The sequence below is a fragment of the Tenacibaculum xiamenense genome (genome assembly GCF_964513065.1).
Classification (GTDB): Bacteria; Bacteroidota; Bacteroidia; order Flavobacteriales; family Flavobacteriaceae; genus Polaribacter; species Polaribacter xiamenense.
Window position 1 is genome coordinate 1 of the sequence record NZ_CAZEQU010000042.1, and the last position, 715,537, is coordinate 715,537.

Here is a 715,537-nt window from a genome sequence, read left to right on the forward strand (position 1 = left end):
CCATTCCGAACAGAGAAGTTAAGCCCATTAGCGCCGATGGTACTGCCACTGGTGGGAGAGTAGGTCGTTGCCTTTCTTTTAAAAACTCCTCATTACTTAATGTAATGAGGAGTTTTTTTTTATCCTTACTTTACTTTCTAATATCATTGAATTAAACAACCTCTTAAAATACCCGTTTTAGTCATTTTTACTATTAAAATGACTACTTACTTAAATATTAATAATAGTTGGAAGAAAGAAGCCCTAGAATGCTATAGAAGTGAAAGCGGGTTTCCTTGTTAGGAACAAAAAAGCCCAAGAATAAAACTATTCTTGAGCTGAGAATTCTAATCTATCGCTATTTCAACTATCTTAAGCTGAATTTCTACTTGCATTAATATTTCCAAATAGTGATCGTGTGACGATTTTTTCGAAAATTTCTTGTTTTTCTGGATCGATATTTTCTTGTTCTCCTAATTTTTGAATTTCCTTTAAGGCATATTGTTGTATGGTTAATAAAGGTAAAACTATGTTTTCTCGAATATCTATGGAAGCCTTACCTGCTGGTTGGTTTTCCATTAATGTCGTATAACCAGTAAGTTTTAAAATTAATCTATGAGATAATAAGTATTCTTCATAAATCAATTGCCAGAATTCACCATATTCTTCGTCGTTTGCCATATATTTCGTCAAATCGAAGAAGGATTTTGATAAAGACATCATACTATTTTCAATTAAAGTTTTGAAGAAACTCGATTCATTGTATAGTTTTACTACCTTGCCAAATTCTCCTTTATCTTCAAATTCCTTAATCGCGGTACCAACTCCGAAGAAACCTGGTACGTTTTGCTTTAATTGACTCCAAGATCCAACAAAAGGAATAGCTCTTAAATCTCCAAAGACTAAACCAGCAGAAGCGTTTCTCTTAGATGGACGACTACCAATATTGGTTTTTGCATAATATTTAAGCGTACTCATTTTTTCTAAGTATGACAAAAATTTAGGATGCGCTTTGAAATCACTATAGGTTTGATAACTCATATTGGCTAGTTCATTCATCACCTTAACATTATCATCAGTCATCAATTCATTAATTCCATTTAATTTATTACTAATACCAGAACTAATTAATTGTTCCATGTTGTATTGCGATGAATCTAACGTCCCAAAATTAGAACTAATTGTTTGTCCTTGAATTGTTAATTGAACTTCTCTATCTTCGATTTTTGGACCTAAAGAAGCATAGAATTGATGCGTTTTTCCTCCACCTCTTGCAGGAGGTCCTCCACGACCATCAAAGAATATAACGGCGATTCCATATTTTCTTGACATAGCCGTTAATTCTTCTTTAGCTTTAAAGATCGACCAGTTTGCCATTAAATAACCACCATCTTTAGTTCCATCACTGAAACCAAGCATTATGGTTTGTTTTTTACCTCTTTCTTCAAGATGCTTCATATATGAAGGATTACTATAAAGTTCTTCCATCACTTTTGGAGCATTCTTAAGGTCGGTTATCGTTTCAAATAAAGGAACAATATCCACTGTTAATTGATCATTGAAAGCAACTAGTTTGAGCATTGCATATAATTGTATAACATTCAATGAAGTTTGATTGTTACTTATAATGTATCTATTCGCTGCTGCTTCTCCATTACTGTCTTGAATCGTTTTGATAACCTTCATTGTTTTTAAGGTTTTCAATGCGAATTCATCTTTTATAATATCTAAATTAACAGATCCTTTAATTTCTGAAAGTAATTTTATCTGTTCGGTTTCTTCCAAATCATGATAATTGTCTGGGAAAATAGGAGAATTGTTCTCTTTCAATGTATCTACCAAAGTGGTAAATACATTATGGTGTTGTCTACTATCTTGTCTTATATCCAGATTAGCAAAATGGAATCCGAAAAGTTTAATTTTATTTAAAAGACTCTTTACTTCTTTTAGGTATAACGATTGGTGTTCGTTGATTAGGATATTCTTTATCTCAAGAAGTTCTTGTTCTAAAAATTCAAGAGAAATTGATGTTGTGTCATTTTTTAGGATAGTCTCGTATAATTTACTTTCTAAATTGACAATTCTATCTTCAATACCAGTAAACGTTAGTTTTCGTTTAAGTACTCTTACATCGCGATAATAATTTTTTATAATCGCTTCTTTAAGTTTTTCAGAAACCTTTAAAGTAGTTTCTGGAGTAACAAAAGGATTTCCATCTCTATCACCTCCTGGCCAGAACCCAATATTGATAACATCATTTTTCAGATCTTCAGAATCTGCAAAAATGTTTTCTTTTATATAGTCGTATATATTTCCAAAAGAACGATAAAATACATTTTCTAAATACCAGATTAAGCTAATAGCTTCGTCGTAAGGTGTTGGCTTGCTTTGCCTAAAAAATGGCGTTTTACCAAGTTGAGCTAGGAGTTGAGTGATTTGTTGTAAATCGTTGTTTTTAATTGCTTCTGATAAAGCAGTAATAATTCCAAGAACAGATCCTGGATAAAATTGTGTTGGATGTGCCGTTAAAACAATTCTTACTTTAAAATCTTGTAAAAATTCTTTCAATTGCCCCATTTTATTGTTGGAAGAAGCAAATTCTTTTAAATTTCTTAAAGTACCAATTCCATCCATATTATTTACAATAGGGAAGGCTGCGTCTTCGATAGCATCAAACAAAACAACTTGTCGTTCGATATATTGAATAAATCTGAAAAGTAAATTTATCTGACTCTTTTCGTCTCTTCGAGCTTGATATTTTTCAAAAAATGTTTTTACGATAGTAGTAGGGTCATCTCCTCGATCATAACCTTTCTTACAGGTTTCGTGAAAAAGAGGTAAAAGCACACCAGTTTTAGTAATACTGCTAAATGGCAGTGTCATAAAAATACTGTTGTATATTTTATATTTGGCCTCTACGCTTTCTTCAAATCTTTTTATTTTAGGTAGTTTGGACATTGTAGTTTTTTTAATACTGAAAATTAAAAAACGTCTAGCAAGAATTCCCATATAAAATGGAAATTCTACGAAAACGTTTTAAACTAATTACTTATACACCAGGAAGGTCTCCATTGCCTTTAGTAGCTAAATAGCTGGCACTGGTTAAGTATTTATCGATGCTAATAGCGGCTTCTCTTCCTTCTGAAATTGCCCAAACAATCAATGATTGACCTCTTCTCATATCTCCAGCAGTGAAAACATGAGGAACATTTGTTTGATAATTATTTGCTTTATAATTGCTTCTATTATCTAATGTTAATCCTAATTGATCGCTTAAGGTAGTTTCAGGACCTGTGAAACCGAGAGCCAAAAGAGCCAAATCGCAAGGCCAGATTTTTTCAGTATTTGGTTTTTCGATAAGCTTAGGACGTTCTCCCGGGACAATTTCCCATTCAACTTCAACAGTTTTAAGAGCGGTTAGCTTACCATCACCGTCAGTAATAAATTCTTTTGTGTTAATCAACCAATTTCTATCACAACCTTCTTCATGAGAAGTACTTGTTTTCAATTGTAGTGGCCAGTACGGCCATGGAGTTTTTGCACTTCTAAGTGCTGGTGGTTTCGGCATGATTTCAAAGTTTGTAACCGATTTAGCTCCTTGTCTATTTGATGTACCTACACAATCTGATCCAGTATCACCACCACCAATAACGATTACATTTTTACCTTCTGCAGAAATATGCTCATCTTCAAGTTCTTTGTTGAATACTAGTTTTGTTTGTTGCGTTAGGAAATCCATTGCTTGGTGCACACCATCTGATTCTATTCCTTTCACCGGAATACTTCTTCTTTGTGTAGCCCCCCCGCATAATAGTATTGCGTCGAAATAATCTAGATTCTTAATGTCATAATTTACACCAACGTTAGCGTTTGTCTTAAAAATGACACCTTCTTTCTCTAGTATTTTTACGCGTCTATCGATAATTCCTTTTTCCAGTTTAAAATTGGGAATACCATATCTTAATAACCCTCCAACTTCATCATCTCTTTCAAATACAGTAACGTTATGACCAGCTCTATTCAATTGTTGAGCAGCAGCCAAACCAGCAGGACCAGAACCAATGACAGCGACGGTTTTACCAGTTCTTATTTTAGGTGGGTTTGGTTGAATCCATCCATTGGCAAACGCACGTTCAACAATGTTTTTTTCTATATTCTCAATAGAAACAGGATCATTAACTAATCCTAAAACGCAAGATTTTTCACATGGAGCAGGGCATAGCCTTCCTGTAAACTCAGGAAAGTTATTCGTTGAGTGTAAAATTTCAGCTGCTTTTTGCCACTCTCCCTTATACACCATGTCATTAAAATCAGGAATTAAATTTCCCAATGGACAACCGCTATGGCAAAATGGAATTCCGCAATCCATGCATCGAGCACCTTGCTTTTTTATTTCAGATTCTTTAAGGGCAATGGTAAACTCTTTATAGTCTTTTACCCTTTCTTCTACTTTTATATTCGATTCGTCTTGTCTTTCTATATCTATAAATCCTCCAATTTTACCCATAACTTACGCTGTAATTTTTTTTAATACTATTTTTTCTTCAGATAACCTTTTTAAAGCTTTTTTGTAATCTCTAGGGAATACTTTTACGAATTTCTTCTTTACGGTTTCCCAATTCTCAAGTTGCTTTCTGGCTAGTTCACTGTTGGTGTAATTGTAATGAACTTCAATATGTGTTTTAAGTTCAAAGAAATCGTTCTCGTCTAATGGATCTAAATCAACCATTTCCTTGTTACACAAATTGTTTACGAATTCATTATCCTCATCGAATACATAGGCGATTCCTCCACTCATACCAGCGGCGAAATTTCGACCAGTTTTTCCTAGAATGATAACTTTACCTCCTGTCATGTATTCACATCCGTGATCACCCACACCTTCTACTACAGCAGTAACTCCTGAGTTTCTAACTGCGAAACGCTCTCCTGCGATTCCATTGATAAATGCTTTTCCTTTTATTCCTCCATAGAAACTTACGTTTCCAGTGATGATATTTTGAGAAGCATCAAAAGTTGCTGATTCAGGTTTTTTAACAATTAAAGTAGCTCCCGATAGCCCTTTTCCAAGGTAATCGTTTGTTTCTCCTTCAACAGTAAGCGTAAGTCCTTTGGTTGAAAAAGCTCCAAAACTCTGTCCAGCAGATCCCTTAAATGTTACGTTAAGTGTATTTTCTGGAAGACCGTCTTCTCCGTATTTTTTAGAGATTTCATTGCTGAGAATAGCTCCAACGGCCCTATCTGTGTTTTGAATTGGATATTGCAGATTTGTTTCTTTTGAGTTGATGATTGCTGATTTTGCATCGTTTAAAATTTTAAAATCTAGAACATTGTCTAAATTGTGGTTTTGTTTTTCGGTATTGTATTCAATAGTTTCTTTTTCTTGCTGTGGCTTATAAAGAATCGCAGAAAGATCTACTCCTTTAGCTTTATAATGGTCTATAGCTTTATTGGTGTTTAGTTTATGACTTTGACCAATCATTTCATTTAGAGTTCTGAATCCTAATTGAGCCATAATTTGTCTTAACTCTTCTGCAACGAAGTACATGAAGTTAATTACATGCTCAGGTGTTCCTTTAAAGTTTTTACGCAATTCAGGATTTTGAGTAGCAATTCCTACTGGGCAAGTATTTAGGTGACAAGCTCTCATCATGATACATCCAGAAGCTACTAACGGTGCAGTTGCAAAACCGAATTCTTCAGCTCCTAATAGGGCAGCAACAGCAACATCTCTACCTGTTTTTAATTGTCCATCGGCTTCTAAAACTACTCTGTTTCTTAATCCGTTTAATACAAGTGTTTGTTGTGCTTCTGCTAAACCTAATTCCCAAGGTAATCCAGCGTGTTTTAATGAGGTTAAAGGAGAAGCTCCCGTACCTCCATCATAACCAGAAATTAAAATCACGTCTGCTTTTGCTTTAGCAACTCCTGCTGCAATAGTTCCTACACCAACTTTTGAAACTAATTTTACATTAATTCTAGCCTCTCTGTTGGCATTCTTAAGGTCGAATATTAGCTGAGCTAAATCTTCAATAGAATAAATATCATGGTGAGGAGGAGGTGATATTAATCCAACATAAGGTGTTGAATTTCGAACATCAGCAATCCAAGGAAGTACTTTTTCTCCTGGTAACTGACCACCTTCTCCGGGCTTGGCTCCTTGAGCCATTTTTATTTGAATCTCTTTGGCATTAGTTAAGTAATTACTTGATACACCAAATCGTCCAGAGGCAACTTGCTTGATAGCACTGTTTTTCCAATCTCCATTAGATTCTTTTTCAAATCTTAATTTGTTTTCACCACCTTCGCCAGAGTTACTTTTACCTCCAATTCTGTTCATGGCGATTGCTAAATTTTCATGTGCTTCCTCACTAATAGAACCATAAGACATAGCTCCAGTTTTGAATCGTTTAACAATTTCAGTCCAAGGTTCTACTTCATCAATAGAAATAGGATCAAGATTGTTGAATTCGAACAAGCCTCTTAAGGTCATTAAGTTTTCACTTTGCTTGTTGATTTTATCAGCATAGGTTTGATAACTTTCTTTAGATTTACTACGAACAGCCTGTTGTAGTTTGGCTACTGTAGTTGGATTAAACATGTGTTTTTCTCCATTTCTTCTCCACCTGTAGTCTCCTCCAATTTCTAAATCAAGAACAGATTTATAGTTTTCAAGTTTGAAAGCTTTATCAAATCTTGTTTGAATGTCTTTTTCAAGAACAACCAATCCAATACCTCCAATTCTTGATGGAGTGTAAGGGAAATATTTGCTTGCGAAAGTTTTCTTTAAACCTAAAGCTTCAAAAATTTGAGAAGCTCTATATGAGTGTAATGTAGAGATTCCAATTTTGTTCATTATTTTTAGTAATCCCTTTCCAATTGCCTTGTTAAAGTTTTCAACAGCAGTTTCTTCGTCTAAATCTTTAATGACATTGGTTTTTACTTGCTCACGAATAATTTCGTTTACTAAGTATGGATTGATAGCACTTGCCCCGTATCCGAATAATGTTGCGAAATGATGTGGTTCTCGAGCTTCGGCAGTTTCAACTACAATACCGAATTTTGAACGTTTTTGTTTGCTGTTAAGTGAGTGATGAACATACGAACAAGCTAATAAAGCTGGAATTGGTGCATATTCTTTATCTACATTTCTATCTGAAAGAATAATAATGTTAGTTCCTTCAAAAACGGCTTTTTCAACAGCAATTAAAACATCGTCTAAGGCTTTTTCTAATCCATTCACACCTTTATTGATAGGGTATAAAATAGGAATTGAAACTGCTTTAAAATCAGGATGATCAATATTTTTTATCTTATCTAAATCGTCATTAGATATTACTGGATTTTGAATTCTTAGTTTTTTCGCTTGCTCAGGGATAATATCGAAAATATTACGGTCTCCTCCGATAGCAAGGCTGATATCAGTAATTAATTCCTCTCTAATTCCATCCAATGGAGGGTTGGTAACTTGAGCGAATAATTGCTTGAAGTAGTTGTATAACAACTGCGGTTTGTCAGATAAAACCGCTAATGGAGTATCGGTACCCATTGATCCGATAGCCTCCTTAGCTTTAGTTGCCATTGGAACGATTACTGTGTTAATTTCTTCTATGGTGTACCCAAAAACACGTAACCTAGTTTTGTAATTCGTAGGCTCAATTGGACACATATTATTTGTGTACGGAACTTTCGCTAATGGAAGTGTATGTTCACTAACCCATTCTTGATAAGGTCTTTTAGAAACAATTTCAGATTTAATTTCTTCATCTTCAATAATTCTTCCAGCATTCATGTCAACCAAGAACATTTTTCCTGGCTCTAATCGACCATGTCTTTCTACATTTTCTGGTTCTACTTGAACCACTCCAATTTCAGAAGACATAATAACGAATCCATCTTTTGTTACGGTATAACGCGAAGGTCTCAATCCGTTTCTGTCTAAAAGAGCACCAATATAATTTCCATCTGTAAAAGGAATGGAAGCAGGACCATCCCATGGTTCCATGATACATGAATTGTACTCATAGAAAGCCTTTTTGTCTTCAGACATTGTTTGGTGCTTTTCCCATGCTTCAGGTACCATAATCATCATTACTTCTGGTAAAGATCTACCTGTCATTAACAAAAGTTCTACGACCAAATCCATCGAAGCAGAATCCGATTTCCCATCTCTTACGATCGGGAATAATTTCTTTACATCTTCACCAAACAAGTCACTTTTCATAAGTTCTTCTCTGGCTCTCATTCTACTTACGTTACCTCTTAGTGTGTTAATTTCACCATTGTGACACATGTATCGGAAAGGCTGCGCTAAACTCCAAGCAGGGAAAGTGTTGGTAGAGAAACGTTGGTGAACAAGTGCGAGTCTTGTTACTACATCTTTCTCTTTTAAATCTTTATAATATCTACCAATATCTTCAGGAATTAAAAGCCCCTTGTAAATTAACGTTGTCGTTGATAGACTTGGTAAATAAAAGTAGTCAGCTTGTGAAAGTTTCGATTTAGCAATAATATGTTCTGCTATTTTTCTTGCTGCAAATAGTTTAGCGTTAAATTGTAAATCAGTAAGTTCTGTATCGTTTTTATCAACAAAAATTTGCTTTATTTTAGGTTCGGTTTTGGAAGCGATTTTTCCCATAAACGAAGTATCAACAGGAACATCTCTCCAACCTATAATTCTTAATCCTTGTTTTTTAATTTCTTCTTCAAAAACTGAAATACAGTAGTTTGATTGGTTAGAGCTTTTAGGAAGGAATACCATCCCGACAGCATACTCTTTCGGAGCAGGAATTGTAAATGAGCAAACACGCTTAAAGAATTCGTGTGGAATATCGATAAGAATACCAGCACCATCACCTGTTCGTCCATCGGCACTTACTGCACCTCTATGTTCTAGTTTTACTAGAATTTCAAGAGCATTATGGATGATAGTGTTTGATTTTTCTCCATTTAAATTACAAATAAATCCAGCACCACAGTTATCTCTTTCGAACTCTGGGTAATATAATCCTTGTTGTTTCATTTGTTTGCTTTTTTACAATAATTAATGTTTAACATAACTAACTCAGTTAGTTTAGTATACTCAAGACAAATAGTTGTGAAAACTATTCATCTTGAGTAGGCTTACACTAAAACGTTCTGTGAAGAACGAAATAGTTATCTATTTCTATTTTTTGTATTAAAGAATACTTGTTTGTTATTCACCTCTATCTCTTTTTCCAGGGTATGCGATTGTACCGTGTTCAGCTAAATCCAATCCTTTTTCTTCAATTTCTTTAGAAACTCTTAGTCCAATGGTTTTCTTTAGTGTGAATAGAACTACGAATGCTAAAACAATTGCCCATAAAGCATATGCAAAAGCACCAACGGCTTGAACACCTAATTGAGAGAATCCTCCACCATTAAAAAGTCCAATACCTTTATCTCCATTGACGCCCCAAAGTCCTATAACTAAAGTTCCCCAAACACCAACAACTCCGTGAACAGATGCGGCACCAATAGCATCGTCTATTTTTAATTTCTTTTCAATAAATTCAATTGAGAATACAACTAAAACACCTCCAATTAATCCAGCTAAAGCAGCGCCACCATCAGTCATGTTTCCACAACCAGCTGTAATACTTACTAAACCAGCTAAGGCTCCATTCAAGGTTTGTGCTAAATGTGGTTTACCATACCAGATCCATGTTGTAATAAGAGCTCCTAATCCACCGGCGGCAGCTGAAAGGTTTGTAACTAAAACAACATTTGAAGCAGCGATAGCATCTTCACCTCCCCAAGCTAATTGAGAACCTCCATTGAATCCGAACCATCCTAGCCATAAGATGAAAACTCCTAATGTGGCTAAAATTTGGTTGTGCCCAGGAATAGGAAGTACTTTACCATCTACAAATTTCCCGATTCTTGGACCTACTAAAATAGCAGCAACTAGAGCAGCCCATCCACCTACAGAGTGTACAATAGAAGAACCCGCGAAATCAATGAATCCCATTTTAGTTAACCAACCTTCACCTTGCCATTGCCAGCCTCCGGCAATTGGGTAGATAAGGGCAGTCATTATGATTGAAAATATTACGTAAGTAGAATATTTTGTTCTACCTGCGATAGCTCCTGATACAATGGTAGCAGCGGTTGCAGCGAACATAGTTTGGAAAAGAAGATCAGCTCCTTCTCCTTGGAATAAACCACTCCAGAAGAACCATCCATTTGATGTACTTCCGTACATTAATGAATATCCAACCATCCAGTATGTTAAAGAACCTACACAGATATCCAGTAAATTTTTCATCGCAATGTTTACTGCGTTCTTAGAACGTGTCATTCCAGATTCAACTAAAGTAAATCCTGCCTGCATAAAGAATACTAAAATTGCTGAAAGAAGCATCCAAAGCATTCCCATATCTCCTTTTATTTTAGCAACTTCAGTTGCTAAGTCAGAAGTGTTATCTTGAATTATTGTTAAAGTTAAACTCATAATAAACGATGTTTTTATTCAAAAGAGTAAATAGCTGCTAGCGTTACTCCTGTTATACTTTTGTCATTAAAAAATGTAACGTCATCAGAGGTATCATATCTGAATTCCGTAATAACCTTTAAATTTTTCATAATTCCTTTATTCAAGGTTAAGGTATAAGCCGATTGACTAAGGTCTCCCGTAGATGTTGTTGTTGTGAAGAATTCTGGTCTTAGTCCTAATGAGAACTCATTTTTAAATTCTTTTTGTAAATACAATGCAACACCATAGTACCCTGCATCGGCGTCATTTGAATTTGCATAAGCACCATTAATGCCTAAATAAAAATCATCTGTAATGTTGAATCCACCTGTATAATCTAAATACAAGAAATCTTTAAAGCCAGATCCGTCAGCTCCATAAACTAAATTTAAGTACTGCCCTTTATAACCAGCTTGAAAACCTAATTGATAATCGTCTGTAGGATTGGTTCCTTCAGTAATAAGATGTGGATTCGTTACTGCCAGCATGAAGCTTAAATCTTCAGAAGCTGTGTAATCCACTTTTAAACCTGTATGTGAAAAAGGTCCAGCATTGAAAAGATAAGAAACACTGTAATTGAAATTTGCTGCAGGAGCAATAACCTCATACCCAAAGAAGGTATTAAACTGTCCAAGTGTGAATCTTAAATCATCAGTAGCTTGGTAATACACATATAACTGATTGATAGCACCTTCATAAGCATTAGCGGCATTGGCTCTTGGTCCGAAGGCTAAATCGGCAACTGCACCAATTTTTTCTTTTTCATAAGAAAGAACAGCATTGGCCATACCAAGACCAAATCCATTTGCTGAATTATCGGATAAAATACCGACGCTACCTAAACTACTTGTACTTAAATTTGTTGTGTAATACGTATCCACGCTTCCGCTTAACGAAAAGTTACTTTTCGTTTCTTTAGTTTGCGAAAAAGAGTTAAAACAGAGCATGGTTATCGTAAATGTAATAGGATTAAATTTTACCATAACTATTCGAATTTTTGATTAAATGAGGTGCTAATTTTCAACTTTTTATAGATATAAACAAATGGCAGCTAGCTTGTTAAGGGGGAAAAACGTTTTCGTAAACGGTTTGATTGTCAAAAAAAAGGGGGGAAAAATTTCAATATGATAAAAGGAACAAACCTAAGTGTATATAAAATGAGAAGTACTCAAATAAAATTGAAAAAAATATCGATTTAATAAAAATGCATTTTTTTTGAAAAAAAATTGATTTTTAATGAGGAATTTTAGGTAAAACGATGTTTTTGTTAATTTATTTTTACTAAAAGGTTGTTTTTATTGAATAATCAATAATTTATTTAGAACGATTCAAAATAAGGATTAAAGTGAAAATGGTTGTAGATTTGGCATTATGAATTACAGTTATTCTTATCTTGTTAGAGTCCAGTATCTTGGGTTTCGATTTCATGGATGGCAAAAGCAACCCGATCTTAAAACGGTACATTGGGCTATTGATAAAACATTAAAGTTTGTATGTAAAGGTATCCGTAATAAATCTGTTGGAGTAGGAAGAACAGATGCCAAAGTTTCCTCAACGAATTATGCTTTTCAGTTGTTTATTGATGTGGAGCTTGAAAAAAAAGACTTTATTGAAAGCTTTAATCTAAATTCACCTTCAGATATTCGAGCTTTATCTATTGAAAGAATAACGGATGATAGTTTTAATATTATTCAACACCCTAAGCTAAAAGAGTATAGATATTATTTCTCTTATGGAGAGAAAAATCATCCTTATTGTGCCGCTTTTTTAACAGGGGTTTTGCAGGATCTTGATATCGATGAAATGAAAAAAGGAGCAAAGTTGTTTGAAGGTTTCCATAATTTCACAAGATACTGTACAAAACCTTCAAAAGACACCAAAGTAGAAAGAGCAATTGATCAATGTATTATTATGGATAATACTGAGTTGTCTGCTTCGTTTTTTCCTGAAAGAAGCTATGTTTTGGTTGTAAAAGGAGAGGGGTTTCTTCGAAATCAGATACGTTTAATAATGGGAGCATTGTTTGAGTTAGGAAAAGGAAACTATGATTTAGATTTTATAAAGGAGTCTTTAAATCCAAATAGTGATATCGATTTTCTAAAAACAATTGCACCTTCATCTGGTCTTCATCTCCATAAAGTCGATTTTAAATAATTACGAGTTCTTCACATAATGTCTCCAAGTCATTTTTCGAATACTTTTGAATCCTAATTTTTCGTAGAGTTTAATTGCTCCGGTATTTTTTTGAGCAACATGTAAAATTGGAATTTTATTTTTTTCCAAGATTCTTTGAGAAGTATAAGCAACCAGTTGTTTCGCCATCCCTTTTCTAATGTGGTTTGGGTGAGTTACCACAGCACTTACTTCAATATAATCATTCATTTGCATTCTTTCACCTGTGACTGCGGCTAGCGTGTTATCAATAAAAATACCATAATAATCCCCCATTTCAAAAGTCCTTTTTTTAAAATAACCAGGCATTACCAGCCAAACAAGTTCATAAAGTTCGTCAATATGTTGTTCGGTTAGTTTTTCAATGGAATGAGTATATTCTGGCTGGTTTAATTGGGAAAGAACCATTTGATCGCAGATAACTGTTTTATCAAGTGTAAGTGTAGAAGGTTTGATGGGGTGATTTCCTACAATAAAGAAATCATCACATATTTTGCTATATGACTCCATAGCTTCTTTAGTTTTTCCAATTTTAGTAAAACCACCAAATGGGCAAACTTCAGGGTTGTAAAACTTTACTCCATCGTATTCAATAGCATATGAGTTATGAGTTTCACTTAAAGCCTGCCAGACAGGGTTGTCCAAGTTATTTGTGTCCATAGTATAAATATATAAAGCTTGTATAGAACTAGACCTATGCTCAAGGATAAATATTAAATAAAAAAAGTTCATCCATTGGATGAACTTTTAAAACAAATACATTTTATATTATAACTTAAATAGAATTCCTAAGCCAATGCTATTCACACTTCCTCCGTCAGCAGAAATTCCATTATAACTTCCTTGAACCGCAATGTTATCAGCAACTTCGTAGCTAACTAAAGGTCGATAGTAAAAACCACCGTCATTACCTGTGTTTATTCCTACTCCATATCCAATATCAGCTCCAACAGTAAATTTATCTGAAGCTTGATATCTTGCAGCGGCAGCAATAGGTAAAAATTGAATATCACCAAAACCTTGATTGTCATTAATATCCTTTCCAAAAAAGTTTACAAAGGCTACTGAAGGACCGGCTTTGAAATTGTCGGCAACATTAAATAAGTAGTTTGCTTCTGCGCCAAGAGTAAAAGAATAAACATTATTGGTGTCTCCTATAGGAAGACCAGCATTTACACCAACATTAAATTCTCCCTCTTGAGCCTGAATTGATACTCCAAGCATTACGGCAATAATAAAAACTAGTTTTTTCATTTTTTTAAATTTTTAAAGTTGTTGTTTGTTACCCAACTTCTATGCCACTTTTTTGAAAAGTGGAGTAAATAATGAAAAAACTAGTCTGTATAATATATAAATAGCTTATCCTTTAATTAAGCTTCTTGAAATTACAATCTTTTGAATTTCAGAGGTTCCTTCGTAGATTTGAGTGATTTTCGCATCACGCATTAATCTTTCTACATGATATTCTTTTACGAAACCATTACCTCCATGAATTTGAACAGCTTCCACAGTTTGTTCCATAGCAACTTTCGATGCATACAACTTAGCCATGGCTCCAGATTGATCGTAATTAGCTCCAGCATCTTTATCACAAGCAGATTTCATTACTAAATGACGAGCAGCGGTAATTTCAGTATACATATCTGCTAATTTGAAGGCGATAGCTTGGTGATTGCAAATTTCAGTTCCAAAAGCTTTACGTTCTTTAGAATATTTTAAAGCCAATTCATAGGCTCCTGAAGCAATACCTAAAGCTTGAGCTGCAATTCCGATACGACCTCCTGATAAGGTTTTCATGGCAAATTTAAATCCGAAACCATCTTCACCAATTCTATTTTCTTTAGGTACTTTTACATCATTAAATTGTAAAGTATGAGTGTCAGAACCACGTATACCTAATTTATCTTCTTTAGGTCCAATATGGAAACCTTCCATACCTTTTTCAACGATAAAAGCATTAATTCCTCTATGACCTTTGCTTCTATCAGTCTGAGCAATTACAAGAAAAACTTCTGCACGCCCACCATTGGTAATCCAGTTTTTGGTACCATTCAATAAATAATGGTCTCCTTTATCTTCAGCAGTAGTAGCTTGAGAAGTTGCATCACTTCCAGCTTCAGGCTCACTTAAACAAAAAGCACCAATTTGCTCTCCAGTAGCTAATTTTGTTAAGTATTTTTGTTTTTGCTCTTCAGAACCGTAAGATTCTAAACCATAACAAACTAATGAATTATTAACAGAAACCATTACTGAGGCAGAAGCATCAATTTTAGAAAGTTCTTCCATAATAAGAACGTAAGAAACAGTGTCCATACCACTTCCTCCGTACTTAGGATCTACCATAACTCCCATGAAACCAAGTTCACCCATTTTTCGGACTAACTCGTTTGGAAATTCTTGTTTTTCATCTCGTTCAATAACTCCAGGTAATAATTCGGTTTGTGCAAAATCACGTGCAGCATCACGAATCATTAAATGCTCTTCAGTAAGGTTGAAATCCATTTATCTATTTATTAATTTATTTGTTAAATTCGTAAAAATTGTTTTCAAAGATACGTTTTTAATGTGAAATATTCAATGGAGTTTTCTATTTTTACTGAATATGATAGAGAATTACTATTTTGTTATCGGGATGATGTCGGGAACATCATTAGATGGGATTGATTTAGTGTACGCTAAATTTAAAAAAGAGGATTATACGCAATTTGAAATAACTTTTTCCGAAACTGTTTCTTATTCTTCAGAATGGAAAAAAAAGTTGCAGGAAGCTGTGTTGTATGAGAAAAATGAATTAGACTCACTGAATATAGCATATGCAGAATTAATTGCCGAAGTTATTGAAGAGTTTATCCTTAGCCATAATATTAAAAAAATTGACTTTATAGCATCTCATGGACATACAATTCTTCATGAACCAGATAAAGGAATTACTCTACAAATCGGAGATGGTCAAACACTAGCTAATAAAACATCTAGAAAAGTTATATGTGATTTCAGAACTCAAGATGTAAAGTTAGGTGGACAAGGAGCGCCATTAGTGCCAGTTGGAGATAAGTTGTTGTTTCGTAATTATAAGTATTGTATTAATCTTGGCGGGTTTGCAAATGTTTCCTTTGACAATGATAATGGGAGCCGAATTGCTTATGATATCTGCCCAGTAAATATTGTTCTTAATTACTATGTTAGAAAGCTTGGAGAAGAGTATGATGATGAAGGGAAGTTGGCAGCAGCGGCAAACTTAAATAAAGACTTGTTCAAAGAGCTAAATGGTTTAAGCTACTACAAAGAGAAACCGCCAAAATCTCTTGGGTTGGAGTGGGTTCAAAAACACGTAATTCCTTTAATTGATCGATATGAGGATGATATCCCTACCATACTGAGAACAACAATTGAGCACGCGGCTTATCAAATAAGTAAATCCATGCCAGGAAAAGGAAATGTTCTGTATACTGGAGGTGGAGTATTTAATGTTTTCTTAATGAAAAGAATTGAGTTTTTTACGCAACAAAGAGTAGTTTTGGCCGAAAAGGTGCTTATAGAATATAAAGAAGCATTAATTTTTGCTTTTTTAGGAGTGTTAAGGGAAGATAATAAAGTAAATTGTTTGGCATCAGTAACAGGTGCAAGCTCTGATCATTCCTCGGGGGATATTTTTTTAGCAGAACTTTCCTGAAACGATTTCGTTTAAAATTTTGTTAAAAGCTATTGGTTCAATGGAAACTTTTTGAGTGTGTAAAGTTTCCATCGTATTTTAGCAGTGTATATTAAGAATTATATACAATCCAAAGGTCATTGAAAACAAGTTATGCCTAATATAGGTAGTTAGGTAAAATAATAACACGAAACATATATTTTTTTGGTAAGTTTGTGAGGTAAGAAAAATTTAAAAATTATTTAGATGAATCAGCTTTAACTCCCCTTATAGGGGTAAAAAATTATGATGTATAGTTAGCTATTAAGAGAAAAGAAACTAAAGTTGAACATTACTAAAAAATAAAAGATGAAAGAATTACTAAAAAAATATGAAGAAAAACAACCTGAAATAGTTTTTAACTGGAAGGATTCAGAAACAGAAGCGGAAGGTTGGACTGTTATAAATTCGCTAAGAGGAGGAGCAGCCGGAGGAGGAACAAGAATGAGAAAAGGATTGGACAAGTATGAGGTGATGTCTTTGGCGAAAACAATGGAGGTTAAGTTTACAGTATCAGGGCCTGCGATTGGAGGTGCTAAGTCGGGAATTAATTTCGATCCGCACGATCCAAGAAAAAAAGGAGTTTTAGAGCGTTGGTATAAAGCAGTAGCTCCTTTATTAAAGAATTACTATGGTACTGGAGGTGATTTAAATGTAGACGAAATTCATGAAGTAATTCCAATTACTGAAGATAGTGGGGTATGGCATCCGCAAGAAGGAGTATTTAATGGACATTTTAAACCAACTGAAGCAGATAAAATCAATAGAATTGGTCAGTTGCGTCATGGAGTAATTAAAGTTCTCGAAGATTCTAACCTATCTCCAAGCGTTGCGAGAAAATATACAGTAGCCGATATGATTACTGGTTATGGTGTTGCTGAAGCAGTAAAGCATTATTATGAAATCTATGGAGGAAGTGTTGTTGGTAAAAGGGCGATTGTACAAGGTTTTGGTAATGTAGGTTCCGCAGCAGCGTATTATTTAGCCCAAATGGGTGCAAAGGTAGTTGGAATTATAGATAGAGTTGGTGGAGTGATTAATGAAGACGGTTTTTCTTTTGAAGAGATAAAAGAACTTTTCTTGAATAAGGACGGAAACACATTAATTGCGGAAAACATGGTTCCTTTCGAAGAAATGAATGCTCGAATTTGGAATTTACCATGTGAAATTTTTGCACCATGTGCTGCATCAAGGTTAATAAAGAAAGATCAAATTGATCAAATGATTGCAACAGGTTTGGAAGTGATCTCTTGTGGAGCAAATGTTCCTTTTGCAGATCAGGAAATTTTCTTTGGACCAATTATGGAAGAAACTGATAAGAAAGTAAGTTTAATACCTGACTTTATATCGAATTGTGGAATGGCAAGAGTGTTTGCTTATTTCATGGAAAGAAGGGTTGAAATGACAGATGAGGCTATTTTTAGCGATACCTCAAACACGATAAAAAGAGCACTTCAGAAAACATTTTCAAAGAGTGCTTCAAAAACGAAAATAAGTGAAACAGCTTTTGAAATAGCATTGAAAGAACTAGTTTAAAAGCTATAAATTAAGTAATATGTTTAAATATTTTTTAGGTAACAGCCCAAAATGGTTTAAAATGACCATGATTGGCTTTTTAATCTTTAACATTTTTTCCTTCTTTATTTTAGGAAAAACAGTAACAGCTTGGCTTTTTATCGGAGAGTTTATTTTTACTCTGGCAATGGCTTTAAAGTGTTATCCCCTACAATCAGGTGGTTTACTAGCCATTGAAGCATTGGCTTTAGGATTAACAACACCTAAAAATGCTTACCATGAGGTTGATCAAAATCTTGAGGTAGTATTGCTATTAGTGTTTATGGTAGCAGGTATCTACTTCATGAAACCTCTTTTAATGTATATTTTTAGTAAGGTATTTACTAGAATAAAATCGAAAGTAGTTCTATCTGTATTATTCGTAATACTATCAGCAGTTTTATCTGCATTTTTAGATGCATTAACCGTTACAGCCGTATTAATTAGTGTTGCAGTTGGATTCTATGGAGTTTATCATAAAATACATTCAAGTTCTTCGGATCATGACGACGACGGTATTTTGGATAGAAAGGAGCTTAGTGGAGAAACATTGGAACAATTCAGAAGTTTTCTAAGAAGCTTAATCATGCACGGTGTGGTTGGTACTGCATTAGGAGGAGTTTGTACTTTGGTTGGAGAGCCTCAAAATTTACTAATTGGTGAAAGAATGGGATGGGATTTTATTGAGTTTTTCATGCAAATGGCACCAATTACAATTCCAGTATTCGTATTAGGTGTGGCTACAACGATAGTATTAGAAATTACAGGTTGGTTTGGTTTTGGAGCTAAACTTCCTAAGGTTGCAGCTGAAATTATTGAAAGATATACAGAGAAGGAAGATGAACAGCGTACAGATAAGCAAAAATATGGACTTATTATACAAGGTGTATCTGCAATACTTTTAATAGCTGGGTTAGCTTTACATATTGCTCCTGTTGGATTTATAGGATTGGCGTTGATTATTGTTCAAACTTCGTTTATGGGAATTATTGATGAGCATCAGTTAGGGCACGCCTTTGAAGAAGCACTTCCATTTACAGGTTTATTAGTAGTGTTTTTTGTAATTGTAGCAATGATTCATGATCAACACTTGTTTAGTCCGATTATTCACTGGGCTTTAGAGCAGGATCCATCTTCTCAGCCAGGGCTATTTTATTTAGCTAATGGACTTCTTTCTGCAATTAGTGATAATGTTTTTGTTGCGACTGTTTATATTGGAGAAGTAGAAGCTGCGTTTAAGTCAGGTCAAATTACTAGAGAACATTTTGAAACATTAGCTATTGCTATTAATACAGGTACCAATTTACCGAGTGTAGCAACGCCAAATGGTCAGGCAGCATTTTTATTCTTATTAACATCCTCATTAGCTCCATTGATAAATTTATCATATACAAAAATGGTAAAAATGGCATTACCATATACAATTGTATTAGGTGGTGTGGGATATATTATGGTAAAGTTAATGTTAGCATAAAATATTAAGAAACATACATTTTATTTTATAATTTTGAATCCTGAATTTTCGCAATTCAGGATTTTTTTAAACAATTAAAAAAGAACTCATTCGTTATACCAATTACAGTTTGAAGTTATCCTAAACGAAAACGTTTGTATTTTTCCGATAGACAGGGAATAAAAAGAGAACATTCCTTGAGTTATGACCGTTTTTTAGAACGAAGTTTATCGAAAAGTGAATTTATTGGATAAATTTGATTTGTAAATGGTATTAGTATTAAAACTTAAATTCATCTTAATGATAGCATATTTTCAAGACCAAGCTGAAGTAGTAGAAGAAGTGTCACAAGAAAAGACATTGTCCATCTATAATTTAATTATGGATGGAGGTATAGGAGGACAAATTATAATTGCTTTATTATTTGTTCTTTTAGCCGTAGCATTATACATATATTTTGAACGCTTTTTCGCTATTAAAGCTGCTTCGAAAGTAGATAAGAATTTCATGAATCAAATAAAAGATCATGTAATGAATGGTAAGTTAGAAAGCGCAAAGTCATTGTGTGATAATACAACTACACCAACAGCTAGGTTAATTGGAAAAGGAATTTCTAGAATTGGAAAGCCTTTAGAAGATATTAACAAGGCAATTGAAAATGCAGGTAAACTTGAGGTGTACCAGTTAGAAAAAAATGTGAGTGTTTTAGCTACTATTGCAGGTGCTGCACCTATGATTGGTTTTTTAGGAACTGTAATTGGAATGATTGTTGCCATTCATGAAATAGCAAATTCGGGAGGGCAAATAGATATTAAAATGCTTTCTGATGGACTTTATACGGCAATGACTACTACAGTTGCTGGTTTAATTGTCGGGATTATTGCTTATATTTCATACAATCATTTGGTTGTGAGAACGGATAAAGTTGTTTATCAAATGGAGGCAAAATCTGTGGAGTTCTTAGATCTTTTAAATGAGCCTGTATAATTATGAATTTAAGAGGTAGAAATAAGGTAGATCCTAGTTTTAATATGTCGTCGATGACAGATATTGTATTTCTGTTGTTAATATTCTTTATGTTAACTTCAACGTTGGTTACAGTGAGTGCGATTGATGTTTTGTTACCGAAAGCAGGAGGTAAAACTGAAAATAGTACTTCTGTTGCTGTTACCATTACCAAGAATTCATCTTTTTATTTGGATAAATCAAAAGTGAATTCAAGGAATTTGGAAAGAGAATTGCTAGCGAAGGTCGGTGCTGATAAGAAGAAAACAGTGGTTATTCGAGGAGATCAAAATGTTGCATATAAAAATGTTATGAAGGTTATTGATATAGCTAATAGAAATAAGTTGAAGATGATTTTAGCGGTTAAAGGAAAATAAATATATGTCCATATTAGATACAAAGCATAAGAAAAAATCAGCAGTAATAACCGCAATTATTTTGTTGTTGTTACTCTATGGCGTATTTAATTTCGGGATGAGATACCTAGATCCTCCTATAGAGTATGGAGTTGCCATTAATTTTGGTAATTCAGATGTGGGTAAAGGAGAGCCTGTTGAAAAAACAAAACAGCAAGCAACAAATGAGCCAGTAGAAGAGGTTCAGGAGGAACAAGTGGAAGAAGTTCAAGAAGAAGTGATCAAAGAGGATATTATTACGGATGATACTTCTGAGGATGTTCCTGTGGTAGAAAAAAGTAAGGAAGAAAAGAAAAAAGTTACTGAAACTCCTGAAAAGACAAAGCCAAAAGAAAAACCAAAACCAAAACCTTCAAAAGCTACAACAGATGCGTTAAATAGTTTGTTGAATGGAGCTTCGAAAGACGGTGCTTCTGGTGGAGAAGGAGATGATGATAAAGATGGAACGAAAGGAAATCAAAATGGAGATCCTAACTCTTCTAAATATTATGGTAAAGGAGGAAGTGGCTCAGGAGGGAATTATAATTTAGCAGGAAGAAAGGCACTGTCAAAACCAATTGAAAAACCGAATTGCCAAGAAGAAGGAACTGTGGTTGTTAGTATTGAAGTAGATAAAAATGGAAAGGTTATTCGTGCCATACCTGGAGCGAGAGGAACAACTAACTCGGCTTCTTGTTTATATGATGCAGCTAAAAAAGCCGCACTAAAAACAAAATGGAATCCTGATTCTAATGCTCCTACAAAACAAAAAGGGACTATTATTTATAAATTTTCGCTTTCACAATAAGTTATACAAATATTTTACAGTAAATGACGTACCAGGAAACACTCGATTGGATGTTTGCTCAGTTGCCTATGTATCAAAAGCAAGGTAAAACTGCGTTTAAAAAAGATTTGACTAATACATTAGCTTTGACTAAGCATTTAGGGAATCCAGAAAGAAGATTTAAATCTATTCATGTAGGAGGAACTAATGGTAAAGGTTCTACGAGTCATATGATTGCTTCGATATTGCAGGAAGCTGGTTATAAGGTTGGACTTTATACATCGCCTCATTTAAAGAATTTTACAGAAAGGATTCGAATTAATGGAGAAGAGATATCAAAAGATTCTGTAAAAGACTTTATTTTAAAGAATAAACCTTTTTTGGAAGAGCAAGGGCTATCCTTTTTTGAAATGACCGTAGGTATGGCTTTTAATGAATTTGCTGTGCAAAAAGTTGACATTGCTGTTGTTGAGGTAGGGCTTGGTGGAAGGTTAGATTCCACAAATATTATTACTCCTGAAGTGTCTGTAATAACTAATATAGGGTTAGATCATACTCAGTTTTTAGGAGAAACACTACAAGAAATAGCTTTTGAAAAGGCAGGGATTATTAAAAAGAATGTTCCGATAGTCATTGGAGAAAGGCAAAAAGAAACTACTCCCGTTTTTGAAAGAAAGGCAAAGGAATGTAGTGTTGAGTTGATTTTTGCTTCAGATATGAAAGATAAATATGATACTGATTTGTTGGGAGATTATCAATTACATAATTCAAGATCAGCCGTACGAGCAATTAATGAATTAAAAGATTATCATGTTTCTGATGAAAATATAAGAAAAGGTCTTTTAAATGTAGTTCGTAATACGAATTTAAAGGGGAGGTGGCAAATTCTTCAAGATTTACCAAAAGTTATTTGTGATACAGCTCATAATAAAGAAGGATTATCTTACACTTTAGCACAACTAAAAAAAGAAAATTTTGAAAAACTTCATATCCTTTTAGGAGTCGTTTCTGATAAAAAGTTGGAAGATGTTTTACCAATGTTTCCTAAAGAAGCCGTGTATTATTTCTGTAAACCGAATATTCCAAGAGGACTTTCTGAAAGGGAATTGAAAGAAAAAGCAAAAAAATATGGATTGAAAGGAGGATCATATTCTTCAGTTGATGATGCGTATAAGTCTTTGAAAATTAATTTAAAAGAAAATGATGTGGCATACGTAGGTGGAAGTACTTTTGTTGTTGCTGAAATTTTATAGAAAAAAACTTTATAAAAAGTATTGTCAATTCTAAAAACTGTTATATATTTGCACCCGCAATTAGCAATTACTTTTACAAAGAAATTGAAGTTCAAAACTCATTCTTAGTGAGTATAAACAATTAAGGGCGCGTAGCTCAGTTGGTTCAGAGCACTTGGTTTACACCCAAGGGGTCAGGGGTTCGAATCCCTTCGCGCCCACAAACTCATCCTTAGTGAGTATAAACAATTAAGGGCGCGTAGCTCAGTTGGTTCAGAGCACTTGGTTTACACCCAAGGGGTCAGGGGTTCGAATCCCTTCGCGCCCACGGAAGAAAAAAAGCTTCATCAAAATTGATGAAGCTTTTTTGTTTTTTGATATTTCGTTAAACATTTTTGTAACTTCGTAAATTAAATTTTCTTTAGGATACTCAAATAGAAAAATGAAAAATTTTGCACTTATAGGTTTAGCTGGATATATTGCACCAAGGCATTTAAAGGCGATTAAGGATACCAATAGTAATTTATTGGCTGCTTTAGATAAGTTTGATAGTGTTGGAGTTATTGATAGTTATTTTCCGAACGCTGATTTTTTTGTTGAAGCAGAACGATTTGATAGGTATTTAGAAATGTTAAAATATGATAAGGGGGTGCAGTTAGATTACATGAGTATTTGCACTCCTAATTATTTGCATGATTCTCATATTCGTATGGCTTTAAGAAGAGGGGCTGATGCTATTTGTGAAAAGCCTTTAGTTTTAAATCCATGGAATATTGATGCTCTTGAAAGGATGGAAAAAGAATCAGGAAAGAGAGTGTGGAATATACTTCAGTTGAGAGAGCATGAGAGTATTATTGCTCTAAAGAAAAAAGTAGATCAGTCTCCTAGAGATAAGGTTTTTGATGTTGATTTGACTTATTTGACTTCAAGGGGAAGTTGGTATTACACTTCATGGAAAGGAGATGTCAGTAAATCGGGAGGTATTGCAACGAATATCGGTGTGCATTTTTATGATATGTTGTCATGGATTTTTGGATGTGTAAAGCGAAATGTTGTGCATTTGCATACTCATGATAGAGCTGCAGGATTTCTTGAGTTCGAAAGAGCTAGGGTTAGATGGTTTTTGTCTATTAATTATGATGTGCTTCCTGAAAATATTAAGAAAAAAGGGCAAAGGACTTATAGGTCAATTAAAATTGAGGGAGAAGAGTTGGAGTTTTCTTCTGGTTTTACCGATTTACATACCAGGGTTTACGAAGGTGTTTTGAACGGTTGCGGTTATGGTTTAAGTGATAGTAGACAAGCGATAGAAATTGTACATGAAATTCGAAATACCGAGCCAATAGGTTTGAAGGGGGATTTTCACCCTTTTGCTAAGAAAGAACTGGTAAAGCATCCATTTTATAAAAATTAAAGAAGGACTAAGGGGTTGTTTCTGTTAAATATGGGGGAACCCTGTTTAATAATGAGAGGCTTGTAGATAAGAGTATATGTGTATCTTATTTTAGTTAGTTGAGATAATGTCAAATTTAAAACAAAAATATTTTTTATTGTAAAAGAAGATATATCTTTGCGCAGTAAAAAGTAAAAAGAAAATGAGAATAGGTATAACTTTTAGTGCTTTTGACTTACTACACGCTGGGCATATAAAAATGTTGGAGGAGGCAAAACGTCAATGTGACTATTTGATTTGTGGATTGCAGACAGATCCGACTATTGATAGACCAGATAAAAATAAACCAGTTCAATCTGTAGTTGAAAGATATATTCAATTAAGAGGTTGTAGATATGTAGATGAAATTGTGCCATATGCGACGGAGCAAGATTTGGAGGATATCCTCCGTTCTTTTCATGTGGATGTCAGAATTATCGGTGACGAATATGCGAACAAACAATTTACTGGTCGGGATTATTGTGAGAAAAAAGGTATAAAACTATATTTTAATAAAAGAGAACATAGATTTTCTAGTAGTGGACTGAGAAAAGAAGTGCATGATAAAGAAAGTTTAAAATCAAAAGATAAGCAGTAAATGAATATAGCCGTTGTCGGTTCAGGCTACGTAGGGTTGGTATCTGGAGTATGTTTTTCGGAAATGGGAAATACCGTAACTTGCGTTGATATTGATCATGCGAAGATAGAAAAGCTTCGTGAAGGCGTGATCCCTATTTATGAACCTGGATTAGAACATATGGTTCGAAAGAATATTGAAAAAGAAAACCTTTTTTTTGCCACTTCTTTGGAAGGGCTTCTTAATGAGGTGGAAATCATTTTTATAGCAGTCGGTACACCTATGGGAGAAGACGGTTCAGCTGATTTAAGCCATGTTATTTCGGTATCAAAAGATATTGGGGAGAGACTTCAAAAGGAAATTATAATAGTTATAAAGTCAACAGTACCTGTTGGAACAGCGGATATAGTTAGGCAAACAATATGTGTTGAACTTAAGAAAAGAGGTGTTGAAGTCAAATTTGATGTCGTTTCAAACCCAGAATTTTTAAAGGAAGGAGATGCAATAAATGATTTTATGAAGCCAGATAGGATTGTAATAGGTACAGATTCTGATTTCGCCCTTGACAGAATGAAAGAATTATATAGTCCTTTTTTCAGAACACATGATCGTTTTATAACTATGGATATTCGCTCTGCTGAGATGACAAAATATGCTGCGAATGCAATGTTGGCAACAAAGATATCTTTTATGAATGAAATAGCTAATATTTGTGAGAGAGTTGGAGCTGATGTTAATGATGTAAGAATAGGTGTTGGGTCAGACTCAAGGATTGGATATAGTTTTATTTATCCCGGAGCGGGATATGGAGGATCATGCTTTCCTAAGGATGTTAAAGCTTTAAAGAAGATTGGTGAAGAGCATGGTTATGAAGCTCAGCTTATTAAATCCGTAGAGGATGTTAATAACCGACAAAAATATATTATTTCAGAGAAAGTAACTAAGAAATTCGGAGAGGATTTATCAGGTAAAACTTTTGCAGTATGGGGGTTGTCTTTCAAGCCAGGTACTGATGATATGAGAGAGGCACCTTCTATATTTACGATTAAAGAACTTGTAAATAGGGGAGCAAAGATAAAAGCTTATGACCCAAAAGCAATGCAAGAGGCAAAACAATATTATTTAAAAGAATTTAAAGAAGTAGAATATTTTGATTCGAAATATGATGTTTTAAAGGAATCTGACGCGCTTATTTTATTAACAGAGTGGAAAGAGTTTAGGTCGCCTGATTTTACTGAAATAACAAAACAATTGAACTCACCTGTTATTTTTGACGGGAGAAATCAATATATAGCTTATAATCTGGAGAAAAAAGGAATAGAATATTACAGAATAGGAAAGAGTTAATTTTTCAATTGAATACGAAATGGAATTTGAGAATAAATTAAACAATAAAAAAATATTGGTCACAGGAGGTGCTGGTTTTATTGGATCAAACTTATGTGATAAGTTAATCGAGTTAAACAATTATGTAGTTTGCTTAGATAATTTTGAAACGGGAAAAAGAAAGAACATAGCTCATTTATTAGAAAATGACCAATTTCAATTGGTAGAAGGGGATATTAGAAATTATGAGGATTGTCAAAAAGCAGTAGATGGAGTAGATTTTGTTTTGCATCAAGCGGCTTTAGGGTCTGTACCTCGTTCTATAAAAGATCCAATAACTTCTAATGCGACTAATGTGAGTGGTTTTTTGAACATGTTAACTGCTGCTAAGCAAGCGGGAGTACAAAGGTTTGTGTATGCTGCCAGTTCTTCTACTTATGGAGACTCTAAAGGATTGCCAAAAGTTGAGGAAGTTATCGGGAAACCTTTATCACCTTATGCTATAACAAAGTATGTGAATGAATTATATGCGGATGTGTTTTCGAAAACTTATGGTATAGAAACAATAGGTCTTCGTTATTTCAATGTTTTTGGAAGACGACAAGATCCAAACGGAGCGTATGCTGCAGTAATACCTAAGTTTGTTGGACAATTCATGAAAGGAGAATCACCAACTATTAATGGAGATGGTAATTATTCTAGAGATTTTACTTATATAGATAATGTGGTTCAAGCAAATTTGTTGTCTTTAATTACAGATAAGCCAGAGGCTATAAATACAGTATACAATGTGGCTTATGGAGACAGAAATACGTTGAATGATTTAGTAGGTTATTTGAAAGAGTACTTGTCCGAATTTGATTCTGTAATTCAAAACATTGAAATTGTGCATGGGCCTAATCGTCAGGGTGATATCCCTCATTCTTTAGCAAGTATTGAAAAAGCAAAACAATTATTAAAATATAATCCTAAATTTTCTTTACAAGAGGGATTGAAAGAAGCAGTAAAGTGGTACTGGGAAAACTTATAAAAAAATGGATAAACCAAAAATAGCTGTAATAGGATTGGGGTATGTTGGATTACCTTTAGCAAGACTTTTTGCTACAAAATACCCGACAATAGGGTTTGATATTAATGAGGACAGAGTTACTGAGTTAATGTCTGGTAAAGATTCTACTCTTGAAGTAGCTGATGATGTACTTCAATCTGTTTTGGTAACCGAACCTTCAGAAGAAAATGGACTTTTTTGCTCAACGTCCTTAGAATTTATAAGAAATTGTGACTATTACATAGTAACTGTACCGACTCCAGTAGATAAAAATAATCGTCCGATATTAACCCCTTTAATAAAGGCAAGTGAGACAGTAGGGAAGGTGTTAAGTGAAGGTAATATAGTGGTTTATGAATCAACGGTGTATCCTGGAGCCACAGAAGAAGAATGTGTGCCTATATTGGAAAAAGTATCTGGGTTAGTTTTTAACAAAGATTTTTATGGCGGTTATTCTCCAGAAAGGATAAATCCTGGAGATAAAGAACATACTGTAGAAAAGATACTTAAAGTAACTTCTGGTTCAACGCCTGAAATAGGAAAAAAGGTAGATGCTTTATATAGATCGGTAATTACAGCTGGAACTCATCTGGCACCTACAATTAAGGTAGCGGAAGCAGCGAAGGTAATAGAAAATTCACAAAGAGATATTAATATTGCTTTTGTTAATGAACTGGCTAAAATATTTGGGCTAATGGATATAAATACCCATGATGTGCTTGAAGCTGCCGGTACAAAGTGGAATTTTTTGCCATTTAAACCTGGCTTAGTAGGTGGGCATTGTATAGGGGTAGATCCTTATTACTTAGCTCAAAAAGCTCAAGAGTATGGCTACCATCCAGAAATAATTTTAGCAGGAAGAAGGTTAAACGATAGTATGGGGGAGTATGTCTCATCCGAAGTAATTAAATTGATGATAAAGGAGGATGTTCGCATTAAGAATGCGAATGTTTTGGTGCTTGGTATTACGTTTAAGGAGAATTGTCCTGATGTAAGAAATACAAAGGCAGTTGATGTTGTTACTTCCTTGAAAGATTATGGGACTAATGTTACTATTTATGATCCATGGGCAAATGAAGAAGAGGTAATGGAGGAATATGGAGTAAAATCAACAAAAATACTTCCTAATAATAGGTACGATGCAATTGTTTTAACAGTTGCTCATAATGAGTTTGAAAAATTGGATTTCTCTGTATTAAAGAAAGAAAAATCTGTAGTATATGATGTCAAGAATATTCTCAGTGATAATTTAAGAGATAAGGTTTTATAGAAAAACAATCGTATTAAATAGAGCAACAAATTATCTTATATCAAGATTCTCAAAAATAATTAAAGCTATCAATAATAAATTGATTAATGTGTTGGATAGGTTTTTTATAATGTGTGGTTGTGATATATTATTTATAAAACGTTGTTTTTTTCTAGAACTTGAACGATTTGACTATTGGGTTGTAAAAATAAAAGGAGGAAACATATAGGCTATAGGATAGGTAGCACGGGTTTTGTCACCTAGAAAGAGCTAGAGAGTTTGTAAAGAGGAAATAAATCGAAAAAACATTAAAATTTAAAGGTTTGGGGAAATTTCAAAAAACACCAAATAATATCTAAATGAGTCAAATTCTAATTGTTGTTTATATCTTTTTGATTTTTGGGCATTTATCATTTTATTTAAATAAGAGAAAAAGTTATTTGTTTGTATATATTACATCTATACTACTTTTTTTCTTGATGAGTGGTCATGAATATTCGGGGGCCGGAGATGCAATAGATTTTTATGCTTACTGGTACGGCTATACCGAATTTGAAAACATTGAACGAAAGGATTTTTGGTTTTATTATCTTTTTTACACTTCAGAGAAAATAGGGCTTTTTCTATCGCTTAGTTTCTATCAGTGGTGGGGGGTAATGACTGCAATTTCATTGAACTTTATAATAAGAACTATAAAAAAAAGAGAATATGATCCGCATTTATTCTTTATTTTCTTTATGTTTTATTATGTGTTCTTATTTTATGGAGGATTGAAATTTTTCTATGGATTTTGCCTTTTTCAATATGCACTTACCTTTTTGATAAAAGGTGAAAGAAGGGGGAAGCTAAAGTTTATTTTATTTACATTATTGGCTGGTGGTTTTCATGTAATGTATTACATGTTTTTGATTCTGTTATTGGTAAATCTAAAGGTGAAAAAGAGAAAATACTTAATAAAAATTATAGTTGGTTTTTCGCTTTTAGTTAGTTTATTGAATTTAATCACAGGGAGAGGTTTACTAAACTCTATTCAAGGTATAATTGATAGTATGCAAAACGACAGACTTTCCACTTATTTCGCAATTAGAACAAATTGGGGGTTTATGTTACCTATTGGTATACATATTCTTGTAACTATCTATTCGTTAAAATATAGAAATATAGTAAGCAAATATGATCAACATAAGTGGTACTCTTATGCCAACACATTATTTTATGTTAATTTAATTACAGTTGTTTTTTACCCACTTTATATGATTGTTCTAACTTTCATGAGGTTATTAACGGCTCTATCACTTACAACAATTATAGCATCTGGCTATAGATTGGAACTGTTAAATAAAAGAGATAAATTAAAACTATTATCATCTGGGTTTTTAATAATATGTTTATATTTCTATATAAACATGTACTTAAATGACTATATATCTAAGACAGTTTTACCATTTTTCGATTCTTATTACTTTAAATAAGACTAAAAGAAATATATCGTTTGATAGGTAGTAACAATAAAAATAAAAGAGTTAAATAATATTGTATAAACTTGGAGTTTTTGAAGTAAAAAAGTAAGAAAATGGAAGAAAATATTTGTAAAGAAAACGAATTAATTTCAGTCGTAATACCTACTTACAATAGAGCATATATAATTTCTAAGTCTATTGAAAGTGTTTTAAATCAAACTTATAGAAATATTGAGTTAATAATAGTTGATGATGGGTCAACAGACGATACAGTAAGTAATCTTAGAAAGATAAAAGATGAAAGATTACGAATAGTTCAACTAGAAAAAAATAGTGGGATGTGTGCGGCTAGAAACGCAGGTACAAAAGTGTCAAAAGGAGAATATATTGCAATTCATGATAGCGATGATACTTGGGATCTGGACAAGTTAGAAAAGCAATATAAGTTTATGAAAAAAACAAATTGTGATTTAACTTTTTGTCAGATGAGAAGAATTAATGTGAACGGTAAAGAGCAAGTAGTCCCAAATAAAGATACTGTAATTGGCGACAATTTATATCGTAAACTTTTGAAGGGTAACTTTATTGCCTCTATTACCATGATGATGACGAAAGAACTTGCTTTTAACGTTGAATTTGATCCTAATGTACGAAGGTTTACAGATTGGGACTTTGTATTACGCGTTGTCAGAGAAAACTACAAGATATCATATTTACCAGAGATATTAGCTACTTCTTATGTTCAAAATGATAGTACTGCAATTACCGCGAATGCATATGAGTCGTTAAAACTAATATATGATAGATTTAAAGAGGATATAGATATATATCCAGAGGTTAAAGCAGTTTTTTTATATAATCTAGGAACAAGTTGTTCATCTTATGATAAGAAATTGGCAAAAACGTACTATACAGAAAGTTTAAAAATAAAATTCTCCAGAAATACACTCTTGCGTATTATCTTATTGAATACTGGGCTTACTGAATTTTCAAGAAACCTTAAGAAGAAGATAATTAATTATTTAAGATAAGGCGTAAAATGAAAAATATCAAAGTAAAGTATTTGCTATTTAGAGGAATTTTATTTTTCCTAAGACAGCCTATTATTAGAAGTATCACACCTGACAGATGGTACTTGTCAGGGATGTATTACTTGATAATGGGGCAAGAGTTAAATCTAAGAAATCCTACTTTGTTTAACGAAAAAATTCAGTGGCTGAAGTTATATAATTTTAAAGCTGAGTATACTCAAATGGTGGATAAATACGAAGTGAGAAAGTATGTGTCACAAAGAATTGGAGAAAAATACCTTGTACCACTCGTTGGAGGTCCTTGGGATAGTTTTGAAGATATAGATTTCGAGTTATTACCTAATCAATTTGTTCTAAAATGTACACATGATAGTGGCGGGGTTGTTATATGCTCAGATAAAGCAAAATTAGATAAAAAGAAGGCACGCGTAAAATTGAATAATTCTTTAAATCGTAATTATTATTGGGGCGGACGAGAAAAACCATATAAAGGGATAAAGCCAAAAATTATCGCTGAAAAATACTTAGGCAATGAAGAAGGAAAGGAACTCAACGATTATAAAATTATGGTTTTTAATGGTAAGGCTAAGTGTTGTTTTGTTTGTAGTGAAAGATTTACTGGTGATAGTCTGAAAGTTACCTTTTTTGATCTTAGTTGGAATAAATTACCATTTGAACGTAGATACCCTATGTCAGCAAGTCCAATTGAGAAACCTCAAAACTACGAGTTGATGATTGAACTAGCAGAAAGCTTGGCAAGAGAAATTCCTTTTAATAGAGTAGATTTTTATGAAGAAAAAGGACAAGTGTATTTTGGGGAAATGACGTTCTATCCTGGAGGTGGTATGGAGAGTTTCAATCCAAAAGAGTGGGATGAAATAATGGGAGGATGGTTAGAATTACCGAAAAAAAATGAATAGAGCCAAGCGATTAAAAAAGAATACAATATCATCATTAATATACCAAGTTTTGGTAATTATTGCTGGATTGATTGTACCTCGTCTAATTCTATTGTATTATGGTTCATCTATTAATGGGTTAGTATATTCCATTACAAGTTTTCTCGGGTTTATCACTATTTTGGACTTAGGAATTGGAGCCGTTATATCTTCAAATTTATATAAGCCTTTAGCAGATAAAAATCAAAAAAAAATAAATGAGATATTCAATTATTCAAGGAAGTTTTACAATAGAATAGGATTTACCCTTGCTTTATATACAATTGCCCTGATCTTTATTTACCCATATATTGTAGATGGAGAATTTGGTAATTATTTTATAGAGTTTTTAATAGTTATTATATCAATTAGTGTATTTGCTCAGTATTTTTTTGGCATAACGTATACGCTGCTTTTACGCTCAGATCAAAGACAGTACATATTTTTTTATCTAAATAGTGTTATTCTAGTACTAAACGTTTTGGTATCAGTTTTTCTGATAGTATCTGGGTTTTCTATTCATATAGTAAAACTCAGCGCAGCAATAATATTCTTTTTAAAACCACTTGTATTAAGTATTTATGTTAAAAGGAATTATGATATTAAAAAAAGTGTAATAGCTAAAAAAAATCCAATTAAACAACAATGGAATGGTGTTGCTCAGCATTTGGCTTATTTAATTCAGGATAAAACGGATATTTTAGTACTAACATGGTTCAGTACGTTTTCAAGCATTAGTATTTACTCAATATATTACTTGGTTGTTAGCGGAGTTAAGACGTTTGTATATGCTTCAACAGCTGGATTCTCCTCCTTAATTGGAGATATGATTGCTAAAAATGAATCGGAAAAACTTAAAAATTTATTTAGGAAATTTGAGTGGTCGATTCATATTGTCTCAACTCTATTATTTACAACTACTGGTATATTAATAATTCCTTTTGTTAAGATATATACCAGTGGTGTTCACGATGCAAACTACATTTTACCAGTGTTTGGAATTATTATGTCAATGGGAGCAGCTGTTAGATGTTTTCAATTACCTTATAATACAGTTGTGCAATCAGCATTGCATTTTAAAGAGACTCAGAAAAGCGCGATTATAGAACCTATCATAAATTTATTAATTTCAATAGTATTAGTTATAGAACTAGGTGTTGTTGGAGTTGCAATAGGTACATTTGTATCTATATCATATAGAACAATTTATTTAGCACATTATCTCGGTTCGAATATTATAAAAATAGACATAAAGAATACTTATAAATTATTGTTTGTTGATATGATATCAGCTGTTCTTATGATTATGGCAACAAGTTTTATTGAAATAAGTAGCTCTGGTTATCTTTCATGGAGTCTATCTGCGTTACTTATTTTAATTATAAATATTGGAATAACTATTATTATTAATTTAGTTTTTTACAAGAAATACATCTCAGATATTCTGAATAAAAGTGTTATTAAATATAAAAAAAGTTAAAGTGGCTAAAACAGAAATGAAACATGTATTCTTTGAAGGTAATGAAGAGAGTGGTAAAATAATTATGAATGATTTGACAAATATCAAGAATGTTAAAATCATTTATAGAGACGTTGTTTTTTCTTCAAAAATATGGAGTAGGTTGTTCAACATTCATATGTCACCAAGATTGAATAGATTGGTTAATTTGCCTTTTAAAAAAATGTGGTTTAAAAAATTAATTGGTAACGATTTTTCTGTGAATGATAGTATCACTTTTACATTTATTGCTGGCTGGTTCAATAAGGAACTACTTTCTTGGTTGAGAAGTAAATTTCCGAATTCTAAACAAGTATTATTTTTGCGAGATACAGTAAGTATTTATGAAAAAGTTATTCCAAGTTTTAATGCACATCTACTAAATGATCTTTTTGATTTAGTGATATCAAGTAATCCTGATGACTGCTCTAAATATGAGTTTAAATATTCTCCGGTGTTTATTTCTAAATTTGAAGAAGAAAGTTTAGTGAAATATCCGAAAACTGACGTGGTTTTTATTGCCGAAGCAAAAGATAGATTGCAATTATTACATAGAATATATGAAAAGTTTACAAAGTTTGATATTAATTGTGATTTTTACATAACAAGTGCTAGAGAGAAAGATAAAAAGTATCCAGATGGAATTAACTATGCTAAGAATCATTTAAATTATCGAGATTATCTTAGTAGAGAAGCTGCCTCCGATTGTATTATTGAGATAATAAAAAGTGATACTCAAGGAGGTACGTTAAGGTCTTGGGAGGCTGTTTATTATAATAAAAAGTTAATTACTAATTGGAAGGGAATAAAAAAATTTCAATTTTATGATGAAAGATTTATGATGTATTTTGAAGATGTTGAAGATATAAATATGGATTTTTTTAAAGAGAATTTAGATGTTGAATATCACTATAATGGAGAAAATTCACCGGTTAATCTATTAGATATAATTGAAAATAACCTGTCATAATTATGTTTTTTAAAGCTCATTCTTTACAAGAAAGAGTATCGTTTATGTTAGAAGCGGAAAAATAAAATTTAATTATACTTTAGTCGTCAATTAAAGTGTTTAAAAAATATTTAATCTATGGTTTTAGGAATAGATGCAACAAACATCAGATCGGGTGGGGGATTAACACATCTTAGAGAAATATTGACTCATGCAAATCCAATAGAGTTTGGATTTGAAAAAGTAGTTGTTTGGTCTAATACAAGTACTTTAGAAAAGCTTCCTAATAATATATGGCTTGATAAAGTTTCACATAAACTACTAAATAAATCTTTTATTTATTCTTTTCTTTTTCAAGTATTTTTTCTCTCTAAGAAGGCGAAGTTAGTGCATAATTGTGATTTATTATTTGTACCAGGGGGAACGTTTATGGGAACTTTTGAAGACATGGTAACGATGTCAAGAAACATGCTGCCATTTGAAAAAACTGAATACTTGAGATTTAAGAGCTTTAAATCAAGATTAAGATTTAAAATCCTCCATTACACACAAAGTCTTACATTTAAAAAAGCGAGCAGAATAATTTTTTTAACAAATTATGCTAAAAGTGTGGTTAATTCTAGTCTTGATATTAAGGAAGAGAAAACTACAATTATTCCTCATGGAACTAATGTTTCTTTTCTTAAAGAACCAGTAATACAGAGAGAAATTAATGATTTTAACACTACCCGACCTTTTAAATTATTATATGTTTCTGTTGTTACTGCTTATAAACATCAATGGAACGTTGCTGCAGCCGTTTTGAAATTGAAAAAAGAAGGTTATCCAGTAACTTTAGATTTAGTAGGAGATATTACTGAAGAATCTAGATTAAAATTAGAAACTGTTTTAAACTCTGAATTAAACTCAGAAAATACTGTAAATTACTTAGGGTTGGTCCCTTATGATGATTTGGCTGAATATTATTTTAACGCAAATGGTTTTGTATTTGCTTCGAGTTGTGAAAACATGCCAAATATTCTTATTGAAGCAATGACATCAGGTTTACCGATAGCTTGTTCTAATTTTGGTCCTATGCCCGAAGTTTTAGGCGATGCTGGAGTGTATTTTGATCCTACTAAAGTAGATAGTATATATGAGTCTATAAAGTTGATGCTAAATAACAAACAATTAAGGGAAGATATTTCAAATAAGTCTTTTAAGAAATCAATTAATTATACATGGAAACATTGCTCGGATGAAACTTTTAAGTATTTATCGGAAGTAATAAAAACTAAATAATAGATATGAAAATCGAAAATAAAACTCTGCTGATTACTGGTGGTACAGGTTCATTTGGAAATGCTGTTTTAAACCGCTTTCTTCATACAGATCATTTTAGTGAAATCCGCGTGTTTTCGCGAGATGAAAAAAAACAAGAAGATCAACGAAGAAGATTATCACACCCAAAAGTGAAATTTTATATTGGAGATGTTAGAGATTCTCAATCTTTAGAATCAGCGGTTCGAGGTGTAGATTATATATTTCACGCTGCAGCATTAAAACAAGTCCCTTCATGTGAATTTTTTCCTGTGGAAGCTGTAAAAACAAATGTATTAGGTACGGAAAATGTGTTAGAAGCAGCCATAAGAAATAATGTGAAAAACGTAGTAGTATTGAGTACAGACAAAGCTGTATATCCAATTAATGCGATGGGTATTTCTAAAGCAATGATGGAAAAAGTATTAGTAGCAAAGTCCAGAAATGCGGGGAATACTGTAATATCAGGAACACGATATGGAAATGTAATGGCATCAAGAGGCTCTGTAATCCCTTTATTTGTTGATCAAATTAAATCAAAACAAAATTTAACGTTGACAGACCCGAGCATGACACGGTTTATGATGACGTTAGAAGATGCAGTTGATTTAGTTTTGTTTGCTTTCGAAAATGCAAATCCTGGAGATATGTTTGTGCAAAAAGCACCAGCGGCAACAGTTGAAGTATTAGCTAAGGCATTATTAGAAATGTATAAAAGTGATAGCAAACTCAAAGTAATAGGAACTCGCCATGGTGAGAAACTATATGAATCTCTTCTCACACGTGAAGAAAAAATAAAAGCAGAAGATATGGGAGATTATTATAGAATTCCTGCTGATAATAGGGACTTAAATTATGCAAATTATTTCTCTGAAGGGGAGGTGGATATGAGTAGTGTTGAAGATTATCATTCGCACAATACTGAAAGATTAGATGTTGAAGGAATGCAAAAACTATTATTAAAACTAGATTTCATTCGTGAAGATATAAAGTAAGTGTTCATATGAATAAATCATTACCAAAGATTATTTCTGGAGGAGAATACACTGATGAACGTGGACGACTTGAATTTTTCAATGACTTTGATATGTCGCCAATAAAACGAGTGTATTTTACGACGCATTTTAATGCCGATGTTATAAGAGCTTGGCAAGGACATAAGATTGAAAGCCGTTGGTTTATTTGTGTAAAAGGAAGTTTTAAGGTAAAATTGATAGAAATTGATGATTGGAGAAATCCTTCAGAGGATTTAAAAGTATTTGAATATGAGCTTTCTGCCGAAAAGCAAGAAGTACTATACATTCCAAATGGTTTTGTTAATGGTTTTAAAGCTATAGAAGACAATGCAAAACTCATGGTTATGTCAAATTATGGATTTAACGAAATAGAAAACGATCAAATTCGCTTTGATCAAAATAAATGGACCAAATGGGACAATTAATAAAAGTAGGAATCACGGGTCAAGGTGGTTTCATGGGAAGTCACTTGTTCAACTTTTTAGGAACAAAAGCGGAAGAAATAACGCGAGTTGATTTTGAGAGAAGCTTCTTTGAAAGCAATGTAGAATTACAAAAATTTGTAAAATCTTGTGACGTAATTGTGCACATTGCAGCCATGAATCGTCATGAAGATGAGCAGGTAATATATGATACAAATATAGGGTTGGTTAAGAAATTAATCGATGCTTGTGAGGCTGAAAATGTAACACCAAAGATTCTTTTTTCATCTTCTACACAAGAAGAAAGAGATAATCTATATGGTAAGTCGAAAAGAGATGGGAGACAGTTGTTGGAAGATTGGGCTACTAAAGCAGGAGGGAAAGTAGCTTCACTGATTATTCCAAATGTATTTGGACCTTTTGGGAAACCATTTTATAATTCATTTATAGCTACATTTTGTCATCAAATTATTAACGGAAAGGAGCCAACTGTTATCAATGACAGCATAGTGAATCTAATTTACATCAATCAGTTATCTGAGGTTTTCTTTCAAGAAATCATAAAGAAAGATACGGACGAGATACAATCGTACGTAGTACCGCATACAACTTCGTGTAAAGTGTCCGAAATTTTAACGTTGTTAAAAGATTTTAAAATACAGTATGTAGATAATGGGCAAGTACCAAAAGTAGATTTAAACTCATTTGAGTTAGATCTTTTCAACACCTTTACGAGTTTTATCCCAAAAGATTATTTTCCAAGGAAATTTACAATGCATTCAGACGATCGAGGGGCATTTGTGGAAATCATGCGTGCAGGAACAGCAGGGCAATCATCATACTCAACTACAGTACCCGGAATTACACGTGGAAACCATTACCATACTCGAAAAGTTGAACGTTTTGCTGTAATTAGTGGAAAAGCATTAATTCAACTTCGCAAAATTGATTCGGACGAAGTTTTTGAATACATACTAGACGGAGTAGAACCAGCATATGTTGATATGCCAATTTGGTATACACACAACATTAAAAATATTGGTAATACGGAGTTAATAACATTATTTTGGATTAATGAACCGTACAATCCAGATGACGCAGACACCTATTTTGTAAAAGTATAATAACGATACAATGAAAAAATTAAAAGTAGTAACGGTAGTAGGAACACGACCAGAAATTATTAGACTATCGTGTACACTAATTGCATTAGACAAGAATGACGCTATAGATCATGTTTTAGTTCATACAGGACAAAACTATGATTATGAATTAAACGAAATATTTTTTGAAGATTTAGGGCTTAGGAAACCGGATTATTTCTTGGAGGCTGCTGGGAAAAACGCCACAGAAACCGTTGGAAACATTCTAATAAAAATAGACCCAATTTTAGAACAAGAAAATCCAGATGCATTCTTAGTATTAGGAGACACAAACTCTTGTCTATGTGCTATTCCGGCAAAAAAACGTAAAATCCCTGTATTTCATATGGAAGCAGGAAACCGTTGTTTTGATCAAAGAGTGCCAGAAGAAACAAACCGTAAAATTGTAGATCATGTATCGGATATCAATCTTACATATAGCAGCATTGCTCGTGAATACTTATTACGTGAAGGATTACCACCGGATAGAGTAATTAAGACGGGAAGTCCAATGTATGAAGTATTGCACAAATTCTTACCAAAAATTGAAGCTTCTGACGTATTAGTCAAGTTAGGATTAGAAAAACACAAATTCTTTGTAGTATCATCCCACAGAGAAGAAAACATAAGCAACCCAAAAAATTTCAAAGGATTAATAGATTCATTAAATTTAATTGCTGAAGCATACGATTACCCAATCATCGTATCGACGCATCCTAGAACGCGAAATATGTTGAAGAATAAAGACATAAAAACGCACAAAAACATCCAGTTCTTAAAACCATTAGGTTTTTCTGATTATAACGCATTGCAAATGCATTCATTTGCAGTATTATCTGATTCAGGAACTATTTCAGAAGAGTCATCAATCTTAAACTTTCATGCGCTAAACATTCGTGAAGCACATGAACGCCCGGAAGCAATGGAAGAAGCGTCTGTAATGATGGTAGGATTAAACCCTGAACGTATATTGCAAGGATTAGCAGCATTAAATGTGCAAGGGAGAGGTTTAAAAAGAAACTTTAGGGAAGTATACGATTATTCTATGCCCAATGTGAGCGAGAAAATAGTACGAATAATACTTTCATATACAGATTATGTGAATAGAGTCGTTTGGAGTAAATAAACAAAAACTAATTTAACTATGAATGTACTCTTTTTGACAATTGCAAAAATAAACTCTTTAGGGGATAGCGGTATATATACAGATCTCTTAAGAGAATTTTACAAAGACGGGCATAATGTATATATTGTTTGTCCAACAGAAAGACGAGAAAAGAAAAAAACTTATTTGGTAAAAGAAACTGAAGGGGTTATTCTTAACATCCGAACTTTAAATATTCAAAAAACGAATATTATTGAAAAAGGGTTTGGTACACTTGCAATTGAGAACCAGTTTCTTTCAGGGGTAAAAAAGTTTTTTTCAGAGATAAAATTTGACCTAGTTATTTACTCTACACCACCAATTACATTTTCTAAAGTTATTAGTTTTATAAAAAAGAGAGATGGAGCGTATAGCTATCTTTTACTTAAAGATATTTTTCCTCAAAATGCTATTGACATGAGGATGATAAAAAAAGGTAGTTTTCTACATAAATTCTTTATGAAAAAGGAGCGAAAGTTATACGAGATTTCAGATACAATTGGATGTATGTCTCAAGCAAACAAAAATTTTATTCTAACTCATAACCCGAATGTTTCACCGGAAAAAGTTGAAGTGAATCCTAATTCCATTTTCCCTATTGAAATGGAAGAAATAGAGGAAGAAAGGATCTCTTTGAAAAAGGTATATGGACTTCCTTTAAATAAGAAAATTTTTGTTTATGGTGGTAATCTAGGGAAACCACAAGGAATTGATTTTTTATTGGAAACAATAGAAACAACAAAAAGAGAGGATGTTTTCTTTTTAATAATTGGTTCAGGTACAGAATACAACCGTATTAAAAAATGGTTTGAAAGTACACATCCAAAAAATGCTATGTTGATGAAAGGATTACCAAAAGAGCAGTATGAAAAATTGTTAAGAGCCTGTGATGTGGGGATGCTATTCTTGCACAAGGATTTTACAATACCCAATTTTCCATCTCGTTTGTTATCATATTTACAGATTAAATTACCAGTTCTTGCGGCAACTGATCCAAATACTGACGTAGGTTCCATTATTGAAAGCGCAGGTTGTGGATATTGGACAATATCGGGAAATCAAGAGTCAATGCACACTACTATAGATAAATTTTGTAAGGATAGTAAAAAATATATGGAGATGAAAGAAAATGCTTGGAGACTGCTTGTAAAAGAATTTCATGTAAGACATTCGTTTCAACTTATAAAAAATAGACTTAAAAATGTATAAAAGATTTTTCAAACGGGTAATAGATTTTACAGTTGCTCTTATTGGATTACTTATTTTCAGCCCAATAATTGTAATATTAACGATCTGTTTATTTTTTGCCAATAAAGGAAAGCCTTTTTTCTATCAAATACGTCCAGGAAAAAATGAACAGCCTTTTAAAATTATTAAGTTTAAAACTATGACCGACGAGAAGGATGAAAAAGGAAATTTACTTCCCGATGAAGAGCGGTTGACAAAAATTGGAAGATTTGTACGGAAAACATCTCTAGATGAATTGCTTCAATTAATAAATGTATTAAAGGCGGATATGAGTTTAATTGGACCAAGACCATTATTATTAAGATATTTACCTTATTATACAGAACAAGAAAGACTAAGACATACTGTAAGACCTGGAATTACAGGGTTAGCGCAAGTTAACGGAAGAAATTTATTGAATTGGGAAAAGAGAATACAATTTGATATAGATTATGTAAAAGAAGTTTCATTCCTTATGGATTGTAAAATTTTAACTTTAACAATAAAATCAGTTTTGTTCAGTGAAAATATAGTTGTTAACCCAGGAAGTCAATTGGAAGATTTGGACAAACAAAGAAAAAATATTTAAACATGAAAAAATTTGCAGTTTTTTACTCAGGTTATGGTAGAGGAGCTAAAGAAATTATCAAAGATTATGTTAACGGTTATATTGAGCCAGAACTGGCTTTGGTTTTCACAACCAACCCCGATACCGATGCTTTTGAGTTGGCAAAAAAGGCGGGAATTGAAACTTTTTCTCTAGACAAAAAATCTTATAAATCCCATAAAGAATTCGAACAAAAAATTTTAACTGTTTTAAAGAAACAAAAAATAGATTATATTTTTTTAGCAGGTTATGGTTTTTTGATACGTGAAACATTATTAAGTGAATTTAAAGAAAGAATTGTAAATATACACCCTTCTTTGTTACCAGTTTTTAAAGGACTTAATGCATTACAACAAGCTTTGGAATATGGTGTTAAGATTGTAGGAATAACAACGCATATAGTTGATGAAGGTCTTGATTCAGGTAGAATTCTTTATCAGGAAGCAATTTCAGTAGAAGAAGATGATTTTAAACAATTAGAATATCGTGTTTTTAAAATAGGAACAACCTTACAGGTGAAAACAATAAACAAATACTTTATTTAAATATGATTATATAAAAGTGATTGAGAAAGGAGTTTTTGATGCGAGAATCAATATTTATGAGTTTTGTCAGATAAGAGTGAAGTTTGATTATAGAGTAAAATACATGAATTTTAGGTTAGTTTATGAATTTAATAACTGCATACAGTACGATAAGAGGGAGTTTTTCGTGTTATAAATTTCTTCTCAGTTCTGATAGCTGGTTAATGGTAAATAACAAAACGAACTTTTTGAATGTATATCATGGTGTAATGAAACTACTTGAGAAACTTTCTCCAAATGCTTCTTGAATATTACCTAAAAGTATTATAAGTTTTTTCTATTTATCAAGATTGGACTAAAGAAGATTTTGATATAATGAAGTCCAATTAAAAATGGTGTTAAATGTTTGAAATATTAAGAATTAATTCAGTCAACGGAAGAGAGAAGTATCTAAACTTAATCTCATCGTTAAATATTAACAATCCATATTCTCAACTAGACTATGTAGATGTCTTTAGTGAAGGATTAGAAAGTTTGGTTTGTTTTTTTTACTCTAATAAAGAAAATAATGCTAGAGTAATTATGTTAGTACATATTAATCCTATACAAATTAAGGAGGAGAAAATACAGTATTTTGATGTAGTAACACCTTATGGTTATTCTGGACCAATTTCATCTGCAAATGCTTCAGAGTTTGATATTAAAGAATTTTGGAAGAACGTTGATCAATGGTATGCTGAAAACAACGTTGTGTCGGAATTTATAAGGTTTAATCTTTCCAATAATCATTTAAATTATTCAGGAGAAGTTGTTCAGACAATGCTAAATATAAAAGGTGAAATTTTAGAAGAAGATCTACAATGGAAGTCTTTCGATCGGAAAGTAAGAAAAAACGTTAATAAGGCTAAACGTGAAAATTTAAAAAGTAAAGTTTATTTCAGGGACAGTATTGATGATGATAAAATATTTGAGTTTTACAATATATATATTGAAACAATGACTCGTACAAATGCCTTGGAAAAATTTCATTACAGCTTAGAAGATTTTAAGCGGTTTATAAAATTTAATAATAAGTATTGCGCGATATGTACAGTATATTTAGATGATACTCCCATAGCTTCTGAACTTGTATTAAAATCTAAGGACTCCATGTATTCTTTTCTTGGAGGAACTGATGAAAGATTTTTTGATAAACGACCCAATGATTTTTTAAAGGTAGAACTAATTGATTGGGGGAGAAATCAGGATTTAAAATACTATGTCTTAGGAGGTGGATATGGTTTAGAAGATGGTATATTTAAATACAAAAAATGTTTTTTTCCTAATGATATTGTTAATTATTATACTGGAAGAAAAGTAGTTAATAAAATGGTGTATGATAGTCTTGTAGAGAAAGCGAATAGATATAGGGTTTCAAGAGGATTGTCAGAATTAGATATAAAAGATAAATCTTTTTTCCCTTTGTATAAAAAAATCAACTGAAATTAGTTACAAGTTAAGATTATTTCAAATTTTTATACTCAGGATTAAAGAATTGTAAAAATAGTTTTTAGAATAAATTATTAATTTATGAAAGATAAAATATGGCTTTCATCACCTCATATGGGAGGAGGAGAACAAAAATATGTACAAGAAGCATTTGATACAAATTGGGTAGCACCTTTAGGACCTAATGTAAATGGCTTTGAAGCAGATCTTGAGAATTATATAGGTAAGGAGACTAAGGTTGCATGTTTAGCTTCTGGTACATCGGCTTTACATTTGGCACTAATACTTTCTGATGTTACTTATGGAGATGAAGTTTTATGCCAAAGTATAACTTTTTCAGCTTCTGCAAATCCAATTGTGTACCAAGGAGCAAAACCAGTTTTTATTGATAGTGAATACGAAACTTGGAATATGTGTCCTAAAGTTTTGGAAGAAGCTATTGAAGATAGAATTTCTAAAGGGAAAAAACCTAAAGCAATCATTGTTGTTCATTTGTATGGTATGCCAGCAAAAATGAATGAAATAATGTCGGTTGCTAGAAAGTATGATATAACGTTAATTGAAGATGCAGCTGAGGCACTTGGTTCTAAATATAAAAAAAATAAGTGCGGAACTTTTGGTGATTTTGGAATTTTGTCTTTCAATGGAAACAAAATTATTACTACTTCGGGTGGAGGAGCTTTAGTTTGTAAAAACAATAAAGAGAAAGAAAAGGCAATATTTTTGGCTACACAAGCACGTGATAATGCACCCCATTATCAGCACTCTGAAATAGGGTATAATTATAGAATGAGTAATATAACGGCAGGTATTGGTAGAGGACAAATGGAAGTTTTAGATGAACATATTAATTATCGCCGAGCAAATCATAAGTTTTATAAGGATTTATTTCTTAATGTGGAGGGAATTACTTTGTTAACAGAGCCTAACGATGATTATTATTCAAATCATTGGCTGACTTCTATTATTATTGATGAGAAAATAACTGGTTTCAACAGAGAAGATTTGAGGCTAATTATGTTAGAAGATAACATAGAAACAAGACCTTTATGGAAGCCAATGCATTTACAACCAGTGTTTAAGGATTGCTCGTACTACGGAAGTAATATTTCTGAAAAATTGTTTAAAGATGGATTATGCTTACCTTCAGGATCTAATTTAACGGATGCGGATCGAGAGAGAATAAAGTTATCTATTAATAAATTACTTGAAAAGTAAGATAAATAAAAAAAATGAGGAATTGTTATGGGTTAATTTTTTATAAATTTACCTATCCATATAAAGAAAAATAAATGAAAGGCATCATCTTAGCGGGCGGTTCAGGAACCAGACTCTATCCAATCACAAAAGGAGTATCAAAACAGTTATTACCAGTATATGATAAACCTATGATTTATTATCCGTTATCGGTTTTAATGTTGGCTGGAATAAGGGAAATATTGATAATTTCAACTCCACAAGATTTACCAAACTTTAAAAAATTATTGGGCGATGGCAATGAGTTAGGAATTCAGTTAAGCTACGCAGAGCAACCTTCCCCGGATGGTCTAGCTCAAGCTTTTATAATAGGGGAGGAATTTATAGGGAATGATGATGTATGTATGGTCTTAGGTGATAATATTTTTTATGGACATGGGTTACCAGAAATGTTCCAAAATGCCATAAATAATGTTAAAAAAGATGGAAATGCAACAATTTTCGGATATTATGTTAAGGATCCTGAGCGTTATGGTGTCGCTGAGTTTGATTCAGCGGGGAATGTCATTTCTGTTGTAGAAAAACCTGAAAAACCAAAATCAAATTATGCCATTGTTGGGTTATATTTTTACCCTAAGGATGTTATAGAAATTGCTAAAAAGGTAAAGCCTTCTGATCGAGGTGAACTAGAAATAACATCTGTTAATCAAGCTTATTTAGATAAAAAGAGCCTTAAAGTAGAATTAATGGGAAGAGGATATGCTTGGTTGGATACAGGAACACATGATTCTTTAATGGAGGCAGGACAGTTTATTGAAACTATAGAAAAACGTCAAGGTTTAAAGGTTGCCTGTTTAGAAGAAATAGCGCACTATATGGGGTACATTGATGATAGTCAATTAAGAAAGTTAGCAGAACCATTAAAAAAGAATAATTACGGACAATATTTACTAAATCTGATAAAATAAAAAATGGAAGTTATTAAAACAGAAATTCCTGATGTCGTTATTATACAACCCAAAATTTTTGGAGATCATAGAGGATATTTTTTCGAGTCTTTCAACTTAAAAACTTTTAATGAAAAGGTTATTAAAACTGATTTTGTTCAGGATAATGAATCTAAATCTTCTAGAGGAGTTTTGAGAGGCTTGCATTTTCAAAAGCCACCATATGCTCAAGCTAAATTAGTACGTTGTATTAAAGGCTGTGTTTTAGATGTGGCGGTTGATATAAGAGTTGGATCACCCACTTATGGGAAATATGTTGCTATAGAATTATCAGAAGAAAATAAACAACAGTTATTTGTTCCTAGAGGATTTGCTCATGGTTATTCGGTATTGTCGGAAGAAGCAATCTTTGCCTATAAAGTTGATAATTGGTATGCACCCGAATATGATAGTGGTATTAGATGGGATGATACGGATTTAGGGATAGATTGGAAGTTAGAAATGGAAGAGGTCAAATTGTCGGAAAAGGATTCAAATCTATTAGGGTTGAAAGATTTAGAAAGCCCATTCAAATATTAAATATGAATATATTAGTAACGGGTGCTTCTGGTCAATTAGGTTCGGAGATAAGAGAAAAATCAACCGAGTTTTCTCAACACAATTATTTTTTTGAGGATTCCAAAAGTTTGGATATTACAGATTCAGAGAAAGTAAAAGAGGTTATAGAAGAAAACAATATAGAGGTTGTCATGAACTGTGCAGCTTACACTTCTGTAGATAAGGCTGAATCGGAGGAGTTAAATGCTGAAAATGTTAATTCGCTCGGAGTTAAAAATCTACTTTTGGCATTAAAAGGTAAGGGGAAATTAATTCATATTTCAACAGATTATGTATTTAATGGTAAAAGTTATGAGCCATATAAAGAAGAACATTATGTTGAACCTATAGGTGTTTATGGAAAAACGAAACGACTAGGGGAAGAATATATTCTGAATTCAGAAGTTGAATCAATAATTATACGAACATCTTGGGTTTATTCTAGTTTTGGAAATAATTTTGTGAAAACAATGTTACGTTTAGGGAAAGAACGGAATGAACTAAATGTGATTTTTGATCAAATTGGGTCACCAACTTATGCAAGAGACCTGGCATTGGTATGTTTAGATTCTATAGATAAAGACTTTTCGAATCTATCTAAGATCTACCACTACTCAAATGAGGGGGTAACATCATGGTACGATTTTGCTAAGGCAATTATGGAAATTTCTGGTGTTGATTGTAAAATATATCCGATTGAGACTAAAGATTATCCAACACCTGCAAAACGACCAAATTATTCATTATTGAATAAAACCAAAATTAAAAAGGAGTTTAATATTACAATACCCTATTGGAGAGATTCATTGAAGGATTGTATAAAAAAAATAGAACGAAACTAATGAAAAATATATTAATTACTGGTGGAGCTGGTTTTATAGGGTCTCATGTTGTTAGGTTATTTGTTAACTCATATCCAGATTATCATATTTATAATTTAGATGTTTTAACTTATGCTGGTAATCTGGAAAATTTAAAAGACATTGAAGATAAACCTAATTATACGTTTATAAAGGCAGATATTTGTGACCATGAAAAAATGGAATCTATTTTTTCTGACTATAATATAGATGGTGTTATCCATTTAGCAGCGGAATCACATGTAGACCGCTCTATAAAAGATCCTTTTTCTTTTGCTAAAACAAATGTTTTAGGAACATTAAACCTGTTACAGGCTGCCAAAACGTATTGGGGTGGTGATTTTGAAAATAAACTGTTTTACCATGTTTCTACAGATGAAGTCTATGGAACTCTAGGAGAGTCAGGATTCTTCACAGAAAACACTGCTTACGACCCCCATTCGCCTTATTCAGCTTCGAAAGCTTCTTCGGATCATTTTGTCAGATCATTTTATGATACTTACAATTTGCCCGTTGTTATTTCTAATTGTTCGAATAACTACGGTTCACACCAATTTCCTGAAAAATTAATTCCACTTTTTATTAATAACATATGCAATAATAAACCGTTACCAGTTTATGGAAAGGGTGAAAATGTTCGTGATTGGCTATTCGTTAATGACCATGCTCGCGCAATTGATGTTATTTTTCATAAAGGGAAAATTGGAGAGACCTACAATATTGGAGGTTTTAATGAATGGAAGAATATTGATTTGATAAAAGTGATTATTAAAACTGTAGACAAGCTTTTAGGGCGTCCTGAAGGAGCTTCTGAAGAATTAATCACTTTTGTCACGGATCGAGCGGGACATGATTATCGATATGCTATTGATTCAAGTAAATTAAAGAACGAGCTAGGTTGGGAGCCGTCGCTTCAATTTGAAGAAGGAATAGAGAAGACAGTAAAATGGTATCTAGAAAATAAAGCATGGGTAGATAATGTTACGAGTGGAAACTATCTGAAATATTACCAAGATATGTATGGAGAATAGAAAAAATATTACTTCTATTCAATAAGAAAGAAATAAAAAACCTCAAACGAAACGTTTGAGGTTTTTTATTTTACTTAAGTCTCTTTAAACTTAAATCTTGATTATATTTTACTATAAAGAGCCCTCTGTTTTCGGCCGAACCAAATGTCCTTTTATGATAATCAAACTTATTTTCAACTCGTAAGGAAACTCCTTCTTTAAAAGTTTTAGAAATGTTATTACCAGAAGCAATCCTCATAAGAATGTCGTAGGTTACATCAAATCCCTTAATAGCATAACTTGAAGGCAAGGTATTATTAAGGCTTTTGAATTTTTTATAAAAGACTTGCACTTCTTCAGAACTTTCATCAGCGAAAATATCCGAAACATAGGTGAAATTAACATTTGCAAGTTTGTTATTATCTATATTGTCATAAACTTCATTCTTGATAGCAGTAAAAACTTGAACAGTCATATTATCTGGTAATCCAATCATGCTGTTCAATGCATCTTTTATGGCAACACTATTCTTGGTAGCAATTATAACCCAGTTATGTTGTTCATGATTCATTTTTTTTGTAAAACGCTCTCTTTTTATATACCCATCATCAGGTTTTAAAATATGAACTTTAGAAATCGAATCATGGTTTTTAAGAGAAGTACTAATTGAGCTAATCGCTTCTTTCGAGTATTTACTATTATCTCCCACAATAAAAATATTCTCCCCTTTGTAAACTCCCTTGAGATAAGAAGTTAAGAATTCAGAATATGAACTTTTATCTGGAGATGTCTTAACAATCTTAGAAGTAGTTAAACTTTTTTGTTTGTTTGAATAATGAGGAAAAACAACAATACCGTTTGTTGATTTAGCAACCTTAGTCGCTTTTTCAGAGTAAAAAGGTCCTATTATTGCATCTTGATTTTCTAACTCATCATTTGCTATTATAGCAGAAATATTTTTACCCTTTGTACCCGTATCAAAAACACTGGTGTTAATAATAACGCCTTGGTTTCTTAAAGAGTCAATAGCCATTTCTGCCCCCATGTAAAAATCTGTCACCAAATTGGCTAATCGATTCTTAAATATCCTTTTAGAAGATAGAGTATCATATTTTTCTGTTCTAAAAGGTAGTAATAATGCCAGATTAATTGTTGAATTATCCTCTATGCTATCCTTGTATAAAGAAAGATTAACACCTTTTTCAATCTCTTCTATAGGTTTTATTTTAAGAAGTTGGCCAATTGATAATTGATTGTTTTTAATCTCAGGAAATTCAGGGTTTAAGCGTATTAAGTCATCCTTAGAAATATTATAAAAACGGGTAATACCATATACTGTTTCTTTACTCTGTACAGTATGGGTTAAGTATCTGTTTTTAATTTCTTCTTCATCCAAAGTAACAGTTTCTTCAATAGCCTTAACATTTAAAACCTGTCCAATAGATAAAGTATTGTTCTTTAATTCAGAATGATTAGGGTTTAACTTGATAAGCTCATCTTTAGAAATACCATATTGTTTCGTAATTCTATAAACTGTTTCCCCAGCTTCGACAGTATGAGTTTCATACCCACTAATAATAGTTGTTTTGAATTCTGTTTCCTGTTTTTCTTCAGAAGTTTCGGTAACAGTATCATTTGTAGAGTTGTTTTTTTCTTCAATTATAGCATAACTGTCGTTACCCGATGTATTTGAAGAATTACGGTCTTTAATTTTAGGGTTAGGTATAACAATGATAGTATTTGGAGATGGATTTTTACCAACATCTGGATTAAGTCTTAGCAAATCCTTTGAATCCATATCCAAGCGTTCCGCAATGTCATTCATAGTTTCCCCATCTTTTACTTTGTAGGAAACATAGCGTTTCTGCTGACCGCACGAAATAGAAATCGTTAATATACCTGTTAAAATTAAAAACTGTAATTTCTTCATTTACTTTGTATATAATTTAATGAGTGATTTTGTATATAAACGTTATTCCCACTCAATTGTTGCAGGCGGTTTAGAACTGATATCATAAACAACTCTATTAACACCTTTTACATTATTTATTATTTTGTTTGAGGTTTTTTGTAAAAATTCATAAGGTAAATTTACCCAATCGGCTGTCATACCATCTGTACTTTCAACTGCTCTAAGGGCAACTACTTTTTCATAAGTACGTTCATCTCCCATAACTCCTACAGAATTTACTGGTAATAAAATTGCCCCAGCTTGCCATACTTGGTTATAAAGACCACTTTCTTTTAAACCATTAATAAAAACTGCATCCACTTCTTGTAATATGCGAACTTTTTCAGCAGTAATATCTCCTAAAATACGGATTGCTAAACCAGGTCCAGGAAAAGGATGACGACCTAATAACTCTTTATCTATTCCCATTGAAGCACCAACTCTCCTTACTTCATCTTTAAAGATCATTCTTAATGGTTCAACAACCTTTAATTTCATAAAATCAGGTAATCCTCCTACATTATGATGACTTTTTATTGTTGCTGAAGGACCTCCAGTAGCAGAAACGGACTCAATAACATCAGGATAAATAGTTCCTTGTGCTAACCATTTAGCGTCTTCTATTTGATTCGCTTCATCATCAAACACATCTATAAATACCTTTCCTATTGCTTTACGTTTTGCTTCAGGGTCAGACAATCCAGCTAATTCATCCAAGAAACGTGCCGAAGCATCAACACCTTTAACATTAAGTCCCATACCTTCGTATTGTTTCAATACATCGGAAAATTCATTTTTACGTAAAAGACCATTATTAACAAAAATACAGTGAAGATTACTTCCAATAGCTTTGTGAAGTAATACAGCAGCTACAGTAGAATCAACTCCTCCAGATAAACCAAGAACAACTTTGTCGTTTCCAAGTTTTTCTTTTAATCCAGCAACGGTTTCATCAACGAAAGAGTCAGGAGTCCAAGTTTGGTTAACACCAGCAATTGAAACTAAGAAGTTTTCTAATAACTGCTTCCCATCAGTTGAGTGATATACTTCTGGGTGAAATTGAATAGCGTATGTTGTTTCACCTTCAATTTTATATGCAGCATTTTCTACATCATTTGTACTGGCTAAAAGCACCGCGTTTTCAGGTAATTCCTTAATAGTATCTGAATGGCTCATCCACACTTGGCTGCCTTCAGAAATTTGAGAAAAGAAAGTTTCACTTTCTTTGATATATGAAAGATTAGCTCTTCCATATTCTCTGGTATTTGATGAAGCTACCAAACCTCCAGAAAAGTGTGCTAAATATTGAGCACCATAACAAACAGCCAATAAAGGTTTTTTACCTCTTATTTCTGATAAGTCAGGATGCAGAGCATCTTCAGATCGAACAGAAACAGGACTTCCAGACAGAATAACTGCCTTATAATTATCTAAATTTTGTGGTAATTTGTTGTACGGGTGAATCTCGCAATAAATATTCAACTCCCTTACTCGGCGCGCAATTAACTGCGTATATTGCGATCCGAAATCTAAAATAAGTACATTGTGTTGTTGCATCCGCAAAAATAGTATTTAGATTTTAGATTAACGATATTTAGTTGACTATTTTTAGCTAATATTTATAGACAATTGCATTTATATTCATTCCAGCACCAACTGAAGCTAACATGATAACATCTCCCTTGTTAATTTCTTGGTTTTCAATTTCACCTTTTAACACCAAATCAAGTAAAGTAGGTACAGTTGCAACGGAACTATTTCCTAACTTATGGATACACATTGGCATGATATCTTTAGGAGCTTGCATTTTATATAAGCGGTAGAACCGTTTAATGATTGCTTCATCCATTTTTTCGTTCGCTTGATGAATGAAAATTTTCTTTAGAGCCGCTATTTCAACACCACTTTTATCAAGTGCTTCTTTCATTGCTTTAGGTACATTCGATAAAGCAAATTCATAGATTTTTCTTCCATTCATTTTAATATATCGAACATCTTTATCATTATTTCCATTATGTGAGCTTCCGAAGAATAAATGATAAGCTTCATCTTTGGCAAAAGTTTGGGCCGCATGACTCAAAATTCCTGAATCGGGTTTTTCTGTTTTTTCGATAATACAAGCACCAGCACCGTCACTATATATCATAGAATCTCTGTCATGATGATCAATTACTCGAGATAAAGTTTCTGCTCCAATAACAAGAACTTTTGTTGCAATTCCAGATTGTATGTACGATTGAGCTTGAATAACACCTTGAATCCAACCAGGACAACCAAAAAGCAAGTCATAAGCGATGCAATTGGGATTCTCAATTTTAAGTAAGTGCTTCACTCTTGTTGCTAAACTGGGAAGAATATCACTTTGAATAGCATTAGCTCTAACGTCTCCAAAATTATGAGCAAATATTATATAGTCTAATTCCTCTGGGTTAATACCTGCATCTTCTATTGCTTTTTTAGAAGCAAGATAACCAAGATCCGAAGTATTTAAGTTGTTTTTTGCGTAACGACGTTCTTCAATACCAGTTATTGATTTAAACTTTTCTATAATAACAGTATTGTTATTCTCAAAGGGAGTTCCATCAACATGTAAAAATCTATTGTCTGAAAATTGAATATTTTCTTTTGTAATGCTAGGAATGTAGGTACCCGTTCCGGTAATTATCGAATTCATCATCTTTTTGCTTCCTTTCTTATGTGATAAACAAAGAAAGCATTTTAAATGACTTCTTAGTATGTATTTGAAGACCTTTTGTTATTTTTTGCGATTTTGACAAAAAAAGATGTCGAAAATTACAAATATGAACTATCAAATGAAAAAGGAAGGAGTGATAACAAGGATTCTGTTTTTATAATTTGACCAACCTCACCCATAAATATTATTTCAATCGGTTGTTTTTGATTGATTTCGTATTCTGAAAGTGTTTGCCTGCATGCTCCACATGGACCAACAGGTTTGCTCACCACAATTTCAGAGGAAGCCGCTGTTATTGCTATTTTTTTTACAGTCATATTTGGATATTCTGAACCTGCTTTCCATATTGCCACCCGTTCAGCACACATACCAGATGGGTAAGCAGCATTCTCCTGATTATTTCCTGTGATAATTTTACCATTATTTAAGAGTAGAGCAGCACCTACGTTAAATTTTGAGTATGGAGCATAGGCTTTTTTTCTCGCTTCAATAGCATGATTCATTAGATCAAATTCTTCTTTTGATAGTTCTGAAAGATTATCAAAGACGGTAGCAGAAGAGTTAACTTGTATTTTTTTCATAAGTATTGTATATTATATCTGCAGGAGATAAAATTCACATAGTTAAAGTCAAAAAAAGCTGTCGTTAAAGACAGCTTTATATTTTCTTCTAAGTTACTAAAAAAAATGAATTTTAATAATCATCGTAAATTTGACCAAGATCGAATGATAAAGAAAAACGTAATGTATTCTCAAGAGGGTTATTTACGTTAGATGTGTTCATTAGATATGATAAATCTAAAGAAAAAGCTCTAGCTTTAAAACCAGCTCCCATAGTAAAATACTGACGTTGTCCTTTTTGTTCACTTTCATGGAAATAACCCGCTCTAACAGCGAACGCTTTGTTGTATAGATATTCAGCACCTAAAGCCCATGTTACTTCTTGTAATTCCTCGCTAAAACTTCTATCTCCTAGTGATGTAAACATTCCTTCGAACCAACTTCTTGTAGAATTGGGACTTGAAGGAACAAGTAACTTTGTGAATTCCACGTTTAAACCTAAAAGATTGTAATCATCTAAAATGAAGTCAAATCCTCCACCAAGTTTTAAATTTGTTGGAATGAAATTTGGATCTCCAGGAGTATACTCAACCTTTGGTCCAATGTTAGCAATATTAATACCTAATCTATAGCGACCATTAAAACTACCGTAGTTTTCTTCTTCTGATCTATAGTAAGCAGAAATATCTACAGCAAAAGAGTTTACGGCATCTAAGTTATTAGAAACATCAAGATTTGAATTAATGTATTTTAATCCAACTCCCATAGAAAATGTCTCACTTAGTTTCATAGAGTAAGTTCCTGTAATAGCTAATTCATTCGGACTAATGCTTCCAGTTGGATTTCCACTATTATCTGTTAGGTCGATTCTACCTAAAGAGAAATATTTTAAATCAACTCCAAAGGCTGCATTTTCTTTAAATCTCTGCACATACGAAAGGTTTCCTGCAAAAATATCGTCTGTTAAATTTCGTAACCAAGGTGTATAATTTATACCAATACTTATTTCGTTTTCATTGAATGCCGTTTTTGAAGCATTGTGAAAAATAGAAAAAGCATCTGATGAGGTAGCTACTCCGATATCTCCCATACCTCCAGCTCTTGCGTCGGATGTAATTAATAAAAATGGAGTTGCAGTTGTAATACCTTGCTGAGCTTTAGTCGTTAAACTAAAACCTAACAAAAGTAGTAAAAGGGTCGTTAATTTTCTCATTTATGTTTTGATTGTTGATTGTGCAAATATAAGATTTTACGTTCTATTTATAATATAACCAGTTTTTCATATTTCTCAAATGTGCCATTGGAAACCGTTGATTTTATGCTCAATTTATAAACATAAACTCCTTTACCAATTTTATTTCCAAAATCGTCCAAACCATTCCATGTTATACTTCTTGATAAGTTTCCAGTGGTTTGTGATATTTGATTAATTGTTTTAACTAACTTTCCAGAAACTGTAAAAATTTGTATTTGAACTTCTAATGGTTCATTGGGTTTGTTATGATTAAACCAGAATTCAGTATAGTTTACAAACGGATTAGGATAGTTTAAAACATTACTGATATTCAGTTCAGAATCACTTACAACCACAAACGATAACGTTATCTCTGACGAATTATTGTAGGTGTCCCAAGCTTTTATTTTTAAGGTGTGTAACCCTTCTGATAAATTTCTAAGTCTATACGATACGTTTCCTTTGGTAAAGTCATCCAATTCAGTTTGATAATAATCATTTAAAATGATGGGATCAGATTCGTTATTATCAAGAATAGCAACAATATCATGATCTACCGCAGTAATTGATGTATTAATACCGCTAGGATCGGCTAAGTTGATAATTAAATTAGGAGAGGCATTAGTTGTTCCTCCATCTACAAAAGATTCATCATTCAAGAAAGCTTGTAATTGTGGACCAGTATTATCTTCTGGAGCATCAGGATTGATACCTCCTACAGTAACATCAAAATTGGCTCCACCTTTATCAATAGATTCGTTATTAGCATATAGACTGATTTTTCCTTTTCCGAAGGCTATTTTAATATCTTTTGGAACGATGAACTCGAACTTAAAAGAACCATTATTCACAGAAGCTTGCCCTCTGAATAATTTACTCTCTTGAGAATCAAATGTATTTATAATACCAAAGCCATCATTATCCAAGGTTTGCTTATCAACAGATTTATCGAAAATTGTAGTGCTTAAAACACCGTTAAAGTTTGGTATAATATTATCTGAATTATCGGTAACAATTCCTTCAATGGAAACTCTTGATAAAGCCTTTAAAGTATCAATAGACTGTGTAATGTCTTTATCATTAATCTTAGTTAACTTAATATTCGGTTTTGGAGTTGCAAGTTTCATTGCAGGATCACCGAAATAATAAATAAAATATTTTTGACTACTCGAAGTTCTGTTTTTTGTTTCAATCAAATTTTGAGCAATAGAGAGGTTTCTATCATTAAAATCGAGTACATCTTTGGTTAGCTCTTTATTAAAAAGTTCTCCAAGAGATATAAAAACGTTTCTTGTAGTAGTAATCATACTTACGGCCCCTCCATTTTTATTTAAGAATAATTTTTCACCGGCAGTGTCTCTTAGAGGGTTGTCGAATCGCGAAAACTCACAAGTTACTGTAATAAATAAAGGAAGTGTATTGAAGTTATTTAAAGCTTCAATCTGAGGAATTTCAAGAAGTCTTTCATCGGCTAATCCATCTTCACCCCCATGCCCAAAATAATCGAAGACTAGAGTTCCTTTTTCTATAGAATTACTTACTGCATTTTTTACTTGAGGATATCTCTCTCCTCCAGAGGTGGTTTCTTGTCGAAATGCGTCCGCATATAGTTTATTGATATTATAAAATGGTTTATTACTTTTAATAGAATCAGCTACCTCCTCTAATCCAGACTGAAGTGTTCTATCCGCATCTTGATCAATATCATCAGCTAAGAGGGTAATTGAATTTCTCCAATCTCCAAATGATTTAGGAGCATAGTAATTCAAAATTTTATCTACTACTTGATTCGCTTCCTGAGTTGATGTTACAGGAATTCTACCAGAGGCGATATCAATATTATTAGAAGTAAGCATTGAACCATCGGATTGATCCACCATAACAAAATAATCATCCGTTACATAAGAGGAAACTAAATCAAAACTTTGAGTTGCATGAAATGTGGGAACAACATTATTATTATTTGTTAACCTGTCTTTGTAATCATAGGAAGAGTCTCCAAAAAAACAGACGTATTGTAATTTACTTGCTGAAGAGGAATTATCATAAAGATATTTTATAAAGTCTCTTATGGCAGTGGCATCTGGGGAGCCTGATGAAAATTCATTATATATTTGGTCTAGTTTTATGACAGCTGACGACAAATTACTGTTGTTTTGATGATAGTCAGCTAACCTTTTAGCTTCATTATATAAGTCGTTATTTGTTATGACTAGGTATTGGATGTTTGCCAAGTCATGTAAATCTTGATTTTCAATTGGTGAGGTTCCTTCAATAGTAGGAGTATAAAAATCATCTGTAATAACAACAAACTCATCTAAAATATTACCGTTTGTTTTGAAACTAAATATTCCAGAGTTACTAATGTTCTCAATGTTTTTTGGGTTGATATGGTCAGAAACATGCCAGACCTGATTTGGATTATTTCCTTGGATATCAAATTGCACAACTCCTGTGGTATTAAAGGCCTCAAAGCTTCTGAAATTAAATTGATTTCCTTGCGTGATTAAGTTTTTTTTACCAGAAATTTCTATATAATCTAAATATGCTTTTGCAGAAGGTAATCCATTGTTGTTATAAGTCAAATTAATATCAATAGAATTAGAAGAAGAACTTGGAATTGAAACTTCACTGGTTCTTTGAACTGCCAAAGAAGTAACACCAGAATTTGAAATTGGTGGGAAATTTAGTGTGCTAATATTAGTTCCTGAATTGGAAATAGTCATACTTGAAGACAATGTCGAAATTGTAACAGCACTAACTTTTACTTTTATGTCGGAATTTGCCAATTGATTTGGAAATGGGATGCTAAATGTTTGAGAGTTCTCAAAGCTAAAATCTTCTCCAAACCACAATCGTCCAACTGCGAACAAATTCCTAATTTCTTTTTCATAAAAAATAAAATCATCGAATGAAGTTAATGTTCTTACACTATTTTGAGTTGGTTGATTGAAGGTTTCGATTCTTTTACCAGGTGTGTCGTCAATAATTAGAAAATAATAAGATTTATCAGAATAAATATTTTGTTTATGACTTACTTCTTCTGTAACTGGTAAAACTTCCCAATCATGTGGACCTTTTCCATAAAATAAGATATAATCATTATCATTAAAAACACCGTCATCTTGCCCATGAACGTAAATAGCATTCTCTTTTAAGTCATTAAATCGGGGTAAACTTGCAATTTCTGGCAACATACTCCCTCCATTTCCAAATATTTTTATATTTTTAGGATCGATAGAATTTGAATTGATTCCGAGTTGATTTAAAAAATTATTATCAATTTTAAAAACACCAGTAGTATCAATTGAAAATTTATACCAATTCCCCTTGGATAAAACTGAGTTAGATTGCCCATATCCTAAAAATGCAACCAATAGGTAAAAAAGAGTTGTGTATACTTTCATATTTGCTACAAAATAACGAAATTCTAAGTAAGTTATTTTGATCTTTTGTTTAATTCATGATAATAAAGTTTAAAAAGAATCGTTTGAGACTAAACGAATGACATTGTTTTTTAATTTAGTTTGTGTTTAAAATAAAAGTGAATATAGTTGTTAGAAGTGATAAATATTGTAAATTGCAGCACCCTTAAAATAGTTAAAAATACATGAAAAGTACGTTAAGATTTTTTAGTTTATTAGCCGTCTCAGGATTGCTAATTGCTTCTTGTAGTAGCAAAAGAAGTGGTTCAGGACAATCTTCCCTCACTGGATGGAACTTTAATGACCCAAGTTATGGAGGTTATTTAAAAGGGAAGTACAAAGAAGGAAATAATGTGCCTCCTGGAATGGTACATATTGAAGGAGGAACCTTTACAATGGGATTGGTTCAAGATGATGTGATGTTTGATTGGAATACTACCCCAAGACAAATGCACGTGCGTTCTTTTTATATGGATGAAACGGAAGTTACGAATTCGGAGTATAGTTTATTTATGCAATATACAAAGGATATCTTCCCTCCTGAAGAACCACAGTTCAAAAATATTTATGAATCAATTTTGCCAGATACTTTAGTTTGGAGAAAAGGTTTAGGAAATACAAATTTATTATCTGAAAGTTATTTACGTCATCCATCGTATGCAGAATATCCTGTAGTAGGAGTTAGCTGGATTCAAGCAAATAAGTATTGTAAGTGGCGTACAAATGCGGTGAATTTAAAAATATTAATGGATAAAGGAATTATCACAAATATTTTTAAGGAAGATTCATTAGCATTTAAAGGAAAGAATAATTTTGATACGGATGCGTACTTGTCAAATCCATACGCATTATTTGATGGAGATTCTACAATTTATAAAAAGGGTTTGCCTGTACCAAGAAAGAAAGGTCAGCCTAAACAAGAAAAAGGATCATTCTCAGGAAGACATGTAACTTCAACGGATGGTATCTTATCTCAAAAATTCAGGTTACCTACAGAAGTTGAGTGGGAATATGCTGCTAAAGCGATCTTCGAAAACAGAGAATACAACAATATCCGTGGAAGAAAGAAATATGCTTGGCATGGAAAATATACTCGTGATAGAGATAAGAGAAGAAGAGGTGATCAATTAGCCAACTTTAAGCAAGGAAGAGGTAATTATTCAGGTATTGCTGGATGGAGTAGTGATGGATCGGATATTCCTAACGCTGTACGCAGTTACCCACCAAATGCTTTTGGTTTATTTGATATGTCAGGTAATGTTGCTGAATGGGTATCGGATGTATATAGACCGATTATCGATTCTGAAGCCAATGACTTTAATTATTTTAGAGGAAATATTTTTGCTAAGAAATTAATCAATGAAGATGGTAAAGTGGTTATCGTTGGAGATGAGCTTGGTGAAATTGAATACGATACTTTAGAAAATGGTAGAATAGTACCAAAAGATATTCCTGGTTCTGTAAAGTACATTCCAATAACGAAGGAAGATACTTATATGAGAAGGAACTATAATTTAGCCGATAATTCAAGTTTAGGTGATGGAGATCAAGCATCTTCAAAATTCTTTGAGTTAGATAAAGATGAGTTAGTTGGAAAGCCAAGAATGTATAATTCACCTCAAAAACCAGAAGCTGAAAAAGATTCTTTAGGAAGAGTTATCAATAATTATAAATACGATAGTAAGTCAAGAACAACTTTAATAAGTGATAAATCACGTGTTTTCAAAGGAGGTTCTTGGGCAGATAGAGAGTACTGGTTGGACCCAGCACAACGTAGATATTTCCCTGAGTATATGGCAACAAATTACATTGGATTTAGATGTGCTACGGACAAAATGGGACCAATGATGATGAATCAGAGAAAAACTGCAACACCGAGATACTCGAATAAAAACAAATAAAGAATACTTTTATAACTTAGATATAATAAACCTCATTGATCTCAATGAGGTTTATTATTTTTACAATATGAATGTGAAAGATATTTATAAGTTGTACACGGAGTCATATTTGGTTGATACAGATACTAGATCGATACGTGAAAACTCAGTTTTTTTTGCTTTAAAAGGAGAAAATTTCAATGGGAATAAGTTTGCTCAAGATGCCTTAAAAAAAGGAGCTAGCTATGCAATTATTGATGAAGAAGATTATTTTGTTGATAACAAAACGATCTTAGTTCAAGATACTTTAACAACACTTCAAGAGCTTGCAACCTATCATAGAAACGTATTAAATATTCCGATTGTAGCCTTAACCGGAAGTAATGGGAAAACAACAACAAAAGAGTTGATTAATGCGGTTCTAAATAAAAGGTATAGTGTTACATCTACAAAGGGAAATTTGAATAATCATATTGGTGTACCTCTTACACTGTTATCAATGACTCCAGAAACTCAAATAGGAGTTGTAGAAATGGGGGCAAATCACCAGAAAGAAATAGCTCTTTTGTCAGAAATAACAAATCCTGATTATGGACTTATAACTAATTTTGGTAAAGCTCATTTAGAAGGATTTGGTTCTGTTGAAGGAATTATAAAAGGAAAGTCTGAATTGTATGATTTTCTAAGAAATAATTCAAAAATTGCCGTTGTTAATCCAGATGATTCTGTTCAAATGGAAAAAACATCAGATATTAAAAGAATTTTGTTTGATGAGTCCATTAAATTTATAGAAGCATCACCACTGGTACGCTTGACTTATAAGGACCTGAATATTAAAAGTAATCTTATAGGAAGTTATAACTATAATAATATTTGTGCCGCAATAACAATTGGTATAGCATTTGATGTGAATCAGAAACAAATAAAAGAGGCTATTGAAGAGTATATCCCTAAAAATAATCGATCACAAATAATTGATAAAGGAGGTGTTCAAATAGTTTTAGATGCCTACAATGCAAATCCTACAAGTATGAAATGTAGCCTTGAAAGTTTTAAAGAAATGGAAGGAGATTATAAAACGGTTATACTAGGGGATATGTTTGAGCTTGGTGTTAGTAGTGAAGAAGAGCATCAAAATATTATAAGTTTATTAGAAAGAAGTAATTTTGATAATTGTTATTTGGTAGGAGAAGAGTTTTTCAAAACTAATACGCGTTTTAATAAGTTTAAAAAATTTGATGACTTAAAAATGTTTATGAGAAACATTCCCATAAACAATGGAACTATTTTAATAAAAGGATCAAGAGGTATGGCTCTTGAGAGAGTTTTAGATATAATTTAAATGAAGTTTTAAGATATAATATATGTTTTTCCTTAAGAAGAAAGAAATTCCGTTAAACGAGATATTTACTAATGATTTTACCGATATACATTCTCATTTGCTGCCAGGAATAGATGATGGAGCAAAAGATATGGAGAACTCAATTCAGTTAATTGAAAAAATGAGTTCTTACGGTATCAATAATTTTGTAACAACACCTCATGTTTTAGGTGATGTATACCCTAATTCAAGCGAATTGATTCTTAAAAAAGCGGAAGAAGTAAAAGGAGAATTGGTTAAAAGAGGTTGCGACAATATTGAATTTCGTGCGGCGGCAGAATATATGATGGATGAGAAGTTCGTAGAAAGATTAGCCAATGATGATGTACTTACATTGAAGGATAATTATATTTTGGTTGAAATGTCTTATTTTAATGCTCCGTATAATTTATTTGATATATTATTTGAAATACAATTAAAAGGGTACAAACCAGTTCTTGCACATCCTGAACGTTATAACTTTTATCATAAGGATTTTCAAATGTACTATAAATTGAAAAAGGCGGGATGTGTTTTTCAGCTTAACTTGTTGTCTTTAACAGAACAATATGGAAAAGGAGTGCAGAAAATAACAAATAAACTATTGGAAGAAGGGCTGTATGATTTCGTAGGAACAGATACACATCACATGAATCATTTAAGACTACTTAGTAAGATTGGGGAAAAGAAAACGATACGAAAAATTGAGAACTTGATAAAGAAAAATTATATGTTTAGATAGAAATAAAAAAGAGCAATTTAAAATTGCTCTTTTTTATTTTTTGTAGATTCTTTCTATTTACCAAATATTCTTTTATACCATGGCTTGTCAATATCGTCGGCTATTCCATACCCATACCCATACCCATAACCATAGCCATACCCATAACCTCGTTTAAGGTCGGTATCATTTAATATAATTGCAAGATTAGGTAATTTTTTATCTCTGTAAAGAGTTTCAGGGACTATTAGCATACGCTTATCAAGATAATTAGCTCTAGTTACATAAAGTACTAAATTGGCTTTTTTTGAGATTAACAAGGTGTCAGTTACAAGATTAACAGGAGCTGTATCAATAATAACATAATCATAATCTCTGCTTAACTCTTCAAATAACTGATCAATCTTAGAAGTCATCAATAACTCGGCAGGATTCGGAGGAATTGCACCAGAAGCTATAATATCTAATTTTGGAATTTCAGGAATCGAAAACTTAAGGGAATCTAATGTAATACTATCATTGGTAATAAAGTTAGTAATACCTTTTCTATCTGGTATCTCAAGATATTCTGTAATTTTTGGAGCTCTTAAATCTAATCCAACGAGGACAACATTTTTTCCTGATAATGATAAGGAAGCAGCTAAATTAATAGAGCTGAAAGATTTTCCTTCACCACTAGTTGTTGAGGTTACAAAAATTACATGACCATTACCGTCATTTTTTTGAGGAAGCATGAAGTCTAAGTTCGTTCTTATTAACCTAAAGGCCTCAGCAGTACTTGATCTTGCGCTAGCATTGATTACAATCTTTTCTTTTACTTCAGAATGAGGAATATCACCAACAAAAGGAATGGAAGTTAGTTCCTGAATATCTTTTTTCGTATGTACTTTAGTGTCCAGCAGATCTCTTAAGTATATAATAACAAAAGGAATGACTAGTCCTAGTAGCAATGCAGCTAAATAAATGAATTTCTTTTTAGGGCTAACAGCAATTCCAGAGCTATACGCTTTATCAATTATCTTAGCATTCGGAACAGCAGTTGCGGTTAACGAAATTGCCGTTTCTTCCTTTTTTTTCAATAAATAGGAATAAAGACCCGCTATTATTTCTTGTTGTCTAGCTATATCCAGAAATTCTCTTTCTTTTGATGGGATAGTAGATATTTTTGAGTTATTACGTCCTGATTCATTTCTTAAATTATTAAGGTTAATTTCTAACAGACGTTCTCTATTTTGTAAGCTACGGACAAGGGAGTTTTTTAAATTGTCTATATCATTTATAACTTGAATAAGGACAGTGTTTTTTTGACCAGCACTTTGACTTAAGCGTTTTTTCTTGAGAAGAAGTGAATTGTATTCTCCTATTGCCATAGAAATATTTGCGTCTTCTAAGCCTAAATTTGCGGGTAAAAGATCTTCATCTGAATTTATTTCATTACTAAGCGCTTTTACAAGATTTAACTCAGTACTAGCTTTAATTAATTTTTCACGATTAACAGTACTTGTTTCCAATATTAACTGCGCTTCAGATTCTATATCTGTAATTTTATTTTTGCTTTTAAACTTTTTGACATTATCATCTAACAAAGCGAGTTGTTTTCCAATATTAACCAAACGTTCAGAAATAAAAGCACTAGTCTTTTCTGATACCGATTTCTTGTCTTTAATGGCATCATTGTTATATTGATCTACAAGTTCATCAAGAATATCTTCAGCTTTTTCTTTAATTGGTGATTGTAAAGTAAGTTTTAAAACGCTTGACTTTTTATTAATAGGATTTATCGAAATACCGTTTATGTAAGAATCAATAATACGATCTATGGGTTTAATAACTATTTTGAAAATATCTCCAATATTGCCTTCTTTGAAAAAAGAAGATTTTTCAACTTTGAAATTGTTTAAGTTAGATTTCTGAAGAACATCGCCGAAACTTATATTTGATTCAATTTTGTTTTCATTCTGGTCTAATAAAGAATAACTATTTTTAGATTCTATGATAACAGAAATAACAGTATCTGTCTTTTTCTCGGGATTGTCGAAGGAAATTGAGATTGGGATATTATTATAAACCTCGCTTTGTTTAATCCTTCCTTGAGTAAAATAGGAAATATCAAGGTTAAGTTTACTTATGACTCCAGAGATAAGTTTTCTTGACTTAATTACTTCTATTTCATTGTCAATATTCTTACTAGACCCACCAACTATTCCTAAATCTTCGAAAGCCGCTAGTTCTTCAGATATTCCTCCTTTTTTATCATTTTTTATTAAAACAGTAGAGGAAGCACTATATTTTGGGGTTGAATATCTTAGGTATGCGAAAGCTCCTGTCAAAGCTAAAATTGTACCTAGAACAAACCATTTCCAATGTATTAAATATTTTTCAAGTTCGGCTCTTATATTTATAGTGTCGTTATCTTGAATTTGATTGGTATATTTCTCTTTTTGCATATTTTTATCTTGTTAAAGCTGCTATTAATGCAACAAGTACAGAACCTATTGAAATAAATAAAGTTGTATTTTGATTGTATGATGCTGATTGAGATCTTGCTTTATTCGGTTCAACATATACAATGTCGTTTTGTTGTAAATAGTATACGGGAGACGTGAACAAACTATTTGACCTTAAATCTAGTTCATAGGTTTTTATTTGCCCATTTTCTTCTCGTTTTACTTGAATGTTTCTTACTCCTGATATGTTTAGATCCCCAGCTAATCCAACTGCTTGAAGAATTGTAATTCTTTCGTTGGGAATGGTGTAAGTACCAGGGGTTTGAACATCTCCAAGTATGGTAACTGAGAAATTTGATATTCTAATAATTATTGTTGGTTTTTTTATATAGTCGGGATCTAGTTTTTTTGTCAATAGATCTATGGTCTCTTGTCTTGTTAGACCACCAACTTTCAACCTTCCCAAAATAGGGAAATCTATGTAGCCTTCATTGTCTACAAGGTAAAGCTGTTGTCTAGGGGTACCAACAACACTATTAGTTGTTGTAGCATATGAAACAGCTGGTAAATTGAAAGGCTTGACAGCTTCAATATCCAGAGCAGATACAGTGATTTGAAGAAGATCGTCAGGTTTAAAAATAGTTTTATAACTATTAGAGAATCTTGATTGATCTATTTGATCATTTTGAAAATAGACAATCTTTTTTTTTGAAACACATGAAGTGAAAATTGTAATAGCGAGTAATAAAACAATCGATTTTACTTTTTGCATTGTGGAAATTTTTTGCGAAAGTACTAATTTAATTCTTTACTGGTGTATCTAATCGTTCATAGATAGAATTATTAGATATATATTGAGGAACAATAGATTTGATTAACTTAACTGTTAGCGCACTGTCATTATTTCCGTTCGCTTTGCATAAATCTTCAATTTTTCCGGAAATAGAATCATAATCTATCTCTTGATTTTTAGCTATCATGATTTTTTCATGATATGTAGGAGTCGTGTTTTCTCCATTAGCCAATAGTTCCTCATATAGTTTTTCTCCTGGTCTTAGCCCTGTTATTTTAATGTCAATATCTTCAGGGAAATTTAGACCGGATAAATGTATCATTCTTTTTGCAATATCATAAATTTTAACGGATTTACCCATGTCAAAAATATATATTTCTCCTCCATTTCCCATGGTACCTGCCTCTAAAACTAATCGACAAGCTTCAGGAATGGTCATAAAATAGCGTGTAATGTCCTTGTGAGTTACAGTTAAGGGCCCACCATTCTCAATCTGTTTTTTAAATAGTGGAATAACTGAACCGTTAGATCCTAAAACATTCCCAAATCTAGTTGTGGTAAATTTCGTTGAATGATCCTTTCTGTTACTTAAACAACTAATATACATTTCGGCTACCCTTTTGGTGGCCCCCATAACATTGGTTGGATTTACGGCTTTATCTGTTGAAACCATAACAAACCTCTCTATATCGTAATTAATTGATAGGTCAGCAATGTTTTTGGTACCTCCTATATTAATTTTTACAGCTTCATACGGACTCATTTCCATTAAAGGAACATGCTTGTAAGCTGCTGCATGAAAGACCTTGTTAGGTTTAAATTCCTCAAAAATACTGATCATTCTTATTTTATCTCTAACATCAGCAACAATAGCAGTGAAATTTACTTTACCTTTCTGGTTTAGTTCCTGTTGTAAATCATATAGAGCTGATTCTGCTTGGTCAACGAGTACTAAATGCTTGTAATTATAGTTACTCAATTGTCGTGAAATTTCCGATCCAATTGAACCAGCTGCTCCTGTAACTAAAATGGTTTTATTATTTACATCTCTCTTTACTATAGGGTTGTTAATTGAAATGGGTTTTCTATCAAGTAAATCTTCTATTTTAACTTGCTTAATCTGGTTAGCTTCTAAATCGCCATCAATCCACTTAGAAAGAGGAGGAACAATTTTAACTTTCACGTCAAGGGGAAGTAGCCTATCAGCTAAAACCAGCAGCTTTTCAGATTTTATATTTTGTATAGATATTATAATTTCATCTATTTCTTTATTTAAAATAAAATCTTTATTTATTTTTTTTCCATCATAAATCTTAATCCTATCAATTTTTTTACCAACTTTTTTCGTATTATCATCTGCAAAACCTATAACCTGATAATTGTTTTTAGTGTCGCGATTAAGAGCCCCATAAGTTATCAATCCCGAATCACCAGCTCCGTAGATCAAAACATTTGTTATATCATCTAATTCAGACGATATAATTTCATAGAATGCTTTGAAGATATACCTGCTAATTACAAGTACAATAATGGAAACTAGGTAATGAATTATTACAACTGATCTAGGGATGGTAAAATTTGGAAAAATTTTAAAGGTATTGTTGACAAGAACAACAAAAATAGTGATCATTGATAGTAAAGTGACACCAACAAAAACATTAAATGCATCCCTTGTTCCTGTATGACGAATAATACCTCTGTATGATCCAACAGTCAAGAAACTTATCAAAGATACCAGTATAATAAAAGGTATTTGAACATAGAGATTACTTAAATCAAAATTTAAACTAGCATTAAATCGTACGGCATACGCCAATACAAAAGATATACATACAAGTAGTATATCAATAACTAATACCAGCCATCTAGATGCGTATTTATCTATGAGCTTAAGAAATAAGTTTTTTATCATTTGACTTTTTGTAAGGGTAAATCTACAAAAATAATTTTGCTAGTTCTTAATAACGAAAAGGTTATATCCTTTTCATTTGTTGTTTCATCATCTGCATTTGTTCTTTGAGCATGCCGTGTTTATCTAGTTTTTTAGCTTCACTCATTAATGCAGTAGCTTCTCTTTTACGTCTTTTTGTCATAGCTATTCCTGCCAATTGCAATTTAGCCATTGCTAAATCATGATCCATTGCTAAACCTAATTTAACGGCTTTTTTTAAAAATTTTTCAGCTTGAGTTATATTAGTTTGTGATAGCATTATACCGTGTAAATAGTTGTAATAACCTTCTTGTTTTCTTGTTAAAGCTGATGATGGGTTTTTAATAAAAGACAACCACTTTTTAGCCCCTTCGAAGTTTTGTCGACGCAACTGTATAAAAGCTAGGAGAATAAACTCATTTTTAAAATAAAACAAAATGAAAATACTAACCAAAAGTAGAATAGCAATTCCATTACCAATATGCCCTTGCGTAAACTCATAAATAGACCAAGCAAAAGTTAAAGCGGCTAGAGCCAATTTTATATTTTTATTAAACATAATTTCTTTTTTAAAGGCGTACAAAAGTACATTTATTATAACAAACTATTTATTATTTCTTATAAAACTTGTTGTTTTTAAACCAAGCCAATAACCCTATAATGGAAACAAAGGCAATTGAATAATAAACAGAGGTTGGTGTAATAACTTTATCTCCACTTGCGTATGAATGGAGTCCAGATAGGTAAAAGTTAACACCAAAATAGGTCATCATTATAGAAGCAAAAGCAATAATTGACCATAGATTAAAAGTGTATTTTCCTCTTAAGCCAGGAATTAATCTCATGTGTAAAACGAATGCATATATCATAATAGATATGAAAGCCCAAGTTTCTTTTGGATCCCATCCCCAATATCGTCCCCAACTTTCGTTTGCCCACATACCACCTAGAAAGTTTCCAACAGTAAGCATAACTAACCCAACAGTTAGAGCCATTTCGTTAATTGTAGTGAGTTCTTTCAAGTGAAGAGCCATTTTCTTTTTGTTTTTACTATTCGTAAATATTATCAAGAATAGTGCAAATATCCCTAAGATTAATCCTAATGCAAAAGGACCATAACTAGCAACAATTATAGAAACATGTACCCAGAGCCACCATGAATTTAGTACAGGTACTAGATTAGCTATTTCTGGATCAAGCCATTGTTGATGCGCAAAAAATAAGATAACAGATGTTAAAAAAGTAGTGGCAGCTATGGTTAGTGAAGATCTCCTTCCTAAGATTAACCCAAAGACCATAGAGGCTAAACCAACAAAAATGACTGTTTCATAAGCGTTACTCCATGGGGCGTTTCCACTAATATACCAGCGAGCTACTAATCCTAAAGTATGAGCTATAACTAAAATTATTACAAGACCAATAAAGCCCTTAATAACATAATTAACCCAAGGTTTACTATTAAAAATTTGAAAGAAAACAAAAAATATCATTAGTAAACTAACATATCCATAGTACTTTGATAATTTAACGAAGATGTTAGCGTTGTTATATCCTATTTCAAGTTTAATTTTATTATTACTAGGCATTACTTCAGCTCCAAACTTTTTTTGAAATCTTTTAATACCATCAAGAATTTTGTCGGATTCTGAATAATCTCCAGTTTTCTTTGCTTGTTGAAGTAATTGGAAGTAAACTGGTAGCGATTGACGAACAAAAACAGAGTCAGTTCCTCTAAAACCAGCTTGAAGTGTTTCGGGCTGAGCCACCCATTTATTCTCCTCATGATTAGGTATTGGATATATTCTAAGTAATTTTCCACTAACCGCTTGGGATAATAAGTAAAGGCGTCTTCCTATTTTAATAGCATCTTGCTCAAATTTATTCTGAATTTTTTTCTTTTGGGCGTCACTAATAAGATTATCAATTTTAGATTGACCGCTCTCAGTGTAAAAATCTATAAAACGGGCATATTTAGAATCTTCAGGAACCCCAAGAGTTTTACGAATTTCTTTGTTTCCTTTTTCTAAGTATATAAAAGGAATGTTAATCCAAAGCATAGGAGTTTCGGTAATTGAAACTAATACTTGGCTAGGAGTTAATCCTTTGAAGTTGTCAGTGTGAGCTACTTTTCTGACTAACTCTGAAGCAAAGGTATGAGCTGGTTTCATTCTTCCTCCAGCATCTTGAATAACTAGACTACTAAAGTTGTTTGCATGTTCCTTATTTACGATCATTTTTTCCAAGATAGAATCTATCTTTTGCTCAGAAAGCGCTTCAGGTTTATGAGCTTCTTGTTGAGCGTTTGTAAATGAAACATTAAATATTAAAAGAAGACCTAATAAAGCTTTCTTGTCCCTTAATTTTGACAAAGTCTTTTTCAAATCATAAAACCTTGTGTTTTTAATAAATAAGGAAGCAATTAAACCAAAGAATAGAAGAAAATAACCAAAATAAGTTATTCCTGTTCCCCATGAATCGTGATTTACTGATAAATGGGTTTGCTCGATTTGTTGACCAGCATTAGCATAACTCGCTTGAAACAATCGATACCCTTTGTAGTTTAAAATATGATTCATAAAAATTCTAAAGTCAAACGTTTCTTCAGAAGATGAAACGGTAACTTCGCTGGCAAAAGATGCTGCATTTTCCGATCCAGGGTATTTTTCTAATTGAAAATCATTCAACTTTACATTGAACGGAGTTTTTAATTGCTTTGCTCCATACCAAGCTCTAAAGTTGAGATCGCCGATAGAAAAACTCTCTTGATTATCAACATTAAATTGACCTCCATAAAAGTTAGCTCTTTTCGTTTCGCTACCAACGGTTATATCAAATACTAAAGTATCATATTTACTATTATCCTTCTCTCCACTTACTGTTTTCATTTCTCCTTTTTCTGGAGTTCTTGGAATTACGAATTGTAATCCTCCAACATTATGTAGAGTCAAATACTGAAAATGTTGCGTGCTATCTTTTACAATCTGACCTCTTTTTTGATCAGCCATTCTGAACCAATCACCATTGTGACGTGTTTTTATTTTGAGGCTTCCATCTTCATAAAAGAAGTTTATTGAAGCATTATTTTCAGGACTGTCAAATCCAACTAATATATTGTGAATGTTCTGAATGGTTCCTCTTTTTATATAGTGTTCATGTCTTGAACCAGAAGAGCTTTCAACTAAGAATAAATGTTCTATTCCATTCTCATCTAGGATTAATTTTTTTTCAGACCAGGGTATATAATCGACCAAGTCAAATTTAACACTATAGTTTTTACCATCTTTTTTAGGTTGAAAAGACTCCTCAAAACTAATATTGTTGGTGCCCAATGCAGATAAAAGAAGTTTGTTGTGTGTTTCTTTTTGAAATTCATTATCATCAATGATAACGTTTAAATAGTTGGTGTCAGATAAAATTATATTCGTGGTCTCTCCTTCATCAATAATCATTAGCCCTTCAAAACTGATATATCGTGTAATTGCAGCTCCAATTAGTATAAAAAGAAAAGCCAAATGAAATAAAAGTACGCTCCATTTTTCTTTTTTATAGAGACGATATCTAAATATGTTTCCAAAAAAATTAATCAGAAAAAACAACATGATTAGTTCAAACCACCATGTATTATAAATTAATGCTTTTGATGTTTGTGTACCGAAATCATTTTCAATAAAAGTAGCTACCCCCATAGCAATAGCAAAAACAAAAAATAACACAGCCATTAAACGAGTTGAGTAGAGAATATTCAAGATTTTTTTCATCTGTAGATCGAAATGTATAAAACTTTGCAAATTTACGTATAAATCACAGATTTTTTTATGTGAAGCTCTTTTTTTTACAACTTAGAATAGGTTGAAATAATGGAGAATTGTTAAAATTTATAATAAAAGTTTGTTAAGACAAGATTTGTTACTGGAAAATAGTGCAATTAAATAAAAGAAGCTTAAAAAGTATGTTTCTTAAACACCTATTTTATCACCCATTTTTACAAATGTCTCTCTTTTGTTTTTTGTATTATTTATGATGTCTTGATCTATAGTAAAACTACCTTTTTGAATAAGTAAAACAATAGTAGATCCTCCAAAAGCAAAATAGCCCATCTCATCTCCTTTTTTTACAAGTTGATTTGGTGTATATGTTTCAATAATACTTCCTACCATGGTTGCTCCAACTGGAGCAATGAGTATTTCTCCTTTATCAACCGTTTTTAAAATACAATATTCTCTTTTGTTTTCACAGAAGACTTTTGTGAAATTTGAAGCTAAAGCGTAGGGAGATACGGATAGATATCCACCTTTTATTTTTGTCATTGAAGTAGGGGTTCCTTCAAAAGGAAAATGATACCTATGATAATCGTTAGGGGCTAATCTTAAAATTAGTAATGAACTGCTTTCGAATTTTTTAGCAAGCTCCTTGTTAGATAAAAATTCGGTAAGATTGAATTTTCTGCCTTTCACGAAAAAATTATGAACTTCACTAACATCTTCAAAAGCCAATAATTTTCCATCACCAGGAGAAATAAGTCCTTCTTTAATTGGACGGGCTTCTTTTTTTAATTTTCTATAGAAGAAGTCGTTAAAAGAAATATAATCTTCAATAGACCTTTCCGCTTCTTCCATGTCAATGTTTAAATCTTTCACAAAGCCTTCAATTTTATTAATAGAGCTGGGCTTATCCATTAGTTTACCATAAAGAGAGGATAAGAACTTCCTTTTAACTAAAGGAATAAGCATCATTTTTCCAAAAGGGTTATTGTAAAGCAGCTTTAGAAAACCTTCACCTGGAGGTGTTTCTGTTTTTAATTCACCTGTTTCTCTATCAATAAATTGAATGTTCATTATGAGGAAAGTAGTTTCTTTATTTAACTACAAATATAGCTAAACGATATATTTATTTGTATGAAAATTAAAACAAAGGGTGTTAAAGTTATAAGAGCTTTGTTGTCTGAATTAAATATTTCTCATTGCTCTTGAGGAATAAACGATAACCTTATTTACGAGAAAAGAATTTGGGAATAAAATAATAGAAAGTATAGAGATAGAAATATTCCTAATTTATTTTAGATAATCAACGTTAGATTTTTAATAGGGTTAACAAGGTCGGTAAAATACAATTTCACAGCTAAGGAGTCGCAACTATATTTATTCAGTATGTTAAAGTACCGATGTAATCTCTAAGATAAAAGAGTGTTCTTGTGGGGTTATGAAAGAGCCAAAGTTAATTTAACGAATTGAATAATTGGAATCGAAAATTGGGCGTCAAGACCAGATATTAAAAAGATAGCAAAGTGTTAATTTTTTTGTTTTACACTTAAAACTTTCTATTATATTTGTCGTAAATTAACTTATAATAAGTCTAAATAAAAATAATTAGACTAAACATTTTTTTTCTAACTAACTACTAAACTATGAAATCAGTATGGGATTCTATTGCCCAATTTTCGTCTAATCTGGATACCGTATTAGGAATATTTGTTTTTTCAGTGATTTTTGTTGAATGGTTTTTCTTATGGAGAATTCAGGTTATAAAAAAACACAAAGAAACTTTAGTCAATTTATTTTCTTATGCCATTGAGTCGGTACCTTATCTATTATTGGGACCTATCATTTTATTAGGTATTATAAACTTTTGTTACGAACACCGTTTATTTGATTTGGGGTACGATTGGTATATCTGGGTACTTGCATTTCTGGTGCTTGATTTTGGCCGTTGGGTAATACATTATCTAGGGCATAAGGTGCGTTTATTTTGGTGTATTCACGGGGTGCATCACACTCCAAAGGAAATGAGTTTTTCGGTTACAGTAAGAGGGTCTTTTTTGGGCTTTCTTTTATCACCACACAGTTTCATTTGGATGCCAATATTAGGGTTTCATCCTCTTGTAGTGCTTATTGTAGATTCTATTTGTAGAGTTTATGTAGTTTTAACGCATGGAAATGAGAAGGTTATTGGAAAGCAGCAATGGTTGGAATTTTTCTTTATTTCTCCATCTGCCCATAGAGTACATCATTCTAGGAATCACGTATACTTAGATAGAAACTTTGGAGAAACGTTTTCTATTTGGGATAAGATATTTAAGACATTTCAAACAGAATTAGATGAAGTAAAACCAGAGCTAGGAATAATGAATGATGAATTAGATCCTAGTAACTTCAAAAAGGTACAATTAACACTATGGAAAGAATTATGGGTTGATATAAAACAAGCCCCTACATTCTTAGATAAGATTAAGTATATCTTCTATCCCCCAGGTTGGAGTCATGTAGACGGTGGAAAGTTAGCAGGAGAATACCGTAATGAAGCTTTAAAAGAACTGGAAATGTAGATTCTTTTCTCTGTAATTAGTCTCTTTGTAATATAAGGTTAACTACAGAGAAAGAAGTTTACTTTAGGTGAAATGTATTTTTAAAAGAGATATTATTTTCACGAAAACATGATATGGATCTACTTACCATTATTTAATTTCAAATTTTAATCCTCTGTACTGTCTATTAAAATAATTAACAAATCAATTGCCGCTTGTGCAATTTTTGTACCTGGACCAAAAACACCTACAGCTCCTGAATCGAACAAAAATTGGTAGTCTTGAGCTGGTATAACCCCACCGACAATAACCATGATATCCTCTCTTCCGTATTTTTTTAATTCGGAGATCACTTGAGGAACAAGAGTTTTGTGTCCAGCAGCAAGTGAAGATATGCCTAAAATATGAACGTCATTTTCAATGGCTTGCTTTGTTGCTTCTTGTGGTGTTTGGAATAAAGGACCTATATCTACATCAAATCCTAGATCCGCATATCCAGTTGCAACCACTTTTGCTCCACGATCATGGCCGTCTTGACCTAGTTTAGCAATCATGATTCTAGGACGACGTCCTTCGAGTTCTGCAAATTTATCCGCTAGTTCAGATGCTTTTTTGAACAAAGCATCGTCTTTAATTTCTTTACTATACACGCCTGAAATGGTTTTATGAACTGCTTTATGACGACCAAATATGATTTCAAGTGCATCTGATATTTCTCCAAGAGAAGCTCTATTTCTTGCAGCATTCACGGCAAGTTCTAGGAGATTGCCGTTTCCTGTTTTAGCACATTCCGTTAATTGGTTTAATGATTGTTTTACTTTCTCAGTATCTCTCTCTGCCTTGAGGGTGTTCAATCGTTCGATTTGCGATTGTCTCACGGCTTCATTATCAACTTCAAGGATATGTAATGGGTCCTCTTTTTCCAATTGATATTTATTTACACCAACAATTACGTCTTGACCACTATCAATCTTTGCTTGTTTTTTAGCAGCAGCTTCTTCGATACGCATTTTTGGGATGCCCTTTTCTATTGCTTTGGTCATTCCTCCAAGTTCTTCAACTTCTTGGATTAGTTCCCAGGCTTTATTGGCGATATCTTCAGTAAGTTCTTCAAGGTAATAGCTCCCAGCCCAAGGATCCACAGTTTTTGTAATGTTTGTTTCTTGTTGTAGGTATATTTGGGTGTTACGCGCAATTCGGGCAGAAAAGTCAGTTGGGAGAGCAATTGCTTCATCTAAAGCATTGGTGTGTAGGCTTTGCGTTCCTCCAAAAGCGGCTGCCATTGCTTCAATAGTTGTTCTGGCAACATTGTTAAAAGGATCTTGTTCGGTAAGACTCCATCCACTAGTTTGGCAATGTGTTCTTAAAGCGAGAGATTTTGGATTTTTAGGATTGAATTGTTTTACAATTTTGGCCCATAACATTCTTCCAGCTCTCATTTTTGCAATCTCCATAAAATGGTTCATTCCAATAGCCCAGAAAAAAGACAGACGCGGTGCAAAAGTGTCAATATCCATTCCAGATGCTATTCCAGTTCGGATATATTCCAAGCCATCTGCAAGTGTATATGCCAATTCTATTTCAGGTGTTGCACCAGCTTCCTGCATATGATAACCAGAGATTGAAATAGAATTGAATTTTGGCATATTCTTGCTGGTATACTTGAATATGTCGGCAATAATTTTCATTGATGGAGTGGGAGGGTAGATGTATGTGTTTCTTACCATAAACTCCTTTAAAATATCATTTTGAATAGTTCCCGATAGAAGTTCAGGGGCTACACCTTGTTCTTCAGCTGCTACAATATAGAATGCCAAAATAGGAAGTACAGCACCGTTCATGGTCATAGAAACAGACATTTTATCCAATGGTATTTGATCAAACAACACTTTCATGTCTTCCACAGAGTCAATGGCAACACCAGCTTTTCCAACATCTCCTTGTACTCTCTCGTGGTCTGAGTCGTATCCTCTATGCGTAGCTAGATCAAATGCGACTGAAAGACCTTTTTGCCCGGCGGCCAAATTTCTTCTGTAAAAAGCGTTGCTTTCTTCAGCCGTTGAGAAACCTGCATATTGACGAATGGTCCAAGGCCTCCTTACATACATTGTAGAGTAAGGGCCACGTAAATTAGGAGCAATACCTGCGACAAAGTCTTCATGTCGAAAGCTCTTCGAAATATTTACTTCTCCTTCAGTTAAACTTATGTTTGATACATCTTTTCTACTCATCTTTCTATTCCTCCTTTAAACGTTTTTGTTCAAGTTTTTCCGCTAATCTTTTTTCAATAATAGGCTCTATTAGTGTTTTTTCTTTTCTGATCTTGATAAATGCAGGTACCTCTAACTTATCTTTCATTCGATCATTAGGGTTCTGAATTTTATTCGTTCCTAAAAGAATTAATTCCTTATTATTAAATTGTTCTTGTTCTTTGTTAGCTGATTCTTTAATTTTCTTTTGAATAGTACCCTCTTTAAGTTGTTTTAAAAAACCTCCACCATTTTCAATTTGTTTAAAAACTTCCAAAGCTTTGTGGGCTAATTGTTTTGTAATGTCTTCAATAAAGTATGAGCCATCAGCTACATTTTGGGCTTCTTTTAGTTCGCTTTCTTGTTGAAGTATTAATAATTGATTTCTGGAAATACGTTCTCCAAATTCATCAGACTCTTGGAAGGTTTTATTGTAAGTTTGATTTGAAACAACATCTGATCCACCAAGAATAGCACTCATACATTCGGAGGTGGTACGGAGCATATTCACATTATAATCATACAACGTTTTATTTCTCAAACTTGGTTGTGAAAAAATTTGAGTATAGTTTTCCTGTACATCGTACTCTTTTAATAGAGAATTCCAGAGCATTCTAAAAGCTCTAAGTTTCGCTATTTCAAAAAAATAGTTACTGCCAATTGAAAAGTTAAAATGAATTTGTTTAGCTACTTCTCCTCCAAAATGATTTAAGTATTCATTAGCGTGGGCTAAGGTGTATGCCAGTTGTTGTACTATATTGGCTCCTGCATTTTGATAAATTGAAGCATTCACCGCCAAAAAGTTGTTGGTTATTTTTGAAACATTTTCCAGTTCGGAATAATCGATTTTTAAATTTTTGTGCCAATTCCCACTTTTCGCAAGATTTCCTATGATATCAATATTGAAAAAGCAGTTTTTGGAATTAACAAATTCTGAAAGTTCAATAATAAATTTAGATGAAAGAAAACTAATATTAAAGAAAATTTGAATTTCGTTAAGGTTAATGTTTTCTAGAAGAGCTTTGTAGTCAATCGGACTTTTTAATATAAACTCTAGGCTGTTAGCTCCTCTTCGAAGCGAATCCAAAGCAAATGTGTTTGCTTCTTCCTCGTTTTTTACGATAATGGTTTGACAAATTTTAAACCCTTTTTTGGGGAGGTTGATTTGTTCAAGCGTTCTATCTTCTCTAGTGTAAAATGGTTTTACTGTAATGCCTTCATTGGTTTTCCAAAGTAGTGTGTCATTATAGTCTGCACCCTTTAAGTCAACTTGAATTTTCGTTTTCCAAGCCTGAGGTGAAACCCCTTCAAATTCGTTGAACAAATATTTTTTCATCAATCCTTTATAGTATCAAATTCAATTATGTAAATATCTTCATTTTCTTTTTTCATAAGATAGTTTTCTCTTGCATATCTTTCTAGTTCCAATGAATCCTTTAGCTTTTCTATAATCTTCTTATCTCTTGCTATTTTCTCCTTATGGTATTCAATCCAAGTTTCGAGCTCTTTTATTTCTTTATTAAACTCTCTGTGAGTAAGGTAAGAATTTTCGTCTAAAAAGAGCATCCAAATAACAAACCCTGTTAAAATGATAACATAGATGTTTGTCATAAATTTAAAGATTGGTTTCTTTTTCAATGATTTTAATCCCATTATAAGCGGTCATTTATTACGGTTCTAACTATATCAATAGCAACTTTGTTATGTCCTCCACCAGGAATAATAATGTCTGCGTAATTTTTCGTAGGTTCAATGAACTGTTGATGCATTGGTTTTAGGGTATCTTGATACCTTCCTAGCACTTCGTTTACATCTCGTCCTCTTTCTTTAATATCTCTTCTTACCCTTCTAATAAGTCGCTCATCGGCATCTGCATGCACAAAAACTTTTATGTCACATAAGTCACGTAAGTCTTTACTATTAAAAATGAGTATTCCTTCAACAATAACAACTTTTCTTGGATGTGTTTTTACAGTGTCTTTTGTTCTATTATGAGAAACAAAAGAATATACTGGTTGCTCTATAATTTCTCCATTTTTGAGAGCAGTTAAATGCTCTACTAAAAGTTCGAAATCAATCGCTCTTGGGTGGTCAAAGTTTATTTTTGTTCTTTCTTCGTAGCTCAGGTCATCTGTTTTGCAGTAGTAAGAATCTTGAGAAATAACACAAACTTCATCGGTTAACTCGTTTATTATTTGATTTACTACAGTTGTTTTACCGCTTCCTGTTCCTCCCGCAATACCAATTACAAAAATATTTTTCATTTAATGTTTAGAGATTATATTCAACAAATTTAGAAAAAATAGTGCATAAAAAAAGTGCTAACAATTTTGTTAGCACTTTTATATTTTGAGCCGATAGAGGGACTCGAACCCACGACCTGCTGATTACAAATCAGCTGCTCTAGCCAGCTGAGCTATATCGGCGTTTGCCTTAAAAGCGTGGCAAATATATAATGTTTTTGGATACTGAAAAAACTTTTTTTTGATTTTTTTTAATGTTTTTTTGTTTGTTGTTCAAAGTCAGTTTTTTATAGTTTAATAATTTTAAATCTATTATATGATCTGAGCACTTCAATCATGTTTTTTTTGCAAGAAAGCTTCATCTTATTTTTAGAAATAATACTTAGATCTTCATTGTTTTTTATATGAACAGTAATTAATCCGTTTGGGAAATAAATTTTATAGCTATCGTTGTCTTGCTCTTGAAAATACAAGTCAAACTCTCCACTTAACCAGTTTATGAGCTCTTTGTAAAAATAAGTTGTAGACTTATCATTAAACTCTGTACTGAAGTGAACCTCATTGTAGTATAAGTCTGATAAAATACTTTCTTCTTGTGTAGTTAGGTTGTACAGTAGCATATTATTATACTTTGAGAAATATTTTCTTTTTAAATAAGAAATAGGCTAAATACAGATAAAACCCCACGACACTTGCAGCATAAGCAAATGATGCTAGTTTTAAATCGCTAAGTGGTGCGAAAATAGTATCGAACAGCCAGGAATGTAGATTATAATTGTTGTTTATCTTAATCGCATAGAAAAACTTTGAAAGAATCATTGAAAGAAAATAAACAGTTATTGCATTCTTACTGACATTGCCTATAAACTTTGGGGTGTTGAGCTTTTTTAGGTCGTTTAAATAATATGTAAACCCTAATATAAGGGTAGCCCAACCTGCTGTAGTTAAAACAAAACTACTACTCCAAATAGACTTATTGATTGGAAACCAAATGTTCCATATATATCCGGTAGCTAATAGAAATAGGGAAAAGTATACTAATTGAGTTACTTTCTTTTTAATAGTGTTTTCCGAAGTGAGTATTTTACCAGTTAAAACCCCTAGTAAACATGTTGCTACGGATGGTATTGTACTTAAAATTCCTTCTGGGTCATAAGTTGGTTGCCACATGTGTTTTCCTAATAAAAGGTTATCTATGTATATAGCCCAGTTGTTAGGTGAATTATTAAACGTTGGTAATGCTCCATTAGGTAATGGTATGAATCCTGTAAGCAAATAATAACCTATTAATATTATAGCTACAGAAACTATGATTCCTTTTTTGTTTAAGTTTAAAAACATTATAGAAGAAAAAAAGAAAACAATTCCAATACGTTGTAATACTCCAAGAATTCTAACGGTTTCTAAATCCTCAATAAATGGAGGTATTGGTGTTATAACATTTATAAAAAGCCCTAAACCAATGAGTTTAAGGCTTCTTGTTAAAATTTTTTTATAAGTGTTTTTATCTGGAGTTTTATTGTTGTATGCTAGCGAAATAGAAATACCAACAATAAACAGAAAAAAAGGGAATATTAAGTCAGTAGGTGTCAGTCCGTGCCATTCAGCATGTAGCAAGGGGGCATAAACATGACTCCAAGAACCAGGGTTGTTCACTAAAATCATTGCGATTATAGTGATACCCCTAAGTGTATCAACCGATTGTAAACGTGCCATTAAGCTATAGGGATAATATTGTTACTTTTTTAAGCCAAGTTTATGCCCTGCAATAGCATAGTATAATATAAGAGCGTAGCAAGGGAAAAGTATCCAATAACTTGATGTAGAAGCCTCTGCTAGCGCAGCTGTTTCTTCAATTCCTTTACTTATTAATTCAGCTTTTTTACCGTCAACAAATCGTCCATATAAAGGAGGTATTATAGCTCCACCAGCAATTGCCATTATTAATAAAGCAGAAGCCGTTTTAGTAAACTTTCCTAATCCTTTTAGCGTTAAAGGCCATACAGCAGGCCATACTAAGGCATTTGCAATACCTAAGGCAGCAACAAATAAAACAGAAGTAAATCCGCTTGTGAATATGATGCATGCTGTAAATATAATTCCAAGTACCGCACTTACCCTAAGAGCTAAGGCTTGACTGATAAATTTAGGGATTAAAACAGCTCCCAGTGCATAGGTAGCAACCATTGCCATCAACGTGTATGTTGTGAAGAATTTAGCTTCAGCTCCTGGAATTCCAAGTGAAATTCCGTAAGCAATAATAGTATCTCCTGCTATTACTTCTGCACCAACATAAACAAATAATGTAGCCACTCCCAACCATAGGTGAGGGAATTGGAAAATACTTGTTTTTGTTTCTTGACCGTTATTTTCTTCTTCTTCTGAACTAGCTTCTACATGAGGTAGAGGTGCTTTTCTGATTAAAATTCCTAAAACAAATAAAACAGCAGCCATAACTATATATGGGGTTACAACACTGTCAGCCATTGTATTTAAAAGCTCTACTTTTTCGGTGTCGCTTACTGTACTTAATTTATCTTTTATTGCATCAATACCAGATAAAAGAATTGCTCCGAAAATTAAAGATCCAAGTGCGCCCGCTACCTTATTGGCTATTCCCATAATGGCAATACGCTTAGCTGCACTTTCAATTGGACCTAAAATTGTTATATATGGATTAGAAGCTGTCTGTAATAATGTCATTCCCATTCCTTGAACAAAAATACCAAGAAGGAATATCCAGTAAGTTCTTGCTCCTGCAGCAGGGATAAATATTAGAGCTCCAACGGCCATTATTATAAGCCCTAAAGACATTCCTTTTCTGTAGCCTATTTTATTTATAACGTAAGAAGAAGGTAATGCCATTACAACGAATGAAATGTAAGAAGCAGAAGCAACAAGGTAAGATTGAGCATCTGTAAGTTCGTTTATTGTTTTCATGAATGGAATTAGGGCTCCATTAATCCAGGTAACAAACCCAAAAATGAAAAATAATCCAGCTATAATAATAATAGGTACTAGCGTGCTATTGCCATTTGAGGCATCTCTAGGAGTCTGAGTCATATTTTGTTTAGTTTTGTTTGTATAAAGTAATTAGGTTAAATCTGTCTATCAAATTAACCAGATTGCCAATATATGTAATAATAAATTAAGAAACGTTTAAATTTCTACTAGTAGCATAAATTTTGGGCTAAACAAAATAAAATATTCGCTAAACACATTAAACGTTTGGTGTTTTCAAAATTATTTGCTTGGTGTTATTGATGTATTTTCTACCAATAGGTAGTCTTTTTCCGTTGATTTCTATTGAGTTACCTTCTATTGATTTTACTTTGTCTATTGCAATAGTATAAGATCTGTGAATTCTCAAAAAGTTGTTCTGAGGAAGTTCTTCTGTAATACTCGTTAGCGATTTGTGGACAATGTAATTTCCAGCGGTAGTACAAACCTTAATGTAATCTTTTAAACTTTCAATAAATAAGATATCGTCGTACTTAACTTTTACTAATTTTTTATCCACTTTTAGAAAAATGTAGGACTCATCCTTTAACGTGCTACTTTTTACATTGTCATTATTATGGATACGTTGCGTTAACTTATTTATCGATTTTAAAAATCTAGGAAAAGGAATTGGTTTAACAAGGTAGTCTAGTACATCTAAATCGTAACTATCTGCAGCAAATTCTCTGTAGGCAGTGGTGATTATAACATAAGGTTTTACGGGAATGTTCTTTAAAAAATCAAGACCATTCATTTTTGGCATATTTATGTCTAAGAACAATACATCAATTTCACTATTCTCAAGGGTGTCTAAGGCGTCAAGGGGGTTGTTAAACGTATCTACAATCGAAATGTTTTGAAATTCTTGCAGATGGTTTTTTATTACATTTATGGCTAAGGGTTCGTCATCTATGATAACACAATTGATTTTCACTGTTCTTATTTTTTTGTTAAAGGAATCTCTAGGTAAACTGTATGTGTATTGTCTTGTCCCGAAATATTTAATTCATAGTTTTTTCTATAAATCAAATCTAGTCTTCTTTTGGAGTTAAAATTACCAACTCCTTTTTTTAATCTTTTACTTTTTTCTTCCGTTTTAGTAGGGTCATACGAATTTTTTAAGATAAAAATTAAGCTGTTTCGCGCTGTTTTTTCGAAACTAATATAAATATAAAAATCGTTATTATTTTTATTTCCGTGCTTAAAACTATTTTCGATGTATGATAAAAATATCAAAGGAGGTACCTTGATGTTGTTGATATTTCCCTTAATGTCAACGTTTATAGTCGCGTTTTTATGACATCTAAGCAGTTCTAAATCTATATAATTTTGTATATAATCTATTTCTTTTAATAGAGGTACTTTCGGGTCTTTTACATCATAAATTACATATTGCATGATGTCAGATAGCTTTAATACAACTTCAGAGGCTTGATTTGATTTCTCTAGAGTTAAAGAGTACAAATTATTCAATGTATTAAAAAAGAAGTGAGGTTGTATTTGAGTTTTTAGAAAATTCAGTTCGCTTTTAAGGTGTTCTTTTTTTAATTTTTCAATTCTTGTTTTTTGATTTACCCAATCAATGGTAAGTTTAATAGCAGTGGCTAATGCTAATACATACAATTCACCAAGAGTAACGGCTACAATGTGGTTGAATGTAAAAGCTTCTTGTGTTCCTTCAGCTTCAGGCCAAATATTTTCTGTGACTAAGAAGTAATTAAGCCCAGTACGAATAACATATTGAATACATAATGATAAGAATAAGAAAAATACGTATCGCTTATATTTTTTAGGGACGAGAAACCTTGGAATGAAAAAATATACGTTGGCATAAACCAAGATAATATGCAAAGGAAATTCAACAAGATTCGATTTTAACGAATACCAATAATCGTCAAAATAACTTCCCCATCGTATCACATTAAAAATAAAATAACTTACCCAAAATATGATGTGATATTTTCTTTTTATAGTACGGTTAGAATTAATGTTTTTTATAAAATTCAAGACAAGCCAAGATTAGGTGATTGGAGTGTGAATTTAAAATGTTTTTTTTTGTGAAACAAGTATTAAAATGTTGTTAAAACATTCATAAGATGATCGTCCGTTAAATAGGGTTGTTTGTTGTCGTTTTTGTGCAGTTTGTATATAATATTTTTTTAACGTTTTTAGAACCCCATAACTTTAAGCAAACAATTAATTAACTTATTCATGAAAAAAAGTAAAATTCTACTACTATTATGTTTTTCTTTTTTGCTTGTACATTTTGCAAATGCACAGGAGAAAACATTGTCAGGGGTTGTTACATCAAAATCTGACGGAATGCCTTTACCTGGTGTAGGGGTACTCATTAAAGGAACCTTAAAAGGGGTCGAAACCGATTTCGACGGAAAGTATCAAATCAAAGCTTCAGTTGGCGATGTTTTGGTGTTTTCTTATGTTGGAATGCAAAGCCAATCTATTACAGTCGCTAATCAACAAACAATTAACGTGGCTTTAGATGACGCTAATATCTTAGACGAGGTGGTTGTTACTGCACTTGGTATTAAGAAAGAAAAAAAGGCATTAGGATATGCCGTAAGTAACGTGAAGGCAGAAGATCTTCAAATGGCAAAAGATCCAAACGTTGTTAACTCTTTACAAGGAAGGGTTGCAGGATTAGAAATTAACCAAGCATCTGGTGGTGTTGGTAGTGCAAACAGAATGGTAATTAGAGGTAATAACTCTATTACTGGTAATAACCAAGCTTTATACGTTGTTGATGGTGTGCCAATTAACAATACGGAGAATGAAGGAGATGTTGATGAGTGGGGTAATGGTGTTTCTATTGGAAATGGTATTGCTGATATCAACCCAGACGACATTGAGAGCGTTTCTGTTTTAAAAGGAGCAAATGCAGCTGCTTTATATGGAGCAAGAGCTTCGAATGGTGTAATTATGATTACAACCAAGAAAGGTAAAAAAGGAAAAATGTCTATAGGATTCAATTCGTCTGTAACTTTTGAAGAGGTGGCATTTTTACCAGAATTCCAAAATACATACGGACAAGGATCTTTTGGGGCTATTCCAACAGATGGAACTTTAATATCTTTTGGTAGTTGGGGACCAAGACTAGATGGTTCTAATCAGTTATTATGGACTGGACAAACCGGAAGGTACGAAGCTAATCCAAACAACGTAAAAGACTTTTTCTCAGGAGGAAGTACTTTAATTAACTCTTTCTATGTTGATGGAGGAAGTGAGAAAATGACTTCTAGAATTTCATATACAAGAAGTGATATTCAAGGTATTGTACCAAACAATGAGTTAGAGAAAAATGCTTTCGCAGCATATACTAAATTAGATATTAATAAATTAACTGTTGATTTAAAAGCGAATTATATCAACCAAAAAGTTAATAACAGACCATATCTTTCTGTTTGGCCTGATAACGTTGTTAATTCTTTGTATTCAATGCCACGTAATGTTAACTTGGCAGAATTAGAAGCAAATTCTTCGTTAGTACCTCGTGGTGGTTCTTTAAATAATCCATTTAGTTCAGTTAATACTGTAGGAACTGTTGATAGAAGAAACAGAGTGTTCGGATATGTAAGAGCTAACTATCAGTTTAATGATAATTTAAGTGCAATGGTAAGAGCGGGTAGTGACTATTCTACACAAACGTTCTTAGGATGGGCGCCAACTGATCATCCAACAATTGACGGAGGGCAAGTTTCGGATAACGTATATACTAATCAAGAAACAAATATTGATTTCTTAGTTACTTATAACAAAGAGGTAACAGAAGACTTAACAGCGACACTTACAGGTGGTGGTAACCGTTTAGATTTTAGAAGAAGCGTAAGAGGAGGTGTAGGAAATGGATTGAGAGTTCCTGGTATCTATAATATTTTGAACACGCAAAGTTATGTTCCGAATTTAGGAACAGGAGTTTATACAAGAAGAGTGAACTCTTTGTACTCTACTTTAGATCTTGATTTCAGAGGGTATTTATTTGCTCAAATTACAGCAAGAAACGACTGGTCGTCAGTTTTACCTTCAAATAATAACTCATTCTTTTATCCATCTGTATCTTTAAGTGCTATTGTTACTGATATGTTCGATATAGGATCAGAAAACTTAAACTATTTAAAGTTAAGAGGTTCTTGGGCACAAGTTGGTAGTGATGGTGAAGTAGGTCCATATAGTATTCATGCTAGGTATTTAACTCAGGCTCCTTATTTAGGGAATGGAGTGTTAACTACCCCTAGTGTAAAACCCAATCCAGACCTAGTGCCTCAAACAACTAACTCAATTGAATTTGGTTTAGAAGGTAAGTTTTTTCAAAACAGATTAGGACTTGATTTTTCATATTATGATACTCGTACTGAAGATCAAGTAATTTCACTTCCTGCCCCTGTTGAATCAGGGTATAATACATTTTTACTAAATGAAGGAACCTTAATCAATAAAGGTATTGAGGTTGGTGTGAATTACGATATTATTAAGAATGAAAATGTTTCATGGAACGTAGGAGTTAATTATTCACACAACAGAACTACTGTTCAAGACTTAAGTACTGATGATATACCGTTAGCACCGATTGAGGGAGGTACTCCATTCAGAATTTTAGCAACTAACAATGGAAGATATGGAGATATCGTTGGTTTTGGATATAAGAGAAATGACCAAGGTCAAATTTTAGTTGGAGATGACGGAACGCCTTTGGCATCAGATGAACAAAAAGTTTTGGGTAATTTTAACCCAGATTGGTTAGGAGGGTTTACGAGTAACTTCCGTTATAAGGATTTCTCATTCCGTTTCTTAATTTCTTCGAAAATTGGTGGACAAATATTGTCAAGAACAGACATGATATTGGATGTTAATGGTAATAGTACAAGAACTCTTGAAGGTAGAGAAACCGGAATTGTAGTTCCGAATAGTATTGTTGAGTCTACTGGAGCAGTAAATACAACAGCAGTTCCAGCGCAAGAGTATTATCAAGCAGTAGCGGGAGAGAGAATTATCGAAGACTATGTTTTCGATGCAGATTATATTAAGTTAAAAGAATTAGCTATTGGGTATAACTTACCTCAATCATTAACTAGTAAGTTAAATATTTCGAGTGCTTCTATTCAATTAATTGGTCGTAACCTTTTCTTTTTCCATAGAGAAACTGAAAGTTTTGATCCTGAAGTATCAGGGTTTAATACCAGAAATGCACAAGGAGTTGAGCTTTTGTCATTGCCTGGAACAAGAAGTTATGGTTTAAACTTATCAGTTAAATTTTAAATCTTAGAAAGAATGAAAGCAATTAAATATATAAAGAAAATAGCTGGTGTTGCTGCACTTTGTTTAGGGGTGTATTCGTGTACCTCAGATTTCGAAAAAATCAATACGGATCCTAATAATGTCTCTTCTGAAACATTAACAAATACGGCTCAATTACTAACACAGGTGCAAAGGCACTCTTTTGTTGAAGCTCGTTTCAATACGTGGAGAGGAAACTTAATTTTCGGTGGTCGTTTTGCTGAACAGTTTTCTTTTAGTTTTGCAGGAACTTGGTTTGGAAACGGATTAGGTTTTAGTTATGACAGAGTAGATTGGAATGATGCCGCTTGGGATACTCCTTTTGCTGAAGTGTCTGCTCCTTTGGCTGAGTTATTAAAATTAACCGGAGAAGGAGGAAGGTTACAAGATGATTGTGCAAATGCAGTGGTTAAAGTAATTAAAGGGTTCTTTTATCAAAGAATGACCGATATTTTCGGAGCAGTGCCTTATGTTGAAGGAGGTTTAGGAGGTATTCCTAAATTTGAAAGCCAACAAGAGGTTTATACGATGATTATGCAAGATTTATCAACTGCAATTGCAAAATTAAAGACTTGTGGAGGAACTATTGATGGTATCGCTGAAGGAGATCTAGTTTACGAAGGAGATTCGGAAAAATGGCTTGCTGCGGCTAATACGTTACTTTTAAGAATGGCGTTAAGAAGTAAGGAAGCTAATGGAGGTAATCAAGCAATTATTGATGAAGCATTACAAGGACCGTTTATTGCGAGTTCGGCAGACAACTTTCAAATAGCCCAAGACCCTTCAAATGCTGATGCAGTTTTTAATGGGTATTATGATATTTGGCACACTTTTCAGGGGTGTTGTGGAAATGCAGCTTCTTGGGTTGCATCGGAAACTTTAGTAGAGTCTTTTAAAGCAAATAATGATCCTAGACTGTTTGGATTTGCTATGCCTGTAGATGGAGGTACAGCTGGAGTTTGGGATGATTACAGAGGGGCTAAAGTAGCTGCTAAGGCTGCTTATGCCGCAGCTAATGTTTTTGAAAGTTTTTCTAAGCCTAATGAGCGTATGTGGAATGATGAGAGCTTTGCGTATATCACAATGACGTATGCAGAAGCTCAATTATTGCAAGCAGAAGCTAAATATGCTACAAACCTAGGTGAAGCTCAAATGCATTTTGAAAATGCTATCAGAGCAAATGGTCAAACTTGGGATGCAGATTCAGCGCTAGTGGATGCTTATATAGCAAATGAGGCATCTGCACAATTATCGGCAACAGCTGATGTTGCAATGCAGCAAATTGGTCTTAACAGATGGTATGCAGCATATACTAATGGATATGAGTCTTGGTCGGTTATGCGAAGATTTGACTTAGATATTTTTCCGGATAAAACATTTACTGCTAATAATGATTGGGCAGATACAACTGGAGGAGTTAGTAACCAAATGGGGAAACGTTTAAATTATTCTCAAGCAACCAAATCTCAAAACCCAGATGCGGTTCAGTATGCAATTAGTGTTCAAGGTCCAGATCTTTATACTACAAGATTGTGGTGGGATGTTAACTAAGAAATAAATTTAAGTATATAATATACTTTAAATTTCCTTTGAAATCGGGAACAGTTTTAACTGTTCCCGATTTTTTTATGAGTTTTTTTTGCTTGAGAAACTGTTAAAAACAACTTCATTTAAGTGGTTGTTTTGTAAAATATTTTACGGATTGATATTTTTTTGCAGTTAAAAGTGTTTATAGTTTATTTTTTACGCTAAAAACATGCATAAACACTGGTTTTTTAACTAAAATACTAAAATGTTGTTTATGTGTGAAATAGTGTCGTTTGTTGCTTTATAGGTGTTGTTTAGATGTATTTTTTTTTAACATTTCTTTAACTCTATAACTTTAACAAATAATTAATTAACTTATTCATGAAAAATAGTAAAATTTTACTTCTGTTATGTTTTTCTTTTTTGCTATCACAATTAATGGTAGCCCAAGAGAAAACGATTTCAGGAGTTGTTACATCAAAAAATGATGGAGCACCCCTTCCGGGCGTTGGGGTTATTATCAAAGGGACATTAAAGGGGGTTGAAACTGATTTTGATGGAAAGTATCAAATCAAAGCTTCAGTTGGCGATGTTTTACTTTTTACCTATGTGGGGATGAAAACTCAGTCAATTATTGTTTCTACTCAAGAAACATTGAATGTGGCTTTAGAAGATTCAAACGTTTTAAATGAAGTAGTTGTAACTGCTTTAGGTATTAAAAAAACTAGAAAGTCTCTAACTTATGCAGCGCAAGATGTAAATGCGCAGGAATTAAGTAGAGTAAAACAAACGAACCCTGTAAACAGTCTTTCTGGTAAAGTAGCTGGTTTAAATATTACTCGTAGTTCATCAGGAGCTGGAGGTTCTGTAAAGGTAGTGTTGAGAGGTAACTCATCGATTGGAAACAATCAGCCATTATATGTAATAGATGGTATTCCTTTAAATAACCCATCTTCGGGGCAACCAACTACTACTTTTGGTGATATTAACGGAGGTAACCGAGATGGAGGTGATGCTTTATCTTTAATAAACCCAGATGATATTGAGTCTTTAACGGTATTAAAAGGAGCATCGGCATCGGCATTATATGGTAGTGCAGGTCTTAACGGTGTAATTGTTATTAATACAAAGAAAGGAAAAACAGGCTCATTTAAAGTTGACGTGTCTTCTAATTTAGTAGTTGAAAGTGCAGCTTATATGATGGATTTTAATGATGATGCTCAAAAGAGTATTGATGCATTTTATAGTTCAGGAACAACGAACATAAACTCATTTTCTATTTCTGGAGGAGTAGAAAAAGCGCAAACATATTTTTCTTACAGTAATACTTTCGCTGATGGAATTCTACCAACGAATTCAATGAAACAGCATACATTCAATGTAAGAGAAACGGCAAAGCTTTTTGACGATAAGTTAACGGTGAATGCTAGTGTAATGGGTACTACGCAAAGTATAGGAAATAGACCAGTTTCTGGTTTATACTTTAACCCATTGGTGGGAGTTTATGGATTCGAATCTCAAACTGAAAGTTTATCTGATTATGAGAATTTTGAGCAGTATGATCCAGCTAGAAATATTATGGCTCAAAGATGGTTTAGAGGAACTTCAGATATCGAACAAAACCCATACTGGATTTTGAATAGAAATGCAGGTGAAGACAGAAATAGTAAGTTAGTTGCTTCGTTAAACTTGAATTTTAAAATCAATGATTGGTTATCTCTTCAAGCAAGAGGAACATATGATCAATCAATTGTAGATTTTGAAAAGAAAATATATGCAACTACGGAAGCAACTCTAGCACCAGCAAATGGACGTTACATTGTAAGAGAGGATGAATTTACTCAAATGTATGGTGATCTTTTAGCGAATGTTAATACTAAGATTACTGATGAAATTTCACTTTCTGCTATCGTCGGGGTAAGTACAACAAGAAATACAACTGAACGTTTTGCAGCGGACTCAGGAACAAACGGAGGATTACAGTTTGCTAATGTTTTTGCTTTGCAAAACTTTAATGCTAATGCTTCAGTTAGTTTTACCGAAAATTCTTTGGAAACAAGAACTCAATCGATATTCTCAAGTGCAACAATTGGTTTCAATGAGAAGATTTTTGTTGATTTAACAGCAAGAAATGATTGGACATCAACATTACCAGAATCGAGTAATTCATTCTTCTATCCTTCTATTGGGGTTACAGGAATTATTAGCGACTTAGTAAATGTTCCATTTGCGAAAGTAAGAGCTTCATATGGAGAGGTAGGTAGTGGATTCTTACCAGATCAAATTAGCCCAAATAACAGTATCTTATTTGGAGGTGGAGTTAATCCAATTGATCCAATTCGTCCATACCCTGGAACTATTCCAAAACCTCAGAGACAGAGATCTTTTGAAATAGGTACAGAATGGAAATTCGATAAGTTTGGATTTGATGTCGGATATTATTATACAAGTACAGTAAATCAGTATTTCGCTGTTCCAGTATCAACAACAATTGTTGCTTCGGGAGTTGCAGGATTAAATGCGGGTGATATTGTTAACAAAGGGGTGGAAGCTTCTTTCTATGTAACTCCAGTTGATAATGACAACTTCAAATGGACTTCTACATTAAACTTCGCAACAAACCAGAATGAGATCGTTTCTATTACTGGTGACGATGTAGATGGATTAATACCTACAGATTTCTTCACTATTTCACCAAAAGGAGTAAATACTTTTGGATCATATTTAGTAGAAGGAGGTTCTTTCGGAGATATTTATGCACAAGTAATTAAGAGAAATGCAGATGGACTTCCAATATACGATAATGGAGCCCTAGTAATGGAAGATAGTAATTTAATTGATGGATTATCGAAAGTAGGTAATGCGAACCCTGATTTTACTTTAGGTTTAAACAACTCTTTCCAGTATAAAAATCTTACTCTTGATTTCTTAATTGATGGAAAGTTCGGTGGAGAAACAGTGAGTATGACAGAATCTATTATTGAAGGATTAAGTAATAATTCAGCTAGAGAAACTGCAAATGGAAATGTTACAGTTGCTGATTTAAGTGGTCAAACTTCAACATTAACAGCTCAAGAATATTATGGTTTAGCAGGAGGAAGAAATAGTTTTACTGGAGAATATGTGTACAGTGCAACTAATGTGAGATTAGCAGAATTGGCAGTTGGTTATAATTTTAACTTACCTGAAAATTCTTTCTTTAGAAGAGTAAAAGCTTCATTAGTAGGAAATAATTTATTCTTCTTCTACAAAGAAGCACCGCATGATCCGAATATTGCTTTAAGTACTGGTAATGCATTACAGGGAGTTGATGTTCTTGGTTTACCTTCAACAAGAAGTGTCGGTTTAAATGTTAACTTATCTTTTTAAAATTTAGACAATGATGAAAATAAGAAAATATATACCAATTGCTTTAGCTGGCTTATTATTTGCAAGCTGTGGTGACTTGGAGCAGTTTAATGTGAATGATAAAAATATTTCACAAGAACAATTAGAAGTGGATTTTCAGCATGTAGGATCAAAATACAGACCTATTTTTGAAAATATTTATCAATACCAACCAGCATGGTCTTATCAGTTGCAGCAAAATCTAAATGCTGATGTGTACTCTGGTTATATGACAAACCCTAGACCATTTGTGGCAGGGGCAAATAATACAACGTATAACTTAGTAAGCGGTTGGAATAACTTTATTTGGTCGGTTCCTTATCAAAATGTAATGAACAATGTTCAGGCAATTAGTGATTTAACTAGTGAGGATTTTCCAACTTTGTATGGTGTTAACCTAATTCTGAAAGTTGCAGCTATGCATCGTGTAACTGATGTTTTTGGTCCAATTGTTTATACCAATTTTGGTGATTTAAATAATGCGGGAGTTTATGATTCTCAACAAGATGTTTACAATGCATTTTTTAGCGAGTTAGATGTTGCCGTTGCAAACTTGAACGCAGATATCAGTAGTACTCGATTTAGCGAGTTTGATATGTCTTATGCTGGAGATTATTCTAAATGGATAAAATTAGCAAACTCACTTCGTTTGCGTTTAGCTGTTCGAATTTCAAAAGTAGATCCTGCAAAAGCAAAACAAGAAGGAGAAAAAGCATTGGCGGAATCAAATGGATTGATGGAGTCAAATGCTGATGGTTTCTTTGTAAATGGATCGCTTCCCCATCCTTTATCTGTAATAGATAATTCTTGGGGAGATATTAGAATGAATGCTTCTATGGAGTCAATTCTTGTTGGATATAATGACCCAAGAGCTGATAAGTTTTTCCAAGAGGTGAATCCTGGTGATCAATCAACTACTCCAGTTTCTCCTGGAAATTTAAAAGGAGTTAGAGCTGGGTTACCTTTATTGCCAGGTTATGCAGATGAAATTGCTCAGAAAGCAGACTATATAACTTTTGGAGTAATAAATGATGAGGTACATACTTCACAGGTGCAGTTAATGACAGCTGCTGAGGTAGCTTTCTTAAAAGCTGAAGCAGCACTTAGAGGCTGGGCTGGAGCAGGTGATGCTAAGGCTAATTACGAACAAGGAGTAGATTTATCTTTCCAACAGCATCAAGCGGGAAGCTCGTCGAGTTATTTAATGGATAATACTTCAATTCCAATAGATTATGTTGATCCAGTAAATGCTGCTAACAACATTGCAGCGGTAAGTACTATTACCATTGCTTGGGATGAGGCTGCTACTAACGAAGAGAAGTTAGAAAAGATCATCACTCAAAAATGGATCGCAATGTTCCCAGAAGGGCAAGAAGCATGGAGTGAATATAGAAGAACAGGATATCCAAAAATTTTCCCTGTGGTGAGCAACCAAAGTGGAGGATCTATTGATACAAATATTCAAATTAGAAGAATTCCGTTTGTAGATAGTGAGTACTCTACAAACGCAGCAAATGTTCAAACAGCTGTTACCTTATTGGGAGGAGCCGATAATGGAGGAACTCGCCTTTGGTGGGATACCGGAAATGGTAACTTCTAATTATTAAACTTTGTTAAGATAATCGAGAATGTAAACACATTCTCGATTGTTTTTAGTGGCATATTTATAGCGTTTAGTCGAAAAAAATGTAAAAAACTCAAGTATGCCCATAATTTTACCGTTGTATTTACATTAAGTTAGAGATTAGTATGGTTATGTCAAATTTTAAAGAGATAAGTTTTCAACCTGCAGGACAGTTTGAAGAAACACGTTTTGAAAAAAATCACAACGTAATATTTGAAAGTTCTTTAGAAGCATCGAAAGTTGTGGCTAAAGAGATAGCTGAGTTAATTATTGGCAAAGCTAGCCAAAATGAAAAATGTGTTTTAGGGTTGGCAACAGGTTCTTCTCCAATTAAAGTATATGAAGAATTAGTTCGATTACATAAGGAAGAAGGATTAAGTTTTGCTAATGTAATTACATTTAATTTGGATGAATATTGGCCTATGCAACCAGATGATATTCAAAGTTATCATTATTTCATGCATGAGCATTTGTTTAATCATGTTGACATACTCCCTGAGAATGTTCATGTACCTGATGGAACAATCAAACCAGAGGATGTATATCAATATTGTGTTGATTATGAATTAAAGATTAAAGAAGCTGGTGGTTTAGACTTTCAATTGTTAGGAATTGGAAGAACTGGGCATATTGGATTTAATGAGCCAGGTTCTCACTATAACTCAAGTACAAGAAGTATTACTCTTGATCATATTACAAGAGAAGATGCAGCTTCTAGTTTCTTAGGATTAGATAATGTTCCAAGAAGAGCTATTACAATGGGGATTAGTACCATTAAAAAGGCGAAAAGAGTTGTGTTACTTGCATGGGGAGAAGGTAAGGCAAAAGTAATTCAAGAAACTATTGAAGGAGAAATTACTTCACAAGTACCTGCAACTTATTTACAAGAACATCACAATGCAACTTTTATTATTGATAAAGAAGCGGCTTCTGAGTTAACAAGAATAAAAACTCCGTGGTTAGTAACTTCTTGTGTTTGGACTGAAGAACTTAAAAAGAAAGCTATATTCTGGTTGAGTGACACGGTTAATAAACCAATATTAAAGCTTACCGATAAAGATTATAACGATAACGGAATGGCAAGTTTGTTGGTTGAAGAAGGAAGCGCTTATGAGTTAAATATTAAAATGTTTAACAGCCTTCAACGAACAATTACTGGTTGGCCAGGAGGAAAACCAAATGCTGATGATTCTACAAGACCGGAGCGAAGTACTCCAGAAAAGAAAAGAGTTATCATATTTAGTCCTCATCCAGATGATGACGTAATTTCAATGGGAGGAACATTTGATAGGTTAGTAGAGCAAGGACATGAAGTTCATATTGCTTATCAAACTTCTGGAAACATTGCAGTATCAGATGATGATGCTTTGCGTTTTGCAGAGGTGTCAAAAATGTTGAGCCCAGACTCAGATAGAATTGAAAATGTTATTACTTCTATTAGAAACAAAGGAGCAAACGAAATAGATGCTTTAGATGTTAGAAAGCTAAAAGGAGAAATTAGAAAAGCTGAATCTTTAGGAGCTACCAGATACATGGGAGTTCCAGATGAAAATGTACACTTCTTAAACTTACCTTTCTATGAAACAGGAAAAGTTAAGAAAGATAAATTATCAAAGGCTGATATTGATATCATGTGTAGTCTTATTGAAAGTGTGAAGCCTCATCAAATATATGCAGCAGGAGATTTAGCAGATCCACATGGAACTCACAAAGTATGTTTAGATTCACTTTTTGAAGCTTTAGAAGTTCTAAAGAAAGAAAGTTATATGAACGATTGTTGGGTGTGGTTATATCGTGGAGCATGGTTTGAATGGCAGCCATATGAAATAGAAATGGCAGTTCCGATGAGCCCTGATCAAGTTGTAAAAAAGAGACATGCAATTTTCTATCACCAATCTCAAAAAGATAAAGTAATGTTCCAAGGGAATGATGCTAGAGAATTTTGGGTAAGAGCAGAAGATAGAAATAGATTGACAGCAGAAAAATATAGAAATTTAGGAATGGCTGATTATGCGGCTATTGAGGCGTTTAAACGTTATCATTTCTAATATAAAATTACCTTATTAAAACTCTTCATTGGCTTTGTTATTTTAGCAACTTAGCCAATGAAGATTTATGCTTAAAACCTTTTTGTTATTTATATTGATTCTTAATAATGAAGGTTGAGTGAAAAAATGAATAAAAACTTGAAAATATAGAGATTACCAACGATTAAAAAAAGAAAACTATAATGACTAATAGCATAGTGAAAACCATATTTTTAGCCCTAACTTTCGTTTCTTCGATGATACACTGTCAAGAGAAACTTTCAGACAAGTATAATTTGATGCCATGGCCTCAAGAAATTCAGAGTAATGCGAACCGGGTTAAAATAGCTAAAGATTTCACTATTTCTATAAACAAGAAAGAAGGTCGTGTTTATAATTATGCAACAAACATTATAAGACGTATAACCAATAGAACAGGTGTTTTTGTTGATCAAGGTTTTCCTTTATTGAATGATAAAAATGCGACTGTGAGAGTAAGTTTTGATGAGGTCGCTGAATTGAAATTAGGAGTTGATGAGTCTTACGAACTTGATGTAAATAATAATTTTGTTGAAATTTCGGCGAAAACAGATATTGGTGCATTAAGAGCTCTTGAAACATTAGTTCAATTAATTGATCACAATGAAAACTCTTTCTTTGTTAATGGAGTTGTTATTAAAGATAATCCTAGATATGGCTGGAGAGGATTAATGATTGATGTATCTAGACATTTTCACCCTGTGGAAGTTTTAAAAAGAAATCTTGACGCTATGGCTTCTATGAAAATGAATGTTTTTCATTGGCACCTATCAGATGATCAAGGTTTCAGGTTTAAATCCGATACTTATCCTAAGCTACATGAATTGGGATCGGATGGTTTATATTATACAAAACCTCAAATAAGAGACATAGTTTCTTATGCAAATAAAAGAGGTATTAGAGTTGTTCCGGAAATTGATGTTCCGGGGCACGCAACTGCGATATTAGCTGCATATCCAGAATTAGGCAGTAAGGATGGATATGATTACAAAATAGAAAGATTCTCTGGTGTTTTTCATCCCACATTGAATCCCATTAACCCAAAAGTTTATACATTTTTGGACAATTTATTTGCAGAAATCGTTCCATTATTCCCTGATGTTTACTTCCATATAGGAGGTGATGAAAACGAAGGAAAACACTGGGATGAGAATCATGAAATTCAGAAGTTTAAAAACAAAAAGGGGTTTAAGAACAATCATGATTTACAAACATACTTTAATATTAAACTGCAAAAAATATTGGCTAAGTATGATAGAAAGTTAATGGGATGGGATGAAATTATGACTGATGGAATGCCTAAAAGTGCGATTATACACTCATGGAGAGGTGTAAATGAAGGATTTAAAGATGGTACTTTAATTGAAGCAGTAAAAAAAGGGTATCAAGCGGTGTTGTCTAACGATTACTATATTGACAGAGTTCAGTCTGTTGATCATCATTATCTTTTTGATCCAGCTGGAGATGTACCACTAACTAAAGAAGAAGAAAGTAGAGTTTTAGGTGGTGAAGTTACTATGTGGAGTGAATTAGTTACTCCGTTGACTGTAGATTCTAGGATATGGCCTAGAACAGCGGCTATTGCTGAAAGATTCTGGTCTTCAAAAGAGGTTAAAGATCTTAAGAGTATGCGTAAGCGATTGGCTGTGGTGAGTTTTCAGTTAGAGGAGTTAGGAATAACTCATTTAAGCTATAGAAATCAGTTGTTAAGAAATATAGCAAAATCTAAAAACACAGAGTCTTTAGAGTTACTAACAGCAATATTTGAACCTTTAAAAATATATACAAGAAATGAAGGAGGTACAGAGTATAAAACATTTTCTCCTTTCACTTTATTTGCAGATGCTTGCGTAGTTGATGCTGAAGATGCTTATAACTTTAATTTATTGGTAGACTCGTATTCGGATAATCCAACAACTGAAAAAAGTGAAGAGTTAAAAGGGTATTTTTCAAAATGGAAAGAAGGGCATGCAAAGTTTAAGAAATTAAAGAACAATCCTATTCTTAATGAATTAGGAAATCATTATGAAAACCTAAGTAAAGTATCTTCAATATATCTTGAAATCCTGAAGGGAGGATCACTTAGTAAGTCAAAAGGAAATGAGATTAAAGAAACAATTGAAAAGCTCAAAAAACCAATGGTTGACACTGAATTGGTAATTGTTTCTGGTATGGAAAAACTTCTTAAAAAGCTCAAGAAAGAAGGAAGTATAAAATAGTGTTAAAGAAAGGGGAGCTAACCATAAAAGGTTACAAAAAGGGGGCTAGGTTTAAATAGTTTATATATGCTATTAAAATCTAAAATCTCTAGAATATTTACCCTCATTTGTAAGGGGATATTGTATGTTCAAAGAACATTAAAACACAGTTATTTACTAGTTATTCATTAAGCATTGTTTAAAAAACTAAATGATATTAATGTTAAAGTAAATAGTTGGTAGGGATAAATTATACAACACAAGTTTCTTAAAGTTATGATATTAATTGCAGACAGCGGTTCAACAAAATGCGACTGGATTTTGTTAAATGAAAACGATAATACTATTGTCAATAGAATTAGAACAAGCGGAGTAAATCCGTCAGTATTAAAAAAGAAAAATATAAAAGAAGTCATTGAGAACTGCGATGAACTTAATGAATATAAGGAAGCGGTGAGTTCGATTTATTTTTTTGGAGCGGGTTGCAATAATAAAAAAGGGGAGGATAAAATAAAGAAAGTATTTAGTGATAACTTTCCTATTGTAGATAAGGTTGTTGTTAAAGAAGATTTGATGTTGGCTGTTTTTGCTGCCTCTCAAGATGCTTCTGTAGTTTGTATTTTAGGTACTGGGTCTAACTGCTGCTTTTACAACGGCGAAGAGATTGAGCAAAGAGTAAAAGCAATGGGGTATATACTAATGGATGAAGGTAGTGGAAATCATTTAGGAAAAGAGGTTTTAAAGGGGTATTATTATAAAGATTTACCAGAAGATTTAAAGTTTTCTTTGGAAAAAGATTTTCAGCTCGATGATGACAAAGTGTTATCTAGACTATATGGTGCAAAAATGCCTAATAAATACCTAGCGCAGTATGCAAGATTCTTATTTGAAAATATTGAACACCCTTACGCAAAAAACATAATTACAAAGTGTATTTCCGAGTTTATTGATAAACAGTTAATAAAGTATAAAGATGAGTTAGGCAAGGTTCCTCTATATTTTATAGGCTCGGTTGGATATCATGCCAGAGATATTATCAAACAAGAACTAGAAAAAAGAGGTTTTAAGGCACCTGAAAACTTTATCAGAAGGCCTTTAACAGCGTTTATACAGTCTGTAAAGGAAGATAAAGCGTTTTTAAGTAAGGTGGTCTAATTTATAGTCTTTACTTTATTTAAGGTTTTAGGTACTGTTTTAGAAAAACTTAATAGACTAATAGTAAAACTTATGCAAGTTACTTGCATAAGTTTTTTTGTTTTACAGCTTATAATTATGAATTCATATTATTTGTAATTAACAGCTCTTTCAACCAAAGGACTGTGTTTCCTTAAATAGTTTATACTATGGATATCTAATTTACTGAATAGTTGTTTTGATAATCCTTTAAAGTTGCTTGATGTAATTAGTAGCCTGATTATGGAAAAGATCTTCTTGAACCGAATAAAAAAAATAATTTTTTACTTTGGAAATCTGTACGTTGTATATAGTATATGATTTTTTATAAAAGACTTCTTTGTCCTTTATAAAAAACTGCTTAATTTTGCTGTAAATAGTTAATGTATGTTTTCAAAATCCTGTGAATATGGTTTAAGGGCGACGATTTATGTCGCTGAACAGTCGTCACTAGGCAATAAGGTGGGGTTGAAGGCCATTGCGGAGGCTATTGACTCACCCGAAGCGTTTACTGGAAAAATTTTACAAACATTAACCAAAAACAATATTATAACGTCTATAAAAGGGCCTTATGGAGGTTTCATAATAGAGGATTATCAGGTAAAAAAATTAAAGTTGAGTGAAATTGTAAAGGTTTTAGATGGAGATAAAATTTATACTGGTTGTGGTTTGGGGTTAAAGCAATGCAATGAGAAGTCACCGTGTCCATTACATTATAAGTTTATTGAAATAAGAGAGCAATTAAAAAATATGTTGGAGGAAAACACCTTACATGATATTTTATATACAAATGGAGTAAAAAATTTACTATGGTTAAAAAGATAAAAAATTTTAAACACATAAAAGACAAAAATGTCCGTTATAAAAGAACTAGAGAAATAAACAAAATACTACTCTATCTAGTTGCACTATGGACAGGTTTTGTACTGGCAATTAGTTTCATGGAAGCATGGCTAAAATTTCAAGCAGAAGGAGTTACCAGAGAAATAGGTTTATCTATTGGTTCATTAGTGTTTAAGGCTCTTAATCTGGTTGAGCTTTTTATCGGTGGAACTATTGTTCTTTTAGTGCTATTGCTCAGGAGGTATAGCTTAACAAAGCTCTATAGATTTTCACCAATAGTATTCATTCTCTTGTTTCAAACATTCTTTCTTCTACCAATACTAGATTCAAGAGCAATGCTAATAATCAAAGGAACTACCGTGGCAGAAAGCTATTATCATCTTTACTATGTAATTCTGGAGGTGATTAAAGTTATGCTACTTATTAAAATAGGAATACAAATAATAAAAACAAATGAATATAAATAGTCAAACACTGATATCAGACATTGTCGTTGAGAATTATAAAACAGCGGCCATATTTAAAAAATATCGAGTCGATTTCTGTTGCAATGGAAACAGAACTCTTTCAGAATTATCATCAGATGCCGAAGTGGATGTTAACTCACTTATTGATGAGATAAATGGTTCATTAAATGAAACCTCTAATGAGGGGAGTTTTGCTAATTGGGAAATTGATTTTCTAAGTGATTATATCTATCAAAACCATCACGCTTATGTGGAAAAACAAATACCTGAAATAAAAGAATATTTGAATAAAATATGCAATGTTCATGGTTCTAAAAACCCAGAGTTGTTAGAGGTTAACAAACTATTTAATGAGAGTGCAGGTGATTTGGTAATTCATATGAAAAAAGAAGAGATTATCCTTTTCCCCTTTATAAAAAAAATAGCAAAGGCTAAACGTGAAGGTCTTGAATTGGAAGCTCCTTCGTTTTCAAGTGTCCAAAACCCTATAAAAATGATGCATATAGATCATAATGATGAAGGTGAAAGGTTTAGAGAAATAGCAAGATTAACAAATAACTACACACCTCCGAAAAACGCCTGTAATTCATATAGAATTGCCTATAGATTATTGAAGGATTTTGAGGAAGATCTGCATAAACATATTCACTTAGAAAACAACATTTTATTTAGAAGGGCAATTTCCCTTGAAGCACAACTTAATACAATTCAATAATGAAAAAAATTTGGACAGCATTTATAACCGTAGTGTTATTGTCGTTTGTGGCGTTAATATGGGTAGGAACCGAAATATATCAAAAGCAACCTCCTATACCACAACAAGTAAAAATAAAAGAAAACAATCAGGTTCTATTTTCGAAAAAAGATATTCAAGATGGACAAAATGTATGGGAATCCATAGGAGGAATGGAAGTTGGTTCAATATGGGGACATGGAAGTTATGTGGCTCCCGATTGGACTGCCGATTGGATTCACAAAGAAGCCATAATTTTACTTAATAAATGGGCTCAGAAAGATTTTTCTTTAGACTATGAAGGATTAAACGAAGAACAGAAAGCGGCATTAAAAGCCCGTTTAATTAAGGAAGTTAAAACGAATAGTTTTGATGAGTCAAACGAAATTCTTTGGATTTCTGAAATAAGAAAAGAAGCAATTCAGGCAAATTCAGAGTACTATTCAAAAATATTCTCAGAAGGGCATGAGAAATATGCAATTCAGAAAGGAGCATTAACGGATCCAATCAAGTTGAAAAAACTTAATGCCTTTTTGTTTTGGACTTCTTGGGCAGCAAGCACAAATAGACCAGATAAAGAGTACACGTATACATCGAATTGGCCACATGAACCACTTATAGATAATACAATTACCGCTGATTCTCAGATGTGGTCTGGTTTTTCTGTTATTTTACTAATATTATTTATAGGAATACTTGCCTACTATTATTTGAGAAATCATGAAAAGGGAGAAGCAATTGAAAACCCTAGATTTGATCCTTTGTTAAATATGAAACTATATGCTTCTCAAAAAGCTGTGTTGAAATACTTTATCGTTATATCACTCTTAATATTCTTACAAATCGTTCTGGGAGTTGTTACTGTTCATTATTCGGTAGAAGGTCAAGCGTTTTTTGGATTTGAATTGTCAGAGTATTTTCCATATTCTATAACACGAACTTGGCATACTCAATTGGCTGTATTTTGGATTGCCGCTACCTGGTTGGCAACAGGAATCTTTTTAGCACCCATGATCAGTGGAAAAGAAATGAAATATCAGGTATTAGGTGTAAACTTTTTATTCATTGCGCTTCTATTTATCGTATTGGGGTCTATGTTAGGTGAGTGGCTAGGGATTCATCAATTTTTTAACTTAACAACCAATTTCTTTTTTGGGCATCAAGGGTTTGAATATATGGACCTCGGGAGGTTCTGGCAAATTCTTTTAGGTATTGGAATGATATTATGGATGCTTATGGTTGGAAGAAATATACTTTATGCAATAAAAAAGAATGATGATTCTAAGCACTTACTAACTATGCTACTTATCGCAGTAGTTGCTATTGGAATGTTTTTCTTCTCAGGTTTAATGTATGGCGAAAATAGCTCATTACCAGTTATTAATTACTGGCGTTGGTGGTTGGTACATTTGTGGGTTGAAGGCTTTTTCGAAGTGTTTGCTACCGTTACTATTGCCTATATTTTTTCAAGAATGAAAATTATCTCAACAAAAACTGCTGGTAGGGCTTCCATAGCGTCTGCGACAATATTTTTGGCAGGTGGAATTATAGGAACGCTTCACCATCTTTATTATTCTGGAACACCCGTACAAGCGATTGCTTTAGGAGCTACTTTTAGTGCTTTAGAAGTGGTACCTCTAACTTTAATGGGGTTTGAAATTAGAGAAAACTGGAATATTTTAAAACACAATGAATGGGTACAACGATATAAATGGCCTATATTTTTCTTTATTTCTGTAGCCTTTTGGAATATGATTGGAGCTGGTGTTTTTGGTTTTTTAATAAACCCACCAATTGCGCTATACTATATTCAAGGATTAAATACAACATCAGTACATGCTCATACAGCAATGTTCGGAGTTTACGGGATGTTAGGAATGGGATTCATTTTAATCTGTTTAAGACTTTATTCAAATAATGCATGGAATGAAAAGGCATTAAAAAGAGCATTTTGGGGCTTAAACATTGGATTGATGCTAATGGTACTATTAAGCTTGTTGCCTGTTGGAATTATTCAAGCCTATACTTCAATTACAAAAGGATATTCTTTCGCAAGAGATGCTGAGTTGTTGTATAGTCCTACGGTTCAGGTATTAAAATGGTTCAGAATTGTGGGAGATATCGTTTTCTCTATAGGAATATTTTATTTCTGTAGCTTCGTTATAAAGCAAACGATACATAGCTTGTTTAGGAAGACAAAATCTGAATAATAGGTTAATTATAAATAATATCGATGACTGTATTTTTTAATTTTATTTGAAAAACATATTCAAGTAAGGATTCCTAACTATTTTTGTTTTGATAACATTAAAACAAAAGAAAATGAATATTAAAGCATTAAAAACAAGTGTCTTTACCTCTCTTTTCACAGTTCTTCTTTGCGGACTTACTGAAGTAAATGCTCAAGAAGCAATAAACAATTATGGAAATGAAGATTTTCTTATAAAAAGAGCGAAAGTAACACATGTAAAAAGTTTAGGAGTCACCATTTGGGAGATTAGGGTTAGCGGTGAAGCGGGAAAAACAACGCCAATAGCAAAAGGGCAACTCGATGGAGCACCTGTATTGGGGTATGTTTTTCCTACTTCATTAAAATCAACAGATGTAGGGTTTAATGAAGTAGAAGGAATTGTGGCTTTGGCTTTAACTTCTCATCCAGATTTTGATGATACACCTCTTTGGGATGAAGATATGGATGGGAATACAAAAAATAAAGAAGATGGTCTTGTTTGGCACCCACATTGGGTTGTCTTACAAAAAGACAAAAGAGTAGAAGGGGGCTTTTCTGTAAAGCAATTCACAAAAGATGACACAACTGTTGTTTTACCACCTACGAATCCAGGAATGCCAATGTATATGGATTCTCCAGGATTTCCTGTAAAGGCAAGTGGCAAAAGAATTAAAGTGATTGTTCCTGATTATCGAATAAAAAATAAAACATCGTTCTCATATGATGCAGTAGCAGCCTATATGATGGTTAATACAAGTAAAAAAGATAAGCCAATGCTAGGTGTGTACAAAGTATATAGTATTACGAGTAAAAACCTATCACTTCCTTATAAGGTGATTAAAAAGTAATAACAAAAAATATAAAACATAACACATGAAAGTTTCAGTTTACGATACATATGTTCCTATAGAATCTGGTAAGCTTATGCATTTTGATATCCTTGTAGAGGAAAATACAACGGTAGATAAAGTTTATAGTTATGGGGATACTTATTTGAAAAATAAAGGCATAGATAATTATAGGTTAACAATTCAAGAGTGTAAGTTTTGTCATATAGAAGAAGCGTCCAATCATCTTGAAGAAGAAATTTTAAAGGAGGGTTACTACATTTTAGAAATGGAAAATTGTAATTTTTAAGCTTATCGCTTAAGGAAGGACTTGGATGAATAATCATCCCACATTTTAGTATATTTATAACAGTTATAACTTTTGTTACAATAGTTATAACTGTTGTGTTTTTTAAGAACATATATTGCGCGGTAAATTTAAAACCAAATGAAGATTTATGGATGTCTTTTGTTAATTTTTCTTTTTTTATCTGAAAAGAAATACTCCCAGCAACAATCTAATACTTTTTTGTTTGAAGAGGTTTTAATCACAGAAGACAATGGTTTGCAGGCTTGGGAGAATATTGAGCAATTTTACGAAGATTCTGAAGGTATTCTATGGTGTATTATTGATGACGGACTCTATCGATTTAATGGTTCTTCAGCAATAAACATTAATAATTACTTGTCAACATTTTATAATTTAGATGCAGGAGAACAAGCGGGAGTTACTTTTTTAATTGAAAAAAATGGAACAATTTGGTATGGTGAAAGAAAGGGACTTTACAAGATTAATATTCGTGAGAAAACATCCGAAAAAATTGTTTTAGACAGTCCTCTTCATTTACCTAATTGGAGAAATTATATTCTTAAATTAAAAATAGACAAAAACATTATTTACGTTGGAACGTCAAATGGGTTATACTTAGTTGATAAGAATAATAATCAAGTTCTTAAGAAATACCTTACCAATGGTAAAGACATCAAACACAGAAATAGTTCGCATGCTGTAGAGTCTTTTTTTATTGATAAGGGGAAGCATTTTATTTGGGTGGCTATGCCAGATGGTTTTTATAAAATCAATACAAAAACAGATAACGTAATTTCTTATCAAATAAAAAACGCTCCATACATTTATCCCCATAATTTTCATGATATAATTCCAAATAGGCGAGGTTTTTTGTTCCCTACTCACGGTTTAGGAATGGTGTCGTTTGATACAATAACTAAGGAATTTACTTCTCATTTAACACAGACTAAAAAAAACTATCGCAGAGCACCAAATGTAATTAGGTCGGCTTTGGCAATCAACGATAGTATTTTTCTCGTTAATGCTGTAGAATTAGGTAATGGATTATACAATAAAAACACTCACAACTACCAATGGTTAACAACTCCCAAACCTATGAAAGAAGGTGTTTTTTTACATTCGGATAGAAGTGGATACGTTTGGGCATCAAAAAGAGGAAGAATTTTTAAATCGAAGCATCCAATTATTGGTAATACCGAAAAGTTTAAACATATCATTGATATTACGGATTTTGTAGCCAATAATGAGCTGAAAGGTCGACCATCAATGGATAATTATCCTGAAGTAAAACTCAATGAAAATGAACGAAACGTTTTATTGAAATTCGCTTTGTCTAAAGGTTATGTAGTGGATTCGATCACTTATCAATATAGGTTGAATTCCAAAAAATGGAGGAAACTAGCTACTCAAAATACCTTAATATTAAATAATTTAAAAACTGGTGAAAATGAAGTTAATATAAGAGCAATAAATGGAAAAGATAATGTTTTGGCCAATAGAAAACTCCATTTCTCAATATATCGTCCTTTTTATAAATCACCATTATTTATTATTGCTAATTTAATAGTCGTAGCCTTTCTTATTTATTTTCTTGGAAGGTATAGCGTATTGAAAAAGTATGCGAAAAGACTTCAGGAAATTGATTCGATTAAATCTGATTTAATTACTAACATTTCTCATGAGTTTAGAACACCGCTAACACTCATTTCTGGTTCGGTTCAAAATGAACTAAATCATGAGAAGTTAACAGATAAAGAGAGGAGTAATTTTGAGATGATCGAGAGAAACTCAGACAGGTTATTATCTCTAGTGGATCAATTGTTAGCTATTTCAAAAGTAGAATCAGGTACAGCGAAACTTGCAGTAACTCAGCAAAAAATTATACCATTTATTGGAAGTATTGCTGATGGCTTTAGTTATTTGGCTGAACAAAAGAAGCTCAATTATTTAGTATATCTAAACAATTCAAAGGAAGAGGTATGGTTTGATGCAGATATTGTTGAAAAAATTGTTGTTAATCTATTATCCAATGCTATAAAATATACACAAGAAAATGGCTCTATTATATGCAACGCCTTTATAAAAAATAATAAACTAAACTTATTAGTAAAAAATACAGGGAAAGGACTTACAAAAGAAGAACAAACTAAAGTGTTTAATAGGTTTTATCAGGTTGATCCCAACAATAAAGGTATTGGTATTGGTTTGGCCTTGATAAAGGAGCTTATAACACTTCATAAAGGTTCAATTGTTGTTAAAAGTAATTTGAACGCTTGGACCGAGTTTTTAGTAGTGCTGCCAATAGAACGAAGTAATTTCGTAGAAGAAGAAATAAAAACTATCTCGGTTTCAAGGTCAATTGAGAAATTACCTTTTTCCTCAATGCAAACAGAGAGTGAAGAGTACGAACTTAATTCATTTGATAGTAAGCCAATACTTCTAGTTATTGATGATAATATGGATATGAGAACCTACTTGAATTCTATTTTTGAAGCTGATTATAATATACTAAATGCTAAGAATGGAAAAGAGGGGGGGGGACTTGGCAATTGAACATATTCCTGATATCATAATTAGTGATGTTATGATGCCAATAAAGAATGGAGTTGATCTATGTAATGAGTTAAAAAATGACAAGAGAACTAGCCATATTCCGATTATTCTACTAACAGCTAAAGTGGGTGATAATAATAAATTAGAAGGATTAAAAACGGGTGCAGATGATTATATAATTAAACCTTTTAAGAAAGAATTGTTGAAAGTAAGAGTTGAAAAACTCATAGATAACCGAAAAAAATTGCAGGCTCGATATAGCCAAGAGGTTATTTTATATCCTAAAGATGTTGCCATAGCTTCAATAGATGAACAATTTTTAATGAACCTTCAGGCTGTATTAGATGAGAATTTAGTAGAATCTTCATTCAATATTGATGTATTATGTAAGGAAGTAGGTATGAGTAGAATGCAATTGCATAGAAAATTAAAAGCCCTAACAGGACATTCTGCATCAGAATTCATTCGTTCACAGCGTTTAAGATTAGCATCAGAATTACTTAAAAAACCAGGTGTTAACATTTCACAGGTTGGTTATAGCGTTGGTTTTAACGATCATGCATATTTTAGTAAGTGCTTCAAAAAAATGTATCATTGTACTCCTACGGAATATCAAAAAAAAATTGCAAAAAACAACTTTGATTAAACACGGGAAAAGACCGCTTATCTCCATGATTTTTCACTGTTTTTAAGGCTGTAATATCTGTTATAACAAATGTTACAATAGTCATAACTACCTTTTGTTTCAGTTTCTAATTTTACCCTGAATGCTTTATTAGCGAACCTTCACTTATGTTTAAAAAGAATACATGAATAGTAATAAATATGTAGGGAGATTAGGCAAAATGCCGTCAAAAAAAATTTATCTGAATATAAATAATTTGAAGGACGGTCGGTACATTTTAAAAATCATTCATAAAAATAAAGTAATAAAAAAAACAACCTTTAATAAGAAGTAATTGAATAATGAAAACTAAAGCAACACTAAAATACATGTTAATCATTTTATTTCTAATAGCATGTTCTAATAGCCAGGATAAGGATATACCACCAACAGATATTTCCTTAACAATTACAAAAGAAACTGAGCAAGATCAAATGGCAAACTTTGCACAGAATGCTATGGCAGAGTTTAACGGAAAAGTTTGGTCCGTAGGAGGAGAGTCGTCATATGTTCCGCCAGGAACATTATCGCCAACTGTTTGGAGTAGTGAAAACGGAGTGGCTTGGATATCAGGGGTGTCATCACCAGTTTTTGAACGTAGAGATCACAGTTTAATTGTGCTAGACGATGCGATGTATTTGATTGGAGGTTTTAATAATGACCATGTAGGGATTAATGATGTATGGAAAACTTTTGATGGAATCAACTGGACCAGATTGATAACCGAATCGGATTTTCCTTTAGTTATTGGAGGAGAACATAGATCAGTCATATTTAATGACCAAATACTTCTTGCCAAAGGAGCTTCCATTGATGGAGAAGAAGTGGTGCAAGTTCTGACATCTTCGAATGGAATAAATTGGTCGCGCTTAACTTCAAATGCCTTTCCTTATCGCGAGGATTTTGATTTGGTAGTTTTTAATAACGAATTATATGCTGTTGGAGGACAAACCACGGATACAACACTATCGAATGACATATACAAAAGCTCTGATGGTATTACTTGGAGTAAAGTTAATACGAATACACCTCTATTTTCAGGAAGACAGTTCAATACCATAACGGTATACAACAATAAAGTTTGGATTATAGGAGGGCAAAACTCTACAACATTGGCATTTACAGATATATGGTATAGCAGTGATATGGTGAATTGGACTTTATATGGAGGATTGGAAGAAGATGCTTTGGGTTTGTATAATCATGCTGCGCTAAATTATAAAGATGGTATTTGGTTGTTTGGAGGAATGTTGCAAACTGCTCCAAGTGCAGATTCTGTTAATATAACTGGACAGATAGTTAGTATCAAGGAAGATTAAAATAAAATTATGGATATGAGAATTTTAAAAACAATTACCCTTTTATTATTTACAACAACGTTATTTAATTGTAACACTGATGAGAACCCACAGGCATTGAGCAATGCTGAACAATTAACCGGAAGTTGGGAGCTAACCAGTGGTAATTTTCAAGGAAATGAAACTAAGTTCATAGCTTTTGATGGCAATCAGATTCAGTTACTTTTTCAAGATGAACTAGGATTTAAAGGACGTTTTGAATATGACGCAATAACGAATGTTACAGAAACTGAATTTACTTATAATATTCAAGGAGCTATTGTGTATAGCTATACTATCAATAATAACACCTTAACTGTATCAGAATCTATTTTCAATACTTCAGCTGTTTTTAGAAGAAATAGTAACGCCCCAACATATGAAAATTGGGTTGCTCCTTTAACTAAAGAAGAAGAAGTGAATACCCCTTGGGTTAATGCAACCGATATAGAGTTTGTCAATTTTGATGGAACCCCTCTAATTATAGGTTATGACAGTTCATCTGGTTTTTTAGCCTCATTCAATCTCAGCTCTCTTACTAATTCAGGAGGCGTAATGATCAATAGGCAAGCTTCGGCACTAGCTTATGATTTAGATGGTGATTTGTTTATACACTCTAATGCAAATGATGGATTACTATATTCAACGAAGACAGATGGGGTAGAGATAGGATCCACTGATCTAGGGATTGATACCTCTATAAATTACCTCTCGTATCATAATGATAATATTTGGATAGCAAGTTCGCATGCGAAGACTATTTATTTTGATAATAACAATGACGCTATCATTGAGGAAGAATATGTACTTGGTAAAGCACCTTATGGAATTGAGTATAAACAGGGCTTTTTATATGTGAGCACAAGGGATTATCTACATAAATGTCAAGTAAATGGAAATCAGCTTCAAGCTGTTGAAACTTATGCTATTGAAAATGCTGGGAGTATTTATGGAATAACTTCAGATGGAGAAAACCTTTGGATAAACACTCAAAAAACTAATGAAGACGATAAGCTAATTAAAACGAATATAACATTTTAATGAATACTATTATGAAACCACTATTCTACATAATGCTGTTTTTACTCACTATAGCTTGTAAGAATGAAAAACCAGATGCTAAGATTGTTGAACCTACGATAAAAGAGAGTGAAAAAAGTATAGCAAAAACTTCAGATGAAGTAACCAATAAAGGCACGCTTTTATGTAAAATAAATGATCAAAATTGGTACTATACAAAAGCCTCTGGGCTTGTTACAAAAAACAAAAGAACGGATGAAACTTTGGCTACCATTACTTTTAAACGAAGAATGGATAAAAAAACAGAAAGCGTACAATTAGATTATGATGTAACCACTAAAAAACTTAAAAACATAGGGGTTAGCATTTATATAGAACAAAACAAGCTAGTAGGATTTAAAGGAGGCTTACAAAGAACCGATTATGAATTATATGCTTCGGACAAAAAAGAACCCAAAGAAAGTCTTTCTGGGACTATTAATACATCAGATACCAAAACCTTATCAGGCAATGCAAATGCTGTGATTGTTCATAGTTTAAAACGACTCATAAAAAATAAAAAAGACCAAGTAATACACATAACTGATTTACAATTCTCTAATGTAAGTTATAGTGACATTTCCAACGGATTAAAATTTTAAGACCTATGAAAAAAGCAATAGTAAAATTGGTAATAGTATTATGTCTAAGTATTCCGTTAACAGTAAAAGCGACTTCTTATTCGCCTAATATACCAATCCAAGATAAATATATTCTTACTGAAATTATTAAAAAAATAAAAGATGGTTACAATTTTAGCGCTATGATTACTGGGAATAATCTTCATAGAAAAAAATGGTTTGCTAGTTATGGTTTTTCGACCGAAGTAAGCCAAACTTCAGCCAACTCAGTAAAAATAAAAAATATAGAAACCTCTTTTAGTGATAGAGAACATTTTACAGGGGATAGAACGACTGAAGAAATTACTATTTATGAAGTTCGTGGAAAACTGGATATCCGTATTTTATATAAAGACTGGAATAGAGATCGAATTAAGCTTGAAAATATTCAAGCAAAAAAGATAGGGAGTTCTTATTTTATATCTGGAAACTACATACATCATGGAAAAATAGGCTTTATAGCCATTAGTATAAAAGACTTCGGTAAACTTAACTAATCTTTTAAAAATGAAACTGGTTAACTATAAATTACAACTTCTTATACCATTGCTTCTTTTTTTTATTACTATAAACGCTCAAAAAAAGAAAAGCTTTATCCCACCATCACTTGAAGATAATGAGATTCCAGTAACAAAGATAAATCTGACCTTGCCTAAAAAAGGGAAAGATTACGAGGTAAAATATCTCAAAGGAATAACAACAAATAAAGAGCATAGAATTGCTATAAAAAAACTTGGCTATATTTTACGTCCGGCAATGGTACAAGTGGTATCAGAGGATGGTAGAGAACTTGTTGTAGAAATGGTCAAGAAAAATTGGGACGATGTAGTAAAAAGTAATGTAACCAATAATGGTGTTTATATCGAACAATTTAAAACTGCGTATGAATTTGGTATCAAAATAAAAGGAATAGAAACTGGAATTCCCTTTATAATGGCGGTATCGGCAGGAAAAGAACTATTCAATAATAATCAGTTATTTGTCGATACTTCCATTTTAAAAAAAGAAAAAACTTTACCTGTTTCGGAGGGAGCTATTTCTAAAGAAAAAGAAAGTAATTTATTGACTATTATAATTGCTATTGTTCTGATCGGGATTTTAATTTTTCTAACTATTATAGTTTTAAAAAAGAAAAGAAGTAAGGTTGTTGTTCTACTATTGTATTCATGTATTTCGTATTCCCAGACAAGCGCTTTGAAAGTTATCACAGAGAATGTAGCAAGTAGAGTTATAGGCAACGTAGAAAAGCAATTAAATAATTTTTATAAAAACGGTAATTTTACTAACAGCCCTTTTTTGGATAAAGAAGATTCCGATTTTGAGTTTAAACCACCTTCTGGACAACCTTCGCTACCGTCAAGTTGTTTTGACAGGCTGCCTCAAACTGGGTCTCAATCTTTAGGTAGAAATACTGATGTGGTTAATGACAGAGAACATGAAGGAAATAGATCAGCTAGTGGGGGTTCACCGCGGGAGGTTGATAAAAAAGGAGTTAATCGAGAGCAAGTCCTGCAGGATATACAACGAATTACTACAGAACATCAAAAGCAATTACAAGATTTTGAAGATCAATACATGAACAATATTCTTGAAATTAAAGAAGATTTTCAAAATCAAAGACAACACCTAAATGACGATGTAGTAACGGAGAAAGAAAAAACAGATAACGAGAAAGTTAAAGAAAGCTTGTCTCTTGAACACGCAAAACAACTCGAACATTTGGAAATTGAAGAAGAGAAAGCTATTGAGGCAAATAAAAACCGATACGATAGTCAAGTAGAAAAAGTAACTGAAGAGTACAATAATACAATCAATGAGCTTGAAAACTTATTAAGAAATGACGACGAGAGTTCTAATCAAGAAGGAAGCCATAGATCTTATGATTCTTCAGAAAGAAGAATAAGGAATTCTAATAGGCATAGCCAAAACACAGATGAAGAAACTCTTTTAGATTCTAAAGACAAAAAAAACGGCTGCGATTGCCTAGAAGAAGCGTATAAAGAACTTAAGAAAAACCAATTAAGCTTAGAAAAATTATTAAAGATAGCGCAACACACAAAAAAGATTACAGATTACGGAATCTCTTTCGGAGATAACTTTTCAGGAGTTCATGCTGTATCTGGGTTGGCATGGCAAAAAGAACGTGCTAAGGTCCTAAAATCTATAGAGAAATTTGACAGAAGTTATAAAAACAAACATGCTGAATTAATGAAACGATTACATACAACGTTAATGACAATAGATCGTTGTGAAAAAAAACTCGGAGAAGACCACTGGTATAATAAATCAGGTTTCATGTATTATGAATTTATGAAAGTACGCTATGCGAGCTATAAATAATATTTAGGTTGAAAACATCAATATGAAAACACATTTTTACATAGTTGTACTCATTTTTAGTACTTTTTTTTCTTGTAAAAAAGAGGTTAAGTCAAAGGAAAAGAATACTGCCAATACCTATAAAGAGAAGGAAAACAAAAGTACAGGCAAGCAAAAAACATTTTTTGAAACTACTGAGGAATTTGCAAAGTCGGTAGGTTTGAATAATGATACCATAAACAAATCATTTCAAAAAGCAAAAGCTTATGAAACTTTAGCGCAAGATTCTTCAGCAACTATTAATTTACTAGATCAATTACTCAAAGAAAGTGCTAAGAGAAAAGAGGAACAAGTCATCCAAAAAAGAACTCAAAGAAAGAAACATTTAGGTAATATGGATGATTTATTAGAAGCTTTTGATGTATTAAACAAAGAATCGGGAGTAGCGTCAACTATAAATAAACTCAAAAAAGTTGACTCAATGACAGGTAAGAATAGTTTTCAGTCTTTGAAAATGGAAGAGAAAACTATTGAAGCAATGTCTCAAAAGACGGCTGCCAGTGCGGGGAAAATGACAAAAAAGGAACAGCAACTCATTCAAGGGTTTATAAAAACAAAAAGAAATTTACACAGTATCGAAGAGGTAAAAAAGTTTGAAAATATGTTACAAACTATTAATCTTGATAGTTTAGTAAAAAAACAGGTGGTATCCCAAGCTTTCGCGCACAAACAACAATCAGAAATAAGAAAGTCTATTATTTCATTGAGAGATCGCGAAAAGAAGGCCAAAATAGCGGAGCAAAAATTTAAAAAACTTAATCCAAATTTATATTTTGGAGCTGAAGTTGGAGCAACTTACTTTGGCACAAGGGCAACCGCTGTTTATTTACCGTTAGGAAAACAGTCGTTTGCAGATAAAGTGATTGATTGTTCACATCCCGAAAACATAAAAACCGCACATTTTGCCCTTGGAGAACCGGATGCATATGAAGAAGGTATAAATAAACTTGCCAATGCACATAGTTTGGGGTTAAACGGTACGCTTACTGTAAAGTTTGAAGACAATGCTCTGGTAAATGTCAATGGCTCGGATTTATACATTTTTGAAATGGGAGCGATTGAGCCTACTCTTTTAGAAATTTCAAAAGATGGAGAAAACTGGATTTCTGTAGGAAAAATTGAAGGAGGTGTCGCTGAGGTTGATATTGAGGAATTTGTAAAACCCAATGAACTATATTATTATGTTAGACTAACGGATTTAGAAACTAGGAGTAAGATTCCTGGTGCTGATGTTGATGCTATTGCCTGCATTGGTAGTGCAGTACGATTGAATTTGGATAGCCAAGTTTTGTTTGATAGTGGAAAATCTGAACTAAAAGAAGAAGGAAAAGACGCTTTAAAATTATTGGCAGATAATATTTTGATATTAAACGGAGGTACCATTATTGTTGAAGGACATACCGACGATATTGGAAGCGCAGAGAGGAACAGAATATTATCCTTAGCGCGTGCAAAAAGTGTTGCTTTAGAATTAGAAAAACGTATCCCGGATAAAAAGTTTAAGTGGTTAGAAAAAGGGTTTGGAGAAACCAAGCCTTTAGTAGAAAATAGTTCAGAGGAAAACCGAAGATTTAATAGACGTGTTGAGGTGCTTATTTTACCCAATTAATAACTAAAACTTGTGTTTTTAGATTATAGCATTAAATAAAACTATTTCTTTAAATTTTATATTAATCTAGTAACAAGTAAAATAACAAGTAAAAGTCGGGATGAAAGGATTCGAACCTTCGATCTCTGGTCCCCCAGACCAGCACTTTAACCGGACTAAGCTACATCCCGATGGCTGCAAAAATAATAAAAAATCTAGGAGCAATCCTAGATTTTTTTTTTTCAAGAATAAATTTTATTTGTGAGAAGTTTTATAAAAACATTTAACAACTCATACCTATAACGGTATAATTTTCGAATTAGTATTTAAACAGTTAAAGGAGCTCCCTTTAATCGCTTTTCTATTTTCTGTTTTACAACAGTTAAACGTTTCATTAAGTCCATTAACTTACTGTCCTTCGTTTCTTTATAAACCTCGTTAATTTCTAATATTAAAGCTTTAGCTTCCCTTGAAGCTACAATCCTATCACTAGTAGTTACAAATTTGAATTTTCTATTTTCAAACTCTTCCGCTTTACTAATTAACTCTGTATTCATATTTCCTTCTTTCGTATTAAATTAAAACCATACTTATATACTATAATGTTGAATATTCAATTTTAAAAGTAATTGTTTCTTTTATCTAATTCAACATGCTTTTTGTTCACAAATAGTGACAAAATCGGGGGTCAAATATATATCTATCTTTGAATTCTTTATGTTAAAAAAGAATCAAAAAATTTTATTTTGTGATAAATTTTTGTTATTGGGGTGTAAAAGTAAGTATTAGAATTCAAATGACAGTGCAATATATTCAAATATAACAAATGTTTTCTATTAACATAATAAAAACAATAGAATTTTTAGGAGATATATTTTGAGATACATAAATGATCATAATTCGATTCATAACTTTTGCATTATCTTAGCATTAAAATTAATTGTAAATAATCGAATTAAATGAGATTTGCACTAATAGTTGTTTCGATGTTTTTTTTTATGTCTTGTAACTCTCAAGATAAAAAAGAGCTTTCTGGAAAAACTGAGTTTCAAAAGAAAATGAATGCTAAGTTTAAAGATGCTTCAACATCTCCTTTAACAAAAAAAGGGTTGAAAAAATTTAAAGGGCTTGATTTTTTTCCAGTAAGTGATAAATATAAAGTGAAAGCGAAATTGGTGAAAACACCCGATGCTCCAACATTTAATTTTCCAACAACAACTGAAAGAATAGCTGTATACAAGAAGTATGGAGAGGTACATTTTATTATTGATGAAAAGGAGTTGAAGCTCAATATTTACAAAAATGAACTTCCTACTATTGGGTATGAAAACCATCTTTTTTTACCTTTTTTAGATAAAACAAACGGTTCTACCTCATATGGAGGTGGTAGGTTTATTGATGTATTAACTACTGATGAATTAAGTGATGGTAGTATTGAAATTGATTTTAATAAAGCATACAATCCTTATTGCGCATATAGTGATCGCTACTCTTGTCCTATTACACCAAGAGAAAACTTTTTGGATCTTGAAATAAATGCCGGGGTAATGGCATATAAGAAATAAAAAAAGCCCAAATTTGGGCTTTTTTCTATTTTGATGGAGGAGTTAACCCCTCATCAATGTCTTGTTGAATAGCCTGTTCTATTTTTTGTAAGTAGGGTTTTCTTACTTTGAGTTTAGTTTCTGCATGCGCTTTGGAATTTAATTGTCCAAACATTTCCGCAATTTTGATAGCTGTAGGTAATAAATGTTCTTGAGGAACTATCTTGTCGAGAAATCCAGCGGAAATCGCATCTTTAGGAGAATAAATTTCTGAGTTATTCACACTTCTTTCCAAGTAAACAGAGCTTAATCGTGCTTTTGCTATTTCAATTCCTGCGTTATGCATGGTCATACCTATCATTACCTCGTTTAATCCAATTTTAAACTCACCTTCAGTACCTAATCGGTAATCACCAGATAATAATAAAAACGCACCTTTTGCAATGGCATGACCGTTACATGCTATTATAACAGGAAAAGGAAAACTTAACATTCTTAACGATAGTTTAGAACCTTTTGTTACTAATTTAAGAGCAGATTCAGGAGAGGCTGTCATTGATTTCAAATCATATCCTCCTGAAAAAATACCTGCTTGCCCTGTAAGAATAACTACTTTTTTATTTGTTTCAGCCCTATCTAAGCAGCTGTTTAGCTCATCTACTACTTCATGAGAAATAGCGTTTACTTTTCCATTATTAAGCGAAATTATAGCGTAATTGCTATCTTCAGAATACTGTACCAGTTTACTCATTATTAAATTAAACTATTTTAGTTATAAAAATACCTCCAAAAACAGCTAAAAAACCTAGAATAAAACTGGCTAAAGTGTAAATAGCAAATGATAAAAAGTCTCCTGATTTTAGAAAAACATGATTTTCATAGGCAAAGGATGAAAATGTGGTAAAACCACCACAAAAACCCGTTGCTAAAAACAATGTTTGACTTTGTGTTAAAGATTGGTTTTTAGCCGCAAGACCTAAGATTAATCCAATTAAAAAACTACCTATTATGTTTGCGGCAAAGGTTCCATAAGGAATACCATTTTGAGAATTGTTTAAAAGTTTGCTTAACAAATAACGTAACGTACTACCAACGCCTCCTCCAAGAAAAACTAAGATTAACTGTTTCATTTCCTGCGAATATACTAAAACCTCAAAATTATTTGAGGTTTTAGTATTGTATTGATTATGCAATATTTGAGAAAATTTTTAAAAAAGACTATTCCTCAATAGGATAATATATATCGGTTTGAATGTCTTCTGGTTTTACTTCTCCTGGATCGTTAACATAAAGTTCCCAAATAGGGTATTTCATTTTTAAATTGTTATTCTTTAAATAAGAGTCAATTGCCATATGAGCTTCCGCATCACCAGTTCCGTAATTACCGCATTTTGATATTCTTACAACTTTTCCAGAAGGAATATTTACAACCTCCATTCCCTCTGCTGGTTTTAATTTTTTATGAAGAAGTAAACCAATGTAAAATTCTGTTTCATTACTGGTTTCATCATATTTGCTAAATACAGCACCAGGAACATAATCACCTAAAGTAAGCCCATTTTTAACAGCATGAATACCAGCTTTAGGCATATCTTGCATAAAGAGTTTTGTCATTTCTGCATGATCTATTTTGGTTTTATGGTGATAGCCAATAAAGGTACCTCCTGCCAACTCAGTCTCTGATACTTTTCCAATTGTATATGCAGGTGCAGGAACGGTACTTTCTGCATATTTAGCCAGATTATTCAATCCGTCATCTTCCATCTTACCAAACATAGCATCCCAGCCTCCTGATATTGCCGCGAAGAATTTGAAACCAAGAGGAGAGTCTTCTGCTTTCATTCCCCAAGTAACTTCTGTTCCTTCTTCAGTTTCATTAAATTTCCAATAGATATCACTAGGATCACCATCCATAAATGATATTTTTTGATCGATAGATTTGTTGGTTTCAACGGCAACAGTTTCCATTTTACCAGGTCCGTCTTTACTTGTCCAACTATCTGATGCTCCGACTCCCACAGTTTTATCACCATAGGTTACAACAATAGTAGAATCGGTATCATGCCATGGTCCCCATTTTTCCCAAGTTTTTAAGTCATTAACCGTATTAAAAACATGAGAAATTGGTGCTTTAATAATTTTACTTCTTTTTACATCATATTTACCTGAATATGTAAACACATAAATGGCTCCAGCTACAAGAATTAATAAGAGAAAAAGGAAAAAACGTTTTAAGAATTTCATGAGAATAAGGTTTAGTTTCGAGGTTAATTTACAAAAAAAATAAACTTATAGGTTTGTTTTTTAGCTTTTTAGTTGTTGTTTTTCTTTGAATGACAGTAAATTAAAAACCTCAATATCGAAAATAGATATTGAGGTTTTTAAATTTGTAATATTATATTTTGTTTATTTTAAAACGACATCATCGGCATCTGTCCAATTCCACTTACCAACAATAATTCCGTTTTCTACAGTGATAACACCAGGATTGGCTCTAATTGCTGTTTTTAACGCAGTTTCATCACAGAATCCGAATGAATAAGGTAAGTCAAACTCTTTTTGAGTTGCTTGTAAATCTTCAATATAAGAAGCGGTTAACACGTATATTTCATAACCTTTGTTTTTAGCATCCTTAGCTACTTGTGCTATTGAGGCAATGCCTTCTTTTTCAGTTTTTTCAAAATTATACATGATTACTAATAAGGCCTTTTCTTTAGCCAACATAGGTTCTAATTGATCTCCATCATCAGTTTCAATCATGAAGTCATGAATCGGAGGAATTTCTCCATCTCCCTTATATTCCATGCCATCAGCAATATCAGTTCCCACTGAATAAGCCCTAAAATCGATAATTGGTAAATGATTTAATACATGATAAACAATTAATAATGAAACAATAATTGACGCAAATGAAGCTATAGCAGCAAATTTTGTCGAGATAATTGATTTAATATACTTTAACCCAATAATTAATATTATAATGAAAACCATAAATATGATATTCTTATAAAATGTTTCTTTAGGAGTTAATTTAATGGCATCACCAAAACAACCACAGTCGGTTACTTTGTTATAGGTGTACGAATACCATGTTAAAAACAAAAAGATTAAGTTAAGTCCAAATAAACTCCACACAGTAAACTTTGGCTTGTAGCCAACTAATAACATAACTCCAAGTGCTAGCTCTGCAACAATTAATAAAATTGAAAAAGGTAATGCAAAAGGAATAAGAAATTCAATGTTTAAAACACTTTCACTAAAGTACTCTTCAAATTTAAACTGTGACCCAATTGGATCAACCAATTTTACGAAACCTGAGTAAATAAATAATATACTAACAAGTACTCTGGAAATATGGGTTAATAATTTTAATATCATAATAAGGGGTTGTTTTTATTCTTTTAACTTTCTAATTCTGAGTGATGAATCAAAGCAAAAATAGCATAATTAATCATATCTTGATAATTTGCATCAATTCCTTCGGAAACAATAGTCTTTCCTTTGTTGTCTTCTATTTGCTTCACCCTAAGAAGTTTTTGCAATATTAAATCCGTTAACGACGAAATTCTCATGTCACGCCATGCTTCACCGTAATCATGGTTTTTATTTTCCATTAATTGCTTTGTGATAGAAATATGTTTATCATATAAAGCAACAGCTTCGTCTGAAGATAAGTCGGGTTGGTCAACAATACCTAATTCGAGCTGAACCAAGGCCATTACCGAATAATTGATAATTCCTATAAACTCTGATTTCTCTCCTTCATCTACTTTTCTAACAGTATTTTCTTGTAATTGTCTTATTCGCTGTGCCTTTATGAAAATTTGATCGGTTAAAGAAGGGAGTCTTAAAATTCTCCAAGCCGCTCCGTAATCTGTCATTTTATTAGCAAATAAGCTTCTACATTCCTTTACAATCGCATCGTATTGTTTTGAGGTATCCTTCATCTTCTATTTTCTGAAATAATAAGGTAAAAATAAGAAATCAATTAGGTTTTCCTTTATTTTTACGTAATAATTTATTTTTAAGAATGGGGTTACACAACATAGCAGTTTTCTGTGGTTCAAGCACTGGTTTTAAGAAAGTATATCAAGAAGCAGCCATGGAATTAGGAAATTATTTTGTTCAGCATAATATTGGTTTAGTTTATGGTGGAGGTAAAATTGGAATTATGGGAGCAATATCAAATAAAATGATAGAGCAAGGAGGAAAAGTAGTTGGAATTATTCCTGGATTACTGGAAAAGGAAGAAGTTGTAAATAAAGGTGCTACTGAAGTTCATGTTACCAAAACAATGAGTGAGAGAAAAATGAAAATGAGTCAAATGATCAATGGGTATATTACGTTACCTGGAGGATATGGAACTTTAGATGAGTTATTTGAAGCATTAACATTGCAACAGTTGTATATTGAAACAAAACCAGTTGGAATTTTAAACGTAAATGGTTTTTTTGATTATACTATTAAACAGTTAGATTTTATGGTTGAGGAAGGGTTTTTAAAACCTGATAATAGAAAAATGCTTTTGGTGGATGAAACTGTAGAAGGTTTAATGGAAAAGATGAAAAATTATAAAGCACCTGAAAAATCGAACATTATTAATAAAGTAGTAAAATAAATGACGATTAACTGTAAAGGTACCTTGATCGATTTAAGTGTTCCAAAGGTAATGGGAATTCTTAATTTAACTCCTGATTCATTTTATGATGGAGGAAAGTATAAAAATGAAAAAGAGGTACTGTCAAAAGTTGAACAAATGCTCCATGAAGGAGCAACTTTTATTGATATTGGAGGTTACTCTTCTCGTCCAGGAGCAAAGCATATTTCTGAAGAGGAGGAATTGAATAGAGTAGTACCGATTGTTTCTCTGCTACTTAAGGAATTTCCAGAAATAGTAATTTCTATTGATACGTTTAGAAGTGAGGTTGCAGAAGAGGCCATTCAGGCAGGAGCGGCGATTGTAAACGATATTTCTGGCGGTAAAATGGATGAGGAAATGTTTGCAAAGGTAGCGGAATTACAGGTTCCTTATATTCTTATGCATATGCAGGGAACTCCTCAAAATATGCAGTCAAATCCAAGTTATTCTGATATTGTAAAAGAGCTGATTAGTTTTTTTTCAGAGCAACTTTTTAAGCTAAGAGCGCTGAAGGTGAATGATGTTATTATTGATGTAGGTTTTGGGTTTGGGAAAACAATAGAACATAATTTTGAATTATTAAGAAAACTCGAATTATTTTCTAGTTTAGAAGTTCCTATATTGACTGGTGTGTCAAGAAAATCGATGTTATATAAAACTCTCGGAATTACTGCTTCTGAAGCACTGAATGCCACAACTGTAGCAAATACCATTGCCTTGTTGAATGGAACTAATATTTTAAGAGTACACGATGTAAAACAAGCAGTTGAAGCTGTTAAAATTGTAAATAATTATATAAAATAATCCCCTCATGAAACGACGTAAATTTTTAAAAAAGGCTACTTATGGATTACTAGGTGTTGGTACAATAGCTGGTTTGTATACATGGCAGGTAGAGCCATTTTGGTTAGAATTTGTTCGGCATAAAATGGCAATTAAAAATTTACCAGAAGATTTGAAAGGGAAAACCGTTATGCAGATCAGTGATGTGCATGTAGGAAATCGGTTTGATTACCAGTATTTAATTGATAGTTTCAAAAAGGCACAAAAGCTTAATCCAGATTTTGTGGTGTATACAGGTGATTATGTGAGTTATGAAAATGAGGAGCAGTTTTCTCAATTGAAGGAAGTTATGAAGTATGCAGTGAGGGGAAAAGAAGCTACCATTGGAGTTCTTGGAAATCATGATTATGGTGAAAATTGGAGAGAACAGCATGTAGCAGATACTATTACGGATATATTGGATGATAACGGAGTAACAATTTTAAGTAATGAGCAAAAGGAAGTAAACGGTTTAAACTTTATTGGGTTGGATGATTACTGGGGAATGAACTTCAATCCTCAAAAGGTATTACAACATTATGATAAGTCGAAAGCCAACATCGTCTTGTGTCATAATCCTGATGTTTGTGATTTGGATGTATGGCATGGTTACAGTGGCTGGATTTTATCTGGACATACACATGGAGGCCAATGCAAAGCTCCATTTCTGCCACCACCAATGCTTCCTGTAAAAAATAAGAGATATTCATCTGGAGAAATTGATCTATTTGATGGAAGAACTTTGTATATTAATAGAGCTATAGGGCATTTATGGCAAGTTAGATTTAATGTTCGACCAGAAATAACAGTCTTCAAATTGGAAAGGGCATAATAGTACCTCAAATAAAATAGTTACATTTACAGAACTGCTAAAACTAATTGAGTTTGGACTTTATCGACTTTTCCTTTTTAGATGTACTAGATATTATTTTGGTAGCTGCTTTGTTGTATTACACATATAAGTTGTTAAAAGGTACAGTAGCCATTAATATTGTTATCGGTATTGCTTTAATATTTATTATTTGGAAAATAACGCAGGCACTTCGAATGGAAATGCTGAGCGGTATATTAGGATATTTGTTATCTGGTGGTGTTATCGCATTATTAATTGTTTTTCAACAGGAAATTCGAAAGTTTTTACTAATGATTGGTACTACCAATTTTTCGACAAGGAAAAGTTTTTTAAATCAATTGAAATTTTTACAGTCTGAAATTAACACAGAAGTCGATACAGAAACGATTTTGAAAGCTTCGATAAATTTATCAAAGACAAAAACAGGAGCATTAATTGTTATTGAAAAAACAAATAACCTTGATTTTTTAGCAACAACTGGAGATAAAATGAACGCTTTAGTTAATACAGCTATTTTAGAGAGCATTTTTTATAAAAATAGCCCATTGCATGATGGAGCAATGATTATAAGGGATAATTATATTATTGCTACTAGGGTTATTTTACCTCTAACTGAAAGTTCACAAATACCATTACGATTTGGGTTACGACATCGAGCTGCAATTGGAGTGTCTGAAAGAACAGATGCTCTTTGTTTGGTGGTGTCAGAAGAGACCGGAGCTATTTCATATATTAAAGATGGAGGTTTTGTATTATATGATAGCTTTGACGAGTTAGCCAGAAAATTACAAGAAGATGTTATTGCATAATATATTTTTTGTACCGAAATTATTGAGTTGTTTTAAAAAAAGGAAAAAAGGCTAATTTACCTTAGTTTAGATTTTACTCTTTTAATGTTATTGGTATACTGTTGTTTAGAGTTAATATCATTATCACCTTTTATTTCCATTTTTAGTGCTTTTTTATAGTTGGAGAGAGCTTTCTTATTTTCGTTATTAATTTCATAAGCTTCAGCTAAACTATCATATGCATTTGATGAACAAGGATAGATTTTTGCGTTTAACTCAAATGTTTCAATGGCCTTGTTGATTTTCTTCTGTTCAAGATAATAGTATCCTAGAGAATTATAATCTTCCTCCGATGGTATTATCTTATACTTATTTGGTATATCCTTAAAGTGATTATAAAAAATGGAAGCTTTTTTGTATTTGTAAATTTCATCCCATTTTTTCTCAGAAATTTTCGTAGGCCAATTTTTGAATAACTTTAATAAACCTTTTCTTATTCCTATAAGTATGGAAGAATTATGATCTTCATTAGGGTATTCTTCTAATGAAGATTTTATATTGAAAGCTTTATTTTCCTCAATGTATTCATTTAATTTTACAAGGTCATTTTTTATTTGCTTATGATCATTTTCAGCTGAACCTAAATATAGAAAATTATTCTCTGTAGGTTGTTTTTTGGAAAACTCGCTGTAAATATTATCTCCGTATTTTTTCCATAGAGTAGTGCTAATAGAAATAGCATAATTTATATTGTTATTCTTTAGTAAAGATTTTATTGAAAAATATCCTCCAAAAGAATGACCAATAATGATATTTATACCGTTAACTCTGTAATTACTTTTTAACTCATTTAATAATTCGTCATTTACATATTTAAAAAAATTTTCATGGGTTTCCTCAGTTTCTTTCATTGGAACTAGTTCTTTTTCCCTTTCTAACTGATCTATTCCAACAAGAATGGCATCAGGATATAAATCCCAGTTATAAATGAACAAACCTTTGACGTAGTCAAACAAAATACCTCCATCAGTAACAAGAATAATTGGATATGTAGCCTTAGAACATTCATAGTTATCAGGTAGTCTTATTGAAACGGTTCTACTTTCGTTTAAATAACGAGATTTTATTTTTATTTTTTGTGAAAGAACTTTGTTTGGGAGTGTCAAAATCATAAAAAATAAAATTATTCCCATTCTCCAATGTATGGATTGTAGCTGCATATTTCTGGTTTTTTATAAACTTCACTTTCTTTTTTTACTATTTGAGGACAAATATATCTGTGTTCACAATCTTTGCAAATTTCAACTTTGTCATTATTTAATTCCCAAAATTTACTAAATTCTGAATTAGAAATAACATCTTTTAAACTTACTTTATCTATATGTCCAAAACTCTGATCAAAAGAACAAGAGTTTTTTATAAGTCCATTCCTGTCAACGGTAATTTTCTTGTTTAAATAGTTGTTATAATGAAACGACTCACTTATAAATTGTAAATTTAAGTTGAACATTTTAGGGGTTATCTTTTTCATTTTGTTTACTCCATCAGTTGTTAAACGCAATGTTGTCATACCATCTCCAGATAACTGAATTAAATCATTTTTATTAGAGTCTGTTAGAGTGAAGTTTCTGATATTTGGGTTTACTAATATAAATTCGATTAATTGGTCAACGTTAATTAATTTACCTGAGGTTAAGATATCAATACTATTGAATGCGTTTTCTTTAAAGTGTGAAAATATTTTTATAAGATCGTTAATAGTACAATTTTTTATAATTTTTAAGTAAAAGCTTTTACAGCCTAATTCAATGAGTTCATCTGAAACTTTTGAAAGATTATAGTTGCTGAAATTTTCTATTTCGATAGTTGCGTTTGTAATTTTAAAAGGAGTATGGAAATTCAAACTCAAACTAGGAAAATTATCATTTTTCTCTAACAAGAAACCAATTTCGTTATCAAGTAAAAAAGACAGATATTCCTTGATCATTTCGTCGTTACTCACTGTTAGTTTTGTTGGGTTGTTTTTGAGTAAACTGTATAATGCATTTGGAATGTAATAGAGTTCATTTCTTTGAGTGTCAATTATTACTGATCTCCTATGTCCTTGAAAAGTTAAGCAACATGAATAGAGATGAAATATTTCTTCGCTTTTTTTCAATATTCAAGGTTTTTATAAAAAGGAGCAGGAGCATACCTTTTGGTTTGGTAAGTGTTGGATTCAATATATACTTTTACTTCTTTTTTGGTCTTTATATTTTCCTCTTCGTAATTATGTACTTCTACAAAGTGATAACTTAAAGGAAAAAGATAGGGTTTAGTTTTAATTATTTTTTTCAAATTCTATTAATTTTTCAGCGATTAATTTTTCAATATTATAGTTACAGGGAGTCGAAACCATACCAAACTGACCAACTGGATTGATTTCTAGGAAAATATATTCGTTTCTTTTACTGTAAATCAAATCTATAGAGCCACAATTAAGATTCATTTTTTTCATGAGTTCGTCAAGTTTATCTTCCATATACTTAGGTAGTTCGTACGGCACACACCTATTAGGTTTTTTTTCGTCATACTTCCTAAAATCAACAGAGGTCTTTTTGTTTTTTTGAGAGAAAATAGCCATTGAAAAGAATTTACCAAAGAAATAGAAAACTCTTAATTCAAATTGCTTGTCTATTTTTTGTTGAACTTTTGAAGGAAAAAAACGATTAGGGAATTTATCTATATCTGTTATTTCTTCTGTGTAAACACTATAAAAACTTTGATTATCTCCAAAATGTATGGATTCATCAATTCCTTTAGTAATAACATTTCCATTTTTTCGAGAAAATGTATCGAGTTCTGACTTATTTTTTGTGATTATGGTTGGAGGGATTTTTATTCCACATTCAACAGCTGTTTTTAACATAATCAGTTTATTCGGGGTAGAAGTAAAAAAACTATTAATTGAAGGCTTATCCTTAATGGTGAAATGTATAAAATCCGTTATTCGTTTTGCTTCATTCCAAAGGTCAAAACTTAGAGCGTTTTTTACTTCTTTTGAAGTTTCAGTTTTGTTCCAATTAATTGATTCTGTAAATTTAAAATACCCTCCTCTCCGATACCAAAAACAAGAAATACTTTTTAGATCTACGGTTTTTTCACGATATCTCAATAAAACATCACTTGATAAATTATTTATTTCTATTTTAATATCATTATCAACAACTAGATCATCAAAATTAATTCTTAAAAAATCTGCATTGTAGAAATTAAGCCAATCAATAACATCACATGTACTGCTGTCAGCTTCCGAGCTAAAAATTAAAATCACTGTATCAATATTTTATTAGAGAAATCTTTCTATACAAATTTCTAAGTATAGAAAGATTGAGTCTATTTTAAAGAATTAATCTGCATGTTGAAATTGTTGCTGAGGGTTCTCTTGACTAGCAGAGGAATCCTTATCTTGTGCAGTTTCTTTTGTTTTTGACCCTTTTGTTTTGGTTTGAGCAAAACCACCGTAAATTGATCTCATTGATTCTGAATCAATAATTTCTGATTTTCCGAAAAGTTTGTTTTTAATGCTTTCCATAGAAGAAAAATTTTAAATTATACTTACTCTATTATAGGCTTTTCAGTTTCCACCTATCTGTCGCGCAACAAATTTTTTATTTTCAATGATTATTAAATAGAGTAGAGAAATTGAAGAACTTTTTCAACAGCAATTTCATGAAGTAATGATTTCATCAGACAACAATTCTTTTTTTAACTAATTCTATTTCAGTCTTAAAGGTATAGTGTTAAGATATTATGACAATGTTTTTTTTGTGAAAATTTTGTTAAAAACACTGGGTATGAGCTTTATAATAAAGAAAAATATTTAGGTCCTCTTATGGTTTGTATCGCGGTATTGAGCTGAAATTGGATTACCCAAAAAGAACCGATGTATTTCGTTCGTGGTACCAGAAGAAATTGGAGCTGTTTATTATGTTAAAAAAGGAGGCTTTGTGGTATACGATCGCTTTGTAGAGTTAGCAAAAAAAATCAAGGATTATTGCATAAAAAAAAGGCTCTTTATTAAAGAGCCTTTTTTATTTTTTATATTTAGCTATTACTTAGAAGGAGCCATTTTTGCTTGAATAGCGCTCATTACACTATTAAACTTCTTTTTACCTTCGTCATCTAAATTTTTCACTAATTCAGCACCTTTTTGAGCTAACTCAACACCTTTTTTAGCTAGAGTAGCATTCTTAACAACATCACCTTTTGCAGCGATATAGTCTTTAGCATAAGTAGCATAGTTCTTTAAATGCTCTTCTACTTCTTTATTATCAAAGCTAGGAATAGTAACACCGTCTAAAGCTGATTCTACTGCTTCAGCAACTTTATCTACAGCTTCTTCAGTTTTTTCTACAACCTTCGTAGCTGTATCTTCAACAGCTTCAGATACTTTATCAGCGGCTTTTTCTGTTGCTTCAACTGCAGTTTCTGCAGCATCTTTTGTTTCTTCTTTTGCTTTTTTACATGAAGTTGCTAATAAAGCACCAACAACTAAAGCAGATAAGATTACTCTTTTCATGGTCTTATGATTTTTAGTTTTAAGATTGAGTAACAAATGTAACAATTTGATTTAATGAAACAAATAATGCTAATGTTTTATTAATGTAAAATTTAAATAATTGATTTTATCGTAAAATTAAACAATCAATAAGAAAGTATTTTATGGAATTAATAAAAAGAGACTCTTATTAAAATAAAGTTTGTATAAATAATCAAAATTTGTTAATGAATTTCGTTAAGTTAACGGCACAATAACTGAAAAATTAGTTTGAACCGAAGGGATAATATCGTGTAATTATAATTTTCCGTTTATTAAAAATAATTAAACAGCTCAAAATAATTTTTATCTATTAAATCATTAACTAAAAATCACTTGAACTTACTACATAAAAATTCTTAATAGAAAGCATATTAGGTTCGCTTCAAAAGCTTTTTTAATCTGCTACTTCTTGAAATTGAACTTCATACAGGTTTTTATAGTATCCATCAGAAATTTTAAGAAGTTCGCTATGACTTCCTTGTTCCACTATTTGACCTTTATCCATAACAATTATGGTGTCCGCTTTTTTAATAGTGGCTAATCTATGTGCAATAATAATTGATGTTCTATTTTTAGTGATTTGATCAGTGGCAAATTGAATCATTTGCTCAGAATGCGAATCAACTGACGAGGTAGCCTCATCTAATATTAAAATACTTGGCTTACTTACATAAGCTCTTAAAAAAGCAATAAGCTGGCGTTGTCCAGATGAAAGCATACCACCTCGCTCTTTTACGTTATAGTTATAACCATTTGGAAGACTCATAATAAATTCGTGAATTCCAATTTGTTTCGCCGCTTTTTTTACTTCTTCTAAAGAAATCGCATCGTTATTTAAGGTAATGTTATTTAGAATGGTGTCCGAAAATAAGAAAACATCTTGAAGAACAACGGCAACTTTACTTCTTAATGAAGTAACATCATATTCTTTTACAGGAATGGAGTCAACGCAAATTTGACCACTATCAATTTCATAAAATCTACTAATTAGATTAATGATAGTCGATTTTCCTGCTCCAGTAGCTCCTACAATAGCAACAGTTTGCCCTTTCTCAACATCAAAGCTAATTCCTTTTAATACTTCTTCGTTTTCTATATAGCTAAAGCGAACATCTTTAAATGAAATATTTCCTTGCAAGTTACTGGCAAGTGTTGTGCCGCTTTTATCAATAGAGCTTTCGGTGTCAATTACCTCAAAAACACGTTCACCAGAAACAATTCCCATTTGAAGTTGGTTAAATTTGTCTGCAATTTGACGTAAAGGTCTAAAAAGCATTTGAGCCATTTTAATAAATCCGATAATGGCTCCAACAGAAACATTACTATCTTCTACAACTTGAAAACCTCCATACCATACAATCAAACCAATAGCAATAGAGGACAAGATTTCGGCAATAGGAAAGAATATAGAATAATACCATACCGTTTTTACATGTGCTTTTTTGTGTTTGTTATTAATTTCAACGAAGTTTTTGTATTCAATATTTTCACGGTTAAATAGCTGCACTATTTTCATTCCAGTAACGCGTTCCTGAACAAAACTATTTAGGTTTGCCACTTGGTTTCTTACATCTTGAAAGGTAGCTTTAATAGCTATTTGAAAAAGCTTAGTTGCATAAATTAAAATAGGTAAAACGGCAAGAGCTATTAAGGCAAGTTTCCAGTTAATAATAAGCATTAATGCTGTAACTACGATCATTTTTAAAATATCACTAACAATCATAAAAACTCCTTGAGTAAAGAAGTTAGCAATAGTTTCAATGTCAGAAACAACACGGGTAACTAATTTTCCAACAGAATTTTTGTCAAAATAACTCATTTTAAAAGCCACAATTTTTCGAAATGTTTTCGCTCTAATATCTCGAATAATGTGTTGCCCTACCCAGTTGGCGTAGTAAATAAATGAAAATTGTAATATTACCTGAAGTACTAATAAAGCAAGTAATATCATGGTATTGTTAATGAGTCCTGCCAGATCTTTTGTTTCACTAAAATCATTAATTGCATTTATTAATACATACGGATCAGCTGCTGCGGCAATGGCCAACAGTATGGTCGATAGGGTTGCAATCGTAAATTTTAATTTATACTTTTTTGCAAAACTCATGAGTCTTACAAAAATTTTAAGATCAAATGCTTTTCCTGAATTCTTACTCACTTATATATAATTATATGAAACCTTTGTTAAAAATAAACCTTTTGCCGGAACTGATACTCCTGCTTTACCTCTGTTTTTACTTTCAATTACTTTTCTGAAATCCTCAACAGTTCTCTTTCCTAGTCCTACGTCTAATAAAGTACCTACGATAGCCCTTACCATATTTCTTAAAAATCGATCGGCAGAAATAAAAAAGGTAAGTTCATTGCCATTCAATATCCACTTCGCATTTGTAACTTTACAAATAAAGGTGTTTACATCAGTTTTTACTTTTGAGAAACATTCGAAATCATCATATTCATACAAGATTTCAGCTGCGCTATTCATGGCTTCAATATTAATATTTTCATAGAGTAATTGCCATGTAGTGTCTAATAAAAAAGGGTTTCTTCCTAACCATATTTTGTATTCATAACTTCTACTAATGGCGTCAAATCGAGCATGAGCTTCCTCGTTTACTTTTATAGTATTGAAAATAACAATATCATTTGGTAAAATAGCATTGAGTTTATAGGTAAAATTACTATCCAAATCTTTTTGCGTATCAAAATGGGCGAACATTTGAGAAGCATGAACACCTGCATCAGTACGTCCAGCTCCTACAACGTTGATGTTGTCTTGTAATAACGTACAAATTGCTTTATTTATTTTTTCTTGAACAGAAATGGAATGAGGTTGTACCTGCCAACCATGATAGTTTTTTCCATTATAGGATAACTCAATAAAATATCTCAAAAAACTAAAAAATTTAAAGAGCTAAATTATGGAATTTAACGCGAATATCAGAAATGAATTTTGTAGATGAGTTTTTAAGTTGAACTTACTTTTTAGTTTATAATTTTTTCGAGAATTGAAATGAGAAAAAGAAGTTTAGGAAAATAACTTTTAAAATTTCGATTTACCACAATTTATATGTAAAAGTGGGGTAGATTACTAATTCAAATGTTTACATTTTTTTAACATGAATTAAATCGTATTTATGTTGCTAACTTGTTGATTTTTAGTTATATTTGAATAAGTAGAGAAACGTCCCCCCGTATTTCTGTCACTAAATAGAATAAACTCGCGATGCTAACATTGCGAGTTTATTTTTTTACTTAGGTAAAAACTAAATTTTGTCTTGAAAATTATACAAAATTTAGTTTCACTTCGGTAATCACGTTGTTAGTTCATACAATTTTTTCATGCAGTTGATGTGAATTTATGAATTAAAAAATTCATGTACTTTTGACATTAATATTGATGGTTTAGATTAAATGAAGAAAATATTATTGTTATCGGATACGCATAGTTTTATTGATGATCAGATTTTAAAATATGTTAAAGCAGCTGATGAGGTATGGCATGCTGGAGATATTGGTAATCTAGAGGTAACGGATATTATAAAAAAACACAAACCTTTACGTGCTGTTTTTGGAAATATTGATGACAAAGATGCTCGAGCGGAGTTTCAGGAAGATATCGTTTTTGAATTGGAACGTATGAGAGTTTTTATAACTCATATTGGAGGCTATCCAGGAAAGTATAAACCTAGAGTACGAGAAATTATTGCGTCAAAAAAGCCTTCGATTTTTATTTGCGGGCATTCTCATATTTTGAAAGTTCAGTTTGACGAAAAACACAACGTTTTACACTTGAACCCTGGAGCAGCTGGGAAGCATGGATTTCATAAAGTAAGAACCATGTTACGATTCGAACTAGACAAAGGGAATATCAAAAATTTAGAAATTATTGAATTGGCTAAACGAAGCTAGTTTGTGATTTTTTTTGAATAGGAACTGAAAAAGTAATTTTAGAGCCTTGATTTACTCCTGATTCTACCAAGAAATTCCCATTCATTATTTGGATTCTTGCTTCGATTTGATTTAAGCCTAAACCACCAGAACTACTATTGCTTGTTTTATAATCAAAACCAATACCATCGTCTTCAATGCGTACCGAAAGAAAATCATTTCTTTCTTCAATAATAATATAGGCATTTGAAGCTTTACTGTGTTTTATAATATTATTTATGAGTTCGTGAATTACGTTGTATAACTTAATTTCAAATTCTTGACTATAACGATCTACATTACTAATTTCTGTATGAAATTCTAATTCACGATTAGAGTATTTTTTCGCGATATCTTTTATGGCATATTCCAAGCCAAATTTTAGAAGTATTGAGGAAACTAAATTATGAGAAAGATCTCTCACTTTTTGCGAGGCCTCTAAAATGATATCTTGTGTCTTTTCAAGTTCTACCGGTGTGCTACCATTAAACTGTTTTTTGGTTGCACGAAGGTGCATATTTGCAGAAGATAATAAGGCACTCACACTATCATGCAAGGTTTCTGCAATTTGTTTGCGTTCTGTTTCTTTTCCATCAATGGTAGCATTTAAAATTTTTACCTGAGCTTCTGATTTTAAATGATCAATTTTTTGTTTTTCAACGAGCTTATTTTGTTCTAGCTTCAATTTAAGATTTCGTTGGCGGAGTTTAATGTTATAGATTACAACACCCGAAATTATTAATATTAACAAACTTAATCCTGCCAACATTAAATCAGTGTTTTCTTTTTCTAATTCTGCTTTTGCTATCGCGACTTTACGATCATTTTCGAGTTTTTTTATGGTTTCGTTATGTTGGTTTTCTGCTTTTTTTATGTATTTTTTTAAATCTTTCTCCTTTAAAAAGTCTTCAATTTCATAATAAATTTCAAGGTTATCATAAGCTTTATAATCTTCTAATGTCCTCATTGCCCATGCAAGGTTAAAATACAAGACCGCTTTCTGTTTAACAGCGCTTTCGGAGGTGTCGGTTTTGATTACATTAATACCTTTGTAGTATGTCTGTTTAGCTTTTATTGGATCACCTGTTGAAAGATAAATACTTCCGAGGTTACTATATGTTTTCGCTAGTTTTAATTTTTTACCAACTTTTTTATATATGTTGATTGCTTTAGTAGTGTATTTTTCGGCTTCGTTAAACATTGAGTCAATTTGATAAAGCCCCGATAAATTTATATAGGAAGAAGCTTTTGACATTTGTACGGTTTCGTTAATTGAAATCATTGATTCCAACTTATTAAAGAAAAACAAAGCACTATCCCGAAAGATTTTAGATTTTGCATAGAGCTCAGCCGAGTTTTTTAGCTTTTCTCTTGAAACTCCAATTTCACGTAACCTATTATTTAAATTTTCTTTTTGATCGTACTTGATGTCCTTGTACATTTTTAAATAGGCGGCTCCTGTTTTTAAGTAAACTTTTGAGAATTCGTTTGAATAATTTTTTTTTATGTTGTTTTTATTTTCTATTTCAAAGGATATTTTTTCGAGTATTTTTAAGGACTCCAGAAAATATTTTAGAGAAAGCTTCCTGTTATTGCTACTGGAATAAATACTACCTATAAGCAAAGTTGTCTTAAAAAGAAGCTCGTCATTAGTTCCTCTTTCTTTACAGATATTTCGAATATTCAATGCTTCTTTTAATGCATCGGCAAGGTTTTTCTTTTCAAATTTCTTAAGAGCATGGTCATATTTGAGTTCAATTGATAGCGAGTCCGAAGCAATATCATAGTGATTTTTATGTTTTGCTATTGAAGAATAAACATAAGGTTGAAATAAAAAAACAAATAGCAACATTAGCATGTTGCTATTTGTTTTTTTATAAAACAGAATAATCTTTTTTAAAAAATTACATAGGACTTTCATCAATTACTATTATAGGTTTACCTGAAACTTGAAAATGATAGTCTGCGTTTCTATTATGATGATTACTATAATGATTAACAAAGTCTATCTTAAGTACTTTGCTGTCAGGAACATTTAAAACTCTTGAAAAGTTTTTATCCATGGCTTTTCCAGGCTTTAAATGAATTTCATAAGTTTCATTGACTTTGTCATATATGAAATGAGTAGTTACATTATTATTAACCTCAAAATCCAAAACAAAAGTTCCATCTATGTTTTTTGTAATACTATAGTCATACAAGTATTCTGTTACTCCTTTAACAGATTTGTTAATGCCATCATCTTCAACCGAAATATACGATTTTTTTCCATTTGCAGCTTCAAGAATGTTTACTTTTAATAAGTTGTTATCTAAACTAAACTGAGTTCCCTGTCTGCTAGCAGTAACTTGGTTTCCTTCAGATAATATGACATCATTTGAGTTGTCCGCATTTTTATACGAATCAACTTGCGTATTTTCTTTCACATCAAAGTCCATATAGTATGAACCATCGGCGTTTCTTTTTAAAGTATACGACTTTAATTGAGAGGTTTCCGTATTATCAATATTTTGTAGTGTGTTGATTTCCCCTTCGTTAGATGAACAAGATGCTAATAATACGATGCTGAGTGTTGCGAAAAATAAATTGATTTTTTTCATGATTTCTGCGTTTAAGTAATTTAAGGAATATTAAAAAATTAATATTTAAGGATTAATATTTAAGGTTTTTAAAAAGGCGATGTACTTAGTATAGACAGATGGAGATACGGGGGACGTTTCTCAAAGTTAGGGGATAAAGAAAACAAAATGAAGGGGTTTTCTAAACTATGTTATTTTTTTAATAACGCGCACATCGCCAGATAATATTTTAATATGTTAAGTTGTTGTAGTTCTTAGCGATGTATTTCATTAGGAATTATAGGATGGGGGGGAGTATTTTCTTTGGGGGCAAAGAAAAATAGAATGAAAGGATTATACTATCTTATTCCTAACTGCGTACATCGCTAAACCTACTACATTTTTTACTTTCAGTTTTTTGTAAAGGTTTCTACGATACGATTCTACAGTTTTTACACTAATGCTTAACGTATCTGCTATTTCAGATGAACTTTTCTCTTGTGCTATTAATTTTAACACTTCAATTTCTCTTTCAGTAAGGTCTTTATGCGATTCTTCCTTGTCATTATCTTTTTTGGAACTTGCAACATACAGATTGAATAATTTGCTTTTAATATCTTCATTAAAATACTGCAATCCTTTGTTAACTGCTCTAATCGCATCGACAATGTATTCACTGGCACAACTTTTTTCTAAAAAGCCATTTGCTCCCAACGCAATCATTTCTTGTACAAGTTTAGGATCGCTTAAACTTGATAGAATAATTGTTTTAATCCTTACGTCTCTCTGCTTAAAGACTTTTAAAACATCTATTCCATCCATTTCCGGCATATTAATATCTAATACTAACACATCTGCCGTGTTGGTTGCTGACCAGTTAACTACTTCTTTACCTGTTAAAGAGAAGCCTTCAACTTCAATGTCATCTTCAATATTTATTAAAGCCATCACTCCTTCTATTAGAATTTTGTGATCATCGGCTATATGAACTTTAATCTTTGTACTCATTTGTTTACATATACAAATTTAGGTGAGAACTAGTTTATCCACAATACTCAAAATCCCTAAACCCATTTTAAGGGTTTGTACTAAATATATCAGGGTTAACCCTTAATTTTTCTTTAACATTTTAGGGGTAATTTATTGTTTTTAAACCAGTTACATCGTTGTTGTTTTGGTTTTTTGCGGGGAAATTAATGGAGTAAATTTAATATAAAATACTTAATTAATGGTGTCATAAGTCTATTTTTTAGCTATTTGCGAATAATACAAACGTATTTTAAAAAATAAAAACCGAGGAATATTCCTCGGTTTTTTCGCACTAAATATACTAAGATGTTAGGTTTATCGTAATCTATCTACAGATTTTACAAGATCCTCATCCTTTTTAATGGCTTTATTTGCTAAAACTACTAGCAAAATAACAAAAATAGGAATGAGCATCCCAATACCTTTCTCAGAAACAGCTGTTTCTCCAGATAATGTTAGCGACAAATAAATCAATAATCCTAATAAAAAAAGATTAATCAAAATTGCAATTCGGCCAAATACAAATTGTAGCTTCCTATTATTATATAGAAAGATAGTACTAAATGATACCAAAGCCGAAACTATAAAAAACACTGGAATCAAGTTTTCTAATAAACTATGTCCAGAAAACAAGTCGAAAATATATATAGGAGTAGATTCTTTGGTCTGTGTCCATAAGCTAACTATAAGAGGCAATACGCTTGATAATAAGGAAGCTATTAATAAATATATACTTTGTACTCGTTGTATCATGTTTTTTTCTTGGATGGCAAAAATAATACTTCTTTTTTTAAAAAGAAATATTCCAAGTTAAATTATTTGTATATATTTGCCTTATAAGTAACCGCACTTTTAACTGTTATACACTTCATATAACAAAGCAATCAAGAAAAACAAACAAATAAATTTAAATTCTTTGGAAGTGGGAATTTTTAACCTAATATTTTAACGAATGTTCGAAATTTCGGAATTAAAAGCTAAGAAATTAACTGATTTGCAGTCTATTGCTAAAACTATTGGTTTGACTAGAATTAGTCAGTTAAAAAAATTAGATTTAGTTTATAAAATTTTAGATGCTCAAGCTGAAGCTGTCAATAGTAAAGATGAAAAAAAGCCAGCTCCAAAGAAGGCATCAACAGAGGTTGCTACAAAAGAGAAGCCTAAAAGAAGAAGGATATCTAAGAAAGTAGCTGATGCTGCGGCTGAATCTGAAAAAGAAACAAAAAACGAAAAAAATGTTGCTACTAATGATAAAAAAGTAGCATCAAGAGGCGCTAAGCAAGAGAATACAAGAAAGAAAGAAGCTCCTGCTGCGAAAGCTTCTAATAATGGAGCAGAAGAGGTTGTTAAAAAGGAGGTTGTAAAGAAAGAAGCTACAGAAGAGAAGAGGCCTCAAAACAACAACCAGAACAATAATTCAAACAATAACAATAATAATAGAAGGTCTGGTAAAAACCACCAGAACGGACATAATCAAAATAATAACCAAAATCACGGTAAAAACAAACACCACCAAAACAAGAGTAAAAATCAGCACAAAAGCGGTAATAAGTATCGTGATCCTGATTTTGAATTTGATGGAATTATAGAAAGTGAAGGTGTATTGGAAATGATGCCTGATGGATATGGTTTTTTAAGATCATCTGACTACAATTATTTATCATCTCCAGATGATATCTATGTGTCTCAATCTCAAATAAAACTTTTTGGATTAAAAACAGGAGATACTGTTCGAGGAAATGTTCGCCCACCAAAAGAAGGAGAAAAGTATTTTCCTTTAATTAGAGTGTCAAAAATAAATGGACTGAATCCTAATATTGTAAGAGACAGGGTATCATTCGAGCATTTAACACCACTTTTCGCAAATGAGAAGTTTAATTTAGCTCAAAAAGGAAGTTCATTGTCTACAAGAATTATCGATTTGTTTTCTCCTATCGGAAAAGGACAACGTGGTATGATTGTAGCACAACCTAAAACAGGTAAAACAATGTTGTTAAAGGATGTTGCCAATGCAATTGCTGCAAATCATCCTGAGGTTTATCAAATAGTTTTGCTAATTGATGAGCGTCCTGAAGAGGTTACCGATATGCAAAGAAGCGTTAGAGGAGAAGTTGTAGCTTCTACTTTTGATGAACCAGCTGACAAGCACGTAAGAGTGGCGAACATTGTTTTGGAAAAAGCAAAACGTTTGGTAGAATGTGGTCATGATGTTGTTATCTTATTAGACTCTATAACTCGTTTAGCAAGAGCCTATAATACTGTTGCACCAGCATCTGGGAAAATATTATCAGGAGGTATTGATGCAAATGCATTACATAAACCAAAAAGATTCTTCGGAGCTGCGCGTAATATAGAAAATGGAGGTTCATTAACTATTATTGCTACTGCCTTAACTGAAACTGGTTCGAAAATGGATGAAGTTATTTTTGAAGAGTTTAAAGGTACTGGTAATATGGAGCTTCAATTAGAGCGTAATATTGCTAATAGAAGAATTTATCCTGCTATTGATTTAATTAAATCGAGTACACGTCGTGATGATTTACTACTGGACGAAAAAACGGTACAACGTATGTGGGTGCTGCGTAAGTATTTAGCAGATATGAACCCAATAGAAGCAATGGAATTTATTCAACAAAGAATAAAAACTTCTTTGAATAATGAGGAGTTCTTAATTTCTATGAATGGATAAAACAAATAATATTTAAAAAGGAAGCCTGCTTTTAAGCAGGTTTTTTTTATGATGGATATATTACTTTATTTAGAGGAATGTCAAATTCATTGATGTCTGCTATCGATTCAATAGGAGGGAAGAAGTTAAGTCCAACTGTTTTGATGTCTTTTTTACAAGAAGCTAAAAAGCGATCGTAAAACCCTTTTCCATATCCAACTCGATAATTCTGTTTATCGGAAATCAATAGTGGAACAAATACTAAATCTATTTTTGCAACTTCAACCTCTTCAGCATGTAAAGGCTCTGGAATACCATAACTGTTTTCGACTAATTGAGTGTTTTCGTTAAATACATAATGCTGTAATGTATTGCTTTCGAAATTACTCTTGCTAACAATAATTGTTTTGTTTTGCTGGCGCAAAAAATCAATGATTGGATAGGTGTCAATTTCTTTATGTCTTTTTATAGAAAGAAAAATATGAATGTTTTGAATATTGGAAAGATCCAAATGATAAACCTGATCAAAAATTGACTTTTGATAGTTTTCAATTTCTGTTTGTGATAATTCTCTTCTTTTTTGTCTATAGAATTTCCTAGCGTCTTTTTTATTCACGTTTATAGTGTTTTTAGTTCTTCTTTTAGTTTTTTAGTAAGCCCTTTTACGACAAGGTCATAGGAATGGTCAATCAATTCAAAAGCTAACTTATCTGAAACATCGTCATTAAGTGTAATCGTATTCCAATGTTTCTTATTCATATGGTATCCTGGGTTAATACTGTCGTATTCACCTCTAAGTTCTTCGGCCCTTTCAGGATCACATTTTAAATTTATTTTTGATTCTCCTTTTTCCCATTTATCTAGCCCCACCAAGGCAAATACTTTTCCCATAACTTTAAAAACAAGTGTTACTTCATCAAAAGGAAACTCTTCTGTTACCCCTTTTTTGGAAATACAATATTGGTGCAGTTGTTCAATGTTCATTATTTCTTAAATAGTTTAATTAGTAGTAAAACTAAAGACATTAAGGAAACTAAAAGTAAAAAATATTTTATAATGTTGACAGTTACAAAAAGCCCAAATCCATCAGGAATATTGGAATTGTCTAATTTTGATTGCCATAACTCTATTTTTGAAGAATTTTTTATCCAATAAAATAGAGTTCCAGAAATAACGGTGATGAGTAATAATTTGATTTTCGGTTTATCGAACATTTTATGAATCAATAAGATGTCGGTTACCATTTGGTAATTCAAGTGCTGAATAATCTAATTTCCATCCGATTGTTTCTACCAAATTAGTCATTAATATAATGGCGTCAAGGGCTTCTTGATTGGCGGTTTTCATTAAGCTGCTTTCGGGTACTTTTTGAAGAATATGTTCTTTAGCTTCTTTATTTACAGAGGTTAAGTCTTCAGAACTAAATTTATTCAGGAGTCCATTTTGAATATCATAAAAACGAATATTAGGTTCAATAGAAAAAATTTCAGGTTCTGGAAATTCAGATAAAACAAGTGTTTTAGACTTGCTGTTAGCTTCCATTTTAATTTTTCTAAAATCAAAACCAATATGAACTTTGGCGTTAATTAAAATGATAGCCTTTTTCTTACTGGTAAAAAGCCCCATGAACTTTTCTTTTGAGTTTTCATGATGATATATTTCAGCAAATTCACCTTCAACTGTAATTAGCTTAGACACTTTTTTAATCTTATCGAGTAAAACAACTGATTGTTTTTCGGTAAGGTTCCTTTTTGTTCGATAAGAGAACTTTTGAAATATAAAATATGATATGATAGCTCCACCAGCTAATCCCAAAAAAAGTAATTCCATGTAGACGAAGTTACTAAAAATAAAAAAAGACAATTAAATTAAGTCCGTCTTTTTTTCTAGGAATACAATAGGAATTATATATGTTTTCTAGAAGTGAGAAAACTAAGGAGATCTAGTTTTTAAAAAATGAAAGGGGTTTATCCAATGATACCAAAGTAGCTTATTTGCTAGTTTGGTATCATTCGCTAATTTTTAAAGGGGGTAAAAATTAGTTGATTTCAATTAGCTGACTAGCTAAACCACCTGTTAGCGTAAAGGCTTCTGTTGAAGTTTTTGAAACAGGATCATAAGAGTAATAGCCTTGATAAGAACTGTTACTAACTGAAAAATAAACGTTACCATTAATTACTAAAGGAGCACTTATACTAAAAGTTGAGGCACCACTGCTCGGAATATCATTAATTTTGGTAGCGACTTTTGTATTGATATCAATTTCATAAGCATCAACATTTTCTTCAGCTATATTACTATAATCGGGATTCATACCTGTGGATTTCATTTTTATATACAACTTGTCACCGATAACTGCAGGTCCTCCTAGTGAAAAACTACCTGAAGTACCAATAAAATCATTAAAATCTAAATTCCAAGTGGTATCAAATTCAGTCGCACCAGCTTTAATACGTAGACAGCGTGCGTGCATTCCATCTACCATATTTCCTACTGTACCAGATAAATACAAATCACCGTTTTCATCTTTACCTATATAATTAGAGTTTTTGCGTTCAAACCCTAACCAAACATAATCGTTATAGGAAGCTATGTTTAATAAAGTATTCGTATCTGTGTCGAACACGGCAACATAACTTACGTCATTTACATGGTTTCCATCAGCATCAAAAAAGAATACTTGAGTATATAATTTTCCTTTGCTTTCTATCATAAACGAACCAATTCTTGTTCTTGTAACATTTTCAGTAATAAAAGGAGCCATGGCACTAGCAATGTCAATTTCTCCTGTTCGTTGCATGGTTTTAGGATTAAAGGTTTGTATAGCGGTTGTACTTCTTTCAGAGTCGGTATAATACCCTTTAGTATCACTAACTATTTCAAAGGTAAATCTACTTTCACCAACAGCGATAAAACCTTTTGTAGTTAATGACCCCGAATTGTACTCAAATTTTTGAATACCTGAATCTCCCACGGTATTAGAAGTGTTATAAATAGCATTTCCGTATGAAATCCCTGCGGTACGAGCAGCACCTAATTGTATAGTATTTGGTGCTGTTGTAGGGTTAACTTCACCTTCGAACATGGTGCTACTTGGAATTAATACTCCGCTTGAGGTATTTGGATCTGTTACAATCCATAGAGCAACTCCATTTTTATTTATGGTGTCATCTGGAGCTACTGCATCATCATTAGAACAACTTGCCAAGAAAGTTATGACCAGTGTTAGGATTGAAAGTATATTAAAACTTACTTTTTTCATTTTTATGTATCTATTAATTAATTGAATATTTAATTTTAAAACGGTAATTGGTTCCAGGTTTTTGAACTCTAAAACCATCATAGGCCTTAGCATTTAATAGGTTGTTTACTTCCATATTAAAAGAAAGAGGTATTTTGGGTAGCGTATAGGTAAATCCGGCATCAATTAAATTTTGACTAGGGATGATACCATCTGATTGGATTTTTTCAAATAGACCAGGCTCTTGATTTTTAGGAATGGCATTTAAAAGATATTGCTCTACATAATTATAGCTTCCGTAAAACTGCCATTTTCCATCGCCCAATACTTTTTTGGGAGTATAACGTGCATTCAAGTTTCCAAAGAAGTATGGGATGTTAGGTTGTCTTGAATCTTTTAATAGGAGTGAAGCAATATCAACATTTTTACGTCTAATATCTTGATAAGTGAGAGATAAACCAAAGTTGAAACTTTTTCTTATTTGCCCTTTTAAGGTAATTTCTCCACCAATAATTTGACTATCATCGGTATTTTCATATCGGGAATAAATTAAAAAATAAGGGCGTATAAAAATATTATTGGTTACATAGCGATAGAATCCATTAACATCAAGCCAGAATGTTTTGTTTTTATTTAGGTTCGTGTAATAACCAAGATTTAGATTAGTGCTTTGTTCCGGTTTTAATTGAGGGTTCCCTGTAATGAATACGGCATCTCCAAAGTACTCAATGCTTTCAGGAATTCGTGTGGCGTTTTCAAAAGAAAATCGAACAAAACGGTCTTTGTTAAAGTTGTATTTTATTGAGTTTCCAATACCAAAACTTGTATTTGATAATTCAGGAATGGTTCCATAAAAATCGATGTTTGAAGTGATAGAGCTGGTGGTAACACTATACCTTTTTATAGTGAAAACATTACTGATTTTCTTATCAAGAAAAGTAGAGGTCAATCCTAGACCAGTTATGTTTCTAATGTATTTTGCTGGAAAAGTTAATACATCAACTTCATTTTCGGATTGAGCAAATGGATCTGAACCTATGCGGTTTTCGCTAATATAATTGTGATTAAAATTTAGTTGATGATTTGTTGAAAGCTCATAATTGGCGTTTATTCTCCCCGTCCAATTATTAAATGTTAGATTTCTGTATGATTTATTGTTTAAACTAATCTCTCCACCGTTGTCGTTGCTCTCTATTGGAGTAGCCTCTCCTAACCAATTATATCTGTTTTCAGGAGTGTCGTCAAACAATGTTTTTCGGTTACTATAGGCTCCAAAAATATTAAGTTGCAACTTGTTAAATTTTTTTTGGTAGTTTGTAGTAAAGATTAACGAGTTTTCCGTTCCTAAAGCTTCGCCATAAGGCTTAGTAAGCCTAATATTGTTTTGTAACTCCTTTTTAAAATCAAAGTACATAGCACCAACTTCTAGTAAGTCAGCAAATTTTACATCACGAACACCAAATTTAGTTTCGATAAAAGCACTTCTAGTGGCATCATGAAACCGTTCTACATTTTTTGTTTCTAAATTTCCGGTAAAGTCATTGGGTATTTCAACATCAATATTGTAGTTGTTGTCGGAGTGGACGTAATATGACGATATTGATGCAAAGAGCTTTGTGTTTGGGATGTTTGCATAAGCATTTAAAGTGGCTTGATGTGTATTAAATGACCCTAAACCATAAGATACATTTAAATTGTCTTTATAGTTTTTTTTAGAAACAAAGTTAACAGCACCTCCCAAGGCATCTGCTCCTAAATGTACAGGAAGAACTCCCTTGTAAATTTCGACATTTGATATTTGATCAACAGGTAAGAAGCTTAAATTAAATGCTCTTCCTAAATAATTTAGAGGTAAACCGTCTCTAAAAAATCGAATAGCGTTTCCTTGAAGACCATTTATATTAATAGTGGTGTTACTACCTATTCCTCCACTTTGCCGAACATTAACGCCAGAAGTTTGATTGATAATTTGTGGTAAACTTATAGATTGAGCTTGGATTTTTTCAATATTTATAACCTCAATTTTTATAGGTTTTTCTCTTTTGTGTTGCGCTTTTGTTTTTGCTTGAAGGAAAATTTCATTTAATTCTTGATTATTTTCAGTTAGTATTACTTTTAGAAAATAAGTTTCACCTTTTTTAAACAATACATCAAAAACTTTTTTGTCATAACCCAAAAAAGAAATTTCTACTTTATAATTACCAACTGGTGTCTTTTTCATTTCAAAATTCCCAAACTCGTCACTCATTGTGCCTAATTCTGTCCCTTGAATTATAATAGATGCTCCCATTAAAGAAGTTCCGTCTTCTAAACTTACTTTTCCTTTAAGAGAAGACTGCGCTGTAATGTTGGAAACAATGAAGAATAGGAAGAGTAATGTGCCCCAAACTTTGTACATTTGTTATTTAGATTTAAATTAAATAAAGGGGCAAAACTATAACATTGGAGATACCTTTGTTAACGTAAACGGAACTTATAATAACGTATATGAGCACCGTAATGTTAAAAAGAGTTTATTAGGATGAAATCGAATTATAAAATAATTAAGGAAAAGAACATAAACCATTCAACGAAGTATGCTAAAGGGTTTAAAACCAAACTAATTAAAGAAGTAAAGAATAAACTTGAATTTGGTTCTGATAAGGCAGAAAATAAGGAAATCCGATTAAATGGATTAATAGTTGGGGTAACTACTCATCAAATAACACCTCCGTTTGTTATGGAAGTTGAACATGATTTTCCTTTTATAAAAATTCAATTTGAAATAGAAGGTTACAGTCAATACATCCCGAAAAACACTGAGAGCATTCCAATTATAATTCCTCAAGATCATTATAACTTCTTTTACTTGCCTAAAGTAAACGGCACACTGACTTATACTACTGATACAAGAAGGTCCGTTGAGATATTAGTAACGGAAGCATATTTAAAAAGAGCCTTTAAAAACATTTTTCATAAAGTAAGTGGAGCATTTGGCGAGGCCTTGATAAATAAAACTCCATTTAAAATGCATAATGAAGCCAGTAAAATTCCTTCAGAGCTATTATTAATTATTAGTGATATTATTTCTTGTACTTATCAGAAAGAAATAAAACAAGTGTATTTAGAGTCGAAAATAAATGAAATATTTAGCTATTTATTTTCTGAGATAAACTCGAATGGAGTTGAAAAGAAAGAGGCAAAACCCAGTGAAGGTGAAGTTAAACAGATTGTAAAGGCGGAGAAAATTTTAAGAAATAACCTAGATAAATCATTTACTATTGATGATTTAGCTGTTGAAACAGGGATTAATCGGAATAAATTAAAAAGAAATTTTAAAAGTATTTTTGGTAAGCCTATTTTTACTTATTTGACAGATTTAAGAATGGAAAAGGCGAAAAAGATGCTTGTAGAAAACTCTATGAATATTTCTGAAATTGCCTATGCTGTTGGCTATAAAAATCCGCAACATTTTACCAATGCATTTAAAAAGCGATTTAATTATTTACCAAGTGATTTAAGGAAGAAAGGGCTTTTAGCGAATATTCCTGAAGTAGATTACATTAAAGAATTGTAATAACAGCTTATTGTTTTTAAACTATAGAACAACTGCTTTTATTTTCTTCCAAATTCTAACCAACAAAAAACTAGCTATCAAAGTTACTGTTGTTAATAAAGAAGCGATTGTTGTTTTTCCATAAATCCAATAACCAGTTGCGAACATTGCACTATAAATAAGTATACAACCAAGGAACATAGCTAGGATTCCTGATGGAACGCTCCATTTTTCTTGAGTATTTGTAATGGTTATATTTTCATTTTCTGCTTTTTCGATAATAGTTTTCCATCCTGGACCACCCGGTTCTATCTTATTGTAAAAATTAAACAACACTTCTTTCTTTTCTGGTTGGGTTACGAATGTAACTGACAACCATATAATTGTAGTAACTAAGACAACTATGATTAGTTTTGACCAATTAGGAAAAACTCCTGTCACATCAATCCCCATCTCATTTGTATAACCAAATAGCATATCACCCAATGAAGAGAAATTTAACAACAAACTAATAATTGCTGCTGAAAACATAACGGAAATTTCACTCCAAGCGTTGATGCGCCACCAAAACCAACGCAGTATGTAAACGAGGCCCGTTCCAGCTCCAAACTCTAATAAAATATCAAAAAGCTGCTTGGCATTTGTAAGGGATAATGCTACAATTGCACTTAAAACCATCAAAATCACAGTTGAAATTCTGCCCACGGTTACCAATCTTTTTTCTGAGGCCTTAGTATTTATTTGTTGCTTATAAAAATCATTAACGATATAAGATGATCCCCAATTTAATTGAGTAGATATCGTTGACATATATGCCGCCCCTAAAGAAAGAAGAGTTAATCCTAATAAACCGCTAGGTAGTTTTGTTAGCATAGCAGAATAGGCTAGATCATGCCCTAGCTTATCTGGTGAAATATTAGGAAAGGCCATCTTTATACTAGATAAATTCGGAAATACTACCAGAGATGTTAAAGCAACTATTATCCATGGCCACGGTCTTACAGCATAGTGCATAATATTAAAGAATAATGTAGAAGCTATGGCATGATTAGCATTTTTAGTAGCTAACATTCTTTGAGCTATGTATCCACCACCTCCAGGTTCGGCGCCAGGATACCATGAGCTCCACCATTGTACCGCAATTGGTATTATTAGCAATGTAATTACAGTATTAGCATTCTTAAAATCTGGAAGAATGGATAACTTATCTATAACATTTTTATGACTCATCATAGTTTCTATACCACCAACTTCTGGTAAATTAACTAGATAATAGGCAGCTCCTATAGCGCCACCCATTGCTACGAAAAACAATAAAAAGTCCGTATATACTACTCCTTTAAAGCCTCCTGCTGCACTGAAAATCACTGTGACAACACCTCCTATTAATAGCGTTTCTATAGGAGATAGTCCCAACATAATACCTCCTATTTTTATAGCTGCAAGATTGACAGCTGCAAGTGTAATTACATTAAAAATTAGACCTAGATATAAAGACCGGAAAGCCCGTAAAAACTTAGCTGGTTTTCCTCCATATCTTATTTCATAAAACTCCATATCGGTTAAAACATTCGATTTACGCCATAATTTTGCATATATAAATACCGTCAGTAAACCTGTCAATAGAAATGCCCACCAAACCCAGTTTCCTGATACACCGTTTGTACGGACTATATCGGTTACTAAATTAGGTGTATCTGTAGAAAAGGTAGTAGCAACCATAGAAACACCTAGGAGCCACCAAGGCATTCTTCTTCCCGATAAAAAAAAATCGGTCGAACTTTTACCTGAATATTTAGAAACCCAAATTCCAATAAAAAGTGTAACTGAAAAAAATATAAAGATTAATGCATAATCTAAAGCTGATAATTCAATCATAGGTTCTAAGTTTTTAAGGGTTAAATTATTTAATTACACTTCCATTTAAAATAGTACTCTTGGCTATTTTAAGATATTTACGACCAATTGGTATTCTTTTGGATTCTATTTCTACTAAGTTCCCCTCGACGCTTTTAACTTTATCAATTGCTATTGTGAATGATCGATGAACCCTGACAAAATTGTTTTTAGGGAGTTCTTCTGTAAAGCTTGTAAGTCCTTTATGTACCAAAAAGCGTTGCTCTTTAGTATTTATTTTTATAAAATCATTAAAACTTTCAATATAAAGAACATCATTAAGATTAATTTTAATAAGTTTTTTATCTACTTTAATGAATTTATAAGGGGCATGTTTTATATCCTTTAGAATTATAGACTTTTTAAGAATATAGCTGTGCCTTACAATTTTATTTATTGATTTTAAAAATCGATTAAAAGAAATTGGTTTTACAAGGTAGTCTAAGACTTCAACATCGTAACTATCTAAAGCAAATTCCCTAAACTTAGTGGTGATAATAAATTTTGCTTCAGTTTGTAGGTTTCTAATAAAATCTAAGCCATTAATATTTGGTAAACCAATTTCCAAGAATATTATGTCTATAGACCTGCTCTTAATTAGTTCAAGTTCTTGGAATGGGGTATCAAAGACATCAATTATTTCGATAAATTCAAAAGACGTAAGATGACATTTAATCAACTCGATATTCTCAGTGTCATTATCGATAATTAACGCTTTTATCTCCATAAAAAGTTCGTTTTATTTGTCTAAAACTTCACCATATGCTTCCCCAAGAACCTTCCATACTTTATCAGCTTCTGGTGCAGATAAAATAGTTCCCTTGCCAGCTCTATAAGTCCAAGAGAAAATAGAATCTACTCCTTCTTTGGCGTATATATGAACAATATCTTTAATTGTATTTAAATTCTCTGGTGATCTGAAAAAACTTTGTATCCATCGCTGTGATGGTTTGCTATTTTTTTTTGCTAGCTCAACCGTTTTTTGTGCTATATTTTTATGGGCAATTAAAGGATCGTTGCCATCTACCAAAATAGAGGTTGAAAAGATATCATAATTCTGGTTGTAAGCTATTTTCTCCCAATTATCAAAACCTCTAGCCTGAGTAGAATAGAAATGATTATCAGCTGGCAAAGAACATTGTGTTACTGTAAGTTTAGGGTTTATTGATTTTACAATTTTACTAGCTTCAGATAAGATTTCGTTGGCTTGATCAAACCTAAACTTTAATACAGTTTTTGTTAAAGTCTTTGGCATTTCATAACCATATTTCTTTTTAAATATCTGTTGTGTGATTGGACTTCTACATGAAAAGTCTGTAGTACTTTGATAACTAATAGGGTAAACTGGCATGGCATAATGAGGCTCATCCCAAAAAAAACCATCTGCATTACAGGTTTTTGCTAACTCTTCAACGATACCCCAAAAATATTCTCTAAATGCTGGTGAACTCGGAGATGCTGCGGCTAATGGTTCGTTTGTTAATGCAGACCATTGACGATCTTCTACATGACATTCTTGAAGAAAAAGTGAGGGAGGTTCTCCTCCAAAGAACTTACCAATACCCCAAGTATTTAAATAAACTTTTAAACCAAGTTTTTTTGCTTCATCAACAATTTTTGGAATATTTGGTTTCCAAAAAAAGATATCAAATTCGGTTAGCGATAATAATACTGCGGTAACATTATGCGCTTTCATTTCTTGAAAATCTCTTCTGGCGTGCTCTACATAAGATATACCGTAGTAACTAACACCTGTTTCTGTAACAGCCATGATATTATAATTTTAATGATTATAAGAATTTAACTCTTGGATTGTACTTTTCTCTAAGCGCTTTATTTTTGGCATCTCCACCTGGTATATTTGCACTAGACCAAACTGGAGGCTCAACTCCACGATTTACGCAGGCCTTAACGCATTCCATTTCAAGCCTGTGAGCTATATAAAAATCAACGATGCTAGACACACCTGTAATTGGAGTATCAAAATTTTCTACATTGATTACTGTATCTCCATAAGGAACATAATTATTTATAAAAATGTCTGAGACATCGGATAAATGATTACCACTTTTATGTCGGATAGGGAAATCTTTAGGAATGTTTTTATTCCAATCCAATGATGAAATTCCAACTACTTCAGCTCCTCTTTTTTGTGCTTCCATAGCGCAGTCAATTGTTGGAGCATTAAAACCATAACTATGAAAAACGAGTACTAAGTCACCTTTGTTAACACCATAGTAATCTACTACGGCGTCTCCTACGCCGTGCATTCTTTCATGGGAGAGATACATATATGCAGGAGTAACAGGATGAATAGCAAAATCTATCATTGGGCATAAATTTGCAAGCCCTCCAGCTCTCCAAAAAAGCTCTTGCATTACTAATGTAGTATGACCACCGCCACCAAAAATGTAAATTAACCTGTCTTCCTCAATTGCGTCAGCCATTCTAAGAGCGGCTTTTAATAAATTATTTTGCTCTGTATGTTCTACTTTCTTTACTAAAGAATTAAAGGTGTCTAAAAATCTAAAATCTATATTACTTTTCATTATTAAAATATTTTAACCTAAAGTAGATAATTGTTAAAATAATATTATTAATTTTAGTATTGTAGCATTATTTTATATATGAAATATGTAGATATAAAATCAAATAAAGAAAGATTGATTATTGATCTTTTAAGCATGGGCTTCAGAAATGTGGTTTTATTGGGGCATTATTCTTACAAAGAGGCTAAAGAAAAGCTCGAAATGCATAAACATACTGATATGTTGGAAATCTGTTTTTTAGAAACAGGGTCACAATATTATCAGGTGGGTGACGAACATTATTTATTGAGAGGGGGTGATCTATTAATTACTCCTCCAAATACAATACATGGAACAAGTGGTTATCCGGAAGAAAAAGGAAGTCTATTTTGGATGATTATAAAAGTACCTAAAAGTTCTTTTAGATTATTGAATCTCACTAGCAAGGAGTCTAGCCTGTTAATTGATAGGTTGTTAGGTTTAGATTTAAAGCACTTTAAAGGCTCTTCAGAGATAAAAAAGATATTAAATATGATTTTTAAAGCATATAATAAAAAAAATGACTTTTTAAATAAAATAGAAATTAATAATCATATTTTGAGCTTTTTACTTAAAGTAATTTACTATGGGGAGAAAAAGAGATATAAAGACATCTCTAACGATATCGAGTTTTGTTGTAAGTATATTGAAGAAAATATTTTTGAGAAAATTTACATTAGTAATTTAGCTAAAAACATAAATCTCTCTGAGTCAAGATTCAAACATAAATTTAAAGAAGAACTAGGAATTCCTCCTAATGAGTACATCATAAAACAAAAAATAAGCAAGGCTAAAGAATTAATTGAGAAAGATGATTTTTCCATAGTGGATATAGCCTATGATCTTGGTTTTTCCAACTCTTCTTATTTTTCTACAGTATTTAAGAAGCAAGTCGGTATGTCACCGTCCATGTATAAGCAATCTTTACAATCCGCCTTAAAATAAATTTATTGAGCCTCCATTGGCTATTAGCTCCACAGGGTTTTTATTGTATAAAATTAGGTGATGTTTTTTACATGTAGAGTTAGGGAGAAAATAGTATATTCATTTACTTTAGAATCTACTTTAATTTCTCCTTGATACTTATTGGTAATTTCTTTTACAATATATAGTCCTAGTCCTGTACCTTGTGTCCCTTTGGAAGAGCTTCCTCTTTTTAATTGTTTGAAAATATTATCGAAGTCATTCTCTGGTATTCCCTTTCCATTATCTTTTACAACAATTGAGAGTATATTTTTTTTCTCGGAAAAAATAGAAATATCTATTTCTGGATAAACATTTTCTCTAGTATACGTTAGCGCATTTTGAATTAAATTTTGCAATATCCTTGTAAAATCAAGTTTATCCATTGTGATTTCAAGGTTTTCAATTTTTTGATTTATACTAGCATTTGTCTTTTTGACTAAATGATCTAGGTTGAATAATACATTGTTTACAGAATTCAAAACATTGAAAGGTGAGTAAGAGGTTCGTTTGTGTATTCTGTTTATTTCGGTTAAACCATTTATTAATTCTAAAAGGTTATTGGAATTTTCGGTGATGTAATTTAAATATTTATCAAGGTCTTCTTCTTTGTTTTCTATAAGATCATTGGCAATCATTTGTAGTGTGACAACTGGACTTCTTAAATCATGAATTAAATTGGAAGTTAAAGATTTTAGGTTTTTATATTGGTTTGCCGACTCTTGAAACGTTTTAAGATTGTTAGTGATTTTAAATAATAACACCTGTAAATCGAAGGGCTTAGTGATAAAATCAACAACACCAAGTTTCCAAAGTTTCATGTTGTTATGCTTTTCTTCGAGAGCACTCATTACAATAATAGGAATACTTTTAAATTCAGGTATGGTTTTAATAGTTTCAATGAACTCAATTCCATTCATTACTGGCATCATAATATCAGTAACGATAATATCGGGTTTCTCCTTCTTTAAAGCCTTTAAGGCTTCGTTACCGTTAAATGTAGACAAGGTTTTGAAATGATTAGTTAATTCTGAATGAATGATGTTATTCAAATCAGGGTTGTCTTCAATCAATAAAACGGTGGGCGTGTTTTCTTTATAGTTTATATCTGGCTTTGAATAAGTATTGTTGTTCTCAGGGATAGGTTTTATCAGGGTATTCCCTTGCGTTATGTTGTAGTTAATGTATTCTAGGTTTTCAGTGGTTTTGATTTCAGAGTTCTTTGGAAAAAGAATATGAAATTCACTACCCTTTTTCAATTCACTTTTTACCTCAATTCTTCCTTTTGCTAGTTCTACTAGTTGTTTTGTAAGAGCTAAGCCTAAACCGCCTGTAGAGGCTCTGTCTTCGTGTAGAGGAGCTCTATAATAACGTTCAAATATATGTGGTATTTCTTTGGCATCGATACCAATACCGTTGTCTTTTACGGTTAAACTCCAGTGTTTATCCTGAAAGCTAAGAACCACTTCGACAAGACCTCCGTTTTCAGTAAACTTAATAGCGTTAAATACAAGGTTAATAATTATTTTTCGAAATATTTTTTGATCTAAAGAAATCATTACCACAGAAGAAGGAGCTCTTAGTTTAAGTTCTATGTTTTTTGATTCAGCAGAGGATTGAACTTGTTCTAACAATTGTTTCGTTAGTTTAACAACATCTACAGGGGTAGGGTCAAGGCTTATTTTCTTTTCACTAAGCCTAGAAATATCTAACATTTGATTTGTCAGATCAATTAAATGATTAGTATTTTTTAATAAAAGTTTTGAGTTTGCTGTGTCACTTGTTTTTTCGATGGATGTTTTTAAAACTGTTAGAGGTGTTCTGAATTCATGTGAAATGTTGGCGAACAGATTGTCTCTAGTTTTTCTATATTCTTGTTCTTGATCAATAATTTGTTTGTTCTTCTTAGCTAACTCTTGTTGTTGACTTGCTAGTTTTTTGTTTTTAGCACTGTTTTTTCTTGCAGAGAGTAGGCTTGCTAGTAAAAAAAGTGCAATTAAGATAGCGATACCTATAAAATAATTACGAGAGATGATTTGCTGAGACTTTTGTTCGTTTTCTAATTTTTGAAGGTCTAGTTCACGTACACTTTGCATGTCGATAAGCATGGAATCGATTACCGCTTGATTGGTTTCCTTTATTTGGGTTTTGCTTAAGGTGTATTTAAGCTTATCATATTCTAACGCTTTTTTGTAGTTCTCTTCTTTTTCGTAAATCGTAGTTAAAAGCTCAGTTCCTTTAATTCTGTCGCTTAAATTGTTTGCATTTAACGTTTTTAAGGCATAAGATTCAGCAATTTTTAAACTATCAATCCTTAAATAACATTCGCTTAAGCCTAAATAAAAAGAAGAAAAGTCTCCTGTAGAGCTCAATTCTTTCCTAATTGAAAGCCCTTTTTTATATTGCTGTATTGCATTTTTGTAGTTTCCTTTTACTTTGTCCAGGTTGGCAAGGTTGGTTAGGGTTGAAGAGATTCCTTTTTTATCTCCCAACTCCTGTCTCAAAACAAGACTTTGTTGATAAACTTTGATAGCTTCATCATAGTTTTTGAGATCATAATAGGTGCTTCCCAACCTGTTTAGACTATAAGCCATTCCTCCTTTTCGTTCCAATTTCTCAAAAATAGCTAAGCTTTGCTTGAAAAGATTGATAGCTTCTTTTTGATTTCCCTGAATTCCATAGATGCTACCTAAATTATTTAGGTTTATGGCAACGCCCTTTTTGTTATTCAGTTCATTGTTAGTTGTTAAGCTTTTTTTGAAAAGGTTGATAGCTTCTTTATAGTTCCCTTTTTCTCGATATATATTGCCTAAATTATTTAAAGTTATTGCAATTCCTCTTTTATCACCCAACTCCTCTCTTAAAGTTAAAATTTGTTGGTAAAGATCGATGGCTTTATTATAACTTCCCTGATTTTTATATATCTGAGTTAGGCTAGAGAGAATGATAGCGATTTCGCTTTTTTGCCCGAGTGTTCTATTAACAGCCAAACTTTGTTCACAAAATTTTATAGCTTTTTCATAATCTCCCTGGTTTGTATAAATTAATCCTAAACTCAGTAATATTCTACCTGTTATTAGTTTGTACCCTTCTTTTTTACTAATAACTAAACCTTGTTCGCATAACTCAATAGCCTTTTTGTAATTTCCGCGTTGTTTATTGAAAATACCTAGAGAATTCAGCAAGTCAGCTTCTATTTTTTTGTGGCCGAGCTTTCTGCTTTGTTCAAGATAAATGGATCCTTTCTTTAGACCTTCTTTATAAAGTCCTTGCTTACTTAATAAATATATTTCAAGTGCTCGTGTTTCAAGGAGTCTCTTCTTGTCATCTTTTTGATGAGCCAATGAAATACTGAGCTTATTAATTGTTTTAGTACTATCTATATCGTAGTTATAATATTCAAGGGTGAGTTCATTTAATACGTCTATTTTTTCGCCAATTTCGCTAGTAGCATTATAAACATTCCATAAGCTATCTATCACAGGTTTGTTTTGTGTAAAACCTGTGTTGATGCAACAAAAAAGAATGATGAATATGTAATAATATTTAGTTTGTAGCATAATGAACGGGTTAAGCTTTCTTAAAGTATAAAACTGATTTGATTATTGTTATTAGTTATAGTGGTAATATTCGTGTCATTCCTAATTTATTTCGAAATCTCACCATGTGATAAAACAACTATTTATAATGAGAGTTTGAAACAAATTCATGTTTGTTGTTGCTGTTAATAATTACAAGGAAAATTCATTATCGAATTGACTAAAAAGGGAGGGAATATCTTTATTAGTGATAATTATATAAATATAATGAAAAAGTTACACCAAAAAAGAGTTTTAAATGTACTCAGTTATAAAACCATAATTAGATGTGTAAGTAGTAGCTAAAAATTAAACAATACTTTTCAATTTTAGGGTTATTGAGAAAGTTGTACGATCTTCAATCTCTGAAGTTACTTGAACTTCACCCTGATACTTGTTAACAATTTCTTTTACAATATACAACCCTAAACCTGAACCCTGAGTGCCCATTGATGATTTACCTCTTTTTAATTGTTTGAATATGTTTTTAAAATCTTTTTCAGGAATTCCTTTACCATTGTCTTCTACGATGATGAAGAGTGTATCGTTTTTCGTTAAAGAAATGGAAATATCTATTTTAGGAGGAGTATCTTTCCTAGCATAGGTCAATGCATTTTGAACCAAATTTTGCAATATTCTAGAAAGATCTGTTTTATTCATGGTTACTTCAACATCTTGGACTTTCTGATTTACAATTGCGTTTGTTTTTTCAATTAAATGGTTTAAGTTGAATAGTACGTAATTAACAGTGTTTCTTATATTAAAAGTTGTATGTGTAGTTCGTTTATAGATTCTATTTATTTCGGTTAGTCCATTAATTAAATCCAATAGGTTATTTGAGTTTTCCGTAATATGACTTAGATATTTTTCAACATCTTCATCATCTTTATTCTCTAACAGATCATTAGCAATCATTTGTAAAGTAATAATTGGACTTCTTAGATCATGAATCAGATTGGCTGTCATAGACTTTAAGTTTTTATATTGATTAGTGTTTTCGTGAAGAGTTCTTAAATTATTTGTTATTTTAAATAACAACACTTGTAAGTCAAAAGGTTTGTTTATAAAATCGACAACACCGAGTTTCCAAAGTCTCATATTATCATAATCTTCTTCTAAAGCACTCATTACAATTATTGGAATGTTATTGTGGCTGTTATTACTTCTTAAGGTTTCTATGAATTCAATTCCATTCATAACAGGCATCATAATGTCGGTAACAATAATATCTGGCTTATGCTGCTCTAAAGTTTTCAAAGCCTCTTTTCCGTTTAATACGGAAATAGTTTCAAAATGTTTAATCAATTCGTCATAAATCATTTTGTTTAAATCATGATTATCTTCAATTAATAAAACTGTTGTGGTATTTTCATTAGTATTAATTCTTGAGTTTGTATGTGGGACCTTATTCTGAATCTCATTGTTTGTTGAAGCATATTTATGCGTAATAGGATAGTTGAGGTATTTAAGGTTTTCTGGAAAACCAATTTCAAAGTTGCTAGGAAATGTAACATTGAATTGGCTGCCTTTTTTTAATTCACTTTTAACTTCTATACTTCCCTTTGCCAATTCTACCAATTGTTTGGTTAGGGCCAAGCCCAGACCTCCAGTAGAAGCTCTATCTTTATTTAAAGGAGTTCGGTAGTAGCGTTCAAATAAATGAGGAATTTCATTAGCATCTATTCCAATACCGTTGTCTTTTACTATTAAATTCCAATATTTATTCTTAAACTGAAGGATTATCTCGATTATACCATCATTTTGAGTAAACTTAATTGCATTAAATACTAAGTTGATCAGTATTTTTCGGTATACTTTTTCGTCCAAAGAAACCATTACAACGGATGAAGGAGCGTTCAATTTAATTTGTATCTTTTTCAATTCAGCAAATGATTGAACTTGCTGTAATAATTGTTTCGTAAATTCAATAACATCTATAGGTTTTGCGTCCAGAGTGATTTTTTTTTCGCTGAGTTTGGAAATGTCTAGTATTTGATTTGTAAGGTCAATTAGATGGTTCGTGTTTTTTAATAATAGATTTGAATCTGATCCATTTTTTGTTTTTTCAATAGATGCTTTTAATATGGTCAAAGGAGTTCTAAATTCATGTGATAGATTCGCAAATAATTGATCTTGTTTGGCTCTGTAATCTTGTTCTTGTTTAGCTAGTAATTTGTTTTTACGATTGTTATTTCTAAAATAAAATAGTCCAAATAATAAGGCTATAGTGATAGCAAAGGCAGCTATCATTAAATAATTTCTTGACTTTAGCTGTTGGTTTTTTAGCTCATTCTTTTTCTGCTCAATTTCAAGATCTTTCATTGATTTCATTTCCAGTAACATGCCGTCAACAATGGCTTGATCATTTGCTCTATGAAATTGATCTTTTAAAATTGGAATACTATCGCTATATCTTAAAGCTTCTTGGTAGTTTCCTTTGTTTTTATATAGTTGATTTGCTGTATAAAACGCAGCTATTTTTTCTTCTAAATCAGGCGTAGATAAGGCTTTGTTTAAATAGGTGTTTGATGAGTCAGGTTTGTTTAATTTCTGATAAGTTTTTGCCAAACCTATGTAGTATGGAACAGCACTTTGATTGCTATGAAAATCATTTCTAAGCTTTAATGCTTCAGTGTAATTGTATAAAGCTTTTTTATAATTTTTTTCATCATACTCTAATACACCCAAATCATGAAGTGTATACATTAATGCTTGACTATTATCGGGGTGACTTATGTACTTGGGGTGGTTTTCGTATATCTGAAAAGCCTTCAGCAAGCATTCCTTTGATTTTTGTTTGTTAGAACTTAGTAATAGCCTTCCCATGCCAGCAATAATAAAAGCATAATCAGTTGTTATATGTCTTTTATCATCAAGTAAACGAATGGTTTCTTCGTAATGATGAAGTGCTTCTTGTGTAAAAATCGGATTGTTTTTATGTAGTTTTGTATAACATTCTGCTAAACTCAAATGTGCTTTTAGTTTGGTATGCCTATAATCAAATTGATCTATTAGCGTTAAAACCGTTTTGTATGTTTCTATAGCTAGCTTGTATTTTTTTTGTTCTTTATAAACCTCTCCAATTTCTATCATCACATTAGCTCGTTCATCAATCTGACTATCGTTGGCTTTATGAATTTGTTCTATCTTACCTAAAATTTCTAATGCCTTTTCGTAATTTTCGTTTAACCTGTTTATATAACCAAGACATTCAAGAGCGCTAATCATTTGAGGAATGTTTTCAGACTTTTCGGCTAAATCCAATGCTTTTTCGAAATATAATATCGCATCATTGTATTGAGATTGGTACATGTAAATAAACCCGATATAATTTAGAATAGTGGCTTTTAAAAAATCACTATCCTCGTAGCTTTCGATAAGTTGAAGAGCTTCTTTTTCATAACTCAAAGCTTTTTTATAAGAAGCTTCTCCCATTTCTTCGAGTCCAAGTTTACTTTTAATTTTGGCTAAAAGTCTATTAAAATCATGTTTTTCAGCTAAAGCTTTCAGCTCTAAATAGTTTGTTTTATCTCCTTCTGAAGATTCAATATTGGAATTAGCAGAGGCTTTTTCTAAAGAAAATTCTAAGTACTTGTAAACATTATTACTTGATGGAAACAGTTTTAAAGCTTTTTCTGCTGTTTCCATGCGTAGTTTATTTTTGCCTTGATTAAATAGTAGTAAAGATTTGTTCGCTAATGCTTGTAGCTTTAAATCTAAATATTTGGTATTTGCACTATCTTTAATACTGTTGTAAACATCATTGATTAAATTTTCAGCTTTTTTAATATCACTAGAGGCTATGAATTGGGCTAAATAGAGAGTTGCTTCATTTTTTAAAAATGAATTATTAATAGAATTAGTGAGAGCCAAACTTTCTTGAATAGTTTTAATGGCTAACTCTTTTTTATTTTGCTTATAAAAACAGAGACCAATTTGGTTCAAACATCTTATTTTCAATTGGATGTTGTTTATTGACTCACTTAATGCTAATGCATTGTTAGATAGGTTTAAGGCTTTGTTAATTTTACCAAGCCTAATATAGGCTCTTGTCAGAATTAAGTTAGTATTGATTTGCTCTTTACTATTTGGACTACTTGTTTTTTTGCTTTTTTCAGCGATAACAATAGCACTATCAATATCAAAACCTAAATATTCATTGGCTAAATGATTTAATATTTTGGCTTTGCCAATCCTGTTTTTTTCCTGTTTATAAGAAGCCCATAATTTTTTTAGTTGAGTAGTGTTTTGAGCACATAAAGCATTACTCACTAAAATAATCATATACAAGAGTAATTTCTTTATACGCATAATTTAGTACCGTTGTTTATCTAATAAAGAAGGGAAAGGCGTATTTGATACTCAAATGTAAATAAATAAATTAACTTGTTGTTATATAGGTTTTTAATTAGCTTTTTCTGGAGGCTAATTTGTTACATAGATTCTACAGAATGAATTTTTATTTCTTTTAACTTTCCTTTTAAAAGAATATTACCTAGAAATTTAGATTTTATATTTTCTTGTAGATCATTTAATAGTTTCTCTGAAATAAGAAGGGTGGTATTATAGGTATTGCATTCTGTTTGTATTCTGGCGGAGGTATTAATAACATCCCCATGATAGGCTAATTCTTTTTTTATAGAACCAACTTCAGCAACCATTAATTTACCTCCGTGTATACCTGCTTTAAATTCAGGAAAGATGTTGTATTTTTTTAAATAATAGCTCTCTTTTTGTTTTCTTTGAGCTTCAAAGGCAAAAAATATTCCAATACAATTATTGTTTTCTAGGGCTTTATTATAAGACCAACTTAATACGGCTTCATCACCAACATATTGGTATATTTCTGCATTGTATTCAATTACTACTTCGTTTAAATCAGAAAAACAATCTTGAATAAATTGACTGTATTTATGATAACCAAGTTTTTCGGCAATAAAAGTTGAATCTTTCAAGTCTAAAAACATGAAAACACGATTTTCTTCTTGTGGTGTTTTATAGTGACCTAATAACATTTTAAGAAAAACACCTCGTCCGAATCTTTCAATGGCAATTTTAATAAATGAAAAGATAATTGATGATAATACTATGAACCACATAGCAGCCCAGAAACGTCTATTAGTTAGCCACCAGCCAGGTTCTAAATTTATATTCAATGGAAATATTTTAGATAAAAGCGTAAGACCTAAAGTTATGGTGAATACAGTTGCTAAAAAATGAGATAATGTTTTTAGAAGTATGCTAAACCCTAAGCTAACTTTTTGAGCAATACTTTTATCGAAAAAATAGTTCAATAAACCGAAAAGAATCCCTAAAACTAATCCTATAGTTGTTGCAATAATAAACGGAACTTTGATAGGAGTAGAGTTAATATTTTGTCCAGTTGCTTGCAAAATCTCCTGATTTAAACCGAAGTATCTGAAAACAGCAAGTGAAAAAAAAGCAAAAGCCCAAAAAAGAGCTGATTTCCATAGATGTTTGAATAGTTCTTGTAAACCTTTATTCATGGTAATTATATTGATGGGGGAGATTCTTAATTTGAACCTAAACGGGGGAAGAGTTTCCTGTATTTATATATAACTAAAGTAGTAAATTTTCAGATTATTGTTGAAGAAAGGTTTTTCATTATTATCTGATTATAATTGGAGTTATAAAAATCTGATACTCTAATTAAGAGATTGACAAGAAAGATTTGGATATAAATAAAAAACCTTGACTAAAAGTCAAGGTTTTGTCGGGGTGGCAGGATTCGAACCTGCGACCTCCTGCTCCCAAAGCAGGCGCGATGACCGGGCTACGCTACACCCCGAAAGTGTGCAAATCGTAATGTAGTTTGTCTCGAAAATTTTTGAGAAACTACACCCCCGATTATTTGGGACTGCAAATATATAAAAAAAAGTAAATCATGAATAAAAAATGTAATATTTTTATTTATTATCGACCAATAATCAAAATGTATAAACCTTAGAGGAAAAAAAGTAAAAATAAACTACATTTGTAGTCACTAATATATTACAGAGAAATGGCAGAAAAAATTAAATGCTTAATAATAGGTTCTGGACCAGCAGGATATACAGCAGCAATTTATGCTGCAAGAGCAGATATGAAACCAGTTATGTACACTGGATTGCAAATGGGAGGTCAATTAACAACAACAACTGAAGTTGATAATTTCCCAGGATATCCAAATGGTACAGATGGAACAGCTATGATGGAAGATTTAAAGAACCAAGCAGAGCGTTTTGGAACGGATGTTCGTTTCGGTTTAGTAACTAGTGTTGACCTTTCTGATAACGAAGGAGGAATTCATAAAGTTACAGTTGATGAATCTACAGAAATAGAAGCTGAAACTGTAATTATTTCAACAGGAGCTACCGCTAAATATTTAGGGTTAGAAAGTGAACAGCGTTTAATTGGAGGTGGAGTTTCAGCTTGCGCTACTTGTGACGGATTTTTCTATAAAGGGCAAGATGTTATTGTCGTTGGAGCAGGAGATACTGCGGCTGAAGAAGCAACATACTTAGCTAATATTTGTAAGAAGGTTACAATGTTAGTGAGAAAAGACTATATGAGAGCTTCAAAAGCAATGCAACATAGGGTTAATAAAACTGAGAACATAGAAGTATTGTTTAATACTGAAATTGATGAGGTTTTAGGAGAGAATGTTGTTGAAGGGGTAAGAGCTGTTAACAATCAAACAGGCGAGAAAATTGATATTCCTGTAACTGGAGTTTTCATTGCAATTGGTCATACCCCAAATACGAAATTGTTCAAAGGTGCTTTAGATATGGATGAAACTGGGTATTTAATTACCAAAGGGAAATCTACAAAAACAAACTTACCGGGTGTGTTTGCCGCTGGAGATGTTCAAGATCACGAGTATCGTCAAGCCGTTACTGCAGCTGGAACAGGATGTATGGCAGCCTTAGATGCTGAGCGCTATTTAGGAGCTTTAGAATAGAAAAATAATTGTCTTAGTTATATAAAAAAAGGAGGTTTTAAAACCTCCTTTTTTCGTTATGTTAATTAAATTAACACAACCTTGCTTCCCCAAAAATAATTGTAATTCAATATTAATAATAGCTCAATTCTTCTTTTAAAGGCGCCGATTCCATTTCTGTTTTAATGTCCTCAACAAACAAATCTATTTGATCCTTAGTTACATTTGGCATACATATAATGTGTGTAACATCATCTTCAGTTGCCAATTGCCATTTGTTTTTTAAGTGATCTGTTACTTTGGGGAAAACTACCGTTATTGATCCAGGATTGCTCCATGCCTCAATACCTATTCTTTGCAATTCTTTTTTACAATATTTTGCTACATCTAAGCTGTATTTATATCTGACTTTTAATCCTTCAACACCAAGTTGCTGAATAGCATACCACAAAAATAATGGGCTATGTCCATTTCTTGAACCGGTAATTGTGGTATCCAATGAGCCGATGTATGAAATTCCTTTTGAAACTCTATCTCTCAGTGAACGTTTAGTTATAATAACTCCGGCTGGAATAGGAGACCCGATGAATTTATGCCCACTAATCGAAATACTATCTGCACCATCAACAAAATCAAAAGGCGTTTGAGGTTCTGCAAAAGCACCAAATGTTCCTGAAAGAGCACCATCACAATGAATATAATGATCCTGTATGGCCAATTTCTTTAAGATTTTCTTAATTTCAGAAACATCATCTTTAGCTTCTTTCATAGTGGTACCATGAGTGGCTAATACAATTGCTGGTTTATGTCTGTTAAACTTTAATGTTTCCTCTAAATCGTCATAATCAATTTCACCATTTTCTTGCGATCTAATGACAATACTTGGAATATTTAATAAATGAATGTTCTTCTTAACGCTATAGTGAGTCGATTCTGAATAATATACCATTGCCTTCGGATACATTTCTCGCGCAATATAAAGACCGTATAAGTTACTTTCCGATCCACCATTTGTTACATATCCCCAATAATCATTTGGATTAGCACGGAATAATTTAGCAAAGAAATTGACTACCTCTCTTTCAATTTCATGTGTGTGTACTTTGTAAGTACTATTTTCGAAAGGATCACCTAAGTTATTAATAGGATATTTTAGGAAATCATACAGTGGTGAGTAGTCAAAATCCTTTGAAACGGGATACCCTAAAAAAGAATCTCTCGCGTTCTTAATTTTATCTTTTAAATCACTCAATCGATTTGCTATAGAGGAATTGATATTCATTCTTTATAAAACAATTAAATTTTAATGCAAATGTATTTATTATTAGAATTAAAATCTTTTAAATGATTATATTTGGAAAATTAAACTTTAATTCTCTTGTTATGGTAAAAGAAATATCTTTTTGATGATAGGAATTAACCTAATTTTAGATTTATATTCTAGCAATGGATAAAGTAGATAAGGAAATACTAAATGAATTACAGAGAAATGCTAAGCAAAACACGAAGCAAATAGCTTCTAAAATTGGCTTATCAGTAACTCCGACATATGAAAGAATAAAGAGGTTAGAAAAGAGTGGTGTTATTAAAAAGTATGTGGCTTTAGTTGACCGTCAAATAATCGGAAAACAAATCATTGCATATTGTCAAATAACGCTGTTTAAACATCAAAAAAGTTTAATAGATCAATTTAAGTATGAAATGTCGATTTTACCTGAAGTAATGGAATGCCATCACGTATCAGGTAATTTTGATTTTTTGTTAAAGGTTGCTGTGAATGATATGAATAGCTTTCAGCGATTTATAAACGAAAGACTTTCTGTAGTCGAGGGAATATCAACAATCCATAGTTCTTTTGTTATGGATTCTTATAAAGACTCTACTAGTTATCCTTTATAATCCATAGGTAGCTCTGGCACTTTCAATTTGTTCTTCTTCTGTAGTATTTGGATATAAAATGTACTTGGGAGCAATTATTGGTTTAGATTCTTTAATGGTAATTGATGTAATTGAAGCAAATGGGAATTTACCTTTTGTAATTTTCAAAAGCTCTTGCTCTCTTTCTTCAAATAATGTATCATTCTTTTTTATGATACTAGCTTCACCCTTTAATTTGAAACCTTTTTGAATTAGTATATCAATAAAACTTATACAAACGAGAGTGTTTTCTTTAATGTTTTTCAATGTTTGAGGAGAAGCTATATTTGCAATAATAATCTCATCTTCGAAATATGTAAATACTTCTTTAGGAGATACGTTTGGAGTACCTTCGGAAGAAACGGTAGCAAGCCAGCAAAGTACACTGCTGTCCATTGATTTTTTAATTTCTGTGGTAATTTTCATTCTATTATTTCTTTTGATTTTTCGACAATTCGTCCAATCTTCTTTTCTCTTGTTCAGTTAGTTTATCAATTCCTTTATGATGAATCTTTTCTAAAAGTTGATCAAACTCTTTTTTATCCATAATCTTTTTTTCACTGTATTCGTCATCAATAGTTTGTTTTTTAGGCGTTTTATTGAAAGGAGAATTTGGTGATACAAGTGCTGGTTTTAAAAAAATAAGCATTAAAAAAATAAATGTAGGAATTAAGGTTAATGCAATCGGTACAAAATTTTCAACGATAGCATTTGGGTATAATGCGATTGCTGTGATCATCCCGAGCACAGCTCCACCTAAGTGTGCTTCATGACCAATATTGTCATTATTTGCTTTGATTCCGTATAAAGAATAACTTACATACAAAAGACCGAATAACCAACTTGGAATTCCGATTGGAAGAAAGAAAAGACCAATACGAATTTCAGGGAAAAGAGCTATGGCAGCAAAGATAATACCACTAACGGCTCCAGAGGCGCCAACGGCACTATAGTTTGGGTGGTTTTTATGAATTACCAAAGCAAGCATGTTTCCTGCTAAAAGACTTACAAAATAAATTAAGGAAAAGTAAAAGGCTCCTAAGCCTCTCTCTAAAATAGTGGCAAAAGAATAAAAACTAAACATATTAAAAAGGAGGTGTGTCCAATTTACATGCAAAAAACCTGAAGAGAACATTCTTATGTACTCTTTGCCAATTAATATTTTACCCACTTGAAATTTGTAGCGTTGAAAAACATTCATATTTTCAAAACCGCTATAAGAAAAAAGACAGTTAGCAATTATAATAAGTAAACCTACCGTACCTGGCTGTGACATAGAAATGTATTTTTAATGGCAATATAAAAAATAAAAAGACCGTTAAAGTTTATTTTAACGATCTTTTAAACAAACAACTAAATTCTAAAACCTATAAAAGTTAAAGAAGATGGTTAGCTCACTTGTGAGCTAATATTTTTAAAAGCAGTATTTGTTTTCTGCTTTAAGTTTTTCAGCAATGGTATTACGTAATCCAACTACATTAGGGTAATTCGCATATTTTGTAAAACGCTTTAATCCCATTAACATCATGCGTTGTTCATCACCTTCTGCAAAAGAAATAATTCCTTCTTTGGCATTTTTGTTAATGATTTCAACGGCATTGTATAAATATAGTTGAGCCATGGCGATTTGTTCTTTTTGAGAGTCTTCTCCAAAACGTTTAGCGTTTTTCTCAGTTCTCAAAATACCTGATTCAGCCATGTATATTTCAATTAAAATATTAGAAGCAGCATTCAACAATTGTTGGTGTTGTTCTAAATCTGGGCCAAATTTTTGAATAGCAGCTCCTGCAACCATTAAGAATACTTTTTTAAGTTTTCCAATGATTTCTTTTTCTTCTGAGAAAAGTTCAGAGTAATCAGGAGTATCAAATGAAGGAATTCCCATTAATTCATCAGCTACTTTCATTGCAGGATTTAGTAAGTCAACATGACCTTTCATGGCTTTCTTAACTAACATTCCTACTGAAAGCATACGGTTAATTTCATTTGTACCTTCATAAATTCTAGCAATTCTAGCATCTCTCCAAGCAGCTTCCATAGGAGTTTCTTCAGAGAATCCCATTCCACCAAAAACTTGGATACCTTCATCAGCACAATCCTGTACGTCTTCTGAAACCGCTACTTTTAAGATAGAACATTCAATAGCATATTCTTCAACACCTTTCAACTCTGCTTCTTGATGCGAGTTACCTTCCGATTCTCTAATTGCAATTCTATCTTCAATATTTTTAGCAGCTCTATACGAAGCAGATTCTCCTACATAGGCATTTGTTGCCATTTCAGCTAACTTTGATTTAATAGCACCGAATTCAGCAATAGGAGTTTTAAATTGCTTACGCTCATTTGCATATTTTACAGCTTCAGTAGTAATTCTTCTTTGAGAATCTAAACAGGCAGCAGCTAATTTAATACGACCCACATTTAAGGCATTCATTGCTATTTTGAACCCACCTCCACGAACAGAAAGCATGTTTTCAACTGGAACTAAAGTGTCATTAAAGAATACTTGACGAGTTGAAGAAGCTCTAATTCCTAGTTTATGCTCTTCTTCTCCAAGAGTTACACCATTTGGATTGTCTTTATCATATTCAAGTATAAATCCAGTAATATTTTTATCATCTTCAATACGAGCGAAAACAATGAAAATCTCAGCAAAACCAGCATTAGAAATCCACATTTTTTGCCCATTGATTTTATAATGCTTGCCATCTTCTGTTAACTCAGCAGTTGTTTTTCCAGAGTTAGCGTCTGAACCAGCTCCCGGTTCAGTTAAACAGTAAGCACCAAATCTTTCGCCAGAAGCTAAAGCAGGAACATATTTTTGTTTTTGTTCTTCGGTACCATATAGAGTAATTGGCATTGTTCCAATACCTGTATGCGCTCCAAAAGCGGTACTAAAAGAACCTGTTCCACTTGAAATATAATCACAAGTTAACATAGTAGAAACAAATCCCATTCCTAAACCACCATAAGCCTCAGGTACAGCAACTCCTAAAAAACCTAACTCACCTGCTTTACGCATAGTTTCTTCCGTTAAAGCATAATCTTTTGCTTCAAAACGGTTTTTGTGAGGTATAATTTCGCGATCATTAAATTCCTGTACCGCGTCTCTCATCATTGTTTGCTCCTCAGAAAAATCTTCTGGAGTAAATACATCTTCACATTTTGTTTCTTTTACTAGGAACTGTCCTCCTCGTAATATATCTGTTTTCACTTCTGACATAATTTTTTAGACTTTTTGTTTAGTATGAGCTTCGTATACTTAGTAATGAGCTGACAAATATTATTTTTCAAGCAGAGTTTAAAACGAACTTTTATCTGCCACCCAATTACTAAGAACTAATCTCCATCTAAATATGTTTTAATAAATTACTTTATACTCTTGTATTGAACTTCAATACTCATTTACTATATACTATTTTAGGAACTCGAAAATTCCAGCAGCACCTTGACCAGTACCTACGCACATAGTTACCATTCCATATTTGCCCTTCATTTCACGCTTGCGCATTTCATCGAATAATTGAACAGAAAGTTTAGCTCCAGTACATCCTAGTGGATGACCTAAGGCAATAGCTCCTCCGTTTACGTTAATAATCTCAGGGTTTAAATCTAATTCTCTTATTACCGCTAATGATTGAGAAGCAAATGCCTCGTTCAATTCAATTAATTCAATATCACTTTGTTCAAGTCCGGCTTGTTTAAGTGCTTTAGGAATAGCTGCAACAGGTCCAATTCCCATAATTCTTGGAGGTACCCCTGCAGCTGCATAGCTCACCATACGAGCTTCTGGTTCAAGATTTAACTCCTTCACCATATCTTCACTCATTACCATAACAAAAGCGGCTCCATCACTAGTTTGAGAGGAGTTCCCCGCTGTTACAGACCCATTCGCAGCAAACACAGGGCGTAGCCTAGCTAATGCCTCAACACTTGTTCCTCTACGAGGTCCTTCGTCTTTAGTAACGGTATAATCTCTTGTTGCACGTTTTCCTTTACTATCTATGTAAGTTTCTTCAACATTAATTGGTGCAATTTGATCTTGAAAACGATCACCATCTAAAGCTTTTAATGCTTTCATATGTGATTCGTAAGCAAATTTATCTTGATCGTCACGAGAAATATTGAATTGTTGAGCAACAGCTTCAGCTGTGTTACCCATTCCCCAATAATAATCTTCATGACCTGCATTTACAATATCATAGTTTAATTCAGGTTTAAAACCTGTCATAGGAACAGAACTCATACTTTCTGTACCACCAGCAATGATACAATCGGCCATTCCAGATTGTATCTTAGCAACTGCCATACCAATAGTTTCTAGTCCTGAAGAACAAAAACGGTTAACAGTTACTCCTGGAACATCAACAGAATCTAGCCCGATAAGAGAAATGATTCTTGCCATGTTCAACCCTTGAGAACCCTCTGGCATTGCATTACCTACTATAACGTCATCAATTCTCTTAACATCAAAATCAGGTAATTTACCCATCATGTATTTGATGGTTTCAGCAGCCAATTCGTCGGCTCTTTTAAATCTGAACACACCCTTTTTAGATTTACCAACGGCGGTTCTATATCCTTTTACTATATATGCTGTTTTCATTTTATTTTTAGTATTGAGTATTGAGGTTTCAGTATTGAGAATTATTTCAATTTATCTTCTTTTGAAAAGAATAATTCATTTTTTGTATTTCAATACACAACTCAATAATTGGTTGTACCTTGTTTTTATCGGTTAAGTTTAATTCACTTAATAAAATCAATTGCGTGTATAATTCATATGAAGAACCATTTGCAATATTTAGGAAATGCTTAAACTCCTTTTGCGAATTTCTTCCAGCTCCTTCAGCTATATTAGAGGAAATAGAAGTAGCACTTCTTTTTATTTGAGATGTTAGTTCGTATTTTTCATCTAAAGGTAATTCGGCAGTTAACAGATAAACTGTCTTTGCTAATTGTATAGCCTTTTGCCAAATTTTTAAATCTTCAACCTTATGCATTCTAATTACTCAATTCTAATATCTCAATACTTATTAACAACTCTAGTTACGAAGAGGTTTACCAGTTTTTAACATATGCTGAATACGCTCTAATGTTTTGCGTTCAGTTGTTAAACTCAGGAAAGCCTCTCTTTCGATATCAAGCAGATACTGCTCAGTAACTTTTGTAGGCTCTGATAAATCTCCTCCAGCCATTACATAGGCTAGTTTGTTAGCTATTTTCTGATCATGTTCAGAAATATATTTCGAAGCATTCATAGCATCCGTTCCAACTAAGAACATTCCTAAGGCTTGTTTACCTAAAACTAAAATGTCTTTACGTTTAACAGGTTGTGTATATCCAGCTTCCGCTAATAATAAAGCATGTTTTTTCGCTTCTGCTATCTGACGATCTTTATTTACAACAACAACATCTTTTCCTTTTTGTAATAAATTAAAGTCGAAAGCTTCATAAGCTGAGGTAGCTACTTTAGCCATTCCAATAGTTAAGAAGTGTTCTTGTAATACATTTAATTGAACGTCTCCTTGATGGAATAAGTCCTGTGCTCTTAGAGCCATTTCTTTAGAACCTCCACCACCTGGAATAACACCAACTCCAAATTCAACTAAACCAATATAGGTCTCAGCAGCAGCAACTACTTTATCAGCATGCAGTGATAATTCACAACCACCTCCTAAAGTCATACCATGAGGAGCAGCAATTGTTGGAATAGAGGAATAACGCATGCGCATCATAGTATCTTGGAAATACTTGATAGCCATGTTTAATTCATCATATTCTTGCTCTACGGCCATCATGAAAATCATTCCAATATTGGCTCCAACAGAGAAGTTGGCTCCTTGATTTCCAATAACCAATCCTTGGAAGTCTTTTTCGGCTAAATCAACAGCTTTATTTAAACCAGCTAAAACGTCACCACCAATAGTGTTCATTTTAGACTGGAATTCACAGTTTAAGATTCCATCTCCTAAATCTTCAATAACAACACCAGAATTCTTGAACACCTCCTTTGTTTTTCTGATATTATCTAGAATGATAAACGAATCTTGACCAGGTTTTTTTACTTGTCCTTTTTGAGTTACATCATAATAGTATGTAGCACCTTCTTTTATGGTATAGAAAGAAGTTTCACCTTTACTTACCATTTCAGATATCCAAGCAGCAGGTTCTTTTCCTTCTGCTTTCATTAACTCAATTCCTTTTTCTAAACCAACAGCATCCCAGATTTCAAATGGTCCATTTTCCCATCCGAAGCCAGCTTTCATAGCATCATCAATACGATACAATTCATCTGAAATTTCAGGTATTCTGTTTTGAACATAAGCAAACATAGCAGCAAAATTCTTACGATAGAATTCACCTGCTTTATCTTTTCCACCAACTAAAACTTTAAATCGATCGATTGGCTTGTCAATCGTTTTCGTTAATTCTAAAGTGGCAAATTTTGCTCTTTTCTTTGAACGATATTCCATCGTATCAAGGTCAAGAGATAATATTTCTTTTTTACCTTCAGCATTTACTGACTTCTTGTAAAAACCTTGTTTTGTTTTACTTCCTAACCATTTGTTTTCCATCATTGTATTGATGAAGTCAGGAAGTTTAAATAACTCATGAGCTTCATCATCAGGACAGTTTTCATAAATACCATTAGCAACATGTACTAAAGTATCCAATCCTACTACATCCACGGTACGGAAAGTAGCCGATTTAGGACGCCCGATTACAGGTCCTGTTAATTTATCTACTTCCTCAATGGTTAATCCTAATTCTTTTACTTGGTGGAATAACGATTGAATACCGAAGATCCCAATTCTATTACCAATAAAAGCAGGAGTATCTTTGGCTAACACAGAAGTTTTACCCAAAAATTTAGAACCGTAATCCATTAAGAAATCAACGATTTCAGGTTTACAGTCAGGCCCAGGAACTACTTCAAATAATTTTAAATATCTAGGCGGGTTGAAGAAGTGAGTTACTGCAAAATGCTTACGGAAATCTTCACTTCTACCTTCATTCATAAATTTAATAGGTATTCCCGATGTGTTTGAAGAAATAATGGTACCAGGAGTACGATATTTCTCAACTTTTTCGAAAACACTTTGTTTGATGTCTAATCGCTCAACAACAACCTCCATAATCCAATCGACATCTTTGATTTTATGTAAATCATCTTCTAAGTTTCCTGTTGTAATACGGTCAGCAAACTTTTTACTATAAATAGGAGAGGGCTTTGATTTTAATGAAGCGGTTAAAGCATCATTTACTAAACGATTTCGAACTACTTTGTCTTCTAAAGTTAATCCTTTTGCCTTCTCCTTGTCATTTAGTTCTCTCGGTACAATATCGAGTAGTAAAACTTCAACGCCAATATTAGCAAAATGACATGCAATTCCAGATCCCATGATACCAGAACCGATAATTGCAACTTTCTTAATTCTTCTTGTCATTTGGTTTATAGTTTTTATACAGCTTTATTGTTGATGTCATTGTAAATCAACTTGTCTGTAATAAGTTTATTTATAGTTTCCGTTACTTTAAAAAAACTGTCCAGTTCTTTTTCTGTAATATATTCTCTTACTTTGTTATTAAACTGATATACATGTCCTTTCGAAACTTTACGCATTTCTTTACCGAAATCTGTAAGTTTGATAATAACACTTCTACCATCATTAGGATTCTTCGTTCTACATATTAAACCTTTATCTTCCATAGTTTTTAATAATCTTGAAAGACTGGTAGGTTCCATACCCATAAGAGGCCCCAAAGATGTTGAAGGTGTTCCTTCCGTAAAATCAATATTTAACAAGGCAAATGCAGTAGCCATGGTGCTGTTATGCTTAGCGGCTTGCTCATTATACATTTTAGCAACAGCTTGCCAAGTGGCTCTTAATTGATGGTCTATTGACTTGTTTTTATCCATATAAGGTCAAATATATGAAAAATATATTATGCATGCATAATAAATGTAAAAAAATTATGCGTGCATAGCTTTTTTTTAAACATTTATTATATAAAGTTTTATGTGTTTAAAATGTTTATATTTAGTGTTTTAAGTATCGGTATGAGGGGGCTAATATTTTTTGTTTTATTTTTTTTTCAAACAATTTCATTCTTTTCACAAGGATTTCCAATTGATTTTTTAGATAGTGATGATGCTTTTCTGGGGTTCGGAGGAAGCCAATTTAGTACAAGACTAGACCCAGAAAATGGAACTAATACTGTTGGACAATTTTTTAATGATGGTTCTATTGCAACGCAAGGGGCTTTATTGATCAGATGATTTTATTTGATGTTTTAAGAAAAAAAGTATTGGAAAGTAATGTGAATAACTTTACTGATCGCTTACCAACTGATAATTTTTCTCGAGGAATCTATTTTTTAGATATCTGGTCTCGAGGAAGAAAATTTAAGAAGAAGATCGTTATCAACTAAGGTTAGCTTTTAAGATCAACACCTTTATGGAAGGAAGATAATAATAGTTCAATGATAAAAGTTCAATTAGAATAAAGTTCTTTTTGTAACAATTAATTAGACTTCAATACTAATTAAATAGAAATATGTAAGTTTGTTTGTACTTACGCATATAAAGAACAAAAATCAACTATAAAAATCAATGGATAATTTATTAGAAATTAATAATGTAGTAAAACGCTATGGAGATTACACTGCATTAAATAATGTTTCCATGCATATTCCAAAGGGAAGTGTTTTTGGGCTATTGGGGCCTAACGGTGCAGGAAAAACCTCTTTAATTAGGATTATCAACCAAATAACAATGCCTGACAGTGGTTCTGTAATATTAGACGGTGAAGCTTTAGCTCCTCACCATGTCGAGCATATTGGTTATTTACCAGAAGAAAGAGGTTTATATAAAAGTATGAAGGTTGGAGAGCAGGCACTGTACTTGGCTCAATTGAAAGGGTTATCTAAGTCAGAAGCTAAAAAAAGACTTAAGTATTGGTTTGATAAATTCGATATCGGTGCCTGGTGGGGTAAAAAGATTGAAGAGTTGTCAAAAGGTATGGCACAAAAGGTTCAGTTTATTGTAACCATACTTCATAATCCTAAATTGTTAATATTTGATGAACCATTTTCTGGATTTGATCCTATAAACGCCCAGTTAATCGCTCAAGAGATTTTAAAATTAAGAGATAAAGGAGCTACTATTATTTTTTCAACACATAGAATGGAGAGCGTGGAGGAAATGTGCGATTATATTGCTTTGATAAATAAATCTAATAAAGTATTAGATGGTAAGTTAGTGGATATAAAAAAGCAGTTTCGAACAAATACTTTTCAAGTGGGAATAAATACCAATAGCTCTGTTGAACTGGAAGGTATATTGAGAGAAAAATTCACTGTTTCACCTGCTGATTTTGCAACGGTAAATGAGGGAGTAAAATTGAATGTAAAGCTTCAGGAAGGAGATTCTCCAAACGATTTGTTGTCATTTTTAATGAATAAAGGAGAGGTACATCATTTTGTTGAATTAATTCCAAGTGCCAACGATATATTTATTGAGGCCGTAAACAAAAACAGCTAGTCAAATGAAGAAATTAAGATTAATAATTGAACGCGAGTTTATAGCCAAAGTAAGAAACAAGTCCTTTATTATAATGACTTTTTTAAGTCCCATAATCATGATAGGAATGGGGTTTTTAATATTCTTTTTAATGAAAAAGAATGATGAAAAAGTAAAGAATATTGTTTTTGTTGACGAGTCGGGACTTTTTAAGGAAGATGTTTTTGTTGATACGAAAACAGTAAAGTATCAAGATTTTACTCAGCTCGGTTTGGAAGATTCCAAAGAGAAAGTTAAGAATGGTGATTTTTATGGAGTATTGCATATTCCGAAATTAGATAGCTTGGAAGTATTGGCTAATTCTGTGGAGTTTTTCTCAAAAGATACACCAAGTATGACTGTTATTTCTTCATTAGAAGGAAAGATTGAGCGTAAGATTAGGAATGAAAAGTTAACTAAGTTCGGAATCGATCTGGAAAAAATAAAGGCATCCAGAATCTCTTCAGATATAAAAATGTTCGACTTTTCAGGAGAGAAATCATCGAAGCTTAAGAACGGACTTAAAATTGGAGTAGGAGCTATTGCAGGATACCTTTTAATGATGTTCGTGATGATTTATGGTACCTCTGTAATGAGAAGTGTTATTGAAGAAAAAACGAGTAGAATTATTGAGGTAATTGTTTCTTCTGTAAAACCATTTCAGTTAATGATGGGGAAAATCATCGGGAATGCCTCGGCAGGATTACTTCAATTCATAATTTGGGGGATTTTGCTTTCAATTGGAGCGATTGTATTATCATTAATAATGGGTATAAGTACAGGGGATTTTGTAACAGGAAGAGTTAGCTCGGAAGATTTAGAAATAGCAAAGAAACTTATAGGGAATAGTGCGGACTTGTTTGTTGAGCTAAGTAAATTACCTTGGGTAAAAATGTTCTTTTTGTTTTTATTCTATTTCTTAGGAGGTTATGCCTTGTATAGTTCTTTATTTGCAGCTGTGGGAGCGGCAGTAGATAATGAAACCGATACACAACAGTTTATGATGCCAATTATGTTACCATTAATATTGGGAGTATATGTAGGGTTTGCTACGGTAATAGAGAATCCACATGGACCTATAGCAACAATATTTTCCTATATTCCTTTGACTTCACCAATCGTTATGTTAATGCGTGTCCCTTTTGGTGTAGCTTGGTGGGAAATAGCGTTATCAATGTTATTATTAATAGGAACGTTCTTATTAATAGTATGGGTAGCAGCGAAAATATATAGAGTGGGGATATTATCTTATGGGAAGAAGCCTTCATATAAGGATTTATGGAAATGGATCCGATACAGCGGGTAACTCCTTATTATAAATTTATCTGAAGAAAAATAACGTTCTTTAAAAGAAATTTAAGAAGCAGTTCTATTTTTTATAGAACTGCTTTATTTTTGGTGTCTAAACAATTTTGTCATGGAAGAACTAAATAAAATACTCGACTACACATTTAAATTTAGCAAGGACATTAGCATAAGCGTGAGAGCAATATTAATCTTAATAGTGGTATTAATTATTGCTTCTGTGTTGTTTAATTTTCTGAAAAAAATAGTAATTAAAAGGCTGAGAAATGATGATAAAAACAAGTTCGATACTGTTTTTTCTTTTGCTAGTTGGCTAATGTACATCATTATCTTTTTGGTTACATTGAGCTCTTCAGGGGTTAACGTAACGGCTATTTTTGCGGCTTCTGCTGCGCTTTTAATAGGTGTTGGTTTAGCTTTACAAACATTCTTCCAAGACATTATTTCTGGAATTTTTATCATTATTGATCAGAGTGTCCATGTTGGAGATATTATTGAGTTAGATGGAAAAGTAGGTCGAGTAGAAGAGATTAAGTTAAGAACAACTAGAGCGGTAACTATAGATAATAGAGTTTTAATAATTCCTAACCATAAATATCTAACAAATAGCTTATTCAATTGGACTCAGAACGGAACTTTGACAAAAGAAAGTGTGAGTGTTGGGGTTGCCTATGGAAGTGATGTTGCTCTGGTAAAAAAGTTATTAATAAAAGCAGCAAGTGAGCATCCTAAAGTTTTTCAGATTCCACCGCCTATCGTGATTTTTGAAGATTTTGGAGATAATGCCTTACAGTTTACTTTGATTTTTGCTCTCAATGATAGTTTTCAGGCAGTAATACCAAAAAGTGATATACGCTTCAGGATAAATGAGTTATTTAATGAGCATAATATCTCAATACCTTTTCCGCAAAGAGATGTACATATTATAAAAGAATAAAAGTAAAAGGAGCTAAGTTAGCTCCTTTTTTGAGTTAATTATTCCCATTTAGCAATGATTTCACCATATTTAAAATGAATAGGTGCTTCATCATTGCCAAATTTCTTGAGTTGTAGGTTTGCATTCTTTTCAAAAAGGAGTATGATGTCTGATCCTCCAAAAGCAAATTTCCCGAGTTCTTGTCCTTTACAAACATTTTTGCCACTTAGGTCATGCATATGCACAGATGAAACCTGAGCCATTCCAACAGGAATAACGGCAACTTTTCCAATTTCTTTTGTTTCTATTATTACAATACCTCTGCCTTGTGTAAACTCATAACCATTCTCATTTCCATCCAATGCTTCAAATTGACCGTTGCTAGTAAGTACAATATCTAAGTATGCTTTTCCAACAACAGATTTGCATTCTAATATCTTACCTGAAACAGGTGTATGAAATCTATGATAGTCAAAAGGACTTAAAAAATAGTGAACAAAAGTTCCTTCATAAAAACTATTAGAATGAAAACTCCCGTCTAATAGTGTTTGGATAGAGGAAAAGTTATGAGTGTATTTCAAGTTTATTTCAGGTATATTTCCATTTTCATCTATTTCATAGTTTTTTTTATAAGTACAATCTGCAGGGGAAGAGATGACTTTATTCTTGTTGGGTTCTGAAATTGGACGCAATGGAGAAATACCAGTTTCAGGGTGGGCACCATTTAATTGTCGATAGAAAAAATCGTTAAAACACCCCCAGGTAGTTTCATATTCCGAAGAATCTTTGAAATTATAAGCTGGATCAGTTCTAAATGCTTCTAAAGTTTCAGGGGTTAGAGAAGAGTGAGTATTTAAGAATTCTCCCCAGAGTGAATCGAAATTTTTTATCCAATTAGCAAAGTCAAACTTTGTTTCTGGGTTTTTATATTTTTGAAGGATAAATGTTTTGTTTTTTATAGTAACTTCTTGGTTAATTAGCCAATAAAATTGACATAGTAGGTCAAAAACTTTCCGATTGTATCCATTTTTAGAATTATCACTTTTCCATGAATTAGGGTATTCTTTACTGCTAATTTCATTAGGAATTAACTCTGAGTATGAAGTTAAATATGCGATATATTGCTCAATGTTTTCGGGCCATCCGTTTCCATCGAACTCATGATCTATTATTTCAAAGAGAGATGTTTTTAATTGGTTTTTAGCGCTGCTTTTTGCTTTTTTTAAAGAGTTTATCAAGCCTTCCGAAAACACCTTATCAATTGCTAATTGTTTAGATAGTTCAATAAAAGGTTTGCTATGTTTTTTTACATATGCGGGACCATTTAAGGGTTTGAAAATTTCTAATGTAGATTTCCAAGTAGCCATAGCAGGAGGAGCAGAAGTATCACAAATAAATCTATAATTAATACCAGCTGCTACTTGTTTAGCAACTAAAAGAGGTTTGTAATATACGCCATGTATGCCGTCATTAGCCTCATTAAAAGCGACCAAGTCATTAGTGGTTAGTGGTTTGTAGGGAGACCAGCCTCCTAATAGAGTAGTGCTTTTCTTGGTAGTTTTGGTTTCCATTGATATGGGGGTTAAGATTGGTTAAATTTTCTTTTCAAAAATCTGATAGTGTAGTAGTTAGGTGTTGATTTTTTCTAGAAAAGAACGATATAAACAAATATAATTTTCTTTTTTAATAAATCATATAATAAATCTTTAAGTGTGAGTTATTTGAGTATAAAAGTTTGTTAAATGATACTAAGAGAATTGATATGGTATGTTCTTTATGAAAATTCTTACGTATTTTTAAGCGATTCTTAAATAAATTCATTTGTTTAAGAAATCTGGCTAAATATTCCGAAATCTTAATTTCTGGCATGAACTATGATTGGTGTATTTAGATATTTCAAGTAAAGGTTACAAATTAAAAAAGACATCTATTATATATGAGTAAAATTCTAATTATTGAAGATGAAGCTGCTATTCGAAGAGTTTTGAAAAAAATCATTTCAGAGGAAAATGACAGTTATGAGGTTGAAGAGGCAGAAGATGGATTGCAAGGGATAGAGAAAATTAAGGAAAAGGATTACGATTTGGTTCTTTGCGATATTAAGATGCCTAAGATGGACGGTGTTGAGGTATTAGAAAAAGCTAAAAAACTAAAGCCAGAGGTGCCTATTGTTATGATTTCTGGACATGGTGATTTAGACACTGCAGTAAATACTATGAGGCTTGGTGCTTTCGATTATATTTCAAAACCACCGGATTTAAATAGACTTTTGAATACGGTTCGAAATGCTCTGGATAAAAAGGAGCTGGTTGTTGAGAACAAACGTCTAAAGAAAAAGGTTAGCAAGAACTATGAAATGATTGGTGAAAGTGAAGCAATTACTCATATCAAAGATATTATAGAAAAAGTTGCTGCTACTGATGCGAGAGTTTTAGTTACTGGACCCAATGGATCGGGAAAAGAATTAGTAGCACATTGGTTGCATGAGAAATCGGATAGGTCGAAAGCACCTATGATTGAGGTAAATTGTGCGGCAATTCCTTCAGAGTTGATTGAAAGCGAATTGTTTGGACATGTAAAAGGAAGTTTTACTGGTGCCAATAAAGATAGAGCAGGAAAGTTTGAAGCGGCAAATGGAGGAACAATCTTTTTAGATGAGATTGGTGATATGAGCCTTTCGGCGCAAGCAAAAGTACTTCGTGCTCTTCAAGAGAATAAAATTTCTAGAGTAGGTTCTGACAAAGATATCAAGGTAAACGTTAGGGTAGTTGCAGCAACGAATAAAGATTTAAAGAAGGAGATTGCAGAAGGAAGATTCCGCGAAGATCTTTATCACCGACTAGCGGTTATTTTGATTAAAGTACCGGCTTTGAATGATAGAAGGGCAGATATACCGTTGTTAATTAACTTTTTTGCGAATAAAATAGCATCAGAACAAGGATCTCCAAAGAAAGAATTTTCGGAGGCAGCGATAAAATTATTGCAGGAATATGATTGGACAGGAAATATTCGTGAATTAAGAAACGTAATAGAGCGATTAATTATTCTTGGAGAAAAAACGGTTTCAGAGAATGATGTAAAATTGTTTGCTAGTAAATAATAAATAAAATAGAGGTTGCGAAAAAGCAGCCTCTATTTCTTATGTATTAGTAATTCATTATTACAAGTCGAATCTATCCGAATTCATAATTTTTACCCAAGCGCTAACAAAGTTGGTTAAAAACTGCTCTTCACCATCACTCGATCCATAAACTTCAGCAATTGCTCTTAACTCAGAGTTTGAACCAAAAACTAAATCTACTCTGGTGGCTGTCCACTTAACAGTACCTGTGTTTCTATCTTTTCCTTCAAAAATAGTCTTGTCATTGGAAATAGGTGTCCATTCAGTATTTAAATCTAGTAGATTTAAAAAGAAATCATTGGTTAAAGTTTCAGGCGAATTGGTAAACACTCCGTGCTTAGATTCATCAAAATTTGTATTCAAAACACGCATTCCTCCGACCAAAGCAGTCATTTCAGGAGCTGTTAATTTTAGTAATTGAGCCTTGTCTACTAATAATTCTTCGGCAGAAATGGCATATTTACTTTTCTTATAATTTCTAAAACCATCCGCCCAAGGTTCTAAAACGGCGACCGATTCAATATCTGTTTGTTCCTGCGAAGCGTCATTTCTTCCAGGTGCGAAAGAAACAGAAAGGTTATGGCCTGCGTCTTTTCCTGCTTTTTCAATGGCAGCAGAACCAGCAAGAACTATAACATCAGCAAGTGATATTTTCTTGTTACTAGATTGAGCATTGTTGAAGTTTTGTTGAATATCTTCTAAGGTTTTCAAAACATTTGATAGTTGAGGAGGGTTGTTTACTTCCCAATATTTTTGAGGAGCTAAACGAACTCTAGCCCCGTTAGCACCACCTCGTTTGTCTGAGCCTCTAAAAGTTGAAGCACTGGCCCAAGCAGTTGAAACTAACTGAGAAACTGACAAACCACTATTAAGAATTTGAGTCTTTAATTGTTCAATATCGTTGTTGTCTACTAAGTCATAATCAATAGCAGGTATTGGGTCTTGCCAAATTAAATCTTCATTTGGAACCTCTGAACCTAAGTATAATGATTTAGGTCCCATATCTCTGTGCGTCAACTTAAACCACGCTTTTGCAAAAGCATCAGCAAACTCATCTGGATTTTCATAAAATCTTTTGGAGATAGGAGCATAAATTGGATCGAGTTTTAAAGCCATGTCAGCAGTTGTCATCATCAAATCTTGTGTAGCTGAACTATCATGGGCTTGCGGAGCTTTTCTTGCTTTTGAAGCATCAGTCGGTCTCCATTGATGGGCTCCAGCTGGACTTTTTGTTAACTCCCATTCATATCCAAATAAAACATCAAAAAAATCATTGTCCCATTGAATAGGATTTGGGGTCCAAGCTCCTTCAATTCCACTAGTAATAGTGTCATTACCATGACCAGAACCAAAAGTGCTTTTCCAACCAAGTCCTTGTTCCTCAATAGAAGCCCCCTCAGGTTCTCTTCCAACATGTTTATCGGGGTCGGCTGCCCCATGAGCCTTTCCGAAAGTATGACCTCCGGCCACCAAAGCAACAGTTTCTTCATCGTTCATAGCCATTCTACCAAAGGTTTCTCTAATATCTCTTCCAGAAGCAATTGGATCAGGAGTCCCATTTGGTCCTTCAGGGTTTACATATATTAGTCCCATTTGAACAGCACCCAATGGGTTTTCAAGCTCACGATCGCCGGTATATCTTTTATCTCCTAACCAAGTAGTTTCTTTTCCCCAATAAATATCTTCTTCAGGCTCCCATATGTCTTCACGACCACCAGCAAAACCATATGTTTTGAATCCCATAGTTTCAAGAGCGCGATTTCCCGTATAAATCATTAGATCTGCCCATGAAAGCTTTTTACCATATTTTTGCTTAACAGGCCAAAGTAATCTTCTTGCTTTATCTAGGTTTCCGTTGTCTGGCCAGCTATTTAGTGGAGCAAAGCGAAGAGTTCCAGAACCAGCGCCACCTCTTCCATCATGTATTCTATAGGTTCCGGCGCTATGCCATGCCATTCTAATAAAAAATGGTCCATAATGGCCATAATCTGCAGGCCACCAATCTTGAGAATTAGTCATTACAGCATCTATATCTTTGGCGAGCTCTGTTAAGTTTATTTTTTTGAATTCTTCAGCATAGTTAAAGTCTTCATTCATCGGGTCAGATAAAGAAGATTGTTGCCTAAGAATATTTAATTTAAGTTGGTTTGGCCACCAATCTCTATTTGACGTACCATGACCAGCGCCATGATCAAGTGGTCCATGAGAAAAAGGACACTTTCCTTTTCCGTTACTTGAATGTGAATTAGAATTTTCCATTTGTTAGTAATGTTTTAAAAATTAGAATAGCCCAAAGCTAAGATGAAATAATGAATAATTTTTATTTATTGATTTTATAGTTTGATAGTTTAAAACTATCAGTGTAGAGGTTTTTAAATTTAATTATTTGTTTTTTAGATGTTTAGTAAAGATCATAAAAATAAATGATAAGCTATAGGTGTACGTATTGATTATTTCTATTAAACCATAGGAAAATATTTTTGTTTTTACTCTTTTAAAACTAATAAAGAGAATAAATTTGCCCTCAATTAAATAGAATACATTAATTATTAATTCATAAAAAATAAAAAGATGGCTACATTAGTTGGTAAGAAATTTCCAAATTTAAGCGTTGATGCAATGAACGAGATGGGAGATACGTTCAAGTTAAATGTTTTAGAAGAAGCAGTGAATAACAAGAAAAAGGTAGTGTTATTTTGGTACCCGAAAGATTTTACTTTCGTTTGTCCAACCGAATTACATGCTTTTCAAGCTGCTTTGCCAGAATTTGAAAAAAGAAACACAGTGGTAATTGGAGCATCTTGTGATACTCCAGAAGTGCACTTCGCATGGTTAAACCAATCTAAAGATAATGGAGGAATCGAAGGAGTAACTTATCCTTTATTAGCTGATAGCAACCGTAATTTATCTTCAATCTTAGGTATTTTAGATATTTCTAATGAGACTTATGATGAGGCTACAGGAACTGTACAGGTAGAGGGAGATAACGTAACTTACAGAGCTACTTATATTATTGATGAGGAAGGTACTGTTGTTCATGAAGGTGTTAACCATATGCCAATCGGTAGAAATGTAAATGAATATTTACGTTTAATTGATGCTTATACTCACGTACAAGAAAAAGGTGAAGTGTGTCCAGCTAACTGGGAAGAAGGAAAGCAAGCAATGCAACCTAATGCAAAGTCTACAGCAGAATATTTAGCTGTAAACTAAAAGAATATAGTTCGTGTTTGCAGTACTTTGTAAACACGAGCTTTCTTTTCCGAAAAATACCTTACTCGGTATTTCTAATCAGTTTTGCTCTAACATTAAAAAATAAAATCATGGTACAAGAATTAAATCAAGACAATTTAGGTCAAATTGTTTCTGATAATAAAAAAGTGGTGGTTCAATTTTCAGCAACTTGGTGTGGAAATTGTAGAATTATGAAGCCTAAGTTTAAAAAGCTTTCTTCTGAAAATGAAGATGTAATATTTGTAATTGCTGATGCTGAAAAATTTCCTGAAAGTAGAAAATTAGCTAATGTTGATAATTTACCAACCTTTGCGACGTATGTTGATGGTGAGTTTATAAGTCAGGTACAAACCAATAAGTTTGATGTATTAAAAGAATTAGTAAACGAAGTAGTTTAAGTTAATATGAAATTACCTGTAATAAAACACTTAACTTCTTTTATAGAAGAGAATGATCAAGATTATGTTCTTGAAACAATTGAAACATTAGAAGCTTTAACAGAGGTACCTTCATTAAAAGATGAAGAGCTTGATGTAATTGGAGAACTAATATCTAATATGTATGGAGCTGTTGAGGTTTCTAAAATGGTGAAGGATGGAATGCCAAAGAAAGAAGCTCTTAATAATTTTATGCAAAGAGTTTTAGGTTCAATAGATAAGTAAACAACCGACTCTAATCGGTTGTTTTTTTAATTATTTACTCTATGTGTAATTCTTCTGTTGGTAATAATGGTAGTTAAGGCAAGACCAAGTGTAAATCTTCTATTGTTGGAAATAGAGGAAACTCCATTAAAACTATAAATATTACTTCCTAGATTAACAGCCCCTGAAATGGGGGTTTCATCATTAAAATTTCCGTCGTTATCAGTATCTACTAAGAGACGTATATTTCCTGTTGAGACACCAGTTATACCAGTTAGATCAAATCTTATATCAACATTCCCAACATCAATGGCTCCACCAGAAGTATTGGTTTCACTAACTCTCCATATTCTTGTTAATCGGCTTTTAATAATACTAGGAGCATTTAATCCGCTGTTCATTTGTAGCGCACCGTTATCATGTCCCCACATAAAGAATTCATTATTCCCTAAATTCGTCGGATTTAGAACCCTTACAATTCCTGTACCTTGAGAATCATTATGTAAGTTTGAAGCATTTACTCTCCCTATTCCAGCTACATCGTGATCATAGTTTCCTGCACCAGCATTATCTTCATCATAAACATTTATTGGAATATTAATACTTCCAAATTTTGCAGAAAGATAATTGTCAATAATAATTTTTTGAGCATCATTGACTCTACTATTAAAGAAGATGATTTCGAAAAAATCTCCACTTGCCTCATCAGCACCATTTGAGTTTCTACCAATTCTATCTAGAGGAATACCGGCGGTAGTTGATCCAATATTTAAATTCTGCGTTGCTCCATTTACTCGAACTTCCACTATTGACGAACCAGCAGGTTTGTGGTAGGATATAATGGAGTTAATGTTAAAAGGAGAGGCTATTGTTGTTGAGTAATCGGCAATTCCATACCTAGTAAGTCCAACTCTGTTCGTATTAAACCACTGCTCAACCCTTAATGAAGCCGATGAATGATCTAGTAAGGTATGCGAATTTCCTGTGTTAACAGGGTTGATAGCAATAAATGTACTTGCATTAGGGAAAACTCCAGCAGTTGAACCAAACATAAATTGGGCAGCTGCTAAACTAGAGTTAAAGTTTACAGCATTAAAAGTTCCTGAAGAGTTATAACTTGGTCTATTGGTTCCGGTTTGGGTAAAATTATTGGCGTTTCCACTGAAGTCAGACCAAGTAGAAACTAAACTTCCATTAGTTGGGTTATTATTAATATTGCCATCCGCATTTAGATCATTTGCTCTAAGCCAAATAATTAAAGAGGAAGAACCATCGCGAGAACCAACACCGCCAGGTCCAGTCTGAGCGGACGCTCCTTGTGCAAAGCAAATCAGTATATAAATTAAAAGACGGGTTTTTGGTTTCATTTTTTTGTGAAATATACCGTCAATATATAGAAAATAGAACTAAAATATTGTTTTTTAACATGTTTAATTATTCACCCTATGCGTGATCCTTCTGTTGGTAATAATTTTAGTTAATGCAAGACCTAAGGTAAATCTTCTGTTATTGGATATTGAAGAAACTCCATTGAAACCATAAACATTACTACCCAGATTTATTGCTCCTGAAATAGGTGTTTCATCATTAAAATTACCGTCATTATCGGTATCCACTATAAGCCGGAGGTTTCCAGCAGAAACACCCGTTATTCCTGTTAAGTCGAATCTCATATCGATATTTCCTACATCCACAGATGCACCAGAGGTATTGGTTTCACTAACCCTCCAAGTCCTAGATAGTCTGCTTCTAAGGATGCTCGGAGCGTTTAATCCCGTATTCATTTGTAAGTCACCATTATCATGTCCCCACATTAAAAATTCATTATTACCTAAGTTCGTTGGGTTTAATACTCTTACAATTCCAGTTCCTTGGGAATCATTGTGCAGATTTGAGGAATTTGTTCTTCCTATACCAGCAACATCATGATCATAATCTCCTGAACTAGCGTCATCTTCATCATATACATTCACAGGAATTGCTATGCTACCATATTTCGCAGAGAGGTAATTGTCAATAATAATCTTTTGAGCATTGTTTACTCTTCTACGGAAAAAAATTATTTCGAAAAAGTCTCCACTAGCCTCATCTGCTCCATTAGAGTTTCTACCAATTCTACCCAGAGGGATTCCTGCTGTAGAAGAACCAATGTTTAAATTCTGAGTAGCATTATTCACTCTAACCTCAACGCTTGAAGAATTTCTTCTCTTGTGATAGGATATTATTGAGTTCGTATTGAAAGGCGAAGGAATGTTGGTTCTATAATCAGAAATCCCATATCTTGTAAGTCCAACTCTATTGGTGTTAGACCATTGTTCAACCCTTAAAGAAGCTGAGGGGTTGTCTAATAAGGAGTGAGAATTTCCAGTATTAACAGGGTTCGTAGCAATGAAAACACTTGCATTTCGATATACATTACTTACTGTACCGTTCATAAATTGAGCGGTAGTTACACTTGAATTGAAGTTTACCGCGTCGAATGTGCCCAAAGAGTTATATGTTGGTCTCCGTGTTCCAGATTGAGTAAAGTTATTTGAGTTTCCGCTAAAGTCAGCCCAAGTTGAAACGGAACTTCCGTTAGTAGGGTTGTTTGTTATATTGCCATCAGCGTTTAGATCATTAGCCCTAAGCCATACAATTAAGGATGAAGAACCGTTGCGAGCTCCGACACCTCCTGGTCCAGTTTGTCCTAAAATATATGTGTAAAAAAATAAAGATGTTAGTAGTAGGTAGTAGTGTTTTTTCATTTAAGATGTGGGGGTCAGCAATTAGTATTTTCGCGATAAAAATACTTTATTTGGATTAAAAAAAAAGAAAAACATGTATTTTTAACGCGAGATTAAAAACTACTTAATTGTTAGTGAAAAATAAAATACTTTAACATTATGAAAACTAATTTATTAGGGCTTCTCTTGTTTGTCATGAGTATATCTTATGGACAAATTGATGCCAATTCTCTTATGGGATTACCAACTGCTACTGGTACTGAAATGGGTTCTTTAACTACAGGAATTAGTATTGGTTCAATTCTATTTAATACAACAGATCAAAAAATTTACCGATATACTAGTACAGGTTGGCAAACCGCTACTGATGATCAAAATGCCTCAGAAGTTAGCATTGTTACTCCAGTGGATGTCGATAATATTATCGGCGACCCTGGGGCAGGCAATGAATCAACAGTTGAACAAGTGGTACAAGCAATTGCTCCGATAACCTCAAGAGCCGCTAGAGTATTTTACCCACCATCAATTGCCATAGACGCTAGTACGAATGGAACCTTTACATTGAACTTATATAATGAGTATACAGCTCAATTTGCAACTCCAGTTGCTGGAAGCACGGGAGCTCCAAGCGCAATACCTACCTATGCGGCAACAGATTTATATTACTATGTAACTTTTGCTGATTCAACCGTGTTTAATACCGGAACCATGTCTATTGACGCAAATGGTGTATTGACTTATACAATTATAGGACAACCTACTGATTTAAACGCTTTGATAAACGTAGTGTTTGTCGTAAAGTAATTTAGTGTAACTAAGCTAAAAATAAAATGAGCCTCTATTTCAGAGGCTCATTTTATTTTTTAATGATGTGTAAGTCTAGTTATAATATCCTTGTGTTTTGGAAATAGTTCAATAAGTTCTTCTCTTTTTGGTAAAACAAAATCATTGAAATCAAAACCAGGGGCAACAGTACAACCAGTGAATGAATACGAATTGTTTTCTGTTACCTCAGCAGCAAACCAGTATCCAGCAGGAACAACAAATTGGGGTATTTCGTTTGCCTCTAGGTTGTTGCCTATTAAAACGAATGAATAATCTCCTTCAGGAGAAATCATATGCAGTTTTAAACAACTTCCTTTGTAAAAATGCCAAATTTCATCTTGATTTATTTTATGGAAAGCAGAAAACTTTTCAGAAGTCAATAGGAAATAAATTGAGGTACTGAAGTTCCTATTTCCGTTGAATTCGTCAGGTAAATTGTTGTTTTCAATTATTCCTTCACTTCTATAGGTTTCTCTGAAATACCCCCCTTCAGGGTGTTCAGTTAAATCAAATTTAGTTATCAGTTGTTTGGCTGTCATTTGTATAGTTGTTTTGTTCGTTAGCTTTTTTTATAATGGCTTTAAGTTTTTCTTTTCTCTGTAGCTTTTCAGATTTTAGCTTGTTCGCTTTTTGTTTCATCAATCTACTGTGTTTTGCTTTGTTTACAGTATTTTTTTCTTTCCCTTTTTTACCCATTTGAAGTTTGTTTTTGAATACTTAATAAACCTAAAAATGTCAGTGCTCCATTTACTATTAAAACAAAGAAACCAAAATCGAAGCCAAATTGAGTTTTACTCAAATGACTAACGAAGTAGGTTAGAAATGGAGAGATGATACAAACCAAAGGAACAAGTTTATCTCTTACTTTTAGCTTTGTAAATAACCCAAAAGCATAAAGACCTAATAAAGGACCGTAAGTATAACCGGCAAATTGAAATATTTTAACAATAACACTTTCATCTGCTATGAAATATTTGAAAATAAGTATAGTAGCAGCAAGAACAAAAGAAAAGATGATATGAATTCTTTTTCGAATTCTTACTTGCTCTTTCTCGTCTTCTTTTTTATCAATTTCTAGTATATCAATACTGAAAGAAGTGGTTAATGATGTTAACGCACTATCAGCGCTTGAGTATGCCGCTGCAATAAGACCCAAAAGGAAAAACAAAGAAGTTGCAATACCAAGTTTTCCACTCATGGCAACAAGTGGGAATAATTCATCTTTGTGAGCATCTATTTCGATGGCTTGCGCATAGTCAGTCAATAAAATACCTAAAGAAAGGAAAAAGAAATTCACGATGACAAGAACTATTGTGAACCAAAACATATTTTTTTGAGCATCTTTTAAATTACGGCAAGTAAGATTTTTTTGCATCATGTCTTGATCTAATCCAGTCATAACAATAGCTATAAAAGCACCCGAAAAAAACTGTTTCCAGAAGTAGTTGCCAGCATTAATGTCATCAAAAAAGAACATTTTAGACAATTTATTTTCTGATACATAAGTAAACAAATTATCAATTTGTAATTCTTCAGAAATCATAACAATACAAACCCCTACGGAAATTAGCATGAATAATGTTTGTAAAGTATCTGTCCAAACAATAGTTTTTATTCCACCTTTGAAGGTGTAAAGCCATATCAATAAAATGGTGATGATTACTGTAACCCAAAAAGGAATTCCATAGTTATCGAATAGTATTAATTGTAATACATTGGCAACCAAAAATAGCCGGAATGAAGCTCCAATTACTCTTGATAGTAGGAAAAAAGAGGCACCAGTTTTATAAGAAAACATACCGAAACGATCTCCTAAATAGGTGTAAATAGAAGTAAGGTTTAAACGATAGTAAAGAGGTAGTAAAACTAAACCAATAACAGCATAACCAATAACATAACCCAAAACCATTTGCATATAACTCATTTGTTGCCCTTCTACCCATCCTGGAACGGATATAAAGGTTACTCCTGATAGAGAAGCTCCGATCATTCCAAAGGCAACTAAATACCAAGGAGATGAATTATTGGCTTTAAAGAAAGTAGAGTTATTGGCAGATTTTCCAGTAAAAAAAGAAATGCCTATTAATACACCAAAATATCCAAGTATTAATAAGATTATATGAAGTGGTTGCATACAATAGAATTATGAACTACGAATGTACTAAATTTTAAAGTTTATCACATAGTTCATAATTCGTATTAAAATAGAAATGTTATAGTTCTATAACGATATCTTCTGTTTTTTTTCTAACCTTTTCAAGGTCTTTCATGAAACAATCTTCAGCTCTAATTCCAATTGGCAGGACAAGAACAGATTTTAAATTTAATTTATCTAAACCTAAAACCTCGTCGTATTTTGAAGGAATAAAACCTTCCATTGGACAAGTATCAATCTTTTCATTAGCAGCAACAGTCATTAAATTCCCTAAAGCTAGGTAAGCTTGATTTTTCATCCATTGAAATAATTCTTCAGGCGATTTACTTGAGATACTATTTGAAAGCATTTCTTTAAAAGGCTTAATAATATCATCAGGAGTATTTCTTATTTCTTTAACTAGTTTAAAATAGTCTTCAACATCTTCAGAAGTTATTTCCTTAGGAACAGTAATAATAAATACATGAGAAGCTTGTGCCACTTGTTGTTGGTTCCATGAGTGCTCAACTAATTGTTGTTGTAACTCTTTATTACTCAAAACAACCAATTTATAGGGTTGTAAGCCATAAGAAGTTGCGGTAAGGTTAAATGCCTCTTTAAGGATATTGATTTTTTCGTCAGAGATAATTTTATTGCTATCGAATTTTTTAACAGCATAACGCCATTTTAAATTGTCTATACTATTGCTCATTTGTATAATATTTGGTTTTACAAAAATAGATTAGATTGTAGTTAGAAGGAATGTAAATGTATTGTAAATAATTATGAAGGACTAGTTTTTATTTATAATTTAACTAAAGTTTCATAAACCCATTTTGGTAACCAGTTTATTTTTATAACTTTAACATAATTAATTGCTAAATAATTGTTTATGAAAGAAGATTTACTTCATTTTTTATGGAGTCAAAAACTTATTTATACTCATAAGTTAATGACTTCTGCAAAAGAGAAACTTGAAATTATTAACATTGGAACGTGTAACAAGGGGGCAGGACCAGATTTTTTGAATGCAAAAATTCTTTTTAATGACCAGCTATGGATCGGAAATGTTGAAATGCATTTGAAATCATCAGATTGGTATGTTCATCAGCATGAGTTTGATCAGAATTATGACGCAGTAATTCTTCATGTTGTTTGGGAACATGATGTTGATGTTTATATGAAAAATGAAAAGCCCTTACCAACTCTAATATTAAAAGACTTTGTAAAGCCTACTGTGATGAGTAATTACACAAAGTTAATGTATAAGAATACAAACTGGATTTTTTGTGAAAAACAACTACACCGCATGGATCCTTTTTTATTGAGTAATTGGATTGAAAGACTTTATTTTGAAAGACTTGAACGCAAAACAATTTTTATCCAAGAATTGTTGAGCTTAACTAATAACGATTATGAAGCTGTACTGTTTTGTTTAATAGCTAAGGCTTTTGGAACTAAAGTTAATGGAGATTCTTTTTTGAAGTTGGCAAAATCTTTTCCCTATGGTGTTTTGAGAAAATTACGCTTTAATCAAACACAGCTTTCTGCTTTATTGTTTGGACAAGCTGGCTTTTTAGGAGAGGAACTGGACGAAGCTTATTTTCGAAAATTAAAAAAGGAGTATGCTTATATTAAACATAAGTTTCAGCTAAAATCATTAGAAAAAAAAGAGTTTCAATTTTTCCGAATGCGTCCAGCAAATTTTCCTACAATTCGGATTGCACAATTAGTAGCCTTGATTGTTAAATACCCAGATCTCTTTTCTAGAATTATAAATGCGAAAGAACTTTCTATATTTTATGAACTATTTTCTGTAAAGGTTGATGAGTTTTGGAGAGAACATTATACCTTTCAAACTTCTAGTAAAAAGAGCAATAAGTTTACCAGCAAATCCTTCATAAATCTGTTGGTAATAAATGTTATTATTCCGATGAAGTTTGTATTCATGAAAAACTCTGGAGGGTATGATTATGAAGGATTCTTAACTATCTTAAAAGAAGTAAAAGCTGAAAAAAATGGTATTATATCGAAGTTTTCAGAGCTGAAATTAGTTTCCAAAAATGCTCTGGATTCACAGGCATTGATTCAGTTAAAAACGAACTATTGTGACAAAGCTAAGTGTTTAGATTGTGCAATAGGCGGATATTTGTTGAAAGAATAACAGAACTCCTGTTGATTTGCAATGTGGTTGTTTTAATGTGAAGATTTACAGTGGTTTATGTTTGTTGTTTTAAATGTAAGAAGTTAGAGGATTATATGGATTACTAAAAAGAAAAGTTATATTTGCGTAAAATTTATTTCAGATGAAAAAACTATGTATTGCTATTATGTCAGTAGCGGTTTTGTTTGCAAGTTGTAAGGAAAACGCAAAAAACGAAACAAAAAAGGAAACTACAGAAGCGACTTCAAAATCTGTTGAAAAAGAGGGAGTTCAATCGAATGATGCCATTTGTTTGTTAGAAAAACTTTCAGTTAGAGAAACACCAGAAGCTAAGGGTAAATGGTTAACGTCAATGAGTTTGGGAGAAAAAATTGAGTTAACAGGTGATGAGACCACAGATCCAAAATCTAAAAAAGTATATGTGAAAGTTAGGTTAGTTGACGGGAAAGAAGGATGGACTCCGGTTCGTTTTTTAGCTGTAAACGGGAAAGTGGGAGCTTTACTTGAAGATGCAACAGTTTATAAAAGACCAGATTTACTAACGAAAACAGATAAGAAGTATAGTGCAATGGATATTATTGCTGTAACTTCAACTCAAGATGATTGGGTAAAAGTAAAAGGAAAAAGAGCAGAAGGAGAGTACATCGAAGAAGGTTGGATAAAAACTTCAAATATTTCTGAAAATGCAGTGGATATTGCAACAGCAAAATATGCTGCGTTAGCGGTTAAAAAAGAAACAATGACTGATAGAATAAAGGCGTTGAAAGAGATCGTTGAAAATTCGGATTTATCTTCTTCGACATTTATTGAAGCTATTAAGACTAAAATTAGTGATTATGAGTCGAGAAATACACCTATTGACGCACAAGATGCGAAAGTAGATGAGAAAACAGAAGAGTAGTTCTCTCTTTAGTTATAAAATAAAAAGCGCTTTTAGAATTTTCTAAAAGCGCTTTTTTATTAATGTTAATTAACTATTGTTAATATAAGTTTTTAAACTTTTGAGGGTCTACTTCATGCATTATTTCATATACTTTTTCAAAAACATCTTCAGCTGAAGGTTTTGAGAAATAGTCTCCATCGGTTCCATATGCTGGTCTATGTTCTTTCGAAGTAAGTGTTGCTGGTTTGCTATCTAAATGCTTATATCCGTTTTGCTTTTCTAAAATTTCTTGTAATAAATACGCTGAAGCACCTCCAGGAACATCCTCATCAACTACCAATAGCCTGTTTGTTTTAGCTACAGATTTTACAGTATCATGATGAATGTCAAAAGGTAATAAACTTTGAGCATCGATTACTTCAGCACTAATACCAACTTGTGCAAGATCTTTAACTGCTTCATCAACTATTCTTAATGTTGACCCATACGAAACTATTGTAATATCAGTACCTTCTTTAATGGTTTCAACTACTCCAATAGGAGTTGTAAAATCACCTAGGTTAGTCGGAAGGTTTTCTTTTAAACGATAACCATTTAAACATTCAATAACTAAAGCAGGGTCATCTCCTTTTAACAAGGTATTGTAAAATCCAGCAGCTTTTGTCATGTTACGAGGAACTAGTACATGTATTCCTCTGACGTTATTAATAATTCCTCCCATTGGCGAACCAGCATGCCAAATACCCTCAAGTCTATGTCCTCTGGTACGAACAATTAATGGAGCTTTTTGTTTTCCATAGGTTCTATAACGAAGTGTTGCTAAATCGTCACTCATTATTTGAAGAGCATATAATAAATAGTCTAAATATTGGATTTCAGCAATTGGTCGTAATCCACGCATTGCCATTCCAATTCCTTGACCTAAAATAGTTGCCTCTCTAATACCAGTATCAGAAACTCTAAGTTCTCCAAATTTTTCTTGAAGCCCTTCCAATCCTTGGTTAACGTCTCCGATATATCCAGCATCTTCTCCAAAGATTAATACCTCTGGATGCTTTTTTAAGATGGCATCAAAATTATCACGCATGATAATTCGAGCATCTACTAGTTTTTCTTCTCCAACATACTTTGGTTGTATTTGAGTAGCTTTTAATGGAGAATTGTCTGTTTCACTTAGAAGAGTCGACGAATATTTATCATAAGCGTTTTCTAGAGAAGCTTTAATAAAGTTTTGAAGCTCTAATTTTTCAGGTAAATTCTCATCTCTTAAGAACCTTAAAGCTTTACGTGCTGTACTTAAAATATCTTTTCGAATAGGCTCATTTATAGCAGCAAGATCGTTCGTTAACTTTGATATAAAAGTCCCATTACTACTTTTCTCTGCAAGTTTTTCTAAAATTGTGAGTGCAGCTCGAGCTTCATTTTTTATTTCTCCTGTAAAAGCTGCCCAAGCATCTCTTTTTGCTTTAGAAACATCTTTTTTTGCATTTTTATCAATATTAATCAATTCCTCTTCAGAATCAACTAATCTTAAAGTATCACCATTTTCATCTTGTAATTCAAATTCAAGAATCCATTTACGCATCTGAGCAATACAATCATGTTCTTGTTCCCATTGCAAACGTTCTTTAGATTTATATCTTTCATGAGACCCAGATGTAGAATGTCCTTGTGGCTGTGTTAATTCTTTTACATGAATTAAAACAGGAGAATGTTCTTCTCTAGCAATTTTTGCAGCTTTATTATAAGTGTCAATCAATTGGACATAATCCCAACCATTCACAACAAAAATTTCATATCCCTTTTGATTTTCATCGCGTTGGAACCCTTTCAAAATTTCAGAAATACTTTCTTTAGTTGTTTGATATTTTGCATGCACTGAAATTCCATATTCATCATCCCATACGCTCATAATCATAGGAACTTGCAATACACCTGCAGCATTTATGGTTTCGAAAAACAGACCTTCACTAGTACTCGCGTTACCGATAGTACCCCAAGCAACTTCATTTCCTTTTTCCGAAAAATTTGTATGGTTTTTTAACTCCTTAACATTTCTATAAATCTTAGAAGCTTGTGCTAATCCTAATAAACGAGGCATTTGACCTGCTGTTGGAGAAATATCAGCTGAAGAGTTTTTCTGTTGAGTTAAATTCTTCCAATTCCCGTTTTCATCTAACGAATGTGTTGCAAAGTGTCCACCCATTTGACGCCCTGCCGACATTGGGTCAGCTTCGATATCGGTATGTGCATATAATCCTGCAAAAAACTGTTGAGCAGTTAACTCGCCTATGGCCATCATAAACGTTTGGTCACGATAGTATCCCGAGCGAAAGTCACCATTTTTAAAAGCTTTCGCCATGGCTAGCTGAGGAACTTCTTTACCGTCACCAAAAATTCCGAACTTAGCTTTTCCAGTTAAAACTTCTCTCCGACCAAGTAAGCTACACTCTCTACTGATGCGAGCTATTCTATAATCGTTTAAAACCTCGTGTTTAAAATCTGCAAAAGAAAGTTTTTGGTTATTAACTACTTCAGTGTTTTCCATCATACTGTATCTAATTATAGGTGAGGTTACAAAGATAGTTTTTTTAATTGAATTTTAAAAATTGTTCTTTTTGTTAAGAATAATTCAAAAAAAAGTTAAAAAATAAGCTTTTATTGAGTATTTGTTAATTTTTATCAAAACTCAAGATGATATGATATTATGAAGGAATCTTATTGTTGAATTAATAAATTCTACGAGATTAAATAAGCACCAAAATTACATTTTTTAGAGAATACCTCTTCTTATAAAATTATATATTCTATCTAAATTCGTGGTAATTACAAATCGTATTTTTGTAGGATAAGCTGGCCTAGTTACTTCCCAGCCTTGGTTTGTATAAATAGGGAAGTAAAATTCGAATATGTTAGGTACAAAATTAAGTCGAATTCCATTTTCATAATAGAAATTAGGACTGCTAGATTTGTTTTTTAACATAGCAACATCATTGTAAATCTCAACCCATTTCCAAACGCTTACACTGGTATTACCAGCCAAGATAAATTGATTTGCGGTTTGAGGAGTATTATACTTTGATTTAAAACCAGCATCTGATATGATAAATTGTTGGCTAAAAAGCCCAGAGCTTTCTGAACGACCGAATAAATTTTGTTCAAATAAATAATCTGAACTTCTATTCAGTCCGAAACTAAAATAATCACCGACTGAATTATTGGTAACAAACATACCTCCAAAAAAACGTAGATTAAAGCTTCTATCATTATCAAAAAACTTCAAATAACGAATGTCGGTAGATAGTTTTGTAAAGTTATTTCCAAGCTCAAAATTAACGGCATATTGAAGTCGTTCAATTATATTTGGTTTGCTGTGTATGTATCTGAAATTTAAAACCTTGTATCGGTCTTGTTCGGTTACAGGACTTCCTTGAGGAACTTCTTTATTTATGTAAAAGAGTCGTGTAGTAAAAGTTTTCGAACCCACATCTCGCAATGTTTTTCTTCTAAATGCGATACTAACGTAAGGTACTAAGGTGTTATAACCTAATTCAGGAGCGTAGTGAAAATTACTTCCATTTAATCCATATTTGATTTTATAAATGGAAGATGTCTCGAAAAACTGATTGTATGCTACGGCAAAAGCTCCTGTAAAGTTTCTACTTTTTGTACTATAGTTAGGGGTTAATGTAAATTCTAAATTATGGGGAATAATGGGTTGATTTTTTAGTTTAACACCTAAAATGACTCCATCGTATAAGTTATATTTGATATCTGGGTAATAAAAGAGTTGATTATAATAAGGGTCTTCTGCATCTTGAAAAAATCGAAACTGAAGAGGTTTATTAATTAGTTTGTTGTTTGTTTTTCTAAAATTGTTAAGTGAATTATGTTCCGGATAGGTATTTTCGTAATTCAAAGCGAATTTTGTATAGTCTCCTTTTTTAACAGTTATTGTTTTCGTGGAGTCAATACCAGAAACCCATTTTTTAAACTTTATATCCTTTTTATTGATTCCGTATAATGCTACTGGAGCGGTAAAATTTCTTTTGTTTTTAATAGTGACCTTTAATGAGTCTTCTCCTTTCGTTTCTTTTACAGAAGTGATTTTATAATCAATTTTTTTAGCTGTTTTCAAATAATCATTAACAAACCAATTAATGTCTTTTGAAGTATTCTTTTGAAGAATGGATAGGAATTCAGAGGGGTTACTTAGTTTTAAATGATTTTTATACAAGAATTTTTTTATTGAGTTTTGAAGAATACTATCGTTCAAATAATCTTGCAAATAGCGAAAACCAAGTCCAGATTTATACTTACTTACTACTTTACGATTAAAATTAGAAAGAGAATCCGCGGCGGTTTTAAGTGGTTGATCATAAAACTTCCGTGCACTGAACTGGTAAATAAAAGGGAACTTATCTCTTTGTTTTAATTTACTTAAATTATATTTCTTAATGGGCCAGTAATTTGAATATTTACCAAGAATGGTTACTTCAGGGTAATATTCTTTTAAATACTCCATCATTAAAAATGTTTCCAATCCATCAATAAACCAGTAGTCTTTTCTTTTATTATGAACTAAAATATCATTTATGTACTTTGAACTCAAGGCGTAAAAGAAATTAACATCCCATCTGAAATTTTCGGGAAAAGGTTTTAGCCAACGTGGCAATCCATAAAGTTCGCGAAGTGTATTTTTATTTACAGAAATTCTATCCACAAATATTTCATTATGTGGGTGTTTCCCAATGTGGCTTTCAATAAAGTTAATTTGCTTGGTAATTATTTTTTCAGAATCTTCGATAGATATATTTTTATCGAAAGCATCCGTTTTAATTTCTTGAGTTTTCGTTTTAAATGATTTAAATCTTTTGTTTGAATCTATACTTAAGATGATATCCTTTTTTCGATTTCCAATTAATTGAAATGTGGTAAAATTACCTTCTGTTGTTTTATACTGGTATAAATTACTTTCAACTTTATATTTCTTAGGAACCTTTATTTTAATGTCATAATTGGCAACATCTTGGTATAAGTCGTCCATATTTAAATTACTCATTAAATTCCATTTTGAGTCGTAAATAGCAGGGATAATCTGCCAAAAACGTAAATGGTATCCCGTTTTTGTTTTACCATAGCCTGTAAACTTTGAATTCGGAGCTTTAAGTGAGTAAAGTAATGAAATTGTAATGCTATCTTTTGGGTTTAGAGCTTTGTTTAGAGTTAATTCAAGAATATCCTGTTGGTTTGGGAGTTCTTGAAAATTCACCGGTTGATAATTAACAGATAGGTTTTTTATTTTGGAAAAACCTCTTTCTTCTTCCTTTGAAAAGTAAAAATCCTTCCGGTAGTCTTCTATAAGCCTTTTACCTAAAGGAGTATCGTTTCCTGAGAAACTATTTCCCCAATTATGAAGATATATTTTACTGAGATTATGAGTAGATTTATTAACAAAAACAATCCTCTGTTGAATATCAAATGTTCTACTGCTGTCATTAAGAATAATATTTGAGGAAATGGTATTTATTTGAGTAAATACATTGTGTATTGAGACAAAAAGAATAAGGAAAAGGAAAAGAGGAAATCTATTTATCATATTACACAAAATAAAAACTCGTTACAAATAGCGATTCGTAACGAGTTTTAAATATAGAATAATTTTCTAGAAATTAGGCTTTAATTTGTATTTCGCATAGAATTTATTGAAATGTTCTACGGCTTCATCCGCTGTATCTACCACTCTAAATAAATTCATGTCTTCGGGGCTAATATTTCCTTCTTCTAAAAGAGTATTTTTAATCCAGTCGAGTAAACCGCCCCAGAATTTTTTACCTACCAATACAATTGGAAATCGCCCGATCTTTTTGGTTTGAATTAAGGTTATTGCTTCGAAAAGCTCATCTAAGGTTCCAAAACCACCAGGCATAACAACAAATCCTTGAGAATACTTTACAAACATCACTTTTCTTACAAAAAAGTAATCAAAGTCTAAGCTTTTTCCTGGATCAATCCAAGGGTTATCGTGTTGTTCAAAAGGAAGGTCAATATTTAACCCAACAGAAGTACCTTTTCCTCTATTAGCACCTTTATTTCCTGCTTCCATAATTCCAGGACCTCCTCCTGTGATTACACCGAAACCATTTTGGGTAAGTTTAAAAGCTACTTCTTCAGCTAATTTATAGTAAGGATGATCAGGTTTTGTTCTGGCTGATCCGAAAATAGAAACACACGGACCAATTTTACTTAATCTTTCATAGCCATCAACAAATTCCGCCATAATTTTAAAGATGGCCCATGAATCATTGGTTTTAATTTCATTCCAAGTTTTTTGCTGTAATTTTTCTCTTATTTTTCTGTCATCATTAGGAGTCATACTCAAATCTTTTTTAAGTTAATTCTCCCCAAAAAAGGGAAGCTTGCTAATTTAGTGGTTTTTCTTTTGTTAAGATTGAAAAAAACGATAAAAAAACGTTGTGAAGGTTAAAAAAATAAGTAGAGTTGAGAAACTCGATAAGCCAAAATTTGGCTAGCGATAAAGATAAATAGGGTGGGAATATTTCGAAAAAGGTCATTCTCTTCAGAAGTTCTATATAGAATCAAAATAATAAAAGAGAGAAAGGTATTATACCTTTCTCTCGACAAAGAACTTAGCAATTACAAGGGAACTCATAATACTTTCCAGCTGCAATTCCACCACCGAATGAATATGAATAGCATAGGCCTTCATGAACAACTCTATCACAATGAGGGTCAAGTTTTTTTATAGTTTCTCCTCCTCCTAAGATATTTTTCTGTTCCGTTTTGTTTAAGGCTTTACCCATGTTTAAAATTGATCTTTTCATTATAATTAAATTTAGTTTAATAAAGTCCTTGATCATTTTTAAGACGTTCAAGGTATACGTCTATTTTAATATATGTTTTAAAGTATTTATAATCTATATGATTGTTTTTAGATTTTTGACCTCTACAATAAGTGGACTAATACTTATCGTAGAGGTCTTTTTTCTTTTTCAATGTAACCTTTGTAATAGGCAATGTCTTCATTAGGTTTTTCTAGCAATTTTCCCCCGATTTTACGACGCGCATAAGACAGATTAAATCGAAAATAAAAATGAGAACAATGTTCGATTTGTCTATTTATGCTATCCGATATTTTCCATAAACATCAGAGCTCATGTTTCATATCAGATTATTTACTAGTATGTTCAAAGGGAGGAAAATTGTTACCCTCTTTTTTTGAAAAAAAATATAAGTAATATTACTACAGCGATAAGTAGTACTGACAAGTGAAGAGTTAGGTTACTTTCCTTTTGTTTTTTATTTAATTGGATAACTTCTTTATTGTTTTTGAATTGAGAATACCCATTATAATAATTTACAAGGAGATAAAAGAAAAAAAATAAAGATTGTAGTATTGTTATTTTTCTTCATGTTTTTTATGTTTCGTAGCTTTCTTTTTCAAAAAAAGAAATAGTAAAACAATAAAAATAAGGGCAGTGGAAATATATAAAACAACATTGCTTTCAAAAACAGGACTGGTATCACCAATCAATACGAAAGAAGCCCAATAATAAGGAGATTTTTCAGAAAGACTATGGTTTTTGAGGTAAGACCTTTTGGCATTATTAAGAGCCAAAGTTTTAGATTGATTATCTTTTAAATTTTTATAAAAATGGGTCATTATTTCTGAAGTACTAGCGTCATTAATTTTCCAAAGAGAAGAAACAACGGAGTTCGCTCCAGAATGAAAAAAGCCTCTTGCTAAGCTTAATACACCTTCACCTTTTTTTATTTCTCCCAGATTCGTTTCACAAGCACTTAAAACGACTAAATCTGCGTTGTTTTTGTAGGTGTATAATTCATGTAAAGGTAAAATTGAATCGTAAAATTGAACTTGAGGATTACCACTAGCATCTGCATGAGTTGCTAGATGAATAATTTTTGAATTAGCACTATTTTTTAAAAAGTTACTTTTATTGGCATTATCGAATTGATGGAAATTACCGCTAATTATACTTTCAATATCATTAGACTCCTTTTCCGTAAATGGAAGTGAAGAAATAGAGGTGTTATTAAACTTTATAGGAGAATATAGCGAAAGATCATTATTAGTCTTTCTGATAACGCCCTTATTTAATTCAGAAAAAGTCAAAGAATATGCATAACTGATATTACAATCTTCTACCAAATAGTGCAACGAATCTTCCCTAGAAATTAAAGCTTCTAAAGGAGTGTTCTCCATGGTAATGTCAGGGACAATAAGTGTGTTTTTGTTTTTTATAAGGGCTTTAATCTCTGAAGTAGGAAATAGTTGATTATATAGAAAATATGCAGTTGACTTAAATTGATTTAATTCTTCTTTTGTTTTTAATGGTGTTGTAAGCATTTTTCGGTAAATGCTTAGTTGTTCTATAGTTTTTTCGGCATTGGGAACTTTAAAGGAAATGGTTTTGTTATGAGTGATAACCAAACCAACTAAGCTAGATCGTTCATCTTTAAATTCAGTTGTACTTAACGAAAACCTAATGACAATATCATTTTCCTTCAAGTTTTCTTTGGTCTGTTCTAAGGTTATAGGTGTTATGTTTTGATCAAGAGAAAGGTATTCAGGGTAAATTTTTCGAATAGAATCTTTAAAGTTTTGATATTTCTCTTTTAAGTTAAAAAGGAAATTACGTTTAGCTGAAATCTTAAAAGAGGAAATACTATCTTGAAGTTTTAGTATTTTTCTTTTAAACCCTATATCTATATGACTTATTTCTTTTGGAACTTCTAATAATTGTTTTTTAGTGTTAATGTCCTGAGTAAGTATAAAAGCTCTGTTTGCTTCCATGAATTCAAACATTAATTCCGGATTTTGAAGCAAATGACAAGCGTATATACCTATTTTAAAATTCTCGGCCACATGTTCTCTCCAAAGGTATTTTGTATTGGTCTCAGAACTATAATTAACGATAACGGAAACTAGCTTATTGGTTAACCTAATATTGTCAATAATTTGCTTTAAATACTCTTGTTTTTTAGTAGAAAAAAATAAGTTTATTAATATTTGAGATTTTAATTTTAATGCTCTTATACTTGACGTTTTATATTGAATATTGAGTATCTTATTTTTGGATAGATCGCTAATTTTATTTCCTTTTTTTAACTGGAAATTATATTTTAATGATTTAGAAATATGATCAAGAGCAATTAAATAGTTTCGTTTATGAGTGTAAAAAAGTGCTGTATTCCTATATATTTCGTTAAGATTCTCTTTATTAATATCGAATTTTATACCTTTAATCAAAAGATAAATGGCACTGTCATTTTTTTTATCTAAATATAACTCACCTAAGTTTAGATATGTATTGGCAGTTGTTGTAGAGTCTCCTATAGATTTTGAATTGCTAATAATTTTTTGGTAATAAAATTTCGATTTTTCAAAATTGTAATTGTGAGCTAAAGAATAGGTAATAGCAAAACTATTATGCAAATGATTTAATAGGTGGTTTTTAATGTGGATATTTGGAGTGTTTTTTATTATACTATCAGCTTTTTTAAGATAGGATAACCCTTGTTCAGAAATTTCTTTTGAATTTATTTCAACACAGTTATATGCGAAATTAACATAATGAGCTATTACGCTAGTCTTCCTCCCGTATTTTTCAATTAGAGGGAATCCTTTAAGATAAAATTCAATAGATTTATAATAGTCACCTTTTCTAGATAAACATTCTCCTATTTGACAGTAAGATTGTGCCACCTTTTTAAGGTCTGCATTCGATTTTATTGCTCTCAGAAAGTAGCTTATCGCCTCATTGTATTTTTTTTCTATTCTATAAAACTTTCCGACATTATATAACGCATTAGTATAGTCTGGATGATTAAGTTTTAAGTTTTCGAAAGTTTGTATCTCAATTTCACCATATTTTATAGCAAGCTTAAAATTGTTTTTCTTTTTATAAAAGTAATAAGAAAAACCGTGAGCTAGATACGTGAATTTTAGGTCTTTTTTATCAATTGAGCCTAGCACGCTATCAGCAAAATGTTCTGTTATTTTTAGTTTTTTTTCGAGAGAAAGAAGTTCTTTATAGGTGTATTGAGCTATAGCCTTACTTTGAAGTAAGGCTATAGTAAAATAAAAAAATAGAAATCTTTTTTTCAAGTTAAAAGTTCGGTTGGAATGGACTAAATCCTTCACAATCTAAAGTCAAAGACAAACCAATAAGACCGCATCCTTCGGCTATTTGACTTGCTTCATTTTGTGTATAAACTGGCAAGTTTGGATCTCTGTCATCATCATCAGAAGCTGCATTATTGTTCTGGGTTCCAGGATTAATTATAACACTGTAAATAGTAACGAACTCAGCATTAGAGTTCATTGGACATTGCTCAATTGGACCAAGGGACCCTCCTAGGCTACTTATTAAACATTGTCTGCGAGCATTTCTTTCTGAGCTAGATAGGTTGAAAGGGTACACAAGTAATACGGTAGAAGAGTAAAAACTGTCTTCCGAAACATTTGTATAATTCGATTGATTTTTGGTATTAACCACATAACTAGATAAAATTAACATCAAAGTTACAATCCCCAAAACTCTAAACATTTTGATTGCTTTCATAAAATAAAAATTTTTGTTTTCTATAATTCATGTTCATTAACATGAAATTTGTTACCCCACAACAAATATAATTTTTTATTTTTGATTAATTTAAAACCTTCATCTTGATATGTTTCGTTTGGAAAAGAAAAACTACTTAAAATGCAAATTATACTTAGTTAACTATTACTAAAGAGGACTGATGTTTTTCTCAAATTAAACGAATCTAAGAAAACAAGAAATAGAAAAATAAATTATACAGTAAAGCTATTTCACTTAATATCATTACGTTTTATAATTCTTTTTTTCAAGAAAAGAAATAGTAAGACAACAAAAATAAGGATAATGGAAATGTATAAAATAACATTACTTTCAAAAACAGGATTGGTATCACCAATCAATACAAAAGAAGCCCAGTAATAACGAGGACGGAAAGATAATTTTCTTTTAATATTTTTATTTCTAATTATTGTTATTTGGGAAATAGTGAAGAGCAAAAAAAGAAGGTAAGACCTTCTTTTTTTGTTTTGTTAAGATTGTGTTTCTAATTAAGACCAGTAGGGATTAAGAGAGAGTCAAGATCGTCGCAATCTTTATCCTTAGCAGCTGACAACATACCGCTCTGCATTGCTTTTATTTGTAATTCCATATCACTGGGTAAATATGAACTATTTGGAGTTTGGTAATCTTCATCATCCTGCACATGAGCACCACCAGTAGGACCTATTATATAAATTCGTAAAATTTCGATATTCGCATTTTGCGGACATTTAGTGATTTCAAGAAGGTTCCAACCATGTATAAATTTATCTCTAGCATAATTTCGTTCTTTTTCGCTATATGAACTCGGATAAGCTACAAGGACATTTATTATGTTGGGATTTTCTGATGATTTTATAGTTTTAGGTTCGTTATAATTGTTATTTTTATAATTAAAACTATAAAATATTAAAGATAGCATTAATAACCCTAAAGTAATGAAGATAGATTTTGTTTTCATATTGCTTAATATTTTATTTATTTATTGATATGTTCTTGTTTTAAAAATTTGTTACCCATTTTTTATTGTAGAATTTAAAAACAACTAATAGAATTACTAAAATAGCCATTGAAAGTAAAAATAGTTCAAAATAATAATCTTCAAAAACAGGATTGGTATCACCAATTAATATAAAAGAAGCCCAATAATAAGGTGATTTTTCAGAAAGACTATGGTTTTTGAGGTAAGATCTTTTGGCATTATTTAGAGCCAATGTTTTGGGTTGATTGTCTTTTAGGTTTTTATAAAAATTAGTCATGATTTCTGACGTACTGGCGTCATTAATTTTCCAAAGAGAAGAAACTACGGAGTTTGCTCCAGAGTGGAAGAAACCTCTCGCTAAACTTAATACACCTTCACCTTTTTTAATTTCTCCTAGATTAGTTTCACAAGCGCTTAAAACAACCAAATCGGCATTGTTTTTATAGGTGTACAATTCATGTAAAGGTAAAATTGAATCGTAAAACTGAATTTGGGGATTGCCACTAGCATTAGCATGAGTCGCTAGGTGAATAATCTTTGAATTAGGGCTATAATTTATAAAGTTTCTTTTACTGGCATTATTGAATTCAAGGAAATCTCCGCTAATTATACCTTCAATATTATTAGATTCTTTTTCTGTAAACGGAAGTGAAGAAATAGTAGTATTACCAAATTTTATAGGAGAATAAAAAGAGATATCATTACTAGTCTTTCTAATCAAATCTTTATTTAATTCTGAAAAAGTTAACGAATAGGCGTAACTGATATTGCAATCTTGGATTAAATATCGAAACGAATCCTTTTCAGAAATTAAAGCTTCCAAAGGTGTATTCTCTAAAGTGACATCAGGGACAATAAGTACGTTCTTCTGTTGTATTAGGTTTTTGATTTCTGAAGTTGGAAATAGCTGATTATATAAAAAAGATGCGGTCAATTTAAATTCATTTAATTCTTCTTTAGTTTTTAAAGGAGTGGAAAGAAGTTTTCTATATGTGCTTAGACTCTCGATAGTTTTCTCACTATCTGGAGCTTTGAGTGGGATAGTTTTGTTTTTTGTAATTGCCAATCCGATTAAATTAGATTTGGTCTCACCAATTTCCATATTACTCATGGAGAAGCTGATAATAACATCATTTTTGTCTAAACTTTTCTTTAGGGTTTCTAAAGTTATAGGTTCAATTTTTTGATCAGGAGATGTGTATTCAGGGTAGATTTTTTGTATCGAATCTTTAAAGTTCTGATAAATTGTTTTTAAACTAAAAATAGAATCCCTAAGGTCAAAGTTCTCTGAGTTATCTAGTCTTTCTTCATAGGAGAGTATCGTTCTTCTTAAATCATTATCCCTTTTAGTTAATTGAAAAGGTAAGTTTAATAATTGTCTTTTTTTTGAAATTTCTTGTAATAATAAAAACGTTTTACTTACTTCCATAAATCTAAACATTAATTCCTTATCATTCAGTAGGTAAGCTGAGAGGGTAGATAAGTTAAAGCTATCATAAACTTCTTCTCTCCAAAGATACTTTGTGTCAATTTCTGTAGTGTTGTAGTTTATCAGAAGTGTAATGAAATCATTCAGTAGGGAGGTGTTTTTTATAAGCTTTTTAAGGAAAGATAAGTTATTTGTTTTTAAATACAATTTAAATAATATGGTTGATTTTAGAGCCAATGAAGAAACAGCCACTCTTTTGTCTTTTGTGTTTAATAACTCTCTAGAAGTTAATATTCGTATATCAGAATTGCGTTTAGTCAAAAAACATAAGTTTAATGATTTTTCAATATGATTCAAAGATTTTTCTAATACGTTTTTCTTTAAATAAAATAAAGAAATGTTTTTATGTGTTTCGTTAGCTATGGACTCTCCGTCTAAATTAAAAGACAGGCTTTTACTGAAATAATACAGAGAGCTATCGTTGTCCATTTTTAAATATAATTCACCTAGATTGGAATAGATAATTGATGTAAGGTAATGGTCATTCAGTTTTTTAGCTAAGTTCAAACCTTTATTATAATGGAAATTTGCTTTTTTCGAGTTCAAGAAATGATTCGAGGTGTAAAGATTTCCAAAACCGTTTTGAAGATTGTATAGATGAGATTTATTAAAGGAGGTATTTGAGTTTGTTTTAATAATACTATCTATGTTATTAAGATAGTATAAGCCCCGAGCAATGCTTTTTTTTGAGTTTAATTTATTACATACGAGTGCGAAATTAATGGAATGAGCCAAAAGACTTTTAATAGTCCCGTGCTTTTCAATCAAAGGCAGTCCCTTTAAATAATAGTTAAGTGATTTGTGATAGTCCCCTTGTAGAAAATAAATGTACCCAACTTGACAATAAGATTGAGCTGATTTAAATTTTGAAGCATCCGAATTTATTGACTTTTTATAAAAATCTAAAGCAATATTGTATTCTTTTTTTAAAAAATTATACTTGCCAATATTGTAAAGAATGTTGGAGTAATCGGAATTCTTAAGTCCTACATTTTCCAAAACAGATTTCTCAACGAGACCATATTTTATTCCTAAATCAAAATTTTGTCTTTCTCTATAAAAGAAATAAGAAAAACCATGAGCATTTTTTGCAAATAGAGCATCCTTTTTTTCAAAAGCAGATAGAATACTATCAGCGTAAGTTTCTGTTATACTGATTTTTTTATCAAGTTCTAAAAGTTCTTTATATGAGTATTGAGAGTATGTTTTAAGAGAACAAAGTGTTAAACTTAAAGAAAGGAATAAATGATAAATAAATTTATTGAAGAAACACATAACCAAAACCAATCTACAATTTAAGAGAAAATTCGCATGGGAGCAAATATAATTTTTTTATTTTTGATTGTTAAAATTTCAAAATGGACGGAAAAACTTTCTTAAAAGCTTTAGAAACCAACAATTCAAAAATTATCAATCAAATTTATCAAAAGAATTTTTTTAGTATCAAAAACTTTATTCTCCAGAATAAGGGGAGTATTGAAGATGCGGAAGATGTTTTTCAAAAAGCTCTATTGCAAATAGCTGTTCGTTTAAAAAGGGAAAATTTTGAAATAAATACGAGTTTTGATGGTTTTTTGTATACTGTTTGTAGAAATTTATGGAGAAGAGAGTTAAATAAAAATAAAAACAGGGTAACAAACAACGAAGTTGTGGAACGTGTAAGTGAAGAGCGAGAAAATGCCGAGGCCTATTTAGAAATAAAAAAGCAAGAGTTGTTTATTGAAAAGATGGGGAAACTATCAGAAAATTGTAAGCATATACTCAATTTGTTCTTCGCCAAACTATCTTATGCCGAAATTTTAACCAAAACAGAATATAGTTCAGAAACTGTAATACGACAACGAGTGTTTAAATGTAAAAAGAAGCTTACGGAGCTTATAAAATCGGATACTCGTTACTTAAAACTAGCTGCCATATGAGCTTAGAAGAAGACATACTAATTGAGCGTTATCTAAAAAACGAATTAGATAATAAGGAAAGAACTGTCTTTGAAGAACGTTTGAAAAAGGATAGCGAATTCAATGAAAAGGTAAGTTTTGAAAAAGAATTGTTTAGTTCTTTTAATGAGAATGAATGGAATTTTCATCATGATAATGAGGAAGATGTAAAAGATTTAGAAAGCTATTTTGAGAAGAAAGAAGTAAAGGAATTACAACAGAATATTAAAAGTAGTTTCGAATCTATTAAAAAAAAGAACTCACCGAAGATTAAAAGATTGTATTATGTTTTAGCTGTTGCTGCTAGTATAGCATTACTTTTAGGTGTTTTCCTAAACCCATTTAATCCTGCACCAAATTCAAACGAGCTTTTTGCTCATTATTCTTCTCAAGAATTACCGACTTTTGTAAATAGAGGAGATAATAGCTTGGATGAATTGGTAAAAGCTGAAAACTACTATAAAGAAAAAGACTATGCAAAAGCATCTGAGATTTTTAATAACGCACTTGAAAAAGGCAAAGCATCTGCGAATGTTTATATTTATTCAGGGCTATCCTATATTCAGCTAGGAGAACAAAAAAAGTCGGAAGAGATTTTCGATAGTTTAATCAATAGTGACTTAATAGATGCGGAAAAGGGGTATTGGTATAAAGCCTTATTATACCTTAAGTCAAACAATGCTCAAGAAGCAAAAAAAGAACTTAACTATATAGTAAAAAACACATTATATAATACCCAAAAAGCAAGAGAATTACTTGAGAAAATAGATTGATTCAGGTTTTAAAAAGCTGTTTTTTAAATAAATAGCGATTGTTTTTTTAAAAAAATATTTGATTCAGTTGAAAAAAACTGTATTTTAGCGCCCAGATTTTATAGAAGTCCCCCAGAGAAGGTTTTAGATAAACTAAAATCAAAACAGAGTAAAAAATTAATACTTATAAGTAGTAGAAAGGGGTTTACTGTGTTGCGTAGGGCTATATAAAATAAGAAGAGACTTCCTTATGTAATTTTTCAGTACTATTTACCGTCTAAACTGCTTAATAAGTGGAAACTAGAATTAAAATCATTAGGGGGTATGGTAAAAAGAATTACTTTTTTTGTTTTTGTAATTGCTTTTAATTTTCAAAACATTTATGGTCAATTTGTTGTTGGTGCATCGCAAATAGATAATGCAGCACAATTTGAAGTTGTTGCTGCAAATAAAGGGGTATTGCTACCAAGAGTTCAATTAACAGGAACAAATGATGTAACAACAGTTAGTAACGTGTCAATAGGTTCAAAAGAGAGCTTATTAGTGTATAATACTGCTACGATAAACGATGTTGTTCCAGGATATTACTATTGGGATAAAAATAGATGGGTTCCTTTGAGTGGAACGGATAATCAAAACCTAACTTTATCGGGAAGTAACTTAAGTATTGAAGGAGGAAATAGTGTTTCACTTTCTTCATTAGATACTGATGATCAAACATTATCTCTATCTGGAAACAACTTAAGTATTTCACAAGGTAACTCTGTGAGTTTATCGGGAATAAATACCGATGATCAGAATTTAACATTATCGGGAAGTAACTTAAGTATTGAAGGAGGAAATAGTGTTTCACTTTCTTCATTAGATACTGACGATCAAACATTATCTTTATCTGGAAACAACTTAAGTATTTCACAAGGTAATTCTGTAAGCTTATCAGGAATAAATACCGATGATCAGAATTTAACATTATCAGGGAGTAATTTGAGTATTGAAGGAGGAAATAGTGTTTCACTTTCTTCATTAGATACTGATAATCAAACTCTTTCTCTTTCAGGGACTAATCTTGCTATTCAGGATGGGAATACAGTTAGTTTGAGCGGTTTACTTGATGATTTGGGAAATCACACCGCTACAAAAACACTTGATATGAGTGGGCAAAGTATTTCGGACGGTAATGTTATCACTGCTGGAGGAACAAATGAAGGTAAATCTTCTATTCGACAAGGTGGAGCAAATAATACGGGATACTTAGAAGTAAGAAAAGCAGATAACACTAGATTAGGTTATATAGGATACAATAATACCAATTTACAGTACAATTCAGAAAATGGAGCAGATCACTATTTTAGTGGAGGAAATATCCAGATTAGAAACACTAAAGGATCTGATATTATAAATGTTCTATCAGGTGGAGATGGTATAGGTTGGGGAAACAGAGGTAACGATTATGGAATTAACTTCCAAACGGGTTCGTCGGTTCAATCAGGAAACCTTGCACGTATAAGTGCTGGTGATGTTTCTTCGGGTTCTAATTCTGGTAATAGGTATTTAGGGTTTCAAGTTGGAAGAAAAACTGAAAACTCTGATACAAAATTATTGTATTTACTAGGTCAAACTAATGGAACTCAAAGAGTGGGAATACTTAATGAAAGTCCTACTGCAACCTTAGATGTGAATGGAAACGCAAGAATAAGAACCGTTGCTACTGGAGCGGATAGTGATCAAGTATTAACGGTAGATGCTAATGGAAATATAAGAAAAGTAACAGCTGAAAAAATAGGTTCAAAAGGAGATACAGACGATCAAACTTTAAGTTTTGCTGGCACAACTTTAAGTATTTCTGAAGGAAATAATGTAAACTTATCAGGATTAAAAGATGATTTAGGAAACCATAATGCAACGACAAGATTATGGATGAATGGACAAGAAATTCAAGGTGCTGGAAGTAATACTTTAATTAATGGAGTAGAAGTAGGTCAAGTAGGTCATGGAGGATCATGGCTTGGTTTGGCAAACAAAAATCAAGCTACAACAACCGGATATGCTTTAATTCAAAATAATTCTGGTCAAACATTATTAAATACGCAATCAGGTGAAAAAATAGGTTTTAGAGTTGCAAACGCAGAGAAAATGACGATGACTTCTGCAGGTAATTTTGGTATCGGAGTAACTTCTCCTTCAGCCAAGTTAGATGTGAATGGAAATGCAAGAATAAGATCAATTGCTGGAGGAACAACGTCAGACCAAGTTTTAACGGTTGATGGAAATGGTAATGTAAGAAAGGTTGCCATGTCATCTGTTGGTGGACAAGGAAATACTGATGATCAGAATTTAACATTCTCTGGAAATAACTTAAGTATTGAGGGAGGAAACTCAGTTAATTTATCTTCATTAAAAGATAATTTAGGAAACCATACGGCAACAACGACATTAGAAATGTCTAAGAAAAAAATAGCCAATGTTGGTCATATTGAATTTGCTTCGGGATCTGGTGCTAGAGAAGGATATATAGGGAATGATAATAATAACATGCAATATGTTGCAGAACAAGGAGCTCACCTTTTTCAAGGAGGAAATGTTGGGGTTGGTGTTGCACCATCTTTTAAACTTCATGTAAATGGAAGAACGAAACTTGATGGTTCTGATGCAGGAACATGGATTGAAGCTGGAGCTACAGATTGGTTTTTAGGGCGAAGTGGTTCTGATTTGAGGTTTTATAATAATGGAGATAGACTAACAATGAAACCTAATGGAAATGTAGGTATTGGAGTGGCGTCTCCATCTTCTAAATTGGATGTTAATGGAAATGCCAGAATTAGATCAATTGCTGGTGGAGCAGCATCAGATCAAGTTTTAACAGTTGATGGTAGCGGAAATGTAAGAAAGGTTGCTATGTCTACAGTTGGTGGGCAAGGAAATACTGACGATCAAAATTTAACATTCTCTGGAAATAACTTAAGTATTGAAGGAGGGAATTCAGTTAATTTAGGCTCTTTAAAAGATAATTTAGGAAATCATAATGCTTCAACAAGACTTTGGATGAATGGAAACGAAATTCAAGGTGCTGGAAGTAACACTTTAATTAACGGTGTGGAAGTAGGTCAAGTAGGACATGGAGGAACATGGCTTGGTTTGGCAAACAAAAATCAAGCTACGACTACTGGTTATGCTTTAATTCATAGTAACTCTGGACAAACATTATTAAATACTCAGAATGGACAAAAAATAGGTTTTAGAGTTGCAAACGCAGAGAAAATGACGATGACTTCCGCAGGTAATTTCGGTATCGGAGTAACTTCACCTTCTGCAAAGTTAGATGTTAATGGAAATGCTAGAATTAGATCAATTTCGGGAGGAACAACTTCGGATCAGGTTTTGACTGTTGATGGAAGTGGAAATGTCAGAAAAATAGCAATGTCTACAGTGGGAGGACAAGGAGGAAGTGATAACCAAACGTTATCTTTTTCTGGAACTACTTTATCGATTAATCGTGGAAATTCTGTAAATCTTAATTCATTAAAAGATAATTTAGGAAACCATTCAGCAACAACAACTTTGAACATGAATAGAAATAAAGTAGCTAATGTTGATCATATCGAATTTAAAAAGTCTGGTGGTGATGGTAGTCGTGAAGGATATATTGGTTACAATAATACAAATATGCAGTATGTCTCAGAACAGGGGAACCACTTGTTTAAAGGAGGTCAAGTAAATATTGCTAATTTACCAAATGTTTCAGGTTCTACGTTTGCAACAGTTACAGAAAATGATGGAACCCTAAGAAAGCAATCTTGGGAAAGTATAAAGAATTGGATTGTAAGTCAAGTGCCAGGTGGTTCAGATGGTGATGCTTGGGGAGTTAACGGAGAAGATCGTACAAGTAATATTTCTAGGACAGGAAATGTAGGTATCGGCGGAGCTCCTTCATTTAAACTTCATGTAAGAGGAAGAGCAAAACTAGATGGATCGGATGCAGGTACTTGGATTGAAGGAGGAGCTAATGATTGGTTTTTAGGACGTAATAGTGCCGATTTAAGAATTTATAATAACGGAGATAAAGTTACCTTTAAACCTAATGGAGATGTTGGTATAGGTACTTCTAGTCCTGAATCAAAATTGACAGTTGTTGGTAATGGAAGAATAAAATCGGATCAACCTAATTTATTTTTAGATAGAGATGGTAAAGCCGTTTGGAGAATATATGTTAATAATGGAGCAGGAGGAATCGATGCAAATGATTTAATTATTAGAAAGCAAGGAGCTGGTACTCCGTTTATGGTTTTTAACGATGTTGCTGAAAATTTAGCAATTGGAGGAGCAAATGCGCAAGGCCATAAACTTAGAGTTTGGGGAAAGGTTAGAGCTACTTCTTTCCGTTCTGATTCAAAGAATTACCCAGATTATGTTTTCGACCATTATTATGATGGAAAATCATCATTAAATGATGCCTATAAATTTCCAAGTTTAGAGCAGGTAGAAAAGTTTGCTAAAGAAAATCATCACCTTCCTGGAGTTACGCCTTATAGTGGTGTAAAAGATGGAATTGACTTATCAGAACTTTCGGTTCAGAACTTAGAAAAAGTAGAAGAACTGTATCTTCATGTTATTGAGTTGAATAAGACAATCAAGTCATTAAAAGAGGAAAACAAGGAACTAAATAAGAAGTTAGATTCGGAAATGTCTCAGATGAATGAGCGCATAGAACAACTTTCTAAATTGATTAAAAAGTCTTCAAAGTAATAGTAATGTAATTTGATTAAAATTAGTTTCTATATGGAAGATCGATTAAGAATAAAATTAAAAACATTGAATATTAAAATAGAACATAGCATTTCTTTTTTATTGTTTATGATGTTCGTTTTTATAGGACATGAGACTTGTGCTCAAAAAAACATAGTGTCTAATGAAAACAGGAACGAAGGTATTTCAGCTACTTATGATGAACTCTTGGTGAGCTCAACGGGTAATTTGATTAACAATGGAGAACTATACGTTTATAATGATCTCAGCAATGAAGGAGAGATTTCATTTGAAACTCAGAGCTCCGTATTTAATTTTAAAGGACAAGAACCTCAAAAAGTGTCAGGTTCTGGGAGTTCGTTATTTAGCAATGTACTTTTAGATAACTCAAGTGAAAAAGCACCTTTTTCTATTGAAAAGAATATTACCATTCAGGGAAATGTAGATTTTAAGGATGGGGTTGTTGCTTACAATTCAAATGGGTTAATGATTTTCGATGAAACTGCGAATGTATTGAATGTTTCACAGGAAAGTTTTGTAGTTGATAGGGTTCGAAAAAAGGGAAATCAAGAATTCGTATTTCCTGTTGGAGATCATAGATCGACAAATTATGTTTATCGAAAACTTAAAATGGATGCAACTTCTAGTGCTTCTTCTATTATTGATGCCCAGTATTTTTGGGAAAACCCAGGAGGTTCTTACAATACGAATTTAAAAGAGGATAAAATTGAAATTGTTGACAATCAAGAATATTGGGTAGTTGATGATTTTAATGGGAGTTCTCTACCTGATTTGACCTTTTATTGGGATGCAGCAACAACACCATCGTCAATTTTGGTTTCCGATTTTATTGATAGAATTACAGTAGCACGATGGGATGGAGAGAAATGGATACAGGAAGAGATAGTGAGTGTAGATGCTGCAAGTTCTTCAATAAAAATTAAGCCTTCTGGTGATGGACCGTTTACTTTTGCATTATTGAAAACTGTGCTTCCTGATTACTTTCCAACACTGTTTACAAGTAAAACACAAGTAGTAGGAGCAAAGGGAAGAATAGATTTTGTTGTTTTTGTAGGTGAGGCAAATGGAGAGAATTCCAATGGTATTAATCCTATTGAACTTAGGATTTCGGATAGCGATCGTTTTCAGTTCAGTTTTGATGAAAACTTAACTACGTTAAATGGACAAACTTTGGATAACTCTGATTGGAACTACGTTTTAGAAAGAGGTCTGCACAAGTTTAGGTACATAGGTAATGGTGGGATTTTTCCAGGAAATAGTATTTCAAAAATTGGAATAAAAGCAGTTTTTGTTTCTCCGTCAAATTCTACAGGAGAAGTTCCTTTGAAAGTTACGATTAAGGCAGATTCAGGAGGACAGCAATTTACAGGTAATGATAATGATCAAGATATCATTCGATATACTTCTAATTCTGCTTCTGAGGGGGAAAAGGATTAAAAAAATATAAACTTAAAACTGATCATATATTTAATTTCCATGAATATATTGTTTTAACCAGTGGGTGTGATTTTTATCACACCCTTTTTAATTCCTTTTTTAAAAACTTAGCTGTATAACTCTTTTTATGTTTTACGATTTCTTCCGGAGTACCTGATACTAATATTTTTCCGCCGCCTTTTCCTCCTTCTAAACCAACATCAATAATGTGATCGGCTAATTTAATTACATCAAGATTGTGTTCAATAATAAGTACTGTATTTCCTTTATCAGTTAATTTATTCAATACTTCCATTAACACTCTAATATCCTCAAAATGTAACCCAGTTGTTGGTTCATCAAGTATGTAGAACGTATTTCCTGTGTCTTTTTTAGAAAGTTCGCTAGCTAATTTAATACGTTGCGCTTCTCCTCCTGATAGTGTTGTAGATTGTTGTCCAAGTGTAATATAGCCTAGTCCAACATCTTTAATCGTTTTTAACTTTCTGAATATTTTAGGAATATGCTCGAAGAAATCTACAGCATCATTAATAGTCATTTCTAACACATCAGAAATAGACTTTCCTTTATATCTAATTTCTAAAGTTTCACGATTAAAACGTTTTCCTTGACAAGTTTCACATTCAACATGTACATCAGGTAAAAAGTTCATTTCGATAACACGAACACCACCTCCTTGACAAGTTTCGCAACGACCTCCTTTTACATTAAAGCTAAATCTACCAGGTTTATAACCTCTTATAGATGCCTCAGGTGTTTTAGCAAATAAACTTCTAATTTCACTAAAAACTCCTGTGTAAGTTGCAGGATTCGATCTAGGGGTTCTACCAATTGGTGACTGATCAATGTCAATAACTTTATCAATATGCTCCAGTCCTTCTATACTTTTGTAAGGCATAGGCTTTTTTACACCTCTGTATATATGAGCATTTAATATAGGGTAGAGAGTTTCGTTAATTAAGGTAGATTTTCCACTACCAGAAACTCCAGTAACGCAAATCATTTTTCCAAGAGGAAATTCAACAGAAACATTTTTCAAATTATTTCCTGAGGCACCCTTTAATTTAATGAAATTACCGTTTCCTTCTCTTCTTTTTTTAGGTACTTCTATTTGCTTTCTTCTAGATAAATAGTCTGCGGTAAGGGTGTTATGAGATTTTAAATCATCAAAAGTACCTTCGCTCACTATTTCACCACCATGCCTTCCAGCACCAGGACCAATATCTAGGACAAAATCCGCATGTTTGATCATGTCTTCATCATGCTCAACTACTAAAACAGAATTTCCAACATCACGTAATTTTACCAAAGAATTAATTAGTTTTTCATTATCTCTTTGGTGTAAACCAATACTTGGTTCATCTAGAATATATAATACACCTACTAACTGAGAACCAATTTGAGTAGCCAATCTAATTCTTTGAGCTTCTCCTCCTGAAAGTGATTTAGAGGTTCTGTCAAGGGTTAAATAATCTAGTCCTACATCCAGTAAAAATTGAATTCTAGTTCGTATTTCTTTTAATATTTCAGTTGCAATTTTTAGCTGTTTTTCTGAAAGCTTAGACTCAATGTTTTCAAACCAATTAAATAGTTCTGTAACATCCATCTGAGCTAACTGACTTATATTCTTATCATTGATTTTAAAATGTAGCGCTTCCTTTTTTAAACGTTTACCGTTACAAACAGAACAAGAAACTTCATCCATAAATCCCTTAGCCCATCTTTTAATAGATGAACTATCTGAGTTTTTGTATTGATTTTGAATAAAGGAAATAATTCCCTCAAAATCTATTTCATATTTTCGCGTAACTCCGGCTGTCTTTGATTGAATTGAAAATGTTTCTTTTCCGCCATTTAAAATTACATTCAAAGCCTCCTCAGGAATGCTCGAAATTGGGTCAGACAATTTAAACTTATATCTTTCTGCAATGGTTTGCAGTTGTTTGAATATCCAACTGTTTTTTTGTTCTCCAAGAGGAATAATTCCGCCATTTTTAATAGAAATACTATCATCAGGAATAACCTTCTTAAGGTTTATTTCATTGGTGGTACCGAGTCCATTACAATGATCACAAGCACCTTTAGGAGAATTAAATGAAAATGTATTTGGTTCAGGGTTTGGATATGCAATGCCAGTAGTAGGACACATGAGTTCTCTACTAAAATATCTTGGTTTTACATCATCAACATCAATAACCATTAAAATATTGTCGCCCGTATACAAGGCAGTTTTAATAGTTTCTTCCAAGCGTTTTTCCGAATCTTTATTAACAACGAGTCGATCAATTACTACTTCAATATCATGAGTTTTATATCGATCAAGCTTCATCCCTTTTTCAATTTCTCTTATCTCACCATCAACACGAACTCTTACAAAACCTTGTTTGGCTATTTGTTCAAATAGCTCTCTATAATGACCTTTTCGAGATTTGATTAACGGGGCAAGAACAGCAATGCGTTTACCTTCAAAATCTTTGAGGATAAGCTCTTTGATTTGTTCGTCTGAATAGCTAACCATTTTTTCGCCTGTGTTATATGAATAAGCATCAGAAGCACGAGAAAAAAGTAAACGGAGAAAGTCATAAATCTCTGTAATTGTTCCTACAGTCGATCTAGGGCTCTTATTTGTGGTTTTTTGTTCTATGGAAATAACTGGAGATAAACCATCAATTTTATCTACATCAGGTCGTTCAAGCCCTCCTAAAAATTGACGAGCATATGCTGAAAATGTTTCTATATATCGACGTTGCCCTTCAGCATAAATAGTGTCAAAAGCTAAAGACGATTTACCACTTCCACTCAAACCAGTAATAACCACTAGTTTTTCACGAGGAATTTTTAAATCAATATTCTTTAAATTGTGGGCTCTCGCCCCATAAACCTCAATGTATTCTTGCTCTTTCAAATTCAGTTATTTATGGAAAAAAGCAAATTTACGGAATACTTATGTATTTTTAACTAGCTAGTTATACATAAAAATCAAGATTATTTTAGTTTTGAAATTAGTGGTTTAGCCAAATCAAATTCCGGGCTGTTTTTATCAATTTTTGATAAAATATTCTTACAAGATTGATAGTCCTTCTGTTTTAATTTACTCAAAGAAAGATACCAGATAGCGGTATTTTTATATGCTGAGTTTCTTTCGGAAATACTTGAAAGAATATTATCAGCTTTTTGAAACTCATTGAGCTCAATTAATGAGAATCCATAATAAAGCTTAAATTCAGTATTATTTTCATCAAGTTGAATCAATTCATAAAGATATTTCGATGCACTTTTAAAATCTTTATGGTTAAAACTATTTTCAGCTTTAGTTGCCAATTCATTTTCACTATTTCTAACTGTAATATCTATTGAGCGATAAGTAACAAAACTATCATAGCTTGGATCTTCCATAGATGTTTGGTACATATATATAGCAAAGATGATTGTGAAGAGAACGGCAGCATATTTCGCAAAAGTAAAAATGACTCCTTTTTTTGTGGAGTGTGGTTTACTGAAATAGCTATTGGATGCTTTATTGAGGTTCTTTTTAAAAGAAGCTAATTCATCTTCTTTTTCTATTGTGTTTTTTAAGAAATTATGAGTTTCTTTATATAGAAGAAATTCTTTCTCAAATTCAATATCTGAAGAGACTTTTTCGTTAAATGAAGTTAGTTCTTCTTCCGATAATTCATCATTTAAATATTTGTCGAAAAGTAAATATTGATCCTCCATTATAAATTATTCTTTATTTGATGATAAGAAGAAGACTCCTTGATTAATTTGGTTAATTTTCCGATGCATTGCGATTTCTTTTTTCTCGCATACGCATACGATATGTTTAAAGTAGAAGCAACTACTTCCATTGATTTTAGCTTAAAACTTGTATTTAGTAAATCTTTACAAGCTTTGCCAAGTTTATCGAACATAGCATTAAACAAAGTTTGCTTCTGTTCAAAAATGGAAGTTTCAAAAATTAAATCTTCAATCTCTTCACCTTTAAATAAATCTTCATTTTGAATTGTTACCCTTTTGTTCGATTTTTTTTTAAGCTCATTTAGCCATTTTCGCTTACATAACAGGAAAAAATAAGCATCGAAAGGACAGGTTAATCGAAGTTCGTTATGAGTAGCTTGTTTGTAAATGGTTATTAAAACTTCTTGGATAACATCCTCAGCATTTATTTGATTTCCATTATTTCTTATAATAAAATGAATTACTTTCGGAGCAAACTTCTCATAAATCATTTTAATAATAAACGAATTGTTTTGCGCCAAACCATCAATATATTTTTGGTCTTCGTGTATCTGATTTTTAGACATACAAGCTTCACATTTTTGCTAATTTAATAAAAAAGGGGTAACAAAATTTTACCTGAGGTTATATAGCAGTAAATAACATTAAAACATAAAAGTTATGGGAACTTTAAAAAAAATGACAAAATTATTTTTACTGTTAGTAATTACACTTGTTAGTTGTTCAGAAGACAATTTACAAGAAATCGAATCAGACAAGGTGTCGTATAACTCTATTGCAGAGTTTTTTATGGAGAATGGTGTTAAAACTCAAGAGTTTACTGTTCAAGCGGATTTAGGAGGAACTATTACAGGAGAGCAAGGAACTGAAATAACGTTTCCAGAGAATGCTTTTAAGAAAGATGATGGAACCATTGTTAGTGGACCTATTGATATAAAAGTAAAAGAAATATTTAAGGCGAGTGATATGATTTTATCAGACAAACCAACAAATGCTTTAGATATTTTTGGAGGAGAGACATTTCTATTATCTGAGGGAGAAACGGCTGTTTTAGCTGAACAAAACGGAGAAACTCTATCCTTGATTCCAGGGAAAAGTTATAGTGTTAAAGTACCTTCGGCAGGAGGAGCAGATCCAGAAATGAGACCATTTAATGGAACATTTGATAATGATGGTAATTTAGTTTGGAATATTGCTTCTGAAAGAGATCAGGCAGGTGGTTTTGGAATGAATTATGTAGCACCAGGCTCTTATATATATGATGTTTTTCAAATAGGTTGGACAAACTGTGATAAGTTCTATGCATATCCAGGTCAAAAAACAACAAACCATGTGAATCTTACCGATAGCCCGAATTTAGACGAAACGGTTGTTTATGCAGTTTTTAAAGAAAATAACCTACCGGCAGTTGTTAAACTCACAACTGAGTATGCTAGCGGGGTAGTTAGCTATACCAATTCATTGCCCGTTGGATTGGAAATAACTTTTATAGGAATCACTATAAAAGATAATCAACAATACCTAGCAAAAGAAGATAAAACAATTGCTGTTGATGAGGAGTTCGTTATGAATTTTAACCCAGTTTCTACAGATGAAATTATTAGTGTGTTGGAAGGATTGAATTAGAATGAAATACCCCTTAGGAATTATCTGAATAAAAAAATGAAATGATGAAATCGACATGTTTAAGATAATTATTAAACATATAGTTAAATGATTGTTTCAAACATCCAAGATTACATTTTACAGTTGAAAACAATTAAAAACAGACAAATGAAAGTTGTAAACTATAAATATATAAAACGTAAAGTTAAAATCGTACACAAAAACTTATTTAAAGCCATTGTACTTTTAATAGTATTTATCGGTCTAACATTAGTCGGTTGCGATTCAGAGGTCGATACTGATTTCGATGGAGATATCGATCCATGTGAAAACGAACATTTTTTTGGATTGAATACTTATGATCCTTGGGGAGGTCTTTCTCCATTAAACAAAAATGCAGATTTAGGAGTTTCAGAAGAAATTTTTCCTTCTGTTGAAAGTTCTATTATGTATTCAAATGCTTCAACATATAATTACGATCTAGAAAGCTATCATTTCTTTAATTCACCTAATTATGTTTTTGTGAATGTAACTAATGATTCTCCTGCGGAAATGGTCCCTTTACTAGGGTATGATTCAACTTCTAAATATAGTCATCTCGTATATGTGTCTGCTGCTATTTCCAATTATATTATTGAAATTGATGCAGATGGATTTGTGAAACTAGTTAAGGTGGATGTAGATTCAGGTAATATTGAAACCGAAATTTTAACAGGATTTAATATTGGGGCAACTGGAGCCCAATCAATTTCCATGACTACCAATAATGTTGATGAGGTTTATATAATGATAAATAGGACTCTTATAACAATAAATATTGTGACAGGAGTATCTGATTTCGTAGAAATTGAAGCGTTATTTAGTACTACAAATTTGTTTTATGGTTTGGAATATAATTCTTCAGGAGATCATCTTTTCGCAATTAGATTAGAGCAAACAGCAGACGTCATTAACTTGGTAAAAGTTAATCTAGATGGTAGTTTCTCAACCTCATTTAGCTTAACGGATGATGTTCATCATAAAGAATCAATTATGAGCCATTTTTATAGCACTACATTGAGTTGTGATGAGTCGCTATACAGGTTAACTTATATACAAGGAAATAATAATACAATTTATCAAGAAATAAATAGTATTACTGGTGAAATTTTAACTGACACGAAAGAGGCAGATTATTATTTCGGAATTGAAAGTAATGCTAATAACTAGTTTGGTTTTTATGTTTTAAATCTGGGGGGATTTAAAAGGTGCATTCTAACTGTTTTTCAATGGTTAGAATGCTTTGCCTATATTTATAGTAAGAATCTTGTAGATAATTAATTAATTGGGGAAGTTATGAAGAACTGTGTTTTATTTGCTTTTATAATTTTGTTTGGTAGTAGTCTTTTAGCTCAGGAGAATGTCATAAAAGATACGATACAGAGAAAGGCCGTAATAAAGTATGATATTTTGGGAAATGAACTAAGATTAAGTCCTGAAGTTCCTCCTTTAAATCAGATTGCTGGAGCACCCAAAGCATTTTATACATACTTCTGGGAGTTTGGAGATGGTAATTATAGTAAAGAAAAAGAGCCGAATCATATCTATAAAAAGAAAGGCGATTATGAAGTAAAACTTTGGGTAACTAATCATTATGACACAGGTAAAGCACCTGCCACTCGGCCTCAAAAGGTTTCAGTTAAAAAAGTACAAAACCCAGCTGTAGATGAGGCTTCTTTGGAGGGTGATTTTATATTACAAAAGAATAGAGATCCCATTCCAAATGAGGAAATGGTGATGGTTATGAGTTATAAGAATGATAAAAATTATGTTAGCGACGGACAATTGTTCTTGTTTTTCAATGAAAGGAAATATAATGCAGATAACTTTGAGTTAAAAGACGTTCGAGTACATTATGGTGAAGAGGTTGCTTCGGATATTGAAGCGATTTCGTTTTCTAAAGAACTTAAAAAAGAAGAAATTTTATATGCTTCCACTTCTAGTGATTTGATAGAATCTCCACAACTAGTTCAAGATTCAACTCTTGTGAATTTAGAGAAGACTATAAATGATTCTAAGAAATTGTATAAAAATTGGAATGTTTTTAAGTTCAATAATATGAATCCATCTGAGCAAAGAAATATCTTTTTTACTATGAAATCTACTCCAGAGATGTTAAAAGATACAAGCGCTATAATTTCAGTGAGAGGCGTATACGTACCTGATGGGAATTTTAAAAATCATAAAATTAAAGAGATGGAAATGGAGATTGTTACTTCTCATGATCCAAATAACATGTCTTCAAATGGAACATTCTTAAATTATAGGTTGGTTCGATATAAAAATCTTAAATACAAAATTCGCTTTCAAAATAATGGAGAAGGGCCAGCGAATACAATTCGCTTAGAGACTGATATTCCAGAAATGCTAGATAAAAAAACATTAAAGGTGCTAGATATGTACCCGAAATGTGATATTTGTCCAAAAGAAAAGGTTAGCTATAGTTGTTTGGATACAACATATACAAAAGAGAAGGCAATTTTTACTTTTAAAAATATTTATTTACCTGGGAGTAATCAAAAAGGTGTGAGAGAAAGAGATTCTACAAAAGGGTTTGTAAAGTATAGTATTCGATTTGGAAAAGACTTTCACAAGAAAAAAACAACAAGTAGAACGGCTATTTATTTTGATAAAAATGAGCCTATTCTAACAAATAGATCAACCACGAGGTTTCTGCCTGGTATTTCTATAGGAGTAAAGGTCGGATATAATCATTTTTCAAAACTTAACAACTCAAAGGATTATTTCTTCGGAATAACAGTGTCACCATATAAATCCTTTCGATGGTATTGGCAAGTAGAACTGCTTAATAGTTTTCATTCGTTTAAAGGAAATACTACCGTTACCGAAGATATTGTTACAATATCGCCAGATGTTGAAGATATAAAAAGAGTAACTACTTCATTTGATTATAGTAATATCGATTGGACGTTACCAATATTAGTAAGGTATAATGTTAATAATTATATCGGCTTGGGAGCAGGAATGCAAGGAACTATTAGTTTGAATGAAAAAGAGAATAGGACGGTACTAATTGAAGGCTTTCAAAGAACTCCGCAAGAAACAAGATTAATAAGTAGTTTTAGTGAAAATAATACTCTAGAGGGATCTTTTGTGAATTTTAGAAAAGCCGCATTGTTTGAAGTTACTGGCGGTTTTTCAAGAATTGGACCTAGCCTAGGAGCAAGATATGTAATGGATTTTAATTCAAGCTATAACCATTGGCAGTTTTATGCTATTTGGAAATTTTAAGGAATTAACTAGAACGAAAACAGAATCATTTGAAAACAAAATTGCTTTTTCTTTTTATATTTTCAACAGCAACATTAATAGGGCAAAACCTTGAAGAGCGTATTTATGATGCTATTGATGAATTTGTGGCTAGGAAAAATGTAAATGCACTGGAAACTCTATTAAGTCAAGAAGAAAAATTCAGTAAAGAAGTCAAAATCTCTTCTGAAAAATTGGCTTTAGTAATACTTCAATGCAATTTGGCTTTTTATTTAAAAGAATCTGATCAAATGAAGTTGGCTATTTCTGCGTATGAAAAAGCTTGGTTAGGTTTTTCTAAACATGGATTATCAGATTATGATATTATAGAGTATTGTTTAAAACCATTGGGAAACCTTTATATAAAACTTAATGATTATACAAATGCCGAAAATATAATAAAGCAATATGTTTTTCTGGCAAATTCATCAGGAAGGAAAAAACAAGAGGTTTCTGGAATTGTAAATTTGTGTAGACTTTACCAAAGCATCAAAAAGCACCAGAGTGTAATTTCTTTGGTAAATAAAACATTAACTACTCCGAATTTAACAAAAACTCAAATAGCAAAATTACAGTTTATTAAAGCTCAAAGCTTATTAAGTACACAGAAGTCGACGCCATCTGTTGAAAAGAGAAAAGAGGAAGAAGTAGTCTTGAGAAGTGTTGATAAAACATATTTAAATTATCAAATAGCACTTCAAGAAAAGAATTATAGTAAAGCAAAGGAATATTTTACCTTATTTAAAAGACATAAACTTAAAGAGGGGATTGGTAAAAGGACTAGGGCGAAGTTGTTTTTTGAAGAAGCTCAACTTAATTATTTGCTGGGAAAAATAGAAAAATCTAAGAGAAACCTCAATGATGCTTTACAAGGCTTACTGATTAAACCAAGAAATTATGAAGAAATAAAAGAGGAGGTTTTGTTTCCTGAGGCACTGTTTATTGATATTTTTGATTTATATGCTGTTCTTGAAGAAGACCCACAGCTTGTTTTGAGAAATTATAATTGCAGTTTTTATGTAGCTAAATTGCTTGAATCTAACATAACTTCAAATGAAAGTAAAATAATTCATCAATATGCAAAAAGAAATAGAGCTGAAAAGAGTATTGATGTCTTATTAAGACTCCATAAAGAAACTTCGAAAATCAGTTATTTAGAACAGGCTTTTTTTTATGCTGAAAAAGGGAAGTCAGAAATTTTAGAAACTCAAAAACTAAGAAATAAGCTTTTAAAAAAACATACTTCAGATAGTCTTTTGATAGAAGAACAACAATTACTTAAAAAACAAGAGTACCTTACCAACTTATACGCAAAGGAAGTTAATCAAATCAATGGTTTTGGAAATAGCACATTAATTAGAGATTTGCACCAGATTAGTGTTAGTTTAAAAAAGGTGAAAACTAAAATTAAAGAAAAGTATAAAAACCAAGACGAAGATGTTAATCTTGAAGTTTTACGCCAGAAATTATCGAAGAACGAAGCTTTAGTTGAGTATTTTGTTGGAAAAAGAAATATTTATCAATTTGTAATTACTAAAGAAGAGATTATAGTAAACACCATAGAAAATGCTAAAGAAAACATTCAAGAGATTGTTAAGTTTATCCAACTTTTCGATAACGCATTTGAGATTAACAATGATATTGAATCTTTTACTAATTTATCGCATAGTTTATATGAGGTATTGAAACTTGATGTAGTAGGTTCTTATAAAAAGTTGGTAATTATTCCTGATGGGTTATTATGTTTTCTTCCATTTGAAACTTTATTAGTTGAGAAAACAACAACCAACTACTATGAAAATATGCCGTTTCTATTTAAGGAACATATTATTACTTATAATTTGAAGACGTCTTTTGTTTTGGAAGGGAGAAAACAAACAAAAGGAAAAAAGATTATAGGTGTTTTTCCAGTATTTGAAGGAACGAATAAAGAATTGGAACATACATTAAAAGAAGCTGAGGCCATCAACGATAATTTTTCACCGATTATCTTGAAACATGAGAAAGCAACTCTTAAAGAAGTTCTAAAAAATATAAATCAGGCATCAATACTTCATTTATCGACTCACGCTCATGCAGGAAATTTTGTTAAAGAGGCTACTATCGAGTTTTATGATAGAAGTGTTCCAATAAGTCAATTGAATTTGTTAAATCTTAATTTAGATTTGGCGGTTTTAAGTGCTTGTGAAACTGGAGTAGGGAGAGTCGAAAGAGGTGAAGGAGCCTTTAGTATTGCCAGAGCATTTAATTATACTGGAGTAGATAATTTAATCTTTTCATTATGGAAAGTAAATGATAAATCTACTTCTGAATTAATGTCAAATTTTTATAAAGCTATAAAAAAAGGAAGGACAATTAGCCTAGCTAATAAAGAAGCTAAGTTGAGTTACTTGAATGATAAAAGCATAACTAATCATAAAAAATCACCATATTACTGGGGAGCATTTGTGTACTATGGGGCTATAGAGAATGTAACACAATCAGGGAATTTATTATTTAAAACATTACTAATTTCTGTAATTGTAATATCTTTATCGCTTATATTGTTTAAATTGAAAACAAAAAAATGACGTTTATTCATTCAGTAAGATATTTTTTCGAACGAAACGGCTTTTATGTATCCGCTCGATTGGCAGATAGGTTAGGTATGAGAGCTGTTAATGTAAGGTTGTTTTTTATTTACATATCATTTGTAACAGTAGGTCTTTCCTTTGGGCTATATTTAACCTTGGCTTTTCTCTTGCGTTTAAAAGATATGATCTACACAAAACGATCTTCAGTTTTTGATTTATGATAAATTCAATTTTCAAATCTCGTTTATATAAAGCAATCTTTTTTTCAGTTCTAATTTTTAGTATTGGAATAGGAGGATATGCGTTACTTTTTGACTATTCTTTCATAGATGCATTATATATGACGGTTATTACCGTTACGACAATCGGGTTTGGAGAAGTTCATCCCTTTGGGGCAGAAGAGAAAATCTTTACAGTTGGTCTAATACTATCGAGCTTATTTATATTTGGTTATGCGGTATCATCGTTTTCTGAGTATTTAATTAGTGGTCAATTTTTTCATCAATTAAAAGTAAAAAAAGTGCAAAAAAAAATAGAAGAACTTCAAGGGCATACAATTGTTTGTGGTTTTGGTAGAAACGGAAGACAAGCGGTATCTAAATTGAGAAGCTACAAAAAAGAGGTAGTAATGATTGAAAGAAGCAAAGATCTTATTGAAGAATTAGATGAGAAAGGGATTCTAAATGTAGAAGGAAATGCAACAACGGATGAAACCTTGATAAAGGCAGGAATAATGAGAGCCAGTAATTTGGTAACGGTATTGCCTTCTGATGCCGATAATTTATTTGTTGTATTATCTGCAAGGCAGTTAAATAAAAACTGTAAAATTATTAGTAGAGCTTCTAAAGAGAGTTCCTATAGTAAGCTAAAAATAGCTGGAGCCGATAATGTTATCATGCCTGATAAATTAGGTGGAGCTCATATGGCTTTGTTGGTTGTTACCCCGGATGTAATTGAGTTTGTAGATAGATTAACTATTGAAGGTGATACCACGGCAAACTTGGAAGAGGTTGATGTAAATGAATTGCCGACTGAATATCTAGGGAAAACAATTTTAGATTTAGATCTAAGAAAGAAAACAGGGTGCACTGTGATAGGGTATAGATCTCCTGAAAAAGAGTATACAATCAACCCTGATGTGTCCGTGAAATTAATTGCAGATTCAAACCTTATTGTTCTTGGGCGTCCAGAACAGATTAACAAATTAAGAGAATTATTTTAAGACGGAGAATTCAAATTTTATTATTGAATGAAGAAAATTATTGTTACAGGAAGTAACGGATTATTAGGTCAGAGTTTACTGGCTTTATTGCTAGAAGAAAAAGATAAGTACGAAGTTGTTGGTTTTTCTAGAGGAAAAAATAGAAGCGGAAGAGAAGATTTTAGATATGTTTCTATGGACCTTACTAATAAAAATGTTCTGCTAAGAGAGTTAAATAAAGAAAACCCTGATGTTATTATAAATACTGCGGCGATGACGCAGGTTGATCAGTGCGAAGACAAAAAAGAGGAGTGTGATACCTTAAATGTAGATCTTGTTAAAAATTTAATTAAATACTCTGAAGAGCACAAGGCTCATATCATTCATCTTTCTACAGATTTTATCTTTGATGGGAAAAAAGGATGTTATAAAGAAACAGATGAACCCAATCCAATTAGTTATTACGGATTGTCAAAACTAAAAGCAGAAAGAGAGCTAGTAAACTCCTCTATTGACTATACTATTTTACGTACCATATTAGTATTCGGGAAAGTTTATGATATGTCAAGAAGTAATATTGTGTTATGGGTAAAGGAATCGCTTGAAAAAGGGAAGTCCATTAATGTAGTTAATGATCAATACCGAATGCCTACCTATGTAACTACTTTAGCAGAAGCCTGCAAGGCAGCTATTGATAAAGGGAAATATGGAATTTATAATGTTTCTTCTACAGAACTTTTAACTGTATATGATATTGCTCTTCAAATAGCAGAAAAATTCAATTTAAATAAGGAGCTAATATCACCAATATCATCAAAAGAACTAAATCAAAAAGCGCAACGTCCTGAAAAAACGGGATTTGACTTGAGTAAAACAAAAAAAGACCTAGGAATTGAGCTTAGAAAATTTAAAGAAGATCTTCAAAATTTTAAACAAATTATAACTTAAAAAAACACTTTTAACTAAGAAAAGTTGGGGAAACTTCAATTTTTTAAGATATTGCGATCCACTAAATCTAAAAAACTAATCACATACATACATATTATGAGGAAAAAACTGATGTCTTTATTAATGTTAACAATTCCAATGTTAACATTCGCACAAGAAAAAGGACTAGCAGAAAAAATAAATGAAGGTTTTAAACCAGTTGCAGATGCTTGGGGAAGTATTGTTTTTTATCCAGTAAAACTTGGAGAAGGAGTAGAGATGCCATTGGTAATTATAATGTTACTTCTTGCAGGTTTAATATTTACGGTTATATTCAAATTTGTAAATATTAGATTGTTTCCAACATCAATTAATATCGTAAGAGGAAAGTATGATGATGTGGATCATGCCACATCAGGGGTGATAGCTGGAGATCCTACGCCAGGAGGAGATGCTATTGAAACTATTAGGGTAGAAGGTAATGAAGGAGAGGTGACCCACTTTCAAGCGTTAACAGCAGCATTATCTGGAACTGTTGGATTAGGTAATATTGCAGGGGTGGCGGTAGCCTTGTCTTTAGGTGGTCCCGGGGCTACGTTTTGGATGATTGTTGCCGGTTTATTAGGAATGTCTTCAAAATTCGTAGAGTGTACTTTGGGAGTTAAATACCGTGATGTTGGAGAAGATGGTACAATTTATGGAGGTCCAATGTACTATCTTAGAAAAGGATTAGCCGATGTTGGTAAAAGCGGATTGGGTAGAGTGTTAGCCGTAATATTTGCAGTCATGGTTGTAGGAGGATCTTTTGGAGGAGGAAATATGTTCCAAGCTAACCAAGCCGCTCAGCAGTTTGGAAGTATGATTGGATCAAATGATTTATCAACAGCATTGATATTTGGTATCGTAATGTCTGTTTTAGTTGCAATAGTTATTATTGGAGGTATTAAGAGAATCGGAAACATTACGGAAAAGATTGTACCTTTTATGGTGGGGATTTATTTCGTTGCTGCAATCATTATTTTAGTAGCTAATTTCTCACAGATAGGAAATGCTTTTGGTCAAATTATTGACGGAGCATTTAATGCTGAAGGGATATCTGGAGGTTTACTTGGAGTACTGATTGTTGGCTTTCAAAGAGCCGCATTTTCAAATGAAGCTGGAGTTGGTTCAGCAGCAATAGCACACTCAGCAGTGAAAACAAAATATGCAGCTTCTGAGGGCTTAGTGGCGTTATTAGAACCATTTATAGATACTGTTGTAGTTTGTACAATGACAGCCTTAGTAATTATTATTACAAATGGAGATGGAGGTATCATGACTTATGGTGTAAAATCTCCTGACGGAGTATTGGCAACCTCTAAAGCATTTGCGTCAGTATTACCTTGGTTTCCATATATTTTGACTATGGCAGTTGTTTTATTTGCATTTTCAACAATGTTGTCTTGGTCTTATTATGGTTTACAAGGTTGGATGTTTTTGTTTGGGCGTTCAAAAGTGTCAGATTATGTATATAAAGTTTTATTCTGTTTATTTGTAATTATTGGTTCTGCTGCAAGTTTAGGAGCTGTTACTGATTTTTCGGATGCTATGATTTTTGCTATGGCCGTTCCTAATGTAATCGGATTATGCTTCCTTTTCCCTAAGGTTCGTGAAGAATTGGCGAGGTACTTAAAAGCAATTGGCGTTATAAAGACTTAAAATAGACTGTAAAAATGAAAAATTTAAAGCCCCATTTCTTATTTGATAAGCAATTAAGAAATGGGGCTTTTCTTTTGGTGTTAATCATAGTTGTTCTTCAACTTGCATACGTTTATGTTGATTTTACAACTGTTGAGACTGAAAGTAATAAGGAAGCTGTGTTGAAACTAGAAATGAAACTAGATAGTTTAAAGCAGCAAAAGGAGTTGAAGCCCAACCTCAAAATATTTCCTTTTAATCCTAATTATATATCTGATCATAAAGGGTATCAACTTGGAATGTCAGTTATTGAAATTGATAAATTACATGAATTCAGAAAGAAAAATAAGTTTGTGAATTCAAAAGAAGAATTTCAAAAGGTTACGGGAGTTTCTGATAGCTTGCTGATGTTAATATCTCCACATTTCAAGTTTCCATCTTGGGTAAAGGAAAAGATAAATGATAATAAGAAAACTCGTCCAAAGTATTCCATTACTCAAGATAAAAACAAAAACTATGAGATAAGAGACATTAATTTGGTTTCTGAGCTTGAATTAATAGAAGTTCTAGATATAAATGAGAAACTGGCTCAAAGGGTTATTAAGTACCGTAAAAAGCTTAAAGGATTTACATATACTTCTCAACTTTCAGAAGTATGGGGAATCAACCAAAGCGATGTTAAAGAAATATTAAAGTTTTTTAAGGTGTTGAGTAAGCCAAAAATTGAGAAGTTAAATATTAATACTGCTAGTTTTAAAGAAGTTCTTCAACTACCGTATATTGATTACGATTTATGTAAGAAAATATTTGACTATAAAGAAGAGGTGGCAGAAATTCAGAATATTGAAGAATTGAAAAATATTACAAACTTTCCTTTAAAAAAATACGATAGAATAGTCTTATATTTGTTAGCAAAATAAACAACAACTAATTTAAGAATCAATGAATAGTATGTACTTTACCGAAGAGCATGAATCTTTTCGTCAAAGTTTTAAGGACTTTTTGCAAAAGGAAGTTGTTCCTCATATTGATAAATGGGAGAAAGAAGGTGCAGTTGAAAGATTTATCTGGAAAAAATTTGGAGAAATGGGGTATTTCGGGTTAAACCAACCTGAAGAATATGGAGGATTAGGATTAGATCTATTCTATACAGTTATATTTCTGGAAGAATTACAAAAAATAAACTCAGGAGGTTTCGCTGCAAATATGTGGGCTCATGCTTATTTGGCAATGACACATTTAAAGGAGGAAGGCGACGATAGAATTAAGACAGAATATTTAACTCCTAGTATTGATGGTGATAAAATTGGGTGTTTGTGTATTTCTGAACCATTTGGTGGAAGTGATGTTGCAGGAATGAGAACTACGGCAGTGAAAGATGGAGACAACTACGTTATTAATGGTTCAAAGACCTTTATTACTAATGGAGTGTATTCAGACTATTTAATCGTTGCTGCGAAAACAAATCCAGATGAAAAACATAAAGGAATAAGTATTTTCGTTATTGATAGAGAAGCGCAGGGAGTTTCTGCAACTAAGCTTGATAAATTGGGTTGGAGAGCATCTGATACTGGAGAAATAGCGTTTGATAATGTAGTAATACCTAAAGAGAACCTTATGGGAACTGAGGGAGCTGGATTTTCTTACATTATGCAGCATTTTGCTTTAGAGCGACTTATTATGGGAGTTAATGCTCACGCAAGAGCTGAATATGCAGTTGACTACGCAATACAATATATGAGCGAACGCCAAGCATTTGGGAAGCATTTAAACGAGTTTCAGGCATTACGTCATAAGATTGCTGAAATGGCAAGTAGAGTTGATATGTGTAGGGAATACAATTATTCAATAGCTAAAAGACTTAATGATGGTAATTATGTCGTAAAAGAAGCAAGTATGAGTAAATTGTTGTCAACAAAAATGGCAGATGAAGTTATTTATGATGCTTTACAGTTATTAGGAGGATATGGCTACATGGAAGATTATCCAATGGCGAGATTATTAAGAGATAGTCGATTAGGACCTATTGGAGGAGGAACTTCCGAGATTCTAAAAGAAATTATCGCAAAAATGGTTATAGATAAGAAAGAATATAAACCAGCAACATAATTTTAAGTAGCCACTCATTTAAGAGTGGCTTTTTGTTGTTATACATTTATCGTATAAAACTTTTCAACACGAAATCGTTTTCGTTTCTATATCGATTTCGTGAAATCGTTTTCAATGCATAATTTGAAAAAAATTAAAACAAATTATCATGAAAATCCTTCTGAAAAAATGTTGGTTTATTTTACCAATATTAATCTTTTTAGCTTGTTCAAGTGAACAAGAAATTCAACAATTACAAAATGTTAATTCAAAAACAGAACATGGTTCCAGAGCTTCATTGAAACCTATTGGAACAGGTGTAATGATGCAAGCTTTTTATTGGGATGTTCCAGCTGGCGGGAATTGGTGGAATACTGTTAAAGGGAAAGTGCAAGATTGGAGTAATGCTGGAATTGATGCTATTTGGTTACCTCCAGCTACAAAAGCCCAGAATGGATCTTTCTCTATGGGATATGATCCTTTCGATTATTTTGATTTCGGGAAGTATGACCAAATGGGAAGTATAGAAACGCGTTTTGGTTCTGAAAAAGAACTAAAATCTTTGATATCGGAAGCGCATAATTCAAATCTTAGCGTGATAGCTGATATTGTGTTAAATCATAATAGTGGTGGGCAAAGTGAGGTAAACCCAGTTAATGGACAAGCAAACTGGACTAAGTTTGAGCCGATGTCTGGAAGATTTACACGAGATTTTAATGATTTTCACCCAAATTATAACTATAATAATGATACTGGGGTTTTTGGTGGTTTTCCTGATTTGTCACATAGCCAAATTAGAGTTCAGAATGAGTTATGGAAAAACCCAGAATCTGTTGCAAAATACTATAAAAATGTCATGGGATTCGACGGCTGGAGGTTTGATTATGTTAAAGGCTTTGAACCTTGGGTGGTGAGAGAGTGGAAAAATGAGGTAGGTGGTTTTTCTGTAGGTGAGTATTGGGATGGTAATGCAGGTACCTTGGATTGGTGGTCGGGGCAGGCTGAAGTTAGTGCTTTCGATTTCGCTTGTTATTATCGCATGAGAGATGCTTTTCAAGGAAATAATTTAAATAGACTGAATGATGATATGCTTTGGAAAAGAAACCCAAATAAGGCTGTTACTTTTGTTGCCAATCATGATACAGATGAAATTTACAATGGGAAAATGCTAGCATATGCTTATATCTTAACGCATGAAGGATATCCAACTATTTTTTACAGTGATTATGAAGAATGGTTAAGTAAAGAACGATTGAATAATTTAATCTGGATTCACAATAATTTGGCGGGTGGTAATACATCGATTTTATATACAGATAATGATGAATACGTTGCAAGGAGAAATGGGCATAATAACGCAGGATTAGTTGTATACATAAATAACGCTAATCATTGGCAAGAACGTTGGATACAAACGAACTGGTCCAATACTAGGATTAAAGATTATACAGGTCATTCGAATTGGGAGCCAATAACTCAAGGAGGTAAATGGGTGAAAATACAAGTGCCTCCAAAGAGCTATTCTGTATGGGCTCCAAAATAAAATTAATAAAAAGTTGTTAATTTCAAAACTCTCCGTATCTTTGCAGTCCAAAAATTAAAAATAACAGGTAATTGACTTAACTATCAGTTACATAAAAATATAAAGAGACTACATGAAAGGAGGTGCCAACATATGCTAATCATTCCAGTAAAAGAAGGAGAGAATATCGATAGAGCGTTAAAGCGTTATAAGCGTAAATTCGATCGTACGAAAACAATGAGACAATTGCGTAGCAGAAAGCAGTTTACGAAGCCTTCAGTAGCGAAAAGAGCTCAGAAGATTAAAGCTTCTTACGTTCAAAGATTAAGAACAGCTGAAGAAGTTGGATAAAAAACACTTCTAATCAAAGATATAAACCCACATTTTTTAATGTGGGTTTTTTGTTGATTTATATTTAGTTAAATTTGAAATAAATGCTTTTATTATAGTATGAGTAGAAATCTAATCGATAAATTTTTAGAGTACCTTGAATATGAAAAGAAGTATTCCAAACATACAGTGGCAGCTTATCGTCGAGATTTAACAGATTTTATTGATTACTGTGAAGGTGAATTTGATCAGGACAATCTAAAGGAGATTCATTATAATCAAATAAGAAGTTGGATTGTGATGTTGGTTGATCAAGGTTTAGTAAACAGAAGTGTTAATAGAAAGATTAGTTCTTTAAAGACATTCTATAATTTCCTACAGAAAATAGGTGAAATAAATGTAAATCCCTTAGCAAAACATAAATCGTTAAAAGTACAGAAGAAAATAAGTGTCCCATTTACAGAAAAGGAAGTGAATGAGGTTATTGAGTTATTAAAGGTAAAGGATGATTTTGAAGGTGTCAGAAATAGATTGATTGTTGAGTTGCTGTATTCCACAGGAATTAGGCGAGCAGAGTTGATTAATATAAAGGAAAGTGATATAAACTTTGAAGAAAAATTGTTGAAGGTTTTAGGGAAAAGAAATAAAGAACGATTTGTGGTGCTGTTACCTTTTGTAATGGATACTATAAGAAGTTATATGAAGAAGAAAAATGAGCTAGAGAAGTTAGAAGATAATGACTATCTGTTACTTACTAAAAAGGGTGTTAAATTATACGAAACTCTTGTCTATCGAATAATAAATTCGTATTTTAGGGGTGTGTCCACTAAGGTTAAAAAAAGTCCACATATCCTTAGGCATGCATTCGCTACCCATCTACTAAATAAGGGAGCGTCTTTATATTCGGTTAAAGAATTGCTAGGGCATTCAAGTTTAGCCTCGACCCAAGTCTATACGCATAGTAGCTTGGAAGAATTAAAACAAGTGTATAATAAAACTCACCCTAGGGAGTTGAACTAAAAATTGGAAGATTATGAAGGTATTCACACAATCGGTTAACTTCGCAGCAGACAAAAAGTTGTTAGACTACATTGAGAAAAAAGTAGGAGGATTGGAAAAGTTCCATGATAAGATTGTTGATGTCGAAGTGTATTTGAAAGTTCAAAAGACAAGTGAAAAAGAAAATAAAATTACCGAGGTAAAAATAAATATACCAGGTAATGAATTAATGGTAAAAAAACAGTGTAAAACCTTTGAAGAAGGAGTGAGTATAAGTGTGGAATCGCTAAAAAGACAGCTCCAAAAGTCGAAAGATAAATCTAGAGCAACAATAGCTTTATAAAAAATAATTAAAAAAAGTTTTCAAAAATTAAAAAATACTTTTACATTTGCAGTCCGTTAGAAATAGCGGACTGTTTTTATACAGTAAAAGCCGATATAGCTCAGCTGGCTAGAGCAGCTGATTTGTAATCAGCAGGTCGTGGGTTCGAGTCCCTCTATCGGCTCAAAAAAGATCATTAAAATATTGTTGTATTATGGGGAGATTCCAGAGCGGCCAAATGGGACGGACTGTAACTCCGTTGTCTTTCGACTTCGCAGGTTCGAATCCTGCTCTCCCCACAATGATTTTTTTTAAGCGGGAGTAGCTCAGTTGGTAGAGCGTCAGCCTTCCAAGCTGAATGTCGCCGGTTCGAACCCGGTCTCCCGCTCAAAATTTTTTTAGGCCGGTGTAGCTCAGTTGGTAGAGCGCATCCTTGGTAGGGATGAGGTCACGGGTTCAAATCCCGTCATTGGCTCTTTTAGAGTTTATGAAACAATTAGGTTTTAAAGTAACACTAAATATATTTAACTAAGAATTAAAATTAATAATCATGGCAAAAGGAACTTATGATCGTTCGAAACCACACTTAAACGTTGGTACTATCGGTCACGTTGATCACGGTAAGACTACTTTAACTGCTGCAATTACTAAAGTATTAGCGGATGCAGGATATTCTGAAGCAAGTGCTTTTGATCAAATTGATAACGCTCCAGAAGAAAAAGAAAGAGGTATTACAATTAACTCTTCTCACGTAGAGTATGCTACAGCAAACCGTCACTACGCTCACGTTGACTGTCCAGGTCACGCGGATTACGTAAAGAACATGGTAACTGGTGCTGCTCAAATGGACGGTGCTATCTTAGTAGTTGCTGCTACTGATGGTCCTATGCCTCAAACTCGTGAGCATATCTTATTAGGTCGTCAGGTTGGTATTCCACGTATCGTTGTTTTCTTAAACAAAGTTGATATGGTTGACGATGAGGAATTATTAGAGTTAGTAGAAATGGAAGTAAGAGATTTATTATCTTTCTATGAGTATGATGGAGATAATGGTCCTGTTATTGCTGGTTCTGCTTTAGGTGCATTAAACGGAGAGCAAAAGTGGGTTGATACAGTATTAGAGCTTATGGCTGCTGTTGATACTTGGATTGAAGAGCCACCAAGAGATACTGAAAAAGATTTCTTAATGCCAATCGAGGATGTATTCTCTATTACTGGTCGTGGTACTGTTGCTACTGGTCGTATTGAAACTGGTATCATCAACTCTGGTGATCCTGTAGATATTATTGGTATGGGTGCTGAGAAGTTATCTTCTACAGTAACTGGTATCGAAATGTTCCGTCAAATCTTAGATAGAGGTGAGGCTGGAGATAACGCTGGTATCTTATTAAGAGGTATTGATAAGACTGATATCAAGAGAGGTATGGTAATCGTTAAGCCAGGTTCTGTAACTCCACACGCTAAGTTTAAAGCTGAGGTATATATCTTAAAGAAAGAAGAAGGTGGTCGTCACACTCCTTTCCACAATAACTACCGTCCACAGTTCTACGTACGTACAACTGACGTAACTGGAAACATTGGTCTTCCTGATGGTGTTGAAATGGTTATGCCTGGTGATAACTTAACAATCACTGTTGACTTAATCCAACCTATTGCATTAAGCGTTGGTTTACAGTTCGCTATCCGTGAAGGAGGTAGAACAGTAGGAGCTGGTCAGGTAACTGAAATTTTAGACTAATTAGATTAGCTATATAAAAAAAAGGAGTCTCTTTTAGAGAGACTCCTTTAAAATGAAATACGGGTTTAGCTCAGTTGGTAGAGCACTGGTCTCCAAAACCAGGTGTCGGGAGTTCGAGTCTCTCAACCCGTGCAACTCTCAAACGAGTTACAGTATTTTTCTGTAACTCGTTAAAAGGATAAAAAGATATGAGCAACTTTATACAATACATCAAGGATTCTTTCGAAGAATTAAATACAAACATGACATGGGTGTCTCGTGAAGAGGCTCAAAAGTCTACGGCTGTTGTGGCTGCTTTTACAATTATTTTTGCATTAGTAGTTGCAGGGATTGATAAAGTCTTTCAAACAGGATTAGATAACTTCTTTAAAATGTTTTAAGGATGGCAGAATCAGTGATGAAGTGGTATGTGGTGCGAGCTATAGGAGGTCAAGAAAATAAGGTAAAAACTTATATAGAAACCGAGATAGCTCGTCATGGGTTGTCTGATTTTGTAAATCAAGTTATAGTTCCTACTGAAAAAGTTATTCAGGTAAGAAACGGAAAAAAGATAAACAGAGAACGTGTTTATTTTCCAGGTTATGTAATGGTTGAAGCTAATCTAGCTGGTGAGGTTCCTCACGTAATTAAAGCTGTTACAGGAGTTATTGGTTTTCTTGGTGAAACTAAAGGAGGAGATCCTGTTCCAATGAGAAAATCAGAAGTAAACAGAATGTTAGGTAAGGTAGATGAATTATCTGTAAAAGATGAAAATGTTGCAATACCTTACAGTGTTGGAGAGACAGTAAAAGTAATCGATGGACCATTCAACGGATTTGATGGTACTGTTGAGAATGTAAATGAAGAGAAACGTAAGTTAGAGGTAATGGTTAAAATTTTCGGTAGAAAAACTCCATTAGAACTAAATTACATGCAAGTAGAGAAAATATAATTGTTACACCTATATATTTTGGTATGTTTTAGGCTTCCATTTAAAACATATCTTTAAATCTTAAACAATGGCAAAAGAAGTAAGTAAATTAGTAAAACTACAAGTTAGGGGAGGTGCTGCGAATCCATCGCCACCAGTTGGACCCGCTTTAGGTGCTGCCGGTGTTAACATCATGGAGTTCTGTAAGCAGTTTAATGCTCGTACACAGGACAAGCAAGGTAAAGTATTACCTGTTGTGATTACAGTTTATAAAGACAAATCTTTCGAGTTTGTTGTAAAAACACCACCAGCTGCGGTACAATTATTAGAAGCGGCCAAGATTAAGAAAGGTTCAGGAGAACCTAATAGAAAAAAGGTAGCAAGTGTTACTTGGGATCAAATCAAAACTATCGCAGAAGACAAAATGCCTGATTTAAATGCATTTGAAATTGAGTCTGCAATGAGAATGATCGCTGGTACAGCTCGCTCTATGGGATTAACAGTAACAGGTGATGCTCCGGCATAAACTAAAAGAGATTTAGAAAATGGCAAGATTGACTAAAAAACAAAAAGAAGCTCGTGCTAAAATCGATAGCTCTAAGGTTTATGATTTAAACGAAGCATCAGCTTTAATAAAAGATATTACAAAAGTAAAATTTGATGCATCTGTTGATTTAGCAGTTCGTTTAGGAGTAGATCCTCGTAAAGCTAATCAAATGGTACGTGGGGTTGTTACTTTACCACACGGAACAGGTAAGGATGTAAAAGTTTTAGCATTAGTTACTCCAGATAAAGAAGCAGAGGCTCAAGCAGCTGGAGCTGATTATGTAGGTTTAGATGAATACTTACAAAAAATCAAAGGAGGATGGACTGATGTTGATGTAATCATTACAATGCCAAGTGTAATGGGTAAATTAGGACCATTAGGACGTATTTTAGGACCTAGAGGTTTAATGCCAAACCCAAAGACTGGTACGGTAACTATGGATGTTGCAAAAGCTGTACAAGAAGTAAAAGCTGGTAAAATTGACTTTAAAGTTGATAAAACTGGAATCGTACATGCTGCAATCGGGAAGGCGTCTTTTGATGCTCAAAAGATTGCTGAAAATGCAAATGAATTAGTTCAAACACTTATTAAATTAAAGCCAACAGCAGCAAAAGGTACTTATATTAAGAGTATTTTTATGTCTTCAACTATGAGTCCTAGTGTTGCAGTAGATGTAAAATCTGTATCGTAAGGCAGTTAAAACCTTTTAATCATGACTAGAGAGGAAAAATCACAAGTTATTCAAGAATTAACAGCACAGTTAGCAGATACAAATACCATCTATTTAGCAGATATTTCTGGTTTAGATGCTACAACTACATCTAACTTACGTAGAGCTTGTTTCAAAGCTAACGTATCATTGGCTGTTGTGAAGAATACATTGTTAGCAAAAGCAATGGAAGCTTCAGACAAAGATTTTGGTGAATTACCAGAAACTTTAAAGGGTAATACCTCAATGTTAATAGCTGAAGCGTCTAATGCACCTGCTAAAGTTATTAAAGAGTTCAGAAAAAAATCAGACAAGCCTTTATTAAAAGGAGCTTATGTTGAAGAGGCAGTATATGTTGGAGATGACCAATTAGACGCTCTTGTTAACATCAAGTCTAGAGAAGAACTTATTGGAGATATTATCGGATTATTACAATCGCCTGCTAAGAACGTTGTTTCAGCACTTCAATCAGGTGGAGGTAAACTTACTGGTATCTTAAAGACGTTATCAGAAAAATAATTAAGCGCACTAATAAACTAAATAATAAAAATTTCAAAAAACAATTAAAATGGCAGATTTAAAAGATTTCGCAGAACAATTAGTTAACTTAACAGTAAAAGAGGTTAATGAATTAGCTGATATTTTAAAAGATGAGTATGGTATTGAGCCTGCAGCAGCGGCTGTAGCAGTAGCAGGACCAGCAGCTGGTGGAGGAGAAGCAGCTGAAGAAAAAACTGAGTTTGACGTAATCTTAAAAGCACCAGGAGGATCTAAATTAGCTGTTGTAAAGTTAGTTAAAGAATTAACTGGATTAGGATTAAAAGATGCTAAAGCTATCGTAGACGAGGCTCCTAAAGCTATTAAAGAAGGAGTATCTAAAGATGAGGCTGAAGGTCTTAAGAAGTCTTTAGAAGAGGCTGGAGCTGAAGTAGAGCTTAAGTAATTACTTACTCCCGTTTAAACGGGAAAAACAATAAAGGTTTAGGTACTAGGAATTTAGGTTTCTAGGCCTAAACCATTTTGTGTATATATTCGTTCTTTATTTCATCACATACATTTTTAAGATGTGATATGACATCTGTAAGCTTTTGCATTACAGTTGATTACAGCAATAAGATTGCTTATTGAAACGTAAAGTTTCAAAAAAAATATTTTTAATTAAAAAAATAGTATCTCTTTTGGCAACGATAAACACTACTGAAAGAATTAATTTCGCATCATCGCAGTTGGGAACTGATTATCCAGACTTCTTGGATATACAAGTAAAATCTTTCCAAGATTTTTTCCAACTTCAAACTAAAGCGGAAGAGCGTGGGAATGAAGGTTTGTACAAAACTTTCTTAGATAACTTCCCGATTACAGATACCCGTAATCAATTTGTTTTAGAATTTTTAGACTATTTTGTAGATCCACCAAGATATAGTATTGAAGAATGTATTGAAAGAGGATTGACTTATAGTGTACCTTTAAAAGCACGCTTAAAATTATATTGTACAGACCCTGAACACGAAGATTTTGAAACAATTGTTCAAGATGTTTATTTAGGGACTATTCCTTACATGACCAACTCTGGAACATTTATTATTAATGGAGCAGAGCGTGTAGTAGTATCTCAGCTGCACCGTTCTCCTGGAGTATTCTTTGGTCAATCTTTCCATGCCAATGGAACAAAGTTATATTCAGCAAGAGTTATTCCTTTTAAAGGATCTTGGATTGAATTTGCTACAGATATCAATCAGGTAATGTATGCCTATATTGATAGAAAGAAAAAATTACCAGTAACAACATTATTCAGAGCCATAGGTTTTGAAAGAGATAAAGATATTTTAGAAATCTTTGATTTAGCAGAAGAAGTCAAAGTAACAAAAGCTGGATTAAAGAAGGTATTGGGTAGAAAACTAGCTGCGAGAGTATTAAAAACTTGGCACGAAGATTTCGTAGACGAAGATACAGGAGAAGTTGTATCGATTGAGCGTAACGAGATTATTTTCGACCGTGATACTATTTTAGAAAAAGAACATATTGATGAGATCATAGAATCTGGTGCTAAGACTATCTTATTACACAAAGAAGATAATCAGCAAGCAGATTATGCTATTATCCATAACACATTACAAAAAGACCCTACAAACTCTGAAAAAGAGGCTGTAGAACATATATATAGACAATTACGTAATGCTGAACCGCCAGATGAGGAAACTGCAAGAGGAATTATTGAAAAATTATTCTTCTCTGAGCAACGTTATAGTTTAGGTGAGGTAGGACGTTTTAGAATGAATACTAAACTTAATCTAAATGAAGATTTAGATCAAAAGGTATTAACTAAGAACGATATCATAACTATCATTAAGTATTTAATTGAGTTAATCAATTCAAAGGCTGAAGTTGATGATATCGATCACTTATCTAACCGTCGTGTTAGAACTGTAGGTGAGCAATTAGCAGGTCAGTTTGGTGTAGGTTTAGCTCGTATGGCTCGTACTATTCGTGAGCGTATGAATGTTCGTGATAACGAGGTATTTACTCCTATTGATTTGATTAATGCAAAAACATTATCATCAGTAATTAACTCTTTCTTCGGAACGAACCAGTTATCTCAGTTTATGGATCAAACAAATCCATTAGCCGAGATTACACACAAAAGACGTTTATCGGCTTTAGGACCTGGAGGTTTATCACGTGAAAGAGCAGGATTCGAGGTTCGTGATGTTCACTATACTCACTATGGTCGTTTATGTCCGATTGAAACTCCTGAAGGACCAAACATTGGTCTTATTTCGTCGTTAGCAGTATTTGCTAAGGTGAATAACTTAGGTTTCATAGAGACTCCATATAAAAAGGTGGAGAACGGAGTTGTTTCTCCAGAAGAACCAAGATATCTCTCAGCTGAAGAGGAAGAAGGAATGAAGATTGCTCAATCGAACCTTCCGATTAATGAAGATGGTACATTTGGTACTGATAGGGTAATTGCTCGTGAGGAAGGTGACTTCCCAGTTGAAACTCCTGAGGCAATTAATTATATGGACGTTGCTCCTAACCAAATTGCTTCGATTTCAGCTTCGTTAATTCCTTTCTTAGAACATGATGATGCGAACCGTGCCTTAATGGGATCAAACATGATGCGTCAGGCAGTTCCATTATTACGTCCAGAGTCTCCAATTGTTGGTACAGGATTAGAAAGAAGAGTAGCGAAAGATTCTCGTATTTTAATTAATGCTGAAGGAGCAGGAGAGGTTGAATACGTTGATGCAAATAAGGTTATTATAAAGTATGATAGGACTGATGACGAGCGAATGGTGAGCTTTGATCCAGATGAAAAGTCATACGACCTTATTAAATTTAGAAAAACAAACCAAGGTACATGTATTAACTTAAAGCCAATTGTAAAACGTGGCGATAGAGTTGAAGAAGGACAAGTACTTTGTGAAGGATACGCAACACAACAAGGTGAATTAGCACTTGGAAGAAACATGAAGGTTGCCTTCATGCCTTGGAAAGGATATAATTTCGAGGATGCAATTGTGATTTCTGAAAGAGTTGTAAGAGAAGATATCTTTACTTCTATTCATATTGACGAGTATTCTTTAGATGTTCGTGATACGAAATTAGGAGCGGAGGAGTTAACAAATGATATACCAAACGTTTCTGAAGAGGCAACTAAAGACCTTGATGAAAACGGTATGATTAGAATTGGTGCTGAAGTTAACCCTGGTGATATCTTAATTGGTAAGATTACTCCAAAAGGAGAGTCTGACCCAACTCCAGAAGAGAAATTATTACGTGCTATCTTTGGTGATAAAGCTGGTGATGTAAAAGACGCTTCATTAAAAGCTTCTCCATCATTAAGAGGTGTTGTAATTGATAAAAAGTTATTCAAACGTGCCGTAAAGGATAAAAACAAGAGAGCTCGTGATAAAGAAGCAATTGCTACTTTAGAAGCATCTTTCGTGTCGAAGTTTGATGGCTTAAAAGAAAGATTAGTAAATAAGTTATTCGAGTTAATTAACGGAAAAACTTCTCAAGGAGTATTTAACGATTTAGGAGAGGAAGTATTACCAAAAGGTAAGAAGTTTACTCAAAAAATGTTAAACTCTGTTGAAGATTTTACACACTTAAGTGGAACTTGGACAACTGATAAAGAAATTAATAAATTAGTTATAGAATTAGTTCATAACTATAAAATTAAATTAAACGATTTACAAGGAGTTTTACGTCGTCAGAAGTTTACTATTTCTGTTGGAGATGAATTACCAGCTGGAATATTAAAGCTTGCTAAAATTTATGTTGCTAAGAAACGTAAATTAAAGGTAGGAGATAAGATGGCAGGACGTCACGGAAACAAAGGTATTGTTGCTCGTATTGTTAGACAAGAAGATATGCCTTTCTTAGAAGACGGAACACCAGTAGATATTGTACTTAACCCATTAGGGGTACCATCTCGTATGAACATCGGACAGATTTATGAAACTGTTCTTGGATGGGCAGGACTTAAGTTAAATCAAAAGTTCGCTACTCCAATTTTCGATGGAGCATCATTAGATGAAATTAACGGGTATACTGATGAGGCTAGTATCCCTCGTTTTGGACATACTTACTTATATGATGGAGGTACAGGAAAACGTTTTGATCAGCCAGCTACAGTTGGGGTAATTTATATGATTAAGTTAGGTCACATGATTGAAGATAAGATGCACGCACGTTCTATTGGACCTTACTCATTAATTACTCAGCAACCATTAGGAGGTAAAGCTCAGTTTGGAGGTCAGCGTTTTGGAGAGATGGAGGTATGGGCACTTGAGGCGTATGGAGCTTCGAGTATCCTACGAGAAATCTTAACGGTTAAATCGGATGATGTATTAGGAAGAGCAAAAACTTACGAAAGCATCGTGAAAGGTGAAGCAATGCCTGAACCAGGTTTACCAGAATCATTTAACGTATTGTTACATGAACTTAAAGGTTTAGGTTTAGACGTTAAGTTAGAAGAGTAATCACAGTGAAATGTCTCAGAGTTTTGCTCTGAGGCAAATCATTTTTTCAATATCAGTCTTGTAAAAGACACTTATTTTTAATTCGAATCCATTATTATGGCAAGAAAAAACGAAAAATACACTGTTAAGAAGTTTAACAAAATTTCAATTGGTTTAGCATCTCCAGAGTCTATTTTAGAGGCTTCAAAAGGAGAGGTGTTAAAGCCAGAAACTATTAATTACCGTACCCACAAACCTGAAAGAGATGGATTGTTTTGTGAGCGTATTTTTGGTCCTGTAAAGGATTATGAGTGTGCGTGTGGTAAATATAAAAGAATCCGATATAAAGGAATCGTTTGTGATCGTTGTGGAGTTGAAGTAACTGAGAAAAAGGTTAGAAGAGATAGAGTAGGTCACATTAACTTAGTTGTACCAGTAGCACATATTTGGTACTTCAGATCATTACCTAACAAAATGGGATACCTTTTAGGGTTACCATCTAAAAAGTTAGATATGATCATTTACTACGAGAGATACGTAGTAATTCAGCCAGGTATTGCTAAAAATGCCGAAGGAGAACCATTACAAAAAATGGATTTCTTAACTGAGGAAGAGTATTTAGATATTATTGATGAACTTCCACAAGATAATCAATATTTAGAAGATACAGACCCTAATAAGTTTATCGCTAAAATGGGGGCTGAGTGTTTAATTGATTTGTTAGAAAGAATCGATTTAGATGAGCTTTCTTTCCAATTACGTCACAAAGCTAATAACGAAACATCTAAACAACGTAAAAACGAAGCATTAAAGCGTTTAAATGTTGTTGAGGCATTCAGAGATTCTCAAAAGAATCGTGAAAATAAGCCAGAGTGGATGATTATGAAAGTGGTTCCAGTAATTCCACCAGAATTACGTCCATTAGTACCATTAGATGGTGGTCGTTTCGCTACTTCTGATTTAAATGATTTATACCGTCGAGTTATTATCCGTAACAACCGTTTAAAGCGTTTAATGGAGATTAAAGCTCCAGAAGTAATTTTACGTAACGAAAAGCGTATGTTACAAGAATCTGTAGATTCATTATTTGATAACACACGTAAAGCTTCAGCAGTAAAAACTGAATCTAACAGAGCATTAAAGTCATTATCTGATAGTTTAAAAGGTAAGCAAGGTCGTTTCCGTCAAAACTTATTAGGTAAGCGTGTTGATTACTCTGCTCGTTCGGTAATTGTTGTTGGACCTGAATTAAAATTATACGAATGTGGATTGCCAAAAGACATGGCAGCTGAATTATACAAGCCTTTCGTAATTCGTAAGTTAATCGAAAGAGGAATTGTTAAGACAGTAAAATCTGCAAAGAAAATTATAGATAGAAAAGATCCTGTTGTTTGGGATATCTTGGAAAATGTAATTAAAGGACATCCAGTTTTATTAAACCGTGCTCCTACGTTACACCGTTTAGGTATTCAAGCATTCCAGCCTAAGTTAATAGAAGGAAAAGCAATTCGCTTACATCCATTAGTATGTACGGCATTTAACGCCGATTTCGATGGGGATCAGATGGCGGTTCACTTACCATTAGGACCTGAGGCAATATTAGAAGCTCAATTATTAATGTTAGCTTCTCACAATATCTTAAACCCTGCAAATGGTGCACCAATTACGGTACCATCTCAGGATATGGTATTAGGTCTTTATTATATGACTAAAGAGCGTAAGTCAACTCCAGAAGTGCCAATAAAAGGAGAAGGATTAACTTTCTATTCTCCAGAAGAGGTAACTATCGCTTATAACGAAGAAAGAGTAGACTTAAATGCGGGTATTACTGTAAGAACTAAGGATTTAAATGAAAACAAAGAGTTAGTTACTAAGTTAATTAAAACTACAGTTGGTAGAGTATTATTTAACGAAGTTGTACCAGAGCAAGCAGGATATATTAACGCAGTACTTACTAAAAAATCATTACGTGATATTATCGGTGGAATCTTAAAGGTAACTGATATTCCAGCGGTTGGTAAGTTCTTAGATAATATCAAGAATATGGGGTATAAATTCGCTTTCCAAGGTGGATTATCATTCTCATTAGGTGATATTATTATTCCTGAAGAAAAATACAATATGATTGCAAAAGCCAATGAAGAGGTAGATGGAATCATAATGAACTATAACATGGGTATGTTAACCCAAAAAGAACGTTATAATCAGGTAATTGATATTTGGGGTAGAACCAATAACCAATTAACTGAGTTATCAATGAAGCGTTTACGTGAAGATCAGCAAGGATTTAACTCGGTATTCATGATGCTTGATTCTGGAGCTCGTGGATCGAAAGAGCAGATTCGTCAGTTAACTGGTATGCGTGGTCTGATGGCGAAACCGAAGAAATCTACAGCAGGTGGTGGAGAAATTATTGAAAACCCGATTTTATCGAACTTTAAGGAAGGTCTTTCAATTTTAGAATACTTTATCTCAACGCACGGTGCTCGTAAAGGTTTAGCGGATACGGCATTAAAAACAGCAGATGCTGGATACCTAACACGTCGTTTAGTTGATGTATCTCAGGATGTAATCGTAAATGAAGATGACTGTGGTACTTTAAGAGGATTAGAAATTACTCCACTTAAGAAAAATGACGAAATCGTTGAGTCGATTAGTGATAGAGTTTCTGGACGTACAGCATTACACGATGTTTACGTACCAAATTCTGATGAAATCATCATTTCTGCAGGAGAGTTAATTACAGGAAAGATTGCTGATACAATTGAGGCTGCTGGAATCGATAAGGTTGAAGTTCGTTCTCCATTAACATGTGAATCGCAAAGAGGTATATGTGCTAAATGTTACGGACAAAGTTTATCAACTGGTAAAAAAGTTCAAATTGGAGAGGCTGTTGGAGTTATCGCAGCACAGTCAATTGGAGAGCCAGGTACACAGTTAACACTTCGTACATTCCACGTTGGAGGGGTTGCAAGTAACACTTCTTCTGATAATAAGTTAATAGCAAATTTCGAAGGAAATGTAACTATTGATGATTTAAGAACTGTAACTGGTAAGGATAATGAAGGTAAAGCAATTGATATTGTAATATCTCGTACAACTGAAATCAAGATTACAGATAAGAAAACAGGTATTACTTTAAGTACTAATAATATACCTTATGGATCTATTATCTTTGATAAAGATCGTAAACAAATTAAGAAAGGTGATGAAATCTGTGAATGGGATCCATTTAACGGTGTTATCGTTTCTGAGTTTGGTGGAAAAGTTAAGTTTGACAATTTAGAGCAAGGTATTAACTACTCTGTTGAAATTGATGAACAAACTGGTAAGCAAGAAAAAGTAATTACTGATTCTAAGAATAAGAAAATTATTCCTTCTTTAATTATTGAAGATGCTGACGGTAATGCTTTACGTTCATACAGTTTACCTGTAGGGGCACACTTAATTGTAAATAACGGAGATAAGGTTGAAGAAGGTAGGACTTTAGTTAAGATTCCTCGTAAGGCTGGTAAGGCTGGGGATATTACAGGAGGTTTACCACGTGTAACAGAATTATTTGAAGCACGTAATCCTTCGAACCCTGCTGTTGTAGCACAAATTGATGGTGTTGTTTCGTTTGGTAAGATTAAGAGAGGTAACCGTGAGATTTCTATTGAGTCTAAGACTGGTGAAATTAAGAAGTACTTAATTAAATTGTCGAACCAAATATTAGTTCAAGAGAATGACTTTATCAAAGCGGGTATGCCATTATCTGATGGAGCTATTACTCCAATTGATATCTTAAATATTAAAGGACCTGCAGCTGTTCAAGAATACTTAGTAAATGAAATACAAGATGTATACCGTTTACAAGGGGTAAAAATTAACGATAAGCACTTTGAGGTAGTTGTTCGTCAAATGATGCGTAAAGTTAGAATTATTGATTCAGGAGATACTTTATTCTTAGAGAATCAATTAGTTCATAAGAATGACTTTATCCAGCAAAATGATGACATCTATGGTAAGAAAATCGTTGAGGACGCTGGTGATTCTCAAAAGCTAAGATCAGGACAAATGATTACTGCTCGTCAGTTAAGAGATGAGAACTCTCTTTTAAGAAGATCAGATAAGAATTTAGTAGTAGCACGTGATGCTGAACCAGCTACAGCTGAGCAAGTATTACAAGGTATTACAAGAGCATCGTTACAAACTAGATCATTTATCTCAGCAGCATCGTTCCAGGAAACTACGAAAGTATTGAACGAGGCAGCGGTAAGTGGTAAAGTTGATAGTTTAGAAGGATTAAAAGAGAACGTAATTGTTGGTAAGAGAATTCCTGCTGGTACAGGTATGAGAACTTACGATTCGTTAGTAGTTGGTCCTAAAGATGAAATAGAAAGAAGTTTATAATAACTTTTATAAAATAATGTAAAGACCTCTAATATTAGAGGTCTTTCTTTTTAAAAATTAAATGTATGGAAGACAACACTAAAGATCCGCAATTAAACATAGAATTAGATCAGGATGTTGCTGAGGGAACTTATAGCAACTTGGCAATTATCAACCATTCGACTGCTGAGTTTATTGTAGATTTTATTAATATCATGCCAGGAGTACCGAAGGCTAAGGTAAAATCAAGAATAATTTTAACTCCTCAACATGCTAAAAGATTAGCCAAAGCTTTAGCTGATAACGTTAGAAAGTTTGAACAAGCGCATGGAGAAATAAAAGATTACGAACAACCACCTATACCTATGAATTTCGGTGGAACTACCGGAGAAGCCTAGTTTCTGTAAGGTGTTTAAAATAAAATCAAAGGTCGGTGATAACCGACCTTTTTCTATTAAATTTTAAAAGTAATTACAGGTAAACTACTATGATTGGCAATATCCTCGGAAATACTTCCTTCAAAGAAATGTGCAACGCCTTTTCGTCCGTGTGTTGCTATCGCTATAATATCCGCTTCAGCTGTATTAGCATAGTAAAATACACCTTCTTCAACAGAATAATCAGCGATAATGGCTACATTATTTCGAGCTTGTGAATTCTCGTTAATGTTATCCATAAAGCTATTTATTCGTTCCTTAATTTCCTTAGTACTTTTGAATTTCGATGTTGGAGTAGTTACGTAAACCAGTTTTAAGTTACAGTTTAATGCGTTAAAGAGCCTTTTAGCTTCAAGATAAGGCTTTATATCATCGTTAGAAAAATCACATGCAAATAAGGCATTTTTAAAGTCTTCTTTAATAGCTTCTTCTTTTATAACAATTACTGGAACTTCAGAGTGTCTGATAACTTTCTCTGTATTCGATCCGATAAATATTTCTTTCATACCACTAGTTCCTTTAGACCCCATGATAATTAAATCAGCATTTTCTTCTCTTGCAAGCTCATCTAACTCGCTGAAAATTTTAAAATGTTTTATAATTGGAGTTACTTTAATATCTGATAGATAATCAGCATTTAAAAACTCTCCAAACTTCTTTTCTGTTAATTTATATAAGAATAAAGTTTGTTCTTGTAAATATGACTCAGATTGTGATGCAATTGCATTTGACAACTCCAACATATGGACAGCTACAATTTCAGCATTATTTTTTTTTGCTAAGTAGGCAGCAGATTTTAAAGCGTTTTCTGAATAGGTAGAAAAATCGACGGGTACAATTATTTTTCTCATGATTTATAGTTTTGTTTGATATATACTAAGGTACCTCAAACTATTGCTAAAAAATATGATTTTTGTCAGGTGGAAATGGAAGTTAGTGACAACCTTTTACAGGTTCATAGATGTTAGAAACGCTTCCAGAAGGTGATATATAAGGAATGTCTAAACCAAGTCCACGAAGAATAAAAAGAACACCAATAAACACGACTACATAAGGAATTGCTTTTTGGATTTTTTGTCGAATAGAAATGTTCGCAAAGTTTCCAATATAAACTACGGTTGTCATTAAAGGGATAGTGCCTAATCCAAACAATAACATATACAAGCCTCCTTCTATTGCATTTGATGTAGTTAAGGCTGCAAATACAGCCATATATACCAAACCACAAGGTAAGAAGCCGTTTAAAAAACCAATGGTAAAAAAGGTATCGTTCCCTTTTTTTCTCAATTCATTCCCTAAAGCTGATTTAACTTTCATAATTAGTTTGTTTAGGGGATTTGAAAAGCGATTTAGCTTATTAAAAACTTTAGGGAGAAATATTACTAAGATCATTAACGCACCAACAGCTATTGAAAGTTGCTGCTGGAAGCCAAAGAAATAAAATCCTCTTCCTAATAAACCAAATAGAAGTCCGATTAAACTATAGGTAAATAATCTTCCAAAATGATAACTAGTAATTTGAAAAAACTGTTTAACTGGATTTTTTCTATTTACAGGTAACATAAAGGCAATAGGGCCACACATTCCTATGCAGTGGAAACTTCCAAGTAAACCTAGTATAATTGCTGAGAGTAACATTAGTAGGTTAATTCTTCTTTGTATAAATAATCTTTACCTTCGTATGACCATTTTACGGTAATGTTCCATCGACCACCCAATAAACGTTTCTCAGGCACGAGCAAATATGTATTGGAAAGCGAAAGTGGCAATTCGAAATCCAGTTGTTTATTAGATGGTCTGTATAGGAACACTTTCCCTGTGATTTTATGATACTCGAAATCTTCAGGGAAATTAACAGTCAACCCTTCTTTTGATTGTGTTATTTTAATGTTATTTTCTAGAGATTTAGCATTTCTACTTGCTTCAATATTATCTTGATATTCCAATTCTTTCTGATAATATTTTTCAGTTACCAAATCGTGATTAAATTTTTTGTCTGTACTCATTGTAATAACGAAATACAATATAAAAGCAACAAATCCTATTATTGCTATTACGATACCCGTGCCCCAGTTTAGTTTCATAATTTTTGTTTTTTAAGTTTCTCAAATAATAAATTTTAACGATAACTTCTAGGTCCTAAGAAATTAGTACTAGCAGTTTCTATGAGTTTATTGCCACTATAAACTCCAATAGTTAATTTTTCTTTTTCTTTTTTCATTTGCGATTGATGTAACTCAATAAAAAGAGTTCCTTCAGCTAATCCTTGTTTAGGAACTACAAAGTTTTGATGTGTTACAGTTTCTATTTTTCCTTTATGAGAAATTAGTCTATAACTAACGTCATCAATCTCATGTGTTGTTTTATTAATTACTTTATAGGTATAGATATTACTAATAACCCCATTTTCTTTATGCTGATACAGCTGTCCTGGAAGCCTTAGTATTGTTGCTTCAACTTCATTTCTTAAGAAAAGCATTCCAACCAAAACACCAATTAATATCATAAGAACTGCAGAATAACCTTTCATTCTAGCCGTAAATTTGAATGGCGTTTTCTTATTAATGTTCTCCTCACTAGCATAACGAATTAGGCCCGTTGGTAAACCAACTTTTTCCATCATATGGTCGCATTCATCGATACATGCAGTACAGTTTACACACTCCAATTGTGTTCCATTTCTAATATCAATTCCTGTAGGACATACATGAACACATTGCATGCAATCAATACAGTCACCTTTTCCAGAAGTTTCTCTATTTTCGTTCTTTTTAAATTTAGCTCTTCCTTCGCTTTTTTCTCCTCGTACATAATCATAAGCTACATTAATGGTCTTATTATCTAGTAATACACCTTGTAGTCTACCATAAGGACAAGCTATGATACAAACTTGTTCTCTGAACCAAGCAAAAACGAAATAAAATATGCTTGTAAATATTAATAAAGAAATCAATGTACTTACATGATCTAGCGGATTGCCAGTAATGTAAGTTAGTAATTGATCACTTCCAATTAGGTAAGCGAGGAAAACGTTTGCAATAATAAAAGAGATGATGAAAAATATAATCCATTTTAATACTCTTTTCTTTATTTTTTCTGCGTTCCAAGGCTGTTTATCAAGCCTCATTTGTTTTCCCCTATTACCTTCGATCCAGTATTCGATTTTTCTGAATACCATTTCCATGAATATGGTTTGTGGACAAATCCATCCACAAAATATTCGACCAAACACTACGGTAAACAGAATTACAAATACAACACCGATAATCATTGAAATAACCAACAAGTGAAAATCTTGTGGCCAAAAAGGAAACCCAAAAATATTGAATCGCCTTTCTAAAACGTTAAAAAGTAAGAACTGATTCCCATCGATTTTTATGAACGGTGAAGCTAGTAGAATTGCTAATAAAATATAACTAACAACTGTTCTGTATTTGTAAAAACTACCACTTGGTTTTTTAGGAAAAACCCAAGAACGCTTACCTTCACTGTTTACAGTGCTGATGCTATCTCTGAAATGTTCGTTCTTGGGCGTCTCCATCCTTGAAAATATTAATCAATAATTTACTTTGTTTTAGTTGTAGAAGTTTCTTCAGTATTTGTGTTGTCACTATTTTCAATTACTTCTTCAGCCTTTTCTTCTTTATTCTCTGCCGCATCAGAAGATTCTTCTTCATATAAATCTCCTTGTGGTTCTTTTGCTTTAGCAGGGGTAGTACCTTGTAAAGACACAACATAGCTAGCCACTTTATGAACATCGGCTGGTTTTAGAGTTTTTTCCCAGGCAACCATTCCTTTTCCATCTCTACCACCTTTGGCAATAGTTTTGAAAATGTTTTTAATTCCTCCACCTAGTATCCAGTATTTATCCGTTAAGTTTGGACCAATACCTCCACCACCATCTTTCTGGTGACAAGCTGCACAGTTTAGGTTAAAAACTGCTTTTCCTCTGTTTAAAGAAGATTCGTCAGTTAAAGCAGTAATGGTTTCCATATCTATTACAGCATCTTTCGAAGTGGCTCTAAACGCTTCTAATTCTCTTTTTGCAATAGCAACTTCTTTTTGATACTCAACAGTTTGATTATCGCCGTTTAACATGTGATACTTTACTAAATAAACCACTCCGAAAACAATAGTTGCATAGAACATATACAACCACCATGGCGGTAATGAATTATCTAATTCTTGAATGCCATCATAATTATGGTCTAGAATAATTTCTTCCTCCTCCTCAACTGCTTTCGCTTGAGTCCATTTTTTTACTAAGCTTTTAACCCAAGCCCAGTGATCAATTTCTTCAGGATTTATTCCGTCCTTTTCCAATTGGAGGTTTTCTGCTTTTTTTAAGGCAATTATATTTACGAGCTCTTTTAAAAGAACAACAGTTATTAAAGCCGTAATTGCTATCCAAACCAATGGGTTTTCATACAAACTAAATGGGTTTTCGTATGCTGTTATAGCCTTTATGATAGCAAAAGAAGTGACTATAACAAAAGTGATATATGCTAATGATTGAAAATATTTTTTCATCAGAATGTTTTTTACTAGTTATCTAATGGTAAGTGGCTTACCTTACTTATATATTCTTTCTTGGCAGTAAAAACCCACCAAAACAACACTACAAAAAATGTAAAGAAAATAGCTAATGAGATAATTGGATAAATTTCGATACCCGTAATAGTCTCTAAATGATTTTTAACAAACTTCAACATAATTTCTAGTTTTTAGCACTTAATTGATTTTCAACATCTTTTATCTTAATATCCGTACCCAATCTTTGTAAGTAGGCAATCAAAGCAACGATTTCTCTATCTTTCATTTCAATGAATTCAAGTCCGTTGTCTTGCGCATACTTTTTATCAGATTGATACGTCTTAGCAAAGTCAGGATCTCCATGAAGATTCTCTTCTATTTGCTTTCCTTGCTTATCCATTGCTTCTTGCGCATTTGCTATATCTTCCTCGGTATATGGAACACCTAAAGAAACCATAGCTTTCATTTTACTTTCGGTACTAGATTTGTCTAGTTTATCTCTTAATAACCATTGGTATCTTGGCATAATAGAACCAGGAGAAGTACTTTGTGGATCGTACATGTGATTTAAATGCCAGCTATCTGAATACTTTCCACCAACTCTTAATAAATCCGGACCGGTACGCTTACTACCCCATAAGAAAGGATGATCATAAACATATTCACCAGCTTTTGAGTATTCACCATAACGTTCAACCTCACTTCTGAAAGGACGAATCATTTGAGAGTGACATCCAACACATCCTTCACGGATATAAATGTCTCTTCCTTCTAATTCCAATGCCGTATATGGTTTTACACTTGTTATTGTTGGAATGTTAGATTCAACTAATAATGTTGGTATAATTTGAACAACACCTCCAATTAAAATGGCAACAGTTGCATAGATGGTTAATTTAATAGGTCTTCTTTCCAACCAAGTATGCCATCCTTCGCTTGAAGTTCTGTGTTTTGAAACTTTTGTTAAAGGAGCCGCTTCAGCCAACTCATCAGTAACATCGCTTCCAGATCCTACAGTTTTTACTACGTTATACAACATAACAATAGCACCTAAGATGAATAAACTACCACCAATAGCACGCATCCAATACATTGGAATAATTTCATTAACAGTTTCTAAGAAGTTACCGTAAGTTAAAGTCCCATCTGGATTAAATTGTTTCCACATAGACGCTTGAACGAACCCAGCAACATACATTGGAAGTGCGTAAATAATAATACCTAAAGTACCAATCCAGAAGTGGAAATTAGCTAAAGCATTAGAGTATAATTTAGTTTTAAATAAACGTGGAATTAACCAGTATAACATACCAAATGTCATGAATCCGTTCCAAGCTAAGGCACCAACATGAACGTGTGCAATAACCCAATCACTAAAGTGTGCAATAGCGTTTACATTTTTCAAGGATAACATTGGTCCTTCGAAAGTTGCCATACCATAACCCGTAATTGCAACAACCATAAACTTTAATACAGGACTTGTTCTAACTTTATCCCAAGCACCACGAAGAGTTAACAAACCATTGATCATACCTCCCCAAGATGGAGCGATTAGCATTACAGAAAATGCAACTCCTAGGTTTTGAGCCCAATCTGGTAATGCAGAATATAATAAGTGGTGAGGTCCAGCCCATATGTATATGAAAATTAATGACCAGAAGTGTACAATAGATAAACGATATGAGTACACCGGTCTATTTGCAGCCTTAGGTACAAAGTAATACATTAACCCTAAAAATGGAGTCGTAAGGAAGAATGCTACAGCATTATGTCCATACCACCACTGAACTAAAGCGTCCTGAACACCTGCATATACAGAGTAGCTCTTCAGAAAACTAACAGGAAGTTCTAAACTATTAAATATATGGAGTACAGCTACAGTAACGAATGTTCCTAGATAGAACCAAACAGCTACATATAAGTGACGTTGCCTTCTTTTTAATATGGTCCATATCATATTTGCTCCGAAAGCAACCCATACTAAAGCAATGGCAATATCAATAGGCCATTCTAACTCCGCATATTCTTTCGAAGTTGTAAAACCTAAAGGAAGTGTAATTGCCGCTGCGACAATAATTATCTGCCAACCCCAAAAGTTAAAGTTACTTAAAAAATCACTGGCCATTCTAGCTTTTAAAAGCCTTTGTAATGAGTAATAAACTCCTGCAAAAATTGCATTACCGACAAAGGCAAATATCACTGCATTGGTATGTAGAGGACGAATACGCCCAAAACTTAACCAAGAAATTCCATCAGTAATATTTGGGAATAAAAACATAAAAGCCAACAGCAAACCTACTGAGAAACCTACTATCCCCCAGAGTAAGGTTGCGTAGATGAATTTTTTTACGATTTTATTATCGTAATAAAATTGTTGCATTTCCATAATCTATCTGAATTTAATATCTATTGTTAGTTGTTAATATTTGTGTCTTCTTTAACTAATTCATCATCAAATAAGATGCGTACTGAAGGAGTATACGAATCATCGTATTGTCCTTTTTTTACGGAAACAATAAATGCAATAAAAAAAATGATTGCCACTATAATGCTTAGTGAAAGTAATAGGTAAATAACGCTCATATCTTGCCTGATAATAATATGTCAAAAGTAGTTTTGAAAAGAAGTTTAAAACATGATTTTTGTCATGTTTGGAAAATTTCCTTTAATTTTTCTTTAAATAAATTCAAATCCATTTATCGAAACTTATCGATGTTTTACCATGTAAATAGAACTAGATAACTAAAAAGGAAATTAGGAGCAGAGATATACCTTAATTTAGTGGTAAGCTTAGAGATAGAGCGTGAAAAATATAAAGTGTTGTCCTCCCCATAAAAAAGAGTTCCAAATAGAGGAACTCTTTTTTGTTAATCGTTTAAGTATAATTTGTTGTTAGAAGAACTGAACAATAAAAGAGAAGAAATATCCTAGAATATTCCTTCTCTAAACTACCTATTAAAACGAACTTTTAAACTATAAAGTTTTAAAAGCACCTATAATTTACGAATAAAATGACTAAATAACGAAAATATTAGTTTATCGGTTTGATTGTATAGTTCAATGTGAATACGGGTAAATTTAGGAGGTTGTGCTGGTGGTTTTTTCAGGGGTTAACGTGTTGTTTATCCATTGTTTAAGTTTGAAGGTTATTTGTTAACTTGATAGCGTTAACAACGCTATTATATGACTAAAATCTATTTCACATTAAGTTTCATTTTCTCTTTACTTTTTTACATGTCTACTGAAAGTCAAGTTTTGACTAAAAAAAGTAATGGTAAATGGATGTTATCTGTTCATGGGAAAGAATATAAAGTAAAGGGAGTTACCTTCGGATATGACAAGAACGTAAAGAATTATGATGATCATTTTAAGGAATTAAAGTTTTTAGGTGTAAATACCATTAGAACTTGGGCTTCAGGAAAGAATACTAAGGAACTACTTGATGCTGCGCATAGAAATGGAGTCAAAGTTATGGTTGGTATTTGGATGAGACATGGACGACCAGGAATGGAAGATGATGATAGTTTTGATTACTTAAAAGATACTAAAGGAAAGGAGAGTATGTATAATAATGCAATCAAAGTTGTGGAGTCTTTCAAAGAACATCCAGCGGTATTAACTTGGGGAATAGGAAATGAGGTTTATTTAAATATGACAACAGATGAAGAAAAAATAGCCTATTCTAATTTGTTAGAGCGTATTTGTGGAGATATTAAAAAAATTGATAGGAATCACCCTATTACTTCAGTTGAAGCTTGGACTTTTGGTTTGGAATGGTGGCAAAAATATGTGCCTTCAATTGATATTTATGGTCTCAATTGTTACGGACAGGGAGCGGCTTTGTTATCAAGTGAATTAGGAAAAAGAAATATTGATAAACCATACGTTGTTACTGAATTTGGTGTTACAGGGGAGTGGGATATTAAAAATGAAACTAATGGAGTTAAAAATGAACCCTCAGATTCTGAAAAGTATACAGCAATTGTTAAGGGATATTCTAATTGGATAAAAAATAAACCGAATAACCTCGGGGTTTTCGTCTTTCATTATGCTTCAGGCAATGAGTTTATTGCTCCGTGGTTATTTACTCATTACAATAAATTAAAGAGACCTCAATATTGGGCTGTTCGGGAAGCATTCACAGGAAATTTACCCATAAACTATGTTCCCAAAATCAGAGACTTCAAAATAGAAGGCTCTTCATTTGATAGTGAATCTTGGATTCCTATTAATTTGGATGTGTCTGATTCTGAAAATGACAGCCTCACTGTTAGCTTTGGTTATAACCAAAGAACTGGAAGTCGTAAACGAAGAGATCAAATAAAAGCATTAAATCAAAGAGGAAGCTTTAAAGAAGGGTTTGAAATAAAATTGCCTAAAGAAAATGGGGCTGTAAAAGTCTATATAATGATTAAGGATAGCTATAATAACCTGGCAATTGCTTCCACGGGAATTAAGATAAGCGATAAAGAGGCTGCTAAAAGAAAGTTTCTAGTTCCTAAAGCTGAGCTTCCATTTTATGTTTATAAGAACGGTGTGATGAGCCCTTATTCTCCATCAGCTTATATGGGGAATCATAAAAAAATGAAGGTTGATATGGAATATACTGAGAAATTTGGTCCTAGACGGACCTGTTTAAAATTAAGCTATCATCAACCGTACGATTGGTTTGGTTTAGGATTAGTTGATCCAGCAAATGATTGGGGGGATATTCTTGGAGGGTATGATATTTCTGGAGCTAAAAAGTTTAGTTTTTGGGCAAGAGCTAATAAAAAAGATGTAAGAGCAACTATAGGGTTTGGACTGATAGGAAAAGATAAAAAGTATCCGGATACAGCTAAAAAATCCAAAGAGGTTAAACTAACAACAAAGTGGAAAAAATATTCATTTAGTATCAGAAAGCTCGATTTAAGTTGTATTAGATCTGGATTAACAGTTTTCTCAAGTGGTAGCGGAGATACGATTGAAATATTCTTGGATGATGTTGTTTTTGAGTAGGTCATACTTTTGTATGAATTAAAGCTTACTTAAAACTTTCCTACTCAAGTATGAAGGTTTTCTTGTAAATCGGCTAATATACTTGCACTTTCAAAAAAGTATATTAATTATGATTAAACATGGAATTATTTTGGTATCGTTTCTTTTAAGTGTAATGCTTTCAGCACAAGAAGACCAAACTAAAAAAGAGAAAAAAATTAAGAAGTTTGTAGCTTATGAATTAGGACAGGCTATTGTAAATGACTTTAAGTCTTATTCTGGAGAAATTGGAATTCGTTTTAGAAATGACCATATGATTAGGTTGGCTCATATGAACATTAAGCTGACAGAAGCACATTTATCTTCAGATTTTGCTTCGGCTGTTGATGGTGATCATCTAAAAGGGGAACAATTTGGTTTTGAAGCGTTTTACGATTTTCCAGTATTTTGGAAAGGACTTTATTTAAGTCCGTCTTTAGGATGGTATAGAAACTCATATGAACACATATTTCTAAAAGAAAGTTTAGAGAAGAGTTCTGCAACAATTGGAGCAGCCATTAGTTATAGGGAAACTGATGTTTTAGGAGTAAAGGGATTGTATTATACGGTTTCCCTTCCTTTGAGAACGCCTTTTGATCCAATAAAAGAAACAAAGCTTGGAGAAGCCATTGTAAAGAATAATACTTTTGATAGTAATATATTTCTTTTTATAGGGTTTGAATTTTAGTCAATCAAAAAAGTAAAAGAGCGCAAAGCTCTTTTTTGTTTCTATATTAATTTGAATTTTATTCGAAGGAAGTATTTATTTTTAAATAGAGAAAGGAATATTTCCAAACATACCCCTTTCTCTTTCTCCCCCTGAAGTGGAATCCCCCAAATCCACTATATTTTTATTAGTAAGACACGGAAAAAAGTGCAAGGTCACATGAAATCAGTATTTTAAATAAAAAAAGCTCCCGAAGGAGCCGATACAAAGGGGAACGATCATTGTAACGCTTGTAAAACAGCCATCAGTAGGGTTTCCCTACTGAATATGTTGAAAAATTAGAGAAAAGCGACCGTTAAAGGTCGCTTATAATTAATTAACTGTACCGTTCGTTACTTACCATTTGGCACAGATGGGATCTGATCCATCTGGGCATAATTCATCACAGTAAAATGTATAAGGAATACCATTAATTATGCAAACACCGCGGTGGTTACCTGCAGCTTTGATTGATAGTTTGTCTTCCTTGCAAAGGATTTGAATATCCTTTGAATCTAGAAGTGATTTGATCATAGTAGTAAAGTTTGGTTAACAATTAACCAAAATATAAAAAATGTAAAATGTATTCAATATTTTATTAATTAATTAACAGAATATTATAATTCCGGTCAAAATTTGATAAGTTCATGGAATTTTAAAGTTCAGTGTTTTCGTTTAATTTCAAGGCATAAAAAAAGCAGAAACTTTAGTTCCTGCTATTTCAAGGTAAAATCCCCCAATTTCCCTTATAAAAAATTCCCTTTGTATCAATAAAGTCGTTATGGAAGTGTAAAACTTTCAAAGTCAGTAAATAAATTTTGATGTGATGATTTGTTGATTGAATTGACGCGAAAAATAAGAGCAAAAAAAACTTACCTAGTTTTGAAACCAGGTAAGTCATAAGTGAAAACTAACCAAACTTTAATCATTTGCTTTAACCACTTCAAAGATAGAATAGAGAAGGATTTCCGATTTTATGATTTTCGCCTTTTCCTGTTGATATCTAGTTTCTATTGTCTTAAAAGCGACAAATTGTTTAGTTTTTGATTTTAACTTATTGTTTTTTAGGTTTTTATGGTTGTTTTTTATGCTTTTGATACTTTTTGTGCAACAACTTTTTTGAAAGAATTTTGAGAATAAAATGAATGAAAACTATTAATTTTTTATTGATGCGTAGTCATTTTTTAAAATGCTAGTTAGTAACTAAACTTATTTAAGATCTTGTAATAATCTATTACTTTATTATATGTAGGAAGGAAGAATTCTATTTATATAGAGATATTAATTTCAACCAAAGTTATATTTTGACGGTTGATTAGTTAATAATTAACTATGCTAATTTCTTGTAAATATTCATTTAAGAAAAATCAAATAGAACTTATTTAGTAAAATTGGAGTATTTCGAATTCTGTTCGTTTTTTGAAATCAATTTGAAAAATGCTTACTGGTTTTGGATTTATAGAATTAGTCCATGAAGTGATGAAAAAGATTGAATACCGATCTAGCTAATATAAGTGTAAAAAAAACTTACCTAGTTTTGAAACTAGGTAAGTTATAAGTGAAAACTAACCAAACTTTAATCATTTGCTTTAACCACTATCAAAGATAGAATAGAAAAGAATTTCCGATTTTATGATTTTCGTCTTTTCCTGTTGATATCTAGTTTCTATTGTCTTAAAAGCGACAAATTGTTTAGTTTTTGGTTTAGTTCCTTAAAAAGAGGCCTTTAATGGTGTTTTTTTGTAGTTTTTTATCTCTTTAAAACGTATGAAAAATTGGTGAATGATTCTCAAAAAAATGGTTTAAAACGGCTATATTATTTTGAAAGAGAATTAAGTAAAACTAAAATGGGGTAAGAAAAAAGCGAGTAGAGACTCGCTTATAGTTTATAGACAAACTGAATTTGAAGGAAGTTCACAAAAAGGAGCGAACCAATTTCCTCCACAAAGAACACAATCTTTTTGATTGGTAGGCCATCCACCTCCTTCAATTGTTTTTTGTTCAGTTTTACTTAAAGTTTTGCCTAAGTTTGAAATAGTCTTCAACATAATTATAAAATATTAGTAGTTAATAAATTTATGGTTAGACTCAAATATAATTATTTAATAATAGCAAAACTGTTAAATTAAATTTTGAAAGGATTAAATAGTCATAGAAAATAGTTTAGTTTCAGGTTGTTTCTGGTGCAGCTTTTTATCAAAGGCCATACAAATATTTCGAACAAACGGGCGAGCCATTTCAGGAACTTTTAGTTCTTTTTGGTTGATGGTTACTAATCCGTCAGTAATCATTTCTTCTAGTTTACTAATATGATTGTCAACCTCACTAATTTCTAATTCAGGCGATTTCCAAGAAGTTTCAAAATGACACATAATGTTTAAAATATGTTTTCTAATAGTTAGATCTTCTTCAGAAAGTATATGGCCTCTAAATACAGGGATTTTCCCACTATTAACAAGAGCTTCATATTCCTTTACGGTTTTTACATTTTGAGCAAAACCATACCAAGAATCGGAAATTGAAGACATACCCAAGCCGATCATTAGTTGAGTTTTATTGGCAGTGTACCCCATAAAGTTTCTATGTAGAGTTTTATTTTCAGTTGCTTTATATAGAGTGTCACTTCGAAGAGCAAAATGATCCATACCAATTTCAACATATCCCATTTCGGCAAACAATTGTTTTCCTATTTCATATAACTCACGCTTTTCTTCGTTTTTAGGTAAGTCTTTTTCGTTAAAACCTCGTTGACCAACACCCTTAACCCAAGGCACATGAGCATAACTGTAAAAGGAAATACGGTCAGGTTGAAGCTCCTTTGTTTTATTGATAGTGTGAATTACATTCTCTTTCGATTGAAAAGGTAACCCAAAAACCAAATCATGACTAATTGATGTGTAACCAATTTCACGAGCCCATTGAGTAACTTCGGCTACTTTTTCAAAAGGTTGAATACGATGTATTGCTTCTTGAACTTTAAGGTTGTAATCCTGAACACCATAGCTTACTCTGGTAAAACCTAAATCAAACAAGGTTTGTAGTTGTTCTTTGGTAGTGTTGTTTGGGTGTCCTTCGAAGCTAAATTCATGGTTTGGATGCTTTATAGCTTTTTTAAATAAGCCTTCTATTAACCTTTTTAATTCCTTTTCTGAAAAAAAAGTAGGTGTACCACCACCTAAATGAATCTCTTTTATTATAGGTGCTTCATCTACTAAGTTAACATATAATTGCCATTCTTTTAATACAGTATCAATATACGGTTCCTCTACCTCATGTCGTTTGGTTATATGTTTATGACAAGCACAAAAGGTGCATAAACTTTCACAATAAGGTAAATGAATATATAAACTAATGCCTTCTTTTTGGTTACTTTCCTTAAATGATTTTTTGAATGTTGAAAGCCATTTTTCTTCAGAAAAAGTTTCATTATCCCAGTAAGGTACAGTAGGGTAACTTGTATATCTAGGTCCAGGAATATTATATTTTTGAATAAGTGATGTCATTTTTAGTAGGTATAAATTAGGTAATGTTTAAAGCGATAGACACCATTTCTTTGAAGGTTTGTTCTCGCTCTTGGGCAGATGTTTTTTCATTTGTAACTAAGCTGTCAGAAATGGTTAGTATTGATAATGCATTTACATTATATTTCGCGGCTACGGTATATAGTCCTGCAGTTTCCATTTCAACACATAAAACTCCAAAGTCGGCCCATTTCTGATAACTGTTAAAGTCATCTGCATAAAATTCATCGGAACTTAAAACATTTCCCGCCTTTATTAATAAATTATTTTCTTGTGAGTAGTTCAAAGCTTTTTGAAATAACTTAAAGCTTGCAGTTGGAGCAAAGTCAGCTCCATTAAATCGAATTTTATTCAATCCAGAATTACTCGAAGCTGCCATCGCAATTACAATATCTCTGATTTTGATATCCTTTTGATAAGATCCTGCTGAGCCAACTCGAATCAAATTTTTAACTCCGAATTCTTTTATTAACTCAGTTGTATAAATTAAGCAAGAAGGAACTCCCATTCCCGTTCCTTGTACAGAAACTTTTTTTCCTTTAAAAGTACCAGTAAATCCAAGCATTCCGCGTACTTCATTATAACAAACTGGATTTTCTAAGAAATTCTCTGCAATCCATTTAGCTCTTAAAGGGTCTCCTGGAAGCAATACAGTTTCGGCTATGTCTCTTTGTTTTGCGTTAATATGTAAACTCATGCTTTTAGAATCTTAATTAATAGTCGTTTTTAGAAGAGGTTCCTTCAGTAACTAAAGTAACTCCTGAAGAAGTACCAAGACGTGTAGCTCCAAAATGAATAAATTTTTTAGCTGTTTTAATATCTTTAATTCCTCCTGCTGCTTTTATTTGAATTTGATCGTCAACAATTTCTTTCATCAGTAAAATATCTTCTGCTGTTGCTCCATCTGTTCCAAAACCTGTTGAGGTTTTTATAAAATCAGCTTTTGCGTTTATGGATAATTCACTTGCTTGTTTTATAAGACCTGGGGTCAGGTAACAATTTTCTAAAATTACTTTTAGTATTTTGTTTCCAATAGCCTTTTTGATTTGTGAAATTTCATTTTCAACATATTGATGGTCTCCTTCTAGCAATTTACCAATATGAATTACCATATCTATTTCATCAGCTCCATCGTCAATAGCCTGCTTTGCTTCGAATATTTTGGCTTCAGTACTCATTGCCCCTAATGGAAAACCAATAACTGCAGCTACTTTTACCTGATCTGTTCCCAGTGATTCTTTTGCCACTTTTACATAGCTCCCATTAACGCAAACCGCATAAAAGTTATGGTCTTTAGCTTCTTTACATAATTTAACAATATCGTTTTTTGTAGCAGTAGGTTTGAGGTTGGTGTGGTCGATGTATTGATTAATATTCATAAGGCATCTATTTAACTTTTTTTCCAAGTAAATTGGTTGCAATGGTAGTAAATACCACAATACTGATTGAACTTAAAGGCATTAATATAGCGGCAACAACTGGAGTTAATTGCCCTGTAACTGCAAAATATAACCCAACAACATTATAACATAACGAAAGGATAAAGCAGTATTTTATAATTTTAATAGCCACTTTTGAAATCTTTATGTAATTGGCTATTTCACTAAATTTTGAGGCATCCAAAATCGCATCGCATGCAGGTGAAAATACGTTAATATTTTCAGATATGGCAATACCAACATCACTTTGAGCCAAGGCTCCTGCATCATTTAAACCATCTCCAACCATCATAACGTGCTTATCATGTTGTTGTAAGTTTTCAACATAATGAAGTTTATCTTCAGGCTTTTGATTGAATAATAAAGCGGTAGATTGAGGTAATTCCTGTTCTAAGAATGATTTTTCACCTTGATTATCTCCAGATACTACAGCTAAATCATAATTTTCGTTTAAAGAGTTGAAGACTTTTTTAACTTCTTTTCTGTAGGCGTTTTTAAATATAAATTTTCCTTTGTACTTATCATTAATACTAATATGAACCGAAGTATCCAAGTTGTTTATTTCCGATTGCTTTTTGACAAAAGAAGAAGAGCCAATTTTAAAATTAGTTCCTTGATAGTTTGTTTCAATTCCTTTACCAATAAACTCATTATATGTTTCAACATGAATAGTCTTATCTTCTGGCATTGAATTATACAACATTCTACTTAATGGGTGATTTGATGAACGTAACGATCCTTTCAAAATTGATTTTTGATTTTCGTTTAAAGATTCGCCATCATATAAAATGGTATTTTCTTTATTGGTAGTTAGGGTACCTGTTTTATCAAAGATAATACTGTTAATAGTAGCTAATTGTTCAATAACCGTTGCATTTTTTAAGTAGAACTTTCGTTTTCCAAAAATTCGTAAAATATTACCCAACGTAAAAGGAGCGGCCAATGCAATAGCACATGGACAAGCTATGATCAACACTGCAGTAAATACATTCAGTGCTTTATTTGGTTGGTATAGAAACCAAAATAAGCCTGCACCAAAAGCAATAGTTAATACGGCAATTGTAAAATTTCGTCCTATTTTATCAGTTAAGGTTTTAAAAGCGGAGGTTTTATCTTTTTTGAAAACATCATTACTCCATAATTGTGTCAAGTAACTTTGAGAAACTGAGTTTAAAACTTCCATTTCAATACTGCTTGATAGTTGTTTTCCTCCTGCATATATTTTATCACCAGATTTTTTACTTACAGGATTAGCTTCTCCAGTAACAAAGCTGTAATCAATTTGAGCATTTCCTTTAATAAGAATACCGTCAACAGGAATCAATTCTTGATTTCTAATTAAAAGTCGATTTCCTTTTTCTACATCATAAATTTGAACGCTTTCTTCTTTATTCTCTTTTGATAACCTAGTAACAGCTATAGGAAAATACGATTTATAATCTCGTTCAAAAGATAAAAAGTTGTATGTTTTCTGTTGGAAAAACTTACCTAGTAATAAAAAGAAAACAAGTCCAGTTAAACTATCGAAAAAACCTGTACCTAAATCGAAAAATATTTCCGCTGAACTTCTAACAAATAAGACAAGTATTCCTAAAGCAATAGGAACATCAATATTTAATATTTTTGTTTTAAGTCCTTTATAGGCAGATATAAAATAATCAGTGCTTGCATAAAAAACAACTGGAAGAGAAAAAATGAACATTAGCCAGCGAAATATAAACTTATACTGTTCAAGCCAATATTCTGAAACCTCGAAATATTCAGGAAATGATAAAAACATAACATTTCCATAAGCAAATCCAGCAATTCCTAATTTATAGATTAAACTTCGGTTTACTTGCTTCTTACCAATCTCATAATCTTCCAAGCTAATGTATGGTTCATAACCAATAGAACTCAAAAGAAGAACAATTTCTTTTAAATCGGTAAGAGTTGAATTGTAGGTAACTCTTACCGATTTTTTAGGGAAATTTACTAGGGATGTTGAGATGTTTTGTTGTAGTTTATGTAGGTTTTCCAAAATCCAAATACATGAACTACAATGAATATGAGGAATGTATAAGTTAACTACTTGTACATTGCCATCGTTGAACTCAACTAATTTTTCAACGATTTGCTCATTGTCCAAGAAGTCATATTTTCCTTTAATTTCTTCCGGAACTGCTCCTGGACTATTTTCAAAGTCGTAATAACAAGTTAAATCGTTCTCAGAAAATATTTCATATACAGTTTTACAACCGTTACAACAAAATGACTTGTTATCGACTATTATGGTTTCTGTTTCACATTCATTGCCACAGTGAAAACAATTTGTACTTTCCATATTATTTACTCGATTGCCTGTAGCAAAATTATTAGTATATACCATTTTAAAATATGATATTTGTCAGCTTTTTAGTATATTTGATTAATCCCAAAATGGCACGATATGAGTGGTAAATGTGAGCAATGTCTTGTTCGTAAATTTAATTCCCTAAAAGCCCTTACAAGAGAAGAGTTGGTTAGAGTTTCTAACTGTAAAACAACTAAATATGTGAAGAAAGGGGAGATGCTATTCGATGAGGGAGAGCATATCAATGGAGTATATTGCATCAGAAGTGGAGTTTGTAAGGTTTCTAAAATGAGCGATAACGGGAGAGATCAAATTGTGAACCTAGTTAAGCATGGAGATCTTATTGGAGAGCGTAGTTTAGTGAATAATGAAGTCTCAAATTTAAAAGCAGTAGCGGTAAATGATATGGAAGTCTGCTTTATTCCTAAAGAAGAGGTATTAAGAGATTTGGAGAAGAACCCTAACTTTACTATGTCTGTATTGCAAAATATGGCAATATCTTTGAAAAATGCAGATAACGTGATTGTGGATATGGCGCAAAAAACCGTAAAACAAAGATTGGCGGCTACCTTACTTTTTTTAGAAGATCAATTTGCTAAAAATGAAGAAGGTGAAATGATGGAAACAAATTTCTCACGAGAAGATATCGCGAATATTATTGGTACTGCAACGGAATCTGCAATTCGCTTGTTGTCAGAATTCAAAAAGAAGAAATATATCGAATTAAAAGGTAAAAAAATTAATGTTTTAGATAGAAAAAGCCTTAAAGAGTTGTCGGAGGGCTTTTAAATAAAACTGAAAATAATTTATATACTTAGAAGGCTCAATTTTATTGAGCTTTTTTTATGAAATTGAAGTTTCAACTTCACTTAAACTTTAATTTTTGTACGTTAAAATTTCAAACTGCTTATTATTTTTTTTAACTTTATATTAACTTTTCTGAATATTTGTTTCTTTAAAGTTGGTGGAATGTTAACTAAATATAAGCTTCAATGGGGGATAATTTGCTTATAAATAGATTGAATACTGGTGATATTGAAGATTCAAAAACCATTTTCAATTTATATTACCCGAGACTTTTGTTTTTTGCCAAGAGTTATGTAAAGCATCATGAAGATGCTGAAGAACTTGTGCAAGATGTTTTTGTAAAATTATTTTCTAAAACGGAATCGGTTACGGTTAGGAAAAATCTTAACGGACTGTTATTTACAATGACAAGAAATTCTTGCTTAGACTTTTTAAGAAAAAAGAAACATACACTTTATATTGATGATAATATCCTTCAAAAGGAGTATGCTATTAACTATAAAGCGATGGGTGATGATGATAGTATGCGTATAATTGAAGAAGAGTTAGAGGAGCAAATTAGAATAGCTATTGAGCAACTTCCAGAAAAATGTAGAAATGTATTTGTAAAAAGTCGTTTTGAAGGCGCAAAAAACAGAGAAATATCGGAAGATTTAAACATTTCTATTAAGACAGTAGAAAATCATATAACCAGAGCTTTAAAACATATGAAAGAAAGGTTAGGAGATTATCTTTATTTCTTTTAAATAAAAAAATAAACTTTTTTTTAGGGGTAAATCAAAAAATTAACGTCACTATTATAAGTATGGAAATATTTGAATAGTAATGTTGACAGTTGATATCATTAAATATTTAGAAAATAAATGTTCAGAAGAAGAAAAAAGAGCAGTTATTAATTGGGTTGCATCATCTGATGCCAATCAAAAGACATTTAACAAAATTAAGGCTGAATATGTAGCTTCTAAGTTAAAGGGAGTTACAACTCATGAAAATAATTCAGTTTACAGCCAAACATTCAAAAAGAAGAAAAAGACACCTTATTATTTTGCGGCGGCCTCTATAGTCATGTTATTGGTTTCTATAGTTTACTTTGGTTTACAAAAACAGGATGTTCCAGAGAATATAGAATTCTCTAATCAAAATATAAACAAAATAGCTACCAATAGAGGAGATCAATATAGTTTGTTGTTGCCAGATGGAACTACTGTAATATTAAATTCAGATAGTAAAATTACTTATCCAAAACAATTTTCAGGAGCTACAAGAGAAGTTACTTTGCAAGGAGAAGCTTATTTTGATGTAATGCATAATCCAGAAAAACCTTTTATAGTTAAAACAAGCGATTTAGATATTCGAGTGTTAGGAACAACCTTTAATATAAAGTCTTATTCAGAAGATAAAACAATACAAGCAACGTTGGTTTCTGGAAAAGTAGAGGTATTTAAAAAGGAAAGTAGTTCAAAGTTGGTTTTAAAACCTTCGCAAAGAGCTACATTAAACAAAAAACAAAATAAAATTACGCTTGATAAAGTGGTTACTCAAGACATTATTTCTTGGAAGTCGGGCAGACTTGTGTTCAAGGAAGCTTCATTAGAAGATGTTCTAAAAGATATTGAACGTAAATATAATGTGTCTTTTGAGGTGAAATCGGATAAATTACTGAGGTATAAGTATACAGGAAGTTTTGATGATTTGAAGGTGGAAGAAATTATGGAAATTCTAGAGATTTCTTCACCAATATATTTCGAGAAAAATAATAATAATCCTAAAATCAGCATATTCATGAAAAGGTAACCTATAAAAAACAAAAGGAGAGTGCTGCAACACCCTCCTATGTTATAATCTTAATCAATTCAGTTTAAATAATTAAAATCACACAAAATTATGAAAAAAAACAATTCAACGTTTTTTTTAATAGGAAATTCATTTTTTAGAATAATGAAAATTTATACTTTACTTCTTAGTATAACCCTCATAAAGGTGATGGCATTGGATGGATATTCTCAGAAACTGAGTCTAAATCTAAAAGATGTTGAACTAAAAGAGGTTTTGAGTGCTATAGAAAATAAATCGGAGTATAAATTTTTCTATAATTCCTATTTAATTAATTCTTCAGAAAAAAGAGATATTAAAGTTGAAAATGCAGAGGTAAAAGAGGTTCTGGATGGACTTTTTAGAGGAACCGTAATAAATTACAAAGTTCTTGACAAACAAATAGTATTGTATTCTAAATCAAAGGGATATAAAAAGATATTGGATTCCTCCTTTTTCAAAGCACGAGATTCTATTTTTCGCAGCAATATTCTTAATAACACTGCTATTAATAATGTTGGTATTGACGATTTATTTGATCAAAGTGTTAAGGTAAGCGGTACAGTAAAAGATGAACAAGATAATCCATTTCCAGGAGTAACAGTGGTTGTAAAAGGAACCATTTTTGGAGTGGAAACGGATTATGATGGAAGATTTGAAATAAATGCACAAAAAGGAAATGTGTTGTTATTTTCATTTACTGGATACAAATCTCAGGAGGTAATATACAATGGACAAAAAGAGATAAATATTGTACTTAAAGAAGAAGCTAATTTACTGGAAGAGGTAATTGTAACGGGATATTCTAAACAACAAAAGGAGCGCGTTACTGGTTCAGTTGAAACAATAAAAGTAGAGAACCTAGTTAACAATCCAAGGGCTACCATTCAAGAAAGTATTCAAGGTAATATTTCAGGAGTTCAAGTTGTATCCAGCTCTGGACAACCAGGAAGTGTTCCAAATGTAAGAATTAGAGGTATAGGTTCATTTGAGGCAGCTTCTCCACTATACGTAATTGATGGATTGCAAACAAAAAGTGCTTCTGTAATGACTACATTAAATCCAAATGACATAGAAAACGTAACAGTTTTAAAGGATGCATCTGCAACATCAATTTATGGAACAAGTGGAGCAAATGGTGTTATTGTTATTACAACAAAATCTGGAAAAAAAGGAAGAACCAGAATTAATGTAAACTCTCAAACTGGATTCTCGTCTCCAACAATTGCTGAAAAATTCAAACCACTAAATACTATAGAATTCCAAGAGCTGTTCATAGAAGGGGTACGAAATGCGAACTTAGCTTCAACAGATGCTGAAGCATTAACATATTTAACAGATAGAGGTTTTAATCCAGAAGTGAATACCGATTGGTTGGATTTATTAACTCAAAATGCTACATTTCAACAGCACAATATATCTGTTAGTGGAGGAGGAGAAAAAACAAGCTATTACCTTTCAGGAGGCTTTTATAAGCAAGAAGGGGTAATCTTAAATTCTAATTTAGAAAGGTTTAATTTCTTATTGAAAGGATCACACGATATTAATGATAGAGCAAAAATATCTTCTTCAATAAGTTTTAGTAAAAATACTTCAAACGTAAGGCCAGATGGAGGAGCGTTTGCGAACCCCGTAAGAGCTATTTACAGGTTGAGACCAGATCTTTCTCCATACAATGAAGATGGAACTTATAATCTTAGTTTCAACGGAACACATAATCCAGTAGCTCAAGCAGAAAACGAAATTAGAAAGAATGTTAGAAATAGAGTAGCAGGGGTTTTAGATTTCTCTTACAGATTCAATGATTATTTAACTTATGAAGGTAAGTTAACAGCAGGTTTTAATTTTACTGATAATTTTGAAAGATTACCGAGCGGTTATGGAGATGGGAGACATGTAAATGGTAGAGGAGATCAAGAAGGGCAATATCTTACTCGTTATTTAATGAGGAATTTAATTCGTTTTGATTATAGTTTCGGAGGTAAACACGATATCACCACTTTCGCTGGATATGAGGTTCAAAAAATCAATAATAAGTCATATAGTTTAAGAGTTGAGAATATTCCTGATGAATTCGAAGATTTAGCAGCGGGAGCAACACCCTCACAAGCTTCAGAAAGTAGATCCATTGAAGGGAAAAACTCATTGTTTTTTAATGCCGAATATGCTTATGATAAAAAGTATTTATTAAGCGGATCAGTAAGACGAGATGGTTCTAGTAAATTCGGTCCCAATAATAAACATGGTGTCTTTTGGTCAATGGGATTAGGATGGAACATTTCCAAAGAGTCATTTATGAACTCAGTGAGTTTTGTTGACGATTTAAAATTAAGAGCTAGTTATGGAAAGATTGGAAATGACGGTATTGGAAATAACAGGTTTATTACAATATTATCTTCAAGCTCAGACTATAATAGCCAAGTGGCTTCAAGCTTATCAATTGGAAACCCTGATATTAAATGGGAAGATAGTTTTCCTTTAGATATTGGTTTAGATTTTTCATTATTTAATAGTAGAATTTCTGGTTCATTTGATTGGTATAAAAGAGTTGGTGAAGATTTATTAATGTCGGCTCCAATATCAGGTTTAAATGGAACTTATACCTTAACAAGCAATGTAGCTAGTACGGAAAATAAAGGATTTGAAATCACTTTAAATACTAGGAATATAGAGTCAAATACAAATGGTTTTTCGTGGGATACTAATTTTACCTTTAGTAAAAACACTAATAAAGTAACCAAACTAATTAATAATAATGCACCTCAAGAAGGAAGTACCAGTATTAGAAAGGTTGGTGAAGATTTTTATACTTTTTATTTACCAGTTTATGCTGGAGTAGATCCGTTAAATGGAGATGCTCTTTGGTATAAAGATGAAACAAGAAGTGAGGTTACCAATAATTATGGAGATGCTAAACAAGCAATTATAGGAAAAGCAACTCCAGATTTCTATGCTGGTTTAAGAAATACTTTTTCTTATAAAAATATATCTCTAAATCTTCAGTTTTATACAGCTTGGGGAGGAAAAATTTATGATACTTGGTCAAGGTTTACAAATTCTGATGGATCAAGATCATTATCTACCAGTGGAAATGTAAGTAGAGGTACTTATGAAAGACGTTGGCAACAACCTGGAGACATTACTGATGTGCCAAGGTTTGTTTATGGAAATTCACAATCTGGTCGTTCATCAATGTCTTCATCAAGGTTTGTGTACGATGGTAGCTATGTTCGATTAAGGGAAGCAGAATTAGCTTATACTTTTGGAGAGAACTTAAAATCACAATTAGGAATTCATTCGTTGAGGGTTTTCTTAAAAGGAAACAACCTATGGACTTATGTAAAGGATAAAAGATTAGAGAGAGATCCAGAGGCGGGAATTGATGGTCGATTGAACCAAGAAATACCAATTGGAAGAACGGTGTTTTTGGGAGTAAATGTTTCATTTTAATTAGAAGTAAACCATGAAAAAAATTATATCAATATTCATAATAATCATTACATTTTTTGGATGTAATGAATTAGATAGCAGGTTATCTACCTCAATTGATGCCGAAAAAGCCATTGTAGATATTCCGACATTGAAGGCTTCTGTTTTAGGAAGTTACAATTCATATCAAAGTTCAAATTTATATAACAGAGATTTATTGGTAATACCTGAGTTAATTTCTGAAAACTCTTTTATCGATGCTTTTGATAATACAGGAAGATTTCTTGACTTTGATAGTTTTGATGTTATTAATACCGATGGAAATATTTCTGGTATATGGATCGCATTGGGAAGAATTATTTCACAGACTTCATATACAATTAGAAAAGCAAGAGAGGTAAACGTAAAAGATGAAGAGGTTGCAGAGAAAAACCATTTAGTAGGAGAGGCTCACGCTTTAAGAGCTTTGGCTTATTATACAATGCAGCAATATTTTTGCCAACCTTATAATTTTAGCCCAGATGCGTCGCATTTAGGAGCTCCATTACCCGATTTTGATTCGTTAGGAGGTGTTGAAATAGTATTTCCGGCAAGAAATACAACCAAAGAAGTATATGATCAAATCGTTGCCGATTTAAACCAAGCTGCCAGTTTAATGACTGGATTCACAAATCCAAATGTATATCGATTAGGATTAAATGGTGTGAATGCACTTTTATCTAGAGTGTATTTGTCAATGGAAAATTGGGAAAAAGCAGATGAGTTTGCTGATAAAGTTATTGGAAATTACGCTTTAATGTCTAATAGTGAATATGTGAGTTCTTGGAATAACGATTTTTCTTCAGAATCTATCTTCTCTATTTACAATGATGATCTTGATAATAGTGGAACAAATACTATTTATCAATTATGTTTAATCTATTTAGATTTATTTGCAACGCCTGATTTTGTAAGTATATTTTCAAATACAGATGTAAGAAGGAATTTATATCCAATGAATACATCGCTAAATGTCAATACTGTAAACAAATTTACTTCACGTTTTAGTAATATTCCTGTGATTAGATTGTCCGAAATGTACTTAATAAAAGCAGAGGCAAATGCTAATATTACTGGTCAAGAAGCAAATGCTCAAAGTGCATTGTTTACCATTATGCAACGTGCTGATGTAAATGCGGTTATGCCAACAGAAACAGGACAAGCATTAAAGGATAAAGTACTATTAGAACGTAGAAAGGAGTTGGCTTTTGAAGGATTCCGTCTTTTTGACCTAACCAGAAACAAAAAGTCCTTTGTAAAGTATAGACACGATGCCGCTTCTATCAATATTACAGCGCCTAGCGAGAAAACTATCATGCCGATTCCGGTAAGAGAGGTAAATGCAAACCCAAATATGCAACAAAACCCAGGGTATTAATAAATTAAGAATCATGGTTGTTGGTAATAGATAAATGTGGAACGAATAACTACCATGATTGTTTTGTACTATTTAAACATAAAACAAGCACATGAAAATTTACAAATTATATATATGTGTATTCATGCTTTGGGGAATACTGGCGTGTAATACAGAAAATGATGTTATTCTACCTTCTTCATTTCACTATATCTCATTTGAAAAGTCTGAGGTAAGAGTGAAAGAAGGTGAAACAAATACAGTTCTAGTGAAATTTTTGAGATCATCTGAATTGCCAAATGAGGAACTTATTTTTAACTATGATATATCCTTTCCGGAGGGCAAAACCGCAGCTCAGGAGAACGTTGATTATAGTTTGCCAGACGGTTCTGGAACAATTAAACTTCCTGCTGGTAAAGGTGAAGTAGAGGTGGAGTTACTCACAGTGAATGATAATACAAACTCTGCAGGGGATCGATATATTCAATTCGACTTAAAGCCTACAGATAACATGACTTTAGGAAGCCCAGCTGATGCTGCGGCTAAAAGCGTAACTGTTATCATTGGGGAAGATGATTTGGCAACAATAGCTTATACTAGCTTTGAAGAAGTACCTGCTTTTGTGGGCGATATTTATTACAATAAGTCTGGAACAGAAGTTTTACAGAATACACAGGTAAGTAATCCTAGTTCTACTGATCCTTATGTTGATTTCACGGCTACAGGAGACGAATTAGGTTTTGATTCTTCCTTTTTATCAAGTGACGTAGGAGATTCTGGAATTGAGAGAATTGGTGTTTTTAAAAATGAGAATTTAGAAACAGCACCAGATGATTTTGAAGCTAGGTTTGTAAAAGGAACACAAGGTTTTGTTACTTCTGACTTGGATGGTACCATAGAAATAGTTTTCGATGAGGTTACAAGTTTAAACTCAAGCATGACTGGGGTTATTTTGGAAGCCAATATTTATATTGGAGATACTTCGTATGAAACTGGCGAAGGAATAGAGATATTTTATAAAACAGCCGATGGGTTAGGCGATCCAATAATTTCGTATGTGGAATCAACGATTGAAAAAGGTACATGGCTTAGTGCTTCTGGAAATATTCCTGCAGATAAGTTAGTGCCTGGAAACATTGTTGTTAGAATGAAAAATTCAAGTAATTCTGAAATGATATTTCTTGATTACATAGCAATTAAAGGAATTCCTTAATAAAAATTTTAATTAGTGATCTAGGCTGTTGAACAGGTAGAAATATTTAGACGTTAAAATTCCATCAATTATCATATGTTTTTATTCTCTTATTTAATTGTTTGCTTCTACTATTCAACAGCCTTTTAAAGTGTGTAAATATGGTGTATAAGTACTGTTTGGTTAATTTTTTTCTGCTAATGTTGTTTATTACAAATATTTGTAAGGCACAAAATTTAGCTGATAGAGATTATATTAAAAAACAAAGCAATCTTGAAGAGCTTAAAAAACTTGAAGCAAGATTTAATGAGAAGAATAATCGCTTACTAAAAAAAGCGAAAGCACTTGGATACGAAACTAGAGTATATCAGGATGGTACTATTAAAATGACATTAGAAGCTATTGTAAATGGTATTCCATTTTATAGTTCTGATGATAATTTAAAAGCTGCGGCATCAAGTAAAGTAGATAGGATTTGGAATGGCGGAACAAGTGGTTTGAATTTAACAGGAAAAGATGTAATAATTGGGCATTGGGAAAGTTCAGGCTTACCCCTGGCAAGTCATGTTGAGTTTGAAGGACGCGTAATTCATAAAGAATCTCTAGGGAGCTCTAGTCATGCCACGCATACCGCAGGAACTATGATAGCAAAAGGCCTAGATGCTGAGGCAAGAGGAATGGCTTCGGAGGCAAAAATACATGCTAGAAATACGCAAAATGATGAGGCAGAAATGGCTTCATTTGCAGGTAATGGTGGTATTTTGTCCAATCATTCTTATGGTCAAACAGCTTCAAGCAGCTTAAGTACAAAATATTATGGACATTATTCTGAAAGTGCTCAAGAATGGGATGAAATTGCTTACAATGCACCATATTATTTAATCTGCAAATCAGCGGGGAATAATAGAGATGATGGCTATAATGCAATAGATAATGGTTATGATATTCTATTAAAAAAGGCAACTGCTAAAAATATTTTGGTTGTTGGAGCTGTCAAAGATGTTGCGGAATACTCAGGACCTCAGTCGGTTCAACAAACTGATTTTAGTAGTTATGGTCCTACTGATGATTTTAGAATCAAACCAGATTTGATGGCAAACGGTCATCGGGTATATTCAACAAATAACGGAGGAAACAATTCGTATGATGATAAAAGTGGAACTTCAATGGCAACACCTGTAGTAGCAGGAACCGTAGCCTTATTGCAACAGTTGTATCATCAGAAGAAAAATAGTTATATGAAATCTGCTACAGTAAAAGCATTATTAATTAATAGTGCTAATGAGCTCGGAGAACACCCAGGGCCAGATTTTGCAAACGGATGGGGGCTCTTAAACGCAGAAGAAGCCGCAACTCAAATTAATGAAAACGAAAATACGTCGTTAATTCTAGAAGAAATGATAGAAGACGGTGCTAGTTTTACAAAAAATATTGAAGTTGATGGAGAATCTGCATTAACCATTACGTTGGCGTGGACAGATGTCCCTGGGACTCCTATCTCAACAGATATCTTAGAGGAAGATCAAAGTGATAGAATGTTGGTAAACGACCTAGACATTAGGGTAACAGGAAACGGAGAGGAATACAAACCTTGGACTTTCCAAAATATTTCTAGTTTTACAAATGCAGCAATTAAAGGAGACAACTTTAGAGATAATGTTGAAAAAATTGAAGTGTCCGATATTGAACCTGGAACTTATACGATTTCAGTGACTCATAAAAATAATCTGGAAGAAGACGAGCAAGATTTTTCTTTGATAATAAACGGTATTTCAGAAGGCTCTTTAAGTACAGAGAATGTGAATGCGTTTGATGGAAAAATAAAAATATATCCAAATCCTAGCAATGGATTGGTAACTATTAAAACTATGGATCCGAGTATCACAATAGAAAAGATTGAAACGTATGATGCAAAAGGGAGTATGGTTTTTAAAACTAAGGCTTATAGTAATAAAGAAGAGGTTTTAAGATTGCCAAATGCAGGCATCTACTTTGTAAAAATATTTACAGAAACTAAAATTTTTCATCAGAAAATAATTGTACAATGATAGCACTCGTATGAAGGGTTCAGGTGTTATTAAAAAGAAGGTCCAATATCATGGACCTTTTTTTATTGTTAATTATTGAGTGTTTTATTTTAAAATGTTACGGGTTCGGAGTCTTTACCTTCATAGATGGTCCAATAGGTATACTCGTTTTCACCTTTGTACCATCTATATCGTGATTGTTTGAACCTAAACATAGTTAAGATTTCATGCAACTGGTTTTGAAAATTCTATAGAGCTAAGTTTTGGGAATAACATTTTACTTCTTGAAATACTAACCATAAAAACTCAATAGCCAAAAAGAAAATCATTACCTAGTACATAATAATCTAATTTTTCATAATAAGCCAAGGTAAGGAAAAGTGTGTCTATGAGTCCATGAAGAATAATGGTAACCCAAAGATTATATTTGAACTTTACATAAACGGTAGCGAATAAGATTCCAAAGATAAACGTCATGATGAGTCCACTTAAACCCTGATACCAATGTGGAATACTAAAGAGTATAGCCGAAACAAAGACCATGGTTTGTGTTTTAAATTTAAACTCAGGGAGAATTATATTTAGTTGGCGAAAAAGGAAACCACGAAACAAAATTTCTTCTCCAAAAGCAGCGCTTATTAGCACGAATAAAGCGTATTTACTGTATAATTTAAAATTATGAGCAAGAGCCTGAAAAGCCGAAAAATCTACGGTATCGCCCGTTACTTTGTTCACCAATGGCTGAATAATAAAATCTAAAATAGGAGATGTAATTAAAAAGATAGTCAGGGCTATTCCTATTGTTTTTAAGATACTGTGGCTTAATATAAAACCAATCTTAGCAAAAGTTTTATCCGTCCAATAGACCAAAACTAAAATTGAAATGATAATAATAATAAAGGTATACGGAAACGAAGTCCAAGGGTTGAACACGAAACTATAGACAATAAGTGCCTGCAAAATACTAACAAGTTTAGCATTGCTCAGCGTGAGGTTATTTGGCATAAGTAGTAGGTTAGTTTAATATTGGTGATGGTTTGGAAAAGTCTTGCTAACTAGATCTTCTTATAAATTGAAATGTCGATCTCAAGAATGTAAAATAGATTTGTTTTCTAATTAGTCGAGGTGGGGGATGTAAGTTATTAATAATATTTTTCTAACTCCTGAATATATGGTGTTATATCAATATTTTGACTTTTTAACCAATTGTCATTATAGTAAGTATTGGTATAGCGATCACCACTATCACATATCATTGTAACGATACTACCAGGTCGATTATTCTCCATTAATTCTTTAGCCAAATTAAGAGTAGCATATACGTTAGTACCCGTTGAACCTCCACATTTACGCCCTAAAACAGATGATAACCACTTTACTGTTGCGATTGAAGCAGCATCTTTCACTTTGATCATTCTATCAATAACATCAGGTTGAAAAGAAGGTTCAACTCTGGGTCTACCTATTCCTTCAATCCTAGACCCTATGTTTGAGGTTAAATCTTTATTACGAGTTTGATAGTATTCATAAAAAACAGAATTTTCCGGATCAGTAACCCCTAATTGGGTAGCCATATTGTATTCTGGATTGTATTTTATGTAACGACCTATGGTTGCTGAGGTTCCTCCTGTACCTGCTCCTACTACAATCCATGAAGGAATTTTATGTCTTTCTTTACTCATTTGATTAAAAATACTTTCTGCAATGTTATTATTACCTCTCCAGTCAGTAGCTCTTTCCGCAAAAGTAAATTGATCCATATAATATCCATTCATTTCACGAGTCAAATACTCGGCTTTACTATAAATTTCGGCAGAAGGTACTTTCACACATTTTCCTCCGTTGAATTCTATTTGTTCTACTTTTTCTTGAGAAGTAGTTTCAGGAATTACAGCTATAAAAGGTAAGCCAAGTAATCTAGCGAAGTAAGCTTCGGATATTGCAGTACTTCCAGATGAAGCTTCAATAATTGTAGTTTTTGAGTCAATTTTTCCGTTACACAATCCGTACAAAAATAACGATCGTGCCAATCTGTGTTTTAAGCTACCGCTAGGATGTGTTGATTCATCTTTTAAGTAGATGTCAATATTTTTAAAATAAGGTAAATTTAACTTAATCAGATGTGTATCTGCCGATCTGTTAAAATCTGCTTTTATCTTATTTATTGCTTCTGATGTCCATTTACGATTCTTCATGTAATTAAATTTAATTTAACTGATGTTGTTCTATTTTTAATCTAAACAACAGCTTGCAGAAAATAATTGGTGCGGTTGTGATTATAAATGTAGTTAAAAAACTTTATTTAAATCAGTGCCTATTATTAATGAGAAGTGAGAATATAAGGTAGTTGATTTTGTCGAGGATTTTGTTCTGTATTTATAAGTAAAGTAGGGTGTAAGGTAAAAAAAAGACCATCTTTTCAGACAGTCTAAATATTTTGAAATAAGAGATAATGAAAGTGAATCTATTTTTCGTTATTCTTAATTTTATTTATAAAATTCTGTAATTTTTTTCCATAACCTGAAGACTTTACTCTATCAGATAAACTACTATTAATAGTGTCTAACAACTTGATATTAGCATCATAAAGTTCCGTTAAAGCAATATAAGGAGCAGCTTCACTATCAGCATTAGCAATGGCAAAATTAGTAGCAAATAAAAATCTTCTACGAATTATCTTAGCTCTTTCATCATTTACTTCGTTGATCGATAGCTCGTCGTTTTCTTTTTTCGCTTCAAATTCCTTTTTAATTAATTCAAGACGTTGATCATTGAATCTTTTATCAACTTCTCTAAATTTATCCATAACTATTTGATTTTGAGAGCCAATTATTTCTGGATTAAAACCAAACTCTTCTAATTTGTCTGTTATAGAAATCTCTCCTTTTTCTCCGAAAAATAAAAGGCGTTTATCGTTGGTATTTCCATTGAAGGTTAAATAATACATTTCTGGAGACTCAACATTGTCACTTAAAACAAAAGTATCATTACCTAAAAGAGCAACAGAGTCAACTGTAACAATTACAGTGTCTTTCATTTTTTGAAGGTAAAGAGTTCCTTTTTTCAAACCTTTAATTTGACCTTTAACAATCATGTTTCCTTCTTTTTTAGAAGAACAAGCTATTATTAATAAAGCTGTAATGAATGTTGCTAATACTTTTTTCATGTTTTTATATAGAGTTTGTTGCTATGATAAGCGAATATTACATAATTTAAGGAATGCAAATATGCAGAAATTTTATGGATAATTAACTACAGTAACAATTGCATATTGGTGTTCGGTTGGTTCATATTTTTAGTTTATGAAAAGAATACTAGACCTTTTATGAATTTTTTTATAAAAAAGTAAATTTAACTAACCCATTTCATCATAAGAGCGCAGGCAAAAGCACCATATGTTCCTAGAGCATATCCTAATACGGCTAAAAGAACACCTACAGGAGCTAACGAAGGATGAAAAGCTCCAGCCACTACAGGAGCCGAAGCAGCACCTCCAATATTAGCTTTAGAGCCTACGGCTAAGAAGAAATAGGGAGCTTTAATGATCTTAGCGACAACAAAAAGAAGAACGACATGAATAATCATCCAAACGAATCCTATAGCAAATAAACTGATGTTTTCAACGATAGCATTTAAATTCATTTTCATTCCAATTGAAGCCACTAATATGTATATAAAAATTGATCCAATTTTACTAGCACCTGCTCCTTCGTAATTTCTAGCTTTTGTAAAAGAAAGAAAAACACCTACAGTGGTTGCTGTTATAATAAGCCAGAAAAAAGAACTTCCCAATCCAAAATCAACTAAAGCTGGGATATTATCTTTAATCCATCCTCCAAGGTTGTCTCCAACTAAATGCCCAATTGATGTTACACCGAAGGCAATACCTAATAAGATCATTAAATCATTAAAGGTTGGAATTCTCGAGGTTTCAAGAGTAAACTTTTCCATTTTATTCTTAAGGTTGGTAATAGAAGAATTATCAGCTTTTAACCACCTGTCAACGGCATCAGAATTAGCAACACCAAGTAATAAGAAGGCCATCCAAACTTCTGCAACTAATACGTCTACAACAGCCATAATACTGAATAAACTATCACCTACTTCCCATTGCTCTTTCATGGCTAGTTGATTAGCACCTCCGCCAATCCAACTACCAGCAACAGTAGATAAACCTTTCCATAATTCAGTTCCTTCAACACTCGTTAAAATGTCAGGAGCAACAAAGTTAAAAAATAAAATAGCTAATGGTCCACCAATCATAACTCCGATGGTAGCCGTTAAAAACATAATCAACGCCTTTGGACCTAATTTAAAAACACCTTTTAAATCAATACTTAAAGTCAGCAATACTAAAGAGGCAGGTAGCAAAAACCTTGAAGAAATATAATAAATTTTGCTACTTCCTACGAAAGCTGAATATTCTTTATACGGAATGTTGTTTGAGAGTATATATTCTTTTAATCCTTTTAAATTAGTAACTCCTTCAATACTAGAATAAGTAGTTTTTAAATGAGCAATAGTGGCATCTACATCAATCCATTTATCAGCAATTATTCCAAGTGAACTAAAAACAGAAGGAATAAAATAACATAAAAGTAAGGCAGGAACTATTTTGTAAAATTTAGAAAAGCTGTCAACTTTTGAGGTATAAAAAATGGCTGCAAGAATTACACATAGCACACCAAATATAATGGTGTCATTTGCAAATAGAGGCAGGTCATTATTGATTTCGGCAATGCTCATATACTAAAAATTTTAGTTAATTTGAATATTTATTACTTATTAAGTTTTGTATTGAAAATTATTCCAAGTTGGATTCTATCTAAGCTTATATTCTTATCAGAAATATTCATGTAGCCTAATTTAAGTTTAATGCTATTTGAAGCTTTATAAGTAACACCTCCACCAATCCAGTTTTGAGCATAGGTTTCACCTTGGAAATTGAAAAAAACTTCATCAAAAGCAAAGGCTGATACTGTTTTTGTCAAAGGGTAACTTAACCCTAGTTGATAGCGAATCCAATGTTGAGTGTCGTGCTCAAAAAAACGATGCTCTAGTCTAAATCGATGATCGAACCCAAGTTTAGATACTTTGTGTTTTATATTAAAGTCTTCGTAAAGTCTATGTTCATCTGCATTGCCTCCATCAACATCAAAAGTAGCATCAGTATTTAAATAAGCATATCCACCCGTAACGCTCAAGGTTTTATTTATTTTGTAATTAGCTCCAACTCGATAAAGATACTGTTGCAAATCATTTGTAAGATCGAACATTCTGAAATGCGCTAGTGATTTTAATTTCCAGTTTTCAGAAAGTTGAAAGCTTCCTCCATACATGTACCATACACCCAAAGAATTTTCTGGATTTTTTTGACTAAAGGTGTTAAGTGATATAAAAGCAAAAATTAAAAGGGTTATTTTCTTCACTGGAATAGATTTAAATTAAAATTTTATTTACTGAACTCGTTTAGGGTTTTTAGATTGAAGAGTTAATTTTTTTTAGGATTAAACTCTTGACTTATAATGAAAAAATCCTCCAATATGTATTGGAGGATTTCAATATTACGATAAATTAATTTAACGAGAAAATTTCAGTTTTTTTGAATGGAGAAATTGTGATTTTTTCTAATTCTTCACGATATTTCTTCCAATCATCGGAGAAAAATTTATTAGTTCCCTCCAAGGCCTTTTTGAAAGATTCTTCAAACTGAACAATCAAACGTACTTCAGTGTTGGTTTGTTTTCCAAATCTACTTCCAACATACCAACGTGCAGTATTTAGTCGTTGATAAACGGTAACATCTGGGCTTCTTGTAATTCCTTGTCGTTTATCAACTTTTCCAAGATAAATAGAAGTTAGAGAATCTATTTTCTTAACAATGTTTTTCGACTTGCCAATAGCGTCCTTATACTTCTTTTTGTCTTCTTTTGTGAGTTTCCCCTTATAATCACTAGCAATTTTTTTACTTTCATTTAATTGCTTAACAATATCGGCAATAGTTTTCTGATATCCTTCAAGTTTTTTATAAGCATTGTACTTTTCATCAATAGCCTCTTTTGATAGCTTTAACCTTGGATCGTATTCGATAGTAATGTTTTGTTCTGAAGTTTTATCTCCAAAAGTTGCCTTTACTTTGTATGTTCCCGGCTTAACACTAACACCTGAAGGCTCTCTCTTTGATTTTCTTGTTCTTCTTGATGGACGTTCTACTCCTTTTTCATCCATATACCAAGTAAGTCTATGAATACCATTTTCTTTAGGAGTTTTTCTTTTTAAAGTTCTAATTAAGCGATCACCATCAAAGAATTCAAACTTAATCGAATCGAATTTAACCTCAGGTTTCTTTTCTTTAGCATCTTTTGTATCTTCCTTTTTAGTTTTCGACTTCTTTTTAGATTTCTTATTATCTTCTTTTACCTCTTTTTTAGGTTTGTTTAAGTAATAAGCGATACGTGCCCCGAAACCTCTATTTTCTCCATTGTACAAAGCATCACCTCCAAAACGACTTCCTGTAGGTTGTTGGTAAGAAGCTTGATATCCAGTAGGAGGTGCAAATAAAGTAATGTTGTTGGTTAAAACATTGTTACTTTGAGCTATTTTTCTCAAAGGTCTTATATCATCTAAAATCCATGCAGCTCTACCAAAAGTACCAATAACTAAATCATGCTCTCTAGGATGAATTACTAAATCTTTTACAGAAACAGTAGGGAATCCATTGGTCCATTTAGTCCATTTTTTTCCAGCATTAACAGAAACGTAAAGTCCGTCATCTGTTCCTAAGAATAACAGGTTAGGAGTTTCTAAGTCTTCAACAATACATAAAGTATAACTTTCAACATCACCTTCTTTAACAATTCGTTCCCATGTTTTACCATAATCTTTGGTTCTATAAGCATAAGGTGTGTAATTGAATCTTCTGTAGTCATTAGCTACTAATAGAGCTTCTCCCTTGTTTTTATTGGAAGCTTTAATTTGAGTTACCCAGCTATTGGCTGGTAAACCTTTAATGTTTGCAGAAACATTGGTCCAGTTTGTACCTCCATTTTGTGTAATATGAATTTGACCGTCATCAGTAGCTGCCCAAAGCATATCTTTTTCTAAAGGAGAAGGCTCAATAACTAAAACAGTACAGTGATTTTCAGCACCTGTTGCATCCATAGTTAAGCCTCCACTTTCCGATTGTTTTAACTTACTTTTATCATTAGTTGAAAGGTCTGGAGAAATAACTTCCCATGTTAACCCTTTATCTGTAGATTTATGAACGAATTGACTTCCGAAATAAATTGTTGAGTTATCAAAAGGATCAATATTAATAGCTGCATTCCAGTTAAAACGTAATTTTACTTCAGCATCAGGATGTGTTGGACGAACAGTATAATTGTTTCCTGTTTGGTAATCATATCTCGAAACAAATCCTTGTTGACTCATTGCCCAGCCATAACGAGAATCATCTTTGTCAGGAACAACATCAAAACCATCTCCAAAACCTATTTCTTGCCAATATGAATTTCTAATACCTTGTACTTTCCATACGTAAGCAGGGCCTCTCCAAGAACCATTATCTTGCATTCCTCCATAAACATTATATGGGTACTCATTATCAACATTAATATGATAAAACTGCGCTACGGGTAAATTTCCAATAAAACGCCAAGACTTCCCTTTGTCGTACGAAATGTTTAAACCACCGTCATTCCCATCAATCATAAACGAACCGTCCTCTGGGTGAATCCACCATGCGTGATGATCAGGATGCACTCCATTAGAAACACCATAGGCAGGCATTAATTGTTTGAAATTTTTTCCTCCATCTTCAGAAACATTTACATAAGTAAAAATAGTATATAACCTATTCTCATTTTGAGGATCTACATAAATTTCAGAGTAATAGAAAGGACGATTTCCAATACCGTTTTTATCGTTTATTTTTTTCCATTTGAATCCACCGTCCTCACTTTTGTATAAAGCATTTTTTTTAGATTCTACCAAAGCGTAAATTACGTTGGGATTTGATCGAGAAATGGCAACACCTATTCTTCCAAGGTCTCCTTTTGGAAAACCTTCTTTATCGGTAATTTTTTTCCAAGTATCTCCTCCATCATGTGTAATGAATAAGCCGCTTCCTTTTCCTCCAGATTTGAAGAACCATGGATCACGTTTGTGTTCCCACATAGCGGCAATCAATTTATTTGGATTTGATGGATCCATAATCAAATCGGCAGCCCCTGTTTTTATGTTGTTAAATAAAATTTGTTTCCAAGTTTTACCTCCATCAATTGTTTTGTAAATGCCCCTTTCTTTGTGTTCGCCCCAAGGAGAACCGATTGCTGCAACATAAACAACATTAGGATTTGTTGGGTCAATTACAATACGATGAATATGACGGGTTTTTTCGAGTCCCATAGATTTCCATGTTTTACCAGCATCTAGAGATTTAAAAATTCCATATCCCCCATTTAAACTATTCCTAGGGTTTCCTTCACCAGTACCTACCCAAATAACACTTGGATTAGATTGTTGAATGGCAAGTGCTCCGACAGAAGCTGTAACTTGTTTTTCGAAAATGGGTTCCCATTTTGTTCCTCCTGAAGTAGATTTCCATACTCCTCCGGAAGCAGTTCCAGCATAGATAATATCTGGATTTTTCAAAACAACATCTATGGCGGTAACTCTACCACTCATGCCTCCAGGACCGATGTTTCTTGGTTTCATGTTTTTTACTAAATCCATTGAAAACTCTTGGGCAAATGCAAAAGAGCCAATTAATAGAAATAGTATTGAAAAAAGTTTTTTCATGTGTTGATTTTTATTGGTTTTAATGGTCACATGTAACCTTTAATACTTAATACTCAGAAGTATGAAAACACGTAGGTTTCTTTAAAAGGTTTAATTAGTGTGAATAAGGGGTAAAAGTATTAATTAAACTTCTTAAAAAAATGTTAACAGATAGGTTTGTAGAGTGTTAAAAAAGCGAAGAAATCCTTTTTTTATGGTGAAGTTGATATTAAAAGAAGCTAAATTTTATTTAAAATAAAATTACTATTCTTCTTTTTTAGGAGCTCGCTTTGCTTCTTTAAGAGCTTGCATTAGCATCCATTCAATTTGCCCATTTGTAGAGCGAAATTCATCGGCAGCCCATTTTTCAATTGCTTTAAGCATATCTTCATTTAGTCGTAATGCAAATGCCTTTTTTTTTGCCATAATTATTCTTTTATAAAATCAACAACTGTTTTTATTAGTTCTGTTGAAATCGGAAAATCAGCTGAAAAATAAGAGGGGTAATTGTTTTGATCTTCTTTTATTTCCTTTAAAACATGATTCATATTTGGTATAAGAGTCAGCTTCGCTTTAGGTAAAGCTTGCTTGAGTTTTTGAGCTTCAGAAACACCAACTTGTAAATCTTTAGTACCGTTAATTATTAAGGTAGGTATTAAGAGCTTTTTTATTTCTTTCGAGGGATCATATTGCATCCAGAAAAGTAGAAATTGCTGATTTGGTTTGGCAAAAATAGTAACTAACTTCGGATCGATAGCTTCAATTTTACCAGTTTTTTTTAATTCATTTATATGATCTTTGGTAATGCCTGCTAAACTCGGATTACCTTTAGTAATTTGATCTAGAAGAATTTCATCAAAAGGTTTCGATGGACCTGCTATTGAAATAAATTTAGTTATGTTCTTTGATGCTAACATTGCTGTTAAACTTCCTTGACTATGACCGATTAAAACAATTTCCGGGAATTCATTTAGTTTTTTAAAATAATCGATCGTTACTAAAACATCTTTATATAAATCATTATATGTAATGTTTTTCAGGAACTTAAAATTGTTTTTATTCGCCGTTCTCTTGTCGTAGCTAAAAAAAGCAATACCGTGTTTGTTTATCTCATTGCGAAATTGTTGAATGTAGTTTGCTTTTATAATATTTCCCTGGTTTCCATTCCTGTCGATGTTTCCTGAGCCATGAACCCATATAATCAAGGGGGTATTTTTTTGGGGATAGCTTAGGGTTCCTGATAGAGTAATAGAATCGTTCATAATAGTGATTTCATCTTGCTGAATCTGAGCAAAAATGCTGTAAACCCCTGTAAGTACTATGAAAATAATATAAAGAATAAAACGAATCATGATGCGGTTAATTGATGTTTATAATTGTTAATAACAGATTCAGCTTGAGTCTTTTTTTGAGTTCCAAGTAATAACTTTTTTCCATTTTTTAACTCTAGCTGAATTCCTATATCTCCTTTAATATTTAAAGCATTTCCATTTTTTTTACTCCACAGAGCTCCCTGTTTAAAGCCCCATCCACCATATTCTGAAATAGCGTCATATTTTCGAATATGTATTTTTGATATTTCAATCCATTTTATGGTTTTCATTTTGAGATTAAATGGAAAGAACTGATAATGAATTCCTATTTCGTCTATTCGTGTTCTTAGTTTGAATATGAAAATTAAGCAAATCGAAAAAATGATTAATGCAACTATAGAGAGGTATTCGAGGGTAGTTATTTTCTTCTCGATTAGTTCTTTGGTAATAATTGTAATAGGAACTATTGCACTTATTACTAATAAAATTATTAGCCATGATTGCGTAAACCTTTGTTCTTCTTTGAATACTTTCATAATAAAACTATTTAACGGTTTTTATCCCTTTCGAAGACTATTCTGGTTGTGCTTTCTGCAATATTAATAACTCGCCACCCTTGTTTGGCATAAGTGTTTAAGGTATCCTCAAGTTTTTCATTATTTTTTGAAAACCCCATTTTCCAATCGACTACTTTATATTCTTTCATATGTTTGTTTTTTATTAATGATTTAAAGTTCCGGTGTTTACTACAGGTGAAGCTTCTTTATCTCCACACAACACAATCATTAAGTTACTTACCATTGCAGCTTTACGCTCTTCATCAAGTTCTACAATTTCTTTTTTGTTTAATTCTTCTAAAGCCATTTCCACCATACTAACGGCACCTTCAACTATTTTATGTCTTGCAGCTACTATTGCTGTTGCCTGCTGTCTTTTTAACATTGCGCTTGCAATCTCTTGTGCATAGGCCAAGTAACCAATTCGGGCTTCTAAAACTTCTATACCTGCAATAGACAAACGTTCTTCTAATTCTTTCTCCAAAGCATCGCTAACTTCATTTACACTTGATCTTAAAGTAATATCTTCTTCATGGTCTTCATCTGCAAAGTTGTCATAAGGGTACATGCTAGCCAATTTTCTAACTGCTGCATCGGTTTGAACTCGAACAAAATTTTCATAATTATCAACATCAAAAGCCGCTTTATATGTTTCAGTAACTCTCCAAACTAAAATCGTACTAATCATAATTGGGTTACCGAGTTTATCGTTAACTTTTAATCGCTCACTATCGAAATTACTCGCTCTCAAAGAGATTGTTTTCTTTTTATAAAGTGGGTTTGCCCAAAACAGACCGTTTTGTTTTACTGTACCTACATACTTACCGAAGAGAAGGATAACTTTTGATGAATTGGGATTTACTAGTATAAAACCAAAGAAAAGAATAAAACCAATTAGCGTGGCCAAAAGGTGTACGGGGTTTTCCTGTTTTATAGTCATTACGATTCCTCCAATAAATAAAATGAGAGCTATAAAGAATAACAAATAGCCATTTGCTGGTTTGATAATTTTTTCTGATTTCATATTCTGTTAATTTAAAGTGATATTATTTTGATATCATAAAGATATAAAAATATTTTTGAATTATGCAAATTTTTTCTAAACAGTATTTTATAACTTAGCCGAAAATCAATTTAGTATGGTGGGACGTTTCTTAATTGTTATTTTTAGTTTTATTTTATCTACAGAAAGTTTTTCAAATGATGTTTGGGGACCTACTGGACATAGAGCAACTGGAGAAATAGCAGAAAAATATTTAACAAGAAAAGCTAAGAAGAAAATTCAAAAATTGTTAAAAGGCGAAAGCTTAGCCTTTGTATCAACATTCGCTGATGAAATAAAATCAGATAGAAAGTATAGTAAGTTTTTTCCGTGGCATTATGTTAATATGTCATTAAATAAGACCTATGGTATAAGTGCAAAAAACAAGAGAGGAGATTTAGTAACTGGAATTGAGTATTGCATCGAAGTTTTAAAATCTAAAGAGAGTACATTAGAGGATAAGCAGTTTTATTTAAAAATGTTGGTCCATTTTATGGGAGATTTGCATCAGCCTTTGCATATAGGAAGGAAGGAAGACAAAGGGGCAAATACAATCCAGGTTCAGTGGCATGGTAAAGGAACAAACTTACATAGAGTTTGGGATGAGGATTTAATAAATCAATGGGGAATGAGTTATTTGGAGTTGGCAAAAAATGAGAAATGTTTATCAAAGGGTGAAATAAAAAAGATTAAACAAGGAACCGTTGTTGATTGGGTTCATGATACGCATAAATTAACTAAGAGAGTTTATGATTCTGCGGAACCTGGTGAGAACCTACGTTATCGTTATTCTTATGTATATATGCCAATTGTTCGAGAGCAGTTACAAAAAGGAGGTATTCGATTAGCCAAAATATTAAATGAAATTTTTGGATAATCAGCATATTTCTCAAAAACTTAATAGAAGGTAAAGCGTGAGCTTTACCTTTTTTTCTTTCAGTAATTTCTTGTCTTTTTCCTTGTTAATATTTTGTTAAGTAGCGTTGAATGGAATTTAATTGATTATTTTTAGAGATAACTAATATTTCGTTATGCTAAAAAAAATTATCTGCCTTTCTTTAGTGTTGTCAGCGTTAGTTTGTGCTGAGATAAAATCTCAAGAGAATAAGAAGTTGGAGGTTAATGTTTTGAAATACGAACAATTAAAACCTTTGTTGCATAAAAATGATGGGAAAACCTATATAATAAACTTTTGGGCGACTTGGTGTGTCCCATGTGTAAAAGAACTCCCAGCATTTGAAAAACTAAATAAAGAATATAAAAATAAAAATGTAGAGGTAATTTTAGTGAGTCTTGATTTGGCGAGTCAAAAGGAAAGAAGTGTAATTCCTTTCCTAAGAAAGAAAAATATCCAGTCATTAGTTTTAATATTTAACGATTCTAACGAACAGTTTTGGATAGAAGATATCGCAAAGGAATGGACAGGCTCGATACCTGCAACCATTATTTATAATAAAAAGAAAAGAAAATTCTATGAGCAATCCTTTGACTATGAAGAGTTGAAAAATGAGTTACAAACCTTTTTAAAACAATAAAATCATGAAACTTTTAAAAACTGTTTTTTTACTTACACTAGTAACGATATTATCGTCGTTTACAACACAACCTCCAAAAGGATATAAAGTAGGAGATATTGCTGCTGATTTTTCTTTGAAAAATGTTGATGGTAAAAAGGTCTCTTTGGCAGACTATAAAGAAGCAAGAGGATTTATCGTAATCTTTACGTGCAACATGTGCCCTTACTCTGTTGCGAATGAGGATAGAATCATTGAGCTTGATAAAAAATTCAAGAATAAAGGATACCCTGTTATTGCCATTAACCCTAATGATCCAGCTGTTACACCTGGAGATAGTTTTGAAGGAATGCAGAAAAGAGCCAAAGAAAAAGGGTTTACTTTTCCATATTTGTTTGATGAAAAACAAGAAGTATATCCGCAGTACGGAGCAACAAAAACTCCTCACGTTTATATTTTGAACAAGAGAAATGATAAATTGATTGTTGAGTATATTGGAGCTATTGATGATAGTTCTCTTAATGAAAAAAATGTAAAGGTCCCTTTTGTAGAAAATGCTATTTCTTCTATAATGAAAGGAGAAAAACCTTCACAAACATATACTAGAGCAATTGGATGTAGTATAAAGACTAAAAGAAAATATTAGAAAAAATCCCGAGAAAAGTTCTCGGGATTTTTTTATCTTATACTTTCTTCAATAATGTTTCTTAACCATTCATTTGGAATCATATCTATTGTAAGGTTAACCCTTTCTTCCTCTCCGTAATTAGTAATCATATGTGGATCATTTAGTTTTAAGTACCAGCATTCACCTGGAGCCATTTCCACAGGAGTGCTATTTAAATAAAACGTAACACGATCATTATTAATTATGGGTATGGTTAATCGAACCACAGACTTTTCAACTTCTAAAGCTAAGGTCGGATCCGTATGCTCTTTTACCACTTGACCTGGAGCAAGTCTGAGTAGTCTAACTAAAGTAACTTTGGTATTATCTCTAAAGAAATTAACAATATCAGTTAAGTATTGAGATGTTTTAAGTTTATCAGTATCAAGCCAAGCTGTCCAAGAACCATCCGCGTAATCGTCAGCTGGAGGGGGAAAAGGAATGCTTGGGTCCACTAAATGTGCAGGAGCTCTTAATGGTATTGCATCGTAATATTCATATTGAGACAGATGTTTTTCTTTGAGTATTTCAAACTCTTCTGTCATTTTTTTTACATCAAAATTAAAAGGTAGCTTAATTCTATCCTTACTTACATCTATAGATTGTGTTTCAGACATCGTTATGAAAGTTAGTAGTTGTTGGTTGAAAGCTAAGTTACAGTAAAATATTAAAAAAAATAAATGCGAACGTAAAATGTTTAAACGAGTTTGTATAGTATAGGTTGAGCTCCAACCTTGTTGGCGTAAAAATTATCTAAAACATAAGTTTTGAAAGTTTTTTTGAAGATTAAATGGGGAATGATATTCCAAAGACTATCCCAACGGCAATGGTTAATAATAGTATATTTTGAATTATCACCTGGTAATAACAGAGTAGAATTGTTCAGTTTGGTTTCTTTCTCAAACCAACCAGCAGTATACTCCCATACTAACAGATTTTGAGAAGTATTTTGAGCGTAAAAATAATTAAACAAGAAAATACCTTGCTTGGAATGGTTAACAGGCCCTATTTGTCGAACATTTGAGGCTTTTACAATATGTAGATAAGAAGATTTTGATTTTATTTTAGATATTAGCTCTTGGTACACTTTACTCTTGAGTAATTCTTCAACATGTTCTGTTGAGTCGATTTCAATCAAAATTACAACATCGAATTTAGCCAAATGTGTTTTACTAATGTTTTCTTGAACATATTTACCTCGTCCAGGGGGAATTATAATTGCACTAAAAATTGAACAGTTGATAACTCCCGCTTTCTTCTCAATATTTTCGGCTTGTTCTTTGCAAAATTTCAATACTGATTTCTTGCATGAAGATTTTCCTAAGAAAAAAGGAAAAGATGTCTTATCAATTTCCGCGGCAATATGAAGATATTGACTCGTTGTCGTTTCTACCAAAGTTACTTTGGGATAATTTAAATGTTTGTTAACAATGTTTAAAGATGACTGAGTGTTCATAGATTTGTATTTATTAAGAATGACTCAAATTTCTTTAATGAAAATGGTATTCTTTTTTACATATGATAAAAAAACAGAATCTCTTAAAAAATAGTTTTTGATGTTTGGTTGGAGGTACGGAAATGACTTTATAAAAAAAAAATGAGCTAAAAATTCACAGTAGGCATTTTTGATTGTCTAATAATGTATAGTCGAAATTCATCGATTATAAAAAAAGAAACAAATGTTTACAATTAGAAATTATTTTTTAACCGTATTGACTTTGGGATTCGTTTCTCTTAGTAGTGCTCAAACAAACAAAGAAATGGTAGCAAATTTTAATGAAGATCAAAAGAAAGTGTATAGTACAATTAGTAAAATGGTAAGCGCTTTTCAAAACAAAAATATTGATGGAATACTTTCGACATATGAAGAAAACGCTGTGGTTATGTTTGAACCTCAGAAACCTATTCAAGGAAAAGAAAATTTAAGAAAAGCCTTTAGTCAGTTTGTAATGTTTAATCCGACGTATAAATTCGGTGGACATGAAATTTATATTTCGGGGAATATAGCAAAACATATTTCGCCTTGGAGTATGGTTGGAAACCTTCCTGACGGGACAGAAATAAAAGAAAGTGGTTTGTCTATAGCTATTTTAAGAAAGCAAGCCGATGGGAATTGGTTAATGATTCAAGACAATCCGCATGGACAATATTTATTAGATAAGTTTAAAAAATAAAAATCAACTCGTACGGGTCTGTAAAAGGTTCGTACGAGTTAAAACCGAATATGAACGAACTACAATTAATAAAAGAAAGTTTAGAAGGGAATAGAAAAAGTTTGGCAACCTTAATTAACTCTATACAAGAATATGTTTTTAATATTTCCTTACGATTTTTATGGGATAGACTAGATGCTGAGGACGCTACTCAGGAAATTTTGGTGAAAGTGATAACCAATTTGGGTAAGTTTGAAAATAAGAGCAAGTTTAAAACTTGGGTATATCGAATTGCAACGAATTATTTAATCAATTTTAAGAAAACCGATATAGAAAAAGTATTGGTTTCTTTTGATATATATGCAGAGGATTTAAAAACCTTTAAAGGTCCTAAAGAATATAACTTACCAGATAGAGATTTGTTGGAGAAAGAGTTAAAAACAAGTTGTACTTTGGCAATGTTGCAATGTTTAAATAGAGAGCATAGAGTTGCCTTCATATTAGGGAGTATTTTAAAATTAAAAAGTACCATAGGGGCTGAAGTAACAAATACTTCTCCAGAAAACTTTCGAAAACGTTTAGAGAAATCAAGAAAGGTATTAGGTGGTTTTTTAAATACTAATTGTGGTGTTTATAATCCCAAAAATTCATGTAGATGTAATGCTCGGGTTAATAGTGCATTAAAATGTGGTAGAATCGTAAAAGGAAACTTGAATTTTGCAGATAAAGTAGAGTTTTATAATGAAGAAATGGAAGAATTAGGTTCCTTATCAGGGATTTATCAAAATCATGGTTCTTTTAAAAACAATATAGATTTTGTTGGGCAGTTAAACGAACTTATTCAAAGTAAGAAAATAATGCAGTAGTTAGTTTTAAAAGAGTAAAAGCTACTTTGCGCGTATTCTGCTTAATGAAACCTGGGTAATACCTAAGTAGTTCGATAAATCTCCTAAACTGACACGTTGCATAAGGAAAGGAAATTTTTTCGTAAAGTTTTCATACCTGTTTTTGGCTTCCTCTTCTAGCATTTCACTGATTCTTTCCATCATGTTTTTGTTAGCCATGGTCATGAATTTTCGGTAGAAGGTTTCAATAGAATGATGTTGTTTGCACAAAAGTTCAAATTCGGTAATACTAATTTGAATTAAAGATGTGTCCTCAATAGCAATAAATTTATATTTTGATTTTCTCCCAGAGGTGTAATTATCTAAGTTGGTAAAAAGTATGTTCTCAGGAAAAAAACGCATAATAAATTCCTTTTCTTCAGATGAAAAACAAAATTTCGTTAATCCTTTTGTAATAAAGTATAAATGATTGCAATAAGAGTTTTCTCTTAAAATAGGCTCGCCTTTTTTGAAAAATTTACTTTCAAAGTTAGCATTGTGTAAAGCTTTTTTGGCATTAATGTCAAGAGAAGATACGTGATGACAAAAATTAATAAGTGCATCCATAAGCTTTAATTAATAATAATGATTAAAGTTCTGTAACCTTTAAACGAGCTTTGGCAGTAACAGAAACATCTGAATATTCGTTTTTTAAGTATTTTAAATAACCGCTTATGGCAATCATAGCTGCGTTATCTGTAGTGTATTCAAATTTTGGAATATAGGTTGTCCATCCCCAATGTTTTTCTGCCATTTGAAGGCGTTTTCTGATTTCAGAATTAGCAGAAACCCCACCAGCAATAGCAATGTGTTTTATTTCTGTGTGCTTAACGGCATTCTTTATTTTATCCATCAATATTTCAATAATGGTATGTTGAATTGAAGCACAGATGTCGTAAAGATTTTCTTTAATGAAATTAGGATTTTCTTTTACATTTCTCTGGATGAAGTATAAAATTCCTGTTTTTAAGCCACTAAAACTGAACTCTAAATTGCCAACTTTTGGTTTGCTAAATTTGAAAGCTTTCGGGTTGCCTTGTTGAGCATATTTATCAATCAAAGGACCTCCAGGATATGGAAGACCAAGAATTTTAGCAGATTTATCAAAAGCTTCTCCAACAGCATCATCAATGGTCTCTCCAAGAACCTCCATGTCAAAATGATCGGTAATTTTTACAATTTGAGTATGCCCACCACTAATGGTTAAACATATAAATGGGAAGGGAGGAATTTTTCCATTTTCCTCTTTGATAAAATGAGCTAAAATATGAGCTTGCATATGATTTACATCAATCAAAGGAATATTTAAGCCTAGAGCTAAAGACTTCGCAAAGGAAGTTCCAACAAGTAACGAGCCCATTAGTCCTGGGCCTCTTGTAAAAGCAACAGCGCTTAAATCTTTTTTGGTAATACCAGCTTGTTCAATAGCTTGTTGCACCACAGGAACAATGTTTTGTTGGTGAGCTCTTGATGCCAGTTCAGGAACCACACCACCATATTTGGCATGAACTTCTTGATTGGCAACAATGTTACTCAACACTTTTCCGTCACATATAACTGAAGCACTTGTGTCATCACAAGAACTTTCAATACCTAAAATATATATTTTTTGTGTGCTCAAACTCTAAGAAATTTCTAGCAAAAATATTCATAATGTGTTAGAAATTCGTTAAAAACTAATTTTCTTTGTAATAAGGCAAGTTTTTTGGGGTTAGGTAGTTACTTTTGTTAATTGGTAGTGAGTAAAAAAAATAGTATTAAAAGACTTAAAAACATAACGTTAAAAACCCTCAAGTATGTAGCAATTTTTTTGCTACTGATAATACTTATATTGTCGTTACCAATAACACAAACCACCATTGGGAAGTATGCAACGGATTATGTAAATGAGAATTTTGGAACTAATATTGTTGTAAAAAAAATAGATTTATCTTGGCTGGGAAGTGTTAATCTAAAAGGAATTGAGATTCGAGATCATCATCAGGATACTTTGATCTTCGTTGATAACCTTAAGACTTCACTTATTAACGTAAAAAAAATTGTAGATAATAAAGTAAATCTGGGTGAAGCTTCGCTGTCAGGAGTTCAGTTTCATTTAAAAACTTACAAAGGAGAAAAAGATGATAACCTAGCGGTTTTTATTGAAAGTTTTGAAGATGGTAAGCCAAAAGATAGTTTATCAACTCCGTTTATTCTTAAAAGTGAGCTAATTCGTTTGGAACGATTGAATTTTAAATTACTAGACGAGAATAAAGACGAACTTTTACAATTTTCAGCAAGCAATACTTCAGCGGAACTTAATGACTTTTCAATTATAGGTCCCGATGTTTCTATGAAAATTAGAAATATGCAGTTTACTGAAAATAGAGGCGTAAATATTACCAGTCTGAATACAGATTTCATATATACAAAAACTCATATGCAGTTTGATAATACAATTCTTCAAACTGATAATGATTCTAGAATTGATGCCGATATAAAATTAACTTACAAGAGGGAGTATCTAGCAGACTTTAATGACAAAGTAAAAATTAAAGCCAAGTTTAAGAAAAGTGATTTAGCTGTTAAAGATTTGAATAAGTTGTACAATGAACTTAATGGTGATGATATGATTCACTTCACAGGGAAAGTAAATGGGGTTTTAAATAATTTCAGTGCTACTAATGTGAAAATGCATTCTAAAAAGGGAATGAGAATTATTGGTGATCTAGGTTTTGTAAATGCACTTAATACCGATAGAGGTTTTGTATTTGATGCAGATATAAAAAATGTTACGGCAAATTATTATCAGTTAAAAAGTGTACTTCCAAATTTATTAGGACGCACGTTGCCTTCCGAATTTCAAAGACTTGGAAATTTTACTATGATCGGTTTGGTTAAGGTAACCCCTGATCAAATGGAAGCAACGCTTACAGTCAATTCAGATATTGGAACTACTATTTCGGATTTACAGCTTACAAATATTGATAACATAGATTTTGCGAATTATGAAGGCGAGGTGGTTTTCGATAATTTTGATGTAGGAGTTTTTGCTAATGATCCTTTATTTGGTAAAATATCATTAAGTGCGGATGTAAGAGGAAGTGGTTTTAATGTAGACAATATTAATACTTCTATATTAGGAACAGTTAGCAATTTGGAGTTTAATGGATATGAATATAAAGACCTGATTGTTAATGGAGAGTTCGAGAAAAAGAAATTTAAAGGAGAACTAGAGTCTAGAGATGAGAACTTTATGATGCAGTTTCAAGGGTTGGCTGACTTTTCTTCTGAAATAAATAAGTTCGATTTTGAAGCGGATATGACCAAAGTTGACCTTAGAAAAACAAACCTGTTTACAAGAGACTCGATTTCTGAACTTAAAGGAAGGTTGGTTCTAGATATCTCTGGGAATACTTTTGATGATATTGTAGGAAATGCAACTTTTGAAAACTTTAAATATCAAAACCAGAAGGACCGGTATAACTTTAAAAGGTTTACGGTAAATTCAGCAATTAAAGACAGCATCAAAAGTATTGAAATTAATTCGGATGATATTGTCAAAGGAAAGTTAGAAGGAAAGTTTTTGTTCAATGAATTATGGCCAATTACCCAAAATGCTTTAGGAAGTGTTTATACCAATTATGAACCACTTGAAATTTCAGAAAATCAATTTTTAAAATTCGATTTCAAAATTCATAATAAAATTATAGATGTATTTTTTCCTCAGATTTCTATTGAAGGGAATACACGTTTAAAAGGTCGAGTTAATTCAAGTAATAACTCGATAAAGTTAGATTTTTCTACCCCAAAAATAAATGCTTACGGCAATATTGTCGAAAAACTAGCACTTAAACTCGATAATAAAAACCCTGTATTTAATACCCACTTAACAGCCAATAAGGTTAATACAAAATATTATAAAATTGAGAAGCTAAACCTTTTGAACAGAACGGAAAGAGATACCTTGTTTTTCAAGTCCGAGTTTAAGGCTGGAAAAGAAAGAAAGGAAAACCTAGAACTCAATTTGTATTATACGATTAATAGTGAAAAAAAGGGGGTTGTTGGATTTCAAAAGTCTGAATTAAGTTATAAAGGTTTTGATTGGATTGTAAACCCGAAAGAAGATAAAAACAATAAAGTAACTTTTAATATTCATGACAACGACTTTGCTATAAGCCCTTTTATATTGGTTTCCGATGAGCAAAAAATTGAGGTCGAAGGGAATATCAAAGGCTTGATTGATCGCGATTTTAAAGCGAATTTCGAAAATGTAAAATTAGAGAGCTTTTTACCTACTATAGATAGTTTAAAACTTAATGGAAAGGTAAATGGACAACTTACATTTAAACAAACAGAAGAGGAAGTAAGTCCAAAAGCGAATGTTCTTGTTAATAATTTCAAGATAAATAATTTTGAGCAAGGAGATCTTATATTACATGTTATTGGAGATAATTCTTATGACAAGTTTGATGTAAGTATGTCTTTAAACAACAGTAAAGCGAAGAGTGTTTTCGCTAATGGAAGTCTTGATTTTTCTGCTGAACGACCAGAAATGGATCTCGATGTTTCCTTACGAGATTATGAAATAGATGCGTTTAGTCCACTTGGACAAGAGGTCTTATCACGTTTAAGAGGTAAGGTTTCTGGCGATTTTGAAGCAAAAGGGTTTGTTAGAAATCCTGAGTTCAAAGGATTGCTTAAGGTCGAAGGAGCGGGATTAACATTTCCATATTTAAATGTAGATTTTGATTTAAAGGGAAATACGAATATTGAATTGGATGGTCAGCAGTTTAAACTTAATAACGTAATCTTAGAAGATACAAAGCATAAAACAAAAGGAAATCTTTCTGGATATATTGCACATCAAAACTTTGATATGTGGTTTCTTGATTTGGATATTACCACGGATAATTTATTAATTCTTGATACTGAGGAAGATGAGGAAGTGCCGTATTATGGTACTGGATTTTTGAATGGAAGAGCGGAGATTACTGGATTAACTAGTAATTTAGATATCGAAGTGAACGGACAAACTCAACCAGGTACTGTTTTTGTAATTCCGTTGAGCGATATTAAAACGGTTGAGAATTATAAATTGATTCACTTTGAAAAAAGAGTTGATGAGGTAGAAGAAAAAGAAAGACTTATCGAAGATATTAAAGGACTTGATTTGAGAATTAAACTTGATGTTACAAAAGACGCAGTGGCTCAAGTAGTAATTGATAAAGTTTCTGGAAGTGAATTAAAGGGAAGTGGACAAGGAAACCTATCAATTGATATTAACACCCGAGGAAAGTTCAATATGGTTGGTGACTTCAAAGTGGATAATGGACAGTATAACTTTAAATATGCTGGAATTACCAAACCGTTTATTGTTCAAAAAGGAGGAACCATTTCATGGAGTGGTAACCCTTATGAAGCAGAGCTTGATATAACAGCCGTGTATCGTACCAATGCAAATCCAGCTCAAATATTAGATAATGTTAGCTCCAGCAGAAAAATTCCTATAGATTTGTACACCAAAATTACAGGAGGTTTATTCAGTTCTAAACAAGAGTTTGATATTAAAATTCCAAATGCGGATTCTACAGTTAGTTCGGAGTTAGAATTTGTATTAAATGAAAACGATTTGAATACGAAAATGCAGCATTTTTCATTTTTGTTAGCTTTTGGAACGTTTTATAATGAAGAGGCTATTGGAACAAGTGCAACAACAGGTTTAACAGGAACAGCTTCTGAAATTGCCTCGAGTATATTATCGAGTATGTTAAATAGCGACGATAATAAGTTTCAAGTAGGAGTGGGATATGTTCAGGGTGATAGAGGAAATGTCGAGAATAGGAACAATATTGATGATCAGGTAGATGTTTCGGTAAGTACTCAGTTGAGTGATAAGGTTTTAGTGAATGGGAAAGTAGGTGTTCCAGTGGGTAACAATACCCAAACCAATGTTGTGGGTGAGGTAAAAGTGGAAGTGTTATTGAATGAAGAAGGAAATTTGAGAGGTACTGTTTTTAATAGACAGAATGATGTGCAATATTCAATAGATGATGAAGGGTATACGCAAGGTGTCGGTTTATCTTATCAGGTAAATTTCAATAACTTGAAAGAGCTTGGTCAAAAGATTGGGTTAAAAAGCAAAAAAGAAAAAAAGAAAGATACGATTGCTAAAAAAGAAAAGAAGTTAGTTCATTTTAAATCTAGAAAAAAAGAAAAACAATAACCAAACAACTTTATGAGTAGATCATTAAAAGATTATGTAGTAATTGGATTGAAAGGAGTGGCCATGGGAGCTGCGGATGTAGTACCAGGAGTATCAGGTGGAACAATTGCATTTATTTCAGGAATTTATGAAGAGTTACTTACTTCAATAAGCAATATAAACCTAGGGCTTTTACAAACTTTAAAAAAGGAAGGGTTTAAAAAGGCTTGGAATGAACTTAATGGAAATTTTTTATTAGCTCTTTTTATTGGAATATTGACAAGTGTTCTTTCATTGGCCAATGCGATAAAGTGGTTGTTAAAAAATGAACCTATCTTGCTATGGGCTTTCTTTTTTGGACTTGTTTTAGCAAGTATCCTATATATTGGAAAACAGGTTGAAAAATGGAGTAAATCGGGATTGATTTTGGGTATCTTGGGTGTTGCTCTAGGGTATATTATAACTGTTGTACCATCAATTGGAGGGCAAGAATCAGGTTATTTATTTCTTGTTTTTTCGGGAGCCTTGGCTTCTTGTGCCATGATTTTACCAGGTATTTCAGGTTCATATATATTGTTATTAATTGGTGTTTACCCTTTAGTTATGAAAGCACTATCTGAAAGGGATTTAGTCGTGATATCAATCATAGCAATTGGTGTTATCATAGGCTTAACAACTTTTTCAAAATTGTTGAAATGGTTGTTTTCTAAATATAAAAATGAAATGCTTATCTCTTTGACAGGTATTATGTTAGGGTCTTTGAACAAGGTTTGGCCTTGGAAAAAAGTACTTTCTACCTATACTGATCGTCATGGAGAGGTTAAACCTCTTTTGGAAAAAAGTATCTTACCAAGTAGTTATGAAGGAGACCCACAGTTACTTTATGCCGTTCTTTTAGCAATAATAGGATTCAACTTAATTATTTTATTAGAAAAAATAGCAACCAAAAAGCAATAGAAATATGTAACTTCGTGGTTCCAACTAAAACCAATGCATCAAGAGCGCACATTTATTGAGAAAGTCAATCTGTTTTTAAAAGGATTGACAATGGGAGGAGCAAACAAAGTTCCTGGAGTATCAGGAGGAATGGTAGCTTTTGTCATGGGGTTTTATGAAGAACTTATATTTACCTTTCAAAGAGTAAACGCAAAAGCGTTCAAACTTTTACTGAATGGTCGTTTTAAAAGCTTTTCTAGATATACCAATTTAGAGTTTTTAGTCTTGGTGATGGCTGGTAGTATGTTCAGCTATTTTAGTGTATCGCTAATATTAGATTACTTTTTAAAAAACTATGAAACCTATGTTTGGGCTTGGTTTTTTGGAATGATCATTGGTTCTATTTATTATATCTCAAAAGATTTTGGTGATTGGAGAACAAAGAATATTATAGCACTAATTATAGGGGCTTCCATTGGGTTAGCGATTAGTTTTATGACACCTGCTAAGGAAAATGATAATCTGTGGTTTGTTTTTCTCTGTGGAATAATAGGTGTTTCAGGAATGACTTTACCAGGGTTGTCAGGCTCTTTTATTCTTATCCTTTTAGGAAATTACGTATTACTTTTAGTTGATAGTGTAAATGTACTCGGAGGAGTTATATCAAATGTTTTTTCTGGTAATTTCGAATTTCTTAAAGATCCTGTAAAAATGAGATACTTAAAAATTATTAGTGTTTTTACAGCGGGTTCTGCATTTGGATTAGTGTCAATCTCTCACATATTGGGATATGTACTCAAAAGATGGCATCAAATTGTAACAGCCGTTATAATTGGTTTTATTACAGGGTCACTAGGTAATGTTTGGCCTTGGAAGGAAACCATTTATAAAAAGGAGGGAACACAATTTTTACTGGATAAGAAAGGAAATAAAATAGTTGAAAATTACGAACGATATATTCCAGAAATTCAAGAAACCGAAACATTAATTTCTATCGGTTTCATTGTATTTGGAATAGCACTAATTTTAATGATAGATTTTTATGGAAGGAAAAGAAAATAAAGAACTATTTGCACTCATAGGTAGAAACATTTCTTACTCCTTTTCAAGAGGGTATTTTGCAGACAAGTTTTCTGATTTAGGGCTCGATAATCATAGTTATGTGAATTTTGATTTAGAGTCTTTAAAAGAGCTTACCGTTAAAATTTCAGAGAATAAGGAGGTTTTAAAAGGAATGAATGTAACCATTCCTTACAAATTAGAAATTTTTGATTTTCTCGATGAAGTAGACAAAGAGGCTGAAAAAGTTGGTGCTGTAAATACAATTAAAATAGAGAAGGATGGCAAGCTTATAGGTTACAATACTGATGTATACGGGTTTCAAAAATCTCTTGAACCTTTGTTAAAACAACATCATAAACATGCTCTTATCCTAGGCACTGGAGGTGCCTCTAAAGCTGTGGCCCATGTATTGGAAACCCTAAATATAGAGTTTGCTTTTGTATCAAGAAACAAGAAAGATAATGAGAGTTATTTAACTTATAATGAGTTAAATTCTGAGTTAATGAATAAATATTTTTTAATAATTAACTGCACTCCGTTAGGAACCTATCCTGATATTGAGAAAGCCCCAAATATTCCATATTTATGTTTAAATGAGAAGCATTTATTATATGATTTAATTTATAATCCTTCCGAAACTACCTTTTTAAAAGAAGGAAAAGAGAGAGGAGCTACGATTAAAAATGGATTGGAAATGCTTGAGCAACAGGCTGAAAAAGCTTGGGAGATATGGAATAAATAATATATTGATAATTAAAAGAAGGTGCGCATTTGCCTAAGAATGCTTATCTTTAACCTCTAATTAAAAGGAACTTAAACATTGTAGATATGTTAGAAAACAAGGAAGAAAAGATCGAAGAATCAACAAAAATTGAACAAATAACTGACGCTGAAAAAGCTGTAAATGAAGTTGAAAATGAAGTAGCTCATGAATCCGAGAAATCTGCGGAGAAGCACGAAATTCCTATGTTGGATTACGGAGCAATGGAGTTGGATAAATTAGTAGATGAGCTTAAAAAGTTATTAAAAGCACATCCAATTCAGCAGCTTAAGAATAACGTAGATGCTATTAAAACATCCTTTAATTCTAAGTTTGGTAAGCTTTTAGCTGAGAAAAAAGAAGCATTTTTAGCTGAAGGGGGTAATTCGATCGATTTCCAATTTTCTAGTCCTGTAAAAACCGAATATAATAAGCTCTTAGCAGATTATAAGAAAAAAAGAGATGCTTATTATTCGCAATTAGAAAAGCAATTAAAAGAGAATCTTGAAAGAAGAAATGTTTTAATTGAGGGGCTTAAAAGACTTATAGAGGAAGGTGATGTGAAAACCATGTACAACGAGTTCCAAGAAATTCAAAAGAAATGGAAAGAAGTTGGGCCAGTGCCTAAAACACGCTATAATGATACATGGAGAACATATCATCATCATGTTGAACGTTTTTATGATTTATTGCATTTAAACAAGGATTTTAGAGAGCTTGATTTTAAACATAACCTTGAAGAAAAATTAAAGTTAATTGAAAGAGCAGAGGCTCTTGATAATGTGCAAGATGTTAATGTGGCTTTTAAAGAGTTACAAGAGTTACATCGCTTATGGAAAGAAGATATTGGACCTGTAGGAAAGGAGCATAGAGAGGATGTTTGGAACAAGTTTAGTGAAGCCACTAAGAAAGTACACGACAGACGTCATCTACATTTTAAAGAGCTGAAGTCGAAATATCAAGATATGATTGAGGCGAAGTTGCAGGTGGTTGAAGAAATTAATAACTATGATACCTCAGGAAACAAAACTCATAACGATTGGCAAAAGAGTATTGTTGATATAGAGGGACTGCGTAAGAAATACTTTGATATAGGTAAATTACCATACAGCAAAAGTGAAGCAGTATGGCAAAAATTTAAGGCGGCAACAAAGCGTTTTAATACCGAAAAGAATTCATTTTATAAATCAGAGAAAAGTGCTCAAAGTGATAACTTGAAGAAGAAAATGGAATTGGTTGAGTTAGCTGAGAGTTTAAAAGATAGCAACGATTGGGAGGCTACAACCAATACCATGAAGAGAATTCAGTCGGATTGGAAGAAAATTGGACATGTTCCAAGAAAATACTCTGATGAAATCTGGAAACGATTTAAAAATGCTTGTAACCACTATTTTGATAGATTACATGAGCGTAAAAATGAATTAAACAAAGAACAGCTTGTTGTTGTTGAAGCTAAGAAAGAATTTATTGAAGGAATAAAGTCGCAAGAAAATTTAACACTTGAAGATGTTGAAGGTGCTATTGCTAAGTGGAGAGAATTAGGTGCATTACCAAGGAATGCTCGTCATTTAAATGAGAAGTTCAATAAGGCAATTGATACACACTTAGGTAAATTGAACATGGGCAGATCGGATATTGAGTTAATGAAGTTCAAGAACATCGTTAATGGATATTTGGCTCAGGAAGATTATAGAAAACTAGATAGCGAGCAGCTATTCATACGTAGAAAAATTGACGAAAATGTTCGTGAAATGCAACAGCTAGAAAATAATTTGAGTTTTATTTCAAATGCTACTGAAGACAATCCTTTAGTGATAAGTGTTCGAAAAGGAATTCAAGAGTTTAAAGACGAACTCGATATCTGGCAATTGAAGTTAGATTATTTAAGAAAATTAGATTACTAATAAAAAAACCGGGAGTTAAATCCCGGTTTTTTATTTCATTTCTTTTTCTTCTTTTTACTAGCTTTTGCTTTCGGATTAAAATCTAAGGCAAGTTGAAGCCAATAGTGTAAATCGTCATCCAAATCAATAGCTTCATCTCTTAAAAACACATAGCCTTTCATCGGGCGTCCTGTGAAATTCATTTCATGACAACCGCTTTTTGTTAAGGCTTCTTCATATATTTCAGGATCAATTCTAGCCATTACTTCATTCTGTAAAACACCAACGCACATTTTTTCATCGACCATAAAACATAGTCCGCCAAACATTTTCTTTTCATTAAAAAGCGTATTCTTCGTATTGAAAAAGTGAGAGATACGTTCCGCTAAGAATTGATCATAAGCCATAACTATTATCTTTTTGGAGGGTAATTTTTAAATACTTTTTTAGTAATGTTAGCAAAATGTCTTTCTTTTTCGCTAGGAGAAAGATTGTCTCGAATTTGACTTTGGATAGCTCCTTGCCATATTAATTTATTTTTTTTAGCCTCTACAATATCTATGGTAATGGTTTGTTGTACATCGGTACTATTACCTAGTGATATGTTGCCAAGTCCAATTCCGAAGTTTTCATTACCTACACCAATATCCATAGAAGTGTTATTTCGAATTTCGTTTTGGTTAGAAATAAAGTTCACATATACATCTGGAGTGTCAGAATAGATCATTCCTTTTTTATTGAGCTGACGAGCAATTACATTTCTAATTCTTTTAACGTCAAAATCGTTAAGTCCGTCTCCGGCATCGTTAAAAAAATCATAGGTTTTGTACTGAGAATAATCAGTATACTTGTCGTAATCGTAATTTGTTCTGTTAACAGAGCAACTAATAAATGTTAGTAAAAATAATGATAGATAGATTAGTTTCTTCATGGTAGATAGTTTTGTCCTTATGTTCCAAAAATCATGCCGCAAAGTTTAAAGATAAATAAAAAAACCTCGTAAAAAACGAGGTTTTCTTTTTGTTCAATTTTGAAATTTTATTGTACTGCTTTCAAAGCGTTGATGTTACCATGTCCATACTCTGAATGTTTCGATGGATAATAATCTGAAGCTTGTTTCATTTTTTGTAATACTTGAGCTCTAGACCAATTTGGGTGCTTTGACCAAACTAAAGCCGCGATTCCAGCTGTCGTAGCCGTTGCAATTGACGAACCACCTTCATAATCAGATTTACCGTTGTAATAACTTAATACAGGTACTTTATTACTAGTTCCATTAGTACGCTGCATTTGAATTGTGAAGTCGATTTTAGATCCAGTATGACATGTATCACAATTGTCATAAATTCCTTCTTTTACACCAGTAACCGCAACAGTTTCATTCATAGAAGCTGGGAAAATTACTCCAAACCAAGTAGTGAAAGAGGTAGAAGTTCCTCCTGCTGCTATAATCATTTTTCCTCTGTTATAAGCATATTTTACAGCATCTTTTACTCGACTAATACTAAAAGGAGATCCTATTGACATAGAAATAACTTTTACATCGCTTCTTTTACCTAAGGCTGTTAAGGCTTCGGCAACACCTCTTTTTTCATGATAGTCATCAATTACTACGTTTTCAACTGATCGATACGAAACTAAATTGGCATTGTAGGCAACTCCGACTGGTAAATTATTGTTATTTCTAGGAGCTGTTGCAACAGAGGCCATACTTGTTCCATGTCCACATTTGTCGTTAACTCCATCATAATTGTTTGACCATGGCCACCAAGAATCTACAAAAGTACCATACTTTTGAACAGTTCTTCCGCTGGAATAACCGTCATTAAAATATTGGTTCATCCATTTTTGGTCAGGTGATAATCCTGTATCTATAACGGCAATTGTTACACCCGCCCCTGTACTATAATTCCATGCTTGAGGAATTTTATGCAAGTCAAAAGACCAAGGTACTCTAGCTCCAGGAGCAACCGTTCTGTAGTCGCTACTAGCTAATGTTTGTTGGTTATATCCACAACCTTTTGAAGAACGTACTTGATCTTCTTCGAAAAAAGTATAATCTGAAGGTTCAATATAACGAACTCTGCTATCGTTTAAAAGTGCGGTTAACGTTTCCTCATTACTGATTTTTACATCCAATACATTTATATTGTCATCAGCATAAATTTCATCTTTCGATTTAGAAAACGCTTTGTCTGTTGAACTAATTAATGATAAAATACCATGCTTAATTGTTTCAGAAGTAGCGCTTCTCTCGAAATTATCTTTTGTTGAACCATATCCAACAGTTAAAATGTCGTTACCATGTTTTAACGCACTGTAAATAGTATGTACGTCTTGATCTGACCAAAGGAAGTCACCTGAAGTTTCAATAGATTTCCTAATAATGTCATTGATTTCTTTTTTAGTAAGTAGTTCTCGTTGTTGAATGGTCGATTCTTCAATAGACTCGTTGTGTGTACATGAAAACATCGCAAGGATGATTCCAAGACTCAAAATGTGTTTTTTCATAATTGAGAAGAGTTATTTTGTTGATTTTCACGAATATATTAAAAAAACAATACAAAAAGCGTTTTAGGTGTAAAAAATATCTTAATAAAATGTAAATTTAATAAGCTAAAGCTTAAATTATTGCAAATAAAAAAGCAAAGACTCAGTCTTTGCTTTACATTTTGTTTATACTGTAATTTTGACTACTCGGTCAATTTTATTCTGGTTGGTGTATCTGTTCCCTTAATAATACTTTCGGTTCCTTTGGCTACCGCTTTCACAGTTTCAGTGAGTACTTTGATGCTCAGGGTTTCAGCTTCATCAGATACTTTATGGTAATGTTTATCGGTGTCGATAGAAGTTGTTGAGAAGGTATGAGATGGCACTCCTAACTTAGCAAGCGAGGCATTATCTGACCTAAAGAATAAATTAAACTTTGTATATGGATCTGGAAAGAGTTTATATCCTGTTCCTTTTAAGTTCTTTTGAATAATTTTTCCAAAGTCTGATCTGTCGAAACCTGTTAACCAAGCCGTTTTTGGTCCTGTTTTGGGCTCTTTACCTATAAGTTCAAGATTAATTCCAGCAACGAATTTTTCAGGATTAATGTCTTTACCAAAGTAATTAGATCCGACTAAACCAATCTCTTCTGCTGTGAAGCAAGCAAATACAATACTCCTTTCATTGTTCCCTTTTTTAGCATAATATTCGGCTAATGCCAATACTCCAACAACCCCAGAGGCATCGTCATTTGCACCGTTAAATATAAGATCACCTTCACCTTCTTTTTTCATACCTAAATGATCATGATGGGCTGATACAATAACAAACTCGTCTTTTTTTGATTTACCTTCGAGCACACCAATAATATTACTCATTTCAACCCCCTCATGAACAAAGTTTTGACGGTAATTGTTTAAATCTTTAAACGTTTTAAGACCAATTCTTTTGTATTCATTTTCAATGTATTGTGTGGCCTTTTCCATTCCTTCTGTACCAGGCTTTCTACCTTGCATTTCGTCAGAAGCTAAGGTGTACAAATGCTTCTTAACCGTCAAAGAGTCTATTTCGGTTTTTGGAGAGGTACTGGTGGCTACACCTGCTTGCTGAACGTTTGATTTACCTTGCGTTGTTTGCTTACAAGAAAGTAGTGTTATTAGTAGTGTTGAAAGAATTATTGTAGTTTTCTTCATGTTAATTTGATTTTGTTGACTAAATATAAGCTAATTTTATTTCTTATTTTTGCGACAAAATTAAATATCAAATATGCATTTATCGGAAATTCCTAACATAAAACATAGTAATTCTGACAACTTTTTTCTTTTGGCTGGACCTTGCGCAATTGAAGGAGAGGAAATGGCGCTTAGAATAGCAGAGCGAATAATTGAGGTAACAGATAAGTTAGAAATTCCTTATATATTTAAGGGTAGCTTTAAAAAGGCAAATAGAAGTAGAGTAGATAGTTTTACAGGAATTGGTGATGAAAAGGCATTGAAGATTTTAAGAAAAGTATCTGAAACATTTAATGTACCAACCATTACTGACATTCATGAAGTATCAGATGCAGCAAAGGCTGCTGAGTATGTTGATGTTTTGCAAATCCCTGCTTTTTTAGTAAGACAAACCGATCTTGTAGTTGCGGCGGCAAAAACAGGAAAAGTAGTAAATCTTAAAAAAGGTCAGTTTATGAGTCCAGAAGCCATGCAACACGCTGTTAAGAAAGTCCATGATTCTGGAAACAAGAAAGCATGGATTACCGATAGAGGTACTATGTTTGGATATCAGGATATGATTGTTGATTTCAGAGGAATTCCAACGATGAGACAATTTGCACCAACAGTTCTGGATGTAACGCATTCATTGCAACAACCAAATCAAACAAGTGGAGTAACTGGAGGAAGACCAGATATGATTGAAACTATTGCGAGAGCTGGAGTAGTAAATAACGTAGATGGATTGTTTATAGAAACACATTTTGATCCTGCAAATGCAAAAAGCGATGGAGCAAATATGTTAGACTTGAAACATCTTGAAAAATTATTAAGTAATTTAGTTGCAATAAGAAAAGTAATTAAATCATTATAGGCATAGTTTTTGTATTTGTCATTAAAAAGAGTAACCCCATCTGAAATGATAAAACAATTTTTAATTGGTATTTTACTAATATCTTTCGCTGTAAAAGGGCAAGAGAAAATGAACTGCGAGGCTGTTGTCGCAAAGTATCCGAGTAGCCTCTCAGCAAAACGTTTGGCAGCAAAAATTTTAAAGGATTTTTCTTCTGACGAAGCAAGGTCTAAGGCTGCTTTTTGTTGGATTGCAAATAATATTAAGTACAATTTATTTGCTTATCGAGATCCGAAAAGGAAAGTTATTGGTTTTAGATATAGAGATGAGGAAGATAAAATAAGAAAGCTTCTAGCAATTAAAGATAGTATTGTTGACCATACTTTAAAAACAAAAAAGGCGGTGTGCGAGGGGTATGCGCAAACTTTATCTAAGATTTATACACATTTAGGTTTAGAAAATTTGGTTATCAAAGGTTTTGTACGGAATTCAATTCATGATATTGGTAATGAACAACAAGTACCAAACCATGCATGGAACGTTGTAAAAGTTGATGATGAGTGGAGAGTAGTTGACGCTACATGGGCGGCAGGCTCGGTTATTAACGGAAGATGGCAACAAAGTTATGATGACTATTATTACGATGTTCCTAGAGAACATTATTTAAAAACACATTTTCCAGAAAATAGAAGATGGAAGTTTGGAAGTAGACTTTCGAAAGAAGAGTTTTATAGTCAACCTATTTATACTACAGAATTTTTAAGAACCAATCTAGAACTTATAGAGCCACTTCAAGGAATAATAGCAAAGAGAAAAAGCAAAGAACTTACACTTAAAATTAAAAACCTTGATTCTGTTCAAAGAGTGTTATATGGTATAAGCACTAATAGATATGCCCAAAAACCTGAGATAACATACAAGGATAGTGTTGGTTATGTGAAAATTAAATCTTTTAGAAAAAGTAATCGACTTTTCTTGGTAATTGATGGAAAAGTTCATGTAGAGTTTAAGTTAATATAATTTTGTTATTTTAGAGAAAACTTAATTCATGAAAGGGATTATTCTAGGAGTTTTCTTAATACTATCAATAGCGACATATTCTCAAAAAAACACTAAAGATTCTTCCCTCAGAAGAGTCGACAAAATAATACGTTCGTATAAAAATGTCTCTTCTATAAATGAGCTGTATCAAAGAATTGATTACGATTTTGATTCTGAGTTAGAAAAAACAAGAGCAATATTTACCTGGATAGCCATAAACTTAACTTATAATGATTCGAACGTGATTCCTTCTCCGGAATTTATGGCATACTATAATGATGATTCCCTAAAAAGACTACAGGGATATAAAAATGAACGTGTTCTTGAAAAAGCATTTGAGAATAGAAGGGCGGTGTGTGCAGGATACTCTTTGTTATTCAAAAAAATGTGTGATTTAATGAAAATAGAAAATGTACTAATTAAAGGGTATACGAAAACTTCAGCAAATAAAATCGGAATTATTCCTAGAAAAAAGAATCATGTTTGGAATGCTGTAAAAGTTAATAATAAATGGTTATTAATGGATGTTACCTTTGGTTCAGGTTATAATTACAGAGGTGTTTGGCAAAATGAATTGAATACAGAATACTTTGACTGTTCAAAGGAGAAAATGAAAGTTACTCATTTTCCTTCTGAAATTTTTTGGAGAGAGTATTTAGGACATAATAAATTAGAAGAGTTTTGTTACCAGCCTTTTTTTATGGATGCTTTTGTAAAATCTAATTTAACCATCATAAGCCCAAAAAATGGTGAAATCAAGCTTAAAAAAGAGGATGAAAGAATAAGCTTGAAGCTTCGAGGAATTAAGAAAGGAAGTACGGTGTTATGTATGTATTCAAATGATGGAATTGTTAGAAAACCGAGAATATCAAAAGAAGAGGAGGGGTTCAATTATTCATTTAAAAAACCTTTTCAAAGTACTTTTTTAAATATTTATATCGATAATACATTAGCGGTTCAATACAAGGTACTCGTAGAAAACGAATAAGGGATCTCATGTAATTTTTGAAAGACAATTGAAGAAAAAAAATCTTGCGGGATATAAATAAAATTACTTACTTTGTTTTTCAAAGTGCTTTACAATGAATAAGGAAAAATATTTACAAGACATTTCTGAGATTAAGGATTTAATGAATAAATCTTCAAGATTCATTTCCTTGAGTGGGATATCGGGGATTTTAGCGGGAATATATGCGCTACTCGGAGCTTGGTATGCTCATTGGATTGTGAATTTCGAAGGAAATGGATATTTAACATTACATGGAAATTTATTTAAAAAGTGTTTGTTGGTTCTGATTGCGGTAGGGGTATTAAGTATAGGAACTGCAATTTTATTAACAACTCAAAAGGCAAAAAAGAATAATGAGAAAATATGGGACCCTACAACAAGAAGGTTGTTATTTAGTTTCTTAGTTCCGTTAGTTGCTGGTGGAATTTATATTATAATCATGCTAAGCCAGGGACGTTATGGTCAATCAGGATCTTTGATGTTATTGTTTTATGGAATATCCTTATTTTCGGCGTCAAAATACACATTGGGCTATGTGAAATACCTTGGACTAACTGAGATTTTACTTGGATTAATAAGTGCTACAATGCCTGGGTATGGATTTTGGTTTTGGGTAATTGGTTTTGGAATAATGCATATTGTATACGGTGCCTTAATGTATATTAAATACGATAAAAAATAGCAGAACATTTCTTGAAAAATTTACTAGGAAATATAAACAAAGCATTTGATCACAGAATTAGATTAGGTATAATGTCAATTCTAATGGTGAACGAATTTGCCGACTTTAATACGTTGAAAGAACTTCTTGGAGCTACCGATGGTAACTTAGCAAGTCATGCAAAGGCACTAGAAAAGGTGGAGTTTATTCGTATTGAAAAACAATTTGTAGGCAGAAAACCAAATACAAGGTATTTCGCTACTGAAAAAGGAAAGTTAGAATTTCAAAAGCATATTGAGGCTTTAGAAAAACTAATCCATATTAAATAATTTTTTTTATAAATAAACTTTGAAATTCAAAGTACTTTTAATTATGAGAAATGATTTGATTTTGTGGTTGTTTGAAAAAACACAACACCACTATCTAAAATTTAAGAAAAAGAAAGCATGGAATACGACAAAGGGAGAATTGCTAAAGTTACCTGAAGAAACACTTGGGTACAAATTGGGTGAATTTTTAAGAGAAAACAATTTTAATCTTATTTCAAAATCTGAAATACATGATATATCACGTACTACTGGGCTATGGAACCAAAGTAGAAGATGAAATTGCTCTACAATTTGCCTGTTTAGGAAATGGGAAACGGAGTTTGTATTTAGCATTGAGTTTGATAGCAGGTATTTTTTTACTTCCAGAATATGCAAAATATTATAGAGCTTCATATTTAATGGGTAAGAGATGTGCTCGATTTCACAATCTTAGCTATGAAGACTTACTTCAAGTTCCCATTTCCGAAATAAAAGAAAAAATTTTAATAACCAATATAATAAATACATATCAATGGAAAAGTTGCAAGCACAAGGAGGAAAGTTTGGTAAGTGGATAAAAACATCCATTACCGCAAGAATGTTTATGATCGGAATTTTAATCATTATCTTACTAATTCCCTTATCATTTATTAAAAAGTTGATTTATGAGCGTAAGGGACGTCAGAAAGAAGTTGTTGAAGAAATAAGTAATAAATGGGGGAATGAAGTGTTGTTTTATGGTCCCATGTTAAAGGTTCCTTATAAAACATATCAAGTCAAAAAAATATTCAGTGATGCATCAAAACAATACCGTGAAGAAAGAACTGAAGAGATTAAATACGCTTATTTCTTCCCAGAAAAATTACAAGTAAAATCTACAATTAATCCAGAGGAAAAGAAAAGGGGAATTTACAAAACGGCTGTTTATAAAAGTGGAATTCATGTTTCAGGTAGTTTTGAACGCCCTGATTTTAGCGAAATAGAAGTAGATGAAGATGATGTTTTATGGGGAAAATCAAAATTAATTATAGAGGTTTCAAATTTAAAAGGAGTTAACAATTTGGTATCACTTCAGCTTCATAAAAACAATTACACGTTTAACGCGAAGCGCGATAGTCAAGAGAACTCTGGAAGTTATTATCAAGCTGTAAAATTGCATAAGCTAGAAAGTAAATTTCTTAAAAAAGAGGATTTACCTCTAAGTAACAATTCCGAGTTCAATTTAGATTTGCAAATTAATGGAAGCAAACAAATTCGATTTATTCCTGTAGGAAAAGAAACCAATGTTGAAATTTCATCCAATTGGAAAACGGCAAACTTTTTAGGGGAATATTTGCCATATAATTCAGATAAAATTACGGACAACGGTTTTCATGCAAAATGGAAAGTTCTGGCCATTAATCGACCTTTTTCTCAACAGTTTTTTTCAGGAATTCCCGATTTAAGAAACTATGCTTTTGGTGTTAATTTTATGATTCCTGTAGATGAGTATCAAAAAAGTGAACGATCGGCGAAGTATGGTTTTTTAGTAATAGGATTAACATTTTTGGTGTTTTTCCTAATACAGACAATGAGTAAGATACTAATCCACCCATTTCAGTATTTAATGATAGGTATTGCCTTAGTAATGTTTTATACACTACTTATTTCAATATCTGAACACAGTAGTTTCTTTTTAGCGTATATTGTGGCTTCCATAGCGGTTATACTTTTAATAACGCTTTATTCCAAATCGATTTTTGAAAATTATAAATTTCCAATACTCGTAGGAACATCTCTTACAGTACTTTATTTGTTTATTTATATTATTATTCAATTAGAAAGTTATGCTTTATTGGTAGGAAGTGTTGGATTGTTTATGATATTAGCTACGGTAATGTTCGCCTCAAGAAAAATAGATTGGGAGAACAATAATTAATGAAAGACTATGTTTACATTCAACAAATATTACTTTTTAAGTTTTATCATACTACTTTTAATTGAAATAGGAATTGCACAATTAAGTGGATTTATTAGACACACATTTGGCGATTTTCTAGTAGTGATTTTATTGTATTGCATGGTAAAGTCTTTTGTAAAAGCGTCATCAGTATCGATAGCCTTAGGTGTTTTAATTTTTGCTTTTACAGTAGAGTTTCTTCAATTGACTTCTATTTTAGAATGGGTAGGACTTGAAGATAACAGAATGGCAAAAATTATTTTTGGAGCTACCTTCAGTGTTTATGACCTGTTGGCGTACACTTTAGGTGTACTATTTATAGTTATGGTCGAAAAAAGAGCTTTTATTCATGAAAAAATAGCTGTTCGTTAATTTAATATTTTGATGTTGAGTGGTTTATGTTTTAGTCTGCAAAATGGAGATAGAATATCGACCAAGTTGTGGTTGGTGAGAATTACGAGAATCGTGTTTTACATAGGGTGAAATTTAGAATCTATTAAAAAGGGATCTGATTTTTAGTGTCGAATTATAATTATCTATTATTCAATAGGTTGTTTACGTTTTTTATTTTTTTTAATTTTGCAATACTTAAACTTAAAATAACTATTATGAAGAATTATATAGTATTAGGTCTTTTTATAATCTTGTTTTCAGGATTTGGATATGCCCAGAGCTCAGATACTTCAGTAAAAGTGGGAGATGTATTTCTTGTTGGTGAAGTAGCAAATGATAACTATAAGCATATTAAGTTTCCAAAAGACAATTTTATTGTAAAAAGAGGAGGAACTGTGAATTACAGCAATGTAAGAGGACAAAAAGTTGAAGTAACTTCAATTAAAGAAAATAGTAAAGGAGATTTAATCGCAACGATCAGTTTAAGTTCAAAAAAATACTTTTTCAGAAGTCATAAGTACGTTAAAGTAAACATAACTGACGCTCTTAATAATAAGGAGTTGTTAAAAATATAGATACAGTTTCTACAAAACTAAAGTTTTACTTAGTTATACGTAATAAAAAATCAGAGGCTTTTTAGCCTCTGATTTTTCTTAATATATCTTCAAGTCCATTTAATTTTAGCTCATAAACTAAGGTCATCATTTGTCCCAATTTGCCATTAGGGAATCCCTTGTTTTTGTACCAAACCAGATAGTACTCTGGAATTTCAATTAAGTAGGTGCCTTTATATTTTCCAAAAGGCATTTTCATATTTGCCGTGTCTATTAAAAACTGTTTGTTTGTATCCATGTACTATTAACGCGAAACATTATTATTCTTTACCGTCAACATAATCTTGAAGGTAAGCATAGCGCTCAGTAAGCTTTCCATTTGAGGTCATTTGAGCACGGGCTAAAATACCATCTTTATCGTTATTATAAAAAGCAGGAATTACATGTTCTAAAAACATATCACCGAAACCTTCACTGGCATCTTTCGGTAATTCACAAGGTAAATTGTCAACAGCCATTACAGTAATAGCTTTATCACTTTTATAATCAACTTCAGTTTCAGTGATAGGATCGTAGCCATAAATAGGATCAGCAATGGTTGATGGTCTGATCGTCGAAGCAACTGGACCATCAACATCACATGAAATATCTGCTACATATTTTATGTTGAACTCTTCTTTCTTGGCATCTTCACGTGTAAATAAATAAGGAGCACCATCACCATAAAAATGTCCAGCAATAAAGAAATCTGTTTCTTTTGCGTAGGGCATGAAATTACTTTCATAACCCGATGGATCTTTATAGAAAGCAAATTTGTTACCAACCTTTCCATCGATACGTCGGTTGTACTCCATTACATCAATTAGGCAATATACTGGCTCCGTAAATTTAGAAGTTAAATACAAAGCATCGCTCACTTGTTTAATGCCTAAATGATCTAAGATTTCTTTAGCCCCATAAGCTACTTTACCAGAACCAGAAAGTGCTATTTTTATATTTGGAAGAGTAATTTTATCGAGCTCTTTTTTCATGGCGTCTAAATCGGCCAAGCTTTCCGCTTTGGGCAGTTCAAATAAACCTTCTTTTAAACCAATCGCTCTAAATCCATTGTATGCGCCTACCAAACCGGCATAACGACCAAAACCTATAAGTCGTGCACCATTTTCTTTAATGATAGTTTCATGGTCAAGTAAATCAATGTTTTTTTCAAGAATAGCTTGTAACAATTTACGATTATAAGGTTGTTTTTTTATGGTATGTGAAAAGAAGAAATACTTTTTATTTGGAATCAAATGATCAACAGGAACTTCTTTCACTCCTAAAAGAACATCACAATCAGAAAGATCGTTCGTTACTTCCAATCCAGCATTGCTGTATTCCGTATCAGAAAACACACGAATATTTGAACTTTCTACCGCGATAGTAGCTTCAGGAAATTTTTGTTGAAATTCTTGCAATTTCTGAGGCGAAAAAACAACTCTTCTATCAGGTGGATTCTTACGTTCTCTTATAATTCCAAATTTCATATCTATTGTATTAAAATTAAACAAATAACGACTTAATGTTATGGTTTATAACAAATATGGCGAAAATACTTTTTTTTAAATGATTTTACAAGCTGCTTAGAATAGATTTTTAAGTTAACGATTATCGATAATTTACAAAAGATGGTATCGGTCAACCTTTACAGGAATGATGTAAATATTGTAACAATCACTTCAATAAAAGGAACTTTTAAAAAAGATCCCTCGAATTGTAGTATTTGTTTATATTTGCATCCGCTAGTTTTTGTACTTCTTAACAAAGAATTGCGAATTAAATTGCTCAGTATAATTAGTAATATCTGGTATATTTTTTGCGAGAATACAAATAGCATCTTTGACATATTGGGGACGACTGGTTTTGACAGCAAGGTCAGTGAAAATGTAAGCATGTCGAGGAGTGAAATGACAACTCGTAAAACTTATTTCAACTTTATAAACGGCGAAGATAACTACGCTTTAGCTGCTTAATCCGAATTATAGTAAGATGCAAGCCTCGGCGCACAAGGTGCGCAAGCTAAATGTCCACGAAAAGCCTTGGTTTACGGCGTTTCATTCATGGGCATCGTAAAAGTAAACATAGAAAGCTTAGCACTTCGATAAGTTTTTGAAATTTAAGAAGATAAGCCAATAGTAGGTTGTTTTGAATCAGCTTTTGGTCGACAATTAATTCAAAAATAAGCATGTAGAAAGCCTTTGAGCTGCTTGTTTGGACCCGAGTTCGATTCTCGGCGTCTCCACAATTAAAAACCTCAATCATTTATGTTTAAATGGTTGAGGTTTTTCGTTTTTAAGATCTCGATTGCTTAGGCTAGTCAGCGTTCTAATGTATAGAGCGCTGCCAAGAACAAACATTAGCAAAAGATTATTAGTAATTGTCAACCGGAACTTGTTTCAGGTTCTTATCAAGTAAATTCGTTTAATGTAATGATGGAATTCCGAATTAAACTCGGAATGACATGTATATTGTAATAAAGCATAAAAAAAGAGTTCATGTTGATGAACTCTTTTTTAGCACAATTTGGGTAAAAAGGGGAAATAAATATTTTTTTTGTTTGTTACTCAAATTTAAGCTATTACTACGGTTGTTTTTATTTTTTTAGATGTTGTAAAGAGGTTTTCTCTTTGAAGTTCATTTATCTATAGATAAGTGGAAATCTTTCAAAAATAGAAAGTTCAAAAAAGAACTAATATCCATATTAATAAGGAATAATGAGTAGGGTGTATGGTTTTTGTATAGGTTTTTATTCTTTTAAAAACCAACAAACCTCTCTAATTTTGTAATACCATTAAAAGTTTGTTTATAAAGCAAATGTCAATTCGAATGACAACTTAAAATCATTCGAATTGACATTTTGTTATTTCCGCAAGAAATTTCAAACACCGAGTGGTATAAGTTTAATAGTAAGTAAATACTAGAACGTAGAAGAAAAAAATATCATGAAAAGAAGTCTATTCTTTATACTATTTTCTCCCTTAATGCTTTTCGCTCAAATGAATGAAAGTGATTCGTTAAGGTTTAAAGGGAAGTTATCATTAACTGGATTCTGGCAAGATGGGAATGTAGAAACTCTTATTTTTCGAGCCAAATCCGATATTAGCGTAAAGCCTTGGAAAAAATGGGTTTTTAAATCGCAAAACTCTTTTGTTTACCAGGAGTTCGGAAAAGAAAAAGCCGATGAAGATTTTTTAAGTTTGAATTTTCTGTACTTGAATCCTGAAAAGAAGTTGTATCCCTTACTGTTAGGAATTGCAAGTACCAACTTTAGAAGAGAAATTGATGTTCGTTATTTAGTTGGAGCAGGAGTCACCTATCAAATTTTACAGGGTAAAGACAATTGGCTAAAGCTTTCTTTAACGAGCGAGTACGAACACACTAACTTTGCAAAAACAGGATTTAATTATGCTGAATACGACACAAACGAAAATATCAATACTATTCGAGGAACGGCATGGATAAACGGAAAGTATTCTGTATTCAAAAAAAGACTCATTCTTACACATGAGAGTTACTTTCAGCCTTCTTTAGAAAAGAGTAATAATTTCAGATGGCGTATGGATTTAGGTCTTGAACTTCCCGTATGGAAATTCTTAAACTTTAAAGTAAATTATTTGCATACCCATGAAAGCATAGTTATTAAAGATCAAAAGCAACAAGATCGTTTCTTAACTTTCGGGTTGACATTAAAAACGTATTGATGCGAAATTATTTTCTCGTAACTTAAAAAGGGAAAGAGCCCTGGAGTAGGGCTCTGCTAATATTAAGGGGAAAACAAATGTTTTAAGGGGAACAAATATTTTTTGATTTTTTCTTTTGATTACACTGTAAAACTACAACGAATTACTCCTGACTTTTTGTTTTTTAGTTGGGTTGTGTTCAATTTCTTGTGAACATCGTTCATCTATAGATTAGTGGTTTGACTGTCGGTTAATGGCTCTTTGTTTGTTGATGTTGAGTGTGCTGTCTATAATTGTAAAGATATTTTTATAACTTTAGCTAGAGGGAAATAATATGGGAGATATGAAAAATAAAGTAAACCAATTATTAGGGCTATTGTTGATTTGTTTTCTGTTTGTCAATTGCTCAGGAAGCGAAAATGAAGATTGTACTAAGACAATTACGATTCCTCAGTTTTATATCGTAAACGGACAAACCTATAGCTATGATACCACGCAAGAAGTTCCTTGTGATTTACCAGATATAGAAGAACCACAGCAAATAGATTCTCCACCAGAATTAGAAAATTTCATGTATGAAATAATTCAATTTGAATTTATACCAGATACAGGAAATAATACTTCGAGATTACAGTTTGAAATAAAACTCATTAATAACAATAATGTAAGTGCTAATGGTTTTCCTTATTTGACCATTAAATCTGATGGTCTTGAGTTTAGTACTAGTTATTCTTCAGAAGCTACAGAACCCTGTTTAAGATTACCGGCAAATTCTTTTTGCATTATGACTTTCGATAAAGAATATCCAATAGATCCGAACTTGGGCACTCCAAGTTCAATGGAACTTTTAGAGGTTGTATATTATTTAACGAACTAAAAAAAGCTAATCATATTTAACATTTAGTTTGGAATGAAATTTTGAGGAATTTCTAATTTCATGTCATCTAAAACTATAAATACTTATGATTGTTAAAAGTAATCACATAAAAGACTTTGAAACTATTTTTGAGATTATCAACGACGCTTCTGTAGCCTATAAAGGAATTATACCCGAAGATCGATGGAAAGAGCCTTATATGTCTAAAGAAGAACTGAATATTCAAATAGAAGAAGGTGTCGAGTTCTGGAGCTATATTGAAAATAATGAGATTCTTGGAGTTATGGGAATTCAATTTAAAGGAGATGTTACTTTAATAAGGCATGCTTATGTACGTACTTCTGCTCGGAAAAAAGGTATTGGAGGAAAATTATTGAACTATTTAATTGAAATGACGGATTTACCCGTATTAATTGGTACTTGGGCAGATGCTTCATGGGCGATTTCTTTTTATAAGAAGCATAGTTTTAGAATGGTTTCTGAAAAAGAAAAAAATGTTTTACTAAAAAAGTATTGGTCTGTTCCAGATCGACAAATTGAAACATCAGTAGTTTTGGTGAGTAGTGGTTGGGTGTAATTCTTTGTTTGTCAAGGGTTAGGTTGTGTTTTGTGTTCTCTGTCTGTCTGTCAATAATAGTGAAAATCCTACATAACTTCGGGATATTGGGTAGTAGACAACTAGGGGTGTTGTCTATTTTGTAAACCAAAAAAACAAATTACTATTGTATCAAATTATTGCAGCTGGAAATAGTGAGTCTATTAATACTTTGAATAGTAAAAGTAATTGTTAAATAATTAATTTTCAGTCTGTTGATAAAGTTGTTATATTTGTGCATATTGTTACCTTAAAGAACCCTATGCTTGTAGGGTTCTTTAGTGGTAATACCTTTTTAACACTCGAATACACCTAAGCTTTTTAGCAGTTTGTAATCTATCATAAAAAAACCAGTTGAACCAAGTTTAACTGGTTTTTAAATTCCGATAGTATTGCCAATTCAGTTTCTTTATGTTTGTTAAGAAAAGTTAAAATAGTTAATACTGTTTTAATGATTTTTTCTTATCGCTACATTTATTCATAACAAAACTAAATTCATTAAATACTTATTTCAGAATGTCAAAAATTAAACTACTACTTTTCTTATGTTTTTTTACTCAACCCCTTATGTATAGTCAGAGTAGAAGTGTAAAGAATCAAGATGTAGAAAACATTATTAGTAATTATAAAGATACCTTGTTCTCAGGATCAATTTTCTTAAAGAAAAAGAATGAAGTTGTTCATTTTTCTAGTTATGGATATGCCAAAAGAGAGGAGAAAATTACATTTACCAATAGAACGTTGTTTTCTATCGGTTCCATAGGAAAAATGATTACTTCAGTAGTCATGATGAAGTTATATGAAGAAGGGAAAATTGCGTTAGATGCTCCAATTTCAACGTATTTAGAAGATCTTCCAAAGGACAAACAAGAAATAACCATTCATCAGTTGTTAACCCATACTTCTGGTCTTCCTAATTTCTTTACAGATGGAGATGATTTTAAAAGAATGAGTAAAGAAAATGCTTACAAAAAAATAAAGAGTTTAAAATTAGAATCTGTTCCTGGAACAAAGTATTCATATTCGAATACAGGTTATAATGTATTGGCCATGATTGTTGAAAGTGTTGAGAATACTGATTATTTGACGTATACAACAAGCTTATTTAAAAGTCTAGGGATGTATCAATCGGGGTTTTCGGGTGTAAAGTCTTGGAAGGAAAATGAAGTAGCCAGAGGTTATGGTTTCGATAAAAAAGGAGATAATACACCGAATAGTTGGCCAATTCCTTCATGGGTAGTTATAGGAACTGGAGAAGTAATTACAAGTACAGCTGATATGAGCGTATGGATAGATAATCTTCTAAACTATAAAATTGTAAGTAAGGAATCACTGGACAAAATTTTTCATCCTCATGTTGAAATTAAAAAGTCTAAGAAAATTTCTTATGGATATGGATGGAAAGTGAGAGAAAAAGAAGGAAATAAGGCTATTTATCATAACGGAGGTGGCGATTTTGGGCAACTAGCCACGGTACGATATTATCCAGAAGAGGAAACTGTTTTGGTTATGATTAGTAATAACTTTAATTCTATGCCACCTCAAGCATTACTATTGGTAAGAGACATAGAGCAAAACTTCATTTACAAAAAATAAAGAACCTAAAATCTAAGTTAATTCAAAGTCATTTCTAAGGAGTAATAATGACTGAAAAATCTTAAGTATAGTCTGAATCAACAAGAGATTTCTTCCCTTAGTTAAAATGACTGTGTTAACTTGAAAAACTTTGTTTTTATTAAAGTATACAAATAAAAAAACCAGTTAAACTCAATTTAACTGGTTTTTAACTATGACATCCAATCAAGGGGAAACAGTTTTAACTGTCCTTCAAAGTCCGGGGAACTTTTATTCATCAAGTAAGTCGATGGCTTTTTTAATAGCTTCTACAATAGCATCTGCTAATTGGTTGTTTCCATCTGCATCAGAAGGACTAATTTCAATAGTTCCATCATTGTTTCCATCAGTAGCAGTAGTTAAGTCAACTCCAGTAGTAAGGTTAAATACTTGATTTAAATCAAAATCGATTACAATGTTTTCTTCAACTTGAGAAACTTGAATATCTAATTCAGGGTTTTCAAAGTCAATTTCAACTTCTTCTTCAAAGTTATGCCAGAAGATAAAAGGAGTTCCTTGAATATTTCCTTTAATTAAAATTGATTTCTCAAATAACAAACTGTTCTCATTTGTACTTGGAGCAAATTTGAACTCTAACTCTTCAAATTGACCAGTAGGTAATTGAACATCTAAGAAAGTAACTTGGTTTTCTAATAAGTTAATTTCAAAAGGACCATTTAATTCAACTTCATCATCAAATCCTAATACTCCATCGTCATCCCACTGATCATCGTTAGTAGCTGAATCTTCATTATCTTCAACATCTAACTCTAATTCAAACTCTTTTACGTTCAATAAGAATTTAGTAATTTCAAAATCAGTTTGATCAGTAGCAGCAGTTCTTCCTGCAGTTTGATTAAACGTACTTTTTGCGCTTACACTTAAATTTCCTTTATCAGTAGGAACATCCTCATTTTTGGAGCAGCTGATTCCAACAAAAGCCATTGCAGTTAATAAACAAGCTGTTTTTAAGTTTTGGTAAGACATTGTAATTTTCATGTTTTAAAAATTTTAAATATTCGTATTAATTATTTTGGGGTTATATATTCTTGGCAAAAATTAATTGATCATCGCCATTTCTTAAGTCTATCTCATATTCATCCGACTCACGTGTTATTTCATGAAGTTTCCAATTTTCATTGAAGTCGGGTAGGTCGTTTATTGTTATATTAAGCGTAATATCGTTTCCAGTTCCCGATAGTTCCCAAGTTCCATATAAATGATCGTTGTTTAAGAACACCTTTATGGTACCATCTTCCTTGAACCAGAATATGTAGTTTTGATATTGCTCGTGTAAATCATCTCCGTTTCTCTCAAACTTATAAACCTTTAACTCTTGGAAATCTCTAAAGAACTTTTTTACATCCTCTTGAGTACATTCGTCGCAATCGTCGTCGTTATAATCATTATCGTCATCCTCATCACAATCGTACGTAGCAGCTTCAATTAACTCTTCTAAGTCATCTATATTATTAGCATAAACATACTCACCATTAGCTTTTTTCAGTTTTACAGGAAAATCAAGAGTCACAACAATATTCTCATCAATATCCTTGATAAACTTGTGTAGCATTTCATCATTGGTAATAGACGTCGTTCCAATTTGTTCATTGGATGTATTGAACAATGAAGCTTCAATAGGATACACAAAATCAATACACTCAATATCTGAATCTACCTCATTCTCTCCGCTACAATCCTGTTTGAAATTTTCAAGTTCTTCGGTATTATTTACTTCAATAACAGTATAATCACTCAGAATAATTTTAATTGGAAAAGCTATGGTTATTGTATCATTATCATCAGTAAACTCGTCAAAAATATCTTCTATATCTTGGTAGTCAGTGTCATCTGATATTACGAGTTCAGTTCCATTGGCAACTACTGTAATAGGTAGTTTAATGGTAATACAATTAGCTTGATCGATGATATTATCTTTAGATCCATCTTTCAAGGTTGTTCTCTCCATTAGAACTGCTGCTTTAGAAAAAGGAGTAATAGCATTCGCAATTGGTGGATCAATAATAATAGTTTCTTCGCTTCTGCAAGAAGAGAACAAAATAATTCCTGCAAATAGAATAGTGATGGTATTTTTTAATAATCTCATGATCTTAACGTTTTAGTTTTACTTTATGTTTAACAAGCTATAAATGTTATGTACTTGTCATCCGACTTCATAATAGAAACAACTTACTTCAAAAATGTCCCGAACTTTTTTTTAATTTTTTTTATTTCCTAACTTTGTTAACTGATTAAGCCCCCTAAAGCCCTAGAAAAATTGGCGAAAAGTTTATATAAAGATATTTGCGATACCTTAAGGTTTTCTAAGTTTTATGAAAGCTATGCGCAAAGTTTAAGTGATATTTTATCGTATAAATATGGATCACTATTGAATCCTACAGATAAAGTTCAAGATGCATTTATCAAATTATGGGAAAACTGTGCTAAGGTAACTCCCGATTCTGCTAAATCATATGTATATACCATTGCGAATAATTTAATGTTAAATGAGGTAAAGCATCAGAAGGTGACTCTGAATTATACCAAAATCGGACAGAAGGACTACACAAATGAATCACCCGAGTTCTTAATGCGGAAAGAGCAATTTTTACAACAGTATAAAAATGTGTTGGAAGGATTAAAGCCAGAGCAAAGAGAGGCCTTTTTGTTAAGCAAAGTTGAAGGAAAAACACATAAAGAAATAGCAGAACTTTTAGGGGTAACAAAAAAGGTTGTTGAACATCGTATCTACGGTGCTTTTAACGTCTTAAAAGATAAACTTGAAGATTTTAAATTAAAATAATCATAAAATTTACGGGATTTTAAGTTCCTTAGTTGTTTTATAAGTAGAACGTCAAACAATGGAAAAAGAGTATTTAATAAAAAAGTGGTTGAATAACGACCTTAACCCGCAGGAGCAGAAAGCTTTTGATGAGCTTGAAGAGAGTGCTTTTTACAAAGAAATATTAGCAGAGGGGAAAAGATTTAAAAATCAGAACTCAACTAACGTTATTCCATTTGAGGAGCTAAATAAACAACTTAAACCGAAATCAACTCAAAAGAAAAATTGGGTATACACATTATCCAAAGTAGCTGCTGTGGTGGCTATTTGTTTTGGAGTATATTTTTTCATGTTCCAAAATAATAAGGTTGAATACAATACTGAGTTAGCTCAGCATCAAGATATAGTTTTACCTGATGACTCCGAGGTAGTACTTAATGAAAAATCTACCCTTATTTTTAATAAGAAATCATGGAAAAATGAAAAGAAGTTACATTTAAAGGGAGAGGCATTTTTTAAGGTAACGAAAGGGCAACGTTTTGATGTTATAACAGACCAGGGAATAGTAACAGTATTAGGAACCGAGTTTGACGTGGTTTCACGTAATAATATTTTTAATGTTATTTGTTATGAAGGTTTAGTAAGTGTTACATATCAAAACAAAGAGGTAAAACTACCTCCTGGACATGCTTTCAAGGTAATTGATGGCAAAACAGATGAGTATTCTATAGCATTATCTGAACCTCAATGGTTGCATGATATGAGTGTATTTAAGGATGCTCCATTATCGGAAGTTTTAAAAACTTTAGAGAAAGAATATGATATAAAAATTAAGGCAGTTGGTGTAAATACTAATATATTATTTACTGGAGCTTTTGAGCATGGAAATATAGAAAACTCGTTGAAAGCAATTACGGAAACACTCCATTTGACTTATGAAATTGAAGCGAAGGGATTGGTAGTTATTAAAAATGCTAAAGATTAGTCAAATTAACTTAAAATATACTTTAAAAGAAACACCAAAGTCTAGCACAAAGCTTACTTACAATCGGCTAGAAGTTTTAGAACCCGAAATTTCGGAAGCTCTAAAACTTCTTTTTGCATTGCTATTAATACTTATTTCTTTTGGAACAAGTAGCGCTCAACAAAATAAAGCTACTTTACCTTTAGTTGAAGTAATGGAAAAGATAAAGAAAGTACATGGTGTTCAGTTCAATTATGGGAGTAATTCTTTGAAAGAGGTGAAGGTATATCCACCAAGAGAGGGAAGCTCGTTGTTAGAAAAGCTACAAAGTTTACAGAACCAAACTTCTTTCAGGTTTTCAAGTATAGGAACAAAGATTATTTCTGTAATAAAAACAGTTAAAATTTGCGGATTTGTATGGGATAAATATATGGATGCTCCACTTGAAGGAGCAACTATTCAAGCTGAATATGGATATACGGTGAGTAATGAAAAAGGATACTTTGAATTGAACAATGTTGCTTTTAATGAAGAGGTTGAGGTGAGATTTTTTGGGTTTAAGCCAAGTAAGGTTAAAGGAAATTTTTTCGCAACAAAACGTTGTAAACCTCTTTATTTAGAAGAGGAAGTAGAAGTAGTTACACCTGTTGTTATTAAAGGTTATTTGGTTAATGGAATTGATAAAAGTAGTGATGGGAGTTTGGTTATAGATTTTTCTCGATTTGCTGCACTTCCTGGACTAATTGAAACGGATGTGTTGCAAACCATTCAAGCATTGCCTGGAATTCAAAGTACAGACGAAACAGTTTCAAATATTAATATTAGAGGAGGATCACATGACCAAAATTTGATTCTTTGGGATGGAATTAAAATGTATCAATCGGGGCATTTTTTTGGGTTAATATCTGGTTTTAATCCACAGATTACGAAAAAAGTTTCTGTAATGACAAATGGAACGGACGCATCCTTTACTGATGGGGTGTCGGGTACTATTCAAATGATGACCGACAGAAAAATTCAAAGAGAATTTAAAGGTAATATTGGAATTAACTTCATTAGTGCAGATGCTTTTCTAGATGTACCTCTTGGAGAGAAATCGTCAATTCAGTTGGCAGGAAGAAAGTCGATTAACGATTGGTTGAGAACACCTACCTATGATCGTTATTTTGAAAGAGTAACACAACTAACAGAAATTGCAAGAAACGAAGAGAATGTAATTAATTCAAATCAGGATTTCGATTTTTATGATGCCTCAGCTAGATGGCTTTATAATATATCAGATAAGGATAAATTAAGGGTAAACTTTCTTTTGATTCATAATGATTTATCTTTTAACGAAACTGCGGATGTTTCTGGGACTCTGGCTACAAAAGAAAGCGTTCTTAATCAGAATAGCTTGGCAGCAGGAATTAGTTATTCTAGACAGTGGAATGATGACCTTTTAACGGAGTTGAGTATTTATGAAACTGATTATAAGTTAAAAGCGATAAATGCGAATGTAAGAAACCAACAGCGATTTCTGCAGGAAAATATAGTTTCTGAAACAGGTACTAAACTGAATAATTACTATCGTTTAAATGACTGGAATTTGAATACGGGATATCAATTTATAGAAACTAAAATCACAAATTTAAATGATATTGATGACCCTAGATTTGTTCGATTGAAATCTTTAGTTGTTCGAGAACATGCGTTGTTTTTTCAAGGTGATTATCGAAACGAAACAACAGGTTTTTCTATAAAACCAGGGGTGCGTTTAAACTATATAGAAAAGTTTAAGAAAACTTTGATAGAGCCTAGATTGAGTATTAGGCAACGGTTTAATGAGCATTTTCAAGTGGAGTTACTCGGAGAATTTAAACATCAAAATACCACCAAAATCGTAAACTTTCAAAACGATTTTTTAGGTGTTGAAAAGAGAAGATGGCAACTTGCAGATGATGATGTCGTTCCTATTATAAAAAGCAAACAAATTTCATTAGGAGGAGCATACAATAATAGAGGTTGGTTAGTAGATTTGGAAGGGTATTATAAAGATGTTCAGGGGATCACTACGCAAAGTCAGGATTTTACCACCAAATATGAGTTTGAAAAAGCGACAGGAAGCTATCATATCGTAGGATTCGACTTTCTGGTACGTAAGCATTTTAAAAATCTGGATACCTGGTTGAGTTATTCATTTATGAAAAATAATTATCAATTCGGTTCATTACCTGAATTTGAGTTTGCCAGTAATTTTGATAGCACTCATGCTTTGACTTTTGGTACAGCATATACGAAGAATGATTTAAAACTTTCATTTGGTTTTAATTATAGAACAGGAAAACCAACCTCAGAACCACTTGAAGGGAATGACGTGGTAAATAATGTTGTTAATTATGATGATGCCAATACTATTAGGGTGTCCGATTATATGAGAGCTGATGCCTCCGCTACGTATAATGTGAGAATATCGAGTAATTTTAGAACAGAAATTGGAGCTTCTGTTTGGAATTTGTTAGATAGGAAGAACAAAATTTCCAATTACTACCAAATAGATTCTCAAGGAATTCCTAATAAGTTTTCGAAGTTTTCATTAGGTACTACACTCAATCTAATGGTTAGAATGCACTTTTAACTTACTTTATATCCCTTTTTTGCTCAAATAGATGTTAGCCTAGTTTTTTAAAAAAAAACAGGTTTAAAGTACTTGTATTTAGGAGGTTATTTTAAAATAAATAGCATTTTGTTTGGGATTAAGTTCAATTATTCAATATATTTGTTGAATAATTGAATTTGTATGGAGTCAAAAGATTTTAAAAACACAGTTTATCAAGAACTGGCAAATGTGGCAAAAGCACTTGCAAATCCTTTTAGGTTAAGGGTTCTTAATTTGCTAGCTCAAGATGATTATTCGGTAGAACAAATAGCGAATAATATTCATATTTCTATAGCTAATGCTTCACAACACCTACAAGTATTAAAAAAGGTGAAGCTTGTTAAGACAAAAAAGAATGGACATTTCATTATTTACTCGTTGGCAAACAATGATGTGTTTACTTTATGGAATACACTTCAAAAATTCGGTTTGGAAAATAGCTTAGAAATACAATCTACTTTAAAAATGTTTCAGCAAGAAAATTTTGAAAGTGTTGAGTTTATTACAGCAGATGAAATTACAAGGAATAATAGCTTTTCTGATTTATGTTTTTTAGATGTACGTCCTGAAAAAGAGTTTAAAAAAGAGGCTATAGCAAATGCCATATGTATACCGATTGATGATTTAGAAGATAAGTTGTCTAGATTACCAAAAGACAAACAAATTGTAGTCTATTGTAGAGGTCCTTTTTGTGTGTTTGCAGATAAAGCTGTTCAACACCTTCAAGCAAAAGGATATGATGCAATTCGCTTAAAAGAGGAGGTTTTAAGTTGGAAAGAAAAAGGGCTTCCCGTATCAAAATTTCAAGAGAATTAAGAATCCAAAATACTTTTAAACATTACAAACTTAACCTACAAATGATATAACTACTGGCTATTACACTTTAGAACTTTAAAATATTAATAAATGAAATTCAAAAGTAAAAACACAATAACTGTACAAGAGCTAAGAACATTACTTGAAAGCAAAAGTCCGGTTAAAATTTTAGACGTTAGACCAGAGGAGGAAAGAAGTGAATGGAAGATTATAGAAAGTACTTTTGTAAATGTTTATGAAGCGCTTAAAAAAGGTAAAAGAGAGCTTTTTAAAAATATTGAGTTTTCTGAAAATGTACCAGTCGTTACTTTATGCTCTGCGGGAAAAACAAGTATGATTGCTATGGAACAACTTCGTGAAGAAGGTATAGAAGCTTATTCATTGGAAGGAGGGATGCAGGCTTGGACTACTGCCTATAATATGGCTCAAACGACAGACAAAGAAGGGACAACTATTTTGCAAATTCGAAGAACCGGAAAAGGTTGCTTGTCTTATATCGTTGAAAACAATGGAGAAGCCATAGTTATTGACCCTTCATTAAGTATTGATGTATACCAGTCCATAGCTGATAAAAAAAAATGGAAAATAAAATATGTTTTAGATACGCATATTCATGCTGATCATTTTTCAAGAGCCATGGAATTGTCAGTTAAAACCAAAGCAAAACTACTTTTACCTGAACAGAAATTGGTAAAGTATACCTACAATGCCATTACGGATGGAATGGTTGTAAACTTCGGAAAAGCAGCGTTGAAAGCAATTCATTGTCCAGGACATACGCAAGAAAGCTTTTGCTATTTAATTGGAAACGAATCACTATTAACTGGAGATACGTTGTTTACGAAAGGGGTTGGAAGACCAGACCTAAAAGCATCAAAAGAAAAAGCGAAAATTAAGGCAAGTCTATTGTTTGAGTCGATTCAAAAAATTCTTCAGCTAAGCGCCGATACGATGATTTATCCAGGTCATGTTAGTGAACCCATTGCATTTGATGAAGTATTAATAGGCGATACTTTGAAAAACATTAAAGAGTCGGTTGACTTGTTGAACTATTCAAAAGAAGGCTTTATAACAAGCTTACTCCGAAATATACCTGAAACACCGCCAAATTATGAATCTATAGTTGAGTTGAATAAAGAGGGAAGAGCCAAAGAAGATGAATTGATTGAGTTGGAAGCCGGGGCGAATCGATGTGCCGTTTCTTAATATAAATTATATAGAAGATATGAGAGAAAAAACGGTTGTTTTAGGGTTAAAAGAAAACTGGAAGCAGTTTTTATTATTACTTATAGTAAATGCCTTTGTGGGAGGTATGGTAGGATTGGAAAGAACAATTTTACCAGAATTAGCAGAAAAACACTTCTTAATTACAGCTACTTCCGTTGTACTATCCTTTATTATCGTTTTTGGTATTGTAAAAGCAATTACCAATTACTTTACAGGAGTTTTAGCTAATAGAATAGGAAGGAAGAAGTTGCTAGTTATTGGTTGGTTAGTGGCGGTGCCAATTCCATTTATCCTTATGTATGCAGAGAATTGGAATTGGATTATTTTCGCTAATGTTTTACTTGGGATTAATCAAGGATTAGCATGGTCGAGTACCGTAGTGATGAAAATAGATTTAGTTGGAGAGAAAAATCGAGGTTTAGCAATGGGGCTTAATGAGTCTTTTGGATACCTCTCAATAGCAATAGTAGCTTATACAACTGGATGGATTGCCGCAAACTATGGGTTAAGACCTTATCCGTTTTATCAAGGAGTTGGTTTTGTAGTTTTAGGAATATTAATAAGTGTATTTTTTATAAAAGACACTGCAAAATATGTTGCTGTTGAAACAAAAACAACCAAGGTTAAAGAACATCAAAATGTTTTTTGGAATGCTACTTGGAAGGATAGAAACTTAGGATCTATTTCTCAAGCGGGATTCGTCAATAATTTAAATGACGGAATGATCTGGGGAATTTTACCCGTGATTTTGTCCAATAGAGGTTTTAACTTGAAGGATATCGCTTTAATTGTGGCTATTTACCCAGCCATTTGGGGAGTGGGGCAATTGATAACAGGGAAGTTATCTGATCATTATAACAAAAAAAATATGCTGTTTGTAGGAATGGCACTTCAAGGAATATCCTTAATTGCTATGTTTTGGGCGGTTCATAAGCTTTCGTTTATTGTATTATCTTCAATACTAGGGGGTGGAACTGCCATTGTGTATCCAACATTTCTTTCGGCAATTGCAGATCACACCAATCCGAATCAACGGGCAGAAAGTATCGGTGTTTTTAGGTTGTGGAGAGATTTAGGGTATTCGTTTGGAGCTATAATAACGATAGCAATTGCCCAATTTTTAGAGGTAGACTTTACCATTTTGTGTATTGGAGCTTTAACAATGTTTTCTGCTCTTATTATTAAGTTAAGAATGACGTAAATTATGAAAACACCATTTATCTATTTAGATTATAACGCATCTACTCCAATTGACCCTAGAGTTACGGACGAGATGCTACCTTATTTAACTCGTATCTATGGAAATCCATCAAGTATACATAATCAGGGGTTAAAAGCAAAAGAGGCTGTTCAAAAGGCACGTCAACAAGTAGCGAATTTGATAGGAGCCAATCCTGATGAAATAATATTTACCAGTGGAGGTACAGAAGCCAATAATCATGCGATTATTGGAACCGCAATGGCCAATAAAGTAAAAGGAAATCATATCATAACTTCGGCAATAGAACACCCAGCGGTTACAGAAGTTTGTAAATATTTAGAAAGCCAAGGTTTTTCAATTTCTTATGTTGATGTTGATCATGAAGGGATTATTAAGGTAGAAGAGTTAAAAAAGACCATTACCAATGAAACCATTTTAATATCGATTATGCATGCCAATAATGAAATAGGAAGTATTCAACCTATTGAAGAAATAGGAAAGTTGGCAAGAGAAAAAGGTATTGTTTTTCATACAGACGCATCCCAATCGGTAGGGAAAATCGAAACAAAAGTAGATCAGTTACAAGTTGATTTGCTAACAATTGCGGGGCATAAAATCTATGCTCCAAAAGGAGTGGGAGCACTTTATATAAGAAGAGGAACGAAGTTAAACAACCTGATGTTTGGAGCTGGCCATGAAAGAGGAGTACGTCCAGGTACTGAAAATGTAGCCCAAGTTGTAGCTTTAGGTAAAGCAACTGAAATTTCCGAGGAAGAATTTGTTAAGAACACCGAGCACATGAAAGACATACGAGACTACTTACTGAAAAAGTTACAAAGTTTAAAGGTCGATCTAGTCGTTAATGGGAATCTTTTCAAATGTTTACCAAACACCTTAAACGCTAGTTTTAAGAATGTAGATGCAAACAATTTAATTTATGAATTAAGAAATAATGTGGCGCTATCAGCTGGATCTGCATGTCATTCAGGTGAGGTTAAACTATCAAATGTGGTAAAGGCAGTATTAACTAATTTTGAACATGCAAAAGGTACTATAAGGTTTTCTGTGGGAAAAAGTACCTCAAAGAAAGAAATAGATGAGGCTGCGCTGCTTATTGCAAATATTCTTGAGGATTAAACTAGGTGCACTTCGTAATAGAGTTCTTGAAAAGCACTCAATTTGATGTTGAACTAATATGTTTTAAAGGAATATTTAAAATAATAGAGGTTCCTTTTCCATGTTCGGTGTTTATGGAAATTGTACCTTTTACTTTCTTTATTCTGGAGTGAATATTTTTTAAGCCAATACCAGACTTTTGTTTGGTTTTGGAAAAGCCTATTCCATTGTCATGTATTTCAACTGAAATTACATTTTGTATATTTTTCAGATTGATTATAACCTCGGTTGCTTTAGCATGTTTGAGAATGTTTTGAATGGATTCTTGAATAACCCGATAAAGATTTAATTTAATAACATCATTGACCGTCCTCCAATCCATGTTTTCAAAGTTCAACTTATAATCAAACTTTCCAATTTGGCTTTTTTCTTCCATTAAGTCTCTAACTAAAGATTCAAAGTTAATGTCAGCACCGGTGAGATTAGCGCTTAATTTATGAGAAACATTACGTATCTCTTTTTCTATTTCTTGAAGTTCGAATAAGAATTTTTCATACTTCTCTTTTTCTGTAGTTGATATATCTAGGAAACCTAGCCCCATTCTTGTACCAAATAATTTTCCTAAAACTCCATCATGTAATTCTTCAGAAATACGTTGTCTTTCCTTAGCTCTTTCTTGTTCCTGTTTTAATAATAAACTTTCTTCTAAATGGTTAATGGTTTGTTCGGCTTTTAATAAATCCTTTTTGGTATATGTTTTCTTCCTAAGGGTATATTTTATTAAATAAAAAATGAAAGCGGTAGAAATTAATGAACAGAGAATTAAAAGTCCAACATAGTTTTGTTTAGAAAAATCTTTTTGAGTTAGAAAGGTGTGATGAATCAACCAAAAAATGCAGACAATAACACCTGTAAAAGATAAAAATTGTTGTTTAAAGGGATTTTTTCTTTTTACATCATCGATTAATGATTTTACACTAAAAAACAAACCTAAAGTTACAATTCCAGTAACATAAAGCCAGAAATGAAAGCTATTTCGCCCTCGAAATGTATGTTCCTTGGTCAATTGTTTTTTTTTATCGATTATCTTAATTAATTCTTCTTTGTAATGAAGAAATCCTTTTTTCGTTTCGTCTATATATTTCGCTTTGGATAAGTTTCCTTTATCGAACTCATCTAACATATCAACTTGGAATTTATCCCTTTCTTTAACTTTATTTTTGTATTTTAAAACTATTCTTCTTTGTTCTTTAGATGTGTTTTCAAAAAAAATATGAAACAATGAAAGTGTAATCATTAAAAAGGCAAAAATACCATAGCTGATGCTCTTTACCATTTTCCAAGCAGTAGCTTTATTTCCCATACTAATTAGTTTTCCAATTCTAAAAGTAGAGGTTTGAGAATCAATCAAAGAATGGTTTGTAAAAAGTGCAAAAAAAAACCTTCAAGTAGCACTTGAAGGTTTTTTTAATATGTTTTCTATAATTCTTAGAACTGGTAACGGAAAGCCAATCCAAAATCGGCTTCGAAACCATCATAGGTATCGCTAAATCCGAACTCAGGTCTAAAATCTAACGAAATTAATAATGGGATATCGAAATTGTATTCAATTCCGATAACACCAGCACCAAAAATAAATGTGTCAGAATTATTAGTGGCTTTCGTTTTCCAATTTCCTAATCCACCACCAGCACCAACGTACCAATTAAAACGATCTTCAAGTTGCCAAACCCATTGGTATAAACCAGCAACTTTAAAAGCGCTATATGAACTGTTTCCTCTAATACCAAGATTAGCTTCTAAACGATTGTTGTCGCTTAATCTTCTCTGATAAGATAATTCTCCTCCAAATCCGTTGTTCTCTCCAAAACGAACACCAATAGCATTTTTAGAGATGTCTTGAGCGTTTGCAGCGAATACCGATAACGTTACAAAACCGATGAACAATAACAGTTTTTTCATATTCAAAAATATTTAATAGTTTAAGTGAAAATATGTTTCAAAATTGATGTCAAAAATACATGAATTTTTCTCATTTGGAATTAAACGAAAGCGAAATAAATAAATTGTTTTAGGTTGTGAAATATTTATTGAAAGTCAAAAGACTAGCTTGGATTTATTCGAAAAAACAGAGGGAGAAGTGTTCAATACTTCTCCCTCTGTTTTTATTTTCATATTGTTCGGTCATAAACACCATAAAAATGAATGCAGCTGAACGTTTTGAGTGCCTTCTTACTTCTCTATTGTAATACGAATACCATTTGAATGACTAGTAAATTCTGGTGCGTACATGCTCTGAATACTTGTAATTCCATTGCTGAAATCACCTGCATTATTGGCTCTTACATCATATTCGAAAACATACACTCCTTTAGGTAAGCGGCTAAAAAAGAAATTTGTTGCGGCATCTTTAGTACTTTGGTAATAACCTAAACCGTCTTGCCATTTATATTCTGAAAGTACATTAATAGGTTCAACACCACTTGCTCTCATATCTTTCATATGAACAAAATCCATATCTCTATCTGAACGTAGTTCAATTCTTATCGTTAATAAATCACCTACTTTCAAAGTTGATTGATCATCGATTTCTATCAGTTTTTTACCAGTATCCGAATTAACCTTTTTGAAGACTCTTTTCTTCAGTTGTAAAGGTGTTTTTGCCGAAGTAATTTTATCCAAATCCTCGAAGTATTGCCAGTACAATCCACCCCAAGCAACAGTTTCACCTTTCGATTTCATGGTAACAGTTCCCATGTCTTTTTGAATGGATTCTCCGTTCCAAGAAGTTTTATAATAGCCTGTTCCTGCTTCTAATTTAATTTCAGGATTTTGTTCTGAATTTATTAATTGTTTTCCAACAGTTACGTCTACCAATTCTGTAGAAGACAGCCAATCACTTCCTTGTAATAATAATGCGTACACAGCTTCTGTGGTTGCTTTTGTAGTTTTCCATTGACTTACTTGCTTGTTTTTAAGTAACCAAATTTTTAGATTATCAATTGTTTTTGTGTCATTTTCTATTTCGGAAAAAGCTTCAATTAGCAATGCTTGAGTTTCAATTGGTGCTTGATACCAATACCAACCTGCTTGATTCGCTTTCCAATACATACCCATTTCCTCAGAAGTAATACTATTTTCTCTTAGAGATTTCAAAATATTAGTTGCTGTTTCTTTCTGATTATCTCGATGATTAATAAGCGCCATTAATCCTTGGCTATACAAATCAGCATCTTTCCAAAATCTAGAAGTTTGTTCCGTGTAAAATGTAATGGCTTTTTTAGTTTCCGAATTAATAGTAATGTCATCATAAAAACTACGCATATATACATACTGAACAATAAAATTATTCAGGTGATTTTTCTTTAAATATTCGTTGTATTTCTTTTCACCATCTCTTTCTTTGATTTTGTTCGCCTCTTTCAAAACATCTTTGTAGATGTCTACAATTTCTTTATCAAGGAATCGAATCGATTTATTGATAAGATTATTCGCAACATTATCGAAATTCGAAACTCCAAGCTTTTTCAAATGTCCAAACCCACTAGCTATATGAAGTGTAATGTAGTTATTAGGATAATATCCTCCTTTGAACCATGGAAATCCTCCATTATTCAGTTGCATGCTTTGAAGCTTACGAATGGCAGATTGCTGTTCATTACTCAATTTGTTTAAATCGAACAACAAAGCAATTCGTTTCTTCTGCTCTGTTTCCGACTGTGCATCTCGCAACCAAGGTGTTTCCTGAATAATCAGAGATTTTAATTCTTGGTTCTTTTCTAGGTTGCTTAACAAAGCATCAGACGATTTCCACTGATTAAATACTTCTTGAATTCTTGGATTTGAATTCGCAATATGACTTGCTAAAGTATTGGCATAAAACCTTGCGAATATTTGCTCGCTACACTCGTGTGGATATTCCATTAAATAAGGAAGTGATTGCACTGCATACCATGCTGGATTTGAGGTAACTTCCAATGTTAATTGATGATTCTTTAAGCTTGTTGAAGTATTGTTTTTTAGTTTATCCAGTTGAAAGGTCTTACTTTCATTAGAACGAACCCACATAGGTAAGGTTTCAGTAACTAAAATCCTATTAGATAATACAGGTAATGCATTTTGTTCACCATCGCTAAAACCACCTGCTTTAGCTAATATTTTATACTGAACAGCATCAATGGTTTCAGGAATAAATAGACTCCAAGAAACTTCTGTGTTTCCTTTTTTATCTACTGAAAAAGATTGTTCTGGTGTTGAGTTTTGTAAAAGATTTATCTCTTTTCCGGAAATAGGATTCGTCAATACAAGTTTAGCGGTTCCTGTAAGATTTTTATCAGATAAATTTGAAACTTTAGCACTGATGGTAATTTTATCTCCATGACGCAAAAATCTTGGTGCATTAGGGGTTACCATTAGCTCCTTTTGTGTAACCGTTTCTAAAGTTTTAGTTGTAGAATATAGTTCTTTACTGTGAGCTAATAATTGTAATTTCCATTTCGTTAAAGCTTCAGGAACAGTAAAATTAAACGATACGTTTCCTTCAGCATCGGTTGTTAACTGTGGATAAAAGAAAGCAGTTTCTTGTAGGTTTTTACGTATTTGAACACTACTGAAATCAGTTTTTTTCGGTACTCCACTGTCATTGTTTGAAGGAGCGGGAACATTTCCTGGATCGTCAAACTCTTCTTGCACATCTTCAGTTTCAGCTAACATCATAGTACTTTCAGCCATGCGGGCCATTTTTCTTCTTGGCGCATTTACTCCTGTTGCATAACCCGCAATAACAACTTCGTCCAAGGCGTTATCATTACTTTCCATTAATACAGCAATGTAACCTGAATCACCCATTTTCTTTTCAACGGTTTTCATTCCAATAAAACTAAAGACCAAAATATCGCCATTGTTGACGTTCAGAGTGAATTTTCCGTCGAAATTTGTTGTAGTTCCATAAGATGTCCCTTTTATTTGAACATTCACACCTGGTAATGGTCCAGATTCGTCTTCTACAACACCAGATATCTTATTGTCAAATTTGGTCTTTTGAAATCTTAAGTTTCTTACATATTCTCTTTGAGACCATTGTTGGTTGTTTAGGTTTAATCCGAACCAGTTATACTTTGTATAATTTGGGGCATAGTTTAATGGACGAGCTCTATCTAAGTTTTTAACATTGAAATTAGTGTTTCCAAAACTTACACCAGCATTGGCATTATTGTACGAACGATACTCAGGTTTTTGTATTGGAGAAAAATTCCATTTATGAGGTTTAAAAGCATCCAAAGAAGCATCATACATACCCGCTAACAATTCCGCAGCTACTTTTTCTTTTTTAGGGCCTTTTACCGTAAAACTCCAAGTTTGCTTTTCTCCAGGTTGTAATTTATCCCTAAAGGTATTCGTAGTAATTTCTAGATCGGTTTTTGGGTAAGGAACATTAATCTCTAACTGTCCTTTTTGAAAACTGTTATATTGCACGAAGTACCATTCAATTCCAAATCCACCTAAATCCTCTTCAGTCACAGAGACCGAGAATTTCTTCTGACTCTTATCCAGGTGAACATAGTGTTTGGCATAAACAGTATGATCTTTCTCAATCAATAAAACCAAGCTAATATTTTCAGAATTACTACTTACTGTAATGGTAGCCGTATCACCGATGTTATATTTCTTCTTATCCGTAGATACTGAGATTAATTGTTGGTCAAATGGTAATTGATCTTTTATAGATGATAGTGTAAAGAATTGTTTTGCTTCAACAGTTTGACCAAATTTATCTTTAGTTTTTAAAATGGCAACATATTTTCCAGAATCCCATTTTCTTAATCCTTTAATTGTCTGTTCATTTTTATTAGCCGTATTAAACTCCGAAGAGAAAACTTTCCTGCCTTTTTTCCAGTATAAATAATTGTCTTCATTGGTGTAAGCATCATGAGGATACTTAGTTCTAAATTCTTTTTCCGAAATAGTTTGATAATCTGGAGCATTCCAAGGACGGCTTCTCAATACATGTTCCGGAGCTTTTAACTTAAATATTTCGATAGAACCAGCGCTTTCGATGTTTTCGCCATTTAAGTTTTTAGTCGAAAAAGTAACGTTGGTTTCATTACTAAGCTTATCAATATTATTTGGTATTTCAATATCCGCAAGCAAGGCATGGTAACCAACTTTAACTTCGGTTGTAGCGCTTCTTGTTTCACCATTAATATCAGTAACATCAGCGGTAACTTCATATGTAAAAACAGGTAGTGTTTTTTTATCAGCACTATCATCTGGAATAGCATTAAAGGTAATTGAAAAGTTTCCAGATTCATCTGTAGTGGTTTCTCCTTGAACAATTTCTTTCGGGTGAGAGGTAAAATAAGGTTTGTACCAATACCACCATCTAGGATAAACAACTTTTCGATGTACGCGATATACCACCTTGGCATCGGTAATGGAAGTGCCTGCGAAAGCCTTTGCGAACCCAATTACTTTTACTTGGTCGTTCACTTTTATGGTTTCCGTAATAGGTTTGAACTGCGTTTCAAACTTTGGACGTTTGTATTCTTCTACCAAAATGTAAGTATTATTTCTTTGGTCTTCTATAGAAGCTTCAATTACAAATTGTCCCGTTAGTCCTTGGCTTGGTAAAATAAAACTAGAAGAGAAGGAACCGAATTCGTTGGTTTTTAATTCAATTTCTTTAACGGTTTGATAGTTTACATCCTTTAAAGAAATTGTAACCATTTTTTCAGTCTTAACTGTTGATTTATTTTCTCCATTAGTTTCTATAGATATTCCTTTGAAATAAACCGTTTGACCTGGTCTGTAAATACTTCTATCCGTAAATAAAAAGGTTTGAGTATATGAACGATTTGAGTTATTAGCATTTCTATGCTTTGGATTGATGTAAAATCCTGTAAAAACCGCTTTGTCATCTTTATACTCGATTGTTGCAGTAACATTTGCGTAGTATTGTCTATTTGGAGTAAAAGTGAATTCTCCGTTTTTATCTGTTACAAAATTTCTGTTAATAGGTCTGTTATGACGACTTCTTGTATCGTTTGAAAGGTTTACCTTGACATTAACCAATGGAGCACCTGTATTTCTATCGACAACTTGATAATTATTTTCTTGTTGGTGATTTAAAACAAAAGCAATATTCGTAACCTGAATGTTGGTAAATGCAAAGGTTGAATTTTCTTTAAACTCTCTTTTTGGAGAAGCCAAAACTACATAGTTACCTCCACTTAGCTTTGGTAGTCCAATTTCGGTAGTATGTTTTTGATAGTCGCCAACTGATTTAAGGTTTGAATTCCATCCTTCAATCTTCGGAAGTTTTTTAAGGAAGTCATATTGTTTTTCAGTATTGTAAATTTGATGAAGTTGCTCAATTTGATCAAGACTAATCCTGTGTATAGAAAAATATAGTTCAGAAATATTTTTATAGCTAACAAGAACACGAGAATATTTAGAAATAGGAACATGCTTTTCTGCAATAATGTTAAGCTCAGGCTTAGTAATGTTATTCTTTAGTGCCTCACATTTCTTAGCTCCTAAACTTTCTGGAAACTTCTTTATAATCTCATTACAAATGGTTAGAGCCTCTTTATTTTTAAATTGATGAGTTTCATTTTTTTCAGGCTGATATGCGCTAGCTAATTCACTATAAATTTTAGCAATTTCATAAGCATACAGACCAGAAGCTTCGTTATCATTATATCGTTTTTTTGAAGCTTCGAGAACTTCTAAAAGTAATTTTTGTTTATCGCTATATGTTCCGTGTTTATTTACAAAAACCAATCGTTCTATGTCATAGTGTACTAAAGCTGTTACATTATTTTTAGAGCTATGAAATTGAAGTAATTTTTGATAGGTTTTTAATGCATTGAACTGAAGCGATAGCTTATCTTCTGTGGAAAGGTTAAGCTTTGAGAAATCTTTACTATTTGTTAAATAACTTTTATCATCAATCTTAAATTCATAAGTCGGTTTGGTAATAGCCGTTTCTGAAGTTTTATAAAACTCTAAAGAATTGTAAGCAAGAAAATCGAACAAGGTGGGTTGTAACGATTTTGTGTCTTTGGTCATCTGTAAGATGTCTGAGAATTCAGAAATCTTTATTTTTTGAAGATCAGAAGAACGTTCTAATGAAGCTTCGAATTTATTATGAATTTCATGAAACAGGGTGGTTAAATCCCAAGTTCTAAAATCGTTGGTGTCAACTTTTACATTGGTTTGGGTTCTATTATAAAACTTCCATCTATTTTGATTGAAGTATTGCCAATATAAATTGGCTAATACGTTTTCAAGCACATTCTTAGTTGGGAATTTACTTGAAGCAATATGTTCTTTAAACTGATTAATGATTTTGAGTTGCGCATCCTCTTCAAGAGTTAAAGAGAACTTACTTTTATAAAACAATGCTTTAATCAATTGCGGAGTATTGTTCTGTTTTTTTGCCTTCGAATATATTTCATCAACTATTTTTAATGCTGATTTAGGAAGGTTGTCAACTTCAAATTTATAAACTTGATCCCATGAGTTTTTGTAACCATCTTGAGCATTAATGGTGGTTGAGAATAAACAAATCATTATTAAAATGGGTGTTAGTCTTTTCATCTGTTTCATTTCTTTACATTTTTTCTATGCTTACCAGGTTTGCTGGCTGTCCATACATAACAAAGTAAACGAATATTTCTCATAGTCATTATCTAAATGAGTAAAATTAGCACTTTGTTTAGTGAGTGTCTTTGTTTGTTTAGTTTGTATAAACAATAAGCGAGCCAAAAGGCTCGCTTATTGTGGATTAGTATATTTTTTTGACAACAAATTCACATCGTCTATTTATTTCATGTTGTTCTTCGGAACAAGCACTTTCAGTTTTACATTTAATCAAAGGTTTATCTTCTCCATATCCCATTGCTTTAATTCTATCTGGTTCAATCCCTTCATCAATTAAGTAATAACGAACCGAGTTGGCTCTTTTTTGCGAGAGTTCTTTATTGTATCTACTATTACCGCGCATATCGGAATGTGTACCAATTTCCACAATCATGTCAGGGTATTTCTTCATTAAGTCAATAACTACTTTAGAAGCCTTTTTAGCATCACGTCGCATATACCATAGTTTATAATCAAAATTGATTTCTTCAGTTTTAATTACCAATTCGCCATTTTCTTTGACAATATCTTTCTCTTTAGCAATGGCTTGTTTTATTTTCTTTTTACGATCAACCTCAAGTTGTTCTGCCTTTTTAACTCTTAGTTCATGCTCCTTTTGTTGTTGTAAGACTAGGGCTGCTTTTCTTTCTTCTTCGAGTTTAATTAACGATTTTAAAGCTAAGGAAGCATCATTTACTTTTTTTCGTTCATCTCCTAAAGTAAGAATTGCCTTTTCTTCTGAATAACCTTCTTTTGTGGCTATAACAACATAGTTTGAATTACAATCAGCATCAAATTTGAAATATCCATCATTGTCTGTGGTTTCTTTTGCAATAATATTTCCATCTTTTTTCAAAGTAATTGATGCATTTGAAATAGTCAGTTGCGTATCGGCATCTGTAATTGTTCCAGTTATGAACTGAGCACAATTTTCAATAACTAATGGTTTTTGCTCAACTATTTTATAGATATCATCATTTCCTTTTCCTGTTGGACGGTTTGATGAAAAGTAGCCTTCTTTTGTTGTGGTATTAATATTGAAAGAAAAATCGTCATAACCAGAATTAACAGGTAGTCCAATGTTATCGGCTTTAGATACTGAATCGCCATTAATTTGAGCAATGAAAACATCCAACCCTCCAAAACCATTACGACCATTTGATGAAAAGTAAAGGTTGTTGTTAGCGTCTATAAATGGGAATTGTTCTTTTTTATCAGTATTAATTTCTGGACCTAAATTTTCTGGTAACCCTAAAGTTCCATCAGGTAATATGGCTACAGAATAAATATCAAAAGATCCAAATCCCTTTGGCATATCGGATGCAAAATATAAGGTTTTTTCATCAGGACTTAACGCTGGGTGTTCAGTTGAGTAGTTATCGTTATTAATAGAGAGGGAAGTAATGTTTTTCCATTTTCCATTAATCAATTCTGCCTTGAAAATTTGAACATGTGTTACTTTATTTTTATCCTTTTTTCTTTTTCCGTTGGAATAATTATTTCTGGTGAAATAAGCTGTTTTACCATCACGAGTAAAAATGATGTTTGATTCGTGTACTTTGGTATTTATTTCCGAAGAAAAAGGGCTTAAGTCGGATAAATTTTTAACAGAGGCTTTGTATAAATCTAAATATTGATCACCCGTCCATCCATACGTTTTATGAACTCCATCTTCTGGTTTCTTTGGAGCCGCAAAAATGATTGTATCACCTTTTCGAATTGCTCCAAATTCTGATTCTTCAGTATTAATGGATAAATTTTCAATGGTAAATCGATCACCAATAGCTTTTACATTTTCAAGATATTTGATGGATTTTTCAAGTGCTGCTAACTTAGTAGAATCATGTTTTTTATAATAAGAGCTTAATACCTTATTTGCTCTTTCATGATCATTTTTTGCCTTTAACGTTTCAGCGTACCTAAAGTATGTTGTTCCATCGATTAATCGTTTGTAATTTTTTACTAGGTACTTATAGTAAACCGAAGCCTTGCTATACTTAGCAATATAAAAATAGGAATCGGCAATATTTTTTAACGCTTCAAAAGAATATCCGTTATCTAAAGACTTTTTATAAAAAGGAATGGCTTCGCTATAATAGGCTCTTTCAAAATATTTGTTGGCTCTTACAAGGTTTCTATCAACTTGGGCATTTAAACAAGTAAAGTAGAAAAATGTTAGTATAAATATAATTTTGTTCTTCATAATACATTCTTTTTTAGAAAAATCTTGGTGATTTGTCAAATCCTTTCTTCAATCCAAAAGTGTCAAAGTCAAACAGTATAAATACCTCATGACTTCCAGAATTGAAGTTGCTTAAATTTGAAGTAGTAAAGTCAAAAGCATAACCAACCGATAGGCTAGAAGTAGCACGGAAATTTAGCATGGCACTGTAAGAATCATTAATTCTGTATGAAACACCACCTTCGAACCTGTTGTTAAATAACACATTTAAAGAAGTGTCTAAAACCATAGGAGAACCTTTGACAGCTTTTAGTAAAAATGAAGGTTTTAATTTTACAACATCACTTAATTTATAAACATAACCTGCATTTACAAATAAGTGAATTTCTTCACCACCAATGTTGCGTAGTCCATTTCTCTCTTCAATATGTTTCGCATTGATTAAATTCGGAGCAGCAATACCTACATAATAATCATCGGTAAAATAAAAAGCACCAATACCAAAGCTAGGAAGGGTAGAGTTTTGATTTACAAACGCAATATCATTAGATAAAAATCCAGTTGTAATATCATCATCAGGAAACCTGAAATTATCAAAATTTGTGGCTAAACTGGTAAAACCAGCTTTTAAACCGAGAGATAACTTATGGTAATCGTCTAGCTGTAATATATAAGCGAAATCTGCATAAAAATTGGTTTCTTTTAAAGTACCATCACCTATGTTGTCGCTTATTAATGAAAAACCAACTTCAAACTTTTCAGATAATGGAGTATGCGCAAAAAGTGTATATGTTTTTGGAGCTCCTACAGCGTTTGTCCACTGTGTTCTATGCATAAAACCAAGATTTATAACTCCTAAGTCGTTAGTAGCATAAGCTGGGTTAAAAACACTTTGGTTTATGGTGTATTGGGTATATTGTGGGTCTTGTTGGGCTACCAAAACACAAATCGAGTTTATGAATATGGTAGCTAAGAGTAATAACTTCTTCATATTATTTACTTAAATAAATTCTTCCTTGTTTTGCTGGCTTATCATCTTTATTGTACTGAAGTATGTAGAAATACACACCACTGGTAACTTCATTTCCTGAAGAGGAATTTTTACCATCCCAATTTGGAGAATTTTGATTTCCTTGGAATAATACTTGTCCATATCTATTGTAAATTTCTAACGTATAGTCTGGATAGAAATAATCGATATGAGGAATAAAGAAGTTATCGTTTACACCATCACCATTGGGCGAAAAACCATCAGGTACAAAGAAATCATAATCTTCTGGTGAACAATTATTGAGTGAAAAGGTTAGTGGAAGTCTTTCACTTTCGCATCCTGAAGTTTCGTCGAAACTAGCGACATAATAAGTGATGTTTTCTTCAATAACTGCTGAATTGTCTATTTCGTTTCCTCCTTGTTGCGCGTCGTACCACATCAGTTCAAAGGTTCCTGTGTCTGAAAGTGATTCTTCAAACATAAATAAAGTAGTATTGTCTAGAGCACATAAAAGAGTAGATCCGTTTAACTGTGGAATAGGAGGAGCAATAATTGTTGGAATAAATTCCAGTCGATTTAATCCTTCACATCCATTAATACTTTCAACGGCGAAATAAGAAGTACCGCTAACTAATTGGGTAGAATCATTTAACTGATTTCCTCCCGTTGCGCTATCGTACCAAATTACAGTTCCCGAATTAGCAGTTGCGTCGAAATCAGTAAGAGTTGGAGTGTCAATAGAACAAAAGGTTGGTGTTGTATTATTGCTAGTAATATCTTGCGGATTAACAAATGCTACGGTAACCTCTGAACGCTCAGAGCTCTCACAGTTATTATTTGGGTTTGTAGAGCTTACATAATATGTGGTTCCATCCGCCAAAACAGTATCATTATTTAACGGCGTATCTGAAGTCTCTGTTTGATACCATGTTAAGTTAGTTCCCTGAGTAACTTGAATATCATTTAGAGTTGGTAAATCAGGATTGAAATCTGGTAAGCAGAAAGATTGATTAGGATCTAAAACTGGTTTCTCTGGAATTCCTCCAATAGAGAAAGTTTCTCTTACCTCAAATTCAGTTTCTTCTCGACATGGTGTGGTATCATTTTGAGTACTCTGAAGAACCACTTCGTAAATATCATCTTCTAGGTTTTCTAAATTTAAGTTGAAACTTGAATTACCTCCTGTAAAGTTGATTGTATTTCCTATTAAAACCTGATTGGTTGTTAAGTTTGTAACACTGTAAGTAATTGTATATTCTCCATTGGCTAAAACAGGAGCATTAATAGTTACTTCAATATCCGAAGCATCACAGGAATTATCAATAGCAAGTCCTAAAACAATATCATCGGGTTTTCTTCTAACAACAAAATCTTGATTAATACATCCTGTGCCATCTTCAGGAGTGGCCGTAAAGGCTATATTATAGTTATTGTTATTTACAGAGAAGCTAGACATGTCGAGAGTTAATATAGCCTCTCCATTTGTAAAGCTAACACTTTGATCGTTTACTGTTGATACCTGATTTGTGGTTAAATCCGTTATGGTATAATTAAGTAAATAAGTATCGTTTGAAAGCGCTCCAGTAGTATCAATTAAGCCAGATATTGTTGCATCAACGGAGTCGTTTTCGTAACAAATATCAGGGATATTGATCTCAGTATTGAAAATAACAAAGCTATCCTCGGCAACAGTAAAATCATTACACTCAATAATCGTCATATTGGTTATTTCCTTTGTTCGAATTCGATAAACACCACTTGGTAAGCTTGTAGTTGAAAGGGAAAATTGATGATTTTGAATAGTATTGGAGTTGTCTGAGATGCTAATGTTGGTTTCTGTTTGTGTAATAACAGGGGTGTCAGAAGAATCCAGAATTTCGTATTCAATATCGTAAGTCATCTGTAGAGGATGAACTCGTTGATGTTCGATATTAATGACTAAGGAATTTTCTGCACATTGGTTTTCAACTATGAAAGTACCTGTAATTTGTGGATTTCTTCTAATGGTAAAGTTTTCATTGATACAGCCTAAGCTATTATCTGTAGCATCGTTAAAAACTATTGAATATTGGGTGTTTCCGATATGGAAATTCGTGAAATCAAGACTTAAAGTTCCCTCTCCATTTGTAAAACTTACATTTTGATTCGTAATAACAGATTCTTCACTAGTAGCTATGTCAGTGATGGTATAATTTACCAGTTGATCACCATTTACTAAATTTCCATTAGTATCAACCATATTTGTGATGGTTGCATCAATTATGTTGCTTTCATAACAGATATCAGGAATATTTATTTGCGCATCAAAGATGACAAAAGTGTTTTCTGAAATGGTAAAAGAGCCACAAGTAGCACCAAGGATATTGGTGATTTCTTTGGTTCTTATAGTATAGGTGCCAGAGGTTAGTGTAGTATTAGGAAGTGTTACTTCATGAGGAATGGTTGTGTCGGTAAAATCTGCAATTTGAATACCAACTATAGTATCTGAAAATGCAACTTGGTTATTTGAGTCTAAAATCTCGTATTCCAGATCATAACTCATAAAAACTCCATTGGGACGTTGATGTTGAATTTCAAAAACAAGCGAGTCTTCAAGACATTGGTTTGCTACGGAGAATGCTGCGGTTATTTCTGGTATTTGAACCAGAACAGAGGTTGTTTCTTCCGAGCAAATACCATGAGTTGGAAAAACGGTGTACTCAAAACGATATTCTCCCGGGCCAAAGGTTGTAAAAATCTCTTCAATGTTTATTTCTGAATCATCAACAGTAGTGATTTGTCCTGTTTGATTAATATCTGTCCAAATTCCATTAGAATCTCCACCAGCAAGATGATCAAATAAATTTACATTGTTAAAGGACGATAAGTCCTCAGATGAGCAAATGGTAATGTTTTGTCCAAATCCAGGTTCTGGGGTTCTATGAACTTCTAGTGTAACCCTCGCCGATCTTGCAGGGCATGTATCAACGGCATCAACCGTATAAATAAACGTGTACGTTCCAGGGCCCGCGGCGGTTGCGTTAAAAGTGCTTTCATTAAGAAAAGCCGAAGGAGTTCCAACGTCCGCACTCCAAGTACCGTTAAAATCCGCAGTTAAACTGGTTAGATTATTGTCAAGAAAATTAAATAGGTCAACCGTTGAGTTGCTACTACAAGCATTTGCTCCACCTCCGATATTGTCTTCACCAGGATACCCTCCTAATGATACAGTAACATTTGCCGTTTCGGGGCAATTTGGATGTGAATAAGTAAAAACATAAACACCAAATTGATTAATAGCCCAAAGGTTAAGAATACCTGTATCGCTGGAAAGTGCGTTTTTGACAACTGGATTTTGAGCTGTCCAGGTACCTCCCGTTTGAGGTGAACCATTTAAATGATTAAAAAGATTGAAATTCTGGTTGTTAGGGTCGGTTTCTTTATCACACACAGTGATTGAACCATCCGTACCGGTACATTGCGCTTGAACAATGGTTGGGGAAAAACCCAAAATTAATAAAATGAATAATACAAGAGTATTATTCTTAATTGAGTATACCATAGTTTTTGAATAACTTAAAAAATGAGTAATCCTAAATTAATAATCCCGCAAAGAACTTAAAAATTAAGATAGAATTAATAACGAATATACAATTTTTTAACATTTGTAAAAATCTGGTTATGAGATGTGTATATTCATGAAGTAGCAGTCGCGCATAAAAATACTAATAAAATCGAGAACTCAAAAGTCATTTTCTTCAGTATCTTTACCAAAAATTAGGCGAAATGAATGTACATTTTATAGCTATTGGAGGAAGTGCTATGCACAATTTGGCAATAGCTTTACATAAAAAAGGATATAAAGTAACTGGGAGTGATGATACCATTCATGACCCTTCAAAATCGCGATTAGAAAAGTACAACCTCTTGCCTGAGGAGTTTGGGTGGTTTGAAGAAAAAATTACATCAGATTTAGATGTTGTAATTTTAGGAATGCATGCGAAAGAAGATAATCCAGAACTTTTAAAAGCAAAAGATTTAGGACTAAAAATTTATTCTTATCCAGAGTTTTTGTATGAACAGTCTAAACTAAAAACTAGAGTTGTTATTGGTGGATCTCATGGAAAAACTACAATTACTTCAATGATTTTACATGTATTGAATTATCATGATATAGAGGTAGATTATATGGTTGGGGCGCAATTAGAAGGCTTTGAAACCATGGTACATTTAACTGAACATAACGATTTTATTGTTTTGGAGGGAGATGAATATTTGAGTTCACCTATTGACAGAAGACCAAAATTTCATTTGTATAAGCCAAATATAGCACTGATTAGTGGTATTGCTTGGGATCATATTAATGTATTTCCAACATATGAGAATTATGTAGAGCAATTTTCAATTTTTACAGACTCCCTTATTAATGGAGGTATGATGGTTTATAATGAAGAAGATGAAGAGGTTAAAAAAGTAGTAGAGACTTCAGAAAATTCAATTAAAAAATACCCGTACCAAACACCAGAATATTCCATAGAAGATGGGGTAACTTATATTGATACCTCCGATGGACCATTGCCTTTAGAGATATTTGGTAAACATAATTTACAAAATTTGGCTGGGGCTAAATGGATTTGTCAGCATATGGGAGTTGATGAAGATGATTTTTACGAAGCAATTGAAAGCTTTAAAGGTGCAAACAAGAGATTAGAGAAGATAGCTGAAAGTAGCAAAACTGTTATTTTTAAAGATTTTGCACATAGCCCAAGTAAAGTAGAAGCGACTACTGCCGCTGTTAAAAACCAATATAAGAACAGATCTTTATTGGCTTGTCTTGAACTGCATACATATAGTAGTTTAAATGCTGAATTTTTAAAAGAATATGAAGGAACTTTGGATAAAGCAGATGAAGCTGTTGTTTTTTACTCGCCAAAAGCGGTGAAAATAAAAAGACTAGAAGAAGTGACAAAAGAGCAAATAGCGAACGCCTTTAACAGAGAAAATTTAACTGTTTTTACAGAGCCAGAAGAGTTTAAAGAATTTTTATTTAAACAATCATTAGATAGTAGAGCACTTTTATTGATGAGTTCTGGAAATTATGGCGGTTTAAACTTTGATGAACTTAAGGCTTTAGTTTAGATTCTTTTATTTGTCTCCTAAACTCTCTGTCAGTAAGTCTTTTAATTAACCAAAATCGATAATCTTTATTTAAAATCGATTTAATGATTATATTTAATCTTGATTTAAAATAAATGCTTTTAGAGATTCTTGATCTATATCTATCCCTGAATTTCCTGTCAAGAACAAGTTTGTTGAATTTTTTTAAGTCTTTGGCAGTTTGTTTGTTATTCTGGTAGGTAATTGAAGAAACATTACCTAAACAAGTATGGCTAATAGCTAGAAATGTATTTAACGGTTGCTTTAATTTATTAAAATTTTTAATACTTTCTCTTGAGCAGACCTTTTGTGATAATAGAAATACATCATAAGCGTTTCTAAAGGATATATCTTTGTATTGATAGCCATTGTCATTAATTTGTTTTGCAATTATTGAAAGGCATAATTGATCATTATATCCAAGAACTTTTACGTCGTTTATAAGTTGTGAGTTCCTAGAAACGTTGTTAAAATTGAATTCTTTAGCATACTTCTCAATAGTAATTTCTTTATGAATTTCAACTGCGGCAATTTTCTCATTATGATGAATTCTAGGATAATGTTTAAAAGATGCAAATTGATATTTTAAGTCTTGAACAAATTTATAATTTTTCTCTTCAAACAACTTAACAACATTTTCATAGTCATTTGGGTTAATTATAAAATCAATATCCCCGACCATTCTTTCAGCTATGTCTTCGTAAAGTCCTTCTAGTAAGTTTCCTGTTCCTTTTAAAAATATAGGAGTAATATTATTTGATAAAAGAAGTTTATTAATTTCTTTAGCCTGCGCTATTATTTGTTTATTTCTCTCTCTGTTGAGGTCTGTGATGTGTTTCATGTAAGAAACTAAATCCTCTGGTAAAAAAATTAAGAAACCACATCTCTTAAGATTGCAATATAAGGCAGGAAAAACATAATGGGCGGTACTTAGTTTTACAACATTGTCCCAATCTACATTTCCAGAGGTTAGTTCCTTTTTAATTAACGCCTTGTTTCTTTCATTATGACTAATGGTAAGGCATTTACCAACAAGAAACAGAGTCTCTTTATAATTCATCAGTGAATAATTTTTTAGAGGTCTCAATCATTTTTTCATTATTCGAATAAGTTAAGCTATAACAATTTAATTTTTTGAACCAATCAAGGAAATTTTTGGCGTTTTCTGGAAGTGGCGAAAGCCAAGAGTCAGGAACTAATTGTTCAAAAGCTTCCAATTTAGATATTTTGTCAAGTTTAAGATCGCTTTCTGGTTCGTATTTAATGAAAACCAATTTTTTACATTTAGCTCTTCCGTTGAAGTTGTCATTTTTTGGAGGCAAATAACGAACAACTTTGTTTAGTCTTTTAAAATGATATTCGGCTTGGTGTTCTAATTCAGGATAAATAGGAAGAAGAATTGGTAAACTATTTTTCTTTATTGATATTGCAGAAGAGAAACTATGTACTTCTTTGGTTTCGGATAGTATTGGAACGAAATCATCGGCCAAGCAAGAAAAACCATTAGCTTGGAGTAAAGCAAGAGAGGTACTTTTACCGTTTCCAGAATCTCCTAAAAATAAGATGCATGAATTTTCATTTGCAACTGCAGAAGCATGAAAAATCCCCATCCATTCGCTTTCATCATGATTGTGCGTATGTTCTATAATTTTCATTGAGAATTTTCCCTGAAAATAATGACTTTCTTTAGTTACCCATGAACCGATATGTTCGTTATTAATTAGGAAATTAATGATATTCTCATGAGAAAAGACCGTGTATTTATAATCGATTGATTTTACTGAAGTAACTTCTAAATGAGCAAACTTGGGATGGATTAATGACAGTTCATATTCTGATAAAAATTCAACAAAAAAAATCAGATCATTAATTTTATAATATTTTTCGAAGCTGAATTTATTAGGCGTCTGCTGAAGTTCTTTTTCAGAAAAAAGCTTTTCTTCTTTTTTTAATAATTGACTGACATCCTTTATAAACATTGAAGCTTCATTGCGAGGAATGTCAATGTTCTTCTGTATCAATTGGATAATAGAATCTATATCAGTTTGTTTTTCTAATTCTATCAAAACTTTAGAAACAATATTTTCAACGATTATATATTGGTTCTGCTCTCCTAACCATACAACGGTTTTGTCTTCAATTTGTGTCGTTAAAATCATAGTGAACAAAAGTAATGAAACGTTTAAAAAGAATTTCTTACTAGTAAAAATATAATCGATAACTTAATATTTTAATTATATTGATAGTATTTTTGTTGCATGTATAATAAACGGATAGAGTTAGAAGAAGGTGATTATTATTTAAATGAACAAGGTTATAAGGTTTTTACTGAGAAGTTTCATTTAAGAAGAGGGTATTGTTGTAAGAGCGGATGTAAGCATTGCCCATATGGCTATGATAGAAGAACAGATAGTTTTAAATAAAAGTGACCATATGGAAAAAATGTTTCTAACTTTAATAAATAATATAATAAAGAATAATATGAAAAAAATTATAGTTCTGTTGGTAGCGATTCAATTTCTGGGATGTAGTGAGTTACAGAAAGTAGTGAATCAAATACCTACTCAAGGGTCTTTAACACAAGAGCAAATAGGTCAAGGTTTACGCCAGGCTCTTGATAATGGAATACAACATCAAGTAAGTAAATTAACCGCTGTTGATGGTTTTTACGGGAATGAGCTGGTTAAAATTCTATTACCTGAAGAACTAAGAGTTGTAGATAAAGGCTTAAGGAAAATTGGCCTTGGAAAACTTGCCGATGAAGGATTAAAAGCGATTAACAGAACAGCTGAAGATGCGGTAAAAACAGCAACACCTATTTTTGTAAGCGCTGTTAAGGATATATCTTTTGCGGATGCGAAAAATATTCTTTTAGGAGAGCAAAATGCTGCCACAGTTTATTTAGAAGGAAAAACAAATCAAAAACTTTATGGAGAGTTTCAACCTGTAATAAAAAGATCTTTTTCAAAAGTTGGAGCTGATAAGATTTGGAGCGATTTGATCTCGAAGTATAATAGTATTCCGTTTGTAAAGAAGGTTAATCCTGATTTAACCGATTATGTAACAAAACAGGCCCTAGATGGGGTATATACAATGATTGCCGTAGAAGAAAAAGGGATACGTGAAAAAGTAGGGTTAAGAAATACAACACTTTTGAAAAGAGTATTTGCTTTGCAAGATAAAATTTAATAGAAATACCACTTAAAGTTAAAACCTCATGAAAAAATGAGGTTTTTTTGTGATTTTTGAAAAAAAAACAAGAGTTTCTAATTGCTTGTAAAACAAAATATTGCGTATCTTTATAAGGTCGTTTAAATCAAAATTAATGTTACGAGTAGATCAAATACACAGATATAGAAAGCATCTTGAGGAAAGATATGGTAAACTGGTTGAAAGAGCGAATGATTACAAATATATTGATGAATGCAAAAGTGATAGATCGGCATTCAAAGCAATGAAGATATTGGAAAAGTTAAATAGAATTAAGTATCTAGATAAGGAACTTTCAAATCCTTTGATGTAATTGTTTAAAATAATCAAAAGCTTTTAGAAGTCTACTACCATACCAAGAAAACATTTCACCGTCAACAAAAACTGTTTTTGCATGATGAGTGAATCTTCCTATCTCGAAGGCATGTTCTTCCTTAAAAGGATATGGCTCGGAAGATAATAGCACAAGTTCAGGGTCACCTTCAAGTCGAATTTTTTTCAATTCGATTTCTGGGTATCGAGGCTTGTTGCCATAAATGTTTTTAAAGTTGTTGAGCTCTAAAATGTGATTTATAAAGTTATTGTTACCAGCCACCATCCATGGGTTGCGCCATATAAAGTAAGCAACTTTTTTTTGGGGTTGATTGGATATGAATTCTTTGAAACTGTTTGTTTTAAACTGTAGTTTTTCAATAATTCTTTTACTTTCTGTTCTACACGAGAATAATTCGCCGTATTGAATTATCAAATCTTTTACATCTTTCAGAGTATATATATCTGAAACATGTGTTGGGGCTATACGTTCACAGGCTTCAACAATTTCCTTTGTGTTTTCTTCTTTATTACAAAGAATAATGTCAGGTTTTAACTCCTTGATTTTTTCTATCTTGATGTTTTTTGTACCACCAACAGTTTCTTTAACACTTTTAATATGAACTGGATGTACGCAAAATTTAGTTACCCCTACTATATAGTTTTCTAAACCGAGATCAACTAGCAATTCAGTTTGGCTCGGAACCAATGAAACTATTCTTTTTAATGGTTTTAAGATTGAAACTTCCCGACCAATTTGATCTGTAATTGTTTTCAACGTAACTTAAATTAAATGTTGAGTAAAATTACAAAATATGTTTGTTGTTTATCTAACGCCCATCAATTCTTGAAATTCTTTTTTATAACCTTTACTTACTCTGAATATTTTATTGTCGTTTGTTTTAACGTCAGTTTCGCCGTAATTAGATGTAATAACTTCATCAACATAGTTCGAGTTAATTATTGTAGACCTATGAATTCGTATAAAGTTTGAAGAGTTAAGTCTATTTATAATGCTAGAAAGAGATTCCCTTAGCAAATACTTTTTATTATCAATGGTGAATATTTCTAAATAGTATCCAGAAGCAGAAATATACTTAATTGAGTTGGTGTCAAGAAATATAACCTTATTACCTGTTTTTATATTTATACGTCTGTTATTTGATGAATGAGAAACAACATTCTTTTCTTTAACAAGGTCAAGGATGTTTTCTAAATTATCCTGAAAATTTGCCAGTTCTTCTTTTCTTTTAAATTCAATAATTTTGTTTAAGGAATTAAAGAAACGGTCTTTTTTGTAAGGCTTTAGTATGTAATCGAAAGCAAAATAATCAAAAGCTTTAATAGCATATTCATGGTGCTTGGTCACAAAAACAAACATTGGCTTTTTTAAAAGAGAAATGTTTTCAATGATTTCAAAACCTGAAACCTTGTTAATTTCCACATCTAAAAAAACAACGTCTGGATTAAGTAAATTTATTTTTTCAATAGCATCTTCCGCATTAGACGAATCGTCTAATACTTCGATTACACTGTGTTGATGTATTAATTCTTTTACTTTTGCTTTAGCAACTTCATCACTATCTATTATGAAAGCGGAAATATTCATTTTTTTCATTTCATTTTCTTCTAAATAAGAGAAAATAGAAAATCCATAAGTTGGATTGTTCAACAACTCTTAAAATCTCTGTAAACGTATAATTTTCAATTTGTGGTTATAGCAATTGAGAAGTTAATTTACATGGGGGTTATACAAATCATTTTATCCGGGGAAAATCTTCTAAAATTCAATATTTAAAGCAAAATTAAGGAAGAAAACTCAGTAAAAGGAAGGAAATGCGATATATTAAAAAAAAATTAACATCTCTTTAATAAGTTATAAATTCTTGCGGTCATTTTTTTATATCCTAATTCCGTTTTTTCACATCAAAATTAAAGTTATTTACATCAAATGAATGTTAACAGAAGGTTACTACCCATAGTTTTATAGCTGTTAATAATAATTCAATAATTTACAATGAAAACAAAGTTTAATGGAATTTTAACGCTTTTCTTGGCGTTGATTGTGCAGATAACTTTTGCGCAAGACAAGACAGTTTCAGGAAACGTTTCTGACGAATCAGGACCATTACCTGGAGCAACCGTTTTGAAAAAAGGTACTACTTTCGGTACTGAAACTGACTTTGATGGGAATTATTCTTTAAAAGCTAAAACAGGAGATATCCTAGTGTTTAGTTTTGTAGGGATGAAAACTGTTGAAAGGGTAGTAGGATCTTCAAATCAGATAAATGTTCTTTTACAAAGTGATAGTAGTTTATTAGAAGAAGTAGTTGTTGTAGCATATGGAACTCAAAAGAAAGAAGCAGTAGTAGGATCTGTTTCGGTACTTTCTGATGAAGTATTAGAAAATCAACAAGTTGTTTCTGTAACAAATGCACTTCAAGGAAGTGTTGCTGGTGTAAACATAGTTGCCGCAGGAGGACAACCAGGAGATAATCCGACAATTAGAGTAAGAGGGGTTGGGTCAATAAACGCAGATGCTTCTCCGTTAATTGTTTTAGATGGAACTCCTTTTAATGGAAACCTTAACTCGATTAGTGCCGATCAAATAGAATCTATGACTGTTCTAAAAGATGCTTCTTCGACGGCTTTATATGGATCAAGAGGTGCAAATGGAGTTATTTTAATTACAACAAAGAAGGGTAGATTGAATGCTCCTACTTCAATTGCTTTAAGATCTACTTTCGGTGTAGCCAATTTAGCGGTAAACCCTCATGATTTAATTAGTACTGACGATCAATTCAGGTATACATGGGAGGCCATGAAAAACACTGGGGTTTATGTTAATGGAAACACTGAAGCAGTAGCTGCTCAAAATGCAACTAATAATTTAGTTACAGGGTTTGGATACAACCCTTATGGACCTTCTGTTAATAATCCAGTTGATGTAAATGGTAACTTAGTTACCTCTAATAAATTATGGAATACAGATTGGAGAAAATTAATGTTCAACAATGCAGCATTAAGACAGGAGCATGGTTTAACTGCGTCTGGTGGTGGAGAAAATTCAACATACTTTTTCTCGGTAAATTACCTTAATCAAGAGGGTTCAATTGCAACATCGAAATTTGAGCGTATCACTACAAGGTTAAACTATAATACAAAAGTAAAAGATTGGTTAGAATTAGGATTTAACACTTCTTATTCGACTTCTTTCCAAAATGCACCAACTCAAGAAGGAGGGGCATATAACTCGGCAACTCAATGGACAACAGGTGTTTCTTCAGTGTATCCTCTATATAGAAGAGATGAAAATGGAGAGTTTATTTTAGATAATTCTGGGAATAGAATATATGATTATGGTAATGCTGTAGGTCAAGTTTTGAATGCAACTAGACCTCAATTTGGTGGAGAGAATGCCTATGGAAGTTTATTTAACTACAAAAGGATCAGAAGAAGAGATAACATTCAGGCTAATGGGTATGTTAAATTTAAAATAACACCTGAATTATCATTCAGATCGACTTTAGGATATGAAAAAGCAACGTTCGATTCTTTTGGATACAATCATAATGAATTTGGAGTTGCTGCGAACATTGGAGGAAGAGTTACACAAAACAGAGATCTTAGAACTACTTTAAATATAACTAACGCTCTAAACTTTAATAAGTCTTTTGGAGACCACACAATTGATGCTACTTTAATTCAAGAAGGGTATAAATTTAAATTAGACGCTTTAGGTGCTCAAGGAATTGGATTTTTACCAAATGTTGAAGTATTAAATGGTAGTACTACCCCAGAAAGTGTTAGAGGTTTTGTGAATGAAGAGCGTATAGAAAGTTATTTAGGTCGAGCTTCATACAGTTATTTGAATCGTTATTTTATTGAAGGGGCATACAGACGTGATGGTTCTACTAGATTCCATGAAGATCAAAGATTTGGTGATTTCTATGCAATTGGTGGTTCTTGGGTTATTTCAAAAGAGTCTTTTTTACAAGGAAATTCTGTTCTTAACTTTTTGAAATTGAAAGGATCTTATGGAGAGTTAGGTAATAATAAAGTTCAGGCTGCTAATGGAGCTGATTTATATTTCCCTTATTTATCGTTATTCAATACAGGAAATAATGAGTTAGATAATCCTGGTGTTGTATTAGGAAATGTTGCTGATCCATCATTGTCTTGGGAAAAAACTTCTACTCTTAACGTAGGGTTAGACTTCGGGTTGTTTAACAATAGATTAAGCGGTAGTGTTGAATATTATAATAGAGAATCTATTGATCTTATTTATGGTAAACCACTTCCTGGATCTACAGGAAATACTGAAATTAGAACAAATGTAGGAGCTATATCAAATTCAGGTGTTGAGGTTAACTTAAACTCTACCAATATTTCGAACGAAAACTTTGAATGGACTACTAACTTGAATTTATCTTTTGCAAAAAACCAAATTTCAGAACTTACGCAAGATTCATTTATTAGAGGAACAAAAAGATGGGAAGTAGGAACTTCTTTGTTTGAATTCTTCTTACAGGAATATGCAGGAGTTAATCCAGATAACGGAGAGGCATTATGGTATAAGGATGAAGTTGATACTAATGGAGAACTTACAGGAAAAAGAGTAACTACTAATAATTACACTGAAGCTACTAGATATAGAACAGGTAAAGAGTCATTACCAGATGTAACTGGAGGTTTAACAAACACATTTAGGTACAAGAATTTTGACTTAAATATTTTAACAAACTTTAGTTTCGGAGCTTACGTATATGATTGGACATATTCTGGTTTAATGGATGGTTTCTCTCGTTTTGGAACTGCTGCTTCAGTTGATATTGCTAGACGTTGGCAAAAACCTGGGGATATCACGGATGTACCTAGATTATTAAACAGTAATAATGATTATAATGGAATGTCTGACCGTTTCTTATTTAAGAATGATTTCGTAAGATTAAAAGCATTAACATTTGGTTATACGTTACCATCTGATGTTGTTGAGAAAGCTGGTTTAGGTAGATTAAGATTCTATTTTCAAGGAGATAACTTGTTTACTTACCAAACTCACAAAGGTATTGATCCAGAACAGAATATTGATGGAACAACAAATAACAGATCTTTTAATCAAAGAATTTATTCTTTCGGAATTAACTTAGAATTATAAAATTATGAAAATATTAAAATATAATATAAATCGTCTTGTAGCATTGCTTCTGGTTGTTTCAACAGTAGTTAGTTGTAGCGAAGACTTTTTAAATGAACCAGTACCTACAGATCAGGTAAGCCCTGATGTGATATTCGGGTCTAGAGCAGGTGCAGATGCCTTCATTTCTGGAATTATGAGGAATTTTAGAGGGCAATTTTTAAGAGATGATTCAGCTGGTGTAAACTCTATTTATTATGCACGTACGGTTAAAGGTAATGATATAATCCAGGGACAAACGTGGTTTTTATTTGATTATGCAAATGAGAATAGAGAACCTACGTACAGAAGAACTAGATTTACTTGGAATTATTGTTATTATATGATTAATCAAGCAAATAACTTGATTAACGGTGCATTGGCCTCTCAAGATTTATCGGATATTGATAAAAAAGAAGTTGTAGGTCAAGGTAGAGCAATTAGAGCATTTTTCTACTTCCAATTAGCAATGGAATTTCAGCATACTTATACCTATGATAGTACATTGCCAGCTCCTCCAATTTATTTAGAGTTATCATTAGAGGGGAAACCAATGTCTACGATTGATGAAATGTATCAATTAATTATAGAAGATTTAACCTACGCTACTGAAAACTTAGGAGAAGATAGATTGGCAAAATCTTATATTAATCGTAATGCAGCTTATGGAATATTAACAAGAGTATACCAAACAACTCATAACTGGGCTGGAGTTGAAGAATCTGCAAGACGTGCTTACGGAGGAGGAAGTCCTGAGAGTGTTTTAAGTACTGATTACGATAATGGATTTAATGATATTTCAAATATAGAATGGATTTGGGGTAGCGCACAAAGCCTAGACCAATCTAATTATTATTGGGGGGCTCCTTATTCACATGCTGATCATACTGTATTATCATATGCGGGGACTTATTTTAACAATGATTTTGTTAATTTGTTCAGTGTAAGTGATATTAGAAACTTATTCTCTAATCATTATGGAGTACCTGCTGATGATTTTAGACATAATGTAACTTCGAAATTTACGTTTAATTTTGATTCTGATCACCCAATTATTAGAACTGCGGAAATGCTTTTGGCGGAAGCTGAAGGAAAATATCACAATGGTGATCAGGCTGGTGCTCATGATATACTTTTTGCTTTACAGTCAAACAGAGATCCTTTAGCTGTTAAATCGACTAACACAGGTGAGGCTTTATTAGCAGAAATTTTAGTAGAGAGAAGAAAAGAGCTTTACGCAGAAATTGGAGTAGAGTGGTTCGATGCTAAAAGATATAGAAAAGGTATCACTAGAACAGGAAACCATAGAGTATTAACACCTGCAAGTTTGACACCAGATGATAAAAGATTTATCTTAAAAGTACCACAATCGGAACTAGATGCAAATCCAAATATCGATGAGAGTGTAAATCAAGGTAGATAAGGAAATATTACTAATAGTTTTATAGTAATTAAAAAGCTGAAATCGTTAGATTTCAGCTTTTTTTATGGTTACTGATAAAATTGTTTGTTTTAAATCAAAACATCGGTTATTCAAATCAAATTTCAAAGTGACAAGCACTAAAGAAAGTACCTTTGCTCAATATACCATTACTTTGTTCTCATTGGTATATTGTTTGAATTAATTAGATAAGTCAAGGAGTCATTAACCTTGACTTTTTTTATTGTAGTATGATTTCCATTTGCTTTTGAAGAGATTCAGCTTGTGTAGCTGCTTTTTCAGCAAAATCTTCATGATTGCTTGCGTAAATAATTCCTCTTGAAGAATTAATTAATAAACCAATTTGATCATTCATTCCATATTTACAAACATCTTGTAAATTTCCTCCTTGTGCACCAACGCCTGGAACTAACAAAAAGCTATCCGGAATTATGGCTCTGATATCTGCTAAATATTCTGCTTTTGTTGCACCTACAACATACATTAGGTTTTCTGAATTTTGCCAACCTTTTGATGTTTCTAATACATGTTTATATAATTCTTGGTTTCCAACTTCTTTAGTTTGGAAATCAAAGGCTCCCGTATTTGAAGTTAGCGCTAACATTATGGTATGTTTGTCCTTAAAGGCAAGAAAAGGTTCTACTGAATCTTTTCCCATGTAAGGAGCAACTGTAACACTATCAAATGCTAAATCTTCAAAAAATGCTTTTGCATACATCGTAGAAGTATTGCCAATATCACCTCGTTTTGCATCGGCGATTGTAAAGATGTTAGGGTGGTTTTTATTAAGATACTCAATAGTCTTTTCAAGAGCTTTCCATCCTTTTATACCGTAAGCTTCGTAAAAAGCGGTATTAGGTTTGTATGCTACACATAGGTGGTGAGTGGCATCAATAATGGCTTTATTAAAGGCAAAAATAGGATCTTCTTCCTTTAAAAGATGTTTTGGGATTTTATTTAGATCGACATCTAGACCAATACATAAAAAAGACTTTTTCTTCTTAATTTCAGATACAAGTTGTTGTGTTGTCATGAGTTCTTATAAAAGTTAGGCAAAAGTAAGCAAATTTAGGAGTTTCTGTTATCTTTGTTTTCAATGTTTCAATATATTATAAACAAGATTTTTTATGGATTCTTGACTTTATTAGGAGTAATAACAGTCATTTTTTTTCTGTTTAATGTACTACCAGGAGATCCGGCAAGAATGATGCTTGATCAGAGAGAAGATACACAACAATTAGAAGCTATTCGAAAAAAATACGGCTTCGATAAACCAGTTTTTGTTCAATACCTTTATTATTTAAATGATGTTTCACCAATTTCTTTTCATAGCTCTTCTGAAGAAAACTATACGTACTTAGATAAGAAGAAATATAATATTATAGCTGTTGGAACTATAGGGGGTGCTAGTATAGCTTTGAAAACTCCGTATTTAAGGCAATCATTTCAAAAAAATGGGAAGAACGTTTCAGAGGTAATAAATGAAACGATGCCCAATACGTTTGTGTTGGCTATTTCCGCGATTAGCATAGCCATATTATTGGGGCTGTTTTTAGGAGTCATGTCTGCAATATTTAAGGATACTTTGTTTGATAGGGTAATAGCTCTTATAAGCACTTTAGGAATGAGTGTTCCGTCATTTTTCTCGGCAATTTTATTCGCTTGGTTATTTGGTTTTGTTTTGCACGATATAACCGGATTAGAAATGACTGGAAGCCTTTATGAAGTTGATAATTTTGGTGAAGGCATGCATATTAAATGGAGTAATTTAATTTTACCTGCATTGGTTTTGGGAATACGTCCACTAGCTGTTGTTATTCAATTAATGAGAAATTCTTTACTTGAAGTTTTGAGTCAAGATTATATTAGAACGGCAAAAGCTAAGGGCTTGAATACTTTTCAGATAATTAAGAATCATGCATTCAAAAATTCGTTGAACCCTGTGATAACAGCAATTTCAGGATGGTTTGCGTCGATGTTAGCTGGAGCTGTTTTTGTCGAGTATATATTTAATTGGAATGGCTTAGGAAAAGAAATTGTAAATTCATTAAATACGTTGGATCTCCCTGTTATTATGGGAAGTGTGCTTATGATAGCGACCATCTTTATTTTTATAAATGTTTTAGTCGACATAATTTACACATGGCTTGATCCAAGAGTAAAGCTTGAATAATATTTAAAAGTTCTGTCGTTTAATAAGTATAATAAATACTTTGAGTTAGAATGAAAAAATTAATACTACTATCATTAATTCTTACTAGTTGTGGAATGTTTCACCCAACCAATTTTGATAAACCTTCTTTAAACGAAAAAGTTCTTTCAGTAAAGAGAGATTCTATTAGGTTTTCTGAGATATTAAAAAATAATAGCTCTGAGAAAACCTTAATTCATATTTACGCTAGCTATTGTCCATTTAGCCAAAACAGTTTAAAGGAAATAGCACATTTTCAAAAAGAAAATAAAGAAATAAATTATGTTTTTTTGTCAGTTGACCATTCCTATTTCGACTGGAAGAGAGGATTAGAAAATTTACCGGTTAAAGGGAATCACTACTACCTACCAACAAAAGGGAAGGGAGTATTAGGACGTTTTCTAAAACTTAAAGAAATTCCGAGATTTTTGGTTTTAAACAAAGAAAAAGAGATCAAAATATTTAAATCTTCTAAAGTGTCAAAAATAAAAGAATCGTTACAATAGAATGATAGTTAAAAGCAAAGAAAAGTTTCACCTTGTAACAGAGAGGTTAGTTATTTATATTGTTGTGTTGTGCTTTTTTTGGGTTGGATGCTCAAAGAAAAATGAAACACATTTTTCAAAAAAGGCACTTCATGATATTCTAATGACTAAGAAAGGTGATTCAATAGAAGTGAACGAAATTTTTCAGCTTCACAATACAAAAAAGGTAGTTATTAATATTTGGGCATCTTGGTGTAAGGATTGCCTGAATAGTATTCCAAAGAATAATGTTCTTAAAGAAAAGTATTCTGGTTTTCGCTATGTAAATATATCAATTGATAAAAATTATGAGGAATGGGGTAAAGCTTTGAAAAAATATGATGTTTTGGGAGAACATTATTATTTACCTTCGGGTTGGGATGGTGATTTTGGTGAGTTTTTACAATTGGATTGGATTCCTAGGTATTTAGTTGTAAATGAGGATAAAACAATTGATGTTTTTGATTGTACCCAATTGAAAGAAAACGTTTTAGATAATACCTTAAAAAAATGATGTACTTTTGTTAACAACAAACTTCAGTAATTATAATAAAACTTTATACAGTGAGAAAAAATATCGTTGCAGGTAACTGGAAAATGAACAAAAACCTTAAAGAAGCAAAAGATCTTATTAAGGGAATTAAAAAAGGAGTATCATCTAAAAAATCTAAAGGAAAAAGAGTAATTGTAGCTCCAAGTTTTGTAAACTTAAACTCTGCTGTAAAGAGAACCGAAAAATCAATTATTGAAGTTGCAGCTCAAAACATGCATGAAGCTAAGAGCGGTGCTTTTACAGGGGAGGTTTCTGCAGATATGTTATCTGAAATTGGAATTGAAATTGTGATATTGGGTCATTCGGAAAGAAGAAGTATCTTTGCAGAGTCAAACGAATTATTAGCTAAAAAGGTTGACACGGCACTTGCAAACAATTTAGAAGTAATTTTTTGCTTTGGTGAGTCGTTGGAAGATAGAAAATCTGAGAAACATTTTGAGGTTGTTGAAACTCAATTAAGAGAAAGCCTTTTCCATTTATTAAAAGAAAACTTCTCTAATATTATTTTAGCATACGAACCAGTATGGGCAATTGGGACAGGAGAAACTGCTTCACCAGAACAGGCTCAGGAAATGCATGCTTTCATTAGACAAGTTTTAGAAAAGGAGTACAACAAAGAATTAGCAGATTCTGTTTCTATTTTATATGGAGGAAGTGTTAAGCCGGCAAATGCTGAAGAAATTTTCTCTAAACCTGACGTCGATGGAGGATTAATAGGAGGTGCTTCATTAAAGCCAAAAGACTTTTTAGCAATAGTTGAAGCTATTTAATCTAAATGGATAACATATATACTGAATATAATTTTACAATATCGCCAAAAGAGCCTGGTACTGAAATATTAATTGCCGAGCTTGGATTGGTAGGTTTTGAAAGTTTTGTTGAAAATGAGAACGGAGTAGTAGCTTATATTCAGAACAATGATTGGAATGAGAATATATTAGAAGACGTTTTCGTGTTGAAATCGAGCGAATTTACTATTGAATATTCTCATAAGGAAATTGAGCAAACCAATTGGAATGCCGAATGGGAGAAAAATTTTAATCCTATTCAGGTTGATGATAAAGTAAGTGTTAGAGCTCCATTTCATGAAAACCCAAATTTAGAGTTTGATATTGTTATTGAACCTAAAATGAGTTTTGGAACTGGTCACCACGAAACCACCTATATGATGCTGCAACATCTACTAGATTTGGATGTTACGAATAAAAAAGTACTAGATATGGGTTGTGGTACAGGAATTTTAGCGATATTTGCTGAAATGAAGGGTGCTAAACCAGTCGATGCCATAGATATAGATTCTTGGTGCTACACAAATTCTTTGGAGAATGTTGAAAGAAATAATTGTAAAAATATTTCTGTTTTTGAAGGGGACTCTGTGTTATTAAAGGATAAAAAATACGACTTAATAATAGCGAACATTAATAGAAATATCTTATTGAAAGATATGGAGGTTTATACAAATTGTTTAAATGATAATGGGACATTGTTATTGAGCGGATTTTATCAAGAAGATATTCCGATCATAGATAAAGAGGTGAAAAAGTATAAATTATTGTTAATTAAGACTATAGAAAGAAATAATTGGGTAGCTTTGCGCTATCAAAAATAAGGCAGAATGAGTACAATTGAAAAAATTCAAGAAGAGCTAGATGTTTTAACACTGGAAACTAGACAACATGAAATTATCTTGTACAATGATGATGTAAATACGTTCGATTTTGTAATAGATAGTTTAATAAGTGTATGCGAACATACACCAGAACAAGCAGAACAATGTACAATATTAGTACATTACAAGGGTAAGTGTTCAGTTAAAACAGGAGGTTTTAAAGAATTGAAACCAAAATGTTCTAAATTATTAGATTTAGGCCTTTCGGCTGAAATAGTATAGAATGGAAAACGTTTTTAGGTATTATGAGTTTTCTGATTTTTTTGAAGATAAATCTGAAACTTTTTTAGGAGATTCAATATGCTATTCAGAATTAAATGAAGAACATTTTTTAATTTTTGAAAAAAAATATTTAGAAGGATCAGATACATATAATTTATATGTGTCAAAATATAGCTCAAAAAGAGATATAGGGGGTAAGAAGCCAGAAATACTGGAGCTTTTAGTGGAAAATTACGATAAATCTATACCAGAACACAGGGTTGTTTTAAGGAAATATTTATACTAGAAAATAGTAATTTTAAAAAAGTTTAATTTTTTTTAAATTTTTTGTGACCTTTAAAATAATAGTGTGTCAAATAAGTGTAACCAACAAACAAAAACACGGTTTAAGAGTTACAAAAGTTCATTAAATATAGAAATTATTAGTAATAGTTTGTTTTCCCTAAAGTAGAATTCATATTTTTGCGTTATGAATTCATTATCAAAGGCTTCTCTGAGTAAGATTTCCCTATGTTAACATTCCCTGAAAGGAGAGCTTTTTTTGAAATAAGAAACAAAGTATACATTTATATAAAAATATTTACAATAGTAGTAGTTAGTTTTTATACTAAGTTTGGTTAGACGAAAAGGCCTTGGACAGTTGTTCAAGGTCTTTTTAATTTATATAGCATGTTGATTCAATACTTGTAATAACTCAGACTTAGATACGAAATACTTGTATTGAGTATTAATATACTTTAGTTGATTTTCAATAAGCTTTACTTCTCGGTAGTTTACTAAAAATAAAGAGCCTTCACCCAAACTGAATTTGCGCTCTTCACTTTGCACTAAGTTCTTATAGTCTACTACAAGCTCATTCAAAATATTGTATTGCTCTTTGTATGAGTTTATTTGTTGAACAGTACCGTCTATTTTGTTTCTAAGATTAACTCTGGTAGAGGCAATGTCAAAATCAATCTCTTTGATTTTGATTTTAGCAAGTTTTAAATCTCCTCGCTCTTTTCTTAAGAATAAAGGGATGCTTACATTAAGGCCACCTTTATAATTAGAAGTATTGAAAGAATTGATGCTTCTGTAGTCAGATGATAAGAAATTATATTGAAGATCTACTTTCGGAAGCAGATTATTTAATTTTAATCTTTTATCAATGATTAAACTTTGTTTCTTTAATTGTAGTTTAACCAGCTTAGGATGGTCTTCAATATTGAAATCTACTGCATCTGTTATGGAAGACGTCAAAACCGCATCAATAACGTTAACTGTTTCGTTGTCTGGTATTACCATTTCGGTTAATTCTAGGGGAACATCATTGTCTAACCATAGGAAATTTGAAGCTTCTAGTTTTGATTTGATGTACCCAATTTTTGCCTTTTCAAGATCTAGTAATCTATTTTTATAATTAATACTAGCTTCCAAGGTGTCAACTGCAGGTTTGTCTCCTGATTCAAAGCTTCTCTTAACACTTTTTAATCGTATTTCAGCATTCGTTAAATAGTCAATATATACGTTCTTTATTTGATGATTTTTTAACCACTTAAAATAAGTCTTTGTGGCGTCAAAGAGAATTTTGTTAACAAGTATTTTTTGTTTCTGTACTGATTGCTGATTGTATAATTTCGCTTGCCTCAAAGAAGCCATTCTTTTATTGGTTAAGAGTCCTTTTGCAAGCGAAACGGATACACCTGCGCTGTATAAGCCTTCTTTAGGTGTTTTAAGCTCTGGATTAAGATATACGCCGTCATTACTTTCATAGTTGGCCTTGAACTCAACTCCGTACCAAGTTGGTATTTTAAACGTACTATTGAGTTTGTCATAATATTCAGTTCCCTTGAAGTTTTTTCTATTGTAATCAACTTCAATTTTTGGATCGAAAGCACCTCGGGCTTTAAGCAATTTGGCTTCTCCTTTTGAAGAGACTAACTGGGCCTGTTTTAAAATGGGATGAAACTTTTTTACATAGCCTAAATACTCTTCAAAAGAAAGGATGTTTGAATTTTCCTGAGAAAAAACAATAGAACTGATGAAACAAAAAGCGAGTAATAACTTTTTCATTGATGTTTATGAATTTAAAGCTAAGTAATTGACTTAAATTATTTTTTCTTTTTTTTCTTGGTGTCTGATTTCTTTTCAGGCTGATAAAAGTTTGGTGGGAAACTATTAATTTGTCGCCACAACTCATACCAAATAGGAACGTTTTCAAGTAAAGCAATAGTTCGTGCTCCTGAACCAACTCTAATAGCTGTAGGCCATGGTTCTGTTTTTTGATCTGGAGTTAATAAAACTCTAAACATTCCATTACTACTAATAAAGTTTTCAATAGCGATAACTTCTGCACCGTAAGTTCCATAAGAAATATTTGGCCAACCACTAAAAACTATCGCTGGCCATCCGTCAAACTGTACTCTTACTTTTTCGCCTATATGAATCAAAGGAAGGTCAATTGGACGAACAAACATTTCAACAGCTAAATCGTAGTTAGCGGGCATAATACTTACAAGTTGCTCACCTTCTTTGAATGTTTCACCCAAACCGGATTTAATAGCTTTATTGATAAAGCCGTCTTGTGGAGCGGTAACATATAATAAACTACCTCTCTTTTTATAATTGGCTAAATTAGTTTCTAGTTTTGAAACTTGAGCCTCTCCGTCAAAAGCACTCGATTGGGCAGTAAATAAACTACTTTGAGCTTTTGAAAGCTTGTCTGCATAGGTAGCTTTTAATGTTGATATTGCTAAATCGGCATTAATAACTTTATTCTTAGATGTTAAAAGCTTATTCTGTTGTGAAATTAATTTAGCGTTTGCCTCTTGAAGCTTAGCTCTTTTTTCTTCCACATCTTTAACAGCTTTTAATCCTTCTTTTTGAAGTGTAACCGCACGATCAAATTGAATTTTGGCGATTTCATTCTTAGTTTTTACAGCTTCTAAATCAATACTATCACTCTTAACTTTTAAATGAGCTTGAGTAAGTTTGTTTTTAGCTTGATTTAATTTTAGCCCTCTCTCTTGTTGTAGCGCACTTATTTGATTTTGAAGTGCTAAAACCTTATTCTTATAAGCGACAACGGATGATGATTTGGCATCTAACTGAACTCCTGTTCTTTCTGCAAGCCTCTCATCAAAATAATCACTTTTAATTTCTGAAATTCTTAAGATGGTATCTCCTTTCTTTACAAAATCACCTTCTTGAACAAACCATTGTTCTATTCGTCCAGGAATTTGTGATTGTAACGTTTGCGGTCTTTGACTAGGTTTTAAAGTTGTTACATTTCCTTTACTGGTAATATTTTGCGTCCAAGGGAGGAACATAATGATAAAAAGAATAACTATAAAAACGAGTAAGAATTTTTTAAACCTTTTATGGTATTCTTTAGTGAAAATTTCCTTTCCTGATTTTAAAGAGGTAAGGTCGATGTATTTTGAAATTTTATTTTGAGATATGTTTAACATGAGCGCTTACTTTATTTTTTTAAACTTCCATTTTCTAAAACAATATGCTTGTTGCATTTGTCTCTCCAACTTGGGTTACTACTTACAACAACCAAACTCCATGGCTGTTTTGGACTAGCTAAAAACTCAATTATTTTTTTCGTTTCATCTCCCTTAAATTGATCTAAAGGGTCTTCTAGTATTAACACTTTAGGCTTTTTGGCAATTGCTCTTGCTAAAACAATTTTCTTCGAAATGGTATAAGCTACTTGTTTTCCCTCTGGTTTTAATATGGTGTTTAATCCTTTTGGTTGCAATTTTATATAATTGGTTAGCCCTACATTGTTAAGTATTTCAAAAATTTGATCATCGGTAATGTCGGGGTTCCCAAAAGATATATTTTCTCTTATTGTTCCTTCAAAAGGTGTTTCTTCGGACAATGAAAGTCCTAATTTTCCTCTATACTTTTTTATGAAAAGACATTCAATCGAAAGATTATTGACAAAAATGTTTCCTGAAGTAGGAAGATTCACACCAGATATTAACTGCAATAGGCTTGATTTACCGCTACCACTTTCACCCTCAACAAGTATTCTGTCTTGAGGATTGATAGTTAATGAAATTTTATTAAGGATTGGTCTGTTTAAATCTTTTACTTCATAACTGACGTCATTTAACTCTATTGTTAAGTTGTCTTCATTTTCAATAACTTCTCCTTCTTGAGCTTCTAATGGTTTATCATTTACTTGCCCCAATTTTTCAATAGAGGTTAGTACGTCGTAATACGATTCTAACCCAAGGATTAATTTCTCAACAGAAGTAATAATTAATAAAATGATAATTTCGGCAGCAACAAATTGACCTATGTTCATTTTTTGATTAAGTACTAGAAAACCTCCCATGAACAGTAATCCGAAGGTTACAAGTACTTTAAAACCAATCATTTTTTTATACTGAAGCACTAGTATTTTAAAGTGATCTTCACGTGCATCAAGATAATCAGCAACAAAATTGTCACACTTTTGAAGAGCTAAGTTTGTCTTTCCTGAAACTTTAAAACTTACTACAGCTCTGGCTACTTCCTGAAGCCAGTGAGCAACTTTATATTTATGCTTTGACTCTTTTAAACTTGTATCTAATCCTTTTTGAGCGGTGTACTTAAAAACAGCATAAATTAAAAGTACAAGTAACAAACCAAAGAAAATAAAAAACGGATGGTAAAATGATAAAAGTACAAGAGCAAATATGATCTGTAAAAATGCAGATGGGACATCAATTAATAATTTTGAAAGTCCTTTTTGTATGGTAAGTGTATCGAAAAAACGATTGGCCAACTCAGGGAGATAGTAATTGCGTAGCTCGCTCATTTTAATTTTTGGAAAACGATAGCTTAATTCAATTGATGCTCTAGTAAAAATACGTTGTTGAATTGTTTCAATAATTCTCATTTGCATGAGTTTTAAAACACCAGAAAAGGCAACTCCACAGGTAACAAGAATAATTAAAATAACCCAGGAAGCAGAAACTTGTGCTCCTTGAATTAAGTTTATAATCGCTTGAATACCAAGGGGTAGTGATAATGCTACAACTCCCTCGAAAATAGCAAAATAAGCAATTTGTAAAATGTCTTTTCTCTCCAGTTTAACTAATCCAAGAAAACGTTTCCAAGGAGTAAGTGTGTTATTTGTCATTTACTAAAGTGTTAAGGGTTAAGTTGGTTAAAAAATCAGTAGGGGTTATGGTTTCACTGCAACTGGTTATTGATGGAAAGTGTAATTTCATATAATGTTGGTGTAGGGCGCTTTCGGTTATAGTTCCTGCTAAGCTTAAAGCATATTGGTAGGTATCGTTGTATGAAAATATAATTTCGGCCAATCTCTTTACTACCCTTTTATAAGCCATAAAATACCCTACTTTATTTTCGGTATCAACGTCTTTGGTGAGATAAGATTTTGAGTTCTCATTGATAACAATTTTATTCAATAAAACCTCATTGATATGCCCGTAATTATTATCTTGTTTAGTGGTTCTGGTAACAACTTCGATTGCTTTAATAAGTTTTTCTTTAGAATCGTTAATGCTATATGTTTCCATTACCAATTGATACTCAATCCAGCCCCAATACCAAGAGGTTAGGTATATTAAAAGTTTATGCTTGCTTTCAAAATATCTATATATAGAACTTTCATTTGAACCTATTTTTTGCCCTAATTTCTTAAAATTAAAGTTTTCAAAACCTATCTCTTCAATTAAAATAATACTATTCTCTATAATTCTCTTACCTAAGTTAGATGACTCGGGGTCTTTAATATAGGTGCCTTCAGGGGTGAAAATTTTAATGTTAGAAAGTAAATTCTTCATACTTAAAATAAATTTGCGCAAAAATAATAGTATTACTTTTAATTTTGTGAAGATGAGTGTTAAAATAAAGTCAAAGTTTTATTAATTAACATTTATTGTTGAGAATTGAAGTTTACATAAAACAAAAAAGACTTAAGTGCATTACTTAAGTCTTTCAAATATAAAATCTAATTCGATATCTTCATTTGATACTTTGGCATAGAGCTTTTCCTTGTGCTTCCAGTATTTTATTTTTTTAGGAAATTCATTTCGTTCATTTATACAGGTGAAAGATGAGTCAGTTTGGTTTGTAAAAACAAAATAAGTAGGAGAATCGTTAACTCCTGTAACCTTTAAATTCAAGGTGTCCTTTACTTTTTCTATAGTTAATATTTCTTTAAACGTTGTGTCTTTTTCTTTAATTGTATAGCCAAAACCATTCAAATTGTTATCCCAATTTTCAAAAGTAGTCGTATTTGGACTGTTGTTTATTCTAACCCAATTACCAATTAAAAAACTAGGGCGGTTAGATTTGACTTTAGAATTACATGAAATGAACATGAATATGAGTGAAAGAATAGCAAGAGTTCTCATAAACCTTTTGGTTTTAGTTGTTTGTAGATTATTCAAATTTAAAGAAAAATTGTAAATTCGCAATCCAAGATTTGATGCGATGCTAGATAAATTACAGATTGTTAAACAACGTTATGATGAAGTTTCTGATTTGATTATTCAACCAGATATTATTTCTGATCAAAAACGTTATGTTCAATTAAATAAAGAATATAAAGACCTAGGTAAGGTTGTCAAGAAAGCTAATGAGTATGAAGGTTTATTGGCAAATATAGATGAGGCTAAGGAAATCATAGCAGATGGAAGTGATGCTGAGATGGTTGAAATGGCAAAAATGGAAATGGATGAGGCTAAAGATCGTATTCCGGTATTGGAAGAAGAGATTAAGTTTTTATTGATTCCTAAAGACCCTGAGGATGGAAAAAATGCCGTTGTTGAATTGAGAGCAGGAACGGGTGGTGATGAAGCTAGTATTTTTGCAGGAGATTTATACAGAATGTATTCAAAGTATTGTGAAGGCAAAGGTTGGAATGTTTCAATAGTAGACTATAGTGAAGGTACTAATGGCGGTTTTAAAGAAATACAGTTTGAAGTTTCAGGAGAAGATGTTTATGGAACCTTGAAATTTGAAGCAGGAGTTCATCGTGTACAAAGAGTTCCTCAAACAGAAACTCAGGGACGAGTGCATACTTCAGCAGCTACTTGTATGGTTTTCCCAGAAGCAGAAGAGTTTGATGTAGAAATTAACCCTAAGGATGTTAGAATAGATTATTTCTGTTCTTCTGGACCTGGAGGGCAATCAGTAAATACTACTTACTCTGCGGTGCGTTTAACGCATATACCTACAGGTTTGGTGGCGCAATGTCAGGATCAAAAATCACAGCATAAAAACAAAGAAAAGGCATTTAAAGTATTGCGTTCGCGTTTATATGATTTGGAGTTGGCAAAAAAGCAGGCTGAAGATGCGGCAAAAAGAGGTTCGATGGTAACATCTGGAGATCGTTCAGCGAAGATTAGAACTTATAATTATCCGCAAGGTAGGGTCACTGATCATAGAATAGGTTTGACATTGTATGATTTACAAAATATTGTAAATGGAGACATACAAAAAATCATTGATGAGTTAATGTTGGCTGAAAATACTTCTAAGTTAAAAGAATTAGGAGAAACAATATAAAAAGAAGAGCTCGATATTCGAGCTCTTTTTATTTATGGTATATAAGTTTGTATTGCCATTAAATATTCATAACTTGCGATAATATTTGTGTTCTATCTCAAAATAAGGAAATATCTAAGATTTTATTCTCTTCCGGGGCAAACAAAATTTTCGAAATACATTTTTAAGTTTTCTTTTTTTATAGAATTAAAACCTTTTCTATTATCGTATATGAATAAGGTTGTAACTTTTTGGCTATATAAGTTTTATTATACTGTTGAATGGTTGTGAGAGCCCAAATGAAATAATTGTATAATTAAAATTTTAAAGTATGTTAAAAATAATAGTAAAAGAAGGTGAGAATATTGATAGAGCTCTAAAGCGTTATAAGCGTAAGTATAGAGATGTTAAGGTTCTTCAACAATTAAGAGAAAGAAAGCAATATGTAAAGCCTTCTGTTCTAAGAAGAGCAGAGATTCAAAAAGCTGCATATAAAGAACAACTTTTTAAAGAAGATTAAAAAGATAAAAAAAGCTCAATCATTTCCGATTGAGCTTTTTTTAGATGTATTGCGTGGATAATCTATGAGAATAAATTATCAATTTTTTCGCGTTCTTCAGCCGCAAGAGCTGCATCAACTAAAATTCTACCACTGTGCTCATCAATTGTAATCTTCTTACGATTTGCAATTTCCAATTGAACTTGTGGTGGAATTGTAAAGAATGATCCTCCAGCAGCACCTCTTTCTATAGAAACAACAGCTAAACCATTTTTAACCTTGTTTCTAATTCTTGTGTAAGCCTTTAATAAGTGATCATCAATTGAGTCAGAAAACTCTTGAGACTTTTGCTTTAATAACTCTTCTTCTTTTTCAGTCTCTTTTAAAATAGCATCTAATTCACCTTTTTTGTGAGTTAAATGAGTTTCTTGTTGAGTTAACTTAGCTTTTGTGTTGCTAATAACTTCGTTCTTTTGAGTTATTTTAACCTTGTATTCTTTAATTCTTTTTTCAGATAATTGAATTTCTAATTCTTGATATTCAACTTCTTTCGTTAAAGAATCAAATTCGCGGTTATTTCGAACGTTTTTTTGTTGTTCCTCATATTTAGCAATTAAACCTTTTGCTTCGGTAATCGCTTGTTTTTTACTCGTAATATCACTTTCTAAGTTAGCTACATCGCTAGCAAGGTTAGAAAGTCTTGTGTTTAATCCGGCAACTTCATCTTCTAAATCTTCAACTTCTAAAGGTAATTCTCCTCGAACGTTTCTAATTTCATCTATTCTTGAATCAATTAGCTGTAAATCATATAACGCTCTTAATTTCTCTTCTACCGTTACTTCTTTTTTTGCCATCTTTTATATATAGTATATTGGATTTGTACTTTCTTCACTTAAAATAATTGCAAAAGTACTAAATTTTTTGTTAAGATAATCAACCAAAAGATTTTTTGTAAACTGTTCGCTTTCATAATGTCCAACATCTAACAGTAATATTTTCTTTTCAGCTTTGAAAAACTCATGATACTTAAAATCAGCACTTATATAAGCATCTGCTTTGGCTTTAATAGCAGGACTAATAGCAAAGCTTCCTGAGCCTCCTAAAACAGCCACTTTTTTAATTGGTTTTTGTAATAATTCTGAATGCCTCACGCAATCAGTTTTAAACGTAGTTTTTACAAAACTCAAAAACTCTTTTTCGTCTAGTTCTTTAGGAAGTTCTCCAATCATTCCCATACCAATATTTTGATTTTTATTGTTAAGGGTTATGGTTTCATAAGCCACCTCTTCATATGGATGATTATTGAATAGTGCTTTTAAAATAGCACCTTCTCTAAAACTGTCGTAAGTTACAGTTATGCATGTTTCTTCTGCAAATGTTAACTCTCCTTTTTCTCCTAAGGTTGGATTGGAATTTTCCATTCCTTTAAAGCTGCCAATTCCGTTGGTATTAAAGGAACAATTATTATAGTTGCCAATGTTGCCTGCGCCAGCCTCAAATAACTTGGATCTTAATTCATCAGCATTTTCATTAGGAACGTACGTTGTTAATTTCTTTATTGTTCCTTTCTTTGGAATTAAGGTTTTGATATTTTGAAGACCTAAAACTTCACACATTTTACCAGAAACTCCTTGCTGAACATTATCTAATGCTGTATGAATTGCATATATGGCTATATTGTGCTGAATTGCTTTTAAGACAACTCTCTCTACATAGTTGTTTCCATTAAAACGCTTGAGTCCTGAAAAGATAATGGGATGGAAACTAACAACTAAATTGCAGTTTTTTTCAATGGCTTCATCTATAGTTTTTTCTAGAGTGTCTAGAGTAACAAGAACTCCTGTTACTTCCGTATTATAATTACCGACTAGAAGTCCAACATTATCAAAATCCTCCGCATAAGAAAGAGGAGCAAGTTCCTCTATATAATTGGTGATGTCTTTTATTTGCATAATGACTTTTTCATGATTTACTAATCATCAAAGTTAAGATTTTTAATTACTTTCGTTGTGATGAAAATACTACGATTTTTACTTTTTCCTGTTGCTATTGTTTATGATCTTGTTACATCGGTTAGAAACTTGTTTTTTGATACAGGGGTTTTTAAGCAAACAGAATTTCAGTTACCAGTTATTGCGGTTGGAAATTTAAGTGTTGGAGGAACGGGTAAATCTCCTCAAATTGAATATTTAATTCGGTTATTAAAAGAAAAGTATCAAGTAGCTACTCTCAGTAGAGGGTACAAAAGAAAAACGAAAGGTTTTCAGTTAGTTAATGAAAATCATAGTGTAGAAGATGTAGGGGATGAACCCATGCAATTTTATAAAAAGTTTGATGGTATTACAGTTGCTGTTGACGCAGATAGAGTGAATGGGATTACTCAAATAATAGAAAATCGTAAGCCGGATGTTGTTTTACTTGATGATGCGTTTCAACATAGGAAAGTAAAAGCAAGCTTTTACATTTTATTGACTAAGTATAATGATTTGTATTCTAATGATTTTATTTTACCGACAGGGAATCTAAGAGAGAGTAGAAGAGGAGCTAAAAGAGCCAATGCGATTGTAGTTACGAAATGTCCGGTAGACCTATCTGAAGAAAAACAAAATACTATTAGAAAAAAGTTAACTATTGATGAAAATCAACAAGTGTTTTTTTCAAAAATAAGATATGAAGAAACCATATATTCTAATAAAGGAAATATGAATTTGAATGATTTAGAGAATTCTGAAATTGTGCTTGTTACAGGGATTGCTTCTCCAGACTCTCTACTGCAATTTTTAGGTAAGAGAATGATAAAAATCAAACACATTAACTTTCCTGATCACCATAATTTCACAGAGAAAGATCTTAATAAAATTAGAATGACTTCAAGAAGTTTAAGTGGCGAAAGAAAAGTTATTTTAACAACTGAAAAGGACTATGTGAGGTTAGGAGAGTCTATTAATAATTTGTATTATTTACCTATAGAAAGCAGCTTTTTAGGTGAAGAGAAAGAATTTAATTCTATGGTTTTAAATCATGTTGACTCTAGAATGAGTTAATTCTGGTATCGTTTTTGCTATCTTTAAACTTTAATTGGAATATTATGAAATTTAATTGGTTTATTCTGTTTTGCTTGACTTCTATAATGATGTTTTCTCAAAAGAATATTGTAGAAGGAACAAGAGTAGTTCCTAAATGGGAATTAAGCTTTGAGTTAGCAAAAAAAAGAGCTAAACAAGAAAAGAAACCAATTCTTATTTATTTTTCAGGATCAGATTGGTGTGGACCTTGCATTAAATTAGATAATGAGTTATTTCATACTGAGAAATTTGTGTCTTTTTATGAGGATAAATTTGTTTTATATCTAGCAGACTTCCCAAGAAATAAAGATTTAGTTTCGGATGAAGCAAGAAAAATAAATAAGAAACTATCTAAAAAATACAACAACTCTTTTCCAATGGTTCTAATTATCAATAGAAAAGGAAAGGTGCTCGGAGAAAGAAGAGGTAGTTATTTACCAGACTCTTATTATTCCTTTTTTGAATCGGTATTGAATTAAAATTGTTATTTAAATATCGAATTTTTCCTTTGTTTCAGCTGCTATCTGCTTAATATCTTGTTCGTTTTCCTTCGGGCAGATAAGTAATACATCGTCTTTTTCAACAACAATAAAATTATCTAATCCTTGAATTATAACTTTTTTATTGTTTTCTGTTCTTACCATGTTTCCATTTGAATCCTTAAATATTGTTTGGGCTCCAACGATGGCGTTTTCATTTTTGTCTTTATTCAATTTGTTATAAAGAGATCCCCAAGTTCCAAGGTCGTTCCATCCAAAGTTTACAGGGAGTACAAAAACATTTTTAGCATGCTCCATAATACCAAAGTCAATAGAAATATTTTCGCATTTAGCATAGTTTTCTTCGATAAAAGCTTTTTCCGAATCAGTATTGTAAATATTATCTACATTTAAAGTTTTTATCATTTCAGGAAGAAACTCGCTAAAAGCCTTGATAATGCTTTTGGCAGACCAAACAAAAATACCTGCATTCCAAAGAAAATCACCACTTTCTAAAAATTGCTTTGCCTTTTCTAGATTGGGTTTTTCAGTAAAATTTTTGACAGCTTTTATTTCGGAAGAATTATTCTCAAATTGAATGTATCCATAACCAGTATTTGGTGAGTCTGGTTGAATCCCTAGGGTCATCAAAATTTCTTCTTTTTCACAAGCATCAAAAGAAGTTTTGATATTATTTATAAACTCCGATTCGTTTTCGATCCAGTGATCAGATGGTGCGACAAGAATTACAGCATCAGGATTTTCGTTGTATATTTTTAAAGCAGCGTATAAAATACATGGAGCAGTATTTCTCATGGCTGGTTCCAAAAGAACTTGATTTTTATTTACTTTCGGAAGTTGATTTAATACTAATTCTTCATAATCCTTATTGGTAGCAATTAATATGTTTGATGAAGGAATAAGACCGTTAATTCTGCTAAAAGTTTTTTGAATTAAAGAGGCTCCAGTACCCAACATATCATGAAATTGTTTCGGATATTGTTTGGTGCTAACTGGCCAAAATCTTGAACCAATTCCTCCAGCCATAATAACTGCATAATAATTACTTTCCATACTATTGTATTAATTTCTTTTGACTACTCTACGAGTATAACTTCGGCGTTTTGATTAAAAAGGTAAGTTCGTTTGTTACTTAAATTTAAGCATTCATAACGAGTTCTTCTTTTATTTCCTCTTTTGTATAAAATATTTTTAAATTTAAATACACGCCCATTAGGAACTTCAAAGATAAAACTCTTTCCTTCTTCCGCCATACCGTAGCGCAAAGCTAACGATAAATTTACATCTGTATCTGTACTTGCCTTAGGATTTTTTAAATAATTAGCAAGATGTGGCAATATTGATAACGGATATATTTCTGGTTGTAAAAATGGAAGCATTAGATGTTGAAAAACTGTTTTCCACTCTTTTCCATGTGGTTGAACTCTTCCAAATTTTTTGTGTGTAACATGATGAGCGATTTCGTGAACTAGTGTTAACAAGAATTGATGTGGATTCAGATTATTATTCACCGTAATTTGCATTTTCCCATTAGGAAGATGCCTAAAATCACCATGTTTTGTTTGACGTTGTCCAACAATTTTTAGAGTAACTTTGTGTTCCTCAATTAAATACTCTATTAAAGGTAAAGCTTTTTCTGGGATATATTTACTTAAAGCCAAAAAAATGTGTTTAAGGAGTTGAACTAGAAACCTGTAGAGTTTTACCGTTATAGTATTTGTTTCCATTAAGCGAAAAATCAAATATATAATCGGCCATTTCACTTGCTGATAATGGTGCTTGGTATCCCGGAAAAGCTTCTTCCAACATTTCAGTTTGAACTGCTCCCAAAGCAAGTACATTAAAAGCTATTTGTTGCTCTTTGTATTCTTCGGCAAGAAGTTCGGATAGTGTTATCACGGCTCCTTTCGCAGAACTGTAAGCAGCTAATCCTGGAAATTTCATGCTGCCTTGAATTCCTCCCATACTACTAATAGTTACCACATGGCTTTTTTCAGGCATAAAAGGAAGAACCTTTTTTGTTAATTCAGCAACAGCGAATACATTCACTTTGTAAACTTCTTCAAAGTCGATAGATGTAAGCTCCGAAAAAGGTTTGTTAATTAATTTACCAGCGTTGTTTATCAGAATATCTACTTTTTTCCAACTGTTTTCGATAAAGTCAACTACCTTATCAAGATTATTCATGTCTGATAAATCAGTTGAAATAGAAGTAATATTAGCTAGGTTAAGCTCTTCGGTTGGCTTTGTGTTTCTTGAAAGAGCTAGAATTTCATGACCTGCTTCGGCGAGTTTTTTTACAAGTTCAAAACCAACACCTCTACTAGTACCAGTAATAACAATATTTTTTTTCATTAGTAGTATCCTTTTTTTAAATAGATATGATAATTGATACAGCTTTATTCAATTATGGAGTTAAATAATTATGTTGGTTAAACCTCATTTTGAATACAATGTTTACACCAGTTTAAAATCCAAGAAACCTTCTTCGTGCTCTGTTTTATAATTCGTTTGCTGAATCTCACTTATTTTTAATTGATCATCAATTTCTATAAATGAGGCTAAAGCTGTATACGTTCTAATAATTACCCAAGGTGTAGCTATACCAAGAGAGAAAATTATTAAAGCAAAATTAACAATATATAAACTAAAAATATCGCCAACTTTGACATTTAGTTTTAAGTGTGTTTTTATTTCGTTTTGATTCACTTCAATATTATCTATGTAAAATTCGAATAACTCTTTAATATACCAAAAGGTATAGATGCCAAGGGTTAAAGGGTATAATAGGATAAACTTAAACTGTATCCAAAATAATTTGGCACCATCACCTTGGAATTCAAAGGAGAGATTACCAAATCTTAAATGCCCTATCACATATCTTCTTAGTTCAGTTACAAACCAAGGGGTATATATTCCCAAAGTAAGAATGGTAATTAGCACCCCAGAAATAAACTTCCAAAATAACTCCGATTTGGAACCTAGATAATTGAATTGAACACCTTTCCAAGATGTTTTCTGGCATCGATACTTTATAGTCCCATGAGTAATTAAGGGAATAAGTATTATAAATATGAAGTATGAGGCTATCAAGAGTAAGGCTTGAGTAGTGTTATTAGTGTTAGTAATAGAGATAAGAAGTAAACTATAACCAATAGCAATACACAAAAAGACAGTTAAGAAGCTTCGCAAAACATCTTTAGCATTACCATGGAAATTGAAGTTGTCGTCTTTTAAAATAGTTGAGTTACTATGGAATTTCAATAATTCAACTTTGGCCCATGGGTAATAGATCCCAAGGGTAACTATAGTTAATAATACGTTCTTAAAAAAAATTACAGCAAATTGTGAGCTATTTCCTTGATACCTTAATTGATTATCGGTTGATTTATTTTGAGTTAACTGTTGCATTAATAGTCCATTTTTATCAATCAAAAATCTAAATTTATTTCAAGTTTTGCAAATAGATGAAAATACTCTTTAAGATTTATAAAAAAAAGCTACCTGAAAATATTTTCAGGTAGCTTTTTTAATATAATTTCTAGTAGAATAATTAATTCTTATCCCACCATACTTTAGTTGTTAAATCCGCTGGGTTAGAAGTAACCTGAGACAATTGTTCTGAGTTGTTTTGAGTTTCAGATAATGGATATGTTAACCTAACAGGAATAGTGTTAATAACTCCATTAGGAGTGGCGGTTAATGAAGGTTGATCTAACCTTCTCCATTCATTCCATGCTTCAAATCCGTTCATATAAAGTGCAATCCATTTTTGAGTACCTATTGATACTTTCCAATTAGCAGAATCATATGCGTTGTTAGAAATGTAAGTAGAGATCGCTGTTCCATCAGTTATACCCCATTGGTTCATAGAAGCAGTAACTCCATTGTCATATGCCGTTTGAGCGTTTCCTGAAGCTAAACCTCTTTCGTATGCCTCAGCAAGTAAAAATTCAACTTCTGAATATGTAATTACATGAAAAGGAGTGGTTGCTTCCCTCACTGCGTCATTAGGTCTTGATGTGGTCGGCTTTAGAGCCGTTGCATCGTTATCATTAAGTCCATAAGGCATACCAACAATTGTTCCTCCTGAAGCTGGTTTTGCAAACTTATCTAACCTTGGATCATTCATCCCGTTAAGCGTAGTAACTAATAATTCCGAAACACAGTAGTCATCTCTATTACTTACTTGAGGGCTAAAATTTCTGTATAAAGGATTGGCTCTGGCGTCTACGTCAGGATAATTAAAGTTAGCGTTATCTGCATTACTTGTAAACACACCTCCGTTGATTGCTTTAGTTACATAAGTTTGAGCCATAGTTGCATCAGCATCTACGATTCTTAACGCATATCTGAGCATAAGAGAATTTGCAAATTTTTTCCATTTTGAAACATCTCCACTAAAAAGGGCATCTCCAGAAGGGAAAGAGGCTGAACTTTCGTTTAAACCACTTGCAGCTGCATCAAGAGTGCTTAAGATTCCAGTATAAATTTCAGATTGAGCATCGTACTTAGGAAATGAAACATCTCCTAAAGCTTCACTGTAAGGAACATCACCGAAACCATCAGTTAATACTGCAAAAACTTGAGCAGTCATAATATCAATGATATACTTTTGATTTGATTTAAGAGCAGCATCTATATCTTGAGCTTCAACTAAAGCTTTTGCTGATTGAAGTTCTTTAGCGATATCTGTGTACAATGAACCAAAGGTACCATTGAAAGAGTTAATGTCAAAATTGTATCTCGAATCTTCGGTATATTCATTTTGAGCCCATTGTTGAACCATTAATAAACCGAAATCTGCATTTAAACCAACTCCGTTAAGCATGTTGTAAAGCCTATATTGGGCGGTTGTTAATAACGTACTAGCAGGAACTGACACTGCTGCGTTTGGATCTACATTTGTATCTTCAAAATCACTACAGCTCATTATGGTTAATAGTGAGAATGCACTGATTGCAAATAATTTTATTTTTTTCATTTTACTAAGTTTAGAATTTAACAGAAACATTAAAACCAAATGATCTGGTAGATGGTACCTGAGCATTTTCTAATCCTTGACGGTTACCCGATCCTGTCACGATTTGAGGATCTAAATGTGGTAAGTCAGCTGATAAAATCGCTAAATTTCTTCCAAAAACACTTAAATCAATAGATGAAATAGGAGTATTTGCAATAAATTTATTAGGTAGGCTATAGTTTAATCTAAGCTCTCTAAACTTCAGGAAACTAGCATCAAATACGTTTGGAGCAGCTTTTCTCCAGTGAGTTTGATAGTATGTTTGTGGGTCAACTCTTAAATCGTTTTGTGAACCATCTTCTCTAACACCTGGTAAAACCATACCATTAGCACGTGTATCAGACTCTCCGTTGAAAGCAACGGTTTCTGGGTGCATTCCTGAGTACTTTGACCATTGTAAAGAAGTAGAGTGTATGATACCTCCTACTTGGAAATCAAATAATGCAGATAAAGTTAAGTTTTTGTAGTTGAAAGAAGTGTTAAAACCTCCAGTCCAGTCAGCAATAGCAGACCCTAGGAAAACTCTATCATCTGTAAACTTATACATCCCATCATCACCAACAACTTTATTTCCGTTGTCATCGTATATGAAATCTTGTCCATAAAGAGCCATGTAAGGCTTACCTTCTTGAATTCTTAAGTCAGCGGCCCATGTACCTCCTTGAGCAAGACTTTCAACTAATGGGTTTCCGTTTTCATCCTTTAATAACTCAACAACCTCATTTTGTTGTTTAGTTAAATTAACACCTATATTCCATCTGAAATTTTCAGAAGCTATTGGTGTACCATTAAGTTGTAATTCAAAACCTGAATTTCTCATCGATCCAGCATTCAAGATTCTAGAAGTGTATCCAGTAGTTGTAGAAACACTTACTGGGAAGATTTGATCTTCCGTTAATCTATTATAATAAGCAGCATCAACAGATAATCTATTTCCAAACATTTTAGCAAAGATTCCTACCTCGTACTCCGTGGTTAACTCGTTTGTTAAATTTGGATTTTGTCTTGCGTTAGGTACTTCATAGATAGGGTTACCATTAAAATTAGGGTTTAACGGGTTGTAAACATCGTATAATTGATATGGGTCTCCATCATTACCAGATTGCGCAACACTTGCTCTAATTTTAGCAAAGTTAAGAACTCCGTTTCCTTTTAGTCCTTCAAGTTCAGTAACTGCAAAACTTAAAGATGCAGCAGGATAAAAATAACTATTGTTGTCTTCAGGTAAGATAGAAGACCAGTCATTTCTAGCAGATAAGTCTAGGAAAAGCATATCTTTAAAACCTAAAGTAGCTGTGGCAAAAATACTGTTAATTCCTTTGTTGAACTCAGCGGTGTCTGTGGTTGGGTCTTGTGCAGAATTTGCAATATTGAAAAATTTATCAATTACCAAACCTCCATTTGCTGAGGTTCTTATTCTCTTTCTACTATTTGTCATTCTGTTCGCACCTAAGATAGCAGTAAGAGTAAGATCATCGTTAAGAACAGTATCGTAGTTTAATCTAACTTCCATATTAGTCTCTTGGAACCTTCTCTCTGTTTCAGTGTAATCAGAACCTGCAACAGATCCTAAAGGTATTCCTTCTCTTATACTTATTTGGTACCAATCTGTACCGAATTGAGTTGAAATAGATAGCTCATCTGTAATTTGGTATGATAATGCAGCATTACCATATAATCTATTTTTAAAATCTTCTTGTAGATAATTATTTCTTACCCAAAATGGATTGTCAAAATAATTTGGAGTAAAGTTTACATTCGTAAGATTGTCTGACGCATCTTTCGTTATACCCTTGATATTCCATGTGTATTGGTTACCACTACTTAACGTTTGCTGATCTCTTAATCTTTCAACATCTAATTGTGTTTGCCACCATTGAGTAAAAGCTTGCATTGGGTTTGTGTTATCGTACCCTGTTGCATTTCTGTTTTCGGCATCGGTTCTTACATAGTTAGCAACAAAACTAGCTTTTAACTTATCAGTTAAGTTGTAAGAGCTATTAAAGTTAACAGAGTTTCTTTCAAGAGAGGCAAGAGGAGTCGTACCAGTTTGATTTAGGTTAGTGTAACCAACTCTAAAACTACCTTTTTCACTACCACTTGAAAATGAAATACTGTTAGTTAACGTTACCCCAGTGTCAAAGAAATTTTCATAAGAGTTCTCTGGAGCTACCCATGGTCTAACTTCTTTGTAGTTTGGAGAGTTAGGATCCCAAGAATCCCAGTGTCTTACTAATATGTTTCGGTCATATTTCGGCCCCCATGAACCATCTTTTGCATAGTTCGGAGCAAGATACTCAACCCCATCTTGAAAAAACCTATTAAATCCATCTCTAGTTCCGGCACCAGTATATATTGATCCACCACCGTACATTTGTTGCATAGGAATAAGATTAGCTACATTGTCAAAAGTAACAGCTGTTTCGAAAGTAACTCCAATACCTTTTTTACCTTTACCACTTTTGGTAGTGATTAAGATTACACCGTTCGCACCTCTTGATCCGTATAAAGCAGAAGCTGCTGCTCCTTTTAGTACCGACATGCTGGCAATATTTGATGGATCGATATCAGCTGCACCATTACCGTAGTCATAGGCACCGTCACCAAAACCACGTTGCTGCCCGCTAGAAGCATAATTGGCGTTATCAAGAGGAACTCCATCAACTACGAATAGAGGTTGGTTATTTCCTAAAAATGAGTTTGACCCCCTAATAGTGATTCTAGATGACCCTCCAAGAGCAGAAGGAGAACCTTGGATTTGAACCCCTGCAACAGCTCCTTGTAAGGCATTTACAATGTTAACCTCTTTAGCTTTGTTAATTCTGTCTCCATCAACTTGCTGAACGGCATATCCAATAGCTTTTTCCTTTTTAGATATTCCTAAGGCTGTAACTACAACTTCATCAAGAACATTGTCACTTGACATTGTAACATTGATTGTGTTAGACGCTCCAACAGTTCTTTCAGTAGTTTCCATTCCAACGAAACTGAAGACTAAAATATCACCTGATTTAGCTCGTATAGAGAATTTACCGTCGAAATCTGTTTCAGTTCCTTGAGTAGTCCCCTTTTTTAAAACGGTTACTCCAGGAAGGGGGCCAGAATCATCTGAGACAGTTCCCGAAATCGTTTTTTCTTGTGCAAACGAGAGTTGCACTACTAACGCCAGAAGCAGCGTTAGCATTCCATTAAACTTTGTTTTCATTGCGTAATTGTTTGAATTAATTGCCTCAAAAGTCTTAAATTAAACTTTAAAAAACAAAGAAAATGTTAACTAATTAATTATTTTATCGGCTATACGTTGTGTTTATTGATGTTGTTTTTGTTTTTGCCTTGTGTTTTTGAGGATATGATAAAATGTTAACTTTTTTAAATAATTTGTAAAGGTATAAACATATAGTATTTTGTTTAATATTTTTTGTGTGTTTTATTAGTTGTCGGACTGTATTAGTTTTAGGTCTAAAATGAAGTTGGTTTTAGGGAATTATGAATAAAATTTTATCAAAATACATATATAACTGATGTTTGAGGTGATTGCCTTAAAAGAATGAATTAATGTCTTTTGCGGTTCATTATGTAGCTGGATTTGTCAAATTGATATTATAATCAACCTTGTTTGTTTTTATTGCTATTGAGATGTTTAGAGAGAGGTTCATACTGTTAATCACTTTTGAGTATTAATATTTTTCAATTGGAAACCAGTTATTGGGAATATAGCCAATATTAAGTTACATTACGAATTTTGCTATTGGTTTAAAGTTAGGTGTTTAGTTCTATAACCGATTTGGTTTTTCATTGTGTTGTAATAGAGCTTTGGTCTTTACTATATCAGTTGATTATGAATCGATTATTGATAATGCTTTTTCGACATAAGATACCGTTAGCGGAGGTGTTGATAACAATAAAAAAGACTGCTTTTTAAGCAGTCTTTTTTTGATTTATAACAAGTTGCTTTTTTAATACAAAGCAAGCTGTTTTGAATTTCTAGTTATCCCATCCAACTCTCTGGAATAACAAGTCGTCATCCCTGTCAGGAGCATTGTCATTAAATAAATATTCGTTTTCTGGATAATACCACCTTCTTGGTATAGAAGTGCCCGTTACAGGTGTTAAAGCTGGAATTCCAGTTCTTCTCCAATCACTGAATGCCTCTGGCTGAACAAACATTCCTATGTATTTTTGAGTCATTATTTGATCCATGGTAAGGCTTCTGGCCCCTGGATCAACAGAAGTTTGAGCAACATAGGTGTTATATTCTGTAGTAGATAAGCCTATCTCTTCGAACGAGGCTCTAATTCCATTCAAATAAGCTGTATGTTTTTCGGCTGGATCAGTAGAGGTTTCTGCGATTATAAATTGCATTTCTCTGTATGAAATCAAATCTTCTCTCTGATTATTGGTGAAGTATGGATGACTAGCATTGAAAGTAACATCTAAAACTCCTAATCTATCGGTGTCATTTAGTCCTTGCATGATACCTCTTAATGTAGGGTGGAATTCAAGGTCTCCCTCTCTTTCCGTATTAAAACCATACCATGGAGCGTCATTACCACTACCAGGATAAGTGAATCCCATATTGTCGCCTCTACTAGCAAGCCCCATTTTAGCTTCTGCAAGAGCATTAGCATTATCACCTAAATGTAAGTAGTATCTGGCTAAGATACTGTGGGCAGCTAATTTCCATTTAGCAATATTTCCACCGTAGATTACATCATCAGATCCAGGAGTTAAAGCTCCCGCTGAACTATCAAAAAGTACAAGAGCATCTGTTAATAATGTTCTGATAGCAGGATACAAAACAGTATTTTGACTATCGTAAATAGGACTAGGGGTTTCCTGTCCTAGACCAGCTTGTGTGTATGGAACATCTCCAAAAACATCAGTAACCATCATCAAAGCGTATGCTTCCAGAGTTTTTGCGATTCCTAAATAATGGTTTAGACCATCATCGGTTGCCTCTTTGTTTACAACTCTAAGTTCTGTAAAAACTTTTTCATACATCTGTGTCCAAGGTTGGTTAAATCTAACAGGTTGGATATCGTATTTATTAAAAGATTCCCATTGTCTTTCAACTCCTTCTACATGTTGAATAAACATTGTATTGAAATTAGAATACAATCCACCTTTAGAGTCAACAATAGCTAATTCAATCGCTGGTAAGGCAACATCAATAGGAACACTGATGGGTGCATTAGGATCTGCATTATCAGTATCTTCAAAATAACTTTCGCAAGAAACTATGATGAAAGCAGATGCAAAAAGAACGAATATATTTTTTAAGTTAATATCTTTAAGTTTCATTTTCTTACTTTTTTAAAAGGTTAAACCTACTTTAAACATATATGATCTAGTTCCAGGGTTGTTAAAGTAATCAAATCCCTGTCCATTACCGTTACCAGTTAAACTAGTTTCAGGATCCACACCATTGTAATCAGTATCTATCCATAAGTTTCTCCCCGTAAAAGTAAAGTATGCACTTTCGATTAATATATTTTTAAATAATTTTTTTGGTAATCTGTAAGAAAAAGAAAGTTCCCTTAATCTAATCCAACCACCATCATCAACAAATTGTTCTCCTACTGATCCAAACCCTCCAACATTAGAAGTCCAATAGCTACGATCTCTTACAATTGCTATGTTGTTCGGTGAACCATTAGGTAATACTCCATCTAAAACTATTGGAGTTTCTTCTCTGGTGTCGGCTGTCAATTGAGATCTTCCGAAGAAAGATAAGGCCCATGCAGTACCATTCCAAACATCACCTCCTTCTTTCCAGTCTAATAAGAAGCTAAGAGAGAAGTTTTTATAATTAAAGGTGTTGTTCCATCCCATTATAAAATCAGGAGTAGGGTCACCTATAACACGCTGGGTGTTGTCTACGGCTTGATATCCAGTAGCTGGGTCTATAACAATAGCACCACCAGGAATAGCTAGGCTTGTGTCTGAAGCTGTACCAGCCTCTTCTCTAAGGTAAGCACCTCCAACAATTGCACCATATGGTAATCCTTCAACCAAATAACTACCCGCTGTAGCAAAACCGGCTAAAAATAACCTTTCAATTCCAGGAGCAAGTGATTCTACAATAGTTTCATTTTTACTCCAGTTAACGGTAGTATCCCAGCTAAAATTTTCTGTTGAAATAGGTTTTGCACCTAAAGTAACTTCCCATCCATCACCTGTCATTGTACCTGCATTAACCCAAACGTTGGTAGCTCCTGAAGAAGGGGCGATAGAGGCATTTAGGATTGCATCTTTCGTTTCATTCTGAAAATATGCAACATCTAAGGTAAGTTTGTTTCCAAAAAATCTTAAATCGATACCATATTCCTTAGTTGTTGTTAACTCTGACTTTAACTCGCCATTACCAAGGGTGTTGTTCAATTCAAATGAAGTAAGTCCGTTAATAGGGAAATTCAATCCATTACCCCATCCTCCTGAAAGACTACTTTGTTCGTAAGTTGTTGATGTAAGATATTCGAAAGGAGGTGGCGATCCAACCTGTGCCCAAGATGCTCTAATTTTACCAAATGTTAAGACATCATTTTTAGGTAATACTTCCGTAAAAATGAAAGATCCTGAAACAGATGGGTAGAAGAAGCTAATGTCCGAAGGGTTATAGTCTTTTACAGGAACGCGTAATCTAGAATCGTAATCTTGCCTCGCCGAAAAGTTTAGGTAAGCCATTTTTTTCCAGCCAATCTGAGAATTTATGAAAACACCTGCGGTTTTGTATTTTACTAAGTCTTCAGATGCTAAAATAGTTGAAGCATTACTTATGTCTAAGAACCCAGGGAAAGCTAAATTATTTCCATCGATACTGTTTGTCTCTCGGGTATAACTGAAGAAATTAGTTCCTATCATGTAGTTAAATGAGAAATCATCAGAAAAATCAATGTCACCATTAATAAAGGCATTCACATCAAATTGTCTTGTGAAATAATCATCTAATAAAATTCTACCATTACGATTTGTATTAGAACCGATTTCAAATGATTGTTTTCTTTTGTCACTTGTAACATCGACTCCAGCATTAAATCCGAAATTTAACCACTTACTATAGTTATAAGTTGCTTTGAAATTACCAAAAAACCTGCTTACACCTTCGGTACCAGGAATGTTATTAACTACCCAGTAAGGGTTGTCGTAACCTCCACCACCACGGTAACTTCTTTGAGATCTATTTGCAAATTCATAAGCGGCAGCATTGTTTACTGCATCAGTAGTCCCTAGACCATTTGTATTATCAAAAGAAGCTGGAGTTCTATAAAGACCTAGTAATAGACCAGAAGTATTTGAACCTTGTTGTATTCTGTTGAAGTTTGATCTAGTGTAGTTCATGGCAGATTCAAAAGATAATTTATCATTAGCTTTTAAAGTACCTCCAAGACTAAATGTTTGTCTTTTGTATACCTCATTTGGAACAACTCCTTTTTGCTCCAAATCAGAAGCAGAAAATCTATAGGTAAGGTTTTGATTGCTACCAGATATTCCCAAGTTGTTTGTGATTGAAACACCTGTGGTGAAGAAGTCTTCACTATTGAGTTTGTTGTAATTTTTTGCTGGTATTCCATTTCCAGTCCCTTTTGGAACTAGGAATCCATTTCTATCCCATCTATATACACCACTTGCATCAAAAGCATTTCCGACATTACCATTAGCAGAATCATATGAGCCTATGTTTGTGCTGTATTCAAGATCTGATAATCTAGGTCCCCAAGAACCAGATTCACCGGTTTCTGGACCTCTCCAAGTAGGTACACCTCCAATTACACGTCCCTGTGCATAAGTATCCTGCAATTGAGTTAATCGAGAAACTCTATCGAAAGCTACCTGTGTGCTAACGTTTAATTTAAAGTTTTGACCTTTAGCACCTTTTTTAGTGGTAATAAGAACAACCCCTGCAGAACCAGCAGTACCATAAACGGCTGTTGCTGCTGCTCCTTTTAGTACACTGACATTTTCAATATCTTCTGAATTTAAATCCATAAGTCTATTCGAAGTTGCCGTACCAGCTGTGTTTGCTTGAGCATTTAATGTTTCGTTATTTACTCTTACTCCGTCAATAACAATAAGTGCTTGGTTGTTACCAACCATCGAAGTTGCACCCCTAATTACAATTCTTGATCCACCTCCTGCTGAACCTGAAGCTCTCGTAATTTGCACCCCAGATGATTTACCAGATAATGCATCTAAAACGTTTGAAGCTCCAGACCTAGTAATGGTTTCGGCTTTAACCTCTTGGGTTGCATATCCTACAGAACGCTTTTCTTTCTTTATACCAAAAGCTGTAACAACTACTTCATCAAGAACGTTGTCTCCTTGCATGCTTACATTAATAGTGTTTGCGGCTCCAACAGTTTTTTCTACTGTGGTCATTCCAACAAAACTGAAAACTAAAACATCTCCTGATTTTGCTTTTATAGAAAACTTTCCATCAAAGTCTGTCTCAGTACCTTGTGTAGTTCCTTTTTTTAATACTGTAACTCCAGGAAGTGGCCCGCTTTCATCGGAAACAGTACCTGAAATTGTTTTTTCTTGTGCGAAAGAGATTTGCACAACCAACGCAAAGAAGAGCGTTAAAATTCCATTAAACTTTGTTTTCATTGCTTAATTGTTTAAATTAAAAGTACTAAAAGTCTTAAATAAAACTTAAAAAAACAAAAAAAACCTTAATTAAGTGTTAATGTTATTTTGTTATGCTCGATTTTATCTAGGGTTTGTAAGAATTTAAAAATAAGTAAGAACTTTTATAGATAAAAATGAATTATTAAAGTTAAAGTTGTCTTGATTGTTTTTACCGATAGCGTACTCAATGTTAAACAGGGTGTTATTTCTTAGTTGAGAATATCCTATACCTGTTGAAAGAAGATTGGTCCATTTTATATAATGGAATCGGGTAATATCTATAAGAGGATAGATTTTAGTTTTTGAATTAATAAGATAATTGTATTGCGATTTTAGGATAGCATACTTTGAAGCGGGAATACTATTAGGTAAAAAACCTCTTATAGATTGTGGACCGCCAAGTCTGAATAATTCGTTTTCAAGATATGAGTCTGACTTTAGATAGCCAATTTGAGATTGAAAGAATAAAGAACTTCTGTTTGATAGCTTTTGAGTATGCTGAGAAAGAATTAAAAACTTTATTTGATTAGTGCTTGTGTTGTCTGAGTCTCTTGTACCATAAAGAAAAGATGTTTCAAGATATGAGTTTTCTGAAAAATCAGATTGTGGCTCCTTTAGTGTTGTTTTAAAAGAGATTCCATAGAAAGTATTATTAAATGAACTGACATCTGATCTTATATTGTTCAAAAGATTGGAGGAGGTGTTTGCCTCATAGTTTGTTGATAAAATAGATTTAGCTGATAGTTGATAAGAGAGCTTTGCTTTGAGTTCTGAGTTTAAAAATGTAGAGTCTTGTTTGAAAATATTGAATGAAAGCTCTGGTGTAATCGGGCTATTGAATAGATAAGGTATTTGAATGGTTGCGTTGAATGAGGTGTTCTCCGGAGTAGAGTTCCAATTTATATTGAAGTTTTCTCCTCCATTAAAAATATTAGATAGACCAAGTGATAGTTGTCCGTTAATTTTTACGGTGTTGTCTTTTGGTGATGCGTTAATGAATCCATCAAAATAATTTTTATACTTCTTTTTTAAATACAAAAACAAAAAAGTAGAATCTTTACTGAATAGCAGTTGAGGTGAATTTGTTTCTTCAGCAAAATCTAAAGTGTTTATTTTTTTCGATATTGATCTTAGCTTTTTTTTACTTACATAGGTTTTGGTTTTAATATTGAGAAAGTGTTCTAAATATGACTTAGGAAAATTTTCGTATCCTTTAATAATGACTTTATCGATTAAACGTGTTTTTCTTTGGTTGTAATCTAACTCTGCGAAAAGAGTGTCGTTCTTTATCTTGATGCTTGAAAGTTTTACTTCTGTAAAAGATTTTCCTTCTGAGTCTAATTCGTTTTTTTTGTTGACTAAGTAAGTTTCCAATTCTTCAAATTTCATAATTAATTGAATACTGTCTTTTTTTATAGAAGCTAAGTTGATCCTGTTTCCAAGGTGAAAGAAATAAGTATATATAGAATCTTGTTTTTTAAATGTTTGCTGGATTTTTAAGTAGCCTTTTGAGTTTAGTTTCTTTTTAACTCGTGAAACTTCCGAATTCATACTTTTTTCAGAAGAGTGTAGTCTTATGTAATTAACTTTCTCAATTTCTTTTAGTTCATTTTTGTTTGAACTGGTAATTAATAATGAATATTCTTGTGAGTAAGTACAATACTGAACCAATAGTAAAAGTAAAGTTAACTTGTTTACTGAGTGATGTTTTAAAAGAAATGACAAAGTAGAAGTAATAAAGTTCAATTTAAATGAATTGCTATGAAATTGTTATGATGTTTAAAAATAACTTGTTGATATTTGAATAATTAGAAAATTATCGTACATTTGCGCACTCTTAAAAATAAGAGAATTTATTTAAGTACAAACGAAAAATAGTAATTAATTAGTATGCCAACTATTCAACAATTAGTTCGTAAAGGAAGAGCCAAAATAACTAAGAAGAGTAAATCGGCTGCTTTGATGTCATGTCCTCAGAGACGTGGAGTTTGTACGCGTGTTTACACTACCACACCAAAAAAACCTAACTCAGCAATGCGTAAAGTAGCGCGTGTTAGATTGACAAATGGTAATGAAATTAACGCGTATATTCCAGGTGAGGGACATAACCTTCAGGAGCACTCGATAGTATTAGTTAGAGGTGGAAGGGTAAAAGATTTACCAGGTGTAAAATATCATATTGTACGTGGAGCATTAGATACTGCAGGAGTTGACGGAAGAACTCAACGTAGATCTAAGTACGGTGCAAAACGCCCAAAAGACAAAAAGTAAAATATAATTAGTAACTTTTTTAATGTAAAGACATGAGGAAAAGAAGAGCTAAAAAAAGAGTTTTGTTACCGGATCCAAGATTTAACGATCAGTTAGTAACACGTTTTGTGAATAACTTAATGTGGGACGGTAAAAAATCTGTAGCATTCAAAGTTTTTTACGATGCAATTGATATCGTAAACGAAAAGAAAACTGACGAAGAAAAGTCGGCTTTAGAAATATGGAAAGATGGTTTGTCAAATGTAATGCCACACGTTGAGGTTCGTTCTCGTCGTGTTGGAGGAGCTACATTCCAGATTCCAATGCAAATTCGTCCAGACCGTAAAGTATCTATGGCTATTAAATGGATGATCTCTTATGCTCGTAAGCGTAATGAGAAAACTATGGCACAGCGTTTAGCATCTGAGATTTTAGCTGCGGCTAAAGAAGAAGGTGCAGCGGTTAAGAAGAGAGTTGATACTCACAAGATGGCTGAAGCAAACAAGGCATTCTCACACTTTAGATTTTAATAACCATGAGTAGAGATTTAAAATACACAAGAAATATTGGTATTGCTGCACATATTGATGCAGGGAAAACTACAACTACTGAGCGTATCCTTTTCTACACAGGGGTGTCTCACAAAATTGGAGAAGTACATGATGGTGCTTCTACAATGGACTGGATGGAGCAGGAAGCTGAAAGAGGTATTACAATTACTTCTGCAGCTACTACTTGTACATGGCAGTTCCCAACAGAAAATGGAAAGCCAACTGCTGATGCTAAAGGGTATCACTTTAATATTATTGATACTCCAGGTCACGTTGATTTTACAGTTGAGGTGAACCGTTCTTTACGTGTATTAGACGGTTTAGTATTCTTGTTCTCTGCAGTTGATGGTGTAGAGCCTCAGTCAGAAACTAACTGGCGTTTAGCTGATAACTATAAAGTTCCTCGTATTGGTTTTGTTAACAAAATGGACCGTCAAGGAGCTAACTTTTTAGCTGTTTGCCAACAAGTAAAAGATATGTTAAAGTCAAACGCAGTGCCAATCGTATTAAACATTGGTGATGAGGCTGACTTTAAAGGGATTGTTGATTTAGTAAAGAACCGTGCTATTGTATGGCACGATGATAACTATGGGTCAACTTTCGATATCGTTGATATTCCAGAGGAGTTAAAAGATGAAGCAAGAGAGTTACGTGGTAAGTTAATCGAAGAGGTTGCTGCTTATGACGAAAACTTATTAGAAAAATATATGGAAGATGAAGACTCTATTACTGAAGAAGAAGTGCACGCTGCACTTAGAGCTGCGGTAATGGATATGTCTATCATTCCTATGGTTTGTGGATCTTCATTCAAAAATAAAGGAGTTCAGTTCTTATTAGATGCTGTATGTCGTTATTTACCTTCACCAGTAGATAGAGATAACATTATCGGAACGAACCCTAATACAGGTGATGAGGAAGCTCGTAAGCCAGATGCAAAGGCGCCTTTCTCAGCGTTAGCATTTAAGATCGCTACAGATCCTTTCGTTGGTCGTTTAGCATTCTTCCGTGCATATTCAGGACGTTTAGATGCAGGTTCATATGTATTAAACAATCGTTCAGGTAAAAAAGAGCGTATTTCTCGTATTTACCAAATGCACTCGAATAAGCAAAACGCTATCGATTTTATCGAAGCAGGAGATATTGGAGCAGGTGTAGGATTTAAAGATATTAAAACGGGAGATACTTTATCTGACGAGAAGAATCCAATCGTTTTAGAATCTATGGATTTCCCAGATCCAGTAATCGGTATCGCAGTTGAGCCTAAAACCAAGGCAGATGTAGATAAGTTAGGTATGTCATTAGCTAAGTTAGCTGAAGAGGATCCTACATTTACAGTGAAAACTGACGAGGCTTCTGGTCAAACGGTAATTTCGGGAATGGGTGAGTTACACTTAGATATCATTGTTGATCGTTTAAAGCGTGAGTTTAAAGTAGAGGTTAACCAAGGTCAGCCACAGGTTGAGTACAAAGAGGCAATTACAGCTACTGCGGAGCACAGAGAGGTTTATAAAAAGCAATCTGGTGGACGTGGTAAGTTTGCTGATATCGTATTCAAAATGGAGCCTGCTGAAGAAGGTAAAACAGGATTAGAGTTTGAATCTATCATTAAAGGAGGTAACGTACCTAAAGAATTTGTTCCTTCAGTAGAGAAAGGATTCAAAGAAGCAATGAAGAATGGTCCTTTAGCTGGATATGAAATGGATGCTATGAAGGTAACTTTAATAGACGGTTCATTCCACCCAGTTGATTCTGATCAATTATCATTCGAATTGGCTGCTAAAATGGGTTACAAGGCTGCTGCAAAAGCTGCAAGAGCTGTAATCATGGAACCAATGATGAAGTTAGAGGTGTTAACTCCTGAAGAAAACATGGGAGACATCGTAGGAGATTTAAACAGAAGAAGAGGTCAAGTTAATGATATGAGTGATCGTGCTGGATCTAAAGTTGTAAAAGCTATTGTTCCATTATCTGAAATGTTCGGATATGTAACTTCGTTACGTACATTATCTTCTGGTAGAGCAACTTCTACAATGGAGTTCTCTCACTATGCTGAAACACCATCTAATATCGCAGAGGAAGTAATCGCTAATGCTAAAGGTTAATCAAAATGAGTCAAAAAATTAGAATAAAATTAAAATCTTACGATTATAATTTAGTAGATAAATCTGCGGAGAAGATCGTAAAGACTGTAAAGAGTACTGGTGCAGTAGTTAACGGGCCAATACCTTTACCAACACATAAAAAGATTTTTACTGTATTACGTTCACCGCACGTAAACAAAAAATCTAGAGAACAATTTCAATTATCTGCTTACAAGCGTTTATTAGATATCTATAGTTCTTCTTCAAAAACTATTGATGCTTTAATGAAACTTGAGTTACCGAGTGGGGTTGAAGTTGAAATAAAAGTATAAGTATCTCAGAACTTTCGGTTTAATTTTGTTAAACCGAAAGTTTTTTTTACTTTTGCACACCGAATTTCGGTTCAGTGTGTTGATATTAAACATTGAATCGATGATTCAAGTAACATGTCCTGAGGGTTTCGCGAGGGAAAAACGGTAAAACACTTAAGAGAGCTAAGAGTGTTTATGCTCTTTTTTTTTGAGTGATACTTAAAAGGATAAAAAATGAAACTTTGTTTCAAATAATTAATTATTAATTGACGCGCTGGATAAATAAAAATCTAATCGTCAGAAAACAAACAAATATGTCTGGGTTAATTGGAAGAAAAATTGGAATGACCAGCTTATTCGACGAAAACGGGAAGAATATTCCTTGTACAGTAATCGAAGCGGGTCCTTGCGTTGTTACCCAAGTCAGAACCGAAGAAGTTGATGGATATAATGCTATTCAATTAGGTTTCGATGACAAAAAAGAAAAAAGCTCGAATAAGGCTTTAGATGGTCACTTTAAAAAAGCTGGTACATCGGCTAAGAGAAAAGTTGTTGAATTTCAAGGTTTTGATGGGGATCACAAGTTAGGTGATTCACTTACTGTTGAATTATTTGCTGAAGGAGAGTTCGTAGATGTTTCTGGAACTTCTAAAGGTAAAGGGTTTCAAGGGGTTGTTAAACGTCACGGATTTGGTGGGGTTGGACAAGCCACTCACGGTCAACATAACCGTTTAAGAGCGCCTGGTTCGATCGGTGCAGCTTCATATCCTGCAAGAGTATTCAAAGGAATGCGTATGGCGGGTCGTATGGGGACTGATAAAGTTAAAGTTCAAAATTTAAGAGTATTGAAAGTAGTTCCTGAAAAGAATCTTTTAGTTGTAAAAGGTGCTATTCCAGGTCATAAGAACTCTTATGTAACTATCGAGAAATAATGAAAGTAGCAGTATTAGATATTACAGGAAAAGATACTGGTAGAAAAGTTGAACTTTCTAGCGAAGTATTCGGAATAGAGCCAAACGATCACGCTATCTATTTAGATGTAAAGCAATATTTGGCAAATCAAAGACAAGGTACTCACAAGGCGAAGGAAAGAGGAGAGATTGCTGGTAGTACAAGAAAGATTAAAAAACAAAAAGGAACTGGTACTGCTCGTGCGGGAAGTATTAAGTCTCCTGTATTTAGAGGTGGAGGACGTATCTTCGGTCCAAGACCAAGAAACTATTCTTTCAAATTAAATAAAAACTTAAAGCGTTTAGCTCGTAAATCAGCTTTAAGTATTCAAGCAAACGATAATAATTTGGTTGTTGTTGAAGATTTCAATTTTGAAGCTCCAAAAACAAAGGAATTTATTAATGTGTTAAAAGCTTTAGAGTTAGATGCTAAGAAATCTTTATTTGTTTTAGGAAACGAGAACAAAAATGTTTACTTATCATCTCGTAACTTGAAAAACTCTAAAGTTGTTGATGCTACAGGAATTAATACTTACAGTGTGTTAAACGCTAACAAAGTAGTAATTGCTGAGAGCTCATTAGAAGGAATTGAATCTAATTTAAGTAAATAGGGAACGAAATGAGTATTTTAATAAAACCTATTATTACGGAAAAAGCTACAAAAGATAGCGAAATATTTAATCGTTATGCTTTTGTTGTAAATAAGCAAGCTAACAAGTTAGAAATCAAAGGTGCAGTTGAATCAACTTATGGTGTTGCAGTTAAATCTGTAAGAACCTTAATCCAGCCAGCGGAAAGAAAAACTAAATACACTAAAAAAGGTTTAGTTTCTGGGTTAACAAGTGGATACAAGAAAGCTATTGTTCAGTTAGCAGAAGGTGAAGTAATTGATTTTTATAACAATCTTTAAGACAATTTAGAATGTCAGTTAGAAAATTAAAACCAATAACACCAGGTCAGCGTTTTAGAGTTGTAAATGGGTTCGACACCATTACTACTGATAAGCCGGAGAAATCTTTATTAGCTTCGAAAAAAAGATCTGGAGGTCGAAACAATCAGGGTAGAATGACTACACGTAACATCGGTGGAGGTCATAAAAAGAAATATCGTGTTATCGATTTTAAAAGAGATAAGGATGGTATCCCTGCAACAGTAAAAACTATCGAGTACGATCCAAACCGTACTGCATTTATTGCATTAGTAGTTTATGCTGATGGAGAAAAACGTTATGTAATTGCACAAAACGGATTAAAAGTAGGTCAAACAATAGTTTCTGGTAGAGAAGCTACTCCTGACTTAGGAAACTCAATGTACTTAAGTGATATTCCATTAGGAACAACTATTTCTTGTATTGAGTTACGTCCAGGTCAAGGTGCTGTTATGGCTCGTTCTGCAGGTTCTTTTGCTCAGTTAATGGCAAGAGACGGAAAATATGCTACAGTTAAGTTACCTTCAGGTGAAACAAGATTAATCTTATTAACATGTAAGGCTACTATCGGGGTTGTGTCTAACTCAGATCATCAGTTAATCGTATCAGGTAAGGCTGGTAGAAGCAGATGGTTAGGAAGAAGACCAAGAACTAATGCAGTAAGAATGAACCCAGTTGATCACCCAATGGGAGGTGGTGAAGGACGTTCTTCTGGAGGTCACCCAAGATCTAGAAACGGTATTCCAGCTAAAGGATTTAAGACTAGATCTAAAACTAAAGCTAGTAACAAGTATATCATAGAACGTAGAAAGAAATAATAAGTCATGGCAAGATCATTAAAAAAAGGACCTTACGTTCACTATAAATTAGAGAAAAAAGTTTTAGCTAACGTTGAAGCTGGAAGTAAATCAGTTATTAAAACTTGGTCTAGAGCAAGTATGATTACTCCTGATTTCGTTGGACAAACTATTGCTGTTCATAACGGACGTCAATTTGTTCCAGTATACGTAACTGAAAACATGGTAGGTCATAAATTAGGAGAATTTTCACCAACACGTTCATTTAGAGGACACGCTGGTGCAAAAAATAAAGGTAAAAAATAAGTAGGAAATTATGGGAAGTCGTAAAAAAAACATGGCAACGCAGTTAAAAGAAGCTAAAAAGCAAAGAGCTTTTGCTAAGCTTACTAACTGTCCTACATCACCAAGAAAAATGCGTTTAGTAGCAGACTTAGTAAGAGGAGTTGAAGTTGAAAGAGCTTTACAAATCTTAAAGTTTAGTCCAAAAGAAGCATCTCGTAACTTAGAAAAGTTATTGTTATCTGCGATTGCTAACTGGCAAGCAAAGAACGAGGATGCTAGTATCGAAGATGCTGGATTATTCGTGAAGTCTATTTACGTTGATAGCGCTGGAATGTTAAAAAGATTAAGACCAGCTCCACAAGGGCGTGCTCATAGAATTAGAAAACGTTCTAATCACGTTACTTTAGAGTTAGGAAGTAAAAATAAAAGTAATTAATCAAAGTAGAAATGGGACAAAAAACAAATCCAATAGGGAATCGTTTAGGAATCATCAGAGGATGGGAGTCTAACTGGTATGGAGGAAATGACTACGGAGATAAGATTGCTGAAGACAACAAGATAAGAAAGTACATCGCTGCTAGATTATCTAAAGCAAGTGTTTCACGTGTTATTATCGAGCGTACTTTAAAACTTGTAACCGTTACTATCACTACTGCACGTCCTGGTATCATTATTGGTAAAGGAGGTCAAGAGGTAGACAAGTTAAAAGAAGAGCTTAAGAAAATTACAGGAAAAGAGGTTCAAATTAACATTTTTGAAATCAAACGTCCTGAATTAGATGCTAATCTTGTAGCTGCTAGTGTAGCACGTCAAATCGAAAACAGAATCTCTTACAAAAGAGCAATTAAAATGGCTATTGCCGCTGCAATGAGAATGAATGCAGAGGGAATCAAGATTCAAATCTCTGGTCGTTTAAATGGTGCTGAAATGGCACGTTCTGAGCACTATAAAGAAGGAAGAATTCCTCTTTCTACTTTTAGAGCAGATATCGATTATGCACTTAATGAAGCTCATACTACATACGGAAGAATCGGTGTGAAAGTATGGATTATGAAAGGTGAGGTTTATGGAAAGCGTGAGTTATCTCCGTTAGTTGGATTATCTAAGCAAAAAGGTAATAACTCTAACAAAGGTGGAGGAAAACGTCAACCTCGCAGAAGAAAATAATTTTTAAAAGAAATTAGACATGTTACAGCCAAAAAGAGTAAAATTCCGTAGAGTTCAGAAGGGCAAGGGTAATATGAGTGGGAACTCTGGTAGAGGAACTCAACTTTCAAATGGAATGTTTGGGATCAAATCATTAGACCAGAACTTACTTACATCTCGTCAGATTGAAGCAGCTCGTATCGCGGCAACTCGTTATATGAAAAGGGAAGGACAACTTTGGATTAAAATTTTCCCAGACAAGCCAATTACTAAGAAACCATTAGAGGTACGTATGGGTAAAGGTAAAGGTGCTCCTGATCATTTCGTAGCAGTAGTAAAACCAGGAAGAATCTTGTTTGAAGTTGGTGGTGTGCCAATGGAGGTTGCAAAAGAAGCATTACGCTTAGCAGCTCAAAAACTTCCTGTGAAAACGAAGTTTATCATCGCAAGAGATTTTGATTATAACGCTTAATTCTAGAAACAATGAAACAATCTGAAATTAAAGAATTATCAACAGCTGACTTACAAGAGAAGCTTGGAGCGTTGAAGAAAAACTATACTGATCTTAAGATGGCTCACGCTATAACTCCATTGGAGAACCCATTAGAGTTACGTACCTTAAGAAAAACTGTGGCAAGAATTGCGACAGAGTTAACTAAAAGAGAATTACAATAAATTCTAGTCAGTTTTAAAGATGGAAAAAAGAAATCTTAGAAAAGAGAGAATAGGTGTTGTATCTAGCAATAAGATGGAGAAATCTATCGTGGTAAGCGAGGTAAAAAGAGTAAAGCACCCAATGTACGGAAAGTTCGTATTAAAAACGAAAAAGTACGTTGCACATGACGAGAATAACGATTGCAACGAAGGTGATACTGTAAAAATAATGGAAACTCGTCCATTAAGTAAATCTAAGCGTTGGAGATTAGTAGAAATCCTAGAAAGAGCTAAATAATATGTTACAAACAGAATCAAGATTAAAAGTAGCAGACAATACTGGAGCTAAAGAAGTTTTAGTAATTAGAGTTTTAGGAGGAACAAAAAAGCGTTACGCTAGCGTTGGAGATAAAATCGTTGTTACGGTAAAGTCTGCAACTCCAAACGGAACTGTTAAGAAAGGTCAAGTATCTCGTGCAGTTGTTGTTCGTACTAAGAAAGAAGTTAGACGTAAAGACGGATCATATATCAGATTTGATGATAACGCTTGTGTGTTATTAAATCCTGCTGAGGAAATGAGAGGTACTCGTGTTTTCGGACCTGTGGCTCGTGAATTACGTGAGAAACAATTTATGAAGATAGTATCATTAGCACCTGAAGTGCTTTAAAATCGAAGATAAGATGAAGAAGTTTAAAATCAAATCAGGAGATACTGTTAAAGTTATCGCTGGAGACCACAAAGGGTCTGAAGGTAAAGTGTTACGCATACTTAAAGATGTTGATAGAGTAGTAGTAGAAGGTGTTAATATGGTGTCTAAGCACACTAAGCCTAGTGCTACGAATCCACAAGGAGGTATCGTAAAAAAGGAAGCTCCATTACACATTTCTAATGTTTCTTTAGTTGAAAACGGAGAAGCAGTTAGAGTTGGTTACAAAGTTGATGGAGATAAGAAGGTAAGATTTTCAAAGAAATCAGATAAAGCAATATAACCATGAGTTACGTACCAAGATTAAGAGAAGAGTACAAGAGCAAAGTTATTAAGGCTCTTACTGAAGAATTCGGTTATAAGAATGTAATGCAAGTACCTAAATTACAAAAAATCGTTGTAAGTAAAGGGGTAGGAGCAGCTATAGCTGATAAGAAATTAATTGAATATGCTGTTGAGGAATTAACTACAATTACTGGACAGAAAGCAGTTTCAACTACTTCTAAGAAGGATGTTGCAAACTTCAAATTACGTAAAGGAATGCCAATTGGTGCAAAAGTTACGTTAAGAGGTGATGTGATGTATGAATTTTTAGATCGTTTAGTTACTGCTTCTTTACCACGTGTAAGAGATTTCGACGGTATAGCAAATGGTTTTGATGGTAGAGGTAACTACAACTTAGGAGTTACGGAACAAATCATTTTCCCAGAAATTAATATTGATCAAGTGAAGAAAATTAGTGGAATGGATATTACATTTGTAACATCTGCTGAAACTGATAAGGAAGCTAAGTCATTATTAGCAGAGTTAGGATTACCATTTAAAAAGAATTAATAAGATGGCTAAAGAATCAATGAAAGCGCGTGAGCGCAAAAGAGCTAAAACGGTAGCAAAGTACGCTGAGAAGAGAAAAGCTTTAAAAGAAGCTGGAGACTACGAAGGGTTGCAAAAGTTACCTAAAAATGCCTCTCCGGTTAGAATGCATAACCGTTGTAAATTAACTGGGCGTCCTAAAGGATATATGCGTCAGTTTGGTATTTCTCGTGTTACTTTCCGTGAAATGGCAAACCAAGGGTTAATTCCAGGTGTAAAGAAAGCTAGCTGGTAGTATTTAAACCAGTATTATAATATAAAGGCAAATAGTATTAACTATTTGCCTTTTTTTGTTTAAATGGGCTTATAATATTGTTTTAGATAGTATTGGTTGAGTTAAATGATAAAAAATTAGTTTCTTGATAATAAAAAATAAAAATAGGAGTGTGTTTTGGGGGTAAAAATGGGATGTGGGTTTTTAACATTTTTCCCTAAAATAAAGGGTAAAATAATGTCATCAAAATTGCAAGAATTTAAGACTCAAAACGATAATGATAAAAAAGGTTTTTTTTCCGAAAACTTTGTGTATATTTGCACTCTGTTTTTTATGGGGTAATTATGCCTTGTAATGAAATCCTGTGTAAAAAGGTTTCATGTTGTGGTATTATGAAATTTATAAAAAACAAAAAATAAATATTAACTGGTTTCAGGTTTAGTAATTACGATATGTCGTAGGTACTATAGAAATTACTAAAAACCAAAACCGCAAATTAATTAATTATGTACACAGATCCAATCGCGGATTTTCTAACTCGAGTGAGAAATGCAATCGGTGCAGGTCACAGAGTGGTTGAGGTTCCAGCTTCAAAATTGAAGAAGGAGATGACCAAAATTTTGTTCGATCAAGGGTACATTTTAAGTTATCAATTCAATGATGAGTCTGTACAAGGTTCAATCAAGATAGCTTTAAAGTACGACAGAGAAACAAGAGAGTCAGTTATCAGAAAGATTCAAAGAGTTTCAACACCAGGTTTACGTAAGTATGTAGGAGCAAAAGAAATGCCTAGAGTTTTAAACGGTTTAGGTATTGCTATCGTGTCAACATCGAAAGGTGTAATGACTAATAAGAAAGCTCGTCAAGAAAACGTAGGTGGAGAAGTATTATGTTACGTTTACTAAAAACACGTTTGTAAAATGAGTAGAATAGGAAAAAATCCAATCGCATTACCACAAGGTGTTGAAGTTAAAGTAAACGATAACGTGGTAACAGTAAAAGGTAAATTAGGTGAGTTATCTCAAGAGTTAACTTCTGATATTACTGTAAAAATTGAAGATGGGACTCTTACAGTAGAAAGACCATCAGATAGTAAGGAACACAAAGCTAAACATGGTTTGTACCGTGCTTTAATCAATAATATGATTGAAGGTGTTGGTAAAGGTTATACTAAAGAATTAGAGTTAGTGGGAGTTGGTTATAGAGCTTCAAATCAAGGTCAAAAATTAGATTTAGCTTTAGGTTTTTCTCATAACATTGTTTTAGAATTAGCTCCAGAAGTTAAAGTAGAAACGATTTCGGAAAAAGGTAAAAATCCAATCGTAAAATTAACTTCATATGACAAGCAATTAGTAGGTCAAGTTGCTGCTAAAATTCGTTCATTCCGTAAGCCAGAGCCTTACAAAGGAAAAGGAATTAAGTTTGTAGGAGAAGTATTAAGAAGAAAAGCAGGTAAATCTGCATAATAAATAAGAGAAATATTATTATGGCATTATCAAAGCTTGAAAGAAGACAACGTATTAAGCATAGAATTAGAAAAATAATAACTGGAACTGCTCAAAAGCCAAGGTTATCTGTTTTTAGAAGTAATAAAGAGATCTATGCTCAATTAATTGACGATGTAGCTGGAGTTACTTTAGTATCAGCTTCATCAAGAGATAAAGAGGTTTCATCTAGCTCTAAAGCGGAAGCAGCTACAGCAGTTGGAAAAGCTATTGCTGAAAAGGCTGTAAAAGCTGGAGTGGAGACTGTTGCTTTCGATCGTAACGGTTATTTATACCACGGAAGAGTAAAAGTATTAGCTGACGCGGCAAGAGAAGCTGGTTTAAAATTTTAAGAAATTATATTATGTTAGGATATAAAAACGTAGAAAGAGTAAAACCAAGCGGATTAGAGCTTGTAGATAAATTAGTAGGCGTACAACGTGTTACTAAGGTAACTAAAGGTGGTAGAGCATTTGGTTTTTCTGCAATTGTTGTAGTTGGTGATGGAAATGGAGTTGTAGGACACGGATTAGGAAAGTCTAAAGACGTTTCTTCTGCAATTGCAAAAGCAGTTGAAGAAGCTAAAAAGAATTTAGTTCGCATTCCTATTTTAGATGGTACTTTACCTCACGAGCAAAAAGGTAAATTCGGTGGAGCAAGAGTTTTCATTAAACCGGCATCACACGGTACCGGAGTTATTGCAGGTGGAGCTGTTCGTTCAGTTTTAGAATCTGTAGGAGTAAAAGACGTATTATCAAAATCTCAAGGTTCTTCTAACCCTCATAATGTGGTAAAAGCTACTTTCGATGCATTATTACAATTACGTAGTGCTGAGACTATCGCTAAGCAAAGAGGAATTTCTTTAGAGAAAGTTTTTAACGGATAAAATTTAAGACGATGAGTAAAATTAGAGTTACACAAGTAAAAAGTCAAATCGGTCGCCTTAAAAATCAAAAAAGAACTTTAGAGGCATTAGGTTTACGTAAAATGAACCAAACTGTAGAGCATGAAGCATCAGCTACAATTTTGGGGATGGTAAATAAAGTTAAACACTTAGTTTCTGTAGAAGAAATTAAATAAGATATTATAAAATGAGTTTACATAACTTAAAACCAGCATCAGGATCTACTAAAAGCGGTAAAAGAATCGCTCGTGGAGAAGGTTCTGGTCACGGAGGTACTTCTACAAGAGGTCACAAAGGAGCTAAATCTCGTTCAGGATATTCTCGTAAAGTAGGTTTTGAAGGTGGACAAATGCCTCTTCAAAGACGTGTACCAAAATTTGGATTCACTAACAGAAATCGTGTAGAATACGTTGGTGTTAATTTAGATAAATTACAAAATTTAGTAGATAAAGGTAGAATAACTGATACTGTTACTTTAGACGTATTAGTTGAAAACCGTTTGGCTCGTAAAAATGACCTAGTTAAAATATTAGGAAATGGTGAGTTAAAAGCTAAATTGAATATTACTGTGCATAAATTTACTGCATCGGCTAAAGCTGCAATCGAGGCAGCTGGTGGTGAGGCGGTTACCTTATAAGAAAAACTGTAAATGATGAATTTTATAAATACTTTAAGAGACATTTTCAAAATAGAAGAGTTAAAAGAAAAAATACTTTTAACCATTGGTTTAATTGCTGTATATAGATTTATGGCGGCTGTTCCACTACCTGGAATAGATCCAACTCAATTAACAGCATTAAAGGACCAAACAGGAGGTGGTCTTTTAGGTTTATTAAACGCATTTACAGGTGGGGCATTTGCTAGGGCGTCAGTAATGGCTCTTGGTATCATGCCATATATTTCTGCATCAATTGTAGTACAGTTAATGGGTATTGCGGTACCTTATTTACAAAAGCTTCAAAAAGATGGAGAGAGTGGTAGAAAAAAGATTACTCAAATTACTAGATGGCTAACCATTTTAATCACTATGGTTCAAGGACCAACTTATATTACAGCTATCAAAACACAATTTGGTTTACCAGATGCAGCTTTCCTAGTTTCAGGTGCTACTTTCTGGGTGTCATCAATGATCTTACTTACAGCAGGTACAATTTTCGCTATGTGGTTAGGTGAGCGTATTACTGACAAAGGTGTTGGTAACGGTATTTCGTTATTAATTACTGTTGGTATTATTGCAAATTTCCCAGTAGCATTTTTACAAGAAGTTGTATCAAAAACTGAAAACGCTGGCGGTGGTGGTATCATGATGATCTTAATTGAACTAATTGTTTGGTTTGTGGTAATTTTATTAACCGTGTTATTAGTAACAGCCGTGCGTAAAGTTGCTGTTCAGTATGCTCGTCGTACTGCGGTAACTAATATTAAGGATGTAGATGGCGCTAGACAATATATTCCTTTAAAATTAAATGCGGCTGGTGTAATGCCAATCATATTTGCTCAAGCTATTATGTTTTTACCGGTAGCTTTAGGTCAAAAATACCCAGCATTAAATAGTTTAGCTGATAATTTCGGTTTATGGTATAACGTTATATTTGCTATCTTAATTATTGTCTTCAGTTACTTTTATACAGCGATTACGATTCCTACGAATAAAATGGCAGAAGATTTAAAGAGAAGTAATGGTTTTGTTCCTGGATACAAACCAGGAGAAGAAACTGCTAATTATTTAGATTCGGTGTTATCAAAAATAACATTCCCAGGATCTCTATTCTTAGCGGCTTTGTCTATTTTACCAGCAATCATTGTAAAGTTTGGGGTTACTCAAAACTGGGCAATGTTTTATGGTGGAACATCTTTAATCATTATGGTAGGGGTTGCAATTGATACAATCCAACAAATTAACTCGTACTTATTAAACAGTCGTTACGACGGTTTAATGAAGTCAGGAAATAGTAACAACAGAAAATCATTAAAATAATATGGCTAAACAAGCAGCAATTCAACAGGATGGAACTATAACCGAAGCATTATCAAATGCTATGTTTCGTGTAGAATTAGAGAATGGGCATATTGTTACGGCTCACATTTCAGGAAAAATGAGAATGCATTATATTAAGTTATTACCTGGTGATAAGGTAAAACTTGAGATGAGTCCGTATGATTTATCTAAGGCAAGAATTACTTACAGATATTAAAAAACAAAACTGATGAAAGTAAGAGCATCATTAAAGAAAAGAAGTGCCGACTGCAAAATTGTTCGCAGAAAAGGCCGTTTATACGTAATTAATAAAAAGAATCCTAGGTTTAAACAAAGACAAGGATAATTATAGAATTGAGTCATTAGTAATTAGCGGTTAGATGAATCTGTTTGAAATAGAAATGTTTAGGATTCTAACAACTAAAAACTAACAACTAAAAACTAAAAGAATATATGGCAAGAATCGCAGGTATAGATATTCCAAAGAACAAAAGAGGTGTTATATCTTTAACGTACATCTTTGGTATAGGAAGAAGCAGAGCTAAAGAAGTTTTAGCGAATGCTAAAGTAGATGAGAGCATCAAAGTTCAAGATTGGACTGATGATCAAATTGCAGCAATTCGTGAGCAAGTTGGAACTTACACGATTGAAGGTGAGTTACGTTCTGAAGTTCAATTAAGCATCAAACGTTTAATGGACATTGGATGTCAAAGAGGTATTCGTCACAGACTTGGATTACCTTTAAGAGGTCAGAGAACTAAGAATAACTCTCGTACGAGAAAAGGTAAGAGAAAAACTGTAGCTAACAAGAAAAAATAATCGTTAGGTTATTTTTACTAATAGTAAAGAATTATGGCAAAGTCTAAAGTAACAAAGAAACGTAAAGTTGTAATTGAGTCAGTTGGTGAAGCTCACGTAACTGCATCTTTTAACAACATCATTATATCGTTAACAAATAAAAAAGGAGATGTAATTTCTTGGTCTTCTGCTGGAAAAATGGGTTTCCGTGGATCTAAGAAAAATACTCCTTACGCAGCACAATTAGCAGCAGAAGATTGTTCTTCAGTAGCAAAAGAAGCTGGATTACGTAAAGTTAAGGTATATGTAAAAGGACCAGGTAACGGTAGAGAGTCTGCAATCAGAGCTATTCACAATTCAGGAATAGAAGTAACTGAAATTATTGACGTGACTCCAATTCCACACAATGGATGTCGTCCACCTAAAAGAAGAAGAGTATAAGCTGAATTAATTTTCAGTTTATACTTTGTTTAATAACAAGTATAAATTTTAACCTAGCAGGAAAACGATTATCGAAGGAGTAAGCCTTAATTCATAATCCCTGCTTAATTTTTAAGAAATGGCAAGATATACAGGACCAAAAACTAAGATTGCTCGTAAATTTGGTGAAGCAATTTTCGGAGAGGACAAGAGCTTTGAAAAAAGAAACTATCCTCCAGGACAGCACGGAGCTGGAAAGAGAAGAGGTAAGAAATCTGAATATGCAATTCAGTTAAGTGAAAAGCAAAAAGCTAAGTATACTTACGGAATTTTAGAGCGTCAGTTCAGTAACTTATTCAAAAAAGCATCTGCATCTAAAGGAATTACTGGTGAGGTATTACTTCAATTATGTGAGTCTCGTTTAGATAACGTTGTTTACCGTTTAGGTATTTCTAACTCTAGAAGAGGAGCACGTCAGTTAGTTTCTCACCGTCACATTACAGTTAACGGAAACATCGTTAACATTCCATCATACAGATTAAGAGCTGGAGATGTTGTAGCGGTAAGAGAAAAGTCTAAGTCTTTAGAGGCTATCGAAAATGCATTGGCTTCTAACAGCAATGTTTACGAATGGTTATCTTGGAATGCTGATCAAAAAGCTGGTACTTTTGTAAAAGTTCCAGAAAGACTTCAAATTCCAGAGAACATTAAAGAGCAATTAATCGTAGAATTATACTCTAAGTAATAAATTAATCATATTGGTATTTGGCCAAAGGGTTTATTCGAACCTCTTCAATCTTATAAACCGCGCAACCGAATAACAATTAAAACGAAGAAAAACACATGGCAATTTTAAACTTTCAAAAACCGGATAAAGTAATAATGATTGAATCTACTGATTTTTCAGGAAGATTCGAGTTCAGACCACTTGAGCCAGGTTTTGGATTAACTGTTGGTAACGCTTTAAGAAGAGTATTATTATCTTCTTTAGAAGGATTTGCAATTACATCATTACGTATTGATGGAGTAGATCATGAGTTCTCAACAATAGAAGGAGTAGTGGAAGATGTTACAGAAATCATCTTAAACTTAAAGCAGGTTCGTTTCAAGAAACAAATTGAAGAGTCTGATAGAGAAACTGTTTCTATTGCTATTTCAGGACAAGAGCAATTAACAGCAGGAGATTTACAAAAATTTATTTCAGGTTTCCAAGTATTAAATCCTGATTTAGTGCTTTGTAACATGGATAAATCAGTGAATTTAAACGCTGAAATCACTATCGAAAAAGGTAGAGGTTTTGTTCCAGCTGAAGAAAACAAAAGAGCTGGTGCTCCATTAGGAACTATTTTTACAGATTCAATTTACACTCCTATTAAGAATGTAAAATATGCTGTTGAAAACTTCCGTGTTGAGCAAAAGACTGATTACGAAAAATTAATTTTCGATATTGATACTGATGGATCAATCAATCCTAAGGATGCTTTAACAGAAGCTGCAAAAATTTTAATTCACCACTTTATGTTATTCTCTGATGAGCGTATCACTTTAGAGGCTGATGAAATTGCACAAACTGAAACATATGATGAAGAATCATTACACATGCGTCAGTTGTTAAAGACTAAGTTAGTTGATATGGACTTGTCAGTACGTGCTTTAAATTGTTTAAAAGCTGCAGAAGTAGATACTTTAGGAGACTTGGTATCATTTAATAAGAGTGATTTAATGAAGTTCCGAAACTTTGGTAAAAAATCATTAACTGAATTAGAAGAGTTAGTGCATAACAAAGGATTGAATTTTGGAATGGATTTAAGCAAATACAAATTAGATAGAGATTAACCTTTCATATTTTGCTCCTCATAAAGAGTTGAAGCAAGATGAAAGATAAACCCAAATGTCATGAGACACGGAAAGAAAATCAATCATTTAGGAAGAAAAACTGCTCATAGAAAGGCAATGTTAGCAAACATGGCTTGTTCTTTAATCGAGCACAAACGAATCAACACTACTGAGGCTAAAGCCAAAGCATTACGTAGATTTGTAGAGCCTTTAATTACAAAATCTAAGTCTGATACAACTCACAATCGTCGTACAGTATTTAGTTATTTACGTGATAAGTATGCTGTTACTGAGCTTTTCAAAGAAATTTCAGTAAAGGTAGGTGATCGTCCAGGTGGGTATGTTCGTATAATCAAATTAGGAAACCGTCAAGGAGATAACGCTCCTATGGCAATGGTTGAATTAGTTGATTACAACGAGTTATACAATCCTAAAGGAAACAAGGCTAAGAAGTCTACTCGTCGTAGCCGTAGAGGTGGAAAGAAGAACGTTGAGGCAGCTGCCGCAGCGGTTGAAACTCAAGCGTCACAAGAAGAAGAATAAAAATGAAAATTTTTATATATCATATAAAAGGGATAAACATTTAATGTTTATCCCTTTTTTTTAAATATTTTTGCAACCGAATTATTTTAGAATACACTAAATGAAATATCAATCGAGAAAAAAGGCTTTAGTTTTACTAGCTGACGGAACAATTTTTTATGGTAAATCTGTAGGGATTGAAGGAACAGCAACTGGAGAAATTTGTTTCAATACTGGGATGACAGGATATCAAGAGATTTTTACTGACCCATCGTATTTCGGACAATTAATGGTTACTACAAACGCTCATATTGGTAACTATGGAGTAAATGATAGAGAAGTTGAATCAGAAGGAATTAAAATTGCTGGTTTAATCTGTAGAAATTTCAGTTTCACACATTCAAGACCTGACTCTAATGGTAATTTAAAAGATTGGTTTGAGAAGCATAATTTAGTAGCTATATCTGATGTTGATACAAGAGCGTTAGTATCATACATTAGAGATAATGGCGCAATGAATGCGATCATATCTACTGAAGTAGATAATATTGAAGAATTGAAAAAGCAGTTGAAAGAAGTTCCAAGTATGGAAGGGTTAGAACTAGCTTCTAAAGTTTCAACTAAAGAACCATATTTCGTTGGAGAGGAAGATGCACCAATTAAGATTTCAGCAATTGATATAGGTATTAAGAAAAATATATTGAGAAACTTAGCTAAAAGAGGAGCTTATATTAAAGTACATCCATTTAATGCAAGTTTCGAAGATTTAAGCGCATTTAATCCTGATGGATACTTTATTTCTAATGGTCCTGGTGATCCAGAGCCTTTAGTAGATGCTCAAAACACAGCAAAACAAATTATAGAGAAAGATTTACCTTTATTTGGTATTTGTTTAGGTCACCAAGTAATTGCCTTAGCTAATGGTATTTCTACTTATAAAATGCACAACGGGCATAGAGGAATTAATCATCCAGTGAAAAACTTAGTAACAGGAAAAGGTGAAATTACATCTCAAAATCATGGTTTTGCCATCAATAGAGAAGAAACAGAAGCACATCCTGATGTTGAGATAACACATGTTCACTTAAATGACAATACTGTTGCTGGGATTAAGATGAAAAACAAAAATGTATTTTCAGTTCAGTACCACCCTGAAGCGAGCCCAGGACCGAATGATGCAGAGTATTTATTCGATCAATTTATTGAAAATATTAAGAAAACAAAATAGTATAAATTCCCACCTAACAGTGGGAATTTCACTTTGACAACGTTTTCGCAAAATCATAATAAATTAAAACAATTAACAGGTAGTATTTTGTAACTTGGCTACCAGAAATTACTAACAAATAAACACTATGAGTATTATAATCAACATCCACGCACGTCAAATCTTCGATTCAAGAGGAAATCCTACTGTAGAGGTAGATGTAACTACTGAAAATGGAGTTGTGGGTAGAGCAGCGGTTCCATCGGGAGCATCAACTGGAGAGCATGAAGCAGTTGAATTACGTGATGGAGGAGATTCATATATGGGGAAAGGTGTATCAAAAGCAGTAGAAAACGTAAATACGCTTATTGCTGAAGAGCTTTTAGGGGTTTCTGTTTTCGAACAAAACGCGATTGATAAAATCATGATTGATTTAGATGGTACTCCAAACAAATCTAAATTAGGAGCAAATGCTATTTTAGGAGTTTCTCTAGCAGCGGCGAAAGCAGCAGCAAATGAATTAGGCTTACCTTTATATCGTTACGTAGGTGGAGTTTCAGCGAACACTCTTCCTGTACCAATGATGAACATTATTAATGGAGGGTCTCACTCTGACGCACCTATCGCTTTTCAAGAGTTTATGGTAATGCCAATAAAGGCAAAAAACTTCACTGAAGCAATGCAAATTGGTTCAGAGATATTCCATAACTTAAAGAAAGTATTACACGACAGAAATTTATCTACAGCTGTTGGAGACGAAGGAGGTTTTGCACCAACTTTAGAAGGAACAGAAGATGCTATTGAAACGATTGCTTTGGCTACTAAAAATGCTGGGTATAAGTTCGGAGAAGAGGTGATGATCGCCTTAGACTGTGCAGCTGCTGAATTCTATGTAGATGGAAAGTACGACTATACAAAGTTTGAAGGAGATAGCGGAGCTGTAAGAACTTCTGAAGAGCAAGCTTCTTACTTAGCCGAATTGGCAGAGAAGTATCCAATTATTTCTATTGAAGATGGAATGGATGAGAACGATTGGGATGGTTGGAAATCATTAACGGAGAAAATTGGAGATAAGGTACAATTAGTTGGTGATGACTTATTCGTTACTAACGTTGAGCGTTTATCTCGTGGAATTTCAAATGGAATTGCAAACTCAATCTTAATTAAGGTAAACCAAATTGGAACGTTAACAGAAACTATTGCAGCCGTAAACATGGCACATAATGCAGGATATACATCTGTAATGAGTCATAGATCAGGTGAAACTGAAGATAATACTATTGCTGATTTAGCGGTAGCATTAAACACAGGTCAAATAAAGACAGGTTCTGCATCTCGTTCTGATCGTATGGCTAAATACAACCAATTATTAAGAATTGAAGAGCAATTAGCTGATGTAGCTTATTATCCTCAAGAAAGAGCATTTAAAGTAAAATAAACCAGAAAATCTTTGAAGTAAAGTTTTTCTTACAAGAATAGAATTTAAGACCTCAGAAAATAATTTTCTGAGGTCTTTTTTATTTCATGCAATTCTACAATTCAATTGTTATATAGAGGTATCTTGGTTAGAATATATTTTATGGTTCTCGGTAATTAACTTGTTGTTTGTCAGTTGCTTGTGTTTTGTTTTGTGTTGACTGTGATTTTTTTAGTGTTGTTGAGATAGAATATTTTTTGATAGAATAGAAGTATTGTAAATTAAAAAGAACAATCAATCCACTTTAATATGAATTAATAAAAAACAATAAAATGAAAACCCTTCTAAAATACTTTTTAATTAGTGCATTTATTTGCCTGACTTCATGCTCAGGAAACGAAGATGAGAGTATGTTACCTCATTCTTTATCGAATAAATCAATAGAAAATGATACGAATTACAAAAATTTACTATTTAATGGACCCGATGCATTTGATCAAGTTCCATGGCCAGTGAATTATGAGATTTGGGGTGAATCCATTCCTATCCCAGGAGATCATACTTTAACAGGACCAAATCCCGTATTAGATGAACTAAATGATTTTAAGGATTATGTTTCCAATGTACCACTTACTCTAGAGGTTAGTAGTACAGGCGGATCTTGGTATAAGCGATATAAATATACATTTACGAACCGTTCTCAAGAATCAATGCATGTTGATGCGGCGGTTTTTATGTTTGTAGGGCCAAAAAATACCAGTGGAGAAAGACATGTTTCTATTTTAAACAATGTCGACGGTCACGGGCATCCTCAACAAGATTTTGTCGAAGTTCCACTTGGTAACGGTGCAGACTCATATTATATCGCCCGATTAGTGTTTCATGATGTACCAGAAGCTAAGAGAACATTAACACCTGGAAGTTCTCTTGTCTATATGATTGGCTTCCCAATGAATCCATTTTCTAGTCCTTATGGAATATCTGTTGAAAACTCAATGAAAACAGTGAGGTTTATAGCTGATCTTTCAGGAAATAAAAATGAGGATTTAGTTAGGAAATATGGAACTAAAAGATATACTAACTAAGCAATTAGCTTAGCTTTTATTTAAAATATTGGATTGTTTGTAATAATAAAGGATCGCTGAAAGTTGAATTTCAGCGATCTTTTTTTAACATAAGAAGCAAGTATCACTTAGTAGTAGGGAAATTTGAATTTATGTAAGGCGATTCGATTTCTTTATTGGGTATGAGATAGAATTATTTGGTTGTTGGAAAGCATATATTTGAACTTCATTTATAAGGTCTTTTTTATGTCTGATAATTATAAAATAATGTTATGTGTAAATGATAAAAATCTATCCCTTGCAGCTTTCAAAATTTTATAAAAAATGGTATCTTCGCCAGTGACTACAATTATAAAAAATTAAGATACAAAATGTCAGATATAGCAAAACTACAAATTGGCGAAAGCACGTATGAATTTCCTTTAGTAAAAGGTTCAGAAAATGAAACTGCAATTGATATAAAAACTCTTAGAGGTGCTACTGGTGGAGTAGTTACTATTGATCCAGGTTTCAAAAACACAGGTTCTTGCCAAAGTGCTATAACATTTTTAGACGGAGAAAAAGGTATTTTAAGATATAGAGGGTATTCAATCGAAGAATTGGCTGAAAAGGCAGATTTCTTAGAAGTTGCTTACTTATTAATTTTTGGTGAGTTACCAACAAAAGAACAATTAGACAAGTTCTACAATGATATTTTAGATAATGCCATTGTAGATGATGATATTAAAAAAATTATTGATGCATTTCCAAAGAATGCACACCCAATGGGGATTTTATCTTCATTAACATCAGCGTTAACTGCATTTAACCCTTCGTCTGTAAACGTTGATTCGGACGAAGAGATGTACAATGCTATCGTAAAAATAATGGGTAAGTTTCCAGTATTAGTTGCTTGGACTATGCGTAAGAAGACTGGAATGCCATTGCACTATGGTTCTCGTAAATTAGGGTATGTTGAAAATATCTTAACAATGATGTTCCAAAAGCCTAATGACGAGTATGATATCAATCCTATTTTGTTAAATGCGTTAGATAAACTTCTAATTTTACATGCTGATCACGAGCAAAACTGTTCTACTTCTACGGTAAGAGTTGTTGGTTCTTCACATGCAGGATTATTCCCATCTTTATCGGCAGGTATATCTGCACTTTGGGGACCTTTACATGGAGGTGCAAACCAAGCGGTTTTAGAAATGTTAGAAGCAATTAAGGCAGATGGAGGAGATACTAAAAAATACATGGGGAAAGCTAAAGATAAGGCTGATCCTTTCCGTTTAATGGGATTCGGACACCGTGTTTACAAAAACTTTGATCCAAGAGCTAGAATAATCAAAAAAGCAGCGGATGAAGTTTTAGGAGATTTAGGAGTTGAAGATCCAGTATTGGATATTGCAAAAGGTTTAGAAAAAGAAGCTTTAAGCGATCAGTATTTTGTAGACAGAAAATTATATCCTAACGTAGATTTCTATTCAGGAATTATTTATAGAGCAATGGGAATACCTGTTGAAATGTTTACGGTAATGTTTGCGCTTGGACGATTACCAGGTTGGATAGCACAATGGAGAGAGATGAGATTACGCAAAGAGCCAATTGGAAGACCTCGTCAAGTTTATACTGGAGCAAACGAAAGATCATTTGTTAAGTTAGAGGACAGATAAAAAATAACCAATAACCGAATGTCATTTAAATATTTAAATGGCATTTTTTTATTGAAGAGAGGGAAGAAAAGATTTGATCATTTCCATCAGCTTCAATAAGCTTTAAAATTTTAGGGATGAAGGAAATTAAGATAATTAAAAACCGGTCAGATATTGGGGCTGGAACGCGGGGTTCCGATATGGGAATTGATGCCATTGAAATAGCAGCGATTAATAAAGGAAGTAATTATTTCGATAGATATGATTTTGAAGATGTAATTACCGAAAATGAATCTATTTACAATAAAGAGAATAACTCTTTTGGAAAACGAATAGAAAATGTTTTCAATCAATGTAAACGACTTTCAAATCATGTAAAAGTAAATCTTCAAGAAGGAAAGTTTCCAGTGGTAATATCAGGCGACCACTCATCAGCTTTAGGAACAATAAGTGGAGTAAAAGCTGCAAACCCTACAGAAAGAGTTGGAGTCATTTGGATTGATGCTCATGGAGATTTGCATTCACCATATACTTCGCCATCAGGAAATATTCATGGTATGCCATTAGCAGCGGCAATTGCAGATGATAATTTCGATTGCCAAATAAATGATGTAGATAGAGAAACAACTGCATTTTGGGATAGAATGAAAAATATTGGTACTCCAGGTCAAAAAGTACTGGGAGAAGATATCGTATTTTTTGGTGTACGCGATACTGAAGAACCAGAAGATAAACAAATGGAAAAGTTCGGAATCAAAAATTATATGGTTGCCGAAGTTCGTCATCGTGGAATTGAAACTTGTGTGAAAGAAGCTCTGGAAAAATTAAGTAATTGCGATATTCTTTACGTTTCTTTTGATGTTGATGCCATGGATTGTGATATGATTTCTTACGGTACTGGAACTCCGGTTCCAAAAGGATTTGATGAGTTTGAAGTTATTGATATTATAAAATTACTATTGCAAAGTAAAAAAGTGGCTTGTGTTGAATTTGTAGAAGTGAATCCTTTACTAGACAAAAAAGGAAATAAAATGGCTGAAACAGCCTTTCACGTACTAGAGTCTATAACAGAGGATATTGAAGCTCTTTAAAATAAAATAAATAAAGAAGCCTTTTAAAAGGCTTCTTTTGTTTTATAAAAAGGTCTAATTAAGGCTAATAATTTTTCCTTCATTCGGAATTTTAAACCGTTCTTGTATACTGCTTTCTTGTAAAGAAACGTATCGCTTCAAATCTTCCTTCGATAAACTACAATGATTAATGGCATCCATATGAATGGCAATTATCTTAGCTGCATTGTACTTTTCCGAAATACTTATAAGTTCTTCCTTAGTTAATGTCATATGAGTTCCTGGTGGTAGAACAGGGTTCATTATGGAAAAACTGCATTCGCCAGTATTGGCAACTATGAAATCTGGATTTGTAAGGGTTAAGGCATGCTCCAAACTTGAATCTAAAATTGCATCTCCAGTAACAAATATTGTTTTTTCATTATTTGATATAGAAAAAGAGGAAGATTCACCAAAAGGAGGAGCTCCTGTGGCGCCTTTGTGATGTCGCACGCTGAATCTTTTAATTTTTATGTTTTCCCATTCAATTTCATGTTTTATGCTCGTTACATTTGTAAATCCTTTGGAAATAAGTTTTTTTAAATCATATTGCTGACAAAATATCTTTTTATTTTTAGGAATAAGGATTTCAGATGCGGTATCAAAATGATCAGGATGGTAATGAGTAATAAGAATAGCATCAGAGTTGTTAATTATTTTCTCAGCGGATATTGGTAACTTGTTTTTTGGATTTCTAATATCGTTAGAAAAAGGAATAGGATCTAGTTCTCCTTGTTTCGAAAGAACAGGGTCTACCAAAATTTTCTTCGATCCTATTGTCAATGTAAAAGTAGCTTGTCTTATAAATTGAAAAGAACTATTGGATAAAGAAGTTTTTTTTAGGTTAGCACATGAAAAAAAGAGAGTTAGAAAGAGTAGGTTTATTAGAAAAATTTTCTTCATTTTTTATATATAATTTCATTATTTATTAGTAAAATTAGATTTAGATATTTACATAAACAATACGTTACTTTTTGGTGTAAAACTTACCTTTTGGTTAGTTTTTTAGAAACAAAAGTGATACGAGATAAAAAAAATGGAAAAAAAAATCACCTATTGCCCTTTAGATAATGCTGTGAAGATTATAAGTGGAAAATGGAAGCTTTTTATTCTGGTTAGATTATTGGATGGCCCTTTAAGATATGGTCAAATAAAAGTTGCATGTGAAAACATTTCAGAGAAGGTTTTAACCAATCAATTGAGGGGGTTAGAACAATATGGTATTATAGAAAGAAAAATATATCCAGAAGTACCACCACGTGTAGAGTATTCCATTACAGATTTAGGTCAGGATTTAATGAATGCGTTAAATCCATTATACAATTGGGGAGTGAAATTTGAAAAAACAAAACAAGCAATCGATGAATCGAACTTGGTTTAAGTAATAAATAAAGGTTAGGGTTACTGTAATTGCTCTAATTAAAATAGATAAATATATAGTTTATAATAGATCCTTCTTTTTATTCTAAACAAAATGAGTAAGAAAAAGAAGAACGTAACTGAATAATAAGTTATATTTGCAAATGTAAACTTTAGGAGTAGCTAGTTCACTAGTTTGAGAAATATCCTTAGAACCTGATATGGTTAACACCGGCGTAGGGAAAAGTTGAGATACTACACTCATATAAATAGGTTGTATAAGGTCTATTTTACTTCTATAGTTTGCTTAAATATTCATTCAATGATTATAAAAGTAAACGAAAGCGCTAAAGAAATTTCAGAAGACTTATCCGTAAAAGGACTTGTTAGAGAACTAGAAATCTCTGATAATGGAATTGCTATTGCCATCAACAACAACGTTGTTAAAAAAGATGACTGGAGCAACCATAAACTTCAAAATAACGACAATGTATTAATCATCCGATCTACTCAGGGAGGATAATTTTCTATAAATATAAACTGGACAAAAACTAATAACCTTATAATGAAGAAAAAAGATACAGCCCCAAAGCAAGACGGAGTAACTAGAAATCCGTTTCCTAATTCAAAAAAGATTTACGTTCCTGGAGAAATTCATCCACATATTAATGTAGCGATGAGAGAAATTGAATTGCACGATACAGTGGATTCAATGACTAAAAAAAGAACTCCAAATGAATCTGTAACTGTTTATGATACTTCGGGTCCATATACAGATCCGAATAAAGAGATTAATATTCACAATGGATTAGAACGTATTAGAGAACAATGGATTTTAGATAGAGGTGATGTTGAAGAATTGGATGAATTTACTTCTGAATATTGTAACGAACGATTAAAAGATGAGAAGTTAGATCACTTACGATTTAACCTGAAGCATAAAGCTAAAAGAGCGAAGGAAGGAAAAAATGTAACGCAGTTACATTATGCAAAACAAGGAATTATTACCCCTGAAATGGAATATGTTGCTATTCGTGAGAATCAACGAATAGATGAAATGACACGCCTTTCAAAACAACATCCAGGACAAGATTTTGGAGCGAGTATTCCAGAAAAAATAACACCTGAATTTGTAAGAGAAGAAGTGGCAAGAGGAAGAGCTGTAATACCTTCTAATATAAACCACCCAGAAGCGGAACCTATGATTTTAGGAAGAAATTTCTTGGTGAAAATTAATGCAAATATTGGTAACTCAGCAACAACTTCTTCAATTGAAGAGGAAGTAGAGAAGGCCGTTTGGGCTTGTCGTTGGGGAGCCGATAATATCATGGATTTATCTACAGGTAAAAATATCCATGAAACAAGAGAGTGGATTGTTCGTAATTCACCAGTACCAATTGGAACTGTTCCAATTTATCAAGCTTTAGAAAAAGTAAACGGAATTGCAGAAGATTTAACATGGGAGATCTTTAGAGATACATTGATCGAACAAGCAGAGCAGGGTGTTGATTATTTTACTATTCATGCTGGAGTAAGATTAGCTTATGTACCAATGACGGCGAAACGTATTACGGGAATTGTTTCTCGTGGAGGGTCGATTATGGCTAAATGGTGTTTAGCGCATCATAAAGAAAGTTTCTTATATACTCATTTTGAGGAGATTTGTGAAATTCTTAAATCGTATGATGTTGCATTCTCTTTAGGAGACGGGTTACGCCCTGGTTGTATTGCAGATGCTAATGACGAAGCTCAATTTGCAGAACTAGAAACTTTGGGAGAGTTAACGAAAATAGCATGGAAGCATGAGGTTCAGTGCTTTATTGAAGGACCTGGTCACGTACCAATGCACATGATTAAGGCGAATATGGATAAGCAATTAGAAGCTTGTGGAGAAGCTCCATTCTACACCTTAGGGCCTTTAACAACTGATATTGCTCCAGGATACGATCATATTACTTCGGGAATAGGTGCAGCAATGATTGGATGGTACGGAACAGCAATGTTATGTTATGTAACTCCGAAAGAGCATTTAGGGTTACCAAATAGGGATGATGTACGTACTGGAGTTGTTACTTATAAATTAGCTGCTCATGCAGCAGATTTAGCAAAAGGACATCCAGGAGCGCAGCATAGAGATGATGCTTTGAGTAAAGCTCGTTTTGAATTCCGTTGGGAAGATCAATTTAATTTGAGTTTAGATCCGGAACTAGCAAGAGAATATCATGACGAAACGCTACCAGCAGAAGGAGCAAAAATTGCGCATTTCTGTTCTATGTGCGGACCGAAATTCTGTTCAATGAAAATAAGTCAAGAAGTACGTGATTATGCCGCTCAGAAAGAGCTTGTTGCAGAAGAGGCTATTTCAGAAGGAATGAAGGAAAAATCTGAAGAATTTAAAACAAAAGGTTCAGAGGTTTATCTATAGAACATAAGATTATAATTATGAATTACGAATGTTAATATATTTAAATTCGTAATTCATAATTTAAAGTGAAACATATGATTATTTTAATCGCTCCAGAGAAAGATGTAGAAAACGAAATTGAAATTTTACATGGATTATTTGAGGCAGGCTTAACCTATTATCATCTAAGAAAACCATTTAAAGGGTATGAGGAGCATTCAGCTTATTTGAATGCTATTGATGAAAAATATCACGACAGGATTGTTGTACATTATTTTCATGAGTTGTTAAACGAATTTAACTTGAAAGGAGTTCATTTACAGGAGCAACCTCGAATCGACTTGAAAAATCATTTGCAGGAATATGTTGAAAGTTTTAAAAGAAAAGAAAAAACTGTTAGTAGTTCTTTTCATGAACCAGAAGTAATCAATAATTGTTCAGTCATTTTTGATTATCATTTATTGAGCCCTGTATTTTCTTCTATATCCAAAACAGGATATGAGGGAAGAGGATTTAATGTCAATTCGATTGATCGAAAGATTGTAGGAATGGGAGGAATAAACGAATCAACAATAGAAGAAACTTTAAAATTAGGGTTTAAAGGTATTGGTGTTCTCGGTGGAGTTTGGAATTCTGAAAATCCAATAGAAAGTTTTAAGAAAATAAAAGACGTTTTTAATGTAAGTGTTCATAGTTAATGTATGGATAAAAAAAAATACATACTTACAATAGCTGGATTTGATCCTTCAAGTGGAGCAGGTATTACCTCAGATATCAAGACATTTGAATCATTTGGATTGTACGGATTATCGGTTTGTACGGCTGTTACGGTTCAAAACGATCTTGATTTCAAAAGTTGTACTTGGATTGAAGAAACTACAATACTCGAACAAATTGAAATCTTATTTGAAAGATTTGAAATTCCAATAGTGAAAATTGGAATCATAGAGTCATGGGAGGTTTTATTAAAGGTTCTGCAAAAACTTAAAAAGTTAAATTCTGAAATAATAATAATATTGGACCCGGTGTTGAAAGCAAGTGCTGGTTATGATTTTCATTCTCAAAAGAATTATGAAACTTTTAATGAGGTTTTAAGACTTTGCGATTTTATTACTCCTAATTACGATGAGATAAAAGCATTGTTCCCGGAAAAAGATATAGAAGAGACGATAGAGAGTATTGCAGAGAAAACGAATATTTATTTAAAAGGTGGACATAGAAATGATAAGAAAGGATGGGATGAACTTTATCACAGTAAAATTGTTAAAGTAAACATTCCACCAATCTCAAAAAATGTATTTGATAAACACGGAAGCGGATGTGTATTGTCGGCTGCTTTTGCAGCAAACTTTTACAATGATCTGCCCTTAGAAGATAAGGGGAAAAATGTAAAAAAATATATTGAGGAGTATCTCAATTCAGATAATTCTCTTTTAGGAAGACATAATTATAGCCGAGATAAGTAACTATCAGATTGGAAAAGAATTTAGGAAGAAACAAAACACAACAACCAAACTAAACTTAGAAACACGAAATGATTAGCAAATTACAGTACATTACGCAAGGAAGTACCCCAGAAGAACACATAGAAAATGTTCAGAAAGCCTGTTCTTATGGGGCCGAATGGGTGCAATTGAGGTTAAAAGATGTTGATGAAGGAACTGTTTTGGAGGCAGCTAAAGAAGCTAGGGCTATTACGAGTCACTTTCAAACAAGATTAATAATTAATGACTTTTATCAAATAGCAAAAGAAGTGAAGGCTGATGGTGTTCATTTAGGAAAAAATGATACATGTCCTGCTATAGCTAAAAAGTATTTAGGGGATTTATACATTGTGGGAGGTACTGCAAATACCCTTGATGATTGTAAAAAGCTAATTGATAAAGGTGTAAATTATATTGGTTTAGGACCTTTTAGGTTTACCGAAACAAAGAAAAATTTGAGCCCTGTTTTGGGGGTAGATGGGTATGAACTAATCATTGATGAGCTAGCGAAAGAAATACCAATCATAGCCATTGGTGGAATTACCTTAAGTGATGTTTCACTCTTATTAAAGACAGGGATTCATGGAATAGCTATATCGTCTGAAATTACTCAAAGCTTCAGTACTATACCAGCATTTCACACTTTATTAAAAGCAGGGAGTACCTTAGAAAAAGTGTACAAGCTTAGCTAAGATTAAATTATTTAACAATATCATGACAGCATTAAAAATAGCAGATAAAACATTTAACTCTCGATTGTTCACAGGAACAGGGAAATTTAGTTCATCTCAATTAATGAGAGAAGCATTACTAGCTTCGGAAAGTGAATTAATTACAGTTGCGCTAAAAAGAGTGGATGTTCAAAATGAAGAGGATGATATATTGACTCATTTAGGGCATTCCAGAATTAACTTATTGCCAAACACTTCTGGGGTAAGAACAGCTAAAGAAGCAGTTTTTGCTGCGGAATTATCACGTGAGGCATTAGAAACGAATTGGGTGAAATTAGAAATACATCCTGATCCAAGATATCTATTACCAGACCCAATAGAAACACTCATTGCGGCTGAAGAACTTGTAAAAAAAGGTTTTGTAGTAATGCCTTATATTCATGCTGATCCTGTATTATGTAAGAGATTGGAAGAGGTTGGTGTACAATGTGTAATGCCTCTTGGTGCGCCAATTGGAAGTAACAAAGGATTAAAGACCTTAGAGTTCCTTGAAATTATTATTGAGCAATCGAATGTACCTGTGGTCGTGGATGCAGGTATAGGAGCTCCTTCACATGCAGCACATGCAATGGAACTTGGCGCAGATGCAGTATTAGTAAATACGGCTATTGCTGTATCTCAAAACCCTATAGAGATGGCGAAAGCTTTCAAAATGGGAGTAGAGGCAGGTAGGATGGCTTATGAAGCAAAACTAGCTCCAATAAAAGAGCAGGCTGAGGCAAGTAGTCCACTAACAAGTTTTTTAAGTTAAATAATTAATTGTGTAATGGATAATTCTTTTAAAGACGTATTCGATCAATATAATTGGGATAAAACACTCTCAAGCATATTAAATAAAACTTCAGAAGATGTTCAATATGCATTGACGAAAGATAAAAGAGATTTAGAAGATTTTAAGGCATTAATATCTCCAGCGGCAAAACCCTATTTGGAGCAACTAGCTCAAATGAGTAGAATGCTCACTAAAAAGCGTTTTGGAAATACGATTCAGATGTATGCTCCTATGTACCTGAGTAATGAATGCCATAATATATGTACCTATTGTGGATTCAGTTTAACAAATAAAATTCCAAGACGTACCTTAACGGATAGTGAGATTTTAGAGGAAGTTAGTTTTTTAAAACAAAAGGGGTATGATCATATTCTGTTGGTAACAGGAGAAGCTAATAGAACGGTTGGTGTGAATTATCTCAAAAATGCGATAGAGTTAATCCGTTCAAATTTTTCGAATATAACAATTGAAGTACAGCCTTTAAATCAAGAAGAATACGAAACTCTCATTGAAAGTGGTTTATATGCTGTTTTAGTTTATCAGGAAACTTATCACGAGCAGGAGTATAAAAAGCACCACCCAAAAGGAAAAAAATCTAACTTTCATTATCGATTGGATACTCCCGATAGATTGGGTAAAGCAGGAATTCATAAAATAGGTTTAGGAGCATTGTTTGGACTTGAGGATTGGAGAGCGGATAGTTTTTTCACTGCCTTGCATTTAAAATATCTGCAAAAAAATTATTGGAAAACAAAATATTCTATTTCTTTTCCTAGACTTCGTCCACATTCAGGTGGATTAGAGCCTAAGGTAGAAATGACCGATAAGGATTTAGTGCAATTAATATGTGCTTTTCGATTGTTTGATGAAGATGTTGAGCTATCTATGTCGACTCGAGAAAGTGAAATCTTTAGAAATAATATTGTTAATTTTGGAGCTACCTCTATGAGTGCGGAATCCAAAACAAACCCAGGAGGATATAGTGTTGAACCTCAGTCGTTAGAACAGTTTGAGATTTCAGACGAAAGAAGTACAGAGGAAATAGTATCTATGTTGAAAGGGCAAGGATTAGAGGTGGTATGGAAAGATTGGGAGCATTTCAGTTAACTTAGCTTTTAAGTAATCTAAGTGTTTACTTGCTAAGAAAAAGCTGAATGCTTTGAATTCTGGATTAATAAGACGACAATACGTCGAAGTTACACAAAAGCCAAAAAACTAACAGCTAATAGCTATGTTTACAACAGAAGAACGAAAACAATACAATAGACATCTAATTCTCGATAAAATAGGAGAAGAAGGACAATTAAAACTGAAAAGAGCAAAAGTTTTAGTTATTGGAGCAGGAGGTTTAGGTTGTCCTATTTTGCAGTATTTAACCGCAGCAGGAGTTGGAACTATTGGTATTATTGATCATGATATTGTTGATCAGAGCAATTTACAGAGGCAAATACTTTATACTTTTGATGATATAGGGAAGTCCAAGGCAGAAACAGCTAAGAACCGACTATCGAGATTAAATCCATTTGTGAAATTTAATGTTTATAAAGAGCGATTAACGAATGGAAATGCACTTTCTCTTTTTAAAAACTATGACGTTATAGTTGATGGCAGTGATAATTTTGCAACCAGATATTTAACGAATGATGCCGCTGTTTTAGAAGGCAAACCATTGGTTTATGGAGCTATTTTTAAATTTGAAGGGCAAGTAAGTGTGTTTAATTTTAAAGGTAGTGCAACCTATAGATGTTTATATCCAACTCCACCAAAACCTGAAGAATCTCCAAACTGTTCTGAAATAGGAGTAATTGGAGTTTTACCTGGTATTATTGGTAGTTTACAAGCCAATGAAACAATAAAAATAATATGTGGTATTGGAGAGGTTTTAGCAAATAAATTAGTTATGTTTGATACATTAAGCATGCGTCAGATGGCACTAAAATTTCAAAAAACAAACAATGCTGAGATAAAAAAGTTAGAAGAAGACTACGACTTTTTCTGTGGAGTAAAGCCTATTGGAGAGGAAATTAGTTTAAAAGAGTTAGAGTTGGATAAGGAAAAATATAACCTTTTAGATGTAAGAGAGCCGTGGGAACGTGAGGAACATCATATTGGAGGATACCATATTCCTTTAGGAGAATTATCCAATAGATATAAAGAGTTGAAATATGATAAGCCTCTTGTCGTTTATTGTAAGTCTGGAATGAGGAGTAAAGCAGCAATTACTTTACTTAAAGAGAAATTGCCAAATGATATAGTTTTAGTGAATTTGAAAGGGGGGGTGAGTTTATTTAGCCTTTAGTCAGAATTAGTTTTTGAAGTCATTGTAAAATATCATTACTTTTACAAAAAAATATTAGCTATGAAACGAATTTTATTTTACATTTTTTTTCCCGTTTTTGTAATTTCTTGCGCAAATAACGATACTCAAGAATTAATAGAAGAAGAATTTTTTCCTACAAATTCGAATGGTGAATTTTTAACGGCAGTTATAGCAGATAATCGAAATCATCCAGGTATAAAGAAAGCTGAGATTGTAGAGTTTTTATTATATGAAAACAATAGACCCACTCATAGATTTATTGATATAGCGAATGGTGAAATTGAGAATCGCGGAGATTATGAAAATTTTGGCGAAGTTATATTATCAGACGAGATTCATAGATTTTATTACAATGCTGATAATAAAGTAAAAGAAACACGAGTTTATAATCGTTTCGGTTATAGTTTTAAATATGAAAATAATCGAATACATGTGGGAGGCAATGATGTTACAGATGATGAAAATTTTTATAGTAGAGTAATTCATACCTATGAAGAAGGTTTGCTAAAAAGTCTTTTAGAAGAGAAAAAGAATAATTTAAGAGAGTTTTATTACAATGATGATTTAGAGATAATAAGACAGTATATTGAAAATTTAACCTATTTTAATAGGGTTGAGATTAAATTTAGTTTTAGTCCAAATAAAATAATTTATGAGGTGAATGATTTTGATAATGAAATTCTTGAAGGTAATTATAGAGTTCATAATTCGATATCTAATCCATATCATAAAATTTTAATGAAATTTGGTGTGTTTTCCTATTCTATAGGTGAGCTAGTTAGCGTTCCTCTTCCCTTTGGATTATTTTGGTCAGGTGGTGATACTGAATGGTTTCATCGATATTTTGTTGAAGCTCAATTTTATCCAGGTAACGATAGGGGACGTCAAAATACAGTTAAGAAAACGAACTCCTTTAATTACCCGACTGTAACTTCTAATATTAGAAAGTTAAACTATGGGGATAATATAAACGAAAGAGTTATTTATACATATCAATAGTTGGACTAGTTATGCTTTTTGATTTACTTAGGTTTATTGATTAAGAAAATAAATTTAACTGTCATCATTAACAGTATAAACTCGAAAGATTATCCCGTATTTTATTTTGAAAAACTCTTTATTCTATAATAACTTTCTTACTCGTAATTGCTCCAGTACCATTTTGTATCTTTAGAATATAGATTCCTTTTGCAAGGTTAGAAACGTCAATTTTACGAATGTTGTTTTCAAAAGCTTCATTTTTGGTTGAGGGAACTTCTTTTCCATCAATGGTAAAGATTGATATGCTCAATTCATTATCGAGTAAAGGATTCACCTTAAGATAAATGAAATCTTTAGAAGGGTTAGGGTAAAGAATAAAGCTGTTTGCTATTTCAGAATCATTTACTCCTAATGAAGTTTGCTCAATTGCAAAATCCAGTATTCCCGAACCCCATGAAGCAAAACGTACGGTATTCGTTTCAGAAATATAATCAACATCCATAGTGTTAAAAAAACCAACTCCTTCAGCGATAGAGTACCAGGTTTCTTCCTCTACATCAAAAGCATATGGACCAATATCTGTTCCAGCAAAGATAAACTTACTGTCAACTGAAGCTACCAACCCACTAGTCTGTACATCAATACCACTAGGGAATAAACCAGTAACATCACTCCAAGTTTGACCTCCATCTTTTGATAAGATAGTTCCAACTTCATTTTTACTAGGACCACAAAAAAGTATCCAATTATCGTTATTAGGAAGCACAATACCACTTCCTATATCGCCACGAGCCCATGCCTCATCTGTTTTGGAAAAGGGTGTTTCAGTACCTTCATCAAATGTATTTCCACGATCATTGGAGATAAATACCTTAGCATCTTGTAGCATATAAATACGATCAGGGTTGGTGTTGGCTTGAGCTAAGGCCGCTACATGATTTGATCCTTTATCGATTACATGGCTTGTAAGTTGATCATTGTTCCAAGTAACTCTTTTTAAATCTCTAGACAAAACCCACATTCTTTTACCAGATTCATCTCTATCAATATAAGTTTGTACCCAACCCATAACGGAGTTTTTGGTAAAACTAACTGCATTTTCATTTGAGAACTGAGAATTAATTCTCCCAATCGATTGAAAGTTTCCAGTGTTGGAATATACTTTTACAGGAGCAAAAACTTTTTTTCCTTCTCTTTGCCATTTCCAAGCATGTTCTCCATCATAACTGTCTATAGGAGGACCATCACCTCCAATACTTTGGTAAAAATCAAGAACCTCTTCATTTGTGTCTTCGATAATGCTTCCACTACCTTGATCTTGAGTGCTATAGTAGATGTGGTTAGGGTTGTTAGCTCCTGTAAATAAATTTTTACGATAAATTAAAGGGTTTATAGTATGAAGAACATTGATGTTTATGTAATGAGCATTTTCATAACCATTATTATTAAAAGCTGTACCCTCATCAGGAAAATCTAACCATTCTTTATATGATACAAAAATACCTCCATCAGAACATCTGGCACTAAATAAATTACCAGAACTATTATAAAAAAAATGAGAAGCTTGAAAGTCTGGATGATAGTTGAATCGAATACGATTATAATAATCATTTGCACTTAAATTTGTCCCGTTTTGATATCTACCCCAACCACTTGTAGTTGATAAGGCATTGTCTAATTTATCGAATGATATAATGGGTTGAGCATAACCGCCAATAGAAATATCCGGGTTTTCTGGATGTGCAGCAAAAAATTTTCCAGCGGACATCTTTCCAGTTCTATCACCATACCAATTTCCTTTAGGAAATTTTTCTGTCCAGTTAACTCCATTGTCAGTAGATACCCAGTAATTTTTGTTTTGGGTTACATAAAGTACACGTTTATCACCTCCAATACTAAATTTGCTACCACCATGTGATGGTGAGTATGTACCTTGAAGTTCAAAGTCTGTTTTACTTTCATTTAACGTATAAAATTTTCCAGCACGAGCCAAATACACAGTATTGGCTTCTGGTTGAATTGAATAGCGTGGTGTGTATAAGAATGAGTTTTCAGAAGCACCAAAATCTTTTAGTTCGGCGAAATTCTGCCCAAAATCAGTTGAATAATAAACTTTTCGATTATCTGTAACATATAAAACGTGACTATCTTGTCGGTTTACTATTGAACTTTTTAATGTATTAGGAAGCCCATTTGAACGCACCCATGTTTGTCCGTCATCATCCGAAAAGTACAAAGGACCATTTTCAATATGCGCAATTAATCGAACTGTGTTGTTCAATTGAATGGCGAACAAATTTTGATATCTATTAGGCCAATTCGCAGTGAGTAGTTCGAAGTCATCGCCTCCAGAACCTTTTTCGGGATTATAAACGGTTCCTTTAAATATGTAGGATTTTGAATTGTATTCGCTAACATAATGATTGTGTGTAACGCCATATATAATATCAGTTCCATCTAACATCTCTGCAAATTTAAAGGCTCCGGGCATATTTTTAGGACCACGATTTTTCCAGTTACCCTTTAGTTTTCCATTTGCATATGAATTTGAAGTTATACTTCTACTTAATGAATTTGATGCTGATGTTGCAATTTTCTCCAATATTTTTTGATGTCTGGCAGCTTGTTCAGGTGTCCAAATGGCATCTTTGTCAGGGTTTTGATTTTTTCTTTCCTTTTTAAACTTGTTTGTAGGTCTATTGACAGTGGAGTTGTCTTTTGTTTTACATGTAATAAAAAGAAAAACGAATACAACAACAAAAAAGTAATTTTGTTTCATAGGATAAGGGGTAAATGGTTGTATTTCATAAAAGTAAGAAAAAATATAATGTTTGAATATTTTTTGCTGGTAATTTTAGTTGTGAAAGTTCTTGATCAATTAAGATCTTAGTTTCGATACCAGAAATGATAATCTTTTAATAGAATTGAAAGTATGATTTGTTTTTATAATTTCGCAAAACAAACAGTATGTTTATAACTCTAAAGATAATTAGATGAAACAAATTACAAATACCTTAGTAATGGTTCGTCCAGCAAGTTTTAGAATGAACGAACAAACAGCAGTGAATAATTACTATCAGCAAAATGTTACATTATTGCCTGCAACGGTTAATGCAAAGGCTCAACAAGAATTTGACAATTTTGTTACGAAATTAAGAGACTTTGGAGTTGAGGTAATTGTAATTAATGATACTGAAAAACCGAGCACCCCAGATGCTTTGTTTCCTAATAATTGGGTTTCTTTTCACGAAAATGGAGATGTAGGAATATATCCTATGTTTGCTGAAAATAGAAGACAAGAAAGAAGGGAAGATGTTCTAGAAACGTTGGAAGAGAAAGGGTTTGTTATAGAAAATGTTGTTGATTATTCAGAAGCAGAGGATGAAGGTTTCTTTTTAGAAGGAACTGGAAGTATGATTTTAGATAGGCAAAATAGAAAAGCCTATTGTGCATTATCACCTCGTGCGGATGAAGAGTTATTTATTGAGTTTTGTGAAGATTTTGAATATACTCCCGTAGTTTTTGTTGCAAATCAAACGGTAAATGATGGGAGAGAAGCTATCTATCATACAAATGTTATGATGTGTGTTGCAGAGAAATTTGCTATCGTTTGTTTAGATGCGATAGATGATAAGAAAGAAAAGAAAAACTTGTTGAAACATTTAAAGTCAGATGGAAAAGAAGTTATTGCTATATCAGAAAAGCAAGTAACGCAATTCGCTGGTAATATGTTACAGGTAAAGGGAGGAGGAGATAAACGATACTTGGTTATGAGTTCTTCTGCTTTTAACTCATTAAATGATAATCAAAGAAAAATGATCAATAAATATTGTGAAATAATTCATAGCCCTTTAGAAACTATAGAAACATGTGGTGGAGGTAGTGCTCGTTGTATGATGGCTGAAGTGTTTTTACCTAAACAATAGATGATGGATAAGAAGGGCAAGAAAAAACTTATAATACTATCTGATCTTTGGGGTGGTAAGGATATTGATTGGATTTATAACTATGTTTTGGAGCTTAGAAGTAAGTTTGAAATTGTTTTTTATGATATTCGAGAATTGGCAGATATTGATGTATTGATTGAGGGAGAGGAGTTGATTCATAAACAACTTGTGAATGGAGGTATAGATAAGGCCGTAGCGAAATTAAAGATAGAGGAACAAGGTGAAGGAGTAATAATTTTAGGTTTCAGTGTTGGAGGAACTATCGGTTGGAGATATGCCGCTGAAACAGGATTGGTATCAAGTCTTGTTTGTGTTTCCTCAACCAGATTACGATATGAAAAAGTAAAACCAAGTTGTAAAATAGATCTTTATTTTGGGAATAAAGATATTTACGCTCCTGATAATGATTGGTTTGAAGAACTAGGTGTGAATAAAATGACCTTGGAAGGAGGTCATATCATTTATAAAAAAGAAAGCTTCTCAAAATTCATTTGCTTTCAATTACTTCAATAGGAATAGGTACTTTATTAGTATTTCATAGCCTTCAATTTTAAACGAGATCTGTAAAGACCAATTTTAACACGTTAAATTTTTGTTTAGTAGGGGAAATTAGATTTCAATTGTTTAACACTAAAACTAATTGATAATGAAACCTGTCTTTAGAATAATTATCAGATTGCGTAGTTTGAATGAAATAATTATTCTAAAAAAGGTTGGAACTAAATGATTAGCACTAAAAATAAACAAATGAAAAAACTAGCGTTATTTATTACAGCAACTTTGTTAATGACTTCTTGTGTGCCGAAAAAAAAGTATGTTGCCTTAGAGGAAAAATATAAACATACTCGTGGAACATTACAAAAAACAAGATTAGAAAAGGAGCAGTTAGAGCAGAGGTTTGCCAAAATAGAGAAGAGAGTTGAAAACTATAACAACAAATTAAATTCATTACGAGACATTAATTCAGACCTTCAAAAGGATAACGATGTAAAATTAGATGTTGTAGGAAATACGGTAATCTCAAATTCTATGAAAAGGAAAATGAGAGAAACACTAAAAAATGTAGATCAGTCTGAATTAGCTAAAGCTAAAACATTACAAGATTCGATGAATTTAGCGGTTTCATATAGTTTGAAGAAGTCAATTGATACTTCTGACTTAGAAAACACAGATGATGTTGATATTAATATTGATAACACTGTGGTTATGATTTCTGTATCAGACAAAATGTTATTTAATACTGCAAGTTATAGAGTGAATAGAAAAGCACATAGAATTCTTAAAAAACTTGCAGATATCATAAAGTCTGAGCCAAGCATGGAGGTAATGATTGAAGGCCATACGGATTCTAGACCAATTAGAAACGAGGTAATTGAAGACAATTGGGATTTAAGTGTAAAAAGAGCGACTTCAATTGTAAGAGTATTAGAAAAAAGATACGGAATTGAATCTGATAGATTAATTGCTGCAGGAAGAGGTTCTTCTGTACCATTAGTGGATAATAACTCTAGTAAAAATAGAGCAAGAAACAGACGTACTAAAATTATGATTTTGCCAAACCTTGACAAGTTTTTTGGTTTAATGGCAAGAGAAGAGGTTTTACAGCCTTAAAAATAAGTTGATTAATAATATATAAAAGCCGTTTTATTAATAAAACGGCTTTTTTAATTTTTTAACTTAAATAAAGTACTATACTAAGGCGGTATTTGAAACCTTATAGTTCTTATAATATTGCATTAAAATAAAAGCACAAGTAACAGAAGAAGCAATTCCTTCTATTGCCAATGCAAAAATAACAAGAGGTAAGCTTAAGTTTTTACCCCAAAATGAGGAGTTTTCCAGAACATTTAAAAACGCTCCATCAATAAATGAAACGTAAATAATAAGTCCTACAATTGTCAGTCCTACTGCCAAAATTGAGGTCCCTGCTCCAATTAATAAATTTTCAAAGTATAGCGTTTCTTGGTTTTTTTTAATATTTGTTTTTATAGCTCTGTTTATTCCCCAGAACACAAAAACAAAATTTAAAAAACGTAATTCAGAAACATTATCCAACCCTGAAAACTTCATAATAAGGAAGAACCCAACAATGCCGGCAAAAATTAACAACGCATTGTTAATGATTATTTTGTTTTTAGACATATTAGGTAAATTTATATTACACAATAGCTAAAAATACGAAATAAAACACTGAAAGTCAATTAATAGGGTCTTATAAAGACTTGGCTGTTGCTTTTCTAAAACCAACAGCAGCTAATAACCCAGTTATCAAAATAAGAGAAAAATAGGTAAATAGGCTTTGGTATTCTAAAATAGTTGGATTTTTTCCTAACATGTATCCAACAAAAAGCGACATAAAAATATCTGGTGCAAACCCTACTATTGAGATTATACCAACCAAAGTTCCTGTTCGTTGTATTGGTGTTTTTGTTTCTTCAATAATTGCAAAATATAACCCTCTTAAAGCATAGGTGCCTAGAGCCATGAAAATGAAGAAGACGAAAGAAATAAATACAGGTTGATTTTGAAATATTCCTAAACCTAAAACACTTGAAGCAATTGCAAGTATACTAAAACAAGGAATAATTAATTTTGATGGTATAAATTTATCAGCAACCCAACCAATACTAATTGTGCCTATGGGTCTTAAGTATTGAATAAACACAGCAAAATATGTAGCTTTTTCTATGGAGTATCCCCAAACATCTTTTGCATAGGTTCCATAAACACCAGTTAATTTATAAGCACAATAAGCACAGAAAATAATTACTGAATGATAAATAACTTTGGGTTTAGTTATTAAAGTAAGAGCTTTTTCAAAATTGAATTGAAATTCATTAGTAGTACTTTTTTTAGGAATTGTTTTCGGAAGGGTAAACCAGACTAAAACTGCAACTAAAAAAACGATAAGTGTAATACTACCAATAATAAATTGTAATGTTTGTATTTTATGGTCTAATGTAACCGTTCCATTTTTTGGGAAGAAAAAACTTAGTATTGTAGCGCCAAATAAAGCAATCGTTGCAGCAAAAAAACCACGACCTCCGTCTAATAAGCCAAAAGACAAGCCTTGGTTGTTTTTAGTTCCCCATTGCCTAGTAGCTTTAATTAACGCAGCCCAAAAGATTAAAATGGTAGAAACACCCCAGAAAGCATAAAGAATTTTTAAAGTGAATATAGATGGAATAGAGATCATCCAAAGCCCCCCAAAAGCCGTTAACAATAGCGAAATAGTTAACAGTTTTCTAACTTCCCATTTATCAGCAATAAATCCACCAAAGAAATACGAAATAAGAGCGGTTATACCATATAAGGCTTGAGCTTCACCAATTTGAGCATCAGAAATTAGAAATGCTTCTCTAATAACAGGTTTAAAAACTCGCATAGAAATAAATGGTAATAAAAAAATAGCTTCCCCTGCAATAATGAGGGAAAGCATAGATATAATTTTATTTTTCATAGGTTAAATGTATTAAAAATAACTTATGGTTTTAAATAAAAACTAGCTCCAGTGGTTTTGCTTACTGGTTTTACGAACTAAGTGAGATTACAATAATTTTCTATGAAAGCCTCGCTCGCTCCGAAGTAATTGATTTATATTATTTATAATAAAGCTTCTTTTAAAATACTCACAGGGTGCTTCGCAATACGATAAGTACCATCATAAATTTGATGTCTACAACTGGTACCTGCAGCCACAATTTCAGTGTCTTTGTCGCATTTTCTAACTTTTGGAAATAAAGTGTCTTCACCTACTTGCATACTTACTTCGTAATGTTCTTTTTCATATCCAAAAGATCCAGCCATACCGCAACATCCAGTATTCATAATTGTAACCTTAAAATTTTCAGGGATATTTAATACTCTAAAAGATGAGTAAGTACTCGACAAAGCCTTTTGGTGGCAATGACCATGAATTTTTAAGTCTTTAGCTTCATTGGTAAATAACGAAACGTCAATGCGATTATTTTCGTGTTCATTAGCTAAAAATTCCTCAATGGTATAGGTGTTTTCTGCAATTTTCTTTGCAGATTCTTTGTCATCAGCTAATCGAATATATTCGTCTCTAAAAGTTAATATAGCTGAAGGCTCAATACCTATTAGAGGGGAATTTTTAGTTATCAAATCTTTAAAAATGCTAACGTTCTTATTTGCAATATCCTTGGCTTCTTTTAAGAATCCTTTTGAAATGTAACTACGACCACTTTCTTCATGGTTGCTAATCTTTATCTGATACCCTAATTTTTCTAATACAAAAATGGCGTCTTTTCCAATTTCAGTATCATAATAATTCGTAAACTCGTCATTAAAAAGGTAAACAACTTTTTCAGATGTAGTTTCCGGATAATTTTTAAGCCAAGCTTTTAATGATTGTTTAGCTAGTTTTGGAACAGTTCTCTTTGGAGCTACTCCCATAACCTTTTTGGCTAATAGTGTATTGGTGAAGAAGTTCGTTAATGTAGGAAACTTACTCCCTAGTTTATTATACTTCGCATTATTCGCGAATAACTTGCTTCTGAAAGAGTATCCATTCGTTTCTTGATATTGATACAAAAACTCAGCTTTCATTGAAGCAATATCCACATTACTTGGACATTCACTTGCGCAAGCTTTACAGCTTAAGCATAAATCTAAAACTTGCTTTAATTCTTTCGAATCAAATTTGTTCTTAGCCTCATTATTGGTAAGAACTTCTCTTAAAGTATTTGCTCTTGCTCTTGTAGTTTCTTTTTCGTTTCTAGTCGCACGGTAGCTCGGACATAAGGTGCCTCCCGCTTCCGGAGATTTACGACAATCACCCGATCCATTACATTTCTCCGCTAACTTTAAAATGCCCTCGCTGTCAGAAAAATCTTGAATTGTTGCTACTTCAGGTTCTTTTCTATCTATGGTATAACGAAGGTTTTCATCCATGGCATAAGCATCCGTTATTTTCCCTTTGTTAAAAACATTGTTAGGGTCGAATGCCTTTTTTATTCTTCGTAATAACTCATAATTTTTTTGACCAATCATTAAAGGAATAAATTCAGCGCGAACAATTCCATCACCGTGTTCTCCACTAAATGAACCTTTGTACTTCTTTACTAATTCAGCAGTTTCGGTAGTGATCTTTCTGAACAATACGACATCTTCCTGCTTCTTTAAATTTAAGATTGGGCGCAAATGTAATTCACCAGCTCCTGCATGAGCATAATAAACAGCTTTTTGCTCATACTTTGTCATTATCTGAGTAAACTCTTCAATATATTCAGGTAAGTCTTCTAGAGCAACAGCGGTATCTTCAATACAAGCAACAGCTTTCATATCACCGACCATATTACCCAGTAAACCTAAACCTGCTTTTCGCAAATAGTGTACCTTATGAATATCATCTCCATATACTTTTGGATGGTGATACCCAAAACTATTTGATTTTAAATCTTCGATTAATTTATCGGCTAGAACTTCAGCTTCCTCTATAGTACTAGCGCTAACTTCTAACATTAAAACAGCTTCTGGATCACCTTGTAAAAAGAATCTGTTTTTAGCTTGTTCACGGTTGTTTTTTGTACAGTCAAGAATTACTTTGTCCATGAGTTCACAAGTATATAAATTGTGGTTCATGGCAGTTACAGTTGCCTTTAAACTTTCATTTACACTGGTAAAATGAGGACAAACCATAATACTATGGCTAGGAGGTAAGTCATCAAGTTGGATTGTAATTGCTGTCGAAAAAACTAACGTTCCTTCACTACCTGATAAGAATTTAGCAGGGTTGATAGTTGTGTCTTTTCCCCCAAATAGATCCGAATGTAGAAACTCGTCAACTGCATAACCTGTATTTCTTCTGTGAATACTCTCTTTAGGAAACTCTTTTACTATTTCCTCTTGAATTGCAGGTTGAGACAACTCATTATAAATGGACTTATAGATTTTACCTTCTAAAGTTTGTTCAAGTCTCTTTTGTTTAAATTCCTGTGAAGTGATTTCATAAAAAGAAGCTTCACTACCATCACTCAGTATTCCGCCAATTGCAACTACTTTATCACGAGTAACACCATATCTAATGGATGTGCTTCCTGATGAATTGTTTCCTACCATTCCTCCAATCATACAACGATTTGATGTTGAGGTATTCGGACCGAAAAATAATCCATAGGGCTTTAAGAACCTGTTCAAATCATCTCGAATAATTCCAGGCTCAACAGTTATAGTTTTGGCCGCTTCATCGAAAGCTAACATGTTGGTGAAATATTTAGAAACGTCAACAACAATACCATCTCCCACACATTGTCCAGCAAGAGACGTTCCAGCAGTTCGAGGAATTAAGGTAATAGAATTTTCATTAGCAAAAGCGATTAACTTTTTAATGTCTTTTTTATTCTTTGGATAGGCAACCGCTAAAGGAATTTTCCGGTATACTGAAGCATCCGTAGCATAAATGTTTTTATGTAGATTATCAAAAAGAACTTCCCCGTCTAGTGATTGATTTAAATAGTTTAGTTTGTTGTCCATCGTTTTACTTTATAGGTAAATTACGTTTAAAGCAAGTGTCAAACGAAATAAATGTATCAGTACCTGCTACGCCATTTATTAAATGAACCTTATCATATAATATTTTTTGTAAGTGTTCATTGTCCTTTGCAAAAATGAGAATAAAAATAGCATAATTACCTGAAACAAAATTACATTCTACAATTTCTTCTATTTTTTCTAATTCTTTCATTGCACTTTTAGCAAATCTTGCTTCGCGTAATCGTATTCCCGTATAAGATTTTGTTCTATAACCTAGTTTTTTCTCATCAAGAATAAACTCCGCATTTTTTATGACTTTATCATTTGTTAACTTTTTTATTCGTTGATGAATCAGAGAGTTAGAAACATTGAGTTCTTCAGCTATTTGTGAAAAGGGCTTTCTTGCGTCTGAACGAAGCTTTATCAGTATTTGCTGATCGATATAATCAAATTGACTGTCCATTGTTGATTTAAATAAGGTTAAAAAACATATAGATGTAATAAAACTGGTTTTTTAAGTCAAATTAACATAAAATGATATTTAATAGTGTAAAATTAGCTATTATTTGACTTTTAAAAAAGTAAAATGATTTAATTTTGCTTTAAGATCTTAAGGGTTTATTTAAAGATTTTTCAAATTATAATAAAAATCGACCGAGATGTCGAGTATTTAATCTCACTTAGTGAATAAAATATTTAGTTATGGATGTAGTAACAATTTTTGACAAATTATGGAATGAGTATACAGATAGGACGCCTTCTGCTCAAAAAATTAAAGATTTATTTACAAACAAAGGAAACACAGTTTTTAATGATCACGTGGCCTTCAGAACATTTGATGATGAAAGAGTGAATATAGAAGTGCTGGCGGCTCCTTTTATTGAGGCTGGTTATGAAGAAATGGGGGATTATACTTTCGAAGCAAAAAAATTATATGCAAAGCATTATGAGCATAAAACTAATAGAGACGCTCCAAGAGTTTTTATTAGTCAGTTAAAGACAAATGAATTTTCAGAGGCATTACAAAAGGAGGTTACCAGATTAATTGATAGTGTATCAACAGAAGAATTAAATCCTATGGATTTAGTTTTTAAGGGGCGATTATGGGAACAACCAAGTTTTGAGCTTTATGAAAAATTACAAAAAGAGAGCGAGTATGCTGCTTGGTTATATGTTAATGGTTTCTGTTCTAATCATTTTACAGTTGATGTAAATAGATTAAGTAATTTCAAATCGTTACAAGAAGTTAACGAATTCTTGAAAGAAAACGGGTTTAAAATGAATGCTTCAGGAGGTGAAATAAAAGGAACACCTGAGCAATTACTTGAGCAATCAAGCGTTTTAGCCGACAAAATTCCTGTTGAATTTCAAGAATTGACAAAAGAAATAACTTCATGTTACTATGAATTTGCTTTCCGTTATCCAATGGAAAATGGAGAGTTGTATTCAGGTTTTATTGCTAAATCAGCTGATAAAATCTTTGAAAGTACTGATATGAAACTTCAGGAAGCATAAAGTTTTTTTTAATTTAATTGGGTGTAAAAAAAGAGGTTGTGATATCACAACCTCTTTTTTAGTTATATACTATGAATTTTCTAATGGATTGTTAACTTCACTAAAAGTCCGTTATAACCAGCAATTAAAAATTCTGTTTCAGATAATGCATAAATATCATTCCAAGCGGCGGTAGCATATTCGTGTGGTATTCTGGACCAGTTTTGACCTTCATCCTTAGAATAGGATAAAAACTCTCCATCTATTAAATTATTGGGCTTATTTCTACCAGCAATTACGATTGTGTTTTGTTTCATTTCAACCGCATTGATTTTATTGGTAGCATTATAATCTAAGGATTGCCATGTCCTTGAGTTCGTATTGTAACTACATAGACCACCTCTTTCTGAGGTATTATTCGTTTGTCCATTATTCCCTCCCGCAATAAGAAGCCCGTCTTTAATGGCTAAATCAACAATTTTAGTTGGAACAATACTATTCGTGACATCCCAGAAGTCGTTGTTTTTGATTGAAATTTTTCCTTCAGACCAAGTACCTCCACCAAAAATTAATACATCGTTAGGGGAGTAGTAGGTAATGGTGTTTAAGATGTTGTTTTCTAATATTTCGGAATAGTTCAAGTTAGAATTACTATTTGTTTCTTCTAAATCAATCCAATTGTTACCATTGTTTTCAGTTTTTAAAATAAAGCCTTTGGAAAGACTTCCCCTTTGTCCGATAATATAAGCGGTGTTTTCATTTGTGAAATGAATGTCGGTCATATAATAACCTCCATTTTTAAATGTTTCATTTAGAGCCCATGTATTACCTCCATCATTAGAAAAAACAATTATACCATTGTTTGTAACGGCATATATGTCATTTGTGTTTTTTACATGAATTTTATTAATATAAAAAGTACTATTGCTATAAACTTTGCCCCAAGTTTTTCCTTCATCTAGAGAGCGTAATATTTCACTTTCTGGAGTTGGATAAGCTTTACCTGACGCAATAAAGCCTTTTTGGTTTTCAAAGAAATCCATGGACTGTAATGATAGTTCAGAAGGAACTGAAACTTTATCCATAGTAACGTTGTTGCTATTATCATTGGGCATTCCATTTGTGGGGTCTTCTATATTATTATTGTCGTTACTATTAGAGCAACTTGAAATAAAAGAGACCAATAGGGCAAAGGTTAAAAGTTTAAATGTTTTCATAAAAAAAATGTGGTTGATTTTACTTTTTTTTCTTTTTTCACTTTTTAGGGGAATTCTGAGAAAAGCTTTGAGAAATATTTTTTGCGGCCAAAAATAGAATTTGATGTACAATCAATCTTCCCAATCATTTGTTAATTTTATGAGAAGGATGTTAAATAAAAAAGGGATAATGACGTAAGTTTAGGGTATGATTTAGATTTTTCGTTTCGAATAAATTGGTAATAAAAAAGAGAAGCTTTTTAGCTTCTCTTTTTTATTATCTCATTGTTTTAGTTTTTTCTAAAAATTCCGAAATGGTTAAGTTATTCTCTTTACCATCTTCACGATAATATATTAGAAGTTGTTCTTTTGAACTATCACAGCTGGAATCGGAAATAATGTATTTATCGTTTAAAGGAATCTCAAGAATATAATCGCCTTGTTTAGATAATTCCTTCAAATATGAAGCGCCATTTTGTTTCTTCAATAAGTAGTTGCAAATGTAACATTTTCCTCCATTTTTTATTTCAACACGGTTAATGTTAACTGAAGAGTTAGCCGTCATCTTAAAATTAACAATATAGTTACTATAGGAAGGTATGTTAGGGCGTCCTGGAATAACTGTTTCTTTAATGCTTGATATGAGAACTAAATTGCTTTTACAGCTCATAAATAAAAATGAAAGCGCAAGAACGAATATTAAGAGTGTTTTTCTCATCAGAATGTATTCGATTAAATTATTTTACTATCAATTTTTTAGTAATTTCTCCTTGCTCATTGTTTACTTTTACTAAATAAACACCACTTGAATAATTCGATAAATCAATAAACTCTTCATTGTTTTTGGTAGTAATGTTTTTAACAACAGTTCCAATAATGTTATATACAAGAATGTTGCTGTCACCATTTAACTTATTCAACTTAACAGTAAATTGTTTATTGTTTGTTGGATTAGGGAACATCGTAATCGTGTCATCAGCTAGTTTTTCATCATTTGTTCCTAATGAAGCTTCATCAATAGAAGTTTCCCAAACCCCTCTACCATAAGTAGCAGCTCTTAGTTTGTTGCTAGCATAATGGATTTCTATATCATGAACAATTACATAAGGAAGCCCACTTCCTAATCTTACCCAGTCGTTTGCTGAGTTTTTCCAATAATAAACTCCGATATCAGTGGCTAGGAATAATTCTCCATCAGTAGTACCTGTCTTATAAATAATTTTATGAGAAGGAACATTAGGTAATGAACCAGAAATGTTTGTCCATGTATCACCTCCATTTATAGATTTATATACTCTTCCATTCAAGTAACCAGAATAAGCTATATAAACTTCTGACGGATTTGTTGGATGTACTTCAATACTTTTTACAGAACCAAAAATAGGTAAATCTATAACGGTCCATGAAGTTCCTCCATTAGTTGTTTTTTTAACAGTTCTATTTCTTCCTGCTCCATAAATAACATTAGGATCAGAAGGGGCAATTGAAATAAACTCTACTGAACCAATACCAGAATTTAAGTTGGTCCAATTGTCACCTCTATCAGTTGACTTATAAATATCTCCAAAACCTCCGTAAATCGTGTTTGGATCGGTTGGATGTATTTCTAATTCCCAAACAAATGGAGCTCCACTTGGAGTATTTATCCATTGAGCTGCTGTTTGGAACCCATCAAGAGTTCTTCTAAGAGTTCCAGCCTGACTTGCAGACCACGCGATATTTGAATCGGAATAATTCCATAAACCTTCAACTCCATCACTACCGGGATTTTCACCTTTAAAACCATTGCTGCCGTCATAGATAGCAATATCGTTATCTTGTGCTCCTAATATTAACTTTCCTGCGTTTTGAGGTGTTCCTGAAACGTTATAATATTGGGTAATAGCTAAGCCTGATGACAAATCAGTCCAAGCAACATCAGTTGAAGCATCACCTTTAAAAACACCTCCATCATTCACTGAGAAAACTTGATTTGAATTCGGTAAAAACATCATATCATGATGATCCGAATGCACATAGAAATAAGGATTTCCAGTTGTCCAGTATCCATCTAAATATCGGTGCCAAGTTGTCCCTCCGTTCGTTGATCTATACCCATGAATTCCACCAGCAACCATTAAATCTTTGTTTACTGGTGAAACAGCTAAAGCAATATCAAAACCACCTTGTGAGGAATATCCAGAAATAGTAGTAAGTATTGTCCAAGAGGTACCTTGGTTTGAAGACTTTCTTATAATTCCTTCACCATCAATACTAATAAGTAAATCAGGGTCATTTGGGGTTTGTGCTATGTCTAATCGATTAGAAGTTGGGTTAGAAGCTTCTTGCCAGTTAACTCCGTTATTGGTAGAAATATAAAATTTACCATTTTTAGAGGTAGCATATATTATTGAATTACTATTGGTTTTATATTCAATGTCGTTAAAGTATACATTACTATCGGTATGAACATCAGTCCAAGTAGTTCCACCATTAGTTGATCTTTTAATGCTATTTCTTGTAGTAGCAAAAATCGTATTTGTATTGTTCGGGTCAATTAACAACTTACTAATAGCATCGAAATTAGTAAGGTTAAAAGTCAAACCAGTTAAATTCCATGTTTCCCCAGCGTCTGTTGATTTTACAACGCCTATAGATAAATTATGTCCACCATCCCAATCTCCTGTTGCGGCATATAGGACATTATTATCAGTTGGCGAGATTACAATATGAGAGACTCCTATGTTTGGTAAATTATCAGATTTAGATGTCCATGTTGATCCTCCGTCTGTAGTTTTCCAAATACCACCTGCAGGGGTTCCAACATACATTATATTAGTGTTATCCGCTTGGAAAGCCAAGGTGTTAACTCTACCCATTCCAGGGTAGAATTCAATGTTTGATTGAGGAGGGGTAGTAGGTCCTAGAAGAGACCAAGAGTTTGAATTTGGGTTTCTTGATGATCTTTGCTGAGAATTTTTGTTATCTTCTTTTGCCCATTCATTATAAGTATGCATTGGTGCAACAAAATTTCCGTTCGGAGAAATTCTATCTCCCCAAAAATCAGCCCAACGTTCAAATTGTTTTATTTGTTTTTTACTCTCAATGGTGTTTTGAGATCGTAGTTCTTGTAATCTATTTCTATTTTTAGAAACAACGTCGAAGTAATTACTTTCTTCTAATGAAATATTTCTCCATTCATAGTTTTGAGCACAAAGCGCCACAGAGAAAAGTAAAAGAAAGTTTAAAAGGGGTAAAGACTTTTTTTTCATTTTGATTCTATATGTTTTATACTGTTTTAAGACAGGTATCTTCTAAGAAACCCTAACTGCTTTATAAAATGACATCATTTTTCCATTGATAAGGCTCAGGTATATCTGAATCATCAATAAGTTGTCGAATATCTATTTCTATTCCTCTTGATAAATCGGTAATAGGAACATCATTGGGACCACCTTCGAATGGGTTTTCAGAATTTTCTCCGATGGCCTCCATGGTAAAGAATACCCATGATATTAAGGTGCTAAAAGGAATTGATAACCAAACAAAGTGTTCTGCTATAAAGGTTTGTAGCTGGTGCATAATTGCCGTGTGAGACTTATGAGTTGCTAATATTTCTAATATTTTATCTCCAATATTCTCAAATTCTTCCATAATTCCAAAGGGTAAGAGAATGATAAATACCCATAGAAAAATGAAATTAAGTGTAGCAAATTGCCTAGGATATGGAAAGTTCTTAATTCTTTCTGACTTTCCTTGTAAAGTATATAATTCAACAATTGATTTTTCAATTTCCATATGTCGGAAATTATCAATGAGTCCTTGTTTATGAATTTCTTTGAGTCTTTTCGATTGAATACCTAATAATTGCGAAGCCTGATTACCCTTAGCAAAAATTTTATCTACTTCAGATGAAGTAATATAATTTGAAATCACATCTTTTATAGGAACATTATCTTCGATAACATACATGTTTTGCGATCTAAATTCTTGATTAGATTTATTGTTTTTTAGATGATTTTCCCAAGGCTTATCTTTTCTCAATTGATACCTTAAAGCTGTCATCCAAGCTACATGCCTATGAACAAGTTCTTTGTGAATCTCTTTTAGTTCTGTATCCGATACTTGGTCATTATTGACAATAAAATCTTTTACCATAACAGTAAAGGACCTTGAAGTATTAACAATTCCTCCCCAAATTTTACGAGCTTCCCATAGTCGATCATAAGAGGCATTATTTTTGAAACTCACAATGAATGAAACAGCGGTACCTAATACTCCCAAGGGAAGCCAGGGAACATGAAGCCATTTCCAACCCATAATGTCAAAGAGAAAAACAGGAATAACACTAAATAATAAGAATATGTATATGTAACGTCTTGTCCAGTGAAGTAGTCCTTTTAAAGGATAGGTTTTTCTTATGTACATGTATTTGTGTTTAAGTGTCTGACAATAAAAATAATAAATCTCATTTAAAAACATTTAAATGAGATTTATAGGGGGCTAAAAACTGGTGATAGATAAAAAAAATCTATTGTTTGTAAGGTAGAAAGGCTAATTTCTAAGGGTTCTTTTATAATAGCTCTTCAATTTTGTTACAGCTTGATTAACATAAGGTTCCTGATCGTAAAGATCGAAATGATCAGCATCTTTAATCTTAAATAACTCTTTATCACCTTTAGCTCTTTCAACGGTGATTTCACTGAAGTAGGCAGATATAGCATTCTCTCCTACAATAGCAAGAAAAGGTCGGTTAGCCATTAAATAAATTTTTTCACTTGGATTGAAGAAGTATCTTGTATCAAGTGACATTGCAGCTCTCAATGGGCTGTATGTTTTAAATTGACCTCCTCTTTTAGGATTTCTGTAGTAATCTGCTGCTTTATCCCAAAACTCGCCTAGTCCAGATCCTTTTTCAGGAATCCCATCAATAAAAACAACTTCCCCAGTTTCGAAAAATTTCTGACGTGAGTCATTTCCTATTTTTATCTGTTCTTGAAGTTGTGCTATTTTGTTTCCCTTTAAGAATTGATTGTATTGGGTTGCTCCACTCATACCATAGTTGATAAAGTCTATAAAACCACTTACAGTTGCTACAGATTTTATTCGTTGATCAAATATGGCCGTTTGTATGCCATATCCTGCCCCAGAGCAAACACCTAAAATACCTATGTTTCCTGCATCTACACTTTTTAAGGTTCCCATAAATGAAATAGCATTTTTAATATCTTCTACTTTCATTGGAGCATTTTCCATAGCACGTGGATATCCACCGCTTTCTCCGTAGGTTCTATGATCAAAGGCTAATGTAATAAAACCATCTTTAGCTAATTTTTCTGCGTAAATACCGGCAGTTTGTTCCTTTATTCCACTCGCTGGAGTAATGCAAACTATAGCAGGATATTTTTTATCTACCTGATAATTTGGAGGGAAAAACAAATTTCCTGCTATTCGTGTATTTTCACTTAGAAAATTTACTTCGTTTTTGCCTGACTGTATTGAAGTATTATAAATACCTTTTTCATTTTTGGTTTGAGAGATCATTTGATAGTTATTTAAAAAAATAAATAGTATAAAAACTGTGGCGATTTTTTTCATGTTTTAAACTTCTTGTTTAGTAGTGGCTAGTACAATTTCTCTTATATTAATATGTTGTGGTTGAGCATAGGCAAACCATATGCTATTGGCAACGTCTATGGGGTTAAGAACTCCTCCCATGTTTGTTTTCCATTGTTCATAATTTTCAATAATTTCACTCGAACTGGTATGGGATAGTAATTCAGTTTCAACAGCGCCAGGAGCAATTGACATTGTCCGTATATTGTATTTACAAACTTCCTCCCGGATGTTTTCAGTGATTCCTTGTACACCAAACTTAGTTCCACCATAAACGGCATGATTTGCGAATGTTTTTTTCCCAGCTATCGAACTGATATTGATAATGGTTCCTTTCTTCTGCTTTTTCATCTTAGGAAGTACGGCTTGTATTCCATTTAATACCCCAAATACGTTGACTTCAAACATTTTTCTCCATTCTTCTGGATCCTGATCGGTAACATCACCTAAAAGCATAACCCCAGCATTGTTTATAATACAATCGGTAGGTCCATATATGTTTTCTGCATAATTAATAGCTTCTCTAAGCTCTTGAAGATTTGAAACATCAGCTTTTTTGTAAATGGTATTTGAAAGATTTAGTTCTTTTAATTTAGATAACCTTCTTGCAATCAATAATAATGGATGCCCATGTTTGGAAAAGAGTTTTGCAGTTTCTGCTCCAATGCCTGAGCTTGCCCCAGTAATAACGATTAACCCTTTGTTTTTAATTTTACTCATAATTTATATTTATGAATACAAAGCTATTTCGTTGTTTTATGTATTCAAAATACTAAATTTGTATATTTATTATAATTTTAATTTATGGATACTCGTCTTCTAAGGTTTTTTGTTTCTGTTTATGAGCAGAAGAATTTAACTAGAGCCGCTGAGCAATGTTTTGTTTCTCAGCCTAATATTTCTCATGGAATTAAGACTTTGGAGGGTGAATTAGGAAAATCACTTTTCGTTCGACATAAAAAAGGCGTAGATGCTACAATTGAAGGTCATCAGTTTTACCCTACAGTAAAAAGACTGTTGAGCGAGCTTGATTTATTAAGTAACTTGTTTGAAAATACTGAATTTAAAAACAAGGTTGTTATTGGAGTAGCAAATGGACTTCCTCAAGAACATAAGCAACAATTTTTTAGAAAAGCCACGGATCTACTAAAGTCAGTAGAATGGGAAATAAATGATATTTCAAGAAAGAATGACATCAATTTATTAGTTAGAGAGTGGAAATATGATGAAGATATTTTCTTGCCTTTGTGGAAAGAAGATTATGTGTTATGTATTCCTAATGGAAATCCACTATTGAAAAAAGAAGTTATTTCAATTGAAGATTTAAAAAATGAAGTTTTTATTCACTGTCCAACTTGTGAGGCACACCAACAATGTCTTTCTATTTTAAATATGGGTGGGCATTATACCAAAACTATTGCTAATTGTAGTTCAAAAACAGAAACCTTAACAATGCTAATGGCAGGACTCGGAGTTACTTTTTTACCAGAATGGTTTGTCGATGGTTGGTATGGTTTTGAAACAAGAAAGTTTGATGGACCTCGTTATTTTCGGGAAGTAGGTTTGGCGTACTCAAGAAAAAGCTTGAAAGAACAACCGATAACTATGTTGATTGAATATTTTTCGAAAAAATCACTTAAGGTAAATCCGTTTAGCAAATTAGGAGTTTACCACAAAAAGTAATTTACTCTATTTTATTAATAGATTCTCATCTGTTCTTTTAATTATGTAACAAGATGTTACTCAGAATAGTTTATTAGATGCTTTAAAAGTTTAAATGTTTTATTTTAATATGGTATTAAACATAAGGTTGAAATGAAGTCATTTAATAAAAAGAGTTTTTTTGTTTTTGGAGTTTTAATTTTGGGAAGTTTTTATTCATTTGTTTGCTTGAGTTCAAAAGATGAAAAGCCCGCGAAGCCAAATATTATTGTTTTTCTGGTTGATGATATGGGATTAATGGACACTTCTGTTCCGTTTTTAACTGACAATAAAAATAAACCTAAGGAGTATCCACTGAATAAGCTTTATTCAACTCCAAACATGAAAATGTTAGCCAAACAAGGAATTAGATTCTCTAACTTTTATGCGCATTCTGTATGCTCTCCTTCTCGAACAAGTATTCTAACCGGTCAAAACTCTGCTCGTCATGGTGTTACAAATTGGATTAGGCCTGAGTTTAATAATAAAGGAACTTATGGTCCTGAAAACTGGAATTGGAAGGGGCTTACAAAAGAAGGGATTACTTTGCCCAAAATGTTAAAAGAGGAAGGGTATAAAACGATTCATGTTGGAAAAGCTCATTATGGACCTATAGGAAGTGAAGGAGGTGATCCTCTAAATTTAGGGTTTGATATAAATATTGGAGGAAGTGCTATTGGTCAGCCTGGAAGTTATTATGGAATGGAAAATTTTGGAAATTTAAAAGGAAGAAAAAAAAGAGCGGTAAAAGGATTGGAAAAGTATCATGGACAAGAACTATTTTTAACAGAAGCTCTTACCATAGAGGCTAAAAAATTCATTTCTCAATCTAAAGAAGAAAGAAAGCCGTTTTTTTTACAGATGTCTCATTATGCTGTACATTCACCCTTTCAATCTGATAAAAGGTTTCAAGAGAAGTATAAAAACAAAAAAGTTCCGAAAAAAGCTAAGGCTTTTGCTACGTTAATAGAAGGGGTAGATAAGTCTCTTGGTGATATTATTAACCATGTTAAGAACTTAGGTTTAGGAGAGAATACAATTCTATTTTTTGTAGGTGATAACGGTTCAGATGCCCCCTTAAAAATAGAAAGTAATTACAGTAGCTCTTTTCCTTTGAAAGGAAAAAAAGGAACCCATTGGGAAGGAGGAATGCGAGTTCCATTCTTGGCATGTTGGATATCCCATGATAAAAACAATAAATATCAAAAGGAGCTGTCAATAAAAAAGGGAATGGTACAAGAACAAATGGGAACAATAATGGATATTTTTCCTACCATTTGCGATGTTGTTGGTATAGATATCCCTAGGAATTATATTATTGATGGGACCAATTTGAAAAAGCAATTATCAGGAAAGAAAAATAATAGAAGAAAAGAAATCTTTCTTAATCATTATCCTCATAAACATCGAAGCAGTTATTATACAAGTTTGGTACTTTCGAATTGGAAAGTAGTATATCATTACCAAATTGACGGAATGCCGAAGTACGAACTTTACAATTTAAAAACAGATCCATTTGAGTCAAAAAATTTAGTAGAAGGTAAACCAACCCGTCTAAAGAAAATGCTCAAAGCGCTTAAATCGGAGCTATATGATAAAAATGCACTATATCCAATTAAGAATAAAGAAAAACTTGAAGTTATTATTCCTTAACTGTTAAATATCCATATGTGCATATTGAGGATTTTACACATACGTTTTGTCTAAGTGGTTGAAAAATAGTTTGGAATGGTTGGTTTAATGCTCTAAATTAGTTCTTAAAATAACGTTAAAAAAAAGTGACTAAAAAATTAAGAGAACTGTATTGAGTATCTTTAACAAGATAATGAAGGGCTTATAAATATTGAGTTTTTAGCAAAAAGTGAAATTTTATAACTCTCAAAAGAACCATTAACAAACTAAATAAAGTGAAAAAAATATTCTTACTCTTATTGCTTGCTGTAGGCATAGGTTCCTATGCGCAAGTAAATTTAAATTATTATCTCCCCCAAAATGTAACATACAATAAAAATATACCTGTTCCTGCTTCTGTTGTTGGGCATGAAGTTGGTGAATGGCATATAACTCATGATAAACTTGTAAGTTATATGAAAGAGTTAGCCAAGTCGTCGGATAGAATATCTATTGAAGATAGAGGGAAAACTTTTGAAGGAAGACCTTTATTATTACTTACAATAACATCTAAAAACAATCAGTCAAGAATTGAAGAAATAAGAAAAAGACATATTGAAATAACGGATAATGATGGTTTTGATGTGTCAAATGAGCCAATAGTTGTTTACCAAGGATTCTCAATACATGGAAACGAATCGAGTGGATCAAATGCAGCTTTAGTTTTGGCATATTATTTAGCTGCAGCGGAAGGTGAAGAAGTCAATAGTCTATTGAATAACACTGTGATTTTGTTAGATCCAGTAATGAATCCTGATGGTTTACAGCGTTTTGCTTACTGGGCTAATACAAACAAAGCAAGTAATATTAATCCAGATCCTAATGATAGAGAGTATCATGAAATATGGCCAGGAGGACGAACAAATCACTACTGGTTTGATATGAACCGTGATTGGCTGCCAGTTCAATTACCTGAAAGTACCGCAAGAGTTAAAACTTTTCATGATTGGTTACCGAATATCTTAACAGACCATCATGAAATGGGAACCAATTCTACATTCTTTTTTCAACCAGGAATTCCAGAAAGAACGAATCCTTTAACACCAGCGTTAAATCAAGAACTAACAAAAGAAATAGGTAAGTATCATGCAAAAGCATTGGATGAAATAGGTTCATTATATTATTCTGAAGAAGATTTTGATGATTTCTATTATGGGAAAGGGTCAACATTTCCTGATGTTAATGGAAGTATTGGAATCTTGTTTGAGCAAGGAAGTTCAAGAGGTCATGCCCAAGAAAGTGAAAATGGTGTACTGACTTTCCCCTTTACTATCAGAAATCAATTTACAGCATCGCTATCTACATTGGAGGCAGCTCATAAAATGAGAACAAAAATATTACGTTATCAGCGTGATTTTTATAAGAAATCAAGAAGCTTATACCAAAATAAGGCAATAGTTTTTGGGGATGAAAAAGATGCAGGGAAAACATATGAGCTGGCAAAGGTGTTAAAAAAGCATAGAGTAAAATTGCATGCAATCAAGAACGATTTTGAAGTAAATGGAAAGAAGTTTAAAAAGAACTTCAGTTATGCTATTCCTTTAAATCAAAAAAATAATCGTTTGGTAGAGGCTATGTTCGATATAAGAAAAACATTTAAGGATAGTTTGTTTTATGATGTTTCAGCTTGGACATTCGACGCTGCTTTTGGAGTGGATTTAGTTCGTGATGTTTCATTAAATAAAGTTGGAGAAGAAATTAAGGATCTTCGTAAAAATATTGGAAAGGTAACAAAGAATAGTCATGTCGGATATTTAATGCCTTGGAATGAATATTATACCCCCAGAGCATTAAATAAAATATTGGAAAAAGGGCTGAGAGCTAAAGTAGCAATGAAAAACTTTAAAAACGGTGGGAATTCATATGACTATGGAACTATTTTTATTCCAGTGCAAAACCAAGAATTGAATCAAAGAGAATTATTTAGTTTCTTAAATAAGGTTGCCGAAGAAAATAACTTATCAATTACAGGTGTTACTACAGGACAAAATATCGGTATAGATTTAGGTAGTAGGAATTTTAGAGCAGTAAAGAAACCAAAAGTAGCGATGTTGGTTGGGAATGGTGTTACCAGTTATGATGCTGGAGAAATTTGGCATATGCTAGACCAACGATTCGATATGAAATTAACGAAGTTAGATACTGATTATTTAGGGCGAGTGAATATTGATAAGTATACAGCGATAATTGTTCCAAATAGTTATGGGTTAAGAACAGAAGTGAAAAATAAGTTGAGTAAATGGGTAAAGAATGGTGGGGTATTAATAGGATATAGAAATGCTATTCGATGGTTTAAAAGTGAACATTATTTAAATGCCGATATCAAATCTACAAAGATAGATGAGGTTAAAAACGTTTCATTCGAAGATCGTAGATTGCACTCAGGAGCTCAGGTAATTGGAGGAGCTATCTTTAAGGCGAAGATTGATCGTTCTCATCCAATAAACTTTGGATATAAAGATGATGAAATAGCTTTATTTAGAAACACGACCCTTTTTATTAAGCCAGATAAAAAAAGTTACAATAACCCAATTCAATATACTGATTCACCTTTATTAAGTGGTTATATTTCTGAAGAGAACCTAGAAAACTTAAAAAACACCGTTCCATTTAAAGTTCAAAGAATGGGAGCAGGGCGCGTTTTAGGTTTTACCGATAATACAAACTTTAGAGGTTTTTGGTTCGGGACAAATAAACTTTTAATGAATGCTATATTTTTTGGAAAATTAATGTAGTAGTAAAAAATTTATAATCAAAAGTCGGAAAGATCTCCTCTTTCCGACTTTTTTTGTAACATTTTGCTCGTAAAACAGTCTTTTATATAAAGAGAATTAACTATGAGTATACTACGAGTTTTGCTAGCCATTTTATTTCCTCCATTAGCTGTTATAGGTAAAGGATGCGGTTCAATTGTAATCGTATTTCTTTTGACACTTTGTGGATGGGTTCCAGGAGTAATTGGAGCGTTAGTGATTTTGAATAACCCTAATTAGAAAAATATATTTTTATTGGTGACTTTTGGTTTGATAATGAGTCATATAGGTGGAACGAATTATTAAATGATAAAAAATGAAGTCACTAAAAAATGTTGCAATGATTTCTTTATTTGCATCAGCTTTTATGATGTCTTCTGAAGTTTTCTCTCAGCAGAAAAATGAAAAAAGTTCAAATTCGGAATTAAAAATTGAAGTAAATTCAAAACACAGTTCTAATTGCACGGTTCATTCGGATGTTAAAGGAGAAAGTTCGATCAAGGGGGACAAAAAATTTAAGAAGAAAAGAAAGAAATTGACAGCAGCAGAAGCTGAAGAAATGTTAAGTCATGGAAATTTTATTCGGTATCGAAAGAGAAGATCCAGTACTAAATGTTACGTTAAGGATTCTGACAGATGTCATGGCAATGAATGTAAAGAAAAAGGAAGCGCTCAGTAGAGCGTTTTTTTTTGAATTAAACTTACCACATACTATTGAAAGTATTCAGTATTAGAATAAATTATCAAGTTTTTTTTAAAAATGTGACTTTTTAATTGATACTGTGTCATATAAGTGTAACAAGTAAATAAAAACAGTAAAAATGAAAACATTAAAAAACACAGCAATTATAACATTATTCTTATCGTTATTTATGATGTCACCTACAATGTTTTCTCAGGAGGTGATTGCAGAAAATAATGTTGAATTCATTGCAGACTCAGATAATATAGAAGATGAAAATTCGTTAAGCCCAGCTTTATTAAAGAAAGCGGTTGTTAAAAAACGAAAGAACAAAACAATAAAAAAGAAAAAGAGTAGAGCTAGAAAGATTACGGCAAAAGAGGCAGAGGAGATGCTAAGACACGGTAATTTGAGATTCAGAAAGAAAAGAACATCTAACAAATGTTTCGTTGAGAAGGAATCTGAAGAAAAGTGTGATAGCAAAGAGAAAAAAAACGCTCAGTAAGAGCGTTTTTTTTATTTTATAACTTCTTCTATAATTTTCCCAGTATTTCCATTTGGGAATTCAATATTTAATAAATTCGAAATTGTAGGTGCAATATCTATAATTTCATACTTTTTCTTCGAAGAACCTTTATTTATGCCTTTTCCATAAAATATAATAGGTACATGTGTATCATAAGAATACCCAGAACCGTGAGTGGTGCCTTTTCTTGAGTAGATAATAGTTGAAGGCGTGGGAATAAGCATAACATCTCCAGAAAACTTTTGGTTGTAACCATTTTGTAGGGAGTTTAAAATTCCCTTAGTAAAAGTTGTTGATCGCATGGTTTTCGCGGTTACAGCTTTATATATTCCTTTATAAGTTATTGAGGCATCTGCAATGACATTTGCAACTTCATCAGAATTTAAATTCAAACTTTCAATTTTTTCTTGATTTAGAAAGATTTGAAAATTAGAGAAGTCTTCAATGAGTCTATCCGAATTAAAATGTTTTTTCGTTTTCTCTTTTAAAAAGTTCATAAACTTTACAGGTTCAATATAGTGCCCTGGAATTTTATTTGCTTTTAAATAAGATGGTACTTGAGTTGCAGCATGATCAGCAGTTAAAAATAAGGTGTAATTACCTTTTCCAACTTTTTCATCTAAAAATTTGAATAAGCTAGCCAAGTCTTTATCTAAACGTAAATAAGTATCCTCGGTTTCTTTTGAAGCAACTCCAAATTGATGACCAACATAATCGGTTGAAGAATAGCTAATACTTAAAAAGTCCGTATGTTCAGATTGCCCAAGATTTTCTCCTATGATAGCCGCTTTCGCAAAATCTGTGGTAAAAGAATTACCTGCAGGAATGGCTTTTAAAATACTGTAATTATTGTTGTTTTTTCTTAGTTTCGGAATATCATAAGGAAAAACAGGTTTTTCTTGTCCTTTAAACGGAGCTTCAAAGTCGTTGTTATCTTCAATACTTTCTGTATACGTTTTTATATCATATAAGGTATTCCATGGTTTACTTAAATACTCGTCTGCTTTTTTCGATTTATTAAAGTCTTTTACCCATTTTGGTAATGAATTCATATAATACGTAGAAGAAATCCAGTCGCCTTCCTTTCCTCCATCAAACCAATACGCAGCGTTGGCTGTGTGTCCAACAGGTAGAATAGCTGAACGATCTTTAATGGCAATACCAATTGATTTTCCTTTCATATTCTGAGCTAAACGAAGTTGATCTGCAACTGATGTCGTTATTAATCTATAAGGTGATTTTTTACCTCCATTACCATTATTACCTACAGTTTCATATTTTCTGTCATCAACACAATAAATAGATAATTTTTCATACTTATCATACCAATGATTACCAATAATTCCATGATTTGAAGGAGTTGTACCTGTAAATATTGAAGTATGGCCAACTGCTGTATATGTTGGAATATAATTATAATGAGCATTTTCAAGAGAAAAACCATTATTTAACAATCTTTTAAAACCTTCAGAACCATATTTTTTATCAAATCGAGTTAAATAATCATAACGCATTTGATCAATAACAATACCTACAACAAGCTTTGGGTTTTCCGAATAATGTTGTTGTGCAGTAAGCTTGGTATTTATCAGTAAAATAAATACAAACAAGACAAAATTACTTTTCTTCATTTAAATTAGTTTGTTTTCTAGTTCAAAAGTAATTAAATCAATGCTTAAAACACATAAATATGGTAAGAGTTAATGGTTTTTTATACATTAGCAAATGAATAAATCGATTTTAATTAATGAATTATATTGAACACATCGGTAAATATTTTCTGATGTTAAAACAAGTGTTTACTAAACCTCAAAGAGCCAGAGTTTTTAGAGAGGCATTAATGAGAGAAATTGAGGAGTTAGGACACAAATCAATCGGAATAATTGCTTTTATATCTTTTTTTATTGGTGGAGTAATAGCACTTCAAACAGCATTAAACCTAGAAAGTCCATTTATACCTAAAAGTTTAATTGGATTTGCAGCAAAGCGTTCAGTAATTCTTGAATTTGCACCAACATTCTGTTCTATAATTTTGGCAGGAAAAGTAGGGTCATATATTACTTCTAGTATTGGTACTATGCGTGTAACGGAACAGATAGATGCATTGGAAGTTATGGGAATTAATTCATTAAATTATTTGGTGTTGCCTAAAATTATAGCCACGGTTTTATTTTATCCTTTTCTAATTGTTTTAGGAATGTTTCTTGGAATATTTGGAGGTTGGGTTGCTGGTGTTATTTCTGGGTTATTCTCGGGGACTGATTTTATAACAGGAGTTCAAATGGAGTTTAATCCTTTTTTAGTTAAATATGCACTCATAAAAACGGTGGTATTTGCTTTTCTGATAGCGACGGTTCCATCATATCATGGATACTTCGTAAAAGGAGGTTCTCTCGAAGTAGGGAAAGCAAGTACGCAGTCTGTTGTTTGGACTATTGTAATTATTGTAATAGCAAATTATTTCTTAACTCAAATGTTGTTGACCTAAATGATTGAAGTAAAAAATTTACATAAGGGATTTAGTAGTGTCGAAATTTTAAAGGGGATAACAACTTCGTTTAACCCAGGAGAAACAAGTCTTATTATTGGTCAAAGTGGTTCAGGGAAAACAGTATTTTTAAAATCGTTGATTGGTTTACATACACCTGAAGCAGGCACAATAACATACAATGGACGTATAAATACTGAAATGACCATTGAAGAGAAAAGGGAGTTTAGACAGGAATTAGGAATGGTTTTTCAAGGAAGTGCTTTGTTCGACTCTCAAACCGTGGAGGAAAATGTAATGTTTCCATTAAAAATGTTTACGAAGTTACCTAATGATGAAATGTTGGATAGAGTCAACTTTGTACTAAAAAGAGTAAATCTTGAAAATTCAAATTCGAAGTTTCCTGCTGAGTTGTCTGGAGGAATGCAAAAGAGAGTTGCTATTGCACGAGCAATTGTAATGAATCCGAAATACTTGTTTTGTGATGAACCAAACTCAGGTTTAGATCCACAGACGGCTATTGTGATTGATAATTTAATACAAGAGATTACTGACGAATATAAAATAACAACAGTAATTAATACCCATGACATGAATTCCGTGATGGAAATTGGGGAAAAGATCGTTTTTCTTAAAAATGGAAAGAAAGCATGGGAGGGAACAAACAAAGAAATCTTTAAAACGGACAACGAAGCAGTAGTGAATTTTGTGTATTCTTCGAACTTATTCAAAAAAGTTAGAAAAGCTTACTTAAATGATTTATAAGGTAAGTTTCTGGCTTTTAGAGGGGTAAAAAAAAGTTTGTTTTTTTTCTAAAAATAACCCCAAAAAAAGTTTGTGCAATCAATAAAAGGTTCTATATTTGCACCCGCAAACGCAGATATGCAAAAGCAAAAATGACCGGGTAGCTCAGTTGGTAGAGCATCTCCCTTTTAAGGAGAGGGTCCTGGGTTCGAGCCCCAGCCCGGTCACAAAAAGCTTCTTATCATAAGAAGCTTTTATTAGCTCTAGGGGAGATTCCAGAGCGGCCAAATGGGACGGACTGTAACTCCGTTGTCTTTCGACTTCGCAGGTTCGAATCCTGCTCTCCCCACAAAAACCTCAATCGTTTCGATTGAGGTTTTTGTTTTTTATATAAATTTGTAAAGTCAAAAAATTGCGAGATACTTAATAATGCTATGAAGTTCAAATCAAAATTAGACTAAACTATTTTATAAATTCAAATTATTATGAAAACAACAATGAAAATTGCTGTCATTGCTATGATGGGTATAAGTTTGGGAACAAATGCCCAACACAACCACGATAATCAGAATACTATTTATTCAAAAGATGGTAACGTTGGTATCGGAACAACAACACCTTCTACTAAATTGGATGTAAATGGTGTTGGAACTTTTACTGACGGCATTATAACTGATGTTCTAAAATCTAAAGCCGGGATGGAAATACTTAATTACTCTCCAGCGGGGAGATCAAAAACACTTTACTTTGGAGACCACCAAAAAAAAAATCATCTATACAATATAAGGATGTTTGCAAGCGGGGAAGAAGTACTCAATCTATCAAGTTATCTCGCAACTTTTGAAAAAAATGTTGCAGTAAATGGTAATTTTACAGTTTCCAGAAGAAATAATACTTCCAATTACCTAGAAGTTAATGAAAATTTTTTTAAGGTGAAGTTTGGATCGGGATTAGGTGCGACCACCGTTATCGATGCTAGTTTGAGTGGGGTTAATTTAGGTCTACCTGTAACTACAAATGATCTTAATACTAATGGGAGTTTTAAAGTATCCAGTTTAGGAAACAGTACAAATTATTTAGAAGCAAATGAGAATTTTTTTAGAGTAAAATTTGGTCCAGGTTTAAGTGCGACTACCGTTATTAATGCTAATTTGAGCGGAGTTAATTTTGGTGTCCCTTTAACCACAAATAAAACAACCGTACAAGAGGATCTTTTGGTAAAAGGAAAAGCAAGTTTTGAGAGTGAGTTGTCTGTTGTTAGTAGTGGAGACCCAAACAATCCTTTGATGAAAGTGAGTGAGATGGGAACCTCATTTAGGCATAAGAGAGCACCAGGGATTAATATGTTTGCTCCTGTTTTAGATATGGATACTAATAAGGCTAAATTCAGCGTCCCTGTCGAAGCAAGGAGTAATTTTTCAGTAAAATATGGTCATAACTTAGTAGATCTTATAAAGATTGATCATTTATCAACTGTATTTAAATCACAAACTGGTTTAGCTTATCAAACTACTTTAGAGCTGGATGCTCAAAAAGCCAAATTTAGTATTCCTGTTGAGGTAAAGAAAAATTTATTTGTGAAGAATAGTTATGGAACGGGTGATTTATTAAATGTAGGAGATGCAGCTACAACATTTAAGTATTTAGATGGTTTTGTTTCTAAAACTACATTGGAGTTAGGAGGACAAAAGGCATTATTTAGTGTTCCTGTTGAGGTTAATGGTACAACCACCATTGATGGAGATTTAATATTGGGGAGTCTAAATCGTCTTTCTCCTAGTAAAAGTATAGTTTTGAGAAATGCTTATGGTACTCTCTTAAATATAAACTCTGGAGAAGCAGTATTTAAGTTTCAAAGTGGTAGAGCGCTTATAAATGCTCTAGAAATGAATCTTAATAGGGCTAAATTTAATATTCCAATGGAAGCCTTAAGCGCAAACTTTAATGGTAAAGTAGGTATAGGAACTGAAACAACAGGGAACCATAAACTTGCGGTAGAAGGTTCAATTGGAGCTAGAGAGATTAAAGTAGAAGCAACAGGATGGTCTGATTTCGTGTTTTATGATGATTACCAATTACCTACATTGAAAGAGGTGGAAGCTCATATCCAAGAAAAAGGACATTTAAAAGATATTCCAAGTGCTAAAGAAGTCGAGAAAGAAGGTTTCTTTTTAGGAGAAATGGATGCAAAACTATTGCAAAAAATTGAAGAACTCACTTTGTATACGATTCAGCAAGAGAAAAAAATAGAATCGCTGCAAAAGCAAAATGAGGAAATTCAAAGTCAACAAAAGCAAATTGATGCTCAAAAGAAAGAAATTGAAGAGCTGAAAAAAATGGTTAAATCTTTAGTGAAAGATTAAAACAGAATTCCATAGAAATATAAATGGTTTAGGAGTAAACTCTTAGACCATTTTTTTTGCTTTTATCTTAAAAGCAACCCCTAGTTATTCATATAAATTAATTTACTTTGAATTAAGATTATTAAAGCAAATATGGAAACAAGCATAATTTTAATATACGGAACTCTCTTATTAAGTATTATTTCAATTTGGACGGAAATTAAACTTTTAAAAAGAATACCCTTGTGGATTATTTTGCTTGCTCTGTCTTTGACTTTAGCCGTTGTTTTTAAAAGAGTATCAATTGTCGGATTACTCTATTCTGTTGTATTCGGAATATCCACCTTTTACTTTTATAAACGAAAGAGTGTTTGGTTGTTTTTATTGATAATTGGTTTAGCCATCCCTTTATTTTTTCACTTCTCTTTTGTAGGATTCCATAATTACAAATATTTAAATGGCATTTCCTTATCACCACATTCAATACCCTATAGTCTGTACTTTAATCTGGATAAAACATTAATAGGACTGTTCATCATCGGTTTTAGTTTTAAGAAAATGGATATGCCAATGATGTCTTTAATGAAACCAGTAGGAATATCACTGTTGATAATGTCCATTTTCTTTTTTGTTTTAACGAGTGTTTTGGGGTATTCTAAATTCGATCCTAAGTTACCAAGCTTTACAATCGTATGGATTCTATGCAATTTGCTCTTTACTTGTATGGCTGAAGAAGCTCTATTTAGAGGGTTTGTTCAAAAAGAATCAGAGATTTTTATCAAAGGAAAATGGTCGGGTATCATAAGTGTTTTTATTGCTTCTGCAGTTTTTGGATTAGCTCATTTTAAAGGAGGTTTTACCTATGTAATATTGTCTTCAATAGCAGGGTTATTTTACGGATACGTTTACTTCAAGTCAAAAAGAGTCGAGGGGTCAATACTTTTACATTTTCTGTTTAACCTAATTCACTTTTTACTTTTTGCTTATCCAGCATTAAAACAATAAAAAAGAGCCTAGAATTTCTAGGCCCTTTCAAAATCAAATTAATTACAACTCTCGCGGGAAAACTATTGTTTTGACTTCACAAATGTGGCAGAATGTTGTTCCTTATTATTAGTTATTTTAATAAAATACAAGCCTTCAGGAAGCTCTTCGATATTAATAGATTTACTAAAAGAATTTTGCTTCATTACTTTTCCGTTGGCATCAGTAATGATATAGTTTGCATTTAAAATTTCATGATTACTTGAAATGTTTAAAATATGACTTGCAGGATTCGGGTATATTGAAACATTAATAAACTCGTTGGTTGTTTTCGGGATGTCAGAATTTTCAACCGCACGTAACGCAGTTTGAACAATGTTTACAGTATAATCTTCAACTTCTCCATCGTCGAATACTTCACAAGGAGTTGATGAATTGTTGTATTTCAAGGAAACACGCATTCTAGTCTCTCCTAATTTAGCTTCAACAGGGGTTTTTATAGAGAAGACTAAATTGTCACTTTTGGATATAGAAGTAGAAACAACTTTTTCGTTGTCATCAAATTGCCCATTTTGATTATAATCTATCCAAACAGTGAAGTGTTCTGTATATGGTCCTCCATTGAAATTACAACTTAAGGTTAAATCATTTGTTGAATTCGAAATGATTGTCGCCGTTTTTGCAGTGAAATCTCCATATCCAGAATCTGCGTTAGATGCATTGGTCATACCTCCATAAGATACGAAGTCGATCCATTCATATTGAACTCTCTTTCCTTTGGATTCACAATAATCAATACTATCACCAGTAGTCGTTACTTCGATACTGTTACTATTTACTGAAATATTACCTGCGTAGTCCATCGCTTTTACGAAGAAAGTGTAGGTGTTATTCTTAGCAAGTTTTTCAACATTGAAACTTGTTCCGTTAACAGTTGCTATTTTCGAATTATTACTATAAATTTCATAAGCCTTCACTTTAACATTGTCGTTAGAAGCAATCCAATTTAAGCTCACTGTTGTGTCCGAAACATCACTAGCTTTCAAATTCGTAGGAGCTTCAGGAGCGATATCGTCCAAACCAATTATCTTATAACTGATATTGTCGATTTTAGCTAAATCATTTCCTTTTGATACAGAGCCATCTTTTTTATAGATCCAAGATAGGGTATGTTGACCAGCAGGAACTTTAAAGCTTGCAGTTGCCCAAGGTTTTTCACCACTCCAACGCTTTTGCTGTTTACCGTCAATTTTAAAAATTAAGAAGTCATACCCTCCCTCAGAAGAAACCATATAATCAAATTTTATAGTACTCTCGACTGAAAAATTTTCTGTAAGTGTTAATATTGATTCTTGATTATCATTTATTGAGCCCGTTTGAGCAAAATGATTACTGTTATTTCCTATATGAAAAGAAGCTTGCCCTGCATTAGAAAAACTAGCTTGACTGAAATCCGCCGTTTCAAAATCAATGATATTATCTTTAATAACCTGATCGTAACCAAGCACTGTTATTGTAAATTGGTGCTCGGCTGTATTTGTGCCATCACTGGCTACCATACGTACATTATGAGATCCTTTTGCATTATCATCAGGAGTTCCAGTCAAAACAAACTTTCCATTAACCTTGTTTAAGGTCAACCAACTTGGAGTTTCGACAAGAGTTAGTTCAACTATATCTTGACGATTTTCGTCAATTACATTAACGATGTACTCATAATTTTCACTGGTTCTGATAAAGCTTTTAGGTGATGAATTAAATAAAGGTGCAACATTTGTAGGGTAAACGTCAAGCATTATCGCGTTGTTATCGATCCAATTATACTTGCCACCATGAGTTATCATTTCAGTAAGATAGAAGTATCCATTACTTCTACCTGCCCAACCCCAGTTGATATGAAAATAATCTCCTTGATCTGTTGTATCATAACCATCTAACGCGAAAAGGTGCCCGGCTCCTCCAGCGTTTGGATCCTGAAGATTTTTACTCCTTCCAGAGTATAAAACAGGTCTTTTTTCATTTAACTGCTCTTTAATTAAATTACTCCAGTTATTGTCAGAGTAATTATAACGGTATACCATGCGAGCGCCGTTATTGTATTTGAAATACTTTTTTAAAGCAGATAAGGCATCAGCAGAATAAGCACCTGAACCTCCATTGGCAGAAGTACCATAATTCATAGAAACGGCAACACCACAATGATATGATAACTTTGCATTTTCATCATCAGCATACGTTTTAGACATGTTATCCCAGTCGTAAATCTGTTCTTCAAAATTTACAGAAAGATTTCCATAAGTACCATGATTATAGGAACGCTGTCCTTTACCAACAGTGGGAAATTCCCAATAGCGCATTACTTGTGCCATGGCGGTAGCCACGCAACCTACAATGGCTTGACCGTCGTCATTTTTAGGACAATACTTTTGAAAACCACTTGATTGTGTGTAAAGTATGTCGTCCATAAAAGGAGGAACAACTGTAGTTCTTCTTTGGTTTCTTTTTGGTGTAAATAAAGAGTTCCACCCAGGGTGAGCACTAGCTCCTCTTTGTTGTGCTTGACTATTCGCACTTTCAACAACAAATTCCTTGTATGCATTTAACAAGTCTTTTGTAGTCTCATTTTGCATATCATTATCGAAATAAGCCGATTCAGAATATGCTAAAATAGGTTTCGTTGCATCATTAGCTGATACAATTACGAAGCCTCCGTTTTGATAATTAATAACAAAGTATACAGTTTGGGTTTTGTGGTAAACTTGGTCAACGGAGAGAACTTTTCGAACGATGTTTTTCGAGGAACTCCGCTGTTGAAGTTTAATCCATTTGTTGGCCACTAGAATAGCCTTTTCTTTGTTAATTGGGTCTGCTAAAATTCCTTGAATGCAAAGGAATAATAGCGTGGTTAAAAATGTAATTTTTAGTTTCACTTAAATTAATGTTTAAATTCAAACACAAAACTATGAGATACTATGCGTGCATAAAATAAGTGGTTTTACGAGAAGTTTTATGAGTAGAATTCCTAGTTTTCACTCAGGGTAGGGTGGGGGTGTTATAGGGGAATTGAGTGTTTAAAATTCAACAATACTATCTATTTTGTTTTTTATTTAACATTTAATCTAGTAGAAAATAGGAACTTGTCATGTCTTGCTCTTTGCCAGAAATCATAATTAACTATAATATAATGTTTAACTTTTAGTTAAAATAGATAAACAAATATTATATTTGCTGTAAATTAAATACTTAGAATTTATTCGCTTTCTTCAGAAATTAGGGAATAAATATGTAAGAGTATGGTTTCAATAAATAAAAATCTAAAAAAGGAACGGATGAAAAAACTTGTTTTTGTATTGTTTGCACTACAATCAATTTTTACTAATGCGCAGGATGTTGGAATGATAAAAGGAAAGGTAATTGATGCTAAAACAAGAGAAGCACTTCCTTTTGTTAATATTTTAGTTGTTGGTACTGAAAATGGTGGTATGACCGATGATTCTGGAGAGTTCACCATTAAAAATGCACCATTAGGTTATCAACAAGTAAGAGCTTCTTTTATTGGTTATAAAACGGTTACCTCAAGTGATTACTTAATTACAAAGGAGAAAATTCCGTTTATTACTATTGAAATGACCGAAGATGCTACCCAGCTAGCAGAAGTGGAGGTGAAGACGAAGCTTTTTAAAAAAACATTGGAAAGCCCAGTATCATTACAATCTTTAGGGGTCGCCGAAATCGAGAGAAACCCAGGGGGAAATCGAGATGTTTTACGAGTGATTCAATCGTTTCCGGGAGTTGCGTCAAATCCAGGGTTTAGAAATGATATTATTATAAGAGGAGGAGCTACTTCAGAGAACAAGTTTTATGTTGATGGAATTGAAGTTCCAGTGATTAATCATTTTCAAACTCAGGGAGCCACTGGTGGACCAGTTGGGATAATGAATACCGATTTAATTAGAAAAGTAGATTTCTATTCAAGTGCTTTTCCATCGAATCGTGGAAATACCTTAAGTTCTATTATTGAGTTTACACAAAAAACAGGAAACCCAGATAGATTAAATGTCAGAGCAACACTTGGAACCTCTGATGCAGGACTAACACTAGATGGTCCTATAGGAGAGAATACTACCTATATCGTATCGTTCAGGCAATCGTATTTAAAGTTTCTTTTCAAGCTGATTAAGTTACCATTCTTGCCAACTTACAATGACTTTCAGTTTAATGTTAAAACAAAATTGAGTGATAAAAGTGAACTATCTTTCATCGGATTAGGAGCTATTGATGATTTTGAAATAAACAAAGACGTAAATGATGGTGTTACGGATGAAGAACAAAGAAAAGCCAATCAATATATATTAAATACTGTTCCTGTAAATGGACAATGGAATTATACAGTTGGGGTAAACTACAAACGTTTTGGAGAAAATTCTACACAGCAATTCGTGTTCAGTAGAAATGAATGGAAGAATTTTGCTACTAAGTACTTTATGAATGATGAATCAACACAAGATAATTTATTGTTAGATTATAACTCAAAAGAAGTAGAAAATAAGTTTCGATTTGAAAATACTTTTAAAAAGGGAAAGCATACACTTAATCTAGGGCTTAATCTTGAGTTAGCAAATTATACGAATGATACTTTCCAAAAAATAGTAAACACTCAAAATGTAGCGGAAAGAAACTTTTATTCTGAAGTAGACTTTTTTAAATATGGTTTATTCGGGCAATATTCTACGTCTCTTTTTAATAACAAACTTGGTCTTTCTTTAGGGTTTAGGTTCGATGGAATAGACTATAACAGTGAAATGAAAAACTTATTTAATCAATTTTCACCTAGAATAGCAACCACTTATAACTTTAATGATAAATGGTCATGGAATAGTTCATTGGCAATTTATAAGCAATTACCGTCATATACAATTTTAGGATTCAGAGATAATAATAACGAATTAGTAAACAAAAGAGGGTTAAAATATATTGAATCTCAGCACGCTGTTTCGGGACTAGAATTCAGACCAGATAATCTAACAAAACTGACTGTTGAAGGGTTTTATAAGAAATATAATGATTACCCATTTTCAGTACGTGATCAAATCAGTTTAGCAAATTTAGGAGCAGATTTTGGTGTTGTAGGAAATGAAGAGGTCGTTTCAAACTCAACAGGAAGGGCTTATGGATTTGAAATTTTGGCGCAAAAGAAATCTTACAAAGGGTTGTATGGAATAGCAGCTTATACATTTGTTAGAAGTGAGTTTAAAAATAGTGTAGGAAATTACATTCCGTCAACTTGGGATAACAGGCATTTACTAACAATTACCGCGGGAAAGAAATTAGCCAAGAATTGGGAGATAGGAACTAAATTTAGATTAGTAGGGGGAAGACCATATACACCATATGATTATGATGCTTCTTCTGTGATAACAAATTATAATGTAAGTAATGGAGGTATTTTAGACTTTTCTCGTTTAAATTCGGAAAGGTTTGGTACTTATACACAGCTCGATTTTAGAGTTGATAAAACTTGGTTTCTTAAAAAGTTGTCAATTAACTTATTTTTGGATGTTCAAAATGTATATGCAAGTACTGCAGATAGACAATTGTTCTTATTACCACAAGAAGATGCCAATGGAGTGAGATTGACAGATCCAAACGATCCATCAAAATATTTGCTGGAAGAAGTTGGTGATTCCTCAGGAAGGGCTATTCCAAGAATTGGTGTAATTGTTGATTTTTAGATTTTTTTATCACTTATTGTTTGTTTAATTACTTTCAAAAAAGTTAAATTGCCCCATAACAACTAAATAATTAAAGAAATAATGAAGCAATTACTACTAGGGGCTACGTTCTGCTTTTTAGGATTAAACTCTGTAAACGCTCAAAAATATCAATTTAAAACGATTACAGATGTTGAAAGCACTCAGATTAAAAGCCAGGATAGAACCGGTACTTGTTGGAGTTTTTCAACAACATCGTTTTTGGAGTCTGAAGTGATAAGGTTAACAGGCAAAGATGTTGATTTATCGGAAATGTTTACCGTTAGAAATACGTATTCTGATAAGGCATTGAACTACTTATACAGACAAGGAAAAGCTCAGTTTAGTGAAGGAGGTTTAGCACATGATGTAATAAATTCAGTTGAGAAATATGGTTTGGTCCCTGAAAGTGTATTTACAGGATTACAAACTGGAGAGGAAAAGCATAACCATGCAGAGTTAATTGCTGTTCTTAAAAGTATGCTAGATACCTATATTAAAAAACCAGCTAAGCAGTTGAGTCCAAAATGGAAACCTGCTGTGGAGAGTGTTCTTGATGTGTATTTAGGCGAGAATAAAAAGGAGTTTGTATTTGAAGGTAAGAAATACACACCAAAGTCATTTGCCAAGTACGTTAAAATAGATCCGTCAAATTATGTTACGTTAAGTTCTTTTGGGCATGCAAAAAAATACGAACCATTTGTGTTAAGTATCCCTGATAATTTTTCGAATGGATCTTTTTACAATATTTCTTTAGATGAATTAGTTGCTGTTACCGAAAACGCACTAAAAAATGGATATACTGTTGAGTTAGATTGTGATGTTTCAGAAAAAACTTTTTCATCGAAAGCGGGGGTTGCCGTTATCCCAGCATCGAGTGCTGATAAAAAGAAAGCTTTAACAGAACTTGTAAAGGAAAAGAATGTTACTCCCGCTTACAGACAAGCAGAATTCGAAAACTTTAATACAACAGATGATCATTTAATGCATATTGTTGGAATAGTAAAAGATCAGAAGAATAATACTTATTTCAAGGTAAAAAATTCTTGGGGAACAAAACAAGGTAACGATGGTTATGTTTACATGTCTGTACCATATTTCCGATTAAAAACCATTTCAGTTTTATTACATAAAGATGGAATATCGAAAGACTTAAAAAGCAAATTGAAACTTTAAAATAAGTTACTAGTTTATATATACAAGACACTCAAGAATATTACTTCTTGAGTGTTTTTTTATTTCCTGATCTTACTTTTTTTAAATGAGAATACGATACAGGTGTTCTTAGTGCAGCTTCTATTATTATAGAAAAAGCATTGTAGTAGAACGGGGTAAGTGAAGGTGATTATGTTTTGATTATCTAAGCGATAAATTTTAAGGAAAAGTTTTGTTTCATAAAGAGTTTTAAAACAATAATAAGTATCGGAATTCTTGCAAAACTGTAAATGAAAATTATATTTGTCCACTACTAAAACCAAACTACTTAAAACTAAAAAAATGAAACAATTTGTTTTATTATGTATTCTGCTGCAATTTTTTGGAGCTAAAGCTCAGGATCAAGGAATAATACGGGGAAAGGTTATTAACGCAAAAACTAGAGAAGCTCTTCCATTTGTTAATATTCTTATTCTAGGAACGGAAAGCGGAGGAATGACAAATGAATCTGGAGAGTTTACGTTAACAAACGCTCCTTTTGGATACCAAAAAATACGAGCATCTTTTGTAGGTTATAAAACCATAATTTCTGATGATTACCTCATAACAAAAGAAAAGATACCCTATATAATAATTGAAATGTTTGAAGATGCTACTCAGTTGGCTGAAGTAGAAGTGCAAACGGCGCTTTTTAAGAAAACTTTAGAAAGTCCATTATCATTGCAATCTTTGGGTGTTGCTGAGATCGAAAGAAACCCTGGAGGGAATCGCGATGTTTTGCGTGTAATTCAGTCTTTTCCAGGAGTCGCTGCAAACTCAAGGTTTAGAAATGATATTGTTGTTAGAGGAGGAGGAACCTTAGAAAACAAGTTTTATTTAGATGGTATAGAAGTGCCAGTAATTAACCATTTTCAAACACAAGGAGCAACAGGTGGTCCCGTTGGTATTATCAATACAGATTTAATTCGTAAAGTTGATTTTTATTCAAGTGCTTTTCCTTCTAATCGTGGAAATGCATTAAGTTCTGTAATTGAGTTCAAACAGAAACTAGGGAATCCTAATAGGTTAAGTGTTAGGGCTACTTTAGGCACATCTGATGCAGGAATTACTATGGATGGTCCATTAGGAAAAAACACAACGTTTATAGCCTCAATTCGACAGTCTTATTTAAAGTTCTTATTTAAAATTATAAAATTACCTTTTCTTCCAACATACAATGACTTTCAATTTAATGTAAAAACCAAGTTAAATGATAAGAGTGAGTTGTCTTTTATAGGACTAGGGTCTATTGATAATTTCGAAATGAACAAAACGGTGAATAACGGAGTAACTGAAGAGGATAAACGAAAGGTAAATGATTACATTCTGAACACAGTTCCATTAAATGAACAATGGAGTTATACTGTTGGTATGAACTATAAAAGATTTTCGGGCAATTCAACACAGCAATTTGTACTTAGTAGAAGTGAATGGAAAAATATTGCCACTAAATATTTTTTAAACGATGAACAGCAGCGTTCGGAAAACTTATTGTTAGATTATAACTCAAAGGAAATCGAAAATAAATTTCGATTTGAAAACACATTAGAAAAAGAAAAGTATTCTCTAAATGTTGGAGTTAATCTGGAGTCAGCAAATTATACGAATTCAACATTCCAGAAAATTGCTAATACACAAAGCGTGGTCGAAAGTAATTTTTATTCAAAAGTTGATTTCTTTAAGTATGGATTGTTCGGTCATTTTTCCACCTCATTTTTCAATGAAAAATTAGGGTTGTCACTAGGCATTCGATTGGATGGTATTGATTATAATGATGAGATGAAAAATATATTCAATCAATTTTCACCAAGAATTGCGACCACTTATAACTTTAACGATAAATGGTCTTGGAATAGCTCGGTTGGAATATATAAGCAGTTACCATCATATACCATTATGGGATTTAGAGACAACAACAATGAACTAGTGAACAAAAGAGCGCTGAAGTATATTGAATCTCAGCACGTGGTTACTGGACTAGAATACAGACCAGATCATTTGACTAAAATTACATTCGAGTCATTTTATAAAAAGTACAAGGACTATCCGTTTTCTGTAAGAGATCAAATTAGCTTGGCTAACTTAGGTTATGATTATAAGGTTTTAGGAAACGAAGCAGTTACTTCGACGGCTATTGGGCGAGCTTATGGATTCGAGGTATTGACACAAAAGAAATCCTATAAAGGACTTTATGGAATTGCTGCTTATACTTTTGTTAGAAGTGAGTTCAAAAACAATTTAGGAAACTACGTGCCTTCAACATGGGATAACAGACATTTAATAACTATTACTACAGGGAAAAAGCTTGCTAAGAATTGGGAAATAGGGGCAAAGTTTCGATTTGTTGGCGGAAGACCTTACACTCCCTATGACTATGATGCTTCTTCTATAAAAACTAATTATGATGTTAGTAATATGGGGATTTTAGATTTTTCTAGATTAAATACAGAAAGATTTGGTAATTATACACAATTAGATATGCGCGTAGATAAAACTTGGTACTTAAAAGATTATGCAATTAATGTATTTGTTGATGTGCAAAATTTATACGCAAGTACAGCCGATAGACAATTGTTTTTATTGCCCGTTGAAGATGCAGAAGGAAATAGATTAACCGATCCGGATGATTCTTCACGATATATTCTTGAGGGAGTAGAAGACTCGTTAGGAAGGGCGATTCCTAGATTAGGTGTTATCGTGGATTTTTAAAAAAACTAAAGTTTACTCACTGAGAAAAAATAAAGATTGAACTAGACGCTTGTGTTGAAGTTTTGAAACTAGTTTTCTTTGAATGTCTGACACGCTTGCACTAAGATAATTGACTTTGTTTGTTGAGTTTAAGGTAAGGCACGTGGGATTTAGAACAGATTATTCACCATTATATAGCAAACAATGAAAATAATGAAGCAATCTATCCATTGAACAGAGGATACAAAGGTAAAAGTAGTTATCTTTCAGGGATAATGAGTTTTTAGGAAGTCTATTTGTTTTGTAGACAGTGTTTTAGATGGTGATAGAGCTCGATGTTTTTGTTGTTTGTGTAACAACATTGTAAATTTAGGTAATCGTGGAATTTTGTATCTTTCCACTGTTAACAAAAAAACGATTAGATTATGGAAGAAAAGTTGAATAACGAAGAGTCGGTAGAGCAGTCGAAACAAGCGGTTCAAGAAGATGCCAAGGGGTTATGGGAAAGTTCCAAAAAGTTCTTGATGGAACTATTAGATTTTAGGCATGATACTGATCAGGCAGCGACCATTGAAGCTATTAAGGGAGATATTGCTTTTAAAGGCGCTACAGCTTGGATTTTAATCTGTTCTATATTCGTAGCATCAATAGGGTTAAATGCTAATTCAACTGCAGTAGTTATTGGAGCCATGTTAATTTCACCGTTAATGGGGCCAATATTAGGAATTGGTATGTCAATTGCCATTAATGATATTGATACTTTAAAAAAATCGTTGATAAACTTGGCAACAATGATTGTATTGAGTTTGTTAACGGCCTTTTTGTTTTTCTTTTTATTTCCTTTAAAAGAAGAAACATCTGAGCTTCTTGGGCGCGTTCAACCGGATATTCGAGACGTGTTGATTGCATTTTTTGGAGGTTTAGCGTTAATTATTGCAAGAACTAAAAAAGGAACTATTGCTTCTGTAATATTTGGAGTGGCAATTGCTACAGCCTTAATGCCTCCGCTATGTACTGCTGGTTATGGGTTGGCTATTGGTAAATTTGATTACTTCTTTGGGGCCATGTATTTATTTACTATAAACGCGATTTTCATTGCAATGGCAACGTTTATAGTATTGAAGTTGTTAGGATTTACAATGATGCGTTATGTGAATTCTGCAAAGCGCAAAAGGATTGCTCGATTGGCTTCTTTTGTTGCAATATTGGTAATGATTCCAGCAGTATTTACTTTTTTAAATGTTTATAGAGTTAGTATAATTAATGCTAATTATAATAAATTTTTAAAGGATAAAATTTTATCGAATAAAGATTTATGGTTGCAGCGAGAAAAAATTGATGTGAAAGAAAAAAAGGTGAGTTTGTTTTTTAACGGTGATGTTACTGATGCAACAGAAACTTTTTTGAGAAATGAATTGAAAACATACCCTAAATTAGATGAATATAATTTATTGATAAATGAGAATAAGGCTCGAAGCGTAGATAGAGTGGTTGATGCGTATGATAGAGCAATTGTTGAGTTGGATGAAAAGGATAATATAATAAAGGGACTTCAAAAAGAAATAGATGATTTGAAGCTTACTATTTCGGATTTGAATGCTAGAATAGAACAGAATGCCTTAGAAAATGATAAGAATTCGGTGCCATTCAATTCAATTATGAAAGAGGCTAAAATACGATATAACGATATTACTTCTATGAGTTTTACAAATAGATTAATATCAAAAGACTTTATAAAAGTTGATACAGTTCCTGAAGTAACTGTTTCTTGGAATAAAAAATTACACGACTCAGTAATAGTAAAAAAAGAAAAAGAGCTAAAAGATTGGCTTCAAAAAGAATTGTCTATTAAAAATTTAGAGTTAAAAAAGTAAGAAGGAAAAAGGGTGTTTTTATCTTAAAACATGGAATTGTATATTCCATGTTAAGATATTATGTGGTACGTATGGTTTTGAATATTTAATTAAAAAAATGATAGTTAAAAGATTAAAAGAAGTAATAAAGTATAAAGGAATTACTACCCAAGAATTTTCTAATGGAACTGATCTTAACACAAAAGAATTGGAGAGTATATTAAATGGGGAAACACCAGTAAATGAGAGTTTTTTAAAATCTGTGCTTGAATCCTATCCGGAAATTAATGCTAATTGGCTTATTTTGGGCGAGGGAAAAATGATAGTAGGAAAAGGTTTTGGAGAAAAATATGTAAAGAATTTAGATGAGTTGTTTCCTGAAGAAATTTTAGATTATATACTAACCAATTCAGGTAAATTCAGAGAAGAGCCTAAAATTGATGCAATAGTAAATATATTCTCAAACTTTGAGCAACAACGAGAATTACAGAAAATGTACGATAAAATTGAGAGGTACGAAAAACTTCTAGAAGATAAGATGGGGAATTAAGGGGAGAGATTTAATTAATGTTTAATTATTTCATTTTAGAAATGAAACGTATGGGTCCTATTTAAAAATTCACTCATTTTTTGATCTAGTTGGTTGTTAAGTTTGGCCGTTTTATTTTCTTCTTCCACCACTTTTTTGGCGATTTCAATAATGGTTTTTTTCTCTCTATTTTCTCGCTGTTCTCGAGTAGAGTACCGTTTTTTTCTGAATAGTCTTCTTATAAGTCGCTTCATAAGTTAAACATCTTTTAGAGTGGTAACAATATCATGATCAAAGGCATCGGCATTTTCTCTTACCGTGTCTGTTGCTAACATGGCTTTGTCATTTCTTTCAGCATACAATGCCTTCAAAGCCACTCTGGGGTAGTGTATAGTTTTTATTTTATCGATTAAAGACAGTTGCTTTAATATAATGTCATCTTTATAAGTATAATTCTTTACTAAGAAATAAGTAAAAAAAGTAGCGAGGCAAGCGCAAACTAGAATCATTAGGAAATAGCTGTTTTTTGTGAAATCTTCTTGGGTGAAAAAAGTTAAGTGAATCATCCAAAAGAAAGAGATAGCAATACCGGTTAAAGAAATAAATTGAAAGCGATAGGTACTACCATTCACAATATCATCATATAGGGATTTGCAGCTAAAAAACATAAGGGCAGATACCAAACCAAAAACAAAAACCCAAAAGTGAAAGCTACTTCTTCCTCTAAATGAATGTTCTTTATAGTATTGCTTTTTCGTTTTTTTATAGTTCTTTAATTCAAGACTAATTTTTTGTCTATGGCTTTTATAATCAGTAATAAGTTTTTGAGATAAAAAAATTAAGGAATCTTTATCTGAGGTGTTTTCTATTTTTTTATTATGATTTTCTAATAACTCCATAATTCCCTGATCTCTGCTTTCTACAATTGATTTATAGATTTTCTTATGCTCAGTATATTGGTAAGAGTATTCCGAAAAAAAAACATGAAATAAAGACATGGTTACTATCAGGAAAGTAACCAAGCCTTTTAAAATAATAGGTGTATTATTAATCATCATCTTCCTCATCGTCTTCCTCTGTTCCGTTATTTGCGGGGTCGACGCATGAGAAGCTGTCGAATTTGATATTTTCTTCTGTTTTTTGTTCATTTTGCTTTAAATCCTCTAATGAATTATCTGTACAATTTACAAATAATACCATCGTAAAAACAAGCGCGAAAAGTGTAATAAGTTTTCTCATGATTACTTCAAAATTTTATATTAATAGTGAAGTAAAGTTAGAATATTAATTAAATCTGTCGGGTTCGTTTTTGTCTGTCAATCAGTACCTCTACTGAAATAACGTCAAACTTAACGTGTTTATCTTATAGTTACAATACCTATTTACCCTAGAAGTTATTTCAGGGTTTTCCCTTAATTTAATTGGTGAAATAAAAGAAAGTTTTGTTGTTAAAACTTAAAGTTTTTATTATTCAGAAGTTAATTAATTGCTATTAAAGTTTTTATGAAATAGGGTTTTTCCGAAGTTAATTAGCCATTGGAGGAGGTAGAATTCGAGATGTTTAACCAGTGTTAAATGTGTTTGGGAACTTTTTTAAATAAGAAAAAAATCAGCATAAAACGGTTAAAAAAATAAAAAACCGAGCAACGCTCGGTTTTCTTTTTTGATCTTTGTTAGAACCGTAGTAAGTTAGAACTTCATATGTTATTGGTTAACAACTCTAAATGTCGTTCTACGATTTGCTGAATGTTCTCTTTCAGTACAAGAAACTCCATCAGCACATCTATTGGTTAATCTATTTTCTCCATAACCATTAGCTGTTAACTGACTTGGGTTAATTCCTTTTGAAATTAAATAATTAACAACTGCTCGTGCTCTTCTTTCTGATAATGATTGGTTACTTGTTTTTGAACCTCTCGAATCGGTATGAGATTCAATAGCAACAGCTAATCCATCTTTTAATATTGGTAATAATCTACCATCTATAATTCTTTTAGCACCTGGAGTTAAGGTTGCACTACCTAAATTCCAATTAATTGGAAGTGGTGTGTTTTCAACTAATTTACACTCAACTTCTTTCCATGAAGTTAAGCCTCCTTTTGAGACTAAAACTTCTTTAGTTACAGTTTTGTACTTCGCATCAACTGTAATTTCTTCTTGCCAAGCATCTTTTTCCAATACCGTTTTCTTTATATCTTTATATACAGCAGGTATTTCAATTTCTCGAACCGTAGGAGGGCTAGTCATTACCCTTCTCGTATATGTTTTTTCGAAACCATTTACAGGTGACTTCTCAGTTGAAGCATCACTTGCTAATTTCGTAATAGGAATTGTTTCAAAGTTTGCAGGAATAGGTTTGTAACACCAATATCTACAATCATTTGGATCACTTGATTCACAATCAGGAGCTTTTTCACTCATTTCCCAACGAGCAGAGGCAGCTTTTGTTTCAATAGTCTCTGAATCAGAAACAAAACTTGCTGGTATTACTCTTAATTTATTCGCGTCTTCTTTAGCAGTGTAAGAGATTGTTTTATTTTCCCAAACGGCTGGAACAATTTCTAAACGTTTACCTGCTTCTTTGACTAATACCTTTTCCGTAACTGTTTTATAAACTGCTGGATAGGTTACAATTTTTTTGTAAGCTGGTGCAATTTCCACTTTTACCTCCTCGTTTTTCCAAACATCTGGAGTTTTACATCGTACATAACATTTCCCTGGTTCTGGATTGCTAGGTAAATCTTGAGCAGAGGCAGTAGTAATGGCTAGAGCAAATGCCCCAATCAAGAATAATTGATTTTTCATAAGATAAAATATTTGTGATTAAATGGTTTCACTTTTATGACACTTCAAGGGATGTTAAGTCACATATACACAAATATATAAAAAACCACGAGTTGTTAAAGGAATGTTAAAATTAATTATAACTTATTGAAATATAAACTTTTAATAATTCCGTCGGATAACCCAATTTTAGGTACAAAAATCTTTCTAGCTCCACTCCATTTCATTGCAGAAAGGTAAATTTTAGTTGCTGGAATAATTACATCCGCTCTATCAGGATTTAAGCTTAATTCAGAAATTCGTTCTCTATAAGACATCTTTTTCAAAAACTGATATTGAGCATTTAAATAAATGTAAGAAATAGGTTTTCCAAGTTCACGGCCTGACATTTTAAAGAGTTTGTTAATATTTCCTCCAGAACCAATTAGTGAAATTCTTTTATAGTCTTCGGTGTTTTCCTCTATCCATTGTTGAACCTTCTTGAAAATAGCTTTATTTTCCGCCTTAGCATTATTAATTAACCTAACGGTTCCTATTTTAAATGATTTAGAGTTAACAATTTTACCTTTAGAGAATAGTGTAAATTCCGTACTACCACCTCCTACATCGACATACAAATATGTTGAATCAGACTTTATTAAAGAACTTAAGTCGGTTGAAGAAATGATAGCAGCTTCTTTTTTACCATCGATAATATCAATTTCAACTTCCGTTTCTTTTAAAATTTTTTCTACAACTGCTTGCCCATTTGAAGCTTCACGCATAGCTGAAGTAGCACAAGCTTTATATTTTGAAACACCATGAACTTTCATAATTAATTTGAAGGCGTTCATAGCATCTACCATTCTGTCAATATTTCCATCGGAAATTTCTCCACTAACAAAAGCATCTGCTCCTAAGCGAATGGGAACTCGGACTAAGGATGATTTTTTGAACTGAGGCTCCTTATCTTCATCCTCTATAATATTAGCAACCAATAATCTTACCGCATTCGAACCAATATCAATGGCACCGTACTTTGTTATTTTCAAAATGTATTATTTTATCTATGATATTTTGGAAATTCGACCAAAACGGTAGTTCCTTTTTTGATGTCTTTCCAATGTTTTTCGTTAAACTTAATTCCAATCACACCACAGGTTGGTACATGAGCAATAGGTTTGTTTCCAAATTTGTTTACAAATGTATTGATTCCATGGTCATGACTAAAGACTATAGCACTACTAAAACCGTCATCAAGAGCTTTTACAGTTTTCACTAAGTACCCATCACTGAAACTGTAAAGTTGGCGTTTTATTTGTAGGTTAGATAAAGGATAGTCAAAGTTTTCACAAAATATAACCGCAGTATGTAGAGCTCTATTAGCACTACTAGAAACAAAAACATCTGGCTTTTTAAGTTTCTTAGCCAATATTTTTGATAGCAAATGGGCATCGTTAATACCTCGCTTTTTTAACGGTCTATCAATATCTTTTATGCCATCATATTCCCATGATGACTTTGCGTGTCTAACAATATATATTGTCTTCATGTAGGTTTTAAAGGATGTGTAAATATAAAACTAAGGAGCTAAACGTTCAAGTTTCCAAGAAAAATCTTTTTCTAAAGTGTATCTAATTCTGTCATGTAAGCGGTTTGGACGCCCTTGCCAAAACTCAACAGAAATAGGTTTTACGATAAATCCACCCCAATGTTCTGGTCTTGGAATTTCAATTCCTTCGAATTTTTTCTCGTAGCTTATTAGGCTTTCCTCCATTGCTTCTCGAGACGAAACCACTTCGCTTTGATTTGAAGCCCAAGCCCCTAATTTACTTCCATCTGGTCTGGATTCGAAATAACCATCTGATAGGTTGGTAGGAACTTTTTCGGCCCTTCCTTTAATAATTATTTGTTGTTCTAAAGCAGGCCAAAAAAAAGATAGACACACTTTATCATTTTCAAGAATAGCCTTTCCTTTTTCAGATTTGTAGTTTGTATAAAAAATGAAACCTTCCCAGGTATATTTTTTTAAAAGAACAATTCTGTTTTTAGGAAAACCATCCAGTCCTAGAGTTGAAATATTCATAGCATTTGCTTCCTCCACCATTCCAGACTCATCAGCATTTAAAAACCAATTTCTAAACAATTCAATAGGAGTTTCAGGGCAATTCTTTTCTAGCAGTTCATGCTTTTCGTAAGACTTTCTGTAATTACTTAAATCGTGCGCCATTACATTTTTTTTTAATCTTTGTAAAATTACTTATTTAATTACAAAAAAGCGAAAAGAGTAGTTGTGAAATATTGTGAGTTAAAACAAAAATCGCAACCACTATGAGGTCTATATAATGGAACAAATAATTTACTTACTGATCTATACTTTTAGACTCTCTTTTTCCTCCTAATACAAAAAGGGTAACTCCAATAACAACAAAGGCAATCTTTATTACCCAAGCCATAGTTTCTCCCCAATCATATATCCAAACTAAGAGTCTGGGCACTTTTCCTATTGAACCAAGGATGATGGCAAATATTCCGAATAAAGCGATATAAGTTCCAATTTTTCTCATTTGTAAAGTTTTGATGTATTCGTTCCAATTTGAAATAAAGGTAGTGAATTCTCAATAGTTGCTTAAGGTTATTAACTAAACAGAGCAAGATTTGTATACTCAATCACAAGAAATGTGAGGTCGCTCACTATTGCTCCAATCTATTTTTGCCAAATACAGTTCATCATTTAAAAACGACAACTGAGCATCTCTTTTTATTAGAAGATGTTTTTCTGTTACAATTTTGAAGTGTCAAAACAAGCAATAAGCACAATGAAAAAAATACTATTTACAGCAGCATTAATATTCACAACTTTATTGAGTTATTCTCAAACTATTATTTCGGGTAAAGTAACTGATAAAAAAGGAGAGCCTATTATGGGAGCTAATATTTTCTTAGAAGGAACCTATGATGGGACATCTTCGGATGAGGAGGGAAATTTTAGTTTTTCTACTGAAGAGAAGGGGATACGTACATTACTTGTATCTTTTATTTCTTTTGAAACTTATATGAAAAGAGCGGATGTCTCTCAATTGAAGAACTTATCAATTAAACTTAGAGAAAATGTGAATACTCTTGACGCCGTTACCATTAATGCAGGAACGTTTGAAGCTGGAGATAATGCCAAAGTTACGGCTTTAAAGCCATTAGATGTTGTAACAACGGCAAGTGCATTAGGTGATTTTGTTGGAGCTATTCAAACCTTACCTGGTACAACTACTGTTGATGAAGATGGTCGTCTATTTGTGAGAGGAGGAGAAGCAGAAGAAACTCAAATATTTGTTGATGGTATTCGTGTATTTACTCCTTACACGCCAACCGCTAGAAACATTCCTACGAGAGGTAGATTTTCGCCTTTTTTATTTAAAGGGTTTTCGTTTTCGACAGGTGGTTATTCTGCTGAATATGGACAGGCCTTATCTAGTGTTTTGGAAATGAATACGGTTGATGCTCCTACTCAGGAAAAAACCGATATTTCTTTAATGACAGTTGGTGCCGGAATTGGGAACACACAAATTTGGGGTGAAAATTCATTGAGTGTTAATGCTTCGTATATAAATTTAGGTCCTTATCAAGAAATTTTTCCAGATCGAAATACATGGAATCGACCAGTGCAGTCGGCCAGTGGAGAAATGGTTTATAGGTATAAAACAGGAGATACAGGTTTGCTTAAATTATATAGTGCTTTTAGTTATGCTGATTTCGATTTAATTCAGGATGATATTAATTTTGAAGATGGTTTTCATTTTGGCTTGAATAATAGAAATTTGTATTTCAATGGTTCTTATAAAGATAGATTAGGAGATGGTTGGAAAATATCGGGAGGATTGAGTTATACCAATGATGTTTCTAAAGTTACAGTTGTAGATGATAAAATTAGAGATGATGAGAATTCCATACATGCGAAGGTAAAGCTTCAGCATAAAGTGTCAAACCGATTCAAACTTAATTTTGGAGCAGAGTACTTTTTGACATCATTCAAAGAAAATTTCGATGGATTTTCAACAGGAGAATATCAAACAAGTTTTAAAAATGATATTGCCAGTGGTTTTGTAGAAACTGATATTTATTTTTCGAAAAGATTAGCCTCAAAGGTAGGAGTACGTTTTGAAAATTCAGGATTGTTAAATCAGTTTACTGTTTCACCTCGATTATCTTTGGCTTATAAAACAGGGAAAAATGCTCAAATGTCCTTGGCATATGGACAATATTATCAGAATCCAAGGAATGAATACTTAAAGTTTGCTGACAATCTAAAGGCGGAGCGTGCAACTCATTTGATAGCCAATTATCAATATGTTCACGATAAGCAAATTTTCAGAATTGAAGGATACTATAAAGGGTATGACGATTTGGTTAAGTTCGATTCAGAGTTCTTATTACCATCAACAAACTTCACAAATGAAGGAAATGGATATGCCAAAGGAATTGATGTTTTTTGGAGAGATGGTAAGAATATTAAAAATACTGAGTATTGGTTATCTTATTCTTATCTAGACACAGAAAGAGATTATCGAAATTTTCCCACAAAAGCTACACCTGGTTTTGCAGCTTCGCACAACATGTCGGCAGTAGTAAAACACTTTGTGAAAGATTGGAAAAGTCAATTAGGTTTGAGTTATAATTTTGCTTCAGGAAGAAGGTATACGAACCCGAATAAAGAAGGTTTTTTGAATGAAAAAACTATTAATTATAATTCTGTAAGTTTTAATTGGGCATATCTAATAAGTCAACAAAAAATCCTGTATTTCTCAGTGAACAATGTTTTAGGTACTCAAAATGTATTCGGATACAACTATAAAAACACGCCAGATACAAATGGATTTTATGCCAGACAGGCAATTACTCCTCCAGCGGATACTTTCTTTTTTGTAGGATTCTTTTGGACGATTAGTGATAATAAAAAGGATAATCAATTAAATAACTTGTAAGAAGAAATAGTTGGTTTTTAAAGCTTTGCTTGAAATAATACAACTCAGCCTAAAAAAACAACAGTTCGGAAACTCGATTTTCTTAAAAACGAATAATAAAAAGATATTTGAACAGCTAACAATAAAATTATAGACAGATGAAAAAAATAGCAATAACATTAATTCTATTACTGAGTGTAACCTGTATAACGTTTGCTCAAGAAACATATAAAATTACGGTCGAATTTTCAGGGATGAAGACTGACAAAGGAGATTTATATGTGGGGCTTTATGATAATGAGTCGAGTTTTCTTAAAAAAGGAATTCAAAACAAATTAGTTTCTGTAAAGGACAAGAAAGCTACCGTTGTTTTTGAAGGAGTAAAGCCAGGTGTTTATGCAATATCTTCTTTTCATGATGAAAATGATAATAAAAAAATGGATACTAGAATTTTTGGAATTCCTAAAGAACCAGTGGGATTATCAAGAGATGCCAAAGGCTTTATGGGACCTCCAAAGTTTAAGGATGCAAAGTTTACTGTAGATAAGGATGTCACGCTTAAAATTAATATGTACTAAAACAACTAAACAAGCCTTTATAAAAGGATTTGATAAATAAACCAACAACAATCACTTAAAAAATATACAGATGAAAAATATAATTATCGCACTTGTTATTTTAACATCGTTCGCAGTTAATGGACAGAGTTCTTATGAGAAAGGCATGGAAAAAGCCTTTGCTCTTTGGGGAGAAAATAAAACTACAGAAGCAGCTCAATTATTTGAAAGAATAGCAAAGGTTGAAAAGGATAACTGGTTACCTCCATTTTACGTTGCAACTATTGAAATCTTAGGAAGTTTTGGACTTAAAGATGAAGCAAAATTAGAAGCAAAGCTTAAAAAAGCGCAAGAATTTTTAGATGAAGCCACATCTTTATCGGAAAACAATCCTGAAATTATTATTACGCAAGCACTTTTAAATACAGCTTATATAGCATTTGATGGTCAGCGATACGGAATGAGCTTGTCAACAAAAAACATTATTCTTTATGCAGAGGCGGAAAAGTTAGCCCCTAAAAACCCAAGAGTAATTTTAGGAAAAGCTGAGTGGGATATGGGAAGTGCGGCGTTTTTTAATCAACCAATTGATCCGTATTGTAAGAATGTAGAAAAAGCTATGGAGCTTTTAAAAACAGACAAGCCTGAAAAATATCATCCGAGATGGGGCAAAGAGCGTGGAGAGCAATTATTAAAAAAATGTAAGAAAGGGTCGTAATTTAACTCCTCGCAAACAAATAAATTCTCTGGGAAGAAATATGTCCAGAGAATTTATGTTGAAAATTGTTTCTATTGATTGTTATTTTAATTACCGTTGAGACTTATAACTTTTAAATATTTTATCAAGTGAATAAAAGAAGCAGATTAAATACCAAGAGTAGGGAGGTGTTTAACTTTATGATATAGAAGAGTAGATTTAATACAGTGCTTCAACTTTTCCGTATCTATGTCTTCATCAAGTCCAAACACAATAGCCCGTTTTCCTTCATAAGAAAAAGAGTTAGGAAATATCATTTTAAAAGTTTCTACCAATCTGCTAGAGCATTGAAAATACATGGCATATTGTTTTGGCTTTTTTTTCTTCCAATCCATTCTCAAAGTGCTCCCTGTTTTAGTAACAAAACTAGGTTCTCCCCACTTTAAAGTCTCCTCAATTTTTGAAACTTGTTCTAGTTCTTTAGCTGTTTCTAAAACGAGTTCTCGTAAAGCTTGCATTTGTTTTTTTACCTCTTCGGGGTAATTATTAAAAATAGCTGCTACTTCTGGATGACTAATTATTGTAAGTTCACTCATAGCTCATATTTAATTAATTCTCTAGAATCAAAGATACTAAAAACAATATCTTAGGATGCCCCCGTTATAAATACTGAACTAGTTTTTGAGACTATTATTTAGAAGAACTGCAGAGATATATAGCCCGACTCCATACACACAGTGAATTATAAAACTCATCATTCGAGCTTTATTTGGAGAAGGTAAATTTGTACCTGCAATTCCAAATCCGAATGCTGGTTGTAAAAGAAAGAAGGGAGCTACAATGGTAACAATTCCAATAATTAAAGCCGGTGAAAATGTAGGAGATTGAAACCATTTTTTTCCATAAATAAAAAAGAGAAGGAAAGAAAAACTAATACCAATTAAGTAATGAGCTGTCCAACCAATAATCTGTTCATAAGGAATAACAGAAGACTCCATGATTTTTTGATGAAAAAATCTTCCTTTTGGAAAATGGCCAATCCATCTTCCAACAAATCGATAATCTAATGTTTTTATATGGAAAGCTTTAAGGATTAAGGAATAAATATCCATAGCAAGTGTTCCTCCAATTCCAACTAAAATTACTTGTAATACTGTGTTCATTTTTAAGTTTTTTACAATATTACAGTTGAAAGATAAGATGACTGTAGGACATTTTTAAAGAAGAGTAGGATTTATGTAATTGTTTAAATAAACAGGACGTTATTAACGTATTCAAAGAGAACAATCCCTTCAATAAAAAAAGAACAATTTATTGATATGTTTGTCTGAAATCTTCAGGGGTATGTCCAGTATGTTTTTTAAAAAAACGTGAAAAATAAGATGGATCTTCATAACCTAATTGAAAAGCAATTTCTTTAATTTGGCTTGTTGTGGCAAGTAAGTTTCTCTTTGCCTCTAATACTAATTGTTGATTGAGTAATTGCAAACAGGTTTTTCCTAAAGTTGCTTTTAAAACAGAATTCAATTGGAAGGGAGTAAGCTTTAATGATTTGGCATAAAAAGCAACTTGTTTTTGATGATGAGCGTTATTCTCAATAAGAAAAATAAGATTTTCTAAGGTTTCTTCTTCATAAGATCCGAAGCTTTTTACAGAAGTGTCGTTTTTTAACTGTCGAAATAACTCTATATAAATAAGGTTAAGGTATGTGATAATGCTTTGCTTAAAAAGCATATTTTTTGATGTGTATTCACTGTAAATGGCATCAAAATGTTTTTTGAGGGTTTCAAATAAAATAGAAGAAATAGAGAAAAGGTTTATTCGATTTACTGTTTGAAATACTTTTTTTGTTTGGAGATCATTAGGGGGGTAAAAGTCGGTTTCAAAACAAATCAAATACCCTTGCGTGCCTTTCTTTAGAAATAATTCATGGACTTGTCCTGGCTTTAAAATAAAAATGCAGTTTTCAGTGATATTGAAATTTTCGAAGTCAATTTGATGATTTCCATTTCCAGAATAAATTACAAGCATATAGAAAAAATCATGTCGATGTACTTTTTCGAACATATCTTTACTTTCCAAAAGTTGTGTCAAATTTTGAATTGAAAAGTTTCCAGGATTATGGGGTTCTCTAATAGAACGTATTTGAATTTTTTGAGTTTCCAAGCGTAATTAGATTATACTATGAAATTATAAAAACCAACATAATATTATTCATCTAATTTTGAAATTAACATTACTTTAAACTTTTCAATCTGCCTTCGGTGTCTTAGAATATGAACTATAGCATGTTCAAAGAGTTGTTCAACATCATAAAATTGTCCCCAACGAGTTTTTATTTTTTTCGAAGGATCGTATTCGCATAATTTTAAGTGAGGATAATCTCTGAATATTTGTTCATTAAAAGCGAACATTTCTTGAAGAGCGATTTGATATTCTTCGAAAGAATTAAGAGCTAATTTTTCTTTATAAGAAACAGATTCACCTAACCATTTTCTAATGACGATAACATAATTATAACCACTAGAAACTACATGTGTTAAAATAGTTTGAATGGATTTACAATCTTCATCTTTGGTTTGGAAATCAACCGTAGCTATTAATTGTTTTTGAGGAATTCCTTGGATTACATCATTAAGCTCTATAATAGTCTTTTCATATTCATCTAAAATAGCACCTATAGCCCCATTATCTCTAAAAATTCTATTGATCATTTACAATTGTTTAAACATTATATAAGTATCAACATATCCAAACTTCGCATGCTTGTAACCATTTGGAGTAGTTCCAATAATTTTAAAACCAAATTTTTCCCATAAAGCCACAGCAGCTTTGTTGGTACTTACAACAATATTAAATTGAATACCTTTATAAGAAGCTTGTTGAGCAATTTTAATGGAATGTTCACATAATTTTTTACCAATACCTTTCCCTTGGGCATTCGGATGTACCATATAACTACAGTTTGCAATATGACTTCCTAACCCGATTTGATTTGGTTTTATGATATATGTGCCTAGGATTTTACCATTAACCTCAATTACAAAAGTTTTCATATAGGGAGCAAACCAGTGTTTTTCCAAATCTCTCTTTGGTGTATTTTTTTCGAAAACATAGGTGTCTTCAGTTTTGATAACTTCTGAAAAAAGCTCCCAGATAGCATCATAATCAGAAGTTTGCGCTTTTCTAATATTCAAAAGTAAAAGATTGACTGTTAGTGTTACTAGTTTTAAATATAAGGAAATAAAAGCTTAAGCCACTTTAATTAAACGAATAGGTTATTGTAAATTATCTTTTTTACCATTTCAAAATTTGATGGTTCTTCCATATCAATATTCTAAAATCTTCATAATGATTTCCATTTCCTATGGTATGTTCATCTCTATGTCCTTTTCCTAGTTGTAGTTTATGAATAATACCAGCACAAGAGGCTACCCAAAGTATTTTTTCGTCGTCAGAAACAGCAATTCCGCTAATAGTTGAGCCAACAAAATGCCTCCAAATACATTTTCCTTTTTTATCAATAGCTCGTATATAACCATAGGCACTTTCAGTAAAGGTGTTTACTTGCCTTATGCTATTTGAGGCCCTACAAGCCAAGATATGATGAGCTGTATTGCCAAAACTGTAGGCTAAAGTTGTGGTTTACATATCCTGATAGCCGATGGTGGAGTCTTGATATTGTTCTAACCTACTCGCAGCTTGAAGTAAACACTGGGATTGGTTCTCAAAATATCATAAAAACCTTTAAAAGCTGATTTGTAATTTTTATTTTTGCAAAAAAAAACTATGAATCAGCTTAATAAAATCACTATCTTTTTGTTATTTTCTATTTCATTAAACGCCCAGAGATTTAATTCTGAATTTAATGCGATAAATATAAATCGTTCATTTTTGACATTTAACGAAATTATTACTGCTTCTTCTTATGGAGGGAATTTGGAAAAAGCAAAAGAATTAATTGCTTCAATGGATAAATCCTCAATAAACTACCATGTTGCAAAAGGATTATTACTTTCAAACCTTGAAGGAAAGATAAAGGGCTTGACATACATTGATGCGAATGTGACTAATCCTACCATTAATACCTATGCGAAGTGTTATGTGAGTTTGTTGTCAAATAAAATAGACGATTATCATGTTTTTTTAGAAATGATAGATAATCCAGTACTGAAGGCGAAATTGATGGTTATGGCTCTTATTAAGGAGCGTAATTATCACCGAAGAATGAAATTGGCAACAGAGACTATCGATAAAGTTGAGAATCTCCTAATGACTAGCGAGCTTAGTAGGACTGACGAGCTTTTCTTAAGTTTGGGGGTTGCTCAGTATAAGTCTTGGAATGAGGAAGAAGAAGTACTTAAATATCTTTTAGGTATTTACAAGAAATTTGCAAATCAAATAGATGTTAGTTTGTTTCGGAATTATTGTGAATTGAAAGACTATTCTACATGTGACACCACCTATTGCAGGAAAATTAGAGAGTTCCTTGAAGTTTCTGATGAAAAACCGTTATTATTAATTGAGGAAATATTTAACAATGATAAGAAGCCAAATGAGGAAGAACTGAAGAAAATCATTGAAAATAATGTTGGAAGTACTTTGGATCTGAAATCTTATGTATTTCTTCATCAGGCGCATTTACCAAGAGATTTTGAACTAATGTTTTTTATAGATACTGATTACGAATTTAAAGAGTCATTTACAACATACCTTAAAGAAAGTATAGATAGGAGTATAATGATAAACAGTATTCTGGAGGAGAAAACTTTATTTTCAGAAAAGGGTATGGACGTAAATCTCGGACTATTAAATAAATTTGATGATAATGAGCTATATGCATTTTTAGGACTTAAAACTCATCTTAAATTATTGATTGAAGAAGTTGAAGAAACAAAGAAATTAGGGGAATTACATAGCAGATGCCCGTACAATAGTTTGAAATCATGGGATTTATATTTGGATTATATAGAAGGTAATCCTCTTCATAATGAGTCTAGGATGTTGGATTTCAAGAGTCAAGAAGAGTATGATGAAGTCGTTCAGGAAATGGGTAGGTTAAATTCGAATAATTTTTCTCAAAAGGTATTATTTTTAGCAATATTACTCGATAATGATTTTTTTGAATTTAACAAAAGCACAGCTACTACTATTCTTAAGACAATTTCGGATATTTTCGTGCTGAATCAATATGCATTCAATTCAACGTATTCCAATGATAGTAATGATCGAATCTATAGCTTTATATTTCATAATAAAGAACTGATGAATGGAATTTGGGGAGATAAAGAGTTTTCCTCCTATTCAGATAAAAGATGTTTAAAGTATTTACTTTCTGTATTGAGCAAGGAAGAAGCGAAAGAGGTATTAGATTCATTGGTGTCAACAATGGGGTTGCATCCCAATAATAATAATCTTAAGAAGATTCATGGCTTGATAACTGAAATTTATAAAGAAAATAAGGTGTTTGGTACTTACAAATCAAATTCCTCTAATTAATCCAAAAGATGTGCTTTTACAAAACGCATCTTTTGGGTGATCCACTACTACCGTGGTGTTAATTAATGATATTGTATTATAATGATGGAATTTTGACCTATTAGTGCATTATCAATGACTTTTATTCGAAGAGGTAGAATTGATATTCGTATGCAGGAAGTTCAGAAATGATATTAGATCTCAATAATTTTACACATTTCAAAGTTAATTTCTTGATAAGAATCAACGGTCCAATTACTCAACGCTTTTAAAACAGGCAACAGAGTTTCTCCTTTTTCCGAGAGTGAATATTCAACTCTGGGAGGTATTTCAGCAAACTTTTTTCTGATGATTAAACCATCTTCTTCTAGTTCTCTAAGCTGGTCGGTAAGTACTTTTTTTGATATGGTAGGAATAAAGAGTAGTAACTTACCAAAGCGCAAACTCCCATTGGCTAATAAGTAAATAATAATCGGTTTCCATTTCCCGCCAATAATATTCATTGCATGAACTAATGAACAAGAGTTTGGGTTGTTAATAATTTTTCGTCCCATAAGTTACCTTTTGGTTACCACTATTTTTAATGATTGTAAATCAATTAGTTTAAAAAATAAACTATTATTAGTTTCTTTGTGATACAAATTTAAGAAATAGATTAACAATGATGGGAATGAGCTTGTTAAAATATTTGTTTAAAGAAGTGGAATTTCATTAAAACGTTAAAAAAGAACAACAAACAGATGAAGAAAGTACTAATTATTAACGGACACCAATACTATCCGTTTGCTGAGGGGAAACTGAATGGTTCACTCGTTGAAAAAGCTTCAACAGCATTTACCAATGCAGGGTATCAAATTAAAACTACTATAACTGGAGAAGATTACAATATAGATGAAGAAGTCGAAAAATTTCTTTGGGCGGATGTGGTATTTTTTCAAACCCCGTTAAACTGGATGGGAGTTACTTGGAGTTTCAAAAAATATATTGATGAGGTTTTTACGGCTGGCATGATGGGGAAATTATCACAAGGAGATGGAAGAACTTCAAAGGCTCCAAAGAAAAATTATGGTACAGGTGGTCTTTTAAAAGGGAATTACATGATATCTGTTACAGCGAATGCTCCAAAAGAGGCTTTTAATGATCCTCAAGAGCAGTTTTTCAATGGTATTAACGAAGATGATTTATTGTTGCCAATGCATTTAAATTTTAAATGGTTTGGTCTAACTCCTTTGAAAACATTCTTTGCTTATGATGTTATGAAAAACCCTGAAATAGAAAATGATTTTCAGCGTTTTGAAAAGCATTTGCAAACAGAATTAATAGAAAAAGTATAAGTATGACATTAGAACAGAGTTTACAGAAATTAAAAGAAAAAATAGAAGGAAAGCTGCCTAAAGAGTTTGTAGAAATTATGCACGAAGCAACAGCTGATCTAAAAGCTTCAGGCATAGAAATAAACATTTTGAAGGTTGGAGATAAAGCTCCCAAATTTTCTTTAAAGAATCAAAATGAAGAGATCGTTTCCAGCGAAGATTTGCTAAAAGAAGGAAATGTCATGTTAACTTTTTATCGAGGAATATGGTGTCCCTATTGTAATTTAGACTTATCGAATTTGAAACGTTATAAATCAAATTTTGAAGAAGAAAACATTAAGGTTTTAGGAGTTTCTCCCCAATCAACAAAATTCAATAAGCAAATAGTAGAGCAACAAAGACTCAGTTTTGATGTGTTGAATGATGAAGGAAATAATCTGGCTTCGCAATTTGGACTTAAATGGACGATGGTAAATCCTTTAAAATCATTGTATAAAAATGATTTCAAAATAAATTTAGTAGATTACAACGGGGACGATACTTGGACACTTCCTGTACCAGCACGTTTTGTAATTAATCAAGAAGGAATCATTACGTATGCTGAGTATTCAGTAGACTATACCAAGCGTCCAAATCCAGAAGTCATATTTGAGGCATTAAAAACAACGTAAATATATGTATACAAGAAGGAACTATTCAGTAATTGGAATGCTTGGATGGACAAGAAGAAACATTTATAAGTTTATAATTATATCCACTATTCCAACGGCTCTTTATGTAATTTTCGATTGGAAATTTATTCATTTACCTTGGTTACCCATTGCTTTAGTGGGTAGCGCTTTGGCGTTTATCGTCAGTTTTAAAAACAACGCCTCTTATGGTAGGTTGTGGGAAGCAAGAAAAGTTTGGGGAGGTATTGTGAATACCTCACGATCCATTACGATTATGTTCAATGATTTTATTTCTAATGAACACGCAAAAGAAAAATTATCAGAAGAGGAATTGTTTAAAATTAGAAAAAAGTTAGTATTGCGACATGTAGCATGGATGACTTCTTTGCGTCATGCTTTAAGAGCTCCAAAACCGTGGGAAATGTCAAATGTGAATAAGTCAGACAGGGAATATATGAGTAAAATTCAGATTAATGAGCGCAAATTTTCTTTGGAAGAAGAATTAGAAGGTTATTTATCTGAAAAAGAAAAAGCATATGTTTTGGGTACGAAAAATAAGCAAACCGCTTGTTTAAATTTACAATCAAAACAACTGCGAGAACTTAAAGAGAAAAAGTTAATTTGGGAATTTTCATTTTTAGAAATAGAGAATTTAATTGTTGAATTGTTTACACTTCAAGGAAAATTAGAACGTATTAAAAACTTTCCATATCCAAGACAGTTTGCAACACTAAACTTATTTTTTGTTTGGATATTTATAGTGTTATTGCCTTTCGGAATTATCAATGTATTTGATGAAATTGGAATGGAAATTTTAAAAAATTATAAAGAACCCTCGAGCTTTATTAAGGTTATAGGAAATGGTTTTGTTTGGTTGTCAATCCCTTTTAGTGTTATTGTATCATGGATTTTCCATACTATGGAACGTATAGGTGAAGTTTCAGAAAACCCTTTTGAAGGAATCGCAAACGATACACCTATTACTACAATGTCACGCGGAATAGAAATAGATATTCGACAAATGATTGGTGATAATCCTGAAGATATCCCTGGACCAATAGCAGAACAAGAAGGGATTCAAATGTAGTCGAAAATCTAAGCAATTTTTAAATAAAAAAAATAGCCGAAAAGAAAGGGGGGACCTCCTTACTTTTCGGCTATCCAATTTCTTACTCCTCTTCGTAATCATGATATAAACGACTCAAGAAATCATCGAAATTATCAGCTATTTTTATCGGAGCTTTGTATTGACTGTCCATGTGAACTATGCAGGGCTCATCATTCGCAGAATCGCAACCTCTGTAGTCTAACATTACTACATCGCTGCCTAGGGAGGGACAATCGCATATAAGCAGTAGTTTAGTGGCTTCATGACCTAGAACTTGTTTTGACCAATAATTTGAAGCATCTAGATTAATATCACCATTATCTTTAGTTTCTATTCCTTTAATATCAAGGATAGCTACATGATCTTTAGCCCAACTCGTATGTGTATTAGTTTTTACATTTCCTTTTACAGGAATTCCTCCGTTAGACATTTGCAATAACTCTTGGTATCTCTTTGGTAGTTTGTAGGTGAATTTCTCCTCAAATTTAGTAAGTAATTCGCTACTTAATTTAGGGTTGTACTTGTCTGGATATTTCCAAAAGTCGTTAATATTTTCCATAATTTAATTCTGTTAATAGTTGATGATTCCAAATTATAATAACTGCCTTCAAGCAATGTTTTTACAGAACTCCGCTCTTGTCGGTTCATGGAAAGATGAATAGGTGAGTCAAAATTTTTAATGTCACTAGCCTTTTGCCAACATGATGATAGCCATTCATCGACAATATCATTCATTGGAGCAATAATCTTCTCAAAGTATAAGTCTTCTTTTATTTCATAATACGAAGCTACTTTGTGAATAATTTCTTGCTGCTTTTGAAAAGGTAGAAACAAAGGTTTATTAAAGAATTGCTCATCTTCACTATTGAGTAGTTCTTCTCCAAACCCGATATGCGGACGGTATATTATGTTTAAAGCCCGGCAATGGTTAGTAAAATCACTTATATGTTGTGCTAATTTTTCGTCATGGATATTTCCATGCGATTTATAAATTTCCTCTTTTTTCTCAAGACCACCCAAACATTTTACGAATAAATTAATGCATTTTTCCGAGTGGTTATTCAGATTCATTTCTGAAAGGATACTGTTTTTTATGGCTATTTGATTATTCATACTTCTTCGCTAGTGTTTCCAGATTATACTTTTTACCATCTAATAAATTAATAGAGTTATCCATGGAGTCATGGTAGTAATAATATAAAGGGTACGACACTTGTTTAGCGTTGTTAGCACGTTGCCAACACGATGAAAGCCAGCTCTCCACATTTTTTTCATAAACAACTTCTACTTCTGAAGTAAGATCAAAATAGTTGTTTGATTTATGATGTGTGATTTGCTGATAAGCTTCATTTAACTCATCGATTTTCTTTGCGATCCGAATTCCTATTTTTACTTGGTTTTGAAACGGAAGAAACTTTGGGGTGTTAAAGAAACTTCGGTCTTCAGGTGTTAAAGATTGCGTGGATACATTGTGTTTCATGGATGATACGAAACTCAGTCTCATTTGTAAATCATCCATAACTTCCATACATCCAGCAACTTCTTTCGAATCATTGTTTACTGAATTTATAGATTGACTCTCTTGGTAAGAATCTATAAACTTCTCAAATAAGGAAGTACATTTAGTAGTGTAAGCTTCCAATCCCATTTGCTCCTTAATGAAGGAATTAATTTCATTATTAATATCCATAAAATAGATGTATTCATTAAATGAACAGCTTTACTGTCTATTCAAGGGTGGAAAAAGTAAATGGCTGGGTTTGGTTTGTTTAGCGATTCTAAAATTATGATTTTCAGTGAATAAAACAAAAAAACGGAAGTTTTAATATTTGCGAAAATTGCAAAATGAAACAAAATGATTATTGTTTTTTATAAGACGAAGGTTGACCTTCCATCTTTTGTCGGATGATATTTAAAACAGCCCATGGTCTTTCAATTTGAATATAATGACCTGTATTTTCTAGGTATATAAGGGAACTGTTTGGAATTTCTTTATGAAACTTTTCACAGTCTTTTCTAAATGTCTTCAGGGTATCCTTAGTAGTAACAATAGTGAAGTGACTTTTTAAATTAGGATACCGATTAGAAATTTGCTTTAAATCACTGTTATAGTTCTTTGTTTCCATCGACTTGTTAAAAATAACCTTGGGTTGTGACCAAATATGCTGTCGTTGTTTAATAATAGTATTTCTTTGGTTTGTATCAATTGAAACTAAAATGTCATTTAGACCATTTTCAATAAACATATCTGAAATGGTATATGAAAATAATAGAGAAAACCCTTTACCAAGTACAGGAAGTGTAGTGGTCATATAAATAGGTTGCATTTTAATTTCATAAAGGGGAGAATCGAGTATGATGTATTTTTGATCGGAGTTATTATCATTTACCGCCATAAATGCAGCCGTAGACCCGCCATAAGAATGCCCAACTATTAAAGGCGATTTTAAGTTAAATTGTTTAATGATTTGATTTGTAAGAATCGCATTGTCCTCAATATGATGAGAATACTCGTAGTCTGAGCTATATCCATGTCCTAGCCGATCAAAAGCGGTAACTCTATAATCAACACTTAAAGAGTCTATAATTTTGTTCCAATCTTCAATGGAGCCAGGACTTCCGTGGATTAGTAAGATGTCTTTTCCTTGTCCTTTTTGTAAGTATCGAATGGTGTTCTTTTGAATGGTTACATAGTTAAACTCTGAATTATCTTGGCTAGAAAAGTTTCCAAGATCTGTTTGCCCTAATAATGAGAGTAGAATTAAAAAGGTTACAATTATTAGCACAGATTTTTTTAAAATGGTGTGTTTTTTTGTTTTCATTTATAAAACATCAAAAATTACTACAAAATACATAATATTCTGTTTATAGGGGTATTGACTTCTGGTTTAATATAGTAATTTATAAAAGTTAAAGCATGAAGTATTTGTAGGTATGAACTTGATTAAACTTATATTTGTTGGAAAGAATAAAGTCTGTAATATTTTTTGAAAACTACTATGAAATTAAGTTAAAAATACTCAAGCTAGTGGGTAAATTTTTAATAGCTATTATGCTAATATTGGTAGCAGCAGGGGCATGCTATAGATTGTTTAGTTCAAAACCAATTCCACCAGGCAAGTTAGTCGATGTTAATGGAACAAAACTTCATATAAGAGCAGAAGGTGAAAAGAATAATTTGCCAACTCTTATTCTTGAATCGGGAGCATATAGCAGTACCGATATGTTGCATTGGATTGCAGAAGGACTGAAGGAGGATATGCGAATAGTGCGTTATGATAGAGAAGGGAAGTGGTATAGCGAATCAGTTGAAAACAGCATTACATCTGAATCGTACGCTCATCAACTCCATGAGTTACTTGAAATAAATGGAGAAAAGCCGCCTTATATATTAGTAGGTCATTCAATGGGGGGAATCTATAATCGAATATTTAGAGATGTTTACCCTAATGAAGTAAAAGGAATGGTTTTTTTAGATTCAAGTCATCCAGAGCAATGGGAACGGTTAGTGCAAAAAGAGTTGATTCCTGAAAATCAAGTTAACTCTATAAAATTAATGTCGATTCTTGCTGATATGGGAATAATTGGACTTTATAATAAGTTATTTAGTTCAAAGTTTAGGAATGATGGTCTACCAAAAGAGTGTCATATTCGTTCTCGTGAAATTACTTCCTATTCTGGAAAAGTTTACGATCGATATTTAAAAGAAAATACTATTAATAAAGCTTTGCTTTTACGTTCAGGACAAGTAAGTAGTTTAGATTCCTTATCTGTTTTGGTTTTTACAGCTAAAGAGCAATATAGAGAGTTTCAAAAAGAAAAATATCGACGCGAAGGTATTGATCCAGATAAACAAGTTCAACTGTGGTTTGAAATGCAAAAAGAATTAAAAGAACTGTCTACAAATAGTAAACAATTTGTGATGGATGGGAATCATGGTTCTATAATTACACAAAAAGAAAATGCCGATTTAATCAATAAGGAAATATTATTGATGGTAGAATCAATTAAATAGTAAGTGATGAAAATATCATCTGCTCAATAAAGTTCTTTTAGCAAAAATTAGTATGATCAAATTGAGACTTAAACAATGGGACTCATCGAGATGAATTTTCGTTGATAGCTTCGGTTGAAAATATTAGAAATCATTCATTTCTGTTGGAGTCACTCTATCTATTTGACAATTATAGCATCCGTGACTGGAATTATGAACTTGCAAATACGTGATTTCTCCATTACTAAATAATTCATGAATTGTTGGTTTAAGATGCTCTCCTTTTACTGTTTTTGCATCAATCATCATTGCTTTCCGATCATATGCCATTACCGAGAGTAGCCGATGTTCAAGTATTTCAGGAATTTCATTGGTATTGAGATTAGCAGAAATGGCATTCTCTCTTACAAAAATAGGTCCTGAGGCTCGATAAGGAGAACGAACATCGTGGTGTTGGTAGTTGAAGGCAAATATTTTCTCGCCAATATTGGCTTCTTTGAGGCTAACTCGGCATGGAAAACCAGGATTTGAATCTGCTATTATTGTATGAATTTCTCTTTTTTCAAGCTCCTTTGAGTTTAGTTCAAATAAGTGGGCTACTTTATCTATGGCGATTTCTTTTATTTTGAATTCAGTGTTCATTTCTTTTAGTGTATTTGAAAAGTTTTGGTAAAGCTAAGGGCAGGTCTTAAGTTAGGCAATCCGATACTTGCTTATCAATTGAGTTTCGAAGCTTCAAAAGCATTAATAATTTGCTTTCTTTCTGGGATCCAACGATAACCACCGGAAACTCCATTATTTTTAATAACTCTATGGCAAGGAATTAAATAGGCGATTGGGTTTTTCCCTATAGCTGTTCCTATGGCTCTAACGGCTTTTGGGTTATTTATTTTATTACCTATATCTTGATAGCAAACCAATTGTCCAGAAGGAACCTGTAATAAAGCCTTCCATACCTGTATTTGAAAGGGGGTTCCTTTAAAATGCAATGGAATCTTTTTCTTTGGTATTTCCCATGTTTCTAAATAAGTCTTGAGTAATATGCCATAGTCGCCTAATCCTTTATTGAAAGTAGCTTCAGAGAAATCGTTTGTCAGTGCATCAAATAGATTTTCTTCACCTGCCTTAAAAGCAATTTTACAAATTCCTTTTTCCGTTTCTGCAATAAGTGTTTCCCCAAATACAGATTCTATAATTTCCCAACGTATAACAATTCCCCGTCCTTTGTTTTTAAATTCACCAGGTGATACTGATTCAAATTTAACAAACAAATCGTGTAACCTCCCATTTCCTGAAAGACCAACTTCATAGGACGTTTCGAGGGTACTTTTACCTAAACTTAATAAGCTTTTCGAATGCTCTAATGTAAGATATTGCAGAAAATCTTTAGGGGTTACACCAACCCAATTTTTAAAAACACGTTGCAAGTGAAATTTGCTCAAATGAATATGATCACTTATTTCTTCTAGAGAAGGGTGACGGTCCTTATTTTCGTTTAAATACGTTATTATTTTCTCGACAACAAGATAGTGGTGATTAGATGTGTCCATAAGACAAATTTCATGAATAAATAGTTTCGGAGCAATCCGAAAATTGCTTCTTTATCATAAACTTTAAATCATCCAACCAAGCATAAACAGCATCACTGATAAAACTAAAATAATGATCTGATAGCTAAAATACCTCCAAGAAAGCCTCCCTAGAACAAGTGCTTTTTTTCTTAGTTTGAAAAATTTAGGATGCAGAATATCTGAATCCACGATCTCAGTTTTTTTAATAAAGTAATTTTTAGAGATCATAACTTCTACTAAGATTGAAAGTAGAAAAACATTGTTTATGGAAATATAATCATCATTCAGGGATATGCCTTTATCTAGAGCTTTAATACGTGTATTAATTATATGTCTCGTAAGCCTGAGGTCATATAATCTTGATAAAACCGTTATTGTTCCACAGCAAATAGAAATAAAGGCAGATAAAGCGGAAAATCGAAGAAGTGTGATTTTCCAGTTGATATATTTTAAAGAAAAAGTTACTTGTAAATCTGCTTCAATTTCTTTCAAAACAAAGGCTAGAATTCCAATCGCAGCAACAAGAAAAAAGTTATTAGCAAAGCCATATTGTGTTAAGGTTTTATCGGTCCAAAATCGATGGCGTTCTTGATATTCGTCTTTTTTTCCCATGTTTGAAAGTTAGTTAGTATTAGTTAGAAAGAAGTGAAGCGTTATGACATTTTGTATAGTTGAGTTATATATTCGTACATAAAATTATAGTTTTTAATAATATCTTTCAAAAGAGCAATTTGAATTTTAGTTCTTGTTAAGTTATTTTCTGCGTAAGAGGTTTGATAATAAATATCGCCGTTTAAATAGTCTGCCAAGAAACGAATTGCTTGTTCGTAGGTAATAGTTTTAACACCCAAAACAAGCGTTTTTATTTCTTCTTGGGTAATAAACTCTTTTGAGGCTTCGGCATAACCTTCAGCAAAAGTTTTAAATAAATTCATATTTAAACTGGCTTTCGAGACATCCTTTTCTTCTTCGCTGGCAGTGTTCATTCCTGTTCTCACAGCATCACCAAAATCGTAACACAAGTACCCAGGCATGGTAGTGTCAAGATCAATAATGCAGAATTGTTCATTTGAACTATTGAAAAGAATGTTACTAAGTTTTGCATCTTGATGAATGCTTCTAAGGGGTATTTTTTTTTGGTTTCCAAGTGAAACCACTTCTCCCATTTCAGAAGCAAGGTCTATTAAATAGTTAATTTCATCTCTTGCATGTTCCTTTCTATTTTCAAAATTGAATTCAATGGCTTTTTTAAAATGCTCTATTCTTAGAGGCGTATTGTGAAAGTCAGGCAAAACCTCAAACAAACCTGGTTCGGGCAGGTCAATTAGTAGCTTTTGATAATTAGCAAACGCATTTCCCAAAGCTCTGGCTTGTTTTTCACTTTCTAAAACTTCAAAAGTGACAGAGTTTTCAAGATAATTAAACATTCTCCAGTAATTACCTTCTGAATCTTTGTGAAACCCTTCATTTATTTTGGAAGGTATCACTTTTAAAATAAATCTGTCTTTAACTTTTGAAGCGATATGTTCCGTAATTCGAATAATATTTTTTGAGAGTTCACCTACATTTTTAAATATAGAATGATTTACCTTTTGAAGAATATAGGAGGTATCTGTTGTAGTTATTTTATAAGTTGTGTTAATATAACCAGAAACAATGGTTTCAGAAGAAACAAAACTTCCTTCTATTTCAAAAGAATCGATAATAGTAGTATCTAGTGCCATTCAAAAATATTAATTAAAAAGTCTCTTAAAACTACCAAACCAAGAACAATACTACACTTAGGTTTGGTGCTTTTGAAATAATAAATTCCTTAACTATGGATTTAATCATTCCATAATTTTTCAGGGTACTCTCCTGATTTGGTTAATTGTTTAATGTTATTTTCTACAATGGTCTTGTCTTCCTTATAAGTCATACCAAACCATTTTGCATTTGTTGGTAATACAGTAACTCCGCTTTGATTTCTCGCGATTAAATTATTGATAACGGTAGGAAGGTAAAACTCAGATTTTAATTCAGAACCACGTTCAGTAAGAAAAGATTTAAAGTCATTTTCGAAAGCTTCAAAAGTAGCAGGAGTTAATCCGAACATGTTCATAGAGGCAATATCTTCAGCACTTAAAACGGTTTCTTTGTTATCTTCTGTAAAAACAATTGTACTTCCTTTTTTCTCAATTTGAGTACGTTCTGTGATTGATGTAACTTGATGGTCTGAGTTTACAGTACAAATTCCTCTGGAAACACTTCCGTTATCCGATAAGGTGTTAATCAGTTTATAGCCTACCATACTTTGATCTTGTAAATCAGAAGTATTTAAAGTTTTTAAATACTCAGCAATAACTTTAAAAGATTCACTACCATAGAAGTCATCGGCATTAATAACAGCAAAGTTATCTGTAATGCTATTTCTACAACACCATATGGCATGACCAGTTCCCCATGGTTTTTCTCTATCGGGGTTCGTATTAAATCCTTGAGGTAGATCTTTTGTGTTTTGATACACAAAATCTACCTCAATATGATTCCTATATTTATGGGTAATTAAGTTTTTAAAATCATCTTCGAATTCTTTACGAATAACGAAAACAACTTTAGTAAACCCCGCTCTTTTAGCATCAAAAACAGAGTAGTCGATAATCGTTTCATTAAAATCATTAATTGGGCTTAATTGTTTTAAGCCTCCAAAGCGACTACCCATACCAGCAGCCATTACTAAAAGTGTTAATCCCATTTGTTTTTCAATTTAAAAGTCTCTCATAATTTCAAGAGGGTTTTCCTTTTTCCATTGTCCATTGGTAAAATCAGGAACAGGAATTGACATACTCTTACTTGCTACTGAAATTTCAGATAAAGGAGTAATTGCACTCCACATAACACTATCGTAAGCATTAATGTCAAGAGGTAACCCTAAGTTTAAACATCTAATTAATCGGTATATCATAACAAAATCCATACCACCATGGCCTTGTTTAAAACCTTGGCTTATTGTTTTCAGTTTTTTGATAATTGGATGCGTATATTTACTTTGATAGGTTTTGTAATCATCTTCAGAAAGCCATCTGTGTCCCCAATAAGCCAATTCTTCTTTGTCAATATAAAGCCTACTTGGATAGCCATCATGTGTAGCTTTTGTTCCAACAACTTTATTGATTCTTGAGTATGGTCGACCAGTATGTACATCAAACTGTAACAGTATGGATTTTCCTTTGGCAGTTTTAATCATGGTTGAATTCATATCACCACATTTAAAGTCCGTATAGGGAGATCCAAGTCTTTTTGCTGTTTCACTTAAATTAAGTTCTCTAGAACTCATAGAAGTTAAATGATCAAATGTATCACCTCTTCCAATGTTTAAGTAAAAACTAATAGGACCTAAACCGTGTGTTGTATAAAAGTTGCCATCTCTTTCAATATGATGTTTTAATCTCCATTGGTTTTCATAATAATCATTACTTAGCATGTGTGCTCTTAAATCATGAAGATAGGCTCCTTCTGTATGCGTAATGTCTCCAAAAACACCATTTTCAATCATGTTTAGAACAAACAATTCTTCTTCATTGTAACAACAGTTTTCAATCATAATACAGTGCTTCTGATTTTTCTCTGCTGTTTCAATAAGTTCCCAACATTCACTTAAGGTATAAGCTAATGGAACTTCACAAGCAACGTGCTTACCATTGTTCATACCATAGATACACATTGGAGCATGATATTCCCAAGGAGTAGCAATTAATAATAAATCAATCTCATCACGTTGGGCTAATTTTTTCCATTCCGTATCATTTCCAAAATAAAGTTTGGGTTTCTTTCTTTGCCATTGCTTTAGGCGCTCTGCTGCTTTCTGTACTTTCTTTTCTTGTAAATCTGAAAGTCCAACTATTTCACAATGTCCTTGTGCTACGAGCCATTCAAACATTTGAAGTAGGGTTGTACCTCTATTTCCTAGACCAATAATTCCAACCTTCACTTTTTTTATTGGTGAAGTTTTAAAACCAAATAAGTTTCCTTTGGTGTTTTTTGATGTAGACTTGATAGCTTCTGATAAGGCATCATGATCGTTCGCATATGAAGAAAATGGAAGCGATATAAACGCTGAAGCTCCAAGTAAGGACTGTATAAAGTTTTTTCTGTTCATAAAATAGGTGTAGTTATTTATAACTTATTAACGCTAACATAAAAATTAGGGTCAACAGTTATGCTATTAGTGTTTGTTTTCAAAGTTTGCCACTTCTGGGTTGGTTTAATCAGCTTAGCTTCTTTTCCAAGATATATCTTTAAAGGCATATTAAAATTATCAACCACATTTGTCCATCTGTATTTTAACTGACCTTTCTTTAATTTATACTCAAAGTTAGGTATTTTGATAGTTCTTAAATATTGATCAAATACCTTTGTTAGATCAATTCCAGATTCTTGAATCAAGTAATTTTCTATTTGTTTTGTAGTAACTGTTTGATGGTAAAATGTTTTGTTTAAGCCTCTTAAAATCTGACGCCATTTTTCATCATTATCAATCAGTTGTCGAATGACATGAAGCATATTCGCTCCTTTGTAATACATGTCTCCAGAACCTTCACTATTTACATCATATTGACCTATGATTGGAATATCGTTTTGTATAGATCTTCTTGTCCCTATAACATATTCAGCAGAAGCTTTTTTACCATAGTAATAGTCTAGAAATAAGTTTTCAGAATAGGCCGTAAAGCTCTCGTGAATCCACATATCTGCAATATCCTTATTTGTGATATTATTGGCAAACCATTCATGTCCAGCTTCATGAATGATTATAAAATCAAACTTTAATCCCCAACCAGTGCCAGAAAGATCATTACCTAAATAACCTTTTCTGTATTTGTTTCCATAAGTAACAGAACTCTGGTGCTCCATTCCCAAATACGGAACTTCTACAAGTTTAAAACTATCTTCGTAAAAAGGGTATTTTCCAAACCAATGTTCAAAGGCCTTTAGCATTTTTGGGGCATCTTTGAAGTGTACTTTGGCTTTTTCGAGGTTATCTCTCAATACATAATACTCCAGATCTAATTCACCACCTTCACCTTGATATTTTTCAGAAAAATGAACATAGTCACCAATATTAACGTTTACTCCGTAGTTGTTAATAGGATTGTTTACAAACCAATGATAGGTAGTAGTTTTATCAGAATGCTTTTCAACTTTTCGCAGTCGACCATTTGAAATATCCATTAAATGATTTGGAACTCTAACGCTAATGGCCATACTATCAACTTCATCGTACATATGATCTTTGTTAGGCCACCAAACACTGGCTCCTAACCCTTGACAAGAAGTAGCCACAAAGTGTTTTCCATTAGAATCTTTTTTCCATGAAAAGCCACCATCCCATGGAGCCCTAATAGCTTCTTTCGGATTACCTTCATAATAAACATCTACAGAGTTTATAGATCCTATCTTCTGATTTTCCTGTAATTCAATAAAATGAGCATTTGTTTCTGATTGTACGTTAAGCTCTTTTCCATTTTGCATTACTTTGGTAATTTTTAAAGGAGGTTGCAAATCAATCTGAAGTCTTGACGCTGGTTTTAATACTTTATATTGAATGGTGTTTTTACCTGAAATAAATTTTTTATCAGGGTTTACTGAAATGTCTAAATGGTAGTAGGTTAAGTCCCACCAAGACCTTTCTGGAGTTATGGTTCCTCTTAAGGAGTCCTGTCGCGTAAACGTTTTCGTATGATCAAAAAGTGAGGTTTGCGAAAAAGAAGAAAGCCCCGCAAACATTAAAAAACAAGTAGTAATAATTTTTTTTAGCATAATTTCAAAAGGTATCGGGAGGCTAATATAAGTTTTTAAATACTAATTGTAATTGTATAACGGGAAATGAAGGTTTAAATTTCTTCAAAAATTGCACTCAATTTTATTGCTGTTTTCTAATTGAATATTGCTGGTTAAAGTTTTTTGTATTGAATTTATCTTTTAGATATTTGCTTAAAATTAAATAAAATGTCAAAGGTTGTATTTATTACAGGAGCTTCATCAGGAATAGGAAAATCTATTGCTAGTTATTTACATAGTAAAAATTACAAAGTATATGGAACAAGTAGAAATCCACAAAAGGTTGATGTTCCTTATCATATGGTTGCTTTAGATGTGACAAAAGAAGAAACTATAAAAACAGCTATTGAAGAGGTTATAAAGAAAGAAGGAAAGATTGATGTTTTAATTAACAATGCTGGAAAGGGAATAACGGGTCCAATTGAAGATACTCCAACTAAAGAAATGCGCGATAATTTTGAAACTAATTTTTTTGGTGTTATCAATGTTATTAAGGAAGTACTTCCATACATGCGAGAGCAAAAACAAGGGCTTGTTATAAATACCACCTCAATAGCAGCGTATATGGGATTACCTTTTAGAGGTATTTATTCGGCAAGTAAAGGAGCTTTGGAGTTAATCACAGAAAGCCTGAGTATGGAAGTAAAAGCATTTGGAATTAACGTTGTAAATGTTGCTCCAGGAGATTTTGCAACAAATATAGCCGCGGGAAGATACCATACACCCGTTTTTGATAATTCAGCTTACAAGGAAAAATATGCTGAAAATTTAGCATTGATGGATAACCATGTTGATTCAGGCGCTGACCCTATTCAAATGGCTAAAAAAGTGCAAGAAATTATAGAAAATAAAAAACCGAAAATACATTACAAAGTAGGAGCATTTATGGAAAAGTTCTCAATCGTATTGAAGAGAATTTTACCAGATAAAGTTTACGAAAAACTCTTAATGAATCATTATAAGTTGTAAATTCGCAGCGGATTATAAAGAATACTTTGTAACAGAACACAACATTATAAATAAAAACACATGAAATTTTTTATTGACACGGCTAATCTTGATCAAATTAAAGAAGCACAAGCTTTAGGTATTTTAGATGGAGTTACTACAAATCCATCATTAATGGCGAAGGAAGGAATCACAGGAGAAGAGAATATTTTAAATCACTATAAAGCAATTTGTGAAGTTGTTGAAGGTGATGTTTCGGCTGAGGTTATTTCAACTGATTTTGAAGGAATGGTGAAAGAAGGAGAAGCTTTAGCGGCTTTAAACCCTCAGATTGTTGTTAAATTACCTATGATTGCTGATGGTATTAAAGCTTGTAAATACTTTTCAGATAAAGGAATTAAAACAAATGTAACGTTAGTATTCTCTGCAGGTCAGGCATTATTGGCTGCAAAAGCAGGTGCAACTTATGTATCTCCTTTTATTGGGCGTTTAGATGATATTTCGACAGATGGATTAAATTTAATTTCTGAAATTCGTCATATCTATGATAACTATATGTTCGAAACAGAAATTTTAGCTGCTTCTGTGCGTCACACAATGCACGTAATTGATTGTGCTAAAATTGGAGCTGATGTTATGACTGGACCATTAAGTGCTATTTCTGGATTATTAAAGCACCCATTAACGGATATCGGTTTAGAAAAGTTTTTAGCTGATTATAAAAAAGGAAACTAATTTCCTTTATAACCATATTAAAAAGTCAGTAAGTTGAAAAGTTTATCTTGGATACTTCTGACTTTTTCTGGCTAAAAATAGATTGATAAATATGTCCTTTTCCTGCAAATAAACAATGTATCCCAAAAAAGAATTAGCACAACTCGTAGTTTCAGCCTGCAATCACTACAACGTAGATACCGTAGTAATATCTCCGGGGTCTAGAAATGCGCCTTTAACCATTGGTTTTTCAAATCATCCTAATATTAAAACCTATAGTATCGTTGATGAACGCTGTGCTGCTTTTTTTGCTATGGGGATTGCTCAACAGACAAAAAAACCGGTTGCCTTGGTGTGTACGTCAGGTTCTGCCTTACTTAATTATCATCCAGCAATCGCAGAGGCATTCTATAGTAAAATACCTCTTTTAGTTATTTCAGCAGATAGGCCTAAACACTTAATTGATATTGGTGATGGACAAACAATTAGACAAGAATATGTGTTTAATAACCATATCTTGTGCTCAGCGAATCTGAGTGAAGATGTGGAAAGGATTGGTGAAAATATCCAATTAATTAGTGGCGCAATAAAAAAAGCAATAGAAAAAAAAGGGCCTGTACATATTAACGTTCCGTTTGATGAGCCATTATATGAAACTGTAGAGTCAATTGCTGAATTCGATTTTCCTCAATTTAACTATGAGGAAGAAATACAAAATTGGCAGTACGATATTGCTGTGAATATTTGGAATGCATCAAAGAAGGTTATGATTTTAGTTGGGGAGAATTTTCCTTCTGAAAAAATAAACACTTGTTTAGAAGGTTATTTCAATGATGAAAAGGTGATTGTTCTCACGGAAACTATTTCAAATATTCATCACCCAAATATCATAAACTCTATTGATAAAGTAATCACTTCGTTTTCAGAAGAAGATTTTGAGGCATTTAAGCCGGACTTACTAATTACGTTCGGGGGAATGGTGGTGTCAAAAAGAATTAAACAGTTTTTACGTAAGTACTCTCCAAAAGGTCATTGGCATATAGATAAACTTAAAGATATGAATACGTTTTTTTGTTTGACTGGCCATATAACTTTAAGTACTGAAGAGTTTTTAACTGAACTTTATAAACGAGTAAACAAAGAAAAAAATAAAAGTAGCTATCAAAAGGAATGGTTAGAAGCTAAACTCTCTAGAAACAATAGCCATAAACAGTTTTTGGAAAAAGTTGAATATTCAGACCTTAAGGCATGTGAAACTATATTGGCTTCCTTGCCAGATAATTGTCAGTTACAGGTGAGTAATAGCTCTGTTATTAGGTATACTCAATTGTTTGACTTGAATCCTTCACTTAAAGTTTTTTGCAATAGAGGAACTAGTGGAATTGATGGAAGTACCAGTACGGCAATTGGAGCTTCTATTGAAGTTGAAGAACAAACTGTTTTCATAACAGGGGATGTTAGTTTTTATTACGATAGCAATGCTTTATGGAATTCCTATATTCCTAAAAGTTTTAGAATAATTATTTTGAATAATTCAGGAGGAGGAATCTTTAAAATAATACCAGGACCAAAGTCAACAAACGCTTTGAAATACTTTGAAACTCCTCATGGTCTTACTGCCGAACATTTGGCAAAGACCTACAATTTTGAATATTGTTCTGCACGAAATATAAATGAGTTAAACGAAAATTTGATTGACTTTTATAAAGAGTCGGATAAACCAAAAATTCTTGAGGTTTTTACGCCTTCTGATATAAATGACGTAATTTTAAAGGAATATTTTAAAAATTTATAATGGATTTAAAAGTAGGAGATAAGGTAGATTTGATTATAGGTTTACAGTCGCATTTGGGCTTCACTGTATTAATCAATGAGGAATATGAAGGATTACTTTATAAAAATGAAGTATTCACTGAACTAGAGGAGGGAATGAAAGTCCAAGGGTACATTAAAAAAATTAGAGAAGATGAAAGAATTGACATGTCTTTGCAGCCTCAGGGATTTAAAAACGTTATTGATAAAGACGTAGAGAAAGTTTATAATAAGATTAAAGAAAAAGGAAGTTTACTGCTTACCGATAAGAGTTCTCCTGAATCTATAAAGTTCCATTTACAAATGAGTAAAAAAGCTTTTAAACGAGCAGTAGGTAGTTTATACAAGCAACAATTAATAGAATTAAAAGAAGATAGAATTGAACTGAAACACTAGTTTAATTTTAATGAAAAAAATAAAAAAGCCTCTATCATTTTTGATAGAGGCTTTTTCGTAACTCCTTTTTAGATGTTATTTTACTTCTTTTAAAGAATTATTTATTAAAAGTTTTAGCTGGTTTTTATGTGCTTTTGTCGAAATATTACCAGTTCCGTTGCTTACCCAAGATTTGATTTTATTTAAGTTATACAAAGCCATCGCTTTTGCAGCGTTTGTATATCCTTTACTTTTCTTACCAACAACCATGTTTAAAAGCATTTTTGTATACTCTGTTTGTAAATTCTGACGGAAAGAGTTTACGTTTTTATATAAGTCAGCTTTAAAAATAGCATTGTTTAAATCTGTCATAAAAGCTGATAAAGTATACTCATTTCCATATAATTCAGAATCGGTAATTCTTTGTAAGGTATTTCTGTGTAAAATATGGTTTAACACGTTCTTTTGATATCTTAAAACCTGTGCGTGAATTTTAGGGTCCTCTGGGCCACCAAAAAAGTTGTACCCACGTCTTTGTCTTGCCAAATAGTTGTATAAATCAGCAGGAGCCTTGAAGGCGTTTGGAGCAAAAACATAAGTTTTTAAAGCATTCATAGCTCTTTTTTGGTCTTCTAAACTAACAGGCGTATAAGGTTGAGTTCCTCCTTCTTGACCAATTACAGATCTATCTACATAAACACCACCTATAAATCGAGAAATAACTCCTCCAGCTGTAGCGGCTTGACCACTCAAAATAAAATAAGCGTTTCTAAGCTCTTCGTAAGTTTCTCCTTCATTAGAAAAACGAGACTTAATATCTTTCATAATATTATTGGCCAATTTTATCCTATCGATAGAGTAAGTAATTTGATCATTTGATAAATCACCAATCATTACTCTCGGATCAATAGCTTTTCCAGGCGCTCGCATATCATCTGCATCATTACCAAAAATTAATTCTGGTTTCGTCGATTGCGCTAAAAGAGCTTTTCTTTCTGAATCGTTATTAAAAGGAGTATAACCATATTGAATTGCCCAAACATCATAAGGACCAACAGCTGTATCATAGAATTGACCTTGTTTTGATCTGTCTAACGTTAAGTTAATAGCGGCGTAGTCCATAACTGAACCAGTTAAGCATTTTCCTTCAATAAAATCAGCATTGGCTAATTGCTCAGGAGAAAATAACTGACTCGCCTTCATATTGTGATTTAAACCTAAAGTATGTCCTACCTCGTGCATAATAAGTGCTTTCATAGCCTCTCTTTTCATTCCCTCCATTTCCAAGTCAGAAGCGCCAGAAGCAGCTAATACAGTTTTTCCAAACATTGTATTTTCATGCATCAAATGCCCTGCTGAACAAAACATGTGATTGTCTTTGTGGGTAAATATGTTATGAGCTTCTTCTTCTGTTGAAGCCTTTGATAGCTCACCAAAAATTTTGTCATATTTAACTCTATTTGTAAAATGAACGTATTCTAACATAATGTCTGCACCTAAAATTTCACCTGTTCTAGGGTTTACAAAACTTGGTCCGTAACCACCAAAAGGAGGATTAGGAGAAGAAGTCCAACGCAACACATTGTAACGAACATCTCCGGCATCCCAGTCTGCATCATTTGGTTGAACTTTAACTTCCATGGCATTTTTAAATCCAGCTTTTTCAAAAGCTTCATTCCAAGCCAAAACTCCCTCTTTAATTGTTTGAATAAACTCAACTGGGGTTGAGTTCTCAATCCACCATGTAATAGGTTTTACTGGTTCAGAGATTGCTAATTCTGGGTTCTTTTTAACAAGTCTCCATCTATTAATAAAATCTCTATAATTCACAGCCTTTGTAGAGGTCATGTCATTGGTAGAAGTTAAAAAGTAACCAACTCGAGGGTCATCCATTCTTACTTCATAGTTGTTTTCAGGCATATTCATGAAGGTGTGAAAAACCTTAATAGAAATAAATCTACCATCTTTTATTGCCTGAGATCCTCCGTTTAAAACAGAAGGATTATTGTAAACATACTCTGTTTTTATGTTGGTGTTTTCAGGATAATTTTTAATCTCGTTTATTTTCGATTTCTTCTTGTCAAAATTACCAAGTTTAAATGCAAAAGGAGAACTTCCAGGAAAGCGTGGAGGTTTAATTCTTGTTAATACTTCTGATAAAAACAGGTCATTTGCTTCGATTAAATATTCTCCTTTTTTTTCATCAGAAGCTACTATCTTAGAACTAGACACTAGGGCATCGCTAATATTTGCTTTTGAAGATTTAGAAATGGCGTTGTTTTTATCGAAGTAAAATGAGGTATTAGGAGCAACAAATTCTATCTTGTTGAAGTATTTCTTTATGTTGAAAATACTAGAACCTCTGTATGCTCCTCTAAAAGCCCTTACTTCGGAAACACCATCGGCTATTTGGGAAAAATAGATAAAATCTTTATTTAGTTGTTCTTTTTTTATAAGTAACTTGATGTTACCCGTAACGGTATCTTGATAGATAGTGAAAAGACCATCTATTTTTTGACTACTTTTAGTAAGTTCAGCAATGGTTTTTTCTTTCTTTTTCTTTTTTTCTGGAGTTTCTGTTTTGTTTTTGTCCTTTTTTTTCTTTCTTCTTTGCGCATTCATATCTTGAACACCCAAAAAAGAAGCCATCAAAAACATTGACACTAGTAGCCTAAGGCTTAGTTGTTTTTTGTGCATATTTAGTTGTATTTGGGTTTGTAAACCACGAATTTACCATTTACAGTGTCCAAAAATGTTAATGTTTTTATAAAATAGACTTAAATAAGAGTATCATGAGAAGAGCGAAAATTGAAGTTATATGAAGTTCTAACAACTCATAAGAGGCTAGTTTTCCATACGAAATAGCAGAATAAAACTAAAAAACCTCCTGAAGTTAATCAAGAGGTTTCTTATTAATTATAATGTAATAAAGTTAGAAAATTAATTGTCTTCATTTTCGTTATCATCATTTTCATCCTCTTGTTCTTCTTCTTGTTCTTCTTCATCTTCAATTGGAGTACCTTCTTCTGATTTTTGCTTCTCTAATAAGTCATTTACACGTTTAATGTTTTCATAAAAAGCATTGGTGTTAGGGTCAGAGAGGTTCATTTTACCATAAGCCGCTTTGTAGTAAAAATCAGCTTTTTCATAATCTTTACCTAGTTCATAGTATTTTCCAACATAATAATCCCCTAAATGAAGATCAGGATATTTAATAGCAACAAAGTCACCAAGAACTCTAAGGTAGTCTCCATCTTGTTTGTCAATAACAATTCCTTCGATAGCATAAATGTCATCTAAACGAACATTTAGATTTGAACCATATAAATATTGGATGTCTAAGTATTTATTTTCAACATACTTTATGGCTTCTAAAGGTTCTAAATCTTTTATACTCTTTTCAAATTCAGACTTAGAAATTTTCGAATATAGAGCGAAGATTTTAGTCATAGCTCTTGGTATTGTTTCAGCAATAGTTGATAAGAAGCCAGGTGAATTTTCAAACTTATCAAAAGTAAAGTTCAAGTTTTTTGCTTCAAAAGAGGTTAAATAAGTTCCTATTTCACTAAATCTACCAAATAACTCATCAGTAGTTTGTCCTTTTGCGTTACTCCCATAAATAAAATAGGTGTTGTCTATGGTTTCTAATCTTTTAAGTGAATACGATTTTATAATTTCAGGAGAGTAATTTGCAAATTCAGGAGTAGCACATATATATGCATTAAAAATTGGTTCAGGCTCCTTTAAAAAGTGTGTCACAAAATTGGCTCCTTTACCTTCGCCAACAATAGTCATAAACGGAGAAGTTTTAAAACTTCCTTCCAAGTAAGGGATTAACTCATGTTTAATAAAATTGTAAAAGTGTATTCCGTTAGTGGTTAGAAGGTTTGTAGCTGGAACGATCGAAATATCTTTTGCATAAGTAGATTTCATATCAATTCCCACAACAATTTGTCTTGGAGCTTTATCAGCATTAGCAAAAAGTTTTGCGCTTCCAACATATAAATCAAATAAGTATTCATCTCCTAAGACAATAGCAACAGGATAGTTCGCCGTTAAATCTTTATCATAATTTTTAGGAAGATAAACCTTAATATTTCTTTGTTTCTTTAACTCTTTGGAATCAATTGATTTTGTGATAATTTTTTGAGAAAAAGCTGATACTGATAAACAAAATACAAGTAAAAACGATAGATGTCTCATAGGGAATAATTTATAACTGTCAAATATAAAAAGAAAATAAAGTTAATGTGTTATTTTTGCTTCTTATATAACGACAATAGTTTAAAATTATGATACAACCTGAGTGGAAAACTGCAAAGGAATACGATGATATTACTTATAAGAAATCTAATGGAGTAGCAAGAATTGCATTTAATAGACCAGATATAAGAAATGCTTTCAGGCCAAAAACAACAAGTGAATTGCTAGATGCATTTAAAGATGCACACGAAGATACTTCTGTGGGAGTTGTGTTGCTTTCTGCGGAAGGACCTTCAACTAAAGATGGAATTTGGAGCTTTTGCTCAGGAGGAGATCAAAAAGCAAGAGGGCATCAAGGTTATGTTGGCGAAGATGGTTATCATAGATTAAATATTTTAGAGGTTCAACGTTTAATTCGTTTTATGCCTAAGGCTGTAATTTGTGTTGTGCCAGGATGGGCCGTAGGTGGTGGACATAGTTTACACGTTGTTTGTGATTTAACTTTGGCTAGTAAAGAGCATGCCATTTTCAAACAAACGGATGCGGATGTTACCTCATTTGATGCTGGATATGGTTCTGCGTATTTAGCTAAAATGGTTGGGCAAAAGAAAGCGCGCGAAATTTTCTTTTTAGGTAGAAATTACTCAGCACAAGAGGCGTATGAAATGGGAATGGTAAACGCCGTAATTCCTCATGACGAATTAGAAGCTACTGCTTATGAATGGGCTCAAGAAATATTGGCGAAATCTCCAACATCAATAAAAATGTTGAAGTTTGCTATGAATTTAACGGATGATGGAATGGTTGGTCAGCAGGTTTTTGCTGGAGAGGCGACGAGATTAGCTTATATGACTGATGAGGCAAAAGAAGGAAGAGATGCATTTTTGGAGAAGCGTAAGCCAAACTTTGAGAAAAAATGGATTCCATAGTAGGTTATCAACGAAAAGTTTTTAGTTTTAAAATTACAATTAATAAATAGTGAAAATAATTTGTATTGGGCGAAATTATGGAAAGCATATTGAAGAGCTTGCCAATGAAAAGCCCGAGAATCCAGTTATATTTTTAAAGCCTGATTCGGCTATTTTACCAAAAAAAATGCCTTTTTTCATCCCACCATTTTCTAATGATATTCATTATGAGGTTGAGGTTTTGGTAAAAATTAACAAAGTAGGAAAGCACATTTCTCCGAAGTTTGCTCATAAATACTATGATGAAGTTGGATTAGGAATTGATTTTACAGCTCGTGATGTTCAAGCGAAATGTAAGGAAAAAGGGTTGCCTTGGGAAAAAGCCAAAGCCTTCGATGGAAGTGCTGTTATTGGGCAATTCTTTCCGAAGGAAGAGTTTGATATTGACAATACTTCTTTTCAGCTAAAAAAAAATGATACTATAGTGCAAGATGGTAATACCCAATCTATGTTATGGAAGGTAGATGAATTAATAGGGTATGTATCGCAGTATTTTACTTTGAAAAAAGGAGATGTCATTTTTACAGGAACGCCTGCTGGAGTTGGAAGAGTTGAAGAAAATGATATTCTTACAGGGCTTATTGAAAACAAAGAAGCTTTTCAGATAAAAATAAAATAGAAAATGTTCGTATTAATACTAATTCTTGTTATTGGTAAAAAGTTTTACGACTTAGCAGATAGTTACAATAAAAGTAAATGGGGCTATGCAATCGCAGGGGCGTTGAGCTATTATGTCGGGGCTTTTATCTTAGGATTAGTACTGGGAGCTGTGCTATTAGTTCTTGAATCGAATTTCTTGGAAACCGCAAGCGATTTTGTGTTAACAATAATAACAATACCTGTTGGTTTGTTAAGTTGTTATTTATTCTATGTTTTTTTAGAAAGAAAATGGGAAAAAGAAAAACCAGATAAAGATAACTTAATCGACCAAATAGGAAACTCATAGATTAATGAAAGCAGAAATTATTACGATAGGAGATGAAATCCTAATCGGTCAAATAGTAGATACAAATTCTCAATGGATTGGTCAAGAACTTAACAAAATTGGAGTTTCTGTACATCAGATATCTTCTATTCAAGATGAAAGGAATCATATTTTAGATGCTTTAAAGGAAGCTGAAAATAGAGTAGATATTGTTATCATAACTGGAGGTTTGGGGCCTACCAAAGATGATATAACGAAAAAAACAATTGCCGATTACTTTAATGATACAGAGATTGTTGAATATCCTGAAGTAATTGATCATATAAAGCAGTTATTTAAGAAAGTAAATCATCCTTTTAATGAAGTTCAAAGGTATCAAGCTCAGTTACCGTCTAAAGCAAGGCTATTAATGAATAGCTATGGAACTGCTCCAGGAATGTGGTTCGAACAAAATGATACCATTTTTGTATCTATGCCTGGTGTTCCTTATGAAATGAAAGGTCTCATGGAACATGAGGTTTTACCAAGACTTCAAGAAAAGTTTGAGCTTCCTCATATTATTCACAAAACTATAATGACATATGGAACAGGTGAAAGTGTTATAGCTGCAAGAATTGAAAACTGGGAAGATAATTTGCCTCCTTTTATTAAACTGGCATACTTGCCTTCTTTTGGAAGGGTTCGACTCAGACTATCTGCAAAAGGAACAAATAAAGTTCAAGTAGAAGAGGCTTTGGCAAATCAAATAAGTCAACTACAAAAACTAATTTCTGATATTATTGTTGGAATAGATGATGATTCATCTCTTGAGAAACAGGTCGGAGAATTATTAAAAAGTAAAGGACAAACTATTAGTACAGCTGAAAGCTTAACAGGAGGAAAGATAGCTTCTACGATGGTTTCCATTCCAGGATCTTCATCTTATTATAAAGGTAGTTTTATAACTTATACAGCGGAGTTAAAACAAGAATTATTGGGCGTTTCTAAGGAAACAATCGATAAACATAGTGTGGTTAGTACAGAAGTAGCTAAAGAAATGGCCCAAGGAGCAATAAAGAATTTAAAAACGGATTATGCAATTGCGGTTACGGGAAATGCTGGACCAACCCAGGATAATAATGATAAAAGTGTAGGAACCGTGTATATTGCATTAGCATATCATGATAAGGTTGATGTTCAGGGGTTTAGTTTTGGTCAGCCTAGAGAAAAGGTAATCAATAGGACAGTTGCAAAGGCTTTGGAACTTTTACAAAAAAATATTCTAAAAAATTAATACAGAATATTTTGTTTAATTCTGTCAAAAATTCGTATATTTGCACCTCGTTTAGAAATAACACTATAAAACTGTCAAGAAGATGTCTAGAGTTTGTGAATTAACAGGTAAAAAAGCGATGGTAGGTAACAACGTATCGCATGCCTTGAATAGAACTAAAAGAAAGTTTAACGCTAATTTAATGACTAAGCGTTTTTATATTCCAGAAGAAGATAAATGGATTACATTAAAGGTATCTGCTTCTGCATTAAAAAATATTAATAAAAAAGGAATCTCTGCTGTTCTTAAAGAAGCTAGAGAAAAAGGTTTCTTAACGAAGTAATTCCTTTCCAGATAAAAATTTTATAGAGATGGCAAAAAAAGGAAACAGAGTTCAAGTTATATTAGAGTGTACTGAACACAAGGCAACTGGACAACCAGGAACTTCTCGTTATATCACTACGAAAAATAAGAAAAATACTCCTGATAGAATGGAATTAAAGAAATTTAATCCAATCTTAAAGAAGATGACAGTTCATAAAGAAATTAAATAATTAGCTACGGCTTAAATTTTATATAAAATGGCAAAGAAATCAGTAGCAACGTTACAAACAGGTTCTAAAAGATTAACTAAGGCAATTAAAATGGTAAAGTCTCCTAAAAGTGGAGCTTATACTTTTGTTGAGGCAATTATGGATCCTACACAAGTAAACGACTTTTTAGCAAAAAAGTAATTCTTGTATACAGTTTAAAGAAAAGCTACTTTCAATATTGAAAGTAGCTTTTTTTGTATTAAAAAATGAGTATTTTTGAATTCAATATTTCACTTTATATAGATCTTTTTGACGCGAAGTAATTCAAATTAATGACAATATGACTCTAAAGTGAATTTGGTATGGTTTTTACCATAATTTGAGTGATTATAAAATTTGACCATGAGTTTTTTTAAGAAAATATTTTCGAAAGAGAAAAAAGAAACATTAGACAAAGGCTTAGAAAAAACTAAATCCAGCTTTTTTTCAAAATTATCTAAAGCTGTAGCTGGTAAATCGAAAGTAGATGATGATGTATTGGATAACTTAGAAGAGGTATTAGTGTCTTCTGATGTTGGAGTGGATACTACATTAAAAATTATTGAAAGAATTGAAGAGCGTGTTTCTCGTGATAAATATTTGGGTACTGAAGAGCTTAATCAAATATTAAGAGAAGAAATCGCAGGTTTACTTTCGGAAACTAATTCAGGAGATGATTCTGAATTTACAGTACCTAAAAATACCAAGCCTTATGTATTAATGGTTGTAGGTGTAAATGGCGTTGGAAAGACTACAACAATTGGAAAATTGGCCTCTCAGTTTAAAAAGAAAGGATTAAAGGTTGTTCTTGGTGCAGCTGATACCTTTAGAGCTGCAGCTATTGATCAGCTTCAAGTATGGGCTGATAGGACAGATGTTCCGATTGTACGCCAAGAGATGGGGTCTGATCCTGCATCTGTAGCTTTTGATACTGTAAAGTCTGGTGTAAATCAGGATGCAGATGTTATCATAATTGACACAGCGGGACGCTTGCATAATAAGGTAAATTTAATGAACGAGTTGTCTAAAATAAAACGTGTTATGCAGAAAGTAATTCCAGATGCTCCTCATGACGTTTTATTGGTTTTGGATGGTTCAACTGGGCAAAACGCTTTTGAACAAGCAAAGCAATTTACCAAAGCAACAGAGGTAACTTCTTTAGCGGTAACAAAATTAGATGGAACTGCAAAAGGTGGTGTCGTAATAGGTATTTCGGATCAGTTCCAAATTCCTGTGAAATATATCGGAGTAGGAGAAGGGATCGATGATTTACAGGTGTTCAATAAGTTTGAATTTATAGACAGTTTTTTTAAATAGATTAACTTTAATATTTTATCTTATCACCTTAATAGTGTTATGATAAAAATAAAATATAAAACATCAGAAATATTCAATTTGAGTATTTCTGATGTTTTGTTTCATATACTAGATAGAGGTTATAACATTTTTAATGTCCAAAGTAATAATTTGTAGAATACCCACTAGGACCACCCCAAAATACTCCACGAATATGACCAGAGAAAAAGTTTACAGTGTCATAATTGTCAACAGATTCAGCACATTCTCCAGTAGGATATAAAAATTCAAACACTTCATTTTCGTTACCATACTCTCTATGAAATCCGCTATTTAAACCAGTTGAGAAAGAGGGTTTTTCACCGATTTCACTTCCAACATATATAGGGTTCAAAACGGCCCAATCCCAAGTACCAGAAATTGATTTTATTGGTTTGTAATTATAACGTGTTTTCCATACTCCGAATTGTTTTTTATGAGCAATAGACTCAGTATAAAACAAGTGAAGTATTTTTCTTTCACCTCCAACCATACGTTCGTAGAGTTGAGCGCCATAAACGTGTTTAAATCTTTGTTTTGACGAATTATAATACCAAATAACACTTGGGAAATCGCCAAAAATATTTCCTTTTTCAAATGAGTAAACCAGGTTCCAGCTACTTTTTGCAAGTGTATTAGTATTTGAAAAATCAAAAACTTCACCACCTATTTCTACTTCACCATTTATATTGATAACATATTGACTCCCATTTTTTACTTTCAGTTCATATGAGAGTCCTCCATCTTTTTCAATTGTCTTTGAAAGTAAACCAGATCTAACATGTTTTTTTATATCATCACATAACTGAGGTTTATAACCTAGTTTTTTCATTTCATCAATACTTATGTCTTCAGGTAAATTGCGGTACATGTCCATTTCAAATTGATTCTGAGCTACATCTAGTTCATCCAAAATGATTTTTTGAGTTTTAAAATTATTATCCCTAGCCCAAGTAATACGTTCTTTCCCTGACATATTGCTAAAAAATTGAATTGAATTTAAAAAGTCATCAAGGTTGTCAAATGTCAGCATTCCATTTTTTTGCTGGATATTAAGTGTTGAAAATTGCTTGTTGAGAACATTGCTTTTTAGAGATGTTTCGTTTCCATTAATGTCTTGTTGTAAAAGGTCTTCTTGATTGGAACATCCGATCAATACTAGCAAAATAAAAACGATACTTAATTTTTTTGTTATCATAATTAAAGTTTTATTATTTACTATATCGGTTCATTATTCTAAAAACATTACCCATAGAAAAGCTAAGAATATTTATTTTTTTAAGTTTGATAAAAGAGACTTGTTTAAAATTAGATTTTCGTAAAACACTTTATGATAAAAAATCATGTATTTTTGAGTGAATATTAACTAGCGTAAAACTTTCCAAATGAAGAGCATATATTATTTTTTAACTGTTTTTCTCATAGTAGGTTGCCAAAAGGCAGTTCAAAAAATCGATTCTTTTAAAAGATATAATGAAGATTCTGAGATTTTGAGTCAGCAAAATCATGAGAATCCTCGTATGAAATTTAAGCTTATACAATCCAAGTATCTCGATTTGAATAAAGAGTTTGAGCCTTTTAGAGCGGATTTGGGTAAGTTTTCTGAAGAAGAATACAATGCTTTAAAACCCATTATCTTAGAGCAAGATATTCCAACGATACAAGCGGCAGTTAAGTCAGGAAAATTAACTTATGAAAAGCTTACTTTGTTCTATTTGTATAGAATTTTGAAATTTGAAAGCAATAAAGACAAACATCTAAATGCAATTATTAGTTTAAATCCGAATGTGCTTAATGAAGCAAGAGAGATGGATAAACTGCGAGAATTGGAAATTACGGAGTTTTCTCTTTATGGAATGCCTATTCTTTTAAAAGATAACATAAACACAAAGAATATGTATACTACGGCAGGAGCCGCTGTATTGAATAATAACCTTCCGACGGAAGATGCGCACATAGTTAGAAGATTAAAACAATCTGGGGTTTTAATTTTAGGTAAAGTTAATTTAAGTGAATGGGCATACTTTTTTTGTAATGATTGTCCCTTAGGATACAGTGCAATAGGAGGGCAAACATTAAATCCATATGGACGCAAAGTATTTGAAACAGGAGGTTCTAGTTCAGGGAGCGGAGTGGCCATTGCATCTAATTACGCAGTAGCGGCTATTGGTACAGAAACCGCTGGGTCAATTACATCACCTTCTAGTAAAAATTCATTAGTCGGGTTAAAACCAACAACAGGAGTTTTGAGTAGATCAGGAATTGTTCCTATCTCTGGTTTCTTGGATACTCCAGGACCAATGACAAAAAATGTAATAGACAATGCTTTACTTTTCAAAGCTATGGTACATAAAGATGGTGAAGATCTTTCAACAGAAATAGTGGATGAATTACCCATGAATTACTTTAATTATACATGGGATTCAAAGTATTTAAAAAATAAAAATATTGGAGTTCTTGAAGGGTTGTTAGAGGATCCTATTTATAAAAAAACAATTGAAGATATTAAAGAAGAAGGTGGTAATATTATTTATTTATCACCTAAAGAAATGGATTATAATGGCTTTATTAATTTGCTAACCACTGAAATGAAATATGATTTACCTAAATATTTACAGTCTTATTCCGGTGATTCGGTAAGTATAAAATCAGTAAAAGAGGTGGTCGATTTTAATAGAAATGATAGTTTGAAAAGAGCTCCTTATGGACAACAATTGTTTGAAGGCATTGCTCTTGATACAACTTCAATAGAGGAGTTGTTAGAGTTAAAAGAGAAATTAAAAAGTAATGGACTAGAGTATTTGAAAGCTTTAAGTAATGGAGAAGTAGATGTCATTTTATCCATTGATAATTATCATTCAGCTGTTGCTGCCGTAGCCCATTATCCTACAATTACAGTACCTATGGGGTATAAAAGCTCAGGAGAACCTACAGGATTAACCTTTATTGGCAAATCATTGTCAGAAAAAGAGTTGCTGGAATTTGCGTATGCCTTTGAAAAGTTAAGTAAAGCACGAAAAATACCAGTAAATTACCAATAATTATTAAAGTGTATCGAATCGAGTGTTATAATTCATAGTAGGTTAGAGATAGTATTCCAAAGTCCTATTATTTGAGAGTTTATATAGGGGCTCACAATTAAAAAAGCTTTATTTTTGCAAATCGAATTTTTTTAAGATGCGTACAAAAACAATAAAGCAAAACAAGATCAACGTAGTTACCTTAGGATGTTCTAAGAATGTATACGATAGCGAGGTTTTAATGGGACAATTAAAGGCAAATGGTAAAAACGTTGTGCATGAGGATGAAAATGATGAAGGAAATATTGTTGTAATTAATACTTGTGGATTCATAGGTAAAGCGAAGGAAGAAAGTGTTGATACCATTTTACATTATGCTCAGAAAAAAGAAGCTGGTGAAGTGGATAAAGTTTTTGTTACTGGTTGTTTAAGTGAGCGTTATAAGCCGGACTTAGAAAAAGAGATATCCAATGTAGATCAGTTTTTTGGTACGCATGATTTACCAAATTTGTTAAAGGTTTTAGAAGCAAATTATAAGCACGAGTTGATTGGTGAGCGCTTAACAACAACACCTAAACATTATGCTTATTTGAAAATAGCGGAAGGTTGTGATAGACCATGTTCGTTTTGTGCAATTCCATTAATGAGAGGAAAACATAAATCAACACCTATTGAAAACTTGGTAATTGAGGCTCAAAAACTAGCTGCTGATGGTATTAAAGAAATAATGCTAATCGCTCAAGATTTGACTTATTACGGATTAGACCTTTATAAGAAAAGAGCATTGGCAGATTTGTTAAGAGAGCTGGTGAAGGTTGAAGGTATTGAGTGGATTCGTTTACATTATGCATTCCCGACGGGATTCCCAATGGACGTGCTTGAGGTAATGAAAAACGAGCCTAAAGTTTGTAATTATCTTGATATTCCATTACAACATATAAATACCGAGATACTTAAGTCTATGAAGCGAGGAACAACTCATGAGAAAACGACCAATCTGATAAAGAAATTCAGAGAGCATGTTCCTAATATGGCAATTAGAACAACATTAATTGTTGGATACCCTGGAGAAACAGAAGAACAATTTCAAGAGTTAAAAGACTGGGTAGAGGAAATGCGCTTTGAGAGGTTAGGAGCTTTTGAGTATTCTCATGAAGAAAATACAGGGGCCTATGATTTGGAAGATGATGTGCCAGCAGATGTTAAATTTCGACGAGTTAATGAAATAATGGAAGTGCAATCTCAGATTTCTTGGGAGTTGAATCAAGAAAAGATTGGTAACACCTATCGTTGTCTTTTTGATAGAAAGGATGGTGAGTATTATTACGGAAGGACAGAATTTGATTCTCCTGATGTTGATAACGATGTACTTGTAAACGCTAAAGATCATTATATTAAACTTGGTGAATTTATAGATATTGAAATATTCGAAGCTGGTGATTTCGATTTATATGGAAAACCAGTGAATCAGTAATTATATTTTTGAAGCCAAACTTTTAATGGAAAAATTAACTACCTATATTGATAAATATGTCTCTTTAGATCAGAATGAATTGGACGAAATCTTACCTTTTTTTGAAAGAAAAGTTTTTTCCAAAGATAAATTCTTGATTAAAAAAGAACAGGTAGTAACCCATTATTATTTCATTGCTTCAGGAGGTGTTATGATTTATGACATTGTAGGAGATGTTCAACATACTCGGTATTTTGCCTTCGAAAATGAATTTATAGCTGATATTTCTAAGATTAAGAATAAACAACGTTCCGCATCTTTTATTAAAACTATTGAAGAAACAGAGGTGTTTACGATATCCTATGAAGATATGGAGCGATTGTATGATAAGTTTCCTAAGTGGCAAAAATTTGGAAGGTTAATTTGGGAAGATGCTTTTACGAGTGTTTTGTACGGTATTCATAATTTTCAATCTTTAACAGCAAAAGAACGCTATCTCGATTTACTAAACAGATCGGATTTGATATTTAGAGTACCTCTAAAAGATTTGTCCGTGTTTCTAGGTATAACTCCCCAATCACTAAGTCGTATTCGAAAAGAAATTAGCACAGAAAAAACGCCTTCGAGTGATTAGTATTACTGCACTTTAGATATCTTTTAATAAACTCTTAACATAGTTTGAACTGGTAATTATCATTTGGTAATTTCATCAGCCTTATTTAAGCCAATATTTGTATCAAAATAATAATACAAATATCATGGTCAGAAAAACAGCCACTTTAATTTTATTTTTGGTCATAGCCAATGTCTATGGTCAAGTGACAGGAGATGTCTTTGTTATGAACAAGGATAGAGATGTTTTCTATGTTCATTATACTCCTGAAATTAATAATTCAGATGCTTTCGATTATCAGAGAATAAGCTCTAAACTAAGTTTCCCTTTGTTTAGAAAAAGATTGTCTCTTTTTAATACAATAGGAATGGATTATCATTCATTCTCGTTTGGAAGTCAATTTCAACCTTCTATTTTAAATGCAAAAGAAGAATATTTTAGTGTTAACTATAGCTTGCTTGCAAATTATAAGATTTCAAAAAACTGGTCTTTGAATGCATTGTTAATGCCTTATGCAAATGGAAGTTTTAACCGTAGTTTAGAATCTGAAGATATTCATTTTAATGGAATATTATTCGCTGAAAAAAGATTCACTAGTAAAAACAAACAAAATACATATCTCTTAAGTTTTGGAGTAGGATATCTTACTTTATCTGGTGAAAAAAGAGTAAATCCAGTAGTGAATTTTATGGGATCAATTGGGCATAAGTTGACTTTTGCCATAGGATTACCCAATACTTATGTAAAGTACGATTTCAACCAGAAACATTCAATTAAAGTTTTAGGAGATCTGAATGACTTTTCTTTTCGTTTAACCAATCAAAGAGATAACGATAGGTATGCAAATGTGTCTCAATCTATTTTTACTACAGTTTCAGCGGGAGTAGAATACAATTATTGGCTTTCTAGAACCATTGGAGTTTTAGTAAGAGGAACACATTCAGTTTTTGAGAAGTACGAATTTCAAGATAGTAATGAAGAGGTAATTTATGGTATGGACGTTCCTTTGAGAGCATATATTTCTGTTGGGTTAAAAGTAAATCCATTTAGAGGTAGAAGACCCAATATTCCGAGAAAATAAAGTTTTAAATATTAATAAAGTGAAGTCTCTTCAAAATTTAAAATAGAATAATTTAATGAAGAGGTATTACAATGACCAAATAAATTAATAAAACACATGAAAAACAAAGAAATTGCACCAAATGTCTTTTCATTGAAATCAATGATGTTAATGGCATTACCGTCATATTTTTTTCCAGGAGTTACAGCTTGGTTATCGGGGTGGTTTTTGCATAAAAATGATTTAATGAATGCTAGTTTCATAAGTATTGCAATACCATCTTTGATTGCTACTCTCATAACATACAGTTTCTTTTGGGGAGTAAAGAATCGATTTAAGTTTGAAAATAAGCTAGTAAGGATTTTTTTAATGCTTTTTCTTAATCTCTTCTTAGCGTATTTTTTAATTGTCTTACTTCAGTTAGATCAGTACCAATTCGACATTATATTATCAACTGTTATCGGTACCGTTATAACTGCATGGAAAGTTCCAACAAAACAAATAAACAATGAAATTAGATAAACCAACAATAATTGTTTTTGGTGCAACTGGAACGGTTGGAGCAGAAGTGTTAAAATTACTGAGTAAAAATAACTGTTTTGTAAGGGGAGTACTGAGAGTTCCTGAAAGAAAGCCCCCGATAAAACTTAATGGATTCAATCAAAATATTAGCTATGTGTCTGCTAATTTAAATTCAAAAGACCAGCTAAGAACTATTTGTAAGGAGGCGGATGCTATTTTCTTATTAACAGCTACATCTCCGAGTCAAATAATTTATGAAACGAATATAATTGAAGTTGCTGAGGAATTGAGTATTAAAAAAGTTGTTAAACTTTCGGCACCAGTGGTTCCTAAGACTGTTTTTGTTGAAGTGAGTGATTGGCATAGGCGAATAGAAAAAGTACTTCAAAAGAGTAGTTTGGATTATTGCCTTTTACAACCACATTCGTTTATGCAAAACTGGGAACGAAATACATTTACTATTAAATACTTTGGAAAGATTTTCGGAGTGATGGGAGAGGCAGAAAGGAACTATGTGGATGCTCGTGATGTGGCTGAAGTCGCGGTAAAATACTTATTAAGAAATGAGGCTTTAAATAGAGAAGCGATAGTTCTATCTGGTCCAGAAGCTTTATCTAATGCATGTATGGCCGAGAGATTGTCCTATGTCACTGGAAAAAAAGTGGTTTATAAAGATATTTCCAGAGAGGAGTTTCTTAAGCAATTAACTAAGAAAGCGAAGCTCCCCGAATGGTTAGCAAGACATTTGGTGGAAATAGATTTGTTAGCAAAAAAGCATCCAGAACCTAAAACAGATACTATTGAGAGTATCTTAGGTAGAAAGCCAAGGATTATGAATGCTTACTTACAGGAATCTAGAGAGAAATTCCTTCCTAACAAATGGATGTTTTTCAGATAGGATCCCCCAGGCTTTAACTAAGACCTTGTAAAGAGATTCTTTACAAGGCTTTTTTTCGTTTATTACATCCATCCGTTATAGACCGCTATTAAACCAAAAGTGTCAAAGAAGCCATGTATAACGATATTGAACCATAGATTATATTTCTTCACATGAAAGATAAGTGCTAATATAAAACCTATGATTCCAGTAATAATTTGTCCAGTAATTCCTTGATAACTATGCATAAAACCAAATAGAATGGCAAAAAGTAATAAGTTAATAGCTAAACTAATAGTACTCTTATCAAAAAACTTATTGAATTGTTTCATAAAGTAGCCCCTCCAAATTATTTCTTCTCCAAAAGCAGCTGAAATCCATATGAAAACAAGCATGATTAATGCATAAGAAGTATTGCCTTTTAGGTCACTAAAACTGGAAAAATCGATGTCTTGTCCAGTCAATGAACCTATGAAAGGAATTAGGAAAAAATAGTAAGCGGAAAAAAGAATCAGTGCAATGGTAGGAGCATAAACTAAAAGATCCAAGAAGGAAGTAGTGCCTCTTTTTAGACCAAGTAATTTAAACCCTTTTTTACCATTTTCTACAAAGCTTGAAATAATCACTAAAATGGCAGGAATTATGACTATAAAATAACCCAAATTTAAAGGAGAAAACCATAAACCAAAAACGATTAAGATTGTTGCAATTGGAAGAATTTTTGATTTAATAAAAGAAATATTCATTGTTAATTTGTTTTAGATGATGATGCAAATTAACTTTGAAACCTAATAAGAAACCTACTGTAATTCAGTATTATTTACTGAATGGTAGTGAATATTCTACTGAGTGGTACGCTTATTTAAAGCTTATTATGAAACCAGTTTTCAAAATCTTTCTTTTTATATCTACTTATCATAATTTCCCGGTTTTCACCATCAATAATACTTGATTTTAATAGGACTGATAATTTCCCGTTTTCTACAGGTTTTAATTTTTCAATAGAATTAAAGTGAAGAATTGTTTGGCGGTTCGCTCTAAAAAAAGAATGGTTATTGAGTTGTTCGTTGGCCGAGTTCAATGTGAAATCTGTGGTTATGATTTTTCCATCCGTATTTACAATGTATACAATTTTATTTTCACTGTATAAAAGTGCTATTTCGTTAAGTTTTATCAAGCACGTTTCTCCAGCTTTTTTAAAGTTTAAAGTCCCGTGTATTGTTTCTAACTTATGTAATTTATATATAGCTTCTGCAAACATGAAAATAATAGCCAATCCACTTAAAAGTAATGTAATTGAAAGTCCCGTTGAAAAATAGTATAATTCAAAATCGCCATCTCTTAAACTTACTACAATCCAATAGATGGGAAGGTAAGCTAGAGAGATATAGAGTAAAGTCGAAGCCAAAAAATAAGTTAAAGTTTTAACTGTAATTTCTTTGTGGAAGTAGTTTTTCTCAAAAAAAATGAAATTGTATTTGGCAATGGCGAGTACGGTTATACCTATTATCGTAGAAACGATAATTGAGACATAAGGGAAACTGTAATAAGAGTGAAACGGGAAATTTTCACTTTGAGCTAAATGATTTGCAATAGTTGAAATGACAATAAGTAATAAAAAACTCTTTAACTTTGGGTTGAATGAATTAAGCTTTTTAAGGTTTGTAAGTCGAGAAAATACTCTGTTCATTGTCGAATAATTTATACTTAAAATTAAGGTTATTCTGCCGTTTATAAGTCTCTGCAAAGTTACTAAATCGTAAATGAGTTTTAATGCTTTTGAACAGCTATAAATGGATGAAAATGTAAAAGAATTTACCCATCTTTGTAAAACGTTATACCGCTCATATATTTATAAATATTAGAAATGGAAAAGGCATATTTTAATTGGAGTACAGGAAAAGATTCTTCTTTAGCCTTGTATAAGATCTTAAAAGATAAAAAATACAAAGTTGAAAGGCTAGTTACCAATATTAATAAAGATTATAACCGTGTTTCAATGCACGGCTTGCATGATAGTTTATTAGAGGCGCAGATTGAAAGTATTGGAATTCCTGTTGAAAAAATTCAATTTCCAGCCGATGTTACCATGTCTATGTATGATCAAAAAATGAAAGAGAAAACCGAAGAATTGAAAAATAGTGGTTTTAATCATGCGGTTTTTGGAGATATTTTTTTGGAAGACTTGAGAAAGTACAGAGATACGAAATTAAATGAAGTGGGGATAATAGGGATATATCCCCTTTGGAAGCAAAACACAAAAGAGTTGCTAAGAGAGTTTTTAGACCTTGGCTTTAAAACAATTACTGTCTGCGTAAATGCAGACTTACTTGGTAGCGAATTTGTTGGTAGAATTATTGATGAGGATTTTATTAAAGAATTGCCTGACAATGTTGATGTTTGTGGAGAAAATGGTGAGTTTCATACATTTTGTTTCGACGGACCTATTTTTTCAAAACCAATAGATTTTGAAGTAGGAGAGAAGGTTTTAAGGTCTTACAAACTTCATGACGATACCAATGATAATTGTTATCAGAAATCGAATAAAGAAGAAAAGAGAAACTATAGCACTAGTTTTTGGTATTGCGATTTAACAAAAAAGTAATGCTATTTTGAGAGGGTAAAAAAGAATGTAGTTCCTTTTTTAAGTTCTGAGTTTAACCAGATTTTTCCGCCGTAATTACTTACAATTTTCTCTACTATTGAAAGCCCAATTCCAGTAGAGTTTTTATTGTTTTCTAGTTTTTGGAAAACATTGAATATTTTAGAATGGTATTTTTCATCAATACCCTTACCATTATCTTTTACATAATACACAAAAGTTTTTCCCTGTTTTTCATATCCAACTTCAATTTTACCAACCTCTTTATCATTATATTTAACGGCGTTGCTTATAAGATTCTGAAATAACTGCTGCAATCTATAGGTATCTCCTTTAATAGTAGGGAAATTTTCTAAGACAGTTACACATACATGTTTTGGAATGTAAATATGACTTACAATATCTTTAAGAACAGTATTTAAATCGATAAATGAACTTCTAAAATCTTTAAGACCGATTGTTGAATATTCCAATATACCACTAACAAGTGCTTCCATTCTAGTGATATTTTCGCCTATTAACTCAACGTAGTTAAGAGCATCTTTTGAAAATTCTTTACCATGATCTTCTTTTAACCATGCGACAAGGGCGTCCATATTTCTCAGTGGAGATTTTAAATCATGAGATACTATGTGAGCATAGTTGTTTAATTCTTCATTACGTTCTTCTAATCTCTGAAGTAAAATATTTTGGTTTTCATAAGCTTTACAGGCTTCAAGAGTAACAGAGAATTTACTTATTACCGGAAGCAATTGATTTAAATCTTTGTGACATAAGTTTTTTTCAATGGAATATAAAAAGAGAAAACTGCTTTTATCAAGTCTTATAATAGCCAATATTCCGCTATCAATGGCTATTGTAGATAATTCATCGAATAAATCGTTGTATTCTTCAAGTGCGTATTGATCAATCGCATTTAAGTAATCACTAGCCCAAGTTGAAATTTCTTGTTTGGTATTATGATCACCAAAAGGAATAGAATATTCTATAATTAGATTATTCTGATCTAGCCTCAAAATCCAACAAGCATTTAAATTTTTTCTTTTCAGTAAAAGTTTAAGGAAGTTATCACAATTATTATAATAGTCAAGTGATTTTCCTATACTCATTGAATATTCGTACAACCTTAGAATATCAAGTATCTGATTTCCACTTTCCATTACTCAAATAAACCTACAACAATTGTTCTATTATAAAATTCGATATACCCATTTCCATAAGAAGAAATCTCACCTAAAGTTAAAGCTCCGTCTACTTGAATATCTGGATACTTATCTTGAATAGGTTTGTAAACGTTTTCTAACTCATACTTAAAGTCATCTTTTAGCTTAAATACCCTTGTGATACAATCGATAACCATAGCATTCTTTGCATCTTCAGATTTAGAAACTATTTCTTCGGTAGCCATTTTGGCAGCATTTAGAAGCGAGTCATTCTCACCTTTCATGATGTTAATCATGGTGTTTTCTTCGACGTGTCCAATACAAACAATGGCATTGTCGTTTTCAACTGTCAATGGATCACGCACAATATGGTGGTCTATACCGTCTTTGATTATTCCAATAGGATAACGTCCAGAATAATCCAAGAAGTTTTCTTTTGTAACCGTACCACCAGAGTCTTTTTCAACAATTTTTTTGTAAATATTAAATGGGTTTTCCCAGTTTATTTCTTCTATTGTGTTATGATTGGCTTTGGTAACTATAAATGGACCGTCAAGTTTTTCCCAACCATGTTTTACACCAATACTTGATTTAGTTTCTGTTAAACATACTACAGCAGCATCCTGAAAGAAACCGTCTTTGGAAAAAACACATGGTGCCTGCTTTAAGCTTAAGCTCCCAGCTCCTCCACCAATATAGTTGGTGTTCATTCCGTAGTTTTCATAAAGCTTACTTAAAAAAACAGAAATATTAGAAGTTAGTCCATCAACATAAGTGATTAAACTGTAATCCGACCCAGGTTTGAAATCAACAGAAGGGATCGCATAATCTTGTTTACTAATGTTTTTTACCATTGATAAATAAACAATGTTACTTAATCTATGGATAACGATTCCTTTTTTACTTATTTGATCATTATGAATAATCATTGGGAAAATTGCCCCTATAAAACTAACACCTTCGTTGTTTAGTGCTTTTATTAATTCTTCAATATTGGTATTTGTTTCTTCACCAATACTAATTAAAGCGGTGTCATTTTCAACAAAGTTTTTTATGGATAGAGCAACTTCTTCAGGGGTTTCATTGGTTAATAGCATACAAAGATTTTTTGTTACCGTAATATACTAAAATTACAGTGAAAACCTGTTTAAAAAATTGGAAAATAAGCCTTTATGTTTTTTGAATAATTACCAAAACAAAAAAAAGCCATGATTTACATGGCGTTTTTTACAGAGCTATTTTTTCTAAAGCAAGAAAATGAGTTGTTGTAGAATTTCTTAAAGGAAATATTTTAACTTCACACTTATAGGTCGATTTATCTTTCCTATGGTTGATAATTACTTCTTTAAACGGAGTTCCTAAAAGTAATTGTTGTTGTATTCTTTGTCTTGTTTCTTCTGAAGTTTGCTCTCCTTGAAGAAAACTAGGTGTTTTATTAATGGCAAACTTTTTAGAGTATCCAGTCATTTCTGTGAAGCCCGAATTTACCCATAGTATTCTTTTTGATAGATCTGTAAGTACAAGAGCTTCAAAAGTATTATTCTTAAAAATGTCATCGAAGTTATTGGTCCAATTATAATGCTTAGACATTTCTTTAATTGCTTCAATATCTTTATTTCGTGAAATTTCAGCACCCAGTTGATGAAACTTTTGTAAATAAATGTCAAGAGACATCAGCTCAGAACTAGCAAAATGGTTTGGTTGGATATTACATTGTAGACTCTTTAATCTTTCACCTGTTAATGAAGACATATAAAGGTCTAAACTTTTCATGTTAAATATGTTGTTTTTCATAGCTTAATATTTTGCAGCTCCAACATTTTTTGAGCTGTTATTTATAAAATTACGCAAATCTTCATTTGATTTTTGTAAATCTTCTTTTCGTAAGTACATCATATGCCCACCTCTGTACCCCTTAAAAGAAAAACGATCTTTTAGTTTTCCACTCGGGTCAATTTTACTCATGGTATACTTAGCTGCGGCATAAGTAGTAGCTCCATCGTAATATCCAGACTGAACTAGTACTTTTAAGTAAGGATTTTGTGCCATTGCTTTACGTAGGTTTTCTCTCGCGCTATTTTTTGTAAAATCCCAAGGATGAACAGAGCCGAACATATTATACTTTACATCAGTATTGAATTTTAAAACATTTTTAATATAGTAGTTCATTGCAGGTGTAAAAGAATGAACCCACGATACTAGTTCAGGGCTGTAATCTGGGCGATCACCTGATTCCTTTCTGTCGATACCTAAATACCTACTATCAAGTCTTCCGATGGTTTTTCCTGATTTCTCTCTTAGTAATTCTTTCCAGAAGAAACTATTTGGAACCTCCAAATTATGTTGAAGTATTACCTCTTTTTTAAGCCCAGAATAGTAAGCCATTTTATCAGCAATTTCTTGTCTTTCACTATCCGAAATAAATCCTCCTTTTGCTACGGCTGGTAAAAGTTTATTTATAGCGAAACTCTCAGACTCTGGTAAAATAGCTTCTAAATCTTGTTGTTGGAGTTGTGACGGAAGCATTTTATGATACCAAGCTGCAGCTGTAAAATAAGGGAAATTAATGGCGAAGTCTTCAGAGCTTTTAGTTCTTAGTAGTTCATAGTCGGCAGGAGATACCATAATAACTCCGTTTAAATATATCCACTGACTACTTTGAAGTTCATAGGCAAGTTGCATAACACGTGTGCCTCCATAACTTTCACCAATAATATATTTTGGAGACTTCCATCTATTATGTCTTGTGATAAAAGTATTTATCCAACTAGCTAAGTATTTAGCATCAGCATTGATTCCAAAGAAGTATTTATGGTCTAACTTTTCTTCTTTTTTTAGAACAGGTCTTGAGTAACCAGTATTTACAGGATTTACAAAAACTATATCTGCAACATCAAGCACTGAATAAGGATTGTCTTTAATTCCATAAGGTTGAATAGGGTTGCCTTCATCATCGATATTTAAAACCTTAGGCCCTGTATAACCAATATGCATCCAAACGGAAGCAGATCCAGGTCCACCATTAAAAGACATTAACAAAGGTCTGTTTTCTCTATTCGGAATATCACTCCTGTAATAATAGGTATAGTAAAGCGTAGCTTTGGTTTTTCCGTTTTTATCGAAGACGGGTTGAGTACCCGTTTGAGCTTTATATTTAATGAGTTTCCCTTTAACCGATACAGATCCTGAAGTAACCACAGTAGTGTCAAGTGGAATCCTTAAATCTTGGGCGTTTAAGCAAATACTGAGTAATAGAACAGCAAATGAAAATAACTTTTTCATTATGAAATGTAGTTTTTGGTGGTTTGTTTAAATGATAAAAATACTAAAACTTTTAATAAAGATAAATTGGGTAATGTTTTAATTTTTTGCTCCCTATTATATAAACGTATGATCTTAAATATGAGGGTTATATGTTTTAGGAGTCCCCCGAAAATCCTTTCTAAATAGAGTAGGGATAACCAAACCTTTTATTATGAAAAAACTACTTTTAATTTTTTGTGCCCTTTTTGTAGGGCAGTTCAACATGTTAAACGCCCAATGTGAAGGGAATAACTGTGAATTCGCCAATATAAATTTTACTCCTGACCCATCTTTTATTGAAGGGAATGAAAATTGGCAACCATCGCATGGTTCTCCAACTGTTAATGTGGGAGAAGTTATGATGTGGTCGAATGGAGGAATTGGAGAAGGAATAAATTATCTTTCTTATAATTTTGTTGCTGGACAAGAGTACTGTATTTCTTTTTTAGGAACAACCGAAGTTGAGGCTGATGATGTGGATGCATATTTCAGAGTAGCCTTAACTCAAACCCCAGTTGCGGGAACATTGATAAATTTTTCAGGAGCACCTTTGCCATCTCTTCCTTCTCCAAACCAAGTAATAGCAAATCAAAATTGGAACGCAACAAGTCCGGCGAGTACTTCAACGTACACGTACACGTTTACTGCTACAAGTAACTTTAACAATATTTGGTTTCATCCTTTTACAAATGGAAGTCGAACAATCCGCTTTAAATTGCAGCGTTTACAAATATGTAATATTACTCCTTGTGAGTCTAATTTCAAGGTAGAGCTTACCGAATTTGAAGGTGGAAATTCTGGTTTAACTATTTTACCCTATGGAATTCCAGCAGGAAGTACATACCAAATAAGTATTTTTAAAGATGGCGTAAATGTTTATTCGGGATTACCAATAAGCTATATTGCTGCACCAGGAGATTATACGGTCTGTATGGTAGTAACGCTGCCAGATGGGAAAAAATGCTCAAAATGTTATGACTTCTGTATTGGTAGATGGTATAAGAGAGGGAGAACAGAAGTAACATCCGAAGTGAAAAAAGAGAGTAAAACAAATTTTTATAAAGGTGAATTTAGAGATGATACGCGAGGAGCGAATAGGGGAAATTCTATTGATATCTTTCCGAACCCGACGAAAGGAGTTTTTAAAATAAAGAATAGAACTGGAATGAAATTGAAAGCGATTGAAGTATTCGATAAAAATTCAGGGAAACTTATTTTAAGTAAAGAGGTAAAACCTTTAAAATCGAAAGATATAGAGGTCGATTTATCGAATAGTTCTGAAGGAGTTTATTTAGTTAGATTAGTAGGAGAAGAAGGAGGGAAAGTTGTAAAAAGTTTTATACTGAATAAATAGAAGTTATTGTTTAAAGAGCAAGGTTATTACAACCTTGCTTTTTTAAAATTTTTCAAAAACGCCAAGTCCAAATAAAGCAAAATCGTATTTCACGGGATCTTTTGAATCGAATTTTCTTAAGGTGGTATCCAATTCAGTCAAAGCTTTCCAGTCGTTTTGTTTACGTTTTAATATTCCGAGTTTCCTAGCTACGTTTCCTGAGTGAACATCTAAAGGACAATGTAAGTTAGCAGGTGAATGTGATTTCCAAATTCCTAGATCTACCCCAGATTTATCATCTCTTACCATCCAACGTAAAAACATATTAATCCGTTTTGATGCTGAATTCTTCAAAGGGTCAGAAACATGTTTTAGTGTTCTTTTTTCATGAGGAATTTCAAAAAATGTTTTCTTGAATTCATGGATAGCCAGTTGGTAATTGTCAATTCCTTCTTGAGGTTTTAAAGCACTTTCTAATCCTTGGTGGTTGCTATAGATATTTTTTAAAGATTTTATAAAGAAAGTAATATCAACAGCATTAAATGTTCTATGAACAAAACTTTCAAACCTTTCTAGATCACCTTCGTCATGATTCATTACGAAATCATAAGGAGAGTTTCCCATTAAATCGACAATTCGCTGGGCATTTTTTATAATCATTTTTCTGTTTCCCCATGCAATCGTAGCTGCTAAGAATCCAGCAATCTCCTGATCTTCCTTTTGACTGAAAGAAATAGGGATTTGCACCGGATCGCTATTAATAAAATCGGTATTGTTGTATTCAATTACTTTTTCGTCTAAAAAAGCTCTTAGTTCTTCTTTTTTCACAGATAAGTATGTTTGAAAATTAATTTATGGTTCAGCTACAAAAGTAATAAACATAAAAAATGCATTATAGGAGGCATGCAAAAGAATACTCCATAACAGTCCAAAACGAATTCTTATAAAGCCAAGATATGTTCCTAAAATAAATTGAGGAGCAACTAATATAGGTGTAAGTAAAATTACATTTCTTGATATTTCATAGTTTGTAATGTGAACCAACCCAAATAAAAAGGCAAAGGAGTAAAATATAAAACTAAACAAACGTTGCTGTTTAAATAATGTAAGAGGACCTCTAAAGATTAATTCTTCCACGACGGGAGCCATTATCACGGTAATGAAGAAAATGGTCAATTTTGATTCAGATTCTAATAACTTTTCAACGGCATGATTGTCTAGATCGATTAACTTGAATTTTTCGATTATTCCAAAAATAGGGCTCAAAATCATTCCCGTAAGAATGCAAATCATAAGAAGGTGAACTAACTTTTGAAATCTATAAAATAGACCGTCATTAGCGTCTTTTTCCAATGTAGGAGCTTTCAAATATGACAAAAGTTCTTGAAATGTGGATTTCATTAATTCAGAGTAGTACTTTACAGTTAGATAATAACTCCATCCTTCATCACTAACTTTCTATCGGCCATGGTTGCTAGTTCGTTGTTGTGCGTAACAATTACAAATGTTTGACCAAAGGAATCTCTTAGTTTGAAAAAAAGTTCATGTAAATTTTCAGCCGAGCTAGAGTCAAGGTTTCCACTTGGCTCATCTGCAAGAATAACTGCTGGGTCATTAATGAGGGCACGAGCAACTGCCACTCTCTGCTGTTCACCACCCGATAATTCATTAGGTTTGTGATTTTCTCTATGAGATAATCCTAAAAAATTAAGCAATTCCTTTGCTTTTTTTTCGGTTTCAGCTTTCCCTTTTTTTGCGATGAAAGCTGGAATGCAAACATTTTCAAGTGCGGTAAACTCAGGAAGAAGCTGGTGGAATTGAAAAATAAAGCCTATATGTTGATTTCTGAATAATGAGATTTCTTTATCATTTAGATTTTTTATTGATTTTCCATTTATAGTTAAGGAAAAGTTCTTTTTGTCATCAGGAGAGTCAAGAGTGCCTAAAATTTGAAGTAGTGTTGTTTTTCCAGCCCCAGAAGGACCAACAATGGCAATAACTTCTCCTTTCTCAATATGAAGATGTACTCCTTTTAAAATCTCTACACTATCGTAACTTTTATGAATATTTTCAGCACTGATCATAACAAGAATCTTATAGGACGAATGTATAAAAAAGAAAGGAGATATGGTCTATTATGACGGTATATCTCCTTTAATAAAGTTTATAGTATGTTTTTTAGGTTGTTATAGTCGATAAAGTAAACAAGCCTTAGAGAAAAAGTATGCTGCATATCTTGCTCAAATAGTCTACTCAAATTATCAGCAAAACTAATGTCAGCAGGAGCAAAATTATTGCTTGGATTAATTGAGTTTCTATAGAATGCTATTAACTGACTTCCTGGAGCAAATTGCCAAACATAGTTTAAGTCGATATTCCAACTATTAAAATTACGATCATGATCTTCATTATAAATACTGGCAACTAAATTACCGTTGGTTTCATCTAAACTATAAAAATTGTTATCATAATAAGGAACCTTACTCCAATTATGCCTAAAACTTAGTGATAAAGAAGAGAGTGCACTAAAGCTGTATTTCCCTGTCAGTGTGTTATTATATGTTGTCCAATCTCTTTCTCCAAAAATAATATCACCTTCTATAGCTGAATATTGAGGGTTATCGTTTGCATAGCTCTCACTGATTTTTCTTACGTATCCTTGATCTCTATTGGTTTGACTGTATCTGAAACCATATACTAATGAAAAGCGATTGCTAAATCGATATCTCGGGGCAAATCTGAAACCATATCCTTCTTTAGGATTATCTTTAAAGAAGTTGTAAAACCAGTTATAATCAACAGCAAACTTTTTTCTATAATCGGTAGACCCCCAGTGGTTTATATTTATTCTTTGCGGAGCTTTAAAGTAGATTCCACTTCGAGTTCCTTGTCTTGGCTCAAAAAAGTCTTTTCTCTCGGTACTAAAGTTTAAATTTCCTCCAAATCCGAATCTCTTTCTAGTTTCTGACCAAAATGAAAGTCCTCCGTTAGCGCCAACATAAGTTCCTGGATTGTGTAAGAAGTTTACATTATAATAAAAGTTAACTCCGTAATTATTGAATATACCTTTCGGTTGTAATAATCGATAGCCGAGGAAACCATAAATTCTCTGTTGGTTGTTTCTGAAAAAGATTCCAAAATCATTAGGATCAAAATCTTTGTTTTGGAAGTTGTATCCAATTTCTCCTCTCCAATTTCCAGCATGTTTACCAATGCTAGTATCAAAAGTGTACCCAGCACTCGGTTTTGTGTCATCATCGGATAGGTGACTCATTCTAAAAGAACCATCGATGTTATAGGTACTCTTTTTATCTTCAACATGCCACTTGATTCCTGTAGTATTTGCATCTCTAAATTCACCAACTCGAGTTACATTTGTGTTGATCAACGAAACAAAAGAATTTTGATTAAACTGTTGATCTAAAACTAAAATATTATAATTAGAAAAAGGGTTGGTAACCAATGTTCTAGTTTCGTTGGTTGTTTTATTTCTTACCGTAGCTTCTGTTTTGGCTGTAATTGCATTAAAAAAACCAATACCAAGACCCTTTTTCGTTCGTCCCGATATTTTTACTGCATTCAGCATGTCTACTTTACTAGGATTGTCAATTATTTCTTCATCATCACTTATTTGACTTTTAACATCAAATTGATCGATTGGACTTCCACCAATTCTTCTAGAATAAAACAAGTTTGTTATATTAAATAGCTCTGTTCCTTCTGTAAAAAATTGTCTTTGTTCAGTAAATTGTTGTTCAAAGGGACCTAAGTTTAGGACTACATTGTCAAAAGCAACTTGACCAAAATCAGGTATTAATGTTGCATCCAAGGTAAAGTTTTCTGTAAGCCCATATTTAATATCCATTCCAACACTCCAATCGAAATCGTTTTTACCTTTGTTAATCTTTACAGTAGAGGAAGCATAAGGGTAAAAAATCAAACGAGTAGGAGGTTTTATATCTTTTAAGTTTTCAAGAAGCCCATCATATTGGGTCCATCTTCCAACTTGATTGTCAACATGGTTCCATGTGAATTGAGCATTTAAATTTTGAACTCTTCTGTGAAAGTTTATACCCCATGATTGAACAGCTTCATTTGCAAACCTGAGTGCTCGATAAGGAATTTTCATTTCAACTATCCAAGCTTTTTCAGTAAAACGAACACTACTGTCCCAAACGGCGCTCCAATTAAAGTCTTCATCTCCATTAGAAATTTTCGCATCCGCTTGAACTCCAGAGCTAGTAACAATAAACTCGAAAGGGTTTTGCCCATCGTCATTTGGGTTTATTGTCATTAAAAAGAAATCAGCATTACCGATATTATCTCTATTGGTAAATTCAGCAGGGATTTTGCTTGGATCCGGAGCTTCCATTTCGGCACTGACATAAATAGCCTGATCATCATAAACTAGTTTTACCCGAGTTTTGTGAGTGCTAGGTTCGGTTTTACCATTGTCTGGACGCAACATAATGAAGTCCGAAGCTTCTTCTGCTTTATCCCAGGCATCATCATTGATTTTGCCATCTATTTTTGGAGCCTTAGAAATTCTGGTTGCAGAAATTCTTTTCCGATTCGCATTTAATGTCTGTGCTTTTGATATTCGTGGAATAACTAAAAACACTAGCGACAGTAATACAATATTGTTACGCATAGTTGATTGAATGTAGTGAAATGCTAAATTATTTATGAATCCCCCAAAGAATTCATAAAATGTTGTTAATTACTGTAAAGACACGTTAAAAATTGCATCGTTACAGTTGAAATGTTAAAAAAATGTAAAAAAAGGAATTCCTTAACAGAATATTAATTGTAATAAATCCAGTAAAATAAACTTCAATTTATGATGTTTTACAAATTGAATTTGTATTTTTGTTCGACTTTAAAAACATTCTTATCTAATGAACTTACACGAATATCAAGGTAAAGAAATTTTAAGCAGTTTTGGCGTTCGTACACAACGCGGAATTGTGGCAAACACTCCAGAAGAAGCTGTTGAAGCAGCAAAGAAATTGACTGAAGAAACAGGAACTGGATGGCATGTAATAAAAGCTCAAATTCACGCAGGTGGACGTGGAAAAGGAGGTGGAGTTAAGTTAGCGAAGAACTTAGATGAGGTAAATAGTATTTCTAATGACATTTTAGGAATGATGTTGATTACTCCTCAAACTCCAGCAGAAGGAAAATTGGTGAATCAAGTTTTGGTTGCTGAGGATGTTTATTATCCAGGAGATAGTGAACCTAATGAGTTTTATATGTCTGTTTTATTAAACCGTGCTTCGGGTAAGAATATGATTATGTATTCTACAGAAGGAGGTATGGACATTGAAGCGGTTGCAGAAGAAACTCCACATTTAATATTTACAGAAGAAATTGATCCTGCTACAGGGTTATTGCCTTTTCAAGCTCGTAAGATTGCCTTTAACTTAGGTTTATCAGGAGCTGCGTTTAAGGATATGACTAAGTTCGTAACGGCATTATATACTGCTTACGTAAAGTCAGATTCTTCTTTATTTGAAATTAATCCAGTATTAAAAACATCTGATGACAAGATTTTAGCTGTTGATGCTAAAGTTACTTTAGATGAAAACGCTTTGTATCGTCATAAAGATTATGCTGAAATGCGTGATTTACGTGAAGAGAATCCAATTGAAGTTGAAGCAAAAGCAGCTGGATTAAACTATGTAGATTTAGACGGAAACGTTGGATGTATGGTAAACGGTGCTGGTTTAGCAATGGGTACTATGGATTTGATTAAGCAAGCAGGAGGAGAGCCAGCTAACTTCTTAGATGTTGGTGGTACTGCTGATGCGCAACGTGTTGAAACTGCATTTGGTATTATTTTAAAAGACCCTAATGTAAAGGCTATTTTAGTAAACATTTTTGGTGGTATTGTACGTTGTGACCGTGTTGCTCAAGGTGTTGTTGATGCATATAAAAACATGGGAGATAAAATAAACGTGCCAATCATTTGTCGTTTACAAGGAACAAATGCTAAAGAAGCAAAAGAATTAATTGATAACAGTGGAATGGAAATCATCTCAGCGACTGAGTTCCAAGAAGCTGCTGATAAAGTACAAGAAGTACTTCAAGTAAAGGCTTAATTGCCACAATTAATTCTTAGTTAGATAAATAAAATCCCCTCATTGTACAATGAGGGGATTATTTTTTATTTACTCTCTACTGGGTAAATATCTTGAGAGCTGATTAGTTCGTAAAAGTTTAAAGTTTTTGACAATGTTATTTTTATAAAACTCTCAAAAGCTTGTCCTTAAGAAAATTATTTCAGTTTTTCCTTTAGCAAAGTTATTTCATCTCTTAATTGAGCTGCAACGATAAAATCAAGGGCTTTGGCTGCTTCCTCCATTTGTTTGCGTTTATCCCTAATTCGCTTCTCTATTTCTTCTTTTGGTAAATATTCTAAATCTTGTTCTGCTGCTTTTTGAGCCGCATTATCATATTGATAGGTTGTTATGGCCTTTTTAGAAAGTGTATCATCAATTCTCTTATTGATTTGTTTTGGGGTAATGTTGTTTTTAGTGTTGTAGTTAATCTGTTTTTCTCTTCTTCTATTAGTTTCATCAATAGTCATTTGCATGCTATTTGTTATCTTGTCGGCATACATAATAGCTTTTCCATTAACATTTCTAGCCGCTCTACCGACGGTTTGTGTTAATGAACGATGACTTCTAAGAAAACCTTCTTTATCAGCATCTAATATTGCTACTAAAGAAACTTCAGGTAAATCTAGTCCCTCACGAAGAAGGTTTACACCAATTAAAACATCAAACAATCCTTTTCTCAAGTCCTGCATAATTTCAACTCTTTCTAACGTATCGACATCAGAATGTATGTAACGACAACGTATTTGAATTCTGGTTAAATATTTAGCAAGTTCTTCCGCCATTCTTTTGGTTAAAGTAGTAACTAAAGTTCGTTCATCCTTTTCTACTCTAATTTGAATTTCTTCGATAAGATCATCAATTTGATTTTGACTTGGACGTATTTCGATTTCTGGATCTAAAAGACCCGTTGGGCGAATGACTTGCTCAACAAATAATCCCTCTGTTTTTTGTAATTCATAATCCGCTGGGGTAGCTGAGACATAAATTACTTGATTTTGGAGTATTTCAAACTCTTCAAATTTTAAAGGTCTGTTGTCCATGGCGGCAGGTAATCTAAAACCATATTCAACAAGATTTTCTTTTCTACTTCTATCACCACCATACATTGCATGAACTTGAGGTACAGTAACATGACTTTCGTCAATGACCATTAAATAATCTTCTGGAAAATAATCTAATAAACAGAAAGGTCTTGTTCCTGCTTCTCGTCCATCCAAATAACGAGAATAATTTTCTATCCCAGAGCAATAGCCTAACTCCCTAATCATTTCCAAATCAAATTCAGTACGTTCTTTTAAACGTTTTGCTTCAAGGTGTTTCTCTATTTCATTGAAATAATCAAATTGCTTAACCAAATCATCTTGAATTTGATGTATTGCGTTTTGTAACACATCTGGCGAGGTTACAAATAAATTGGCAGGATAGATATTTAATTGATCTAATCGGGCAATTGTCTCATTAGACTCAATATCAAAAGTTTCGATTTCTTCTATTTCATCACCAAAAAAATGAATACGATATGCGCTATCACCATAGGAAGGGTAAATGGTAACAACATCCCCTTTTACCTTAAAGGTTCCACTTTTTATTTCGACTTCAGTTCTTGCATATAAACTTGTCACTAATTGGTGTAAAAACTTAGTTCTAGAAATTTGCTGGTCGACTTCAATTGTAATAACGTTTTTCTTAAACTCAATAGGGTTTCCAATACCATATAAACAAGAAACCGAAGCAACGACTAACACATCCCTTCGTCCAGATAATAGTGAGGAAGAAGTGCTAATCCTTAATCTTTCTATTTCGTCATTAATGGAAAGATCTTTTTCTATGTACGTCCCAGTTACAGGGATATAGGCTTCTGGTTGATAATAATCATAATAAGAAACAAAATATTCAACAGCATTATTTGGAAAGAATTGCTTAAACTCTGAGTATAGCTGAGCGGCCAAAGTTTTGTTATGAGCTAATACCAAAGTAGGTCTATTTACTTCTGCAATTACATTTGCTACAGAAAAGGTTTTTCCAGATCCAGTAACCCCTAATAGAGTTTGATACTTTTCTTCGTTAACAATTCCTTGAGCTAATTGTTTTATTGCTTGTGGTTGATCTCCTGTAGGTTTGAAATCAGATTGTAAGTCGAAATTCATATAACAAAAATAGGGATAGTTTTATTTCAAAACTATCCCTATTTTCTTAAAAACTTATTTTTTAAAGATTATTTTCTTAATAAAGAGAAATGACCATTATGGAAATAGTCTTTCCCTTTTTTATCTGTTAAGTGAATCTTAAACCAATAATCATCGGAAGGCAGTGTGTTTCCGTTAAACGTTCCATCCCAACCTTCTCCGTCAACAGGAATGGTTGCAACTGGTTTTCCATATCTATCAAATATATAAATACTGCTAGTTGGATAAAAGCTAGAATTAGCCCCCTTTACTTTCCAAGTATCGTTGTAACCATCGTTGTTTGGAGTTAAAAATTTAGGGTATTGTATAACGGAGATTGTAAGACTAGCATCCGGTGAACAACCATTTTTATCATTAACAATAACAGTGTAAATCCCGCCTGTAATATCAGTGAATAATGGTTCGTCCTGAAAAGAGGTTTGGTCTCCTGTTTCATTTATTAAAGAGAATTGATAATCTCCAATTCCTAAATTATTATTTTCAGTAACAACTTTAATAGAATAGGTGTTTAGCCCGTTATTATTAGTATCATCAACAACAACAATATCATCCTCATTTAGAGTTGGATTTATAGATTCATTAACTGTGATTTCAATGTTTCTTTCACAATTAGTCCCGTCTTTCATAATTGCTTTAACAACATAAATACCACCATTAGTAACGTCTAAAAAAGAATCATTACTTAAAATAGTATTATTCCCTTTCAATCTCCATTCATAATCGTAATCAGCCATTGGATTCAAAGACTCTAATCGAGTTTGAGGGTTGTTTAAACAAACTATTACAGGTGAATCTACTGTGAAATTAGGTAATGGATTTATGATAATATTAAAACTTAAATTATCATTTACACATCCAGTCTGATTGTTTGCAACACGAACAAAAATCTCTTGATTATTGTTTAAGTTTTCATAAGTGCTACCATTAATTGCATTGTTTCCTGTTTGTGCATCGGCTTGAGATTCATGAAATGTAACGATGTAATTAGCATGTTCTGAAGATGCGTAATTTGCCAAAATTTCAGGAATTTTAGTTTGTAATGAAACATTACCGTTAATACCATTTGTATCATCACTGCTACTGTCTGTGGTATTATCACAATCGACGTAGTTGTTTATATTTAAAGGAATGTTAGGTTCAGGATAAATAACTAATTGTAGTGTAGATATCCCATATCTACATCCTGTTGTAGTGTTCAAAATACTTATATGAATTATTTCTGTAGCTGGATCATCACTTGTTAAACTTGATGGGAAGTTGGTTGTTAAAGGATCGTTAGAATAACTTGTTTTAGATAATGGGTTTGTCCCATCACGAGCCTCTTGAGCTGTTTTATGATAACTCACTTGAAATTGAGTGGCATCTCTACCATTTAGAACATCAACATCTCTATCTCCTAAAGCAATGTTTTGAGCAAGCCTATTTCTAGGGTCACTATCACTAGATGTAGGGATGTCGCATACTTCTAGATTTGGGATAGTGTTAGATATTGTAGGTAACGGGTGAATAATAATATTAAAGGATATATGATCATTAAAACATCCACTATTGTTATTTTCTACTCTTACATAAATTGTTTGATTATCTCTAACTGTATTTGTGAAATTGGTATCATTTACAATTGGATTACTATCTGTATTTGCGTCAGCAGCGGTTATATGAAATGTAACTGTATAGTCTGAAGGAGATAAAGAGCCAAGAATAGAAGTAACTTGGTCCCTAAGATTAATACCTATGTTTATTCCATCATCAAAAGCCCCACTAACAAAGTCATCACAAAATTCAATATTATTTACACTGTTGGCTGGAGGAACAGGATCAACATTGAGAGTAATATGATGTCCCAACCCTAAGCAGTCATTGTCTAGATCACTATCTACACGAACATAAATTTGTTGAGTGTTTGGTGAGTTTATGTTTCTAAAATTAGAAATATCTTGAATGGCATTTTGTTCGGCAAGTGCGTCTGCTTCATTTTCATAATATGTCACATTAATCTGTTGCCCTATAGCAGTAAACATGTTTCTTATTTCGATATCTACTGAACTAAAGTTAAAACTACTGATACCATCAGTATCACTATTTGTTGCTGAATTATTTCCATTGGCATCTAGAAAATCATCACAAGTATTAAAAGTTCTTTGAAAAGTAGCAGGAATTCCCGTAGTAGAAACTGTTAGGTTTATCTCAGCAATTTTTACACACCCATTAGCATTTGTTACCGTGGACCAAACTTTATCTGAGGTTGCAGTGGCGTTTCTATAAACCGTAGGGTTTGTAATTGGTGATAAGTTGTTTTGCGCATCATTTAATGATTCGTAAAAAACAAAAGTTTCATTTTGATAGTTACTTGAAATATCACTTCTGGCTTCTTCTAAATTAAAATCGGCAAAAGCATCCGTATTATCGTCACATTGTTTTAATTCAACAACACTATTGATATTAGGAAGGGCATTCACTACCAAATCAAAAGTAACAGATGAGTCATTACAAGCTATATTGTTATTGTTCTCTATTCTAACATAAATTGTTTGTGTATTTGCAGTTTCATTTCTATATGGAGTGTCCTTATCAATAATATCGGTTGTATTATCAGTTTGTGCTCCAGTCAATGTTTTGTGGTAGGTGATTGAGTATAATGAAGTATTCAGACTTCCTAAAATTTCGGAGTCTTTTGTATTTAAAAGAAAATTGTTGTAAAACCCATCGGTATCACCTCCATTAGTTAAATCGTCGCATACTTCATAATTAACCGGAGTTTGTGGAGTAGGTATTCCAGTGATACTTAGATTGAATGTTTTAATATCATAACAGGCATCTGGAGCAGCTATGTTGTGCATCCTTGCATATATTGTTTGATTACTAAAAGCTGTTTGATTAGTGTAAGGGTTTGCTAAAGCATTTGTGTTATTATCAGCATCACTTTGATTCAAGAAATAGGTAACTTCAAATGCTGTAGCGCTCTGCCCATTTAAAACTTGAGGGGTAACATCAGTTTGTAAATCGAAGGCATTGAATCCATCATTATCAAGATCACAAAAGTTGATGTCATTGGGTTGCGAAGCGCTTGTAGCTTCATAAACTTCAATTTTAAATACCCCTTCTTGTTCAACTGTATTACCACAATCATCAATGCGTGTTACAATCAATTTGTATTCTCCAGCGTCGTTGGTTGTTAATGGTCCTAAATTAAGAGTAATGCTATTGGAAATGGTCGATGTCGTAGTTCCATTATCAAAGGTCCATTCATATGTTACATTTGTTCCAGAAACGGGATCTGGAGCTATTGTTTTTGAATCACCAATACAAAACTGTAGGTCTTGATTATTTACAGCAACTCCGGTATTTTGATCTTTAATTTCAATTGGAAGTAGTAAAGATGAAATAAAAGGAGGTAATCCTTGAGTAGATTTTCTTCCATTTAAATTAATAGCATCTATTGTAAATATGATATCATCTGCATCTGAGTCGGGGTTTTCTATAACATCAAGGTGTGTTGTAAAACCCGAAGGAGTACTATAGGTTTGAGGAATAGTGGCATATATTTTTCCATCCGGACCTAATTGTAACGCTCCTCTAAAGCCATTTTGCTCGTGAATTAACTCTTTTGTTGTAGAAATGTTCGTTTGAGTTAAGTCAAACTGAAAAAGTTTATAAGTACTTGGAATGTTAATGTTATCAGTAAAGAAAGCAGTTGTTGAAATATATAGTTTTTGAGAATTTCTTGAAAATTCAACACCGTAAGGTTCATTATCAGTGAAGCTAGTAAGTGTTTTACCATCGTTAATTACTTGACCTGTAGTGTTATTAAAAGTAAATAAAAAAGACTCATTATTTCCTTGATTGGCCACTGCTAACTTTTTTCCGTCGGGAGATAACTTTAGGTAACCTCGTCTCGAAAGATTATTGGATACATTAGATATTACTGGAGTTAAATCAATTCCAGTTTCAGTTACCTTATAAGCATAAAACTGAGAACTAGTTGAAGAAACTACCCAAAAGGTGTTGCATTCTGTACCTCTTACAGCAGCAACTTTTTCAGTCCAGATACCTTGATTTCCTTGTGATAAACTTGTAAAAAAGCTTCCATTGCCATTTTCATCAATTAATTCTCCTAGCCCTGAATTTAATGACATATCAATAGTGTATACATTAAATCCTTGTGCAGGTTGAATAATATTTCCGTCAAAATCTCTATCTGGACCATCATCAACGGTGAATAAATAGTAGATGCTGTTTGAATTTGGCTTTGGAATAATCATTCCTGATTGACTACTCGAAGGGTTTCCTTTTAAATTATTTGCAAGGTTACCATTCGAGTAGTTCATTATATTATGATTTTTATTCCAAACGGTAATTCCATCGGAATAAAATAACAGATCACCATTTGCATCGGAAAAAGAGGAGCAGCCTTCAAGTGTGTTTAAAACCCCATTGGTAATTCCAGTTGGAGGTACAGTATTGAAGTCGATTCCGGCATTTTCTCCAAAGTACCAAATGTTGGCTTCTTTCTGAGCGTAGGTAAAAAATGTTATAAATAAAGTTAGTGATAGTAATTGTAGTTTTCTCATTGTTAGTAAATCTTCCCAAGATTATAACAGCTAAACTACTTAAAACCCTTTATAAATCTCTCTTTTTTAACAAAAAATACGATAAATATATAAAAATAGCGGTCCAAATTAACACAATTATAATGTTAGTGAAACTAACAGAATAGTCTTTTGAGAATTCTGTACCAATTTGATTTGCTATAGATTTTACGGCACCTAATCTAGACCCTGGCTCTATAATAAGGTTTTGCATTGCTTCTAAAGGAAGGAAGTTTTTAATACTTTGAGCCGTATCCCAATTGTTAACTACTTTCCATCCAAGTATTCCATAAATAAGCCATTCTACACAATACCATACTATCATCGCTCCAACTGCAAAAGCTGAACGTTTAATTAATATCCCTAAAAATAATCCAAAAGAGAAAAAACCAACCAATTTTACAAAAAATGCTAGAAGGTAGTCTAAGTCCGATAAAATAATTGATAGTTCGTTAAAATCTGAATAGATAAGTCCTAAAACTAATGAGGTTACGAATACAAATACCATTGAAACAAAGGCAAAAGCAACAACCGTATAAAATTTAGATAGGATGAATTCCTTTTTACTTAAACCGTCTATTAAATTTTGTTTGAGTGTTTTATAGCTATATTCATTGGCCATCATAGATACGATAACTAATAGTAAAAAGAATTTAAAGATAGCAGCTACATAAGTGTTAAAATGCCAGATATATGGAAAGTTAAAAATACCTTGCTCGGCTAAATGAAATTTAATAGGGCCAATATCAAATTTAATTGCTGCGATTAATGCAATTGATGTTAATAGCGCAAAATATATGATTGAAAGAACTCTACTGGCTCTGTTATGTTTTAGTTTATGAAATTCAATATTTAAAAGTCGAAACATGCGTAATAGTGGTTTAGTTGTTGTTAGTTAAATCTAAAAATTGTTGCTCTAATGTTGGTTTTCTTTTTACTAAATGAGAAACTGCAATATTCTTTTCAAAGAGATATTTATTTAAAGTTGCTGCCGAAATATCGTTTTCAAGTTGAATAATAATGAGATCACCATCAATATTAACACTAGCAGTTTCGTGATAATTTTTCAATACATTAACAACGCTTTCGATATCATCTTCTGTTTTTACTTCAATAATACCATTTGATGCTACCATGGTTTCAACTCTACCGCTGTAAAGTTTTTCTCCTTTTCTAAGAACAATAACATGTGAACAAACCTTTTCAACTTCATCCAACAAGTGTGAGGCTAATAAAATGGTAGTTCCGTTTTTAGCAATAGATTTAATAATTTGACGAATTTCATGAATACCTTGAGGATCTAAACCATTTGTAGGCTCATCTAATATCAAAATTTCAGGATCATTTAGTAACGCTGAAGCAATAGCTAAGCGCTGTTTCATACCTAAAGAATAGGTTTTAAACTTATCGTTTTTTCTTTCAAATAAGTTTACAGCTTGTAGCTTTTCGTCAATTTTATCGTAAGAAACTCCTTTTATTCTACAAATTAACTCTAAATTCTGAGTAGCGGTCATAAAAGGATAAAAGTTGGGACGCTCAATAATAGCTCCTACCTTTTTTAAAGCTTGGTGGGTAGATGTATTTCCATTAAACCAGCTAAATGAACCAGAGGTTTTGTTAACCACATTTAATATGATTCCAAGAGTGGTAGATTTTCCGCTTCCATTCGGACCTAAAATACCATAGATGTTACCTTTTTGTATATCAAAAGATAAATCCTTTACTGCCTGAATTCGACCGTAATTTTTATTTAGGTTTTTAATTGATAGTATAGTTTCCAAGCTCATGTTTTTTATGTTATGTAATTAAGACGACTTTTCTATTTTTTTGTTACAATAAAAAAGCTTCCTAAATATAAGGAAGCTTTTCTATATGTAGTAAGTAAATAATTTTGGATTAAGATTTATCAATTAATCTAAAACCTTCTCCATGGATGTTTAGTATTTCAACATCCTCATCGCTTTTTAAGTACTTTCTCAGTTTTGCAATGTAAACATCCATACTTCGAGATGTAAAATAATTATCATCTCTCCATATTTTAGTTAGAGCAAGTTCACGTGGCATTAAATCGTTTTTGTGAACCGCTAACATTCTTAATAATTTACTTTCTTTAGGAGAAAGTTTTTGAGGTTCGTTTCCATCAAAACTTAAATGACGTAGTTTAGAGTTAAAATCGAATTTACCTATTTTAAATTCAAACTCTTCATTATCTGTTGATTTCTCACTTTCTTTACGTTGTAAGATTGCCTTTATTTTATGCAATAATACTTCCGAGTCGAAAGGTTTGTTTAAATAATCATCAGCTCCTACTTGATATCCTCTTAAAACATCTTCTTTTAATGTTTTTGCAGTTAAGAAAATAATAGGAATTTCTTTATTTGTTGTACGAATGTCCTCTGCTAGAGAGAAACCATCTTTTCTTGGCATCATTACATCTAAAATACATAGGTCATACTCTGTGTTTTTAAACATAATTAATCCATCAATCCCGTCTTTTGCATGCGTTACATTGTAATCATTGAGGGCTAAATAATCTTTGAGCACGGTTCCGAAATTCGGATCGTCTTCTACTAATAGAATTTTTTTACTTCCCATTGTATCCTTTCATTTTATATTAATGGTAATTTAACTGTAAATGTACTTCCTTTACTTTTTTCACTTTCAACGTAAACAGTTCCTTGGTGGTTATCAACAATTTCTTTTACATATGCTAATCCCAGACCGTGTCCTTTTACGTTGTGTATATTTCCTTTATGTTCTCTATAAAACTTATTGAAAACATATTTTTGAGCATTTCTACTCATTCCAATTCCTTCGTCTTTAATCTTTAAGATAAAATATTTATTTGTACTTTCAGTAAACACGTCAATTTTAGGTTCACTTTCAGAGTACTTGACTGCATTTTCAAGTATGTTTACAACTACATTTGTCAAATGAAACTTGTTACCAAGAGCTTCGGTAGAAATAGCTTCAAAATGAGTTGTTACTGATCCATTTTTATTTGCTACTAACAATTTAATGTGTTCAATGGCTTCATTAACAATGTCGTGCATGTCAATAGCATCCTTACTTATTTCAATTTGATTTTTTTCTAATTTCGATATTCTTAAAACGTTTTCTACTTGTCCATGCATTCTCTTATTTTCATCACGAATCATTTGAACATATCGCTTAACTTTCTCTTCATCTGAAATAATTTTTGGATTTTTTATGGCATCCAAAGCCAAATTGATGGTAGCGATGGGAGTTTTAAACTCATGGGTCATATTGTTTATAAAATCCGTTTTAATTTCAGATATCTTTTTTTGTCTAACTAGTTGATAAAGAGACGTCGAGAAGGCCGCAATAATTATACCAATAAACAATAAAGAGAGCAATAAAATTTTCATCATTCCCGAAATAAGATTCTCACTTCTATTTGGGAATTTTATATACAGTTTATACTTACTGTTTCCATTTTCATCTCCAAACAATGGATAGTAAAAGTTTTTCTTTGGTTCTATATTGAAATACCCTGATTTTAAAGGTGTTGCAAATCCATCATCATAAACACCATATTTGAATTCCTGTGTAATATTACGTTTTGCAAATTCTTCTTTCAATATTGAATTTAACTCTTTATTTGTAATTCTTCTTTGAATTAGGTTTAATTTTTGTGTTTCTCGATATGCCTTCTCTAACTGTTGTAAATTTAGGTCAGAGTGTGAGTCTCGAAATGAATATCTAGTTTCTTTCAAAGTAGGTGTTCCAAATTCTTCGTTAGTCGAAGTAAAAGCTTGAGAATAATAAACATCATTTTTACCGGATATCTGTTTAATCAGGATAGTGTCATTATCAATGAATTTGGAAGGTATTTTGAAGTTTTCTTCTAAAATTGTTGAAGAGAAGGTGAGTTTCGACTTTGCAGTTGTGTCAATAAGTTGAAACATAAAGTTTTTAAACTCTGCATTTTTCCTAAATACGCCATTCTTTTTAAATTGCGCAACATAGACTTCAAAATTCTTTAATTCCTTGTCTTTTATTCGTTCTGAACTTCGGTTTAACGCAACCGTTACATCATTATCAAATTGCTTTTGTTTATTACGAATGGCATCCTTAATCCAATACACCTGTACCGATATTATTCCTACCAATGAGATACTCATTAAAACAACAATTAAAATGAAGATTTTTTTGCCCATTTTTCAAAAATAATTCAATAAACCCAAGTGTAATTTTGTTTTAACTTAGATTAACAAATATTATATAAAATTAAGAAAAAATTAAGAAATATTGTAAAGTATGGTTAAATTAATACAAAGTGTTTGTTAAAATATTATGAATTTTAAAAACCTGAGATTCAGTGTTTTCAAGGTTTTTGTTAATAATAACATAGTGAGATTGTAGGGTTTTCAAGTCCTCACTCCATTGATTTTTAATTCTGTTTTTAACAGCTTTTTGAGTGGTTTTATCTCTTTTTACAACGCGATTAATTCTAACATCTAAAGGTGCTGTAACTGTTATTATTTTATCACAAAATGCATCGCTTTTATTTTCAAATAGTATTGCATTTTCGTAAACAATATAATTTTTGTCTTTATTATCTTTTATGAATTTATTAAGGTGCTTGTATACCTCTGGATGAACAATACTATTAAGTATTTTAAGTTTTGCTGAATCCTTAAAAACTATGTCGGCCAAATAAGGGCGGTTAAGTTCATTATTTAAATATGTGTCTTTTCCAAATTGTTCAATTAAACTTACCCTAATTGTCTCAGAGGAATTCATTAATTTTTTAGCTTCAATATCGGCGTAATAAACGATTACATTTTCGTATTTCTCAAACATCTTAGCAACTGTGGTTTTTCCACTACCAATACCTCCTGTTAATCCTACAACCATTTTATTTATGAATTAGAAAATCTATTTTATTCGGAACTATTCTGACCGATGATGTTATATTTATTTTTGATTTTAATTTAGGAACTAAATAAGGAAGGTTGTTTTTTAAAGATTCGTTATAATCACAATAGACTTCAAAAAAGTTAGAATCTATTTTATTGAAATTCTCAAGTCCAACCTTGTATATTATAGTAACTGTTTTTGGAAAAATGTTCACAGATTTTTTTTTGGGTAAATTGATAATAGAAATAGGAACTTCCATTTTTCCTTCAGTGAACTTATCTACTTTAAATTCCAGAGACGCTTTGCTATATTTTGTCTTTACTTTTTCAGGAATTACAATATTGATTTTTGTTTTTACATTATTAGAAACATTTGTTAGTTCTATTTCTTCGGTTTTTACTTTTTCAATAGTATCTAATAATGCCTTTGCTGCTGAAATAACAATTGAGTCTGGAACTAGCTTTATTGAAGATGCCAAATCGAATCCCTTTTTATAGCTTATGTTAATGTTTGGCTCTATAGAAACTTTTTTTGAATGAAGTTTGTTGATGTTAAAGAATATTGAATCTACATTTACTTTGTTAAGAGTTAACCCAGACTTTAATTGATTTTGAATTTCTGGTATTAGGTTTTTACTGAGAAGAAAATAGGTGGAATCCGTTTTTCTCGTAAGGTTTTTTAGATCAATAATTATAGGTTTATGAACAAAACTCGTTCCTATAAGTTTAAAGCCGTTAGCTTTTACAGATAAACTAATTTCTTTTGGAGGTTCGTTTAATATTAATTTGTCTTGCTCAATATTTTGATAGGAAACGTCCAAGTTGATATCGGTTACATATTCTTTAGAAAGATTCATAAGTAACCAGAAGAGAAGAGAAGCTATTAAAAAGCCCAAGAATGATTTAGGGATTGTAAAGGCCTTAGACAAAATAAAGGGTATTTAAAGAAAAAGTGAGCAATTTTGCTCACTTTTTAAATTATTTTTTCGCTTGAGGATCATATTTTTTGGTAAGCTCCATTGAAATTGCTGATCGCTCGAATTTAATTTTACCTGCTCCAGTTTCAATTGATACAGTATTGTCATTGTCGTTGATGTCGACAATTTTTCCATGAATACCACTTGAAGTGACAATTTTTGCCCCTTTTTTAATTGAAGATTGAAACTGTTTTTCTTTTTTTTGTCTTGCCATTTGAGGGCGAATCATAAAGAAGTATAATACTCCTATCATTAAAATGAAAGGAAGCATGCTCATGATTCCACCACCTTCGGCTTGTAAAAAAATTGCGTTTGTTAACATTATGAGTTATTTTTTTGTTTTGGTGTAACCATTCCAGTCACTTTTACTACTTCAGTTCCTTTTTCAGTGTTTGTATAAAGAGTAACAGACTTAGATTGTTTATTAGGTTTTCCGTTTGTATTAAAACTTACTTCGATATTTCCTGTAGTTCCAGGAGCAATAGGATCTTTTGGCCAAACAGGTACTGTACAACCACAAGTAGCTTTAGCATCAGTAATAACTAAATCAGATTTTCCATTGTTGGTAATTACGAAAGTAGTTTTTACCACTTCTCCCTCAGCAACAGTTCCAAAGTCGAAAGTTTCTTTATCGAATGAAGCTACAGGCGCTCCTTTGCTAATTTCACTATCTCTTTTGGTAGCGTTAGCTACATTTTCTTTATTAATTTTTGATTTAGCATTTCCCTTTGTACAAGAAACAAATGCTAAAGTTGATATCGCAATTGTTAGAGTTACTACTAGTTTTTTCATGATTAAATTAAATTTAATAGGTGTAAAAATAATAATTTCTTATAATAATCCTCTTCCAATTTTTACCATAGCGTTTGAAGCTAGATATTCTTTAGCTAATTTATCTAAAACACCATTGATAAAATGACCACTTTTGTTGGTAGAATAATCTTTTGCAAGTTCAATATATTCATTAATGGTTACCCTACTAGGAATTGAAGCAAAATGTAAAAACTCCGTAACGGCCATTTTAATCAATATCATATCAACGTCGGCTATTCTATCGGTTTCCCAATTAGGAGTCTTTTCTTTAATATCGTTCTCGTACTTATGATGATTTAATATTGTTTTGTTAAATAGATCAGAAACAAATTGTTTGTCATCATCATCTTTATATAAACTACCAAGTATAAACGGATTCTTTGGAGATTGTTTATTTAAGGTTTTTAAAATCCAAGTATTTACAAAAGGCATATCGTCAACCCATGAAATCATTTTGTCTTCAAAGTAGTCAGCTATTTTCTCATTAGGAGCAATAATATCTCTGAAGAAATTAATAACAAAACTACGATCAACATTGTATGAGTCTTCTACAGTATCCATGTACTTTTTGTAAAGATCACTTTCTAATAGTTGATCTAAAATAATTTTCACATACTTGTCATCTAAATCCCAATAGTTAAGTTTATTCAATTCAATATACCCCTCTAAGCTAACGCTTTCGGTTAGAATGTTTAATAAACGATTATTAACGAATTTTGTGTTTGGATTTAAATCTTCTTTTGTGGCAAGAATTTTCTTTTTTGAAAGCTCTATTCTTTTCCGAGCTAATTTTTGTACTTCTACAAGTAACTGTAAATTTAAAACATATAAATCAAACATTTTTTGAATGCTATGCTTTAAAAATTTTTCTTCTCTAACTAAGTCTTGACTGTTTGACTGCTGCATTGCATAAACAGATTGCATTACCTTAACTCGAATATGTCTTCTATTTATCATTTTAAAGAACTTTAAAAAAAGAGAGCGATAGATTAATTTCTAACGCTCTGCAAAAGTAAAAATTTTATTCTTTTTATATTAGCTATTTAGCTCTTTTTTACGTGCATCAATTCTAGATTGAGCAATGTTAAATGCCGCTTTATGAGTGGTAATGTTTTCTTTTTCGGCAAGATTAAATATTTCCAATGTTGTATTGTAAATATTTTCAGTTCTTTTTAAACTTTCTTCTTTACCATATCCTGCTACTTCAGCGTAAACATTAATAATACCTCCCGCATTAATTAGGAAGTCAGGAGCATAAGCAATACCTCTTTCTTGTAATAACCTTCCGTGTCTTACTTCATCTTCTAATTGGTTATTAGCAGCACCAGCTACAATTTTTGCATTTAATTGACTAATAGTTCTGTCATTTAAAGTTGCACCCAAAGCACAAGGAGCATAAATATCAACATCTAAACCATAAACATCGTTACCTAAGGCAACATTAGCGTTGTATTTTTTACTTAGTTCCTCTAAACGTACTTCGTTGATATCGTTAAGGATAACTTGACCACCTTCATCAGTAATATGTTTCACTAAAGTTTCACCAACATGACCTACACCTTGAACTAACACTTTTTTACCTTCTAAGCTATCAGAACCAAATTTATATTTAGCAGCTGCTTTCATTCCAACATAAACACCATAAGCCGTCACAGGTGATGGATTACCAGAACCGCCAATTGATTCAGAAACTCCAGTTACATGAGGAGTTACTTCTCTCATAATATCCATATCACGAGTTTCCATTCCTACATCTTCAGCAGTAATATACTTTCCACTTAAAGAGTGAACAAATTCACCAAAACGCTTCATCAACTCATCGTTCTTCTGTGTTTTGGCATCACCAATAATAACGGCTTTTCCTCCACCAAGATTTAAACCACTAATGGCTGACTTATAGGTCATACCACGAGATAAACGTAATACATCATTTAAAGCTTCCCATTCATTTTTATATTGCCACATTCTAGTTCCACCTAAAGCTGGTCCTAAAGTTGTATTGTGAATACCAATTATTGCTTTTAAACCTGTATCTTCGTCGTTACAAAAAACGATTTGCTCATGATTGTCGAAAGATAATTGACCAAAGACTGGGTCGTTTTTAAGATCTTTAGTATCAATGATTTCTGATGTCATTTGTTATAAGTTTAGTTTTGAGTTTATTTCGATAATCCCAAAAAATTAGGGGTCAAAAATATGAAATCATCAAAACATAATCAAAAAAAGGTTACGTAATTATTAAATCTTTAACGGTTTAAAACCGTTTTTGGGGTAAAAAAAGATAGAGTTTGAAAGCATTACAATATTTAAATAAGTATTTTTTTAAGTATAAATGGAGATTATTGGGTGGTATTATTATTACCATTTTATCTAAATTTTTGGCATTAAAAATTCCAGTAATAATTAGAAATTCTCTAAACTCAGTAGAGGATTATTTAAATGGAAGAATTACCGATTTAGCCGTTGTTAAAAAGGAATTACTATATGATGTGTTGCTAATTGTTGGTGTTACTTTGGTTGCTGGTTTTTTAACATTTTTAATGCGTCAAACTATTATAGTAATGTCAAGATTGATAGAGTTTGATATAAAGAATGAAATTTATAAACAGTATCAAAGATTATCTATTAACTTTTATAAGAAAAATAGGACTGGAGATTTGATGAACCGAATTAGTGAGGATGTGTCGAAAGTTCGTATGTATTTTGGACCAGCAATCATGTATAGTTTAAACATGATTTTGTCGTTTATAGTTGGGTTTACTCAAATGTACAGCATATCACCAAAGCTAGCATTGTATACAATGATTCCTTTTCCAGTGCTCTCCGTTTCAATTTTTGTACTCAGCAAGCAAATTAATAAGAGGAGTACCATTGTACAACAATACTTATCGAAACTGACAACATATAACCAAGAGTTTTTTTCTGGAATTAACGTTGTAAAGTCTTATGCAATAGAAAAGGCTGTAATCGCTAATTTTGATCAGCTAGCGGATGTTAGTAAAGAAAAGAATATTGAATTACATAAAGTCCAGGCGTTATTCTTTCCATTAATGATTCTTCTTATTGGAATCAGTAATATTATTGTTTTGTATGTTGGAGGACAACAATACATTGATGGGAAAATTCAAATAGGTGTTGTTGCAGAATTCTTTTTATATGTGAATATTTTAACATGGCCAGTAGCTATAGTTGGTTGGGTTACATCGATTGTTCAACAGGCAGAAGCTTCTCAACAAAGAATCAATGAGTTTTTAGAGCAGGTTCCTGAAATTCAGAACTCATTGGAAGAGCCAACTAAAATTAATGGACGTATTCAATTTAAGAATGTTTCATTAACTTATGATGATACAAATATTGAAGCTCTTAAAAAAGTTAGTTTCGAGGCTAAGCAGGGCGAAACAATTGCTGTTTTAGGGAAAACAGGAAGCGGAAAGTCGACTTTAGTAAACCTAATTTCTAGACTATACGATTCATCGGAAGGTGAGGTATTGATTGATGGTGTTGATATAAAAGACTGTAATTTAAACGATGTTAGAAGCCAAATTGGCTTTGTTCCTCAAGACCCTTTTTTATTTTCGGATACTATTGAAAACAATATAAAATTTGGAAAGGCTGATGCTACCAAGGAAGAAATTATTGAAGCTGCTAAAAGTGCCGTTATTCATGACAATATTATTGGATTCAAAGATGGATATCAAACAGTTTTAGGAGAAAGAGGAGTAACATTGTCTGGAGGACAAAAACAACGTACATCAATAGCCCGAGCAATTATTAAGGAACCGAAGATTTTAATTTTTGATGACTGTTTATCGGCGGTAGATACTGAAACTGAGGAGAAAATACTATCGAATTTAGAAAGAGTATCAAAAGACAAAACAACATTTATTATAAGTCATAGAATTTCATCAGCTAAAAATGCAGATAAGATTATAGTTCTAGATAGTGGAAGAGTAGTGCAGGAAGGCGTTCATAATCAATTGATAGAAGAGGAAGGGTACTATAAAGAGTTGTATGAACAGCAACTTTTAGAAAAAGAAATATAGCGAATCGCATTGTCAAGTGAAATATTTTGTTAGATTTGTTGAGCAATTCTAAACAAAACAACTATTATTTATTACTTAAGATAAAGAATTATGAGCGAGAGAGTAGAACAAGAAGAAATTTTTTCACAGGTTTTAAGAGCAGGAAGAAGAACATATTTTTTTGATGTGAGAGCTACAAAAGCAGATGATTACTACTTAACTATAACTGAGAGTAAAAAATTTACTCATGATGATGGATCTTTCCATTACCAAAAACATAAAATTTACCTATACAAAGAAGATTTTACAGATTTTAAAGAGATGCTAGAAAAAGCAACTGGATATATTGTAAAAGAAAAAGGTGAAGAAGTTATTAGTGAGCGTCATCAAAAAGATTACAGAAAAGAAGAAGTAGTAGAAGCTACAACAGAGAGCTTTACTGATGTTTCTTTTGAAGATATTTAATAACTATTTACATAGTTATTAATACTTATGAAATAGGTCGAAAAATTTTCGACTGAAAATTCAATTCAAATTCAATTTACACAATTAAAATCACCTTGTGACTATGTCACTAAGGTGATTTTTTTATATAATTCGCTTCATTACCATCGCTTTTTCAGTGGTTTCTTCCCACTCTCTTTCGGGAATACTATCTTTAGTTATTCCTCCTCCAATATAGATCATAGCTTTACTGCTTTTAACTTCCATGCAGCGAAGATTTACGAAGAGTTCAGTACTTTTATTAATATTCAATTCTCCTAAAAAACCCGTATAAAAAGAACGTTCATAGTCTTCATTTTCAATGATAAACTGCTTAGAAGCTTCTTTAGGTAGCCCGCATACAGCAGGCGTTGGATGCAATGTTTTTATTAATTTTGAATGTGAAACAGCTAATTGACCTTGAATTTTTGTTTTTAAGTGTAGTAATGTCCCTGCTTTAATAGTTTCTGTTTTATTGGCATTTAAGGTGTCACATAGAGGTGTCAGCTTTTCAATAATATAATCTGTAACAAATTGTTGTTCTTCAATTTCTTTTGAGGTCCATTTAGGAGTGATGTTTTCGATATAGGGAAGAGTTCCAGCCAAAGACATAGTTTCGAAGCTATGATCATTAATTTTAACCAAAGTTTCAGGTGTAGCTCCTAACCAAAGACCAACCTTAGGGTGAAACCAAACATAAACAAAAGCGTTTTGGTAACTATTTAACAAGGTATCAAACAGCCTTAAAATATTAGTATCATCTTTAAGATTAACAGTCTCTTTTCTTGATAATACAACTTTCTTGAATTTACTATTTCGAATGGCATGGATACCTTTTTCAACTAAGTTAACATGAGATTCTTTGGAATTATAATCTTTTGAATTAGCAGTTTTTGTAATAGATATATTACTCCCTGAATAAAATTCTTGCAATAAAGTTGAGTTTTCTTTTGGGATAATTATAGTTTCTTTTTTATCATCAAATGGAGCAAAAACAAAACCACTAGAGTTTAAATTTTTATCAAGGTACAGGTTATCATCATTTTGAAAAAAAGAGGAAATAACAGTATCATTAGGTTTTCTGTAGCAAACAAAAGGGTGTTTCTTAATCAAAGATTTTTCAATATTCTTAAAAATATTCAATACTATAGGTTTAAAAGTTGTTGTTTTATGTTTGAAAATTGACTCCAAATTAAATCATGTCCTGCATCCTTCAAAGTGATTAATTGAAATTGCTCTTTAGGAAAATGATTTAACAAATACTCAGAATTACTGTAGGGAACTATCCAATCTGCATCTCCGTGAATACTGATGATATTATTTGGATTTACTTTCCAATTACTTTCAAAATTCATCAAGTCTTTTTGATGAGACATTTTTTCTTTAGAAGCTTCTTTCCAAATATCAGGAACTAACCATCTAGTTAGCTTCCATTTGTAAAAATTGAGCATCCAAGGCATAGGTTCTACTTTACTATAAACTGCTGGAGCAAGTAATACTAGATTCGCTATCTTTTTTTTGCTAGCCAAAGTGATTGGACCACCGTATGAGTATCCAGCTAATATTATAGAGTCACTCATTGTTTCAGAAATTAAATTATCGAGTAAGTCCCTTTCGAAAGCAATACTTTCCTGAACGGGGTTTTTGTCTTTATAATTGTAGCCTATTCTGTCATATGAGACCATGTTGTACTTTTTAACAAGATCTTTATCCATCATGTATCTTGAAAAGTCCATACACGAGCCAATAGTGCCATGAACAAAAATTAGGGTTGGTAAGTTGCTATCGGAAATGATACTTAAAACACGGTATGAAAAGTTTTTATATGTTTTATGCTCTAAAATTGGTTTTACAGGGGCTTCTTTAAAGCTTTCAATTACATCCTCATCAGATTTAGGAGAGGTCATAGTAACGAATAAAATGTACATCCCTACTACTAAAAGCAGTAAGAGAATACCCAAAATTTTTAAAACCTTTTTTATAGTTTTCATAGAGTAAATATCAAGTTATGAAAAACATAATACCTTTATTATTTTTTATCAAGTACAATATTTGTGAGTTTACAAACAGAAATTAGATTTTCATCTTCATCTACAATTCTAATTTCCCATAAATGGGTAGTTTTACCTTTATGAATAGGTTTGGCAGTTGCAAATACAGTTCCTTCTTTTTTACTTTTTACATGATTAATACTTAATTCTAAACCCTTTACAATTTGAGTTCTTGTGTCAGCAAACAAAAATCCTGAAGCGCAACTACCAACAGTTTCAGCCAAAGCAGCAGTAGCTCCTCCATGAAGTAACCCAAAAGGTTGATGTACTTTTGGAGTAACTGGCATTTTCGCAGTTAAGAAGTTATCTCCCACATTGGTAAACTCAATATTTAAAGTTTCCATAAGGGTATTTCTGTTTAAACCATTTAACTTATCGAGAATTTTTTGCTTATCCATATAACTTGAGAAATATCGCTCAAAAATACGTATTTTTGTAACCATAAAAAATTACCAACATGTATAAAGTTCGAGCGATATTAGATACGGAGGAAGATGTGATTAGAACCTTGACTATTAATGAAAACCAATCTTTAGAAGATTTGCATTTTTCTCTAGCTAAATCTTTTGGTTTTGACGGTCAAGAAATGGCGTCGTTTTATATTGCTGATGCCGAATGGAACCAAGGAGATGAAATTCCTCTATTTAATATGGCAGAAGTAGGAGAGGGGGTTTCAATGGCAACATGCGTTTTAAAGGATACACTACCGAATAAAAATGATAAGCTAATTTACGTTTATGATTTTTTCAATATGTGGACTTTTTATGTTGAATTGGTAGATGCTTCTAACGAAGCAATAGAAGATTCAAAAGTAATTTTAGCCGTAGGTGAAATGCCTAAAGAAAACGAAAATAATACATTCGATATTCAGGATCTTTCAAAAGATTTGGATAATGATTTTAACGATGACTTTGATGATTTTAATAATTTTCAAAGTTTAGATGATATAGATTTAGATAAATATTAATGGCACAATTTATAAAGCTTTATAACGAGAACCCGAACCCAAAAGAAATAGATAAAATTGTAAAAGTTTTACAAAGTGGTGGAATCATAATTTATCCAACAGATACTGTTTACGGATTGGGATGTGATATTACAAATTCGAAAGCTTTAGAAAAGATAGCCAAAATCAAAGGAGTTAAACTAGAAAAAACAAGTTTTTCTTTTGTTTGTAATGATTTGAGTCATTTATCAGATTACGTAAAGCAAATTGATACTCCAACGTATAAGATTTTAAAAAGAGCCTTACCTGGACCTTATACTTTTGTTTTACCGGGAAGTAATTCATTACCAAGAGCTTTTAAAAAAAGAAAAACCGTTGGAATTAGAGTTCCTGATAATAATATTGCTAGAACAATTGTTGAAGCTTTAGGAAATCCGATTGTGTCAAGTTCTATTCATGATGAGGATGAGATTATAGAGTACACTACAGATCCAGAGTTAATTTTTGAAAAGTGGCAGAATATTGTTGATATTGTTATTGATGGTGGTTATGGAGATAATTTGCCTTCAACAGTAATAGATTTAACAACGGATGAGCCAGAAGTTATTAGAGAGGGAAAGGGAAGTTTAAATGTTTTGTAACGATTTTCTAATAAAATTCCCAAACGATACTGGGCCAATTTATCAGGAAACAATTGAAGGACGTTTACCTGTCGAGCCTTTTAATACATTTAGCAACCTTATTTTTGTTGCCATTTTAATCTACTTCGGAAGAAAGATTCGTAAAAATCCAAAACAACATCCTTTTTTCTTATTTGCAATTCCTGTAATATTTGCCAGTTGGATTGGTGGAACTATGTTTCATGGAACTAGGAGTCATCAATTTTGGTTAGTGTTGGACTGGTTGCCAATTATGCTTGTTTGCCTTGGTGGAATTATTTATTTTATTGGAAAAATTAAGAAAAAATGGTGGCAACGATTGATACTCTTTATTGGGTTTTTAGTTCTTTCAATAGTTCCAAGAACGCTTCCTTTACCAAGAGAATATAAAATATCTTTTGGATATGTCGTAACAGCGTTAACAGTAATTGCACCTTTTCTTTGGTATGCATTTTTGACTAATTGGAAAAATAGTAGAGATATTTTCTTAGGTATTTTCTTTTTCGGAGTTGCAATTACATTTAGAACACTCGATAATTTAATCGAACTTTTACCGATGGGCACTCACTGGTTATGGCATACCTTTGGAGGTGTAGCAGTTTTCTTTATGTTGAATTATGTATATAAAGACAGAGAAATAGTGGTGTAAATTATTGAAGGTCCTTGTATTTTTTTTTGCCTAAAATAAAATGTTGCCAAACAACAGAGGTATGTAAGTTGTAGTTTGCTTTTTTCTGAAGTTTTCTTCGTTTTCCTAGAAACTTAAAAAAGTTTTTGTAAAAACTTAAATGCGCTTTTAAAATAGCTAAGGTGTGTATAGGACGTAATTCCACTGCGAATTTAATTCCTGCAATTCCATCTAAGATAAGTCGAGAAAAAACCACAAATAAGAACCAACGTTTTGGTACGTTCTTTACAACATTTAATAAGCTATTTCTAAAGTTTAAAAATGTCTTATGAGGATTACTTTCTTGTAAAGTTGCACCACCAACATGATATACTGTTGAGCTCCCTACATATTTAATATTATACCCTTCATTTTGAGCACGCCAACACAAATCTATTTCTTCCTGATGCGCAAAATAGTCTTCGTCAAAACCACCTAATTTATGGTATACCTCAGAACGAATGAACATACAAGCTCCAGATGCCCAAAAGATTTCCGTCGTATCATTGAATTGCCCGGTATCGGTTTCTAAGAAATTAAAAACTCTTCCACGGCAATAAGGATATCCATATAAATCGATAAAACCACCACCTGCACCAGCATACTCAAATTTGGTTTTGTCTTTAAAATCCAAAAGCTTTGGTTGAATAATAGCAATATTATGATCGTTTTTATAAACTTCAGCGATGGGGGTCAACCAATTTTCAGTGACTTCTATGTCCGAATTTAATAAACAATATACATCCGCTTGAATATGTTGCAGAGCATCATTATATCCTTTAGCATAGCCTCCATTGACTTCATTTTGAACAATTTTAACAGTAGGAAAGTGTTCTTTTATGTATTCAATAGAAGTATCAGAAGAAGCGTTGTCCGCCACATAAACTTCAGCTTCTTTTGAACTAAAGTTTACAACACTAGGTAAAAATTGTTCCAACAATTTTCTCCCATTCCAATTTAATATGACGATTGCTATTTTCAAGACGCCAAAAATACATTTTTAAAGTGAGTTATAATCAGAATAAAAGGTTAATTTGTTGAAGGTTCTGATTTTAATCTAAAAAGAAGATTGGATTATGAGTACTCAGGAATATCTCTTAAAAAAACATAACGTTCGTTTTCTGAATCCAGCATGCAATAAAAATGTTCTAAACCATTAGTTACAACTAAAAAATCGGCATTAAGTTTTAAATTATATCGGGCAATTTGATCAAAAGTTGCTTGGGTAATTTTAATCTTTGGAGCTTTACATTCTACAATTATATTTGGAGTACCTTGTTTGTTAAAAATTACAATATCCGTTCTTTTTTTCAATTGATTAATGGTCAGTTGTTTTTCAACAGCAATTAAAGAAGCCGGGTATTTTTTTACTTCCATTAAGTACATTACAAAATGTTGCCTTACCCATTCTTCTGGAGTTAAAACCAAATATTTTTTTCTTAAGCAATCAAAAATAAGCGTCTTATTTTCGTTACTTTTGAGCTTGAAATTAAAGGTAGGTAAGTTTAATTTTTGCATTGTTCAAAAGTACATGATTTTTTCTACTTAATAGCTTCTTACAAAACGGGATTTAAATTTATGAACGAGGTAACACATCTTATTAGCGATATAAAAAATGGGAATTATAAACCTATTTACTTTTTAATGGGAGAAGAGCCATACTATATCGATAAAATTTCTGAATATATTGAAAATAATGTGTTGGATGAATCCGAAAAAGGTTTTAATCAAGTGGTTATGTATGGGCGTGATGTTTCTATTGAAGAGATAGTATCGTCTGCAAAGAGGTTTCCAATGATGGCAGAGCATCAAGTGATTATAGTAAAAGAAGCGCAAGATTTAAGTAGAACTATCGATAAGATTGAAGCTTATGCTAATCAACCTCAGCCAAGCACTATCTTGGTTTTTAATTATAAATACAAAAAGCTAGATAAGCGTAAGAAGGCTTATAAAGCTATTTCCAAGAATGGAGTTTTGTTTGAAAGTAAAAAACTCTATGAAAATCAGGTTGCGGACTGGATACGTAAGGTTTTAGGAGGAAAAAAATATAATATAGAACCTAAAGCTGCTCAGATGCTGGTGGAGTTTTTAGGAACGGATTTAAGTAAAATCAGTAATGAGCTGGAAAAGTTAGTTTCTATTTTACCTTCGGAAACTATTATCAACCCTCAACATATTGAAGAAAATATAGGGATTTCAAAAGACTTTAATAATTTCGAGTTACGTAAATCGGTTGGAGAGAAGGATATTGTAAGAGCAAATAGAATCATTAATTATTTCGCTCAAAATCCAAAGAATAATCCTTTAGTTATGACTATTTCATTGCTGAATAGTTTCTTTACCCAGTTGTTAATGTATCATGGTTTAAAAGATAAATCAAAAGCATCAGTAGCGAAAAACTTAGGAGTGAACCCTTATTTTGTTGATGATTATGTTACAGCAGCTAGAAATTATCCTATGAGAAAGGTATCGCAAGTGATTGCTCTATTAAGAGATGCAGATATGAAAAGCAAAGGGGTAGGAGGAAATGCTCTTTCACAGGCTGATATATTAAAGGAATTACTTTTTATGATTTTACATTAATTTTAATTTGTAAAAGAAAAATTCCAAGAGAGAATTAGGTTTACGGAATTCGTTTTTACAGAACCATTTCTATATACTGGTATATTGCTAGTATTCATTAGTCCAAAATTATCTCTTATTTCAATGATAAAAGAATTGGAGTCATTAATTTTGAATTCTTTACCTAATCCTAGAGATATTCCAAAGTTAACAGCTTTTAGTCCTTCAGAATTATCAATCTGATTATTTTCAGCTATAGTTTTAGAGCTAAGAAGTATTCCGACAAATGGACCTCCATTAACAAAAAATCCATCGTGGTTATATTTGACCATCAAAGGAATTGTTAAATATGTAGTTTTGGCATACGATGTTAATTTGCCATTTGGTAGCCCATTAGTGTTTATTAATTCACTTATCAGGCTTGACTTCATTCGTTCATAGTTCAATTCAGTTTTTAGAGAAAGGTTTTCTGTAAGTAGATAATTCATACCAACACCTACTAAGAAATCAAATTCAGAATCAAGTTGATTTGCGAATTCATTTCCAAATAAACTTGAGTAAGTTAAACCTGCGTTTATCGAGAATGTTATGTCCTTTTGAGCGAAAGTTTTGTTTGTTAGAACTAATGTTGCAAAAAATAACAATACATATTGCTTTTTCATAGTATTTATTGATTTATGGTTTTCTTTTAAGGGAGCAAAAATAATATTTTCACCGATTCCTTAATTGAATAAAATCAATTTATTTGAAGTCTTGTTTTTTCAGAGAATAACCTTAGTTCAACCAGTTATATTTTTCAAAAATTTGAACTCCTTTATTTAGTAAATAGCCGTAATGTTTTAGAGGTCTATTGAAAAGTCCTATGTAGGTAATGTTATGTTCTGGAAAATATACATGAAAAGCTCTAAAACCTCCTTGAGACCCCGTATGCATTACATATTTAGTTTGAACTTCGATATGTTTATACTTTAAAGTATCTCCTAGAAACCAACTATATCCAATTTTAGGGGCTTCGTCACTTTTCCAATTTTCAGGCGAGAAAATAGTTCTAGATTCTTCGGTTAATTCTTTACTAAGAAAAACATTATTCTGAATCGCTTTTTCATACTTAACTAGATCTAAAACAGAACACCAAATCCCTCCATTTCCAGCGGCGGCAAACGTAGGTACTTCACCATAATCGTATTCCTGAAATACTCCTTTTCGACCTTCGTAATAACCATGAGCTACATCAGAATCTGGAAATGATCCGTTAGTTATTCTACTATGGCTCATTCCACAAGGTCTAAAAATGTTTTCAATGACAAAATTCTGCCAAGGTTGCTTGGTAACTGATTCAATAATTAAGGCTAAGCCATTGTATGCAGGATTTGAATAGGTATATTTTTCACCAGGCTGGAATAGCAAACTATCTACTTTTTTTAATGGTTCAAAGTTGGCAGTGTCTTTAGCAGTTAAATAGAAGTTTTGATTGTTGTATACATCTCTAGCATCGGGAATTCCAGAAGTGTGAGATAAAAAGTGTTTAATTTTTATGTCTTTAGCCACTGATTTGTTTTTGAAATCAGGGAAGTACTTTAAAATATTATCGTTGATATCGAGTTGTTTTCTTTCATGCAATATTAAAATAGCATTCGAGACAAAGGTCTTTGATATTGACCCAGTGTTGTATATTGTATTTTCAGTGTTCTTTTCACCAGATACAATGTCTGAAATTCCATAGCTTTTAGAGAAAATGGTTTTATCTCCTTTTTTTACAATAATTGATCCTCCGGGTTCATTTTCAATAAAGAATTCTTTTGTAAATAAACTTTCTAATTCTGAAGTAACGGTCTTTTCAACCTTTTCTTTGTTGCATGAAATCAGAACAAGCAATCCGATTATTAATAGACTATATTTTTTCATTATGAAGTAGGTTAGTGGTTTTTATGCTTTTGGTAAATATAGGAATTTGATAATGTAAAGAGCATAAAAAAAGGTTGATATTGTTCTCTTACAAAACTATTTATAGACGTATAAAAGGAAAAACTCTGGATTAATATCCAGAGCGTTTATCAAAGAAAATTAAAAGTGGGAGGACTTATTTTCCAAAGTTATATTTCATTCTAACAGAAAAATAAGGAGCTAAATCAAAGAAATACGAATGTTTGTAATCAAATAGGGTGCTTAATTTTCTTTCCCTAAATTGAGCATTTCTTCTACTACTAAAACCTACAACAATTGGCATACTTAATCCTTTTGCTAATTTAATTTCAGGAGTAATTCCGAAAGTAGAATACTGATGAGTGAAAATCACGTTTTTTGCGTTTCTCTTTAAGAAAGCTCCTTGCCCCTTATTTTCAGCAATTACACCTATATTGAGTGTCTTGTTAAGATTGTATTTAACATTTATTTCTGCTCCTCTCAATAATGAAAAGTTTACTGAAAACCTTTTTTTCTGCGTAGTCCATTTTATATAAACAACAGGAAGTATCATTGGATAACCGAATGTGTTATTAACAGCTACTCCAAGACCAGCTTTAAAATTCGGGTTAACTTGTTTTATAAAAACAGCTCCTAAGTTTAATAATGCATTGTTCAAGCTGATTTGATTAATGTTTGAATGTACCATGTTTAAACTACCTCCAAGAATAGCCATTAAGGATAGTTTTTCGTTTAAAGGTCTTACATGAACAAGTCCTATATTGAAATTGGTAATTTCAGGAATAACATGGGGCTCAGTAAAATCGTAGTTGTTCAAATTTGTATATGTTCCCCCAAAAGCAATAGCCCATAATTTAGGTTGTCCTTTCTCATTTACAGATAGTGATAGAGGAAGGGAAATGTTTGCTTGATACACCTTGCTTTCACCTTTACTATTACCAACCCTGTTTTTTTCACTTGAACCGAAAAAGCTGGGTTTTACTTCATGCATATAATTAGAGGTGCCGAAATATTCAACTTTTAAATCGATTTGCGATATTACATTTTGGATGATTGTTGTAAAAAAGAAAATACAGAAAGTCTTTTTTGAAATTGTAAGCAACGAGTTTGACAAATAGTAAATCATTAGTGTTTGTTTTTATGACAAACAAATCATGAATAAATTAAACAGAAAAAATAGAGTTGCTAGTGGAGGAATTATGTGGTTAATGTATAAGGTTTGGTACGAATTGACTAGGTAAATGGGGTTAACTGAATAGGGGTTTTATACTTTTATAAGAAGATCTGGAAACTGGGATTGTTTCGTTTATGACCGATAAAGAAAGCGACGATTTTTGAGAGTTTCCCTTAAGTTTAAAAGAGTGATCAGGGTTTATTAAATAAGAACGATGTGGCTGAATTAAAAAAGGAGCCTGTTCTCTGATGTCACTTAATCGTGCTCTGAGAATTTTACTTTCAAGATCTTCATTCTTATAATTTATTACTACATAGTTGTCTAGTGATTTAACATAGAGCAAATCTTCTTTTGAAATAGTTAATTGATCATTGCTACTTTGGCCTTTGAGTGTTAATTCTTCATACTTCAGTTTAGTTTCTGTATTTGCGTTATTCTCGGTAAGTCTTAGGTCTTTAATTAATAAGTATCGAAGTACTGCTTTTGGAAATAAGACTAGAGGAAACAAAGGCAAGCCAATATAGTAGAAGAATAGTAAGAGTCTATTTAAAGAAAGAGGATGGTTTTCGAAAATTAAGTCAAGATAAACATAGCTTAAGATAATGCCTAAGATAGAGGAAGAAATTAGAAAAATCACTTCATTCCACAATGTCCATTTTTTTGTTTTTTTATAATAGCGATTTGAAATAAAATGAGCGCTTAAGTAACTTATAAATTTCAATAGGCCAAACCCTAAAAGAAACATTGCCTCATGTTCCCTATTAATTTGACTAAGATTAAAGGGTTGTAAGGCTATTAAGATAAAGCTTAATAGAACACCTAAAAAAAATGCGATAAATAAATGAAGTTTATAAGTAGTGTTATAAGGAAAAGGGATGCTTAAACTCATTAATTAAATTTTGATTTCTTTAACAACAAATTTAGTCCAATTTTTTATTTGAATAGGGAGGTTTTAGTGTTTAGAATATGTTAATTTTTTGCAATGAAACTTATTAAAAGAGGTATTTATAAAATCTTTAAAATTATTATTTTCGCCAAAAATAATTTATATGATTACCGTAGATCAGTTAACTGTTGAGTTTAATGGAAAGTCATTGTTTAGTGATGTTTCTTTTGTGATAAATGAGAATGATAAAATTGCCCTAATGGGTAAAAATGGTGCAGGAAAATCTACGATGATGAAAATTATTGCAGGGTTGACCAAAGCCACTAGAGGAGGAGTTCGCACACCAAAAGATACCGTGATCGCATATTTACCACAGCACTTATTAATGGAAGATAATTGCACGGTAAAGGAAGAAGCGGCCAAAGCTTTTGATACGATTTTCAAAATGAAAGCTGAAATGGATTCTCTTAATAAGCAGTTAGAAACTCGAACGGATTATGAATCTGAAGAGTATATGAAACTTATTGAGCGAGTATCTGATTTGGGTGAAACTTATTACGCTTTAGAGGAAATAAATTACGAAGCTGAAGTAGAGAAGGCCTTAAAAGGTCTTGGATTTAAACAAGAAGATTTAGATAGACAAACTTCGGAGTTTAGTGGTGGATGGAGAATGAGAATTGAGTTGGCGAAAATATTACTTCAAAAACCAGATTTAATTTTATTAGATGAGCCAACGAACCACGTTGATATTGAGTCGGTAATTTGGTTAGAAAACTTTTTAAAGAATAAAGCGAAAGCAGTTGTTGTAATCTCCCATGATAGGGCATTTATTGATAATATCACCAATAGAACTATTGAAGTTACGATGGGAACGATTTACGATTATAAAGCAAATTATTCTCATTATTTAGAGCTAAGAAAGGAGAGAAGAACGCAACAACTGAAAGCATATGAAGAACAACAAAAATTCATTGCAGAAACTAAATCGTTTATTGAGCGCTTTAAAGGTACTTACTCGAAAACAAACCAAGTAGCTTCTCGTGAGCGTATGCTTGAGAAATTAGTACTAGTAGAAATTGATGAAGTTGATAACTCTTCATTAAAGCTTCGTTTTCCTCCATCTCCAAGATCTGGTGATTACCCTGTTCGTGTTGATGGACTTACTAAGAAATATGGTGATTTAACGGTTTTTGAAGATGCTAGTTTTTCGATAGCACGTGGTGAGAAAGTAGCTTTTGTCGGAAGAAATGGAGAAGGAAAATCAACCATGATCAAAGCAATCATGGGAGAGATAGATTTTGAAGGAGAGGGAGGTTTAGGGCACAATGCTAAAGTTGGATATTTTGCTCAAAACCAAGCTTCGTTATTAGATCCTGAATTAACAGTATTTCAAACTGTAGACGAAGTTGCTGAAGGTGATGTCAGAACTCAAATAAAAAATATCTTAGGAAGATTTATGTTTGGAGGTGATGATATCGACAAAAAGGTAAAGGTGCTTTCTGGAGGGGAAAGAACACGTTTAGCAATGGTGAAATTGTTGCTTGAGCCAGTTAACTTACTAATTCTCGATGAGCCAACAAACCATTTAGATTTAAGATCGAAAGATGTAATTAAAGAAGCACTAAAACATTTCGACGGTACAATGATTTTGGTGTCTCATGATCGAGATTTCTTACAAGGACTTTCACAAAAAGTATTTGAATTTAAGGACAAACGCGTAATCGAACATTTTGAAACAATTGATGCATTCCTTGAACGCAATAATATTAAAGCCTTAAAAGAAATAGATTTATAATCAACCGCTAAGCTTTCTGTTTTACTTTTCAAAAGTAACTTTTAAACTAGGAGTACTACTTGCATGGTAGTAGGTTGTAATATTTTTATTTTCGGTTAATCCTGAAATGTCATTGAGAATTAACGGAACAGTTAAACTACTTTTGTTATACTTTAAAACTATATCATCAAAGATTTGAACTTCTGTGAGTATGGCAAAGTTTTTAAAATCAGCTTTGTCATGTGTTATTGTAACGACTTTTGGAGGGAAATTATATTCGTTACTTTCATTGAATTCTTTGTGATAAGTGTTTATTAATTCTGGATTTAGATCAAAAACCGTATCTAATATCTCGTAGGTTTTTTCACTTTTTAAGGTAGGATCAAAGGAAGAAATTAAAGCGGCATATAGTTTTATACTTTGTGGAATCATAAAAGTATCATCCTTCATTTGGCTAAAAATATTCATCATTATAGCAACTTGTTGCTCTTTTTCTAAAGCTCGTTGCATTGTTTCACTAACGACAATATCTGATCGTTGATTTTCATTGAATTTAAATTTGGAAGCGTCGGCCACAATATATTCCTGAACATAGTCATTTAATTCTAAAGTATTAATTACTTTTTTTAAATATTGGCAAGTCTCTTGATTGACTTCCATTAAAACAACTTTTAATTGATCACTTGAAAATAAATGAAGAATAGGTAGTATTAATGTAGCAAAGGGCCCAGTACCAGCATATAATACTTTAACAGCTTGCTTTTCCTTTAGTTTTTTTCTTATTGCCTTATATGTTCCTTGAACAAATTTTTTAGTCCTTAATAAATCATTAAGACATAAGGCAGCCCATTTTGTTCCTAAAGCTTTACCAGTATCGAAAAAGAGGTCGTTATCATCTTTAATGGTTGTTAAGTCTAATTCAGATAACTTGTAAACTATAGATTTGTAATTTTCTATGGTTTCTTTTAATTCAAAAAAATCAGTTTCCTCCTTAATAAGGACTTCTGCGATCATTTTTAGGTCTTTCATAGGTAGTAGTGGTAATGTAATTTCAAATATAGTTATTATAAAAAACAACATACCAGTGCAAATAATTTATCTGCACTGGTATGTTGTTTTGTTTATAGTTTAATTGTATTAAAATTTACAACATTTCACTGTTCCACTGTGTTCTCATTTCCGTTCCAATTTTTATAAACTCATCATCAAAATCATTAATTCGAAACGAACCAAAACAAACATCGGGCAAGATAGAATCTACCCTAATATGGAAATCCTCATATTTAGTTGAAAAAGAAACCCCTTTTTTTATTCCATCTTTAGCACCTTTGTCTAACTTAATTCTCCAACAAGCATACTCATAAAACTTACTCTTTTTAAATTTCTTTTCAGTATTAATAATATTTGCCGAAATTGGTTTTGTTAAAAAGTAAGTTCTCCATTGTTGAGGTATTTGCTTAATATCTAAAGGAGTTTTAACGCTGTCATTAGCGTGATTAGTTCTTTTAAAATAATAACCACCTTCATTAGGTTCTATTCCTGAATTGAAAAAATAAGCAAAACGCTGAAAGTCATTCTTTTCGTCATAATTAGCGATAGCGTTAAATTGATCAGAAAGCATATATTCTATGTTGTTCCATTTAATCAAATAAAAACGAGTATTGATCTTAGAGTCACTTTGTGAATAAGAGAAAATATCAGATTCTTTAATATTTTCAAAATTTACTACATGAGTAGCTATCTCTACTTCTTTGGGGATTAACGTAACTACATTCCCTGTTTTTTTAAAGTCTCCCAAATACTTTTTTACAGTAGTATCTCCGTTAACCCTATTAATATTCTCAGTAATCACAAATCTATTTCCTTTTAATAAATCTATACTTTTATTATAATTAATAGCACTAAAAGAATAGCTTGAAATGATTTCATTATTTTTTGAATCATTGTCAATCCGCGAACTTTTCGAGTTCCCATTAAAAGAACAGGAATTGCATAGCAGAGCACTAGTAAATAATACTATTGCGGTTAAATTTTTCATAATCCTATCATTAATCCGGTTATCACTTAATATTTATGGATGGAATTCAAAATATTTGCTAGCATTGGTCTCACTTTTTTATAAAAGCTTACGTGTATTATATATGGTTATGCTATCAAATTCCCCCTTGAATAAGACACAAATATATGGTTAAAGTCACGAATATTAGTGTTTTACACTAAGAAAATAAGGTTTGCGAAGTACGTTGTTAGAAAATGAAAGTATTACCTTAAGCTAAACCAATTTTAAGTGAGATGTTTGAATTGGTAAAAATCATCTAGGATTTGTTAGAGAAAGAATAAGGGGAATAGTAAAAAAAGCCCTCAATAAAAATGATAAATTTAAATATCAAGGGCTTTTTCCTTTTTTATTTTAACTCTTTTAGAAGGTTTTCGACAATAATATTGGCAGCAACTTTTGATCCTTTTAATGAAGGATGGAATCCGTCTTTTCCATAATAGTTAAATTTGTTAGAGTTGTCAAAGTATTCCTTCCATTCTTTACCTACTGGTAATAAAATAGCATTATTAATTTTTGCTGCTTCTGAATAGTTTTCAATTACTTTATCGAAACTCTGATAAAAATGACGTGATGGCCAAACCATGAAATAACAAAGTTGAGCATTATTTTGTGTGCAAAGATCTTTGAATTTTTTGCCCGTATCAATTAGCATTTTTCTTCCATTAGCTCTAGAGGAAGGGCCTTGTTGAATAATAACATAGTCAAATTTCTTATTCGAAATTAGCTTTTGTACTTTTCCTCCATTCCAATGATCTATTATGGCATAATTCGGATATGCAATCATTTCAACATACATTTTAACCTTTTTTTGATTTGCGGCTCGCTTTACTAATTTTGGTAAGTTGTTATAATAGGTTAAACTATTACCAATAAATAACACTGATACTTCTTTTTTCTCTTCAATAGATTGTGCAAAGCTATAGGTACTTATAAAAAGTAAAATATAGAATAGGTTTTTCATAATATAGGGGAATATAAATTGTATTATTTTGAAAATTTTTCATTCAGTAAATTCCATAATTCTGGAAAGCCATGATCATACCCAAGCGCCCAAACTCCAGCTCCAGCTAAGTTTTTCTCTTTAATCCAATCATATTTTAAAGAAAGCGATTTAACATCTTCAAACCATAATTCTTTATAGCCTGAATTTTCTTTTAATGTTATATAACTTGATTCGCTTTCAGTGTTAAATTGAACAGACGCATTGAGTCCATCAATATATTCATTTCTAATTGTTTTATAAGGAGGATTCGCAATAAATTTAGAAACTGCTGAAGGAACGGTATTTGTTGTTGTTAACCATTCTCCACCATAGTAAGGTACACCTACTATGAGTTTATCAGATGTAACCCCTTCAGATAAATAATAATTGACAGAATACTCAACTCCATTTCCAAAATCATTACTTGTTTTAAGCGGAGCAATTGGTCCGGCTACTTTACTAAAGCTGCCATAATAATCGTAAGCCATTAAAGTGTAAAAATCAATGCTACTATTGATTTTCGGAATATCGAATATATGATGCCAATCTTCTGCATATAAGCATAATGAAATCATATATTTCGGATTTTTTAATTTGAGTTTTTCGGATATCTTAACGATAAAATTATTGAACTCTGATTTTGATTCGCTGGAAACTTCTTCAAAATCAATGTTAATTCCATCAGCATTTCGATAAGCTAAAAGTTCTGCGATGTTTTCAATTAGGTTTTCTTGAGCCGTTGGGTTGTTTAGAAATTCAGAATTGTTAGAAGCACCAAAATTGGTAACACTAAGAAAAACTTTGCAGTTGTGTGCTTTTGCGCTATCTATTAACGCCGTAGTTTTCCACTGATGAATACTTTCATAGTTTCCATTTGCTGGGTTTACCGAATATGAGAAATAAGATACTCCCCAAAGGATATCAAAATTATAAGAAGTGTAGGCGGTTCCACTAGTATATGGATGCCAACCAAAAGTCTTGTATTTAGGGTTTCTTTTTCCCTTTAGAGAAGTAATGCTTACTGGTGTTCTTTGTTTAAGACTATCCCATTGACTCTCTTTGGTGAAATTAAATTTTTTATGAAGCTTTTCTTGGGAACTTCTGTAGCTTTCAAACGATGTATTTGGCGATTTTTTACTACAAGAAATAATAATAAGTAGTAGAAAAATGCTAAAAAGTGCATTTTTTTTCATCTGATGATTTTTTGCTTTTCAGCGTCAGGTGTAACTATAAATAGTTTAGGTAATTACTTGTTCAATTAACAGTAACAACTATTTTCCTATAGTTTCAAAGGGACGATGAGAGTTTTTATTTAATTGTTTGGTCTACAGCTAAAATACAAGAAATTTAATTAAATGAATTATTATTTAATTTATTCCGCAGCACTTTTTATACTTTTTTCCACTGTTACAAGGACATGGATCGTTTCTACCGACATCGATTCTTGGGATAAAAAGATTTCTACTGTCCATGTCTTGTTTGAATATTAATTCTAATTTATTGTAAAGCTTTGGGTGCTTTTTAGCTAAGAGCTTAGGCCTTTCGAAGAAATATTCACCAACAACTGAGAAGAATTCGGCTTTATTGGTTCCCCCATAAGGATTAATATCAGATTCTTCATCATATATTTCTTCCATTTTGTAAGTCATTAAATCAATCCATGGAAGCACGTATTGTTTTTCAAGTAATACTTCAGGGATTCCATCGATTCTTCCATCTAACTTGTCAATTAGATGGATAAATTCATGAATAGCAGTGTTTTGTTTATCCGATTCATTTTTAAATCCAAGATGCAATGCATTTTTTGATAGAATCATTTTATTCTCAAGAAACCCATTCCCCACCATGCCTAAAATATTTCTGTTAGGCCCCGTTCTTTCTAAATCTCGATTAAACATGCATGGGTAAAGAAAAATTTCCGAAATATTAGGATAGTGCCAATCAGGAAAATTAAAAATGGGAATTATTGCACTAGAAGCTATTAAAACCTCATCAATATCTTCAACGGAAGTATCAACACCTATAATAGTACAATTCAATAAAAACTCTTGGATTTTAAATTCGAATAGATTTTTTTCATTTAAAGTAAGCGAGTTATAAAAAGCAACATTTTTAATAAGATAAGTTCTCCAGTTAGCGGGAAAAGGCGTTATAGGAGTTTGATGTTTAGTAATTTTTTTTCTTGTTTTTCTTCTATAAATGATTAGCCCAATAAAGAGAATAGCAATTGTTGATGTTAGCATTTTTTTCTTTTTAGAGTGCAAAAATAAAGTATTTTTTTATTCTTTTTATTTCAAAGATATCTGGTTTGAATAAGTATTGTTAAATAAAAAACTCACCAAAAGGTGAGTTTTCGAACTATTAATTTAAATGTTGAGGTTCACAAGTTTTACTGCGCCTTATCTACTTTAATACGTTCAGCTCTATTGGCTATTTCCCAGGCTGTATGAAAAACTAATCGAGTTCTATTTTCAAGCATCTCGTAGTTAATTTTATCTGGAGTATCAGTAGCTTTATGATAGTCAGCATGTGTTCCGTTAAAATAAAAAATAATCGGAATATTATGCTTAGCAAAATTATAATGATCAGATCTATAGTAAAAACGATTTGGGTCATTTTCATCGTTATATTTATAGTCTAAATCTATTTTAGTGTATTTCGTATTAATCGCTTCCGAAATATTATGTAATTCAGAACTTAGTTTGTCAGATCCAATTAAATATACATAGTTTGGATTTCCTTTATGGCGATCATCAACTCTTCCTATCATATCAATATTTAAATTGGTAACGGTGTTAGCCAAAGGAAAAATAGGGTTTTCAGTATAATATTTAGAACCTAGCAAACCTTTTTCTTCACCTGTAACATGCAAAAATAAAATTGAACGTTTTGGTCCTTTCCCTGCGTCAGAAGCCTTTTTAAAAGCCTCAGCAATTTCTAAAACAGCAACAGTTCCTGATCCATCATCATCAGCTCCGTTATATATTTTTCCATTCTTGGTACCAATATGGTCAAGGTGTGCAGAAATTACGATGATTTCTTCAGGCTTTTCAGTTCCTTCAATAAAAGCGAGTACGTTTTCAGAATCTTTTAAAGCTTTTCTACCGAAAACATTCTTCGTGAAAAATTGAGAAGGAATTTCCTGAAAGTACTTACCTCCACTTATTGGCGACTTAATACCGCTTTTTATGTAAAAGTCTTGCAAATATTTAACCGCTTTCTTTTGCCCTGGCTCACCAGTATCTCTTCCTTCAAACTCATCAGAAGCATATACAAATAAGTGTTTCCCTAAATCTTTTGCAGTAATTGTTTCTGCATATTTTGTGGAATAATCGATATTGGATTCGTTTTCAATACCAGTAGCTTCCTTACTTGTACTGCATGCAGCTAAAGCAACAGTACCAGCGATACAAAGTAGTTTTCTCATCAATAATTGTTAATTTATATGGGTTTGAAAGGTTTAACTTTTGATTTTAAACCAGCTAACAAATTTACTTTTTCCTTATGACGAATTGTTCTAATGTTTTGTTAAAACTTATTAATTCGATAGGGAATAAAGAGTTAAAAGCGTTTCGTTCAATAAGTTCTTTTGCTGATCCTTGATATAATTGATCTTTAGTAAGTAAAATAAGTTCATCGGCTAATTGAATCGCCAAATTTACTTCATGTGTTGAAATAATAATGGTTTTATTAGTGGTTTCAACTAGTTTTTGTAAAAGCGAAAATACTTTAAAAGTATGGTGAATATCTAAATGAGCAGTAGGCTCGTCAAGGATAATTATTTCTGTATCCTGAGCTAGTGCACGAGCAATTAATACTCGTTGTAACTGACCATCACTTAATTCATAGAAGCGCTTATCTTTTAAATGAGAAATTTCAGTTTGTTCAATTGCCCAAAGGATTTTCTTTAAATGTTCAGAAGAGAGTTTGTCAATCCAGTTAGTATAGGGTTGTCTTCCTAAAGCAACCAGTTCTAAAACAGTTAGCTGACTTAAGGGAAGTCGTTCCGTGAGTACAACACTTAATTTAGTTGCTAGTTCTTGATGCGAGTATTGTTCGATATTTCTTCCGTCAATGCTAATCGTACCGCTCAATGGTTTTTGAACCTTTGAAATTGAACGTAATAAAGTAGATTTACCAATTCCGTTTCTACCTAAAAGAGCAATGAACTTCCCTTTTTTGAGTTTTAGGTCGATTCCAGAGGCAATAACAGTTTCTTTCTTTTTAGAACGATATCCAATAGTAAGGTTGTCTGTTTCTAATATGTTTGGACTCTTTTTACTACACATAAATCTTCTTTTTTCTAACTAACAACCAAATTACAATAGGCGCGCCAAATAAAGAGGTGATTGCGTTTATGGGAAGTACAAAGGAACTGTTTGGTAATTGAGCAATGCTATCACATATTAAAAGTACGATTGCGCCTATAATTGCAGTTGATGGTATTAATACTTTGTGATTTGAACTTACAAAGAAAATTTTAGCTAAATGAGGAATTGCTAGTCCAATAAAGGCAATTGGTCCTGAAAAAGCCGTAATAACACCAGTAAGTAAACTTGTTATTAAAAGAATAATATTTCGGCTTTTTTTTATGTTTACTCCTAAGCTTTTAGCATAGTTTTCGCCTAATAACAAGCTGTTTAGAGGTTTTACTGCAAAGAAGGTTCCTAAAATACCTATACTATAAATTATAAAGAAAATTAAGATTTCATTCCAAGTTAAATTACCTAAGCTTCCGAAGCTCCAGAATTGATATTGCTGAATTTGTTCGGCTTCGCTAAAATAGGATAACACACTAATAACAGCCGATGTTAAAGAACCAAACATTAAACCAATGATTAATATAGACATGGTATTCCGAACTTTGTTTGCAGCAATAATAATAGCTGAAAGAACACTGAATGAACCAATACTAGCTGCTAATGCCATAGACCAGTTTGAAATCATTAAAGAACCTAAAAGCCCTCCAAACAAACCCGAACCTAGTATAAATATAGCCACTCCGAGGCTTGCTCCAGATGATATTCCCAAAACAAAAGGTCCAGCTAAGGGGTTTCGGAAAAGTGTTTGCATTAAGAGTCCGCTTACGGATAAACCTGATCCGACCATGATGGCAGTTATGGCTTTTGGTAATCGGTAATTGATAATGATAGTGCTCCAACTACTTTTAGTAGATTCACCTCCAGTTAAAATAGAAAGAATTTCAGAAATTGGAATTCGAATAGAACCTAAGCTGATATTAATCAGTAAAAAAACAACCAATAAAGAAAAGAGTAGGATAAAATGCTTCGTATATGTTTTCGATATATTCAAGAGTTTATGAAAGTGATAATAAAAATTGAACTAGTTTTTGAATAGCCAAACCTCGATGACTAATTTTATTTTTCTCTTCAGAAGACATCTTAGCAAAGGACATGCTATGTCCTTCTGGTTTAAAAATTGGATCATACCCAAATCCTTTTTCTCCTTGCTTGTCATGTAAAATTTCTCCTTTACAAACACCATCAAAAAAATGTTGTTCTCCATTTAAATTCAAACAGATTGATGTTCGAAAGTGTGCTTGTCTATTATCTGTATTCTTTAATACATGTAACAGTTTTTGCATATTGTTTTCCGCATTAACAGGTTCTCCAGCATAACGAGCAGAATATACTCCAGGAGCTCCATTTAAAGCTTCAACTTCTAAACCAGTGTCATCAGCAAAACAGTTGTACTTATAGTTTTCGGTAATATGGTTTGCTTTAATCTGAGCATTTCCTTCCAAAGTGGAAGCTGTTTCTTCGATATCTTCAAAACAACTAATATCTTTTAATGATAATAACTCAATGGAATCAGGTAACATTTTTTGTACCTCTGCTAATTTGTTCAAATTGTTTGTAGCAAAAACCAGTTTCATATATTTAATTTAAGCGATTAAGTATGTTAAATTGTAAAAAATACATGTGTTTATATCTTGAAAAAGAGATTTTAAACCATGTTTTTATATTAGCAAAAGTAATCTTTTTTATGCTGATTGTGGCTTTTTGAGAAAAAATATACGTTCTTTACAAATCTCTGTAGGTACTGTAAATAAAGGAATGTCACCCAAATGTCGGGTAAAATACTGCCTAAAATTTTTATCAATTTAAAAATCGAAATTAACATTGTATGAAAAACGAAAATATTTATATCATGAAACAACCGGATTTAGGGAAGAAGATTTTTGAATTAAGAAAACAAAAAGGATATACTCAAGAAGAGTTAGTAGAAAAATGTAACATTAATGTAAGAACTATACAACGAATTGAAGCAGGAGAAACTACTCCAAGAAGTGTTACAGTAAAACTAATTTTAGAGGCACTTGGGGTCGAAAGTGATGAAATTACTAAAGCAGATTATAAAGGGGGGAAGTTTGATAAGTTATTTGGGTTTACTTCAAATAATTTTAAAAAGGTATTAAATCTTGCGTGGATTTTTGGAATTAGTTATTTCATTTTTGGGTTTGCTGAAGTTGGTGCAGAGGCCAATTATTATTTAGAGGGAGAAAATTATTTTAACGATTTCAGCTATATCTTAATTAAAATAACAACAGTTGTTTCTTTTACCTTTTTTATGAGAGGTTTTGTCTTTGTAGGAAGTTACTATAAAAATAGTTTACTGGAATTTATGGCGTTCCTTATGATTTTGTTAAATCTTATTTTTGGAATTTCAGATGTTGTTTCATTATTTATTGATGAAAGCTACTATTACTACTTTATGGCCGCGAAAGTAATCACTTTTGGATGCGTAGGAGTTATTTTTGGAATAGGAATTATTGGTTTAAGAAAGCATATTGGAGATTTAGCTATTGTGGCTGGAGTTCTAGAAATTATTGCGGGTATTTTCTTTGCTACGGTAATTTTAGCTATTGCTGGCGCCTTTGCTTTGATTCCTCTGGAAATAATAGAAATAGTAATTCTTTACAAAATAGCTTCTAAGTTGAAATAATAAGAGTTAAGGGTATTGCAAAATTGAAAAACAAATATTAAGCAGTTATTCGTGATGATAAGGTTCGTTTCTAAGAATTGTAAATCCACGATAAATTTGCTCAACAATAAATAAACGAATCATCTGATGGGAAAATGTCATTTTTGATAATGATAGTTTCCCATTTGCTTTTTTATAAACTGCTTCAGAAAAACCATATGGACCACCAATAACTAAAACTAGTTGCTTGATACCAGAGTTCATTTTTTTCTGGAGATATTGTGAAAACTCTATTGAAGTATGTTGTTTTCCTTTGTCATCCAAAAGAACGAGTTGATCTGTCGCTTGAAGTTTGCTTAAAATTAACTCACCTTCTTTTTCTTTTTGCTGTTGCTCACTGAGGTTTTTAACGTTTTTTATATCTGGAATAATTTCAAGTTCAAACTTTACATAGTGTTTTAACCTTTTTTGATATTCATCAATAAGCTGTTGTAATTGCTTATTGTCTGTTTTACCTATAGCGAGTAATTTTATCTTCATGGGGTAAAATTACAAATGTTTTGAGTTTTGTATTTCAGTTTGATTAAAAAACTTATTAGTAGATTCAAGAATGAATTAATTGATAAGTTTCAATTTCACCGAAAGTTTGAAAACCAAGTTTTTTGTAGATGGGTTCTCCCATGGCAGAGGCATTTAATACCGTGTGCTTGGCATTGTGATTCTTTGCTACCGATAATAATTTTTTGGTAATATTACTCCCAACACCTTGACCTCTTCCTTCGGGAAGTGTTCCTATCATATGAAGTCCTGCATTATTCTGAGAATCGATAAAAACAATACCACAACCCAAACTTTTCTCGTTATCTTGGAATAAGAAAAGCTGTGTTTTAGTTGATTTCTTGGCAAGAGTAAAAATAATATCACCATTGACATTATAACCAAAAGAATCCGAGGCTGTTTTTGCAAAGTCGATGGCATCCTGTTCAGAGTTTACTCTTTTGATTTTATTCTCCTTAAAAGAAGTTTCATGATACAAAGACATATCAAGAGCCATATTTTTTTGACTCATGGCAAAAGCTACATTTGAATTATTCTTAAGAGAATTTGGTTTTTCTACCGTTATTTTATTGGGAAGATCTTCAATTTTTTCATTTTCAAAGATAGATGCTAATGCATCGTGTTCTCTTAAATTAAAAATGCGATTTGGAAAATCTGAGTTTTGAGAGGAAACGAAAGAGTAATCAGATCTTTCTGAAAGGTTTTGTGTTAAATCTCCAATATGTTTCCAAAATTCGAAGAGGTTATTGGTTATTTCTTGGTACATAATTTCTTGTAGTTAGGTGAAAAATAAAATTGATAAAACTGTTTATGAAGGTTTAATGTTTATGATAAGGATGCCAAAAATCATAGCAGCTAGTCCTATGCATTTTCTTAGTGTTAAAGGTTCTGTTGGAACATTGAGCCATCCAAAATGCCCCGCAATTGCGGCAAAAATTAATTGTCCACAAAGCCCTAATGAAATCATAGTGGATATTCCGAGTTTAGGAATTGTATATAAGTAGATGGCAATACCAATAACACTTAAAAGTCCACCAGTAAACCATAAATATATTGGAATAGTCTTTATCTGCTGAAGAGAAGGAAAATCCTTTACAGCAAAGGCAACAAAAATTATAGCGAATAAAGAGCTAGCAAAAAAAGCACAGGCTGAAGCTAGTAAAGGATGTTTCAAACTAATTCCGAGTTGGGAATTTAACCCACTTTGTGCAGCTAAGGCGATACCACCTGCTAAGGCTAATATTGATATGAGTAACTTGTTCATAAAGCAAAATTACTAACAAGACTTTTGGCTCGCATTTACATATGTTGATTTGAATCCAAATTAAATCAAAAAACTTCAGTTTTATATGTTTTTAACTTTCGAAATATGTATGTAGTAAACAGAAAGAATCTGTATTTAGTTCTGCAATTATCTTATGAACATGTTCGAATACTGATTATTGTATACATCAGGTTTATCACTAAGACTGTTAAGGATAAAATAAGGCGATTTCAGAATGTTCAATTTATGAGGTTTTAATAAAAAAGTAGTGTTTTCTTTACGTGATGCTTGTTTAATTATTCAGTAATAAGGGGGGATGTTTGGGTTACCTAAAAGGAGGTCCAGAAACCCAACCAACAATTGATTTACGTTCTCCTTTAGTAATTGGAGTAACACGGTGCATAATAAAAGAGGGAAATACAATAATAGTTCCTTTTTCTCTTGGAGCATTCACAATTTTTTGATTAATCATAAACTGTAAATCTCCACCTTCATATTCGTCAGAGTCAGAAAGTTGCGTTGTAATACTTAATTTACGAGCGGAAATTTCGCCAGGACCAAAATCTAAATGCCAATCAAAGAAATCACCTTCAGAATATCTTGTGAGCTGTAATTCTTGATGAAACCCTAACAAATCAAACCAATAACGTTCGTTATTGCATTTTATAGCGAGGTTAGCTAAGCGATTGTATACCCAATCATTTTCTGGGGTATTTTCTATAAATTGAACAGAACTTTTTCTAAGCTCGTCGTTATATTTTTCTTGGCCACTAAGTGTGGCTTTTATTTTTTTATTGTCATCCCAAAAGTTAAGGATTTTATCTGTTTCATGAGGTAGGAATAATCCATTATAATACACAAAGTCAACATAATTATGTTTTAAAGGAAGACCAAATGAGTAGTTAATTGACATAGTAGTTAGTTTGTTTGTTATTGATTATGGTAAACTTAATAATTTTTAACAAAAGGATGTTTGGATTTTATTTTCATTAACTGCTTTCGATCATCTTTTATTTTTTTTTAGCTTATAAAATCCAAATAATAAAATAGCCCCACAAATTAATAATCCAAGTATTGCAGGTATCAAAATTGATTTACCCGACTCACCAGCGTTTTCAATACTCCAAATAATCTTTCCAGTTGCTATTAACACAATGACACCCGTTCCCATTGGAAGACTTCGTTTCCAAAAAGTAAGCCCTAGGATAAAAAATGATATGGGAATCGTTGCGGCCATAAGTATTTTACTTGAGTTCCATTTTCCAAGAAGATAGTCTTTTTCGAAAGCTAAGAACTCAATTACATTTTCATCTACAATTTCTGGCTTAGGAAACCAAAACATACTAGTAAAAACGGCAAAAACAGAAAGCATCATGCCTGCGAGGCTTTTTTGATAGGCAAAATAACAGAAAGGTATTAGAAATAAAGGGCGTAAGTACCAGCTCCATTGGTTTTGATGTCTATCAAATGCCCAATCAAAGAAAACTGGGGTGTTCATAAAAATTGCGATAAAGGAGATGGTTAGAACAAAGAATATGCTAGCAATTGTAATATCAGTTTTTCTAGTTTGAGTTTTCATTTTTAAATAAGTACTGAGTAGTTTCAGTGAAACTTTGTGGTTAGAATATTAAATTTTTAAAAATAGAGTTTTTGATTAGCGCTAGTTTTTATTTCACTAATCTATAATATAGACGTAAAATTCCATCTAAGGTTCTTTAAAATTTTAATTTTAACAATAACTCTTAAATTTGAGTTAATGCTTTTATATCTGATTGATGGTTGTTGTTAATGAAGTTTTCTAGAAAACATATTGAGGAGGAGTAAGAAAAGGAAATCACTATTCACCAAACATTTTTGACCAAAAGTTTCTTTTTTTCTCTTCTTTAATTTCAACTTGTTCTTCGGGCACTATCTTTTGTATTTCAAGTAATTTTTCCTCTAAGTCATAAAACCACTCTTCATACTCAGAATAATCGGCTTTGTTTTTACTTTTTTTCTCTTTTTTAAATTCATTATTCAATAAATCGATTTGAAAAGAAAGGTTATGCTGAATATACTCCTTGTAAAAAATAATTTTATCATGAGTTTCTTTTTTCATGTAATGATCTAAAATATCAGAAGTCAGTTTATCCCAATCATTCATATAATCATGTTTAATCAAGAGATAACTTTTATAAGCAATTGATAGCTTTTTAAAGTTAGGCTTTTCAATATGTATTAGAACGATATTAGAATTACTTTGTTCTTTAAACTTATTAAAATATGCCTTTTCAGCAGTTTCGTATTCTGAATAGGAATTTATATGTGAAGTTTTATTATCGTCTATTTCCAGAATAAAATAAGGGTTCTTATTTGAATTTATTGCGAGCCAGTCACTTCGCAACTTCATATAATTCTTTATAAAAATTTCATTGAGTGTTTTGTAAATCTCATATTTACGGTCAATATTGATAAGTTCTTCTTTTTGTGAGATTTTAAGTCGAGATTTATTAGAGAAAAGAGATAGAAACTTTTTAAAATCGGCTTGTTCTTTTTCTTTTTTAATGTTTGCATCGAAGACTGTATCCACAATTTCGAACATTGATGTTAACTTATGGTTTTTAACTGTTTTTATTTGAACTTCAATGATTCGATCGGAGTTGATTGGACTTTCTATATAAAGGAAATATCCATTAGTTCCATCTTCTTTTTTTTCTTTCCTAAAATCATCAGCGTGTTTTACTTTAAAAGAAGCACTTAAAACTTTAATAACTTTTTGCATTGACATTGGATGGTATACCAAAACTCTACAACCAGCAATATCGTTCATAGCGTCTAAATCTAGACTTGGATTTTTTTTAATTTTAGAGAGGATAGAGTTTATCTCTTTAATACGAAAACAAATAATACTATCTTTTCGTACTGATTTTACAATATTTGATATACTTTCAAATACTTCCGAAATATCCTTTTGAAAAGATGTTCTATAGATTTGTAAATTATTAAGTAACGTATCCGAAGGTGTTTCTGAGTTCTTTAACTCCTCTCGAATCAATTTCCCTAATTTATTTGCTTGCGATTTCATCATCCCCAAATATATGGGAATAAGAAGCATGGTGCTTTATTTCAGGGTTGACTGGTAGTTATAAGCCGATAAAATGCAGATTTCAACAATTAGGCTGAATTAGAAATCTCTTCGATTCTTGTTAAAATATTTGGTTCAGTTCTCTTTTAAAGAACTCAATTTTATTAAAATAGTCAATTTTATGGGAATCGTCAATCGGTTTTGAAGACGGTGGTTTTAAACTTAAAGGGTCTACAGCTTGACCATTTTTCCAAATACGAAAATCTAAATGAGGTCCAGTAGATCTTCCTGTGCTTCCTACATAGCCAATAAGTTGACCTTGCTTTACTTTTGCACCAGGTTTTATACCTTTTTCAAATTTCCATAAGTGCATATAACCGGTAGTATAAACACTATTATGTTTAATTTTTACATAGTTTCCAGCAGCACCTGCATAATTGGCTTTAATTATTTTTCCATCTCCAATGGCATAAATTGGTGTTCCTTTCGGAGCAGCATAATCTACACCAAGGTGTGGCATTCGACGTTTTAAAATAGGATGCAAACGACTATGTGAAAATTTACTACTAACTCGACGATAACTAAGAGGAGCTTTCAAGAATGCTTTTCGTAAACTGTTTCCTGTTTCATCAAAGTATTCTATGTTCGAGTCTTGTTCATATCGGAAGGCGTAGTGAGGAGTATTCATATGGTCGAAATAAGCAGCTTTTATATCACCCACTCCAATAAATTCATCATTTACATATAATTCATCAAAGATGATTTTGTATTTATCTCCCTTTTGAATACCAAAAAAGTCAATTTGCCAAGCATAGATATCCGATAGCTTGGTAGCAAGTTTAGGACTATTTCCTTCATCTATGAGTGTGTTGTATAATGAAGAATTAATAGTTCCAGAACTAGTTTTTTCTATACGCGAAACAGGAAAATGTTCTTCTGATACAGTCAATTCATCATTATCAAATTTATAGACAATATAGTCCACTGGGTTTGGGTGGTATATAAAACATTTAGCTTGTTTACTAGAGTCTTTCGAGCAAATAACTTCATACTCTTTATTTGTTGCAAATTTTCGTACATCAAAAATGGGCTTGGAAATGGTGGCAATTTCATTAATTTTTTGAAGAGAAACGTTATATGACAAGAGGATATCAGATAAGTTCTGATTTTTCTTTACCACGTTTTTAACAATGTTTACCGAGTCTTTATGATAGCCATAAATCCTTTTATTAACTGGCTTTTCTATTTGAGAAGAAGTGTTCTTGTTAGATTGCTCCTTTTGTTTCTTATTACAAGAAGTATTTAACGAAAAAATTAGGATTAAGATAGTAGTAATTTTTACTATTAGACTTTTTTGTTTTACGGTTTTCATAGAAAAGTAGATTGCTTTTCTAACAAATATATACGAAAACAACTTATAGTGAGTGAATTATAACATATGCTTAACGTTTGCGGTAATATTAAACTTTTCGTAGATTTTATTTTAGATAGTAAGTTTGAAATATTTTTGGATTCTATCGTATGTATTGTTTGTAAGTTTTAAATAGAAAACATTTTCTTCTTTGCACAAAGCTGAAAGTTCCCAATTGAAAGTATCAAAAGCAAAATATAAGTTTTTATTTAAGTTTTGAATATCGAACTGACCTTCCCCATAGTAATTACCATAAGAATATATGGTATGCTTATTTATGAAAATAGGATCATTTTGAGTGTAAAAGTAAGACTTTGTAGTTGGATTAAAGCCTATAAAGTTCCACCATTCATAGCCAGATTGCATAAAAATAAGGAAGTCATTATGTATATCTATTAATTCGAAGTTTGAAATCTTTCGGTCGTCTTCTGGCTTAGAATTGCATAGTTTAATGGTTTTATTTTTAGTATTTAAAAAACAGCATGAATCTTTTAATACAATGGTTTTAGAAAAGTTTTTCACCTTTTGTGCTAAAATCAGTGAGGGATTCCAATTCATTTTTTCGACTGTTGGAGGAGGTGGCTTATATATAGCGTTGAATTCTTCAAAACTAATTGTTTCAATAGAAATCTTCCAGTTTGAGTTTTTATGAATTTTAAATATAGTATCAAGTTTGGTTTCCTGACCAAGGACTTTTAAATGAAATGAAAACAAAAAAAGTACTATGGTAATTACCGAAAAGAAAAAAGATTTTGTTGGTTGGCCAAGCTTTAATATGATATTGGAGTTTGCTGTTTTCATTTTGTACTTAATCATAGGTGATTTTTAAAATGTTTAATTTATTCAGGATTTAATCGTCTGTAATTTATAAAATGCTAGAAAGGGATTGAATAAAGAAATAGATACTATTAAAAAACATTTTAATGGTAACTATATTATAATAAACTATTATAGAGTCATACAGCTAAAGTTTTTTTAGTTAGTATTTTTCAATAAAAATAGTAGACTAAGAAATTAAAAAATTAAGAGATTATTATTCGTAATCAAATATTGAGTATTCGTTAGAAATGAGTATTTATTAAAAAAAAGAGCTCCCATTTTTGGAAGCCCAAATTTATCAACGTCTAAAATGTTTTTGTTTCCCCTGTAAACATTTTATTATGGAAGAATAGAACAGGCTTTGTTAGGTTAACCCTAAATAATAATTAAGAAATTTTGAAGAAAAATTATCTAATGAAAAGTAATTGTTTTATAGAGAGAAAGTTGACTTTTGAAATTAATTTTAAAAAAACTGCGTATCAACTCTGTCATAAATGAGGGAATATCGGATAGTTAGTGAAGCTTGGTTAATACGCAGGAAAACTAATCTACTACTGTTCAAATATGTAAATAATTGTTTAGTAGTGAAATAGGTGAAATTACTATTTGAATATAGTAAATACCAGTGTGTCATACTAGTAAAAACATGTAGTCAAGTTTAGGGAGATTCATGAATGTTCTGCTGTCCGTTTTGATAACAAAAAAAGCTCCCGAAGGAGCTTACCATCCAAAGTGATGATTTTGTAGCCGATAACCAGACATTATACAAGCACTCGCTATCGGCATTGGTGATATAAATGAATAAGAGTATGCAATATTATGTTCTTATGATCTTGAATATGAGTATGTAGTATAAATGAATATATTATTTGAATGCAGAATAAGAGAAAACAATCAAATTTATACTGAAGAAGATGGCGATAAAAAACAAAAGGTATATAAAATATACCTTTGTTATTCCCTTCTGTAATTTATATTACGTCCCCCGATTATGTTTACTAATATGACACCAGTTATATAAAAAGTCACATTGTTCTAAATATCGGTTGACTGATACTATGTTGTTTTTTAAAATTTTATCCAGCAAGTAAGGTTCCACAAATTCCAAGTCCAACAAGAAGGTATAGTCCTGCTAAAATGTATAAAACTTTAGAACCTGTTGGGTATTTTTTACGAATAGCGATTCCAATACCAGAGAGAATAATAGGTGGTACTATCATCAATGCCACCAAAATAATAACTAACCCACTTAAATCTCCAACTTCTAATGCTCTTATCATAATATGTTTTTTAAAAGTTATTTGTTTTCTTATATAATCTCAGAACGTAATTCTTCCAAACGTTTTTGTTTATCATCTCTATAGAAGAGATTCATAGTTTCAAAAGGTATAATTTTATTGTCTTTATTCACAATATGTACGCATGATTTTTTAATAGCGCGAACGTCGAAATTATGTGCATCAATAAATTGCATAATAATGATTCTGAATAAATTATCATACCCAAGATTAGGCGCCTCTACAAATGGTAAACAACAAAGTAAGCTATGTAACTTTGAAGAAGCCTTATCAGTTGAGGTTCCTGTACTAAAAATTTCAAACATTTTTTCATGTAGTTCCTCATCTTGTTCATAAACAATAGTGTTTTTACTATTGTCAAGCAAATCGGCTGGATTTATATAACGAGTTAAAGGAATATGATTACCAGCGAGCTTTAATACATAACCCATGGCCAAAGCATCGGGGTTACATGGAACAGGAATAATATCATCAGGTGTAAATATTTCCGTTTGTTCTAGTATTTTTCTGCGAACTTCTGTAAGGGTAATTCGATCCTTTTCATGATTGAAATTATCTAATCTTCCTGCTATTTGGGTAGGTTGAAAAGTTACTCCACGTACACATTTTTGCTGTAAACCATAGTCGATGATCGATCCTATTTCATCATCATTGAGTCCTTTTTGTAAAGTCACCACTAACGTTGTTGATAGGTTCAATTCATTTAAATGACCCAGCGCCTTTTTTCTAATTTTAGTGAGTTTAGCTCCACGCATCGAAGTAAGAACTTCTTCCTTAAAAGAATCGAATTGAAGATAAATCTCAAAATCAGGAGTATAACTCTTTAGTCGCTTAGCAAACTCGAAATCTTGAGCAATTTTGATACCGTTGGTATTTACCATTAAGTGTTTGATCGGAAGTGATTTTGCATAATCAAGAATTTCGAAAAAATCAGGATGTAATGTTGGTTCTCCACCACTAATTTGAACTACATCAGGCTCTTTCTCGTTTTTAACAATAGTGTCAAGCATCGTTTTTACTTCTTCTAGAGTTCGATGCCTTCCATAAGAAGGAGAGGAGCCAGCATAACAAGTGGGGCAAGTTAAATTACATCGATCTGTAATTTCTATAATGGTTAAACAAGAGTGCTGTTCATGATCAGGGCATAGTCCACAATCATAAGGACAACCATAATCCGTTTTTGTGTTGAATGTATATGGAGTTTCTGAAGGCTTATTATAATTTCGAATGTTTTTGTAGTACTCAATATCATCAGCAATTAATACTTTTGAAGTACCATGTTCTCTACATCTTTTAAGCATATATACCTTATTGTTTTCAAAGACAATTTTGGCATCAACTCGCTTTAAACATTCAGGACATAAACTCAGTGTATAGTCGTAATAAGTATATTTTCTAACTGGCATTTTTCATTAGTTTTTTTAAGGTGGGTAAATAGTAAATCCAACATATTATGCAAAGCCATTGAATACTACTTAAATATAAGGTATAAAATACGTTCGGCTTTATGAATTCAATACAAAAGCGAAATCCGAAATAGGAAAGCATAAATAGTTTGAATAATAAACCATTCTCTTTTTGAATGTATTTCTTGATTTTTTTTAAGGAGAAAAATAAGAATAGTAGAAACACAATTTCATATAAGGCAATAGGGTGCCGTGTAAATCCATCTCCTAAATCCATTCCTGTTATAAAGTTGGTTTTGGTTCCATAGGTAAATTCTTTAATACCCATTAAAAAACATCCCACTCTACCAATCATAATTCCGAGGATGATAGGAAAAGTAAATAAATCTCCAGAGGAATGTTTTTCTCTGATAATCTTCTTAGCAATTTCAACACCAAGTAACCCTCCAAACAGTCCGCCCATAATTGATTTCGTATTGAATAAATCAATCATGGTTTTAGCTGAGAAAGTAAGTATAGGGTTTTCAAAATAGCCACTAAGTCGAGAACCTAAAAAGGCACCCAAAATAGCGCCCAGTATAATGGATAATCTGTTTTGAGTGGATATTTTATCGTGTGTTTTTTTTCGTAGCCATACATAATAACGATAGCCAAGAAAGAAGGCTAAATATTCCAATATTAAATGAACATTGATTGGGATACCGAAAATAGTAGGCTCAAAAGGTATAGTCAATTTTTATGATTTTAGTGTTTGATGTTTATCAAAAATAGAAGTACTATCTTTCTTTTGTTATTTGTTAAAAGTAGTAATTCGAAATAAGTGAAACAAAATAATATCCTGTCTGTTGGTTATTATTGATTATTCGTAAGAGAATGTGTGTTTTTTCAATTAGAAGTAGAAAATCTTTTCAATTTTAATTTACCATTTGACGAGATTAGCTTCTTCTTATTTTTCGTTAATTCAAAAGAGTATAATTTCATTCGTTTGTTTTCATCGTATAGTTGCAATACATTTTTATCGTTTTCCCAAATACCTGAAAAAATACACTTTTCAATAGATAAAGTATATTTACGATCTTCAGTAATTGTTAATCTAGAAAGACTTTTGTTTTTATATAGACCAATAAACAAATGAGTGAATGCATCAGGTTCTTTAATTTGTAAGAGTTCTAGCATTTTTTTGTTAAATGTATTTACGAAGAATTCATCCAGATGACCGTCTGTACAATCATGAAATAAATTTAAGTTTAAAATAGAGTGGTTATTAAGTTTTATAAAATCGTAATAGTTTGTAATTCTATTACCCCCAGTATTTTTTTGAGTTAGTAAGATTTTTTTTCCATCTAAAAAAAGTGCTGTTGCCATTTCATCGATTCTATTCTTTACCCAATTTTTGTCTTTTTCTGTCCTTACAATCCAAGAGAGTAATCGAAGTCGATGTAAGTTGTTGAAGTTTTTGGGTTCAAATTCAATGTCGTTTATCTTATGAACCGTTTTATAGTTTAAAGTTTTCGGAGTATAGAAAAGAATAGAGTTATAAAATTTTATCGAATTACTACCATTTATAAACTCTTGTGAGAAAACAGAATAGCTAATTAATAGAGTTATAACAATTATTATTTTTTTCATTTATTAAGGAGTTCGATTTCTGTAATTCAGCAAATTTATAGGAACTGAAAGTTAATTTGTTCAGTATAATTTGAACTTAAAAAAATCATAAAACTATATTTTCGTTGAATCTAAGAGAATTCAAAATAGCCAACTCCTAACTAAAAATAGATTACTATTTTTACATAACAATTCAATACTATGATTTCAAAAGAACAATTTAACAAAGAATTAGATTTAATCATTGCCAATGCTATTCGTGAAGATATTGGAGATGGTGACCATACTTCCTTATCGTGTATTCCAGAAGATGCAACCGGAAAGGCGAAGCTTTTAGTAAAAGATGAAGGAATTATTGCTGGAGTAGAATTTGCTAAGAAGGTTTTTGCTTATGTTGATGAAAACTTGGAAGTAGAAACATTAATTCAAGATGGAGAAAAAGTAAAATATGGAGATATTGCTTTTTACGTTTCGGGAAGTTCTCAATCTATATTACAGGCAGAGCGATTGGTGTTGAATGCCATGCAACGTATGAGTGCTATTGCTACTAAAACACGTTTTTTTGCAGACCTTTTGGAAGGAACAAAAACCAAAGTATTGGATACTCGCAAAACAACACCTGGAATTAGAGCCTTGGAGAAGTGGGCGGTGAAAATTGGAGGTGGTGAAAATCATAGATTCGCATTATATGATATGGTAATGATTAAAGATAATCATATCGATTTTGCTGGTGGAATTACACAAGCGATAACCAAAACTAAGGCTTATTTAGCTGAAAAAGGACTTGATATTAAAATTATTGTAGAGGCAAGAAATCTTGAAGAAATCAAAGAAATTCTTTCTAATGAAGGAGTCTACCGCATTTTGATTGACAATTTCAATTATGAAGATACTCGTAAGGCTGTAGCGCTAATAGGAGATACTTGTTTAACAGAATCTTCGGGAGGAATTAACGAAAAAACAATAAGAGAATATGCCGAATGTGGTGTTGATTTTATTTCTTCAGGAGCATTAACGCATTCAGTGTATAATTTAGATTTAAGTTTAAAGGCTGTAGAAGAGTAATTTACGTTAAAAATAAAAAGTTAAAGTTTTCTCGTGAAAAGAGTTCACAACAATTTGTTAAGAACTAAAGAAAATTTAACATTTTAGTACAGGGGAGTTTTAATAAATTGCGATCACAAATCGTAAATAATCCCCCATGAAGAATAAAATAATTTTATTCCTAATGTTTACGTTTAGTTTTTCCCCTATAGTAAAAAGTCAAAACCTTGAAGTTGGCGATAAAGCTGTTGATTTCAGAGGTTATGATGTGAAAACCAAACGATATATTAGGCTTTCTCAGTTTAAAAAGAAAAAAAACGTACTCTTAAATTTTACGGCAACCTATTGTGGATCATGTTGGAAAACCTATCCTCATATGCAAGAACTTCAAAAGAAGTATGGTTCCAAGCTTAAAGTGATTTCAATCCATGGTGACGAAAAAAAAGCTAAATGGTATGAGATAGCAAAACGTTTAAAAATTGATTTTAAATGTGCAACCATGTGGAAAGTGGAAGGAAAAGAAAAGGTTAAAAAAGCTTATGGCGTTGATAAGTATCCTTCGTTTTTTGTAATTAATAAAAATGGAGTTATTATTGATAAGTGGGTAGGAAATCAAGAAAAGCGTATGAAGACAGTAGTGAAAAAAGCTGTTGTTCGATAGTTTTAAGAAATAAGAATTTAAAAGCCTCATTATGTATGTAATGAGGTTTTCTTTTTTTGTGAAGAATCCAGTGATAAAATCAAGGTAAACACTAGATGCTCTAAATTTTAACATGAAATTCGTACATCCATTACTTTCAAAAAAATCTTAAAAATAGTATTATTGTTATGAATTTCTAGGTATTACAAAACGTAACTGGTAATCGGCTCTAAAGAGTTGATTTTATATTATTTATTATACCATTATTGACTAACTTAAATACAGAATGAACAAATATATTCTTGTGGCAACTTTAGCCCTTATGGCAAGTTGTAATACAAACAAAACGAAAAAAGAATCAGCAGATATGGTAAACACCGAAAATCCTTTATTGGCTAAGAGCACTTTAGATTACGGAGCTCCTGATTTTACAAAAATTAAAGATGAACATTTTATGCCTGCCATTTTAAAGGGAATGGAAGTGCAAAATGAGGAAATAGCAAAAATAGTGGCAAATACTGACGCACCAACTTTTGATAATACAATTTTGGCATTAGAAGAAAGTGATCGCGTTTTAGATCAGGCTACCTCTGTTTTTTATGCATTAGCTGGAGCGCATACCAACGATGTTATTAAGGCGAATCAAAAGGAATTGGCTCCTAAATTTTCGACACATCGTGATGAAATTTCGTTAAACACAAAGTTGTTTGAACGAATTAAAGCCGTTTATAATAGCTTAGAATCTTCAGATCTTGATGCTGAATCAAAGCATTTGGTAAAGGAGTACTATAAGAATTTTGTAAAGGCGGGAGCAAATCTTTCTGAAGATAAGAAGAAAGAACTAAAAGAGATTAATGCTGAGATCGCCAGTTTATCGAATGATTTTGGGAAAAAGTTGTTAGATGCTAGTAAAAAAGGAGGAGTAACTTTAACAAGCAAAGATCAAATGGCTGGATTGTCTGAAGAAAAGATAGCTTCTTTAGAAAAAAATGGAGCCTATGAAATTCAGTTAATCAATACAACACAACAACCTTTATTACAGTCTTTGGAAAATAGGGATGCCAGAAAAGAGCTATTTGAAAAATCGATTCACAGGTCGGACTCAGGAGAATTCGAAACAAGTGAGTTAGTTAAGAAAATGGTAACTCTAAGAGCAAAAAAAGCTAAAATACTTGGGTTTGATAATTATGCGAGTTGGAGCTTACAGGGAACAATGGCTTCTACTCCAGAAAAAGTGTTTGAAATGTTTGATGGGTTAATTCCTGGTTCTTTAGATAAAGTGGCATCTGAAACGGAAGAGATCCAAGCTGAAGTTAATAAAGAAGGAAAGAAGTTTAAATTGGCTCCTTATGATTGGAATCATTATGCAGAAAAGGTTCGTAAATCGAAGTATAGTTTGAACGAAGATGAGGTAAAGCAATATTTTGAGTTAACCAATGTGCTTGAAAAAGGAGTGTTTTATGCAGCAACAAAGTTGTATGGACTTTCTTTTAAAAAGCGTACAGACATTCCTACTTATCACCCAGATGTAGTGGTTTACGAAATCTTTGAAGAAGATGGTTCTAAACTAGGATTGTTTTATGGAGACTTTTTTGCTCGTGATAGTAAGCGAGGAGGAGCTTGGATGGGATCGTTTGTAAAACAATCGAAATTACGTAATCAGAAACCTGTAATTTATAATGTATGTAACTACCCGAAACCATCAGAAGGAGAACCAGCGTTAATCAGTTTTGATAATGTAGAAACAACATTTCATGAGTTTGGACATGCTTTACATGGGTTCTTTGCTAATCAGAAGTACGAGTCAATTTCAGGAACAAGTGTAGCACGAGATTTTGTAGAATTCCCATCTCAATTTAATGAAAACTGGGCAACCCATCCGCAAGTTTTAAATAATTATGCTTTACATCATGAAACTGGCGAAGTAATTCCCGATGCACTATTGCAGAAGATAAAAAACGCAGGAACCTTTAACCAAGGATATTCCATTATCGAGAACTTATGCTCTTCGAATTTAGACATGCAATGGCATACGATTTCAGCTAATACTAAGGTTGAAGATGTAGCGAAGTTTGAAGAGGAAGCTTTGGCTAAAATGAAGTTGAAAATTGATGAGGTACCACCAAGATACCGTTCAACTTATTTTGCACATATATTTAGCGGAGGTTATGGTGCGGGATATTATTCATACTTATGGACGGAAATGTTAAGTCATGATGCATATGATTGGTTTAAAAATAACGGATTATTAAATCGTCAAAATGGACAGAAATTCCGTGAGGAAGTATTATCAAAAGGGAATACCATGGATTATGCAGAAATGTATCGTGTTTTTGCGGGTAGAGACCCTAAATCTGAGCCTATGTTAAAAGCAAGAGGATTAAAATAATTAAGAGTTCTTTTAAATGAACGATTATTATAGTGATGAAATATATGACAAAGTCAGTTTTACGAGTCAGGAATTTAGTAAAACTGACTTTGATTCTTGTACATTTAAAAATTGCGACTTTTCGGAATTGCATATCAATGGCTCAGAATTTTTAGAATGCGAGTTTATCGATTGTAATTTGAGTAATGCTCGAGTAAAGGGAAGTAGTTTTAAAGAGAATCGTTTTGAAAATACAAAACTAGTTGGAATAAAATTCTATGAAGTAGATGCTTTTCTATTTAAAGTGGATTTTATTAAATGTAATCTTGATTTTTCGTCGTTTTATCAAATGACTATGGAGAATTTTCGGTTTTTTGATTGTATCTTAGAGGGAGTTGATTTTACAGAAACCAATCTCTCTGGAACACATTTTGATAATTGTAATCTGAAAGATGCTATTTTTGATGCAACCAATCTTGAAAACGTTGATTTTAGTTCAGCAGAGAATTTTATAATTGATTTAGAAAAAAACCAACTTAAAGGAGCCACATTTTCCAAGAGTAATGTGGGAAATTTACTTGCTAAATATAAAATAAACATAATTTAAACTTCTACTATTTTTACTTATTTAGAGTAAAAGAAAACGAAACGGAATTATTTGAAAACAGCTTTAAAAAGTACGCTTTAAACCAACCCAAAAAAATGTCAAAAAGGATAGAAGAAAATTTAAGTAAAATTCCTATTGTTAATATTTTAGTCGCCTTTGCAAAAAAAATTAAAATTCCAGGACTTGAAGGAATGTCCTTATATGATGTTTTGGAAATGTATATTTTAGGAATTGTGAAGGGAGCTCTGACAACCAGGGCTGGAGGAATTGCTTTCAGTTTTTTTATGGCTATTTTTCCTTTCTTACTTTTCATACTTACTTTAATTCCCTATATACCAATTGAGGGGTTTCAAGAGGGGCTATTTTCTCTAATAAAAGAAGTATTACCACCAAAAACATTTGATGCCGTAGATAGTGTACTTCATGATATCTTAAATAATCAATATGGAGGCTTATTATCCTTTGGTTTTTTTGCTTCTATCTTTTTAATGACAAATGGGGTGAATGCTATTTTTGGAGGATTTGAATATTCATATCATGTTAAAGAATATCGAAATATTATAAAAGCCTATGTTATTTCATTGGCAGTTTCACTATTAATGTCTTTTTTTCTTATTACAACTGTGGTGTTTGTAATTCTTTATCAGGTAGCTTTAGCAAAGATTAATGAAAAAGGGTGGTTTAATACGAACGATTTGGATTTGTTTTACTACGGAAGGGGTTTCTTATTTTTATTAATGATTTTTACCATTGTGTCCTTATTATTTAGATATGGAACCAAACAAGGAAAAGGAATTAAGTTTTTCTCAGCTGGAGCTATTTTAACTACAGTAGTTTCTATGTTTTCATTTTATGTGTTCGGGATTTACGTAGTAAAGTTCGCAAAGTATAACCAACTATATGGGTCAATAGGTACACTTTTAATTCTAATGTTGTTCGTTTGGTTGAATGCAATCATACTGTTATTAGGTTTCGAATTAAATGCAACAATTTATCAGTTAAAACGAAAAAATAAAACTTCAAAAATTGCCGATTAATTCTGATATTTGCAAGTTAAATTAAGAAAGTACAATTATCGTCAAACCATGATTATTGATCACTGAGAACTGATAATTGATTAGCTTGAATTGACAATTGATAACTGATAATTAAATAATTATGAAGCCAAGTATCCCAAAAGGAACCAGAGATTTTTCATCAACTGAAGTAGCAAAAAGAAATTATATTTTTTCTACAATAAAGCATTCATTTGAAAATTTTGGATTTCAACCTATTGAAACACCTAGTTTTGAGAATTCTTCGACTTTAATGGGAAAGTATGGAGAAGAAGGAGATCGCTTGATTTTTAAAATATTGAATTCAGGAGATTACCTAAAGAAGGTTGATGAAAATTTGTTGTCAGAAAAAAATAGCCAAAAAGTAACTTCAAAAATTTCGGAAAAGGCATTGCGATACGATTTAACGGTACCTTTTGCACGTTACGTGGTACAACACCAAAACGATATAACTTTCCCTTTTAAACGCTACCAAATTCAACCAGTATGGAGAGCGGATAGACCGCAAAAAGGACGATTTAGAGAGTTTTATCAATGTGATGCTGATGTAGTAGGAAGTAAGTCGTTATGGCAAGAAGTAGAGTTTGTTCAATTATATGATACGGTTTTTAGTAAGTTAGGCTTACAAGGAACGACTATCAAGCTTAATAATAGAAAAATCTTGTCCGGTATAGCGGAGGTAATTGGTGCAAAAGATAAATTAATTGACTTTACAGTTGCTTTAGATAAATTGGATAAAATAGGGAAGGAAGGTGTTGTAACAGAAATGTTAGCTAAAGGGATTACCCAAGAAGCTATTGATAAAGTTGATCCATTGTTTAGTTTTACAGGAACTAATGAAGATAAGTTATCCTCATTAAAAGGAATGTTGGAAACCTCTGAAGAAGGAATAAATGGTGTTGAAGAATTAAGTTTTATTGTAAATTCTATCAATGAGTTAGGATTAAATTCTGCCAATTTAGACATAGATGTGACTTTGGCACGAGGATTGAACTACTATACTGGAGCAATTTATGAAGTTGCTGCTCCTAAAGAAGTCAAGATGGGCTCAATAGGAGGAGGAGGTAGATATGACGATCTTACAGGTATATTTGGATTGAAAGATGTTTCGGGTGTGGGAATATCGTTTGGGTTGGATAGAATTTATTTAGTGATGGAAGAATTAGGGCTTTTTGAAGCTGTTGAACTTCCGAAACCAAAAATTTTATTCTTGAATTTTGACGAAAGTGAGAGCTTGGCAAAAGTAAAAGCGATTAAAATATTGCGTGAAGCAAATATTAAATCAGAATTATATCCTGATGTAGGAACTAGTAACAAACAGCAAAAAAAGCAGTGGAAATATGTAACCAATAGAGAAATTGAATTTGTTGTAACTAGTGTAAATGATAATAAATTTACAATTAAAAATATGCAAACTGGCGATCAAAATTTGCTAAGTATAAATGAAGTAATCGATTTAGTGAATTAAAATGAGGATTGTCGTATCTTTGTAGAATCAATTTTGAAAATTATGTTCGAACTTAACAATAATATGAACGAGGAAAGAATTGACGAAATAGGTGAGAACCATGTTGGAACATCTGCTGAAACACCATTGCGATCAGATGCTTTTGATATTTCGGATAAAGAAAAGATAGATAGAATACAAGAGAGTGTTAAAGATATTCTGGAAACTTTAGGAATGGATTTAACAGATGATAGTTTAAGCGGAACTCCAAGGAGGGTTGCTAAAGCTTTTGTAAACGAGTTATTCATGGGGCTAAACCCAGCTAATAAACCAAAGGCATCAACCTTTGATAATAAATATAATTATGGTGAAATGTTAGTAGAAAAAAACATTGTTGTTTATTCTACTTGCGAGCATCATTTATTACCAATTGTAGGAAGAGCACACGTTGCATATATTTCAGATGGAAAAGTAATCGGTTTGTCTAAAATGAATAGATTGGTTGATTATTTTGCAAAGAGACCTCAAGTACAAGAGCGTTTAACTATGCAAATTGTACAAGCTATGCAAGAAGCATTAGGAACTAAAGATGTTGCTTGTGTAATTGATGCAAAGCATTTATGTGTAAACTCTCGTGGAATAAAAGATATTGAAAGCAGTACTGTTACTGCTGAATTTGGGGGTAAGTTTAAAGAGAAAGAAGTTAAAAAAGAATTTCTCGGTTACTTACAAATGGAAACTAATTTTAATTAGTTTTAAAAGAATGAAGGAAAAAAAATCAGGTGAAATAGCCTGATTTTTTTTTGATGTTATTCCATTCTTCTTGTAACAAAGTATTATTGTAATGTAAAGGTTTGTTCTATGAATGAAACTAGCTAACATAAATAATACCTAGTGTTTATACTATAATTTAATAGAGTATAAAAGAAGTAAAGGAATTTGCTTTACGCTGTTTCCTTCTTCTCAATTGAAAACTTTATTGAAAACAAGAAGCTCTCTATACTATATAAAGTCAAATGGTTTCTTAATTTGAAGAATAAAAAAAACTCGAGTTTCTACTCGAGTTTTTTTTATAATGGAAATATTGTATTCTTATTTCAATGACTTGTATAAAGCTCTAAATTCATCAGCTTTGTCAGACATTTCTAAAACCTCATAAAGGTTCATTAAAGTCTTAACAGTATCAATACTTCTGTTAATACTATCTGCTTTTTCTAAAAATGGTAAAGCTTCTTTATAAACCTCTTTTTGCTTTAAAGCTAACTCATCATACTTCTTGAAGTTAGAAAGGTTCTTGTTCATTTCTTCAACAATAGCCTTGTCTTTATCAAGAACAGATACCGCTAAGTTCATATAAGCATCAGCATAATCAGGCTTTAATTCGATAGCTTTTTCGTAGTGCTTTTTAGCGTCTTCGATTCTTCCTTGGTTGTAATTTACAACTCCTAAGTTATAGTATAAAGTAGGGTTGTTTGGATCTAAAGAAACAGCTTCGTTCATTAGTTCTCCAAACTTATCCATTCTATCCATCTCAATATATAATTGAGCTTCATTTAAGATAAGGTTTAGATCTTTTGGATTCGATTTACGAGCTTCCGCCATAGCAGCTATTGCTTCTTCATTTTTACCTTGCTCTTTCAAGATTAAAGCAATATTCTTAACAATTGTAGCCGATTTAGAATCAGTTTTTTTATCAACTGGATTCGTATATTGCTTAGATTTAACCATTAAATCTCTATGAGATTTAGAACCCAAGTTTTCAACTTTACCAGTAGCGATGTTAGTAGCTAAGTACTGAGTTTCAACACCAGTATAACCAATTCCTTTAAGCTCATTATAGTAATTTAAAGCCATGTCATAATCTTTGGCTTGTGTAGCAGCAACGGCAGCGTTGTAAGCAAAAGAAGTGTCTTTCGGACTCAATTGATACGTAAGGTAAAAGTTTTCAGCAGCAGCTTTATAGTCTTTACCTTCGTTATATATTTTAATGGCTTTATTAGAAACATCTTGTATAATTTTATTCAATACAGGAGCCGCTTCATTAGAATATCTATTTTTACCAGTTTTCTTTTCAAAAGCGATTAAGCTGTTGAATGCATCTGCAGCAGTTTTATAATCTTTTTTAGAAGCAAAAGCTTGTCCTTTAAGATAGTAAAACTTTGATTTATACTTATCATCAGCATTAGCTATTAGCTTTTCAGCAGCAGATAAAGAAGATATAGCTTCATTAAAGTTCTGCTTTTTTATAGCTTTCTCAGCAGCTTTAAGTTCTGCTTTCTGTGCAAAAGCACCTAAAGACGCTACTCCTAAAGAAAGAGCTAAAATCTGTTTTTTCATTATTGTTGTTATTTTATTGTTGTTCTTGATTCTCGTTGTTATCGTTATTTTCAATTTCCATGCCATTTTCATCGATGGTCTCTTCTTCTTCTTCTTCATGCATAACTTTTGCAACGGCTGCAATACTGTCGTTATTTTTGATGTTTATTAAACGTACACCTTGAGTTGCTCTACCCATTACACGTAGGTCTTCAACGGCTAATCTAATAGTTAAACCTGATTTATTAATAATCATTAAATCATTAGAGTCGTCAACGTTTTTAATGGCGACTAAGTTACCAGTTTTTTCCGAAATGTTCAATGTTTTAACACCTTTACCACCACGGTTGGTAATTCTATAGTCTTCCAGTTTAGAGCGTTTACCGTATCCTTTTTCAGAAACAACTAAGATGTTACTTTCCATATCATTTACAGAAACCATTCCAATAACTTCGTCATCTTCATGTTGAAGCGTAATTCCTCTTACACCTGAAGCAGTCCTTCCCATTGGTCTAGTCTTTTCTTCTTCAAAACGAATAGCTTTACCAGACTTTAAAGCAAGCATTACCTGACTGTCTCCTGTAGTAAGTTTAGCCTCTAGTAGTTCGTCATTATCTTTAATAGTAATGGCATTAATACCATTGGCTCTTGGACGAGAATACTGCTCTAATGGAGTTTTTTTCACGCGTCCTCTCTTGGTTGCCATGATAACATATTGATTGTTGATGTATTCTTCATCTTTTAAATCACCAGTTACCAAGAATGCCTTTACCTTATCATCCTGTTCTATATTAATAAGGTTTTGAATGGCTCTACCTTTAGTGTTTTTACCACCTTCTGGAACTTCAAATACGCGCATCCAGAAAACCTTACCTTTTTGAGTAAAGAACATCATGTATTGATGATTGGTAGCTACAAATAAATGTTCTAAGAAATCTTCATTACGTGTAGTAGCGCCTTTTTGACCTCTACCACCTCTGTTTTGAACTTTGTACTCATCTAAGTTGGTACGCTTAAGATATCCAGCGTTGGAAATAGTAACAACTACTTGAGTATTAGGAATCATATCTTCGATACGCATGTCTCCTCCAGCATACTCAATAGCTGAGCGTCTCTCATCTCCATACTTCTCTTTGATATGAAGTAGTTCGTCCTTTATAATATTGTAACGTCTTGGCTCGTTGGCTAAGATGTCTTTTAAGTCAGCAATAGTTTTTACAATTTCATCATATTCAGCTCTTAGCTTATCTTGCTCCAGACCTGTTAACTGACGTAAACGCATTTCAACAATTGCTCTAGCCTGAATTTCTGTCAGTTCGAATCGTTCGATTAATTTCTCACGAGCTTCATCAGCATTCGAAGAACCTCTAATAATAGCAATTACTTCGTCAATATTATCAGAAGCAATTATTAATCCTTCTAAAATATGAGCACGAGCTTCTGCTTTTTTAAGTTCAAACTCTGTTCTGCGAACAATTACTTCATGTCTATGCTCTACAAAGTAGTGAATTAATTGCTTTAAGTTTAATTGTTCAGGACGACCATTAACTAAAGCAATATTGTTAACGCTAAAAGAAGTTTGAAGAGGTGTGTATTTGAATAATTTATTTAAAACAATATTAGGAACAGCGTCACGCTTCAAAACGTAAACAATACGCATTCCTTTTCTATCGGATTCATCACGAATACTAGAAATTCCATCTAACTTTTTGTCGTTTACTAGATCAGCCGTTTTCTTAATCATTTCGGCTTTGTTCACTTGGTAAGGAATTTCAGTAACAACGATACACTCTCTACCTTTAACTTCTTCAATAGTAGCTTTTGCACGCATTACAATACGTCCACGACCTGTATGGAAAGCATCTCGAACACCATCGTATCCATAAATAATACCTCCAGTTGGGAAGTCAGGAGCACTAATGTGCTGCATTAACTCGTCAATTTCAATATCTCTATTGTCTATATAAGCAACAGTACCGTTAATAACTTCTGTCAAGTTATGAGGTGCCATGTTTGTTGCCATACCTACGGCAATACCAGAAGCACCATTCACTAATAAATTAGGAATACGAGTTGGTAAAACGGTAGGTTCTTTTAAAGTGTCGTCAAAGTTTAATTTATGATCTACAGTATCTTTTTCAATATCAGATAACATTTCTTCTGATATTTTCTGCATACGTACCTCGGTATAACGCATTGCTGCCGGGCTATCACCATCAACTGAACCAAAGTTCCCTTGCCCATCTACCATTAAGTAACGTATGTTCCAGTCTTGAGCCATACGAACCATAGAATCATATACAGAAGTATCTCCATGAGGGTGATATTTACCCAGTACTTCCCCTACAACTCTTGCCGATTTTTTATAGGCTCCTGTAGCTTTAATTCCTAACTCATGCATTCCAAATAAAACTCTCCTATGTACAGGTTTCAAACCGTCACGTACATCAGGTAAAGCTCTCGATACAATCACCGACATAGAGTAGTCGATGTATGCTGATTTCATTTGTTCTTCAATGTTGATAGGAATCAACTTTTCGCCATCTGCCATATATTTTTCTTTAAGATGTTAGTACTCTTTATTTTACAATGATGAAATTGTAAAATATAAAACTCCTTCAAAAATTCTTTTTATAAAGAATGTGTTTTCTAAATCATGGCAAGATACAATAATGCCAAATTCTACACAACGTTTGCTACTATAGTTTTACCTTAGTTATCAACAATTTTAAAGGCTTTATCGTTTGGTAAATTGAAAAAATATTCTTTTCAGAAAGACAGATCGTCATGACATAGGTATATGGCATCTTTTTTGTATATTTAAACAAAAATCTAACTAACTTTACAAAAAAAGAGACACAAATTAATTTTATGGACGATAATTTTTCACCACAAGTTAGAGATGTGATAACATTCAGTAAAGAAGAGGCCTTACGATTAGGTCACGACTTTATTGGAACAGAACACTTGCTTTTAGGATTAATAAGAAAAGGAGATGGTAAAGCCATTGAAATCTTAACCACTTTTGATGTGGATTTGGATTTGGTACGTAATAAGTTAGAGAAACTAAACCCCTCATCCCCGTCACTTGGTAATAATCAGAAAAAAAGTCTACATCTAACAAGACAAGCAGAGAAAGCAATAAAAACAACTTTTTTAGAGGCTAAGTTGTATCAGAGTAATGCTATTGATACGGCTCATTTATTGTTGTGTATTTTACGTAACGAAAATGACCCAACAACTAAGTTGTTACAAAAATATGATATCGATTACGAGCAAGCGAAGGCTTTATACAAAGAACTTCACGTAGAAGATTACTCTAGCCCGATAGCAGAAACTCCTTCCGATGATGAGTTTACTGATGATAAATCGAACCCATTTGGGCAACAATCGCCAAGAGGTAAGCAAAATAAGAAAACCAAAACTCCTGTATTGGATAATTTTGGGCGTGACTTAACAGCACTTGCAGAAGAGGGAAGATTGGACCCTGTTGTTGGTCGATTAAAGGAAATTGAACGTGTTTCTCAAATATTAAGTCGTCGAAAAAAGAATAACCCAATGCTAATTGGTGAGCCTGGAGTAGGTAAGTCGGCAATAGCTGAAGGTTTGGCGTTACGTATTGTAAACAGAAAGGTGTCAAGAATTTTGTTCGACAAGCGAATTGTATCTTTAGATTTAGCTAGTTTAGTTGCAGGAACAAAATATAGAGGACAGTTCGAAGAGCGAATGAAAGCCTTAATGAATGAACTTGAAAAGAATGATGATATTATACTTTTCATTGATGAGATTCATACAATTGTTGGAGCAGGAGGAGCCACTGGATCTTTAGATGCTTCAAATATGTTGAAACCTGCTTTGGCAAGAGGAGAGATTCAATGTATTGGTGCTACAACATTAGATGAATACAGAACAAACATTGAAAAAGATGGGGCTTTAGAACGTCGTTTCCAAAAAGTAATTGTAGATCCAACTACGGTTGAGGAAACTGTTCAGATTCTACATAATATTAAAGGAAAATATGAGTCACATCACCATGTTAATTATACCGATCAGGCAATTGAAGCATGTGTGAAATTAACGAACCGTTATATGACGGATAGATACCTTCCGGACAAAGCAATTGATGCTTTAGATGAAGCTGGATCTCGAATTCATATTACGAATATCGTAGTTCCTCAACAGATTTTAGAGATAGAGGCAAAATTAGAAGAAATTAGAGATCGTAAGACAAAAGCTGTTAGTGGTCAGAAATATGAAGAGGCAGCGAAATTACGTGACGATGAAAAGAATTTAGAAATAGCTTTAGAGTCAGCTCAGAATCAATGGGAAGAAGATTCTAAGTTACACAGAGAAACAGTAACTGAAGACAATGTTGCGGAAGTTGTTTCTATGATGACAGGGATTCCTGTAAATAGAGTAGCGGAAGCAGAGAGTAATAGATTGGCTGATTTACCGAATATGATTAAAGGTAAAGTAATTGGTCAAGATGAGGCGGTAACTAAAGTTGTAAAAGCAATTCAACGTAATAGAGTAGGGTTGAAAGATCCGAACAAACCGATTGGATCATTCATTTTCTTAGGTTCTACTGGTGTTGGAAAAACACAGTTAGCGAAAGTTCTGGCAAAAGAGTTATTTGATTCTGAAGACTCGTTAATCAGAATTGATATGAGTGAATACATGGAGAAATTCGCAATATCAAGATTAATTGGAGCGCCTCCTGGGTATGTTGGTTATGAAGAGGGTGGACAGTTAACGGAAAAAGTTAGGAGAAAACCTTATTCTGTAGTGCTTTTAGATGAGATTGAAAAAGCACATCCAGACGTATTTAATATGATGTTACAGATATTAGATGATGGGCATATTACAGATAGTTTGGGAAGAAAAATAGATTTTAGAAATACGATCATAATCATGACATCAAATATTGGTGTTCGTAAACTGAAAGATTTCGGAGGAGGAGTTGGATTCGGAACGGCTTCGAAGAAAGATCAAGAAGATGCACATGCTAAGAGTATTATTGAAGGTGCATTGAAAAAGACCTTCGCTCCTGAGTTCTTAAACCGTATTGATGATGTAATTATATTCAACACTCTTGAACGTGAAGATATCCATAAGATCATTGATATTGAATTAGAGAAATTATTACTTCGTATTGCTGACTTAGGATATAACTTAACGTTAAGCGAAAAGGCAAAAGACTATATTTCTGATAAAGGATATGATAAGCAATATGGAGCAAGACCATTGAAGAGAGCTATTCAGAAGTATATAGAGGATGCTTTAGCGGAAGAAATAGTAAATTCAAAGGTAGGTGAAGGAGATTCTATTTTTATGGACTTAGATGATAAAACAAAACGACTAAGTATTAAGATAGAAAAAGGAGAAAAATCCGAAGAAACACGAACAGAAATTGACGAAGAATAAAATAAAAAAGCCCGATGAAAATCGGGCTTTTTTTTATGTTTTAAATAAAACGCTTTATAACTCGTAACTTATGCGTGTGTTGATTTGTGTCAATATTATAAATTCCACTATGATCTAGCTTGTCGATTCTAACTTTACCATGAGCATGAATAATATTGTAATCTTTCATGATAATTCCAACATGAGTTATTATTCCTTCATCGTTATCAAAAAAAGCTAAATCACCAGGTTCACTTTCTTCAATAAAACTTAAGACTTCACCTTGAGTAGCTTGTTCTTTTGCATCTCTTAAAAGGTGATAACCACAAAGTTTATAAACAGTTTGAGTGAAACCAGAACAGTCGATACCAAATGGAGATTTTCCACCCCAGAGGTAAGGAACATTTAAAAATAAAAATGCTTTTTCAATAACAGCACTTTTAGGAAGCTGTTCGTTATAAACCTGACCTTCGTAAGTGTAGTGATGTTCATGAATTCTTAACTTATGCTCACTAAAAAAAGGAAGTTGAGCACCCAGTGGAATAGTGGTTAAATTGTTTATGTTATCGGTAATAAAATCAATCAGCTCACCTGCATAATGTTTTTTACTATCACATAAAGCATGATAATCTTTTTCTAAAATTTCTTGGTATTGTTTATTATCAATATACCCTTCATATCCATCAAAAGCTAGTTTAATTTTACTCCATTTTTTGTCTTTTTCAAGAACAGTGAAATGTTCACCAAAAACAATTTGGTTAACCATTTCTGAAGTATCAGAAGGAGTTAATCGTAAAGGAACAATACTAAGGTTACAAATTCCAAACATTAAAATAGGGAGATGATAAATATTAAATTCTTTCTATAACCATTGCGCTTGCACCACCACCACCGTTACAAATTCCGGCAGCTCCAATTTTAGCGTTGTTTTGTTTTAAGATAGAAGTTAAAGCAATGATAATTCTAGCCCCAGAAACACCTAATGGATGCCCTAATGAAACTGCACCACCATTCACATTTACTTTATCAGCATCTAATCCTAAGATTTTCATGTTTGCTAAACCAACAACAGAAAATGCTTCGTTTAATTCGAAATAATCTACGTCATCAATTGAGACTCCAGCTTTATCTAAAGCCTTAGGTAATGCTTTTGCAGGTGCTGTAGTAAACCATTTAGGTTCATGAGCGGCATCAGCATAACTCTTTATTTTTGCTAAAGGCGTAATTCCTAATTCTTGGGCTTTTTCAGCAGACATTAAAACTAACGCAGCACCACCATCATTAATAGTCGACGCATTAGCAGCAGTAACAGTACCTTCTTTGGTAAAAGCAGGGCGTAAAGCAGGAATTTTTTCCATTTTTACATTCTTATATTCCTCATCTTCGCTAAAAATTAAAGGTTCACCTCTTCTTTGAGGAACTTCTACAGGAACTACCTCGTCAGCAAACTTACCTTCACTCCAAGCCTTTGCAGATCTATTATATGATTCAATTGCAAAATTATCTTGATCTTCTCTTGAAAATTCATATTCTGTAGCACAATCGTCAGCACATACTCCCATGGCTACTTTATCGTAAGCATCTACCAATCCATCCTTCTGCATTCCATCTTCTAAAGTAACAGGACCGAATTTACTTCCATTTCTTGCATGTTGGTAGTGAGGAATCATACTCATGTTTTCCATTCCACCAGCAACAACAATATCAGCATCACCTAACGCAATCGATTGCGCTCCTAACATAATAGATTTCATTCCAGATGCACATACTTTATTTACAGTTGTACAAGGAGTGGTGTCAGGAATTCCTGCAAACATGGCAGCTTGCCTTGCAGGCGCTTGACCTAAACCAGCAGAAACCACATTTCCCATAAAAACTTCATCAACCAATTCAGGCTTTAAATCGATTTTATCTAAGGCTCCTTTAATGGCAGTAGCACCAAGCTTAGTAGCAGGTATTTTAGATAAAGTACCTAAAAAGCTTCCTATAGGTGTTCTTGCAACTGATGCGATAACTACTTCTTTCATATTTAGATTTTGTATTTGCGTTAATTTAGTCATGCGAAAATAACTATTTTATACCAACTACTCAAATAATACAGAAAGGTTATCTTTACGTTTTAAACCAAAAAAATGAGTCAACTTATCGATAAGTTATATAAACACAATGCTATTGTTTATAAAGTGCTACTTTTCCTACTGACAGCGGGTGCTATTGTTTATTTATTTCCAAGGGGAGGCCAGTTCAAATACGACTTTGCTCAAGGAAAGCCTTGGCAATACGATAACCTCTATTCACCTTTTGATTTTGCCATTTATAAAGGCGATAATGAAATTGAAAAGGAAAAGGAGCGTCTGAGAAGTGAAAGTAAAAAATACTTTGCATTTGATGATGATATTCGACGTGGTGTAATTACTGAATACAAAGAACAAATTGATAGAGCTCCTATCTCTGATTCTTTAACAGTGAAAGATATTGATGGGCTCAGAAAACGGGGAATCTCTATCATCAACTTAATTTATCAATATGGGTTTATCAATGAAAATACTTCTGAAGGGAATATTAATAATAAAAATGAAGTGGTAGTATTGAGAAAAGGGAATTCGGTTGAGAATATTCTGTTTTCAAAATTGGTGCAATCTGAGGAAATTTTACCTATAATTGATCGAAAGACACAAGATTTAAATGAATACAAACAACAATTGATTCTTACTGCGTTAGCAGGAACAATTAAGCCAAATGTAACTTTTGACGAAAAGTTTACGAGCAAAGAATTGGAGGAAAAGATAAAGGCTATTTCGTATACCAAAGGTATGGTGGCAGAAGGTGAGCTAATTATTGAAAAAGGAGGTATTATTGAGGGAGAGCGTTATCACATGCTGCGATCATACGAACAAGCATCTCAATCGACCATCTGGTCTAAATCGAATTACAGTTGGATTTTATCAGGATATGCGGTGTTAGTGTCATTAGCTTTATTAATGTTGTTATTATTTTTAATGCGATACCGCCCAGAAATTTTTAAGGATAATAATAAAGTAACTTTTATCTTTTTCAATGTATTTGTTATGATCTTGGTGCAAACCATTGTTGTAAAGACAAATGTCGATTATTTGTATGTGGTTCCATTAAGTATTTTACCAATTGTTTTAAAGGCTTTTTTCGATGCTCGTTTGGGGTTGTTTACTCATGTTCTCACAGTGCTTCTTTTAGGGTTTATAGTGCCCAATAGTTTTGAGTTTATTTACTTACATATTATTGCAGGGATTGTTACAATTTTAACGGTTTCAGAACTGTATAAACGAGCGAACTTGTTTATTAGTATTGGTCAAATTACTTTGATTTATATGATCACATACCTGGCTTTTTCAGTTATAAAGGAAGGAAATGCAAATCAAATCAAATGGTTATATCTTGGTCTTTTTGCTGCGAATGGATTGCTTTCCTTTTTGGCAGTGTTCTTTATTTACTTTTATGAAAAGTTATTTGGTCTAGTGTCTGATGTTACTTTATTGGAACTTTCAAACACGAATTCGAAGCTTTTAAGAGAATTGAATGAGAAAGCCCCAGGAACCTTTCAACATTCTATGCAGGTAGCTAATTTGGCCGAAGCTGCGGCAAATGAAATTGGGGCTAATTCTATGTTAGTGCGAACTGGAGCTTTATATCATGACATTGGAAAAATGGTAAACCCAATGTATTTTACCGAAAACCAATCTACAGGAGTGAATCCACATAATGATCTTTCACCGAAAGACAGTGCTCGAATTATTTTGGATCATGTTATTAATGGAATAGAAATAGCAAAGAAGAATAATTTACCAGATAGAATTATTGACTTTATCAGAACACATCATGGGACCAGTGTTACGTACTATTTTTACAAAACCGAGTTAGAAAACAATCCAAATGGGGAAGTAGATATAAAAAAGTTCCAATATCAAGGACCAATTCCTTTTTCTAAAGAAACGGCTATTTTAATGATGTGTGATGCGGCAGAGGCGGCATCAAAAAGTATCAAAGAACCAACTGCACATAAAATTGATGAGTTGATTGATCGCATTATTGAGAAGCAAAAAAACGACAATCAGTTTATAAATTCAGATATTACCTTTAGAGAGATAGAAAAAATTAAAAAAATTATTAAGAATAAGTTGATGAATATCTATCACTTACGAGTTGAGTATCCAGATTAATGAATTTTTTTATCAAAAAAACTTGTGTGAATACTTAATCGGTTATATATTTGCACTCGCAATTTTTAATTCACACTTCGGAAACGAAACAAGAATTAAAGGAGAGGTGGCAGAGTGGTAATGCAGCAGCCTGCTAAGCTGTCATCGTTTTTCGATGCCCGGGTTCGAATCCCGGTCTCTCCGCAAAAAGTTGCAAAAAGATGACACCAATCGGGGTGTAGCGTAGCCCGGTCATCGCGCCTGCTTTGGGAGCAGGAGGTCGCAGGTTCGAATCCTGCCACCCCGACAAACAATGGTCGCGTAGCTCAGCTGGATAGAGCATCTGCCTTCTAAGCAGACGGTCACAGGTTCGAATCCTGTCGCGATCACAGGAAAACAAAGGCTTTCAGGAAATTGAAAGCCTTTCTTGTTTTAAAATTGCCCGTTTTTTGCCCGTTTTTTTGGATCATTCCTAAAAGTTGTTGTTGAAAAATTTTACTATTTATGTTATTATCATTGGATTTGTTACCAAAATATTATGGGAAATCCAGAAAAAGAGTTCGCTTTTAATTTTTCAGAAGATGTTTCTTTGAGTATTCCTGAATCCTGTGCGGAAGGTTTTAGAAACAGAATTATTCATTTGATATTCCAAGATCCTCAAGACACGATTTCTGATATAGAAAATAAGAAAAGAAGTGATGCACCAAAGGATTTAATGACCGATAAGTATATATCATCGTGGACAGAGTTTTATATAAGTAAAATGAAAAGTGAACAATTGGAGAATAATAATTATTCGTATTTCTTTTATGGAATGCTTCTACAAATGGATGATTCAATTTTTTTAAAGAATCAAGAGAAACTCTTAAAGCTATGTGATAATCCTTTTTTGAAAACAATTATAACAGCAAAAAAAAACCTCATAGAAGCAAGGTCTTCAGATAATTATAATGAATCTATAGTTAAGGGATTAGAAGAGATAATTCAAATTAATCCTTTTAGTTAAGTAACCTATTCTTTTTTTGAATAATTGCAGATCTCAATTCTTTTGAATTTAGAGGAAGTCTCACATTCCAGTCATATTTTTTGTATAACTGTTTATATTTTAAAACCTCATTAGAATTCCCAAGATACTTATATGCTTTAATAATGTTACTTAATGCAATTCCAATATTCTGATGTCCATTTTTTAGTTCTTTTTGAAAAATAGTTAGTGCTTTTTTATAATATGATAATGAATTCTGGTAATCATTTTCATCAAAAAATGTGTTTGCCAAGTTTATATATACCTCGCCAAATTTATTATTTTCTGTAAAGTATATTCTATAAATATCTAACGCCATATTAAAGCAAATTTTAGCTTGTTTAAATTCCATTAACTTATTCCATAAAATTCCTAGGTTATTATACACTAAGGCAATTTGAGGATGGTTTTTCCCATAATTTGTAATGTAAATTTCAAGAGCTTTTTTATAATTCATCAATGCTTCGCTATTTTCGTTAAGCTTATCATTTATAATAGCAATGTTTACTAATTTATCAGCATATCTTGTATGTTTTTCTCCATAAACAACCTTAGCGATTTCAGCAGATTTGTGATACATCTTCTTTGCTTTATCAAAATCTCTAATTTCGAAATATGATGCTGCTAAGTTATTATAGCTCTCGGCTATTAATGGGTGTGATTCGGAAACTGATTGTAACAAGACAGATAAATCTTTATTGTAATATTTTATATTTTCGGTATGATAACTATTTATGTTTCTAACGGCATCAATATTTAAATTATCAATAGCAACATTTGGATGCTCAAATCCAAATACTTTTTTGTCAATTTCCAAAGCTTTTCTTAAATAAAAAAGAGACTTTTCATTTTCTCCTTGAAGTGAATAAACTGTACCTAGATTAGTGTAAGATGTAGCTACTCTAATTGAATTAATTCCATAGTGTATTTTGTCAATATTTAACGCTTTATTATGATAGAAAAGAGCATTCTCATAATTTGCTATTTCTGTATATATGTTACCTAAATAAGAAAAAGTTTTAGCAATATTTGGGTTTTCTACTCCAAAAATTTTTTTTTCAATTTCTAGAGCTTTCTCTAAATATTGTATACCTGTATCAAATTTTCCTAAATATCCATAGGATTGACCTATATTTTTGTATGTTGAAGCAATTTTATGGTGTTGTATTCCTATAATAGGTTTATAGAGTTCTAGTGCTTTTTTATAATGATTGATTGCATTGCTATATTTCCCTAAAATATACTCACTGACCCCTAAATTTACATGACATCCAGCTATTTCAAGAACAAATCTATCTGGATTTTGATTAAAAATAAGTAATGCCTTTTCGTGGTACTCCCTAGAATCTATATACTGTCCCATTTCAGAATAACTTATCCCTAATCCTTGATAAAGCATTGCATAATGATATGATTCGATTTTATTTTTTTTACAAATTTCTATTGCTTTATTATAATACCAAATAGCTTCTTCATATTTCCCAAGGTAATTTAATGAAGTAGCCATATTACCATAAGACTCAATCATGTGAGGACTTTTAACACCATAATTATTTTTATCAATCTCAATAGCTTTTTTATAGTACCAAATAGCTTGTTCTTGGTTTTGCTTTACACTAAAAATATTACCCAATCCAATATAAACAGCAGACAGATTTTTATATGTCGTATTATGATTCTTTTTTAAAATTTCCTCTGCCTTTTTATATTTTAATGAAGCCTCTTCATAATTTCCTTTGTCATACAATACATTTCCAGAGTTTAGGTATATAATAGCGACATTATCACTCTCTAATCCTTTATTTTTCTTTACTATCTCCAGAGCTTTATCAAAATGCAGTAAGGCATTTTCATATTCTCCATAATTACTGAGTTTAATACCGTCTTTTAGGAGCTGATCTGCTTCTAAATTTTCTAGAATGATTGAAATTTTCCCTCTAAAAAGAAGGAATGAGATAATTAATATTAATACTATAGAAGAAAATAGTATAGCTTTTTTATTTTTTATCTTCCCTTTATTAGGTATGGTTATAATGCGTTTAGTAATTCCTTTTTTTAGAGGTCTTTCGGAGAAGTCAATTAGTAAAGCAAACAAATCAAGCGCAAAAATATTATCTCTTTTAATCTCGTTTTTTATAGATCTTATAACCGTATTGTACTTATTTTGACTTTCTTTAATGATCTTAGGAGTGACATCTTCTATTTTTCTGACTTCAAAATAATTGCAGAGTATCCCTTGGTCTAATACATCTAATTTAGATTGAATAATTCGTAAACATCCATCTCTAATTTCTGCAACTGTAGGGTATTTTCCTTTAATATTTAAAACCCCTCTATTCCCTTTTTTATAAAATTCTATAATGTTATTTCTATACTCCCTACTTGTCATTGTTTGGTCTCATAAGCTTTTAAAAATCAATTGTGTGAATCAAATATAATCAAATGAAATCATAAGCAATCATTTAAATCAGTTGCTTTTTTTCTTCGATTTCTCAACCATGTTTGCATTGTCATTCGAATGTAAAGACAATGTTTCATTAACTGACTTGAAGTGCACCAAGAGGTTATAAATTTTAAAATTATGAATGTAACAATAGAAGAAATTAAAAAAATGATTTTAAGTGGAGGAGGAACTTATCAGGGAATAATAATTCCAAAACCTCAAAGACACGGAACGATTACACAGTGTGTAACGTATGCTAAAATTACAGCTCAAAGAATCTATAGTGAAAATCAAGAAATCTTTAAGCAATTTAATCAATAGGATGTAAAACAAAACCTTCTGGATTATATCTCCAGAGGGTTTAAAAAAGATAAATAATATGAATTTATTTAGACTAGTATTTTTACTAAACACATATAAAAACTGGAATCCTTTTAAGAAAGAGGAAGCCATCAAAAAAATTCTTCGCACTTATTTAAATATAGCTTTAGGACAGATTTATAGCTGTGCGAAAGAATTTAGAAAAATGTCAGGAATCGGTTCTATTCAAAGAATTGGTAGAATGAACCTTGAACAAGAACAAGCCGAAGTATCAAAAGCGTGTTCTAATATGGAAGATAATTTGGCTTCGGATCGTGCAGAACATAGAAATGAGTTAGAGAAACTTCACAAAAACAAATACAAGCTGTTTTACTTACTCAAACGTAGAACAAAAGAAGATCTTCGTAATGTTTCACAAGATGAAGAATTCATTCCAACGGTGGAATTTGAAAATACAGATGATAGCGATATAGAACTATCAAAAGATGCTGTGGAGATTACTTTTAACCATATTGTTCCAAAACGTGATTGTCCAAAGGAGATTAAACTTGTAAATGAGCTTTTAAAGGATGTGCACCATCTAGCTATTCAAAAGGCTAGTATTGTTTCAGAACAATATAAAAGAGGAGCTATTAAACCTTTATTGAAAATAAAGGCAGCTATTCAAAAAGCAAAAGAACCATTAGTGCAAAATATTATTGGTTATGCCAGTCCTTTTCTGGCGGTCTTTTCAAAGATATGTTTGCTGTTTAATTACGCAAGTGAAGGTGTCATTTTACAAAATATCTTTCATCACAACTTGGGGTACTCTACGGAGGAGAGTTGGATTGTGGCTTCTACCTTGTTAGGTATAACATTTGTAATCAGTCGCAGAATCTTCAATAGTAGTGAAAGATTACTTAGAAGTGTAAAGAAACAATGGTGGATTATCACATTGATGTCCTGTGTGTTCTTTGGTCAGATTACAGCATCTTCGGTATTATCCAATTATAATATTCAGCATGAGCGACAAATGGAAGTTTTACGTTCAGATAGAATGGCTCTTGCATTAAAACAAGGAGAACTTACTGAATTAGATGAAGATGAAGACGTAGAGGAAATTGAAGAATTAAACATAGTTATTACAAATCTTTCAGAAGATATTCAAAGACGATCATATGCACTGAAAATAACTCCAATTTGGTCAACTTACACAGGATATATTGTAGTGGGGCTAGTATCTATCCTTTGCTTGTTTTTCACCATCATTTTAAAGGCAATATCAGAGGTGTATAGTTATGCTGCTAAGCTGAAAAAAGCTATTAAAAAGAGCGAGCGCAGAATTGCAGAGATAGAAGAATTATATCCAGAAAAGGTTAAAGATTTGCTGACCTGCTATGATATGAGGCATAAGATTACGTATTACATCGCTAAGAAAAATATTTTGGAACTACTATTATCTCAAGAAGATGATATGAACACCAATAGTTTTTTTGAGGCATATAAAATCCAACAATAATTTAAAAAATACAGAAATATGAAAAATATAATTTTAATACTATTAATGTTTGTGTTACCGCTTAAAGCGGTAGCACAGAACCCAACTGTTGTAAGTTTCAACGTTGATAAAAGTAAATCTATGGCTTCTAATTCTGCAAAGCAGGATAAGTATTTTACCTCCATAGTGAAAAAGCACACAAAAGGTAAAAAGAATGTAATCTTTCAGATAAGATTTATTAATGCCAATAGTAGTTCAGCTAGTAATTCTAGAACGTTCATTTATGAAATCCCTGTGTTTAAAGGTTCTAATAATGACGAATTAGAAAGAGTTTTACACCAGAATAAGATAAATAGGAAGCGTAAATCTATAGCTAAAAGAATTGTGAAATTTATTAATGAGTACGAGGCTGAGGCAAAATATACCAATATCATTAGTTCTTTGGTTCCGTTATCTACCTTAAAATCATCAGATATTTTCGTGTACTATTTTACAGATGGTGTAGAAAGCTCTAAGCAGTTTAGAATGCTTGATTTGAGACCATTTAAGACGGCAAAAGAGGCAATTATTTCGGCTAAAGTTGATGTAAAGAAATTGAAAAATATCTACAAAATGCCTCATCAACTCAAAGGTATTAATAAAGTGGAATTTATAATTCCAATGCAGATGGATAAAAAAGTGAAAGGAAGTGATTTTATAGGAGATTATTTTTCTGAAGTCTTTAGATTATTCCAAGTAACCGAACTAGAATTTATAACACTTTAATCTTTTGAATATGAGAAGTATAGTTTGTAAAGTCGTATGTGTTTGTTTTTGTGTATTGCAATCGTGCAATACACAGGACAAATTAACCATCTTCGTAGATCCAGTATTGTCTAATAATATAGATAAAAATAATTTAAAGGAGTATTTTCAAAACAACGTGTTAGAAGATTTATCAAATTACAGATCTTATACCGTAGAATTAAAACAAATTTTTGAAAATACAGCATCGGTGGCTAATTCAAGATTATTACAGTATTTACCGCCAGAGTACGATGAATCTATTTTTTCGCAAAAAGAAAGATCATCTCGAACCGTAGCACATTTATTTAAGGAGCAAATTAAGCTAAGTAAACAATCGTTCATTAATGAGTTAGTCAATATAGTTACTTCTTTAGATAGTAATTCAGAGCGTTCAGGAATTGCAGAAGTGATTGTTCCTTTAAGTAAAATGCAGTATTCGAGTCAAATTATTTTGATTAGTGATTTGATTCAGGATACGTCAACGATTAATTTACGAAACTGCCATATAGAAAAGGAATCAGATGTTATAGCCTTAGCAAAGAAACATGCTCAAAAAATAAAGGATAAGTATATTATTCCAGACATTCTGTATGATATCGAACTAATATTTTTAATCGTAACGAAAGAAAAGGAAAATTCATTATATCCTTATTTAGAAAGGTACTGGGAGACCTATTTCTACCAATTTGGTATCAACGTTCAATTTAAATCGCTGTAGTTATGGAAGGAGAAAACAATTTGATTATGATTTCCGATAAAAACCTTATCGAGCTTGTTGAAAGAACGATTAGCCATTTGGAGAAGTTACAAGGAAACAAAGAGCAAAAAGAGCGTTGGATTGACGGTGAGACTGCTAAAAAGCGAATGGGTATTAAAAGTGACACTACCCTTCAGAAATTCCGTGATGAAGGTAAGATTCGTTTTGCCAAAATATCGAAGAAAATCATTATGTATGATTCATTTTCCATTGATGATTTCTTAGAGTCTAATAGTCATGAAACTTTTTAATCTATGAGTTATGAAAATACTAAAGAAATGGCGTAAAGAAGCCGCTAAAACAAAAGCCTTTAAGTTAGGGTATAGGTATTCTCAACTTAGCAAATCTCATAGAGAGGTTTTAGGAAACTTATTGGAAGATATTCTTTCGCATAGTGCTTCACCTTCAGTTCTCAGTGCATTTAGAACAGGGGAATATCATGGAAGTCAAGACAGGCGAATTATCGAAAATAATCTGAAACGTGAGATAGAGTTACAGAATAATCAAAAAGAGGAGAAAAAAATGGATCTTCAAAAAATGATAATTCAGTTACCGTCACATAGTCAGAATGAACAAGGGATGGATATAGATATGTAACCTATCCTCATAGACAAGAAGGGCATTACTTCTATGCCCTTCTTTTAAAAAGCATTCAAAAAAAATTTCATTAAACATTAAAACACATGATAGGGTGCGTCCCTCTCATAACAATATACTTATGTCAAAATTTCAAGATTTTTTAAGACAGCATGGGTGCTTAAATAGCACTCAAGAAGAAAAGGATAAACTTTTCAAGATGTACCGTAAACAGTATATGCGAGAACATCACCAGGAGCGCAAGCATAATCAGAAATTGGTGCAGATTTGGTTCGAGAAACCAGAATACTCAATCATTTTGGAAGATGCGAAAAAGCTGAATCTAAAAGTTACTGATTTTATTAAACAGGTTATTAAAGCACAGCGAAATCAAAGCTACGTTCTACCAGATGAAAAAGTGCTTTACAACCTTATAATAGCTTACAAAAAAATAGGTGTTTTAATCAATCAGGTAGCATATAAAGTGAATTCTAAACGTTTTGCTGATACTAACGATATAAAGGCTGTTCAAGAACTTTTTGTCAAGCTAGAAAATGCTACAATTGCTCATTATCGCCCGCTTCATTTGGAGAATTATATTCGTATTGAGATGAAGAAAAACCCAAAGTTTTTAGAACATCTTCAACGTATTATAGATGATTTTAAGCATCTTGGATATGCCAATAATTAAGCAAATACCATTTAAAGGGAGATATGAAACGCTTATAGATTACATATTGAAAGGAGCTTCACAAACGGAAGATTTTACCATCTTCAAAAATATTTCTGGAGGTGTAGGCAGAGACACGGTTGTTAAGTCATTTATTGAGAATGATAAATACCGAGGAAAACGCATTAAAACTCGCTGTCAGCATGTAATTCTTTCATGGCATTTTAAATCAAACCCAAGCCCAGAAGCTCTTTGGAAAGTAACTAACGAGCTTCTAAGGCTTCGAGGAATGGATGCTTGTGTTGTCTTCGGAAAAGCCCATTTTGATTCTCGTTCTGGCTGTACACATATACACCTAATGGTTAGCCAAAATCTATATCTGCAAGATAAAAGCGTAATAAGTGGTGTCAAAAAGAAACAGCTTTTGGAGCAGAATATCGCCTTGGAAAAGATGCAACAACGAGAGTTTCCAGAACTGAATGATAGCCTCGTTTTTATAAAGTCTAGAACGAAAGAACAGGAACCATATCAGAAGTCCAATAAGAAGCATCGAGTAAACAAACTCATAGATGTTTTAAATGGTTTAGCTGACACAGCAAAGTCTCTAAAACACCTATACGAGCTAATCGACCAGCATTCCGACCTAGAAGCTTATTCTAGGGGTAATACTCAGTATTACGGGGTTTGGTTTGGGAAAGAAAAATACCGTATCAAAAAGTACATCACCCCAGAACGCTACTCAGCATTAGAGCGTCTCGAACTGATGCGAGAAGTTATGGAGCGAAGTGACCGAGAATACGGACAGGAAAATTCATTAACACGTTAAAAAACAAACAAAAATGATATACGATTTTATATTTAAAAGTAACAGAAACAAAAACACCCAATTCGGGGATGCAAAACCGATGGGTTGGAGAAGAAAGCAATACTATTTTGCTCGCAATACTAAAAACGGTTACTGCATTGATGGTAAACAGTTTTTAAAAGAAAAACATTTATATACTCATTGTGTATATGTTGCGCCAACTGAAAGTGGTAAGAGTACAACTATTGTAAATCATGTTGTGAACATTAAAAAAAGTGATGAATATAGTCTCTTTTTTTTGGACGTTTCGGGTGAGCTTGAAACAATGACGAGTAAACATTTAAGGGAGGTCGGATATACAATATCTCGGCTTGATTTCTCAAATCCAAATGAGAGTGATACTTATAATCCATTGAAACGAGCAATGGATTCTGATAATGGAATACAAGAACTGGCAGAACTGCTTGTTTGTCCTGAGTCCAAAGGGATGAAAAATTTCTGGGAACAATCAGCAATTTCACTTATTGAAACATTGCTTATGGGATTACTTTCAGATAAGCAAAAGGACGAAAGTAAGAAAAATCTTTTGGGGTTATATAACTTGATAAACCTTATATCAGTAAAACCAGATGAGGCTATAGAATTTTTGGCGCAGAATTTAGACGAGGAGCATTATATGGATTTTGCTGCTTTTATGGGGTTAGAATCAAAATTAAAATCTAATATTTTAGCCAGTGCTAAAGCTCCACTTAGTAAGCTTAAAAGTAAAGCGATTCAAAAGTTGACATCTACCGATACTATAGATTTATCATCGCTTAGAACTCAAAAGAAGGCGTTATTTCTAAGACTTGAGGAAGGCAAGGAAAAGTACTATCGTTTCTTGCTTTCAATCTTCAATACGCAGTTAGTGGAAATGGCATTAAAAATGCCAATAGAGGGGCAAAAGTACAATCCTATTATGATGTTCTGGGACGAATTTCCAAGCTTTACGGTACCTCAATTTCCAAGTATGGTAAGCGTTCTCAGAAAGCGAAAAATAGCCCTTTTTATCTATGTTCAGGAGCTATCACAGATAGAAGAAAACTATGGTAAAAACGGATTGAAAACCATTCTTGGTAATATGTTGAATCAGGTGTATTTCGGAAAATTAAGCAGGGAGGAATGCGAGCGTATAGAAAAACGTTTAGGCACAAAAACTGAAGAAATAAATGGCGCTTTACGACCTATGCCAGCTATGAGGGCTGACGAGATTATGGGGCTTAAAAAACACCACTGTTTATATGTGAATGGAACGGATTTTACGGTGCTTAAAATTTTGCCGTGGTACAACTCTATGAGAATGCGTAAGAAAGTTGTTGAATTAAAAAAATAAGAAATTATGGAATTAGAAATCTTAAAACACAGTATTGTAAATTTTATAGGGAATTTGGTAACATTCTTTTTACTAGCAGTGATGATTGTTTGGATTATATGTGTTTGTTTTAACATAAAAAACGAGGTGCTACCTTTCGGTTGGATTCCTAAGCTTTTTAAAGGTATAGGAAAGGTTTTAAAGCCGGTATTCTCATGGTTGTTAGAAAAACTACAATTACTGTTCAAAATCACCTTTAAACTATTTGTTTTTGCTTTAGAAAGGTTGGTGGTTTTTATAGCAGATGTATTTAGGAAGCTTTTCGATTTAATAAAAGATCCAGAAGATTAAATGACCTCAATGAGAAAAAGGCCTGCAGTTTGCAGGCTTTTTTGTTAACTTCAACTTTTTTAAAAAGTTGATATAAACTTTAGCCGAAAAAAGACTCTTTGTGCATATACACAATGTGTGTTTTTTCGGTTTCCTTTTTTGAGGGTGTTAAGAGGGAGTGGAACTCCTTCTTACAAGATGCCTGTTAGATATTTTTCTGTAGCTCCGCTACTGTTAAATTCAACAGGCTATCTTGCATAGCCTACCCTTATATAAATATCTTAGATATGTAGGCTATCGTCCCGATTAGATTTTAAGAGTATGATATTTAGAAAGAACTGTTTGATATAACTTTTTCAGAATTTCAAAAATTATTATATTTAGACAACTGAACTTTAAAATTAAAATAGCATGACTCCAAAAGGAAATAACTATTCACAAGATGAATTGGATAACCGTTCTAATCAATTAAATGAAAATAATGATGCATACTGGCAATCTAGGGGAGAAGATGAAAGACCAGATGATTGGAAAGATAGAAATGATTAAAAAATATTAAAAAGCCTTTTCTTTAAGAAAGGGCTTTTCAATTTACACAACAGTTACAAAAACATATTTACATAGTAAATCATTCAAATAAATCCATTGTGTAACGATTTGTTAGAACGTGTAAAGCATTGGATAATTCCTTAGCTTCAAGATTTAAGTCCTTACAACTTTTCTCATCTTTGTAAGACAAAGATAAATCTGCCGCAAATTCCAACATTCGTATCTCTTTGGTTATAAATTGATAGAAATATGGAAATTCTTGTGCAAAAAGAAGTTCTTTTTCATCTGATTCTTCGATTATATACATAAAATATAGATTTTGAATTCTTACTATTTCATATCATCAAAATCTATTACGCTGTAATTTTTATTTTAAACATCAAAAAAGCTCCGAAAAGGAGCTTCTTTAAGATTAGAGAAAAAAATATACTATTTGTGTATTTCTTGTATTTCAGAAAATCGCTGTTCTTCAAAAGATATATCACGCTCTATACCTAATCCAAATGGTAATTTAAGAGCTTTGATTTCTTTTAGAGAAGAATATCCCCATTCGTCATATCCAAGTCCTGTAACGTATCCATAAAAACATTCGTCTTCTGGGCAAAACTCAGTGATATACCAAGTTCCTGCTCCACATGGATTGAAAAGTTTCATAATCACTACAGGGTCGGTAGTATTATCTTGTCTACCTATTTCTTGAAAACGTTGACGCAATGTATTTGTTAAGAGTTTCATAATAGAAAAATTAAAAATTATGCACTGCGTAAAATCCTGTTGGCTATAAGTGCAAGGAGGAACTCGTAAGAGGTAAATCCTTGCTCTTATATGCCATTAAAGGATAAGCTTTGTGCTTTATTTTTAATTTTATATGTAATACGAGTAATTACATTGAAGTCTAAACTCTTAGTTTCAATTCTAGAAAATAGTATTAAAAGAGTTCAATAACTTCCCAATTATTGCCGTCACTAGTTATGAACATTTTATTATCTTGTGGATTTGTTAAGTATATATTGTTATTTGAATCATAAGTCATTCTAACAAACCCATCATCAGTAAATCCAGATGGTGAGTTTATAAGTGTCCAATTGTTAGAATCGGTGTCAAAAGAAGATATTACGATTGGGATATTATTTTGTTTTACAGATACTAAAATTTTATTATTAGCAACACTCCTTGGATTAATTAAAGAAAAGGAAGAATTAGTTAAGTAAGGATATACAGATGCACTTTGAAAGATATAATCTTCATTAATTTTTGTTATTCTATAATATCCATCAGAAATATTAAACATAAAAATATTATCATTGATTTTTGGTCCTCCAAAATACCAACCTTTATTGTATCCCTGTGGTAACCCATCTATAGTTTCAGTTTGAGTATAACCATTTACACTACCATATTCTCTGAATGTTTTATTACTATCAAACCAATATCTCTCAATTATGGGTTCGTTATTCTCAAATAATATTTTATAAAAAGCCCCAACTCTAGGCTCTGTAATTATTAAATTATTGTCTCGATCAAAATTACCCAAGAAAAAATTCAATAAATTATTTAAAACTGCTGAAGACGGAATATTTTCAAACCAATTTAATAAATTCCAAAAACCTTCTTGATTATTGGTATCTGTATTTATTTTATGTAAATTTCTATTTGTAGAGTATAACCAAATGTAATTTTTATTTACCTTAAAATTTTTAACCCCTGAAGCAGGGTGAGATAAATTAGTCGTTCTTGTAATTCCATGTTTATCAATGTTGTAAAACTTTTTTCTTGAGTCTGTAAACCATAGTTTTTCCTGATTTGTATCTTCTCCTATTTTTATAAAATTAACTGAACTTATAGATTTTTTGTAATCAATTTCTCTCTTGTTAATGTCAAAAAATAAGATGCTTCTATCACTAATTAAATAAATGTTTTTTTCATTTTTATTGGAGACGACTCTTTTAAAATCTTTATCAAAAAAGGGTTCTCCTTCAAATTGAACATCAAAATAAACCTCTTTTGTTACTGTATTATCTTCTGAAGTGATTAGTAACTTTATGGTATTAAGATTAAAAATATCAGTATCAAGAGAAGAATGATTTTCTCCGATTATTTCCATTGATGAAGAGACTTTTATATTTTTTCCTAGAAAAGTAAAGTGAGGGATAAAACCATTATAAAAAGGATAAGGGTCAGTTGAAGTATATTTTTCATGATTAATTATTATGTTGGAAGTCAAATCATGCTGAAAAGCTGTGTTTTTCCAGTTTGCACTGCATATAACAGCTGATTTAGGATTTGGAAGTATTTTTAAAGTATATTGTGTTTGCTTTCCATCTTTTCGAGTTAATGTTAGTATTTCTCCATCCTCTTTATAGTGTTTTAAACTAGGAGTCATACTAGGGTTGTTAGATGTGAAAGATAGGCTTTGACTATTCTCAGAAAGTTCGTACTCAAAAAGAAAATCTTTATAACAAAAATCAAGAGGTAAAATTCCTGTAATTTTATTTCCGTTAATAGATAATTCTACTATTTCATTTTGAGTTTTTAATGTCATAGACTTAATGAAAGCATCATTTAACTCTACAATATCATCTGGTTCGTTTTCTGTGATTGGTTCATCTTTACTACAAGATAAAAGTGTTATTGATATGAGAAAAATTATAAAAAAATGTGTTTTCATATAAAAAGGCATTTTTGAGTTTAAATCAAAAGTGCCTTTTTGTTATTAAGTTACCAAAACCTTGTGCTATGTTTAAGTTTTATAGGGGTAACTAATTATTTTAAAAAATAGTCATCTAACACTTTTTTAGTTTTTGCCTCATAGGAAACCCCCATTTTAAACTCTTTGAACTCAGTGGTTAATATTTTACCGTTTTTTCGCCCCTTAATTTTATTAAGATTTACAATAAAACTCTCATGAACTCTAATAAAGTTATCAGGTAAATTATATTCCATAAAGTCTAATGTTTTTCTTAACACATATTCTACAGGTTTGTTATTATTAACCGTTCCAAAAAGAATGTTATTCTTTTTGCCTGAAGAAGCTAGATAATGAATGTCTTCAAATCGTAGTAATACTTTCTCATTTTTATCTGTAGCCATTCCTTGTGTTCCATAATCTTTTTGTACCCAAACTCCTGTTTTTTGTATTGGAGATAATTTTGTTAGTGCCATTTGTAAGGTTACTAAAAGTTGTTTTTCATCTACAGGTTTACTTTTAATGAGAAAAGTATTAGGATTTGTTTTTTGAGCTTCGGATAGGGTAGTGCTGTCTGAATTAGCTGACAAGTATATAAACGGAATGTTATATGTATTTAATTTTTCTGCTAATTGAATACCATTTAAAACACCTTTTAAAACAATATCTAGCAGTACCATATCGGGTGTTTCTTTTTGTATAACACTTAAAGCTTCGTCATAACTTTTTGTATAACCGTTTTCAGCATAACCTATAACGTCATATCCATTTTCTTCGAGTAAATCTTTTATTTCTAAAAATAAAATGGCTTCATCTTCTACAATTAATATTTTTTGCTTCATTTTAATCTTGGTTTTTAGGAAAGGTTATTTGTGTATGCGTTCCGTTGTTGTTTGTAGTTTGTATTGTTCCTGATAATTGCATCACTAAAGAATTTATCAGTCTTGTTCCATATGAGTTTTTATTGCTATAATCTTTTTTATCAGGCATACCGATACCGTTATCTGATATTGTACAATAAATTGTGGTGTCGTCTTCTTTAAAATTAATAGTAATTAAACCACTTTCTTTACTTTTAAAGGCATATTTGTAACTATTGGTTATCGTTTCATTTAGAATAAGACCTAAAGGTGTAGCTTCTTTTATAGGAATGTAAATATTAGCATTAACCTTGTGAGAAATATTATTTGCTTTTCCATTATTGGTATTTGAAATTTCTTCACAGAGACGTTCTGTATATGACTGAAAATTAACAGCAGAAACATTCTCTTGTTTGTACAATAGTTCATGTACGTTACCCATACTCATAATTCTACTTTGTAAAACTTCTAAAATGTTTTGTTCTTCTGATCCAGTAAAATTCTTCTTTGCTACTTTAATAAAACTGTTTGCAATTCCTAAGTTGTTTTTTACCCTATGATGTAGTTCTTTATGGAGTACTTCAATTTCTTTTTTTTGTGTTAGGATTTGTTCTTTAGTTTTTTTCTCTTTTTTATAGGCTCTTAATAAGAAAAGTGATAATAATAAAATAATGCTTCCTCCAAAAAGAGCGTAATTAAGTTGTGTGCTTTTAGCTTTAGCTTCTGCTTCTTTTTTAATATTCTCATTTGAGAGTTTTAAGATTTCGTTTTCTTTTTGTTGAGTTTGGTATTTCTTTTCCAATTCAGTTACTTTAGAAGTTACTTGTGTAGAATATAAAGAGTCTTTTAATACTCTATATTCTTCAAATAAATCACTCGTTTTAGCATCTCCTTTTAACATCAGGTTATTAGAAATAATAAGGCTTTTTAAAGAAATTAAGCTGTGAATATTATTCCTTTCAATATAGAATGGAATTACCTCAGTTAATAGGTCTTTAGCTCTTTTAAATTCTCCTAATGAATTTAAAATTGTTGCTAATTGAAATTTACCTATATTCAAACTTTTTGTATCGCCAATCTTTTTACTGGCTTCAATTTTCTTTTGAATATAAAACTTTGCTTGCTCGTATTGTTTTAGGTGTGTGTGTGCCTGAGCTAAGTAAAAATAAACTCTATTTTTTTCCTTATCTCTAATATTTCCTCTATGGTCTTTTAAGAATTTTTTGGAAAGTTCAATTCCTTGCTCATCTTTAAAAGCATTAATGACACATTGAATTAAATTTAACTCCATAAGTTTCACCCAATGTTTTTTATTTGCTTTCTTAGCTAATTTTATAGCTTTCCTGTAATATTTTTCACTTTCAGAATGATTTTTAATTACGAGATATAAATTTCCTAGAGAATTATAAAGTGAAATACTTTGCTTTAAATTTTTATCATCATTTAATTTTAAACATTCTAAAAAAGATTTAATAGCCTTTTCTGTTTTTCCAGTTTTTCTATCTAAGACAGCTAAATTTAATTTAGATTTTAATTGTGCGTTTTTATCTAGCTTTTTAGAGATTTCAAAGGCTTTTTGATGATAAAAATATGCTGAATCTATATTTTTGAAATCTTCGTGAACATACCCCAGACCTCTATTTATTTTATGGAGTATTTCAAAATTATCTATTTTAGGAATAATCATTGAAGCCTTTTGGTAGTAATAATATGCTGAATCATTATGTCCCTCAAAGTTGTGTCCATAACCTTTTTTTATATAGCTTAAACATTGATATCTCAGAGAATTGCTCTTTAAACTATAGTTTAAAGCAGAGTCCGCATATTTAAGTATTTTTTTAGGGTTTTCTTCTAGGTTAGCTATGTCTATATATAGTTTTGCTTTTTCTAAAAAAGTATTAGATTTTTCTATTCTTGATTTTAGAGTATCTATTTTAGTTTGAGTAAATGAAAACTGTGAGATTATTAAAAATAACCCTAAGAGGTATTTGGTCATAAGTGGTTGATTTTGTAGTGTTAAAAATAGTTTTTTTACAAGGTTAAAACTACAAAATATTATAAATTTTAACCTTGTGACGTGTGATTGTTATTTTGTTCTATACATTGTTAAATCTGTGTTTTTTATGGATTAACTAAATCAAGAAATTACTTAAAATAGTAATTTCTTGATTTTATATTTTGAAATACTAATGAGGTAAATCTCTATTGTATCTTTAATAATTTATTAACTCTAAATCGGATTATTATCTCCCTGACATGTTCTACTACAAGATCGAGAAGGCTCATATTTATTCTGCCCTGCACAGAAACTATCATCTACTACCGTCGATTCATTATTATTGTATTTCGTACATCTAGCACGTCTATATTCTGTACCATATGCTGTATATGTTCCATTTTGTAGATTTGCAACTTTACTATCATATACATCTTCAGCATTTGCTACTCTACTAAATAGAATAAATGCCAATGGATTATCTAGATTATCTTTTTGCAAGAATCGAATATCATCATTTCCACAAGAAGCAGTACACCCAGAGTAGTACGTGTCATTTACATATCTATAAAGATCACATCCTCGATACCCTAGTGGTTCAGTAGCTTCATCACAGTTTTCACGCGGAGCATAATTATCATCTTCATCCAAACATGTCCGAGATCTAAACTGTGTTCCATTTCCAGAACATGTCCCCCAACCAGTTTCAGCATTAAATGTTTTTGTATAGGCACCATTTACATATACTCCCCAATCAAACGTACATGGTCCATCATATGTATATGTCACACTTCCATCATCATAGACTTCACATGCAGAGTTATAAGATGTACAACTCGATACATCTTGATTCCCACACTGGTTGTTATGCGTACACGCTCCAATTCGGCTTCCTGTATGTCCAGTTGATGTACAGCTCGAAGGAGCTCCTGGTTGAATCCCTTGTGGAGACCATCGGTTATAATCTGCACAAGACTTATTACATGGGTAGTATCCACTTTCACTTCCATCTTCTGGCAATGTAATAGCATTCGCCGTTGATGTTCCTAAAGGATTAAAGAGCAGTTGCTCTTGTCCTGTACCAGAATCGTAGTAACACGTAGACTCATAAGAACCAGAGAATGTGTAGTATACTTCTGTACACTTACTTCCAAATGATTTTACCGTATTCCACGTACTATGAGTAACTGACTCAGAGATATATGTTCGTACATATGGAGCCTGAGAAGAAGACGAAACCAGATCCCATCGTTCTCCACACCATCCCCAGAAACAATATGAATGATCTACATAACATCGGTATTGTCCCCAGTTACCATTTGGCCCATATGGGTCCCAAGCAAGTTTTCCATGGTCTCCATCACCTCTACAGGCAAAACGAGTATTGTTATCTTTTCCTGCCCACAAGTATCGTTTACTCGCAGCCCCTCCTAACTGAGAACCATTCCATTCAAAAGCAGTACCATCTCTCCATCGTTTTTGATTTCGTACTGTCCATGTTGTTGTTCCTTCTTTTACTCTACATCGTTGCCCATAGCTAGGTGTGATAACACATTGGTTATCATCGCACCCTTTAATGCCATTCCCAAAAACACTATGTGTATCTTTGGTTGCACCAACTTCGCAGGCAGTAACTCCCAATCTGTCTTTTGCCGCTAAAAAAGCATCTAATTCTGCTCGGGTTTTATTCGGGATAAATAACTTTGTACTACTAGTATTCGTTAGTTGTAGTGTTTTCCCTCGTTCTTCATCATCAACTTCTTTCACCGAGTGCCCACTACTGCTTACATCTATATACCTACAGATAAATTTATCACCTGTACTGCATAAGTTATTTAACGAAAAATTATTTCCAGCTGTTTGCGCTATTACTATGAATCCTAAGCTAAAACACATAATAGGCAAAACAAGAAGTAATATACTCTGCAAAACGGTTTTTAATCTAGGATGAAAACTCATAAGAAAAAGAAATTAATTCGATGCTATTATATCTTATTATCAACAAGAAAAACAAGTGTTATTTTGGGTTATCCTTTGTAAAGTAAAGAAGCCCTTTTATAAGAAAAGGACTTCTAAACAAAACATATATTTAATTACAACCTTGTAATAAAGAAGCGTCGGTTATACGTCCTGCTCCTCTGGTAGTCATATATTGACTTACTAACGTTTCCATCTCAGTGGCTGTAGCCTGAGATTTTACTACATTTAATGCTTGTACTGCTAAATACACATACAATTCATCTAAGTTTCTAGTATCTTGCTCGTGAATTAAGTTATCTGAGAAAGTAACGGTAAACCCACTAAAGAACCATTCATCTCCAATTGTAGAAGTTAAGGCTAACCAACTATCTGCATTATATCCTGTTGGATAATCAGTAATGAGTTCATTATATGCAAATCCATAGATTTCTTTCAATTTAGATTCAGTTATTTGATCTGTTGTTTGACTATAGCTTGTGCCATCACTAAGGTTGGTAAAGGTAAATACATTACGATAAAAAATTCCAGGATCAGTCGCAGTAGGATCTGTATAAGAATAAACCTGATTTCCTGAATCATCTAAGGTTAATTGTCCCATTCGAGATAAAATATCCAAAAAGTTTCCTCCAGGGTGTGGGTAAGAGGTATTTCCATCAATAAGCGCTTTAATATCTGCAAAAGTGCGATTGGTAAGTACTCCATTCTGGTCTAACTCATATTCCACAATGTTTTGAGTATTTGGATCATTATCCGCAACATCTACTTTGGCAAAACCTGCTTTGCAATGTGTGGCTTTAATCAGAATATCTTCTAATCTATCATTTTTATCAATAATAGTAAGTGAGATATTTTGCTGTGCATCATCTTCACCATTTGCGGAAGCAGTTATAGTAATAGCATTAGGAGCATTTTCAAAATCGAAAACAATTCCTGATTTCACTTTTATTTGATTTCCAACAATCTCAAAATCATTTTGAGAATTGGTATCTAAACTATAAGTTACTCCTGATATATTGTTTACATTAACTATAGTTCCTACAACTTCTTGATTTGTCATTTGATTTTCATCAAAAGTAGTTGTGCCACTTGTGATAGTAATAGTTAATCCTTGAATAGCAGTATTCTCTTGCTTGGTTGCGCTTGCTCCATCATTGTCGGTAACTTTTCCGATAACGGTATAATTTCCGATAGATAAAAGATTACTGCTCCAATTATTATCAGTCACCTGAAATGATTGTACAATAGTACTTCCATTTTTAATGGTTATTTCCTTTAAAGAAATAGAACCATCAGAATCTGTTCCTGTTAATGTTCCAGATAATGTTTTATTAGTATTTACAGTAACGCTTAAAGTTGCTGTTGGTGCTTGATTGGGTTGTTCTATAGGTTCTTCAGGCGTACAACCTATAAAAATAAAAAAGACGAATATAAAGATCGTATTCCATACGTTCTTTATGATGTTTACAATGTGTTTCATAAATATTATTTTTTTCTTTGTTTAAAATCTTGTTATACTTGAAATCATAATGCTTAGCATTATGTAAAAAGGTCGTTTGTAATTAAATATGTTTTGTGAAAGAGCTTTTGTTCCTATTTAATTTGAGAAACAAATAACTACGGGTATTGGATGTGAATTCCAACACAAATACAATAACATAAAGAGTTACGAAATGCAAGTGTGTCTATTTTAGTTAGGATTTTGAAAAATCTCTGATGTGTTTTTTAACGTGCGATTTTTTCATGTGAAATATTTTTGTTGCCTTTAAGAGCGAAAAGCAGTTTTAAAAATTTAGTTTAGTTTAAAGCAACAAAAAGGTGTGCTCTTATACTATTTTACCCTACTAACTCAGGTATCGCCAAACACCGCGGAGAATAGGAATAGACATAAAGAAACACACCCAAAGAGGTATGAGTCTTACTATTCTTTCTCCTGTTTAAAATTGGCGATTTCGAGTTAGAGAAATAGTAACACGTTAATGTTGTTCTATTTATATGTCGATATTATAATATCTGTTCTTATAATTCTTTTTTACGTTTATTAACTGTAAAGATAGCTATTTTGAGTAATTCATAAAGAAATAAAAAACAAAACCCCGTTCTTTCGAACGAGGTTTCTAATTGAGAAATTGGCGATACCTGAGTTATAGCTCAAAAGCTATTAATTGCTTCTCAATTTCAGATTTACGATTCTCTAACGTGGCTTTTAAATGATTTGTTACTAACTGGATAAGATTAGTGTTGGTTGTTTTAAATTCTAATCCTTGTGTATCTTTCATATAGAAACTAGCAGAATCTGACTGGTTGTATTTAAAACGATTTAATTCGGTAAGTGTAGTAGATAATCGTTCGCGTTGATGTGCTAAACCTTTTAATTGTTCAAACTTTTGCATTCTGTCGTCTAAATTAATAATTGGTGTTACAATCGGTTGAACTGGCTTTGGTTGCTCTTTGATAATTGGAGTTGTTTTTTGTCCTGTAGCTTCTTTTGCTAATTTTTCTTGAACGGCTTTTTTAGCAGTTGCTGTTTCTTTTTTTGCTGTTCCGTTTTGTTTTACTGTAGCTGTTGCCATAATTCTAAAAATTTTAAATTAAACATGATTTTTAAGTGTTTGAAGGCTGTTATTATGAAGCGGTATCAAACACAATGCTTAAAATGTTGCAGGTAGGACGAGACAAGCCAGAAGGAATATTATTTTGAGAATGCGAAGCCAAAAAAATATTTCTTCTCCCAGAGGGCTTGGGCTTGTGAAAGCGATGGCAGAGCAACTAACTTTGCATTTGTTTGTGTCCGCTGATAACAGTTTTTAAACTCCATCTATGTTTTATTGAATTTTGAATTATGGCAACACAGAGAAATAAGGAATAGCAAAAAATCTACTTTAGAAAAATGGTAGTTATGGCAAACATAATAAAGCTATATTTTAAGATCTAATTTTACTAAAACCTGAATCTAAATTGTTATACTTTGAGAAAAGGTTATTACCTCTAAAAAGCAAAGAAATAAATTCTATGTCTTTTTAAATGTTGTGTTATATTCTGCTTCCTTAATTATTTCAAGTTTATTATAAATGTGTATACCTAATACAACAGAATGGACAAAGAAAGAACTCTTGGATTTTCAAGAAATATTACACAGTGAAGTTTCTTCAGATATTGATTTAGGAGAAACAAAAGAAATTTTAACAAGACTGTATAGTTGTTTAGTAATGCTGATGAAGTAATAATTTTTGAATCTATAAAGCTTATGATATAATAAGAGGACATAACATAAGTATTATTTGATGAAATACATCGCTTATATTCGAAAATCTACGGAAGGGAATAATCGTCAAGTTCAGTCAATTCCTAAACAATACCATTGGGTTAAAAGGGAAGCTGAAAGAAGAGGGATTAGAATATCTCTTTTCTTTGAGGATAGTAAATCAGGACATAAGTTGGGAAGAAAAGGTTTTGAAAATATGATACAGGAAATTGAAAAATCTAAAGTGCCGATTGGTATTATTACTTGGAAGATTTCTCGTTTATCAAGAAACCCTATAGATGAAGGTATTATCAAGTATGCCTTTATGCGAGGAAAAATAAAACATATTATTGCACGCGATAGAGAGTACAAAGAGGGAGAAAGTCAGATTATTATGGGAGTAGATTTTGGACAAGCTACTCAATATTCAATTAACTTATCAAAGGATGTAAAAGAAGGATTATACAAAAAAGTAGAAAAAGGTTTTATGCCTAATCGTGCCCCTTATGGTTATATTAATGATTCTTTTGGAGAAAAAGGAAATCGTAAAATTTACCCAGATTCAAAATATTTTAAACCTATCCAACGATTTTTAAAAGAATACTTAAAAGGAACTTGTAGTGTGCCTGAACTTCAAAGAAAAATGACACACGAGTGGGGTTTAAAAAGTAAGAATGGAAAACCTTTTGCGTTGGGTACACTTTATAAGCTATTAGAAAATCGGTTTTATTGTGGCGAGTTTGTGTATAATGGGAAAATTAGACAAGGAAAACACAAACCTATGATAAGTGTTGATGAGTTTGAAAAAATCCAGTCACTTCTAGGAAAATCTCAAAATGTATCTATAAATAAGTATGAAAATCATTATTCGGGATATATTTCTTGTGGAGATTGTCAAAGTACCATTACTGGTTACAGCAAGGTTAAAAAAACTAAAAAGAATGGAGATACAGCTTATCATTATTTAAGGTGTACTCGTTCAAAGAAAAGCGTATGTAATGAAAAAAATATTGGGAGAAAATATGTCGATGAGCAATTTGTTGAATTATTAGAGTCTATTCAAATATCTAGAAAGATTACTACTTATTTAATAACGGCTTTTCATATAAAAAATAAAGAAGAAAAAAAAGATTTAGATTACAAAAAAAGAAAGCTACAACAAAAAAGTTCTGAATTACAGAATGAGCTGGAGATACTTGCAGAAAAACTATCTAAAGGAATTATTAAAGATGATTTATTTATAAAAATGAGTACTAAGATTGAAGAAGAGCAATCTTTACTAATTAAAGAAATAAATAGTATCTATTCTGGAAATGATTTAAAGAAGATAGATAAGTTTTTTTCGTTCTTAGCAAAAGCCAAAGAAAAGTTTGTTAAAGGAACTCATTTAGAGAAAAAAGAGGTTTTAAAAACTGTTGGTGCGAACTTTTCTCTAAAAGACGGTAAGCTTTTGGTAGACTTGCATAAGCCTTTCTTAATTCTTCAAAAAAGTAGAAAGCATTTCAATCTTAGAAATATATCAAGCGAACTGGATTATAGTTCCTCTAAAAAAGGCTTAACAGCCAATTTTAGTAGTGAATTTAATATATGGTGCCGTGATGTTGAAAAATTGCGAACTTTTATTCTTGATAAGAGTTTTATTCTTCCTTAAAAAGGGGAGTATATTTATACATTAGAATTATCAAATTCACCAAAAGAAAATTGAATAAAAAATAAATTCTTTGAAGAATTTAATCCGTGATATAGATGAGGTATTATTTTTTAATATCATTTATAAAATGACTAAATTTTACGGAGGGGCAGATTTCAAAATCTTGTATTATAATTTCATTAATGGGGATATGTCACAGAAACTATTTATGATGAAAGATTATGAATCAGAGTCTGCTTGTTGGGGAAGAGGAGCAGTTATACATCTTGATAAAGCTGAACCTTTTTTATTAAACATCATTTTTGAATGGTCTCAAAATAACCCTGATGGATATATTGGGGATAAAAGGGTTTTTAATTATTTAGTCAATAAACAAGTAAATGAAAGGATTTATCAAAAGATAAGAAAGTCTCATCGAGACTTTAACAAGAGAGTCAAACGAATGCAATCTCTTCATAATATACTAAGGAAGCACAAAGGAATTAGAATTAGGAAAGCAGAAAAAATAACGATATAAATTGCTAAAAAGAACCAAAGACAAATTCTTTGGTTCTTTCTTTATAATGGATTATATATCTCCATTATCAGAAAAGCTATAATAATCGTTTTCAGTAATTATTAAATGATCTAGCACTTTTAAATCTAATGTTTCTGCTGAGCGAATAATTTTTTGAGTTAAGTTTATGTCAGCAGTTGAAGGCTTTAATTTATTTGATGGGTGATTGTGGAATAAAATAATGGCTACTGAGTTTGTTAGTAAAGCTCCTTGCATTAGTATTCTTATATCAACTAATGTAGCTGTAATCCCTCCAATACTTAATAAATGATACCCTAAGACATTATTAGAGTTATCTAAATATAAGGCGTACATATGTTCCCTATAGGATATTTGGTCTAAAGAGAAGATAGCTTTAATGCATTCATAAGCAGATACAGAACTTGAAATTTTATGAGGAATAAAGGAATGTTTTCGTTTGTAGGAAAGTTGTACTTCTCCAATAGGGAGTTGATTTATAAGTTCGATATTTTTCATAATGCCAGATATTTTGTGAGACAATTCTTTGGCATTACTGCAATCTTAAAAACGGAAATAAAACAAGGAGGAATTTTAGAGAAAATCCTTGTTGTTTTTCGTAAAGATTAGCTTTGACGAAGAGTTTTGAATAAAAGGGTATTATTGGTAATTAGGAATATAAAAACAGTTAAATTAGAGGTTTACCAATTGTTTTTTAAGGTTATGAGTTATAAGTTAATATTAGATAAAATTGAATGTAGAGAAGAGTTTTTGATTTCTCTCAAATATCATATAAGAGGGATAGCTGAGTATTTTTACACTACAAAACAAATGGAAGTTGAAGTTGGAAATTGGTTTTGGATGGCTTCTTCGATTGACCAAATTTTTTTTGATGGGATTAGATATGATTCTGCCTTTGAAATGTGTAGTTCAGCTCATGAATATGAAATTGATAAAAATAATTTACATGAAAAACTTATTAATGAACTGACTTTATTTTTGTATGTTTATAGTGGGTTTGAATCTCTTCTTAATAAATTAAACTTAAAAAATTGTGAGTTTAGAAAAGGTAAAATTAATTCAGCTACTTTTTTTATTAAAGAAAATTTTTCAATTAAATATAATACAATCCCAAAATATAAAGAAAGCTTAAGTTTACTTAGGGAGTTAGTGAATAAAAGTGCTTTAAGTGATTTTGAAAAATATTTTTGTTTAGATGAATGTACTGATGTAAATGGAGTAGGGATAAAAGTGGTTTATAAGTTAAGAAACTGTTTAGTTCATGGAGATTATAGTTTTCCCGAACCTAATGAATGGTTCCATAGCTTTCCTTTAGAGCCTGAAATAACAAAATTATGCACTCGGATTCTTCTTTTCTCAATTCAAATGCTTTTAATCGCAGATTGTGAAAACCCTAATAACATTATAGAGTTATCTAACTCTGAAGTAATAGAACGAAATAATGAAGGTGAATTTATGATAGGAGAATATGATTTTTTGAATTATTATCATATAAAAAGAATGAATAAAAGTAAAAATCAGATATCTTTATTTCAATAATATTAAACCAATATTTTAGAAAAATTACTTTTTAGTAAGTGTTTATTTGGTTTGTCGACTTAATAAAAATGAAAGATTTATTTTTAAATAGTAAAGAGACAAGAAAGAAATTAAAAATTTCTTCTTGTCAGTTAATGCATCTTCGTACAGAAGGTAAAATTGAATTTATAAAAAAAGGAAATGCTTATTTTTATAAAAGTAAATAATTTTTATTCATTGATATTGAGAAGCCTTTTGTACTCGGAAATATGATCTTTATTTTTAATCTGATCAAAAGTTTTAAGTCCTAAGGATAATAAAATTGTATTTTGAATTCTTGATTTACCTATTCCCGATGCCGTATAAAAATTATCACTAAAGTCCACATTTTTAAATTTATTTATATAAGACTTATAGTAATCTTGACTTATGTTTTTGTCTGTTTCAAGATTCATATTCAAAATTTCTTTCAAAACCACAAACAATGCCTGAATACCAATAGTTTTCTTAATATAGGATGTTTTGCCTATTGCAGGTTTAAATAGTTCATTCTCGATTACTTTAAAGAAATTGAAAATTATTTTGTAGATAAATAAATCGTTATTTTTAAGATAAAAATTTCTAAGTGGTGTAGTATCTTTTCTCTTTATTTGATTTCTATTTCTATCTTTTTCATCTAATCTTCTTAACTCATTTGAATCCTCTTTTGGGTTAGTGGATATAAGCTTTAAAACACCATCAACAATTGTTGCAGTAGATACTACCCAATCTATTTCTTTAGGGTTTGTGGAGAGTAAAAAATCATCATTTTGAGGTGCAACCTTGATGTGATTGAAAAAAGGTGAACCATTTTCTATATTCAACTTCTTAGATAAATGAACAGCTAGTAATTCTGGAGACCAAGTATAACTCTCGGTTATTTCTGTGAAATACCCAAATTGTTCTAAAGCTAGACTTTTATCTACGGGTTTTTGATTATAGTTAATTGTAGCAAAGAGGTAAGCTTGATATGGGTTAGGTAAATCAAAATATATAGCAACTAATAACTCCATTTCTTCTTGTCGTTGTATACTTGCTTTTTTAAAACCATTAACTCTATGTTGTCCGTCAATTATTGCTGCCAATTTAGTAGAAGTAGGTATAGTTATTTCATATATATCATTACCTTCCAAAGGAGAAAATTTCCAAGTAAGGTCTTCATTTTCTTCAATTAAACCTTTTTTATTGTAGTTAGCAGAAACTATTATTGAGTTTGGGAATGCTGTATCATTACCATTGATATAACTTGTAATAGATTTTACTCTTCCTTTTTCGTCTAATTTTCTTTGGCTACCTTTTAAATTCTTATTTTCGTCATACCTTAAAGGATCACTGAATGATAAATCTATAATATCTTTAGCTGATAGTGAACAAACGTAAAAATCTCCGAAAGGTTGTTTCACTTTAATGGCTTTAATTTTTTTTGGATATCCCATAATTACTCTGTAAATTCTTTAGGTATTACTCCATTTAAATTATTTGGTTCTCCTCCAGTTGTGCTATCTGTTGTAGGAGGAGTAATTGATTCAAAAACAGAGGAGTTTGTTGAATTTGTAATCCACCAAAAATACATAGCAAATAAGCATGCGATAATACTTATTGCTAATTTTAAGTTTTGAGATTCTATCATATATGTCACTAATCCAATTAAAATACTAATGATAACTAAACTTACACCAATCATTATTATTCCATTTTGAACAGGAAGATATTTATCTCTTTCATGATCTCTGAATTTTATAAATATGAGTTCTATTGACGAAGAACAAAGCAAAACAACAGCGTAGCCAATAAGACTTAAAGAGGTAGAGTTTATCTCATCCTGACCATTTACATATGAAGGAAATGCAGAAATAAGGGAGCCTGTTATTCCAATAAAAAATACAATTAAAATAAAATATAACCAGTAAGAAAAAGATTTTAAAGGCTCAGTTCTTCTATTTTTTAAAAAATCTGAAATTATACCTAGTTCAGAATCTTTTTTGAATGAAATTTTTCTAATGAAAAAATAATAAATAAGAAACATTGTTATGATTATGAGAGACCATATACACATTTTGTTTTTCAAAAAATCCATATTTTATTTAGTGTTAAATATTTCTCCAAATTCAAATTCTTTAATATTTGTAATCGCTTGCCTTGGATTTATTGCTTCCATAGAGCGGTTGATTTTTGTTCGCTGCTTTTCACCAGCACCTAAAAATTTACTAATTGCTTTCCAATTATTTCCATCTTTTATTGACATTAAAAAAGCAGATTGACACATAGAAGAAAAGTCAAACGTAGGTTGATTAAATTCTTCGATACCTTGTGATACTAACATTACTGCAACTCCTTGAGATCGTATTTCTCTGAGTAATTTTTCTAATATTTCTTGAGATTTTTTCTCTTTAAATACATTATGAGCTTCATCAATTAGTAAAACATAGCGTAAACCACTATAGTCATCTTCTATAGGTGTTTTATCCATATTCATAAAAGTATTATATAGATAATAGATAACAAGGAAGGTGGCGGTAAAACGTACTTCTTTGCTTAAGTCACCTGAAAGACTTAGATAATAATTAGAGTTTATGAAATCACCGTATTTTTGATTGTCGAAAAGTTCAATTTCAGTTAAACCAATTAAAATTTGTGTTAACGATGTAGGTTTATCTCCAGCTAGTTCATAAACATTTTCCAAAACATCTTTTAAAGTAGGATATGACCCGTCTTTTCTTTCTTCAAAAGCATTAATTGTGGCATCTTTTAAATGTTGTTTTTGAACATTACCTAAGTTAGCATATTTTGTGATTATATCTACAAATCTACCTATACCAACAATTTTGTTTTTTTCATTAATATTATCTATGAAGGATAAAGGGTTAACTGGAAAAGAATCTTGAGGAGTATCTATTAATTCAGCATTAGTTGTATTGAAAAAACTTTTAAAATCTGAATTGGATTTGTCACTTTCATTTAAACCTTTGAAATCAAGATATAAAAAGTTTACTTTTCCTTTTGTTTCTTCAACTATTCGTTCTAAAATTTTACGAGAAAAATAAGATTTTCCAGTTCCAGAATTTCCTGCAACGGCGATATGGCAGTTACCATAAATATTGGTGTTATTAGGGGTGAAATAAATCTTTTTCTTATTTTTAGTTTCCCCTACTAAAATTTTTACAGGTTTTAAGTAGTATTCTTTTTCGTTTAATGTAGAATTATTATTCTTTATAAATTCAAATGAATTTTCCCCATCGTTCATAGAGTCAATGCCTATTTCAATATTATCTAATAGAAATTCTATACCCGAAAAATTTTGATTGTCTTCAAAAAATCTATTAATTAGTTCTAAACCTTGATCGATATGCATTTTGAGATACTTTCTAATGTTTGTGTCATCTTTATGAATTTGATAACGTTGGCAAATTAAAGCTACATAATAATCTCTGTAACTACCAAATAAGGTATGGTCTTTATATTCTTTACCTCCAAAAGCTTGTAAATCCTTCTCTAAATCTAAATTATAACCTTTGCTTAAAGAATAAGCTAAAGCAATTCTGGAGATATGATTCTCTGTTCCTAATCCTATTCTTTGAGTAAGACGTTTTACTAAAGGTTCATTTTCTGGGGATGTACTAATATTAAATTGCATCTTGATAATCTTTTTCGAAAATTTCAAATAATTCTTCTTTTCTTTCTATTTGTTCAAATTTAGATTGTTCGTTATCAGTGTTTTTTATTAAGAAAGTCTTACTTATACTAGGTAGAAGAATATTGAATTCATCTTGTGTCATTTCTTTTTTTAACAAAGGAAAGATAATAACTTGATTTGATACTTTTGGGTAAAAATGTTTAACGATACTGTTTGAGTGGTCGATATCAAACTTTTGCATTGGAGAATCAATAAAAACAGGAAAATCAATATTAGATTCATCAACTAGTCCTTTTAAAAGGGCAGTTGCATACATTTGCTGTTCTCCCTTAGACAAGGAATCTTTGTTAATTTCTTTCCCTCTAGCATCTATCAAATTTATTTCAATGTCATCGCCCAATATTTCTACATTAACATCACTTATAAAGCTTTTTTTATGAAGTAAAATATCTAGCCCTTCTTTGATTCTTTTAGATAAACTATGCTTTTTTTCTATTTTGAAATTAGCTATAAATGTTTTAAGGTATCTAATAGACTTTTGCACTTCATTACTTATTTGTTGTTTACCTTTGGAAACTTTCAATTTATCAGAAATTCTTTTAATTTCTTTTTTAGATTGAATTTTGGTTTCATTGTTACTTGTTATATCCTGTTGTAAAACACCTATATTTCTTAAAATATCATCATAATCTTTTTCTAACTGCAACTTTCGTTCCCTATCAGCTTTTACAAGTGGGTTTTCTGATTTTTCTTCAGCAAGTTTAATTTTTTTGTTGATATCGTTTAATTCATTTTTAGACCTTACATAATCCGAATTTATTCGGTTAAAAGTCTCCTTAAATGATAAACGAATATTATTAATGAACTGATTCAATTTAGCTTTTTCTGTCTCTGATAAATTATGTATTACCTCTTCTTGATTATCAGCGTCTGTTTTCATTTTTGAATCTCCACTAAGATGTTTGTGTATAAGTTTTTTTAAATTATCAATATAATACTCCTGTACTTTATAGTTTATTACTAAGTTGTCAGGGTGAGGAGTATTTATTAAATCATTAATAATATCATCAGCAACTTGTTCAATCTTATCATCATTAAATTTTTGACTTATAATATCTCTTTCTAAAATAACTTGCTCTAAAACTTCAGTAAGCAGATTTCCAGCAATCGCAAATGGAATTATCTCATAATGATTTTTTAATTCAGTATTTAAAATAGCGACTTGTTTTTCTAGAGTAATTTTTCTTTCCTTTAACTCGTTAAGTTGATCTACAGTTATTACACTTCCTTGTTTTATTAATTTTTCCTGTAACTTATTAATGTCATACTTTAATCCAGAAGCTTCTTCTTCAAAATTTTTGATTTGTTCTTGAACTTCATTAATTCTATCATCAGCTATTTCTACATCAGTTTTAAGTCTTTTTAATTCTGCTTTCTCTTTAGCATTGGCTGTTTCTGATTTAAGTTTATCAAGATATTGTTCTAAATCTTCTTTTAAGTTTTGATATTGTTTAATACCTAAAACTTCAGAGTAAGCTTTACTTAAATTTTGTCTTTGCTCAGGTGTATGAATTTCAGCTAAAGAAACAATTTTTTCAGCATCAAAAAAGAAAAATTTAGCAATTTCTTTTGGCATAATAAAATCCCTAATAAAATGTTCTGCACCAACATCTTTAACTAATTCACTTTCGTAACCATCTATAAGTATATCTAAATCTTCTTCTTTATTACCTTTTGTAAAATATGTTCTTGTAATTTTTAATTCATTACAAGTTACATCAGGTATAGTGGTTATATTAGAAAATGTGATTGATACAGAAAATTTTGTTTTTCCTTCGAATTCTGCTTGCCTATTAAGGCTGCTTTTAATGTATTGTCTGTAGTTACCGTTACTTTCAATTTCTTTTTTGTAAATATCATCAACATCGCTCATTTGTCTACCATATAAGCACCAAACTAAAGACATTAAAAAAGTAGTTTTTCCAAAACCATTTTTACCACTTACAATTATTATATTTTCATTATCTGAAACAGATAAATCTATTAGGTTTTTGCCTTTATAGATTCTAAAATTGTCTAGCTCTATAGATTTTATAATCATTACGCTGAAATGAATTGTTTATACCTGTTTTCTATATCTTCAATAAGCCCTCTACGTTTCATCATAATTGTTTTAGCCTTTTCAAGTTTTAGTAAATCTTGGATTAAGGTAAATTGTTTTTTATCATTATCGCAAGCAGATAATAGAATTTCTTCTTCTTTTTTGATAAGTTCATTATGTTGTTTCATATCAAGATTTTTATTAAATACTTTATTGTAAATATCTGAAACTTTGTAATCAAAATATAAATCTCTATACCAAGTAACTTGAATAGCTATTAACTCTTGATTATTAATTAGCTCTATTTCTATCCCCATATCATTAATCTTTTTTTGAGCATCGAACACTTTTTCTAATATTTTGGCTCGATGTTTAAGTTTAACTACTCCCATATCATTTTGAGCTGGTAAACCATTTCTCCTAAAAGATTCTCTATTCTCTATTTTGTTTCTTTCTTCTTGAATCCAATCTCTTACATCTCTTAATGGTATTAACCATTTCTCACCGTTTTCAATTTGGGCAGAAATAGATTTATCTTTTTTTACGACTGTACATGTCCAGCAACCAAATCTACTTTGTCCACAAGATTTATGTTCTTTATTTGATACCATTGTAGGACATTCATAATCATCTGCACTCGCATCAGAGTATATTTTAAATAACTGATTTTTTTCAGCACCCCATGGAGATTTATAAGTATTTATAATATACCAAATTTCCTCTAAATGTAACTCTTTAATAGGAGAGTAAACAAGAATGTTTTTTTGCAAGGGATGTTTTGTTAATCGCTTTCCTTTTATTTCATGTTTCTTTATAGATTTAGCCCTTGTAGCACTTTCACTTTTTCTTGTTCCAACTAATACGATTGCCTCTTTATGGCTTGTCTCGTCATTATTTATCATTTCATCTACAAAACGTGATGTTGGTTTTATTTTCAATCTTTCAGTACACCATCGAAAAGCATTATTAGGAGCTGGATAACCTTTTCCAATAAGATTTACCCAAAAAGAATCTTCCAATCTAGGAATTGTTTTTTTAACATGAATAGGTAAATTGTGTTTTATCGCTGCCTTTTCAATTTTTTCTAAGATACCATTGACATAATTTGTGATTATTGGATTTTCAACTAGAGTATCATTACAAACGACCCAAACTTCACGTTTTAGGAATTTTTCATTAATTTCATTCTTTATTTTTAATAGTCCTAGCCAGACCAATGTTAACATAACTGTAGAGTCTTTTCCTCCACTAAACCCTATTATCCAAGGTTTATTGTTGTCTTCTATGGTATATTGATCTATAATTTCTTCAATTATATAATTAGCTTTCTTCATATATCTTAAAACTCGTAATTTACAATTTTGATTACAATAATTGTGATGATTGATTTAAATTAATTTTTCCCATTTATGATGAAGTAAATATGTTCTAGCTTTATTTGAGGGATTACCAATTATAATAAAATCACTTCCTAACCATTTTTTTATCAAAATGGCAGCACTTCTTTTAGAAACACCTAAATGAATCGCTAAATCATTAGTAGTAATTTCTTTTTGTTGCAAAAATAGACCTAAAGACATTCGCTGTTTAGCAGATAATTCTCTTAATAGTTTGGAATTATCATTTGATATAACAGGATTCTGTTTTTTAGAATTCTCTATAATATTGGTAAAAGCAATAGCCATTCCTTTTGTAAAATATTCGAGGAAATCAGTTAAATCGGCTTGTTCACGCCCCATATAATAATTAGGAATATCTTCCACTGCTAAAGCATCATAATATCCATGAATGTGTTTAGCATAATATTCTTCCAAGGAGTAAATTCCCTTTAATCCATATCCTCCATGATGAAGTATATAGTTTGTAAGTAAACGAGCAGTACGTCCATTACCATCATAATAAGGATGAATTGTGGCAAATTGATAATGAGCCAAGGCAGCTATAATTGGTACAGGAATTTTTTCTTCTTGTAATTTATCATTAATCCAAACTATTAAATCCTGCATCATCATAGAAACATCAGATGCTTCTGGAGGCATATAAACTATAGCATTTGAAAAACCGTCTTTTATTACATTTTGACCATCTCTATATAAAGTAGGTTTCTTTTTACCATATAAAACTAAACCATGAATAGTTTGCAAAATTTTCTCAGTTAAGATTTTAGTATGATTAGTGTCTACGTATTCCAACGCTAAATAATAATTCCTAACTTCTTTTTCATCTCTTTCTCTCCCTGGTAAACCGCCGATATTTTTATCTACTACTTGAGTTACTTCTTCCATTGTTAGTCGGTTTCCTTCAATTTGAGTAGAATAATGTGTAGCAACAAGTCGTGCTGATTTTCTTAAAGAACTTAATAATGTAGCACTTACAGGGGTAGTTTCAAACTGTTTTTTACCTTCCTCTATTTTAGCTAAATCCATAGCTATTTCTAACGTAATTGTATAGTTTGGATTAAAGGACATATTAAATTTTGGGTAAATGTACGATAAAATGTAATTAAAGTGTAGATAAAATGTGTTTAAACGTCAAATAAATGTTTTTAAAAAGCCACAGATCTAGTAATGTTATCATTATCTTCCGTTTCAAAGCTATCTAAATAAACTTGTGTAGTTTTAGAAGAGTTATGCCCCAAAGCTTCGGAGATATATGAAATATTTGTTCCTGAGTGTTTTAAAGCTGTAGCGAAAGAATGCCTAAGAACATAGCTTGTAAGATTAGTATCAATTTCAGCTAGTGAGGCAATTTTTTTGAGGTTATTGTTAAAAACATCACGACGACTTTCATATAAAGTAACTTCTTTTTTACCTAACCCTAAAATTTGTTGTGGAAGAATAGGGAAGACCAATTCATTAGAATTTAGCTTCTTTCCTTGTGAGTAATATTGTAATATTTCCTTTGATTTACCTGCAATGATAATATCGAAATCTTTATGATTTTTGGCTCTAGTGTATTTTATACGGTCAAAATCTCCAATAATCTGATTCATTCTTAAATAAGCTAAATCTCTAAAATTAATACCATTGGTGTTAAACATAAAAATAGCTTGCTGTTGAGAGTGCCATAAAGAAGTATCTTTTTCTAAAGGATATTCAAATAACGCTTTGATTTGTTCTAAATGAATAGCTCTTTTTTGTGTTGGTTGAGGTGTACCCACCGTAAAATACTGAAATCCATAATTTCCATCTTTTGGAAGTTTATGATCTTTAATGCCATGATTGATTACTGCACGCAAGCCTCTTAAATAAGCATTGTACGAAGTGTCTTTCATAGGTTTATTCATCATGTTTACTTTCCATTGCTCTAGGACTTTTCCAGTGATTTCAGCAAAAGTGATGTCTTCTTTACAGTCAGTATATTTCTTAAATGCACTTAGAGCCTGCTTATAAGATTTAGCTCTGCCGTAGAGCTTTAAATTTTCATAGTGTTCCACCAGAGTATTACCGTATTCAAAAAGTTTTATGGTTTTAACTCCCTTAGGAGTCATTAAAAGTGTACCTCCTTTTTCCTTGATTTTTTTATCACGGGTTTCAGATTTATTATCTAAAATTTGCTTAGCAATAAAGTCACGTAATTGTTTAATGCTCCAAGAATGTATTTCATTCTCATAATCTTGGATTAATGTTTCAGCAATGACGAGTTTCTTTCTAAGTTCGTTATTTTCTCTTTTGTAGTTTTTGAATGTTTTATTGAATTTATCCTCATCCCATTGTTCTATGAGAGCATATTTTTTTAAATTAATTGGAAGGTGCTTTCCTTCTTTTTGGACTTTAAGTTTTATCGGGAATGAACCATCTTGTCTTTGATTACTTTTCTTTTTATCTAGTATAATTTTTACGGTTGCCATAGTGCTTTTTGTTTGTATAAATATACTAAAAAATTGCCCGTTTTTTGCCCGTTATTTTTGTTTTTATCTGATTTTATAAAATTTTATTTTTCATAAATGTCTTTGTTTATAAGGGTTTGTGTTTTTGTGTGGCTTTATGTGTGGTCAAAACTTCTGCCTTCTAAGCAGACGGTCACAGGTTCGAATCCTGTCGCGATCACAATAAGCCTTACTAGTTTTAGTAAGGCTTTTTTGTTTTTACACAATAACCGGTAATAAAGTCTTGTTTTATCTACGTTATAGAGGTTTGTACGTATTTCTGTTTTTTTGAAATACAATATTTCAAAAATATTTAAGATAATGACTAAAAAGAATTACATAGAAATTAGGAAGAAGTCGAGTCTTTTTGATTTTATACTGGATGAAGTACCAGAGAATGGTATGATTAAAGACGATAGCAAAGAAATTTATCATGATAGATCTGTTGAACTTTTAAAAAATGCCTTATACAATGAGTAAGAAAGGGTACAAAAACAAGTTCAAAAACTCTGAGTTTATTTCTGGCAAGGTTAAGAAAAAAGAGAGTTTAATTAGTGATTTAGATAATAAAATCAAAGAAGAGATTGAGAAACAGAAAGAGATTATTGATGAGGAGAAAAAAAGCTTCTCTGTTTATCCTAAGATATTGTTTCTTGATAATAGCGAACCACTTGATTTGAGATTAACTTAAATTAAAGTATCATAGTATTAAGAACACCTCTATTGAGGTGTTTTTTTGTGCTTTAGTAATACATGACGTAGTAGATTCTAAAACACATAAAAAATGTTTTTTTACATAATTGTTGTAAGAAATACTAAAACCCAATAACAAGACCTAAAAGTTCCAGTTATCAGTGGATATAACTTGAATAAAAATTATATTTGTCGAGATATAACTAGTTGTGCTTCATTAAAAAATGACTAAATGACAAGAATCGAATTTATAGAATTTCTGAAAGAGTTTAGAAAAGACTTAAAAGAGAACAAAACGAATTGGAAAAATAGAACTCTTGAAGATTTTCTAGAAGCTATGGAAGTATATACAGAAGATATTCAAGGCTTTTATGACAATATGAAAATGAATGTTGACGCAGATAAACCAACTTGGGAAAATTTCAAAACGATTCTAAAGGGCGCTTCCATTTATGAATAGAATAATAAAGAATTATGATAGAATCCTACATTCAATACGCTGCTGGATACCAAAAAGACGATATTGATTTATCTGATATAGAAAAAGCAATTAAAGACATTCAAGAAATGGATGAAGAACATGGAGCTTTTTGGGTTTCTGTAATTACCGATGATGAGAATGTGATTGAAACGAATAAGGATTTAACTCTTTCCATTATTATGGACGGAGAGGAGTCAAAATTCAAAGCTAAAGATTGGACAGAAGCCAAAGAATTATACGAATTGTTTTTGAATAAGGATTTTGAAAAAATTAAAACGAAAATAAAATAACGAAAGCACAACAAGATGTATAGTGCATACCCTTCGGGATACGCACCATACACAGAACGTTGGCGGTAATTTGAATATATGAATGAACTTTTAGATTATTTTAAAAATACGATTTCAATTTCACCTGAAATAGAAAGTAAACTGAATGAAATAATCAAAGAAAAAAACTTAGTAAAAGGAGAACAAATACTTACTGATAACTCTATTAAAAAAGAGCATGTATTTGTTGTAAGTGGTTGTTTGCGTTCTTTTTTCAAAACGGAAGACGGAAAAGAGCACACCATACAGTTTGCCATTAAAAACTGGTGGATAAGCGATTACATAACACTCTATACAGATAACAAATCTGTTGTCTCCATCGAAAGTCTAACACATTCTAAGGTTTTAATAATCGACAATTCTAAAGTTGAAAAATTTTATCAAGAATTTCCTCAATTTGAAATCATTCAGAGAAAGAATTTTGAAAAACGAATTTCTGCACTTCAAAAACGAATTTTAAGCTTATTAGCATTAACTGCTGCTGAAAAATATAATCAGTTTATTGAGGATTATACTGAATTCGAAAAAATAATACCTAATTATCAAATTGCCTCATATCTAGGCATTACTCCTCAGAGTCTAAGTAGAATCAGAAAAGAAAGAATCAAAAACTAATTTATTACCATAGGTTCATATTTACGTTTTAATTATCATCTAATTTTGGGCGATAATTAAAAATAAGACAATGAGTTTTTTAGACAAATTAAATGAACGATACGCTACTAAAGCTATGAATGCCGAAGTAGTTCCTCAAGAAAAAATAGACAACATTTTAGAAGCAATTAGATTAGCTCCAACATCTAGTGGATTACAACCTTTTGAAGTTTTCGTAATTACAAATAGTGATACTAAATCTAGTATCAAAGAAATTGCTTGGAATCAATCACAAGTTACAGATTGCTCACATTTATTGGTATTTGCAGCTTGGGATAATTATACGGTAGATCGTATTAATTATATGTTCGATTTAACAAACGAAATAAGAGGTTTTAAAAACGAAGGTTGGGAAAACTATCGTCAAATGTTATTAGATGGTTACCCAAAGCGTGATGCAGAAACAAACTTTGAACATGCAGCAAGACAAACCTACATTGCATTTATGGCTGCCATTACTCAAGCTGCTTACGAAGGTTTAGATAGTACACCAATGGAAGGTTTTGATCCAAATGCATTAGATAAAATTCTTGGATTAAGAGAAAAAGGATTACGAAGTACACTTCTATTACCAATAGGTTATAAAGACGCAGATAAAGATTGGTTAGTCAACCTTGTAAAGGTTAGAAAACCTATGGATAAATTAGTAACATTTATATAAATCAAACCATGAAGAAAAAAATAATATTAACAATAGTAAGTATCATCTTACTAGCTTTTATTGCCTTGTACTTTACATCGAGACCAACAGAAACTGAAGGCGGATCTTATATTCCATCACCATTAGCATTAAAATTAGCAACATCTCCAACTACAGATTTTGATAATACTGTTTATGAAAATAAGTATTCAGGAAATAAAAAAGTGTTAATGATTTGCACAGAGCAGAAAAATATGACCATGGCTAATGGTAAAAAGTTCTCAACGGGAAATCATCCTGTCGAAATACTTTTACCTGTGCTACATTTAAGAAATGCTGGTTTTGAAGTAGATGTTGTAACACCTAATGGAAAACCAGTTGTTATTGAGCAATGGGCAATGCCACAAGACGATGAATATGTAAAAACAATATATACTGAATTCAAAAAGAAATTTGAAAATCCCGGAAACTTATCTGATTTTGTTGCTAACAATATGAATGGAAGCTCAGATTATGCTGCTATTTTTATTCCTGGAGGTCATGGAGCAATGCTTGGATTACCAGAAAACAAAGATGTGAATAAACTAATAAAATGGTCACACAATAATGATATGTTTACACTTGCTATTTGTCATGGTCCAGCAGCATTATTAGCAGCCGGCTTAGACAGCAATAAAGATGATTATGTCTATAAAGGTTATAAAATTGCTTCATTTCCAGATGCTGTGGATGAGCAAGGACCAATGATTGGTTATACACCTGGCCATATGCCATACAAGTATGGAGAAAAGTTAAACAACTTGGGAGTTACAATAATCAACGAAAAAGCTGATAATACAGTTCATAAAGACCGAAAATTAATTACAGGAGCTAGTCCTTTAGCTGCAAATGCTTTTGGAAAGTTAGCCGCAACTGAACTACTTAAAGAGATGAACAAATAAAAAACTACCGCCAACAACGTGTATAAGTAATAGCGATTTGAGTTATAATTCAAATCGCTATTCTTTTTTATTTTGTAAATTACTTACTGAAAAGTAGTGTTTTATTTTTCGCTACTACTCATACACAAAACCGTTGGGCTTAATTCAAAAAAACTGAATTCATTAAATTAACACTAAAATAATGTATCAATTTCTTCCCCCAAATGAGCATTTAGATTTTGGATTTGGAATAACTTCTGAAACCTATTATAACTCTGCTCTATTATTGAATTCTGAGAAAAAAAACATTCAAGCATTTCAATTAGTCGAAATGCCGATTAGTTTTTTATATAGACATGCCATAGAATTAGCATTAAAATCATTAATAATTATCTTTCATAAAAAATTAGAAATCCCTTATGACAAAGAACCTTTTGATAGTATAAGTCCAAAAATATTCAGTCAAGGAAAGTGGAGACCGCTTTACAGTTGTCATTGGATAGATGAATTATATAAATATTGGAAAGATGAATTACTTTTAAAAAACTTAGATAAAATTAAACAATTAGCACCAAAGGGAGATTGGAGTGAATATTCTGAAATAACGAAAGCAATACCCATAATTTCCAATTATGATAGAAAAAGTTCTTTTTTTAGATATCCAGTAACCGAAAATGAGGCTTTAGATTTAGAGAAGTTTACTATGAAAGAAATCGATGTTGATAATTTGTTCGAATTACTAAACTCTGAAAAAAAAACTCAAACTAAAAAGACTGGAACAACAGTTGTTTTTGGCATAAAAGACCAAAACGATAACATTGTTAAAGCTTATAAAAAACAAGACGAACTATTAACAGAATTAACGGAATCATTAATAAAAGTTGCAGAATATTTTAATGGAATTCATATAATGACAAGAATGACATTGTGCAACGGACAATAAAGAACATATGTTTGGAAAAAGTATTAAAATATATTTATCAGATGGTTCACCAAGTGGATTAAGACATGTAGAAATTGCCAACTGGTCAGGGCAAGCAATTGCTTGTCCAAGAAGAAGACTATCAGAATTAAAGAATTGGAATGAAGCTCAGTGTCCTGGTGTTTATTTTTTATTAGAAAAACATTCTACAGACGGAAGAAATTCTGTTTATATAGGAGAATCTGAAAATGTATATAGACGGCTTTCTGAACATGACCGTAATAAAGATTTTTGGAGTGAGGTTATTATTTTCTCAAGCAAAGATGAAAATTTAACAAAATCACATGTGAAATTTTTAGAATCAAGACTTTCAGAACTAACTAGTATTGCTGATTTGTATTCTATTGAAAATGGTAACAAGCCAACTAAATCAACTTTACCAAGAGCTGATAAAGACGCAATGGAGGAATTCATACATAACGCGAAAATAGTGTTAGGAACATTAGGTCATAAATTCTTAGACCCACTAATCACAGAAGATATTTCTAAAGACGAGAAGACCTTAGACTCTTCAGTCAGTGAAGTTTTATTATTTAATGTTAATGGATTGTCTTCTAAAGGAAAAGTAAGTGATGATGGTTTTGTATTAATTCGAGAATCAGAAATTTCTACTAGAACAACAACTAGTATTCCCGGTAAAATAAAGTTACTTAGGGACAAGTTAATTTTAGATGGAGTTCTTATAGAACGCAATAATAAACTAATTCTCACTAAAGAAATCGTACTTAGTTCACCTTCCTATGCAGCAGCATTAGTAGCTGGAACTTCAAGAAGTGGCCCGCAAAGCTGGAAAAACTCAAAGGGTAAAACACTAAAATCTTTAGAAGAGAATTTAATTAAAAACTAAGCCCAACACCGTATAAAATTAATTGCTAGTGCAAGCCTACTTACGAAAATCCTCGCGGATTTTCTATTTTGTTTGTATTTGCTAAATTAGGTGCTTAACCAACGCAACTAATCTTATACAAACACGTTATCTACAATGTAAAAAATGAATATCGAAGAATTACAATCTGGAATTTTAATCACAAACTTTGCGGCTGCAGGTGATGGCGGGAGTCTTTACTTTGAATGTGAGACAACCAAAAACTCTAAATTCAATTTATTATTTACCCAACATACTTTTCTAGATAACCCAGATTCTGAAATGCTCCCAGGAAGAATTTACTTAAATCAAGAAATTATAAATCTAAAATCTAAAGAGGAGAAAATGATTCTGTTAGGATTGCATGATTTCAATGTTAGTAACGAATTGGTAGAGATTAACCCAGATATGAAATCAGAGCTCGCTAGTACGATAAATGAATTAAGAAATTTTTACCGTTCAGGTTTATCAATTGAAATTAAGAAGAAAATAGATAACACTTTTTAAATGGCATTAAAACGCAGCTTAGCCAAAACGTTAACTAACATTTATGACTATCGAATTTATATTTATTGCTATAGCTATAGTATTGGTTTTTGGATACATGTTATCTAAAATCAATAAACAAGAAAGGATAGAGAAAAGCGAAATTGAAAAAAGTCTTAAAGATGAACTGATATACGATGATATTGAGCAGACGGCTTTAACTCTAGAAGAAGCTGAATCTGGAACTTGGAATATTGATATAGCTAAAAAGCGATACCTTGAAAATAAAAATAATTCATCTTCAAAATGGAAGGTTATGAGTGAGGTTTTAAATTATTTTGGAAAAAACTATTCGGAGTATATGTTTACAGAAGAAGAAAAGAATATTATTGTCAATTCTGAAATGTTCAAACAATTTTCACATTCTTCTTTTCCATATACCTTTATAAATAATCAGAAACATAAAATATCAATAGTCAATATCCAAGATGACATTAATTATGTTGAAGAGTTTCACGAAAATCAATTTTTTTACTGGATTAAACATAAAGATATCGACGGTCATTATATTTTCAGCAATAACTTTCTAAAAGAATTAAAAAGAACTGATAATAAAGTTTTTGTAACTAAGGCTGTTGGTCTTCTACCTACAAAAAACTATTCTTTAGAGTATTTTAATGACAATATTTTTGTGAAATCAACAAATCCTTTCAGTTATGAAGAAATAATTCGATTAGAAAAAGTAGTGGCAATGTTAGTTAACAACATATAAAAATAATAGCGATTTATTCGCTAAAACGAAACAAGATAATAATAAAGAAGGTCCGTGTTTAAGGGAAAAAGTTAGTGTTCCAAAATCCGCTACTATTCTTACACTAGTCCATTATAAGCAATTAGAATGACCAAAGAAGAAAAAGCTACTATCCATAGAGATAAACTTCAAGCGATTACTAATAAAATAGTAGAAAAACACACCTGCTTATTTGTTAAAAATACAGATAAGCCTTCAGGTTTTGCTACTGGAGTATTTGTGAAAATTAATGAACATCATTTCATTTTTACTGCTGGTCACGTGGCTGAAAATAATATTTCAGAAATCTTTATAATCATAAATAATGAAGGAAGGTTTATAAATCCTGGAGGAGAATGGGTCATAAATAAAGTTGAAGGAGAGAGAGAAGATGATAGAATTGATGTTGTCATATTAAAATTAGACGAATTATCAATTACAGAGATTTCAAAATCATACGATTTTTTAGAAAAAACATATTTAGACGATTCTCATAACGACACTACATACCCCGGCTATTCTCTTGTAGGATTTCCTGAATCTAGAAATAGATACAATAAATATAAAGGCAAATTAGAAAGAGAACTTTTTCAATTTAACACTACATCTGTAGAAGGTGAAGATGAAGACATCTATAATAAATATGAATATGATAGATCTATTAATATTTTGATTATTTACGAACAAAAGAAAGTTATTAATATTTTAACAGGTAGTAAAGAAACCGGACCTAATCTACAAGGAATGAGTGGTTCTGGATTATGGTACACTAAAATGCAAAAAATACCTTTAGACCAAAATAATGTTGACAAAAAACTAATAGGTATTTTTATTGAGAGTACAATGAAAAACAAAAAATACTGGGTAGCAACAAGGATTCAAGTCTTTCTAAAACTTTTAAAAGAATCATTTGAAATTGAAATATAAAAAACCGCTTATAACAATGCATCCTATGAAAAGTAATTCGCGGTTTCATTAAATAATCCCAATAATTTGTAAATATTAACAAAATACATAACACCTTACACAAGGTGTCTTTTTATGTTTTTTCGTATAGTTTATCCCTTTGAATTCCCCTTCGTTTTCGCTATACTTGCTACACTAACTACTAATAAGAAAAAGATGAAAATATTAATTACTGGTAATGGATTTGATTTATATCATAATCTCCCTACTTCATATAACGACATGATAGAAATTTTATCACATGTAGTTGACAATAAAGTTGAATTACTTGATTTTGAAGCCATTTATAGTAAGAGTTCTCAATACAGCAGAGGGTTGAAAGAAAAATATCAAGTTTTTGATTTTGATAAACCGAAAATCACCGAATTGAAAGACTTATTGGAACAGAATGTTTGGTTTTCATATTTTCGGAAAGAGCTGGAAATAGAAACTTGGATAGATTTTGAAAAAAAAATAGAACATGTTCTTGATCAATCCTTGACACTAATTTATGAGTTGTATAAAAAGAATTTATTTGATAAGTCTTCATATTCTTGTGAAATGAGAGCTGACAGTGTAACAAGAATTGAATTTAAGGATTTTGGTAATAAAATTGTTTTAACTGAGCTTCTTAAGGATTTTAGATTGATTGAGGAGAATTGGAATCATGAGTTTACGTTGAACGAAGAGTATTTAGTGAAAAAACACCATTATTATATAGATGTTGATTTTGATAAGATTTCCGAATTTCTTTTGGATGAATTGGGTAAGTTTAAGTTAATATTTAAGTTATATTTTCAAAATATAGTTTATCCTTTATTGGAGTCGGTAAAGACACAGGGCGAGAGTGATGTTTTTTATGGAGTGGATCGTCACTTTACGTTTAATTACACACCTACTTTTCAACACTTTTATCGAACAAAAAAAGATGCTGAAGGGAAGGGAAAAACAAGGTTCTTACATGGTAAAATTCCTTTAGAAGGTGAAAGTAATGTCGTTTTAGGGATTAATGAGGTGCCAGATGTTGAAATAAATAAAACTTCAATAATACCGTTCACAAAATATTTTCAGAAGTTATATAATAGATGTGATATTGAGTTTTTAACTGAGTTTTCTGAATACCAAAATAGAGAATTCGAGTTTTTCTGGTTTGGACATTCTTTAGATTTTTCTGATAAATATTATATCGACGAGGTTTTTAAATTCGCTCTTAATGAAGAAAATTCGAATGAAACAAAGATTTATGTGTTTTACCATAGTGATAGTTCTAGAGGCACTCTCTATACTAATTTAATTAATATTAGAGGTCAGGAAGAAATTGTTCGATTAAGTCAAATAAATGTTTTACAATTTGTACAAATAGATTCTAAGGAGTTTAAGGAACTATTTAAGGACTCTGAATATTATATGAAGTTCGGAAGGTCTAATGTTTAAAGATATGATAAGAGAGAAATTAAACATTTACTACAAGTACCTCAATACGAGGTATTTTTTTATTCCCAACTAGTTTGGAAATATCGATCACTAATCATTTTTTTACGCTTCTTTGAGTAGTTTGATCGCTTCCATAACCAGAGTATTTTAGAATACGGGGTTTTTACTTAATTTAAATATTTTATCTTGCTCTCAACCAACAAAAAATAGTCAATGAATTTAAAAAACATCGTATCATCTATACTATTTATAGCTTATTTACTAATGACTTCTTTATTTTGTAATGCCCAAATAGCTGATTCCATAAAATATGAAAATGGATATCTTCATTATTACCAATATGGTTCTAAAAAGCAACCTATGGTCATTATTTTGACTGGAGGTCCTGGTAATTCTTATCATCAATTAGAAGGTCTTGCAGAAACTATAAGCACAAAATTTAATAGTATTTTACTTGAACAAAGAGGTACAGGAAAATCAATACCTATACCATTAGACGCTACTACTATAAATCTTAAAAAAGTTACGAAAGATATAAAAATATTAATGGAAAGTTTAAAAAACAAGAAAGCTATAATACTGGGGCATTCTTGGGGAGGAATGTTAGCTATGAATTTCGCTTCTGAATTTCCTGAAAGTGTAGAGCATTTGGTTTTAATTGCTCCAGGACCCCATAAAGATACAAAGAATGGGTTTAATATATTATTTAAAAATCGTCAACATACCAGAAGTTATACCGAAGAGCAGCGTTTAAAGAGTTTGTATGAATTGATTAAAAAGAATGAGGCAGACTCATTAGAAATTATTGAATCAAAGAAATTGGCTAGACGAGCGTATATATTTGCGAATCCAGTTCCAGATAGTATATTTCGAAAAATTAATACACCAAATAACAATAAAACAACTAGGATTTTGATAAAGGATATATTTAAAAATTATGATGTTTCAAAATCTCTAAATAACTATAAAGGGAAAATAGATGTCATAACTGGAAGACAAGATGTTGTAGGTTTTTTCTCGTATGAGTTAAAACAGGATATACAAAAAGCGAACCTTCATTGGATAAACGAATGTGGACATTTCCCAATGTATGAACAACCAGTGGAGTTTTATAAAATTCTTTATAGGATTTTGAGTAAATAAGAGAATTAAAAAAGTTACACAACAAACTACTAGGATGAAAAACAAAGAAAGAATAAATGAAATCTCGAAACGAGAATTGAAAAATGAAGAAGAGATAAAAACATTTATTTCTGATTTAAAGGGAGCTGGAGCAAGTTTGAAGATGAGCATGGATTTGCTTAACGAAAAGAAAGGAATGGGACTTAAAGCCTACTGGGTGATAAAAGATTCAGGATGTTGGCCAGAACTTCATAATAATCCATTTACTCAGGAGTTTTTAGATATTGCAGCTGAGAGTGAAGATGCAATTGAAGTAATCAAGGAAAATAGAGTTGTGAGTGGTGTTAAGCTTGATGTAAGAAATATAAAGGGGTATTAATACCATTAATTGTTTTAAAGCCATAAATTAAGCTTATCCTTAAACTTAAACGTCCAATTTGGATGCTCATTTTACTTGTATTACTTATAACTAATAAATATGAAAGTAGTTAATATCTGAGCTAATTATGAGGAAGAAGAAACTCATTGGTATTATATTAATCTTGATAGGTCTGCTGATCTTATTCTATAGAAGAAGTGATTTTTTAGGTTGGGGAGGCTATGTTGATCAGTCTTGGGAGAATATGATTTTCAGTTTAATATTAATCTTAATAGGTTTTATTCTGTTAAGAAAGAATAATTAGCTTATATAAAGTGTTTTGAAACACCAATTACTCCGCAATCTTTCTGAGCTTCTTTGAATAGTTTGATAACTGATATAACAAAAGTATCATAGAATACCAGTTTCTTTTTATGTGTTTAAACAAGGAAGAGATTAAGAACAAGTTGTTTATTAAACTTCATAATAAATTGTTAAATTAAAAAAAAGTACTACATTTGCGCTGCTATGTGACAAAACAAATTGCGCAATTTTGATTTTCTCAAAGAAGACTTAGCATAAATTTTTATAAAATAAGTTAAACAAATATTATGAAAAAAATATTAAGTATTGCTGCTATCGCAGTATTAGGGATTTTTGGTGCCCAAGCTCAAGATGGAGGATTTGAAAAAGGAGATTTTTATGCAACTGGATCTTTAGGATTTACAACTACTTCTCAAGGACAGGCAAGTTCTGATACCTATACATTTTCTCCAGGTGCGGGATATTTTGTTAGCGAAAATATCGCGTTAGAAGCGCAAGTAACTTTTGGTTCAGCAACTACTGAGGTAGCTGGAACGTCAACTGATATATCTACTGCAGGAGTGGGAGTTGGAGCTGTTTATTTCTTCACTCCATCAAATAAATTCTCATTTACAACAGGTTTAGGTGTTGCTTACTTAAGAAGTAAATATGGAGAAGGAGATAACGCTCCTAAAAACAATACTTTTGGTGTTAATTTAACTCCAGGTGTTCACTATTTCGTTTCTGATCATGTAGCATTACGTGCATCTATTGCGGCGTTATCATACACATCTTCGAAATTTGACTTCGATGGAGCGGAGGCTGTAAACACTTTTGGTTTTAATTTAAACCTAACTGATGTAAACTTTGGAATTGTATATAAGTTCTAAAAAATTACGTTACATATAATAAAAAAGTGTCCAATTTGGACGTTTTTTTACTATTTACATAGAGGTAAGTTCATGGACGTTATTACCTAATATAAATATAAAAGCCACTCGCAAATACGAGTGGCTTTGTATTTCATCAAGATTAGAATCGTCTTATCTTACCGCAATAGGGTAGCTTTCACCTCTATTGAATACAGAACCTGACGATCTTGGTCCGCTTCCTCTAGCATGCATAATACCAGCAACGTGTGGAGCTGCCATAGAAGTACCGCTTAATGTAGCATAACCACCATTTAAGTAAGTACTATAAACGCTACTACCAGTAGCGATAAAGTCAACAGGATTCATGTTGTAGTTAGAGAATGAAGAAAAACTACGACCACAAGTCATTGAAGCAACTGTATAAATTCTACTTCCATTAATACATGCAGGATCGTATAAAGCTGCATTTGCACTTGAATTTCCTGCAGCAATAGAAACGTATGTTCCTCCGTTAGATAAAGCGTTTAACGCGCTTCTGTATGAAGAACTACTAGAACATCCAGAACCATGATATCCACCTAAACTTAAGTTGGCTACATCTCCAGCAATGTCGTATCTACCAACATGGTTAATACCAGCAAGAATAGTAGAAGTACTACTTCCACCGCTACATCCAAAAACTCTTACAGGAACTACAGATGCACCTGCAGAAACACCAACTACACCAACACTGTTGTTTTTAGCGGCAGCAGTACCTGCTACGTGTGTTCCGTGTCCGTTACAGTCATTTGCTGAACCACCAACAAAAGATTTAGCATAAGTAGAGCTCGTTACAACATTTAAATCAGGGTGATCTAAATCGATTCCACTATCGATAACCCAAACCCAAGTGTTTTTAGAAGATCCATTTGCGAAACCTCCTGCATTGTTAATTCCACAAGGAGTCGTTTGAGGAGCTCTTTGCGCATCGTTTAACGTAGTAACATTTTCAACTTCAAACTTTGGAAGTTCAACTCTTCTATCAAATTCGATAGATTCTACATTTTCATCTCTAGCTATTTTGTCAAATTCCGCATCGGTTAATTTGATAGCCATTCCTGAGATTTTAGTAGTATAATAATTTAATACTTTTGATCTGTCAACATTATTGTCGGCAAGAACAGAATTAATTTTTTTGATAGAAGTTTCAGTAATTCTATCAACAGAAGCCGCTTTTGACTTTCTATCCGTAAACATAGTTTTACCTAATTGTTTAGAAGCTGAAGCGATTTTCGATTCTTTGAAAACAACAATATACTGACCAGGAATGATGTTTTTGTCATCAATTGCCGTAGTAACATCAGATTGTAAGTTGTCTTGTGAAGAATTCTCGTTTTGACATGAAGTCATAACTAGCGCCATCAATGAAGCGCAAAAAATGAATTTAGTTACATTTTTCATTGTTAGAAGGGTTTTTAATTTGGAGCAAATATTAGAAATAATCGGAACATAAAAAAATACTGTAAAAACGTATAACTATTTGTTTTGTAGTGTTGTAGGTTGTGTTTTTTTTAACTTTTTTAATGTTTAAGCAACTGTGTTGCTATACCGAAAGTAAAGAGAATATCCTTGCTCGTGTAGAAAATTCTCTTTCCATGAGGTGTAAGAAAAATCAGGGTAAAATGGGGACATTTTTGGTAGTTTTTTTTAACTAAAATTAACTTTTCTTTAACTTTTTTATGTTTTTTTATTGACCTATTGAAATGTTTAAAAAACATGCTTTATTGTTGTATTTGTTAAAAATATACTTTTAAAAAATTATTTATTTAATAAATTAACTAAATAATTTAATAATATCTAAAACAAGTGATTTTAAACTTTTTGATAAAATTCGTAATGGGAAGAACGTTACAAACGTAAAATTTTATTTTAATCGCAGGGCGATAGCCATGGGGTTAATTCCTCGAGGCTTGCCTTGAAATATAAATTATGAATCCGACGGATACCCCGTATGCTTGCATCGGGGTAGTTCATTTTAGAAGAAAATAGTTGTCATTTTAAATGGGTAAGTACAAGTGATAGTATGTTTTATTATGTTCTTTATATAAGAAGGCGAATTCGGTTAAAGATCTTACAGAAATAAAAGAAGTCTATTTTCATAGTGGTATACAAAAAAACCGCTCATTGAGCGGTTTTATAATCTTTATAGATTTAAAATTTATCTTACAGCAATAGGATAGCTTTCACCTCTATGAGATACAGAACCAGAGAATCTTGGTCCGCTTCCTCTAGCATGCATAATTCCAGCAACGTGAGGAGCAGCCATAGAAGTACCGCTCAACGTAGCATATCCACCATTTAAGTAAGTACTGTTAACGTTACTACCAGTTGCTATACAATCAATAGGATTCATGTTGTAATTAGAGAAAGAAGAGAAACCACGACTACAAGTCATTGAAGCAACCGTATAAATTCTACTTCCATTAATACAAGCAGGAGCATAGTAAGCAGCATTTGCTCTACTATTACCAGCAGCAAGAGAAACATAAGTTCCACCGTTAGATAAAGCAGTTAAAGCGCTTCTGTAAGCAGAGTTTGTTGAACATCCTGAACCATGGTAACCACCTAAACTTAAGTTAGCAACATCACCAGCGATATCATATCTACCAACGTGGTTAATACCAGCAAGGATTCCTGAAGAACTACCACTTCCATTACAACCTAATACTTTTACAGGTACAACTGGCGCACCAGCAGAAACACCTACAACACCAAAACCGTTGTTTTTAGCAGCGGCAGTACCAGCAACGTGAGTACCATGTCCGTTACAGTCGTTTGCAGAACCACCAGCAAAAGATTTAGCATAAGTAGAATTGGTTACAACATTTAAATCTGGGTGATCTAAATCGATACCAGTGTCAATAACCCAAACCCATGTATTACCAGAGGCATTGGTATAACCACCTGCACGGTTAATTCCACAAGGTGTGGTCTGAGGAGCTCTTTGAGCATCACTTTCCGTAGTAACAGTTTCAACTTCAAATTCAGGAAGCTGAACTATTCTATCAAAATCGATAGCTTCAACATTTTCATCTTTAGCTAATTTGTCAAATTCCTCATCGGTTAATTTAACAGCCATTCCAGCTATTTTTGTGGTGTAATAATTTAATACTTTTGACCTGTCAATGTTATTGTCAGCAAGAACAGTATTAATTTTTTTGATAGATACTTCGGTAATTCTATCAACTGAAGCTGCTTTTGCTTTTCTGTCAGTAAATACAGATTTACCTAATTGCTTTGCAGCTGAAGTGATCTTTGATTCTTTGAAAAGAACAATGTACTGACCAGGGATGATGTTTTTGTCATCAATTGCCGTGGAAACGTCCGATTGCATGTTTTCATTTGAAGAATTCTCGTTTTGACATGAAGTCATAACTAGCGCCATTAATGAAGCGCAAAAAATGAATTTAGTTACATTTTTCATTGTTAGAAGGGTTTTTAATTTGCAGCAAAATTAGAAATAATTGGAATATAAAAAAATCACAGGAATTTTATTAAATGCTTGTTTTGTAGGTTTTTAATGATTGTTTTAAGGCGGGGTTAAAATATTAAGGCAACTTAGTTGCTCTAGTGGATTTAAAAGGGATTACTTCATTTTATTTAAATAAATTTACTAACAAAAAAAGTCGATGAAAGTGTTTGGAATTAAAGAAATATAAAGTTAATTTAAATATTTAAATTAACTTTTCTTTAACTTTTTTCAATTATTTAATTGAACGATTGGTTAATTTAAAAACATGTTTTTTTTTGTGAATTTTATTATCAAAAAGGTTTAAAAAAACAATATATTTAATAAATTAACTAAATAATTAATCAAAAGTTAAAAACGGTAGTTTAGGGAAATTCAAAACAAAGAGAAATTAAAGCAATTCTACTTATTGTAATTAATCTCTTAATAGAAAGAAGATGGATTGTTGGTAAAAATAAAAAAACCACCAGTCATTACAACAGGTGGTTTTCCATTAAAGGTTAGTTGATTTTTTATTTTACAGCTATCGGATAATATTCTCCGCGATTGTAAACATTACCTCCTGTATTAGGAGCTCCTCCTTTCGCGTGCATTATTCCAGCAACATGAGGAGCAGCCATTGAGGTTCCTCCTAAGGTTGCATAACCTCCATTTAAATAAGTGCTATAAACGTTACTACCAGTGGCAATAAAGTCAATAGGGTTCATGTTGTAATTTGAAAATGAAGAAAAGCTACCGTTACAAGTCATAGAAGCGATAGTAAAAATATTTGGTCCATTAACACAAGCAGGCTCAAAATAAGAAGCATCTGCACTATCATTACCCGCAGCAATAGAAACATAAGCGCCTCCTTGTCCTAAATTTAGCAAAGAATTTCTATAAGAAGAATAACTTCCGCATCCCCAACCAAAGTAACCACCTAAGCTTAGGTTTACAACATCTCCAGCGATAAAGTATTGTCCAACATGATTAATTCCTGCTAAAATACCAGAGGTGCTACCACGGTTACTACAATTTAATACTTTCACTGGTACAACCGGAGCACCAGCCGATACACCAACAACTCCAAAACCATTATCAATAGCTGCCGCAGTTCCAGCAACATGAGTTCCATGACCATGACAGTCGTTAGGAGTATTGTCTATAAAAGACTTAGCATAAGTACTATTTGTTATCACATTTAAATCCGGATGATCAAGATCAATACCACTATCTACAATCCAAATCCATTCGCTTTTTCCAGATCCATTAGATGAACCTCCAGCATTATTAATACCACAAGGAGTAACCTGAGACATTCTTTGAGCGCTCTTCTGTGTAGTCAGATTTTCAACTTCCATTTCCGGAATTTCAACAATTCTGTCAAATTCAATTACTTCTACGTTATCATCTTTGATTAAACGATCAAATTCAGGATCCGTTAAACGAATAGCAACACCCGAAATTTCCGTAGTGTAATAATTAAGAACCTTCGATTTATCAATGTTATTATCTGATAAAATGTCATTGATTTTAGAAATAGATGTTTTTGATATACCTGCAACTGATTGAGCTTTTGCCTTTCTGCTGGTAAAAGAAGACTTAGCAAGTTGTTTTGATGCAGGAGAAATCCTACTGTCCTTAAATACTACAATGTACTGATAAGGAATAATGTTTTTGTCATCCACAGCAGTTGCTGTGTCAGGTTGTAGGTTGTCATTTGAAGGGTTTTCATTTTGACACGACGTACATAATAGGGCTATTAACGAAGCGCCTAAAATAATTTCTTTTAAATTTTTCATTGATTTAAAAATATAGTTATTTAATTGTTTGAGGCAAAGCTTCGATTAGCGTTGGTTTTTCACGGAGGTAAAATTAGAAGTTTCCAAAAGAAGAAAAAGCATTCTTTTTTATGTAAGTCTTTGTATACTACAGTTTTTTTCTGATGAAACACTATTGAATAAAATAAAATTGCAACTCTGTTGCGTTGCTGTGTGTCAGATAGTTATACTTCAGTTTAAACACCTTTTTTTAGTATATAATTAAGGAGAAAAAAGGTAGTTCTGGTTTGTAATATTTGCACAAACTAACCTCCTTAGAGTATAAAAAAGACTGGTTTTTATTGTCATTTTGTAAATAATGCGTCTGTTTTTTTGCTGATTTCTTGCTTAAATGTGCTCTGAAATGTTAGTTCATCATAGTAGAGTTTTTACAAAATTAAATCAAAGAAACGCGAAATAAAGGTTTTTTATTTTTGGTTTGATATGGAAAAGTGATGATCGAAATAATTTTTTATACTAATTATTATTTCGGTAGGAATAACCTATTCCAAGAAGACTAAAAAAAAAGGTTTGTCTATTCATAAATCCTAATGATTGTAATACCTTTGAATCAAAACTATTATTATGACAACTACTTCTAAAAAAATACCTGTAACTATTATCACAGGGTTTCTAGGCTCTGGGAAAACTACCTTAATTCATCAACTAGCTAAAAATGCTAATGGTAGGCGATTAGCTATTATCGTAAATGAGTTTGGAGAGTTAGGTATGGATGGAGAAATATTAAAAGGAAATGATTGTGGGTGTGAAGAAGAGAACATTTTAGAGTTGAGTAATGGATGTTTATGCTGTACCGTTCAGGAAGAATTTTTACCAACAATGCTTCAATTAATGGAGCGTAAAGATCAGATTGATCATATAATTATTGAAACTTCAGGGTTAGCATTACCGAAACCTTTGGTAAGAGCGTTTAATTGGCCAGATTTAAAACCTCAAATAACTGTAGACGCTGTTGTCACCGTTGTGGATTGTGTTGGACAAGCAACTGGTGAAATATGTGATAGAGAAAAAGTTCAAGCGCAACGTTTGGCAGATGATAGCTTAGATCACGAATCGTCAATAGAAGAACTATTTGAAGATCAATTGTCTTGTGCAGATCTTATTATTATGACAAAATCTGATTTAATTGACCAAGTACAATATGATGAGGTAAGTAATATTATCCAAAAGAAAGTTGATTCGAATATTAAATTAATTTCAGCAGTAAAAGGTGATATCCCAGTCAACGTTTTACTTGGTTTAGATTCAAAATCGGAAGATTTTATTGAAGAAAAACACTCACATCATGAGGCACATCACCATCATGACCACGGTCACGACCATCATCATGATCACGACCACGGTCACGACCATCACCATGATCACGATCATGACGAGACGATTAATTCATTAGTTTTAGAAGTAAAGGTACCTCATGAACCTAAACAATTGGTTAAAGTATTGGGACAATTGGTAGCTGAATTTGAAATTTACAGAATCAAAGGAATTATTAATGTGCCTAACAAGCCAATGAGAATGATTGTACAAGGTGTAGCTTCTCGTTTTGAAAATTATTTTGATAGACCATGGAAGGAAAATGAATTACGAGCAACTAGATTAGTAATCATTGGAGAGAAGCTAGATGAACAGGTAGTTTTAGAAGCAATAGAAAGTAAGTTATCAGTTACTGCATAAACTTAGCCAAGGGGTTTCATCCCCTTGTAATAATGGAGATAAACAATCAAAGTTAATCTTCATAAAAAGATACAACGAACATATGAAAATATATACTAGAAAAGGAGATACAGGAAAAACAGGAGTTTTTGGTGGGAAACGAGAGTATAAAAACTCTGCAAGAATTGAATGTATTGGAACTTTAGATGAGGTAAACTCTACGATTGGTTTACTAAGAGCTAAGTTAGGTCCAGATCATGAATGGCAAACAAATCTTCATCGTATTCAAAAAGATATGATGGACATGATGTCACATTTGGCAAGACCTTCAGATTCGAAAAAAACAAACCCAAATCCAAAACCTATCGATGGAGCTTCTTTTTGTGAAGAATGGTTAGATGAATTAGAAGCCAGTATTAGTTCACCTTCTGACTATTTTATATTGCCAGGAGGAAATGAAATTTCAGCCTTATGTCATGTTTGTAGAACGCAAATTAGAAGAGGAGAACGTAGTCTGGTTACTTTAATGCTGGAAGACCCAGAGAGTGTAGAAGAGTATGTAATGGCTTATATAAATAGATTGTCTGATTTGTTTTTTACCATGTCAAGAGCCGAAATGGATAAAGAAGGAGTAGCAGAGGAAAAGTGGCAATTGTTTTTATACAAACGTAAAAAAAAGAAGACAGAATAGTATGGTTTACGGCGTAGCTTTAGGACCTGGAGATCCTGAATTACTAACCATTAAAGCATTGAGAGTTTTACAGGAGAGTGATGTTATTTTTTATCCTGGATCGTCTTTTCAAGGTAAAAAGAAGAGTTACCTATTTCCACTATTATCATATCATAATTTAGAAAGTAAAGAGTTAAGAGGTTTTTATTTAGACATGTCTGATGATAGAACTCAAGCAAAAGAGGTTTATTATAGTACTGCAAGAGAAATTCAAGAGCTTACAAATTCTGGTAAAAAGGTAAGTGTAGTATGCGAAGGTGATTTAAGTTTATATGCATCATTTTCATACATTTTGAAACATTTAAAAGATTTGGGTGTTTCCGTAGAGCTTGTGCCTGGAGTAAACTCCTTTAGTTTGGGAGCTGCGAAACATCAAATTCCTTTAAGTTTATTAAACGACAAAATAGGAATAGTACCTCGAATTAAATCTATGGAAGAAATTACAAAGTATTTCCATCAATTCGATACTTTGGTACTCATGAAGGTAAAAACTAGTTGGCAGCATTTTTATCAGGAACTTGCTGAGCAAAACTGGCAGTTTTATTATTGTGAACGATTAGGAACTAATCAAGAGTTTATAACTACTGATTTACATGAAATTTCGTCAAGAGAAATACCTTATTTCTCTTTATTAATTATAAAAAAGAATCATATACATGATTAAAGTTGTTGGGTTAGGCCCTGGACACGAACAGTACATTATTCCGATGGCATCGGAAGCAGTATCAAAAGCAACAGTAATTATAGGATACCATTATTATTTTCAATTTATTGAACATTTAATAGATCCAAATGCTATTTGTATTGGAAAGGAGTTAAGTGAAGAAGAAAAGAGAGCTGATATTGCTATCGAACATGCCCTAAAAGGAGAAAAAGTGGTAGTTATTGGTTCGGGAGATGCAAGTATTTATGCTATGGCATCTATAGTCTATCAAAAGGTGGCAGAAAGAGAATTGTCTATAGAAGTAGAAACGGTTCCAGGAATTTCAGCGTTTATAACTGCAGGAAGTAAACTAGGAGCAATTTTAGGACATGATTTCTGTTGTATTTCTTTATCAGATTTGATGACTCCATGGACAACAATTGAAAAAAGAATTATTGCCGCAGCGCAAGGAGACTTTGTGACTGGACTTTACAACCCAAAAAGTAAAAAGCGATATTGGCAATTACAAGCATTAAAAAATATATACTTAAAATATCGTCCTGAAAATACCCCAGTGGCTATTTGTAAACAGTTAGGGAGAAAAGAGGAAAACATTATATTAACAACATTGTCGGAGTTAGATGTCGAGCAGGTAGATATGTTTAGTGTTGTTTTAATAGGAAACAGTCAAACCTTTAGGTATAGAGATCATTTAATAACACCAAGGGGCTACCTAAATAGAAAGCCTGAAACAGGTCAGGAAATTCAAGATGCTAGCTTCAAAGAAATTGTTGAAAATCTTCCCGAAAATAATTTTGAAAAAGATCATTTATGGGCAGCGATTCGTTGTATTCATACTTCAGGGGATTTTGAATATTTAAACTATATAGAAACTTCTGATTTTGCCATTGCAAAATGGAATGATTACTTAAAAAATGGAGGTATTATTGTTACTGATGTTACTATGGTAAAGGCAGGGATAACAAGAGCTTTTACAGGAAGGTATAATAACGAGGTAGTTTGTATGTTAAATGATGAGGAAACATTAGAACTAGCCGCTAAGGAAGGATTAACCCGTTCACAAGCAGGGATTAAAAGAGCAGCACAGAAATATCCAGAAGCTTTATTCGTTGTTGGAAATGCTCCTACAGCTCTGATCGAAATTGTTGATCAAATTCATGCAGGAGAAATAAGTCCTGCGGGGGTAATAGGTGCTCCAGTTGGATTTATCAATGTGATTGAATCTAAAGAGCGATTAAAAATGGTGAAAAACACACCTTTTGCCTTAGTATCTGAACGCAGAGGAGGAAGTAACTTTGCCGCTGCCATTGTAAATGCGGCTTTTACACTTGATGAAGTTTCAAAATTAGAGTCGGTATAAGATGACGCAAGAATTACAACGTTTCTTTAATGAAAATGAACAAGGGATTTTAGAAGAAATTCTGTTACATAGAAGGGATGTTCGAGGGAATCATTTTAAGAAAGATATCATCTCAGAAGAGAATATTGATCGAATTTTACAAGCAGGGTTGTCTGCACCTTCTGTAGGTTTTTCTCAGCCTTGGGAGTTTGTATTAATCCATAATGAAGAAACAAAGGAAGCGGTTAGAGCCACTTTTCAGAAGGAAAATGAAAAAGCGGTCCATCAATTTTCAGATGTTAAAAAACAAGAATACATCAAATTGAAGTTAGAAGGAATAACTGAAGCTCCTTTAAATATGGCTGTTTTTTATAAGCCTAAAAAAGAACCCGTTCTAGGACAAACAAGTATGCCTAATATGGGGAAATACAGCGTTGTGTGTGCAATACAAAACATGTGGTTAATGGCGCGCAGCTTGAATATAGGTATGGGATGGGTAAGTATTTTAGATCCTGAACAAGTAAAACAAATATTGAATGCTCCAAGTGAAAATCAGCTTATCGGCTATTTGTGTTTCGGGTATACTGATATGTTTTATAACAAACCAGAATTAGAACTAAAAAAATGGGATTATAAAAAACTTCAAGAAGAAGTTGTAATTCAAGAAAAATATACATGATCTTTAGAGTACTGGGCATAGGAAATAAAAGACCTGTTTTTACAGAAAAGCAATTTGACTTTATTAGAAACGGAAAGGTTTTCAGTGGAGGAAAACGCCATTTTGAGTTGGTTAAGGAGTTTCTTCCTAAAAATTATCAATGGATTTTTATAAAAAGTCCGATGGAAGAGCTTTTCAAACAGTATGAAAAAGCAAATGAGGAGATTCTGGTATTTGCTTCTGGAAATCCGTTATTTTATGGTTTCTCAAATACTTTAAGAAATAAGTACCCTAATGCCAAAATTTACACAGAACCATATTTTAGTTCTATTCAGTTATTGGCCAATAAAACTAATATAAATAGTAATAAATTAATTTCAGTAAGTGTTCATGGCAGAAGCTGGAAGGAATTGGATGTTGCTATAATGAATCAGGAACCTTTAATTGGAGTATTAACTGATAATTCTAAGAACCCGAACACTATTGCAGATAGATTGTTAAAATACGGGTATGATAATTATGAAATAAGTATTGGCGAAGATCTCGAAGGGGAGCAAGAAAAAATACGAACACTTAGTTTATCTGAAGTAATTCAGTATGAGTATTATGACTTGAATTGTGTGCTACTCAAACGAAAAGGCAAGAAAGCTCATTATTATGGAATTAAAGATTCGGATTTTATAGGATTACCTGGTCGTCCGAAGATGATTACCAAAATGCCAATACGATTGACAAGTCTAAGCCTTTTAGACGTAACAAATGCAACTGTTTTTTGGGATATTGGTTTTTGCACGGGATCCGTTTCTATTGAAGCAAAACTTAGAAATCCTAATCTTGAAATTACTGCTTTTGAAAAACGCCCGGAATGTGAAGAAATCATGGGTGAAAATCAGCAAAAATTTGGAGTGCCAGGAATTGAAGTCGTTATGGGAGATTTCTTCGAACAAGATTTAGCTAATTACGCAAAACCAGATGCCGTTTTTATTGGTGGACATGGAGGAAAGCTTTTTGAGTTATTGAATCAATTGGATAACATAATTTCTCCGGAAACAAAAATAGTAATGAATACAGTGCAAGAATCGAGTAAAATCACATTCAAGCAATCTTGTAAAAACCTTAATTGGGAATTAGTTGAAGAAATGAATATTGTTTTGGATTCACATAACCCAATTACTTTATTGAAAGCAGTTAAAAGATAAGGGAATAAATTGATTTGTTGATCTAGACCAAGGGGAGTGATCATTTCAAAACAAGATAAAATTATTAAAAGAGATAAAGTCTCACTTAGCAGACAAATAAAAAATATACCTGATGAAGGAACAAATACTTAAAATAGCAATTGTAAGCTTTACAGATAATGGACTTAATATAGCGAGAGTATTACAAAATGAATTTTATAGAAGTAAAGTTTTTACGACTAGAGAAGTTGAAGAAACTAAAGATATAAAGAGAGTTAGTGGTGTAGCGGATCTAATGGCATCTTCTTTTGAAAAATACGATGCATGGTTTTTTATTGGAGCTTTAGGAATTTGTGTTAGGAGTATTGCTCCTCATATTCTCGATAAGAAAACGGATCCAGCAGTTGTTAATATTGATGATCAAGGGAATCATGTACAGTCTGTATTAAGCGGGCACATTGGTAAAGCAAATGAACTTACAACTCAGATAAGCCGAATATTACAAGCTACTCCTGTAATTTCAACATCTAGTGATTTACAAAGTTTATGGAGCTTAGATCTATTGAGTGAAAGGTTCGATTGGAAAGTTAAGAGTTCAATAGAACTTAACAAGGTTATCTCGTTATTTGTAAACAAAAAGCCTACTGCTTTAGTATTAAAAATAAAAGATAAAGGAACTGAGTATCTTGAAAAAACATGTCCTGATTTTGTAACTATTTATTATTCTGAGGAATACGTTGATAAATCAAAATATGATCTGTTGCTATATGTGGGGTATGAAATAATAGAAACTGAGATGGCTAGTTTGGCTTTTTATCCAAAATGTATTGCATTTGGAAGTGGTTGTTCTAAAGATATCGAATCAGGGTTATTTGAGAAGGTGCTATTGCAGGAGTTAAAACAGCAGCAAATTGCAATGGAAAGCATTTATGCGTTAGGCTCGGCTGATATTAAAGCGGAAGAACAGGCATATTTAGATTTTGTTGAAAAGTATGATATCCCTTTTGTTACCTATAATGGAGATGAGTTAAATTCAGTAGATGTAGCAAACCCTTCGGAAGTAGTAAAGAAAAAAGTAGGAGTATATGGGGTTTCGGAAGCGTCAGCTAGTTTAATTGCTAATTCAAATGAATGGTTAGTTGAAAAAACAAAGGTGACTACAGAGTCTGGTAAAAAATTTACCTATGCGCTTTCCTTAGTAGCTGGTTTTGAAAGAAAGCCAAGTATTGCTATTGTTGGTGCTGGATCTGGTGATCCAGAATTGTTAACTTTAAAAGGAAGAGCAATTTTAGAAGAAGCAGATTGTATATTATATGCAGGAAGTCTAGTGCCAGAAGAATTAACTCACATGGCGAAGCAAGGAGCGTTAGTTCGAAATTCGGCTTCAATGACATTAGAAGAGCAAATAGAAATTATTGATGATTATTATTCAAAAGGCAAAAAAATTGTTCGTTTACATTCAGGAGACCCTTCCATTTACGGAGCTATTCAAGAGCAAATGACGATTTTTGATGCGAAAGGATATGATTATTATATTGTTCCAGGAATTTCATCATTTCAAGCAGCAGCAGCGTATTTGAAATCGGAATTCACAATTCCAGAAGTAGCTCAAACGATCATTTTAACAAGAGGTGAAGGTAATACTCCAACACCAGAACATGAAAAGATTGTAGATATGGCAAAACTCAGAGCTACAATGTGTATTTTCCTTAGTGCTGGTATTGCTAAGAAAATTCAAGGAGAATTATTAGAGCATTACCCAGAAGATACACCTTTAGCAGTTTTATATAGAGTTAGTTGGAAAGATGAACAAGTGTGGACAGGGAAGTTAGATGAATTAACTTCTATTATCAAAGAAAATAAATTAACTAGAACAGTACTTATAGTAGTTGGAGAAGCTGTTGGTGCTCGTAAGAACCGTTCTTGGTTATATGATGATAAGTGGCACCATATTTTTAGAAAGAAAGGAAAACTACTTAATCAAGAATAATAGTTATTTAAGAAGGTTTTATTCGAAAGGGAGTTAATTTTGGAAACCGATTACATTTGTACGTCATTTCGACCGTTAGGGAGAAATCTATTATAGGATAAGAATGTTTTTTTGAAATCATAATTAGATTTCTTAATGGCGGTCACTTTTTTAAAATATTTTTAAATGAGTAAACCAAGGGGATTTATCCCTTTGCATTTAACTACTAAAAAATGATATTAGTATTTGGAGGAACAACAGAAGGTAAAAAAGTAGCCTCTATTTTAGATGAGCTAAACATTTCATATTACTACTCTACAAAAACGAAAGTGCCATTTTCGGGTAAGGGAATTCCTATGAATGGAGCATTAACAAAAGATAGAATAGAAATGTTTTGTGCTGGTAATCATATTAAGGCAATCATAAATGCTTCTCATCCTTTTGCAGAGCAGCTTCATGGAACTTTATCTAAAATAAATACTAAAATCCCTTTAATAAGATTTGAGAGGGAGTTTCTGAAAAGGAGAAAACACCAATTGGTACATTATGTGAATTCTTTTGATGAAGCAGTATTGTTTTTTAAAGAAAAAAACTTTGAATCTTTGCTTGCTCTTTCTGGAGTTCAAACTATTGAAAAGTTAATAGCTTACTGGAAAGACCACACCACTTGGTTTCGAATTTTGGATAGAGATTCTTCAAGGGAAATTGTAACAAAGGCAAACTTTCCCTTTGCAAATATCATATATGGATACCCTCAAAATAAAGACGAAGAGGAAGAATTGTTTACTCAATTAAATCCTTCAGTTGTTTTTACAAAGGAAAGCGGTGTCAATGGGAAATTAGAGCAGAAAATTGAAGCAGCAATAAAAGTCAATATACCAATCGTAATCTTGAAAAAACCTTTGGTGTCAAATAGGTATCTTTGCGTAAATTCTAAAGAGGAATTGACCGCAATTTTGATGAATACTATTGAGTGAATTACAAGAAATACCAGACAAGCCATTAAGAAAAGGATATACAACCGGAGCATGTGCAACAGCTTGTGTTAAATCTGCGTTATTGAGTTTAGTTACCCAAAAAGAACACAAAAAGGTAACAATAACACTTCCTATTGGTGAAGATGTATCTTTTTCTCTAAAAGATATTCAAATAACAAAGGAAAAATGCTCTAGTACTACAGTAAAAGATGCAGGAGATGATCCTGATGTAACCCACCTCGCTGAAATAACAGCTACTGTTAATTTAAATAGTAATAAAGAGATAAAGTTTATTAGAGGAAAAGGAGTTGGTTTGGTAACCTTACCAGGTTTAGAAATAAAAGTGGGAGAGCCAGCAATTAACCCCGTTCCCAGAAAGATGATGAGAACCGTAGTTCATAAGATTTTAGCAGACTATAATCTTGAAAGTTATGGTGTTGATATAATGATTTCTGTGAAGGATGGTGAAAAGCTAGCAAAACGAACTTTAAACAGTCGACTTGGTGTTTTACATGGAATTTCAATTTTAGGAACTTCTGGTATTGTAACCCCTTTTTCGGCAGCTTCCTATATTGCCAGTATTCGTCAAGGTATTGATGTAGCATTGGCAAATAATCAGTATGAATTATTGATTAATTCGGGGGCAAGAAGCGAAAAGATGCTACGTAATATATTTCCTGAAATTAAAGAAACCGCTTGTATTCACTACGGAAATTGGATTAAAGAAACTTTTGAAAAGATAGCAGAGTCACCTGAAATACATACTGTGAATATGGGGATTATGTTAGGAAAGGCAGCTAAACTAGCGGAAGGAAATTTAAATACTCATAGTGGAAAAACTACATGGAATAAAGAATTCATTGCAAAATTAGCGAAAGAATCGGGATATTCGAATGAAGTTTCAGAGCGGATTTTATCATTAAATATGGCAGGGCGTTTACGTGAAATATTTATTTTTGCTCAGCAAGAAAAATTCTATCAGATCTTGTTAAAATATTGCTATGAACATTGCCATAAAATTGCCCCAGAAATAGAACTCAATTTGTATTTAATTAATAACGATCAAACCCATATAAAGTATAATAAATGAACTTCATGAACTTAACCCGGCCTTTAATAGCTGGTGTATTACATTCTTTTGAACCGGATCATATGTCTGCAGTTTCGGTATTAGCGGCAGAGAATGCCATAAATAATAAAAAAGTAAGTTTTAAAACTGTTTTTAAAGCCTCTCAATGGGCGCTTGGTCATTCAGTTACTTTATTACTTTTTGGAGGAATAGCACTGTTGTTTAAAACAGGTTTGTCTACATTTGTTCATGATATTTCTTTTTGGGCTGAAATGAGTGTAGGTCCCATAATGATTTGGTTGGGAGTTGTGGCTATTAAAAGAAATCATAAGATTAATGAGATGATGGCCGATCATAAAAAAATTGAAGAACATGAACATTCGGCTAATAACCCAATTCATTTACATGGAAAAATGGGAGAAGAAATAGCCATGAACCCGATAAATAAGTCTTTCTGGGTTGGAATGTTACATGGTTTGGCTGGAACAGGTGGTGCTTTAACTTCAGCATTAATTATTAGTGCAACCACAATGTCAGAAGCTATTTTAATTTTGGTAGTTGAGTCAATAGGGATTGTTCTATCCATGGCAGTTTATACTTATGTTCTCATTTATACCATGAGTCGATTTATAGAAAGAAATATGTCCGTTTTCAAATGGATGAACGGAGTTGTTGGCTTTATTTCCATTATCGTTGGAATTTACATGATTTATAAAACAGCTTTTGCTTAAAATCAAACTATTTATGAATACTAATCATACCTTTCCTTTTAGCGCCATTCTCGCTCAAGATGACTTTAAGCTTTGTTTACTGTTAAATTTAATTGATCCTACTATCGGAGGTGTTTTGGCTACTGGAGATAAGGGAACTGGAAAAACAACTACCGTTAGGGCATTAAGTACTTTAATGGGAGAAGGTTTTCCTTTTGTGAATTTACCAATTGGAGCTACAGAAGATAGAGTGCTGGGAAGCGTGAATTTGGAAGCGTTGATTAATCAGAAAAAAACGGTTGTAGACATTGGATTATTGGCTAAGGCTAACAATGGTTTTCTATATATTGATGAAATCAATTTACTAAACGATTACCTGATGGATGTATTATTAGACGCATCTTCATCAGGAGGATATCATTTGGAAAGAGAAGGTATATCAAGATGGTTAGAAAGTAGATTTTGTTTAGTAGGAACAATGAATCCAGAAGAAGGAGAATTAAGACCTCAATTAAAAGATCGGTTTGGCTTAAGTGTGAAAATTACAACACCTAAAGATATTGATATAAGAAGACAAATAGCTTCTCGTCGTTTGGATTTTGATACAAATTCAGAGCAGTTTTTTGTTGAGTTTAAAGAAGAAAATGAAAAGATAAAACGAACTATAATTGAAGCGAAAGAATCTCTTGTTAGTATTGATATTCCAGAAACAATAAAGGAAGCAGCGGCTCAACTTACATTGCAATCGAATGTGGAAGGAATGAGAGCGGATATTCTTTTATTAAAAGCTGCACGTGCGTATGCAGGATTATTAGGAGAAAAAGAAGTTTCAAGTGCTATGCTTAATAAGGTGGCTCCTTTTGTTTTAGAACATAGAAGTGAGGATTTTACACCTCCATCTGAATCAGATAATAAAGAAAACCAGCAAAACAATCAGGAACAGGAAAGAAAAGAAGAGAGAGAATCACAAGGAAATTCTTCATTTCAACTTCCAGAAGAGGTTCGTAGAGGATTAAAGTTTTCAATAAATGAGCCAAAAGAAAAATCAGGACTTCGATTTTCGTCGACTGAAAACCTCATAAAGGCTCCTTATTTATCGAAACCAAGCTCGAAGATTGATCTGGTAAAAACTGTAAAAGAGTATTTGATAACCGGCAAATTTAAAGGAATAGTAAAACAGGTAAGCGAGAAGTCTAGTTTGAAGGTCGTTTTTTTAATAGATACAAGTGCTTCTATGGCAATAGACAAGCAATTAGGGTTTGTTAAAGGAATTGTTAGTAAAACTATTTCAACTTATCCATCAAAGAAAATAGAATACGCTTTTGTTGCCTTAGAAAAATCTTCCGCACGAATTATTCAAAATTTCACTAATGATAAAAAGGCTTTAAATCTTGTGAGTAGAGAGCTTAAAGCAGGAGGTAAAACAAATTTAGGAGGCGCTTTTTTTAAAGTTTTTGAATTGTTGAAATCTGTAAATAAAAAAACTGTTCAGTTATTTATCCTGACAGATGGAAAGGTGAATGCAGGTGCAGATAATCCATTTGAATATGCGGTTAGAAGTTATAAAACATATCTTTCCAAATTAAAAAATACCATTATAATTGATACTGAAGGCAGTTTTGTGAAATTGGGAAGAGCAAAATTGTTAGCAGATACTTTGAAAACGAATTATACGCCAATGGCATTAAATATATGATATGTCGAAATCATTTTTAATAGCGGCTCCTTGGAGTAATTCAGGAAAAACAACAATTACATTAGGTCTGGCTCGTTACCTCAATAACTTTGGTCTAGATGTTCAAACTTTTAAATGTGGACCTGATTATATTGATACCATTCATCATAGTGCAGCAGCAGGAAAACCTAGTGTGAATTTGGACTCCGTAATGATGGAGGATAATCATATTAAGGAGGTTTTCAATAAATATAATTCGAAGGCTGATATAAGTATTGTAGAAGGTGTGATGGGGCTTTTTGATGGAGCGGTTAAAGATCAAGGGAGTTCTGCCGAATTAGCTAAAAAATTAAATATTCCGATAATTTTAGTGGTTAACGCAAAAGCAATGGCATATACCATTGCTCCAATTTTACATGGATTAAAAACTTTTGATCCAAGCCTAGAAATAGCGGGAGTTTTGTTCAATTTTGTAAGAACTGAATCACATTATGCATTTTTGAAAGAAGCTTGCGAAACCGTTGGAATTCATTCCTTAGGATACACACCACCAAACGATGAAATAGCGATTCCATCTCGACATTTAGGACTACATATTGAAAACTCTTTTGAAAGTTTAATCGAAACGGCAGCAGATCATATTGGAAAATCGATTGACGTTGTTAAAGGGTTCAAGCACCTTGGAATTGATCTGGAACAAATCCTAGAAAAGAAATCAAGTCAAGATAATCTAACCAAGGGGTTTCAACCCCTTGCTTCAGAAGCACATGAAATCGAATCTAATACGTTGGGTGCGTCCAAACAAGAAGTTAATTCAACCAAAGGGGGGCAACGTCTTGTTACAATAGCAATAGCCAAAGACGAAGCTTTTCGATTTACCTATGTCGAAAATTTAAATTATCTAAAGGAACTTGGAGATGTTGTTTTCTTTAGCCCTATCCATGATGACAAACTACCTAAAGCAGATTTTATTTACTTAGCAGGCGGGTATCCTGAGTTGTATTTGAAAGAACTGTCCAGTAATTTTAAGATGAAAGAAGCGTTAAAAGAAGCAGCGGACAAAGGAATAAAAATATTGGCGGAATGTGGAGGAATGATGTATTTAGGAAACAAAATTATCAATGAAAAAGGAGTTTCTTATCCAATGGTTGGAGTATTCGATTTTTCGACTTCAATGGAAAATAAGAAGTTACATTTGGGCTATAGAAAAGTAGTTTTAGAGAAAGAGGAGATTTGGGGGCATGAGTTCCATTACTCAACAATTCAAGACGATCATTATGAATCTATAGCTAAAGTTTACACAGCAAGAGAAAAAGAAGTTTCTACTAAGGTTTATTTATATAAAAATGTTTGGGCAAGTTACATTCATCTTTATTGGGGAGCGGGCAATTTTGGTTGGATAAATGATGTATCAACCAATGGGTTTCAACCTCTTGAAAAAAAGGAGGTCAATCTAACGAGTGATATTAATGAATCATTGGACAAGGGGTTGAAACCCCTTGGGATTAATAGAGAAAAAGAACACTACTTTGTTACTTTTGTTACGGCGAAATCAAGAATTTCTGATCGAATGGTGAAGTATAATTCATCAAATTTTATAAGGAATTTGAATGGGTTAATTTTTTCGAAAGAAGATTTAAGAGTTTTAAAAGGGGTATTTGATGAAGCAATAGAGCTATATCAACTAGATGTTTCTTGTTATAATATTTTACCAGATCATGTCCATTTTTTATTAAAGGTAGAAGATAAAGACGAATTGAAGGAGCAAATAAGAAAATTAAAAGGATATACATCGTTTAAATTTCAAAGATATAAGGAATGGGAGAAAGGAAAGCAAAAAGTTTGGGCTCAGAAGTTTCATAGAAAAAGATTGTCTAAACTAAATGATTCGATAGAAAAGGTTACCAATTATATAAAAAATAATCATTACAAACACAGAGAACGTTGGGGTAGAGAAATGACTTTGTTTATAGAATCCCTCCATAAATCAGAAAATTAACCAAGGGGTTTCAACCCCTTGTATTAGAGAAAAGAATTGAATTAGAACGAGGTTTGGTATAATTAATAAAAGGAAAACCAATGGTTTTCAACCCATTGAAATAAACATAGGGTAAAACCTTTGATAAAAAAATAGAAGTAAAATAATTAAAAGGATAATTTACGATGCATTTAATAGCAACAATACCAGGAGGATGGAATCCTGATGATGATGGGGTTTTTTACATAGAACAAAAACCAGGAGATATTGTTTTTTTAAGTGCTGGAGATACCGAAATACACACTATGAATGAGGCGTATAAATCGCTTCATGAAAGTAATAAAGAGCTTCCAAGTCTTCGAATGACGAATCTGGTCTATTTAAAACAAGAGTTGACTATTGATAATTATATCGAAGATGTTCTTGAAAAGGCTAAAGTGATTGTTTCTAGTTTGTTAGGAGGAATGAGTTACTACAAATATTTAGTTGAATCTTTAGTTGAACTACAAGAAAATACCGATTGTGTATTGTTATTTATTCCAGCTCATGAACCAGATTATGAGTTAATGAGTTTATCGTCTGTGAATATTCAAATTGTTCATAAATGTAGACAGTATTTGCAGCAAGGTGGAAAATATAACGCAATTTCATTCTTGAATTATCTAAGACAGCATTTTTTTAATCAAGAAGTTGAGGTTCCTATTTTAGAAGAAGTAAAGGATTTATTTTTATACTCTTTTGAAAAAGGAATAGTTTCTCAGGAAAACTTAGACAGCTTTTTAGATACCTCTAAATCTAATATTGCGCTTCTTTCATACAGAACCCATTATCTGGCGAATAATATAGAACCTTTGGAGGTTATGAGTAAAGAACTAAAAAAACAAGGGATGAATTCTTTTGTGGTTTTTGCGCATAACTTACGAGATTCAAATATACTTTCGAATTTAGAAAAATTAATTACCAATTCAGGAAGTAGAAAAATACATTGTGTAATTAATACTACTGGTTTCACAATTAAGCCTTCCAATAATTCTGAATTTATTTTTGATAGACTCGGAATTCCGATTTTACAAGCAATATTTTCAACAACGAATAAATCAGTATGGGAAGATGGGCTCTTTGGGCTTCCTCCAACTGATATTGCTATGAACATAGCACTACCTGAAATTGATGGTAGAATTATAGGTAGAGCAGTATCTTTTAAAAAAGAAATAACAAAAGATGCATTAACTGATAGTACGATCGTAAAATATGAAGCCTACCATCCAGCTTGTGATTTTATGGCTCGGTTATCCGCGAACTGGGTTCGTTTACAACATAAAAGAAATGAAGAAAAAAGAGTTGCGGTAATCTTACCAAATTATCCGAATAAAGATAGTCGTTTGGCAAATGGAGTAGGACTTGATACTCCTGAGAGTTGCGCCGTATTATTAGAGGCATTGAAAGAATCAGGTTACAATTTGGGAAATCAGTTACCAAAATCGGGTACAGAATTAATGCACTGGATTACTCAGATGGCAACAAATGATGTTAATACAACACAGACAAGACCGCATGCTATTATCTATAAGCTTGAAGACTTTAAAAAACGATTTGATAGGGTATCATTAGAATTGAAAGAAAAGATTGAAGAGCAGTGGGGAAGTCCTGAAAATGACCCTTATTTCACTCAAGAAGGTTTTATTGTTTCAGGTTTCTTGTTGGGAAATATTTTTGTAAGTATTCAACCTTCAAGGGGATATAATCAAGATCCACAAGCTATTTATCATTCTCCAGATTTAGCACCAACATATCAATATTTAGCTTATTATTTTTGGTTGCAAGATACGTATCAGGCAGATGCGGTAATTCATCTAGGGAAACACGGAAACCTTGAATGGCTTCCTGGAAAAAGTGTTTCATTAGATTCGGAATCTTGTTTTCCTGCTTTGTTGTTTGATGCATTACCACACTTTTATCCGTTTATTATAAATGACCCTGGAGAAGGAACTCAGGCTAAAAGAAGAAATCAGGCAGTGATTATAGATCATTTGATCCCTCCAATGACTCGTGCCGAGAGTTATGGAAGTTTAATGAAGTTAGAACATTTAGTAGATGAGTATTATGAAGCATCAAATTTAGATCCAAAACGCTCAAAAGTATTAGAACAAGAAATTGCAAATCTTGTCAAGGAAACACAATTAAATGTTGACTTAGGAATTACCTCGGAAGATGTTGATGAGCTTTTGGTAAAACTTGATGGTTATTTATGTGAGTTAAAAGAAGCTCAAATTCGTGATGGACTTCATATTTTCGGAAAGGCTCCGAAAAATGAGCAACTGATTGATTTGTTGGTAGCGTTGCATAGAATGCCAACCTATAATCAAAAAGGAATTACACAGGTATTGGCAGAAGATTTGGATATTAAAGCGAATGTTTTAAGTCAGGATTACGCCGAAAAACTTGAAATAAAAATTGGAGCAAAAGAATGTAAAACTATTGGTCAGGTAGTTGAGCAATTAGAACTGATTGCTAAAAGAGAATTGATAAGCTATCTTGAAGGAGATTACTCTTCAGTAAAAGAATATCCTAAGTTAAACGCCTTATTATCTAGCATTCAAAAGGAAACATTAATAGCCGTTGAAAAGACTTCTGAAGAAATTTCAAATTTGTTAGAAGGATTAAATGGTGGGTATGTGCCTTCTGGACCTTCGGGGGCACCAACCCGAGGAAGGCTTGATTTACTGCCAACAGGAAGAAATTTCTTTTCTGTTGATGTACGAACAATTCCTACGGAAACAGCCTTTCGATTGGGTGAGAAAAGTGCGCAACTTATTATTGATCGTTATATTCAAGAACATGGAGAATATCCCGAAACCATTGGAATCTCCGTATGGGGAACTTCTACTATGAGAACTGGTGGTGATGATATTGCTCAAGCTTTTGCATTGATGGGAGTAAAACCAATTTGGAAAAATACAAATAGAAGAGTTAGTGATTTTGAAGTAATTCCTTTATTGAAATTGAAAAGACCGCGAGTAGATGTTACACTACGTATTTCAGGTTTTTTTAGGGATGCTTTTCCTGATGTTATTAACTTGTTTAATGCAGCGGTAACCCGAGTAGCAAAGTTAGAAGAATCATTAGAAGAGAATCCAATTCGAAAGCGATATATAGAAGAAAGCAGTCAATGGAAAACAAAAGGGGTGTCAAATGAAGAGGCCGAGCAGAGAGCCTTATATCGTGTTTTTGGGTCGAAACCAGGGGCGTACGGAGCTGGACTTCAGGCTGTGATTGACGAGAAAAACTGGAATACTCAAGAGGATTTAGCAAAAGTTTATATCAACTGGAGTGGTTATGCTTATGGAAATTCTAAAAAGGGAGTTTCAGCCCATGAATCGTTTACCAATCGATTAGAGGCAATGCAAATTGTGATGCATAACCAAGATAATCGAGAACATGATATTTTAGATAGTGACGATTACTATCAGTTCCAAGGAGGTTTGGCAAATGCAGTAAAAACTGTAAAAGGTGAAGAAGCAACCATTTATTTTGGAGATCATTCTAGACCAGAAAACCCAAGAGTTAAAACATTAAAAGAAGAACTGCTAAAAGTTTATCGTTCAAGAGTAGTGAACCCAAAATGGATTGCAGGAGTGCAACGCCATGGGTATAAAGGAGCTTTTGAAATGGCAGCCACGTTAGATTATTTATTTGCCTATGATGCTACAACAAATTTGATAGATGATTTTATGTATGAAGGAATTACTGAAAGCTATCTGCTAAATAAAGAAAACAAGGCATTTATAAAAGAAAACAATCCATGGGCATTAAAAGATATGAGTGAACGTTTGCTAGAAGCAATTCAACGAGGGATGTGGCAAAACCCTTCAGAAAACATTAAGCAACAGTTGGAAGATTTGTATTTAGAAGGAGAGGGGATTGTAGAATAAAAATAAGGAAAAGACAACATTTTTGTGTTAGTCTATTTTCTTTTCTAATGCCTGTTTATTGAGCTTTTAGATTAGTTGAAATTTTAAGATTATTTTAAATAAATTAAGAGAGATTTTATTTTGAACTAAGTTTATTTTCGCGCAAAATTTAAATAAAAAACGAAACCTGAAATTTAACTTTAGAGGTTTTGAATTATAAAAAAATAATTGCATGAAAATAAATGCTTTAGAAGGAATGAGATTGAAACTTTGGGTTTCAATCATAACATTAGTATTAACTATAATTATAGTAAAACTTAAATTAATTATAACTCCTTCTTGGTTTAGTGGCGCCCTTGAAAATAATCACAAACTCTTACTAGATTTTAATTTTACTAACAATGAACAATCTAGATTGTTCCAATTTTTCATTCCAGAGTTTTTCATAACTATTTTTAAAATAGATATAATAAAGGCTTATATCTTGCAAAGAGCCCTCTTTACTTTTTTAACATTTTTCGCATTCTTTTATTTTTGTAAGAAATGGTTTAATAACATTCAATCATTCATTTGTGTTTTTTTGTTTGGTTTGGTAATGATATTTACGTTTAAAAACCATTTACAAGAAAGTGCAGCATTATTATCTCTGACATTTTTATTAACACTATGGCTTATTAGAGATAAAAAGGATTGGTTATTTGCCCTGGTTTTGGTTATTGGAAGTATTAATAATGAAACAATATTGTTTGTTCCAGCAATTTACTTTTTCTATAATTTTGATTTGAAAAAATCAGTTTTTAAGTTATCTATGAGAACAATTTTATTGGCACTTCCAGCATTTATTGTTGTTGGAATAATTAGATATATTAATATTGATAGACCTCATTTAGGTGGGGCTTGGCATTTAATCGATAATCTTCAAAAATTAGACAGATTAATTTTTATTTATAACATTTTTTGGATTTTACCCTTCATTTATTTTAAGAGAAAGAATCTTTTTCTAAGAAGAAGCTTATTAACTTTTCCTCTTTTTATAATCCCACATTTAATAACAGGAATTATATCAGAAACAAGACAGATGTTGCCATTAGGTTTTATTATAATACCGGCATCAATGTTTACTTTATTGGATATAATTGAAAAGAGAAAACAAAAACGGCTATTGAAATAGTTACGATTATTTGAATTTTTATAAAAGAATATTAGAAAGATTTAATAGTAAACATATTCTCTTTTTGTGATTCCTTGAAGTTCCGAATCTTCGGTAACATATTCTTGATACAAAAAGTTACCATGCTTATCTAGCTTTTCATTTCGGACAAATAATGTTTTTGTCGTATTTTCCTTTCCGTTATAAGCAATAATCTTTGACACTCTATTTTTATGGTAGATAAACTTCTTTGACGTATTGTATTTTATCTCATTTGTTTCAGTATCCTTATTTGAATTCGTCCATTCCACAATTCTATATTTCTTATCAAGTTTTTTTGTGGAAGCAATCGTTAAAGGAACAGTCTCAATTTTGTATTCGGAGTAAATAGTGTTATCAATGAACTTCTCGGTACCAACACCTGAAAGATTCTCATAATATCCATTATAGGAGTTCGATTTGAAGGTGTTCTTGTTCACTCGTTTATTGATCATAAGAGTGCTAAGTTCATATTCATCGTCATCAAAAGCAGTATAAGTCTCAGTTTTTTGAATATATCCGTTTTTATCATAATAATGAATGTATTTGTACCTGAACTTTTTAGGAAGTTTTATTTCAATGAATTCTATCACCTTTTTAGGTTTTCCATTTATTCCTTCAAGTTTCGAATGTTGGGGGAATTTCTTTTGTGAATATAAATTCGTTAAAAAAATAAGAGTAATAATGGTTAAGAGCTTTTTCATGGTATAAAGTAAAATTTGGTAGTAGGTTTGTTGATTTGAATTTTAAGCAAATTGTTTTGAGCAAATATATATTTATTTTAGAACTTTATATTTTTTAATACAACCAAACCTTATGAATAATATGAACTATTTCAAAGCGATTATTTTTACTTTTTTATTTGTCATTCTATCTGTTTCTTGTAAGAAAGAGAATAATTTTCTAAAAGAAATAGAAAGTGATTGGTTGATTAAAGGAAATGCTAATTGGAGTTTTTCAAATAATATAATTAGAGGCGAAATTAATGAAGGTGACGGTTTTATGTATTCAAAAAAAAGATATAGAAATTTTGTGTTGAAGGTGGAATTTAAACCCGATAGTACGATTAATTCTGGTGTTTTTATCCGTTGTAAAAATGATAGTATTAATCCGCTTAATTGCTATGAATTTAATATTTGGGATAATCATCCTAAACAAGAGTTTAGGACTGGATCCGTTGTTTTAAAGTCATTTCCTTTAGCAAAAGTTAACACGGTAGGGAAATGGAATACATATAAAATAAAATGCGTTGACAATCATCTGCAAGCATGGATTAATAATGTATTAGTAGCCGACCTTGTAGATGAAAATCTAGCAGAAGGATATCTGGGGTTACAAGCTTCAGGGAACGGTACGGTTCAGTTTAGAAATATGAAATTAAATTAAGAAATTGTCTATTTCATTTTTTATCATTTCAGACCAGTTCATTTGATTCGCTTCAATTATTATAGTTTTAAAATTATATGTTTCTCCTTCGAGACCAACACCTTTTAAGTCATCAATATGTATATCAAAGTTGAATTCAGGAGGAAATTTTGAAGCACCGATATTTTTCTGATAAAGTACTTTTTGATTTTCTCGTTGATTCACAATTCTATCTATCTTGATTCCATAGAAGTTGAATGTTCTCCTTATTGTTCTTTTGGAGCGAAAAGAAGTAGTATAAATATGTATTTCATGTCCCTTTTGACGGAGTTCAGAAATTAATTTTTTCGATCCTAGACGTAATCTTTCAATACCAAAGTATTTTGGGATTTTACCTAATGGTTCTGTTTCAAACTCATTGGCAAAGGGAATTAAAGTACCATCTAAATCAAAGCTAATATTCATTGTAAAAAGACGAGTATAAGTTACTTGTGAAATTAAAAATAAAGAAAAATTAGAAAGTGAGATATAGTTAGAAAATATAAATGTGAGCTTTAAATTATGGCTAAATCCCTAAAATCTTTTTAATAGTGTTTCCAATACCACTTTTTTTCTCGCCTGGTTTTTCATCTTCTTCAAATAAAATCCCTTTTACATTTAAATGATGCCCTATTTGTTCTTGCCCTAAATATTCTTCAAAACCAACTACTTGTTTTCTGTATTTACACATCTGACAATTCATATTGGCGATACCGTTTTTAGCCTCTTCTAATCGCTCGTCAAAAGCTTTCAAAATCAATTCATCTGTGCCAAAAGGATCTGTAAAAACATATTCACTAGTTGAAGATTCATCCATAGATTTTACAGCATCATAAATTCTTTCCAATAGAACTCCCGTAAAAAAGAAAAACGGAATAACAATCGTTCTTTTAAACCCTAACTTATTGACCATTGCTAAACTTTCCTTGATATTAGGATAAGCAGTACCACTGTATCCTACTGTGGCAAACCCAAAACCTAAACCTTCCCAAAGCATATTGGTTAGCTTGGCAACATCGCTATTAGCATCAGGATCGGTAGTTCCTCTACCAACAACCACTAAACAAGTTTCTTTTCTTTCGATAGAAGGAAGTTTAGCTTCAGTTTCTTCGATACGTTTAACGGCCAGGTCTAGTAAAAATGAGCTTACACCAATGTGTTTGGCCATAGAAATGGTTAAATCATCGTGGTAAGTTTGAAGAGTATTTAATTCAAAAGGAATATCATTTTTTGCATGAGACCCTGCAAATAATATTACAGGAAGCGCATAGATTTTACGAATACCATTTAGGTACATTCTTTCTACAGCGGCCTCATATGTAGGATGGTTAAATTCTAAAAACCCATAATCAACTTCATAATCTTTTTCATAACGTTCTTTTAAGATGCTTACTAATCTCTTAAACGATGTTACAGCTGCTGGCCTTCTCGACCCGTGTCCACATAATAAAATTCCTTCTTTCATTTGTTAGTTTTTAGTCTATGCTATGAATTTCGTTCGATATATACTTTTTCTGTGTTTAGATTATTCGATTGTATAGGTGTTGCACCAATAATAAAAACAACCGGCATATCCAAAGAAGCGGAGGCAACAACCTTTTCGATAGTTCCCAATGTTCCTGTTACGATTCTTTGGTTATTTCTAGAAACATTCGAAATAGCATTTACAGGGATGTTTTCATCTTTACATACCTCCAATAACTTTGGGATTATGCGATGTAAACTTTTTAGCCCCATGTAAATTGAAATTGTATTGCCTGCTTTGAGCATATGTGCAATTCCGTTAAGCTGTTCAAAAGAATAATCAGCAGTATGAGCGGTACAAATAAGCATCGCATTCGAGTGGTTTCTTTCCGTAATAGGAATATTAAGAGTGTTGGCTGCGGCAATCGCAGCGGTAATCCCAGGAACTACTTCAAATGGAACTTTATGTTTTGTAAGATAACGAGCTTCTTCAGCAGCTCTTCCATAAATATATGGATCACCAGATTTTAATCGAACTACTTTTTTCCCTTTCTTATAGTTTTCATGCAACAATACATTGATTGCTTCTTGTCTATCTATCTGATTTGATTGGTCTCCAAACTTTCTTCCTACGTAAATCTTTTCGCCATTTGCATTTAGATCTAAAATTTCTGAAGAAACCAAATTATCATGCAAAATAATATCGGCATCTTTAATAAGCCTAAAGGCTTTAACAGTAAGTAATTCGGGGTCTCCAGGACCCGCACCTAAGATAGCTATTTTATGCATTTAACGAACAAGGATTAATGGATCTGGGTACTTATAATTGTAATTTAAGAGCGCTTTACTCTTGGTATTGGATATCTTTTTAAATTGAATAGTTTCGGATTTTTTAAACTCAGGAGGTGTTAAATTAGCCTTTTTTGCAGCAAGTGTATAAAACTCTTCTCTTAAAGGATGGTTATCAGCGCAACCATTAATAATTTCTCCCCAGCTATTATGTTTAAGAATAGCATCAATTAATCCGATACAATCATCCTGATGTATCACATTAATAGGAGCTTGGCCATTGGCAACTTCCTTTTTGTTTGCTAAGAACCTTCCAGGAACTCTGTCATAACCAATAAGACCAGCTAACCTCAAAACCGTAAGATTTTCTTTTGAATGAGATTTCAAAAGATTTTCAACGGCTAATACCGCCTTACCGGAGTCTTTTTCAGGTTTATTATCAATAGTTTCGGTTACCCAATCATTTGTGTTTTGATATACAGAAGTAGAACTAACAAAAATAACCTTTTGATAATTTTTAATATGTGGAAGAATACTACGTATTTGTTCTTGGTAAATGTTAATAATATCTGGAATTCGTCTTGGAGGAAAATTAATAACGATGACTTCGCTTTCTGAAAGGAAATTGTCGTAAATTTCTTGATTGTTATCTTCTCCCAGTTTAAAAATATAAGGCTGAATACCAGCTTCTGCTAGCATTAGTTTTTTACTTACAGTAGTACTTGAACCTTTGATTTTATAACCTTTTGAAATCAGATGCTTTGCTAGAGGAAAACCTAGCCAACCGCAACCAAGAATACTAATTTGTTTTTTATTCATTAGAATACATTTATATTGAATTCCGAACCTATGGTAAATCTTACATTTCGCTATTGAATAGTGCCAATTGGAAAGACAATCATTAGAAATTTAAAATTCTAAATTCATGATTTTATTAATGTCCATATTTAGATAAATACTAAGAAAATAATTCCAAGCGTCACTATTCCTTTTAGGAATGCTAATTGTCATTAAAAACTTACCTTTCCTATTTTTCAGGCGAAGATAACCAATATACTTCGAATTTTCTTGGTCCCAAATAACTTCTGCAACCCCAACTTTACGGTCTTTTATTTCCTGAGCAACGTCTTTTTCCATGACTTTTGTAATTGGACCGATTGCTAGTTTGAAATTAGTTTCTTCTCCACTAACAATCATATCGAAGACATCAGTGTACTCTACTTGATGGTTTTCCGAAATCGTTGTTTCAGAATTATCTGGAAATCTGACGCTAAAATCGGAGTAGTTTTCAAATAGTTTTTTAAACAAAGGATATAAATATTGATCCGAAGCAGAAGACCTCGATACTAATACGTTACCATATTCCGAATCTGTTTTTTCATTAAAAACAAAAGGTTTGGATGGTCTTTCATTATCTGAATCCAAGTTTTCCCAACCGTTCTGATATAGTAAATATTCTTCAATGGGTTTATTATTTTGCGTATGTGAATGAATAATTTCAACAGCTTTTTTTGGAGTTAAATTTTTATACCAGAAATTCCCGGGTTCAACAATCCAAGTTGGAGCATCTTCACATCGTCCGTTGCATCGAGTTCTAATACTATGAGTGTCATCCCAAAGTCCCTCATTTCTTAGATGGGCTCTTGCCTCTCTTACAGCCATTTCACTGTTTGCTTTTTTACAAGAACCTCCATCACAAAAGAGGAAAGTTGTTTTCGCTTTTGCTACATTTTTTCCCATGTGTTAATATGTTTTAGTTTGGTTAGTTTTTCTCCTCTTCCTTTTTCCATGTTTCTTCTTTCGTTGTTTTCTTTTTAAAAATTTAATCCCCATTACTGTACCAGTGAAGCACACTACTGATCCACCTAATAACAGAACAATTAATATGATATCCCACAAAGGTCTTTTCCAAGCTAAAAACGAAAAGTCTAAACTGTGAAGCCCATGATATATCCAACGTTGAACCCTGTTTTTAGTAGAACATTTGTAAATAACTTTCGTTGTTTCTGGATCGATATAATAGCTTGTTTCTGTGTGGGTGTCTATGCGAATGACGGGTAATTTTTTAGTATTATGTCTGCTGTAATAGTAGTTATCGTAATTGGTTAGTAAAGTAGTTTTCGTAATGGTATTATTAACTGGAAATGATTCAACTATTGCATTAAAATCTTCAATTGAAGGGAGTATTTTAGGTTTAGAAAGATTTAATAATGTACCATAGTCATGGTTGTAAGCAGTAGCAAAAATATTTCCTTTAAAGTAAGAAAAATTGACTTCCTGAAAATTTGTGTTTTTGATTTGATGGGTGAAATTATCCCATTCTGCTGAAGTAAATTTATCGAGGGTAAAGCTTTCGTTTTGCCAAAGTTGTAGTTCTTTTTTAGAAAGACTAGTACTTGGTGTCCAACTGAATGGAGTCATGCTCATCCATCCACTGAATATCCACGTACAAATAAAGGTTCCAAAGAGCAAACCAAAATAATAGTGGAAATTATACCACTTGTTTTTAAAGCGTTTGAATTTTGATTTTGGCTTCTTTTTATATCGAACAAGCCCAGTAAAGATACCAGTAATAACCATGATAAAACCTAGAGCAGATAGCCATACAATCAGTTGGTACCACAGTTGATTATGAACTCTAATATCTTTAAAATAGATCCAGTGAGGAATAGCACCAAGCCAAGACCAAAATCTTTCGGTAGAAGTGTTGGTGGCTAAAATTTCTCCAGTTAAAGAAGAAATATAAGCATAACTTTCATCATCATTTTCGAAATCGATCTTGTAAATAGGCATATGCTTTAAAAAGCGCGTTCTTGGAATCCATTGATCCAATTCTGTTAAGGTATTTACAGTTCCTTTTTCTGTAATTTTTAAATTTTCTTTTGCTATGTAAAGTGCTTTTTCTTTGGTAATGCTAATGAGTTCACCATTGTCAGCATATTTAGAAATAACTTTTCCATTATGAGAGACAAAATGATAAACGGGACGATTTAATTGGAAGTTTAGTGAAATACTATGGATAGTATCTGAAACTTGATTTTGAAATATGTTTGTTGGAGAAAGAAGGTTTGATATTTTGTTCGCAGGAAGCATTTCTCTTTTTTCGCTTTTACTTAAAAAAGGAAATGATTGGTACATCATAACAATTCCTGATAGAAACCAAATGAGAAATAAAGCGCTGAAAAATGTTCCCAGCCAATGGTGGAGGGAAATTATTTTCTTTTGAAGTTTTTGTTTGGTTAGTTTTTGCACGATAGAAGGTTCTAAGCAAAAAGAGCTGCCTATTTAAAATAGACAGCTCCTGATAATTAAAATTTATAAGTAAGGTTTAACCTAAAGTTTCTTCCAGGTCCTACGAAAAATTGATTATCGTAAATGGCATCTGTAAAGTAAAGCTCATCGGTAAGATTATTTATATTTAATCCGATTCTTACCTTGTTTGTTTCATAATAAATAGTACCATCTAAAGTGGTGTATGAAGGAAGTTTAAAGGTGTTTTCCGAATTGGTGTAATTTTCACCAACATAATTTCCTCCAAATCCGAACCCTAGTCCTTTTAGTCTCGATTTTTGAATTTCATAAGTAGCCCATAAATTCCCTGAGTTTTTAGGAGCGAAACGAAGTACATTTCCTGCTTTAATAGATTGGAAAGCTTCGTCATACGATCTAACTCTAGCATCAACATAAGCATATCCAGCATTAATATATAAACCTTTAATTGGTTGCGCTTCAATATCAAGTTCCAAACCTTTTGAATCTGCTTCACCAATTTGTTTTAAATTGTTATGATTTGATCCATCAACAATATTGTTTTTAAGTAAATAAAAAGCAGATAAAGTTGCTGTAAGGATATTTTTCTTCTGGAATTTTAAACCTCCTTCAACTTGATACCCTGTTTCAGGATCAAATACTCTTCCATCCGCCGCAATTCTTCTTGACGGTTTAAAGTAATTAGAATACGAAGTAAAAATACTCATGTTTTCCAAAGGTTGGTATACTAAACCTCCTCTGTATGTAAAAGCGGTTTTAGGAATATCTGTTCTAACACCATTTTCGGTAACAACTCTGTTATTGTTAAGTTGATCTCTATAGTAGGTTCCATTAAAGATGTCATAACGAAGACTAATTGACGCTTTGAATTTATCAGAAAAACGTAACCAATCTTGAATATAAAAACCACTTACAAACTCTTCTTTAACATCAACTCTTTCGTCTACAGGCTCAATATGTCCTTGATTTAAAATTGGATTCTGCACAGAAATTGTAGTACCAACTCCTGGTCCAACAACACTCCCTCTGAAAGTTTTACGATCTAATAAACTCAAAGAGTTACCAAACAATAATTTGTGCTGAATACTTCCAGTAGTTGTGGTGTAACTAAAGTCTAATTGGTTTTGTAAAGTTTTCGTTTGATGGTTAAAATAGAAAGGGAAATCTCTAGTTATTTCATCTTTTGCATCGTTTAGAACTAAAAGTTCAGTAGATAAATAATCGATATCATCACTCGAATAAGAAACTTGATTTGTAAGTTCTAAATTCGAGTTGAACTTATGAGAATACTTTAATTGAAAGTCGTAGCGTTTATGATTTAAATAATCCTGAGGATCGTTATATCTGGTTTCAGGATTTAAACCTGGAACTAAAGAACCGTCTACATCCATTGGAATTCCAGTATCAGTATCATATTTATCACTATTAACTTGAACATAGAATTCTAATTTGTCCTTATCAGAAGGAGTATATTCCAACATGAAAGATCCGTTGTTTGTTTCAACGCCATAATCTCTCCATCCATTAGAACGTGTCATTCCGAAGTCCGTTCTGTATCGAAGTTTGTCAGAAATAGCACCTCCATACCCAGCAGACATATTGTAAGTATCAAAACTTCCATAAGAAATACTGAAGCTACCTTGATCTTGATAAGTAGGTCTTTTTCTCACAATATTAATGATACCTCCAAGAGCGGAGTGACCATATAAAGCACTGGCAGGTCCTTTTAATACCTCAATTCTTTCAACATTGGCTAAGTTTGTAGTAGGTGCACTTGTTGAGATATTATGACGCTCATCTCTTACTCCATCAATTAGTAAAACGAAATTATTGAAACCGCGGATCCTGAAAGTTTGAAAACCACCATACCTATTAATAGGTCTTACACCTGTAGCACTTTTCATTGCATCTCCAAGGTCGGTAACATTGCGTTGTTCAATAATTTTAGAACTTACACTGTTTGTGGTAACAGGAGCATCAATATCCTTTACATTCAGTCTTCCAACACTTAATACTTCTTTTTTTAGCTGATTTTGATTCGAATTAACTGTTACTTCTTCCAAAGCAATGGATTTCTTCTGTAGAGAAATAGTAATTGTTTGCTTTGTTTTAGAAGGAAGTATTCTTTTTCTTCTTGTAGCATATCCCACTTTTGAAAAAAGAAGAGCTCCCGATTTGTTAGAAACTGTAATGGTAAAATTACCATTAACATCGGTAGTTGTCCCTTTTTTTAAACTTTTAATAGAAATAGAAACATCAGGGATTCCTTCTCCAGATTTAGAATCTTTTACGATTCCTGTAATTGTAGTGTTGGATTGTGCATTGACAAAAATAGCCAACAGCATAAACACACTGCATAACACTAGTTTTTTCATTAATTGAAAACCGTTTTAAGCAGGTAATATGTAGAAAATACTACGTTTAGTAGTTATGTATTTTCTAACCCTTTACCCGAGAGTTACTAAAAATTTTATGATTTAAGGCAGGTCTCCTGACTTGGTCTCAAAATATCGCCTTCCCACTTTAAGTTAAGCAGTGGCTGAATCTCAAAAAATAGAAGTCTTACTTGAGATGTATGATATTTTGTTTAAATAGAACCTTACAGTTGCGGGAACAGTTTTGGATTTTCACCAAATTCCCTTTTAATTTTTACTCGCATAAAAAACCGTAAATCGGGGGCAAATGTAGTGCTTTTTGCCCGTGTCAAATAATTTTTTCTTAAGAACGTTGCTAGCTTTTATGTTAAAGTTAAGGAATTAAGGGGCTAGAATAACCGTAAACAAACAAATCTTTGGATGTAAAAATAATTGAGATGCAATATGGTTTGTTTTAACAGTATATCACATATAAAATAGACTAATATATTGTTGTCAGAGGAAGTATAATGGATAACGGTTATATTTGTTTAGATATAATGAGTTGTAACACATTTGAACAAACCAATAAAAATTGAGTGAATTAAGAAAACTTATAGACCAAATAACAGAATTCGGAATAAACCCAAAAGTTGAATTGACTGACAAAATTAATTTTCTAAAAAAACTTTTAGTTGGGGTTTATTCAGAGTTTTTAGACTTGGTGTTTGAATTTGATAGAATGGATTATAATGAAGAACCTAACTTTGATTATAACGAAATAAGAAGAAATATTAAATCTAATTTCCCCGACTTCGACTTGTATAGTATGGTTTTAGATTCTAATAAAATGGAACCAAATATAGAAATTGTATGTGGTGATGAGCTAGATGATTTAACTGATATTGTTAAGGATTTACTAGCTGTAAAATGGAGAATGGATAATACCAGCAAAAATGATGCGCTTTGGCATTTTGAATTTTTGATGAGAACTCATTCTGAACAACATTTAGTAGATTTATTAAAAAGATTAAAAGAGCGAAATTAACTTTATGACTGAATATATAATAATTACAATCTTAATCATATCATTTAGCGGATTTTTGTATTGGGCTTATTTACCTGATTATAAGAGAAACCCCAAAGAGTTCTGGCGAACTTTAATCGGAATGCCTATTGGAATATTACTTGGAGGTATTGGATTTAGAAGTTTAAATGACCAAATTAGAAAATGGGCAGTTAAAAAGAAAAAAGAAAATAACACTGAAAAATGAAAACGTGTTACGACACCACCTAAACCGCATTAAAACGCAGCTTAGCCAAACCGTTACCAGTAATCAGATAAAAATGGATATTAGAAACTTAAACCCATGTTCTTTAAGTGAAAAAGTCATTGAAAATGAGAATAAACCTTTCAAATTATGGCTTGAGTTTGAAATATCAACTCCTTGGGATGATATTGAAAATGATTTTGCAAATATTATAGTTGATACTTTAGACGGTAGAAGTTATGGAATAAATGTTTGGATGTATAAATTTTTTGAAACGGCAATTAAAACAGATGAAGAAAATGGAGAAAGCCTAAATGGACTTTATCTAGTACCTCCAGACTTATTTGTAAAAGAATTATCCAGAAATTGTATCGAAAAAACAATTGCCGACTTATTGAAAAATGGAAATTTAGAAGACATATTAAATAACACGACATTTGAATTGAAATTCCTTGCCCCATATTGGGATGTGATTGAAATGGAAGAGAAAAATATTCAAGCCTTAATGAATGAACTCAAAGTTGAATTACCTGATGATCATCCGTTACTTCTTCAAAACACCGAACTAATTGCTAAAAAGACAAATAATGATGACATCATATTGGAATTAGAAGATAAAAGAATTGCTGTTGTTCATTTGACATGGAAATCGGAAAAAGAAAATAATGGATATCCGATAACAAGAATCTACAAAGACAAGGTAGATTTTTGGAATAAACAAATGAAACAAGATATAGTTAAATTTAAAGAATAAAAAAACTGGTAACAAAATGTATATGGTATTTTTTGTTAACTTAGAGTACCGCAACTAATCTTAATATACAAACGCTTTTGATTATTAGAGAAATGGAATTAAAGGCATCAAATCTGGAGAATTATTTAATTTAGTAAAGAACTCATTGAATGTATATTTATACTATAACTAGAGAGAAACAATGGGAACCGTATACTTAGGAGTAGAAAATAAAGATGAAGCAAAGAAAATCATATATAAATTAATCAAAAAAATGGATATAGAAATTGCTTGATAAAATTGAAAAGGAAAATCTAACATAACAAAATGTATAATAAATAACGACCTTCTAAAGTGTTCTCTAAAAGTTAATACAAGATTTTTTTTACTTTTGTGAGAAAAAAGGAATTATTCATACACAAAGCTTTGTGCTTTACTAAAAAAATAAATATGAAACAGATATTTTCACTATTGTTTTGCTTATTGGCAATTAATCTTACTCAAGGACAACAAAAAGGAGTTACCGAAAAAGGAGAAGAAGTACTTTTATATGATGATGGTACATGGAAATATAAAAATGAAGACAAATTAGTAGAAAAAGAAATTCCAACCAATCCGAAAGTATTCAAGAGACATGAAGAATCAACGTTTTTGTTAAAAAGTAGCAAAGTAAATATTGGAGTTTATCTAAACCCAAAGACATGGTCTTTTAAGAAGGCAGTTACTAATCCAGAGGCAGAATATGAGTTTCAATTAAAGGAGGGGGATTTATATGGAATGATGATAACCGAAAAAGTTGAAATACCTCTTGAAACATTAAAATCAATTGCTTTAGAAACAGGTAGAACAGTCGCTCCCGATTTAAAAATTGTAAAAGAAGAATATAGAAACGTTAATGGTTTAAAACTTCTTCTTCTTCAATTAAATGGGACTACGCAAGGAATCAAATTTTCCTATTATGGATATTACTTTTCAAATGCAGGAGGAACAGTTCAATTTATAACATATACTTCACAAAATTTATTAAATAGTTATAAACCTGAAAGTGAAAAACTATTGAATGGCTTCGTGGAAATAGACTAAGCACAACATCTAGTATCCATTATTAAAACGGAGGATATAAGAAAAGTTGTTACCATAATTCATCAATATTGAAATACTTTAAAATTCAACCAGATAAACTTAATTCAAAACAGAAGAAGAAAGTTTATTGGAAAATAATTTGTTATTCTATTATTCTGTTCTTTGTGTTTTACCACGTTAACACATTGAATGGATACAAATCTGAAATTAGAGCGGGGAACAACTTTGAAATAATAGACTGTGAAATTATTGGCTACGACTATAAGTTTAATCGAAGTGTATTTAGTTATTCTTATAACAAACAAACGTTTAAATCTTCAAAAAAATATACTAGTAGTTTTTTAATAATAGGCGAAAAATACGAAGGTAGATTGAACAAATCGAACCCTGAAGTAGCTGTTTTACTTTTAAAGAAACCAATTATTGATTCAATAAAATTTAAGAAGTCATCGGCAAAAGTGATTAAGGTTATTTCCAAAAGTAAGGGTTTCAAAATGATTACATTTTCTTACAATATTTTGGAGAAAAACTTTAATAGAACCCAGTATGTCGATCATCGTTTAGAGTTTGAGGTTAATGAAAAAGTAACTATTTATTATAAATCCATTAAACCAGAAATAGCATATCTAAAGTATTAACTAGTGTTAACAAGATTTATAAGTAAGATTTGTTTACGAAGATTTTCGCTAAAAACTAAAACCATTAAATTTTAGCTAAATTTGATGAAGCTCCATAACAAACGCTGCACAAGTACGCTGTATAAGCTAAAAGAAAATGAATTTTAGAAAAGCAAATATTAATGATTTAGAATCGCTGAAACAATTAGGACTAAAATCTTGGGAACAGTTTAAACATGAGTTAACGAGTGATAACTGGAATAGTTTATACAAAACAATAAACAATATAGGGGTCTATTCCAATCTTCTTGAAAATTCTGATTGTATAATATGTGAAAGCAACAATCAGGAAATAATAGGCATGGCGTTTTTAGTGCCAAAAGGAAATCCAACTGAAATATATAACGAAGAATGGTGCCATCTAAGATTTGTTTCCGTTGACCCAAATTACAGAGGGAATGGTATTGGAAAAAAACTAACTGAATTATGTATTAAAGTGGCGTTAGAAAATAATGAACAAACGATGGCACTGCATACTTCGGAAATAATGGGAAGTGCACGACGGATTTATGAAAAAATTGGATTTAAAATAGTAAAAGAAATTGAGCCAAGGCTTGGAGTTAAATATTGGTTGTATACACTCGAATTAAAAAAACAATCCTGAAATTAAAAAAAAGTAGATTGGAAATTCCTAAATTTAACACAGTACTTAACAATAAATTGGATTGTAACAATATATCGCACCGAAGTATATTATAAATTATTATTACCATCTTTTAAATGAAATTAATCCAGCGTTCAATATTATTAGAATCTGAAAAAAATGAAGTTTTTAATTTATGGAATAATGAATATCCTAAAAAGCTATCTTATGATTCAATTAAAGAATTTGAAGCTTACCTTGAAGGGTTAACTGAGCAAACTCATATACTTGTTATTGATTCGGATAATAAGATTATGGGGTGGTACTTTGACTTTAAAAGAGGTAATGAAAGGTGGTTTGCAATTATATTAGATTCAAAACTTCAAGGAAAAGGCCTTGGAACGAAAATAATTGAACTAGCAAAACAGAGAGAAGTTGAATTAAATGGTTGGGTAATTGACCATAACAAAGACAAAAAAAAGAATGGAGAGTTTTATAATTCACCTTTAAGCTTTTATTTAAAAAATGGATTTAGAAAATTAGCCGCCGATAGATTAGAATTGGATAAAATCTCTGCAGTCAAAATTAAATGGATAAAAAAATAAAAAGATGAATACAACAACCTTTTTAACCTTTGTAGGAAATCAATGTGGAAAGGCTGAGGAAGCGATACACTTTTATACTTCTATTTTTCCGAATTCAAGAATTGAACGTATAACAAAGTATACAGATGGAGAACCAGGAGGAACACCTGAACTTATCAAGATTGGAGTTTTCACCTTAAATGGTGTAAAATATATGATTTCCGAAAACAACTATAACCATGCCTGGTCAGTTACACCAGGGGTTTCTATTTTTATTGAAAGTCATTCTGATGAAGTAATACAAGAGTTATTTGATTTACTTTCGTCAAATGGAGGACAGGTGATGGTTCCGCTGGATAACTACCAGGATGGTGGGGATTATGGATTTGGAAAAAAATTTGGTTGGTGTGAAGATAAGTATGGTATTTCATGGCAGCTAAATCTTTCAAAAAATAATATTAATGAATAGAAATGATATTATATTTAATATACGACTATACAGCGTCAAAAAAAACATTGTTAAAGGAAGGGATACAAAATGAAAATGAAGAGGTTATAGTTCGTGACATGCCTAATTAAATTAAAATAAACTACAATCAATAAGTAAAAATGGAAAAATTAAGAAGTTGCATTTTAAGTCAACTATCTATTGAGCAAAAATCGATGAATAATATTTTATCAGCTTTTGAACCATTAGAATTAAAAAAGGGAGAGTTTTTACTTAAGTCAGGTAGAATATGTAGACAAATGGCTTTTGTTGAGTCAGGTTATCTAAGAATGTATGATATAGTTGATGGAAAAGAAATAACATTATGGATTGGTAAAGAAGGTAGGTTTATTACTTCTCTTTCAAGTTTTATTTTTGAGACTCCGAATAATTGGAATATTCAAGCAATAACTGATTGTGAACTTCTCGTTATCAATAGAGAAAATCATTTTAACCTTAATAAAACAGAACCTAAATGGTTAGAGTTTGATAATACGTTGTTAGCAAATTCTTTCGCTTTATTGGAAAAGAAAATGTTTTCACAGTTACACACTACTGCGAAACAAAGATTTGATAGTTTACTTAATGAAGAGCCTGAGCTTTTTAATAATATTCCTCTACAATATATAGCTTCCATGCTTGGAATTACACCTGAGTCATTAAGCAGATTGAGAAAAATGAATTAATTATCATTTGTCAAGAGAGAACTTGTTTTATTTATTGAAATTTGAGAAAACAAGATTTTTTTAAAATGAACAAATTACAAAAGGCTTTAAAAGTCAACGCTTTATTTTCAGGTACATCGGGTATAATAATGATTTTATTAAATAACCAAATAGCCAATTTATTCGGTACAACAAATAATACCATTTTTTTGGTTATTGGATTAATATTGGTCTATTTTTCTATAACAATTTGGTACGAAATAAAAAAACAAAGAAGATTAGCTGTTTTATGGATTATTATTCAAGATTATGCATGGGTTTTAGGTAGTCTGATACTTATGGTTTTTAATCCATTTGAAATTACTTTAACAGGGAATTTTATAATTGGAATTATTGCTTTAATAGTTTTATATATGGGAGTGAATCAGATGAATGGATTGAATTTATTATCAGAAAAGTAGGTTAATCTCTCTTAAACTTTCTTTTAAAATAATCCGATTTCGCTTTATTTGATTTTGGATTGCTAAAGTTTCTAAATATAAAATAAGCAATTAAGAAGAGAATAAATACAATTATCATAGCTATAGTTTTTACCAAAGATAGAAATTAGAAGCGAAATATCATAAAAATCAATTGCATGCTAGTGATATCATTATCCTGGTGAAATTATTTTTAACTGATGTTTCAAGTAATTTTAGGTGTTATTTTCTATAAACATAATTCTCTCCTCGACAGTTTGTTTGGGGAGTCGTTTGAGAGAAAATCCAAGATTTTCATAGGATTGAATGAGTAATAGTTGTAATTTTTCTGCTTCTTCAAAAGATTGCAAACGCTGTTCATCCTGAACATAAATGTCTTTCCAAAGGGGTAAGAGAAATACAGTAGTTTGATAAGCATTTTTATAATCAAAATTGAGAAATTTCTCAGATATAGGTAATTCTCTCAGTTTCAAATAAGCAATATTATCCGCTAAACCTCTATCAACAAAAGCAGGTGTTTGAATACGTGCATTTAATTCTTTTATAGTTTGCAGATAAACAGCATCCGTAAAAGCTTCAACATCTTGCCAAGGTGTTTTTGTTCCATTATTTTGTTGCTCGGAAACTATAATTCTTCTAGAAACCTCTTCGAAAGTGGTATACCCTTTCTTATTCAGAGCATTAATAAGTGTTGTTTTTCCGGTACCTGGAGCACCTGTGATTATATATCTTTTCATAAGAACAGTTTTAAGACAATAATTCCAGCAACACAAACAAACGTAGTTGTATGATTTATTTTGGCAACGGTTTTAAATTCTGAGTTGCCCAAAATTCTATCCTTAAACCCAATATAAGGTTTGTCCACTAACTGTCCATGATAATAATTAGGTCCTCCAAATCGACAATCCAATATAATTGCCAAAGCAGCTTCAGGGTATCCAGCATTTGGACTAGAGTGTTTTTTTCCTTCTGAAAATACTTCCTTAATTCTATGAATTTTACCTGTAACTATTATCATGAGTATAGCTGTGAGTCTGGAAGGAATGTAGTTGAAAACATCATCTAATTTGGCGGCAAACTTTCCAAAGTTTAGATAACGATCGTTTTTATAACCGATCATTGAGTCAAGAGTATTAATCATTTTATAAAGCATTGCACCAGGAACTCCTAGTATAGCATAATAAAATAGCGGTGCGATTACCCCATCGCTTAAATTTTCTGAAAGTGTTTCAAAAACAGCAGTTTTAATTTGCTGTTCGTTTAATTGACTTGTATCTCTTCCAACAATCCATGAAAGCCTTTTTCTACCTTGAATAATTCCTTTATCCAGCTCATCAAAAACGGCTTTGCCTTCCTGTATTAAGCTTTTATTAGCCAAGGCATAAAACAAAAAAATACTATTGAATGTAATATAAAGTATAGGATATGACGTAAAAAATGTGTTTATGCCATAAAAAAATAAGAATGTACCTAAACATAAAATTATTGTGAGTAAGGCTCCTTTAGCAAAACGAAAACTAGCTTTATTTAATATTTTTTCCCCAGTATAAATCAAATTTCCATAAAGACGAATCGGATGTGGTAACCATCTCGGATCTCCCAATATTAAATCTAAAATATAGGCGATGGGTAGTGGAAGTATACAAATTAAAATTTCCATTGTTTTAAAGCATTGATTAGTAGCTCATTTTTTTCAGGAGTTTGACTGGAAACTCTAATAAAATGCTCACTCAATGTCCTAAAGTTTGAAGCATTTCTTATTAATAATTGGTGGTTTTGGATTAAATAAGATTTCAATTCAGAAGCTTTGGGTTCGCTCAATTCAATTAAAAAGTAACTGGTATTTGTCGGAAGTACTTTAAACCCGTTTAGTTTACTAATAGCTTTTTTAAGCATTTCTGTAATTTTGAAACAGGTGTTGAAACTAGGTGTTAATTCCTCATAATGTTTAAATAGAAACTCGCCAGCCGAAAGAGCCATTGAGTTAATATTCCAGGGCATTTTATGTTTTAAAAGTTGAGAAACCAATGATGGATTTGCTAATATGTATCCCAAACGCAATCCTGGGATACAAAATAATTTGGTCAGCGATTTAATGAGAATAACATTCTTTCTTTTATCTAGTAATGATACACAAGATATATTACTGCTGGTAAATTCCGTATATGCCTCATCAATGATAAAAATTGTATCAGGGAATTTTGAAATTAGTGAGTCAAGTTCTTCCACTGAATTTTCGATACCATCAGGGTTATTAGGATTACAAATAAAGGCTAGTTGAGTATCGAATTGATGATTTAAAACATTGCTACGGTTTATAAATTTTATGTTCAGCTTGTTAGCAATAGATGCTTGTTCATATTCTGAAAAAGAAGGTGCGCAAATAGTAACACTTGATGAATGAAAAGTGTTTGCTACCAAGTAAAAAGCTTCGGTTGCACCATTAGTCACAATTGCAGAGTTGTTGGCTATGGAATGGTGCTTTTCTATTAAATGAACCAAATTTTCAGCACTCGGAGCGGGATAATTTTCTATAGAGTTTAATTGCTTTTCAAGGTGAGTTAGTAATTTCTCAGGAGCACCTTTATACCAAACATTTGAACTGAAGTTTGCTTTAAAGTTAATTCCGTCATATTTGTAAACGTCATCACCATGTCCGTAGTCTATCATAGCTTTATCTTTAATATGTCAAGTTTTCAATGATATACTGCATATTGAGGTTTTCCTCAAGATGGTGAGCTAATTTATTATAGTTTTCCTCTTTGTATGCTTGGTAATCAAATTCCTCACTAGGGTAGTCAATATTGAATTCATTCAAAAGATCGTCAACAATAGTACTATTATCAAAGATTCCATGAATATAGGTTCCCCAACAATTATTATTAATATAGCCTTCTGGTTTGTTATCAATAAAATTTAAAGGAAGTTGTTCTTCAAAATCAGTAACTCCCATATGTATTTCATATCCTGAACATAACTTGTCGTTGCCTTTAAAGGTAAATTGACACTGTTTTGTTGTTTTTTCAGAGGCTAATACGGTGTTGGCTGGAATTATACCCAATCCAGGAATGGTTTGAATATCATTTTCCACATTGTGCGGATCAGAGATAGAATGCCCTAACATTTGAAAACCACCACAAATACCAACCACTTTTTTATTTTGTTCGTGGGCCAATAAAATTTCCTGAGCAAGTGCTGAACTTCTTAAAAATTGCATATCGGCAATCGTGTTTTTACTACCAGGAATAATTATAATGTCCGCCTTTTTTAAATCTTCTTTTGAGCGTGTGTAAAAGAGATGCACACGTTTGTCTTTTTCAAGTCTATTGAAGTCGGTAAAATTCGAAATAAAAGGAAGTAAAACAACCGCAATATTAATTTTTCCTTGCGATATTTTTTTGTTTTTCTCTTCCAATCCTAAAGAGTCTTCTTCTTCAATATATATATCCTTAGCATAAGGAATAACACCTAAAACAGGAACTTTAGTGAGTTCTTCTATAAGCTTTTTGCCTTCTTCAAACAAAGAAATATCACCTCTAAATTTATTGATAATAATTCCTTTTATTAGTTTTTTTTCATTCTCATCAAGTAAGGCAATACTTCCATACACACTGGCAAAAACACCTCCACGATCAATATCTGCTATTAAGTATACCGAGGCATTAGCATATTGTGCCATGCGTAAATTAACAATATCACGATGTTTTAAATTTAACTCACTAATGCTTCCAGCTCCTTCTAAAACAACGGGTGAATATTGTGTGTTTAAATGATCAAAAGCCTTTTTAACCTCACTAAACAAATGCTGCTTATTGTTACCTAAAAAATAAGATCGAGCTGTTTGATCTCCTATTGGTTTTCCATGAAGAATAACTTGAGATTTATTTTTACCTGAGGGTTTTAACAAAACAGGATTCATGTCAGTTGTACAATCAATTTCTGCGGCTTCGGCCTGAACGGCTTGAGCTCGTCCAATCTCAAGACCATCTTTAGTTACATAACTATTTAAAGACATGTTTTGAGCTTTGAAGGGAGCAGGAGCAAACCCTTTTTGTTTTAAAATACGGCAAATACCAGTTACTATTATGCTTTTACCAACATCTGAACCAGTACCAACAAACATTAATGGACGTAGTTTTTTAGTCATACTAAGGCTTAGAATAAAAGAGCTAAAATACTATAAAGAGTAGGTTTTTAAAGACCGAATTTGAAAGTTTTTTGTTTAGTTCGCAGCCATTTTACTTGAAATATGTCTTTCTTAAATAAGCAAATTGTATAAAGAATACTAGGTTAAATTAATTGTAATTATTGTTTTAAGAATTTTTTAATTTCTAAAATAATGGTATACTTACAAACTGAAATCATGAAGTAACTGTTTATATTATAGATGAATAGAGAACATATAAATGATACACAGTTAACTCTTCAAATTAAAAAAGGTAATGAATTAGCTTTTAGACAACTGTTTAATAAGTATTATCAGGAATTGGTTAAACGCTCATATCAGTTGTTAAAAGATGAAGATGAAGCTAAAGATACAGCGCAAGAAGTATTCGTAGCTTTTTGGAATAATCGAATAAAATTACCTGAAAAAATGGAAGCGTTACCCTATTTAAAAAGAGCGGTTATTAACCGTAGCTTAAATAGAATTAAAGCAAAAAGTAGACGTAAGAATGTTGGAGAAGAAGCTCTTAATTATGTGGGTAGCACTGATGATTCACCTGAAACTTTTTATGAGGTAAACGAATTAGAAAAAATAGTTTACCAAGCAATAGATAGCATGCCTGAAAAATGCAGGCAGGTATTTATGTTATGCAGGATGGAAGATTTCTCTCATGATCAAATTTCGCAGAAGTTAAGAATATCAAAAAAAACGATTGAAACACAAATGCGTAGGGCTTTGCAAATAGTAAAACAGGCTATTTTAAAACATAAAAATTTAGGATTATTAATTTTTGCAGAACTTTTAAGGGTAGGCATGTTTTTAGTTGTTAATATATAGAATATGGATAATGATTTTTACATAGAATTGTTACAGAAGCAATTGTTCAATGAGCTTACTGAAGAAGAAAAGCAGCAATTAGAAGCATGGTTACAAGTCTCTGATGATAACAAACAATTGGCTAAAGATATTCAAAAAGCACTTGAAATAAGTGATTCTTATGGTAACCATATAGAGGTCGATATAAATAAAGATTTTAAAAAGGTTCAAGAAAAAATTAAGACCTCAAAAGAAAAGAAAACGAGTTTCTTCGGATCAAAAATGGTGTTCAAAGTCGCGGCATCATTACTTTTACTTATTAGCACTGTATTTGCTTGGTATTGGGTAAATAAATCTGAGTTGATTACTATAGTAGCCGATTATGATAATCAATCCGTAGTTCTACCAGATAGCTCGGTAGTTATTCTTAAAAAAGGAACAAGTTTAAAGTATGAAAGTGATTTTTTAAAAGACAGAAAGACTTCCTTGTTAGGAACAGCTTTTTTTAAGGTAAGGCATATAAATAACGAGGCTTTTGTTGTGAATTCTCCAACATACAAAACAGAGGTTTTGGGAACGCAGTTTTTGGTAGTTGATGATAATGTTGGGGTACCTATGGTACAACTTGCAGAAGGTAAAGTTGCTGTTACCCATATAGAATCCTTAAAGAAAGAAATATTGAAGCCGAAAGAGTTCGTGAAAATAGATAAGAAGAATAGTATTGAGAGGCTAACTGGTGTTGAAACAAAATCATATCAGTGGTTTGTAAGTGATCTTTCGTTTAAAAATACAGAGTTAACAGAAGTAATTTTTAAAATAGAAGTTTTGTTTAATACTAAAATCGAAATTTCTGAGAGAATTAATAAGTGTGCTTTTACAGGTGATTTATCAAATATGAAACTTGAAAATATTTTAGGCAATATTGCCCATTTATATAAAGGGGATGTGCAGGTAAATCAAAAAGGGTATAAAATTATAGGAGGTGAATGTCAATAGCTAAAAAGAAAAATATACTTATAGCTTTTTTTCTTTTTTTTAATGGATACTTTTTAAATGCACAGGAATTCAATAAAGTTTTATATTCTTTTGAATTTAAGAACAGACCCATAAGTGAAATCCTATATCATTTAGCAAAAACAACAGAACGCAAAATAATATTTAATCCTTCAATATTTAAAGGAGAATCATTTACAGGAAAGTTTGAAAATAGTTCTTTTAGTAAAATTTTATCTTCGATACTAAAAAACAAAAACATTACTCAATACGACGATAAAGGAGCCATTGTTTTAACGCTACCAAAATTAATAACTGTTTATGGATATGTAAAAAATATTGAGGATAGTCATCCTTTATCATATGTATCCATGTATTGTGAGAAAACCAAAGAAGTTTTTACAACAGATAGAGAAGGGTATTTTAATATTAAACTTCCCAAAGGGAAGTATCGTTTTTTAGTTCAGTACCTTGGAGTATTAAGTAAGAGAATAGAGATAGATTTTTCAGTTAATAACCAGAAAACAATTTATATTGATACTTCAGTTAAATTAAATGAAATAGTTGTAAAGAATCTAGATAAGAATTTCACTCTAAAAAACGATAAACATAATTTAAAACATAACGATCTTGTTCAACTTGCATTTAATACTCCAAATATTGGAGGAGGAAGTGATTTATTCCATGTTACTAGATCTATTGCCGGAATACAATCAGGGGCTGGAGGAATAGGAGGTTATTTTGTTAGAGGAAGTGATGATGATCAGAATTTGTTCCTATTGGATGGCGTTCCTATATATAACCCATACCATTCTTTAGGGTTATCTTCCATCTTTTTTCCGAAAAATGTAGCCTCATTTCGAATATATAAAAGTGGAATTCCCGCAGAGTACGGTGATCGCTCTTCGGCAGTTTTTGATGTGAAAACAAAAAGTGCCAGTTTACAAAAGAGTAGCTTTTCAGGAGAAATGAATACAGAAAACGCTCTTTTTACTCTTGAATCTCCTTTGGAAAAAGATAAATCTTCCATTTTCGTTTCTGGACGCTTTTCTACGTTCGACACCTATTATAATGATATATTAAAAAATACATTATTTCCGCGATCCGATCCTACGATGTCTAAATCATATTTCGATTTAACTTCAAAATTAAAATTTCAATTAGGGAAAAAAAGCGAACTTTCTTTTATGGCTTTTTTGAGTGAAGATAACATCTCTGCGTCTTATACCACTCAGGAAACAATTCCGGATGGAACTTCAAATTCAACACCTAAATATTATTGGAGAAACAAGGTGTATAGTTTACAATTTCAACATTTATGGTCGTCAGATCTGTTTTTAAAATCGAATTTATCACTCAATAATTATTATTCTAAAAATATAGGACTAGCAAAGAGAAGTGTTGACAATGTACTAAACGATTTTTTGTTTAGAGGAAAAGATTCTGATAACAATGATATACGTTTTAGTTCAGAGCTAAATATTTCCTCATCGAAATTGTTTAAAGTAAAATTAGGAGGCTCTGCCATTTGGCGAACAAATGATATTCGTATTTCGGAACTTCAAGAAAAATATGAAGAGAAATCTGAAGACGAATTACTAAATGAAGGAACCAAATTTGATTTTAGTTCTTTTAAAGGAGCATTATATGCTGAAAATACTACTCAAATGAAAAATTGGCTTATTCAAATAGGAGCGCGAAGTACCATTTTTAAAAGCGGAGAAAAAAGCTATTTTCATTTTCAGCCAAGACTTTACCTAGGATATCAAATAAGCCCTAAAATAGCTACGTCATTTGCAATAAATAATAACAGACAGTATTTACATGTAATTTCTTCTACCAATTTAACACTCCCAGATAATTTATGGATTCCATCAAACAAACACTTAAAACCTGAAAATACCTGGCATGCGAATGTTGATGTGAATTTTAAAATTAAAAAAGGGATTTATTTTAAAAATGACATTTTTTACAAGCATACAAGAAACAAAATATTTAAAGACCCATTTTATTTTTCTCAAGATATATTGCGAGACTTTACTCAGATAATTCAAGGTAAAGGTATTTCATATGGATTTGAAAACTCTCTATATATAAACAAGAAAAAATGGAGTATGCAATGCTCATATACATATAATAATTCAGAATTAACTTTTAATAATATCAATGAGTCAAAGCCATTTCAATTTCATTATAACAGAAAACATGAGTTTAAATTATTAGGAAATATAAAACTATCTCCCAAATTCAGTATTGGTTATAATGGATATTTTGGTTCAGCACATCCTATTATTAGAGTTCAAAATATTCCTGAATTTAATTTAATTGAAGGTTTACTTTTAGATCAAACAATGGTAAATAGAGAATTCAACGATCCCCAACATAGAATAGACCTTTCCTTTCAATACAATAGAAAAGGAAAGAGAACTGAACATAATATAAAGTTGAACCTTTATAATATTTATGCAAAAAAAGCACCTCTATTTTTATATACCGATGCTCAGGTAGATTTTACAAATTCACAATTTTCTGAAGGATTCGCACTTCCTTTTATTCCTTCAATTTCTTATTCAATCAAGTTGTTTTAGTTAAAAACTGTTTTTTGATTTTTTTAACATTTCCATAGTAAGGGAACATGTTTTTCGTGTTGTTAGTTAAGTGTAAAGGGGAAGTAATAAAGTAATTACTTCTTAATTCATTAACTATTTAAAATTATTAAACATGACAATTAAAAAAAGATTAGTTCTAGTATGCGCATTAATTTTAAGCGTAACATTCTTCACCTCTTGTAACGATGACGATAAAATTCAAGATAATCCGCCAAAAATTAGTGTTATAAAACCTGCTAACACAATTAATGTGAAACCCGAAGCAAGTTTTGATTTAGAGGTAAAGGTTACAGATGACGTTGAAATAAAATCTATTACCGCGGTAAACAAAGAGCTAGCAATTAGTCATTCAGTGACCAAGTTTACCAATAAAAAATCACATACTCTAAAAGTGAAGTTCAAGATAAAAAAAGATGCTAAAGAAAAGAGATACGGTATCCTTTTAACTGCAACAGATAGTAACAAAAGGGCGGCTAAAAAGGTAGTTTACATTAATGTGAAAAAATAAATGTCTCTCATATTATTGGTTTTTTTATTTCTCTTAATGAGGTTTCTAAAAGAAAAGAACCTCATTGTTAACAAATTAAACAAACAGTTGTAGAATGGTTAATTTTTGTTTAATTGATTAAGTTGAGGCTTACTTTTTAAAGTAAGCCTTTTTTAGAATTTATTATAAGGTAATTTGATGTATGCTTAATAATTTAAAGAAAATGATGTTGTTATTCAGTATTGGAATTTTGGTTTCATGTATTGAAAACAATAACATACCGTATAAAGATGTAGTTCTAGAAATAGATACAATATATGTTCCTGATCACTTTAAATTTGGAACAATTGATACCATCCATATTGCGTATTCATTGCCAGATGATTGTTCTGAATTTAGAAGCGTTTATTATCAATATCAAGATACAGCAAGGATTTTGGCAATTAATGCACTTATGTATGATCGAGCTATTTGTGTTACTTCAATATCTAATCGTGTTATTAAGTTTCCTATCGAAGTTTTTCAAATGGAAGCATTCGTGTTTAAACTTTGGAAGGGAGAAGGAGTGAATGGGGTAGGTATTTATCAAGAAATAGTAGTGCCTGTAGAATACTAAATAAAAAAGCTCCACCAAGGTGAAGCTTTTAATTATTAACTAACCAAAATCAATCTTTAATCCCCTAAATTGTTTCTGGACATGTATAACAACCTAGAAGTAATCTACCCTAACAAAAAAATAACCTTTTTTTAAACTTAAAAATAGGTGTGAGATTAAAGGTTTGGTTTTGAGTTCTATAATGATGAGTTGCTAATAGAAATTAACTTAGATTTAAAAGAAGGTAAGAGTATTTTTCCTATCTTTGCTATTAGAAATGAAGCGTTTTTTACTTAAAATAGTATCTTCTTTAATGGCATTAGTAGTTCTTTTCTCTACTATGTCGTTTACATATGATCTACACTTTTGTGGTGATACTTTAGTAGATATGGCGCTATTTTCAAAAGCAAAATCTTGTGGAATGGAAAAAGCAGTTGAACTTAAAACTGCTGATAACTGTTCTGTAAGTAAAAAAGGATGTTGTACGGATAAACAAGTATTTGTTGAAGGACAAAGTGAATTGAAACAGTCTTTTGATAATTTAACTTTTGAACAGCAACTTTTTGTTACGTCTTATGTATATGCTTACATAAATCTATTTGAGGTTTTACATAATAAAGTAATTCCTTTTAAAAATTACTCTCCACCTAATGTCGTAAAAGACATTCAATTGCTTGATGAGGTTTTCCTCATATGATATAAACAACAAACAACAGGAGTTTTATAGCTTATTATAAAACTAATAGGAGTGTTATTTACACTTATTGTTTATTGTTTAAATCATAAAAAATCATGCTAAACAAAAGCATTAAATTTTTAATAGAAAATAAATTGGTTGCAGTATTGTTGCTGGTCTTGTTTTTAGGCTGGGGACTTATTCATGCACCATTTCAATGGGATACAGGGTTCTTGCCTGCAAATCCCGTGGCAGTAGATGCCATCCCTGACATCGGAGAAAACCAACAAATTGTTTTTACAAAATGGGAAGGGCGTTCTCCTCAAGATGTCGAAGATCAAATTACATACCCGTTAACAACTACCTTGTTAGGTATTCCTGGAGTAAAAACGGTTCGTAGTTCATCAATGTTTGGTTTTTCAAGCATCTATATCATTTTTGAAGAAAATATTGAATTTTATTGGAGCCGATCTAGAATTTTAGAAAAGTTAAACTCTTTACCCTCAGGGTTATTACCCGAAAATGTGAATCCAACATTGGGACCAGATGCTACCGGATTAGGGCAAATATTTTGGTATACCCTCGAAGGTAGAGATGAAGATGGAAATGTGACTGGAGGTTGGGACTTACATGAATTGAGAAGTATTCAAGATTATTACGTTAAATATGCGTTGTCTTCTACTAGTGGGGTCTCCGAAGTGGCTTCTATTGGAGGGTATGTTCAAGAATACCAAATTGATGTAAACCCAGAGTTGATGCGTCAATATAATATAGGTTTGAATCAAGTTGTTAAAGCGGTAAAAGAAAGTAATGAAGATATAGGTGCGCAAACAACTGAAATTAATAATGCCGAATATTTAGTTAGAGGACTTGGTTATATAAAGTCTATTTCTGATATAGAAAATGCCGTTATTACATCTGAAGAATTCACATCAATTCGGATTAAAGACATAGCTAAAGTAGCATTGGGTGCAAAAACGCGACGAGGTATCTTAGATAAAGAAGGTGCTGAAGTGGTGGGCGGAGTTGTAGTAGCTAGGTATGGAGCAAATCCGTTAGAAGTAATTTCAAAAGTTAAAGAAAAAATTAACGAGGTAGCTGCTGGATTACCATCGAAAAAACTTAAAGATGGAAAAACCTCTCAGCTAACTATTGTTCCGTTTTATGATCGTACAGAATTGATTGAAGAAACATTATCTACTTTAAAAGAGGCATTAACTTTAGAAGTATTAATAACCATTTTGGTCATAATTGTAATGGTGTTTAATCTTAGAGCATCTGTTTTAATCTCAGGATTGTTACCTGTTGCTGTACTAATGGTATTTATTGCAATGAAAGCTTTTAATATAGAAGCAAATATAGTAGCCCTATCAGGAATTGCTATTGCTATAGGTACAATGGTAGATGTTGGAGTTATTTTATCTGAAAATATTATTCGACACTTAGAACAAAACGCTAATAAATATCCCATAAATGATGTAGTATACAATGCAACTATAGAGGTTTCTGGGGCAATAATAACTGCGGTAATGACTACAGTTATAAGTTTTATCCCAGTTTTTACCATGATAGGAGCTGAGGGGAAACTGTTTAAACCGTTGGCGTTTACAAAAACTTTTGCTTTAATAGCTGCTATTGTAGTAGCATTGTTTTTAATACCTCCATTTGCTGCCTCGATATTTAAAAATAAAGAAACAAGTAATAGAATTAAGTATTTGTTTAATGGAGTCCTAGTAGTAGTTGGGGGTGTTGGGCTTTTTTACGGACATTGGTTTTCGATTTTACTCATTGGATTTGGAGTAGTTGGAATTTTAATGTTGCTGAAAAAGATACCTACGAGAATTGGAGAGAAAATAAACATGCTATTATCCGTAATTGTAATTGTTGGTTTGTTAGCCCAACATTGGCAGCCACTCGGGGTAGAAAGAAATATCATGTTAAACTTCGTATTTGTAGCAGGAATTTGCTTTGGAATTTTAGGAATATTCAGTCTGTTTCAAAGATATTATCAAGTTATATTAAAGTGGGCTTTGGAAAATAAAATGGTATTCTTATCTATTCCTTTAACAGTTCTTGTTTGCGGTTTTTTAATTTTCAAAAACACAGGAAAAGAGTTTATGCCCTCATTGAACGAAGGATCGTTTTTATTAATGCCAACTTCAATGCCTCATTCTGGAGTAGAGGAAAACAAAAGAGTATTGCAACAGCTTGATATGGCAGTTGCTAATATACCAGAGATAAAAACAGTTGTAGGTAAAGCTGGTAGAACGGAATCTGCGTTGGATCCAGCCCCTATTTCAATGTACGAGAACGTCATATTGTATAAACCTGAATATATCCTGAACACACAAGGAAAACGCCAACGTTTTAAAGTCGATGATGAAGGGAAATATTTATTGAAAAATGGAAAGACGGTTGTAAATCCCAATTCAAAAAAGAAGGGAGACCAAGGTGTCATGTTCGCAGAAGTTGAACAAAAAGATTTAATAGAAGATGAGGACGGAGAATTTTATAGAAATTGGCGCCCGAGTATAAAATCTCCTGATGATATTTGGAACGAAATTGTGAAAGCAACCAAGCTTCCGGGAATAACTTCAGCACCAAAATTACAGCCTATTGAAACTCGTTTGGTAATGTTGCAAACAGGAATGCGTGCACCAATGGGAATTAAAGTTAAAGGGCAAGACTTAAAACAAATAGAATCTTTTGGGCTCGAACTCGAATCAATTTTAAAAGAGGTAAAGGGGGTTAAGAAAGAAGCTGTTTTCGCAGATAGAATAGTAGGAAAACCTTATTTATTAATTGATATCGACAGAGAAAAAATAGCTCGTTATGGAATTTCTATACAAGCTGTTCAAGAAGTACTTAAAGTAGCTGTAGGTGGAATGCAATTGACGCAAACGGTCGAGGGTAGAGAGCGATATGGAATTAGAGTTCGTTATCCAAGAGAGCTTCGTTCTAGTCCTGCAGATTTGCAGAATATATATATTCCTGTGTCAAAGAAAGGAGCAATTCCTCTTAGTGAAGTGGCTGAAATCCGTTATGAGCAAGGTCCACAGGTAATTAAAAGTGAAGACACATTTTTAGTTGGTTATGTTTTGTTTGATAAAATTTCAAATTTTGCCGAAGTAAATGTTGTTAATGCAGCTCAAAAAGCAATTCAATCAAAAATAGATTCGGGCGAATTGTCGGTGCCTAAAGGTATATCTTATCAATTCACAGGAACTTATGAAAACCAGTTAAGAGCGGAAAAAACATTATCGTTTGTGGTTCCATTGGCTTTATTGATTATTTTCTTAATTCTATATTTTCAATTCAGGTCTATTAGTACTTCACTTATGGTATTTACAGGTATCGCAGTGGCTTTCGCAGGAGGATTTATAATGATGTGGCTATATGGACAAGATTGGTTTTTAAACTTCAGCATTTTTGGAAAAAATTTAAGAGAGTTGTTTCAAATGCATCCTATTAATTTGAGTGTGGCTGTTTGGGTTGGTTTTATAGCTTTATTTGGAATAGCAACGGATGATGGTGTTGTAATGGCTACTTACTTGAAACAGTCATTTGAAAAAGAAACACCTAAAAGTATTCAGGCTATTCGAGAAGCTGCGTTATATGCAGGAAATAAAAGAATTAGAGCTTGTTTAATGACAACAGCGACCACCATTTTAGCTTTACTCCCAGTGCTTACATCAACAGGAAGGGGAAGCGATATCATGATTCCCATGGCTATACCAAGTTTTGGAGGAATGATCATTGATATTACATCTTATTTTATTGTTCCTGTACTGTATAGTTGGAGAGAGGAGCTGGCGTTTAAAAGTAGTAAGAAAAGCAAAATCAAAAGTTTATGAGAATGGAAGATGTTAAAAGAGTAATAGTTTGTTTGTGTTTACTATTTGCTGTAAAATTTCAGGCGCAGGATCTAAATACTTTAATTGAAGAGGCATTAGATAACAACCCTCAAATTCAGCAATTTGAAAAGAAATATAAGCGTGTCTTAGAACGAAAAGAAGAGGTAAATACCTTGCCCAATACTGAAATTGGTGCTGGAATATTTCTTAGTGAACCCGAAACTAGAACAGGAGCTCAAAGGTTTAAGATTTCCGCAAAGCAAATGTTGCCCTGGTTTGGAACAATTTCAGCAAGAGAAAATTATATTGAAAGTTTGTCGGAGGCCGATTATCAAGATGTTGTAATAGCAAAACGAAAATTGATTAATTCAGTTACCCAGCTGTATTACAAACTATATGGTCTTAATGCAAAACAAAAGGTACTTGAACAGAATAATAAGTTGTTAAAAACCTATGAGAAGCTGGCGTTAACCTCTCTTGAGGTGAACAAAGCTTCGGCAGTTGATGTACTTAAATTGCAAATACGCCAAAATGAAATAATTCAACAAAAAGAAATATTACAAGAACAATTTTTAGGAAAGCAGGCTTCTTTCAATAAGTTATTGAATAGAAGTTTTGATAAATCAATAGTAGTACCTGATACAATAAGAATAACCAACGAGTCATATAAGGTTAATAATGAGGTAATAGAAGTGCATCCAGAGTTATTAAAGTTCGATAAATTATATACTTCAGTAACCCAATCAGAACTTTTAAACAAGAAGGAGGAAAAACCATCTATAGGTTTTGGGATAGATTATATAAATGTAGGAGAAAGACCTAATATGAGTTTTGAAGATAATGGAAAGGATATTGTAATGCCAATGGTTTCATTATCTATTCCAATTTTTAATAAAAAGAATAAATCAATAAGTAAACAGAATAAATTAAAGCAAGAAGAAATAACATTTAAAAGAAAAGACAGAAAAAATGTTTTGGAAGCTACTTTGAAAAATGCCATTGCAGAGCAGAAAGCTGCGGTTATTTCATACACAACAAATGTGAAAAACTTGGATCAGGCAAGAAGTGCAGAGCATATTTTATTAAAGAGTTATGAAACGGGTACTATTGATTTTAATGATGTATTAGATATTCAGGAACTACAATTAAAGTTCCAAATGAATATAATAACATCTATAGTGAGTTATTATGAGGCAAGAAGTCTTATTAATTATTTAATTAAGTAGAAAGAATGAAACCGACATGTTTAACGTAATTATGAAATGATTATTTTAAATATTCGAGGTTACATATGACTATTGAAAAACGATTAAAAGTAAACACATGAAAAAATATTTAATATATATAGGATTGGTTCTTTTAGGTGTGATAATAGGAAAATTCCTTTTATCAACTTCCTTTAGCGAAGAGAACAATCATGAGCATGCAAATACTAAGGATGCTAAAACAGAGTTTTGGACTTGTTCAATGCATCCACAAATAAGACAAACCGAACCAGGTGATTGCCCAATTTGTGGAATGGATTTAATTCCAGCAGAGGCAGGAGAAGGAGGGTTATCTCCTAACCAATTTAAAATGACTAAAAATGCTATTGCACTCGCTAACGTTCAAACACTTGTCGTTGGAGGAGGTGAAAACCAAAATTCAGACGTATCACTTTCAGGCAAAATAGTTGAGAATGAAGAATTGAATACAATACAAGCGAGTTATTTTTCAGGAAGAATTGAGAGTTTAAAGGTTAGTTTTACTGGAGAACAAGTTTCAAAAGGACAATTGTTAGCAACAATTTATGCACCCGATTTAGTAAAGGCTCAACAGGAGCTTTTAACAGCTTCTTCACTAAAAGAATCACAACCATCTTTATATAAAGCTGTAAGAAGTAAATTGAAATTATGGAAACTGTCGGAAAATCAAATTAATCAGATAGAGAAATCAAAAAAAGTAAAAGAAAACTTTCCTGTTTACGCAACTGTTTCAGGAACCGTTTTGGAGAAGATGGTTGAGGTTGGCGATTATGTGAAACAAGGGCAGGGGTTGTTTAAAATGGCAAATTTAAATTCAGTTTGGGCAAATTTTGATGTCTATGAAAATCAAATTTCACTATTTAAAATTGGTCAAACAATACACGTAAAATCTAAAGCCTATAATGGAGAAACTGTTAAGGCAAAGGTGTCTTTTATTGACCCCGTGGTCGATCCTATTACAAGAGTTATAAAACTAAGAGTAAACTTGTTGAATAAGAATCAAAAGTTCAAACCAGGAATGTTTGTTACAGGGAAAGTTGAAAGCATAAGTAAAGATAAAAAAGAGAGCATTGTTATTCCAGCTTCTTCCGTATTATGGACAGGAAAACGTTCTATAGTATATGTTAAGGTAAAAAAGGAAGACCCAATTTTTGAGATGAGAGAAGTGATACTAGGAAATAAAACAGGAGATAATTATGTAATTCTTAAGGGAGTTTCCGAAGGTGATGAAGTAGTAACAAACGGAACTTTTACTATAGACGCATCAGCTCAACTACAAGGTAAGAAATCTATGATGAACCATAGTAAAATAATTCAGGAAGTTATTTCTGTACCCGAGGAGTTTAAAAAACAATTACAAACAAGTTACAATTCTTATATCGTGGTTAAAGATGCTTTGGTCGAGTCAAATAAGCTAAAAGCAAATGATGGGGCCAGAGACTTTAATTCAAATTTAAACAAAGTAAATATGAGTTTGTTAAATGATGATAAGGCTCATAAAAAATGGATGGAACTAATTAAGATCTTAAAATCTAGTGGAAAAAAAATAGAAACGGTTCAAACTATAGAAGAGCAAAGGACTCAATTTAAAATATTGTCGGATCATTTGATTTTAGCGGTAGAGGTTTTTGGAATAAGAGAAACAACATATAAACAATACTGTCCTATGGCAAATAGCGACAAAGGAGCCTATTGGTTAAGTAAAGAAAAACAAGTATTAAACCCTTATTTCGGAGATAAAATGTTGAAATGCGGGGAGGTAAAACAAGTAATAAATCATTAAACTATTAAATTATGAGAAAAATAGCAGTAAGTATAGCTTTAGCAGCATTAATCGGGTTTGTAAGTTGCAAAAACGAAGGGAAGAAAGATGCCGTTAAAACGGAACAAAATGAGATTGCCATGTCAAAAGCGTCTTTTGGTGTTAGAGGTAATTGTGGAATGTGTAAAAACACTATTGAAAAAGCGGCAAACGGAGTTGATGGTGTGGCAGAAGCTAGTTGGGACAAAAACAAAAAGCAAATTCATGTTACTTTCGATGAATCAAAAACAAATATTGATGCTGTACATGAGGCTATTGCAGCTTCAGGATATGATACTGATAAAGTATCAGGAAGTACTGAATCATATCAAAACTTACCAGGATGTTGTCAGTATGATCATGAAATGAAAATGAGTTTAAAGGAAGGAGAAACCCAAGAAACTCATTAAATTATTAAGTATTTAGAATAATGCTCATTTTTTTGAGCGTTATTCTTTTAATGTCAGTTTGTTAATTGCTAAAAAATAGTATTTTTGATAAGGGGATTTAACAACGTGATAATTGCTGATTACTAGGTGTTTGTGATTTAATAGATAGTTGTGTTAGCTTGAAATTTTGTTGTTAAAGCAAAAGGTAAACAGACGACATTAAAAGTATGGTACAATTAAAAAAAAGTTGCTTCATTTGGTTTTTTCTTTTCACAACAATAACCAGTTTATTTTCTCAGCATGATATATTTAAAAAAGCCGATTCTTTAAGGAAGATTAGCGGTATTAAAAAGCCATATTTAAATGAGTTGAAAAGAATATCAAAAATATTGGATTTCGATAAAAATGAAGAAGATGTTGTAAAATTACATGTGAAAATTTTGGAGTATTTTAAAGAAAGAAAATATAATGAAGATTCAATCTTAAAATACTTTAATAAAGGAAAACAACTTTCAAAAAAATACCAAAACAAAAATTACGGCTACAATTTTGATTATATGTGGGCCGATCATTTGGTTTCAAAAGGCAAGTATAAGGAAGCACTCATAGAGTTTCAGAGGTTAGAGAAAGTATTGAATGAAAAAGAACACGAATTCCTTCCTAACTTTTATGATGCCTATGCAAGATTACTGTATTATATTGGAGATTATGAAAAATCTTTTTCAATGTTGAAAAAGGAAGCCAGAATATTTGAAAAAGGGGATAGATATGAAAATATATGTGCTGTATATAATAATTTAGGAATATTGTATAAGGCAAGAAAACAAAAGGATTCAGCACTACATTATCACAGAAAAACACAAGAGCTTAACTTAAAACATAAAGATACAATTGGGGTAATAATGTCTTATAATAATATGGGACTAACTTATTACGAAAACAATGACTTATTTAAAGCTGAAAAATATTATCAAAAAGCATTTAACTATGCCCCAGGAAGAGTTACTACAAGCCTATTAAACAACTACGCCAGCTTACTTTTAGTAAAAGGGAATTATAAGAAAGCTGAAGAGTTTTTGACCGAAGTAAAACAAAAAGCAGAAACAAAAAGATTGCTCAAACATGCATTAGAACAGTTAGTAACACTTAACAAAATGCAAAAAAAATACAAAGAGGCTTTTGCTTATCAAGATGAGCTAAGTTTAGTTTCAGCTCAATTATTGGATGAAATAAAAGTTAAAGAATTAAATAAACTTCAGGTTATTCATGAAACTGAAAAAAAAGAACAACAAATTTTAGCTCTTCAAGAAAAAAATCAAGCTCAGCAAACGATAATTAAAAAGAATAAATTAATAGCAACTATTTTTTTGATAGCATTATTGCTGGTGTTGGTAATGTTTTTAATGTATCTCAGGAATAAAAATAATGTTGATAAACTGAATCACATTCAACTTCAACAAAGATTGTTAAGATCTCAGATGGATCCACATTTTATATTCAATGCTTTATCTAATATTCAAGCCAATATATTAAAGGAAGAAAATGACAAAGCCGTAAAGTATTTGGGAAAGTTTGCAAAGCTTCTACGATATAACTTAGAGAATACTAACTTAAATAAAGCCTTGTTTTCTAAAGAAATTCAGTCATTAGTAGACTATTTGGAGATGCAAAAATTAAGGCTTAACAACAATTTGGATTATAAGGTTGACATTGATGAAAATATTGAGCAAGATTTTACCAAAATACCAGCTATGATTATCCAACCCATTGTAGAGAATGCAATTGAACATGGTGTAGATGGGATTGAAAATCCTAAAATTAGTTTGAAGATTCATGATTTAGAGGATAAAGTAGAATGTGTTATAGAAGATAATGGAATAGGCTACACAGCTTCTATGAAAAAAGAGAAAAAGAAAAAGGAATCGTATGCGACTTCAATTATAAAAAAACGTTTAGATTTACTGTCAAAAAAAACTAAATTATCTTTTCATTTTTCTATTGAAGATGTAATTGAAAGAGAAAAAATAAAGGGGACAAAAGTAGTAATAACTCTACCAATTTTTGGTGCTGAGTAAAAAAAGGGAGGTTTTAAATGAGAACGATTATTGTTGATGATGAAAAGCAAATTAGAGATGGATTGAAGATTTTACTTTCTTCCATAGATGATATACAAATTGTTGGGGAAGCGTCTAATATAAAAGAAGCAATTGAAAAAATAAATGAGCTTAAGCCAGATTTGGTTCTATTAGATATTCAAATTAAGGACAAAACAGGTTTTGATATGCTTGATGAGTTAACTAGCCACAGCTTTAAGTTGATTTTTATTACAGCGTTCAATGAGTATGCAATAAAAGCTTTTAAGTATAATGCCTTCGATTATTTATTAAAACCAATAGACCCTGATGAACTCAATAATACGATTGAACGATTGAAAGAGCAGTCTTCCTTTGATAGTCGAAAACAAATGGAAGTATTTAAAGAAAACAAAGAACTCAATCGTATTGTTATTAAAACTACAGAGCAAATATATGTTTTAGATCTAGAGGAAATTGTTCATTGTAGAGCTGATCAAGGTTATACCCATTTTTATACAAAAAACAGAAAGCATATTTTAAGTTCAAAAACATTAAAAGAGTATAACGAAATGTTACCCAAAGAAAAGTTTATTAGAGTTCACCAGTCTCATTTGGTAAATTGGGAGTATGTTTCGTCTTATGAGAAAAAGGGGGAGTTAATTTTGAAAAATAGTGAGCGGATTCCAGTGTCGGTAAGGAGAAGACATATAGTGGCAGAGTTACTCAATTAATTTGAGTTTTCTATCCAATTATTTTTCGGGGTATAGCAAATATTTTTCGTGATTTTCATAGGTCTTAAAATAATCTGCCCCAACTCCAATACGCCTTGTTAAATTAAGCATTCCATATTGAGTTGGTCTAAAATCGAAAAAAACGTTACTAATTGAAGACCCTGAACTTTCTGTATCTTCTATAATTTCAAAAACTTGAAATCTGAATTTATGAATAGCAACATTTTTGTTGTAACAAACGTGAATTGGAACAAACCAGATAAAAGAGAACCATCCTACAAAAGCAATAATTAAAAGTTTTGGAAATAGTTGTATCCATTTCTTGGTTTCGGAAGCATTAATTATAGCTCTTATTGAACTAAATATAAGAACCATGCTGATAATAAAAAATATGAGTATGGGATTTTCCATAAAAAATGATTTAAAATTTGGTTATTGGTTAAAATGTTATTTAGATTAATTCTTAATTTCGGTACGAATGTATTGCAATTACAACTATGAACTAAAGAAAAATATACCAACGTTGCTTTTCATTTGATATTCGTTTCTTTATGAGAGCTAAATGAAAAAAAATGAGGAGAAAATCAGTGTTTAATGGTTTCATAGATGTTGTAACATTTTGGTCGAAATCAAAAAAATCCACATTACAAATAATTCCAATTGCATTTGTTGAGTTATATATTTACCTGAAGATGGGAAGTGTCTTCTCTCCCCCCAACAACTTCCCATCTGTACAACTATTTAGTTAAAAAACTAATAATTAAAAAAACTATTTGTGTTACGAAACAAAGATACAGTTGGTTTTGGAGGTTTTTTAAATGAACTATTATTCGTAAGAGTTTATCTCTTATGCGTTTTCGAGTATGAAATTTTTGAAAAAGGAATATGGGAAACAAAAAAAACAGAAGTATCTCTGTTTGCGAAACACTCCTGCTAAAAAACTAACCAAACTTCTAAAAATGAATAAACAATATTTAAAAATCTATAATAAAATTACAATTAAGTTCCCGACTCTCAGAAACTCTTAGTTAAAGTGTTCCGTTGTTTCGGTGAAAGTGTTGGATTGTTGAGGTAAGTGAAGTTGAAAATTGCATGGATTTTCAACAATTAAATGATAGAATATCCAATTCTAATAAATACATTATTTACTTGATGAATTTTGAAAATAAATATTTTGCTTTGTAAATGAGACTAACATACCATGAAGCATATTCATAAGATATCTCATCATTAGTATTGTTATGGATTATATTTTCAGCCATGCTCTTGCTTACCCATTTGTAAATCTCGGATTTAGAACTTTTCATGGACTGTTTAACAAGTACTAGATTTTGTTTTTTCATTATTTAGGGGTGTAAAATGAACGGTTCTTTTGAATTGAAGAACTTTTTTGAGAAGAATAATATTCAGTCGACTACAAACCAATAAAACCAAAAGTAAATTTATTTTAAGGCATTCGTTTCTGTATACTTTTTAGGTAAGTAGTGGTTGTGTTAAGACGAAGTGTAGGGGATAGTTCGGTGAATGAAAAAGGGGGTAAATAAAAAACAAAACCTCAAAGAAATACTTTGAGGTTTTACTTAGAAGGGTTTAGAGTGTTATTCGATATCACTATTAGCAAATAACATTCCAAAGATATATCAGTTAATACTGTTAGACAATAAGTAATAACCCTGAATTACAACTAATGGTTATCCCTTATTCAGAATTAATATTCCCTGATAAAAATCATGTTTTTTTAACAAAAAAAATGGCAATTGTGGTTTTTTTTTGTTGTTTTATGGTAGATTTATTAATGAGAAAAAGAAAAAAAACATTAATAAAAGGAAAAAGTATTCCGTTAACCCTTCTAAAAAAACAGAATACTTTTTAAATTAAACCTTACTTGTATTAAGTACTTCAAAGTAAAAAGAATTAAAAATTGTTTTCAAAAAAAATAGGTGATCGGTATCAAAACTACGTTATAAAGTTATAACTAATAGATAAAGAGTTATTTGTGGTAAAATAAAAAGAATCTATAAGCATTATAGATTCTTTTACTAACCAAACTTAGAAACACCATTAAATATGATATTTTATTATACTAAGTTGAAAAAATTAAAAGTATACTCTTTATTATAGCACAAAATAAAGTTTATAGTTTTCTGTTTTTCAGAAAAGATGTAAAAAAAGAAGTATTCTCTGGAAATACTTCTTTCTAAATTAAGCATAAATCTATGTTAACAAAACATCCCTACGTTGGTAAAAGTAGAGCTATGGTTAAATATTTTATTGAAAAAAAGTTTACATGATATATTAAAACGATGAAATTCTAATATGTTCCGATGAATGGATAATACGCTCGCAGAAAAAAGGTTCCACCTTACAGGAACCTTTTTATAGGTGTCATAATAAATTCCCGAACTTGAATTATAACAATTGCAATGTATACACAAAAACTGACATGTTAAATAAGTAGAATTGCTAAATATAAACCTAGTGATTTCCCTTAAGCGATATTGGTTATATCCCTGATAAGGAAGATGCTAAATTTTGAATTTATAATTAAGGTTCTTTTTTTATATGTTTATTGAACAGTATAAAACTGCATTTAATCAATAGAAAAAGATCATTGACCTAACATTAAAACCATAAAACTACTGGTTTTATATTTTCGGCACTTTAAAGTTTAACTTTAAGAGAGTAACAACATAAGGGAAGAGGTTTTTTAACTTCTTCTTTTTTTTATGGCTTTTCGTTAATCTATTTTATCCTTACATATTCCAATATTCATATCAATAACTTTTCTGTTTAAGAATTTAAATTTGACGTACAACGGATCGCAATTAAGAGTCGCAGACTTATTTGTTGGAAAATATTTAAACAAAAGATAAACAAATAACTGGATTTAAGAGCATTTTATCTATACATATTATACGAGTTAAAGAAAGAAATAGAGGTTGTTAAGTTTAAAATACCTAAATTTAAAAATGAAATATTATACGTTCGAACTTATATGAATTGGAGTTTTTTAAAGGAAATTGGAAAGTTAGAGGCTTTTGAGATTAGGAATAGTAGCATAGTGTTATGTTTAATAGCTCCAGGTTTATACTTATATTCAATCTTAATTTTTCATTTTAATCCAAGTGCAATAGAGATAACATATGCACGCGAAATTTTTACAATACTTTTTTTAATTATAGGAGTTCTTCCTTTAACGAAGAATAATCGAGTACTTAACTATTATGGTATTATAGTGTTCTTCCTGTTGTTTTCATTTCAACATTATCTGACGTATACTGTTGCTCTTAATAATTTTTCTGTTGATTACTTGTTAGGGACCTATATAGTTATGTTTGGTGGAATATTAATGCTTAATAATAGGTGGCTGATCATACTCTTCAGTACCTTTCAATTATTGCACATGACTTATAGAGTAACAACTAATAATGTTGATATTGTTACTGAAGGAGCTATCTTAATATCTATTACAACCATATTTATTTTTTCATTTATTATTCTAAATGGAGCTATGCATCATAGGAAAGGTCTTGAAGAAATGAACTCTCAACTGGAATCTAAGATAAAACAGCGAACAATAGACCTTGAAAATAGGGCTAAGGAGTTATATGAACGAAATAGAGACTTAGAGGAATTTGCTTATGTTGTTTCTCATGATCTAAAAAGACCCTTGCGTAATATTCATACTTTGGCGGAGTGGGTAACCTCCAAGGAACTTTTAGAAGAAAACTGTGTTGAAGAAGATTCAGAGATGCATGAGAATCTCTTTATTATAAAGGAGCAGGTAGTTCAAATGGATATGCTTATTAATGGTATTTTGAATTACTCACTGCAAATGGAGAAGGAGAAGGAGGTGAAAAAAGTAAATGTAGATTCTTTAGTGAGAAGAATAATTATGGTGAATAGTTCGGAGAACTGTAGTATTGAAGTAAAAAATAAACTTCCTGAGGTTTATTTTAACGAATCACAGTTATTACAGGTTTTCCAGAACTTAATTCAGAATGCAATTAAACATAATGATAAGGAAAAAGTTCATATTGTAGTTGATGTAGAAGAAAAGTTTAAAGATTATGTTTTTTCGATTTCAGATAATGGTCCAGGAATAGAGGAGAAGTACCATCAGAAGATATTTCAGTTATTCCAGAAGTTAGAATTACAAGCACATGTAGATTCTATAGGTATTGGATTGGCTTTGGTAAAGAAAATTATTGAGCGCAATGATGGAAAAGTATGGTTAGAAAGTAAAAAAGGCGAAGGAACTACGTTCTTTTTTATGGTTGCTAAGCCTTAAAATTATAAAAATACAGTATTGCAAGCTCCGTTAATTAGTCATTAACGGAGCTTTTTTATATCTATAATTACTGAATTCAATAAGGTATTATAATGGTTAATGAGATTATGGAGTTATCGCATTAAAAAAGTCTAAAAAAAGTTGATGTTATAACCCGTTGAAAATAAGCTTGTTTTAGGTTGGGTTAATTTAGTTTTAAAAATAGTTTAAAAAAAGTGTTGTTGGAATAAAAAATGGTTGTATGTTTGCAGCCGCTAACACGGAAACACAGACACAGCGTTAGCGAGTTCATTGAGGTTAGGGTTGGATTTGAAGATAAAATGAAGGTGAAAAAATAAGTTAAAAAAAGCTTGTTTAAATGATTTTAAAGTGAGTATCTTTGCAGTCCGATTTTAAACGAAAAGTTCATTGATTTGGTGTAGGGTTTTAAACGAAAAACGAAACAAAAAAAACTTTAAAAAAGTTTGTCAGTTTTAAAAGAGTTTATATCTTTGCATCCGCTTTCAGAAAGCGACACTATCACAGAAATTTTGGAATGATTTGTAATGAAAA

At 32.2% G+C, this 715,537-nt stretch carries 627 protein-coding genes, 16 tRNA genes, 1 rRNA gene, 1 other RNA gene and 2 riboswitches; of the genes, 362 read left to right on the forward strand and 283 right to left on the reverse strand.

All coding sequences use genetic code 11. The annotated features are described in order from the left end of the window. Positions 1-76, forward strand: a 5S ribosomal RNA gene (gene rrf, locus ACKTTV_RS22860); the annotation flags it as partial. A 275-nt stretch (positions 77-351) separates the two neighbouring features. Here rrf and ACKTTV_RS19625 read toward each other — a convergent pair. The 5 genes from ACKTTV_RS19625 to ACKTTV_RS19645 all read right to left on the reverse strand — a co-directional run bounded on the left by ACKTTV_RS19625 (position 352) and on the right by ACKTTV_RS19645 (position 11,457). Then, positions 352-2,937 carry a phosphoenolpyruvate carboxylase gene (locus tag ACKTTV_RS19625; protein WP_408032587.1) on the reverse strand — a complete coding sequence of 862 codons (2,586 nt, stop codon included), beginning with the start codon at positions 2,935-2,937 and terminating at the stop codon, positions 352-354. Positions 2,938-3,028: 91 nt separating this feature from the next. After that, positions 3,029-4,486, reverse strand: a complete 1,458-nt coding sequence (locus ACKTTV_RS19630) for a glutamate synthase subunit beta (protein WP_408032588.1) — start codon at positions 4,484-4,486, stop codon at positions 3,029-3,031. Between the two features lie 3 nt (positions 4,487-4,489). Continuing rightward, entirely contained in the window at positions 4,490-9,001 is a 4,512-nt protein-coding gene (gene gltB, locus ACKTTV_RS19635; RefSeq protein ID WP_408032589.1) for a glutamate synthase large subunit, read from the reverse strand. Between the two features lie 174 nt (positions 9,002-9,175). Beyond that, on the reverse strand, positions 9,176-10,453 hold the full coding sequence (locus ACKTTV_RS19640; protein WP_408032590.1) for an ammonium transporter: 1,278 nt from the start codon (positions 10,451-10,453) through the stop codon (positions 9,176-9,178). 14 nt (positions 10,454-10,467) lie between these two features. After that, positions 10,468-11,457, reverse strand: coding sequence for an outer membrane beta-barrel protein (locus ACKTTV_RS19645; RefSeq protein ID WP_408032591.1), 990 nt, complete (start codon positions 11,455-11,457; stop codon positions 10,468-10,470). A 388-nt stretch (positions 11,458-11,845) separates the two neighbouring features. Here ACKTTV_RS19645 and ACKTTV_RS19650 point away from each other — a divergent pair, with 388 nt between their 5' ends. Then, positions 11,846-12,628: a tRNA pseudouridine synthase A gene (locus ACKTTV_RS19650; protein WP_408032592.1), complete on the forward strand. Its 783-nt coding sequence runs from the start codon at positions 11,846-11,848 to the stop codon at positions 12,626-12,628. Here ACKTTV_RS19650 and ACKTTV_RS19655 read toward each other — a convergent pair whose 3' ends face one another. The 3 genes from ACKTTV_RS19655 to ACKTTV_RS19665 all read right to left on the reverse strand — a co-directional run bounded on the left by ACKTTV_RS19655 (position 12,629) and on the right by ACKTTV_RS19665 (position 15,148). Beyond that, positions 12,629-13,306, reverse strand: a complete 678-nt coding sequence (locus tag ACKTTV_RS19655; RefSeq protein ID WP_408032593.1) for a GNAT family N-acetyltransferase — start codon at positions 13,304-13,306, stop codon at positions 12,629-12,631. It abuts the gene before it with no gap. A 108-nt stretch (positions 13,307-13,414) separates the two neighbouring features. Then, positions 13,415-13,900, reverse strand: coding sequence for an outer membrane beta-barrel protein (locus ACKTTV_RS19660; protein WP_408032594.1), 486 nt, complete (start codon positions 13,898-13,900; stop codon positions 13,415-13,417). A gap of 105 nt (positions 13,901-14,005) precedes the next feature. Beyond that, on the reverse strand, positions 14,006-15,148 hold the full coding sequence (locus tag ACKTTV_RS19665) for an acyl-CoA dehydrogenase (RefSeq protein ID WP_408032595.1): 1,143 nt from the start codon (positions 15,146-15,148) through the stop codon (positions 14,006-14,008). A gap of 100 nt (positions 15,149-15,248) precedes the next feature. Between ACKTTV_RS19665 and ACKTTV_RS19670 the strand changes: the two genes are divergently transcribed. The 33 genes from ACKTTV_RS19670 (at position 15,249) to rfbB (ending at position 47,772) form a co-directional block, all read left to right on the forward strand. After that, positions 15,249-16,319 carry an anhydro-N-acetylmuramic acid kinase gene (locus ACKTTV_RS19670; protein WP_408032596.1) on the forward strand — a complete coding sequence of 357 codons (1,071 nt, stop codon included), beginning with the start codon at positions 15,249-15,251 and terminating at the stop codon, positions 16,317-16,319. Positions 16,320-16,646: 327 nt separating this feature from the next. Further along, on the forward strand, positions 16,647-17,873 hold the full coding sequence (locus ACKTTV_RS19675) for a Glu/Leu/Phe/Val dehydrogenase dimerization domain-containing protein (RefSeq protein ID WP_408032597.1): 1,227 nt from the start codon (positions 16,647-16,649) through the stop codon (positions 17,871-17,873). A 19-nt stretch (positions 17,874-17,892) separates the two neighbouring features. Beyond that, positions 17,893-19,365: a sodium/proton antiporter NhaB gene (gene nhaB, locus ACKTTV_RS19680; protein ID WP_408032598.1), complete on the forward strand. Its 1,473-nt coding sequence runs from the start codon at positions 17,893-17,895 to the stop codon at positions 19,363-19,365. Between the two features lie 279 nt (positions 19,366-19,644). After that, on the forward strand, positions 19,645-20,331 hold the full coding sequence (locus tag ACKTTV_RS19685) for a MotA/TolQ/ExbB proton channel family protein (RefSeq protein WP_408032599.1): 687 nt from the start codon (positions 19,645-19,647) through the stop codon (positions 20,329-20,331). A 2-nt stretch (positions 20,332-20,333) separates the two neighbouring features. Beyond that, the gene (locus ACKTTV_RS19690; RefSeq protein ID WP_408032600.1) at positions 20,334-20,726 is read left to right on the forward strand and encodes an ExbD/TolR family protein; all 393 of its coding nucleotides are present in this window, start codon (positions 20,334-20,336) and stop codon (positions 20,724-20,726) included. A 4-nt stretch (positions 20,727-20,730) separates the two neighbouring features. After that, complete coding sequence (locus tag ACKTTV_RS19695; RefSeq protein WP_408032601.1) at positions 20,731-21,552, forward strand: energy transducer TonB; 822 nt, start codon at positions 20,731-20,733, stop codon at positions 21,550-21,552. Positions 21,553-21,575: 23 nt separating this feature from the next. Then, complete coding sequence (locus ACKTTV_RS19700; protein WP_408032602.1) at positions 21,576-22,784, forward strand: bifunctional folylpolyglutamate synthase/dihydrofolate synthase; 1,209 nt, start codon at positions 21,576-21,578, stop codon at positions 22,782-22,784. 125 nt (positions 22,785-22,909) lie between these two features. Beyond that, positions 22,910-22,984 (forward strand) — tRNA-Val (locus ACKTTV_RS19705). A gap of 32 nt (positions 22,985-23,016) precedes the next feature. Beyond that, positions 23,017-23,091: transfer RNA gene (locus ACKTTV_RS19710), tRNA-Val, on the forward strand. 114 nt (positions 23,092-23,205) lie between these two features. Beyond that, on the forward strand, positions 23,206-24,177 hold the full coding sequence (locus ACKTTV_RS19715; protein ID WP_408032603.1) for a Gfo/Idh/MocA family protein: 972 nt from the start codon (positions 23,206-23,208) through the stop codon (positions 24,175-24,177). 181 nt (positions 24,178-24,358) lie between these two features. Then, complete coding sequence (locus tag ACKTTV_RS19720) at positions 24,359-24,793, forward strand: adenylyltransferase/cytidyltransferase family protein (protein ID WP_408032604.1); 435 nt, start codon at positions 24,359-24,361, stop codon at positions 24,791-24,793. Then, the gene (locus tag ACKTTV_RS19725; RefSeq protein ID WP_408032605.1) at positions 24,794-26,119 is read left to right on the forward strand and encodes a UDP-glucose dehydrogenase family protein; all 1,326 of its coding nucleotides are present in this window, start codon (positions 24,794-24,796) and stop codon (positions 26,117-26,119) included. Between the two features lie 19 nt (positions 26,120-26,138). Continuing rightward, on the forward strand, positions 26,139-27,128 hold the full coding sequence (locus tag ACKTTV_RS19730) for an SDR family oxidoreductase (RefSeq protein WP_408032606.1): 990 nt from the start codon (positions 26,139-26,141) through the stop codon (positions 27,126-27,128). A gap of 4 nt (positions 27,129-27,132) precedes the next feature. After that, complete coding sequence (locus tag ACKTTV_RS19735) at positions 27,133-28,416, forward strand: nucleotide sugar dehydrogenase (RefSeq protein ID WP_408032607.1); 1,284 nt, start codon at positions 27,133-27,135, stop codon at positions 28,414-28,416. A gap of 338 nt (positions 28,417-28,754) precedes the next feature. After that, a complete protein-coding gene (locus ACKTTV_RS19740) occupies positions 28,755-29,867 on the forward strand; it encodes an EpsG family protein (RefSeq protein WP_408032608.1) in 1,113 nt (370 codons plus the stop codon). A 101-nt stretch (positions 29,868-29,968) separates the two neighbouring features. Next, complete coding sequence (locus ACKTTV_RS19745) at positions 29,969-30,886, forward strand: glycosyltransferase family 2 protein (protein ID WP_408032609.1); 918 nt, start codon at positions 29,969-29,971, stop codon at positions 30,884-30,886. A gap of 8 nt (positions 30,887-30,894) precedes the next feature. Then, a complete protein-coding gene (locus ACKTTV_RS19750; RefSeq protein ID WP_408032610.1) occupies positions 30,895-31,806 on the forward strand; it encodes an ATP-grasp fold amidoligase family protein in 912 nt (303 codons plus the stop codon). Then, complete coding sequence (locus ACKTTV_RS19755) at positions 31,799-33,304, forward strand: lipopolysaccharide biosynthesis protein (protein WP_408032611.1); 1,506 nt, start codon at positions 31,799-31,801, stop codon at positions 33,302-33,304. The genes ACKTTV_RS19750 and ACKTTV_RS19755 overlap by 8 nt, the downstream gene beginning before the upstream one ends. 1 nt (position 33,305) lies before the next feature. After that, complete coding sequence (locus ACKTTV_RS19760) at positions 33,306-34,292, forward strand: type 2 periplasmic-binding domain-containing protein (protein WP_408032612.1); 987 nt, start codon at positions 33,306-33,308, stop codon at positions 34,290-34,292. A 117-nt stretch (positions 34,293-34,409) separates the two neighbouring features. Further along, the gene (locus ACKTTV_RS19765) at positions 34,410-35,552 is read left to right on the forward strand and encodes a glycosyltransferase family 4 protein (protein WP_408032613.1); all 1,143 of its coding nucleotides are present in this window, start codon (positions 34,410-34,412) and stop codon (positions 35,550-35,552) included. Between the two features lie 5 nt (positions 35,553-35,557). Further along, positions 35,558-36,565 carry a polysaccharide biosynthesis protein gene (locus ACKTTV_RS19770; RefSeq protein WP_408032614.1) on the forward strand — a complete coding sequence of 336 codons (1,008 nt, stop codon included), beginning with the start codon at positions 35,558-35,560 and terminating at the stop codon, positions 36,563-36,565. Between the two features lie 8 nt (positions 36,566-36,573). Next, positions 36,574-37,011, forward strand: coding sequence for a WxcM-like domain-containing protein (locus ACKTTV_RS19775; RefSeq protein WP_408032615.1), 438 nt, complete (start codon positions 36,574-36,576; stop codon positions 37,009-37,011). Beyond that, complete coding sequence (locus ACKTTV_RS19780) at positions 36,999-38,132, forward strand: polysaccharide biosynthesis C-terminal domain-containing protein (protein WP_408032616.1); 1,134 nt, start codon at positions 36,999-37,001, stop codon at positions 38,130-38,132. The genes ACKTTV_RS19775 and ACKTTV_RS19780 overlap by 13 nt, the downstream gene beginning before the upstream one ends. 10 nt (positions 38,133-38,142) lie before the next feature. Further along, on the forward strand, positions 38,143-39,276 hold the full coding sequence (gene wecB / locus ACKTTV_RS19785) for a non-hydrolyzing UDP-N-acetylglucosamine 2-epimerase (protein ID WP_408032617.1): 1,134 nt from the start codon (positions 38,143-38,145) through the stop codon (positions 39,274-39,276). Between the two features lie 18 nt (positions 39,277-39,294). Then, positions 39,295-40,503, forward strand: coding sequence for a glycosyltransferase family 4 protein (locus ACKTTV_RS19790; RefSeq protein ID WP_408032618.1), 1,209 nt, complete (start codon positions 39,295-39,297; stop codon positions 40,501-40,503). Further along, positions 40,496-41,110, forward strand: a complete 615-nt coding sequence (locus ACKTTV_RS19795; protein ID WP_408032619.1) for a sugar transferase — start codon at positions 40,496-40,498, stop codon at positions 41,108-41,110. Before ACKTTV_RS19790 ends, ACKTTV_RS19795 begins: the two co-directional genes overlap by 8 nt. Before the next feature lie 2 nt (positions 41,111-41,112). Then, the gene (gene purN, locus ACKTTV_RS19800; protein WP_408032620.1) at positions 41,113-41,673 is read left to right on the forward strand and encodes a phosphoribosylglycinamide formyltransferase; all 561 of its coding nucleotides are present in this window, start codon (positions 41,113-41,115) and stop codon (positions 41,671-41,673) included. 381 nt (positions 41,674-42,054) lie between these two features. After that, the gene (locus ACKTTV_RS19805) at positions 42,055-43,134 is read left to right on the forward strand and encodes a GNAT family N-acetyltransferase (RefSeq protein WP_408032621.1); all 1,080 of its coding nucleotides are present in this window, start codon (positions 42,055-42,057) and stop codon (positions 43,132-43,134) included. A gap of 87 nt (positions 43,135-43,221) precedes the next feature. Then, positions 43,222-44,358 carry a DegT/DnrJ/EryC1/StrS family aminotransferase gene (locus ACKTTV_RS19810; RefSeq protein WP_408032622.1) on the forward strand — a complete coding sequence of 379 codons (1,137 nt, stop codon included), beginning with the start codon at positions 43,222-43,224 and terminating at the stop codon, positions 44,356-44,358. A gap of 74 nt (positions 44,359-44,432) precedes the next feature. Continuing rightward, on the forward strand, positions 44,433-45,305 hold the full coding sequence (gene rfbA / locus ACKTTV_RS19815; protein ID WP_408032623.1) for a glucose-1-phosphate thymidylyltransferase RfbA: 873 nt from the start codon (positions 44,433-44,435) through the stop codon (positions 45,303-45,305). Between the two features lie 3 nt (positions 45,306-45,308). Then, on the forward strand, positions 45,309-45,863 hold the full coding sequence (rfbC, locus tag ACKTTV_RS19820) for a dTDP-4-dehydrorhamnose 3,5-epimerase (RefSeq protein ID WP_408032624.1): 555 nt from the start codon (positions 45,309-45,311) through the stop codon (positions 45,861-45,863). 2 nt (positions 45,864-45,865) lie between these two features. Further along, complete coding sequence (gene rfbD, locus ACKTTV_RS19825; protein ID WP_408032625.1) at positions 45,866-46,723, forward strand: dTDP-4-dehydrorhamnose reductase; 858 nt, start codon at positions 45,866-45,868, stop codon at positions 46,721-46,723. After that, complete coding sequence (rfbB, locus tag ACKTTV_RS19830; RefSeq protein ID WP_408032626.1) at positions 46,723-47,772, forward strand: dTDP-glucose 4,6-dehydratase; 1,050 nt, start codon at positions 46,723-46,725, stop codon at positions 47,770-47,772. The genes rfbD and rfbB overlap by 1 nt, the downstream gene beginning before the upstream one ends. 70 nt (positions 47,773-47,842) lie before the next feature. On the opposite strand, the gene ACKTTV_RS19835 is transcribed toward rfbB, so the two are convergent. The 6 genes from ACKTTV_RS19835 to porU all read right to left on the reverse strand — a co-directional run bounded on the left by ACKTTV_RS19835 (position 47,843) and on the right by porU (position 57,598). Next, positions 47,843-49,681 carry an amino acid ABC transporter substrate-binding protein gene (locus ACKTTV_RS19835; RefSeq protein WP_408032627.1) on the reverse strand — a complete coding sequence of 613 codons (1,839 nt, stop codon included), beginning with the start codon at positions 49,679-49,681 and terminating at the stop codon, positions 47,843-47,845. Between the two features lie 42 nt (positions 49,682-49,723). Then, positions 49,724-51,259: a glutamine-hydrolyzing GMP synthase gene (gene guaA / locus ACKTTV_RS19840; protein WP_408032628.1), complete on the reverse strand. Its 1,536-nt coding sequence runs from the start codon at positions 51,257-51,259 to the stop codon at positions 49,724-49,726. A 55-nt stretch (positions 51,260-51,314) separates the two neighbouring features. Continuing rightward, on the reverse strand, positions 51,315-52,379 hold the full coding sequence (locus tag ACKTTV_RS19845) for a 3-oxoacyl-ACP synthase III family protein (RefSeq protein WP_408032629.1): 1,065 nt from the start codon (positions 52,377-52,379) through the stop codon (positions 51,315-51,317). A 116-nt stretch (positions 52,380-52,495) separates the two neighbouring features. Then, positions 52,496-52,978, reverse strand: a complete 483-nt coding sequence (gene cdd, locus ACKTTV_RS19850; RefSeq protein ID WP_408032630.1) for a cytidine deaminase — start codon at positions 52,976-52,978, stop codon at positions 52,496-52,498. Between the two features lie 112 nt (positions 52,979-53,090). Beyond that, complete coding sequence (porV, locus tag ACKTTV_RS19855; protein ID WP_408032631.1) at positions 53,091-54,170, reverse strand: type IX secretion system outer membrane channel protein PorV; 1,080 nt, start codon at positions 54,168-54,170, stop codon at positions 53,091-53,093. Positions 54,171-54,217: 47 nt separating this feature from the next. Then, positions 54,218-57,598 (reverse strand): type IX secretion system sortase PorU, encoded by a 3,381-nt coding sequence (porU, locus tag ACKTTV_RS19860; RefSeq protein ID WP_408032632.1) that lies wholly within the window; start codon positions 57,596-57,598, stop codon positions 54,218-54,220. A 203-nt stretch (positions 57,599-57,801) separates the two neighbouring features. Here porU and gldJ point away from each other — a divergent pair, with 203 nt between their 5' ends. The 3 genes from gldJ (at position 57,802) to ACKTTV_RS19875 (ending at position 61,598) form a co-directional block, all read left to right on the forward strand. After that, the gene (gene gldJ / locus ACKTTV_RS19865; RefSeq protein WP_408032633.1) at positions 57,802-59,517 is read left to right on the forward strand and encodes a gliding motility lipoprotein GldJ; all 1,716 of its coding nucleotides are present in this window, start codon (positions 57,802-57,804) and stop codon (positions 59,515-59,517) included. Positions 59,518-59,584: 67 nt separating this feature from the next. Further along, complete coding sequence (locus tag ACKTTV_RS19870) at positions 59,585-60,838, forward strand: UDP-N-acetylmuramoyl-tripeptide--D-alanyl-D-alanine ligase (RefSeq protein ID WP_408032634.1); 1,254 nt, start codon at positions 59,585-59,587, stop codon at positions 60,836-60,838. A 22-nt stretch (positions 60,839-60,860) separates the two neighbouring features. Beyond that, complete coding sequence (locus ACKTTV_RS19875; RefSeq protein ID WP_408032635.1) at positions 60,861-61,598, forward strand: tyrosine-protein phosphatase; 738 nt, start codon at positions 60,861-60,863, stop codon at positions 61,596-61,598. Between the two features lie 53 nt (positions 61,599-61,651). Here ACKTTV_RS19875 and ACKTTV_RS19880 read toward each other — a convergent pair whose 3' ends face one another. The 6 genes from ACKTTV_RS19880 to ACKTTV_RS19905 all read right to left on the reverse strand — a co-directional run bounded on the left by ACKTTV_RS19880 (position 61,652) and on the right by ACKTTV_RS19905 (position 71,582). Then, complete coding sequence (locus tag ACKTTV_RS19880; protein ID WP_408032636.1) at positions 61,652-64,024, reverse strand: GumC family protein; 2,373 nt, start codon at positions 64,022-64,024, stop codon at positions 61,652-61,654. A 4-nt stretch (positions 64,025-64,028) separates the two neighbouring features. Further along, entirely contained in the window at positions 64,029-64,796 is a 768-nt protein-coding gene (locus ACKTTV_RS19885) for a polysaccharide biosynthesis/export family protein (RefSeq protein WP_408032637.1), read from the reverse strand. 28 nt (positions 64,797-64,824) lie between these two features. Beyond that, the gene (locus ACKTTV_RS19890; protein ID WP_408032638.1) at positions 64,825-66,729 is read right to left on the reverse strand and encodes a polysaccharide biosynthesis protein; all 1,905 of its coding nucleotides are present in this window, start codon (positions 66,727-66,729) and stop codon (positions 64,825-64,827) included. Between the two features lie 61 nt (positions 66,730-66,790). Next, positions 66,791-67,306: a DUF2892 domain-containing protein gene (locus ACKTTV_RS19895; RefSeq protein WP_408032639.1), complete on the reverse strand. Its 516-nt coding sequence runs from the start codon at positions 67,304-67,306 to the stop codon at positions 66,791-66,793. A gap of 52 nt (positions 67,307-67,358) precedes the next feature. After that, positions 67,359-70,505 carry a cytochrome c biogenesis protein CcsA gene (gene ccsA / locus ACKTTV_RS19900; RefSeq protein WP_408032640.1) on the reverse strand — a complete coding sequence of 1,049 codons (3,147 nt, stop codon included), beginning with the start codon at positions 70,503-70,505 and terminating at the stop codon, positions 67,359-67,361. A 198-nt stretch (positions 70,506-70,703) separates the two neighbouring features. Then, positions 70,704-71,582: a phosphatidylserine decarboxylase gene (locus ACKTTV_RS19905; RefSeq protein WP_408032641.1), complete on the reverse strand. Its 879-nt coding sequence runs from the start codon at positions 71,580-71,582 to the stop codon at positions 70,704-70,706. Positions 71,583-72,151: 569 nt separating this feature from the next. On the opposite strand from ACKTTV_RS19905, the gene ACKTTV_RS19910 reads away from it, so the two are divergent. Continuing rightward, the gene (locus ACKTTV_RS19910) at positions 72,152-73,069 is read left to right on the forward strand and encodes a sterol desaturase family protein (RefSeq protein ID WP_408032642.1); all 918 of its coding nucleotides are present in this window, start codon (positions 72,152-72,154) and stop codon (positions 73,067-73,069) included. Positions 73,070-73,215: 146 nt separating this feature from the next. Here ACKTTV_RS19910 and scpA read toward each other — a convergent pair whose 3' ends face one another. The 10 genes from scpA to ACKTTV_RS19960 all read right to left on the reverse strand — a co-directional run bounded on the left by scpA (position 73,216) and on the right by ACKTTV_RS19960 (position 82,460). After that, a complete protein-coding gene (scpA, locus tag ACKTTV_RS19915) occupies positions 73,216-75,279 on the reverse strand; it encodes a methylmalonyl-CoA mutase (protein WP_408032643.1) in 2,064 nt (687 codons plus the stop codon). Positions 75,280-75,283: 4 nt separating this feature from the next. Beyond that, positions 75,284-76,633 carry a methylmalonyl-CoA mutase subunit beta gene (locus ACKTTV_RS19920; protein ID WP_408032644.1) on the reverse strand — a complete coding sequence of 450 codons (1,350 nt, stop codon included), beginning with the start codon at positions 76,631-76,633 and terminating at the stop codon, positions 75,284-75,286. Continuing rightward, the gene (locus ACKTTV_RS19925; RefSeq protein ID WP_408032645.1) at positions 76,633-76,908 is read right to left on the reverse strand and encodes an FtsB family cell division protein; all 276 of its coding nucleotides are present in this window, start codon (positions 76,906-76,908) and stop codon (positions 76,633-76,635) included. Before ACKTTV_RS19925 ends, ACKTTV_RS19920 begins: the two co-directional genes overlap by 1 nt. A gap of 41 nt (positions 76,909-76,949) precedes the next feature. Then, on the reverse strand, positions 76,950-77,552 hold the full coding sequence (udk, locus tag ACKTTV_RS19930) for a uridine kinase (protein ID WP_408033193.1): 603 nt from the start codon (positions 77,550-77,552) through the stop codon (positions 76,950-76,952). A gap of 97 nt (positions 77,553-77,649) precedes the next feature. Then, positions 77,650-77,723 (reverse strand) — tRNA-Thr (locus ACKTTV_RS19935). 104 nt (positions 77,724-77,827) lie between these two features. After that, the gene (locus ACKTTV_RS19940) at positions 77,828-78,160 is read right to left on the reverse strand and encodes a hypothetical protein (RefSeq protein WP_408032646.1); all 333 of its coding nucleotides are present in this window, start codon (positions 78,158-78,160) and stop codon (positions 77,828-77,830) included. 4 nt (positions 78,161-78,164) lie between these two features. Continuing rightward, a complete protein-coding gene (locus tag ACKTTV_RS19945) occupies positions 78,165-79,256 on the reverse strand; it encodes an acyltransferase family protein (protein ID WP_408032647.1) in 1,092 nt (363 codons plus the stop codon). A gap of 21 nt (positions 79,257-79,277) precedes the next feature. After that, the gene (locus ACKTTV_RS19950; protein WP_408032648.1) at positions 79,278-80,603 is read right to left on the reverse strand and encodes a sugar MFS transporter; all 1,326 of its coding nucleotides are present in this window, start codon (positions 80,601-80,603) and stop codon (positions 79,278-79,280) included. Between the two features lie 157 nt (positions 80,604-80,760). Next, positions 80,761-81,474, reverse strand: a complete 714-nt coding sequence (locus ACKTTV_RS19955) for a LytR/AlgR family response regulator transcription factor (RefSeq protein ID WP_408032649.1) — start codon at positions 81,472-81,474, stop codon at positions 80,761-80,763. A gap of 5 nt (positions 81,475-81,479) precedes the next feature. Further along, a complete protein-coding gene (locus ACKTTV_RS19960; RefSeq protein ID WP_408032650.1) occupies positions 81,480-82,460 on the reverse strand; it encodes a sensor histidine kinase in 981 nt (326 codons plus the stop codon). A 291-nt stretch (positions 82,461-82,751) separates the two neighbouring features. Here ACKTTV_RS19960 and ACKTTV_RS19965 point away from each other — a divergent pair, with 291 nt between their 5' ends. From ACKTTV_RS19965 to ACKTTV_RS20065, 21 genes are all read left to right on the forward strand, one after another. Beyond that, positions 82,752-85,811 carry a SusC/RagA family TonB-linked outer membrane protein gene (locus ACKTTV_RS19965; protein WP_408032651.1) on the forward strand — a complete coding sequence of 1,020 codons (3,060 nt, stop codon included), beginning with the start codon at positions 82,752-82,754 and terminating at the stop codon, positions 85,809-85,811. A 12-nt stretch (positions 85,812-85,823) separates the two neighbouring features. Further along, positions 85,824-87,380, forward strand: a complete 1,557-nt coding sequence (locus ACKTTV_RS19970) for a SusD/RagB family nutrient-binding outer membrane lipoprotein (RefSeq protein ID WP_408032652.1) — start codon at positions 85,824-85,826, stop codon at positions 87,378-87,380. 357 nt (positions 87,381-87,737) lie between these two features. Next, complete coding sequence (locus tag ACKTTV_RS19975) at positions 87,738-90,725, forward strand: TonB-dependent receptor domain-containing protein (protein WP_408032653.1); 2,988 nt, start codon at positions 87,738-87,740, stop codon at positions 90,723-90,725. 10 nt (positions 90,726-90,735) lie between these two features. Beyond that, entirely contained in the window at positions 90,736-92,343 is a 1,608-nt protein-coding gene (locus ACKTTV_RS19980) for a RagB/SusD family nutrient uptake outer membrane protein (RefSeq protein ID WP_408032654.1), read from the forward strand. Between the two features lie 155 nt (positions 92,344-92,498). Then, positions 92,499-94,415 carry a glucosamine-6-phosphate deaminase gene (gene nagB, locus ACKTTV_RS19985; protein ID WP_408032655.1) on the forward strand — a complete coding sequence of 639 codons (1,917 nt, stop codon included), beginning with the start codon at positions 92,499-92,501 and terminating at the stop codon, positions 94,413-94,415. A 182-nt stretch (positions 94,416-94,597) separates the two neighbouring features. Continuing rightward, the gene (locus tag ACKTTV_RS19990) at positions 94,598-96,652 is read left to right on the forward strand and encodes a beta-N-acetylhexosaminidase (protein WP_408032656.1); all 2,055 of its coding nucleotides are present in this window, start codon (positions 94,598-94,600) and stop codon (positions 96,650-96,652) included. A gap of 255 nt (positions 96,653-96,907) precedes the next feature. After that, positions 96,908-97,786 carry a BadF/BadG/BcrA/BcrD ATPase family protein gene (locus tag ACKTTV_RS19995; protein ID WP_408032657.1) on the forward strand — a complete coding sequence of 293 codons (879 nt, stop codon included), beginning with the start codon at positions 96,908-96,910 and terminating at the stop codon, positions 97,784-97,786. A gap of 405 nt (positions 97,787-98,191) precedes the next feature. Then, positions 98,192-98,629, forward strand: a complete 438-nt coding sequence (locus ACKTTV_RS20000) for an RrF2 family transcriptional regulator (protein WP_408032658.1) — start codon at positions 98,192-98,194, stop codon at positions 98,627-98,629. Continuing rightward, positions 98,614-99,114 (forward strand): hypothetical protein, encoded by a 501-nt coding sequence (locus ACKTTV_RS20005; RefSeq protein ID WP_408032659.1) that lies wholly within the window; start codon positions 98,614-98,616, stop codon positions 99,112-99,114. The genes ACKTTV_RS20000 and ACKTTV_RS20005 overlap by 16 nt, the downstream gene beginning before the upstream one ends. Next, complete coding sequence (gene ric / locus ACKTTV_RS20010; RefSeq protein WP_408032660.1) at positions 99,101-99,829, forward strand: iron-sulfur cluster repair di-iron protein; 729 nt, start codon at positions 99,101-99,103, stop codon at positions 99,827-99,829. The genes ACKTTV_RS20005 and ric overlap by 14 nt, the downstream gene beginning before the upstream one ends. Next, a complete protein-coding gene (locus ACKTTV_RS20015; protein ID WP_408032661.1) occupies positions 99,829-102,057 on the forward strand; it encodes a nitric-oxide reductase large subunit in 2,229 nt (742 codons plus the stop codon). The genes ric and ACKTTV_RS20015 overlap by 1 nt, the downstream gene beginning before the upstream one ends. 112 nt (positions 102,058-102,169) lie before the next feature. After that, positions 102,170-102,925, forward strand: a complete 756-nt coding sequence (locus tag ACKTTV_RS20020; RefSeq protein WP_408032662.1) for a hypothetical protein — start codon at positions 102,170-102,172, stop codon at positions 102,923-102,925. A 25-nt stretch (positions 102,926-102,950) separates the two neighbouring features. Beyond that, on the forward strand, positions 102,951-103,214 hold the full coding sequence (locus ACKTTV_RS20025) for a DUF2024 family protein (protein ID WP_408032663.1): 264 nt from the start codon (positions 102,951-102,953) through the stop codon (positions 103,212-103,214). Positions 103,215-103,352: 138 nt separating this feature from the next. Further along, on the forward strand, positions 103,353-105,767 hold the full coding sequence (locus ACKTTV_RS20030; protein WP_408032664.1) for a sensor histidine kinase: 2,415 nt from the start codon (positions 103,353-103,355) through the stop codon (positions 105,765-105,767). Then, positions 105,736-106,413 (forward strand): helix-turn-helix domain-containing protein, encoded by a 678-nt coding sequence (locus tag ACKTTV_RS20035; RefSeq protein WP_408032665.1) that lies wholly within the window; start codon positions 105,736-105,738, stop codon positions 106,411-106,413. Before ACKTTV_RS20030 ends, ACKTTV_RS20035 begins: the two co-directional genes overlap by 32 nt. A 320-nt stretch (positions 106,414-106,733) precedes the next feature. Continuing rightward, entirely contained in the window at positions 106,734-107,750 is a 1,017-nt protein-coding gene (locus ACKTTV_RS20040) for a Kelch repeat-containing protein (RefSeq protein WP_408032666.1), read from the forward strand. A gap of 15 nt (positions 107,751-107,765) precedes the next feature. Then, positions 107,766-108,809 (forward strand): hypothetical protein, encoded by a 1,044-nt coding sequence (locus ACKTTV_RS20045; protein ID WP_408032667.1) that lies wholly within the window; start codon positions 107,766-107,768, stop codon positions 108,807-108,809. An 11-nt stretch (positions 108,810-108,820) separates the two neighbouring features. Next, positions 108,821-109,429, forward strand: coding sequence for a hypothetical protein (locus tag ACKTTV_RS20050; RefSeq protein ID WP_408032668.1), 609 nt, complete (start codon positions 108,821-108,823; stop codon positions 109,427-109,429). Between the two features lie 5 nt (positions 109,430-109,434). Next, positions 109,435-109,944: a hypothetical protein gene (locus tag ACKTTV_RS20055; RefSeq protein ID WP_408032669.1), complete on the forward strand. Its 510-nt coding sequence runs from the start codon at positions 109,435-109,437 to the stop codon at positions 109,942-109,944. Between the two features lie 10 nt (positions 109,945-109,954). After that, positions 109,955-111,787, forward strand: coding sequence for a hypothetical protein (locus ACKTTV_RS20060; protein ID WP_408032670.1), 1,833 nt, complete (start codon positions 109,955-109,957; stop codon positions 111,785-111,787). Between the two features lie 22 nt (positions 111,788-111,809). Then, a complete protein-coding gene (locus ACKTTV_RS20065; RefSeq protein WP_408032671.1) occupies positions 111,810-113,435 on the forward strand; it encodes an OmpA family protein in 1,626 nt (541 codons plus the stop codon). A 95-nt stretch (positions 113,436-113,530) separates the two neighbouring features. Here the strand turns inward: ACKTTV_RS20065 and ACKTTV_RS20070 are convergent. Both ACKTTV_RS20070 and ACKTTV_RS20075 read right to left on the reverse strand, forming a co-directional pair. Continuing rightward, a tRNA-Pro gene (locus tag ACKTTV_RS20070) sits at positions 113,531-113,605 on the reverse strand. 135 nt (positions 113,606-113,740) lie between these two features. Continuing rightward, the gene (locus ACKTTV_RS20075) at positions 113,741-113,971 is read right to left on the reverse strand and encodes a hypothetical protein (protein WP_408032672.1); all 231 of its coding nucleotides are present in this window, start codon (positions 113,969-113,971) and stop codon (positions 113,741-113,743) included. Positions 113,972-114,373: 402 nt separating this feature from the next. Here ACKTTV_RS20075 and ACKTTV_RS20080 point away from each other — a divergent pair, with 402 nt between their 5' ends. After that, positions 114,374-114,979, forward strand: coding sequence for a DUF1684 domain-containing protein (locus ACKTTV_RS20080; RefSeq protein WP_408032673.1), 606 nt, complete (start codon positions 114,374-114,376; stop codon positions 114,977-114,979). A gap of 25 nt (positions 114,980-115,004) precedes the next feature. On the opposite strand, the gene ACKTTV_RS20085 is transcribed toward ACKTTV_RS20080, so the two are convergent. The 5 genes from ACKTTV_RS20085 to ACKTTV_RS20105 all read right to left on the reverse strand — a co-directional run bounded on the left by ACKTTV_RS20085 (position 115,005) and on the right by ACKTTV_RS20105 (position 118,905). Then, complete coding sequence (locus ACKTTV_RS20085; protein WP_408032674.1) at positions 115,005-115,709, reverse strand: crotonase/enoyl-CoA hydratase family protein; 705 nt, start codon at positions 115,707-115,709, stop codon at positions 115,005-115,007. 7 nt (positions 115,710-115,716) lie between these two features. After that, the gene (gene crcB / locus ACKTTV_RS20090; protein WP_408032675.1) at positions 115,717-116,088 is read right to left on the reverse strand and encodes a fluoride efflux transporter CrcB; all 372 of its coding nucleotides are present in this window, start codon (positions 116,086-116,088) and stop codon (positions 115,717-115,719) included. Positions 116,089-116,176: 88 nt separating this feature from the next. Continuing rightward, a complete protein-coding gene (locus tag ACKTTV_RS20095; protein ID WP_408032676.1) occupies positions 116,177-117,202 on the reverse strand; it encodes an SRPBCC family protein in 1,026 nt (341 codons plus the stop codon). A 162-nt stretch (positions 117,203-117,364) separates the two neighbouring features. Next, positions 117,365-118,336: a DoxX family protein gene (locus ACKTTV_RS20100; RefSeq protein WP_408032677.1), complete on the reverse strand. Its 972-nt coding sequence runs from the start codon at positions 118,334-118,336 to the stop codon at positions 117,365-117,367. Between the two features lie 23 nt (positions 118,337-118,359). Next, positions 118,360-118,905 (reverse strand): DUF1599 domain-containing protein, encoded by a 546-nt coding sequence (locus ACKTTV_RS20105; protein ID WP_408032678.1) that lies wholly within the window; start codon positions 118,903-118,905, stop codon positions 118,360-118,362. 83 nt (positions 118,906-118,988) lie between these two features. Here ACKTTV_RS20105 and ACKTTV_RS20110 point away from each other — a divergent pair, with 83 nt between their 5' ends. The 4 genes from ACKTTV_RS20110 to cdaA are packed head-to-tail and all read left to right on the forward strand — an operon-like array spanning position 118,989 to position 122,081. After that, positions 118,989-119,576 (forward strand): LOG family protein, encoded by a 588-nt coding sequence (locus tag ACKTTV_RS20110; protein ID WP_408032679.1) that lies wholly within the window; start codon positions 118,989-118,991, stop codon positions 119,574-119,576. Continuing rightward, on the forward strand, positions 119,577-120,401 hold the full coding sequence (gene folP / locus ACKTTV_RS20115) for a dihydropteroate synthase (protein ID WP_408032680.1): 825 nt from the start codon (positions 119,577-119,579) through the stop codon (positions 120,399-120,401). Positions 120,402-120,408: 7 nt separating this feature from the next. Beyond that, on the forward strand, positions 120,409-121,251 hold the full coding sequence (locus ACKTTV_RS20120; protein WP_408032681.1) for a metallophosphoesterase: 843 nt from the start codon (positions 120,409-120,411) through the stop codon (positions 121,249-121,251). 53 nt (positions 121,252-121,304) lie between these two features. Then, complete coding sequence (cdaA, locus tag ACKTTV_RS20125; RefSeq protein ID WP_408032682.1) at positions 121,305-122,081, forward strand: diadenylate cyclase CdaA; 777 nt, start codon at positions 121,305-121,307, stop codon at positions 122,079-122,081. Between the two features lie 56 nt (positions 122,082-122,137). On the opposite strand, the gene ACKTTV_RS20130 is transcribed toward cdaA, so the two are convergent. The 7 genes from ACKTTV_RS20130 to truA all read right to left on the reverse strand — a co-directional run bounded on the left by ACKTTV_RS20130 (position 122,138) and on the right by truA (position 129,535). Then, a complete protein-coding gene (locus ACKTTV_RS20130; RefSeq protein ID WP_408032683.1) occupies positions 122,138-123,232 on the reverse strand; it encodes an alpha/beta hydrolase-fold protein in 1,095 nt (364 codons plus the stop codon). Between the two features lie 11 nt (positions 123,233-123,243). Further along, a complete protein-coding gene (gene gwsS, locus ACKTTV_RS20135) occupies positions 123,244-124,218 on the reverse strand; it encodes a grasp-with-spasm system SPASM domain peptide maturase (RefSeq protein ID WP_408032684.1) in 975 nt (324 codons plus the stop codon). A 162-nt stretch (positions 124,219-124,380) separates the two neighbouring features. Further along, positions 124,381-125,373 (reverse strand): grasp-with-spasm system ATP-grasp peptide maturase, encoded by a 993-nt coding sequence (gene gwsG, locus ACKTTV_RS20140; RefSeq protein WP_408032685.1) that lies wholly within the window; start codon positions 125,371-125,373, stop codon positions 124,381-124,383. Between the two features lie 75 nt (positions 125,374-125,448). Further along, a complete protein-coding gene (locus tag ACKTTV_RS20145) occupies positions 125,449-125,634 on the reverse strand; it encodes a hypothetical protein (protein WP_408032686.1) in 186 nt (61 codons plus the stop codon). A 519-nt stretch (positions 125,635-126,153) separates the two neighbouring features. Next, complete coding sequence (locus tag ACKTTV_RS20150) at positions 126,154-126,621, reverse strand: hypothetical protein (protein WP_408032687.1); 468 nt, start codon at positions 126,619-126,621, stop codon at positions 126,154-126,156. A gap of 415 nt (positions 126,622-127,036) precedes the next feature. Next, positions 127,037-128,749 (reverse strand): ABC transporter ATP-binding protein, encoded by a 1,713-nt coding sequence (locus ACKTTV_RS20155; RefSeq protein WP_408032688.1) that lies wholly within the window; start codon positions 128,747-128,749, stop codon positions 127,037-127,039. Between the two features lie 51 nt (positions 128,750-128,800). Continuing rightward, the gene (truA, locus tag ACKTTV_RS20160; RefSeq protein ID WP_408032689.1) at positions 128,801-129,535 is read right to left on the reverse strand and encodes a tRNA pseudouridine(38-40) synthase TruA; all 735 of its coding nucleotides are present in this window, start codon (positions 129,533-129,535) and stop codon (positions 128,801-128,803) included. Positions 129,536-130,056: 521 nt separating this feature from the next. Between truA and ACKTTV_RS20165 the strand changes: the two genes are divergently transcribed. Beyond that, positions 130,057-130,554 carry a metallophosphoesterase family protein gene (locus ACKTTV_RS20165; protein ID WP_408032690.1) on the forward strand — a complete coding sequence of 166 codons (498 nt, stop codon included), beginning with the start codon at positions 130,057-130,059 and terminating at the stop codon, positions 130,552-130,554. On the opposite strand, the gene ACKTTV_RS20170 is transcribed toward ACKTTV_RS20165, so the two are convergent. The 4 genes from ACKTTV_RS20170 to ACKTTV_RS20185 form a co-directional block, all read right to left on the reverse strand. Next, positions 130,541-132,424 carry an ATP-binding protein gene (locus tag ACKTTV_RS20170; RefSeq protein ID WP_408032691.1) on the reverse strand — a complete coding sequence of 628 codons (1,884 nt, stop codon included), beginning with the start codon at positions 132,422-132,424 and terminating at the stop codon, positions 130,541-130,543. The genes ACKTTV_RS20165 and ACKTTV_RS20170 overlap by 14 nt on opposite strands. A gap of 52 nt (positions 132,425-132,476) precedes the next feature. Next, complete coding sequence (locus ACKTTV_RS20175) at positions 132,477-133,172, reverse strand: hypothetical protein (protein ID WP_408032692.1); 696 nt, start codon at positions 133,170-133,172, stop codon at positions 132,477-132,479. A gap of 312 nt (positions 133,173-133,484) precedes the next feature. After that, positions 133,485-134,138: a response regulator gene (locus tag ACKTTV_RS20180; RefSeq protein WP_408032693.1), complete on the reverse strand. Its 654-nt coding sequence runs from the start codon at positions 134,136-134,138 to the stop codon at positions 133,485-133,487. Positions 134,139-134,474: 336 nt separating this feature from the next. Further along, positions 134,475-134,912 carry a DUF4293 domain-containing protein gene (locus tag ACKTTV_RS20185; RefSeq protein WP_408032694.1) on the reverse strand — a complete coding sequence of 146 codons (438 nt, stop codon included), beginning with the start codon at positions 134,910-134,912 and terminating at the stop codon, positions 134,475-134,477. A 199-nt stretch (positions 134,913-135,111) separates the two neighbouring features. On the opposite strand from ACKTTV_RS20185, the gene rho reads away from it, so the two are divergent. Continuing rightward, positions 135,112-136,848 (forward strand): transcription termination factor Rho, encoded by a 1,737-nt coding sequence (gene rho, locus ACKTTV_RS20190; RefSeq protein WP_408032695.1) that lies wholly within the window; start codon positions 135,112-135,114, stop codon positions 136,846-136,848. A gap of 46 nt (positions 136,849-136,894) precedes the next feature. Here the strand turns inward: rho and ACKTTV_RS20195 are convergent, their stop codons facing one another. From ACKTTV_RS20195 to ACKTTV_RS20215, 5 genes are all read right to left on the reverse strand, one after another. Further along, the gene (locus ACKTTV_RS20195) at positions 136,895-137,443 is read right to left on the reverse strand and encodes a 5-formyltetrahydrofolate cyclo-ligase (RefSeq protein WP_408032696.1); all 549 of its coding nucleotides are present in this window, start codon (positions 137,441-137,443) and stop codon (positions 136,895-136,897) included. 2 nt (positions 137,444-137,445) lie between these two features. Further along, positions 137,446-137,811, reverse strand: coding sequence for an MmcQ/YjbR family DNA-binding protein (locus ACKTTV_RS20200; RefSeq protein ID WP_408032697.1), 366 nt, complete (start codon positions 137,809-137,811; stop codon positions 137,446-137,448). Between the two features lie 231 nt (positions 137,812-138,042). After that, on the reverse strand, positions 138,043-138,657 hold the full coding sequence (locus ACKTTV_RS20205) for a DUF4230 domain-containing protein (RefSeq protein ID WP_408032698.1): 615 nt from the start codon (positions 138,655-138,657) through the stop codon (positions 138,043-138,045). 208 nt (positions 138,658-138,865) lie between these two features. Continuing rightward, on the reverse strand, positions 138,866-140,089 hold the full coding sequence (locus tag ACKTTV_RS20210; RefSeq protein ID WP_408032699.1) for a hypothetical protein: 1,224 nt from the start codon (positions 140,087-140,089) through the stop codon (positions 138,866-138,868). Between the two features lie 13 nt (positions 140,090-140,102). Beyond that, complete coding sequence (locus ACKTTV_RS20215) at positions 140,103-142,466, reverse strand: TonB-dependent receptor (RefSeq protein WP_408032700.1); 2,364 nt, start codon at positions 142,464-142,466, stop codon at positions 140,103-140,105. Positions 142,467-142,589: 123 nt separating this feature from the next. On the opposite strand from ACKTTV_RS20215, the gene ACKTTV_RS20220 reads away from it, so the two are divergent. Further along, positions 142,590-143,624, forward strand: coding sequence for a helix-turn-helix domain-containing protein (locus tag ACKTTV_RS20220; RefSeq protein ID WP_408032701.1), 1,035 nt, complete (start codon positions 142,590-142,592; stop codon positions 143,622-143,624). 21 nt (positions 143,625-143,645) lie between these two features. Here ACKTTV_RS20220 and ACKTTV_RS20225 read toward each other — a convergent pair whose 3' ends face one another. From ACKTTV_RS20225 to ACKTTV_RS20240, 4 genes are read right to left on the reverse strand one after another with little or no spacing between them, the layout of a single operon-like run. Further along, the gene (locus ACKTTV_RS20225) at positions 143,646-145,481 is read right to left on the reverse strand and encodes a sodium:solute symporter family protein (protein WP_408032702.1); all 1,836 of its coding nucleotides are present in this window, start codon (positions 145,479-145,481) and stop codon (positions 143,646-143,648) included. Positions 145,482-145,506: 25 nt separating this feature from the next. Continuing rightward, positions 145,507-146,226 carry a LytR/AlgR family response regulator transcription factor gene (locus ACKTTV_RS20230; protein WP_408032703.1) on the reverse strand — a complete coding sequence of 240 codons (720 nt, stop codon included), beginning with the start codon at positions 146,224-146,226 and terminating at the stop codon, positions 145,507-145,509. Positions 146,227-146,238: 12 nt separating this feature from the next. After that, positions 146,239-147,270, reverse strand: coding sequence for a hypothetical protein (locus tag ACKTTV_RS20235; protein WP_408032704.1), 1,032 nt, complete (start codon positions 147,268-147,270; stop codon positions 146,239-146,241). 19 nt (positions 147,271-147,289) lie between these two features. Beyond that, positions 147,290-148,048 (reverse strand): sugar isomerase domain-containing protein, encoded by a 759-nt coding sequence (locus ACKTTV_RS20240; protein ID WP_408032705.1) that lies wholly within the window; start codon positions 148,046-148,048, stop codon positions 147,290-147,292. A gap of 78 nt (positions 148,049-148,126) precedes the next feature. On the opposite strand from ACKTTV_RS20240, the gene ACKTTV_RS20245 reads away from it, so the two are divergent. Next, complete coding sequence (locus tag ACKTTV_RS20245; protein WP_408032706.1) at positions 148,127-149,011, forward strand: AraC family transcriptional regulator; 885 nt, start codon at positions 148,127-148,129, stop codon at positions 149,009-149,011. A gap of 53 nt (positions 149,012-149,064) precedes the next feature. On the opposite strand, the gene ACKTTV_RS20250 is transcribed toward ACKTTV_RS20245, so the two are convergent. The 4 genes from ACKTTV_RS20250 to ACKTTV_RS20265 form a co-directional block, all read right to left on the reverse strand. Next, complete coding sequence (locus tag ACKTTV_RS20250) at positions 149,065-152,589, reverse strand: tetratricopeptide repeat protein (RefSeq protein WP_408032707.1); 3,525 nt, start codon at positions 152,587-152,589, stop codon at positions 149,065-149,067. Between the two features lie 327 nt (positions 152,590-152,916). Continuing rightward, positions 152,917-156,918 (reverse strand): ATP-binding protein, encoded by a 4,002-nt coding sequence (locus ACKTTV_RS20255; protein ID WP_408032708.1) that lies wholly within the window; start codon positions 156,916-156,918, stop codon positions 152,917-152,919. A gap of 122 nt (positions 156,919-157,040) precedes the next feature. Continuing rightward, positions 157,041-158,114 carry an adenylate/guanylate cyclase domain-containing protein gene (locus ACKTTV_RS20260; protein ID WP_408032709.1) on the reverse strand — a complete coding sequence of 358 codons (1,074 nt, stop codon included), beginning with the start codon at positions 158,112-158,114 and terminating at the stop codon, positions 157,041-157,043. A gap of 227 nt (positions 158,115-158,341) precedes the next feature. After that, positions 158,342-158,416: transfer RNA gene (locus ACKTTV_RS20265), tRNA-Pro, on the reverse strand. Positions 158,417-158,629: 213 nt separating this feature from the next. On the opposite strand from ACKTTV_RS20265, the gene trxB reads away from it, so the two are divergent. Next, entirely contained in the window at positions 158,630-159,568 is a 939-nt protein-coding gene (gene trxB, locus ACKTTV_RS20270) for a thioredoxin-disulfide reductase (protein ID WP_408032710.1), read from the forward strand. A 112-nt stretch (positions 159,569-159,680) separates the two neighbouring features. Here the strand turns inward: trxB and ACKTTV_RS20275 are convergent, their stop codons facing one another. Beyond that, positions 159,681-160,829: a histidine decarboxylase gene (locus ACKTTV_RS20275; protein WP_408032711.1), complete on the reverse strand. Its 1,149-nt coding sequence runs from the start codon at positions 160,827-160,829 to the stop codon at positions 159,681-159,683. 164 nt (positions 160,830-160,993) lie between these two features. Between ACKTTV_RS20275 and ACKTTV_RS20280 the strand changes: the two genes are divergently transcribed. Further along, on the forward strand, positions 160,994-161,446 hold the full coding sequence (locus ACKTTV_RS20280; RefSeq protein ID WP_408032712.1) for an Lrp/AsnC family transcriptional regulator: 453 nt from the start codon (positions 160,994-160,996) through the stop codon (positions 161,444-161,446). Here ACKTTV_RS20280 and ACKTTV_RS20285 read toward each other — a convergent pair. From ACKTTV_RS20285 to ACKTTV_RS20315, 7 genes are all read right to left on the reverse strand, one after another. Continuing rightward, on the reverse strand, positions 161,441-161,890 hold the full coding sequence (locus ACKTTV_RS20285; protein WP_408032713.1) for a pyridoxamine 5'-phosphate oxidase family protein: 450 nt from the start codon (positions 161,888-161,890) through the stop codon (positions 161,441-161,443). The two genes, ACKTTV_RS20280 and ACKTTV_RS20285, sit on opposite strands and share 6 nt — an antisense overlap. Before the next feature lie 4 nt (positions 161,891-161,894). Continuing rightward, positions 161,895-162,740 carry a rhomboid family intramembrane serine protease gene (locus ACKTTV_RS20290; RefSeq protein WP_408032714.1) on the reverse strand — a complete coding sequence of 282 codons (846 nt, stop codon included), beginning with the start codon at positions 162,738-162,740 and terminating at the stop codon, positions 161,895-161,897. A 138-nt stretch (positions 162,741-162,878) separates the two neighbouring features. Continuing rightward, entirely contained in the window at positions 162,879-164,687 is a 1,809-nt protein-coding gene (locus tag ACKTTV_RS20295) for an acyl-CoA dehydrogenase family protein (RefSeq protein WP_408032715.1), read from the reverse strand. Positions 164,688-164,879: 192 nt separating this feature from the next. Continuing rightward, a complete protein-coding gene (locus tag ACKTTV_RS20300) occupies positions 164,880-166,070 on the reverse strand; it encodes an acetyl-CoA C-acyltransferase (RefSeq protein WP_408032716.1) in 1,191 nt (396 codons plus the stop codon). Between the two features lie 46 nt (positions 166,071-166,116). Continuing rightward, positions 166,117-166,467: a four helix bundle protein gene (locus tag ACKTTV_RS20305; protein ID WP_408032717.1), complete on the reverse strand. Its 351-nt coding sequence runs from the start codon at positions 166,465-166,467 to the stop codon at positions 166,117-166,119. 42 nt (positions 166,468-166,509) lie between these two features. After that, a complete protein-coding gene (locus ACKTTV_RS20310) occupies positions 166,510-168,915 on the reverse strand; it encodes a 3-hydroxyacyl-CoA dehydrogenase/enoyl-CoA hydratase family protein (RefSeq protein WP_408032718.1) in 2,406 nt (801 codons plus the stop codon). A 14-nt stretch (positions 168,916-168,929) separates the two neighbouring features. Further along, the gene (locus ACKTTV_RS20315) at positions 168,930-169,388 is read right to left on the reverse strand and encodes a MarR family winged helix-turn-helix transcriptional regulator (protein ID WP_408032719.1); all 459 of its coding nucleotides are present in this window, start codon (positions 169,386-169,388) and stop codon (positions 168,930-168,932) included. Positions 169,389-169,529: 141 nt separating this feature from the next. Here ACKTTV_RS20315 and ACKTTV_RS20320 point away from each other — a divergent pair, with 141 nt between their 5' ends. From ACKTTV_RS20320 to ACKTTV_RS20340, 5 genes are all read left to right on the forward strand, one after another. Beyond that, positions 169,530-169,748, forward strand: coding sequence for a hypothetical protein (locus ACKTTV_RS20320; RefSeq protein ID WP_408032720.1), 219 nt, complete (start codon positions 169,530-169,532; stop codon positions 169,746-169,748). After that, on the forward strand, positions 169,745-169,900 hold the full coding sequence (locus tag ACKTTV_RS20325; protein WP_408032721.1) for a T9SS type A sorting domain-containing protein: 156 nt from the start codon (positions 169,745-169,747) through the stop codon (positions 169,898-169,900). The genes ACKTTV_RS20320 and ACKTTV_RS20325 overlap by 4 nt, the downstream gene beginning before the upstream one ends. 181 nt (positions 169,901-170,081) lie before the next feature. Beyond that, a complete protein-coding gene (locus ACKTTV_RS20330; protein WP_408032722.1) occupies positions 170,082-171,011 on the forward strand; it encodes an ABC transporter ATP-binding protein in 930 nt (309 codons plus the stop codon). Positions 171,012-171,015: 4 nt separating this feature from the next. Continuing rightward, positions 171,016-172,335 carry an ABC transporter permease gene (locus ACKTTV_RS20335; protein ID WP_408032723.1) on the forward strand — a complete coding sequence of 440 codons (1,320 nt, stop codon included), beginning with the start codon at positions 171,016-171,018 and terminating at the stop codon, positions 172,333-172,335. Between the two features lie 111 nt (positions 172,336-172,446). Further along, positions 172,447-173,271 (forward strand): mechanosensitive ion channel family protein, encoded by an 825-nt coding sequence (locus tag ACKTTV_RS20340; protein ID WP_408032724.1) that lies wholly within the window; start codon positions 172,447-172,449, stop codon positions 173,269-173,271. Between the two features lie 38 nt (positions 173,272-173,309). Here the strand turns inward: ACKTTV_RS20340 and ACKTTV_RS20345 are convergent, their stop codons facing one another. Then, entirely contained in the window at positions 173,310-174,821 is a 1,512-nt protein-coding gene (locus ACKTTV_RS20345) for a phosphatidylserine decarboxylase (RefSeq protein WP_408032725.1), read from the reverse strand. Between the two features lie 365 nt (positions 174,822-175,186). On the opposite strand from ACKTTV_RS20345, the gene ACKTTV_RS20350 reads away from it, so the two are divergent. Next, positions 175,187-176,350 (forward strand): sigma-54-dependent transcriptional regulator, encoded by a 1,164-nt coding sequence (locus tag ACKTTV_RS20350; protein ID WP_408032726.1) that lies wholly within the window; start codon positions 175,187-175,189, stop codon positions 176,348-176,350. A gap of 60 nt (positions 176,351-176,410) precedes the next feature. On the opposite strand, the gene katG is transcribed toward ACKTTV_RS20350, so the two are convergent. Next, positions 176,411-178,630, reverse strand: a complete 2,220-nt coding sequence (katG, locus tag ACKTTV_RS20355; protein WP_408032727.1) for a catalase/peroxidase HPI — start codon at positions 178,628-178,630, stop codon at positions 176,411-176,413. Between the two features lie 312 nt (positions 178,631-178,942). Between katG and ACKTTV_RS20360 the strand changes: the two genes are divergently transcribed. From ACKTTV_RS20360 to ACKTTV_RS20370, 3 genes are all read left to right on the forward strand, one after another. Beyond that, positions 178,943-179,584, forward strand: coding sequence for a peroxiredoxin (locus ACKTTV_RS20360; protein ID WP_408032728.1), 642 nt, complete (start codon positions 178,943-178,945; stop codon positions 179,582-179,584). Positions 179,585-179,694: 110 nt separating this feature from the next. Continuing rightward, positions 179,695-180,003, forward strand: a complete 309-nt coding sequence (locus tag ACKTTV_RS20365) for a thioredoxin family protein (RefSeq protein WP_408032729.1) — start codon at positions 179,695-179,697, stop codon at positions 180,001-180,003. Positions 180,004-180,009: 6 nt separating this feature from the next. After that, a complete protein-coding gene (locus ACKTTV_RS20370; protein WP_408032730.1) occupies positions 180,010-180,267 on the forward strand; it encodes a DUF6952 family protein in 258 nt (85 codons plus the stop codon). Between the two features lie 26 nt (positions 180,268-180,293). On the opposite strand, the gene ACKTTV_RS20375 is transcribed toward ACKTTV_RS20370, so the two are convergent. Both ACKTTV_RS20375 and ACKTTV_RS20380 read right to left on the reverse strand, forming a co-directional pair. Further along, entirely contained in the window at positions 180,294-181,613 is a 1,320-nt protein-coding gene (locus tag ACKTTV_RS20375) for a hypothetical protein (RefSeq protein WP_408032731.1), read from the reverse strand. A gap of 63 nt (positions 181,614-181,676) precedes the next feature. After that, positions 181,677-182,993 carry a hypothetical protein gene (locus ACKTTV_RS20380; protein ID WP_408032732.1) on the reverse strand — a complete coding sequence of 439 codons (1,317 nt, stop codon included), beginning with the start codon at positions 182,991-182,993 and terminating at the stop codon, positions 181,677-181,679. Between the two features lie 138 nt (positions 182,994-183,131). Between ACKTTV_RS20380 and ACKTTV_RS20385 the strand changes: the two genes are divergently transcribed. After that, positions 183,132-183,776, forward strand: a complete 645-nt coding sequence (locus ACKTTV_RS20385; protein ID WP_408032733.1) for a hypothetical protein — start codon at positions 183,132-183,134, stop codon at positions 183,774-183,776. A gap of 59 nt (positions 183,777-183,835) precedes the next feature. On the opposite strand, the gene ACKTTV_RS20390 is transcribed toward ACKTTV_RS20385, so the two are convergent. The 4 genes from ACKTTV_RS20390 to ACKTTV_RS20405 form a co-directional block, all read right to left on the reverse strand. Next, the gene (locus tag ACKTTV_RS20390) at positions 183,836-184,336 is read right to left on the reverse strand and encodes a cupin domain-containing protein (protein WP_408032734.1); all 501 of its coding nucleotides are present in this window, start codon (positions 184,334-184,336) and stop codon (positions 183,836-183,838) included. Beyond that, on the reverse strand, positions 184,311-184,493 hold the full coding sequence (locus ACKTTV_RS20395) for a hypothetical protein (RefSeq protein ID WP_408032735.1): 183 nt from the start codon (positions 184,491-184,493) through the stop codon (positions 184,311-184,313). Before ACKTTV_RS20395 ends, ACKTTV_RS20390 begins: the two co-directional genes overlap by 26 nt. Beyond that, positions 184,486-185,931: a sodium:solute symporter gene (locus ACKTTV_RS20400; protein ID WP_408032736.1), complete on the reverse strand. Its 1,446-nt coding sequence runs from the start codon at positions 185,929-185,931 to the stop codon at positions 184,486-184,488. The genes ACKTTV_RS20395 and ACKTTV_RS20400 overlap by 8 nt, the downstream gene beginning before the upstream one ends. Positions 185,932-186,010: 79 nt before the next feature. After that, positions 186,011-186,643 (reverse strand): NAD(P)H-dependent oxidoreductase, encoded by a 633-nt coding sequence (locus tag ACKTTV_RS20405; RefSeq protein ID WP_408032737.1) that lies wholly within the window; start codon positions 186,641-186,643, stop codon positions 186,011-186,013. Between the two features lie 180 nt (positions 186,644-186,823). On the opposite strand from ACKTTV_RS20405, the gene ACKTTV_RS20410 reads away from it, so the two are divergent. Both ACKTTV_RS20410 and ACKTTV_RS20415 read left to right on the forward strand, forming a co-directional pair. Then, entirely contained in the window at positions 186,824-188,095 is a 1,272-nt protein-coding gene (locus tag ACKTTV_RS20410) for a DUF2851 family protein (protein WP_408032738.1), read from the forward strand. 142 nt (positions 188,096-188,237) lie between these two features. Then, entirely contained in the window at positions 188,238-188,996 is a 759-nt protein-coding gene (locus ACKTTV_RS20415; protein ID WP_408032739.1) for an SH3 domain-containing protein, read from the forward strand. Between the two features lie 79 nt (positions 188,997-189,075). Here ACKTTV_RS20415 and ACKTTV_RS20420 read toward each other — a convergent pair whose 3' ends face one another. The 8 genes from ACKTTV_RS20420 to ACKTTV_RS20455 form a co-directional block, all read right to left on the reverse strand. Beyond that, positions 189,076-191,529: an alpha-ketoacid dehydrogenase subunit alpha/beta gene (locus tag ACKTTV_RS20420; protein WP_408032740.1), complete on the reverse strand. Its 2,454-nt coding sequence runs from the start codon at positions 191,527-191,529 to the stop codon at positions 189,076-189,078. A gap of 222 nt (positions 191,530-191,751) precedes the next feature. Beyond that, positions 191,752-194,577, reverse strand: a complete 2,826-nt coding sequence (locus tag ACKTTV_RS20425; protein WP_408032741.1) for a gluzincin family metallopeptidase — start codon at positions 194,575-194,577, stop codon at positions 191,752-191,754. A gap of 66 nt (positions 194,578-194,643) precedes the next feature. Further along, complete coding sequence (locus tag ACKTTV_RS20430) at positions 194,644-195,354, reverse strand: LOG family protein (RefSeq protein WP_408032742.1); 711 nt, start codon at positions 195,352-195,354, stop codon at positions 194,644-194,646. 274 nt (positions 195,355-195,628) lie between these two features. Beyond that, the gene (locus ACKTTV_RS20435) at positions 195,629-195,823 is read right to left on the reverse strand and encodes a hypothetical protein (RefSeq protein ID WP_408032743.1); all 195 of its coding nucleotides are present in this window, start codon (positions 195,821-195,823) and stop codon (positions 195,629-195,631) included. A gap of 575 nt (positions 195,824-196,398) precedes the next feature. Then, positions 196,399-199,128, reverse strand: coding sequence for a CHAT domain-containing protein (locus tag ACKTTV_RS20440; protein ID WP_408032744.1), 2,730 nt, complete (start codon positions 199,126-199,128; stop codon positions 196,399-196,401). A 1-nt stretch (position 199,129) separates the two neighbouring features. Then, the gene (locus tag ACKTTV_RS20445; protein WP_408032745.1) at positions 199,130-199,585 is read right to left on the reverse strand and encodes a hypothetical protein; all 456 of its coding nucleotides are present in this window, start codon (positions 199,583-199,585) and stop codon (positions 199,130-199,132) included. 523 nt (positions 199,586-200,108) lie between these two features. After that, a complete protein-coding gene (locus ACKTTV_RS20450; RefSeq protein ID WP_408032746.1) occupies positions 200,109-200,564 on the reverse strand; it encodes a hypothetical protein in 456 nt (151 codons plus the stop codon). Between the two features lie 40 nt (positions 200,565-200,604). Beyond that, positions 200,605-203,349, reverse strand: coding sequence for a CHAT domain-containing protein (locus ACKTTV_RS20455; RefSeq protein ID WP_408032747.1), 2,745 nt, complete (start codon positions 203,347-203,349; stop codon positions 200,605-200,607). Positions 203,350-203,432: 83 nt separating this feature from the next. Here ACKTTV_RS20455 and ACKTTV_RS20460 point away from each other — a divergent pair, with 83 nt between their 5' ends. The 4 genes from ACKTTV_RS20460 (at position 203,433) to ACKTTV_RS20475 (ending at position 210,964) form a co-directional block, all read left to right on the forward strand. Further along, positions 203,433-203,993, forward strand: a complete 561-nt coding sequence (locus ACKTTV_RS20460; protein WP_408032748.1) for an RNA polymerase sigma factor — start codon at positions 203,433-203,435, stop codon at positions 203,991-203,993. Then, a complete protein-coding gene (locus ACKTTV_RS20465; protein WP_408032749.1) occupies positions 203,990-204,784 on the forward strand; it encodes a tetratricopeptide repeat protein in 795 nt (264 codons plus the stop codon). The genes ACKTTV_RS20460 and ACKTTV_RS20465 overlap by 4 nt, the downstream gene beginning before the upstream one ends. A gap of 303 nt (positions 204,785-205,087) precedes the next feature. Continuing rightward, the gene (locus ACKTTV_RS20470) at positions 205,088-209,506 is read left to right on the forward strand and encodes a hypothetical protein (protein WP_408032750.1); all 4,419 of its coding nucleotides are present in this window, start codon (positions 205,088-205,090) and stop codon (positions 209,504-209,506) included. Positions 209,507-209,539: 33 nt separating this feature from the next. Further along, the gene (locus ACKTTV_RS20475; protein ID WP_408032751.1) at positions 209,540-210,964 is read left to right on the forward strand and encodes a hypothetical protein; all 1,425 of its coding nucleotides are present in this window, start codon (positions 209,540-209,542) and stop codon (positions 210,962-210,964) included. A gap of 76 nt (positions 210,965-211,040) precedes the next feature. On the opposite strand, the gene uvrA is transcribed toward ACKTTV_RS20475, so the two are convergent. From uvrA to ACKTTV_RS20490, 3 genes are all read right to left on the reverse strand, one after another. Further along, complete coding sequence (gene uvrA / locus ACKTTV_RS20480; RefSeq protein WP_408032752.1) at positions 211,041-213,869, reverse strand: excinuclease ABC subunit UvrA; 2,829 nt, start codon at positions 213,867-213,869, stop codon at positions 211,041-211,043. An 80-nt stretch (positions 213,870-213,949) separates the two neighbouring features. After that, a complete protein-coding gene (locus ACKTTV_RS20485) occupies positions 213,950-214,681 on the reverse strand; it encodes a tetratricopeptide repeat protein (RefSeq protein WP_408032753.1) in 732 nt (243 codons plus the stop codon). Then, on the reverse strand, positions 214,681-215,268 hold the full coding sequence (locus ACKTTV_RS20490) for an RNA polymerase sigma factor (protein ID WP_408032754.1): 588 nt from the start codon (positions 215,266-215,268) through the stop codon (positions 214,681-214,683). The genes ACKTTV_RS20485 and ACKTTV_RS20490 overlap by 1 nt, the downstream gene beginning before the upstream one ends. A gap of 112 nt (positions 215,269-215,380) precedes the next feature. On the opposite strand from ACKTTV_RS20490, the gene ACKTTV_RS20495 reads away from it, so the two are divergent. From ACKTTV_RS20495 to ACKTTV_RS20635, 29 genes are all read left to right on the forward strand, one after another. Further along, positions 215,381-216,328 (forward strand): hypothetical protein, encoded by a 948-nt coding sequence (locus tag ACKTTV_RS20495; RefSeq protein WP_408032755.1) that lies wholly within the window; start codon positions 215,381-215,383, stop codon positions 216,326-216,328. An 87-nt stretch (positions 216,329-216,415) separates the two neighbouring features. After that, complete coding sequence (locus ACKTTV_RS20500) at positions 216,416-217,516, forward strand: hypothetical protein (protein ID WP_408032756.1); 1,101 nt, start codon at positions 216,416-216,418, stop codon at positions 217,514-217,516. 126 nt (positions 217,517-217,642) lie between these two features. After that, a complete protein-coding gene (locus ACKTTV_RS20505) occupies positions 217,643-219,598 on the forward strand; it encodes a PKD domain-containing protein (RefSeq protein WP_408032757.1) in 1,956 nt (651 codons plus the stop codon). 29 nt (positions 219,599-219,627) lie between these two features. Next, positions 219,628-222,186, forward strand: a complete 2,559-nt coding sequence (locus ACKTTV_RS20510) for a CHAT domain-containing protein (RefSeq protein ID WP_408032758.1) — start codon at positions 219,628-219,630, stop codon at positions 222,184-222,186. Next, positions 222,183-222,410, forward strand: a complete 228-nt coding sequence (locus tag ACKTTV_RS20515) for a PspC domain-containing protein (RefSeq protein WP_408032759.1) — start codon at positions 222,183-222,185, stop codon at positions 222,408-222,410. Before ACKTTV_RS20510 ends, ACKTTV_RS20515 begins: the two co-directional genes overlap by 4 nt. Further along, positions 222,407-223,411: a potassium channel family protein gene (locus ACKTTV_RS20520; RefSeq protein ID WP_408032760.1), complete on the forward strand. Its 1,005-nt coding sequence runs from the start codon at positions 222,407-222,409 to the stop codon at positions 223,409-223,411. The genes ACKTTV_RS20515 and ACKTTV_RS20520 overlap by 4 nt, the downstream gene beginning before the upstream one ends. A 27-nt stretch (positions 223,412-223,438) precedes the next feature. Further along, entirely contained in the window at positions 223,439-224,338 is a 900-nt protein-coding gene (locus tag ACKTTV_RS20525) for an SDR family oxidoreductase (protein WP_408032761.1), read from the forward strand. Positions 224,339-224,434: 96 nt separating this feature from the next. Next, positions 224,435-226,015 carry an alanine/glycine:cation symporter family protein gene (locus ACKTTV_RS20530; RefSeq protein ID WP_408032762.1) on the forward strand — a complete coding sequence of 527 codons (1,581 nt, stop codon included), beginning with the start codon at positions 224,435-224,437 and terminating at the stop codon, positions 226,013-226,015. Positions 226,016-226,029: 14 nt separating this feature from the next. After that, on the forward strand, positions 226,030-226,914 hold the full coding sequence (locus ACKTTV_RS20535; RefSeq protein ID WP_408032763.1) for a ComEA family DNA-binding protein: 885 nt from the start codon (positions 226,030-226,032) through the stop codon (positions 226,912-226,914). Between the two features lie 22 nt (positions 226,915-226,936). Then, positions 226,937-228,103: an acyl-CoA dehydrogenase family protein gene (locus ACKTTV_RS20540; protein WP_408032764.1), complete on the forward strand. Its 1,167-nt coding sequence runs from the start codon at positions 226,937-226,939 to the stop codon at positions 228,101-228,103. Between the two features lie 148 nt (positions 228,104-228,251). Continuing rightward, the gene (locus tag ACKTTV_RS20545; protein WP_408032765.1) at positions 228,252-229,625 is read left to right on the forward strand and encodes an alpha-amylase; all 1,374 of its coding nucleotides are present in this window, start codon (positions 228,252-228,254) and stop codon (positions 229,623-229,625) included. Between the two features lie 132 nt (positions 229,626-229,757). Beyond that, positions 229,758-229,955, forward strand: coding sequence for a 30S ribosomal protein S21 (rpsU, locus tag ACKTTV_RS20550; RefSeq protein WP_408032766.1), 198 nt, complete (start codon positions 229,758-229,760; stop codon positions 229,953-229,955). 99 nt (positions 229,956-230,054) lie between these two features. Further along, positions 230,055-230,954: a tyrosine-type recombinase/integrase gene (locus ACKTTV_RS20555; protein ID WP_408032767.1), complete on the forward strand. Its 900-nt coding sequence runs from the start codon at positions 230,055-230,057 to the stop codon at positions 230,952-230,954. A 13-nt stretch (positions 230,955-230,967) separates the two neighbouring features. After that, positions 230,968-231,276: a ribosome hibernation-promoting factor, HPF/YfiA family gene (gene hpf, locus ACKTTV_RS20560; RefSeq protein ID WP_408032768.1), complete on the forward strand. Its 309-nt coding sequence runs from the start codon at positions 230,968-230,970 to the stop codon at positions 231,274-231,276. Between the two features lie 89 nt (positions 231,277-231,365). Next, positions 231,366-231,439, forward strand: a tRNA-Thr gene (locus ACKTTV_RS20565). Positions 231,440-231,471: 32 nt separating this feature from the next. After that, positions 231,472-231,554: transfer RNA gene (locus ACKTTV_RS20570), tRNA-Tyr, on the forward strand. Positions 231,555-231,570: 16 nt separating this feature from the next. Then, positions 231,571-231,643 (forward strand) — tRNA-Gly (locus ACKTTV_RS20575). Between the two features lie 14 nt (positions 231,644-231,657). Next, positions 231,658-231,730, forward strand: a tRNA-Thr gene (locus ACKTTV_RS20580). A 75-nt stretch (positions 231,731-231,805) separates the two neighbouring features. Further along, entirely contained in the window at positions 231,806-232,993 is a 1,188-nt protein-coding gene (gene tuf / locus ACKTTV_RS20585) for an elongation factor Tu (RefSeq protein WP_408032769.1), read from the forward strand. A gap of 59 nt (positions 232,994-233,052) precedes the next feature. Beyond that, a tRNA-Trp gene (locus tag ACKTTV_RS20590) sits at positions 233,053-233,125 on the forward strand. Between the two features lie 56 nt (positions 233,126-233,181). Further along, entirely contained in the window at positions 233,182-233,373 is a 192-nt protein-coding gene (gene secE / locus ACKTTV_RS20595) for a preprotein translocase subunit SecE (RefSeq protein WP_408032770.1), read from the forward strand. 2 nt (positions 233,374-233,375) lie between these two features. Beyond that, positions 233,376-233,924, forward strand: coding sequence for a transcription termination/antitermination protein NusG (gene nusG, locus ACKTTV_RS20600; RefSeq protein ID WP_408032771.1), 549 nt, complete (start codon positions 233,376-233,378; stop codon positions 233,922-233,924). Positions 233,925-233,991: 67 nt separating this feature from the next. Next, positions 233,992-234,429 (forward strand): 50S ribosomal protein L11, encoded by a 438-nt coding sequence (rplK, locus tag ACKTTV_RS20605; RefSeq protein WP_408032772.1) that lies wholly within the window; start codon positions 233,992-233,994, stop codon positions 234,427-234,429. Between the two features lie 19 nt (positions 234,430-234,448). Continuing rightward, positions 234,449-235,141, forward strand: a complete 693-nt coding sequence (gene rplA, locus ACKTTV_RS20610) for a 50S ribosomal protein L1 (protein ID WP_408032773.1) — start codon at positions 234,449-234,451, stop codon at positions 235,139-235,141. 21 nt (positions 235,142-235,162) lie between these two features. Next, on the forward strand, positions 235,163-235,678 hold the full coding sequence (gene rplJ / locus ACKTTV_RS20615; RefSeq protein WP_408032774.1) for a 50S ribosomal protein L10: 516 nt from the start codon (positions 235,163-235,165) through the stop codon (positions 235,676-235,678). A gap of 49 nt (positions 235,679-235,727) precedes the next feature. After that, the gene (gene rplL / locus ACKTTV_RS20620) at positions 235,728-236,102 is read left to right on the forward strand and encodes a 50S ribosomal protein L7/L12 (protein ID WP_408032775.1); all 375 of its coding nucleotides are present in this window, start codon (positions 235,728-235,730) and stop codon (positions 236,100-236,102) included. 235 nt (positions 236,103-236,337) lie between these two features. Continuing rightward, positions 236,338-240,147 (forward strand): DNA-directed RNA polymerase subunit beta, encoded by a 3,810-nt coding sequence (rpoB, locus tag ACKTTV_RS20625; protein ID WP_408032776.1) that lies wholly within the window; start codon positions 236,338-236,340, stop codon positions 240,145-240,147. A gap of 96 nt (positions 240,148-240,243) precedes the next feature. Next, a complete protein-coding gene (gene rpoC / locus ACKTTV_RS20630; RefSeq protein WP_408032777.1) occupies positions 240,244-244,518 on the forward strand; it encodes a DNA-directed RNA polymerase subunit beta' in 4,275 nt (1,424 codons plus the stop codon). A 65-nt stretch (positions 244,519-244,583) separates the two neighbouring features. After that, positions 244,584-244,895 carry a DUF3467 domain-containing protein gene (locus tag ACKTTV_RS20635; RefSeq protein ID WP_408032778.1) on the forward strand — a complete coding sequence of 104 codons (312 nt, stop codon included), beginning with the start codon at positions 244,584-244,586 and terminating at the stop codon, positions 244,893-244,895. A gap of 56 nt (positions 244,896-244,951) precedes the next feature. On the opposite strand, the gene ACKTTV_RS20640 is transcribed toward ACKTTV_RS20635, so the two are convergent. From ACKTTV_RS20640 to ccoS, 8 genes are all read right to left on the reverse strand, one after another. Beyond that, complete coding sequence (locus tag ACKTTV_RS20640) at positions 244,952-245,785, reverse strand: universal stress protein (protein ID WP_408032779.1); 834 nt, start codon at positions 245,783-245,785, stop codon at positions 244,952-244,954. An 82-nt stretch (positions 245,786-245,867) separates the two neighbouring features. Continuing rightward, positions 245,868-246,572 carry a sulfite exporter TauE/SafE family protein gene (locus ACKTTV_RS20645; protein WP_408032780.1) on the reverse strand — a complete coding sequence of 235 codons (705 nt, stop codon included), beginning with the start codon at positions 246,570-246,572 and terminating at the stop codon, positions 245,868-245,870. Then, the gene (locus ACKTTV_RS20650) at positions 246,572-247,018 is read right to left on the reverse strand and encodes a FixH family protein (protein ID WP_408032781.1); all 447 of its coding nucleotides are present in this window, start codon (positions 247,016-247,018) and stop codon (positions 246,572-246,574) included. Before ACKTTV_RS20650 ends, ACKTTV_RS20645 begins: the two co-directional genes overlap by 1 nt. 35 nt (positions 247,019-247,053) lie before the next feature. Then, positions 247,054-248,475 (reverse strand): cytochrome c oxidase accessory protein CcoG, encoded by a 1,422-nt coding sequence (ccoG, locus tag ACKTTV_RS20655; RefSeq protein ID WP_408032782.1) that lies wholly within the window; start codon positions 248,473-248,475, stop codon positions 247,054-247,056. A 23-nt stretch (positions 248,476-248,498) separates the two neighbouring features. Beyond that, complete coding sequence (locus ACKTTV_RS20660) at positions 248,499-249,464, reverse strand: cbb3-type cytochrome c oxidase N-terminal domain-containing protein (RefSeq protein ID WP_408032783.1); 966 nt, start codon at positions 249,462-249,464, stop codon at positions 248,499-248,501. A 14-nt stretch (positions 249,465-249,478) separates the two neighbouring features. Further along, the gene (locus ACKTTV_RS20665) at positions 249,479-249,646 is read right to left on the reverse strand and encodes a CcoQ/FixQ family Cbb3-type cytochrome c oxidase assembly chaperone (RefSeq protein WP_093668718.1); all 168 of its coding nucleotides are present in this window, start codon (positions 249,644-249,646) and stop codon (positions 249,479-249,481) included. A 5-nt stretch (positions 249,647-249,651) separates the two neighbouring features. Further along, on the reverse strand, positions 249,652-251,853 hold the full coding sequence (ccoN, locus tag ACKTTV_RS20670; RefSeq protein WP_408032784.1) for a cytochrome-c oxidase, cbb3-type subunit I: 2,202 nt from the start codon (positions 251,851-251,853) through the stop codon (positions 249,652-249,654). Positions 251,854-251,879: 26 nt separating this feature from the next. Next, a complete protein-coding gene (gene ccoS / locus ACKTTV_RS20675; RefSeq protein WP_093668720.1) occupies positions 251,880-252,050 on the reverse strand; it encodes a cbb3-type cytochrome oxidase assembly protein CcoS in 171 nt (56 codons plus the stop codon). 600 nt (positions 252,051-252,650) lie between these two features. On the opposite strand from ccoS, the gene ACKTTV_RS20680 reads away from it, so the two are divergent. After that, positions 252,651-254,465 carry a glycoside hydrolase family 2 TIM barrel-domain containing protein gene (locus ACKTTV_RS20680; protein ID WP_408032785.1) on the forward strand — a complete coding sequence of 605 codons (1,815 nt, stop codon included), beginning with the start codon at positions 252,651-252,653 and terminating at the stop codon, positions 254,463-254,465. 109 nt (positions 254,466-254,574) lie between these two features. Then, positions 254,575-255,171, forward strand: coding sequence for a hypothetical protein (locus tag ACKTTV_RS20685; protein ID WP_408032786.1), 597 nt, complete (start codon positions 254,575-254,577; stop codon positions 255,169-255,171). 1,904 nt (positions 255,172-257,075) lie between these two features. On the opposite strand, the gene ACKTTV_RS20690 is transcribed toward ACKTTV_RS20685, so the two are convergent. The 5 genes from ACKTTV_RS20690 to ACKTTV_RS20710 form a co-directional block, all read right to left on the reverse strand. Next, a complete protein-coding gene (locus ACKTTV_RS20690; protein WP_408032787.1) occupies positions 257,076-257,237 on the reverse strand; it encodes a hypothetical protein in 162 nt (53 codons plus the stop codon). A 93-nt stretch (positions 257,238-257,330) separates the two neighbouring features. After that, on the reverse strand, positions 257,331-258,692 hold the full coding sequence (hemN, locus tag ACKTTV_RS20695) for an oxygen-independent coproporphyrinogen III oxidase (RefSeq protein WP_408032788.1): 1,362 nt from the start codon (positions 258,690-258,692) through the stop codon (positions 257,331-257,333). Positions 258,693-258,708: 16 nt separating this feature from the next. Then, positions 258,709-259,407: a purine-nucleoside phosphorylase gene (gene deoD / locus ACKTTV_RS20700; protein WP_408032789.1), complete on the reverse strand. Its 699-nt coding sequence runs from the start codon at positions 259,405-259,407 to the stop codon at positions 258,709-258,711. 16 nt (positions 259,408-259,423) lie between these two features. Beyond that, a complete protein-coding gene (gene deoC, locus ACKTTV_RS20705) occupies positions 259,424-260,089 on the reverse strand; it encodes a deoxyribose-phosphate aldolase (RefSeq protein WP_408032790.1) in 666 nt (221 codons plus the stop codon). A 7-nt stretch (positions 260,090-260,096) separates the two neighbouring features. Continuing rightward, complete coding sequence (locus ACKTTV_RS20710; RefSeq protein ID WP_408033194.1) at positions 260,097-262,472, reverse strand: heavy metal translocating P-type ATPase; 2,376 nt, start codon at positions 262,470-262,472, stop codon at positions 260,097-260,099. A gap of 105 nt (positions 262,473-262,577) precedes the next feature. Here ACKTTV_RS20710 and ACKTTV_RS20715 point away from each other — a divergent pair, with 105 nt between their 5' ends. From ACKTTV_RS20715 to ACKTTV_RS20745, 7 genes are all read left to right on the forward strand, one after another. Continuing rightward, a complete protein-coding gene (locus ACKTTV_RS20715) occupies positions 262,578-263,270 on the forward strand; it encodes a Crp/Fnr family transcriptional regulator (protein ID WP_408032791.1) in 693 nt (230 codons plus the stop codon). A 203-nt stretch (positions 263,271-263,473) separates the two neighbouring features. Next, complete coding sequence (locus tag ACKTTV_RS20720; RefSeq protein WP_408032792.1) at positions 263,474-264,034, forward strand: RNA polymerase sigma-70 factor; 561 nt, start codon at positions 263,474-263,476, stop codon at positions 264,032-264,034. 79 nt (positions 264,035-264,113) lie between these two features. Beyond that, positions 264,114-265,082, forward strand: coding sequence for a FecR family protein (locus ACKTTV_RS20725; protein ID WP_408032793.1), 969 nt, complete (start codon positions 264,114-264,116; stop codon positions 265,080-265,082). A gap of 90 nt (positions 265,083-265,172) precedes the next feature. Next, positions 265,173-268,550: a TonB-dependent receptor gene (locus ACKTTV_RS20730; protein WP_408032794.1), complete on the forward strand. Its 3,378-nt coding sequence runs from the start codon at positions 265,173-265,175 to the stop codon at positions 268,548-268,550. Between the two features lie 13 nt (positions 268,551-268,563). Then, a complete protein-coding gene (locus tag ACKTTV_RS20735; protein WP_408032795.1) occupies positions 268,564-269,946 on the forward strand; it encodes a RagB/SusD family nutrient uptake outer membrane protein in 1,383 nt (460 codons plus the stop codon). 91 nt (positions 269,947-270,037) lie between these two features. Then, positions 270,038-271,138: a hypothetical protein gene (locus ACKTTV_RS20740; protein WP_408032796.1), complete on the forward strand. Its 1,101-nt coding sequence runs from the start codon at positions 270,038-270,040 to the stop codon at positions 271,136-271,138. A 179-nt stretch (positions 271,139-271,317) separates the two neighbouring features. Then, complete coding sequence (locus ACKTTV_RS20745) at positions 271,318-273,165, forward strand: S8 family serine peptidase (protein WP_408032797.1); 1,848 nt, start codon at positions 271,318-271,320, stop codon at positions 273,163-273,165. 285 nt (positions 273,166-273,450) lie between these two features. Here the strand turns inward: ACKTTV_RS20745 and ACKTTV_RS20750 are convergent, their stop codons facing one another. From ACKTTV_RS20750 to ACKTTV_RS20800, 11 genes are all read right to left on the reverse strand, one after another. Further along, positions 273,451-274,149 carry a CPBP family intramembrane glutamic endopeptidase gene (locus ACKTTV_RS20750; RefSeq protein WP_408032798.1) on the reverse strand — a complete coding sequence of 233 codons (699 nt, stop codon included), beginning with the start codon at positions 274,147-274,149 and terminating at the stop codon, positions 273,451-273,453. Between the two features lie 137 nt (positions 274,150-274,286). Further along, complete coding sequence (locus ACKTTV_RS20755; RefSeq protein WP_408032799.1) at positions 274,287-275,339, reverse strand: PLP-dependent cysteine synthase family protein; 1,053 nt, start codon at positions 275,337-275,339, stop codon at positions 274,287-274,289. Positions 275,340-275,608: 269 nt separating this feature from the next. Further along, positions 275,609-276,310 carry a DUF4369 domain-containing protein gene (locus tag ACKTTV_RS20760; RefSeq protein WP_408032800.1) on the reverse strand — a complete coding sequence of 234 codons (702 nt, stop codon included), beginning with the start codon at positions 276,308-276,310 and terminating at the stop codon, positions 275,609-275,611. 185 nt (positions 276,311-276,495) lie between these two features. Further along, the gene (locus tag ACKTTV_RS20765; protein ID WP_408032801.1) at positions 276,496-277,890 is read right to left on the reverse strand and encodes a DUF819 family protein; all 1,395 of its coding nucleotides are present in this window, start codon (positions 277,888-277,890) and stop codon (positions 276,496-276,498) included. Positions 277,891-277,922: 32 nt separating this feature from the next. Further along, a complete protein-coding gene (locus tag ACKTTV_RS20770) occupies positions 277,923-278,573 on the reverse strand; it encodes a DUF2490 domain-containing protein (RefSeq protein WP_408032802.1) in 651 nt (216 codons plus the stop codon). A 145-nt stretch (positions 278,574-278,718) separates the two neighbouring features. Then, entirely contained in the window at positions 278,719-281,943 is a 3,225-nt protein-coding gene (locus ACKTTV_RS20775; protein ID WP_408032803.1) for a WD40/YVTN/BNR-like repeat-containing protein, read from the reverse strand. A 243-nt stretch (positions 281,944-282,186) separates the two neighbouring features. After that, positions 282,187-282,348 (reverse strand): Arc family DNA-binding protein, encoded by a 162-nt coding sequence (locus ACKTTV_RS20780; protein WP_408032804.1) that lies wholly within the window; start codon positions 282,346-282,348, stop codon positions 282,187-282,189. Positions 282,349-282,350: 2 nt separating this feature from the next. Next, positions 282,351-283,274: an alpha/beta hydrolase family protein gene (locus ACKTTV_RS20785; RefSeq protein ID WP_408032805.1), complete on the reverse strand. Its 924-nt coding sequence runs from the start codon at positions 283,272-283,274 to the stop codon at positions 282,351-282,353. Further along, positions 283,271-283,771 carry a hypothetical protein gene (locus tag ACKTTV_RS20790; RefSeq protein WP_408032806.1) on the reverse strand — a complete coding sequence of 167 codons (501 nt, stop codon included), beginning with the start codon at positions 283,769-283,771 and terminating at the stop codon, positions 283,271-283,273. Before ACKTTV_RS20790 ends, ACKTTV_RS20785 begins: the two co-directional genes overlap by 4 nt. An 11-nt stretch (positions 283,772-283,782) precedes the next feature. Then, on the reverse strand, positions 283,783-283,941 hold the full coding sequence (locus tag ACKTTV_RS20795) for a DUF4177 domain-containing protein (protein WP_408032807.1): 159 nt from the start codon (positions 283,939-283,941) through the stop codon (positions 283,783-283,785). A gap of 14 nt (positions 283,942-283,955) precedes the next feature. Next, complete coding sequence (locus ACKTTV_RS20800) at positions 283,956-284,816, reverse strand: SPFH domain-containing protein (RefSeq protein ID WP_408032808.1); 861 nt, start codon at positions 284,814-284,816, stop codon at positions 283,956-283,958. Between the two features lie 115 nt (positions 284,817-284,931). On the opposite strand from ACKTTV_RS20800, the gene ACKTTV_RS20805 reads away from it, so the two are divergent. The 3 genes from ACKTTV_RS20805 (at position 284,932) to ACKTTV_RS20815 (ending at position 286,994) form a co-directional block, all read left to right on the forward strand. Next, positions 284,932-285,711 carry a S1/P1 nuclease gene (locus ACKTTV_RS20805; protein ID WP_408032809.1) on the forward strand — a complete coding sequence of 260 codons (780 nt, stop codon included), beginning with the start codon at positions 284,932-284,934 and terminating at the stop codon, positions 285,709-285,711. Between the two features lie 154 nt (positions 285,712-285,865). Beyond that, positions 285,866-286,369, forward strand: a complete 504-nt coding sequence (locus ACKTTV_RS20810; protein ID WP_408032810.1) for a TlpA disulfide reductase family protein — start codon at positions 285,866-285,868, stop codon at positions 286,367-286,369. Positions 286,370-286,373: 4 nt separating this feature from the next. Continuing rightward, positions 286,374-286,994: a thioredoxin family protein gene (locus ACKTTV_RS20815; RefSeq protein WP_408032811.1), complete on the forward strand. Its 621-nt coding sequence runs from the start codon at positions 286,374-286,376 to the stop codon at positions 286,992-286,994. Positions 286,995-287,026: 32 nt separating this feature from the next. On the opposite strand, the gene ACKTTV_RS20820 is transcribed toward ACKTTV_RS20815, so the two are convergent. Together ACKTTV_RS20820 and ACKTTV_RS20825 are read right to left on the reverse strand one after the other, a co-directional pair. Continuing rightward, entirely contained in the window at positions 287,027-287,632 is a 606-nt protein-coding gene (locus tag ACKTTV_RS20820; RefSeq protein ID WP_408032812.1) for an aspartyl/asparaginyl beta-hydroxylase domain-containing protein, read from the reverse strand. A gap of 80 nt (positions 287,633-287,712) precedes the next feature. Continuing rightward, the gene (locus tag ACKTTV_RS20825; RefSeq protein WP_408032813.1) at positions 287,713-288,471 is read right to left on the reverse strand and encodes a hypothetical protein; all 759 of its coding nucleotides are present in this window, start codon (positions 288,469-288,471) and stop codon (positions 287,713-287,715) included. Between the two features lie 223 nt (positions 288,472-288,694). Between ACKTTV_RS20825 and ACKTTV_RS20830 the strand changes: the two genes are divergently transcribed. Together ACKTTV_RS20830 and ACKTTV_RS20835 are read left to right on the forward strand one after the other, a co-directional pair. Continuing rightward, complete coding sequence (locus ACKTTV_RS20830; protein ID WP_408032814.1) at positions 288,695-289,189, forward strand: YybH family protein; 495 nt, start codon at positions 288,695-288,697, stop codon at positions 289,187-289,189. A 50-nt stretch (positions 289,190-289,239) separates the two neighbouring features. Further along, a complete protein-coding gene (locus ACKTTV_RS20835; RefSeq protein WP_408032815.1) occupies positions 289,240-290,034 on the forward strand; it encodes an RNA polymerase sigma factor in 795 nt (264 codons plus the stop codon). 21 nt (positions 290,035-290,055) lie between these two features. Here ACKTTV_RS20835 and ACKTTV_RS20840 read toward each other — a convergent pair whose 3' ends face one another. Next, positions 290,056-290,619 carry a Crp/Fnr family transcriptional regulator gene (locus ACKTTV_RS20840; protein WP_408032816.1) on the reverse strand — a complete coding sequence of 188 codons (564 nt, stop codon included), beginning with the start codon at positions 290,617-290,619 and terminating at the stop codon, positions 290,056-290,058. 22 nt (positions 290,620-290,641) lie between these two features. Beyond that, positions 290,642-291,673: a tRNA (adenosine(37)-N6)-threonylcarbamoyltransferase complex transferase subunit TsaD gene (gene tsaD / locus ACKTTV_RS20845; protein WP_408032817.1), complete on the reverse strand. Its 1,032-nt coding sequence runs from the start codon at positions 291,671-291,673 to the stop codon at positions 290,642-290,644. A 210-nt stretch (positions 291,674-291,883) separates the two neighbouring features. Here tsaD and ACKTTV_RS20850 point away from each other — a divergent pair, with 210 nt between their 5' ends. From ACKTTV_RS20850 to ACKTTV_RS20870, 5 genes are all read left to right on the forward strand, one after another. Then, positions 291,884-296,257, forward strand: a complete 4,374-nt coding sequence (locus ACKTTV_RS20850; protein WP_408032818.1) for a translocation/assembly module TamB domain-containing protein — start codon at positions 291,884-291,886, stop codon at positions 296,255-296,257. Between the two features lie 12 nt (positions 296,258-296,269). Beyond that, complete coding sequence (locus tag ACKTTV_RS20855) at positions 296,270-297,193, forward strand: DUF368 domain-containing protein (RefSeq protein WP_408032819.1); 924 nt, start codon at positions 296,270-296,272, stop codon at positions 297,191-297,193. Positions 297,194-297,226: 33 nt separating this feature from the next. Next, positions 297,227-298,234, forward strand: coding sequence for a DUF368 domain-containing protein (locus ACKTTV_RS20860; RefSeq protein ID WP_408032820.1), 1,008 nt, complete (start codon positions 297,227-297,229; stop codon positions 298,232-298,234). After that, entirely contained in the window at positions 298,215-298,976 is a 762-nt protein-coding gene (locus ACKTTV_RS20865) for a shikimate dehydrogenase family protein (RefSeq protein ID WP_408032821.1), read from the forward strand. The genes ACKTTV_RS20860 and ACKTTV_RS20865 overlap by 20 nt, the downstream gene beginning before the upstream one ends. Positions 298,977-299,062: 86 nt before the next feature. Then, positions 299,063-300,898 carry a DUF349 domain-containing protein gene (locus ACKTTV_RS20870; RefSeq protein WP_408032822.1) on the forward strand — a complete coding sequence of 612 codons (1,836 nt, stop codon included), beginning with the start codon at positions 299,063-299,065 and terminating at the stop codon, positions 300,896-300,898. A 35-nt stretch (positions 300,899-300,933) separates the two neighbouring features. Here ACKTTV_RS20870 and ACKTTV_RS20875 read toward each other — a convergent pair whose 3' ends face one another. From ACKTTV_RS20875 to ACKTTV_RS20890, 4 genes are all read right to left on the reverse strand, one after another. Continuing rightward, positions 300,934-301,284, reverse strand: a complete 351-nt coding sequence (locus tag ACKTTV_RS20875) for a TfoX/Sxy family protein (RefSeq protein WP_408032823.1) — start codon at positions 301,282-301,284, stop codon at positions 300,934-300,936. Positions 301,285-301,289: 5 nt separating this feature from the next. Continuing rightward, complete coding sequence (locus ACKTTV_RS20880; RefSeq protein ID WP_408032824.1) at positions 301,290-301,808, reverse strand: DUF4136 domain-containing protein; 519 nt, start codon at positions 301,806-301,808, stop codon at positions 301,290-301,292. Positions 301,809-301,915: 107 nt separating this feature from the next. After that, complete coding sequence (locus tag ACKTTV_RS20885; protein WP_408032825.1) at positions 301,916-303,388, reverse strand: S8 family peptidase; 1,473 nt, start codon at positions 303,386-303,388, stop codon at positions 301,916-301,918. A gap of 182 nt (positions 303,389-303,570) precedes the next feature. Then, a complete protein-coding gene (locus tag ACKTTV_RS20890) occupies positions 303,571-304,560 on the reverse strand; it encodes a M28 family peptidase (RefSeq protein WP_408032826.1) in 990 nt (329 codons plus the stop codon). A 73-nt stretch (positions 304,561-304,633) separates the two neighbouring features. Between ACKTTV_RS20890 and kdsA the strand changes: the two genes are divergently transcribed. The 9 genes from kdsA to ACKTTV_RS20935 all read left to right on the forward strand — a co-directional run bounded on the left by kdsA (position 304,634) and on the right by ACKTTV_RS20935 (position 311,357). After that, complete coding sequence (kdsA, locus tag ACKTTV_RS20895; protein WP_408032827.1) at positions 304,634-305,452, forward strand: 3-deoxy-8-phosphooctulonate synthase; 819 nt, start codon at positions 304,634-304,636, stop codon at positions 305,450-305,452. Between the two features lie 45 nt (positions 305,453-305,497). Further along, positions 305,498-306,451, forward strand: a complete 954-nt coding sequence (locus tag ACKTTV_RS20900) for a transglutaminase domain-containing protein (RefSeq protein ID WP_408032828.1) — start codon at positions 305,498-305,500, stop codon at positions 306,449-306,451. Positions 306,452-306,479: 28 nt separating this feature from the next. Next, entirely contained in the window at positions 306,480-307,460 is a 981-nt protein-coding gene (locus ACKTTV_RS20905) for a transglutaminase domain-containing protein (protein ID WP_408032829.1), read from the forward strand. 94 nt (positions 307,461-307,554) lie between these two features. Beyond that, entirely contained in the window at positions 307,555-308,163 is a 609-nt protein-coding gene (locus ACKTTV_RS20910) for a hypothetical protein (protein WP_408032830.1), read from the forward strand. Positions 308,164-308,174: 11 nt separating this feature from the next. Further along, entirely contained in the window at positions 308,175-308,471 is a 297-nt protein-coding gene (locus tag ACKTTV_RS20915; RefSeq protein ID WP_408032831.1) for a winged helix-turn-helix domain-containing protein, read from the forward strand. Positions 308,472-308,701: 230 nt separating this feature from the next. Continuing rightward, positions 308,702-309,028 carry a Coq4 family protein gene (locus ACKTTV_RS20920; protein ID WP_408032832.1) on the forward strand — a complete coding sequence of 109 codons (327 nt, stop codon included), beginning with the start codon at positions 308,702-308,704 and terminating at the stop codon, positions 309,026-309,028. Continuing rightward, positions 308,983-310,368, forward strand: a complete 1,386-nt coding sequence (gene creD / locus ACKTTV_RS20925) for a cell envelope integrity protein CreD (protein WP_408032833.1) — start codon at positions 308,983-308,985, stop codon at positions 310,366-310,368. Before ACKTTV_RS20920 ends, creD begins: the two co-directional genes overlap by 46 nt. A 9-nt stretch (positions 310,369-310,377) precedes the next feature. Then, positions 310,378-310,761: a ribosomal maturation YjgA family protein gene (locus tag ACKTTV_RS20930; RefSeq protein ID WP_408032834.1), complete on the forward strand. Its 384-nt coding sequence runs from the start codon at positions 310,378-310,380 to the stop codon at positions 310,759-310,761. Between the two features lie 236 nt (positions 310,762-310,997). Continuing rightward, positions 310,998-311,357, forward strand: coding sequence for a dihydroorotase (locus ACKTTV_RS20935; protein ID WP_408032835.1), 360 nt, complete (start codon positions 310,998-311,000; stop codon positions 311,355-311,357). 61 nt (positions 311,358-311,418) lie between these two features. Here the strand turns inward: ACKTTV_RS20935 and ACKTTV_RS20940 are convergent, their stop codons facing one another. Both ACKTTV_RS20940 and ACKTTV_RS20945 read right to left on the reverse strand, forming a co-directional pair. After that, complete coding sequence (locus ACKTTV_RS20940) at positions 311,419-311,634, reverse strand: DUF3820 family protein (RefSeq protein ID WP_408032836.1); 216 nt, start codon at positions 311,632-311,634, stop codon at positions 311,419-311,421. A 22-nt stretch (positions 311,635-311,656) separates the two neighbouring features. Then, the gene (locus tag ACKTTV_RS20945; RefSeq protein ID WP_408032837.1) at positions 311,657-312,862 is read right to left on the reverse strand and encodes an NAD(P)-dependent oxidoreductase; all 1,206 of its coding nucleotides are present in this window, start codon (positions 312,860-312,862) and stop codon (positions 311,657-311,659) included. A 362-nt stretch (positions 312,863-313,224) separates the two neighbouring features. Between ACKTTV_RS20945 and ssrA the strand changes: the two genes are divergently transcribed. From ssrA to ACKTTV_RS20970, 5 genes are all read left to right on the forward strand, one after another. Further along, positions 313,225-313,620: a transfer-messenger RNA gene (gene ssrA / locus ACKTTV_RS20950) on the forward strand. 697 nt (positions 313,621-314,317) lie between these two features. Beyond that, a complete protein-coding gene (locus ACKTTV_RS20955; protein WP_408032838.1) occupies positions 314,318-315,076 on the forward strand; it encodes a DUF481 domain-containing protein in 759 nt (252 codons plus the stop codon). 322 nt (positions 315,077-315,398) lie between these two features. Continuing rightward, a complete protein-coding gene (locus ACKTTV_RS20960) occupies positions 315,399-315,932 on the forward strand; it encodes a hypothetical protein (RefSeq protein WP_408032839.1) in 534 nt (177 codons plus the stop codon). 85 nt (positions 315,933-316,017) lie between these two features. Continuing rightward, positions 316,018-316,509 (forward strand): GNAT family N-acetyltransferase, encoded by a 492-nt coding sequence (locus tag ACKTTV_RS20965; protein WP_408032840.1) that lies wholly within the window; start codon positions 316,018-316,020, stop codon positions 316,507-316,509. Between the two features lie 585 nt (positions 316,510-317,094). Continuing rightward, a complete protein-coding gene (locus ACKTTV_RS20970) occupies positions 317,095-318,123 on the forward strand; it encodes a serine hydrolase domain-containing protein (RefSeq protein WP_408032841.1) in 1,029 nt (342 codons plus the stop codon). A 249-nt stretch (positions 318,124-318,372) separates the two neighbouring features. Here ACKTTV_RS20970 and ACKTTV_RS20975 read toward each other — a convergent pair whose 3' ends face one another. Together ACKTTV_RS20975 and ACKTTV_RS20980 are read right to left on the reverse strand one after the other, a co-directional pair. Then, positions 318,373-319,140 (reverse strand): hypothetical protein, encoded by a 768-nt coding sequence (locus ACKTTV_RS20975; RefSeq protein ID WP_408032842.1) that lies wholly within the window; start codon positions 319,138-319,140, stop codon positions 318,373-318,375. Between the two features lie 40 nt (positions 319,141-319,180). Continuing rightward, positions 319,181-320,248 (reverse strand): hypothetical protein, encoded by a 1,068-nt coding sequence (locus ACKTTV_RS20980; RefSeq protein ID WP_408032843.1) that lies wholly within the window; start codon positions 320,246-320,248, stop codon positions 319,181-319,183. Positions 320,249-320,419: 171 nt separating this feature from the next. On the opposite strand from ACKTTV_RS20980, the gene ACKTTV_RS20985 reads away from it, so the two are divergent. From ACKTTV_RS20985 to ACKTTV_RS21015, 7 genes are all read left to right on the forward strand, one after another. Further along, a complete protein-coding gene (locus ACKTTV_RS20985) occupies positions 320,420-320,944 on the forward strand; it encodes an RNA polymerase sigma factor (RefSeq protein ID WP_408032844.1) in 525 nt (174 codons plus the stop codon). Between the two features lie 58 nt (positions 320,945-321,002). Beyond that, positions 321,003-321,908 (forward strand): FecR family protein, encoded by a 906-nt coding sequence (locus ACKTTV_RS20990; RefSeq protein WP_408032845.1) that lies wholly within the window; start codon positions 321,003-321,005, stop codon positions 321,906-321,908. Beyond that, the gene (locus tag ACKTTV_RS20995) at positions 321,895-324,504 is read left to right on the forward strand and encodes a TonB-dependent receptor (protein ID WP_408032846.1); all 2,610 of its coding nucleotides are present in this window, start codon (positions 321,895-321,897) and stop codon (positions 324,502-324,504) included. The genes ACKTTV_RS20990 and ACKTTV_RS20995 overlap by 14 nt, the downstream gene beginning before the upstream one ends. Positions 324,505-324,666: 162 nt before the next feature. After that, positions 324,667-325,341: an ArsR/SmtB family transcription factor gene (locus ACKTTV_RS21000; RefSeq protein ID WP_408032847.1), complete on the forward strand. Its 675-nt coding sequence runs from the start codon at positions 324,667-324,669 to the stop codon at positions 325,339-325,341. A 90-nt stretch (positions 325,342-325,431) separates the two neighbouring features. After that, positions 325,432-326,547: an MBL fold metallo-hydrolase gene (locus tag ACKTTV_RS21005; protein WP_408032848.1), complete on the forward strand. Its 1,116-nt coding sequence runs from the start codon at positions 325,432-325,434 to the stop codon at positions 326,545-326,547. A gap of 19 nt (positions 326,548-326,566) precedes the next feature. After that, entirely contained in the window at positions 326,567-327,769 is a 1,203-nt protein-coding gene (locus tag ACKTTV_RS21010; RefSeq protein ID WP_408032849.1) for an MFS transporter, read from the forward strand. Between the two features lie 3 nt (positions 327,770-327,772). Further along, positions 327,773-328,906 (forward strand): cysteine desulfurase family protein, encoded by a 1,134-nt coding sequence (locus tag ACKTTV_RS21015; RefSeq protein WP_408032850.1) that lies wholly within the window; start codon positions 327,773-327,775, stop codon positions 328,904-328,906. Between the two features lie 37 nt (positions 328,907-328,943). Here ACKTTV_RS21015 and ACKTTV_RS21020 read toward each other — a convergent pair whose 3' ends face one another. From ACKTTV_RS21020 to ACKTTV_RS21045, 6 genes are all read right to left on the reverse strand, one after another. After that, entirely contained in the window at positions 328,944-330,248 is a 1,305-nt protein-coding gene (locus ACKTTV_RS21020) for a sensor histidine kinase (RefSeq protein ID WP_408032851.1), read from the reverse strand. A 125-nt stretch (positions 330,249-330,373) separates the two neighbouring features. Next, entirely contained in the window at positions 330,374-330,847 is a 474-nt protein-coding gene (locus ACKTTV_RS21025; protein WP_408032852.1) for a hypothetical protein, read from the reverse strand. 270 nt (positions 330,848-331,117) lie between these two features. Beyond that, positions 331,118-337,486, reverse strand: a complete 6,369-nt coding sequence (locus ACKTTV_RS21030; RefSeq protein ID WP_408032853.1) for an alpha-2-macroglobulin family protein — start codon at positions 337,484-337,486, stop codon at positions 331,118-331,120. A gap of 187 nt (positions 337,487-337,673) precedes the next feature. Further along, on the reverse strand, positions 337,674-339,731 hold the full coding sequence (locus ACKTTV_RS21035) for an OmpA family protein (RefSeq protein WP_408032854.1): 2,058 nt from the start codon (positions 339,729-339,731) through the stop codon (positions 337,674-337,676). Between the two features lie 13 nt (positions 339,732-339,744). Next, positions 339,745-340,701 carry a PorP/SprF family type IX secretion system membrane protein gene (locus ACKTTV_RS21040; RefSeq protein WP_408032855.1) on the reverse strand — a complete coding sequence of 319 codons (957 nt, stop codon included), beginning with the start codon at positions 340,699-340,701 and terminating at the stop codon, positions 339,745-339,747. Between the two features lies 1 nt (position 340,702). Next, on the reverse strand, positions 340,703-344,242 hold the full coding sequence (locus ACKTTV_RS21045; protein WP_408032856.1) for a gliding motility-associated C-terminal domain-containing protein: 3,540 nt from the start codon (positions 344,240-344,242) through the stop codon (positions 340,703-340,705). 224 nt (positions 344,243-344,466) lie between these two features. Between ACKTTV_RS21045 and ACKTTV_RS21050 the strand changes: the two genes are divergently transcribed. After that, positions 344,467-345,819, forward strand: coding sequence for a UDP-N-acetylmuramate--L-alanine ligase (locus ACKTTV_RS21050; protein ID WP_408032857.1), 1,353 nt, complete (start codon positions 344,467-344,469; stop codon positions 345,817-345,819). Here ACKTTV_RS21050 and ACKTTV_RS21055 read toward each other — a convergent pair. Together ACKTTV_RS21055 and ACKTTV_RS21060 are read right to left on the reverse strand one after the other, a co-directional pair. Next, complete coding sequence (locus ACKTTV_RS21055; RefSeq protein WP_408032858.1) at positions 345,803-346,897, reverse strand: nucleotidyltransferase domain-containing protein; 1,095 nt, start codon at positions 346,895-346,897, stop codon at positions 345,803-345,805. The genes ACKTTV_RS21050 and ACKTTV_RS21055 overlap by 17 nt on opposite strands. After that, the gene (locus ACKTTV_RS21060; RefSeq protein ID WP_408032859.1) at positions 346,887-347,996 is read right to left on the reverse strand and encodes a hypothetical protein; all 1,110 of its coding nucleotides are present in this window, start codon (positions 347,994-347,996) and stop codon (positions 346,887-346,889) included. Before ACKTTV_RS21060 ends, ACKTTV_RS21055 begins: the two co-directional genes overlap by 11 nt. Positions 347,997-348,095: 99 nt before the next feature. On the opposite strand from ACKTTV_RS21060, the gene ACKTTV_RS21065 reads away from it, so the two are divergent. The 3 genes from ACKTTV_RS21065 (at position 348,096) to ACKTTV_RS21075 (ending at position 349,360) form a co-directional block, all read left to right on the forward strand. After that, entirely contained in the window at positions 348,096-348,260 is a 165-nt protein-coding gene (locus tag ACKTTV_RS21065; RefSeq protein WP_408032860.1) for a DUF5522 domain-containing protein, read from the forward strand. Positions 348,261-348,318: 58 nt separating this feature from the next. Next, positions 348,319-349,026: a DUF4197 domain-containing protein gene (locus tag ACKTTV_RS21070; RefSeq protein WP_408032861.1), complete on the forward strand. Its 708-nt coding sequence runs from the start codon at positions 348,319-348,321 to the stop codon at positions 349,024-349,026. Between the two features lie 136 nt (positions 349,027-349,162). Next, positions 349,163-349,360, forward strand: coding sequence for a Lacal_2735 family protein (locus ACKTTV_RS21075; protein WP_408032862.1), 198 nt, complete (start codon positions 349,163-349,165; stop codon positions 349,358-349,360). On the opposite strand, the gene ACKTTV_RS21080 is transcribed toward ACKTTV_RS21075, so the two are convergent. Both ACKTTV_RS21080 and ACKTTV_RS21085 read right to left on the reverse strand, forming a co-directional pair. Beyond that, positions 349,343-350,137, reverse strand: a complete 795-nt coding sequence (locus ACKTTV_RS21080; RefSeq protein WP_408032863.1) for an ABC transporter substrate-binding protein — start codon at positions 350,135-350,137, stop codon at positions 349,343-349,345. The two genes, ACKTTV_RS21075 and ACKTTV_RS21080, sit on opposite strands and share 18 nt — an antisense overlap. Before the next feature lie 48 nt (positions 350,138-350,185). Further along, on the reverse strand, positions 350,186-350,977 hold the full coding sequence (locus tag ACKTTV_RS21085; protein ID WP_408032864.1) for a LytR/AlgR family response regulator transcription factor: 792 nt from the start codon (positions 350,975-350,977) through the stop codon (positions 350,186-350,188). Between the two features lie 399 nt (positions 350,978-351,376). Here ACKTTV_RS21085 and ACKTTV_RS21090 point away from each other — a divergent pair, with 399 nt between their 5' ends. Both ACKTTV_RS21090 and ACKTTV_RS21095 read left to right on the forward strand, forming a co-directional pair. Then, positions 351,377-354,517, forward strand: coding sequence for a SusC/RagA family TonB-linked outer membrane protein (locus ACKTTV_RS21090; protein WP_408032865.1), 3,141 nt, complete (start codon positions 351,377-351,379; stop codon positions 354,515-354,517). 4 nt (positions 354,518-354,521) lie between these two features. After that, positions 354,522-355,958, forward strand: a complete 1,437-nt coding sequence (locus ACKTTV_RS21095; RefSeq protein ID WP_408032866.1) for a RagB/SusD family nutrient uptake outer membrane protein — start codon at positions 354,522-354,524, stop codon at positions 355,956-355,958. A gap of 238 nt (positions 355,959-356,196) precedes the next feature. On the opposite strand, the gene pyrF is transcribed toward ACKTTV_RS21095, so the two are convergent. Then, positions 356,197-357,009, reverse strand: a complete 813-nt coding sequence (gene pyrF, locus ACKTTV_RS21100; protein WP_408032867.1) for an orotidine-5'-phosphate decarboxylase — start codon at positions 357,007-357,009, stop codon at positions 356,197-356,199. 63 nt (positions 357,010-357,072) lie between these two features. Between pyrF and ACKTTV_RS21105 the strand changes: the two genes are divergently transcribed. Genes ACKTTV_RS21105 through ACKTTV_RS21135 form a run of 7 tightly spaced genes read left to right on the forward strand, consistent with a single transcriptional unit; the run spans position 357,073 to position 361,421 of the window. Continuing rightward, entirely contained in the window at positions 357,073-358,149 is a 1,077-nt protein-coding gene (locus ACKTTV_RS21105) for an ABC transporter permease (RefSeq protein WP_408032868.1), read from the forward strand. 50 nt (positions 358,150-358,199) lie between these two features. Further along, a complete protein-coding gene (locus ACKTTV_RS21110) occupies positions 358,200-358,673 on the forward strand; it encodes a TlpA family protein disulfide reductase (protein ID WP_408032869.1) in 474 nt (157 codons plus the stop codon). A gap of 1 nt (position 358,674) precedes the next feature. Further along, the gene (locus tag ACKTTV_RS21115; RefSeq protein WP_408032870.1) at positions 358,675-359,205 is read left to right on the forward strand and encodes a TlpA family protein disulfide reductase; all 531 of its coding nucleotides are present in this window, start codon (positions 358,675-358,677) and stop codon (positions 359,203-359,205) included. A 50-nt stretch (positions 359,206-359,255) separates the two neighbouring features. Next, entirely contained in the window at positions 359,256-360,014 is a 759-nt protein-coding gene (gene tpiA, locus ACKTTV_RS21120) for a triose-phosphate isomerase (protein ID WP_408032871.1), read from the forward strand. A 5-nt stretch (positions 360,015-360,019) separates the two neighbouring features. Continuing rightward, a complete protein-coding gene (gene prmA, locus ACKTTV_RS21125; protein ID WP_408032872.1) occupies positions 360,020-360,853 on the forward strand; it encodes a 50S ribosomal protein L11 methyltransferase in 834 nt (277 codons plus the stop codon). Positions 360,854-360,859: 6 nt separating this feature from the next. Continuing rightward, a complete protein-coding gene (locus ACKTTV_RS21130) occupies positions 360,860-361,135 on the forward strand; it encodes an ATP-dependent Clp protease adaptor ClpS (protein ID WP_408032873.1) in 276 nt (91 codons plus the stop codon). 1 nt (position 361,136) lies between these two features. Continuing rightward, complete coding sequence (locus ACKTTV_RS21135; protein ID WP_408032874.1) at positions 361,137-361,421, forward strand: hypothetical protein; 285 nt, start codon at positions 361,137-361,139, stop codon at positions 361,419-361,421. A 374-nt stretch (positions 361,422-361,795) separates the two neighbouring features. Here ACKTTV_RS21135 and ACKTTV_RS21140 read toward each other — a convergent pair whose 3' ends face one another. From ACKTTV_RS21140 to ACKTTV_RS21160, 5 genes are all read right to left on the reverse strand, one after another. After that, positions 361,796-363,187 (reverse strand): TolC family protein, encoded by a 1,392-nt coding sequence (locus ACKTTV_RS21140; RefSeq protein ID WP_408032875.1) that lies wholly within the window; start codon positions 363,185-363,187, stop codon positions 361,796-361,798. A gap of 38 nt (positions 363,188-363,225) precedes the next feature. After that, positions 363,226-364,584 (reverse strand): HlyD family secretion protein, encoded by a 1,359-nt coding sequence (locus tag ACKTTV_RS21145; protein WP_408032876.1) that lies wholly within the window; start codon positions 364,582-364,584, stop codon positions 363,226-363,228. 11 nt (positions 364,585-364,595) lie between these two features. After that, positions 364,596-366,254 carry a peptidase domain-containing ABC transporter gene (locus ACKTTV_RS21150; RefSeq protein ID WP_408032877.1) on the reverse strand — a complete coding sequence of 553 codons (1,659 nt, stop codon included), beginning with the start codon at positions 366,252-366,254 and terminating at the stop codon, positions 364,596-364,598. Continuing rightward, on the reverse strand, positions 366,244-366,924 hold the full coding sequence (locus ACKTTV_RS21155) for a TetR/AcrR family transcriptional regulator (protein WP_408032878.1): 681 nt from the start codon (positions 366,922-366,924) through the stop codon (positions 366,244-366,246). Before ACKTTV_RS21155 ends, ACKTTV_RS21150 begins: the two co-directional genes overlap by 11 nt. Before the next feature lie 141 nt (positions 366,925-367,065). Further along, on the reverse strand, positions 367,066-367,497 hold the full coding sequence (locus ACKTTV_RS21160; RefSeq protein ID WP_408032879.1) for a hypothetical protein: 432 nt from the start codon (positions 367,495-367,497) through the stop codon (positions 367,066-367,068). A 79-nt stretch (positions 367,498-367,576) separates the two neighbouring features. Here ACKTTV_RS21160 and prfA point away from each other — a divergent pair, with 79 nt between their 5' ends. Both prfA and rpsU (ACKTTV_RS21170) read left to right on the forward strand, forming a co-directional pair. Continuing rightward, a complete protein-coding gene (prfA, locus tag ACKTTV_RS21165) occupies positions 367,577-368,653 on the forward strand; it encodes a peptide chain release factor 1 (protein WP_408032880.1) in 1,077 nt (358 codons plus the stop codon). Positions 368,654-368,963: 310 nt separating this feature from the next. Then, positions 368,964-369,152 carry a 30S ribosomal protein S21 gene (gene rpsU, locus ACKTTV_RS21170; RefSeq protein ID WP_408032881.1) on the forward strand — a complete coding sequence of 63 codons (189 nt, stop codon included), beginning with the start codon at positions 368,964-368,966 and terminating at the stop codon, positions 369,150-369,152. Between the two features lie 62 nt (positions 369,153-369,214). Here rpsU (ACKTTV_RS21170) and ACKTTV_RS21175 read toward each other — a convergent pair whose 3' ends face one another. Further along, the gene (locus ACKTTV_RS21175) at positions 369,215-369,985 is read right to left on the reverse strand and encodes a zinc ribbon domain-containing protein (RefSeq protein ID WP_408032882.1); all 771 of its coding nucleotides are present in this window, start codon (positions 369,983-369,985) and stop codon (positions 369,215-369,217) included. Positions 369,986-369,988: 3 nt separating this feature from the next. Further along, positions 369,989-371,083: a Nif3-like dinuclear metal center hexameric protein gene (locus tag ACKTTV_RS21180; protein ID WP_408032883.1), complete on the reverse strand. Its 1,095-nt coding sequence runs from the start codon at positions 371,081-371,083 to the stop codon at positions 369,989-369,991. Positions 371,084-371,143: 60 nt separating this feature from the next. Between ACKTTV_RS21180 and lpxK the strand changes: the two genes are divergently transcribed. Next, a complete protein-coding gene (gene lpxK / locus ACKTTV_RS21185; RefSeq protein ID WP_408032884.1) occupies positions 371,144-372,175 on the forward strand; it encodes a tetraacyldisaccharide 4'-kinase in 1,032 nt (343 codons plus the stop codon). A 44-nt stretch (positions 372,176-372,219) separates the two neighbouring features. Next, positions 372,220-372,675: a thioredoxin family protein gene (locus ACKTTV_RS21190; RefSeq protein ID WP_408032885.1), complete on the forward strand. Its 456-nt coding sequence runs from the start codon at positions 372,220-372,222 to the stop codon at positions 372,673-372,675. Positions 372,676-372,684: 9 nt separating this feature from the next. On the opposite strand, the gene ACKTTV_RS21195 is transcribed toward ACKTTV_RS21190, so the two are convergent. The 9 genes from ACKTTV_RS21195 to ACKTTV_RS21235 form a co-directional block, all read right to left on the reverse strand. Next, a complete protein-coding gene (locus ACKTTV_RS21195) occupies positions 372,685-373,749 on the reverse strand; it encodes a mannose-1-phosphate guanylyltransferase (RefSeq protein WP_408032886.1) in 1,065 nt (354 codons plus the stop codon). 23 nt (positions 373,750-373,772) lie between these two features. Beyond that, positions 373,773-374,363: a SprT-like domain-containing protein gene (locus ACKTTV_RS21200; RefSeq protein WP_408033195.1), complete on the reverse strand. Its 591-nt coding sequence runs from the start codon at positions 374,361-374,363 to the stop codon at positions 373,773-373,775. A 4-nt stretch (positions 374,364-374,367) separates the two neighbouring features. Next, positions 374,368-375,051 (reverse strand): SDR family NAD(P)-dependent oxidoreductase, encoded by a 684-nt coding sequence (locus ACKTTV_RS21205; protein WP_408032887.1) that lies wholly within the window; start codon positions 375,049-375,051, stop codon positions 374,368-374,370. A 102-nt stretch (positions 375,052-375,153) separates the two neighbouring features. After that, on the reverse strand, positions 375,154-376,107 hold the full coding sequence (locus ACKTTV_RS21210; protein ID WP_408032888.1) for a DUF898 family protein: 954 nt from the start codon (positions 376,105-376,107) through the stop codon (positions 375,154-375,156). Positions 376,108-376,249: 142 nt separating this feature from the next. Next, a complete protein-coding gene (locus ACKTTV_RS21215) occupies positions 376,250-377,680 on the reverse strand; it encodes a SusD/RagB family nutrient-binding outer membrane lipoprotein (RefSeq protein ID WP_408032889.1) in 1,431 nt (476 codons plus the stop codon). A gap of 10 nt (positions 377,681-377,690) precedes the next feature. Beyond that, the gene (locus ACKTTV_RS21220) at positions 377,691-380,924 is read right to left on the reverse strand and encodes a SusC/RagA family TonB-linked outer membrane protein (protein WP_408032890.1); all 3,234 of its coding nucleotides are present in this window, start codon (positions 380,922-380,924) and stop codon (positions 377,691-377,693) included. Between the two features lie 779 nt (positions 380,925-381,703). After that, positions 381,704-383,020, reverse strand: coding sequence for a SusD/RagB family nutrient-binding outer membrane lipoprotein (locus ACKTTV_RS21225; RefSeq protein ID WP_408032891.1), 1,317 nt, complete (start codon positions 383,018-383,020; stop codon positions 381,704-381,706). A gap of 12 nt (positions 383,021-383,032) precedes the next feature. Further along, complete coding sequence (locus ACKTTV_RS21230; RefSeq protein ID WP_408032892.1) at positions 383,033-386,323, reverse strand: SusC/RagA family TonB-linked outer membrane protein; 3,291 nt, start codon at positions 386,321-386,323, stop codon at positions 383,033-383,035. Between the two features lie 123 nt (positions 386,324-386,446). After that, positions 386,447-388,090 carry a BamA/TamA family outer membrane protein gene (locus ACKTTV_RS21235; protein WP_408032893.1) on the reverse strand — a complete coding sequence of 548 codons (1,644 nt, stop codon included), beginning with the start codon at positions 388,088-388,090 and terminating at the stop codon, positions 386,447-386,449. Positions 388,091-388,234: 144 nt separating this feature from the next. Between ACKTTV_RS21235 and rpsL the strand changes: the two genes are divergently transcribed. The 37 genes from rpsL to ACKTTV_RS21420 all read left to right on the forward strand — a co-directional run bounded on the left by rpsL (position 388,235) and on the right by ACKTTV_RS21420 (position 412,449). Continuing rightward, entirely contained in the window at positions 388,235-388,615 is a 381-nt protein-coding gene (gene rpsL / locus ACKTTV_RS21240) for a 30S ribosomal protein S12 (RefSeq protein WP_408032894.1), read from the forward strand. A gap of 32 nt (positions 388,616-388,647) precedes the next feature. Beyond that, positions 388,648-389,124 (forward strand): 30S ribosomal protein S7, encoded by a 477-nt coding sequence (gene rpsG, locus ACKTTV_RS21245; RefSeq protein ID WP_348704348.1) that lies wholly within the window; start codon positions 388,648-388,650, stop codon positions 389,122-389,124. A gap of 5 nt (positions 389,125-389,129) precedes the next feature. Then, the gene (fusA, locus tag ACKTTV_RS21250) at positions 389,130-391,247 is read left to right on the forward strand and encodes an elongation factor G (protein ID WP_408032895.1); all 2,118 of its coding nucleotides are present in this window, start codon (positions 389,130-389,132) and stop codon (positions 391,245-391,247) included. A 5-nt stretch (positions 391,248-391,252) separates the two neighbouring features. Then, entirely contained in the window at positions 391,253-391,558 is a 306-nt protein-coding gene (gene rpsJ, locus ACKTTV_RS21255) for a 30S ribosomal protein S10 (RefSeq protein WP_075342599.1), read from the forward strand. 293 nt (positions 391,559-391,851) lie between these two features. Next, a complete protein-coding gene (gene rplC / locus ACKTTV_RS21260; protein WP_408032896.1) occupies positions 391,852-392,469 on the forward strand; it encodes a 50S ribosomal protein L3 in 618 nt (205 codons plus the stop codon). After that, positions 392,469-393,098, forward strand: coding sequence for a 50S ribosomal protein L4 (gene rplD, locus ACKTTV_RS21265; protein WP_408032897.1), 630 nt, complete (start codon positions 392,469-392,471; stop codon positions 393,096-393,098). Before rplC ends, rplD begins: the two co-directional genes overlap by 1 nt. Positions 393,099-393,106: 8 nt before the next feature. Next, on the forward strand, positions 393,107-393,397 hold the full coding sequence (rplW, locus tag ACKTTV_RS21270) for a 50S ribosomal protein L23 (protein WP_408032898.1): 291 nt from the start codon (positions 393,107-393,109) through the stop codon (positions 393,395-393,397). Between the two features lie 11 nt (positions 393,398-393,408). After that, the gene (rplB, locus tag ACKTTV_RS21275) at positions 393,409-394,233 is read left to right on the forward strand and encodes a 50S ribosomal protein L2 (protein ID WP_408032899.1); all 825 of its coding nucleotides are present in this window, start codon (positions 393,409-393,411) and stop codon (positions 394,231-394,233) included. A gap of 6 nt (positions 394,234-394,239) precedes the next feature. Beyond that, positions 394,240-394,518, forward strand: a complete 279-nt coding sequence (rpsS, locus tag ACKTTV_RS21280; RefSeq protein WP_028890729.1) for a 30S ribosomal protein S19 — start codon at positions 394,240-394,242, stop codon at positions 394,516-394,518. A gap of 10 nt (positions 394,519-394,528) precedes the next feature. Continuing rightward, positions 394,529-394,933, forward strand: coding sequence for a 50S ribosomal protein L22 (gene rplV, locus ACKTTV_RS21285; protein WP_408032900.1), 405 nt, complete (start codon positions 394,529-394,531; stop codon positions 394,931-394,933). Positions 394,934-394,944: 11 nt separating this feature from the next. Further along, entirely contained in the window at positions 394,945-395,664 is a 720-nt protein-coding gene (gene rpsC, locus ACKTTV_RS21290; protein ID WP_408032901.1) for a 30S ribosomal protein S3, read from the forward strand. Between the two features lie 19 nt (positions 395,665-395,683). Next, a complete protein-coding gene (gene rplP / locus ACKTTV_RS21295) occupies positions 395,684-396,115 on the forward strand; it encodes a 50S ribosomal protein L16 (protein WP_075342607.1) in 432 nt (143 codons plus the stop codon). 11 nt (positions 396,116-396,126) lie between these two features. Beyond that, positions 396,127-396,318, forward strand: coding sequence for a 50S ribosomal protein L29 (gene rpmC, locus ACKTTV_RS21300; protein ID WP_408032902.1), 192 nt, complete (start codon positions 396,127-396,129; stop codon positions 396,316-396,318). Positions 396,319-396,337: 19 nt separating this feature from the next. Then, positions 396,338-396,595 (forward strand): 30S ribosomal protein S17, encoded by a 258-nt coding sequence (rpsQ, locus tag ACKTTV_RS21305; protein WP_093668855.1) that lies wholly within the window; start codon positions 396,338-396,340, stop codon positions 396,593-396,595. 1 nt (position 396,596) lies between these two features. After that, entirely contained in the window at positions 396,597-396,965 is a 369-nt protein-coding gene (rplN, locus tag ACKTTV_RS21310; RefSeq protein ID WP_132793408.1) for a 50S ribosomal protein L14, read from the forward strand. Positions 396,966-396,978: 13 nt separating this feature from the next. After that, positions 396,979-397,287, forward strand: a complete 309-nt coding sequence (gene rplX, locus ACKTTV_RS21315) for a 50S ribosomal protein L24 (RefSeq protein WP_408032903.1) — start codon at positions 396,979-396,981, stop codon at positions 397,285-397,287. A gap of 2 nt (positions 397,288-397,289) precedes the next feature. Continuing rightward, positions 397,290-397,838, forward strand: coding sequence for a 50S ribosomal protein L5 (gene rplE, locus ACKTTV_RS21320; RefSeq protein WP_408032904.1), 549 nt, complete (start codon positions 397,290-397,292; stop codon positions 397,836-397,838). 4 nt (positions 397,839-397,842) lie between these two features. After that, entirely contained in the window at positions 397,843-398,112 is a 270-nt protein-coding gene (rpsN, locus tag ACKTTV_RS21325) for a 30S ribosomal protein S14 (protein ID WP_408032905.1), read from the forward strand. 485 nt (positions 398,113-398,597) lie between these two features. Beyond that, positions 398,598-398,996, forward strand: a complete 399-nt coding sequence (gene rpsH / locus ACKTTV_RS21330; RefSeq protein ID WP_408032906.1) for a 30S ribosomal protein S8 — start codon at positions 398,598-398,600, stop codon at positions 398,994-398,996. Positions 398,997-399,011: 15 nt separating this feature from the next. Continuing rightward, positions 399,012-399,557: a 50S ribosomal protein L6 gene (rplF, locus tag ACKTTV_RS21335; RefSeq protein ID WP_408032907.1), complete on the forward strand. Its 546-nt coding sequence runs from the start codon at positions 399,012-399,014 to the stop codon at positions 399,555-399,557. 20 nt (positions 399,558-399,577) lie between these two features. Further along, on the forward strand, positions 399,578-399,928 hold the full coding sequence (gene rplR, locus ACKTTV_RS21340) for a 50S ribosomal protein L18 (RefSeq protein ID WP_408032908.1): 351 nt from the start codon (positions 399,578-399,580) through the stop codon (positions 399,926-399,928). An 8-nt stretch (positions 399,929-399,936) separates the two neighbouring features. After that, entirely contained in the window at positions 399,937-400,461 is a 525-nt protein-coding gene (gene rpsE, locus ACKTTV_RS21345) for a 30S ribosomal protein S5 (protein WP_408033196.1), read from the forward strand. Between the two features lie 11 nt (positions 400,462-400,472). After that, positions 400,473-400,655, forward strand: coding sequence for a 50S ribosomal protein L30 (rpmD, locus tag ACKTTV_RS21350; protein WP_408032909.1), 183 nt, complete (start codon positions 400,473-400,475; stop codon positions 400,653-400,655). 11 nt (positions 400,656-400,666) lie between these two features. Beyond that, the gene (rplO, locus tag ACKTTV_RS21355) at positions 400,667-401,116 is read left to right on the forward strand and encodes a 50S ribosomal protein L15 (protein ID WP_408032910.1); all 450 of its coding nucleotides are present in this window, start codon (positions 400,667-400,669) and stop codon (positions 401,114-401,116) included. 15 nt (positions 401,117-401,131) lie between these two features. Then, a complete protein-coding gene (secY, locus tag ACKTTV_RS21360) occupies positions 401,132-402,457 on the forward strand; it encodes a preprotein translocase subunit SecY (RefSeq protein WP_408033197.1) in 1,326 nt (441 codons plus the stop codon). A 1-nt stretch (position 402,458) separates the two neighbouring features. Next, positions 402,459-402,674, forward strand: coding sequence for a translation initiation factor IF-1 (infA, locus tag ACKTTV_RS21365; protein ID WP_093668881.1), 216 nt, complete (start codon positions 402,459-402,461; stop codon positions 402,672-402,674). 12 nt (positions 402,675-402,686) lie between these two features. Next, positions 402,687-402,803 (forward strand): type B 50S ribosomal protein L36, encoded by a 117-nt coding sequence (gene ykgO, locus ACKTTV_RS21370; protein WP_010181906.1) that lies wholly within the window; start codon positions 402,687-402,689, stop codon positions 402,801-402,803. Positions 402,804-402,910: 107 nt separating this feature from the next. After that, complete coding sequence (gene rpsM, locus ACKTTV_RS21375; protein ID WP_408032911.1) at positions 402,911-403,276, forward strand: 30S ribosomal protein S13; 366 nt, start codon at positions 402,911-402,913, stop codon at positions 403,274-403,276. Positions 403,277-403,309: 33 nt separating this feature from the next. Further along, on the forward strand, positions 403,310-403,696 hold the full coding sequence (rpsK, locus tag ACKTTV_RS21380) for a 30S ribosomal protein S11 (protein WP_093668885.1): 387 nt from the start codon (positions 403,310-403,312) through the stop codon (positions 403,694-403,696). 118 nt (positions 403,697-403,814) lie between these two features. After that, entirely contained in the window at positions 403,815-404,420 is a 606-nt protein-coding gene (gene rpsD / locus ACKTTV_RS21385; RefSeq protein ID WP_408032912.1) for a 30S ribosomal protein S4, read from the forward strand. Between the two features lie 98 nt (positions 404,421-404,518). After that, positions 404,519-405,511 (forward strand): DNA-directed RNA polymerase subunit alpha, encoded by a 993-nt coding sequence (locus ACKTTV_RS21390; protein ID WP_408032913.1) that lies wholly within the window; start codon positions 404,519-404,521, stop codon positions 405,509-405,511. Between the two features lie 60 nt (positions 405,512-405,571). Further along, positions 405,572-406,054, forward strand: a complete 483-nt coding sequence (gene rplQ / locus ACKTTV_RS21395; RefSeq protein ID WP_408032914.1) for a 50S ribosomal protein L17 — start codon at positions 405,572-405,574, stop codon at positions 406,052-406,054. Between the two features lie 100 nt (positions 406,055-406,154). After that, on the forward strand, positions 406,155-407,261 hold the full coding sequence (gene carA / locus ACKTTV_RS21400; protein WP_408032915.1) for a glutamine-hydrolyzing carbamoyl-phosphate synthase small subunit: 1,107 nt from the start codon (positions 406,155-406,157) through the stop codon (positions 407,259-407,261). 127 nt (positions 407,262-407,388) lie between these two features. Beyond that, positions 407,389-408,678, forward strand: a complete 1,290-nt coding sequence (gene eno / locus ACKTTV_RS21405; protein ID WP_408032916.1) for a phosphopyruvate hydratase — start codon at positions 407,389-407,391, stop codon at positions 408,676-408,678. Positions 408,679-408,989: 311 nt separating this feature from the next. Then, entirely contained in the window at positions 408,990-409,742 is a 753-nt protein-coding gene (locus tag ACKTTV_RS21410; RefSeq protein ID WP_408032917.1) for a hypothetical protein, read from the forward strand. Between the two features lie 350 nt (positions 409,743-410,092). Continuing rightward, entirely contained in the window at positions 410,093-411,379 is a 1,287-nt protein-coding gene (locus tag ACKTTV_RS21415; RefSeq protein ID WP_408032918.1) for a citrate synthase, read from the forward strand. Positions 411,380-411,495: 116 nt separating this feature from the next. Further along, on the forward strand, positions 411,496-412,449 hold the full coding sequence (locus ACKTTV_RS21420) for an arginase (protein WP_408032919.1): 954 nt from the start codon (positions 411,496-411,498) through the stop codon (positions 412,447-412,449). A 54-nt stretch (positions 412,450-412,503) separates the two neighbouring features. On the opposite strand, the gene ACKTTV_RS21425 is transcribed toward ACKTTV_RS21420, so the two are convergent. After that, positions 412,504-413,370, reverse strand: a complete 867-nt coding sequence (locus ACKTTV_RS21425; protein ID WP_408032920.1) for an MBL fold metallo-hydrolase — start codon at positions 413,368-413,370, stop codon at positions 412,504-412,506. Between the two features lie 133 nt (positions 413,371-413,503). Here ACKTTV_RS21425 and ACKTTV_RS21430 point away from each other — a divergent pair, with 133 nt between their 5' ends. The 10 genes from ACKTTV_RS21430 (at position 413,504) to ACKTTV_RS21475 (ending at position 422,536) form a co-directional block, all read left to right on the forward strand. Next, the gene (locus ACKTTV_RS21430) at positions 413,504-413,848 is read left to right on the forward strand and encodes a winged helix-turn-helix transcriptional regulator (protein WP_408032921.1); all 345 of its coding nucleotides are present in this window, start codon (positions 413,504-413,506) and stop codon (positions 413,846-413,848) included. 143 nt (positions 413,849-413,991) lie between these two features. Next, a riboswitch (TPP riboswitch) is annotated at positions 413,992-414,086 on the forward strand. 62 nt (positions 414,087-414,148) lie between these two features. Beyond that, positions 414,149-414,349, forward strand: a complete 201-nt coding sequence (gene thiS / locus ACKTTV_RS21435) for a sulfur carrier protein ThiS (RefSeq protein WP_408032922.1) — start codon at positions 414,149-414,151, stop codon at positions 414,347-414,349. 42 nt (positions 414,350-414,391) lie between these two features. After that, entirely contained in the window at positions 414,392-416,251 is a 1,860-nt protein-coding gene (gene thiC, locus ACKTTV_RS21440) for a phosphomethylpyrimidine synthase ThiC (RefSeq protein WP_408032923.1), read from the forward strand. A gap of 74 nt (positions 416,252-416,325) precedes the next feature. Then, positions 416,326-416,928, forward strand: coding sequence for a thiamine phosphate synthase (locus tag ACKTTV_RS21445; RefSeq protein WP_408032924.1), 603 nt, complete (start codon positions 416,326-416,328; stop codon positions 416,926-416,928). A 3-nt stretch (positions 416,929-416,931) separates the two neighbouring features. After that, complete coding sequence (locus ACKTTV_RS21450; protein ID WP_408032925.1) at positions 416,932-417,696, forward strand: hydroxymethylpyrimidine/phosphomethylpyrimidine kinase; 765 nt, start codon at positions 416,932-416,934, stop codon at positions 417,694-417,696. A gap of 68 nt (positions 417,697-417,764) precedes the next feature. After that, a complete protein-coding gene (gene thiE / locus ACKTTV_RS21455; RefSeq protein WP_408032926.1) occupies positions 417,765-418,406 on the forward strand; it encodes a thiamine phosphate synthase in 642 nt (213 codons plus the stop codon). 22 nt (positions 418,407-418,428) lie between these two features. Continuing rightward, complete coding sequence (locus ACKTTV_RS21460; RefSeq protein WP_408032927.1) at positions 418,429-419,196, forward strand: thiazole synthase; 768 nt, start codon at positions 418,429-418,431, stop codon at positions 419,194-419,196. 15 nt (positions 419,197-419,211) lie between these two features. Then, positions 419,212-420,324: a 2-iminoacetate synthase ThiH gene (thiH, locus tag ACKTTV_RS21465; protein ID WP_408032928.1), complete on the forward strand. Its 1,113-nt coding sequence runs from the start codon at positions 419,212-419,214 to the stop codon at positions 420,322-420,324. Positions 420,325-420,448: 124 nt separating this feature from the next. Next, positions 420,449-421,516, forward strand: coding sequence for a molybdopterin-synthase adenylyltransferase MoeB (gene moeB, locus ACKTTV_RS21470; protein WP_408032929.1), 1,068 nt, complete (start codon positions 420,449-420,451; stop codon positions 421,514-421,516). A gap of 60 nt (positions 421,517-421,576) precedes the next feature. Then, positions 421,577-422,536: a hypothetical protein gene (locus tag ACKTTV_RS21475; protein WP_408032930.1), complete on the forward strand. Its 960-nt coding sequence runs from the start codon at positions 421,577-421,579 to the stop codon at positions 422,534-422,536. Positions 422,537-422,654: 118 nt separating this feature from the next. Here ACKTTV_RS21475 and ACKTTV_RS21480 read toward each other — a convergent pair whose 3' ends face one another. After that, on the reverse strand, positions 422,655-425,297 hold the full coding sequence (locus ACKTTV_RS21480; protein WP_408032931.1) for a T9SS type A sorting domain-containing protein: 2,643 nt from the start codon (positions 425,295-425,297) through the stop codon (positions 422,655-422,657). 214 nt (positions 425,298-425,511) lie between these two features. Here ACKTTV_RS21480 and ctlX point away from each other — a divergent pair, with 214 nt between their 5' ends. From ctlX to ACKTTV_RS21495, 3 genes are all read left to right on the forward strand, one after another. Beyond that, positions 425,512-426,444, forward strand: a complete 933-nt coding sequence (ctlX, locus tag ACKTTV_RS21485; protein WP_408032932.1) for a citrulline utilization hydrolase CtlX — start codon at positions 425,512-425,514, stop codon at positions 426,442-426,444. A gap of 3 nt (positions 426,445-426,447) precedes the next feature. Next, a complete protein-coding gene (locus ACKTTV_RS21490) occupies positions 426,448-426,978 on the forward strand; it encodes an alpha/beta hydrolase (protein ID WP_408032933.1) in 531 nt (176 codons plus the stop codon). A gap of 234 nt (positions 426,979-427,212) precedes the next feature. Continuing rightward, on the forward strand, positions 427,213-428,076 hold the full coding sequence (locus tag ACKTTV_RS21495) for an OmpA/MotB family protein (RefSeq protein WP_408032934.1): 864 nt from the start codon (positions 427,213-427,215) through the stop codon (positions 428,074-428,076). A gap of 78 nt (positions 428,077-428,154) precedes the next feature. On the opposite strand, the gene ACKTTV_RS21500 is transcribed toward ACKTTV_RS21495, so the two are convergent. The 4 genes from ACKTTV_RS21500 to ACKTTV_RS21515 form a co-directional block, all read right to left on the reverse strand. Next, positions 428,155-428,607 carry a hypothetical protein gene (locus ACKTTV_RS21500; protein ID WP_408032935.1) on the reverse strand — a complete coding sequence of 151 codons (453 nt, stop codon included), beginning with the start codon at positions 428,605-428,607 and terminating at the stop codon, positions 428,155-428,157. A gap of 70 nt (positions 428,608-428,677) precedes the next feature. After that, on the reverse strand, positions 428,678-429,925 hold the full coding sequence (locus ACKTTV_RS21505) for an MFS transporter (protein ID WP_408032936.1): 1,248 nt from the start codon (positions 429,923-429,925) through the stop codon (positions 428,678-428,680). 143 nt (positions 429,926-430,068) lie between these two features. Further along, the gene (locus ACKTTV_RS21510) at positions 430,069-432,960 is read right to left on the reverse strand and encodes an FAD-binding and (Fe-S)-binding domain-containing protein (protein WP_408032937.1); all 2,892 of its coding nucleotides are present in this window, start codon (positions 432,958-432,960) and stop codon (positions 430,069-430,071) included. A 4-nt stretch (positions 432,961-432,964) separates the two neighbouring features. Further along, entirely contained in the window at positions 432,965-433,423 is a 459-nt protein-coding gene (locus tag ACKTTV_RS21515) for an Lrp/AsnC ligand binding domain-containing protein (RefSeq protein WP_408032938.1), read from the reverse strand. A 239-nt stretch (positions 433,424-433,662) separates the two neighbouring features. On the opposite strand from ACKTTV_RS21515, the gene ACKTTV_RS21520 reads away from it, so the two are divergent. Next, a complete protein-coding gene (locus tag ACKTTV_RS21520) occupies positions 433,663-434,475 on the forward strand; it encodes a DUF1338 domain-containing protein (RefSeq protein ID WP_408032939.1) in 813 nt (270 codons plus the stop codon). A gap of 80 nt (positions 434,476-434,555) precedes the next feature. Here the strand turns inward: ACKTTV_RS21520 and ACKTTV_RS21525 are convergent, their stop codons facing one another. The 6 genes from ACKTTV_RS21525 to ACKTTV_RS21550 form a co-directional block, all read right to left on the reverse strand. Beyond that, on the reverse strand, positions 434,556-435,671 hold the full coding sequence (locus ACKTTV_RS21525; protein WP_408032940.1) for a WD40/YVTN/BNR-like repeat-containing protein: 1,116 nt from the start codon (positions 435,669-435,671) through the stop codon (positions 434,556-434,558). A 256-nt stretch (positions 435,672-435,927) separates the two neighbouring features. After that, entirely contained in the window at positions 435,928-436,320 is a 393-nt protein-coding gene (locus ACKTTV_RS21530) for a hypothetical protein (protein WP_408032941.1), read from the reverse strand. 67 nt (positions 436,321-436,387) lie between these two features. Further along, positions 436,388-438,901: a T9SS type A sorting domain-containing protein gene (locus tag ACKTTV_RS21535; RefSeq protein WP_408032942.1), complete on the reverse strand. Its 2,514-nt coding sequence runs from the start codon at positions 438,899-438,901 to the stop codon at positions 436,388-436,390. Positions 438,902-438,962: 61 nt separating this feature from the next. Further along, positions 438,963-440,057, reverse strand: a complete 1,095-nt coding sequence (locus ACKTTV_RS21540; RefSeq protein WP_408032943.1) for a bestrophin family protein — start codon at positions 440,055-440,057, stop codon at positions 438,963-438,965. A 126-nt stretch (positions 440,058-440,183) separates the two neighbouring features. After that, a complete protein-coding gene (locus tag ACKTTV_RS21545; protein WP_408032944.1) occupies positions 440,184-441,227 on the reverse strand; it encodes an alpha/beta hydrolase in 1,044 nt (347 codons plus the stop codon). A gap of 3 nt (positions 441,228-441,230) precedes the next feature. Further along, entirely contained in the window at positions 441,231-441,965 is a 735-nt protein-coding gene (locus ACKTTV_RS21550) for an SDR family oxidoreductase (protein ID WP_408032945.1), read from the reverse strand. Positions 441,966-442,049: 84 nt separating this feature from the next. Here ACKTTV_RS21550 and ACKTTV_RS21555 point away from each other — a divergent pair, with 84 nt between their 5' ends. The 6 genes from ACKTTV_RS21555 to ACKTTV_RS21580 all read left to right on the forward strand — a co-directional run bounded on the left by ACKTTV_RS21555 (position 442,050) and on the right by ACKTTV_RS21580 (position 448,557). Continuing rightward, a complete protein-coding gene (locus tag ACKTTV_RS21555; protein ID WP_408032946.1) occupies positions 442,050-442,928 on the forward strand; it encodes a LysR family transcriptional regulator in 879 nt (292 codons plus the stop codon). A 132-nt stretch (positions 442,929-443,060) separates the two neighbouring features. Next, complete coding sequence (locus tag ACKTTV_RS21560) at positions 443,061-444,599, forward strand: sulfatase-like hydrolase/transferase (RefSeq protein WP_408032947.1); 1,539 nt, start codon at positions 443,061-443,063, stop codon at positions 444,597-444,599. A gap of 254 nt (positions 444,600-444,853) precedes the next feature. Continuing rightward, a complete protein-coding gene (locus ACKTTV_RS21565) occupies positions 444,854-447,352 on the forward strand; it encodes a M14 family metallopeptidase (protein WP_408032948.1) in 2,499 nt (832 codons plus the stop codon). A 102-nt stretch (positions 447,353-447,454) separates the two neighbouring features. Next, complete coding sequence (locus ACKTTV_RS21570) at positions 447,455-447,610, forward strand: YqaE/Pmp3 family membrane protein (protein ID WP_408032949.1); 156 nt, start codon at positions 447,455-447,457, stop codon at positions 447,608-447,610. A 76-nt stretch (positions 447,611-447,686) separates the two neighbouring features. Then, positions 447,687-448,049 carry a hypothetical protein gene (locus tag ACKTTV_RS21575; RefSeq protein WP_408032950.1) on the forward strand — a complete coding sequence of 121 codons (363 nt, stop codon included), beginning with the start codon at positions 447,687-447,689 and terminating at the stop codon, positions 448,047-448,049. A 142-nt stretch (positions 448,050-448,191) separates the two neighbouring features. After that, positions 448,192-448,557 (forward strand): hypothetical protein, encoded by a 366-nt coding sequence (locus ACKTTV_RS21580; RefSeq protein WP_408032951.1) that lies wholly within the window; start codon positions 448,192-448,194, stop codon positions 448,555-448,557. Positions 448,558-448,568: 11 nt separating this feature from the next. Here ACKTTV_RS21580 and pafA read toward each other — a convergent pair whose 3' ends face one another. Beyond that, a complete protein-coding gene (gene pafA, locus ACKTTV_RS21585; RefSeq protein WP_408032952.1) occupies positions 448,569-450,209 on the reverse strand; it encodes an alkaline phosphatase PafA in 1,641 nt (546 codons plus the stop codon). A 116-nt stretch (positions 450,210-450,325) separates the two neighbouring features. On the opposite strand from pafA, the gene ACKTTV_RS21590 reads away from it, so the two are divergent. The 6 genes from ACKTTV_RS21590 (at position 450,326) to ACKTTV_RS21615 (ending at position 455,157) form a co-directional block, all read left to right on the forward strand. Continuing rightward, the gene (locus tag ACKTTV_RS21590; RefSeq protein ID WP_408032953.1) at positions 450,326-451,066 is read left to right on the forward strand and encodes an MlaE family ABC transporter permease; all 741 of its coding nucleotides are present in this window, start codon (positions 450,326-450,328) and stop codon (positions 451,064-451,066) included. After that, on the forward strand, positions 451,067-451,831 hold the full coding sequence (locus ACKTTV_RS21595; protein WP_408032954.1) for an ABC transporter ATP-binding protein: 765 nt from the start codon (positions 451,067-451,069) through the stop codon (positions 451,829-451,831). It abuts the gene before it with no gap. Between the two features lie 133 nt (positions 451,832-451,964). Continuing rightward, positions 451,965-452,037: transfer RNA gene (locus ACKTTV_RS21600), tRNA-Lys, on the forward strand. 39 nt (positions 452,038-452,076) lie between these two features. After that, positions 452,077-452,159: transfer RNA gene (locus tag ACKTTV_RS21605), tRNA-Tyr, on the forward strand. A gap of 136 nt (positions 452,160-452,295) precedes the next feature. Beyond that, the gene (locus tag ACKTTV_RS21610) at positions 452,296-454,173 is read left to right on the forward strand and encodes a hypothetical protein (RefSeq protein ID WP_408032955.1); all 1,878 of its coding nucleotides are present in this window, start codon (positions 452,296-452,298) and stop codon (positions 454,171-454,173) included. Between the two features lie 132 nt (positions 454,174-454,305). After that, the gene (locus tag ACKTTV_RS21615) at positions 454,306-455,157 is read left to right on the forward strand and encodes a CPBP family intramembrane glutamic endopeptidase (RefSeq protein ID WP_408032956.1); all 852 of its coding nucleotides are present in this window, start codon (positions 454,306-454,308) and stop codon (positions 455,155-455,157) included. 62 nt (positions 455,158-455,219) lie between these two features. Here ACKTTV_RS21615 and ACKTTV_RS21620 read toward each other — a convergent pair whose 3' ends face one another. Next, positions 455,220-458,066, reverse strand: coding sequence for a C10 family peptidase (locus ACKTTV_RS21620; RefSeq protein ID WP_408032957.1), 2,847 nt, complete (start codon positions 458,064-458,066; stop codon positions 455,220-455,222). 399 nt (positions 458,067-458,465) lie between these two features. On the opposite strand from ACKTTV_RS21620, the gene ACKTTV_RS21625 reads away from it, so the two are divergent. The 5 genes from ACKTTV_RS21625 (at position 458,466) to ACKTTV_RS21645 (ending at position 467,171) form a co-directional block, all read left to right on the forward strand. Further along, on the forward strand, positions 458,466-460,868 hold the full coding sequence (locus ACKTTV_RS21625) for a TonB-dependent receptor (RefSeq protein WP_408032958.1): 2,403 nt from the start codon (positions 458,466-458,468) through the stop codon (positions 460,866-460,868). A gap of 81 nt (positions 460,869-460,949) precedes the next feature. Continuing rightward, positions 460,950-462,062, forward strand: coding sequence for a C1 family peptidase (locus tag ACKTTV_RS21630; RefSeq protein ID WP_408032959.1), 1,113 nt, complete (start codon positions 460,950-460,952; stop codon positions 462,060-462,062). Between the two features lie 321 nt (positions 462,063-462,383). Next, positions 462,384-464,789, forward strand: a complete 2,406-nt coding sequence (locus tag ACKTTV_RS21635; protein ID WP_408032960.1) for a TonB-dependent receptor — start codon at positions 462,384-462,386, stop codon at positions 464,787-464,789. Positions 464,790-465,193: 404 nt separating this feature from the next. Then, positions 465,194-466,642 carry a DUF389 domain-containing protein gene (locus ACKTTV_RS21640; RefSeq protein ID WP_408032961.1) on the forward strand — a complete coding sequence of 483 codons (1,449 nt, stop codon included), beginning with the start codon at positions 465,194-465,196 and terminating at the stop codon, positions 466,640-466,642. A gap of 97 nt (positions 466,643-466,739) precedes the next feature. After that, complete coding sequence (locus ACKTTV_RS21645; protein ID WP_408032962.1) at positions 466,740-467,171, forward strand: hypothetical protein; 432 nt, start codon at positions 466,740-466,742, stop codon at positions 467,169-467,171. Between the two features lie 35 nt (positions 467,172-467,206). Here ACKTTV_RS21645 and ACKTTV_RS21650 read toward each other — a convergent pair whose 3' ends face one another. The 8 genes from ACKTTV_RS21650 to ACKTTV_RS21685 all read right to left on the reverse strand — a co-directional run bounded on the left by ACKTTV_RS21650 (position 467,207) and on the right by ACKTTV_RS21685 (position 472,480). Next, positions 467,207-467,404 carry a hypothetical protein gene (locus ACKTTV_RS21650; RefSeq protein ID WP_408032963.1) on the reverse strand — a complete coding sequence of 66 codons (198 nt, stop codon included), beginning with the start codon at positions 467,402-467,404 and terminating at the stop codon, positions 467,207-467,209. A gap of 3 nt (positions 467,405-467,407) precedes the next feature. Next, positions 467,408-468,208, reverse strand: a complete 801-nt coding sequence (locus ACKTTV_RS21655; protein ID WP_408032964.1) for a hypothetical protein — start codon at positions 468,206-468,208, stop codon at positions 467,408-467,410. After that, on the reverse strand, positions 468,198-468,389 hold the full coding sequence (locus tag ACKTTV_RS21660; RefSeq protein ID WP_408032965.1) for a hypothetical protein: 192 nt from the start codon (positions 468,387-468,389) through the stop codon (positions 468,198-468,200). The genes ACKTTV_RS21655 and ACKTTV_RS21660 overlap by 11 nt, the downstream gene beginning before the upstream one ends. Positions 468,390-468,854: 465 nt before the next feature. Beyond that, complete coding sequence (locus ACKTTV_RS21665; RefSeq protein ID WP_408032966.1) at positions 468,855-469,955, reverse strand: OmpA family protein; 1,101 nt, start codon at positions 469,953-469,955, stop codon at positions 468,855-468,857. 116 nt (positions 469,956-470,071) lie between these two features. Then, positions 470,072-470,968, reverse strand: coding sequence for a Ppx/GppA phosphatase family protein (locus ACKTTV_RS21670; RefSeq protein ID WP_408033198.1), 897 nt, complete (start codon positions 470,966-470,968; stop codon positions 470,072-470,074). A gap of 8 nt (positions 470,969-470,976) precedes the next feature. Continuing rightward, a complete protein-coding gene (locus tag ACKTTV_RS21675; protein ID WP_408032967.1) occupies positions 470,977-471,465 on the reverse strand; it encodes a SixA phosphatase family protein in 489 nt (162 codons plus the stop codon). Between the two features lie 30 nt (positions 471,466-471,495). After that, the gene (gene pdxH / locus ACKTTV_RS21680; RefSeq protein ID WP_408032968.1) at positions 471,496-472,143 is read right to left on the reverse strand and encodes a pyridoxamine 5'-phosphate oxidase; all 648 of its coding nucleotides are present in this window, start codon (positions 472,141-472,143) and stop codon (positions 471,496-471,498) included. Positions 472,144-472,276: 133 nt separating this feature from the next. Next, positions 472,277-472,480 carry a hypothetical protein gene (locus ACKTTV_RS21685; RefSeq protein WP_408032969.1) on the reverse strand — a complete coding sequence of 68 codons (204 nt, stop codon included), beginning with the start codon at positions 472,478-472,480 and terminating at the stop codon, positions 472,277-472,279. 252 nt (positions 472,481-472,732) lie between these two features. Between ACKTTV_RS21685 and ACKTTV_RS21690 the strand changes: the two genes are divergently transcribed. From ACKTTV_RS21690 to ACKTTV_RS21700, 3 genes are all read left to right on the forward strand, one after another. Next, entirely contained in the window at positions 472,733-474,892 is a 2,160-nt protein-coding gene (locus tag ACKTTV_RS21690) for a TonB-dependent receptor (protein ID WP_408032970.1), read from the forward strand. A 137-nt stretch (positions 474,893-475,029) separates the two neighbouring features. Continuing rightward, positions 475,030-475,449: a DUF2141 domain-containing protein gene (locus tag ACKTTV_RS21695; RefSeq protein WP_408032971.1), complete on the forward strand. Its 420-nt coding sequence runs from the start codon at positions 475,030-475,032 to the stop codon at positions 475,447-475,449. 70 nt (positions 475,450-475,519) lie between these two features. Beyond that, positions 475,520-476,146, forward strand: a complete 627-nt coding sequence (locus tag ACKTTV_RS21700) for a hypothetical protein (protein WP_408032972.1) — start codon at positions 475,520-475,522, stop codon at positions 476,144-476,146. Positions 476,147-476,292: 146 nt separating this feature from the next. On the opposite strand, the gene ACKTTV_RS21705 is transcribed toward ACKTTV_RS21700, so the two are convergent. The 6 genes from ACKTTV_RS21705 to ACKTTV_RS21730 form a co-directional block, all read right to left on the reverse strand. Beyond that, positions 476,293-476,721: a DUF1801 domain-containing protein gene (locus ACKTTV_RS21705; RefSeq protein WP_408032973.1), complete on the reverse strand. Its 429-nt coding sequence runs from the start codon at positions 476,719-476,721 to the stop codon at positions 476,293-476,295. Positions 476,722-476,799: 78 nt separating this feature from the next. Then, a complete protein-coding gene (locus ACKTTV_RS21710) occupies positions 476,800-477,288 on the reverse strand; it encodes a DUF2938 domain-containing protein (protein ID WP_408032974.1) in 489 nt (162 codons plus the stop codon). A gap of 148 nt (positions 477,289-477,436) precedes the next feature. Further along, positions 477,437-478,291 (reverse strand): helix-turn-helix domain-containing protein, encoded by an 855-nt coding sequence (locus tag ACKTTV_RS21715; protein ID WP_408032975.1) that lies wholly within the window; start codon positions 478,289-478,291, stop codon positions 477,437-477,439. Between the two features lie 44 nt (positions 478,292-478,335). Then, positions 478,336-478,839, reverse strand: a complete 504-nt coding sequence (locus ACKTTV_RS21720) for a DinB family protein (RefSeq protein ID WP_408032976.1) — start codon at positions 478,837-478,839, stop codon at positions 478,336-478,338. After that, positions 478,840-479,322, reverse strand: coding sequence for a GNAT family N-acetyltransferase (locus ACKTTV_RS21725; RefSeq protein WP_408032977.1), 483 nt, complete (start codon positions 479,320-479,322; stop codon positions 478,840-478,842). It abuts the gene before it with no gap. 100 nt (positions 479,323-479,422) lie between these two features. Continuing rightward, a complete protein-coding gene (locus tag ACKTTV_RS21730) occupies positions 479,423-479,725 on the reverse strand; it encodes a hypothetical protein (protein WP_408032978.1) in 303 nt (100 codons plus the stop codon). Positions 479,726-480,019: 294 nt separating this feature from the next. Here ACKTTV_RS21730 and ACKTTV_RS21735 point away from each other — a divergent pair, with 294 nt between their 5' ends. Next, positions 480,020-481,624 carry a hypothetical protein gene (locus ACKTTV_RS21735; protein ID WP_408032979.1) on the forward strand — a complete coding sequence of 535 codons (1,605 nt, stop codon included), beginning with the start codon at positions 480,020-480,022 and terminating at the stop codon, positions 481,622-481,624. Between the two features lie 173 nt (positions 481,625-481,797). Here the strand turns inward: ACKTTV_RS21735 and ACKTTV_RS21740 are convergent, their stop codons facing one another. Next, positions 481,798-482,157 (reverse strand): winged helix-turn-helix transcriptional regulator, encoded by a 360-nt coding sequence (locus tag ACKTTV_RS21740; protein WP_408032980.1) that lies wholly within the window; start codon positions 482,155-482,157, stop codon positions 481,798-481,800. 186 nt (positions 482,158-482,343) lie between these two features. Between ACKTTV_RS21740 and ACKTTV_RS21745 the strand changes: the two genes are divergently transcribed. Genes ACKTTV_RS21745 through ACKTTV_RS21755 form a run of 3 tightly spaced genes read left to right on the forward strand, consistent with a single transcriptional unit; the run spans position 482,344 to position 484,674 of the window. After that, entirely contained in the window at positions 482,344-482,937 is a 594-nt protein-coding gene (locus ACKTTV_RS21745; protein WP_408032981.1) for an NAD(P)H-dependent oxidoreductase, read from the forward strand. 2 nt (positions 482,938-482,939) lie between these two features. After that, positions 482,940-483,587 (forward strand): peroxiredoxin-like family protein, encoded by a 648-nt coding sequence (locus ACKTTV_RS21750; protein WP_408032982.1) that lies wholly within the window; start codon positions 482,940-482,942, stop codon positions 483,585-483,587. A gap of 4 nt (positions 483,588-483,591) precedes the next feature. Then, complete coding sequence (locus ACKTTV_RS21755; protein ID WP_408032983.1) at positions 483,592-484,674, forward strand: bestrophin family protein; 1,083 nt, start codon at positions 483,592-483,594, stop codon at positions 484,672-484,674. An 82-nt stretch (positions 484,675-484,756) separates the two neighbouring features. Here the strand turns inward: ACKTTV_RS21755 and ACKTTV_RS21760 are convergent, their stop codons facing one another. The 4 genes from ACKTTV_RS21760 to ACKTTV_RS21775 form a co-directional block, all read right to left on the reverse strand. Then, a complete protein-coding gene (locus ACKTTV_RS21760) occupies positions 484,757-485,254 on the reverse strand; it encodes an SMI1/KNR4 family protein (RefSeq protein ID WP_408032984.1) in 498 nt (165 codons plus the stop codon). Then, a complete protein-coding gene (locus ACKTTV_RS21765) occupies positions 485,200-485,808 on the reverse strand; it encodes a hypothetical protein (protein WP_408032985.1) in 609 nt (202 codons plus the stop codon). Before ACKTTV_RS21765 ends, ACKTTV_RS21760 begins: the two co-directional genes overlap by 55 nt. Further along, positions 485,801-486,385 (reverse strand): hypothetical protein, encoded by a 585-nt coding sequence (locus ACKTTV_RS21770; protein ID WP_408032986.1) that lies wholly within the window; start codon positions 486,383-486,385, stop codon positions 485,801-485,803. Before ACKTTV_RS21770 ends, ACKTTV_RS21765 begins: the two co-directional genes overlap by 8 nt. Before the next feature lie 169 nt (positions 486,386-486,554). Beyond that, a complete protein-coding gene (locus ACKTTV_RS21775; RefSeq protein ID WP_408032987.1) occupies positions 486,555-487,517 on the reverse strand; it encodes an alpha/beta fold hydrolase in 963 nt (320 codons plus the stop codon). A 206-nt stretch (positions 487,518-487,723) separates the two neighbouring features. Between ACKTTV_RS21775 and ACKTTV_RS21780 the strand changes: the two genes are divergently transcribed. Next, positions 487,724-488,710 carry an alpha/beta fold hydrolase gene (locus ACKTTV_RS21780; RefSeq protein WP_408032988.1) on the forward strand — a complete coding sequence of 329 codons (987 nt, stop codon included), beginning with the start codon at positions 487,724-487,726 and terminating at the stop codon, positions 488,708-488,710. Between the two features lie 123 nt (positions 488,711-488,833). Here the strand turns inward: ACKTTV_RS21780 and ACKTTV_RS21785 are convergent, their stop codons facing one another. The 7 genes from ACKTTV_RS21785 to ACKTTV_RS21815 all read right to left on the reverse strand — a co-directional run bounded on the left by ACKTTV_RS21785 (position 488,834) and on the right by ACKTTV_RS21815 (position 496,026). After that, entirely contained in the window at positions 488,834-489,331 is a 498-nt protein-coding gene (locus tag ACKTTV_RS21785) for a DUF1203 domain-containing protein (protein WP_408032989.1), read from the reverse strand. Positions 489,332-489,405: 74 nt separating this feature from the next. Next, the gene (locus ACKTTV_RS21790) at positions 489,406-490,239 is read right to left on the reverse strand and encodes a bifunctional helix-turn-helix domain-containing protein/methylated-DNA--[protein]-cysteine S-methyltransferase (protein ID WP_408032990.1); all 834 of its coding nucleotides are present in this window, start codon (positions 490,237-490,239) and stop codon (positions 489,406-489,408) included. A 63-nt stretch (positions 490,240-490,302) separates the two neighbouring features. Then, positions 490,303-490,872 (reverse strand): hypothetical protein, encoded by a 570-nt coding sequence (locus ACKTTV_RS21795; protein ID WP_408032991.1) that lies wholly within the window; start codon positions 490,870-490,872, stop codon positions 490,303-490,305. A 41-nt stretch (positions 490,873-490,913) separates the two neighbouring features. Next, positions 490,914-491,984: a phosphotransferase enzyme family protein gene (locus tag ACKTTV_RS21800; protein ID WP_408032992.1), complete on the reverse strand. Its 1,071-nt coding sequence runs from the start codon at positions 491,982-491,984 to the stop codon at positions 490,914-490,916. 101 nt (positions 491,985-492,085) lie between these two features. Further along, positions 492,086-492,994: a nucleotidyltransferase family protein gene (locus tag ACKTTV_RS21805; RefSeq protein WP_408032993.1), complete on the reverse strand. Its 909-nt coding sequence runs from the start codon at positions 492,992-492,994 to the stop codon at positions 492,086-492,088. A 12-nt stretch (positions 492,995-493,006) separates the two neighbouring features. Next, positions 493,007-494,398: a Gfo/Idh/MocA family protein gene (locus ACKTTV_RS21810; protein WP_408032994.1), complete on the reverse strand. Its 1,392-nt coding sequence runs from the start codon at positions 494,396-494,398 to the stop codon at positions 493,007-493,009. Positions 494,399-494,415: 17 nt separating this feature from the next. Further along, complete coding sequence (locus ACKTTV_RS21815; protein ID WP_408033199.1) at positions 494,416-496,026, reverse strand: M1 family metallopeptidase; 1,611 nt, start codon at positions 496,024-496,026, stop codon at positions 494,416-494,418. Between the two features lie 222 nt (positions 496,027-496,248). Between ACKTTV_RS21815 and ACKTTV_RS21820 the strand changes: the two genes are divergently transcribed. From ACKTTV_RS21820 to ACKTTV_RS21835, 4 genes are all read left to right on the forward strand, one after another. Then, entirely contained in the window at positions 496,249-497,049 is an 801-nt protein-coding gene (locus ACKTTV_RS21820) for an SDR family oxidoreductase (protein ID WP_408032995.1), read from the forward strand. Positions 497,050-497,109: 60 nt separating this feature from the next. Next, complete coding sequence (gene fsa, locus ACKTTV_RS21825) at positions 497,110-497,763, forward strand: fructose-6-phosphate aldolase (RefSeq protein ID WP_408032996.1); 654 nt, start codon at positions 497,110-497,112, stop codon at positions 497,761-497,763. A 115-nt stretch (positions 497,764-497,878) separates the two neighbouring features. Further along, positions 497,879-499,537, forward strand: coding sequence for a 2-succinyl-5-enolpyruvyl-6-hydroxy-3-cyclohexene-1-carboxylic-acid synthase (gene menD / locus ACKTTV_RS21830; protein WP_408032997.1), 1,659 nt, complete (start codon positions 497,879-497,881; stop codon positions 499,535-499,537). Continuing rightward, on the forward strand, positions 499,537-499,950 hold the full coding sequence (locus ACKTTV_RS21835; protein ID WP_408032998.1) for a S1 RNA-binding domain-containing protein: 414 nt from the start codon (positions 499,537-499,539) through the stop codon (positions 499,948-499,950). Before menD ends, ACKTTV_RS21835 begins: the two co-directional genes overlap by 1 nt. 75 nt (positions 499,951-500,025) lie before the next feature. On the opposite strand, the gene ACKTTV_RS21840 is transcribed toward ACKTTV_RS21835, so the two are convergent. Further along, entirely contained in the window at positions 500,026-502,626 is a 2,601-nt protein-coding gene (locus ACKTTV_RS21840; RefSeq protein ID WP_408032999.1) for a zinc-dependent metalloprotease, read from the reverse strand. 243 nt (positions 502,627-502,869) lie between these two features. Next, complete coding sequence (locus ACKTTV_RS21845; protein ID WP_408033000.1) at positions 502,870-504,132, reverse strand: alpha/beta hydrolase; 1,263 nt, start codon at positions 504,130-504,132, stop codon at positions 502,870-502,872. Between the two features lie 89 nt (positions 504,133-504,221). Between ACKTTV_RS21845 and ACKTTV_RS21850 the strand changes: the two genes are divergently transcribed. From ACKTTV_RS21850 to ftsY, 8 genes are all read left to right on the forward strand, one after another. After that, entirely contained in the window at positions 504,222-505,061 is an 840-nt protein-coding gene (locus tag ACKTTV_RS21850; RefSeq protein WP_408033001.1) for a 1,4-dihydroxy-2-naphthoyl-CoA synthase, read from the forward strand. 49 nt (positions 505,062-505,110) lie between these two features. Beyond that, on the forward strand, positions 505,111-505,719 hold the full coding sequence (locus ACKTTV_RS21855) for a fumarylacetoacetate hydrolase family protein (RefSeq protein ID WP_408033002.1): 609 nt from the start codon (positions 505,111-505,113) through the stop codon (positions 505,717-505,719). A gap of 3 nt (positions 505,720-505,722) precedes the next feature. Continuing rightward, complete coding sequence (locus ACKTTV_RS21860) at positions 505,723-506,046, forward strand: hypothetical protein (RefSeq protein ID WP_408033003.1); 324 nt, start codon at positions 505,723-505,725, stop codon at positions 506,044-506,046. 4 nt (positions 506,047-506,050) lie between these two features. Next, a complete protein-coding gene (locus ACKTTV_RS21865) occupies positions 506,051-507,298 on the forward strand; it encodes a competence/damage-inducible protein A (RefSeq protein ID WP_408033004.1) in 1,248 nt (415 codons plus the stop codon). An 82-nt stretch (positions 507,299-507,380) separates the two neighbouring features. Continuing rightward, positions 507,381-507,620, forward strand: a complete 240-nt coding sequence (gene rpmB / locus ACKTTV_RS21870) for a 50S ribosomal protein L28 (RefSeq protein WP_093669052.1) — start codon at positions 507,381-507,383, stop codon at positions 507,618-507,620. A gap of 28 nt (positions 507,621-507,648) precedes the next feature. Continuing rightward, on the forward strand, positions 507,649-507,831 hold the full coding sequence (gene rpmG, locus ACKTTV_RS21875) for a 50S ribosomal protein L33 (RefSeq protein ID WP_057480125.1): 183 nt from the start codon (positions 507,649-507,651) through the stop codon (positions 507,829-507,831). A 27-nt stretch (positions 507,832-507,858) separates the two neighbouring features. Next, positions 507,859-508,011, forward strand: a complete 153-nt coding sequence (locus ACKTTV_RS21880; RefSeq protein WP_086030136.1) for a DUF4295 domain-containing protein — start codon at positions 507,859-507,861, stop codon at positions 508,009-508,011. Between the two features lie 201 nt (positions 508,012-508,212). After that, on the forward strand, positions 508,213-509,166 hold the full coding sequence (gene ftsY, locus ACKTTV_RS21885; RefSeq protein WP_408033005.1) for a signal recognition particle-docking protein FtsY: 954 nt from the start codon (positions 508,213-508,215) through the stop codon (positions 509,164-509,166). 130 nt (positions 509,167-509,296) lie between these two features. Here ftsY and ACKTTV_RS21890 read toward each other — a convergent pair whose 3' ends face one another. Then, on the reverse strand, positions 509,297-510,382 hold the full coding sequence (locus ACKTTV_RS21890; RefSeq protein ID WP_408033006.1) for a hypothetical protein: 1,086 nt from the start codon (positions 510,380-510,382) through the stop codon (positions 509,297-509,299). A 187-nt stretch (positions 510,383-510,569) separates the two neighbouring features. Between ACKTTV_RS21890 and ACKTTV_RS21895 the strand changes: the two genes are divergently transcribed. The 6 genes from ACKTTV_RS21895 to ACKTTV_RS21920 all read left to right on the forward strand — a co-directional run bounded on the left by ACKTTV_RS21895 (position 510,570) and on the right by ACKTTV_RS21920 (position 516,750). Next, complete coding sequence (locus tag ACKTTV_RS21895) at positions 510,570-512,225, forward strand: amidase family protein (RefSeq protein ID WP_408033007.1); 1,656 nt, start codon at positions 510,570-510,572, stop codon at positions 512,223-512,225. 136 nt (positions 512,226-512,361) lie between these two features. Continuing rightward, positions 512,362-513,678: a 30S ribosomal protein S12 methylthiotransferase RimO gene (gene rimO / locus ACKTTV_RS21900; RefSeq protein WP_408033008.1), complete on the forward strand. Its 1,317-nt coding sequence runs from the start codon at positions 512,362-512,364 to the stop codon at positions 513,676-513,678. A 25-nt stretch (positions 513,679-513,703) separates the two neighbouring features. Then, positions 513,704-514,291, forward strand: coding sequence for a Crp/Fnr family transcriptional regulator (locus ACKTTV_RS21905; protein WP_408033009.1), 588 nt, complete (start codon positions 513,704-513,706; stop codon positions 514,289-514,291). A 124-nt stretch (positions 514,292-514,415) separates the two neighbouring features. After that, the gene (locus ACKTTV_RS21910; protein WP_408033010.1) at positions 514,416-515,351 is read left to right on the forward strand and encodes a hypothetical protein; all 936 of its coding nucleotides are present in this window, start codon (positions 514,416-514,418) and stop codon (positions 515,349-515,351) included. Between the two features lie 96 nt (positions 515,352-515,447). Beyond that, a complete protein-coding gene (locus tag ACKTTV_RS21915) occupies positions 515,448-515,852 on the forward strand; it encodes a hypothetical protein (protein ID WP_408033011.1) in 405 nt (134 codons plus the stop codon). Then, positions 515,839-516,750, forward strand: a complete 912-nt coding sequence (locus ACKTTV_RS21920) for an NmrA family NAD(P)-binding protein (RefSeq protein WP_408033012.1) — start codon at positions 515,839-515,841, stop codon at positions 516,748-516,750. Before ACKTTV_RS21915 ends, ACKTTV_RS21920 begins: the two co-directional genes overlap by 14 nt. A gap of 62 nt (positions 516,751-516,812) precedes the next feature. On the opposite strand, the gene ACKTTV_RS21925 is transcribed toward ACKTTV_RS21920, so the two are convergent. After that, on the reverse strand, positions 516,813-517,475 hold the full coding sequence (locus ACKTTV_RS21925) for a CPBP family intramembrane glutamic endopeptidase (protein ID WP_408033013.1): 663 nt from the start codon (positions 517,473-517,475) through the stop codon (positions 516,813-516,815). Between the two features lie 116 nt (positions 517,476-517,591). Beyond that, complete coding sequence (locus tag ACKTTV_RS21930; protein WP_408033014.1) at positions 517,592-518,419, reverse strand: LytR/AlgR family response regulator transcription factor; 828 nt, start codon at positions 518,417-518,419, stop codon at positions 517,592-517,594. A gap of 177 nt (positions 518,420-518,596) precedes the next feature. Between ACKTTV_RS21930 and ACKTTV_RS21935 the strand changes: the two genes are divergently transcribed. Next, entirely contained in the window at positions 518,597-519,334 is a 738-nt protein-coding gene (locus ACKTTV_RS21935; protein ID WP_408033015.1) for a Dph6-related ATP pyrophosphatase, read from the forward strand. Between the two features lie 2 nt (positions 519,335-519,336). On the opposite strand, the gene ACKTTV_RS21940 is transcribed toward ACKTTV_RS21935, so the two are convergent. The 4 genes from ACKTTV_RS21940 to ACKTTV_RS21955 all read right to left on the reverse strand — a co-directional run bounded on the left by ACKTTV_RS21940 (position 519,337) and on the right by ACKTTV_RS21955 (position 523,776). Then, on the reverse strand, positions 519,337-520,440 hold the full coding sequence (locus ACKTTV_RS21940; protein WP_408033016.1) for a sensor histidine kinase: 1,104 nt from the start codon (positions 520,438-520,440) through the stop codon (positions 519,337-519,339). A gap of 50 nt (positions 520,441-520,490) precedes the next feature. Further along, positions 520,491-521,591 carry an FIST signal transduction protein gene (locus ACKTTV_RS21945; RefSeq protein WP_408033017.1) on the reverse strand — a complete coding sequence of 367 codons (1,101 nt, stop codon included), beginning with the start codon at positions 521,589-521,591 and terminating at the stop codon, positions 520,491-520,493. Positions 521,592-521,721: 130 nt separating this feature from the next. Further along, on the reverse strand, positions 521,722-522,288 hold the full coding sequence (locus ACKTTV_RS21950; protein ID WP_408033018.1) for a PAS domain-containing protein: 567 nt from the start codon (positions 522,286-522,288) through the stop codon (positions 521,722-521,724). Positions 522,289-522,291: 3 nt separating this feature from the next. Beyond that, positions 522,292-523,776 (reverse strand): S10 family peptidase, encoded by a 1,485-nt coding sequence (locus tag ACKTTV_RS21955; RefSeq protein ID WP_408033019.1) that lies wholly within the window; start codon positions 523,774-523,776, stop codon positions 522,292-522,294. Between the two features lie 193 nt (positions 523,777-523,969). On the opposite strand from ACKTTV_RS21955, the gene ACKTTV_RS21960 reads away from it, so the two are divergent. Then, positions 523,970-525,151 (forward strand): T9SS type A sorting domain-containing protein, encoded by a 1,182-nt coding sequence (locus ACKTTV_RS21960; protein ID WP_408033020.1) that lies wholly within the window; start codon positions 523,970-523,972, stop codon positions 525,149-525,151. Positions 525,152-525,193: 42 nt separating this feature from the next. Here the strand turns inward: ACKTTV_RS21960 and ACKTTV_RS21965 are convergent, their stop codons facing one another. The 4 genes from ACKTTV_RS21965 to ACKTTV_RS21980 all read right to left on the reverse strand — a co-directional run bounded on the left by ACKTTV_RS21965 (position 525,194) and on the right by ACKTTV_RS21980 (position 529,781). After that, positions 525,194-525,958 carry a TIGR02757 family protein gene (locus ACKTTV_RS21965; protein WP_408033021.1) on the reverse strand — a complete coding sequence of 255 codons (765 nt, stop codon included), beginning with the start codon at positions 525,956-525,958 and terminating at the stop codon, positions 525,194-525,196. Positions 525,959-525,982: 24 nt separating this feature from the next. Beyond that, positions 525,983-526,531, reverse strand: a complete 549-nt coding sequence (locus ACKTTV_RS21970; protein ID WP_408033022.1) for a CPBP family intramembrane glutamic endopeptidase — start codon at positions 526,529-526,531, stop codon at positions 525,983-525,985. A 23-nt stretch (positions 526,532-526,554) separates the two neighbouring features. Then, on the reverse strand, positions 526,555-527,214 hold the full coding sequence (locus tag ACKTTV_RS21975; protein ID WP_408033023.1) for an ABC transporter ATP-binding protein: 660 nt from the start codon (positions 527,212-527,214) through the stop codon (positions 526,555-526,557). Between the two features lie 80 nt (positions 527,215-527,294). Then, positions 527,295-529,781: a DUF5916 domain-containing protein gene (locus ACKTTV_RS21980; RefSeq protein WP_408033024.1), complete on the reverse strand. Its 2,487-nt coding sequence runs from the start codon at positions 529,779-529,781 to the stop codon at positions 527,295-527,297. Positions 529,782-530,028: 247 nt separating this feature from the next. Between ACKTTV_RS21980 and sucC the strand changes: the two genes are divergently transcribed. Further along, entirely contained in the window at positions 530,029-531,231 is a 1,203-nt protein-coding gene (gene sucC, locus ACKTTV_RS21985; RefSeq protein ID WP_408033025.1) for an ADP-forming succinate--CoA ligase subunit beta, read from the forward strand. Between the two features lie 176 nt (positions 531,232-531,407). Here sucC and uvrB read toward each other — a convergent pair whose 3' ends face one another. The 12 genes from uvrB to ACKTTV_RS22045 all read right to left on the reverse strand — a co-directional run bounded on the left by uvrB (position 531,408) and on the right by ACKTTV_RS22045 (position 546,836). Then, complete coding sequence (uvrB, locus tag ACKTTV_RS21990; protein ID WP_408033026.1) at positions 531,408-533,399, reverse strand: excinuclease ABC subunit UvrB; 1,992 nt, start codon at positions 533,397-533,399, stop codon at positions 531,408-531,410. Between the two features lie 68 nt (positions 533,400-533,467). Next, entirely contained in the window at positions 533,468-538,009 is a 4,542-nt protein-coding gene (locus ACKTTV_RS21995; RefSeq protein WP_408033027.1) for a T9SS type B sorting domain-containing protein, read from the reverse strand. 49 nt (positions 538,010-538,058) lie between these two features. Further along, positions 538,059-538,895, reverse strand: a complete 837-nt coding sequence (locus tag ACKTTV_RS22000) for an ABC transporter permease (RefSeq protein WP_408033028.1) — start codon at positions 538,893-538,895, stop codon at positions 538,059-538,061. Between the two features lie 13 nt (positions 538,896-538,908). Continuing rightward, complete coding sequence (locus ACKTTV_RS22005) at positions 538,909-539,808, reverse strand: ABC transporter ATP-binding protein (RefSeq protein ID WP_408033029.1); 900 nt, start codon at positions 539,806-539,808, stop codon at positions 538,909-538,911. Between the two features lie 115 nt (positions 539,809-539,923). Beyond that, complete coding sequence (locus tag ACKTTV_RS22010) at positions 539,924-540,622, reverse strand: response regulator transcription factor (RefSeq protein WP_408033030.1); 699 nt, start codon at positions 540,620-540,622, stop codon at positions 539,924-539,926. A gap of 14 nt (positions 540,623-540,636) precedes the next feature. Further along, the gene (locus tag ACKTTV_RS22015; protein WP_408033031.1) at positions 540,637-542,172 is read right to left on the reverse strand and encodes a sensor histidine kinase; all 1,536 of its coding nucleotides are present in this window, start codon (positions 542,170-542,172) and stop codon (positions 540,637-540,639) included. A gap of 145 nt (positions 542,173-542,317) precedes the next feature. Then, entirely contained in the window at positions 542,318-542,908 is a 591-nt protein-coding gene (gene coaE, locus ACKTTV_RS22020; protein ID WP_408033032.1) for a dephospho-CoA kinase, read from the reverse strand. Position 542,909: 1 nt separating this feature from the next. Continuing rightward, positions 542,910-543,839 (reverse strand): CdaR family protein, encoded by a 930-nt coding sequence (locus ACKTTV_RS22025; protein WP_408033033.1) that lies wholly within the window; start codon positions 543,837-543,839, stop codon positions 542,910-542,912. A gap of 49 nt (positions 543,840-543,888) precedes the next feature. Continuing rightward, a complete protein-coding gene (gene yajC / locus ACKTTV_RS22030) occupies positions 543,889-544,209 on the reverse strand; it encodes a preprotein translocase subunit YajC (protein WP_408033034.1) in 321 nt (106 codons plus the stop codon). Beyond that, the gene (locus ACKTTV_RS22035) at positions 544,209-544,679 is read right to left on the reverse strand and encodes a DUF1573 domain-containing protein (protein WP_408033035.1); all 471 of its coding nucleotides are present in this window, start codon (positions 544,677-544,679) and stop codon (positions 544,209-544,211) included. Before ACKTTV_RS22035 ends, yajC begins: the two co-directional genes overlap by 1 nt. 39 nt (positions 544,680-544,718) lie before the next feature. Beyond that, positions 544,719-545,657: a transcription antitermination factor NusB gene (nusB, locus tag ACKTTV_RS22040; RefSeq protein WP_408033036.1), complete on the reverse strand. Its 939-nt coding sequence runs from the start codon at positions 545,655-545,657 to the stop codon at positions 544,719-544,721. Between the two features lie 78 nt (positions 545,658-545,735). Further along, positions 545,736-546,836 (reverse strand): Glu/Leu/Phe/Val family dehydrogenase, encoded by a 1,101-nt coding sequence (locus tag ACKTTV_RS22045; RefSeq protein WP_408033037.1) that lies wholly within the window; start codon positions 546,834-546,836, stop codon positions 545,736-545,738. A gap of 152 nt (positions 546,837-546,988) precedes the next feature. Between ACKTTV_RS22045 and ACKTTV_RS22050 the strand changes: the two genes are divergently transcribed. Together ACKTTV_RS22050 and ACKTTV_RS22055 are read left to right on the forward strand one after the other, a co-directional pair. Beyond that, on the forward strand, positions 546,989-548,743 hold the full coding sequence (locus tag ACKTTV_RS22050; RefSeq protein ID WP_408033038.1) for an ABC transporter ATP-binding protein: 1,755 nt from the start codon (positions 546,989-546,991) through the stop codon (positions 548,741-548,743). 90 nt (positions 548,744-548,833) lie between these two features. Next, on the forward strand, positions 548,834-549,187 hold the full coding sequence (locus tag ACKTTV_RS22055) for a PUR family DNA/RNA-binding protein (RefSeq protein WP_408033039.1): 354 nt from the start codon (positions 548,834-548,836) through the stop codon (positions 549,185-549,187). Between the two features lie 123 nt (positions 549,188-549,310). Here the strand turns inward: ACKTTV_RS22055 and ACKTTV_RS22060 are convergent, their stop codons facing one another. Genes ACKTTV_RS22060 through ACKTTV_RS22070 form a run of 3 tightly spaced genes read right to left on the reverse strand, consistent with a single transcriptional unit; the run spans position 549,311 to position 551,654 of the window. Beyond that, complete coding sequence (locus ACKTTV_RS22060; protein ID WP_408033040.1) at positions 549,311-550,348, reverse strand: chorismate-binding protein; 1,038 nt, start codon at positions 550,346-550,348, stop codon at positions 549,311-549,313. Between the two features lie 2 nt (positions 550,349-550,350). Next, entirely contained in the window at positions 550,351-551,196 is an 846-nt protein-coding gene (locus ACKTTV_RS22065) for an alpha/beta fold hydrolase (protein WP_408033041.1), read from the reverse strand. Positions 551,197-551,234: 38 nt separating this feature from the next. Next, positions 551,235-551,654 carry a PaaI family thioesterase gene (locus tag ACKTTV_RS22070; protein ID WP_408033042.1) on the reverse strand — a complete coding sequence of 140 codons (420 nt, stop codon included), beginning with the start codon at positions 551,652-551,654 and terminating at the stop codon, positions 551,235-551,237. 59 nt (positions 551,655-551,713) lie between these two features. On the opposite strand from ACKTTV_RS22070, the gene ACKTTV_RS22075 reads away from it, so the two are divergent. The 3 genes from ACKTTV_RS22075 to ACKTTV_RS22085 are packed head-to-tail and all read left to right on the forward strand — an operon-like array spanning position 551,714 to position 553,510. Further along, the gene (locus tag ACKTTV_RS22075) at positions 551,714-552,223 is read left to right on the forward strand and encodes an IS1096 element passenger TnpR family protein (protein WP_408033043.1); all 510 of its coding nucleotides are present in this window, start codon (positions 551,714-551,716) and stop codon (positions 552,221-552,223) included. Then, positions 552,223-552,843, forward strand: coding sequence for an L-threonylcarbamoyladenylate synthase (locus tag ACKTTV_RS22080; protein ID WP_408033044.1), 621 nt, complete (start codon positions 552,223-552,225; stop codon positions 552,841-552,843). Before ACKTTV_RS22075 ends, ACKTTV_RS22080 begins: the two co-directional genes overlap by 1 nt. Beyond that, positions 552,833-553,510, forward strand: coding sequence for a hypothetical protein (locus ACKTTV_RS22085; RefSeq protein WP_408033045.1), 678 nt, complete (start codon positions 552,833-552,835; stop codon positions 553,508-553,510). Before ACKTTV_RS22080 ends, ACKTTV_RS22085 begins: the two co-directional genes overlap by 11 nt. Before the next feature lies 1 nt (position 553,511). Here the strand turns inward: ACKTTV_RS22085 and ACKTTV_RS22090 are convergent, their stop codons facing one another. Continuing rightward, positions 553,512-554,510, reverse strand: coding sequence for a glycosyltransferase family 2 protein (locus ACKTTV_RS22090; RefSeq protein WP_408033046.1), 999 nt, complete (start codon positions 554,508-554,510; stop codon positions 553,512-553,514). A gap of 92 nt (positions 554,511-554,602) precedes the next feature. After that, positions 554,603-555,046 carry a type I restriction enzyme HsdR N-terminal domain-containing protein gene (locus ACKTTV_RS22095; RefSeq protein ID WP_408033047.1) on the reverse strand — a complete coding sequence of 148 codons (444 nt, stop codon included), beginning with the start codon at positions 555,044-555,046 and terminating at the stop codon, positions 554,603-554,605. A 60-nt stretch (positions 555,047-555,106) separates the two neighbouring features. Between ACKTTV_RS22095 and holA the strand changes: the two genes are divergently transcribed. Beyond that, positions 555,107-556,111: a DNA polymerase III subunit delta gene (gene holA, locus ACKTTV_RS22100; RefSeq protein ID WP_408033048.1), complete on the forward strand. Its 1,005-nt coding sequence runs from the start codon at positions 555,107-555,109 to the stop codon at positions 556,109-556,111. 2 nt (positions 556,112-556,113) lie between these two features. Here holA and ACKTTV_RS22105 read toward each other — a convergent pair whose 3' ends face one another. From ACKTTV_RS22105 to ACKTTV_RS22120, 4 genes are all read right to left on the reverse strand, one after another. Then, positions 556,114-556,752 carry a porin family protein gene (locus ACKTTV_RS22105; protein WP_408033049.1) on the reverse strand — a complete coding sequence of 213 codons (639 nt, stop codon included), beginning with the start codon at positions 556,750-556,752 and terminating at the stop codon, positions 556,114-556,116. 112 nt (positions 556,753-556,864) lie between these two features. Further along, a complete protein-coding gene (locus ACKTTV_RS22110; protein ID WP_408033050.1) occupies positions 556,865-557,995 on the reverse strand; it encodes a serine hydrolase domain-containing protein in 1,131 nt (376 codons plus the stop codon). A 175-nt stretch (positions 557,996-558,170) separates the two neighbouring features. After that, entirely contained in the window at positions 558,171-559,139 is a 969-nt protein-coding gene (locus ACKTTV_RS22115) for a DUF6268 family outer membrane beta-barrel protein (RefSeq protein WP_408033051.1), read from the reverse strand. 121 nt (positions 559,140-559,260) lie between these two features. Continuing rightward, positions 559,261-560,076, reverse strand: a complete 816-nt coding sequence (locus ACKTTV_RS22120) for a LytTR family DNA-binding domain-containing protein (RefSeq protein ID WP_408033052.1) — start codon at positions 560,074-560,076, stop codon at positions 559,261-559,263. Between the two features lie 160 nt (positions 560,077-560,236). On the opposite strand from ACKTTV_RS22120, the gene ACKTTV_RS22125 reads away from it, so the two are divergent. Beyond that, entirely contained in the window at positions 560,237-561,868 is a 1,632-nt protein-coding gene (locus ACKTTV_RS22125) for an ABC-F family ATP-binding cassette domain-containing protein (protein WP_408033053.1), read from the forward strand. 21 nt (positions 561,869-561,889) lie between these two features. On the opposite strand, the gene ACKTTV_RS22130 is transcribed toward ACKTTV_RS22125, so the two are convergent. From ACKTTV_RS22130 to ACKTTV_RS22170, 9 genes are all read right to left on the reverse strand, one after another. Continuing rightward, a complete protein-coding gene (locus tag ACKTTV_RS22130; protein ID WP_408033054.1) occupies positions 561,890-562,876 on the reverse strand; it encodes an SAM-dependent methyltransferase in 987 nt (328 codons plus the stop codon). 115 nt (positions 562,877-562,991) lie between these two features. Continuing rightward, the gene (locus ACKTTV_RS22135) at positions 562,992-563,885 is read right to left on the reverse strand and encodes a hypothetical protein (protein WP_408033055.1); all 894 of its coding nucleotides are present in this window, start codon (positions 563,883-563,885) and stop codon (positions 562,992-562,994) included. Between the two features lie 367 nt (positions 563,886-564,252). Then, positions 564,253-564,867 carry an SGNH/GDSL hydrolase family protein gene (locus tag ACKTTV_RS22140; protein ID WP_408033056.1) on the reverse strand — a complete coding sequence of 205 codons (615 nt, stop codon included), beginning with the start codon at positions 564,865-564,867 and terminating at the stop codon, positions 564,253-564,255. Positions 564,868-564,890: 23 nt separating this feature from the next. Further along, positions 564,891-566,081, reverse strand: coding sequence for a glycosyl hydrolase family 18 protein (locus ACKTTV_RS22145; RefSeq protein WP_408033057.1), 1,191 nt, complete (start codon positions 566,079-566,081; stop codon positions 564,891-564,893). 174 nt (positions 566,082-566,255) lie between these two features. Then, positions 566,256-567,131, reverse strand: coding sequence for a zinc-dependent peptidase (locus tag ACKTTV_RS22150; protein WP_408033058.1), 876 nt, complete (start codon positions 567,129-567,131; stop codon positions 566,256-566,258). Between the two features lie 146 nt (positions 567,132-567,277). Beyond that, entirely contained in the window at positions 567,278-568,315 is a 1,038-nt protein-coding gene (locus ACKTTV_RS22155) for a M28 family metallopeptidase (RefSeq protein ID WP_408033059.1), read from the reverse strand. Between the two features lie 64 nt (positions 568,316-568,379). After that, positions 568,380-569,177, reverse strand: coding sequence for an ABC transporter ATP-binding protein (locus tag ACKTTV_RS22160; RefSeq protein WP_408033060.1), 798 nt, complete (start codon positions 569,175-569,177; stop codon positions 568,380-568,382). Then, the gene (locus ACKTTV_RS22165) at positions 569,170-570,201 is read right to left on the reverse strand and encodes a FecCD family ABC transporter permease (RefSeq protein WP_408033061.1); all 1,032 of its coding nucleotides are present in this window, start codon (positions 570,199-570,201) and stop codon (positions 569,170-569,172) included. Before ACKTTV_RS22165 ends, ACKTTV_RS22160 begins: the two co-directional genes overlap by 8 nt. 4 nt (positions 570,202-570,205) lie before the next feature. Next, complete coding sequence (locus ACKTTV_RS22170; protein WP_408033062.1) at positions 570,206-570,784, reverse strand: non-canonical purine NTP diphosphatase; 579 nt, start codon at positions 570,782-570,784, stop codon at positions 570,206-570,208. Between the two features lie 251 nt (positions 570,785-571,035). On the opposite strand from ACKTTV_RS22170, the gene ACKTTV_RS22175 reads away from it, so the two are divergent. Then, a complete protein-coding gene (locus tag ACKTTV_RS22175) occupies positions 571,036-571,854 on the forward strand; it encodes a helix-turn-helix domain-containing protein (RefSeq protein ID WP_408033063.1) in 819 nt (272 codons plus the stop codon). 45 nt (positions 571,855-571,899) lie between these two features. On the opposite strand, the gene rlmH is transcribed toward ACKTTV_RS22175, so the two are convergent. The 12 genes from rlmH to ACKTTV_RS22235 all read right to left on the reverse strand — a co-directional run bounded on the left by rlmH (position 571,900) and on the right by ACKTTV_RS22235 (position 583,282). Further along, complete coding sequence (rlmH, locus tag ACKTTV_RS22180) at positions 571,900-572,373, reverse strand: 23S rRNA (pseudouridine(1915)-N(3))-methyltransferase RlmH (RefSeq protein ID WP_408033064.1); 474 nt, start codon at positions 572,371-572,373, stop codon at positions 571,900-571,902. Between the two features lie 64 nt (positions 572,374-572,437). Further along, complete coding sequence (locus tag ACKTTV_RS22185; RefSeq protein WP_408033065.1) at positions 572,438-573,157, reverse strand: GNAT family N-acetyltransferase; 720 nt, start codon at positions 573,155-573,157, stop codon at positions 572,438-572,440. Positions 573,158-573,199: 42 nt separating this feature from the next. Continuing rightward, the gene (locus ACKTTV_RS22190) at positions 573,200-573,655 is read right to left on the reverse strand and encodes a DMT family transporter (RefSeq protein ID WP_408033066.1); all 456 of its coding nucleotides are present in this window, start codon (positions 573,653-573,655) and stop codon (positions 573,200-573,202) included. A gap of 325 nt (positions 573,656-573,980) precedes the next feature. Next, positions 573,981-574,568 (reverse strand): 2OG-Fe(II) oxygenase, encoded by a 588-nt coding sequence (locus tag ACKTTV_RS22195; RefSeq protein ID WP_408033067.1) that lies wholly within the window; start codon positions 574,566-574,568, stop codon positions 573,981-573,983. 90 nt (positions 574,569-574,658) lie between these two features. Continuing rightward, a complete protein-coding gene (locus tag ACKTTV_RS22200) occupies positions 574,659-575,234 on the reverse strand; it encodes a hypothetical protein (protein WP_408033068.1) in 576 nt (191 codons plus the stop codon). Between the two features lie 258 nt (positions 575,235-575,492). Continuing rightward, positions 575,493-576,722, reverse strand: a complete 1,230-nt coding sequence (locus ACKTTV_RS22205; RefSeq protein WP_408033069.1) for a RelA/SpoT domain-containing protein — start codon at positions 576,720-576,722, stop codon at positions 575,493-575,495. A 118-nt stretch (positions 576,723-576,840) separates the two neighbouring features. Then, entirely contained in the window at positions 576,841-578,091 is a 1,251-nt protein-coding gene (locus ACKTTV_RS22210; RefSeq protein WP_408033070.1) for a peptidoglycan DD-metalloendopeptidase family protein, read from the reverse strand. A gap of 111 nt (positions 578,092-578,202) precedes the next feature. Further along, on the reverse strand, positions 578,203-578,946 hold the full coding sequence (locus ACKTTV_RS22215; RefSeq protein ID WP_408033071.1) for a hypothetical protein: 744 nt from the start codon (positions 578,944-578,946) through the stop codon (positions 578,203-578,205). A 1,079-nt stretch (positions 578,947-580,025) separates the two neighbouring features. Then, complete coding sequence (locus tag ACKTTV_RS22220; protein ID WP_408033072.1) at positions 580,026-580,229, reverse strand: hypothetical protein; 204 nt, start codon at positions 580,227-580,229, stop codon at positions 580,026-580,028. Between the two features lie 29 nt (positions 580,230-580,258). Next, positions 580,259-581,653: a radical SAM protein gene (locus ACKTTV_RS22225; protein WP_408033073.1), complete on the reverse strand. Its 1,395-nt coding sequence runs from the start codon at positions 581,651-581,653 to the stop codon at positions 580,259-580,261. Further along, on the reverse strand, positions 581,643-582,386 hold the full coding sequence (locus ACKTTV_RS22230; protein ID WP_408033074.1) for a prolipoprotein diacylglyceryl transferase: 744 nt from the start codon (positions 582,384-582,386) through the stop codon (positions 581,643-581,645). The genes ACKTTV_RS22225 and ACKTTV_RS22230 overlap by 11 nt, the downstream gene beginning before the upstream one ends. Before the next feature lie 152 nt (positions 582,387-582,538). Next, positions 582,539-583,282 carry a hypothetical protein gene (locus ACKTTV_RS22235; RefSeq protein WP_408033075.1) on the reverse strand — a complete coding sequence of 248 codons (744 nt, stop codon included), beginning with the start codon at positions 583,280-583,282 and terminating at the stop codon, positions 582,539-582,541. 180 nt (positions 583,283-583,462) lie between these two features. Between ACKTTV_RS22235 and nadC the strand changes: the two genes are divergently transcribed. From nadC to folE, 7 genes are all read left to right on the forward strand, one after another. After that, positions 583,463-584,326 carry a carboxylating nicotinate-nucleotide diphosphorylase gene (gene nadC, locus ACKTTV_RS22240; protein WP_408033076.1) on the forward strand — a complete coding sequence of 288 codons (864 nt, stop codon included), beginning with the start codon at positions 583,463-583,465 and terminating at the stop codon, positions 584,324-584,326. A 136-nt stretch (positions 584,327-584,462) separates the two neighbouring features. Then, positions 584,463-584,966, forward strand: coding sequence for a TlpA family protein disulfide reductase (locus ACKTTV_RS22245; RefSeq protein WP_408033077.1), 504 nt, complete (start codon positions 584,463-584,465; stop codon positions 584,964-584,966). 265 nt (positions 584,967-585,231) lie between these two features. Further along, positions 585,232-587,334: a M3 family metallopeptidase gene (locus ACKTTV_RS22250; protein WP_408033078.1), complete on the forward strand. Its 2,103-nt coding sequence runs from the start codon at positions 585,232-585,234 to the stop codon at positions 587,332-587,334. A 16-nt stretch (positions 587,335-587,350) separates the two neighbouring features. Continuing rightward, positions 587,351-587,920 carry a pentapeptide repeat-containing protein gene (locus ACKTTV_RS22255; protein WP_408033079.1) on the forward strand — a complete coding sequence of 190 codons (570 nt, stop codon included), beginning with the start codon at positions 587,351-587,353 and terminating at the stop codon, positions 587,918-587,920. Between the two features lie 95 nt (positions 587,921-588,015). After that, on the forward strand, positions 588,016-588,957 hold the full coding sequence (locus tag ACKTTV_RS22260) for a YihY/virulence factor BrkB family protein (RefSeq protein ID WP_408033080.1): 942 nt from the start codon (positions 588,016-588,018) through the stop codon (positions 588,955-588,957). Positions 588,958-589,078: 121 nt separating this feature from the next. Next, entirely contained in the window at positions 589,079-590,443 is a 1,365-nt protein-coding gene (gene hisS, locus ACKTTV_RS22265; protein WP_408033081.1) for a histidine--tRNA ligase, read from the forward strand. A 63-nt stretch (positions 590,444-590,506) separates the two neighbouring features. Beyond that, positions 590,507-591,175, forward strand: coding sequence for a GTP cyclohydrolase I FolE (gene folE / locus ACKTTV_RS22270; RefSeq protein ID WP_408033082.1), 669 nt, complete (start codon positions 590,507-590,509; stop codon positions 591,173-591,175). A gap of 339 nt (positions 591,176-591,514) precedes the next feature. On the opposite strand, the gene ACKTTV_RS22275 is transcribed toward folE, so the two are convergent. Together ACKTTV_RS22275 and gyrA are read right to left on the reverse strand one after the other, a co-directional pair. Next, positions 591,515-592,759 (reverse strand): tetratricopeptide repeat protein, encoded by a 1,245-nt coding sequence (locus ACKTTV_RS22275; protein WP_408033083.1) that lies wholly within the window; start codon positions 592,757-592,759, stop codon positions 591,515-591,517. A 13-nt stretch (positions 592,760-592,772) separates the two neighbouring features. Further along, a complete protein-coding gene (gene gyrA, locus ACKTTV_RS22280; protein WP_408033084.1) occupies positions 592,773-595,289 on the reverse strand; it encodes a DNA gyrase subunit A in 2,517 nt (838 codons plus the stop codon). 320 nt (positions 595,290-595,609) lie between these two features. Here gyrA and ACKTTV_RS22285 point away from each other — a divergent pair, with 320 nt between their 5' ends. Continuing rightward, the gene (locus tag ACKTTV_RS22285; RefSeq protein ID WP_408033085.1) at positions 595,610-598,162 is read left to right on the forward strand and encodes an ATP-dependent Clp protease ATP-binding subunit; all 2,553 of its coding nucleotides are present in this window, start codon (positions 595,610-595,612) and stop codon (positions 598,160-598,162) included. A 40-nt stretch (positions 598,163-598,202) separates the two neighbouring features. Here the strand turns inward: ACKTTV_RS22285 and ACKTTV_RS22290 are convergent, their stop codons facing one another. Then, positions 598,203-598,970 (reverse strand): C40 family peptidase, encoded by a 768-nt coding sequence (locus ACKTTV_RS22290; protein WP_408033086.1) that lies wholly within the window; start codon positions 598,968-598,970, stop codon positions 598,203-598,205. Between the two features lie 22 nt (positions 598,971-598,992). Next, a complete protein-coding gene (locus ACKTTV_RS22295; protein WP_408033087.1) occupies positions 598,993-600,168 on the reverse strand; it encodes an acetyl-CoA C-acyltransferase in 1,176 nt (391 codons plus the stop codon). Between the two features lie 105 nt (positions 600,169-600,273). Here ACKTTV_RS22295 and ACKTTV_RS22300 point away from each other — a divergent pair, with 105 nt between their 5' ends. The 5 genes from ACKTTV_RS22300 to ACKTTV_RS22320 all read left to right on the forward strand — a co-directional run bounded on the left by ACKTTV_RS22300 (position 600,274) and on the right by ACKTTV_RS22320 (position 603,322). Continuing rightward, positions 600,274-602,337 carry an HD family phosphohydrolase gene (locus ACKTTV_RS22300; RefSeq protein WP_408033088.1) on the forward strand — a complete coding sequence of 688 codons (2,064 nt, stop codon included), beginning with the start codon at positions 600,274-600,276 and terminating at the stop codon, positions 602,335-602,337. Positions 602,338-602,437: 100 nt separating this feature from the next. After that, a tRNA-Ser gene (locus tag ACKTTV_RS22305) sits at positions 602,438-602,520 on the forward strand. A 28-nt stretch (positions 602,521-602,548) separates the two neighbouring features. Then, a tRNA-Pro gene (locus ACKTTV_RS22310) sits at positions 602,549-602,623 on the forward strand. Positions 602,624-602,631: 8 nt separating this feature from the next. Then, positions 602,632-602,705 (forward strand) — tRNA-Arg (locus ACKTTV_RS22315). Between the two features lie 149 nt (positions 602,706-602,854). Beyond that, a complete protein-coding gene (locus tag ACKTTV_RS22320; protein ID WP_408033089.1) occupies positions 602,855-603,322 on the forward strand; it encodes a hypothetical protein in 468 nt (155 codons plus the stop codon). Here the strand turns inward: ACKTTV_RS22320 and ACKTTV_RS22325 are convergent. After that, on the reverse strand, positions 603,315-605,729 hold the full coding sequence (locus ACKTTV_RS22325; RefSeq protein WP_408033090.1) for a tetratricopeptide repeat protein: 2,415 nt from the start codon (positions 605,727-605,729) through the stop codon (positions 603,315-603,317). The two genes, ACKTTV_RS22320 and ACKTTV_RS22325, sit on opposite strands and share 8 nt — an antisense overlap. A gap of 192 nt (positions 605,730-605,921) precedes the next feature. On the opposite strand from ACKTTV_RS22325, the gene ACKTTV_RS22330 reads away from it, so the two are divergent. The 11 genes from ACKTTV_RS22330 (at position 605,922) to ACKTTV_RS22380 (ending at position 613,405) form a co-directional block, all read left to right on the forward strand. Further along, positions 605,922-606,104 (forward strand): hypothetical protein, encoded by a 183-nt coding sequence (locus ACKTTV_RS22330; protein WP_408033091.1) that lies wholly within the window; start codon positions 605,922-605,924, stop codon positions 606,102-606,104. A 205-nt stretch (positions 606,105-606,309) separates the two neighbouring features. Further along, positions 606,310-607,602 (forward strand): hypothetical protein, encoded by a 1,293-nt coding sequence (locus ACKTTV_RS22335; protein ID WP_408033092.1) that lies wholly within the window; start codon positions 606,310-606,312, stop codon positions 607,600-607,602. Between the two features lie 18 nt (positions 607,603-607,620). Next, a complete protein-coding gene (locus ACKTTV_RS22340) occupies positions 607,621-608,346 on the forward strand; it encodes a polysaccharide deacetylase family protein (protein WP_408033093.1) in 726 nt (241 codons plus the stop codon). Between the two features lie 10 nt (positions 608,347-608,356). After that, positions 608,357-609,085 carry a hypothetical protein gene (locus ACKTTV_RS22345; protein WP_408033094.1) on the forward strand — a complete coding sequence of 243 codons (729 nt, stop codon included), beginning with the start codon at positions 608,357-608,359 and terminating at the stop codon, positions 609,083-609,085. A 2-nt stretch (positions 609,086-609,087) separates the two neighbouring features. After that, on the forward strand, positions 609,088-609,375 hold the full coding sequence (locus tag ACKTTV_RS22350) for a hypothetical protein (RefSeq protein WP_408033095.1): 288 nt from the start codon (positions 609,088-609,090) through the stop codon (positions 609,373-609,375). A 10-nt stretch (positions 609,376-609,385) separates the two neighbouring features. Next, a complete protein-coding gene (locus ACKTTV_RS22355; protein ID WP_408033096.1) occupies positions 609,386-609,721 on the forward strand; it encodes a hypothetical protein in 336 nt (111 codons plus the stop codon). Positions 609,722-609,842: 121 nt separating this feature from the next. After that, positions 609,843-610,391 (forward strand): hypothetical protein, encoded by a 549-nt coding sequence (locus ACKTTV_RS22360; RefSeq protein ID WP_408033097.1) that lies wholly within the window; start codon positions 609,843-609,845, stop codon positions 610,389-610,391. After that, on the forward strand, positions 610,357-611,196 hold the full coding sequence (locus ACKTTV_RS22365) for a relaxase/mobilization nuclease domain-containing protein (RefSeq protein ID WP_408033098.1): 840 nt from the start codon (positions 610,357-610,359) through the stop codon (positions 611,194-611,196). Before ACKTTV_RS22360 ends, ACKTTV_RS22365 begins: the two co-directional genes overlap by 35 nt. 13 nt (positions 611,197-611,209) lie before the next feature. Further along, a complete protein-coding gene (locus ACKTTV_RS22370; RefSeq protein WP_408033099.1) occupies positions 611,210-612,547 on the forward strand; it encodes a type IV secretory system conjugative DNA transfer family protein in 1,338 nt (445 codons plus the stop codon). Positions 612,548-612,553: 6 nt separating this feature from the next. After that, entirely contained in the window at positions 612,554-612,877 is a 324-nt protein-coding gene (locus ACKTTV_RS22375; RefSeq protein WP_408033100.1) for a hypothetical protein, read from the forward strand. 390 nt (positions 612,878-613,267) lie between these two features. Continuing rightward, entirely contained in the window at positions 613,268-613,405 is a 138-nt protein-coding gene (locus ACKTTV_RS22380; protein WP_408033101.1) for a hypothetical protein, read from the forward strand. 79 nt (positions 613,406-613,484) lie between these two features. On the opposite strand, the gene ACKTTV_RS22385 is transcribed toward ACKTTV_RS22380, so the two are convergent. The 8 genes from ACKTTV_RS22385 to ACKTTV_RS22420 form a co-directional block, all read right to left on the reverse strand. Then, complete coding sequence (locus tag ACKTTV_RS22385; RefSeq protein WP_408033102.1) at positions 613,485-613,712, reverse strand: hypothetical protein; 228 nt, start codon at positions 613,710-613,712, stop codon at positions 613,485-613,487. A gap of 122 nt (positions 613,713-613,834) precedes the next feature. Next, complete coding sequence (locus tag ACKTTV_RS22390; protein WP_408033103.1) at positions 613,835-614,140, reverse strand: DUF2958 domain-containing protein; 306 nt, start codon at positions 614,138-614,140, stop codon at positions 613,835-613,837. A 193-nt stretch (positions 614,141-614,333) separates the two neighbouring features. Beyond that, entirely contained in the window at positions 614,334-616,073 is a 1,740-nt protein-coding gene (locus ACKTTV_RS22395; protein ID WP_408033104.1) for a hypothetical protein, read from the reverse strand. Positions 616,074-616,168: 95 nt separating this feature from the next. Beyond that, positions 616,169-616,933: a response regulator gene (locus tag ACKTTV_RS22400; protein ID WP_408033105.1), complete on the reverse strand. Its 765-nt coding sequence runs from the start codon at positions 616,931-616,933 to the stop codon at positions 616,169-616,171. A 1-nt stretch (position 616,934) separates the two neighbouring features. Continuing rightward, complete coding sequence (locus tag ACKTTV_RS22405) at positions 616,935-618,947, reverse strand: tetratricopeptide repeat-containing sensor histidine kinase (RefSeq protein ID WP_408033106.1); 2,013 nt, start codon at positions 618,945-618,947, stop codon at positions 616,935-616,937. Between the two features lie 234 nt (positions 618,948-619,181). Continuing rightward, on the reverse strand, positions 619,182-620,843 hold the full coding sequence (locus tag ACKTTV_RS22410) for a hypothetical protein (protein WP_408033107.1): 1,662 nt from the start codon (positions 620,841-620,843) through the stop codon (positions 619,182-619,184). A 193-nt stretch (positions 620,844-621,036) separates the two neighbouring features. After that, the gene (locus ACKTTV_RS22415) at positions 621,037-622,404 is read right to left on the reverse strand and encodes a hypothetical protein (protein ID WP_408033108.1); all 1,368 of its coding nucleotides are present in this window, start codon (positions 622,402-622,404) and stop codon (positions 621,037-621,039) included. A 664-nt stretch (positions 622,405-623,068) separates the two neighbouring features. Then, positions 623,069-623,497 (reverse strand): hypothetical protein, encoded by a 429-nt coding sequence (locus ACKTTV_RS22420; protein WP_408033109.1) that lies wholly within the window; start codon positions 623,495-623,497, stop codon positions 623,069-623,071. A gap of 498 nt (positions 623,498-623,995) precedes the next feature. On the opposite strand from ACKTTV_RS22420, the gene ACKTTV_RS22425 reads away from it, so the two are divergent. From ACKTTV_RS22425 to ACKTTV_RS22435, 3 genes are all read left to right on the forward strand, one after another. Then, positions 623,996-624,148: a hypothetical protein gene (locus ACKTTV_RS22425; RefSeq protein ID WP_408033110.1), complete on the forward strand. Its 153-nt coding sequence runs from the start codon at positions 623,996-623,998 to the stop codon at positions 624,146-624,148. Between the two features lie 60 nt (positions 624,149-624,208). Beyond that, a complete protein-coding gene (locus ACKTTV_RS22430; protein ID WP_408033111.1) occupies positions 624,209-625,819 on the forward strand; it encodes a recombinase family protein in 1,611 nt (536 codons plus the stop codon). Positions 625,820-625,889: 70 nt separating this feature from the next. Beyond that, positions 625,890-626,336 carry a hypothetical protein gene (locus ACKTTV_RS22435; protein ID WP_408033112.1) on the forward strand — a complete coding sequence of 149 codons (447 nt, stop codon included), beginning with the start codon at positions 625,890-625,892 and terminating at the stop codon, positions 626,334-626,336. Between the two features lie 51 nt (positions 626,337-626,387). On the opposite strand, the gene ACKTTV_RS22440 is transcribed toward ACKTTV_RS22435, so the two are convergent. Then, positions 626,388-626,852, reverse strand: coding sequence for a JAB domain-containing protein (locus tag ACKTTV_RS22440; protein ID WP_408033113.1), 465 nt, complete (start codon positions 626,850-626,852; stop codon positions 626,388-626,390). Positions 626,853-627,056: 204 nt separating this feature from the next. Here ACKTTV_RS22440 and ACKTTV_RS22445 point away from each other — a divergent pair, with 204 nt between their 5' ends. Next, positions 627,057-627,893, forward strand: coding sequence for a hypothetical protein (locus ACKTTV_RS22445; RefSeq protein WP_408033114.1), 837 nt, complete (start codon positions 627,057-627,059; stop codon positions 627,891-627,893). Positions 627,894-627,961: 68 nt separating this feature from the next. Next, a complete protein-coding gene (locus ACKTTV_RS22450; RefSeq protein WP_408033115.1) occupies positions 627,962-628,099 on the forward strand; it encodes a hypothetical protein in 138 nt (45 codons plus the stop codon). 3 nt (positions 628,100-628,102) lie between these two features. On the opposite strand, the gene ACKTTV_RS22455 is transcribed toward ACKTTV_RS22450, so the two are convergent. From ACKTTV_RS22455 to ACKTTV_RS22485, 7 genes are all read right to left on the reverse strand, one after another. Beyond that, the gene (locus ACKTTV_RS22455; RefSeq protein WP_408033116.1) at positions 628,103-629,347 is read right to left on the reverse strand and encodes a DGQHR domain-containing protein; all 1,245 of its coding nucleotides are present in this window, start codon (positions 629,345-629,347) and stop codon (positions 628,103-628,105) included. A gap of 2 nt (positions 629,348-629,349) precedes the next feature. Then, complete coding sequence (locus tag ACKTTV_RS22460) at positions 629,350-629,937, reverse strand: hypothetical protein (protein WP_408033117.1); 588 nt, start codon at positions 629,935-629,937, stop codon at positions 629,350-629,352. A 54-nt stretch (positions 629,938-629,991) separates the two neighbouring features. After that, on the reverse strand, positions 629,992-631,545 hold the full coding sequence (locus ACKTTV_RS22465; RefSeq protein WP_408033118.1) for a DndE family protein: 1,554 nt from the start codon (positions 631,543-631,545) through the stop codon (positions 629,992-629,994). Then, a complete protein-coding gene (gene dndD / locus ACKTTV_RS22470; RefSeq protein ID WP_408033119.1) occupies positions 631,535-633,646 on the reverse strand; it encodes a DNA sulfur modification protein DndD in 2,112 nt (703 codons plus the stop codon). Before dndD ends, ACKTTV_RS22465 begins: the two co-directional genes overlap by 11 nt. Then, entirely contained in the window at positions 633,646-634,980 is a 1,335-nt protein-coding gene (dndC, locus tag ACKTTV_RS22475; protein ID WP_408033120.1) for a DNA phosphorothioation system sulfurtransferase DndC, read from the reverse strand. Before dndC ends, dndD begins: the two co-directional genes overlap by 1 nt. 54 nt (positions 634,981-635,034) lie before the next feature. Then, a complete protein-coding gene (locus ACKTTV_RS22480; protein WP_408033121.1) occupies positions 635,035-636,114 on the reverse strand; it encodes a Fic family protein in 1,080 nt (359 codons plus the stop codon). A gap of 77 nt (positions 636,115-636,191) precedes the next feature. Further along, positions 636,192-637,496, reverse strand: coding sequence for a tyrosine-type recombinase/integrase (locus tag ACKTTV_RS22485; protein ID WP_408033122.1), 1,305 nt, complete (start codon positions 637,494-637,496; stop codon positions 636,192-636,194). A gap of 113 nt (positions 637,497-637,609) precedes the next feature. Here ACKTTV_RS22485 and ACKTTV_RS22490 point away from each other — a divergent pair. From ACKTTV_RS22490 to ACKTTV_RS22570, 17 genes are all read left to right on the forward strand, one after another. Next, positions 637,610-637,695 (forward strand) — tRNA-Arg (locus ACKTTV_RS22490). Between the two features lie 140 nt (positions 637,696-637,835). Continuing rightward, complete coding sequence (locus ACKTTV_RS22495; RefSeq protein WP_408033123.1) at positions 637,836-637,994, forward strand: hypothetical protein; 159 nt, start codon at positions 637,836-637,838, stop codon at positions 637,992-637,994. Then, positions 637,987-638,205: a hypothetical protein gene (locus ACKTTV_RS22500; protein WP_408033124.1), complete on the forward strand. Its 219-nt coding sequence runs from the start codon at positions 637,987-637,989 to the stop codon at positions 638,203-638,205. Before ACKTTV_RS22495 ends, ACKTTV_RS22500 begins: the two co-directional genes overlap by 8 nt. Before the next feature lie 234 nt (positions 638,206-638,439). Then, the gene (locus ACKTTV_RS22505; RefSeq protein WP_408033125.1) at positions 638,440-638,667 is read left to right on the forward strand and encodes a DUF7660 family protein; all 228 of its coding nucleotides are present in this window, start codon (positions 638,440-638,442) and stop codon (positions 638,665-638,667) included. Positions 638,668-638,681: 14 nt separating this feature from the next. Next, entirely contained in the window at positions 638,682-638,978 is a 297-nt protein-coding gene (locus tag ACKTTV_RS22510; RefSeq protein WP_408033126.1) for a hypothetical protein, read from the forward strand. A gap of 78 nt (positions 638,979-639,056) precedes the next feature. Continuing rightward, entirely contained in the window at positions 639,057-639,632 is a 576-nt protein-coding gene (locus ACKTTV_RS22515; protein WP_408033127.1) for a Crp/Fnr family transcriptional regulator, read from the forward strand. 70 nt (positions 639,633-639,702) lie between these two features. Further along, entirely contained in the window at positions 639,703-640,332 is a 630-nt protein-coding gene (locus ACKTTV_RS22520) for a nitroreductase family protein (RefSeq protein WP_408033128.1), read from the forward strand. Between the two features lie 8 nt (positions 640,333-640,340). Next, positions 640,341-641,252, forward strand: a complete 912-nt coding sequence (gene hchA, locus ACKTTV_RS22525) for a glyoxalase III HchA (RefSeq protein ID WP_408033129.1) — start codon at positions 640,341-640,343, stop codon at positions 641,250-641,252. Positions 641,253-641,433: 181 nt separating this feature from the next. Then, entirely contained in the window at positions 641,434-642,174 is a 741-nt protein-coding gene (locus tag ACKTTV_RS22530) for a hypothetical protein (protein WP_408033130.1), read from the forward strand. Positions 642,175-642,181: 7 nt separating this feature from the next. Beyond that, the gene (locus ACKTTV_RS22535) at positions 642,182-643,060 is read left to right on the forward strand and encodes a GIY-YIG nuclease family protein (protein ID WP_408033131.1); all 879 of its coding nucleotides are present in this window, start codon (positions 642,182-642,184) and stop codon (positions 643,058-643,060) included. A 144-nt stretch (positions 643,061-643,204) separates the two neighbouring features. Continuing rightward, positions 643,205-643,585, forward strand: a complete 381-nt coding sequence (locus ACKTTV_RS22540; protein ID WP_408033132.1) for a hypothetical protein — start codon at positions 643,205-643,207, stop codon at positions 643,583-643,585. Between the two features lie 43 nt (positions 643,586-643,628). After that, entirely contained in the window at positions 643,629-644,336 is a 708-nt protein-coding gene (locus ACKTTV_RS22545) for a hypothetical protein (protein ID WP_408033133.1), read from the forward strand. A gap of 126 nt (positions 644,337-644,462) precedes the next feature. Continuing rightward, positions 644,463-645,281, forward strand: a complete 819-nt coding sequence (locus ACKTTV_RS22550; protein ID WP_408033134.1) for a hypothetical protein — start codon at positions 644,463-644,465, stop codon at positions 645,279-645,281. 195 nt (positions 645,282-645,476) lie between these two features. Further along, a complete protein-coding gene (locus ACKTTV_RS22555; protein ID WP_408033135.1) occupies positions 645,477-646,733 on the forward strand; it encodes an AbiH family protein in 1,257 nt (418 codons plus the stop codon). A gap of 213 nt (positions 646,734-646,946) precedes the next feature. Beyond that, positions 646,947-647,876 (forward strand): alpha/beta fold hydrolase, encoded by a 930-nt coding sequence (locus tag ACKTTV_RS22560; RefSeq protein WP_408033136.1) that lies wholly within the window; start codon positions 646,947-646,949, stop codon positions 647,874-647,876. Between the two features lie 34 nt (positions 647,877-647,910). Next, entirely contained in the window at positions 647,911-648,234 is a 324-nt protein-coding gene (locus ACKTTV_RS22565; RefSeq protein WP_408033137.1) for a hypothetical protein, read from the forward strand. Between the two features lie 590 nt (positions 648,235-648,824). Then, positions 648,825-649,406, forward strand: a complete 582-nt coding sequence (locus ACKTTV_RS22570) for a porin family protein (RefSeq protein ID WP_408033138.1) — start codon at positions 648,825-648,827, stop codon at positions 649,404-649,406. A 153-nt stretch (positions 649,407-649,559) separates the two neighbouring features. On the opposite strand, the gene ACKTTV_RS22575 is transcribed toward ACKTTV_RS22570, so the two are convergent. From ACKTTV_RS22575 to ACKTTV_RS22585, 3 genes are all read right to left on the reverse strand, one after another. Continuing rightward, a complete protein-coding gene (locus tag ACKTTV_RS22575) occupies positions 649,560-650,828 on the reverse strand; it encodes a S8 family serine peptidase (RefSeq protein ID WP_408033139.1) in 1,269 nt (422 codons plus the stop codon). Positions 650,829-651,585: 757 nt separating this feature from the next. Then, a complete protein-coding gene (locus ACKTTV_RS22580) occupies positions 651,586-652,851 on the reverse strand; it encodes a S8 family serine peptidase (protein ID WP_408033140.1) in 1,266 nt (421 codons plus the stop codon). 557 nt (positions 652,852-653,408) lie between these two features. Continuing rightward, entirely contained in the window at positions 653,409-654,677 is a 1,269-nt protein-coding gene (locus ACKTTV_RS22585; protein WP_408033141.1) for a S8 family serine peptidase, read from the reverse strand. 603 nt (positions 654,678-655,280) lie between these two features. Between ACKTTV_RS22585 and cobW the strand changes: the two genes are divergently transcribed. The 14 genes from cobW to ACKTTV_RS22655 all read left to right on the forward strand — a co-directional run bounded on the left by cobW (position 655,281) and on the right by ACKTTV_RS22655 (position 674,398). After that, a complete protein-coding gene (gene cobW / locus ACKTTV_RS22590) occupies positions 655,281-656,390 on the forward strand; it encodes a cobalamin biosynthesis protein CobW (RefSeq protein WP_408033142.1) in 1,110 nt (369 codons plus the stop codon). Positions 656,391-656,472: 82 nt separating this feature from the next. Beyond that, positions 656,473-657,060 carry a cob(I)yrinic acid a,c-diamide adenosyltransferase gene (locus tag ACKTTV_RS22595; RefSeq protein WP_408033143.1) on the forward strand — a complete coding sequence of 196 codons (588 nt, stop codon included), beginning with the start codon at positions 656,473-656,475 and terminating at the stop codon, positions 657,058-657,060. 1 nt (position 657,061) lies between these two features. Next, positions 657,062-657,763 (forward strand): precorrin-2 C(20)-methyltransferase, encoded by a 702-nt coding sequence (gene cobI, locus ACKTTV_RS22600; RefSeq protein WP_408033144.1) that lies wholly within the window; start codon positions 657,062-657,064, stop codon positions 657,761-657,763. Then, complete coding sequence (cobJ, locus tag ACKTTV_RS22605; RefSeq protein WP_408033145.1) at positions 657,756-659,123, forward strand: precorrin-3B C(17)-methyltransferase; 1,368 nt, start codon at positions 657,756-657,758, stop codon at positions 659,121-659,123. Before cobI ends, cobJ begins: the two co-directional genes overlap by 8 nt. Before the next feature lies 1 nt (position 659,124). Continuing rightward, positions 659,125-659,781 carry a 5,6-dimethylbenzimidazole synthase gene (gene bluB / locus ACKTTV_RS22610; RefSeq protein ID WP_408033146.1) on the forward strand — a complete coding sequence of 219 codons (657 nt, stop codon included), beginning with the start codon at positions 659,125-659,127 and terminating at the stop codon, positions 659,779-659,781. Further along, complete coding sequence (cbiE, locus tag ACKTTV_RS22615) at positions 659,778-660,959, forward strand: precorrin-6y C5,15-methyltransferase (decarboxylating) subunit CbiE (RefSeq protein ID WP_408033147.1); 1,182 nt, start codon at positions 659,778-659,780, stop codon at positions 660,957-660,959. Before bluB ends, cbiE begins: the two co-directional genes overlap by 4 nt. Before the next feature lie 112 nt (positions 660,960-661,071). After that, on the forward strand, positions 661,072-662,928 hold the full coding sequence (gene cobM, locus ACKTTV_RS22620; protein WP_408033148.1) for a precorrin-4 C(11)-methyltransferase: 1,857 nt from the start codon (positions 661,072-661,074) through the stop codon (positions 662,926-662,928). Positions 662,929-663,140: 212 nt separating this feature from the next. Continuing rightward, complete coding sequence (locus tag ACKTTV_RS22625; RefSeq protein ID WP_408033149.1) at positions 663,141-663,884, forward strand: precorrin-6A/cobalt-precorrin-6A reductase; 744 nt, start codon at positions 663,141-663,143, stop codon at positions 663,882-663,884. Beyond that, complete coding sequence (locus ACKTTV_RS22630) at positions 663,877-664,974, forward strand: cobalt-precorrin-5B (C(1))-methyltransferase (RefSeq protein ID WP_408033150.1); 1,098 nt, start codon at positions 663,877-663,879, stop codon at positions 664,972-664,974. The genes ACKTTV_RS22625 and ACKTTV_RS22630 overlap by 8 nt, the downstream gene beginning before the upstream one ends. Positions 664,975-664,979: 5 nt before the next feature. After that, on the forward strand, positions 664,980-665,684 hold the full coding sequence (locus ACKTTV_RS22635) for a cytochrome c biogenesis protein CcdA (protein WP_408033151.1): 705 nt from the start codon (positions 664,980-664,982) through the stop codon (positions 665,682-665,684). A 13-nt stretch (positions 665,685-665,697) separates the two neighbouring features. Next, complete coding sequence (locus ACKTTV_RS22640; protein WP_408033152.1) at positions 665,698-667,359, forward strand: AAA family ATPase; 1,662 nt, start codon at positions 665,698-665,700, stop codon at positions 667,357-667,359. Position 667,360: 1 nt separating this feature from the next. Next, positions 667,361-669,337 (forward strand): cobyrinate a,c-diamide synthase, encoded by a 1,977-nt coding sequence (locus tag ACKTTV_RS22645; protein ID WP_408033153.1) that lies wholly within the window; start codon positions 667,361-667,363, stop codon positions 669,335-669,337. 164 nt (positions 669,338-669,501) lie between these two features. Further along, a complete protein-coding gene (gene cobN / locus ACKTTV_RS22650) occupies positions 669,502-673,248 on the forward strand; it encodes a cobaltochelatase subunit CobN (RefSeq protein ID WP_408033154.1) in 3,747 nt (1,248 codons plus the stop codon). Between the two features lie 211 nt (positions 673,249-673,459). Continuing rightward, complete coding sequence (locus ACKTTV_RS22655; protein WP_408033155.1) at positions 673,460-674,398, forward strand: hypothetical protein; 939 nt, start codon at positions 673,460-673,462, stop codon at positions 674,396-674,398. Between the two features lie 41 nt (positions 674,399-674,439). Here ACKTTV_RS22655 and ACKTTV_RS22660 read toward each other — a convergent pair whose 3' ends face one another. Beyond that, the gene (locus ACKTTV_RS22660; protein WP_408033156.1) at positions 674,440-675,120 is read right to left on the reverse strand and encodes a hypothetical protein; all 681 of its coding nucleotides are present in this window, start codon (positions 675,118-675,120) and stop codon (positions 674,440-674,442) included. Between the two features lie 121 nt (positions 675,121-675,241). On the opposite strand from ACKTTV_RS22660, the gene ACKTTV_RS22665 reads away from it, so the two are divergent. Then, positions 675,242-675,802 carry a 3-keto-disaccharide hydrolase gene (locus tag ACKTTV_RS22665; protein WP_408033157.1) on the forward strand — a complete coding sequence of 187 codons (561 nt, stop codon included), beginning with the start codon at positions 675,242-675,244 and terminating at the stop codon, positions 675,800-675,802. On the opposite strand, the gene ACKTTV_RS22670 is transcribed toward ACKTTV_RS22665, so the two are convergent. The 7 genes from ACKTTV_RS22670 to ACKTTV_RS22700 all read right to left on the reverse strand — a co-directional run bounded on the left by ACKTTV_RS22670 (position 675,794) and on the right by ACKTTV_RS22700 (position 683,718). After that, on the reverse strand, positions 675,794-676,246 hold the full coding sequence (locus ACKTTV_RS22670) for an HAD family hydrolase (protein WP_408033158.1): 453 nt from the start codon (positions 676,244-676,246) through the stop codon (positions 675,794-675,796). The genes ACKTTV_RS22665 and ACKTTV_RS22670 overlap by 9 nt on opposite strands. A 100-nt stretch (positions 676,247-676,346) precedes the next feature. Beyond that, a complete protein-coding gene (locus tag ACKTTV_RS22675; RefSeq protein ID WP_408033159.1) occupies positions 676,347-677,285 on the reverse strand; it encodes a sirohydrochlorin chelatase in 939 nt (312 codons plus the stop codon). Between the two features lie 20 nt (positions 677,286-677,305). Further along, positions 677,306-678,073, reverse strand: a complete 768-nt coding sequence (cobA, locus tag ACKTTV_RS22680) for a uroporphyrinogen-III C-methyltransferase (protein ID WP_408033160.1) — start codon at positions 678,071-678,073, stop codon at positions 677,306-677,308. Further along, the gene (locus ACKTTV_RS22685; protein ID WP_408033161.1) at positions 678,074-678,892 is read right to left on the reverse strand and encodes an SDR family oxidoreductase; all 819 of its coding nucleotides are present in this window, start codon (positions 678,890-678,892) and stop codon (positions 678,074-678,076) included. It lies immediately after the preceding gene. A 90-nt stretch (positions 678,893-678,982) separates the two neighbouring features. After that, a complete protein-coding gene (locus ACKTTV_RS22690) occupies positions 678,983-679,813 on the reverse strand; it encodes a hypothetical protein (protein WP_408033162.1) in 831 nt (276 codons plus the stop codon). 3 nt (positions 679,814-679,816) lie between these two features. Next, positions 679,817-681,325: a PepSY domain-containing protein gene (locus ACKTTV_RS22695; RefSeq protein WP_408033163.1), complete on the reverse strand. Its 1,509-nt coding sequence runs from the start codon at positions 681,323-681,325 to the stop codon at positions 679,817-679,819. A 56-nt stretch (positions 681,326-681,381) separates the two neighbouring features. Next, positions 681,382-683,718, reverse strand: coding sequence for a TonB-dependent siderophore receptor (locus ACKTTV_RS22700; protein WP_408033164.1), 2,337 nt, complete (start codon positions 683,716-683,718; stop codon positions 681,382-681,384). 89 nt (positions 683,719-683,807) lie between these two features. Next, positions 683,808-684,028: riboswitch (cobalamin riboswitch) on the reverse strand. A gap of 264 nt (positions 684,029-684,292) precedes the next feature. Between ACKTTV_RS22700 and ACKTTV_RS22705 the strand changes: the two genes are divergently transcribed. The 10 genes from ACKTTV_RS22705 to ACKTTV_RS22750 all read left to right on the forward strand — a co-directional run bounded on the left by ACKTTV_RS22705 (position 684,293) and on the right by ACKTTV_RS22750 (position 690,241). Beyond that, positions 684,293-684,745, forward strand: coding sequence for a DUF5063 domain-containing protein (locus ACKTTV_RS22705; protein WP_408033165.1), 453 nt, complete (start codon positions 684,293-684,295; stop codon positions 684,743-684,745). Positions 684,746-684,749: 4 nt separating this feature from the next. Beyond that, a complete protein-coding gene (locus tag ACKTTV_RS22710) occupies positions 684,750-684,971 on the forward strand; it encodes a hypothetical protein (RefSeq protein ID WP_408033166.1) in 222 nt (73 codons plus the stop codon). 73 nt (positions 684,972-685,044) lie between these two features. Further along, a complete protein-coding gene (locus ACKTTV_RS22715; protein ID WP_408033167.1) occupies positions 685,045-685,722 on the forward strand; it encodes a hypothetical protein in 678 nt (225 codons plus the stop codon). Positions 685,723-686,151: 429 nt separating this feature from the next. Next, positions 686,152-686,784, forward strand: coding sequence for a hypothetical protein (locus ACKTTV_RS22720; RefSeq protein WP_408033168.1), 633 nt, complete (start codon positions 686,152-686,154; stop codon positions 686,782-686,784). A gap of 68 nt (positions 686,785-686,852) precedes the next feature. Next, a complete protein-coding gene (locus tag ACKTTV_RS22725; protein ID WP_408033169.1) occupies positions 686,853-687,422 on the forward strand; it encodes a hypothetical protein in 570 nt (189 codons plus the stop codon). Positions 687,423-687,558: 136 nt separating this feature from the next. Continuing rightward, positions 687,559-688,065 (forward strand): GNAT family N-acetyltransferase, encoded by a 507-nt coding sequence (locus tag ACKTTV_RS22730; RefSeq protein WP_408033170.1) that lies wholly within the window; start codon positions 687,559-687,561, stop codon positions 688,063-688,065. A 116-nt stretch (positions 688,066-688,181) separates the two neighbouring features. After that, complete coding sequence (locus tag ACKTTV_RS22735) at positions 688,182-688,649, forward strand: GNAT family N-acetyltransferase (RefSeq protein WP_408033171.1); 468 nt, start codon at positions 688,182-688,184, stop codon at positions 688,647-688,649. A 4-nt stretch (positions 688,650-688,653) separates the two neighbouring features. Continuing rightward, complete coding sequence (locus tag ACKTTV_RS22740) at positions 688,654-689,097, forward strand: VOC family protein (RefSeq protein WP_408033172.1); 444 nt, start codon at positions 688,654-688,656, stop codon at positions 689,095-689,097. Positions 689,098-689,237: 140 nt separating this feature from the next. Next, positions 689,238-689,801 (forward strand): Crp/Fnr family transcriptional regulator, encoded by a 564-nt coding sequence (locus ACKTTV_RS22745; protein WP_408033173.1) that lies wholly within the window; start codon positions 689,238-689,240, stop codon positions 689,799-689,801. 65 nt (positions 689,802-689,866) lie between these two features. Beyond that, positions 689,867-690,241, forward strand: coding sequence for a hypothetical protein (locus tag ACKTTV_RS22750; RefSeq protein WP_408033174.1), 375 nt, complete (start codon positions 689,867-689,869; stop codon positions 690,239-690,241). 233 nt (positions 690,242-690,474) lie between these two features. On the opposite strand, the gene ACKTTV_RS22755 is transcribed toward ACKTTV_RS22750, so the two are convergent. Genes ACKTTV_RS22755 through ACKTTV_RS22770 form a run of 4 tightly spaced genes read right to left on the reverse strand, consistent with a single transcriptional unit; the run spans position 690,475 to position 694,406 of the window. Further along, positions 690,475-690,996, reverse strand: a complete 522-nt coding sequence (locus ACKTTV_RS22755; protein WP_408033175.1) for an AAA family ATPase — start codon at positions 690,994-690,996, stop codon at positions 690,475-690,477. Further along, a complete protein-coding gene (cbiB, locus tag ACKTTV_RS22760; protein ID WP_408033176.1) occupies positions 690,993-691,919 on the reverse strand; it encodes an adenosylcobinamide-phosphate synthase CbiB in 927 nt (308 codons plus the stop codon). The genes ACKTTV_RS22755 and cbiB overlap by 4 nt, the downstream gene beginning before the upstream one ends. After that, positions 691,907-692,929 carry a pyridoxal phosphate-dependent aminotransferase gene (locus tag ACKTTV_RS22765; protein ID WP_408033177.1) on the reverse strand — a complete coding sequence of 341 codons (1,023 nt, stop codon included), beginning with the start codon at positions 692,927-692,929 and terminating at the stop codon, positions 691,907-691,909. Before ACKTTV_RS22765 ends, cbiB begins: the two co-directional genes overlap by 13 nt. A gap of 10 nt (positions 692,930-692,939) precedes the next feature. Further along, a complete protein-coding gene (locus ACKTTV_RS22770) occupies positions 692,940-694,406 on the reverse strand; it encodes a cobyric acid synthase (RefSeq protein ID WP_408033178.1) in 1,467 nt (488 codons plus the stop codon). A gap of 240 nt (positions 694,407-694,646) precedes the next feature. Between ACKTTV_RS22770 and ACKTTV_RS22775 the strand changes: the two genes are divergently transcribed. The 12 genes from ACKTTV_RS22775 (at position 694,647) to ACKTTV_RS22830 (ending at position 710,694) form a co-directional block, all read left to right on the forward strand. Next, the gene (locus tag ACKTTV_RS22775) at positions 694,647-695,261 is read left to right on the forward strand and encodes an RNA polymerase sigma factor (protein WP_408033179.1); all 615 of its coding nucleotides are present in this window, start codon (positions 694,647-694,649) and stop codon (positions 695,259-695,261) included. 3 nt (positions 695,262-695,264) lie between these two features. After that, on the forward strand, positions 695,265-696,236 hold the full coding sequence (locus ACKTTV_RS22780) for a FecR family protein (protein ID WP_408033180.1): 972 nt from the start codon (positions 695,265-695,267) through the stop codon (positions 696,234-696,236). Further along, the gene (locus ACKTTV_RS22785; protein WP_408033181.1) at positions 696,227-698,821 is read left to right on the forward strand and encodes a carboxypeptidase-like regulatory domain-containing protein; all 2,595 of its coding nucleotides are present in this window, start codon (positions 696,227-696,229) and stop codon (positions 698,819-698,821) included. Before ACKTTV_RS22780 ends, ACKTTV_RS22785 begins: the two co-directional genes overlap by 10 nt. Positions 698,822-698,954: 133 nt before the next feature. Beyond that, entirely contained in the window at positions 698,955-699,350 is a 396-nt protein-coding gene (locus tag ACKTTV_RS22790) for a hypothetical protein (protein ID WP_408033182.1), read from the forward strand. Between the two features lie 181 nt (positions 699,351-699,531). Continuing rightward, a complete protein-coding gene (locus ACKTTV_RS22795) occupies positions 699,532-699,945 on the forward strand; it encodes a hypothetical protein (RefSeq protein ID WP_408033183.1) in 414 nt (137 codons plus the stop codon). A 256-nt stretch (positions 699,946-700,201) separates the two neighbouring features. Next, positions 700,202-700,621, forward strand: coding sequence for an HYC_CC_PP family protein (locus ACKTTV_RS22800; protein WP_408033184.1), 420 nt, complete (start codon positions 700,202-700,204; stop codon positions 700,619-700,621). 95 nt (positions 700,622-700,716) lie between these two features. Continuing rightward, positions 700,717-704,454: an efflux RND transporter permease subunit gene (locus ACKTTV_RS22805; protein WP_408033185.1), complete on the forward strand. Its 3,738-nt coding sequence runs from the start codon at positions 700,717-700,719 to the stop codon at positions 704,452-704,454. 2 nt (positions 704,455-704,456) lie between these two features. Further along, positions 704,457-705,680 carry a TolC family protein gene (locus ACKTTV_RS22810; RefSeq protein ID WP_408033186.1) on the forward strand — a complete coding sequence of 408 codons (1,224 nt, stop codon included), beginning with the start codon at positions 704,457-704,459 and terminating at the stop codon, positions 705,678-705,680. A gap of 97 nt (positions 705,681-705,777) precedes the next feature. Continuing rightward, positions 705,778-707,481 carry an efflux RND transporter periplasmic adaptor subunit gene (locus tag ACKTTV_RS22815; RefSeq protein ID WP_408033187.1) on the forward strand — a complete coding sequence of 568 codons (1,704 nt, stop codon included), beginning with the start codon at positions 705,778-705,780 and terminating at the stop codon, positions 707,479-707,481. A gap of 11 nt (positions 707,482-707,492) precedes the next feature. Next, a complete protein-coding gene (locus ACKTTV_RS22820; RefSeq protein ID WP_408033188.1) occupies positions 707,493-707,909 on the forward strand; it encodes a heavy-metal-associated domain-containing protein in 417 nt (138 codons plus the stop codon). A 206-nt stretch (positions 707,910-708,115) separates the two neighbouring features. Further along, positions 708,116-709,963: a tetratricopeptide repeat-containing sensor histidine kinase gene (locus tag ACKTTV_RS22825; RefSeq protein ID WP_408033189.1), complete on the forward strand. Its 1,848-nt coding sequence runs from the start codon at positions 708,116-708,118 to the stop codon at positions 709,961-709,963. A 17-nt stretch (positions 709,964-709,980) separates the two neighbouring features. Next, positions 709,981-710,694, forward strand: a complete 714-nt coding sequence (locus tag ACKTTV_RS22830; RefSeq protein ID WP_408033190.1) for a LytR/AlgR family response regulator transcription factor — start codon at positions 709,981-709,983, stop codon at positions 710,692-710,694. A gap of 18 nt (positions 710,695-710,712) precedes the next feature. Here ACKTTV_RS22830 and ACKTTV_RS22835 read toward each other — a convergent pair whose 3' ends face one another. Continuing rightward, the gene (locus tag ACKTTV_RS22835) at positions 710,713-711,105 is read right to left on the reverse strand and encodes a hypothetical protein (RefSeq protein WP_408033191.1); all 393 of its coding nucleotides are present in this window, start codon (positions 711,103-711,105) and stop codon (positions 710,713-710,715) included. Positions 711,106-713,689: 2,584 nt separating this feature from the next. Between ACKTTV_RS22835 and ACKTTV_RS22840 the strand changes: the two genes are divergently transcribed. Then, a complete protein-coding gene (locus ACKTTV_RS22840) occupies positions 713,690-714,985 on the forward strand; it encodes an ATP-binding protein (RefSeq protein ID WP_408033192.1) in 1,296 nt (431 codons plus the stop codon). Positions 714,986-715,537: the final 552 nt, after the last annotated feature.

Coding starts and splice junctions, on each gene's coding strand:
- ACKTTV_RS19625 (WP_408032587.1), bottom strand. CDS start 2,937: ATGTCCAAACTACCTAAAATAAAAAGATTTGAAGAAAGCGTAGAGGCC.
- ACKTTV_RS19630 (WP_408032588.1), bottom strand. CDS start 4,486: ATGGGTAAAATTGGAGGATTTATAGATATAGAAAGACAAGACGAATCG.
- gltB (WP_408032589.1), bottom strand. CDS start 9,001: ATGAAACAACAAGGATTATATTACCCAGAGTTCGAAAGAGATAACTGT.
- ACKTTV_RS19640 (WP_408032590.1), bottom strand. CDS start 10,453: ATGAGTTTAACTTTAACAATAATTCAAGATAACACTTCTGACTTAGCA.
- ACKTTV_RS19645 (WP_408032591.1), bottom strand. CDS start 11,457: ATGGTAAAATTTAATCCTATTACATTTACGATAACCATGCTCTGTTTT.
- ACKTTV_RS19650 (WP_408032592.1), top strand. CDS start 11,846: ATGAATTACAGTTATTCTTATCTTGTTAGAGTCCAGTATCTTGGGTTT.
- ACKTTV_RS19655 (WP_408032593.1), bottom strand. CDS start 13,306: ATGGACACAAATAACTTGGACAACCCTGTCTGGCAGGCTTTAAGTGAA.
- ACKTTV_RS19660 (WP_408032594.1), bottom strand. CDS start 13,900: ATGAAAAAACTAGTTTTTATTATTGCCGTAATGCTTGGAGTATCAATT.
- ACKTTV_RS19665 (WP_408032595.1), bottom strand. CDS start 15,148: ATGGATTTCAACCTTACTGAAGAGCATTTAATGATTCGTGATGCTGCA.
- ACKTTV_RS19670 (WP_408032596.1), top strand. CDS start 15,249: ATGATAGAGAATTACTATTTTGTTATCGGGATGATGTCGGGAACATCA.
- ACKTTV_RS19675 (WP_408032597.1), top strand. CDS start 16,647: ATGAAAGAATTACTAAAAAAATATGAAGAAAAACAACCTGAAATAGTT.
- nhaB (WP_408032598.1), top strand. CDS start 17,893: ATGTTTAAATATTTTTTAGGTAACAGCCCAAAATGGTTTAAAATGACC.
- ACKTTV_RS19685 (WP_408032599.1), top strand. CDS start 19,645: ATGATAGCATATTTTCAAGACCAAGCTGAAGTAGTAGAAGAAGTGTCA.
- ACKTTV_RS19690 (WP_408032600.1), top strand. CDS start 20,334: ATGAATTTAAGAGGTAGAAATAAGGTAGATCCTAGTTTTAATATGTCG.
- ACKTTV_RS19695 (WP_408032601.1), top strand. CDS start 20,731: ATGTCCATATTAGATACAAAGCATAAGAAAAAATCAGCAGTAATAACC.
- ACKTTV_RS19700 (WP_408032602.1), top strand. CDS start 21,576: ATGACGTACCAGGAAACACTCGATTGGATGTTTGCTCAGTTGCCTATG.
- ACKTTV_RS19715 (WP_408032603.1), top strand. CDS start 23,206: ATGAAAAATTTTGCACTTATAGGTTTAGCTGGATATATTGCACCAAGG.
- ACKTTV_RS19720 (WP_408032604.1), top strand. CDS start 24,359: ATGAGAATAGGTATAACTTTTAGTGCTTTTGACTTACTACACGCTGGG.
- ACKTTV_RS19725 (WP_408032605.1), top strand. CDS start 24,794: ATGAATATAGCCGTTGTCGGTTCAGGCTACGTAGGGTTGGTATCTGGA.
- ACKTTV_RS19730 (WP_408032606.1), top strand. CDS start 26,139: ATGGAATTTGAGAATAAATTAAACAATAAAAAAATATTGGTCACAGGA.
- ACKTTV_RS19735 (WP_408032607.1), top strand. CDS start 27,133: ATGGATAAACCAAAAATAGCTGTAATAGGATTGGGGTATGTTGGATTA.
- ACKTTV_RS19740 (WP_408032608.1), top strand. CDS start 28,755: ATGAGTCAAATTCTAATTGTTGTTTATATCTTTTTGATTTTTGGGCAT.
- ACKTTV_RS19745 (WP_408032609.1), top strand. CDS start 29,969: ATGGAAGAAAATATTTGTAAAGAAAACGAATTAATTTCAGTCGTAATA.
- ACKTTV_RS19750 (WP_408032610.1), top strand. CDS start 30,895: ATGAAAAATATCAAAGTAAAGTATTTGCTATTTAGAGGAATTTTATTT.
- ACKTTV_RS19755 (WP_408032611.1), top strand. CDS start 31,799: ATGAATAGAGCCAAGCGATTAAAAAAGAATACAATATCATCATTAATA.
- ACKTTV_RS19765 (WP_408032613.1), top strand. CDS start 34,410: ATGGTTTTAGGAATAGATGCAACAAACATCAGATCGGGTGGGGGATTA.
- ACKTTV_RS19770 (WP_408032614.1), top strand. CDS start 35,558: ATGAAAATCGAAAATAAAACTCTGCTGATTACTGGTGGTACAGGTTCA.
- ACKTTV_RS19775 (WP_408032615.1), top strand. CDS start 36,574: ATGAATAAATCATTACCAAAGATTATTTCTGGAGGAGAATACACTGAT.
- ACKTTV_RS19780 (WP_408032616.1), top strand. CDS start 36,999: ATGGGACAATTAATAAAAGTAGGAATCACGGGTCAAGGTGGTTTCATG.
- wecB (WP_408032617.1), top strand. CDS start 38,143: ATGAAAAAATTAAAAGTAGTAACGGTAGTAGGAACACGACCAGAAATT.
- ACKTTV_RS19790 (WP_408032618.1), top strand. CDS start 39,295: ATGAATGTACTCTTTTTGACAATTGCAAAAATAAACTCTTTAGGGGAT.
- ACKTTV_RS19795 (WP_408032619.1), top strand. CDS start 40,496: ATGTATAAAAGATTTTTCAAACGGGTAATAGATTTTACAGTTGCTCTT.
- purN (WP_408032620.1), top strand. CDS start 41,113: ATGAAAAAATTTGCAGTTTTTTACTCAGGTTATGGTAGAGGAGCTAAA.
- ACKTTV_RS19805 (WP_408032621.1), top strand. CDS start 42,055: ATGTTTGAAATATTAAGAATTAATTCAGTCAACGGAAGAGAGAAGTAT.
- ACKTTV_RS19810 (WP_408032622.1), top strand. CDS start 43,222: ATGAAAGATAAAATATGGCTTTCATCACCTCATATGGGAGGAGGAGAA.
- rfbA (WP_408032623.1), top strand. CDS start 44,433: ATGAAAGGCATCATCTTAGCGGGCGGTTCAGGAACCAGACTCTATCCA.
- rfbC (WP_408032624.1), top strand. CDS start 45,309: ATGGAAGTTATTAAAACAGAAATTCCTGATGTCGTTATTATACAACCC.
- rfbD (WP_408032625.1), top strand. CDS start 45,866: ATGAATATATTAGTAACGGGTGCTTCTGGTCAATTAGGTTCGGAGATA.
- rfbB (WP_408032626.1), top strand. CDS start 46,723: ATGAAAAATATATTAATTACTGGTGGAGCTGGTTTTATAGGGTCTCAT.
- ACKTTV_RS19835 (WP_408032627.1), bottom strand. CDS start 49,681: ATGAAGAAATTACAGTTTTTAATTTTAACAGGTATATTAACGATTTCT.
- guaA (WP_408032628.1), bottom strand. CDS start 51,259: ATGCAACAACACAATGTACTTATTTTAGATTTCGGATCGCAATATACG.
- ACKTTV_RS19845 (WP_408032629.1), bottom strand. CDS start 52,379: ATGATGAATTCGATAATTACCGGAACGGGTACCTACATTCCTAGCATT.
- cdd (WP_408032630.1), bottom strand. CDS start 52,978: ATGAAAAAAATACAAGTTAACTCTTCTGCTACCGTCTTTGATAATCTT.
- porV (WP_408032631.1), bottom strand. CDS start 54,170: ATGAGAAAATTAACGACCCTTTTACTACTTTTGTTAGGTTTTAGTTTA.
- porU (WP_408032632.1), bottom strand. CDS start 57,598: ATGAAAGTATACACAACTCTTTTTTACCTATTGGTTGCATTTTTAGGA.
- gldJ (WP_408032633.1), top strand. CDS start 57,802: ATGAAAAGTACGTTAAGATTTTTTAGTTTATTAGCCGTCTCAGGATTG.
- ACKTTV_RS19870 (WP_408032634.1), top strand. CDS start 59,585: ATGAATGTGAAAGATATTTATAAGTTGTACACGGAGTCATATTTGGTT.
- ACKTTV_RS19875 (WP_408032635.1), top strand. CDS start 60,861: ATGTTTTTCCTTAAGAAGAAAGAAATTCCGTTAAACGAGATATTTACT.
- ACKTTV_RS19880 (WP_408032636.1), bottom strand. CDS start 64,024: ATGCAAAAAGAGAAATATACCAATCAAATTCAAGATAACGACACTATA.
- ACKTTV_RS19885 (WP_408032637.1), bottom strand. CDS start 64,796: ATGCAAAAAGTAAAATCGATTGTTTTATTACTCGCTATTACAATTTTC.
- ACKTTV_RS19890 (WP_408032638.1), bottom strand. CDS start 66,729: ATGATAAAAAACTTATTTCTTAAGCTCATAGATAAATACGCATCTAGA.
- ACKTTV_RS19895 (WP_408032639.1), bottom strand. CDS start 67,306: ATGTTTAATAAAAATATAAAATTGGCTCTAGCCGCTTTAACTTTTGCT.
- ccsA (WP_408032640.1), bottom strand. CDS start 70,505: ATGAAAAAAATCTTGAATATTCTCTACTCAACTCGTTTAATGGCTGTG.
- ACKTTV_RS19905 (WP_408032641.1), bottom strand. CDS start 71,582: ATGAACATTCAATTTATTGATAGAGAAACAGGTGAATTAAAAACAGAA.
- ACKTTV_RS19910 (WP_408032642.1), top strand. CDS start 72,152: ATGAAATCAGTATGGGATTCTATTGCCCAATTTTCGTCTAATCTGGAT.
- scpA (WP_408032643.1), bottom strand. CDS start 75,279: ATGAGTAGAAAAGATGTATCAAACATAAGTTTAACTGAAGGAGAAGTA.
- ACKTTV_RS19920 (WP_408032644.1), bottom strand. CDS start 76,633: ATGAAAAAATATTTGTTCAACGAATTTGAAGGGGTTTCACCTCAGGCT.
- ACKTTV_RS19925 (WP_408032645.1), bottom strand. CDS start 76,908: ATGACAAACATCTATGTTATCATTTTAACAGGGTTTGTTATTTGGATG.
- ACKTTV_RS19940 (WP_408032646.1), bottom strand. CDS start 78,160: ATGCTACTGTACAACCTAACTACACAAGAAGAAAGTATTTTATCAGAC.
- ACKTTV_RS19945 (WP_408032647.1), bottom strand. CDS start 79,256: ATGGCACGTTTACAATCGGTTGATACACTTAGGGGTATCACTATAATC.
- ACKTTV_RS19950 (WP_408032648.1), bottom strand. CDS start 80,603: ATGACTCAGACTCCTAGAGATGCCTCAAATGGCAATAGCACGCTAGTA.
- ACKTTV_RS19965 (WP_408032651.1), top strand. CDS start 82,752: ATGAAAAAAAGTAAAATTCTACTACTATTATGTTTTTCTTTTTTGCTT.
- ACKTTV_RS19970 (WP_408032652.1), top strand. CDS start 85,824: ATGAAAGCAATTAAATATATAAAGAAAATAGCTGGTGTTGCTGCACTT.
- ACKTTV_RS19975 (WP_408032653.1), top strand. CDS start 87,738: ATGAAAAATAGTAAAATTTTACTTCTGTTATGTTTTTCTTTTTTGCTA.
- ACKTTV_RS19980 (WP_408032654.1), top strand. CDS start 90,736: ATGATGAAAATAAGAAAATATATACCAATTGCTTTAGCTGGCTTATTA.
- nagB (WP_408032655.1), top strand. CDS start 92,499: ATGTCAAATTTTAAAGAGATAAGTTTTCAACCTGCAGGACAGTTTGAA.
- ACKTTV_RS19990 (WP_408032656.1), top strand. CDS start 94,598: ATGACTAATAGCATAGTGAAAACCATATTTTTAGCCCTAACTTTCGTT.
- ACKTTV_RS19995 (WP_408032657.1), top strand. CDS start 96,908: ATGATATTAATTGCAGACAGCGGTTCAACAAAATGCGACTGGATTTTG.
- ACKTTV_RS20000 (WP_408032658.1), top strand. CDS start 98,192: ATGTTTTCAAAATCCTGTGAATATGGTTTAAGGGCGACGATTTATGTC.
- ACKTTV_RS20005 (WP_408032659.1), top strand. CDS start 98,614: ATGGTTAAAAAGATAAAAAATTTTAAACACATAAAAGACAAAAATGTC.
- ric (WP_408032660.1), top strand. CDS start 99,101: ATGAATATAAATAGTCAAACACTGATATCAGACATTGTCGTTGAGAAT.
- ACKTTV_RS20015 (WP_408032661.1), top strand. CDS start 99,829: ATGAAAAAAATTTGGACAGCATTTATAACCGTAGTGTTATTGTCGTTT.
- ACKTTV_RS20020 (WP_408032662.1), top strand. CDS start 102,170: ATGAATATTAAAGCATTAAAAACAAGTGTCTTTACCTCTCTTTTCACA.
- ACKTTV_RS20025 (WP_408032663.1), top strand. CDS start 102,951: ATGAAAGTTTCAGTTTACGATACATATGTTCCTATAGAATCTGGTAAG.
- ACKTTV_RS20030 (WP_408032664.1), top strand. CDS start 103,353: ATGAAGATTTATGGATGTCTTTTGTTAATTTTTCTTTTTTTATCTGAA.
- ACKTTV_RS20035 (WP_408032665.1), top strand. CDS start 105,736: ATGGAAAAGAGGGGGGGGGACTTGGCAATTGAACATATTCCTGATATC.
- ACKTTV_RS20040 (WP_408032666.1), top strand. CDS start 106,734: ATGAAAACTAAAGCAACACTAAAATACATGTTAATCATTTTATTTCTA.
- ACKTTV_RS20045 (WP_408032667.1), top strand. CDS start 107,766: ATGAGAATTTTAAAAACAATTACCCTTTTATTATTTACAACAACGTTA.
- ACKTTV_RS20050 (WP_408032668.1), top strand. CDS start 108,821: ATGAAACCACTATTCTACATAATGCTGTTTTTACTCACTATAGCTTGT.
- ACKTTV_RS20055 (WP_408032669.1), top strand. CDS start 109,435: ATGAAAAAAGCAATAGTAAAATTGGTAATAGTATTATGTCTAAGTATT.
- ACKTTV_RS20060 (WP_408032670.1), top strand. CDS start 109,955: ATGAAACTGGTTAACTATAAATTACAACTTCTTATACCATTGCTTCTT.
- ACKTTV_RS20065 (WP_408032671.1), top strand. CDS start 111,810: ATGAAAACACATTTTTACATAGTTGTACTCATTTTTAGTACTTTTTTT.
- ACKTTV_RS20075 (WP_408032672.1), bottom strand. CDS start 113,971: ATGAATACAGAGTTAATTAGTAAAGCGGAAGAGTTTGAAAATAGAAAA.
- ACKTTV_RS20080 (WP_408032673.1), top strand. CDS start 114,374: ATGAGATTTGCACTAATAGTTGTTTCGATGTTTTTTTTTATGTCTTGT.
- ACKTTV_RS20085 (WP_408032674.1), bottom strand. CDS start 115,709: ATGAGTAAACTGGTACAGTATTCTGAAGATAGCAATTACGCTATAATT.
- crcB (WP_408032675.1), bottom strand. CDS start 116,088: ATGAAACAGTTAATCTTAGTTTTTCTTGGAGGAGGCGTTGGTAGTACG.
- ACKTTV_RS20095 (WP_408032676.1), bottom strand. CDS start 117,202: ATGAAATTCTTAAAACGTTTTTTCCTTTTTCTCTTATTAATTCTTGTA.
- ACKTTV_RS20100 (WP_408032677.1), bottom strand. CDS start 118,336: ATGATATTAAAATTATTAACCCATATTTCCAGAGTACTTGTTAGTATA.
- ACKTTV_RS20105 (WP_408032678.1), bottom strand. CDS start 118,905: ATGAAGGATACCTCAAAACAATACGATGCGATTGTAAAGGAATGTAGA.
- ACKTTV_RS20110 (WP_408032679.1), top strand. CDS start 118,989: ATGGGGTTACACAACATAGCAGTTTTCTGTGGTTCAAGCACTGGTTTT.
- folP (WP_408032680.1), top strand. CDS start 119,577: ATGACGATTAACTGTAAAGGTACCTTGATCGATTTAAGTGTTCCAAAG.
- ACKTTV_RS20120 (WP_408032681.1), top strand. CDS start 120,409: ATGAAACGACGTAAATTTTTAAAAAAGGCTACTTATGGATTACTAGGT.
- ACKTTV_RS20130 (WP_408032683.1), bottom strand. CDS start 123,232: ATGATTTTGACACTCCCAAACAAAGTTCTTTCACAAAAAATAAAAATA.
- ACKTTV_RS20145 (WP_408032686.1), bottom strand. CDS start 125,634: ATGGAAAGCATTAAAAACAAACTTTTCGGAAAATCAGAAATTATTGAT.
- ACKTTV_RS20150 (WP_408032687.1), bottom strand. CDS start 126,621: ATGAAAAGAGTAATCTTATCTGCTTTAGTTGTTGGTGCTTTATTAGCA.
- ACKTTV_RS20155 (WP_408032688.1), bottom strand. CDS start 128,749: ATGAGTTTTGCAAAAAAGTATAAATTAAAATTTACGATTGCAACCCTA.
- ACKTTV_RS20165 (WP_408032690.1), top strand. CDS start 130,057: ATGAAGAAAATATTATTGTTATCGGATACGCATAGTTTTATTGATGAT.
- ACKTTV_RS20170 (WP_408032691.1), bottom strand. CDS start 132,424: ATGTTGCTATTTGTTTTTTTATTTCAACCTTATGTTTATTCTTCAATA.
- ACKTTV_RS20175 (WP_408032692.1), bottom strand. CDS start 133,172: ATGAAAAAAATCAATTTATTTTTCGCAACACTCAGCATCGTATTATTA.
- ACKTTV_RS20180 (WP_408032693.1), bottom strand. CDS start 134,138: ATGAGTACAAAGATTAAAGTTCATATAGCCGATGATCACAAAATTCTA.
- ACKTTV_RS20185 (WP_408032694.1), bottom strand. CDS start 134,912: ATGATACAACGAGTACAAAGTATATATTTATTAATAGCTTCCTTATTA.
- rho (WP_408032695.1), top strand. CDS start 135,112: ATGTTCGAAATTTCGGAATTAAAAGCTAAGAAATTAACTGATTTGCAG.
- ACKTTV_RS20200 (WP_408032697.1), bottom strand. CDS start 137,811: ATGAACATTGAACAACTGCACCAATATTGTATTTCCAAAAAAGGGGTA.
- ACKTTV_RS20205 (WP_408032698.1), bottom strand. CDS start 138,657: ATGGAATTACTTTTTTTGGGATTAGCTGGTGGAGCTATCATATCATAT.
- ACKTTV_RS20210 (WP_408032699.1), bottom strand. CDS start 140,089: ATGAAAAAAGTAAGTTTTAATATACTTTCAATCCTAACACTGGTCATA.
- ACKTTV_RS20215 (WP_408032700.1), bottom strand. CDS start 142,466: ATGTACAAAGTTTGGGGCACATTACTCTTCCTATTCTTCATTGTTTCC.
- ACKTTV_RS20220 (WP_408032701.1), top strand. CDS start 142,590: ATGAAATCGAATTATAAAATAATTAAGGAAAAGAACATAAACCATTCA.
- ACKTTV_RS20225 (WP_408032702.1), bottom strand. CDS start 145,481: ATGATTGAATTATCAGCTTTAGATTATGCATTAATCTTTATATTTTTT.
- ACKTTV_RS20230 (WP_408032703.1), bottom strand. CDS start 146,226: ATGGAGATAAAAGCGTTAATTATCGATAATGACACTGAGAATATCGAG.
- ACKTTV_RS20235 (WP_408032704.1), bottom strand. CDS start 147,270: ATGGCTGTTACAGAAACAGGTGTTAGTTACTACGGTATATCTTATGTA.
- ACKTTV_RS20240 (WP_408032705.1), bottom strand. CDS start 148,048: ATGAAAAGTAATATAGATTTTAGATTTTTAGACACCTTTAATTCTTTA.
- ACKTTV_RS20245 (WP_408032706.1), top strand. CDS start 148,127: ATGAAATATGTAGATATAAAATCAAATAAAGAAAGATTGATTATTGAT.
- ACKTTV_RS20250 (WP_408032707.1), bottom strand. CDS start 152,589: ATGCTACAAACTAAATATTATTACATATTCATCATTCTTTTTTGTTGC.
- ACKTTV_RS20255 (WP_408032708.1), bottom strand. CDS start 156,918: ATGCGTATAAAGAAATTACTCTTGTATATGATTATTTTAGTGAGTAAT.
- ACKTTV_RS20260 (WP_408032709.1), bottom strand. CDS start 158,114: ATGAATAAAGGTTTACAAGAACTATTCAAACATCTATGGAAATCAGCT.
- trxB (WP_408032710.1), top strand. CDS start 158,630: ATGGCAGAAAAAATTAAATGCTTAATAATAGGTTCTGGACCAGCAGGA.
- ACKTTV_RS20275 (WP_408032711.1), bottom strand. CDS start 160,829: ATGAATATCAATTCCTCTATAGCAAATCGATTGAGTGATTTAAAAGAT.
- ACKTTV_RS20280 (WP_408032712.1), top strand. CDS start 160,994: ATGGATAAAGTAGATAAGGAAATACTAAATGAATTACAGAGAAATGCT.
- ACKTTV_RS20285 (WP_408032713.1), bottom strand. CDS start 161,890: ATGAAAATTACCACAGAAATTAAAAAATCAATGGACAGCAGTGTACTT.
- ACKTTV_RS20290 (WP_408032714.1), bottom strand. CDS start 162,740: ATGTCACAGCCAGGTACGGTAGGTTTACTTATTATAATTGCTAACTGT.
- ACKTTV_RS20295 (WP_408032715.1), bottom strand. CDS start 164,687: ATGTCAGAAGTGAAAACAGATATATTACGAGGAGGACAGTTCCTAGTA.
- ACKTTV_RS20300 (WP_408032716.1), bottom strand. CDS start 166,070: ATGAAAACAGCATATATAGTAAAAGGATATAGAACCGCCGTTGGTAAA.
- ACKTTV_RS20305 (WP_408032717.1), bottom strand. CDS start 166,467: ATGCATAAGGTTGAAGATTTAAAAATTTGGCAAAAGGCTATACAATTA.
- ACKTTV_RS20310 (WP_408032718.1), bottom strand. CDS start 168,915: ATGACAAGAAGAATTAAGAAAGTTGCAATTATCGGTTCTGGTATCATG.
- ACKTTV_RS20315 (WP_408032719.1), bottom strand. CDS start 169,388: ATGGATAAAAACAAGTCAATAGACCATCAATTAAGAGCCACTTGGCAA.
- ACKTTV_RS20320 (WP_408032720.1), top strand. CDS start 169,530: ATGAGGGGGCTAATATTTTTTGTTTTATTTTTTTTTCAAACAATTTCA.
- ACKTTV_RS20325 (WP_408032721.1), top strand. CDS start 169,745: ATGATTTTATTTGATGTTTTAAGAAAAAAAGTATTGGAAAGTAATGTG.
- ACKTTV_RS20330 (WP_408032722.1), top strand. CDS start 170,082: ATGGATAATTTATTAGAAATTAATAATGTAGTAAAACGCTATGGAGAT.
- ACKTTV_RS20335 (WP_408032723.1), top strand. CDS start 171,016: ATGAAGAAATTAAGATTAATAATTGAACGCGAGTTTATAGCCAAAGTA.
- ACKTTV_RS20340 (WP_408032724.1), top strand. CDS start 172,447: ATGGAAGAACTAAATAAAATACTCGACTACACATTTAAATTTAGCAAG.
- ACKTTV_RS20345 (WP_408032725.1), bottom strand. CDS start 174,821: ATGGAAACCAAAACTACCAAGAAAAGCACTACTCTATTAGGAGGCTGG.
- ACKTTV_RS20350 (WP_408032726.1), top strand. CDS start 175,187: ATGAGTAAAATTCTAATTATTGAAGATGAAGCTGCTATTCGAAGAGTT.
- katG (WP_408032727.1), bottom strand. CDS start 178,630: ATGGAAAATTCTAATTCACATTCAAGTAACGGAAAAGGAAAGTGTCCT.
- ACKTTV_RS20360 (WP_408032728.1), top strand. CDS start 178,943: ATGGCTACATTAGTTGGTAAGAAATTTCCAAATTTAAGCGTTGATGCA.
- ACKTTV_RS20365 (WP_408032729.1), top strand. CDS start 179,695: ATGGTACAAGAATTAAATCAAGACAATTTAGGTCAAATTGTTTCTGAT.
- ACKTTV_RS20370 (WP_408032730.1), top strand. CDS start 180,010: ATGAAATTACCTGTAATAAAACACTTAACTTCTTTTATAGAAGAGAAT.
- ACKTTV_RS20375 (WP_408032731.1), bottom strand. CDS start 181,613: ATGAAACCAAAAACCCGTCTTTTAATTTATATACTGATTTGCTTTGCA.
- ACKTTV_RS20380 (WP_408032732.1), bottom strand. CDS start 182,993: ATGAAAAAACACTACTACCTACTACTAACATCTTTATTTTTTTACACA.
- ACKTTV_RS20385 (WP_408032733.1), top strand. CDS start 183,132: ATGAAAACTAATTTATTAGGGCTTCTCTTGTTTGTCATGAGTATATCT.
- ACKTTV_RS20390 (WP_408032734.1), bottom strand. CDS start 184,336: ATGACAGCCAAACAACTGATAACTAAATTTGATTTAACTGAACACCCT.
- ACKTTV_RS20395 (WP_408032735.1), bottom strand. CDS start 184,493: ATGGGTAAAAAAGGGAAAGAAAAAAATACTGTAAACAAAGCAAAACAC.
- ACKTTV_RS20400 (WP_408032736.1), bottom strand. CDS start 185,931: ATGCAACCACTTCATATAATCTTATTAATACTTGGATATTTTGGTGTA.
- ACKTTV_RS20405 (WP_408032737.1), bottom strand. CDS start 186,643: ATGAGCAATAGTATAGACAATTTAAAATGGCGTTATGCTGTTAAAAAA.
- ACKTTV_RS20410 (WP_408032738.1), top strand. CDS start 186,824: ATGAAAGAAGATTTACTTCATTTTTTATGGAGTCAAAAACTTATTTAT.
- ACKTTV_RS20415 (WP_408032739.1), top strand. CDS start 188,238: ATGAAAAAACTATGTATTGCTATTATGTCAGTAGCGGTTTTGTTTGCA.
- ACKTTV_RS20420 (WP_408032740.1), bottom strand. CDS start 191,529: ATGATGGAAAACACTGAAGTAGTTAATAACCAAAAACTTTCTTTTGCA.
- ACKTTV_RS20425 (WP_408032741.1), bottom strand. CDS start 194,577: ATGATAAATAGATTTCCTCTTTTCCTTTTCCTTATTCTTTTTGTCTCA.
- ACKTTV_RS20430 (WP_408032742.1), bottom strand. CDS start 195,354: ATGACTCCTAATGATGACAGAAAAATAAGAGAAAAATTACAGCAAAAA.
- ACKTTV_RS20435 (WP_408032743.1), bottom strand. CDS start 195,823: ATGAAAAGATCAATTTTAAACATGGGTAAAGCCTTAAACAAAACGGAA.
- ACKTTV_RS20445 (WP_408032745.1), bottom strand. CDS start 199,585: ATGAAAGCAATCAAAATGTTTAGAGTTTTGGGGATTGTAACTTTGATG.
- ACKTTV_RS20450 (WP_408032746.1), bottom strand. CDS start 200,564: ATGAAAACAAAATCTATCTTCATTACTTTAGGGTTATTAATGCTATCT.
- ACKTTV_RS20455 (WP_408032747.1), bottom strand. CDS start 203,349: ATGTGTTTCTTCAATAAATTTATTTATCATTTATTCCTTTCTTTAAGT.
- ACKTTV_RS20460 (WP_408032748.1), top strand. CDS start 203,433: ATGGACGGAAAAACTTTCTTAAAAGCTTTAGAAACCAACAATTCAAAA.
- ACKTTV_RS20465 (WP_408032749.1), top strand. CDS start 203,990: ATGAGCTTAGAAGAAGACATACTAATTGAGCGTTATCTAAAAAACGAA.
- ACKTTV_RS20470 (WP_408032750.1), top strand. CDS start 205,088: ATGGTAAAAAGAATTACTTTTTTTGTTTTTGTAATTGCTTTTAATTTT.
- ACKTTV_RS20475 (WP_408032751.1), top strand. CDS start 209,540: ATGGAAGATCGATTAAGAATAAAATTAAAAACATTGAATATTAAAATA.
- ACKTTV_RS20485 (WP_408032753.1), bottom strand. CDS start 214,681: ATGGAGGATCAATATTTACTTTTCGACAAATATTTAAATGATGAATTA.
- ACKTTV_RS20490 (WP_408032754.1), bottom strand. CDS start 215,268: ATGTCTAAAAATCAGATACACGAAGACCAAAAATATATTGATGGTTTG.
- ACKTTV_RS20495 (WP_408032755.1), top strand. CDS start 215,381: ATGACAAAATTATTTTTACTGTTAGTAATTACACTTGTTAGTTGTTCA.
- ACKTTV_RS20500 (WP_408032756.1), top strand. CDS start 216,416: ATGATTGTTTCAAACATCCAAGATTACATTTTACAGTTGAAAACAATT.
- ACKTTV_RS20505 (WP_408032757.1), top strand. CDS start 217,643: ATGAAGAACTGTGTTTTATTTGCTTTTATAATTTTGTTTGGTAGTAGT.
- ACKTTV_RS20515 (WP_408032759.1), top strand. CDS start 222,183: ATGACGTTTATTCATTCAGTAAGATATTTTTTCGAACGAAACGGCTTT.
- ACKTTV_RS20520 (WP_408032760.1), top strand. CDS start 222,407: ATGATAAATTCAATTTTCAAATCTCGTTTATATAAAGCAATCTTTTTT.
- ACKTTV_RS20525 (WP_408032761.1), top strand. CDS start 223,439: ATGAAGAAAATTATTGTTACAGGAAGTAACGGATTATTAGGTCAGAGT.
- ACKTTV_RS20530 (WP_408032762.1), top strand. CDS start 224,435: ATGAGGAAAAAACTGATGTCTTTATTAATGTTAACAATTCCAATGTTA.
- ACKTTV_RS20535 (WP_408032763.1), top strand. CDS start 226,030: ATGAAAAATTTAAAGCCCCATTTCTTATTTGATAAGCAATTAAGAAAT.
- ACKTTV_RS20540 (WP_408032764.1), top strand. CDS start 226,937: ATGAATAGTATGTACTTTACCGAAGAGCATGAATCTTTTCGTCAAAGT.
- ACKTTV_RS20545 (WP_408032765.1), top strand. CDS start 228,252: ATGAAAATCCTTCTGAAAAAATGTTGGTTTATTTTACCAATATTAATC.
- rpsU (WP_408032766.1), top strand. CDS start 229,758: ATGCTAATCATTCCAGTAAAAGAAGGAGAGAATATCGATAGAGCGTTA.
- ACKTTV_RS20555 (WP_408032767.1), top strand. CDS start 230,055: ATGAGTAGAAATCTAATCGATAAATTTTTAGAGTACCTTGAATATGAA.
- hpf (WP_408032768.1), top strand. CDS start 230,968: ATGAAGGTATTCACACAATCGGTTAACTTCGCAGCAGACAAAAAGTTG.
- tuf (WP_408032769.1), top strand. CDS start 231,806: ATGGCAAAAGGAACTTATGATCGTTCGAAACCACACTTAAACGTTGGT.
- secE (WP_408032770.1), top strand. CDS start 233,182: ATGAGCAACTTTATACAATACATCAAGGATTCTTTCGAAGAATTAAAT.
- nusG (WP_408032771.1), top strand. CDS start 233,376: ATGGCAGAATCAGTGATGAAGTGGTATGTGGTGCGAGCTATAGGAGGT.
- rplK (WP_408032772.1), top strand. CDS start 233,992: ATGGCAAAAGAAGTAAGTAAATTAGTAAAACTACAAGTTAGGGGAGGT.
- rplA (WP_408032773.1), top strand. CDS start 234,449: ATGGCAAGATTGACTAAAAAACAAAAAGAAGCTCGTGCTAAAATCGAT.
- rplJ (WP_408032774.1), top strand. CDS start 235,163: ATGACTAGAGAGGAAAAATCACAAGTTATTCAAGAATTAACAGCACAG.
- rplL (WP_408032775.1), top strand. CDS start 235,728: ATGGCAGATTTAAAAGATTTCGCAGAACAATTAGTTAACTTAACAGTA.
- rpoC (WP_408032777.1), top strand. CDS start 240,244: ATGGCAAGAAAAAACGAAAAATACACTGTTAAGAAGTTTAACAAAATT.
- ACKTTV_RS20635 (WP_408032778.1), top strand. CDS start 244,584: ATGGAAGACAACACTAAAGATCCGCAATTAAACATAGAATTAGATCAG.
- ACKTTV_RS20640 (WP_408032779.1), bottom strand. CDS start 245,785: ATGAGAAAAATAATTGTACCCGTCGATTTTTCTACCTATTCAGAAAAC.
- ACKTTV_RS20645 (WP_408032780.1), bottom strand. CDS start 246,572: ATGTTACTCTCAGCAATTATACTAGGTTTACTTGGAAGTTTCCACTGC.
- ACKTTV_RS20650 (WP_408032781.1), bottom strand. CDS start 247,018: ATGAAACTAAACTGGGGCACGGGTATCGTAATAGCAATAATAGGATTT.
- ccoG (WP_408032782.1), bottom strand. CDS start 248,475: ATGGAGACGCCCAAGAACGAACATTTCAGAGATAGCATCAGCACTGTA.
- ACKTTV_RS20660 (WP_408032783.1), bottom strand. CDS start 249,464: ATGAAAAAATATTTTCAATCATTAGCATATATCACTTTTGTTATAGTC.
- ACKTTV_RS20665 (WP_093668718.1), bottom strand. CDS start 249,646: ATGTTGAAGTTTGTTAAAAATCATTTAGAGACTATTACGGGTATCGAA.
- ccoN (WP_408032784.1), bottom strand. CDS start 251,853: ATGGAAATGCAACAATTTTATTACGATAATAAAATCGTAAAAAAATTC.
- ccoS (WP_093668720.1), bottom strand. CDS start 252,050: ATGAGCGTTATTTACCTATTACTTTCACTAAGCATTATAGTGGCAATC.
- ACKTTV_RS20680 (WP_408032785.1), top strand. CDS start 252,651: ATGACTAAAATCTATTTCACATTAAGTTTCATTTTCTCTTTACTTTTT.
- ACKTTV_RS20685 (WP_408032786.1), top strand. CDS start 254,575: ATGATTAAACATGGAATTATTTTGGTATCGTTTCTTTTAAGTGTAATG.
- ACKTTV_RS20690 (WP_408032787.1), bottom strand. CDS start 257,237: ATGTTGAAGACTATTTCAAACTTAGGCAAAACTTTAAGTAAAACTGAA.
- hemN (WP_408032788.1), bottom strand. CDS start 258,692: ATGACATCACTTATTCAAAAATATAATATTCCTGGACCTAGATATACA.
- deoD (WP_408032789.1), bottom strand. CDS start 259,407: ATGAGTTTACATATTAACGCAAAACAAAGAGACATAGCCGAAACTGTA.
- deoC (WP_408032790.1), bottom strand. CDS start 260,089: ATGAATATTAATCAATACATCGACCACACCAACCTCAAACCTACTGCT.
- ACKTTV_RS20710 (WP_408033194.1), bottom strand. CDS start 262,472: ATGGAAAGTACAAATTGTTTTCACTGTGGCAATGAATGTGAAACAGAA.
- ACKTTV_RS20715 (WP_408032791.1), top strand. CDS start 262,578: ATGAGTGGTAAATGTGAGCAATGTCTTGTTCGTAAATTTAATTCCCTA.
- ACKTTV_RS20720 (WP_408032792.1), top strand. CDS start 263,474: ATGGGGGATAATTTGCTTATAAATAGATTGAATACTGGTGATATTGAA.
- ACKTTV_RS20725 (WP_408032793.1), top strand. CDS start 264,114: ATGTTGACAGTTGATATCATTAAATATTTAGAAAATAAATGTTCAGAA.
- ACKTTV_RS20730 (WP_408032794.1), top strand. CDS start 265,173: ATGAAAAAAAACAATTCAACGTTTTTTTTAATAGGAAATTCATTTTTT.
- ACKTTV_RS20735 (WP_408032795.1), top strand. CDS start 268,564: ATGAAAAAAATTATATCAATATTCATAATAATCATTACATTTTTTGGA.
- ACKTTV_RS20740 (WP_408032796.1), top strand. CDS start 270,038: ATGAAAATTTACAAATTATATATATGTGTATTCATGCTTTGGGGAATA.
- ACKTTV_RS20745 (WP_408032797.1), top strand. CDS start 271,318: ATGTTGTTTATTACAAATATTTGTAAGGCACAAAATTTAGCTGATAGA.
- ACKTTV_RS20750 (WP_408032798.1), bottom strand. CDS start 274,149: ATGCCAAATAACCTCACGCTGAGCAATGCTAAACTTGTTAGTATTTTG.
- ACKTTV_RS20755 (WP_408032799.1), bottom strand. CDS start 275,339: ATGAAGAATCGTAAATGGACATCAGAAGCAATAAATAAGATAAAAGCA.
- ACKTTV_RS20760 (WP_408032800.1), bottom strand. CDS start 276,310: ATGAAAAAAGTATTAGCAACATTCATTACAGCTTTATTAATAATAGCT.
- ACKTTV_RS20765 (WP_408032801.1), bottom strand. CDS start 277,890: ATGAGCATTGCCGAAATCAATAATGACCTGCCTCTATTTGCAAATGAC.
- ACKTTV_RS20775 (WP_408032803.1), bottom strand. CDS start 281,943: ATGAAAAAACTTTTTTCAATACTATTTCTATTAATTGGCTCTTTTGCA.
- ACKTTV_RS20780 (WP_408032804.1), bottom strand. CDS start 282,348: ATGGCAAAAAAAAAGGCATTTGCATTACGACTAAATGAAGATATGCTT.
- ACKTTV_RS20785 (WP_408032805.1), bottom strand. CDS start 283,274: ATGATTCGTTTTATTCTTTATATTATTTTCATAGTACTTACAGGGGTT.
- ACKTTV_RS20790 (WP_408032806.1), bottom strand. CDS start 283,771: ATGAAAGTATTCAAAGAAGAACAAAGGTTTACGCAATCATGGCTAATA.
- ACKTTV_RS20795 (WP_408032807.1), bottom strand. CDS start 283,941: ATGAAAGAATATAAAGTAGTCGATTGGAAAATGGGGTTTTCAAAAAAT.
- ACKTTV_RS20800 (WP_408032808.1), bottom strand. CDS start 284,816: ATGAAATCAGAAAAAATTATCAAACCAGCAAATGGCTATTTGTTATTC.
- ACKTTV_RS20805 (WP_408032809.1), top strand. CDS start 284,932: ATGGTGGGACGTTTCTTAATTGTTATTTTTAGTTTTATTTTATCTACA.
- ACKTTV_RS20810 (WP_408032810.1), top strand. CDS start 285,866: ATGCTAAAAAAAATTATCTGCCTTTCTTTAGTGTTGTCAGCGTTAGTT.
- ACKTTV_RS20815 (WP_408032811.1), top strand. CDS start 286,374: ATGAAACTTTTAAAAACTGTTTTTTTACTTACACTAGTAACGATATTA.
- ACKTTV_RS20820 (WP_408032812.1), bottom strand. CDS start 287,632: ATGTCTGAAACACAATCTATAGATGTAAGTAAGGATAGAATTAAGCTA.
- ACKTTV_RS20825 (WP_408032813.1), bottom strand. CDS start 288,471: ATGAACACTCAGTCATCTTTAAACATTGTTAACAAACATTTAAATTAT.
- ACKTTV_RS20830 (WP_408032814.1), top strand. CDS start 288,695: ATGTTTACAATTAGAAATTATTTTTTAACCGTATTGACTTTGGGATTC.
- ACKTTV_RS20835 (WP_408032815.1), top strand. CDS start 289,240: ATGAACGAACTACAATTAATAAAAGAAAGTTTAGAAGGGAATAGAAAA.
- ACKTTV_RS20840 (WP_408032816.1), bottom strand. CDS start 290,619: ATGGATGCACTTATTAATTTTTGTCATCACGTATCTTCTCTTGACATT.
- ACKTTV_RS20855 (WP_408032819.1), top strand. CDS start 296,270: ATGAGTAGATCATTAAAAGATTATGTAGTAATTGGATTGAAAGGAGTG.
- ACKTTV_RS20860 (WP_408032820.1), top strand. CDS start 297,227: ATGCATCAAGAGCGCACATTTATTGAGAAAGTCAATCTGTTTTTAAAA.
- ACKTTV_RS20865 (WP_408032821.1), top strand. CDS start 298,215: ATGGAAGGAAAAGAAAATAAAGAACTATTTGCACTCATAGGTAGAAAC.
- ACKTTV_RS20870 (WP_408032822.1), top strand. CDS start 299,063: ATGTTAGAAAACAAGGAAGAAAAGATCGAAGAATCAACAAAAATTGAA.
- ACKTTV_RS20875 (WP_408032823.1), bottom strand. CDS start 301,284: ATGGCTTATGATCAATTCTTAGCGGAACGTATCTCTCACTTTTTCAAT.
- ACKTTV_RS20880 (WP_408032824.1), bottom strand. CDS start 301,808: ATGAAGAAACTAATCTATCTATCATTATTTTTACTAACATTTATTAGT.
- ACKTTV_RS20885 (WP_408032825.1), bottom strand. CDS start 303,388: ATGAAAAAACACATTTTGAGTCTTGGAATCATCCTTGCGATGTTTTCA.
- ACKTTV_RS20890 (WP_408032826.1), bottom strand. CDS start 304,560: ATGAAGAAAACTACAATAATTCTTTCAACACTACTAATAACACTACTT.
- kdsA (WP_408032827.1), top strand. CDS start 304,634: ATGCATTTATCGGAAATTCCTAACATAAAACATAGTAATTCTGACAAC.
- ACKTTV_RS20900 (WP_408032828.1), top strand. CDS start 305,498: ATGATAAAACAATTTTTAATTGGTATTTTACTAATATCTTTCGCTGTA.
- ACKTTV_RS20905 (WP_408032829.1), top strand. CDS start 306,480: ATGAAAGGGATTATTCTAGGAGTTTTCTTAATACTATCAATAGCGACA.
- ACKTTV_RS20910 (WP_408032830.1), top strand. CDS start 307,555: ATGAATAAGGAAAAATATTTACAAGACATTTCTGAGATTAAGGATTTA.
- ACKTTV_RS20920 (WP_408032832.1), top strand. CDS start 308,702: ATGATATATCACGTACTACTGGGCTATGGAACCAAAGTAGAAGATGAA.
- creD (WP_408032833.1), top strand. CDS start 308,983: ATGGAAAAGTTGCAAGCACAAGGAGGAAAGTTTGGTAAGTGGATAAAA.
- ACKTTV_RS20930 (WP_408032834.1), top strand. CDS start 310,378: ATGTTTACATTCAACAAATATTACTTTTTAAGTTTTATCATACTACTT.
- ACKTTV_RS20935 (WP_408032835.1), top strand. CDS start 310,998: ATGAAGAATTATATAGTATTAGGTCTTTTTATAATCTTGTTTTCAGGA.
- ACKTTV_RS20940 (WP_408032836.1), bottom strand. CDS start 311,634: ATGGATACAAACAAACAGTTTTTAATAGACACGGCAAATATGAAAATG.
- ACKTTV_RS20945 (WP_408032837.1), bottom strand. CDS start 312,862: ATGAAATTTGGAATTATAAGAGAACGTAAGAATCCACCTGATAGAAGA.
- ACKTTV_RS20955 (WP_408032838.1), top strand. CDS start 314,318: ATGAAAAGAAGTCTATTCTTTATACTATTTTCTCCCTTAATGCTTTTC.
- ACKTTV_RS20960 (WP_408032839.1), top strand. CDS start 315,399: ATGAAAAATAAAGTAAACCAATTATTAGGGCTATTGTTGATTTGTTTT.
- ACKTTV_RS20965 (WP_408032840.1), top strand. CDS start 316,018: ATGATTGTTAAAAGTAATCACATAAAAGACTTTGAAACTATTTTTGAG.
- ACKTTV_RS20970 (WP_408032841.1), top strand. CDS start 317,095: ATGTATAGTCAGAGTAGAAGTGTAAAGAATCAAGATGTAGAAAACATT.
- ACKTTV_RS20975 (WP_408032842.1), bottom strand. CDS start 319,140: ATGAAAATTACAATGTCTTACCAAAACTTAAAAACAGCTTGTTTATTA.
- ACKTTV_RS20980 (WP_408032843.1), bottom strand. CDS start 320,248: ATGAGATTATTAAAAAATACCATCACTATTCTATTTGCAGGAATTATT.
- ACKTTV_RS20990 (WP_408032845.1), top strand. CDS start 321,003: ATGGAAAAAGAGTATTTAATAAAAAAGTGGTTGAATAACGACCTTAAC.
- ACKTTV_RS20995 (WP_408032846.1), top strand. CDS start 321,895: ATGCTAAAGATTAGTCAAATTAACTTAAAATATACTTTAAAAGAAACA.
- ACKTTV_RS21000 (WP_408032847.1), top strand. CDS start 324,667: ATGGAGTCAAAAGATTTTAAAAACACAGTTTATCAAGAACTGGCAAAT.
- ACKTTV_RS21005 (WP_408032848.1), top strand. CDS start 325,432: ATGAAATTCAAAAGTAAAAACACAATAACTGTACAAGAGCTAAGAACA.
- ACKTTV_RS21010 (WP_408032849.1), top strand. CDS start 326,567: ATGAGAGAAAAAACGGTTGTTTTAGGGTTAAAAGAAAACTGGAAGCAG.
- ACKTTV_RS21015 (WP_408032850.1), top strand. CDS start 327,773: ATGAAAACACCATTTATCTATTTAGATTATAACGCATCTACTCCAATT.
- ACKTTV_RS21020 (WP_408032851.1), bottom strand. CDS start 330,248: ATGGGAAATAAAGCTACTGCTTGGAAAATGGTAAAGAGCATCAGCTAT.
- ACKTTV_RS21025 (WP_408032852.1), bottom strand. CDS start 330,847: ATGAAAAAACTGTTATTGTTCATCGGTTTTGTAACGTTATCGGTATTC.
- ACKTTV_RS21030 (WP_408032853.1), bottom strand. CDS start 337,486: ATGAAAAGACTAACACCCATTTTAATAATGATTTGTTTATTCTCAACC.
- ACKTTV_RS21035 (WP_408032854.1), bottom strand. CDS start 339,731: ATGAAGAACAAAATTATATTTATACTAACATTTTTCTACTTTACTTGT.
- ACKTTV_RS21040 (WP_408032855.1), bottom strand. CDS start 340,701: ATGAAGAAGTTATTACTCTTAGCTACCATATTCATAAACTCGATTTGT.
- ACKTTV_RS21045 (WP_408032856.1), bottom strand. CDS start 344,242: ATGGTATACTCAATTAAGAATAATACTCTTGTATTATTCATTTTATTA.
- ACKTTV_RS21050 (WP_408032857.1), top strand. CDS start 344,467: ATGAATGTACATTTTATAGCTATTGGAGGAAGTGCTATGCACAATTTG.
- ACKTTV_RS21055 (WP_408032858.1), bottom strand. CDS start 346,897: ATGAATTATAAAGAGACTCTGTTTCTTGTTGGTAAATGCCTTACCATT.
- ACKTTV_RS21060 (WP_408032859.1), bottom strand. CDS start 347,996: ATGATTTTAACGACACAAATTGAAGACAAAACCGTTGTATGGTTAGGA.
- ACKTTV_RS21065 (WP_408032860.1), top strand. CDS start 348,096: ATGTATAATAAACGGATAGAGTTAGAAGAAGGTGATTATTATTTAAAT.
- ACKTTV_RS21070 (WP_408032861.1), top strand. CDS start 348,319: ATGAAAAAAATTATAGTTCTGTTGGTAGCGATTCAATTTCTGGGATGT.
- ACKTTV_RS21075 (WP_408032862.1), top strand. CDS start 349,163: ATGTTACGAGTAGATCAAATACACAGATATAGAAAGCATCTTGAGGAA.
- ACKTTV_RS21085 (WP_408032864.1), bottom strand. CDS start 350,977: ATGAAAAAAATGAATATTTCCGCTTTCATAATAGATAGTGATGAAGTT.
- ACKTTV_RS21090 (WP_408032865.1), top strand. CDS start 351,377: ATGAAAACAAAGTTTAATGGAATTTTAACGCTTTTCTTGGCGTTGATT.
- ACKTTV_RS21095 (WP_408032866.1), top strand. CDS start 354,522: ATGAAAATATTAAAATATAATATAAATCGTCTTGTAGCATTGCTTCTG.
- pyrF (WP_408032867.1), bottom strand. CDS start 357,009: ATGACAACACAACAACTTGTATCTGAAATTAAGAAGAAAAAGTCTTTT.
- ACKTTV_RS21105 (WP_408032868.1), top strand. CDS start 357,073: ATGTTTCAATATATTATAAACAAGATTTTTTATGGATTCTTGACTTTA.
- ACKTTV_RS21110 (WP_408032869.1), top strand. CDS start 358,200: ATGAAAAAATTAATACTACTATCATTAATTCTTACTAGTTGTGGAATG.
- ACKTTV_RS21115 (WP_408032870.1), top strand. CDS start 358,675: ATGATAGTTAAAAGCAAAGAAAAGTTTCACCTTGTAACAGAGAGGTTA.
- prmA (WP_408032872.1), top strand. CDS start 360,020: ATGGATAACATATATACTGAATATAATTTTACAATATCGCCAAAAGAG.
- ACKTTV_RS21130 (WP_408032873.1), top strand. CDS start 360,860: ATGAGTACAATTGAAAAAATTCAAGAAGAGCTAGATGTTTTAACACTG.
- ACKTTV_RS21135 (WP_408032874.1), top strand. CDS start 361,137: ATGGAAAACGTTTTTAGGTATTATGAGTTTTCTGATTTTTTTGAAGAT.
- ACKTTV_RS21140 (WP_408032875.1), bottom strand. CDS start 363,187: ATGAAAAAGTTATTACTCGCTTTTTGTTTCATCAGTTCTATTGTTTTT.
- ACKTTV_RS21145 (WP_408032876.1), bottom strand. CDS start 364,584: ATGTTAAACATATCTCAAAATAAAATTTCAAAATACATCGACCTTACC.
- ACKTTV_RS21150 (WP_408032877.1), bottom strand. CDS start 366,254: ATGACAAATAACACACTTACTCCTTGGAAACGTTTTCTTGGATTAGTT.
- ACKTTV_RS21155 (WP_408032878.1), bottom strand. CDS start 366,924: ATGAAGAATTTACTTTCTAACATTAAAATTTTCACCCCTGAAGGCACC.
- ACKTTV_RS21160 (WP_408032879.1), bottom strand. CDS start 367,497: ATGAGAACTCTTGCTATTCTTTCACTCATATTCATGTTCATTTCATGT.
- prfA (WP_408032880.1), top strand. CDS start 367,577: ATGCTAGATAAATTACAGATTGTTAAACAACGTTATGATGAAGTTTCT.
- rpsU (WP_408032881.1), top strand. CDS start 368,964: ATGTTAAAAATAATAGTAAAAGAAGGTGAGAATATTGATAGAGCTCTA.
- ACKTTV_RS21175 (WP_408032882.1), bottom strand. CDS start 369,985: ATGGCAAAAAAAGAAGTAACGGTAGAAGAGAAATTAAGAGCGTTATAT.
- ACKTTV_RS21180 (WP_408032883.1), bottom strand. CDS start 371,083: ATGCAAATAAAAGACATCACCAATTATATAGAGGAACTTGCTCCTCTT.
- lpxK (WP_408032884.1), top strand. CDS start 371,144: ATGAAAATACTACGATTTTTACTTTTTCCTGTTGCTATTGTTTATGAT.
- ACKTTV_RS21190 (WP_408032885.1), top strand. CDS start 372,220: ATGAAATTTAATTGGTTTATTCTGTTTTGCTTGACTTCTATAATGATG.
- ACKTTV_RS21195 (WP_408032886.1), bottom strand. CDS start 373,749: ATGGAAAGTAATTATTATGCAGTTATTATGGCTGGAGGAATTGGTTCA.
- ACKTTV_RS21205 (WP_408032887.1), bottom strand. CDS start 375,051: ATGAAAAAAAATATTGTTATTACTGGTACTAGTAGAGGTGTTGGTTTT.
- ACKTTV_RS21210 (WP_408032888.1), bottom strand. CDS start 376,107: ATGCAACAGTTAACTCAAAATAAATCAACCGATAATCAATTAAGGTAT.
- ACKTTV_RS21215 (WP_408032889.1), bottom strand. CDS start 377,680: ATGAAAAAAATAAAATTATTTGCAATCAGTGCATTCTCACTATTAACC.
- ACKTTV_RS21220 (WP_408032890.1), bottom strand. CDS start 380,924: ATGAAAACAAAGTTTAATGGAATGCTAACGCTGCTTCTGGCGTTAGTA.
- ACKTTV_RS21225 (WP_408032891.1), bottom strand. CDS start 383,020: ATGAAACTTAAAGATATTAACTTAAAAAATATATTCGTTCTTTTTGCA.
- ACKTTV_RS21230 (WP_408032892.1), bottom strand. CDS start 386,323: ATGAAAACAAAGTTTAATGGAATTTTAACGCTCTTCTTTGCGTTGGTT.
- rpsL (WP_408032894.1), top strand. CDS start 388,235: ATGCCAACTATTCAACAATTAGTTCGTAAAGGAAGAGCCAAAATAACT.
- rpsG (WP_348704348.1), top strand. CDS start 388,648: ATGAGGAAAAGAAGAGCTAAAAAAAGAGTTTTGTTACCGGATCCAAGA.
- fusA (WP_408032895.1), top strand. CDS start 389,130: ATGAGTAGAGATTTAAAATACACAAGAAATATTGGTATTGCTGCACAT.
- rpsJ (WP_075342599.1), top strand. CDS start 391,253: ATGAGTCAAAAAATTAGAATAAAATTAAAATCTTACGATTATAATTTA.
- rplC (WP_408032896.1), top strand. CDS start 391,852: ATGTCTGGGTTAATTGGAAGAAAAATTGGAATGACCAGCTTATTCGAC.
- rplD (WP_408032897.1), top strand. CDS start 392,469: ATGAAAGTAGCAGTATTAGATATTACAGGAAAAGATACTGGTAGAAAA.
- rplW (WP_408032898.1), top strand. CDS start 393,107: ATGAGTATTTTAATAAAACCTATTATTACGGAAAAAGCTACAAAAGAT.
- rplB (WP_408032899.1), top strand. CDS start 393,409: ATGTCAGTTAGAAAATTAAAACCAATAACACCAGGTCAGCGTTTTAGA.
- rpsS (WP_028890729.1), top strand. CDS start 394,240: ATGGCAAGATCATTAAAAAAAGGACCTTACGTTCACTATAAATTAGAG.
- rplV (WP_408032900.1), top strand. CDS start 394,529: ATGGGAAGTCGTAAAAAAAACATGGCAACGCAGTTAAAAGAAGCTAAA.
- rpsC (WP_408032901.1), top strand. CDS start 394,945: ATGGGACAAAAAACAAATCCAATAGGGAATCGTTTAGGAATCATCAGA.
- rplP (WP_075342607.1), top strand. CDS start 395,684: ATGTTACAGCCAAAAAGAGTAAAATTCCGTAGAGTTCAGAAGGGCAAG.
- rpmC (WP_408032902.1), top strand. CDS start 396,127: ATGAAACAATCTGAAATTAAAGAATTATCAACAGCTGACTTACAAGAG.
- rpsQ (WP_093668855.1), top strand. CDS start 396,338: ATGGAAAAAAGAAATCTTAGAAAAGAGAGAATAGGTGTTGTATCTAGC.
- rplN (WP_132793408.1), top strand. CDS start 396,597: ATGTTACAAACAGAATCAAGATTAAAAGTAGCAGACAATACTGGAGCT.
- rplX (WP_408032903.1), top strand. CDS start 396,979: ATGAAGAAGTTTAAAATCAAATCAGGAGATACTGTTAAAGTTATCGCT.
- rplE (WP_408032904.1), top strand. CDS start 397,290: ATGAGTTACGTACCAAGATTAAGAGAAGAGTACAAGAGCAAAGTTATT.
- rpsN (WP_408032905.1), top strand. CDS start 397,843: ATGGCTAAAGAATCAATGAAAGCGCGTGAGCGCAAAAGAGCTAAAACG.
- rpsH (WP_408032906.1), top strand. CDS start 398,598: ATGTACACAGATCCAATCGCGGATTTTCTAACTCGAGTGAGAAATGCA.
- rplF (WP_408032907.1), top strand. CDS start 399,012: ATGAGTAGAATAGGAAAAAATCCAATCGCATTACCACAAGGTGTTGAA.
- rplR (WP_408032908.1), top strand. CDS start 399,578: ATGGCATTATCAAAGCTTGAAAGAAGACAACGTATTAAGCATAGAATT.
- rpmD (WP_408032909.1), top strand. CDS start 400,473: ATGAGTAAAATTAGAGTTACACAAGTAAAAAGTCAAATCGGTCGCCTT.
- rplO (WP_408032910.1), top strand. CDS start 400,667: ATGAGTTTACATAACTTAAAACCAGCATCAGGATCTACTAAAAGCGGT.
- secY (WP_408033197.1), top strand. CDS start 401,132: ATGAATTTTATAAATACTTTAAGAGACATTTTCAAAATAGAAGAGTTA.
- infA (WP_093668881.1), top strand. CDS start 402,459: ATGGCTAAACAAGCAGCAATTCAACAGGATGGAACTATAACCGAAGCA.
- ykgO (WP_010181906.1), top strand. CDS start 402,687: ATGAAAGTAAGAGCATCATTAAAGAAAAGAAGTGCCGACTGCAAAATT.
- rpsM (WP_408032911.1), top strand. CDS start 402,911: ATGGCAAGAATCGCAGGTATAGATATTCCAAAGAACAAAAGAGGTGTT.
- rpsK (WP_093668885.1), top strand. CDS start 403,310: ATGGCAAAGTCTAAAGTAACAAAGAAACGTAAAGTTGTAATTGAGTCA.
- rpsD (WP_408032912.1), top strand. CDS start 403,815: ATGGCAAGATATACAGGACCAAAAACTAAGATTGCTCGTAAATTTGGT.
- ACKTTV_RS21390 (WP_408032913.1), top strand. CDS start 404,519: ATGGCAATTTTAAACTTTCAAAAACCGGATAAAGTAATAATGATTGAA.
- rplQ (WP_408032914.1), top strand. CDS start 405,572: ATGAGACACGGAAAGAAAATCAATCATTTAGGAAGAAAAACTGCTCAT.
- carA (WP_408032915.1), top strand. CDS start 406,155: ATGAAATATCAATCGAGAAAAAAGGCTTTAGTTTTACTAGCTGACGGA.
- eno (WP_408032916.1), top strand. CDS start 407,389: ATGAGTATTATAATCAACATCCACGCACGTCAAATCTTCGATTCAAGA.
- ACKTTV_RS21410 (WP_408032917.1), top strand. CDS start 408,990: ATGAAAACCCTTCTAAAATACTTTTTAATTAGTGCATTTATTTGCCTG.
- ACKTTV_RS21415 (WP_408032918.1), top strand. CDS start 410,093: ATGTCAGATATAGCAAAACTACAAATTGGCGAAAGCACGTATGAATTT.
- ACKTTV_RS21420 (WP_408032919.1), top strand. CDS start 411,496: ATGAAGGAAATTAAGATAATTAAAAACCGGTCAGATATTGGGGCTGGA.
- ACKTTV_RS21425 (WP_408032920.1), bottom strand. CDS start 413,370: ATGAAGAAAATTTTTCTAATAAACCTACTCTTTCTAACTCTCTTTTTT.
- ACKTTV_RS21430 (WP_408032921.1), top strand. CDS start 413,504: ATGGAAAAAAAAATCACCTATTGCCCTTTAGATAATGCTGTGAAGATT.
- thiS (WP_408032922.1), top strand. CDS start 414,149: ATGATTATAAAAGTAAACGAAAGCGCTAAAGAAATTTCAGAAGACTTA.
- thiC (WP_408032923.1), top strand. CDS start 414,392: ATGAAGAAAAAAGATACAGCCCCAAAGCAAGACGGAGTAACTAGAAAT.
- ACKTTV_RS21445 (WP_408032924.1), top strand. CDS start 416,326: ATGATTATTTTAATCGCTCCAGAGAAAGATGTAGAAAACGAAATTGAA.
- ACKTTV_RS21450 (WP_408032925.1), top strand. CDS start 416,932: ATGGATAAAAAAAAATACATACTTACAATAGCTGGATTTGATCCTTCA.
- thiE (WP_408032926.1), top strand. CDS start 417,765: ATGATTAGCAAATTACAGTACATTACGCAAGGAAGTACCCCAGAAGAA.
- ACKTTV_RS21460 (WP_408032927.1), top strand. CDS start 418,429: ATGACAGCATTAAAAATAGCAGATAAAACATTTAACTCTCGATTGTTC.
- thiH (WP_408032928.1), top strand. CDS start 419,212: ATGGATAATTCTTTTAAAGACGTATTCGATCAATATAATTGGGATAAA.
- moeB (WP_408032929.1), top strand. CDS start 420,449: ATGTTTACAACAGAAGAACGAAAACAATACAATAGACATCTAATTCTC.
- ACKTTV_RS21475 (WP_408032930.1), top strand. CDS start 421,577: ATGAAACGAATTTTATTTTACATTTTTTTTCCCGTTTTTGTAATTTCT.
- ACKTTV_RS21480 (WP_408032931.1), bottom strand. CDS start 425,297: ATGAAACAAAATTACTTTTTTGTTGTTGTATTCGTTTTTCTTTTTATT.
- ctlX (WP_408032932.1), top strand. CDS start 425,512: ATGAAACAAATTACAAATACCTTAGTAATGGTTCGTCCAGCAAGTTTT.
- ACKTTV_RS21490 (WP_408032933.1), top strand. CDS start 426,448: ATGGATAAGAAGGGCAAGAAAAAACTTATAATACTATCTGATCTTTGG.
- ACKTTV_RS21495 (WP_408032934.1), top strand. CDS start 427,213: ATGAAAAAACTAGCGTTATTTATTACAGCAACTTTGTTAATGACTTCT.
- ACKTTV_RS21500 (WP_408032935.1), bottom strand. CDS start 428,607: ATGTCTAAAAACAAAATAATCATTAACAATGCGTTGTTAATTTTTGCC.
- ACKTTV_RS21505 (WP_408032936.1), bottom strand. CDS start 429,925: ATGAAAAATAAAATTATATCTATGCTTTCCCTCATTATTGCAGGGGAA.
- ACKTTV_RS21510 (WP_408032937.1), bottom strand. CDS start 432,960: ATGGACAACAAACTAAACTATTTAAATCAATCACTAGACGGGGAAGTT.
- ACKTTV_RS21515 (WP_408032938.1), bottom strand. CDS start 433,423: ATGGACAGTCAATTTGATTATATCGATCAGCAAATACTGATAAAGCTT.
- ACKTTV_RS21520 (WP_408032939.1), top strand. CDS start 433,663: ATGGATGTAGTAACAATTTTTGACAAATTATGGAATGAGTATACAGAT.
- ACKTTV_RS21525 (WP_408032940.1), bottom strand. CDS start 435,671: ATGAAAACATTTAAACTTTTAACCTTTGCCCTATTGGTCTCTTTTATT.
- ACKTTV_RS21530 (WP_408032941.1), bottom strand. CDS start 436,320: ATGAGCTGTAAAAGCAATTTAGTTCTCATATCAAGCATTAAAGAAACA.
- ACKTTV_RS21535 (WP_408032942.1), bottom strand. CDS start 438,901: ATGAAAAAAAAGTCTTTACCCCTTTTAAACTTTCTTTTACTTTTCTCT.
- ACKTTV_RS21540 (WP_408032943.1), bottom strand. CDS start 440,057: ATGTACATAAGAAAAACCTATCCTTTAAAAGGACTACTTCACTGGACA.
- ACKTTV_RS21545 (WP_408032944.1), bottom strand. CDS start 441,227: ATGAAAAAAATCGCCACAGTTTTTATACTATTTATTTTTTTAAATAAC.
- ACKTTV_RS21550 (WP_408032945.1), bottom strand. CDS start 441,965: ATGAGTAAAATTAAAAACAAAGGGTTAATCGTTATTACTGGGGCAAGC.
- ACKTTV_RS21555 (WP_408032946.1), top strand. CDS start 442,050: ATGGATACTCGTCTTCTAAGGTTTTTTGTTTCTGTTTATGAGCAGAAG.
- ACKTTV_RS21560 (WP_408032947.1), top strand. CDS start 443,061: ATGAAGTCATTTAATAAAAAGAGTTTTTTTGTTTTTGGAGTTTTAATT.
- ACKTTV_RS21570 (WP_408032949.1), top strand. CDS start 447,455: ATGAGTATACTACGAGTTTTGCTAGCCATTTTATTTCCTCCATTAGCT.
- ACKTTV_RS21575 (WP_408032950.1), top strand. CDS start 447,687: ATGAAGTCACTAAAAAATGTTGCAATGATTTCTTTATTTGCATCAGCT.
- ACKTTV_RS21580 (WP_408032951.1), top strand. CDS start 448,192: ATGAAAACATTAAAAAACACAGCAATTATAACATTATTCTTATCGTTA.
- pafA (WP_408032952.1), bottom strand. CDS start 450,209: ATGAAGAAAAGTAATTTTGTCTTGTTTGTATTTATTTTACTGATAAAT.
- ACKTTV_RS21590 (WP_408032953.1), top strand. CDS start 450,326: ATGAATTATATTGAACACATCGGTAAATATTTTCTGATGTTAAAACAA.
- ACKTTV_RS21595 (WP_408032954.1), top strand. CDS start 451,067: ATGATTGAAGTAAAAAATTTACATAAGGGATTTAGTAGTGTCGAAATT.
- ACKTTV_RS21610 (WP_408032955.1), top strand. CDS start 452,296: ATGAAAACAACAATGAAAATTGCTGTCATTGCTATGATGGGTATAAGT.
- ACKTTV_RS21615 (WP_408032956.1), top strand. CDS start 454,306: ATGGAAACAAGCATAATTTTAATATACGGAACTCTCTTATTAAGTATT.
- ACKTTV_RS21625 (WP_408032958.1), top strand. CDS start 458,466: ATGAAAAAACTTGTTTTTGTATTGTTTGCACTACAATCAATTTTTACT.
- ACKTTV_RS21630 (WP_408032959.1), top strand. CDS start 460,950: ATGAAGCAATTACTACTAGGGGCTACGTTCTGCTTTTTAGGATTAAAC.
- ACKTTV_RS21635 (WP_408032960.1), top strand. CDS start 462,384: ATGAAACAATTTGTTTTATTATGTATTCTGCTGCAATTTTTTGGAGCT.
- ACKTTV_RS21640 (WP_408032961.1), top strand. CDS start 465,194: ATGGAAGAAAAGTTGAATAACGAAGAGTCGGTAGAGCAGTCGAAACAA.
- ACKTTV_RS21645 (WP_408032962.1), top strand. CDS start 466,740: ATGATAGTTAAAAGATTAAAAGAAGTAATAAAGTATAAAGGAATTACT.
- ACKTTV_RS21650 (WP_408032963.1), bottom strand. CDS start 467,404: ATGAAGCGACTTATAAGAAGACTATTCAGAAAAAAACGGTACTCTACT.
- ACKTTV_RS21655 (WP_408032964.1), bottom strand. CDS start 468,208: ATGATGATTAATAATACACCTATTATTTTAAAAGGCTTGGTTACTTTC.
- ACKTTV_RS21660 (WP_408032965.1), bottom strand. CDS start 468,389: ATGAGAAAACTTATTACACTTTTCGCGCTTGTTTTTACGATGGTATTA.
- ACKTTV_RS21665 (WP_408032966.1), bottom strand. CDS start 469,955: ATGAAAAATCAATTATTCTTGATTGGGGCATTTGCTCTAGCCATTACT.
- ACKTTV_RS21675 (WP_408032967.1), bottom strand. CDS start 471,465: ATGAAGACAATATATATTGTTAGACACGCAAAGTCATCATGGGAATAT.
- pdxH (WP_408032968.1), bottom strand. CDS start 472,143: ATGGCGCACGATTTAAGTAATTACAGAAAGTCTTACGAAAAGCATGAA.
- ACKTTV_RS21685 (WP_408032969.1), bottom strand. CDS start 472,480: ATGAGAAAAATTGGAACTTATATCGCTTTATTCGGAATATTTGCCATC.
- ACKTTV_RS21690 (WP_408032970.1), top strand. CDS start 472,733: ATGAAAAAAATACTATTTACAGCAGCATTAATATTCACAACTTTATTG.
- ACKTTV_RS21695 (WP_408032971.1), top strand. CDS start 475,030: ATGAAAAAAATAGCAATAACATTAATTCTATTACTGAGTGTAACCTGT.
- ACKTTV_RS21700 (WP_408032972.1), top strand. CDS start 475,520: ATGAAAAATATAATTATCGCACTTGTTATTTTAACATCGTTCGCAGTT.
- ACKTTV_RS21705 (WP_408032973.1), bottom strand. CDS start 476,721: ATGAGTGAACTTACAATAATTAGTCATCCAGAAGTAGCAGCTATTTTT.
- ACKTTV_RS21710 (WP_408032974.1), bottom strand. CDS start 477,288: ATGAACACAGTATTACAAGTAATTTTAGTTGGAATTGGAGGAACACTT.
- ACKTTV_RS21720 (WP_408032976.1), bottom strand. CDS start 478,839: ATGATCAATAGAATTTTTAGAGATAATGGGGCTATAGGTGCTATTTTA.
- ACKTTV_RS21740 (WP_408032980.1), bottom strand. CDS start 482,157: ATGGGACGAAAAATTATTAACAACCCAAACTCTTGTTCATTAGTTCAT.
- ACKTTV_RS21745 (WP_408032981.1), top strand. CDS start 482,344: ATGAAGAAAGTACTAATTATTAACGGACACCAATACTATCCGTTTGCT.
- ACKTTV_RS21750 (WP_408032982.1), top strand. CDS start 482,940: ATGACATTAGAACAGAGTTTACAGAAATTAAAAGAAAAAATAGAAGGA.
- ACKTTV_RS21755 (WP_408032983.1), top strand. CDS start 483,592: ATGTATACAAGAAGGAACTATTCAGTAATTGGAATGCTTGGATGGACA.
- ACKTTV_RS21760 (WP_408032984.1), bottom strand. CDS start 485,254: ATGGAAAATATTAACGACTTTTGGAAATATCCAGACAAGTACAACCCT.
- ACKTTV_RS21765 (WP_408032985.1), bottom strand. CDS start 485,808: ATGAATAATCAAATAGCCATAAAAAACAGTATCCTTTCAGAAATGAAT.
- ACKTTV_RS21770 (WP_408032986.1), bottom strand. CDS start 486,385: ATGGATATTAATAATGAAATTAATTCCTTCATTAAGGAGCAAATGGGA.
- ACKTTV_RS21775 (WP_408032987.1), bottom strand. CDS start 487,517: ATGAAAACAAAAAAACACACCATTTTAAAAAAATCTGTGCTAATAATT.
- ACKTTV_RS21785 (WP_408032989.1), bottom strand. CDS start 489,331: ATGAACACTGAATTCAAAATAAAAGAAATCGCCATAGATAAAGTAGCC.
- ACKTTV_RS21790 (WP_408032990.1), bottom strand. CDS start 490,239: ATGGACACATCTAATCACCACTATCTTGTTGTCGAGAAAATAATAACG.
- ACKTTV_RS21795 (WP_408032991.1), bottom strand. CDS start 490,872: ATGGGAAAAAAAGACGAATATCAAGAACGCCATCGATTTTGGACCGAT.
- ACKTTV_RS21800 (WP_408032992.1), bottom strand. CDS start 491,984: ATGGCACTAGATACTACTATTATCGATTCTTTTGAAATAGAAGGAAGT.
- ACKTTV_RS21805 (WP_408032993.1), bottom strand. CDS start 492,994: ATGGGATTAACACTTTTAGTAATGGCTGCTGGTATGGGTAGTCGCTTT.
- ACKTTV_RS21810 (WP_408032994.1), bottom strand. CDS start 494,398: ATGAACAGAAAAAACTTTATACAGTCCTTACTTGGAGCTTCAGCGTTT.
- ACKTTV_RS21815 (WP_408033199.1), bottom strand. CDS start 496,026: ATGTTTGCGGGGCTTTCTTCTTTTTCGCAAACCTCACTTTTTGATCAT.
- ACKTTV_RS21820 (WP_408032995.1), top strand. CDS start 496,249: ATGTCAAAGGTTGTATTTATTACAGGAGCTTCATCAGGAATAGGAAAA.
- fsa (WP_408032996.1), top strand. CDS start 497,110: ATGAAATTTTTTATTGACACGGCTAATCTTGATCAAATTAAAGAAGCA.
- menD (WP_408032997.1), top strand. CDS start 497,879: ATGTATCCCAAAAAAGAATTAGCACAACTCGTAGTTTCAGCCTGCAAT.
- ACKTTV_RS21835 (WP_408032998.1), top strand. CDS start 499,537: ATGGATTTAAAAGTAGGAGATAAGGTAGATTTGATTATAGGTTTACAG.
- ACKTTV_RS21840 (WP_408032999.1), bottom strand. CDS start 502,626: ATGCACAAAAAACAACTAAGCCTTAGGCTACTAGTGTCAATGTTTTTG.
- ACKTTV_RS21845 (WP_408033000.1), bottom strand. CDS start 504,132: ATGAGACATCTATCGTTTTTACTTGTATTTTGTTTATCAGTATCAGCT.
- ACKTTV_RS21850 (WP_408033001.1), top strand. CDS start 504,222: ATGATACAACCTGAGTGGAAAACTGCAAAGGAATACGATGATATTACT.
- ACKTTV_RS21860 (WP_408033003.1), top strand. CDS start 505,723: ATGTTCGTATTAATACTAATTCTTGTTATTGGTAAAAAGTTTTACGAC.
- ACKTTV_RS21865 (WP_408033004.1), top strand. CDS start 506,051: ATGAAAGCAGAAATTATTACGATAGGAGATGAAATCCTAATCGGTCAA.
- rpmB (WP_093669052.1), top strand. CDS start 507,381: ATGTCTAGAGTTTGTGAATTAACAGGTAAAAAAGCGATGGTAGGTAAC.
- rpmG (WP_057480125.1), top strand. CDS start 507,649: ATGGCAAAAAAAGGAAACAGAGTTCAAGTTATATTAGAGTGTACTGAA.
- ACKTTV_RS21880 (WP_086030136.1), top strand. CDS start 507,859: ATGGCAAAGAAATCAGTAGCAACGTTACAAACAGGTTCTAAAAGATTA.
- ftsY (WP_408033005.1), top strand. CDS start 508,213: ATGAGTTTTTTTAAGAAAATATTTTCGAAAGAGAAAAAAGAAACATTA.
- ACKTTV_RS21890 (WP_408033006.1), bottom strand. CDS start 510,382: ATGATAACAAAAAAATTAAGTATCGTTTTTATTTTGCTAGTATTGATC.
- ACKTTV_RS21895 (WP_408033007.1), top strand. CDS start 510,570: ATGAAGAGCATATATTATTTTTTAACTGTTTTTCTCATAGTAGGTTGC.
- rimO (WP_408033008.1), top strand. CDS start 512,362: ATGCGTACAAAAACAATAAAGCAAAACAAGATCAACGTAGTTACCTTA.
- ACKTTV_RS21905 (WP_408033009.1), top strand. CDS start 513,704: ATGGAAAAATTAACTACCTATATTGATAAATATGTCTCTTTAGATCAG.
- ACKTTV_RS21910 (WP_408033010.1), top strand. CDS start 514,416: ATGGTCAGAAAAACAGCCACTTTAATTTTATTTTTGGTCATAGCCAAT.
- ACKTTV_RS21915 (WP_408033011.1), top strand. CDS start 515,448: ATGAAAAACAAAGAAATTGCACCAAATGTCTTTTCATTGAAATCAATG.
- ACKTTV_RS21920 (WP_408033012.1), top strand. CDS start 515,839: ATGAAATTAGATAAACCAACAATAATTGTTTTTGGTGCAACTGGAACG.
- ACKTTV_RS21925 (WP_408033013.1), bottom strand. CDS start 517,475: ATGAATATTTCTTTTATTAAATCAAAAATTCTTCCAATTGCAACAATC.
- ACKTTV_RS21930 (WP_408033014.1), bottom strand. CDS start 518,419: ATGAACAGAGTATTTTCTCGACTTACAAACCTTAAAAAGCTTAATTCA.
- ACKTTV_RS21935 (WP_408033015.1), top strand. CDS start 518,597: ATGGAAAAGGCATATTTTAATTGGAGTACAGGAAAAGATTCTTCTTTA.
- ACKTTV_RS21940 (WP_408033016.1), bottom strand. CDS start 520,440: ATGAGTATAGGAAAATCACTTGACTATTATAATAATTGTGATAACTTC.
- ACKTTV_RS21945 (WP_408033017.1), bottom strand. CDS start 521,591: ATGCTATTAACCAATGAAACCCCTGAAGAAGTTGCTCTATCCATAAAA.
- ACKTTV_RS21950 (WP_408033018.1), bottom strand. CDS start 522,288: ATGAAAAACAACATATTTAACATGAAAAGTTTAGACCTTTATATGTCT.
- ACKTTV_RS21955 (WP_408033019.1), bottom strand. CDS start 523,776: ATGAAAAAGTTATTTTCATTTGCTGTTCTATTACTCAGTATTTGCTTA.
- ACKTTV_RS21960 (WP_408033020.1), top strand. CDS start 523,970: ATGAAAAAACTACTTTTAATTTTTTGTGCCCTTTTTGTAGGGCAGTTC.
- ACKTTV_RS21970 (WP_408033022.1), bottom strand. CDS start 526,531: ATGAAATCCACATTTCAAGAACTTTTGTCATATTTGAAAGCTCCTACA.
- ACKTTV_RS21975 (WP_408033023.1), bottom strand. CDS start 527,214: ATGATCAGTGCTGAAAATATTCATAAAAGTTACGATAGTGTAGAGATT.
- ACKTTV_RS21980 (WP_408033024.1), bottom strand. CDS start 529,781: ATGCGTAACAATATTGTATTACTGTCGCTAGTGTTTTTAGTTATTCCA.
- sucC (WP_408033025.1), top strand. CDS start 530,029: ATGAACTTACACGAATATCAAGGTAAAGAAATTTTAAGCAGTTTTGGC.
- uvrB (WP_408033026.1), bottom strand. CDS start 533,399: ATGAATTTCGACTTACAATCTGATTTCAAACCTACAGGAGATCAACCA.
- ACKTTV_RS21995 (WP_408033027.1), bottom strand. CDS start 538,009: ATGAGAAAACTACAATTACTATCACTAACTTTATTTATAACATTTTTT.
- ACKTTV_RS22000 (WP_408033028.1), bottom strand. CDS start 538,895: ATGTTTCGACTTTTAAATATTGAATTTCATAAACTAAAACATAACAGA.
- ACKTTV_RS22010 (WP_408033030.1), bottom strand. CDS start 540,622: ATGGGAAGTAAAAAAATTCTATTAGTAGAAGACGATCCGAATTTCGGA.
- ACKTTV_RS22015 (WP_408033031.1), bottom strand. CDS start 542,172: ATGAGTATCTCATTGGTAGGAATAATATCGGTACAGGTGTATTGGATT.
- coaE (WP_408033032.1), bottom strand. CDS start 542,908: ATGGTTGTAGGATTAACAGGAGGTATTGGTAGTGGAAAAACCACAGTT.
- yajC (WP_408033034.1), bottom strand. CDS start 544,209: ATGTTAACAAACGCAATTTTTTTACAAGCCGAAGGTGGTGGAATCATG.
- ACKTTV_RS22035 (WP_408033035.1), bottom strand. CDS start 544,679: ATGAAAAAACTAGTAGTAACTCTAACAATTGCGATATCAACTTTAGCA.
- nusB (WP_408033036.1), bottom strand. CDS start 545,657: ATGATAAATAGAAGACATATTCGAGTTAAGGTAATGCAATCTGTTTAT.
- ACKTTV_RS22045 (WP_408033037.1), bottom strand. CDS start 546,836: ATGACATCAGAAATCATTGATACTAAAGATCTTAAAAACGACCCAGTC.
- ACKTTV_RS22055 (WP_408033039.1), top strand. CDS start 548,834: ATGAGCGAGAGAGTAGAACAAGAAGAAATTTTTTCACAGGTTTTAAGA.
- ACKTTV_RS22065 (WP_408033041.1), bottom strand. CDS start 551,196: ATGAAAACTATAAAAAAGGTTTTAAAAATTTTGGGTATTCTCTTACTG.
- ACKTTV_RS22070 (WP_408033042.1), bottom strand. CDS start 551,654: ATGGATAAGCAAAAAATTCTCGATAAGTTAAATGGTTTAAACAGAAAT.
- ACKTTV_RS22075 (WP_408033043.1), top strand. CDS start 551,714: ATGTATAAAGTTCGAGCGATATTAGATACGGAGGAAGATGTGATTAGA.
- ACKTTV_RS22080 (WP_408033044.1), top strand. CDS start 552,223: ATGGCACAATTTATAAAGCTTTATAACGAGAACCCGAACCCAAAAGAA.
- ACKTTV_RS22085 (WP_408033045.1), top strand. CDS start 552,833: ATGTTTTGTAACGATTTTCTAATAAAATTCCCAAACGATACTGGGCCA.
- ACKTTV_RS22095 (WP_408033047.1), bottom strand. CDS start 555,046: ATGCAAAAATTAAACTTACCTACCTTTAATTTCAAGCTCAAAAGTAAC.
- holA (WP_408033048.1), top strand. CDS start 555,107: ATGAACGAGGTAACACATCTTATTAGCGATATAAAAAATGGGAATTAT.
- ACKTTV_RS22105 (WP_408033049.1), bottom strand. CDS start 556,752: ATGAAAAAGCAATATGTATTGTTATTTTTTGCAACATTAGTTCTAACA.
- ACKTTV_RS22110 (WP_408033050.1), bottom strand. CDS start 557,995: ATGAAAAAATATAGTCTATTAATAATCGGATTGCTTGTTCTGATTTCA.
- ACKTTV_RS22115 (WP_408033051.1), bottom strand. CDS start 559,139: ATGATTTACTATTTGTCAAACTCGTTGCTTACAATTTCAAAAAAGACT.
- ACKTTV_RS22120 (WP_408033052.1), bottom strand. CDS start 560,076: ATGAGTTTAAGCATCCCTTTTCCTTATAACACTACTTATAAACTTCAT.
- ACKTTV_RS22125 (WP_408033053.1), top strand. CDS start 560,237: ATGATTACCGTAGATCAGTTAACTGTTGAGTTTAATGGAAAGTCATTG.
- ACKTTV_RS22130 (WP_408033054.1), bottom strand. CDS start 562,876: ATGAAAGACCTAAAAATGATCGCAGAAGTCCTTATTAAGGAGGAAACT.
- ACKTTV_RS22135 (WP_408033055.1), bottom strand. CDS start 563,885: ATGAAAAATTTAACCGCAATAGTATTATTTACTAGTGCTCTGCTATGC.
- ACKTTV_RS22140 (WP_408033056.1), bottom strand. CDS start 564,867: ATGAAAAACCTATTCTATATTTTACTTTTTATAAGTACCTATAGCTTT.
- ACKTTV_RS22145 (WP_408033057.1), bottom strand. CDS start 566,081: ATGAAAAAAAATGCACTTTTTAGCATTTTTCTACTACTTATTATTATT.
- ACKTTV_RS22150 (WP_408033058.1), bottom strand. CDS start 567,131: ATGCTAACATCAACAATTGCTATTCTCTTTATTGGGCTAATCATTTAT.
- ACKTTV_RS22155 (WP_408033059.1), bottom strand. CDS start 568,315: ATGAGAAAACTACTTTGTATCGCTGGTACTGTTGCTTTAGCTGCATGC.
- ACKTTV_RS22160 (WP_408033060.1), bottom strand. CDS start 569,177: ATGTGTAGTAAAAAGAGTCCAAACATATTAGAAACAGACAACCTTACT.
- ACKTTV_RS22170 (WP_408033062.1), bottom strand. CDS start 570,784: ATGAAACTGGTTTTTGCTACAAACAATTTGAACAAATTAGCAGAGGTA.
- ACKTTV_RS22175 (WP_408033063.1), top strand. CDS start 571,036: ATGAAAAACGAAAATATTTATATCATGAAACAACCGGATTTAGGGAAG.
- rlmH (WP_408033064.1), bottom strand. CDS start 572,373: ATGAAGATAAAATTACTCGCTATAGGTAAAACAGACAATAAGCAATTA.
- ACKTTV_RS22185 (WP_408033065.1), bottom strand. CDS start 573,157: ATGTACCAAGAAATAACCAATAACCTCTTCGAATTTTGGAAACATATT.
- ACKTTV_RS22190 (WP_408033066.1), bottom strand. CDS start 573,655: ATGAACAAGTTACTCATATCAATATTAGCCTTAGCAGGTGGTATCGCC.
- ACKTTV_RS22195 (WP_408033067.1), bottom strand. CDS start 574,568: ATGTCAATTAACTACTCATTTGGTCTTCCTTTAAAACATAATTATGTT.
- ACKTTV_RS22200 (WP_408033068.1), bottom strand. CDS start 575,234: ATGAAAACTCAAACTAGAAAAACTGATATTACAATTGCTAGCATATTC.
- ACKTTV_RS22205 (WP_408033069.1), bottom strand. CDS start 576,722: ATGATGAAATCGCAAGCAAATAAATTAGGGAAATTGATTCGAGAGGAG.
- ACKTTV_RS22210 (WP_408033070.1), bottom strand. CDS start 578,091: ATGAAAACCGTAAAACAAAAAAGTCTAATAGTAAAAATTACTACTATC.
- ACKTTV_RS22215 (WP_408033071.1), bottom strand. CDS start 578,946: ATGATTAAGTACAAAATGAAAACAGCAAACTCCAATATCATATTAAAG.
- ACKTTV_RS22220 (WP_408033072.1), bottom strand. CDS start 580,229: ATGATAAGAGCATTAGAAGTTGGAGATTTAAGTGGGTTAGTTATTATT.
- ACKTTV_RS22225 (WP_408033073.1), bottom strand. CDS start 581,653: ATGCCAGTTAGAAAATATACTTATTACGACTATACACTGAGTTTATGT.
- ACKTTV_RS22235 (WP_408033075.1), bottom strand. CDS start 583,282: ATGAAAAAAATAATAATTGTTATAACTCTATTAATTAGCTATTCTGTT.
- nadC (WP_408033076.1), top strand. CDS start 583,463: ATGATTTCAAAAGAACAATTTAACAAAGAATTAGATTTAATCATTGCC.
- ACKTTV_RS22245 (WP_408033077.1), top strand. CDS start 584,463: ATGAAGAATAAAATAATTTTATTCCTAATGTTTACGTTTAGTTTTTCC.
- ACKTTV_RS22250 (WP_408033078.1), top strand. CDS start 585,232: ATGAACAAATATATTCTTGTGGCAACTTTAGCCCTTATGGCAAGTTGT.
- ACKTTV_RS22255 (WP_408033079.1), top strand. CDS start 587,351: ATGAACGATTATTATAGTGATGAAATATATGACAAAGTCAGTTTTACG.
- ACKTTV_RS22260 (WP_408033080.1), top strand. CDS start 588,016: ATGTCAAAAAGGATAGAAGAAAATTTAAGTAAAATTCCTATTGTTAAT.
- hisS (WP_408033081.1), top strand. CDS start 589,079: ATGAAGCCAAGTATCCCAAAAGGAACCAGAGATTTTTCATCAACTGAA.
- folE (WP_408033082.1), top strand. CDS start 590,507: ATGAACGAGGAAAGAATTGACGAAATAGGTGAGAACCATGTTGGAACA.
- ACKTTV_RS22275 (WP_408033083.1), bottom strand. CDS start 592,759: ATGAAAAAACAGATTTTAGCTCTTTCTTTAGGAGTAGCGTCTTTAGGT.
- gyrA (WP_408033084.1), bottom strand. CDS start 595,289: ATGGCAGATGGCGAAAAGTTGATTCCTATCAACATTGAAGAACAAATG.
- ACKTTV_RS22285 (WP_408033085.1), top strand. CDS start 595,610: ATGGACGATAATTTTTCACCACAAGTTAGAGATGTGATAACATTCAGT.
- ACKTTV_RS22290 (WP_408033086.1), bottom strand. CDS start 598,970: ATGTTTGGAATTTGTAACCTTAGTATTGTTCCTTTACGATTAACTCCT.
- ACKTTV_RS22295 (WP_408033087.1), bottom strand. CDS start 600,168: ATGAAAGAAGTAGTTATCGCATCAGTTGCAAGAACACCTATAGGAAGC.
- ACKTTV_RS22300 (WP_408033088.1), top strand. CDS start 600,274: ATGAGTCAACTTATCGATAAGTTATATAAACACAATGCTATTGTTTAT.
- ACKTTV_RS22320 (WP_408033089.1), top strand. CDS start 602,855: ATGGGAAATCCAGAAAAAGAGTTCGCTTTTAATTTTTCAGAAGATGTT.
- ACKTTV_RS22325 (WP_408033090.1), bottom strand. CDS start 605,729: ATGACAAGTAGGGAGTATAGAAATAACATTATAGAATTTTATAAAAAA.
- ACKTTV_RS22330 (WP_408033091.1), top strand. CDS start 605,922: ATGAATGTAACAATAGAAGAAATTAAAAAAATGATTTTAAGTGGAGGA.
- ACKTTV_RS22335 (WP_408033092.1), top strand. CDS start 606,310: ATGTCAGGAATCGGTTCTATTCAAAGAATTGGTAGAATGAACCTTGAA.
- ACKTTV_RS22340 (WP_408033093.1), top strand. CDS start 607,621: ATGAAAAATATAATTTTAATACTATTAATGTTTGTGTTACCGCTTAAA.
- ACKTTV_RS22345 (WP_408033094.1), top strand. CDS start 608,357: ATGAGAAGTATAGTTTGTAAAGTCGTATGTGTTTGTTTTTGTGTATTG.
- ACKTTV_RS22350 (WP_408033095.1), top strand. CDS start 609,088: ATGGAAGGAGAAAACAATTTGATTATGATTTCCGATAAAAACCTTATC.
- ACKTTV_RS22355 (WP_408033096.1), top strand. CDS start 609,386: ATGAAAATACTAAAGAAATGGCGTAAAGAAGCCGCTAAAACAAAAGCC.
- ACKTTV_RS22360 (WP_408033097.1), top strand. CDS start 609,843: ATGTCAAAATTTCAAGATTTTTTAAGACAGCATGGGTGCTTAAATAGC.
- ACKTTV_RS22365 (WP_408033098.1), top strand. CDS start 610,357: ATGATTTTAAGCATCTTGGATATGCCAATAATTAAGCAAATACCATTT.
- ACKTTV_RS22370 (WP_408033099.1), top strand. CDS start 611,210: ATGATATACGATTTTATATTTAAAAGTAACAGAAACAAAAACACCCAA.
- ACKTTV_RS22375 (WP_408033100.1), top strand. CDS start 612,554: ATGGAATTAGAAATCTTAAAACACAGTATTGTAAATTTTATAGGGAAT.
- ACKTTV_RS22380 (WP_408033101.1), top strand. CDS start 613,268: ATGACTCCAAAAGGAAATAACTATTCACAAGATGAATTGGATAACCGT.
- ACKTTV_RS22385 (WP_408033102.1), bottom strand. CDS start 613,712: ATGTATATAATCGAAGAATCAGATGAAAAAGAACTTCTTTTTGCACAA.
- ACKTTV_RS22390 (WP_408033103.1), bottom strand. CDS start 614,140: ATGAAACTCTTAACAAATACATTGCGTCAACGTTTTCAAGAAATAGGT.
- ACKTTV_RS22395 (WP_408033104.1), bottom strand. CDS start 616,073: ATGAAAACACATTTTTTTATAATTTTTCTCATATCAATAACACTTTTA.
- ACKTTV_RS22400 (WP_408033105.1), bottom strand. CDS start 616,933: ATGAAGCAAAAAATATTAATTGTAGAAGATGAAGCCATTTTATTTTTA.
- ACKTTV_RS22405 (WP_408033106.1), bottom strand. CDS start 618,947: ATGACCAAATACCTCTTAGGGTTATTTTTAATAATCTCACAGTTTTCA.
- ACKTTV_RS22410 (WP_408033107.1), bottom strand. CDS start 620,843: ATGTGTTTTAGCTTAGGATTCATAGTAATAGCGCAAACAGCTGGAAAT.
- ACKTTV_RS22415 (WP_408033108.1), bottom strand. CDS start 622,404: ATGAAACACATTGTAAACATCATAAAGAACGTATGGAATACGATCTTT.
- ACKTTV_RS22420 (WP_408033109.1), bottom strand. CDS start 623,497: ATGGCAACAGCTACAGTAAAACAAAACGGAACAGCAAAAAAAGAAACA.
- ACKTTV_RS22425 (WP_408033110.1), top strand. CDS start 623,996: ATGTGTATACCTAATACAACAGAATGGACAAAGAAAGAACTCTTGGAT.
- ACKTTV_RS22430 (WP_408033111.1), top strand. CDS start 624,209: ATGAAATACATCGCTTATATTCGAAAATCTACGGAAGGGAATAATCGT.
- ACKTTV_RS22440 (WP_408033113.1), bottom strand. CDS start 626,852: ATGAAAAATATCGAACTTATAAATCAACTCCCTATTGGAGAAGTACAA.
- ACKTTV_RS22445 (WP_408033114.1), top strand. CDS start 627,057: ATGAGTTATAAGTTAATATTAGATAAAATTGAATGTAGAGAAGAGTTT.
- ACKTTV_RS22450 (WP_408033115.1), top strand. CDS start 627,962: ATGAAAGATTTATTTTTAAATAGTAAAGAGACAAGAAAGAAATTAAAA.
- ACKTTV_RS22455 (WP_408033116.1), bottom strand. CDS start 629,347: ATGGGATATCCAAAAAAAATTAAAGCCATTAAAGTGAAACAACCTTTC.
- ACKTTV_RS22460 (WP_408033117.1), bottom strand. CDS start 629,937: ATGTTTCTTATTTATTATTTTTTCATTAGAAAAATTTCATTCAAAAAA.
- ACKTTV_RS22465 (WP_408033118.1), bottom strand. CDS start 631,545: ATGCAATTTAATATTAGTACATCCCCAGAAAATGAACCTTTAGTAAAA.
- dndD (WP_408033119.1), bottom strand. CDS start 633,646: ATGATTATAAAATCTATAGAGCTAGACAATTTTAGAATCTATAAAGGC.
- dndC (WP_408033120.1), bottom strand. CDS start 634,980: ATGAAGAAAGCTAATTATATAATTGAAGAAATTATAGATCAATATACC.
- ACKTTV_RS22480 (WP_408033121.1), bottom strand. CDS start 636,114: ATGTCCTTTAATCCAAACTATACAATTACGTTAGAAATAGCTATGGAT.
- ACKTTV_RS22485 (WP_408033122.1), bottom strand. CDS start 637,496: ATGGCAACCGTAAAAATTATACTAGATAAAAAGAAAAGTAATCAAAGA.
- ACKTTV_RS22495 (WP_408033123.1), top strand. CDS start 637,836: ATGACTAAAAAGAATTACATAGAAATTAGGAAGAAGTCGAGTCTTTTT.
- ACKTTV_RS22500 (WP_408033124.1), top strand. CDS start 637,987: ATGAGTAAGAAAGGGTACAAAAACAAGTTCAAAAACTCTGAGTTTATT.
- ACKTTV_RS22505 (WP_408033125.1), top strand. CDS start 638,440: ATGACAAGAATCGAATTTATAGAATTTCTGAAAGAGTTTAGAAAAGAC.
- ACKTTV_RS22510 (WP_408033126.1), top strand. CDS start 638,682: ATGATAGAATCCTACATTCAATACGCTGCTGGATACCAAAAAGACGAT.
- ACKTTV_RS22515 (WP_408033127.1), top strand. CDS start 639,057: ATGAATGAACTTTTAGATTATTTTAAAAATACGATTTCAATTTCACCT.
- ACKTTV_RS22520 (WP_408033128.1), top strand. CDS start 639,703: ATGAGTTTTTTAGACAAATTAAATGAACGATACGCTACTAAAGCTATG.
- hchA (WP_408033129.1), top strand. CDS start 640,341: ATGAAGAAAAAAATAATATTAACAATAGTAAGTATCATCTTACTAGCT.
- ACKTTV_RS22530 (WP_408033130.1), top strand. CDS start 641,434: ATGTATCAATTTCTTCCCCCAAATGAGCATTTAGATTTTGGATTTGGA.
- ACKTTV_RS22535 (WP_408033131.1), top strand. CDS start 642,182: ATGTTTGGAAAAAGTATTAAAATATATTTATCAGATGGTTCACCAAGT.
- ACKTTV_RS22540 (WP_408033132.1), top strand. CDS start 643,205: ATGAATATCGAAGAATTACAATCTGGAATTTTAATCACAAACTTTGCG.
- ACKTTV_RS22545 (WP_408033133.1), top strand. CDS start 643,629: ATGACTATCGAATTTATATTTATTGCTATAGCTATAGTATTGGTTTTT.
- ACKTTV_RS22550 (WP_408033134.1), top strand. CDS start 644,463: ATGACCAAAGAAGAAAAAGCTACTATCCATAGAGATAAACTTCAAGCG.
- ACKTTV_RS22555 (WP_408033135.1), top strand. CDS start 645,477: ATGAAAATATTAATTACTGGTAATGGATTTGATTTATATCATAATCTC.
- ACKTTV_RS22560 (WP_408033136.1), top strand. CDS start 646,947: ATGAATTTAAAAAACATCGTATCATCTATACTATTTATAGCTTATTTA.
- ACKTTV_RS22565 (WP_408033137.1), top strand. CDS start 647,911: ATGAAAAACAAAGAAAGAATAAATGAAATCTCGAAACGAGAATTGAAA.
- ACKTTV_RS22570 (WP_408033138.1), top strand. CDS start 648,825: ATGAAAAAAATATTAAGTATTGCTGCTATCGCAGTATTAGGGATTTTT.
- ACKTTV_RS22575 (WP_408033139.1), bottom strand. CDS start 650,828: ATGAAAAATGTAACTAAATTCATTTTTTGCGCTTCATTGATGGCGCTA.
- ACKTTV_RS22580 (WP_408033140.1), bottom strand. CDS start 652,851: ATGAAAAATGTAACTAAATTCATTTTTTGCGCTTCATTAATGGCGCTA.
- ACKTTV_RS22585 (WP_408033141.1), bottom strand. CDS start 654,677: ATGAAAAATTTAAAAGAAATTATTTTAGGCGCTTCGTTAATAGCCCTA.
- cobW (WP_408033142.1), top strand. CDS start 655,281: ATGACAACTACTTCTAAAAAAATACCTGTAACTATTATCACAGGGTTT.
- ACKTTV_RS22595 (WP_408033143.1), top strand. CDS start 656,473: ATGAAAATATATACTAGAAAAGGAGATACAGGAAAAACAGGAGTTTTT.
- cobI (WP_408033144.1), top strand. CDS start 657,062: ATGGTTTACGGCGTAGCTTTAGGACCTGGAGATCCTGAATTACTAACC.
- cobJ (WP_408033145.1), top strand. CDS start 657,756: ATGATTAAAGTTGTTGGGTTAGGCCCTGGACACGAACAGTACATTATT.
- bluB (WP_408033146.1), top strand. CDS start 659,125: ATGACGCAAGAATTACAACGTTTCTTTAATGAAAATGAACAAGGGATT.
- cbiE (WP_408033147.1), top strand. CDS start 659,778: ATGATCTTTAGAGTACTGGGCATAGGAAATAAAAGACCTGTTTTTACA.
- cobM (WP_408033148.1), top strand. CDS start 661,072: ATGAAGGAACAAATACTTAAAATAGCAATTGTAAGCTTTACAGATAAT.
- ACKTTV_RS22625 (WP_408033149.1), top strand. CDS start 663,141: ATGATATTAGTATTTGGAGGAACAACAGAAGGTAAAAAAGTAGCCTCT.
- ACKTTV_RS22635 (WP_408033151.1), top strand. CDS start 664,980: ATGAACTTAACCCGGCCTTTAATAGCTGGTGTATTACATTCTTTTGAA.
- ACKTTV_RS22640 (WP_408033152.1), top strand. CDS start 665,698: ATGAATACTAATCATACCTTTCCTTTTAGCGCCATTCTCGCTCAAGAT.
- ACKTTV_RS22645 (WP_408033153.1), top strand. CDS start 667,361: ATGTCGAAATCATTTTTAATAGCGGCTCCTTGGAGTAATTCAGGAAAA.
- cobN (WP_408033154.1), top strand. CDS start 669,502: ATGCATTTAATAGCAACAATACCAGGAGGATGGAATCCTGATGATGAT.
- ACKTTV_RS22655 (WP_408033155.1), top strand. CDS start 673,460: ATGAAAATAAATGCTTTAGAAGGAATGAGATTGAAACTTTGGGTTTCA.
- ACKTTV_RS22660 (WP_408033156.1), bottom strand. CDS start 675,120: ATGAAAAAGCTCTTAACCATTATTACTCTTATTTTTTTAACGAATTTA.
- ACKTTV_RS22665 (WP_408033157.1), top strand. CDS start 675,242: ATGAACTATTTCAAAGCGATTATTTTTACTTTTTTATTTGTCATTCTA.
- ACKTTV_RS22670 (WP_408033158.1), bottom strand. CDS start 676,246: ATGAATATTAGCTTTGATTTAGATGGTACTTTAATTCCCTTTGCCAAT.
- ACKTTV_RS22675 (WP_408033159.1), bottom strand. CDS start 677,285: ATGAAAGAAGGAATTTTATTATGTGGACACGGGTCGAGAAGGCCAGCA.
- cobA (WP_408033160.1), bottom strand. CDS start 678,073: ATGCATAAAATAGCTATCTTAGGTGCGGGTCCTGGAGACCCCGAATTA.
- ACKTTV_RS22685 (WP_408033161.1), bottom strand. CDS start 678,892: ATGAATAAAAAACAAATTAGTATTCTTGGTTGCGGTTGGCTAGGTTTT.
- ACKTTV_RS22690 (WP_408033162.1), bottom strand. CDS start 679,813: ATGGGAAAAAATGTAGCAAAAGCGAAAACAACTTTCCTCTTTTGTGAT.
- ACKTTV_RS22700 (WP_408033164.1), bottom strand. CDS start 683,718: ATGAAAAAACTAGTGTTATGCAGTGTGTTTATGCTGTTGGCTATTTTT.
- ACKTTV_RS22710 (WP_408033166.1), top strand. CDS start 684,750: ATGACTGAATATATAATAATTACAATCTTAATCATATCATTTAGCGGA.
- ACKTTV_RS22715 (WP_408033167.1), top strand. CDS start 685,045: ATGGATATTAGAAACTTAAACCCATGTTCTTTAAGTGAAAAAGTCATT.
- ACKTTV_RS22720 (WP_408033168.1), top strand. CDS start 686,152: ATGAAACAGATATTTTCACTATTGTTTTGCTTATTGGCAATTAATCTT.
- ACKTTV_RS22730 (WP_408033170.1), top strand. CDS start 687,559: ATGAATTTTAGAAAAGCAAATATTAATGATTTAGAATCGCTGAAACAA.
- ACKTTV_RS22735 (WP_408033171.1), top strand. CDS start 688,182: ATGAAATTAATCCAGCGTTCAATATTATTAGAATCTGAAAAAAATGAA.
- ACKTTV_RS22740 (WP_408033172.1), top strand. CDS start 688,654: ATGAATACAACAACCTTTTTAACCTTTGTAGGAAATCAATGTGGAAAG.
- ACKTTV_RS22745 (WP_408033173.1), top strand. CDS start 689,238: ATGGAAAAATTAAGAAGTTGCATTTTAAGTCAACTATCTATTGAGCAA.
- ACKTTV_RS22750 (WP_408033174.1), top strand. CDS start 689,867: ATGAACAAATTACAAAAGGCTTTAAAAGTCAACGCTTTATTTTCAGGT.
- ACKTTV_RS22755 (WP_408033175.1), bottom strand. CDS start 690,996: ATGAAAAGATATATAATCACAGGTGCTCCAGGTACCGGAAAAACAACA.
- cbiB (WP_408033176.1), bottom strand. CDS start 691,919: ATGGAAATTTTAATTTGTATACTTCCACTACCCATCGCCTATATTTTA.
- ACKTTV_RS22765 (WP_408033177.1), bottom strand. CDS start 692,929: ATGATAGACTACGGACATGGTGATGACGTTTACAAATATGACGGAATT.
- ACKTTV_RS22770 (WP_408033178.1), bottom strand. CDS start 694,406: ATGACTAAAAAACTACGTCCATTAATGTTTGTTGGTACTGGTTCAGAT.
- ACKTTV_RS22775 (WP_408033179.1), top strand. CDS start 694,647: ATGAATAGAGAACATATAAATGATACACAGTTAACTCTTCAAATTAAA.
- ACKTTV_RS22780 (WP_408033180.1), top strand. CDS start 695,265: ATGGATAATGATTTTTACATAGAATTGTTACAGAAGCAATTGTTCAAT.
- ACKTTV_RS22785 (WP_408033181.1), top strand. CDS start 696,227: ATGTCAATAGCTAAAAAGAAAAATATACTTATAGCTTTTTTTCTTTTT.
- ACKTTV_RS22790 (WP_408033182.1), top strand. CDS start 698,955: ATGACAATTAAAAAAAGATTAGTTCTAGTATGCGCATTAATTTTAAGC.
- ACKTTV_RS22795 (WP_408033183.1), top strand. CDS start 699,532: ATGCTTAATAATTTAAAGAAAATGATGTTGTTATTCAGTATTGGAATT.
- ACKTTV_RS22800 (WP_408033184.1), top strand. CDS start 700,202: ATGAAGCGTTTTTTACTTAAAATAGTATCTTCTTTAATGGCATTAGTA.
- ACKTTV_RS22805 (WP_408033185.1), top strand. CDS start 700,717: ATGCTAAACAAAAGCATTAAATTTTTAATAGAAAATAAATTGGTTGCA.
- ACKTTV_RS22810 (WP_408033186.1), top strand. CDS start 704,457: ATGGAAGATGTTAAAAGAGTAATAGTTTGTTTGTGTTTACTATTTGCT.
- ACKTTV_RS22815 (WP_408033187.1), top strand. CDS start 705,778: ATGAAAAAATATTTAATATATATAGGATTGGTTCTTTTAGGTGTGATA.
- ACKTTV_RS22820 (WP_408033188.1), top strand. CDS start 707,493: ATGAGAAAAATAGCAGTAAGTATAGCTTTAGCAGCATTAATCGGGTTT.
- ACKTTV_RS22825 (WP_408033189.1), top strand. CDS start 708,116: ATGGTACAATTAAAAAAAAGTTGCTTCATTTGGTTTTTTCTTTTCACA.
- ACKTTV_RS22830 (WP_408033190.1), top strand. CDS start 709,981: ATGAGAACGATTATTGTTGATGATGAAAAGCAAATTAGAGATGGATTG.
- ACKTTV_RS22835 (WP_408033191.1), bottom strand. CDS start 711,105: ATGGAAAATCCCATACTCATATTTTTTATTATCAGCATGGTTCTTATA.
- ACKTTV_RS22840 (WP_408033192.1), top strand. CDS start 713,690: ATGAATTGGAGTTTTTTAAAGGAAATTGGAAAGTTAGAGGCTTTTGAG.